The following is a 922,746-nucleotide window of genomic DNA, read 5'->3' on the forward strand; positions in this document are numbered from 1 at the left end:
AAGGTAGATTGTTTACGCGTTACGCACCCGTACGCCACTAATACCCGAAGGTATCCGTTCGACTTGCATGTATTAGGCCTGCCGCTAGCGTTCATCCTGAGCCAGGATCAAACTCTCCATTGTAAATGATTTGTACTTATACTTTACGCAGAATCCTTACTTCTTACTTACTTGGTCAAGTTGTCAAAGAACGTGTTTTCCTCGCTTGGAAAACTGGTGCTGAACGCTTCCGTCCAGCCGTACTATCTATTTGGGACTGCAAAGATACGGCTTTGTATAGCTTAGCGCAAGTCCTTTTTTGAAAAAACTTTATTTATCTTGATATTCTTTATTGGGTACAATTCAATCTCCGTATTACTCAGTTTAAGAGCTATTCGCTCTCTAAAAAAGGATAACGGAAGTCGGTTGGAGGAACTAATGTCTCCTTGATGGTGCGGGCAGATACCCACCGAAGCAAGTTCAACAAGGAGCCGGCTTTGTCGTTCGTACCCGACGCCCGGGCTCCTCCAAAAGGCTGTTGACCAACTACAGCTCCCGTTGGCTTGTCATTGATGTAGAAATTACCGGCGGCATTCGACAGCTTTCTCGTTACCAAATCAATGGCATAGCGATCTTTGGCAAAGAATGCTCCCGTCAATGCATAAGGGGATGTCTGGTCGACTAACTCAATGGTTTGTTCAAAATTATCGGGATGATAGATATAAATAGTCAAAACCGGACCAAATATCTCTTCGCACATCGTTACATATAGTGGATTGGCCGCGACCAATACCGTTGGTTCCACAAAAAAACCGTTGGTTTTGTCCACGTTGCCACCGGCAATCAGCTCAACCGCTGGATCAGCTTTCGCATTGGCGATATACTTACTGATTTTATCGAACGCCTTTTCATCAATGACGGCGTTGACGAAATTTTGGAAGTCCTCCACACTGCCCATCCTGATGGCCTGCAGATCGGCCACGATATATTCCCGAATTTGATCCCACAGGGTCGACGGAATATAAGCCCGAGACGCTGCGGAACATTTCTGGCCCTGGTATTCGAATGCCCCCCGTACTAGCGCCGTGGCTACGGTTTTCGGATCGGCCGTTTCGTGGACTAAAACAAAGTCTTTTCCGCCGGTTTCACCCACAATTCGCGGGTATGATTTATATAAATGGATATTCTCTCCGATCGTTTTCCAGATTTGTTGAAAAACGCCGGTACTTCCCGTAAAGTGAATGCCCGCAAAATCAGGGTGTTTAAAAATCACTCCTCCAGCCAACGGCCCATCGACATAAATCAAATTGATAACGCCATCCGGCAATCCGGCTTCTTTGAGCACTTCCATAATCACTTGCGCGGAATAGATTTGCTGGTAGGCGGGTTTCCAGACCACGGTATTTCCTAACAAGGCGGGTGCCGTGGGCAGATTACCGGCAATGGCCGTAAAATTGAAAGGCGTCAGTGCAAAGACAAATCCCTCCAGCGGGCGGTATTCCAGCCGGTTCCAGACGCCGGCCGACGACTTCGGCTGCTGGCTGTAGATTTCCGTTGCGTAATGCACGTTAAACCGCAAAAAATCAATCAGTTCACAGGCCGAATCAATCTCGGCCTGATAGGCATTTTTCGACTGGCCCAGCATCGTTGCGGCATTGATTTTATACCGGTATGGACCCGCTAACAATTCCGCAGCTTTGAGAAAAATGCTGGCGCGGTGTTCCCACGGCAGATTGGCCCACTCCTCTTTCGCATTCAGGGCGGCTGTAATTGCCTGCTCGACATGCGACTGATCTCCTTCGTGGAAATAACCCAAAATCTGGTGCCGATTGTGTGGGGCTACCAATTCCTTCTGAATCTCGGTCCGGACCTCTTCGGCACCGATATACATGGGAATATCAAGGGTTTTCGAAGATGCTTCAGCAAGAGCCGCTTTTAATTTTGCGCGCTCGTCGGAACCGGGACGATACTCTTTAACCGGTTCATTTTGTGGAATAGGAACCTGAAAAAAGCCTACTGACATACGTTTGTTGATTTTTGAAGCTTGCTAAAATAGATAATTGAAAGTAACTGATTTAGGTTCCCAGCGGTTTGTGACCTAGTTTTTGTCATTTGTCGATTCATTTGTTCGGTTAACGGTTTGGGGTTTCGTAACTTGCGCCAATTTTTTAGCGACTTACCATGAGGTTTTACAGTACAAATAATCCTTCTGTCCGGGTTTCGATGGAAGAAGCCTTGCTCCGAAGTTTGCCAGCAGACCGGGGCCTTTATATGCCGGAGACGATCCCTTTCATGGGGGCGGATTTTTTTAATTCCATTGCTGGCGGCTCGCTGGCCGATATTGGATTTCAAATCAGTTCGGCTCTTTTCAAGGATTCCATTCCAGCGCATAAATTAGACGATCTGATTCATCACGCGTTTCCGTTCGACACACCAGTGGTGGCGCTCGAAGACGGAAAGACACATGTTCTGGAATTATTTCATGGTCCTTCGCTGGCTTTCAAGGATGTGGGCGCGCGGTATATGGCGGCCATGATGGGGTATTATCTGGAACAATCGAATCGGGAAGTGCATATTCTGGTGGCCACTTCCGGCGATACGGGTGGGGCGGTGGCGATGGGCTTCCTAGGTGTTCCCGGTATTAAAGTTACCATTTTGTATCCGACGGGCCGCGTCAGTGAGTTGCAGGAAAAGCAGCTGACCACGCTGGGCCAGAATATTACGGCCATCGAAGTAGATGGTTCGTTTGACGATTGTCAGGCGCTGGTAAAAACCGCCTTTACGGATTTTGAGTTGAACCAACAGTTTAGTCTGGCTTCGGCGAATTCGATTAATATTTTCCGTCTGATTCCGCAAAGTTTTTATTACGTTCGGGCCTATGGGCAAGTGAAGCATCTTGGAAAACCGGTCGTTTTTTCGACTCCCAGTGGCAATTTCGGAAATTTGAGCGCCGGTGCACTGGCCTATAAAATGGGGTTACCCGTTCACCAATTCATTGCGTCGACGAACCTGAACTATGTGGTTCCGCAGTACCTACAGACCGGTATTTATTCTCCCAAACCGTCGGTTGAAACAATTTCAAACGCCATGGACGTCGGTAGTCCCAGCAACTTTGTGCGGCTGGTTCACTTATTCGACGATAATTTTGACACGCTGAAGCAGGTTTTATCCGGCTACTTTTTTGATGACGCGCAGACAAGGCAAGCAATGGCTGAGGTTTATCAACAATTCCACTACGTCATGTGCCCACACACAGCCGTTGGCTATCTGGGCTTGCAGAGTTATCAACAAACCAACCCCGATGTGTGTGGAATAACGCTGGCTACGGCGCATCCGGCCAAATTCAAAGAACTCGTTGAGTCAGTTATCCACACGCCTGTGGAAATTCCGGCGGCTCTGGAAGAATTGATGAATCGACCCAAACACAGTTTTAAAATGAAGGCTGATTTTGCAGAGTTCAAGGATTTTCTTTTGCAAACCGCCTGAAAAATCAAAAAGACCCGCGATTTGGCGGGTCTTTTTGATTAATTGATTGTATCTCCCCGCAGGGCCCGAAACCGCTTTCGGGCTTCAGCGCCAAAAATGCTGCCCGGATACTTCTGCAAAAGCTGGTTATACAGCTCCATGGCTTTCGGTTTATCCTGCTTATTTTCTTCGTACGTTTTTGCGGTCAGGAATAGCGCATCGTCTCCTAAAACGTCCTCGCCGTAGTTGGCCGATATTTTTTCCAGATCCTGTAACGCTTCATCGATTTTATTCTGCTTGATCAGCGTAGTAGCCCGTAGCCACAGAATATTGTCAGCCAGGCTGTGATCCTTGTATTTGGCATACATCCGATTCAACTCAAGCGCTGCCGAATCCACTTTGTTCTGGAACAACATCAGTTCAATCGACGCATACTCCTTCATGGCCGTTTCGGTACTATCCATACCGGTATTATCCATGATGAGCAAACTCAGGGCCCCGGCATCGTTGGCAATTTCGCGACTGGTAGCCTGTTTAAGAATGTCCAGCACATCTTTCGACAGCTCAAATTCGCCTTTGTAATAGTGCAACCGGGCATTCCGCAACTTGGCTTCGTAGCCCAGCAACTCTTCTTTCTGCGATTTTTCAACTTGTGAATACAGCAAGGTAGCTTCCCAGGGCTCCCCTTTCAGAAGGTAAATATCGCCCATATCCAGCTTGCAGCGATCGATAAAACTCTTCTCGTTTTTGCTGATTTCGGTGGCCAGTTGCAGGATTGTAATTGCCGTATCTTTTTCATCGAGGTAAAAAGCGTAAAGGCTGGCGGTACTTCTGAGTGCTTCGAGGGTCCGGTTATTTTTCCCCAGCTCCTGAAACATTTTCTGGTAATCGGCGATTAGCTTGCGGATTTCCAGGTTATCCACCGGATACGTGTTTTTCACCTGCTCCTCCCGGGCCTTGATTACGAGCCGCCGGGCGAAGGGATAGAGCTGCCCCTGCGGATATTCCTTCGCTACGTACTCAAACATGGCCGCTGCGTTCTTATAATCTTTATTCTGGAGTGCAACCGCACCCAGATCATAAACGCGCACACCGGTCAATTTTAAGCGTTTGTCGAGCGCCCGTTCCTGAATGAATGCTTTATAAAACTCTTTCTTTTGCGTTAAGTACCAGACGAGCATCTCGGTATAAAACATCTCGTTCGGATTTTCCTGCACTTTCTTATACAGAACGGTTTCCAGCATCTTCTGATCGGCGTCTTTCAGGTTGTCCTGCAAAATAGCCTGCACATTGTCCCGATTGCCCGGTATCAGGCCCCAGTGCAACAATTCGTCGATCATGTTTTCCTTCTGCCCCACAGCCCCATACAAGCGCGCCAGCTCGCCGGCATAGGCCAGCGGCTCCCGACTTTGTTCGCGTCCTTTCTTCAGAGCTTTAATGGCCCAATTCTGTTTATTCCGTTCGGCAAAATCCTGCGCCAGTTCCGGCAATCCGTTAACCGTGCTTCCAGCAACGGCCATAGCTCGGTTAAAGTAAACTTCTGCTTTAGCCGAATCACTCCGGCTTTCTTCCAGAAGGCCCGCTTGCAAAAGCACATACGGATTTTTGTCATCTGACTTCACTAACCGCCGAAGCACCTTTTCGGCATCGGGAATTTTATTCAGCCTTACTGCACTTTCCACATACCGGCTGATGGTGGGTTTACTTACCCCGGTTTTCATCAACTTCTGGTAAATGGTATATGCTTTTTCAAACTCGCCTTTTTTGAAATATTCGTCGGCCAGATCGGCTCCTTCCTGAGCAAACCCACTTAACGAGCCAACTACTAGCAGCATAAACAGTACTCCTGCTATCTTCTTCATTTTCTTTTTTTATTAATTAAAGAATAAAAGGATTTAAAGGATTGTTGGCTGTGGATATGTGGACAAGTTTGTTATTCACATTTACTATTGAAACCTGTGGATAACGGAAATTAATTATCCACACTTATTTTATGCTTATCCACATGCAACTAGCTAATAATCAGATCAAATTTTACTTATCCACATTTTTACTTTAAAATACCGGGCAGACTTAAGCACATTTCCACAAGATAAGAAACAAACATTTCCACGTGTTGATGAATGAAAGAATAAGTTGTGGAAAATAATCGAGTTGTACACTTTCCACATGTGGGTATTTTCTTATCCACACTGTCGAATGGGTTGTCCACAGCAATTTTTGTACCCCTTCACATCTTGTCCACAGGGTTAACCCACTTTTCCACGGACTTTTCCACCGAATATTTGTGTTTTTTTAATTTCACATTGACCTTTCAAAAGGCGTCAATATCCTGACTGACATCAAAGTTTTGCTTTATTAAGATAATGCCTTTGTTTCTGGTGAAGAAGTGGATAGGCTCCGGCAACCGGTTTTCGATCAGATTACCGCTGTCCCATCGACCATTTCCGTTTTCATCGATGATTACACGGAGCCGGTATCGACCCGGTTTTATGTTAACGAAACGGTAAGACGGGTTGTTTATTTGTTTATCAACGAGTTTAAAATTTTCATCCAGCAACTCCACAATGAACTGTTTCGCCGGGGTATTTATCCGGCCCGTCAGAACACCATATTTCTCCGGATCCCGGATGAAGTAATTGAGCTCCCCGGCTTTGGTGGAATCATTGAGAACGCTAATGAAAGCCCCCTTGCCCAATCGGATGAAAATGTTGTTGCGGGCATTGGTGGTTTTAGTCAAGATAAACCGGGTTTGATTGTCTTCCCAGCGGTAGTCTTCCGGGCTTAATGGCAACCGGTTTGTGCTGTCACTCAAGATTTGTAATGAATCGGTTGTTAGGGTTTTTATGGGTTTCGAGAACTGGAGCACAACTTCCATTTTCCGATCGACATCTCCATTATCAGCGGGCTTGGCCGTAAACGTGACAGCTTCCGGTGTTTCACGTCGGGTGGGCGTTCTGAATTTGAATTTCTGTGTAAGCTCCGTTTTGTTCTTTAGTGAATCGGTTACTGAAATCTTCACCCGAATGGTGTCCGTGGTTGCTCTGGAATTGAAGAATGTTAGCTCGTTGGGCGTCCTGAAATACGACGGAATGCTGTCCTGGGGATTGTTGAAACGGATGGTGTAATTTTCGATACCGCGATCAAATACATACGTATACGTTGTGACAAGCTGCTGGGTTCTGATGGAACGCGGAGGTGTGTTATAAAACGAAAATAGTTGAAGTTTTAACGTGTCATTGTTGGTGGTCAGGTTTAGATCACCGGGTAAGAATGCCGCTTTTTCCGTGTTTGGATTTAAGATAAAATTTAGATTTTTATCGTCAAATGCGAATACTTTGTAACGCCCGTCCTTTACATTTTCCAGTAAAAAAACGCCGGAAGTGTCGGTGCGCGTGAAATAGTACGGTTTTGTTTTGGTTGGTGTGAGCGTATCATTTGGAATATACAAGCCCACTACTGTATTCAAAGTTGGCTGACCCGTTTGCAAATCGGTCACCTTCCCTCCTACTCTCAGCGAATCGATGGTGTTGCCCGTACTGAATACTAATTTGAGGCTCAGCGCCGGATTGTTTTCGGTAATATCTTTTACGGCATCCGTGAAATTGAAGGTATAAGTCGTGCTATCTCTAAACGGTTTTTCAAAAGTAAGCCGTAGACTGGTTGGTCTTATTTTAGCTTTGAAAGGCGTTTCCGGTTCTGGCGTTATCAGTACTTTCTGGTTGGGATTTTCAACCCGGATGTATTCATTGAAGAAAACTTCGACCGTTTTACCTTTGTAATTTTTCTGTTTATTGATGGGCGTACTCACCACCAGGACGGGGGCCAGCGTGTCCTTTTTGCCGCCAATCGGAGCAGCATATTGTGAACAGGAATTCAATAAAACGGTGATAATGGCGAATAGAACCAGTGCTTGTTTCATTTTTGGCAATAAAAAACCCTGAATAATTGCTTATTCAGGGCATGAGAAATGATTTATTAATTGGCCTGGGCGACATAAATCAAGCTTGAATAATTTCCTCCCTCCTGATAAGCTGCCCAATTAGAACGAATTCCATTCCAAAAACTTTCAAAATAAGCCGGCTTTCCATCCCGGTTTTTAGTACTGAGCATGTTCACATAAAACGCATCGAAGAGCATGGGTCGCTGTTCTTTCAATTCAAAACCGTATCGTTTCAATAGCGTTTTCATCACATCCGGTGAAAAATGATACAGGTGACGGGGTACATCATAAGCAGCCCAAAACTGTTTGTAGTGCTGTGCATCCCATGACTGATAGTTCGGTACTGCGATTACCAAATGCCCTTTTTGACGACTGTGACCTCGTATCCATTCCAGTGTTTCCGGTAATTCATGGACATGTTCCAGCACATGCCACAAACTGATCACGTCGAATCGCTGGGTATCATCCAACTCAAAAATCGACTTTCCCAGCTCTACATTCGTTCGTGCTACGGCTTGTTGGCGCGTCCTGGCATCTGGTTCCGTACCCATCACTTTCCACCCGGCATTCTGGCTGGCTGCCAGAAAATAGCCAGAGCCGCAACCGATGTCCAGCAACTGGCCTTTTCGTGGTGATAAGTCGGTTATCAACTTTACTTTCTGCTTAACCGTGATCGCCCGGATGGTATGATACAACTGGCTGATAATCCCTTTGCGGGTATCGCTGTGTGAAATATATTCTTCCGATTGGTAATACTGCCCAATTTCTGCTTCTGTCGGTCGTGGATTTGTGGCTTTAAAACCGCATTTTTCGCAGCTCTGAATGATGAATTCATTCCTGGAAACCAAAAAATCTTTACAGCTTATCCAGTTTAAAAAGGAGTGATTTCCACAAACCGGGCATTCTACAAGGTGCTCAACCGTCATGTCTACCGGCCTAAATAAATCATTAAAATGGAAATATCGGAAGCACTGACACCACTAATGCGCGATGCCTGGCCAATGGTTTGCGGACGGATTCGCTTCAGTTTTTCACGACCTTCAAACGACAAGGCCGACAACCGGTCAAAGTCGAAATCCGGTCGGATAATCAAATTTTCCAGCTTTTCCGTTCGCTCAACCATTAAGCGTTCTTTCTCAATATAGCTTTCATATTTTACCAAAATGACGGCTTCCTCAACGGTTTCCTCATTGAATGAATTCAGGTAACTCGCAACGTTGTCACCCAGCAGCGTTAGCTCTTTGCGATTAATTTCGGGTCGTCTCAACAGCGAATACGGCGATGTTTTCTCCCGGATCTGTGCGCTGCCCAACGATTCAAGCAAGGTGTTTATCGTCTCCGGCTGCACTCGCATCTGCTTCATTTCGTCAAGAATTGCCGTTACGTTCTCCTGTTTAGTCTGCATCAAGTCGTACCGTTCCTGAGAAGCGAGCCCAATTTTGTACCCTTTTTCGGTCAAACGAAGGTCGGCATTATCCTGCCGAAGGATGGTTCGATATTCCGCACGTGAGGTAAACATTCGGTACGGTTCTTCGGTCCCTTTGGTAATCAGATCATCGATCAGCACGCCAATGTAGGCTTCTGACCGTTTGAGCGTAAATTCTTCAAGTTCTTTTGCCGTATTATGTGCATTGATTCCGGCAATCAAACCTTGGCAGGCGGCTTCCTCATACCCCGTTGTTCCATTGATCTGACCGGCAAAAAAGAGTCCGCCGATCAACTGTGTTTCCAGCGTTTGCTTTAATTGCGTGGGTGGAAAGTAGTCATACTCGACAGCATAACCCGGCCGAAACATCTTGGCATTTCCAAAACCCGGTATTTTTCGCAGCGCTTTTATTTGCACATCTTCGGGCAAAGACGTTGAAAAACCATTCACATATACCTCAACGGTATCCCATCCTTCCGGTTCTACAAAAATCTGGTGTCGATCTTTATCGGCAAACCGGTTGATTTTATCTTCAACGGATGGGCAATACCGGGGGCCTAAACCCTTGATCCTGCCCGTAAACATGGGCGAACGTTCAAAACCGGTCTTCAATATTTCATGAACTTCCGGGTTTGTATAGGTGATCCAGCAGTGCCGTTGCTTGGTTAAAGCTGGCGTATTCATGTAAGAAAACTTGCCGGGATCTTCATCACCTGGCTGCTCTTCCATTAATGTATAGTTCAAACTACGGCCATCGACTCGTGGAGGAGTTCCGGTTTTCATTCGTCCTGCTTCAAATCCTAACTGTACTAATTGTTCGGTCAAACCCGTAGCCGACCGCTCTGCCGTTCTTCCTCCCCCAAATGTTTTCTCACCAATATATATTTTTCCATTCAGGAATGTTCCGTTTGTAAGTACAACCGAATCGGCCAGGATTTCCATTCCCATACTGGTTTTTACACCAACAACCCGTTTGTCTTTCACCACGATTTCCGTTACCATGTCCTGCCAGAAATCCAGATTTGGGGTTTCTTCCAGCGTTTTGCGCCATTCAGTTGCAAACATCATTCGGTCACTTTGGCAACGCGGGCTCCACATCGCGGGTCCTTTCGACCGGTTTAGCATGCGAAATTGAATCATCGATTTATCACTAATGATTCCTGACTGTCCACCAAGCGCATCAATTTCCCGAACGATCTGCCCTTTTGCCACGCCACCCATCGCCGGATTGCATGACATTTGAGCAATCGTTTGCATGTTCATTGTAATTAGTAAAACGGACGAGCCCATGGTGGCTGCTGCTGCGGCAGCTTCACAACCAGCGTGGCCAGCTCCCACTACAATGACATCATACTTGTTGAACATATATTTTCAATTTTTATAAAGTTTGAAAAAATGTTCCACGTGGAAACATTTCACAACACGTCAGAAAAAACACAAATGCAAAAATAGAAATTATTAGAAGCGTAACTGATAAGGGTTGTTAAAATCAACGCAGTAGATCCGGAAAAGATTCAAACAAAAAAAGGGGCCGAAGCCCCTTAACTTACTTTAACTTTTTAAGATACGAATCTACTTCCCTTTTGTAGAATGGAGAAAAATCAGGCGGAACCGATCGCAATAATTCAACCTGCTTTTTTTTATCTTTTACTAATTGTTCATACTGAGGAGGTGGATTCCGCAAAACCGGTTTCGCTGATTCCGCTTTACGCTGCAAATCTTCTTCCTGCTCTTTCATGGCTTTTTCAGATTCCAATAAACGAATCAACATTTCCTGCTGCCGTTTGATCGTGTTCTGCGTAACCCTTTTATTGACCAGATCCGTTTCTGTCTCATCCATTTTGTTCATGATGTCATTCATTTCGCCACCCAGTTTCTTACCCAATTCGGTGCCTTTTTGGGCGTCCTGAAGCTCTTTCAGCATTTTTCGCATCATCGCTTGTTCGGCCGCCAAACGGGAAAGCTCTTCCGACATACCGCGCCCCCCTTTTCCGCCCTGCCCTTCTTTCATGAGTTTTTGCATCCGCTCATTCAATTGCTTTTGCATTTCCCCCATCGACATGCTCTTGCCTTTCCCTTTTTTCTTCCCTTTTCCAGAGCCCGAAGCCGACATTTGACTCATTTGCTCCTGCATTTGTTTGAAAACATCACTAAGCATTAGCGAAAGATTGTTGATGGAAGTCATGGCAAACTGCTGCTTCGATGTAGCAACATTCAATCGACGTTCGCGAATATATTTGACACTTTCATCCATGTATCCCTTCATGCTGTTCAGCTCGCGTGTCACAAACGACTGAATTTGGAGGACCCGATTAGCCAGTGCGTATAAGCTGTCTTCGATGATTTTCGCGTCATCCTGTAACTTCAGCTGGTCCTGGGCAAGTTTTACAAAGCGAGGATCTTGCAGCGAAACCGCCTTGAAATCCTTCATGACACGCTCCTGATCAAATGAAAGTTGAATCAGATTTTCAAGGATGTCACGAAGATCATCCATGTTTTCCTGCGATTCTTCCATCTCAGCCGACTGCTGTTGCTGCTCCAATTCCTGGCTCAACTTCTTCATTTGCTTGGCGGCATTCTTCTGCGACTTGGAAGCTTTACTGTTTTGCTTCTGATCGAGTTGCTTCTGACTTTCCTGTTGCTCGTTGCTGATTTCCTGCTGAAGATCTTCATGCGTATCTTTTTCTTCCGCATTTTTCATTTCTTCCGCCATTTTCTCGATCTCCTTCAAATCCTCGCGCGTCTTTTCAAACTCTTTGTTAAGCTCTTCCTGCTTTTTGCTCAACTCAGCGTTATCTTCTTTTTTAGCATTTTCGTCTTTCTTGGAATCGCCATTTTGGTCTTTCTTATCAGCATTATCCTCCTTTTTTGACTGCTGAGTATCCTCTTTTTTCGACTGTGACTTTTCGTCTTTCTTCGATTTTTCGTCGTCTTTTTTCGATTGAGCCTTATCGTCCTTGTCTTTCTGCGCTTCCTGTTTTTCAGTTTCAGCCGCCAGTTTCTCCTGCTTTTCGGCTTGCTTTTCCAGGTCTTTGATGGTATTCTCCATCTTCTGTTCCATTTGAAGCTGCTTGAAAAGCTCCAGCGCGCGCTCCAGCTCTTTCTCTAAATTCTTCTCTTTATTCTTCAGCCGATCAAGCATGTCGATCATTTTATCGTCCTGCTTTTGCTCCAGCATCTTTTTCAGCTCTTCGTAAAGCTTCTGCGTTTCCGGGTCCATCAGCTCGTTCATGAGCTTTTGCAGCTGCTCGAATTTCTGGAGCATTTCCGGATTCTGGTTGTTAAACCGCTGCTGGCGTTCGTTACTAGTCTTGTTTTGTTCCTGTAACTCTTTCAGTTCCTGCATCAATTCTTCCCGCTTTTTCAGCAAATCCTCAGCCTGTTTCTTGTCCTGAAAATCCAGATTTTTCTTGGTCTGAAGGCGGTTTTCCAGCGAATTCAAATCCTTTTTCAGCTGCTGGGCTTTCGTCAACGTTTTGCTAATCTGGTTTTCTGTTTTCTGGGAAGATTGTTCAGCGGCTTCTGCCAGCTTGGCCTGGTCGGGAACGGCAAACTGAGCAAAGGTGGAACGGGCGCTTTTATAGCCGTTTACAACGTCATTATCCCACACCTGAACGAAATATTCAAGCCGGTCACCAGGTTGCATTTTCAAGCTATCAAGCCCCCACTGGTAGTAAAAATTCTGGGTAGCTGCCGATCGGTTGAACGGAACAGAGCGGGTTAGAAACTTATCCGGCGAATTTTGGCCCGCCCGAATCACTTTATACATCACCTTCAAATTGGAAAAGCCATAGTCATCCGTAATGGTCCCTCCCAGCATAACGTAATTGTAAAAAGTGGTATCCTTGAAATTCTCGAGCGAAACTTGCGGAAACTTGTCATTGACCACGTTCAAGGTATACTGAATATTGTCCCGGCTGGCGGCTACTTTATTTTTTAGTGAGACGGAATAGGTCGATGATTTTTTAACTACCCGTGAAAACTCGAACTCATCGGACGATTGTTTGTCGGCTACCAGCCCGCGTGGCTCATTCCCAAACCGAACCATTACGGAGTCCGTATTGGCCGCCGAAAACCGCCAGGTAACCTGCGTTCCTTCCGGGACCAGCAGATTGCCAACGTTCGAAAGTTGTTCAGACGGTTTGTTGAGGTAAGATGGATAAACCAGACTGACATCAAACGAAAGCAAACCCGGGCGGTCCAGAACCGTTAATTCATACCCCGGCGAATTGAATCCGACGGCTTCAAAACGAAAAGGAATGTCACGCTGAACATTATCGAATGTATACGTAAAAAGCCCTTTGCCGTCGTTATTCAGCTTGAAACGGGTGTTATTCGAAACCAGATAGACGTCTTGTGGCAACGCATTGCCTTTCAATTGTAGCTCGAGTGTATAATCCTCATTCCGAAATGCCTTGAGATTTTTGTTGCGCAACTGAAACTGAAACGGCGCTTCTTCGGCAAATTCCTGGTCGTAGCTGATGATCCGTTTCGAAGTACTGGTCAGGAAAGCCGGATACAGCAGCAGTAAGCCGCCAATGATAAAAGCCGGAATGATGGCAAACTTGATGAAGCGACGGTTTTGATTGATCTGGATCGCGTCGGCAAACCGGACAATCAGCAGTTGTTTGGAACGCTGGTTGATGCTGGCTTCGAGCAGGTCGCTTTGCTGGCGGGTAAGTGACCGGAGTTGCAGTGTATTCAGCAACTTATCCCCTACTTCCGGGAAAAACCGCCCAATCTGTTGAGCCGCTTCTTCGTTGGTCAACGATTTTCCGATGCCATACAAATGTACCAAAGGGTTAATTACCCAATAATACAAAGCCAGCAACATTACCGTTAAGGAACCAAAAAACAACACACCCCGAACGGGCGAACTGAAACGGCCAAAAAATTCGGCCGTATTCATCAGTAAATAGATCGACAAAGAAAAGGCAATGAAGAAAATGGCGCCTTTCGCAATCTGGTTGATGTAAAATTTCTTCCGGTATTCTTCAATACGCAGCAGCAGCGTTTGAATGGATTCTTGCATCTGCATCGGTATAATCTTAAAGGGTTGACACTGCTCTGGTACGCACAATTCTAGATCCTAACTGAAGATAATCAATTGAACCTTAACTTCCTTTAGATAACGAAAAAGATCGTTACACAATTTTATCAGGTGGACCTACCGCCTGATTTTCGGATGAATCGAGGTACTCGCTAAAATATGTAATGACGTGAAGTTTCAGAAAATTCTCCTGCGTCAGCAAGTCTACATACGGGACTTTCTGCACCAGCTTCCAATGCGGCCAGCCGTCCTGATCAGTTCCGATCAATTCGTAGTAGCCTGAAAAACTCAAAACTTTACAAATCGCAATGTGCATCAAATCCTGCTTTTGTTCTTTCGTAAAAACCTGCGTTCCACGGCCCAATTCCTGGACGCCAATCAGAAACAACACGCTGTTTAAATCCGCGGGGCGTTTGCCGACGGTTTTTTCCAGATAGTCCAATACCTGCTCCCACTCCTGTTCAATTTCCTGTGTAATCATTTTTTATAAAGATTATGGACTTTGTGTCCTCGTTTTTATGACTTTTTCCGCCCCCATTCGTCACATAGTAAAGCAAAAGAGGAACGCATTATCCGAGTTGTTGCATCAAAATACTTTCAACTACCTAAGTTCGTGAAAAGCATTGGAAAACTAGTTACCGGCGGCTTTCGGGAGCTGCTAAATCTTTTCTACCCAAACCCATGTCTTCTGTGCCGAAACACGTTGCAGAGCCAGGAAGAACAGATCTGCACGGCTTGTCGGCTCAAATTGCCCGAAACCGGCCAGCACCGGGGTGAAGCGATGGCATCGGGACAGATTAAGTTTGCTGGAAAAGTGCCCGTGGAGTTTGTGTATGCTTACCTCTACTTTAACAAAAAGGGAAAAACGCAACGGCTGATTCATGCCTTGAAATACCGCAACCGCAAAGACATCGGAAGTTTGCTGGGTCGCTGGTATGGTTACCAACTGAAAACCGAAAGCCAGCTACATGAGCAGATCGACCTGATTGTGGGCGTACCGCTCCACCCGGCCAAACTTCGGCAACGCGGCTACAACCAGAGCGACTGGTTTGCGATGGGACTAGCGGAAACACTTGAAATCCCTTGGAGTGATCAGGCACTGGTACGAAATCAATATACGGTTAGCCAAACCGGTAAGGACCGAATCGAGCGCTGGCAGAATGTTAGCAATGTCTTCGAAGTCAAAAACCCGGATTTAGTGGCAAATAAGCGGATTTTATTGGTAGATGACGTCTTGACTACCGGAGCTACTTTGGAAGCTTGCACGGCCACGTTACTGGCCTCAAACAGCCGATCTGTTGGTATTATAACACTAGCGGCCACCCGATGATCGGATGGCCGCTGAAAAATTCGGGTAATTACGTCTTTATTTGTTCCGGCCACCGGCAATCATCGCGCAACGAAAACCGATCGTGGCCGTTGCTGAATCCTGGGCCATAAACCGGCGCGTACCGGGTGCCAGCCAATAGGCTACATCAGCCCAGGAACCGCCTTTGTAAACCCGTAATTTATCGTTGATGATCGAGTTACCGTTTTTGGTATCGTAGTTCTTCTCCTCATCCTGATACCCATCCCGACGCAGCGGGTTGAGGTCATTCATATCCTGATACGACAGCGGACGATACACGTCATAGACCCACTCATTTACGTTTCCGGCCATGTTATACAGACCGAAATCGTTGGGTAAATACGTATAGATCTCAGCCGTAATAATTGCGGCATCGTTCGATTTACCGGCAATACCGGCATAGTCACCACGACCACGTTTGAAGTTCGCCATCATCTGGCCTTGTTTCCGGCCTTTCTTGGCGTTCCGAACCGAAGAACCGTCCCACGGATAAATCCGCTGATTCGACTGGTTTTCGTCGATATACTGCGTGCCGATCATGGCTTTAGCCGCGTATTCCCATTCGGCTTCGGATGGTAACCGGTAGTTCGGCAATACATTGCCGCTTTCCATCGACGCCGTTGTTTGCGAATTCTTGGCTACCGCCTGTTCGCCCTCAGCCGCTGGCGCTGCTTCTTCTTTTTTCTTGCGCTTCAGCGAGAATCCTTTTTTCTTGGTACCGGTGCTGCCTTTTTGGGCCAGATTGGCGTTTACGGCATCCGTCCGCCAGGTCGAATAATCCACGGCCTGCTCCCACGACACCCCAACGACCGGATAATACCGGAAGCCCGGGAAACGCAGGTATTGCGTCACGTAGGGATCATTGTAGGAAAGCGGGTTTTTCCAGACGTTCGTGTCAGGCAAGGCGCGGGTGTATACTTCTTCCGATGAATCGCGCTGAATCGCGTCGAGGTATTCCAGGTAGTGAATGTTGGCAATTTCGGTTTCGTCCATGTAGAACGACTGAATGCTGACGGTGCGCTCACGGTTGTCGCGCGAGTTCATCACATCCTCTTCCAGCGCGCCCATCGTGAAACGGCCTCCTTCAATGAACACCAGGTTCGGGCCGGCCGATTGTCCTCTGTACTTCGCTACCTGAAATCCATTTTCCTTGTTGTAATTGATACCAGTGGCTGTACTCTCCTTTCCCGGCTTCACGCTGGTCGGGTGCTTGGACTTACACGCGCCTAAAACTGCGGCAAAAGCCAGCAGATAGACCATCGAGCGTAACGGTTGTTTTCGATTCATTGTGATTAGGTAACTAATAGAATTTCAAAATTACAGTTTGTCAGGAAACTTTCACGATTACAAATAGCCGGATCTTATAATTTCCGGCCATCACTCCACCATCTGGCTCAACACATCATCCATCTGATCGACTGCATTTACGTCTCGTTGCGTAAAAATCAGCTTTCCTTTATAGTCTTTTAATGAGCAGGTTGCCGAATTTTTCTTGACATAATCAATTACTTTGCCAAACTGCCCGGAGTTGAAGAAAACGTCATTCCCAGAAGAAACGAAGGTTCCCTTCATGATATTATTCTTTAGTGTCAATTTTTCAAGCTGTAAACGCTCGGCTTTCCAGCGAACGGTCACCAGTTTGATGAGATTTCCCACTTCTTCCGGCATGGGTCCAAAACGATCAGTGATCGAATGCTGAAAATTTTCTAACTCGGTCTGGTTTTGGATGTTATCCAGCTGGTTATATAACGACAGACGTTCGGAGATATTGGCTACGTATTTTTCAGGAATCAACACCTGTAAATCGGTCTCGATGAGCGTATCGGGCAGCAGGCTTTTCAGAGTTTCATCATTGGGCATGAACAGGTTTTTGAACTCCGTTTCTTTCAGTTCCTGAACGGCCTCGTCCAGAATTTTGTGGTACATTTCAAAACCCAGATCGTTCACAAAACCGCTCTGTTCGGCTCCCAGTAAATTACCGGCACCCCGGATGTCGAGGTCACGCATCGCAATTTTAAACCCTTCGCCCAGTTCCGAAAAGTCCTCGAGCGTTTGCAGCCGTTTGCGGGCATCGGTTGTGATTACCGAAATCGGGGGCGTCATCAAATAACAGAATGCTTTTTTGTTGGACCGCCCTACCCGACCGCGCATCTGGTGCAGATCCGACAGCCCAAACATGTGTGCCTGGTTGATAATGATGGTGTTGGCGTTCGGAATATCCAGCCCCGACTCAATTATATTGGTCGAAACCAGCACGTCATTTTCGCCTTCGATAAACCGGGTCATGACCCGTTCCAGCCGGTCGCCTTCCATCTGGCCGTGGGCCACCGATACGCGCGCATCCGGCACCAGCCGCATAATCAGATTGGCAATCGACTCGATGTCGCTCACCCGGTTGTGAACAAAAAAGACCTGCCCACCCCGTCGCACTTCGTAACTAACGGCATCACGAATAATCGCTTCGTTGAACGTATGAACTTCGGTGGTCACCGGCTGGCGGTTGGGTGGTGGCGTGGCAATCACGGAAAGGTCGCGAGCGCCCATGAGCGAAAAATGCAGCGTTCGCGGAATCGGCGTGGCCGTCAGCGTCAGAACATCGACATCGACTCGCATTTCTTTCAGCCGATCCTTCGTTTTGACGCCAAATTTTTGTTCTTCGTCGATGACCAGCAACCCTAAGTCCTTGAATTTGATGTCTTTATTGACAATCCGGTGCGTTCCGATCAGAATACCGGTTTCGCCAGACGCGACCCGTTTCAACGTTTCCTTAATCTGAGCCGCCGTTCGAAACCGGTTGATGTATTCGATTTTAACCGGAAAATCGGCCAGCCGCTCGCGGAACGTATTGTGGTGTTGCATCGCCAGAATGGTGGTCGGAACCAAAACCGCCACCTGTTTATTATCCGTCACGGCTTTGAAAGCCGCCCGGATGGCTACTTCGGTTTTACCAAAACCGACATCTCCACACACCAGCCGGTCCATCGGGTGCGACTGTTCCATATCCACTTTCACATCCGCCGTTGCCTTGGCCTGATCGGGCGTATCCTCATAAATAAAGGACGATTCGAGTTCGGCTTGCAGAAAACTGTCGGGCGAAAACGCAAAACCGGGTGCCTGACGGCGTTTGGCATACAACGCAATCAGTTCTTTGGCAATGTCTTTAACCTGCTTCTTGACCCGCGATTTTTTCAGATCCCACTCCTGCGAACCCAGTTTGCTCATCACCGGTGGCGTACCTTCCTTGCCGGTATATTTGGCAATCTTGTGCAGGCTATGGATGCTGACGAGCAGAATGTCGTTGTCGCGGTAAATGAGCCGGATGGCTTCCTGTTCGCGACCGCCCACGTCCACTTTTTCCAGACCCGCAAACCGCCCGATGCCGTGGTCGACGTGCGTAACGTAATCGCCGGGCTGGAGCGTTTTCAGTTCCCGTAAGGTCAGCGCTTTCGATTTGGAGAATTTGTCCCGAACGCGGTATTTGTAATACCGGTCGAAAATCTGGTGGTCGGTATAACAAACCACTTTCGTTTGCTCATCGACAAAACCTTCCTTCAGCGAAATGCCCAACGCCTGAAATTTGAGGAACGGATCGAGTTCTTCAAAAATCGTTTTTAAGCGTTCCTGCTGTTTATACGATTCGGCCGCAATAATATTGGTGTAGCCTTTCGACTGGTTTTCGGCCAGATTTTCGACCAGTCGCTTGAAATCTTTATTGAACGACGGCTGCGGTTTCGACGAGTAGACGAGAGGCCGAACGCCTTCCGTTGCCTGTCCCTTGCCGGTCGGCTTAAAATAAAACCGGCGGCCAAACTCCACGGTCCGAAACGGCTTGATCTGATTCAGGAAACCGCGCCGGGTTTCAAACAAGGTGTTGGGATCAGAAACAATTTTAATACCGCCTTTGGCACCCACCAGACTCGCCAGACTTTCTTCGGCTTTTTCGAAACTCTTTTCAATAATTTCGAGCGTCAGTTCCACATCTTTAAACCAGAGCGTGGCGGTATCCGGAAAAAACTCCAGAAACGGCTCCCGGCTTTCGTGCGTCAGCTTGTTTTCAATGTTGGGAATAATGCTGATGCGCTCGACGGGATCGGTCGAAAGCTGGCTTTCGGGATTGAACAGCCGGATGCTTTCTATTTCATCGCCAAACAGCTCGATCCGGTACGGAAACTCACTCGCAAACGAGAAAACGTCGATAATTCCACCGCGAATGGAAAACTGCCCGGCTTCGTAAACGAAATCGGTTTTCTCAAAATCGTAACTGTTCAGTAGTTCGTTGATGAAATTGGCATCCAGTTTATCGCCGGTTTTGACGGAAAGTGTATTGGCCCGCAACGACCGTTTGTTGATTACTTTTTCCGATAAAGCTTCCGGATAGGTAACGACGATGACATTTTCTTTGGCGTCTGAATTGAGTTTATTCAGCACTTCGGCCCGCATCAGCACGTTCGCATTTTCGATTTCCTCGTATTGATACGGTTTTTTGTACGACATCGGAAAAAACAACACCTCCTGACCCAACAGGTTTTGCAGGTCATTATAGAAATACGAAGCTTCTTCCTTATCACTCAGAATAAACAGGAATGTGGACGGATTCAGGCGGTAAACCGACGCGGCCAGCACGGCATCCAGACTACCGGTAATGCCTTTCAATTGGATGCGCGTGGGTTCTGCCGTGTGCGGCTGGCGGAATTGTTCACCAATAATTTTGATGAAACTATCTTCAGTATATAAAGTAATTAAATCGGCTACTTTCATAGAAAAATTAAATACCAAAAGCCGCAGGGAACAAAATCTCCATGCGGCAAACAGCAACTTGTTAACCGCTGATTAGCGGTTTGGTTGCAAAAATTAAACGATAGGATCGTACGCAAATTCCTCTTTATCCAACAGCGCCATGAACGCGTCGCCGGGCTGAAACAGAATCACCAGTTCGCGGGGCGTAATGCCTTCTTCCTCCTCATCGACCCACTTCCAGTCTTCGGCGGCTACGTCCAGAATCGTCAGTAACTCGGCTTTCTTTGTTTCACTTTTTTCCTGCGACAAAAAAGCGTCCGAATGTGTGATGTAGAGCGCAATCTTATCGTTTTCCAGCCAATCCAGATCGTTCAGCAACTCATCGAGCGATTCCAGATTGAATTCAAAATAATCGGGGAACTTCAGCTCACGGGCAATTAGCTCGTAGAACGCTTTGAAGGTTTGGGCCTTTTGTCCGTCAATTCGGGCAATCCGGAAATCAGCATACCGTTTCAGGTCCGAATCCGATTGAACAACTCTAAAATTTGCCATGAATAAGCGGGTAGTGAAAAGGCAAAATTAGTTAATTCAACGAAAACAAGGGCATCCGTAACGAAACGATATTGTTGAACATCAGTTCGGTAATCGTCGGATCCATGTAACTGATCAGCGGAAATTCAGAAATGATTTCCAGGGCTTCAAATTCGGTCCGGGCTTTCACGACGCACCATAATTTCTGACGGTCATAGGATAACGCGTACGTCAGGAGTTTACCGTTTTCCATCAACTCATTCACTTTGAGTCGCTGAAGCGGGATTTTTACCGTAAAATCTTCCGTCATTTCAGCCGGAAGATCAAATTCTACCATAAACTGGCTCATAGCGTGGTAGTTTAAATGTACAATTCACGAATGGTGGCACCGGACGTTGGCGAACCGGCAATCAATTGATTAACAATCTTTAGCTCATCTTCGTTGACGGAATGCGCAAAATTTGGATATAATTTCATGGTCACCTGCGCACCCATCGACCGGAACACACCTTCCGACTCAATGACGCGTTCTTTGGGGATATGCGAGTCGATGTCGCTGCAACCGAGAAATACCGGTGTTTCTTCCAGATCCCCTTCATAAAGCCGTGGCGTTCCGGGAGGGCCGATCAGCCCGCCACTCAACCCAAAAACACCCCCGTACGGCATCGCGTGGCGGGCCACAAATTCCAGCGCCAGGCAGGCACCCTGTGAAAAGCCGAGCCAGAAAATCTGCGGAGGTTTGAAGTTATAGTCGGATTGCAGCCGGGCGCGGATGCTCGTCAGCACCTGCAGCGCCGACGATAAATACGGCTCATTCTGTTCCATCGGACTCAGAAACGAATACGGGTACCACGTACTCTGGCTGGCTTGCGGGGCAATAAAAGCAAATTCCTTGTCTTCAATGTGATTCGACAGCGACAGAATATCCCGCGCCGGGGCACCCCGACCGTGAATCATCACCATTACTTTGGCCGCTTTTTCCAGTGGTTTTCCGGCGGTTACGAAATTATTCGGATCATGTATCATAGCCATTTCTAGGAGTTATACCGGTTTTATCGGTTCAGCCGCTTTGACTGGACCGATAAAACCGGCCTGCGAAAAGCACTTACTTCACTTCTATTTTCGGTAAAGCTGCTTCAATTTTGGCACGCCGGGGTTCATACCACTCCGGCAATTTAAGCGTTTTACCCAATTCTGCAACCGGCTCATCGACCGAGAATCCCGGGGGATTGGTGGCGACTTCGAACAAAATACCGCCCGGTTCGCGGAAATAAATGCTGTGGAAATAGTTCCGGTCCTGAACAGGCGTCACCTGATAACCGGCTTCCAGCAACTGGTGTTGGAGAACGAGCTGCGATTCATCCGTATCCGTCGAGAACGCCACGTGGTGAACCGAACCCCCCCCCTGCTGTCCGCGAACATCGTTCGGTGAATGCAGAACATCTACGTAATTGCCGGAACCGCCTTTGCCCGCCTGAAACCGGAACCGACCGGCTTCTTCTGATACCAACGTATGACCGAGCGATTCGGTTAATAATTTTACCGTATCGTCAATCCGAAGCTCGTTCAGGGTAACGGTATGAAACCCTTTTACAGCGTGTTCAACGGGAATAAAGCCGTTCGACCAGCCCGGCCTTTGATCAGCGTCGTTGGCAACCAGTTCGATGCCCATGCCGTCAAAATCTTCAAACCGCAGGTACGTTTCGTTAAACCGTTGCAGCGGTTCGGTATGGGCGATGTTGAATTCGTTCAGCCGGTTAATCCAGTAGTTCAACGATTCAGACGGAACAGAAAACGCCGTGTAGGTCAGTTGCCCCGCCCCCTTGCGGCCCCGGTGAATGTTTTTTCCGTATGGGAAAAAGGTTAAAATGCTCCCCGGGGAACCGGTTTCGTCACCGTAATACAGGTGATACACGTCCGGTGCGTCGAAATTGATGGTTTTTTTAACCAGTCGTAAACCCAGAATGTGAGTGTAAAAATCAACATTGCGTTGGGCCTCTCCGGCGAGAGCAGTAACGTGGTGTAACCCATTGACGAGCGTTTCCATAGTAGTTATCAGTTAATTAGAGTAGTGAAATCCAGTTTGGATTTTTAAATGTCATTACATTTAATGTATATACATTTAAAATGAAGTTTCAGTTCACTCATTCTAAATATTTCCGTAAAGATTCTTTTTTCGTCTTTGTAAGCGTTTTTATGCATTACCTTTGCATTGCTAATCTTAATAAGGGGTGCCTTAATACAACGGGCTGAGATTATACCCATTGAACCTGCACCGGGTAATGCCGGCGAAGGGAACGGAACGGCGGATGTGCCAGAATGGCTCAACCGTACAACTAAACAATCATCCAAACAACCAAAGATAGGTTGGCCCCTTGCCTATTGTAAACTTTTCATGACTATGAAAAAGATTACAGCCTATCTTATTGGTGTGACAGCGTTACTTTGCCTGTCATGCCTGCCCACCTGGGCGCAATTCGCCATTTCCGGAACGGTCAACGACGCCGAGGGCGGAACTTTGCCCGGCGCGGCTATCACCGTCGAAGGCACCTACAAAGGCACCTACGCCGACGCCAGGGGCGCTTTTCGTCTGACCAATATAAAACCGGGTTCGGTGCAACTTCGTATTTCTCTGCTGGGTTACGAGCCGGTTTTGCAAACCGTCGAACTGAATCAGGATGCTCAAATTGCTGTGTCGCTCACCAAAACCGCCGTTGCCATCGACGAGGTTGTTGTCAGTGCCACGCGGGCTAACCAGAAATCAGCCATTGCCTACACGAACGTTTCGGCGCGTGAACTCAACAAACAGAATCTGGGTCAGGACATTCCGATGCTCCTCAATTTTACAGCCTCGCTGGTTACCACGTCCGACGCAGGAGCGGGCGTGGGCTATACCGGTTTTCGGATTCGGGGGTCGGATGCCACGCGGATTAATGTGACTGTCAACGGAATACCGTACAACGATGCCGAGTCGCAGGGGACGTATTGGGTCAATATGCCGGATCTGGCGTCGTCGGTCAGCAGCATCCAGATTCAGCGGGGCGTTGGTACGTCGACCAACGGCGCGGGTGCTTTTGGGGCCTCTGTCAATGTCCAGACCAATAGTTTCGAGAAAAATCCTTACGGCGAAGTTGACGTTTCGGGCGGTTCTTTTAATACGTTGAAAACTACCGTAAAAGCCGGTTCCGGACTACTCAACAACCATTTTGTGGTGGACGCCCGGCTTTCCCGAATCGTTTCTGATGGCTATGTCGATCGCGCGTCGTCCAACCTGAAATCGTTTTACATCTCGGGCGGCTGGTACGGCAAAAAAAGTTTTGTCCGGTTGAATGTGTTTTCGGGCATGGAAAAAACGTATCAATCGTGGAATGGCGTTCCGGAAAACCTGCTGAAAACCAATCGCACTTATAATTCCTACACGTACGACAACGAAGTAGATAATTATCAACAAGATCATTACCAGTTGATTAGCTCGCACGAGTTGAGCCGGAACTGGCGACTAAATGCGTCGCTGCACTATACACAGGGACGCGGGTATTATGAGCAATACCGGGCCGACAACGACCTTGCCGATTACGGTTTACCTTCAATCGTGATCCGCGACTCGACCATCAGCCGGACTGATTTGATCCGTCGCCAGTGGCTGGACAATGATTTTTACGGTGGCGTTTTTTCGCTGGATTACAACAGTTTCGGCAAATTGACGGCCAACATCGGTGGGGGTTGGAACAAGTATACCGGCAAGCATTACGGCGAAGTGATCTGGGCGCGGTTTGCCGGCACGGGCGATATTCGCCACCGGTATTACGACAACGACGCGACCAAAACGGATTTTAACTTCTACGCGAAAGCGTTTTATCAGTTTACGCCCAAGCTAAATGCGTTTGTCGATTTACAGGTACGAACCGTCGATTATTCATTTCTAGGCTTTAATCAGCAAGCGCAGAATGTGCAACAGGACGCGAATTTGAGCTTTTTTAACCCGAAAGCCGGTATTACCTACACGCTGAGTGATCGCAGTAGTTTGTATGCGTCCTACGGCGTTGGTCATCGCGAGCCAAACCGCAACGATTATACCCAATCGACGCCGACCAGCCGCCCGAAAGCCGAGGCTCTGAATGATTGGGAAGCGGGCTACAAAAGGCAAACCCAGCGGATGGCTTTTTCGGCGAATCTGTATTATATGAAGTATAAAAACGAGCTCGTATTGACCGGCCAGATCAACGACGTCGGGGCCTATAACCGCGTCAACATTCCGAGCAGTTACCGCGCCGGAATCGAGCTGGAAGTCGGAACGGTGCTGGCAAAAAACCTGCGCTGGAACGTAAATGCAACCTTCAGCCAGAATAAAGTCAAAACGTTTACGGAATTTCTGGACAACTACGACACCAACGAGCAGAAGGTGAATCCGTATACCAATACCGACATTGCGTTTGCGCCCAATTTTATTGGCGGTTCGCAGTTGCTGTATACACCCGCGAAAGGGCTGGAAATCGGGTTGTTATCGAAGTATGTTGGGAAGCAATACCTGGACAATACGTCCAACGAAAACCGCAAACTGGACGCGTATTTTGTCAACGACCTGCGGTTTATTTACACCGTCAAGCCCAAAGGAATGAACGAGATTTCGTTTTCGTTTCTGCTGAATAACGTCCTGAGTGAACTGTATGAGTCGAACGGCTACACGTTCAGCTACATTTCGGAAGGAAAAACCGCTACCGAAAACTACTACTTTCCGCAAGCTGGCCGGAATTTCCTGGCGGGGATTCGGTTGAAATTTTGATAGGAACGCGGATTGGGCGGATGGAACGGATTTTCACAGATAAAAATCAGTTCTGATCGGTTGAATCCGTCCAATCCGCGTTCTATCACTTATCCAATCGCCTGATTCAAATCCGCGATCAAATCTTCAACGTCCTCAATACCAACGCTTAACCGAATCAGCGTATCTTTCAAGCCGTTCTTTGCCCGTTCCTCCTTCGGAATACTGGCATGCGTCATCGAAGCCGGATGCGTACAAAGCGACTCGACACCGCCGAGCGATTCGCCCAGTGAAAAAACCTTGAAGCTTTCCATCACCTTGATGGCTTCCGGCAGCGAATCGCCGTGGAGTTCGAACGAAACCATCCCGCCAAAGTTGCGCATCTGCTTCTTCGCCAGTTCGTGCTGTGGGTGGTTTTCGAGTCCCGGATAATTGACCTGACTGACTTTTGGGTGCTGGCTCAAAAACCGGGCAATTTGCAGGGCGTTTTCACAATGTCGCTGCATTCGGATGTGGAGCGTTTTGATGCCGCGAAGCACCAAGAAACAATCCTGCGGCCCCGGAACCGCTCCGCAGGCATTCTGAATGAATTCCAGTCGCTTCGCAATTTCATCGTCGTTCAGAATAATCGCGCCCATGACGGTGTCGGAGTGACCGCCGAGGTATTTGGTTACCGAGTGGAGCACGATGTCGGCACCCAGATCCAGCGGGTTTTGCAGATAAGGCGACGCAAACGTATTATCGACCACCAGCAACGTATTTTTCGCTTTCGTAATGGCGGCAATCGCTTCAATATCAACGATTCGCAACAACGGATTGGTCGGCGTTTCGATCCAGACCATCTTCGTTTCGGGCGTAATGGCGGTTTCCAGCGCCGACGGGTTTTCCAGTCCGATAAACGTGAATTTGATGCCGTATTCCTGAAAAACGCGCACCATAATCCGGTAGGTGCCGCCGTAGAGGTCGCTGCTGGCAATAATCTCGTCGCCGGGTTTGAAAAGCTTCAGAATGGCGTCCGTTGCGGCCAGTCCGGATGCGTAGCAAATCCCGTGTTTTCCGTTTTCCAGCGCGGCCAGGTTATTTTGCAGCACGGTTCGCGTCGGGTTTTGCGTCCGGGCGTATTCGTAGCCCTTGTGCTTGCCCGGCGATTCCTGCACGTAGGTCGACGTTTGGTAAATCGGCGTCATGATGGCGCCCGTCGTGGGGTCCGGTTCGATGCCGGCGTGGATGGCTTTCGTTGCGAATTTCATCCCCGAATGTAACACGGTTTTGCAAACCGTACCAGACCTTGTTAGGAAATGGTGTAAGTTTGAAGCGTGAAAAAAGTAGAATTCAAAGCGTTGTCGGGCCCGGCGCTGGCGGGATTGGCCCTGTCTGTCGCTCCGCTCCTGTTCAGTTCGGCGCTTACGTATCTGGTCATTTCAAATGAACCGGTTATTGCCCAGTTCAACGGCTGGGAATGGCTGCTGGTCACGATTGCCTGTTGTCTGACCTCAACCTTTGCGCTGACACCGCCGACGTTTTTAGCGCTGATCTTTGGCTATTTTCTGAGCTGGAATTCCCTGTTGCCGCTTTTTGCGCTCAATATGGTTTCCATTTTATTGGTCAACAAATTGATCAACTGGTTCGATCAGGACCGGTTTGTTCGGTTTATCGAGCAGAATCCAAAGGCCAAAAATGTACTGGAACGCATTCGGGAACAGGAACTGAAAGTTATCTTTTTTGCCAAATTATCGCCGGTTTTGCCGTTTGCGGTTGTCAATCTGGTTTTTGCGTTGTCGGGCGCGCGATTACGGAATATTTTGCTGGGCGGTTTTCTGGGCATGATTCCGCGGACGGTGCTGGCGGTTTGGACGGCCCAACAAGCCAAAGAAATCCGGACGCTGGTCGAAAACCCGAATGCCCAAAACGGAACGCAGATTGCCATTGGCGTTCTGCTGCTGGCGTCGGTCGCTGGGTTATTTGCGGTTCTGAACCGGACACTAAACCGTTAAAAACGAGCTGGTTTCGAAAAAGCCCTGGAAGGGCGGTCTGCTAATAGAAACGCATAATCGCCCACTTAGCAATAGCTCCGGAGGAGCGCCCTGAACGTGCTTTTAGAACGCTCCCCCGGAGCTATTAGGCATTGGATACCCCATTTTCTATTAGCAGACCGCCCTTCCAGGGCTTATTCGAATTCGAAACTTTCTAAAAGATCTTCGCGACTTTCTCGATCAGCCGGTTGTGACCGGTTTTTAAAACCGTCAGTTCGTACGCGTGCAAACGCCGACTTAAAGGTTTGATATACGAAACCGGCAGCACCTGATCGAAATAACCGGCAAAAAAACGCACCCGCACCGGGTGATTGTTCAAAAGTTCGCTTAGTTCTGAAAGGTTGAAATGCAGTTTCCGAAAATACACCCAGGAATTATACACCGATTTCCGCTGCTCAACCGTGGCCAGCGTACTCTCAGCAAACCGCAAGACGCTGCGATTAATCAGTCCTACCGATAAAAATACCTGCCCAAATCGATGAAAAAGCGGCATATGCTGTAGAAAATACCGGAAAAGCCGCCGACCTAAACCGCTTTGGGTTGCGATCCGGTACCACGGGCTGATCGTAATGCCATCGGGAGCCAGTAAAATCAGTTCGGTTGTTTGTTGGGGAAAGGCCTCGGCGGTGGCCAGGGCAAACCGTCCGCCCATGCTGAATCCGATTACCGCAAAGCGTTCAATCGAATGCTGGTGGAGAAAAGCCTGGATAATTTCCTGAAACCGCTGTTTGGTCAGCACATCGTCGGAAGCCGGAGCGGACTGGGAACCGTGGAAAAACAGATCGAAGGCATACATCGCATACCTTCCTTCCAGTTGCTGGGCCAACGGCTCAAAGGCCCGGTGATCCTGACCGATTCCGTGAAAAGCCAATAGAGGAACGGGGCCGTTTGACAGCTTGAAAACCGGAAGCATGGCCAAACATACGATAAACTCCTGTTCCCGGCAAGCCGGAGCCCGCCGGGAACAAAGGGTTAATCCTGCATCAGCAGGTAGGCTTTGATGAATTCGTCCAGGTTGCCGTTCAAAACCGCTTCGGTGTTGGAGGTCTGATAACCGGTGCGGTGGTCTTTCACCCGGCGGTCGTCGAGGACGTAACTCCGGATTTGCGAACCCCACTCGATTTTCTTTTTGCTGGCTTCCACTTCCGCGCGGGCGGCATTCCGTTTTTCGACTTCGATCTGGTAGAGCTTCGATTTCAACAGTCGCATGGCCACTTCCTTGTTCTGCAACTGGCTCCGCTCCTGCTGGCATTCGATGATCAGTCCCGAAGGCCGGTGCCGCAGCCGAACGGCGGTTTCCACCTTGTTAACGTTCTGACCACCAGCACCCCCGGATCGGAACGTGTCCCAGTCGATGTCGGCCGGATTGACTTCAATTTCAATCGAATCGTCGATGAGCGGATACGCGTACACGGAGGCAAACGACGTATGCCGGCGGGCGTTGGCGTCATACGGTGAAATTCGTACCAGCCGGTGAACGCCGTTTTCTGATTTCAGAAAACCGTAGGCCAGCGGTCCGTCCACTTCCAGCGTAGCCGACTTGATACCGGCTCCGTCGCCGGGTTGATAATCCACCTGTTTGACCTTGTAGCCGTGTTTTTCGGACCACATCAGGTACATGCGGTAGAGCATATCGGCCCAGTCCTGGCTTTCGGTTCCGCCCGCGCCGGAGTTGATTTCCAACACCGCACTAAGCTGGTCTTCTTCGTTGCTGAGCATTTTTTTCAGCTCCAGATCGTCAAGGGCGGCTTTTACTTTCTCCCCTTCGGCGTCAACTTCTTCTTCGGTAACGTCACCGGCTTCGTAAAATTCGTACAGCGTTTCCAGGTCGCCCACCAGGGAGTCGACGTGTTCAAAACCGCCCGTCCAGCCTTTCAGGGCGCGGACCTGCTTCATGGTTTTTTCGGCGGCTTCGGCGTCCTGCCAGAACTCCGGTTGGGTTGTACGGTCTTCTAAATCAGCGAGTTGTTCTTTTTTGCTATCGTAGTCAAAGATACCCCCTCAAGGCCTCTACTCTGGCCCTCACGTCCTTTAATTGGTCGGTCGTCATATGCGTGAAACAATAATTGAATGATAAATAGTAACGAATGATTCGCGAAGATACGGTTTTGCGAACCGCTATCCGAACGCAACAAAAAAGCGGATGGTTTCATCCGCTCGAAGGTCTTTATTTAAAACCGGTCAAATACCTTTTTGTTGGACGTCGATTACGAGAGCAATTGGAACATCGAGCAGTTCGGCGATCTGCGCATTGGACAATACGTTTTTTTGAAGCGCCGAGAAAATCAACTTCCGCTGAGTCAGTTCCTTGCCTATCTTGACGCCATTTTCCATGCCTTCCCGTACCCCTTCTTTTATCCCGGTTTTTATTCCGTCCTCGCGGCCTTTGATATAAAGCCGGTCGATGGTGATGTCGAATCCCTGTGCCATGGTTTCTGCTTCTTCTGAAACGATTGAATTAAAATTACGGAGTTGTGACAAGATTTCCAATTGACGGATGAATTTGCCGAGCTGCAAGTGGTCGGGTGCCACCTGGTGCAGTTTCTGTAAAATCTGCTGAACAATTCCACGCGGTTCGTGTTGCTGAAAATCAGCTAAAACTGTCAGAATCAGTTCTTCCGGTTGATCGGAATCAATAAACTGCTGATACGGAATTTCGCTCAGGTTGATCAACGTATAGCTATACCGCAAGCTGCCGGTTTCCAGCTGAACCGGCATTCGGGCGTGGCCCTCACCGATGTAAAAAACATACTGCCGAACCCGTAATTTGTACTTCCGGATCATCATGGCCGCATATTCGAGCATTCGATACACCATATCCGCCGTGTCGGTGGTCTGAATCTCGATGTGCAGAATGTACGGCTTGGTGTCCGGATCGACGACTTTCTTTAAAAAATCGGGAATCCGTTCAACGGTTCGCTGTAGTTTCTCCGGTAAATTTTCGAGCCTTACCGGATTCAGGCCCACGGTTTTCCGAACCAGCGGCAGGATGATTTCAGCCAGATTTTCCCGAAAAATCTTGTCGTAATCCTGAGACATCGGCGTGCGGTTTTTACCTTAGACGACAGGAGCGACAGAAAGTAATGCCCGCTGCGGCTCGGGAATCGTCCACCGACCGGAATGAAATAGGTAAATCAACTTTTCAAACTAACTTTGCGTTCCCCTAATGAAGTTCAGTGTTAATTCTTCATGTTCATTAACATTCCTCAAATATGGCATCACAATATGATGTAATTGTTCTCGGCAGCGGCCCCGGAGGCTACGTAGCTGCCATTCGTGCGTCGCAATTAGGCATGAAAACGGCCATTGTCGAACGCGAAAGTCTGGGTGGAATCTGCCTGAACTGGGGCTGTATTCCAACCAAAGCATTGCTGAAAAGCGCACAGGTTTTTGAATACATCAAGCATGCTGAAAATTACGGCATTACCATCAACGGCGAGGCAAAACCGGATTTCGGTGCGGTGATCAAGCGCAGCCGCGGTGTGGCCGACTCCATGAGTAAGGGCGTCACCTTTCTGATGAAGAAGAATAAAATCGATGTTCTGTTCGGAAATGGAAAAGTGAAACCGGGTAAGAAAATCGATGTAACCGATAAAGACGGCAAAACCGCCGAATACGAAGCCAAACACATCATCATTGCCACCGGTGGCCGCGCCCGCGCCCTGCCTGCCGTGCCGATTGATGGCGAGAAAGTGATCGAATACCGCAAGGCGATGTCGCTGGCGAAACAGCCCGAATCCATGCTGGTGATCGGTTCCGGTGCCATTGGGGTCGAGTTTGCGTATGTTTACGCGTCGATGGGTACAAAAGTGACCATCGTCGAGTTTATGCCGCGCATTGTGCCGGTTGAAGACGAGGAAATCTCGAAAGAACTGGCCAAGAATTACAAGAAACTGGGCGTCGATATTTATACGAGTTCGGAAGTAACGAAAGTCGATACGAGCGGAAAACTCAGCAAGGTGTTCGTCAAGACGCCGGACGGCGAGAAGACGTTCGATGTGGAAGTGGTGCTGTCGGCGGCTGGCGTCGTGGCCAACATCGAAAATATCGGGCTGGAAGAAACCGGAATCAAAACCGAGCGGGGCAAAATTACGACGGACGACTTTTACCGCACGAACGTTGACGGGTATTACGCCATCGGCGATTGTACGAAGGGCCAGGCACTGGCGCACGTGGCCTCCGCCGAAGGCATTATTTGTGTGGAAAAAATCGCCGGGCTGGATCATGTCGAGCCGATGAATTACAACAACATTCCGGGTTGTACGTATTGTACGCCGGAAATTGCGTCGGTCGGTTATACCGAGGCTGCGGCCAAAGAAGCCGGTTACGATATTCTGGTGGGTAAATTCCCCTTGTCGGCGTCCGGAAAAGCCAAGGCCGCCGGTGCGCCGGAAGGCTTCGTGAAAGTGATTTTCGACAAGAAATACGGCGAATGGCTGGGTGCTCACTTCATCGGCTACAACGTCACCGAAATCATTGCCGAAGTCGTTGCCGCCCGCCGGTTGGAAACCACGGGTCACGAAATTTTGAAAGCGGTTCACCCCCACCCGACCATCTCGGAATCCATCAAGGATGCGACGGAAGCGGCTTACGGCGAAGCGATTCACCTCTAAGTCAGCCGAATATAGATTTCGTTTTTTACAGAAATGCCGACGGGAGGTCTTCCCGGCGGCATTTCTGTTTTTACGCTTCAATCAGCAAAAAGCGCAGTTGAGAAGGCTGAACTTCCGTTTGCTGACAAGTCGCCTTTCGGCCCGCCGTCGTGCCGCTATCTTTGTCGAACGGTTTCTTAACCGGCATACCAACAACAAATACCGCTAAACAACCATGAAAAAACCAGTACTATTCTGGTTGGCGGCTACAGTCTGCGTAGCGGCCAATGCCCAAGACCTGATGACCGGCCCCCTTGCCGGCGTATCCACCCAGTTGCAACCCGTCAAAACCGGAAGTGCGCAGTTTATCCAGAAAATCGAAGCATCACAACCCAACTACCGGGCGACGTTTTCCGTGACCAAAACCAGCGATAAAGGCAAAGGCGATGAAAATACCTACTTTCTGAATTTATCGGATCTGGATGTATCCACCGTAACGTATAAAGTTGAAAAAGACGTCATTGCGGTATTGGCCGATACCAAGCAACATCGGAAATGGGTCCGCTACAGCGAAAATGGCGAGCTAAAAAACCTGACCGACCGCGTCAAGCTCTACGCCGATAATCCGGATATCGCCAAGGCGCTGGTCGAATCGTTGAAAAAAGTGATTCTGGCGGCTGAAAAGGCTTATAAACCCGCCCGGACGCCGGAAACGCTGGACGACCTTCGCCAGTGGCTGAAAACCAACATTGGCAGCGAAGCCATCGGGTCCGATAAATACGAACAGGCTCTCACGTTCGACGCTGAAAATCCGCTGCGGGCGGTTTTCCGCCGGAGCGAAGTGGGTGCCAAAGGTTCAGCCTCTTCCGAAACGTTCTCATTTAACCTGGGAGATCTGGGCCTGGAAGGGTTGCAAATTGAAAGCAAAAGCAAGCGGTTTGAGCTGGCACTCGTCGTTCAGCAGAAACAGAAACTGATGGGTTACGCGAAAGATGGCAAACTGGACAATGTCGTTCAGTCGTTCGAAATCATCAGTGGCGATGCCGACCGGATTCGGGATGTGGCCGCAGCCTGGCGCAAGCTGATTCCGTTGGCCGTTAAGCAACTGGAATCCCGCAAACCGGTTTTTGCCGCGATGTCGGGCGCTCAGAAATACCTGGAATCGAGCATCATGGCGGCCAAAACGAACGACCGCACGATTGAGCAAAGCCTGAAACCGGATTGCATCTGTACGTACACCCGGCGCGAAACCTACAATAAAAACAATACGGAAGAGGTCTATGAATTCAATCTGGCCGATCTGGCCGAGAAAGGTGCCAAACTGGGCGTCGATAAGGAATTGTACACCATCGATCTGAAAACCCGCGACAACCGGCGGTTTATTGGCTATACCAAAAACGGCGTTCGGCAAAATTACGTATCCGAAATCGAACTGGCTTCCGACAATCTGGAGAACGTCCGGTATATGTCGCAGGCGTTTGAGAAAGCGGTTCAGTCGTGTGCCCAATCCCGGAAAAGCCCGGTGCCGACGGCCAGCCAACAGGCCCGACTGGAGTGGATTAAGGAGCAGCTTCCGAGAGAATTGGGTGAAAAAGAGCCGGTTAATTATACACTGGCTGCGGAAAATGGCACCTGCGATCTGAAATTGACGGTGGCCCAGGGCGGGCGGAAAACGTCGGAACTCGTGTATGATCTGGCTTTGAAAGATCTGAATGCCGATGCCACCAATTTCGATGTCGACGGCAAAACCGTCTACGTCAATCTGGTAACCAAAGGCAAAGAGAAACTCGTGAAAACTTTTAAAGACGGAAAGCCTTCCGACTACGTCCACACCGTGAAAATTCAGCTTGGCGATATAGAAAAAGGCCGCTACGTGGCCGAAGCCTTCAGGCAGTTGATTCGGGGCTGCGTATCGAATTAATAAAATCCACACTACCCGTTTTAATATAAATCCACACCACTCGTTAAAACGTCGCCTAAATGGCTTTATCAGAGCCATTTAGGCGACGTTTTTGATTCGTCTTAGCACATTTTCAGCCTTTAAAATGGGCCGTTCACTTCACAGCAAGAGTCTTTGTGTCTTTCCCGACCAGGTCTTCCCAGCGGTATAATTGAAACGTTCGATCTGTACTCATGGCGACAAATAAACCGTGCTGAAACGTCGAATTTAGCGGTACCGATACGGTTTCGGAACCATCGCTTTGCTTCGTGCTCACGTTGACAATTTTAAGCAACGAATGTTCATACGGTTTTTGGGGAGTTCCTTCCCGGCTGAAAACGTGAAACCGGTTGGCGCCCTGATCCGAAACCAGAATGTAGCCCGTCGTGTCGGTCAATTTATAGATCGAAATGCCTTCGTGATCTTCCGTAAAACCGGTTTGGGCAAAGAGCGCCAGTTCGTTGTTGCCTTTTTCCGGATCGGCGAAATACTGCCGAACGCCCTGGCCTTCATCGGAATAATACACATAGCCCAGCTCGTCATCGACGGCGATGGATTCGATTTCCTTCTTTCCGCTGTAGAGGCCGAATTGGCGTACCAGACTCGCTTTAACGGTTCCGGTTCCGTTGTCTTCCAGTCGATACTGCGCCAAATACGAGCCGTTGGTCGGACCGTTTTTCCGACCAACAATGGCGTAAATCGTACCGGTTTTGGTTTTGTATAACGCAATGCCCATCAAATCCCGAAAACCGTCACCGGTTTCGCCCACAAAAACCTCCAGGCCGCCCCCATCGACGGGCTTCATGTCCGGCAGTGAGAAAATACGCAGTTTGTGGGTGAGTCGTTCCGTGACAACGGCGATATCGGTGGGCTTGCCATTCAGTTGCAGCCCGTATTCGACATCGACGTTATTCGGTCGTTTCAGGTTTTTGACGACTTTTTCGGGCTGTATTTTTCCGTCCAGGCCAAAGACATACAACGCGCCGTCGGTTTCCTTGTCGGTGCCCAGAATCAGACTCTGAGAAGGGTCAGTTGGGTTGATCCAAACCGCCGGATCATCCGAATCGTACTGCACAGTTTGGGTCACCACGGCCGGTTTTATAACCGCATTGCTATCGGGTTGTCCGGCAATGGCGTTAGCTTGAGAATTCTGGTTTTGGCAGGATGCAACCAGCAGCCAGCTTCCGCAGAAAAAAAACGATGTCATTCTCACGTTCAATGGGTCTTTCGGATTAAAAATAACGGGCCGAGCACTCGTCATACGCGGCCCGTTGGTTACTTATTTGGTACCAAAAGCCCCGATGTACGTTGCGGGTTCCGGTGATTTATAAGTGATACCATTGAGAGTCAAGCCGTTGGCGAAATGCCGTGTAAAACCGGTCGTGCCTTTTCCCAAAGCCGGCGAACCCGTCTGAAGGTGAAAATCCCAGCTGGTGTTGAACGTGGCGTTGGTCAGGGCGGTATTCAGCGGGTAGTTAACGAATTTCGGGTCATTCTCACCGGCTTTCGCACTGATCACGTCGCCGGTTCCGGCCAAAATTTCGGCCGATGGCTGGAATTGCGCCACGGCATCGGCCGAAAAGCCATAATAAAACGTGTTGCTGATCTTGGAGCGGTTGTCTTCCGGAGCGCCTTTGTCACGTTTGATGCCGTAGCGATCGTTGGCGAGCAGGTTGTTATACAAATCGGCGTGAACGGTTTTTTCCAGCCAGATCGAACCGCCTTTGGTGGTCGGACGGCGCCAGCCCGCATTAACAATCGTGTTGTTATAGCCGATCACATAAGCCTGTGGCGTCCGGTCGCCGGAGTTGGAAAGCTTCAAACCGTTGGTATTGGGGCTGTAAATCAGGTTGAAAGCGACATCGGCCTGCACACCCGATTTGATGTTGATCGCGTCGCCGTTGGCAATACCGGTCGTGTGGAAAACGGAATTGGCAATAATCACCTTGCCGCCTTCGATGTAAAAACCGTCTTCGTAGAAATTCCGGATGGTGCTGTTGGTCACCACAAACTGGCCGTTTACGTTCGGAAAATACACCACGGGAACGCGTTCGCCGGCGGCTGCTTTGTACAATCCGGCTTTCACAGACGGCGATGCCTCGGTCGTAACCGCCCCGCCGTATTCCAGCACGGTATTCTGAAGTACCAGTTCCGTGGTTGTTTTATCCGCAATTATACCGCCCCAGAGTTGACCGAACTCGTTTTTGGCGATTTTCCAGGCATCCGGAACCGTAAATTTTACGGGGGCCTGCGTCGTTCCCAGGCTGTAGAGGTTGCCGCGCACGACGATCTCCGGTTTTACCACCGAATCGTTCATCAATACCGTAACGCCTTCTTCAATCGTCAGTGATTTGCCCGCCGGAATTTCCAGGTGGCCCGTAATTTTGTAGGTGCCGCCTTTGGTCCATACGCCGGAAACCTGTCCCGAAACCGCTTCCTGCACCACCGGTTTGCTTTCGACCGGCGCCGGATCGTCATTGGAAGATTTACAGCCCGCAAAAATCACCGCGGCTAATGCAACGTTTAAAAGTGCCTTTTTCATAGTTTGTAGGTAAAATAAAGCTTTTGTTAAAGTTTGTATCGGATGCCAATCAGGTAAGAGCGCTGGTAATAATCCCGACGGATGAGGGTTTTGCCGGGTACCGTCTGGTCGGGAATTCCGGCGTTTTTTGAGCTGCTGTTTTTGATGTAAACCTCCATCGGTGTGTTGAGCAAATTGTTGGCTTTGGCAAAAAAGCCGAGCCGGTTTTTCAGCGTTTTTTCAACAGAAGCGTCCATCTGCACAAATCCCTGCTGCCAGAGGTCTTTGTCGACAAACTGCGAAACCGTGTTGATCCGCTCGCCGGTATAATTGGCGGCCAGTTGCGCATCCCAGCCGTTTTCGGCGTTTTTGTAGAGCAGCGACAGGTTGGCGACGTGCGCCGACTGCCCGTATAACGGCCGGGTCTGGTTAACGGTAATCGTTTCCAGATCGCCGGATTCGTTGCGAATTCGCTTCGATTTGGCGGTAGTGATTCGGGAATGCGTGTAGGTATAATTGGCTTTGATGCCCCAGACTTTCAGGTATTTAATGAAGTCGAGTTCGATACCGTAGTTGGTGGCATTCCCAAAATTGCCCGGCGAATAGTAGGTGTCCTGCCCGCGAATCGCGTCCCGCTGCAACGTGTATTCAATCGGATCCTTAATGCGTTTGTAAAAAGCGCCCACCATAAACTGCTCCGACGGGCTCGGAAAATGTTCGTAGCGCAGGTCGATATTGTCGGCAATGGCCCGCTTCAAATCCGGATTCCCGCGCTCTTGGTATTCTTCCTGCACGATGCGGTACGGCACGATTTCGAAAAAACCGGGGCGGTTGATCGACCGGAAATAAGACGCCCGCAAATTCGTGCGCTCCCAGGGCCGGTATTTCAAATGCAGACTGGGCAATAAATCGGTGTAAATCTGGCTTCCGGTCGGGCGATCTTCACCAATGGGAAAGGTCATGGAATAGCCCTGATCCGTGGCTTCGATTCGCATCCCGCCCACCACTTCCAGCTGCGTCGTTTCGGTTTTGAACTGCAGATAACCGGCTTGAATCGTTTCGGTGGCGTCGTACGTCAAGGCCGTAGCCACGGCTCCGCGTGGGTTCACCACCGTCCAGGCAATCTGGCTGTAGTCGTTAAAATCGACGCCATAGCGCGCCAGCAGATTGGTGGGCCGTAGCTGGTAATTGTTGTAAAAATTGGAGCGGTTTTTTGTGCGATACAAACCGCCCGCCCGCCATTCAACCGCGATTCCGGCGATGGGCACGGTGTACGTCAGGTTCAGATAAGCGGCCAGATCATGGTCTGAATTGTGTTCCCACCGGCGGCTGGAATTCCCGACGGTCGTGCGGGTTTCGATACCCGCTTTCCGTTCGCCCATCAGCGAAATGGTGGTGTTGTCCGGCACCTGATTGGTAGCCTCCGAATAGACCACCGACCAGTTCAGTCGCAGGTCGTTGGTAAGCCGATGATCGCCCTGAAGCGTGCTGTTGTAAATTTGCTGCCGGGTCAGACGCGAGCGGGTTGCGTAACCGAGCGTTGCGTTTCCGGCTTCCGGATCGTAACCGCCAATGGTCAGTTGCGTCGATTTGATATCCCGTACCTGGCTGTTAGTCAGGTTCATAAAGGCGTTATACCACTGGAGTTTGTGCCGGTTATTGATCCGGTAATCCAGCTTGGCGTGGAGCCCGTAGCGGGTTTGTTGTTCGGAATACCGGCGTTCGTTGCGTTCCGTTAGCGTGACGCCCGCCAGCGTGTCTACGGTTTCGGCATCGAAAAAAAGGCTGTTGCTGCCGCGGTACGTATTCTGGTAACTCCCCGCCAGAACCACACCCAACTTCCGGTCGAAAAACCGGTTTCCGACCGAAATACCGCCCACTAAATTCGGTGGTGGAGTCTTAGTGGTGAAGTCGGACGTGGTGGTGGCAAAATCCGCCGGCGTTGCGTTATACTGATTTCCCCGGCGTTCGTAGGGCGATTGAAACGCGACTTGCTGCCAATCGTAGCTCATGAAAGGCCGGTTGGCGAATAATTCGCTGTAACCCGTGGACAGATTGGCCGTAATCGCCAGCTGGTCGGGCGCATCCTTCATCACCAGATTGACCGCACCCCCGATGGCGTCGCCTTCCATGCTGGGTGTCAGGGCTTTAAACACTTCCAGACGGTCTAATAATTCGGACGGAAAAATATCGAGCGGAACGTAGCGGTAGCGGTTGTCGGGACTCGGAATTTTCACACCGTTGACCAGCGTGTAGTTGTACCGTTTGTCCATCCCCCGCAGAATGGCATATTGACCGTCTCCGTTGCTGTTTCGCTCAATCGAAACGCCCGAAACGCGCTGAATGACGTTGGCAACGGTCAGGTCGGGCGACAGTTGGATGGTTTTGCCCGAGACGATGTTCATGACCTGATCGGCATTTCGCTCCAGGCTCCGCGCGGTATTGTCGCTGGTGCCGTCTCGTTTGGCCACAACGCTGACTTCGGCCAGTTGCTTTGAAACCGCCGGTTCCAGTGCCAGATCCAGCGCGACGGTTTCCTGCTGTTCGAGCCGGATTTCTTTGATAATCGTCTGGTGCGTGAGGGAACTGATGCGCAAACGATAGGTTCCGGCGGGCACATTTTTGAGCGTGTACGAACCGTCCAGACCCGACCGATCGTGCAGGTTGGTGTTTTCCAGCAAAATCGTCGCGTTGATGATCGATTCGCCCGTTACCGCGTCGATGGCCCGGCCCCGAATGGTTCCGGCCAGCAGGGGCATCGTGAAAAACAGCAGACCGGCCAGTAAAGTATAGAATCGGTTGTTCATGAAAAAATTCAATCGTTACGCAGAACGAAACCGGTTTTAGTCGAACCGGAAACCGCCCTCGATTTGGGTAGCACAAAGGTGAAGAAAGAAGCAGCAACCCGCCAAACCGGCCCCGTTAACAAAAAGGAAACGGCTGAAAAAGAAGCATAGACAAATAGGCAACATTGTTAACAAGTAATGCTTAACTAGTTGATTAGTAGTCGGTTTTGGTGTAACAAACCGCCAATTATCAAATTGTTAAGAGATTGTTACTGCACCATGAAGCCGATTAAAGGGATTGGATGAAAGCCGTCAGACTTTCGCCTTGCTGAAGGTTGAATTTTTTGCGGAGACGGTACCGGATCACGCGAAGGCTGTCCTGAGAAATACCCAATAACGTGGCAATATCGGCCGATTCCAGATTCATTTTTAGGAGAGCCGCCAGCCGCAGATCGTTACCGGTCAGGCTTTCGTTGTGCTTTTTCAGATTATCGAAAAAAGTCTGGTGAACTTGCTCAAAAACACTGCGGAATTCCTCCCAGTAGTGGTCGTGCTGAAAACTCTGGTTGATGCGTTGCAAAAGTTGCCGGATCTGCTTTTTGTGATCGCGCTTTTCATCGTTCGTCATGTCTTCCAGTTTCCCGCGCAGTTCGTCCAGCAACTGGTTTTTATGAATAATGTGCAGCGTGTGCGTCGTGAGTTCTTTGGCTTTTACGGCCAGTTCTGTCTTCAGATTTTCTTCTTCCAGCGCCTTGTTTCTCAGTTCTGCCTGGATCAATTCGTGCTGGGTTTCGTAAATATGCTGATTTTGCTCCCGAAGCGCCTGTTCGGTCCTGATTTTCAGGCGCTGACGGCTAATTACCAGAAATCCCGATACGCCGAGCAGCAGAATAACGACGGTAAACGACACCGCAATGATGCGGTTGACGTTGCGCGCTACCGTCAGTTTCTCAATTTCGCTGTTTTTTCGCTCCAGGTCATACAGGGTTTGCAGTAGCGCCAGTTGCTTGTTGCCTTCTTCCGAATAAATCAGTTTCAGGTTTTCGCGGCTCAGGGCCACATACTGGTAGGCACTGTCGGGTTTGCCAAGTAGACTAAATCCTTTGGCGAGGTCGTTGTAAGCACCGCTCAACTGGTGCTGCTCACCGGTTTTTGACGCAAGGGCAATGGCTTCTTTCGACAATTGCAGGGATTCCCGGTATTTTCCGGTTTTGCGCAGCACGTCGCCGAGGTTGTTGATGATCTCAATCCGGCCGATTTCGTCGCCGGTTTGTTTACTGAGCCGTAACGCATTCTGGAAGTAATAGCGGGCGGAATCGTACTGTTCCAGATCTTCGAAAATGCTGCCGAGGTTCTCGTAAATCTTGGCAATGCCCGGTTTGTGATCGATTTGCCGGTATTGTTGAAGGGCCTGCCGCTGGTAATAAAAGGCGCTGTCGTAGCGCTGCTGTTTTTCGTAGAGATGGCCGATATGGCCGTAGGAAACCGCTACACCCAGGCGGTTTTTTAAAGATTGGTGAATCGACAACGCCAGATTATAGTGCTGGCGGGCCAGCTGGGGCTTTTTGCTGTAGTAATACAGTTCGCCAATTTCGTTGAGGTTCGTGGCGACCTGCGCCGGTTTTCCGACCTGACGAAACCGTTTTCCGGCCTGCAAATGGTAGTCGAGCGACTGCGGATAATGGCCCAGATGGTAGCAAACCCGCCCCATTTCTTCCAGACAAACCGCTTCGGCCAGTTTATCCTGCCGCTCTACGGCGCGGTTGTACTTCTTTTTCAGGCTCAGAAACAACGAATCCGGTTTTTGGAGCGGCAAAATTGTCGGCAATTGAGCCCAAACCGCGTTCGTCAGCAAGATGAGTAAGGTGATCAGAAGCCGGAGTTCTGGAAAATGAAAACGAAGCACAAGGTAATTGGTAGTTAGATCCCGGGGTAAGATAATCAAGGACGTCGAAACCGAATTTTAAGAAATTGTTAATGAACGGATTGAAGAGAAAGTTTTTTTAGAAAAAAAGCAATCCGGATTTTCTCCGGCTGGTACATTTTGACGGTTCCATCCAGGCTTCTATCCCCAAAAAGGCTCTATATAAGTTACTTCTTGAAGCACAATGGTTATAAATTGATAACACATCCATAACACCCATTTAAAGTAGATCGACTCTCTTTGCAGCGGTAAATTTCACGATACAACTGCATGAAAAATCAGCTACTTTTTACTCTATTACTTTTTCTTTTTACCGGGTTTTGTCTTCATAACGCTTCAGCACAAACGACTCAGGCTTCCATTTCGGGGGTTATTTCAGAAAATCAGAAAGCGCCACTCCCCGGCGCAACCGTTCAGGTTCGGAACCTGTCGACCGGTTTTACGACGGGAACCGTTACCAACGCCAAAGGAGAATACGCCTTTAAAGAATTGCCGCTGGGCGGGCCGTATAGCATTCTGGTGACGTTTATTGGGTTTGGAGAGCAAAAACGGACCGGCTACATGCTGAATCAGGGCGACGCCGTCCGGCTCAACCTGGCTATGCAGGAAGACAGCCAGACACTCGAAGTGGTTCAGGTGGTGGCTTCGGGCATGAAGAACAAAATTGACAATCTGGGAGCCGCCACGGCGGTTTCGGCCCGATCCATTGCCGCATTGCCGGTCAACGGCCGGAATTTTACGTCGTTGATGGACCTTTCGCCCCTGAGCCGCGGGGGGAATATTTCCGGGCAATTAGGCTCATCGACCAACTACACCATCGACGGGATGAACGCCAAAAACCCGACCTCGGCGGGTTCGACCACCAGCCGGAGCGGTGCTCCTTATTCGATTTCCATTGAAGCAGTGCGCGAATTCAAAGTTGTCACCAACCAATATGATGTCACGTATGGCCGCAGTGGCGGGGGAACGGTCAGCGCCGTAACCAAGGCGGGTACCAACAAATTGAGCGGGAGTGCCTTCAACTACAGCCGGGCCAACTGGCTGTCAAGCCCTTACGATATTCGGGGCAACAAACGCAACAACGAGTTTTCAACGAATCAGTTCGGTTTTTCGCTGGGCGGACCGATTATTAAAGACAAATTGCACTTCTTTGTCGCCTGGGATCACCAGCAGGATTCGCGCCCGCTGATTATTGCGGACGTTCAGTCACCCGCCGACGAAACCCGGTTTAACATTACGAGAACCACGCTGGATCGGTTTGTATCGATCGCCCGCAGTCAGTATGGCGTGGCCAATACGCCCCAGTACGGTACGTTCGACAAAGGCCGGGGGTCGGATGCGGCTTTTGCCCGGATCGACTGGCAGATCAACCCGAAAAACCTGCTGACTGTCCGCAACAATTACACCAGCGACCGGAATAAACTCGGGTTAGCCGATAATACGGCCATCAACATCTACGAATCATACGGAAATGATTACAACTGGGACAACAGCTTCCTGGCGAGTCTGCGGACGGCGCTAAATCCCCGGATTACGAATGAATTGAAGCTGCAGCACCTGTACACCTACCAGAAAAGTAGTCCGGGTGATCAATTACCGGCCGCCAACATTCCCCGCGCCATCGTCGAAGGGGTTACCTCAACGGTGGACGGGTCCACGAAATCGACCAACATCCAGATGGGTGGGCACCGGTTTGCGCAGGAAGGTTTCGATAACAACGTGGTCCAGCTGGTGGATAACCTATACTACAATACCGACAAGGTTCAGTATACGTTCGGTGTCGACCTGATGTATACGCGGGCGCACTCGCTTTACGGCAGCGAAGTCAACGGTCGCTTTCATTACACCGTCGATGGGGCGGCTACGGCACTCGATAAATTTGCCGCGTTGCAGCCCTACCGGTATTACCGCGAGGTTCCCCTGATGGCGGATCCCAGCGTTGTCGGGAAAACGTTGAACGCCGGCTTGTATGGCCAGTTGAGTACCAAATTGACGCCTGGTCTGGAAATGACGGCTGGTTTGCGCCTGGATTATGCACACTATCCGTCTTCTCCGCTGAATCAGCTGGTGTATGACGAATTGAAGCTCCGCACGGACAACAAGCTCAAGTCGTTTGTGGTGCAGCCGCGTTTGCAATTGACCTGGGATGTCAACGAAAAACACACGGATTTTATCCGCTTTGGTGGAGGTGTTTTCGCTTCCGATATCAACAATTACGCCATCATCAACAACCTGACGTTTGATGGCAAGCACCTGGCAACCGTCGATGTACGGAGCGCGAATGTACCAACGCCGGATTTTGCCGCCTATCGCAGCAATTACAACAGCATTCCTTCCCTGGCGGCTTTTCAGATTCCGACGATCAACATGACGGGGCCGGATGCCCGGGTGCCGGTTTTGTACAAGATGAACCTGTCGTATAACCGCTACCTCACCGATAAACTCAAAGTGGGAATCGCCGGGTACGCCAGTCTGGGGCGTCATAATTACATGTACGTCGACCGAAACATGGTAGTCGATCCATTTTTCCGGTTAACCAACGAAGACAACCGGGGCGTTTATGTTCCCCTCAACTCGATGCCGGCCAATGGCGCGGGCGACTGGCAGCAGGGCCGGATCAGCCAGAAATTGGGCCGGGTTCTGGAGCTGAACAGTCAGGGAAAAGTGAACCAGTTTGCGGTGGTGGTCGATGCAACCTGGCAATACTTCAGGGACGGGGAATTTTCGGTTAGCTACACCTGGAATGACACCAAAGACAATACGTCGTATAACGGAAACGTAGCCAATACGGCCACGCTCTCCTTACCGGTGAAAGATGATCCGCGGAATCTGAGCAAAATGTCGTATTCGGACAACCATTTCCGCCGTAAAGTCGTCTTCTACGGTACGTTGCCCAGCTTCCTGGGAATTACGGTGGGCGTACGGTATTCCGGTATTGGCGGAACTCGATATTCGTTGTTGTCGGGTGCCAACAGCAACGCCGACTTTGTGGCAGGAACGAACGATCTGGCGTTTGTTTTCAATAGAAATGACGACAGCGTTCCCCAGAATGTGCGGACAGGTTTGCAGGCCATTCTGGATAATGCCAACGCGAGCCAGAGCATCAAGGACTACATCACAAAATATTCGGGCAAAATGGCCGAGCGGAACGGCGGCATCAACGGTTTCTACGGGGTTTTCGATATTCGGGCGAGCAAGAAATTCCGGTTATACCGAACGCACACGCTGGAAATTTCGGCCGATGTCTTCAACTTCGCCAACCTGCTGAAGAAATCGTGGGGAACCAACAAGTCGTTGGGAAGCCAGGCCCTATATGCGCTGGGTATTCCGGCGTCGGGGTCCACCCCCGCCGTTGCCGGATTCGATAAAACGAATCAGCGGTTTGTATACCGGGTCAATACCGCCGGAATTGTTACGCCATCGGGCGATCCCTACCAGCTTCAGATCGGCGCCCGCTACAGTTTTTAAGCTTTCAGGAAGGGCAGAAAGCCCGTCGGCTAAAACCGGTTTCCAGCGGTTTTAGCCGACGGGCTTTTCAGTAGAAAAGGAGATAAAACGCATCGGAGTCCGACCGCAGTCGTTAGGCCGGAATCACCTCAACCGGCAGATCACCGGTCAGATTTTTGACCAGTTCGGCCACATGCACGACGATTGCATTCATGGTTTCTTCCGACGGAGCTTCAACATGCGGTATTACTCCCAGAGCCGTGGTAAGGTGCTCATCTTCAACCGACAAAAAGAACTGGAAATCGAGGAGTTCCACCTTCACCCTGCCGTTGGCAGTCATCTCCACGGACTGAATAACCCGGTGGCCGGGATTCAATTCATACTCATCGTTCCAAAGCTGCCGTACCCGTTTATAAATCTTTTCGATCGTTGTATCCATTGCCGTATTGAATTTAGGTCGCAATATAAGCAGCAACGCTTTTTTTTCGCTTAAAAGCGGTTGATAAGTATGCAAAAACCAGATGATGAGCCGTTTATATGAAAAGCTACGGTCTCTCTATGAAAAGGTTTCTACTTCTGCTTAGCTGGGTAATCCTGAACCTGTTAGCGGTTTCGGATGCGCTGGCCACCCACGTCCGGGCGGGTGAAATTACCACCCGGCGGATTTCGTCTACGGCGCTGACGTATGAAATTACGTTAACGGTTTATTTTGACATGTCGCCGGGTCCAAATGGAGGATTACAGGCGGCACTCGCTCAACGGGATGTGAATTTTTGTTTCGGAGTTGGTCAGCAGATGCGCCGGGTACCCCGGGTGGATGCCGAAACGCGAAACATCAATGCCAACACCACCATTAACATTTACCGGACCACCTATACCTATCCCGGACCGGGCACCTACGACATCAGTTGCACCATCACCAACCGAAATGAAGGCACCCGTAATATTCCGACTTCCGTTTTAACGAGCTTTAAATTACGGACAACCATCGTGGTAAATGCCGGTTTGGGACTCAATGGTACACCGGTTTTACTGAATCCTCCCCTGGACTCGGCCCGCGTTGGACAGAAATGGTGCCACAACCCGGCGGCTTTCGATGCCGACGGCGATAGCCTGGCCTACCGGCTTTATACGCCCTCCGGGAAACTGAACGAGACTGACGATGCTTCCTGCGACTTGGGTTTTGTCGCCGGTTATGCTGATCCGACGTCGATTGGCCTTAATCGGGTCAATGAAGCCAATACCGGCCCGTCTACCTTGACCGTCAATCCGATAACCGGTGATGTTTGCTGGGATGCACCCGCCGAAGTGGGCCAGTACAACATCGCCTTTATTGTGGAAGAATGGCGTGATGGCGTCAAAATCGGGGAGATTGTCCGGGATGTTCAGATTATCGTTACGCCTTCCATCAACAAACGTCCGGAACTGAAGGTGCCTCAGGATCTCTGCGTGGAAGCCGGTACACTCATCAACCAGACCATAACGGCCACCGACCCCGACGGAAACCGGCTCGAACTGACCGGCTACGGCGGTCCTTTCAACAAAGGTCCCAACAACGCTACTATTCAGTTGGTCGCTCCGCCAGCCGCCACCTTGACGCCATCGGGTATTCAGAACAACCCCGCTACGGGGACCTTCCGCTGGCAAACCAATTGTGCCCACGTCCGCGCCGAACCCTACGATGTCATTTTCCGGGTGGTCGATTTTCCGCGGGGAGCGGGCCAAACCCAGTTGGCCACGCTTGAATCCTTCCGCATCAAGATTTACGCGCCCAAACCCCAGGGACTGACCGCCCGCCCAGCCGCCGATGCCGCCGGACGCGCCATCATCCTCAACTGGACTGCTTATGCCTGCGGGGTATCGTCCTTGCCGGAAGGCTCTCAAATGGTGATTTATCGCAAAGAAGGGTGCGATCAGGTGAATCTCGATCCTTGTACCAATCCCGGACTGGCTCCTTCAACGGGTTATGTGGAAGTAGGCCGGGTCGGTATTGGCCAGACTACGTTTACCGACAACAACAACAACCAGGGACTCAAACGGGGGGTGCAATACAGCTATCGCATCGTCGTCATGCTGCCCCGTCCCAACAACGGCCAGAGTGTGGTTTCCGAGCAGGTCTGCGTGAATTTACCCCAGCAGGTGCCCCTCATTACCCACGTCACCGTCGACAGCACCTTCGAGACCCGGGGCGTCATTACCGTCCGCTGGACCCGCCCGCCCGGCATCAATCCCAACGATGGCACCGGACCGTTCCAATACCGCCTGTTCCGGGCTACGGGGTTGACGGGCACCAACTTTACCCAGATTGCCGCCATCACGACCACCCTCCAACCCACGGTGGCCGATACGGTTTACACCGATCGCGGCCTTAATACCGTGGCCAATGCCTACCGCTACCGCATCGAGTTCTATTTCACCGAACCGGGGACGGGACAGCTCCAGCGACTGGATGTAACCGACAACGCCAGCTCGGTCCGGCTGACGGCCACCGGTGGCGTCAAGCGGGTTCAACTCAAGTGGGAAGCCAATGTGCCCTGGAGCAATGACAACCAGCAACACCGCGTTTATCGCAGTAAAACCGGTCCCAATGGCCCCTTCAACCTGGTGGCGGTGGTGCCGGTGACCACCGCGGCCAGCTACGTCTACACCGATCAGGGGGCCGATACGTATGCCGCCGATGGGGTGCAGCCGGTGAGCATGTCGGTGGATAGCAATTACTGTTACCGGGTCGAAACAGTGGGGCGGTATTCGGCTCCGCTGACGACGATACTGCTCAACAACTTCTCGCAGGGGGTCTGTGCCATGCCCATCGATACGGTCAAACCGTGTCCGCCCCAACTGGCCGTCGACACGCTCAATTGTGCGGCTCTGACGCCGGACGCGTTCTGCAACCAGACCACGTTTGCCAACAATCTGACGTGGCAAAACCCGGCAACGGGAAATTGTGATCGCAACATTGTCAAGTACAACATTTATTACACGCCCTGCGAAGGGCAGGACCCCGTGTTGCTGACGTCGGTGAATGCGTCAGCGACGACGTATCGGCACGAGAATCTGACGTCGCTGGCGGGCTGTTATCAGGTGACGGCGGTGAGTCGCAGCGGAGTGGAGAGCGCCCCCTCGAACCGGGTATGCAAAGACAATTGCCCGTATTTGATGATGCCGAACGTGTTTACGCCCAACGGCGATGGCAAGAATGATGTGTTTCAGCCCATGCAGTGTCCCCGCTTTGTGGAGTCGGCCGAGCTAACCATCATAAACCGCTGGGGCGCGAAAGTGTACGAAAGCACTACCAATGATGCGAGTTTACGCTGGGACGGCAAGAACAACCGGGGCCAGGAATTACCGGGCGGGTTATATTATTACCAGATTCAGGTGAAATTTAAACGACTGGATTGCGGGGCTCCGGCGGAAATTTACAAGGGATGGGTCGAGATTCTGAGGGAATCGGGCGGAACGGATTAAGGAAGCTGTTCCGGCTTTAAAGAATAAAATGGACACTGATGACCATCAACTGTAAACGTTTTGAGCCTTGCCTGGCTCCTTTTACAGTCGACAATCATTAGTGTCCATTTAATATTCTCTTTTATTTAATATGCGCCCGGAGCATCCAGGCGATTTTTTCGTGTTTTTCCATCAATCCGGTGATGTAATCGCTCGTTCCGGCATCCTTGTGGGCGTCGGCAAACTCATCGATATTGCCCCGGATGAATTCAATGATGCTTTCGTGGTCGGCCAGCAGCTTTTTGATCAGGCTGCGGCTGTCATTTCCGCCGGCGTCGTGCTCCGTTAAATGCGTCAGTTCCAGGAAGCTTTTCAGCGTGGCGGGGGCATAATGGCCCAACTGGCGAATCCGTTCGGCAATATCGTCCACAATCTCAGCCGATTGCTTGTATAACTCCTCAAAATACAGATGCACCGAATGAAAATCCATGCCTTCCAGATTCCAGTGGGCATTCAGGGTTTTCGTGTAAAGCACGAATTCATCGGCCAGCAGTGTCGCCAGTTGATGGGCTACGACTTCCCGGTTTTCGGCTGAAATACCAATATTTGTTTTCATCGGTTGTGTGTTTTAAACGTTAATTGAGTTGCTTAAAAGGCAATTTAGAGAAAACGCTGTTAAATCCGTTCGGCCAGATAGGCGGCTACTTCGGCCAGGCGGTTTGAGAAACCCCATTCGTTGTCGTACCAGGCGGCAACCGACAACAGATTGCCTTCTTTGGCCGTCAGCGGCAGATCGATAATCGACGAATGCGGGTCGGCCACAATGCGCGACGAAGCCCACTCCTGCTCCAGCACGTCCATCACGCCTTTCAAAGGGCCTTCCGATGCGGCTTTTCGGAACGCGTCGTTGACTTCCTGAACGGTGCAGTCTTTTTCGGTGATCAGATTCAACTCAGCGATACTGCCCGTACGCGTCGGTACGCGGTAGGCTTTGCCGGTAATTTTGAGGTCTTTCCAGATGAATTGCAAGGCCCGGGCGGCTCCCGACGACGACGGAATGATGTTCTCGGCGGCAGCCCACGAATCCCGCCGGTCTTTCATCGGCTGATCGGTCAACGACTGGGTATTGGTGTAGGAGTGCACCGTCGAAAATAAACCGTATTGAATGCCAAAATTCTCCCGAATCACTTTCACGACGGCTGCCAGCGCATTGGTCGTGCAACTGCCCATGCTGACAATGTGGTGGTTTTCAGGATCGAACGTATCCAGGTTGATGCCCTTCAGCAAAACCGCATCGCAGTCGGCCAGGGATTTACTGGGGGCACTGACGAGCACATATTTAGCGCCCCGGTCCAGGTGAACCTGCGCTCCGGCGCGGGTGGTGGCCCGGCCCGTGCAGTCAACCACCAGATCGACGCCCAGTGCCTTCCAATCCGGGACTTCCTTGGCGGAATTGATGTATGGAATGGTCCGGTCGCCAATGGTCAACTGGCCTTCACGGCCCGAAACGGGTTCAGGCCAGCGGCCATAGTTGGTATCGACCGCGAAGAGAGCGGCCAGGGTCGGCTCGTCGCGGATGTCGGAAATCGAAACGGGAACAAAGAGGTTATTGCTCAAACCAACGCGCAGAAACTGCCGCCCAATGCGACCGAATCCATACAATGCAATAGTTGCCATACGAAAGATGATTTGTTGAACAAATGAAGAACGGGCGTAAATGCCGCATGAAACCGGTACGGCAGAACGCTTCCGCTTTTTTACGACACTACAAAATAATAAGGAAGAGGAGCCTTTAAAAAGTTCAGCAGGCCTTGATAAATATACAGAGCGGGAAATAAGGCCCGCTGCGCTGTTTAACAAAAATAGCCTGTCGTCAGGACGGGTTTAAAATCGTCGTTTCTGAGTCGCCACCCCGGTTTTTCAATTATTTTTAGAAAAAAAAGGATTAAAGTTGACCCAATCGGACATTAGTATATAAATGAACCCGGTTTTAGTCACCTAAATCCTGTCATTGTTCAAGTATTCCTAAACTGACCTTTTTATCGCTGTGCCGTCTACTCACCCTCCTGTTGATTTGTGGTATGCCTTCCGCCAGGGGGACGAAGCTGCTTTTCAACAGATTTACCGGCTGTATGCGCGCGACCTGCTGAATTATGGCAACAAAGTAACCAACGATGTGCCGCTCATCGAAGATAGCATCCATGATCTGTTTATTGAACTGTGGCAGAGCCGGACCAATCTGAGCGATACGGATTCGATCCGGTTTTACCTGTTTCGGTCGCTGCGCAACAAGATCAATAAAACCCGTCACCGCGACTTGTTTTTTCAGGCTTCCGACATCGACACCATCCATACCGCCGATGAATTTGTCATTGAAAACACGCTCATCGAGCATGAGCAGCAGGAACAGGTGCATCAGCAACTTCGGAAAAGCTACGATTTGCTGACGCCACGCCAGCAGGAAGCCCTGAATCTGCGGTTTTACCAGCACTTCAGCAACGAAGAAATTGCCCGCATCATGGGCGTCAACTACCAGTCGGCCTGTCGGTTTATTTACTCCGCCCTGAAAACGCTTCGGGAAGCCGTCCGGATTTTTTCCTGGGGAGTTTTGTGGGTCGGGCTGGAAGGATTTTTAAAGGATATACAACCATGAATTATTATCAATTCAGCACGGAGGATCTGGCGGCTGACGATTACTTCAAGGAGTGGGTCAGCTCGCCCGGTCCCGAAACGGAGGCTTTCTGGACCGAATTTCTGCGGGAGTATCCGGAACGGTACTACCAGGTGGCCGAAGCCCGGCAACTGGTGGCCGGTTTGCGGGAAATCCAGCACCAGCCTGCCCTGACAGAGAACGTTGACGCCATCTGGAACCGAATCGAAACCACGCTCGAAAGTAGCCGCCCGATGCCGGTAGAGCGCTGGTTGACGGGGCCGCGGGCCTGGAAAGTGGCTGCTGCGGTTTTGCTGATTCTGGGCGTCGCCTGGGTCGGGCGTCAGCACTTGAGGAAAGTCGATTTTCCGGCTCCGGAATTGGCGCAGACCAGGGCAGAATGGGTCGAAACGCTCAATGAAGCCAGCCAGATCATGCACATTCAACTGGCGGACGGCAGCCGGGTCGATCTGCAAAAAGGCGGTCGGCTGCGCTACCGGAAAGATCTGGCGGGAGCGCAGCGGGAAGTGTATCTGACCGGCGAAGCTTTTTTTGACGTGACCAAAAATCCTAAAAAACCGTTCGTCGTGTATGCCAATGGTTTGGTAACAAAGGTGTTAGGGACCAGCTTTCGGATCAAAGCGCCGGTGGATGCGCCGACGGTGACGGTGGATGTAAAAACCGGGCGGGTGTCGGTCTATCCCAACCAGCCGAGCCGGGTCCACGATCCCGAATCGAAAGGAATGGTGTTGATGCCCAACCAGCAAGTCGTTTTTCAACGGGAAGCCGAAACGCTGAACAAACAACTCGTCGAGCGACCGCTTCCGCTCATTCCCAAAAAAGACATGCAGCGGTTTGTGTTTGAAGATGCCTCCGTCGACCGTGTTTTTACGGCCATCGAGCGGGCTTACGGGATCGATATTATTTTCGATGAAGAAGTGATGCAGTATTGCACCCTGACGATGAGCATCGACAGCGAGGATCTTTTTCAAAAACTGGATGTCATCTGCAAGGTGCTCGACGCGCGTTACAAACTGATCGATGCGCAGATCGTGATCTACAGCAAAGGCTGTCCAAAACCGGGTTAAGCATTCTACAACCTGTAAAACCGCTTCGATTTATGCCAATTCACTAAGCTTTTACCAAAAAAACATCAGCAGTGTTACGAGCACTACTGATGCCAGATTTCCCTCGATGCGCTGGGTTTGCAGTCGTCTTTTTCAGGACGAAGAGGGTCGTTTTGTCCGAAAATTTAACAAAACCTTTAAAGCTAATGAAAAAACCAATACCAATCCAAACCCTGCTATTACTCATGAAACTCTCGCTGGCACAGGTCATCCTGTCCCTAATTTTTACGGGTGTTTCGCTGGCCTACGACGCCACCGCCCAGGAGGTACTGAATAAGCGGGTAAGCTTTCGGTTTGAAAATCAGGGCTTACGCACGGTGTTGAAAGAGATCGAACACCAGACCAACATCCGGTTTGCTTTCCGCCCCCGGGAAATTCCGTTCGACCGCAAAACGACCATCATTGCATCCAACGAATCGCTGGGGGCGGTGTTGGATAAAGTGGTAAAACCGCTCAAACTTCGCTACGAAGTAATTGGTCGCCAGATCGTTATCTCGCCCATTTCGCAGCCGGCCAAGCCGGAAACCGCCCTTCCGGTAGCCGACGAAAATACCGCTCTGCTGGGTTCGGTTGAGCAACCCGTCAGCGGAACCGTCCGCGATGAAGCCGGGCTGGCGCTGCCGGGCGTGAGTGTGGTGGTGAAAGGCACCACCAAAGGCACCTCGACCGACGCCGAAGGGGCCTTTCGCCTTTCGGTGCCGGATACCAAATCGGTGCTGGTATTTTCCTATGTCGGGTTTGTAAATCAGGAAGTTGCGGTTGCTAGCCAGACCACGTTTACGATCACGATGAAGGCCGACGACAAAACCCTGAGTGAAGTCGTCGTGGTCGGGTACGGTACGCAGAAAAAAGCCGATCTGACCGGCGCCATTGCCACCATTTCGGCGGATAAACTCAAGGGCAAAGCGGCCGTTTCGTACGGCGAAGCGCTGGTGGGCCAGATGGCGGGTGTGCAGGTGCAGCAGATTAACGGCGCTCCCGGTGGCGAGGGGTTGTCGGTTCGGGTGCGGGGAACGGGGTCCATTACGGCGGGAAATACGCCCCTGTACGTGATCGACGGGTATCCGATTGAAGGCAGCGCCTTTTCGCTGGTCAATCCCTCCGATATTGAAAGTATTCAGGTTTTGAAAGATGCCTCATCCACGGCCATTTACGGGTCGCGGGGTTCCAACGGGGTTATTATTGTGACTACAAAAAAAGGCAGCATTGGTGCTCCAACCATCTCTTACAACGCATTTTACGGTATTCAGCAGGTCGCCCGACAAATAGACGTGATGAACACCCGTGAATACATTGAATTCTTTAAAGACGGCCACAACCAGGCCTGGCTGGATCGGGCACCGATGCCCGGCGATGCCCCGCATACCATCAATGATCCCAATTCCATCCGTGAAAAATATACGAACTCCGGCTTTTACGTCATTCCCGAAAGTTTCAATGATCCAAGCAAGTTTGCGGACATCAACTGGCAGGATAAAATCTTTCGAATCGCCCAGACGCAGCGGCACGAGCTTTCCATAACCGGGGGCGTTGAAAAGACGCGGTATGCGATTTCGGCAGGGTATACGAACCAGGACGGTATTCAGATCAAAACCGACTTCAAACGGTATAATTTGCGGGCGAACGTTACGTCCAACATCAGCAAAAAACTGGAAATCGGTACCACGATCAGCGCCTATTATTCCGAAAACAACAACGTCGATGATGGGAAAGACAGCCCGCTGGCCTATGCGGTTTATCTGCCCCCGATTTATCCGCTCAGAAATGCCGATGGCACCTACGGTTCGCAGGTCCGGAACCCCGAAATCTGGGCGGGCGACGTCGCTAACCCGGTCGGTATTGCCGAAAATGTGACCAACTTCACCACCCGAAACGGCCTCATTGCGTCGGTGTACGGGCAGTATGAAATCATTGAAGGCCTGAAATACCGGATCAGCCTGAACGGGTCGCTGGAAAACAAGCGGTTGAAATACTACCGGCCTTCGTTTGTCGATACCGACGGTTCGCGCGCTCCCAAAACCGCTGACGCCCGGAATGAAACCTGGCTGGATCGCAACTGGCTGATCGAACATACGTTGAATTACAACAAGACGCTGTTCAGCAAGCACGCCATTGGTTTGTTAGCCGGGTATACGGCCCAGAAAACCATCGGTGAATACGCCCAGGTGATGGCCCAGAACTTTCCCAACGACGTAATCCGGACGCTGAATGCCGGGCAGATCGTGGGCGGCACGAACACGGAATTTCGCAACTCGCTGATTTCGTATTTGGGCCGGTTTACGTATTCCTACGACGAAAAATACCTGCTCACGGCCAGCATCCGGACCGACGGTTCGTCCAAGTTCGGGGCCAACAACAAATGGGGCACGTTTCCGTCGCTTTCCGTCGGCTGGCGGGTCAGTAGCGAGCCGTTCATGCAGGATATCCGGCAAATTACCGATCTGAAACTGCGGGCCAGCTGGGGGCTCGTGGGCAATAACCGCATCGGGAATTACGACGCCATTGCGCGCACCAGCTCCAATTATTACGTCCTGAACAACAACCTGGTCAACTCGGTCAATCCGATCAATTATCCGAACCCTGATTTAGGCTGGGAAAAAACCCGGCAGTGGAACCTCGGCTTCGATCTGGGCTTGCTGAACGGACGGATTCAGGTGGAAGCGGATTTCTACAACAGCCGGTCGGTCGATTTGCTGCTGAATGTGCCGGTTCCGACGCTGACCGGCTACGCCACGCAGCTTCAGAACATCGGGCAGGTGGAAAACAAGGGCATGGAGTATCTGGTGAGAACCCGCAACCTGATCGGCAAGCTGAAATGGTCGACGGATTTCAATATTTCCTTCAACAAAAACAAAGTGCTGGCGCTGGGGCCGGATCGACTGCCGATTTACGCGGGTGCGCCCAATGCCAACAACACCTTTATTACGACGATTGGGCAGCCCATTGCCACGTTTTACGGCTATCAGTACGACGGTATTTTCAAAAACCAGTCGGAACTGGATGCCGCGCCCCATTTGGCGAACGACCACCCCGGCGATCCGCGCTACGTCGACATCAACAAAGACGGCGTGATCAGTGCCGCCGACAAAACCTATCTGGGCAACAACCAGCCGAAGTTTATGTACGGTTTTAGCAATGATTTTTCCTACAACCGCTTCGACCTGAACATTCAGCTGACCGGTTCGCAGGGTGCCAAGCTGTTTAGTTTCTTCAACCGGATGGTCGGTATTTACCACGGCGACCGGAACGGCCGGGCCAAGCTGATCGATCGCTGGCGGTCGGAAAGTGATCCCGGATCGGGCGACATCCTGCGGGCCAACCGCGACCCGAAAGGCCTGCAAAAAGAACCTTCCAGCTACTGGGTGGAAGATGGCTCGTTCCTGCGCATCCGCAATGTTTCGCTGGGCTACAATTTTGCACCTGCCCTCACCCAACGCCTGCACGTCAAGGGGTTACGGGTTTACGTGACGGGGCAAAACCTGTATACCTTCACGAAATATCCGGGCTTCGATCCGGAAACGAGCAGCCAGGGCGACGGTTTGTCGCGCGGTGGTGATTACCTGGGGTATCCGGCTGCCCGCACCATCATCGCTGGACTTAATGTAAGTTTTTAATCACCTGATAGTCAATTTCTGGAACATGAAACGAATTCTTATACTGGTCCTGCTCGTTGCGGTTTCTTTCTCCTGCAAGGAGGAATTTATCGATCTTCAGCCCATTTCGGACATGAACGCGGGCGTATTTTACAAATCCGAACAGGATATGAATCAGGCGGTCATGTCGCCCTATTCGTCCCTGCGGAATGTCTACAACCAGCTTTTTATCTACATGGGCGAGGTTCGTTCGGACAATACCACGTTTTCCTGGGTGCCGGGCGATTCTAAAAACATGACGTCCATCGACAATTTCGGGGATGTGATGCTGTCCGACAATACGTTTGTGCTGAACTTCTGGAACAACGTTTACAACACCATTCTGCGGTGTAACATCGTGCTGGATAAAATCGACGCTGTATCGTTCAAGGATCCAAAACTGAAAGAACAGTATAAAGCGGAAGCCAGATTCATCCGGGCACTGATGTATTTCTGGCTGGTTCGCGTCTACGGCGATGTGCCGAAAGTTGACAAACAGTTATCGGTGTCGGAAGCCTACGCCGTCGGGCGCACGTCGACGCAGGAGGTGTATGACTTTATCGTTGAAGACTTGAAATTTGCCGAAGCCAACCTGCCGGTTTCGTATGCCGCGGTCGACAAAGGGCGCGTTACCGTAGGCGGAGCCAAAGGGCTGCTGGCGAAAGTGTACATGACGATGGCGGGCTATCCTCTGAAAAAAGGAGCATCGCATTACGCCCTGGCGGAAGCCAAAGCCCTGGAAGTGATCAGCATGCCGACCTATTCGCTGGTGCCGGATTACAAGGCCCTGTTCGATGTGAAAAATGAAAACAGCGCGGAATCGTTGTTCGAGATTCAGTATAAAAAAGGCGGAACCTCCACGGGAAGCCCCTGGAACAACGATTTTGCCCCCCGGTTTTCGAACAAGGAAGTGGTTCTGATTGGCGACAAGAGCGGTTTTAATGCCCCCACCCCGTCGATGTCGGCAGCCTACGAAACCGGCGATCCGCGCAAAACCGTATCCATGAGCGATAACTACGTGGCGGTGCCGGGTGGCAACACGGTGAACGAAAAATACGTGAAGAAATACTACGACGTTTCGTTTGCGGGTTCCGATAACGACAACAACTGGATTGAACTCCGGCTGGCGGATGTCTATCTGCTCTACGCCGAAGCCCTGGTGCGGCAGGGAAAACAATCCGAAACCGCCTTGCTGTACCTCAATAAAATTCGCCAGCGCGCCCGGAATAGTACCGGTGGTTCGGCAAGTATACTGGCTGATTATCCGCCTTTTACTTCCAGTGACGCCTTTTTGCTGGCCATCGAAAAAGAGCGCCGGGTGGAGCTGGCTTTTGAAAATCACCGCTGGTTCGACCTGGTCAGAACGGAGCGGGCCAAAGCCGTGATGTCGCAGGAGCAGAAAGAACAGAACGGATTCAATCCGGCTTCGTGGAGCGACAACATGCTGCTGTTTCCGATTCCGTTGTCGGTTATTCAATCGAATCCTGATAAAATCAAGCAAAATCCTGGCTACTGACCCGATGAAAATTCAAATCCTACGCGTGCTTTTCGCGTGCTTGCTGGCGGTGCCAACGGCGGTTTTTGCGCAGAAGGCCAATACCTTGACGCCCAAAGAGAAAAAAGAAGGCTGGGTTCTGCTGTTCGACGGCAGCAGTTCGGCGGGTTGGAAAACGCCATCCGGAAACCCGGTTCCGGCGGGGTGGGAAATCAAAAACGGTACGCTGACCGCCAAAAAAGGCGGCAAAGGCGGTGATATTATCAGTGAAAACGAGTATTCGGATTTCGACCTGACGTTCGAGTATACCATCGAACCGACCGGCAACAGTGGCGTCAAGTATTTTTATACGAAATACGACAAGGGTGGCAATCTGGGCATGGAATACCAGCTTCTGGACGACAAGCTGGCGGAGGATAACAAGAAGGAAAACCACCTGACGGGTTCCTTTTACGACGTCATACCGCCCAATGCCGCGCTGAAAAAGACCAACGAACCGGGCCAGTGGAATACCGTGCGAATCGTTTCCAATGGCAAAAAAGTGGAACACTGGCTGAATGGTGTGAAAATTCTCGAATTTACGCGGGGCAGTCAGGCGTTTACGGATGCGGTGGCGCTGAGCAAGTTCAACAAGGCGGAACCCGCTTTTGGAACGGTGGAAAAAGGCCATATTCTGTTGCAGGAGCACGGCGGTGAGGTTTCGTTTAAAAATATCAAAATCAAAGTGTTATAAGCCTTCGTATGGAAAAAAGACGCGAGTTTATTAAGAAAATAGCCGCCGGTTCGGCCAGTCTGGCCGTCGGCGGAACGGCCTTCGGATTCAGTGCCAAAAGCTACAACCGCATCATGGGCGCGAATGAACTGATTCGGGTAGCCACGATTGGCGTCAACAGCCGGGGAAACAGCATGGGCGGCACCATTGCCGGACAGAAAAACGCCGAAGTGGCCACGGTTTGCGACGTGGATGAACGCGCCATTCCCAAGGCCATCGCCACCATCAAAAAGGTTAAATCGACGGCCAGCCCCAAATCGGAAAAAGATTGCCGGAAAGTGATGGAAGACAAATCAATCGATGCGATTTACATCGCAACGCCTGACCACTGGCACGCTCCGCTGACCATTATGGGCTGTCAGGCCAATAAACACGTATACGTTGAAAAACCGCTGAGCCACAATCCGCACGAAGGCGAGCTGGCCATTGCGGCCGCCCGCAAATACAACAAGGTGGTTCAGATGGGCGCGCAACGCCGGTCGGCACCGGTTTTAACGGAAGGCATTCATCAGTTGCACAACGGTATTATCGGACGCGTGTATCTGGCTAAAGCGTGGTATACGAACAAGCGTAAGGCCACGGTTTTGAAACCGGGGACGGTTCCGTCCTGGCTGGATTACGAATTGTGGCAGGGGCCAGCTCCGCGAATGCCGTACAAAGAAGGCCTGATTCACTACGACTGGCACTGGTTCTGGCACTGGGGAACCGGCGAAGCGCTGAACAACGGCACCCACGAGGTTGATGTGGCCCGCTGGGGACTGAACGTCGATTTTCCGACACGCGTCACGTCCGTGGGTGGTCGCTACGAATTTAAAGACGACTGGGAAACGCCCGATACCCAGGTCATTACGATGGATTACCCCGGTCGCGTGTCGCTGATGTGGGAATCCCGAAGCTCGAACGGCCGCAAAATTGAAGGACTGGATCGCGGCATTATTTTCTACGGCGAAAACGGCAGTCTCGATACCGGTGGGGATAGCTACAAAGTTTATGATCTGGACGGCAAGCTGGTGAAGGACATAAAATCCGTCAGTGACGGCGAAGGCGATGTGCAGGGTCGGAACACGGCCAGCCCGAGTTTAGGCATGGACAATCTCCACGTCGCGGATTTTCTGGATGCAATCAAAAACAACCGCCGTCCGAATTGCGATGTCGAATTGGGGTATAAAAGCGTAGTGGCGATGCAATTGGGAAATATTGCCTGGCGCGTGGGTCGGGATTTGAAAATCGACCCCAAAAATGGCCACATCATCGGCGACAAAGACGCCCAAAAGCTCTGGAGCCGGGATTACGAAAAAGGCTGGGAGCCCAAAGTGTAAAATTGTATAGCCGTTAAATTGTGTCTAGCCCCCGGTTTCAACCGGGGGTTATAAACGCTAACTTAGTAGCTTCTAACAACCGTTTTAACGGTTTATAAACGGTTCGGTTGCCAGCGTTGCCGTCGTTTTTCCCGCCCCCGTTGAAACCGGGGGCGGCTGGCGTTGCAATCGACTATTCGGGAATCAGGGCGTATTGATCAATCGTGTTACCGGTTTTGCGGCTTTCCGCCGTGCGTTGCAATTCGAGCGACAAACCGTCGGGTTCGGCTAGAATATAGTATTCAATAATGCCGCCGGTATTGGTTGGTTTTGGTGTCAGATTACTCAGGATCAGGCGCTTGTTATCCGTCGAAACTGTCCAGATTCCCGTAACGAGCCGACCGTCGATGTCAATTAAACTCACCTTGTCAGCCTGGCTCAGATCGAGCCGGAAGCGGGTATAACCCGGTTTAATGTTCGTAGGCGCTCCCAGCGTAAACACCAGCAAATCCGCTTCCTTGACGGTATTGGCCTTCCAGACTTTTGCCAGCCGATCGGTGACGGGTGCCAGTGGTTTCACCCGGCAACTCGCCAGGCTCATTAGAAGGAAAATGAGCAAAAAATAGCGTTGTTTTTTCATGGCAAAAGAAACCGTTTGGTGAGCGAACGTCCGTCGGCGACGAGGGAAATCAGATATATACCGGCGGGTAGCCGATCGAGCGAATACGTCCAGACATCGGCGGGATGCACCTTGCGGGAATCGGTCAAAACGACCTGTCCCGTCATGGTAAGCAGCTGAATCGAGGTCTGCGTAGGCTGAAACCAGTTGGTGTTCACCTGCAAGGTTTTCTGGTTGACGGAAAAGAACGTGTGCGTCGCCCATTCATCCTCTACGGCAATGATAATTTCTTCGATCCGCACGTTGGCAACATTGGAGTACCCCGATTTTCCCGCCGTATTGACCGCCCGAATGCGGTAATAATAGGTTGTAAACTCCTGTAAGCCAACGTCCAGGTAATTGGTTTGGGCGGCTGGCTGCTGCGCAATCTCCGTAAATCCGGCGTTCGGATCGGTAGACCGTTCGACCACCACCGTAACCGCACTGTTCGACACCGCGGGCCAGGTTAGCTTCACCTGGTCGTAGTCGGCCAATTGTGCCACCAAAGTTCCGGGAATCGCCGGAGGAGCCAGGGGCGTTGTGGCGCAAACCGCGTCGGTGAAGCCCGAAACGCCGGCTGCATTTTTGGCCCGAACCCGGTAGCAGTACGCGGTATTGTCTGTCCGGTTTTTATCTTCGTAGGTTGTGGCGTTGGCGGGAACATCGGCAATTTTGGAAAACGAACCCGTCGCACTACTCCCCCGCTCGATCTCAAAACCGCTTTCGTTGTTCGATAAATCGGCCCAGGCCAGGTTAATCTGGGTCGGCGCAACGGCGGTGGCGGTCAGTCGGGTGGGCGCGGCTGGTGGCACGTTGGGTGTGGTGACACAGGCCGTGTTGGAATAATCGGACGCGCCAATCGCATTTTTGGCCCGAATCCGGTAACAATACGGTTCCGCGGGCGTCAGGCCCCGATCTTCGTAAGTTGTTCCGTTGGCCGCCACGTCCGCCAGTTTGTTAAACGTCCCGGTTTCACTCCTGCCGCGCTCAATCTCGAAGCCGGTTTCGTTGCCCGATAAATCGCCCCAACTGAGCGTGACACTGACCGCCGATGTCGCCGTAGCCGTTAGCCGGGCGGGCGCAACGGGTGCCACATCGGGCGTCGTGGCATCGGCTACGTTGGAAAAAACCGACTGACCTGCCGGATTGGTAGCCTGAATGCGGTAAAAATACTTCGTAATGGGTTTCAGACCGGTATTCTGAAACGCCGTTGCGTTCGCTGGTGCCTCGCCAACCTTCGTCCAATCGCTGGTTCCGTTGTCACTGCGCTCGATCACAAAACCGCTTTCATTGTCCGACAAGTCAGCCCAGACCAGGTTAATCTGCGTGGCCGATACTGCCGTGGCTGTCAGCCGGGCGGGCGCCGTTGGTGGTGTCAGCGGCTTGTCCTGCGTCGTGGCGTCGGCAGTAGTGGAATAGCCGGACTCGCCAACGGCATTGGTAGCCTTGATCCGGTAAAAATACTTTGTCGCTGCGTTCAGACCGGTATTTTGATACGTCGTGGCGTTGGCGGGGAGATCGGCAATTTTCTTCCAGGTGGCTCCGTCGGGACTTTGTTCCAACTGAAAACCGGTTTCATTATCCGACACGTCGGCCCACTGCAAATTAATCTGGCTAGGCGAAACCGACGTGGCCGTCAACCGGGCCGGGGCTGCGGGCGGACCGTCGGGCGTCGTCGCATCCGCCACGTTGGAATAGGTCGATGGACCGGCCGCGTTTTTAGCCAGAATCCGGTAATAGTATTTGGTACGCGGTTGCAGGTTCTGATCGCTAAACGATGTGGCATTGGCACTAACATCCGCGATTTTTTGGAAAGAGACGCCATCCGTTGAGCGTTCCAGTTCAAAACCGCTTTCGGTATCGGCGTTGTCGGTCCAGGTCAGGTTGATCTGCGAAAACGAAACCGCCGTTGCCGCCAGATTGCTCGCCGGACGCGGAACGGTAAGGGCGGGCGCGGGCGTCGTTACGCAGGCTTCGTTCCCAAAATCCGATTGCGGAGCACTGTAGCGTCGGACCCGGTAACAGTATTTCGTATTGGGTGTCCGGTTGGGGTCAGAAAAGGCCCCGGTTCCGTTCGCGTCGACCTGCGCATTGCCAAGCGTCTCGTAATTTCCGCCGGATGCATTGGCCCGTTGCACTTCGTAATAATCACCTGATTTTGAGTTGGGTGCCGTCCAGCTCAGATTAACCTGCGTGGGCGACACCGCCGTTGCCACCAGGTTCGTCGGCGCACCCGGCGGAGCCGCCTGGGTCGTGGCGTCAGCTACGTCGGAAAACAACGAAGTCCCGGCGGTATTGACGGCCCGAATGCGGTAATAATACTTTTTAGACGCGCTCAGGCCGGTATTCTCGTACTTGGTGGTGTTCGCTGGCAAATCGGCAATTTTAGACCAGCTAGTGCCATCGGGACTTTGTTCGAGCTGAAAACCGTTTTCATTATCCGACACATCGGCCCATTGCAGATTAATCTGGCTGGGCGACACCGCCGTAGCCGTCAGCCGCGCCGGGGCGTTGGGCTTCGTAGGGGGCAGAGCCTGCGTGGTGGCACAGACGATGCTGGAATACGGAGCGGGTTCGTATGTCACCAGCATGACCCGGTAGCAATACTCCGTTCCCGGCGTCAGGTTGTTGTCCGTATAGCCCACCGGCGTGGTGGCAATTCGTTCAAATCGACCCGACTGACCGATTCGCCGTTCGAGGTAATAAGCGGCTTCTTTACCAATGTCCGTCCAGGTCAATTCAATGGATGTCGTGTTTTTTGCGCTTGCTTTCAGGTCGTTTACCGTGGAGGTGGGCACGGGCAGGGTCGTTGCGTCGGCGGTATTGGAGTTGGTGGTTGGGCCGCCCCGCAAACTTGCCCGGATTCGGTAATAATACCGGGTGGTGGGCTTCAAACCGGTGCTTTGGTAGGATGTGGCGTTGGCGTCGGCATCGGCCAGTTTGGAAAACGACCGGTTATCGGTGCTGATCTCGATTTCAAAGCCCGATTCGCCGGTGCTGTTGTCTTTCCAGGTCAGATTGATCTGGCTGCTGGACTGGGCCGAAGCCGCCAGATTGGACGGAGCGTTGTTGGTCTGGGCCAAAACGGACGTGAAGGCCAGCCACCAACCCAAAACGGCAGCGATGTGTTGTTTTTTCATGAGTTTTTCAGTTAGCGCCACTCCACGCCGATGGGGTCGGTGGGGTCACTTTCGCGTTTGTCGGGTTGAACGGCTACCAGGGTGTAGAAATAGGCAATACCGGGGGTGGCTTCGCGGTCGATGTACTCGGTCTGGCGTCCCGGCAAGGTGCCAATTAGCCGGGGGCGGTCGGTTTTGTCGGTGTAGCGATATACCACAATTTTGTCCAGGTTCCGATCCAGCGGCTCATCCCACGCTATGCGAACGCCCTGATTGACAGCCAGTACTTTAATGCCGCGCAACGGAAGCACCGGCGACAACGGTCGAAAATACTCACTGGTGGCCGTGCTGAAGGCACTTTCTTTGGCATCGGTCCGGTACGCCTTGATCCGGTACGAATACCGCCGGCCCGGCTGCACGGTCGTATCGGCGTAGGCGTTGCGGGCGCGATCCTTCGGCGTCTGGCGATACAGCAACGTTTCTTTCTGGTTGGTTTCGACGCGATAAACCGCATACCCCGCGATGTAAGGATCGATTTCTTTCATATTATCCCACACCACCAGCACGCCTTTTTCCTGCCGCAAAACCACCGGATTGAACGGCGTCGCCACGCGGTCGGGCAGGCGCATGGACGTATGCACTTCGTTGCTTTTGGGGCCGACATGGTAGCTGGTATTCAAAGCCGCTACGGCCCAGCGGTAACTCACTCCGATGGGCAGGTTTTTGGTCGGAATGGCAAAATGAATCACCGAATCCCGTGTTTCGATCAGGCCCGAATAGGGTTGTAAAGGCGTGCCGGGGCCGGTCGAGTTGTAGAGGTAATAGCCGCGTGTGTCGAAATCAGCGCGTTGCCAGCTAAACCGCAGGGTATCATTGCCTTCACTCACCCGCAGAAACGAAGGCGAAACGACCGCCGGGCGATAGGCTTTCACCATGCCCGACACAATCACCGATGCCGCCATCTGGCCGTAGGTGCCGTTGGGCCGGAGCTGGTAGTAATAGCTTTCGACGGGTTCGACCCGGTTATCGAGAAAAACCGTGTCGGCAGGCTGGGCCGAGCCGATGCGGGCATAACCGTCGTCGTAGCGGGTGCTGCGCCAGATTTCCACCGATCGCAGGTCGTTGGTACTCGACAACTGCCACGAAAGCCGGATGGCGCCGTTTTTTTCGTCGCTGGTGGCTTTCAATGCCGCAATGACGGGCAGGGCTTCTCCATCGCGCAGGTTGGTAATCGTCAGCGTATCAGACGGTTGGCCTTCGTTGCCCAACAGGTCGATGGGAATGACGACATACTGATAAATCATTTTCCGGCGCGCGTCGCGGTCGACAAAAAAAGCGAACGTGCTGTCTTTCTTTCCTTTCGTAAATCCCCAATCCGCGCCGATTTCGGCAAAGTCGGTCTGGGCGTAGGTCGCCCGCATCACCCGCATGCCGCCCAGCGTTGGAACGGTTTTTTTGAGCAGATACGTAATGCGTACGGAACGTCCGTCGGCCTCGTGGTGCAGCGACCGGGCCGTGGTGGCCAGCCGCCCGCGCCGGGTTTGGGCATCCGGCACGGTTGCGGTTCGTGTGGTGCGAATGGGGGCGTCGGCGGGTAAATCGGCCAGCCGAATCCGGTAATCGTACCGACGCCCGGCAACGACCGCCGTGTCCAGATAGCCCACACCGAGGGCTTCCAGAATTTGCGGGTGCTGCCCGAACGCAAACAGCGAATCGGTGGTGGGAGCCGCCGAGAATTGCCGGAACAAGCGGGTAGCCAGCGTATCGGAAGGTAAATCGTAAAGCGGATTTTTGGGCGCAATCAGCATCAACCGCATTTTCAGGTCGCTGGCCGAGCGGGGGGCATCGTCGTTGGTATACACCCGCTCCCACTCGCGGGTGCCCGCTTCGAGCCGTTCCAGCGCAAAACGCGGGCCGTGCAAAAGCCGGTCAACCTGGACAAATACCCCATACCGCCCCGACTGAATCTGCGGGTACTGCGCCCGCGCTGACAGGCTGAACAGGGTCGATAGCAACAGAATGATAAGGCGCGTTTTCATTGATTGGTTGAAACAGATTGACATCCTTTCTTCTCTTCACACGAATTGAAATCACAGCTGAATTTGGGGGCAGACACGCTGGCACCTCCGCCGATGGTGTACGATAGATTGGGCATGTTCATTCCCAGACAAAAGCCAATGGTTTGATCGACGGAATAGGAATCGATGCCGAGATCGACGTTGAGTCGGGCGTTGAAATTTGCCGACATTTTCATGTCAGCCGCCATCGATACGGTGGAGCCATTCAGGTTCAGGGCAAACTGCGATGCCCCGTCGACGTCGATTGAGCCGGATGCCGACACGTTCAGTACCTGGCCGTAGGCGTAGTAATGAACGCCCGCACCCAGACCCGTTCCGAACGTAAAGCCACCGCCGGACTGGTAATTGGCGAAAGCGTAGCCGTCAACGTAGGCATTCAGGCCCATTTTGACCTCACCCACGCCGAAACTTTGCTGGTACGTAAAGTTGTCGATGACAGGAATCGGCAACTGGCCGTTCACGAAAACCCCTTTGAAACCCGTTCCAAAGGCGCAGGGTAGTGATTTTCGGTGGGTGTTGCTGAACAGAACAGATTCCGCATCCTTGAATTCCGGGCTGTCGTAGTAGCCCAGCATCAGGCCCGCCGTCATCGTCACGGGAATGATCAGCGGCACATTTTCAACCGTAGCCGATGCCACGAGGTAAAAGCCTTTGGGGTCGATCCGGACCTGCGCCACGCCTTTCTGAACCCGCATGGTGGGCGGCAGCGGCATATTGGGCGGTAACGTCACCGTGCCGGTAAAGCGGCTGTTGGGCATGTCGTACTCCAGGCTCATGCCCGGAAAACCGCCTTCGCCACCAATCCCGTCGGCTTTGATTTTTTGATTTTCGGCCCGGATCGACCCGTAATTGGTAAACGTCAACCGGTTCTCTTCTTTCTCGGGAATCATCGTGTAGCCCTGCGGAATCCCCGAAAAGGTGAGCAGATCCCACTGGCCGCTTTTAACGGGCTGGTAGCACTGCACCGACCCGAAGGATTTCCCTCCTAACTCAATTTTCAGCGGTTTGTAATTGGCCTTGACGAAAGCCTGAACAGGCAGCGACTCCACTTTTTTGGAATCGTTGAGGTCGATGGTGACGTCGTGGGTGATGTAGGTAAATCCGCCGTCCTGGATTGAATGAACCAGCACGACTCCCCCATTTTTTACATTGTCGGTTTGGCCCAGTTTGAGCTTGCCCGGTTCTTCCACCATGCCCCGAATCGCCATGATCTTGTCGCCGAAATAGAAAGCGGTTTTCTGAGCGCCATCCGGCGCCACGTCCTGCCCGGCCACAAACCGCACCTGCCCTTTGGTATCGACGGTATAACCGCCCGGCACGATGGTTTTGAGCGTAACGGGGCCGGTTCCGCCCGGTTTGTAATACGTCAGCCGCACCGGAATATCTTTCGGCGCGTTCGGAATGGTGGTGGACATCCCGGCGTCGAAGGAGAAATAATCAGGACCGGTTTCGATGGTTTTGGGCCGGACGGTCATCACGCCCCCGTAGTAATTTACCAACTGGCTGCTGGCGCCGAACGAAAATACGTCCTCCCCGTTGTCGAGCAGCGAAATGGTTTCAAAAGTCAGGTCACTGCTCAATCCCGGCAGTTTGGAAGCCGCCGAAAGCACTCCCGCCTGTTTATTGCCGTCGGGCACCACCACCAGCGCCCAGTGGCCTTTCAGATCGCTGCCCGTGGCCTGGTCGTAACCGAAAAAGGCTTTTCCGCCGAGGTTAATCTGGGCAATGCCCGCCAGATCGAGGGTGTTGGTGGGCTTCGCATCGAGTTTGAAAAAGTCGGCGCGGAGGTTGAAAAGCGAAATCGGCATATCGACTTTACCGGTTTTTACCACGCCTTCCGTGGCATAAAAACCGCCCTGTTTGTAGTCGAGAACCCAGTTGCGAACCTCGACGCTCCATTTTCCGGCGAGGGTAAACGTGAGCGGAGTCTGGCCCGATTTGGCATCTACCGTGTTATTTTTCAACACCAGGTCGCCTACGTTCACCGTCAGGCTGCTGGGAATGGCGTCTTTGAGGTGACAGGTCAGCGTGGGACTCAGGTGAATTTCGTCGCCCATCAGGCGTGAACCTTCCAGGCTGCTGGTGGCTTTGAACGCCAGCAGTTCCAGCTCGATCGGTTTGCCGTCTTTGCTGCAAATACCGAAATCGGTCCGTTTTTTGGTGCCGGTGCCCGAGTCGAAAGCCACCACGATGGGGCGCGTTCCGGGTTGCCCGGCGGTTTTGGGGTCGTAAAGGAAAAACTGGCCTTTCTGATACTTGAGCAGGTTTTCCGAGAATTTAAACGAATTGTCGATGACCTGCGCCTGCGCCATAATCACCCCCGACGAGCCTTCGGATTTGACGATTTGAAAATTCCCACCCGAAAATACGTTATCGAAGGCGGTTAAGCGGATGTTATACAGCGGAACGTCGCCGGATTTGTAGAGCTTGCTGTAATACCCCAGATTATCCAGGATTCCCGTTTTCAGCGGAACGTTCACGGTCGTCGGTTCGCCTACTTTCGGGTCGCTGGCGCTGGGTTTGAAGATGACGTTTTCGAACCGAACCCGCAAATCAGGATCGAGAATGGCGAATGGCCCCAGATGCGGACTGCTCAGATCGACCTCGCCCGAAACCCGGACGGTGCCGTTGGGCAGGGCCGTCAGGGTTTCCACCTTGATCGGAAAGCCCCAGATGGTGGCAATCTTGAATTTATCGAAGGAGGTCAGCGTCAGTTTCAGCGACGCATTGGGGGCTTGCGGCACTGGATAGTTCTTCTCGGTAGCGCCCGCGTAGCTCTCGCCCGCAACGACCATGATTAGCGGCTTTCCGTCCGGGCCGGTCGACGCTGATTTGCTTCCTTCTTCGCGGTAGGTAGCCTGAATGGTAACGTCTTTCAGTTGTTTGCCAACCGCCAGCGTAAACGAACCGCCGGGTCCCGAAGTTGTGCTGTATGGCGTCTGGGTGTTGGAACCGCCCGCTACGAAAACTTCGGCACCGACTAGCGGTTTTTCTTTATTATCGGCGGTTTTAACCACCACAACCCCTTTGATGAGACTGGCGGGTTCGAGCAAAACCGGTTGTATTTTGGACGATTTCGATTCTACGTTCGTGACCGATTGCGTCTTGGTTACATAGCCGGGAGCCAGGATTTCGACAAACAGGTTTTCGACCGAGACGTTCTTGAATTGGGCATCCAGCAGACCATCTGCATCGCTCGGTCCGAAGACAAAGCCCGCTTCATTGCGTCCGAAAAGCCGTACCGTGCCGCCTTTTATCGGTTTTTTGGCGACATTGTCCAGCAAAAAGAAACTGATCCGGTGGTCGCGCTGGTAGATTTTTACTTCGCCCGCATCGACACTGAGCATTCCTTTGGGGTCGGAAGCGAGCGTGCTGGGCACCGGTTTGGGTAGTTGGCTCACCAGCCGGAATTCATTGAAATAACTGATGTTGACGGGATAAATCTTCAGCGAATCCGCTTTGCTGCTGGGCGCGTAGGCCGCAAAACGCTGAATGTTTTTGTTGACGTTCGACGGAAACGTCTTGAAATAATAGCCGTCATCAATCTGCACGTAAGCTTCCAGCGACGGTTTCGGCTGAACGCCGGGGTTGGCTTCAAACGCGTCCTGATCGACCGTCGAGCCGATGTACCGCGTATTGGGCTGCATCAGAATCCGGTCGATGTACACGTTCTGACCGAGCATCAAATCGCCGAGGTTGATTTTTAATTCCTTTCCCGCCGGCATTTTTACCGTGTCTTTCTTCGCCGGATCATAATACACGTAGCTGTCGAAAATATAACCTTCCTTTTCAATCGTCAGCACGGCATTCTTGCCGGTTGGCAGGTCGGTAAACGAGGCATACCCCGATGGGTCGGACCAGTGACCGGCGATGATTTGTTTGCCGTAGTTGAGGGAAACCTCCGCGGCCCAGATGCCTTTGGTTGGGTTCGTTTTATCCACCACCCGCACATTTACGCTCGGATTTCCGGGTTTGAGGTAGCGCATGATCGGCGCAATGAAACTGTACTTGTATCCGTCGGTGAAGGGCGAATTACCGGTGTATTTCATCAGGGCCCCGGAATTGTTGACGGGACTATCGGCAACCCGCATGGTGGTCCAGGCGCAGTCGATGGCTACGGAACCGATCGTTCCGACGTCTGTTTTATACGTCACCTGCCCTTTGGCAATGGCCTCTTTCAACTGCGCGGCTGACGCGTTTGAATAAGGATGTTCCATGCAATCCGGGTAATATTTTTCCGAAATGAGAATACTTTTCAGACTGGCCATCTCGTAGTTATTCTGACCGGTTTTTCCCGATTGGGTCGCAATCAGGTACGTATCGGCTTCGTCTTTCGCCACCACCAGCCGCGTAAATTTCACGATGCCTTCGGCGTTGGTTTTCGCGGAAGAAACCACCGCATACGTTACGCCATTGAGGGTCATCTTCTCGTTCAAACCCTGGCCTTCGTCTTTGGGTGGTGCCTGGCCGGGCGTCACCGGCAGCGGTCGGCGGAGCACATGAACCGCAATGCCCGACAACGCCTGCTGAATGCCGCTGACCTGCTTTTCGGCTCCGCCCAGACCCGTCGTGTCCGACCGAACCTCGACGGTCAGGCCGTAGCTGCGGACTTTGGACAGCAGCGTGCCGAGATCGTACTGGCCCTGCGGCTGAATGCGCTCCTCCGCCGTGTCGCCAAACTGGCTCGAAGGATGCGTGTAATACGCGTTATCGACCAGCACCTGTAAGGTTCGGACGTAGACATTCTGGTCCGTTCCAAAATCAGCATTGCTCTCGGTAACGGCGTCAAGCGTGCCCAGTTCGAGCGGTTTGGTGAGTTTGACACTGAACGAGAAGTTGCCGTCTTGATCGGTTTCGTCCGTCGCCAGCGTCTGATTCAGGGTTTTATGAAACTCGGTAAATCCGGAAGGAACCTGATTGTAATACAGCGATTTTCCGTTGCTCCTGCGGTAAACGACCTGAAGCCGTACCGTCGTTTTTCCCAGGGGCCGCACATCGGCGCCGTCTTTACCAGGATCGGCAAACTGGTACGTCAATTTCCCTTTGAACGTCACCGTGGGCGCTTCGGTGGTCTGGATGTTGAACGTATAATTTTCGGTGCGGGCCAGCACGGGCGACAGCGCTTCTTTGGGGGCGTTGATCCAGAACGTTTCGGCATCGTCGGGTTTTTGGCCGCAGTCGGGGCAATACACCGCGTATTTATCGAGCGGATTGAAAGCGTACAGCATCTGGTCGATGCTGGCTTTGAACGCATTGCCGTCGGCCTGAAGCGTGGTGATGCCGATGAACGTATACCCGGCCTGTTCAACCTCTTTCTGCAACGCGTCGGTCTGCAACTGGGCCGCAATACCCTCCTTCTTCTTGTCGACATCGGTCTTCACCGGCTCTGAATTAGCCGCTTTTTTCGGGGTATTGATACTGGTGTTAACCGCTGAAATCCCAGTGCCAAGGTTTAGGGTGGTCTGCCCGCCGGACATCGTGTTGTTCTGGGCCGGATTCTGCGCATGCGTAGAACGGTCTATCTGGCCTTCCAGGGGCAGCAGATAGTCGTCGACCTGCTGGTTGGGTTTGCGATACAGCACCAGTCGTTTGCCGCTGAGGGACACATTGGGCGCACCGGGCCAGTCTTTGTAAGCCTGCCGGGCCGTAATGCGCAGTCGATAGCCTTTGGCGGGCATCAGAATGGTTCCGGCATCCAGCGTCCCAACCTGTTCGTGCGAGATGGTGAACGTCTGCTCCGACGGCAGCAAATACATGTTACCGGAAACCACCCGGTACCGCACCTGATAACTGTTGGGCTTGGCCACCGTATCCGTCGGCGTAATTTGCCAGCGGGCCACGGCCACCGTAAACTCGCCGAGGGCGTTGGTTTTGGTATAGCCCATGTTGTTTTCGTAGCCACTTTTTTCGATCCGCTTCAGCACCAGCCAGGTATTGGGCATGAGGTGGCCGCCCCCGTTTTCGCCGGGGTAGCGAAACACTAGCACACCTTTCACATACACCGAGTCAGACTGACTTCCCGAGTTTTTGGTAACCAGTGAAAAACTGCGGGGTTCGGCGGCAATCGGGTGGCTCGACAGGCCGAAGGTTTTGCGTTGCAAAGCCGTCAGACCCACCAGTTCAACTTCGGCGCGGTACGGTTTTCCCGGCAGAAGCGTAGGGGGCAAATCGACTTTTTCAGCACTCAAATACGGCGTTTTTACCTGCCGGTCGAGCACGATCTGGGCGGGTTTGTTCGGTTGAGCCAGTGTTTTAATGAGAACCCGGTAACTGAGATTGGTTTTGGTCAGGTCATAACTCCTGGGCTGCGCTTTTGCCACAATTTTTGAGTCGAAAGGCGATGCTCGGTTTTCGGACAACATCGTTGCCAATGAGCCCGCCATCTCCCAGCTCAGGTAGAGCGGATTGCCGTATCCCAACGGCACCTCCGGCAGCTTTTTGCCTTTGCCTTCGCCCGGTTTTAGAAACGTCAGGTAATGCGGTGGAAAATCGCCAATGGGGTCGCGCAGCATCGGGCCATACCGAAACGCGCAGACCGGACTTTTGCCGTTGTTGAGCAGATTTAGCCGACCGGTTTTGTCCACGGCCTGTACCCGCCAGGCGTAGCGTTTGCCCGGTTTCAGTGGCAGATACTGCGGTCCGTACAGAAACGTACTCGCCAGCAGGTTTTTGATTTCGATGCCCGAAGGCGGCAGTGCAACGGCGTCGATAAACACGTTCGGGTCCACGTTTTCAAGCGGCAATTCCACCACCCGCAGCGTGTAGCTGACCTGAGTGGGCGAAATCCCGGCGGGTGGTGTCCACGTAAAAACCGTGGCCTGGGGCGTTGCGGGCAGTGTTTCCCCATCGCAGAGGGGCGCAATCAGGATGGGCGGCTCGATGGCCCGAACCGGAAATGGGGGCGAACACCCCAGCGGTTCGCCGGCCGACAACTGGCGGCTGGTTGCGTTGTCGAACACCTGCAGACAAAGTTGATACTGGCCGTCGGGCAGCGGTTTTCCCTGATACAACAGGTTCTTATCCAGGCCCTCCACGCTAATCTGGTTGAGGTCGAACAAGCCCTCGAGATCAGGGCGGGTGAGCAGTTTGTTTTCCAGCGGTCCCAGTCGCAGGGGCACCACGGGCCGGAAATTCGGCAGGGTGCGAATGTCCACGCCGTTGTCGCCCGTCACGCTGGCCTGCAACCGGATGTTGACGGGGGTGGCCGTGGTATTGCGCACAAAAATCTGGACCCGGTTTACCGACGTGGCATAGTCCTGAATGTAGGCGCTGTAGGGCGGCAGCACGTTGACCGTCACCTGAACTTGTTGCGCTCTTGCGGTTTCAGGGCTGAATAGGGCGAGACAAAGCAGCCCGAAGATCCCGTATCCGGTGAATAGTTTAGAAAGTGATGCCATAACCTAAAGTGCCCCGAAGTTCGTTGTAGCGTTGTTCGGCAACGCCGGTATTTGAGTTGAGATATGCCATCTGAAACGTAAGATTCTGGCGTTTGCCAAGTTGGTAGCCCGCGTTGGCCGACGCATTGATGATTTGCCCCTGCATCGTTTCCCGGGCCGCTCCCGTCTGCTGATTGATCAGGTAACTGCCGTTGAGCGAGGTGCTGAGTTTGTTGGTCAAAAACGACTTGGTCAGCCCCAGCGTCGGGCCGTAGAAACTCGTTTTCATGCCCTGCGCCAGATTCGCCTGCGTGTAAGACGCGAGGAGATTGGCCCCAAAACCGCTGGTGATGCGCTGGTAGAAATACCCCAGATTCAGGTTTGTGTTGGTATTGTTGGTAAACACCGCCGTGTTCGGATTGAGATCACTCAGTTGCTGGCGGGTTGCCGTCAGGGTGAACAGGTTCAAAACGCGGTCATTCTGAATGGTATAGCGGGTATTGACGGTCGCCGAAAAATTATTCTGGGCCAGCCGGACGGTGTCGATGATGGGCCGGATTCCCGCCTGCTGGCTGATGCCGTAGTTAGACAATTGCAGGTCGATGCCGAAAGCCGTCGCCGGATTGTACGAAGCCACCAGTGAGCCAATTTTTCGACCGGTCCGGGCGTTTTTCGTACGGGCTAGATTGTCGAACTGCACACCGTAGCTGCCGGAGAGCCGAAGCTTCCCCTTCATCAGCGACAGGTTGGGGGCAATGGCGTAGCTCTCGATATCACTCTGAAAATAGTAGGCTCCCATCGTCTGGAAATTCGGGTCGATGCGCTTGTACTGAAGTTTAATTCCCGCGTTTTTCGTCCGGTAGCCGATGGCGGCCTGGGTTGCCTGGGTGACCTGGGTCGACAGCCGGGCCGTCAGGAGTTTACCAAAAAGACGGGTCAACGGCGAATTGCCCTCGGCCGAAACCGGGCTGCTCCGAACATCGCGGGTGTAGGCACTCACGGCACCATCCAGTTCAACCGTAATGTGCTTGATAATCAGCAGACGCGTGGTGACGCCAACCACCAGATTTTCGGCGGGTTTAATGATTTGGGAAGCGGTTTCGGGCACGGCGCCAATGGATGCTGTGTCGTCTTTCGCCCGCAGCATCACCAGATCGACGTAATTACCCGGTTTTCCGTACCCAACTTTCACGGCGTAGCCGGTGCGTTGGTAAGCCGGAATAATATCGGGTTCGGCCAGACTGGTGGAAATGGCTTTGTTAAATCGCCCATAAACCGCTCCCAGCCGCAGCTTGCCGGGATTTACTTCAACCCCTCCGCCCAGAAACGTGTGGCCCGCCAGCGTGAAGGGTGAAAACGAAACATTGCGATACCCGGCGTGAACCGTCGCCCATTTGTAGGTGGGCGATACGCCAAACTGGTTGAAAGGCTGGCGGAAACTGCTGCCCTGATTGCCCAAAACCGCCGAAAAAGGCAGCAAAATACCGCCCGGTAGTGCAACGGTTACCGAACCACTCAGGCCAAATGGAGAAGGCTGGTTGCGGGCGGCAATCCCATTGGCGGTATAAAAGCCGGCGTAAGCGTTGAGGCCGCCCGACACTTTTACCGGGGAGGATTTGGCCGCTGGTAAATCGGTCTGAGCCCAGGCGGGACCACTTAGCCAAAAACCGCAAAGAAGAAGTATAGCTGGACGCATGCGCTGACACCGGTTTGAAAGTAACTTCAACGGTATCAAAGCTACCGATACGCCCCGTGCGCGTCAATCGGATAAATGTATGATAGGGAAACTACGGTAAAGAAACTGTGAAGATAGGTTGCTTATAATCAATTAGTTGATTGAGAGCGGAGAGTGGGACCGGTGATCGATAACGCGTAGTAGTACGCGCGGCTGAGAAACCGGATGCTGAAATTCAGTTGCGAAACAAACCGGTTTTCAAGGCTTTGGCAACGGCTTCCGATTTGGAGTTGACGTGGAGTTTCTCGTAAATATTGACAATGTGCGTCCGCACGGTTCCCATGCTGATGCCGCAGTGGAAAGCAATGAGCTTGTAACTATCGCCTTCCACCAGCCGGTACAGTACTTCATTTTCTTTGTCTGTCAATTGGTATGTAACCGGGGGCGATTTGGGCTGCGGCCGGAACGCTTCGAGAACTTTCAACGCGATGGACGGCGTCATGGCCGCTCCGCCATTCATGACTTCGCGGATGGCATCGATGATTTTATCGGCGGGCGTTTTCTTGAGCAGATACCCGACGGCTCCCGCCGAAATAGCCGCGAAGATGCGCTCCACGTCTTCAAAAACCGTCAGCATCAGGATTTTAGGCAGGGCTAATCCGCTTGCGGTACGTTGTTCGCGAAGGAGTTGAACGGCTTCAATACCAGTACGGCCCGGCATGTCGATGTCCATCAGAATGACGTCGGGCGAATCTCGCTGAACGGCCTGTACGACATCGAGCGCGTTGGCATACAATCCGGTCGAAATCAGATCGTCGGTGGCGTCGAAAATCATCGCGAGGGTTTCGCGCAGGGAGTTATTGTCATCGAAAATGGAAACGCGAATCATGGTCAATGGAACAGTGGGCCGTTAGCAGGTTAACAAATGTAGAGTCGGTATGAAAACCGCACAATCGGATAATTATCCGATGGGGACCGATACGTGCAACTTTGTTCCGGAACCGCTCCCCGATTGCACATTGAGCGTACCCGCCATCGCCCGTGCGCGTTGCTGCATACTGGCTTGTCCCGTTCGTTCCGAAAGCTGGCTGGTGTCAAAACCGCGTCCGTTGTCTTCGATCACGACGTTAAGCTGGTCTTTCTGGTGTTCAAACCGCATGGTGGCCTGCGTCGCTTCCGAGTACTTCACCAGATTATTAATGGCTTCTTTTCCAATCAGATAGAGGTTTCGGCGCACCTCCATCGGGATGGGCAGCGTATCCAGCGTTGGGTCGGCCACCAGCGAAAACTGAATGTTTTTCGACTCCATCAGGGGTTGGGCATATTCCTGGAGCCGCAAGGCGATTCGGTGCAGCGTATCGTTGCTGGGGTTGATGGTCCAGATAATTTCGTCCATCGCTTCCAGAATCTGGCGGGCATCGGTATTGATTTTCTGAACGGCCCGCTCCACCGATTCCGGGCGGTTTTGGGCAATGATGCCGTTTACCATCCCACTCAAGAGCGAAATGCTGCTCAGCGTGCTGCCCACTTCGTCGTGGAGGTCGTGCGCAATCTGCTTGCGGAGTTGCTGGGCTTCCTCCAGCCGCCGGAGCCGCGCCCGGTTGAGAAGCCAGGCCGTTATCATTGCGCCCAACAGCAAAAGCAGGGTGCCGGTTATGAGCAAAGCCGTGGTTTGCAAGCGTTTATTGGTCAGTTCTTCTTCGCGAATTTTGGCCTGCTGATTGAGCAGTTTGATCTGCTGTTCCTTCTTTTCGGTTTTATACTGCGTGATCAATTCCTCCACCTGCCGATTGGTTGCCAGCGTCACCGACGAATCTTTCAGGGCGGCCAACTGCACCTGTTTGTCGTAGGCGAGTTTGTACTCCTTCATGTCGTTGTAAAGCTCCGCCAATCCAGCCGTATAATCGGTAATTTTTTGTTTATTTCCCACTTCATTGGCTAGCGTCAGGGCCTTTCTCATATACTCTTCGGCCGGGCCAAACTGCTTGAGATCCTGATAAATCTGGCCCAGATTAAAAAACGCCGTGCCTAAACCGCCTTTATTTTGCAGCTTCTGCTCAATCGCCAGCGAGCGTTTTACGTAAGGAAGCCCCTCTAACGGGCGATTTGTCAGACGGTAAACCAGTCCCAGATTAACCAGAATATCAGCTTGTAATAATTCAAAGTTAACTTCCTCTGCGTGTTTCAACGCCCGGCGATAGTACGAGATTGATTGGTTGTATTGCTCCAGGAGATCATGCGTGACTCCCAGATTATTTTCAACGATTGCCATCCCCTGAATTTCTTTTCCAGCCTGGCGAATCGCCAGTGCCTGCTGGTAATAGGGCAATGCTTCGCGGGGTTTGCCCAGGTTTCGATAGGCATTTCCAAGCCCTTCGTAAGTTGCTGAAATGCGGGGCCGGAGGTTCTTTTCTTCCTGAAGGCGCAGGGAACGAAGCTGGATTTCTACCACTTTGTCGTACTGCCCCAGCTTGTTATAAGCGGCCGCTACATTGGAGAACGCTCCGCAGGTAAACCGCAACGAAAGAGAATAGGCTTCCGCCACTGATAATGCCTTCTGGAAATACGCCAAAGCCTGCTGCGGCCGATCGGTCAGGAAATAGATGGATGCTATATTTGTGTAGGCTTTGCCTAATCCCAGACCATAGTGAAGGTCAAGTGCCAGTTTTTCGGATACGCGCAGAACGGAATCGGCGCGCTTGTAATTCGGGGTTCCCGTCGAGTGGAGTTCCCGGCCCATTACGTTGAGTGCGATGACGCGGTTTGTATCCAGCGCGGTATGATTTTTCAGATAAACCATCACCGAGTCGAGGGTCTGCGGAACCTGCGCTTCTCCTGAGCGAGTACAAAACCAAAAACAAACAAGCAGATAAACCGTCCTCATTGCTTTGTAGAGTTACCAGCTAATTACTAATTAATTTGTTATCAATCAATAAGCGAGTTACTATGCGGTCATATCCTGATCAAATCCATCTAAAAGGAATAATAGAAAGGTGATTTCTTTGTTTGAATGTACATCTAACAGTGTTAAGCGGCCTGATTGGTATGCGTAGACCTACAATTCAGTAGAATTCAACGCTAAAAATTCCAATTACAAACGGGAAGGATTCTGAAGGAATAAAAAACGCAGTCAAAACCCAAAATCTAACGGTGTTAACTGACAATGAGATAGTTACCGTTTAATTAAATTAGTATACTTGGAGATTATTTCGATTCGATGAAACTATCTTTTATTGGTGCCGGTAATCTGGCCTGGCATTTGGCAATGGCATTTGAAAATGCCGGGCACTTCATTTGTGAAGTCTACAGCCGCGATGAAAAAAACGCCCGGCAGCTTATTTCGATGTTGTATGATGCCCGGTTGACCCCCGATCTGAATTTTGCCGAAAGTGAGTCGGAACTGTTCATTCTGGCCATTCCCGACGATGCCATTGAAGAGGTAACGGTGCAGTTGGTGTTGCCCGAAAATGCTCTGGTGGTTCATACGTCCGGCAGCAAATCATTGGAAATTCTTCGTCGATTACTGGATATTTACAGCGACGTTCCGGTTCGGACAGGCGTTTTCTACCCGCTACAAACCTTCAGCAAGGGCACCAACCCGCTCCGGTTTGAGACCATTCCGCTTTGCATCGAAGCCAGCGACAAGGAGTCGGAAAATCAACTGATTGCACTGGGCCAGGAACTCAGCCAGATTGTGTATCTGGTTAATTCGCACGAGCGAAAGGTGCTGCACGTTGCCGCGGTGTTTGCCTGCAATTTCACGAATTACCTCCTCGGCATTGCCAAAGACTTGACCGATTCGGAAAATCTGGAGTTCGATCTACTGAAACCGCTGATTGAAGAAACCGTTCAGAAGGCGCTCGACGCCCGGCATCCGGCGCTGGTGCAAACTGGCCCGGCCCGACGTAATGATGTGACAACGCTGAGCCTTCATCTGGCCTATTTGTCGGACAAGCCGGAGGTGCTTCAACTTTACCGGATGCTGTCGGATGGAATCCAAAACCGGCGGTAAAACCGACTCAGATCAGTCGGCGACCTAAACGCGTTTCAGTGCGGGTTTTGTCCGCAATGGCGGAGCACTGTTCCAGTGCCTGCCAGGTTTCGTAGAACCCTTTGATCAGGTGGTAACACCCTTTTTCGGGCGTCGCTTTCACCGTCGAAACGGGTTGCCCTTTCCGGTCGAGAACGCCGAACCATTCTTTGTTGACCTTGTCCGGGAAATGTTGCCAGGCGTATTCGTGTACTTTCCGAAACCACTTCAGGCAATCATTTTGCCGGGTGTGTACGTATCCTCTCGAAAACACCGACAAGGCTTCCGAATGAACCCACCATAATTTCCGGTCCCATTCGCTATAAACGCTGGGACGCTCTTTCAAATCGGCATACTGGAAAAAACCGCCCACCGGTTCATCCCAGCAAATATCCGCCAAATGAAGCGCCATCTGAACGGCTTGCTGGGCCAGTCGCCGGTTGCCGGTCAGCTCCGCAGCATCCAGCAGGTAACTGGCGGTTTCAAAACCGTAGCCGCCGTGCAACCGCCGTCCGCGTACGCTGTCACAGAACGAGCCGCCGGGCAAAACGTGTTCCCGCAAAACCGTAATGCGTTTGTCGAAAAACTCGTTCTGGATTTCGCTCAAAACCGCTTCGTACGCCTGTTTATACAAATCGGCATTCAGCAACGAGCGGGTTTCCAGCAACGCTTTCAGCAGGAGCATCGGTTCGCCAAGATGCTTCAGTTCTCGGAAACCGCCCAACTGAATTTCCCATTGCTCCCGCTGCTCCAGTCGGCGGGTGATCACCGCCAGCATGGTTTTCCGGGCAACATCCGCAAATTTCGGTTCGTTCGTAGCTGTATACAACTGCGCAAAAGCCATGGCGGCCGAGCAATCGGATTCAATCGAATGGGCCGGCGCCACGGCCCTCCCCCGCCGATCGACAACACCCAGCCAGCGGTTTTCGTGTTGACCGTGGTTGAGCAGAAAATCCGCACCGTATCGGGCCAGATCGAGCCACACCGGAATGGCGTCGACCTGGTTGTACAGAAATGAAAAAGCCCAGATTTGTTGGGCCTGAAGCTTGATGACTTTATCGGTATCGAAGGCGTCGCCCTGGTCCGTCAGGGCATTAAAATAGCCACCGCAGAGGGTGTCGCGGCTGTGTTTGGTCCAGAAAGGGATAATCGTGCGAAAAAGGCTTTCCTGATACTGAGCAGCCAGTTTACTAAAATCCATTCAACTTATCTGCATTCATTGGCATTCCCGAAACTATAAGAAAATCGGAGTAAATGGAAATTAAACCGATTGAACGCGTATTTTCGTCTTTTTGATGGGAACACGGATTTTGCGGATTGAACGGATTCACACCGATAAAATAAAATCCGTTTTGATCTGTTTAATCCGCAAAATCCGTGTTCTCATCCATCGCTTTTTAATCACATGGCTACTTTACAGGAACGATTTAAACGGATAACCACCTTTATTTTCGACGTCGACGGCGTGATGACGGATGGCAGCGTCAATGCGCTTGAGTCGGGCGAACAATTCCGGACGTTCAACATCCGCGACGGCTACGCCATCGAGCGGGCCGTCCATTCCGGCTACCGGGTAGCTGTGCTTTCTGCCGGAAGCCAGGTGGGTGTTCGGAAGCGGCTGGAATTCCTGAAAATCAAGGATATTTTCATGGGTGGCCCGACGGAGCAGAAAATCTACGCGTACCTGGGCTACCTGAATCGTGATCAAATCAACGAAGCGGAAGTGCTGTATATGGGCGACGATATTCCGGATTTTCAGGTGCTTTCCCGCCCGAATCTGCTCAGTACCTGCCCGGCTGATGCTGCGGATGAAATCAAAGCGGTTTGTGACTACGTGTCGCCCGTTCCGGGTGGCCGTGGGGCGGTTCGCGATGTGATCGAGCAGGTGATGAAAGCGCAGGGCAAGTGGCTGTCGTGGCTGACGGATGTGGAACCGTTTAAACTGCACAACGAACGGTGATAGGATCTTACCAATTACCCACTAATTCATTAAACTCTTCCAGCAAAAACAGGGTCCGTTTGCCCGGTATTCCGTCGGCAATGGTCAGTTCGCCAACCTGGACGATCGGCAGCACTTTTTTGGTCGAACTGGTCGTGAAAGCTTCGTCGGCGTCGTAGAGATCGGAGAGTAAAACCGGTCGTTCTTCCACCTGAAAATCGTTCTGCGCCAGGTTCATGACGGTTCGCCGGGTGATGCCGTGCAAAATATGCCGGTTGGGGGTAATGAGTCGGTCGCCTTTGAAAATAAAGAAGTTACTGCGGCTCAACTCACTGATTTCGCCGTTTTTGTGGTATAACACGTCCGATGCCCGCGCCGAGCGGATGGCCTGAGCGAGCAGAATAACGCGTTTGTAGTCCGTACTTTTCACTTCGGCCATCTCCCGAACGTAGTCATCCAGAATCACCTTGATGCCTTCTTCAAACTGACTGAGCGGTGTGGGATGAATCTCTTCGGTGATCATCACCAGGTTGGGATTGACCACGCTGATGCTGTCGGGGCTGTAGCCGCCCGTCATCACAAAGCGTATAGCAACATCCGGCAGAATGCTTTTATCGATCAACTCCATCACAACCCGATAGGCTTCCTCTTTCTGAATGGGCAGAGGGAGATGCATCTTGGCCGCCGAGTTGGCAAACCGCTCCCAATACCAGTCCCACTGAAACGGACGGCCGTTGTAGGTCCGGAAATAATCGAATAGCCCGAAGCCGCGCAGCAGTCCGAGGTCGGTGATGCCGAACGAAATCTGCTCGACGGGGAGAATGGAGCCGTTGAAGTAGCCGTAGTAGGCCATAATAAATAGCAAGTTTTGATGAGAACGCGGATTGAACGGATGTAACGAATCAAAACAGATATTATCCTTGAAAATCCGTTACGTCCGTTCAATCCGCGTTCCCATCAAAATTCTCAAACCAATTTTTTATACTTGATCCGTTTCGGTGTGGCATCTCCGCCCAGCCGTTTTTTGCGGTTTTCTTCGTATTCGGAGAAATTACCTTCAAACCAATACACCTGCGAATCGCCTTCGAACGCCAGGATGTGCGTGGCCACACGGTCGAGGAACCAGCGGTCGTGGGAAATGACGACGGCGCAACCGGCGAAGTTTTCCAGCCCTTCTTCCAATGCGCGCAGCGTGTTGATGTCCAGGTCGTTGGTCGGCTCATCGAGCAGCAGCAGATTGGCCCCTTCTTTCAGCATCATGGCCAGATGAACGCGGTTGCGCTCCCCGCCCGACAGGTTGGCAATTTTCTTCTCCTGATCGGAACCGGTGAAGTTAAACCGGCTGACGTAGGCGCGGGCGTTCACCTGTTTGCCGCCCAGAATAATCCATTCGTTACCACCGGCGATGGTTTGAAAAACCGTCTTATCGCTTTCCAGTCCGTCGTGTTCCTGATCGACATACGCCCACTTGACGGTTTCGCCGACTTCAAACGTACCGTTTTGGGGTTGTTCTTTGCCGGTAATGAGCTTGAACAAAGTCGTTTTACCGGCTCCGTTCGGACCGATAATCCCGACAATACCGCCCTGTGGTAACTGAAAATCCAGGTGTTCGAACAGCAGCCGGTCGCCAAATGCTTTGGCAACGTCGTGGGCTTCAATCACTTTGGAACCCAGCCGCGGCCCGGCCGGAATGAATATCTCCAGCTTGTCTTCTTTCTGGCGGTTGTCTTCGCTCAGCAGCTTTTCGTAGGCACCCAACCGGGCTTTCGACTTGGCCTGCCGGGCTTTGGGAGCCATCCGGACCCATTCCAGCTCGCGCTGCAAGGTCTTCTGGCGCTTCGATTCCTGCTTTTCCTCTTTGGCCAGCCGGGTTTGCTTCTGATCGAGCCACGACGAGTAATTTCCTTTCCAGGGAATGCCTTCGCCCCGATCCAGTTCCAGAATCCAGCCGGCGACATTGTCCAGAAAATACCGGTCGTGCGTGACGGCAATGACGGTGCCGGCATACTGGCGCAAATGCTCTTCCAGCCACAACACCGACTCGGCATCCAGGTGGTTGGTTGGTTCGTCCAACAGCAGGACATCGGGTTGTTGGAGTAGCAGGCGGCAGAGTGCCACCCGGCGTTTTTCTCCGCCCGACAAATTCGCCACTTTCGCATCCGAAGGCGGACAGCGAAGGGCGTCCATGGCTTTTTCAAGCCGGTTATCCAGTTCCCAGGCGTTCAGGTGATCGAGCTTTTCCTGAACCTCTCCCTGTCTGGCAATTAGTTTATCGAAGTCGGCGTCTGGGTCGCCAAAGGCTTCATTGATCTGATCAAATTCTTTCAGCAGATCCACCGTTTCCTGCACGCCTTCCTCCACCACTTCCTTCACGGTTTTGGTTGGATCGAGTTGCGGTTCCTGTTCCAGCATGCCCACTGAATAGCCCGGCGAAAACACAACGTCGCCCTGAAAGTTCTTATCAATACCGGCAATAATCCGCAGAAGCGTCGATTTTCCGGAGCCGTTCAAGCCTAAAACGCCGATTTTTGCACCGTAAAAAAAGGAAAGGTAGATATTCTTTAGGATTTGTCGGTTTGGCGGAATAATTTTACTGACACCCGCCATGGAAAATATAATCGTTTCCTGACTCATTGTTTGGTTACTTTTGTATGTGGCAAATATCAACATTTTAACCCATAGCTTAGCCTTAAAGAGTAAAATAATGGAACAAGCTCAATTGGTAGACGAATACGGTTACGTCAAAGACGGAAAGGTATTCTTATCGAGCTACCTCAGCTATCCGGACCGACAAATCGGTGAAGTGAAACGCACAGAACAGGAAGCGCTCGATTATTTCAAGAATCGGTTTACAATTGCCGAAAACAAGGTAAACCAGTTAGAGCAGGAGGTTCAGGAGGCCCAAAATAAAGGGTCGTATCTGACTAAACTCGTTCAGCTGCGGAAAAAACTACTGAGCTTCGATGCGATCGGCAACTTCATTCCGTTGCTGAACCGGCTCGACGAACAGGAAGAGATTCTGGTGGAACTGATTCGGACCAACCAGCTTAAAAATCTCGAAATCAAGCACGCTCTGCTGGCTGAAGCCGAGCAGGTGGCCGACAGTACGGAATGGCGTGAAACGGCCGACAAGCTGCAGGAAATCAAACTAAAGTGGATTAAAACCGGTCCGGTCGACAAGGAACTGGACGAAACCATCGAAACGCGTTTCAGCGAAACCCTGGATGCGTTTTTCCAGCGTCGGCGCGAATTCTTCAATGAACAGAACAAGGTGATTCAGGAGCGCATGGACCGCTATGATAACCTGATCTGGCAGGCCGAACGGGCGGTGCGGAGCATTTACGAAGCCGACCGCAGCCGGCCTTTCAAACGGGATGGTCTGGAAGGTGAAGCGCTCGAACGGGCGAATATCGCCGAAGAGCGCTACATGAAAGTGCTGACGGAAGCTTATCACCTCGTTCGGAATCTGAATAACGACTGGAAAGAAGTGGGTGAAGTTCCGATCAAGAAGTCGGGAAAAATCCTCAAAAAATACCGCCGGGCGACCAAAACCATATTCGACCGCTACAACCTGGCACGCGGCATTCAGCCGAAAGTTCGGATTGATCCGCGGGTGGAGCAGCAGATGAAAATGGCAGACGAAGCCGAAAAACTGGCGAAACAATCGAATATTCCGGCAGCAGCCGATCGCGCCAAGGAACTGCTGAACCAGTGGAAGGAAATCAAGATTCCGTTCAAACTGGTCGATAAGGCGGTTTCCGAACGGTTCCGGTCGTCGTGCGATAAGATTTTCGAGTTGAATTACCTGGAACGCGTCATCAGCCGCAAATACCCGGCCTTCGAACTCAAAAGCCGCTCGGAGCAGCTACGGACCAAAGTTCGGGAGCTGGAATACCTCGTTCGTCGCGAAAAAAGCGATCTGGCCATGTCAATGAGCAGCATGGACACCATGGGCCGCCCCGGCAACGAGGATGTGGACAAGATGATGATGAGCAAAATGAACACGCAAAAGCGAAAAATTGCTATGAAAGAACAAATACTGAGTGAGTTCAATAAAGAGTTGAATCAGTATTGAAATAGAAGATAGAGGAAAGAATAAAGAGAAGAGACGAAAGAATTCCAAAGCGGTTTTCTTTCGTCTCTTCTTTTTTGGTAATCGTTTAGTCTCTTTTCTCTTTTGTCGATCACGGTTTTCTACGCTTCAACGCCAGATCGTGGGCGGTATCGTAATACGACCGCAAGTTGGTCCAGTCGAAGACTTCCGCGATGTTTTCGACGCGGTTGCGCTGGGTAATCCGATCCCGTTGCGAAAGCCGCACAAACCGGAACATGATGTTGGCGAGTTGATCGGCCGCTTCGTTGAACGTCTGCGTTTTCCGGTTGACGACGTATATGCCCCGGTTTTCGTAATCTCGCATAATCTGCATGATGAAATCGCCGAAGCCGGACAGATCGCTGGTAACGGTGGGAATGCCCCGCACCACGCATTCCAGGGGCGTATAACCCCACGGTTCGTAGTAACTCGGGAAAACCCCGAGGTGACAACCCCGCACAAACTGGCCGTAATCCAGCCCGAACAGCGGATTGGTGGAGGAAATGAAATCCGGATGGTAGACGACTTTCACCCGGTCGTGGGCATTATTGACCAGCTGAACCTGCCGCACAAACCGCACCATATCGTCCTCTTCCACCAGATCATGCGTAACAAAAGGCGGTAATTGCTTGGTCTTGAAGCTCTGAATGGTTCGCCGGAGTCGGAGCCGCCAGTATTCATCGACAAACTGGTTCAAATCCGGCAGATTGATGTCTTCGCCGGCCGCTGCGTTTAAAAACAGCTTGTCACCCAGCTGGTTTTCAATGGCTTTGCAGGTTTCCTGAATCTCATCCAGCAGGGCGCGGCTGTGCAACACGTCGGGATTGATGGAGCGGAACGGCTGTTTGGTAATCATGAACATAATCACGGTCATGTCCATATTGGCCTCGCGCATCTTCCAGTTCAGGCGGGCCAAGGCTTCGAGCGTCAGGTCATACCCTTTGTTGCTGAACTCAAACCGTCCCGATGTGAAAAAGTAGAGCGTTTTTTCCAGATCGAATGAATAACTCTGGAAGAAGTGGCCCATCACAAACTCGTGAATCCGTTCCTTGAACTTGACGTGCAGGTTTTGAAATTCGTGGACCGCCGTAAAGCGTACGATATTCAGGCCGTTGGGCAAAATCAAGTCGGGAACGCGGCCCAGAAAAACCTCACATTCGCGGGCGGTTACATCGCTGACAGTCGTGAAAACGTGGCAGAGTTGCGCCGACAACCGTTCAATCGTGGCCTGAGCCTCAATATTATAGTGTTTAGCCTCGCGCTGCCAGTCGAAAAAAGGCAGTTTTCCGTAAAAACCGACTTCATTCTGCGCCAGATAGCGGCCCAGCATGGTGGCGTGGGTGGTGAAAACCGTAGCCACTTTGACGTTGTCTTTCCGTAAATCCGGCAACCCGCTGCTGGCCATCCATTCGTGAAAATGGACCGCAATATCGACGTGGCGGGCGCTTTCGGCGGCCAGTTCGGTCAGGAAAATACGCACCAGCTCACCAAAACCGACCACCTGGTTGACCAATTCCTCAACGCCCAGCGTCGAGATCTGGTGGCGTTCCCACAGCTGGAATTTCACCTGGTCGATGGCCGTTCCGAGGCTGGCAATGCCGAAGAGAACGACGCGCGGTTTGCCGGTAATGAGCCAGTGGCCATACTGAACTTCCAGCCCTCGTGAGCGCATGCTCAGCACAACGCGACCGATTTCGGTGCCGTCGTCGTGGGTGATGGGCTCGAATTCGACCGCGGCCCGTTGTGGAAAATAGGGGCCGAGCAGGATGTAATCCGTATCCCATTTTTCGACCATCGACGGTACTTTCGACCGGATGACGGTGTAAATGCCACCTACCTGGTTACAAACTTCCCAGGCAACTTCAATCAATAATTTTCGCTTAGATGCAGAGAGCAACGATTCCAATGCCATACAATTTGTTAGGGGTGGCTAGCCTACCTTTTTTCACGGATCTGATCAACCGGTATTTTATCGGCTGGATAGTTTGTTTTTTATTTTCACAACAGAATTCTTAGTGACCTATTCAGTTAAGGAAAGGCGATTCGCGAGGTGATTTTACTACTTTTACACTAACTTTCAAATTATCAATTCGTTCATGTCCACCGAAACACGTCACATTCTCTTAATGGACGGCCCGGATAGCACCGGACTCATTCACCGCGTCACGGGTGTGCTGGCGCATTACAATCTGAATATCATTCGCAACGATGAATACGTTAGCCCCGACCGGCAGTTTTTCATGCGTACGGAGTTCGAAGGTAGTTATGATTTAACCGTTCTGTCTGACAATTTGCAACAGACGTTACCACCGGGCATCAATCTGCGTATTAATCCTAAAAAAAAGAAAAAAAGTATTGTTTTTGTTACGAAAGAGCATCATTGTTTAGCAGAATTGCTGATTCGGTACGCTTTCGATGAACTCGATGCCGATATTCTGGCCGTCATCAGCAACTACAATACGCTGCAACCGCTGGTGAGCAAGTTCGGTATTCCCTTCCATTATGTTACCCACGAACACAAAACCCGGGAGGAACACGAAGACGATATCACCCGGATTTTATCGATTTATGAACCGGAATACATCGTGCTGGCTAAATACATGCGGGTGTTGACCCCGGCGTTTGTGAAAAAATTTCCGAACCGGATCGTGAATATTCACCACTCGTTTCTGCCGGCTTTTGTGGGGGCCAATCCCTACCGGCAGGCGTATGAACGCGGGGTGAAAATCATCGGAGCAACGGCCCATTTTGTCAACAACGACCTGGACGAAGGGCCGATTATCGCCCAGAATATTAAGGAAGTCGATCACCGGCACACGGCGGCTGACATGGCTACGGAAGGGAAGGACGTGGAAAAAATCGTGCTGTCTCAAGCCCTGAAACTGGTTTTCAACGACCGCGTTTTTATTCACCAGAACCGAACCATCATTTTGTAAGGTCGAACAGTGTGCCGCCAATCGGTGTTTAGTTAAAACCGGATCTATTGCCGGTTTAAGTAGCTCAACGATCGGTTTCTAAAAGAATGGCGAGGTTTTCTCACGGGCTAAAAATTGGGGCAGCGGTAGCGGGTGTTCTACTGGTGGTGGGCTTACTAATTCCACTCTTGTTGACAACCGTCTATAAGGAGAAAGTCATTCTGGCCATTCGGAATGAATTTGCCACGCATTCGGAGCAACGGCTGGCCGATTTTGACGTCGATTTTTCGCTATTCAACCACTTTCCTAACCTGTCTATCCAACTGCACCATCTGTCGATTCATGATAATCAGGGGGAGAAACCGCTGGAAATCGTCGGCATCGATCAGGCGCATCTGGTGATTCGGTTAACCGATTTTTTCCGGGAAAACCGTACGGTACGTCAGGTGGTTCTGAAAGGGATTCGCTACAATCAATGGGTCGACTCGACGGGTCAGAAAACCGGCTTTACCTGGAAAAGCGAAAACCGCTCCGACTCAAGTCATACCCATTCGGTTGCCATTCCGGAAATCCGGATCGAAGACGCAACGGTGACGCTCGTCAACGGATACAAAAGGAATGCCTTTTCGATGCTTATTCGGCAGGCCGACCTGCGCGGTAATCTCATCCATTCGACGCTGCAACTCGAAGGAACGATCGACGGCTCCATCGGTTACATTAAAAACCGGACGTTGACCCTGTTTCGGAACCAGCCCTTTACGGCCGCTATTCACTACGCCTACAATCAGATCACCAAAACCGGGACGTTTACCCGAAGTCAGTTGGTGGTCAACGATTCACCGGTTCGTCTGATGGGTAGCCACCGCCGACTTCCCGATAAGGAAGGTACTGAGCTGAACATCGGTCTCAGGGGCACCCAGCCTGCGTACCGATTTCTGGCGGCTTTGTTGCCGGATTCGCTCAAACGGTATGCCGGTGATACGGCCCTGAAAGGAAACGTAGCCTTCCTGTTCCGGATGCGTGGGCAGAGCAATGCGACGATTCGGCCCCATAACGAGATCAACTTTCAACTTCAGGCCCAAAACTACCACTGGCCCAAAACACCGGTGGTGCTTCAGACGGTGCAGGTGCGGGGCAACTGGAACAACGGAGCCGGACATTCCCGCGAGACCAGCCGACTGACTCTCCAGCAATTTCTGGTTCAGAACGGCAAGGATACGCTGGTGTTGCGGGGAAATTTGACCAATCTCATTTCGCCGGTAGTCGATGCGACGATTCAGGGGAACATGTCGTTGCTGCAACTGGCGCAGCTGATGAACTGGCCCGGCGACTCGCTGTATCGCGGCACGGCGGCCATTAACCTGGCCGTTCGGAGCCCGCTGCTCTACGCGGGTGTGGCGCGACCGTCGCCCAACGAACCGTTCTGGCAAGGGCGAATCCAGATTCACGACGGGGTTCTGCTGCTTCCAAAACCCTCGGGGCGGTATACGGCGCTCAATGCCGATATTCATTTTATTCCGGAAAATAACATGCTTCGGATTCGGGAAGTTGTGGGCAAAATGGATGGTAAGTCCTTTAAAATCAACGGTGAAGTAACTAATTTGCTGCGGTATGTACTGGGCGGTAATCGGGCCGAATTTCCGGTTCGGACCAAGCTCGCGGCCCAATGGCAGGAACTGGATTTCTCAAAACCCGTGCCGCCAACACCCCGAAAACCCGTTCCCGACAAAATACCGAGTGCGACGGATAGTTTGCTGGCGGGCCTCTTTTTCGGAACCGAATATTCGGCTGTCGTCCGGATCGACCGCATCCGCTTGCCGTCGCAGGAGGACTTAAAAGATATGTCGGTCGTGATTCATAAAACCGGCGAACAGGTGCAGATTCCCCAGCTGCTTTGCCGGACAACGCTGGGCGGATCGATTGCCGGTCTGGGCCATTTTCAGCTGAACCAGGACGGCATTCAGGAACCGTTTGCGGCTTTGAGTCTGTCGTATGAACGGCTGGATCTGCAACGCCTGCTGAGCCTGCTGTCCGGTCTGAACAGCATACAGGCATCCTATAAACGACCCGCTACCCGAAAACGGAAAGCCGTGCTGAGCGATTACCGCTTTGATGTGGAAGTGAAGGCCAAAAAACTGGATTACAATGCACTCCGGGGGGATGACTTTGGTCTGAAAACCGTCATTCGCGACGAAACCGCCCGCCTGGAACGACTCACGATGAATGCGTTTGGCGGCCGCATGGGGGCCCGGGGTGTGATGAAGCTGGATGAGCCAAAGGGGATTCCCGCTCAACTGAACCTTACGCTCCAGAAAATGGATCTGTACCAGCTGTTTCGGGCGGCTGAAGAAATGCAGCTCGATGTGCTGAAAAGTGAAAATATCCGCGGTAATGTCGATTGTTCGATGACGTTTCGTACGGAACTGGACGAAAAATATCTGCCCGATCTAAACAAGACCACGGCCTATACGAAGGCGTCGATCCGGCAAATGGAACTGATCGACGTGCAACCCATTCAGCAGGCACTCCGGTTTTTGCCCAAATCAAAGACGAGCCACATCTATTTCGAAGACGTCGACGCCCGGTTTTTACTGCACCATGACCGCATTTTGATGCCGGACCTGAACCTGACCAGTAACCTGTCGTATCTGCACCTGAACGGCGATTATACACTGAACAAAAAAGCGGCTTTTCTGGTAGAAATCAGCCTGACGGATTTGCTGTTTGGCAATAACAAACGACGGATCCGGCACATTCAGGAAGCCGACTCGACCCGAACCTCCAGGGGATCACGAAACCATCTGCTGTTGCAGCGCGACCTCGGAAAATACCGCATGAAGATGTTTGGCCGGAAAGACTTTGAGGCTCAGAAACAGGTACTTCGCTACGAATGGCAAAATGAATTGAGCCGACATAAAATTGATACCACTTTTGTGCGATGATGCAAGCGTTACGGGCTGCCCCCGCGCCTGCCGGGAGCCAAAAACCGGCTTTTTTTTTCTTCGGCCGGTTTTTTACCGGATGGCTGCTCTTCCTTACGTTGGCAGGGCAGGCGCAAAACCGCATCGGTCGTGATGTCGATACGGCGTATGTGCAGATCTTTCGGGGAAAGCTGACGGCCCGGACGTTCCTCTCCCAAAAATACACCTCATTTGTTCTGTCAACCCCACTAAAACAATCGCCTTCGCTGCGTTTCCGGCCCAATTCGGCGCTGGATTTAGGCATCGGTGCCACGTTCGGTGCGCTGACGTTGAACCTCTCCTACGGCCTTTCGTTTCTGAACCAGAATAACGGAAAAGGCAAAACCCGGGACATTGACCTGCAAACACACGTTTACATGCGGAAGTGGGTGGTCGACGGCTTTGGGCAGTTTTACAGCGGCTATTTTCTGGCACCACGCGGCAAGGCGTCGTCCGATCCGGATCGGTACTACCAACGCCCGGATCTGGGCGTGCGAATGGTGGGGGGCTCGCTTTGGCGGGTGCTTAATTTCCGGCGGTTTTCGTTTCGGGCAGCTTTGGTGCAGAACGAGCGGCAAAAACAGTCGGCGGGTTCGTGGCTGATGGGTTTTCAGCTGTATTACGGGGTGATGCAGGGCGACAGCGCGCTGGTTCCGGGCGTTTTTCAGGCCGCTTTTCCGGACGACGAGGTGCGCCGGATGCGGTTTATAAAAGTAGGGCCCTGCGCGGGCTATGCCTATACGTACGTGTTTCGGGAACGCTGGTTTGCCACCGGATCATTGACGGCCAACCTCAATGCGACGTTCAGCAAAGAAACCTTTGAGGCCGGTAAACTGACCGCCGGCAATGTGCGCCCCGATTTCCTTTTTCGGGCCGTAGCCGGCTACAACAGCAATCAGTGGTGCGTAACACTCGGCTGGGTGAATGGCTCGGTAGCTGTTCGGAGCCCCGTTTATCGCTACACCATTCATACCGGTAATTATCGTTTTACGGTGGCCCGGCGTTTCAAGGCGAATTCCCGGATGCGGAAAATGGTCCCGGAGACGATCAAAATATTATAATCTGACGGGGGCCGCTTGCAAACAATTATCCACCAGGAAGCCCCATTTTGAGCAAAATATGTTCTCTAAATTATTATCTTTCGAGTCGAAATAGTCCTACGCTCATTTCTTCCCCGTTTATAGGTGCCGTCATGCAAAAACTACAGAATCTCGATTACGCTGTTTTCTTTATTTATTTCATCATCGTAGCCTCGTATGGCTACTGGATTTACCAACGAAAAAAGACCAAAGAAACTTCCTCCACTGATTTTTTTCTGGCCGAAGGTTCATTAACCTGGTGGGCCATCGGGTCGTCGCTGATCGCGTCTAACATTTCGGCTGAACAGTTCATCGGGGCTTCCGGCGACGGTTTTGCCATGGGGCTGGCCATTGCCACCTACGAATGGATGGCGGCCGCTACGCTGATTGTGGTCGCCGTTTTCTTCATGCCGATTTACCTCAAGAACCGGATTTTCACGATGCCGCAGTTCCTGACGAAGCGATACAACAATACCGTTGCCATGATCATGGCCATTTTCTGGCTGTTTCTCTACATTTTGGTCAATCTGACGTCGATTCTGTTTCTGGGAGCACTGGCCGTTTCAACCATATCGGGTCTCAATTTTACATTCTGCATGTTCGGGCTGGCGGTTTTTGCGGTCATCATCACGCTGGGCGGTATGAAAGTAATCGGCTATACGGACGTTATTCAGGTATTTTTTCTCATCCTGGGCGGGCTCGCCACCACCTATCTGGCGGTCAATCTGGTGTCATCGGAGAACGGCACAACCGGTATTCTGAATGGTTTCAATCACATGCTGGCTAAATCGGAAGACCATTTTCACATGATTTTCCCGAAAGGCCATCCGCATTATGCGTCGTTGCCCGGTCTTACGGTGCTCATCGGCGGGATGTGGATTGTAAACCTGAACTACTGGGGTTGTAATCAATACATTACGCAGCGGGCATTGGGGGCTGATTTGAAAACCGCCCGGGAAGGCATCCTCTTTGCGGCTTTTCTGAAGCTGCTGATGCCCATTATTGTCGTTTTGCCCGGTATTGCCGCCTACACGCTTTATCAGCAGGGGTTGTTTCAGCAGGAAATGCTGGACGTTTCGGGCGAGGTGAACAAGGATCATGCCTATCCGGTGTTGCTGAACTTGCTGCCCTCCGGTTTGAAAGGACTTTCGTTTGCGGCTCTGACGGCGGCCGTTGTGGCTTCTCTGGCGGGAAAAGCCAACTCGATTTCTACCATTTTTACCCTCGATATTTTCAAGAAATACATCTCACCCGATGCCAGCGAACAAAAACTGGTTCGTGTGGGCCGGATCGCCATTTGGGTCTCGATGCTGATGGCCATTTTCATTTCGCCGTTTATGGGAATCGACAAAAAAGGCGGTTTTCAGTTTATTCAGGAAATGACGGGCTTGGTGTCGCCGGGTGTTTTTGCGGCCTTTATCATGGGTTTCTTCTGGAAGAAAACCAATTCGGCCGGGGCTTTATTTGCCATCGTAGGTGGATTTCTGTTGTCGCTGTTCTTCAAATACATGCTGCCCGGCCTGGTCGATCTCCAGTTTCTGGCTCCAACCGGTTTTGCCGTTCCGAATCCGGACGGAATCTACACCATTCCGTTTCTCGACACGATGGGCTTTGTCTTCCTGATCTGCGTGGCGGTAATGATCGTTCTTGGGTTGCAGAAGCCCAGCGACAAAGGGCTTGAAATTGACAGCAGCATGTTCAAAACGTCCTCCAGCTTCGCCATCGGGGCCGCGGTCGTTCTGGTCATTATCGTGCTTTTATACAGTTATTTCTGGTAAAAAGAGGGGTTTATTTCGCAGAGTTGGGCGGAGAAAAAGGGAGTTAAGCGGGGTTTAAGAAAACCTCTGTTTAACTCCTTTTTTCTCCGCTTAACTCTGCGAAATAACTTTTTTGATTAGTTCGCTGTCTGTGCTTAGCCATTCATACTCTCCCAGGGCTACGGACGCCATCGGCACACCCGGATGACGGTATTTCATGCCGCTGTTCATTACCTTCTTGCCCGTCAGGTGGAGCGCGTGAACACCCGATGCGGCCAGCCGGGCAGCATTGGTGGCCGTCACGCCCGCTCCGGCCATAATCTCGATCCGGTTGCCCGCCTGTTCGGCCAATTGCCTGAGCAGCGGAATACCGGCTTCGGCGCTGGCTTGCTGCCCCGAGGTCAGAATTCGCTGGGCTCCCGTTCGAATAACCGCTTCGAGAGCTTCCAGCGGGTCGCGCGTCAAATCGAAAGCCCGGTGAAACGTAACCGGCAGCGGACTGGCCAGCTGAACCAGTTCGGTGGTTTGTTCTTCATCGACCGTACCGTCAGCGTTTAAAAGGCCGAACACCACGCCGTCGGCACCGGCTTGTTTGGCGGTTTCGATATCCCGGCGCATAACGGCCAGTTCCGTAGCGTTGTATAAAAAATCACCACCACGGGGACGGATCATGACGTAGAGTTCGATGCTGATTTGCTGGCGCGCCAGTTCAATGAGGCCGTAGCTGGGGGTGGTGCCGCCCTCTCCTGCCCCACCGCACAGTTCGATCCGGGCAGCTCCGCTGGCCTGGGCAATCAGGCATGACTCCAGTGAAAAGGCACATATTTCGATCTTCATTGATTGATAGACGGTTAGAAAAAGAGAAAGATTGAAGAAAGAATACAAACATTTTCAGCCGTGATTCGGTTAAATGGCCTAAACAGCATTCTAAACGTTTCTGAAAGAATTTTCAGGGACATGTATAGGATATTCATATTTTTTTACTTTTGCACAATTTTACGACAATCAGTCGTCATATTTTTAGCAGCAACGCTTATGTATTGGACACTCGAATTGGCATCCTATCTGGAAGATGCCCCCTGGCCGGCTACCAAAGATGAGTTGATTGATTACTCAATCCGCTCTGGCGCTCCATTAGAAGTAGTCGAAAACCTGCAGGAGTTGGAGGACGACGGTCAGCCCTACGAGAGTATCGAGGAAATATGGCCTGATTACCCAACCAAGGACGATTTCTTCTTCAACGAAGACGAGTATTAGCCGGTTGTTACCCCGTTATCGACCCATGAAGATGCAGCCCTGTCGGTTGTGCTTTATGGGTTTTACTATTTGGGGCGGTTTGGAAAATCAGGTGTTCCGGTATTTTTTCGGCGCATATAAAAAACCAAATGCTTCGGATCCCTGGCGTTTGTGAACCCTGTGGTGTACGTAGTGCGCCCGGATGATTCGCTTCAGGTACGCGTTGCGGGTATTGAACCGGATTTTGATCCGCCGGTGAACAATAACGTCGTGGAAAATAAAATAAAAAATACCGTATAGCGTCACGCCGATTCCGATTGGTGCCAGGAACCAGAGCGATTCGACTTCCAATCCAACCATAACCGTTCCGACGGCCACCAGACTGAATACGACACTGAACAGATCATTCCGTTCCAGAAAACCGGAATGGTGATTGTGGTGCGAATGGTGCCAGCGCCACATAAAACCGTGCATAATGTATTTGTGCGTCCACCAGGCCACGCCTTCCATTCCCACAAACGTAATCAGAGCAATTACAACGTTTACCACCATTTTTTCGTTACCAGATCAGATACTAACAAAAGGAAACCACTAACTGGATTAAATGGTTCTTACGGAGAACCGCTAACGAATTTAGTGCATTTTCCGGTAAAATAGTTGTTCGAACCTTTGGTTCGTATTGGTTAAAACGGTTATATTTAATAGCAAAGGAGGGGCTGACAACCTTCCTGATACCTACACAGCCGACTGACGGATGGACTACAGGGCGCTCAAGGAACTGGTTAGACAAGGTGAGGGAACGCATCTCGAATTCAAATTAAAGTCCAATCACCCCGAACGGATTATTCGCGAAATTGTCGCGTTTGCCAACACGGAAGGCGGAAAACTACTGATTGGCATTGGCGACGACAAAAGCATTCAAGGCCTCAAACACGTTGACGAAGACGAATACCTGCTGGTTCGCGCCATTGAGCGGTATTGTACGCCAGCGATTGACTACCACCTCGAACGCGTGCCGCTGGCCAACGAACGGGATGTTCTGGTGATTACCGTTCCGGAGAGCGAGCACAAGCCGCACTACGTAGACGATCCCACCAACGACTTCCGGCGGGCTTATGTCCGGGTCGACGACAAGGCTGTACAAGCCAGCAAGGAAGTCCGCGAGATTATGAAAGGCGAAACCGCCGAGCGGGCCGTTCGCTTTACGTATGGTGACAAAGAGCAAACGCTCATGCAGCATCTGGATCGAAACCAGAGCATTACCGTCGACCTTTTTGCCAACATTGCGAATATCCCGCGTAAAATGGCCTCGCGAACGCTGGTGTTGCTGGTGTTGGCAAATGTGCTGGAAATCCATCCCAACGAAACGGTGGACCGGTTTACGACGCGGGTGGAATGAAAGAGGGGTAAGAATGAAGCAGCGTAAGGGATAAATGGAACCGTGAGGGCGATCCGCTTTTCCGTTTGTCATTCATCGTTTTACATTTCTCAGTATTGAATCACTTCTTAGTCAAAGGTTCTGACGGTTTTCCACTACCTTTGCCTATTGTGATCATTGGTAGCCTCGGGTTGCAATAGAGGATGCACCAAACACGTTTGAACAGAGAGCCCGGTGGGCATTCAGAGTCGTTCGATTCATCTAAGTAGATCATACAGATGCACTATCTGGTAAAACCCAATTGGCGGAAATGGCTGGTTGCCGGTATCGGTTGCCTGATGGTGTGGGTAATCACACCCGCTCTGGCACAACGTAAAGCCAAGGATAAAGAGAAGGAGCAGAAACCGAAAGAAGGCGTTCGGGGCGTGGAAGAATCCTTATTTACGGAAGGAATGAAGTTCATGATGATGGACGAACCTTCGAAAGCCGTCGCGCAATTTCAGAAAGTTATCCAGCTCTATCCCGAAAATCCGGCGGCTAATTATGCAGCCGCAACGGCGCTGGTGAAATTGAACAAGCCCGAAGAGGCCCTGCCTTTTGCCCAGAAAGCCGTTCAACTGGATAAGAGCAACAATAAATATTATGTGCTGCAGCTGGCCGAACTGCTGGTGAAGCAGAAGCGCTATTCCGACGCCGAAAATCTCTACGAAGAGCTGATTAAGAAAAGTCCCGACAACATCGAATACGGTGTTGAACTGGCGGCTATTTATCTTTTCGACGAAAAACCGGACAAGGCCCTCGATATGTACGACAAAGTGGAGAAGGCCATGGGCATGAACGAGGAAATTGTTCGGCAGAAACAGCGGATTTATTTAAAGCAGAATAAAGTTGAAAAAGCCATTCTGGAAGCCGAAAAACTGGTGGCTTCCGAACCGGGCGAAACCGATTACTTACTGGAAGGCGCGGAGTTGCTGATTGCCAACGACCGCAACGATCAGGCGGTTGACTGGCTCCAGCGGGCGCTAAAAGTAAACTCGGATCTGCCCCAGGCACACGTCATGCTGGCCGATTTATACCGTAAGCAGGGCAATCTGGAAAAATGCAGCCAGGAGCTGGATAAGGTGTTCTCCAATCCGAATCTGGAAGCCGACATCAAGGCCCGGATCTTGTCGAGCTACATCGATATGATGGGTAAAGACGAGAAAGCCAGACAAAGCGCCGTCAAACTGGCGAAAGAACTATCGGCGGCCCATCCCAGAGATGCCCGATCGCAGGCCATCTATGCGGATTTGCTGGTTCAGCAGGGCAAAAAAGCCGAAGCCCGCGATTATTACGTCAAAGCCGCCCGGCTGGACAAAGCCAAGTATGAAGTCTGGGGAGCCATTCTGCAACTCGATGGCGAATTGAATCAGATGGATAGTATGTTGGTTCATTCCGAACAGGCGCTGGAATTATTCCCGAATCAGGGCGTAATCTGGGCATTCAACGGATCGGCCAATTACTTCAAGAAACGCTACAAAGAAGCCGTTGAAGCCTACGAAGAAACCAAGCGGCTTTCGGCTACTAACGCCGAGCTCATGAAGAGCGTAAATGCGCAACTGGGCGACGTCTACAATGGCATGGGCGACCATCAGAAATCGGACGAAGCCTACGAACTGGTTCTGAAAGACGACCCCGACAACGATCACGTTCTGAATAATTACAGTTATTTTCTATCCTTACGGAAGGAAAAATTACCACTGGCGTTGCAGATGTCGGAGCGTCTGGTCGAAAAAAATCAGACTAATGCGACGTATCTGGATACTTACGCCTGGGTTTTGTACGTCATGAAAGACTATGCCAAAGCCCGAACCTACCTTGAAAAAGCCATCCAGGTCGACAAGAATGTGAGTGGCACCATTATCGAACATTATGGCGATGTGTTGTATCAGCTCGGCGAACACGACAAGGCCATTGAACAGTGGAAGCGGGCAAAACTAAAAGGCGAAACGACCGAACGGTTGGATAAGAAAATCGCAACCGGAAAAATTTATGAGTAAATACCTTATCGGATTTCTGTGCGTCATCATGCTGCTCACGTCAGAAGGGTGTCGTCGCCGGAGGCTCTTCCGCAACGCCCCGCCTTCGCCGGTGGCAGATACCGTTTCTGTAAAACCCACACTTCCAACCGATAGCACGGCTGCGGCCCCGGTTCTACCTTCCATTGATCCCAATGCCACGGTCGAGCAGGTTGATTTTTCGTATTTGACGGCAAAATCAAAGGTTTCGTTTAAAAGTAAAGACCAGGATATCAACAATGCCAACGTAAATCTTCGAATCGATAAAGACAGTTTGATCTGGCTGTCGGTATCGGGCGTGGGTGTTGAGGTGGCGCGGGCAATTATTACAAAAGACTCGGTGGTGATTATGGACCGTATTCACCGCGAATATTCGGTGTATGATTATCAGTCGTTAAGCCAGCGGTTTAACTTTAACCTGAATTTTGGCCTGATCCAGTCGCTGTTAATCGGCAATCTGCCCTTACCGAAGGAACCGGCGCAACGGGTTAAAAATGAGAAGGATTATCTGCTGCTCCGGCAGCGTGAAGGCAAGGTGCTGGTGGAAAACTACATTGGTGAGCAAAACCGGAAACTGAAAAAACTGCTGGTGGTTGAGCAACCCACCAAGAATTCGCTGACGCTGGATTATGATGATTTTACCGTACTGAACAATTTTCTGTTTCCCTATACCAGTCTGGTAACTGTCGATTACAAATCCAAAAACGATGGACAGCCTTACCAGACCGTCTTACGAATACGACACAATAAAGTTGAGCTTACCGATAAAAATCCGGGCTTTCCGTTTAACGTTCCGCCAAAATACCAGCGGAGACCGTAACACCCCGTATTGCAAGATGCGTATGAAGTATAGAGTGGTTCGAGCTACAGGTTGGAGGGCATTTATCCTGATTTTTTCCCTATGCTGGCTGGCTGGTGGGAAGGGAATGGCCCAACAGCGGAGTCGCCAGCAGCTGGAAAAAGAGAAAAAGCAGAATATTGAAAAAGTCTCGCAGATTCGGACGATTCTCAAAAAGACCTCTTCGCAGAAGCAGGCGACGCTTGGCCAATTAAAAGCGCTGAATCAGGAAATCTCGGCCCAATCCAAACAAATCAACCTGTTGACGGAAGACGTCAAATTGATGACAACCGAAATTCTGCAACTGCGCCGAACCAGTACGCAGTTGCAGAATGATCTCGAAAAGCTCAAAAAAGAATACGGCGAGATGATTTATGCCGCCGACAAACGACGGCAGCAGGTCAATCCACTCGGTTTTCTGTTTTCGGCCGAAAACTTCAACCAACTGGTTGCACGCTATAAATACCTCCAGCAGTATTCGGAAGCCCGCCAGGGCCAGGTTCGGCAGATGGAGAAAGTGCGGCAGGAGATGCTGGCCAAAAAACAGGCTGTCGAACATAAAAAGAAACAGCAGCAGGGCACACTGGCCGTACAGGTTAACGAATCGAAACGGCTGGAAGGTCTGAAAGAAGAGAAAAACCGGGTTGCGCAGGAGCTCAGTGAGAAAGAACAGGAGTTGCGCACCGAACTGGCCGAAAGCCGTAAGGCGGTCAATCGCCTGGAATCGGCAATTACGGAAATGATTCGCCGGGAAATCCGTGAACGGGAAGAACGCGAACGCATTGCCCGGCTGGCCCGCCTGAAAGCAGAACGCGAACGCATTGCCCGGGAAAAGGCCGCGGCAGCCGCAGCGGCAAAAGCAGAAAGGGCCGCAGCCGCCAACGAGCCGGATGCCAACAAGCCGGACGCTGCCGAACCAAAACCGGCGGAGCCAAAAGCCACAGAATCGGCTGTGGAAGCCACCGAGCGAACCGCCCGGAAGCCCGACGAACGCCGGAATACCTTGTTGAATGACGAAGAAGCCGCTCTGGCGTCATCATTTGCGTCATCGAAAAACCGGCTGCCCTGGCCCGTCACCCGCGGCTTTATTTCGGATCATTACGGCGTAAAACCCCACCCGGTTTTGAAAGGCGTTATGCAGGATAATCCCGGCATTGATATTCAAACCACGCCCGGCGAAGTGGTCAGGGCGGTATACGACGGGATTGTCCAGTATACAACCTACGTAACCGGCATGCACAACATCGTTGCCGTTCAGCACGGTGATTATTATACCGTGTATGCCAAATTGAAAAGTGTATCCGTGCAAGTCGGGCAGCGCGTCAAGGCCCGCGAGGTGATTGGTATCGTAGCGACGGACAAGGATGGCGTTGCCGAAGTCCAGTTTCAGGTCTGGAAAAGCACCAACCGGATGAACCCCGAGTCCTGGCTGATCGACCGTTGATGGTGAAGAAACCGGAAACCGTCTGCGGTTGCTAGAATCATTTTATCACCATCTTGGTTTTATTGCATACGAATAGCAGTAGATTGCCTGCTGAATCCTGCTCACTAAGTCTTAAAACGATTTACATACGGAATGTCTGTTCACAACCCCGACGTCAAACGGATCACTACCCACGTTATTCAGGAGCTGAAAAGCAAGGGTGAGAAAATTTCAGCACTGACTGCCTATGACTATTCGCTGGCCCGTTTGGTCGATGCCGCCGGTGTAGAAATTATTCTGGTTGGTGATTCGGCCTCGAATGTGATGGCGGGCCACGAAACCACCTTGCCGATTACACTGGATCAAATGATTTACCACGCGACCTCAGTGGTCCGGGCCGTAAAGCGGGCGTTGGTTGTGGTCGATTTGCCCTTCGGGTCGTACCAAGGAAATTCGTCGGAAGCCCTGCGGTCGGCCATCCGGATCATGAAGGAATCGGGTGCACATTCGGTAAAGATGGAAGGCGGTTTGGAGGTCAGGGAGTCAATAATCCGGGTTTTGAGTGCGGGTGTTCCCGTGATGGGCCACCTGGGTCTGACGCCCCAGTCGATTTACAAATTTGGCACGTATGCCGTTCGGGCCAAGGAAGAAACCGAGGCCCAGAAGCTATTGGAAGACGCCAAAATGCTGGAAGATATTGGTTGCTTTGCCGTGGTTCTGGAGAAAATTCCGGCGGCATTGACGCAGCAAGTCTCTCAAAGTCTGACCATTCCAACGATTGGAATTGGGGCCGGCCCGGATGCCGACGGTCAGATTCTGGTGTTGCACGACCTGTTGGGAATCAACAAAGAATTTAAACCGCGTTTTTTGCGTCGTTATGCCGATCTGCACGGTGTGATAACCCAGGCCATCGAGCATTATGTCGACGATGTGAAAGATCGCGAGTTTCCGAGTAAAGAAGAAGCTTACTAGCCGTCAGACTGGCCGGATTGTGAATGACTTCCGGCCACTGGGCACAAAAGACGGTTTGAAAACCGTCCTAAACGAATGAAACAGAAATACGTCGTTGTATACGAAGATAATCACCTGATTGTTGTCAACAAGGAACCGGGTGTATTGGTGCAGGCCGACAAAACCCGTGACGTGCCCCTGCTTGATATGATCAAAAATTATATCAAGAAAAAGTACGATAAGCCCGGCGACGTCTTTCTGGGAACCGTCCACCGGCTCGACCGGCCCGTTAGCGGTCTGGTGGTGTTCGCCCGAACGTCGAAGGCGCTGGAACGGATGAACGAAATTTTCCGGAAACGGCAGGTCCAGAAAACGTACTGGGCTGTTGTTGGCAGAAGGCCAAAAGAAGAAAAAGGCCGGCTGGTGCATTTCCTGTTGAAAGACGAAGCCACCAATACCGTAAAAGCTTTTGAAGATGAGGTGCCGGGTTCACAACGGGCGGAGTTGACCTACCGGACACTCGGTAAAATCAATGACCATTATTTGTTGGAGGTAAATCCGATTACGGGCCGTCCGCACCAGATTCGGGTACAATTGGCGAGTATCGGCTGCCCGATTCGGGGTGATATCAAGTACGGCTTTCCACGGCCAAATCAGGACAGCAGCATCAATTTACATGCCAGACGGCTTTATTTCATTCACCCCATAAAAAAAGAACCCCTGATCTGTAAAGCCGGGGTTCCAAATAGTCCCTTTTGGGAGGAGTTTTTAACCCTTGATCCGGAAGATTACAAGGATAAAAACCTGGATTTTATTTATTAATTACTGAAACTGGCGCGGGGTAAACGTAAAATCGTCCTAAAACAAGCCAACGTGTGGCAGCTACCCAGACCAGGAAAAGCAGCGTATGGATCGGGAATAGACGGTAAAAAAGATTATTTTACGGTCGGAGCAACATCAGACCAAAACTGGTTTAGCACCCGTTCAGCCATCTGGATGGCTCCTTGAAACGCTCCAAATATCATACAAAGGGGCAGGATGATTGGAAAGAAAACCACCCAATGCAAAATCATGTTCAATTTGACCTTCTTCATCTCGGTTTTTGGGTAAAAGGGTGCCACTTTTAGTAAATTCAAGGTAGTCAAAACCTTACTGCACTGGTAATTAACTCAACTAAAAAACGGGTAGTTTCTGATTATATTCAATAATAGTCTTGAATTATTTCTATAACAAATAATCAAAAAAAAAGATTTACAAAATTAGCCACGCTGCTCCTGTTGCTTTTTCTTATGTCACGGAAAAATAGTAATTTGTTCTTCCATTAAGGATTTGAATTATTAGATAAATACAAAATGTTGAATATTATTCAACTTTTACCGGATTCAATTGCCAATCAGATTGCGGCAGGAGAAGTGGTGCAACGCCCGGCATCAGTGGTCAAAGAATTACTGGAAAACTCCGTTGATGCCCAAGCAAAAACCGTACAAATTATTATCCGTGACGCTGGTAAAACGCTGATTCAGATCATCGATGACGGAATTGGTATGTCAGAAACGGATGCCCGGATGAGCTTTGAACGGCATGCTACCTCAAAAATCCGTTCATCAGACGATCTCTTTCGCATCCGGACGATGGGTTTCCGGGGTGAAGCTTTAGCGTCTATTGCCGCCATTGCCCAGGTGGAACTACGAACACGCCGATCCGATGCGTCGCGAACCAACGATGAACTGGGAACCCTGATTCGGATGGAAGGGTCGGAATTGAAAACCCAGGAGTCGGTTTCGTGTTTACCGGGAACGAATATTCTGGTAAAAAATTTATTTTTCAATGTGCCCGCCCGACGAAATTTTTTAAAGAGTAATTCCGTCGAAATGCGGCATATTCTGGACGAATTTCAGCGCATTGCACTGGCTCATCCGGAAGTGGCGTTCTCCATGTATCAAAATGATTCGGAAGTATACAATCTACAAGCCGGGAAACTGAGTCGCCGGATTGTCGATTTATTCGGGAAGCAATACCGTGAGCAACTGGCTTTTTGTGAAGAAGAGACGCCTTACGTGAATGTACGCGGGTATATTGGCAAGCCGGAATTTGCCCGCAAAACACGCGGAGAGCAGTTTTTCTTTGTTAATTCGCGCTTCGTTAAACACAACTACCTCCATCATGCCGTCGTTGGCGCGTATGAAGGAACGATTCAGGACGGTTTTCATCCTTTTTATGTCTTGTTTATTGAAATCGACCCGTCGCACATCGATATCAATATTCATCCGACTAAAACAGAAATCAAGTTCGATGATGAACGATCGGTGTATGCCATCGTCATGGCGGCAGTTCGGAAAGCCGTTGGGGTGTATAATCTGACTCCTTCGCTCGATTTTGATTCCAATGTTAACTTCCTGCCCGTGACTCCGGCCCCCCGTCGGTCGTCAGAAGAACCGCTAAGAAGCGGCCAGACTGAAGCGAAAGAACGGTCGCCGTTGCGTCCGATGTCGCCGGCCTGGTCGGCCGAACCGTCCGACCACAAGGCGGCTACCGGTTTTGACTTTCCACGAAAGTCAGCGGCCAATTGGCAGGCTTTGTTTGAAGGGCTGAATACCGATGAAACCACGACGGAGGATCAAAACCTGTTTGAAAGCACTCCGCCCGCCGAGAATCCGTCGGAAGCGGAGTCGGTAACGCTCGGTAGCCGGGTGAACAAACTGGTGAGTTCGGCGGTTGCACTGGAAGGAACCGGGGCCATTATTCAGGTGCACAACCGGTATTTAGTGACCTCCGTTCAGGCAGGAATGCTGGTGATCGATCAGCGCAGAGCTTACGAACGGGTTCTGTACGATCAATATCAGGTGGCTCTGACCAAGCGTAACGGCGTATCGCAGCAATTGCTGTTTCCCAAAACGGTAACGGTCATGCCGGTCGATTATAACCTGGCGCTCGAATTACGGGACGATTTGACGAGCCTGGGCTTTCTGTTCGACGAAATCGGGCAGAATGCCTTCCTGATCCGGGGCGTACCGGCGCTTTCGGTGGGTGAAAATGAAGAAGAGTTATTTGCTAATTTGCTGGCCCAACTCCGTGAGGATACGGGGCGGCTTAAACTGGAGCGTGCCGAAGTTCTGGCCCGTTCGCTGGCCCGCCGATCGGCCACGCGGCATCAGAAACAATTGGCCGAACCGGAACAACGGGCGTTGGTCGATCAATTAATTGCATCATCAAACCCATCCTATACCCCCAACGGTGAACCGATTACAACTATTTTGGCGTTGGATAAATTAGCGGGATTATTTCGGTCCTGATATAGTTAGTATGCTAGAAAACGTTACAATTTTATGAATCTTACGCCCGTCGTCAGGACGCTACTACTTATTAATGTTGGTTTGTTTTTTGTAAAGGCGTTAGGAATCGATCTGATCAATACGTTTGGATTATATTCCGTGTTGTCACCGGCGTTTGCACCCCATCAGTTTGTGACCTACATGTTTCTGCATGCTAATTTTGGGCATATTTTCAGTAATATGCTCGGTTTATTTTTCTTTGGCCCGATGCTTGAACAGGTATGGGGAAGCAAGCGGTTTACGATTTTTTATATGATTACCGGTATTGGAGCCGGATTATTATTTGCAGGCATAAACTATTTTGAAGCCAGTCAGTTACGAGATGCAGTGGTGGCTTTCCAAAGTAACCCGACACCGACGTCGCTGGAGTTGTTTTTGTCGGATCGGGGCCTGTTGAGCCAGGGGGATAATTTTTTAAGAGTATTTGAAGAGAATCCGACCGATCCCTCGTATATACGAGGATCGGTACAACTTGTTAATTCCTATTACGAACAGCAGTTGGCTGTACCGATGGTTGGAGCATCGGGAGCAATTTTTGGAATTTTGATGGCATTTGGATTATTATTCCCAAATACCGAACTTTTCCTATTATTTCCGCCGATACCCATCAAGGCAAAATACCTGGTGGCATTTTACGGCGCATATGAATTGTATTCCGGCATTTATCGGGCACAGTCCGACAATGTGGCGCATTTCGCCCATATTGGCGGTATGCTGTTTGCTTTTATACTGGTAAAATATTGGGGGAAGCAACGAAATAATTTTTATTGAGTGATGAGTGGACTTTTAGATGACTTCCGGAGCGAGTTCAACAAGCCCAACAATACGTTGGTGCAGTTGATTCTTATTAACACGATTGTCTTTTTGCTGCTTTTGATCCTGAAAGTCATTCTGACGCTGGCAGAAATGTCGGGAGTCTACAATCTGATTGTCGATCAACTGCGGTTACCTGCTTCGCTGGGTGTTTTTATCACGAAGCCATGGACGATGATTACGTACTTCTTCACCCATGAAGACGTCTTCCACATTTTGTTCAATATGCTCTTTCTGTATTGGTTTGGGCGTTTGATCGACGAATACCTGGGTAATCGCAGGCTGGTTGCGTTGTATATGCTGGGTGGTCTGGCCGGCGGTTTGGCCTACATGGCCATTTATAACCTTCTCCCCTACTTTCAGGAGCAAGTGAGCGAATCCCGAATGCTGGGCGCTTCGGCGGCCGCTTTCTCCGTGGCCGTTGGGGCTTCCACACTGCTGCCGAATTACACGTTTCATCTGCTGTTTTTTGGGCCGGTACGGATCAAATACATCGCCTTCTTTTACATTGTTCTGTCATTGGCCCGCTCCATCGGTCCGAATGCCGGGGGCGATCTGTCCCACCTTGGCGGAGCTGTTGTTGGTTTTCTGTTCATTAAAATGCTCCAGAACGGCACGGATCTGGGCCAGCCTATTTACTGGGTCATGGATGGCTGGCAAAGCCTGTTCCGAAAAAAACCGCCTGTCAAAGTATCTTACCGTCAGCGCAGCAGCGCCAGCATGAGCGCCGGGTCGTATGCGGCTCCGTCGTCGCCATCGGCCGTTGCCATGCCGGACCAGGACGAAATCGATGCTATTCTGGATAAAATTTCGCGTTCCGGCTACGAAAGCCTGACCCGGGAAGAGAAACAGAAACTGTTTCGGGCCAGCCAGCGTGGATAGAATCTAAATTGTATTTTTCTCGCGGGAATTAAGTAGCGTACGTCGCAAAAATAAAAATTGATATTGATTGAACATAGTAAAAAGCACGCTGAAATACGGTTTCAGCGTGCTTTTTGACCCTTTATCAATTCTATAGTACACTTGTACAGAATCGGGACAGGAGATGCACAGTTTGTGTTTTTTTTGTACTTTTGCCCGGTAATCAGTTCATAAATACACGTTGTGAAACAGTTTGTTATCACACGGAGTTTATGAAAAACATTTTATATCATCCAACCTACTATGTTGATCACACCCGGCAAGTTACTCGCCAAGATTGACACTCCGGACGACCTCCGTAATCTGAATCAGACCGATCTGCCGCAAGTCTGTGCCGAACTCCGGCAATTCATTGTCGATAACGTATCGGTATACGGAGGCCATTTTGGAGCCAGTCTGGGCGTTGTCGAATTGACGGTTGCCCTTCATTATGTTTTCAATACGCCGGATGATCAACTGGTCTGGGACGTTGGCCATCAGGCCTATGGTCATAAAATTCTGACCGGACGACGGGATAATTTTCATACCAATCGGTTTTACAAGGGGCTTTCCGGTTTTCCAAAACGCAAGGAAAGTCCATACGATGCGTTTGGCGTCGGCCACTCATCAACGTCAATTTCGGCCGCCCTGGGAATGGCCGTGTCGTCGCAACTACAAAACCATCCGAAACGACACCATATCGCTGTGATTGGTGACGGTGCACTGACGGCCGGACTGGCCTTCGAAGGCATGAACCATGCCGGAGCCACCGAGGCCGACCTGCTGATTGTCCTGAATGACAACTGCATGTCCATCGACCCCAACGTAGGGGCTTTGCGTGAATACCTGACCGATATTACTACCTCGCCGACGTACAACAAAATGAAGGACGAAGTCTGGAATTTGTTGGGCAAAATGAGCAATTTCGGCAAGAGCGCGCAGGATATTGTTTCCAAGATCGAAACGGGGCTGAAAGCGTCGCTTCTCCATCAAAGCAATCTGTTTGAGTCATTACACCTGCGGTATTTTGGCCCCATCGATGGCCATGATATCGATCATCTGGTGAGCGTGATGAACGACCTGAAAGACATTCCCGGCCCCAAACTGCTGCATTGTTTAACCGTAAAAGGCAAAGGGTACGGACCCGCCGAAAAAGATCAGACCAAATGGCACGCGCCCGGGTTGTTTGATAAAGTGACGGGTGAAATCAAAAAGAAAGTTTACGATAAACCACAACCGCCTAAATACCAGGACGTTTTTGGAAATACGCTGGTTGAACTGGCCGAAGCAAACGATAAAATCGTAGGTGTGACACCCGCCATGCCGTCGGGTTCGTCGATGAACATCATGATGAAAGCCATGCCAACCCGGGCTTTCGACGTCGGAATTGCCGAGCAACATGCCGTGACCTTCTCGGCCGGTATGGCAACGCAGGGGCAGGTGGTTTTTTGCAATATTTACTCCACGTTCATGCAGCGGGCTTACGATCAGGTCATTCATGACGTCTGTATTCAGGAATTACCGGTGGTTTTTTGTCTGGATCGGGCCGGTTTTGCCGGAGCCGACGGTCCAACGCACCACGGCGCCTACGATCTGTCGTTTATGCGTTGCATTCCGAACATGATTGTGTCCAGCCCAATGAATGAGCAGGAACTGCGAAATCTGATGTTTACGGCACAATCCGACAAAATTCAGCACGGAAAGCAGGCGTTTACCATCCGGTATCCCCGGGGTGAAGGCGTGATGCCCAACTGGCGAACACCTCTTGAGGCCATCGAAGTAGGAAAAGGACGCAAACTCCAGGATGGAAAAGGCGTTGCTATTCTGACCATCGGGCCCATCGGTAATTATGTCGCCACTGCCTGTGAACTGCTCGACAGCGAAAAGATTCAGCCGGCGCACTACGATATGCGTTTTGTGAAGCCAATCGACGAAGTCATGCTGCACGAAGTATTCCAGCGCTACGATAAAGTACTCACCGTTGAAGATGGCTGCCTGATGGGCGGTTTTGGCAGCGCGGTGCTCGAATTCATGACTGATCACGGCTATGTGGCCCGCGTGAAGCGGCTGGGAATTCCGGATGCGGTTATTGAACATGGTGAACAGATTGACCTGCACCGTGAATGCGGTTTTGATCCGAAGGGAATTGCCGATGCCGTTCGGGAATTGATCTATACGGAACGGGTAGTAACGATTTAATATCCCCTTTACAAGGAACGTGGTCGGGTCACCGATGCGATTGAACCGCGGATTTTGGTCAACTCCAATCTGCACCAGTCAATCGCAAGGGTGATCCGGCCACGTTTTTATTCATTTCAGATTCGTAAAATGCAGGTATTTAAATTCGGCGGAGCGTCGGTAAGAGATGCTCAGGGAGTTCGCAATGTTGCGGGAATTATTCAACAGCAACGCCCGAATAATCTCCTGGTGGTGGTGTCAGCTATGGGCGAAACCACCAATGCACTGGAACAGTTGACATGGGCCTATCTTCGCCGACAAGGTGATCAAGAGCTAATCTGGCAGCGGATTCGGGCTTATCATGAGCAGATTATCCGTGACCTAACCAATAAGCCCGAAGCTTTCGAACCCGTCTACAGTCTGTTTTCGGAGGTGGAAACGATGCTGAACCAGGAGCCGGAGCCTCATCAACACCCCGACAAAGTATATGACCACCTGGTTTCGTATGGCGAACTGCTGTCGACCCGGATTGTCAATGCGTATCTGAACCAGTCCGGTTTGGATTCGTATTGGGTTGATGCCCGGCGGTTGGTGCGCACCGATGACAGTTATCGCGAAGGCAAGGTAGACTGGGAACAAACCTGTGAATACATCACCGATACGCTAGCCGATTTGCTGGAAACCGGTGTCGCTATTACCCAGGGCTTTATTGGCAGCACGGGCGAAGGCTACACAACGACCCTGGGCCGCGACGGTTCGGATTATACAGCCGCTATTTTTGCCCATTGCTTGAATGCAGAAGGCGTTACGATCTGGAAAGATGTGCCGGGAGTTTTGAACGCAGACCCCAAATGGTTCGATGAAACCGTCAAAATTGATCAGTTGACCTATCAGGATGCCATCGAACTGGCCTATTACGGCGCGACGGTTATTCACCCGAAAACCATCAAACCGTTGCAGAACAAGAACATTCCGCTCTACGTTCGGTCGTTTTTGCATCCGCAGGAGACCGGAACCGCCATTGGGCAATTTGAGAAACATCTGCCCATTCCGTCGTTCATTTTTAAAATGAATCAGACGCTGATTTCCCTTCATCCGAAAGACTTCTCGTTTATTGCCGAAGAAAATCTGAGTAAAATTTTTGGTCAGTTTGCGGAATATGGGGTAAAAATCAACCTGATGCAAAATACCGCCATCAGCTTTTCGGTGGTAGTGGATCACCGTCCGGAACGACTGGCCCGGTTGATGCCGAACTTGCAGGAAGATTTTCGGATTAGCTACAACGAAGGGCTGGAGCTGATCACGATTCGTCATTACGACGAGAAAACCATCGACCGGGTTTTGGTCAATAAAAAGTTGCTGGTCGAACAGAAAAGCCGGTATACGGTGCAACTGGTCGTAAAAGACCTTTAAGTACCCACGGACTTTAGTCCGTGAGATTCCAGGAAAGCAAGCATCTCACGGACTAAAGTCCGTGGGTACTTAAAATTTCGGACAGGAGAGCTGCTTGCGAGCCTTGCGGTTTTTGGGTTTGCCAGCCGGAAAATTCTCGAAGGTGTAGGATAATGAAATTTCGTGGGCACCGCCACTGCCCGGCCCGAGCGATGAAATGGTGGCGTCGTAACTATAACCGATCGAAAAATTGTCCTGCCGGAAGCCGGCCAGTATTACCAGTGATTCGCGGTTGGTAACGTTAGGTGCGTATTTTTTTAACGGCAAACCGCGGTACCAAAGCCCAACGACCATCGGGGAGTAGGTCATATAAAGGCCCAGATCCAACTGATCGTATTTACCCTGAAACCGGTAGTTGACGGCGGGAGAAATGGTTTTTTCACGATCCCATTCGTCGCCTAACCCGGTGAAACCGGCAAAAGGAATCCGTAAACCGGCGTGTAAGCTGCCTTTCATCGGCAGGCGGCTTTCATCACTCAATACAAAAACACCCTGATTTGGCCGGCTTAAATGGTTCGCGGCAAAGCCAATCCAGTACCAGTCGGAATACAGCAAACCGCCAGTGGAGAAATCCAGGTACGAAAGCTTCGGCGATCCGTTGGTAACGACGGGGTCTGTGGTTGGATTGCCGGTAAATCCGCCGTTGTTATATTGATCGCCAAACGTAAGGCCAAACCAGTTGATGGAACGGTTTACATACGATCCCTGCACCCCCAGCCGGACAAAAGTTTGTTCGGCTACCTGAATCTGGTAAGAATATTGCAAACCGATATCGGTAGACCGGATGCGACCCTGGCCCTGGTTATCATTTTGGAGCAGCAAACCGACACCGCTGTTGTAGCGTTCGAAATAATGGTCGACACTCACCATCGACGTGACGTAATTGGTGACAGCAGGCCATTGGTTGCGGTAGTTGACCGATACCCGCGGAGCTAATGCCGAACCGGCAAAAGCTGGGTTCAGGTACAATGGAGCCGCATAAAACTGCGAAAACTGCGGGTCTTGCGCCCAACCCGTTCCGGCAATCAGCAAGCCAAACAGAAGAAATAAGTAACGTTTTAACATGACTGTATCATTAGTGCAAACAACTTGCCAAACTGGTTCCGGGAAAACACTAAAGCATAAACGTTTTTTTAGCGTAAAATTGCACTTGCCAGGGTGGATAAAGGTACTGGCAAATGATGAAATGTATGAATCGGGATCTATAAAATTTTTATAGCTGCCGTTTCGTTTACAATAACGTACCGCCCACCTCAACTGTTATGTGTACAGCAAGTTTAAGGGCCGGTAATCGACTTGAATTTTTAGCAGCGAATGACAACCTATACAGGAATAGTACGGCGGTTGGGATGGATGCTTCTGTGTTGGGGGCTATTTGCCGGAATGGCCCATGCGCAAACGGCGTCGGGTATCAAGGTAAGTGGAAAATTGTGTATAACAGACCCCTCGTGCGACACGGGCGTTATGTTTGAAGATACCGTACCCAATGTGCGCTCCCGCGTCTGGCGTTTTGGTGATGGAGCCGCGGGTCAGGATACGTCTTCAGCCGCAAAACCCAGGCATTCTTACAACAATCCCGGCACATACACGGTTACGCTGACCCGAACCATGCAGGATGGCTCGACGCAAACCGCTACAAAAGAAGTCAAAATCGGCGTGCCACCTACCCAGTTTCAGAACTGGCGGACGGATACCATGCTTTGTAATGGCCAGAAAATCACGCTGGATCCGTATCCGAACGGCGCTCCTGCGGGCGTAAGTTACCTCTGGTATCCCAAAGGGGATACCACCCAAACCATTCAGGTCGATAGTGCGGGCTGTTATTCGGTAGAGGTTTGGGTGGGTACGCAGAAAGACAAACCGAATGTCTGTTCGGTTGAGAACCGCATCAATGTGCAGGTCTGCGGGCAGCGGCCCCAGCAGCAGGGGGCCAAGTGGTATTTCGGGAATAACGCCGGAATTGACTTTTCCGGTGGTAGCCCAACGCCACTCGACGACGGAAAACTCAACACGATTGAAGGAACCTCGTCGATCTCCAACACAAAAGGTCAGCTTCTTTTTTATACGGGTGGCGTACTCATTTACGACAAGAACGGCAATTTGATGAAACCGCTCAATCCGGCGGATACGGCCCAACTGCAGGGTAGCCAGACCTCCACCCAGTCGGCGCTCATCGTACCACAGCCCACTTGTAAAGGGTGTGAATACCTTTACCGGGTTTATACGACTTCCGAAATTAGCGGCAAAAAGATCATGAGCGTCAGCGTGGTCGATATGCGGTACAATCAGGGAATTGGGGCCATCATCGAGAAAAACACGCTGGTCGACTCCATGACTACGGAGCGGCTGGCTTCGGTTCGCAACGACCGTGATACCACGTACTGGGTTATTTCGCACGATTACGGTAACAATAAGTTTCAAGTCTATCACGTGACGAAGGCGGGCGCGGAAGGGCCGGTAGAATACGCCCTGGGCATGCCGCACGACACGACGACCAAGGGAGAAGGGTACATGAAGATTGGTCCGGCCGATACGACCGGAAATGGAAACCGCCCGGTAGCGGTGGTGGTTCCCGGCCCGCCAACCAACTACGTCGAAGTGTTTACCTTCAATGATTCGACGGGGGTGATGACCGCCGGACCGCGGATCAATGTGGGGCCGGCACCCCCCAAAGCCTACGGCGTCGAGTTTTCGCCGGATGGCTCGAAGCTCTACGTGACGTTGCAGGGGGATACGGCTCACGCATCACAAATTCTGATTTATGACCTGACCAATCCGGACCCTGCCGCCATTGAAGCGTCCAAGGCCGTGCTGGACAGTACAAAAAGCCGGGAATACGGCGCTTTGCAGGTGGGTTCCGATGGCAAAATTTACGTGGCTATCAAAGGCGGGAGCAGTTTGGGCGTAATTGAGAATCCGAACGATGCATTGCTGGCCCCAGCCACTTTCGATCCCAACGGACTCAATCTGAACGGCCCGACCAGCCAGTTGGGTTTGCCCAACATGGTTGCCAATTTCAACGAACCGTCCAGTTCACCCGGTTTTTCGTATGCCGATACCTGCGCCGGTTCGCCAACTCAGTTTACGGTGACGCCCATGTGTCCGCCGTTAAAGGATAATTATACCTGGAATTGGGGAGACAGTAGTGCGCCCTTCAGCTCGACGGCAACGCAGGCAACCCATACCTTCAATGAGCCCGGGGTTTATAAAGTAAGTCTGCATATCGTAACCATGCGGTCGGATGGCGGTATTTGTAAGGATACGACCATCACGCAGGATGTAACCATCGTTAAGACACCAGACCCGATCAATTTGGGACCGGATGTCGATAGTTGTAAGAATACCGTTACGCTGGACGCCAAAGTAGAAGCCAGCGTCTACATCTGGATACGAAACGGGCGGATTTTGCGAGGGTTCAACGAACGAACCTTGACCGTGACAACCCCGGGCAGGCCGGGGTATAACGGAGTTACGCCGGGTCGGTTTGTGGTTATTGCCGCCAATGGAGGCTGTTTTTCAAGTGACACCATTAACGTTTCCTTACGCCGTCCGCCTAACTTCAGCCTGGGCCCCGACACCACGCTCTGTTTGAACAGTTCCCTGACGCTGACCGCCCGTGGAAACGGATGGAACAGTTTCCAATGGAGCAATGGCACCACCGAACGGACCACGACTATCAACAAAGCGGGCGAGTATTCGGTGATCGTCAGGGATATCAACGGGTGCGAAAATGCCGATACCGTAGCGGTGGTTGCATTACCCAAACCGGCGGTCACGGCGTTTATGACCCCGCCGACCGGCTGTACAACCACCGACGGCAGCATCCGGCTTAGCATCGGTTCGGCCACGGTCCGGCGGTTTGAGTGGAGTTTGGGCGGACAACCGGTTGGGGATACGACCGCGCTGTTGCAGGGCATTCGGGATGGTGAATATACCGTTCGGATTATCAGTGATAATGCCTGTACGGTTGATACCACGCTGACGCTTCGTTCCAACAACAGCATTGAAGTAAAAGCGGACCCGCAAACGGCTTTGTGTACGGTGCCGCAAAGTGGCTCGATCAAGCTTACGGTTGTAAAAGGCCGTCCGACGGAATTCATCTGGCGGGATGCCGCCGGGCAGGTGGTTGGAAATGGGTCCGGTTTGACCGGAATCAACGGCGGAGTTTATAGCCTTGAAGCACGGGATACAGGCGGTTGTCTGGACACGCTAAATAACATTCGGGTTCCGGTCGACACCACCGGTTTTGTGTCATTGGGGCCGGATCGGGGTAAATGCATCGGCGACACGATTGTGCTGTCGTCGCTGGTACAGACGCCGGGCGATGTTTATGTGTGGAACAGTGGGCAGAATACGCCTTCGATCAACGTGACCACGGCTGGGCCTTACCGCCTGACGGTTCGCAACTCGATTACCGGCTGTCGGGGCTCCGACGAGGTGGTGGTTACCTTCAATGCCAAACCGGCCGTGGAAGCCGGACCTCCCCTGGAAGTCTGCGCCAACGGGCCGGTGGTGACACTCAGCGGGGCAACTCCACTGGGGGGCTTCTGGACGGGGCGGGGTGTTGACAACAACGGGCGTTTTACGCCGGCCGATAGCCTGGCGGGCCCGAACCCCATTGTGCTGACGTACTCCGCTTCTCAGGGTGGTTGTGTGGCTTCCGACCGTAAGATTGTGTTTGTCCAGGTTCCTCCGACGGTTAGCCTTGGTCCTGACACTACGCTGTGTCCGTCGCCAACGCTGCGGTTGCAAGTATCAGGCTCGCCGGGTTCAACCTACCAGTGGTCGACGGGCGCAACGACATCATCGATTCAGCCGACCACGTCGGGTACCTATTCGGTGGTAGCAACCTCCGGTGCCTGTACGGCAACTGACGAGGTGAAGCTAACCTTTTTGCCGTTGCCGGTATTTGATCTGACGCGCGAAGTTCCGCTCTGCGTGGGTGACAACGGAAAGGCGGTTTTGCAGGTATCCGGAAATAGTACACAAACGTATTTCTGGCCTCATTCCGGCGACACCACGCCCCGCATAACCGTGTTGGAAGTCGGCCGGTATGCGGTTCGGGTAACCGGTGCGAATGGCTGTGCTGTGGTGGATACGGCCCTGGTGGTGGATAAATGCGAACCCCGGGTGGTGATACCCGATGCGTTTACGCCAAACGGCGACGGTAACAATGATTTGCTGGATGTGTTCACGGCGTACGTAACGGAATTTGAACTGCGGATATTTAACCGCTGGGGTGAAGTGATCTTTGTGTCGAATGATCCGGAAAAGAAATGGGACGGTAATTACCGCGGGCAGGCCTACCCGTCGATGGTGTACGCGTATACGGTAAACTTCAAAAGTCTGTATTATCCTGAGCGGCCAAAAGTGTTAAAACGCGGTTCGATTCTGCTCGTCAGATAGCGGAAATATGCCCGGAATTTTGTATATTTGAATGAAATCAGTGTCTGATTAACTGGTTGATAATCAGGACTGAATTTAGTATAAACAACAAATACTTTCATTCAAATACCGATGCGGAAAGATATTTTGAAAGGTACTAATGACGGTATGACGGCCACCGAGAAGGAGATTGAACGCGCGTTGCGTCCGTTGTCGTTCGAAGACTTTACGGGACAGGCGAAAATCATCGAAAACCTACGGATTTTTGTGCAGGCCGCCCTTCAGCGCGGGGAAGCGCTCGACCACGTACTGCTCCATGGCCCTCCGGGTCTTGGCAAAACGACGCTCTCCCACATTGTTGCCAACGAGCTGAATGCCAGCATTAAAATGACATCTGGTCCGGTGCTCGACAAACCGAGCGACCTTGCAGGTTTGCTGACGAACCTGCAGGAAAACGATGTGCTTTTTATCGATGAGATTCACCGGCTCAATCCGGTGGTGGAGGAGTATCTCTACTCCGCGATGGAAGATTACAAGATCGATATTATGCTCGATTCCGGCCCCAATGCGCGAACCGTTCAAATCAAGCTGAACCCGTTTACGCTCATTGGTGCCACCACCCGTGCCGGTTTGCTGACGTCGCCGTTGCGGGCCCGGTTTGGGATCAATGCCCGGCTGGAATACTACGATGCGGCTTTGCTGACCACCATTGTAAACCGTTCGGCGGCTATTCTGGGTACTCCGATTGAAGAAGACGGGGCCTACGAAATTGCCCGCCGGAGTCGCGGAACTCCGCGGATTGCCAACAACCTGCTTCGCCGGACGCGCGACTTTGCGCAGGTAAAGGGCAAAGGGATCATTACCGTTGAAATTGCGGAAATGGCCCTGCGTGCGCTCGACGTTGACCAGAATGGTCTCGATGAGATGGATAACCGAATTCTGACGACTATTATCGATAAATTCAAAGGTGGTCCCGTTGGCTTGTCGACCATCGCCACAGCGTGTGGTGATGAGGCAGAAACGATTGAAGAAGTCTATGAGCCGTTTTTGATTCAGGAAGGCTATTTAAAACGAACCTCGCGGGGGCGGGAAGCCACTGAAAAGGCGTATAAACATTTAGGAATTGTGCCTGCGTATCGGGATGGTGAGTTATTTTCCTGAAAAAACAAAAAGGGAAGCGTTATGCTTCCCTTTTTCATTAAGCCAGTATCTTGCTGCGATAAATGCAGTCAATGATTTCGGCAATGGAATTATCCACTAGAAAATAATAAATGTTTTTGCCGCTTCTCCGGATTTCCAGAATCCCTTTGTCGCGCATATTAATGAGATGGTGTGAGATCAACGACTGTTCCGCGTTCAGGTTTTTATAGATCGTTGAAACATTTAATTCCTTGTTCTCATTCAGCATCTGAATGATTTTGATTCGCAAGGGATGAGCGACGGCCTTCAATACATACGCGGCTCGCTCAATCTTCTTTTCGTCGTTAACCAACGTTTCTTTTGTCATGATTCTGTGTGCAATTTAGGTACGTAAAGTAACTGAAATTTAGTTATTTATAAATAAACTGCAAAAAAATATGCATGATAACATCTCAATGTTAATCTATTTAAAAAGTGTCTAAAACTAGTTAAGCCATCGTCTGTATTTAGCAGACAAAATCGGAGCTGGAATCCGTTAGTTACCACCTCTCTCCCCAATTCATACGACGCCAAATACGACCCGCAAGGCTCCTGAAAATGGCCACCAAAAAGCGGTTGTGTTTAGGGCTGTTGTAAACGTGAGGAGGCAAAAAAAGCGCTGCCGATAAAATCAGCAGCGCTCCTGTTCCATACCGCATCCGGACCAATACCGGTAGACGCGGGTCTCTATTTTTGCCGAAAGAAGATCGTGATTGGCGCTCCGTCGAAGCCAAAATGCTCGCGCAGTTTATTTTCCAGATACCGGGTATACGGTTCCTTGATGTACTGCGGCAGATTGCAGAAAAACACAAACGTCGGTGACGGCGTCGGTAGCTGAATCATGTATTTGATTTTGATCAGTTTCCCTTTCGTCGCCGGTGGTGGGTAGTTGATGATTTCCTGCTGCATGGCTTCATTGAGCTTCGAGGTCGAAATTTTCTTGTGCTTGTTTTCGTAGACCTCCATGGCTTTTTCCATCACCTGAAAAATCCGCTGTTTCTCCACAACGGAAGCAAAAATGACGGGCAGATAATCGATCGGCGCCATGCGCTGCACAATTTCTTTTTTCCACGTATCGGCGGTTTTGGTATCTTTCTCGACGGCATCCCATTTGTTCACCATCAATAGAACGCCTTTTTTTGCCCGAACCGCCTGTCCAATAATGTTCATATCCTGTGCTTCCAGACCCCGCGTGGCGTCCAGCATCACAATCACCACATCCGACTCTTCCAGGGCTTTCAGGGAGCGCATTACCGAGTAGAATTCGATGTTGTCCTTCACTTTGGCCTTGCGCCGGATACCGGCCGTATCGGTCAGGATAAAATCCTTACCAAACGCCTTGTAACGCGTATCGATGGCGTCGCGGGTGGTACCGGCAATGTCGGTCACAATGCTGCGTTCTTCGCCAATCAGGACGTTCAGAAACGACGATTTTCCCACGTTCGGGCGTCCCAGAATGGCGATCCGCGGAATTCCGGCGTTGGGATCTTCAACACCCGCAGACGGAAAATGCTTCACCACCTCATCGAGCAGATCGCCCGTACCCGTGCCCGTCAATGACGAAATCGGGAACGGATCGCCCAGCCCCAGGGCGTAAAATTCGCCGACCGAGTTTTGCCGCAGAACGGTTTCCGATTTGTTGGCCACCACGATCACCGGTTTTTTCGACCGGCGCAGTACGTCGGCAAAATCCTTGTCCATGTCGGTCAATCCGGCCATGGTATCGACCATAAACAAGATCACCGACGCTTCGTCGATGGCGATTTGGACCTGTTCCCGAATCGACTCTTCAAAAACGTCATCCGATCCGACCACATACCCGCCGGTATCGATAACCGTAAAATACTTCTCGGTCCAATCGGCATAGCCGTAATGCCGGTCGCGCGTGACGCCCGGCTGATTATCCATAATGGCCTGGCGCTGTTCCACCAATTTATTAAACAGCGTCGATTTCCCGACATTCGGGCGGCCCACAATTGCTACAATATTTGCCATAATTCAGTTAAAATGAGGAAAGAAGGAGCGGAAGAAGGGAGAAGCCAAAGAAGGATAGAAAGGGATTGCAACCATTTCTTTTCCATCCTTTTTCGACTTCTCCCTTCGCCGGGCCTTCGGTTATTCTTCGTACCCAAACCTCTTCAGCGCCCGTTCTTTGGTGCGCCAATCGGGTTCAACTTTTACGTATTGTTCAAGGAATACCTTCTTACCAAAGAAGCGTTCCAGTTCCTCCCGGGCCATAATACCCGTTTTTTTAATCATTTTACCGCCTTCGCCCAGCAGAATCGCCCGTTGAGTAGCCCGCTCAACCAGAATTTCCGACTGGACAACGATGATGTCGTCTTTCTCTTTAAAGCCCGTGATGATAACCTCACAGCTGTAGGGGACCTCCTTTTTGTAATTCAGAAAGATCTTCTCGCGAATGATTTCTGACGCAAAAAAGCGCTCGGGCCGGTCGGTTAATTCGTCTTTCGGGAAATAAGGCGGATGAACCGGCAGGCGGCTTACAATGGCTTTAAAAACATGCTTGATGTTGATGTCGGTGAGGGCGGAGATCGGAATGATCGCTTCGGATTTGAAGTTCTCGTTCCAGTACTGGATTTTCTCTTCCACCTGCTCCGGCGTCGCCAGATCAATTTTGTTGATGAGCAGCAAAACCGGCGTCTGCGTTTTCTGCAACCGCTCGATCACGTCATTTTCGTCGTATTTCTCGAAGATGTCGGTCACAAACAAAATCACATCCGCATCTTCCAGCGATCCGCGCACAAAACTCATCATCGACTCATGCAACCGGTATTGCGGTTTAATAATACCGGGTGTATCTGAATAGACCAGTTGAAACTCCTGTCCGTCGTGCACACCGTTGAGAATGCCCATAATGCGGTGGCGGGTGGTTTGTGCTTTTGACGTAATAATCGAAAGCCGCTCGCCCACCAGCTGATTCATCAGCGTCGATTTGCCAACATTGGGCTTACCGATAATGCTGACATAACCGGCCTTATGATCCGGGCCGTACGTTTCATTTGAAATATCCATGTAATTGACAACCAATGACTACAGAAAAAAACTCCCCTCGGGCTAAAAAAATTTAGCGGGAGGGGGCTTATTTTTTCACAAAGGTAATTGTTTTTTATGAAAATCGCCTTACCTTTGCAGTCCCAACATCGCGGGATGGAGCAGTTGGTAGCTCGTTGGGCTCATAACCCAAAGGTCGCTGGTTCGAGTCCAGCTCCCGCTACAAAGAAAACCCCTAATTAGCTGTTAAACAGTTGTTAGGGGTTTTTCATTTTAGGGCAGTCAAGACCAGAATGCGGTCTGCAACGATCAATCCTTGAGCAAGTTAGAAATAGAGATGGTAGTAAAGCGAATCGGATGCGGGATGAATAAAAATGGGTTTTGTGGAGGTCTATAACTTCCCGACGGCTCGCCACATCGCCAGTTCCTCGCCGAATCGGTTGTCGATGACCTCACACTGGGCATCGATTCGCATGGTCGGGCGGGTTTTCAGGTTATAAGCCGGCCACTGCGGGACATCGTTAGCCGCCGGTTTGCCGGTTCGGGCGAAGGTTGTCCACAATTCGGCGAAATGATGAGAAGCCGCAAACCGTTCGGGCCGGTTGCCGCCAAAAAAGCTTTCCTTCGACTCGGAACCGTCGCGGGGCGGAATTTCATTATTGAATTTGAACGAAATGTCCATCGCATGGGGCGTTCCCATCGCATAGTCTGTGCCGGGAATCTTTTTCTCGGATTTATACCCGAAATTATACAGATAAACCGGCGCTCCGCCCTGCTTTACCTTTTTCTCGGCAATGTCTATTGAACCCAGACCCATCATGGTAATGGAAGAAATGGCGACATAAAGGGCCGGGGCCGTCGCGGCAGGATTTGCCTTTCGGTAGGTATCGACAATTTTGGGAGCATCCGCCCCGTACTGCGGTTCGAGTTTTTTCTGGAGCCCTTCAAAGTCCAGTTTTGCAAACTCAGTGTCTTTCCGTTCCCAGGCAAAGAAGGTGTATTCGTCTTCGTTCCAGCCAACCAGCAGCGGTTTGTTACGCGAAATGGCGGGAGCCGTCGGGTCAAACGGGTGATGGGGGAGGACTTCGCCATCGACCACCGGCCCAAAACCGCCGTAGTTGCGACGCATCATTCCCTGGTTCTTGTTTTTCTCCTGAAACGGCGGCACAAACGGCAACTTGCCCTGCATCGCCAGCAGATCAGCGGCCGGTACGTCCAGAAGTTTCCGCCAGTCTTTGGGGGCAATGTTCAGCTCTTTCAGCAGCATCGCGGTCGTTTCGGCGGCTACGTCTTTGGGCGTCATGCGCACCCCCGGACCGCTTTCAATCGATGCCTTGTTGAAATACGGAGCCGCTTCGGGCATGGCGTATAAACAGGAAGTTTTGGCTCCTCCTCCCGATTCGCCCCAGATCATGACGTTAGCGGGGTCTCCGCCAAACTGAGCAATGTTGTCATGAACCCATTTCAGACCCGTTGCAATATCGAGCATGCCCATGTTGCCTGATCCGGCATAGTCGGCACCGGCCAGTTCGTCGAGGTACAGAAAACCCAGCAATCCCAGCCGGTGGTTGGTTTCGACCACTACCACATCGAAATTACGAGCCAGATTGGCCCCGTCCTGGCTGGCGGAAGCGCCCGACCCAATGACAAAACCGCCCCCGTGGCTGTAAAACATCACCGGTCGTTTGCGGTTATCGCTGGCCGGGGTCCAGACGTTCAGGAAAAGACAGTCCTCGGAGGGCGCAGGCTCATTCCGGCGTGGATTCTGGATGGCGGGCGGACCGACCTGCAACGCGTCGCGAACACCCGTCCAGGGTTGGAGCGGAGCCGGACGGCGAAAGCGCCGGTCACCCGAAACCCGGCCCCCATACGGTATTCCCTTGAAAACACTGACGCCCTCATTTCGCATCCCTTTGATCCGGCCATGCGTAGTAGCGACCTCAACAAACGCGTCCGATTTCCGTACCGAACCAAACGAATAACCGGAAGCCGAAACCGCTGCGGTAATTAGTGCAAATTGGGTCAGGAAATCTCGTCTGCCAATCGGGGTCATAGTGGTCAGGAAAGGGTTGCTGGTAATCAATAGAACCCTAAGCGCAAAAGGACAGAAAAATACCAAAAAAGTCTAATTGTTCTTTCTTACCTTGTGATAAGAATTTCTTATCATTGTTTTCAGGAAGTAAGAATCGGCTTATTTGCACGATGGAATTACGCCAGTTAAAATATTTTGTGGGCGTGGCGGAAGAACTGCATTTTGGCCGGGCGGCCCGGCGGTTATTTGTCTCACAACCTGCTTTGAGCCAACAAATCAAGCTGCTGGAAGGTGAACTTGGTGTGGAATTGTTTGAGGTCCTCAAGCGGAGCCGACATCACAAAGTGGAGTTGACGGAAGCGGGACTGGTTTTTCTGACCGAGGCCAAACGAATTTTGCAATTAAGTGACAACGCCATTCGCAACGTCAGGCAAGCCGGGGCCAACCAGCAAGTCATCACATTGGGCGTTTTCAAGCTCATTCTTCCCGAACGCATCATGGGCATGCTCGAGCTGTTTTCCACCCACTTCCCCACAATTGATATCCGGCTTGTTGAGTTACCCAACCCGGTTCAGGTCCAGAATTCAGTCGCAAACGACCAGACTGATCTGGGCATGTGCGTCCTTCCGCTGGAACGGAACGGGTTGACCGCAACACACTATGCGGAAGCCGATTACACCATATTGATGAACAGAAATCATCCACTGGCCAGCTACCAAGCAATCAAACTGGAACAGTTGCAACCCGAAAAGTGGATTGATCACGGGCCGGATACCGGACTGTATTTTGAGCAACTGGAAGAAGCCTGTCAGCGGGCCGGTTTTCACCGTCAACGCAACATCGTCCATTTTGTGCCTTCATTTGACCTGCTGAAAAGTATGGTCCGTCTGGGAAAAGGCATCGCCTTTATTCCGGCGACGCTCGATGTACGGCAGGAACCCGATCTGGTCGCGATACCCATCGTCAATGCCGACGGTTCGGCCTTCAAACAGGTGGTGATCCGACACGTTTTAATTCATAAAACCGAACAACCGAAGCCGCTGGTGCAGGCGCTGAGTGGAATCGTAAAATCAACATTTGCCGCCCTACAACTGCCTACTGACGTTCAATAAACCGGCGACAGCGGTGTTCGTCTAAAATCATTGGGCGTAATTCCCATGTATTTTTTGAAAAACTGACTAAAATTGGGTTGATCCGCAAACCCAATGCACTGGCCAATTTCCTGCAAAGTCCAGTCCGTTTGCAACAGCAGGGCTTTGCTTTCTTCCAATAACCGGTCTTTAATGTGGGTGCTGATGTTCTGACCGGTATGTTTCTTGAGCAACCGGTTCAGGTAATTGGGATGCAGTCCGAGTTGCTCCGCAAATTCACCGGCGGTCCGCATTTTAACGGGCGTATACAGATTGATAGTAGCGGTTACTTTCTCAAGGAGTTGAAAAAAGTCATGCACGTGCCGGTAATCGTCCGTAACCTCGTGGGCTGTTGGGTACTGAGCCCCCTTCAGGCTTTCGATCAGGACCAGTTGCAAATAGGCCTGCATAGATTCTTCGGCTAATTCGCCACCGGTTTCCGTCAGGTTGAGCAATTGCTGAAACAGGGGCTGAATGGCCTGAAAAGAGGAATCCGACAGGCGAATGATGCGTTTTTCGGTGAAAAATTTATACCGCTCCACCAGGGCCTTTAATGTCGGGTGCTGATCCAGATACCGCTTTTTGAACATGCAGTAAATACCGGCGGGTTTGCCGGATAAATTGCGCCAGCAGACAATTTCATTCGGATGTAAAAACAAAATCGTCGGCGCTTCGATTTGGTAATTAGAGGTGCCCAGGGATTTTAGCGCCGTGCCGCTGGTCATGAACATGATCTTGTAAAAATCCCGGCGATTGGGCGACATGTAATTATCGCACCCACTTTCGACCCGGTCGATCACCCGGATGTTCCAGTCTTCAAAATAGCTTCTGGCAACGGGCGTGAGACCGGGCGTCACCACCGAAGGCATATCATGGACCTGCGTAATGGGTTGGGTATCGGCTCCTGATTTCATGTTGGTCTGCGTAGGGCTACAACGTCATTGCTGCAGTTCGAATAACGCTTGCGGAAGATGTATAGTTTATGGCAGACTGAAAACGCAGTAGCTTGTCAGGTTTGATTTTCATATAAATCGGGTTGATTCCCATATAAAACCCTTTGTTAATTGGATGCTATTTTGTTGAAGGAGAAGTCCTGTCTGGTTTTGGAATTCAAACAGGACAGTTTTCAAAAGCACGCTATCAACAGTAAAAGACTTGTTTTATGGCTGATGAAGAAACGAGTGGAGGAGAAATAGAAAATCCGGGCTCTTCCCGGCGGACTTTTTTGAAGCAGTCTACCGCTCTGGCTGCGCTGGCGGTGACACCTCCCGCGGGTATAACCGCACTCGGAAATGGCTTTCCGGAAAAAGCAGCCGCGTACGAGCTACTCCCGCTGCAAGTCGAAATTAACGGAACCGTTCAGAAATTGTCCATTGAACCCCGGGTAACGTTGCTCGATCTGCTGCGGGAACAACTGGGTCTAACCGGCACCAAGAAAGGTTGCGACCACGGTCAGTGCGGGGCTTGTACAGTACACCTCGACGGCCAGCGGATCAATGCCTGCCTGACCCTGGCCCTGACCACCGAAGGTAGCCAAGTTACCACCATTGAGGGGCTGACCAAGGGCGACACCTTGCATCCGATGCAGGAAGCTTTCATCAAACACGACGGTTTACAGTGCGGGTATTGCACCCCCGGCCAGATCATGTCGGCAGTAGCCTGTATCCGGGAAGGCCACGCCGACAGTCCTGACGAGGTACGGGAATACATGAGCGGTAACATTTGCCGCTGTGGAGCCTACGCCAATATTGTCAATGCCATCATGGACGTAAAACAGGGAGGGGCAAAAGTATGAATCCATTTCGATACACGCGGGTAACGACACCCAAAGCCGCCATTGCGGCCGTTATCCAGGAAGGCGGGACCTATTTTCTGGCGGGGGGCACCAACCTCATTGATCTGGTCAAGCGCGAGGTCATCCTTCCCGAAAAACTCGTCGACATCACCAAATTGCCGCTGGCTACCATTGAAAAAACCGCAACGGGCATTCGCATTGGGGCGCTGGCTAAAAACTCGGCCGTGGCCGACCATGCGCTGGTCCAAAAGCAATTTCCACTCTTGGCAATGGCCCTCAATGCCGGAGCGTCGGCGCAATTGCGGAACATGGCGACGGTTGGAGGAAACATGATGCAGCGCACGCGGTGCTCGTATTTCTATGATCCGTCCATGCCCTGCAACAAACGAAGTCCCGTGCAGTCGGGACCCGATAAAGGCCAGCCAAACGGCCCCGCGGGTTGTGGGGCCATCGGCGGTTTCAACCGAATGCATGCCATCTTTGGCGGTTCCGGTAAGTGCATCGCCGTTCATCCCAGTGACATGTGTGTGGCGCTGGCCGCGCTGGATGCGCGGGTGAATGTGGCGGGGCCCAAAGGCGAACGAACGATTCCGTTTACGGACTTCCACCGCCTGCCCGGTGATCGACCCCAAAACGACAACACCCTGCTGCCGGGTGAATTAATCCTGTCGGTAGACTTACCCACCAATGCGTTTGCCGAGCATTCCCACTACCTGAAGGTGCGGGATCGGGCTTCGTATGCGTTTGCGCTGGTATCGGTCGGCGTTGGGCTGAAAATGAACGAAAATACGATTCAGGAGGCCCGGCTGGCGATGGGTGGCGTGGCGCACAAACCGTGGCGACTCACCGAAGTCGAGCAGTTTTTGCAGGGCCAACCCGCGACCGAAGTGACGTTCCGGCAAGCGGCAACCCTGGCAATGAAAGGGGCCAAAGGCTACGGCGAGAACGATTTCAAGCTTACACTGGCTCCCAATGCGTTGATTGATGCCCTAAAAACCGCCACCAAAACCGCCTAGTCATGGACACAAACCCAAAAAATCCACCCATCGACCGGATCGATGGCCGTCAGAAAGTGACCGGAGCGGCCAAGTATTTCGCCGAGTTTGACCTGCCGAACATGGCCTATTGCGTCATCGTCGGCAGCGAAATTGCCCGGGGCACGATGGCCCGAATCGATACGAAAAAAGCCGCGGGTGCGCCGGGCGTCCTGGGTGTCTTCACCCATGAGAACATGCCCCCGATTCCGGGCTGGGATGCTCCCGTGGGCGGACAGGCTGATGGACCACCTCCGAAACCCAAGACGGAAGAAACTTACCGGATTCTGAGTAGCCCGAAAATTCTGTTCGATGGGCAACCGATCGCCATGGTGGTGGCTGATACCTTCGAGCGGGCGACCTATGCCGCGTCGCTCATCAAGGCAATCTATACCAGGCAGCCGTCGAAAACCGATCTGCGGAAATACCTCGCCAACGGCGTGATGCCCGGCGGGGCACAGGGGGCGGATTATTCGCGGGGGAAGCCCGATGCCTATCAATCGGCTCCCGTTCAACTGGAGGCCAATTACACCATTCCCATCGAGGTACACAATCCGATGGAATTGCACGGCATTCTGGCGCACTGGACGGGCGAAAAGCAGTTGATGATTTACGCCAAAACGCAGGGCGTCAACGCGACACAGCAGGCGATGGCGCAAGCCTTTAAAATCGATCCCAAAAATATCCAGGTTCATACGGAATTTATGGGGGGCGGTTTTGGTATGGGCCTTCGGACCTGGCCCCAGGAAACCGCAGTCGTGGCCATTGCCCGGAAAATCGGCCGACCGGTTAAATTAATGGTTCATCGCAGCCAGATGTTTACCCTCGTTGGTCACCGGCCCTATACGGTGCAGACCATCCAGATGGGGGCCGACACCAACGGCAAACTAGTTGGGCTGGCCCATGCGGCTACGGCCGAAACCGCCAGCTACGAAGACTTTACGGAAGCCACCGTCAACATGACCAAGTTCATGTATGCCTGTCCGAATGTGAGCACCCGCTACCGCATCGTGCGGCTCGATCGGGGTGTGCCGATCTGGATGCGTGGACCGGGCGAAGCAACCGGGGCTTTTGCCCTGGAATCGGCAATGGACGAAATGGCGCATAAACTGGGCCTCGATCCTATCGAATTTCGGCTGCGGAATTACACTGAAACCGATCCCGAACACAACCGGCCTTATTCGAGCAAGCACCTGAAAGAAGCCTACCAGAAAGGAGCGGAGGCCATTGGCTGGAGCAACCGTAAGAGCCAGCCGGGGAGCTCGCGCGAGGGTGACTGGCTGATTGGCTACGGCATGAGCACGGGAACGTTCAATGCCTTCCGGTGGCAGGCGAATGCCCGGGCGCTGCTCAAAGCGGACGGCTCACTGACGGTTCAGAGTGCTGTCACCGACATTGGGCCGGGAACCGGAACCGCCCTGACCATGATCGCTCACAATGTGCTGGGCGTACCCATCGATCGGATTAAGGTGGAATACGGGGATACTTCGTTGCCCAATGCCCCCACGCAGGGCGGCTCCGCCATTGTCTCGGCGGTCGGCTCTGCCGTGTTCGATGTCTGTACGGCCATCAAAAAGGAACTGATCGAGCTGGCTGTTCAGTCAGCGGGGCCATTGGCCGGCCAAAAACCGGAGGCTTTGACACTCGCCGATGGCCTGCTTTCTGTCGAAACGGACCCCTCGAAGAAAGTGGCCGTGGCCGAACTGATGCGCAGCCATAACCGAATGGTAATCGATAAAAGCGGGGAGTCGAAAGGCGGACCGAATTTGCAGAACTACTCCATGTACTCCTTTTCGGTGCATTTCGTGCAGGTGCGGGTCAATCCGCTGACGGGTGTGGTGCGGGTTTCCAAAGCGGTCAGCGTGGCCGATTCGGGCCGGATTGTGAGCCCCAAAACGGCGGCCAGTCAGATGATCGGGGGCGTTACGGGCGGCATTGGCATGGCCTTGACGGAAGAAGCCGTGATCGATCACCGGTTTGGCCGGTTTGTGAACAACAACCTGGCCGACTATCACGTCGCGGTTCATGCCGACGTACCCGCCATCGAAACGATTTTTATCGACAAGCCCGATCCTTACATCAACCCGATGGGTGCCAAAGGGATGGGTGAAATCGCCCTGATCGGTTTTGCCGGAGCGGTGGCCAATGCGGTTTTTAATGCGACCGGGCAGCGTGTCCGCGATTTGCCCATTACCCCTGATAAGCTGCTCCGGACGGCCTAAAACCGCATCGATAAGGAGCGGTAGGCCTGTATACCGGGTTTGATTTTCATATAAATCGGGTTGATTTCACTATAAAGCGAGCGACTGTTTCGGTGCAATTTTGCAATCAGGACAGTCGCTGTTTTATGGCTGCCTTATTTATTCAACAGACTAAACGATTACAAACCATGCGTCTACCCGTCATCGTATCCATCACGCTTTTCTTCTCGGTTCTCCATTCGGGCTACGCTCAACAAATGGGCGGCCGCCCGGTTGACAAACCGGCCATTTTCGGGAAAGGCAACCGGGGCCCCGCGGAAACCTTCACTGGTACGGTATGGGTCAACATCCTGGCACCGAACGACTCGACCTACACGACTTCGGTGGCTTCTGTCCTGTTCGAGCCGGGGGCCAGAACCTTCTGGCATTTGCATCCGGCCGGGCAGCTTCTGCTGGTGACCGACGGCGCTGGCTACTACCAGGAACAGGGAAAGCCGATTCAGCCCATACACCAGGGCGACGTTGTGAAATGCCTGCCCAATGTTTTGCACTGGCACGGGGCGTCACCCACGCATAGCCTGACCCACATTGCCATTAATCCCAACACGGAGAAAGGAATTGTAGTCTGGAAGCAGGCGGTGACTGACCAGGAGTACCGTAAGTAATTCACACTTTAAAAAGAAGAATCGAATGGAATCGTCTGGAAATCAACAACTAATTTTTGCACAAGGGCCGCAGGCACCGGAAGCTTATTTTACCGGAACGGCTTGGATCAAACTCCTCGTTCCGGCCCACGATCAGCTTAATGTCATGATTAATAATGTCGTCTTTGAACCCGGTGCGCGCAACAACTGGCACACCCATCCCGGCGGACAGATTCTACTCGCAACGGACGGGGTCGGGTGTTATCAGGAGCGGGGAAAACCGGTTCAGGTGCTGCATAAAGGAGATGTGGTGCAGATTCTGCCGGATGTTGAGCATTGGCACGGGGCGTCAGCCGAGGCTGCATTCACCCACATTGCCATCAATACCAATACCGACCGGGGAATTGTCGAGTGGCTGGCTCCGGTGACGGATGAGGAGTACAAAACGACTCATTGATCAACGAATGAAACCGTCAATCGTCGTTTTATTTCAACTCCTGTTTTTTATCGGCATCATGGCCTGCAAAACCGATGACCCCAGCGTTTCCAACCAAACCGGTACTGAAAATGGGGGTAATACCGATCAGGATACGACGAAGAATCGACTGAGAATCAGGATTGGTTCCCAAATCTTCACCGCAACACTCCTGGACAATGCGACCGTAACCGCGTTCAGAGCCAGGTTGCCCATGACGGTTGTCATGGGCGAGTTGAACGGAAATGAGAAGCTGTATCGTTTTTCGTCGGACCTGCCTACCAACCCGGCCAATCCCGGAACGATTCAAACCGGCGATTTGATGCTCTATGGTGCCAATACGCTGGTGCTTTTCTACCAAACATTCCCGACCCCTTACAGCTATACGAAGCTTGGACGGATCGTTAACACGGCGGGCCTGGCGGCTGCCGTTGGTTCGGGAAGCGTAACGATTACCTTTGAATTGGAATAGAGAAACAACGGTATGAATGATCTAGACAAAGAAAAGAGCATTTTCGAGCGGATGCAGGCCGGGAGACCGATCCGTAAGGATGATCGGGACTACGACGCTTTTCAAAAGGCGGTTTCCGCAACGATTCAGCGGTGTGTCGAGATGAACGCAACGGCAACGGATGTCGATCAGGTACGAAACCGACTGAGTGCGATCATCGGGAGGCCGATTGATGAATCGACCACGGTATTTCCGCCGTTTTACACCAACCTGGGCCGGTTTATTACCCTCGGGAAAAACATCTTCATCAACCACGCCTGTTCCTTCCTGGACATGGGCGGCATTACCCTTGAAGACGATGTGCAGATTGGCCCGCGTGTCAATCTGACTTCCGAAAACCATCCCCTCGACCCCAACGACCGCAAAACCGTTATTCCCGGACCGATCATCATCAAACGGAATGCCTGGATTGGCGCAGGCGCTACTGTTTTACCGGGCGTTACGATTGGCGAAAACGCCATTGTGGCCGCGGGTGCGGTTGTGAGTCGGGACGTGCCGCCGAATACGGTTGTCGCCGGCATTCCCGCCAAAGTGGTCCGGACGTTGTCATAAGGATCAAAATAAAGAATCCCGTTCTTTAGTAGAAAAAAACCGCCTTACAAGCCGTAGAGCGCCCGCTCAACCGATCACTTTCGTCGGCTCCGTAAGAGCATGGGCAGGACACCGGTACAGGTGCTTCGTTACACCAGTCTTTCTCCGCATTCTTTCCATCAATTCCTGAAGAAACCTGTATCGTTTACGCACCCGGCAGTCAATTTATTTAGTTACTACTCGCCTATACATTTGGAAGCACACGCTTGAAGCCCCTATCTTCACATTTCCTTTGCAAAGGAAAGCGAAAATACCCAGGCGACCTTTTTCGTGCCTCTAAAACCTGCATTAGGTATGATTTTGATTGTAGATGACAGGCCGGAAAATATTCTTCCTTTAAAGAAAATTCTTGAGCTGCATAGCTTTTCGGTTGATTCGGCAGAATCGGGAGAAGAAGCCTTGAAAAAAGTTTTGAAAACCAATTACGCCGTTATCATTCTTGATGTGCAAATGCCGGGAATGGACGGCTTTGAAGTTGCCAATGCCATTGCCGGTTTTAGTAAGGCAAAAGACACCTGCATCATCTTTCTTTCGGCGGTTAATACGGAAAAAAAATTCATTACCAAGGGGTATACATCCGGTGGTGTCGATTATTTAACCAAACCGGTTGATCCGGATATTCTGGTTTTAAAAGTAAAAACGCTCCACCGGCTTTATCAGCAGCAACAGGAATTAAGAGAGACCCAGAAGTCGTTACAGAAGGAAATTGAAGTGCGAAAACAGGCGCAGGAAGAAATCGCCGGGCGCATGGAAGAATTGCAATCCGTACTGGCTTCACTTCCCCAAATGGCGTTTACGGTCGCTGCGGATGGCCGGATTGAATACGTCAATGAACACTGGTTCCGGTATTCGACTGAACCGGCGACTTTCCCCGAAACCCACCCTCATGATGACATATGCGATGAGTGGAAAACGTATTTTGCGAATGGAATTGAATTAACGCGCGAACTCCGTCTGAAAGAACTGGCTACGGGCGATTATCGATACCACCTGCTTCGCATATTGCCCATCAAACAACACGGAATAACGGTCCGTTGGGTTGGCACATTTACGGATATTCATCCGCAAAAAATGGCAGCAGAATTGCTGGAGAAAAAAGTAGAATCACGGACGAAAGAACTCCTGGTTAAAAATATTGAGCTGGAAAGAAGCAACCACGAACTTCAGCAGTTTACCTGGGTTGTTTCTCACGATTTAAAAGAACCCCTCCGCAAAATACAGATTCTGAATGACCTGATTAAAGAAAGGTATCTAGCCGGAAATTCGGAGGCTATATCCTACCTGGATCGATCCATTAATTCATCGGCGCGGATGTCCAGCTTAATCAACGACCTCTTATTGTATTCGCAGTTATCGACACCTGCCCAATTTCAGCCGACGAACCTTAATGAATTACTGAACGAAATTCTGTCTGATTTTGATGATGTCATTACTAAAAAGAAAGCGGTCATTACCGTGGATCCACTGCCCGTGATTGATACCATTCCGGGGCGGATCAGGCAAGTGTTTCAAAATCTGATCAGTAATGCACTGAAATTTTCTAAGAAAGATATACCGCCGGTAATCAACATCCGTGCCGAATTGATTGAAGAAAAAGAAATCGATAGCCCGCCGTCGATTCATGGCGAATTTTGCCGCATTGTGGTAAGTGATAACGGAATCGGGTTCGACGAAAAGTTTATGGACCGCATTTTTGTCATTTTCCAACGCTTGATAGGCCGAACCAGCTACGAAGGTACCGGGATTGGCCTGGCCATTGCCAAAAAAAATATGGATAAACACCACGGTATCATTTCCGCCAAAAGCCAGGTTAACGAAGGCAGCCATTTTATTCTAATTTTACCGGTTCATCAAGTCAATGAATTAGAAGACAGCGTACAATAAAAGATTTTAAGAGCGTTATTATGCCCCAATCAACTTCTAATTCCGTCATTCGACAATTACAGATTGTCTTTTCGATCTCCATCCTGCTGCTGTTGGTCAGCCTGATTGCATCCTTCTACAGCACTCAAAAGCTGATTAGTAATTCCAGATTAGTCAATCATACGAATGAGGTTTTGATCGAAGCCGAGAATATAATTTCGTACATGAAGGATGCCGAAACCGGTCAGCGGGGCTTTATCATTACCCTTGATCCGCTTTTTTTGATGCCGTATAACGGTGCTTATGAAAAAGTAGAAGCAAGTTATACTACCGTGCGCAGGTTGACGGCTGACAATCCGGCTCAGGAAAAGAAACTTGCGGAAGTGAAAGCCTTGTACGAAGCAAAATTCGTCCAGATGCGACGAATTATTGAAATGGCTAAGCGAAGTAAAGGCTTTACTTCGGATACAATCGAGCGTCGCGTAGAAATGGTTCGGGGGAAAAAGATCATGGACGATCTACGGAATCTGATCAATCAGATCAAGAAAGATGAAAACTTCATGCTGAATGATCGATTAAAACAGCAACAAATATACATTAATTATACACCGTATCTGCTCGTAATTGCAGCGATCATCTCTATATTAATTACCGCCAGCGCGTATATACGCATCAAAAAAGATCTGGATAAGCGAATTATTCTGGAGCTGGAAGCTAAAGAAAAATACCGCGAAACTGCCGATCGAATTTCTGTAATGGAAGGCATAACATCGGACATTGCCAGAGGTAATTATGCCACCCGGAGTCAGGATTCGAAAGATGATGAACTGGGGCGAATTGCCAAGGCGCTCAATACAATGGCGCAATCGCTTGAAACCACGTTTACGGATTTAAATAACCGGAACTGGCTGCAAACGGGGGCCGTTGCTATCGATGATGCCATTCGGGGAGAACGGAATTTAGAAAACCTGGCCAACAACCTGATTGCAACGCTTACGAGCTATATCAACGCACCGATAGGTACGGTTTATATTGTTGATAATGGCCCTTATTTTAAACTGGCCGGAAGTTATGCCGCAACCAATGCGCCGACAACCGTGAAGATTGGGGAAGGATTGATCGGCGAAGTCATTAAAAGCAAGAAGCCGGTTGTTGTGCACGACCTGCCCGCCGATTATATCAACGTCAGCTCGTCGCTCGGAAATAAGCCACCAACCGCTTTAATCATTGTGCCTTTGGTGCACGCCTATGGCTGTATCGGCGTTATTGAAATCGGGCTTTTGAGAAAACCTGAACCGCTGGAAACCGAGTTTCTGGAAGCCAATCTGGAAACCATTGCCATCGGGGTAAATGCCGCGCTGGATTACGCCAAATTGCAGAATTTCCTGGAAGAAACGCAGGCGCAATCGGAAGAATTGCAGGCGCAGCATAACGAGCTGGAAAATGTCAATGCGGAACTGGAAGCGCAATCGTTGAAACTTCAGGCATCCGAAGAAGAGCTTCGTGTCCAGCAGGAAGAATTGCAGCAAACCAACGCCGAACTCGAAGAACGCAGCTTTTTGCTGGAAGAAAAGAACGGGGAAATTCAGCGTAAAGCCGAAGAGCTCGAGCTGACTACCCGGTATAAATCCGAGTTTCTGGCAAATATGTCCCACGAACTCCGTACGCCCCTCAATTCGATTCTGTTACTGAGCCGGTTATTGGCCGAAAACAACGAGAAAAATCTGTCGGAGGATCAGATCGACTACGCCAAGGTAATCCAGTCGTCGGGCAATGGGTTGCTCGGTTTGATCGATGAAATTTTAGATCTTTCCAAGATCGAAGCCGGTCAGATGAAACTGGAATACCTGAATGTATCGCTCCCCGAAATAACCGATGAAATTCAGGCACTGTTTGCTCCGCTGGCCAAAGAAAAAGGGCTGGATTTTACCATTACCGTCGAAAAAAATGTGCCTTCGGTAATTGAAACGGATAAAATGCGATTGGGTCAGATTCTGAAAAACCTGATCTCCAATGCGCTTAAATTTACCTCCAAAGGCGGGATATCGCTGACGGTAAAGCGCCCAAAGCAAACGGAATCAACGTTGAGCTTTGTGGTAAAAGATACCGGTATTGGCATTCCGCCGGAAAAACAGCAACTCATTTTTGAAGCCTTTCAGCAAGCAGACGGCTCCACCAAACGGAAGTATGGCGGCACCGGTTTGGGCCTGTCCATCAGCCGCGAACTGGCTAAATTGCTGGGTGGGGAAATTGTACTTTCCAGTAAAGTGGATGAAGGAAGCGAGTTTACGGTGAACATTCCCATGACGAGTGTTTCATCGGAAGAGCAGCCGGGCAAAACCATTCAGTATGTGAGCCGCAGTCCGGAGCCCCTGCCCGTCAAAGACGTTGAGCCGCAGAATAAGTACATCAGCACCACCATTCCGGAAAATATTCCGGACGATCGGAATGCCATCACCGAGCGGGACAAAGTCATTCTGATTGTTGAAGACGATACCAATTTTGCCAAATCGTTACTGGATTACGCCCGGAAAAAAGGCTATAAAGGCATCGTTGCCGTTCGGGGCGATGAAGGGCTGAAACTGGCCGGAATTTATAAACCACTCGGTATTTTGCTGGATATTCAATTGCCAATCATGAGCGGCTGGCAGGTCATGGACGCCCTAAAAGCAGATCTGCAAACCCGCCATATTCCGGTGCATATCATGTCGTCGCATAAATTAAAAAATGAAAGTTTATTAAAAGGCGCAGTCGATTTTGTAGATAAACCGGTGGCTTTCGAACAGATGCAGGACGTTTTTAAAAAAATCGAATATGTTCTGAATCGAACGAGTAAGAAAGTACTGATTATCGAAGATAACCCCAAACATGCCAAAGCACTGGCGTATTTTCTGAAGACGTTTAACATTCATTCCGAATTGAAAAGTAATGTATCCGAAGGGGTGAATGCCTTGCAGAAAGATGAGATCGACTGTGTTATTCTGGATATGGGAATTCCGGATATAAAAGCCTACGAAACGCTGGAAGAAGCCAAGAAAAATCCGGGGCTGGAAAATCTGCCCATTATCATCTTTACCGGGAAAAGTCTCTCGCTGGCGGAAGAATTAAAAATCAAGAAATACGCCGACTCCATCATTATAAAAACCGCCCATTCCTACCAGCGAATGCTGGACGAAGTTTCACTTTTCCTCCATTTAGTAGACGATCCTAAAAAAGTCGGCAGTTCGACGGATGATTATAAAAAACTGGGCGCACTGAGTCAGGTGCTGGCCAATAAAACTGTCCTTATCGCCGATGATGATGTACGAAATATCTTCTCGCTTTCAAAAGCACTGGAGAGCTATAAAATGAATGTTATCACGGCATTGGACGGGAAAGAAGCGTTTCAAAAATTGCAGGAGAACCCGGCTATCGATGTGGTTTTGCTGGATATGATGATGCCACAGATGGATGGGTACGAAACGGCTAAAAAAATCAGAGAGAATTACCAGTGGAAGAACTTACCGGTCATTGCCGTAACGGCAAAAGCCATGACGGGTGACCGGGAAAAATGCATTCAGGCGGGCGCATCCGATTACATTACCAAGCCCGTCGATATTGATCAACTGATGTCTTTGTTGCGGGTTTGGCTCTACGAACGGTCGTAATGTGTACCTTTAATTTTACCAGATAACTCAAATTGAAAGCACACGATGCGTAAAAAACGGGTTTTGATCATTGACGACGATTCGCGAAATATTTTTGCCCTAAACGCCACGTTACGGGCCCGGTCATTCGATTGTATGTCGTGCACGAATGCGCAGGATGCGTTGGATTTATTGAAAACCGACGAGGAAGTGGACGCCATCCTGATCGATATGATGATGCCTGAGATGGATGGTTATGAAGCGATTCCGCGCATAAAAAACATTGAAAAGCGAGTAAATACGCCGATTTTTGCAGTAACCGCCCAGGCGATGGTTGGTGACCGGGAGAAATGTTTGCAGGCCGGTGCGACCGAGTATATTTCAAAACCGGTCGATGTCGATCGGTTATTGCAATTGCTGTCTGGTGTTTAATGGATTCATGATGATCGAAGACACTGAAATAGATCTGGTGTTAAATGACCTGTTTGAACTATACGGGTATGACTTTACAAATTACGCCCGAGCGTCGTTAAAGCGCCGAATTAGCCGATTATTTATTCTGGATAAATTCCCGAGTTTTGCGGAATTTCGGTACCGGATAAAATCCGATTCAAATTATTTAAAGCGCGTCATTGAAGGGCTTACGGTTACCGTTACGGAAATGTTCCGCGATCCGCTGTTTTATAAAGCATTGCGAACAGAGGTCGTACCGGCTCTGGCGGCCAAACCGTTTATTCGCATCTGGCACGCGGGCTGTTCAACCGGCGAGGAAGTATTTTCGATGGCTATCGTATTGAAAGAAGCCAATCTTCTTCATAAGACCTTGCTATACGCAACGGACTTAAACCCGGAAGTTCTTGAGAAAGCCCGCAGGGGCATTTTTCCGTTGGTTCAAATGAAGCAATATTCCGAAAACTACATCGAATCGGGCGGTAAAAATGACTTTTCGGCGTATTATACTGCTCAATATGGTCAGGTTAAATTCGATGAGACACTGGCCGAAAAAATGATTTTTTCGACGCATAATTTAGTTTCTGATCGCTCTTTTAATGAATTCGACCTGGTATTATGCCGCAATGTACTGATCTATTTTGATAAAAATTTACAGGAACGAACGTTGAATCTGTTCGATGAAAGCATCGGTACGCTCGGCTATTTAGCGCTGGGCTCGAAGGAAACGCTGAATTTTTCAACGATCAAGCCCAAATATAAACAATTGAATAAAGAGAAAATATGGCGGAAAATAAGCTAGAAAATACCTGTAAAGCCGTTATTATCGGTGGCTCTGCGGGTAGTATTGAAGTGCTTTTAAAACTACTTCCCGCCTTAAATCCTGGATTATCTTTTGCCATTATTATTGTATTGCACCGTAAAAATTCAACGGATTCATCGTTGGCAGATTTATTATCTACAAAATCAACGATGTTAATTCGGGAAGTGGAAGATAAAAACCCGGTAACGCCCGGTGTAATTTACCTGGCTCCTGCAGATTATCATCTTTTAATCGAGAAAGAGGAAGTGTTTTCGCTCGATGATTCCGAGAAAGTAAATTACAGCCGCCCTTCCCTCGATGTCGCTTTTGAGTCAGCCGCAGATGTCTACGGTTCTGCGCTCGTCGGGATCATTTTGTCAGGTGCCAATGCTGACGGAACGGCGGGATTCAATACCATCAAAAAAGCCGGCGGAACCTTGATTGCCCAGAAACCGGAAACCGCTCAGTCCAGCTTCATGCCGCAACAGGCGATTCTACACGCGCCCGTCGACTTCGTACTGGATGTGCCTGAAATGGCAGCTTTTATCAATTCGATCACTACCGCAAACTGAGCGAAAAGGAGCTTACTCACTGCTCCTCCACATTCCCCGCGCCCAGCTCCTGAAACAGCGTCTGCCAATACTGCGTCACGGCCGGATTGTTCTCTTTCACCGACGCATTCGGCGCAAAAGGCAGAATCATGGCAATGTCCGGACTGCCAATCGTATACCGTTTCAATTGTTCGGCGTCCGCTTTCGCCCAGTCATCCGCCTGCGCATTGTCTTTCGGGGGCGTTTTATGAAAATTCCGGCGTCCGGCGCTGTAAACGCTCTCAACCATATCGCTCAGGTAATATACTTTCACGGTGGCTCCGCTTTCGTTGGCTTTGGCAATGACCGGCAAACTGGCCCAGATATCCGTTTCTTTGTTCGACGACGACGCGTTTGGTGCCGCCAGTTGCTGCAACACGCGTTGCCGAATGGCGGCTTTTTCGCGACCCAGCGACAAATCGAAACTGGTTTGGGCGGCTTCGCGGTCGGTGGCGTTGGCGCTGCTGACGTCTTCCATTTCCGAGCGGGCCGTCACCGACAACGCGCGGGCTTTCGAGGTGTTTTCGTGAATGAAATAGACGTCCAGTTTGTCCCCTTTATTCTTGATATTCTGTTCGATAATGTCATTGATCGCGCTCTGGTATTTCTGGGAAACGAACGCTTTATTGGCGTTGACACTGACGGATTTGTCCAGAAAAATCAGCGTATAAACCGGTTCCGATTTGGCGGTTTTCTGATCGGCCTCTTTACTCGTGTCGGAAGAACAGGCCGCGAGGGTCAGCAGCAGAACGCAGCTAAAAAGTATTTTTTTCATAAGGACTTAACCGTCATCAGATTTACGGGGCCGAATCGTCGGGCCGTTGAATGATCAAAGTAGTTTTTTGTAAAACGTTGCGCTCCGTGAGTTGTTTGCCTTTGGTGTCCTGATCCGGAACAAATTTGTATTTTCTCTCTCCAGGTAGCCGAATCTGCGCTTTTACCGACCGGAAATGAAAACCGCCTTCCGGAAAATCAAATGTACCAACAAACTCTGTATCTTGCTTAATCTGCTGATTCATCAACCTAACTTCCCGGTATGAACCCTGTTTTTACCCGACTCTTTACGCTCTTCATCGTCGTTGTATCCCTTTCCCGTTTACAGGCGCAGGTCACCAACGCCCCCGCCCGCAAGGAAGGCGACGGCCCCTACAAACGGCTCATCATCCGGGGCGTTACGCTCATCAACAGCACCGGTGCGCCCCCGGTTGGGCCGGTCGATATTGTGGTGGAGAAAAACCGCATCGCCCAGATCAAGCAAGTCGGTTATCCCGGTGTTCCGATCGATGCCAAAAACCGCCCGCAACTGAATGCGGGCGACAAAGAACTGAATTGCGAAGGCATGTATCTGATGCCCGGTTTTGTCGATATGCACGGACACATTGGCGGCAAGTCGCAGGGCACGCCGTCGGAATACGTTTTCAAGCTCTGGCTGGGCCACGGCATCACCACGATTCGCGACCCATCGGCGGGCAACGGCCTCGACTGGGTGCTCGATCACCGCGGCAAAAGCGAACGCAACGAAATTACCGCCCCGCGGATTAAAGCCTACACGGCTTTTGGAATGGGGGCTAAAGAAACCATCACGACGCCGGAACAGGCCCGCGCCTGGGTGCGCGAAAATGCCAAAAAAGGGGCCGATGGCATTAAGTTTTTTGGCGCTGAACCGGATGTTTTTCGGGCCGCTCTGGACGAAAACAAAAAACTCGGTCTGCGCTCGGCCTGTCACCACGCCCAGCTGGAAGTGGCCCGTATGAACGTGCTGGCAACGGCCAAAGCCGGGCTGACGTCGATGGAGCATTGGTACGGTTTGCCCGAAGCCTTGTTTGAAGACAAAACCATTCAATCGTATCCGGCTGATTATAACTACAATAACGAACAAAACCGCTTCGAGGAAGCCGGGAAGCTCTGGCAACAAGCCGCCAAACCGGGTACCGAAAAGTGGAACAAGGTGATGGACGAGTTGATCGCGCTGGACTTCACCATCGACCCTACGTTCAATATTTACGAAGCGAACCGTGAATTGATGCTGGCCCGCCGGGCCGAATGGCACGACGAATACACGCTCCCGGCACTCTGGCGGTTTTACGGCCCGAGCCGGATTTCGCACGGTTCCTACTGGCACAACTGGGGAACGGAGCAGGAAGTGACCTGGAAACGCAACTACCAACTCTGGATGGCGTTTGTGAACGAATACAAAAACCGCGGGGGGCGCGTCACGACCGGTTCCGATTCCGGTTTTATTTACCAGCTCTACGGTTTTGCCTACATCCGCGAACTGGAACTGCTGCGCGAAGCCGGTTTTCACCCGCTGGAGGTGATCCGGGCGGCAACGTTGAAAGGGGCTGAAGCGCTGGGAATGGCCGATCAGATTGGCTCGGTGGAAGTTGGCAAACTGGCCGATTTTGTGATTACCGAAGAAAATCCGCTGGCAAACCTGAAAGTGTTATACGGCACCGGTGCCATTCATCTGAACGAAAAAAACGAAGTGACGCGGGTTGGTGGGGTAAAATACACCGTAAAAGACGGTATTGTCTACGATGCCAAACAACTGCTGACCGACGTGAAGAAGATCGTCGCTGAAGCCAAACAGAAAGAAAATTTCGAAATCACCCAGCCGGGTATGCCGCCCAAACCGGCCAAGCTTTCGGGCGGTAATTAGTACCCACGGACTAAACTCCGTGGGTACGGAGTTTTTCTTCCAGGCTCCGGATGTAGTCATCCCGTTCCGCCAGGGCATCGGCAATGTCTTCGGCGGTGTAGCGGGGTTTAATGTGCTGGGGACAATTCCAGTCGTAGGCTTTCACGGTCAGAATTACCATCCGTTCGGGGCGGTGCGGATAATCGGCGGGGTCGAGCAACTCAAAAAGCGCCGGATTGTCGGTCAGCTCCACAATTTTGGCTTCGGCGTAAATTTTCAGGCGCGTCCGTCGCGGATAATCCACCAGAATGAGCGATACCTGGGGATGGGTCTGGATGTTGCCGACCGAAATATACTGGCGGTTGCCGGTGAAATCGACAAACCCGATGGTTTCCTTGTCGATCACCTTCACAAACCCCTTCGGGCCGCCCCGGTGCTGGATGTACGGAAACCCGTTTTCGCCCATACTGGACTATCCTGTTCGGCAATAAAGGCGGCTTCCTGCCCACTTAGCCCATCGCGGTAGGTATGGTTTTCCTGACGGGCGTAGGCACTGCGGCTCCCGTAACGTTCCTGAAGTTTTTTGATCGGGTCGGTGAAGGCCAGCGCTGCGTACGGTTTCATGCTCATTGCGGATTAGCGGGTGAATTTTGTTCCGGCTCGGTTGCCGGTTTTGAGGGGTCATTCCGGTCGGGCGTTGGCACCACCGGGGCCGTAAGCTGGTTCAATACCTCCTCGTCCCACATCGTATCCCCGCATTCTTCGCGAACGAAAGGAAGTTCTTCGTCTTCATTTTTCGGTGCATTCATGGCTTTATATCGGTTAAAGTTGGTTTAAACATACTGATTTATCTTGTAGAACGTACTGACGGTTCAGTCGTAAGCTGCTCTTCAAAACCGGAACCTGAATGGTTTTCATGATAACTTTGTCTACTATTGCAACAAAGGTACCGGCTCGGTGCCTGTTTCCTGAGGACAAATCCGCCTATTCATGGGATAGATTTCCCGGCCATGAAAGAAAAAAATCTGCCCGTTCTTCACATCGATGACTTTCATCAGGCCGCGAAGCACCATCCGGATGTGTATGTGCATCTCTTTAAAGAACACGCGGAAAAACACCGGTTTATTCTGACCCCGCATCGTCACGATTTTTATTTGCTGGTTGTATTCACCCAGGGCGAGGGCACCCACACCGTTGATTTTGTGAATTATCCGATCCGGCCGGGCAGCGTGTTTTTTATGTCGCCCGCTCAGGTGCATACCTGGACCTACACGGAGGATGCGGACGGGTACCTGATTTTTTTCAATGCCGATTTTTACCTCGTCGATTTCCCGGCCCGAAAGCTCTCGGACCTTCCGCTGTTTCATTCGCTCGCTACGCCACCCGTCGCGTACCTGTCGGGTACGAATCTAGCCGATACGGAAACACTTTTTAGCCGGATACACCAGGAATTTACGGGAAATGGCTACCGGCGGGAGGATGTCATCCGGTCGTACCTCAATATTCTTTTGGTGAAGTTAAGCGGTTTTTGCCTCGCTCATCAGCCTTCTCCGTTGTCTCCGTATGCCCAAAGTCAGATCCGGCAATTGGAATTGCTCGTTGAAAAATGGTATCTGGAACACCGTACCGTGCGGGAGTATGCCGGGATGATGGCGTTGTCGGAAAAGCAGCTTTATACGGTTTGTCAGACCGCTTTGGGGAAGCCGTTGCAAAAAATCATTCAGGACCGCCTGCTGCTGGAAGCGAAGCGGTTGCTGGTTCATACCGAGCTTTCGGTGGCGCAGGTGGCCGACCGGCTCAATTTTCCGGATCATTCGTACTTCAACCGGTTTTTCCGGAAGGAAACCGGCACAACGCCGGAGCAGTTTCGGCGCGGGTATCGATGAAAGAATTTTAGAATCGGATTTCTAGTGGGAGTAAAATTTACTGATCAAATAAATAAAAATCAGTGTAAAACCTATAATGGGGTAGACCACTATTTTGATTTTGCGTCGTAATTTGAAAATGCCCAGGATGATAAAGCATAATCCCAGAATCCATACCGTTCCGTCCATACTCCTTGATGTAAACTGACTATTTCTGCTCAAAGTCTTTCGCTTTCAGCAGAAATAGCCAGTTCGATCTACTACGGTTTGTTGCTGTCCACCACCAGTTTATTTTCCCGGTTCACGATTTCCCAGGCGGTATAAAACACCAGCCGGGCGGATTTTTCGGCCAGCGTGAAGTTGATCTTTTCCACATCATCGCCGGGGCGGTGGTAGTCGGCGTGGAGGCCGTTGAAGTAAAAAATAATGGGAATTTTGTGCTTGGCGAAATTGTAATGGTCGGAGCGGTAGTAAATCCGTTGCGGATCGCTGGGCTCGTTGTATTTGTAATCCAGTTCCATCATCGTGTATTTCCGGTTGGCATCCTCGCTGATCTGGTGCAGTTCGGAGGACAATTTATCGGAACCGATGACGTAAATGTAGTTGTCGGATTTGCCTTCGTGCAGGTCATCGACGCGGCCCACCATGTCGATGTTCAGATCGCAGACGGTTTTGTCCAGCGGCAAAACCGGGCTCATATCGGTATAATATTCCGAACCGAGCAACCCTTTTTCTTCCCCCGAAACCGTCAGAAACAGCATGCTCCGGCGCGGGCCGTGGCCTTCGGCTTTGGCTTTGGCAAACGCCTGGGCAATTTCAAGCACCGAAACCGTTCCGGAGCCGTCGTCGTTGGCGCCGTTGTTCACCTGGCCATCCGGATTCACGCCAATGTGGTCATAATGAGACGATATCACTACGATTTCGTCCTTTTTGTCGGTACCTTCCAGAAAACCCAGCACATTGCTGCTTTCAAGCTGTACGTCTTTCCGTTCGGCCTTCAGGCTGATTTTGCCCTTCAACACGCCGGAATTCGTCTTGCCGGTTTTGTTAATTTTAGCCACCGCACTCTGCAACTTGGCCGTTGTCGTATTCAGCACCGCGGCTGCCATTTCCTGCGTAACCAGAAACGTTCCAACGGCCCCGATTTTTTCCATCGACGGGCGGAGACTAAGCCGATTGAACCGGCCCATGAGCGCACTGCGTTGGGATACCAACCGGCGGTAGGCTTCCGGTGATTCGGCCGAAACGATGAAGATTTGATCGGCACCCTTGTCTTTGGCAATGGTTACTTTTTTCCGCAGGCTTTCTTCGTTGCTCCATTCCGACGCTTTGGCCGAATTGGAAATCACATAGGTGCCGTTGGCTTTTTTGGGTTCGCCTTCCAGAATGACGACGGCTTTGCCCTGAATGTTGATTTTTGCGTAGTCGTTGTAGTGGTCGGTCATGATGCCGTATCCCGCAAAGACGGTTTCCACCGAGGTCTCCTGCATCACGCCAAACAAACCGTTGACGATGAAATCTTTGGGATAGGTGTACGTCTTTTCACCAGCTTTGACGTAGAAATCACCCCAGGTTTTCTGGTATAGTTTGAAGGGCTGAAAATAGCCGGTTTTTCCGTCGTCGGTTTTGGCAATGGCCTGCAAATTTTCGGCGGCAAACTGTTTGGCAATATAATCGGCGGCTTTTCGCTGACCCTCCGTACCGGTTTCGCGGCCCTGCATATCGTCGGCAGCCAGCACGCGAAGGTGTTTTTCGAGATCCGCAGCCAGAATCGTGTTGGCATAATCAGTGGCGGTTTGGGCCGTGGCAAGTTGGGCGACCAGCAGCAAACCGGCACTATATTTCAAATATTTCATCGGGTTGTTGTGAAGAAAATGACAAAGTAAAAAAGCAGGAATAGACAATCGCCGTTCCTGCTTGTGCAAATATAAAACGAAATTGCGGGTTAATTAGTAAAAGCAGTTTGGGCTTTGTTCGGTAGTAGCCTGCCAATTCATCGGGCGGTATTCTCCCGGTTTTCGGCCAGAATGAAAGGGACAATCAAAAAACTCAGACTGCTCAACAGCAAATTAATACCGAAGCCGACCGCGTGCAGAAACGTTGCGACAACGGCTCCCTCGACGGGCGTAAAACCGTACAGCACCAGCGCCCGGCTCACTAAAAAATGATACGTTCCAATACCGCCCTGCGTCGGAACGGCCAGCCCACCAAGCGAGCTAACCACCAGAATGGTCAGGGCCGCCGTGGGAGGGAGAGTCCGTGTACTGTCCAGCGCCAGCAGGAGCCAATACGCACTCAGCCAGGAAAAAAACTGACTTAACACCGTTAGAAGTACAAACAATAATGGGTTTGGTAATTGACGGATGGCCATAAAGCCCTTCCAGAGCCCCTTAACAGTGTTAGATAATTTGACCGCAATCGGATGTTGTTTTATGTTGGAAATCAGTAACATACGCCAAATGCCGACTCCCGTTAAAACGAAGATGATAAAAATGACGCCCACCAGAAACCACCCGGTTTTGTCCGGTGTCCGGAAAGATAGGCCGGCGACATACGTTTTAACCCGATTGATTTCAAGCAGAAAAGTCAGCAGCACCACCAGGCCCAGCATCAGCAAGTCGATGATTCGTTCGGCCACGACGGAACCGACGCCCTGCGAAAACGGCACGTTATCGGTCCGTTGGAGCGTGGCGCAACGGGTCAGTTCGCCCGAGCCCGGCACAATCATGCTGGCAATGACGCCCGCCAGCGTGGCTACCGTGGCGCGGAAAGCCGTCGGGAAATAACCGAGGGCGAGCAGGGGTTGCTGCCAGCGTTTTCCCCGCACCAGGTAGATCAAAACCGTGAGCAATCCCACCAACGCGATCCAGCCGTAATGAGCCTGCTGGAACTGCCGCCCGATGTCGGCGAACGAAATATCCTTCAGCGCATAGACGAGCAGGGAAATCGCTAAAATAAAGGGCAGGGCGGTTTTGAGGAATTGCTTCATTCAGTTTGACTAATCGGCTGTAAGATAGGAAACCTCCGATAATTTATGGCACATAATTTGACCCAAATCCAGCGTCCTGCTACATTTGAGAATCGTGTAGCGGATTCCGTCTTTCTCACGTCCAACGTTCTACCTACTTAAGAAAAATGAAGTCACTTCGGGTGCTGGTGGTGGTTCCGTGCTACAACGAGCAGAGTTCGGTTGCGGCCGTTGTCAATGATATTCACTGGGTAAAGACCCGATTCGGCCTGACGCTGGACACGCTGGTGGTCAACGATTGTTCAACCGATAATACGATGGCGGTTGTCCGCACGCTGGATTGTCTGCATCTCGATCTGCCCGTCAATCTCGGTATTGGTGGCTGCATGCAGGCCGGTTATAAGTATGCCTACCGCAAAGGCTATGATGTGGCAGTTCAGGTCGATGGGGACGGCCAGCATCCCGCCGAGGGCTTGATAAAGCTACTCAAGCCGATTTTTGAAGACCAGGCCGATGTCGTCATCGGTTCCCGTTTTCTGGAACGGCAGGGCTTCCAGTCGTCTTTTGTCCGGCGAATCGGAATTCGTTACTTTCGGTGGCTCAACCAGTTGCTCATCCATAAAACCGTACACGACAGCACGTCGGGCTTTCGGGCGTTCAATCGCAAAACGATTGAAATCGTCAATGCGTATTATCCCGATGAATACCCTGAACCTGAGGCTATTGTCCAGTTCGGGTTGCATAACCTAAGGCTGCTGGAAGTGCCGGTTCTGATGGAAGAACGCCAGGGCGGAACGTCGTCGATTACCTTTATCCAATCCATTTATTACCTGTTTAAAGTAACCATGGGTACCCTGTTTGTTTACATCCGCTTACGAAAAATATAACCGCAAATGGAATCGCTCCCCATCACCATTCAGCTTTTCAGCCTGATCGGCACCCTGATTTTCATGGCGTTCATCGCCCGGCTGATTGTCAGGGGAAAATTACGCGAAGAATATTCCTTCATCTGGATTGTTTGCGCAATCATCTTGATCGTTTTTTCGGCCTGGCGGGATGGATTAACCAAGATTTCGGTCCTGTTGGGCGTTTTTTATCCACCTTCGCTCATCTTTTTGGCCGCCATTTTTGCCATTATCTGTTTTCTGGTCCACTTATCCGTGGTAAATTCCAAACTGCAAAATTCGATCAAGGAATTGACGCATGAAGTAGCCATGCTGAAAAAAGAAGTGGAGGATTTGGAGACTCCTGATAAGTTTGTGCCGGAGACGAAAAAGCACTCGAATTTAACGTGAGATCTTGACCCGTTTCAACCGTTTCGATCCCGTAATACTGCCTAAAAATAGACCTTTTGACTATGTCTAAAAAGAAAAAAATACCGGCCACCTCCCAACCTGTACCGTCCAAAAGTATCCTTCAGAATCCAAAGGCTGATCTGCCCGCAAACCGATCGGTTGCGACACCGGAAAAACCAGCCGGTAATCCCAACGCGTTTCAGTTACTTGATTTCAATAAGCGGTTAAAGTGGTTCATCGGTATTTGCATCGGCCTGTTTCTGCTGCTGACGCTGGCCAAAATTCATTACTCTTCCCTGCCGTATTGGAATCAGGTTATTCCGGACGGATCGGACCCCAAACGCGGGCTTATTTCCGGCAAACCGCGCCCCATTCGCATGGATGAGTGGGCGGCTATGGTGCCGTTTACACTTTCACAGGCCAACCAGAATTATCCGGTGGAAAACCCGGCCATTGGGGGTGAAAAACCGTCGCTGGTGCTGTATTTGCCCGTCAAGCACTTTATTATGCTCTTTCGGCCCGACTATTGGGGCTTTTTTATCAATACGGATTTTGGCCTGGCCTGGCGCTGGAATTTTATGTTGCTGGGAAGTTTGATCGTAACCACCCTGCTGTTTCTGATTCTTACCCGCAACAATTTCTGGATATCGGTCTGCGGGGCCATCTGGCTTTTGCTTTCGCCCGGTTTTGCCTGGTGGTCTTTTTCGCTGCTAACGAGTATGATCTCCGGCGGTTTGCTGCTGATTTCATCAATCTACCTGTTCTATGCCCAAAAACGCAGTACGCTGATTTGGGCGGGTTTGCTGTTTGCCTGGTCCCTGGTTGCCTACGCGCTCAATTTGTATCCGCCCTACCAGGTTTCGATTGGTTATTTGCTGGTTTTTATTCTGATCGGCTTTGTTGCCGGTAATTTTCGCCGGGAACAGCTCTTTTCCCAACTGGGCAGTAAAGCCGTCACGTTTGCCATTGCCTTCGCCCTGATTAGCTTCGTTTTGTATCAGTATTACATGGAAGCCAAAGCTACGATCGACGTGATGTCGCAGACGGTTTATCCCGGAAAACGGAGTGAAACCGGTGGAACGGGCTTCATTGCCAACTGGTTTTCGGAGTATTATTCCGGCTGGTTGCTCGACGATCAGAAATTCCCGAAAGGCTGGCTCAATATTTGCGAACTGTCTCACTTTGTGACGTTTACGCCCGTCATTGCCGTTGGAATGGCTTTCTATTTTGCCACGCTCCGCAAGATCGATCCGCTTCTAACGCTTCTGCTTGTTTATGTCGTGCTGCTCTGGATCTGGATCGAAGTCGGTTATCCGGCTGCACTGGCGAAACTAACGCTGATGGATATGAGCCCGACCCGACGCACGCAAATTCCGTTTGGCATCGGGAATGTCGTGCTGGCGGTTCTGTATCTGAATTATATCCAGGACAAAAAGATGGCCTTGAAACCGCTGGTGAGTGGGTTACTTGTTGTAGGCGTTGTTGCTTTTATGGTGTATGCCGCCTGGCTCAATTTGACCGATTCAGACGGTTTTTACAAAGCCCATCAACTCTTCTTGCCGACAGCGTTCTTTCTGGCCTTAAACTTTCTGATGTTACCGGTCAGCACGTTCCGGTATAAGGAAGTGGTGATCGGGCTGGCGCTGGTTCTGTTTTCGCTCCCCAACCTGGGCATCAACCCGGTTGCCAAGGGAACAGCGCCCTTAACGCAACATCTTCTCTACCAGAAAATTCGGGCTATTCATGAGCAGGACCCTACCGCCCGCTGGGTGGTTTTGGGGAGTCAGTACATTACGTATCTCGTGACGGCAACCGGCGTCAACCAGCTGAGCGGAATCAAGTATCTGCCGGATTTCAAAACCATGCGGGTGCTGGACCCTACAGCAAAGCGCGATTCGGCTTATAACCGCTACGCCCATACCGTTTACAATACGTATATCGATGGCCGGGATTCCATCGTGATCCAGAATACGTTCGAAGATGGGTATCAGGTTGCGCTCGATCCGTGTTCACCACGGCTGAAGAAGTTGAATACCAAATACTTCATCTTCGACCGGACTCCACAACCCGCTGAAACCCGTTGCCTTAAACTGGTCGATAAATTGGGCTCGGTTGAAATCTACCGGATTAATGAGTAAGGAGAAGATTTACCGGGAAACCGAGGGAATTTCAGCCCTCAACAGCGCCTGATACTGATCAATCATGGTTTCGTTTTCGAAATACCGCGGGGGAGAATAGTGGCTGCGCTGATGAACCATGTCGACAATAGCCGCAGCCAGCGCGTCGCTATCGCCCGGCTGCACCAGGCGGTAATGGCCACTAATGACTTCCGGAATGGAACCGGCCGTCGTAGAAACCACGCTGCGGCCCAGCATGCAGGCTTCCACGGCAGCGTATCCGAATCCTTCGGCCAGCGAAGGCACCACCACGCAGTCGGCAGCCTGAATATACTGCAACAAATCCGTTCGCGACTGTTTGTCCAGAACCCGAACCGCCGGGCCAGCCCGGAAACGATCGAGCCGTTGAACGAGTGAATCCCGCAACGAAATAAAATTCGGTGCCGAAGGCCAGATGAATAAAAACCGGACGTTGGATTGCGTTTTCAACACCGGCGGAACGGCATCTACCAAATAATCGAATCCTTTGGAAATACCGGGCCGACCAAATCCTATTACCAGAAAATCGTCGGCACTGTAGCCTTTTTCCTGCCGAAAAACCGCCCGCTGTTCGTCGCTGAGCCGGTTTTTCTCAAAGTCATCGTAATCGACGCCGGGATAAATCCGGGATACGGGCGCTGATGGAAACAGGCGAACATAATCGCGCAGCGTACTGTCCGAAATACAAACGATCCGGTCGAAGGGAAAGGTCAGCAGAAGCCGTTCGAACAGGCGGAACAGGCCAGCTTTCCAGCGCGATTGGCCGCTCAGCGTATACCATTTGGTGTCCCAGACTTCATAAACCGTCAGAATCGCTTTTTTACCGGTTAGTTTACGGGCAATCCAGGCCGGAACAATAGCGTTGTACGTTGCGGTCTGGATGACGTCGTGCTGGTTTGCCAGACGAACGGCGCGAACAATGGCCAGCACCATAAAAAAATACCGTTGCGCGAACGAAGGCACTTTTTGCCGGATAATATGAACGCCGTTGTGGGTTTCTTCATCCAGATAATCCGGGTAATTTTTAGGCACCAGAACCGTTACCGACATGCCCCGTCGTACCAATCCTTCTGCCAGACGCTGAAACAGCAATTCGGCTCCGCCAATGTGCGGGTAATAATTGTCCAGGATGTACAGGATTTTCATACGCGAAATCGGTCAGGCTGAGGTATAACGGTCGGCAAGTTCGCCAAAAACCATCCGGAACATATCTTTCCAGGTGGTGCTTTTCAGCCAATACCGGCCCGGATTATCATAAATGGTTCGGTGAAGCTGGCAGGCGTCGAAGATGTTTTTCACCCCGTACGTCGATGCGTCGATGAGCAGAAACGGGTACGAATACCGCTTCAGATCGTAAGGAATTATATTGTTCAGGCGGCTGGTCGACGCATTGATCAATTTCTCGACGTGTTCACGATCAAGGTGATTGGTTTCGGCAATATACCGGGTGACATTCAGGATGTTATCGCGCTGGGAATGAAATTTCGTATTGGCTTCTTTAATCGCCGTCTCGATGAAGGGCATCCAGTCAAAAGCCGCTTTCTCGTCCGGATTCAGGCCCGCGTCGAAGGATTGCTGGAAACTTTCGGCCATCAGGTACGTGTACGACGGGCAATACTGCAAGGCCGGATGAAAGGGAATGTTGGGCTCGCTGGCAAACTGGTCCATCGCCTTTTTGTTGGCATTGTAGTTAAACTGCGACATGCCCGTGCTGTGCGAAGACGCTCCGGAAATCCGCAACCGCTTTTTTGAGTGCACATACGGTCCTACCTGGTTCGCCAGGGCAATTCCGGAATACACATCCGGGATTTGCGACCGAAAAAACGCACCGGTTTTCCGTTTGATCGGGTCGATCGCCGTCATGCTGACAAAAGAACTGTAGACGAACGGAAGCGGCAAATAGTCTTCCCGGCACCGCAGCACTTTTTGTAATACCTCCTTCCCCTGCTTGATAACGAATCCACTTTGAAAGCTAATTTTCAGCATGTTAGCCTGTTTTTTATTGAAGTAACTGGGCCAGAAATAAAAATCCGGGGCCGGATTCATGTTCACAGCCTGCAAGCCGGTTTCGTTGAATAGATCATTGACGTCCCGCACCGCATCGGGCAGCAGGCCGTCGTCGTCGCCCAGAAATGTCACGTACCCTTCCTTCACATGCGACAGCGCAAATTCCCAGTTATGAGACATACTGAGCCGTTTTCCCGTATTGACGTACTGAATCCGCGGATCGTTGAACGACCGGACCACTTCCTCCGTATTGTCCTGGCTGCAGTTGTCCGAAACCAGAATTGTCAGATTATCATATTCCTGGGTGACGCAGGTCCGCAGCGAATGCAGCAAGGTATCCGCCCGTTCGCGGGTGGGAACAACAACGGTGTATTTAGGCTCTTTCATAACCGGATCGTTTTAAACCGTTACCGAATCCGTTTCAAATAGCCCTCCGGTGCCACCGAAATAAGCAATTTATGATCCATTTCGTGGTCAATCTCAAAATCCTGATTCTGCTTTAAAAACGCCCACACGGCGGTTTTGGGGTTGTTGCCCTTGTTCCAGGGCCGGTCGTAGGAGTTGGCGGGCAAGTCTTCCACAATCGTGTCGAAAACAACCAGATACGAACCGACCGTTACCAGCGGGGCATATAATTCCATTTCCCGCAAAACATGGTCATGCGTATGGTTCGAATCGAGGCAAACCATGATCGTTTGCTTGCTTTCGGCCCGTTTCGCCACTTCGGCCGCCAGCGTTTCATCGATCGCGGAGCCTTCCAGCATCGTGATCCGCTTATACATGGGATGGTTTTCAATTTCACGGCGGTTATGCGCCCGGATGTCGATGTCGATGCCGAGTACTTCGCCTTTGCCGATGAGTTCCAGAATCGACGCATAAAAAATCAGCGAACCACCGTGGGCAATACCGGTTTCGATGATCAGATCCGGTTTCAATTGCCAGATCAACTCCTGCATGGCGATCATATCCTGCGGATACTGTATAATCGGCCGGCCCATCCAGGTGAAATTGTACGAATATTTGTCCCGGTTGGATGTCAGGTTAAAAGCCGCAGCCGCAGCCACCAAATCAGGCTGGGAAGGGTAGGTGGCAATGCGCTCGGTGCGTTCCTGTTTAAACGCTTCAATTGGATCAGTCATGATTGGACAGTAGATTTTGTAGTTTTCGATTATCACCCCAGAAAGCCAGCGGTTCATAATCAGGATACGGATAATGGCCCAGATTGAGCGTCATGGCATAGTTATTTTCCTGCATAAACCGTTCCACCAGCGTGCGTACGGCAATGGGCTGGCCGCTGCAACAATTGATACTGCCGGTCACGTTTTGCTGTAAAGCGGTTTTTGCCAGGTAGGCCGCTACGGTAGTCATCGGTAAATAATCCCGTAGCTGCTCTCCTTTCGACATGTTAAATACCGGCTCGTGCCGGCGGGCGGCTGCTTCAACCTGCGCCAGCAGCGACTTCGGATTCTGCCCTTTTCCATACATGTAAAATAACCGCAGCCATTTGAACGATACCGCATGGTTTTTCAGAAACAGGTCGAGGGCTTTTCGCAGGTTATCCTTTGCCAAACCGTAGGCTGTCGTGGGCTGGGTTGGCAGATCCTCCGAAAGACAACCGCTTTGTAACCCGTATTCCAGGCAGGTTCCAGTTACGGTCAGGTCGGTGAGGCCGTTGCTGATCAGATTGGTTAAAAACCGGTAATGCTGTAGCCAGTAGGTTTCGACGTGCGCCAGTGATTGGTAGTCCGGCAAACCTTGCCAGGCCAGGTGTATGACGGCGTCGGGATGGCCGAAATAGGCAAAAAGGTCCGTGTCGCCCCAGTCGGTGCTGAGGTCGAACGGGGTAAACGGAACCCTCGAAAGCCAGGCGGTTTTTCCGGTTGGCGGCTCGGTTCGGGCCGTCGCAAGCACCCGAACGCCATCGGTCGCCAGCAATTGCCCGACGACGTGTTGACCAATAAAACCGGTGGCACCGGTGACCAGAATCGTCATAGCGTTGTCAGGCTTGGAATTGGTACAACAAACTGCCCACCCCATTCCCGGATGTATGCCAGTTGCTGCATGATCTCGTCGCGCAGGTTCCAGGGTAAAATCAGGACAAAATCCGGTTTTCGCGCCCGCAGAGCGGTTTCCTGCACCACCGGGATGTGGCTGGCGGGCAGAAATTTATGTTGTTTGGCCGGGTTGGCATCGACCACAAATTCGATCAGATCGTTTTTGATCCCGCAATAATTCAGCAACGTATTGCCTTTGGCAGCCGCTCCGTAGGCCACAACGGTTTTGCCCGCCCGTTTCTGTTTAATCAGAAAATCAGTCAGTTCCAGCTTAACCCGCAGCGCCTTTTGCTGAAAACCTTCGTAATAACGCAGGTCCACCAGGCCGGTATCGGTCTCTTTCCGAAGCAGGACCGCTACACTGGGCGAAACCGGTTGGCTCTCGTCCTCCCGGTGCCGGGCATAAATCCGCAATGAGCCGCCGTGCGTCCGCAATTCCTCCACATCGAACAGCACCAGCCCCTGCGATTCGAAAATCTGCCTGACCGTCTGGAACGACAGGTACGAAAAGTGTTCGTGATATATCGTGTCAAACTGGTTGTTTTCAACCAGTTGCAGCAAATGCGGAAATTCCATCGTAATCACGCCCGTCGGCTTCAGAATAATTTTCATACCGGCCACAAAATCCACAATAGCGGGAACATGCGCCAGCACGTTGTTGCCGAGTAATAAATCAGCCTTTGTTCCTTGTGCAATCAACTCGCGTGCCAGTTTGACCCCAAAAAAGCGGGTCAGGGTTGGTATATTTTTTTCGATGGCAACGGCCGCCGTATTCGTCGTGGGTTCGATACCTAAAACCGGTATGTTTTTTTCGACAAAATACTGGAGCAAATACCCGTCATTCGACGCAATTTCGATCACCTGAGAATCGCTGCCGAGCCCAAACCGTTCGGTCATCCGGCTGACATACTGCCGGGCGTGAGCGAGCCAACTGGTTGAAAATGAAGAGAAATAGGCGTAGTCTCCATCAAAAATGGCGTCAGATTTTTTGTATTCGTCAACCTGAACCAGAAAGCAGGCATGGCACGTAAAAACCTTGAGCGGATAAAAGGTTTCGGGCTCATTGAGCTGTTCGGCAGTGAGAAATGAATTGGATGCCGGTGAATTCACCAGATCGATAAAGACGTGTTGCAGCGGAGTTTTACAGAAGCGGCACTCCATGAATTAGAAAGTTAAACCGTGAAAAGAAGGGTCCAAAAGCGGATGGGCGGCATCCCGCGCCGACAGGTCGGCGGCTGGCAGCGGCCATTCGATGCTGATCCGCGGATCGTCGTACCGAACCGCGCCTTCGCTGCCGGGCGTATAATAGTCGCTGTGGCAATAAATCAGCTCGCAGTTCTCCGTCAGCGTTTGAAAACCGTGCGCAAATCCCTTCGGAATATACAGCATCTGCTGATTTTCTGCCGACAGCTCCGTGCCAAACCAGTGTCCGAACGTCGGCGATCCGGCCCGCAAATCAATAATGACGTCAAATACCCGGCCAGCCACGCAGCGCACGAGCTTGATTTCGGCGTGGGGCGGTTTCTGGTAATGCATCCCGCGAATGGCTCCGGTTTGCTGCGTCATCGAGTGATTCATCTGCACCCAGTCGGCCACCAGCCCAACGGCTTCGAAATCCCGGCGGCAGTAGGTGCGGGCAAACCAGCCCCGGTTGTCCCGGAACAGTTTTGGGGCAATGACAAAGGCGCCGGCTAAAGCGGTTTCGGTAAAAGTCATACGGCCCAGCTTAATTTGGCGTCCTTCGCCTGTTGCACATACGCTTCCAGTTCCGCGTTTGTATCGACCCGGTTTTCCTGATGATACGTCCTGTACCACTTAATGGTATACCGTAAAGCCGTCGGCGTGTCCCAAACCGGCTGCCAGGTCAACTGCTGGTGTGCTTTGGTGCAATCCAGGCTCAGAAAATGTGCTTCGTGCGGATTGGTTTCGGTCGGTATTTCCTGACAAGAAATTGCATCCCATTGTTGCCGCGCCTGGCGCACAATCTCCCGAACGGATAAAACGTCCGACAGCAACGGACCGAAATTCCAGCCACCTGCCACCGCCGGATTGCCTTCGAGCAGGTGCTGACCGAGGAGCAAATACCCGGAAAGCGGTTCCAGAACGTGCTGCCAGGGCCGGACGGCTTCCGGATTGCGAATCACAACCGGCTGGCCGCTTTGGGTCGTTTTTATCAAATCCGGAATCAGGCGGTCGTCGGCCCAGTCGCCCCCGCCGATAACGTTACCGGCCCGCGCACTGGCCACCAGAACCCGGTGCGTTTGGCCGTATTGACCGACATTGAAAAACGAATTCCGGTAACTGGCGGTCACTAATTCGGCACCACCTTTCGACATGCTGTACGGATCGTAGCCGCCCATCGGATCGGTTTCGACGAGCGGTTTGCCATCTTCCGGATTATCGTAGCATTTATCGCTGGTCACCACAACGACAGCCCGCACCGAAGCCGACTGCCGGGCGCATTCCAGCACATGGGCCGTGCCGATGATGTTTGTTTCGATGGTTTCGAGCGGATGCTGATACGAATACCGCACCAGCGACTGGGCTGCCAGGTGAAAAACGATGTCCGGTTTATAAAGGTCGAACGTGTGTTGCAGGGTATTCAGATCCCGGATGTCACCGGTTTGGGACGAAATCGGTACATCGAGTAAGCCCCAGTGATTGGGCACGGTTGGCGCGGGCAAGGCATACCCAACCACATGGGCTCCCAGTTGATGAAGCCAATAGGCCAGCCAGGAGCCTTTGAAACCGGTATTGCCGGTAATCAAGACGATTTTATTCCGATAAATGCCCGAAAAAAGTGTTGTCATCGTTCTGCTAAAATTACCAGCTTTTCCACTCCGCCTGCCCGGTATTCCAGGCGGTTTCCAGTTCCAGTTTGTCGCGGAGGGTGTCCATGGGTTTCCAGAAACTAGCGTGTTTAAAAGCCATCATCTGCCCTTCGGCCGCCAGGGTTTCCATCGGCTTGCGTTCCCAGACGGTGCCATCGTCCTCAATATAGCCGAAAACCGCCGGTTCACAGACGAAAAAACCGCCATTGATCCAGGCACCGTCGCCTTTGGGTTTTTCCAGAAACGACTGGACGGTATGATCTTCGCCCACATCCAGCGCCCCAAACCGGGCGGATGGCTGCACCGCCGTCAGGGTGCATAATTTGCCGTGTTTCCGGTGAAAAGCAACCAGCTCCGTGATATTCACATCGCCAACGCCATCGCCATACGTCAGCATAAAAGGCTCATTTCCAACGTGTCGCTGGATGCGTTTGATGCGTCCGCCGGTCATGCTGTCTTTGCCCGTATCCACCAGGGTTATCTTCCAGGGTTCGGCGGCCGAGTCGTGCATGATTAACTGATTGGTAGCCAGATCAATCGTGATATCGGACTGGTGAAGGAAATAATTGGCGAAGTATTCTTTGATCAGGTAGCCTTTATACCCCAGGCAGATAATGAAGTCATTGTAGCCGTGGGAAGAATAAATCTTCATGATGTGCCAAAGAATGGGCATTCCTCCGATTTCCACCATCGGTTTTGGTTTCACCGTGGTTTCTTCGCTCAGTCGTGTTCCTAAACCTCCGGCTAAAATGACAACTTTCATTCCGATCTGTTTTGTTGACAAACAACTATTGAGTTTGATTAAAAAATTGCTGTTAATATAGGATTGCTTTGGCTGTTGAGCGTTATTTTTTGTGCCGGAGAATTAAAATTTTACACATTTACCGGATAAAATCAAATCGTAGCCCGATTCGTCGGCGGGAACCAATCGGGTTCATTTATTCTTTGTATTTTTGTAATTACATCATTGATAACGATGGCCGAAACGTAACCCGGTTATCTCATTGCTTTCAATCACACTTCACTGATAATGAAGCTTAACCTGCACTATCAGGAACGTTTTGAAGACCGTCATAACGGCTCGGATGTTTCTCAAACAAACGCTATTTTAAAAACCATCGGCGTCGATTCGGTGGACGAACTCATCGACCAGACCGTTCCGGCGCTTATTCGGCTTGAAAAACCGCTCGATCTGCCCGAAGCCAAATCGGAACACCAGTTTCTGGCCGATTTTAAAAAGCTGGCTCAACTGAACAAAATCAATAAATCGTACATCGGTACGGGTTATTACGATACCATTACGCCGAACGTTATTCTGCGCAATATACTCGAAAATCCGGCCTGGTATACGGCCTACACACCGTATCAGGCCGAGATCGCTCAGGGCCGTCTGGAAGCACTGCTGAATTTTCAGACCGTCGTCATCGATTTGACGGGCATGGAAATCGCCAATGCGTCGCTGCTCGATGAGGCCACGGCTGCGGCCGAAGCCATGCACGTGCTGTATGCCCAACGTCCGGCGGCTAAAAAGAACGCAGCGACCTTCTTCGTGTCGGAAAGCTGCCACCCGCAGACGATTGATGTCATCAAAACCCGTGCCACGCCCTTGAATATCAACGTTCAGGTGGGCGATCACCAAAAGGTAAATATCACGTCCGACGATTTGTTCGGTATGCTGCTGCAATATCCGGCGTCCGACGGCGAAGTGTTTGATTACACCGATTTGATTACGGCGGCTCACGAGCAGAATGTTTTTGTAGCCGTAGCCGCTGATTTGCTGAGTCTTACGCTGCTGACTCCTCCCGGTGAAATGGGGGCCGACGTCGTTGTCGGTTCGTCACAGCGGTTTGGCGTTCCCATGGGCTACGGTGGTCCGCATGCGGCTTTTTTCGCTACCAAAGAAGCATTCAAACGGCAGATTCCGGGTCGGATTATTGGGGTTTCCATCGATGCGGAGGGAAATCAGGCCCTCCGGATGGCGTTGCAAACCCGCGAACAGCACATTCGCCGGGAAAAAGCGACGTCCAATATTTGTACGGCCCAGGTTTTGCTGGCGGTCATGGCGGGTAGCTATGCCGTGTATCACGGTCCGCAACGGCTCCGGGCCATTGCCGAGCGGGTGCACGGTCTGACCAAATTATTCGCCACGCTGTTGCGCTGGAATGGCTACAAAATCCATACGCATCATTATTTCGATACCGTAATGGTCGAGGTCGATGACGTGGAATCGCTGCGGAAGTCGGCGCGGACGGCGGGAATCAACCTGCGGTATATCGACGATGAAAAGGTCTGTGTTTCGTTCGATGAAGTCAAAACCGTTGACGATGTCGTTCAACTGCTGGACGTTTTCGGGGTTACCGGCGATCTGGATGCGGCTATCGATACGCTGGCGATCAACTGGCCGGAGTCCCTGATTCGGAAATCGGCCTACCTGACACACCCGGTTTTTAATACGCACCATACCGAGCATCAGATGTTGCGGTATTTGAAGTCACTGGAAGAAAAAGACCTCTCGCTGGTGCATTCGATGATTTCGCTCGGCAGCTGCACGATGAAACTGAATGCGACCGCCGAAATGATTCCGGTTACCTGGCCGGAATTTGGGGGTGTACACCCGTTTGCGCCGAAAGATCAGGTGCTGGGCTATCATAAACTGGTGGAAGATTTGAGCCACTGGCTGAGTGAAATTACCGGTTTTGCGGGGATCTCGCTGCAACCGAACTCCGGAGCCCAGGGCGAATACGCCGGTTTGATGGTCATTCGGGCCTACCACGAAAGCCGCAACGACGGCCACCGGAATGTATCGCTGATTCCGTCGTCGGCGCACGGCACGAACCCCGCCAGCGCCGTAATGGCCGGTATGAAAGTCGTGATTGTGAAGTGCGACGAGCGCGGCAACATCGACGTGGCCGACCTGAAAGCGAAAGCCGAGCAATACAGCAGCGACCTGTCCTGTCTGATGGTCACGTATCCATCGACGCACGGCGTTTTTGAAGAAACCATCAAGGAAATTTGTGATATTATTCACGAGCACGGCGGTCAGGTGTATATGGACGGCGCCAACATGAACGCGCAGGTGGGCCTGACCAGTCCGGCAACCATCGGGGCTGACGTTTGTCACCTCAACCTGCACAAAACGTTCTGTATTCCGCACGGCGGTGGTGGACCGGGCATGGGCCCCATTGGTGTCGTGCCGCATTTGGTCCCGTTCCTGCCGGGTCATGCCGTGGTGGAGACGGGTGGCAAACAAGCCATTCACGCGGTTTCGGCGGCTCCGTACGGATCGGCCAGCATCCTGACGATTTCGTATGCGTACATTGCCATGATGGGAGGAGAGGGACTGACGAATGCGACCAAAACCGCTATTCTGAATGCCAACTACCTGAAAGCGAAGCTGGAAGAACACTACCCGATTCTCTATACCGGCAAAAATGGCCGTTGCGCGCACGAAATGATCGTCGATTGCCGGCCGTTTAAAGCCGCCGGCGTCGAGGTGGAAGACATTGCGAAACGGCTGATGGACTACGGTTTCCACGCGCCGACGGTTTCGTTTCCGGTGCCGGGAACGATGATGATCGAGCCGACGGAATCGGAATCGAAAGACGAACTCGACCGGTTTTGCGAAGCCCTGATCAGCATCCGGGCCGAAATTCGGGAGGTCGAAGAAGGCAAAGCCGACAAAGTCAATAACGTTCTCAAAAATGCGCCCCACACCGTCAGTGTGTTCATCGCCGACCAGTGGGATCGCCCCTACAGCCGCGAGAAAGCCGCTTTCCCGTTGCCGTATGTGAAAGCCCGCAAATTCTGGCCAAGTGTCAGCCGGATCGACAACGCCTACGGCGACCGGAATCTGGTTTGCGCGTGTTTGCCGGTGGAGGAATATGCGCAGGAGGCTGTGGAAACGGCTTCGTGATTCTTCGAAAAGTTTAAGCCATAAAAAATACCGCGCCCCGAACAGGCGCGGTATTTTTTATGCCGTTGGCTTCAATCGTCAATGCCTGGTTTCGGCCAGTTCTTTCACTTTTTCCAGCGCCTTCGGCCAGGTTTTCAGGAAATAATCTTTGTATTCGTCCGCGATATCCATATCGATGGTCAACTCGGTTTTACCGTCTGCGGTTTTAAGCGTGTAATTTTCTAAAGAACCAACCCAATCCTTGCCAGCACCACTGTCCAGATCCTCCACGCCGTTTTTAACTTCACCCAGGTGTTTAAACGACATATACTCATTGGGCGTATTGGCCTCGATCACCGAAACCATTCCGTCGTTTTTGCCATCGAGAAACAGCACTTTGCTGCCTTTTTTCCAGTCGGTTTCGGCCCGTGACCCTTCGCTGAAAACCGATGTCCATTGTGGATACGTTGCGTCATTCCAGAGCACATTCCATACGGTTTCGCGGGATGCGTCGATGGTGATTTTGAATGATTTGTTTTCCATGATTTGTTGTTTTTTAGAACAAAGATGGGGTTATTTTAAGGCAATAGTGAGGGGTAATAGCGACAATATACGGGGGCGATTCCGCCAATCCGCTAAGCAGAATTTGCAATCCTGACCGGTTCTGTAACGGGTTTATAATCCGAACCAATTTGAAAACCAGCGCTATTCCGGGCGGGCGTATTCATAAGAAATGTTAAATCCGGCGTGCCCTTACAACCTTTCAGCCCCAGGCTTTCTCTTTGGAAAAGATGCATTCTCTATTTACTAACGTCTCTTCTAAAACTCTATGAAAGCTTTACCGATTGCACTTTTGCTGGTAGTTGCCAGTTCAACGCTCGTTTTTGGCCAGGGCCGGTTTTCTTTGTCGGCTACCATTTCCCCAACGCAGCGAAAGCTGGATGTAATCTCTAATTTTTACAGCAGTAATGACGATGTCAGCAGTGCCAAGGTAATCGCCAACGACAAAGGGGGAACGGTCGGGCTGACGGCTAACTACCAGTTTCATCGCAACTGGTCGGTTTCGTCGGGCTTGTGGTACAACCGCTCGACCGGGCACCTCGATTTTCAGGCCTTTAGAAATGGCGTTGCTTATGAAGCAGAACCTACCCGCCGGGCGGAATACAATAATCTGCAACTACCGGTATTGATCAATTTTTCGCCGTCTAAACACCGCCTTTCACCTTACCTGTCAACGGGTTTGGTCTTTAGCATGAACTATAGAAAAGCCATTGGGCCGTATCAGAATACGACTGACCTCACGGTAGCGCATTCCAGCAAAGTCAATACGAATGTTCTGGTTGGCCTTGGTGCCCAATACCGGATCAATTCGAGGTGGTCGATCATTGTTCAGCCGACGGTGCTGTATCAATTGCAAAAGCTCAAATCAAAGCCCACGGGCTACCCAATGCAGCATGACTTCAGCCATTATCGGGATTGGCAGGTAGGCGTGCAGGCTCAGTTGAAGTACACTTTCTAGAATTGGGAACGTTGCGATTCATAAAAACCGCCCGGTCTTGCAGAACCGGGCGGTTTTTATGTTGAAAAACAGGCTTTTTTAAGCTTCAACCGTCCGGCTCTCAACCCATTTTATAATCGTTTCGGCTTCCGCTAAACCGGCAGCAGCAACACTTGCCAGTGGATTACCATCATACGACATGGATAAATGCAACGTATCATAAGCTCCAACAAAAGAACGCAAAGGCCTCTTATCTAACCCGGAAAGTTGTTGGTTATACCAATCGACACCTTTTCGACCTTTCCCTTTCTTTCCCAATAAACCATCTAAAGCTACCAAGACACCCACGTAGGCGGTATGCCCAGCCATTTTAACATATTTCGTGTCCAGATAATAGCCCTCTTCTTTGTGGGCTTTCTCTCGCAAAATTTCTCGGGCGTTATCGAGGTATCGTTTGGCTTCCTGTACGGTATTCATATCCTGAATTCTGAATAGGTTTGACGCGTACAAGCGCATTTAGTCACCTACAAATCCGCCACGACCGTCACACCACCTTTCGTCTTCTCGCCAATCTTGACTTTCACCTCCGCATCCAGCGGCAGGAACAGATCGACGCGGGAACCGAATTTGATGAAACCCAGCTCGTGGCCCTGCTCAACGGGTTGGCCTTCTTTGGCATACCAGACAATTCGCCGGGCCAGCGCCCCGGCAATCTGGCGAAGGAGAATTTCGGCCCCGTTTTTAGCCTGAATGACCACCGAAGTCCGCTCGTTTTCCGTACTCGACTTGGGATGCCAGGCCACTAAGTATTTTCCGGGGTAATACTTTACGTATTTGACCGTGCCGGTTATGGGATGGAAATTAATGTGGACATTCAACGGCGACATAAAAATGGACACCTGCCGACGCGCTTCTTTGAAATATTCCGGCTCATTCACTTCTTCGATAACCACCACCGTGCCGTCGCAGGGGGAAATAACATGCTTATCATTCAGTGGGGTGGTTCGGCGGGGTTTCCGAAAAAATTGCAGGACCAGAAAAAACAAAACCACACTAACAATCAGAATGAGCGTGCTGGCGGTTTGATTGCCGGTGAATAAATAGAAGACGGATAAAACATTGACTGCTAACAGAATAAAGGCTGTCCAGAACAAAATTTGATATCCTTCCTTGTGGATAGTCATACGATTGGAAAATGAATTGCGTCTTGCAAATTGGGCTAGAGCGGTGAAGGTACGAAACAAACTACATTGGCTCCAATTTGTTAGCGACATTCAATTCGGATAGGCACACGGATTTCAGACTACCACCGATGGCGATTTGAGCCGGTTATCGAGGGTAATCTGAAATCCAAAACCGGTCGATCAGTAACCGCCCCGGTATTTATACGTGCTGGCTACTTTGTCAATTGCAACGATGTAAGCGGCCAGCCGCATCGAAACTTTATACTTCTGGGAGGTTTCAAACACGCGGTCGAAGGCGTCTTTCATGTTGCGGTCGGCCCGGCGGTTGATCCGGTCGAGCGTCCACTTGTAGCCAATGCGGTTTTGTACCCACTCAAAATACGAAACCGTTACGCCCCCGGCATTAGCCAGAATATCCGGCACAACCATGATTCCTTTTTCGTTGATGATGTCGTCGGCACTCGCTGAAGTGGGGCCGTTGGCACCTTCCACGATCATTTTCGCCTGAATGGAATCCGCATTTTCCGCCGTAATGACATCTTCCTTAGCCGCCGGCACCAGCACATCGACTGGTAACGCCAGCAATTCTTCGTTCGTAATGCGCTCGGCACCGTTAAAGCCTTCGAGTGTGCCTTTGTTGGCGTTGCGGTAGGCGAGAGCCGCGCTAATGTCGATTCCGCGGTTGTTGTAATAACCGCCGGTCACATCGCTGATGGCCATTACGGTCACCCCGCGTTCGTGCAGCAGCTCGGCGGCAAACGAACCGACGTTACCAAAACCCTGAATGGCCGCCGAAGAACGATACGGATTCATGCGAAGTTTGTCCATGGCCGACAAAGCCGCCACCGTCACTCCGCGCCCGGTTGCTTCAGTACGGCCCAGCGAACCACCCAGCACGAGCGGTTTTCCGGTCACGACGCCATTGATGGTCATGCCCCGCGATTTGGAATATTCATCCATCAGCCAGGCCATTTCGCGCGGACCGGTGCCCATGTCGGGGGCCGGAATGTCGCGGTCGGGTCCAAAAACGTCGAGCATGGCCACGGTATACGCCCGGATCAATCGCTCAATTTCGCCGGCCGACATCTCACGCGGGTTGCAGGCAATACCGCCTTTGGCCCCGCCGTAGGGAATGTCTACTACGGCACATTTCCAGGTCATCCAGGCGGCCAGGGCCCGCACTTCGTCGAGCGTGACGGCCGGATCGAGCCGAATGCCGCCTTTGGACGGGCCCAGAATCGTGGAGTGAATAACGCGGTGACCTTCAAAAACCTTGATCGATCCATTGTCCATCGTAATGGGCAGACCCACCATGACCTGCCGCGCCGGAACCTTCAGAATGTAGTACATTTCTTCCGTAATGCCCAGCATTCGGGCTGCGGCATCGAACCGCGACATCATGGACTCGAGCGGATTCTCTTTATCTTTTATGGGAGCTGGTTCTATATAAGCCATAATACTATTTATTTAGTTGGCAAATCTGTCATGGAGCCACAGCAAACTTACCAAAAAAGATAACGATGTCACTTAAGAACTATTTTTTCGTGAATTAGTATAATTCCGGGTTCCGAAAGCATGTATTACCGGACCTATTTTATACCAAACATCGTCATAAACAAGCCGTTAACCAGCCAAATATTGATTGGTGTTTCCGGGTATTTACCAATGACTATTTTTTGAACTTTTTTTTTAACGGTAACTCCTATTGATTGAAAAATAATCAAGAGAGTTGTAATTTTGTTGTTTCATCGACGGAAGACATTTTACCCACTTAACTAGCTGATCAGTGCTATGGTTCAGGAAGAAAAGAAAAGGTACTCGGAAGAGGAGCTAAAAGAGTTCGAGGTGCTGATTAGCCAGAAGTTAGAAGCATCCCGCAACGAGCTGAATTACATCAAGGAAACGCTTAGCAAGCGTAACGACAGTGGTACCGATAATACGTCGGGGACGTCCAAATTACTGGAAGACGGTGCCGACACCAGTGAGCGCGAAAACTTCAGCCAACTGGCGGCCCGCCAGCAAAAGTTTATTCAGCAGTTGGAAGCGGCTTTGGTTCGTATCAAAAACGGAACCTACGGCATTTGTATCGATACGGGTCGGCTGATTCCAAAAGAACGGCTGCGCGCCGTTCCACACACCCAGCAGACGATTGAAGCAAAACTGAAACGGTCGTAATTCGGCGCCGTTTTAAAAATAAGCCCTGTAAATCACCCGCTTCGCAACCGAAGCGGGATTTTTTTTATACATCCAGGATGACTATTTTCTATCTTTTCGTCCAATAAAAAGAAGGAAATGGAAAAACGGTTTGTTTAGAAAACTTTTTCCAAACAAAATAAGCCATATTTGGTACTACTACAGCAGCCATTAATGACAAACCGCTATGTTAGAGAAAATAGAAGAGATCAGGGAAAGTATCTTCAAGTACCTGGAAGCGCGGATTGAATTATTCAAACTGGAGACGCGCAATCAGGTTGAAAACATTGCCCTGAATGCCGTGCATGGTATTGTGCTTGGGTTTTTGATCACCATCACAACCATATTTTTATTCTCGTTATTAGCCGCTTACCTGAATGAAGTGCTGGACAGCCGCTATTTAGGATTTCTGATTGTTGCCGGTTTTTTTCTTCTTTTGACGCTCATCTGGGCCTTTGCCAAGGGACCCGTGGAAGGCATGCTGCGGAAGATGACCTACAATATGCTTAAAAGTGCGCAGGAGAAAAAAGCGGAAGAACGGGCTGAAACCATCCAGGATTTGATGACCCAAACGCGGGAATCGCTCAATGAGAGCAGGCCAATTAAGGAATAAAACCGCTAATTAACCGCGAATAATAACTAAGTAGTCAGCTTTATCATAAGTCAATCCATTTTTTTACTAATTTTAGAACGCTCAATTATGGATCCAAATGTGCCCTTTTCAGATACATCGGCCCGACGGGCCGAGTTGATGGAAGCCACCGAGCAGTATAAAAGTTCGATTGAAACCAACGTCAAGGCACTAAAAGATGATGCCACAGAAGTGGGAAAAACCGTGGCGTTGGTGGCTGGAGTCTGTTTAGCCGTCTATGTAGTGGCCAGTATCGTCTTGCCGAAGTCGCATAAAAACGACGTCGATTATGACGATGACGACTACGAAGCGGCCGACGATTACTCAGGAGGCAGTACACGCGCTCACGTACGACGGGCTGCGAAAGCCGCTGAGGAAGCTCCTGCAAAATCGGCCATTGGTGGTGCTATCACCGGGATCGTGACGTCAATTTTGACCAATCTGGCCCGTCAGCAGGTAACGGAGTTTATTTCGCGTTTACGTCAGAATAATGCAACCACACAACCAGAACCAGGCCAATACCCGTAACCTGCTACTCAATACCCTGTATAGCCGCAAGGAAACAGGGCAAAAATCATTTGCCGTCTTGCTCGACCCCGATAAGATCGAGCAAGATTCGTTTAAAGACCTGCTGATTCGGAGTGTTGAAAACCGGGTTGACTTCTTTTTTGTGGGAGGTAGCCTGATTACCAACTTCATTCTGCGGGAAGTGATTGAAACCATTCGGACGTATACGCCTATTCCGGCGATCCTGTTTCCCGGCAATAGTCTTCATATCGAGCCCAGTGCCGATGCCATTCTGCTACTTTCCCTCATTTCGGGTCGCAATCCTGAGTTTTTGATCGGGCAGCACGTCATTGCCGCTCCTTTACTCAAGAAAAGTGGTTTGGAAATCCTGCCAACGGGTTACATGCTCGTTGATAGTGGTGTACAAACAACGGTTTCCTACATCAGCAATACAACGCCTTTGCCCCACGATAAACCGGGTGTGGCGGCCTGTACCGCCATGGCGGGCGAAATGCTCGGACTGAAATTGATTTACATGGACGCGGGCAGCGGGGCCCGGCGGCCGGTTTCGCCGGAAATGATTGCGGCTGTGCGTAGTTGTGTCGATACGCCCATTGTAGTTGGCGGAGGCATCAACTCGGTTGAAAGGGCGGTGGCCGCTCTGCAAGCCGGTGCCGATGTGATCGTGGTCGGGAACGGTATCGAGAAAAACCCGGAACTCCTGCCCGAAATTGCAGCCGCTGTTCAGGAAGTAAACCGGCAACTGGCCTGACAAGGAATAAAAAAGGGGCGTAAAAGCCGCCGGGAATTTACACTCCGGCGGCTTTTACGCCCCTTAAATACTTTTCGCTGGTTCGTTAAACGTTCATCAGCGACTCCCGACGGCGCATTTTGCCGGCCGGAATTCCAAACATCATCTTGAACCGGCGGCAGAAATAGGCGGTATCTTTGTAACCGACTTCGGCACCAATGGCCCGGATGCTTTTCTTTGACGTCCGGAGCAGACCAACGGCGGCTTCCATCCGCTGGTATTCGATGTAATCCTGCGGATTGATACCGGTCAGCATTTTAAAATACTGCCCGACGTAATCTTCCGATACGTTGGCGACATTGGCCAGTACCTTGTTCGACAGATCACCGCCGAGGTTGTCTTTGATATAAGCGAAGATGTCGATCAGACGCGGATCTTTAAAATACGTGCTGTTGGTCACCAGCTGCTCAACGAACAGGCGGTTTTTCAGAATATACCGAATGACTTCGATAACAATTTCTTCCGTCTTGATTTTGATGATCCGACCTTTCCCCGCCGTGTCCAGCATTTCTTCGGCCAGAATCTGGTTGATGGTCTGAACCAGCGAATCTTCCCGTTTGATGATGAACGGCGGAACATCCAGCGAGTTGAAGAAGTTGACCGAATCGAACACCTTGGCTTCGAACGACACGTAGCCGAACGAGTTTGGCATATTGGCGATTTTCTGCGGATCGCGGTTAGCTTCAAAATACAGCTCCCGATGAATCATAAATTCTTCATTCGAGACGGTTTTGGGTTGCGAAGCGTCGCCGTAGGTGACGGTGATGTGTTTGCCGCCCGGAATAAACAGCATGTCGCCGGTTTCCACCTTTACTTTTTCTTCGCCGAACGATACTTCGCCGTTGTACAGAACGGTCAATGTATTTTCAACATCGTAATAGTTTTTGATGGTGATGGGCTGTAAAATGCGGATGTTTCGGGCCTTGATGAACTTCACACCCAGCGATTCGATAATCTTATTATAGTCTTCCATATGGGGAAAGTGATGTATCTACATGAGAATAATTGCAAAGTTGCACAAAACTAATAAATTGTACAAATCTAATACAACATTCGTTCTTGCGAAAAGATAAAAAAAATAGCGCGATACCAATAAAGTATCGCGCGTGTTTTTTGAAAAAATTGTGCTAACGGTAAAAAAGTTCTATTTAAGCAGCTCCCGGGCGATTACTAGTTTTTGGATTTCGGACGTACCCTCATAAATCTGGGTAATCTTGGCATCACGCATTAACCGTTCTACGTGATACTCTTTTACGTAGCCATAGCCGCCGTGAACCTGTACGGCTTCGGTGGTAGCCCACATGGCAACATCCGACGCATACAACTTGGCCATGGCGGCCGCCTGCACGTAATCTTTGTGTTCATCCTTCAGGCGGGCGGCTTTGTAAACCAGCAGCCGGGCGGCTTCAATTTTGGTCGCCATTTCGGCCAGTTTAAACTGAATCGCCTGATGATCAAAGATTTTCTTGCCGAACGACTGACGCTCCTGCGCGTACTTCAGCGCCAGTTCGTAAGCCCCCGACGCAATTCCCAAAGCCTGGGCCGCAATCCCGATCCGGCCACCGTTCAGGGTTGACATGGCAAATTTAAAGCCAAAACCATCGTCGCCAATCCGGTTTTCCTTCGGAACTTTTACATCCGTAAACATCAGCGAATGCGTATCCGACGCCCGGATGCCCATTTTGTCTTCTTTTTTCCCGACTACAAAACCGTCCTGGCCTTTTTCAACAATCAGGCAGTTGATGCCCCGGTGTTTTTTGGCAACATCGGTTTGCGCCATGACGAGATACGTACTGGCCGAACCGCCGTTCGTAATCCAGTTTTTGGTACCGTTCAGGCTGTAATAATCGCCCTGGTCGATGGCCGTGGTGTGTTGGGAAGTTGCATCTGACCCCGCTTCCGGTTCTGAAAGGCAAAAGGCCCCAATCACTTCGCCCGCAGCCAGTTTGGTCAGGTATTTCTGTTTCTGCTCTTCGTTGCCAAATTGCTCCAGACCCCAGCAGACCAGCGAGTTATTGACCGACATGACCACGGAACACGACGCATCGACTTTGGAAATTTCTTCCATTGCAATCACGTACGAAACTGTATCCATACCGCCACCGCCGTAGTCGGGCGACACCATCATCCCCAGAAAGCCCAGTTCGCCCATGCGCCGAACCTGCTCGGCCGGAAATTTGGCGGCATTGTCGCGCTCGATGACGCCGGGCAGCAGTTCGGTTTGCGCAAAATCCCGCGCAGCTTCCTGCACCGCCTGGTGTTCTTCAGTTAAGTTAAAATTAAGTCCGGATAATTCGAGGGTGGATGTTGCCATGCGTTGTGAAGGGATTTGGGTTTGTAACTAAACAATCAGGGTGTAATGACTAATTTTCCCATCACCTGACGGTTGATCATTTCATTGAGCGCCTGAGAAACTTTTTCGAGCGGATAGTGCGCCTGAATATGCGGTTTCATCTGCCCTTCTTTATAAAACGTCAGTAACTCCTGAACATTTTTAAAATTATCTTTTGGCTGCTTTTCGGCAAAAGAACCCCAAAAGACGCCAACGACCGAACAACCTTTCAGCAACGGCAAATTCAGGGGAATGGCCGGTATCTGGCCCGCGGCAAATCCGACCACCAGATACCGCCCGCGCCAGCTGACGGACCGCAAAGCCGCTTCGGTGAGGCTTCCCCCAACCGGATCGTAAACGACGTCGACGCCCGCGCCACCGGTTAGTTCCCTGATCCGTTCGCGCAAGTCTTCGCGGCTGTAATTGATGACGTCACGCGCGCCGGTCTGGCGGCAAAGTTCCAGTTTTTCGTCGGTCGAAGCGGCCGCAATGACGTTCGCGCCCATCATCCGGCCGAGTTCGACAGCGGCCAGCCCAACGCCCCCGGCGGCTCCCAGCACCAGCAGGGTCTCGCCCGGTTGCAGCTTGGCACGGTCTTTCAGGGCGTGGTACGACGTGCCGTAGGTATACATGAGCGAGGCCGCCGTGACAAAATCCATACCGGGCGGAAGGGGGAACGTCTTAAAACCGTCGGCCAGCACTTCTTCGGCAAAACCGCCCCAGCCCGTCAGCGCAAAGACGGGATCACCCGGTTTCAAATGCGTAATGCCTTCGCCGACTTCTGTCACCACACCGGCCACTTCTCCGCCGGGCGAAAACGGAAACGGCGGTTTAAACTGGTATTTGCCCTGAATCATCAGCGTGTCGGGAAAATTGACCCCGCAGGCTTTGACCTGAATCACCAGTTTTCCCTTCGCGGCTTTGGGCGATTCGGTTTCTTCCACGATCAGGGTTTCGGGCGGGCCATACTGGCGGCAGAGGACGGCTTTCATGGTTAAATCATTTTGTGGTGTTCAATGGATTGTGCGCCTTTGCGGGCCAGTGCCCGAACGCCCGCCAGTAAGCCCGCAAACCGGGGGTCCTGGGTGAGTCCTTTTTGATAGCGGCTGTAAATTTGCTGAATCACCACCGAATTCTTGAACAACCCAAATATATAATAGTACAAAATGGTTGACAAATCGCGGCCACTGCCTTCGGCATAGCGATCGGCAAATTCCTGACGGGTCAAGTTTCCCGGCAACCACGTCAGATTGAACGACTTCTCAAATGGGCCATCGTTCCGTTCAGCCCAATAGGAGAGGGCGGTGCCAACATCCATGAGCGGGTCGCCCACCGTACACATTTCCCAGTCCAGCACCGCCCGGATGTCGGTCAGGTCGTCGGGATTTAAAACGACGTTGTCGTATTTGTAGTCGTTATGGAGCAAAGTTGGTGGATTTTCGGGTGGTAAATGTGCCGTCAGCCAGCGGGCCAATTCGTCCATGTCGGGCAAATCGTCGGTTTGTGAAGCCAGGTAGCGACGGTGCCAGCCTTCGACCTGCCGGCGAATGTACCCCTCCGGTTTTCCCAACTGCACCAGACCGGTATTCTGAATAGCGAGCGCGTGAAGTTGAACCAGGTTATCGACGAGCGATTCGGATGCGCGACGCATAATTTCTTCTGAAAGACTCATTTTCGGAGCGGTTTGCGCCCGCAGAATGATACCGGAAACGCGTTTCATGATGTAAAACGGGCATCCCAAAACCGATTCATCGTCACAAAATGCGACCGGTTCCGGAATTTTCGGGTAGCCCGCCGATTGAAGCAGCGACAGAACGCGAAATTCGCGGCCCATATCGTGGCCGCCTTTGATAGTTGCGCCAAATGGCGGTCGGCGGAGCACGTATTCCTGCGAGCCGGTTTTGAGTAGATACGTTAAATTGGAATACCCGCCGGGAAACTGGCCGCAAGCCGTAATCATCCCAAAACCGGGAACCGCATCATTCAGGAACGCAGTCAACGTGGTCAGGTCGAGTTCTTCGCCGGGGCGGATGCTCGTGGCGGAATCGGGTGTCAGCTCAGCCATTTTTCTTTTTTACATCCAAACCGTAGTCTTTCAAAATGCTCCGCGCCAGAGCCGATTTATGGACTTCGTCGGCGCCGTCGTAAATCCGCGCACCGCGTTCGTGCCGGTAATACCAGGCCAGCAAAAGATCGTCGGTAATGCCCATCGCGCCGAACGTCTGAATGGCGCGGTCGACCACTTTCAGCATGATGTTGGCGACAAAAAACTTGATGGCCGAAATCTCGTTGCGTACGCTCGCGGCTCCAAAACGGTCGATGTTGTGGGCCGTACGCAAAACCATCAGCCGGGCGGCATCGATTTCGGCGCGGCTTTCGGCAATAAATCCCTGAATAAACTGCTTTTCACCCAGGCGAACACCCGGTTCAATTTCGCGCGTGGCAGCCCGTCGGCACATCAGATCGAAGCAGCGTTCGCTGATGCCGATCCAGCGCATGCAGTGGTGAATCCGGCCCGGCCCCAGCCGTTCCTGCGCCAGCACAAAACCCAGCCCTTCGCCCCCAATGCGGTTTTCGACCGGCACCCGAACGTTTTCGTAAACCACTTCCGAATGACTGCCCCAATGATCACCGGGATCGCCCATGATGGAAAGGTTGCGGACGAGCCGGAAACCGGGGGTGTCGGTCGGCACCAGGATCATGCTGGCCCGGCGGTGGGGGGCGGCACCGGGGTTGGTAACGGCCATGACGATGGCAAAAGCTGCCCCATCGGCAGAAGACGTAAACCACTTGTGACCATTGATGACGTACTCGTCACCATCCAAGACAGCCGTCGTGCCCAATTGAGTGGGATTGGAACCGGCAAATTCCGGCTCGGTCATCGAAAAGCAGGAACGAATGTGGCCCGCTTTGAGCGGTTCCAGAAACCGCTTTTTGAGTTCGTCCGGCGCGTGTTTGTGCATCAGCTCCATGTTGCCAATGTCGGGTGCCTGACAATTAAAGGTATAATGCCCGAACGGACTGGTAGCCAGTACTTCACTGATTTGCCCGAACTCGCACAGGGTCAAGCCCAAACCGCCTTCGTCGGTCCCGTGTTGCAACCCCCATAAACCGGCTTTTTTGACCAGCTCGCGTTTTTGATCCAGAATCGCGGCCACGGTCGAAAAGGGCCCGGTCAGGTGTTCGGCGGTTTCGAGCGGGATGATTTCGGTTTCGATGAAGTCCCGGATGCGGGGCATCAGGTCGCGGATTCGGTCGGTGGCGAAGAGGTCTTCCATGCGTTTAATTAAAAACTACTATCAATACGGCTCCCGTCACCATAATGACCGCTCCAATGAGCTTTTGAACGATATTTTTTTCTTTAAAGAACTGATAACCGAACAGAACGTTCAACAGAGCCGAGGTTTGAAACAGGGCCAGCACATACCCCACCTGCATCCCACCGAAGGCGGTATTGGTTGAAAACTGCATCAGACCGGTTGCGACAAACAGGGCTGCGTACGTTCCTTTTTGAGCAGAAAAAACCGCCATCTGTTCCTTCCAGCGACTCCTTAGCGTCAGAACGACCCAGCCAAAGGAGAACAGAAAACCGAGCACGCACCAGAGCACAAAGGTGGTCATGGGCGTGGACAAGAGCATGGCCCGCTTGATAAAAACCGCTTCGACGGCCGAGCAAACCAGCGCGATGAGCCGAAACTGAATCTCCGGTTTTTTCAGAATATCGAGCGAAAAACCGCGTCCGGGCTGGCCCGAACCCAATACTACGTAACTGCCGGCCACAATCAGCGCAACCCCGACAACGCCCATCCAACTGGGGATTTCGTCGAGCAAAAGGATTCCCAGGACCATGCTGACGACCGATTTGTAGGCATTGATCGGGCCGAGAACAGACAGTTCGCCGGTTCGTATGGCTTTGATTAGAAGTACATTACCCAATACGCCGATCAAATTGAAGACGAGCACATCCAACCAGAACGCAGGAGGCAGACGAAGTAAATCCAGCTGAGGCCAGAACGAGATTGTTAATATGCTCAAAAAGCCATAGGTTGCGGAGGAGACAAACAGGGGTTCGGCAGCGCGTTGGGTGAGTTGCTTCTGAAAAACATTCGACAACGGACTCGACACGATGCGAACAACAATGGCTGCGGTGGTTAAAGTGAGGACAACTACGAGCATACGGAAATGGATGCACCAGCAAGCCCGTCGGTGCCGTTAAGAATACGAAAGTTTACTGAAAATTTAGTCAGAAACTCCTTTTTTAGTTCATAACCTTGTCCAGCCAACTGGTCTTTGATATGCGTTTTCGACTGTTTATGCTTTTTATGGTGCTGGTCTCCCCGCTTTGGGCGCAGAAAAAAATCGTGATTACTGTCGATGATCTGCCGGGCGTTACCAGTTATTACCGGACACCCGATGGTCGGCTGATCATGAATCAAAAGCTGGTCCGGCATTTTCAGAATTACCGCGTTCCGGCCATCGGTTTTGTGATTTCGCAGTGGTTGTACCGGGATGGCGCTCCTGATCCGAACCAGGTCAATGTACTGAAGTTGTGGCTCGATGCCGGGCTCGAACTCGGAAATCACACCTTTTTACACAAAGACTTTACCGTTATTTCGACTCAGGAGTATGTTGATGATGTGCTTGGCGGAGAGAAAACTACCAAACAACTGGTGGAACAGCGGGGCAAACCGTTCCGGTTTTTCCGGCATCCGTACCTTCGCAAAGGCGAAACACCCGCCAAAAAAGACTCGCTTGAGCGGTTTCTGGTGCAGCATAATTACCGCGAAGCGCCCGTAACGGTCGATAACTACGATTTTCAGTTTTCCCACGCCTATGACAACGCGCTCCTGAAAGGCGATACCGCATCGGCGGCCGAAGTTGGCCGGCAGTATCTGGACTACATGACGGCCTACGTTCGCTATTATGAAGCGCAGTCGGATTCGCTCTTTGGTCGACAAATTCCGCAGACGTTGTTGACGCACGCCAATACGATCAATGCGGTTTATATGGGCGATTTGCTGAAACGGCTGAGCCAGAGCGGTTACACGTTTATCCCGCTGGACGAAGCCCTGAAAGACGACGCCTACCGTTCGAAAGATGGGTACATTGGCAAAGGCGGTATTTCGTGGCTGCACCGCTGGGCGCTCACGCAGGGCAAGCGAGGGGCTTTTTTTAAGGGCGAACCGGAGGTTCCGGCGATGGTGATCAAATGGGCCGAAAATCCGTAGACGCGATTCGTAGAGACGCGATTAATCGCGTCTCTACCCATCCATCCATCAACCCGCCGTTAGACCCCCATCCATTTGAATGGCCTGACCCGTACAAAACGCGTTTTCATCCGAACAAAGCCACAGGATAGCCTGTGCAATTTCTTCCGGCTGGCCAAAACGCCCGATGGGAATCACCCGGCGCATCCGCTGTTCCATCTCGGGCGAGCTGTTGATGAGTTCATCGACCATCGCCGAATGCGTGTAAACCGGGCAAACGGCATTGACGCGGATGTTCTGGCGGACGTATTCCAGCGCTGCGGTTTTGGTCAGGCCCAGAACCGCGTGTTTAGCCGCGCTGTAGGGACCGCCTTTGATCATGCCCCGAACGCCCGCAATGGACGAAAGATTGACGATTTTTCCGCCACCCTGCGCCAGCATTTGCCGGATTTCGGCCTGCATGCAATAAAAAACGCCACTCAGATTGATGGCCAGCATCCGGTTCCAGTCGTCCAGCGTCTGGTCGGCCAGCCGGGCGTAGGCACCCCCAATACCGGCGTTGTTGATGCCAATGTCCAGTCGGCCGAAGTGCTCGACGGTTTGCCGAACGGCCGCATCAACGTCTTCCGGACTAGCCACATTGCAGGCTATAAACCGGGCTTCGGGGCCTTGCAGCCGGTTAATTTCCCGAACGGTTTGCGTTCCGTTGGTTTCGTCGATGTCGGCTACAACAACCTGCGCTCCGGCCTGGGCGAAGGCCAGCGCCGTTGCCCGTCCGATGCCGGAACCGGCTCCGGTGATAAAGGCAACCTGATTTGAAAAGTCGGGCATAAAAAGGATGGACAGGGGTGATCAATCAAGCCGCAATTTTACTACGGTGGTGAAAACGCCACAATTCAATGCGTATAAGTTCCGATTCACCGGAACATACTGACTTTGCGGGCGAAACGGGGTTGGTTTGCTGGCGGCTTTCCACCAACTTTGGGTCATTATGCGTAACTTGATCCGATACCTCCGCGAACACCTGAAAGCCGACTTTCGGGCCGACTTGTATGCCGCTGCCGCTCTGTTTCTGGCGGTTTGCATCAGCATCAATTATTACCTGGATTTTGAAGACAGTTACATCGATGCCTACCGGGGCGAAAACATCCGAATTCTTTTCTATTTCCTGCTGTATGCCTTTGCATATTACGCCGGCGTTTTTTTGTGGACGCGGTTCCACCGGCGACCGGATATCTGGCGACGGCGGGATTTCTGGATTTACAGCCTGTCGGGTCTGGCCATTTACAGCTGGTATGCCGGTTTTTACGGTTTCAATGAATGGAGCCATTCCGTATTCGGTGGTGAGATTTACCAGTTTGCTTTTTATTGCCTGCGCAACCTGCAATCGCTGCTAACGGTTATTCTGCCGCTGGTTGTATTTTACAATTTCATTGAGAAGGACTCGAACGGTTTTTACGGCATGCGTCCGAAGTGGAAAGGACTGCAAATTTATTTTATTCTGCTGCTGTGCATGGTGCCACTGATCACCTACGCATCGTTCCAGCCCTCGTTTCTGAATTCCTACCCGACCTACCGCGACACCAACGCCAACGAGTTTTTTAACGTACCGGAATGGGTGACGGCGTTGGTGTATGAACTGGCGTACGGCTGGGATTTTGTGCCGACGGAGTTGATGTTCCGCGGTTTTCTGGTGATCGGCATGGCGCGGATTCTGGGCCGGGGGGCGGTTTTTCCGATGGTAATCACCTACGCTTTCATTCACTTCGGAAAACCGCCCGGCGAAACCATCAGCTCCATTTTTGGCGGCTACATTCTGGGCGTCATTGCGCTCCAGACCCGCAGCATCTGGGGCGGTATTATCATTCACCTGGGCGTGGCGTGGTTGATGGAACTGACGGCTTTCTTGCAGTTGGGGTTGGGAAACTAATCCCGGTTTTCGTACGAAATTGCTATCCATGAAAAACCTTGTTCTGTTCCTGTCTCTGCTCACGTCTCCGCTCTACGCCCAATCAGAGAAGGCTGGCTTGGGGCCGTTTCGGATTGGCATCACAACGCCGGATTCGCTGCGCCGAGTTGATTTCAAGGAGCAGGAGCTGGTCGTCGTCAAAGGAACGCTGGCCTTGCCCTGCGCGAATATTCGCGTTTTTAAGGCCGATACCATTGAGGTGCAGGGGATTAGGATTGCTCCGTTATTCCTCGTCTTTCATGAAAACCGGTTATTTCGGCTGACCTGTGACTACGGTGAGCCGTTGCAAAAGGCTTTTGTGGCGCAACACGGTCAAGGTCGTGCCAAGCCCGCCAGCAGCCTGGCCCTGTGCGATCGGGATCGTGCGAAACGCCTGGTCCTGGAGAGCGAAAGCTGGCCACTGGGCGATTGCGTGGCGGTGGTGATTCGCGCCGTTGGTTACAATGCCCGGTGTCAGCCCGAGCAACGTTCCCGACTGACTATTGCCCGTCCGTCGGTGGTCGCGATCACGTCGGAGTGCGATTTGGACCATATTGAGCCTTATCTTGAGAAAATTTGGCTGCCGCGTTGAGGTGTTTAAACGTAAGGTGGTTGCCAGTCTTCTGATGAAACGGAATTACAGTCTCGAACAGATCGCAGATAGCGCGGGCGTGTCGGTCGAGTTTGTAAAAAGTGTTAAGCAGAAGCTTTCTGCCGACAAATAGGTCTTTCTATCAGTCCGCACGGGATGTATCCTGCGACAGGTAGCGAATTTTCACCTACTTTCCTTCCCCCGACAACGGCACCAGTTTGGCCCCCAGATCCGGCGTTTTCATCCCGGCATCGAGCGGGAACATGGGGCGCTTGATGCGCTTGTAAGGGAGCCGGAACAGATCCTGATCCACACCCCCCGGCGTCAAGGCCATGATCCAGTCGGCCTGCATGGCGTATAGCTCCGGCTCGAGATAGCCGATTTTGACGACCACAATATCCGCTTTCCGGGGCGCAAGGCCCAGGCGGGTGAAGTCGATTTCCTTGTGGTACGGTTTGCGTTTCTGGGTAACGATCACGTGGACGCTGCCTACTTTAACGACGACTTCCACCTCGGCATCCTTGTCGCCCTTGACGATCGATTCCACCGTGCCTTTGAGCATCACCGGCGGAGCAAACCGGTTGTCGACCCGCGCGCCCGCCGGGCCTTCCACCCGTCCGCCAACGCCGGCGGACAGGGCTTTTTTCACCAGTTCTGGATCGGGAATGGACGCGTAGATCAACGAAGGGCCCTCCGCCTGTTGAAACTCCGGCCGTGCCAGAATCTGCGTGAGGGTCCAGGTAACATCACCCGCGCCACCTGCCGTCGGGTTGTCGCCCGTATCGCTGATGAAAAAAGGATGCTTCTGGCTGACTAACGCTTTGGCCAGAACGTCTTCCAGCTTGCCCGTTGGGGCCACAAAATCGAATTGGTTCCGGACCTGCCAGAACGCCTGAGCCAGTTTCTCGGCCGATTGGGTCACTTTTGCCTTGTCATCGCCCACTACCATCACCACCGCGTGGTTGCGGGGCTCATCGGCCCAGGCGTAACCGATCCAGATACCGGCGTCGACAATGCCCGTCTGTTGGTCGGCCATCGGGGCCACCTGTTGATAAAGACTCTTGCCGGGTTCGATGCGGGTGCTGGTTTTTTCGCCCGGCAGCAGAATCGGAATCGGGATCCAGGCTTTGTAAGCCGGTTTTCCCTTGCCGCTTTTGATCCGTTCCAGCAGGTTGACCACGGCTCGCTCCTTGGTTTGCATGGCATCTTCGTGGGGAGCCAGGCGGTAGCAGGTCATCAGATCCGTGTTCTGGGCCAGCCGCCACGACACGTTGCCGTGCAAGTCCATCGACGTAGAAATGAGGGTTTTATAACCAATTACTTTCCGGATCCGGGTAATGAAATCACCTTCGGGGTCGTCCAGGCCCTTAACACTCATGGCACCGTGAATATCGAAATACAACCCGTCGTAAGGGCCGTATTTTTTGAGCGAATCCAGCGTTTTGTTGACCAGCGATTCGTAGGCTTCCCGCGTCACCGCGCCACCGGGCAATGATTTACCCACGATTGCGGGGAGCCAGAGGGCCTGTTTGCGCAGGGGCGAAATGGCCATCATGAAAGGATAGGCATTGAAGACTTCCGGACCGTAGCGGGCATGAAACGCTTCTTCGTGGGTAACGGCGGGCGAAAATGTACTGGATTCGATGCCTAATCCGGCGATGGCGATTCGGGGTAGCGATGTGGCTCCCGCCTTGTTGGTCGATTGGGCCAATCCCGAACCGAGGATAGAAAACCAGGCCGTAAGCCCTAAAAGAATCTGTTTCATACCCCCAAGTTAGCGTATTCAGAAAACCGGGCAAGTATTTTTGGATTTTCCAGACGGATAGAGGCCATAAAGTAAAGGCGCTGTTGAAAACCTGCCCGTAACCCGTTCGTCCTAATTGGTTTTACCTGGTATTTTTATAGTACTTCTCACCCGCAGAATATTACTTGATCGTATTATAATAAACCGATAAATGAACCCGCATCGCTTGTCTAAATTCTTCGGGTGTGCCTTCTTTCAACACTCTGAACAAGTCGTAGTGGGAAACCGGGTCGGCAATCACCGCCTGTTCTTCCTGCTTTGATAAGGTAGCAAAGACGTGCTCAAAAACCGGAAATAGCAGGCTTTGAAACCGCTGAAACGTTTCATTGCCCGTCATATCGTATAGTTTCCCGTGAAATTCTATCTCGTCTTCTTTGGAAAGAACCGGCAGTTTTTTCTGTTTTTCAACAATTAACTCCAGTTCGTCCAGATCTTTATCTGTTTTTCGGGCAAAGAGGAATTCGGCGATTCCCATTTCCAGAATTAGCCGCAGTTCGAAGATGTCTTGCTGATTACTTTGACTCAGAATGAACGGATTGAGGACTTTTTCAATCCCGCCCAATACATCCGGTTGAGACATGATCATGCCCCGCCGTGGCCGGGCTTCAACCATCCCCAGCATCCGGAGCCGACTCAGTGCTTCCCGAACCACATTGCGGCTTACATTCAGTTTCTGGGCGATTTCCAGCTCATTTGGCAGCGCATCGCCGGGTTTAAAGGCATTCTCGGTAAAATATTCGCGTAGTATATTCTCAACACGATCCGTCATCGACAAACTCTCCAACGGTTCCAGCAGGCCCAATTTACTATTCATATCTTATTTTTTGGTGCAAATGTAATGCAATGCCCTGGGATTACTTCACTGGTTGATGTGCTATATCTTTTTTTATACAATTTCATTGTAATTAAAATACGACTAGTATATTTGTAGGACAAATGTAAAGATAGAATTTAATTTGTCATTAAAGCCGGGTTTCACTACATCCTTCTATGATTTAACTATTTACTACATGAAGACACTGCCAAAAACCATTTTTACGGCTTTTATGCTCTGTTGTTGCTTTTTGCTGGTAGTTAATGCCAGTGCCCAGCAGCAAAGCATACAAGGTATGGTGACATCGAGTGCTGACAAGGCTCCGTTACCTTTTGTCACCGTGGTGGTGAAAGGAACCCAAATCGGGGTGACGACTGATGCCAGCGGAAAATTTACCATCAATGCTGCTAAAGACAAAGTGCTGGTTTTCAGTTACATTGGTTACAAAACGAGTGAAGTCACCATTGGTAATCAAACCAACGTAGATGTCGTTCTCGAACCGGATCAGAAAACCCTGAATGAGGTAGTTGTGGTAGGTTACGGGTCGCAATCCCGCGAAACGGTCACGACCTCGATTTCAAAGCTGGATAATAAGGTGCTGGAAAACATTCCGTACGCCAATGCCGCATCGGCGTTGCAGGGAACCTTGCCGGGCGTTCGGGTGCAGACGACAACGGGGCAGCCCGGAGCCGCTCCCCGCGTCATTATTCGGGGCGGAACGTCGATCAACAATCCGGACGGTTCGTCACCCCTGTATATCATCGACGGCGTGATTCGGGCGGATATGAACGACATCAATGCCGACGATATTGAAACCCTGCAAGTCTTGAAAGATGCCTCCTCCACTTCCATTTATGGCGCCAGAGGGGCCAACGGCGTGGTTATTATCACCACTAAAAAAGGTAAAGCCGGAAAGATGCTGATTACGTTCCGGCAGAATACCACGTTTTCGCAACTGGCCAAACGGTACAACATGATGTCGGCGCGGGATTACGTATATTACGGAAGGTTAGGCGTATTGAACTCGGCTAAAAAGATCCCGGAGCGGATGAATCTTCTGGGGCTTGCCAACAGTTTCGGAACCGGCAACGACCTGACAAACCGTACCTATTCGACGGTGCAATACCTTTCGCCCCAGAATCAGCATAAACTGAGCGAAGGCTGGGAGAGCATTCCCGACCCCGCCGATCCCACCAAAACCCTTATTTTTCAGAATACCGATTGGCAGGACCTGCTGTTCCGGACCGGCGTTTCCCAGAACTATTATGTGGGCGCTATGGGCGGTACCGAGAAAGGGAGTTATAATCTGGGCGTTGGATATCTCAAATCACAGGGAATTGCGATAAACACGGATTTTCGCCGGTTTACCTTCGATTTCAGCGGTGATTTGAAGGTTCGGGAAAAACTGAAAGTCAACGCGTTTACCAATTTTACCAATTCTGGAAATAACCAGGTTTTTAACGAAAACCAGATTTTTCAGCGTGCGCTGGCCCTTCCGCCCACCGCCAAACTGTATTTTGAAGATGGAACGATGGCCCCTGGCTACGCCCGGTCGATTGGCAACCCGCTGTACCAGTTAAGCCGGTATGCCACGGATAATCATTTGTATCGTCTGACGCTCGGGGGCGGTTTGACCTGGAACATCCTGCCGGGGCTGACGTTTGAACCCTCGACGTCGCTCTACGTGATCGAAACCGATAACAACTCCTTTCAAAAATCGTACCTGAATGGCCCCTTATCCTTCATCGATTCGCGGGTAGCCACCGGAGCGCGCAGTACGCACTGGCAACAGCAGGTCGACGCCATTCTGAATTACACGAAAAGCAGGGGCCAGCATGGCATGGACTTCATGCTCGGCAGTTCGTATTTTGATCGGAAAATATCGACCTTATCGGCAACCGGTCAGGGCGCTTCCACAGACCTTATTCCGACGCTGAACGCTTCCGCTACCCCAACCGCCGTTAGCAGTACTATTACCAGCCAGCGAATCATCAGCTTTTTCGGACGGGCCAATTATAATTACGCCCAGAAGTATTTACTGTCGCTGAATGCCCGCTACGACGGGGCTTCCAATCTCGGACAGAACAACAAATGGGGGTTGTTTCCGGGAGCGTCGGTGGGCTGGAATATCCACAACGAATCGTTCTGGAAAGAGGCCGGACTTTCACGGGTGGTGAACACGTTAAAACTCCGGTCGAGTTACGGCGTAAATGGAAACCTGGGCCAACTCGGTGATTTTCAGGCGCAGGGTACTTACAGCGTGGGTTCGCGGTATGACGGCACGGCGGCCATTCAGAATACCGTTATTCCCAATTCGAACCTGAAATGGGAACAGACGCAGACGTACGACGTCGGGATGGACATTGGTTTGTTCAACGGTCGGGTCAATTTATTGGTCGACTATTTCAGAAAGCGGACGGATAACCTGCTCACCAACCTGGAATTGCCGCTGGAAACCGGCTTTCAATCCATTCTGACCAACTACGGCAGTCTCCAGAATCAGGGTATTGAAGTGGAGATTTCCGGGAATATCCTCCGGTCCGAGTCGGGTTTCAACTGGAACGCCAGCTTTAATATTGCCACCAATCAGCAAAAAATCCTGAAACTTCCGGCCAACGGCAACGAGCGAAACCGGGTGGGCGGAGTACTTGTTTACGATCCGGAAACGGGTAAAAACGAGTGGCGCGGGGGCTTACAGGAAGGGGGCCGAATCGGTGATTATTACGCCTACAAGCAGGTTAGCATCTTTGCAACCGATGAGGAGGCCGCTGCCGCACCCAGGGACATCATTGTGCCGCTGGCCAGCAAGACCAAATTTGGGGGCGACGTCAACTGGCTGGATGTGGATGGCAACGGCGAAATCAACTCGTACGACCGTGTTTATCTGGGGAATATCTACCCAACCGTGACCGGCGGTGTGACGACGTCGCTGTCGTTTAAAAGTGTTAGTTTGACGGCCCGGGCCGATTATACGCTCGGCCATACGATTTACAACTACACGCGGGCTTTGTACAACGGCCAGTTTGTGGGCGAAAACAATGCGTCGACTGATATTCTGAATTCGTGGCAAAAACCGGGTGATCAAACGGATATTGCCCGGTATTACTACGCCGATCAGCAGGTTCAGAGCAACCTCTTCCGACAGAATTCCTACTATTTTGAGAAAGGTAATTTTCTGGCCATTCGGGAAATTACGCTCGGATATAGTCTGCCCGCCGGGCTGACGTCCAAACTTGGACTTAGCAACCTGCGACTGAATGTTACGGCCAATAACCTCAAATACTTCACAAAATATTCCGGGCTTAATCCCGAAGAAGGCGGGCAGGATAACGGGCGGTATCCGGTTCCGAGAAATTTCATTGTGGGTCTGAATGTGTCATTTTAATCCGGGAAAGATCATGAAAAACAACCTTATCGCCTTGGTATTCATCGCCTTGTTGAGTTCGTGCGACAAAGAACTGGATGTAAAACCCGATAGCCAGATCACGGCGGCCTCGTTCTGGAAAACACAGGAGGACGTGGTCGGTGCCCGCAGCGGCATGTACGCCCGTTTCCGCGACTTTACGAATTTTAACCTGTATTACCTCGGGGAAGCCCGCAGCGAAATCATGGGAACTGGTATTCTGAATGCCGATTTCCGGATTCCGTATTTTCAAAACCGGTTGCACAAAATTACCGCGCCCGGACCGGATTGGGGCAGTATCTATACGGTAATTCACGACATTAACCTGATTCTGAAATACGCGCCGGGTATTGCTTTCACGTCGGAAAGCAACAAGAATACAGTTCTGGCCGAAGCCTACACGCTGCGGGCGTACCTGTATTATGTGCTGGTGCGGACCTGGGGCGGAACACCCCTGCTGCTGGACCCGACCGAGTCGTTCGATCCGGGCACGATCTACAAACCGCGGGCCAGTGAAGATGAAATGTTTGCCTTGATCACCGCCGATCTGACCAAAGCGCTGGAGCTTTTTCCGGCCAACACCTACCCAGCCAAACGCGGAGCCTGGTCGAAACCGGCGGCCAATGCGTTGAAAGGCGATGTGTATCTCTGGATTGCCAAACGGCGCAACGGGGGAGAAGCCGCCCTCAATACCGCTCTGGCGGCTTTGCAGGAGGTTCAGAAAAGTGACGTGGCCCTGCTGCCGAATTTTGCGGATGTGTTCACTTATACCAACAAAGGCAACAAGGAAATCGTGTTTGCGGTCCGCTACCAGGATCTGGAAGCCATCAACAATTACAGCGGGGATATGTACATCCGCGACAGCGACCTGCCGCCGGGAACGGATGCCGAAACGCTGAAGAAAATTGGACTTGGGGGCGGTATGAACTGGTGGGCACCGTCTGAAACCATGCGGAAGCAATTTACGTCGGACGACAAACGCAAGGACAAATCATTTGTAGAAATTTACTCGAAAAATGCGCAGGGTGCCCCGGTATTTTACACGTCGGCCATGACCAAGTTCAACGGGTTTGTGGATGCCAATGGTCGCCGGTTTCTGGATGATGTCATCATTTATCGGTACGCCGATGTGCTGCTGATGATTGCCGAAGCCAAAAATGCTTTGGGCCAGGACCCGTCGACTGAAATCAACCTGGTGCGGCAGCGGGCTTACGGTGACCAGTTTGAAAAGCACAAATTTGTGACCGGCACCAAAGCCGCCAACGACGACGCCATTCTCAAAGAAAGGCTGTTCGAACTGGCTTTTGAAGGCAAGCGCTGGTGGGATCTGGTTCGGTTCAACAAAGCGTTCGACCTGGTTCCGTCGCTTGCCGACCGCAAAGGCCAGACCAACCTGTTGCTCTTCCCGCTTTCCGAGACCGTGATGAGCCGCAACTCCAAACTTGTTCAGAATCCAGGCTATGAATGACGGTTTACGGTTTTCAGTATTCGGTTTACGGTACCTAACGCACGCTTTTTGACAAGTTTATAATTGTGTTAGCTAGACCGCGTTAGCTCCCGTAAACCGAATACTGAAAACCGTAAACTAAAAACCACAAACTTTAAACTACCTTCAAGTACTCAAACACCATGACCCAATCCCCAATCGGTGGCCTGTGGCCGGCCCTGTTCACCCCCGTCGATCCAAACGGAAACCCTGATTTTCAGCAACTGGAAAAAATTGTCGAACTCTGTATTAAGCAAAAACTGGACGGCCTGTACGTGCTGGGGTCCACCGGGCAGGGATTTTTGTTTTCGGAAAAACAGCGAATGGCCATCACCCAGTCCGTAATGGAAACCGTCAACGGAGCCATGCCGGTAATCGCCCAAGTGGGCGCGCTGAATACCCGGGAGTCGATCCGGCTGGCGCAGGCGGCTCAGGAACAGGGCGTATACGGTATTTCGACCGTCGGGCCGATTTATTACCAATCCGGCGTTCAGAATGCGCTCGAACACTACAAAGCGGTAGGATCGTCCATCGACATTCCTTTTTTTCCGTATCACATTGGCAATCACAGCGTTTTTGGCGGTGACGCCCGGCAATACATCGAGAAAATTCTCACCCTGCCCAACATTGCGGGCATGAAACTCACGACCCAAAATCTGTACGAAGTGAGTTTGATTCACATCCTGTCGCAGGACAAACTGGTTCTGTTCAGCGGGGCCGATGAGCTGTTCTGTCAGGCAACGCTTTGCGGAACCGTGGGGGCCATCGGAAGTTTCTTCAACCTGTGGGGAGAGGAGTGCAAATTTGTGCGGGAAGAATTTATCAAAGGGAATTTTGAGTTGGGAAACCGCTTCATGCTCACCTTCCAGGAGATCATTTACGAAGTTTTACCCAACATCTGGTCGTTTTTCCAGCAGGCCATGCTGCTCAGACACAATGTCAATATCGGCTTACCCAACCCGCCGTTGGGCTTAGGGAACGCCGAATGGAAGGAAAAAGACATTCTGAACATCTTCGAACGGATTTCGGCGGTTAGTGGCCTGGTCAGTAACTAGTTAGGGCGGTATTCGTAAATTAGAAATGACTGATTATCCTAAACACTTAACCGTTATTTCAGCATGAACGTACTGGAAATGGTACTGGTTACTGGTTTTCTGACCATAACCGGTTTGATCGTCAGTGATTCTGTTCTTGCCCAGACCGCGGGTGGTCTGGACAAATCCGGCGGAAAAACCACGGCTTCGGGTTCCTGGATTGCGGAGAAGGTTCAGGAAATGCCGGAGCAGAAAATGGGGCCGTTTGTGCGCCTGGCCGACGGCGGGATTCTGACGGTTTTCAAGACCAAAAGCTTGATTAGCAAGGATGAAGGGAAAACCTGGACGGAATACACGATCTTCAACGATCCGGAGAAGTTTGAGATCAGCGACGAACGGGCGTTGATCCGAACCAAACGGAATGTGATCATTCTGGCCTGTATGAACCTGAAAGAACGCGCCAACTGGAACTGGCAGAAGGAAATTTCGGACTCGCCGGATGCCAAGCTGCCGACCTATACCGTCCGCAGCCTCGACGGCGGCAAAACCTGGCAGGACGCGCAGAAACTGCACGACGACTGGACCGGGGCCATCCGCGACATGATCGAGACCAAAGACGGCAGCATCGTTTTTACCTCCATGATGATGCGGCACAACCCCGGACGGCATGCCGTGCTGACCTATTCGTCGAAGAACGACGGCAAAAGCTGGACCCGGAGCACCATCATCGATCTGGGCGGAACCGGTCACCACGGCGGAGTGACGGAAGCGACGCTGGAGCAGTTGAAAGACGGTCGCCTGTGGCTGCTGTTGCGCACCAACTGGGGCACGTTCTGGGAAGCGTATTCGAAAGATGACGGCGTTACCTGGAACAGCTTCAATCCCACCAAAATCAGCGCCAGTTCGGCCCCCGGATTGCTCAAACGGCTGCAGGATGGCAAGCTGGTGCTGGTCTGGAACCGCCGGTTTCCGGAGGGCCAGGTGTCATATAAACTGAGCGGGGGTGATAACCAGTGGTCGGAAATTCCGGCCAGCAACCACCGCGATGAGCTGTCGATTGCGTTTTCGGACGACGAGGGCAAAAGCTGGAGCAAACCGGTGGTTTTTGCCGAACGCGGAACCCAGCCCCGGCTTTCGTATCCCTACATTTTCGAAGAAAAACCGGGTGTGCTCTGGATCACCGTTATGCAGGGCGAGTTGCGGGTGAAGCTCAACGAAAGGGACTTTTTGCGGTAGAAATCGGCACGTAGCTCTTTAAACAGGTTATCTATGCGACTTTCGATAAGATTTTTGCGAATAACGGTTTTCTGCATTCTCATCGCCATACCGGTTTTTTCCGAAAAACCGGTGAATGATGCCGACGGCCATCTGACGATTGTCGCGTTCGGGAATTCCATTACCGCCACCCGAAAAACCATCAATCAGGTGTTTGCGCAGCGATTACCGCAACTGCTGGCCCAAAAAGGCGTGAGCGCAACGGTGATCAATGCCGGCATTCCGGGAAGCCACACGGGTCGTCAGACGGATCATAACCTGTTCAAAATCAGGCATGCCCTCGACCGGTTTGAATCGGATGTGCTCGCCGTTCATCCCGATCTGGTCATCATCGGATTTGGTATCAACGACGCTCACATCGATAGCGGAGGAGCAACGGGGCTATCACGGATTCCGCTGGAGAAATACCGGCAGAACCTTTCCTACATGATCGAGTCGCTGCAAAAGGAGGGCAGTCTGGTTCTGCTGACGGTTCCGAATTTGCTGGGCAAGAAATACCCGGATTACCAGAATGAACGCTTGCTTGAGTATGTGAACGTGGTGCGGACGTTTTCCCGGAAATACCGGACGGGCCTGGTCGATAACTACAAAGCGTTTCTGGAATACCAAAGCCGGACGGGTGTGAGTTTTGACTCCCTGATGCTCGATGGCGTTCATCCCAACGACCGGGGCCACGAACTCATTGCTGCGAATATGGCGGCCGAAATTCTGAGAATGACCAAACATACGGCAAAAATCAAATCAGCCGAAAAGCGTCTGGTTTTGCAGTTGAACCCGTCGCCGGGTAATCCGCGCAACAGCGAAGGCGATTTCGTTACCTTAAAAGACGGCCGGATTCTGTTTATTTACTCCCGCTTTGCCGGAACGTCTTCGAGTGATTTTGCCGCAGCCACGTTGGTGGGCCGGTATTCGGGCGACGGCGGCAAGACATGGACGCCGGAAGATCACCCCATCGTCAGCAACGACGGCGGTATGAACGTCATGTCGGTTTCGTTGCTGCGGTTAAACGATGGGCGAATCGCGCTGTTCTACGCCCGGAAAAATGCCATCGATGACTGCATTCCGATGATGCGGATTTCGACCGACGAAGCCGCCACCTGGAGCGAAGCCATCCCCTGCATTACCGACCGCAAAGGCTATTTTGTGCTGAACAACAACCGGGTGATCCAACTGGAAACCGGTCGGCTGGTGATACCGGTGGCCTTACACGAAACCCCGCCGGGGGCCAATTTTAACGGAAAAGGCCGCTTGTTTTCGTATTATTCCGACGATCTCGGCAAAACCTGGACCGCGAGTCAGGAAGTCGCCAATCCCAACGCCGTTACGCAGCAGGAACCGGGGTTAATTCAATTGAAAGACAGGCGGTTGATGATGATTATCCGGACGGACGCCGGGGTGCAGTATGCCGCCTATTCAACCGATCAGGGACAGACCTGGAGCCCGTCGCAGCCGACCACCATCGTGTCACCGGTTTCACCGGCCACCATCGCCCGAATCCCGGCCACCGGCGATTTGCTGATGGTCTGGAACAACAACGACACGAAAGAAGGCAATCCGATCAAAGGCCGTCGAACGCCCTTGAACATCGCTTTGTCGAAAGACGAAGGCAACACCTGGCAGCACGTCAAAACGCTCGAAGCCGATCCCGACGGCTGGTATTGTTACACGGCCATTCACTTTGTCGGCAAAAAAGAGGTACTCTTGAGTTACTGCGCCGGAAACCGCCCCAAAGGAACGGGGCTATCGGTAACCAACGTGACACGGCTTAACTTAGACTGGATTTATAACACGAAGATGTGAGGTGGATCATTCCTGAATAACTGCTGGTCGGGATTGGCAATGGCCGGGCGACCCCGTTGCAATCCGACTATTTTCAAGTTTCATTACCTATTGTCGACTAACACCACTGAAACCCATGACCAAACCATTTTTTATAGCTTTTTTCGTTCTCGTCGCCACTTTTAACACCGTCCAGGCGCAGTCCAATTCCGGCTCTACCATTGCCCTGGAATTAAATCCCGGCAACGACAACCCCCGAAACAGCGAAGGTGATTTCGTCACGCTGAAAGACGGACGCATCCTGTTCGTCTACAGCCACTACACCGGTGGCAGCACCAGCGACCACGCACCGGCGTATCTGGCGGGCCGGTTTTCGAAGGATGGCGGCAAAACGTGGACGCAGCAGGACCAGATCATCGTTGCCAAAGAAGGAGATATGAACGTGATGTCGGTTTCGTTGCTGCGGCTGAAAAACGGAAAAATCGCGCTCTTTTACCTGAAAAAGAACTCCGAGCAGGACTGTATTCCCCAGATGCGGCTTTCGGCCGACGAAGCCAAAAGCTGGAGCGAACCCATTCCCTGTATTACCGACAAGCAGGGCTATTTTGTGTTGAACAACAGTCGGGTCATTCAGCTTTCAAACGGGCGGTTGCTGATGGCCGTTGCCCAGCATCAATCCCCCGGCGGAAAATGGCAAGGCAACGGGACGCTGTACAGTTACTATTCCGACGACAACGGAGCTACCTGGAAAGCGAGTGAAGCCGTTCCAAAACCGGCGGCTATAGTTACGCAGGAGCCGGGCGTCATCGAGTTGAAAAATGGCACTATCATGATGTTCATCCGTGCCAGTGGCGGTGTTCAGCAGTTGTCATATTCCAAAGACAAAGGCCAGAGCTGGAGTCCGATCGAGCCCAGCACCCTGAAGTCGCCCCTGTCTCCGGCATCCATCGCCCGGATTCCCTCCACCGGCGACTTGCTGGTGGTCTGGAATAACAACGACGGCAGCAATCCGGAAATTAAAGATAAACGAACCCCGTTGTCGGTGGCGATCTCCAAAGATGACGGGAAAACCTGGCAGCACATTCGAACGATTGAAACTGATCCCGACGGCTGGTATTGCTACATCGCCATTCATTTTACCAAAAAAGATGCGCTGTTGGGCTATTGTGCCGGGAGCCAGAAGAAAGTAACGCATTTATCCACCACCCGGATCAATCGGCTGAACCTGGCTTCGTTGTATCAATAAACCGGTTTTTGTATGAGACCAGATTCGGACTTCTCCCGCCGGAAATTCATCAAAGCCGCCGGGCTGAGCGTCTTTCTGCCGCCGGTTTTGGCACCGGTTTTTCCCGGAACAACGGCAAACGGTGGAGAAAGCGACGATTCGAGTCCGGATTTGGAGCGAATACAAGGAGTACTGTCCCAAAAAGAGCCGGCTATCTGGTTGTTTACCGGCGACAGCATCACCCAGGGAGCCAAGCACACGCACGGGTTTCGCAGTTATCCCGAAATTTTTGCGGAGCGCATTCGCTGGGAACTGAAACGCGTGCGTGATCTGGTGGTCAATACCGGCATCAGTGGCAACGCAACCAGCCACATTCTGGGTGATTTCGACTGGCGGGTCGCCCAGTTTAAACCGGCGGTTGTCTCCCTGATGATCGGAACGAACGATTGTGCGCGGAAAGAACTAACAACGGCCGTTTTTGAGCAGAATCTGGCAATGATTGTCCTCAAAATTCGTGAGCTGGGTGCCATTCCGATTCTGCATACGCCGAGCCCGATCCTTATCCAGAAGGCCCCGGAGCGGAAGACGCTGCCGGACTACATACCGGTTATTCGCCGGGTGGCTGAAGATAAAAAGGTGATTCTGATTGATAATTACAGCCATTGGCAGACGACCACCGACGTGGATGTAAACCGGGAATGGTTGAACGATCCGTTGCATCCGGGTGCGCGGGGCCATCAGGAAATTGCCCGTCTGATGTTCAAAGTAGTATCAATTTTTGACCCGCAGGAGCCAACGTGCGGAGGACCGTATTATGAAGGGGAACACTGAAAAGGTTTATTATAAACGCCTGAACGGGGCTTTGCCGGGGCCACACGTGTTGCTTTCGGCGGGGGTACACGGGGACGAATACGAACCGATACTGGCGGCATCCGGATTGATCGAAGAACTGGAAGGCGTATTAGCCGCCGGGACGGTGACCATTGTGCCCCTGGTGAACGAGTCGGCCTACAACCGCGCCAGCCGCTGCGGGGAAGACGGCCTGGATCTGGCGCGGATTTGTCCGGGAAAGGCCGACGGTTCCGTTTCCGAGCAAACCGCCGACCAGATCAGTGCGCTCATTCGGGAGGCTGATTATTACGTCGATATGCACACGGGCGGACTGGCATACGATATATATCCCCTGGCCGGCTATATGCTTCACCCGTCGCCGGATGTGCTCGAAAAGCAGCAGGAAATGGCCATTGCGTATAATTTGCCTCTCATCTGGGGTACCGATCACCGGCCCGACGGCCGAACGCTTTCCGTAGCCCGGGACGCCCATGTTCCGGCCATTTACCTGGAATACGGCGGTGGGACCGGTATTCGGGAGCAGGTTACAAAAGCGTACCAAGCCGGTTTTATGAACTTGCTGAAATACCTGACTATGATCGATGCCCCCGCCCGGACTGTTCCAGTCGCCGACCGGTATTGGGTGGAGGATTACCGGGCTGATAGTGGCTATCTCCAGGCTAAAATGCCCTCACCCGCCGACGGTATTTTTAGTGCCGCCGTAAAACCGGGTGATCAGCTTCTCCCCGGTCAGCTCTGGGGGCGGATTGTCGATCCGGTTTCGGGAACAACCACGGACGTAAGGGCGGAAGCCGGTGGGCTGGCGTTCCTGTTGCGCACGACTGTGAAAGTAAAAAAAGGAGAAGCATTAGGCGGGATTCTGCCCATCGAAAACGCCGGTAAAACCGTGATTCATGAAGGATAAAAAAGTGGTGATCATCACCGGAGCTGCCGGAGGAATCGGTGGGGCCACGGCCACGAAATTTGCCGAAGAAGGTTTCCGGCTGGTGCTTTCGGATATTGTCCAGGAACCGCTGACTACACTGGCGGAGGAGTTGAAAAACCGCTATAACGCGGATTGTCTGGCCATTCCGGGTGATCTGGTACAGACTTCGTATCTTGAAAATCTTGTGAATCAGGCAATTCAGTACTTTGGGCGCGTCGACGCGCTGGTCAACAATGCCGCCTGGCGAACGCTGGAAACCCTGCGAACGTTGGACCTTGAAACCTGGGAAAAAACCCTGCGAATTTGCCTGACCGCTCCGGTTTTTTTGACCAAATGGGTGGCGAATCAAATGGAAAAACAGGCCGGTGGCGGGGTAATCGTCAATGTTTCCAGCATGATGGCGTCGCGGCCTTCCGGCTGCGGTCCGGCGTATATCGCAGCCAAGGGGGCGCTGGAAAGTCTGACGGCAGAACTCGCCATTACCTACGGCCGGAGCGGTATTCGGGTGGTGGGCGTTGCGCCGGGCTACATCGATACTGAACTCAGCAACGACTACGTGGATGCGGACGGAGAAAACATCAGCGCCCGGATGACGGCCGAACTCACCGATTTCATTCCGCTCGCGCGGGGCGGCAATCCCCGCGAAGTCGCCGAAGCAATCTTCTGGCTGTGTTCGCCCCAGGCGGCTTACATCAGTGGAACGACGCTCACCATCGACGGCGGTTTTAAACCCAATTTCAATTCGTATTCGATCAAGAAAACCCAATTTCCCAACGAGTTTTGAACACAATCTGGAAATACCAAAACCAACTCCCCGACGTCGATCCCCGGTTTCGTGTCGGGCTGGGTGAAGGCCAAACGCCGTTGGTTCGTTCCCGCTCGATTGGTCCGTCGCTGGGCCTCTCAAACCTGTATTTTAAACTCGAAAATCTGAATCCGAGCGGTTCCTACAAAGATCGTTTCGCGGCTGTTCTGGTCAGTGAAATGAACGCTAAAGGCCAAAAAGTCTGCATAGCTACGTCCAGCGGCAACACCGGCGCGGCTTTGTCTGCCTATTGCGCTGCCGCCGGCATCCCGTGCGTGCTGGTGGTGGTGGATGGGGCGCCGTTGCCCAAAATCCGGCAGATGCAGCTGTACGGTGCCCGTATTTTTATGGTGAGCGGTTTTGGGAAAGATGCCGCCATTACGTCGGCGGTTTTCGATGAACTTGAAAAACTGTGTGCTTCCAACCAAATACCGCTGCCAATCAGTGCGTATCGGTATTGTCCCTCCGCCATGCAGGGTGTTCAAACCATCGCTTCCGAGATTCTGGAAACACTGGAAGGTCGGGTTGATCATATTTTTTCACCCGCGGGTGGGGGAGGGCTGACATTGGCGATTACGAATGGCGTTTTGGCCGAAAAACCGCCTTCCGGATTAGTGAAAGTCAATTGTGTACAACCCGAGGGAAACGACACCATCGCGAGTGCCTTGCGGAACAACGCGCTGAAAGCCAGGGCGGTTTCCTCATCCACGACGACCGTTAGCGGTTTGCAGGTTCCGGGTGTATTGGATGGCGACCGGGTGATTGAAAACTGCCGAAAAACCGGGGGCAATGGCTATCTTGTGACGGATGAGCGGGTTTTTACGTGGCAGAAAGCCCTGGCCCAACAAGAAGGTATTTTCAGTGAACCCGCCGGAGCGGTGGCGCTGGCTGGACTGGAAGAGGCCGTTCTTCGAAAAGAAGTAAACCCCAGCGAAACCGTGGTGTGTCTGGTCACCGGCAGCGGTTTTAAGGACATGGCGTCGGTCGAAAAAAACTTCGGGTTGCCGCCGGTACAGACTGTGGATGTCGGCCAGACCATCGGATTGATTCAGCCGTTTTTGTAATTTTTAGCAACCAACAACCCGCAAGCGATGCCGACAGCAACACTACCGAAACCGTCTTTTTATCCGTGGCTCATTGTGGGTTTACTCTGTGTGGTCGGTTGTCTGAATTACCTCGACCGCATGATGATCACCACCATGCGGAGTTCCATTCTGGCGGAAATACCGATGACCGACGGACAGTTCGGCTTATTGACGTCGGTTTTTCTGTGGGTATACGGCCTCCTGAGTCCACTGGCGGGCTTTCTGGCCGACCGCTTTAACCGCAGCCGGGTCATTGTAGGCAGCCTATTTGTGTGGTCGATTGTCACCTGGTTTACGGCGCGGGCCACCACGTTTGAGGAACTGCTGCTGACGCGCGCGCTGATGGGCATTAGCGAAGCTTGTTATATTCCGGCGGCTCTGGCGCTGATTGTCGACTACCACCGGGGGGCTACCCGCTCACTGGCGACAGGCATTCACATGGGCGGCATCATGATCGGCCAAAGTCTGGGATTTGTGGGCGGCTGGCTGGCCGAAAACCACAGTTGGAACTACGCATTTGGCGTGTTTGGCATCATCGGCGTTGGCTATGCGGTCCTGCTGGCGCTGGTTCTCCGTGATCCGGTTTTACCCGAAAAGAGCTCACTGGCAACCGAGCCGGAACCGGTTATTCGTTTTGGAGCGGCTCTAACCGACCTGTTCAGTAGCCGAAATTATATCGTTGCGCTCACGTTCTGGGGACTGGGCGGTATTGTGAGCTGGCTGGTAGTCGGCTGGTTGCCAACGTATTACAAAGAGCATTTCAACTTGTCCCAAACCGTCGCCGGACTGTATGCCACGGGCTATTTTCACACGGCTTCGCTGGTGGGCGTTCTGACGGGCGGTTTTCTGGCCGATCGCTGGAGCCGGACCAACCCGCGCGGTCGCATTCTTGTTCCGGTTATCGGGTTGGTCATAGCCGCACCGGGCATCTTTATTGCCAGCAGCACCAGCGTCCTTTCCATCGCCATTGTCTGTTTCATGCTCTATGCCTTTACGCGCACTTTTCTGGATGCGAACATGATGCCGATTCTGTGCCTGATTGCCGACCAGCGGTACCGGGCAACGGGCTACGGTGTCTTGAATCTGGTGGCCTGCATCGTCGGTGGTGTGGGGCTTTATGCTGGCGGTATTTTGCGGGATGCCAACATCGATCTGAGCCGGATGTTCCAGTTTGCCGCCGTTACGATGCTGATTTCGGCCGCCTTGCTGTACACCATCAAACCAAAACCCGAAGACATTCCCGAACGTCCGGAAATGGAGAATAAACCTGTTTTAAAATGAATCTGGAAGAACTGAAAAATAAAGTATACGTGGCCGTGCTGTCGGACGTGCTCGATCAACTGGGTTATACCCACCAGGCCACCCGAATCCCGTTTCATGCCTACACCGGCATTCCCAAACTGCTGGGGCGTTGCAAAACCAGCCTGTGGGCGGATCTGTACGACGTCGATCCGAATCCGTACGAGCTGGAGTTGCAGGCCGTCGATTCCTGTCAGCCGGGCGATGTACTGATCTGTGCGGCAGGCGGTTCCACGCGTTCCGGCATCTGGGGTGAATTGCTGTCGACGGCGGCCCGCAACAGCGGTTGTCTGGGCGTGATCGTTCACGGCGGGGTTCGGGATATCGACAAAATGCGGGCGATGGAATTTCCGGTTTTTGCGACATCCCGGAACCCCTACGACAGCCAAAACCGCCAGCGGGTGGTCGATCTGGACGTGACGGTGGAAATCGACGGGGTGAAATTCCGGCCCGGCGATCTGGTGATGGCCGACGAAGACGGTATTGTGGTCGTTCCACAGGAAGTGGAAGAGCAGGTTATTGCGGCAGCCATTCAAAAAGTGGATGCTGAAAACGTCACGCGCGACGCCATCAAAAACGGGATGAAAGCCTGGGAAGCCTATCAAAAATTTGGGGTATTATGAGCAGAAAAGAAGTAGTAAGCGGGGACAACATTCCGAAAAGTCACCTGCCTTTTTCACCGGGTATCATTTCCGGTGATTACCTGTTTGTGTCCGGACAAGCCTCGGTGGACGACAGCGGAGCCATCGTCAATGATACGTTCGAAGGCGAATGCCGCCGGTCGTTCGAAAACCTGAAGCGAATTGTGGAAGCCGCGGGGGCCAGTCTCGACGATGCCGTTCAGGTTCGGAATTACGTGGGCAAGCAGGAATATCTGCCCGAATTCAACGCCATTTACCGGGAGTATTTCAAGGCACCGTTTCCGGCACGAACCACGCTCATCGGCTGCCTGGGCGATTTGCTGAAGTTTGAAGTGGATGTTGTGATTTACGTCGGAAAATAAGCCGCAACCATGCGAAAACGGATTGCCCTGCTGGGCATTTACCACGAAACCAACACCTTCATCACCACGCCAACCACCCTGGACGACTTCAAAAACGGCTACTGGTTAGCGGGCGACGCCATTCGGACGGAATACGAAGGCGCGCACCACGAAATCAGTGGCGTAATCGACGTGATTGATGCGTGTTCCGATCTGGAACTGGTGCCGGTTTTATACGCATCGGCCACACCGGGCGGTTTGATCCAGAAAGCGGCTTACGAAGCCATTCTAACCGAAATGTGGGCGGCACTCGATGCCGTTTTGCCAGTCGACGGCTGCGTCGTGGTGCCGCATGGTGCCGGAGTGGCGGAGTCGCAGCCCGATCTGGACGGATACTGGCTGGGTCTGTTGCGGAAAAAACTGGGCGACAAAATACCGATAACCGGCACGCTCGATCCGCACGCCAACGTCAGTCCGGCAATGGTGGCGGCCACGGATGCGCTGGTTGCCTATGCCACCAATCCGCACATCGACCAGCGGGCGACCGGCCGGAAAGCCGCTGAAATGGTGGTGGAAACTGTGCGGGGAAACCTTCGACCCGTGCAGCATCTGGTGCAGCTGCCGATGGCGATCAGCATTGAGCAGCAGTACACGTCGCAGGACCCCTGCCAAAGTTTGTTAGTGTATTTGAATGAAATCAGTGACCAAAACCGGTTGGTATCGGCGAGTTTGCTGCTGGGGTTTCCGTATGCCGATGTTGCCGAAATGGGCTCGGCTTTCATCCTGGTTGCCGACGAAAAAAGGGACGCCAACGCCCGGAATCTGATTCGGAAAACCGGCCAGCAACTTTCCGATTATATCCTGAACCGAAAAGAAGCGTTTAACGGAGCAAAAACCGGAATTGGCGCGGTATTGCCTTCGTTGGCGGCTTTGCCGAAACCGATTCTCATGCTGGACATGGGCGACAACGTCGGTGGGGGCGCGCCCGGCAACAGCACCCATTTGCTGGAATCGCTGGAAAATCAGGACGTTGGTCCGGTTTTTATCTGTCTTTATGATCCGTCGGCGGTTGGAGAAGCGAGCCACTACCCGGTCGGCGAATCATTCAAACTGGCCATCGGTGAAGAAGGGAAAAAATACGAAACCTGGGCCCGTCTCATCCGGCTTTCGGATGGAAAATTCACCGAATCGACGCCCAAACACGGCGGCTTTGTGAAGTATGACATGGGCGAAACCGCAATTGTTAAAACCGGAAAAGGCAACAACGTCATGCTGACAACGCGCCGGACACCGCCCTACAGCCTGCGCCAGATGACGGCATTTGGCGTATCGCCGGAATCGTTTGCCATCATCATTGCCAAGGGAGTCAATGCACCCATTGCCGCCTACGCCCCGGTTTGCCCGTCGATCGTGCAGGTCGATACGCCGGGTGTCACCCAGGCCGACATGACCCTGTTTGCGTACCAAAACCGCCGAAAACCGCTGTTTCCGTTTGAATAAGTAATTTATAGTTTACGGTTTTCAGTATTCGGTTTACGGTGGCTGACGCAAGAGTTAGAAGCGTGCATCAGCCACCGTAAACCGGAAACGGAATACCGAAAACCGTATACCCATGAAATACACCGTTAAAAAGCTTCTTGATTTGCCTTTTTACACCGAAGGGCCGGCGGTGGATCACGAAGGAAATGGGTACGTTACAACGCTCACCGGCGGAGAAATCTGGCGGCTGGATAGGGCGGGCAACGCTTCGGTTTGGGGAAAAACCGCCTGTCCCAACGGCCAGGTTAGTCTGCCAAATGGCGAACATTGGGTATGTGATCCGCAGCAGGCAACAATCAGCCGGTTTGATCGGGCTGGCAATTGTAAAGGGGCTGTTATTCAGGAGGTTTGCGCCAATACCGTTATTTATTCGCCGAACGATTTAATCATCGATTCGCGGCAGAATCTCTACTTTACCGACTCGATCCGGGCCGATGGAAAGGTGTTTTTCGTGGGTACTGACGGAACAGAACGCGTCGTTGCCAGGGGGATCGATTACGCCAACGGGCTGGTGCTTTCGGCGGATGAAACCCGGTTGTTTATAGCCGAAAGCTACCAAAACCGGGTTCTGGTTCTCGACTTGGCAGAACCGGGAATCGCTAAAAGTCAGGCGACGGTATGGGCAAGTCTTCCGGGTCATTGCTCCGGCAATCCGATTGATAACCTGCCGGATGGGCTGGCGCTCGATCATCAGGGTCGGGTCTGGGTAGCGCACTACGGCATGCAGGCGATTCAGGTGCTGTCGGCCCGGGGCGAATGGCTTTTTTCCCTTGACACGACCTTGCCGCTGACCAGCAATCTGTGCTTTCTCGAAGATCAGCCGGAGCGTCAGATGTTGCTGGTAACGGGCGGCTATGGCGAACCGGGGCCGGGCGGAGTGGTTTTAATTACAGTTTATCCCTGATTCAACGGATGATGAAATATTCTATTTATCGCTTGTCTTTTCTGATGATGCTTGCTTTGGAAACCGTAGCGCAGTCTGGGGTAGAATGGTCGGAACTGCCTCCGCTTCCGGGTGGAAAAGGCTGGGCGGGCCTGTACGCGGGCGTCAGTCATGGCGCGTTGCTCTGCCTGGGTGGGGCCAACTTTCCCGATAGATACCCCTGGGAAGGCGGGAAAAAGAAATGGTATGACGATATCTACGTGCTGGCCGACGGAAAAAACTGGCAGAAAGCGGCCGAAAAACTGCCGGAACCGTCGGGCTATGGCGTTTCGGTTTCCTACCAAAATACCATAATTCTCATTGGAGGAAGTACCGAAAGCGGGCATTTGAAGCGCGTAGTCGGCTACGAATGGAACGGGAAAAATCTGGTGAAATCCAGCTATCCGGACCTTCCGGTTGCGTTGGCCAACATGGCCGGAACGTTGGTTGGGGATGCCATCGTCGTTGCCGGAGGGGTCAGCAGTCCAACCGGAACGCCATTAAAAAAGTGCTACGGGCTGAATCTGAAAAACCGCTCGAATGGCTGGTTTGAAATTGAACCCTGGCCGGGGCCAGAACGCCAGTTTCCGGTTTGTACGGTTTATCAGGGGCAATTTTACCTCTTCAGTGGGGAAACGGTAGGCGTCAATTCCAGGGGTGAGAAATACCGGGCTATCCTGCTGGATGCGTATCGATTACATCTTGAGCCGAAAGAGGATCAGTGGGTCGGTTCCTGGCAAACGCTGGCACCGATGCCCCGGGGCATGTCGGCCGGAGGAACGGTATTGCCGGTTCTGAACAACGACCGGTTTCTGTTCTGGGGTGGGGTGGATGCCGTGACAGCGGCTTATAAAACGCCCGCCACCCATCCCGGAATTATTCAAAGTCTGCTGTTTTATTTTCCCGAAACCGATAGTTGGGAATTCATCGGGCAGCAAACCCAATTTGCTGCTCGGGTAACGCTCCCCGTGGTGTTCTGGAACAACCGCTGGCTGTACGTTAGCGGAGAAATAAAACCGGGCATTCGAACGCCGTCCGTAGTCAGCATAAAGTGAACGATCAACCACCATGAACTATCGAATTTTTCGGGATTACCGGTTTTCGCAGCTAACGCTGGGAACGGTGCAATTGGGCCTGAATTACGGCATTTCGAATTCGGAAGGAATGCCGGATCGGGCGGAAAGCTACCGAATGCTGCGGTATGCCGCGCAGGTTGGCATCAATACGTTGGATACCGCCCGCCAGTACGGTCATTCAGAGGAGATTCTTGGTGATTTTACGGAAGATACCCGTGGGGAATTTGCCCTGAATCTGGTTTCAAAGTTTAAAATCAGTCCCGCCAACCTCAGCCATCAGGAACGGGCCTGGAAGGAGGTTCATAAAAGCGTAACGGAATCCCTGACGGCTTTAAAGATCGATCGGCTTCCGGTTTGTCTGCATCACAAAGGGGCGGAACCGATGGCCGAGGTGATCAAAATCCTGCCGACCCTTTTATACCGGCTGAAACAAGAAGGGCTAATCGATATGGGCGGTATTTCGGCCTATGGTCCTGAAGATCTGAGTTATATACTGGAAGAGGACCTGCTGGAAGCCACGCAGATTCCGGTGAATATTTTCGACCAGCGGCTTTTGCAAAGCGGTTTGCTGGATCAATTACGAAGCCAGTCAAAGTTGGTATTTGCCCGCAGTGTGTTTTTGCAGGGCCTGTTTTTTATGAATCCGGCGCACTTGAAAGGCAGTCTGAAAAAGGCGGAACCTTATTTGGTTACGTTGCAAAACCTGGCGCAGCGCGCGCAAATGACCGTGGCCCAGCTCGCGTTTTCGTTCGTCCGGGATTTGTCCGCGGTCGACAGCCTGGTTTTTGGAGCCGTAAACCAGTCACAAATTCAGCAGAATATCGAATTATTGAATGGCCCGGCGATTCCCACGGCCTTGCTGGCGGAGATTCAGGATGTCTTTCAACAGGTTGAGGAAGCGATTATTACACCGGCTGTTTGGACTGTTTAAACGTCGCTCGCTAGATAGTATGAATCACGAATCTCTGGCACTTAACAGATTCGGCTGGATTCTCCTTATAGGGGGATCATGAATATCGGGACGAATTTCGAAGAAAACCATACTGTTACATGAAAGACCTATTCAGCCTGGACGGTAAAATCGCTATTGTAACCGGGGGCGCAGGTTTCTTCGGAACGCCTATTTCCTGGGCGCTTGCCGAAGCCGGAGCGCGGGTCATCATTGCGTCGCGCGATGGTGAAAAATGCCGGAAATTTGCCGCAACCCTTCAGGACAACGGGTTGCTGGCTGACGGAATAGCGTTGGATCTGGAAGATGAACGTTCGATTCGCGCCTTCGTTGCGGAAGTAAAAAACCGCTTTGGCCGAATCGATGTACTGGTCAATAATGCGGTTTCCCGCGAGGGCTTCAAGAATCTGGAAGATATTGACAAAGCAAGCTGGGAGAAAGCGCAACGCATCAACTCGACGGGTTTGGTGCTGATTACTCAGGCGGTACTTGAGGTGATGCGACCCCAAAAATCGGGTAACATCATCAATATCAGTTCAATCCAGGGTGCCGTTGGTCCTCATTTTCCGGTTTATGGAAACACGGGTATGACCAGTCCGGTGAATTATACGTATGACAAATGGGGCATGGTGGGCTTCACCAAATGGCTGGCAAATTATTACGGCAAAGACAACATCCGGGCCAACTGCATCAGCCCCGGCGGCTACGGCCCCGGCGTCGAGCAGATGAGCGGCAAAGAAGAGTTTGTTGAAAATTACAAACGCCTGACGCCACTGGGTCGCTTTGCCGACGATAACGACATCAAAGGCCCGGTTGTGTTCATGGCCTCGGATGCCTCAGCGTTTGTTACCGGACATAATTTACTGGTCGATGGGGGCTGGACGAGCTGGTAGTTGCTCCAAAAAGCCGCATTATTTATTGTACCGTGGGACCTGAATCATTCATCGGTGCCCAAAGCAATACCGTAAGTCTAATTTGATCATCCAGTTTGGAATCGGAAAGATACGCTACTTTAAAGAGTCGGGGGTCAGAACCGATGTGATCCAGCAGTCCTTGCGTCAACGTACGCTGTTCCCGCATCAGCAGGGGGGAATGAGGGCTGTAGCTTAGTTGCATCAGTACCCGATCAATCCGCGTAACATCGAACGCGCAGGCTTCCAACTGCCGGAAGGCTTTCTCCAAAACGGCTTCGCAGCGGTTTTCGCCGGTTGCTTTTTCATCAACGACCGCGCCCCGGCCCATTCCCCGCATGACATACCGAATATCCTCGAAGTCGACCATGCCCAGGTTGTGCCGGCACAGATCGGCTAATCCCTCGATGGCTTTGGTCATTTGATGAAATTGCAAATCGTCGCCCGAATCGGACGGAGCAAACGCGATCAGTCCATCGCACAAGTGATCCAGTTCGTCCAGCGGGGTTGAATCGGCTTCCGGAAAATCGATGGAAAGCGGGATGATGGCCACGCTCAACCGGTTCAGAGAATGGACTAGCCCGGCGGTTTGTAAAACGGCTCGGCTCGTGTTGGGTTCATTCAGGTCGGCCACGATAAACACCAGTTCGCTCGATCCGATCATGGGCTGGAGCGCATCCGTCAGCGAACTTCCCGATTCGTCTCCGGTCAAAACTACTTTGTTGGGTAGAAAAGACGCCCGAAGCTGGTCGGAATCGGTCAGGCAGGCAATGGCCGTAAGGTCATGCATTCCGCGGTTGTAGAGGTGTTCCAGCACGTTCACGCCCAATGGGCCGATGCCAATACCGGTAAAGAGAGTATCCATGGATTTCAGTTTGCCGAAAGTAGAAATTTAGGCAGGCAAAAAGAAAAAATCTGATCCAATTGACAAGTTTAAATCATCCGAAAGGCCGACCCTATAACAGAGCCGGCCTTCGGTGTGTGGATATAATCAGCGTTGGAGATTCTTGCGTTTATCGCGGTAGGCGGGTTAGTTAAAGGCCACAAGCCGGGCTGTTGCACTGGGTTGCTGCGTGGCCAGGGTTAATTCCTGCGTAGTGGTTTCAACACCGTTGGAAATGACGACCTGGTAGACGCCGTCGGGCAGGGCACTGACATCCAGACGCATACGGGCAACTTGTTGACGTTTTCCGATCTGCTGTATGAAGAGGTCGGTGCCCGCGCTATTTTTGAGCCGAACCACAACCGAACCGCCGGTTTGTTTATCCAACGCAATCTGAAGCTTGCCTTCGGCGGTGGTATACAGGCTGCTTTGAAAAGCGGCCGCGTTCTTGGGCTTTCCAATGGGTTTGTTGCTTTCAGCCCAAGAAGTCGAGAAGGTTACAACCGTTAAAGTAAAGGCAACGAGCAGGGATTTGAAGAGCGTTTTCATGGCGTATGAAGTTTAGTTTTTGTGTCCGTTTGAATGAATCAAAGGTCGGCTTCAACGCCCGAAAAGGCTGTCACAAATGAGTCAATCCCTGCTACTTTTGAGAAATGATACGATACCGGTGCTGCTCCTATTGATAAAGTGGTAATAATCTGAAAAAACAGGACTAGCGCGATCGGCCCGGTCGCCCGGTTAGTGGGCCGTTTTAAAGAAATTCCATTCGTTGCTAAAATCGGCTTTCATCGTACCTTTTGGAAAAACGTGGTGCGTATTGGCCCATTGATTCCATTGCTGATCGAGTTTTTTTACCAGATCGGGCTGGTCGGCCGCGCGGTTGTGTTGTTCGGTCCGGTCTTGTTCAAGGTCATACAACTCCCAGGGTGCGCCGATAACACCCACCGCTTTCCACTTGCCAAACCGGATGGCGCGGTGGTTTTCGTGCTCCCAATACATATAGTCGTGCGGCTGCCGCGTTCCGTTGGCCAAAATGGGCAGCAGACTTTTCCCTTCGATGGGGTGGATTTTCCGGCCTTTCGCTTCGGTCGGGTAAACCGCCCCACTGGCTTCCAGGAAGGTGGGCATGATGTCGATCAGATAACCGGGTGCGGACACAATCTTTCCTTTCTGACTACGGATTCCTGCCGGATAATGCACAATCAGCGGAGTGGCAATACCGCCTTCGTAAGAAACGTGCTTGAACCCTTTGAAAGGCGTATTCGACGCGTTGGCCCACACGCCCCCGTACGAAACAGCACCCCCTTTCGCCGGATCATTGATATCCGTTATCGCCCCTCCGCCCAGAATACCGCCTTCCTGACAGGCCCCGTTATCGGACAGAAAGACCAGCAGGGTATTCTCCAGTTGCCCCGTTTTTCTGAGGTGATCCACCAGCTTGCCGATGTTCTGATCCATGCGGTAAATCTGGGCGGCATACACCGCCATGCGGTAATCCATTTCCCGCTGCCGGGCCGTATCCTGTTCCGAAAAAGCCGGATAAATTTCCGGGCGCGCCGAAATTCCCCACCTCTCGGGCACCATTCCCGCTTTGACCTGTTTGCGGAAACGCTGCTCCCGAACGGCATCCCAGCCCTGCCGGTATTGTCCCCGGAACCGTTCGATGTCCTGCTTCAGCGCGTGGAGCGGCCAGTGCGGAGACGTAAAAGCCAGGTACAGAAAGAAGGGCTGAGTATCTTTTTGCTCGCTCAAAAACGAAATGGCGTGATCCGTGAACGCGTCGGTCGTGTAAAAAGGCGGGCTTACTTTTTCAATGGGTTCGTTATCGAGCCAGATGCCGCGCGGTTGAATCGGGTCGAGGTAGCTGCTGGCCCCCGCCAGCAATCCGTAGTAGCGATCGAAGCCCCGCTGGCGCGGATACAGGTCCGGCGTGCTGGAACCCAGATGCCATTTTCCGGCCATATACGTATGATAACCGGCGGTTTTCAGCACTTCGGCCAGCGTGACACAGTTGCGGTTCAATTCGCCCCGGTAGCCGTCCACGCCGTAGTCGTAATTCACCCGGTTGTTCGGCTCCCGGGTCATGTGGCCAATCCCGGCCTGGTGCTGAAACAAGCCCGTCATCAGAGCCGCGCGGGTGGGGCAGCAACGGGCCGCGTTGTAAAACTGGGTGAACCGAACGCCCTGCCCAGCCAGTTTGTCAAGATTCGGCGTCGGAATTTCGGAGCCGTAGCACCCCAGGTCCGAGTAGCCCATGTCGTCGGCCATAATCAGGACGATGTTGGGCCGTTTGGCGGCTTTTGGGTGTGCCGGTTTTCGGGATAAGGTGGCTCCGATCAGGAGAAATCCCGCCAGCAACGTACTGAGAAGAATCGGGTATTTCACGGTTTAGCAGGGTTGATGGTTGGTTGAACACGAGCCGTCGTCCGGCGCCATTCCTGAAGCTGCGTTCGCAATTGATTTCGCTGGTCCGGTTGTGTAGCCGATAAATCGGTCTGTTCACCGGGATCGGTGGCGAGGTTAAAAAGCTCAACCTGACCGGTATCGAAGTATTCGATCAGTTTAAAATCTCCGCTTCGAATGGCCCCGGCCGACCGACCGCCCAGAAAGTGGGGCTTCGGCAGCGGATAATGCCAGTAGAGCGTTCGGGGCAGCGGTTTTGCCGATCCTTTCAACACCGAAGCGAGGCTGATCCCATCCAGAACCTGACCAGCCGCCGGTTTTACCGACGCCAGTTCCAGTAAAGTCGGATACAGATCGAGCGTGTTGACAACCTGATCGGAAACCGCCCCCGGTTTTATTCGGCCGGGCCAGCAGGCAATCAGCGGCTCCCGAATACCGCCTTCGTACAATTCCGATTTACCGCCCCGCAAGGGTGCGTTGGAGGTCACGTTACGTTCGCCACCGTTATCGGACGTAAACAGAATCAGCGTGTTCCCGCTCAGGCCCAGTTCCTTCAAGGTCGCCACAATCTGACCCACACCGTCATCGATGCTTTCCAGCATGGCGGCCAGTTCGGGGTTGTTCTGCCGGGTACCGACGCCGGGTTTCTGCTGGTATTTCGCCACCTTGTCGGGTTTGCCCGCCAGTTTGGTGTGGACGGCATAATGCGATAAATACAGAAAAAACGGCTTGGCCTGGTTGCGTTTGATGAAGTCAACGGCTTCCTGATTCAGCCGGTCGGTCAGGTATTCTCCTTCAGTTTTGGCCGGAACGTCGGGCATGAAAAAGTACGGATGAACATAATCGCCGTTTGCGATGTAACCGGTTTCGGAGCAAATCACTTCATCCCAGCCGTGTTTGGACGGCTCCCCTTTTTTCTTCGTATAATCGCCCGTCAGGTGCCATTTGCCAATCAATCCGCCGTGGTAGCCCGCCTGCTTCAACCGCTCATTCAGCGTCACGTACTCCGGCGACAGAAATTTTTCGTCCCTGGCATCGAGGTAATCGGTTATGCCGACACGCGCCGGATGCTGCCCCGTTAGGAGGGCAATGCGCGTGGGGGTGCAAACGGGCGCGGTGGCGTAGGCCTGAGTAAACCGCATGCCGCCAGCCGCCAGCCGGTCGAGGTGGGGCGTTTCGTTAAAGCGATTGCCGTAACAGCCCAGTTCGCTCCAGCCCAAATCGTCGGCCAGAATGAGAATGACGTTGGGCGGGGTTTTGGGTTTGCTCTTTTGTGAAAAAACCGCTGGTGCCAACAGGCAAAAAAAGAGGCTATACCGGAAGAGAATCCAGTCGCTTTTTTTCATAGAACGTCTTGTTTTTTCGTGCATTTCAGGGCTTTCACCGGAGCCGGAATCCGCCTTGTCGTCATATAACCGCCCCCCGTCTTCCTGTTCAGTGGCTCGACAAAATCCGTGATCGAACGCTACGGCGAGTCCCTTGGAAAGCGACCGGTTTATGGAGCAATATAGGCCGGATTCGGTTCCGTCGGGATAAAAGCCGTAGTTTTGGTGCGCCAGTTTCGCAAAAGCGTGTGGAGTTTGCTGACCACCGCCGGATTGGCCGACGCCACATTCCGCTGCTCGCCTGGATCGGTCTGGAGGTTGTACAATTCCAGCCCGTTATCTTCAAAATATTCGTGCAACTTCCAGTCGCCGAGCCGAACGGTTGAGCCGGGCCGCGTCCGAAACAGCGGGTCGCGCCCGCCGTCCAGTTTCGGATTGTAGGCTTCCAAATAAATTGGAAAGTGCCAGAACAGGGGCCGCTCCGCCACGGTTTCGCCTTTCAGCAACGGTAAAATACTAATGCCGTCCAGCGGTTGGCCGGGTTTGGGGCGCTTCAGAATGTCCAGAAAAGTGGGGTAGAAATCCAGGTTGCTGACGGGTGTTGCACAAACCGTTCCGGCGGCCACTGTTCCGGGCCAGCGTACAACCAGCGGCACCCGCACCCCGCCTTCGTAGTAGGAACCTTTCCCGGCCCGCAGCGGGTCCTGCCGGGAGGTCGCCCGAATACCGCCATTGTCAGACGTAAAAACGACGATGGTTTGGTCGGCCAGCCCCAGAGCATCCAGCTTTTTCAAAATCAGACCGATGTTGGTGTCCAGCGATTCAATCATGGCCGCATACGTGGCCTGATCCTGTCCGGGTGACTTGGGTTTCCGTTCGTACTTCGCCACCAGCGATTCGGGAGCCTGCAACGGCGTATGAACGGCATAGTAGGGCAGGTATAAAAAGAAAGGTGAGTTGGCCTTCCGATCTAGAAAATTCAAGGCTTCGCGGGTAAGCCGGTCGGTCAGGTATTCGCCCGGCGGGCCATCGGGCAACGACGGAATACCGTATGGACTGACGTGTTTGTTTTGCCCCCGGTGGTCACCCGCCAGGCTGTAGGTAAACCCCTGGCTGAGCGGACTTGGACCCAGGTGCCATTTTCCAATACTGGCCGTGCGGTATCCGGCGTCGCGCAACGCTTCGGCCAGTGTATACACGCTATCGGGCAACGTTTCCCGGTTTTTGACCGGAATCAGCTTCCGGGTTCTGGCATCACCCCGGTCGGCATTGGCAACCGTGTAAATTCCGTGGCGCGGAGATTGTTGACCCGAAAACAGGCACGCCCGACTCGGTGCGCAATTGGCCGCTGCCGTGTAGGCTGTGGTAAACGTCATTCCCTGGGCCGCCAGCCGATCCAGATTAGGCGTTTCGTAGTAGGTGCTGCCCATAAAACCGACGTCTTTCCAGCCCAGATCATCGGCCACAATCAGGATGATGTTCGGTCGGGCGGTTTTCTGGTTTTGCGCGTTTACCGATGCGTACCCCAAAACCGCTAAAAGCAAAGTAATGACAAGCTGTTTATGCATACCGGGTTGACTTTCAAGCCAAAGTTGGACTCGCTCAAGAACGAATAAAAACAAAAATTCAAAGCGATTCGGCAATCCCGGACTGAATTTCGGTTTTGGTCGTAACGCCCGCTTTTTTCCAGACGGCCTGATTGCCTTTGTAAAGCACCAGCGTAGGCAGCGACGTGATTCCCAGTTCTTTAACCAGCGCTTTGTTTTCGTAGGCTTCAATCCGGATCACTTTCAGGTTCGTCGCCTGTTCTTTCTCCACTTCATCGACGATGGGCGCCAGCTTTTTGCACGAGCCGCAATACCGCGAACCAAAATCGACCAGCACCAGTTTGTCGGATTTCAGCTGGGCCTGGTAGTCGGCCAGTGACAAACCCGCTCCGACGGTGGATTCTACCGAACGGCCGGAACCGATCCACTTGCTCAACCCGCCGGGCAGTTCGGTAACGTCGATAAAACCGTTCTCCCGCAATTGTTTCGCCAGAATACCGCTGCGTCCGTTCGCAATCGAATAGATAAACACGGGATTCTGCTTGTTCAGACTTTTGATTTGTTTCTGAAAATCGGCTTCATTGGCCACACTGAACGAAATAGCCCCTTTCAGGTGATTCTGGGCGTATTCTTCCTGCGAGCGGGCATCCAGAATCTGGGCCCGGCTTCCGGCCTGAGCCAGTTTCGCTTCAAAAGCATCGAACGTCGGCAGCGTACCGGCCGCCCGATCCTGCGCTTTCAGAGCGCTTTGTAGTACGAAAAGGAAACTAAGAATGGCTAAAAATCGGACGTTTTTCATGAGATATTGCGTTAAAGTGAATTGATTTGAATCGGTTTTATTAGTAATTAGATCGATGGATTTACTAGATAAATAGCGACTGAATAGTTTTAAAAAGTATTCAGTCGTCGGAGTTGGCTAAAAGTTTCGGCTGCCCAGCAGCGGTTTTTTGGGCGTTGGCAACAGCGGCTGCTGCGGCTTTATGGTGTCGTAATCGACCACATCGGTGCGCCGGGCCCAATTAAAATACAGGTTCGACAGCGCATCGACTACGTTAGGATTCCGGGCCGCGACGTTCTGGGTTTCGCCCCGGTCGTTTTCCAGATCATACAATTCCCACTGGTAGCTCGGGTAGATGGAAACCAGCTTCCACTTGCCTTTCCGAACAGCCCGGTTTCCGGCCCATTCCCAGAAGAGCGGCCGCTGTGCGTCCAGGGGCTGGCCGTTGAACAATAAATGGGTCAGGCTCACGCCGGGCAGCGGGTTGGTCGCCGTACCGTTGTACTTGGCGGGGTATTTTGTCTGGGCCAGATCGTATAACGTCGGCGCGATGTCGATCAGGTGAGCGGTTCCTTGTTCCAGTCGTCCGGCTTTGATTTTTCCGGGAAACCAGGCGATAAACGGCGAGCTGATACCGCCTTCGTAAGAAAAAGCTTTGAACGAGCGAAACGGCGTGTTGGAGACGTACGACCAGTTTTTGCCCTGCGATTCAAACGATCCCGCCGTTCCGACCGGCCCGGAATTCCGCCCGGCTTTCGGGCCCCAGTGGGCCACATCTTCGGCGGGGGCGCCGTTGTCCGAAATGAAAATAATCAGCGTATTATCGTCTTTTTTGAGGGCTTTCAGCTTCGCCAGCACGTGGCCAATGCCCTGATCGGCGCGGTCGAGCATGGCGGCATACACTTCCATTTTCGCTTTCCAGAGTTGTTTTTCGTCGTACGTCAGCGCATCCCAATCCGGAATATCGGCGTCGCGGACGGCGGCCGCGTCGGCCTGCTTCTGGGTAATGACGCCCAGTTTGACCTGCCGCGCCAGTCGTTCTTTCCGAATTTCATCCCAGCCCGCGTCGTATTTGCCCCGGTATTTGGCAATGTCTTCGGGCAGGGCCTGCAGCGGCCAGTGCGGAGCGGTATAAGCCAGGTATAGAAAGAAGGGTTTATTCGCTTCTTTGTTCTGTTCGTCCAGAAACGCAATAGCGTGATTGGTAATCTCGTCGGTAAAATAGTACGAGTTGGGTTTGGGATTTTGGCGCTGGTTATCTTCCAGAATGACCACCGGCGAATTCCGTCCCGTCGGCATCGGACCCGCGTCGAAGTAGTTGGAGCCCCCGCCCAGAATCCCGTAAAACCGGTCGAAGCCGCGCTGCCGGGGCCACGCCAGACTATCGTTGCCGACATGCCACTTGCCCGAAAGCAGGGTGCTGTACCCCGCCTGTTTCAGCACCTCCCCGAACGTCAGCGATTGTTTATTCAGAAAACCCTGATAAGCGGGTGTTCCCAGGTTGACATTGAAGTAACCGATACCGGCTTTGTGCGGATACTGTCCCGTAATCAGCGACGCCCGGGTCGGCGCGCAGATGGCATTGTTGTAAAATTCCCGCAGCCGCAGACCTTCGGCGGCTAATTTGTCCAGTGTAGGCGTCTGGATTTCAGAGCCGTACGAGCCTAGATCGGAATACCCCATGTCATCCACCATAATCAGGATGATGTTCGGGCGTTTGGTCTGTGCAAAACCCGGGGCGTTGGCCGCAAAAATGATTGCGGACGCCAGCAGAGACGCTCTTAATACGTAATTTTTCATGATCGACCTGGTAGTGAATGGGGCTTATTCGACTCGGTTGCTTTGGCGCGGTGGTGCTGATCCGCCGGGGCCGGTATTCCCCTGAGCCACGGGTCGGAGCTTCTCGTAGGGCTCAACGTCTGTGCGTTTGGCCCAGGCTTCATACGCGGCATTCAGTGCTTTCACGACGTCGGGGTGTTGGGCGGCCAGATCGGTCGTTTCGCCCCGGTCGGTTTCGAGGTCGTACAACTGCCATTTGTTCTGCGGAAAAATCGAAACCACTTTCCACTTGCCTTGCCGAACCGCCCGGTTGCCCGCCCGTTCCCAGAAAATGGCGCGGTCGGCCGGCAGTTCGGTTCCCTGAAACAGGAGATTTGTCAGACTCACACCGGGCAGTGGGTTGGTCTTTACACCCTGGAACGTTTCGGGATAATTGGCTCCTGCCAGCTCATAAAATGTCGGGGCCAGATCGATGAGGTGACCCGTTCCTTTGGCAATGGTTCCGGCCTTGATCTTCTTAGGGTACCAGGCCACAAACGGGGCGCTGATGCCGCCTTCGTAGGGCGTCGACTTGTAATTTCGGAACGGCGTGTTGGATACATACGCCCAGTTTTGTTCCTGATAATCGTACGAACCCGCCGACCCGATCGGGCCCGAACTGCGCGGCCGTTTGCGACCCGTCGGGATCAAACCGCCCTGCGCCCCGTTGTCCGAAATGAGCACGATGAGCGTGTTGTCGTCTTTTTTGAGTCGCTTCAATTCCGCCAGCAGCCGGGCCAGATTCTGATCCACGCGGTCGACCATCGCGGCATATACTTCCATTTTTCGCTGCCAGAGTTGTTGTTCGTCGTAGGTAAGGCTTTGCCAGTCAGCCACTTCCGGATCTCGGTTCGCAACGGTTTGTTTCGGGTCGGCAATGCCCAGTTTCACCTGCTTCGCCAGCCGTTCTTTCCGGAGCGAATCCCAGCCGATGGCGTAGCGGCCTTTGTATCGGGCGATGTCTTCGGCGGGAGCCTGCAACGGCCAGTGGGGAGCATTGTAGGCCAGATAGAGAAAGAACGGCTTGCCGACCGACTCGTTGATGTACGAAATGGCGTGGCTGGTGATCTCGTCGGTCAGGTAGTGGCCCGGTGGCAGGTTGGTGCGTTTGTTATTTTCGACCAGCTCGACGGGCGGCACTTTTTCCTTATAGGGACTGATGTCGTAGAAGTTGCTGGCTCCGCCGATGAAACCGTAAAACCGGTCGAAACCGCGTTGATTCGGCCAGTATAAACTGTCGTTGCCGACGTGCCATTTGCCGGACAGGTAGGTGTTGTAACCCGCCTGTTTCAGCACTTCGCCAAACGTGAGCGACTCTTTGTTGAGCCAGCCCTGATAGGCCGGTAAACCCAGATTGACGTTAAAATAACCGACTCCGGCCTTGTGGTGATATTGCCCGGTAATGAGCGACGCCCGCGTGGGAGCGCAGATGGAATTGTTGTAAAATTCCCGCAACCGCAAGCCTTCGGCCGCCAGTTTGTCGATGGTTGGTGTGTTGATTTCCGACCCGTAAGCCCCAAAGTCTGAATACCCCAGATCATCCACCATCACCAGAATGATGTTGGGTTTATCCGGTTTCGGCCGGGCCGTGGTGCGCGGTTTTTGCTGGGCGACCGATGCGTTTAACGCCAGGAGGATCAGCGTTAGTGTGAGACAGGTTCGTTTCATACTTAATTGGTATAAACCCGGTTTTTTCGATCCAGCCAGTGAATGAGATTAAGCAGAAAAGCCAGGTTTTGACCCGCATCCGGCGATTTCAATCCGAATGGAATTTTATCTTTTCCTTTCAATTGGGATGAAAACATGGCTGCTTCGCCAAAGACCGCGAGTCGCCCTTTTCCGTACTCCGAAATGGCTCCCTGCGAAAAACCTTTGATTGGCATTCGTGGCGTTGTCTGGTGAAATACCCAGGCCGTATCGGGCAGCAACACCTGGTATTTTTCGTCAAAGGTTAGTAGTGAAACCGCCTTGGGTGGAATTTGAAACGCCTGACCGGTAAAGGTGGCGATGGAGGTGATCCCTTTCGTGATCGGATGCTCGGCCAGCGTTCCGGCGGTTTTCCGGAAAAGATCCAGTTCTTTTTTACCACCCGGGAAAAGACCCGAGGTGGTATCGGTGGCAAATCCGTTGTAAAACCGGTAACCAAATGCCGCGGCTAAATCCTCGGCAGCACCGGCAATCGGCATGTGGTCGGCGATCAGAAACAAGGAACCCCCATTTTTCACCCAGGCATCGAGCACCCGGATTTCTTCGGTAGTAAACGCCGACGGATTGGGTTTTGCCCATTGGGTTGCGTTGCTTTCGTGCAGCGCATTGGCAATAACCAGCACCGAAACGCCCTGCAAATTCGCTTTGGTAAAGGGTTGCGTGTTGGGCTTTACCACATACCCGTCCCGTTGCAAGACCTTGGCAAAGGCGTTATACCGGCCCGCAATGGTATGGAAATTATGGTGGGCTTCGTCGATAAAAACCAGCGGCCCCCGGCCGGTGGGATAAGCCGGATGATCGATATTGGGATCAAAATCGAAATCCGGAACCTGCTGGGCGCACAGCTGATGTGACCAGAAAAGAAACACGAATAAGGTGGCAGTTCGCATCGGTTTGGGTTACAATTTCTTGTAGTTTGGATTTGGTTCGGGCAGGTTGGCATTGACGTCCGACCGCCATTTTTTCAGCAGATCCGCCAGTTCGCGGGTCTTTTCCGGAAACCGGGCCGACAGGTCATTTTTCTCGGAAATGTCTTCGCTGAGGTTGTACAGTTCGAGCTTCCCGGTTTCGTAAAGTTCCACCAGTTTGTAGTCGCCCAACCGGACGGCGGCCGCTGGCCGGCCCTCCTGGTTGCTGAAATGGGGATAATGCCAGAAAATAGCTCCCCGGTCGGCCAATTGTTCAGGCGCTGTCAGCACCTTGTAAAAACTCTTTCCGTCCTGACGAACGGACGGGTCTTTCACCGCCAACAGGTCCAGGAAAGTAGACAAATGATCGGTGCCGATGACGTAATTTTTCGTTTCCACGTTCTCCCCGATCCGGTTTTTCCACGAAAAAATCAGCGGCACCCGAATACCGCCTTCGTAGACGTGCCCTTTCCAGGCTCGCAGTGGTTCCAGATTGGTGGGCGTCGGGCCGAGTTCCGCCAGTCCCAAACCGCCATTGTCGGACGTGAAAACCACGATGGTGTTATCGAGCAGGTTGTTTTTGGCCAGTTGCTCGATCACCCGCCCGACGCCGTCATCCATGCTTTCGATCATGGCGGCATAATTGGGATTGTATTTGCCGTTGAATTTGGCGTAGTTATCGAAATAATACTTTAGCTTTTCGGCTTTGGGCACGAGCATGATGTGCGGGGCAGAATAGGCAAGGTACAGCAGAAACGGCTGGCTTTTGTTCTGGTTGATGAAGTCAACGGCGTAATCCGTCAGTTTGTCGGTCAGATAGTGGGTTCCCTTGTCTTCAAATACAGTTTTGCCTTTCGCCGTGATCGTGTAGTTGTAATAATCCAGTCCGTTTTTGGCGATCACACGGTCATAATTGAAACCCTGAGCGGCCGGGGCCGTCGAGTCGGCGGTGCCCAGGTGCCATTTGCCCACCATGCCGGTCTGGTAGCCGTTTCGCCGGACGATTTCGGCCAGTGTCGTCTCCGACGATGGCAGGTATTTGGTCCATTTGGCGGGCAAAACCGGCGATGCGGTATCTTTTCGGTCACCGGCAATGAAATTCGTCAGGTGCAGACGGGCCGGGTGCTTTCCGGTCAGAATGGCGGCCCGCGACGGCGAGCAAACCGGGCAGGCGGAGTAGGCTTGCGTAAACTTCAGCCCCTTTTTCGCCAGCGCGTCGATGTTCGGCGTCCGGTTATACGGATTTCCGTAGCAACCCAGATCGGTGTAGCCCAGGTCGTCGGCCAGAATAAAGACGATGTTCGGTTTGGACGATTGCCCCACCGCTCCGTGCGTACCCAGCACCGAAGCCCACAGCAGAATGGCCAGTTTGTACAGGTTTTTCATGGTTTACGGTTTCGTTTCTTGCTGTTTCGTGTAAACGATATCGATGGCGGCTCCCGAATCGCCCTGCTGCTTCATCCACTCCTGTAGTTTCCGGGTGTAGAGGTCGATCCGGCTTTTATAAGCCGGGTCGGACGCCCGGTTTTTAAATTCCCATGGATCGGCCTGTGTATCATAGAATTCGACGGCGGGGCGTTTCACAAACCGTTCCGTAATAAACCGGGCCTGCGGGTTCGTCGCGGCCTCTTTCGTCCAGGAAAACCAGACCGAATTGCGGTCCGTCTGCTGCGGGTTCATCATAAACCGGTTGTAATAGGCCTGCTCGGGCGTCAGGTTCAGAATTAACTTATACCGCGTGTCCCGAATGCTCCGCATGGGATAGGGCGTTCCTTCCGGAATGTTGTTGTGAATGCCGTAGGCATACATCCGGGCCACCTTGCTCTGGCCCAGCAACACCGGCAGGAAGCTTTTCCCGTCCAGATTCGGAATGGCTTTGCCGCCCGCCAGGTCGATCAGCGTCGGCGTAATGTCTTCGTATTGAACGAGCGCATCGGTTTGGGTCGCGGGTTTGATCGTTCCGGGCCACTGCACGAGCATCGAGCTTTTCTGCCCAACATCCCAGAGGTTCCATTTGGCCCCCGGAAACTGCGCGCCCTGTTCGCCCAGAAACACCACGATGGTATTTTTGTCCTGCCCGGTTTCCTTCAACAGGCGGGTAATGTCGCCCACCTGGTTGTCCAGCCGCCGGATTTCGGCCAGGTACTTGACAAACTGCGTTCGGGTTAGCTTCGTATCGACCCAATTGGCGGGCAGAATCAGCTTCCCGGCGTTAAATTCGGTGGTATCGCCCACCGTCCAGGGCGTGTGCGGATTGATGCTCATTACAAACAGACAATACGGTTTTTCGCTGCGGGTGATAAATTCCCTGACGTCATCCAGTTCGTAGTCGTCGGTCGGTGCGACGCAATTCGGTTCAAATCCTTTTACAATCTCAAAAGGAAAGACGGTTTTGGGTTTCGTGCTGTGGTCTTTGCCCGTCAGCCCAACGCGGTAGCCCAGATCGGCCAGGTAATGCCCGACACTTTTGAGAGGCTCACGAACCGGTTTGTGGTTCTGAAACGAACCGTGCCGAACCGGATACAAACCCGTAAACAACGACGCGCGGGTGGGCACACACATGGCTTCCGAGGTATAGATCTGGTTAAATTTCAAACCGTTTGCCGCCAGCGCATCGATGTGCGTGGTCCGCAGGTTTTTCCCGCCGTAGCAACTCAACTGCCGGCTGTCCAGGTCGTCGGCCATGATGATGATCACATTGGGTTTGACGGGCGGCTTTTTCCGGGTAAATACGCTGGTAAAACCGCTGATCACCAGCAGGATAAGGACGATATGTTTTCTGTTTATTTCCATCATACACCTTCTTTTGGTTGTTTTTTCAAAGGCAGTTTTCAGGGAAATACTACTGGTTTTGGGGGAATATAGCGTCCGTTTTCATCCACCGGTTTTGGGTCCGCGAAAACCGGATCGGCATAGCCGACGGCTTTTTCCTGCTTACTCAATTCGCCTTTCAGCTGCGTTTTCAACCGGGCACCTTCCGCCGAATGATACAGGTTTGTGGTTTCGTTCGGATCGTTGCGCAGGTCGTACAGTTCCGACCAGTCGTCCTGGCCCGGATACAGAATCAGCTTGCCCGTTTCCGTTCGGACGGCTTTGATGGTCGGGGTGTTGTAACCGGTTTCGTAGAAATATTCGTACAGAAAGGCAGTGCGCCAGCCGACGGCTTTTTCCTCCACGAGCGGCACCCAGCTTTTTCCCTGAAACGATTCCGGCACTTGACTGCCCGCCAGATCGACCAGCGACGGTGCCAGATCCAGATTCAACACCAGCTTGTCAACCAGCTTTCCTTTGGGAAAACGGGCCGGATAGCGAACCAGCAACGGAATGCGAATGGACTCTTCATAGGCCGCCCGCTTGTCGCCCAAGTTGTGTTCGCCGAAGAAAAAGCCGTTGTCGCTCGAAAAAATGACCACCGTATTCTGGTCCAGTTGCAACGAGTCCAGTACAGCCAGAACCCGCCCCACGTTTTCGTCGACGGCTTTCAGGCAGCGGAAATAGTTGCGGATTCGCGGGTCGTTGTTTTCCGTCCAGGATGTGCTTTTGGCGGATGCCGTGGCCGGAGCGGGTTTGCCGGTATCAACTTTTCCTTTGTAGGGCGATTTCTGATTTTCGGTAACCGGTTTAATCAGCGCAGCATCGGCGTAGGTAGCGGCATGGCGGGCCGGGGGCTGAAAAGGGCCGTGGCCGGATTTGAAACCCACGACCAGCGCAAAGGTCCGGTCCTTGTTTTGACGAATAAACTCAAGCGCGTGGTCCGTCGACACATCGTCGACCCAGCCCTTCGTCGGCATCGGCTTCCCGTTCGCTTCAAAGGGGCAATCTTCATACTTTCCCTGACCGACAAAGCTGAATGAATAATCAAAACCGGGCCGCTTTCCCGTTTCATTTCCCATGTGCCATTTTCCCACAAAAGCCGTTTTGTAGCCGGATTTGCGCAATACCGTAGCGTAGGTAACCGTCGTATCCGTCAATCCGGTGTGGTTATTGGCCACGCCATTCAGGTGGTTATACCGCCCGTTGAGAAGTGTAGAACGGCTCGGCGAACACAGGGAGTTGATGACAAACGCATTCCGGAAACGCACCCCTTCGCGGGCGATCCGGTCCAGATTCGGCGTTTTGAACCACGGAAACCGCGCCTGGTTGCCTTGCTCATCCTGAACAATGCTCAGGGCATCATACCGCTGATCGTCGGTATAAATGAAAATAATATTGGGTTTGGCCGCCGACGGCTTCGACTGGCCGAAAGCGGAAAGACTCCCAACGACCCACCAAATCAGGAGGGTCAGCGAAAAACGGGCCCGTTTCATAGTGTTTTTTTTGCTGGCAAACCGGCGGTTTTGAGGTCTTCGAATCCACCAAGGTTGTAAGCGGTTTTAAAGCCCAGCACCTGTAACGTGTCGGCGGCTTTTCCACTGCGATTCCCGGAACGGCAATACAGATAAACGGTTTTCTTTTTGTCGAGCTGGCCGATCTGCGTTTTGAAATCCGGCGCTTTGAAATCGATGTTCGTCGCATTCACCAGGTGGCCCTCCCGGTATTCTTCCGGCGTTCGCACATCCACCAGATACGCTTCGCCTTTTTGAATTTCCCGGAGAATGGCTTCCGGCGATTTTCTGGTATCACTCAGTTTGCCCTTGCTGTCCTGCGCGAAAGCGGCAACCGACAGGCTCATAGCGAACAGAATCAGAATCATTTTTTTCATGGTTTACCGTTGGTTAGAGTCCGGCCGAATTCAGCAGCGTTTGGGCCGCCCGGACATCGTAGAAATCATTGACCGGACTATTCATCGGGTTTTTCGAGACAATCTCCCGGGCCAGATCGAGCGCCGGAGCGGCATCCTTGCCCAGCGTTTGCAGCACGTTGAGCGCCTGCAACCGGGCGGGGCGGCTGGCGTTGGTCAGCGCCTTCGTCAATACCGCTACAGCTTCCTGTTTTTCTCCCAGACCGTAGAGCGCTTCGGCAGCCGCGATCTGAACGGCCACTTCCGGGTCCTGCAATACCTTTTGCAGCGGTTCCCGGGCCGACGAAATTTTTAAAACCGTACACCCCGTAGCTGCCCAATACCGCACGGTCGGATCCGGATCGTTCAGCCGGTTGACCAGTTCGTACGCATCCGCCGGATGGCGGGAGGAAGCCAGCGTGGCGGTTTCAATAATCCGGTCGGCGTTGTACTTGCCCTGGCGAACGTAGTCGTATAAAGGCGTCTGTTGGGCGATTCGGGCGAGGATGGCTTCGGGAATGAAGCCAACATCCCGGCTTTGCCGGAGCCACTGTTCGTTGGCTTTCCGCAGGCGAATCAGCTCTTTCGCGTAGTGGGGGTCGGTCGCCAGATTGTGAATGTTGTCGGGGTCGGCCTCCACGTCGAACAACTCCTCGGCGGGTTTGGGTTGCCAGAAGCGGGCTTGTACGTCATTCAGGCGACCGGCTTTGTATTCGGCTTCCCACGAGCCCATGGAAGGCGCCCGCCAGAGGTATTCCAGGTGCTGGCCGTAAATTTTATGCGGCAGATAATGGCGGATGTAGCGGTATTTTTTGTCCCGTACCGACCGCGACAGATCGATCGCTTCGTCCATCCGTCCGCGAAAACCGTAGGCATACTGGTTCGGACTTTTCTGCTGGCTTCCCAGAAACGCCCGACCCGGCATGTAGTCCGGGATTTTGATGCCGGTCAGACTCAAAACCGTGGGCGCAAAATCCAGAAAGGTAACCAGCTGATCGGTTTTCGAACCGGCTTTGGCCGTGGCCAGCTGCGCGTATTTTTTCGGTAAATGGACAATCAACGGCACGTGCAAACCCGATTCGTACATAAACCGCTTGCTGCGGCCCAACACGCCCCCGTTGTCGGCGTAGTAAAAAACAATGGTATTGTCGGCCAGACCGGCGGCTTTCAGCTCGTCGAGCAACTTACCAAACTGCTGGTCCATTGTTTCCACTTTGTCGTAATATTGCGCCCAGTCGTGTTTAAACTCGGCGGTTTTGGGGTGATACGGCGGAATCGGCGCTTTTTCCGGATCGTGGTGCAGGGCCGGAAGCGGCTGATGCAGCGAGCTTTCGTGCGAAACAAACAGGTTGAAAACCGCAAAGAACGGCTGCCCCGGTTTGCGTTTTTTATACGTCGCCGAATCGCTCGACTCGTCCCAGGCGTCGGGCTGATCGACGGTATTGTAATCCTTCTTGGCATTGTTCGAGGTATAATAGCCCGCTTCCCGCAAATACTTCGGAAAGAACTTCACAAATGACGGCACGGGATTGGTGCTGCGCATGTGTTCCGTGCCCAGCGATGGCGGATACATCCCCGTAATCAGCGTGTTGCGGGAAGGGGCGCAAACCGGCGCGGTCGAAAACGCATTTTTGTACAGAATGCTTTCGGTCGAAAACCGATCGATGTTCGGCGTGGTGGCGTACGAATTGCCGTAACAGCCGATCAGCGACGTGTTGTTGTCCTCGCTGACGATCCAGAGAATATTGGGTCGGTCGGCCGGCGTTTGCGCCCGACTCCGGACGAAACCGAGCGTCAGGAACAAGGTGAAAAGAAAGGTAGTTAGTTGCATCGTACAGTTGGTTTTTCCGGCTTACCGGGCCATTGTGCATCCTCAGAGATTTCGACCCCAGTTGGGTTTACTGAAATCCAGAAAATCGTGGTATGTTTTCATCTCGCTGATTAAACGAGCTTCCAGTTGCTGCTTTTTTTGGCTGTAAGCCGGATTGTCGGCCAGATTCCGGGTTTCGTACGGATCTTGGTTGAGGTCGAATAACTGGGTCGTTTCCTGCTGGTTGACCCGGTATTTGATCAGCTTCCAGTTGTCGGCCGTCCGAACGGCCCGCTGAAAATCGCGATAGGCGTAGTAAACCGATTCCCGACCCTGTTTTTTGGTGCCCTTGATGTAGGGATATAAACTCTGGCTCTCGACGGTTGGCGGAGCCGACAAGCCCAGAAAATCCGTCACCGTCGGGAAAACATCGGCGAGATACGCCAGCACATCGATTCGCTTGTTTTGCGGTAAAGCCGGGTGGCTGATCACCAGCGGAACCCGCATGCTGTGTTCATACAGATTCTGCTTGCCCAACAACCCGTGGCTGCCCACCGCCAGGCCATTATCGCCCGCGAAAACAATCAGCGTATTTTCGGTTAACTTGTTCTTATCCAGCGCATCCAGAATCCGGCCAATCTGCGCATCCAGTTCCGAAATCATGCCGTAATAGAGCGCCAGCTCCTCTTTGGCCTGCTCTTCCGTGAGCGGTCGCGGCAGGAGTTTTTCATCCCGTACGGCCAACTCGCCGTTATCAAAAGGGTGCTGTGGTAAAAAATTAGGCGGTAATTTGATTTGCGATTTCGGGTACATTTTCCGGAACGCTTCCGGCGGGGTGCGCGGGTCGTGGGGCGAGGTGAAAGCCACGTAACAGTAAAATGGCTTCGTTTCCCGGTTTTGCCGGTCCAGAAACCGGATGGCTTCGTTGGCGTAAAGTTCCGACGAGTAGGTATCCGCATTTCGGTTGGCGGCTTTAAACTGGCCGGACGGGTCGAAATCCACATACTGCGGATGTTCCTGGCCCCCTTTTTCGGGGAGGTGCATGCCACCAAAAAACAAAGCCGCACCGCCTTCGTAGCTGCGGGCAAAAGCCGCTTTGTCGTTGTGCCACTTCCCGATGGCGTAGGTCTGGTACCCTTTCGTACGCAGGTATTCGGGCAGCGTGGTGTGTTCCGGGGGAATTACTTCGCCGGTTTTCTGCAAATCGTGCAAATACCGGCCCGTATGGAGCATCGCGCGGCTCGGTACACACAACGCCCCCTGCAGTCCGCCCATCGTCTGCGCCCGCGTGAAGGCCACCCCCCGTTTCACCAGCCGGTCGAGATTGGGCGTCTGAATGGCGTCATTTCCCAGTGCATGCAGGGTGTTGTACCGTTGGTCGTCCGAATACAAAACCAGCACATTCGCGGGTTTTTTCTGTCCGAAAACCGGGTGGAAAAAACCGCTGAGACCCAGCAGCATCAATAGCACAAAGAACTGGTTTTTTCGGGGTTGCATGGGTGAGTGGTGGTAAAGTAAATAAACCGTAGTTGGCCGGGGCATTAGGTGTTAAAGTCTTCTGTCCCGGCCAACTACTAGTGGTAAACAGCGGGTTTCTACATCACCTTCAATTCCGGCTCCGCATACATCGGCCCCGGCGTAAGTACCTGCGTAACCTGCGGCTGCTCAGTCACTTCCTCTTTCACCATCGGACCGTTGTGTGCCAGTTCGCTGCCTTCTTTTTTCGACTTCAGAATGGGCCACAGGAATTGCGCGTACCATTCTTCTTCCTGGTAGTGCGAAATACCGTACGACTGCGGATACTTCCGGGTAATCAGGCCCGTGCCGAAAATGACATCCCAGAGGAAAAACATATTGCCAAAATTGCCTTTGTAATGACCCACGCCGTCGTCGTTCGAATCGGCGTGGTGGGCGTGGTGCGTCGCCGGCGTTGAAATCAGTCGTTCGACCACCCAGGCCACCGGATGCAGAAATTTGTGCTCGTACAGCGGCTTGTCCCAGGGAATACTCGAATGCGCCAGGGTCGTAATCAGCGACTTGATGCCCCGAACAAACAAGGCTGGATACCCCAGACCCAGGTAAACCAGGATCGACGTCAGGTAGGTCTGCGAGAAAAACAGCGTATAAATGATGTTCTGCCGACTGGCCATTGCCATGCCCATATACGGCGCCGAATGGTGCGTCCGGTGAAACCGCCACAGAAAAGGCACTTCGTGGTGCAGCCGGTGATACCAGTATTGCGTCAGGTCGTCGGCTACGCAAAGGATGGCAAATCCCCACCAGAACGGCACCCAGTCGAAGGCGGCTTTGTAATCGGGCAGCACAAAGGGCAAAAATTTCAGACTGAAATAAGCAACCAAAGGTTTGATAACCAGCTTGGGAATCGTGAAGCAGGCAATATCCAGCAGCCGCTCGTTCTTGCTCCAGTGCTTTTTATAGAGGCCGAACGAAAACTCGACAATACCGATCAGCAGCACCAGCGTGGGCAGTCCCCAGGTGTTGAGGTGTTCAAAAATGCCTTCAAAGAATGTAGTCATGGTTTTAGAATCAAGGCGTGGAATTTATTTTTTAGTCACGATCAGCGGTTTCTGCTTCGCCTTTTTCTCCCACGGGCGTTGCCCGGTGAAATAAAACGTAGCCAACATGAGCAGCACCGGCAAGGCGTAAATGAATACGCTAAGCAGGGCGTTTCGGACGATTCGTCGCGCAATTCGGGGTTCCATTTTCATCGGATTCCGGGGTTTTAAGGGTGATTGGAAGGCGTGTTCCGGGGGGCTTTATCCAGTACTTTCTGCGTGAGTCGTAACCCCCAAAACAGAATCAGAAAGGGGAGGAGGGTGACCAGGATGCCAACGGCTATCTTTTTCACCAGCAGGATTACGTCTGATCGGGTCATGATCGGTATCGGTTTGTTTGTGAAAAATTACCAGCCCGGATTTTGGGTCAATAACGGGTTGTTATCCAGTTCGGATTGGGGAATGGGGTAGAGCCGGTTTTTCTCGGTGGCGTTGGTTTTGCCCACTTTATGCAGGTTCCGGACAAACGTGCTGTTGCCCGCAGCGTCTTTCTGCCGGATCAGGTCAAACCACCGCTGGTATTCAAAAACCACTTCCAGCCGCCGGTCGAGGTAAAGCGAATCCCGGAATTGATCGCGGGTCAGCCCCGGCGTTAAGTTGGCCAGCCCGGCCCGGTTTCTGACCCGGTTCAGGGATTTGTAGGCTTTGGCGGTCGGGCCGTTGGCTTCGTTTTCGGCTTCGGCATGAATCAACAGCAGTTCGGCATACCGGAGAATGGGCACGTTGGCGGCCGATTCGCTGGTTACCGCCGTCGAGTTGGGGTCCCACCACTTGTTGAAAAACGGCGTCGAATCGTTCGGAACGGCCGCATTGGCAAACGGCAGCGCGTATTTTCGCCCGTTGGTGGGGCTGGTAAAGCTGGTGACAAACGTCACGCGTTTCCGCTTGTCGTTCGGTTTATAAAGTTTGTAGATGCTGAAAAACTTATCCGTTCCTTCTGTATAAAACCGCACCATGTGCGCGTAATTCCCGCTCAGACCCGGAATGGACGACAGAATAGTTCGGGGACTTTCGTTGTTGCCCTGGTTGAGGGAGTTGGACTTGAACTGGGCCGAAAAAATGTGTTCGACGCCATTTTTGGAAGCGGGCAGAAAGACGTCGGCGTAGTTGGCAAACAGGTTGTAGCCGTATGTTCCGGTTCCGCCGTCCGCCGATGACAGGACTTCTTCGGCTTTTTTGATCGCATCGGCGTAATGCGATGTGATGTTGAGTGGCAGTGACGCCTTCGTCAGGTACACTTTCGCCAGCAGCGCCCTGGCCGCTCCCTGCGTGGCCCGCCCGGCATCCGGGGCACTGTACGAAGCCGGTAACACGGCAGCCGCTTCCGTCAGATCTTTTTCAATCTGCTCGTAAACCTTCGTCGAGGGAGATTTGGCGACGGCGTAATCCGAAGCCGAAATGAACTTCTGGTACTCGGTAATCAGGGGAACGTCCCCGTATAAACGCACGAGGTTAAAGTAGTAAAGCGCCCGCAAAAACTTAGCCTCGCCCAGCAGGCGGTTTTTCAGGATGGCATCGAACTCGATAGCCGGCACTTTTTCGAGAACCACGTTGGCTTTTTTGATGGCGGCATAGTGCTGCTGCCAGATTTCGTAGACCCGCAGATTGGTGGACGAATGGGCCAGTACCGACATCGACCGCACATCCGGGTTGGTGGCACCCGGGCCCGGATCTTCGTCGTCGCCGGCCATGTTCATGCCGGTATTGAACAGCGTATTGTACGGCGTTTGAACGGACGTTCCGCCGGAGTTGAGAAAGAAATAGACCGCATTGACGGCATTGATGGCGTCGGCCTGCGTCTTGTAATATTGCTCTTCGGAAAGGAACGCTTCGGGGCTTTCTTTCAGAAATTCGGAGCAGGAAAGCGTGGTGACTGCCAGGAAGGCGATGACCGTGTAGTTGATTCGTTTCATGATCAGATGCTTTTTGAAATCAGAAGGAGAGCGAGAGCCCGGCCTGATAGGATTTGCTGTTGGGATAGACGCCGGAATCCACGCCTTTATTGATGAGTGACTGGCCGTTCAGACTGACCTCCGGATCATAGCCGGTGTACTTCGTCCAGGTGATTGCATTCTGGGCCGACACGTAAATCCGCAGATTGGTGATCCGGGCCTTGGCGAGGATGCTTTTAGGCAGCGAATAGCCGAGCGAAAGGTTCTTCAGCCGGGCGTAACTGGCATCTTCGATAAACCGGTCCGAGATGGTGATGGCGGGGTCCTGATACGCGGCTTTAACGTCCGTGTTGGTGTTGGTCGGCGTCCAGCGGTTGAGCAGATCCCGCGAGAAGTTGGTGTATCCCGTACCCAGTTCCAGGTTGGCGCGGTTGGCATTGTAAATTTTACCGCCCACCGTAGCCTGAAAGAAAACCGTCAGGTCGAAGCCTTTGTAATTGAAGGTGTTGGTCAGTCCCCCCGTAAAACCGGGTTGATTGGCAATGACAATCCGGTCACCGGCCTGCGTAATGACGCCGTCGCCGTTGATGTCTTTATACTTCTGCCCGCCCGGACTTTTGTTGGCCTGGGGCGTCAGGGCCACGTCGCCGTTCTGGATAATGCCGTCGGTCTGGTAAACGATGAAGGAACCGAGCGGATACCCGACTTTCGCAATGGAGGCCGATGAAATATCCGGAATAATCTGATTGACGCCGTCGCCCAGACTCAGAATCCGGTTGCTGTTTTTTGAATAAACGAGAATGGTGTTCCACTTGAAATCGCCGGTTAAATTGCGGGAATTGACATACAGCTCAAATCCTTTGTTCGAAACCGCGCCAATGTTCTGGTAAACCGTGGAAGCCTGTCCGCCGTAAAAATTGGACAAACCGGACGTGCCCGGAACGGTGCGGGACAGCAGCAGATCGGTGGTTTTTTTGTAGTAATAATCGGCCACCACCTGAATGCGGTTATTGAGCAGCCCGACATCAATACCGCCGTCGATCTGGAAGGTTTTCTCCCAGCCCAGACCGGGATTGGGCACGGTATTCGGGGCAAAACCGGAAACGGTCGTGTTGGAGAAATTATACCGGAAATAACTGAGCTGCGAGAGAGACTGGTAGGGCGGGATGCTCTGGTTTCCGGTCGAACCGGCGCTCAGCCGAAGTTTCAGCAGACTGATTTTCCGGACGTTTTTAAAGAAGGGTTCGTTGCTGACATTCCAGCCGAAAGCCGCCGATGGAAAATACCCCCATTTGTTGCCCTCTCCAAACCGCGACGAACCGTCGGCGCGCAGGGTCAATGTCAGCAGGTATTTGTCGTCATAGACGTAATTGACCCGGCCCAGGTAGGAGGCCAGCGCCCATTGGGTGGCAAACGAACCGGGCGTGCGGGGGGTGATGCCGGTACCTAAATTATTGTAGGAAAAGGCATCGGTAGCAAAACCGGCCGCTTCGGCAACGGCCCCTTTGGAATTCGATTGCTGGGCGGTGAAGCCGACAATGGCGTCAATTTTATTCTTCGAATCGATTTCCCGGACGTAATTCAAGGTGTTCTCGTTCAGCCAGTTGGTCGTAAACGCCGAACCCACCAGCGCATTGCCCTGCAGGTTCTGCCCTTCGGCGGTGGAAATGGGCAAATACCGGTTTTGCTTGTTATCGACCACATCGGCACCCACCAGCACTTTGGCGGTCAGGCCGTCGAGGATGGTGTATTCGGCGGACAGATTGCCCAGAAACCGGCTGGTACGGGTTTCGTTCAGTTGATTATAGAGGGAATTGATCGGGTTTTGCAGGCTCGACTCAAACGGGCTGTTGATCACAAACGTACCGTAGTCTTTGTAAACCGGCAGCGAGGGCGGAGTCAGCAGCAGGTTGCCCACAATGGCGGCAGGTGCCACATTGGCTTTGCTCGTGCTGCCCGTAATGTTGGCGCTGATGCGGAGTTTTTTGCTGTACTCGTGAATCACATTGATGCGAGCCGTAAACCGGTTGAAACCCGTGTTTTGCAGAATTCCTTCCTGATTGAAATAATTGCCGGAAATGGCCAGCTTCGTTTTGTCGGAACCCGATAGAATGGAGAGGCTGTGACTCTGAATGGGCGCTTTGCGGAAAGCCGCAGCCTGCCAGTCGGTGCCGACACCGCTGGTGTCGAGGGCATAACCGATGGCCGTCGGCAGGGTCGTGGTTTTTCCCGAATTGCGGGCCGCATCCTTGCGTAATTGCCACCATTCGCCCGCATTCAGCAGCGGGATGGTTTTGATGACTTCCTGAACCCCGTAATAGCCGTCGTACGTAATGGAGGATTTTCCTTTTGTCGCATTTTTTGTCGTGATGATGACCACGCCATTGGCACCCCGCGAACCGTAAATCGCCGTTGCCGAAGCATCCTTCAGGACATCGATCGACTCAATGTCCGAGGTATTGAGGGTTGACAGCGGGTTGATTTTCGAGCCATTTGTCACACCCGCGTCGTTCAGGGAGTAGTCGTTGTTGATGGGAAAACCGTCGATCACATACAGCGGATCGCTGCCCGCCGTGATGGAGTTGTTGCCCCGAATCTGAACGCTGACGCCCCCGCCGGGTTGCCCGGACGTCTGGGTGACAATGGCCCCCGCCACGGCACCCTGCAAGAGCCGCTCGGCGGAAGCGACCGGCTGGCTTTTTACTTCAATCGGAACTGAGGCAATAGCCCCGGTAATATCGCTGCGTTTTTGGGTTCCGTACCCGACAACGACGAGTTCGCTGAGCTGATTGACACTTTCAACCAGTTGAATGTCAATCGTGTTCGTGGCAACGACTACTTCCTGGGGAATATAGCCAATGTAATTGACCAGCAGAACAAACGGTAATTTCTGGCCGGTTTTGAGGGCAAATTTTCCGTCAGCGTCGGTAACTGCGCCGTTGGTTGTTCCTTTAATCTGAACCGAAGCCCCGATGAGTGCTTCTTTCGTTTTTGCATCGATGACTTTCCCGGAAAGCGTCGCGTTGATCACCGGGCCGGTATCCTGGGCCGGGAGAACCAGGGGCTGTAGCGAGATTCCAAGCCACAGTAAGAAAAATAAACTTTTTTTCATTGCTTTGTACTGGTTAATGTAAAATGAGGTACCTGACAGCCGTTGAAGCGACTGCCTGAATCATTTGCCTAATGAGCCTTGTTTTTTAGCCAGCCAATCCTGTTGCCGCAGGATTGGCTTTTTTGTGTCTGTTCAGGGAAATCCGGTTGGTTTAATGTTCATGGGTAAATCGATTTTCAAGGGGTATTGCCTAAGCGGGGTGTTCAAATTTCTTAAAAGATTTAAATCTATAGTTATAGTAGATTAAATTTGAAAATAAAATACCAGCTTGAAACGGGATTGACTCGCTGATTGACAGCCTTTACTTTGCATAAAGAGTATCAAACCGGGTCGGTAAGGACTGGATAAGAAGTGGGAAAGTCGTTGGAACGGCCTTTCAAAGTAGAAACTGCCCGGCAACGAAGAGCTATGTTAGCGACAACAGCAACACCCATTCACACGGGCTGGTAGCGGACGAACCGGAAAAAAGCTCACCAAGTGCATCGGTCGATCAATTGGCAGACAGGAAGTAAACTTTTCTTTCATTTCTTAAAGACGAAAAGTTAAACATTCTTTCCCGTTGTGATGACAAATCGGGATGGAAATTAGTACTCTACTAAGTCAAGAGACAAAATAATGTAAAGGGCGAATCAAATGCAAGTAACCCCACTACTTAAATAAAATACGGGCCGCTTTTTCCGTAATAATCCAATTCTGACGATAAATAATTTCACGATAGGGGCACTTAGCCGGGCCCCGTTCAGGACCTTGGACCAGAACGCGGCCGGGTCGCGTTCTGGTCCAAGGTAACTTTATGCGTTATTTGAGCGAGTAGGCTTTTACGGTATTGTGGAAAAAGGTCGGAACAAAAAGCGTCTTTGTGGTTGGATTATACCCAATATCGGCCGAGTTGATTTTTTCATTCGACGTATCCATTTTTAACTCCGTGGATCCATCCGCCCGAATGTGCCAAATCTTGCCGCCCCATTCGGTAACGACATACTGTTTGTTGCCCAGGGCCACGATGCCATCAATACCGCCCGTTACTTTGGCAATCGTACCCAACTGCTTTGTCGCCGGGTTTAAGGTCAGCAGGGAGCCGTCGCCGTTGCCAATCAGCAATTGATTATTTTCCATCAGCAGGCCGTTAGGGCCTTTGAGGGGCGCTCCGTCCAAAACCAGATTCATTTTCCCCTGGCTTAAAGCCCACACTTTGCTGTCGCCCGAATCAGTGATGTACACCACCTGCTTTTTGGAATCGACGGCAATATCATTGAGGAATTTGGCACCCTGGACCGGGTAGCGGTTCAAAATTTTGCCGGTGGCGAGGGCTATTTCCGCCACCTGGGTCATTTCGGTCACATACAGTTTGTCCCCCAGAATACCCATTCCTTTGGTTGAGTTGAGGTTATCCGTAAACTTGAGTTGCATTACCTTGCCGTCCGGACCTACTTTGGCAATGAAACTGCCTTTGTTTTCCAGCGTCGGATTGCCATTGATACAGGCGACATACAGGATGTTTTTGGCCGGATCAACCAAAACACATTCGGGGGTGCGTAGGGTAGAATCCGTTTCCCAGAGCGGTTTCAACGTAGCGTTTTGGGCGAACGCGCCGGACGAAAGGCCGGCCAAAAGACTAATCAGTGCGAAGTAGAATGGTTTTTTCATCGGTAGACTGTTTTAAAATCAGGTAAGGTTCCGCTAAATTGAAATTTAAAATTGACACCCGCTTATAAAATTTTCAAAAACTTGATACTTCCCGCATTATAAACCGGGCTGTACCCGTTGGCGGGCATTTCGTTTTCCGTGAAACCAGCGGGCAAAAAAGTGGGATAATGCCGAATCCACTCGCCCGGACGAACCCAGAAGTGTTGCGGTTTGGTCTGCTCTAACCGCGTGAACCCCAATTTTTCGTAACTCCGGCCGGTCGACCAGTCGCGGTCGGCGTAGGTCATGATGTCGTCGGGCCGAACATCGGTTACAAAGGCTTTCAGCAATTTGTCCAGCCCACCGACGACTGTACAGTTCAGTTTATTGGCAAACCGCACCAGTTCGACTGAGCGATGAGAAATACCGTCCCGAACCACCCGGCGCGGATAACTGAAGGTTGCCACCGCCACCAGCAGTTCGGCTGCGTCAGGCGGTTTTACGGAGAAATCGGCCGATAAAATCCGGAAATACCGCTGCGGCAAAAACAAACCGTATTTGTATTTTGAGTGCGTAACGACCTGTAAATGATTGTCCTGCAAAAACCGGCCCGCCGTTGGTTTGTCGATGCGCCGGACCTGGGTTAGTCGGGCCGGGATGCGTTCGGAAAGGCCCGCCATAGCCCGAAGCCGTGACAGGACGAGGGTCGGCTGTTGCCGCCAGACATCCTCCCAAAGGTGAATCAACTGCCAGTTTTTCGCCGAAAACCAGTCGGAAAGATGCTGAAAGAAAAGACGCACGTCCGTTCGTTGTTGAAAAACGGTGTACGTCTCAAAAGTAACGCAGTGAAGAATAATCGGGGTGTTGGCCACCCGGAATAGCAGAAAAGGAGTCGGTTCGGTGCTTTCAAACGGCTCCAGCGCGAGCTGGCTGGCAAGAAGCTCCTGAAAATCGAAAGGAAATTTAGTTTGGTTGCTTTCCAACGGATTGGCGTAAAAAATTGTCTACTAGGCTAAAGTAAGGCTGGAAATAACGGTAAAACCTATAATTTATAGTATAATTGCTAAGTTAATCTAGTTTAATTACAACCTAAGCTCCCTGACCGACTTCTCCCATCAATGAACCCTATTTTTGTATTGGTTAGTTTGATAACCCTTGTTCCGGGGTGCGCTTTTGGACAAACTACTGCCGGCGATAGTGCTTTCCGAGAGCAGGCCATCCAGTATGCACACGCCCGCTACGTCCATTCAACGGCCGATCAGGCCCGGTTATACAATGGTGCGGAATACGTTGGGCACCTTCCGTCGATCAAAGGATACGCCTACCTCGATTCACTTTGGCAAACCGGAAGCGTACGGTATGATGGCGTTACGTACCAGAATGTTCGTTTGCTCTATGATCTGGTAGACGATGTCGTGGTGGTTCCTCACATCGACAGCGTGTACCGCCTGAAATTACAAAATATCAAAATTGATCGTTTCTCGATTGCCAACCGCCATTTTATTCGGGTAGTACGGGATACGGCCCACAACATCGGGCTGCGAACCGGTTTTTACGAGCAGTTGTACGACGGCCGGTCGAAAGTGCTGGCCAAACGCGTCAAAACCATTAAGACTGAAATGGTGCAAAATGCCGTCAAGGAGGAGTATTTAACGGATAATAGCTTTTATATCGGGAAAAACGGACTCTTTTACGCGGTTAAAACCAAGCGATCGGTTTTGAATCTGTTTGCCGATCAAAAGAAAGCGCTCCGCAAATACCTCCGGGAAAACCGCATCAAATTCGCCAGGAATCGCGAAGCTGCGATTGTGAAACTCACTCAACAGTACGACGAAGCAACCCGATCGTTATGACGAATTTCTACCGTACCTTATTCCTTTTGGCCTGTTTTATCGGTTCGTTCACGGTCGGTTTTGGGCAGCAGCCGGACGACAAACCCATTCGCGGACCTTTTACCGGCCTGTCGTTCGAGCAGTTTGTCCGCGAAGTGGAAAGCCAGAGTAGTTACCGGTTTTTCTACAACCTCCGCGATGTCGATAGCCTGCGGGTGAATTACGACAAAAGCGGCCAGAAACTCCCGGCGGTTTTGCAGCAAGTGCTGGAAGGCACTAGTTTGTATTTTGCCATCGACGCCAAAAAGCAGGTTTTTATCACGCCCGAACGCGCCATTCGGACGGAGTTGCCCATCGGTTTTTTTGACCGGGGAAACAGCAGCGAGGCCGATACGAATGTGGTCGATTACCTGGCGGAAAAAGAAAAACGCCGGATTACACTCGAAACGCGCTTGTTCAACATTGGCCGGGCCACCAATCCCGTCCGGCCCGGCAATGCCAACCTGGCGGGTCACATCCGCAATGCGGCCTCCGGCGAACCGGTTATTGGCGTGGCGGTTTATATCGAAAAACCGCGCATCGGCGTGGTGACCGATCAGTTTGGCTATTACTCGATTACACTGCCGCGCGGGCGGCACGAACTCCGGGTTCGCAGCATCGGCATGAAGGATACGAAGCGGCAAATTATGCTCTATTCCGACGGCAAGCTGGAAATTGAGATGGAGGACGACGTGATCGCCCTGAAAGAAGTGGTCGTGGAAGCCGAAAAGGATGTGAACGTTTCGGGACTGCAAATGGGCCTCGAACGGCTGGACATCCGAACCCTCAAACAAGTGCCGACGGCTTTTGGCGAAGCCGACCTGCTGAAAGTGGTACTGACCTTGCCGGGCGTCAAATCGGTGGGCGAAAGCAGCGTGGGCCTGAACGTGCGGGGCGGCTCGACCGACCAGAATCTGATTCTGTACAACGACGCCACGATTTATAACCCGTCGCACCTGTTTGGTTTTTTCTCCGCCTTCAATCCCGACATGATCAAAAGCGTCGAACTGTACAAGAGCGGTATTCCGTCGCGGTATGGCGGGCGGCTGTCATCGGTGCTGGAAGTGACCACGCGCGACGGCAACAAGAAAAAACTGTCCGGTTCGGGCGGTATTGGCGTTCTGACGGGCCGACTGACGCTGGAAGGGCCGATTGTCAAAGAAAAATCGTCGTTTCTGATCGGGGCCCGTTCGACCTATTCTGACTGGCTGCTGAACAGTCTGAAAAACCAGGCTTTCAAAAATAGCCGGGCCAATTTTTACGACCTGAACGCGCACATCACCCACGAATTCAACGAAAAAAATACGCTTTACCTCACCGGTTATTACAGCCAGGATGAGTTTCGGCTCAACAGCGATACGGTATATCACTACAACAACATGAATGCGACGCTGAAGTGGAAGCACATTTTCAATACGAAACTCTACAGCGTTTTTACGGGAACCACCAGCCGGTATAAATATTCGGTTTCCAGCGATCAGAACCCGGTCAATGCCTACCGGCTCAATTTCCAGATCGACCAGACGACCTTTAAAACCGATTTCAATTACTACCCGACGGCCAAACACACCGTCGATTTTGGGGTAAGCTCCAATCTGTACAAACTGCATCCGGGCCAATTCGAGCCGTTGGGCGGGGAGTCGCTGGTTCGGCTGAACGTGGTACCGACGGAGCAGGCGCTGGAGAGTGCGGTCTACATTGGCGACCGGTTTGATATTTCACCCCGGTTTTCGATCAACTTTGGACTGCGGTATTCGCTTTTCAATTACCTCGGCCCGAAAGATGTATACGTGTATCCCAACGGTTCGCCCCGGACCGAAGCCAGCATTCAGGACACGCTTTCGTACGGAGCCGGAAAAAACATCAAGACCTACCACGGCCCGGAATACCGGATTTCGGCGCGTTATGCCTTCACACCCGATGCATCGATCAAGCTCAGTTTCAACCGGATGCGGCAGTATCTGCACATGCTGTCGAACACCACGGCTATGGCCCCCACCGACATCTGGAAGCTGAGCGACCCGAATATTTTGCCGCAGGTGGGCTATCAGTTCTCGGTCGGTTTGTACAAAAACTTCAGAAATAACACCATCGAAACGTCGGTCGAAACGTACTACAAAACGATGGACAACGTGCTGGATTTCCGGAGTGGGGCCACCCTGATCATGAACCATCACCCGGAAACGGAGGTCGTTCGGGCGGAGGGCAAGGCGTATGGCGTCGAGTTTCTGGTTAAAAAGCTCACCGGGCGGTTTAATGGCTGGCTGAGTTACACGTATTCCCGCACGTTTCTGCGGGTCGACAAGAGCGTGCCGCAGGAGAATATCAACAAGGGTGAGTATTATCCCAGCAACTTCGATAAACCGCACGATGTAACCTGGGTGGGCAATTACCGCATCAACCGCCGGTTCAGCATTTCGCTCAACTTTACGTACAGCACCGGCCGGCCGATTACGTTGCCGCTGGCCAAATACGAGCTGGCCGGTTCGCCCCGGGTGTATTATTCGGAGCGGAATCAATACCGCATTCCGGATTACTACCGCTCCGATTTGTCGCTCAACATCGAAGGCAACCACAAGGTCAAGAAGCTGGCGCACAGTTCGTGGACGGTGGCAATTTATAATTTGACGGGTCGCCGGAATGCGTATTCGGTTTATTTTACCTCGCTGGGAGGAGTGGTGCGGGGGTATAAACTGTCCATTTTCGGGCAGGCGATCCCGACGGTCACGTACAACTTCAAGTTTTGAGCATGAGAAAAGGTAAAACCATATTGATTTTTCTATTGCTTGGGAGTTGTGTCGATCCGTACCGCCCCCCGGAAATTCTGGCGCGGAATACGTACCTGGTGGTCGACGGGTTTCTGAATGGATCGGGGGTAAGTTCCGTTCGTTTATCCCGTACGCAGAACCTGCCGGATGGCAAAAAGCCGACGGTAGAAACGAAGGCTAGCGTGAAGGTGGAAGGCGAAAAAGGCGAAAGTCAAACGTTTATCGATCAGGGTGACGGAATCTATGCGTTGGCCAATGGCGGCTTGCAGGTTGGCCAGAAATACCGGTTGAGCATCCGAACAGCCGCCGGGCGCACTTACGCATCCGATTACATAACGATCAAAAAAACACCGGAAATTGACACCGTAAGCTGGAAGGCACAGGATCAGGGCATCCAGTTTTATGTAACCACCCACGACCCGGATAACAACACGAAGTATTACCGCTGGAACTATGAAGAAACCTGGGAATTTTATTCGTCGGATAATTCACAGTTTGAATACCTGAAAAAAGCCTTTGTGTATCGGCAGGAGAATATCTACCATTGCTGGCGGACAGAAAAATCACCGGGTATATCGGTCGGATCATCAACGCAATTGACTCAGGATGTGATCAATAAGTTTCCGCTTGTAGTGGTTTCGAATTCGGCTTCCAATCGCCTGAGGATTCGGTACAGCCTGTTGGTCAGACAATATGCCTTAACGCAGGAAGCCTTTGAATACTGGCAGAATCTGAAAAAAAATACGGAAAGTCTGGGGTCGATTTTCGATCCGCAGCCGTTTCAGGTCATCGGCAATATCCACGGCGTGACCGATCCCACCGAACCGGTGGTGGGGTATCTGGGCGGTTATACGGTTGAAGAGAAACGGATTTTTGTTAATTCAACGGAATTGCCGACCACCTGGCGGATTCCGACGGGGTATGAATCGTGCCGGGCCGATACATTTTTACTAAATCCACCCCCGACGAAAGTGGCGGCCGCCGATATGGCAGATGCGGGCTGGCTTCCGATCAGCGGGGTTCTTTCCCCAACTGGAGTGGTATATGCCTATTTGATGGGTCCACCGTCCTGTGTCGATTGCCGGACCTTTGGTACCACTACCAAGCCCGGTTTCTGGTAGAAAATAGAGAATGATTTTATCGCTTGATTTTTACGTATGACAAAAATTAAATACATTGGGGTTAGGCTTCTGCTGGTGGCAACGGTGCTCGTCAATAGTTGTGTCGATCCGTACCGGCCGCCGGCGGTTTCGGCGCCCAACACCTACCTGGTGGTCGATGGATTTCTGAACGCTGGCGGCACGAGTTCGGTCCGCCTGTCGCGCACCCAAAACCTGACGGATGGCAAAAAAACGACACTGGAAACCAAGGCGACGGTGAAAGTGGAAGGCGAGAAAGGCGGCAGTCAAACCTTCGTCGATAAGGGCGACGGGACCTACACGCTGGCGGCTGGCGGGCTGTTGTTTGGTCAGAAATACCGGCTGAGTATCAAGACCGCGGCCGGTCGGAGCTATGCGTCGGACTACGTAACGATTAAAGAAACGCCGAAAATCGACCAAATCAGCTGGAAGGCGCAGGACCAGGGCATTCAGTTTTATGTTACTACCCATGACGCAACGAACAACACGAAGTATTACCGCTGGGAATACGAAGAAACCTGGGAGTTTTACTCCGGCTTTTATTCGCGGGTCGAATACCTGAACAAAAAGTTTGTTTCCCGGCTGGATGACGTCAATCACTGTTGGGCGTCGGGAAAATCGACCGGTATTTTTGTCGGCTCGTCGACGCAACTAACGCAGGATGTGATCAATAACTTCCCGCTTTTATTTATTTCCAATTCGTCTTCCAATCGCCTGAAGGTGCGCTATAGCTTGCTCGTTAAGCAATACGCCCAAACGGCGGAATCGTTTGAATACTGGCAAAATCTGAAAAAAAATACGGAAAGTCTGGGGTCGATTTTCGATCCGCAGCCGTTTCAGGTCATCGGAAATATTCACGGCGTGACCGATCCGAATGAGCCGGTGGTGGGCTATTTAAGCGGCTATTCGGTCGAAGAAAAACGGATTTTTGTCAATTCATCCGAATTGCCGACCACCTGGCGGATTCCGACGGGGTACGAATCGTGTCTGCCGGATACCGCTCCTCTGTTCCGAACGCCCATGAAACCGTCGGCGGCCGAGATGGCGGAGTCGGGTTCAATCCCCATCGATGAGATTTTTTCCCCGTTTGGTAGCATCATTGCCTACCGCATGAGTTCGCCTTATTGTGTCGATTGCCGGACTTCCGGTATCAATGTCAAACCGAGTTTCTGGTGATGCGACAACCGATTATGAATTCATCGAAAAGATACAGACCTGGCACCACAACAGCCCCGTTACGGACCCTGCCAGGCAGGTTACTTGCTGTTGTCTTCCTGATGCTGGCGGGCGCGTTACCGGTGCGGAGCCAATCGAATAACCCCATCCGGCAGTCGCTCGAAACCTACCGAAACCGGGCGTTACAGGAAAAGCTGTTTGTGCACATCGACCGTTCGTTTTACGTCGCCGGGGAGTTGATGTGGTTTAAAATCAACGATGTAGATGGCTCGCTCCACCAGCCTTTATGGCTCAGCAAAGTGGCGTATCTGGAAGTGCTCGACAAAGAAAACCGCCCGGTTCTCCAGACGAAAGTGGCCCTTGCCAACGGATCGGGCCACGGTTCGCTGTTTCTGCCCACTACCCTGGGGTCGGGCCATTATTTGGTTCGGGCGTATACGAACTGGATGAAAAATTTTGGCTCCGACTATTTCTTCGAAAAACCGGTCACGATTGTCAATACATTCCGAAAACTGGAATTGCCCGTCGTGAAAGACACGCTGGCGTATGACGTTCAGTTTTTTGCGGAAGGCGGCAACCTGGTTCGGACGCTGACCAGCACCGTGGCCTTCAAAATGCTTGGAGTTGATGGGAAAGGCGCTGATTTACAAGGCGTTGTTGTCGACCAGAATGCGGATACCGTCGTACGGTTCAGGCCGCTGAAATTTGGAATGGGACGTTTCGCGTTTACCCCCGCCGAAGGCAGGCAATACCGGGCCGTTCTAACCGATGCAAAGGGCAAAACCGTTACACGCCCGTTGCCGGTGATTCAGGAACAGGGGTACACCCTGCAGGTTGCCGAAGAAGGAAAAGACCAGCTTCGGGTCACGATAAAAACCCGCACCCCAATGGCATCGCCGGTGTATCTCCTCACCCACACCCGGCTGGCGGCCATTCGGGCCGACGAACAGACGTTCCGTGACAATACCGCATCGTTCATCGTCGACAAAAAATCACTGGGTGAAGGCATCTCGCACCTGACCGTGTTCGACGCCAGCCGGAAGCCGGTTTGTGAACGCCTGTATTTCAAACGGCCGGAACGCCGGCTGAACATCGACGCCAGGCTCATGAGCGGAACATTGTCGACCCGTGAAAAAGCGGTTTTTGACCTCACAACGCAGGATGAAACCGGAAAAGCCGCCCTTACGAACCTTTCGGTGGCGGTGTATCGGGTCGATTCGCTTCAGCCAACGGAATCAAATGACATCCTGAGCTACCTGCTCCTGACGTCGGACCTGCGGGGCGCAGTCGAATCGCCGGCGTATTATTTTTCTGCCACGGACCCTACTGTTTCGGAAGCGGCTGACAATCTGATGTTAACGCAGGGATGGCGCCGGTTTCGGTGGGAAAATGTGCTGCAAACGAACCCCCCGGCAGAAGAATACCTGCCGGAAGTGAACGGTCATTTGATTCATGGAAAAATCATTCATGCGGCTACAGGACAACCGGGACGCGGGCTTGGTTCTTATCTTTCAATACCGGGTAAGCACATTCTGCTCTACGGATCGCGGTCGGATGCAGAAGGACGGATTCAGTTTGAAATGAAAGATTTTTTCGGTCCTAAAGATCTCGTAGCGCAACTCAACCCGAAAGACAGCCTCTACCGGGTCGAATTGCAAAACCCGTTTTTTGAACGGTTTTCGGCGCCCCGGCTGCCGGTTTTCGATTTTCCGACCACGTTGAAAGAACCGTTGCTGGACCGCAGCGTTCCAATGCAGGTTCAGAACGCGTATTACCGCGGGAACCTGAGTCGTTATCAGCTGCCAAAGATCGATAGCGTGGCGTTTTACGGCGCTCCCGATGAAAAATACCGGCTCGACGATTTTACCCGCTTTCCGGTCATGGAAGAAATTTTTCGCGAATACGTGCCGGGTGTAATGGCCCGAAAACGCCGGGAAGGGTACCACATTGCCGTACTCGATTTGCCTTACAAGCAGTTTTTTTCGGGTAGTCCGCTGGTGCTGCTGGATGGAGTTCCCTTTTTCAGCATGGATAAAGTGATGGAAATCGATCCCCGGAAAGTGCAGCGGCTGGAGGTGATGACCCGGAAATACATCGTTGGTCCGCTGGTTTTTGACGGAATTGTGAGTTTTACGACTTACAAAGGCGATCTGGCCGGCTACCGCCCCGACGCCAAAGCCTTGCTGGCCGAATACGAAGGGTTGCAAATTCCGCGCGATTTCTACGCCCCCCGCTACGACACGCCCCAGCGGTCGGGCAGCCGCATGCCCGATCTGCGGACTTTACTGCATTGGGTTCCTGCCTTGCAAACCGACGGACAGGGCAAAGGGCAGTTCGAATTTTATACGTCGGACGAGGAAGGCACGTACCGGTTTATGATCAACGGCATGACGGCCGACGGCCGGGCTGGCAGCAGACAGGGAACGTTTGACGTGACGAAGGTGATCAAATAATCAGATCAGGCCGTTCAGTTTTTCACGTTCCGACCAGTCGATTTTTTCGGAGCCGGTATTTTCCAGCAGGTGATTGATGAACGTGGCGATGCGGGTGGGTACGTAGCCGGCCGCTGTGGTGTCGATCAGGGAAATTTTTCGTTTTACAAACCGGCCGACCACCGATTTCTCCGCCAGTTCGAACAAAAAATTGGTTTTGGTGATGCTGTTGTTGAAATAATACTGGTTGCTGCCGGTGATGTAATTGATCAGAATCAGCCTTGAGGATGATTGTTTAATGACAGCGTGCATCCGGATTTGCTTTTTATCGTCGAGATAAGCCCCCAGCTCCATTTTTTCTTTGGGGATCACCGTTTGCAGGTATTCATTGGCCGACCGCCGGAAAAGCTCCTTGGTTTCCCGTTCTTCCCGTTCAATAAATTCAATTTCGGAGGTGCTGACCATAGCCGCAATAAAATTGGACAGATCGAAAACCAGCGACGGAACGGCAATGGGCGTGATGGTTTTTTTGTAGAAATAGGTTTTCTGACTGGGGCCCTTTACTTCCTTGATTCCGAAGGCGTTAAAGTAGTGATGCGCAATTTTTCGGAAGGTGTCATCTTCCAGATTAAACGTGTTTTCGTAAAAACCGTTGTCGAGCCAGCCCCCATCGGAAACGATGTATTCTTCATCTTTAAACGACAGAAAAACCGAAATGAATTTTTGCGTCGTTGTGGTATACGGCGTAATGATTTCCAGCGATTTTCCCCGCTCTTTGAACGTCCAAAGCTGGCCAAACGCGTTTTTTATATCGTTATAGATCTCCTCGAATACCATCACAAAAACAAAACCGTTGAGTTGGGGTCTTTTTGAGTTACGTGCAACGGCAGCGCGTTGGGCAAAACCCGGATGACGGGAAATTCATCGTCGCGCAGATTCAGCTTCGCTTCCTGGCAAAAATACACCATACTGTGGTTAATTTCCGCCGTAGCCTCTTCCATTTTGTACGTGAAATTGGTACCCTGCTGGTTGTACTGGCTGAAATGGGGCGTGGTTATGCGTTGTTGGGCGAGTGGGATCGATTCGTCGGCATTGCGGTGGGTGCAGCCGTCGCTCTGGAACTGAAAAAACGGTTCGTCACTTAATTCATGACACCGCAGCTCGAACCGAAAAAAGTCGTGATCATTGCTTTTTACCCGAATCGCCAGTGTGATTTCTGCGTCGAGATCAATGTGTGAAACGAAGGTTTTTCCTTCCAGAAACGTTGGATTACCGGCTAGTTTGACCACATCAACCGTGTCCCGAAGAACGTACTTATGCTCCCGCAGCAGTTTTCGATAGAATCCGTATTTGCTCCGAATGGCCGGTACTACTGACATCCTGCGTATCAATTACAAGTAAAAATTCGAAAAAAGAGGCCTTGTAAGTACGCAAAAGAAATTGAGAAAGAGGAGTATTTAGGGGAAATTAATGAGTTTTAGGTCCGTAAACTTATCGTTGTTGCTGCGAAATCTAAAAATGAACACCTTCCCGGTATTTTGGCAGAGTCGCTGGGTGGCAGTCATCGGGCTTGTTCTTGTGGATTGGCTTCTGGGCCGTTCAACGATCGCTCAAAGCGCCAAACCGGTGCCACTGGAAGTGGTTGTCACCACAACAACCAGCCCAAAACCGACGCCCGTACGCGTTCGGCTGACGCGGGCGGGTCGGGTGGTTGGTCAATTACCGCAACAGGCTCTTGGGGTCATGTACGGTTTGTGGGATCATGCCGATGGCTTTGGCTTTCAGCCGGATAGCTCCTTTTATGTAAATGGGCGGTTTAGCATATCGTTACCGCCGGGAACGTACGAACTTTTTCTTTCGAAAGGCATTGAATTCATCGATCAGCGGCATCAACTGGTTGTTCAGGCCGGAAAAACACAGAAAAAAAGCTACCTTCTGACGCGCTGGATCGACATGGCGGCCCGGGGCTGGTATTCGACCGACGGCCACGTTCACATCCGGCGTTCTCCCCGCGAAGACCCTTTACTCATGAGCTGGCTGCAAGCCGAGGACGTCCGGGTTGGCGTGTTGCTGCGTATGGGGGATTTTTGGGAGACGTATTATCCGCAGTATGCCTTTGGTGAACCGGGTGTTTACCAGCGCGAAAACCACCTGCTGGTTGCAGGTCAGGAAGACCCGCGAACGCCCGAACTCGGCCACGCGCTGGGCTACGGCGCGTCCGACAAGGTGCGGTTTTCGAAGGAATATTATCATTACGATGCGGTTTTTGACCAGTTGCACGCACTGGGCGGGGTGACGGGCTACGCGCACCACGCGGAAACCTTTCACGGCTACCGGGGATTGACGCTCGACGGCCTGCGGGGCAAAGTCGATGTGCTCGAAATTTTGCAGTATTGCGTGGATGCCAATCCGTTGCGAACCGATCACTATTACCATCTGCTGGATTTGGGATTTCCGGTGACGGCCACGGCCGGTTCTGATTTTCCGTGGTGCGGGCAGGATCACGACCACGGCTCGCCCGAACATTCGGCGCGGATTGGCAACGCCCGGTTTTACGTCTACACCGATAAACCGCTCACGAATCAGGCGTGGAAAGCCGGACTAAAAGCCGGGCATACGGTGGCAACCAGCGGCCCAATGCTCGATTTTCGCGTGAACAACGCCCGGCCGGGTGATCATCTGGACGTAAAAAAAGGGACTAAACTGGTGATTTCGGCACAGGCTTTCGGCCACGCGACGCAGGTTCCGCTGGAGAAGATTGAATTGGTCGGTCATGGAAAAGTGCTGGCGAGCGTCACGAAGCGTGAACCGGGCCAGTCGGCGAGCCAATTGACGCTGAAACTGGACCTCGATACCCTGACGCGGGGCATCTGGCTGGCGGCCCGGTGTTTTGCCGGTTCGCAGCAGGCGGCTCATACGACGCCCGTGTACGTGACCGTCGAGGGGGGCGGTTTTCACAACCCCGAAACGGCGGAGAAGTATCTGAGACGAAGCGAAAACTACCTTCAGGAAATTGAACAGGAACTGGAAAAGGAAAGTCAAAATCCGGAATTGAGGCTCTGGTATTATAAAAAAGGCTTAAAAAGCCGGATTGCCGATACGCGGGAAGTAATCGAGGGATTGAGGAAAAAGTTGAGGTGAGTCGTAGGCAAGAGAGTAAAGACCATCGGCAGTGCTTTTTTCTTTACTCTCTTGTCTCACATCCCTTGTCTATTTCATTTATTCTCCCGAATCACCATCATCCCTTTCGTCCAGCGAACCAGCTCGGCGAGCATCACCTGGGCGGATTTAAGGCTGACTTCGTTGGGCACAAACGTTTCTTCCTCATTGATGAACTGATCGAAGAACGGAATATTGACGGCTTCAAAAAGCGGAACCACCTTCAACGCAATCAGGTCCGATTTGAGGTGGCTGGCAGCCCGGGTTCCGGCCGAAATACCGCCATAGCTGACGATGCCGGCGGCTTTGTAAGCCCATTCCTGCAGCAGATATTGCAGGGCGTTTTTCAGAGGAGCCGGGTAGCTGTGGTCGTATTCCGCGGTCACAAACAGGAACGCATCGGCTTCATCGATGCTGGCGCTCCACTTTTTCGTGTGCTCATGTACATATTGCTTCAGGCGCGGGTGAGCGGGTTCGTCCATCAAAGGAAGCTTGATTTCGGCCAGATCCAGCACTTCGACGTTAAAACCGCCGTGTTGTCGGGCTACCTCCGTGATCCAGGCGGTGATAATGGGACCTTTCCGGCTGGGGCGCACGGTCGAATTGATAATTTTCAGGTTGTACATTGGTTCGTTAAATTGGATTTACTTTTCTGGTAACTCTGAAAAGCATATTGGGTTATAAAACAGACATTACGCGAGTGCTTTGATGAAACCGCCGATGGCATCCTCCAACACCAGTTGCTGAATCGGATCGGTGGCGTTGTCTTTTCCAATCATCTGGATGGATACCAGACCGTGCAGAATCGACCAGAAGGTGTGAAATTTTAGCAAATGGCTGGTTTCGGGATGGCTGCTCGTAGCAATAGCCTGTTGTAATACCGGAAAAATAACGTCACTGAATTGCTTCATTTCGGCCACTTTCTTCACCGTATCACAGGCGGGGATGCCGAGCCCGAACATCAATTGATAAAACTCCTGATTGTCGAAAGCGAAATTCCAGTACGCTTGCGCCATCGCCATCAACTGTTGGCCGGGGTTGTCCTGTTCGTCTCTGGCAGTTTGTAGATGCTGCGCTAACCGACGAAAACCTTCCCGGCTGAATTCCAGTAAGATAGCGTCCTTGTTTTCAAAGTGGCTGTAAATAACCGGGATGCTATATTCGATGGCATCGGCAATCCTGCGAATTGAAAGAGCAGACCAGCCTTCCAGTTCTACCAGTTGCCAGGCCGCCTGTAGAATACGGTCTCTTACCTCCTGCCTGTGCCTTATTTTACGTTCTAAAATCCCCATTTGTATCGTTGTTACTTTTTGTAACAGTGTTAACTAATATGAAAGCGTTAGGGTTCATAATTTGTAAAATTTTTGCGGATTGAAATTTCTAGTCTCAAGCCAAGCGAGGAGTGGACCAACAAAAAGCCCACGGTTTAAACCGTGGGCTGAAGTAAAACCGAATCCGGATTCCATTGAATTCATCGGTAGCCAATCTACAATTCGCCAATATCCTCGTTCCAGACGTCGGGTTTCTGAGCGATAAACTGATTCATCATATCAACGCATTCCGGCAAGTCGAGGTCGATCACTTCCACGCCGTGTTGCTCCATAAACGCCCGCGCTCCGGAAAACGTCCGCGACTCGGCAACGATCACTTTCGGAATCTTGAACTGCACGATGGTGCCGGCACACATGTAACACGGCATGAGCGTCGAGTAAATCACGGTATTGCGAAACGAACCCACGCGCCCGGCGTTGTTGAGGCAATCCATTTCGCCGTGCAGAATGGGGTTGTTTTCCTGCACCCGTTTGTTGTGGCCGGAAGCCACCAGTTTGCCGTCCTTGACCAGCGCCGAGCCGATGGGAATACCGCCTTCCGAAAGGCTTTTCCGGGCCTGCCGGATGGCTTCCTGCATGAATTCGTCGTTCATTTTCTGATTTATTTTTCCTTTCCCACGGTTAAAACCGCGGGCTGATGATTTAACGCCTACAGCGTTTCTTGCCAATTACCACAGAGCTATTGATTTAACGCCTACGGCGTTCTTTGCCCGGTTTCTCGGCTTTCGGGCGACTACCCGACGACGAGCCGGAACGCCTTTGCGAACGGCTTTCACCGTCCGTATTCTCCCGGCGGGTCAGGCGGCTTTTGAGGGGCGTTTTCAAGGCGCCTTTGTCATCGACCAGCCACAAATCCAGGCTCCGGCGGGCCAGATTGGCCTCTTTTACCTTCACCGTTACGGCATCGCCAAAGGCGAAGATTTTTTTGTTCCGTTTGCCAATCAGCCGGTAATTTTCCTTGTCAAAGTCATAAAAATCGTCGCCCAGATCGGTCATGCGCACCAGGCCTTCCGCGCTGGTTTCGGTGATTTCCACAAACAGACCAAAATCCGTTACGCCGGTAATGATGCCTTTAAATTCCTGGTCGCGGTCCATGCGGTTCATGAACTCGACCTGCTTGTATTTGATGGAAGCACGCTCGGCTTCCACGGCCACGCGCTCGCGGTCGGACGAATGTTTGCACTTGGCTTCGTATTCTTCCTTATCGACCGATTTGCCGCCGTCCAGGTAATGCTGCAACAGCCGGTGGGCCATCATATCCGGGTAGCGACGAATGGGCGATGTAAAGTGCGAATACCGCCGGAACGACAGGCCAAAGTGACCGATGTCCTCGGTGCTGTAACGCGCCTTGGCCATCGTCCGGATGGCGAGTTGCTGCAACGCATTTTGCTCCGGCTGCCCTTCCAGGCTTTCCATCATCGTATTGAACGACTTCGACAGCTCTTTTTCGTTATCGACTTTAAGTTTATACCCAAACCGTCCGGCAAAGGTGGCAAACGTCTTCAGCTTCTCGAAATCCGGCGAATCGTGCACGCGGTATACCATCACGTTCGGGTGTTCCCCGCGCGACAAACCGTGGATGAATTCGGCGACCCGCTTATTGGCCAGCAACATAAACTCTTCGATCAACTTGTGCGCATCTTTCCGCTCTTTCGGATAAACCGACAGCGGCACGCCGTTTTCGTCCAGCTTGAATTTCACTTCAACAGTTTCGAAGTTGATCGCTCCGTGCCGAAACCGCTCGTCGCGAAACTTGAACGCCAGATCGTTCAAAATCCGCAATTCTGCCAGATAATCGCCTTGTCCGCGGTCGACAACGTCCTGTGCTTCTTCGTAGGCAAACCGCCGGTCGGAGTGAATCACCGTCCGCCCAAACCACTCTTTTTTGATCTTGGCGTCGGGCGTTATCTCAAAAACCGCCGAAAACGTCAGTTTATCTTCATTCGGACGCAGCGAGCACAGGTTGTTCGACAGTTTTTCGGGTAACATCGGCACCACGCGATCCACGAGATAGACGGACGTTCCGCGTTTAAAAGCTTCGTCTTCCAGAGCCGTACCCGGAACGATGTAGTGCGTCACGTCGGCGATGTGAACCCCGATTTCGTAGTTGCCGTTGTCCAGCATCTGAATCGACAGCGCATCGTCAAAATCTTTGGCATCTTCGGGGTCAATCGTGAACGTCGTAATGCCGCGCATATCGCGCCGTTTATTGATTTCTTTTTTCAGAATCTTCTCTGAAATGCCTTGCGACTCCTTTTCGACGGCATCCGGAAATAGAACCGGCAAACCGAATTCGGCCAGAATGGCGTGCATTTCGGTATTGTTCTGCCCGGCTTGGCCCAAAACAGAAATTACTTCGCCTTCGGGCCGGTGCCGTCCGTCGGGGAAACGCGTCAGACGAACAATCACCTTGTCGCCGTCTTTGGCTTCGCCCAGTTTATCTTTCGGAATGTAGATTTCCTCGTAAATCTTCTTGCTGTCGGGAATCACCTGCCCATAATTCGGCCAGGTCGAAATCCGGCCAACCAGTTCAGAGCGCCCGCGTTCCACGATGCTGACCACTTTGCCTTCGATCCGGCGGCTCCGGGTTTGCGACCCGCGCGAAAAACCGCCCGAATTCGACGAGCCGCTCAAACGGGCCACTTTCACTTTGTCGCCATCGATAGCGCCGTTCAGATCGTCGGTGCTGACGTACATATCCGTATCGCGGTCGCCACTGCCGACAAACGCAAACCGGGGGTTCACGTGATCGACGGTTCCTTCGGTGGTTTGGTCATTTTCGTTATACTGGTAGGTTCCGTCGGGATGGCGGGTCAGTTGACCATCATCCACCAGTTCGCCCAGCAAACCGTGGGTCAGCAGTTTCGTTTTCCGGTCGATGACGTCAAAATTCTCGAGCACGTCGCTCTGGGAAAAAGATTCCTTGCTATTTATTTCAAAAAAAGCCGTGATGTCGTTCTTCATTTCGTCCAGAAATGAATCGGCTGCCGGAACCGGGCGGTTCTGTGAGCCTCTGCGGCTTTGTTGTTCTCTTGGTTTATTTCGGTTATTTCTCATGTTTTTCGTTTAAAAAGACGTTGGAGGTAAAGGGTTATTACACAGAGTTAATCAGAGAAAATCAGAGTTTATCAAAGAACTCTCTGTGTACCTCTGATTTTCTCTGATTAACTCTGTGTAATAACCCTTTAAAAATCACTCCAAGCGCGTGATGTGTTGGTCTTTCACCAACGGGGCACCCAGCAAACGCAGATACACCTGCACGAGCGTCACGATGGACGAGCGGGCGTATTCGCGCACTTTGGCCATACCCTGTTTCTGATAATATACCAAACTGGTTTGATCACCGGTCAGTTCGAGGGGCTGTGTAGGCAGGTTCAGAACAGCCGCCAGCAGATCGAGCGGGACGAAATGACGGCTATCACCAAACCGCCACATTTCCAGCACATCCTGATGCGGAATATCCCACGGTTTGCGTCCCGACAGCCGGAGCGTGGCCGGGAGCTGGTGCTCGTGAACCAGCATCCGGCGACACAGGTAAGGATAGTCAAATTCCTTGCCATTGTGGGCGCAGAGAATCAATTCACTGGGCGGGTATTTTTCGATGATGCTAATAAACTCGCCGAGCAACGCTTCTTCGTTGTCGTTGGCCAGCGTTTTTACTTTCAGGAACATGTTTTCCTCATCGTCCCAGTACAAACCGCCAATGCCGATGCAGACGATTTTACCGTATTCGGCGTAATAAGAAGCCCGGTTGTCATACCACTTGGCAACTGACCAATTCTCTTCGTTCTGGAAATAGCTGATTTTCTGTCCCCATTGTTGCCGCACCCGTTCGTCTAATTCGTCGTAAGACGGGGCTCCGGCAACGGTTTTGATGTCGATAAACAGCAGGTTCTTAAGGCGTTTTTTCCAGGATACGGGCATAAAGATGGAATAGCAAAAAAGCGGAATAACCAGGTTCAGGTGTGCAGGATACCTTCCAGGCCCAGTTCAGAGATTTGAATCAGGTTCTGTTCGGTAATGCTGTCCGGCACGAAGATAAACTTTTTGTCAAAAATCTGGTCGCCGATGTAGTAGCTTACCCAATATTGATTGTTCAGGTGAAACACATCCGGCATAATGGTCTCGACGGCCACATGTTCATTCGGCTGAAGTTCAGCAAAATAATGCCGCAGTGTGGAAGTCGTCTGTTGCTCTTTCTGGGTTTCGTCCACAAAACCGTATCCTTTCGACGTCACAAAGACGTTGCGGATCGGCACGTCGTTCTGATTGATCAAATACACCTGCCAGTCATACTGGTCCAGTTCCGTCGGTTTCCGCGCAATGACGACTTGTATGCCCTCAACGGGTAAAAACGAAATATCTCTCTTCATTCAATGGATGTACCCACGGACTCAAGTCCGTGTCTTCTCAATAATAAATACTGTGGAGTTTAATGCGCGTACGGGCTAAAGCCCGTAGGTACATAAGTTAACTCCATTTCAAATAAATCGGCCAGATGCTGACTGACGCGTTCCATCACGTCCGAAACCGGGATTTCCCGGCCCAGTTCATCCTGCATCGACGTGACGGCTTTGTCGGCAATGCCGCACGGCACAATATGCTTAAAATAACGCAAATCCGTGTTCACATTCAACGCAAAACCGTGCATCGTTACCCAACGGCTCGCCTTAACGCCCATGGCACAGATCTTGCGGGCGGTGCCGTTCAATCGGTTTTCTTCGGAATCGTATCCCAGCCAGACGCCGGTCAGCCCGTCGATCCGGCCCGCATTGAGCCCGTAATCCGCCAGTGTTCGGATGATGGCTTCTTCCAGAACGCGCATGTACCGGTGGATGTCCGTAAAAAAATTATCCAGGTCCAGAATCGGATAACCCACCAACTGGCCCGGTCCGTGGTAGGTGATGTCACCGCCCCGGTTTATTTTATAATACGTTGCCCCGATGGTTTCCAGAAACGCATCGTTGGCGAGCAGGTGATCGGCCTTGCCGCTTTTCCCCAGCGTATAAACATGAGGGTGCTGACAAAATAAAATATAATTAGGCGTCAGACTTTGCTGGTCGGTCGAAAGGCTGCGATTGGCGATTTTGGCCGCGACAATTTCCGCCAATAACCGCTCCTGATAGTCCCAGCCAGCCTGGTAATCAATAAGTCCCAGATCCTGAATCTGTACCTGTTTATTGCAATGATTATTCATTTTTGCGAAATCCTTGAAGAAAAAACACCAAAGAGACTGCTTTTCGTTCGTATCCAATCGGACAGTTTGCCGTCTAAGTACTAAAAACGAACGATGGCACAACACAACGAAACCGGCAAACAGGGCGAGGAGGAAGCCGTTCGGTACCTCCAGCAGAAAGGGTACACGATTCTGGAACGCAATTACCGCCACCAACACGCCGAGATCGACCTGATTGCCCTGAAAGGAAAACTGGTCATTTTTGTGGAAGTAAAAACACGGACCAGCACCCGCTTTGGCAATCCGGAAGAATTTGTGAACTCCGCCAAGGCGCGCCTGGTCATGAAAGCGGCCGAGCACTATATTTTCGCCAAAGACTGGCAGCACGACGTCCGTTTCGACATTATTGCCGTCACCGTGACGCCGGAAGAGGTGAATGTAAAACACCTGGAAGATGCGTTTTACTAATTTTGTTTCCCATAAAAAAAAGGGTAGTTTCGGGAACCGAATTACTGATTTAGTCAGAAAAATAGTATGCGGTTCCTTGTGTTGCTGCTGGCACTGACCATCAGCACGGCTTATTGTTTTCCGGGTCATCCGAAAAAAGCGACGTATCGCCCGCGGATGTATACGGTCGAGCAGTTGCGGAGCGACTTTGCGGTACTGCGGAAGACGCTGGAAGAGCGCCATCCGAGTCTGTATCGCTATGCCCCGCGTGAAGAGATGAACCAAAAGTTCGACGCCGTGGCCCGACAACTCTACCGGCCGATGAGTGAAGTCGAATTTCGCGAGTTGCTGCGCCCGCTGATTGTCCAGATTCGCTGCGGCCATACCGATGTGCAGGAATCGCTCTATTCCGGCCGAAAAGGCCAAAAACCGCAACCCGAATGGCTCCCCTTCGATATTATTCTGCAAAACGACCGGATGTTTATTGGCCGAAACCGCAGTACGGACTCCTCGCTGGTGTGTGGTACGGAAGTGCTCAAGTTAGGTGGACACCCGGTGAAGGAAGTGATCCAGGAAGCCCGGGACCGCTGGCCGTCCGATGGCTACAATCAAACCTTTAAGAATTATTTTCTGGAATTATACCACCTGGAAGAAACGTACTGGCGGCATTTCGACGGGCATTCGCCCTGGACGCTGACCGTTCGTGACACCACAAGTTCTGAACGAATCACAACGGTTCGTCGCCGTCCCGTCACTTCCGGTGATATTCCAACGACACCCGCCCCGGAAACCGTCAAGCGAAGCAAGAAAAACCGCCATAAAACCGAGGCTTCCTTTGATGAGGATGCCAAACTGCAATTGATGCGTTCGCTGCATTTTCTGAACGGCGATTCAACGGCTGCTGCCCTGATTATCAATAGTTTTGGCTACGACCACTACGCGTCTTTTCACCGGGAAGTTTTCGAAACACTCGAAAAACTGAAAGTGCGCGATCTGGTCATTGATTTGCGCCAGAATACCGGGGGAAACGCCGAGATCGGTTCCGATTTGATGTCGTATCTGATGAAATCCGATTTTCGGCAGGTCGACCGGGCCGAATCCCGCGTCCGCCGGCCCAATGCCTGTGCCTATTTTGACCGGAAAGAAAAGCGGCTTTTGCGCCAGAACTTTCGCTTCATGAAGTCGGAGGGTGGGCGTTACCAGTTTGGTAAGTCCAACGTGGGCTGGAACAAGCCCGCTTCGGAACACCTCTACAGCGGTAAAGTGTATATTCTGACCAGTGGCCGGACCTTCTCGGCGGCTTCCATTTTTACCGCCAGCCTGAAAGCCCAGCGGCCCGTAACCATCATCGGGCAGGAAACCGGCGGGGGCGAAGCGGGTTGCAACGGCGGGATTATCCAAACCCTGACGCTGCCCGAAACCCGGCTGCGGGTGCGGTTTCCGGTTTTCTGGATTGCCACCGCCAGCCGAAATCCGGATCAGGGCCGGGGCGTGATGCCCGATTATCAAGTCGACTACAGCGTTACCGACCGCATCAAACAGCGCGACCGGGACATGGAAAAAGCCCTGGAACTGATTCAGGATGGAAAGCGGAAAATGACGGCACGGTGAGGGTCACGTATTTTTACCAAGAAAGCCTTTGTCCACATTGCTGATCCCTTACGAGTTGGTACATCCGGATTTACCTGCTATTTGATTCGTCACAGCCTACTAATATAAGATGACTTTGGGCTGAATTTGCCCCAGCGGAGGCAATTCACTCTTCTGATTTGCCGTGAAAGTCTACTACACGGTGATTTCGGGCTGAATTTACCCCAGCGGGGCATCCTGTCGATAGAAACAAAGGAAAGCATGCGTTTGAAGCTCCGGAGGAGCGCCCTATACCAAATAGAACGCTCCTCCGGAGCTCTGGTTTAATTCGATTGTCTAGTGGCTAGTAACAGGACACTCCTCCGGAGTGCTGGTCTAATTCGATTGTCTAGTAGCTAGTAACAGGGACGCTACTGCGGAGCTATATTCTAATTCGCTCGTCTAGTAGCTAGTAACAGAACGCTCCTCCGGAGTGCTGGTCTAATCCGGTCGCTTAATACCTGGTAACAGGACGCTCCTTCGGAGCGCTGGTCTAATCCAGTCGCTTACTAACTGGTAACAGGAGGCTCTTCCGCAGCCAGTTAACCAGGATTTACGTTAATACAAACGAAAAAAGGACAGACCCGCGAAGGTCTGTCCTTTTTCATAGCTATTAATAACCGCTTAAGCTGCAATAACCGCTTCGGCCAGTACCAGGACCTTGTTGTTCAACACTTCTACGACGCCACCATCGACGGTGAACGTCTGGGTTCCGGAGCTGGTGGCTACCGTTACCGGCCCCCGCGCCAGCGTGCTGACGATGGGAGCGTGGTTGTTCAAAACCTGAAACTGACCCTCGGTACCCGGAAAGGTAACGGCCGTAGCCTCGCCGGTAAAAACCTTCTTATCGGGTGTTATGATTTCGAGATGCATCTTCGTGTCGTTTATTTACCGGCTTCCTTCAACAAACGCTCCCCTTTCGCGGCTGCGTCATCGATGGTTCCAACGAGGTTGAAAGCCGCTTCGGGCAGGTGATCCCACTTGCCGTCGATGATTTCGTTGAAGCCCCGGATGGTTTCTTCAATCGGTACCAGAACGCCTTTCAAGCCCGTAAACTGCTCGGCCACGAAGAACGGCTGCGACAGGAAGCGTTGCACGCGACGAGCGCGGTTTACCGTCTGCTTATCTTCTTCCGAAAGTTCTTCCATCCCGAGGATGGCGATGATATCCTGCAATTCTTTGTAACGTTGCAGAATTTCCTTCACGCGCTGGGCGGTATTGTAATGTTCGTCACCCAGGATTTCGGCGGTCAGAATCCGGGAGGTTGAATCCAGCGGATCCACCGCCGGGTAAATTCCTAACTCGGAAATTTTCCGACTCAATACCGTCGTGGCATCCAAGTGGGCAAAGGTCGTGGCCGGTGCCGGGTCAGTCAAGTCATCGGCAGGTACGTAAACCGCTTGTACCGAAGTGATTGAGCCGCGTTTGGTCGACGTGATCCGCTCCTGCATGGTTCCCATTTCGGTCGCCAGCGTGGGCTGATACCCTACCGCCGAAGGCATCCGGCCCAACAGAGCCGATACTTCCGAACCGGCCTGCGTAAACCGGAAAATGTTATCGATAAAGAACAGAATGTCACGACCTTGGCCGGTGCCATCCCCATCGCGGAAGTGTTCCGCAATCGTCAACCCTGAGAGGGCAACACGGGCACGGGCTCCGGGAGGTTCGTTCATCTGACCAAAGATGAAAGTGGCCTGGCTTTCTTTCAATTCTTCCGGATCGACTTTCGACAAATCCCAGCCGCCTTCTTCCATCGAGTGCTTGAAGTTGTCGCCGTATTTGATAATGCCCGCTTCGATCATTTCGCGCAGCAGGTCATTCCCTTCACGGGTCCGCTCGCCCACACCGGCAAATACCGACAGACCGGCGTATGCTTTGGCAATATTGTTGATCAATTCCTGAATCAATACCGTTTTTCCAACCCCGGCACCACCGAACAGACCGATCTTACCCCCTTTAGCGTAGGGCTCGAGCAAGTCGATGACCTTGATTCCGGTGAAAAGTACTTCGGTCGACGTGGCCAGGTCCTCAAACCGGGGAGCGTTCCGGTGAATGGGTAGCCCGCCGGTGCTGGTAGGTTGGGGAATGCCGTCGATGGCTGTACCCACGACGTTAAACAACCGCCCGCGAATTCCGTCGCCAGTCGGCATGGTAATCTGAGTGCCCAGGTGAACCACGGTCATTCCGCGCTCCAGCCCTTCGGTGGCATCCATCGAAATCGTCCGGACACGGTCTTCGCCGAGGTGCTGCTGGCACTCCAATATAACTTTTTGGCCATTGGCTTTAGTGACTTCCAGAGCATCCAGAATCGACGGTAGCCGCGACCCTTCGCCCTCAAAACTCACGTCAACAACCGGGCCGATCACTTGCGTAATTTTACCCGTATTCGTTGCTGTTGCAGTTGTCATGCTATGAAGTTGAGAAATTTAATAGGAAAAGCGTACTCAATGCGACCGCAAAATTAGAAGATAATTTGCTTAAACCCAAGTTGAGTTTTAATCTATTTTTAAGATTTAAAGGACGAAATCGTTTTTGTTCCAGTTAGTTCGCTGCTCAGAGCCGGATCTGCCCGTTTGCACAAAACGAAGATTTTGAGGATAATCCGTCTTATTTGTATGCAAACGGGATAACCGACTGGTCTCCGGGCCGGTAAAAAGCGTTTCTTCCGGTTTGAGGAAATGCGTTAAAAATAAATGGATTTCTGAGATAGAACTCCCTGACAGGCACTAACTAACCCATCGCAGCGTTGCTATTGATAGTTTAACCGGCCCGTTTCAACACCCTTGCCGGTTTGTTTTTGATCGTATGCTTTTTTTCTGGAAGAACTGGAATACCGCCTATCGGACGGCCTATTGGACGGGTTTGGTGCTGCTCGGTATCGCCCTTTTCGGAATGATCTGGGTCTGGATGCAGGGCCTGCAAAACGTCGTGCGCTGGGATGTGCTGAGTGAACTGAACGAACTCCCGGTTTCCATCGGTACGTTTACCGATGGCCTGTTCGATTACGCTGTGGCGGGCAAATCCTACATCGTTACGGAACAATTCGTGGCGTCGGCGATGCAGGTGAACGTCGGGGCGGCCCGATTGGCCACGCTGGGTATTTGCCTGGGCTTAGCGTTCATTCTGGCGGCCGTTACGAGGCTCCAGCGCTGGCCTTATCTCATCGCTATGTCGGCTCTGATTGTGCTTGTGGCTACCTTCCGGCTGGAAGTGCTGCAACTGCCCGGCTTTTTAGGGACGGCTTTGGGTGGTCGGTTGCCGTTTGTGCTGGCGGTGCTGGCTTTTGGCTGTGTCAGTTATTATTTCCACGCTTTCAAACCGGATGTTTCGCTGCCGGTTCGTCTCCTCGTTTTTGCGGGAATGGCGCTGCTGGGCTGGCTGCTGGTCGATCGGCTGGCCGGACAACGGTTGCCCGCATCGGCTTTTGTCGGCTATGCCTTGCCGGGTTTGCTGGTGGTGGCGCTGGGGTTCATTTTCTGGATTTCAACGGAGATCATTGCGGCTTTGGTGTACATCACTTCGGTTACCCGCACCAACCGCAGCGACGGCTCCGGGCGTCCGCTGGGTATGAATAACTTTCTGCTGATCAGTTTGTTGTATCTGGCCAACCTGCTCCTGATCTGGCTGAGTAACACGAAAGTCATTGACTGGAATCCGGTCGTGGTCAGCCCGTTCATTCTGCTTTTGATTTCCCTTATTCTGGGAATTTGGGGATTCCGGCAGCAACTGCGCCAGAACGAAGCCTTCCTGTCGTTTCGCGATGCCGGGGCTTTTCTGTATCTGGGTCTGGCGCTCATTACGGTCATGACCGTTTCCTACGCCTTTGCTTCCGCCAATGATCCGCTGATCGAAGCGCTGGAGGATGTGATCGTTTATACGCATCTGGCCGCCGGATCCGTGTTTGTGCTGTACGTCATTTTCAACTTTCTGCCCCTTTACCGACAGGCCTTGCCGGTTTATAAAGTGCTTTACAAACCGCTGCGGTTTTCGTTGTTGCAAACCCGGTTGGTGGCCGCTGTGCTGGCCGTTGTGATCGTTGCATCCGAGGGCTTCTTTCCGTTCCATCAGGCCGTAGCCGGTTATTTCAATACCGTAGGCGATTTTCATGCGGCCACGGGCGAGGTGCGGGTGGCTGAACAATATTATGGGTCGGCCCTGGCCAACGAATTTCAGAACCACAAATCCAATTATGCCCTGGCTTCGCTGGCGTTGACGCAGGGCGACAAGGTAACGGCGGCTTATTATTTCAAGCAGGCTTTATTGAAACAACCATCGCCCCAGGCCTATGCGGGCCTTACCTCGGTTTTATTGGGAGACAATCTGCTGTTTGAAGCCATTAAAATGTTGCAGCGCGGGATTCGCGCTTTTCCCAAAAACGGCGAATTGCAGAATAATCTGGGCTATATCTACGCCCGAACCAGCGTGGCCGACTCGGCTTATTATTATTTGGCCGCAGCGTCCGGCAACACCGCCCGTGAGGAGGTTCCGCAGACCAACCTGCTGGCTTTCTGGGCCCGTAATCCGCGGCTGGTTTCGATCGATTCGCTGGCGAAGGCTTCGGAAGCCCGTTCATACGAGTCCTACGAAGCCAACCGGGCGGCTTTGGCTTTTTTTCAGAATACCGCCGACAGCATGGCCGTTCAGCGACCGGGCTGGCTCGACGAGCCACTTACGCCTGATGGATTGAATGTGGCCCGGTTTGCCCGTTTGTATAATTATTCCATCCGCAACCGGACCGCCGATACGACGTTGCTGATCGTGCTCAACCGCCTGGGTGAGAATCCGGCCAATCAGGATTTTACGGATGATTTGTTGTTTGCCCGGGCGGCTGCCCAGTATTATACCTCCAGCAAACGCATTGCTTTTGAATTGACCGATCAATTGTCCCGCGATAACCAGCGCAATGGCGCTTTTTACAACTTCATAACGGGACTCTGGATGATGGAACAGGGCCTGAACCGCAAAGCCGCCGATATATTGGCTCAGAATGCCGATACGCTTTCCACCTATTACCGCGCACTGGCATTGACCAAATCGGGTGATCCGCTCGTCGCTCAGTCGCTCTGGGAAACCGCCGGGCAGAACGACCCCGGTGTGCGGCAACTGGCGGAAGCGTTGTACGGCAAAAAGCAACCGGCGACCGATCTCGAAAAAGCATTTGTGTTGTTGCACGACCCCTTGCTCGATCAGGCCGCGGCCCAACGGGTTTTGTATCGATCCATGCAGGATGAGAACCTGAAAACGGTTGTCGCGTCGGCTTTGGTCAGGCGGTATTTGGCGGCCGCTCAATTGCCGGTGGCCCAAAGCTGGTATGAACAAATACCGCAGGAAGCCAAGCTGAACGGCTATGCCGGTTCGGCCATGACGCTCGCTTACCTCCGGCTGCGTAACGCAAAAGGAGAATTTGACCAGACGATTACGGACGCCCGGCAACCCGTTGTAGCCGCTTTTCAGGCCGAAAAAGATTTGATCATCGCTCAGGCTTATCAGGCCAAACGACAAACCGCGCAGTCCCGTCACTACTTTAGTGCCGCCCTCCGACGGGCTCCGTTCAATGCCGAACTGGTGGCCGCTGCTGCCCGTTTCGAGCGGCAGAATGGCAAGTCCGAGAAGGCGTATAAGCTGGTTCTGGAAGCGTTGCCACTGAACGAACAGAATGCGGATTTACTAAAAATGTATGCCTTACTTTGCCTCGATCTGGGCTTGAATGACTACGCCGAGGAGGGCCTGACGAGGTTGCGGATGGCAACGTCTCCCACCGATTATCAGGCATTTTTGGCAGACTATCAGGCTAAACGTGCGTTGATTGAAAAACAGCGGGAAGCATTTCAATAATTTGAGTAAGTTTAAGAAGTCGTTCTACTTCCAACCGCATAATGGAAAAGCAACTTCATTGGGTTAAAGAAGCCTTCAGTCGAAGCGTCGTGATCATGGACGGCGACCGGGTAGTCGGTGGCATGCACCGGGATCTTTTAGTTCGGGATGTCGATGCGCATCTGAATGGCGTTCATATCTTTTTCGATGTCGAAGGATTTCTGGTGCATTCGGTCAACATCCACGACAAAAACGCCAATAACAAGATCATTGGCCGGATTAACTTTGAGTGGTTGAAAGGCGCCGTTGTCGAATTGGAAACCGGTGAGAAATACACCTGGCAGCGCGAGAACTTCATGATGCACGAATGGAGTATCGTGGCCGGCAATGCGGAATCCAAAACCGGTCAGGAAATCGTTCATTTTGACCGCACCAGGAAGTTTTTAGCCGACGAGGGTACGATTGAGTTGGTAACCAATTTGCCGAACGCCGAAATGTTGATATTGACCGGCTTGTTTGTTCGAAATTATTTTCTGCGTAAACGCAAAATTGCCGCCACGTAGTCACTTTGTCATGCGGTTTCCGTAGGCCATTCCCAACTGATCATGAGCAAGAATATTATTGAAACCAACGAGATCTCAAAGCGGTATGTGATGGGTAGTGAGGTCATCGAAGCGTTGAAATCGGTGACGATTACCATTAAGAAGGGTGAATACGTTGCGTTTATGGGGCCGTCGGGTTCGGGTAAATCGACGTTGATGAACATCGTTGGCTGTCTGGATACGCCCACGTCCGGTTCGTATATTCTGAACGGGCTGGACGTTAGTAACATGACTGAAAATGCGTTGGCGGAAGTCCGCAATAAGGAGATTGGATTTGTATTTCAGACGTTTAACCTGTTGCCTCGCCAAACATCGCTCGAAAACGTAGCGTTGCCGTTGATTTATGCAGGGTTTAATAAAGCTGACCGGACGGAAAAAGCCATGCAGGCGTTGAAAAACGTGGGGCTGGAACACCGGGCAGGCCACCGCCCCAATGAATTATCCGGCGGTCAGCGGCAACGCGTGGCCGTGGCCCGGGCGCTGGTGAACGACCCCAGTATTCTGCTGGCGGATGAACCCACCGGTAACCTCGATAGCAAGACTTCGTACGAAATCATGGATTTGTTCGACCAGATTCACAGCAAGGGCAATACGGTTATTATGGTGACGCACGAAGAGGACATTGCCGAATATGCCCATCGAATTGTCCGGCTACGCGATGGACTGATAGAAACTGACCTGATGAATGCCAACATCCGCAAGGCCAAAGCCTTTATTCAGGCTGCCGAAGAGCTCTGACCGGGCGGGCTGATTCGCGTTGTCGGGAAACCTAAAAAATGTTAAAATCCGGTCGGGGTATCGTAAAAACGGGTAGTTTGCGTTTGGATGATAGCAGAGGTTTCCAGCAGGTATGAAAAAAGCACTACTTTTCTTTCTATTTTCGGTTGTAACGGCAGCCGTCGGGAGGGCTCAGGCCATTCGAAGCGGCTTGGTAGTCGATAAAAGTAGTCAAAAGCCGATCATTTCGGCCACCGTACAAAATTCATCCCTCCGCCGGGCTACCATGAGCACGGAGTCCGGGCAATTTCGAATAACGGCTTCCCCGAATGACACCCTTCTGATTTCCTGTATGGGGTACAAAACCGAGAAAGTGGTGGTTCCGGTCAATGAGCAGACTTTGGTTGTCGAACTGGTTCAAGAGGTGAAAATGCTGAATGAGGTAGTCATCAAAGGCTGGACCGAAAGTCGCTTCAAGCAGGAATTTATGAAATTGAATATTGCCGAAAAACCCATCATCGAGATCAAAACGCCGGCCGAACTCGTGGGAGTATCCATCGGTAACGTTGGGCGAATGGGCTATGATTACGCGACCTTAGCGCCCAAAATGACGTTGAAAGGCCCCATTTCTGCGCTCTACGGCAAATTCAGTAAAGAAGCTAAAAACGAGCGGAAACTGCAGCAGTTCAACCAGGCGGAACTCAACAAAAAACGGTACCAGTCGCGCATGGACCCGATCTGGATTTCGCGCATTACGGAACTGAAAGAGGAGCGACTGACGGCTTTCATGCAGTTCTGCAAACTCCCCGAAAAGTTCGTTCTGGAAGCCAACGAATACGATTTGATCGTAGCGATTCGCGGTTGTTTAAAGGATTTTCTGGTTCAGGAAAAGGGCTAACGCACCTCCGGACTAAAGCGGCATCGGCCGTCCGACCGTGGGTACTGCATTGTCAACAAATTGCCTTTTTACGGGTTACTACTGATTGAGATCAGCAGTCCGTTTGCTTGTCACTTCGTTCTCAAAAACTCCTAAATCTCATTAACCATGACTTTTCTGAAAAACAGTTCATTGGCGCTACTCCTTTTTCTGGGAACGGCTTTTGCCCCCTTACACCACGGCTGGGGCGATTACGACCAGACCAAAGTGCTGGATTATACCGGTACGATTGAGGAATCGAAGTACGAAAACCCCCACGCAACGGTGAGCGTGAAAGACAAAAACAAAACCTGGCTGGTTTATCTGGCACCCACCAGCCGCATGACGGAACGGGGCGTGACCGCGGATATGATTAAAAAAGGCAGTTCGCTGCGGGTGGTCGGCTATCCGCACAAAACCGTTAAAAACGAAATGCGCGCGGAACGCATTTTCATCAATGGCCAGAAATACGAGTTGCGTAAATAAGGATGAACGTTCCCGTCGAATGGCTGCAACGAATTGAAAATACCGCTCTGGCCGTGACCATTCGCCAGTCGATGTGGTTGTATCCCGGAATTGAGATTGTACACATCGTCGGTATTGTTCTGCTTGTCGGCGGGGCCTTTCTGTTTGATTTCCGTTTGTTGGGGTTCTCCAAAAAAATACCGGTTTCCGAACTGGCCAGGCATGTATTGCCGTGGTCACGGGGCGGGTTGGCGCTCGTGGTTCCATCCGGTGTCCTGCTTTTTAGCACCAATGCCGAAGCACTGGGCAACGACCCGACATTCTGGTTAAAGCTGGTGTTAATTGCAATCGCCGGAATCAATGTGGCGGTTTTTCACCGGATTACCTTCCGGTCACCTTCGGCATGGAAAGCGGAGACAACGCCCTTGGGGGCCAAAGCGGCAGCCCTTTGCTCCATTCTAGTTTGGCTGGCGACCATTGCCTGCGGTCGCTTGCTGGCGTATTAAAGATGAAGGGCCAACGATTCGATCGCTGGCCCTTCAATTGCGTGGGAATGGTGACTACCGGATTGGACAAAGATGCCAATCCTGATCAGGGTCACAACGCTGATGCGATGGTCGATTTTTCATGATGGTTGTTAATTTATAGTTCCTAATTTTTTTAGGCAGGTTAGCACTTATTCCTACGGATCGTTCGGAAAGTTGCTAAGGGTTCGTCGAGCCTGTCTCTCCCCCTTTCTGTATAAATCTCGAACCGGCGCACCGGCCAATTACTCTTGCGAGTAATTGAGATAACGATGCAAAAATAAAGCGCTGATTTCTATATTCCAAACTAAATCTATATTTTTTGTAGGATAGTAGCTAACAAAAAGTTTACTACTTTGATAGTAAGCAAGTTAGATCAATTTTTATGTAAAAATAGTTGGAGTAGAGTGTAATCTTGGAACCTTTCCCAAGTCAGCCGGCTCCGGAGGAGCCTCCTGTTACTAGCCCCGAATCGATGCGGCTGGGTCCAAGCTCCGGGGCTAGTAACAGAAAACCCTTCCAGGGTTAAACAAAAGCGCGGTTTCCATACAAATGCATGGCTTCTATACAAAGCGCGGTTTCTATACAAATCATGGCTTCCAAACAGCGCACGGCTTCTATACAAAGTGCGGTTTTCAAACAACGACTACAAGCGCCAAATGACTTTGGATTAGCTGTTTAGCACATGGAGCCATTTCCCGTACGCATCGCGGTAGCCTTCCTGCGCCCGCATATCCGGCTCGATGGTCCGGGTAACTTTCAGGCCGGTGAAGGCTTCCTGGCGGTTTTTGTAAATACCCAGACCCAAACCGGCTCCGCGGGCGGCTCCCTGGGCACCGTCGGTGTTGAAAAGCTGAATCTCGGCCCCGGTCAGATTGGCCAGCGTATCCCGGAAAAGGGGGCTTAGGAACATGTTGGCTTCGCCGGCCCGGATGGTTTTCAGACCAACGCCGACTTGTTCCATAACCTGAATCCCGTAATAGAACGAAAAAACGATGCCTTCCTGAGCGGCCCGAATCCAGTGGGGAAGTCCGTGGCGCGTCAGTTGCAGACCGTGGAACGAAGCGCCCGGATCGCGGTTTTCCAGCACCCGTTCGGCGCCATTACCGAAGGGCAGGCACTGCAAACCGTCGGCACCAACAGGCGCGTGAGCCGCCAGCTCATTCATTTCGGCGTAACTCACCGAGCCGCGCAGCAGATGATTTCGCAGCCAGCTATTGAGAATACCGGTGCCGTTGATGCAAAGCAGAACGCCGTAGCGCGGGGCTTCCGGCGTGTGGCTGACGTGCAGGAAGGTGTTTACGCGCGACTGCGGATCGTATTTGGCCTGATCGCTGACGCCGTAGACAACGCCCGATGTTCCGGCGGTGGCGGCAATTTCGTTGGGTTCCAGCACGTTAAGCGAAAAGGCGTTGTTGGGTTGGTCGCCCGCGCGGTAGGTAATGGGCGTTCCAGTGGCCAGACCCAGGTCGCTGGCGGCTTTCGGGGTTAGTTCGCCCTGGACGGAAAACGTCGGTTTGATGTTGGCCACCAGTGACGGGTCGAAGCCGAAATAATCCAGCAGAAAATCGGCGGGTTGTTCCTGCTGAAAATCCCAGAGAATACCTTCCGACAAACCCGATGGTGTCGTGACGATTTCGCCGGTCATGCGGGCGGCCAGGTAATCGCCCGGCAGCATGAACTTATGGATTTTTTGGTAAATGTCGGGTTCATTCTCTTTCACCCACGCCAGTTTGGCGGCCGTAAAATTACCCGGTGAATTGAGCAGATGTTGTAAGCTTTTCGTGCGCCCGACCATTTCAAAGGCCTTTTCTCCGTACGAAACCGCCCGGCTGTCGCACCAGATGATCGACGGGCGCAACACGTTCAGCTCCTTATCGACGACCACCAGACCGTGCATTTGATAGGAAATCCCGATGGCTTTTACGTCTTCCGGTTTCACCCCGGTTTTCGACAGCACGGTTTTGGACGCCAGACAGGCATTTTTCCACCAGGCATCCGGATTTTGTTCGGCATAGCCCGGCAACGGCGAGTCGATGGGCATTTCGGATTCGGGAAAAAATGCGGAGGCCACCACCGCACCGGTTTCAACTTCCAGCAAACAGGCTTTTACAGACGAACTGCCGACATCAAATCCAAGAAGATACATTTCTACGCGGTTTTCAGATCTAAAATGAGGTGCAAAGTACGCATCCGGGAGAAGTTAGGCAAACGGTAGCCTGGCATTCAACCGCAAATGCTCCGGTTCGATCGAAAGCCGACTTAGGGGGATTTGTCCTTTCGATTGTCCACTTCCGTAATCTGATACACTACCGAATGGGATTTGGGTGTCGCGTCCAGATGCGTCCACTCCGCATAGTACCGGGTGAAGGTGGCCCCGTAGTAGAAAATCAATGACGAATAGAACACAAACAGCAACATCAGAATGATGGCTCCCGAAGCGCCATACCGTGAACTCACCAGGCTGTTGATCAACAAACGATTGAGAATGGCTTCACCCAGTCCGAAAAGCAGACTGGTGACGATTGCACCCACCCAAATGGCTTTCCAGCGGATGCGGAGGTCGGGCAAATATTTGAAAACCAGGGCAAACCAGAGGGCCATGACCAGAATCGAACTCAGTTGATCGACCACCGTGGCGGTCCATCTGTCGAAGGTCGATAAACCCGGCGACACACGGCTCCAGAGTTGGGCCGCCCCGGTATCGACGGCCAGAGAAACCGTCAGCAATAAACCCGAAAAAACAATGATTGCCAACGCTTTGCCTTTGTCTTTCAATACATTTAGCCACGTTCGGTCGACGGTCGGCTTCACATTCCAGAGTTGATTGAGCGAATTCTTGATGACGGCAAACAGCGTGGTAGAAGCCAGCAGGAGCAATACACCCGTCAGCAGCGTCAGCCACACACTGGAATTCTCCTTTTGAAGATGGTGAGAAATGTCTTTCAACTGATTCGCACCTTGCCGGCCAAACAGTTCGGCCAGTTGATGAAAAACCGTTCCCCGGACCCGCTGCTGGTTGACGACCGGGCTGAACAGGGTGCTCAGGATAATGACAATGGGCGGTAAGGCGAAAAAGGTAAAAAAAGCCGTCGCTGCCGCCATTCGCACCGGATCGTTGGCTTGCAGATTGGTAAAGGCCTGTTTAAATACCTGAAGGAAAGGAATGAACTTTCTCAAAATAGGACGGATCGCTTGCCCACCATAACGTTCATCCCGGACACAAAGTTTACGCGGTCATTTGTGCCCGGGATGTGTTGTTGACCTGTCCAAATTCCAGAGAAGAAAGTAAAGAGCGGTTTTACGGCTTACTCTCGAATTCCGACCAGATTCAGGATGAACGCATATTCCAGCGCAATCTCTTTCAAGGCTTCAAACCGCCCCGACGCGCCACCGTGTCCGGCTTCCATGTTCGTATGCAAGAGGAGCTGATTGGTGTCGGTTTTCATCGTGCGGAGTTTGGCGACCCACTTGGCGGGCTCCCAATATTGCACCTGAGAGTCGTGCAAGCCCGTCATTACCAGCATGTTCGGATAGGCTTGCTCCTTCACATTGTCGTAGGGCGAATACGAAAGCATGTAATCGTAGTATTTCTTGATCTTCGGATTGCCCCATTCCTCAAATTCGCCGGTCGTGAGCGGAATACTTTCGTCGAGCATGGTCGTGACCACATCCACAAACGGCACCGAAGCCACCACACCCCGGTACAATTGCGGTTTTTGATTCACAACGGCGCCCATCAGCAAACCGCCCGCACTGCCGCCCATCGCAAACAGTTTGTCGGCACTCGTATACTTTTGCTGGATCAAATACTCCGAAACGTCTACAAAGTCGTTGAACGTGTTTTTCTTCTTGAGCATTTTACCGTTGTCGTACCACTTCCGGCCCATTTCCTGACCACCCCGGATGTGGGCAATGGCGAAGAGAAAACCGCGGTCGAGCAGACTCAGGCGCGTGGAGCTAAAACCGGGGTCGGTCGAGTACCCATAGGAGCCGTATGAATATTGCAGCAGTGGGGCCGAACCGTCTTTCGGGGTTCCTTTGCGGTAGACAACCGAAACCGGAATTTTGGCCCCGTCGCGGGATTTGACAAAAAACCGCTCGGAGGTATAGTTGTTCGGATCGAAGCCGCCCAGCACTTCCTGTTGCTTCATCAGCGTTTTCTCCTTCGTTTCCATGTTATAGTCGAAGGTCGAACTGGGCGTAGTCAGCGACGAATAGCCGAAACGGAGGATATCGGTATTGAAATCCGGGTTGTAGCCAATCCCGGCCACGTACGCTGCTTCGCCGAAATCCAGGTAGTGTTCCTCTTTATTGGTGCGATTGATCACCCGCAGATGAATCAGTCCTTCCTTGCGTTCACCCAGAACCAGGTGGTTTTTGAAGACGTCCAGTTGCTGTAAATAAACGTGGTGGCGGTGCGGAATGACTTCTTTCCAGGCCGACCGGTCGTTGGTTTTATTTTCCTTCACTTCCATTAGCCGGAAGTTATCCGCTTTCCAGTTCGTCCGAACGTAAAAAGTCGTTTCCAGGTGCTGAATATCGTATTCGTGCCCTTTTTCGCGGGGCAGAAAAACGACAAATTCGCCCGTTGGGTTGGCCGCTTCCAAAAGCCGGTATTCCGTCGCAACGCCGTTGTGATCAGACACGAGGGCGATATACTTCTTCGACTTCATCCGCCCCAGACCTATGTAAAACTGGTTGTCCAGCTCTTCATACAGGAGCACGTCCTGGGCCGGATCGGTGCCTAGCGTATGCCGGTAGACCTGATAGCCCAGCAACGTCTGCGGGTCTTTGCGGATATAAAACAAGGTCTGGTTATCCGCTGCCCAGGCATAACTGCCACCTTCGGTGTCGGGAATGGCATCGGGGTAAATCTCACCGGTTTTCAGGTTTTTGATCCGCAGCGTATACATCCGCCGACTAACGGTATCTTCGCCAAAAGCGACGAGTTCGTCGTTATCAGACACTTCCAGACCACCAATGTCGTAATACGAATGGGGCTTCGCCATTTCGTTCACGTCCAGCATAATTTCCTCTTCCGCTTCCAGCGAACCGGCTTTGCGGCAATACACCGGGTATTCGCCACCCTCCACGAACTTGGTATAATAATAATAGTGGCCTTCTTTATAGGGCACCGACTCATCCTGTTGTTTGATGCGGCCTTTCATTTCCTCAAACAACTTCTCCCGAAACGCTTTGACGGGCGCCAGTACCTCCTCCAGATGTTCATTTTCGGCTTGCAGGTAGTCGATCACCTCGGGATTTTCGCGGTCGTTGAGCCAGTAGTAATTATCGATGCGGGTGTGGCCGTGCGTGGTCAGCTCGGTCGGTTTACTAGCGGCTTGGGGTGTAACCGATTTCGTCTGCGTGTTTGTCATAAAAGCAAATTGAACTGAATAATAAACCCAATAAACACCTTTTTTTCAGGATTCGTTGAGGAGTTTGAGTTTGACGAAGAAACTTAAAGTTTTTTCTGGACTTACGTGGCATTCACCTTCTTTTTTGTTATTTTGAGGAGTTATCCGGTAATCCTGCTATGCGAAAAAAAGTTTACGTTTATCTGCTGCTTTCAGGCGGTATTTGTTTGCTGAGTGCCTACACACTGAAGAAATCCGTTCATCGGATTGACGAAGGACAATCTCGTCCGACGCTGGAAAAAGTATTCGAAAAAATTAATCAGGAAGTCCTGCAAAACAGCCGCGTATTTGAAACACTGACCGATGCCACGCAGCGAATCGGCCACCGGCTGACGGGCAGCGCCAACGGAAGCCGGGCGGAAGAATACACCTACAATCTGCTGAAACAATACGGCTATTCGGACACGAAATACGCGCCTTTCGAAGTGGAATCGTGGATGCGCGATACGGTTACGCTGGCGATTGTTCCGTATAAGAGTGATAATTTCCGTGATGTCGAAGTGGTAGCACTCGCCCATTCGCCGGTCGAAGCTCACGTTCAGGGTGAAATTATCGACATCGGTAACGGGCTGGAAGGCGATTTTGCGGCTTTGAAAGACCGGATAAAAGGAAAAGTTGCGCTGGTAAACATCGGGCTGGCGGCTCCGACAAAGGGTGCCCGGAATCTCCACCGCTCCGAAAAAACCGCCCTGGCCATTCAGCACGGCGCCATTGGCGTGATAATGGTCAATCTGGTGCCGGGCAATGTGTTGCTGACCGGAACGGCGTCTGTAACCGGCAAGCTTATTCCGGTTCCATCGGTTTGTATTTCACTGGAAAGTGGGCAGGAAATCCGGCAGTGGATGCAGGACCAGAAGAACCTGCACGCGGTGATCGACATGACCAACGTGAGCAAAAAAATCCGGGCGCGGAACGTGATTGCTACGCTCAAAGGAACCCAGTTTCCCGACGAGAAAATCATTATTGGCGGGCACCTCGACTCCTGGGACCTGGCAACGGGTGCCATCGACAACGGTATTGGCTCATTTTCGATTCTTGACATTGCCCGTACGTTCAAAGCGTTGAAAATCAAACCGAAGCGCACCATCGAGTTCGTCATGTTTATGGGCGAGGAGCAGGGTTTGCTCGGTTCACGCAGTCTGGTTGAAGATTTGAAAAAATCCGGCCAGCTGGATAAAGTGCGGTATATCCTGAATCTGGACATGACCAACGATCCCGGTGGTTTCAATGCGTTTGGCCGCAGCGAAATGGTTCCTTTCCTGACCGAAATTGGTGAAAAGATCAAACAGATCGAACCGGCTTTTCAGAATACGTCCACCAATCAGGCTGGGTTACACAGTGACCACCAGCCCTTTATGATGGAAGGCGTGCCGGTGGTGGGCATGAGTGGGCATCTGGACCGGAATGTGCTCGATTGCTACCACGCCAGTTGCGACAACATGAATCTGGTCAATAAAGACCAGTTGAAAAATACCGTTCGTTACTCGGCCATGTTGCTTTATGCCCTGGCGAACGCCGATGCGATTCCTACGCAGCGGATGGACGATACCAAAACGCGTGATTTCCTCATTGCGCAGGGCTTGCGGACACCGCTCCAAATTGCGAACGAATGGCGTTGGAAGGAATGATTTTCAACTATTCACGGTAAAACTATACCCGCCTGAACGCTGGCCGGATTTTGTCAATCCGGTTCGTGTCCACCAGCGTCTCTCAGTCATCGAACCATCCTGATTCCGCCGTCAATGCATCCCTGTGGGAGCTGACCGCCGGGATCGGGATGGTTTTTTAGTAAACCACCGCCCGGTCGGTTTCTTCTGCCCATCGTTTCCCCTGATTTTACGAGCTGTTCAGTTAGCCAAAGGCCATTTGGTAAGAAGTCAATTTTGTGTTGATTTTCGTCAACTATGTGATCAAAACCGCGACAAAACGAAGACAAATTTGCATAAAAGCAACAATAGCATTCCTACCCTACAAAATATTGCTAGTTATGCCAAACAATCTACCCTTGCAATGCTGGAATTTGCCTTTGAGCGGGTTGCTGCTCAGGCTCGGTATGCTTCTTCTGCTGTTCGCTTCGATCAACCCGGTACAAGCCCAGCAAGTGATTACGGTGAGTGGAACGGTTTCGGATTCCACCGGGACCACCCTGCCCGGTGTCAGCATTTTGATTGAAGGCCCGGGCAACCGGGGGACGACCACCAACGGAGACGGGAAATACACCCTGGAAGTCAACAGCACGGCTACGCTGGTGTTCAGCTACATTGGCTACAGTCCGCAGCGGGTGTCGGTGACCAATCGGAGCGTGATCAACGTCCGGATGGTACCGACGGAATCGAATCTGGACGAAGTGGTTGTGGTGGGGTATGGAACCCAGAAAAAGGTCAATCTGACGGGTGCCGTGGCTACCGTTTCGGGTGTTGAACTGGTGAAACGGCCCACGCCCAACATCCAGAATTTGCTACAGGGCCGCGTTCCGGGCCTGGATGTGGTGCAGGGAACCGGCCAGCCGGGGCGCGATAATGCCAATATCTCCATCCGGGGGCTGGGCTCCTTCGGAGCTTCGTCGGCTCCGCTGGTGCTGATCGACGGGGTCATTGGCTCGATCACCAACCTGTCGCCCGATGATGTGGCCGATGTCAGCGTGCTGAAAGATGCCGCTTCGGCCGCCATTTATGGGGCGCGAGCTGCCAACGGGGTGATTCTGGTTACGACCAAAAAAGGAAAAAAAGGCCAGAATACGCTGGAATACAGCACGAGTTATGGGCAGAGCGAGGCAACCCGGCTGCCGGATCTGGTTTACAACTCCGCACAATACATGGAACTGCGCAACCAGGCACACATCCGGGTGGGCCAGCCCGCGTTTTACACCCAGGCGCAAATCGATGCGTACCGGAATGCAACCGACCGCACCAAATATCCAAACTTCAACTGGATGGATTACGCCTTCCGGAAGGCTCCCATCGTCAATCACCACCTGGGTTTTTCCGGCGGAAGCGACAAATCGACTTTCAATATTTCGTTCAATTACCTGAATCAGAAGGGCGTTCTCGAAAAAAACGATTATTCCCGCTACAACGCCCTGTTCGATTACACGTCGCAGTTGCACAAGCGGGTTATGGTGGGTACCAACGTCAACTTTTCGTACCAGAACATCACCGAACCCTGGCAAACCAACGACGGTCTGGTGTTGATTGTGTATCACTCTGCCCCAACTTTTGGCCCGTATCTGCCCGACGGGTCCGGCCGGATTTCCAATACCGCCTATCAGGGCGAATCGGTTGGTCAGCGGAGTTATCCGTCGGTGGTGAACAACGGGGCGCAATACACCAAAAACTACAACGTCAACGCGCAGGCCTATGCCAACGTGGACGTGATGAAAGGCCTGCAATGGCAACTCAAGGGTGCCTTTACGTATTTTAACCAGGATTACCGGAATCACCAGTTCGGCGTTCCGACCTATTATTACCAGCCCAACGACAAAGGCGAATACGTGTATGTCGACAATTCGAGTCCGAGCTATTTAGGTGTAAATCAGCAATTCTCCCAAAGCCTGACCAAAACGTTTTATACGACGCTCAATTACGACACCAAAATTGGCACGAATCACGGTATTACCGCGCTGGTGGGCTACGAACAACAGAACAACACGAGTCCGTCGCTGAGTGGTGCCCGACGCAATTTTCCCAACAATACTCTGATCGAACTGAATGCCGGGTCGGCGCAGGGACAAAGCACGGGCGGAACCACCACCGAGTGGGCGTTGCAGTCGGTATTTGGCCGGATTAACTACAACTTCAGGGAGAAGTATTTGCTCGAAGCCAATGCCCGCTACGATGGCACCTCGCGGGTGAGTGAAGCCAACCGATGGGGGTTGTTTTCGGCGGTATCGGCCGGGTGGCGGGTTTCTGAAGAAGATTTCCTGAAAAACAAGGTTTCCTGGCTCAGCAACCTCAAACTGCGGGCGTCGCTGGGAACGCTGGGCAATCAGGAAATCGGGAATTATCCGTATCAGGATATCCTCGGGTTGACGTCGTATCCGTTCGGGACGTCGCTCAATCAGGCGGCCCAGTTGAACCGACTGACCGACAAAAACCTGCAATGGGAGAAAACCAAAGTGACTGATATCGGGCTGGATGTTGATCTGTTCAATGGCAAACTGGGCGCGACGGTGGACTGGTATAAAAAAGAAACGAGCGGGATTCTGGCCGTGCGGCAGGACGTTCCGGCCAGCGTCGGGCTGGGTGCGCCCACGACCAATGCCGGAGCGATGGTGAACAAGGGCTGGGAAGTTGAACTCCGGCATCAGAACCGGGTTGGCGATTTCTCGTACGGGGCCAACGTGCTGTTCTCGGCCTACCGCAATAAAGTGACGCGGGTTCTGGCCCCCAACCGGGGCGTTTTCGAAGTCGGCTTGCCCTACAACTCCATTTTTATCTATGAATGGATCGGTATTTTCCAGAGTCAGGATGAAATCAACGCATCGCCCAAACAACCCAACTCCGGCAACGTGCGGCCCGGTGACCTGAAAATCAAGGATCAGGACGGCAACGGAACCGTGGGGCCGGAAGATCGGATCAGCATCAACCCGTTTCCCAACTACACCTACTCGTTCGGGCTGAATGCGGGCTGGAAAGGCTTCAACCTCACTGCTTTTTTTCAGGGTGTTCAGGGCCGGAAGCTCTACGTAACCGGCTGGGGCATCGAACCCTTCGGGCAGGGAGCCCCACCGCCCACCAAATACCTGAATGCCTGGACACCCGAAAACCACAGTACGACGGTCCCGGCCGTTTACCTCGACCGCGTCAGTTACCCCGGTGTGCAGGGTTATCCGTCGACGTACTTTTTGCAGGATGCGTCTTATCTGCGCCTGAAGAACGTGTATTTGTCGTACACGCTTCCCCGAAAACTCCTCGACCGGCTTCACACCCGGGGGCTGATCGTCTATTTCTCCGCGGATAATTTGCTCACGTTCACCAAGTACGAAGGATCGGACCCCGAACGGGCCAGTGGCGGAAATTTCGCCCAGTTCCCGCAGCTACGCATTCTGACCGGTGGCCTGAACATCAAATTCTAATCGCCCAAAACGAAACGCAGTATGAAAAATAAACTTTCCCGTATTGGATTGGGACTGAGCGTATTCCTGATGACGCTGACTTCCTGCCAGAACGATTTTCTGGATAAAAATCCGTTGGACAGCATTTCCAGTGCCACCTTCTGGGCAAACGAAGACGACGTAAACATGGCGCTGGCCGGGGTCTATGCCCGGTTGCGGGGCGGTTTTTTCGGCTACCGGCGTCCCTGGCTCGATTGCTATTCCGACAATGCTTATGACCGGTTCAATTACTACAATTTTCAGAACCTGACGCAGGGAATTGTCAACAACACCAACGTCAACAGCGCGTTCTACGACGTGCCGTATCAGGGAATTGCGTCCAGTAACTTTTTTCTGGATAATGTCGACAAAGCGCCCATTCCGGATGCCCGCAAGAATGTTGTCAAGGCGGAAGCGCGGTTTCTGAGAGCTTTGTTTTATTACGATCTGGTGATGTCGTTCGGTGGCGTCGTGATCTACAAAAGCCTGCCGGCCACGGTAGACGCTTCCAAAGTCAAACAGAGCACAAAGGCGGAGGTGCTGGCTTTCATTCAGGAAGACCTGGATTTTGCCATTGCCAACCTGCCCGAAGCCAAGTATGACGGACATGCCGTGAAAGGAACGGCGATGGGATTGAAAACCCGGGTGCTGTTGGTTCAGGAAAAATGGGCCGATGCCGCTGCGCTGGCCAAACAGATCATGGATGCCGGTACGTTCAGCCTCGCACCGAGCTACAAAGGGCTGTTTCTGACGGCCACCCAGAACGGAAATCCGGAGATCATGTTCTCGACCAAGTTTCTGGCACCCAACAATTACCACGGCGATTTTGCCGGATCAGATGTCGAACTCGGCTGGTGGGGAGCCATCAATGTCTACGCGAATCTGGCGGAGGAATACGAGATGAAAAGCGGAAAAATGATCACCGAGGCCGGTTCGGGCTACGATCCGGCCAATCCGGGGGCCAACCGCGATCCCCGGCTTGCGGCCACCGTTCGGGTTCCCGGCGAGAAATACATCAATCCGGACGGAACCGAGTTTCTGTATTCCGATGTGCCCCAGACGCCCTACATGATGAAAAAATACATCGACTTCTCGCGCCTGCCTTTTGGCTACACCAAAGCCAATCTGACGGACCAGAACATCGTCCATCTGCGGTATGCCGACATTTTGCTGATGTATGCCGAAGCCAAAAATGAAGCGACCGGCCCCGACGCCAGCGTGTATGCCGCCCTGAACCAGATTCGGGCCCGGCCCGACGTGGCCATGCCGCCGGTTAACCAGACGGTTTACAACACGCAGGCCAAACTCCGGGATTTTATCCGCCACGAACGCCGGGTCGAACTGGCGCTGGAAGGCTACCGGTATTTTGACCTCAAACGCTGGAAAACCATCGAGGCCCGTCTGGCCACCGTCAAAAATCCGGCCGGTCTTCCGCTCAAATTTGGCGAGAAAAATTACGTTCTGCCTTTTCCGCAAACCGAGCTGGACCGGAACCGCCAACTGGTTCAGAATGAGGGCTATTGAGTTGGCAAACCTTTCTGTTTCGCAGAATCGGGTGGTTTCCGGGTGGTAATTACGTATTTTTAGTAGCAAGAGTAGAGTTGGCAATCATCCAGAAACCCTACCGATCCGATGAAACCCGTTCAGGCCATCTTAAGCGACAATGCGTCGGCCAACAAAATCTTTCTGACCAAAGAAATTGTGCAGCCCTTTTTTTCGACCGAGTTCCATTTCCACCGCGAGTGCCAGCTGGTGTATGTGGTCGAAAGTTCGGGGCAGCGGATTGTGGGCGACAGCGTCGAGCATTTTGAGCACGGTGAGCTGGTTTTTCTGGGGTCGAACGTCCCCCACGTCTGGCACAACGAGAAAAAATACTTTGAGGGAAGCGGTCAGTTTCATGCGCATTCGATGGCCATGTACATTTCGCCGGATCAGCTTCTGGAGGCTCTGGCCGGTTTCGGTACTAAACCGGCTGTGGAGAGCTGGCTGGTGAAAGTTCGTCGGGGCATTATTTTTCAGGGAAAAACCAAAGAAAAACTCGTCGAGCTTCTGAAGGAAACGTTTCGGCAGGACGGAATCGGCAAAATCGTTGCGTTCCTGAACATGCTCGATACCATGATGCACGCGTCGGAATACCGCCTGCTGTCCAGTCCGAATTATGTCAATAGCTATTCCGAAAACGACCAGCACCGAATGGATAAACTGTTCAAATTCATTTTTACCAATTTTAAGCGGGATATTCCCCTCCGGGAAATCGCGTCTCTGGCCAATATGAATGAATTTTCCTTTTGCCGGTATTTCAAAAGCCGGACTCAGAAACCGTTCACGCTTTTTGTCAACGAGCTACGGATCGGCCATGCCTGCAAGCTGATTCAGGAAAAAAACTGGACCATCGACCACCTCGCCTACGAATGTGGATTCAACAATGTGACGCATTTTAACCGGCTTTTCAAGCGGGTCAAGGGCATCACCCCGAAGGCGTATCGCAAGCAGCTCGTTTCTTTTTCCTGAAAGCTAACTAACTCATAATCAAATCAATCCAGATTAATATCGGCCGTTGTAAAACCCGGCATTTGCCTTCCTCGTATGCATATTCAGTCCGTAACAACCCGCGACCGGCGCTTTACCCTGGCCGATGGGGCCGGGTCCGATGCCATCCATCGTACTCCTCAATATTCCTACGCCGTTTGTGTGCTGAAAACCGATGCGGCCACCGAAGGAATCGGGCTGGCGTTTACGCTGGGCGCCGGTAACGACCTGGTTTGCCGGGCCATCGACTACCTGTCGGAGCCGCTGGTGGGGCGCGAGATCGAAGAACTGATGGCCGACTTCGGCACCACCTACCGCGCGCTGGCCGATTCGCCTTCGTTACGCTGGCTGGGGCCGCACAAAGGCGTGGTGCATCTGGCCCTGGCCGCCCTCGTCAATGCCTGTTTCGACCTGTGGGCCAAGTCGCGCCAGCTTCCGCTCTGGAAACTGCTCCTGGATCTTTCGCCCGAAGCGTTGGTAAATACGCTGGATTTAAGCTATCTGGAGGATGTACTGACGCGCCGGCAGGCCATCGATCTGTTGACGAAGTCGCAGGCTACGCGCTCGTGCCGGGAGAACGTGCTGAAAACCGGGTACAAAGGCTACGATACGTCCGTGGGCTGGTTTAATTTTTCAGATGAACGCATCGTAGCGAATACGAAAACAGCGATGGATCGCGGATTCACGGCGTTGAAACTGAAGGTTGGCTCCACTGATCCGCAGCGTGACCTCCGGCGGGCGGAACTGATTCGGGAAACGGCGGGCGATGCGGCTACCATCATGCTCGATGCGAACCAGCGCTGGAATGTGCCCCAGGCGCTGACGATCTGCCGCGAACTGAGCCGGATCAACCCCTTCTGGATCGAAGAACCGACGCACCCCGACGATGTGCTGGGCCACCGGGCCATTGCCGATGCCATGGCACCCTACAAAGTAGCCACGGGCGAACACATTCCCAACAAAGTCATTTTCAAGAACTTCCTGCAGGCCGGAGCCATGGCGTTCTGTCAGGTCGATGCCGTTCGCGTGGGCGGAATCTCGGAGTTTCTGACGGTTAGCCTGCTGGCCAAACAGCTGAATATTCCGGTGGTGCCGCACGTGGGCGATATGGGGCAGATTCATCAACACCTGGTGCTGTTCAACCACATCGGTATGGAACACGAAAACCTCTTTCTGGAACATATTCCGCATTTACGACCGTATTTTACCCATCCCGCCGACCTGGTCCGGGGGTATTACCAGGTGCCGCAGGAACCCGGCAGCAGCAGTGATCTGATCGACTAATTCCGTACCAGTAATGACTCAACTAACGGGTAAAGTTATATTTTTGACAGGTGGTGCTTCGGGCATTGGGGAAGCCTGCGCCGACGCCTACGTCCGGGCCGGAGCCTCCCTGTTTGTGATGGATCGTGACGAAACCGCGCTGGCAACCCTGCTCGACCGGCTGGGCAGCGAACACGCCGGAATGGTCGGCGAGGTGCAGCGGGGAGCATCAGTCCAAAAAGCCATGGAGCAGGCGTTGGACCGTTTCGGGCGGATCGATGTCATTCACAACAACGCGGGAATCGCCAGCCCGTCGAAACCGCTGGACGAAACGAGCGAGGATGAATGGGATGCGTTGCTATCCGTGAACCTGAAAAGTGTCTACTGGACCACCCGGTATGGGCTTGAATTCCTGAAGGCAACCCGGGGTTGCATTTTGAACACCAGCAGTCTGGTGGGCGAACTGGGTCAGGCCAACCACGCGGCATACGTTGCCACCAAAGGCGGTATGAACGCCCTGACGAAAGCCATGGCGCTGGATTATGCCCCGTTTGGCATTCGCGTCAATGCTATTGGCCCGGCGGGAGTCTGGACGCCCATGCTCCGTATCTGGGCGGCTCAGCAACCCAATCCGGCGACTATTGAAACGTATCTGGACGACATTCACGCGCTGGGCTACTGCCCCGAAGGCGACGTAATTGCCGACGCAGCGGTATTTCTGGTTTCGGATGCCGCCCGGTTCATCACGGGTTGCATTCTCCCGGTAAGTGGTGGTGCCGAATTAGGGTACCGGCGATGAAGAAAAGAAACTATAATCCATTCAGCAATCGCTAACGACCCGTATGCGCACCTGTTTTGCCCTTGACCTGAAAAATGACCCGGCGCTGATCGCGCAGTATGACCAGTACCACCGCCCCGATCACATCTGGCCCGAAATACCGGCGGGCATTCGGGCGGGCGGTATTCTGGACATGCAGATTTACCGGATTGGCACCCGCCTGTTCATGATCGTTGAAACCCCCGACGAGTTGAGCGTCGAGCAGGCATTTCGGAAAATTGGCGATTTCCCCCGGCAGGCCGAATGGGCGGTTTTGATGGGCCGGTTTCAGCAACGCCTGCCGGAAGCGCAGCCCGGCGAACACTGGGCCGAGATGCAGCCGGTCTTTGTCCTCAGCGATACCGCCACGCCATGAAATCGACCTCCGCACCCCGCTTTGTCGTTCCGCTGCTGGCTGTGATGAGCCTGATGTTTATCTGGAACCTGAGCCGCAACATCAACGATGTCCTGATTCCGCACCTGAAACGAGCCTGTCAGCTGACGGATTTGCAATCGTCGCTGGTGCAGTCGGCGTTTTTCGGCGGGTATTTTCTGCTGGCGTTGCCGGTTGGTCAGTTTATCCGGCGATTTGGCTACCGGGCGGGAATGGTTACGGGTTTGCTCACGGCGGCTGCGGGGGCGCTGTTGTTTTTTCCGGCGGCCGAAACCCGGTATTACCCGCTTTTTCTGACGGCTTTGTTCATCATGGCGGCCGGTTTTACGCTGCTGGAAGTGACGGCGACGCCGTACATTTCGGTGCTGGGCGCACCCGAACGGGCTTCCAGCCGGCTTAGTCTGGCCGCTGCGGTTGGTTCGCTGGGTGCCACACTGGGGCCGTACCTCGGTGCGCGGTTTCTGCTCCACGCGGAGGATATTCCCGAAACCGCCATTCGCGCCTACAATACCGTCGAACGAGCCGCCTTTTTTAACGCCGAAGCGCAGTTGGTGAAACTACCGTACCTGAGTCTGGCGGTTTTATTCGGGGTGCTGGCGGTGGCGTTGTGGTTCATCAAACTGCCCTCCATTCAGGAAAAAGGCGAGTCGGCGGTGCGGCTGGTTCATCTTTTCCGGTTTCGCCATACCGTGCTGGGGGCGCTGGGCGTGTTCTGTTACCTCGGGGCCGAAGTTGGGATTGTGAGTTTTTTAATTCGGTATGCCAAGTCGCAACAGTTACCAGGATTAACCGAACAGAAAGCCGCCCTGTTCATCACGCTGTTCATGGGACTGGTGCTGGTGGGTCGGCTGGCGGGTGCCTGGGTGTTGCAGCGCATCGATCCGCCCCGGCTGCTGACGGTTTGTGCCGCCGGGGCCATGCTCCTGGTTACGGCTTCCGTGCTGACGAGCGGATATGTTTCGGTGTATCTGCTGGCCTGTGTGGGTTTGGGCACGTCCGTCATGTATCCGATCCTGTTTACCCTCAGCATCAAAAACCTGGGAGCGTACACAAAAAGTGGCTCGTCGCTGATTATCATGAGCATCGTGGGTGGTGCCATCGTGCCGCCGTTGATGGGACTGATTTCCGATGCGCAGGGCATTCGGCTGGCGTTCACCGTACCGGTTTTGTGTTATGCCTACATCGTTTACTACAGTTTGCGCGGCCATGTCACTGCCACACCCATCCGGGTTGAGGTTCCGGCGTCCGGGTAAACCCCTAAAAACCGTCAGCCGAATACATCTTGACAACCTGAATCAACTTTTCAATTTCCAGACAATGAAACTAAAATTCCGTTTCCTGATGCTGCTGTTCGCGGCCAGTCAAACCCTCGTTGCGCAATCGACTTTGTCGCAGGACCAGCGGCTGCAATGGTGGCGCGATAGTCGCCTGGGCCTGTTTATTCACTGGGGACCGGTTTCGCGCATCGGCAAGGAAATCAGCTGGTCGCGGAAGGGATACGGACCCAGCCGCTATGATTCGCTGTATTTGCAGTTCAACCCAACGCGCTTCAACGCCCGCGAGTGGGTGAAAATGGCCAAAGCCAACGGCTTCAAATACATCGTTCTGACGGCCAAACACCACGACGGTTTTTGTTTGTGGAATACCCGGACCACGTCCTACAACGTGATGTCGTCGCCGTTTGGCCGCGATGTTTGCAAAGAACTTGCCCAGGCGGCTCACGACGAAGGAATGCCCATTGGCTGGTATTTTTCGGTGGCCGACTGGAAAGACCCCGATTGCCGGAATCCGGCCACCAACGGGCAGTTTGCCGATCGGGTGCTGAAACAGGTCAACGAACTGCTGACCAACTACGGAACCATCAGCCTGCTCTGGATTGATTACGAAGGGTGGCCCAGCCCGGTTGAACCCAAAAAAGTGTATGACCTGGCCCGTCGCCTTCAACCCCGCATCATCATCAACAACCGGCTCGAACCCTTCACGCCCGACGAGTCGCACGCGTATCTAGGCCAGTATGCCGACTACACCACGCCCGAAGGTTTTGTGGCTGGTTACGGAGCCATTCCGTGGGAAACCTGCACCAACATGGGCCACCAGTGGGCCTGGCGCTTTGGCGATTCACCCCGTTCACTGCCCGAATGCGTGCAAACGCTGGTGCGCTGCGTGGGCGGCAATGGCAACCTGCTGTTCAACATCGGGCCGGATAGTACGGGCGTCTTCCCGGCTTCGTTTGTAACCCGGACTCAGGAAATGGGTACCTGGATTAACCGACACGCGGACGCTCTTTACAAAACGCGCGGTGGGCCCTATACGCCAGCCACCGATTACGTCAGTGCCTACCGGGGCAATACCGTCTACCTGTTCCTGTTTTCCAAACAACCGGGCGAAATTCGGCTGCCGCCCCTGGCTGCGAAGGTCAAAAGTGCCCGGTTGCTGAACGGTGCGCCCGTGGGTGTAAACCAGCAAACCGCCGACCTTCGCCTGACGATTCCGGCGATGGACACCGACGGCGTGGCAACCGTCGTGGCTTTAACGCTGGATAAACCCGCCGAATCGCTGGGGCAAATCAGGCCGTTTTCGACCACCAACGCCCTTTCGTACGGCAAAAGAGCCCGGGCTTCGAGTGCGATCGGCCCCTTTTTGCACGATGCCTCAGTCGCCGTCGACGACAATCCGGCTACATTCTGGAAAATGGGCCGACGAACCGATGTGAATTTCGATGCGTATTATGGCAAGAATATTCATTACTTCTCCGATTCGGTGATGAACCTGTATCAGCATGCCGGCTGGCTGGAAGTGGATCTGGGTAAACCGCAGACGGTCAGCCGGATTGCCGCGAGTGAATACGGGAATGAGAAGTCCAAAATCAATGCCTTCTCCATCCAATACGAAAAAAACGGGCAGTGGGTCACGCTGGCGCAGGATACCACCATGAATACCTGGTCGAAAACGATTGAGCCTGTTCAGGCGCAGAAATTCCGGCTTGTCATTCAGGATTCACAGGGCTATCCGGGCGTCCGGGAATTTCAGGTGTTTGGCGATGGAAAGTAAGCCGTTTTTGAATCAGGAAAGGGGCCATAGCGAAAAGCCAGACTTATTTTGGGACCGTACTAGCCCAATCCGGCGGTTTTTCCGTATTCATTTTATCCTTGTTTCTTGACGGTCAATGGAATGTGTCCAGCAAAAAACGGGGATGAATTTTCTTCTTTCTAAACCCCTTTTTTATGGAAGACAACCCCTCAACTGCGGAGAATTCCGGCCGTCGGAATTTCCTGAAAACATCGTCACTGGCTGCCACCTCGTTTATGATCGTTCCCCGGCACGTGCTCGGAAAAGGCTTCATTGCCCCCAGCGACAAGCTGAACATTGCCGGTATTGGCGTGGGCGGCAAAGGCAAGAGTGACCTGGCGGCTTTTGCAAAGAGTCCGAATGTCAATATTGTCGCGCTGTGCGATGTGGATGACCGTCAGGCGGTTGAATCCCGCGCCCGGTTTCCGAAAGCGCCGTATTACAAGGATTTTCGGGAAATGCTGGCCAAAGAACGTAAGAACATCGATGCCTGCTCCATTTCGACGCCCGACAATACCCACGCCGTGGCAACCCTGGCCGCGATGCAACTGGGCAAGCACGTGTATACCCAAAAACCGCTGACGCACGACATTTACGAATCGCGGATTCTGGGGCAGGCGGCTAAAAAATACAAGGTAATCACCCAGATGGGCAACCAGGGCGGTTCGGGCAACGGCGTTCGCCGGATGAAAGAAATCTACGATGCCGGAACCATTGGCGAGGTGCATAAAGTGCTGGCCTGGACCAACCGCCCGGTTTGGCCGCAAGCCGTTCCAACCGATCAGTCGTTCGAGATTCCGAAAGAGCTGGACTTCGATCTGTGGCTGGGACCCGCCAAAAAAGTGCCGTATAACCAGTCGTATCTGCCCTGGAACTGGCGGGGCTGGTGGCCGTATGGAACGGGCGCGCTGGGCGACATGGCCTGCCACATTCTGGACCCGGTTTTCCGGATTTTGCCGCTCGATTACCCCAATTCGGTGGAATGCAGCGTGGCCGGAACCTGGACATTTACGCTCCGGGAACAGGATCACAACCCCGACTGGACGCCGTTCTCGTCGTCGATTCACCTGAATTATCCCCGGAAAGACAACAAGGGCGACATTAAACTAAGCTGGTACGACGGTGGCATTCTGCCCGAACTCCCGGAAGAATTGTTGCCGGGCGAAGCGTTTGGCAATTCCGACGGCGGGGTGTTGTTCATCGGGTCAAAAGGGAAACTGATGGCCGACTGCTACGGTGCGAATCCGCGTCTGCTGCCGTTGAAAGCCAATGAGTCGATCAACATCCCCGAAACGATTGCCCGCGTACCGAACGAAGATCACTATCTGCAATGGGTCGATGCCTGCATCGCCGGGTATGGCAAAGGCGTCACCAGTTCGCCGTTCGAATATGCCGCGCCGTTTGCCGAAAGCATTCTGATTGGCAACCTGGCCCTGCGGAGCTGGATGCTGCGCGACAATCCGACGGCTAAGAAAACCGCCGATAAATACAACGGCCGGAAAAAGCTGTTGTGGGATGCCGCCAATATGAAAATCACGAACTACGACCCGGCCAATCAGTATGTGAAGCGCGACTACCGCGAAGGCTGGAGTCTGGTGGTGTGATGGTTTTACGAGTATGCTTTGCCGCTGACAGCGGTCGAAGACCCTGTCAGCGGTTTTGAAGGGATTTTCACACCTCCAGCACCGAGGTCCCGTCCGTAATCCGTACCGGATAGCATTTTAGTTCGATGTGAAACGCTTCCTCATAAGCCATACTCATGCGGGCAACAAAGGCGTCGGCGGCTTCGCGGGCAACGATGTTGATGGTACAACCGCCAAAACCGCCCCCCATCATGCGCGCTCCCAAAACCGCATCGTCCGGCCGCGTCTGGTCGACCAGAAAATCCAGTTCGGGGCAGCTGACCTCGTAATCGTGCTGCAAACCGGCGTGGGTTTCGTACATCTTTTTGCCAAAAGCCGCCAGGTCGTTCTGCAGTAAAAATTCGCACGCTACCCGGACGCGCCGAATCTCTTCGGTAACATACCGGCAACGCTGGTAGACCTTCCCCGGCATTTCGTCGCGGTGCGCATCCACCAGTTCCGTCGACGCATCGCGCAGCAGGCGAATGTCGGGTTTGTATTTTTGCAAAATGGCAACACCGGTTTCGCATTCCTGCCGCCGGGTGTTGTATTCGCTGTCGCCGAGGGAGTGTTTCACGCCCGTATCGCACAGAATCAGGACGTAATCGGTGGTCAGGAACGGGAAATATTCGTGGTGCAGTGATTTACAATCCAATTGAATAACGGACTGGTCGCGCCCGAACATGGACGCAAACTGATCCATGATCCCGCAATTGACGCCGACAAACTGATTTTCGGCCCGCTGGCTCAGTTTCACCATATCGAGGGTCGAAACGCCCAGGCTAAACAGTTTGTTCAGGCCGAACGCCAGCCCGCACTCCAGCGCAGCCGACGACGACAAACCCGCCCCGGATGGAATGTTTCCGCCAAAAACCAGCTCAAAACCGCCGGGAAAGTACCCGGCTTTCTGCAACTGATCGACCACGCCCATCAGGTAATTCGGCCAGCCCAATGGCGATTGCGTAAAATCGTCAAGATCAAACGAAAACGACTGGTTTACATTTTCGGCAACGATGCGGCCCGTTCGGTCGGTGCGCCGGGCGATGGCAAAAACGATTTCTTTATCGATGCTGGCCGGCAACACCAGTCCGCCGTTGTAATCCGTATGTTCGCCCAGCAGATTGATCCGGCCCGGTCCACGGACCAGCAACGCCGGCTCGCGGTTAAATTCCTTGCGAAAAATAGCCTCGATTTGATGAACGTAAGCGGCTTGAGCAATCATGATGCGAGTGTTAAAAATACATTTCCTGACAGAGAACCAATTTCACTCCAAATTTTGCCCCCTTTTTAGAGTTTACAAACAGGCGGGCCGGAAATCTGGCAATTCTGGCCAAAATTCCGGGTAATCAACCGATCGGAACGAAGAAAGAATTTTCGTTTTTCCTGTATCCTTTCGGTTGGTTACTCGTCTAACAGGGTAACAACCATAACCGAACCCTGGTTTTCATGCTGGCAAAAACCTATGGAAGCGCTGTTCACGGCGTTGGCGCAACCATTATCACCATCGAAGTAACGGTTGCGCAGGGCCTGCATTTTTTCATGGTCGGCCTGCCCGACAGCGCCGTCAAAGAAAGTGAACAACGGGTCGAATCGTCCCTGAAATATTTTGGCTACCGGATGCCCCGGCAAAAAGTCGTCGTCAACCTGGCACCGGCCGACATTCGCAAAGAAGGCTCTTCCTACGATCTGCCGATCGGACTCTGTGTGCTTCAGGCATCGGAGCAAATCACGCTCGAACGCAATCTGGAAGACTACGTTATTATGGGCGAATTGTCGCTCGATGGCAAGTTGCGGCCTATCAAAGGCGTTTTGCCAATTGCCATCGAAGCCCGCAAGCGCGGTTTTAAAGGATTCATCTTGCCCGCCGAGAACGCACCGGAAGCCGCCATCGTCAACAATCTGGACGTGATTGGTGTCGAAACGATGATGGACGCGGTCGAGTATTTTGAAGGAAAAAAAGAAATCACCCCGCTCATAACCGATACACGGGAGCTGTTTACCACTAGCCAAAACGCCTATGACGCCGATTTTGCCCACGTTCAAGGGCAGGAAAACATCAAGCGGGCGATGGAAATTGCGGCTGCCGGGGGCCATAACGTGATTATGATTGGTCCGCCGGGGGCCGGAAAAACCATGCTGGCGAAGCGACTGCCCAGTATTCTGCCGCCCCTGTCGTTGCACGAAGCGCTCGAAACCACCAAGATTCATTCCGTAGCGGGCAAACTGGGCCACCGCGCCACACTGATTGCCACGCGCCCCTTTCGGTCTCCGCACCACACCATCAGCGATGCGGCTTTGGTGGGTGGCGGTAGTTTTCCGCAACCCGGCGAGATCTCGTTGTCGCACAACGGCGTTTTGTTTCTGGACGAACTGCCGGAGTTCAAACGAACGGCGCTGGAGGTGATGCGCCAGCCGCTCGAAGAACGGAAAGTGAGCATTTCGCGCGCCAAATGGGCGGTGGAGTTTCCGGCCAATTTTATGCTGATTGCCAGCATGAATCCGTGTCCGTGCGGGTATTATAACCATCCCGAAAAGGAGTGCGTTTGCGGACCAGGCGTGGTGCAGCGGTATTTGAATAAAATCAGCGGGCCGCTGCTGGATCGCATCGACCTGCACGTGGAAGTGACGCCGGTTTCGTTCGACCAGATGACCGCCAACCGTCCCTCGGAAGGCAGCGAAACCATTCGCGAACGCGTGATCCGGGCGCGGGAAATCCAGACGAAGCGGTTTGGCGAGCAGTCCGGTATTTATTCCAACGCCATGATGCCGTCGCAAATGGTGAAGGAAGTCTGCGTTATTAGTCCGGCGGGGTTGACGTTGCTAAAAACCGCTATGGAACGGCTCGGTTTGTCGGCCCGCGCCTACGACCGGATTCTGAAAGTCTCGCGCACGATTGCGGATCTGGCGGGCGCTGAACACATCGAAATTGAGCACCTAGCGGAGGCCATTCAATACCGGAGCCTGGACCGGGAAAATTGGGCGGGGTGATTGGCCTCACCCTTCCGTCCGAAAATACGCCACATCGGCTTTCACCGACGTCAGCAGTTCGCGCGTCCGGTCGGGGCGGGCATCGGTAATGAAAATCTGGCCGAAGGTGTGGTGCTCCATCAGCGTGATGAGTTTGTCGATCCGGCGGTCGTCGAGTTTGTCGAAAATATCATCCAGCAACAGCATCGGTTTTACGCCTTTTTCGGCTTGTAACTGCTCAAACTGCGCCAGTTTCAGGGCAATGACAAACGTTTTTTGCTGGCCCTGCGAACCGAATTTCTTCAGGGCGACGCCGTTGGCTTCGAATACGTAATCATCTTTATGAACGCCCTTGTTGGTGCGCTGTAACTGAATATCGCGCTGGCGGTTTCGGCGAAAATCCTTCGGAAACTCTTCGTTGCCCACTTCGGATTCATAGATAATATCGACGGCTTCGCGGGCGTCGCTCAGGTAGGCGTAGTGTTTTTGAACAATGGGCAGAAAGTCGCCGATGAACTGCTTCCGGCGTTGGTAAATGCGCCCGGCCAGTTGCAGCAGCGGTTCGTTGTAGGTTTCCAGGAGTTCTTCGTCCAGGTAATTCCGCTCGGCAAACAGCTTCAGGGTGCCGTTGCGCTGTTTCAGGATCTGCTGGTAGAACAGGTAATCGCGGAGGTAGTCGGCATCCAGTTGCGACAGGACGCCGTCGAAGAAATGCCGCCGTTCCTCGCTGTGTTCCCGCACCAGGTCGGTATCGTTCGGTGCCAGCATCACCACCGGAAACCGGCCGATGTGGTCACTGATGCGTTCGTACGGTTTTTTGTCCGACAACAGCACCTTCCGTTGTCCGCGCTGCAGGCTGCAGGTAATCTGGGTTGGTTTGTCATCATGCCGGAAAATACCGTCAATGATAAAGAAATCGCTCTGGTGGTGAATACTCAACGCATCCTGATTGTGAAAAGCGCTTTTGCTCAGCGACAAAAAATAGACGGCGTCGAGCAGATTGGTTTTTCCGCTTCCGTTCGGTCCAACGATGCAATTAATCTGTTCACTAAATGTAAAACTCCCTTCCTCGTAATTTTTGAAGTTGGTCAGGTTGAGTTTTTCCAAATACATCGGTATGGTTGTTAGCAGGAATTGCGTATTTTCGCGGCATCGTGGTGGTAACAGCCACGTGTTTAAGCAACAAAGATACAGGTCGTTTGTTACGTTAAGACCGGTTCCCTGTATCGCACAACGATTTCCGTTTTATTCGGTTATCCTTTTTTTACGCCCAACGAACTCTATGGCAAGTGTAAAGGAAAAATCTAAGCCGGGCGACGCTTCGCCGGGCGACGCAACGCCAGCCGCTGCAAAAGCCAAGCATCCTAAAGAACGCTACCTGTACTGGTACGAGTCAATGATGCTGCAACGTAAATTTGAAGAAAAAGCCGGTCAGCTCTACGGGCAACAGAAAATCCGCGGTTTCTGTCACCTCTATATTGGGCAGGAAGCCTGCTCGTCAGGGTCGTATTCGGCTCTGACCAAAGATGATAAATGGATTACGGCCTACCGCGACCACGGTATTCCGCTGGCGCTGGGTTCCGACCCCAAAGCCATTATGGCCGAGTTATTTGGCAAGCAAACCGGCTCGTCGAAAGGCAAAGGCGGTTCGATGCACATTTTCGATAAGTCGGTCAATTTTATGGGCGGTCACGGGATTGTGGGCGGCCAGATTCCGATGGGAGCGGGCATCGCTTTTGCTGAAAAATACAACAAGACCACGAATCTTTGTATCTGTTTCATGGGCGACGGGGCCGTGCGCCAGGGCTCGTTCCACGAAACGCTGAACATGGCCATGACGTGGAAACTGCCGGTTATTTTTGTGGTGGAAAACAACGGCTACGCAATGGGAACGTCCGTGGCCCGTACGTCCAACGTAACGGATCTCTACACGCTGGGTGAAGCCTACGACATGCCGTCGGAACCGGTCGATGCCATGAGCGTAGAAGCCGTGCACGAAGCCGTTAGCCGGGCCGCCGACCGCGCCCGCAAAGGCGAAGGCCCAACCTTCCTGGAGTTCCGGACGTATCGTTACCGGGGGCACTCGATGTCCGATCCGCAGAAATACCGGACGAAAGACGAACTGGAGCAATACAAACAACGTGACCCGATCGAAAATGTCCGGGCAACGATTCTGAATGAGAAATTAGCGACCGAAGATGATCTGGCCGCGATCGACCAGAAAATCAAAGGCCTTGTGGACGAGTCGGTCAAGTTTGCCGAAGAGTCGCCGTATCCGGCACCCGAGGAAGCGTTCAAGGATGTCTACATGCAAAAAGACTATCCTTTTATCCTGGAATAAGGACTAAAGGAGAAACCGAGGAAGGAAAGAGCGGAAAAAGAAAGTAGTCACACATCAGATTCCTTTTTCCGCTCTTTCCTTCCTCTTTATTTTGTCTTTCTTCTTTCTATTATCCAGAGATTTACTAAATTTGCAGTCCGAAATTTTGGATAATTATAAATGAGTAAGACACAAACAAACTCCAAACTGGAGTTTCTGGAAGATCCCACTGCATTGGCGGGTTCGTTAGGGAAGGCGGAGTTGTTTTTTGAGAAAAACCAGAAGGTGGTTCTTGGTCTGCTGGGCGCTATTGTTCTGGTCGTTGCCGGTTTTATCGGCTACCGGTATTGGGTGAGCAGCCAGGATCAGGAAGCGCAAACGGCGATGTTTCCATCGGTATACGAGTGGGAATCCGATTCCCTGAAAAAAGCATTGAACGGCAATGGTGCCAACGAAGGTCTGGTTGCCATTGCGGATGAATATAGCGCGGCACCGGCGGGTAACCTGGCTAATTTTTACGCCGGCGTGGCATTGCTGAAACAAAGCAAGTTTGATGATGCCATTGAAAAACTAAAGAACTTCAGTTCTTCCGATTTGCTGGTGCAAGGACGTGCGTATGCCCTTATTGGTGATGCGTACATGGAAAAGAAAGCCTACAGTGACGCCATCGACTATTACAAAAAAGCGGCTGATTACAAGCCCAATCAATATTTCACCCCTGCTTACCTGATCAAGCTGGCTCTGGCGTATGAGCAAAACAAGCAAAACCAGGAGGCAATCGACACGTACAGCTCGATTATCGATAAATACCCAACCTCTTCGGAAGCGGCTACCGCCAAGAAGTATAAATCGGTATTGGAAAGCACGGTCGGTGAGTCGTAAGCAGCGTTAGTTAATCATTGCGAAAGGACAAAGCCGACCGGGGTTTTGTCCTTTTTTTATACTATGATCACCGTAATCATAGTCCCATTCTCATCATAGCCTATCCTTTTAATCACTGTAATCAGCGTTCCTAATGGCATCCGAATTAAAAAACTTAAGCGTTTTTTCGACCGATCATCTTCCCGACATCAGCCGCCATCGGTTCGCCATTGTTGTGGCCGAGTGGAATGCCGAAGTGACGGAAGCGTTATTTGAAGGCGCTTACCAGACGTTGTTGAACTACGGAGCCGTTGCCGACAACATCGTCCGCGGTAACGTTCCGGGGAGTTTCGAATTGAGCCTGGGCGCGCAATGGTTTGCCCAACGAACCGAAATTGACGCGGTTATTGCACTGGGCTGCGTGATTCAGGGCGAAACCAAACACAACGATTACATCAACCACGCCGTGGCACAAGGTCTGACGAATGTCGGTCTGCAAACCGGAAAACCGATCATTTTCGGTGTTCTGACACCCAACAACCAGCAGCAGGCCCTCGATCGGGCGGGCGGTATTCACGGCAACAAAGGCGACGAAGCCGCCATGACCGCCATCAAAATGTTAGGATTACAGCAACAAGTGTATAGTTTATAATCATCTAATTTTGAATGATAAAATGAGTGAATGAGTAACTAGCTCCGCCAAATATCTGCTCTCTGCGAAGCTATTCACTCATTCGCTCATTCACTCATTTACTCATTACATATGCAAGTCTGGAAATTTGGCGGAACCTCCGTTGGCAAGCCCGAACGGATGCACTCGATTCGCAACCTGATTACCTCCGATGATCAGCAAAAGATCATCGTCCTGTCGGCTTTGTCCGGTACCACCAACGCGCTGTTGTCCATTGGCGAATCCCTGAAGTCGGATCAGCCCAACGAAGCGGTTGAGAAAATCGAGCACCTGAAGGCGCACTACGATTCGTTCGTTCGCGAGTTGTACAAGACCAACGAAGGGCTAACCAAGGGACAGAAAATCATCGAAAACGAATTCTCATTCATTCGGTCGCTGACGCGCATCAAGCCGTTTACGTTGAAGCAGGAAAAAGAACTGGTAGCCGAAGGCGAGTTGCTGAGCACCCAGATGTTTCAGGCGTACCTGGAAGAACTGGAGCACGATTCGATTCTGCTGCCAGCACTGGAATTTATGCGGATCGACGCCGACGGCGAACCCGAACTGGATTATACGGAACGAAAACTCCGGGAATTGCTGCGGGCGCATGGTGATAAGAAAATCATTGTCACTCAAGGCTTTATCTGCCGGAATCCGCGGGGTGAGGTCGACAACCTGAAACGGGGGGGCTCCGACTATACGGCTTCGCTGATTGGCGGAGCCATCCGGGCCGAAGAAATCCAGATCTGGACCGACATCGACGGCATGCACAACAACGACCCGCGGATTGTCAAGAAAACCTTCCCGATCCGGGCGTTGACGTTTGAAGAAGCCGCCGAGCTGGCGTATTTTGGGGCGAAAATCCTGCACCCGTCCACCATTACACCCGCCAAAATGTTTGGTGTTCCGGTTCGGTTGAAAAACACGATGGACCCCGATGCGGAAGGGACGCTGATTGCCAGCAAAACGTCCGATCAGGTCTTTAAGGCCATTGCGGCCAAAGACAGCATTACGGCCTTGTACATTCATTCGCTGCGGATGCTGAATGCCTACGGTTTTCTGCGCCGGATTTTTGAGGTGTTTGAAAAATACAAAACGCCGGTCGATCTGATTGCGACCTCGGAAGTATCAGTTTCGGTGACGATCGACAAAACCGATAATCTCACGGAGTTGATGGCCGAACTGCGGACCTTCTGCGAACTGGAAGAACCGGACTACGACCAGGCCATTATCTGCATTGTCGGTAATTTCAGTGCCGACCAGGCCGGTATTGCCTTGCAGGTTCTGAAGGCGATGGAAGGCATTCCGATCCGGATGATTTCGTACGGGGGTACGGAACACAACATCTCGCTGCTCGTTCACGGTCGTTACAAAGCCGAAGCGCTGAATGCGTTGAACGAAGGGCTGTTTGAGCTGAAAGAAGCCTGAAAAGCGCAAAAGACCGGGTAGGTTTTTAAAACCTACCCAGTCTGGCTAATTTTGTACCCAAACCGCTGTGGCCATGAACCGTCTTACTAATAAAGTATTTCTGCAAAAGGTCAAAGAAACCGTGCACGCGGTTGATCCACAGGCGGATGTCTATCTGTTTGGGTCACGGGCGCGGGGGGATCACCGCAAGGATTCGGATTGGGATATTCTGGTACTTACTCAGAAAAAATTAGACCTTAATTTGAAGTACACACTTCTTGATACATTGACTGAATTGGAACTTAAAACAGCCAAAGTAGTCAATCCGGTTATTCGCTACAAACCGGATTGGCCAAATTATGAAGTAACTCCGTTCTATCAAAATATCAAAGAAGAAGGTGTACAGTTATGACGGAAGAAGAAAAAAAAGCCATTATTACCTATCGAATCAATAGAGCTATGAAACGCTAAACGATGCAAAAGTGCTCATTGCAGTTGAAGGATGGAATAGTGCTGCTAATCGGCTTTATTATGCTTCTTTTTACATGGTCGTTGCTTTGATGGCTCAGGAAGGAATTAAAATTTCTTCTCACAGCGGAGCTAAACAAATGCTTGGACAGCATTACGTCAATACCGGGCGCTTAGATTCGTGGGTAAGTAAGGTCTACGGCCGTTTATTCAATGCCAGGCAGGATGGAGATTACGGCGATTTTGAGCAATTTGAAGCTCAGGAAATTTTACCTCTTTTGGAACAAACTGAACAATTCATAGCTGCTGTTCGGCAGTTATTACCCGAATAACATGCTCCAACTTTCATTCATCCGCGAAAATAAAGAAGCCACGCTGGCGGGGCTGAAAAAGAAACGGTTTGCCAATGCCGAAACCGCCGTCGAACAGGTGCTGGCGCTCGATCAGCAACGGCGCGAGGCCCAAAAAGAACTGGAAGATGTGCTGGCCCGCTCCAACGCCAAAGCCAAAGAAATCGGGGCCTTGATGAAAGCTGGTCAGAAAGCTGAAGCGGATGCCGCCAAAGCCGAAACCGCCGAACTGAAAACGCGCTCGAAAGAACTGGAAGACAGCCTGAAAACCGCCGAGCAGCAATTGCAGGAGGTGTTGGTGACGCTTCCAAATTTGCCCCACAGCAGCGTTCCAGAAGGCCGTACGCCCGAGGAAAACGAAGTGGTGCTGCAAAACGGCGAAATCCCGGTTTTGCCCGAAAGCGCCTTGCCGCATTGGGAATTGATCAAAAAGTACGAGATTATCGACTTTGAACTGGGCAATAAAATCACCGGGGCTGGTTTTCCGGTATACCGGGGAAAAGGGGCGCGGATTCAGCGGGCGATGATTAATTTCTTCCTGGACGAAGCCCTGAAAGCCGGTTATTTCGAGATTCAGCCGCCGATCCTGATCAACGAGGATTCGGGTTTCGGAACGGGTCAGCTGCCCGACAAGGAAGGCCAGATGTATTTCGCCACGGAAGATAAACTGTACCTGATTCCAACGGCAGAAGTACCCATCACGAACCTGTACCGCGACGTTATTTTGTCAGACAATCAGTTGCCCGTCCGAAACGTCGGTCACACGCCGTGTTTCCGGCGCGAAGCGGGTTCCTGGGGTGCCCACGTCCGCGGACTGAACCGGCTGCATCAATTCGATAAGGTGGAGATTGTCCAGATCCGCAAGCCGGAAGAATCGTATCAGGCGCTGGAAGATATGAGCCGGTATGTACAATCGCTATTGCAGAAGCTGGAACTGCCATATCGCGTCCTGCGGCTTTGTGGGGGCGATATGGGTTTTGCTTCCGCCCTAACCTACGACATGGAAGTGTGGTCGGCGGCCCAGCAACGCTGGCTGGAAGTCAGTTCGGTGTCCAACTTTGAAACCTTTCAGGCGAACCGGCTGAAACTCCGGTATCGGGTCGAGGGGAAAACGCAACTGCTGCACACGCTGAACGGTTCGGCGCTGGCGTTGCCCCGGATTCTGGCGGCTATTCTGGAGAATAACCAGACGCCGGAAGGGGTCCGGATTCCGAAGGTGCTGGTGCCATATTGCGGTTTTGAGCTGATTAACTAAAAGGAATGCCGCTTCACTAACCGGAAGCGGCATTCCTTTTAAAACCGGTTTTATTGCAAAGCAAAATTGATGGGCAGGTTGTATTTAACCCGTACTTTCTTGCCCCGGACAGCGCCCGGTTTCCATTTTCCGTTAGAAGCCTTGACAACTCGCAGTGCTTCCTGGTCCACGGTTGGATGAACACTCCGTATAATTTCGTAATCGCAGAGTGAACCGTCCTGACAGACGACAAAAGTGACGAAAACTTTCCCCTGGATTTTAGCTCTGGAAGCCTCTACAGGATAGCGGATGGTACTTGACAGAAAACTCCCTAAGCCCTTCATCCCTCCTTTGAATTCGGGATTTTGCCAGGGTTCGGTATAGGCTACCGAATCCTGATCGTAATAGGCAACTCCGGAGCTGCATTTGCCGCCCTGGTATACTTCACGATAAGCTAGTTTTCCATCGTTAAACCGCCCCAGCCAGATACCCTCTTTTCGTCTCTCTTTCACAAGTCCGGTCTCCGTTACCCATTTGCTGTCCTGTTTGGAGATAAACCGGGCCATTCCATTTCCGTTTTGCACCAGTTGCTTTCCGGTCGAATCCCACTGACTGAGCAACTCACTTTCGTCGGTAGTCAGGGGTACTGCTTTTTTCATCAAAACCTGCTGTAATTGCCCATTTCGAAACCACGACCATTCCTGAATTTTTCCGTCTGGTAAGGGTTCTTCGATTCGCTTAACCACCCCATTCGCATAATAATAGATCGATTGCCCGATCCGTTTCCCATCGTCGTAGAGCTCTTTTGCCATCACCATGCCATTAGGATACAAGGAGTAAATCGTTCCGTTCAGAAATTTAAACAGGGGATCTTTGATCGCCAAACGTATTGCCTGGATTGAATCCGGCAACGATGGATCATCTTCATTGGATTGGGTATACGGTATTTTTTCAAAACTATTTTCCAGGCTTTTTTTCCAGTTAGTCCCTTTCCGTTCTGAAATAACCGGGTTTCCGTTAGGTAAACCGTTCGTATCGACCGGTGTCACGAGCCGAAAAGCCGCCTGGGTTTCATCGGCAATCCAATTGCCCTCTTTGGAATAATACGTCGTAATGGCTCCGGGTTCGCTTTTGTTAACTGATGGCGTAAACCGAACCGGATAGGTAAATGACTGCCGTACGGGTTTTCCATCTTTCAGGGCCGGTTTCCAGGCATTGAATAAGCTCAAAACCCGAATGGCTTCCCGATCGCAATCCGGGCGGAGACTGCGGAGCGTCTTGATCTCCGAAACCGTACCGTTGGGTTCAATGACACCCGACAGAATCACAATGCCTTTGGTGCGGCTCACTTCGGCCGCGTACGGCATCCGCCGGTTGACATCGATAAACTTCTCCAGCAGTGGGATCCCGCCAATCGGGCGGGCGGCTGAATCGACTTCAAAGTCTTTGTAGAGCGTCTGGGCCTGTGCTGGCAGCACAGGCAGCAGCAAAAGCAGGGCGTAAAAGCAACGTTTCATGGGTGGATAAATTTCAGCACCCAATTTATAAAAAATGTCAATACGTTTATTTGTTCAAACTTAGATTTTTGCCTTTGTCATCAGCCCAACTTTTGGGCGATTGACGTTTCCTACCGTGGCAACACGCTCAATTCCAGATGCGATGGAAAGGCCGCCGACCGGAAAATCGTGTGCGTCGCTTGCTGGAAATCCGCGTCGCTTGCTTCGAAGATGTTCGGTACGTAGCGTTGCGGATTCCGGTCGATCAGCGGAAACCACGTGCTCTGTACCTGCACCATGATGCGGTGTCCTTTCCGGAAAACATGGTCGAGCGAATGCAAATCGACGGTGAACGTTTCGGTTTTGTTGGGCTGGAGAGCCTGCGGTTTTTCAAAACTCCGGTGAAACCGGCCCCGCAGCACGTCGTTGGCGACCATGAACTGATAGCCGGCCATTTTGGGTTCCTTCGGGTAATTTTCCGGATAAACATCGATCAGCTTTACCACCCAGTCGGCATCGCTGCCCGTCGTGGCGGCAAACAACCGGGCCAGGAGCGTACCGGTTACGGCGACGTCTTCAGTCAGGGGTTCGGTTTGCCAGGCCAGCACATCGGGGCGGTTGTGCACAAACCGCTGGTCTTCGGTTAGCCAGGCATACCAGCGTGAGCCGGGTCCGTAGGTTTCCTCAATCGGGCGGGGCCGGTAGGGAACCGGATGAGCCGGATCGGATACATACCGATCGGCCCCGGCAGCATCGGTCGGTTTCTCGAACGAAAGCTGCCCATTGGCTCTAAAATACAGATTCCGTTTGACGGCTTCGGCAGGCGGCCACTGCGTATAGGTTTTCCACTGATTCGAGCCGGTTTGAAAAGACGTTACTTCGGCAAATTTCCCGTCACCCTTGCCCTTCAGGTGGTACGAAAACCAGGGAGCCAGCATGTACTGGCGAAACGTGCTGGAGGTGGTGGTATCAAAACGGATGTTGCCCAGCTTCCGCCCGTCACCCCCGGCCCAGCCACCGTGATTCCAGGGGCCGACAATCAAATGGTTTTGCTGCTTGTCGTCGCCTTTCTCCCAGAGTTGATACGCTTTAATCGGGCCGTAAAAATCCTCCTGATCCCACCAGCCCGCGACGTTCTGGATGGCAACTTTGGGCTTCCCCAGGCGGGTGATCAGCGACTGTTTTTGCCAGAACTGATCATAATTCGGGTGTTTGGCAAAGTCGTTCCAACTCGGTAGTTTACCCAGAAAATGCTTTTTGTTGACGTTGGCCAGCGATCCCAGTTTCAGGTACCAGTCGTAGGTGTCATACGTGTTGAAGGGAAAGAGCGTATCGGTTTTTGCGGCTTCTTCCATAAACGCATACTCGAAACCGTAGCTCAGCCGGAAGGCGCCCTGGTGGTGAAAATCGTCGCCAATCCACATGTCGGCGGGGGAGGCATGTTCGGAAATGGCCTTCAGCGCCGGATGCGGGTCAATGGCTCCCATGACGCTCGTCCAGCCATCGTAGGAAGTGCCGTACATACCCACTTTTCCGTTGTTATTCGGACTATTTTTCAACAACCACTCAATCGTGTCGTAAGTATCCGTGCTTTCGTCGATGGCTTTCGGATTGGCCGGATCGCGCGAAAACCGCTGCATTTCAAACGTTCCTTCAGACTTGTAACGGCCCCGAATGTCCTGCGCCACGAAAATATACCCCTCGTCGGCCATGTGATTGGTATACGACGACTGATCCGGAAACGGGGCTTTGCTGACGCCATAAGGCGTTCGCCGGAACAGAAAAGGCAGCGGTTCACGGGCGGTTTTGGGCGTAAAGATGACGGTATTGAGCCGAATGCCGTCGCGCATGGTGATCAATACTTCCTGGCGGTCGTAGCGTGTTTCGGAACGGGTCTGGGCGTACGTAAACGTTACGATTAGGGTTAGTATCCAAACCAAAACCGGCTTTAACAGAATCGGGCGCATAGAAGCAGGCGTTTTTTTGAGAAATAGGCGAGTTGTAAGCACGGGGGTTATTCTTTGCATCGGTTATTTACCGGCGGTTGGCGGTTTTTCGGTACCAAAATCATCCGGCAACCGACTGAGCCAGAGATTGCGAACGCGCCCGTTCGACATCCGGATTCCAATGACTTGTTCCGCCGGGTTGCGAACCACATCGATGGTTTGAACATACCACCACGGAACTTGTAAACGATCTTTGGACACGACGCTGATGGGCACTTCGCCGTGGTGGACATGCACCAGTTTGAGGGTATCGTCTTTCTGATTGATGGCGTAAATGGTCTCCAGCTCCGGGCTGTAGTACTTGCCGACGAGTTGCTTTCTCAGTTCGGCGGAGGCTTCATACGGTTTGACCCGATTGGCCGGATGACTCCCGTTCTGGAAAAGCGTCATGCGGTTCACTTTTCCCGTTTTCGGGCGATGAAACGTTACTTTGGCATCGACTATTTTCAAAAAGAAAGTGGTGTCCGACGACGGAAACAGTTCGGCCTGAGGCTGACCGGTGGCCTGGGTGAAATACCGGTTTCCGTCGCGCTTGAACGACAGGATAAAGCCCGGCATCTCGGTCATTTCATAGTCACCGGCGTAGGCGTCGAAGAGCGCGGGGTCAATTTGGTATCCGCTGGCCGGAGTCGTGGGCGCTTTCGCCATCTTTTCCTCTTTCAGATACGGAGCCAGGTAAATGTTGGCCAGATCGAAGGCTTTTTTAGCCGGATCAAACTCCGCCTGATTGCTCAAGACAATAAAACCGTAGTCTTCTTTCGGAAAATAGCACAGAAAAGAGCGGTAACCGGCGTCACTGCCTCCGTGATTGTAGTGAGACAATCCTTTGTACTGGCCGTGTACGAGGGCAAAAGCATAGGGCAGCGTATCGCCTTTGGTGAGCCGTCCCCGTTCGAGCATCTGCGTCATTGTAGCCTGGTTCCCGACCGTGGGCGCGCGGAAATTTCCAATCCAGCGGGCCAGATCATTCACCGTCGTGAACAAACTGGTCGCACCGGCATTGGCGTAACTCAGCACACTTTTCTTGTACGAATTCGGTCCATCTCCTTTGGAAAAGGAGTATGCCCGGCCTTTGACAATGCGTTCGTGATCGTCATAGAACAACGTGTTTTTCATGCCCAGCGGTTTAAAGACGCGCGTGTGCATCCACTCCCGAAACGGCTGTCTGGTGACGCGGGCGATGATTTCGCCCAGCAGCGTATAGCCGGTATTGCAATAGGCGTAGGCCGAACCCGGCTCGAAATTCAGTTCCCGCTGCCGTCTAACGAGGTTGAAAACCTGTTCTTTGGTAATGACGTCGTCCAGTTGCCAACCCGCCATCGCCAGCAGATTCCACTGGTCACGCAACCCGCTGGTGTGGTGAATGAGGTGCCGGATGGTGATCGTTTTACCAAAATCGGGCACTTCCGGCAGGTATTTATGAATAGCATCGTCGAGCGACAACTTGCCTTCCTGCGCCAGCAGCACAATGCCGAAGGCCGTAAACTGCTTCGACAGGGAGGCCACGTGGAAGATGGTTTCCGGGCCAATGGGCGCACCGGTTTCCACGTCAGCTTCGCCGAACCCTTTGGCGTACACGAGTTTACCCTGATGCACCACCCCGACAGCCGCTCCGGGGCTTCCGGCTTTTTTCCATTCCAGGAAAAGCGAATCGGCCCGGGCCGCTAATCTGGGCGATTGAGCCAGGGTTAATGAACCCGGTAGAAACGGTAGGATAAAAGCGAAAAAGAGGAGGTGGAGAAAGGGCTTCATTGGCTTTTTATTTTTGGCAAATTAAGCATTTGGCTTTGCAAAAGCAGCTTACGCAACCGGTTTTAAGTGCCGGTTTGTCAAGTGCTTTTTAGTCGCTGTTAAAGTTTGTTAATGCGTTCGTTTAGGCTGCGCAATTGCGCTATTTTGCCAAAAAACGCTTCGTATGCGCCTTCCCAAATTGCAGGCCGTTTTTCTCTTCTACCGAACGTTCCGGGTATTCAGCAACGCCGTAACGCTGGGGTTGATCGCGGCTTTCTGGCTACGACTTGCGGACTATTTTCACCTCTTCATCGTCTACTTTTTGTGGGTTAAAACCTTCTCCAACGTTGTGATCTGGTACCTGATCCGCAAAAATTATAAGGCGCAGTTCTGGTTTTACCACAACCTGGGTTGGTCGCAAACCGCCCTGTTTGGCGGGGCTTTTGTACTCGATCTGCTGGTTACGTCGCTGTTACTATTCGGTTCGTATCAACTCCGGCTGCTGGTATGAACCGTCCGACAACCACGCTGGAAGCCGACAGCATCTGGCTGCAATTTGGCGGACGAAAAATCCTGCAGAGCGTTTACGTGAAGCTGGAAACCGGGCAAATTACCGGTTTGCTGGGTCGGAACGGGAGCGGGAAATCCTGCCTGCTAAAAAGCATCATGGGTTTGATGCCCACCGAAACGCAATCGGTCCGGGTCGATGGGCACTACGTCGAAAAACCGTATCAGCAACCCGGTTTGATCCGGTATTTGCCCCAGCATCCGTTTGTGCCGCCGTCGATGACCATTCGGGCGGCTTTTGACTGGTACGGTGTGAAAATGGATGAAATAGCGACGGAGTATCCGAAAATCGACGACCTGAAAAACCAGCGAATCGGGCAATTGTCGGGTGGTGAAAAGCGGCTGGCTGAAATTTTATTGATCCTGAAATCCGACACGGCTTTTGTCTTGCTGGATGAACCGTTTTCGCATCTGATGCCGGTTCAGATTGAGCAGTTGCAACAAACCATCCGGCAGGAATCCCGGCGAAAAGGCATTCTTTTGTCCGACCATCTGTATCGTTCCGTGCTCGACCTCAGCGATTCCGTCTATTTTCTCAATACCGGCGGGCGAACGATTCGGCTGAATGCTCCGGAGCAGGAGTTGAAAGACAGGGGCTATTTGAGTTCAGAATAGTCTCTTGAATTGGCACCACCTACCCCGGATGGGGTAAACCGCAAAGCGTTTGGTAAGGCGTATAAACTTTATGGTAAAAATTTGAAGAAAAGTGTGCTTCTGACGATTTCCTGCGTCTAAAATAAAAAACCTACCGAAACTGCCGTATGAAAAAGAATTATGTAGCCGCTTTGCTAACCGGTCTGACCCTGTTAACGAGCACCACCTTCTTCGTTACCTGCAAAAATGATCCTGATCCGGAAGCTGCGACCGAAGCGGAAGTGACAGAGGTTCCGGAGGTCTACAAAAAAATCTACGGAGCAAGCAGCATTACCCGTTCCGGCGAGTATGTCATCATCAAAACGACCGGCGTTCCCGACCATAAAAGCCCTTATTTCCAGACTACGCAATGGGCAACTGCGCAATACGAAGCGTACAACGGCACCAATACCGCCTGGAAGCAAAACCCGAACAAAATTGCGTCCTTCAGTTATACCTTCCGGCTGCCGGTTTCGCCGAAAGCAGCTACCACCAAATCGGCGACGGCGGGCGGCCCCATCGGCGTTTCGTTGAACGGCGTGCCCTTCTTCAATCAATATGCCGCCATGCAGGCGCCACTGACGGACGAAATCAATGGTTTTGATCAATACAACGGCCATCCCGCCCAGGCTGGCGATTATCACTACCACGCCGAACCGACCTATCTGACCACCACCAAAGGCAAAGAAGCCATTTTAGGGTTCCTGCTCGACGGTTTTCCGGTTTATGGCCCTATGGAAAACGGCAAAGTGATTACGAACAGCGATCTGGATAAATACCATGGCCACACCAGCGTGACAACGGATTATCCGAAAGGGATTTACCATTACCACATCACGGCCGCCAGTCCCTACATCAACGGCAATGACTATTATGGAACGCCGGGGACGTATACAAAATAGCCCATGGGTCGGGCTGCTTTTGATGGCGCTGTGTTCCTGCACGCCGGACCGGCCCGTTCTTAATTTGGATTCCGAAGCAATAGTCCTCAAAAACGGGATCTATTACCGCGATAAAATTCCGTTTACCGGCCGTTTGTACAAACTGAACACCCGGTTGGATACGGTTTTTTTAGGCGATTACCGGAACGGGCAGGAACACGGAATTCAGAAAAAGTGGTATGCCAAAGGGCGGTTACAGGAGGTGCGGCTTTTCAATCAGGGAGAAAAAGAAGGTCGGCATATCGGCTATTGGGACAATGGAAACAAGCGGTTTGACTACCTGTTTGAGCAGGATTTATTTAGCGGTATTCAGAAAGAATGGCATGCCAACGGGCAACTTTTCAAACAAATCCACTTTCTGGCGGGCTACGAACAGGGCCTACAGCGGGTTTGGGATACCGACGGTACCCTTATTGCGAATTATGAAGCCCGGAATGGTCGGAATTATGGCAACATCGGCCGAAAAAACTGTAAATCCAGTTGGCAAAATGATTCGGCTCGGGTTGTTGCTGAGTAGCCTGCTGCTCCTGGCCGGATGTTCGAAGCCGGATGGGGTTCCATATTATCATACGCCGGATTTTACACCCATCTGGACGGCTGATCAAAACCGGATTGACACCCTGCATACGGTTTTTCCCTTTCGGTTGGTCGACCAGTTTGGCGATACCATCACCGAACGAACTGTGGGCAATACGGTGTACCTCGCCAATTTTTTCTTTACGGCCTGCCCTTCCATTTGCCCGAAAATGATGGAAACCGTGCGCGTCGTCTATGATCGGTACCGGGGTAATCCGGCGGTGCAATTTCTCTCCCACAGCGTTACGCCCGAGCGCGATAGCGTCCGGGTTTTGCAGAATTACGCCCATCGGAAAGGAATCAGCGGACACCAGTGGCATTTGGTAACCGGAAAACGAAAGTCGATCAATACCGTAGCGCGGCTGAGTTATTTTGTGGAAAAAGAACAGGGTTTCCTCGCAGACTCCGCGCAGTTTTTACACACCGAGAACTTGATTCTGGTCGATCATCAGGGGCACATTCGCGGGTTATACAACGGCACGCTGGCGGTGGAAGCCGACCGTATTATTCACGACATCGATTTGTTACTGAAAGAACGGAATCGCTAAAACTTAAGACCCAGATCCAGCGAAATGACGTGGTTTTTCGACACCAGATCCCGCGCGCGGGCCACGTCCGTCAAACCGCGTTGGTAGCTGATGCCCATAATCAGCGCCTGACTCTGGTTCAGCCGGTATTGAATGCCCGTGCCCAGCAACAGACTCAAACTCCCCCGGCTGTATTGACGGCTGTAATTTCCGTTGTCTTCCGCAAACTGAAACAGACCGTTCCGGCTGGGATCAAGCGCTTTTTCGGCCAGTTTGATGTTGATCAACCCGCCCGTCTGGATGTAAAAGCGGGCGTTTGGAAACAGGTTGTTGGCATACATCTTGATCGAAACCGGCAGTTGCAAATACTGCAGATTGTAGGAAGAATGCTGCAGCTTGGCACCCGGGTCCCACACGGGCTGCCCAAACTGGCCTGGAATGGTGTAACCCGACCGTTGAATGGTGTACCAAAGGCCGGAACTGAGCGAATACCGGTCTTTGAAAAAGAAATAATCGATGCTCGGCCCGATGCTCATGCGCAAAGCGCCCCCGTTTTTACGAAAACCAGCGTACGAACCAAAGCCCTCAGCGGTATTGAGCGTCACCGATGGGGCCACGCGGAAGCTCATCTCGATCAGTTTTTGTGGGGGCGCGTAGTCGATTTCGTCCTCCTGAATCCGGCGGAATACCTTTTCAGTTTCCCGGTTGGGGCGTTCCCGGTCGTCCGTCCGGCGTTTGTTTTTTTTGGGGGCAGGCTGGCCCCAGCCATCGTCATCCGATGTTCGTTCGGCTTTGCGGGGTTCCTGAACCGTTACGCGGCCCTGACCATAGGTGTTCCAAACGAATCCTAAAAGCAAGGTTGCTACTGCAATCATCTGGCTGGAACGCCGGTATGAACCCAACTTTTTCATAAATTTGTATGTTTCCAAGAGAACGCCCATTAGGAAGGATGAAGATTTCACCCGTAGTTTTTTGTTTAGTAAGTATACTCATTTTCAATTCGTGTTCCAAAACGGAGGAACTGGTAACGATCGAACGGCCGGAACAGGAACTTTTTGCCTCCCGAAAGCCGGAAGACGTCCGTCAGTGGCTCGACAAATACAAAGCTATCGCGCAGGCTTATTTCGGCACAACCCGCTTCGGTCAGGACTCGGCTTTGGTGAACGAATTGCTCAAACGAGTTAACGATAAGGAGCTTGACGTATTGTACAAGCAGGTGAATGCGGAGTTCGGAACGTTCGGCGATATTCAGAATCTGCTGTCGGAAGCCTTCAACCGGATTCACGAAAACTTCCCGGATTTCAAGCCGCCGAAAGTCGCCACGATGGTATCGGGTTTTATGGGTCCGGATCTGATTATCAGCGACACGCTGGTGGTGATTGGATTGGATTATTTCGCGGGACCGAAAGCCAAATACCGCCCCAAAGGACTCCCAGCCTATATTTTGCGCCGGTATCAGAAAGAATTCATCGCTCCGGCCATCGTTTTCGCCCTCTCCGACCGGTTTAACAAGACCAATCAACAGGACCAGACGTTGCTGGCCGACATGGTGTATTACGGAAAAGGCTACGTGTTCACCAAAGCCATGCTGCCCCAAACGCCCGACAGTCTGATTATCGGCTACACCGATCAGCAACTCACGCAGACGAATAACGTTCAGGAAGATATCTGGGCCTATTTCATCGACGCCAAACTGCTGTATGAGGTGAGTCCGCCGGTCAAAAACCGGTATCTGACCGAGCGGCCTTTTACGGCCGAAATCGGCACCCGAAGCCCCGGAGCCATTGGCCGCTGGCTGGGCTGGCGAATTGTCGGGAAGTATTACGACGGGAAAGAACCCGGTATTAAAGCGTTGATGGACAACGACAACGCCCGGCAGATTTTTGAACAATCGGGCTATAAAGGGTTTAAAGACGATAACGAGTAAAATAAAATGGTCGGTTAATCGACCTTACAGGAAAACGAATGGCAAAGCGAGGAAGGGGTTCTGACGAGAACGAAGAAGATAAAAAAGTGAAGGTTAACCGGGATGCGCTCAAAAAATCGCTGCGGTTATTCCGGTTTATCCGGCCTTACAAAGGCTATTTCATCATTGGATTGATTTTTTTACTGCTGTCATCGGCCACCACACTGGTGTTTCCGAAACTGCTGGGTGATATCTTGAAAGTGGTCGAAAACAAGCTGTCGACCGGATCGCTCAACCAGTTGACGCTGCTTTTATTCGGCTTGCTGGTGATTCAGTCGGCGTTTTCGTTCGCCCGCGTGTATCTGTTCGCGCAGGTCAGTGAACGGTCGATGGCCGATGTCCGGCGGGCGGTTTACAAAAAAATTATCACGCTGCCGATTTTCTTCTTTGAACAACGGCGCGTGGGCGAACTGACCAGCCGCATCTCGTCGGACGTCACCCAGTTGCAGGATGTTTTATCGACCACGCTGGCCGAGTTTCTCCGCCAGATCATCACGTTACTGGCCGGGGTGGCCCTGATCTCGTTTACCTCGCTGAAACTGACCGGATTCATGCTGGCGACGGTGCCGGTGGTAATCGTAGCGGCCATTTTCTTCGGGAAATTCATCCGCAAACTGTCGCGCAAAGCACAGGACGAACTGGCGCAGGCCAACGTCGTGGTGGAAGAAACCCTGCAGTCGGTCAGCGTCGTGAAGGCGTTCACGAACGAGCCGTACGAAGTCCGGCGGTATTCGACGGCACTCGACAAAGTGGTGCAGAACTCGCTTCGGGTGGCCAATTTCCGGGGCGGTTTTGTGTCGTTCATCGTTTTTGCGCTCTTTGGCGGTATTGTCGGCGTGGTTTGGTACGGCGCCCAGCTGATGCTGGCGGGTGAGTTGTCTTTTTCGCAACTGGTGACGTTTGTGATTTACACCATGTACATCGGCGGGGCGGTTGGCGGTTTGGGTGACTTGTATGCCCAGATTCAGCGGACGATTGGCGCATCGGAACGGATTCTGGACATTCTGGAAGAAAAATCGGAAGTAGAACTGCCGACGACCGAGCCGACTCAACTGGCGATTCCGTTGCAGGGCGATATTGAGTTCCGTAACATTCATTTTTCCTATCCGTCACGCCCCGATGTCGAGGTGCTGAAAGGCATTTCGCTGGCGGTTCCGGCGGGTCACAAAATTGCGCTGGTGGGCCAGAGTGGTGCCGGTAAATCGACGATTGTGCAGTTGTTGCTGCGGTATTATGCCAATACCGGCGGTTCGATCACCATCGACGGGCGGCCGATCCAGGACATCGACATCCGGTATTTGCGCCAGAATATCGCCGTCGTTCCGCAGGAAGTGATTCTGTTTGGCGGCACGATTCTGGAAAATATCTCGTACGGAAAACCAGACGCGACCGAAGCCGAGGTTATCGCGGCTGCCCGCAAAGCCAACGCGCTGGACTTCATCGAATCGTTTCCCGAGAAGTTCCGGACCATTGTGGGTGAGCGGGGCGTTAAACTCTCGGGTGGTCAGCGGCAACGGATTGCCATCGCCCGCGCTATTCTGAAAGATCCGGCCATTCTGATTCTGGACGAAGCCACCAGTTCGCTCGATGCGGAGTCGGAACGGCTGGTACAGGAAGCACTGGATGTGCTGATGCAAAACCGCACGACCATCATCATCGCCCACCGGCTGGCCACAATTCGGAAAGTGGATACGATTTACGTGATCCGCGAAGGCCAGATCACCGAAACCGGCACGCACGAGGAACTGAGCACGCTGGAAGACGGTTTGTACGCGAATTTGGTTAAATTACAGTTTGAAACGACGGATAGCTAACGAGCCACACCGGCTTTTTAAGAGAATGAACGCTGCCATTAAACAGACTTTGGATGACTTTCACCTGCGACACACGAGTTGTCGGGAGGAAGTTCTGGATACCTTTTTTACCGCCAATTATGCCCTGGCGCACCACGACATTGAAGAAAGCCTGAAAGATGACTTCGACCGGGTGACCATTTACCGGACGCTCAAAACGTTTGTCGACAAGGGAATTCTGCATAAAGTGCTGGACGACGAAGGCGGATTGAAGTATGCCCTCTGCCGTGAAGCCTGCGCCCACGATCATCACCACGATCACGTGCATTTCAAGTGTGAACAGTGCGGGCTAACGACTTGTCTGGAAAATACCCTGATTCCGGCCGTCAGTTTGCCGTCGGGATACAGCCGCAAAGAAACCAATCTACTGATTCAGGGCGTGTGTTCGCTTTGTAATAAAAACATCGCGATCTAATGCCCCATTCGATTTTTGCGGAACGTGAAACCCGGTTTTTACAGGAAGAACTCAAAGCCCGCGCGGGCTACAACCGGCTGGCCATCATCCGGGTTATCTGGTTTATTGGTGCGGCTTTTCTGATTTATTTTCTCATCGAACGAGAGCAGGACGGCTTGGCCATCGGCCTTGGTTTGCTCGGCATTGCCGGTTTTCTGGTCCTGCTGAAACGCCACCAGGCCGTTCAGCGCCGACGGGACCGCGCCCGCTGGCTAGCGTTTATCAACCGCGACGAAACCGCCCGGCTGGAGCGTAAATTCTTGCGCCCCGAAACCGGTCTTGAGTTTGCGGATACCAATCATCCCTACGCGGGTGACCTCGATATTTTTGGCAATCATTCCCTGTTCCGGCTGCTGAACCGCACGTATACCTACGAGGGGAGTCGCAAACTGGCGGCTTATCTGCTCTCGCCCGTTCCCACCGACGAGGTGGTGCTTCGTCAGGATGCCGTGGCCGAATTACGCCCGTTGCTCGACTGGCGGCAGGAACTGGCGGCTCTGGCCTACCTCAATCCGTCCGTCGGCGAATCCCCGCAGGAATTGAAAAACTGGGCTACCAGACCCACGGAACCGCTGCCGGTTTTTTTAACGGTTGCCCGCTGGCTGTTTCCGGCCGTTACGCTGACGCTGATCGTGCTCTGGATGACCGGTTATTTGCCGGGCTGGGCCGTCACCGCTTCGTTGCTGGTGCATGGGTTGCTGCTGGGTCAGGTTGCCGAGCGCGCCAAGAACGTCAGCGAGCAGACGTTTGCCATGGCACAGGCGCTGAAAACCTACCGGGATTTGTTGAAACACCTCGAAAATCCACGTTTTGAATCGGCTATTTTACACCGCCTTCAGGCCGTAACGAGTCTCGAAAACCGGTCGGCAGCGGACGCCATCGGGAAATTGAGCCGCTTGGTCGAGAACCTGAATTTCCGCCGAAATCCGTATTTCTTTCTTCTGGTCGGCATTTTTACCCTGTGGGATATTCATTATTTACAGGCCCTCCACCGCTGGCAGCGCACGTACGGTCCGCATCTAAACGACTGGCTCGACGCCCTGGCCGAAGCCGAAGCACTCAACAGTCTGGCCGGTTTGGCCTACGCCCATCCCGAATACGCGGTTCCGGAGTTCAGGGAAGAAACGCTGCAACTCGATGCCCGGCAAGCCCGGCACCCGATGTTGATGGCGAATCGCGGGGTCGCCAATTCGCTGAAAATTGACGGAAACGGCCAAACGATTCTGATTACCGGTTCCAACATGTCGGGGAAAAGTACGTTTCTGCGGACGATTGGGACGAATGTCGTGCTGGCGCTGGCGGGTTCGGTGGTGGCGGCCGAGAAGCTGATTTGTTCGCCGGTACAGGTATTCACGAGTATGCGGACGCAGGATTCGCTGGAAGAAAACACCTCGTCGTTTTACGCTGAACTAAAACGCCTGAAAACGCTCATCGACCGCACGCGGCAAACGTCCAACTGGCCGGTTCTGTATTTTCTGGACGAAATTCTGAAAGGTACCAACTCCGCCGACCGGCACCGGGGCGCGCGGGCGTTGATTCTCCAACTGCACGAAACCTCGGCCTCCGGTTTTGTGTCCACCCACGATGTAGAACTGGGCGATCTGGCGGCCACGCATCCGTTTGTTCATAACTACAGCTTCCGGTCAGACGTGGTCGATGGAAAACTGCACTTCGATTACCAGTTGCAGCAGGGCGTTTGCCGGAGCTTCAACGCCAGCCAGCTAATGGAATCCATTGGAATTGAAATGCACAAGTTTCAGGAAGATTAATTCGTCGGTTTGTCGGGAACGGGCGCGGAAGCATGGTATTCCTGATAAATCCGCTCCATGTAGTTGTCCAAGAGCTGCAAAACCCGCTCACGGTCGGGCGATTGGACGATGAAACCGACGTGGTGTTCTTTGTTCATGCGCCACCGGATTTCGTCGTCTGTAAAACCGTCGGTGTTGGGCCACTGCTGGCGGGCGAGCGAGATAATCAACCCGGCATAGTGATTCTGAACGTCCGGTAATTCATAGGGTTCATCGCGAGCCATCGCACTTTCGAGCCTGGCCCACTCGGCCCAAAGGTTGATTCCCGACGAGATTTCGACCAGTTCCGCAATGTTGGCACCACCCACGCGCGACGACGTCTCCAGAAAATAGTATTCCCCGTCGTGATCACCCCGGATGTATTCGGAATGGGAGGCACTGGACTGCATCCGAAACGCGGCCATCACAGCGTCATTCAACTGGTACAAACTTCGGGCTTCGTCGGAATCGAACGGCAGAATCGCCGTTCGGAAAACACCCCCGCCGTGGGCCACGTCCATCGGCGTTGCCAGATATTGGCTGGCGCGGGTGAACAGCGTTTTGCCATCGCGCGACAGCGAATCGACGTGAAACACGCGACCCGGTTTAAACTGCTCGATGAGAAACGTATGCCGCAGGTCGCCCAGCGAATGGATCATCTGCCAGGCTTCGTCCAGCGAATGCACTTTTTTAATACCGGTCGCCGACGCTTCCGAGCGCGGTTTTATGAGCCAGGGCGCTTCGGTGTTCTGCAGAAAGTCGGTGATGGTTTCGTCGTGAAATAAACTGCTGAACGCCGGAACGCGAATGCCGTCCGCGGATGCCCGCATCCGCATCGCCAGTTTGTCGCGAAAAAACCGGGCCGTCGTTTGACCCATACCGGGAATCCGGAACGTTTCGCGCACCAATGCCGCTTTTTCCACATCAAAATCATCCATTGCCACCACGCGGTCAATTTTCCGGGAACGCATCGTGTGCGCCAGCCCGTTGATCATCACATCCAGATTCTGCGATGAATTGTCCTGCGAGGGCAGAAAAAAGAACTCGTCGACCGCTTCTCGGGGCCACGGCGCATCGGCCAGTTTTTCATACGTCAGCAGATAGACGGTATTGCCCGCTTCCTTGCAGGCTTTCAGGAAAGCTTCTCCTTTGAAATACGTTGAGATACAGAGGAATGCTAGTGACTGGCTCATGAGTTTGTCTACGAAGTGCTAATGGCAACTCTTTTTACCAATGTAATAATAAGGTTTCAGATAGGAACGCTGATTGGGCGGATTTAGCGGATTTTCACGGGTAAAAAAATCAGTTCTGATCCGTTATATCCGTTCAATCTGCGTTCCCATCAAAAAATTAATCAACAGCCGGATTCCGAAACCCGTCGCGTTCTTCTGGGTTCCGAATTCCGTGTCCGTGAACGCCATTCCGGCAATGTCCAGGTGCGCCCAGGCGGGGTGCGATTCCGTGAAAACCTCCAGAAATTTGGCGGCACTGATGGCGCCCGCCAGCGGTTTTCCGCTGAAGTTTTTCAGATCGGCGACATCCGACTGAATATCTTCCTTATAGACATCCCAGAGCGGCAGCGGCCACAAGCGTTCGCCGGTTTGGTTGGCGGAGTTGAGGAGCTGGCGGGTCAGATCGTCGTTGTTGCTGAACAAACCGGCGGCATGATACCCCAGCGTGCCGATGACACTGCCGGTCAGCGTTGCCAGATCAATCAGAACGTCGGGTTGGAAATTCCGGACCATGTAGCCCAGTCCGTCGGCCAGAATGATGCGGCCTTCGGCGTCGGTATCGATCACTTCAATGGTTTTGCCAAGGTAGGAGCCGATGACGTCGCCGGGTTTGGTGGCCGCGCCATCCACCATGTTTTCCGTCGCCGGAACAATTCCGATGAGATGCACCGGCAACCGGAGTTTCGCGGCCACTTCCAATGTTCCCAACACGGCTGCTGCCCCGCCCATGTCGCTCTTCATCAGGTGCATACCGGTTGAGGGCTTGATGGAAATACCGCCCGTGTCGAACGTGACGCCTTTGCCCACCAGACCCACTTTTCGGGCGGCTGGCTGATCGACCGGTTTGTATTCGGCGATGATGAAAACCGGGGGGTGTTCGCTGCCTTTGTTAACGCTTAATAAAGCCAAAAGCCCCTGCCGTTCAATTTCTGCCTGGTCGAAAACCGTTACCGAATATCCGTGTTGCTGGCCGGAAGCGACGGCCCAGTCGGCCAGCGTCTGCGGGACTTTGTAGTTGGACGGCGAGTTCATTAAATCCAGCATCTGGCGGTGCGTGTCTGCGATGGCTTCGGCACGATGGAGAATTTCTTCGGCGGGTAGTTGCTGGTAATCAGCACTATAGATTTGCAGGACGCCTTCTTCGGAATAGAAGTCAGCGGTTTTCGGTTGATCGGTAGCGTGCAGTTTCAGGTTGTAACCACCCCAGCGGATTCCCAGCACCACGCTTTCGATAACGTCGGCATCAAAACCGGTCAGATCGACGCCAACGGTTCGGGAAAGCCGCTCTTTTTGCCGGAAAAACAGTTCCCGGAACGCCCGCAGCCAACCCATTGTGGTCGGTTCTGTCCCCAAGCCCAGCAGATAAACTTTTTGTCCATCGGCTTGATACAGGGAGAGCACTTCTTTGAAGTCGGCTTTAAAATCGTGCTGCAACGTTGCCGGTTCCAGGTTAAACCGGTTGGCCAGTGCACTCAGCGTGTGCGACAATTCATCGGTTTGCCGAACCGGAATAACGAGTGTTTGGGAGGCCAGCGGCTGGCTGGTCGTGAGTTGAATTTGCATAATGAGGCAAAGGTAACGAATCAGAAAAACAACCATTCTACGGCCTGCGGAAATTCCCGGCCCCAGCGGTTTTCGTTGTGTTGCCCTTTCGGATCAACGGCCAGTTGAAGCTGCATGGTTGGTTTGCCTTTTTGCCGCATCAGTGACTCCTGCAAACGCTCCAGGGCCGGCACCATGTACTTCGACTCCTGTTGTCCGCCGTAGAGGTACACGTTGGTCGGTTCCGGATAAGCAAACCGCAGGGCATCGGCGTACACTTTGGGCGTTGTCCACAGGGCGGGGGAGAAAACCATCAGCTTTCCAAAGGTCGACGGATGCAGCAAACCGGCATAGATGCTAATCAAACCACCCATCGAACTGCCGCCCATTCCGGTATGCGTTCGGTCGGGTAAGGTGCGATACCGGGCGTCGATGAGCGGTTTCAGGGTGTGCACAATAAAGTCGAGGTAGGTACGGCCCCGGCCTTCGGCCAGAGGGGTATTATAGGGCTGATACTCCGCAATGCGTTCATTGTCACCATGATCGACGGCAACAATGATGATTTCGTGGTGATTTCGGTGGGCCAGAACCGCCAGTTTCTGGTCGATGGTCCAGTTGCCAAACGGCGATCCTTCACCGAACAGATTTTGCCCGTCGTTCAAATACAAAACCGGATACCGGTGTTGAGAAGCGTCGTAATTATAAGGCAGCAAAACCCGAATCCGGCGCGTGGTATTGAGTTGCGGGATCTCAAATTCGTTGCTGATCACCTCGGCTTGCGGCAGAAAAGCCGGGTTGAAGGGCCGTCCGTGCCACCGCCAGTGGGGCACCACATCCCGGCGGGTGCCGGTCTGGCGTCGGGAAAACCGGTTCGGCACGCTTTCGCCAGCCGCGCTCAGCTCGACTGAATCCCAACTCCCCCGCGTGTACTTGTATTCCAGCGAAGCCTGAGATGTGAGCCCCGCCGGAAGCTCAATAAAATACCGGCCCGGCCCCGTCTGCCGTAGTTGAAACGATTCCACATCCGGAAGCCACTGGCAAAACGTGCCGGAGACGAATACCGGGCGGTCGTCAATGACCGGAGTTGATAGTTCTAAACGGGTTGTCATTCAGTGGGTTACTGGGCTGTTATTGAAATGCCGGGCTTGAACTCAGTCCGTTTTATCAGGCAGATTATTCTCCATAAAGTTACGGGGCATCAACACTGGTTTCTGATAAAGGTTTCGTTAAATAGCCAGGTATTAGGGAATTGCTAATTACAAAGTCGCCGAAGTGATGCGGAACGGGTTTACCAAAATGGCTTGCCACCAACCGCAGAAACAGCATTCAGGCTCTGCAAATCGACATCAGCACGCGTCTGAAAACGGCAAAAAACCGGGCGCGGTATCTGTTTCTGGACCATGTTATACGAAACCGTAGGCTTGCAGAATTTTAGTTGGAAACGGGGCGGTTCCGTGGAACTGGTTCCTGTTTTTTTACAGTTGGTTTTTTACATACCAGTTCGCCATCATCAAGATTTAGGAGTGGAGCGCCATCTCGTGTAGCTTCTTCAATTGGTAAATGCGTCTGTAGTTATTGATAATCCTTTGTCGGGATCGTCGAAAAGATTGAGACGGTTTTCTATCAGCGCCGTAGGCTGTTGTATTAATGGGCCTGGGCACACATTTGTCCAGTATAAAAAAGGGATGGATTTTAATTCAATAGCAGGCAGGCTACGGTTAGCCTGCCTGCTATTTTCTCATAAATTCCCCTTCTTCAGCTCACTCACCGCGTGATTGGCCGCCCGCGCTGTAAGGGCCATGAAGGTTAGCGAGGGGTTTTGGGTGGAGGTGGAAGTCATGCAGGCCCCGTCGGTAACGAAGACGTTTTTGCAGGTGTGAAACTGGTTCCATTGGTTGAGCAGCGAGGTTTTTGGGTCTTTTCCCATCCGGACGCCACCCATTTCGTGAATGTCGAGACCGGGCGCTTTGTCGGGTTTATCGTGGGTCTGGATGTTGGTGAAACCGGCCAGCGTCAGCATTTCGGTCATTTGCTCGTGAAAATCCCGGATCATTTTTTCATCATTATCGTCGTACCCCACCGATACCCGCAGTTGCGGAATGCCCCAGGCATCCGTAAGCGTCGGATGGAGGGCGAGGAAACTTTCCTCTTTGGGAATGGTCTCGCCCATCATGTGGGAACCAACGCGCCAGTTGCCGTATTTCCGATTGAAGAGGCTCGCCTTTAATTCTTCACCAATACCGACCGTATCATTGCTGGTAACCCGGCTGCCGCTGAAACCGGCGGCATACCCCCGCAGAAAATCGGTTTCCTGCTTCAAAACGTTGCGGAAGCGCGGAATGTAGCTGCCGTTGGGCCGGATTCCGTCGGTTGTTTTGTCCAGTAATCCTTCGTATTCGGCCGAAATGGTTGTCCGGAAATTGTGGAAAGCCAGGTATTTGCCCAGCAAACCATTGTCATTCCCCAATCCGTTCGGAAACCGGCTGGATTTGGAATTTAACAGAATCAGGTTCGAGTTCAGACAGGCTGCGTTGACGAAGATAATTTTAGCATAATACTCCGTCTCCTGCTTGGTGTTGGCATCGATCACGCGCACGCCCGTCGCCCTGCCAGACGCTGGCCCGGTCTTTTTCCCGTCGACTAGAATCGAATGCACCACGGAATCGGGCCGGAGCGTCATTTTACCGGTTTTAGCCGCCCAGGGCAGCGTCGACGAGTTGCTGCTGAAATACCCGCCGAAAGGACAACCCCGCTGGCAAAGATTCCGGTTCTGGCACTGGCCGCGTCCCTGTTTCAGGTGAATTTCCTTCGGCTGAGTCAGGTGCGCACAGCGGCCGATGATGATGGGCCGGGCACCTTTGTAATGCGTTGCCATCTGGTCGGTGAAGTGTTTTTCCACGCACGACTGCTCGTGTGGAGGCAAGAACTCGCCGTCTGGCAGTTGCGGCAATCCGTCTTTATTTCCGGCTACACCGATAAACCGCTCAACGTGGCTATACCAGGGAGCAAGGTCGGCATAACTGATGGGCCATTCCACCGCAAAACCGTCGCGGGCGGGGCCGTCGAAATCATACTGCGACCAGCGTTGTGTACCGCGCGCCCACATCAGCGACTTCCCGCCAACCTGATAGCCCCGAATCCAGTCGAACGGTTTTTCCTGAACGTAGGGGTGTTCAGCATCTTTGACAAAAAAATGGGCCGCGTCTTCGTTGAAGGCGTAGCAGCGGCTGGCAATCGGATTCGCATCTTTCAGCGCCTTCGGAATTTGTCCCGCGTGTTCAAATTCCCAGGGGTTCATCATCGTGGTAGGGTAGTCGGTCACGTGTTTGACATCGCGGCCACGCTCCAGCACGAGAGTACGTAGACCTTTGTCGCACAGCTCTTTAGCGGCCCATCCGCCACTGATGCCAGAGCCGATGACAATGGCATCGAAGGTGCGGTCTTTCACCGAATCGATATTAAAATAGGACATAGGTAAGGGGAAGAATCAGTTGGTAATGAGGTCTACGCAGCCGTGGTAAAAACCGGGTGCCATGACATATTTCCGAACATTAACGAGGTAATATTCCGAGTTGGTATAACCCCGAATGGTGAGGCCTTTGATCAGATTGGCGAATTGCTGCGTTTCCGGCTCCACAGCTGCGCTCAGTTGGCGCAGCAGGTCGGTACGCTGCGGAACGTCGCAGGCGGTAAACGGTTTGCTATACGCCTGCCGGGCCATTTCGTCAGTTTTGATAAGTCCCTGTTTCAGCAATTCCTGCGCCGGTTGATCGTAACAATCGGTAATCATGCGCAAAACGAACTGGTGTACTTTCAGGGATTTGGCACCGGGGGTGGTGGTTTCGGGAATGAAGGTTTCAACCAGTTCGGCCAGCATCATTTCTTCGTCAAGGGAGGCAAAGGTGAGCTGACCAACGGTTTCGGGTGTCCAGCCAGTAGCCCAGGCCGGTAGCGTTACCAGACTGCCCGTGGCCACGATCAGGCTTTTTAATGCGGAACGTCGTTTCATTTTTGAAGGTTTAGCAACTCTAAAATTACAAATCCTTTTCGGTAATTGGAATTGTCCTACTTAAAAGCCGTTTCAAATCAGTCAGGCATACCACAACAGGAACGCATTGGAGCGATTCGCCCGGGTCGCTCATAAAAACTTTATTAGGTATTCTACTTTTGCAGAGAAGGAATTTTTTATTTATAAGTATTTGATTGCATGGTAGTTAAGCTTTTAATCCCACTATTTTAATGCTGAAATGACCGCGCGTATACTAGGTAAAAAAACATTGCTTATGAATGCCGCGTTTAATAGGGCACAGTTGAAATTATATGTTTTATCATTCAACGTTATCACAATCGTCATGAAAATACAACTCACGCTACTAGCAACCTGCCTACTGGGTATTAATCTGACCAAGGGCCAGAACACGACCAATACGACGTCAACGACGAGCACAACAACGTATAGCGCTCCGGCTACAGACTCCACCCGGACATCTGCCACGACTTACTCGACGGCACCAGCAACGATGTCGACGGACAGTTCGAAGACGATGACCCAATCCGGTGCGGCAACCATGACACCGCCCGCCAACAATGCGACGGCAACAACTACGACAACCACAACAACGTCGTCTTACGACCAGGCCGGCCGGAGTACCCGGGAAAAAACGGAGAGGAGTTGGGGGAAAACGGGCAAGTTCGGAATTTATGCGGGAGTTAACTTCTCCCGGTTCATTAACGAAGCCATACCCGCTAACTCATACCGGGTGGGCTGGCAGGCCGGACTTTACGGTCGTACCGGCGGCACGTTCTTTGGACAACTCGGCCTTGAATACCGCAACTCAACCTCCGATTTAATCCGGACGGGTCAGGGCACTACACCCGGATCGGTTTCCGATGACGTGAAGGGCAAAATTGACCAACATTTTCTGGCCATTCCGGCCTATGTCGGTGTACGGGTTGGTAGCGCGCTGGGCTTGCGGCTCCAGGCAGGTGCTGAACTGTCGTCGCTGGTGGCTATCGGAGACAATAATTTTCAGCTAAAGAAAGACGATCTGAATCGTACGATTCTGAACGGGCTGTTGGGAGCCGGCATCAATCTGGGGCCATTAACGCTCGATGCGGTGTATAACCTCGGTCTTCAGAACGTGTTCGATAATGCCGATGCCAAGCGCCGGACGTTTGCTTTCAATCTTGGTTTCCGGTTTTAAGGAGCGGACGACTTTTTTCAGTACCCTAAGGTGTTCCGAAAGGAATGCTTTAGGGTATTTTTAGTTACAATCCGTGCTGTTTGGCAAAGGTGCTGCCGTCAAAGCCGGGAGTTGAGATGGATCGGTCGGGAAAAATCTTTTTAGGTAGAATGTTGGACCGAATAGGAGCATGGCTTTACTTGCCGTTAACTTTTCAAATAAAGAACCCCAAAAAATGGAAGGGAGCACCAAAGAAAAAAGCAGTTACAACGTTCGTCGTAACTGCTTCGTTTTGAGGTGGTGATGGACGGAATCGAACCGCCGACACAAGGATTTTCAGTCCTTTGCTCTACCGACTGAGCTACATCACCAGGTATGGTCGGTAGTAATTTTTGTGGGTGCAAATGTAGTGCTTTTTTCTTTTACACCAAATAGTATGGTAATTCTTCAGCAGATTTTATTTGTAGTGGCTCTGGCAACAGCGGCCTGGTTTCTTACCCGGCGTGTTAGCCTCATCCGGCGCGCCATCCAACTCGGTCGGTCGGAAAACCGCACCGATAGGCCCGGTGAACGGTTGACTATTATGCTGCGTGTGGCTTTTGGTCAGAAAAAAATGATGACCAACCTGACCGTCGGGCTTATGCATTTTGTCATTTATGTAGGGTTCATCATCGTCAATATCGAGGTGATGGAAATTGTGCTCGACGGTATACTGGGAACCCACCGGCTTTTTGCACCCGTCGTCGGCGGGGTATATCCATTCCTGATCAATACGTTCGAAATCCTGGCTGTGGGCGTCTGGGCTGTCTGTGTGGTTTTTCTGGTTCGTCGTTTTGTAACGAAAGTGCCCCGGTTCCAGCCGGAACGTCACCGCGAAATGGGGGGGTGGCCCCGCCTGGATGGCGCCTTGATTCTGACCTTCGAAATTCTGCTGATGACGGCTTTCCTGATCTGGAATGCGTCGGATAGCGTCTTGCGTGAGCGCGGTGTGGGTCACTATGGCGAACTGAAAGGCGTGGGTAATTTTGTGATCAGCCAGTTGCTGATGCCCGTATTTACCCACTGGAGCGATGCCGCTTTGGTGGCCTGCGAACGGTTGGCGTGGTGGTTTCACATTCTGGGCATTCTCTTCTTTGCGGTTTACCTGACCTATTCCAAACACCTGCACATCGTTCTGGCGTTTCCAAATACGTATTTCTCCAATTTGAAACCCAAAGGCGAGATAAAAAACATGCCGGAAATTACGAAGGAAGTGCAACTGGCACTCGGTATAGCCCAGGCCGATCCGAATGAAACACCGGCTGAACCGGGCCGTTTTGGAGCGAAAGATGTGCAGGACCTGACGTGGAAAAACCTGATGGATGCCTACAGTTGCACCGAATGCGGACGCTGTACGGCGGCTTGCCCGGCCAACCTAACGGGTAAAAAATTGTCTCCCCGCAAAATTATGATGGACACCCGCGACCGTCTGGAAGACATCCAGCGCGGCTGGCAGCAAAACGGCGCCGATCACGCCGATGGTAAAACGCTGCTCGATGATTACATTACCGCCGAGGAAATTAACGCCTGTACCACCTGCCAGGCGTGTGTTCAGGAATGCCCCGTCAACATCAACCCGCTGGAAATTATTCTGCAACTCCGCCGTTATAAAATTATGGAGGAGGCTCAGGCTCCGGCTTCCTGGAATGCCATGTTCAGTAATGTCGAAAACAACATGGCACCGTGGAAGTTTTCGCCCGGCGACCGGTTCAACTGGGCCAATCAGGTAAATCAGTAGCGGGCCGACGGCAACTGTCGATCGAAAATTGATGAAGTGTCCGCAGATACTAAAAAAACTGCCTACTTTTACTACTCGTGCCCACCTGAATTAAATTCCGGGAAAATCACGAATCTTGCGGATGTTTCCCCATTTGTATGTCAGTGATTGTATTTAAAATAGCGATAGCGGTTCTGGGGTCGGTTGTCACCGTCGGGTGGTTGCGTTTTCGGAACCGGATCGACGGAATAAGCGGTCGCCAGCAGAAATCACTTCTGGGGCTGTTTTTTATCGTATTTCGCGTAGCGCCGTTCGTGCTAGTGTATATTTTGCTGCAACAGAAGACCCGGTCCGACGTTCCCGTTTTTTTTAGCGCAGCCGTTGAAGCCATGCATGGCAAAATCGTTTACCGCGATTTCTGGACGCCCTATAGTCCGTTATTTCCGTACATGACAACGCTGTTGCTGTGGTTCTGGAAAAGTGCTGAAGCCCTGGTTTTTCAGATGATTCTGATGGAAGGACTCGCTCTTTGGCTGACCTGGCGAGTTTATCGGACCGAAATCGGGGATAGTTTTATGCGGTTATTGACGTACCTGACCTTGCCCGGTCCGCTGGTACTTTGCGTTCTGGGTGGGCAGGAGGATATCTGGATGTGGTTATTTGGCGTTATTTCCATTATCGTATGGCAGCGAACGCGCGATAGCTTGTGGATCGGTGTCGTTATGGCCCTGGCGTTGATTACCACCAAGGCATTGGCGCTGCTGATTATCGTACCCATGTTCTTTTTGATCGATAAACCCATCCGATACGTGGTCGGTTTAGCGGTGACCGGTTTGCCGGCTCTGGTTCTTTTGATTGCTCTGGTGGGCGATAAATTTTTGACCCCACTGCAATTTGCCGAAATGCCTTTTGCGCCTAACCTGTGGACCGTTTTCAGTCCGCTGATTGGCGATTTTCGGCCCTACTCCAAAATTTTGAGTTGGGTTGGAGTTGGTCTTACCGTAGCGGTTTCTTCGTTGGGTGCCATTATCCTGAAACAGCGGATGAGTTATTCAAGAGCCTTACCCCTTTTGTGGACGCTGTGCTTTTGTTTTATGATGTTTATCCATAAAAGCTCGTTCAGTAACTACGCGTTCATTTTTCTGATGCCCATGATGGTGAGCGTAATCGATCTGAAAAACCGTTGGCATATCGTGGCATTAGTTCTGTTCAACGCCCTGATTGTTATTCATCCAACGTATTGGTGGGGGCTCAAAACGCCGATTTATACCAAATGGAGCCACCTGGCTTCAACCGCCAATCTGATTGAGTATGGAATGGAAGTAACGTTTGTCGGCTGTTTGGTGTATTTTCTGCTCATCCTTTACCGAATGATTGGTCGCGGTCATTACCGCCAGGCCGATCGATCCATTAAATCAGTGATTTACGAATGACCCATGACCGCAGAAACTAATTACCGCGTGCCGACCATGGCCGATATGGTTGCTAAAGGCGAAACCCCGGAAGTACTTTTCTGGGTGGGCTGCGCCGGTTCGTTCGATGACCGGTACAAAAAAGTGACCATCGCTTTTGTGAAAATCCTGAACCATGTCGGTATCAAGTTCGCCGTTTTGGGAACGGAAGAAGCCTGCACCGGCGACCCGGCCCGGCGGGCAGGAAACGAATTTCTGTTTCAGATGCAGGCCATGGCCAACATTCAGGTGCTGGATGGATACGGCGTTAAAAAAATCGTGACGGCTTGTCCGCATTGCTTCAATACGCTCAAAAATGAATATCCGGAACTGGGCGGTAACTACGAGGTGATTCACCATTCGCAATTCCTGCAACAACTGATCAACGAAGGGAAAGTGGCGCTGAAAGGGGGCGGTGAGTTTAAAGGCCGCCGGATCACCTACCACGATTCGTGCTATCTGGGTCGCGCCAATAAGGTTTACGAAGCGCCCCGCGATGTGTTGCAGGCTTTGGATGCCGATCTGGTTGAAATGAAACGCTCCCGATCCAAAGGGCTGTGTTGCGGAGCCGGAGGAGCGCAGTATTTCAAGGAACCCGAACCCGGGCGGAAAGATATCAACGTGGAACGCACGGAAGAAGCCCTCTCGACCGGCGCCGACACCATTGCCGTGGCCTGCCCATTTTGTATGACCATGATGACCGACGGGATCAAGAACAAAGACCGCGAAGATTCGGTCAAAGTCTACGACCTCGCGGAACTCGTTGCCCAGGCGCAGAGTTTGTAAGATACCCACGGTCGGACGGCCGATGCCGGTTTAGTCCGTGAAATTTTCGTCTGAAACGTATAAAGAAACACGGACTAAAGTCCGTAGGTACAGAACATATGTGGATTTCCTTCAACCAACTGCCTGATACGGCCCGCGTCTGGGTTTACCAGGCCGCCCGCGAGCTGACCGACGCTGAAGTGACGGCCATTGAAAACGATATGCAATCCGCCGTCGACAGTTGGGCCGCCCACGGAACGCCCCTGCTGGGTTCGGCCAAATTGCTCAATAACCGGTTTTTGATCGTTGCCGTCGACGAAGGCCATCACCTGCCAAGCGGTTGTTCCATTGATTCTTCCGTGCGTTGGGTGCGCGGAATCGGTCAGGCATTGAATACGGATTTTTTTGATCGGTCAGCGGCTTTTGTAACGGCCAGTGGATCGATTGAAACCGTAGCACTGCCGCAGATTAAAGCCGCCGTTACCGAAGGACGTATCACGCCCGAAACCACGATTTATAATAACCTCGTTGCCACCAAGGCAGAGTTGCTCAACCACTGGCAGATCAGGGCGGCAGATTCGTGGCTGAAACGGTATTTTAAAAACGTAACCGCCTGATTGTCTCATGGCTGAAACGCTGATTCTTCCGAAAACCGCCCTGCGGCACGAAATCTACGCCAGTTTGCTGCCGCAACTTCAGGCGCTGACCGACGGCGAGCCGGATCTGATTGCCAATCTGGCCAATATTTCGGCGGCTCTGAAAGAAGCTTTCGATTTTTTCTGGGTCGGTTTTTACCTCAAAAAAGACAATCAGTTGGTATTAGGCCCGTTTCAGGGACCAATTGCATGCACCCGAATTGATTTTGGCAAAGGCGTGTGCGGGGCCAGTTACGAGCAAAAAGAAACGATTCTGGTGCCGGATGTCGAACAGTTTCCGGGCCACATCGCCTGTAGTTCTGCTTCCCAATCGGAAATAGTCGTTCCGGTTTTTGACAAAAATGGTAATGTGGCCCTGGTTTTGGACGTCGACAGCGACCAACTCAATGATTTTAGCGAGGCAGATCAAGCGGGGCTGGAGAAAATTGCCTGGCTCATCACCTCTTTTTTGTAAAAAAACCGTCCGTTCAGGCTAGCCTGACCGCCCGCAACACATCGCGCTTATGCGCCGGTCCGCGGTGTTTCTCAACCAGAAAACCGGCCGCTCTCAAATTCCGCTTCACATAACTTTTTGAACAATACGTCGTCAGTAAACCGCCCGGCTGCATCATGGCGGCTACCTGTTCAAAAATCGCCTGCGTCCAGAGTTCCGGCTGGGCTTCCGGCGCAAAGGCGTCATAATACACTAGATTAAACCGCTCTTCGGTTCGAAAATCCTGCAAACGGCCTTCGTACTTCAATACCTGGAAAAACGGCGTAATCGCAACCGGACGGTTCCACGGTGCCTGATGCAACGATTTCAGGTACTTACTTTCCAGTAATTCATCGAAATTAAGCTGGTTGGCTTCTTCCGGCAACAGCGGGCGGGTTTCCACCGCCGTATAGGTGACCGTGCGTTGTGACTTTTCGGCTTCCAACACCGTTAGAAGAGCATTTAAGCCCGTACCAAACCCCATTTCGAAAGCGTTGACCTGCGTAAACCGTTCGAAAGCGGATTGCAAACCCAGTTCGATATAAACCCGTTGCGATTCCTGTAAGGCACCAAAAATGGAGTGATAATGCTGGTCAAATTCAGAATTGTAGACCGAACTAGAACCGTCGGAGGTTAGAACGATGCGCATTTCTGTTTTCTTTTCAGGATTCCTCATGTATCTTCGCAAGCTCAAAAATTCAATACTATGCTTCAACGCATCCAAACTATATTTCTGTTCCTGATTGTCGTTTCAATGGCCATTGTGCTGGGTTTTCCGATTTGGGAGAAAACCGGTGCCGGATCAACCGAGCTGGTTAGTCTGACTGCCTGGCAACTGACGTATACCAAAGGAATTAGCTCACAAATTACGCCGGTTTATTACCTTGCTCTGATGGCGTTGGTCGTAGCGGGCGTTTCGTTATTTACCATTTTCAAATACCGCAACCGGTTGCTGCAAATGGGTCTTTGCGCCATTAACGCCATTGTGCTGACCGCCCTGATGGGCTTCGTTCTGTACCTGACGCTGTACAAAGGCAAAGAGTTTTTCAATCCGGACGATCAGGGCCATTTCCGGTATGGTTTTTTTGGTATAGTGGCGGCTCTGATTTTCAATATGTTAGCCAACCGTTTTATTCGCCGGGACGAAAAACTGGTTCAGGAGTCGAATCGCCTGCGCTAAAGGGAGTTAAAAATTAAGAGTTAAAAGTTAAAAGTAGGCTGACGCATCACACTCGACATTATTTTTAACTTTTAACTCTTAATTTTTAACTTAAACCAGGCCTTCCTTCAGCAGATCGTGGAGGTGGATGAAGCCTTTGATCTGGTTATCGATGGCGACAATGAGTTGCGTGATGCTGCGTTCCTGCATGATTTTGAGGGCATGGGTGGCGTATTCATCGGGATGTATGCACAGGGGCGAGGGCGTCATGATGTCGCAGGCATGCAGATCGCCGAGTTCCGGCAGGTTGAAGCGGTTGAGCATCCGTCGCAAATCGCCGTCGGTGACAATGCCCGCCAGCTGGCCGTTTTCGTCGGCCACGGCAGTGGCCCCCAACCGTTTGGAGGTCATTTCCAGAATCACTTCGTGCACGGTAGCGCGAAGAGAAACGGTCGGAATTTCGTGATGTGGATAAATATCACTAACTTTTAGGTACAGCTTTTTGCCCAATGAGCCGCCGGGGTGGAAACGGGCAAAATCCTGACTGGTAAATCCCCGGGCAGTGAGCAGGCTAACCGCCAGCGCATCGCCGAGTGCCAGGGCAACGGTAGTGCTGGTGGTCGGAACCAGGTTGAGGGGATCCGCTTCGCGTTCGGTGTGGGCGTTCAGAACAAAATCGGCCTGTAAACAGAGGTACGAATTGGTCTGGGAGGCCAGTGCAACGAGCACCACACCGGTTCGCTTCAGGAGCGGAACGAGAACTTTGATTTCGGGCGTATTCCCACTTTTGGAGATGCAAATCACCACATCGTTGGACTGAATCATCCCCAAATCGCCGTGAATGGCGTCGGCTGCATGCATAAAAAGGGAAGGAGTGCCGGTTGAGTTGAGGGTTGCAACAATTTTTTGTCCAATTAGTGCACTCTTTCCAATACCGGTGACCACGACCCGGCCGGAACTTTGCAAAATGGTTTCAACGATTTGTTCAAATTGGTCGTCGATACAGTCAATTGCCTGTCGGATTGCTTCCGATTCGGCAAGCAGTACAGCACGAGCCGTCGATTGAATATTTTTTTTTACTAATTTCAATGTTGCTTTTGTCAATCGGTTTTTAACTAATTTTATAAAGGCAAAGATACAACCAAATAAAGTGTGGTAACCTTCCCCAATTTGAGATGACGACGACGCAGTTAGACCCATCGGTACAGGTATCTCTAAAAGAGAAGCTTAAAGACATATTCGGATTCAGCCAATTCCGGGGCGACCAGGAAGCCATCATCCATAATATTCTGGCGGGGATCAATTCATTTGTAATTATGCCCACGGGGGCGGGCAAATCCCTGTGCTACCAGCTTCCGGCCATTTCTTCGGAGGGAACGGCCATTGTGATTTCACCCCTGATTGCCCTGATGAAAAACCAGGTCGATCAAATGAACGCCTTTGGCATCAACGCCCAGTTCCTGAATTCGACTTTGACCAAGGCCGAAATGAGCAAAGTCAAAAAAGATACCCTGAACGGTACGCTGAAACTGCTCTACATTGCGCCCGAATCCCTGACGAAAGAAGAGAACCTGGATTTTCTCAAAAAAGCCAATATCTCGTTTGTCGCCATCGATGAAGCCCACTGTATTTCGGAGTGGGGCCACGATTTTCGACCGGAATACCGCAAAATCCGCGGTATTATCGACAACATCGGTAATCTGCCGGTTATTGCTTTAACGGCTACGGCCACGCCAAAAGTACAATTGGACATCCAGAAAAACCTGCAAATGGAGGATGCCCATATTTATAAAACGTCATTTAATCGAAAGAATTTATACTACGAAATTCGCCCGAAAGCGGACGCGAAAAAGCAGCTGATCCGGTATATCAAAAACAACAAAGGAAAGTCCGGCATTGTCTATTGCCTGAGCCGGAAAATGGTTGAAGAAATTGCCGAACTGCTGAATGTCAACGATATAAAAGCATTGCCGTATCACGCCGGGCTGGATTCGCAGACGCGGATGCACAACCAGGATGCGTTCCTCAACGAAGACGTCGACGTGGTGGTGGCCACGATTGCCTTCGGCATGGGAATCGATAAACCGGATGTGCGGTTTGTGATTCACTACGACGCCCCCAAGTCGCTGGAAGGCTACTACCAGGAAACCGGGCGGGCGGGCCGCGACGGCCTGGAGGGCAACTGCCTGATGTTCTACAGCATCGATGACATTGTCAAGCTGGAGAAATTCAACAAAGACAAGTCCGTTACGGAGCGCGACAATGCCCGGCATCTGCTCATGGAAATGGTTTCGTATGCCAATCTGGGGGTTTGTCGTCGCCGGCAATTGTTAAGCTATTTCGGAGAATATCAGGACAAGGATTGCGGTTTCTGCGATAATTGCATGAAGCCAACCGAGAAATTTAAAGCCCAGGATGAGATCGTACTGGCTCTTCAGGCGGTTCTGCAAACCGATCAGCGTTTCGATGCCGCTCACCTGGCCGACGTGTTGACCGGCACTGAAAATCAGTACATTACCAGTTATGAGCACCATAATTTAGCCGTTTATGGCAAAGGAAAAGAGTTCAACGAAACCGTTGAGTTCTGGTGTTCACTGATCCGGCAGATCACGATTTATGGGTATCTGGACAAAGATGTTGATAACTACGGCGTTCTGAAATTGTCGCAGAAGGGACAAAACTACCTCAACGATCCGTACTCCATTACGCTCTCGAAAGATCATAACTACGAAATCGACGAGGAAAAGGCCGAAGATGAAGACAAGGACACCGGTATGTCGTCGGGCAGCGCCTACGACGAAGCCCTGTTAGGTCTGCTCAAAGCCCTGCGTAAAAAGATTGCCAAAGAAAAAAACCTGCCTCCTTACGTCATTTTCCAGGACCCCTCCATGGAAGAAATGGCAACGACCTATCCCACCACGCGGGAGGAAATGGCCCAGATCAACGGGGTAGGGATGGGCAAGGTGGTGAAGTTCGGAAAACCGTTCATCGACCTGATTTCCAAATACGTCGAAGAAAACGACATCGAAACGGCGAAAGACGTCGTCGTGAAGTCGATGGTCAATAAATCGAAGGTCAAGATTTTCATCATCCAGCAGATTGACCGCAAGGTGGATCTGGAGGAAATTTCGGAGTCGAAAGGCCTGACGATGGAAGATCTGATCGAAGAAATCGAACACATCTGTTATTCCGGTACGCGTCTGAATCTGGATTATTACATCAACCAGATCATGGACAGCGACCGGCAAGCCGATATTTATGACTACTTCATGCGGGCCGAAACCGACAACATCGGGGTGGCCATGCGGGAGTTTGCCAACGACGATTATTCAGAAGAAGAATTGCGGTTAATGCGGATTAAGTTTTTATCAGAAGTAGCAAATTAAGTTAAGAGTTAAGAGTTAGGGGTTAAGAGTGTGCTGACGCATTCAACCGCAGCAGCGCTCTTTAATTCTTAATTCTTAACTCTCAACTCATAACTCAGAATGAATATACTAATACTAGGTTCGGGCGGAAGGGAACACGCATTCGCTTGGAAAATAGCGCAAAGTCCACTGTGTAACAAGTTGTTTGTAGCACCCGGTAATGCCGGAACAGCCTTAGTCGCCACGAATCTGCCCATTGCCTTCAACGACACCGAAGCGATTACACGGGCTGTTCAGGAACAGGAAATCGATTTGCTGGTTATCGGACCGGAAGAACCGCTGGTAAAGGGGCTGGTCAATCGCTTGCGGGCGAATAAAAAACTCGCCAAACTGCGAATTGTCGGTCCGGATCAGCGTGGTGCGCAGCTCGAAGGCAGCAAAGATTTTTCAAAGCAATTCATGCAGCGGTACGGTATTCCGACGGCGGCATCGCGGACTTTTACGGCGGAAACGCTGGAAGAAGGGCTGGCTTATCTGGACGCTCACCAGGTACCGATCGTTTTGAAAGCCGATGGTTTGGCGGCTGGAAAAGGGGTAATTATTACCGAATCCATTAGCGAAGCCCGGGCGGTTCTGACGGATATGCTGACCGGCGGGCGGTTTGGTGAAGCAGGCCACAAAGTGGTCGTGGAGCAGTTTCTGAAGGGCATCGAATTGTCGGTATTTGTGTTGACCGACGGCGTGAACTACAAAATTCTGCCCGAAGCCAAAGATTACAAGCGCATCGGTGAGGGCGATACCGGGCCCAATACCGGGGGCATGGGGGCGGTTTCGCCGGTGAAGTTTGCCACGGCCAAGTTTTTGAACAAAGTAGAGGAGAAAATTGTAAAACCAACGTTGGCGGGTTTACAAAAGGAAGACATTCGTTACCAGGGTTTTATTTTTGTCGGTTTGATCAATGTAAAGGACGAACCGTACGTTATTGAATACAATGCCCGCATGGGCGACCCGGAAACGGAAGTCGTCCTGCCGCGGATTCAAAATGATTTCGTTGAATTAATGGTGGCAACGGCCGATGGTGAACTGGATAAAATTCAACTACAGATCTCACCGCAAACCGCTGTCACCACGGTCGTCGTGTCGGGTGGCTACCCGGACACGTACGAGAAAGGCAAGTCGATTACGGACCTGTCCACACTGGATGACGTGACTACCTTTCATGCCGGCACCAAGCCGGGCTTCAACGGTCACGTGCTGACCGACGGTGGCCGGGTTTTGGCGTTAACGGCCGTAGCCAATTCGCTCGAAAATGCCGTCATGAAGTCGCAAAAAGCGGCCCGTACCGTGCAGTTCGAGGGTAAATACTACCGGAAGGATATCGGACTCGATCTGATCCGGTATCAGGATTAGAAAGATTCACTCCAAAGTTAACCGCCCCACTCCAGGGCGGTTTTTTTATTGCCCTCCAATTCTATTCTACTGATTCCCTGCTGTTTATTTTTAGGTACAACCGTGAGTACAATTGCCTCGAATTTAAGTACGCTTTTTCCTCAAGTAGTTAATCGCGCTAAGTGTATTATGAATATTTGTGCATACAATAATTAATTTCAAAATCCCATGATCGTTAAAAACGCATGTCTATTCTAGTTCGATTCAAATTCCGCACCCCTAAGAAAAACAAGAAAGGAGAACATCAAATCCCGCAAGGAGACCGCTCTCTCTACATTCAACTCCGAATTAACGGAACACCCAGCCCTTCAATGTATGCATCAGGTGTCAAGGTAAACCCCAAAGAATGGGATCAGAAGAAACAGCAGCAGATAGGTAGGTCCAATTTGGCAGAGCAGAACAACACCAGGTTAAAAGCAATTGAAGGGGAGCATAAAGAGATTATGAACCGTATGATCAGCCTGGGGAAAACGCCAACGGCCCGGAGTGTCAAATCCGAATGGCTTAATGGGATTACTCCACAACCAACCGTACTTCAATTGTATGATAAGTACCTTCAGGATATTGAAGATCTAAAAGGGACCGAGCAGGCTAAGGCTAAAGGCACTATTGGTGCTTGGGAGCGCGGCCGCAACCATTTACAGCTGTTTATCAGGTGCAGGGGAAAAGTTGCAGATATTGAGTTGTCAGAAATCAATGTTGCCTGGGCACGTGAATATCACAAGTGGCTTATGAAGCACGAGCAGCTTGAAGAAGGAAAGGAAAAGCAAAACGCCGATACGGCCAACAAATACCTCTCTTTCGTCCGGACAGTGCTGGATCGAGCGGTTGAGTCAGGGCATGCCGAGTATAATGCACTCGACAAACTGGTCATAAAAGGTCAAAAGCCAAAACCGGTTTATTTTCTGGAAGATATCCACCTGAAAAAGTTGAAAGAGTTACCGCTCGATGAAGAAAATGATTTTTTACGTGACTGGGTTTTATTGGCCTGCTATACGGGCCTGGATTATCCGGATCTGGCAGCTTTCGCCCTTGATCCGGACAGTTTTATTGTCACTACGTTTACCGGGAAAAAGAAAATTGTAACCGGTCGGATGAAAACCGACATTGAATCTCAAATACCTTTATTGAATGCAGTGCCGGATATTCTTGCAAAATACAACAACCAAATACCCATTGTGCCGGCCGACCGAATCAATAAATGGCTGCGAATTATTCGGGGATTGATCGGTTTTAAAGAGAAAACCATGAGCCTGAAAATCTGCCGCAAAACTGCAGGTGCGCTTTTCCTGAATGAAGGATATAGTCTGGAGGTCGTCCAGAAGATTTTGGGGCACGCCCGGATCGCAACCACCCAGCGTTATTATGTCAAGATCATCGATAAACGCGTCGATCGGGAAATGGATCGCGTGGGTGTCGAATTCGCATAAATCAAAAAAGCCTGGTCGATAGATCAGGCTTTTTAATTATAAAAGTATTAGAGGAAGTGATAGTTTTCACAAAACTTCTAATCCGGAATTTTGTCCACCCAAGTTATGCTCTTTGTAGGTACAATATGGTCATAAAGTAAAGTGTAAAAAGATCATTCTACACTTTACTTCATGATTAAATAAACTATTCAAGTAAGATTCTAACTCTTTGAATTTCTTGGTTTTGATTACTTTCAGGAATTATATGTAGATAGTAAATGCCTCTTGGAAGGTTCTTTACATTTAGATTTAGTTTATCCCCACCTTCAAATTCATTTTTCCCGTAAGCCTCTTTGACATCAACAGAAATGACGGCTATACTTGATTTCTCACTGTAGAGATTTACTTTTTCGGGTAATGCTTCTATATTTTTTGGCGAAATAAACTGAATGGTCAGCACATCGTGTGCAGGGTTAGGATATACTTTAAAGAAACTTCCGGCAGGTGGTATATTATAATATATGGTGGATGATGTGCCACATTCATTTGTAGCATAAAGGGCAATGGTTGCCCCGCCAGAAGTTGTAACGTAGCAATCTGGACCATTGGGCACCAAAGATGCCGAGCCGGATACTACTGACCAGTAATAGGTATTTCCGGGCCATCCACCTCCATGCATACACTGCCACATATTAGAATTGGGATCAAAAAGAACCTGACTCGGATTTACTAAAGTTGGCACTCCAACATGTATTTGTCTACTCACATTAAAGGTGGCATCACAAATACTTACCGTTGCTGTAATAGTCACATGCCCGCTAGCAGATCCCACTCTTGTAGCAACTCCTGAAGAATTTATGGTAAGAATAGAAGTATTATTGCTAGACCAACTAGTAATTGTTCCTCCAAATACTCCATCTACTGTATAAGTTCCACTAGAGCAAATGGTTAACGGACCGAAAATATTCAAATACCCTGTTCCGGCTAAATCGAATAAGCAACTTGAATTAGAAATTAAATATGACCCTATTTCATTTTGTGAAAAGGCTGAAAAATTCATCATCTTAGGTGTCCCTTGACACATGATGGTTCGTGAAGCTGTACCACAACCTGAAGCCGCATCTGTGGGATGGCTTGCCCCCAAAGTATGACCAATTTCATGTGCTACTGTTTCATGGACGTTAGTTCTATCCATTGATATTCCATAGGACTTAAAAGGGGAATCGCATGTTGTGCTTGTAAACGCTATTCCCAACGTGCCATCATCCAAGCTTTTACCAGTAAATAAATGAACGTGATCTTTGCCTACACCAGAAAATAATGAGTTCCAATTATTTTTAAGCTCATCAAGCAAATTATCTGAGTTGGTAGTAGTATAAGGGTCATATTGACTAGTATATACATGTTGGTAAACGACCATTAAACGGATATTGAATGTTGCTAGGTACACTCCATGAACTATGTTCATTACGTTTAAAATGTCACCATAGGAGTTTCCGCCATGATTCTGGAAATACTCCCAATCAGCATCCGTGGCCACTTCCAGGATACGGCAGTTTACGGGAATAGCCGCTATTCTCCCGTTTGCCCCCTTCATGGCTTTTTCAACCTCTTTTACTCCACAGATTTCATTAGTAGGAACTATATCTTTTGAATGATACAGAATGTACCTATTATCTTTTTTCTCTGTTTTGGTAAAAGTGGCAATTGGCTCAAGACAGAAATAGCCTCCCTTTCCATCACTAATGACTCCTTTAACGTTCATTTGGTCAATAAACAGCCGAACAAACTGGTCAGGATTATCATTGGCTATGCCAGCAAAAGTTTTACATTCCTGTGTCGTAACTGCAGTATCAATTATTTCACCGTTTATCGTCCTGGAAACTGCTTTATAACCCGGTGCCCTTATATCGTCTTTATGAACAGACAAATCGAGTTTTGAAAGTCCAGATAGTGCAATTGATAAATTAGCCTGTTTAGGCGATTTTCGTACGGTTTCAAAAACCTGCTTTTCGTCAATACTTACTACTTTGAAGGAAAATAAGCTTTCCTTAACCTTTTGGCTTTCATTTGCCGTCAGTTGTGCTTCAACTGCGATAGAAGAATCTTGAGCATTTGCCCAAAATGCTGGGACAAACAAGCATAAAAATAGAAGCTTCTTCATAAGGATAGGAGTTTAAGGTAATGTAAATCATTTATCTATTACTTCTATTGAGGTTAATTCAAAGGGATTACCAAATAAGTCCACTTGATTTATATTTCGGAAGGTCAATAAATGTCCGCTTATCTTCACCTGCTTTCCATCAATTTCAGCTGATTTGGGGAGATTACAGGGTAATAAACTACCGGTAGTGATCCGTTTTGATAAACCGTAGACATCAACAACGTATTTAATCTCGTTTGGCCTAAAAGGAATAGCCCGAATCTTTCCTAATTGATCTACTATTGTTGTGTCTACCTTGTAATCAGAAGGCCAATCGCACTTTAATTCAACCTTAGGGGCAGCACCATTTTCACTGCACCCAAATACGCTCGCCACAATCAATGCCATGATTGCACTTGATGCTTTAAGAGGTTCCATAAAATAGCGTTTAGTAATATGTTTAAATGCACTACTGACTTCAAGCGTATAGACACTTGTGTCTGGCAAATGGTTGTAATCAATACATAATTTTTTTTACTTTTTCATTGTTTTATTCAATAAGTGGACTTTAAACATTTCTAATTGGGAGTATTCCAAATTTTTGAATCAATTATTACATCAGTTGATAAATAATATTTAAGTTAAAATTTATAAAAATGCAAAAAGCCCTCCAACTTGGAGGGCTCATTTAGGCAATAATTTTATTTCTTAAATCCCATCCAGCTGCTTCTCTTTCTTCACGGCTTCAATATCCACTGTCAGCTTCGAAACACCCGCAATAGATCCCGCCACATACCCCAGAATCTCAATCACTTTAGCCATCAGCGCCGGGATCAAAACTCCGTGCTCGGCCAACACACTTTGGGCGGCTAACAACCCGGCCGCAATGGCCGCCAGAATAACCCCACCTTTCACCAGTGGTTTAAAAAATCCTGAGGTTGGGCCCATGAGCCGATCCGCCAGAGTTAATTCGTTTTGAAGACTCGTTTTCATGCGTCGTTTTCAGTTTATGTAAAAAATAAAAGAGGATACTCAACAAGGCGATGGCCACCTCCAGAAACACCAGAATCGGGTCGGTCAGCACGACCCACAGATCATACAGCCAGCCCAACCCGGTCATAATCCTTTGGGTTGGTTCTTCTCCAGATAGGGCGTCAGGTGATTGGCGATCAGTTTCACCTGGCCCAGTTTCCGGCGCACCCGGTACACCCCGCCCCGGGTTCCCGATCCCGCCGTCGTATTAAAGCCAATCACCGTAATTTCATCGTCGTCTTCATCCCAGCGTTCCTGCGCCAGCAGTTCAACGTGACTCTCGAAGATCGAGACCGGATCTGCCAGCCGGGGCCGGCGACCGGTCCGGGTATTGCCCCGCTGGCTCCGACGATAGACGATCTTCGAACCATCCGCAAACCAACTGCGTACCAGGCCCGGCGCACGGATCGGCAGGCGAATCCCGTTGGCCGCATAGCAGTAATAGATCCCCGACGCACAGTAGGGCGAATTGGCAGGCAGGCCCAGGGCCCGGTTCCACTCCGCAATTTTGGGGTGATCGTTGCGGTTCCGCCTTTCCACCACCCCAATCTGCTGCTGGGCCACTTCCAGAATCTGGGCCCGGATCATGCTTTCGGTTGTCACCACCACAGTCGGCGCGGCCGGCGTTACGGTTTGACTACGTGAGCAAGGGACTGCGAAAAGAAACAGAGCGCTAAGAAGATAACCGTGAGCACGCATCGCTGATAGGGCGTTAATTCTTCGAAAAATTCAGTGACAAAATCCCGCTTGCCCGACTGGATAAACGGCACCAGGTAATACAGCACAAAAGGCGCAATCAGCAGCAGTTTCAAAAACGAGAAGGGCACATCCAGAAACGAGATGAACAGTTCGTAGAAATACTTCTGCAGCGACGTTAAATTGTAGGGCTGGGCCTGCTGTTCGATGGGCAACGCCTTGTTAGCCTCCTGGATTTTCATACCAAACTCGTTGAACATGCCCAGCGACCAGCTCACCATTAGGGCCAGCCCCAGCAGTTGCCCGGCCCCCACCAGCCGGTGGGTGGAAAGCCGGCGCCAGATGGGCAATTTTTTCACCGCCGGCGCTTCGGTGGCTTCTTCGCCGTCGACCACAATCGCGCGGGCTTTTTCCTCGTTTTCTTCTGCCCAGGCCAGAAACTTGTCGGCCTGCTCTTTTTCGGTGGCTTCGGCCGCCAGGCTGCGGTAATGAATCGCGGCTTCCCGCAGTTCCTGCCGTTCTTCCCGGAGCCGGGCCTGGTGAGCCTGCTGGGCCTCGCGCTGTTTTTGCAAAAGGAGTTGACGCTGCGTATACAGGGCCTGCCCTTTTTCTTCCAGTTCCCGGGTTTGCTGCTCCAGTTGGGCCAGCTCGTCGAGGCTGGTATCGGTCGCCGGCGGCTCGTTCACAATCACATTCAGGGCGTGGATCGTCGGATCCGGTTTAGTCGCGGTTTTTCGATTCGTGTTCATCAAATTCAATTTTTCGGAGTTCTAAATACGCCAGCACCTCGTGAATGCTGCGTTCCATGACGGCGTCATACGGGCCGAAATTGCCTTCGCGGGCCAGCCCGTGCACGGTTTTTTCCCAATCCTGCACGAAACTTCCCAAGGCAATCGGCGTGTCACTTTTTTCGGCTGCCGGCATGTTATACAGCCGCTCGGCCCGCCCAACAGCCGCCAAAAACCATTGCATGATAGCTACTTGAAGACCAAGCTCCACAGACCGAAAACGGCCGGCCCGGCCATCAATGAGGTAGCTGTTGAAGGCTTCCCGCTCATCGCCGTTCCAGGTTGTTTTGTCCCGTTTCAGGCGTCTGGCCAGGCTCTGTTTCGGACGGCAGATGGTGGCCAGAAAATGCGCCAGATAATCAGCCTTCTGACCATTGTCGCCGGTCGGGCTCGAAAAGGCCAGCAGGTAGGTAACAGCGGTGATAAACTCGCCGGTCGTCACCAGCCGCAACTCTTCATCCGGCAGGCAGTACGTAGTGCCTTTCAACTGAAAGGCGTCCAGTGGTTTTTTCCCGACGCCACTTTTCCATGCCCAGTCGATCTGCTCCAGCAGCCGCAGCAATTCGTTGCGGTGCAGGGGCAGCAGCAGCATTTTCTTGATTTCGGGCGGTGCCACAAAAACCAGCGACCAGATTCGCAGTTCGGTTTCGGACGTTCTCGGCGAGCAGTAGGCCAGTTTCAGCACCTCCAGCGTGCCGTTGCGGGATAGATCGGCATAACACGTGGCCAGCGCACACTCGACCCGCACGCCCTCCTGAATCAGTTCGATTTTCTTCATAAACGGAAATGCTTTTTGCCTTCGTTGTCGGGCAATTTCCAGGTAGATGTGCCGGGGGCTACGTATAGGCCCGAATTGAAATAGAGCGGAAAAACCGTGGCCGAAGCCGTCTGGTTCAAAAACCGCTGCAGGGCTCCTTTGGCATCTTCCGCGCGGGCGAGCAGCTCACTACGCAATTGGGTAATCTGCTGCTGGTCCACGGCCTTTTCATCTTTCAGCCCTTTGAAGCTTTGCAGGATCCGGACGCCATCCGGAAAAAACCGGACCTGAATAAAGGGCAGGGCTTTCCACAGCGTCAGCGGTGCGAGCAAATCCCGGCTGAGCCGCCACAGTTCCGTTTCCGGATCGGACAGGGTGGCTGCGGTGGCCAGCTTTTGTTTCAACTGCTCGAGCAGCGCCGGGCCCGTGACGCCGGCCACGTGTTTTCGCTCGATGCCGGGCATATATCCTTTCAAAACCGCAAACAACCGGTACGACATCGAGGCTTCCGGAAGAGCCTCGGCCAGCAAACCGGCCGACGGGATCAGATTCCGGTTAATGGCCTGGTAGGCACTCGCGTTTCGCCAGGCGGGCAGTTCGGCCTGGTGCGTTTCCAGGTAGCCCATCAGTTGCTCCAGGGCCTGGTCGGCCCGGCTGGCCGCATCGGAAAGAATCACGTCGACTTCCCACATCGTGAGCTTCTCGGCATCTTTCGGAACAAACCGGCTCAACCCCGAATTGCCGTACTGGTACATGGCCGAAACCATCGATTCGTGCAGGGCGGTAAGCGCAATGGCCCGCTGCGCATGACGCAGGACCTGAGCCATGGGCGGATCCAGATCATCCCCGGCCAGAGCGGCCAGAAAATCGGTACCCAGCAAAGCGCCGACGACGATCGACTCGGCATTTTCCACAAACGGCCGGATCACATCGAACGTCAGGTTCGCCTGAATGCCCCCGGCAAATTCTTTCATCTGGGCAGTAGTCGTAATTAACATGCTTGATCGATTTCGCGTTTGGTGCGCTCAGCCCGGATATCGGCCTGCGCTTCCTCATAAAGTTTCAGGTACATGGCGTATTTCGCGGCCGCATCGGGATGTTTCGGATTCGCCAGGCGGCTTTTCCAAACCGAAACGTTCTTGGCCAGGTTGCGGGCCGCCAGCCCCAATTCCAGACCTGTTTTCGGAATTTCGTAGTGTTGCCGGTACCGCTGCACGGGTTCTTCCACGGGCAGGCTCCGGTTTTCCTGCAGATACTGGCGCACTTTCAGTTCCTTGCGGTAGAGATCATCCCAATAGATAATCTCGTCGACCAGTACCTTGTGGACGCCTGTGGCCGGCAACTGGCTCAGCCGATCGGCCCGGCTGGCGGCTTCGCGGTTGTAACGGTGCACCCGCTCACAGACTTCAGAAAACGCCTGGTCAAACTGAACCGGCGTTAACGGAAGCCCGGCGGGTGCTAGTCGTTTCCCGGATTTTTCGGATCCGCATAATCCGATCCTCCCGGTTCCGCAGCTGGCAGATCCGGTTTCGTTGCCGCCGGCTTGTTTCGGCGCGGACGGCTGCTGACGGGTTGCACTGCAGCCGGTTCCACCGATTCCGATGCGGCCTGGGTAGGCTGCTCACACTCGGCCTTGATTTGCTCGAATTGCTCAGGGGTAATTAACGCCCGACTCAGGCTTTCCTGCGCCTGCTGCAGTTTGATTTTTGACTTCAAAAGCGACATAAAACGGATGATTTAAAAGAGGTGAAACAAAACAGCCCTTCGCTGGGAAGGGCTGTCGACGGATTGTGCCAGGGTGCTCAGCCCTCCTGAGCTTCCGACGGGGCTTTGGCGCTCACGCGCTGGATCCAGCCCGGAAACTGCGTCCGGATGGTCTCGTAATCGGCATCATCGACCGGCGATGGCTGCTGGGTGATCGTGACCGATCGTTCGCCGATCCGGAAAAGCACCCCGGGCTTTTCGATGGCTTTCGCCAGTTTTACCTGCACCATGGGGCTGAAAATTAAACCGGCAGCGGTAAGGCCAGCGTTGTTTTATAAATCGGCGGAGCGAACATGAACGAGTCGTTATCACCCGAGAAGCTCATGCCTTTCTTATCACCCCCTTTTTTACCCAGTTGCCCTTTCTGCTTCAGCGTAATCGGGTTGAGTTTGGTGCCGTAAATCTTGACCGTTTCGTCGTGCTCTTCCACCAGGAAAATACAGCCGGCGTTCATGAACTTGGCGGCTTCCGTCAACTGGGTCTGGCTCAGGCCCGCAATGTCGAACATGATGGCGTGTTTGTAGGCCATGTAGTTGCGGTCGCCCTGGTTTTCGAAGGTGGCATCCAGCGAGTTCTCGGCCGGCGTAATCACCGCCAGCGTTTTACCGGCTTTCACCGGAATCGCCACGGTGCACTCCGAAGCCGTGATATCGGCAATCCGGGGCCAGTCGATCACCGCATCGTCCAGATCCGCGGCCAGAACGGCAAACACCCGGCGACCGCCCGGCGGGTTGGGTAACTGGTCGGCCAGGTTCTTCAGCCCCGCCAGCGAGGTAATGGCACCCATCACGAGCGTAGAATGGTCCACCAGACCCAGCACCTGGTGAATGTGCGGCTGCACTTCGGCAAAGGCAATCCCGGCGATCATCGCCAGTGCAAGCCCGAATAGGCTCTTGGAAAATTTCATGGAATGAATGAATTGATTGAGTTGAATAAAAGAAAATGAATGAGCATCAGCTGCTTATTCGTCGTCGTCGGCTCCGGCCGGCCGCGCGCGCAGGTCATTGACCACAAAAAGATCCCCGCGCACAAAGTTGACCGAGGCTTTGCCATCCGCCACAATCGCAATTGAACGGTCGCGCACATTGTAGTCGGTCTGCAGATCGATTTTCTCGTTGTCCTGCGGTGAGCAGTACACCAGGTTGTCCAGCAGGGTAATCGCCATAAAATCCGTCCCCGCCAGCCCGTCGATTTCCTCAATCGGCACTTCCGGTGCGAAATACAGCACCTCCTGTTTGAAAGCGTTATAGGTCCGTTTGGTGCCGTTGGCTTCTTCAACCGCGAAGCTGTAGGCCAGTTTGGCCATGGGGCTCATAAGGCACACCAGCCCTTTAGTGCCCGTATAGGCGGGTAGATTTTTCTTGGCCCGTTTGTAGAGCTTTTTCACTTCGTCCAGGATGTTGTCTTCCGACAAAAAGAACCCGGAGGTTGAGTGCTCCAGCACGTTTTCTTCCGGAACTTCCCCGGAAACGATCGCGTCGTCGACCAGCTTCGGAATGCCGTTGAAACAGTCCTGGGGAGCCGTTCCGGCCGAGTTGAGTATGCCTTTCCAGACGGCTGTAACGCTCAGATCGAAACCCAGCTGGTTGCTCAGCGAATCGAAGATGAAATCCGAGAACGGGAATTTTTCCGGGTCGCGGCCATCCGTGCCATCCACTTCGCCCAGGTAGGATGCCTCCATTTCAGCGCGTTTGGGTTCGTCGATGAGCAAATCCACCTTGAACGGCCGCACTTTGGCAATGCGGGCTTCAAAGTTGATCGCGTCGTCCTTCGGGTTGAAGGTGCCTTTAATACCCGGTTGCATCAGGGGTTTGGTGTAGAGCGACAACAACGGAATCTCGTCGTTGACGCGCAGTTTCCGGAACATCTTCAGGGCTCCCCAGCCGGAGACAATAGCTTTGATCAGCAGTTCGCGGTTGCGCTCCCGGCGCTTCTTCAGCGACGCATCCAGCTGATTTAATTTGATTGCGGACATGGTTTTTTGAATGAATTAAAAAAAAGAAAATCCCGATTGAAGGCCCGGGCCTGCCGTTAGGATTGGGTTTGTTTGAACCTGGCCGCATTGGCCCGGGCCTGCCGATCCGTATCGGTCAGTCCGTCACCGTCACCGGCTCCGTTGCTGGCATCCGCTTCGGCCAGCGGGTTGACCGATGCCTTGAGTTTGGTGATGTACCCTTCCTTTTGCTGCAACTGAGCCTGCAGATCGGTCACCTGGTTCTGGGCGGTTGTTCTGTCGGCCGTCAACTGGGTCACCTGGTTCTCCAGCGCCTGGATCCGGGCCTGGTAGTGCGTCGACGTCATCTCGCTGGCTTCCGGAACCGCCGGTTCAGCGGGGGCTTCCGCGCCAGGGGCGGCTTCAGCCGGTGTGCTGGTGGCCTCCGGATCCGTTACGTCGGCGTTGACGGTCTCAACGGTGGCGGCTATCACCTCGCCTTCTGGATCACCTTCCAGCACCCCGGCTTCAGCCGCAAAGGCATTGTATTCCTCGGTACTTAATTTTTCAGAAATCGCTTTGTGCGACTGGGGGAACAGCTTCGACAGAAGCTTTCCCACGGAAAATGTTGGCTTTTTCATAGTTATGCAGCTAATTGTAGTGCCTGGTGAATACACGCCTGCAGGCTCCCGATCCGGTCGACCAGGCCATGAGCCTGTGCTTTTTCGCGTCCGAACATTTCCCCCGTAAAGGCTTCATCGGACGTCAGTTTGCCCGCCCGGCCCCGGCGCACGTAGCCCAGAAACTCCGTCCGACAGTCATTCAGTGACTGCCGGATTTCGGCTTCCTGATCCGGCGTGATGGGTTCGATGCCATTGATCTGTGCCTTTTTCTCACTACCGTCCGCCCGGTATATGGTGATTTTGGTACCTTCTCTGGCCAGGGCTTCGGATTCGTCGACGTAAACCATCAGCACCCCGATGGAGCCGACCTGACTGACGGTCTGGTCTTCGAGCCAGATTTCGTTGGCTTGCGAGGCAACGTAATAGCCCGCGGATGCACAGAAGGGAGTCCACACCAGAATGGGTTTAGAAAAGGTGGCGACCGCGTCGGCCAGCATCCGGGTCGAATCGACGGTTCCGCCGGGCGTGTTCATTTTTAACACCACGGCCTTGATCTTGGGATGGGCTGCCGCCAATTGCAGAATTTTGGCTGTTTCTTCGTTGCCGCCAGAGCCGCAAAAGCCGACGCGGGCCATCGAACCTTCGATCGGAACCACGGCCACCGACCCACCTCCGGCTTTACGGTATTCATACAACCGCCCGCGCAGGGGATCGTAAAAACCGTCTTCGTCGTACAGCTCGTCGATGACTTCTGCCTGGTTTCTATACCGCTGATTCCAACGCTCCTGCTGCTCATTGGCCTGGCCCGCTGCGGCTTTGAAGGTGGGAGGAATTGGATCACGACCCTGGGCCAGCCGGTGCTGAATGATCCCTTTCCACTGGTGGGCGAAAGGCTCATTGAGATACCAGAGTCCGGAGAAAAAAGAAAGTCCTGTCATCGTCGTACGTTAGCGAGTACGAAAATGACAGGACGTTTTCAGGCCAAAAAGGACACTAATTCACCCACCAGGTTCTGCCAAACCAACGGCAGGCCCAATACATCAGCCGGTTGCGCAGCTTGCGGTGGGGTTCGATCTGGTTGATGCGCGACCAGTACTCCAGATCCGCCAATTTGCGGGCCAGCTCGGCCCCCAGCCTTTCTTCCCCCAGCCGGTTGTCATACCAATAGTCGTGGAGCAGGCTCGCCCGGTTGTAGCGGCCGATGGGCGGAAAAACACTCCAGAGAGCCGCGGGCACACTGGCAAAATCTGTCACGTACCCCGCCGGAATAATCACTTCCCCGATCAGCGTCTGAAACATCAGGGGTTTGACCAGCACCCAACGGTCCGATTTGTCGGGATCTTCCTCCCGGTAGCGCACAATAATTTCATCTTCCATCAGAATTCCCCCAGAGCGTCTTTTTCCCGGATAATGTTGGCCAGCATCAGATAGACCACCACCAGGTATGGCTCCGTACCCTCCAATGGCAAACCCTGTGCCTGAAGGTGGCCCAACGCCAGATTCTGGAAGAATTGCAGCTCAGAAGTGCTATTTGGCACTTCCGAATTGACCAGTTGCCCCGTCAGCGGATCCCGGAACGAATCCCGGGTTGTGCGCGGAATCTCGATTGGCTGCACCCGGGCCAGGCGTTCACGCGCCACAAACGGCTGCAGGGTGGCATCCTGGCTGTACCGGTCAAACACATCATGCCCCTGGGCATCCACCACCCGCATCTCGAACAGGGCGGTGATTTCCAGATCGGCATCGAAAGTCAGTCGTTTCAGCCGCACCCGGCGCTGCAGGCCTTCAGCCAGCAGGCTACTGCCCGAAATGGGTACTTCTATGCCGGTGATGGCTCCGGTGTTCGATACCACCAGCCCCAGCTGTCTCATGAGATTTTTTTCCATAGTGTTAAGCAAGCACGATATAATCAAAAGAAAAGGTCGTATTGGCCACCGGGCCTACATCCGTGGCCTGGATCGTAAAGCCGGTCGCTGTTTTGTTGCCCACAAAAAAACGCGCGATACTCATGCCCGCCTGGTTGTTGCGGGCCGTCAACATCACGGCTTTGGGCGCAGCCGCCAGGGCCGTGGCGAAGGTGATCGTGGCCAGCAGCACGTTGGTGCCGGGGGTGGCTCCCGTCGTTAGCGTCAGGTTTCCGGCCTGGTCGGTCGATCCCGCCGTAATGCTGGCCGTTGCGCCGACCCCGGCCCCCGTCGAATTCACCGCGTTGGCCGCGATGCTGGGCGAATTACCCACCAGAATCAGCCGTTTCAGCGTCACGTCGCCATTGAAGGCATTCGCCCCGCTGAAGGTGTTGGCACCCGCCAACAGGGTGGCCTGGTCAAAGCCCGCTTCCCGAAAATCGAGCATCGTCAGGTAGAAGGTCGTCGTCGTAGCCGGGTTGTTGTAGTTGATCAGGAGGATGGGCCGGATAAAGGCCGTGCCTGGCCTAAACATTAGGTTATTGACATCTTCACTGTTGCCGGGATTCGCACCCTGGATAAAGCATTCATAGAGCGTCCAGGCGTTGGGCACCAGCCCGTTGTTCAAAACGCCCGAATACATATAAGTACCCCCTTCCATCACATTGGCCATCTTTGTCCCCGCCGGCAACGCTGGTCCCGGCCAGGGTGATGTCAGCGTGACAACATTGCCGGTAATACCGCCCTGTGCCCAGGCTCCGCCGTTGGATTGCCAATACACATTATAATTGGAAGATACATTCCGGGAATAGCCGTAGTCCGCAAAGACTTGCCCCTGCCCGTTGGTGTACGGATACCAGGCAAAGCCCCGATTGGATGCTGATGAACCATTGTACCAACCACTTGAACTGACCAGCGTCATCGTTGTCGCGCCCGGATTCAAGGGAGCGGCCAGGGTGGTCAGTGCCGCCCCGGTTACCTTCGCGAAATGCGGGGGCGTAATTTCCAGTCCGTCCGCATCGTAGCAGATGATACCAAAATATCCACGCGCATTGGTATCATAATTCGCCCCGCTGGTGTCGCCATGTCGGGCCACCATTGAAAGGCGGTGACGTCTGAGCAGATTGACCGGAATCAGATCGATCGTCCGCAGAAATCCGTTCGCTCCGGTGTATTTGAAAGCGCCTTTGCCGCCTGCGGGTGGGCTTTGAGTGCCATCGAAGCTGAGTTTGCTGGAATCACCGGGGAGCATATTACTCAGATCGCCGAACTCGGTGTTGCCGTTCGCAATGAGGTTGCCCGTCACGAGCGGATAGCCACCCGCCAGTTGAAACAGCGTGACCTTCTCCAGCACGCCATCCGAACGCTGTATCACCATTTTGTCACTGACCCGACTGATGGGTGTTGTTCGCGCAGGCAGTACACTAGCCGTGAGTGTTCCCGGATTTCCCTGATCGCCTTTATCGCCTTTGGCTCCTTTCAAATCGGTGTACACCCCATTGACGCCGTTGGCCTTTTTAAACCGCAGCTGCGTACCGTTCCAGTCGTGGTCGGGGGTGTAGTCGTTGCCGGTCACCCAGTCGACCAGTTGCTTTAAAATGCCCCGAATCGACTGCGCCGTGTTCGAGCGGGGAGCCGCCGGCGGGGCATCTTTGATGTTTTCGTCAATCAGATTCTTAATGTAATTGGGATCAACCGCCATAGCTTTTTTGAGAGATTATGAAAAACTGAGATCGAAGGATAAATCGAATTCGGCATCCGGTGGCAGCGTTTCGGTGTAACTGTCACGATACCAGACCGGGTGCGTGGCCAGCCCCTGCAGCGTCAGGGAGAGCGAGTCCTGCTCGGTCAGGCCGCGTCCCGTGATCATCCACAGTCCGTTGCCGATTTCACCCGCCTGATACACCTTTCCATTGTGCCCCAGCCAAATGGCCAGAAAGCGTCGCTCCAGGTGCTCATTCAGCCAGGTAAGCAGCGTTTCGTCCGGAGCCACCAGCGACGTACTAAGGGCGATCGTGTAGAGCACCTGGCCCGCTTGCCGACTCGTACTTTCCGTGAACGTGCAGGTACGGGGCGGAAAAACCAGTTCCGTCATCACCGCGCCGTCGACCACGCTGAGTCCCAGCGACGCCACCGTCAGCGGTCGACCCGCCACCGGAAGCTCATCGGGCGTGGTCACGCTCAGCACGTCGTCGATGGACACGAGTTTTAACCGGGCCACGTGGCCCACGCTGGGTTGTTGCTGCCAGCCGCCCAACTGTTGCTCAAGGATGCTCATGCCCAAAGGTCGCGGGATTCTCCCCGAAAAAACAGGACCGTTTTTGCGGCTTATTTTTAGTCGGCAAAAATCAAAAAAGCCGCTTTCTGTAGGAGAAAGCGGCTTTTTTGGTAAGGATTTTACCTACGACATGGCGAAAACTACCGACAGGTTGTCGATTTCACCGACCGGTTTGCCGCTGGCACCGACAACTTGCCGAAAACTTTTTTTCCTTTTTCGCTCCATTTTCACCTCAAAATCGCGCCAAACCTTCCAGGCGGTGTCGGCCGACAGGGTTTCTTCGTCGATGTCGTGTACATCCAGGAATTTTTTCACCGCCTGCATCTGATCCCCGGTCGCAAAATGATAGCCCATCACAAACGAGATCAGGCAATCCCGGAAGTGACGATCGAGGGCCACCTGCAGCATCCGGAGTTTTTTTTCGGGCACCTCCATGAACTTGGTTTCGGAGGGAATGTGAAAGACCAGGCATGGCCCGGTGGGCACTTCAAACCGCGTGGTCATGAACGTATTTTTGACCAGTGCCAGTGCCAGGATATCGCCCAGAAACGTCATCTTGCGAACCGCGATTGAGTGGTTTTTTCCGTCGCCGTAGCGGTTGATAATAAACTTTTGAATGTGAGATTTAACGGGTACCAGTACAGGGATTTGCATAGTTTATTCGTGGGTGGGTTGCTTGCTAAGTTAAACAAATTTCCAGACATCAGGGAACACCTATTCATTTCCGATCCTACCAGTTATCGTCCCATTAACCAAGAGACGAAATCGCACTGATCAGTGCATCGAGTCGGCCGGCCTGGTTAGTTCCCCAAACCGCACCCTGCACCCCGTCGACGGCCCCCTTCACTTCCCGGGTTGCCCCTTCCACGGCGTTGATGCTTCCCTTCAGTTCGCGCACATCGCCGGCCATGCTGTTGATGGATGTTCGCATCGAAACCGACAGAGCCCCCAGGGCTAACGTATTTGATCTCGACATCGAATCCAGCGACTGGTCAATGCTGGTGGCCATTGTCTTCATGGCCAGTTGCAAGTCTTCCGACATGCTGGTTATGGCGTCACCAATATCTTCCAGGAGTTCAAGCTGCTTATCCGCCTTCTTGGCAGCTGCGGCCGCAGCTGCCGACGCGTCTCCCGAATACGATCCGGCATCGGCTGTGCCATTTGCGTCCCCTTCGTCGCCACTGGTCGGGCCATCATACATACTGGACATGGCCGCATTGGCTTCGGCCTGCTGAGCGGCCACTTCGGCATCCCGGGCCGCGGCTTCGGCTTCCCGCTTGGCTTTTTTTGTGCCGAACAACATCATTCGTCGTTCAAAATAGGGCGTTTCCCCAATGCTGCCCAGGCCCCAGTTCCCCCCGCCGACACCCCCATCCCGGTAGGCAATTTTCTGCCCGTTTCGGTACATCGACGAATACAGCAGCCGGTCGATCACCGGTTTATTGTTGGAATAGGTGTTGCGGCTCAGAATCATAAACGGTTCGCCCCCTTCGGCTTCGCCCACTTCCCGGCCCGACTCCCGGTCGATCATCGAAATGCCCCGCTCACCGTAGCGACCGCCGTGCCGACCACCCTGCAGAACGCCGGCGTTTTTCACGTAGCTCTTGCCCCCCTTCCGGAATTGTTGCTGCCAGCCCCAGCGGTCCGTCGCACGGTCGATACCTCCCTCACCGTACATCGGTTTGACCTGGCCGTCTTCCACGTACCCATGAACACCGCGGGCAAACGAGGGTGCGGGCTGGTTTTTGATCTTGGCGATCTGCAGGGCCGTTAAACCGGCAATGATTCCGGCAAACACCAGGTTTACCGGGAAGATACCCGACGCCAGGGCCTTCAGGGCAGCCTGGGCACCACTGATCAGGGCGGTGGCCACCTGGGCTTTCTTGTCGGCTTCCCACTTCTGCTTCGCCAGGGCTTTTTCCTTGTCGGCTCCGTCCTTGCGGATCGAGTCGGCTTCCGATTCAAAATCCTCCCGGATACTGGTCTTGCTTTCAGCCAGTTTGGTCTCAATCCGCTCAATTTCTTCCGCCGAATCGCCCGCTGCGAGTTTCTCGGCTTCGGCCTGCTCTTCGGCGGCTTTGATGGCCGCTTCCATTCGGGTTTTGCTATCCGCCAGTTTGGTTTCGGTCTCTTTTTTCGAAGCCGCAATTTCTTTATCGAGCCGCTCCTGGGTCAGTTTATTCAGAAAAGCCACGCCCTGTTTGGCGATATCGCCCACCTGGTCAGCCACTTCCGAGGTCCGCTGCAGTTTCTTGTTGCGATGTTCTTCGTCGACCTGAAACATCTGGGTTGCAGCCGCCGTGAAACCCGCCACATCCCCATCCAGAATCGACTTGAAGGCGTTGGAATAGTTCTGCCAGCGTTCGCGTTTGCGAGCCACGTGCTCTTCATCGAGCCGGGCCATCTCGCTCTCCAGTTGCTTGCCGGCCAGGGCTACGTCGGCGGTATATTTGGCGTTGATGGCGGTTTGCTGCGCGGCTTTCTGCTCCTGGCTCAGGTTGCTTTCCTGGATGCGGGCCAGTTCAGCATCGCGTTCGGCCGCCAGATTAGCTTTCAAATGATTGAGCTCCACCTGAAGCCGATCCCGTTTGATCTGGATCAGCTTCTGGGCATTATTGCCCGCATTCAGTTCCTTCCAATCGAACTGCGCCATTTCGGCGGCTTGCTCCTGCGTCCGGATAAAATTGTTCGACTCCCGTTCCCGGTTGCGGAATTCCGTGTTGATGGCGGCAACATCCTGGGTATATTTCGCCTTCAGGAGCGTCAGCAGCTGAGCCTCCTGTACTTCATCCGTAATTTCTTTTTCAATGCGAGCCTTTTCGGTTTCATACTTGAACTGGGCATCGGCCAGCCGGCGGGCCTTCTCGTCCGTTTCCAGGGCCAGTTTCAGTTCCCGCTCCATCGCCAGGGCTTTCTGCTGATCCGCCGTGATCTTCTCCAGGTGCTTTTTATTCTCAGCTTCGATGTCGACTTTCAGCTGCGCATCCAGCGCCTTGATGGCTGCGGTTTTATCGGCCTCGCGGGCTTTGGAACTCTGAATGGCCGCGACCTCCTGTTCGTACTTCCACTGCAGTTTGGCAATTTCCCGCTGGGTTTCGTCGGCAATGGCCGCAATCTGTGCTTCCCGCTTTTTGGCAATAATGGCCTGGGTATCTTTCTGGATTTCTGCGTTTTCTTTTTCCCGGGCCGCTTTGGCCTGTTTGGCTTTCTGATCGTGGGTGTTCTGGTCCTCCAGCGTTTCCAATTGGCCGGTCTCCTTCGCACCCTGCACACTGGCCGTTTTCTTTTGCTCGATCAGCGTTTTATGATTGGCCAGGTGTTTGGGTTGTTCGGCTTTGATCTGTTCTTCGTAGCCCTTATTAAAACCGGCGGCTATTTTCTTACCGCCCTCCCACATGATGGTGGCCGCTTCGGCAAAATTCAGACTCGTGATGGCGTTCCAGAAGTTGACCAGTTCGCCGGCCGCGACCTTCATCGCTTCGAACAAACCGTTGATGCCCGCGCGCACCGTCAGCGAGTTGTTGTACAGCGCGACAAAACCTGACACCAGCAGCATCACGGCCGCAATCACCACGCCAACCGGGTTGGCTTCCATGGCCAGATTCAGCAATTGCTGCGCGGTTGTGGCCGATTGCGTCCAGATCAGCCGGGCTTTTTCGGCTGCGGCATGGGCCAGACTGCTGGCCGTACTGGCAATCAGATGCCCGTTGAAGGCCAGTAAGGCCCCGCCCAGCAGTGCCAGTTCGGTTTTGTTCTCGCTTAGAAATTCCGGTACCGCCCGGATGATGTTCACAAAAGCCACAAAACCCTGAATGCCTTTCTGTAAAAAGGGAAGGAGAGCGCCCCCGGCGTCGACGGCCAGCTCTTTCATCGCCTTTTTAGCCTTATCCATTTCGGCCGCAGCCGTCTGGTTCATTTTATTAAATTCGTCCTGGAGGCTCGTCGCCTGCTTCAAGGCCGGGTTGGCCAGCAGTTGCTCCTGGGCCTGCCGGCTGGTGGCCTTCGAAAGATCGGACACAAGTTTGGCCGCTTCTCCGGAATTGAAACCCAACTCCTTCATTTTAGCCGCGATCTGACTTTCACTTAATCCCTTGAAACTGGTGGCCAGTTTGATAAAAAACTCGTTCGGATTCGACTTGATGAGTTTCGTGAGCTCAGCCTCCGACATGCCGAGCTGCTTGGCAAACTTGTCCGTGGATTTCGTAACCGTCTCCAGAGCGACATTATAAACACCCTTCATGGCATTAGCCGCCAGTTCCTGCTTCTGACGCACCATGTCGGTCTGGTCCTTCAACAGTGACATTACTTTGGTAGCTTCGTCGGATTTGATCCCTAACTCAGCTAGGCGCTTATTGACCTGATCAGTGGGTAGGCCGCGCAGACTGTCTGCCAACTTCAGCAGAAACTCATTGGGATTGGTATTGATGAGTTGTTTCATCTGGGTTTCGGTAATGCCCAGTTGCTTGGCAAAAGTAGCCGTATCCCTTGAAGCACCCATCAGGATGCTGGACAGTCCGCCGGCTGCAATTTCGGCCGTCATGCCCAGTTCCTGGAAGGCGGCTCCCAGGCCCATCGTCTGGGTAATCTGGGGAGAAAGATCACCCAGTTGACCCATGCGCTGGGCAAAGTCGGCGACGACGGGGGCGGTGGCGGAGCCAGCGGCCCCTAACTCATTGAGCGCCGATCCGATATCGTTAATGGCATCGCCAGCTTTCATGTCGCGGGTTTCCTTGAAGAGCTTCTGCAGGGCTCCAATTTCCTTGGCGGCTTCTTCGGCTCCTCCCGTAAACTCGTCTCCCAGTGCCACAACGGCCTTGTCGACTGATTTGACGAAACCCAGCAGTTCATCATTAGCAACCCCCAACTGACCACCGATCTGGGCAATGCTCATCAAATCCTCCTTCGTGGTACGGGTGTCGATTTGACTCAGGGCATCCGACAGCGCAGTGACTTGTTCGGTCGACAGTCCCGTGGCTTTGGCGACTCCACCCATCATGTCAGACAATTTCAGTGCTCCGTCAACCCCTTCCCGGAAGAATTGATACACTTCCTGCGCCAGTTGCACAAATGAAAAAGCCCCTATAAAACCCACGACCGCATTCTGCACCTGCTTCCAGCGCGAAGGCTGTTCCGCCAGCGTCGTACCGAGTTGTTTCTGAACCTCGTTCTGTTTGGCCACCGCATCGGCGTGGGCCTTCGTACCAGGCACCAGGCTTTCGATTTCTTTCCCCAACTGATCAGCAACCTCCCTCAGTTGCTTGACGGAAAGGGTGGCCCGCTTGTTTTTATCATCCCAGTCCGCAACAGCAGTACTGGTTTCTCCCAGAGCCTGGCCCACCCCTCTTGCCTGAATCCGCACTTCCCCCAGGCGGGTATTGACTTCGGAAAGGCGGGCCGACTTGGCCACAAATTCCTCCGTACCAGGCGTGAGGTTTTTAAGTTCTTTGGTCAGCGATCGGGACTCGTTCTCAAGCTGCTTCATGGTCAGCCCCGTTAACCCGACACTTTCCCGTAGGCCCTTCTGAGCATCCTGGTTTTTTCCGAGCTCCTTATACAACTCGGCCCATTCCTGACTCCCCTTGGGTGCTTCCTTCAGGGCCCGTTCCAGTTTGCGGGCTTCTCCTTCCAGCAACGCCAGTTGGTTACGCGCAGCATCGCCCTCAATTTTGAGGGTAATACTGGCGGTTTCGTTTAAATCCATTCCCATCGTCGACGCACAGTTATAGCTTGACAATGGCAAGAAAAACAAGCTTTCGAGGACCTAATAGGACACAAAAAAGCCCTGAAGACCAATCTCCAGGGCATGAATGAATACTCATCCGGAATTAATAATTCCAGGTCAGGCACTCGGTTTTTTCTTTCTTCTGCGCCCGTCGCCCATCGACGGCCAGCGTCTTTTTAATGTCTTCGGATTTCCACCCAAACCGGTCCCGGTAATCCATCAGGATCGGTTCCGGATAACTGGAGAGCAGGAATTTGCCCTGCATTTTCAGGCAAGCTTCCAGCAGGTTCCGGAAGTCGTCGAGGGTGTATCCTTTGTAGGCACCCTGGTCAGAGGTAACATACGGTGGATCCAGGTAGAAAAAGGTTTCCGGCGAATCGTAGGCCTTCATTACTTTCAGGACGTCGTACGATTCGATGGTGACGCGTTTCAATCGCTCCTGGTACGCATCCGTGAGCATTTTCTTCTTGTTGTAAATCTTCAGTGCCGTGCTGCCTTTCCGATCGTACCCGAAACCGCCATCAATGACGCAGCTGAAGCTCATGTTGGTTTGCACCCAGATTGACCACGCCATGCGAAGCGCATCCCTGATTTCCGCTTCTCCCGACTGGTATTCCTGAGCCGTTTCCCTGTGCTGCTGGCGGCTGTGGAAGGTCTCGTTGATAAGCCGTTGCAATTCATCAATATCGTATTTTAACACCTTGTAAAAGCTGATCAGGCGGTTATTGATATCATTCACCACTTCGAACGAGCTGGGTGCTTTGCCCCAAAAGAGGGCACCACCTCCGAAAAATGGTTCGCAGTAGGTATGGTGCTCAGGAATTTTGGGCAGGATGTGGCGAAGCATCATTTGTTTGCCACCATAGTAACTGATGGGGGTTTTAAGCAATGGTTTTACAGTGGTCATAACGTTGAGTTGTTGAGTGAACTTCAAAGTTGACCCGAACCCTTTTATTCTTGTAGGACATTTTTTTGTACCCCTTTCTACTATCTTGCAATCGTTCTCCCGCAGTCGCCAGCGGCCTAAAAACGGCTTTACATACCGATGACAACATCAAATCAATTCGAAGGCGGAATCGCTTTCGCCAGAGCAGCCTTTGCTCAACTGGATTGTCGGGGCACCAAATGGAAAACCAGAAACGTGCCTGCCTACATCCGGGAGCATCTTTGGATGTCTCATTATCTCACTGAAAAATCCGGTGAGCAACTTTTGTACGTCATCCGGCCGCCGGACGAACTAAACCCCAAAGTGCATTTCGTCCGCTGGCCACCACTGGAGCCAGCATGAAAAATAGATTTTCGTTGGAAAACGATGAAGCCGCTTCGAAGCCCGAAGCGGCTTTTATTTTAAATAGAGGAGAACCCTCAATTCGAGCACGTATTGTTCACTTTCGTACTCTAAAGCAATTAGATGAATACGTTCCAACCCGGCCATTTGTTCAGATTAGAACATTACCGGTTTTATTGGAAATAGTAGATGTACCTGACAATTTACCGCAGAATAAAGTAAGGTATTGGCTGGATCGAATGGCTATTTGGTATTATCGTGTCGTCCTTAAACCTGAGGTTGAAAATTAAATTTTAATTATTGGATTATGCATAATTAATTTTGATTAAATTCACTATGTACTAAATTGGCATGTAGAGATTTTCAAAATCAATTAGGAACTTTATTCTTTGATGACTTTTTAATATATGGCCCCAAGATTAAAAAGGTTGACCAACCCAACAGGAAAATCAGTTATTTTTCAAATAGTATCTGCTACCATTGCGGTTGAAATCTTCTTAATTGCATTGTGTTTAGTACCCTATGGTGATAATAGTTTACCAATTTTCACGCTGGATAAAAAGATCCCAATGGTTGTGTTTGCATCTTTACCACCAGTCTTAATCGTAATTATACAATTTCGGAACACTCTTGCTTTGCAAAAAGCTACCTTTATCAAGGATTTTGTGTCGAAATTGTACACTGACAAAGAATTATCACAATCTTTTCATTACTTAATATATAAATATGAAAATGATGTATACAAAGAATTTTTGAAAGCTTCGCCGGAAAGAAGACAGGAAATGCAGAAAGGTAGGAGTGAGGGAATTCGATATTTTGATCCAGCTACATTTCAAGGAACAGAGGAAGAAAGACGTTTTGATGGAATTTTAGGGTATTTCGATATAATAGGATACCATTATTCGTCAGGAACTCTAGAAATTGAAGATATTGGGAAGTTATTGGGTTATCATCTCACTTTCCTTTTAAAAAGGGAAGTAGTTACAGATTATTTAAATTCGATACCTCAATATTGGGAAGGAATTACTAGAAATAGGGTGCCTACATCTGTAAGTCCACTTCGATACTTGACAATATTACTAAATGCATTTATTAAGTATAATGCAGCGGAAGAAAAGAAAATAAGGGATATCAACGATAAACTACTATAGTGATGGCAGAATTTAATAACTCAATTTCAAGGGAAATCATTTTGAATGCAAAGGCTCTAGCAATTAAACAAAGCTACTTACCCATGAGCCCTTATCATGCACAATCTAGCTCTAAAATAGATCTATGTGCAGCCGCTTGTCTTGCATATGCAGGATTTGATGCAGTTTCTAAACAAGAATCAGAAGCTTTCATTTTGAGGCTTATTCAAGAGGGAGAAGAAGATACACTGTTGAAAGCTTTTGAACAATTAAATTGGCCGACTTCCCTTTGTGAAGAAATGCGAGCCGATAACGATATTACTCCAGAGGCCTTCCGACTATCAAAATTCTTAAGAACCTGTGATAGTCTAATTGAATCTTAATACTTTTATGATCAAACCCGGACCAGAAGACACTTCGCAGGCATCCTAACTGGCAGACTGACCATCACCTGCACCACCAGGTAATTTACCCCGTTGATGTGGATTTTCTCCTTGAAGTTCAGCGTGGCCAAGTCCGTTTCGTTCAGCAGTAGTTCCCGCTCCACGTAAAACATTCTGGTCCGGAACGCTTCCAATTTTTTCCAGAAAGTTTCGGCCAGTCCGCCCATCCCGAGCCAGTACAGGCTCAGCCCATCCAGCGTCGGTAACGCCAGCGGCAGATCATCTTCCAGTCCGTTCCAGAACAACAGCCGGGGCATCCAGCCCTGCGTCAACTGATTGAATTCGGAGGTGACCCCAGGTTGTCGGGCCGATGCCAGGCCCGTATCCGTATCGTACAGCAAGGTGCTTAGTTTGCAGGAAAGTTTGGCAATTCCGGTCGGATCGTCACCCGCGGGCGTCAGGTAGTCAGCCAACTCCCCGGGTTTATCTTTCAACAGCGCATCGGAGGAATCCAGCTCGAAGTTCAGTTGCAGCCGGCGGTTGACTTCCGCCCGTCGTTTGTACTGTTTTACCGCCTTCCCCGACCAGTCCTTGACCACCGGCGCTCGAAAGATGTCGTCGGTCAGCGACGTCGTTAACCGCCCCTGCACCGCCTGAAAATCATACGCCAGGTTGAACACCTTCCGCAGTTCGATCAGCAGCTGCGGGATCGTCCAGGCGGGCAGGTGATTCCGGATCGTTACTTCAGCCGCGCCGTCGAGTGCCCGGGTGTTGTAGAGCACCAGTTTCGAGAGTTGCGGATGATCCAGAATGGTGCCCGATATCGTCGTCCCGGTTTTGGCGGCAATCTGCAGCAACAACCACCTGACGAACACCATCGGCACGTTCGGGCCAGCCGTGTACACGCCGGCTGCATACGGATTGACCCGCCCCCCGTAGCCGATCCCCGCGCCATTGGTGCCGTAGTAATCCGGATTCTGAATCGTCGGAAAACACACCGCTTCCTGACCGGCCACCGTCAACACCGGGGTAAGCGTTACAGGCACGGCAATCGTCCCAAAATCGATCTCACTCAAGGGCACAGTCTGGTAATCGCCGAAGAATTCGCTCAGCGGTTGCACGACAGACAGTTGAAAACCGCTCGAATCGACCGTGGCCACACCAATGCCTTCCTGCACCAGGTGACCGTTGTAGTACTGCTGCACCACCATCCGCTCCGAACCGGTGGCCACCTGCAGTTCATCCTGAAATCCGAACAGCCGGCGATTGCGGGCCGACAAGGGCAGGGCAGGTAACCTGGCACTACTGGTAAACAACGTTTCGTAGGTCAAATAGGGATTGACCAGTTCCAGATCGACGCTGCCGTTGGGCACCAGATCGGCAATTTCACCATTCACACGGGTTTGCAGCATGCTTAAGCAGGAGTTAAATCAAGGTACAATTTATCGCCCGAGTTGAGCGTCTCGGTCATCGGATGAAGCAGATGAAGTTCGTAGCCGTCCTGGTTCATCCTGAACGTCGTGTCCTTGATCGGCAGTCCATTCCGGTACACCCGGATCCGGTAAAGCTGCCCGGGTGTACCCATCGTGTAGAGAAACCAGAAGTTATCGTTGATCACCGGAAAGTCCAGGTCATTGCTGCCCGGTGCATACACGTTTGGGCCGGCGGACAGGCCATAGGAATTTCCCATATCCGTAACCATTAACGTAGAATGGTGCACCGACGTTTTCGACGGCTGACCCGCCCGGTAATGCCATTTGCCGGCGGGAACCGACCAGGCATAAATTTCGGGCGAAACCGTGCAGGTGCCGTACTGATCGGCATACACCTGGGTATTCAGGGAGGCATATTCGGCTTCAGCCAGCTGGTTGGCATCGCCATCCGCTTCCCCGCCATATTTCCCCGCCGTGATAACAATCGTGGCCGGCCCACCCACCTGACCCGTCGGGCAATTGGTGCGGCTGTAGGTGGTGGTCCGGGTAATTTCCGCACTCGGAAACGGCGTAGTACCTGGGTCGATACCCGCCAGCGGAAGCCCCCCAATATAATCCGGATCACCGGGTGCGTTGGGCTTCTGGGTCAGCGGCTTGAATAACGAGCCGTCGTCCAGATAATATTTCTGCAATCGAATCGGTCGGCCCAGCCCTGTACGTTTGCCCATCGCATCCAGCAGGTGCATCATGCCTACACCCCGCCAGCCGGTCGGCCGCACGGCCTGGGCAGGAGCCGCCGGCAGATCGCTGTAGCTGAGTTGGACATCCACCTGCCGGAAACTAAACTGCCGGGCCACCAGGTCGCCGTCGTCTTCGTGGTCGACCAGGTCGGTCGTCAAAAGTTCCAGTGGCTGGTGGCCTTTGTCCGTTACCAGATACCACTCCCGGGCCAGCAGCAGTTCATCCAGGTAGCGCAGGGTTTTGACCGCATGACGCTCAAAATAGCCCGTGGAAACCGTCAACGTTCGCTCGCCGATCACATCGGTGATGTACAGTTCCGTGAAACCCACCGCATCCAGCGGGCGTTCCCGTTCGGCCGATGACCGCTGCACCTTCAGCGTTTCGGATCCGGCTCCTATCAGACGCAACGTATCGAAACCGCCCAGGCTGTTGGAAAACAGAATCTGGCGCTCATTCCGCCGGTATTGCCGGTCGACGGTGAAGCTGCGCACCTGAGAGAGTCGCTCGTTGGCCTGGTTCGACAGCCAGATCCGGTACCGCATCAGCGGATTGCCCGCCGGCACCTGAGCCGCCAGCATCGACGGCCCCACCGGCGCGCAGATCACCTGGTACTGCACGACATTTTTCAGTGTCAGCAGCGTCATCTCATCGGTGGTGCCATCCCGCAGGGTGTACTCGATCCGCAGCCGCACTTCCGTGGGCAGCGGACTACAGTTCAACAGAAAATACAGGTATTCTTCCTGCTGATGGCCAACGATCTTGCTATCCGGCTGCCAGGTCAGAAATTGCCGCACGTCAGCCTGGTAGTCACTGGCAAACCGATCGGCCCAGCCGGCGGCATCGGCCTCAGTAATGCCGCCTTTCAGCAGCCATTTGATCCCCCGCTCCACTTCAGCCCCCCCGGGCAGCACCTGCTCGGTCAGTTTGTAGGGCATCGTCAAAGTGGCGATCGACGAAAGCTCCGATTGGCGGTAGGCAGGTTTCTGGAGCGCCATAAACCCGTCGAGAATCGAATCAAACTGAAAAAACGCCCCTTCGTAGGTCGTCGCGCCATCCTGCGTAACGGGCGGCTTTTCGCGGCCTTCCAGTGTGGGCAGGGCCATGAACGTCGATGCCTGGGCATATTCGGGCACTTTCAGCGTCAGCAAGTACCGCAGGGGGCTGCGGTCGGGAAACGCGACCGGATCCAGCGCGTCGATGGTGTGGGTAATCCGGTTGCGGCTGAGCTGCACCGGCAAAAAGGTGAGGGAGGCTTTCGGGTCAATCATGGTTGCTCAGTACCGGTTATCGTTTGTTTTAAATGGCGGATCGCAGCCAGCGCAGCTGCCTGCCGCACCCGTTCGCCGACCATACCGAACTTTCGGCCCGAGGTGACGCTGTACCAGCCCCGACCCGTCCGGAGGTGTTCGATCTTACGCTGGCGGGCAATCCGGACGCCCCAGGCAATATCGCGAATCAGCCGGGAGTCGGATTTGATCGAACCGTACCGGCGGGCCCAGATATCCTTCAGAAATTCGGACGTCCCTTTTTTCTCCACCCAGTACATCAGGGCTTCCAGCGGAGCCATGTTACTGCCCACGTTCAGCCGCTTCATATCCCGGTAGCGACCATAGTCCAGAAAACGGATTTCGCATTCGTACACGAACCGCTGGGCCTCAGTCCGGATCGTCGAGCGAAACGAATCTTCCAACTCACCCGTCATCACCAGCCCCTCGCGCTCGACGGCGATGCGGTATTCACTCATGGCCTGCCGCTGGAACTCGGCGATAATATCGGCCAATTCTTTTTCGAGTTCTTCCAGCGCATCCATCAGTCCGAACTGCCCACCAGGGCATTGGCGTTGGTGATAATTTTAAAGTCGACCATCATTCCGCAGGCCCGATCGGGTCCGACCTGGGTCATCGGCCGGATTTTCCAGTGGCGGGAATCTTCCCAGTTGTAGCGGCCCGCGCGCACATCCTTGCGCATCTGGCGGATGATGCGAAAGACGGCACTCTGCGCCTGGCTAATGGACTCGCTCAGCGCATGGGCCGTGGAGTCAGCGGGCAAACAGAGCACGGCGAACGAATTGTCCTGGGTGGCCTGGATCAACCCGTGCGCGGTGTCGCTCAGCAGGATGTTGGGCATAAACAGAATAAGGGCCGGGTAGGAAAAACCGGTGGTGCGGGAGGCTTCCACCAGCACATCAGTGCCTTCGCCGGCTTCGAAGAGAAACGTTTCCAGGTGGTCATCAGCCTCCTGAATGCTTTGAAAATACGCCTTCTGGGCGACGATATCGGTTCCGAGGTAGGTAATCATGAGGCTTGCCCGACCACGTTTTGTTTGCCGGTGGGGTTTTTATCCAGGGTGGTAAATTCGACGTCGACAAACTTGTATTCGATATCGCGCGGCACGTTCATCAGCCGCAGGGCTGTGTTTAACGGTTTGAGCAGATGTCGACGGTACGAGGGCGTGCGGTAGGCGACCTGGTACATGGCCGCGTGCTCCAGCTCCGATCCCGAACCACCCACCTTGCCGCCCTGGTCGATGCCGGCCAGGACCGGCAGAATGCCGTGCCCCTGGGCCTGGGCAATGTTGGCCGCTTCGTAAATTTTGGTGTAAGCATCATCCGACATTTTGTTGTCGATCGCTTTGATCCGAATCATGTCTCGGGGCTTGCCATTGCTGTCGGTCAGATCGCCAATCATCACCACGGCTTTGTCAGTATTCTGAATCCCGGCCAGAAAATCGTCGAGCTTGGACATGAACTCATCCTTCCGCTTTTCGATGAGTTTAGCCGTTTCTTCATCGTCCGCATTTTCGCCTTCATCGACGAAGTACGATTCGTCGATTTCGATCAAATACTTGATGTTATAGCCGTTGGTGAGCCCGTTTTCGTGAAACTGCGGGATCATGTTGGCCACCTTCGTCCACACTTTTGTGCCCCAGAATAGCCCCAGGTTGTAAAAATCCTGGCCGATCTGGGCTTTCTTCAGCAGCATGATCGATTCGGCCTGCGCCGTGGGGTTGTAGCGATCCCAGAGCGGAATCCGCCCCATATCGGCGGGTGTTTTGCCACTGCCGAAAAGCGGACTGGTAAGCACGTGGGTGATTTCGCCGGCTGTGGGTTTCTCAAACCGGCACTTCACCGGTTGAATGGTCTGCAAACCGATTTCGTTGCCTTCCCCGATCGACAGGTTAACAAACGCCATTTCGCAAAACACCAGGCTCAACGCTCCAAGCTCCAGGTATTTTTCGAAGATTTCCTGATTTTCAAACCACTCGTCCAGATCCGGAAAATCCTCCCGATCGTAGATCTTCTTTCCATTCTCATACCGAAAACGGAACGGCGCAACGCCCGCCCCCAGGACAAACTCTTTCGCCTGGTCCATCAGCGAAGGCTTGCTGGGCGACTCCCAGTTCAGGGCAATAACCCGGTTGGGTTCATCGTCGTCCTTTCCCCATTTTACCCACTCAAACTTTTTTCCGGATCCGGTCGCCTTTTGGGCCGACAGCGCCTTTTCATCCCCGTGCACCACATCCACGGCGGGGGAAATTACCACTGCAGCCGCCGGGCCGCTCAGGTAAAACATTCTACTATCAAATCGTCTGACGGACATTACCAGGAGTGTTTAATACGATACCATTCACGTTGATCCCGAAACCGGTAGGCCATCAGCAACCGGTTTCGGAGGGAAAAGAAATTGCCTTTTTCATCTTCCAGCAGTACGATACCCTTTTCGAGCAAATCGTAGCGTAGGCCAGCCTTCGCAGCCGTTCCGTTTGTGGCTTTTACCCCCGTGTTCTTCCGACTTTTTTTACAACCGTGCCGCTCGCCCGTCGCACCGTCTTCCTTGCGCCGGTAGCGAATCGAAAAACCGTCGTTGATGGGGTCGTGAAGCAATTTGAAAAATTGCTCGACTGTCAATGTTTGATCCATAGTCAAAGGTGAAATGCGGTTACCGGGCGAAAAAGGACAATTTTTGACCAAAAAAGCCTTCCAATGCTCTTTTTAAGCAAACGGGTTGTGCTCAGGGAGTTGGCCAGCCTGATTTTCCGAACCGGCCCTTTTTTTTCCAATAATCTCTAAGGGCTATCAAACGCCCTGTCTGGTTTCGGTAATTACCGGTCCGCGTTTTCCGAATATATGAAAGGGGGTGCGCGCTTCAGAGGAAGCGGATCTGCTTCGTGCCTTTGGGCTTCTTCGCTGAGGAAAATTTATAATATAAAATGTAATCAAAGCAGTCGCTTAGGTGGGTTGCGTACTCCTGATTGATCGTTGTTCGCTCACTTCGTTTGTCCTTTGCAAAGGTTGGAAGGATGGGTGAGTTCTGCATTGAGATGATCAGTGCCTTGCAGGTGTGTTGGTTGATCCGTAAGCGAGGGAAGCGATCATCGGTCTCCAGCAGCAGCTTGTCGATCAGGTTGAACTTGTCAACGTGTTCAGGGTTGGTCTTCAGGATCCGGTCGAACACCTTCCAGCCAGCGAGCCTGAACACGGCTCGCACCAGGTCGAAGAAGGTATCGTTCGAACCGGCTGATTTGGATTCACCGTATGCATCACCATACAGGAAGATTTCTTTCCTGCTCTGCTGGTGGTAGGTGGCCACCACCCGCCAGGCCAACGTTTCCACCAGGGTACGGTTGGGATCGGCCACCTTTGCATAGAGGCTGTTAATTAACCGCAGTTCTTTAACCCCCTCCTGGCAAACCACCACGGAACAAATAGCCGCGTTAAAGTCGAAGCTCAGTTCCAGGGCTTTAGCTGGATTGTAGTCACTGAACGTTGGCACCCATACGCCTGAGTCGTTCTGATCGTATTGATAGGTGTCGGCCGAGCAATGCTTCTCAAACTCAAACGAGGGATAATAACAGTTGGGAAGTTTGGCAATGCGCTCGTTTAAGACCTCGATCCGGAACTGCATGGGAGACAAGAGCTCCTCCTGGTTCTTCTTGTAATCAGGGTGTAAAAGCGGGTTGTCGTCACAATTGCCCTCGATAAAAAAATACTTGGCCGGATCTTTTTTCATCAACTCTTCCGTCAGAAAGACCCATTTGCCCGACTCATGCCAGGGGTTGGAGGTAAAATCGTAGAGTGAGTTGTGCATCCAGTTGCTCGCAAACCGGTGCGTATTGGCCCGAAACAGCATGGGCATCAGGATGGTTTTGACCCACTCGTCCTTGAACAGGGCGGATTCGTCGATCAGGCCGCCGTCGTAATTACCCCCTCGGTTTGAATCGGGCCGTTCAAAACTGAGCATCTGCAGGCAGAAACCCGTAATAAACGAAACGCATCGATCCCAGGTCTTGGGAGCTTTGTAAGGTCGGGGCCAGTGGGCGGGTGGCTCCTTGCAAACCACATAATGTCCCATTCCGGTTTTTTCGTCGTACGGTTGCCAACCCAATCCCCGAAACGCATCGGCCATATCGACCAGGACGATGTTCAGCAACTGGGCGAATGTCAGTCCGGCCAGAAAGAATTTGGCGCGGTGCATATACCGGGCAAAGTAGGCCAGGCAAACCAGCAGTAGAAAGGTCTTGCCGAAGGCCCGCCCCGCCAGCAGGGTTTTGCGCTGGGCCTGGCTGGCCAGAAATAGTTTCTGCTTGGGAAAAACATAGACCAGGTTGGCCTTTTCAGTCAACAACGTCGTGTTCAGCATCTTCAATGTGGCGCGTGATTTCGACGGCCTGCAGGTCGTCGGTGAAAATCAGGTTCGGTTTGGGCATGAACAGGCGGGGATCGATCTGCTGGCCTTCTTTTTCGGTCATGCCCTGGAGTTTGGCGGCTTTAGCCAGCACATTAGCGGCTGCTTCATACTCGCCTTCTTCGTCGAGTTTATCGGCCAGTTCTTCCAAGCGGATGACATATACAACCTTTTTGCCTTCCTTGATGGCTTTGGTGGGGTTGCCTCCGAAGATGGCCAGCGCGTCGTTGACGATGTTGTAGGCCTGGCTCTGGGAGAGTGCGTAGACCTTCATGAGAAGGGCAACAACTTCCCGGCTGGATTCACCCTCGCAGAGTTGGGTGTAGGCGAAATTATAACGCTGCATCAACAGCTGATCTTTATCAGCCAGCGGAGCGTCCCGGTGCAGGTGATCCCGAAACCGCTCCAGCCGATCGGCTTTCTGGGGGCTCAATTCCATTGGAAAATCAAGTTTTTGGCAAGTTTCCACAATACCCCGGGGTCAAAAAAGGACGTAAAAAACAGGCTGTGATACTACAGGGGCATCATCACAGCAGGTAGATTCAAATTGTTAATATTTCATAAATGCCGAGATCGTATTGTAATAATTTCATAAGTTGCTATACTATTGTAGTAGTTTCACACCTTACCCTACGACTAGCTATGAAAGTGATCGGCTCTACCTTCGTACTGATTTTGTTACTCCTTTTAGATGCCACGGCCCAAACCGAGAAAGGCCGATGGCTGATTGGTGCACAGATAGGAAATTTCAACTACCGACAATATAAAAATGATGTAGGCTATACATTTTCAGGAAGTGTAATGCCATCCGTGAACTATTTCGTGCGTCAAAACTTGCTGATTGGATTCGATGTGCCTTATTCAGTGGAAAAAAGTAAACTAAAAAATCCACTACTTACTTCGTATGGGTCTGTTGAACAACAACTTGGAGTAGGTCCATCGATTCGGTATTATATTGGTAATTCAAACTTCAAGCCCTATGTTGGGATAAGTTATACCTACAGCCGATATTATCATAAGTATGATATGAATGCCAATGGTGATTTTAGGATTACTTCTAAAGGGTTTAGGAGCAATCTGGCACCCGGGCTTGGAGTTGCCTACTTTGTCAATCGCAATGTTGTCCTGAATGCTGGATTGACTTATAATTTTTACCATGATAAGTGGAAAAATATTATAGCGGGTGGAAGCAATCTTGACAATACCAGCAATAACTATAAGGACAAAACATTAACACTTGGAATCGGATTTGCCGTACTATTTGGAGAATAAGTTTTCTATTCGCTTACAATAGAGATAGATAAGGTTCCCATATGCGAAATCCATCGCAGAGCTGCGTGTAGGCGGATTTATACCGTTGTATTAGCAGCTAGTCCTTCTCGGCCAGTGGCACCTCCCGGTGCAGATGGTGCCGAAACCGCTCCAGCCGGTCTTCTTTGGGGATCAATTCCATTGGAAAACGAGTTTTTGGCAAGTTTCCAGAAAGCCCCGGGGTCAAAAAAGGACGTAAATAATATGGAGAGCTAGTACTCTTGTTATTCAAATTAACTTTCTCTTGGTAAATAGCTGGGTGTGGCTTATAAATCCCTCCGTACCTTTGAATAAAGGAAATTATATGCTACACCCAGTCGAAGAGCTAAACCATTAAGACTTCCTGCTGCTTTTATATGATACGTTGCCGGATCTCCATTCTGGGTAACCTCTGCTTTTAAAATGCCAATGTCTTGCTGGCTAAACATTCGATGAACTTCTACAGAAACATTAAACTGATTGTTTAATTGGTAGGTAGCATCAATTCCTAAGTTACCGGAATAAAACCGGCTCCGAAATTCCTTGTCGATGACCGATCGAATAGTAATTCTGGCTCCTGTGCTAGTCATTGATCCGGCTTCTTCAACAGATTGTTTCAGAAAGCCAAAAGATTGTCCCCGAATATTCAGTTGTCCACCAATTACCCCACGTATTTGCCATTTTTTAGCGGGTTTCCATACCGTATACTTTGCAGTTAAGGGAAACTGTAAGTATCCAAGAGAAAAGCCCCGGTTAATACCAGTCAAGCCACCGATGGACGTATTTGAAGGAAAATAAAAGCCGGAATAAATAGCATACTTAATGATACCTAGGTCCACCGTAAAGTCCTCTAGCTGATAGCCAAGAAGAGCGCCTAAAGCCATTTGGTAAGCATCCCCGGGACTTTGGCTTTTAGAAAATCGATCATGACCTTCTAAGTTAACCCGTGATTGAATCAGACCAATCACGGGTTTAATAAAAAAAGCACGGTATCTCTTTTCGATGGGAAGATTGCCTTCTTTTTGTTCGAAGTATTGAGCCTCTGTAATTGTAGCCCAAAAACTGCTGCATAAAATGAAAATAAAAACTTTTATTGAACAGTTCATGGCATTAGTTTCTAGTACAGAGGTTTCGTATAAACGCTGGTCTGTTCTATAAGGAAGTGGTTATGTAATGAGCATAGTAATAGGGATTTCCATCCCGTCCCCGAGATTGCCAGTTACATTGCCCATTTACGTACCGGTTTACAACCATACTCGTTACGGGGGATTCTGAGTAACGGTAAGGCTGATATTCGTCGATATCGCTAAATAAAGGCGGACTTATGGTTACATCTTGAATAATACTACGTGGACTGTCTACATAAACCTTCCAAAAGCCTGATGAAGTCCAGTCAAATGCGTTACTTGAACCCCAGCCGAAAGTTTGTTTTCGTTGATGCTGTATGTTCACACCCGTTGACCAGTATCCTCCTGTAAAATAATAAACTATTGCCCATCCGTTTGATCTATATCGATGCTGCCTGCCATCCGCATTGTAATAAATGTCATATTTGTCATCTACATCACCAGTCGTAGCCCTTATACGTCCTCCTTTGTCTGTTGTAATTTTTGTTTTTTTGTGAACAACAGGAGAAATCTTTACAAGCGCAGAACTTGGCTTAACTAACTCTTTTTCATTAACAGCCAGTGTACTGAGTACTTGCTGATCTCCTATTAAATGTAAACTATCCCCTATTTGTAATAGCCCTTGACTACTGACCAATGTAGCCAATGTGGCGTCCACAATAGTCCGTTCAAACGAAACGCCGTCTTCCTCTGTTATTCTTTTTGCAATTTTTTGCGCTTCGTTAAATTTTTTAGGGTCAGTAGCCAACTCCTCCTCGTTTAATTCTTTGAAAGCTCTGCGCATTGATTTGTAACCTGCAAATTGTTTCTCCCAGCTTAATAAGTCAGTGGTAGAATTGAGCTCTTTAACAGCTTGGGAAAAGGCTTCAGTAGTAGCAAACTTTAACCTTCCATCAATTACAGTAATAGATTGGGCAGCTTTGCGGATGGATTGTTCAGTAGAGTTTCCAATTACCTCAAACTCTAAACGCTCGGGCTTTTCACAGGAAGTGATTGCGAAATTGGCCAATATACCAATGACCAACGAATTGTAGATAGACTTTCTCATATCGGTACTATAGATAAAGGATAAAAAATTAACATATTTTATTATTAACTATAAAACTAAAAATTATTATGTTTATATAATATCACGAAATAACTTACTTTATTGTACGGTAATATAGTAGGGTCCTGTTATCGAACAGAAGATTTTGCAGTTCTGCGCTCTAAAGGTGGCATAGGAAAAAGAAATAAGTGATAACAATCTTAACTGTAAGGCAACTATTAAAGCATCGACCTTACTTGGGAATACAGCACAGCAACCCCACCAATGCGCAGCAGCCACCGCTCCAGTTGAGCCTGGCGGTGTTTCTTTTTCTGCCGGCCCAGATCATCTTTCGTATCGAAGAGTTCATTAGCCAGCTTGCCGTTATCCTGAAAGCAGTTTTTCAGTTCAACGGCAAGCTGATCCCGGCTGCGTTCAGCCAGGATGACTTCTACCTGCAGCGCGGCCACATCCTTCCGGATGTAGTGGAGTTTGGTCAGACTGTCCAGGAGCGGTTTGGCCAGATCCACAAAATCCCGCACCACCGCCAGGCTGTCACTTTGCCTTTTTTCCTCTGATTGCGCCAATGATGGTCTGCATAGCCCCCACAGGAGTAAGTTTACTATTAGCCCGAAGCGAGTCACGTTCTTCATATTGCCTGATTGTATACTGAAGTGAATCGATAATATCCTGTTTTTCCTTCACGCGGATCCAGGCCTGGAGTGAATCGGCCCGGTGCTGATTTTGCAGGGTAGTTTGTAGCACGTTGCGCAATCCGCCCACCACATCGGGTTCGGGTGGCATCGTAAAGTGCAGAACCAGGTAGATGCATAAGGCCGTCATCACGCCCACTACCACTTCCCGAACCAGGTTTTTAGTTGTGCCCAAATGAGAGGCCGTTCCCTTCAGGTACTGGACGGCCAGAACAATGAATTTCATCATTCGCTTAGAATTATTATCGAAACGAAGATCAGTGTATACCTAGGGAAGGAAAAGGACGAAAAAGCCCGTCGCATTCGGGACGGGCTTTTTTGTGGGATATTAATCACGCAGCGTACTCAAAACCAGCTTTTACTAAAACTGAAGCATCCCGGTTTGACAATACCCAAAACCGACCAATTTAGGAAACCACATTATCCCATTCTAAATAGTTCTTTCCAATCAGTCAAAAAGATTCTGGCTTTAAACCTGTATCTCGATTCCTAGATTCTCGTAGACTTTCAACCAAGTTGATAGTGGGAACCAATAGAGTTTTCTATTATTGGAACACAAATATAATTCAGATCCGAAAATATAAAATTATTGCAGTTCTATTCCGTTATTGTATATAGTATTATATTTGCAATCAACAATTTAAATTTCAAACAAATATGGATAGAAGAATATTGTTTGTGGCTCTGTTGTTCATAGCCAATCATGTACTTGGGCAACACATTAAGGTAGATAATGGTGTAGTGATTAGCACTTTCACTAACAAAAAAGATTTACCAATTTTATCTTCTAATAAGATAAAAGATTATTCCTTCTTATTAGGTTTTGACTATTTGGAAAAAAGATGGTTTTATCTTTCGTCTCAAATTGGATACTTAAAAACAGGTGGGAGGCAAGTAAATCCTTTATTAACGGGAGAGAATGAAGATATTACAGAAAGTCGAAGTTACATTCATACAAACACAACATTCAGGGGTTACGTAAAAAGCTCAGGATTAATGATTTTTGCTGGAGTTGGGCCTTATTTGAACATTTTAACAGGGCCAAGTAATTTTGAAAGTTCTTTGTATAAGCCATATTATAATTTTAAAAAATATAATGTTGGAGCTAGAGCGGAAATAGGGATAAATAAAGATATAAATAGATTTAGATTTGGAATTATTGGAAGTTATATGAGAGACCTTTCTCCATCTGCTTCAAGCGAATTTTTATCGCTTTATAATAATTCATTTTCTGGCTCATTAACCATTGGGTACTCTCTTTGGTAATTTTAAATTATATTTTTAACTAGTTTTTTTTGTCACAAAAAGGATCTTATTGTGGTACAATAAGATCCTTTTTGCCATATAATCTCTATTGTCATTGAATTTTAAATATTTTGCAAATATTTATACGTGAAGGTTGTACCAGTTAAATCAACAGGTAGTGTCCCATTATAAATAAACTGGCCTGCTGCATTGTACATAGGTACTATGCTATACGTATAAAATGTGTGTTCTGTAGTTCCATTACCAAGAATCGACTGGACGACGTTAATTCCCTGTGCAAGAGTCGAATAATTGGCAAATCCCGTTTTTGAAGCACCCTGAAAATCCATTAGGGCTGAACTAGGTAGCGTTACCTTCTGCTGACAAATCCACACATTGCAGAAATAGGTTCCTGTTGGGTAATTGGAGAAACCCGTGAGAACCATCTGTTTGTTTGTTTCTATTTGTGTTAAAGTGCCAGCACTTGTCGTAAATGGACCAAATTCGGTCCAGGTTAGTATCCTAGCGTTTCTATTTTTAGCTAAGTCGTAACTGGACATAAAAGGCAATGGAGTTTGAGGTGTAATTACACTCCTACCTACAATTTCACCCGAAATGTTAACACCTTTAATGCTACCGCTAGTGCTAATGTTTGCACTACTTTCCGCACTAGTGCTAGTGGACGGGACGATATTAGAATCATTCTTGCTGCAAGAGCTTAATAGTATTAAAAAGCTGCAGCTGAGTGCATAGATTGTCTTTTTCATGTTTTTGGATGAATTTAAAGAGATTATATTGTTTGTACACGAGATTATATGCAACATTATTTAAACACATAATAAGTGCATATTATGTGTTCTTATTTGTAATAATTACAAGTCTTTTAATAAACTGAGGTTCAGGAAAAAACATATTGATATATGATCGGGCACTGAACAAAATAACAAATAAAATATTAATTTTTAATGTTAATTTATTATTAAATAGGTATTTTTACTGTACAAGCAAATAATTTACATAAGTAGCTATCACATTTTACCCTTAATTATCAGACATTTAGGCGAAATTTTCAATGAGTTACCACTTAATAAATTAAGATTTTTCATAAGTATGAGGTAACTCTGAGTAGTTAAGTACAAATCGGTGTAAATTTTTAGTTTCGACTTACTGTGAAAGGTTTTTTAGAGATGGCTATTCTACCGGCTTTTCGCCACTGCGCCACCAGCGTTCTATTTTCGGTACACAGACTACCATCAGCATAAACGACAGGATTACAATTGCTACAAAAAAATTACTGACGCGTCGCATATACGTTCGGGGTTTCATTGGTGAGATATTGATCCAGTGTTGCCAGGAACGCCTGGGCGTAAATCGTCAGCGCGACGTGCTGCATCTCCTGGTGTAAAATCCGGGCTATCGACAGGGGCATTTTGTGCACATACCGCTTGCGACAGTTGTAGCCTTTCCAGGCGGGCAATTTTCCGATTAAACTGGCTTTCTGCCAGTATTCGACCAGCACCTGGTCGTAAATGCTGCGGCTCATCACGTCAAGCGGCAGCAACAACTCGACCTGCACCGACAGGAATCCGACCATGCCAAAAAATTCGTTGGCGTAGAGTTGGAGCCGGATCATATCAGTTGTGGTAGCTAAAGTTCCCATTCGACCAGGTGGCCACCCAGGCTCCACCCTGCTCTTTGTCAAAAAACCGGATTTCGTGGATGGTCCCCCCCCGGTAATTGGCCACTACTTTGTTCAAAAACGCCCGGATGTTGGTGGCTCGCTGGCTCTCGGTGCGCCATTTGAAAACGCCTGCGGTTTGATTAACTGTACCATCGTCGTGGCGAATCCAGGCTTTCAGTCGAATCATGTCGTCATACTGTTGTTTGGTGAGCGGCATTGCTATCGTTGGTTTAGAGGTTGCTTGGGAAATTGGGTGGTAGTTGGTCGACCCGGCATGGCTGCGGCCACAGAGGCATCGAAACGGTCGACCAGACTTTGATCCGACAGTTTGTGAAGCCGGTTGCGCCAGTAGTGATAGAGCTCGATGCGGCCCATCTGGCGGCCATCTTTCAGACCCCGGGGAGCCTTCTCGTGAATGAAACTGTACAGGGCCTTTTCCAGAATACGATCTTTATCAAGCCGTTGCTGCTTCTGTACATCATCCTGCAGCCATTCGTAGGTGAACCAGAACGAGCCTTTTTGGCCGCTTTGCTTCTGGGCTTTGTAGTGCTCGAGGGAGAAATACAACTTCGGCGGCATGAAGCTCGTCCACCGGTGCCGCCGGGCGTGAGCCAGAGCCTTTTCAATTTGCTTGAGCCGGGTCAGATATAGCTCTGTGGCGGCTTTTTCGGTAGGATCGCTGGCAAAGCTACCGAAAACGTCCCGCCATAAAATGTTTAAAATCTGGTTACTATGCCGATCACCGATCAAATCGTCGGGCCAGAGCTGCGGTTGAACCTGATCCCAAAACGCCACCACCAACTCTTTGTAAAAATCGCGCAGAGAAGACTGAAACGGAGCTGCGACCGGCTGCGGGGGTCTTAAGCCCTCAGTGGCTCCGGTCGCTGGCTGTCCCGCCTTATCGTCGATGCCTAAACGGCCTTTTAACCGTTCTCCGGCCTTATTTTGATCAGTTGAGTTAGTGCCCGAATTTTCGCCGGGCCGCGCCCCCTGTCCCCCTTCTGATGTTTCTGGGAGGCCGGTAGGGGGCGCGTCCCGCCTTTCTAATGTATCTTCTGTATCTGACGTGTTTAAAACAGCCAGTTGAAAGTGGGGAAGCAACTCCGACAACCGGGGCACACCGAGGTTTTCCCCACTTTCAACACCGCCTTTAGAACTGTTATGACTTTCTGATGTATCATAAGAGCTTTTAAGGGGTAAACTTTGCCGCATATTGGGGGTAAAAGGCGGGGGAATTTGGGCAGAAAGATTACATATGGTCGGTTTATCATAATAATCGGCGAGGATAATCCAGGGGTTTATCCACAATTCAAAATCATGCTGGCGGCCGTGCCAGACCTTTGCCACCAGCCCCGCGTCGACCAATAGATTGATGTGGTTGAAGATGGTTTTGGGGCAACACTTGGTCAGATCGGCCAGGCGACGGCGGTTGGTGTAGTAACTGGGCAGAATGTCACTGTCGGCGAATTCGGGCAGGTAGGTGGCTTCCCGGAATCGCTTGATGTATTGAACCAGAATGGCTTCCAGCGTCAGCAGAGACCCTAACCGAATGTGGTGCCGCAGCTTCGTCTGGCTTTCGTTATGAGACCGGACATGCTGATGCAACCGCGTAAAAACCTCTTTTTCGATAATCCGAACGTTACTCATGGGGTGTACTTTTGTCAAAGACTAGCCCGTTTTCGGGGCTAATGCTACGGTGAAATTGCTTTGGATGCCGGGTTCGGACCGACTGCACTCTGCAAGCTCCAAAGCAGGAGAACCACATGCGGGAATCGAACCCGCCTAACCAGGGTGGTTGGGAGAATACCGGCCAGCAACGCCGACCGGTATGTCTGATTATATTCCTAAACCCTTAACTTACAGTTAATTGTCGCGGGGGCTGGACTCGAACCAACGGCCTCCAGGTTATGATCGGAGTGGCGATCCACCCTGGCGAGCTACCATCTGCTCTACCCCGCGATGTTAAGAATGCTGACCTGAATCGGGCCTGGTCAGCATATCTGGTTTTCTCTGTTCTACCAACTTATTTTTTGCACCTTCCGGAACGGCCTTTCGGAAGGCCAGCACCAGTAAATTCATAGTTCGGGTCAATTCATCGATGTCCCAGCTGAGGTTTGGGTCTGGCTGCTTTAGTCTCATCAATTCCGCTTCACGTTCTTCCTTCAGGTGCTTAGCCTGATCATACAGTTGCCTGAACGTCGGACTGGTCTCAAACATCGGTTCACCATTTTGTCGATTCCCACAGGTATTCATCCAGCGCCCAGTCGAGCATATACGTCAGATATTTACGGCGGAGAAATCCCCCCATCATCATACGTTTCCAGAAAGAAGCCTGGTTAAATCGCTCCAGCCTGGCATGATAACGGGCATACACAGTGGCCATTGAAGATTGGGCAAACGTGTGCTCAATGCGGATTATCCGGAATTTGAGCACCTCTTTAAACAGATCAGGCATCAGTAAGGGAGTTTAGAAGGTTGCAAAATCACTCGAAATCGGGTAGATCGTAAAGGACCGTTTTCACTAGTCGTCGCAGCCGTACCGCCTGGTAAGCAGTTGGTTGATATACCCCACAATTTCATTGTATTTCTGGATTAGGTACCGGCCAAAAATGGAGTCAATATGGTCGGGAGCCGTGGCCAGTTCCTGCTCAATACCCGTCCGGATCGCCAGCAGCGTTTCGTCCGATTCGTTCGACAGGTCACCGGCGTCATACCGAAACACCACCTGAGTAAGCGTCAACATCATACTATTTAGTTAGAGGGTGGAATTTGCAATTCATCATCGCCCCGGATGGCCAGCTCATAAAGCTGCCGCCATTCGTCTCTCAGGCTATTTTCTTCCTGCTCCATCCGTCTCATGCGTTTCATGTCCCATAGCAGATACACCAGAAGGGCGACCAGTACAAGCAGAAAACAGATCAACAGAATCGGATACAGATATTTGAGAAAAGCAGTGGCCAGGCTCATACCGGTTCATTCATTAACTCATGACATTCCAGCTGAATCTTCTCCAGAATGATTTGGGCCATTCCTAATTCAAAACCAATCAAGCTCTGCATCTGCTCCTGGTCGTCGAACACGAGTTTTTCAACACACCCAGTGAGTTCCGTCAGGTGATTCTCCATGAAGGACTCCATCATCTGAATCTCGAAAAGCCGCTTTTTAGCATCCGGGTTATTGGAAAAAGGCTCTCGACGAAAAAAGGAAAGCAACAGCTGCTGATAGTTCATGGGTTACTCCAGTTTATTTTGTATGCCAAACAAATGTGCTGTTTCAGGCATGGTGTTGCTCCGGAAGTTTTCGTAGTCAAACTCCAGGTACTCAATCATACATTCAGCAATCCAGAAATCAACCCGCTTCAGATTATAGTCGGGTTTACAAACCGTGCGCTCAAACGTTGTCAAACAGCCTTCCAAAGCCAGTTTAGCACGAAATTCGTTGTACCGACGCTCGTCGACAACGCGCAGATATTCGTACGATTCCTTAATATTCATTTTGCTACTTATTAGGTGCTGCAGGAAATAGATGCTTGAAATAATAATGGCCAAGTTTAGAAATGGGAAGCATTTCTGCCGTTAACTCAAAATATTCAGATTGCCCCCTGTTTCTGACGTAATTGCTGCAGGAATTACAACCAGGTCGTGACTTAATTGAGAATTGCTGCAAGAATTGTTACATTCGTTGTAACAATACAAGAGCAATATTAACGTAATTATGTTAAAATAATAAAAATTACGTTAATATATTTTTAATGGGCTTATATAAAATGCTGTAATTTAGTAGGTTAGCTCTTTGAGATGTTAACATTTTATTGGTCATTGTTATGAAAAAATAAGTAGCCACTCTACCTGTTTTACGTTAAACCACCATGCTCAAATAGAAATTGACATAATTGTAACGTATGGAGACAACAATCAACGAGCGCTTCAAAAAGCTTATTGAGGCCTTGGGTTTAAATCCCAATTCATTTGCTAAGAGACTGGGTAAGGCTCAGTCGTCTATTGCTGTGATTGTAGAAGGAAAGAGTAAGCCTGGTTATGAGCTGTTAGAGAAAGTCTTTGCAAACTTTCCTCAAGTAAGCCGTGATTGGCTTTTAATGGGTGAAGGAGAGATGTTCCGCAAAGAGGAGAAAAGTGCAGGCGCTGATAAATACTTACAGGAGCACTTACAAACACTTGAGAAAAAGTTTGAAACTCTTCTTGCTCAAAAAGACAGCGTAATTGAGGGTCTGCAAAGTATCATTCGATATCAACGCGAGCAATTGGGAAAATCTGAGGTTGTACTCGCTTATGCGGCCGTTTGTACTCTTTTTTTTATAAACTTTGGGTACAAATTTGGGTACAACCTATTAACTGATGCGGTTAACTGGCTGTGAATCTTTTGAATACGTACCGGAATCTATATAAAATGTGATCCGGTACCAGGACTGAGTTATGAATTAAACGTTAAACGTTAAAAATTAAAAGTAAACAACTCTCTCGTCTACTTTTACCTTTTAACTTTTAATTTTTAACGAACAACTCTTAACTATATAAGGGTTATGGGATGTAAATCATGTACGACCGGCGGTTGTGGAACCAAAACCGCAACCGGAGCCGTGGGCGGATGCAAAAATAATGGGGCCTGTGGCACCGGCGGTTGCAATAAAATGAATGTTTTCGACTGGTTGAGCAACATGGAGACGCCCTCCACGCGCCGGTACGATGCAGCCGTAGAAGTTAAGTTTAAAGGAGGGCGGAAGGAATACTACCGGAACCCGCACCAGATCGATCTGACCACGGGCGACTTTGTGGTTTGTGAAATGCAGACGGGGTATCACATCGGTTGCGTGTCGCTCCAGGGTGAGCTGGTACGCTTGCAGATGATGAAGAAAAACATCCCGTTTTCCGACGATCTCAAGGTCATTCACCGCGTTGCGTCGCCGAAAGACCTGGAAAAACACGAGCAGGCCATCGCCCGCGATCTGACGACGATGTACCGCACGCGCGAAGTGGTGAAGGAACTGAAGCTGAATATGAAGTTGTCGGACGTTGAATATCAGTCGGATAACACCAAAGCGACGTTCTATTACTCGTCCGACGAACGGGTCGATTTCCGGGAACTGATCAAGATTCTGGCGGCCGAATTTAAAATCCGGGTGGAAATGCGGCAGATCAGCCTGCGGCAGGAAGCCGGGCGATTGGGCGGTATTGGCTCCTGCGGCCGCGAATTGTGCTGCTCGACCTGGCTGACCGATTTCAAAAACATCACCACATCGGCGGCTCGTTATCAAAATTTGTCGCTGAATCCCAGTAAGTTATCGGGCCAGTGCGGACGGCTGAAATGCTGTCTGAACTACGAACTGGAAACGTATGTGGATGCGTTGCGCGATATTCCGCAGGTGGAAAAACCGCTGGAAACCCAGAAAGGCCGCGCGTCGCTCCAGAAAACCGACATTTTCCGGCGCATCATGTGGTTTGGCTACAGCACCGAAAGCACCTGGTATCCGTTGCCCATTGCGCGCGTTATGGAGATTCAGGAGCTGAACAAGAAGGGAATCATTCCCGAATCGTTCGATTTGCTGGAACCGATGGCCGAGCGGAAGGAAACCGCCAAAGGGCTGAGTTCACTCAATAGCGATCTGGAAAAACTGGACAAAAAATTCAGCGACCGGAGTGATCGGAAGAAGAAACGGAAGAAGAAAAAACCGTCATCCGGCGGTGATCCGGCGGCTTCAAATGGCCGTCAGAATCAAAATACGGAGAAATCCTAAATGACAAAACCCGGTCACAAGCCGGGTTTTGTCGTTGAATAGGGTTCTTTTGGTGTCGTTCGCGTGTCTTTGTTATCGCTCGCGTGTCGCGAGTGACTTTTATTCCAAGGGCCTCCGGCCCGTAATCCCGCACGAATCTCAAAAGTAAAATCCTTCCCAAGACCGCTTCGGGCCGGAGGCCCTGTAGATAAAGGTCACTCGCGACACGCGAGCGACAACGCTGACGTTTGAATCCGGTTTTTATTCCACGGCATCATACACCTGAACCTTGCTCCAGTACCGTGCACAGGTTTCCACAAATTTCAGGTGAATCGGATCTTCCTGATACGCATCATGGGCGGCCTGATCGCGGAAAACATACGTCAGTGACCAGTCGTAGGAATGATCGATCACGGGCCGGCGCGTGTCGGCGGGTTTACCAATATACAGCGCTTCAAAATGCGTGATGCCTTTGAGCGTTTCGAGACCAGCGCGGAGCGCCTGGCGGTCGTCGTCGCTACCGGGGTTGTTGAGCCAGAAATAAACGGTATGAACAAACATGCTTCTCGGATCGACCGGTTCGCCGGTACGGTTTTAGGAGTTAGACAATTGAGCCTGAAAACTAACTATTTTTCTCCAACTGCTTCACCAATACCTCGAAATCTTTGGGGTAGGGCGCTTCAAAAATCGTCCGTTCACCATCCAGTAACGCAAACGTGAGCGAGCGGGCGTGCAGGGCCACGCGCTGAATCAGCGATTGTTCTTCAGTATCTTTTTTCAGGTTGAATTTCCGCTTCAGATCCGACAGAAAAACCGGTTTGCCGCCGTAGGTCGGGTCGTTGGCAATGGGGGCTTTCAGACACATCAGGTGAACGCGAATCTGGTGCATCCGGCCCGTAATCGGAATGCATTCCATCAAGGTGTGCATCCGGTAAACTTTCAGCGTATTGAAAATGGTTTCGGCGTCTTTCCCTTTCTGGCGGTCGATTTTCACCGCCGTTCCGTCTTTAATGGGCGAAATGGGCAGATATACCGAAATACCTTCGAAATCATGAATACCGTCTACGACGGCGTGGTAGCGTTTGGTGACCTCCCGGTGTTCGAACTGCATGGCCAGATGGCGGTAAGCCGCCGGGTTTTTCGCAATCGCCAGAATACCGGACGTGCCTTTGTCCAGGCGGTGACCGAGTTGGGCATCGGGGTGGTAAGCTTTGGCTAAGCGTAAGATACTCTGTGACTTATCGGCGTTGCGTTCGTCGAGCGAGGCAATGTTGGCCGGTTTATTGATTAAAATATAATCGTCGTTCTCGAAAATAATCAGATCTTCAAAATTCAGTTTCATAGTACAAAGGTCCTGAACAACAGAATGCTATCCAAGGCAAAAAGATTCAATATTCAAAAACCGGGTGAATCGCATCGTCATTTTGGACCGGGACGATGAATTTATAGGTAATCACCGTATCCGTTTTTAATTTAGCCCACGGTTAAAACCGTGGGTGATGAAGCAACAACGGCGCCGATAAAAACCGTTTTAACGGTTTCAGAATCTCAAAACCGTTAAAACGGTTGGGCATTCCGGCATCATGCCCGGTTTTCCAGCGGTTGAAACCGTGGGCTAAATTAAAACCTGACCAATTCATTAATTCATTCGTACCATGTCCTACTGCACCGCCATCGAAACCATGCCCGCCGACCGAAAAGCGCTTCACAAAGCGTACCACGATCACCTGTACGGGTTTCCGATCCACGACGATGACGAGTTGTTTTGCCGACTGGTGCTGGAAATCAATCAGGCCGGTCTGAGCTGGGAAACCATTTTGAGAAAAGAAGCCGGTTTTCGGCAGGCGTATGACAATTTCTCCATTGAAAAAGTAGCGGCTTATACCGACGCCGACCGCGAAAGGTTGCTGGCCGATCCGGGAATTATCCGCAACCGGCTGAAAGTCAATGCCGCTATCGAGAATGCCCGAACCATCCGGGAACTGCAAAAAGAATACGGTTCGTTTGAACAATGGCTGGAGCGGCATCATCCCAAAACCAAAGACGAATGGGTGAAACTGTTCAAAAAAACGTTTCGCTTTACCGGCGGTGAAATCGTGAATGAGTTTTTGATGAGCATCGGCTATTTGCCCGGTGCCCACGATTCTGGCTGTCTGGTGTATGAAAAGATACTGGAAGCCAGGCCATTATGGGCCAACGGACGGTAACGGTTGTCAATCGGCTTTGTCGAGTTTGAAACTGAAAACCGTGCCTTTATCCGGCTTGCTCATCACCGTAATTTTCGATTTGTGGGCGTTCAGAATGTGCTTCACAATGGCGAGCCCCAGGCCGGTTCCGCCCCGTTCTTTTGAGCGGCTTTTGTCGACGCGGTAAAACCGCTCGAAGATGCGGTTGAGGTGTTCGGGCGGAATACCGGGGCCGTTGTCGCGCACCTGAACGATGTATTGCTTCTTTTCCTCTTCAAAACTGACCACCACTTTGCCGCCGTTGTTGCCGTATTTGATGGCGTTTTCGATCAGGTTGGTGAGCACCTGCGTGATGCGTTGCGGATCGGCTTTCACCAGAATACCGCCGGGCTGCTCGGATTTGATTTTTAAGGAAGCCTGGCGGGCGTGGGCGGTATTTTCCAGTTGCTCGAACACGTCGAGCGTAATCTGGTAGATATCCACCGTCTCAAAATGCATCTTGACCTCGCCGGTTTCCAGTTGCGAGAGTGCCACCAGATCTTTCACCAGCGCGTCCAGGCCATCTAAACTCTTGGCGGCTTTGGCCAGAAATTTATCCCGAACCTTCTCGTCGTCGATGGCACCGTCGATGAGCGTGTGAACGAAGCCCTGGGCGGCAAAAATGGGCGTTTTCAGTTCGTGGGAGACGTCGGCCAGAAACTCGCGCCGGAATTGTTCCAGCCGCCGGAGTTCCTCGATTTCCTTCTGTTTCCGGGCCACGTAGACAAAAATTTCGTCGTTCAATTTCTTGAACGGATTGTTGTTCTTAATGATGGTGGTCCGGGAAATCGTAAAATCCTTGATGCGCAGTTTGTGGATGGTTTTATACAGCTTATTGACCTCGCGATACACCAGGATTTCGATGGCGTAGAGAATCAGGAAAAACGAAACGATCAGGGAAGAAATCGCCACCACAAACAACATGCTGCGGGTAACGCCTTCCACAAACGTCAGAAAAACGGCCGTCAGGGCCGAAATCAGACCGGCCAGCAGAAATGCAATAACACGGGGGCTAAGCGACATGAAGTAAAGATAACCGCTTAACCTTCATCATTGAACATATACCCGACGCCTTTCAGGGTTTTGATGTAGGTTTCGCCGATTTTTTCGCGCAGTTTCCGGATGTGTACATCGACCGTGCGTTCGAGAACGTAGATATCGACGCCCCAGATTTTTTGCAGCAACTCCTCCCGGCCAAACACTTTGTTGGGCGACAGAGCCAGGAAAAACAGCAGTTCAAACTCTTTTTTGGGCAGCACGACGGTTTTATCGCCGGTTGTTACGGTATAATTCAATCGGTTGATTGTCAGGCCACTAATTTCAATTTTTTCGCCCGGATCGGCTTTCTGGGCTTCGCGCCGGAACAGCGCGTTGATGCGGCTCATCAGCGCACGCGGCTTGATGGGCTTGGTAATGTAGTCGTCGGCACCGATTTCAAAAGCCGCCACTTCCGAATATTCCTCGGAGCGGGCGGTCAGATACAGAATAAACGTTTGGCGAAGATCCGGCAAATTGCGGAGTTGGCGGCCCGTTTCGATCCCGTCCATTTGGGGCATCATAATATCGAGTAGCACCAGTTCGGGAACGAAGGTCCGGGCGGTATCGAGGGCTTTCCGGCCGTCGGGCGCGGTACGAACCTCGTAGCCTTCTTTCTCCAGATTGTATTGCAACAGCTCAACAATGTCGGGGTCGTCGTCGACCACCAGCACACGGTGGAGTTGTTGAGAATTTTTTGCGGCACTCATTCGGTCGGTTTGTTGGTGTAATTCAGTCCCGAAGTTACGTCCTGTGTCAGCAATTTTACGAAGTTAACTCTATTGTTAACAAAATCTTAACACGAAATGGCGTTACTCATCGCAATAAGTAGTGCTTGCAAAATACGAGATCAGGTCAGAAGACATTCTGGCAATAACTTGTTTAAAAGTACCGAAAATTTGAATAAAATATAGCGTATAAAACCGCTATGGGATGGATGCATAAACAGAGAAATGGCGGGCCCAAATTTGAGTCGTGTGGAAAGCAATGCTTTCCACACGACTCTTAACCGGCGATTTCGGTGGGAGCATACCCATACCGTTTTCGAAATGCGTAACCGAAATGCGAGAGATTCTCAAAGCCAACTTCCAGATAAACTTCGGAAGGCTTTCGCTTTTTTTCCCGAATCTGATAATAGGCAAGTTCCAGTCGCTTTTCAGTAAGCCATTTTTGGGGGGTAGTCTGGAACGTCTTCTTAAAATCGCGTTTGAACGTGGTCAGGCTGCGGCCCGTCAGATAGCCGAATTTATCCATTCTCATGTTGAACATGTAGTTCTGCTCCATGAAATCGACCAGACTGATCTTGCCGGGCTCGTCAAAATTAGCCAGCAAATGGTCAATAGTGGTGTCAATCGTCCGGAGAATCGTAATGGCTGCATCTATTTTCAAAGAAGCAATTGGATCCGGTAGCGGTTCGTTCAGTTCGAAATAGGGAATCAGGGAAGCAAGGCAGCTTTTTAGCAGCGGATGCTGGTCAAACGTGCGGAAAATGGGCGGCTGCATCGGCCTGATATCAACCTTATTTCTGGCGTAAAAATCGGTTAGCCGCTTTTTAGTGAGGTGCATGACCACGGATTGATGGGGTAAGCCGTTTTTGGGATAGTTAATGACTGTAACCAGCTGATTGCGTGGAAATAACAAGGTGTCGCCGGCTCCAAACCAATACGTCTTATCCCCTTGTATGATCTTGGTTTCTCCTGAAATAAACCAGACCAGTAAATGCTGTTCAAACAGTACATCAGCCTTGTAAAACGTACCGTCGAAGCCCGAAAGCTTCAGATCAGGATGAATATAGTGCGTTTGATGCCCCATACTGGTAGAACTTAATTGGTTAGAAACCGCACGCCTGTCAAATTCTCACTCAACGCCCACAATTGCTTCGCCTGGTCGGCATCGACCGAATAAGGCTTGACGCCCCGGAGGGTTGATGGGTCATCATACTGGTGATCAATCGTTCCTTCATCCAGTTCGGCCACGTCTGCATTCTCGCAATATACACCGCCCAATTCATTTAACTGCGGACTCGTTGCGCACCAAACCGTCGTGGCTGCTCCCTGGGGAATGGTTTTTAGTTTCCGGGCGACATCAGGAAATAAATTGCCATCCGCATCATGCGTTCCCAGCTGCTGAAACAACGCCATTGGCGCCACTCGTCCCAAATCGGTCCCATTGACGGAGCCCGGATGGAGTGAAAAGGCCCGTACCCCGAATTCTTTAGCCCGATGGTCCAGTTCTACCGTAAATAAATTAGTAGCCGTTTTGGACTGTCCATAGCCCGCTAACGTTTCATACGGCCGGCGTTCAAAGTTGGGATCTTCAAAATTAAACGGAGCCATCTGATGGCCAAAAGAAGATACGTTGATTACCCGCGCACGATCCGCCCGTTTCAAAGCTGGCCACAGACGTGCCGTCAGCTGGAAGTGCCCCAGGTGATTGGTCGCTAGTTGCGATTCATACCCGCGGGTATCCCGTTGCAAGGGCACCCACATAATACCGGCATTGTTGACCAGAATATGGAGTGCACTGCCGGTCTGAAGGAATTTTTCGGCAAACGCATCAATGGAATCAGGATTCATCAGGTCCATCGTTTCGATGGTTACGTTCTGGACTCCTTTGAGACTTTTTGCGGCCTTGGTGATGTCACGGGCAGGTACGATTACGGTAGCGCCTGCCGATGCGAAAGTTTTTACGGTTTCCAGGCCGATCCCGGCGTAGCCACCCGTAACGATAGCGGTTTTGCCTGTCAGGTCAATTCCTTTGATAACGTCTGTGGTCGTGGAAGTAGCGGTAAAGCCTGAGCCGATTGGCTTTTGCAGGCTCCCCTTGTAATTGTCTACCCTTGTTAGTTGTTCCATTGCTGAATAAGAATTTGTTGGAACAAAGGTAGAGCGGGCGGTTTCTGGCGAATTTGTTTTAAAGGCCAGATTTATTTGTTTTAAAGACCATCCGTAAAGAATTTCCTGAGCGAGTTGTCATGGTGTGACGATGGCATGGAATGCCTTTCCGGGTGGTTAGTTCTTTACGAAGTCAATTTTTTCAACGCCCCGATTAAAGCCCCGCCAGACCATCGTCGGCTGTCCGTCGCTGACTTCCATCGAAAAATTATCGTCAATCAGGCCCAGATCTTTCAGAAAGGCTTCTTCCGGCTCAACGATACGCGAGCCGTTGGGAAAGTGATATTGAAACAGAAAAATTCCCTGAGGTCCTTTTTTGTTGATCAGCCAGCCATAATCGGCCCGTATGTCGAACTGGACCGGGTAGGTTTTTCCGCCGTATTCGAGCGTTCCATCGAATTCGCCCCGCCGGTAGTCTCTGGGAATGCTGCGGGGCACAGCCGCCGGTCGAATAGTTAGTCGGGCCAGGTTCAGGAACGTACTGTCCTTGGTGAGTTTAACCTGATCACGGAAGTATAATTTAGGATTGTGCTTTACGTACACTTTCTGAAGTGTCCATGTTCCAATGATCCGGGGAGCCAGATCCTGCATGAGTTGGATACTGACCTGATCATAATCAATTTTAGGCGATACGGTTTGGGGCATTACACCATCATGTCGCACACAGTGGCTGCACAATAGCCCAAGGGTTGCCAGAAAGAAGAAGCTGTTTTTCATGTTACCAACGTTTTCAGAAGAATCCACAAAGGCTTCAAAAGGTTGTAAATGCGGTTTTAGGGATTGAATATAAAAGTTTACATCAATAAATGAAAAAGACTAGTTGTGTTTATATTTCAAAAAAAATGCGGACCGAATCCCTGGCTTACTTCCTCCGAATCAAATACATCCTTCCCCGTTCATTCGTCATCACCAGATCCGTGTTGTTCACAAACGCCAGCCCCTCCGTTTGGCCCCGCGGAATCCGGAGGCAGCGCGTCGGGTGCTGGAAGTTGACTTGCCGGTTTTTCAGCTCGAACAGAAAGATTTTGCCGTAGGTCAATACCGCCAGCGTTTGGCCGTCCGGGCTGAGGGCGGCATCCGTCACCATGCTTTTCAGAAAAACGCTGTCGGCGGGAACCAGGGCGTAGCTTCCGGCCCGGGCGGGCATCCCATACAGGTTAACCCATCGCCGGGGCTTCGACCGGTTTTTTGAGATAAGGAATAGGCTGTCTTTGGTAGCAAAAAGGGCCTCGCTGTCGAAATTACGCGTATCTTTCAACGCCGGAAAGGATTTCTGTCGGGCGTAATGAAACGTAATTGGCTGAAAATCGTTAGGTTGTTTGGGGTCGATCCGGTAAATGCGTAGGTCGGTTCGGGCGTTGGCGTTATTGCCGATGTCGCCAATAAACAAAGCCGTCGTGTCCTGGTTCGTGAGGGCCTCCCAGTCGCGGTTTTGCAGCATTGGCAAAGGCAGTGAATCGACGAGCGTGCCGTCGCGGGCCACTTCGTAGAGCGTGGGCCGTCCTCCGCTGTCGTTGTGCGTCCAGAACGTATTGCGATTGGCCCGATACGACAGCCCGGAACTTTCGTTGACCACCGCGGCCAGCCGTCCAACCCGCGAAACCGTATAGTGAGTCCGCCCACTGCGAAAACCGCTGCGTTTGTTCTCGGCGTGGCAGGAACAAAGGGTCACTTTGAGTGAAAATAAGAAGAGAAGAAAAGAGGACATTCGTAGCGTGTCTAGACTAGTTTTCGGTAAACCGAATACCGCACCTAAAAATATGGAAAACAAATTACCTGAAGTCAATCTGCCGTCGTATGTCCGGTTTGCCTGCATCATGATTGTGCTGACAATTCTGGTTTACTGGCTGTCGGCCATGCAGGAATTGATCGTGCCGCTGGTATTTTCAATTCTGTTTGCCATGATTCTTTACCCGATCAACCACCGGCTCGAACGCTGGCGGGTACCGCGCGTACCTGCCATTCTGGTGTGTCTGGTGATTGTGATCGGCTTTTTTTACCTGCTTTTTTACCTGATTTCTCTGCAAATCAGCAATTTTACCGCCGAAGCGCCCCGATTACTCGAACGCGGCAATCAAATTCTGGACAAATTGCAGACGTTTGGAGAAGACCGATTTCACATCGAACGTTCGAAAATGGTGGCCGAAGCCCGGAGTTACGTCAACAACCTGATTCGCGAAAGCGGTTCTTTTTTGACGTCGACCTTGCTGGCGACGACCAACACGCTGTCGACCATCTCGATTGTTCCGCTGTATATCTTCTTCCTGATGCTGTACCGCGACTTCTTCCGCTCGTTTTTCTACAAAGTATTCAAAAGCACGAAGCGGGCCAAGATCGACATCGTTTTTGGCCGGATTTATACCGTTGTCAAGGATTACCTGGTCGGGCTGGTGCTGGTCATTGTCATTGTGGGCGTTCTGAACACCGTCGGCTTGCTGATTCTGGGCATCGACTACGCCGTCTTTTTCGGTTTTCTGGGTGCGTTCATGATTCTGATTCCCTACATCGGGATTTTGATCGGATCACTTTTACCGGCGCTGTTTACGCTGCTAACCCACGAAAATCCCCTGGTTGCTCTGGGCGTGATTGGCGTATTTTCGTTCGTGCAGATCCTGGAGGGCAACTTCATCACGCCGTATATTGTCGGTTCGAAAGTCAGTATCAATCCGCTGGCGGCCATCATCGTATTGTTACTCTGGGGGCAACTCTGGGGTGTTACCGGACTGATTCTGGCGCTGCCGATGACGGCTATTCTCAAGGTGATCTTTGATGCCGTCGATCCGCTCAAGCCGTACGGTTTTTTGCTGGGTGAAGCCGAGCGTCAGAAGACCAAACCCTTGAATGTGAAGGAATTTACGGATAAGTTGCCGAAAAAAGTAAAAGATTTGGTGGACTAGTAATGAGTCAAATTCCGGCCTGCGGTTAAAATTGCCGGTGGTGCTGTTACTCGCGCGTAAAGTGTTTTAGCGGACGTTTCGTTATCGCTCGCGTGTCGCGAGTGACCTGTATTTGGAGGGCCTCCGGCCCGTATATAGCCCTCCAAAATGACGCTAATTATCTAAAAGCTAGACTACGGGCCGGAGGCCCTGTGAATAGAAATCACTCGCGACACGCGAGCGATAACGAAAACACGCGAGCGACAACAGCCATAATAGCCGGACAACAACATCGGGGGCTTTGGAACCGTTTTAACGGTTTTCGATTTTTCGTCACCAGCCCCACGCTAAAATTTCAACGGATCCAGATTCTTGAAATGGCCGTTCATTTTGATGCGGTCTTTGGTGCGTTCCATTTCGGCCACCACCGGCACCACCCGATCCAGGTGGCGGATCAAAAACCGCTGGCGTTCGTTTTCGCGGCCAATGGTCAACAGTTCGTATTCTTCGTCAACCGATAAACCGATTTTGTGTGCAACTCGGAACGATAGCAACGGAGTGGTTTCATCAATTTCGGATTTAATCTGCAACAGCCGGTAGAGCCGGGTCAGTTTTACGATCAGCTCATCCAGATGATCGCCTATTTCGGGGTCGATTTCAACCACTTCTACCGTGCCGCCCGCGTAGAGTTTTCCCGGAGCCGGATTTTCGAAATTAGCAATTTTGAAAATCCGCAGCCCTTTCGATTTGATGTCCATTCGCCCGTCATCGTAGCGTTTATGCAGGCTGCTTACGCGCATTTCGGTGCCGTAGCCGGGCAGTTTATTGTTGATAAACGCCGGAATCCCAAACGTTTGTTCTTGTTCCAGACATTCCGAGATCAACTGCCGGTAGCGTTCTTCAAAAATGTGAAGGTTTAAATCCTCGTTGGGATAAACAACCAGACTCAGGGGAACAGAGGCAAATAAATTTCCATGTTAGAGTTCTTTTTCCACCGTCACGCCCACACTGTAAATCTCCGGCAGGGGGTTCTGACGCATGTATTGCCGCAAGCGGATGGTGTATTTTCCGCGCCGGGAAAACCGGTAATTTTTCATCATACTGATCCGGTGATCGAACAGATCGCCCAGGCCGTCGCCATACGGTTTTCCGGTTTTCGGGTCGAGCAACGTCAGTTCATCCTGTTTCGATTCCAGCATTTTTCCCGTGCCGTCCAGCAGATAACGGCGAATGTATAAGTTATAATACGGATACGAAACGCTATTGCGGATGTTGTAATAAATGGAATAGGTGGCCGTTGTGTCCTCAATGTCGAAGGTAAACTCCGGTGTGTTTTTGATATACCACGTCCCGTCTTCGATGTCGTCGATTCCCTTGTAAACCGCCTTTTCATCGCAGCTAACGAGCAGCAACCACAAACCGGCCAGCAATCCTATCGGTAATTTTTTCATGAGCTGTCTTTCTACAAAACTACGACCCTGCCGCTTAGATTCAAATTAAGCCGGATGGGATTCTCCATACTAAAAAACTACGGAAATAGTTTGCAACCTAGGTAAACCGTTTTATATTCGTAATTAGTGAGCCGAGCGCTTCGGCCACCCCCGGTTTTATCCGGATTGAGATGGTAACCTAAAACAAGCACGATGGAAAAGTTAACTGCCAAAGAAGAAGAAATTATGCAGGTGTTGTGGAAAGTCGAGCAGTCGTTTGTGAAAGACATGCTCGCCTACTTCACCGACCCGCCTTTGCATTACAATACTGTTTCGACCATTATCCGGAACCTGGAAGAGAAGGGCTACGTCGGTCATCAGGCGTATGGAAATACGCACGAATATTACCCGATTATCAGCAAGGAGGACTATCAAAACCGCTTTGTGCTGAAAAAAGTCGTGTCGGATTATTTCGATGACTCCTATAAAAATCTGGTGAGCTACTTTGCCAAAAAGGATAAAATTTCGGTGGATGAATTAAAGGAAATCATCACCATGATCGAGAAAGGGCAGTAGCCATGAGCCTGTTGATTTACCTCCTGCAAGCAGGCCTGATTCTGGCGGTGCTGACGCTCTGCTACCGGCTGCTGCTCCGCCGGGCCACCTGGTTTGACCTCAACCGGTATTTGCTCGGGCTAAATGTCGTACTGGCCCTGGTGCTGCCGCTGGTCGAGCTGCCCGACTTCCGGCCCGCGCCCGTCCGGCAGCTGGTGCAGAAAACCGTTCCTAATTTTCGGGTGGCCGACTGGAAAGTACTGGACTGGTCGCGGCTAAAATCGGTTTCGCCCGCTCCACGGATTCAAAAACCGAAAGAGCAGGTGCCGGATGCGTTCATGGCCGTCCAGCCCAACGAAACGCCGTTTAACGGGCAGAAATTGGTGCTGTGGGCCTATTTGGCGGGGGTAATCTTTCTGGCCGGGCGGCTGCTGGTGCAGCTTTGGTCGCTGGCACGTCTGATCGCACGGTCGGAGCGGTCGTGGGAGGACGGCATCTGGCTGGTGATCAACGCGGAGGTTGACGCGCCGTTTTCTTTTTTTCACTGGGTGATTCTGAATCCGGCCTTGTACGAATCCGACGAATTCGACCAGATTCTGGTGCACGAACGGGTGCACTGCCGGCAGTGGCACAGCCTGGATATGCTGCTGGCCGAAGTGTTGCGGGTGGTCTTCTGGTTTAATCCGTTTGCCTGGTGGCATCAGCGGTTGGTGCAGGAAAATCTGGAATACCTGGTCGACCGGGAAGTGCTGAACGAAGGCGTCGAGAAAAAAAAATACCAGTACTATCTCCTGAAAGCCAGTCTGGCCGGCGAAGTGCCTATGCCCGTCCGGCCGGTTACCAACTCGTTCAACCAGCCGCAGTTGAAAAGCCGCATTTCAATGATGAACCGGCCCCAGTCGACCAAAAGCTGGCACACCTACCTCTTTTTTGGTTTCGTTGTGGCTTTTTCCTGTTCGGCCTTTTCTTTCCCAAAATCGGTTTCCAGGTACGTTGTCGACAATCGGTTTGGCGTTTTTGGACTGATTACCGCCGTTACAACCGCCCAGGATCTGGACGTGATGCAGGCGGTTTTTGCGGAAAGGGGCATCGGCATGCGCTATCAGGCCGACATCAATCCCTCTGGCCAGATCGACCACATTTCGGTGGAGATAAAAAACGGAAACAAACTGATCGCCCGAACGCTGAATCAAATTCCGCCGTTTGTCATCACGGCGGTTCAACCCGATCCGTCGAAGCCATTCGTTATTCAGACCACCCGCCGGGTGATGCAGTTGCCCGACACGTTATTCTCGATTTGGGAACACGAAAAACCGGTGGTGGTGCTCAACGGCCGGGTGCTGAATCTGCGTCCCGGACAGCCGTTCGGCTTCGGCTCCGTGTCTGATTATAAACGAACGGTACTGACGGCGCAGGAAGCCATGAAACGGTTTGGCAAAACCGGCCGATACGGCGCTACGACGATTGACGGGAAAATTCTGGATGCGGTTTTCTCCGCCAATCCGGAAGTGATGGCGATGGGGCGCCAGCTTTTGTATAAAAAAACATTGTTGCCGGATCAGCTCAAACTGTTTACGTTTCTGATCGACGGAAAGCCGGGTTCCTACCAGCAGTTTCGGCAATTACCCGCCGACGACAAGATTTCGGTGGCGATTTTTGACAAAGAAACCGCCGGAACCGTCAAGCCGACCTTCACCACCAAAGGTCTTGTGGCGGTGACGACCAGAAGTCAATTAGTAGCTGATTAAGCCCTTTTCCTGAACCTGTGCATGAAAATGAAAGCCCTATTCCCGCGTGAGCCGGCGCAATTTCGCTTCGTCAATCAGTTCGGCCCCCGGTTTCTGAAAAACCGCATTCAGATGATGAACCGGGCGACCCGCTCCCGGCGGTCGTGGCTGGTGTACGTGGTGCTGTTTGCGGTTACGGGTTTGGTCACGGCGGTGGCCGCGGTGGAAAAGCAGCAGAAAGCGCCTTTGACTTGGATTAAGAAAAAACCGGAAGCTTCATCGAAACCGGTAGCTGTCCATTCGGTCATGATCAGGCAGCGTCATTTGGTGGCCGACTTGGAAGCCGTTCAAAAACCGGTGGAGGAGTTGGTGGCAAAACCGGTGGTCAGTCTTCCCGACTCGGCTCAGATTCTTGAAGAAGTGCCGACGGTTAAAATTGAGAAGCAGAGCCGGTATGTGGCCCAAAAAGGTAAGTTGGTCTATTGGGTGATTACGCCCAAAATGTCGTTTGCGGACCTGACAGAACTGAAACAGACCATCGAAAAGCTGACGTCATTTACGTTTGATTATAATCGAATCACGTTTGATCCGTTTCAGGTTTATATCGATGCCATTGCCGTAAAGGTACACAAGGAAAAGGGTAGTGCCGGTTCGGTATATGAAGGCGATGAAAGTGACCAGCCCATCAAGTCGATTGGCGGCTATTTAGCGGAGAGCGGTTCGCTGGGGATGGGCTTATCCAGTTTTGGAATGCCGGAATCGCTTCAACAGCTTGTGAAAGAAGATGAAAAAGCCGCCCTTGGACTGGTTGCTGAAAACTGGATGGCGTATCTTATCCATAAAAATCAAAAAACCGGAGCGGGCAGCAGTTCGACCGTAAAAGGGAGTTGGTTGCGCGAAAACCCAGGACGTAGAAACGAAAACCTGGGCGTTTTTATCAATGCAAGTGGCCAGGTTCAGCTTTATCATACGGAACGTGTTACGGTGCTCATCAACGGAAAAGAAATGAATGCGAGCGAAGTTCCGAGGCTCGATCCAAAGCAACTCCATACGGTTATTGTGAAAGATGTTTCGGATGAATCTGCCGGGCCGGGGCGCAAAAAGCGGTATGTCCAGATTTTCCTCAACCAGTAAGTTTTTAATAGGAACACGGCCGGGTCGCCGTTGCGATTCAGCGGATGGAACGGATCAAAAAACGGATTTTAATTTTAATCGGTGTAAATCGGTTCCATCCGCTGAATCGCAACGGCGACCCGGCCGTGTTCCCATCCCAAATTACAACCTGAGTTTACTTCCCTCAAAAATGAAACAATTCCTGTTATCGCTGAGCCTTTTGGTGGCAATCGTGCCGTCGGCAATGGCCCAGAAAGTCGGCACGGCTACCGAATGGAAAACCGCTACCAGCAACGGCTACATGTACCGCTACGTTACCAACGACCCGATGCAAACCCGGTTTTATACCCTCAAAAACAAGCTGACGGTTATTCTCAGCGTCAATAAAAAAGAGCCGCGCATCTTCACTTTTATACCGACCCGCGCCGGGTCCAACACCGATCCGCGGACCAATACCGGGCTGGCGCATTACCTCGAACACATGCTGTTCAAAGGCACCGACCAGTACGGCAGCCTGGACTGGGCGAAGGAAAAACCGCTGCTCGACCAGATCGATGCGCTCTACGAGCGGTATAACAAAACGACGGATACGGTTCAGCGGAAAGCCATTTACCGGGAAATCGACCAGAAATCGGGCGAGGCCGCTCAATTTGCCATTGCCAATGAGTACGATAAAATGACGGCCAACATGGGCGCGCAAAATTCCAATGCGTTTACCAGTTATGAGGTGACGTGTTACCTCGAAGATATTCCGGCCAACGCCCTCGACCGCTACCTGACCTTGCAGGCCGAGCGGTTCCGGAATCCCGTGCTGCGCATTTTTCATACTGAACTGGAAGCGGTTTACGAAGAAAAAAACCGGAGTCTGGACAACGACCCCTGGAAGGTGGAAGAAACGCTGATGGCGGCTTTGTTTCCGGTGCATAACTACGGTCAGCAGACCACCATCGGGACGGTGGAGCACCTCAAAAATCCGTCGCTGATCGAAATCCGGAACTACTTTAACAATTATTACGTGCCCAATAACATGGCCATCATCATGGCGGGCGATCTGAACCCGGATGAAGTGATCCGGAAAATTGACGAGAAATTCAGCTACTGGCAGCCCAAAGAAGTAAAACTATATAATCCGGCCCCCGAAGCACCGCTGACCCAAATTCAGGTCCGGGAAGTGTTTGGCCCCACGCCCGACAACGTCCGGATTGGCTACCGGATTCCGGGCTCACTCGATGTGAAAGCGTCGCTGCTGGCGACGCTGGCCGACGAAGTGATGTCGAACTCGGCGGCCGGTTTGATCGACCTCAACCTGAACAAACAGCAGAAAATTCTGGGGGGCGGTTCGACCATCGAAAAATTGAAAGATTACTCCGTCTGGACGATGTCGGGCCGGCCCAAAAAAGGACAAACGCTTGAAGAAGTGAAGGATTTGCTCATTGGTCAGGTGGAGAAGTTGAAACGGGGTGAATTCGACGAAAAAATCCTGCGGGCCATTGTCAACAACTACAAACTCAATGCCATTCGCGCCCTGGAAAACAATTATAGCCGGGTGGCTCCGATGCTGGATGCGTTTGTCAATGACAAGGGCGAAAGCTGGGTTAACTACACGCGTCGCCTGGAAGAAATGAGTAAAATCACCAAAAAGGACGTGATGGCTTTTGCCAATCAGTGGTTTAAAGACAATTACGTAATTGTGTATAAACGCAAAGGGGAGGACAAAAACATCCAGAAAGTAGAAAAACCGGCCATTACGCCCGTTGCCACCAATACCGACAAGCAGTCGCCATTTTTGCGGACTGTCAACGAAATTCCGATGGCGCCGATCAAACCGGTCTGGCTCGATTACAAGAAAGACGTGAAGCGCGGCAAAGCCGGAATGGCGGATGTGCTGTATGCGGCCAATGTGGAAAACGAGATTTTCCGGCTCGGATACCGGTTGAAAATGGGGACCTATCACAGTAAACTGCTGGGGCTGGCAACGCAATACCTGGCTTTTCTGAGCACGGATAAACTGAGCGCCGAGCAGGTGAGCACCGAGTTTTATAACCTGGCGTGTGCGTATTCCATTCAGGCCGGAAACGAGTATACGACCATTCGGCTGAGTGGCTTACAGGAAAATTTCGAACCGGCGGTGAAACTGCTCGAAACGCTGCTGAGAACCTGCAAACCCGATGAAAAAGCGCTGGAAGAACTCAAAGGGCGGATGCTGAAACAGCGTTCCGACGCCAAACTGAGCAAAGAGTCGATTATGCAGGGCTTGATGCAATACGCGCAGTATGGCCCTAAAAACCCGTTCAACAACCAGTTGACCAACGATGAACTGCAAAAAGTGACGGCCACGGAGTTGGTGGCTTTCATTCATAACCTGGTCAATCTGCCGCACCAGATCATTTACTACGGTCCGAAGCCGCTGGCGGCCTTTGAAAAAGAGATTATACCGTTGCATAAACTGCCTGCTGCTTTCGCCACTGTTCCCCAAAAACAACCCTTCAGGCAGGTGCCGCAGAGCGAAAACCAGGTGCTGTTTGCGGACTATGACATGGTGCAGTCCGAAATTTCGTGGGTGCGCAACACCCGGGCGTTCGATCCGGCCCAAACGCCCATCGTTGAGTTTTTCAATAATTACTTCGGGGGCGGTATGGCCTCGGTGGTTTTCCAGACGCTCCGCGAGTCGAAAGCGCTGGCCTATTCGACGTATGCTTATTACGGCACGCCCGACAAAAAAGATGAACAATACACGCTGGTGGGCTACATTGGCAGTCAGGCCGATAAACTGCCCGAAGCCGTTGCCGGGATGAACGACTTGCTGAACGCGCTGCCCGAATCGCCGGTGGCGCTGGATGCGGCCCGGAAAGGGATGAAAAAAGGGTACGAAACGGAGCGGATTCTACAGGATGCGGTTATTTACAGTTACCTGGCCGCCCAGGAAAAAGGCCTCGATTACGACGAGCGCCAGAAAATTTACGACGCCCTCGACCAGCTCAGCTACTCCGACCTCAAGAAGTTCAGTGATGAGCAGTTGGCCAACAAACCGTATACGTACTGCATTGTGGCCTCGGAAAAGCGGGTGAATCCGGAGCAGCTGACCAAATACGGTACCGTTAAAAAAGTGTCGCTGGAAGAAATTTTCGGGTATTAGCCTTTGATTCGTGCATGAATCAGGCTGTATAAAAATACAAGCCCGAAGCCGGCGGCCAGCATGACATGGAAAATCAACATATTGTATTGGTGGAAATAAAACCCCAGACCAATACCGAACAGAAAATACAGCATCAGAACACCTTCCGAGAAGGTTAGCCAGTTGAGGGTGGGCGCCAGATCGATGCGCAGGTATTTATTGCTGCGCCAGTTTTCGCCGTCGGCTTTTACGTTGAATTTTGGCGTTCGGACAAAGGGCGTTTTCCGACCGGCAAACCCTTCAATGACGGCAATGGTGTTGTGCAGCGACAAGCCCATCATCAGGGAAGAATACATCGGAAAATAATAAAGTCCCAGCTGTTCGAGCTTCCCCTTTCGCTCCAGCCAGAACGGAATCCCGTAAAAAAGCAGCAGGATGAGCAGGTTGAGCTGAAAAAAGCCGAGCAGCAGGAACACCGATTGGTATTCCGGATGGCGAACCCGAATGTACAATACCGGTACGCTCAGCAAGCCGAGCAGCAGAATGAGAATAAACGTTGAACTGCTGAGCAGATGAAAAAAAGCGTGTAGTTTGATCCGAAACGGCACATGCGGAGCGCGTAACATCGTCAGCATCAGCTTTCGGGCACATTCGGCCGCCCCTTTCATCCAGCGGTATTGCTGCGATTTGAGCGCATTCATCGCCACCGGCAACTCGGCCGGAGAGCCAATATCTTCACGATACACAAACTGCCAGCCTTTCAGCTGGGCGCGGTAGCTCAGATCCAGATCTTCGGTTAGGGTGTCACTGCTCCAACTGCCCGCGTCGAGGATGGCTGCTTTTCGCCAGACCCCGGCTGTTCCGTTGAAATTCATGAAATATCCCTCCGCATTGCGTCCGCCCTGTTCAACAAAAAAATGGGCATTGAGCCCAAAAGCTTGTAGTTGCGTTAATATCGAATAATCTTCATTGAGGTGCGTCCAGCGGGTTTGTACAATGCCGACTTTCGGATTTTCAAAATGCGGAATGACCTTGAGCAGAAAATCCGGCTCCGGCATGAAGTCGGCATCAAAAATGGCCATGAATTCGCCTTTCGCCCGTTCCAGCCCGTACGCCAGGGCACCCGCTTTAAACCCTTTCCGTTCCGGTCGGCGGATGTGTTGAATATCAATCCCCAGCAGCTGATACTGCGCCACTTTATCAGCAATGATCCCGACGGTTTCATCCGTTGAATCATCCAGCACCTGAATTTCAAACCGGGAACGCGGATAGTTCAGATCGACCACCGAGTCGATGAGCCGGGCGGCTACATACAGCTCATTATAAACCGGAAGCTGCACGGTTACGTACGGGAGGGTTTCGGTCTGGGGCTCTGAATACGCCCTGAAAGAGGCTTTTTTGCGTTTGGAACGCAGGTAACTGAAAATCAAACTTAATTGTCCACAATTGTACGCAAACAACAACAGCAGAACTAACGCATAAATCGCTAAAATAAACACTTCCATTCTTCCATCCTCCCTTTAAATCAACTCCGGGAGAACTCCGGGATTCGTTTTTTGTTTGCCGCAGAAAAATATCTTTATCAGAAGGTCCAAAGCGGTGAAATCCGTAGCCGATTGGCCTTAAAAGATAAGATTTCGAATTCTTTACATGATAGTATGAGTAAATGTGTAGCCAGATTTCTTTTAGTAGAAAAAGGCAATAAAATAGACGATTGTTTTAAAATCAAAGCCGCGAATTCGCTCTGAAAACAAGCCGCCAATACCGTATCGTCCACCTCAATTGACCTTGAATGGGCGTACGGCCCGGTCAATCTTCAACTGTAAACAGGAGCTGCCTAGACAGCAGATTGGCCATCATCTGGCACAAACTCCAATTTTCCACGTGTATCTTTTAATTCTTAACTAAAACCAACGGTGTGAAAAAAAGTCGCCATTTATGGCGGCAGTATGTACTGACTAACAACCCTTTACTGATTATTATGAAACGTAAATTTCTACTATCCACATGGCCATCGGCCACTCGAAAAATGGCCTGCGTACTCCTGCATATAGCCGTGAGTACCCCGATTCTGGCCCATTCTGCTGGCTCCGTTCCGGCCCATTCAAGCCTGGCCGCGGTTGTTGATGAGTCGATTTCGGGGAAAATAACCGACGAAAAAGGCGAGGGCCTGCCGGGCGTGAGCCTGATCGTCAAAGGCACCACCCGGGGCACGACAACCGACAACAACGGTCAGTATAAGTTAACCGTACCCGACGGAAAAGCCGTCCTGATTGTGAGTTTTGTGGGCTACCAGCGGCAGGAAATTACCATCAACAACCGGTCGGTCATCGATATTCAGCTGGCTGTCGATGACAAGAGCCTGGAAGAAGTGGTGGTGGTTGGGTATGGAGTTCAGAAAAAAGTGAACCTGACCGGTGCGGTCTCGACCATCGACTCGAAAGCCCTCGAAAACCGCCCCACGAGTAACCTGGCAACCGGTTTGCAGGGCGTAACACCGGGTCTGATCATCACCCGTCAGAACGGCCAGCCCGGCCGCGAAAACATTGCCATTCAGATTCGGGGGGCTACGTCTGCCAACGGAAACGTGAACCCGCTGGTGTTGCTCGATGGCGTGAGCGTGCCGATCAGCACGATGCAAACTATGAACCCCAACGATGTCGAAAGCATCAGCGTGCTGAAAGATGCCGCTGCGGCCGCCATTTACGGCGCTCAGGCAGCTGGCGGGGTTATTCTGATCACCACCAAAAAAGGGAAATCCGGAAAAGTGACGTTCGATTACCTGGCGCAACAGGGCGTCGACTGGGGAATCAACATTCCGGGCCGGATGTCACTTCTGGAAGAGGCCCAGTTTTCCAACCTCGCCCGCATCAATTCGGGTAGTGCGCCGGAATACACCGACCTCGAAATGGAAAACATCCGGAACGGCGTTCCCTACAGCGTCAATCCGGCCGATACCAGCACGTATCTCTATTACAACCAGACTCCGATTGCCAAAAGCGTTCTGCGGAGATACACCTCCATGTCGACCCACAACCTGACGGCGCGGGGCGGTACGGACAAGTTGAACTTCCTGCTTTCGGGCGGTTATTACAACAAGCAGGGCGTTTTCAAGGTCGGTTCCGATAATTACAAGCGGTATAATCTGCGGCTTAATCTGGGTTCGCAACTGACCAAACACATTTCGCTCGACAGCCGGCTTTCGTATTCGAACGAGCGCACGAAAAGCCCATCGACCGATGCCAACAACAGTGGGTTGATGTACCAGGTGCTGCGTTCCCGCACCCGAAACCCCATGTTTACGCCCGAAGGCCGGTACAATACCGCCAACGGAACCTATGCAACCCTGGCCGAAGGCGGGTATGACAACTACAACCGGAATTTTTTCGATGGCGTGTTCACGATGACAGCCGCCAATTTTGTGAAGGGCCTGCAACTGCGGGCGGTGGCCGGAACGCAATACCGCCGGGGTGACCGGCAGATTTTCTTCCGCACCGTGCCTCTGTGGGCTAAATCGAAGGTGGCCAGCTACATCAACCAGATCAATTCGTACGAAATCCGAAACGAGCTGACCAAAAATACCAACATCCAGTTTCTGGCGAACTACGATTTTAAACTGGGCGAGAAGCATAATTTCGGCTTCTTTGCGGGCTATCAGTGGGAAGCGTATCGGGAAGACAACCTGTTCTCGAAAGCAACCAACCTGGTCAGCAACGACCTGCCGACGCTGAACCTGGGCGACGATAAAACCAAGAGCAACGGCCAGACCATCAACACCTACGCGTTTCAGTCGGTATTTGGACGCTTCAATTACAACTACGATGACAAATACCTGCTGGAGGCTACCCTGCGACTGGATGAAAGTTCGAAACTGGCCCCGGGCCTGCGGCAGAAGTTTTTCCCGGCGGCTTCGGTGGGCTGGAACGTACACCGCGAATCCTGGTTTAGCGATGCCGTGCCGTTTGTTTCCGAGCTGAAGCTGCGCGGGTCCTGGGGCCGTCTCGGTGGCGCTTTAGGCTCGACCATTGGTTACTACGACTACCTCAGCCAGTTGACGCGCGGCAATGCCCTGGTGTTGGGTGACTCGCGGACTTCGTACATCTATCAGGGCTCCATTCCGTCGGCCAATCTGTCGTGGGAAACCATCGAAACCACCAACGGCGGTCTGGATCTGGGCTTTTTCCAGAACCGCCTTCAGTTCAGTGGCGATTATTACGTGAAGTTTAACCGCAACATGCTGACGGCGCAGCAGTTACCGGGTACCATCGGGATTGGAACGCCCCGCAAAAATACCGGTGAGCTGAAATCGTGGGGCTGGGAAACCGAAATTCGCTACCGGGATCGCATTGGCAAGGACTTCACGTATTCGGTGGCCGTCAATTTGTCGGACAACAACAACCGGCTCATCAGTTTCTCCAACCGCAACGTGGTTGGTTCCGGCACCAACGGCCTGATCGAAGGCTATCCGCTGAACACCATCTGGGGGTATGAAACGGCGGGCTATTTCCAGACTGCCGACGAAGTGAAAGGCTGGGCTTTTCAGGACAACCGGACCGGGGTGGGTGATGTCAAATACGTCGACAAAGATGGCGACAAGCGGCTGTCGGTCGGGAAAGGAACCGTGGCCGATCATGGCGATCTGGTGCTGCTGGGAACGACCAACCCCCGCTATCTTTTCGGCGTAACACTGGGAGCGCAGTGGAAAGGCTTCGATCTGTCGGTTTTTGTTCAGGGCGTGGGCAAGCGGAGCTACCGGTCGACGGCCGAATCCATCGCACCCTTGCTGGTAACGTGGAAGCAGCCGCTGGCGATTCACCGCGACTATTGGACGCCCGAAAACCAGGACGCCCTGTTCCCACGGCCTTATACCGGTGCCACGCACAACTATGTTTCGTCTGACAAATGGACACTGAATGCGAGTTACGCCCGGTTGAAAAACATTCAGGTTGGCTACACCCTGCCAGCAACGCTGACGCAAAAGCTTAAGATTTCGCGGGCGCGGTTCTTTTTTTCCGGACAGGATATCCTGACCATTTCCGGTCTGGGAGCCTTCCAGGGCTATTTCGATCCGGAAACCCGCGATGGCGTTGAGAACGACTATCCATTTTTTGCCACAGCTTCGCTGGGTCTGAATGTATCGTTCTAATTTTCAATGGTTTAAAGAGACTTTCTTATGAAATTGCCTATAAAAAACACCCTGTTTACGGCCTTGCTGCTGACCGGTCTGGCCGCCTGTGAAGTCGATCGGTTGCCCGAAACGAACATCAGTGATGAAACCTTCTGGAAGACAGAATCGGACATCAAAACCGCTAATAACTACCTGTATACGTTTTTGCCCGCTTTTAATACGGAGGATAACTGGTCGGACGATGCTTTTGGTCTGGCTTCCAATAACATCAGCGACGGTTCGCGGCTGGCTCCGGCAACGGCTACTGGTGATTACAACACACCATACAACCTGATTCGGGCGGCTAATAACATCCTGGAAAAAGCCCCCCGTGCTGCCGGGGCGGTTACGCCCGCAACGCTGGACCGGTATCTGGCCGAAGCCCGGTTTTTCCGGGCCTGGTCGTATTTTTCACTGGTGCAGAAATACGGCGGTGTGCCACTCATTCTGAAGACGTTGACCGATACGTCGCCGGAACTGGTTACACCCGCGGCAACCCGGGACGAAGTTCTGGCCCAAATTTATCAGGATCTTGATTTTGCCGCTCAGAAACTGCCCACACCCACGGCGCTGGGGGCGGCTGATTATGGGCGCATCTCCAACACGGCGGCACTCGCTTTCAAGGCGCGGGTGGCGCTGTTTGAAGGAACCCGGGCGAAGTTTCATAAATACGGCGAACCCACCAAACACCTGACGCTGGCCGTCGCAGCGGCTAAGGCCGTGATCGACAGCAAGGAACACGATTTGTTCAGCAATTATTTCAACCTGTTCCAACTGGCTGGCGAAGGGCGTCAAAACCGGGAAAACATCATCGTTCGGCAGTATGGCGTATCCAATACGGATCGGGTTTCGACCCACGCCTATTTCAGAAGCAGCCTGGAAACGGGGAACATGAATCCAACCCGCAGCCTGGCCGATTCGTATTTGATGAAAGACGGTTTGCCGATTACAAAATCGCCTTTGTACAAGGCCCCGGTTAAATCGGTGGATGTTTTTGCCAATCGGGATACGCGCATGAGCGACACGTTTTTGAAAGCCGGTGATCCGTATATGACCACCAAACCGGTTTTTGATATTGCCAATCTGGTTTTCAACAAAACCGGGTTTACGTTCCGCAAATACGCCAACATCGACGACTGGAACACGCAGGCATCGACCATCGACCGGGCTCTGCTCCGCTATGCGGAAGTGCTGGTTACCTATGCCGAGGCCAAATACGAACTGGACGGGGCCATCACCGACGCCGACCTGGATCTGACCATCAACCGGCTCCGGGCGCGGGGTGGCGTTGCTAAGCTCACCAATGCGCTGGTTACGGCCAATGCGCTCGACATGCGGGAGGAAATCCGGCGCGAACGCCGGGTTGAACTGGCGCAGGAAGGCTTCCGCTACTGGGACCTCATCCGCTGGAAAACCGCCGAAACCGAGCTGACCAAACCGGTGCTGGGTAACTACTTCTTTAAATCCGAATACGTATCGTCGACGGTCAATCTGACGCCGGATAATTACATCCTGGTGCAGGCTGCCAGCTTCCGCAAGTTCGATCCGGCCAAGGACTACCTCTGGCCGTTCCCGGTGAATGAAATTGCCCTGAATCCGGAGCTGAAACAGAATCCGGGCTGGTAAACTAGTGTGAGAACGTGCAGGCTGTGGGCTTACCCGGATTGGGAAGGTCCACAGCCTTTTTTTGGAAGGCCAACGGAGCCGGCGGGCGGCTCCGTTGCTTGTCAAACCCGTCGATATTTTTCCTTAAAAAGGTGATTATTAAACCAATTAAGCCAATATTCGCAGTAAAATAAAAATGCATGAGAAAGATTAAGGTATCGGTCACGCTTGGTTGTATTTTCGTCCTATTGCTTTCCTTCACCAACGAATTTGCGGTTGCTCAAACCCCGACCCAACGGGTTACAGACGCTCCCAATTCTGCTTTTGAACTCAAAAATGGCGACCGGGTGGTTTTTCTGGGCAACTCGCTGTTCGAGAATGATTTTCAGTATGGATACCTGGAGCTGGCCCTGACCACCCGCTGGCCCGACCGGGACGTTACCTTCCGCAACCTGGGCTGGACCGGCGATGATGTGTACGGCGTGGCCCGGAGTACGATTACGAACCCGCCCACTGGCTACGAATTGCTGCTGGGCGAACTCACGAAAGCAAAGCCCACCGTTGTTTTTCTGGCCTATGGCGGGGTTGAAGCCGAAGCCGGCGAGGCCGGTCTGCCCGTTTTTAAGGAAGGAGTAACGAAACTGCTCGACAAAATCGACCAGCTGGGTGCAAAAGCCATTCTGTTGTCGCCCATTCCGGTAATTTCCGCCGATTCGGCCCAGAACCGGGCGAAGCGCAATGCCATGCTGGAGGTGTATGCTTCGGCGATTGCCAAAATCGCTGCCGAGCGCGGCAAGCGGTTTATCGATCTGTTCAAACCGATTCAGGAGATCAGCCAAAAGGCCGTTCTGACGGAAAATGGCATTCACCTGAACGAAACCGGCTACTATTACCTCACGACCACGCTGGAAAAAAGCCTGGGACTGCCCCCGCGAACGAAACCCGTTGCGATAAGCGTTTCTAAAAATACCGCCGAAACGACGGCTCCGGCTAAAATTCTGAATTCCGGTATGACCGACAGCGGTTTGAAATTTACGCTGGATGAAGCCATTCTGCCGCTTCCGCTGCCGCAGGAGGGTCCCGAACTAACCAATCAGGGACCCGTGATTAAAATAACCGGTTTGAAAAAAGGATTTTATACCCTTACCGCCGACGATCAGGAAGTGATTACGGCCTCGGCTAAAAACTGGGAAGACGGCGTTGAGATCAAACAGGGGCCTTCGTTTACCCAGGTCCGCGAATTGCGTCAGATGATCTTAAAAAAGAATGACCTGTTCTTTTTCCAATACCGCCCGCTGAACACGACCTACATTCTGGGCTTTCGCTCCTACGAACAAGGCCGTCACGTGAAGGGGCTGGAGGAACAAAGCATCCTTATCAAGTGGCTGGAAGGGCAAATTGCCTTAAACCGCACGCCCAAATCAAGCGTCTATCACCTTACCCTTTTAAAGTAAATGAACGTCATGAAAACGAGCGGACCGTTGAAGTTTCTCCGCCGACTAATCCTGCTTCCGGTCATTCTGCTGATTACTTCTTCCGTCAAGCAGGACGACCGCAAAGACAATCCCGATCCGGATGTAAAGCACGAACTCGAATCGTTCAAAATTGCCGACGGTTTTGAGGTAACGCTGTTTGCTGCCGAACCGCTGGTGGCCAAACCCATCCAGATGAACTGGGACGCCGACGGTCGGTTGTGGGTGGTGAGCAGTACGGCCTACCCGCACCTGAAAACCGGTGAAGAAGCGAACGACAAGATTTTTGTGCTCGAAGATACGGACGGCGACGGCAAAGCCGACAAATCAACCATTTTTGCCGAAGGATTGCTGACACCCACCGGTATTTTGCCGGGCGATGGCGGGGTTTATGTGGCCAATTCCACCGAAATACTCCACTTCGCGGATACGGACGGCGATGGCAAAGCCGATAAAAAACGCCGGATTCTGAACGGGTTTGGCACCGCCGATACGCACCACCTCATCCATACGTTCCGCTGGGGACCGGAAGGGTTGCTGTATTTCAACCAGTCCATTTACATCTACAGCCACGTCGAAACGCCCACCGGTATCAAGCGGCTGGAAGGTGGTGGCGTCTGGCAACTGAATCCCAAAAAACTCGAACTGGACATCTACGCCAAAGGCTTGATCAATCCGTGGGGCTTGCAATTTGACCGCTGGGGACAATCGTTCCTGACCGACGGCGCAGGAGGTGAAGGCATCAACTACGCGTTTCCGGGGGCCACCTTTGTCACCTCGCCGGGTGCCGCCCGCATCCTGCGGGGCTTGAATCCGGGCCAGCCCAAGCACAGCGGACTGGAAGTGATTTCCGGTCGGCACCTGCCCGAATCCTGGCAGGGCAGCGTAATTACCAACGACTTCCGGGCCAACCGCATCAACCGGTTCAAGCTGGAAGAACAGGGCAGCGGGTATGCCTCCAAGCAGGTCGAGGATCTGTTGTGGACGGATGACGTCGCGTTTCGTCCGGTGGATATTTCCGTGGGCCCGGATGGGGCCATTTACGTAGCCGACTGGTACAACCCGATCATTCAGCACGGGGAGGTGGATTTTCACGATCCGCGCCGGGACCAGCAACATGGCCGGATCTGGCGGATTGTGGCTAAAAACCGCCCTCTGGTTAAAAAGCCGTCTTTGACCAAGGCCAGCGTGGCTGAACTGTTGGAAACGCTGAAGGTACCGGAAGACTGGACCCGTTCACAGGCCAAGCAAATTCTGAAAGCCCGCGGAGCCAAAGACGTAATTCCGGCCCTCCAGAAATGGGTGCAGGAACTGGACAAAAAGGACGCCAATTACGAGCATCATTTACTCGAAGCTCTTTGGACGTACCAAACGCTGGAGGTGGTGAACGAGCCGCTGCTGTTGAGCCTGCTGAATGCTCAAAGCCACAACGCCCGGGCTGCGGCTTTGCGCGCCCTTGAACTGTGGTCAAATAAAATAAATAACATTCCGGCCTTGCTGACTAAAGCGGTGGCCGATAAACACCCTCAGGTGCGTCTGGAAGCGGTTATTGCCCTGCGGAAAGTCAAAACGGCGGAATCGGCCCGGACGGCGTTGTCGGTGCTGGACCAGTCGATGGATGAGTTTCTGGATTATGCCCTCTGGCAAACCGTCCGGGAACTGGAACCGCAGTGGGCGAAACGGCTGAAGACCGAACCCGGTTTTTTCGGTAACGCCCGAAATACCGCCTTTGCCCTGAAATCGGCGAGCAGTCCGGAAGCGGTTTCGCAACTGGTCCAGCTGTATCAGAACGATCAGGTGCCCGAAGCATACCAGAAGGACGTGCTGGGGTCGATTGCCCGGTACGGAACGGCGGCCGATCTGGCGCTCCTGTTCGACAAAGCCGTTCAGGGAAATACCGGATCGAACAAAAGCGTTGCCGCCCAGCTGGCCGCTCTGGAAGATGCCGCCCGCCGGGGTGTGAAACCGGGCCAGAACCTGAACCGGATTACCGCTTTTATCCAGAATGAGGATGAGGCCGTAGCCACCAGCGCCATCCGGTTGGTCGGCTTGTGGCACCTGGACGAGTTGACCGGAACGCTGGTTAGCCTGGCGCGGAAAGAAGACAAAAATACCCGAAAAGCCGCCCTGGGTGCCCTGGCTACTTTGAAGAATGACCCGTCCCGAAAAGCGTTGATCGACCTGACGGGCGGAAAAAATCCGGCTGATTTGCGACTGGCTGCGGCCTCGCAACTGGTTTCGGTCGACGCTGCGGAAGCGGCCCACATTGGTACGGACCTGCTGCGGACGTTACCGGCGCAAACCGATGTGTCCGAACTTTTTCAGGCGTTTTTAACCAGCAAACCCAACGCCCGGGCACTGGCCGAAGAGTTGACCGCCCGCAAAATACCGGAAAACCGGGCCAGAGAAGGGCGGCAGATTCTGCAACGCCGGGTTCCCTACAACCTGCGCAACGACGAGGATGTGAAGCTTTTGACGAAATCGCTCGAAGCTTCGGGTGGGGTGCTGGCTCCCGAAAAAATGCCGCAGGAACTGAATGCGCAGGAGATCAGCGGTCTGGCTAAAGTGGCCAAAGAAACCGCCGACCCCGTTAAAGGAGAGCTGGTTTTCCGGAAAAGTACGCTGACGTGCCTAACGTGCCACGCAATTGGCGGAGCCGGGGGCCGCATCGGCCCGGATTTGAGTAGTCTCGGAACGAGTTCGCCCGCCGAAACCATCATCAAATCGATTCTTTACCCGAACCAGTCCATCAAAGAAGGGTACGAACTGCAACGCATTGCGAAAAAAGACGGCAGTGAACTCATGGGATACATCGTCAGCAACGGTACCTCGGAACTGGTAATGCGCGATGTTACGGGTACGGAAGTTTCGGTTCCCAAAAGCCAGATCAACGTCATTGAAAAAGTGCCGGGTTCGCTCATGCCAGCGGGTTTGACGGCCAGTCTGGACAAGGAGGAGTTTATCAACCTCGTCGGTTTTCTTTCCAAAATGGGCGAATCCGGGAAATTCCGGGTGCCTACGGCCCGGTTTGTCCGGCGCTGGAACACCGTTGCGGCCACGAAGGAGTTGACCGCAAAGATTCGCGGAGAAGGCGCCGGCTACCTCGTGAAAGAGAACGCGAAAGTATCCTTCCAACCGGCTTACAGCAAGGTTTCGGGCGAACTGCCGGTGGATGAACTGCCGGTTATCGAAGCCAATGCGAACAAACGGTATAGTTTTGTACGGTTTGAAATTGAAGTCGTCAGCAAGGGAAATGTGAATCTGGCTCTGAATTCAACGGCGGGCATTACCGCCTGGGTGGGTCAAAAACCGCTCAAACTGACCGATCGCGGCATCGTTGCCGATCTTCCGCAGGGCGTCCATGCCATCACGCTGGCCATCGACCGAAGTGTGCAGAAGGACGGGCCATTAACCGTTCAGCTACTGGATGCGGAGAACTCACCGGCGCAAACCCGATTGGTGATGGGAAGGTAACGACTGAATTTTACCAGCAACAGAGATGTAAGTGTCTTTCTAACAAAGAGTTGGCCATGAAGAGCAAAGCCGCCTGCCGCTATCCGGTCACCAAACCGTTTGAATACACCGGTTCGAGAATCCGGATTCAGAGGATGAACCACGCCGGTTTTGGGGTGACCGGGTGGCGGTATGCGCTGCTTTGGCTGCTAACGGGTGCCGTTGTGATGGCTTGCCAGAACGCACCCAAGACGGACGAACCGGAAGTAATTAACCAACCCGGTTTTCCACTGACTAACCCCACCCGCGCCCTGGTCAACACCCTGGAAGCCCGACCGCTTTGGAGTCGGTTGCTGACCTATTACCAGCGCAACAGCAGACGAAAGTCCGAATCGGTGTTGCAATACGGCGAACCGTTCATTCTTGGCTTGAAAGACAGCGTTCTGACGCTGGCGGAAAACTACAAACCGCAGACCCTGCTTTACATCAATGGCAAAGCCGCGTCGATGGCCCTGCTGGCGAAGCTGAAAATGAACTACGTCGAAGATCTTTTTATCCTGCATCAGTTTGACGGAATCGACAATCCGGATCCTCATCCGTATCGTATATTGATCCAGATCAGCGACCGATCAATGCCGCTGCTGCCGGGCCGGTATCAGCTGATGGCGCTCCTGCAGGCTTCGGCAATTTCGGATCATCCGCTGGGCACTACGCACGTGTTTACGATGAATAAACTGCTGGAAGCGACTTTTTTCGGGTATAAAAACGTGTTCGTAAAACGGACTAAAAACCAGCATTTGAAGGTTCAGGATGAGTACATCAATGATATTGCGGTTTTCATCAACGGAATTCCGGTGGATCCCAAAGAGGTGGAAACCGTGCATGTACGCGAAGTGGACCGGCTTTACACCCGCGAACGGCCGTTTACGGCCTGGATGCGAAGCAAAAAACGCGAAAACCGGTACGCGCTTTTTATCAAAACGTCGCCCAAACGGGCCCAACGCGACAGCAGCTATTACGTATTCAGTCCCTTTTATTCCGGTGATTTTTAACGCTTTGCGACGCTACGTGAACCTGATCTTTTTCCTGCTTTTCCTGGCCTGTACCCAACCCGGCACCGACGATGTTATGACGACCAACCCCACGGCCAACGCCAACTACCTCGCTCTCGGCGATTCGTATACCATTGGTGAGAGCGTTCCGGAAGCCGATCGCTGGAGCGTTCAACTGGCCGGTTTGCTGCGGAAAGAAGGGCTGAACATCACCGACCCCGACATCATCGCCCGCACCGGCTGGACCACCAGCGAATTGAGCGACGCGATCAAACAGAGCGGTAATCAGAAAACGTACCAGTTGGTTTCGCTGCTGATTGGCGTCAACAACCAGTTTCGGGGGCAAAGTCTGGAAACCTACCGAACCGAATTCCGGGCCTTGCTCCAGACCGCCATCCGGTTTGCGAACGAGAAGCCCAAGCGGGTTTTTGTCTTGTCGATCCCCGATTGGGGCGTCAGTCCGTATGCGGCAAACCGCAACCGCCAGCAGATTGCGAAAGAAATCGATGCGTTCAACGACGTGGCGCAGGAAGAATGCAAAAAAGCCGGTATTGCCTACGTCGATATTACGCCGACCTCACGCACGGCGGCCAGTGATCCATCGCAAATTGCCGAAGACAACCTGCATTTTTCGGGGAAACAATACCGCCAGTGGGCCGAGAAAGCCGCGCCGGTGGTGAAGAGTTTATTGTAGAATTACTGATCGTCCTCGGCCACTTCTTTTTCCTTCGGCCGTTCGTAGGTCACCTTTCCCTTGTCGTCCCACTCGCTGATAACGTACGGTTCAAACTCCTCGGTCCAGCGGTCGCGGCCGTATTGGGTGATTTTCTTGCGTTGCCGGCGAAACTGGTAATATTCAATCCAGCGACCGACTTTCACGCCGTTGTCATACTTGCCTTCAACGGCCAGTTGGCCGCCTTCGTAGAACGCCAGGTACTGCCCGTTGATTTTGCCAAACTCCTTCGGCAGCACTTCCTTGATTTTGGTATGTGCCGAATCGTAATACGTAATCTCGGATTCGGCGGGAAAACCGCGATCCCATTTCTGCTTGTCGAGGAGCTTGTAGTTGGCGTCGTATTTTTCCCAGCGGCCGTCTTTGGCCCCCACGTAATAGAAGCCTTCTTCGAGCAGAATTCCGTTCTGATACCGTTTATACGGCCCGTGCATGATCATGACTTTTTCCTTGTCTTTGATCAGCGACGACGAAACACGCTGGGCTTTGGGATCGAACCAATAGGTTTCGCGGACGTACGGATTGGGTTGCCGGTATTGCTTCAAAACCGTAAATTTCTCGATGATGGTCCGGTCGCCACTGCCAAACTTGGTATACTGTTCAACAATCGGCAGGCCCTCGTATTCCGTCCGCGACAGTTTTTGTTTCTTCCGCCGTTCGGCTTTATCCTTCTGGTCTTTTTTGAATTGCTGTACTTTCAGACCCAGATCCGGCAGGGTTTCACTCACCAGATTGTCGACACCGGTCGGTACCAGCGACGGCCCCGATTTGTCGGATTTCTTCGACTTCTTCGTAACCGGGGCTTGTGACGTCGTGAATGAGTTTTCGACGGGCGAGGTAGTGGTTTGCGCCGTTCCTGTCAGCCAGCTACCCAGTAATAACCCAAGTATCGTAATTCGTTTCATGCAGCAATAAATCCCATTCGGATTGACCGTATAATGGGAACGCTTTTGATCTGGTTTTATTTTCTCAGAAACCGTGCCTAACTTTAGTACTAAATTACTGAATTGTGGAAAAAGACGCTAAAATATACGTAGCCGGCCACCGGGGCATGGTCGGGTCGGCCATCGTTCGGAAACTTCAGTCGGAAGGATTCGAAAATCTGTTGTTTCGCACCTCGTCTGAACTGGATTTACGCAACCAGGCGGCCGTTGAAGATTTTTTTCAAACCGAAAAGCCGGATTATGTCGTACTGGCCGCAGCAAAAGTAGGCGGTATTGTGGCAAATAATACCTATCGCGCTGAGTTTCTGTACGATAATTTGCTGATCGAAGCCCATATCATTCACAACGCCTACGTGACGGGCGTAAAAAAACTGCTGTTTCTGGGGTCATCCTGCATTTATCCGAAACTGGCTCCGCAGCCGTTGAAAGAGGAATACCTGCTGAGCGGTTTTCTGGAGCCAACCAATGAACCTTACGCCATCGCTAAAATAACCGGTATTAAACTCTGCGAAGCTTACCGGAGCCAGTACGGTTGTAACTTCATTTCGGCGATGCCAACCAACCTGTACGGACCGAACGACAACTACGATTTGCAGGGATCACACGTTCTGCCGGCCTTGATCCGCAAATTTCACGAAGCGAAAGTCAACAGCCAGCCGTTTGTGGAAGTGTGGGGAACAGGCACACCGCGCCGGGAATTTCTGCACGCCGACGACCTGGCCGACGCCTGTTTTTTCCTGATGCAAAACTACGACGAAGCGCTGTTTGTCAACGTCGGAACCGGCGAAGACGTCACGATTCGGGAACTGGTGGAACAGGTGCAGCAGGTGGTGGGCTACGAAGGCGAAATCCGCTGGAACACCGACCGGCCCGACGGAACCCCCCGCAAACTAATGGATGTGTCGCGGCTCCACGACATGGGCTGGAAACACACGACAGAACTCAAAGACGGCCTGGAACGCACGTATCAGGACTTCCTGGCCAACGTGGAATTGTATGTGGAGTGATTTGGGTTGTTACACAGAGTTGATCGGAGAAAATCAGAGTTAACCAGAGTTTAAATTAATTTTCTCTGATCAACCCTGATTTTCTCCGATCAACTCTGTGTAATAGCTCATCCAACTTTCTTCGCCGGATTACCGAACACTGTCGTTCCCGCTTCCACGTTCTCGATCACGACCGAACCCGCGCCAATCCGGGCATTTTTGCCAATCGTCACCCCGGCAATCACCGTTACGCCCGTGCCGATAAACGCGCCTTCCTCAATCGTGACCGCCGAATTAATGAAACTCCCCGTCCCGATGTGAACAAAATCGCCGAGTTTGGCCTGCGATTCGATGACCGAGCCCGACTGAATGATGCCATGCTGCCCGACTTCGGCGAAGGCGTTGATCACCACGCGGGCGGCAATCAGATTCCCGTGGCCGATCGTGGCCAGGGTCGAAATCGTGGCGGTATCGTGAATGGCGTTGACCGGTTGAACGTGCCGCCGGTCGTTGAGCATTTTGACCAGTTTTTTCCGAACGCGCGTATCACCCAGCGCCACGAAGGCTTCGCATTTCTGGCCGATGAGTTTTAGAAAACCGTCGTCGTCGGTTTCACCCAACACCGTCACATCCCCGAATTCCTTGCCGTGTAATTTTTTATCGTCATCCAGCAAACCGTAGACGACCACGCCGTTGCGCTGAAAAATATCCAACGCCGTGACGCCTAAGCTGCCTGCTCCCAGGATGAGTACCGGATTCTCCATAATTAATTAATTACATTAAGGTATTGTTAATAAACCGCATAACGGTCCCGAAAAGTTTGCAATCCGGTAAAATTGAGGAAATACCAGACTCATAATCAAACTGTATTTTCGGACATGAAAAACAACACTCATTTCCGAACGATCGTCATTTCGGATGTCCATTTGGGAACGAGCGGTTCGAAGGCAAAGGAAGTCACTGACTTTTTGAAGTACTACAGTTGTCAGAAATTAATTCTCAACGGCGACATCATCGACGGCTGGCAGCTGCGCCGGGGGGGCGAATGGAAAAAGAAACACACGGCGTTCTGGCGGGCGGTTTTGAAGGCGATGGACCGGCACGATACCCGGGTAATTTACCTGCGCGGCAACCACGACGATTTTCTGGACCAGATCATGCCGCTGAAACTGGGCAAATTCTTTTCCATCCGGAAAGATTACGTGCTTAATTCCGGCGAAAAGAAGTTTTACATTACCCACGGCGACGTTTTCGATACCATCACGACGCAGATGAAATGGCTGGCCTATCTGGGCGACATTGGCTACACGTTTCTGCTCTGGGTCAACAAATTTTACAACAACTACCGCGCCTGGCGGGGGCTTTCCTATTATTCGCTGTCGCAAAAAATCAAAAGTCGGGTGAAGCAGGCGGTGAGTTACATCTCGGATTTTGAAGAAAAACTGACCGAACTCGCCAAAGCCCGCAACTGCGACGGCGTGATTTGCGGCCACATCCACCAACCCGCCATCCGCCAGTTCGGCGAGTTGATTTACATGAATTCCGGCGACTGGGTCGAGTCGCTGAGTGCATTAGTCGAAGATCACGACGGCAACTGGAACCTCCTGTATTATAGCACCGAACTCGAAAAAGCCGAGTCGCAACCCGCCTTCTACCAAGCCTGATTCCTTATTTTCCACGTTTGATTTTCGCCAGCATCCGGTATTTTTCGCTAACTTCCGGTATTAGAAGCTCTGGCATATGAAAATTCTGCACACCGCAGACTGGCATTTAGGGAAACGACTTTACAAACACGAACTGCGCGACGATCACGTCCGGTTTCTGGACTGGCTGGCCGAAACGGTCGAAAGTCGGGAGATCGATGTGCTGATCATTTCGGGGGACGTTTTCGATACGACCAACCCCAACGACGGCTCGATGCAGTTGTATTACCAGTTTCTGACCCGGATGCTGCCGCTGGAACGCCGGATCATCATCACCGGCGGCAATCACGATTCGCCCAGCAAACTCAACGCGCCCCGCGAACTGCTGCGGCACCTGGACATTCACGTCATTGGCTGCACGACCGGCGATTGCACGGAGGAAGTCATCCGCCTGGCCACCGGCTCCATCGACCTGCTGGTGGCGGCCGTACCGTATCTCCGCGACAGTGACTTGCGGCAATCCATTTCGGGCCAGACCTACGAAGAGCGCATCGAAGCCGTGCGGATGGGCATCCGGAATCATTACGAACGCATTGTCGATCATTGTCAGACCGAATACCGCGACGTGCCGGTGCTGGCGATGGGTCATTTGTACGTCAATGGCGCCACGGTTTCGCCGGAAAGCGAACGGGAAATCCACGCCGTGGGCGGACAGGCGGCTTTTTCGTCCGAGCATTTCCCACCCGGTTTCGATTATGTGGCGCTGGGCCACATTCACGTACCGCAGCAGATTGGCGGTCTGGAAACCGTCCGCTACAGTGGCGCTCCGCTGCCGCTGAGTTTTGCCGAACGCGATAACCGGCATCAGGTGCTGGAACTGACCGTCGAAAACGGCAAGATCAAAACCATCGAATCCGTTGCCGTTCCGCATTTTCGCTCGTTACGGCAGGTCGCCGGAACGCTGGATGCGGTTCGGGAGATGCTGGAAAAGCTGGAAGAAACCGACGCCCTCGCCACGATGGTGGAAATCCGGGTGGAAGAAGAAAACGAGAGCCTGACGGTTCGGCAGCATTTTGAGCAGTTGCAGCGCGATTATGCCGAAGCGCCGTTTCTGATTGCCAAATCCCGGCTGATTTTTCGCAATAAATTAAAAGGGTTAGACTCGCTTTACGTGGCCGACACGCAGTTGCAGGATCTTTCGTACCTCGATGTGTTTGGCCGACGGCTGGATGCGTCGCAGGTGGAAGGCGATGAGCGGACGGCTCTTTTAGAAGCCTATAAAGAACTCTATCGTTTGGTTACGGAACAAGCAGCCCATCCTGTACTCCTGCATGAAAATCCGACAAATTCGCTTTCGTAACATCAATTCATTTTACGGCGAACACCCGCCGATTCAGTTTAACGAAGGGCTGCTGAACAGTACCGGCCTGTTTGTCATTGCCGGACCAACCGGAGCCGGAAAATCCACGCTGCTCGACGTCATTACGCTGGCGTTGTTCAACCGGGTGCCGCGGATTTCGGGCGGTATTTCCAACACCAGCATCATCGATGAAGGCATTCTGGTGAATCAGCAGGCGGCCCGCGAACCGGGAACGTTGGCTTATGCCGAAATTGAATACGAAGTCGGCGGCAAAGCGTACCGCTCGCGCTGGTCGATCAAGAAAAACCGCAACGGCAACTGGAATAACTACGAAATGGAAATTGCCTTTCTCCCCGAAGGGCAACCGGAAGGTCAGTTGTTACCGATCAAGGGGTTGAGTGAATTTCCGAAGAAAAACGAAGAACTCATTGGCCTGACCTACGACCAGTTTATCCGGTCGATTGTGCTGGCGCAGGGCGCGTTCGATCAGTTTCTGAAATCGCGGGCGGCCGAGCGGAGCAAGATGCTGGAACGGATCACCGGCACCGAAATTTACCGGCAACTGGGGCAACGGGCGCATCAGGTCAATAAAACCTACGACGAACGGATCAAAGAAAAACGGCAGGAAGTTGAGCTGATCAACGTGCTGACGGATGAGCAGGTCGAGGAACTTAAAACCCGGAAGAAAACCATTGATAGCCGGCTGGTTGACCTCGCCAAAGAAGTTGTTTATTACACGAACGAAGAAAAATACCGGCGGCAAATGGCCGACGCTGATCAGCAGCTTGCGGTTTTGACAAACCGGCAGAAAACGTCGGAAGCGAAAAAACAGGCGTTTGTGCCGGATGCGCTGCGGCTGCAACGCCACGAGCAGGTGGCCGATCTGGCCGCTCATTTTTCCGATATTGCCAATGCCGAACGCAACCGGAAAACCGCCGGACAGGACCAGGAAACCGCCCGCGACAACCTGCAAAATCTTGAAAAACAGCAGACGGTTTTGATCGACAAAGCGCAACAACTGACGCAGAAAACCGGGCTGACGGAAAAGTCGTTCGAGAAAGATCTGAACGATTTTCGGGAAACCGTGCTGGACTTGACCAACCGGTACCAGACCGAACGCGACAAAGCCAAACCGGCTTTCAACTCCATCAAAAAAGAACTGGAGAGTACCAAGCTCGACTGGTTCAAGTCGCTCGATGTGCGTGATGTCGATCAGATGACGGAGTTGGTCCGCGGGCGATTGCACGAGTTGAACGTTCAGCTGGTGCAGATTGAGCAGGAGTATGCCGCCCTCACGCCGGCTTCGATCCAAAACATATTAAACCAGTTGCTGGAACAGGACGGAAATCTGGCGGAACTGCGGACGTTGCTCATTCAGCAACAGGAACGCCTTTTGGACGGAACGACACTGAACGGAAAAATCAACGACCACACCGCTTTTCTGACCGAGCAGCAGAAACCGTTCGGGCAGTTGGCGGCTGAGGTGGAAGCGCTTCAGCTGAAAATTGACCAGTTGCAGAACACGAAACGACGGCTGGCCGAAGAAGCGGATCTGGAAGAACTCCGGAAGGCCTTGCAGGACGGCGAACCGTGCCCGTTGTGTGGTTCGCTGGACCATCCCTACGCCCAGCATTACATCAACCAGACCGGGAAGCTGGAACTGGAACTGCGACTGGCGACGAAAGATCTGGAACATAAGAAAAAGGAATACGACGCCTTGCAGGGTAAATTATTTAAAATTCAGTCGGAGCTCGAAACGTACTCGGAACAGCGGAATGTTCTGCGGAAAACCTATTCGGAAAAACGGAATTTCATTTCAAACCGGCTGACCACGCTCGCACTCGACCCGGACCTTTCGCCCGAAGAAATCAAGGATGCCCAGCAACTGATTCAGATTCAGCGGAAAGAACTGAACCAGATTCAAACGCTCTGGGAGGAAGAAAGTGTGTTGCGACGGCTTTCGGGCGATCTGGAAACCGTTCAGCAGAGCAAGAAACAGGCTGATTTGCTAAAAGCGCAAAAGGAGCAGCTGTTTGTGGGCGACGATGTGCGGTTTCAATGCGAACAGCTTGTGAATCAATATACTAGCATTCAGGCGAAAATCAGTTCTCAGCAAAGTTTGCTCGAAAAGGCAACCGCCACGTATGCCGATTCGGACAAAAACTACCAAACGCTGACTTCCGAATTGCAGCCGGTTTTGACGGAACGCGGTTTTTCGGATCTGGCCGACGCCCGCGCCTGTCTGCTCGAAACGTCAACGGTCCGGCACTTGCAGGATCTGAAAACCGCTCTGGAAAAAGAAGCCGACGAGATTATCCGGAAGCAAAACGAAGAAACCCTGAAACGCCAGGAAGCCGCCGAAGCCTGCCAAACCGCGATGCCGCTGGATGAGGTAACGGCAACGCTTCAGGCCACCAAAAAAGAGGAAGCCAGCGAGCGGGAAAATATCGGCTACTACAAACGACAACTGGAGGAAGACAAGGAAAAACGCCGGAGATTCAGGCAACTGACCAACGACCTCGACAAGCTCGAAACCGAAGCCCGGCCTTGGCGCGAACTGGACCGGCTCATCGGCAGTGCCAAAGGGGATGATTACAGCAAATTTGCGCAGGGCCTGACGCTGGTGCAGTTGATTGGACTGGCCAACCGCCGGTTGAAAGAGCTGTCGGACCGGTATCTGCTGCTAAAACCGCGCGACGGTCAGGATGAACTCTACGTCGTGGATCTATACCAGGGCAGCACGGAACGCTCGGTTTCGAGTTTGTCGGGGGGCGAAACCTTTACGCTCAGCCTGGCGCTGGCCTTGGGATTGTCCGATCTGGCTTCCCAGAACGTTCAGATTGAAAGCCTGTTTATCGATGAAGGCTTTGGCACGCTCGACCCGGATTCGCTCGATACGGCCATCGCCATGCTGGAAAAACTACAGCACGACAGCCAGAAAACCATCGGCATTATTTCCCACCGCCACGAGATCAAGGAGCGGATCAGCGTGCAGATTCAGGTGGAGAAAGGAATGGACGGTAATAGTAAAATCAATGTAATTGAGCTATAGTTCTGAACCGGGATTACGCAGATTAAAGGATTAACTATGACGTCTGACAAGCCGTTTTTAATCATATTAATCCTTTAATCTGCGTAATCCCGGTTCAGAATCTTACTGTTGCTGCTGGTGCACCTGCGTCAGTTTCACGGCCATATCTTCCGAAATACCGACGCTGGAGAAACCGCCGTCGTGCAGCAGATTCTGCATCGTGACCATGCGGGTCAGATCGCTGAAAAGCGTAATGACGTAATTGGCGCAGTCTTCGGCGGTGGCGTTGCCCAACGGAGACATGAGCCCGGCGTATTCGTAGAAAACGTCGAAACCGCCTACGCCGGAACCGGCCGTCGTCATGGTCGGCGACTGCGATACGGTATTGACCCGCACGTTTTTCAGTTTACCGTAGCGGTAGCCATAGCCCCGGGCGATGGACTCGAGGATGGCTTTGGCGTCGGCCATGTCGGTATAGAACGGAAACGTCCGTTGAGCGGCAATGTAGCTCAGGGCGACAAATGAACCCCACTCGTTGATGGCATCCAGTTTTTCGGCCGTCTGCATCATTTTATGAAACGACAGCGCCGAAACGTCGATGCTTTTCTGGTACCAATCGTAATTCAGATCGCCATAGGGTTTGTTCTTGCGGATGTTGGGGCTCATGCCGATGGAATGCAGCACGAAGTCGATTTTACCGCCCAAAACGTCCATTGACTTGGTATACAGGTTCTCAATGTCTTCTAAAGACGTCGCGTCGGCCGAGATGATTTCGGCGTCACATTGCTCCGCCAATTGTTTGATCGCACCCATTCGCATGGCTATTGGTGCGTTGGAAAGCGTGAACGTTGCGCCTTCTTCTTTCGCTTTCAGTGCTACTTTCCAGGCAATGGATTTTTCATCCAATGCTCCGGTGATGATTCCTCGCTTGCCTTTCAATAATCCGTAAGCCATGAATTGAGTTGCTTTTTTGGGTGATCGTGTCGATTCAGAAGAGGGCAAAGTAACTACTTTTTTTGCTGGAATGCCAATGCCAGAGCGGGCGCCGGGCCGGGTTTCAGGATCAATATTCCTTGATGTCCATCCGAATCCGCCATTCTTTCGGCAGGTAATTATTCACCCGATTGCCCACGCCTTTCACCCAGCCCAGATTCAATCCGTCGTAGCGGGCCAGGAGCCAGCCCTTCACCGGTTCGTTCAACACCAGGTTTTCTTTCTTGAAATACCGCAGGGCATCTTCTTTCGATAGTTCGATACCGGGCAGGTTTTCGGCCAGGGCGTTGCTCAATGCCAGCGCGTGCGACGGAATGAAATCATCGCCCTTGAACGTGCCCATCTCCAGGCCAAAACCTTTGTTGTGAAGGGCCGAATCCAGCATCCGCAGGTCGGCCGACAGGCTTTCCGGGAGGGCAAAAACGTCTTCGTTCGGTTTAACGTAAAACGAAAAAGCTTCCGGATTTTTCAGGAAAGGCTGCAAAACCTTGATCTGCCAGTTGCGAACCGGTTTTAAGGACCGGAACGACCGCGGAACGCCCATTTCGGGGCTGGAGCGTTGTTTCTTTTTGAAAATACTCAGAAAAAAACCTTCGCCTTTCACCCGGTGCGGATAGCATTGATAGCCCGTAACCTGGTTCTGGGTTCTTTCCAGAATTCCCCAGGAATCGGGCAGACTTAGCTTGATATTTTCAAAACCGTGCTGGCTGAGCCAGTCGGCATTTTGCCCATTTTCTTCTTCATTATACGTGCAGGTACTATACAGAAGCAGGCCGTCGTCGCACAGGAGGGGCGTGGCTGCCGTCAGAATCCGCTGCTGACGGGCGGCACAGAACACAACGCTGTCGGCCGACCATTCGAGCATGGCATCCGGATCTTTCCGAAAAAGCCCTTCGCCCGAACAGGGTGCATCCACCAGCACGACATCGAAAAAACCGTTCAGCGACTTGAAATCCTCCGGATCGTGGTTACTGACGACCACATTGGGATGGCCCCATTTCTCCAGATTCTCCTTCAAAACCGGTATCCGGCTGCGAATCACTTCATTACAAACCAGCAAACTGTCGGAGTTTAGCAAAGACGCCAGCAGGGTACTTTTGCCGCCGGGAGCCGCACACAAATCCAGCACCCGAAGGGGGCGTTTCAAACGGGCGGTTTGGCGCATGGCTTCGCTCACCAGCATGGAAGACGCTTCCTGAACGTAAAAGGCACCGGCCTGAAACAACGGATCAAGCGTAAATACGGGTCGCTCCGGTAAATAAAAACCTTCGGGACACCACGGTATGGGCTCCAGGTCTGCTGTCGGCAAAACGGCTTTCTGCGGATTGATCCGGATGCTAACGGGAGGAAGTTGCTGCAAAGCCGCGATGAAGGCCGGGTAATCGGCACCCAGTTGCTGCTCCATTTGATGCCGGAATTTCGCCGGTAAGGGGGTGTCACTCATTGGACAAATATATAATTTATCTGAGTTTTTCTCTTGAACCGGGAGAGCCATTGAATAGAATTTTAGTTGTTTGTAAAATTATTGTTAACAATATGTAACCATTTGATTGATAGGGATTTATGTGTTTTCCTCCAGGGCTTCCGGTCGTTATTTCTGGCGCATGCGAACTATTTTTACTTGTATTAGTGCCTTATTAACCATTGACAAAACAAAATTTTGTAGTAATTTCACTATACAAAATTAGTGTATTGCTAATTAGTGCATTGCTTCATTAACCTAACTAAGAACATGTTAAAGCGTTTACTTATTGCCTCACTGTGCCTATTCGGTACAGTTAGCCTCTCTTTTGCTCAATCCCGTACGGTTTCGGGAAAAGTGACCTCCGCAGAAGACAGCTCTCCACTCCCAGGTGTTAACATTGTGGTAAAAGGGACTTCCCGTGGTGCCAGTACCAACGCCAACGGCGAATATTCCCTGAGCGTTCCCGATGAGGCCGGAACGTTAACGTTTTCGTTTATTGGATTTAAGACGACCGACGTTTCAATTGGAAACCGCTCGACGGTTGATCTGGCATTGCAGCCGGATGCATCGACGCTTCAGGAAATTGTTGTGACGGCCCTCGGTATTTCGCGGGACAAGAAAGCGCTCAATTACGCGGTTCAGGAACTTAAGCAGGAAAAACTGAACATTGCCCGTGATCCGAACGTGGCCAACGCCTTAGCCGGTAAAATTGCCGGTGTTCAGGTTCTGGGGCAGTCAGCCGCCAAGTTTGGCAGTCCCAGCATCCGGATTCGGGGGGTCAACTCCCTGTCTGGCGGTGATCCGCTGTATGTGGTGGATGGAACACCAACCGACGTGAGCCAGGTCAATATGGACGATGTTGAAAACCTCTCGGTATTGAAAGGTCCTTCCGCAACGGCTTTGTACGGAAACCGGGCCTCGGCCGGGGTTATCGTGATCACGACCAAACGCGCCAAAGCGGGCGAAACCCGGCTGGACTTCAACCACAGTACGACGCTGGACATGGTTGGGATGCTGCCAAAATACCAGAATGAATACGGCGGTGGTTATTCGCAGGAGTGGGAAACGTTTCAGTTTGATCCGAAACTTCACCCGGCCGACTGGGCGTCTTTCAATGGACAGAAAATTCTGGATTACTCAGCCGACGAAAGCTGGGGACCCCGTATGGATGGTTCGCCCCACCGTTCGGCTTTCTCGTGGCAGCAGGGACCGGAATTTGGCCAGCTGACCCCCTTCTCTCCACACCCGAATAACGTACGTGATTTCTTCGCCAAACCGATCAGCAATAACACGAACATTGCTTTTTCACGGGGCACGGATGCTTTCCAAAGCCGGATTTCGTATACGCACATCATCAATAACGGGATTGTGCCCAATTCATCACAGACCCGCGACTTTGTGAGTGCCAAGAATACAATCAAATTTGGCGATAAGTTGTCGGCCAATCTGAACATTAATTATACGGCATTCCAGACGAACAATTTGCCGGCTGACCGGTATGGCTCAACGGGGGGGACAACGCCTTCCAACAGCCCGATCGGTATTTCGAATGCAACGCTGAACGGTTATAACCAGACCATTGGTTCGTTCAACCAGTGGTTCCAGCGGCAGCTTAACATGGATGATCTGCGCAATTACAAAAACCCGGATGGTACATTCCGGAGCTGGAACATTGGCAGCCCCACCGATCCGCGTCCGAAATACTGGGATAGCCCTTTTACGCAGGTGTATGAAAATACGAACAGCAACCGCAGCGACCGGCTTTTTGGTGACCTGGGGCTGACGTATCAGTTTACGCCTTTCCTGAAAGCATCGGCTACGGTGCGTCGTGATCAGAACTATTTCACGCAGGAATCACGCGTTGCCCAGGGCACGCTGAATGCGGGTGGTCAGGGAGCCTACGCAACCTTAGGATCAAGTTCGCGTGAAAATAACTACGAATTTCTGGCCAGCTATAACCGGGAGTTTACGAACCTGTCGGTCGTAGCGAACGCCGGTGGTAACATCCGCTACAACCGGATCGACGGTCAGTTCCAGGCAACGGTTGGGGGACTTTCGGCTCCGAACTTCTACAACATTGCCGCTTCGATCGACCGGCCGCTGTCGAATAATTACCTGTATGAGCGCCAGGTAAACAGTGTTTTTGGAAACGTGAGCCTTGGCTACAAGGACTTTATATTCGTGGAGGCATCCGTTCGGAACGACTGGTCGTCGACCTTACCGAAAGCGAACAACTCCTATCTGTATCCGTCCCTGTCGGCCGGTCTGGTGTTCTCGGAGCTGATTCCCCAGAACAGCATTCTGTCATACGGTAAAATCCGCGCCGGTTATGCGCAGGTTGGTACGGACGTAGGTCCCTATCAGACGGCGTTGGCCTACAACTCCGGTGTGCCTTATTCGAGCAATGCTACGCTGGCGCTGCCGACCCTTTTGCCGAACGCCAGCCTGCAACCGGGTTTGTCGTCCTCCTATGAAGGCGGTATTGACCTGCGTTTCCTGAGCAATCGCCTGGGTTTTGAATTTACGGCGTACCGGAATGACAACAAAAATCAGATTATTCCCGTGCCGGTTACCCCAACCAGTGGCTATACCAATGCCGTTATCAACGCCGGTTTGATTCAGACGAGTGGTCTGGAACTGCACATTAATGCCGTTCCGGTACGGTCGGCTTCCGGTTTTACGTGGGAGTTTGATATTAACCTGGACCGCAACCGTTCGAAAGTTGTCAAACTCAGAGAAGGGTTGACCAACTACCAGATCGACGGACCGCAATGGCGTACGCTGACCCTGAACGCCCGCGAAGGTGAAGACTGGGGCTTGCTGGTTGGCCAGGGAATCAAGAAAGATGCGAACGGGAATAAAATGGTATACGGTAGCGGTACGAATGCCGGTTTATACATCAAGGAAGAAAACGTACCGCTGGGTTCGGTTTTGCCGAAGTTCAAAGGAGGCTGGTTGAACACGTTCACCTACAAAGGCGTGTCGCTGCGGGTCAATGCCGATTTTATTGCCGGTGGAAAATTCTTCTCGACCACCAAAATGTTCAACGCCGGTTCGGGGCTTAGTGCCGAGACGGCCGGTCTGAACGAACTGGGCAAACCGAAACGCGATGACCCGGCAACGGGTGGCGGTATTCTGCTGGAAGGAGTAACCGAAGATGGCAAGCCGAACACCACGCGGGTCGATGCCCAGAATCTGTACGAAAACTGGCTGTTTGCGCTGAACGAAAACTGGATTTACAGCAAGTCGTATATCAAACTGCGGGAAGTATCGCTGGGGTATAATTTCCCGAAAAGCATGCTGGGTAAATTCATTAAATCCGCCAACGTTTCGCTCATTGCCCGCAATCCGCTGTTGATTTACAGTGCGATCGGTGGTGGTATCGACATCTCGGAATCAGAGACGCTTTGGTATGAAGGCGGGCAGTTGCCGCCGGTTCGTTCGTTCGGTATTAACCTGCGGTTAGGCTTGTAAAAAGGCGAATTAAAGGATAAAAAAAGCATTCGGATTTTCGTTAAAAAAGTACGGGCTTCTTATCCTGAACTATCAAATCACAACAAACAGTCCAAAACAGATCATCATGAAATTGTATAAATCCATTCTTTTTGCAGGCCTGATGCTGACAACAGTCGCCTGTAAAGACTTTGAGGAAATGAACGTAAACCCAAACAGTCCGTTGTTACCCAACACGGCCAGTTTGTTTACGAATGCCATGCGGACGGTTGGAACGATAAACAGCCAGGTTGGACCGGCTGGGTTCAACATCACACCGGCTTTATACGTCCAACAGTTTTCGGATGTAACGTATATTGAGGATTCACGGTATAAAACGATCAATTTTAGCTACAACGGTTTATACGCCGGGCCACTGGTCAACCTGCAAGCCATTATCGATCAGAATACCAATGCCGCTACGAAAGCCAGTGTAGCCGCCTACGGGTCGAACAACAACCAGATTGCCATCGCCCGGATTCTGAAAGCGTACATTTTTCAATGGATTACCGACCGCTGGGGTGATATTCCGTATTCGCAGGCTTTGAAAGGTGATCAGAACTTCTCGCCGGCATTCGATAAACAGCAGGATATTTACAACGACCTGTTTAAAGAATACAAAGAAGCCGCGGCTCAGTTTGATGCCGGAACAGCCGTGAAGGGTGATATTCTGCTGGGCGGAAGTGCGGCCCGCTGGAAAAAGTTTGCCGCCACCCAGCGGATGCTGGCTGCGCTCCAACTGTCGAAAGTTGATCCAACAAAAGGCAAAACCGAATTTGCTGCGGCTGTGGCCGCCGGGGTGCTGGCATCGAATGCCGACAATGTTAAGTACACCTTTCTGGCGGATGCCAACAACGAAAATCCGTTGTATACCAACTACGTACGGAGCAACCGGAAAGATTTTGCGGTCAGCAGCACGTTTGTCGATTACCTCAAGAAAGTGAGCGATCCTCGTCTGCCGTATATAGCGGCTCCCAACCAGAAAGGCGAATTTGTCGGTGCTCCGTATGCGGTTTTCCCGGCAGCAGGTCCCGCTCAGAACTTCTCGCTGGCTGCGTCAACCGTTTCGGCGCAAAACGCCCCGGCCAATATCGTTACGTATGCGGAAGTGCTGTTTGCTCAGGCCGAAGCGGCCAAACTGGGCTGGATAACGGGCGATGCCAAAGCGTTGTACGAATCGGCTATTCAGGCTTCGTTGCAGCAGTGGATGGGTGCAAACTACACTGAAGCGGCTTACAAAACCTACATCGCCCAGCCGGATGTCGCCTATACGGACGCCAAAGGAATCGAGCTGATTGCGACCCAACGCTGGATTGCTTTGTTCAATCAAGGAACATCAGCCTGGAACTCATGGCGCCGGACGGGCTTCCCGGTGCTGAAACCGGCGGCTTCGCCATTAAATGGCGGCACGGCCATTCCCCGTCGTCTGGCCTATCCGGTTTCGACCGAAGGAACGCTGAACACGACTAATTACAATGCCGTTATTGCCAGCCAGGGGAAAGACGATCAGTATACCCGGGTTTGGTGGGATAAGCCATAAGCAGACTTCGTAGAAATAGTACATTTCAAGGCTTCCTCTCCGCACGTGCGGAGAGGAAGCCTTTTTTTATGTACGGCTGCTTGCCGCCGTTTCGAAAATAGCTAAAGTTCAATTATTTCTTAAATTAAGAATTGGTCAACATAGGATTTTACGATTATATAAGATGGGCGAATAAAATTTTGGTAGTAACAATATAGGCTGATATTATATTTTGTATATTGGCGGTTATTATTCATTAACCTAGGCTAAAACATGAAAAAAACTTTACTACTTAACGGGTTGTGCCCCGCCGGTACAATAGCCGAATCTCCTCCTCAGTTAAGACCCTTACCGGAGAAACTCAGTTCCGGAACGAATGACTCTCTTTTGCCGGCCCGTAGTAGTGGGCACGTAAGCACACTTTTTACCAACAGTACCGATAACCCGTGCATTTAAAGCCAACGGTCTGTAGTCCAGCCGACTCGGATGGCGTTGACTTGGCGTAGATCCGGGTTAGCCGGGCGTGCGGGTTGCCTGCGCTGGGTATAAACCGATACCGGGCCGCAGCGCAATAGCCACAAACGGGGCTGTCGGGTTGGGGTGCCCTGTGGAATCTGTACCAGTATCGCATTCACGAATACCTGTTGTATACCGAGCGCGGCATTTTCCGGGATGCTGTTGCCGTAAAAAATTGCGATTTGCTTTTCCTTTTTTAATTAACCAAACTAACTATAGTCCTATTATGAAAAGATTTCTACTCAGTAGCTGGCTACTGTCTTTCGTGTTCTGTTTGCCTTTATTGGCGCAGGATATCTCCGTATCGGGCCGAATAACTGCCGCTGAAGACGGTTCTCCCCTTCCCGGCGTGAACGTTGTCATTAAAGGTTCTACGAAAGGAACCACGAGTAGCAGTGATGGAACGTATCAGATTAGTGTTTCGAAAGGGACGGTTTTGCAGTTCAGCTTTATTGGTTTCCTCAATCACAGCGTTACCATCGAAAACCAGACCAAGGTTGACGTAGTAATGAAATCTGATGTGTCTCAGTTACAGGAGATTGTGGTGACGGCCCAGGGCATCCGGAAAAACCAGCGGGAAATCGGCTACGCGTATTCAAAAGTAAGCACCGAAGACGTTACTGTAGGCCGTTCTCCCCAACTGGCGCAGGCGCTTTCGGGAAAAGTAACGGGTCTGGCGGTTTATAACGTCAATAACAGCGTCGATCCGGCCGTAAAGGTCGTTTTACGGGGCTATCGTTCATTGACGGGTAATAACGAAGCCCTCGTGGTTCTGGACGGTATGCAAACTACCTCAACGGTGTTGGCGATCATCAACCCGAATGATATCGAGAGCATCTCGATCCTGAAAGGTGGCCAGGCGGCAACCTTGTACGGATCGGCCGGTATCAACGGTGCATTGATCATTACCACCAAGCGGGGGGCTAAAGGAAAGCTGAAAGTCTCGTATTCGAACAGTACGAACTTCGAACAGATCAGCTTCATGCCCAAGCTTCAGGATCAGTTTGGCTCCGGTTCGCACTATGCCACGTCTTTTGGTGGCGCGGGTTATAAAACCGACTACCTGGAGCGGATGAAAGACAACTGGCGCTCGTACGAAAACCAGCAGTATGGTGACCGGTTCGATGGCTCCATGCGGATGCAGGGCCGGACCACGGAAGATGGCGGACAATATATGCTGCCTTATTCGGCCATCAAAAATGCCCGCCGGAAAGCGTTCGATACCGGTATATCGATGAACAATCAGGTTAATTTTTCCGGGGGCGACGAAACCAGTTCGTTCTACATGTCGATTGAAAATCAGTCTGTGCACGGGATTGTACCGCATGATAAAAGCGATCGGACCGGTGCCCGTTTGTCGGCTACCAAAGAATACGGCAAGTTGACGACCAGCTTTAACGCGGCTTTTACTCAGGCAGCGTATGACCGGACCTCAGCGGATTTCTACAACGACGTGCTGAACCAGCCGGCCAACCTGCCCTTGAAAGACCTGCGCGACTGGCAGACCAACCGGTTTGCTAACCCGAACGGTTTTTATAACGATTATTACAACAACCCGTATTTCAATGCCGATAACCAACGGATGAAGTATAAGGATGCCAACTTGAACGGGAATGTAAGTTTGATATTCAAGCCGACGCCCTGGTTGATGTTTACCGAGCGCTTGGGGGTAATGAACAATTCACGGACGGGTAAAAATACCACGGGTAAATTTCTGTATTCTGACTGGGCAAAAACCAAGGCCTTCATTCCGGCTCCCTTCTACCGGGATGGTGACGGCACGGGTGTTTACCGCGCCATCACCGACCAACTCGGTTCTGTTTTGGACTATTCAGGGACGGAAAACGTCGTCAATAACGAATTCCTGATTCAGTTGACGAAAGATTTTGGCCCGCTCTCGAACAAATTGATTCTGGGAAACAGCGTTTACCAAAAAACAACCAAAGCCATTGGGGTCGGCTCAAGCTCAATCGTGGTGCCGGATGTGTATAACGTAGCCAACCGCCAGGGCGAATTGCAGGGGGGGGAAATCAGCTCACAGGAACGCCGGTTTGGTTACTACGCTGACTTAACCATGAATTACAAAAACTGGCTGATTCTGAACGGTACATTCCGTTTCGATGCGACGTCCCGGTTCTACAAGCCCACCCGCGCAGCCAACACCTGGTCGTATCCGTACTACGGCGCGGCCCTTTCGTTCATTGCAACCGATGCGTTTCCTACGCTTAAAAGCAATGTGCTGAACTACGCCAAAATCCGGTTGAACGCCAATAAAAATGCCAATGACAACATTCCGTTATACGGCCTGGATCTGGCGTATAACAACGGCGCAAACTTCCCCTATGGCAACGTAGTTGGTCTGTCGGTTGGTAACGTGTTGCCCGATGCCAACTTGAAACCGGAGATTGTTTACTCTACCGAAATCGGTGGTGAGTTCCAGTTGTTCAACAACCGTGTCAACATCGACGTATCGGCCTATTCGCAAACCTCAAAAGGACAGGTGATTACCGTTAAAGTCCCGAACTCGACCGGTTTCAATAACCTGTTGATTAACGTAGGTGAAACCAAAAACTGGGGATACGAGGCCGAACTGAAGTATCTGATTGCCAGAGGAGGCAAGTTCTCCTGGGATGCCAGCGTTCGGTATTCCTACAACGATAACAAAGTGGTTGACCTGTATCCGGGCGTGAATGAATTCCAGCTCAATAATACGTTTGCGTATGCCAATACGAACGTAATTAAAGGCTCACGGTTCCCGATGCTGAAAACCGATGGATACCAGTATGCTCCGGATGGTTCAGGCCGCGTATTGGTGAACTCAACAACCGGTTATCCCCTGCGGAATGCAGCTTTATCAACGCAAGGCGGGGTGTTACCACGGCATATTGCCGGTTTGGGATCGAAAATGGAATACGGCAATTTTGGCTTTACGTTCAACTTCGAGTATCGCGGTGGCAATTATATGTTTAGCGACTTAGGCCGTCAGATGACCTTCACCGGAACCGGTAAATGGACCGAAGACCGCACACCCCACATTTACCCGAACTCGGCGTATCTGGATACGGACGGCAAAACCGTCGTTCCGAACACGACAGTCAATGTCCGCGAGGCTGAATACGGACTCTGGGTTGATAACTACCGGCTGATCTCCGAGAACTTCGTGGCACCGGGCTGGTTTATCAAACTGCGGGATATCAACCTGTCATACCGCCTTCCATCCAATCTGCTGACGAAGACGAAGTTCCTGTCCGGTGCCAGCATCTCCATTTACGGACGGAATGTGTTCACCATCGTGGATAAACTCAATTATTACACGGACCCTGAGTTTAGTAACGTAGGGAACCAGGCTCCGGGTGCTACCGCCATTCCGGGTATGACCACCGCCAATAGCGTGGGTATCAACACAACCGGCCAGACTCCGCCCGTGCGGCAGTATGGGGTAAACATCAACCTTACATTTTAGTACTCACTGAAATTGTCTTGACATGAAACTAAAATCATTCTTCATATTTGCCTTTGTGGCCTTCCTTGGCAGTGCCTGTAAGGAATCTTTTCTGGATATCAATACCAATCCGAACGTATTGCCAACGGCATCGCCCAGCTTTGTATTCACAAATGCCTTGAATACGACGGCTACGAACCTGAACGGAAATAGCGCAACCGGAAACCAGCCCAACGAAGTGGGCTCCTACTGGTCGGGCCAGTGGTCGCAGGGAAATGGGTATATTATCAATACAACCATTTTTGCCTACAACTTTACCAATGGTGATTTTACGTACTGGGATGCCTACTACGATAACCTGGAAGATTACCAGTATGTAATCAACAATGCCGATGCCAACAACCAGAAATACCTGAAAGGCCCGGCTAAGGTAATGAAAGCCATGTTGTATCAACAGTTGGTGGATATGTATGGCAACTTACCGTATACCGAAGCGTTGAAAGGTGGTGAAGTGCTGGCGCCAAAATTCGATGATCAGAAGGTGGTTTATGAGTCGCTGATTACGCTGCTGGATGAAGCGATTGTCGATTTGAAAGCCAATCCCTTTGCCAGCGCCTTTACGGGGTCCGATATCGTCTTCAAAGGCAGCACTACCAAATGGGCCCAGTTTGCCAATTCGATAAAGATGCGGATTCTGATTCGCCAGTCTAAAGTGGCAGGAAAAGAAACCTATATCAAGACCGAAATCAATAAGATTGTAACTGAAGGTTCGGGCTTTATTACGGGTGAAGATGTCGGTGTGGGCGGGCCTTCTTTCTTTTTGGCCACTGCCGGAAAGTTGAGCGGGGTTTACGACCGCTGGGGCTACGACGCCAATGGGGCCAAAAGAGCCCTGAACAACTTCCCGCGTCCCACCAAGTTTTTGATCGATGGGCTGAAAGCCGCCGGCGACACCCTGCGGATGAAGCGGATTGCTTATGCCAATGGGGGAGAAAATGGAACCGTGCCGGGCACAAGTGTGCAAAAAGAAATCTCGGCAAATTACTCCGGTACGCCCTTCGGCGTTAGTTCAGGCTATTTACCCGCCAACACCACATCGTTAGGGCCCAGCCTGATTGTGAAGGGAGAATTCAACCGCCCGTCGATTCTGATGACTGCCACGGAGATTCAATTCCTGCTGGCTGAGGCTAAACAACGGTTTACCGATGTCACACTGCCGGGAACTGCTAAATCGTATTTTGAAGAAGGCATTGTGCAGTCGTTCCGCATTCTGGGCGCAAATGTTGCCGGTGCTGCGGCTTTCAAGGGAAGCAAGATCGAAAACTACGATTGGGATGCGTCTACGAATAAGCTGACGGCCATCGCGATTCAGAAATGGATTGCCCTGACAAACTTCAGCGGGCTGGAAGCCTGGACAGAATACCGCCGGACCAACCTGCCGGTTCTTCCGCAAAGTGTTCAGGTAGCGGATGCCAAACGCCCGGTCCGGTTCTATTATCCGAATACCGAGTCGGGTTCGAACGGTGCCAATGTAACGGCCCAGGGCACAATCGATGCCTTTAGCACGCGCCTGTTCTGGGATGTCGATTAAAATAAAAGGAACTAGTTAGGTTAAAAAAGGAAGGAGGTCGTCAATTGACGACCTCTCTTTTTTGCCCGGCTCAGTAAAAACAAGAAATTTCAACTGGTCACTTCGATCACAAAACCGTCACGGTGGTCGGAACGGGTTCGCTCTCTTTTTCTTTCTCCTTAGGAAACACAAACTTCATCGGTTTGGAAACCTGTTGGGGCAGCAGCGCCGTTTCCAGCACCTGATCGACCGTATCGACGTAATGAATGGTCAGGTCTTTGATGTAATTCTGGTTGATTTCCTCCACGTCTTTCCGGTTTTTCGAGCAAAGCAGAATTTCCCGCACACCCGCCCGGTTGGCCGCCAGAATTTTTTCTTTGATACCGCCCACCGGCAGCACTTTTCCGCGCAAGGTGATCTCGCCCGTCATCGCCAGATAAGGCCGAACCTTGCGTTGGGTGAAAATCGACGCCATCGACGTCAGCATCGTAATGCCCGCCGAAGGACCGTCTTTCGGTACTGCGCCGGCCGGAACGTGAACGTGCAGATCGTAGTGATTAAAGACATTGTAGTCCAGCCCAATCTGGTCAGAATGCGCTTTCAGATACGACAACGCCGTTACCGCCGATTCCTTCATGACATCGCCCAACTGACCCGAAAGCGTCAGGTTGCCCTTGCCACGACTCAGGCTCGACTCGATGAACAGAATTTCGCCACCGACCTGCGTCCAGGCTAAACCGGTTACAATACCGGCAATATCGTCGTCGGAATACAGATCGCGGTCAAAAATTTCGGCCCCCAGCATTTTCAGAACATCCGCCGGTTTGATGGTTTTCGGATAGTCTTCTTCCAGCGCAATGGATTTGGCGATCTTGCGAACCAGTGCGCCAATTTTCTGCTCCAGATTCCGAACGCCGGACTCGCGGGTGTAGCTTTCAATGATCCGCTGAATGGCCTTATCATCGACCATCAGATCTTTCGGTTTCAGTCCGTGTTCTTTCCGCTGTTTCGGAATGAGGTATTTTTTGGCAATCTGAATTTTCTCTTCAACGGTATAACCGGTCAATTCGATGATTTCCATCCGGTCGCGCAGGGCCGGGTGAATCGTGTCGAGGGAGTTGGCGGTTGCAATGAACAATACCTTTGATAAATCGTATTCGACTTCAAGGTAATTATCAATAAACGTCGAGTTCTGCTCCGGATCGAGTACTTCGAGCAAGGCCGACGACGGATCGCCCCGAAAATCGGAGCTCACTTTGTCGATTTCGTCCAGAATAAAAACCGGGTTTGAAGAGTCGGATTTCTTGATATTCTGGATGATTTTGCCGGGCATGGCACCAATGTACGTTTTCCGGTGGCCGCGAATTTCGGCTTCATCATGAACACCACCCAACGCCATCCGGATGTATTTGCGGCCCAGGGCTTTGGCAACCGACCGTCCAAGCGACGTTTTTCCGACGCCCGGAGGGCCATACAAACACAGAATTGGTGCTTTCATGCCTTCGTACGCCCGATCATTTTTCAGTTTCAGAACGGCCAGGTATTCAATCATCCGTTCCTTCACTTTTTCAAGACCAAAGTGATCGCTGTCCAAGACTTTCTGTGCCCGTTTCAGGTCAAAATTATCTTTTGAATATTCATTCCAGGGCAGGTCAACCATCAACTCGATGTAATTCATCGTCACCGGATATTCGGGTGCCATCGGGTTGATCCGTTGCAGTTTATTCAACTCCTTATCGAAGTGAGCCTGCACCGCCGGGGTCCATTTTTTACGGGCCGCCCGCATCCGGACTTCTTCCAGATCGCGGTCGGGGCTGTCCATGCCGAGCTCATCCTGCAACACCTTGATTTGCTGACGCAAGAAATAATCGCGCTGCTGCTGATCAATGTCCGAACTGGCTTTGGTCTGAATCTCGCGTTTGAGTTCGAGCAACTGGATTTGCCGCAGCATGAATTCGAGCAGCAGAGTGGCCTGTTGGGCGCCCTCGGTCGTTTCCAGCAATTTTTGCTTGTCGGCTACTTCGCCTTCAATATTCGACGATAGAAAATGCATCAAAAACATGGGGCTTTCGATGTTATCCAGCGCGATTCGGGCTTCCTGGGGAATTTCCGGGTTTAACCGCAAAATTTTATACGCCGATTCTTTCAGCGATTGAATCAGTGCTTTCGACTCTTTCCGGTTTGGGCTCGGAAAATGGTCGTCGATCTGGCGGACGTTGGCCGTCAGATACGGTTCTTCCTGGAGGAAATTAACGATTTCAAATCGTTTTTTGCCCTGAATAATGATGGTAATGTTTCCATCGGGCAACGTAATCATCTTGATAATGTAGGCAACCGTTCCCAGGCGGTAGAGGTCATCAGCCGTCGGCTCGTCTTTCTGTTGGTTCGACTGGGCCACGACACCGATGATGCGGTTTCCTTTGTACGCTTTTTTGACCAGTTTAATAGACTTCTGCCGCCCCACCGTTACCGGAATGACCATACCCGGAAAAAGGACGGTATTCCGTACAGGTAAGATCGACAGGTCGTTCGGTACAATATAGTCGTCGTCGGCATCATCCGCTGACCCCAGCGGAACAATTTCGAGATTGTCCAGATCCGACTCCGCCAACCACAATTGGGTATCATATTTACTGTTTACACTCATAATCAGGTGCCTGCCAAACTGACAGTCTTAATGTATCACACAGGCTTAATAGGTACTAAGAAACAAAGATTGATAACTAGCGCAAGGGGTATGCCAAACGTCTGGTGTGCAAAAAACAGGCAGAATTGTCTGTATCGATACAAGTAACAAAAAAGCAAATGAAACTCAAAACGTACAGAAGACCAATACCGTGACCTAATGATAACCAGTTGCTACCAGGTCAATACCTGCTGCGAATTACTTTTCTTAAACAGGACGGTTTTCTTCTCCGACTTATACGTCACATTGACTAAGTTCATCTGATCATCGTGCAAATCCATCAGGAGCGACTGTTGCAGCAAACTACCCTCAATCGGTTCGGTATAAGGAATTTCGATATAAATCCAGGTGGCATCCACTTCCTGTTCTTTTCCGAGAAAACGATACGGTTTTCGTTGATGCTGAGCGTTCGTCAGGTTGAAGTGCTTGCGGATGTAGCGTTCAACCAGTGGTCCATTGGCGTCTTTATCACTGAGCCGCACCCGCTGGTTGTTATTTTCCTTCGTTAGCACATCTTCCAGATCATCCGTAAACACCCGCAGGCTCACCTCAAATGCCTTTTCAGCCGTATTATACTGCATTTGCGTGATGCTGGTGTGTACCGGGTGCGCCGGTCGGCTGGCAGTAAGTAATAAAAAAGTTATTACACAGAGTTGATCAGAGAAAATCAGAGTTAAAAAAGACTTTTCCCTGATAAACTCTGATTTTCTCTGATCAACTCTGTGTAATAACTTAAAAAACCGCTTTAAATACATCATTGAAGATTGCAAACGCCATCAAACCCAGCAGAATAACCATACCAACCCGTTGCGCTCCTTCCAGAAACCGGTCAGAGGGCTTACGGCCCGACACGATTTCGTAGAGCAGCAGCGTCGAGTGGCCACCGTCCAGTGCCGGAATAGGCAGGGCGTTCATGAAGGCCAGCGCCATCGACAACAGGCCCGTTACAAACCAGAAGCGATCCCACTCCCAGATGCCTCCGAACAGATTCTGCGCAATTCCAATGGGGCCGCTCAACGCCTTTGAGGCCGAAACATCGCCCCGGAAAATCTTGCCAAATCCTTTGATGTTGTCATAAACTACACCAAAAGCCTGTTCCGTACCTTTCGTAAGGGCCTGGCCAAAGGTATAGTCGATGTGCGTTTTCTTCAGGAGCGTTTCGGCACCAAAACCGATCTGGCCTTTGTCCGTAACGGTTGTTTTGAGCGTAACCGGCTGACTTACAGCGGGTCGTTGTACGGTGAGCGTAATGGGTTTGTTGACATTCGCTTTTACAATTTCCTGAAACTCGTGATAGAAGCGCGTTGGCTTGCCATTGACGGCGGTGATGACATCGCCTTTTTTCAAGCCCGCCTTTTCGGCCGGCATTCCCGGAACCAGTTCACCAACCCGGAATGGCTGAATCGCTTCGATAAACTGACCGGCATTTTTCTTGTCAGATAGTTTATCGATAAAATCGTTCGGAATATCGATCGTGACCTCTTCAATTTTTCCGTCGGCCCCTTTCCGCTCCACGGTATAATAACTATCGGAACCCAGAAAGACTTCCGAACTACGGACGTCGCTGAAATCTTCAAACGGTTTTCCGTTGATCCGAACGATTTTATCGCCCGTTTTCAGGCCAATGCCTTTGGCTAAATCGTAGGCTACAATACCGTATTTGGCATCACGGGCCGAAAGATACGTTTCGCCATTTTTGTAGGTCAGGGCAACGAAAATAACAATACCGGTGATGATGTTGATGATAATACCGCCCAGCATGACGATCAATCGCTGCCAGGCCGGTTTCGAGCGAAATTCCCAGGGTTGCGGTTCGTGCTGCATCGACTTCGTGTCGAGCGACTCATCGATCATGCCCGTAATTTTTACAAAACCGCCGAGCGGGATTGCCCCAAGACCATATTCGGTGCCACCCCGTTTGATGCTCCAGACCTTCGGCGGAAAACCGATGAAATACTGCTCCACCCGCATGCCGAACGCTTTTGCTGCTAATAAGTGCCCCAACTCGTGCAGACCAACTAAAATTGACAGGCCCAAAATGAGCTGTCCGGCCATGATTGCTATTTCCATTCGTCTAAACTGTGATTAGTGCATCGGCAAACCGACGGCTTTCTGTAATTGATTAAGATTTGTTTTTTATGGCTACCGTTTTTAGATTTCCAAGCGTAGCGGAGGCCGAAAATGGCCGAACAGAGCTAAAGCTCTCCACTAAATCACACCGGAATTCCTGTTTGAACAGCAGCCTAACGGTATCCTTCACGGCTGACCGTTGTTTTTCTTTTTAAACACCTTCAGCAGCACGAAGCCAATGACCAAGCCAATGATAAACCAAACCCAAAAGTCCATATACCAATAACGCTGAGCGATGGAAAAATTTCCGAAAATTCGCTATTTAATTCGCTTTTCTCGGGAAACAATTAAACGAAACTTTTAATTCGGGCGGTGGCAATGCGCCGGGTTTCTTCGTCGGTCCGGACGTAATCATCGTATGTTGGCTGGGCCACATACGCCACTTTCTGCATGACTTCTTCAATGATTTCGGCTATTTCCAGAAAGCCAATGGCGTCGTGCAGAAACGCATCAACGGCCACTTCATTGGCCGCATTGACGACACAAGGCGCGTTGCCACCCCGCCCGAGTGCGTCGAAAGCGAGTTGCAAGTTACGAAATGTTTCAAGATCAGCCTGTTCGAATGTCAGCGATGGGTAGTTGATAAAATCGAAGCGCGGAAAGTCGGAAGGGAGCCGGTATGGATAGGCCAGTGCGCACTGAATCGGCAGCCGCATGTCGGGTAACCCCATTTGCGCCTTGATGCTGCCATCCTGAAACTGCACCATCGAGTGGATGATGCTCTGCGGATGAACCACCACCTCGATCTGCGCCGGTTCGAGCCCGAATAACCACCGGGCTTCAATCACCTCCAGGCCTTTGTTCATGAGTGTGGCCGAATCGATGGTAATTTTGGCACCCATCGTCCAGTTCGGATGTTTCAGCGCCTGGGCTTTGGTCACGGTTTTCAGAAACTCCGGCGTTTTTCCGCGGAACGGTCCGCCCGAAGCCGTCAGAATAATCTTCTCAATCGGATTGTGCAGTTCGCCGGCCAGGCACTGAAAAATCGCCGAGTGCTCCGAATCGACCGGTAAGATGTTCACACCTTTTTCCTGCGCCAGTTTGGTAATCAGTTCGCCCGCTACCACCAGCGTTTCCTTGTTGGCCAGCGCGATGTGCTTTCCGGCTTCGATGGCTTTGATGGTGGGCAGCAAGCCGGCGTAACCGACCATGGCCGTCAGCACGATGTCGATGCGTTCCATCTGCACCACCGACGACACGGCTTTGGCACCGGCATAAACCTTAATGCCCAGTGGATCGAGGGCCGAAAACACCTGGTCGTAGCGGTCTTCGTTGCAGATTACCACCACGTTGGGGCGAACGAGTGCGGCCTGTTCGATCAGCAGTTCGGCGTTGTTGTTGGCCACCAGCACCTCGACTTCGAACGCATCGGGATGAGCCCGGATGACGTCGATGGTCTGCGTCCCGATGGAGCCGGTGGAGCCTAGAATGGCGATATGGCGTTTGGGGTTAGTCATATTTTTTCTATCAGGTCAAAGTTAACCTTTACCTGCAATTCTTCTTCGATGGCACGGATGTAGTAAATATCATTCCGGTACATCACTAGACGAGTATCTATGAATTCTTGATTTGATAAACCGGATAATATTAGATCTGATTTTAAGCGTAAAATATAATTTACTCTTTGTTTTGCTAGCTCTTCATCATCCAGCTTTAAATAATCTCTAAGATTACGGGCCTCAATATCATTCTCGTTGGCGAGAATATATCTGCCTTTGTCGTATAAAATTCGTGTTTCAAAATCTTCGGCTGTTGGGTGCATTAAAGGTTGAAACTTATTCCATCGTCTCTTATCGCCTTTCTCGCTATTCCATTGCGCCTTAACTAAAAACCAGTTTAGGTATCCATCCTCATCACTGAATTTTAAATTTGGATCGAAATGTTCTATTTCTCCTCGATCTGCACGACCAATGTATTCCTCTGTATAGGCGCACAAATGATTTTGTTCATCGTATAGGAGAGATGATAAACGGCTGTCTCGCCCTTTCCCCTTATAAGATAAATTTTCTTTGATAATGAGCGATTCTGAATCTTTGTCAATTCGTCTCATCCGTCGCCGAAAAATTGTATTTATTTCCAATAGCTGCTCGCTCAACGATCAACTCCATTTTGCGGTTTTTATCTGGTTCTTTTCGTATCTTAGTAGCTAAGTCCAGATATTCTCGATACGCTTCAACTCCTTTATCTAACATCAAAGGGCTCATTCCAAAATCCTGACGTAGAATATCATTCGGATCATCACCTTCCGGTGCTACACCATTCCGAAATTTCACTTCGCCGTTTTCGTCGAAATAAAGAATAAACCGCTCGCAGGGTTCGAAAGCAGAGGCTATGATTGGGGAATGAGTGGCAAAGAAGAATTGGGCGGTTGGAGATAGAGATGTATAATGTGCAACTAATTCACGCTGGATATCCGGAAAAAGCGAACGTTCAGGTTCGTCAAAGAGAATAACACCTTCATCAACCTTGACTTTGTAAATAGGTATTGAAGTAGATAATAATTGTTTAGTCCCTGTACTTAAATATTTACCCCCAATATGACTCCCTTGTTTTGTTTTCAAAACAAGCCGGGATTCTGTCCCTTCTGTATCTACCTCTAAGTGGAATAAACGCAAAATTTGATTTAAACAATTTTCTGCCAGATCCGCTCTTGGATTAGGATGTTCCTTTTGCCATTGACCTATTTGACTGATCAACCGGTCGCTACTAAATGAGTTTTTACTTACTAAATTAGCGGCAAATTGCTTTAGATCATTGTCATAGATGTCTATTTCTTCTAAAATGCTTGACCATAAGATCTCAGAAGAATAATTACTTAACCCTATTATCGGAGAATCAATCTGTGTATCAAAAGGAGTAAATGCCTGTCCTTTTAGCGTTACAAGATCTCTATCGGTTGGATTTCTTTCTTCAAGAAGATTTTTAGATAAACTTACCGCAGCTTCATCAATATAGAGGCATAGTTTACCTGAACGAGTAAGAGCCTTTAATTTGTCATATATATTTAATTCCTGAAGCCAGTGAAAACCTGATGATGCTAGTGCTGATTCTTTATCGGGCCAATCAAAATTTTCATCAAAGAAATTCTTACTAAGCGTTATTCGATTTTCATTCAGGATACTATTGATAGTGAGGTGTTTAAAGGTTCTAAAAGACTCATCATTTAGAAGTACGGTTTTATTTGCAAGGCGTTGAAAGCTGTGACTGACGACTTGGAAGAAATCCCAAATTACATTCAATAACGTCGTCTTCCCCGTCCCGCTCTGCCCAATAAAACACACCTTATCCAATGGCTGTCCTTCTTTTGGGTGACCTTCCGGATACGTAAAATCAAATTTGATATTCTTGAATTGACGGTATTCACCGATTTCAAGTCCGGTTATTTTCATAGTTAAGCCGTTTGCATCGTCTGTAACAACCCTTCCCCAATCACCCGGTCGTTCGATAATCGGGGCACTTTGTTCTGGCCGCCCAGCTTGCCCTGCGCCTTCATATAATTGCGGAACGTTTCGCGGGGCAAAACCGTCAGCTTCAGCGGACGCAGGATGCTGCCCGAAATCAGGTCTTTGTAATAAACGTTTAATTCGGTCAACCGGCGGTCGAGGTCGCGGACAAAAGCGTCGGCATCGTGGGGGGGCGTGGCAAATTCAACGAACCACTCGTGATACGGCAGCCCTTCGGCGGGCGTCACCATCGGCGCCACTGTAAACTCGACCACTTCGGTTTCCGGATGCCGTTCCATCGCGTCTTTTAATGCTTTTTCGACTTCCTCACCAATGACGTGCTCGCCAAACGCCGAGATAAAGTGCTTGATGCGACCGGTTACCAGCAGACGGTACGGATCATTCGAAACAAATTTGACGGTATCGCCGAGCGAATAGCCCCACAAACCGGCATTGTTGTGAATAACCACCGCATAATTCTTGCCTAACTCGACCTGATCGATGGTCAGTCGGCGGGGATTTTTGGAAAAATAATCTTCAGCCGGAATGAATTCGAAGAAAATACCACTGTTCAGCATCATCAGCAGCCCTTGTTCCGTCTGCGTATCCTGGTAGGCGATAAAGCCCTCCGAAGCCGGATAGGTTTCAATGCTATCCACTTTCTTGCCAATGGATTCGTACAATTTTGCCCGGTACGGTTCGAAGTTGACACCGCCGTAGACAAACAGCGAAAAGTCCGGAAAAACATCCTTGATTTTCTTGCCCGTGCGCGCCTGAATCCGGTCGAAATACATCTGAACCCAAGGCGGAATGCCCGAAATGAGCGACATCGGCTGCGTCAGTGTTTCGTCGATGATGCGCTCCAGTTTGGTTTCCCAATCCTCAATCGTGTTGGTTTCGTAGGAGGGCAACTGGTTGGTGCGCAGATAGGCCGGAACGTGGTGGTTCGAAATACCGGAAAGCCGCCCGATGTTGATGCCATTTTTAACCACCAGCTCGGGGCTGCCCGACAAAAAAATGAGTTTTTTGTCCAGAAAAGCCGCATTGCCGGTTTCGTGAATGTAGTTCAGGAGGGCGTCGCGGGCCGAGTTGATGTGGTTGGGAATCGACTCTTTCGTGATCGGAATGTATTTGGTTCCGGACGTGGTTCCGGACGTTTTGGCAAAATAAACCGGCTTTCCTTTCCACAACACATCCGGTTCGCCGGCCAGAATCCGTTCGATATACGGTTTGAGATCCTCGTAGTCACGAATGGGCACGGCCTGACGAAATTCGGGGTACGAATTGATGTCTTTAAACCGGTGATCGCGGCCAAAAGCGGTATTTCTTGCTCCATCGAGCAACGTCTGTAGCCACCGTTGCTGTGTCTCGCCCGGTCGGTGCATCCACACCTGCTGCCGCTGTACGACATACTGCGCCAGGGGCTTGCTCAAAACTGATCGGATTCCCATACGCGGCAAAGGTAACTGTTTTTACGCTAATCAATCCCGGCAGAATTGCCGGAACAACCAGATTCCGGACCACTTCGCTACCGGTCTTCCCCTGTATTCCGTAGCGACATTTCGTTATTAATTTCCCATCATATATAAAAAATAATAAAAATCCAATTATTTAGCGATAGTTGTCTCGAATTATGTATATTTTTGCACCTCCAAAAACAGGAGCTTCACCGTGCTTGCACGAATATAACGAATGGCACTATTTAACTTTCTCTCAAGCGATATTGCGATTGATCTTGGTACCGCCAATACGCTGATTATTCACAAAGACCGAATTGTGGTGGATGAGCCTTCGATCATCGCGATGGACAAAATCAATGGAAAAGTCCTGGCGATTGGTCACAAGGCGATGCAAATGCACGAAAAGACAAACGAAAATATCAAAACAATCCGCCCATTAAAAGACGGTGTCATCGCCGACTTTACGGCCGCTGAGCTGATGATTCGCGGGTTGATTAAGATGATCGATACAGGCAACCGGCTGTTTTCACCATCCCACCGGATGGTGATCTGCATTCCGTCTGGTATCACAGAAGTGGAAAAGCGGGCCGTTAAGGATTCTGCCGAACACGCCGGAGCCAAAGAAGTGTACATGGTTCACGAACCGATTGCAGCCGCCATCGGCATCGGAATCGATATTACCCAGCCCAACGGCACGATGATCGTCGACATCGGCGGAGGAACCACGGAAATTGCCGTCATTGCCCTTTCCGGTATTGTCTGCGAACAGTCGATCCGGATTGCCGGTGACGTTTTCACCCGCGACATTGTCGATTACATGCGCCGGGAACACAACCTGCTGATTGGCGAACGATCAGCGGAGCAGATTAAAATGGAAGTGGGGTCGGCTTTGCCCGAACTCGACAATCCACCGGCCGATTACGAAATCCGGGGCCGCGACTTGATGACCGGTATTCCGAAAGAGATTAAGGTGACCTACAGTGAAATTGCCTACGCGCTCGATAAATCCATTTCGAAGATTGAAGAAGCCGTCATGAAGGCGCTGGAAATTTCGCCACCGGAATTATCCGCCGATATTTATACGAACGGAATCCACCTGACGGGCGGTGGCGCGTTACTGCACGGTCTCGACAAGCGGATTGGAGCAAAAACCAAACTGCCGATCCACGTCGCCGACGATCCGCTAAAAGCCGTCGTGAAAGGCACCGGCGAGGTCATCAAGAATCTCGATATGTATAAATCCGTCCTAATTAGCTAAATTATGAACGATGAATGATGGATGATGAACGATGAGGGAGAATAATGCATCGTTCATCATCCATCATTCATCATTTTTAGCTCACCTATGTTTGAGTTATTTCAGTTCATCATTCGTAGCCGGAACTTCATTTTGTTTGTTCTGCTCGAGGTGTTGAGCTTTTATTTTATCATCAATAACAACAATTACTGGAGCGTTCGGTATTTCAACACATCGAACTATTACGCAGCCAAGATTCTCGACTGGTCGAACAAGGCCCGTGAATATGCCCGGTTGCGTCAGGTCAACACCGATCTGGCCGAAGAAAACCGGCGGCTCAATACGCTGGTAACCCAGCTTCAGCAGCTCAAACCGCAAGGGCCGACCAACTACAAAACCGATTCCATTTTTGCGACCCGGTTTCAATACAAAGTGGCGCGGGTCATCAACAACACCACCCAACATCCCAATAATTACATTACCCTGGACAAAGGCACTGCCGACGGGATTCAGCCCGGTATGGGCGTGATTTCGCCAACCGGCGTCGTGGGCAAGGTCAAGATCTGCTCCGAACACATTTCGATTGTAACTTCCATTCTGCACTCGGATTTTATGGTTTCTTCCCGACTTGTTAAAGCCAATGATATTGGACCGGCAAAATGGGACGGCATTAATCCGCACCGGATGAAGATGCTGTATATTTCGCGCAATACGAAAATGTACCGGGGCGATTCGGTCGTTACATCAGAATACAATTCCATTTTTCCATCCGGTATTCTGGTCGGACGCGTCATTCGCGTCGGTGAAATGCCCGATCAAACCTACCACGATGTGACGCTTTCGGTGGGAACCGATTTCAGCAACCTGTCTTTCGTTTATGTGGTAGAGAATAAATTACAGGGTGAACAGGAAAAACTGGAAAAAACCACCGAGCCGGAAAGAAGATAAAGTCTCTATAAACCCATGACGTTACGCGAAATTCTGAACATCTCTTTCCTGTTTGTGCTCTATCTGTCTTTGCAGGTTCTGATTGTCCGGAATTTAGTGTTGTTCGACGTTGCGTTCTGTTTCGTTTACGTCGCCTGTATTTTGTTGCTGCCTATGGAAATGAGTCTGTCGGCCACCTTATTAACGGCTTTTGGCGTCGGTATTGTCGTAGACACGTTTTACAACACCCTGGGGATGCACGCTGCAGCAACGGTCCTGATGGCCTACATTCGCCCGGCGGTGGTGCGGTTTCAGGCGGCTCAACGCGGATTCGAAAGCCGGATCATTTTTTCGATCCACGAAATGGGTTCGCGCAATTTCTTCTATTACGTATTGATTCTGACGTTCATCCACCACTTCGCACTCTTCCTGATCGAAGCCAATAACATTCTTCTTTTTCTCCCCGCGATGGTGAAAATTGTCGCCAGCACGCTGTTTACCTCCGTGTCCATCATGCTGGTCCAGTATTTTTCGCGGAATTAATTCTTCAACCTTCAGTTCACTTCTTTTTGTTATTTTTGGAGATGTTGATGCGATCGGCATACAAAATCCCGAACTAAACTGCGTATGAATTACCGAGAGAGAATTGTTGCTGACCACCAAATTATGTTGGGAAAACCGGTGATCAAAGGGACACGAATCACCGTGGAACTGCTCCTGCGCAAAATGTCTGAAGGCGCAACCATTCCCGATCTGCTCAAAATGTACCCTCATTTGCAGGAAGCCGATGTGCTGGCTGCGTTGATGTATGCTTCAGATTTAATGGCAAACGAAGAAATGATTGATTTGTCAGCGGCATGATTATCGCAGACGAAAATATTGATCATTCTATCATTGCGGCTTTGCGCTCATCAGGAATTGAAATTTATTCCATTTATGAATCGAATCGGGGCATCCGTGATGAAGAAATAATTGAATCATCCCGAAATCCGCCCCGAATTATTTTAACTGAAGATAAAGATTTTGGTGAGTGGGTCTTTTCCCATCATGTCAATGATATCAGTGTCATTTTTCTGCGTTACCATTTTAAAGATACTCAGGAGATAACTGCTATCGTGTCGAAGTTATTATCTGAGCGGTTTGACGAATTTATTGGTTGTTTTACCACAATCACTATCCATAAGATTAGAACAAGAAGATTGAGATAGCTGCGGACTAAGCAGACGCTCTTACAAACGGATTTATTGAAGTCCTATTCAATACCGATAAATTCATATATTACGGCTTTTTTGAAATACTACTCCTAAAATCAGCCGAATTTCAACCCCTTATGCCCACCTACATAGCCGCCATCGACCAGGGCACTACCAGCACCCGTTGCATCGTTTTCGACCGTCAGGGTACCATTGTTTCCATTGGACAAAAAGAACATTCCCAGATTTATCCCCAGCCCGGCTGGGTGGAACACGATCCGGAAGAAATCTGGCGCAACACGCAGGAAGTCATCGCGCGGGCTCGGATCAACGCCCAGATCCAGGCCAGCGACATTGCCGCCGTCGGCATTACGAACCAACGCGAAACCACCGTGGTCTGGAACCGGAAAACCGGAAAACCGTACTACAACGCCCTGGTCTGGCAGGACACCCGAACCGGCGATTTAGTTGCCAGCTACGCGGAAGAAGGTGGCCAGGATCGGTTTCGGGCGGCCACCGGCCTGCCACTAGCCACGTATTTTAGCAGCCTGAAAATCAAATGGATCCTGGATCATGTGCCGGAGGTGCGCGACGATGCCGAACGCGGGCTGGCGCTGTTTGGCAACATGGATACCTTCCTGATCTGGCACCTGACGGGCGGCACTTACAACGGTCTGCACATTACCGACGTTACCAACGCCAGCCGGACGCAGTTGATGAATCTGGAAACGCTGGAATGGGACGACGCTCTGCTGGAAGCCTTCGATATTCCGCGGGCGATGTTGCCGCAAATCCGTTCCAGCAGCGAAGTATATGGCACCGTTTCGTCGGAAGTATTGCCGGGCGTTCCCATTGCCGGGATTCTGGGCGACCAGCAGGCGGCTTTGGTCGGGCAGACGTGCTTTGAACCGGGACAAGCCAAAAATACCTACGGAACCGGCTGCTTTTTGTTGATGAATACCGGCACCGAACTGCGCCATTCGACCTATGGTTTGCTGACGACGGTGGCCTACCGGTTTGGCAATCAGCCCGTTCATTACGCGCTGGAAGGCAGTGTGGCCATTGCCGGGGCCCTGGTTCAGTGGCTGCGTGATAACCTGGGTCTGATTTCGACCAGTGCGGAAGTCGATACGCTGGCGCGAACGGTGGCCGACAATGGCGGGGCCTATTTTGTCCCGGCTTTTTCGGGATTATATGCCCCGTACTGGAAAGCCGACGCGCGGGGTGTCATTGCCGGTTTGACCCGGTTTGTTACCAAAGGCCACCTGGCGCGGGCGGTTCTGGAAGCCACTGCCTACCAAACCCTCGACGTGGTTCAGGCGATGGAAAAAGATGCCAATATTCAACTGAGTTCGTTGCGGGTCGATGGCGGAATGACCATCAATGAGTTACTGATGCAGTTTCAGGCCGATATGCTGGGCGTTTCGGTCATTCGTCCGAAAATGACCGAGACCACGGCGCTCGGTGCGGCTTATGCGGCCGGTCTGGCGGTGGGCTACTGGAGCAACTTTGATGACCTGCGTCAGAACTGGGGTGTTGACCGGACGTTTGAGCCGGAAATGGCCGAAACTGATCAGCAACGGCTCTACCGCGGCTGGCAAAAAGCCGTTGAACGGTCGTTTGGCTGGGAGAGTTAAGCGGTCATCCTGTAGTCACTGAATTAATTCGGTGACTACAGGAGGGCGGTAACCATACTAGTGCGTATTTTTGTAGCTGTACCCACGTACGTAACCGGCTATGACGCATACGCTCATTCTTAAAAAACCACTGGCTTTCTTCGATCTGGAAACAACGGGCATTGACCCGATGAAAGACCGAATCGTTGAAATCAGCATTGCCAAGGCCCTTCCCAACGGCGAAGTGGTGATAAAAACCCAGCGAATCAATCCTACGATTCCCATTCCCATTGAATCCAGTCTGATTCACGGTATTTACGACGAGGATATAAAAGACGAACCACTGTTTAAAACCGTTGCCCGTTCCATGGCTCAGTTTCTGGATGGCTGCGATTTGGGGGGCTATAACTGCAACCGCTTCGATATTCCGCTTCTGGTGGAAGAATTTCTGCGGGCCAACGTTGATTTTGATCTCAAGAACCGGCGACTCATCGATGTGCAACGGATTTTTCACATGATGGAGCCGCGTACTCTGAAAGCCGCCTACAAATTCTACTGTGGTAAAGAATTGATCAATGCCCACAGCGCCGAAGCCGATACCCTGGCCACATTTGAGGTGCTGGAATCGATGGTAGTTCGCTACGACGGCGCCGTTGTTGCCGATGAAAAAGGCAACGAAGTGGTCATCGGCAATGATGTCGATATTCTTAACAAGCTGATGCTGAACAATAACGTCGATTTGCGGGGCCATATGGTGTACAATAAAGACGGCAAGGAAGTTGTCAATTTTGGCAAGCACAAAGGCACGCTGGTGGTCGATGTGCTGCAAAAAGAACCGTCTTTCTACGACTGGATTCTGAAGAGTGAGTTTCCGCTCGACACCAAACGGAAGCTGACGGAAATAAAACTGCGGATGTTCAACAAACGGTGACACGGACAGAAAACTCACCGGATTGCAAATTGACAAACCATTTGAGTAAGCGGGAATATTACTTAACTTTGCCGGGTCTTCTCCGGCGCTCAGATAGAAACCAGAACAAGACCGTAACCAGTAGCAATTGAACCCCAGCGTTGTATGCAGCCAACCCAAGTGCCGATTCAAGTGCCCGAAGTCATCCAACTGATCGACTTGAAATATTACCTCATCATCAGCACGGCGCTGTTTGTCATCGGCATTATCGGTGTATTGACCCGGCGAAATGCCATCATCATTTTTATGTCCATTGAGCTGATGCTCAATTCAGTCAATCTGATGCTCATTGCTTTCTCGTCCTACCGGGCCGATCCTACCGGCCAGGTTTTTGTCTTTTTCATCATGGCAGTTGCCGCGGCCGAAGTGGCTGTCGGGCTCGCCATTATTGTGATGATTTACCGAAATACCCGCTCGATTGACGTCGGGTTACTCAATAAACTCAAATGGTAAGTATTTAATGATGAAGTATGAACGATGGATGATGAATTCAATTAATTCATCATCGCCAAGTTTCCCGTTGTAATTCATCATTCATAACTCATCATTCATCATTCAAAATAACGCTATAGCTCTAAGAAATGCAGACGGATTTACTGATACTTTTGATTCCGCTGTTGCCTTTAATCGGATTCATTATTAATGGAATTGGTTTCCGAAAGGTGCCAGCCGGACTGGTCGGCATCATCGGAACGCTGGGGCCACTGGCTGCCTTTGCCTGTGTTCTGCTCGTGTTCAACGGTTTCAATACGATTTCTGAACTGGGTAATGCAGCCCCCATCCGAACGGTTTTGTTCGACTGGATCACGGTGGGCCACTTCACAATCCCCTTCTCGTTCCAGATCGACCAGCTTTCGCTGATCATGTTGCTGATCGTGACCGGTGTCGGATCGCTGATTCACATCTATTCCATCGGCTACATGAAGCACGACGACGGCTACGGGAAGTTTATGGCCTTCCTGAACCTGTTTTTGTTCTTCATGCTCCTGCTGGTCATGGGGTCCAACTACGTCGTCATGTTCATCGGCTGGGAAGGCGTGGGGCTTTGTTCGTACCTCCTCATCGGCTTCTGGAACAAAAACACGAGTTATAACAATGCAGCCCGCAAAGCCTTCGTCATGAACCGCATCGGTGACCTTGGTTTTCTGCTCGGTATTTTCATGATCATGGGCGCTTTCGGCACCGTCGAATACCTCGAAGTGTTCGAACAGGCCGCCGGTTTCCCCGTCAGTGATCCAACGGTGGTTGCCATAACGCTTTTGCTGTTCGTCGGTGCGATGGGGAAATCGGCACAGATTCCGCTCTACACCTGGCTTCCTGACGCGATGGCCGGGCCAACGCCGGTTTCGGCCCTGATCCACGCGGCCACGATGGTGACGGCGGGAATCTACATGGTCGTTCGCTCAAACGTTCTCTACACCCTGTCGCCCATTACGCTCGAAATTATGGGCGGTATTGCCATCGCCACGGCTTTGCTGGCCGCTTCGATTGGCCTGGTGCAAAACGACATCAAGAAAGTACTGGCCTATTCGACGGTCAGTCAATTGGGGTATATGTTCCTGGGATTGAGCGTCATGGGGTACACATCGGGCATTTTTCACGTCATGACCCACGCCTTTTTTAAAGCGTTGTTGTTCCTGGCGGCCGGTAGTGTGATCCACGCGATGGCCGATGAACAGGACATTCGGAAGATGGGCGGTTTGCGAAAATACCTGCCCATCACCTACTGGACCTTCCTGATTGCCACCATTGCCATTTCCGGTATTCCACCATTCGCCGGTTTCTTCTCGAAAGATGAGATTCTGATGCACGTCTACGAACACAACAAGTTCCTGTGGGCGCTGGGCGTTATCGGCTCCGCCATGACTTCTTTCTACATGTTCCGCTTGCTGTTTCTGACCTTTTTCGGTCGTTTCCGCGGGTCGGAGCACACGCGTGAGCATTTGCACGAATCCCCCGCAACGATGACGATTCCGCTGCTGGTGCTGGCGGCCCTGTCGGTGATCGGCGGCTTTTTCAACGTTCCGGAAGTACTGGGCGGCAGTGCACCATTGGCGGAGTTTCTCAGTCCGATTTTTGAGTTGTCTCACAAAGTCCGGCCCAATGCCTTCAACGAAACCCTACTGACCCACAGCCAGGAATATATGCTGATGGGCGTGTCGGCCGGAGTTGCCATTATCGCGCTGATTGCTGCGTATGTAATGTATATACAGCGGGTTAATCTGCCCGAATCCGATACGGTTGAACGGCCGGTTCTGGAAAAAGTGCTGTACAACAAATATTACATCGACGAATTTTACGAAAACATCATCGTGAAACCGACGCGGGGTTTGTCGGACGCCTTCTATAGTTTCGGTGAGTTTATCATCGATGGCGTCGTCAACGGAATTGGCTGGGGCGTCAAACAGACGTCGGGACAGTTGCGGAAAATGCAAACCGGCTCGATCGGCTTCTACGTTTTCGCGATGGTCGTCAGCATTGCCGCTATTCTGTGGTTGCGGTTTTTTATCAAGTTTTAGTTCATTAGGGATCGGTCAACGGGTACCATCACTTATCATAAAGTTGTAGATGCTTACACTTTCCATTCTGCTCTTCCCGATTCTGGCGGCTCTGCTGGTGCTGGCTGTTGGGGGGAAACAGGCCAAACAAATCGCTTTTCTGGGCGCGTTGGTCGAACTGGGCTTATCGGGTTATGCCTTTTTTAACTTTGTTCCCGACGCTACTTCCCAATTCAGTTTCGATTATCCGTGGATTTTCGCGGGCAGTATTCGCTTCAGTGCCGGTATCGACGGTGTCAGTCTGCTGCTCGTCGTTCTGACGGGCCTGCTGACGCCACTCATCATTCTGTCGGCTTTCCGCCATACGTATGAACGCCCGGCGGTATTTTATTCGCTGATTCTGTTCATGCAAGCTGCCTTAATGGGGGTTTTCACGGCGCGGGATGCCTTTCTTTTCTACCTCTATTTCGAAGCGGCTCTGATTCCGATTTACTTTCTGGCCGCTTCATGGGGCGGGGAAAACCGGATTGCGGTCACCTTCAAGTTTTTCCTGTATACCATTTTCGGCAGCTTGTTCATGCTGGTGGCGCTGGTTTATCTGTATTTCAAAACAGCGACGCCAGCCGGTTTACATTCATCAGCCATCGTTGATTTTTATAATCTGAATCTGAGTTCAACCGAGCAAACCTGGATTTTCTGGGCATTTTTTGTCGCTTTTGCCATTAAAATGCCGGTATTTCCCTTCCATACCTGGCAACCGGATACCTACGTTGAATCGCCAACACCGGCTACCATGCTGCTGGCCGGTATTATGCTCAAAATGGGGGTTTATGGGGTCATTCGTCTGCTATTGCCCATCGTTCCGGAGGGCGTCAACCTGTGGGGAACCACGGCCATTGTCCTTTCCGTCATCGGTATTGTGTACGGAGCGATCATTGCCATTCGCCAGCGCGACATCAAGCGACTGATTGCCTATTCGTCGTTTTCGCACGTCGGATTGATGGCGGCCGGCGTTTTCTCGCAAACTTCCTACGGTATTCAGGGCGCACTCGTGCAGATGCTGGCGCACGGGATCAATGTCGTCGGTATGTTTTTCGTGGCCGACATCATCACATCCCGCACCAACACCCGGCTGCTCGACCAGATGGGCGGCATTACCCGGTATACACCCAAACTGACGGTTTATTTCATGATTCTGCTGCTGGGAACCGTAGCGCTGCCGCTGACCAACGGCTTTGTCGGTGAGTTTTTACTGCTGGCGGGTGTATTCGAACACAACAACATCCTCGGTGCCGTGGCCGGTCTGACCATCATATTCGGGGCGGTTTATATGCTGCGGTTGTTTCAAAAAACCATGTTTGGAAAAACGACCGATTTTACAACCGGTTTCAATGATGTATCGGGCAGCGAAAGCTGGGTTTTTATTCCGCTTTGCATCATGGTTTTCTGGATTGGCCTCGTACCCAACTCCTTTTTGAAACTGACCGAACCAGCGGTGGCGAATCTGTTACAATTTATAAAATAGCAATAAGCCGGGCCGCCGGTGCGGTTTGAATTTCAAACGATAAACAATATGCTTTCGATTATACTGCTGTCTGTATTTGGAATCGTGCTCTTGTACCTGGGCTTTCTAAAATCCCGGGCGGTTCTGTTACCGGCGACCTTATTTTTTATCCTCGTTGCACTCGGAGCCGGGTTTCTGGAGTGGAATAAATCGTACCTCTATTTCGGCGATATGCTGCTGGTGAACAACGTCGCCATTTTATTTACGACTATTGTGCTTCTTTCAGCTTTTATGGTGGTTTCTTTATCCGGTGATTTTCTGGAGGATGAGAACGCCCAACCCGCTGAATATTACGCCATTCTGCTGTTTTCCATCGTCGGCGCCATCATGATGATTGGCTACGAAAACCTGATTATGCTCTTTGTCGGCGTCGAAATTCTATCGGTTTCCATGTACGTTCTGACGGGCAGCGACAAGCGGAATCTGCGGTCGAACGAAGCGGCACTGAAGTATTTTCTGATGGGCGCTTTCGCCACTGGTATTATGCTGTTCGGTATGGCCTTGTTGTATGGCGCAGCGGGCTCGTTCACGCTGACCGATATCAAGGGCTACATTGCTCTGTCGAAAGGGCATCCTTCCCTGTTGCTGTATATGGGCGTTTTGCTGGTATTGATCGGCATGCTGTTCAAGGTATCGGCTGCTCCCTTTCACTTCTGGACGCCCGACGTATACGAAGGTGCCCCCACGTTGTTTACCGCTTTTATGTCGACGGTGGTAAAAACCGCCGGTTTTGCGGCCTTGCTTCAGCTGCTTTCGGTCTCATTCAGCGCCATATACGGCTTTTGGTGGGTCATGCTGGCGGTCATTACGGCCCTGACCTTGCTGGTTGGAAACCTGACGGCGGCCTACCAGAACAGCTTTAAACGCATGATGGCCTATTCCAGCATTTCCCACGCCGGTTATCTGCTGATCGGTTTGGCGGCTCTGGGCCAGCAATCGAAACCGGCGCTCGTCTTTTATTCATTGGCGTATTCCGTATCCACCATCGCTGCGTTCGGCATTCTGCTGGTGGTGTCCAAGCAACGCGTTGCCGACGGTCGGCCCGACGATACGTATACCGCCTTCAACGGTTTATCCCGTCAGAATCCGTTGCTGGCGTTCATTCTGGCCGTGTCCATGCTGTCGCTGGCCGGTATTCCGCTGACGGCCGGTTTCTGGGGTAAATTCATGGTCTTTTCGGCCGCCATCGACAAAGGCATGGTCTGGATGCTGGTGCTGGCGGTTCTGATGTCGGCGGTGGGGATCTATTACTACTTCCGGGTGGTCATTGCGATGTATTTCCGGGAAGGCTCATCGACCCACATTCAGGTGGCTCCGTTTTATCGGTTTGTGCTGATCGCTGCAACTATATTAACCATTGTTCTGGGGCTTATTCCCGGTTTATTTCAAAATTTGATGTAGTTATCGAGAACCGTAGGCTCATAAACATCTCATCCATAAAGGCGTAACAAGAGCCGTTCTTTACCTTTGAGTTCTCAGATAACGAAAAGCCCCTGCATCAAGGTGATAAGTGTGAATAGCAGCGAACCTATAATCAAAGAAGTAAAGAAGACCAGCTTTTTTACATTCTTTCTAACGGCGCTTTTAGGAGCAACGGTCAACTTTATTTCCCAGATTTTTTACCGGAAATTTTTCGATTTTGACACCAGCGTGCTATTGGGGTATCTGACGGCTACCGTGGTCAGCTTCCTTCCTACAAAAAACTACGCCTTTTCAGCCAGTAAAACCGGCAATACCGGTCGCGAAATGGTGAAGTTTCTGGCAATCGCCCTCGTCGCGTGGGGCGTTCAGGTAGGCATGGCCGTTGCGACGCTGGAATGGGTGGCCAATCCTTATTTTCCGGCCGTTTTGTTATTCTGGCGCGAGAAAGCATCGCACGTCGTGGGAATGGGTTTTAGCTTTCTGGCTAATTATTTCGGTCATAAATTATTGACCTTCCGCAGTACCGGCATGTATGACAAATTAAAAGCCCGATCCAATCGTGGTACTGAATAAATACCATACGCAATGTGATATTTAAAAGCCTTTTCTATATTTTATCAGTTGAAAGGCAGGACGTTATTGTATTTTTTGATTTTATGTTAAATTTACGGCTCAAACCTTAAACGCCCCGAGACGAAATGAAAAAAGTATTAGCACTTCTGTTCGTAGGTAGCATGCTTACCTTCGCAGCTTGCCAAAGCAAACCCAAAACAGAAGAAACGACTTCAACAGACAGCACCGCTACGATGTCATCTGATAGCAGCACGATGTCTACCGACAGCGCAACGGCAGCCCCGGCTGACAGCGCAGCTGCCGACACGACGAAGTAATCAGACGATCTGAAAACGAACTGACGGAAAAAGCCTTATCTTTATGATAGGGCTTTTTTGTTTATAGTGGGAATGGAAGTACGTCGTATTTTAGAAAAACACCTGCCGGACCATGCCGTCTCCTATTGTTATGATTTGTGGAAAAACCACCCGTTTACGTTTGTAGCGTCGCGTCCACGGCGCACTAAACTGGGCGATTTTCGCGTTGAACGGGGCACCGAGTTGACCATTACCGTGAACAACGACCTGAATCCGTACGCGTTCCTGATCACCTATCTGCACGAAGTGGCTCATTTGCTGGTGTATCAACGCTACCGCCGGTTTGGGCAGCCGCATGGGCCGATCTGGAAACGAACCTTCCGGGAAGTTATGCAGCCGGTGTTGCAGGAGTCGGTTTTTCCATCGACGGTATTGATTCCATTGAAAGATTATCTCAGTAATCCGGCGGCTTCAACGGGCGCTCATCCAACGCTGACCCGCGCGCTGCGGCAACTGGATGTACAACCCGCCGGCCAGCAGTTACTGGTTGAAATGCCGGAAGGCGAAAGCTTCCGTTTTTTGCAGAAAGAATACATCCGGGGTATAAAACGGCGGACGCGCGTCGTTTGTACAGAGAAGACTACAGGTTTGAAAGTGTCGATTTGGGCGCATGTTTGGGTGGAAAAAACGGAATAAATGCGGGTTAGCGGTTTATCTGCTTCTGTTTGGATTGGGCCTGAACGCACGGGCGCAACCGTTGCCGTCGGTATTGGCCGAAGGCCAATGGCTGAAAATCGGCGTTACCAAAACCGGTGTCTATAAACTTGATGCGGCTTTTCTGACGAAGTCAGGCGTCGCCGTTTCCAGTCTCGATCCGCGCACGATTCGAATTTTCGGCAACGGTGGGGCGGCACTACCGCAGGCGAATAGCCAAGCCCGCCCGCGTGATCTGACGGAAAACGCCATCCTGGTAACCGGTGAAACCGACGGGCGGTTCGACGCCGGGGATGCCGCCTATTTTTTTGCCGAAAGCCCGCATCCGATTGCGTATGATTCGACCGCCAGACGGTTCTCGCACCAGATCAATCCGTATACCGATACAACCTATTATTTCCTGACTTTTGGGCAGAAAACCGGCCAACGAATTTCCGCGCAGCCAGCGATTCCGCAATCGGGTACGGCCATCACTGAATTTGACGATTATGCCTACTACAAACCGGGTGGCGAAATGACCAACCTGGTTCGGTCGGGGCGGGAGTGGCTGGAATACCTCGGAATCGGAACGGATAAAACCGTTTCGTTCACCCTGCCCGGTATTGTGGCGGGTTCCCCCGCACTCATTACATCGGACGTCGTGGGCCGCGCCCTGATCAATACGCAGTTTCAGTTGAAATGGAACACGCAGGTGATCGGCACGCAGCCCATCGAAAGTGTAACCGATTATACGTATGACCGAAAAGGTCGTCAAAACCGCCAGACGTTTACCCTAACGCCCGCTTCGCCGGCAAGCCCCGTTACCATATCGCTGACGTATGATAAAAACGGACAGGGCTACCTGCAATCTTTAGCGATTCAGACCCGGCGCGCCCTCCGTCGGTATGACGAACCGTTTCTGTTTCGATCGCTGGAATCGGTTCGGTACGCCGTGGTCCGGTATGTGGTTCAGCAAGCCAGTGCTGCCATGCAGGTCTGGGACGTCACCAACCGGCAAACGCCGGTTTTGATGCCCGTAACCATCAATGAAAAACAGGAGGGGAGCATCGCGGCCCCGGGAAACCGGTTGCGGGAATACCTGGTTTTTTCGCCGGAACAGGCGTATACGCCCGAAACGATAACCGCGATTACCAACCAGAATCTGCAGACCCAGGCTACGCCCGACCTGCTGATTGTGACGCCGGTAGCCTGGCGGACGCAGGCGGAGCGGCTGGCTGATTTTCGCCGGAAAAACGATAAGTTGGATGTTCTGGTGGTTAGTTCGCCGGAAGTTTATAACGAATTTGCGTCTGGCCAGCCCGATCCGACCGCCCTTCGGGATTTTGCCCGTCGACTGACCAACCAGACGCCGGGTAAGTTAAAATACGTACTGCTTTTTGGGGATGCTACGTTCGATTACAAAAATTATTCGAAGCTGCTGACTCCAGGCCAACTGGCGGCTACCATTCCCACGTACGAAAGCCGGGAGTCGCTGCATCCGGTTTTGAGTTACAGTTCCGACGATTATTTCGGATTTATGGAAACCGCAGAGGGCGAGTGGACCGAAGATTTTTCGGGCGATCACACGCTCGACATCGGGGTGGGCCGGTTGCCCGTCAAGTCGGTCGGGGAGGCCCGGATTGTGGTTGACAAACTGATCCGGTATGCAGCTACGGGTAAAGTGCCGGGCGACTGGCAAACCAAAATCGCTTTCGTCGCGGACGATGGTGACCGGGATTTTCCGAATATTCACCAAATCGATGCCGACCGGCTTGCCCAGAAAATTTCCGCCCTGCGCCCGCCGTTCCGGACCGAAAAGCTTTATCTGGATAGTTTTACGCAGGAATCGAGTCCCGGCGGTCAGAAGGCACCGGTTATGAACCAGACGATTACCAAAGCATTGAATGACGGGCGGTTGATTATAAACTACACCGGCCACGGTGGCGAGTCGGGCTGGGCGGAGGAGCAAATTGTTACTTTGCAGGACATTCTGGGCTGGACCAATCAGCGGCTTCCGATCTTTGTGACGGCAACCTGTCAGTTTGGTCGCTACGACGATCCGGCGCAGACATCCGGTGCCGAACTGGCTTTGCTGAATCCGCAGGGAGGCTGTATTGCCCTGTTGACGACTGCCCGACCGGTTTATGCCAGTACGAATTATTTGTTGAATAACGCTTTTTACGATGCGCTCGCCCAAAATACCGCCAGTGGTGCTCCCCGCCTGGGCGACTTGATCCGGATTACGAAAAATGGTAGCCTAAGTGGCAGCCTGAACCGCAATTTCACCTTGCTAGGCGATCCGTCCATGCAGTTGGCCTTTCCGACCGCCAAAGCGACCCTGACGCGCATCAATGGGAAGGCCATCGGACCGAAGGCCGATACGCTTCAGGCGCTGCAAACCGTTCGGCTGGAGGGCGAAATCCGGCAGGCCGACCTGCTGCTAAACCAGTTTAACGGTTCCGTAAAAGTTACGCTGTTTGACAAAGCCGATACAATGACGACCAACGGAACGGAATATAGCCCGCCGATGAACTATGCGGAATACCGCAACCCACTTTATACGGGCCAGGTCAGCGTTCGGAACGGCCAATTCGTTTGCCAGTTTGTTATGCCCAAAGATTTGGACTATCGCATTGGATTGGGAAAAGTATTTATCTATGCCGTTCGGGCCGATAGTCTGGTGGAAGCCGCCGGGAGCTATGATAATTTATTAATCGGTAGCAGTGTCCTGAATCCGGTGGCCGACACGAAGCCTCCCACCATCCGTCTGTTTATCAATGATACGACCTTTGTCGATGGCGGAACGGTTTTTGGACCGATTACTACACTGATTGCCAAACTAAATGACGAAAATGGCATCAATATTGCGCGCAACGGTATTGGCCACGAAGTAACGGTTCGGCTGAACGGCGGTCCGCCGGTTGTGGTGAATGAGTATTTTAGGGCTGACCCTGATACGTACCGGAGCGGGGTAGTGCAGTATAGCTGGTCTAGTTTAGAACCAGGGACGTATACAGTTCAGTTGAAGGCGTGGGATGTTTACAATAATCCGGCAGAATCTACGTTGAAATTTGTAGTTTCTGCCCAACCGGCTCTGGTCATTCAGTCGGTTGCTGTAACACCCAACCCATTTCAGGAACAGGCAAACTTCGGTTTGCAACACAACCGCCCCGGCGATGCGTTAGAAAGTACGCTACTGATTGCCGATTTGAGCGGCCGAACAGTGAGTGAACGAACCGATCGATGTTTCAGTTGCAACCCGTCTATTTCCGGACTAAGCTGGAACGGAACCATGTCGAGCGGAGCAGCGGTTATACCCGGTTTGTATGTTTATAAGCTTGTATTGCGTTCAATGTCTGATGGCTCGATGGCTATATATTCGGGCAAGTTGCTCTACGTTAGATAGTTATAAAAATATATTACAGACTACCTTTTATATTCTATCTTAAACATCGTAAATTTGGCGTTCTTTCCCTGGTTACCCAACGAACGCGCTGATTCGGGAGTTAATTAACCTCTTTTATGACACGTACCTTATCGTCAATTTGTTTACTTGGTTGCCTGACACTTCCTTTACTTTCAAACGCCCAGGGGGCGGGAGCGGCTTTGACGGGACAAGACACGGTTGCCTACCGGATTCCCCAGATGGCGCTGCCGTTTCTGAATTTTACGCCCGATGCGCGGAGTGCCGGTTTGGGTGATGCAGGTGTCGCACTGAGCCCTGACGCCAACGCGGTCTTCTGGAATCCGGCCAAGCTGGTGTTTGCCCAGAAAGATCACGGCCTGGCGCTGTCCTATACGCCCTGGCTGCGGAGTATTGGCGTAGACGATATGTACTTTACGTTCTTATCGGGCTACAAGAAAGTGAGCCGGAACGACGTAATCGGCCTTTCGTTGATGTATTTCGACATGGGAACCATCGACTTCACCACCATTCTGGGTCAGCCGGCCGGTTCGTTCAACTCCAAAGAATACGCCGTTACGGCTTCGTATTCCCGCCGGTTGTTTCAGAACTTTTCCATGGGCGTCAACCTGCGGTATATCAACTCGAACCTGTCCGGCAACTATTCTGTCAACGGCGTGTCGCTGAAACCGGCTTCCACGGCCGCTGTCGACATCAGCGCCTTCTACCAGAATGAAGTGCGTGACGATGTTACCGGAAAAGGATTCAAATGGTCATTTGGCGGTATTATTTCCAACATCGGCGGTAAAGTGTCGTACGGAACGTCTGAACCCGCTCCGATTCCAACCAATCTGAAATTAGGTACGGCCCTGACGCTGTATACCGATAAATTCAACAAGTTTAACTTTGTTCTTGATTTGAACAAGTTAATGGTGCCGACTCCGCCCGTGTATCAAACCGTCAATGGTGTGGTGCAGTATAATGGCGGAAATCCTGTGATCGCTCAGGGGAAAAACCCGAATCGGTCGACGCTGAGCTCCATCTTCGGTTCGTTCTCCGATGCTCCCGGCGGTTTCTCGGAAGAAGTGAAGGAAATCAACATTGCGACGGGGATCGAGTACTGGTATAATGAGCAGTTTGCGGCCCGTTTGGGTTATTACCACGAACCCCGTGTGAAAGGTGGCCGGCAATATTTTACGACCGGTTTAGGAATTCGGCTGCAACAGCAATACGGTATCGACTTTGCTTACCTGATTCCGGTCACGCAAGGCAGCCCACTGGCGCAAACGTTCCGGATTTCGCTGATTATCGACATCGATAAAAAAGCCAAATCGGTTGAAGCTGACGATTCCGACGACAACGGAAATCAGGAATAACAAGACATAAAGGTTACAGTGACGATGGCACTCTTCGGGAGTGCCATTCTTTTTTTATAGCTTGAGCATTGCAATTGATTGAACAATGGAAGTCGTAAACCGAACCGAAGCACCCGAGTATAAACGAATTGAAGAAGTCCGAATTCCGGCGATAGCGACGCTGACAATGGACAATGGCCAGCCGATGTACTGGATCAATGCCGGCCAGCAACCCGTGATCCGACTGGAAATTATCTTTGACGCCGGCGCCTGGTATGAACCGCTGCCGGGCTTGTCGTCGCTTGCGATGAAGATGCTGACGGAAGGCACCCGATCACATACATCGGCACAGATTAGTGAATATTTTGACCGTTACGGCGCTTTTCTGGAACAGCAAAGCGGAACGAACCGCGCCAGTCTGACGGTGTATGGCCTGACGAAACACTTGCCCGCGATTTTGCCGATGGTTCAGGAGATGCTGACGGATTCGGTGATTCCGGAAAAAGAGCTGAGCCACCAGAAAAACATTGCCCTGCAAACGCTGCGGGTTAATCTGGAAAAAAACAACTTTGTCGCCAGCCACTTGATCCGGGAAAAAGTTTTTGGCAAGAACCATCCGTATGGTAAAAATCAGAAATTGGAAACCCTGGAAGCAATTGATCGGGACGGGGTTGACGCCTATTATCAGCAGCGAATCCGGCACCAGCCGTTCCGCATTATGGTGGCGGGGCAAATCACCGAAACGGAGCTGACCCTGATCAATCATTACCTGGGTCATCAGGTGATTGAAACGGTATTGGAAACCGGCGATGCGAAAAAAACCGCCAGCAGTGATCCGTCGCCGGTTTTGGTGGACAAAGAAGACAGCCTGCAATCATCGATCCGGCTGGGGCGGTTGTTATTTACCCGCAAACACCCGGATTATTTTCCAACCCTGGTGTTGAATGAAGTCTTGGGGGGCTATTTCGGCTCCCGGCTGATGAAAAATATTCGGGAAGAAAAAGGATTTACGTACGGCATCTGGTCGAATATGGCGATGCATCCGAATGAAGGTTCGTTTCTGATCGGAACCGACGTCAAGCGGGAAAATACCCAGGAAACACTCGACGAAATCTGGAAGGAAATCCGTCGGCTGCGCGATGAACCCGTACCGGCCGGGGAACTCGAAACGGTCAGAAACTACATGGCGGGCTCGTACGTGGGCAACCTCAATACGCCGTTTGAAATTGCCGACCGCTATAAAACGGTTTTGTTCGACGGCCTGCCTGCAGATTACATCAGCACACACATTGAACGGATTCGCGCCGTAACGGCGGAGCAGGTGCAGGAGATGGCCAACCGGTATTTGCCGGATGGGTCGCTGATCGAGGTGGTTGTTGGCGGAAAATAAGTACCCACGGACTTTAGTCCGTGCGATTCTATCACAAACTAAAATCCAGAAACAGTGAAAATCTCACGGACTAAAGTCCGTGGGTACTTATTGAATTTCAAATGCCGACAATTGCACAAATTTTGCCACGCGCTCGTTGATTTCGTCCGTTGTTAAATTGAAAAGCCGCTCGGCTCCGAATTTTTCAACGCAGAACGACGCCATGGCGGAGCCGTAAATAATGCCCCGTTTCATGTTGCTGAATGATAAGTCACCGGTGCTGGCCAGATAACCGATAAAACCGCCCGCAAACGTATCGCCCGCGCCGGTGGGGTCAAAAACTTCTTCGAGTGGCAGGGCCGGAGCAAAAAAGATGTGGCCGCCATGAAAAAGCAGCGCGCCGTGTTCGCCTTTTTTGATGATTACGGTTTTGGGGCCCATGGAAGTAATCCGGGCAGCCGCTTTCACCAGCGAATATTCACCGGATAGCTGGCGGGCTTCTTCGTCGTTGACCGTCAACACATCCACCAGTTTGATCACTTCCATCAGGTCGTCCCAGGCGATATTCATCCAGAAATTCATGGTATCGAGCATGATCAGTTTCGGCCGGTTCGGAAGCCGTTCGATGACCTTTTTCTGAATCGCCGGAGCGGTATTGCCCAGCATCAGAAACTCGCAGTTACCATACGATTCAGGAATAACCGGATCGAAATTTTCCATCACATTCAGCTGAACATCAATGGTATCCCGCGTATTCATGTCATTGTGGTATTTGCCCGACCAGAAAAAGGTCTTTTCGCCTTGCCGGATTTCCAGCCCGGTGGTGTCGACCCCGCGGCCTTTAAGGATGTCGATCATGTCCTGCGGAAAATCATCGCCAACGACGGCTACCAGGTTATTTTCGTTCGTAAAATACGATGCTGACAGCGTAATGTACGTGGCGGCTCCGCCGATGATTTTATCGGTTTTGCCAAAAGGAGTTTCCAGGGCGTCGAAAGCCACTGAGCCAACGGTTAACAAACTCATGCTAATGGGGTAAATACAGTGTAAATTAACTTATTGAGATAACCGGCGATTGAATGCCAGATTCAAAAGTCCGCAAACTTTTGGATTTTTCAAATACAGGATGCCGTTTGGACATCCTCGTGTGCGCTTGCAACAAAAGGCTACGGTATGGGCAGCCGGTTGCGAAGATAGGAAAAGTACTCCATTTGCCACTCGTCACAACGCGCTGACTTCCGACGAACATTGTGTAGATTTGTGGTCAAATAGGACCGCATTAGCGGATCGACCGCTTGAAGAATGACAACACCGACGCAACCGCTCAAGTTATATAATACCCTTACCCGCCGGAAAGAGCTATTTGTACCGATGGTTTCGCCTTATGTGGGCTTGTACGTTTGTGGACCAACGGTTTATAATTTCGTTCATTTGGGGAATGTTCGCACGTTTCTGACCTTCGATACGCTTTTCCGGTACCTGACGCACATCGGCTATAAAGTTCGGTATGTGCGCAATATTACGGATGTGGGCCATTTGGTGGGCGATGGCGACGATGGGGAAGACAAAATTGGGCGCATGGCGAAGCTGGAGAAAATCGAACCGATGGAAATCGTGCAGCGCTATACCAATGATTTTCATGCGGTGACCGATATGTTTAATCTCCTGTCACCCAGCATCGAACCCACCGCCACCGGCCACATGGTGGAACAGATTGAAGCGGTTCGGACGCTGATCGATAAAGGCTTGGCGTACGAATCGAATGGATCAGTGTATTTCGACATTATGCAATACAATCAGCAGGGTGGCAATTACGGGAAATTATCCGGCCGTATCCTGGACGATTTACTGAACGAAACCCGGGATCTGGACGGCCAGTCTGAAAAACGGAATCCGCTGGATTTCGCGCTCTGGAAAAAAGCCGCTCCCGAACACTTGATGCGGTGGCCGTCGCCCTGGAGCAACGGTTTTCCGGGCTGGCACCTAGAATGTACCTGCATGAGTACCAAATACTTAGGGAAGCAATTCGATATTCACGGTGGCGGGATGGATTTGAAATTTCCGCACCACGAATGCGAAGTGGCCCAGGGGCAAAGCATTTATGGCGAAGAACCGGCGCGGTATTGGATGCATTCCAACATGCTGACGGTGAACGGACAAAAAATGTCGAAATCGCTGGGCAACTCCTTTCTGCCGTCGGAACTGGTTACGGGAACACACCACCTGCTCGAACAACCGTACAGCCCGATGACCGTGCGGTTTTTTATGCTGCAATCGCATTACCGGAGCACGCTCGACTTTTCGAACGAAGCCCTTAAAGCCGCTCAAAAAGGGTATAAGCGGCTGGTGAACGGGCTGCGAATTGTGAAGACGTTGCAGTATGGGGAGGCAAATGAGGTGGCTGTTGATGAGAAAAAACAGCAGGAAATCGGCAAAGCCATCGCGGATTTTTACGGTGCCATGAACGACGATCTGAACACGGCGGTGGGCATTGCCCAGTTGTTTACGTTACTAAAATACGTCAATATGCTGTACCTGAACCAGTTGCAGCCGGCGGTATTGGGCGAGGATGTTTTCAATCAGCTGAAAGATTCGTTCATCCAGTTCATGGAAGGCGTTTTGGGGCTTACGGAAGAAAAAACCGACAACCATGCGGTATTGGACGGCATGTTGACGTTATACCGGGAGTATAAAAATCAGAAGCAATACGATAAAGTGGACCAGGTCCGTTCTTATTTTAAGGCGCAGGGGCTGGCGATTAAAGATATGAAGCACCGGATCGACTGGGCTTACGAAGAGTAGTCAAACCTTGTGGTAAAACATGCGCCTAAACAATAAAATTAGTCTCTTCTGGCTGGCCGCGGTAATTACCGTCAGTTCCTGCAAAAGTAAGAAACAGGATCAGCAGGAAAACCAGGCTACGGAGGTCAAAACCGTTACGGCACCGGCTTTCAATGCCGATTCGGCTTATGCCTACGTTGAGAAACAAGTCGCCTTTGGACCGCGGGTGCCTAATACGGATGCGCACCGGCGTTGTGGAGACTATCTGATCGCCTTGCTGAAGCAGTTTGGCTGCGAAGTTACCGTACAGAACTTCACGGCCACGACGTATGACAACCTTAAGCTGAACGCCCGCAATATCATTGGAAGTATCAATCCGCAGGCTACCAAACGGATTCTGTTGGCTTCGCACTGGGATTCGCGGCCGTTTGCCGACCAGGATAGCATTGCCAAGACCAAACCGGTGTTGGGGGCCAACGACGGGGCCAGCGGAGTCGGTATTTTACTCGAAATGGCCCGCACCATTCAACAGGCCGGTGCCAAACCTAACGTCGGTATCGACCTGATTTTCTTCGACGCCGAAGATTGGGGCAATTCCGAACAGGCTAAAGACGAATACATCGGTTTTTGTTTGGGGTCGCAATACTGGGCTGCCAACAAGCATAAACCGGGTTATAGTGCCTATTACGGTATTTTGCTCGACATGGTTGGGGCCAAAGGAGCGACTTTTATGAAAGAGGGCTATTCGATGCAGTATGCACCTACCGTAACCAACAAGGTGTGGGAAACGGCCAGTAGCATGGGGTACAACCAGTATTTTGTCGATACCGGACAGGCGGGTCCCGCCATTACGGACGATCATGTGCCTGTTAACAAAGTAGGAAAAATTCCAATGATCGATATTATCCACCTGAAAATGGATTCCGGCAGTTTCTTTAAAGACTGGCACACCGCCCATGATGACATGGATAACATCGACCGCAGTACGCTCAAAGCCGTTGGGCAGGTATTGTTGCAAACGCTCTATAATGAACAATGATTTTTTGAATGAGCCGTTCCTAAGGCGCGTTGAAGCCTTGACCGCGCCTACGTTGCGACGGAGCCGCGGATTCCTTTTTTCATGGTTCATTCTCTACTGGTCATCCGTCATTACCATCGGTTGTTCTGCGCCACCGGATCAGATTGGCAAGCTGGATTTGGTCAAATGGCGCACGGACCGGGGTGGTTGCACTGGGGTGAGAACCTCGCTGGTAGACGATTTCAAGGCCGTTCGGCAGGAATTGAAAGGGAAGTCTTCGAATGAAATTGGCCAGATTCTGGGTCGCCCGGACAGCGAACAACTGGACGACCGCAATCAGAAATTTTACATTTACTTTCTGGAAAAAGGGCCGCATTGTCAGGACCCGAAGGTAAAAACCGGCAGCCGCTCGGTGGCTTTGCGAATCAGTGCGATTGGGTTGGTGACCGAGATTACGTTTCAAAACGGGCGACCCTGATGTGGGCCCGGTTTCCTAAACATAAAACTTCTTCCGCTCGATCATCTCCCCAACCACATCCGGTACCATATACCGAATCGAGCGGTTATTTTTGATACACTCCCGGATAAATGTTGCTGAAATATCCAATAAGGGAGCCTGCACAAACCGGACATTGGGGTGTTGCTCCAGCGGACTGGGCGCACTGTTGGGACGTGGATAGACATAAAGTCCGTAATACTCCAGGATTTGCTCGTAGTTTTTCCAGTTGGGAAACTGCGCCAGGTTATCACCGCCGATAATGAGTTTAAACTGATGCTGGGGGTATTTTTCCTGGAGCCGGATGAGCGTATCGATCGTAAAACTAGGGCGCGGCATCGAAAATTCGAAATCCGTCGCTTTCAGTTTCGAATTATCGGCAATAGCCCGTTCCACCAGATCGATGCGGTCGAACTCGTGCAGCAGACTTTTATTTTTCTTGAATGGATTTTGGGGAGAAACCACAAACCAGACCTGTTCCAGATCCGTGGTCGTTGCCATTGTGTTGGCAATGATCAGGTGGCCGATGTGTATGGGATTGAAAGAACCGAAGAATAAGCCGATTTTCATAGACGGAATGATTTCTGACTAACCACCCGGTTCGTACTATACGACAGTTGCCTGGTTGGGAATGATGTCCTTGTGCAAAAAATCGTCCACAAGCTTTTGGGCTTTGTCCAGCGTTCCCGCCAGATCATCGTTCACCAGAATGACATCGAACTGATCCTGAAAACTCATTTCGAAGTGCACCTTGAACAGCCGTTTTGACAGGCTGTCGTCGGTTTCGGTGCCGCGCGCCAGCAGGCGTTGTTTCAGGGTTTCCTCATCGGGCACCTTCACAAAAATGGCCAGGGCTTTGTCACCGTAGTATTTTTTAAGTTTCAGCCCGCCCTGGACGTCTACATCGAACAAAACGTGCTTGCCACTGCTCCAGACGCGTTCGATCTCGGATTTGAGCGTTCCGTAGAACGCACCGACATAGACTTCTTCCCACTCGACGAATTCGTCGTTGTCGATTTTTTCCTTAAAATCTTCGGGAGTCAGAAAATAATAGTCTTTGCCGTTTTGTTCGGCACGGCCCCGGCGGTCGCGGGTACAGGCGGAGATCGAAAAACCCAGATTCGAATTTGTGGCTAATAAATGCCTGACAATAGTGGTTTTACCTGAACCGGAGGGTGCCGAAAAAATAATCAGTTTGCCTTCCAATGCCGCTTATTTGGTTATTTCTGCTTGAATGGCGGCTGCAATTTTATCGGGGCAGCACTTTTTCTCAACTTTACCCTGCAAGGCTTCTTTAATGCACTTTTCGAGATGATACATATCGATGCAAGGTTTGCAGATATCGATGTGATCCTTAAAATGCTGTTTTTCTGCTTCGCTTGCCCCACCATCCAGAATGGCCTGAATTCGTTTCAGGCAATCGGCCTGATGTTCGCAGCTTTCTTTCATGGGGGCGGTCGCCTGCCTACCCTCTACACCAACCGTAGTCGACGAATGCAATGTGCCTGACATTGGAAATATTTAATTTATTCCAGAAAATGTTCTACAATATATAACTTGCCCTAACAACCCAATATCGATTCCAAAAAGTTTCAGTTAGTCCTCATTTTTATTGTAACCCATCGAAGCTGCATATTCTTTCAGCTTATCTTTCAATAGATTCCGGGCACGGTGTAACCGTGAGCGAACTGTTCCAATTGGAATGTCCAGAATCTTGGCCATTTCCTCATACGTAAATCCTTCGATATCGCAGAGGATAATAACCGTTCGGAAATCGACGGGCAGCGAGTTGAGCGCAGAAGCCACTTCGTCACCAATCATGTCCTGCACCGTTTCGAACCGCAGGTCCGTCGTGTGCTCGGTTTCCGACGCTTCATCAGAGTTGTAGGTTGTCTCTACATCCTGATAATCAACTTTCGCAGGTTCTTTACTTTTCTTGCGATAATCGTTGATGAAGCTGTTCTTCAGAATGCGGAACAACCACGCTTTGGCGTTAGTTCCCTGTTCGAAAGATGAGATAAAACGGAAAGCCTTTAAATAGGTATCCTGCACCAGATCGTTCGCGTCATCTTCGTCCATCGTCAGGCGGAAGGCAAAGTTGTACATGGAGTCGATGTGAGGCATGAACTCCTTGTTGAAGACCTGGTACTTTTGTTCGTCTGTATACCCTTGGAGTTGCGTATCTGACATAATTTCGGGCATCGTCGTCATAAAATTACAAATGAAATTTAAATGGCATCCTTTTTTTTCTCAGGTTCAATACATACGGATGCGTGGTTAGTAGGGATGTTTCATTAAATCAGCGAGTTAACGTGTTAAAAACAATATCTAACGGTTAATAAAAAAATCAACGCTAATGTTTTAATACTACAGCAAAAATCAATCCTACCCGGTCTTAGTGCTACGAATCGCAAGGAACAGGACAAATTGGCAGGACGCAAGCCGGGGGTGATGGATGGTCGGTTAATGCGGATGGAAGGCCAGAAACAAAGAGTGAAGATGCGAACAGACGGAGCCGAAGGATCGCTCAACCGGATTGTATTTTGGTTGATTAGTAAGCCGATAGAAAAACTATTTTTTTTTCTAAAAAAAATTCGCTGCCAACCAGACTTACTTAGCGGTAATTTGACCAAAAACCGCCTTTTGTTCGGTTGGACGGTTTGGTTTCAGATCGGGTATTTGCTGAGAATGCCGGAGATACCGGTGCCATCGAAAAGTGCCGGAAGGTTCACGCTGAAGCGTAGCAATACCCCGAACGTTGCCTGCCACCGTGGTCATAAGTTCGGGATCAAAAGAACGCTGAACGCTTGCCACAGAAGAGATCCGGATCGGTGAAAAGGAATTACCACAGTCGGTTGGCAATCAGATTAATCAACGTGTTGACGATGAAGGCCAATCCGAAAGAGAGGGCCACTGAAAACTCGCTCAGTAAAAAGGATTGTAGAAAGAGAAAGGTGGTGAAGCCCAGGAGCCCGATGACCATGCCCCGTAAGGTGATGATGGTGCCATTGCTACCCTGAAGCGTGTGAGAAAAGATGGCCAGAATGGACGTTAAGATCGGAAACGGCGTTAAAATACCACTCCAGGTTGGCCCTAAAACGCTGGCTAACCCGGTGATGACCAGCACAAACAGAGTAGAAACGACCATCCGAATGGGAATGTCGAAAGGCAATCGCCGGGTTTTAGCAGCTTGTCCATTTGTGGAAGGGAAAAACCGCAATGCCAGCAAAATATAGCATATGACGAGTGGATAACTCAGATATAGATCTAGCTGTAAATGATTAAAAATCAGGGCAGTACAGGTATAACTGCCATACGAAAGCAGGAGTGTGGGCAGCCAGGTCAGTTTTCGGCAAAAGGCCGAGTAGCTGAAGCAAAAGCTGATTAACGCCAGAATGCCCGTCATGACTCCCTGAATGGCGTGGATGCCAAAAGCTTTGCCCTGTTCGAGAATGAAGAACAGGAGAATGGGCCCGGCCACCCAGGGCATACTGCCGATTAATCCTCCTATTTTGTTGCCCCACTTTCGAATGGCGAGGGTAACCAAAGCAATGACAGAGGGCACCAGCGTTACTTTAAGAAGAAGGATGTTCATCACGTATAGGGGCGGATTACGGGTAAAGTAACTAAAAGTATAAATGACTTCCCGCCCGCGTCGAGTTTCAATTCCAAATTGGTGGGATTAGAAGAGCGTCGGTTAATACCGTTCAGCGGGCGCAGCCGTTTTATCCGTTCGGCGAGGATGCGGTTTTGATCAATACTAAAAACGAATTCCGGGTGAAACTGTCCATCATTATCAACCAGGAACTGGTGTTTGAACTGGCACGGCTGGGCGATTCAGTCAGGGTGATCGCTCCTCAAACATTAGCCGATAAACTAACGCACTTTCTACAGAAGGCTTTACAACGGTATCTGCCTTAATTTTTGAAAATCTTAACGATATCCGGCTTTAACAATTCAAGGCAGTGTCTAGGATTAACAACAAAGTATCACAAAATATACCGGTCGCCATTTCGTCGGGATATCCACTTCCTGGATACTAATTTGTGATGGGATCAGTCGCAGGAGTTAAACGTACTGGCGAGAATTGTGAAAGACAGAAAGCGCCTTCTCATCGCTCTTCTGCAATAAATTTGATCTTCGCTACGTAAAATTTTTGTTTGGAAATCCAGGTATTGTGCGTTTCGATGTAGCCGTTGATTAGAGTCGGCAGATGTTTATTGTAAAATAGGTATTCACATGGAGTTCTGTGAACAACCAGCCTACTTGTGAAAACCAATGTGTAAACCGTATTCACTCCAGTATGAAAAAGCCGCTCACCAGAAAAGGTAAGCGGCTGATCCACATGTGTAATAAACGAGCGGGAAATGGGTCTCGAACCCACGGCCTGCAGCTTGGGAAGCTGCCGCTCTACCAACTGAGCTACTCCCGCTGATGAACTGCAAATGTTTAAAGAAAGAATGGAAAAATCAAGACCTTGCCGGTGAATCGAGTGCGATAACCGCATGGTGTCCATTTTTGCCGCCAGCTAAAAATTTATCCGCGTAAATTCGTTGAATCAACCGCGTCCGGGGGCGGGGGTTTTGTATTTTTCCAAAATCGTTTGATCTTACGCGCAAATCCTGACCCAGCTTATGGAAACAAAATCTCCCGAGTTTAAACCCTATATCGCGGACAATACCGCTACGGCCGAATTTACGCTCAAAGCCGTCATCACCGGCGCCCTCTTCGGCGTCCTGTTCGGGGCCGCTACGGTTTATCTGTCCCTGAAAGCCGGGTTGTCGGTTTCGGCGTCCATCCCCATTGCGGTTCTGGCAATTTCGCTCGGCCGGCGGTTTCTGAAAACCACCATCCTCGAAAATAACATCATCCAGACCACCGGCTCGGCGGGCGAGTCCATCGCGTCGGGGGTGGTCTTTACCTTGCCCGGTTTTCTGTTCCTGACCGACGGCGTTGGGGAGGATTTCTTCAACTACTGGACCATTCTGACGCTGGCGATTCTGGGCGGTCTGCTCGGAACGCTCATGATGATTCCACTGCGCCGGGCGCTCATCGTCGAAGAACACGGGAAACTTCCTTATCCCGAAGGCACCGCCTGCGGCTCGGTCCTGATTGCGGGCGAACGGGGTGGCGATTTTGCCAAAATGGCCTACATGGGACTCGGCGTCGCCTTGCTCTACGCCATTCTCCAGAAAGTGCTGCACGTGATTGCCGAAGTGCCGACCTGGGCAACGACGCAGGTAAACCGCTATTTTCCGTCGGCACAGGTGTCGGGCGAAATTACGCCGGAGTACCTCGGAGTCGGTTACATCATCGGGTTTCGTATTTCGGCGGTGTTGGTCGGGGGCGGTATTCTGGCGTGGCTCGCGCTGATTCCGCTGCTGGCAACGCTGGTGCCGGGCGATACCATTGCGTTGCAGTTAATCAAACTGGGGTATTTGACCAACCTGCAAACGGCGGGCGGACCGGGTGGCTGGAACCCGGCTACCCACGGTTTTACCGACACGGCCGCAGCCATCTACCGGGCGTATATCCGGCAAATTGGTGCCGGTGCGGTCACGGCAGGCGGTTTCATGACCTTGCTGAAAACCATACCCACCATCGTTTCGTCATTCCGCGATAGCTTCAAAAAAGTGGATGTGGCCGCGGAAGGCGTACACGTTCGGCGGACAGAGCAGGATTTATCCGTACGGGTGGTCATTTTCGGGAGCATAGCGTTAGCGGCTTTAATGATCATTCTACCGCAAATTCCCGGAGATTCGATCCTGACCAAACTCCTGATCGCCATTCTGGTCATCGTATTCGGCTTTTTCTTCGTAACTGTTTCCAGTCGGATCGTCGGCTTGATTGGCTCCAGTTCTTCGCCGGTTTCGGGCATGACCATTGCAACCATTATGGGCACAGCTTTGATATTCATCGGTGCCGGGCTGACGGGTAAAATCTACGAACCTGCCGTGCTGGTGGTTGGGGGGATGATTTGCATCGCGGCCGCCAATGCCGGTGGAACGTCGCAGGATCTGAAAACCGGTTATCTCGTCGGGGCAACGCCCAAATACCAGCAGATCGCCCTTTTTATTGGCGTCATTGTTTCATCACTGGCGGTCGGGGCCACGGTCAAAATTCTGGATACGCCCACGCCGGATCTGGTAGCGCAGGGCATCACCCACGCCATTGGGAGCGACCGTTTTCCGGCCCCGCAGGGAACGCTCATGGCCACGCTCATCAAAGGGCTGCTGTCGTTCAACCTCGACTGGCAGTTTGTGCTGGTTGGCGCATTCATGTCGTTCGTGATGGAGATTTGTGGCGTCAGCGCACTGGCGTTTGCCGTAGGGCTTTACCTGCCGCTTTCGACCACCTTGCCGATTTTCGCCGGGGGCTGCGTCAAAGCGCTGGTCGACTGGAACTTCAAGCGGAAAGGGATCGTCGAAGAAGACGCCGACCTGGGTCGGGGTAGTTTGTTTTCAACCGGTTTGGTCGCCGGTGGTGCCCTGGCGGGTGTCATTGTGGCCCTGCTGTCGGTCAATGAATCGGTCTACAATTTTCTGTCGGGATTGACCCTGGAACCCGCGCTCGAGAGTGCCCTTGGGGTTGAGGGTTTCCAACTGCTGGGCGCTTTGCTGTTTTTAGGCCTGGCTATGATTCTGTACCGCGTAGCCATGAAACGAGTTGATCAATAAAAAATTAAGAAGGTAGTTGAATGAATCCCGGAGGGGTTAGCTGTTATTAGTTACCGGAGCTTAATGCTATTTTTCTAGTAACGGGCCGCTCTTCCAGGGCTTGCTGGTTGACCACCTAAACTCTTACTACCCATGAACCATTTTTTACCAGTCGCAGCCGGTCTGTGCCTGACCGTGCTGGCGTTTACAGCCGGTTTTGCCCAGTCCGAAACCGCTACCTACGGCCCGGATTCGGAGCGACACGAAGGCGTTCCAAAAGGAGAAATCACCCGGTTTGTCTGGAAAAGTAAGGTGTTTCCGGGAACCATCCGGGAATATTACGTCTACGTCCCGGCGCAATACAAGGCCGACAGCCCGGCGGCTCTGATGGTGTTTCAGGATGGCCATGCCTACGTAAAAGAGGACGGCGATTTTCGGGTACCGGTGGTTTTTGATAACCTCATCCATCAGAAAGCTATGCCGGTAACCATCGGTCTGTTTGTCAATCCCGGTCAGCACGGCGACGACCTGCCCAAAGATCCCTGGCGGGCCGACAACCGGAGTTTTGAGTACGATACGCTAACCAATCAATACGCCCGGCTGCTCATCGAGGAGCTGATTCCCGAAATCAGCAAAAAATACAAACTGGCCGATTCCCCGAAGATGCGGGCCATTGGCGGTATTTCGTCCGGCGGCATCTGTGCCTTCACGGTGGCCTGGCAACGGCCCGATTATTTCCAGAAAGTGTTGAGCCACGTGGGCAGTTTTACGAACATCAAAGGGGGCCACGTTTACCCGTCACTCATCCGGAAAGCGCCCAAACGCGACATCAAAGTGTTCCTGCAAGACGGCAGCAACGACCTCGACAACGCCCACGGCAACTGGTGGCTCGGGAATCTGCAAATGGATGCGGCTTTGAAATTTAGTAAATACGACTACAAATTCGTTGGCGGCACGGGCGGACACAACGGCAAACACGGCGGTTCCATCCTCCCGGAATCGTTGCGGTGGTTGTGGAAAGACCAATGAACCCGCCTGATTGCCCGGTTGCTCAAAATTTGGCGGACGCTTATGTTACCGAAAGTTTTGTCATGGTAAACAGGTATATTCACGTTCACAATGAAGAACAGAGCGGTTCCTGTTTGCTTGAATCCCGGAAAAACGGGTACGCAAACAGGACATAAACTCCACTGGTCAGCCGCTGGTGGGAGAAACAGATGCGCACAAACCTTGAAAAAAAAGTTGGCATTATCGGCGCAGGGCCAGCCGGTCTAACGGCCGCCTACGAACTCGCAAAAGCCGGAATCGCCGTTGAAGTTTTCGAAGCAGGGCCCAACGTAGGTGGGTTGTCGCAGTCATTTGAATTGTGGAACCAGACGGTCGATTTAGGACCGCACCGGTTTTTTAGCAGTGATTCCCGCATCAACAAAGTCTGGTTTGAAGTTGCCGGCCCCGATTTTCGCCTGGTAAACCGACTCACCCGGATTTATTACAACTCCCGGCTTTTTTACTACCCGCTCAAACCCTTCGATGCGCTTCGTAAGTTAGGTATCCGTCAGTCGATTAGTAGCCTGAACAGCTACCTTTTTGAAAAAATAACACCCACGCCCGACACCAATACCTTCGAGTCGTGGGTGGTTCGGCGGTTTGGCTATAAACTGTATTCCACGTTTTTTAAAACGTATTCCGAAAAACTCTGGGGCATTCCGTGTACCGATCTTGACGAGGATTTTGCCGCTCAGCGCATCAAAAAACTTTCGCTGGGCGAAGCCGTCAGGAATGCGTTTAAAGGCGGAAAAGGCAATACACACAAGACGCTGATTGACCAGTTTGCCTACCCAACCGGCGGCAACGGGATGATTTATGAGCGCATGGCAGACTACGTCAGACACCACGGAGGAACGGTTCATCTCAAGAGCCCGGTTTATGCGGTTATCCCTGGAAATGAACACCCGTATGGGTTGAAACTGGAAGATGGAACCACCCGGTTCTTCGATCATATTATTTCAACCATGCCGCTGACGTTACTGGTCAACCGTTTGCCGGACGTGCCGGTTTCGGTCAAAAACAAGGCCAACAGCCTGACGTTCCGCAACACGATTCTGGTGTATCTGAAAGTGGAATCCAGTAATTTATTTCCGGATAACTGGCTGTATATCCATTCCAAAGAACTGCTGACGGGGCGGATTACCAACTTCAGAAACTGGGTTCCGGAAATCACCAACGGAGAAAAGGCCAGCATCCTCACCCTGGAATATTGGTGCTATAACGAGGATGAAATCTGGAAGAAAACGGACGATGAACTCATCCGGATTGCCTCCGACGAACTGACTAAAACGGGATTGATCGGTGATGCCGTTATTTCTGCCGGTTTCGTAAAGCGATTGGCCCGGAGTTACCCGGTTTATTCAAAAGGCTATAAAGAGATCCTGAAACCGATCCAGGAATATCTTTCAGGTTTAAAAGGATTGAGTGTGATTGGCCGGTATGGCTCCTTCAAATACAACAACCAGGATCATTCGATCCTGATGGGCATTCTGGCGGCCGACAACCTTATTTCCGGAAGTAATCACAATTTGTGGGACATCAATACCGACTACGAAAGCTACCAGGAAAGTGCTTCCATTCAGAATCTGCAATCGGAAATAGCGTAAAAAGACGAAAGCGTACCTTTTCACAACCAGGATTTCAAAATCGCGGCCTGAAGCGCCGTGGGGTTTGGCAGCCGCTGAATCTCAAAACTCCGTTCGGATTTTTTACCCAATACCGCCGTCACGTCTTTAGACTGCTTGTCCTGTAAAAGCACCAGTTTGACGGAATCGCCCGGTTTTTTGTCCCGGCTCAGCGCACTCAGTGCCTGAACCGTTGCCTTCTGTCCGTCGATGGTCAGAATAACCGTTCCCTTCCGAAGTCCGGCTTTCCAGGCGGGTGATTCCCATTCGGCTTCCGTAACGAGTAAACTGTCGGTTTTTGCATCGAATGAGATGCCAAGCCAGACGCCGGGTTGTTCTTTGGGCGTTGCGTCGATGGCTAGACCGGCGTAGGCAAAGTAGCTGGGATAATCGATTTCCTTCACGGTCGATGCGTAGTCGGACAGTTCGCTCAGGCTGGTTCCGGCGGCTTTCTCACACTCGGCCCAGAATTCGGTCTCCGTAAAACCGCGTTTCTGTTTCTGGTAATACGTCTGGTAAAGCGCCCGCATCACGTCGTCGAGCGACTTTTTATTGCCGGTTTCGTGCCGGATTTTAAAATCCAGCATCGCGCCCAGAACCGGGCCTTTGCTGTAATACGAAATGGTTTTGTAGGCTTCGTCACCCGTGCGGCCAAAAGGGCCGTCTTCCCAGGTTTCAAAACTGGCCTGCGTGGCCGACTGGAACAGATGGCCGGGTTTGTTTTCGTAGCTGGCGATGTCTTTCTGCAAGGCGCTGAAAACCTCTTCTTCGGTCATTAAACCGGCTTTTTTCAGAATCAGATACGGATAATACACCGTAAAGCCTTCCGAAACCCAGAGCATTCGGGTGCGGTTTTGCCGGTCGTAATTGAACGGTCCCAGTTCGACGGGACGGATGCGTTTGACGTTGTAGTGGTGGAAATATTCGTGCGCCAGAAAATTATACAGCTGGATTTTTCCGGCCCGCGTAGCCAATCGATCCCCACTAAAACTGATGGACGTCGAATTCAGGTGTTCAATACCGCCCCCGCCCGGCCCGATGGCGATGAACGTGTAGTGTTTGTAGGGAATATCGCCGATGACGGCTACCGACCCTTCGACGATCTTTTTCAGATCCGCCACGAACTGCTGCCGGTCGAAGTTACCCAGATTATAGCCGATAAAATGATGCGGAATGCCGTTCACCTCGAACGATGGCAGTTGCTCCAGACGGCCCATCAGAATCGGGCTGTCATACAGAACGTCGTAATCCGGCGCACCAAACGTATGCGGTTTTCCGGCCACGGAATCCAGACCGGTGGCAATGAGGCCGCTCCAGTTGGAATACGGTTTTAGAGTGATCGTAAGCGGCTGTTTGAGCTGGCCTTCGGGGTACATACATACGCCCGCCGGTGAGATGTAGCCCCGGTTTTCGTCCAGATAATTACCGGCCACAAAATTACGGGTGGCCTTGATGTCATACGTCAGCGTGACGACGGTGGCCTGCTTTTGATGGACTTTCCAGCGGCTATTGGCGGTTTTCTCCCATTGCAGCGGTTTACCCGAGCCGTCGGTCGCCTGAAAGTTTTCCACCGATTTTGCATAATTCATCAACTGATAATAGCCCGGCGTCCAGACCGGCATTTTAAAGTTGAGCGTATCGCCTTTGATGCCTTCGCACCGGAACGTGACGTGATACAGATGCGTGGCGGGGTCTTCCACCGCAACGGTATACGCCAGGTTGACGGCCGGTTTTTGCCCAAATGCAGCGGAAATAAAGAAAAGAAAAACGGCCGCCAGCGTCAGCTTTCGGAGCGGACGGATGGGAAATTGATTTCGGGAAATGAGAAGTACAAAAGTTTCCATAAATACCGCAAAACGTCGGCGGGTTTGGGCAGCCGAACCTGTTTTGCGACTCATTTTAACGATTGTCTGACGAATTTCAAAGGGCCGCATGATTGTAGGGCATTCGAGAAATCACCGAATTCAGTGACCTAAAATCACGGATTTAGGTGATTTTTTTTGCCGGGGCAAGCCGGACATTTGTACCGGCAATAAACGCCGACTATCATCTCTTTTATTTTTTCAACAACGTCAACTAATGAAAAAATCAGTCAACCTCTCTCTATTCCGACCCGCGGGATTTGCGGGTCAGGCCAACCCAAAAAGCATGGACAAATCGGTTAAAAGGAAACGAGGAGGACGCATGCGAGCAGGTCTGTTTATTTTATCAATGGGTAGTTTATTTTCGGGCTGTACCGAGGACCACAAGCCCGTTCTGGATGAGGAACTTTTACGGCTTCACGATGCCGTTTCAGTCTACAGTGATTTGAAAAAAGCCAAAGCAGACGGCTACGATATGGAGGTGACCGGCTACCGGACCCAAATGGGGTTTCATTATTTAAATACCGCCTTACTGGATGACAAATTTGAAATAGAAAAGCCGGAACTCCTACTATACGCCCCCTATGGAAAGGATTCCATGAAGTTTGTCGCCGTTGAATATGCGACGCCCATCAAGGACATCAAAAATCCCCCGCCTGTTCCCGAGGGATTCACCGGCTCGAATGATAAATGGGAGATTAATACGGAGTTTAATTTATGGACCCTGCATGTTTGGATTGAATTGGAGAATGAACACGGCCTGTTCGCTCCGCATAACCCTAAACTACCGTAACCCGCACCCAAAACAGGTTTCCGGCTCTACACCACAATGAAGGTATCGACCCGTATGGCCGTCGTCCTGGCCAGTCTGTTGATCGGACTTGATGCGTGCACGCATCAAGTCCCGGTCCAGGAAAACGCCCCGTGTTCCCTGTTGAATTTCCGCATCGTCAACAAATCCGCTGATCCGAATTTAGCCAGAATCCGGGACGAAACCGTCGAAATCGACGGCCAGTCGATTAAGATGGGGGAATCCAGTAAAATCGATTACACGTTTGACGCAAAAAACCGCCCGATCGAAACGGTTTTTAGTACCCGGGGCTACAGTGACTACGGCGGTTCTTCCACCCTGGTATACAGCCCTGACACCCTAACCGTAAAAACGACCTACCTTTCCGGAGCTATGAACGAAGCCTTATTTCCACTCAATGAACAGGGCTTCGTTGCGGATGTAACCTACAACGCCGACGGCTTTGCCATTGACGAAAAGAATGGTCCGTATCGGACGACCTACACGATTGAAAACGGCAATATCATCCGGAAGGAAACGCGGGACACTACGGATCAATCGCTCTTTGGCGTTGTCGTCTTCGAATACGACCTGAGCAACGTGAATCTGCCCAATGTTGCACCGTTTAAAGGCCGGAACAGTCGGAATCTGCCCATCAGGGAAACGTATAAAAATTATTCCCAGGGGAAAAATAATCCACCGTCCATCACCGTGTACGAGTACACCTACACGTTCGACCGATCAGGCCGCCCAAGTCGCCGATTCAGCAAATTTGGCGCTGGACCGGTGCAATACGAAGTGGTTGAATACGGCTACACCTGTCGGCCATGATTTGCCAATGATGCGTTTGATTGCTTTACTGAAGGGGTAAAAAGTAAGGAGCTGCCCGTGGTTTTTGAAGCCAAAAGAGATTGCGTTCACGCCTGGAATGCCCGTTTCTATTCGCCGGGACGCCGAAGCGCTCCGACTTTCCGGCCGTTTTCCGAGTCTTCGATCAGGCTCGTCAGGCGTTTCAGACGGGTTTCGGGCTGTTTGGCGCTCATCACCCAGTTTCGGATCGTCTTTTGGTAGGAGGGAGCCTGTTTGTGAAAAAACTGCCAGGCTTTTTCGTTCGCTTTCAACTGGGCTTCAAACGCTTCGTCGAGTTGTTGATCTTCTTTTTCGTAGGCATAAATCCCGGCTTTCTTCAAATCGCGTTCCTGAAAAACTTTCAGACCGGCGGGTTTTACGAGCCCCTGTTCGGTGAGTTCCCCAATGCGCTTGAGGTTGACCGCACTCCAGATGCTTTTGGCTTTTCGGGGTGTAAACCGGATCATGTAGCTGGTTTCATCGATGGATTTTCGCACGCCATCGATCCAGCCGAAGCAGAGCGCTTCATCGACCGATTGCGGCCAGGTGATGCTGGGTTTGCCGGAACCCACTTTGTAGAACCCCACGAATAATTCCTTCACGGTTGCGTGATTTTCTTCCAGCCACTGGCGGAATTCGGCGGGCGTTGCGAAAAAGGTTGGCATGTCTATAAGTACTAAAATTTCAGATTCTGTACCCGAACGGCGTTCAGAATCGCCAGCAGCGCGACGCCCACATCGGCAAAAACCGCTTCCCACATGGTCGCAATTCCGCCAGCACCCAGCACCAGCACAATGGCTTTGACCACCAGCGAAAGCGTGATATTTTGCCAGACGATCTGCCGCGTCGCCCGCCCGATCTTGATGGCCGTAACAATCTTCGACGGCTGGTCGGTTTGGATCACGACATCGGCGGTTTCAATCGTCGCGTCGGAACCCAGGCCCCCCATCGCAATACCGACGTCGGCCAGGGCCACCACCGGCGCATCGTTGACGCCATCGCCCACAAAAGCCAGTTTTGCCTTTGGAGTACGGGCCAGGGCCTGTTTCAATCGCTCGACTTCCCGCACTTTGTCTTCGGGCAACAGATCACCGATCGCTTCATCAACACCTACCTTTCTGGAAACCGCCTGCACCACCGTCGATTTATCGCCCGACAACATGACGGTTTTCAAACCGAGTGCATGCAGTTGTTGGATGGTTGCGGTGGCATCCTCTTTCTCCTCATCGGCAATCGTAAAATACCCCGAAAACCGCCCATCGACAGCGACCATCACCACCGTAAAGGGAATGGCCGTGAGCGCGTCGTCGAACGAAACGTTGAATTTTTGCAGCAATTTGGCATTGCCGGCCAGCACGGTTTTTCCGTCCACGTTCCCCTTCAACCCGTGACCGGGAATTTCCTCGACGCCTTCCACCGGCAAAACGGGTTCGTTCGAACCGGCATAGGCGAGAATGGCCGTTGCCACCGGATGCGTCGATTTGCTTTCCAAAGCCGCCGTCAGCCGGGCCAGTTCCTGCGTCGTCATGCCCTGCGCCTGAACGTCCTGCACCTTGAAAACACCTTTGGTCAGGGTGCCGGTTTTGTCCATCACCACGGTTTTGACCTGCGTAATCAAATCCAGAAACACCGAACCTTTGAACAGAATGCCCTGCCGCGAACCCGCGCCAATACCGCCAAAATAACCCAGCGGAATGGAAATCACCAGCGCACAGGGGCAACCGATGACCAGAAAGACCAGACCGCGATACAGCCAGTCGCGAAAGTGATAGTCCGCCACAAAAAAGTAGGGTAGCAACGTGACCGCCAGCGCCAGGGCGCAGATGATCGGGGTGTAGATTTTCGCAAACCGGGCGATGAATTCCTGCGTTTGCGCCTTGCGCCCGGTCGCTTCCTGCACCAGTTTGAGGATGCGCGACAGTTTGGAATCCTGATAGAGCGTCGTCACTTCCATTTCCACCAGCGTTTGCCGGTTGATCATCCCCGCCAGCACGTCCTCGCCTTTGGTGATGGTCCGCGGAACGCTTTCGCCGGTTAAAGCGGCCGTGTCGAACGAACTGGTTTCGGAGCTTAACCGGCCGTCCAGACCGACTTTTTCACCCGGTTTGATTTGAATACGGTCGCCGATTTTGACCTGGGCGGCTTTGGTCGGTACGGCTTTTCCGTCCTGCAAAACCGTCACCGTATCGGGCCGGACGTCCAGCAACGCCTTGATGGACCGACGCGCCCGCATCACGGCGGCATCCTGAAACAACTCCCCGACGGTGTAAAACAGCATCACGGCGACGCCTTCGGGGTACTCCCGAATCGCAAACGCCCCGACGGTAGCGACGCCCATCAGAAAGAATTCGGTGAAAACGTTGCCTTTTCGGATGTTCGTAACCGCCCGGCGCAAAACCGGCCAGCCAACGGGCAGATAGGCAAGCAGATACCAGCCGAACCGCCAGGGATCACGGAACCAGTTCGTTGCGTAATGATCCAATAGGATACCGCCCAAAAGCAACACAAAACTGATGATGACCGGGCCGTACTCTTCTAGTCCGCCAAACACGGATTTTGCCGGAACCGGACCCGCGGTTTCATCCGCCGATGCGTCGGTTTCGTCCAGATCGAGTTCATCGTGATCGTGCGTATGCCCGTCGTCGTGGGAGTGATCGTGATGCTTTGCCATAGTATTTAAAGTTCAATGAAAAAGTTGAGGATACCGAGAGCAATCAGAATACCGCCGGTGATCTGTTTTTCGTGGTGTTCGAGCCAATGCCAGTGAACATGCGCCAACCCCTTGAATGACAGGGCGGTTAATCCAACCATGCACAGAATGGTTACGGCCGTATACGCAATGCTGAGCGTTGCGACAGCCGGCCAGCCCAGCGTTCCGGCGGTGAAGAAAAACGTCTCGATTTCCAGACAGGGTGAAAGGAGCATGGCCAGTGCCAGCGTGCCGATGATGGCCCGTTTCGAGCGGCCGGATAAGCCTCTCGGGACGTGTTCGTGGGCGCCGTGCGGATTGTGAACGGCAAAATACACCAGCCCCATAAAAATCAGGATCAGCGACGCAATCCAGCGGGTCTGGTCTTCCAGTTGTTCCGATAATTCCACGCCGATCGCGCCGATCAGCACGCCCAGAATGACCGTACTGAGCGTATGAAAAAAGCCGCTCAGAGCCGCTACACCCAGCGTTTCGCGCATGGTCCAGTTCTCGCTGCGCCCGATGAGCGCCACGGGAAGCCAGTGGTTGGGAATGGCCGCGTGAACGGCTCCCAGCAGAATACTACCAATCAATAGATTTAAAAGCATGGATTTGTTTCTTAATGAACATGACCGCCCTCTTCTTCCGAATTGTTCAGGACGGAATGCAGATCGTAGGCACCGGCCACGACAATTTGTGCGTCTTTTTTCAAGGTAGAAGGCAAGGTAACGGCCTGATACCCATTCTCGCTGACGCCGGCTTCGACCGAAACCGGTCGAAACTGGTGGTGAACAGTGCCTTCGTGTTCCTCCTTTCCTTCATAAACAAACACCTGCGAACCCGTTCCGGATTTGATCACCGCGACTTCCGGCAAAGCCGGTTGCGGAGCGGATTTGGTTTCAATCAGGGCTTTCAGGAACGTACCCGGCCGGAGTTGCGCATCCGGCTTTTCGAGTGCGGCATATACCCGCACCGTCCGATCCGCAGCGGTTTCGCGGTTGATGTACCGAACCCGCCCGATGCGTTCCCGGAGCGTTGCGCCCCCGGTTTCGCCAACGATGGAAAGCCGCACCCGCTGCCCGACCTGTACCCGGGCAATATCGCCTTCGAAAACCGTTAATTCGGCATAAAGTCCTGAAGAACCGATGAGTTCGAACAAGACATCGTTCGCGTTGACAAACCGCCCCCGGTTCACATTGACCTCCGTTACCGTCCCGGTGATGGGCGAACGAACCGCCACCGTTCGTGTAATTTTGCCCGTCGCTAGTTCCTTCATCGAAACACCCAGAAGGGCCAGTTGTTGCCGCAATCCTTCGGCCCGCGACCGCAGGATTTTTACCTGCGACGTCGCCTGCTGAAACGTCTTGATCGTGCCGACGTTCTCGCGGCTCAGTTCGCGCTGGCGTTCGTATTCCTGCTCCTGAAATTCCAGCTGGCTGGTCGTTTCCAGGTATTCCTGTTGCAACCGGATAAATTCCGGATTTTCGAGCATCGCCAGCAGTTGGCCCTGCTGAACGGCCTGTCCCGGCACCAGTGGAGTCGAGGTCAGAATACCGCCGTAGGGCGTCGAAACCGACACCTTTTGCTGGGGCGGCACATTGATAACACCGTTCACGCGAATCAGGTTGCTGAGTGTCCGTTCCTGCAGACCGCCGAGCCGGATGCCGACGGTTTTAAACTGCTCATCGGTCAGTTCCACCAGGCCCTCGTCGTGTTCCTCCTGGTGGGTTTCGCCCTTTTCTGCCGATTCAGCGGTTGATCCGGTTGCGGCATCCGGTTGACGGTTGCAGGCTGAAAAAACCAGTAGAATGCCGGTTATCAGCAGAAGCGTTTTTATTTTCAAACTCATGTTCATGGTTCCGTACTTCCCAGCAGGTATTCAAGGTTGATACTTGTTTGATTCAGAGCGTTCAGAGCCGCCAGATAAGCGGTCTGAATACCGCTTGCCGTTCGCAGATTCTGGAACAGTTCGATGTAACCAATTTCCCCGGCGCGGTACGCCCGGTCGGCCTGCTGACGGATCAGGGCGGCTTGCGGCAAGGCCGACTCTTCGTAATACGTCAGCGTCTCGCGGTTTTTCCGGTACGTCTGCAACAACTCCGCAAAAATGCCTTCGAGATTACGCTGGCGGGCGGTTAGCTGGGCTTCCGTGCGTTGCTGACCCAATTCCGCGGCCCGGACCCGCGCCCGGAGCGGTTTGGCGACAATCGGAATCGAGATGCCGACTTGCCCGTAGGTAAACCGATCGACGCCCGTGTAGAACCGGTCGGTTCCGTTGATCGTCTGAATGCCCCGCAGCGATTGATTGACCACGCTGAACGAATAATCGGGTTTGAGTCGCGACCGTTCCACGTCTGTTTCGCGCCGGGCAATCTCAATTTGCTGCCGTAACAACGCCAGTTCGGGGTTTTGCGTCAATGCAACTGAATCCGGCAAACGAAGGGCGCGGGCGGTCAGGATTGAGTCGGTAATCTGGGGCAACTGGTTGGTTCCCAGCAGCGTTTGCAGACGCCGGTATTGAATTTGCTGATCGGCCCGGTTTTGGACCAGCAGCATCCGGAGTTGCCGCGCTTCTACTTCGGCCGCCGTTTGTTCGAGCAACGAACCTTCGCCCGTGCGACGCCGGACGCCAGCCGCCCGCACAACTTCGGTAAAAAGGCTATCCTGCCGGGTCAGTTCGCGGTGGAGCGTTTGCAGGTAAACGAGCCCGTAATAGGCTGATTTTAACTGAAAAGCCAGTTCCTGACGCGTCACGCGGCTTTCGGCTTCGGCCCCGCCGATTCGGGCGTCGGCCAGCGATTTCTGACTTCGGATCAAAGCCGGAGCGGGGAGTCGTTGCCCGATTTGCAGCGACTGATCGACGTAGCGGCTGTTGTATTGCCCGGCGGTTACCATAATGTCGGTTTTGCCCACGTCGGAAGCCGTGCCCCGCAACGCCTGTTCGTAGGAAAGCGTCAGGGCCGAAACCCGCACCTGAGGATTGTTCTGAAACGTTTGTTTTAGTGCCTGTTCCAGCGAAAGCGGTATCGGTGGAGTGGTGGTCTGTGCCGTTGTTTCCGGAGAAATACCGATCAATCCCAGCGCCAGCCAGCCGATAAAAGGCCAGCCGCTGGCGGCAACCGTTTTGGGTTTGGGCATCAGCGATTGATCCCGCTTTCCGAAACGCTGTTCAATTACCAAATACAAAACCGGTAACACAATCAGCGTCAGCAGGGTCGCGGTAATCAGTCCGCCGATCACCACGGTGGCGAGCGGTTTTTGCACTTCGGCTCCGGCGGTATTGGACAGTGCCATCGGTAAAAAACCAAGTGAAGCCACGGTTGCCGTCATCAGAACGGGCCGCAGCCGAATGCGGGTTCCCTGAAAAATCGCCCGTTTTAAATCCGTAAGGCCGTTTCGTCGCTGGTAGTTGAATTCGGCCAGCAACACGATGCCGTTCAAAACCGCGACGCCGAACAGCGCGATGAAACCAACGGCGGCCGAAATGCTGAACGGCATTCCGCGCAGCCACAACGCCAGCACCCCGCCGATGGCCGCCAGGGGAATGGCCGAAAAGATTAATAATGCCTGCCTCATGGAATGGAAGGTTAGAAATAAAAGAAGAAAAATCAGCCCTAGCGCTACCGGAACCGCCACCTGCAGCCGTTTTTGGGCATCGATGAGATTCTCGAACTGACCGCCGTAGGTGACGAAATACCCGGTTGGAAACGTGACTTGCGCACCGATTTTCTGCTGCAATTCCGTAACGACGCTCTCCACATCACGTCCTCTGACATTAAAACCAATGGTGAGCCGTCGTTTGGCATCTTCGCGCTGAATCTGGTTGGGGCCGGGCGTGAGTTCGACCGTAGCGATTTCGGATAGCGGAATGGGCGGGCCGTCGGTCCCGGAAATGGTCAGCGCCTGAACGTCGTTGATGCTCCGGCGGTTTTCACCGGCCAGTCGCACCACCAGATCGAACCGCCGTTCGCCCTCGTAAACCAGTCCTGCGCTCTCGCCGGCAAAAGCCGTGCTGATGGTGCGGTTAACATCGTCGACCGCCAGGCCGTAGCGCGCCAGCGCTTCCCGGTCCAGTTTGATAACGATTTGGGGTAAGCCTTCCACCTGCTCGACGTATAAATCGGTTGCGCCTTTGATGCCGGTTATCAGACTACTCACGCGTTTAGCGAGCCGGGTCAATTCATCCAGATCTTCGCCAAAAATCTTCACGGCCACGTCCTGTTTTGCGCCCGAAATCAATTCGTTGAAGCGCATTTGAATCGGCTGCTGGAATCCAAAGGAGACACCGGGAATCGCTTCGAGCGCTTCGGCCATTTTTTCGGCCAGTTCGTCGCGGTTTGAAGCGGAAGTCCATTCCGAACGGGGTTTCAGAATAATCATCAGGTCGGCGGCTTCGATGGGCATCGGGTCCGTCGGGATTTCGCCCGCGCCAATTTTGCTGATGACTTCTTTGACCTCCGGAAACTTTTGCAGCAAAATTCGTTCCGCCTGCGTGGTTTTGTCCACCGTCTGGCTCAGCGAAGAACCGGTCACGACGCGCGTTTCAACGGCAAAATCGCCCTCGTCCAGCGTCGGAATAAACTCCCCGCCGAGGGTGGTAAACAGCCAGCCCGCAGCCGCCAGGAGCAAAACCGCCAGACTCAAAACCAGGGCTTTTTGGCGCATAACCCCTTGAATCAGCGGCTCATACAGGCGAAGAAAAAAGTCCATCATCCGGTCGGAAATGGTACGTTTGGTCGAACCGGTTTTGCTCAGGACCAGCGCCGACATCATGGGTACGTACGTCAGCGACAAAATAAAAGCACCGGCAATGGCAAAGCCCACGACCTGCGCCATAGGGCCGAACATCTTGCCTTCGATGCCCGACAGGGCCAGAATCGGCAGATAGACAATCAGGATGATGATTTCACCGAAAGCGGCTGAAGTACGAATCCGGCTGGCGGACTGGTAGATTTCTTCGTCCATTTCGGCTTGAGAAAGAGCGTAGGAATCTCCATTAATTTCACCCCTCGACGGCGTGGCCTTTCGCTCGTCCACTCGTTCACTCTTTCGCTTGTGTAAATGGTGTAAGGTCGCTTCGACGATGATCACGGCGCCGTCTACAATCAGGCCGAAGTCGATGGCACCCAGGCTCATCAGGTTGCCCGAAACACCGAAAACCTGCATCATGCCGACGGCAAACAGCATCGAAAGCGGTATGACCGACGCGACAACGAGCCCGGCCCGCCAGTTGCCCAGAAACAGGATGAGCACAAAAATGACAATCAGCGCCCCTTCGATCAGGTTGCGGGTGACGGTGCTGATGGCGCGGCCCACGAGTTCGCTGCGATCCAGAAACGCATGAATGTCAACGCCTTCGGGCAGGGTTTTCCGAATCTGATCCATGCGGTTTTTGACCCGCCCGATGACTTCGTTGGCGTTTTCGCCTTTCAGCATCAGCACCAGCGCGCCCACAGCTTCGCCCTGTCCATTCCGGGTTAAGGCTCCGTAGCGGGTTGCCGAACCGTATTGCACCGTCGCCACATCACGGATCAAAACCGGCGCACCGCCCTTCGTCCGGCGAATTACGATGCGGCCCATGTCGGCCAGATTGCCGACGAGTCCTTCGGAGCGGATGAAATAGGCGTTCGGTTTTTTGTCGATGTAGGCGCCCCCGGTATTCTGGTTGTTGCGCGACAAAGCCGTGAACAAATCATTGATACTGAGGCCGTAGGAACGAAGCCGGTCGGGGTCGATGGCAATTTCGTATTGTTTTAACAAACCACCGAAACTGCTAACGTCGGCCACCCCGGGCGTTCCCAGCAGTTGCCGCCGGACCACCCAATCCTGCAAGGTCCGCAGTTCGGTCGTTGTATATTTCCCGGTAAAACCCGGTTTGGCGTAGATGACGTACTGATAAATCTCGCCCAAACCGGTGGTGACCGGTGCCATTTCCGGTTCGCCCGAACCCGCCGGAATCTGGCTTCGCGCGCTGGAAAGTCGTTCACTGATTTGCTGCCGCGCCCAGTAGAGGTCGGTCGATTCCTGAAAAACAAGGGTGACAACGGACAAACCAAAGCGGGAAAACGACCGGATTTCGGCGATTTCGGGAATGGTCGCCATCGTCTGTTCAATGGGGAAGGTGATGAGTCGCTCCACTTCCTGAGCCGCCAGCGCGGGTGAGCGGGTGATCACCTGCACCTGGTTGTTGGTAATATCGGGCACGGCGTCGATGGGCAAACGGCTGAGCGAATAACCGCCCCAGATCACCAGTGCCAGCGTCAACAGGCCAATAATGAGTTTATTGTATATGGAAAAACGGATGATGGAGTCCAGCATACCGGCAAGGCGTTAAGATAAAAAAGGAGAGAATCGCCGATTCGTGGCGAGAGGCAGCCCGGTTGCACCGAACCGATTGGGCGCATGTATCCTGTCTTAGCCGAGTTGGGGTGGTTGCCAGCAGGAAACCGGCGCAGAAGGCAAGGTCGGCACGAAGGTAGAATGCCGAACGAAAGCAAATGAAAAAGCCGCAAAGGCAAAGTGAAAAACCGGGGTCGATTCCAGCACGGTTCCGCAACAGGCGCAGCCACAGAAAGGAGAACACAAATCGGCTCCAGTCTTGTCATCGTCGTGTTGGTGGTGGTCACTGGCCATCGTGGCCGTATTTTGTTTATCGACACGCACCGTCAGGCACCCGTCGGCGCAGGGCCAGGCGGAGAGAACCAGCAGGTGGACGCTCATCAACAAACAAATCAGGGATTTCATACCGCAAAGCTATTTGAAAAACTCGTGCAACAGGTAGTCAAAAAGTGTTTTTGGTTACAAAACCGTTAAAAAAGAAAGATTTAGCCGCAGCCAACCAAGCCTGAAAGGCTTCAATCATTAGCCCCGGGCATCGCCCGGGGTTGGTTATACCCATCGGCGGGTTGGAATCATCAACGTGTTGAACCCATCGACGGTTGAACCCATTGGCGGGTGGAATCATGGGCGGGTTGAACCATCAACGGGTACAACCCATTGGCGGGTTGAACCATCGACGGGTTGGAACCATCGACCGGTGGAATCATCGGCGGTTGAAATCATCCACCGGTTGAACCCATCCACCGGTGGAATCATCGGCGGTTGAACCCATCGACGGTTGAAACCATCACCCACCATCCGTTCCCGTCCCATTATCCAACCTCCATTCGTTCCCGTCCGATTCAACAACCCCCGGATGATCCAACCCCCGGATGGTCAACCCCGGGCGATCCAACCCCCGGATGATCCAACCCCGGGCGATCCAACACCGGGATGATCCAACCCCGGATGATCAAATCCCCGGATGATCCAACCCCCGGGTAATTAACCCCGTCCGATCCAACAACCCCCGGGTAATCAACCCCGTCCGATCCAACAATCCCCGGGTAATCAATCCCGCCCGATCCAACAACCCCCGGGCGACCCAATCCCCGGGTGATACCCGGGGCTAATGATGGAAGCCTTTCAGGCTTTTGGGTGGACTGGCTTCTTTTTGTACTATCCATACAAACTATACGAACTCTTTCAGAATTGACTAAAACTAAGAACTAAAACGGGTTTGTTTTGATTTTACGGTCAGGTAAAGATGCGTTATATACTGATAATAAAGCTATTTTTGCACTTTAGACTCGTTAAGAGTAATTTGAATACAACCTGAAATTTGAATTTTTTCAATAATGAATTTTACAATAGCTCATCGGTTATCACCCCGGATTTCCACGCGTACCATTCGTCGTGGCGCGGTAGGGGCTTTATTTTTCCTGCAGGGATTGTCTTTTGCCAGTTGGGCGTCGCGGATACCGAGCATTCAGCAAACGCTGGGATTAACGGATACGGAACTGGGTGGTGTTCTGCTGGCCCTTCCGGCGGGGCTGATGATTTCACTGCCGCTGGCGGGCTGGCTGACGACAAAAATCGGGAGTCGGAAAGTAGCCACGCTGGCCGTAGGACTCTACGCGCTCACGCTCCTGAGCCTGGGATTTGCGCAAAGTACGCTGCAATTGATGGCCTGCCTTTTCGTATTTGGTCTGGTTGGCAATATGGCCAACATCGCTATCAATACGCAGGCCGTGGGCGTTGAAGCCCTGTATGGCCGGCCGGTCATGGCGTCGTTTCACGGGTTGTGGAGTCTGGCGGGTTTTGCGGGAGCCATGATCGGTGCGTTCATGATTGGTGCCGGTATCGTTCCGTACCAGCATTTTGCGGCTATTCTGTTTTTTGCCCTGGCTGCGCTGGCGGTCGCATCCCGGTATATTTTGCCGGAAGATGCCAATACGAATTCCGACCAGCCCCTGTTTGCGAAACCGGATAAAACGCTGTTGATTCTGGGCATCATTGCCTTTTGCGCGATGATTTGCGAGGGTGCGATGTTCGACTGGAGCGGTATTTATTTCAAGAAAGTGATTCTGGCCGACAAGGCGATGGTGGGCGCGGGCTATACGGCTTTTATGAGTACGATGGCCCTGGGGCGGTTCATTGCCGACTGGTTTGCCACCCGGTACGGTTTGAAGCGCACGCTGCAACTGAGCGGAATTCTGATCGCTTCCGGTTTGCTGACTGCCGTTACGTTTCCGTATCTGGGCACGGCCATCCTCGGCTTTTTTCTGGTCGGTTTCGGCGTTTCGTCGGTGGTTCCGCTGGTGTATAGTGCCGCCGGCAAATCCACGGTTCTGTCACCGGGTGTGGCCCTGGCCGCTGTTTCGACCATCGGTTTTCTGGGTTTCCTGATTGGTCCTCCGTTGATCGGTTTTGTGGCCGGAGCCACCAGTCTGCGCATTTCCTTCGTGATTATTGCCGGTATGGGCTTGTGCGTTGCCCTGATGGCCGGGAAGGTGAAAACGGCGGAATAAGTAAGTTAAGCGTAAATCAAAAGCGTTTTTTACCTCGGGAGGGCCGGGCCACCGGTGCGGTATTCTGTCAATCTAAAAACAACCAAGCCCCGGCGGGGCGTTCTGAACAAAAGCAGGACGCCCCGCCGGGGCTCATAACATGAGCCGATCTGAAGACTAGTAACAGGAAGCTCCTCCGGAGCTGATCATCGGATTTGCTCCTTCGCCATTCCCAGCAGTTTTTCCGGTTCGTCGGTCGTGATAAAATCCGCTTTGCGTTCCAGCAGCCAGGTCATCATTTCGGGATCATTGACCGTCCAGACGTTGACGGTCAGTTTCTTCTGGTGAGCTTCCTGAATCCAATTTTCATTTTTCTTCATGATACTCTGGTGGTAATCAAGCCCGTATAAGCCGTCGGCTGCCAGCAGTTCCGGGGCTTTATCACCCATCAGATAAGCCACGTTGGCCGAGGGATCCAGTTCTTTTACTTTTTTGCAGACATCATAATCGAAACTGATGTAGTCGACCAGCTTCCGGGCTTTCAGCGCTTTTACGGTTTGTACGCATTTGGTCGCCAGCGCCAGGGAATGTTCCTTGCTGACTTTCGACGCCTTGATCTCCAGAATCAGGCGGGTTTTTTTCTGCTTTAGTCCTTCTTTTAAATAACTTTCCAGTGTAGGCAGCGATTCGCCATTGGCCAGTTTCAGCGCGTTAATGTCGGCGGCAGGAGCGGTTTCGAGCGAAACGCCTTGCAGAATATGATCGTGATTGACCACCAGCGCCGAATCGGCGGTCATGTGAACATCGAACTCACTGCCGTAGCAGCCGAGCTTGATGGCCTGTTGCAACGACGCAATCGAATTTTGGGGAGCACCGGTATTTTTCCAGGCGCCCCGGTGGGCAATCACTTTGGTTTGTGCCATGCTCTGAAAGGCGGAACCGATGAGCAGTACGCCGGCGAATACTAAACTAAACGATGCGGTTTTCATACGATTTTGCGGATTAACAGCGCAAATGTAACAGAGAAGCCATCAGAGAACAGGTTATTCGCTAAAAATCGGGCGTTCTTAACCGAAATATAACAATACGCTCATAAATTTAAAGTTACATTTGATAACAGTTTAACCCTTAACTCATTAGAAGATGTACGCACGTGTTATCCAGGTTCCGTTAAAGCCCGACACAATCAATGAAGCAACGGCTTATTTTCGTGATTCGGTAGGTCCTGCACTCAAGGAACTGGCCGGTTTCAAAAACAGCCGTTTTTTAACCGATTCCACTACCAATAAATGCCTGATGGTGACGCTCTGGGAATCGGAAGAAGCCCGAACGAATGCCGAAACCAACGGGTTTCTTCAGGGCGTTCTGAAGAATATGGGCAGCTATTTTGCCGGATCACCGGCTATCGATTATTACGAGGTTGGCGTTCAGGTGGTTTAAGAAAAGAGTTGGTTCGCGGAGATAAGCGGAGGAGAAGGAGGTAAGCAAAAATACGAACTCTGCTCCGCTTGCCTCCGCGAACTAATTCTATTTACTTCGCCAGCTCCCGAACCAGCACATCCAGTAATTTATCTTCCTTTAAATCAAGGGTATACTCCCAGAACATCGCGCCCGCTAGTCCCTTGGACTTGACATAGGCAATTTTATGAACCATCGCTTCCTTGTCGGCGTATGAAATGAACGTACGGCTTTCGGGATTCCATAAATAAGGCGCTTTGGCCTTGTCATCCCAATACCGCGTATACCCATTTTTGTTGATGTAGTTGGCGACCAGGTCGTCGTAATTCGGACTTAGGTGCTTGCCTGCCGAGGGTTGAAACAAACCGTTATTGACCGGGTTGACCGCCGTCCAGCCACGACCATAAAAAGGTAATCCCAGCACAATTTTGCTGGCCGGAACCCCGGCTTTAATGTGACCGTTGACGGCATCGTCGGAACTGTTGCGGGAATGATCGCTGAGGGCCGATTGATAGAGCGGACTGTGGTGGCCGGTTTTTTTATCGTTTCCGTGGTACAGATCGTATGTCATGATATTGACGTAATCGAGGTATTTCTGCGCCTTGCCCAATTCGGTGTGGTTTACGAAAGCCGTATCGCCCCCGGTGGCCGCCGTTAGCAAATAATGCCGGGATGCGGGGCGGTTGTCCTTCCGGCCTTGCGCATCCAGCTGTTCCCGTAACTCTTTCAGCAGCAGCGTGAAATTCTGTTTATCAACCGGGCGGAAAATGTTGTTTTCGCCAATTTGATCCGGATATTCCCAGTCAATATCGACGCCGTCGAGCTGGTGTTTTTTCATAAACGAAACCGCACTGTGGGCAAATTTCTTCCGGGCCGCATCCGTCAGCGACGCGTCCGAAAAATACCGGCATCCGCCCCAGCCGCCGATGGAAATCAGAATTTGCAGATCCTTATTGATGGTTTTCAAGGAATTTAGCGTGGCCAGATTGACCGAATCCCTGGCCCGGATCGGAGCCAATTCACCGTTCCGAGCCGGAACCGCAAAGGCGTAGTTGATGTGCGTCAGCTTCTGCGGTTCAATGTCACTTTTGGTCCAGCCGCCCCCGCCAACGTACCCGATCAGAACGTATTTTTTGGGTTTGGACTGGCCCGAAACCGGGTCAGAAAAAAGAGTAAAGTGGCCAAAAAAAAGGAGAAATAGAAGGAGGGAAATACCGTGCGGTTGTTTCATCAGAAGGTTGGTAAAATACGATTTGCAGAAAAGGTGTAAAATTAACACCAACGGTGGAACGTCCAAGTCAGCCAGCGGACTGGCCGGTGATTACGAATCCAATTCTTTCAGAAACTGCAGCCCTTCAGGCCAACTCGTATGACCCGAACTGACATTGATATGGCCCGCAGCACCAATAGTTACCAATTTGCTGCCCCAGGCTTCGGCAAAAAGTGTGGCGCGTGCCAGGGTGACGTAAAAATCGTCGGTGCTGGCGACCACAATCGACGGAAAAGGAAGTTTGAAAAGTGGAATAGGCGTAAATCCAGTTGTTCCGGCCGGATATGAATCGGCTTCGGTGTCGCTTGGTGCCACAAGTAAAGCCCCTTTGATGGGCCGCTGAAAGGTGCGCGCCCAAAAAGCAATGGTCGAGCAGGCTAAACTGTGGCCCACGAGTACTACCTTGGCGGGATCATTGGCCAGAACAGCCCGATCGATCTCATTGATCCAGTCGTTACAAACCGGGGCGTCCCATTCCTGTTGGTTAACGCGTTTAAAATCAGGGTGCTGGCGCTCCCACTCACTTTGCCAGTGGTTTTTGCCCGAATTGCCCAGACCGGGCAGAATCAGTACGGTGGAGGTAAAGTTCATACAAGGTAGTCGCGGATGGTTTTTATGTAGTAAATCCGATTTCGACCAACTAGTTCCACAGACGCGTCAATCCGTCTTTTTCGCCCAGAAAAGGGTCGGTTTTTGGTACGGGCACCGCGGCAATATTCTGGTCGGCCTGCGGCCGATCGCCGGGTTCGCCCCGTAAAACGTCATAATCCCGGCCGTCAGGATAAGCGCCGACCACGCCAAAATCCGCCGAAGCGTCGAGCTTTTTGTGGCCTACACCAGCGGGAATAACGATGATATCGCCCGCCTGTATGCGGACTTTCTGCCCGTTTTCGCCACCCAGATGCACGAATGCCGAGCCGCTGTAAACGCCCAGGACTTCGTGGGAGGTGCTGTGATAATGGTGATACGCGAAAATGCCATTGCGCCAGGAATTGGTCCAGTTAGTGGCCGAAAACCGTTGTTCGAGCCAGGAGGCCCCGGCCAGACCGGTTTCTGAAAAGGAGTTTCGGTACAGCAACAGTGGAAGTTTGCTGTTGGGTATCTGGCCATCGTCCTGAAAATGAAAGACTTCCGGCTGCGGTCTGGTTGGCGTCATGGCGGTTCGAAGCGGCTAAACAAGGTGCCAAAAATGAAAGCCAGACGACCGAAGTCACCTGGCTTTTTGATTTCATTCGTCTGTAAGAATAGTTACGTTTCCGTTCCTTCTCCACTTCCGAACGAATTACATAGCTATAACGCCAATGCAAACAAATTGTTTTTGAGGGTGAAAAATAGAGGTAAAATTTTTCATTTTTTAACATCGACTCTGCCAGCATGGGAGTTGGGTAGACCGGTCACCTATACAGAAACGAACGTATATAAAATGTTACTATTCTCGAAAATTGGTAATATTGTATTCCCCAAACCCACCTCAATTCATTCATGGATTTATTTTTTGAATACGATATTGAACGGCTTCGTCGCTATGCGAACGTTCCTGTAAACACCGAAAAGATCCGGATCGAATCACATCCCAGCCATTTGCTGCTTTCGTTTACGGAAGTGGGGTATTTTAATTACTGCGTTTGCCATGAACCCGGCCGCTTGGCGGAAGTTATCGAACAGGCGCACTCGTTTTACGCCGAACAGAAAATAGATCATCACAAACTGCTCATCGATGAAGCCATTTGCGCCGAATCGCATGACCGGTTTTTAACGGACCGTGGCTACTCATTGAAAGAACGGATCAGGGCGGTTCATGACCCTTTGCTGGCCTACCGTCCGCAGCCACTTCCGGAAAATCTCCAGCTCGAACCCGTTCATGAAGCAACCCTCCCGGAATTTACCGAGGATTATCTGGCCGCTTTTGAATCGGAACAGAAAAATACCGCCCCTGTGGTTGCCAATTTCAGGCAATTGCTGGGTACTGAAAACATCTCGTTGTTTCGGGTAACCGACCAGGCGGAGCCCGTCGGAATTGCGGTTTTGTACGGTAGTGGCGCGGATTTTTTTCTGGCCGGGGGCGCCATTCTGCCCGCATTTCGGAACCGGGGCTACCACACATCGGCGTTGGTAACGCGGCTAAACCGGGTGAATGAGCAGAACGCCCGGAGTATTATTTCGTGGGCATACGACGGCGGGGCCAGCTACCGGAATATGGTAAGAGTAGGGCTAATTCCCTACAAATGTTACCGCGTGTATGAGCAATGAATTTCGACTGCGTTGGGCGGAAATGGCCCGGCTTTACGCAACGAAAACCGCCATTTGTGCAGGAAATCGAACGGTAACGTACGAGGCCTTGTTCTGCCGGGCCAATCAGTATGGCTGTGCCCTGGTGGAACGGAAATTCAATCAGCAATGCATTCCCGTCTTGCTGGACGATCCGATTGAACACGTCGCAGCTTTGATCGGTGTTGTGCTGTCCGGTAATTATTACCATTCCATCAGCCATCAATCGGCCGAATTTCGGAGCGATGCCCTGGATTTGCCGGATTGCCCCTGTCTAATCAGCGACTTGGCCCTGGTCGTTCCGGAGTATCCGACGCTATCGGTGCTCCTGCCCGAAATGCTTCGGACAGGTGGTTTCGGTGCCGAATCCTACCCGGTTTGTCATCCGGAGCACCCTTTTTGCCTCTTTACTACTTCGGGCAGTACGGGCCAACCCAAACAGGTTATTCATTCACATCAGAGTATTTTGGCGGATACGTTCCGACAAATAACGGACAACGAAATTGGCCCGGCCGACCGGATCGACCTCCTGTTTTCGCTCGAATTCAGTGCCTCACTGGCCTGTATTTTCCCGGCCTTGCTCACCGGTGCCACGCTGGTTTTCTACGATCTGAAAAAAGAAGGTGTGTTGTCGTTACCGGTATTCTGGCAGCAGCAAACGATCACCTTCAGCAGCTTGTCGGTCAGCACCTTCCGGCTCCTGTTAAAAAGTGATGCGGATTTTAAAACCCTTTCTGCTTTACGAATGCTTTCCATCGGTGCCGAACCCGTTCGACATGCCGATGTAGCCGGGTTTCAGGAACGGTTTTCGGTGCATACGACGCTGCAGGTGGCGTATGCGACCACCGAAACCCGCACCATTTCGGAACATAAAATTCGCACGGATACGCCGGCGTCCAATTCTCTTTTCTCGGTTGGCAAACCGGTAGACGGTCGGGCGATTTCGATTCGGTCGGAAACCGGGGCCGTATTGCCTGCCGGTCAAATTGGTGAAATCGTCGTTCAGGCGCGGTTCATTCCGTCGGCTTACCCCAATAACGGGGCCGCAACGCGACGGGCCTATCTGCTCTTGCCCGACGAAACCGTTCAGTATGCCACCGGCGATCTGGGTTTTATGGATGCCCATGGCTACCTGTTCTGGTGTGGCCGAACGGATTTTATGGTGAAGATTAACGGACAAAAGGTGAGTCTGGTTCAGGTGGAACAGGAGCTTAAAAACTCGCCCGGCGTGAAAAACGCTGCGGTTATTTACGATATGGTCCACCCAAACCGACCTCTCCTGAAAGCCTTCCTGTGTGCCGAACCGGATTTTAACCTGGCTAGTCTGAAGCAATCGCTGGCGCAGCGACTGTCCGTGGTTATGCTCCCCGACCGCTATAATTTACTCGATGCCTTGCCGCAGACCAAAACCGGTAAAATTGACCGGAAGCGTTTGGCCGAGATTCCGGAAACGGCGAACTCCATTACCGACAATTCAGCGATCACAGATGAACATTCTTTAGATCTGGTTCCGCTTATCAAGGCCATCTGGCAGAAAGAACTGGGAGTAACTACCGTTTTCTCCGATTACGACGACTTTTTTCAGGACCTTGGGGGCGATTCGCTGACGGCTGAAAGCAGTTTGGCCGAACTGGAAAACCGTACAGGCAAAACCATACCGGTTCATGCGGCTTTTTCGTATTCGACTCCCAAAGCCCTGGCTTACTATGTTATGGGCCAGGACCAGCACCGGGCTCAGTGCATTCCGTTGAACAAGCCGGAACCCAATCGGAAGCAGGTTTATTTTATTCCGCCACTACCGGGCGATCGGCGGATGTACCGCTGGATTGAAAACCATCTGAATCAGGATTGTAACCTATATTATGTTCATTATGAGCCATATACGAAAAATGGCGAGCTGATTCCGTTCCCAGACCTGGTTCGGCAGATTGCCTGTGCTATTGATAAACCGGCCGAAAGCGCGTTGATTGGTTTTTCGTTTGGCGGTTTGATTGCGTATCAGGTGGCACTGGAATTGGAGCAACGGCACCAGTCTATTCTGAATCAGATTGTTTTGCTGGACACGCCTTTGTACCGGCGCGTTACGTTTCGGGAATCGTTGCGGAAGGATGCATACCGGATCGGGCGGAAGGTGATGGCGGGTCTGAAATCCGAGCGAAGCGTTAGTTGGCGTGCTAGCTGGAATCGGGCCGTTGCCCGGTATCGAAAGCGGCTGAACCCGCAATCCGCTCATGCAAATTCAATCGTTGTGAGCAAGGCGGTCAGTTGGCAGGAATCGGGTTTCTCGGCGGTTCATCAGTACGTACGACAGATTCAGGTTCAACTATCGGTTGCCGCCCCCATTTTATTATTCCGCGCGAGCGACTCATCCGCTTTTCAGTATGAGATTCGGCCTGACTTCCGCTGGAAACCCTACACAACCGCCCATTTTGAAGAACACCTCCTGGAAGCCAACCACGATCAGGTTTTGAATTCGACAAATAGTCACCGCATCGGGGTTGTGATTCAGGCGTTGCTTGGTTCATGAACCCTGATTGGACCATAGCAATCGGACTGAAGAGATGGAAGGAAATTTATATTATTTACCGGTATAATTAAAAATTAGTTAAAAGCTTTTTTGTTTAAAGGATTAAGCATAGTTTTGGCGATACCAATTCTTAATCGAATACTAAAAAAACAAGGGAAAAGAATAGGCCGACAAACCGTCCTGTAACATCGCCCGAATACGCATCTTGAAATGGTATGCATCCTAAACTGATTCCAATCGGTCAGCCGTGTAAAATTGAAGGCTCATCTTAAATTTAAGTTTTTGCTTAATCGATTAAGCTGACGTAAACCGTTCTGTAATTTCTGATTTTTTCGAATCCGCTTTCGGTAGCCCGGATTGACTGGCGGTTGTTTTTCGCACGCCCGGATCAGCATGAATTTCCTTTTTCTTACCAATAATCAATTTCCAACTATGAGAAAATTTGTAAAACTAGTCATTTTGCTACTCTGTCTGGGGCAAGGCCTGGCATTTGCCCAGAATGTCAGAGTGACCGGTAAAGTTACCGGGACCGACAACCAGGGCCTTCCCGGTGTCAACGTCCAGATTAGTGGGACGACGCTGGGAACGGCCACCGATGCCGCTGGTAATTTCACCCTGAATGCTGCCGGCAATGCCTCGCTGGTATTTTCCAACATTGGCTACGTGAGTCAGACGGTGGAGGTTAACGGGCGTTCGGTAATTAACGTCCAACTGGTGGAAGATCTCAAAACGCTGAATGAAGTCGTTGTGGTCGGGTACGGTACCCAGCGCAAAACCGATGTAACCGGGGCATTGACTGCCATCTCAACCAAAGAATTTGCCCAACAACCCATTACCCGTTTAGACCAGGTGTTACAGGGGCGGGCTGCGGGTGTTCAGGTGACCCAGGCCAACGGTGCGCCGGGCGGTGATGCCCGCATCCGTGTCAGAGGGGCCAACTCGGTGTTGGGCGACAACAACCCGCTCTACGTCGTGGATGGGTTTGTGGGGGCCGATTTTAACTTCGTAAACCCCAGTGATATCGAAACGATCCAGGTGCTGAAAGATGCGGCTTCAACGTCTATTTACGGAAGCCGGGGCGCCAACGGCGTCGTAATCATCACGACCAAGCGGGGATCGAAAGGCATCAAGGTCATGTACGAAGGCCAGGCCAGCATATCCAATGTCATCAAGCGGTATGACGTGTTGCCCGCCGGTGAATTTGCGGAAATTGTGAACGCCCGGGCCACCGCTACCGGATCGAATCAGCCCTTTACGGCGGCTCAGATAGCCGGTTTTAAGCAGAACGGCGGCACCGACTGGCAGGATCTGGTGTATCGCCGGGGAAGTGGCCAGCAGCACCAGGTGACGGTTTCGGGAGGCTCGGACAAAACGACTTTTCTGATTTCGGGTAACTACGTGGGGCAGAACGGTATTGTCGAAAATAGCGATTTTAAACGGTATATTCTTCGTACCAATTTAACCACGCAGATCAGTAACAGCCTGTCACTGCGGCTCAACCTGTCGGGTACCAAAACCCACAATCACAACACGAACGGGGGTGGAGCGCTGATTCAGGCGCTGGCGTGGGCACCGACAACGCCCGCTTATGATACCGACGGCCAGCCCACCTTTACCGACCCGATTGGTTCGGTCTACCGGAATCCGCTGGATTACCTCTACGATCAATCCGTGGATGCCGACCGGGCCGCGCTCAATGTCGTTGGTGGTGTTAACTACAAGTTGCCCATTAAAGGTCTTACGCTGGACGTTCAGTATGCCATCAACTACCTGAACGCCCAGAACCTGAGCTTTAATGGCAAGCGGCTTTCCAACAACAACCCCAGCGCCACCCGGTATTCGGCCGAGCAGGTGACGCTCCAAAACACCAATAATCTGAACTACAACCTGACGGTTGGCAACCACTCAATCAATGCCGTAGCCGTTCTGGAAACCCAGGGATTCACGAATCGGAATTTCACCGCCACGGCTTCGGGCCTTCGATTTCCGCAGTTGGGATATGACAACATCGGCGGGAATTCGGCGGCTTCCGTGGCTTCGGGCTACCAAAAATCGACCTTGCTTTCCTTACTGGGTCGGGTGAATTATGCCTACAAAGACAAGTACCTGGTGACGGCGGCTGTTCGCCGGGATGGGTCGTCCAAATTCAGCAAGGAAAACCGGTATAGTGTTTTTCCATCGGTCGCTTTGGGTTGGCGGTTGTCGGAAGAAAAATTCATCAAAGACCTCAATGTATTCAGCAATCTGAAGCTCCGTGGAAGCTGGGGAATGACGGGCAGCCAGGCCATCAGCCCCTACGCTACGCTGTCGCCCTACAACACGACCTTCGTGGCGTTTAACAACACGGCGGCCGTGGCCGGGGTGATTCAGGGCAATCAGGGAAACAGAAATCTGAAGTGGGAAACCACCAAACAGACCGATGTGGGGCTGGAAATGGAGTTTTTCAACGGAAGGATTCGGATTGAAGCCGATTATTTCCACAAAAATACCACCGATCTGCTGCTGAATGTCGCCTTACCGAACTACGCTGGCGGAGGAACCCAAACCCGCAATGTCGGTGAAATTGAAAATAAAGGATTCGAGTTTTCGCTCGGCGCTACTCCTTTTGACCATTCCGGTTTCCGCTGGGAGACCAACCTGAATTTATCCACGTTGCGGAATAAGGTAATCAGCCTGGGCGGTTTACCGCGCCTGGGAACCGGCACCGGCGTAGGGGCGGGTATGTCGACCACCAACGAGTTTATGCTGATGCCGGGCGAACCGCTCGGTTCGTATTGGGGGCTGAACTACCTCGGCACGTTTAAAGCCAGCGAAGCGGATCTGGCCGCCCGGTTTGGCCGCGTACCGGGCGATCCGCATTATCAAGACCTCAATGGCGACAATACGATCACGACCGACGATTTCCAGATCATCGGTCGCGCATTCCCGAAACTGACCGGCGGCTGGAACAACACCTTTTCGTATAAAGGGCTGACGCTGAATGTGTTCTTTAACGGCGTGTTCGGCGTCGACAAACTAAACTACACCCGGGCGGCTGCGCTGTCGGGTGCGGGGGATGCGCGTCAGTTTATTCTGGCAGAAATCCGGGATTATTACCGACCCGGCAACGAAACCTCGGATGTGCCGGCTTTCACCAAAACTTACCAGCCCTTTACGCAATCGAGCCGGTTTATGGAAAACGGCAGTTTTGTTCGGCTCAAGAATGTGAGTCTGTCGTATAACGTGCCGACGGCTTTCCTGAAAAACAAGGGAACGATCCGGGTTTTCGTCAGCGCCACCAACCTGCTGACCATCACCAAATACAAAGGGCCGGATCCCGAATCGAGCAACGTGGGCTCCAACCTGGATACGGCAATGGGGATCGACTACGGTTCATATCCCAACTCAAAAAACTACACGCTTGGTCTGAATCTGGGCTTCTAAACCCTTTACATAAAGAAAAGATGAAAAAGTTATCGATTTATATACTGATTGGCCTGCTGGCAGCGAGCTGTAAGAATTACCTGGAAGAAGATACAACCGGGTTGTTATATGGCCCGAATGTTCTTTCATCACAGGATGGTCTGGAATCGGCCCTGACGGGCGCGTATAAGGGTCTGGGTTCGCAATGGAGCTACGGGTTTATCCATCCTTCGGCCAACGCAGCCGTACTTGGTGCCGACGATGTGACGACGCACCCCGCCAGCAACAAAGCCGACTGGCGGGAGTTCGATCAATTCAACGTTTCAACCACCAACCAGCGTTCGGGGGCGGTATACAACGGGTGTTACAAAGCCATTCAGGGGGCCAATAACGTCATCAATAATTACACAAAAACCGTTGGCACCAAGGCGACCATCGACATCATTGCGGGCGAAGCGTATTTCATTCGGGCCTTTTCGTATTACTGGTTGACCCGGTTTTATGGAAGTATTCCGTTGGTAACGGCGGGTGAATATTCGGATGATTTGCTCACGATTAAGAAATCGACCCCGGCCGAAGTGTACGAAATGATCGTGGCGGATTTGAAAAAAGCCGAGACCATGCTGCCCACGGTCAAACGGGATCCGGGTCGCCCGAATGTCGGTTCAGCCAAGGCGTTTCTGGCGGATGTGTATCTGACGATGGCGGGCTGGCCGTTAAAACAGGCTGATAAATATGACCTGGCGGCCGCCAAAGCGAAGGAAGTGATCGATAACCGGGCGGCCTACGGTTTTCAGTTGCTGCCCACGTTTGCCGCCGTGTTTGAAAATGATCCGGCGGTGGCCGCCACCGCCGAATCGGTGTATCAAATCAGCGGTTTTGCCGCCGGGAGCGGTACGGCCAATGCGACTTACGGCAATACCGCCATGCCCGGTGAAGAAGGCGGCTGGGATGACATGTTTGCCGAGCTTACTTTCTTCAAAAACTTTCCCGAAGGTCCCCGCAAAGACGCTACCTTTCGGACGGAGTTTGGTTTGGGAGCGACCAAAATTCCCTGGCAGCAGAGCCTGACCAAGCACCCGTATTACAAAAAATGGTACATCAAGGGTAACATCGTCACTTCCAGCATTTCCCTGCCCTCAGTGATGATGCGCTACGCCCACGTACTGACTATTTATGCCGAAGCCAAAGCCCGGGGCACCGGCGGCCCTGATCAGGCGGCTTATGATGCCCTGAATCAGGTTCGTCTGCGGGGGTTGCCGGCGGGAACCAAACCGCTGACCCCGGCCGACGGACTGACGGCTGCTCAGTTTGCTGATGCTGTGGTGCAGGAGCGGGCCTGGGAGTTTGCCTGTGAGCGCACCCGGTGGTTCGATCTGGTTCGGCTCGAACGGGTCGAGGCCGCCAATGCCGCCAAAAGCCCCGACGATTTGCAACCGATCAAGCCCATTACCAAGGCCAATTATTGGTTTCCGCTGCCGTATACCGACACATCCATTAACCCGAATCTGAATCAATAGGTGATCGTATACCAACCCGGTTTTTCTCTTTTTAAAGAAAAACCGGGTTGGTAAAATTCTGTATAACTGTATCAGGATCAGGCAGTCGATGATAGGTTCGTCGCTGATCAAGACGGTAACTCTTGATTGACGAGGGTCGGCTGATCCGACAACTCCTGGTATTTGTTCGCCAGAATTCCGTACGATTTGGAGCGCATGGCGACCAGCGTAACGACAAGTCCAATGAATCCGGTGACGGTGAATAACAGCGCCAGGCCGCGATCACTGCCGGTTCCGAACCAGGGGCCGAGCAGGTCTACGCCCGCGCCGGTTGTCATGAAAGGAATGAATAGCAATTGAGCGATTGGGCCGATGATGAAAGCGGTGATGGGCGAAGCCGCCTGCTCGACGCTTTGGGCAAACCCAAAAACCCGCCCCTGCCGTTCGGGTGAAATCAGTTTTTGAATGATGGTTTGTTCGGCCGCTTCCACCACCGGAATCAGGCATAAATAGATGAACATCCCTACCGCCAGCAGAACGATCGAAGCCTGGATGGTGAAGAAAATACAGACTGTCCACATGGCAATGTTCGCCAGGAAAAGCGTCCGCAATGGTTTGCTTCCCAGACCTTTCCGGGCTACAATAATACCGCCGACAATAAAGCCCATACTCAAAATACCCCACAGAAGTCCCCAGACCTGCACCGAAACCAGCGACAACCCGTAGGCATCCATCAGCGACATAAAAACGCCACCCAGAAAGTTGTTAAAGGTGTTGAAAAAAATAAGGGCCAAAAAGCCGGGAATTTGCTGAATTGCCTTGAGCGTTCCCCGGATGTCGACGGAATTGGTTGCCGCCTGGGTGGAAACGGCTTCCCGTTCCGGAATCGGAACCGACCATAAATGGAGGATAACCAGTGCCGTCAGCGCAATAGCCAGCGCCAGCATCCAGAACATGCCCAAAAAACCGATTACCAGACCGCTGAACAGGGAGGCCACCAGAAACGATACCCCATTGGCGGTTCCGACCAATCCATTGGCTCGGTCCCGCTGGTCTTCGGCAATCAAGAGGGTTACCAGAGTGGCAATCGCAATGCTCCGGATGTTGCCAGCAATGGCCCCCAGAAGGCCAAGCAGAATGAACAGCCAGAGAATAGGGCTGGCGGGGTTCGAAAAGACCGACGACGGGTTTGCGCTGTACAGCAGTAAGGCAATCAGATAAAACCCTAAAGACGCCACGCTCGACCCCATCATGGCGGTTTTTTTGCGGTGGTGGTCAACGAGTGAACCCAGGAAAAAACCGGAGAAAGCGACCGCTCCCAGGTAAATTCCAGCCATGATTGAGGTGGCCACCACGGATTTTGTTTCAAGATACAGCCAGAACGTCAGCGCAAACCAGACACAGTTGTTGATTACGGAAGCCGCGAGGGAATTGGCCAAAAGAGCATAGAACCGCTTCGTCATAGGTTTGTTGTTTACAGAAGATTCGGACATTCAGAGAGTAGGCGTACGGCATAATCCGTTTGCTGGCATCGTGGCGGATGTCAACAAACGGATTATAAAAGTGAGGTAATACGCCGGTTAGCTTAAAACCACTTGTGGATATTTCTGGTTTCCGTGTTCGGTTAAAGAAGCAACTTCCTGTTTTTTGTGGTAAAAAAAGTAAGACGCAAACCCTAAAACTACGAAAATCAACATGGGCGACCAGTCCATCGTCGCTTTTCCGGCGCTGAATACGCAATAGGTCGCACCCAATAGATCAAAGATCAAACCGGCATAGGCCCATTCCTTAATTCGGGGAAAACCGGGTGTCAGAATGGCGATTACACCGAACAGTTTCGCCCAGCCCAAAAACGGAATGAGATAAGCCGGGAGCCCGATTTGCTTAAACCCTTCTACGGCTTGCGGAATAACCCATATATCGGGTATGGATGATCCCAGCATAACAAATGCGAACAATCCGGTAAAAACCCAGTACAGAATCTTTGTCTTTTTCATGGCAGTATGCGTTGTTGTTTCGTTGGATTACCAGAACAAATTTACGGCTCGGAAAGGACTCGGATAGCGTCTGAAAACGGCAATCTAAGGGGCCAATTGCGACATTGTTTCGCAGGCTGATTTGGTGGTTCAGCAGAGCCGTCCGGGATGCGTACCAAATCATACGATGAGCCTTGAAGAACCACGGAAAGGGTTTTAACCGGCATGAGCCGGACTACTTTTGACACCGGTGGCGTCTACACACCCATTCGGTACTTTCGCAGGTTATCAACGTTGGAACGAATAAAAATTTCAACGATTTCGTAAATCAATACCGGGTTGAAGAATACAACCGCCAGGTAACTGACCCCGCCAATGCCCACCTTAGCCGGCGGGGCGCCGTGATGGGTCTGGAAAGTGATCACTTCCCATCCGCTCTTTTGGTAAGGCCGCAAAAACTGCCATCGGAAAATATTCACCGCCAATCGTTAAAAGGAAAACCAAAAAAAAGTAAATTGGCCGAATACCCGTTAACTGATGGCTTCCCAAAACGACTTAGAATTTACGTATTCTACGATTGACCAGATATTCCGCCTGAGTGTAGGCCAGACCGGCGACTACAGCGGGGCGATGTACAACGGTGATTTCAGCCTGACGCTCGAAGAGGCTCAACGGCAAAAACATCGGTTTATCGCCGAAAGTCTGGGTATTACCAAAGGATCGAAAGTGCTCGACATGGGCTGCGGCTGGGGGCCGTTCCTGACCTATATCAAGGAAAAAGGAGCTGTGGGCCGGGGCGTCACCCTGTCGTCGGCTCAGGCTGCGGCTTGCGTGCAGAATGGTCTGACCGTTGAGGTAAAAGATTGCCGCCTGATCACCCCAGCCGATTACGGCACCTTCGATGCGGTTACCTGCATTGGCGGAATGGAGCATTTCTGTTCCATTGAGCAATACAAAGCCGGACAGCAGGATGCGGTTTATGCCGATTTCTTCAAGAATCTCAAAGAATTACTGCCCGTGGGCGGGCGGTTTTACATGCAGACGATGGTGTTCAGCAAAAACATGCTGCCGCTGGAAGAAATTAGCCTGAATGCTCCCAAAGACTCGGATTCGTACGCGCTGGCGTTGATGATTGCCCAGTTTCCGGGCTCGTGGCTGCCCTACGGCCCTGAGCAGGTGATCCGCAATGCCGCCCCTCATTTCAAGCTGATTTCGCAGAGCAGCGGGCGGCTCGACTACATCGAAACCATCGGCCAATGGCGGAAGCGGTTCCGGGCGTTTAATCTGAAGAAATACGCGCTGTATGCTTCTCTGCTGCCCCGTTTTCTAACCAATAAGTCTTTTCGGGATTTAATTGCGGTTTTTCGGGTCAGTCCAAACCGGGTTTGTTTCGAGCGCGAAACGATGGATCATTACCGGCTGGTGTTTGAAAAAGTAGAGGGCTAATCACGAGTTGCCTCGATCAGCAGCCACTGCTAACCGCCCGGAAAATCGACAATACCGTGATCCCTTCGTGTTCCAGTGCCAGATAACCGTCCGGATGGGTTCGCACCGTAATCGGCGAAGGCGGTTGGGTCGTGGGGATTTCAAAGGATGGCCGTAGCGAAAAACCGCTTTCCTGCAAATACCGGACCCAGTGCTGTGCTTCCTGGTGCCGCTCGAACCGATTGTCGTCAGAATGGCCAACAACGTCGTCAATTTCGCGCCCGAAGAACATTTTCAGGCCGTTTTTGGCGGTCGTGTCAATCGCCAAACCGTCGATAACGCCAAATACCGCCCGGTAATGAGCGTACGCATTCAGCGTCCGCCGACGCCAATCCGGTTCGAAGTGGTCCGAATGAGGTTCGGTCAGCAGCAAGGCGTTGGGCCGCAACGACCGCATCAAGTGGAAAAACGACTGCCGCTGCAAAGCCGTCGGCAGGTGATGAATCGTCAGTGAACTGTTGATCAAAAGGGTGTCGAAGTGCCCGGGCAGCGCACGCATAAACGCTTCGGGGGCGAGGTCTTCGACCAGCGAAATAATCGGTACAAACTCGACGGCAAAAGGGGCTTTTTCGGCCGCCTGACGAATGAGCGTTTCGGCAAACCCAATGGCCTCGGCAAACGGCTCTACGCCGATCACCGTCAGGTGTTTCAGGCGGGTTCGGGTTGCCGACAATTCGTCCATCAGCCGGGCAATCTGAATCCCACGGCCAATGCCGACATCCAGCACCACGGCCTTTTCCGCCAGTTTCAGCTCGTTAACCATCGCCCGGTTTGTGATGGCATGGCTCATGACCACAAACGGCAACTGATTGATCAGCAAATCGAAAAGAACAATTTGCGGAATCTCGTACTGCTGGAGATACAGGTGCTCGTGCGAAACGGCCTGCGGTTGAAGATGATCCCGAATGGCTTTCAGAAACAACACGTCCAGCAACGCTTCCGGTTGGGTGTCAACTTCGCGCAGACGGGTTTGCAACCGCTCCTCCAACTCGTTCAGAACCGCAGGAACAGCGGTGCTATGGAGTAGATCAACGTAATGCCTCAGCTCAGACTGGGTCATTTTACTGAAAACAGCTTCAGACAAACCGGTGCGGGAACTTTGACCTGCGTACCGGTTGGTGTTAACTTCCCGGTTTTCGAATCGAGCTTATACACGACGATGTTGTCCGTATCCTGGTTGGCGGCAAACGCATACTCCCCTTTGGGATCGATCAGGAAATTGCGGGGCGTTTTGCCTTCGGTAGACTGCTGGCCGATCAGCGTTAGCTTCCCGTCATTGGCAATCGACAGAATCGCCAGCGAATTGTAGCCGCGGTTCGAATGATAGAGGAATTTCCCTTTCGGGTCGGTATGAATATCGGCGCTGGTGTTGTTGCCGGTGAAATCGGCCGGCAGCGTTTTTACGTTGTCTTCGATCATTGTCAAAGCACCGGTTTTGCTGTCGAGCGCAAACGTAGCCACGGTCGAGGTCAGTTCTTCCACCAGATACAGGTATTTTCCGTTGGGATGGATCGCAATGTGGCGCGGTCCCGAACCCGCCGAAACGCTCGCGTAGGGTGTTGCCGCCGGTTTCACTTTTCCCGTGGTCTTGTCAAATTCGTAAATATACACCTTGTCGGTACCGAGGTCACAGACGTACACAAAGCGGTTGTTGGGCGAAAGCGTGGCCGAGTGAATGTGCGGTTTTTCCTGGCGCTGGGCATTCGCTCCTTTGCCTTCGTATTTCAGCGTATCCGTGGCGGGTGCCAGCGTGCCGTCGTTCTGGATGGGCAGAACTGTGAACGTTCCTCCGCCGTAGTTCGACACAAACGCCAGCTTGCCGGTCTGGTCGATGGCAATGTGACAGGGGCCGCGCCCGTGCGACGATTGCTGGTTCATCATCGTCAGCTTCCCGGTTTTGGGCTCGATGCTGTAGGAACTGACGCCACCCGAATTGGCAGCCGCTTCGTTGACGGAATACAGAAATTTGCCGGTTGGGTGAATGGCCAGAAAAGAGGGACTTTTGGCGTTCGAAACCGTCTGGAGCTGTTTCAGCGAGCCGTTGGTCCGGTCAAATTCCAGCACATAAATCCCTTCACTGCCCCGGGTCGAATACGTGCCGACGTAGAGAACTTCTTTGGGAGATTGGGCGTGGGCCATCAGACTCCCGAGCAGGGCGGTTAACGTGAGTAGTTTTTTCATGGATTGGGGAATAATCAGATCGCAAATCTAACAAAAAGGACAAGCCTTTGGCGGGCCTGTCCTTCTCTTTCTTTCAGAACGAATGATAAATCTTATTGCTTGCCAAATTCGGCGTTGGCCCGAATGGTCACTTCTTCGCTCACAATCGCCACCGGCGTGCCGCTTCCGATTCCGAAGTCCGACCGTTTCAGAGTACCGGCAATTTTAAAACCGGCCACGTCTTTCTTGCTCATCGGGTGTTGGATCGGGCCATTGAGCGTAACGTCCAGCGTAACGGGTTTGGTAACGCCGTGCATGGTCAAATCACCCGTCACTTTGTAGTTCTTGCCTTCAACTTTCTTGAATGAATTACTTTTAAACGTCAGGGTGGGGAATTTGGCGGCATCGAAGTATTTCTCACTTTTCAAATCCGAGTCGCGCCGTTCGTTGCCGGTATCGATGCTGTTCACGTCGGCAGTCAGTTCAACAACGGCGTCCGTAAAATCGGGTTTTGATGACGTAATTTTGGCATCGAAGTTCTTGAAATTGCCGTCAACATCCGAAACCAACAAGTGAGTAACCGTAAAACCAACTTTGGCGTGGGCTTTGTCAACGGTCCAGGTTTGGGCGTAGGTGGCTACCGAAGCGAAGAGAAAAGCGGTAAATAGTGTGACTTTTTTCATAAAATTTCAGGCTTTGATTAAAGTATGATTGGTTTTGGAGCGTCTATAATAAGCAAAATTTCTTGTATAGACATGTAAAAGGATGACTTTCTTTATAAACACGATTCCATTCAGCAGAAGAAAGTACCCCTCTATACGTTCGACGGGCGGCATCAATTCCGGTTGGTTATGTGAAGGAAAAACGTAACTTTTGTTCTGGAGTCGGTATCAACCCGGCCCAATTCATCAACCTAAACGATTTACTGTTTCATGCGATTCAAGATTTGCCTGTCGCTTTTGCTGCTCACCGGGACTTTATCCGCCCAAAAACAACCGTTTACCGCTGCACAATTATTCCGGAACGAAACAACTGATCTTCTGCAAACGCTGCCCGCCGTCAAGGGATGGGCCGACGATTCGCATTATCTGCTGACGAAGGGCGAAAAAACCTATGCGGTCGATGTCAAAACCGGTCAGGAAAGTGAACACAAGGAAACCGGTGGCTGGGTGATGTATCCGCCTTTGTCTGCCTCGCCGGATAAAAACGGTCAGAATCTTACGGGTTCGCCCGATGGAAAATGGCTGGCCTACACCCGAGATAGTAAAAACCTTTACCTAACAGATTTAACGACCGGTAAGGAAAAACAACTGACAACCGACGGTTCCGAGACCGTATATAACGGCTACGCAGCCTGGGTGTATTGGGAAGAAGTGCTGGGTCGGGCCACGCAACACAAGGCGTTCTGGTGGTCGCCGGATAGCAAGTACCTGGCTTTCATGCGGTTCGATGAAGCTAAAGTGCCGGTTTTTCCGATCGCCGGAGCCACCGGACAACACGGCTATCTCGAAAGTCAGCGGTATCCGAAACCGGGAGATCCCAACCCGCTGGTGAAAATGGGGATCGTGGAAGTGGCTACCGGAAAAATCGTCTGGGCGGATTACGACGCCAGCGCCGACCATTATTTCGGCACGCCGTTCTGGACCCCGGACTCGAAAGCGCTCTGGATGCAGTGGAAAAACCGGGGGCAGGATACCCTGAAACTGGTTGCGGTCGATCCGGCGACGGGCAGCAAAACCGAGTTGGTCAGTGAGAGCCAGAAAACCTGGGTGGACTGGCTGACGACCGTTCATTTTCTGGGCGACGGCAGGCATTTTATCCGCATGAGCGACGAATCGGGCTGGATGCACCTGTATCTGCATACGATGGATGGCAAACTGAAAAATCCGGTGACGAGCGGGAAGTATACCGTAACGGGCGTTTCGCTCGTCGACTCGAAAAACGGCCTGGTTTATTTCACCGCCCGCAAGGAAAATTCGGCCCGGACGGATCTCTACAAAGTGAAGCTCGACGGCAAGGGACTGCAACGGCTGACGTTTGGCGACTTCAGTCACCAGGTCCAGGTTTCGCCCGGCGGCAGTTACTTCATTACGACGTATTCCAATCTCCAGACCCCGCCCAAAATGGCGCTGGTTGATAAAAATGGCAAGCTGATCAAAGAATTGGGCGATACGAAAGGTGCTGGTTTCGAGAAATTCGATGTCGCCAGAACCGAACTCGTGCGCGTGCCGACAACGGACGGTTTTCAGCTGCCGATGACGATTAAATACCCCACGAATTTTGACGCGAACAAACGCTATCCGGTATTGATCAGTATCTACGGCGGCCCCAATGCCGGGACGGTATACGACCGCTGGGCCTACACTCCGCAATCGCAGTGGTATGCGCAGGACGGCTTGTTGCAGGTCGCCATCGACCACCGGGCTTCGGGGCATTTCGGCAAAACCGGGCAGAATTTTATGCACCGGAACCTGGGCAAGTGGGAGCTGGAAGACTACAGCACGGCGGTAAAGTGGCTGATCGACAAAGGCTTGGCTGATTCGAAAAAAATCGCGATCACCGGCGGGAGTTACGGCGGTTACGTGACGGCGCTGGCCCTGACGCGGGGCGCGGACGTGTTTACGCACGGGATTGCCAACTTCGGCGTCATGGACTGGCAGTTGTATGACACCGAATACGCCGAGCGGTTTATGGATACGCCCGCCGAAAATCCGGAAGGCTACAAAGCAAGCTCCGTGTTGATGTATGCTGACCGGCTGAAAGGCACGCTCCGGATCGTCCACGGAACGATGGACGACAACGTGCACATGCAGAATTCCGTTCAGCTGGTCGATAAGCTGGAGAATCTTGGCAAGCACTTTGAGTTTATGGTGTATCCGGGGGCGCGGCACGGTTTTGGAACACCGGCCAAATCCAAACATGCCCAGGCCGAAACGGCGCGGTTTATTTACCGGTATCTGCTGGAAAAACCGTTTCCGGGAGAGGTGTGGCCGTGACTTCGGTTTGCCTGATTTAAAGAATGAACCTGTTTAAGATCTTATTTTAAATGGAACACGGATTAAACGGATTGAACAGATTTTTCATCTGAGTTAATCTGTTCAATCCGCTTAATCCGTGTTCCCATCACTGTAAAACAACCGCTTCGTTAAGTTACCTTTGCCACTTTCCTAACCCCTTAAAATAATGCTTAAAAAACTTCTTCTAAGCGGCTTTTGCAGCCTTTCAGCTTTTATTAGTATCGCTCAGGAAACGATTCCATTGTATAGCGGGCCGATTCCCAATGCCAAACCGTCGGACGTCAAAGAAGTGAAACGGCCCGACCAGAGTGTCTCGAATGTGGTCGAACCCACCCTTTCCATCTACCTGCCCCCGAAGGAAAAAGCCACGGGTACCGCCGTCATCGTCTGTCCGGGTGGCGGCTACGGCGGGCTGGTGATGAAACGCGAAGGGTTTGATGTGGCCGAAGCCTTCAACAAACTGGGCGTGGCAGCTTTTGTCCTGAAATACCGCCTTCCCAGCGAAAAAACCATGATCGATCCTTCCATCGGGCCGTTGCAGGACGCCCAGCAGGCCATCAAAACCATCCGGCAGCGGGCGAAAGAATGGGGTGTCGATCCGAAAAAAATTGGCATTATGGGGTTTTCAGCCGGTGGCCACCTGGCTTCGACGGCCGGAACGCACTTCAATCAGGCGGTTCTCGAAAACAAGGAAGCGGTTAGCGTCCGGCCGGATTTTATGGTGCTGATTTATCCGGTTATTACCTTTACCGACCAGGTTGCCCACGGCGGTACCCGTAAAAACCTGCTGGGTACTTCGCCAAAACCAGAGCAGATTGCCTTGTATTCCAATGAATTGCAGGTGGACAAGACGACACCGCCGGCTTTCTTGACCCACGGCGCTGATGATACCGTTGTTCCGGTAAAAAACAGTCTTCTGTTCTATGAAGCCCTGCAACAGAACGGGGTCCCTGCCGATTTGCACATTTATACCAAAGGCCAGCACGGGTATCCGAAAACACCAACTTTTGACGAGTGGTTTGGCCGGATTCACCACTGGCTCCTGCAAACCGGTCTGCTTGTTCCGCAGTGATTTTGGCTTATATTCGCTTCATGGAGCATGTCAACCGCCGAAACTTTCTCAAACTCTCTGCCGCAGCCGCCGTTTCAACACCGGCGGCCTTTCCCAAAATCGTTGTTCCGAAAACCGCCAGCCTGGACAAAGCCAGCACCAATGTCGATTTCACAGGTGACGGGATTCATCTCTCACCCGCCGATTATTCGCACTTACTGGCGCAACTGACTGAGAAAGCGACGGTTGTGGCCGATTCCTACTCCCTGCACGGGTGCGTTGAGGAACTCGAAACCAGATTTGCGCGGCTTTTGGGGAAGCCGAGTGCCATCTTTATGCCCACCGGCACACTGGCCAATCACCTGGCCATCCGGGCGTTGGCGGGCAGCAACAGCCGGGTGATCGTGCAGAATGAAAGCCACGTCTACTGCGATACCGGCGATAGTACCCAAACGCTGAGTCAGCTCAATCTGATTCCGTTAGGCGTCAACCAGGCTACGTTTACGCTGGAAGAAGTGCAGGAGGTGCTGCAAAAAACCGCAGCGGGCCGGGTGGCCCGGAAAGTGGGTGTCATTTCGATCGAATCGCCGGTTCGCCGGAAACGCGGGGAGCTTTTCGATCTCCAACAGATGAAACAGATCTGCGATTTTGCGCGTCAGCAGGAGATCAAATTGCACCTCGACGGCGCCCGGCTGTTTCTGGCTTCGGCCTATACCGGTATTTCCCCCGCCAATTATGCCGCCCCGTTCGATACGGTTTATGTCTCGCTCTACAAATATTTCAATGCCGCTTCGGGCGCGATTCTGGCAGGACCGAAGGAACTCATCGAACCGATGTACCACACCCGGCGCATGTTTGGGGCGGGCCTGCCGCAAGCCTGGCCGTATGCGCTGGTGGCGCTGCATTATGCCGACGGTTTTCAGGAACGGTATCAGCAGGCCGTGAAAACCTCCGAAGCACTGATTCAGAAACTGGCCAAACACCCCGGGTTTGAGGTCGAACGGGTTACTTCCGGGACCAATATTTTCTCGCTGGTGGTGAAAGACAAAGACTTGAAAACCTACGCGGAACAGCTTAAAAAGCGGGGCGTTACGGTTTTTCCGCCCGCTAGCCCCACCAATCGACTCATGATGCAGGTCAACGAAACCGCCGGGCGGCTGTCGGCGCAGCAACTGGAACAGATTTTTGTCGAATCGCTACGGAGTTAAGAAGCGGTTTGCATGAGCCAGGCTCAAACGTGGCTATCCTACTTTTTTTGCCAAGTAAATCTGGGCGATCACCAGCATGGCGATGCCGTATTCGATCAGACCAATCGACTCGCCCAGCAGCCAGGAAGAGAAAATCAGCGTTAAAAACGTTTGCAAAAGCTGCACTTGCGAAACCACAGCGACCCCGCCCAGGGCCAGCCCTTTGTACCACGGCACAAAGCCGAAGAGCTGGCTGAGCAGCGTGACATAGATCATTCCCAAAACCGCCGTTTCATGCACGACCACGGGCGGTTGATACCACCATGAAACCGCCGTTGCCGGAAGGCTGACGGGCAGCATCACGACCAGAGCGCAACAGATCACATCGAGTCCGGAAAGGCTTCGGGTGAGTTTCGCGCCCAGTGTATACCCGAAACCCGCCGAAAAAGCGGCTCCCAGCAGCAGGAGATCGGCGGCCTGAAGCCTGACCTGATCGCGCAACAGCACATACGCCAGAACCGTCAAACAACCGCTGGCCGAAATGAGCCAGAAAACCGGTCGGTGCGATTCCCGGTTAATAACGGCGCTTAGAATGGCGGTAATCAGCGGCAGTAACGCTAAAACAAGACCCGCGTGGGCGGAGGACGTGGAGTGCAAGGCCAGGCTGGTCAGCAGCGGAAACCCGAGGGCGACACCCAGCGAAATGCCCGCCAGGATTCGGAAATGCTGTTTAATGAGCGGTAATTTTCCCTGCTGCAACAAAAGAGCGAGCGATACCAGCCCGGCACCTGAAACGCGCCCGAAGCTCAGCAGCCAGGGGTTGAAACTGCCCAGCGCCAGTTTGGTCATCGGCATGGTAAAGCTAAAACAGACGACGCCAACGAAGCCCAGCAACAGACCATATTGTTTAGGCGATAACCCCAAATTGAGAACTTCTACTTTCATGCGCCGAATTTAAGGGGGATAAACCCACCAATCCTATTAAAAGAGCCGGGTCATTTCGCTCGGTGGGCTTCATGCGTTTTCGACACCGGTTTTATACCGGAAATAGCAACCGGTTGCCTCGTAAACGGGCCGCGCCGGTCAATAAAAATCCGTTACGATCGGTAGATTTTTCTTCGTCATTTGTTTTTTGCCCCACTCACAAAGGAGCCCGATTGACGGAATCAGCTCCGTTCCGACCGGCGTAAGCTGGTATTCAACCTTTGGAGGAACTTCGTGATAGACCTTTCGGCTGATCAGTTCATCACCTTCCAGTTCGCGCAGGGCCTGCGTAAGCATCTTGGGGGTAATGTCCGGCATGCTCTTGCGAAGTGCTCCATACCGCATGAGACCACTGCCCAGGTGAAACAGAATCCGTGCCTTGTATTTGCCGCCCATTCGCTGGAAAGCATAGTCAACGGCGCACATCGCTTTGGTTTCAGCAACTTTATTTTTCATTTTTTTTCTTCGTTTCTGACTTAATTCGTCCATTAGTATCAAATTGGTATCTACGTTACCATTCGGTGCATACTTGACGTAAAGATACTACCACTTTACTTTTGCTCCACACTAATTTTAAATGATAATGAAAGCCATTGTTTTGAAACACACCGGAGGAACCGAGAATTTTGCGCTTACCGAACTACCTGCACCGACGATTCAGGAAGACCAGGTTTTGGTCAACGTGAAGGCCATCAGTATCAATCCGGCCGATGTAGCCACTCGGTATAATCAGCATTTTCAGGATTATATATTGAAGTTAAAACCGGGCGAACCGATCGTTCTCGGATGGGATATTGCGGGTAGTGTCGAAGACGTAGGAACGGCCGTTTCGTCGTTCAAAAAGGGAGATGCGGTTTTTGGAATGGTCAACTTTCCGGGACACGGCGACGCTTACGCCGAATACGTGGCGGCACCGGCCAGTCATCTGGCGTTAAAACCCGATACGATTGGTTTTGAAGAAGCCGCAGCCGCCACCATGACCGCTCTGACGGCCTGGCAATCGCTGGTAACGTATGGAAAAGTGAAAACCGGCGACCGGGTTCTGATCCACGGCGCGTCCGGGGGCGTGGGGCATTTCGCCGTGCAGTTTGCAAAACATTTTGGAGCCTACGTGATTGGCTCGGCCTCGGCGCCCCACCGGGATTTTGTGCGTTCGATCGGCGCGGATGAGTTTATCGATTACCAGGCTCAACCTTTTGAGAAGGTCGTAAAAGACGTCGATCTGGTTCTCGACGGCGTGAGCATGACGCAGGAACACATCGAGCGTTCCATTCAGGTGATCAAACCGGGCGGTATTCTGATCAGCTTGCTTTCGGGGTTTGATGACGCCTTCCAGGCCGAATTAACGAAAAGACAACTCCGCGGGCATCGATTGTGGGTCAATTCCGACGGTGCCGACCTAACCGAAATTGCGAAATTGTTACGCACAAAAGAAGTCAAACCGCAGGTGTCCCACCGGTTTGCGTTCCAGGATATGGGCCAGGCGCACGAGTTACTTCAAAACGGCAAGCCAATCGGAAAAGTCGTTGTGACGCTGTAAACCGTCGTGTTGGTGACGTACGGACCCGATCAAAACCGGGTCCGTACGTATTTCGCGTTCAGGCCACTGCCGCTCCTTCAACCCGGCGCGGACGAGCCGTTCAGTCTGCCGCCACCGCCTTGGCCGGGCTCCATTCCAGAATCGGCCGAACCCGGCATTGCATCAACTCGATGATTTCCTGCTCATTCTGAAACGCACCATTCACGTTGACGACGTGGTCAGCCAGCCGCTTGTATTGTTTGCTCAGGAGCAGGCCGAAAACCTGCCCATAGTCGAGCCCTTCAAAAATAATAGCTTTGTTGGATGCGTAGTGGTCGAGGGTCTTGGTGAAGAACTGGGGGTGTTCGCTCCAGTGCATGGCCGGGCGGCAGTGGTGACTGATGTGGTAGCCATCGTTCCAGCACATGCGGTTGTATTTGATGTTGATGCAGGTAATGCTGTTTTTGTAGGCATTGGCGGGATCGTCTTTATCGATAAAAGCGTGCTGGGTCCAGTTGCCGATCATGCCAAAAACCCGCGTCATGACGAATGGAAGCAGAAAAACCACAAGAGTGGCCGGCGCATTGACCCACAGCAGAACAGCCGACATCGTCAGAAAGATAATTTCACCGCTCATGGCTTTCACCGCCATTTTCTGCCGGTTTTTCTTCCGCAGGTAACCAACCAGCGTAATGACACCCAGAAAGAAAAAGTTAGCCAGATAGGTCAGAAATCCCCGGATGCTGTCGCGCCGGTAGGTCATCGTGCTGCTCAAATCCTCGGGCATGTTGTTCTCGGGATGGTGCATGCCAATGTGGTGACTTTGGTAGGTGTCCGGCGACATGCCGAAGAAAAGAGCCAGAAACGTCGGCATGTAATAGTTGAGGCCACTATATTCCCGTTTAAACAGCGGGCGGTGGGCCGCACAATGAACCATCAGGCCAAACGGGCCTTTGTAAATGGCGTAGGAAGCAAAACAGGCGAAGGCCAACACCCACCAAACCCAGCCGGTAATGCCCGGTATGAACAATGAAATCCCCAGCGGAACCAGCGTAAACGTGATTTTCAGCGTCAGATAGAGGAACGGCAAATCACGGCTGTCCCGGATAAACCGCAGTAAAAAACGGTCGGTAGCGGACGATGGTTGGGCAACGGAATTGGGGTCTTTCAGGGCAGGCAGTCTTCTCATTGGCGAATAAATTACGAAATTCGAAAAGTAAGGTAGGCATTTTACCAACAGAACCAAGCCGCTGCCGGATGATTGTTCAGGTGACACCCGTCAACCCTGCTTGCCGTCGTCGTTTGAAATCTTTTTCTTTTCGCGATTCTGCCCGGCGTTCATTTTTCCAAAGCGCCAGTTAACCGACAGCCGGATGTTCCGAATCACGTTGTAGTTGGAACCGTCTGAAATGAAGGTGGGCGTACGGAGCAACGTTACGATGGTATTATACCGGCGAAAAGGATTCTCGAAGTTGGCCGTGACCGTCACTTTTTGCTTTTTAAACTCTTTGCGGCCCGAAAAACCGTAGTAGTAGAAGCCCGACGATTGCCCCTGTAGCTGAATCCGGCGCGAATTGTAGGAGCCGTTGGCCTGAAGGCTGATGTTATTCGGCAACTGAAGCGACGTATTCAGGTTAAACTGATAACTCCAGTTTTCGTTGTTGATGTGTAAGGCCGTGCTGTTCAGAATGTTGTAATTCAGCCCGAACGATCCGCTCAGGTTCCACTGTTTCACCGGCCGCGCCGACCCGAAGAGGTTCAAACCGTAGGTCGAATTCTGGGCAATATTCCGGTAGGTGCTGCTCGAAATACCGCTTGTGTCAACGGTGGTGATGCGCTCGATGGCGTTGTTCGTTTGTCGCCCGAACACCATCGCGTTGATCGAAGTGCCGCCCTTGCTGAAGGTGCTGTAGGACAGCTCGACCGAATGTGCCAGTTCAGGATCTAAATACGGATTACCGGTTTGGATATTTTTCGGGTCGGACGAATTGACGTACGGATTCAGGTAAAAGATGGAGGGCCGCTGAATCCGCTGGCTGTAATTGAGCCGCAGCCGTCGCTCTTCACCAAACCGCTTTGAAACGGTGATGTTTGGCAGAAAATTCTGGTAGCGGTCGTTAAACTTCGTACTGGTCGATATGAAATTGGCGTTGATGGTGGTCATTTCCAGCCGCCCGCCCAGGCTGAAACCCCACATTTTGCTGGTCCGCATCCGAAACGAAGCATACGACGACCACACCAGTTGCTGGTAGTCGAAAGCATTCGCCCGGCTGGGGTCTTCCTGGTAATTGAGCGAACCGTCGGGCGCATTTTCCAGCCGGTAATCACTGCCCACATTGCGCAGAATGGCTTTCGTGCCCATTTCCAGAAGCCGTCGTTTGACGGTTGAAATCGGATAGACATAGTCCGTCTGGAGCGTGAATTCTTTCTGCTGATTGTCGTTGTTGTTGCGCTCCCGGTAGTCGATCACCTCGCTTTCGGGCAGCGGAAACTGATTCAGTGCGTAGTTGCTGTGGTTGTTGTTCTGGTTATACTGGGCCAGAAAGGTGTATTCCTGTTCCTTGCTGCGCCGGAAGGTTTTGGTATAATTGAAATTGACGTCCATATTCCGGTTGCGGTTTTGGGTGTGGTTATACCGCCGGAAATTCTGCGGTTCGTCGGAAGTTACCCGTGTATCGCGCGTAGAATTCGTGTTCCGGCCTTCACCCCCCAGGCTGGCATCGATGCCAATGCGGTTCAGCGTATCGAGGTCATAATCGATACTGACCGAGCCAAAGCCGGATTGACCTTTGTTTTTGTAGGCATTTGTCTGTTCAATGGTACTGATGACCTGGTCGTTCAGCAGGTTTTGCCGAAACGTCCGGGACCCGCCGTAGTAATTATTGATGTTGGCACCCCCGTAGGAGGTGATGCTGAGCTTGTTCTTTTTAAAATTAAAATTACCGCCGAGGTTGTCTCTGCGGCTCCCCACCGACGCATTCAAACCGCCCGTCAGCCCCTGCAACTGGTTTTTCGTGATGATATTGATCACGCCGGCGGTTCCCTCCGCGTCGTATTTAGCCGAGGGGGCTGTGACCACTTCCACCGATTTGATCAATTCGGCCGGGATCATCTGCAGGGCCTCGCTGATGCTGCGGGCCATGATGCTCGACGGTTTGTTGTTAATCAGCACTTTAATGCTGCTGCTGCCTTTCAGCGTCACCGTCCCGTCCGGATCGACCGTCAGCAACGGTACTTTTTTCAGAACGTCGATGGCCGTACCGCCCGCGTTGGTGGCGTCCTTGTCGGCGTTGTAAACCAGGCGGTCGTCCTTGTCTTCGACGAGCGGTTTTTCGGCCGTCACCACCACTTCATTCAGCGTCCGGGAGTCGGTTTGCATCTGCACCACGCCCAGCGCCACTTCAGCTCCTTGCGAGCCGATCGTCACATTGTTGATGGTTTTATTTTCGTACCCAATAAAACTGATCACGACCCGGTACGTCCCCGCATCGACCCCGTTGATGGTAAACTTGCCGGATTCGCCGGTGGTGGTTCCACCGACGATTTTTTCGGTTTGGGGATTCAATAAGGCAACGGTGGCAAATTCGACGGGTTTATTCTGCGCGGCATCCAGTACCGTTCCGCTGATTTTACTTTTTAGGCTGGCCTTGATGTTGGCCTGAATGGCTGGTAAGGGCGGCAGGGTAGCCGGATTTTGTGCCCGAACGTAACCGATGGAACATACTACGAGCGGGAGTAGGATTTTTTTCATACTTCGGGCAACAACTTCGACCAACGAAAGCGGAACTGATAAGGTGACAAGTAAATAGAACGACCAATTTACTAATCAATTTCTAAAATAAATACTAATGTTAGTTACTGGAACTTATACTAATAAGACTACACCGCTTTTGGATTTTTATGCGGTTATTTAGAAGCTGCAAACGTCTGGCAATTGCGCTCTTAACCCATTTCACCTCAAGCCTGCCGGATGGTTCGGATTCCGGAGTTGGCCGGAAAACCGCCATCGGTGCCAGACAGTCGGATCGTGCGTGCTATTCTTTTCCGATATTTTTCCTTCCAGGCCGGTATGTGTACTTTTGCAGATACCTAATTCCGTCCCAATGGAACACCCGGCGCAGCAGATTATCCGAATCGGAAGTACGAAAGACAAGGATACGCTGTCAAAATCCCAGAAGGAGTTTAACCGGCTGACCCGGAAAATCGAAACGCTGGAAAAAGACCTGGTCGACTATCGGGACGCTACAACCCGCATTCAGCAACACATCCAGACCGAACTGCTGCCGTTGCAGACGGAATATCATCAGCAACGGGCGGCTCTGGTTCGGGTTTTCGACCGGGCCCACGATTCGGGTTCCTTCAAAGCCAATGAGCGCAAAAAACTGGTCGACATCATCCTGAATCTGGCTTTTCCCCTGATTTCTGAATACGGTTTTGACGACCTGAAACCGATTTACGACAAATACGATTCCGACGGTTTCGATGCCACCAATGCCGGGGCCGATGATCTGACCACCGAAGCCATGAAAGAGATGTATAGCCGTCTGTTCGGGGTCGATTTTGACGAGGATGCGGACGTGAGTTCCCCCGAAAAAGTGGCGGAACACCTGCGGCAAAAACGGGAAGCGCAGCAAACCGCCAATGAAGAACAGCAGCGACAGACCGAGGAGCGACGCGCCCAACGGCCAAAAACCAAAAAGCAGCTGGAGCGGGAAGCTAAAAAAGAGACGGAAGAACGCAGCATTACAAAAGCCGTTCGGACGGTTTATATGGATCTGGTGAAGGCGTTTCACCCCGATCGGGAACCGGATGAAACCGAAAAGGGGCGCAAAACCGAGGTCATGAAGCGGATTACGGAAGCCTACGAAAAAAGCGACCTGCTGGCGCTGCTGCGGCTGCAACTGGAGTTTAACCGGATCGATCAGAACCACCTCGAAACGCTGGCCGAGGAACAGTTGAAGTATTACAACAAAATTCTGAAACAGCAGACGCAGGAGCTGGAGGAGCAATTGCACAGTCTGCAAGCACAACTTTCGGCTATGAGTGGCCGGTCACATTCGTATGTTTGGTCGCCGATGAGCCTGGAATACCGCTTCAAAGCCGATGTGCAGGAATTGAAACAAGCCATCAAGAGACTCAAAAATGAGCTGAAAGCCTTCCAGGACCCCTCTGTGCTGAGACATTGGCTGAAGTCGTACCGGATTCAGAAAGCCGGGGATTTCGACGGGTTTTAGTAATCCTTACCGTTCCAGATACCGCTTCAAATCCGAAATAGATTGGATGCCCAACTGCTCGGCCTGCGCCCGGCGCATCATCAGTGCGTAGGTGTTGTTGAAGCCCAGCGGAGGCAGCCAGGTCAGGTTGTACCGCTGCTGAAATTGTCGACTTACATACCGGTAGACGGCTTTTCGGTCGGATTTGATCGAATCGGCCAGGGCCGGGGGCGGTTGCAGAATCACGAGCAAACCCGTTCCGGTGTATTCCGGATAAAGATCGATGTCGCCCGCCGTCAGGGCTTCGAAACAGATTTTGGTGCCGCCCAGACCGGTTTTCGTAATGACCTGCAGGGTGGTGCGGTTTTCGAGCAACTGGCGTAGAATCTCGGCCAGAATGTATTGTTCCGTAAAAATCTTGGTGCCGATCACGATCCGGCCCGTGCGTCTGGTTTCCGCAACCGGCAGCAATAAGCCGGTTTTCTGCAGAAACTGCCGGGCCACGGCTTCGGGCGATTCGTGCAGAAAATCCGCCCGGTAGTTCATCTCCGTCATCACCGAATCCGAAAGCCGTCCTTCCAGCAGATGCAGCGTTTTGGGTACGGCGGGATGCTGTTGCAAAACCGCATTTCGGACCACCAGCGCGGCTTCGTAAGGCGGAAACGCGTTTTTATCATCGTCCAGAACCCGCAATTGAAACGCCTTGATCCGCCCGTCGGTCGAATAGCCGCTGATGAGATCGACCTGCTCCCGGAAAATCGCTTCGTACATCAGGTTCTGGTCGATCAATCTGGGCGTCATCTGCAAGCCGTAGGCCTGAACCAGACCCGGATAGCCGTCGGCGCGGCCGTAAAATTCGTGGGCAAAACCGGCCGTCAACTTCGCCTGACGGCCGACCGGCAACCAGTAGAAAGCCGACAGAATGGGAGTAATCAGCAGAAAAAGCAGGGCTACGCGACGGAGGTGAAATCCCTGGACCCGTTGCAAACGGGCGAGGAGAGCGTCGAAGAGAACCGCCAACAAAGCCGCCGGAATGGCCCCCGCCAGCACCATGTTCGTGTTGTTCAACGCAATACCGCCAAAGATAAACTCCCCCAAACCCCCGGCGGCCACGTAAGCCGCCAGCGTAGCGACCCCCACGTTGATGACGGTGGCCGTGCGGATACCGGCAAAAATAACCGGCAGCGCCAGCGGTAATTCGACCCGGATCAGCAACTGCCGGTTGGTCATGCCCATGCCCAAAGCGGCTTCTTTCAGCGTGGGACTCACTTCCCGAATGCCGACGTACGTGTTTCGGACAATCGGCAGCAGCGCGTACAGAAACAGGGCGGCAATGGCGGGCCAGACGCCAATCCCCAAAATCGGAATCAGAAAACCCAGCAAAGCGATGCTCGGAATCGTCTGGAGAACGCCCACGATGCCCAGCATTACCGTGGCCAGGCGTGGGCGGTAGGTGATGACGATGCCCAGCGGCAAACCCACCAGCAAGGCGAGGCACAGCGACAGAAAGGTCAGACCGATGTGCGTCAGAGTTTGTTCGGCCAGTTTGTCCCGTTGTTGAACCAAAAAGTCGAAAAACGCCTGCATGAGTGGATGCCTGGTAAATCTAAATCGGATTAAAATAGACGCCGATACCGAACCAGCGGGTTTTCTGGCTTTCGTAGACGCTGTAGGGCCGGAAACCGGTATAACTCTCCAGCAGGAAAGTCAGGTTGTTGGCGGTTCGGCCCAGTTCCAGGCCCAAACCGGCTTTGATGCCGGGCCGGAAATCGGTTTGCTGCCAGACTTTCAGATCCACTCCGCCAACGAAACGGGCAAACGCCGGCGATGGTTTCCGGTAATAAAAACCGGCCTCTGCGCTGAGTCGCTCGCGTTCTTCCGGTTTTCGCAAGCCAATACCGACGCCCACGTATTTCCGCAAACCGTTTTTCTCGTGGTTGTACGTCACGTCGACCAGCTCGTAATTAACCGGGTTGGGCAGGTAATAGTTGATCTGGTTCCTGAACAGGTAGTCGTCGCCGAGGTGGGAGGACAGGTGATACAACCGCAACCGCCAGCTATGATTCCGGACTTTGATGTTGTAAAGAAAGCTAATGCGGTAATCGGTGTTCATCAACTGACGGCGCTGTTTGTTGAGCTTATCGTCGTGATACACTTCAAATTGCGTAAACGAAGCGACATCAAACGAGAGTTCGCTGCTGCGTTCGGCCGATTTATACCAGCGAATAATCGGTTTCCGGAGTCCAAACGAGAAGGGAACAATGGTGCCGTCGTACTTCTTGCCTTCCGTCCAGTAGCCGGGCAGGACGCTGACACTGGTTTGGGCTTCGAGCGGGTCGAGCAAAATCGGGTCGAAGAGGTGGCCTTTGGGCAGAAATTCCCGGCGTGGAAAATCCGGCCGGATCAACATCGCGTTGCGGATCACCAGCGTGTCGGGCACATCCTGCGCCAACGCACCTGCCCATCCGAGGAGGATAAAGAAAGACAGTAAGTAGGGTTTCATCGCGCAATAAAAACCTCCGGTTTTTAGCCGGAGGAGTCAGAATAACGGGTTGTTTTCAGGCTTCTACGGCCGCTTTTTTCAGTTCGGCGTAGTGCTTGTAGAAATACGGAATGGTTTCAATTCCCTTGTAAAAATTGAACAGACCGTAGCTCTCGTTCGGTGAATGCAGCGCGTCGATGTCCAGGCCAAAACCCATCAGAATGGATTTTACGCCCAGTTCCTGCTCAAACAGGGCCACGATGGGAATGCTGCCTCCGCCCCGGGTCGGAATGGCTTCTTTGCCCCAGGCTTCGCGGAAAGCCCGGCGGGCGGCTTCAAATTCGACCGAATCGGTGGGCGTTACGTACGGCTGGCCACCGTGGTGGGGTGTCACCGTTACCGTCACCGTTGGCGGAGCGATGGAAATGAAGTGTTTGGTAAATAGTTCGGTAATCTCGTCCGGGTCCTGGCGGGGCACCAGCCGCATGCTGATTTTGGCCTGGGCTTTACCGGGCAATACGGTTTTGGCTCCTTCGCCAATGTAACCGCCCCAGATCCCGTTCACGTCGAGCGTGGGCCGGATGGAAGCGCGTTCGGGCGTTGAATAGCCTTCTTCGCCAAAAACCGCTTTAAGCCCCAGATCCCGCTTGTATTCTTCTTCGTCGAAAGGTGCCTCGGCCAATGCCGCCCGTTCGTCGGCGGTCAGATCGTCCACGTTATCGTAAAAACCGGGGATCGTGATGCGGCCTTTGTCGTCGTGCAGCGACGCAATCATCTGACACAGAACGTTGAGCGGGTTATGCACGGCACCGCCGTAGACGCCCGAATGCAAATCGCGGTTGGGTCCAACAACCTCCACTTCGACGTAGGAAAGTCCCCGCAAACCCGCTTCAATCGACGGGACGTCATTGGCAATGATGCTGGTGTCGGAAATCAAGATCACGTCGCATTTGAGTTTTTCGCGGTTGGCGGCCACAAAATTGCCCAGATGGTCGGAGCCGATTTCTTCCTCGCCCTCAATCATCACTTTCACGTTGCAGGGCAAACCGTCGGTGGCCAGCATGGCTTCCAGCGCTTTGACGTGCATGTAAAACTGGCCTTTGTCGTCGCAGGAACCCCGGGCGTAGATGCGCTCGTTGCGGATCGTGGGCTCAAACGGGGGTGTATTCCAGAGTTCGTACGGATCAGCGGGTTGCACGTCGTAGTGGCCGTAAACCAGAACCGTCGGCAGGGCATCGTCGATCAGCTTTTCGGCGTAAACCACCGGATGGCCCGGCGTTTCGTGCAATTCGGCCTTATCCAGACCGGCCGCCGTCAGTTTTTCTTTCACAAACTCCGCTGCCCGGCGCATGTCCGGTTTGAATTTGGAATCGGCGCTGACGGACGGTATCCGCAGCAATTCGAAGAGTTCGTTCAGAAACCGCTCTTTATGTTCCGCAAAATAGGTTGATAACATGGATTTGACGGGTTTTTGTCAGGTTGACAAAGGAAATACTGCAAAAAAATGACGCCCCGAAGTTAATCACTTCGGGGCGTCATGCAATCGGTAGGCCTTGAAACTTATTCTTCGTCTTCTTTCTTTCGGAATTTGATCAGCCGCGTCCGGCTTTCTTCGCCATTCAGCAGGCGGGTGATGTTTTTCTGGTGAGTCAATACCACAAACAGGAAAACCACCACGCCAAAAACAATCAGCAGCGGGTGTTCTTTCTGACCAAAAGCGCGCAGCAGCAACAGAACCGGGAAAGCCAGTGCGGCCATCATCGAACCCAGCGAAACGTACTGCGAAGCAATGACGACAACCAGGAAAATACCGATGCAAACCGCGGCTACTTCGGGGTGAATCGCCAGCACCATGCCCAGCAGCGAGGCCACGCCTTTACCGCCTTTAAAATCGGCCCAGATCGGGAAACAGTGCCCAATAACGGCCACCAGACCAAAAACCAGTTTGAATGTCAGGATTTCGTGGGTGCCGATCACATCGAAGTACCACAGCAGGGAGGAAAGAATCGTGGCGGTATAGCCTTTGAGCACGTCGATCAGCATCACGACCGTGCCGGCGCGTTTGCCCAGAACGCGAAACGTATTGGTGGCCCCGGCATTTCCACTGCCGTATTTGCGAATGTCTAATCCGAAGAAGCCTTCGCCATACCAGACAGCGGTAGGAATGGAACCCAACAAGTAAGCAAGTAACGTCGTTGCAATGATTAATAATACGTTCATTCAAGAAATCTACCGCTTCGGCGGTGCGACTGACATTGAGTAAAATACCAAAACTGCCCTAAAAGGGCGCGCAGAGACTTAAAAGTAGGAATTCTTGGTGGGTAGTGACAACCTATGAACAACAAATCTACAAAAAAAAATGAAATTCTTACCGTTTAATAACACACAAACCGTAGAAAATAGTCATTTAACAACATTTTAATTGCCATGTACCCACGGACTTTAGTCCGTGAGATGCTCAAGTCGATTAGCTTGGATCTCACGGACTAAAGTCCGTGGGTACATTTTATTTCTCCAGCGGATGTTCCTTCAGCAGTTGATCCGGCGAATAAAAATCCTTTTTGCTTTCGGTAGCCGCCCGGACCTGTTTCACTTTGTCAGGCAGGATGGCCGGGGCCTGATTTCCGAACGAATTCCGCACGTACGTCAACACAGCCGCCATTTCCTCATCGTTGAGCAAACCGCCAAAGGGCGTCATGGGCACCTGTCCGGGATAGTTTTTACCCGCTACCTCGATTGGCCCCAAAAGCCCTTTCAAAGCCAGCTTGATGAGACGATCCTCATTGCCCAACACCCACTTATTTGCATTCAGCGGAGGAAAGCCGGAGGCCGCCAGCCCTTTTCCATCGGGTTGATGGCAGGTGGTACAATAGCCTTCCTTGCCATAGATTTCCTTCCCTTTGTTGAACAGGGCCAGTTCCGCGCCTTTTAAACCGGATTTGACCGCTACTTCTTTTTCTGCTTTGAGGTTGACGCCATTCAGGTGCGCAACGGCGGTTTCATAGGCGTGAATCATCCAGTCGTCCAGCGGTTTTTTCTTAGCTTCCGCCAGAATGGGCAGCCCTTTTTCCTTGCCGATCCAGGAAGCCGCCACAATCGCATCCAGTCGAACCCGGCTGTTGTCGTCGCGAACGGCCTGCATCAACAAATCCGCCTGATCCGGCACCTGATGCCCGGTATACCGCACCACCTGAACGGCCGCGGCCCGGGCGTGGTAATCTTTCGCTTTCAGCATTTGCCGCAGCAACGTTTGATCGACTTTGTTCAGGCCCCAGCTGACCCACAACCCTTCCAGAACGTGGTGTTCGTAGCGCGGGTCGTTTTTGTCCAGCTTGGCCACCCACGTTTTGAGCTTTGCCAACACCTGATTGGCATCCCGGCCGCGAAGCTCCCGGCGGGTGCGATACCGGGTGCGGTATTCGGGTAATTTCAGATTGTCCAGCAATTCTTCGATCGTGGCACCGTCTACTTTGGCCGGTTTTACGAGCGGTCGCGACGGGTACGTAATCCGGTAAATCCGTCCGTGCGAGTGGTCGCGCAGCGGATCGCGGGCGTTGTGCTGCATGTGGCCGATCAGAATGTTGTGCCAGTCGATCAGGTACAGCGAACCGTCGGGCGCAAACTCCATGTCAACGGGCCGGAAGTTGCGGTCTTCGCTCACCACCAGGTCCATGCGGTGTTTGCTTTTATAACCCGTTCCGTCGTCCACGAGCGTGTGTTCCTTCATGCCCAGAAAACCGATGGTGTTGTTGATCAGAAGGTCGCCCTGCAACTCATCGGGAAAATGGCGGCTGGAAACAAATTCCAAACCGGAGGTTGGGCGAACGCGGTGGGCTTCTTCGATCAACTGCACCGACTTGTGCGTGGCCTGTCCGTAGCGGGGCAACACCGAACCCGGCATCATCCAGCGAACATCCGGGCTGGAGGTTTCGGCGAAGAACGGCTGTCCCCAGTCGTCGAACGCAATGCCCCATGGATTCGGAATGGAAAGCTGGGCAGTCCGTTCCAGTTTGTGGAGTTGGGGGGCATACCGGTAAAAACCGCCGTTGGTCGCCCGAACGGGTCCGTACGACGTTTCGACGTTGGTGTGCAAAAACACGCCTTCGCCCGAATAGATGGCTCCGGAAGGATCGACGGTAAACGCGTGGCTGTTGTGGTGTGTATCGTGGTCATCGTAACCACTCAGCAGAATTTCGATTTTGTCCGCTTTTTCATCGCCATCCGTATCGGTGAAAAGTTTCAGGTTCGTTCCCTGAGAAACATAAACGCCTTCTTTGGCCAGCTCGAAGCCCAGGGGAAGGTGCAGTTTGTCGGCAAAAACCGTCTGTTTATCGGCCTTTCCGTCATTGTTGGTGTCCTCGAAAATCAGGATTTTGTCGTTGGGTTTGGCATCGCCCGGTTTGTAGTGCGGATAGCTGGGCATCACCGCCACCCAGAGCCGCCCTTTGCCGTCGAACGACATCTGCATCGGTTTGGCCAGATCCGGGAATTCTTCTTCGGAGGCAAACAGTTCGATTTTGTAGCCCGTCGGCACTTTGAGTTTAGCCAGCGCTTCTTTTCCGTAGAGGTACGTCAAACTGCCGTTTTTCTCCGGGTTGTAATTGGTTTTTACCGGCGGCAGGGGCGAGGTATTTTTATCGGCAACCGTCAAATCCAGTTTTTCTCCTTTGGAAGCCGCCAGCCAGACGGCGGTATCCCGAATGGCGGTCAGTTCGCGGATTTTCTGGATTTCGGCCGGGTAATTGTCCTGACCAAACGGATTGTAGCGACGCCCGTAGACGTGAACGCCGTTGGGAATTTTAAAGTCATTGTGCCACATCCAGTTTTTCTCCATCACTGCGTCGTGAATCAGCTTCCGGTTGGCCTGGGCTTTGGGAGCGGCCTTGCCAAAAACCTGATCGACCAGCAGAACGCCCAGCTTTTTATACCCTTCTTCGTTGAGTTGCGAACCGTCGATGGTCAGCGGTTCCTTGCTGTCGGCATACCATTTCTGGGAAGGCGTGAAGGCATCGACAAAGAGCACGTTGTTTTGCCCCGCAACTTCCCGCATGGCGTTGGTATACAGCAGCAGGTTCGCATTTTCCTTTTTGCCGTTTGGCAAATCCATTTTGTCGGACAGGTCTTCAAAGGCGATGGGCGATACGATGGCCAGTTGCGGAGCGGAAGTTCCGTTGTATTTCTGGCTCAGCGTCCACTTGATGAACGCATCCAGCTCGGCTTTGTAATTTTCCAGTTTTTCTTTGCCCTGAAACGATTCGTTATAGCCGAAAAAGGCAATAATCACGTCGGTTTTTAAGCGGGTCAGCCACTGGTCGGGCGTCTCGAAATGGCCTTCGCTTTGGGACGGATTGGCGTATTCGGTCTGAAATTTTTCCGCACCGGGAAAGGCCCAGGGCGAATTCCGGCTCGCGTGGGGCCGAAAACCGGGGGTGTCGCCACCGTCGCACATGTTGCGGATGAACAACTCGTTATCCGGATAGCGGACCTGCAATTCCGTCTCAAAGTTGTCGTAATTCATCATCCTTGACCCCAGATTGTTGCCAAGTAACATGATACGCGACCCTTTTTTGACTTGAATGGGTTCGGCGGCACCGACCGAACCCCGGCTTGATTGAAAGGCACTGAACGCAATGAGACCGAATCCGACGGCGATCAGCAAGCCAATAAGGCTGTTCTTCCTGGGTTTAGACATCTTGATTTTTATAACTTAATACGGTGTACATACGGATTCAGAACGGCGGGGGCCGGGTTCAACTAGCCCACAATGCCCCGGTAAGGCACATTGATGGCTATTTTGCCTTTCCAGCGTTTGGGAACCGGTTTGCCCAGCAGCCAATGGATGGCATTGATGGTCAGGCGCTGAACGCTTTCTTCCTGAAAATCTTCGGGGTGCCCCAGCGTCGTAAAGAAAACCTTCGCCTTGGCTTTGTTGGTCCACGTCCACGCCACCGGGTTATCGATGGCCGGTTTGTCGGGATTGACCGATTTTCCCATCAAAAGGGGCGTCGCATCCTGCGGGGGGTACTCCGGGCGGACCCGGTAGAGCCACGAAGCCGCATGAAAAGCAGGCGCCACGCCCGTTAAAATGGGGTTCTTTGCGGCTTCGGGAATGATGGTTACATCGGTGGTGCTTTTGTGTCCGTAGTGGGTATGACCGGCCTTTCCCCAGCCGGGAGGAGCGCCAAAAGCCCGTTCGCCGAAGGCATTCCATTCTTCGGAAGGGTCTCCTTTCGGGAAATTAAACGCATGGGTGGACGTCCGAAAGCCCATGACCGGTTTGCCGGATTTCAGGTATTCGTCGATGTATTGCAACTGGTCGGGCGGTAATTGCCGCCACCGCAGGAAAAATACCGCCAGATCGGCTTCCCGAAGCGCTTCCAGACCGGGAATATTTTTTTCGGAATTCTGGTTCGGCGACGCCTTGAGCACTTTCGTTCGCATGCCGTAGTTTTTTTCCAGCTCGGCGGCAATCAGCGGCAGCGTCTGTTCGCCACTGTATTCATGGTCGCCCGTAACAAAAACCACATACGGTTTTCCGGCTTTTTTGCCTGGTTTCAGGCGGTTGGCGAGGGCTTCGCTTCCGGCCAGGCTCAGCAAGCCGGCGAGTCCCAGCAGGCCGGAGGTCTGTTGTAAAAAAGCTCTGCGTTTGGTTTTCATGAAAAGTCGGTTTTAGATCCCCGAAGAAACTCTTTATGATAAGTCGATCGATCCCCGAATATACCTATTAATTTAAATTTTAACCCGTTTCCGGGCAGCAAGTCGGGCTTCCGTATCGCTCAGGGATGAATTTGGCGACGCAGAAGCCCGGGCAGGTTTACCAGAAAACGAATCGTCAATAGCCGGTATTCTGTTTCAGCTTGTTATTATTCCGGATTTCAGCCGTTGGAATCGGGAAAAGGAGTTCGCGTTCTTTCAGAACCGGTCCGTACGAAAACTTGTGGCCGACGTAATTTTCGAACGTTTTCGTGGTCACGTTGTAGGCTTTGCGGAGTCGCACCATGTCGAACCAGGTGATATTCTCGAAGCTCAGTTCATACCAGCGCTCTTTCCAGACGGCTTCCCGCAATTTCTCTTTGGTGAGTCCGGTCAGGTTGGGCAAATTGGCCCGCCGTCTGATCTTGTTAATGGCTTCAAACGCTTCGGGGGTTGGGCCGGCGACTTCATTGGCGGCTTCGGCGTAGGTCAGCAACACCTCGGCGTAGCGCATCAGCGGCCAGTTTAGGTCACTGCTGGTGGTGGTCAGATGGGCCGCCGTATCGAAATGTTTGAAGATGTAATAGCCCCCCAAATCCACGGTTTTAGACCGGTTGTCGCTCAGCGAATACGTTCGGTAATAAAACTGCTTTTCTTCGACCCGTTTGTCGCCTTTCTCGTAGGACTCGACAAACTCCTTGTTGGCGAAAATGGCCCCGGTTTCGTCCGAATAGGCCGAAATGCCCTGGTTATACGGAATGATCGACGTCTGCCAGTTGGACGGTTGGATGTTGGCGGCAAACTGGACCATGAAAATATTCTCGCCGATGTTCTTTTTGCTCGGGTCGTGCAGATCGTCGTACGACGGAAACAGGCTGTATTGATTCGACGTAATGACCTCGTTGGCTTTGTCGGCGGCTTTCTTGTAGTACTCTGCCCCTTTTTGCAGCGGAAAACCGGCCATCGTCAGGTAAACGCTGGACAGCAGCGACTTGACGGCCCCCAGCGATACCCGCCCCGACTTGTCCAGATACGGAAGGCCGGATGCTTCGGCCTCGATCAGGTCATCCACAATCACTTTATAAACCGCTTCTTCCGTGGCCTGTTCGGGAACCAGATTTTCCGATGTTAAACCCACCGGTTCGGTAATGACGGGTACTTTCCCAAAAATCCTGACCAGGTTGAAGTAATACCAGGCCCGCAAAAACCGGGCTTCGCCCAAGGCCTTCTTTTTAGCGGCTTCGTCCATCGCAATCGCCGGGATTTTGCCAATGGCGAGGTTGGCGTTTCCGATGCCTTTGTAGCTGGCGACCCAGTAGACCCGACCGTATTCGTTGTCGGACGTGTTGACCAGATTGCGCACAAAAATGCTGTTGACAGCCTGGCCCAGTTCCGTGTTGGCCAGACCGGTCGCAAATTCCAGCATCATCCACGGAGCACCGTTGAAGCCGCCCCCGGTGGTGGTTTTCAGGTTTTCGTAAATCGAATTGACGGCGCTGGTGGCGTGTTCGGGCTTCGTAAAGTAATTTTCAACCGTAAAATTGGACTGATCGGCCTCCTCCAGAAAGTCGGAGCAACCCGCTCCGCTTAGCAGCAGGGCGGTGCAGAGCAGCCATTGGCCGGCGGTTTTTATCGTGATTTTCATCGTGATTCAGTTTGTGGGTTAAAGACCAATGTTCAGACCAACCATAAAGACCCGGGGCTTCGGGTAATCATACAGCGCCACGCCCTGATCGAAGGCGTTTCCGGTGGTCGAAACTTCCGGATCGTAGCCCGGGTATTTGGTGCTCAAAAAGAAATTCTGCACGGAGGCATACACCCGCAGGCGGTTTAACCGCAGCTTTTCCACGGTGGTTGGCGAGAACGTATAGGCCAGCAGCAGGTTGCGGCCCCGCAGAAAAGAGCCGTCTTTTACCCGGTGCGTATCCTCGTTGGTGTTGTAGCCGGCGGATACCGGGCGCAGCTGGGCAATCGGCGTATTCTGATTCTCGGGCGTCCAGGCATTCAACACGGTTTTGAAACTGTTGGCAATGCCCTGACGGTCTTCCGCCGAGTGTTCGCTCCGGTACAAAACGTCGTTGCCGGTCATAAACTGAAGATCGACCGTCAGATCCAGATTTCTGTATTTGAAGGAGTTCAGGAACGTACCGAACGTCTTCGGAATGCCAAGTCCGATAATGACCCGGTCCTTGTCGTTGATAACCCCGTCCTGATTCACGTCCTGGTATTTGACATCGCCCGGCCGTTTCAGGTATTTGGCGGCTTCCGACTCTTCAGACGTGCTCCAGGTTCCCTGGTGAACGAAGCCGAAAAACGAGCCGACCGGTTCGCCTTCCCGCACCACCGTGGAACCTACGAAAATGTCGGAGCCGCCGGTCAGGGCGATCACTTTGTTTTTGTTGAAAGAAATGTTGAAGGTCGTATTCCACGAAAAGCCGTTGGCGTTGACATTGACGCTGTTCAGGCCCACCTCGATGCCCCGGTTTTCCATGCTGCCCACGTTTTTGGAAACCGTCTCGTAGCCACTGCTGTAGGGCACCGGTGCGCTCAGCAGCATGTCCGTCGTCAACTTCCGATACACATCCACTTCCAGCGAAACCCGGTTCTGGAACAGGCCCAGTTCCAGACCGGCGTCGATCTGGTGGGTTTTTTCCCACCGCAAATCCGGGTTTGCGAGCCGGCCCGTCCCGATGCCGATGGCGCGGGCTCCGCCAAAAATCACCGAGTAATTGCCCATCCCGGCGAGTGCCTGATACGCCGTAATTTCAGAATTCCCGGTGACGCCGTAGCTGGTCCGGAGTTTAAGGTTGGATATAGCCGGAATGCTTTTCAGAAACTCTTCTTCGGTGAGCCGCCACGCCAAAGCCGCCGACGGGAAAAAGGCGTACCGGTTTTCAGAACCGAATTTGGACGAACCATCGATCCGGCCCGTCAGCGTCAGTAAATACTTGTCTTTCAGGCTGTAATTGACCCGGCCAAAATACGAATTCAGACCGTAGGCTACCGCCGACGAACTGGGTGCCTGCGGGTTGGAACCCGCCCCGAGGTTGTTGAACAGAAAGTAATCATCCTGAAAATTCTGCGTAGCCGCCACCGCCGTAAACCGGTCGACGTGTTGCCAGGACAAACCGAGCAAACCGGTGAAGGAATGCTTGTCGGCAAACCGCCGGTTGTAGGTCAGGTAGTTTTCAAACTGCCAGGAATTGTGCCGCTCGTTGGTTACACTGGCAATACCGCCCTGATTCCGCGAGATGTAATTCAGCGTCCGGCCACTGTACAGATCGATCCGCTGGTTGATGATGTTGGTCCCGACCGTGGTGCGCAACTCCAGCCCTTTGGCCAGATTCAGGTTGGCATACACATTGCCCAGCATCGTCTGGGTTTTTACATAGAACAGCCGTTCTTTCAGGATATTGATCGGGTTTCCGCCCCCTTCCATGCCCGGATAGTCTTCATTGCCACCCCAGCGGCCATCGGGGTATTTGACCGGAATAATCGGCAACGCTTCCAGAACCTGCCGCATGGCAATGATACCGCCACCGCCCAGCGGGTCGACCTGGTTTTCGTTCTGATCGTTGTAGCTGAGGCTTCCGCCCACTTTCAGCCAGCTTTTGATCTGACTATCGAACACAAAACGACCGGCATACCGCTTCAGCCACGATTCTTTCACCAGCCCGTTCTCGTTGCGGTAGCCCAGGTAAACACCGTAGCTGTCTTTCCCGTTGCCACCCGCAAAAGCCAGCTGGTGGTTCTGCGTAAAGGCTTTCTGAAAGGCTTCGTCCTGCCAGTCGGTGTCGTACAAGGGGTTTCCGCTGGAGTCGAAGAGCAGGGGATTGGTCCGTTTGGTTTTCGGATCTTTGTATTTCCCACCCGCCCAGCCCACCGGATCGTACTTCTGGGCGTTCTGGTACGCGATATCTTCTACCTGCAGAAACTCCTTCGAATTGAGCAGTTCGAGTTTCCTGGGCAACACGCCCAGGCTGAAATCCGTGTCGTACGTCACCCGCCCACCGGTCTGGCTGCCCCGTTTGGTGGTCACCAGAATAACGCCATTGGCTCCCCGGGCTCCGTAGATGGCCGTGGCGGAAGCGTCTTTCAGAACCTCAATCGAGGCAATGTCATTGGGGTTGATGTAGTCGATGGGCGTACTGCCGTTGGTCAGGCCGGTTGCGTTCAGAATGACGCCGTCGATGACGTAGAGCGGGTTGTTGGCCACACTGACCGACGTATTCCCCCGGATGCGGATGTTGGCCCGCCCGCCCGGACGACCGGAATTGACCGACACGTTTACGCCCGTGATCCGCCCCGCGAGCCCCTGGTTGAGCGAGGCCGCCGGGCGTTCCTGCAAAGCCTCGGCTTTCACCGTTCCAACGGCGCCCGTCAAGTCGGATTTCCGTTGCACACCATAGCCCACTACCACCACTTCATTCAGCGTTTTCTGATCGGGCGCGAGTTGAACGTCGATGGTAGAGCGGTTTCCGACGGCGATTTCCTGATTCAGATAACCGACAAAGGAAAAAACCAGCGTAGCCGGGCCGTCCGGTATGTTCAGCTTAAAATTGCCTTCGCCATCGGTCGACGTCCCGCGCGTCGTGTTCTTGACCACCACGCTCACGCCGGGGAGTGCCTCGCCCGTTTCGCTTTTTACGGTACCGCTGATGGTCCGGTCCACGGCAGCGACTTCCACCGGGCTACCCGCGGGATTAGCCGACGCAGGAAGCTTATCCGCCGAAGCCGCCTGGGCTTGCTGAACCGGCTCTGTTTCCAGGAAGGGATTCTCCAGGTCGGCGGTCTTTTTGGATTTTTTATCCCCCAGAATCAGGTAGGAACTGCTGTTTACTTTTTTATACCGGAAACCCAGCGGCCGCAGCACACTGGTCAGGTTTTTTTCCAGACTGGCCTCTGGTCTGATGGTTTCGGCCGCCACGGAAAGCCCTTCTACCGCCCGCAGTTCGAAGAGAATATCAACCTTATACCGGGATTTGAAATCCGACAGAACGTCTTTGAGCTGACGAACCGCCCCCGTGATGACTTTCGTATTTCGTTGCTGTACATGGCTCGCCAGCAGATCGGACTGGGCCCAGCCGGGCTGGTGTTCCGACAGCAGTAAAGAGAGCAGAAGTCCCGTTCTGGAGACTTTCCGTATAGAGTGAATCATGGAGGGAAAGGGTTTAAATGAGCGAGATGGATGGAAATTAATGACTGGTCAATTGAACGTAATTCCCCTGCCGGACGACGTTGATATCCAGCAGTTCGGAAATGGATTGCAGCAGCTGATCGACGTTATCGGCCCGGAACGAGCCCATCAGCACCCGGTCTGCCAGGTCCGGGCCATTAATTTTTACCTGCAAACCGTAATTTTCTTCCAGCAGATAGGCCACCTCCCGCAGCGGAGTTTCGTCGAATACGAATCGTTTTTCGCTCCAGGTGGGGTGGAGTTGTACGGCGCGGACTTTTCTCAGCGCAATGCGGTTTTGGGGATCGAGCGTTACCCGTTCGCCGGGCTTCATGGTCAGCTGTTTAACGGTCCTGCCTTGCTGGTAGTTAAACCGCACCTGGCCTTTGTTCAACGTGACCCGTGCGCCCCGTTTGCGGGAAAAAACCGTAAACTCGGTGCCCAACACGACCACCTCGAAATGATTGGCGGTTTTTACCACAAACCGTTTGTTGTCGGTCGTATGCGTCACCGAAAAGTTGGCTTCACCGGTGAGCAGAACCTCGCGGGTCCGGCTTCCAAAGCCCCAGCGGGGCACTTTCAGGCTTGAATTGGCATTCAGCAGGACCGAACTTCCGTCGGGTAAATGCAGCGAACGGGTTTCGCCAAAGGCGGTTTCGTAGGTCTTGTATTCCAGCTGATTCCGGAAAACCAGCGTGCTGAAACCGAGAAGGCAGATGATCGAGGCTGCCACCAGCCACTGGCCCGGATTCCGGTTTCTCCGGTTTGAGGGCGTTTGAAATACCTCGGAAACGTCGTCCGTATGCGGGTTGTCGGCCAGAAAAGCCGCATAGCGCTGATGGGCTGCATCGGTCTGGGCCAGGTATTGGGGATGACTATTTTCCCACTCTTCCAGCCATTCGTAGTACTGTTCCTCGTTTTTTTTCTCGCGCAGCCACTGCCCGATCAATTCCCGCTGGAGCGGAGAGGCTGTTCGGCCGAAGTAGCTAAAAATCAAATTTTTGTTGATTTCAGATTCCATATTTCATCATATAATTTTCACAGAACTTATTTTTCTGACTAGCTATCGGAAGGTCGAACGGCCGGGGCCGGATTCCCGGGCGGGGAGTCAAATGAAAAGCGAATGGGCGATCACGGAAATGAGCATGAGCCAGTAGTCTTTCAGCCCTTTTCGGACAATGCCGAGGGCCTTGACGATGTGGACTTCGACCGTTTTGATGGAAAGGCCCAGTTCGGTAGCGATATCCTGGTATTTTTTTCCTTCAAACCGGCTCATCAGAAAAACTTTGCGGCATTGCGGAGGAAGGGATTCAACGAGATCTTCCACTTTATGAATCACCTCTTCGTACTGAAGAACCTGATCGGGTCGCTGGCTGAGCGCGCCCTCCCGGATGTCGGCGGTTTCCAGATCGTCCAGTTTCTGAAATTCCAGCCGGAGGTAGTTATAGGCTTCGTTGCGCACGCTGCGGAAGAGGTAATAGCGATAGGACGAGGTGATGTTCGTATAGGCCTGGGTTTTCCAGAATTTGCAAAAGACGTCGCTCACCAGATCTTCGGCGGTTTCTTTCAGGTAGACAAACCGCACGGCATGGCTGCACAGGGCCTGGTGATACCGCCGGAACAGCAACTCACACCCTTTCTGGGGACTTTCTGCAAACGCCCGGCGGATGAAAAGTTCGGTGTCGTTAAAACCCGGGTTTTCGTCCAGTGACTCCTCATCCGGGCTGGATGACGCCAGCGGTTTTATAATTACCGGAAGTTGCTGACCTGCGAAATCGATTTGTTGGCGAATGGGCATAGTCTTGGCTTAAACCTACATTATCCCTAAAAAAGTCAATCGTATACTTGCAAAGACAACTTTTTGCCAAAACCACCTTAGTTGAATTTAAAAAAATCTGAAAAAAGTTAAAAAGGAGAAATGTGTTGCCAGACAACGCGCTGATTTTGATTAGCTTTAGCGGACGTGGTACGATTAATGTAAAAAGAATTTCTACTCTAGGCTTATTCATCCCGTTTTACTTCATTTATAGAAACAAACCCTACTGAAAACCAATCATGAGTGAACGTGAAAAGATGCTGGCGGGAGAGTGGTATTGGGCCAATGATCCTGAACTGCTGGCGATGCGGGCCCGGGCCCGGGAGTTGTTCATGCGGTATAACCAGACCTTGAACAGCGAGCAGCCACTCCGCGAAGAAATATTAGCGGTTTTGCTCGGATCAGTAGGTAAAAACCCTGATATTCAGCCGCCTTTCTATTGTGACTACGGCGCGTACATTCAGCTCGGCGAAAATGTATTCATCAATTACAATTGCACCATTTTAGATTACGCCCTGATAAAAATCGGCAATAATGCTCTGATTGGCCCCAATGTGAGTTTGTATGCCGCTTCGCATCCGCTCCTGGCCAGTCACCGCATCCGGAAAGGATCGGATATTGCCAAACCGATTACGATTGGCGACAACGTCTGGCTGGCCGGCAATGTCGTTGTTTGTCCGGGCGTCAGCATTGGCGACAATACCACCATCGGGGCCGGGAGCATCGTGACGCGGGATATTCCCTCGCATGTGTTTGCCGCCGGTAATCCCTGCCGGGTGATTCGGGAAGTTACCGAAGAAGAAGGTTCTTAACCACCGTATCGAATCCGTATGATCGTTATCCGTCACCTTACCAAACAGTACCCGACTCACCTGGCCGTCGATGACGTTTCCTTCGAGGTGGGCGCGCGCGAAACGCTGGTGCTGCTGGGAACCAGCGGGTCCGGCAAAACGACCACCCTGAAAATGATCAACCGGCTGATCGAGCCGACGTCCGGAATCATCGAGGTGAACGGAATTAAGATCGGTGAGCGGAAACTCCACGAACTCCGGCGGGAAATCGGCTATGTGATTCAGGAAACGGGCCTGTTTCCGCATTACACCATCGGTGAGAACATCGCCCTGGTGCCGCGCCTGTTGCAGTGGGACGAACGGAAGATTCAGGATCGGACTCGCGAACTGTTGGCGATGCTTCGCCTGCCCGAAACCTACCTGAATGCGTATCCCGGCCAGCTCAGCGGAGGGCAGCGGCAGCGGGTCGGTCTGGCCCGGGCGCTGGCCGCTCAACCGGCCATTCTGCTGATGGATGAACCGCTGGGTGCCCTCGACCCCGTTACCCGGAGCGCCATCCGCCGGGAATTCCGGCAACTGGAAGAGATCCGCAAAAAAACCATCGTGCTGGTGACGCACGACATCCGGGAAGCGTTTGAACTGGGCGACCGCATTGCCCTGATGGATGGCGGACGTATCCAGCAAATCGGTACGCCCAGAGAACTGCTGCTGCATCCGGCCAATGACTTTGTGCGCCACTTTTTCGCCGATCAGTGGTTATCCCTCCAATTGCACGTCTTTTCGCTCGAAGATCTCTCGCCGTATCTGCCCGATGAACAGACGCCGTCCCCCGACGCGCGCATCTTTCCGGCCCATACCCAACTGGCCGATGTCTTACAGGAATTAGCCGGGCCGGAATCCGTCGTTTTTCAGGCCAATCATCGCTTTATAACCGTACAGTCGGCCACGATCTGGCCCGCGCTGGGGCAATTGCTCCAGAACCAAACCGCATCGTAAAACCGTACTGCCGTGCTTGAGTTTTTTAAATTCATTGTTGAACATGCCGATAAACTGGCCGAGCAAACGCTGACCCACATCGGCTTAACGTTCCTGTCGCTGTGCATTGCGCTCGTGATTGGCATCCCGCTGGGTATTCTGATCACCTTGCGACCCCGGATCGTCGGGGTGGTGCTGGGCTCTGTCGGCGTGCTGCAAACCATTCCGAGCATTGCGCTGCTGGGTTTTATGATTCCCCTGCAGGGCATTGGTCCCGGCCCCGCCATCGTGGCCCTGTTCCTGTATGCCCTGCTGCCCATTGTGCAGAATACGTACGTCGGCATCCGGGAAGTGAGTCCGGCGCTGAAAGAAGCCGCCCGGGGGATGGGCCTGACCCGGTGGCAGGTACTGGTGCGGCTCGAATTTCCGTTGGCGCTGCCGGTTATTTTTGCCGGTATTCGAACCGCCACCGTTATCAATGTGGGCGTGGCCACGCTGGCGGCTTATCTGGCGGCTGGCGGACTGGGCGAGTTCATCTTTGGCGGTATTGCCCTCAACGACACGAATATGATTCTGGCGGGCACCATTCCGTCGGCGCTGCTGGCGATTCTGCTGGATGCCGGACTGGCTCGTTTGCAGCACCTGCGCGGCTTGGGACGGTATCGGGTCATGGCGGTTTTCTTCCTGCTGGTGCCGGTTTTATCGTCGTTCTATTTGGTTCCGAGGGCCGGTCGCCCTAAATTGAGCGCCGGTTTTGCCCACGAGTTTTACGGCCGGGCCGATGGTTATCCGGCTTTACTTCGTACGTACAACCTGCAGTTGGCGTCGCGGCTGATCGACCAGAATTTGATGTATGAAGCCGTTCGCACGAATCTGGTGGATATCATCAGCGGGTATTCGACAGACGGACGCATCAAGGCGTTCAACTTGCGAACGCTGACGGACGACAAACACGCGTTTCCGCCCTACGAGGCCGCATTGGTGGTTCGGCAGGCGGCTTTGAAGCAACACCCGGAATTGCAACCGACGCTGGATCTGCTGGCCGGGCGGCTTTCGGATTCGTCCATGACGGAGTTGAATTACCAGGTCGATCACCTGCACAAATCGCCCGCAGCCGTGGCCCGGCAGTTTCTGACCCGCGCCGGATTGCTCCGGAAACCGGACGGTCAAAAGCGGCAGGGCAAAATCGTGATCGGGGCTATGATTTTTACCGAGCAGTATATTCTGGCCGAGATTGTCCGCCAACTGGTGGAAAACCGTACCGCACTGGAGGTGATTACCAGAACCGGACTGGGCGGCACCAAAATCTGCTTCGATGCGCTGATGGCCGGTGATCTTGACCTGTATCCCGAATACACCGGCACCGGATTGCTGGTTATTCTGCAACCTCCGCTAGCGGTTTCCGACACGTTGCAGGTGAGTACCAAAGCCGTTTATCAGTATGTCAGCCGGGAATTTAACCGGAAATACCAGTTGAGTTGGCAGAAACCGCTGGGGTTCAACAACACCTACGCCCTGATGATGCGCGAGGGACAGGCCGGGCAGCTGGGTATCCGGACGAATTCGGAACTGAAGCTGTATTTGGATCAGTAAAACATGAAAATTCACATCATGGGCGCATCGGGTTCGGGTACGACCACGTTGGGCCACCATGTAGCGGAAAAACTGAACGTTCCGTATTGGGATAGCGACGACTTTTTCTGGGTTAAAACAGAACCGCCTTATCAGATTCGGCGCAATTCCGACGAACGCAATACGTTGTGTAAAGCGGCTCTGGATAGCCATACCGACTCGATTCTGGGCGGTTCTGTCGGCCACTGGGGCGACGGTTGGGAAAACCGGTTTGACCTGGTAGTTTTTTTGTGGGTACCGCCCGCCATCCGCATCGAGCGGTTGCGAAAAAGGGAGTTTGAGCGCTTCGGTGACGTCATTTTTACGGATCCCGACCGCCGGAAGTCATACGAAGAATTCATCGATTGGGCCGCCGGTTATGACTCCGATACGGCCCGGGGACGCACCCTGAGCTTTCACCGGCAGTGGCTCCAAAACGTGTCTTGCCCCGTGTTGAAAATTGAAGGAGATACCACAATTGCGGAACGGATGGCACTGATTTTGGACGTAATAAAAGCCTAAATCCGCCTTCCCAAGACATTCAGGTTTGTTGACATTCAAGTATCGAAAGTGGCGATTCTCCAGGCCCGGACGACAATAGCAGGCAAATGAACGTAATTTGGCAACGCCCTGTCGTGCTTTCGTAGAGGTAAATGGCAGGAATATAAACCGCCTTACTTCCCACTGTCCGCCGGTGCTTTACTTCCCGGTTTGGGTCCAAATTTGTTGCCGAAAAAATCGCCGGTATTCCAGGTTGGCCGCTGCGGGTTCTGCGCCGTCAGATAGCCGATCAGAAACTGGAGTTGGGCGTGTTTGGCAGCCGCGTTGAAGTCGAATGGCTGATCGATTTCGTCCTGCGGAGAGTGGTAAATCGTAGCCCGCCAGTCGAGGTTCAGCTTTAACCCATCAACCTGCGGATTACCGGAATTCGTACCGCTTTTGACGTAAATGGCCGGGATGCCCTGCCGCACAAAGCTAAAATGATCGCTGCGCATGAACACGACCTGCTCGGGCATGGGATCTTTAGCGACCTGAACACCCAGATAAGCGGCTGCGACATTAACTTCTTTCGCCATGCTGGAATGCTCGTAGCCATAGGGCACAATGTCGATCAGCGGATGGAAGAAAAACGGCATGTCCAGACACAGGTTGGCCACAATTTTATCCTTCGGAACCGTCGGGTTGCTGGCGAAAAAATCGGAGCCCAGCAGCCCCATTTCTTCGCCCGTTACGCCCACAAACAGAATCGAACGTTTGGGCTTTGTGGGCAGCGAAGCATACATCCGGGCGGCTTCTAGGTTGATGCCCACGCCCGAGGCATTGTCGTGTGCGCCGTTGTAGATGGAGTCGCCCTTGACCGGTCGGCCAATGCCAAGGTGATCGAGGTGGGAGACGTACACGACGTACTCATTCTTGAGAATGGGGTCCGATCCGGGCAGGACACCCACCACATTATACCCGGCAATATCGTTACCCGACCTGGTTTCGGTGGTCATCCGAACCGAAAAATTCAGCGGAAACGTTTGCGGAATGCTCTTGTTGGCTGCGGCAATAACATCGGTTAACGAGTGGCCGGATTCGGCAAAAACCGTCCGCGCCGTGGAATCACCCAGGGAAGCAACGCCCTTTAATTCCGGAAAAACCCGTTGCGGTTTGCCGTCTTTGTCGAGCCAGCGATAGGTGCCCTGCCGCGCACGCGGGGCGGCCGCTTCCATCCGGTTGCGGACGTCGGTGGGCAAACTAAACGAAATGACCCCAACGGCACCGTGAGAAGCCGCATTTTCGAGTTTGGCCGAACCGTGATACGCCCGCTGGTTGGACGGAAAAGCCGCCGGAGCACCGTTGAAATAGGCAACAAATTTGCCCTTGACATCGATGTTTTTGTAATCATCGTAGTTCAGATCGGGAGCAGTAACGCCAAAACCGACGAAAATAACCGGCGCGGTTACCTCACTTTTTTCGCTGCCGTAGACCGGACTCAGCAAGTAATTTTTGCCAAAACTCAGCGGTTTTTCCTGACCATTTTTAGCGATCAGCACCAACGAACTGGTTTCTTCGTTCACGCGCCACTGGCGCAGCGGTACTTTCTGCCAATACGTTTGATGATCACCCGCCGGTTGCAAACCGAGCGCTTCGAACTGCGCAATCACGTAATTAGCCGCCAGCCGATAACCGCGCGTACCCGGTTTTCGACCCTCCATGGCGTCGTCGGCCAGAAAGCGCATGTGGGCGCGAATGGCTTCCGGTTTTGCGGATTGAACAGCGGCCTGGGCCTCCGCCGGAATCCCGGATTTGGATTTGTCCTGAGCCGAAACCAGGACAAAGCTGAGCAGAAGAAAAGTTGAGGTTAAGACGGTTTTCATAGCCAGGTCGCGAATGTTCAAACAACCAAGATAAGCATAAGATCACAAAAAATAAGGGATGAGTTCCAATTATACGTGCCGGGTTGTAGCGGAAAAGGCAAACCCTGTTTTCTGACGACGACCACGGCCCGCCGATGAGGGAGCCGCAACTACCTGCCGAACACATCTTTCAGGGCCCGCCGGGCGGCATGAAACCCGCACATGCCGTGGACACCGCCCCCCGGTGGGGTCGACGATGAGCAGATGTAAAGCCCTTTTGCGGAGGTTCGGTAGGGCGACCAGCGGAGCGCCGGCCGGGTGAAAAGCTGGCCGATGTCGATGATCCCGCCGTTGATGTCGCCACCGATGTAATTGGGATTATGCGCTTCCATTTGGGCGGGATTCAGGGTGCTTCGGGCCAGAATCCGGTCGCGAAAACCGGGCGCAAACCGCTCGACCTGGTTTTCGATGGCGGCTGTCATGTCCACGGGTGAGCCGTTGGGAATGTGGCAATAGGCCCAGGCCGTGTGTTTCCCTGCCGGAGCCCGCGTGGCATCGAATACACTTTGTTGAGCCAGCAGAACGTACGGTTTTTCGGGATGCTGGCCCTGCGAAGCGCGTAATTCCGAGTCGGCGATTTCTTCCAGCGTATTCCCCAGATGAACCGTTCCGGCCTGCCGACAACTTTCTTCCGGAAATGGAACCGGGCCGTCCAGCGCCCAATCGATTTTGAAAACTCCCATGCCGTAGCGGTATCGATTCAACTGCCAGCGATACAGGGGCGAAAACCGGTGTCCGGCAATCTGGAGGAGTTGCCTGGGGGTTACATCGAACAAAACCGCCTTGCAAGACGGAAGCTGCGAGAGGGCGGAGACGTAGAAATTCGATTCGATTTTTCCACCCAATGACCGGAAATAGGCAGCTAACGCATTGGCAATCTGTTGTGAGCCGCCTTTTGGCAGTGGCCAGCCCCGCCTATGGGCCGCCGTCATAAGTACAAGAGCGATGGCGGCTGTCGTAAAATTAGAGAGTGGCTGAATGGAATGAGCGGCCATTCCGGCCAGTAAACCTTTCGCCTGTTTTGTCTTGAAACTCCGGGCCAGCCAGGTCACCGGCGGTAGAGCTTTCAGCCCGAATTGTGCAAAATCGAGCGGATGTTTCGGGAACGTGAGCGGACCCAGAACGTCGGCGTCGATGCGGGGCCACTGGTCGATCAGCGGCCTGAACAGGTTTAGATACGTTTTTTCATCCGGCCCCAGCGAACGGGCGGTTTCTTCCACCGACTGGGTTAGAATGGCCGCCGGGCCCTTGTCGAATGGGTGGGCTGCGGCCACCGGCGGGTAGATGTATTCCAGACCATACGCATCGAGCGGCAACGTCCGGAAGAACGGCGAATTGACAGCCAGCGGATGAATGGCCGAGCAGGTGTCATGAACAAAACCGGGCAGTGTCAGTGCTGCCGAGCGTAAACCGCCCCCAATGTCCAGCTTGCCTTCCAGCATCAGCACCGAAAGCCCGGCTTGCTGCAAGGTGATGGCGGCTGCTAACCCATTCGGACCGGAGCCCACAACAACGGCATCAAATTCAGTTTTATTCACGGCTGGAATGGTTGTTTCGCAGGCGGCCCCGTCCGCGAAATACTTCTCTTTTCATAACTCACTTTACAGGTATTCGGTTGTAAAATAAAAAATATTGAATTTTTTCAGTTTTTAATTTAAATTATTGAGGTTTATCACATCCACTTTTTGATTTTAATTCAGATATGCCCTTCCTTTGCTACTCCACTAAGTTGCTGGGATTAGAAGGTTACAATTCTGCTGCATCTTCTGGAATAAGGATCATGGAAACTTCGACTCGTTCAAACAAGCTCCTACTACCGACTAGCGGGCCGCTAGCCGGGTATCTGCCCTATCCGCCACTAGCGAGTTCTTCCTGCTGTTGTTGCTGTCTCTGATTTCATCCTTCGTTTCCTGTTTTGTACCTCGCCATCACTTCGCTTCATAACGGGCGGGTATTTTCTTATTTTGTCTTTTATTCTTCTAAATCTGTAGGATAACTAGTAAAATTACAAACCAACTCATCTGTCACCATGAAGTATTTTTACACAATTGATTACGAAGAAGTTAGCCTTCAGTGGCTCCTGACTTCTTTCCTGCTCCTGACCACGCTGGTCGGGTTTTCACAGAATACAGTCAAAGGAAAAGTTACTTCTGAAGACGACCGGTCCGGCGTACCCGGTATCAATGTCCTCCTCAAAAATACGACGCAGGGAACCGTAACCGATGCCAACGGAAATTTCCAGATTCCGGCAGCACCGAATGCCGTGCTGGTTTTTTCGGGCGTTGGCTTCATCCGTCAGGAAGTGCCGGTCAATGGCAAAAGCCAGTTCGATGTGAAACTCGTGGTCGACAACCGGCAGCTGAACGAAGTCGTTGTGGTGGGCTATGGCACGCAGAAAAAGAGTGACCTGACCGGCGCCGTAAGTTCTTTGGATTCGAAAGAGTTTAACAAAGGCGTGCAAACGTCAGTAGATCAGCTAATTGCCGGTCGGGCGGCCGGGGTTCAGATCACGCAGGCCAGCGCCGAGCCGGGTGGCGGGGTCACGATCCGCATCCGGGGGGCCAATTCCATCAACGCCAACAACGAGCCGCTGTATGTCATCGACGGGTTGCCCATCGACAATTCGCCGGTGGTTCCCAACTCGCCGGTTATTACCGATGGCGCGGTTCGCAACCCGCTGAATGCCCTCAATCCGTCGGACATCGAGTCGATTGAAATTCTGAAAGATGCCTCGGCAACCGCCATTTACGGGTCGCGCGGTTCCAACGGCGTCATTTTGATTACGACCAAAAAAGGCACGAAAGGCAAGCTGAAGGTCAATTACAACGCCTACAGTTCGTTCCAGAACGTGACCAAAACCATCCCGATGCTGAGTACGCAGCAGTACATCAGTTTGCTGAATGATATTAAAAAGGACCAGGGACTGGCCCCGGAATTTAGCGACGAGCAGATCAAAACGATTGGCAACGGAACCAACTGGCAGAAGGAAATTTACCGCACCGGTTATGCCCGAAACCACCAGCTGGCGTTCTCGGGTGGTCAGGACAAATTCAATTATTACGCGTCGGTCAATTACTTCGACCAGAAGGGCGTTGTCATCAGTTCGGGCATCAAACGCTACGTGGGCCGGGCCAATCTGACTTACAACGACGATAAATTTAAATTTGGGCTGAACCTGAATTCGAGTCTGGTAAAAGACGATTTTGTGCCCAATGGCGTCAGCATCAACGAAGGCGCCGGGGTGGTCAATACCGCCATTTTTCAGGACCCAACCCTGCCGATTCGCAACGCCGACGGAACCTACGGCCAGACTCTCATCGTGAACCTCGAAAATCCGGTGGCGCTGGCGAATGAAGTGACGGATGTGGCCGAAACCAACCGGACCTTCGGGAATATTTTTGCCGAATACTTCATTCTGCCCGCATTATCAGTGAAAGTGAACGCCGGAACCGATCGCCAGAGCGCCCGTCGCGACAGCTATCTTTCCCGCCAGACCCGGCGTGGGCAGGCCACCAATGGGATTGCCGATGTGCAGTCGAGCAACGCCAGCAATTACCTGCTCGAACTGACGGCGCGGTACAGCAAAACGTTTCAGGACATTCATACGCTGGAAGTGCTGGGCGGTTATACGTATCAGCAGTTTCAAAACGATTATGTTGGCGCGGGTTCGCAGAATTTTTCGTCGGATGCGCTGCTTTCCAATAACCTCGCAGCTGGCGCGCGCTCGACCTTCGATGTGGCTTCGGGCCGGAATCAGAACCAGCTTCAGTCGTATCTGGGCCGGGTCAACTACAATTTGCTGGATAAATATCTGCTGACGGCTTCGTTCCGGGCCGACGGTTCGTCGCGGTTTGGCGCGAACAATAAATTCGGTTTTTTCCCTTCGGTGGCGCTCGGCTGGCGAATCAAGGAAGAGGGTTTTCTGAAAAACGTGGCAGTTTTGTCGGACCTGAAACTGCGCGGGAGCTACGGTTTAACGGGAAATCAGGACATTGGGAGCTACAAATCACTCGTGTTGCTCGGGCCGCAGGGCAATGCGATTTTCGACGGTGTTTCGTACGTCGGCGTTTCGACGACCCAGTTGCCCAACGCCAATCTGAAGTGGGAAACGACCGGGCAGCTCGACCTTGGGCTTGATTTTGGGTTCTTCGGAAACCGTCTGACGGGCTCGATGGACTACTTCCACAAGAATACCCGCGATCTGTTGCTTCAACTTCCCGTACCGCGCACGACCGGTTTTTCAACGACTTTCAAAAACGTCGGCGGGATGAAAAACCAGGGGCTGGAAATCACGCTGAACACGGTGAACATTCAAAAACCGTTTACCTGGCGGTCATCACTCAATTTCTCACTGATTCGCAACGAAGTGACTGATCTGGCGGGACTTCCGTACATTCTACAAGGTGAAGCCGGTTTCTCCAAGGACTTCAGCATCATCAAAAAAGGCGAACCGCTGAACTCGTTTTTCGGCTACATCATTGACGGCGTTTACCAGTTGGGCGACAACATCAAATCGACTCCGCAGCCGCTGGCCAACCCCGGCGAATACCGCTACCGGGACGTCAACGGCGACGGACAGATCACGACCGCCGACCGTACCATTCTGGGTTCACCGTTTCCGAACTATACTTTCGGGATCAACAATGACTTTGCTTACGGCCCGCTGACGTTCTCGTTCTTTTTGCAGGGCGTTCAAGGCGGCAGCGTTTTTAACCTGAACCGCACCGAATCCGAAAATCCGATTTCGTTCCGGCGAAACCGCCTGGCCGAATCCTACACCGACCGCTGGACGCCCACCAATCCGACGAACGCCAATCCGTCCGGTATTCCGCCGAAAGTGGCCTATGCGACCAATATCAACAGCCGGGCCGTGGAAGATGCGTCGTTTATCCGGTTGAAAACCATTCAGTTGGCGTATAATCTGCCGCTGGCGAAATTGAAGGCGATCCGCAGCGCCCAGCTGTATGTGACCGGCCAGAATCTGTTTACGATCACCAAATACACCGGTTCCGACCCCGAAGTGAGCGCCTTTGGAACGTCGAACGTCCGGGCGGATTACAACGCCTATCCGCTGACGAGGACGTATACCGTGGGGCTGAATCTTAATTTTTAATCGATATTTCTATGAAAAATATACTCTATTTATTCGCAATCATTCTGTTGGCCGGTTGCGCCGATCCGTTGGAGGAAGAAGTTTATTCGGCCTTCGGACCCAACAACTTTTTCCAGAAAGCCGACGATGCCGAAGGCTTGTTGAACTCGGCGTATTCGGTGGAGCAACGCCGGGGTTTTCGGAATTATCTGTTGATGGCCGAAGTCAATACCGACCTGCTGATCGACCGGGAAGGCGGTTTGCGGAGTCTGGCCCAACCGCTGGAGGATTTTACCTGGAACGCGTCGCACGAGTTTTTCGAAACTGCCTGGACTACGCATTACCGGACCATTTACCGGACAAATCTGATTCTGGATCAGGTGCCGGCTATTGCCATGAACGAAACCCGGAAGACCCAGATTCTGGCCGAAGCGCGGTTTTTGCGGGCCAGCGCCTACCAGATTCTGTACGAACACTTCGGCCCGGTTCCGCTCATTATCAGCAGCACCACCAGCAGCGACGACCGTCCCAGCCGCGCTACCAAAGAGGAGTTCATCGCGTTTGTCGAATCGGAATTTAAAGCCGTTGCGGACATTTTACCCACCGTGGCTACCCAGTATGGACGGGCCACCAAAGGCGCGGCTCTGGCGTTACTGACCCGGTTTCATCTGAACAACAAGAAATGGCAGGAGACCGCCGAAACCGCCAAAAAAGTTATCGATCTCAATGTGTATCAGTTGTTTAGTACAACGTATCGAACCAATCTGTTCGATATGGCCAACGAGAAAAACAGCGAATTTATCTACATCCGGCCCAGTCTGGCGCAACCGGGTTTGGGCGATAATTACCTGCCCCATGCCGCACCGCCGAATTACAAATTCAAAACGGCCCCCAAAACCAATTACGCGACGCAGCTGAAAACCCTGTCGGCTTTTTACAACACCTTCGAGCCGGCCGATCAACGGCGTCAGGCCATCATTACGGAGTATGAAGATGTGAACGGAAAAATTATCAAGCTCGGAACCGATGATGTTCGTAGTTTTAAGTTCAAGGAAGATTTGAGCGCCACGGGCGAGGTGATGGGCAACGATTTTCCGGTGTATCGCTACGCCGACATTCTGCTCAGCCGCGCCGAAGCCCTCAACGAACTGAGCGGACCGACGCAGGAAGCCATCGACCTGATCAATCAGGTGCGGGCGAAAGCGGGCGTGACGTTGCTGAAAATCGGGGATTTTGCGTCCAAAGATGCGTTGCGGGCCCATTTGCTGAAGGAACGCGGCTGGGAATTTTTCTCGGAAGAACTTCGTCGGCAGGACCTGATTCGGCACGGCAAGTTTATCGAATACGCCAAAGCGCGGGGGAAAGTGGCCTTTGACTATCAGGTTCTGTATCCGCTGCCGCAAAGCGAAATTGACCGGAATCCGAATTTGAAGCAGAATGAAGGGTATAAATAACCCCTCGAACGCTCTTCAACAAAAGCCCAAAGGGCTGCCATCACTAGCCCCGGGTAACACCCTGGGTTCGCGGGGATCATCCGGGATTTGCGGGGATCATCGGGGTTCGCGGGGTTTATCCGGGGTTCGCGGGGTTTATCCGGGGTTCGCGGGATCGGTCATCCGGGAATCATGGGGGTTACTCGGGGACGCGGTGATCATCTAGGGAACGTGGGGGCATCCGGGGAACGCGGGGTTCATCCGGGAATCGAATTATAGGCCTATTGATACCGAACGTATGGACGATAGATTATTGTCACCCAATCCGATCGCGGGGTCCCCGGATGATCCCCGGGTAATACCCGCGATCCACGTGACCCCGCGTTCCCCGGATGAACCCCGCGATCCCCGATGAACCCCGGGTGTTACCCGGGGCTAGTGATGTCAGCCCTTTGGGCTTTTGTTCGCGTAAAAATGGATAGGGTATGTATGGGCTCAAAATCGTTTAGAGATGGATAAATTTTCGAAAAAAACCGGGTTGATCATCAGCTTGATCGCACTGGCAATCAGCGGTACGTTCGCCCAGAAACCGACACCGCCCAACATCGTCGTTTTTCTGGTCGATGACATGGGCTGGCAGGATACGTCGGTGCCTTTCTGGAAACAGGTGACCGACCTGAACCGGCGGTATCGCACGCCCAGCATGGAGCGGCTGGCGCGCGAGGGGCTGAAGTTTACGAATGCCTACGCCATGCCGGTTTGTACGCCCACCCGCACGAGTTTGCTGAGCGGGGTCAATGCCGCCCACAGCCGGATCACGCACTGGACCTCCCCCAACCAGAATAAAAATACCGACTTTCCGGATTCTACGCTGAATTCCGTCGACTGGAACATCAACGGCCTCAGCCCGGTCGCCGGTATCGAGCATACGTTTCATGCGACGCCCTTGCCTGCGCTTTTGAGTCAGAACGGCTATTACACGATTCACACCGGGAAAGCCCATTTCGGTTCGGCAGGAACACCGGGTTCCGATCCGAAAAATCTGGGTTTTCAGGTCAATATTGCCGGGAGTGAAATCGGGCATCCGGCCAGTTACCTGGGAACCGAAAATTACGATCATCCGGTGAATGGTAAACCCAACCGCAACGCCGTTCCGGGTTTGGAAAAGTACCACGGCAAAGATGTTTTTTTATCCGAAGCACTCACCCTCGAAGCCATTAAAGCCGTGGAGGTGCCGATTCAGAAAAAACAGCCGTTTTTCCTCTATTTCGGGCACTACGCCGTTCATACGCCGATTATGGCCGACAAGCGGTTTGTTGACAAATACCTGAAAGCCGGTCTGGATAGCATCGAAGCCAGGTATGCGTCGCTGGTTGAAGGCATGGATAAAAGTCTGGGCGACCTGCTGAATTTTCTGGACGAACGACGGATTGCCGACAATACGGTGATTATCTTTATGTCCGACAACGGCGGGCTTAGTACGAAACCGCAACGGGGCGGCAAGGAACACACGCACAACCTGCCGCTACGGGCCGGAAAAGGGTCGGTCTACGAAGGCGGTATTCGCGAGCCGATGCTGGTGCGCTGGCCGGGCGTGGTCAAACCGGGCGGGGTGACGGAGCAATACGTAATTGTTGAAGACTTTTTTCCGACGATTCTGGACATGGCCGGGGTGAAAAAACCGGCGGTTGTTCAGCAGGTCGATGGCCGGTCGTTTCTGCCCTTGCTGAAAAATCCGGCCCTGAAAGACACGTCCCGCGCCCTGGTCTGGCACCACCCCAACCGCTGGATTTCGGCCGAGGGACCGCTGATTCACTGGGCGAGCGGTATTCGGCAGGGTGACTGGAAACTGGTGTATGATCACCGGACGGCGGCCCTGGAATTGTACAACCTGAAAGACGATATTGGCGAACAACAAAACCGGGCGACGCAACATCCGGATAAAGTAAAACAGCTCGCTTTGTTGCTTACTAAGCAGTTGAAGACCTGGAATGCGCAGATGCCGACGTTCAAAAAAACCGGTAAAGCGGTGGCGTGGCCGGACGAGGTATCTGGTAAAAATGGTTTATAGTTTAAGGTTTATCGTTTCCGGTTAATCCGGACGCTTTTACCCGAAACTATAAACCCTGAACTGACTAACTATAAAATGGCAATGAACTTTAAAATTGGAGCAGGAATTATCGGCATTGCATCGGCGCTGGCGGCCTTTTTGGTGGTTCCGGGATACACCCCCAGGGAGCCGGAAAGCCTTCAGAACGCCCGGCCCAATATCATTTTTATTTTCTCCGACGACCACGCTTACCAGGCCATCAGTGCGTACGGGAGTAAGTTGACCAAAACGCCCAATATCGACCGGATCGCGAAAGAAGGCGCTATTTTGCACAACAACGTCGTCACCAATTCCATCTGCGGACCCAGCCGGGCAACGCTGCTAACCGGGAAATACAGCCACCTGAACGGTTACAAGGTCAACGAGCGGAAGTTCGAGATCAACCAGCCGGTTTTCCCGGAGGAATTACAGAAAAATGGCTACCAAACCGCGTGGGTGGGCAAAATGCACCTCGGAAGTTTGCCGCACGGTTTCAATTACCTGAATGTTTTGCCGGGGCAGGGGCATTATTACAGTCCGGATTTTATCAATTCCAAAGGCGATACGGTTCGGTATCCGGGGTATGTCACCAACGTCGTTACCAAACTTTCGCTGGATTGGCTCAACCAGCGGGACGCTTCCAAACCGTTCTTTCTGGTGGTGGGCCACAAGGCAACACACCGCGAATGGCTGCCCGATGTGCAGGATCTGGGTGCGTATGATAAGGTGGATTTCCCCTTGCCGTCGACGTTTTATGATAACTACGAGGGCCGGGAAGCCGCAAAAAATCAGGACATGACCATCGACAAAACGATGCGGTTGAAGGAAGACCTGAAAGTTCACGCGGATTACCAGAAAAGCGGCATTTATAACCGGTTTTCGCCCGAAGAGAAGAAAGCGTTTTATGAGTATTACGAAAATAAAATCAGCAAGGAATTCGACGCGAAAAAGCTCAGCGGTAAAGCGTTGGCCGAGTGGAAATTCCAGCGGTATTTGAAGGATTATCTGGCCACGGCAAATTCGCTCGACCGCAACATTGGTGAACTGCTGGATTACCTGGATAAATCCGGGCTGGCGAAAAATACCGTTGTCATTTATGCGTCCGATCAGGGTTTTTATCTGGGCGAACACGGCTGGTTCGACAAGCGGTTTATTTACGAACAATCGCTGAAAACGCCGTTTGTGATTCGCTATCCGGGCGTAATTAAACCAGGAACGCAGGTTAATGAGCTGATTTCCAACATCGACTGGGCACCTACGCTGCTCAACCTGACCGGAACCGCCATTCCGAAAGAGATTCAGGGGGAATCGTTTCTGCCTTTATTGACAGGAAAAAAAGTGGCCTGGCGCAAGGACGCGTATTATCATTATTACGAATATCCGGTGCCGCACCACGTTTATCCGCACATCGGATTGCGGGGTGAACAGTACAAACTGGTGCGCTTTTACGGACCAAAAGAATACTGGGAATTGTATGATCTGAAAAAAGATCCGCAGGAACTTCATAACGTCTACGGCGTTAAAGGATATGAGGTAATAACCGCTGATCTGAAGACGAAACTGAAAGAACAAATCCGCAAGTACAAGGATGATGAAGCGCTTAAAATTGTGGAAAGTGGGATATGAGATGATGGGAAAAGGCGGGTTAAAAATGCTCCTTTTGGGCGTATTTCTGGCCGGAGTTGCAGCTTGTCATTCCCAGAATCAGTCGGCTGGAGAGGAGCAGGCGGCAAAAGCGGACAGTGCTGCGCATTGTGTGGCGAAGGGAATGCCGTCGCGCTCGGCGGCTGTTCGGCAGGCCGCTTCGGTAACCGCATCGGGCGAGAACAGCACGGACGAAATGGCCTGGATTCCGGGTGGTTCGTTTCAAATGGGTTCTGATGAGTTTCCCGATTCCCGGCCGCTCCACAGCGTCAAAGTCGATGGATTCTGGATGGACAAACACGAGGTGACGAATGCAGAATTTGCCCGGTTTGTGGCCGCAACCAAATACGTAACCGTGGCCGAACGGCCGTTGAATCCAAAAGATTATCCGGGCGTTCCGGCGGACAAACTGGTGCCGGGTTCAGCGGTTTTTACGCCCCCGGCGCAGAAAGTTTCGTTGGAAAATCCGCTGGTCTGGTGGCAATATGTGGCCGGAGCCAGCTGGAAACACCCGGCGGGGCCGCAAAGCAACCTGCAAGGGCGCGAAAATCAGCCGGTTGTGCACGTTTGTTACGAAGATGCGGCAGCGTACGCAAAATGGGCCGGAAAGCGCCTGCCGACCGAAGCCGAATGGGAATTTGCCGCCCAGGGCGGCAAAGGCAACCGGAAATATTACTGGGGTGACGAACTGAAACCGGCGGGCCAGTGGATTGCGAACATTTATCAGGGCAATTTCCCGAATCAGAACACAACGGAAGACGGTTTTGCCGGTGTGGCACCGGTTCGGTCGTTTCCGGCCAATCCGTACGGTTTATACGATATGGATGGTAATGTCTGGGAATGGTGTCAGGATTTGTACCGCCCTGATTATTACCGGAATAGCCCGAAAGAAAATCCCAAAGGCCCCACCGATAGTTACGATCCGGACGAACCCGGCGCGGTGAAATACGTTCAGCGGGGCGGCTCCTTTCTGTGCAGCGACCAATATTGCATCCGGTATAAAGCCGGGAGCCGCGGCAAGGGCGAGGTAAGTAGCGGCAGCGACAACCTGGGTTTTCGGTGCGTACGGGATAAGTGACAAAACGAAGGCTTGTTTTCGGAATTTTAGATTTTTCGGCCAGGTAATTGAATAATACCGCTGAAATTCAAAAAAAGGATTCACTTAGTTTGTAATTCTTTTTTTTTGTTCCACGTTTGTGGGATCAAGCCAGAGAAAACCCTCTGGCTCTGTTTTTAAAATAATTGTCTACAAAGTATATAGATTAAGCTGATAATTGGAAAATTAATATGATTGATACTCAGACGCCCGCCAAGCCCCAGGCTACCACGTCCCCTCTGCTGATTCTGGCTACGGCCTTGTTGGTGCTTTCAGCGGGTGTAATGGCCTGGAAATTTTTAGATATTCCGGTTCAGCCCGTGGTCCATGAATTGGCAACGCCGACCTTCTGGTTGTTCGTAGTAGCCGGTTTTCTGGCCCAAACCATCGACGGGGCACTGGGCATGGCCTACGGCATTAGTTCAACTTCCTTGCTGCTGAGTATGGGCGTCAGTCCGGCTGCGGCCAGCGCGAGCGTCCACATCGCCGAAGTATTTACCACGGGCGCTTCCGGTTTATCGCATTGGAAATTCGGTAACGTCAATAAGAAACTCTTCAAAATTCTGGTGCTTCCGGGCGTGGTCGGGGCCATTATTGGAGCGTATATTCTTAGTTCATTCGATGGCAATCTGATCAAGCCCTACATCTCGTTTTATCTGATTTTTATGGGTGCGGTTGTCATCCGCAAAGCACTTCGGAAAAAGAAACCCAAACAGAAAACCCGGTATGTGGGTCCGCTGGCGTTGCTGGGCGGTTTTATCGACGCCGTTGGCGGAGGGGGCTGGGGGCCGGTCGTGACGTCTTCGCTACTGGGCCAGGGCCGTAATCCGCGCTATACGATCGGTTCGGTCAATCTGGCCGAGTTTTTCATTGCCTCGGCCGGTGCCGGAACGTTCATTCTGATGATTGGCACCGGAGACTGGCCGGTCACGGCCGGTTTGCTGCTGGGGGGCGTTTTGGCCTCGCCATTTGCGGCTTATGTCTGTGGTAAAGTAAATCCCAAAATCCTGATGGTCATTGTCGGCTTTGTCATTATTGGCCTGAGTTTGCGCAATGTCTGGAGTTTGTGGGCATCATTTTAAGTACGAAATCATCGATAAACGAATCGCATACCAACCTGAACGCCATGAATTACATCACCAGAGTAACGCTATCCGCCCTGTTGCTGGCGGGTTTTTCCACGCAGGCCCAACCAAAACCGCAGGACGGTTTCTGGCGCGGAACATTTGCGGTTGCGAACGGAAACGAAGCTCCGTTCAACTTTGAACTGAAGGGCCCGACGGCCTGGCTTCTGAACGGCTCGGAACGCTTCGAGTTGAAAGGAGTGACGCAAAAAGGCGACTCGCTGTTTTTGCCGGTCGATATTTATGACGCGGTGCTGAAAGCAAAAATTGAGAATGGGAAAGCACTTTCGGGCATATTCAAACGCCTGAACACCGCCACTCCCGATCCCGGCATTCCATTTCGGGCGGAATTCGGCCAGCGGTACCGGTTTACGGAAAAACCTGCTGCGGCTTCGGTTAGCTTACAGGGCAAGTGGGACGTAACCATTGGTAAAACCGGAACGGTCGGAGTTTTCAGCCAGACCGGGAGTAAAATAACCGGAACCTTTCTGACGACCACCGGCGATTACCGGTATCTGGAAGGCTCGGTGGAAGGCGACGAATTTGCGTTGTCGGCTTTCAGCGGTTCCAGCCCTTCCCTCATTAAAGGGAAAATCAGCGGCAACGAGCTAACCGCCGAATGGATCACCGCCCGGGGTGTGCAGCCCGTGAAAGGTACGCGCAACGCGCAGGCGGCTTTGCCCGATGCCTACACACTAACCAAAAGCAAAGACGGCGTTCCGTTCAATTTTACGTTCCCGGATGCGTTTACCGGAAAACCGGTGTCCCTGAACGATCCGAAATACAAGGGGAAAGTTGTGGTGGTGACCATTCTGGGAAGCTGGTGCCCCAACTGCCTCGACGAAACGGCCTTTCTGGCCCCCTGGTTTCGGGCCAATCGTCGGCGGGGCGTGGAAATAATTGGGCTGGCATTTGAACGAAAAAACGACCCGGCCTTTGCCAAAACCCGCCTGGAAGCCCTGAAAAAACGTTTCGGTGTGGAATATGATCTTCTTTTTGCGGGCCAGGCCGATAAGCAATATGCCTCATCGGTATTGCCGGCGCTGAGCGAAGTGCTTTCTTTCCCGACCACCATCTACATCAACCGGCAGGGCGAAGTTACCAAGATTCATACCGGCTATACCGGTCCGGCTACGGGGGCGTATTATGAGGAGTTTGTAAAGGAATTTAACGCCGATCTGGATCAGTTGCTGAAAGAAGGTCCTGCCAAAGCATCGATCCGAACATCCGGAAAATAATAAACCGCTGGCCGCGGTCGATCCATGAAAAGTGAACAGGAAAAAAAGAAACTCGCTTATTTCCGGGCATTATCCTTTCAGGAACAATTGAACACGGTTTGGCAAACCGGCATCTTGCTGGACACCAAGCGTTTGCCCGGTTTCTGGCTGCACCTGTACGCAGTAAATACGTTCTTTGTTGAACTGTGGATTTGCCAGCGTCGGCTCGATGTAACGCTGGTGCGCGGCTTTTCAAACACGGAAGAACTGAAGCCCTACATCGACCGGATTTCGCTGGATTCCATTCTTTCGTGATTCCGGCGAATGGCGTATCTTCGGGACACTCTTCGTTGAACTGCGTCATTGGTTGTATGAAATGGATTACCCGCGAACGCCCTAAAATTGATCGTATTGCCTGTCCTTGGCTGATCAGGCGGTTTATTGACCTGGAAGCCGAAATCATTTTTGTGCCCGATTCGCAGGTTAAATCACGGGCGGAAGCGCTTCAGGCTATTCCGTTCGACATTCCCGGGGTCGAATTTACGCACTACGAAAACCAGTGCACGTTCGACTATTTTCTCAAAAAATACGACCTGAACGATCCGGCTTTGCACATTATGGCGCCCATCATTCGGGGTGCGGATACGGATGATCATTCCGTGGCGAGTCAGGCGGCTGGTTTGTGGGCCATTTCGGCCGGAATGGCTTTTATGATCCGCGACGATTACGAGTTGCTGGAAAAGGGAATGTTGATTTATGATTCGCTGTATAGCTGGGCGACGTATTTGCCACAGGTAAAACACGTACAGAGTCCGGCAGAACACGTATTGTTGCAGATTTACCGGACGTATCTGGATCAGAAAGGCGAAAGAAAAACGAAGGCCCCCGCCTGGACCACCGAACTCCGGGACCTGATTCAGAACCACATCGACACCAACCTGAATCTGAGCCTGAAGGCGGTTTCTGAAGATTTAAACATCAATCCGACCTATTTATCGCGGGAGTTTTCCCGGTATTTCGACGATCTCTCGTTTGGCGAATACATCCGTAAACTCCGGATCGAAAAGGCGGTTCAACTGCTGGAATCCTCCCAAAATTCCCTGTCGGAGATTGCGTACATCACCGGTTTTTCGGATCAGAGTCATTTTACCCGCATTTTCCGGCAGCATATGGGGCAAAGTCCGTCGGAATTCCGAAAAGACCTGGCAAAACGGAAGGCCAATTCCAAAAAGTAATTGCCGTTTACTTCGCCCGGTTCAGAAACGATCACTTCGCCACGTTTCAGGTTGCAATGCTTTCTGAATGAGGTTATTGGTTCGCCTTGACGTCGCCTACCTGCAGGGCGGTAATCAGCTTTTTATCGGACGAATTGCCCCAGGAATTGAGGATGTAATTCATCACGTCGGCCACTTCCTGTTCATCCAAACCGGGTTCGGGCATGGCGTTGTCGTAGGTCGCGCCGTTCACTCTGATCGGCCCCTGCAAACCAAATTTAATGGCCTGAATGGCTTTGGCTGGCGTTTTTAGCAAGTAGTCGGACTTTGCCAGGGGTGGAAACGTCTCGACCACCCCTTCGCCTTTGGCCATGTGGCAATTGATGCAATTCTCGGTATAAATCGTTTTTCCCCGCGCCATGCTTTTTTCAAGCGTGTCGTCCTGATTGGGGAGAATAGCGGAGCAGAATATCATTCCTGAAAGAAGCAGGAGCAGGAGTTTCATCATGAATACGTTATGGCAATAAAGAACCGGTCTGCTGGCAAACCGTTCTTTTTAATTACTGTGAATTGCGCATGTATTTGCCCCGGAGGGGCTGCCTGTCAATAGAAAATTGCGGCCAAATGTGGCCGTGAAGCTCCGGAGGAGCGCCCTCATTCGGTAGCCAGGACGCTCCTCCGGAGCTTCACGGCCAGATCCTATTCCTAAGATGCTATTAACTGGAGACTCCTCTGGAGTCCATTAGCCGTAATTCACGGTATAATTAAGCTTACTGAGCTGCCGGGCTCATCTTTACAATTTTCCCGGAATTTTCAAGAACGACGTAAATATTGCCGTCCGGCCCCTGGCGGAGATCCCGAACGCGGCCGATTTTGTCGGCAATAATTTCCTGGCTAACGATTTTATTTCCTCGCACCACGCAGTGTTTGATGTACGTAAATTTCATGGAGCCAACCAGCAAATCGCCGTTCCATTCCTTGAATTTCGGGCTGGTTACAAACGTCATGCCGCAGGGCGCAATCGATGGACGCCAGTAAATGACCGGTTGTTCCATGCCCGCGCGGGCCGTGTCTTTTGAAATGATGCTGTTGTCGTAGTCGATGCCGAAGGTGATGAGGGGCCAGCCGTAATTCTTGCCTTTTTCCACAATATTGACCTCATCGCCCCCCTGCGGACCGTGTTCGTGTTCCCAGATCACGCCCGTGGTCGGGTGAATCGTCATGCCCTGCGGATTCCGGTGCCCGTACGACCAGATTTCGGGCCGGGCGTTGGCCTGACCCACAAACGGGTTGTCTTTCGGAATGCGGCCGTCGTCGTGCAGACGAACCACTTTGCCCTGATCGGTGCTCAAATCCTGCGACCGTTCTTTCTGTCCCCGTTCGCCGAGTGACAGAAAAACGTACCCTTTTTTATCGAAAACGATGCGGCCCCCGAAGTGTGGAGCGCCGGTAACGTTGGGCGATGCTTTGAAAAGCACCTTCACATCGACCAGATCATGATCTTTCAGCCGGGCGCGCAGCAGGGCGGTATTGGCACCGTCGCCTTCTTCACCGTCGGCTTTGGGCGAGGAATAGCTGATGTAAATCCAGCCGTTTTCCTTGTAATTGGGATGCAGATTGATGTCCAGCAAACCGCCTTGTCCCTTGTACAGGATTGGGGGCAGCCCGTTGATCGGCGTCGGATCGAGCTGGCCGTTTTTGACGAGCCGCAACTGACCGGGCCGTTCGGTGACGAGCAGGTTGCCGTCGGGCAGAAAAGCCATGGCCCACGGCATTTTCAGGCCCGAAACCACGGTGTCAATTTTCAGCGTCGGGGCCAGGCCGGGCTTCGGTTTCGCCGGATAATGGCTCATTAAGAAAACCGACGCGGTCAGTAACAGAACCCCAAGCGCGATCGATTTCCGGTTACCTAGTGAGAATACTTGTTTCATGATTTTGAATACTATTTTTAGGAAAGCATGAAAGTACAGAATTTTCAGGATTCTTAGGCCAAATCAGATTCAGAGGCCACTCGTCCGTTGTCCTGTAATGTCTCGTCTTCCTTCGCAGCTTTCAAAACCGCCTGCAAAACGCCCGGAAATTTGGCTTCCACCTCCGCCAGACGCAGGGACGTCAGACTCTGGGTGCCTTCCGTGCGGATGCGAACGATGCCTGCTTCACGCAGGACGCGCAAATGGTGCGACATGGTGGATTTTGCCACCGGTGTTGGAATGGCTCCGCAGGGGCATTCGCCTATTTTGGCGGCTAAACACTGCACGTAGTTCAACCGAACCGGATCGCTGAGTGCGTGCAAAAGGCCCGTCAGCGTAATCTGGTCGGCGTTTGGATGCTGATATTGTTTCATTTGAGTATCTCCCGTTCTGGTCGGTAGCCGCTATGAAAAATGAAGTAGCTACATGAATTGATACTACAACGATGAATGATGGATAAAAAATTCAATTCTTTTTTAGAATGATGGAACCGATTTTGTTGATCGCATTGTTCGACATCCATAGAACAATAAAGTTCGATTGTTATAAAACATTACAAGTATAAGAACTACCTCTATGGAATCGCAACAATCACCCATTCGCACCACGTCACTCATGATCGGTATTATCGTCCTGACCGTGGCGTTTTTCGTGTTCACGCCCAAATTATTCTCAAATAAAGCGGAACCGATCAAAAAACAAACTGTAAGCTCCGCACTAGCCGATGATCAGCGGATTGTGGCGGATATTTTCGTCGTAAAACCGGAAACGATTGCCGATGAATTGCAAACCACCGGAACCATTGCCGCCAATCAGGAAGTGGATCTGGTGAGTGAAGTGGCCCGCAAACTGACCCGTATTTACGCCCGCGAAGGCAGTTACGTCAATCAGGGAACGCTCTTGTTCAAATTAGACGATGCGGATTTACTGGCGAAAAAGAAAAAAATCGCGCTTCAGGAAAAACTGGCCCGCATCGACGAGAAACGGTTCCGCGAATTGCTGGCGACCGAAGCTGTCAATCAACAGGAATACGACCAGATTTTAACGAACCTGAACGTTTTGCAGGCCGAACTGGCCATGCTGGATGTCGATTTGGCCAAAACGGAAATCCGCGCACCCTTTTCCGGGAAACTGGGCCTGAACAAAGTCGACGTTGGGGCTTACGTGACGCCCTCGACGGTTTTGACGTCACTGGACGACGTGAGCCGGGTTGAAGTCGCATTCACGATTCCTGAAAAATACGCTTCCTCAGTCCGAATTGGCCAATTGATTCAATTTACGACCGAAAATAGTAGCCAGCCTTTCCACGGTAAAGTAGTTGCCACCGAACCGAAAACGGATTTAAATACGCGGAGTTTGCTCGTGAAAGCCATCAGTGAAAACAAAAGCGGCAAGCTCATGCCGGGTTCGTCGGCAAAAATCACGTTCACGCTGCACACTACCAACGACGGTATTCTGATTCCGACGCAGGCGCTGATTCCCAACGCCAAAGGGTATTCCCTGTTTGCACTTAAAAACGGAAAAGCTGACCTGCGGGAATTAAAAACCGGTAGCCGCACCAAAGGAACCGTCCAGATTCTGGAAGGATTGTCGTTGGGAGATACCGTGTTGACCACCAATATGTTGCGGCTGGAACCGGGCGTCGCTGTCCGGGCCGCCAGTTTGAATTAACGAAGAAAAACAGCCCTTGTAAATCACGGCCCATTCAGCTGCGGAGGAGCGCTCTGTTACTAGCATTCGACTTTAATTAATGCATTCAAACCCCGGAGGGGCGGCCTGAAATTGATATCAAAAAAGAGGTCGCTCCTCTGGAGCCTGGCAGAATTTGTCCCAACTTACTAGTAACAGCGAACCCCTCCGGGGTAGGACACTAGAAGAAACTGACCGCGTATAGTACCAGTCGTTACATAAGATTTAACCTGTTCATATCGGATCAGGTCATCCCATCACCAATACAACCATGAGTTTATCAGGAATTAGTATTCAGCGGCCCGTGTTGGCTGGTGTGCTCTCCGTATTGATTATTTTGTTCGGAATTGTCGGATTTTCGTACCTCGGAATCCGCGAGTATCCGGTTACGGATTCGCCCATTATTACCGTTACGACCACGTATCCCGGTGCCAGCCCGGACGTGATTGCCTACCAGATTACCAAACCGCTGGAAGAATCCATCGGGGAAGCCAACGGGATTCGCACCATCTCGTCCGTCTCGCGCGAAGCGGCCAGCGTCATCACCGTCGAATTTAACCTCAACGCGGATCTGGAAGCCGCGGCCAATGATGTTCGCGACAAAGTGACCAAAGCCCGGCGGTTGCTGCCCGGCGACGTTGATGCGCCCATCGTGGAAAAAGCCAATGCGGGGGATATTGTGATCTTTATGGCCGTGGAAAGCAAAACCCGCACCATCCTGGAAGTGAGCAACATTGCCTCGACGGTGATTAAGGAACGGATGCAAACCATTCCGGGTGTGAAGCGCGTGGGGATTGCCGGGGAGAAAAAATACGCCATGCGGCTCCGCATCGACCCGGCCAAACTGGCGGCTTATCAACTGACGCCCGCCGATGTCGAGCAGGCGCTGCGCAACGAAAACGTCGATCTGCCGTCGGGCCGTGTTGAAGGGGATCAGAACGAACTGACCGTTCGAACACTCGGGCGACTGACGCAGGAAGCGGATTTTAACAACATGATTATCCGACAAGAAGGCAGCAGCATCATTCGTTTCAAAGACATCGGTTTTGCCGAATTGGGAGCCGAAAACGAGCGAACCGCCATCCAGAACAGCCTGAAAGGAAATTCACCGGTAATCGGGGTATTTGTGGAACCGCAACGGGGCGCGAATGCCGTCGCCATTGCCGACGAGTTTTACCGTCGCCTGAAAGAATTACGCAAGGAAATCCCCGCCGACTACGAGTTAACGATTGGAAAAGACTTTACCGAACCCATCCGGGATTCCATCTCCGAAGTGGAAGAAACCCTGTTCATTGCCTTCGGACTGGTTATTCTGATCCTGTTCATCTTTCTGCGCGACTGGCGTTCGACCATCATTCCGGTCGTGGCCATTCCGGTTTCCATCATTTCGTCTTTTTTTATCATGTACGCGGTCGGCTATTCCATCAACATCCTGACGCTGCTGGCGCTGGTGCTGGCGATCGGGCTGGTGGTCGATGATGCGATTGTGGTTTTGGAGAACATTTACGCCAAGGTAGAGGAGGGCATGAGCCCGATTCAGGCGGCTTTTCAAGGCTCGTCGGAAATCTATTTCGCCGTTATTTCCACCACCATTACACTGGCAGCGGTTTTTCTGCCGATTCTGTTTCTGCCCGGAATTACCGGTAAACTCTTTCAGGAATTTGCCATCGTTGTGGCCGGTTCGGTGCTGGTATCGGCTTTCGTGGCGCTGACGCTTTCGCCCATGATGAGTGCGTATCTGCTGAAACGGCAGGAAAAACCGAACTGGCTGTACCGCAAAACCGAGCCGTATTTTGTGGCTCTTAACCGGGGCTACGAAAAATCACTGGCGTGGTTTCTGCAATACCGCTGGATGGCTTTCGTGGCGCTGGCGGCCACATTTGCGCTGATTTACATCATTGGCAAGCAATTGCCGTCGGAACTGGCCCCATTGGAAGACCGCTCGCAGATCAGTCTGGCGGTTTTGGCACCCGAAGGCTCATCGTATGAATACACCGAGAAATACATGCGCGAAATCGCTAAGTTTTCGGTCGATTCCACCCCCGGATTGTTCCAGACGTATTCCATTCTGGCCCTGACGTTTGGCCCACCCGCACCGGTTAACCTGGCCATTCAGAACACGTTTCTGAAAAAAGCCGACGAGCGAACCACCAGCCAGGCCGACGTTTTTCAGATTTACGCCCGCAATGCGCAGAATTTCAGAGGAGTGCTGGTATTTCCCGTTCAGCCGCCCACCATCGGGAGCCGTTTTGGTCAGGCGCAACCGGTTCAGTACGTGTTGCAGGGCCAGAATCTGGCAGCGATCACCGAAGTTCTGCCTAAGTTTCTGGCTGAAGCCCGAAAAAGCGAAGTCCTGCGGTTTGTCGATTCGGATTTGAAAGTGAACAAACCCGAGCTGGTGCTGAAAATTGACCGCGACAAAGCCGCCGAGCTGGGGATTTCCGTTGTCGAAATTGCCCGTGGTTTGCAACTGGCGCTGAGTGGTCAGCGGTATGGCTATTTCATTTACAACGACCGGCAATATGAGGTCATCGGGCAGTTGCAACGGCAGGAACGCGACACGCCGTATGACTTGAAAGCGATGTTTGTCCGCACGCGCACCGGCGACATGGTTTCGCTGGATAACCTGGTTTCGTTCCGGGAAAGCGTCAGTCCGACGGCCATTTACCGCTACGATCAGGCGATTTCGGCGACGGTTTCGGGCGGTCTGGCACCGGGCAAAACCATTGGCGACGGCGTGGCGGAGATGAACCGGATTGCTAAAAAAATCCTGCCACCCAGCATCAAAACCTCGCTGGCTGGTGAATCGAGGGACTTTTCGGAGAGCTCGTCGAGTTTGTTATACGCCTTTATATTCGCGCTGGTGCTGATTTATCTGATTCTGGCGGCTCAGTTCGAGAGTTTGATCGATCCGTTTATCATTCTGCTGACGGTGCCGATGGCCATGACGGGCGCACTCCTTAGCCTGTGGCTTTTCGGCCAGACGCTGAATATTTTCAGCCAGATCGGGATCATCACGCTGATCGGTTTGATTACCAAGAACGGTATTCTGATTGTTGAATTTGCCAACCACAGCAAGGAGCAGGGACTGAGTACGCTGGAAGCCGCTAAAGTGGCTGCGGCCTCGCGGTTTCGCCCGATTTTGATGACGAGTTTGGCGATGATATTCGGCGCCATTCCCATTGCGTTGACCGAAAACAGCCGAAATTCGCTGGGAACGGTCATCGTCGGCGGTTTGCTCTTTGCCGGCTTGCTAACGCTCTACATCATCCCGGCTGTGTATTCCTATTTTTCCCGGGTTCCGAAAAAGAAACAGGAAGAGGTGCTCGAACTGGTCTGATGAACCCATACATGAGCGCGTATTTCCCCGGAGGGGAGGACTGTTACTAGTCAATGGAAGCGTTAATGACCGATAAGCCCCGGCGGGGCGTCCCGGATACCAAAATTTCACCCCTCCGGGGTTCCGGTTAGCGCATAAGACCACAAAGCTATAAACAGTGCACCCCTCTGGGGCTATTCAATACCCTGTTCTCGCTCGTGTGCCGCGAGTGAGGATTATTCAAAGGACCTCCGGCCCGAACCATGAGCTTCCAGAATGAAAATTTCTCGTCGATAGACCGGGCGCGGGCCGGAGGCCCTTGTAATAATCTTCACTCGCGACACGCGAGCGGGAACGGGAAACTCGGGGAATGACGGAAGACCATGATGCTATAAACAGTGCGCCCCTCTGGGGCTATTCAATACTTTTCACTAGTACAAATTATGAAACCGTTTATTTATAAAACCATTCTTTTAAGTCTTCTTTTATTCCTGATCACGGGAAAACCGGCCATCGCGCAGGTGCGACCCCTGACAATGGAAAACGCCGTGAAACTGGCGTTGGAGAAAAACCGTGATTTGCAGGTGGCGACTTTGGAAACTACCAAATCAGCGCAGAAAGTACGCGAAGCGCGCGGATACGCCCTGCCAACGGTGGCGGCTTCGGCGCAATACCTGTATTTTCCGCAGAAACAGGTCTCTTTTTTGCCGGGCAGTTTTGTGGGATTGGGTGAAAACCAGCTGGCCACCTTCCGGGTTGGTGGCTCCAACGCTTTTGTGGGCGGTGTTGCCGTATCGCAGCCGCTTTTTCAGGCGGGAATCGGTTCGGCCATCCGGGCCGCGCAGATTTACGAAAACGCGTCGGCAGAAGGGTTGAATGAAGTTCGGGCGGGCGTTGTGACTGATGTCAAAAAAGCGTATCTGAATGTGCTCATCACGCAGGAGCAACTCCAGCTTCAGCAACAAAGCCTGTTGCGTAATGAACAGGCCCTGAAAGATTCGCGCTCGCTGCTGGCGCAGGGTCGGGCGTCGCGGGTCGATACGCTGCGGGCGTTTGTTTCGGTCGAAAACCTGCGGCCGGAGATCAGCCGCCTGAGCAATCGGGTGGAAATCACGAAAACGATTTTGAAACGGACCATGGGGCTGGACGAGCAGGAAGCGATTGAGCTCCAGGATTCGTTGCAATACGACAAAACCGGGTTGGTTGTACCCGGGGCCGATGCTTTTTTTGAAGCTGTTCAGGCCCGTCCGGAAGTCCACCGGCTGGAGTTAACGGAAAGACTAAACCGTGAACAAATCGCCTTGCAAACCGCTGAACGGTCGCCCAAACTGTCGGCCATTGGCCTGATTCAATCGCAGGCGCAGGCTAATAATTTAAAACTGGCTGATTATAGCTGGCCGCTTAGCTCGTATGTGGGTTTGCAAGTCAGCGTGCCCATTTTCAGCGGGTTTCGAACGGTTTCCCGGATTCAGCAAGCCGTTATTACCCGCCAGCAAAGCGAAACGCAGTTGGTAAATTTGAAGGAAATCGTTCGGGCGGAGGTGAAAATTGGTATTTCCAACGTCGAAGAAGCCCGGCTGCGCATCGAAACCCAACGGCAAACCGTGACGGTGGCCGAACTGGGTTACCGCATTACCCGCGACCGCTGGAAACAGGGCATTGCGTCGCGGCTGGATCTTTCGGATGCCGAATTGTCGCTTACTCAGGCCAAATCCAATCATTTGCAGGCCGTTTATGATTTCCTGACCGCGTCGGTCGAGCTGGATAAAGTGATGGGGCGGATTCGATAAATTGGTTGTTAGAAGAAAGAGGTTAGACAAGAGAGAAAAGACCAGTACCAACGACTTTGTCTTTCCTCTCTTGTCTAACCTCTCTTCTCTTTTAACCGTAAACCAGCCGCAAATACCGCTTCTGCAAGTTGGAAAAATAAGCCCACAGGAGCAGCGACCCGATGAACAACGCGCTGAATGACAAGGGGTTGTTTAAATACGGAATCATCATTAAAACCAGGAATGAAACCCGGCTGATTTCCAGGTAAAACACCCAGTTCCGCTGTTCGAGCAAAGCGCCACAGTTGACCAGCGTGATGATGATAAAGAGGGAAATTAACACCTGATTATACAGCGGAATGTGGTTTTCCAGTAATAAGAAAACGAACAAAATAGCCAGAATGCCAATTAGTTGGCCCAGTACGTAACCCCGAAACCGGCGACTGGTGGCATGGACCGATGAGCGGGACAAAAACCGCTTTTCCAGCTGACTCCGAACCTCCGGGTCAATGTCGTCCGGACGACCAAACAGGACGTTTAGTTTGGCCATAAAACCGGGCGTCCGCCGAACGGTTTCGGCGAGTTCCATCATAAAATGGAATTGCTGCCACAAGAAACTGTGGCTTTCGAGCGGTTTGGTCAACCCATAAACAAGTTCGTTGGCATCTTCTTTTTCTTCGGCAAACGTCCCAAACAGCCTATCCCAGATGATCAGCACGTCGCCGTAGTTTTTATCCAGGTATTCGGGATTGCTGGCGTGGTGAACGCGGTGGTGCGAGGGCGTCACCAGAATGTATTCCAGCCAGCCTAATTTGCCAATGGTGCGCGTGTGAATAAAGAAAGGGTATAAACCGTGCAGAATCAGCATGGTCGAAATCATGCCGGCCGGAAAACCGATCAGGGGCAGAATTGTCCAGAAACCGGTTCGGATGATGGCCTGAAAAACCGTGATTCGCGCGGAAGTCGTGTAGTTGAAATCTTCGCTCTGGTGATGAACGACGTGGGCACTCCAGAATAAATTGACTTCGTGAGCCAGCCGGTGATACCAGTACCAGACCAGGTCGGTCGCCAGAAACAGGGCAACCCAGCCCACTACGCCCGGTTTCAGGTCAAAAAGGGCGTAGTGCTGGTGGATGTAATCATAAACGAAATAGAAAGCGCCGACGGTGAAGGTATCGAGAAGCCGTTCGGCAATGCCAACGTTGATGTTGGCGACTGAATTATTGAATTTAAAATAGTCTTTTTTCTGCCATTTGGAAATGACATACTCCAAACCCATAAAAAACAGAAAGAAAGGAACAGCCAGGGCCATCCAGTTTAACTCCACAGTTTCCATGCAAGTTGTCTACAAAAAATTATAAAAACGAATTAGAAGAATGGCATTAAGTCGTTTTCATACGTGAGTAGGTGGCAATTCGTCATGACGGGGTCGCCACGAGCGAATCGGAAAATGAATACAACTTAGAGTCGACAAAGCCGCTCTCCGGCCTGGAGCAGTACGTCGTCGTTTTTGGCAAAACAGAAACGCAGGATCTTGAAATCGTTTTTCTGGCGGTAAAACACCGAAACCGGTATCGATGCGACGCCAATTTCTTTGGTCAACCGGATGGCCAGATCATAATCCGGTTCATCCGTAATGCTCTGATACGAAACCGTTTGGAAGAAACTGCCCTCCGTTGGCTGGAATTGAAACCGGGAGCCACGAAGGCTGTCGAGAAACAAATCCCGTTTGTGCTCGTAGAAGGCCGGCAGCGTTTCGTAAGGTTCCGGATTCTTCAAATAATCGGCCAGCGCGTACTGAATCGGCGTTACCGTGCTGAAGGTCAAATACTGATGGATCTTGCGGAATTCGGCAGTCAACGCCTTGGGTGCCAGACAATACCCGATTTTCCAGCCGGTGACGTGGAAGGTCTTGCCGAACGAGCCGCAGACGAACGTGCGTTCCTGCAAAACCGGATGCGTTGCCAGCGAAAGATGCGGTCGGCCGTCGAATCGGATGTGTTCGTAAACCTCGTCGCTCACAATCCAGATGTCGCGCTGGTGGACCAGCGCGGCCAGTTGGGCCAGGTCGTCGGCTGTCCAGACGCGTCCCGTCGGGTTGTGGGGTGTGTTGACGATGAGGAGCCGGGTCTTGTCCGTAATTTTCCCGCGAACGTCTTCCCAGTCGATGGCGTAGGTCGGTGGGGCCAGCGTCACAAAAACCGGAATACCGCCGTTCAACTCGATGGCCGGAACGTAACTGTCGTAGGCCGGTTCGAAGACGATCGCTTCATCGCCGGGCCGGATCACCGCCGTAATGGCGGCAAACAGGGCTTCGGTAGCACCGGAAGTAACCGTTACTTCGGTTTCCGGGTGATAGCTTACACCGTACAATTGGTCCGTTTTTTGGGCCAATGCTTCGCGCAAGGCGGGCACGCCCGCCATGGGGGCATATTGGTTAAATCCTGTTCGGAGGTATTTTTCGACCAAAGCAACCAGCTCCGGGGAGCAGTCGAAGCCCGGAAAACCCTGCGATAGATTGATGGCACCCGTATCGCTCGCTAATTTTGACATTACGGTGAATATGGTCGTTCCAACCCACGGTAATTTGGAAGAAAGGGCGCCGTCTTTTGCTAAATTCATTCTCGGTAAATCCTGTTCGGTGGTCTATCTTGCCAATAGAGTCGATTGGGAATGCAGATTTTCAGCGCCAATCGACGCCGAAAAGTACAAAAAAATATAATAGGTAAATTAATAAACTACTTTTTCTATGAATTTTATAGGGTAAAAGAGTGCGTATAAAGTACGGGGTTTCTGCGGTCAAGGGCGACACGGGTATGAAGGAGTGCCGATTGCAAATCAGCAACCATCGGATTCGAGCTTGCCAATCCCGAAGGGCATTATCCCGAACCGCAAGCTGATTAATACGTCACCAAAATAGCGCCACGGTATTCCGGCAGCAGTGGATCATTGGTTTTGATTCGGTAGAGGTAATTTCCCGGTTCTACCTTCTGGTTGCGGTATAGGCCATTCCACGGTTTGTCGTACCCTTTCGAGTAAAACACGACTTCGCCCCAGCGGTTGTAAATCGTCACTTCGCAATTCGGAAACTGGTCGGTATTGCGAATTTCCCACGCATCATTGATGCCGTCGTTGTTGGGCGAAAAAACGTCGGCAATGAACATCTGCTTCAGCACATCGACCAGCACGCTTTTTTCGGTTCGGCAATCACCGGGGGCGGTAACCGTCAGCTTGTACGTGGTCGGTGCTGTCGGGTTGGCATTCGGGTTCTGACTGGTTGGGTCCGAGAGGTTTTCGGGCGGCTCCCACAGAAAACTGGTGGTTTGTCCTTTAACCGTAGGTTTCAGGGTAACCGTGCTGCCCATCAGCACACTAACCCGCTCCGGCAGATTGACATCGGCGGGCGGTTCAACGCGGATTTGCCGGGTAATCGTAACCGGGCAGGGCGTCGTGCTGCCATAGGTATAAGTTATCGTATGCAAACCCGTGCCCGCTTTGGATGGATCAAACTGATTACCGGTTACGCCCGGCCCGGAAAAAACTCCGCCGGCCGGACTGGCGGCCAGAAGCAGCGGATTCGAGCGGGTGACGCATACGGGAGCCACACTATCGAATCGCATAGCCGGACGGGGCAGTATGGCCAGCGTTAAGGGATCCGAAAGTCCCTGACAACCATTGCCATCGGTAACCCGAACCTGATACGTTCCTGCCTGATCCACCAGCCGGGTTGAAGCCGAACTCGATTTGCCTGGCGTCGTGTTGAAATACCATTCGTACTGGTAATTTGCCCCCGCAACGGCATCCAAACGGACTTCGCCATCCTGACAAATTGCGGAAGCGGAGCTAACCAGCGTGGCTTTGGGGTTCGGATTGACAACAACCGCCAGACTGTCGCGGTTGCTGCACGCCAACGGCGACGTTGCCCGTACGCCATATAAACCGGTTTTGGTAACCGTCAATGCGGTTGCGGTTGCACCTGGTAAAACCGTACCGTCCACCGTCCACTGGTATTGAACCGCCGTTTCCGGCTGAACCGACAGCACAAGCGATGATCCTTCACAAAGTTTGGGGTCTTTGCCGGGCGTAATTTTGGTGGCGGGAAGAGGCACAATCCGCGCTTTTGTGATTTTTGATGTCGTATCGTTGCCACAGGTTTTGGCAAAACTCTTGACAACAGCATACTCCCCGGCTTCATTGATGGCTAAGGTTGAAGACGTGGCACCCGGAATGTTGGAACCGTTGCGTTGCCATTGATACGACCAGAGCGGATTCGCTTCGGTGGATAACGTAGCCGTTGCGCCTTCGCAAAATGGCAAATCCAGCGTCTCGACGCTTTTGTACGTGATTACCGGAGGAGGTGGAAAATTGGAGCCGCAATCGATAACCGGCATCTGAAACTCGCGCCGAATGGAGCCGATCCGCACGCCATTCCGGAACTCTTCGCACAATACGGCAAAAATAAACAACCCGGTTTGGCTGGCGGTTACACTCAACTGGCCGGTTTGCGAATCAATTTTCAAGGGCGGATTGCCGGGAATGGAAACGGATGCGCTGTAGCCCGGCAACCAGTTTACTTCCGGATACGTAGCGTGTGAAAGCCCGTTGCCCGTGGTATTTTGGCCGGTATTATCGGTATAGCCCGCCAGCGGAGTCACCAGCGAATAGCGCAGTTGGTCGCCGTCCGCGTCGGTGGCCGCAAAGTTCAATTTGAAAGGTTTCCCGACGCAAATGTATTCTCCATTGGGAAAACTGAACTCCGGGCTGGAATTGGTAAAGGCGGCTCCGTTGCGCACAACGGCGGGAAACTCCATGTAAAACAACATGCCTTCACCACCGGGATTTTGGATATTGCTAATGTCGGCACTGCGGCAACAGCGGTCCCAGACGACGTAATAACCGCCGGGATCGTTGTAGGTGGCCGGATTTAGGTAAATTTCCGTCGTATAATTCATCGCCAGTACTTTCAGGTTCCGCAAATCGGCGCAGGCCTGGTTATCGTAGCGAACCCGTTGGGAAGACGTTTGAGTGACGTTGACGGCACTAACGCGGAGGTTGTCACTTTTCCGGAAAATATAGAGTTTGATTTCGCGTTCGTAGGTGTCGGAATTCGAGGTGGCCTGGTCGAAAAAAAGCGTGAGTGTAAGCGTATAATAGTTCGGACGGGTGGTTACCCGCAGACTCATATCTCCGCCATAAATGTGCTTTCCAAAACTCTCGGGGGTGGCGATGACCCCTAGAAATAGACTACATACGGCAACCCAAAGCCACCGAAACGCCGGAATCCCTGAAAAGAGCCGGCCCAACAACACATTCATAATAGGGTATCGTAGAAAGTTGAAGCATAAAAACGGATTAACTGACTATACAAGCACTAAATGGACGGATAATATACAAAGTTGTCGCCGGTAACGAAACAACAAGTTGCCAAAATTGACGAAACGGTATATTGTATAAGACGAAAAAGCCCCGCAAAGCGTTGCGGGGCGAGAAAAAAGATCAAAAAAATCGGGTTCAATTCACGACGTTTCTCGGTTTTCCGGAAAAAAAGGCGCGAATATTTTCGGCGGTTTCGTGTAAAAGCCGCTGACGGGATTCCCGCGTGGCCCAGGCGAGGTGGGGCGTAATGAGGCAGTTACGGGCCGAAAACAGCGGATTAGTCGCCGAAGGCGGTTCCACCGTCAGGACGTCCAACCCGGCTCCGGCCAGCCGATCCTGGTTCAGGGCCTCGGCCAGATCGGCTTCGTTGATGAGTGCGCCACGGCTGGTGTTGATTAAAAAAGCCGTCGGTTTCATCCGGCTCAGCAAATCCTGGTTGACAAACGCCCGGTTTTCGTCGGTTACCGGGCAATGGAGCGTCACTACGTCGCTTTCGGCAAAAAGCGTGGCCTGGTCGACGTAGCGAATACCGGCGGGCGGTTGCTCATCGGTATGACGTCGGTTGACCAGTATCTTCATTCCAAACGCTAAACCGATGGCGGCCACCTGTTTGCCGATGTCACCGAACCCGACGACTCCCAGCGTTTTTCCGGCCAGTTCGACCAACGGGGTTTTCCAGTAGCTGAAATCCGGATTCCGCGCCCAGTCGCCCGCCCGGACACTTTCGGTGTGCAAACCCGTGTGGTGCGTCAGTTCGAGCAGGAGCGCAAACGTCACCTGCGCCACCGAATCCGTGCTGTATCCTCTGACATTGGTCACCACGATGTCGTGTTCACGGGCCGCTTTCACGTCGATGATGTCAAATCCCGTAGCCGTTACGCCGATGTACCGCAGTTTGGGCAACTGTTCGAGCGTCTGGCGGTTCATTTTTACTTTATTGACGAGCACCATATCGGCATCTTTCAGCCGGTCGATCAATTGTTCGGGCGCGGTGCGGTCATAGAGCGTAACATGGGCGAGAGACTGAATGGGCGTCCAGTCGAGGTCGCCGGGGTTGAGGGTGTAAGCGTCTGCGTAAACGAGGTTCATGAGCTAGGATTAAATGACGCCGAAAGATAAGGCTAAAATGGAAAGGTATTACCGCTCTGCCTGCAGAACAAACTCCAGCGCCCGGCGCTCTGCCCACGTAAATTCGTCGCCACGAACGGCGAAACCCACATGCCCCCCGGTTTTGGGCGTTTCGAGATACAGGTGCGGATGGCTTTCGGCCAGCCAGGCGGGCGAACATTCGGGCGAGAGCAGCGGGTCGTTCTGGGCGTTGATGAGCAGCGCCGGAACGGCAATACCGCCCATGTAATTGACCGCTGAAGCCTGGGTATAAAAATCATCGGCGTCGCGATACCCGTTCACCGGAGCCGAAAAATGATGGTCGAAATCGCGCCAGAGCCGGACCTGTTCCAAATTGGTCATGTCCAGTTTGCCCGGAAACCGATCGGATTTCTGCTGTAATTTAATGATGAGTTTCTTCATGAACCGGTTGCGGTAGAACCGGTTTTTGGGCAGGTCGAGCAGTTTGGCACTGGCTTCCAGATCCGTTGGTGACGAAACCGCCACGACGTTCCGGATGACATCGGGGGCATTTTTCCCGTGAACGCCTGCGTATTTCAGCACGATGTTGCCGCCCATGCTGTAGCCGACGAGCGCCACTTCCCGGTAGGGTTTGGTCCGCAAAACGTGGTCGATCACTTCGGCGATGTCGCCAATTTCGCCGTGGTTGTAGAGCCGGAACGCCCGGTTCATTTCGCCACTGCACGATCGGCAATTCCACGCCAGAACATCCCAGCCCTGCCGGGCGAAGAGTTTGGCGGTTCCTTTGATATAATGCCGGTTGGAGTCGCCTTCCAGCCCGTGCGTCACGATGACGATTTTATCGCTTTGGCGGTCCATCCAGTCGAGGTCCACAAAATCGCCGTCGGCCAGGGTCAGCCGTTCCCGTTCATACACCACGCCTTCGACTTTGCGCAGGATGCTGGGAATGATGGTTTCAAAATGCCCATTGATCAAATACCGGGGTGCTCCGGGGTACGAAGAATGTCGGAGAACCGGCATACTATAACTATTTAGTCGTTAATGCTGTTAATTTTAACGAAATTTAGTTCGGTTGGTTCCCACTATGGAGGTTGCAAAATATTTATCGGTTCTGGTTGCCAGTATGCTGAAGTTTGTCGGCGGTCCTGTAACGGGCGTCGCCGTAGGTCTGACGTGGGTAGAAACCTGGCTGTTTACCGTGGCCGGCATGATGGTTAGTGTGGTGCTGGTAACATACACGGGTGCGGGTTTGCAACTCCTCCTCGCCCGGTTGCGTCGCACGAAGCCGAAGCGGTTTACCCCGCGGACGCGGCTGGCGGTGAAGGTTTGGAAACGGGCCGGGATGCTGGGCATCGCTTTCCTGACGCCCCTGCTCCTGACGCCCATCGGCGGAACGATTCTGGCAGTTTCATTTAAAGTAAGCCGTTCGCTGATCTTTGGTTACATGCTGATCAGCGCCTTGGTGTGGGGAATCATCTTTACGCTGGCGATCTACGAACTCCCGGAATTATTCAGCCGGTTTGGCGGCAACGGGATTTTACGAAAATAAAGGGACGCGGTGGGGATTGATCCTAAGCCCCCGTTGTCGCTCGCGTGCCGCGAGTGACTCGTATCCTCAGGGCCTCCGGCCCGTCCCCGCACGGGTCTAAACAGTACACCAAAAGCCAGCTTCGGGCTAGAAGCCCTTCTCCTATTTCTCACTTGCGGTACGCGAGCGAGAACGGAGACGGAGATAGTTCCGCGAGTGGAATTTTAAGGAAATGAGATAAGCTGGATCAGTTGTTCGGCTCTCACAAAAACACCGAATAATACGCTTTCTTGCCCTGTACAACCGCCATAAAAACCAGTCTTTCGTTGCCAACCCAACGGGGGGCGTAATCACTTGAAGGGTTCAAACCCGGCAACAGCTTGATTTGCCGAATCTTACCCGTTGCAACGTCCCGCACCCAGAGGCTGTAGGACGTGTTGAGCCCGTCGGTTCTTGAACTCAGGAAAGCCAGCTGTTTGCCGTCGGGCGAAAACGACGGCTGGGTATCGATCCAACTGGGTTGCGTTTCAAAATAACGCACTTCGCCACTGCCATCGGGTGAATAAAACGAAAGGGTAGCCCGCCATTTATCGTTGGAATTGTCGTTCCGGGCGCGTGACAGGGCAATAAACCGACCGTCGGGCGACCAGTCCAGGCTGCTCTGGCGGATGTAATTTGATTCATGAACGGGCAAAACCGGGGTGAGGGCCGTGGCTGGGCCACCCGAGGTCGCCATTTTCCACAAACGGGATTCGTCGTTGGAAACCGTGCTGTAGGCCAGCCATTTGCCATCCGGCGACCAGGCTATCGACCCAATCCCGGTGACATCAGCAACGGGCAGCGTTCGGCTCGTTGCCGTTTTCATATCGTAGATAATGAGTCCATTCTCCGTTTTGGACGGGTAAGCCAACTGGTTCCCATTCGGGGAAAACGAGGCTTCCGCCCCCAGCCGGGTTATTAGTTTTATCGTGATGGGCTGCTCATTTTGCAGGTCGGCAACGTAGAGTGGCGTGGCATACGTACCAGCGGTTTCCTGAACCAATACCGTGTAGACTGCTTTGGCACCATCCGGGGTTACATCGCCACCAACAACGTCATTGGTTAGTCCGAAGCCGGGGTAGTAAGCAGATTGCGAAAGAAACGCCGTGCTGGCCATGACCGGATTGGAGTTCGCGGGTGGCGCTCCTTTGTTTTTTGACACAATTCGGGCCACCAACTGCTCGCCAACGTCGGCCGCCGGAATACGAATCGATTTTGCGTCGGCGCTGAGTGTCCGGTAGGTATGAAATGCCCCCAATTCGCTGGTGGCAACCTGAACCTCGTACTCCTGCGCTTCCACGTCGGCCACATCGGGGCAGGGGGCCGTAATACAAACGATCCGATTGGGTTCCCAACTCAGGTCATAGAAAGTGCCTGCTACGGAAATCTGCAAACTAACGGTCCGCACCCGCCTGGTCGGATCGACCGCTTTTTCTTTGCAGGCCATAAGCAGCGTCAGGAAAACCGGTAATAACCGGAAGAGGGAGCGTTTCATTGTAAAGCCGTAGCCTGATTTGTTCGTGTGAAGACCCGTTTCGTGGTATAAAGGTTGTAAAACGCCATGAAAAGTAAAAACCGAATACCCGGGTGAGGTCATTCGGTTTTTTTATTAAAAACGAAAGGGAATCGACAAAACGGAAAACCGGTTTTTGGATGGTTAAAAACCGCTCAGGCGCAATTCAATTAGCCTCTCTTCGTGAATTCCTGATTATCGCGGGTATTTTTCTGCACCGCAATGGCTCCGAACAACCCCAGCATAAAAGCAAACGCATAGAAGCCTTTTTCGCTGGGCAAAAGGGTAGCGTTCCAGAGGCCAATGGTCAACAGCGCAATGGAAAGCAAGGTCGAAAACCAACTCAGTCCATAATAAATATCCGTTACCGGGAAGCCCTCCAGCCGGTCTCTGACGCTTTTTTGCAGCGAAACCACGGAGAACAGGCCAAACATGAGGACGGTGAAATAGAATCCTTTTTCGTTTAAAAGCATGTCGGAGCGCCAAAGCCCGATTAAATAGCCCAACATGCCGGTGCCCAAGGCCACCCACGAAGCGCCGACAAACGCGGCTGATGTTTTCTGATTCATTTTGTTGTTTACTTTTTATAGTGTGTAGTAGTGACCGCTAACCCGGATTGGTACCGCATCGACGGGGAGAATAACCCGCTGCGAGCTGATTGATCCCGGATTAGCCGTTGCAAAAATAGGGGCGTGGTGGATCGTTGGTAAGTGGTACTTTTTATTGAGCGACTTTGGGGTTACAACAGGCGGCTTTCTGGCATCCGTTGGCGTGCGCATTCGTAAGACCTGGCTGAAAACCCGTCCTGTGCTTCAGTTCTGGTTGGACGTTCGGCTTAATGCATGCAAAGACATTATTGAAGTCCGTTCAGAACGCCCGTTTGTTCGTCGGCACTACCCGGTTCGATCGTGTGCCGGGGGATGGGACGTTGAGGCAGCAGTTGCAGTTCGTGTAAACTGTGGGCAGAGGGTCGTTTCATGGCAAGCCGGAATAGGAGCAAACCTATCAAAATCAATCGGATATCGTTTGTTAAAAAATCTAAAACATGAACGGATGGCAACAGGCAAAAACCACCGGAATGTTTCAAATTGCCAGTATTTTAACCCAAAACGAAGGATATTGATCCCGGAAGCCTATCTTCGAAACCAAACTGATATCCCTTACCGTCATGCACCCAAAAACCGCTGATTCACCGAATGAGCTGCCTGCGCAATCGGGTCAGGTCCGAACCTCGCCCCGAACTTTAAAAAGCTGGTTGTCCTCGCTGGGGCCGAGCATCATTACGGCCGCTCTGGTTTTTGGGCCCAGCAAAATGACCATTACCTCGAAGCTGGGTGCCGAATACGGCTATTCCCTGCTCTGGATCATTGTGATGGCGATCTTCTTCATGATTGTCTTTACGGCAATGGCGGCCCGGATCGGTTTGGCGACCAACCAGTCCCTGCTGGCTACGATCCGCCAGAAATGGGGCCATCCGGTGGCGATAGCGGTGGGAGTTGGCGTCTTTTTGGTGGCAACGTCATTCCAGGCCGGCAACTCCGTCGGCGTCGGAATTTCCATTGCCGAAGCGACTCACACGCCTATGAAAGTCTGGATCATTCTGTTTACCGTTTTAGGAATCGGGTTGCTGTTTCTGAAGACGTTCTATAAAGTACTTGAAAAACTCATGATTCTTCTGGTCGGCGTCATGCTGGTGGCCTTCATCGCCACGCTGGCCTTTTCGAGTCCGGATTATACCGAGGTCGCAACCGGCTTTGTGCCGTCGCTTCCGCCGGGCTCATTAGGGTTAGTCATCGCGTTTACAGCGTCCTGCTTTTCAATTGTCGGTGCGTTTTATCAGTCGTATCTGGTGCAGGAGCGGGTCCGGATTAATCCAAAAGTCAGGAATGAAAAAGTAGATACTGTTACCGGTATGACGCTGATGGGTTTGATGAGCGCTACGGTATTGGTCTGTGCTGCGGCCGTTTTGCATCCGAAGGGAATCAAAGTAACCAGTGCTTCCGATATGGGAAAAGCGCTCGAGCCCATTTTTGGCCCTTATGCCTCTTCCTTATTCCTGATCGGATTGTTCGGCGCTTCCTTTTCGTCGCTGGTTGGTAACGCCACCGTCGGCGGAACCTTACTGGGCGATGCGCTGGGCTATGGCAGTCAGCTGGGCTCAAAAATGGTCAAATACCTGATTGCCCTGGTCATGGTGATTGGGGCCACGATCGCTATTGTTTTCGGGAAATTGCCGCTCGACCTCATCATTTTTGCCCAAAGCATTACCATTCTGGTGGTCCCCTTCATCGGTGTTGCCCTCTACACCATTGCCAACGACGCCCGGATTATGGGGCAGTATGCGAACTCTGTAGCCGTCAAAATAGCCGGTGCGCTGGGATTACTGCTGATTTTTGCGCTGGCTCTGAGCAATGTCAATCAATTGTTTTTCAAATAATTAACCGTAAATCAGTAAAATGAACGATTTACACACACTGGAACAGGAATTACTTAAGCCTTCAGCGGCTTTGATGGCGGATTTATACGAACTCGACGGCGACATCATCATTCTGGGCGTTGGCGGCAAAATGGGGCCGAGTCTGGCGCAGCTGGCAAAACAGGCCATCGACCAGGCTGGAATTCAGAAACGCGTCATCGGCGTTTCGCGTTTCTCCGACAAACAGCTGCGGGCTGAACTGGAAGCCGACGGCATCGAAACAATTTCCGCCGATTTGCTCAACGAAACGGATTTGGCCGCTTTACCCGACGTAAGAAACGTGCTGTATCTGGCCGGAACCAAGTTTGGCACAACGGGCAAAGAAGCGTTCACCTGGGCCATGAACGCCTACCTGCCGGGCCGGGTAGCGGAGAAATACCGCAACTCGCGGATTGTTGCGTTCTCAACCGGCAATGTCTATCCGTTTACGCCCGTAGGCTCCGGTGGCGCTACCGAAACGACGGCTCCCGAACCGGTTGGCGAATACGGCCAGTCGTGTTTGGGCCGGGAGCGGGTTTTTCAGTATTTCTCCGAAAAATACAACATTCCGACGCTGATCTACCGGTTGAATTATGCCATCGATTTGCGGTATGGTGTTCTGCTCGAAATGGCCAAATCCGTTCAGGCCGAAAAACCGATCAGTCTGCTGATGGGCAATGCCAACGTCATCTGGCAGGGCGATGCCAACGAAATGGCCATCCGTTCGTTGCGGCACTGCGACGCGCCCGCCAAAATCCTGAATATCACCGGGCCGGAAACGGTTTCGATCCAGTGGCTGGCGCAGGAGTTTGGCAAATTGCTGGACAAAACGCCGGTTTTTGTCAACGAACCGCAGCCAACCGCGCTGTTGAGCAATGCCTCCGAAGCACATCGGCTGTTTGGCTATCCCCGCGTGACCCTGCGTCAGATGATTGCGCTGACCGTTGCCTGGCTGCAGGGCGGTGGGCAAACCCTCAACAAACCCACGCATTTTCAGGAACGAACCGGTAAGTTTTAAACCACAGAAAAGCATGATGTTACGTTCTGAAATACGGGATTTGCTACACGCAGGTACGGTCATTCCAGCGCATCCCCTGGCCCTGAACTCCAACCGGCAGTTGGACGAAAAGCGGCAGCGGGGCCTGACAAACTACTACATCGCCAGTGGTGCCGGTGGCGTGGCGGTGGGCGTTCATACCACCCAGTTCGAAATTCGGGACCCGAAAATCAATCTGTTCGAAACGGTTCTGAAGGTGGCCGCCGAAGAAATTGACAACGCAAACCTGGATCGTCCGTTTATCAAAGTCGCCGGCCTTGTTGGCCCCACCGAACAGGCTGGTAACGAAGCGAAACTGGCCCTTCAGTACGGTTACGATCTGGGTTTATTGAGCATGGGCGGCTTACAGGGCTGGAGCGAAGCGGCCATTCTGGACCGTGTCCGGGCGGTAGCGGAAATTATTCCGGTGTTCGGTTTTTACCTGCAACCGTCGGTCGGCGGGCGCATTTTTAGTTACGAATTCTGGCATCAGTTCGCGGAAATACCCGCTGTTGAGGCCATTAAAGTCGCCAGTTTCAACCGGTATCAAACGCTGGATGTTGTGCGGGCCGTTTGCCATTCCAGCCGCCGGGATGAAATCGCTTTGTATACCGGCAACGACGACAACATTGTGGCCGACCTACTGACCACCTACCGCTTTACCGTAGCGGGCAAAACCGTTGAAAAACGCTTTGTGGGCGGTTTGCTGGGGCATTGGGCCGTGTGGACGAGGAAAGCCGTCGATTTGTTGAAAGAGATTAAAACCTGCCTTGCCAACGAAAATGCCGGTCTGTCAGAATTGCTAACCCGTAACATTGAAGTAACCGACACCAACGCGGCTTTTTTCGATCCGAGCCACGCCTTCCACGGCTGCATTGCGGGGCTTCACGAAGTGCTGCGTCGGCAGGGATTGCTCGAAGGCCGCTGGTGCCTGAATCCGGCGGAAGACCTTTCACCGGGACAACTGGAGGAAATTGACCGGGTCTATGCGGCTTATCCGCACCTGAACGACGACGAATTTGTCAAGCACTACGTCAGTACGATGGCCCGCCGATGTTGAGCGGAAAAACTCCGGCGACCCATCGGTTTCATAGGCGGTTATCTGACGGACGCGTACCGGGTAATCCGCCGGGATTTCCGAAAAACAGTATATGAATCGAACTTCTCTCTTTGTGCAGGAGCGGCCGGTTTTAAACTTCCCAGCCCTGCCAAACGATGAAATTCTTTTCGTATGCCCTCTATTCCGGGCTGATTCTAGGCATACTGAGCGGGTATGCCCGACCTAAACCTGACCAACCAGCAAAACCGATGGCCGGTATTGAAAAAACACTCTTTGGTACTTTCCCGGATGGCCGGCAGGCGGATCTGTTTACCCTCCGGAACAAGGCGGGCATGACCGTGAAAATTACCAATTATGGCGGTTACATCGTTTCCTGGACCGCCCCCGACAAAGCCGGAACCTACGAGGATATTATTCTGGGCATGCCTGCGTTTGCCGATTATCTAAAAGGTACGCCCAGCTTGGGACCCATCATTGGCCGGTTTGGAAATCGAATTGGAAATGCCAGGTTCTCGCTTGACGGCAAAGAATACGTTCTGGCCGCCAACACCAAAACAAACCACATCCACGGAGGGCGGGTCGGATTCGATAAAAAATTGTGGACGGCAAAGCCGGTAACGGGAGATGAACCGGCTTTACATCTGACCTATACCTCCATCGACGGCGAGGAAGGTTACCCCGGCAATCTGGCGGTCGAAGTGGTCTATACGCTGCAAAAAGATAACGCGCTGCGCATCCACTATACGGCTACGACGGACAAGGCCACGGTTGTTAACCTGACCAACCATGCGTACTTTAATTTATCGGGTATGAAGCGGGATGTTTTAGGCTACGAACTGATGATCAGGGCCAATTCGTATCTGCCAACCGATGCCAGCCAGATTCCAACGGGAGCCATCCAACCCGTTGCCGGAACCGCCTTCGACTTCACCAAACCCGCCGTAGTCGGTGCCCGCATCAACGATACCACGGATGTTCAAATCCGGTATGGCTCGGGGTATGATCACTGCTGGGTATTTACCGATGCTTCAAAAAACCTGAAACTGGGGGCAACGGTTCGCGACCCCGAAAGTGGTCGCTTTATGGAGATGTATACCACCGAACCCGGGGTACAGCTTTACACAGCCAACCACCTGAATGGCCTGAAAGGGAAAGAAGGGGTGGTGTATAAACGGCGGTATGGCCTTTGCCTGGAAACCCAGCATTTTCCTGATTCCCCCAACAAGCCAAATTTCCCTTCGACCGTTTTACGGCCGGGGGAAACGTATTCCAGTACAACCGTTTATAAATTTTCGGTGAAATAAGAACCGGGTTTGGTTCCCAAAAGGATACGCATTCAACGGCGCTTTTTTTACAGGGCGCCGTTTTAAAGAGCCGGATTACCGGCTCACCGGTGCAACGGGCTTGGTGGTTTTCTTGCGGTAGTCGCCCCGTGACAGGTATTTTTCGATCAGGCAATACAGCAGGATGAAAAAATACCGGCTACCCATCTCCTTGATTTTCAGCTTCGATTCGCCGTATTTCCGGTTGGTCCAGCTGTTGGGCACTACGGCGTAGTTATAGCCCCTGACCATCGCCTTCAGCGGTAATTCGACGGTTAGGTTAAAGTGGGGAGACAGAAACGGTTTGAGCCCTTCCATCGTTTCCCGTTTGTAGAGTTTGAAGGCGTTGGTCGTGTCGTTGTAGCGAATGCCCATCATCAGGCGAACGATGAAATTGGCCGTCCGGTTGATGATTTTTTTCAGCTGGGGATAATCGATCACTTTGCCGCCTTTGCTCCACCGACTACCGAAAACGCAGTCGTAATCGCCTTCCAGCATTTTGTAGTAGAACTTCACTAAATCCTCCGGATCGTCGGACATATCGGCCATGAATACCGCTACACAGTCGCCCGTAAACCGTTCGAGGCCGTACCGGACGGCGTAACCAAAACCGTTCGGACCGGGATTGGTGTAATACACCAGCGTCGGAATTTCGTGCGTCAGTTGCTCCAGAACCTGCGCCGTCTGATCCTTGGAGTTGTCGTTGGTAACGCAGATTTCGTGCGGAATGCCGTATTTTGCCAGCGTTTGATACAACGATCGCAGCGTTTCAGGAATGGATTCCTGTTCGTTATAGGCGGGAATAACTACACTCAGTTTCATGATCGATCCATTAAACGGTAAGGCATTAACCGGATGGCACTATACAATTTCATGACCGGTGCCGGCACAATGTAATTTTGTATGATTTCCTTGGCAACCGCCTGCTTGGGTTTGCCCAGATAAAGGTACTTCAGGGCGATTCCGGCGCGTCGGAAATAACTTTCGCTATACTGGTTCGCTTCCAGCATGAGCTTGTAATACCGCGCGATGTTCCTGCGCAGTACCTTGTCATATTTATAATCCAGCTCCCGGTTGATGTTGGAATACATCAGAATCCGGTTGTTCAGAAACTTCTTATCCTTTTCATTGTCCGCATAACTGGCACCGCCGAGGTTTTTGCGGTAAACGGACATTACCTCGTCAATATACCCAATTGGTCCGGCTTTTGCCAGCAGCACATTCCGCGGAATATCGCCACTCTGCGACTGGTAATACCAGGCCGGATACTCCGGTATGGCGTTTTTCCGAAACATGATGCTGGAGGTCGCCATGAAAAAAATTTCATCCTCGCCAATCAGATCGTCGATGGTCACCACCGGTTTTTTGTCTTCTACCAGGAAGATCGGCTCCAGCTTCTCGTCCTCGAACACCACTTTGGCATTCGTGAAACAGGACGAATACTCCGGATGCTGATCGAGCATATCGGCCTGTTTTTGCAATTTATGGGGATTGATCCAGTAATCATCTCCGTCCATCTGGGCAATGTATTCACCCCGTGCCTCCTTAAACGTGCTCAGGGCATTGTGCATGCCGTTGTTACCCAGATTGGTCGGATGCAGCAGCAACCGGATTTGATCGGGATAACGAGCCTGGTATTCCGCCAGAATGTCGCGGGTATTATCTTTCGATAGATCGTCGCCTACAATCACCTCAAAGTCGAAGTTCGTCTGCTGACTCAGAACGCTGTCGAGCGTCTGTCGAACGAATTTGGCGTGATTGTAGGTAACGATACAGACGCTTACCTTCATCTTAATTGAAAATTTCATTCATCTGACTAACCGCCGGAAAATCGGGCGTAATCAGCTCGGCCTGAGGCTTGTAGATGTAGGCTAACGGATAGCCGCGTTCGATGAATGTAGTTTCCAGTAAGTTGTTATACCGAAGCTGCACCGACCACCGGACCGACTCCGTCGAGTTAACGCCGGAACGGTGAACGAGAAAAGCGGAGAAAAACAGCACATCACCCACTTCAAACTCAAGCTGTTGCCAGTCGTCGGTCAGCAGTTCGTCGGGAATGGTGCCGATGTAATCTACTGAGGTTGAATCATATAAGCCAGCGCGGTGGCTGCGAGGTAAGATCTGAAGCGCGCCCAGATCGGCTCCCGCCGGAACCAGCGGAAACCAGACCACCACGCTGTCGAGCGAGCCCTGACCCGTCCGCCAGTCCTGGTGTGCACCCAAACGCCAGTAGTCATCGCGTTTGGCCAGGTGCCGGCTGTTGAACATCATGGCCGGCCGGACACCGATGACGGGATAATCCAGACCCAGTTCCTTCAGCGTGTCCGTAATGCGGGAATCGGTTCCCAGCCGGTGCAGCGAAACCATGTGCTGAACCTGTTTGCCCGTGTTGGCAAACGCCGTGAAGTCGGCGGCAAAAAACCGGTACATCGCCTGTTCGAACGATGGCAGATCGTCAATATCTACGGTTTCGCCGAGCGTCCGCTGAATTTGGTAGGCAAATATTTGGCGACCTTCCCGGTGGATGGCCGTAATTAGTTCTTTATCCAGAAAATTTTTCAGCAGAACGTACCCTTCCTGCTTGTATGACTCGCGCAGTGATGACATGATGGTATGAATTTGTTTAAAATAGTACTAAACTAATTCGGACTGGTGTGAACATAACCCGACAAATGTACCTTACCTCACTGGTAATGTCAACTTAATCAGCCGTATTTTAGTAAACGTACGCTTCCTGCGGACCTTCTTACCGGTAAGTCGTTATGGAATAATTCCTTACTGAACATCTTCCTGTACAGCATACCCAAAGCCGGAAGCGCCAAAACCGTTGCCATTGTAGAGCATCGTCCACTGGCCCTGATGCTGAAAAAGATGGCAATAATCCATCATGGACGAATCCCACCCTTCTGCCGACCGCTCGATTCCGGCCTGGTCGTCTTTCCGATCCCAGGTAATACCGTCCTTCGACTCGGCATACCCAATCCGGTAGCTCTTTTCCACACTGGTCCGGAAGTCGGTAGCACTCCGGTATGAGTAATACATTTTGTACAAATCCCCGTCTTTAATTACCGCCGGGCGGCCAATGGCATCGGTAAATTCATTGTAACCGATACAGGTGATGCCGGTTCGTTCCCAAGTAATGCCGTCTTTCGACTCGGCGTATTTTACGTTATAAAACGGTTCCGGGTGGTTATTGATGATTTCAATTTTGGTACACGACAGATACCACATCCGCCAGCGTTCGGTTCCGTCGGCGTCGGTTTCGACCATCACACAGGGCTGGGCGATCCAGACCTGATCGTAAATCGAACGGTCGAGCAGCGGGCCGTCATAAGCCCGCTCAAAGGTCAATCCACCGTCGCGGCTGATGGCCAGTCCAATCCCGAGCCGGTACCAGGCGGTTTCGCTTTTGTTCCAGCCGGTATAATACAGCCAGATTTCATCGCCCCGTTTGATGAACCACGAAGGCATCGCTCCGGTTTCGTCGAACATCCCGACAGCACCTTTGCTCAGACACGGTTTGTCATGAATGTATACGACTTTCGAAAAATCGTTGGCGTCCAGTTCCACAAACGAGGTGGACGACGAACGGTTTTCGTCGCGCGTGGCAAAATAAACGCGCAACCGTTCGTCGCTAATCGGGTAGGCAAACGGAACCTGGGCGTGCGTACGGCTAAACGGCAGTGATCCGTCGGTTTTGTAAATAAGTCCTTTTTTAATCCACATAACTATTGGTACTTGTGATCGGTTGTTTGTAGCGGTCAGCGCGGACGTAAATGCGCGTTTTATCAATTTCACCGGCAAAGCGGTAATTTGCGGCAATCAAGTCCCGTAAAGCACCGAACGATTCGTGAGCCTGCGTGGCCCGGTCATTGAGCCAGAGTGATTGCCCGACGGCATCGATAAAAACCGGGGGCTTCGAACGGCGCAGATCGGCCAGGTATCGCTGGCGGTATACGTCGCGCATGGGATGGTTGAACGCGCTGCGAATGGTATGGTTTTCGTTTACGCCCTGCGGCATTTGCGCTTCCACGTAATACTTACACATCCAGCCCCAAACCGCCAGTTTTTCGCCCGGTTTGGCATATTGTAAAATGCGTTGGGTTACCGCCGATTGAGGCATTTTTCGGCTATTCTGCACGCAGTCGTTCAAGGGCATCCGGTTTAGGCCCCGGTTCACGTAACGAACCCCGTAGGGAATCAAGGCTGCGGCCAGCACTACGGCGGCCATGCGGGTGGCCACCCACCGGCGATTGCGGGTATAGTACCGGATTTCACTCAGAAACCAGGCATTCAGGAGCCCGATCGGGCCAATCAGAAACAGCAGATAATGGGTATATTCCGAACCCGTACGGGTAATGGCGATCAGGATAAAACCGATCAGGCACACCAGAAACAGCCACACCTTCCAGTTGGTATACAATCGAAACTGATTTCGGATCAGGAAAACCAGAAACGTGAAACCCAGAAGCACCGAAAGCCAGATAAACCAGTTAAATTCTTCGATCCGGCGGAAAAAAGCCGGAAGCCGCAGGAGATGATCCCAGGTGGTATGCCCATCGCCGGCACCATAATTGAAATTGGCAACGATGTAAAACGTAACCATGTCGTCAAATACGCCCGTCAGGGAAGTCAGAGCAACGACCAGGAGCGGAAAACTGATGCCGCCCGCCATGAGCCAGAGAAACCGGCTGGTTTTTTGACGAACCGTCAGATTCGGACGCGTCAGCAGGTCGATGGTTACGAACAACCCAACGCAGAACATCATCGGAACCGCCTGAAGTTTGCCAAACGGAACCATACCGGCCACCAGCCCGACCAGAAAAATCTGACTTTGGGCCGGAATCGGCTCCTGTTGCAAACGCGCATACCCGTAATACAGCAGACTCAGCAGAAAGATGGGCAAATGTTCGCTGCTGTAATGAACCAGATCCCCGTTTTGGGTCATGGCCAGCAGAATCAGGGAAGGCATCAGGGCCCAGCGGGCTACCTCTTCGCCAAACCAGCGTTTCAGCGTTTGGAACAGCAGCCACAAACTGGAAATAATTAGGATCAGACCGGTAATACGGGCCGAGATGTAGTCGAAGGAGAGGCCCAGCCAACTGGGAATGATGAGCAGGTAGCTGTCGAGCGGGCCGCCGGTTGTGCCGTCGACGGAGCGCCAGAATACCGGATCGATGCTTAAGGTCAGCCCCTGGGCGATAATCTGACTTTCGTCGGGATTCAGTTCCTGGTTAAAAACCACCACCGGTAACCGCATGAAAACCACCGACCCCAGGGCAATGATCAAAAACAGCTTCGGGCTTCGCCAGACCGTATTCGGACGTAGCCAGGCCGGGCTTATTGCCAAAGCACCCGTCAGCCAGAGCAGACCGTAGCCAATTCCCAGAAAAACGAGGGGATTTGAGTCAAAACTAAGCATACCTTCAGAACTAAAAAATGTCAGCCGCCTGCGGGCGGCTGACATTTAAATGCGCTCTCAGAACGGGTTATATCTGAACCTGCAAACGCTTCACCATGCTGTCGTGCATTTGCACCAGGGTTTGACGCAGATCGTATTCCCAATTCCAGTCCGGGTAATGGCTCTTGAATTTTGACAAATCGGAAACGTACCAGATGTGATCGCCGATGCGGTTGGTATCCGAATAGCTGAAGTTCATCTTGTTACCGGAAATTTCTTCGCACAGGATCCGGGCTTCCAGCATCGAGCAATTGGCGTGACGGCCACCGCCGGCGTTGTATACTTCGCCCGGACGCGGGTTCTGGTAAAAATGCCAGAACATGTTTACCAGGTCATGGCTGTGGATATTGTCGCGCACCTGCTTGCCCTTGTACCCAAAAATGGTATAGTGATTGCCCGTGATCGCACACTTCATCAGGTACGAAAGGAAACCGTGTAACTGCGCACCCGAGTGGTTGGGGCCCGTCAGACAGCCACCCCGGAAAACGGCGGTTTTCATGCCGAAATACCGGCCATATTCCTGCACCAGAATATCAGCGGCTACTTTCGACGCGCCGAACAGCGAGTGTTTAGTATGGTCGATGGACATGTGCTCATCGATACCGTTGGCAAAATACGGGTGACTTTCGTCAATTTCCCAGCGGGTTTCAGTCTCCACCAGTGGCAAATAGTTCGGATTGTCGCCGTATACTTTATTGGTAGAAGTAAAGATAAATACCGCTTCGGGGCAATGCTGGCGGTTCATCTCCAGCATATTCAGCGTACCGTTGGCATTCACCGTAAAATCGGTAAAGGGCTCACGGGCCGCCCAGTCGTGGCTGGGTTGCGCAGCCGCGTGAACGATCAGTTTGATGTCCGTACCATATTCCTTAAAGATCGGTTCCAGTTCCTCAACTTTGCGGATATCAGCTTTATAATGGCGGTAATTGGTATACGAATCCTTCAGACGGTCGCGATTCCAATCGGTTGAGCCATCGGCACCGAAGAAATACTGACGTAAATTGTTATCAACGCCAATTACCAGGTCGAATTTTTCTGAGAAAAAGGCAACTGATTCACTACCGATCAGTCCGGCAGAACCTGTAACTAATGCAATATTCATATCGCTTCTTGACAAAATAAGGTTGGATACATCAAAAAAATACTATTCTTTGCTGAGAATTAGGTGTAAAGTAAATCAAAAAAATTCTAATTGTCTATACCGCAGGATAAAACCGGCGAACAGTGAAAAGGCGATGCAAGGACTTCATGAAGCCTTTACATCGCCTTGGTCATCCAATCTATTTTTTTCGTTTTTAGCTTCAGAGACCTGACTTACCGAACAATTTCTGACGAATTTTATTCGTGCGTTCCGCTAATTCGGGCCGGGAAGTGTATTTATACGTCGTCTGAACGGCGGCTGAATCCAGGCCGGGGCCGTATACATACTTGTCGCCATCCCGGTAATCATTCTGACGAATCCTGTTATATTTCTGGTAATCGCAGGAAGTCAGCGAACCGACCACCAGCAGGAATACTCCTATATTCAAAAGACCTTTCATACAAGCGGTTTACAAAATTCAGTACAAAACTATAGACTACCAGCCAATTCGCCAATAATACTTCAAAAATTTATCATTCCGGTTTTCATCCCTACTTACTCTGAAGGGGGCTGGCCGGTATCCATCCGGATGTAAAAGACCCCTTTTGGATGGGTAGAGGTGAAATACTCAGCTTTTCAACCGTTCGATTTCATCCCAGACAAACCGGATCAGGCGCCCGATGTGGTCTTCCGAAAAATCGAACGGAACGTCGGCGGCCCGGTAAATATCACGGATTGGCGCGGTATACCCTAATTTTAGGGCATTCATGTAGCCCTGTAATCCCTTCCGGTTATCCTGACGGAAATTCATCCAGACGCCAATTGCGCCCAGTTGAGCAATACCGTACTCGATGTAATAGAAAGGAACTTCGTACAAATGGAGCTGCTTTTGCCAGCCATAGGCTTCATAGTTGCGCAGACCTTCCCAACTCGTTACGGTATCCGAAAATTCCTCGAAAATGCGCAGCCAGGCCGTTTTGCGCTCCTCCACCGCATCAACCGGGGTGATAGCGGCCGTTTCGTATACCCAATGCTGAAATTTATCGATGGTAGCCACCCACGGCAGCGTTTCGATGATGGACTCCAGGTGCTGAATTTTGGCCCGCTTCAGGTCTTCAGGATTTTCAAAAAACACGTCCCAGTAGTCCATGGTCAATAATTCCATCGACATCGACGCCAGTTCGGCCACTTCCATAGGCGGATTTCGGAACGGTTTCAGGGGCAGGTCGCGGGTTAGAAACGAGTGCACGGCATGGCCACCTTCGTGCACCATCGTCACCAGATCGCGCAGGCTCGAGGTCGCATTCATAAAAATGAACGGCACCCCGATTTCTTCCAGCGGATAATTATAACCGCCCGGCGCTTTGCCCTTCCGCGATTCGAGATCCAGATGACCCATGGCCTTCATAATCCGCAGACAATCACTTAGGTACGAGCTACCAACGGCGGCATCGAGCCGGCTGAAACAGGTGATGGTTTTATTCAATAATTCGTCGCCGGTTTTAAACGGTTTCAAGGCCGGTAAACCGTCGGGGTCCACTTTCGCATCCCACGGCCGCAGGGTATCGAACGATGCGTCGACTTTTGCCAGCTTTTCTTTCCGTTCCAGCGCCAGTTTATCCAGCAACGGCACCACGGCCTTTGAAACGGAAGTGTGAAAATCGAAGCAATCCTGGGGCGTATAATCGAAGCGGCCCATTGCGGCAAAAATGTAGTCACGAAAATTGGCAAAACCGGCATTGAGCGCCACCTGATGGCGTAAATCGCGCAGCCGGGTGTAGAGATCGTCCAGTTGCTCTTTATCCTGAAACCGCCGTTCCTGAATTTTCAGCCACACGTCCTCCCGCACCGCCCGGTTGGGCGATTGCAGCAAGGTGCTGGCCTGGGGCAAGGTGATTTCTTCCGAAATACCGTCCGCATTCGTTATTTCGATGGTCATGGCACCAACCAGAGCGCCATACTTGCGTTGCTCGGTCTGGATTTCCGTTTGCAGCGGAATGTTTTCGTCGCGGAAAATTTCAATTGCTTTTTTCATGCCGCGAATGGCAATAGCAAAGCCGGATTCCCGCAATTCGGCCAGGTAAGGACTCTCGACGGTCCGTTTGTCCAGCGTGTTTTCGTAAGCCGATAGCTGCGGTTGAATTTCAGTAATGAAAAAATTGAACTGTTTGATCAATTCGGGATCCGACGTGTCGCAGGTCATGCGGATATACCGCCAGGCAAAGTTTTCGGACAGATACGATTCCAGTTCACTGCGGTCGGCCAACCATTGACGCAGTTCGCCGGCGTTGTTGATCGGCCGTTCGACGAGGTTATCGTAGAGCGGTTTAACTTCGTCCCAGGTTCTCAAAACAAAGTCTTCGCCAATAAACGGTCGGGCGGGCCGCGTTGGAAGGATGAGTGTCGTTTCCATATTCATAAAATTGCTTACTGATTTCGCCGGGGCGTGGTGAAAAAACTAAGCTTTTTTCAATTCTTTGTATAAATTTTACTCGATTTCAATGACGACATCATTCGTTAGCGGATGCGCCACGCAGGTTAAAATATAGCCGGCTTTGAGTTCAGATTCTGCCAAACCGTCTTCTTCGTCCAGATGCACTTTGCCCGACAAACAACGGCCCATACAGGCCGTACACATTCCGGCCTGACAGGAATAAGGCAGGTCGATGTCCAATTCCAGCGCGGCTTCCAGGATCGTTTGGTGCGGTCCGACAATAAACTTGTATTCGCTTCCCTCGTATAAAACGGTAACTTCCGGTTTGGACGGCGACGCGTTTACCGGTTCGTCTTCCACAACCTCGCCGTGGACTTCGGGCGAAACCGTCGCAAAGCTTTCTTTATGAACCTGATCGGTCGGAACGTTCAGTAATTTAAGGGCTCCACGGGCTTCGTCCATCAACCCGTCGGGGCCACAAATGTAGAATTCGGTCCGGCGGATTTCGTCAATCGGCAGTTCTTCCAGCAGCTTCAGAATGGACGATTGATTCAGACGACCTCGCAAACCGGTCCAGTTTTCGTCCGGCTGACTCAGCATGTGGGTGATCCGAAACCGCCCGCCCGCTTGCTGCACCAGTTCATGGAGTTCGTTTTCAAAAATAATCGACGAACGGGTACGGTTGCCGTAGAGCAGCCAGAGTTGCGTCCGGGGTTCAACGTGCAGAATGGATTTTGCCATCGAAATCAGGGGCGTAATACCGCTTCCGGCTCCGATCAGAATAATCCGGCGCTGATTTTTGGGGTCTAGTTTCGGTACAAAAGTTCCTAGTGGTTCGAGCGTTTCAAGGCTGTCGTTGACTTTAACCGTGTCGCACAGGTAATTGGAAACCACGCCCCCCGGTAGGCGTTTGATCGTAACGGCCAGTGACACATCGGTATGGGGCGAACTGGACATGGAGTAGGACCGGCGCACTTTTTGACCTTCGAAAGGCAGGATAAACGTCAGATACTGACCAGGTTGATACCGGATAACTTCATTGATGGGGTGCCAGAAGTGGATCGTAACCGCATCCGGTGTCTGGCGAACAACTTCTTTTACTTTCAAAAAATAACGATTTGCCATAATTCCATATCGCCGAAGCGATTCCTATTCTTTTTCTATCGGCGGTGAGTGGGCCGTGCTGGACCCGATCGGAAAACCGTTAAGCCAGCGAAGCCGCAATATACTATTGAAATGCCAATCCGTTCGGGTAACAAATTGTAGATGATTCAGGTTTGCCGTTCTTTACGCCAAATTTCAATTTGAATTGCCGGGTTGTGGTTATTTAGGTAGATATTCGCAGCCGAAGTTCTGTTCGATTCATGAAAAAAATACTATTCTTTACGCCCTATGGGTCTTTTACCGGCTCGGAAGTTGTGTTGTGGACGTATCTGCAGAATTATGACCGGCAGCAAATCCAATCGGCTCTGTATAGTGAACAGCGTGGACCCCTGACGGCGCAACTGCCCGCCGATATACCGCTGTTTACATCACCTTTCAATCGTGGATTTACCCAAAAAGTATACTCCAAGGTGGCGCACGCCATGGGTGTAAAGGTGTACGAAAACAACATTCGGAAGCTTCAGGAGCAGTACAAGGCCGATTATTGGTACTTGAATACCGTACTGATGTTTCCGCTTTCGAAGCTGGCGGAGCAGTTGGGGGTGAAGGTGATTGCCCAGATTCACGAGTTGCATTCGTCGTTCGAGTCGATTTCCTACGACGAAATGGCCCACTCCATGACGTATTCAGAACTGGTCATTGGCGTTACCCGGGAGATCTGTGATCTGGCGTCGGTAATGGGTGCCAAACGAACGGCTTTGCTGTATCCGATTGTCGATTTAAGCAAGAATAAAAGCTCGGGTGAGCGGGTTGAAGAGCTGAGAAAAAAGCTGAATATCGCGCCGGGTGCTTTCGTCTGGACGATGGTTGGTACGCGTATTTACCGGAAAGGCGTCGATATTTTTCCATTCATTGCCCAGGCCCTATCCGACCAGCCGTGCCACTTCATCTGGATGGGAAATTCGAAACCGACCGGGCTCAATTACCTGGTCGACCGCCAGATTAAAGCGCTGAATTTACCAAACCTGAGTTTTGTCGATGTTCAAACCGACGATTATTACAACTACCTGCAACTTGCCGACGGACTGGTGATGACCTCCCGCGAAGAACCGTTTGGTAAAATCATGACCGAAGCGGCTTCGCTCGGAAAACCACTGGTGGCACCCAATGCGGGAGGGGCAAAAGAGTTTATCGTGCCGGGCATGGGTGAACTGATCGATTACCCAACTCCCGACCTGTTCAGGCAGGCCATGCTCCGGGTGATGAACGACCCCGGTTCCTATAAACGGGAGTTGCTGATCGAAAAAAGCCACCAGTTCGATGCTTCCGTGCAGGTTAAGAAGTGGGAAGAGACGATTTTTGCTCTATAAATGTTACCGCTTACTAACATTTGGTAAACTTAAGTTTACTGATTTTGCTACCGTATAATAAATTCAGAAAGCGCCCGCACAATTTTTGCAGCTCTTATTCGCTACAGTTTTTGAAGTGTTTGTCATATATATGACAAAAGTCTATTCGTGTGTTTTTACGAATATATTATATACTAGTCATTTGTTCATTCGTTTAGTTTTTTGACTTTCACTACGGATGCCCTTGGCTGGGGTTGCATTCCATGACACCAATACATTGGAATGATTTTTGTCTTTCGAAGATATCAAATCGAATTACAGCTGACTGATCGATAGTCGGAATCGTAATCAAATCACATCATTCGGTCGATTCGCCCAGAGATTTTTCTCGCACAGAGTCGACAACCGAAGCTAGCCTGGATGAGTACAGTGCCCAATTTGATGATACGCAGATGATTTCTCCGTTTCATTAAATTTTTATTCTCATCAAGCTGATAAATCAAGTAAAATATATTCCATCGCACTGATGATCAGACCCTTGACTGTAACAGTTGTTACGTTTTTATTACTTCTTGGATTAGTGTATACGAATGCAACAGCCTATGGCGGAAATAAACCGTCGGCTGGCCCTGCTTCGGCCCCTAAAATCCCGGAACGCCAGCGTTATCTGGCCATTGTCGTTTTCAATTACGAAACCGATCCTTCCAAAGACGACGAAATCATTGAAGCTGCGGGACGTTTGGGCTGTAATGCCGCTGAAATTTCGGTTCACTGGGACAAGGTGTATGCCACCCGCAACAGTGCTCCCAACTGGCGGGTTGTCGATTCACACGTCAATACCGCCCTTCGGATGGGCATGAAGGTGGCCATCCGGATTCACCTGGCCCGCGAACCGCAATCGCTCGGTGGATTCTACAGTAACAACGAGGCCATGGTGGCTGCCGACAACACGGTAATGAATTTTGGGGGCGCTGTTCAGTTCAGTTTTGCCCACCAGCCGACCCTTGAATTAGCCAAAGATTTCGTTCGGCAGGTTACGCAGCATTTCCAGTATCTGCAACAGCAGGACCAACTGCTGTTTATGTCGGCAACCGCTTCTCCCATTCAGGAAGGCGAATATTCACCCCGCAATCAGCGTGGAGACGTAACGTACCCTATTCCGTTTGATTACAGTGAACCCATGAAGCAGGGGTTCCGGCAATGGTTGCAGGGGCGGTTTTCGCTGGATGCTTTGAACCGGCGCTGGGGCAGTGATTTCAGCCGCTGGGAAGCGGTTACGCCTACGCCCTACAACCAGACTGATCCCTACGTTTCTTTTGGCCGCGGACGGTGGGGCGAAGACTGGTACGTTTTTCGTCACATGATGCTGAAGCGGTTTCTTGATGAGACAACCCGCACCATCAAAGAAGTCAACGGTTCGATTCAGGTTGTGAATCAGCATGGTTGTGTGTGGGATCGCCAGAGCGGTTTGCGGGGAACGTTTGGGTTCAAAAACCTGGGTCAAAATGCGGATGGCGTTAAAATCAACGATGGTCCCGACTACAACCACCGGTTTTCGATGGATGTGGTGCGGAGCAATGTTCGGCCGGGTGCGTGGATTTGTAATGAAGTGGATGGCCTGTACCACAGCAGTGTGCCGGTCGATCGCTTCTATGATCAGGTGTCCGAAAGCTTCGAACAGGGCGCCCGCATGGTTACGCTGGCTAACTTCGCCGGCTGGGATGCCCGCCCGGTCCTGAACCAGCTGGTTCAACAAGTCATTAGCCGGGGGTTACTCTCGCAACCGGTTACGCAGATACAGCCAGCCAGCAGTACGAGCTACAAACTGTCGTCGATGGTTAGAGATGATGTCTCCGATCCGGACGGACGCGCCGGAGACCAGTGGTCGAAACAGTATTTCCAAAATGGCCGTAAACCCGTCAATATTACCTTGAATGAGGATTGGCTGGAAGACAATGCCAACCAGGACCCCCGGGTTCGTCAGGCGATTCCGAACCAGACCGCTTATGTCGAAAAACCGTTTGAATACACGATTCCCACTGCCACTTTCGAAGATCCGGATGGTTCCATTACCAAAGTAGAAATTAGTTCCGGTTTGCCGGCTTTGGGGCTTTCGGCCAATGGGGTGACGATCTCCGGGACGCCCAACACGGCGGGTACGATTACGGTTACGGTGAGGGCCACCGATAATAAGAATTCGCCGGTATCGACGCAGTTTCAAATCAATGTTCAGGGTCCGAACGCCAACCAGGCACCGGTTGTGTCGCAACCGATTCAGGACCGTACGGCGCTTGTCGGACTGGATTATTCGTTTCGGATACCCGACGAAACCTTCAAAGATCCGGATGGCAGAATTGTAAACATCACAGCTTCTGACTTGCCGGGTGGACTTTCCTACAACGCCGACAACGTTACAATCAGTGGTAAACCCACCAACGAAGGCGTTTCGACCATCACCCTGAAAGCTACCGACGACAAGGGAACCAGCGTTTCGACCAGCTTTAAATTAACGATTACCAAACAGGACGATGTTAATAAACCGCCTGTTGTAAGCAAATCCATTCCGGCTCAAACCGCCACCGTTGGTCAGAACTTCAATTATACCATTCAAAACGAAACCTTTTCCGATCCGGATGGCCAAATTACCGGCCTGGAAGTGACGGGCTTACCCAATGGTCTCAATTACGAAGCTGACAGCCGCACCATTAAAGGCACGCCCGTTACGGCCGGAACGATTACGGTGAAAGTAAAAGCCAATGACAACAAAGGAGCCAGTGTGACTACGGAGTTTCGGCTGACCATCAACAACGCCACCCCGGCGGAGCAACTGGCCATGCTGGAACCAACGATGGATTGCAGCACCGGCGAAATCAAGTTCCGGACCAGCGGGGGCGATGGCACCAAGATTGAGTTCAAAGCTGCCGGTATTTCGGAAGACTGGACGCCCAATAACACCTTTACCATTTCGCCCTGGCTGCGCAACGGAACCACCTTCGAAATTATAGCCCGGCAGAGTTTCAAAGAGATAAAATACAGCTACACCACGCCGTGTAAAGGATACGAAGCTCCGGTGGTTGCCAAACCGCTGAGTGATCAGACGTATCCGATAGGCCAGTTTTTTATTCTGAAAATTCCGGCAGAAACCTTTCAGGCGTCGACACCGCTGCAAGTAACCGTGAGTGCCTTACCCGAAGGACTGGCATTTGATAAAGTGACCCGGGCCATATCGGGCTCTCCTACTAAAGTCGGCGCAACAAACATTACCGTTACCGCTACCGATGAACGCGGTGCCAGGGTTGAAGATGTGTTTGTGATGACCATTCGGGATAATGCCAATACCCCGTTAACGATGGTAGCTCCCACCTTCAACTGCCAGACCCGGCAATTGACCATTCGTACGGAAGGCGGTGACGGCAGCGCCATGATCTATGCGATTCCTGGATTTGCCGAATGGAGCAACAATCCAACGTTTACGATTGGGTCTGATCGGTTAAACGGAACGGAAATGAAGCTGCTGGCCCGCCAGGGTGACCGCGAAGTCAGTTATGTTTACACCACCAATTGCTCAACGCCGGGTTCTTCCACGCTGCCCGATCAAACGGTGTATGTTGGGGATGCGTATTCCTATACCTTGCCGGATCCCGGTGCCGGAATTACGTATAAAGTAAGCGGTATGCCGGATGGCCTGACGTATACGACCGGCAACCGCACCATCTCCGGTGTGCCTGCGCAAGTTAGCACCGCCCGGCTTGTAGTCAAGGCTACGGATGACAAAGGAAATGAGATCAGATCACTTACGTTTAGTTTATTTGTTATTGCTAAACCCGCTCCGGGCAGTGGCAGTTTTGAGGGTTTTCTGGATGTCGTAAGCTGTAACAACATTGCAGGTTGGGTCTGGGATGCCAATCAGCCCAACGTGCCGTTTGTGGTTGAGTTTCTGGTGGGTAACACGCTGGAATCAGCCCGGCTGGTGGGCACTAGTCTGGCGGGGATCTACCGGCAGGATTTGAAAGACAATGGTAAAGGCAATGGCAGTCACGGCTATCGCTGGGATACTCCCGAAGAATTAAAAAACAACCAGACGTATTCCATCTGGGGTCGGGTTCAGGGCACGACCTACCTGCTCAAAGGTTCACCCAAAACACTGACTTGTAACGGCAACACCGCGCCAGGCAATCCCACCACGAATCAGCCACCGGTGGCCCCCAATGTGCCGGGCTTATCGGCCACAGCGACAGTAGCTTACCTAACAACGCTGCCGGTTTTCACCGACGCTGAGGGCGGTCCGCTGACGTATGCGGTTACGGGCCTGCCGGCGGGTCTGGCTTTCGATCCCGTTAGCCGGAGCTTGAGTGGAACCGTTTCCACGGCGGGCAGTTACCGGCTGACCTACAGTGCGACCGATAATCAGGGCGCTAAAACCAGCATCGACATTACCCTGCTCGTTGCGGTGCCGGGCGGAACACAACCCACAACGCCGAATAGTGGCAGTCTGGAAGGTTTTCTGGATGTCGTAAGCTGTAACAACATTGCAGGTTGGGTGTGGGATGCCAGTCAGCCTAACGTGCCGTTTGTGGTTGAGTTTCTGGTGGGTAACACCCTGGAGTCGGCCCGGCTGGTGGGCACTAGTCTGGCGGGCATCTACCGGCAGGACTTGAAAGACAATGGCAAAGGCAATGGCAGTCACGGCTACCGCTGGGATACTCCCGAAGAGTTGAAAAACAACCAGACGTATTCCATCTGGGGCCGGGTTCAGGGCACGACCTATCTGCTCAAAGGTTCACCCAAAACCCTGACGTGTAACGGCAATACCGCGCCGGGCAATCCCACCACGAACCAGCCACCGGTGGCCCCCAATGTGCCGGGCTTATCGGCGACGGCGACAGTGGCTTACCTGACGACGCTGCCGGTTTTCACCGACGCTGAGGGTGGTCCGCTGACGTATGCGGTGACGGGCCTGCCGGCGGGTCTGGCTTTCGATCCCGTTAGCCGGAGCTTGAGTGGAACGGTCCCCACAGCAGGTATTTACCGGCTGACCTACAGTGCGACCGATAATCAGGGTGCTAAAACCAGCATCGACATCACCCTGCTCGTCGCGGTGCCGGGCGGAACACAACCCACAACGCCGGTGAGCGGCAATTTTGAGGGGTATCTGGATCTGGTGAACTGCGTGAATCTGGCGGGGTGGGTCTGGGATGCCAACCGGCCAAATACGCCGTTGACGATTGAGTTTCTAGTGGGTAACACGCTGGAGTCAGCCCGGCTGGTGGGTACTACCGAAGCGAATATATTCCGGCAGGATTTGAGAGAGAAAGGCAATGGCAGTCATGGTTACCGCTGGGATACCCCCGAAGAGTTGAAAAACAACCAGACGTATTCCATCTGGGGCCGGGTTCAGGGCACGACTTATCTGCTCAAAGGCTCCCCCAAAACACTGACGTGTAACGGCAATACCACACCGACGACGCCAACGAATCAGCCACCGGTGGCTCCTAACGTACCGGGCTTATCGGCGACGGCGACAGTGGCTTACCTGACGACGCTGCCGGTTTTCACCGACGCTGAGGGCGGTCCGCTGACGTATGCGGTGACGGGCCTGCCGGCGGGTCTGGCTTTCGATCCCGTTAGCCGGAACTTGAGTGGAACTGTTCCCACGGCGGGCAGTTACCGGCTGACCTACAGTGCGACTGATAATCAGGGTGCTAAAACCAGCATCGACATCACCCTGACGGTTGGCTCCGCTCCGGGAGGAACGACGCCGGGCACCCCGACTACGGTAGTGAGCGGCAGTTTTGATGGATTTCTGGATCTGGTAAGTTGTAATAACATCGCGGGCTGGATCTGGGATGCCAACCGGCCCAACACCTCGTTGACGATTGAGTTTCTGGTGGGTAACACCCTGGAGTCGGCCCGGCTGGTGGGCACTACCGAAGCGAATATATTCCGGCAGGACTTGAAGGACAATGGCAAAGGCAATGGCAGTCACGGCTACCGCTGGGATACCCCCGAAGAGTTGAAAAACAACCAGACGTATTCGGTCTGGGGCCGGGTTCAGGGCACGACTTATTTGCTCAAAGGCTCCCCCAAAACCTTGACGTGTAACGGCAATACCACACCGACGACGCCAACCACGCCAACGAATCAGCCACCGGTGGCTCCTAGTGTGCCGGGCTTATCGGCGACGGCGACAGTGGCTTACCTGACAACGCTGCCGGTTTTCACCGACGCTGAAGGCAGTCCGCTGACGTATGCGGTGACGGGCCTGCCGGCGGGTCTGGCTTTCGATCCCGTTAGCCGAAACTTGAGTGGAACCGTTCCCACGGCGGGCAGTTACCGGCTGACCTACAGTGCAACCGATAATCAGGGTGCTAAAACCAGCATCGACATTACCCTGACGGTCAATCCCGCACCGACGACGCCAACCACCCCGACCACACCAACGACGACGGCATTGACCGTTCTGGCCCCTGACTACGATTGCCAAACCGGTAAAATTACGTTTCGGACCAGCGGGGGAGACAATACGCCCATTGAATACCGGGCGGCTGGCGTAACCGACTGGACGACGACTTCAACCCATACACTTTACCTGACGATGTGGAAGGGCAGCACGTTTGACATCGAAGCCCGCCAAAGCCAGAAAGTTGCCAAATACACGTATACGACAGTCTGTAGTGAAGGTAAAAACGCGGTTAACGATCAGATTATCACCAAAGGATTGTTTTATACCTTGACCTTGCCGGATGCCGGGGCGGGGATTCGGGTTGAGGTGATTGGTTTGCCGGAAGGCATCACCTATAATGCTTCCAACCGCACATCGAGCGGTAAGCCACAAACCGCCGGCGAGTATACTATAACCGTGAAAAGCACGGGACCTGACCAGAAAAGCAACTCGATTACGTTTAAACTGCTGGTCAGAGAGCCGCAGCTAACGGTTCAGCTGATGAAAGCGGGCAACGCTGCGTCACGGCAGATCATTCAGGAACTGATCAGCGGCAGCTCGATTGGCATCTCGAATTTGCCGGATCGGATCAATTTCTTCTGTACATCGAATGTGCCGGTGGGCAGCATTGCCTTTGAATTGACGGGGGGCGTGCAAAACAACTATGTCGATAATCAGGCTCCGTTTGGCCTGTTTGGTGACGATGACGGTTTTAAACCGCAGACGGGTACCTATGTGCTTCGATTGGCGGCTTTCACCGGTGCCAATGGCAGCGGGGAGACGATCATTACCAAAACTATCGCCTTCTCCTTTGTGCCGGGCGGGGGTCGGGTGGCCGTTCAGAGCATGCCCGAAAGTGCTGAAACCGTTGGCGATGCGTGGCAGGTTTATCCGAATCCGATCCGTGAGGAAATTAACCTGACGCTGCCGCAGCCAACTTCGGCGGAAACGCCTGCACCTTACCGGTTTTCGCTATCGTCGACAACGGGAAACCGCTGGGAACTGCGGGAAACGACCATCAGCACGGGCCAGCGCAAGGCGGTGCTCGATGTCAAAACGTTGCAGCTACCAACCGGTTTGTACTTCCTTCAGATTTACAATGAAAATAGCGTTCTGAAAGTCATCAAAGTGTTGAAACAGTAGGTTTTATTCGAGATCGAAGGCGGCAGAATAAACTCCGCGACGGCTTTTGCCATAAAAATGGAACGGCTACCTGTAAAAGCAATCCCATCGGTCGCTTTTATAGGTAGCCGTTTACAGTTGAATTCTGGCTTTATGACTCATTTTCCGGAAGACAACGACTCCGCATCCTGGTGATAGAGCGTCAACCCGGCGATGGGCGTTTCCAGAATGTGCCGCACGGTGAGCCCCTTGTCGTTGGCAACCTGCCGCAAAATATCGCTGTAATAAAAGGCAACCGAACCCACAAAATGAATCGGCAGCTGGTCGGCATTCGAAAATTTGCGGATGTAAATGTCAAAAAACAGGCTGAACGCGTCGTAAACCAGCTGATACGCTACCGGATGGCTCCGGTTATCGAACAGGAATTTTGAAAATGACGCAAAATACCGGTTCGGAAAAGGCTGTTTGTAGGCGTGGTCCAATACCGTGAGCCGATCAACTTTAGGGTAACGCTTCCGGAATTTTTCGGCTAGTTCAGGCGGTAACTGATCGTGTAGAAAACGGACTACCAGGGTTTTTCCCAAATAACCGCCACTTCCTTCGTCGCCGAGCCAGAACGCCAGCGAACCGCTCAGTTGGGCAATAGCATGGCCGTCGTAGAGACACGCATTGGAGCCCGTTCCCAAAATGCAGGCAATTCCGGCATTGTGGTGGCACAAGGCCCGGGCCGCACCCAATAAATCGCTGTTGACCTGCACGTTTTGCGCATCCGGAAATACCGCCCGAATCGCCTGTTCGACTATTCCGCACGATTGTTCACTGTTGCAACCGGTGCCGTAATAAAAAACGTCCGTCACCGTTTCTTGAATGGTTGGTAACAGACTGGTTTGCAGTTCGGCAGCAATGGCCGTACTATCCTGGTAATACGGATTAAACCCGATGGTTTTGGCCTGGCCGACCTGTCCCTGGGTATCGATTGTTCGCCAATCAGTTTTGGTGGAGCCGCTGTCGGCAATAAGTATCATTTTCGGACTGTCGTTTGCTGGTTAACTGATTAATTTTCCGACCGGTTTGAAGCGCCCAAAGACCCATTCGCCGTGGGGCGCATCGGGCAGTTCGTCGGTGAGATCCTGGCCGGCCCAATGTTCATAATGTTTGCCATTGCGCCAGAGACGGCTGGGCGATACATCGTAAATGATGCCCTGATAAGCACACCAGATTTCGTCGCGATCGGAGCCATTGCGAAGCGCCAGTTGCGAACGGGTGTATTCTTTCAACGTATCATTTTTACCAATAGTCATGGGTCTATTACAGTTCAGGCAGCAAAAATGCAACTTTACCGATAACATTAGATATGGATTTAACAAAAACGCGTAACTTTAACCACTTACTGATGAACCTGATCGAGTCCTTAAAAAAATTAAGTTATATGAAGAAGACTACTCATATCGCCTTTGTTGCCGTGTTGGGTTTATTTGCGGTTTTAGCCGGATGCAGCAAAGACAAAACCACTCCGCTTTCGGACCGGATCAAGCGAAATTGGACGGCGCAGAAAGTGGAAGAAAACAATGTCGTTGTTTATACCAAGGGAGGAACCAGTAACGTGAAACCCGGCTATTCGCAATATTCGCTGGATTTGAGTAACCCGCCCACGGTAGTGATCAAGCAGGTCGACGGGTTTACATCGACGGGACAATATGAATTGCAGGGCGATACGAAGCTCATTCTGAAAAACCTGAGCCCGGCACCAACCGATGGCCCAACGATCGAATTCAACATCGGTATCGCCACTGAAACGTCACTGGAACTGACCCGGACTACGGCTGACCGCAAAACCGGAGGAACCACCAATAAATATACGCTGGCAAACCCGTAAGCCGGTCCAATTCCGGTTGGGTACCAACTGAGCACTGTTTCTTACTATTTCGCCGTTTTCGAACCGAAAGCGGCTTTTTTGCTTTAGTATCTGTATGAACACACGAACTGAACTGGATTCTTTGGGCGAAATTGCCCTGATCGATCGCATCAGCCGGGCCTTTGGGCAACCGTCGCAGCCCGAAACCATCCGCGGCATTGGCGACGATGCCGCTGTTATCGACACCGGAGGGCCGGATTACTGGCTCATTTCTACCGATATGCTCCTGGAAGGCGTTCATTTCGATCTGGCGTATACGCCCCTCAAACATTTGGGATTCAAGGCGGTAGCGGTCAATGTGTCGGACATTGCAGCCATGAATGGAACACCCCTGCAAATTACGGTCAGCGTGGCCCTCAGCAACCGGTTTTCGGTCGAGGCCGTGGAAGAATTGTACGAAGGAATCAAAGCGGCCTGTGAAGCCTACCAGGTCGATTTAATCGGGGGCGACACCACTTCGTCGCGCTCAGGACTGGTCATTTCGGTGACGGTAACCGGCCGGGTAGCAAAAGATAAAATCACGTACCGCAATACCGCCCAACCCAACGATGTGGTCTGTGTAACGGGTGATTTGGGGGCGGCTTTCTGCGGATTACAACTCCTGGAACGGGAAAAGCAGGTTTTTCTGGCCGATCCGACCATGCAGCCGGAGATCAACGAAGAAAAAGCGTATGTGCTGGAGCGTCAGCTTCGGCCCTCGGCCCGCACCGATATTGTGTATGAACTCCAGGATCTCGGCGTAGTGCCGACGGCCATGATCGATGTTTCAGACGGTTTAGCCTCCGAATTGTTGCACATTTGCACCCAATCGAAAACCGGAGCCGTTATTTTCGACGAAAATATTCCCATCGACGATGTGACGTACCTGGTCGCTACCGAATTGAATGTCAGCCCCATAACGGCGGCTTTGAACGGTGGCGAAGATTATGAATTGTTGTTTACCGTCCGTCCGCAGGAGTTTGAGAAGCTAAAAAATCACGCCCGAATCACGCCCATCGGTTATCTCACCGATAAACCGGAGTCGGTTTTGCTGGCCACCAAAGCCGGGCAGTATACCCAGATTAAGGCGCAGGGGTGGAAGCACTTTTGAATGATGAGTTATGAACGATGAATGGTTGCGTCAGCCTCATTCATCGTTCATAATCCATCATCCTTTGTTACACAAAGTGTACTCCGTGATTCTTCGCATCGGCGACGAATTCTTTCACTTTTTGTTCTTCATCTTTGGGGCAAATCATCAGAACGCCATCGTATTCAGCGACGATGAATCCTTCTAATCCACTGATAACGACCAGCTTGCCTTTCGGCGTCTTAATGATGCTGTTGCTGGTATTGTAAAGCATGTGGGTGCCATCCGTGACGTTTTCATTGGTATCTTTTTCGGATACTTCATACAACGATTTCCACGTTCCCAGGTCTGACCAGCCAAAATCGCTCAACACGACATAGACATTGCCGGCTTTTTCCATGATGCCGTTATCGATCGAAATATTTTTGCAGAGCGAGTAGGCTTTGTGGATAAACGATTCTTCTTTTTCAGTGAAGTACCAGTCGTTGCCTTCGGCAAAAATCTCCGCCGTTTCAGGCATATACGTTTCAAACGCCTTTTTAATGGCCTGCACATTCCAGACAAAAATACCGGCATTCCAGACAAACTCGCCACTTTCCAGAAACTGCTGGGCCAGCTCCAGATGCGGTTTTTCGGTGAAGGTTTTTACTTTTTTAGAACCCTCATTGTCCGAATCGGGAATGTACTGAATATAGCCATAACCCGTATCCGGTCGGCTGGGCTGAATACCGAGCGTGACCAGAATATCCTGCCTGGCGGTGGCGTCCAATGCCGTCCGAATCGTAGTCCGGAATTCGTCTTCCTTCAGAATAATGTGATCCGCCGGTGCCACAACCATGTTGGCTTCGGGATCCTGCCGGGCAATTTTATAGGCCGCGTAGGCAATGCAGGGTGCGGTGTTTCGGCGGACGGGTTCACACAGGATCTGATCGTCGCTCAGATACGGAAGCTGCTCTTTTACAAGCTTTTGATACTCGGTACTGGTTACAATATAAATATGGTCTTTCGGACAAATACCCTCGAAGCGTTCTGCGGTTTGTTGCAACAACGATTTGCCCGTTCCGAGAACATCATGAAATTGCTTGGGATTATTGGTACGGCTAAACGGCCAGAAACGGGTTCCGACTCCGCCAGCCATGATAATTACATACGTATGGTTCATACAGAAGAATTTCAATTATTGGATTAACCCTCTAAATTGAAGAAGGGGTTCCTAAACTACAAGGAATGCGCTAAAAAGTTAGTTAAGATAGGATTAATAATGATTTGGAATGGTGACTGGCAAAGTTAACGGATTGAATAATCAGACATAAAAAAACAGCGTAACGATTTTATTAACTTACTGCACGGTGGAAGTAGCTGGAGAAAAGTGATGAGAAATATACAACAATCTCACGGATTTTCAGGCCCTGTAAACCGGTATCGGTATTAAACGAATCCTGATGTAATTGATTGATAGTCAACAATAAAAATAAATATTTAACATTTTAGCGGCTGGTCTGCGCTTATTTTTAGCATTTATTGTAATTTTCTTCCATTCCCGCTACGAATTAACCTCTGTTTAACTGTTCCCTCTTATGGAAAAAAGAATTACTCAGCTTTTGCTATTTGTTGGAGTATGCCTTTTAACAACTTTAGGATGTTTTGCCCAAACAAAAATTACCGGAATTGTAACTGAAAGCAGAATCAAAAATCCGCTGGTCGGCGTGAGCGTCCGGGTAAAAGGAACCGTTGCCGGAACCATTACAGACGCAAAAGGCCAGTTTGCAATAACCACCACGGCCCCGGTTCCCTTGACGTTATCGATTTCATCGGTCGGCTTTCAAACCCGGGAAATCGCCGTTGACAAGCAGTCTGATCTACGAATCGAGCTGAGTGAGCAGGTTCTGCTGGGGCAGGAAGTGGTCGTGTCGGCGTCGCGGGTGGAAGAAAGTGTGATGAAATCTCCGGTTTCGGTCGAAAAGATGGATATCCGGGCGATTCAGTCGGCACCAGCGGCTACCTTTTATGATGCGTTGCTCAACCTGAAAGGGGTGGATATGAGCACCCAGAGCCTGATGTTCCGGTCGGTAAACGTTCGGGGCTTCAGTGCCAACGGCAACAGCCGCGTGGTGCAATTGGTCGATGGTATGGACAATCAGGCACCGGGTCTTAACTTTTCCGTTGGCAACATCGCCGGGATGTCGGAACTTGACGTTGAGAGTGTCGAGTTGCTGCCCGGCGCGGCATCGGCGCTGTATGGCCCGAACGCAGTCAACGGGCTGCTGCTGATGACGAGCAAGAATCCGTTTCAGTATCAGGGCCTTAGCGCGTATGCCAAAACCGGTATTATGTCGGCCAGCAATCGAAGTTCTACCACGACGCCCTTCTACGATGCGGGTTTTCGCTACGCCAAAGCGTTCAATAACCGACTGGCCTTCAAGTTGAGTGCGTCCTACATCAGTGCCACCGACTGGCAGGCCACCGACACCCGCGATCAGGGTTTTGCGAATGGTTTTACGCTGGAAAACGGCAACCGCCAGAATAATCCGGGTTACGATGGCATCAATAGTTACGGCGATGCCAGCGCCAATTTAAATGCTTTCCAGAGCACAGTAGCCCAGCTTTTGCCAGTTCCTGCGGCTCAGATTGCCCTGATTTCACCAGATCTGGCCCGAATTATTGGGGGCGTCAATCAACTTTCTGCGGCCACGAAAATACCGGCGACGCAGATTATCAACGACGTATTGTTGCCCAACGTAACGGTTTCGCGCACGGGGTATACTGAAAGCCAGCTGGTTAACTATAAAGTCAGCAGCCTGAAGCTGAATGGCGCGTTGCATTACCGCATCAACGACAATCTGGAGGCTATTCTACAGGCCAACTGGGGAACGGGCACCACCGGCTACACGGGCCAGGACCGCTTTTATATCAAGGGATTCAGCATTGGTCAGTACAAAGCCGAACTGCGCGGCTCCAACTTTTTCGTGCGCGGCTACACTACGCAGGAACGTTCGGGTGATTCGTTTTCCATCGGACTTTTGGGCCAGGGCATCAATGAAGCCTGGAAGCCCAGCCTGGACCAAAGCAACTTAGTCGGTTCATGGTTTCCGCAATACGCCTTTGCGTATGCCGGTGGCGCGTTGCAGACGTTTAGCACGGCGCTCCAGCAGGCCTTGGCTACAAACCCTGCAACGGCCTATCAGACCGCTCTCAATGCCGTTAACGCCGTGTCTGGTAATTTGCATACGGCGGCCCGCACTTCGGCTGATCAGGGGCGGTTTTTGCCGGGAACGCCGGAATTCAATCAGGCTTTAGCCACCGTAACCGGGCGTCCGCTGCCCGGCAGTTTGCCGAATCTCGGTGCGAAATTTCTGGATAAAACCAGTCTTTACCACGGTGAGTTTATGTATAATTTCACCAAGCTGATCGATCCTGAAACGCTGGAACTCATCGTCGGAGGTAGCGTCCGTCAATATGCGTTAAACTCGGGAGGGACCATTTTTGCGCTGGACGAAACCAACAAAGAATACCGGATCAATGAATATGGCGGGTATGCGCAGGCGTCGAAAACCGTGGCCGAAATTCTGAAACTGACGGGGTCAGTTCGGTACGATAAAAACCAGAATTTTAAAGGGCAATTCAGCCCGCGCTTGTCGGCGGTGTTGACACTGGCCAAGATCCACAACTTCCGGGCATCGTTTCAGCGCGGGTTCCGAATTCCGACCGCGCAGGCCCAGTACATTGACCTCAACACGCCCACTTCGCACCTGATTGGCGGGTTACCGCTGTTCCGGCAAAAGTATAATTTTACGAGCAACCCGGTGTATACCCTGGAATCCGTTCGGGCGTTTGGAGCGGCCCTGCAAGGCGGTACGGCTTTGCCCCAGGCGGCCCAATCGCTGCAGCCGTATCAGCCCAAAGAGTGGGAGCCGGAGCGGGTCGAAACGTACGAGATTGGTTATAAAGGTTTGATTAAGAACAGGTTGTTTATTGATGCGTATTATTACTACAACCGGTTTCTCAACTTCGAGGGTGCTGAGGTCGTGATTCAGGGGGCGCAACCCGCCACACTGGCAAATCCGGCGTCGTTGCAGCAACTCATCAGCGGCACCACGCGCACGGTCTACAGTTTCTACGTCAACGCGCCCGTTCAGGTCAAAAACCACGGATGGGCGGTCAGTGCCGATTATGTGTTGCCGGGCAATTTCGTCATTGGCGGTAATGTCGCGTTCAACGATCTGGCCAATCGCGGTTCGTTGCCGAGCGGTTTTGTGACGTTCTTCAATTCACCCAAATACCGCTATAATCTGTCGTTGGCAAACCGCAATATTCGCGGGAGCGGGTTTGGTTTTAACGTCGTTTTCCGGCATCAGGATTCATTCATTTGGGAGTCGAGCTTTGCCAATACGGAAGCGACGTTGCGTCAGCAAACCAAAATTCCGGCGTTTGGCTCGCTCGATGCACAGATTAACAAACGGATTCCGGGCCTTAAATCGGTCGTGAAGGTGGGAGGGACGAATGTGCTGGGCAAATTGTATACGCAGGCGTGGGGCAACCCGAGCGTCGGAGGTATGTATTATATTTCACTGACATTCGATGAGTTGATGAACCGATAGGGAAGGGGTAGTGGAATCATTTTCAACGGGCTACGCGCTGGGCATAGCCCGTTTTTTATGTACTTGCAATGCGGATCAAGTCACTGATATTATTAATAATCAATGCGTTAGAAGGTGTCTGGATATCCTGGCCCACCACCTGATAACCCGTGAATAAAAGTTGGGTATCCGGGAAACGCCCGGCTAATTTTTCCACGTAGGGCTGCACCTCATGATTGCTCGGCGAGGAGGTAATGGAGGCAAAAATATAATCCGGTTTATGCAAATTGTAGGCAAACTCCAGTTCGCTCAACGGAAGGCTCTGCCCCAGGTAAATAACCTTGTTATTGCGGGCCCGGATGATATAATTGGCAAACAGCAACCCAATTTCGTGCAACTCGCCTTCCGGCAAGAATAGGAGGTACTTTTTGGCTGTCGAGCTTTGTTTGCTCACCTGACCGTCGATGGCAACGATGATTTTCTGGCGGATCAGATTCGACATAAAATGCTCCTGCGCCGGGCCGATGGAGCCGGTCACCCAGAGCGTACCAATTCGGCTGAGAAAGGGATAAATGATATAAATCATTGTGTTTTCAAAGCCGAACTGGAGAATGTTGGTACTGATTATTTTTTCAAAACGATCTTCATCCAGGTCGATCATCGAAATGGTCAGCGCATGAATCTGGTCGGGATAATTGAGCTTGCGGTCAGAGATCGTAATTACTTCGTTGGTCATTTCGCCCAGCGACATTTTAGAAATCTCGGAGATTTTAAAACCGTGGTCTTTCAGCAGCGAAATATTGAGGACCAGTTTCAGATCCAGATCATCATACGTACGGATATTCGTGTCGGTTCGTTTGGGCGAAATGATATTATACCGTTGTTCCCAAATCCGAAGCGTGTGGGCTTTGATTCCGGAAAGTTGCTCCAGATCTTTAATAGAGTAATTACTCATGGGAATTGTACAAATTATAGTTGTTCTAAACCGCGTCTAGTAAGAAATAAGCTACGTATAAACGTTACGATGTGCAATTTAATGGAATCAGGCCGCATTAAGCTAGTTACAAGATACCAAACATCGTGACTACATTGCAACGTTTAGTGGTTAAAAATTGTAATAATCAAGTATTAAACGAGCGGTTTTTAATCAGCTATAACCCTGAAGAACTTAAATTGTTTATGATTTGGTCAGGAAGAATACCATATTGATTACGGCGAAAAACAGAAACTGGAGAATTAACAACGGCAAAGCCAGCCGATTCTGCTTTCGGAAAGGGAGTCCATACCAGATCGCCAGCAGCACCAGCGAAACAATCCACCAGCCCAGGTAATTCCGAATGGGAATTTCGGCCCCGAACCAGTTCCAGAAATCGAAATGGATAGCAACCGGCTCAATCAACACATCCAGAAATACCAGGAGCGACGCAGCCAGCATGGTTTTCAGGTAAACCGGAATCGCAAATTGGTCAAAAATGACCCCGCAGCAATACGTCAACATCAGCCAGTTGATGCCAATTACAACCGGAACGTCCCAGAGTGCCCAGCCCAGCGTTTTGCCATACTGGTAATTGCCAAATACAAAACCGGTATGAACGCCCAGCACTTCGATCAGAAAGCCGAGCAGGCTGGCGAGCAGGCAGTAGAATAGAAAAGACGGTTTCCAGTCCGGATGAAAGGCCAGCAACAGCAGCAGCGAACCCAGCAGGTTGTAGGGAACGAGACTGCGGAAAAGCGGAGCCAGCGAAGGCACCAGTAAGCCGATAGCTCCGGCGATGTGCGCCAGAATCAGGAGCGTCAGCACGGGGCGGTAAAATCGATCGGGCATGACGTGAGTAACGGCTAAATTTAGGTGGAAATCGAAATGTACAGGCGTAAAAAAGGCCCTGTCAAAAACAGGGCCACTGAAAGGGAGAAAGACGGGTCTCGAACCCGCGACCTCCAGAACCACAATCTGGCGCTCTAACCAACTGAGCTACATCCTCCGTATTGTGACGCAAAAGTAATAAAAAATGATGAATGATGAATGATGCGTGATGATTTTTTATTCTTCAATCCCTTTCATCGTTTATCATTCATCATTCATTGGTTCGTTTCCTAAACCGCCTGCTGATACCGTTCATCGGCACCTTTCCAGTCGACCAGGTTCCACCAGGCCGCAATGTAGTCCGGGCGTTTGTTCTGGTATTTCAGGTAGTAAGCGTGTTCCCACACGTCCAGGCCGAGAATGGGTGTGCCTTTTACATCAGCCACATCCATTAAAGGGTTGTCCTGATTGGGGGTTGAGGTAATGGCCAGGTCACCGCCCGAGGTAACGACCAACCACGCCCAGCCAGAACCGAACCGGGTGGTAGCGGCTTTGGCAAACTCTTCTTTGAATGCATCAAAGGAGCCGAATTTCTGCGTAATGGCTTCTGCCAGTTTACCGGTTGGCTCACCACCGCCGTTGGGCGACAGGATGCCCCAGAAAAACGTATGATTCCAATGACCTCCGCCATTGTTCCGAACTGCCACCGGATACTTGCTGACATCCGCCACCAGCTCTTCGATTGACTTGCTTTCCAATTCGGTGCCTTTCACCGCATTGTTGAGGTTGGTCACATACGCATTGTGGTGCTTGTCGTGGTGAATTTCCATCGTCTGCTGATCGATGTGGGGTTCCAGCGCATTGCTCGGATAAGGCAGGGGAGCTAATTCAAAAGCCATATTGTGATCTGTTAAGGTTAGACATACATAAAAGTTGTCAAACGCGATAACAGCGACTTTTTGATTTATGTTCGTAAGCCCCGAAAAAAGTTGCTTAGCAAGTGATGGCTTTCGCTGGCTAAAACGTCCGTAGTCAGGTTCGTTTTCGGGTGAAGCAGGGAGGGTTTTACCCTTGAATAGCCTCTTTTCGGATCAGGAGCACCGATAACGATTCGACCGATCTGCGCCCAGAATAACGCTCCGGCGCACATCACACAGGGTTCCAGGGTGACGTATAAGGTGCAATCAGTCAGGTATTTAGAACCCAGGAACTGTTCGGCGGCTGTCAGAGCCAGTAGTTCGGCATGGGCCGTTACGTCGGTTAACCGCTCGGTCTGGTTGTATCCTTTGGCAATAATCCGGTTCCGGCACACAACGACCGCACCGACCGGAATTTCGCCTTCATCAAAAGCACACTCGGCCTGCTGAAGGGCTATTGCCATAAAATAGTCGTCGTTGAACATTCGCCGGATGGTTTTGGGCATTCCGCCAGAACGGAATGCCCAAAAGATTACTGCTTCATAATTTTTCGAACCGTCGTCCGGTTGCCAATCTGAATTTGCAGATAATAATACCCGGAAGCCTGTTGGCTTAAATCCAGTTTGGTTTGCCGCTGGCGCGTTGTCAGTTGCTTGGAAATACGCCCGTTTTGATCGGTCAGCTGAAGTTTCGCCGGGTCTTTCTGCAAGGGCAAATCGATGTCGATCGTCAGGATCGTTTGGGTTGGAACCGGGAACACCTTGACGGCCGTACTGAGCGGGTCCGGTTCCAGACCGAGCACCGGAAGCACCCGGACAATGGCCGTTCCGGTTGCCGTACCCACTCCGCAGGTATTCGAAACCGAAGTTGCCTTGTAAATGGTTGACTTGAACGGCGTTACCGTAACCACGTGCGGATTGGTGCTGGTGGTTACTTTGGTCGTTTTCAGGCTGTCGGAATACTCAAACGTCCAGGGGCTATCGCCCGTCAGAGCGAAGGAAAGGGGTGTGCTTTCGTTGTCATAAATGTCTTTTGACCCCGTCAGTGTAACGGTTGGCAAGGCGCGGATATTCAGAATTGTCGGACTGCTGCTCCCGGGAACGGGAACCTGCGGATTGGTGGCCGTAACCCGCACCCGGTAAAGCCCCTGCGCCAGCGTCGTTGGAATGGGTGCCGTAATCGGGCTTTGCATGGCACCAGCGAGAATCTCGGTTTTTGTGACAAAAGCCGTGTCTGCAACGGGAGCCACTTCCACCCGGAATGAATTCCCGGACGTAAACTCTCCGGCCGTTGTGAACGGAATCTGGATTTGGGTACCGACGCAAACGGTGGTAACCGACAGCGGATTGGTTGTCACGGTCGGAATGACGGCCGTGACCGTAAACGTACCAACGGGCGTACCGGCACCACAGGAATTGGTGATGTTGGTGACGGTATAGATGGTGGTTTTTTTCGTCGGTAAAAGGTCAATCTGCTTTTGAGTCGTGGCCGACGTACCGCTGGTTCCATCCGAGAGGGTGTAGCTAAAAGGCGGAACGCTGGTGAATGTGATGGTAACCGGCACCGTTTTTCCCAGATTTACCGTCGCATTTCCTTCAATTTTAGCCGTCGGTGGGGCGTTGATAATCAGCTTGATTTCGGACTTGCGGCTTTCGCAGCTTCCGATTCTTTGGGTAACAAAGTACGAATCGCCTTCCGGTTTGGTCGAGATGTTCGTTGTCGGCGGGGTAGGAGCGGTTGCCGTTTCACCGCCGTACGGGTTGATCCATTTCAGGTTCTGGCCCGATGCCTGTAGCGGTTGAGCCGGTGCGTTCTGGCAATAAACAACCGGCGTGGTGACGGTTGGTTTGGGCGTAACGTTAACTTTGTAATTAACCGTCAGTTTATCACTTTCGCAGCCATCAACGGTTTGGGTGGTTTTATAAGTATACGTAATTTCCTGGTCGACATTCGTCGACGGTTTGGGCGCGTCACCCAGCAAGTTGTTGTTCGCATCGAACCACTTGATATTATCGCCACCGGCCTGCAGGGTTTCAACCGGAGCATCCTGGCAAACTTCTTTGCTGGGGGTAATCGTAGGGGCACCGGGAAGCGGCTTAACCCGAATCTGCGTTTTGGTTTTCGGCCCTTCGCAGGCTTTAAGCGTTTGGCTGACAAAATACACAAATGTACCCGGCGCGTCGGTAGCCTGAACCGCATTCGGTACAAGGGTAGTTGAGTCGCTGGCATACCACTTCAGGCCTTCGCCGTTAGCCTTCAATGAAACAGCGGCTTCTTTCTGGCAAACTACCGGTCTATCGATGGTTACAGAAGGAGCCTTGGGGGTCGGATTTACAGTTACTTTAATATCAGTTTTGTCACTTATACATCCATCCAGTGTCTGACTAACTGTATAGGAGTAGCTTTTGGCGTCGGTATTTGGGATGACCGGAGCGGAAGTTGATGCAGAACCATCAGAATTAAACCAGTTCAATTTGGCACCCGTTTCTGGGGATGCGATCAATTCAGGGGCTTTCGTATTTTGGCAAAATTCAAGTGTGGGGTTCGCTACTGTTGGCTTAACCGGTTTTCTTTTGATAACAACCGTTATGGTTTCTTTTGGGCTCTCGCATTCTTTAACGGTTTGAGTTGCTGAGAAAACCAGTGAACCCGAAGTCGCGGTAGAAGGAGTGGGCGTTGGAATGACAACTCCTGCGGCATCGTACCATTTAATGGCCGTACCTACTGCTTTTAACTCAACGGCGCTTTCTCCCTGGCAATAAGGATCAACAGGCGTGATAACCGGTTTAACAGGCAGCGGATTAACGGTAAAATCTAATTTTGAACGATCACTTTCACATCCATTGACGGTTTGCGTAACAAAAAAACTGGTGGTACCGGTGGTGCTGGTCGGTGGAGTTGGGGTGATTGATGAACCTGAACCTCCTGTAGCGGCTGTATACCATGTCAGTGTTGCACTCGTCGCTTTGGTAACGGTTTGGTCTAATGCCGGCGCGACCAGATTGATACAGGCCGCCACGGGTTTAGTTATCCCAGGAGCCGCCGGTTTCTCTTTGACGGTAACTGTAATTTTAACGGTGATACTTTCACAACCATCCACCCGCTGACTCACCGTATACTCGAATGTGCCGGGCGTTGAAGAACTGGGTTTGGGGGCTGTGGCTGCGTTTGAAATACCGGGACCATTCCAGACCAACGCCCCTCCGGTTGCAGCCGTAGCCGTCAATACCGGGATGTTTTCCGCCTGGCAATAAGATAAAGCCGTTTGGGCAACGGTTGGAACTGCGGGCAACGCTTTAATCGTAACCACAACCGCTGTTCTTGGTCCTTCACAACCGCCAACCGTCTGACTGACGTAATATGTTTTTATTCCGGTTGTTTTGGTATCCGGTATGATGGAAGGCGAACTCGTTCCGGCCGTTGGCACGTCATACCATTTTAAGCTTGAACCAGTGGCATTTAAGGCGGTAGCTTCTACGTTCTGACAGTAAGCCACTGCACTGGTTGCAACCGGGGCCGATGGTATGGCGTTGACGGTCACCTGAATAACCGCCTTTGGGCTTTCGCAACTGGCACCAACCGTCTGGCTGACCGAGTAGGAAGTGACGCCTGTCGATGTTGTTACCGGTGTTGGTGGCGCGGCCAGTTTACTGCCATCCAAGGCATACCATTGAAGCGTTCCTCCGCTGGCAGCAACGGCCGAAAGAGGAGCGGCCGTCGTTCCGGCGCAGTAAGTAGCGGGAGCAACGGTTGGGGCAGGTGCGGTTGGTTTGACTTCCACTGAAACTTCGGCCCGTTCACTTTCGCAATCACCCACGGTTTGACTGACGTAAAATTTAAAGGTGCCAGCTGTGCCGGTATTGGGCACATTGGAAACCAGGTCACCGCCGGTTGGTGCCGTATACCACTTCAGATTCTGGCCGGTTGCGGTCAGTGCCGCAGCGGTTTGATTCTGGCAATAGACGGGATTGGCACCCGTGGTTGGAGCCGCTGGCCTGGTCTTGATCGTTACCGTCAGGGCTGCCCGGACTCCCTCGCATCCATCGACGGTTTGACTAACGTAATACGTGGTGGTACCCGTGGCACTGGCGGGGGGCGTAGGGGCCGTGGTAGAAGCCGTGCCACCCGTTTGATTCGTTCCGTACCAATTTAAGATTCCGCCATCAGTAGCCGTTGCTGTTAAAGCTGATGCCGAAGCATTCTGACACAGGCTAAGCGGACTTACGCCGGGCGCGGGCGGTATGGGTTTAATCGTAACGGCAATCACGGCCCGGTCACTTTCGCAGCCACCGGCATTTTTCTGGCTAACGTAATAGCTGGTTGTCCCGGCGGTTGCCGTCAATGGGGTCGGAGCAGTCGCTGAGCCAACACCTCCACTAGCAGAAGTATACCAAAGCAGACTGTTACCGGCACCCGCTGTTGCCGACAAGGCGGGCACTGGCGTACCCTGACAGGCGGACAGGGGCGTTGTTACCGTCGGTGGTGCCGGTTTTGAATTAACGGTGACGACGATGCTGGTCCGCGGCCCCTCACAGGAGCCGATGGACTGACTAACGTAATAGGTGGCGGTACCAACGGCATCCGTTGGTGGAGTGGGTGCTGTGCCTGAAGCCGTTCCGCCGGTCTGATTCGTTCCGTACCAATTCAGCGTAGCCCCGGCAGACGCGGTTGCTATCAGTGCCGAAGCCGCTGTATTCTGGCAGTAAACGGGTGCCGCTCCGGTTGCCGGAGCCGCCGGAATCGCATTGACTGTAACTTTAATTTCCGCTCGCGGACTCTCACAGCCATTGATCGTTTGGCTGACGTAATAGCTGGTCGTTCCAGTTGACGCCGTGGAAAGCGTAGGGGCGGTTGGGGAAGAACTACCACCGGAGGCACTCGTGCCCCACCAGTTGAGGGTGGCTCCTGACAGGGCTGTTGCCGTCAGTACCGGAGGAGGAGTGCCCTGGCATAACGCTAGCGCTGAAGTGACCGGAGCACCCGGTATAGGTGTAATCGTTAAAGACGTTCCACTAGTGCTGCCTGTAACGTTTGGGGTGGTCGATACTACCCGAACGCGGTAGCCTGAACCACTGGCACTACCCGAAATCGTTGCGGTTATTGGGCTGGCAGCGCCGGTTCCGATGTCAACGAAAGTAGTACCGGTTGCCGGAGCGAGTTGTGCTTTAAACTGATTCCCGGCTGCGAATGTGCCTGACGTGGTGAAGGGAACTGAAATGGTTCCTCCGGTGCAAACCGCCGAAACCGACAAGGCACCCGTTGTAATCGTCTGGGCTGATGACCTCCCAAAACTCCCTAAAACCACAACCAGCAAAAGCCAATACAGACGTAATGATTTATTCATACACAACCAGATTAATAAAGAGGGAAGTTAGTCAACTTCGTATAATTCAGAATAATTGCCCAAAAATACAAATTACATCGACTGATAGATAATCTCATGAATTTGTCGACGAATTTTTTGGGTATTGATCAGGGTATTGCCCGCGCTGGGGTTGACACGATTGGACAGAAAAATGAAGACAAGATCGTAATCCGGGTCAACCCAGACTACATTACCGGTAAAGCCGGTATGACCGAAGGAACGGGGAGAAACTTGGGTGGCATGATAAACACTGTTGCCATCGACTTCCGGCTTATCCCATCCCAGAACGCGGTGACTACGGTCGCTTTGGGTCCGGACAAAAAGCGGTACGGTTCCGGGCATTAAAAACCGCTGACCTCCATAATTTCCGCGTTGCAGGTTCATCTGCAAAATTTTAGCAATATCATTAGCATCGCCAAACAGCCCGGCATGGCCCGATATACCGCCCTGCAAAGCCGCCAACTGGTCATGAACCGTACCTTGCAGCAGCGAATTCCGGAAATAGGTATCCTGCTCGGTTGGAGCAACCCGGCAACCCGGATGGCATTGGAGCGGATTGAAGGAAAGGGTCGAAATTCCCAGTGATTTGTAGAGGTTTTCGTTCAGGAAGGTATCCAGTGGCTGTCTGGCTACGCGCTCGACCAGTTTTTGCAGAATTACAAAGCTCAGATCACTGTAGAGGTAGCCGTATCGACCGTCTTCATCCATGCGGTTCGTTAGCGGTGTCCGAACGATCCATTGCCAGATCGAATCGCGCAAAGCCGGAGCGGCAAACAGGTTGGGGCCAACCTGCAACGAATACACACTATCGCGTGTAGAGCGGAAACTCGACATGCCCGGCGCTTTCGACCGTTCGATCGCCCGCGATAAACCCGCCGGCAAACCGGTTTGATGCAGCAACACATCCGTAACGGTCATGTTGCGTTTGCTGTTGTTCTGAAATTCGGGCAGGTAAAAAGCAACTTTCTGGTTCAGGTCAATGGCTCCGCGTTCGTTGAGCAGCATCACGGCCTGAAGCGTGGCCAGTACTTTCGTGAGCGAAGCCAGATCATAGAGCGTTTCATCCGTCACCCGCTCGGTGTTGTTGTATGCCAGCGTACCGAAACTCTTATCAAAAACCACTTTGCCTTTCCGCGCAACCAATACCTGGCAACCGGGGAACGCATGATCACGGATGGCTTTCTGGACCACGGTTTCGATGTGCCGCAGTTGTCCGGAACGCATGCCGACGCTTTCGGGCAGGCTGTAGGCCAGCCGCTGGTTAGGAGCGGTCACCAAACCGTTGCCCATTCGCCACTCGCCAATCGTAACCGGCATCACGCCTTTGGCCGGAACCGCCCCGAAAATAATCTGCGGCACCACGCGTTGCATTTCCTCGCCGTCTTCATACGCGCACAAAACCGCGTCGGCTTCCGTACCAATGAACGGACGAAGGGCATACGCCGATCCGAACGCGCAAACGACAACCCGAACCCCTCGTTGTTTCAACCGGCTTATCAGATTCAGTGACGCGTTGGTGACGCCATAACTCCACTTGGCTGACGGACTCATTCGGTGAAAACTGACAACCACCAGATTAGCATCGCCAACCTGACTCAGCATTTCGTCCACGTTGTGATCTCCCGACGGTTTTTCGCCATAGGTAATCTGTTTGAAAGGCGCATACCGCCCCAGCATTTTCTGGAACGCATTGCCATAATCGGTGCCAATCGAGATCGATGCCAGACGTAAGGTGTCCAGTGAGTTGACAGGCAATAAATTGTTGGTGTTTTTGACCAGGGTAACGGCTTGCTCGCAAAGCTCCTGTTTGAGTAGCTGAGCCTCCGACGAATTCAGGTCCCGGCCGAGGTTTTCGAGCTGGATCGGTTGCGGTTTATTCAGGCCCGCCCAGTATTTGGCCCGCAGAATTTTCTTTACTTTTTCGTCAATCAAGTCCTGCGAAATCTTTCCCTGTTTGACGGCCTCGGCAATGTGGTGAACAGCATCCGGAACATTTTCCGGGTATAACAACACATCATTACCGGCCATCAGCGCCCGCAGATTGATTTCTTCAGCGGGTAGTTTACCGATTCCGCCCATATTAAGAGCGTCCGTAAAGACCAATCCCCGGAATCCTAACTCTTTCTTTAACAGCTCTGTAACAATTTTTTCTGATAAAGTCGCGGCCAGCCGGGGCGTATTGTCGACAACCGGAACGTGCAGATGACCCGTAACAACGCCCATCAAACTATCCGCAATCAGTTTGCGGAACGGATACAGATCGATGTCGTTTAGCTGCGTAACGGACCGGTTAATGGTGGGAAGTGTCAGGTGGGAGTCACTGCTGGCGTCGCCGTGGCCGGGGAAATGCTTGGCGGTGGCAATGACGTGGGTGTGTTGCAACCCTTTCATGTAAGCCGACGCTTTCAGGGCTACGTTTTCTCTCGATTCGCCGAACGAGCGGTTGCCAATGACCGGATTCGAAGGATTGCTGTTGATGTCGGAAACCGGAGCAAAATTGATGTGAATACCGAGCCGTTTGCACTGGCGGCCAATTTCGGCTCCCATGCGATAGATCACCGCCGTATCATGGATGGCTCCCAGCGTCATTTGCTTCGGAAAATCCATCGTGCTGTCGAGCCGCATGCCCAGACCCCATTCGCCGTCGATTCCGATGAGCAGTGGTATATTGGCAGCTGACTGGTAGCGATTGGTCAGAACAGCCTGGCGGTAGGGGCCGCCCTGAAAGAAAATCAGTCCGCCAATGTTATAATGACGAACCAACGTTTCAATGTATTGATAATGCGCTTCGTCCCGATTGGAAAACGTCGCCACCATGAAGAATTGCCCGATCTTCTGCTCCTGAGTCATGGTTCGGAACACACTGTCTACCCAACGCGTTTGTTGCGGGGCAGAGCCCAGGACCTCAACCGGATGAGCAAACACTTTCGGTCGCCAGACTTCGGTTTTGGCCACACGCACCGGGGCTTCTTTCGAAAAAGAGGCCAGCAGATTGGTTGGCGATAAAGCATAACGCCATCCCGATCCGTGCCAAACAGGCCGGGTCAGTCCGGAACGGTCCAATCCAAAAGTTGTCAAAAAACCGGCCAACAACAGAGCCAACACTACCCGAGAGACAACTTTAGTACGCATTTTGGTTAAGAAATACAGTTACGTCAGGTTGTACAGTTTAATCCATTCAAGCGATAAAGTTAATTAAATAACGAAAAGATGCCTAATAAAAACGTATTGCCGTCCTTCTATTTATTGAGAAAATCCGGCTTTCCGGTTCCGGAAAGTTTTTCTCAATACCGGGTTTACCGGTATTGAGAGCTGATTTTGTTCGTTCTGCACCGATGATAAGCCGGCAATTCCTGTGCCACAAAAAAAGCGGTGCCACAACCCGAAGTCGTGGCACCGCTATCCTTGAGAAAGGCGCTCTACGCTGGCCTAGCTAAATTTCTTACGTAACGTAACCCACGTCTGAAGCACCGACGGAGCCGCTACCTTAACACAGTTCGTGAAGGTACGCTTGTCAGTAACCGTTGTCGTTTTGCATACCACCGGCTTATACTGCTTCGCTTTGCGGTGAGCGGAGAACAGGTTGTGCGGATGACCCATTGCCGAAGCATTCAGGCTGGCACCAATCAACAGGAAAAAGATTACTAACGTTTTCATACTCTTCACGGGCTTGTCCCTTGTTAAGTTCTTTACAAAGATATGGGTTTTATATTGTACCTTGCAATACATAGTACCTTGTTTTTCTAAAAAATTTGTGAACGGTACTATTTCTTGATAAACGGTATTGACTGGCAAACCCAACGCATCCAATTTTTACTTTGAGACGCGGATCACGATAAAAGGTAACGCAAAGGTAACCGGTCTTTTTCCGGTCTTTCAATAAAAGGAGGTGAACCGCTTAAAAAAAGGGACAAACCACCTGAAACGAAGGACGAAACCAAACCCACGTCTGACCACTAACGGGCTTCGCCAAAGGCAATCAAGGAATCACAATTCGTTTTACCGCCCCATCGTCGTTTTGAGTGACATTGACAAAGAAAACGCCCTTGGCTTTTTTGTCTACATCGATCTGTCCGGCGTAACTTCCTGAAAAATCCTTTACTTCTTTTTTTGCCACTTCCTTGCCATCCGCCGTCGTTACCCGGATGCGAACATCGCCTTTTACCGGTGCCGTAAAACGAACGTTCAACTGGTTGGTTTCCGGATTGTTGGGGTAAACCTGCAAGTTGCGGATGGTGGGCGCTTTCACATCTTCGTCCAGCGACCAGCTCCAGTTGCGGAAGGATTCCTCCATGCGCTGGCCGAAGTTTTCGGGCCAGCGGAATTCAAACCGTTTCAGCCGGTCGACCAGCGAGTCGGAATCGAAGCGGTAGCGGTTTTGCAGTTTGCCATCCTTATAATACCGGAATTCACTCGGGCCATTGGACGAATTCGGACCGGTTACGCGATTGGGCCGGCGGGCCGTGATGTCACGGTCGCTGCGGTTGGTAGTGCGGTCGGAATTGCGGTTCTGACGATACCTGAAATCGGTACTGGAATTGCCGTTTCTGGTGTCGTCAATTACAATCGTAATCTGTCCTTTCTCGTTCCCCCGTTTGGTCCGGATCGAATCGACCAGCCGGTTTACGAGTGCATCCCGCTCATCATCTTTCATCCCGTCCAGGTGATAGCTACGTTCAATTTCGCGGACTTCACCGGCGTTCGTGCGCTCAATAATTTTTACATTGACGCTGTTTTTATCAGCGTCCGTTTTCTTGTCGGATTGGGCCAGCACCGTGGCCGAACAGCCGCTGACCAGCAAAGCGGCCAGAATCAGGCGGTAGCGAATAACAGGTTGGAGACTCATTACGTTACTTGTTTTTACGGTCAGAAAACACTGCAAACCTAGGTCAAATCGAATTGTTTCGCTGTTAAAGTTTGTTAAAAGGCTAAGGGTCGTTTCGTCGGTAGCCCAGGGGTTTCGTAATTTTAGGTGGGTTAACCAATCAATAGATGAGAGGTCCGACCAAAATGTTGCACAGGAGGAATAAAAAATGACAAAACAACGCATACGCTGGATTGCCGTGCTGATGACAGTGGGCTTGCTGGGCCTGATTTTCCTGCAACTTTACTGGATTAACAATGCGCTGTCGTTGCAGAAAGAACAATTTGATTCCAAAGTAACCGACGGTTTGCAGGAAGTGGTGCGAACGCTCGAGCGGCAGGAGATTCTTTATCTGGCCCGGCAGCGCATGAATCAGCAACAGCAGCAGCGCCAGCTGATGGCTATTTCCCGACCTGCATTGGGTAAACAATCGGTACCGAATCGCGGGCAACTGGCCAGCATTACCAACCGGTTTTCCCGGAAAAAACGCGCCGGGGATTTTCTGGCCAGTGAACTGAAAAAGACCAAGCCGATCGTATCAGAGCCGGAAAGCACGAACAGTACGGTTCCGGTGAGCGTCTGGCAGCAAACCCAGGTTTCGCCTTCCGACGCCCTGCACTCGGACTTTCAAAAACTGTCGGATGTGCAGCAGAAACATTTTGAGGATCTGGTTCGGCAGCAGGATGCGCTGGGGCCGGATGAACTGTGGGATTTGCAGCTTCAGCAGCAACGGCATTTCAATACACTGGTCGATCAGGTATTTGAACGCCAGTTGCGGTTGATGTACGCCCAGCCGGACAGTACCCTGATCGTTCAGAGTGCCGTGAAGAAGCAGGAAATCGCCCGCAAATTTCGCCCGAAGCGGAAAATCCCGGTCTTGCCGACGCCACCCGTTGCGGCTTCTTCGTCCAACCTAGGGCTGCAGAAAGTGGAACAGCAATCGGAAATGGTCAAAGGCGTGGTGCGGGATTTACTGTTTGCCAGTCGGCCCATCGAGAGCCGCGTCAATCGGACGTTACTGGATTCGTTGTTGAAAGAAGCCATTGCCGAGCGGGGAATTACCATTCCGTTTGAATACGGCGTCCGAACGAATGTGGGCATTGGCCTAGCCAAACCGCATCTGTTGTTTGCATCACACTCCGACAAGCAGATAACGGGCAAAAAGAAGATTTATAAAGCCGTGCTGTTTCCGAATAATTTCCTTGAAAAAGGGAATTACGTATACATATATTTCCCGGATCAGCAGCAGTTTATCCTGCGGAAAATGAGTGCCGTTCTGGCGGGTTCGGCGGTGTTGGTGCTGGTGATTATTGCTTGTTTTTATGTGGCCATCAGCACCATTCTGCGGCAGAAAAAACTGGCTGATATCAAAAATGATTTCATCAATAACATGACGCACGAGTTCAAAACACCTATTTCGACCATTTCACTGGCCGTCGAAATGGCGCAGGAACAACTCAGCCACGGTATTGACCAGTCGGAAGAACCGGCCACACGCCTGACGCGCTACATGGGTATTATCCGTGACGAAACCCGACGGTTGGGTACGCACGTGGAGAAGGTGCTGCAAATGGCGCTGCTCGACCGGACGACGGCGGGCCGGGGTTCGGTTCAGCTCAAACTTTCTTCCGTGAATATTCACGATACGATTGGCAATGTTCTGAATACGATTGGGATACAGATCGAACAAAAGGAAGGCGAAGTTCATCTGGATTTCGAGGCTGCCGACGAAATCGTGGAAGCCGACGAGGTGCACCTGAGCAACATTCTGTATAATCTGCTGGACAACGCCATTAAATACTCGCCCGAAAAACCGGACATTACCATTCGGACGCGAAATGTGGAAAATGGCGTCAGCATCACCGTAGCCGATCACGGAATTGGCATGACAAAAGACCAGGTGAGCCGGATTTTTGAGAAATTTTACCGCGTCCCAACGGGAAACCTGCACGATGTCAAAGGGTTTGGCCTGGGACTGAGTTACGTCAAGAAAATGGTTGAAGAACACCACGGTTCCATCCGGGTTACCAGCCAGTTGGGAAAAGGAAGTTCATTTGAAGTAATTTTGCCATACCAACACACTTAAACCCTCTGATAAACCCTGATTTCCTCTGATAAACTCTGTGAAATAGCTTTTAATTGTTCCACAGGGTTTATCAGAGAAAATCAGAGAAAATCAGAGGAAAATCCAAGATGCCTAAACTCTTACTGGTTGAAGATGACCCAAATCTGGGAATGTTGTTGCAGGAATACCTGACCTCGAAAGGCTACGATACCGATCTGGCTACCGACGGCAATCAGGGCTGGCAGCGGTTTGTCGACCATGCCTATGATCTGTGTCTGTTTGACGTCATGCTCCCGAAAAAAGACGGTTTTTCGCTGGCGAAGGAAGTGCGGATGTCGGGCCGGGATGTGCCGATTATTTTTCTGACGGCCAAATCGATGAAAGAAGATACCATCCAGGGCTTCCGGATTGGCGCCGACGACTACATGACCAAACCGTTCAGCATGGAAGAATTGCTCCTCCGGATTCAGGCCATTCTCCGGCGCTATCACAAAACCGATGAAACGCAGCAGCCGGTTTCCTACCAGATTGGCTCTTTTTCGTTCGATTTTGCCCATCAGTTACTGACCCGAACGGGAGCCGATGGTGAACCGCAAGCCGTCAAGTTGACCAGCAAAGAAGCCGCTTTGCTGAAATTATTTGCCCAGAATAAAAACCAGCCACTCAGCCGAAGTTTTGCCCTTAAGCTGATCTGGGGTGACGATTCGTACTTTAACGCCCGCAGCATGGACGTTTACATCACCAAACTCCGCAAATACCTGAAAGACGATGAGGCTGTCCAGATCGTTAACCTGCACGGCGAAGGATTTAAACTGATGGCGTAACGTTGACGTGTGTTATCTTTGCAGCAGAAATCTAAAATCGCGTTATGCTACGAAGACCACGCAGAAATAGAAAATCGCCCGTGATCCGGGAACTGGTACAGGAAAACTCGCTGTCGCTCTCCGACCTGATTTATCCCATGTTCGTGATGGAAGGCGAAGGCGTTCGTTCCGAAATTACGTCGATGCCGGGTGTCGCCCGGTTTTCGCTCGACCTGCTGCTCGAAGAAATGCAGGAATGTGTCGACCTGGGCCTGCGGACTTTCGCCTTGTTTCCCAATTTGCCTGAAAGTAAAAAAGATAAATACGCTACCGAAAGCCACAATCCCGAGGGCTTGTATCTGCAAGCCGTTAAAGCCATCAAGACCCGGTTTCCCGACATTGCGTTGATGACCGATGTGGCGATGGACCCGTACAGTTCCGACGGGCACGACGGTATTGTGGAAGAAGGCCCGAACGGTTTTGAGGTGGTCAATGACCAGTCGCTGGTGGTGCTGGGAAAAATGGCGCTGGCGCAGGCGCGGGCCGGTGCCGACATCATCGGGCCATCGGACATGATGGACGGACGCATCGGGTACATCCGCGAACTGCTCGACAGCGAAGGATTTACCAACGTTTCGATCATGGCCTATACCGCCAAATACGCCGGTGCGTTTTATGGCCCGTTCCGGGATGCACTTGATTCGGCTCCGCGGTTTGGCGACAAGAAAACCTACCAGATGAACCCCGCCAACAGCCGCGAAGCCCTCATTGAAGCCGAGCTGGATTATGCCGAAGGAGCCGACTTCCTGATGGTAAAACCAGCCATGGTGTATCTGGACATCATCAAACTGCTGAGCGAGAATTTTGATCTGCCGATTGCCGCCTACAACGTCAGTGGCGAATATGCGATGGTTAAAGCCGCAGCCGCCAACGGCTGGCTCGACGGCGAACGCGCCATGCTCGAAATTCTGACGGCCATGAAACGGGCGGGAGCCAAAATCATCCTGACGTATTTTGCGAAGGAAGTCGCCCAACTCCGGAAATCATAAGCTATTAAAAAACCGGTAGCGGGAGAGGCTACTACTTTTACTGCATGAGCACACTTTTGATCCGTAACGCCCGGCTGGTAAACGAAGGCACCCTTCGCGAAACCGACGTGTATTGTAAAGATGGTTTTATCGAACAGATCGGTCCGGCTCTGAATCAGCGGGCGGAAACCGTCATTGATGCCAGGGGAAATTATCTGTTGCCGGGTGTCATCGACGACCAGGTGCATTTTCGCGAACCCGGTTTGACCCACAAAGCCACCATTCATTCGGAAGCGCGGGCCGCAGTGGCCGGGGGCGTCACGAGTTTTATGGAAATGCCCAATACCGTACCGAATGTGCTGACGCAGGAACTGCTGGCCCAGAAATACGAGATTGCCGCCCGGACGTCGCTCGCCAACTATTCGTTTTTTATGGGCGGTTCGAACGACAATCTGGCGGAAGTTTTGAAAACCGACCCGGAAACCGTCTGCGGCATCAAGATTTTCATGGGTTCGTCGACGGGCAATATGCTGGTCGATAATGTGAAGGTGCTGGAGGAGGTATTCCGGCAAAGCCCGATGCTGATTGCCACCCACTGCGAAGACGAAGCCACCGTTCGGGCCAACACGGTCCGCTACAAAGCGCAATACGGTGACGCAGCCACGGCGGCCATTCATCCGCTTGTGCGGAACGAAGAAGCCTGCCTGAAATCGTCGTCGCTGGCGGTTGAACTGGCCAGAAAGCACAACACCCGCCTGCATATTCTGCACATTTCGACGGCCGACGAACTGGCGTTGTTTGACAATACGGTTCCGTTGAAAGAAAAACGGATTACGGCCGAAGTCTGCGTGCATCACCTCTGGTTCGACGCTGACGATTACGAGCGGCTGGGTAACCTCATCAAGTGCAACCCGGCCATTAAAGCGCCATATCATAAGCCAAAACTCTGGCAGGCGCTGCTCGATGACCGGCTGGACATTATTGCCACCGATCACGCGCCCCATACCTGGGACGAAAAACAGCAACCCTACTGGCAGGCTCCCTCCGGTTTGCCCCTGGTGCAGCATCCGTTGCTGCTCATGCTGGAAGCGGTTCAGCAGGGGAAACTATCGCTGGAAAAGGTGGTGGAGAAAATGTGCCATGCCCCCGCCGACTGTTTTCAGATCGACCGGCGCGGGTATGTTCGGGAAGGCTACTGGGCCGATCTGGTGCTGGTTGATCCCAGTCAGAAGACCACCGTTGCCAAAGAAAATATTCAGTACCAATGCGGCTGGTCGCCGTTGGAGGGAACCGCTTTCAAGGCCGGAATTACGCACACCATTGTGTCAGGCCACGTGGCCTACGCGAATGGACAGTTCGATGAGACGGTTTTGGGTAAACGTTTGCGGTTTGTCCGGTAATGAAAAAGGCCGGCTTTTCAGCCGACCTTTTCTTTATCATTTAGTTAGCCCTTTTCAGGCAAGCTTTCGTCGGTAAAAACATCGGTTGAGAATGGATAAATATAAATTGCTAAATTTCTCATAACACCAGGATTTTAACTGTTTCACTTCCTCTGGTATCAGGAGACCGATGGCTTTTTTCAATTCCTTCTCAAACAATTTCTTGTCAAAGCTTACTTTCTGAAGGATTGTCTTGATGTACTCCAGCATTGTTGCCATACCACATACTACGGTTTTTTGGTTAGAGTTTTGAGGATCTACTCCACATTCAAAAGAGGTCGGCAGAATCGAAAAGGATTCGTCCGCATCTCCGAAATTGTAACGGATTCTAATTAGTTTTGTTGCTCAAATTTAGAGATGAAATTTTTAAAATTCCAATTATTAGTTGTATTATTTTTTTACGGCCCACTGAGCATGAAAGTGTTAGCTCAGGAGCCGTCTACTACGATTGATTTGGGAGAAACTGACATTTCTATCGAACGGCCCTTTACCATTTCTGTTATCATTAAAAACAGCGATTCCCGGCCAATTGTTAACTTTCCTTCGCTAAAAGGCTTCATCAAAAAAGGAACGACTACCAGTGTTTCTCCCGTTGAGATCAATGGGAAAACCGTTGTTTCACAGGTAATTACCCAATCATATACCTCTATACGTCCCGGACAGTACCGACTGCCGTCGTTTGAACTGGTGGTTGGTGAAACCACCGTCAAATCCGACGAGGTCGTTGTCACCGTCCGGCCGGGTGCAACGCCACCCGGTTCGGTCACCGCCGTTGCCGCGCCCCCGGAAGCGATTTCTAAAAATGACGTTTTTCTGGCGTTGAGCACCTCAAAAAGCGCGGTTTATACGGGTGAAGGATTTTCGCTAAAATTGTCTTTTTTTGTGGCCGAATCCTACCCGTTCGAGTTAACATTTTATGAACTCGATCAACAGTTACAACAACTTTTGAAAACATTACGCCCCGCCAATTGCTGGGAAGAAAACGAAGGAATTACGGATCTGTCGCGCCATCCGGTTTTCTTCAACGGCAAACGATACGCCGAATACCGCATTTACCAGGCCACCTTTTTTCCCCTAAACCGGCAGTCTATCCAAATTCCGTCCGTAAGCCTGAAATTGTTGCAATACCGCCCGGCCACCAAACCGGGTGATGAGCGCAGAAAAGAGATCGTCTCTTACCAGACCCGGCCTGTGTCGGTCCGGGTAACTCCCCTGCCTCCCCACCCGCTTCGCGATCAGGTGGCTGTCGGACAATACCGGCTGATTGAAACGAACTTGCGGAAAAACCCCGCCGTCGGGCAAAGTCTGCAGTATAAGTTCCGGATCACGGGCGAAGGCAACATTGCCTCATTACCGGCTCCACTGGTTCCTGATTCAACCACGTTTGATATTTTTCCACCCGCCGAAAAAGAAGTCATTGACCGCACCGGGGGGATTGTTTCGGGTTCTAAAACGTTCTCCTACGCGCTCGTTCCGCGCCAGAACGGGAACTTCCCGCTGGCAACCTATTTTCAGTGGATTTATTTTGACCTCAAACAACAGCGGTATGACACCCTGCGGTCGGCCATAACGTTGCGCGTAGGGGGAACGGCTTTGCCCGAAGGCGACACGGTTCGGGTAAGTTTGCCGGGATCCATTTACACCGGGATTGAACGGACCGATAGTTCGCGCCAGCCGATTAATATGCAGGAAATGCTCCGATTGGTGGTAAATATCCTGCTGGTCGGCATGATTGTGGGAATGATGTATTTATTTTGGAGAAAATAAGATAGACAAGAGAGCTTAGACAAGAGAGTAAAGATTCTACGTCACTGTTTTTCTCACATCTCTTGTCTTACCTCTCACATCTGGAAAAAAATGAGCAGTACATACGGAACACTTTTTAAAATTGCCACTTTTGGCGAATCGCACGGTGCGGCTATCGGTGTCATCATCGACGGTTGCCCGGCCGGTTTGGAAGTTGATACACAATTCATTCAGTCTGAACTTGATCGCCGGAAACCGGGCCAGTCGCGCATTACGACCCAACGGCGGGAAAAGGACGAATTTCAGGTACTTTCCGGGATTTTTGAAGGAAAAACCGAGGGAACGCCCATTAGCCTGGTCATCTGGAACGAAGACCAGCGCAGCAAAGATTATTCGCACATCTCCCAGCAGTTTCGTCCGTCTCACGCCGATTATACGTATCAGCAAAAGTATGGCGTGCGCGATTACCGGGGCGGTGGCCGCAGTTCGGCCCGCGAAACGGCCGCCCGCGTGGCCGCCGGTGCGCTGGCCAAATTGCTGTTAAAGCAGCAGGGCGTCAGCATTCAGGCGTACGTATCGCAGGTGGGAAAACTGAAGCTCGAAATACCGTATCAGCAGCTGGAACTGGCCAAAGCCGAAGAGAACGCCGTTCGTTGTCCTGATCCGGAACTGGCGCAGCAAATGTTCGACTACATCGACGAAACCCGCAAGCAGGGCGACTCCATTGGCGGCATCGTTTCGTGCGTCATCACGGGCGCTCCGGCGGGTTGGGGTGAGCCGGTTTTTGATAAATTACACGCCGAACTGGGCAAAGCCATGTTGAGCATCAATGCCGTCAAAGGGTTTGAATACGGCAGCGGTTTTGCCGGCGTCGAACTCCACGGGTCGGAACATAACGATGAGTTTTACATAGAACCCGGCAACGAAACCGGGCGCGTTCGGACCAGGACCAATCATTCGGGCGGTATTCAGGGCGGTATTTCCAACGGGGAGGATATTTACTTTCGCGTGGCTTTCAAGCCCGTGGCGACCATCATGCAGGATCAGGACAGCGTGGACGTGAACGGCGATCCGGTGGTGGTTTCGGGCAAAGGACGACACGATCCCTGTGTGGTTCCGCGCGCCGTTCCCATCGTGGAAGCCATGGCCGCGCTGGTGCTGGCCGATTTTTATCTGCGGAATAAAGTGGCGAAGGTGTAAGTTTGAACAATATTTTAGGGGAGCGGTGTGCACAACCAGTTTATAACACTGAATTTTTTTTCGATAGCTGGCTGTTCGGCTAGCTCTGCCAATAGTGGAATTTCAATGAGTGAACAAACTGAGCTTCCTACTCGTAAGTTCTCATGTCCAGGTATGAAATAACGCAAATCGTTCGTCAACTGAAGCCCTCCTTTATTTCTGAGCCGCTTAGAGAGTAAAAACCGGGCGGTCATTTTTCTTCCTCTCTTTTCCCTTCCAACGTCATTCGTCGTCAGACCGGCTGATGGACGATGAGATCAAAACGCCAGGCCCAGTGCGTTTATGCGGTGGTGTTCCTGCCGTTGTTGCTCAAATTTTCCACATCTTATCCAGCGATAAAACAAAATACTCGTCTCAAAGCGGGGGCTGGCGAAACACTTACCAATTATAAACGATTTCGACCAAATTTCACAAATCTAAATTTTTATAATAATGGATCACTACCTTATTATACCTGATCACCACTCCACGATCTACCTCTATGTTACAAAACTACTTCAAAATCGCCTGGAGAAATCTACTGAAATACAAGCTGTTCTCCTTTATCAATATTCTGGGGTTAAGCCTGGCCATTCCTACCGCCTTGATGGGCTTAGTTCAGATCGTCAATTATTATGAGTTCGATAATTTCCACGAAGATGAGGAACGGATCGTCCGATTAATCACTGACGAAAAACGGAAAGATGGCGATATCATCAACTGGGCATCGAGCCCGGTTCCGCTGGCGTCGTATATCCGGGAACATGCAGTGGGCATTGAAAAGTCAGCCACCATCGTCAGGGATTTGAGCTGGGTGTTAAGTAATGGCATAAAGACAAAGAACAGTAATGCCATTTATACCAATGAGGCCTTTTTTCAGCTCTTTAAATTTCCGCTTGAAAAAGGCACTTATCCGATTGATCCGAACACGATGGTGTTAACCCATGAAACCGCCCGGTGGTTCTTTGGTGATACCAATCCCATTGGGAACATCCTGGAACACCCCACGCTCGGCAGCTTTAAAATTGTGGGCGTTTTGAAGCCGTTCAATAGCTTGAGAACCCAGTTCCGGACCGATGTCTTTGTCCCACTAACCACGTATCTGACCAGCAAAAACCCGGTCAATGACTGGTCTGCCCTGAATGCCCATACCTTCTTGAAACTGGCAAAAGGAATGACACCCGCCGACCTCGACCGGCAATTGTCAATAACCGACAGGGAAATCAATCACTTGCTTACTACAACAGCACCCGCTACACTGCATTTCAAAGCCCAATACCTGGCGGACATCTCACCGGCAAAAGCGATTTTAAAGAATGATCCCTATATCCAGGACATCCGAAGTATGTACGTTAATTTCGCTTTTCAGCTGATTATCCTGGTGCTCGCTTCCTTAAACTACATCAATCTGACCCTCGCCCGATCGATGAACCGAAGCCGCGAAGTGGGGGTACGGAAAGTGGCTGGTGCCACCAAATCCCAGTTGGTCCTGCAGTTTCTGGTCGAATCCGTCTTAATTTCGTATATAGCATTGGGGGTTGGTTTGCTCCTATTAGGGTGGATAAAAAATCAGATTCAGCTATCCTGGCTCACCTGGGACATCGACCATCTGGGTTACCTGATCCTGCTATTTTTCGTTTTCAACCTGATCCTGGGTTTAGCAGCCGGAGCTGCTCCCAGCTTTATTCTCTCCGCCTACCAGCCGGTAAAGGTGCTGAAAGGCACGATCGCGCCGACCGGTTTTGGGAAAATAGGCTTTCGGAAATCGTTGATCATCGTTCAGTTTACCATCGCCCTGGTCTATATTTTCTTTATCGGGCATCTGTATCATCAGGTAGATTACATGGCCACCGATAATGAAAATTACCACCGCAAGGATATACTCAATTTAAACATTGCCGGGAATCAGTATAAAACTTTCGCTGCCGATGTGCGTACGATCAAGGAAGTAGAAAAAATAGGGTACACCTCGCTGATGTTTGGCAATAAGCCAACCCAGGCCGGCATTAAAAAAGTAAAAAACGAGGTGTCGAATCCCGCTTTTTACTACGCTGTCGACCATCAGTTTGTTGAAAATATGGGCCTGCGGATCGTGGCGGGCAAAAATCTCATTCCCAGTAACGCCGACTTGCCGTCCCCCCTGATTCTGGTCAATCAGAAAGCCGTTGAAAAACTGAACCTGGGTTCGGAGCAGGAAGCGATTGGTAAACTCATCGTGTTAAATGACACTATATCAGCCACCATTATTGGGGTGGTCGCCAATTTCTGCCACTATGATTATGAAAGTAAGATCGAGCCGGTCGTTTTCCAGTACCGGCCTGCTTTATTCAAAGTCATGTGTTTAAAAACGAGCCCGGTCCGTGATCGCAGGGGCTTTGAAGCTACCCTGCGAAGCCAATGGATGAAATATACCCCTCACCAGGAAATGAACGCCTTGTGGCTGGATACCGATATGTACGAACGCTATTACCCCTACAATGAAATGCAATTCATGAATATCGAAGGCGTTGCCATTTTCGTCATTGCCATTTTAGGGCTAATCGGCATTCTTACCTACAGTTTAGAGAAACGGACCAAAGAAATCGGCATCCGAAAAGTAATCGGCGCCACAACTGTCGAAATCATTCGGATGATTTCGACAGAATTTATTAAACTACTGGCCATTGCCATTACCATTGCCATCCCCCTCGGGATCATCATTGGACGGTATATGAATAGTTTTTATGTATTCAATCAGGGGATAGGATACCTGACCATGTCCGGATTAGTAGCCGTCATCCTGGGAATTGCCTTAATGGCGGTTGGCTTCTTTTCTTGGCAGGCTGCACAAGCCAATCCGGCCAGAACCCTGAAGGCGGAGTAATCCCTGGATTCTATTCTCGATCACATACTCATGAAAAACATTCTCCTTCTCCTTTTTGCCTGGCAACGATGCCAACATTTGCCCAGATCACTGAAAAATTTGATGGCCCTGCCTCGAAGCCACCTTATACCCTGGCTATGGAGGGCTGGGGCACCATTTCGATGCTGGATTATATGGGCAAACGGCCCATGACATTGAATTTAATCGTGCACCTCTGAACCGATCATTTTCAACACTAGGCAAAGTGCTTGTCTTGGATCAGGATAGCGGTTTAGAAAATGGGTGAAACCAGACTTAAATTGATGCTAATCGATTATAACGGTTCAATTAGTTCGTTCACACACCACCGCTCGTAGATACATAGACGCTATTTACTGGAGGATCTTGTCAAGGATACGTTGTCTCACAAGGAGCGTTTTTCTACCATTCCTCAATAGGCATGTCGTTCCTTTATCGTTTGATCATTCCGTCCGCAGACTATCCGTTGGATTGGCTTGAGCGGCCCGATATGTTCTTAGGCCGATGGTCAGCCCACCCAGCAGCAACAGCAGACCAACACACAGTCCAAACGTTTCCAAACCAATAGTTACCCGGTACGCAAAATTGCGCAGCAGGGCCGTGCCTGCCAGATAACCCAGCGGGTAGGCCAGCAACAGGGCCATCACCAGCAGCTTGCCAAATTCCCAGGAGAGGGTCGTAACGAGTTGCTGAACCGTAGCCCCCATCACTTTGCGAATTCCTACCTCCCTGGTCCGCAGTTGCAGGTTATACGTCACCATCCCCAATAGACCCAGGCTGGCGATGGAGAGCGAGAGGCCAATGAGAACCGCTAAGAAATCAGTATACGGGCTGTTGTCGTACTTGGTGGACAAATAGTCATTATACCATTCCCCCAGAAACGGTTCGTACGGCAACTGGCGCTGCCAAATTCGTTTCGTTTCCGCCAGCACCATTTGTTCGGTTCCTGCAGTTACCGCCAGGCTGAGATACCGAAACCGATCGGGCTGGTACTCCATCACCAGGGGTTGAATGGGTTGAGCCAGAAAGGAGAATCGGAAATTCTTCAGCACCCCCGCCACTTGTACTTCGACGCTATCATTCAGCCAGAGCGCACGCCCGATCGCATCGCCTGGGAAACCCAGGTGAAATGCCCGGACCGCTTCTTCATTAATCAGGATGAAGCGAGAGGCCGACCGTCGCGAAGTCAAACCCGCCGGGCGGGGAAAGTTACGGCCCGCTACCAGCGATAAACCCATGGTCTGCACAAAACTGGAATCAATGTCCACCACGATCGCCTGGGTAGAGTCCTGACTGGCTCGATTGCTCCGGACGTAGCGGATCTGGTTCAGCTCGCTTAACAGCGCCGAAGAAGCACTAACGCCTTCAACACCCGCCACCTGACTGAGTGCCTGAATCAGACTTGACCGGGGAGGGGCATCGAGCGGAAGGGTTAAGAGCCGCTCCCGCCGAAACCCGTAGTCGGCGGTGGATAAGAAATGAAACTGTCGGTATAAAGTCACCAACAGGATCATGGCGACGAGCGAGACGATAAACTGGGCGACAATCAAGGCTTTCCGAAACGAAAAGCCCCGGATTACGCGCAGGCCGGAAAAGCTCCGGAATACCTGCGCGGGCTCAAACCCGGACAGGATTCGGGCTGGCACCCAGCCGGCCAGCATCCCCGCCAGCAGGGCAAAGCCCAGGAATAACAGCCACACCTGAAGGTCCCAGGCCTGACCGGAAATCAGCCACAATTGCACGGCGGGAAGGGGACGGATCAGTATAGCCATGCCGTACGCCAGACCTACGGCCAGCAGAGCTACCACGACGGATTCGGCCATGAATTGGCTCATGACCTGCCACCGTAACGCCCCGACGGCCTTGCGTATGCCCACCTCCCGAACCCGGCTGATGGACCGGGCTAGGGTTAGGTTCACGTAATTAAAACCGGCCAGCAGCAGGGTGATCAAACCAATCAGAAACTCCACCGCCAATTCGGCATAACTTTTTTCATTGACCATCCGCTCCCTGAGTTGTTCGGTAGCGGGCGACAATTGGGCCAGTGATTGCACCTGAAAGCGGTAGTCTACCTTCGGGGTAGCATGTACGCCCCCCGTCGCCCGCTTCAGCAACGATGGCAACACCTGTTGAAGGTGATCCCTCGTCGAGGCAGGTTTTACTAAGACGTACGTATACGCCTGCTTGTAGTACTGCCACTGCCATACCTGGGAAGACCCTCGTTGGGTGATCTGCGGGAATGAGGCTATTGAAAAGAGAGCCTCAAATTTAAAGTGGGAATTCAGAGGTGGCTCCGCCAGGACGCCCGTAACTGTGACCAGACCCAGCGTTTTGTGCTGAAGAACCTTGCCAATGGGATCACTGGTTCCGAAAAACCGGAAAGCGGTTTTGGGAGTAATGACCACGGTCAAGGGGTCGGTGACCGGTCGGCCTCGCTCGATCCGAAACTGGAAGACGTTGAAAAACCCCGGATCAACGACGGCGGCATCGATCGCCAGTTGTTTGTCATTTGCCCGGAAGCTACGGTCAGGGATCATCCGGTTAAAGGGAATATAGCGAACGGCCTCTTCAATAAAGTCGTAGTCTTGCTTAAGGGCCGGAGCCAGCGACAGGGGCGTGGTCGCAGTCATAGCAGGGCCCTGGGTTCCATTTCTGACATCGGTAATGATGCGGTAAATGCGGTCTCGTTTGGGATGAAAGTTATCGTATTCGAAGACGACTTTGATGTGAGAGATGGTCAAAAAGCAGACCATCAATCCCGATGCAAAACCGAAGATGTTGATGGCGGAGAACAGTTTGTGTTTCCACAACTGCCGAAGAGCGATTTTAAGGTAATTCTGGAACATGCAACCGCGGTTATAGCCATAAACTTGATCCCAAATTACAATTCTTATGCATAGTTTTAATATAAATCTTTTTGCCTTTTAGTCCCTTTTGAGCTTTCTTTTCCCGATCCAGAGACAAAGCAAGGAGGTAGTAATCAAAAAGAGCAGTCGTTTAGATGGTATCCCGACTTGCTATTCTTAGGGATTTTTTAGGTGAACTTTCATTATCCATTGATTACCGTTTCTTTCCGTCACAACCTATTAGGGCAATAAAAGAAACCAGCTAGTTTCATTTTATAAACGAATCAGAGATACCATAACGTGAAGATTATTGTCTAAGTACAGGTAACGTTGCATTCGCAATTAGAATGCGTCAGCCATCAATACCGCAAAGACAATTTAACAGCAATTACCCTATCTATTCATCTGAAAAATTTTCCTGCCGAAGAAATAACTGAAAATAAATCTCCCTTGTAGTATATACGGCTTGACCTTCCAAAAGAACACGAAAAGGAAACCCTTTATCAATAGCGTTAGTACCGACGAACCAGAAATTGATACAGTGTCTCTACTCCTTTCTTGTTGATCCGACCGGGAGTCCAACGGGGCATTAAGGTACCAATCCGAGTCATTTCTTTTTTCAAGACCGGATCATTATTGTCGGAGGGGACCAAGCTGATCACTTTACCCTGTCCATCAATAGTAGCCGTTAGCCAAGTTTTCTTTCCAAGCTTGAGGGACGGATCGGCATCTCCGAAGTTTTCCAGAATGAAATCCACCAGCTTTTCTTCTCCACCAGGAAACGAAGGAGGAGATTGCGTTTCAATTGAAATTAATCCCATTGTGTTATAGGTAATAATGGGTTTCCCACTATTAAGTCCAGGTTGAGCCATCACATCGATTGAAATGGCCACCGAAATAAGGGCTCCGATCAGAGCGAGGTCGCGAAACGAAGGTAGGGTCATTTTCATATTTTATTCTGAAGATGCTAACCGATTCGACAGGGTTGCATCCATCTCAAATAAAAATTTGCCCTTATTTTTTTAGCTAATCAATTGGTCTGTTTAGTTAAATAAGCCTTTGAAAATAAAAACCGGCACCTTCTGCCGGTTAGTCTAACTTCTCGGTGGGTATCCAGTTGAATAAAAACCAAATGGAATGCTAAAGATGGCTTAAAAACTTAGCGAAACTGAAAATTGATAATAAGGGAAATCTTTTCGAAAACTGATCGGCAAATTAGGTCGGATTAACGCCATTCTTATTCCAGTAAGCTTTTATTGGTCTTGTGAAAATGGCACTTTTAAAAGGATATTAATGGTATTAAAAAACCAGGCGGTATAGGCATTTACGGTGCGGAGGTATAAATCAAAATCTCCTTTGTTGTAGAAAAGCAGGAGACTATTAAAATCGGTTGGCAGATCACTGCTAAGAGCCTGCCCGACAACGGTTTTGATTACGCGAATAAAGCGTTCTCTATCCTCGGTAGCAAAGGTCTGATTCCATTGAACGATGTGATTACCACCTATAAACCCGTAATTAGTAAAGGAAAACAAGAATTCGTTTAATTCTTCTTCAGACGCTAACCGTTTCATGATCCGTAAAGAGTAGGCAAGTGAGGTTTTTATAAACAAAACAAATGCCAATGTTACTTAAACGGTATTTGTAGTTACTCTTAACGAGTTTATTTTAGTTTACGAGACCATTTGCCCCTCAATTCTTTACATAAATGTCCGTTTTATCACTACACATTTATTAAAATTTGATGATTGATACCCAACGCGAGGATTACCAATAGTATTCTTTGTCGTTGAGAAGGTCTGGGATTTTAACGGCTTTATTGACTTTAATCAGGTCTCCCAGGTTTAAAGCCATAAACCGTCGTTTCGCATCGTGTCGATTAAGAGCGGCCAGATGCATATCGTGAACTTCCTCCCCTTTCCGATAAGTAATTTTATACTGCTTCGTCGGCACGGCTTTTAATTATCAAATGATACCTGGGCAGTTTGACAATCAATTAAGGTGCCGGTTTAAGAAAGTAATAAAAAAACTACTAGTTGAGCCTATAGGGATGGATAGTTCATTGTCCTCTAAAAACAAACCCCGGCCCATCACCCCACCTTCCGCACCCTGTTTACCCATTATCTCATCCCGCACCGGGCCGTGTAGTCTTTCCGTTCTTACTCTGTCCATGAGCGTACAGAAACGGTCAGTTTTCTTAAACCGGGTAACGCTCATTAAACCATACCCAACCGCAGTTCTTCCAACGGGCTAAACCACCGAAATGAATCCAAAAACGGCTTGGTTTTTGCTCCATTCTATCCAGCACTTCCAAAAAACTCTCCGTCAAACGACGCGAATCGGTGTAGTAGACGAAAAACAAATCATTTCCAACGGCAGACAAGGCAGGGTTCTAAAATAAGGTCCCCGGTTTTGCAGGCAGGATTTAGTTCAGGCAATTCACCGTTTTCGAAACCTCGATAGCAGGCAATAAAACCTGGCCTTTCCCCGCCAGGTAGCCTGCCTGAAGGCTACCAATAGCTTAAATGAAACAGTTCTAGTTCATCTCATTTACTGTCAAGCATGAGAAACCAAAACCCTCGTTCACCCGTCTACATCCAGGGTTCCAAATGGTTAGCCTGGCAGCCTGCCTTTGCTATCAGTATCGTATTGGCCGCCGTAGTAATCACCTACCAAGCTGCCCAGAATGCGACTCTTTTTTTAACCATTCTAGCCTTTGATCTTTTGATTCTGGCTGCAACAATCGCAGGTTTTCTTATGCAGCGGGCGATGCGTTCAATGGTAGATTCGTACCAACAGGATATGCTACAAGTCCAGGAATCAAAGGCCACCCTGCAGACTTCGCATGATACTCTGGAAGAATTAATCAATATCAGTCCCATGGTTTTGTCGATTGTTGAACCCTGGGGGCATTTCAAAGGCATTTACTTTTCCAGCAATACCCGTGAGGTGTTAGGGTATGAAGCTGTTGATTTCTATCAAGACGGGTTCTGGTTTGCCAGAATCCATCCTGATGATGTCAATACGGTTATTGAGTCAATCGATTTAGGCCTTGAAAAAGGTCATTCAAAACACGAATGTCGATTTTTGGATCAGGCAGGTACCTGGAGATGGGTCCACTACGAGGTAGTCAAAGTGGAGCGGGATGCCCAGGGCAGGCCCCTGAAGCTGATCGGAGCGATCATGAATATTTCCGAGCAGAAAGCTACGCATAAATTCATGGTTAAAAGTGAAGAACGATTCTCACTAGCCTTCAAAGCCACAAAAGATATCGTGTACGACTGGAGCTTCAAAGATGAAGGGATCTGGTATAGTGATCAAATCCATGAAGCCTTCGGCTATCCCCGAACAACCCTTTTTAACCTGGATTGGGCCAGAACAAAGGTACATCCCGATGACCATGACCTGCTGTTTACATCCATTGAATCTACGTTGAGAGAACAGCGTGATAACTGGTCTGGCGAGTACCGGTTCCAGATGGCCAATGGCGAATACGCGTCTATATTAGACCGCGGGTTCGCGGTGTATGGGTCGAACGGTGCCCCGGAACGATGGATCGGTTGCATGTCCAATATCTCCGTGTTAAAGCAAACCGAAGCGGAGTTACGGGCCGCCAAGGTGAAGGCCGAAGAATCGGTTAAGTTGAAAAGCGAGTTCCTGGCGAACATGAGCCACGAAATTCGCACGCCTTTAAATGGGATGATTGCCATGACGGAAATGATCCAGGAAACCGATTTGTCAGTGGATCAACGCCGTTATCTGGATATTATCAGTCGTTCTTCGGAAACCCTGTTGGCACTGATTAACGATATTCTTGATTTTTCAAAAATAGATGCGGGCAAATTAGAGATAGCACCCGTAGCATTTTCTCTTCGAGATGAGATTCCGAAAGGTTTAGCCTCGCTGGCCCTTAAGGCCTCCTTAAAGAAACTCGAATTTTTGTATCGGATCAACGAAGATGTACCGGATCAATTGATTGGTGACGTGTACCGCATTCAACAGATCATTGCCAACCTGGCGGGCAATGCCATCAAATTTACTGAAAAAGGAGAAGTAGTGATCAGCTTTGCCCTTGACCATGTAGAGGGAAAGTGGGCCATGCTCCATTGTTCGGTATCAGATACCGGTATCGGCATACCCGCCGAGAAAGTAGGGCAGATTTTTGAAGAGTTCATTCAGGTAGATGGAACGACGACTCGTCAGTATGGAGGAACCGGTTTAGGCCTGGCCATTACCAAACGTCTGGTGGAAGTGATGGAGGGAACGGTTTGGATCGAAAGTAGAGAAGGGGCGGGAAGTACATTTCACTTTACACTGAAGCTGGAAGTTCAACCCGTGGAGTTTCCCCGCAAACCGCTCAAAAACCGGGATATGAAAAACATGGAAGTACTGATTGTGGAAGATAATCATTCGGCCCGGCAGTACGCCACTGAAGTCATTACCCAGTTTGGAATGTCGCCCGTCGCGGTGGCAACGGGCGAAGAGGCCTTAAGTCATTTATACCGGGCTGCAGGTGCTGGCAAACCTGTTCCGCTGATGCTGCTAGATATTTCCCTTTCCGGTGAGTTGGATGGCTATGATGTGGCTGATTCGGTTATCAATGATCGAAGCCTGCAGCAAACGGCCATTGTGGTGATCTCGATGTCTCAAAAAGTCAGTGATCGGGAGCGGTTTGGGCAGTTGGGAATCCAGGATTTCCTTTCCAAGCCCTTTAGTCAATCCGATTTATTCGACAGTATTCAGAACCTTTTTGCGGTAAAAAGAGCCGAAGCATTCGCCCCCGTACAGGATCCAAATCCGGTAATTGCCCCGGAAAAGGCGCCCCTTTCAACCTTAAAGATTCTATTGGCCGAGGATAACCTCGTTAACCAGGAGGTAGCCCTGAGTATATTGGGCAAGTCGGGCCACCTTGTTACCGTGGCCAATAACGGTCAGGAAGCAGTAGCACTATTTCAGCAGCACCACTTTGATCTGATCCTGATGGATGTCCAAATGCCCCAAATGAATGGCTATGTAGCTACCGAAAAAATCCGACAGTTGGAAGGCCGTACGGGCAAACATATTCCGGTTATTGGTTTAACAGCCAACGCTATGAAAGGCGACCGGGAAAAATGCCTGGCTGCGGGCATGGATGACTATGTGAGCAAACCCATGCGGCTGAAAGACCTGACACACGCCTTATCAAAACTGCAACAGACGACTGTTTCTCAGTCGTCTGTTAAAAAGATCCGTTCAGCCGCCCTCTCAGTGGTCGACATTAGTGCCTTACTTGAATTGTTAGATGGAGATAAACACATGCTCGGGAAAATCCTGGCCATGATGCCCGAACAGGCAACGACCATCCTCAATACGCTGGATGAAGCTATTGTCCGAAGTGATATGAAAGGCATTCAGTTTGCTTCACATACCCTGAGAGGTCTGTGCCTTAATGCGGGCATGCAGATCGTTGCGGAAACCGCTGCCAGGATTGAGCTATACGCCCATGATGATCGGTTAACTGCGATACAGGGCCTGATGCCTCGACTAAAAGAGGAGGTTGCTGAGGCATTACAATCACTGGAACTCGTTCAGCGTCAGCTTTAACAACTACACTACTACTTCCCGCTTTTCCTTCTGTCTGCAAGGTCAGCGTCGTGCAACCAATAAGGGCCAAAATGTACGCACGGAGAAAATCGTTGCCCTTCAACAAGTCATTTTTCTTCCCCGACCGGAGTATTTCTTTTGGTACCCTTCTTAAAACCCACTTTCCCGCAGCCAGATGTAGTAAAATCCACGGCTGAAGAGTAGGTTTACTTACAATTACTACTGATTTGCCGTTTATGATTCGATACCACAAAATTCAAACTTTGCCGGGAATCCAGATTATTAGTTCAAACAGCGTCAGTGTTTTACTCATCCTCTTCACGCTGATCGGTTGGGCGACGTACGCTCGACCCCTTCAGCGCTATACTTTCGACCGCGGTTTGTTCGGAACCGAATTCCGCCAGATTTTTTACGCGCCCAACGACAGCGTCGCCGGGCTAGTCCGCCGGGCGGTCGATGCCCGGATGGATTCGCTCAACATCGTCATGAGTGATTACCTGGATGGCAGTGAAATCAACCGGCTGTCGGCCACGGCGGGCTCGGGCCAATGGGTTAAGGTGTCACCGGATTTGTTCGACGTATTGAGCCGGGCGGTTTTGATTGCCAAAGCTTCTGACGGTTTATTTGACCCCACGGTGGGGCCGTTGTCGCAACTTTGGCGACGAGCCGTTCGGCGCAGCGTTTTTCCGACAAAATCAGAACTTCGAAAAGCGCACCGTCTGGTCGATTACCGGTTGATCGAGTTGAAAAGGCCCCATTTAATCCGGTTAAAAAAACCGGGCATGCGGCTGGATGTCGGCGGTATTGGCCAGGGATATGCCGTCGATGAAGGGTTGAAAGTGCTCCGGCAGATGGGTATAAAATCGGCTTTGCTGGATATTGGGGGCGATATTCTGGTGGGCGATCCGCCACCGGGCGAACGCGGCTGGCGGATTTTGATCGGGGCCCAGACGGATACGACGACGTTGCTTTTGCGCAATGTAGGAATCACAACGTCAGGCGCTACCCATCGGTATCTGGACCACAACGGAAAGCGGTATTCGCACCTGATGAACCCGCGGACGGGGCTGGGACTGCTTCATCACGCTCAAACCACGGTTCTGGCACCGGACGGTACGCACGCTGACGCCTTGACAAAAGTGTTTAGCGTTGCGGGAATCCGGAAAAGCAAGCAGTTGGTGAAGCGGTTTCCGGGTGTCATCGTCTGGCTGACGGAAGAACGGAAAGGGACGTTAACAAGCTGGACGTCAAGACAAAAGGCCGGGTAGATTTCTAAAATCTACCCGGCCTTTTGTCTTGAAAGGATTGAACTTATTTTGAGGTCGCCATCACCATCTTGATATTCAGTTTGGCACCCGTTTGCAGCACATCTACCAGATCCTGAACGGCCAGCGTCTTATCGACCCGCACCACAATGGTTGGCTCGGCCACATCCTTCAGAACCGACCGCAGTTCCATTTCCAGGTTTTCGGCGGCAATGGGCGTTTTATCGATGAAATACCGCTTCTGGTCATCCACCGACAGCGTGACCTGTTTCTTGCTCAGTTGCTGCGAAGAGGCTGCTTTAGGAAGCAACAGCTTGATAACGTTGGGGTTAGCCACCGTTGAGATAATCAAAAAGAACAACAGCAGGAAGAACATGATGTCGTTCAGTGAGGAGGTGGCAACCTCGGCGGCAAACTTGGTTTTTCTTCGGAATTTCATGTGCGGAGATTATAGAGCAAAGACAGAAAAAAAAAGACGGTTTTCCTGTCAGGCTTTTTTCTCTTGTCTACCTTCTTTTATCTTTCTTATCTTACCCGGGCGGCTTCAGTTGGTTTTTGCAGCACTTCCATGAATTCGAACGAGTTGATCTCCAGCTTCAACGTGAACTTTTCAATGAACATGTTCAGCAGGTGATAGCCGGTATAAGCAATAACGCCGACGATCAGACCGGAACCGGAGGTGATCATTTTTTCGTAAAGACCACCGGCGATGATACCGACGCTAATGTTATCGGACAGCGAGATGTCGTAGAAAATCCGGATAATCCCCGAAATAGTTCCGATGAAACCCAGCATGGGCGCAATACCGGCAATAATTCCTAAATAACCCAAGTTCTTTTCCAGCCGCGACAGTTCAATTTGTCCGACAGTCTCCAGCGTTCCTTCAATCTCCCGGATGGGCGAACCGATACGGCCGACGGCTTTTTCAAAAATGCGGCCAATCGAATTGCGCTGATTCTTGCAGAAGGATTCGGCCGATTTGATGTTGCCCTGCAAAACCATGTCTTTCACATTGTCGATAAAATTATCGTCGACCCGGGTGTTGTTGCGAATAAAGAGCCAGCGTTCGATAATCATGTACAACGCCAGAAAAAACAGGATTGCGATGGGAATCATGACCCAGCCCCCTTTGGCAATCAGATCGAACAATTGCATGCTTTGGGCCGGATTTGCGGCTGCTGCCGTGGAATCGACGGCCGGAGCACCAGCCGTTGGGACTTGTAATAGAATCATGTGCGCTATGAATCAGATAATCGGTTTATAGTTACTACGTAACCGGAGCAGGCGTCTTCGTTGTTCAACGCCCTCTTTGCCGGATTTATTGTAAACGTTGGCTGTTCAAATATAACGAAACAATAAGGAGAATCGTCAGAAAACTTACTGATTAGGCTTTACCAAAATCTTGCCGCGCCGACCGGGCTGTTCGCTGTGTTCAACGGCTTTTTTTATTTCTGAAATTGGGTAGGTTGCTTCAACCGGCACCTGAATCTGACCACCAACGAGCAGGGTAATGACGTTGCGGGCTACGTTCTGCCGCGTTTGACTGTCGACCCGGCGCATCCAGTCCGTCAGCCAGAAGCCTTTGATCGTCAATTCCCTGAAAATCATGAGCCCTGCATTGAAGGACGGATTTTGCAGGCTCAACACCCCGTAAAGGATCATGGTTCCGCCTTTGGCCAGGCATTTCAGCGCGTCGGAAGCCGTGTTTCCGCCCACCGCTTCCAGTACGCAGGTTACGCCTTTGCCTTCCGTGAGGGCCTTGACGCGGTTCGTCAGTTTTTCCTTTTTCGTGTTGACAATCGCCGTAATGCCCAACGCTTTCAGCTCAGCGTCGAGGTCGTTGTGCCGAACCGTGCCGATGGTTTGAATGCCTTTGAGCTTGCAAAGCTGAATCACGAGTTTGCTGAACGACGATCCGGCGGCTGTCAGTAGCACCCACTGGCCCGGTTGCAGCCCCGACTCTTCCAGCATGGCATACGCCGAAAACGGGTTGACAAACAACTGGGCGGCCACTTCGTCAGAAAGGGTGTCCGGTACCGGAATCAAACTGCGCTGGTTGGCCAGTACGTATTCCGACCACGTGCCGATGGCCGTGAAACTCACCCGGATTCCGGTCCGCATCGTCACGCCTTCTCCCAGCGCATCCACAATGCCGACGCCTTCAAAACCCGCGCCGGAGGGCAGTTCGGGTTGAATACCGTACAGATTTTGAACGAACATCAAATCCGAAGGATTGATGGGGCTGGCGATGACTTTGATGCGAACTTCGCCGGGACCCGGTTCGGGCAGAGCGGCATCGACAACCTGAAGCGTGTCGGTTGGTTTTCCAATGGTTGAGAAGGTAACGGTCTGCATGGATGCGGAAAAGCGGTCAGGTGAATGCGAATTACTTTCGACAAAAGTACGATGCAATCCGTAGTTACCCGGTGTAAAATAGGTCTGAATAGACAAACTTTCTATTTTTGCGGCACAATCAATACCGGTTTAAACGGGTAACAAACTTCTTGAGTCGATCTTATGAGTGAATTCTGGGCGTATCTCCAACTGGGCTTTGCTCACATTACCGATCCGGGTGGTTACGACCATGTTTTATTTATCGTGGCGCTGTGTGCGATTTATAACCTCAATCAATGGAAACAGGTCCTGATTCTGATCACGGCTTTTACCATCGGCCACTCGCTTACGCTGGCCCTGGCCACCTTGCAACTCATCGACTATAGCACCGATTTGATTGAACTACTGATTCCCATCACCATTCTGATTACCGCTGTTTCTAATTTTTTCTTTAAAGTACCCAAAAGCCGGTTTAATGAACAGCCGAAGCAACCGAAGGGGCGGTATTCACTGGCTTTGGTGTTCGGATTGATTCACGGTATGGGTTTTTCCAATTATTTACGGAGTTTGCTGGGGCAACAGTCGAGTATCCTGAAACCGTTGTTTGCCTTTAACCTCGGACTCGAATTTGGCCAGATTTTTATCGTTCTCCTGGTGTTGACGCTGGCCTTCGTATTACTCGAACTGCTGAAAGTTCGGCGTCACGACTGGAATCTGATCATTTCCGGTATCGTCGCCGGAATGGCGCTCTCGCTGATCATCAACAATCCGTATTTAAACTGACGTATTAGCAAGGCGGCCCCATTCGATGAGTTGGATTGCTCGCCTGGAATTAGGAGAATAGTGGGGATAAATAGAAACTTTAGCAGCATTATCACTCTCTGCTGCTGAGGGATACGGATAGTTTACCGGTTTGTTAGTAACTTCATAGCCATATTCATCTACAAATTATATTCTGATACCTAACTATGAAGTTTAGATTATCTCTGTTGGTTGCGGGATTGACCGCAATAGTATTTGGCGCCGGGGCTCAAATGCCATCGACACCCAATTATAAGGCCAACGATCGTTTTGAACAAATGGGCTCGTTATTACCCACGCCCAACACCTTCCGTACGGCTTCGGGTTCGCCCGGTCGCGATTTCTTCCAGAACCGGGCCGATTACGACATCAAGGTTGAACTCGATGATGCCAATCAGAAAATAACCGGATCGGAACTGGTGACGTATCATAACAACTCACCCGACGAACTGAAATACATCTGGCTGCAACTGGAGCAGAATTTATTCGAAAAAGGATCCATTGGCGGAATTACCCGGACGGGAAGTGTCAACGAAACCGGCATGTCGGCGGCTTCGCTGGGCGCTCTGACGTCAACCGCCGGGCGGGGACGTGGCCCATCCACGGACCGCGATTTTGGGTATAAAATTACGGCGGTAAAAGACAAAACCGGCAAACCGCTAAAATACACGATTAACCAGACCATGATGCGAATCGACCTGCCCGCGCCGTTAAAACCGGGTCAGAGTTTCGTGTTTGGCGTCGACTGGAATTACCTCATTACGGAATACTACGGACGGAGCGGTTACGAATATTTTGCGAAAGACGGCAACTATAACTATTTCATTGCCCACTGGTTTCCGCGTCTGGCGGTTTACGACGATGTGAATGGCTGGCAGCACAAGCAGTTTCTCGGTCAGGGTGAGTTCACGCTGATTTTCGGAAATTATAAAGTCGCCATCACCGTTCCCAACGACCACATTGTGGCGGCTTCGGGCGAGTGTCAGAATTACAAACAGGTGTTGACGCCCACGCAATCGCAACGGCTGCAAAAAGCCGCCAGTTCGAAAACGCCGGTCGTAATTGTGACCCAGGACGAAGCCGTAGCCGCTGAGAAAGCCAAACCAACCGGAAAAAAAACCTGGATTTACAAAGCCGATAACGTCCGGGATTTCGCCTTTGCCTCCTCGCGCAAATTCATCTGGGATGCCATGCAAACCGACGTCTACGGTGATGGAAAGAAAATCTGGAGCATGTCGTTTTACCCCAAAGAAGGCAATCCGCTCTGGGGACAATATTCGACCCGTGCGGTGGAACATACGCTGAAATCCTACGGAAACCGCACTTTCAAATACCCGTATCCGGTTGCTATTTCGTGTCACGGTACCGCAGGTGGTGGCATGGAATACCCGATGATCAGCTTCAACGGCGGGCGGCCCGAACCGGATGGGACGTATTCCGAAGCCACCAAAGCCGGGATGATCGGCGTGATCATTCACGAAGTGGGCCACAACTTTTTTCCGATGATCGTCAATTCCGACGAGCGGCAATGGGCCTGGATGGACGAGGGGTTAAACACCTTCTGCCAGTATCTGGCCGAAAAAGAATGGGATTACAAATTTCCGACCCGACGTGGCGAGCCCTATCAGATTGTCGATTATATGAAGTCTGACAAATCAGTGCTGTCGCCCATCATGACCTCTTCGGAAAATGTGGTGAACCTGGGCTCCAATGCCTACGCCAAACCGGCGGCCGCCCTGAATATCCTGCGCGAAACCGTCATGGGTCGTGAACTGTTCGACTATGCGTTTAAAGAGTATGCCAATCGCTGGGCCTTCAAAAACCCCACTCCGGCCGACTTCTTCCGCACCATGGAGGATGCCTCGGGCGTCGATCTGGACTGGTTCTGGAAAGGCTGGTTCTACGGCGTCGAACCCGTCGATCAGGATCTGGTCGAAGTCGACTGGTTTACGCTCAATACCCAGAATCCGGAAATCGAAAAAGCCCTGGCCCGCTCTGAAGCCGAAGCCAGAGCCAACACCATGAGCAAAATTCGGGATGCGGCCACCAAAGACCAGACCGTAGTGGCCAAGGACTCGACCATGAAGGATTTCTACAACCGCTACGATCCATACGCCGTAACGGATGCCGACCGGAAGAAATACCAGGATTATCTGGCGACGCTGTCGAACGACGAACGCAAGACGCTCGAATCAAAGAACAACTTCTATACGCTGACGCTGAAAAACAAGGGCGGTTTGCCCATGCCGGTGATTGTGCGAATGCAGTTTGAAGACGGCACGGATTCGGTAGCGCGTTTTCCGGCGGAGATCTGGCGTTTCAACGACGTGCAGATCAACAAGGTGATTGCCACCAGCAAAAAAGTCACGCAATGGACGCTCGACCCCTTTCAGGAAATCGCCGACATCGACGATGCCAACAATTCCTTTCCACGGGTAGCCAAGCCGACGCGTTTCCAGTTGTTCAAGCAGCAGGAGCAACGCCGGGGCGCAGCGGGTCCGAATCCGATGCAGCAACAGCAGCAAAGTACGCAGCCACCGGCCCGGCAGGGAGGAGCCAGTAAGAATTAGGTCCTGATGGACCAATGAATTGTGAACAATGAATTTGCAGGTAAATCGAGATTCTTTCAGCACGATTCATTGTTCATTATTCATTATTCATTAAGTTTGCACCCAATTCGGGATGTAGCACAGCCAGGTAGTGTACTTGCATGGGGTGCAAGGGGTCGTGGGTTCGAATCCCGCCATCCCGACTGGTGGGCCAAACGGCAGTTAGATTAATGATCTAACTGCCGTTTTTTATTTCGCCACCGGTCAGGTTTTCAAAACCTGACCGGTGGCGTCTGCGGTAGAGGTATTATTTGCGGTAGGCTATGCGTCCTCAGGCTGAAAAAGCTGAATCCAATTTCCACAGGTGTCGTCGAAGACGGTTTCAGTGCCCCAGTCGGTTTTTGTCGGCTCTTTTTTAAAAACAACGCCCCGGTTTTTCAGTCGTTCATACTCTTTCTGAATAGCCGCTGAACTGAAGACAATGGCCGGTATACCGGCTTTATACAGCGCTTCTTGAAAATTCTTGCCAATGGGGTTGTCGGTTGGTTCCAGCAATAAACCTGTCCCATCCGGATCTTCCGGCGAAACGACGATCGCCAGGTTGGCTTCCGGAACGTACATGCGGTTGGCAAAACCCAGAACTTCGGTGTAAAATGCAAAAGCTTCGAGGGGGTTATTCACAAATATACCCGTCATTCCAATCTTCATAAAAAACGATTTAGGGGTTTGCAGCCAATTTTTAATTACGCCGTTTGAATGGGCTGGTTGTTTCTTTTCAACAGCAAAGCGCAAATCAGCGAAATAATTAAACCGACCGGTAAAATTTCCAGATACGTGAGTGCAATGACGCCAAGCGGACTCTTATACATTTCCGTATAACCGGCTAATTCTGCCAGTTTTTTGTCCAATTCAAGCTGGCTGGCGCCGTTCGCTTTGGCCTCTTTTAAAACATGATCGATGTACTTTTCCATGAAATCGGGAATGAATACGTAATATTCGATCAGCCAGGTGAAAACGTACATCGAAGAAGCAATCAAAGTGATGTACAGGCCGATTGTAAACGCTTTCCCGAACGAGATAATCCGGTTGTTATAGTTATCTCTGAAGTTTTTTATACCGACAAAAATGAGAGAAAAGGCCAGGATCATGGAGGCATACCCCAGAACCATGTTGCCTTCATAGTTATTGTTGGTGTAACACACCGCCGTGGAGACGACCATCACGCAGGTGAGGATGATACCGGCTATAAGCCCGCAGACCAGTACAATCTTTTTCATAGAAGTAAGTTTACGTTGTTCCGGACAAAATTGAGCAGATCAATTCATTCAACGCTCATCCTTTCGGGTGATTTTTCAGAAAAGTGGTCAATTCATCCTTAAGGAGTAGAAGAGCTAGGGAATCAGGCTGAGCCGTTTGGCCTTTTCAATGGCCTGTGTTCGGCGCTTAACGTCCAGTTTTTCCAGTACTTTCGACGAATGCGTTTTGACGGTATTTAAGGAGACATACAAACGCGAAGCAATTTCCTGATTGCTCAAGCCTTCGGCCATCAATTGCAAAACTTCCAGTTCCCGTTTGCTTAAACCGATTTTAGCCAGTTCGTCTTCGTTTAAACTAAAATCGGTACGGTTGGTGAGATACACCGGTTTTTCGACAACAACAGTTTCTACTTTTGGGCTGATCAATTTTAAAGCGAGCCAGATTCCTAAACCGGTAAATAAAACAGCAATGGCACCAATGTAGACTTCGGAAGCATGATTAATGATGATAAAACGCAATTCAAGCCATTTTAATAAAAACAATAAGAACGCCAGTGAAATACCGTAAAAGAGAATGGGTTTATTTCTTTTCAGGAAATCCAGCATTAGAATTAGGCGAAGTGTAGCGTTCTTTTTACTTCTAAAAATACGGTATTTATGGTAAATACCGAAGCAAACCAAACTGGAAATAGCTTGTTTTCTCCGGCGTTTTCGGAGAAGAATTTAAAATTACTGACGCCCAGATTGGTTGATTATTTGTCCGGAAAAACCGCTTCGTAATGCGCTGAAGGGTCAAAAATGCCTCCGCTTTGTTCGTAAAACGACTGGTCAGTAAGGTAAACGCCTTTTTGAGTTTTCGTCCAGGTTGCGCCAGCTTTGGGATGATACGCCATCATTTTGTCCCAGTTTTTGTAATATTGATGCCCATTGGTTTCCTGTAAACCAACCGTCATGCCGGGAAATGGCGGTAGCCGGGCTGCCACCGATTTGTTCCAGTCGACCAGAATCGGGTTGACCGTCAGATCGGCGCAAAAGCAGGGAATCTTCTTTTCGTAAGCCAACTGCGTGATTTTCATTGTCATGCTCAGCGTTTTAGCAATCGCTTTTACCGCAATGGCGGAGTAGCCCTGCTCAATCCGGCGGGCGGCATCCTCGACGGTATGCGCACTTTCGTCGGCGGCCACCCGCACGCCCATGTCGCCCACAAAAACCTCGTTATTTTCCTCAAACGGTTCTTCAATGACCGCAATCTGATCAAAAGCCCCAATTTTTTTGGCGTGATCCAAAAACCGGAGCAACGTTTCTTTCTTTTCGTAGCGCCCGTTGGCGTCGAAGTAATACGGTATTTTGCCGGTTTTGGTATACGGCGTTTCGTAGTGGCCAATGGCTTTATGAACCGCCGTCAGAAAGGCAATGTCTTTCTCGATCATTTCCGACTGCGTTCCGGCTGATCCGGTTTTCAGCTTCATGATAAAATACCCCTCGTCGGCGGCCGCCTTGATTTTTTCGGCGGTGGTGCCCACACTGAACGACGGAATACTGGCCACCTTGTTGTGCCGGTAGGACAAGCCGGGTTTGTAGGCCGCCGGAACCATATCGTCGAAGCGCGCCATTTTATTTTCCTGCGCGTACAGCAGCCAGGCGGCATTATCGACAGAAACCAGGGCATTCAGGGCGAAGGTTTTTCGCAAATCCGGGTTGCGGGTGATCAGCTTTCCATACGCCAGAACTTCCGGCAGAAGGGTATCGAGTAAGTCGATAGGCGTGGTAAACGACGTTCCCTTAATGAGTTGCAAAGCATGTTCGCTCATGGCATACATCAGCGCGTTGCCGGCACTTTCGGAATGAGCGGCAAACACGCTGGAGTCTGACCAGAGAACGCCCTGCGTCCCCAGACCGATTTTTCGAATGCCGGTATCGGATTCCAGCAACGAAATGGCCTGCCAGCTGTCGGTAATGGCACTCCCTTTAAACCGGTACGGATTCAGCGGTTCGCGCTCAAAATTGGAGTTGACGTTCCTGATCCGAATTTTTGCCAGCGGTTTTTTTGAAACTTCTGATTTCAGTGGAAAACCCGCTAGTCCAGTGGTCAACAGCAAGCTTGTTCTTTCGACAAATTTCCGGCGATTCATATAGTATGTCAACGGTTTTTAATAGGAACGCGGATTGAACGGATGTAACAGATTTTCAAGGATAAAATCAGTTTTGATCTGTTGCATCCGTTCAATCCGCGTTCCTATAAGGAATACGGTTTATGCGGTCATTTTCTCAAAAAGTTGCCGCTGTTCAATCAATGAAGCGACTTTATCCGCCGGATTGGTGTGGCATTCGAGGAGAATCCAGCCTTTGTAATTCATTTTGGCAAACCAGTCCAGCAATTGCTGATACGGATAACCCGGGTCGTTGAACTCGCGGACGTGGACCGTATCGCCAAACCGGTCTTTTACCAGATTGAAGTTGTATTCCAGCCCTTTCCCGTTGAAATCCTGCTTGTTACTGTTCCAGCAAATGGTCGCATTCTTGTTCGGTGCGTGGTCCATGATGGTTTTGATATTCGGCAATTCCTGCGTTTGTTCACCGTGGACTTCCAGCCGGAGTTGCTGTCCGAAATCAGCCGCATACCTGGCCAGTTCGTCCAGCGACTGACCAATCTGCGCCAGCGTCTTTTCCGCCGGAACGTCTTTGTGCAGCGCGTTCGGTTTTACTTTCACCCCCGAACCGCCCACATCGGCGCTCAGCCGGATGAATTCTTTCGTCCGTTCGATGGATTTACGCAACTGCTCCTGGTCCGGGTAATCGTATTGCTGATTCGTGCCCAAACCGACAATCTTGACCGGGCTGTCGGCAAACTTTTTCTTTACTTCCGCCCGTTCGGCCGCTGTCAGATTCGGCATCACGCCGTGGGCGTGTTCCACCCGCAATTCGGCACCGGTAATTCCGGCCGTCGTGCAGTTTTTAATCAGCGTCGGAACGTCCCAGTCTTTGCCCCACAAGTAGGTCACCATGCCGAGTTTCATCTTCGATTTTTTCCACTCGGGCGTATGGGCGAACGCCATTCCCGGCAGCAAAACGGCCCCGGTCAACAGCGACAAATCCTCGATAAAAGCTTTTCGGTTTATTTTTTTCATGGGAAAGTAAAGGGCGAAAGAGTGAATGAAAAGATGGCTGGCCGTTAAAATCCGATCGAATTTCCGCCGTCGACGGGCAGGGAAGCGCCGGTAATGTAGCGGGCGGCATCGGACGACAGAAAGACGGCGGCATGACCAATGTCGTCCGGTTTGCCAAAATGACCCATTGGCGTTCGGCGCATGGCACGGTCGCGCCGGTCGGGGTCACCGCCCATCGCTTTTTTGCTCATCTCGGTTTCAATAAATCCCGGCGCAATCGCATTGACGCGAACGTTGTGGGGCGAAAACTCCGACGCCAGCACTTTCACCATGCCCTCGACGCCCGATTTGGAAGCAGCATACGCCACCACGCGGTCGATGCCGTAGTAGGCCGCCATCGACGAAATCATCAGAATGGAACCGCTGCGCCGGGGAACCATTCGCCGGGCACAGGCGCGGGTCAGGGCAAAAACCGCATTCAGATTGGTTTGAATAATCCGGCTAAACTCTTCATCGGTGACTTCCAACGCCGGTTTTTTCAGGTTAATACCGGCGTTGTTGACCAGAATATCGATGGGCGCGAGCGTCGTTTCAATCTGTTCCACCAAGGCATCCAGCGCGCTTAATTCGGATACGTCATTGACGAAATAATGAGCGGTTTCGCCCAGTTTTTCGATGGCTTCCCGAAGCGGTTCTTCCCGCCGTCCGGTAATAACCACCGTGGCTCCGGCCTGCACCATGCAGCGGGCAATGTCAAAACCGATGCCGGTTCCTCCGCCGGTGATGAGCGCCAGTTTTCCGGTCAATGAAAATACGTTCTGAATGGGTTGATTATCGGATGATTGCACGTTTTCGGGTAGTTAAATACGGTTACCGTAATTGATAAATATCTACTAATTCTTTGACTTCTTTCAGAGTCCGATCTGGCTTTTTATACGGAGCCGGAATGGGTAGTCTGGAAAATTCCTGGAGGTACAGCACCCAGGCATCGCGCCACCAGATGGCTTCTTTTTGCTGCGTCGCCAGCCGACCGGCCACATCGGCGAACGTTTCCGGATCGATGTCTTTTTTGACCGATGTCCATTGCTTTTGCAGCCCGCCAACAGAATCGGCACCGGCATAAAATCGGGTACACAATTCGTCCCACAGCGTTCGATCGGTGCTTAACTTTTTCGTCCACGGAACGTGATGGAACCAAAGTAAATAGGGCAGCGGACAGGTTTCCGGATTATTCCACTGGCGTTGTACCTGAGGGCGGTATTGTAACAGCGCCTGACTTCCCTTCGCCGTCCGGTCGAAACCCAAACCGACCGAATCGGCGCGGTGGTAATAAACCGCCGTCCAGTCGGGGCGTGAACTGCGGTTTTGCCAGGGTTCCGGCGCAAAATGAACACCCGTCCAGGGTCGCGAAAGACCGAGTGGCGTGTTGTAATTGACATAAATCTCCCGCGATTTCAGCAACAAATCCGTAACGGTTTTGACCGATTGCGGCTCGGCCGTCAGCGTCATCTTAACCCACTCAGTAGCAATGGATTCCGACGACAGCGTGTGATCCCAGGCCAGCCGCCCGAAGGCATACCAGTTGGCCTGTGCGAGCGGATGACCCGTCCAGTTTCGGTCGGAACCGGTATTGGCAACGCCGGCCATGACGGTCAATTGATAATCGTGAAGACTGCCGTCGATGACTTTTGCCACCGTCGAACCCTGGCCGCCAGCGTAGGTATCCGAGTCCAGACATTCCTTGAAAATTGGCGCTTCATAAACCAGATGCGTCGAAAAACCGAGGTATTCCTGCGTAATCTGGAATTCCATACCCAAAGGAGTCTGCGGCATCGTTCCAAAAATAGGCGAAAAGGGCTCGCGGGGCTGAAAATCGATGGGTCCGTTTTTAACCTGAACAATGACGTTTTTCTCGAACTGGCCGTCCAGCGGCTTAAATTCGTCGTAGGCGGCTTTGAAACGGTCAGCATTTGGATCCGCTTTGTAAACAAACGCTCGCCAGATCACAATGCCTTTGTGCGGAGCCAGGGCCCTGGCGAGCATATTGGCGCCGTCGGCGTGGTTGCGGCCATAATCCTGCGGGCCGGGTTGGCCTTCTGAGTTGGCCTTGACCAGAAAACCGCCAAAATCGGGAATGAATTTATAAATCTCGTTCGCTTTATCGGCCCACCATTTATTCACGTCCGGATCGAGCGGGTCGGCGGTTTTCAGGCCCCCAATGGTTTTGGGAGCCGGGAAATAAACCGACAGGTAAATCTTGATGCCATAGGGCCGGAAGACGTTTGCGAGGGCGGCCACTTTCTGCAAATATTCGGCCGTCAGAAACCGCGAACTGGCGTTGACATTATTGACCACGGTGCCGTTGATGCCGATGGACGCATTGGCGCGCGCGTAATCCCGGTAGCGCGGGTCGATGCGCTCGGGCAGTTCATACCATTTCCAGAGTGACTGCCCGGCGTAGCCGCGTTCGATGGAACCATCCGGATTGTCCCAATGATTCAACATCCGGTGCTGAATTTTCGGGCTGCTGGTCAGCGAAAGCTGATCGATGGATTGCCCCGTTTTCAGCTGACGCAACAAAGCAAAAACGCCGTATAACACGCCTGAGCCGGTTTTTCCGGCAATTGAAAGACTCGTTTTCTGACTCGTAATCTGGTATCCTTCGTCATTGATCGACGGTAGGTTTGGGTTGATCGTCAGCACAATACCGCCGGTTTTGCCACCAGCACTGGCAACAATCGGTACGGGTTTTCCTACTAAACCCTGCAAACCGGTCTGCAATTCACCGGCGGCTGTTTTCAGAGCCGGATTGGTGCTGTTCAGGACAATAAACTGGGTTGAACGGGCGTAAGCAGCGCGTTTGCCCGTGTCTTTGATCAGGTCATATTTCAGCCACAAGCGATAGCCGTCGTCCGCTTTGCAAATTGTGGAAAATACTAAAAGGAAAACGATCTTGTACTTCATGCCCTTTAAAAGTTGTTTCGCAGACGGGGCCCCCGAGCGGTTAAGCGGAGAAAAAGGAGTTTATCAGAGGCTCCGCTAAACTCTTTTTGCTCCGCTTAACCGCTCGGGCGGCCCCGTCTGCGAAATAAGTTGATCTTCCAAAGCCCGCGCAATTCCTAACTCAAGACCCCGCAATTCGGCCAAACCACGCAGTCGGCCAATGACGGAGTAGCCCGGATAGGTTTTCTTGTGCAGGTCGTCGAGCATCTGGTGACCGTGGTCGGGGCGCATCGGAATTGCGGTTTCGCCAATACCGGTTTTGGTTCGCCGTTGCTGTTCCAGCACAATTTCTTTTACGACCGCGTACATATCCACGTCACCCGCCAGATGGTCGGCTTCGTGGAAATTGCGCGGATTGTCTTCGCGTTTGGTCGTTCGCAGGTGAATAAAATGAATCCGATTGCCAAACCGCCGGATCATGCCCGGCAGGTCGTTGTCCGGACGAATGCCCAGCGAACCGGTGCAGAACGTAATGCCGTTGGCTGTTGTGTCACAAGCCGCCATCAACTGCGCCAGATCCGCTTCCGTGCTCACGACGCGGGGCAAACCCAGCAGCGGCCTCGGCGGATCGTCGGGGTGAATGCAGAGATTGATGCCAACGGATGCGGCCACTGGTGCCACTTCCTGAATGAAATAATAAAGATTTTCGCGCAATTCCCGGTCGCCAATCGTGGCGTATTCATTCAGTAATCCCTGAAACGTATCCAGCGTAAACGCTTCTTCGGAACCGGGTAAACCGAGCAGAACGATGTTGCTAAGTTCGGTGATTTGTTCGGGCGTCATTTGGGCAAACTTCGCCCGAGCCGCCTGAATAACGTCCGGTTCGTAGTCTGTTTCGGCACCCGGACGTTTCAGAATGCACAGATCGAAAACCGCAAAATCTGCCCACACAAACCGCAACGCCAGCGAACCGTCGGGCATTTCGTAACGCAGGTTGGTGCGCGACCAATCCAGAACCGGCATGAAATTGTAGCAAACCGTTTTAATCCCGCAGGCGGCCAGGTTGTGCAATGACTGTTTGTAGGTATCAATATAGTGTGCCCGGCTGGCCCGCCCTTTTTTGATGTCTTCATGAACCGGCAGACTTTCAACCACCGCCCAGTGCAACGAAGAATACCGCCCATTATCGGCTTCAATCAGCTTTTTCCGCTTTTCAATTTCCTCCACCGGCCAGACGTCGCCGACCGGAATCTGGTGCAAAGCCGTCACGATGCCGGTGCATCCCGCCTGGCGGATGTCCATCAGCGAAACCGGATCGTGCGGCCCGAACCACCGCATGGTTTGTAACATTCCCATTCGTACGCAATTACTTGGTTTTAAAATACTTTTTGGCGAATTCCAGAAAAACCGGCCAGTCGGGCAAATCCGTGTGGCCTCCTTCATGGTTGACAAAGCCCAGATCACCCTTGATCAGCGAAACATCCGGTTTGGGCATTTCGGTCGCTCCAATCCCTTTTTTACCCAGCAATTCATAGACCGGACTGGCGGCCACGCAGGCCAGAAATTCGCCGTGCGGATCGGCCCACTGGTCTTTGGTGCCGCCCGTAATAAAAATCGGGCGGGGTGCCACCAGCGCGATCAGTTCGTGCGCATCGACGGGCATGGCCTGCCAGTTGCCGCCGTATTTCAGGAAATTTCCGGCCATCCAATGGTACAAGCCCGAACTGGCTACGTTGTCGATCGTTTCGCCAAAATTCCGTTTTTCGAGCGAGGTACCCATTGAACCGGAGCAGGTGCTAAAAACAATCGCCCACCGCGGATCCAGCGCACCCGCCAGCAAAGCGGTTTTTCCCCAGCGCGAATGCCCCTGAATACCAATCTGTTTGGCATTGATCGCCTGGTCGGTTTCGAAGTAATCGAGCGCGCGGCTCAGCCCCCAGCACCAGGCCGACAACACGCCCCAATCGTCCGGTTTTCGGTCTTTTCCTTCGTTCATCAATCCAATGATGCCTTCGTGTAAACCGGCTCCGCTGTCCATTTGAATGTCGCCGGTATTGATTTTGGCGTAGGCCCAGCCGGTCGCCAACACCATGTCCATCGCCGTTGGCCCGGTCGGCGTCGGCCCCGTAAAATTGCTCCCCGCCACCACCATCAGCGGCACCGGGCCCGAAGCGTTCGCCGGAATATAGAGCGTGATGGTCAGGCTCGGTTTCGCCCTGGGATACTTCGCGTTATCGATGTGTCCGACAATCGTTTTCCGGATGGCTTTCCCGTTCAGCGCGTCCGGTTCGGTAGCCGTCACTTCAAACGTCACCTTTGGGGGATTGGTCGGCGTTTTTCCGACAATCTCGGTTAAATAGTCGTTCAGGATTTCCGGGCGACGTTGTTTCCACCAAACTGTTGCGTTTTTGACCGGTTTGCCGTTTTTCAATACCAGCGGATCGGGCAGTTTGTAGGTATTGGCGATGGCTTCGTCATAATTTGTCCAGTTGCCCCAGCCCGATCGTGTATGCGTATTGCCCGCTTCGTCGTACCAGTTGGTCGAACCGGCCCGTTGTTTCAGATGCTGCGGGCGCTTCGGGTCGTCGGCGGGTGGAGGTAGCTCCGGTAATTTCAACCGGAGCACGTCCATCATCTTTTGCCAGTCTTCCTGAGCGGCCGCGCGCATCGTATTCAGGTAAGCCGTCCGCTCTTCGGGCGTCATTTTCTGAAAATCCGGACTTTGGGCGTTTACACCACCGATTGCCAGGATCGAGATCAGCAGGCCTGTAAATACCGCACCAAAGCGATGGCGGGGAACGGTGCGCTTTTTCATGGATTAAACAAAAAACGGTACATCTTTCGGGGCATACTTTTTCATCCCGGCTTCGTTAATTTCAACGCCGATGCCCGGTTTTTCGGACAACGGAATAAAACCGTCTTTCACCATCGGTCCGTCGAACGTAACGATTTCCTTGAACATCGGATCTTCATGGAAGTAAATCTGCCATTCCAGAATCAGGAAGTTCGGGATCGACGCACAGACGTGGCTGGAGGCCATCGCGCCCAGATACGAGGCCACCATGTGGGGGGCAAACGGCACGTAATAGAGGTTGGCAAGGTTGGCAATGCGCTGGCCTTCGCCCAAACCACCGGCTTTCTGCAAATCCGGCATAATGATGTCTACGGCACCGATTTCGAGAAGCTTCCGAAAACCGTACGCCAGGTAATGGTTTTCACCGGCACAAATGGGCGTGCTGGTCGATTCGGAAATCAGCTTGTAAGCTTCGACATTCTCGGCCGGAATCGGTTCTTCCAGAAACATCAGGTTTAACGGTTCCATCATTTTAGCAACCCGTTTGCCGGTGGTCACATCGTACTTTCCGTGCATATCGACACAGATGTCGACCTTGGGGCCAACGGCTTTCCGAACGGAGGCAATCTGGTTATACATCCGCTCCAGTTCGCCGGGACTGGCGGTCCAGTTATACAAATCGTATTTATTGGGATCGTTTCGTTCGTCAATGTCGTATTTGACCGCATTGAAACCCATCTTCACGGCTTCGCTGGCGCTTTGCGCGAAATGGTCCGTACTTTTGTCGGTATCACGATAGGTTCCGGTGTCACAATACACCCGGATTTTGTCCCGGTATTTGCCCCCCAGCAATTGGTAAACGGGCAATCCGAGGGCTTTACCGGTTAAGTCCCACAAGGCGGTTTCGACGGCGGAGAGCACGGCAATGAACATCCCGGCCTGGGCACCTTCAAAAAAACCGGATTTGCGGATGTCTTCGAACAAGCGGTTGACGTTCAGCGGGCTTTTGCCTTTAATGCGCTCGGCCATCAGCTTCACCAGGTAATAGGTTCCGGGCGTGGCATCGACGCCTTCTCCGCAGCCCCAGATACCCTGATTGGTGTGAATTTTGACAAACAGACTGTGTCCACCGCGAATGAAACCGCATTTGATGTCGGTAATTTTCAGATCGGAAGGCGCTGACGACAGCGGAGTCCGCTCAAGGGCGGTTTCCAGGCCTTCGCCAAAGCTGGACAAAGAAGAAACGGCCAGGGCGCTGGCGATGGCACTTTTAGTAAGAAAAGAGCGACGGGAGTTCATGAGCGTTTAGGAGTTTAAGAAAGAGTTGTATCGCGGAGTTGAGCGGAGTGAAAAGAGTTAAGCAGAGAAAATTAATTACTCTGCTTAACTCCCTTTTTCTCCGCTCAACTCCGCGATACAACTCCCTCACCACGTACGGGTTTTTAGGTATTCCTGAATCTGTTCTTTGGGAACCGGCAATTCGCTGAGGTGGGCGTTGAGCCACTGCGAAAAGTCTTTTTCGATGACATCCGACCAGCGGGAGTCGATCTGGCCCGGTGTATATTTCTGCTCGCGCAGCCGCAGGTGGCCGAACATATCGCGTAGACGGATGATTTCGGACGTTTTGACCACTTTTTCGGCCAGATGGGGCGGAATGAAGCAAACGCCCCCGTCCCGTCCCAGCACGATATCGCCGGGCATAACCATCACCTTGCCGATGCGGGTCGGGCGGTTAATGCCAACTAGTGTGGTGTTCAGGTTGCCTTCGGGATTGTGGTGCGAAGGGTGATAACTGCGGAAATAGGAGGTGAACCCGCCAATCTCTTTCAAACCGGCCACGTCGCGGACAGCGCCTTCGTAGACAATGCCGTTGCCGGTTTTGGCGAAGATGGAATTGCCGAGGTTATCGCCAATCGTGGGGCCATCTTCGTGCATGCCAAACTGATCGACAACGTAGACGTCACCTTTAACGAGCATGTCGATGGGCCAGGCATTCTGGGACTTCACGCGCCCGTCTTTGGTGTGTCCTTTCTCATCCGTAACCCGGTGTACATCCGGTCGGCCCGGCATAAACGTCGCCGTTAGCGCCCGGCCAACCAGCACACTGTCGGGGTTGATCGTCTGCCAGTCGCCCGCAAACTGGTATCTGTAATTTTCGCCTTTCAATACCGCCCAGGCTTCTTCCTGGGTTACCAGTTTCATGCGCTTCAGAATGGCATCCGGCACTTTCGGCCGCCCGTCCGGGAAGCGTTCCCCTTTCCATTCCGGGGTTAAAAAGATCAGTTCTTCGCGGGAAATTTGCTGCCCGAACGATACCGTTGCCAGCCCAAGCAGAAGCAGGGAAATGGCAGATAAGTAGACCCTTTTCATCATAGAGATCAGAAAGAAATAAAGATTCAGAATTTGAAAGAAAGAAGGCAAATTTCAAAAACATCTACCCTTTACCACCCGATTGAATTTCGGGAAGGGCGATTCTGCGATCAGGGAAGGCAAAACCGTGTCCACGTTGTCCGCAAGCGAACAAGTATTGTCCGGCTTCGTACACTTTACAATACTGCCAGAAAAATAGCTGCTGATTATCAGCCACTTAATTTATTGGCATGGCAATTGGCATATAGTAATCACAACAGTAACAACAACAGAAATAATCACAACAACAAATACGAACAAACCATGAAAGCATTATTTGGTACTTTGATCTGCACCGCTTTATTAAGCGCAAACCTCGCAACGGCCACTCCGAACACCCCCAAGACTCGTTCGTTTGAAACCAACGCCTTTGTAACGAATCAAAACAAAATCTGGGTGGCCGTTGAAAAGTCATCGTCTGTTCCCGTAACGGTCGTGTTACGTAACAAGGAAAATGACGTTTTCTTCAAACGGTTTATTGGCAAAAACGAAAGCAAGTTTGCGGCCAAGCTGGACGTCAGCGATTTGGCGGAAGGTCAGTATGAACTGGAGTTTATATCATCCGAAGGAAGCGTTAAAAAAACCGTCAATATTGGTAAACCCGCGGTAGTTGAACCAACCCGGATGATTTCAATGAAATAAAAGATTCTGTAGGATTAGTTTAGGTTAAGAAAGCGCAGGAAAGCTACTTCTGATTCAGAGGTAGCTTTTTTTTGGTTTACCGTAAACTGAAAATCTGTTTATTTTTGCGGATGCAACAGCCGCGTACCATCTACACTACCGCCTTTTTTCTTCTCTGCCTGAGTTCCTTCCTTTTCTTCGCCAGCTTCAACATGCTGATTCCCGAACTGCCCGGCTATCTAACCAGCCTGGGCGGGGCCGAATACAAAGGATACATCATCAGTTTATTCACCCTGACGGCCGGGTTGTCACGTCCTTTCAGCGGCCGCTTAACCGATACCATTGGCCGGGTGCCGGTCATGGCTTTCGGCTCGCTGGTGTGTTTTGTCTGTGGGTTTTTGTATCCGCTGGTTCCATCCGTTTTTTTCGATAGTGTGGCGGCTTTGCTGGTGTTGCGATTGATACACGGTTTTTCGACCGGCTTTAAACCCACCGGAACGTCCGCTTACGTGGCCGATATTGTGCCCGACGAACGCCGGGGTGAAGCGATGGGCGTGCTCGGGCTGAGCGGAAGCGTCGGCATGGCGTTCGGTCCGGCCATCGGGAGTTGGCTCACGTCTGCTTTTGGACTCAACCCTTTATTCTATACGTCTTCGACACTGGCGCTGTTGTCGATCATTATTTTACTCAACATGAAAGAAACGCTGACGGATCGCGTGCCGTTTCGCTGGAGTCTGCTGCGGATTTCGCGCCGGGATGTATTTGAACCGGCGGTATTTGCTCCTTCATTCATAACGTTTCTCAACTCCTTCAGTTTCGGGGCCGTAATCACGCTGGCCCCCGACTTTAGTGAGGCATTACATGTAGGCAACAAGGGGCTGTTTTTTACGGTTTTTACGATTTCCTCGCTCGCGATCCGTTTTCTGGCTGGCAAAGTGTCCGACCAGTACGGGCGTCGTCCGGTTTTGCGGATTGCTTCCCTCATCATTACGGCGGCTATGCTATTATTGGCTTTTAGTACCACCACGGTCTCCTTTTTAGTGGCTGGTGTGGTGTTTGGAATTTCGATGGGGATGTATTCACCAACGGCGCAAGCCTGGACGGTAGACCTCAGTAATGCCGGGAATCGGGGCCGGGCTTTGGCAACGATGTATATTGCTTTAGAAGCCGGAATTGGTTTGGGAGCTTACCTTTCGGCTTCACTTTATGCTAATAAAGCCGGGCGATTTCCGCTGGCCTTTTTAATTATTGCTGCTTTTTCAGCCATTTCATTTCTTTATCTTTTGAATTGGCAGAAAAAAAAATGATCGCATCCCCCGCAGGAATTCTTCGGAATTTGGATAAAAAAAGCATAAAAAATGCCTTTGAAAACGCCATTTTAAAATTGGAGTTAATTCTAAACGAGATTTTTAGTTGTATATTTGTAACCGGTTCGTCGTTAGAAAGGCACATTAGATAAGTAATTATCCTAAAAGAACACCGTTTATACCTCTGTACGTCAAATGACGTATATAATTCTTTAGCAAACAGCTGTGCAAACTGGTTTTCATATGCAAGCAAATTATATTTCGTATAATGGCATGAAAGAGAAATAGTTACTAAATTTTTTTTAGATTTAATCTTGCGTTAAAAACTTGGAAAAATCTAAAAAAGGTGGAATATTTTCTCGAATTAACAAAAAAATGACATAGCCGTTTGTATAATTTCAGATAGAAAATAGATACTTTTGTAGTAGGCTTCGAGAAAAGTCTGCCGAAATTTTATTCTACCAAAACGTTTCAATTTGAAATTTTCGTTTTCTTTACACAAAAAACCAGTTTCAATTTAACCCTACAGTTAGTCTAATGAAAACACAATCTCCAACTCCAGCACCAGCTAAAGCAGCAGCTCCCAAGAAAAAGTCGAGCGGTCTGAATCCGGTGTTTGTCATTCCCACTTTGTTTGTAATTGCTGTTTGCACGTACATGTTCGTATTCGGCGATGCCAGCCACTTCCAGGGCGGCAACAATGAAAACTTACCGGTCGACGGTGATTACTTTGGAATCATTTACAAAGGTGGGCCCATTGTACCCCTTTTGTTTACCTGTTTCTTAATTGTACTGGTTTTCTCAATTGAGCGTTTTATTACGATCGGCCGGGCCAATGGTTCAGGTTCAATCGACGAGTTTGTTCGGAAAGTAAAGGGTCAACTCGACCGCAATGAAGTGGATGCGGCTATCAAAGAATGTGACCGTCAGAAAGGTTCAGTTGGTAACGTTGTTAAAACGGCGCTGATCAAATATCAGCAATTGAGAACGGACACCGAACTGACCAAAGAACAGAAACTGGTGGCGCTTCAGAAAGAAGTAGAAGAAGCAACTACACTCGAATTGCCGATGCTGGAAAAAAACCTGACCATCATTGCTACGCTCGCTTCCGTATCAACGCTGGTCGCTCTGTTAGGTACGGTATTGGGTATGATTCGCGCCTTTAGCGAATTGGGTTCAACGGGTCAGCCAGATACCGCGGCTCTGTCAACGGGTATTTCTGAGGCTCTTGTAAACACGGCTTTAGGGATCGGTACGGCAGCTATTGCAACGATCATGTATAGCTACTTTACGAGCCGTATTGATGAGTTGACTTACAACATCGATGAAATCGGTTTGAGCATCCAACAAAACTTTGCCGCGCACAATTAATCCGCGTCAGGTAACGTTTTTACATCACAAAAAACAATAAACTATGCCTATCGTTAAGCCTAAACGGTCGAGACCTCACATGGACATGACGGCGATGTGTGATGTAGCATTCCTTCTTCTGACCTTCTTTATTTTGACGGCTCAGATCCGCGTTCAGGAGGCTGCTGAAATCAACCCGCCGACCTCGATCTCCGGTATAAAGGTGCCCGATACGGATATCATGACCATTAGTCTGGATAAAGACGGAAAAGTGTTCTTTGGTATCGACGGTCAACCCAATCGGGTTTCCATGCTCGAAAACATTGGTGAAGTGTACGGTATTTCTTTCTCGGATCGGGAAAAGAAAGCTTTTTCACTGCTGCCTAACTTTGGATTGCCGATCAATCAGTTGAAATCGTATTTGTCGTTGAAGCCTGATCAGCAAGGACAAATTAAACAACCGGGCATTCCCGTCGATTCAACGGCCAGTCTGCAAACCAACCAGTTGTCGCAGTGGGTTTTTAATGCCCGTAAAGCGAACAACAAACTGCGTATTGCTGTAAAAGGCGATAATCTGGCGAAATTTCCGAACTTCAAGAACGTGTTAAGTTCATTGCAATCGCAGAACATTAACAAGTTTAACCTGATCACAGGTACTGAAGCGCCACCCGCCGGCTGGACAAATGATTAATTAAGGTTAAACCACAAACTCACGCGATTCATCGCCTTAGATTCGTAAAACAATGGCAGATATCGACACCGGTGGGGGTGGTGGTAAGCATAAAGGTGGGAAAGTCCGAAGTAAAAAAGGGTCTACCCGGGTCGATATGACTCCGATGGTTGACTTGGGCTTTCTTCTCATTACGTTTTTCATTCTTGCCTCCACCTTAAGTAAACCGTCTTCGATGACACTGAACGTGCCTGACAAGACCGAAAAAGTTGAAACGGAGCCCATCAAGGCGTCCAAGGTAATGACGATTTTCCTGGGGAAAGAAAACCAGATCCATTACATTTTCGGAAAAGCCGCCAATGAAGACCCGGAATTAAAAACGGTTCAGTTTGGTCCCGAAATTCGGAATGCAATCCAGGAAAACAAGCGCAAAATCGGAGAGAAAGATTTTGTTGTGGTTATCAAACCGACCAAAGAATCGACCTACAAGAACCTGGTGGATATGCTGGACGAAATGGCCATTACGAAAACGAAGCGCTACGCTTTAGTGGATCAGATGACTCCCGATGAGAACAAGCTGATTGATCCTAAAATGAAGTAATGAACGGCCGTCAAAAGCCAATTCAATAAATTATCGCCATGGCAGAAGTAACGACTAATCCTGCAACACTCGATGATATCGTGTTCGCAGATCGTAACAAGGCATATGGTGCGTATGCATTACGGAAAGACTATTCCAGGACGGTTTATCGCTCGCTGATCATCGGATCCGTGCTGTTTCTCCTGGCAATGGCCACTCCTTCAATTATTTCTGTTCTGACTCCGAAAGAAGATGAGCAGGCCATGGTTGAAGTGGACCTAATGAAGTTACCACCTCCGCCCATTGATCCCAATGAACCGCCACCACCACCACCACCACCGGTCGAGCTACCGAAGGTGAATACGGTGAAGTTTCTCCCACCGGAAGTAAAACCGGATGAGGAAGTACCGGAAGAAACTCCTCCGCCAACCGTTGAGGAATTGAAAGAAGCCGTGGCGGCTGAAAAAACGCAGGAGGGTGACCCCAATGCGGAAGAAGTTATTGTGGCTCCTGAAGAAACGGCAGGCCCTACTAAAGTGGAAGCTGCTGTTGAGGCTGCACCCAAAGAAGATCAGATCTTTACGGTCGTTGAGCAAAATCCGGAATTCCCCGGTGGACTTGCTGCGATGGGTCAGTTTCTACAGAAAAACCTTCGCTATCCACCCGCAGCCTCACGGGCTAACATATCGGGTCGGGTGTTCGTAAGTTTCGTCGTTAATACCGACGGAAGTATTCAGGATGTAACCGTATTGAAAGGCCTGGGCTTTGGTACGGATGAAGAAGCGATGCGGGTTGTAAAAGCGATGCCGAAATGGAGACCGGGTAAACAGTCTGGTCGTCCGGTGCGGGTTAAATACAACTTGCCGATCAACTTCCAGTTGGAGTAAGGTTGCGAATGAAAGAAAAACCATCTGCAGATCTTTTCAGCCTGTATATTAATGTGCTGATGGGGTTAATATACCTGGGAGGGGGCATCTACCTGATTGCCTCCTCTCAGTCTTTTGGACTGTTGCCGACCGGAGCTTTTCGATATTTATTAGCGGGTTTGCTAGTTATTTATGGATTATTTAGGGCCTACCGGGGCATACAACGTTTGCTGTAGTTATGAACACACTGATTAAGGTTGGAATTGGGGTTGGATTAATCAGTCTGGTTGCCTGTTCAAATTCAGATCACCCACTGGATAATCCTACCCATGGCGAGATTTCAATCACAGCTGACGAGTCGCTGGAGCCCATGGTTGAGTCGATCTACAAGGCTTACGAAGGTGTTTATCCGAATGCCAAATTCAATGTTACCTATAAGCCCGAACAACAAGCTGTTACGGCGATGGTGCGTGACAGTGCAAGGCTGGTATTTTCGACCCGCGAATTGACTGACAATGAGAAATCGGTTTTTACGAAGCGGAAAATCAAATACAAATCGGAATTTATCGCCATCGATGGGATTGCCCTGATCGTTGGTCGGCAGAACCCCGATAGTTTGATTACGATGCCGGAATTGAATGCTATTTTTCAAGGGCAGATTACCCGTTGGGAACAACTGAAAAAAGGCGCTCAAAAAGGGCCAATTGTACTGGTTTTTGACAATAATAACTCCAGCAATCTGAATTTTGCGCTGGCGCGATTCAAGGTCAGTGATGTCAGCCGGATTAAAATTTTTACCGTAAATTCAAACAAACAGGTTATTGAGTATGTTCGTAAGAATCCGACGGCGTTAGGATTCATCGGCGTCAATTGGATTAGCGACGGAGACTCTCCTTTAGCCGCACAACTGTCAAAGAACTTGCGGGTTATGGGCGTGTCGGACAAGGCAAATCCAACGTCTACCGATGATTATTTCCAACCATTTCAAAAGAATTTAGGTTTAAAGTTATATCCCTTGCGCCGGAACGTATACGTTATTAGCCGTGAAGCGCATTCGGGCCTGGGAAGCGGTCTTATCAACTATATTATACGGGATGTTGGTGGATTATTGATCGAAAAAAGCGGTCTTTGGCCCGCAAAACCGTATAATCGGGAGGTGTTTTTGAAAAAGGAATAAAAAAAATTTCTCTTACCAACGCAATTTTATAATTTTGCATTTTGTTTTTTAATCTAGTAACCTATTTTTCACCCATTTCTCAACCTGAAATTGGCATGAATTTCCAAAAGAAAGCTCTGTTGACAGTGGTAGCCGCCGGTTTGTTTGGCTCATTGCAAGCGGTTGCCCAAGACGCACAATCGGGAGTGAAGGATCTGGAAGCAGGCCGTTATACCAAGGCTATCCAAACCTTTCAGGGTTTGGCAACCAGTGCTCCTTCTGCCGAAAACTATTTCTATCTGGGCTACGCTCAGTTGAAATCCGGTAATCCGGACGCTGCCAAACAAGCCTTTGAAAAAGGTGTAGCAGCTGACCCTAAAAACCAACTCAACAATGTGGGACTGGGTGGGGTAGCGCTGGCCAAAAAAGATGGCGCTACGGCCAAAACCCTAATCGATAACGCATTAAAAGAAACCAAAAATAAGGATATCGGTGTGTTACTGCGCGCTGGCGAAGTCTATACGATGTTCAGAAAGCCTGAAGAAGGAATGAGCGATCCGGCTGAAGCCATCCGGATTCTGACCATTGCCGATGAGCGGGACAAGAAAAACGAAAACGCCGACATTGAAATGGCGTTAGGTGATGCGTATACTTTGAAAAACGACGGTGGGAATGCCGTCACGAAGTACGAAAATGCCTTGTCGATCCGTCCAAATGATGCGGAAGCCAAATATAAAATTGGGAACACGTTCCTGCGGGCTAAAAACTATGCGGAAGCGCAGAAATTCTACGCCGAAGCAATCGCGGCTGATCCCGAATTTGCCCCTACGTATGAAGATTTAGCGGAAGCGTTTTTTGGCTCAAGAGCGTACAAGAACGCTTCTAAAAACATGGATCTGTATATCCAGAAGAGCCAGACAACGGACGTGAATAAACTGCTGCGTTCGGCTCAGTTTGACTTTCTGGCTGGTGACAATATGCGGGCTATTCAGAAACTGGATCAACTGAAAGGTAAAGTAAACAACCCGGTTATTCAGCGGATTTATGGCTGGGCTTATTCAGGTTCCGGAAAGTATAATGAGGCCATTCAGTCTTTGACTACCTTTATTCAGTCGGCTCCGGACAAAGTCATCTACGACGACTATAAATACCTGGGTCGTGCCTATGCACAGTTGGGAACGCCAGAAGGCGATTCATTAGCACTTGTAAACCTGGAAAAAGCGGCTCCGCTGGATACGACGGAAAACCTGTACCGGGAAATTGGAAAGACGCTGCAAGGTGCTAAAAAGTATGACGCAGCCGCAACTGCCTGGAAGAAAGCCATTGCGCTGGACACAGCCAAAGCTACGACCAATGACTATTTCCAACTGGGAATGTCAAATTATGTGCAGGGTAGCCGGGTTGGTCGTGACAGTACCATGCTCATGAACGGTGATACGGCGGCTATTCGCCAGGCCAAAGAAAAGTATTACGCAGCGGCAGATTCAGCTTTCCTGAAAGTGAATCAGATTACGCCTGAATGGTCGCCGGGTTATTATTTCCGGGCGTCGGCCAATTATTTTAGCGATACAAAAGGCGCGATGGCAACCGGTGAGCCGGTTCCGCTATACGAAAAATACCTTGAAGTTTCCAACAAGGAAATTGCTACCGATGCCGCTAAAAAAGAAGCCAACAAACGGTATATGATGACCGCTTATAAATTCCTGTCTTCGTATTATGCCAATAAAAACGATGCGGTCAAGTCACGTGAGTACCTGACAAAAGCCGCTGAATTGGATCCGAACGACAAGGATGTTCAAAATGCATTGAATCCGCCGGCACAACCAGCCGCGAAACCGGCTGCAAAACCAGCTGCCAAAAAACCGGCAGGAAAGGCAACGAAATAACCTTTATTTGTAGTTGTTTTGTAGAAAGAGGAACCACTCAAACGGTTCCTCTTTCTTTTGTCAGACACCTATTGATAAATACTTAGTGCGTAAAATGCTGTTTTACTGACAACAATTGTAATTTTGTGCGTAAACCTGCGCGTATCTTGCAAACCTTCTATGCTCAATCTTGTACTATTTGGCCCACCGGGTGCCGGAAAAGGCACGCAAAGTGAAAAATTAATTGCCCAATATCAGTTGGTGCATTTGTCAACCGGCGACTTGCTGCGCTCCGAAATCCGGGGAGGAACGGAACTGGGCTTGCGGGCCAAGATGCTCATGGATCAAGGCATTCTGGTTCCGGATGAGGTCGTCATTGGCATGATTGAGAATAAATTAAAAGAAAACCAATCAGCGGCTGGCTTCATTTTTGATGGTTTTCCGAGGACGGTTCCTCAGGCCGAAGCGCTCGATGAATTACTGGCGCAGTACAACACCCAGATTAAGGTGATGATCGCGCTGGTGGTGGATGAGCAGGAATTAACGAAACGATTGCTGATACGGGGTCAATCATCAGGACGTCCTGATGATCAGAATGAGGCATTGATCCATCGCAGAATAAAGGAATACAACGATAAAACAGCACCTGTAGCCAGTTACTACGAGTCGCAAGGGAAGTTCAAGGCCATCGGTGGAATCGGTAATATTGAAGAAATATTTCAAGCCATTTGTGAGAAAATTGAAACCGCCACTGCGAATGTTCGCTAGTAAATACAAGCGGCAGGGCTAAAACAGTAGCATGGCTTCATCAAATTTTATAGATTACGTAAAAATAAACATCCGATCAGGGGCCGGTGGTGCCGGTTCTATGCATTTTCGACGCGAAAAACACGTTGACAAAGGCGGTCCTGACGGGGGCGATGGCGGTCGGGGTGGACACATTATTCTGAAAGGAAGTTCGCAGCTCTGGACCTTATTACACCTGAAATACCAGAAACACATCAAAGCCAAACCCGGTAAGGGGGGCGAAGGAGGTCGGCGGACCGGGGCCGAAGGCGAAGATGTCATTATTGAAGTTCCGCTTGGAACCGTAGCCCGGCACGGTGAAACCGGTGAGCAAATGGCCGAGATCACGGAAGATGGCCAGGAAATCATTCTGTTACAGGGCGGCCGGGGTGGATTGGGAAATACCCACTTTAAATCGGCCACCAAGCAGGCCCCCGATTATGCACAGCCGGGTGAGCCGGGTCAGGAAGAATGGGTTATTCTGGAATTGAAATTGCTGGCCGACGTTGGTCTGGTTGGATTCCCCAATGCGGGCAAATCCACCTTGCTATCGGTTTTGTCGGCGGCAAAACCCGAAATTGCCGACTATCCGTTTACAACGCTGGTTCCCCAATTAGGCGTGGTGGCTTACCGGGATTATAAATCGTTTGTCATGGCCGATGTTCCGGGAATTATTGAAGGAGCATCGCAGGGAAAAGGGTTAGGATTACGGTTTCTGCGGCACATTGAACGAAACTCTATTTTGCTTTTTCTGGTGCCAGCCACCAGCGAAGATTGTGGGGCTGAATATGAAACTTTGTTGAATGAATTGAGGCAGTATAATCCTGAATTGCTTGATAAACAGCGACTGTTGGCAATTTCTAAATTAGATTTAATTGAGGAAACAGACTATAAAGCAGTGCTTGATCGTTTACCGGCTGATATACCAACGGTATTTGTCTCAGCTGTTCGTCAGCAAGGTTTGATGGAACTGAAGGATATGATTTGGAAAGCATTGACTCAATCTGAAAACCAAGTGTCATAAAATCGACAAGCGACCATCGCGATTGACTCAATCGGACGCTCAGCTATGAATAAAATACGACTATCTACAACGTTATTGAATTTCATTTTCCTCATGCTTCCGGCGCTGGCGCTGGCGCAGGTTCAGATTACATTTCCAAAATCACGTATGGTTTTTCAGCGAAACGGCGGCAACGAAGCAAGCCTCTGGATCGGTGGTTACTACACCTTGCCATTTACCCGGATTCAGGTTCGGGTAGAACCGATGGATGGTGGAACGCTGGTGGACTGGACAACCATTCAGGAAAATCCGAAAGGAGGAGCTTTCGCCGGCTCTGTCACAGTAAAAGGCGGATGGTATCGCCTGAAAGTACGTGGTCTGCAAGGCGAGCAATACATTGAAGGAGGAGGAGTGGAACGCATTGGGGTTGGCGAGGTATTCGTTATTGCTGGCCAGTCTAATTCGCAGGGATTTAATAACTACGGGGGGCCGGGGGCTGGCGATGACCGGGTCAGTTGTGTCAATTTTGGATCAAATAATGATCAGTCTCCTTTCGATCCGAATTTTCCCGAGTTTTCGCATTTGGATGCCGACAGCCGGATTTTTCCGCGGGGCTATTCCGCCTGGGGGTGGGGACGCCTGGGCGATCGACTGGTGTCACGTTTAGGCGTTCCGGTATTATTCTTCAATGCTGGCTGGCAGGGGTCGTCTTCCAAGAACTGGCGTGAAAGTGCAGACGGTATTCAGACCACGGAGGAATATACAAACACTGAAAAATATCCCGTCGGGCAACCGTATGGGAACCTGCGAACAGCCTTGAATTACTACATTCAGACACTGGGCATTCGGGCCATATTGTGGCATCAGGGCGAAGCGGATAACCAATTTAATCGCTCGACCGACGATTATGCCGCCAATGTTACTAAAATCGTTCAGAAAAGCCGCGAACACAGTGGTAAGGATATTTCCTGGATGGTCGCCCGGGTGTCCTATTCCGATCCCAATGGCACCGATGGCAATATCATTGCGGGTCAGAATAAGGTTATACAGACGGCGGGCAATGTGTTTGCCGGTCCTAATACCGATGCCATTCAGATACCGCGCGGGGCGCCCGGCCATCCCGACAATGACGGCGTACACTTCTTCGGCAACGGGTTGATTCAGTTCGCTGAAGCCTGGGATGCCAGCATGGATAATAACTTCTTCCAGAATTCCAGACCACAATCACCCACAGCCGGAGCAACCCTGACGGTTTCCTGCGGGGGCACGAATACCTTGTCGCTCCGGGTGGATGGAGGGTTTAACTCGATTAACTGGGATTCGGGCGGCAATGCCCAGAGCATAACCGTTGGAAGTGGTCGTTACATGGCTACGGTCAAAGACGGGCTTGGCAACACGCGTTTTACGGCACCCTATCAGGTTCCAAACCGCCCGGCAGTTACAGCCAGTGGTCCGACGACGTTCTGCGAAGGAGGCAATTTGACGCTGACTTCAACCTACGATAACACCTTTTGGAGTAACAATGCTACCGGAAAGACCATAACGGTTTCTACGGCAGGTAATTACCGCGCCGTATATCGTGATGCCGGAAACTGCGAGTTTACCTCCGATGAACTCCCGGTTAAAGTGAATCCCTTGCCGGCTCCACCAACGGCCAGAAACCTCGGCCAGGCGCGTTTTTGTGACCGGTTATCCACGACCCTCGAATCCACCGATGCTTTGGTTTACAACTGGAGTACGGGCGAGAAATCGAAGCAGATCGAAGTCCGAAAAGGAGGCACTTATTCGCTGACCGTTACGGATCAAAACGGCTGTACGTCCAAAGAATCCAACCAGATTCCGATCATTGTCGATCCATTACCCAGCCGTCCAACGGTGACCGCCGGTGGACCGACGACCTTCTGTGCCGATCAAAATGTGGCCTTAACCTCCACGGCCGAAGCCGGGTATGTTTGGGAAGGGGTAGCCGGACAGACGGGCCGTAGTATTACCATTAACGTAGCAGGCAATTATCTGGTCAGGACCCGCAATATTTATGGGTGTCTTTCTGATCCTTCCAATACCATTTCGATTCGGGTAAACCCCTTACCGACGCCACCCACGCTAACGGCCAGTGGATCCACGACGTTTTGCGACGGTGAGCGGGTAACCCTAACGGCCAGCGGTTCCCTGAAAGCGTTCTGGAACGTTGGCGATTCGACGCAAAGCATTGTTGCCACCCGATCCAATACGTATACCGCCCGCGTACGTGACGCCAATGGTTGTTTGTCACCCCCTTCGGCCGGTCTTGTTGTCGATGTGAAACCCGTGCCGACCGTCCCCATTTTAAAACAAATTGGAACGTATACGCTGGAAGCGGCTGGCACCCGGCAAGGTGATTATTACCGCTGGGAACGGGATAATGCCGTGGTTGACCCCCGTACGTCGATTATTAAAGCCAACCAAACCGGCACCTACCGCGCCCGGGCCTTTCTAGCCTACGATAATGGGCTGGTCTGTGCGTCGGACTTCTCGGCGCCACTCGCTTTTACGCTGATTATCGACAACGATGGCTTGAGCGTTTATCCGAATCCGAGCCCAACGAAAGAAATAACCATTGAAACGCTGGAAGATATCACCAATGCAACCGTTACCCTGACGACCCTGAGTGGACAGGTCTTGTGGGTTGCGAATGTGACCACATTTAACGAAAGAAAATACTGGAATTTTTCGACCGTTCCGTCGGGGCAATATATTTTGACGGTTCGTTCGCCTACATTCAAAGTGTCGAAACGGCTTTTGATTGGGGGATTATAGGGATTTGTTTCGAGATCAGCCCCGTGGAATGCGTTTCACGGGGCTGTTTTGTTTTCCGGTAAAAAAGCCGAATCTTTGTTAATTGAAGAATACGAAAGAAGGGAAGGCAGTCTTTTTTGTGCCAGTTAAAAGCGATACAAGAATCAGATAACCGAAAATTAAGAGAGATTGAATTGAGAACGATTACTTGTTAACGAATGAAATTCACCGTACTTACCCGGGTGCTTGGCATAGCGGGATTTTTGTTTTTTGGGAATACTGCCCTTGCTCAACTGAAAATAACGTACCCGGTAAGTCGTGCGGTTTTTCAGCGCGATCAAAGTAATAACAGTACTATTTACGTGGCCGGAACGTATGCGCAGCCCGTTACGAAGGTAGAAGCTCGTCTGGTAATGATGAGTGACGGACAGGGCAACGATACCGACTGGCAAACCATCCAGACCAATCCGCAGGGAGGCATTTTTCAGGGCTCGTTGAAGGGAAGAGGAGGCTGGTATCGGCTGGAAACCCGGGCCTGGCAGGGCAATACGCTCGTAGGGCAGGATAATGTGGCTCGGATTGGCATCGGCGAAGTCTTCATTATTACGGGGCAATCCAACGCGCAGGGATTTCAACAGAAAGGCGCGGAAGGGGCCACCGACGACCGGGTGAATTGCATCACCTATGACAATTCCGTTGCTAACTCACTCGATAATCCGCCTTCGCTCAGTTTTCGGCAACTTGGCGCCGATGCGCTCGTGGGTCCACGGGGGCAAAGTGCGTGGTGCTGGGGTTTGCTTGGCGATATGATTACCCGCAAATACAACGTCCCCGTATTGTTTATCAATACCGCCTGGGCCGGAACTGCCATCCAGAACTGGATTGAAAGCTTCGACGGAAAGACGACTAAAAATATTTTTATCGACCAGAATTTGCCCGCCGGAATGCCCTACGGGAACTTACTGATTGCGTTGCGGTATTTCAGTTCATTGCAAGGTTTGCGGGCGGTGTTGTGGCAGCAGGGCGAAACCGATAATCATTTGCGGCTTCAGCAGGAGCAGTATAAAAATTCGATGCAACTGCTCATTAACAAAACCAGATCCGATACCAAGCGGTATCCCAGCTGGATGCTGGCCCGGTCTTCCTATAATTTGGGACGGGTCGATCCCGGCATTATTGCCGCTCAGAATCAGGTAATTAACACGTTCAACAACAACGTTTTTGCCGGGCCGGAAACCGACCGGATTCAAATACCGCGCTATGATGCCGTCAACAACGATGGTGGAACGCACTTTGGTGGCGACGGTCTTCGTCAGTATGCCGAGGCCTGGTTTGCCAGCATGGACGAGCGGTTTTTTACGGGAGCCATTCCCCTGCTGCCTCTGCAAACGCCGGCCTTAACGGTCGCTTGTGCATCTACGAACCAGGGCGTCAACCTGAGTTTGCAGACGGAAGTCCGGGATAAAGACAATACGTTATTTCAGCTGACGAATATTACCTGGAGTAATGGCCAGAAAGGAAGCTCGCTGGCGGTAACCGCTCCCGGAACCTACTATGCCATCGCCAAAGACGAGAGTGGGACTACATTCATTTCCCCATCGGTTACCATTTCGGCTCCGCTGGTGCCCGTGGCACCAGTCATCACACAAGCCGGAACCCAGCAGGCCTGCGCCGATTCGACGTTTACGTTTTCGACCGATAGCCCGATCGCTAACAACATTATTTGGAGCACCAACGCCAATACCCGGCAACTCACCACCGGGACCGCAGGTACATATACCGCCCGCGCCGTAAATCTGTACGGGTGTACGTCGCCGGTTTCCGAACCGGCCAGTCTCGTCATTCAGCCCAAACAGGCTCCGCCCCTGGTTGAACAGCGAGGGCCTTTTTCATTGCAGGCTTTGCCCCCGGCCGGAGCCATCGTGGCGAAACGGCAATATGACTGGAAAACGGGATCCAGTATCGTTTCGGGGAATGCAGACGTCATAAAAGTTACCCAAAACGGTGCGTATTCGGCTCGTTCAAAAACCACCTTTACCATCGGAAACAACTCGGTGGTGTGTTATTCCCTCTTCTCGAAAGACGTTAACTATGTGAGTAACGAAAATGCAGAAAATGGCATCATCGCCTTTCCAAATCCTTCCGTTGACGGCATTGTACGGCTTGAAATAAAGGAAAATATAAAAAATGCGACGATAACGGTCTCCACGCTGAGTGGTCAGGTGATTTACACAACCCTGCTGCCGGTTTTTGACAATCAGCTGGCTATCAATTTGTCAACATTTTCACCGGGAAATTATATTGTACGGGTAAAAGCTGATGGATACAAGGCAACCCGGCGGGTTTGGATAAAATAACGGACTGAGTAAGAAACAAAGCGGGTCGTTCATGCAGTTGGAAGACCCGCTTTGTGTTGATAAATCCGCTCTTATGTGGTAAATTTGAAAGATAATTTCCCGTTTGAAATATCGTTACCTTACAGTGCTTTCTGTAACCTGTTATGAACATAGCCTATTTGCCTTCTGATTATCTGCCCATTTTTATCCAATTGGGGTTAGCGCTGGGATTTATCGTCACCACGATGATCGTTACCCACAACATCGGTCCCAAGCGGAGCAGCCAGAAAAAAGACGCGGCATTCGAATGCGGTATTCCATCGGAGGGCGACGCCCGGACGCCGATTTCGATCAAGTATTTCCTGATTGCCATTCTTTTTGTACTGTTTGATGTTGAAGTTATTTTTATGTATCCCTGGGCCGTCAATTTCAAAAATTTAGGCATGGCAGGGTTCGTTGAAATGATTCTCTTTATGGGATTGCTGCTTGCCGGTTTCTATTACATCCTGAAAAAAGGAGTTTTGAAGTGGGAGTAAACCGAAATGTAGTAGAAAATGTTAATTCGTTGTTATCAACAAACAACCAAACAGCATGGCAAGTGACATCAAGATAGCCGAAGCCCCCGCCAGTTACGACGGCCCCGGATTTCAGGCAACTTCATTTGATAAAATAATTGGATTGGCCCGCGCAAATTCGCTGTGGCCATTGCCTTTTGCAACGTCTTGTTGTGGCATCGAATTTATGTCGACCATGGCATCGCGGTATGATATTGCCCGTTTCGGAGCTGAGCGTCCGAGTTTCTCACCCCGTCAGGCCGATGTGTTGCTGGTGGCCGGAACCATTGCCAAGAAAATGGCACCCGTTTTAAAACAGGTGTATCTGCAAATGGCCGAGCCGCGCTGGGTAATCGCGATTGGTGCCTGTGCGTCGAGTGGCGGTATTTTTGATACCTACAGCGTTCTACAGGGAATCGACCGCATTATTCCGGTCGACGTTTACGTGCCCGGTTGTCCACCGCGCCCGGAACAAATTCTCGATGGCTTAATGAAAGTGCAGGAACTGTCGATCAATGAATCCCTGCGCCGACGCAATTCACCGGAATACCAACACCTGCTGGAATCGTACAATATTCAATGATTGGATGGTTTTAATGGTTAAATGGTTGGAAATGACGGGCTGGTCGAGGGGTTGAATCCCGAACGACTCATTTACCTGCCAAACCATCGGCGACCCTTTAACCATTAAAACCATTGAGCCATCAAAACCTTTTGATCGTTTTTCATGACTAACGAGGAAGTTGCTAAAGATCTGATCCGCCAGTTTGGTGAAGACGTTTACGATTTTGATGATCCGCACGGAATGCTCACGCTGTCGACCACCCGGGAGCAAATTATTCCGATGCTTCAGTATCTGAAAAATCATACAATTTATCAGATCAGTTTCCTGACCACTCTGTGCGGTATTCATTATCCCGACGACCCGAACCCGGAGCGGGAATTTTGTGTCGTTTATCAGCTTCACAGTCTGGTCAATAATTTCCGGATTCGCATCAAGGTTTTTCTTTCTGAAGCCGATTTGCATATTCCCACCGCAACGACGGTTTATATGAGCGCCAACTGGATGGAACGCGAAACGTACGACTTCTTCGGTATTATTTTCGACGGCCACCCGAAGTTGATCCGGATTCTGAATATGGAAGACATGGATTATTTTCCGATGCGGAAACAATACCCGCTCGAAGATCCGACGCGGGAAGATAAGATCGATGCACTTTTTGGACGATAAGGATTGAATGGTTTACATGGCTGGATGGTCAAAAATGGTTGAATGGCTTACTTTAAATTCAACCATTTTTAACCATCCAGCCATCCAATAATTCAAAGTTACATGAGCACTGTACTTGATATATCGAATAAGAATGTGCCGGGCAGCGATTTGCCGGCTAAGCCGGAAGAATCAGTCCAGTACGTCAATGAGTTAACGACCCTTAACCTGGGCCCGACGCACCCGGCCACACACGGTATTTTCCAGAATATCCTGCAAATGGATGGCGAAAAAATCGTGTCGGGTGAGCAGACGATTGGTTATATCCACCGGGCTTTTGAAAAAATTGCCGAACGGCGGCCTTTCTACCAGATTACCACGCTGACCGACCGGATGAACTATTGTTCGTCGCCCATCAATAATTTTGGCTGGCACATGACCGTCGAAAAGTTGTTGGGCGTTACGGTGCCGAAACGGGCGGAATACATTCGCGTGATCATGATGGAACTGGCCCGGATTGCCGATCACCTGATCTGTAACGGGATTCTGGGCGTCGATACGGGAGCCTTCACCGGTTTTCTGTATCTGTTCGAAGAACGCGAAAATATCTACGAAATCTACGAAGAAGTCTGCGGAGCGCGGCTGACCACCAACATGGGCCGCATTGGCGGTATGGAACGGGATTTGTCGGCCGAAGCCATCCGTAAAATCCGGGCGTTCATCAAACGGTTTCCGCCAATCATGCGCGAGTTTGAGAAACTATTCAACCGCAACCGGATTTTCATGGATCGCATCGTCAACGTAGGTGGAATTTCCGCCGAACGGGCTTTGAACTACGGTTTTACCGGCCCCAACCTGCGGGCTGCCGGGGTTGATTACGACGTGCGGGTGATGAATCCGTATTCGTCGTACCAGGACTTTGAATTTGACATTCCGGTGGGCCAAAGTGGCGACACCTACGACCGGTTTATGGTTCGAAACGAAGAAATCTGGCAAAGCTTGCGCATCATTGAGCAGGCGCTTGAAAACCTGCCGGAAGGCCCGTACTTTGCCGATGCGCCGGAGTATTATCTGCCGCCCAAAAAAGAAGTGTACCGGAACATGGAAGCCCTTATTTATCACTTTAAAATTGTGATGGGTGAAATCGATGCTCCGGTGGGCGAGGTTTACCACGCTGTTGAAGGCGGTAATGGTGAACTGGGTTTCTACCTGATCAGCGATGGTGGCCGGGCTCCCTACCGTCTGCATTTCCGCCGGCCTTCGTTCATTTATTACCAGGCTTATCCGGAAATGTGTGTCGGCACGACCCTGTCGGATGCTATTGTCATTATGAGTAGCCTGAACGTCATTGCGGGCGAACTGGATGCGTAAAGTCCGAAAGGAGGGAATATGAAACCTGATTGGCAGGATTTGGTTGTTACCTCTCATCTGGATACCATTCGGAAACTTAGTGAAGATAAGGAGTATGAGAAGCAATGGATGGATTGGACGAAAGAGACCAAAGCCGAAATGAACCTGTTACGCAAAGAAAAATTTGAGCCTGCTCCATTAACGTGGCAGGAAGTTTTGAAGACGAATACCTGCTGTAAACCGATATGACGGAAACTTCAACTACCGTAGAATTTACCCCTGAGCGACTGACGATCGCACAGGAAATGATTGCCCGTTATCCGCAGGGTCGCCAGAAGTCGGCGCTGTTGCCACTGTTGCATCTGGCGCAGGAACAGTGGGGGTGGCTGAGTCCTGAAGTAATGGATTACATTGGCCGGATGCTTGATATTCAGGCTATTGAAGTCTATGAGGTGGCTACGTTCTACACCATGTTTCATTTGAATCCGGTTGGCAAACACGTCATCGAGTATTGCCGGACAGGGCCTTGCTGCCTGATGGGCGGGGAGGAAGTATACGATTACCTGAAACAGAAACTGGGAGTCAAGGCGGGCGAAACAACCGCGGACCAAAAGTTTACCCTGAAAGAAGTCGAGTGCCTGGCAGCTTGCGGTATGGGACCGGTTTTTCAAATTCGGGAACAATACTACATGCATCTGACCAAAGAACGAGTCGACGAAATTATTGAAGAATTGAGCCGGTAACCAGGCGGGTAATAGATCACCTTAAATTCAACACAGACAGTACGCATGGAAAGCAAGTTGAAAAATAAACTTCGGCGTTTGTACCGGATGATCAAGTTCCGGATGAAGAATGCACCGCTTGATTTTGAGGAAGATACATTGCCCTGGATTGACCGCTCGGATGCTGATATCGATGCCTTTGTCAAGAAGTTTAAAACCCCCAAAGACTTTCCATACGATCTGGGAAAATTGTTGCGCGACTGGCGCGATAAAGGCTACGTCATTCTGGAAAATGCCATACCGGCTGAATGGATCGACGGTTTGTGGCAGGAAGTGGAAGAAGTGGTTGAAAACAATGAAAAGTATTCGGTAAAATCGCTGGTATATCAGTTCAATGACGGCAAGGAAACGCCCGTCAAAGACGTTCCTAAAGAAAAACTGAGAGGTATCGGGTCGCGGCTGCTGGAATACCACAGCAGTTCGATAGCCGCCAAAAAAGTAATGACTCACCGTCATTTGGCGACGTTTCTGGAAGCCGTTTTCAATGAAAAAACGACGGTTTTCCAAAGCCTGATTTTTAAATACGGCAGTCAGCAGGGAACACACCAGGATTATCCTTGGGTACGCTCGAAAATTGCCAGTCATTTGGCAGCCGCCTGGATTCCGCTCGAAGACGTCAGCCCCGATTCGGGCCCGTTGGTTTATTATCCGGGTTCGCACCGTCTGCCGAAGTTTAATTTTGGTACGGGAATCCTGTTTAGTGAGCAAGATTCGTTCTATACGCCCGACGATTTTACGAATTACCTCAATAAGACTTGCGCGGAAAACGGGATCAAAGGGACCGTATTGCTTTTGAAGAAAGGCGATGTATTGTTCTGGCACGGTGCGCTGGCGCACGGCGGTAGCCGAATCAATAACCCGGCACTAACGCGCAAATCGTTCGTTTGCCACTATTCGACCCTGCGTTCGTATCCTAAACACCGGTTTGAAGAAGGGGAGAAATCAATCGCTCAGCTTCACAATGGGGTTACCATTTATGCAAATCCGACGAATCTGGCCGAAGAAGACATTATGACGGCGGGGAAAGACTGGAAGTAAGTAACTTGTAATGTAGGGTTTAAACCCGTTTCTGAACTAAAAACATGGGCAAAAAAATTCTGCTCGAACATATCAACGTTCCCGGTATCGAGACCTTCGATGTATACCGGAAACAGGGCGGCTATACGGCGGTTGAGAAAGCCATCAAAACCATGAGTCCCGACGGCGTGGTAGACGAAGTGAAGAAAGCCGGGATTCGCGGCCGCGGTGGCGCGGGCTTTCCGATGGGCATGAAGTGGAGCTTTCTGGCCAAACCGGAAGGCGTTCCACGCTACCTGGTTTGCAATGCCGATGAGTCGGAGCCGGGTACGTTCAAAGACCACTACCTGATGAAAAATATTCCCCACCTGCTCATTGAGGGAATGATCATTTCCAGCTACGCGCTGGGGGCCAACAAGTCGTTCATTTACGTGCGGGGCGAATTGATGTACGTCATTCGTATTCTCGAAAAAGCCATTGCCGAAGCGAAAGCCGCTGGTTTTCTGGGTAAAAATATCCTGGGTTCGGGGTATGACCTGGAACTGGTCGTGCATCCGGGCGGAGGAGCTTATATTTGTGGCGAAGAAACCGCCCTGCTGGAATCGCTGGAAGGCAAACGGGGCAATCCGCGCAATAAACCGCCTTTTCCGGCCGTCAAAGGGCTTTACCAGTGTCCGACGGTGGTCAACAACGTCGAATCCATCGCAACGGCCGCCTGGATTGTCAACAACGGGGGCGATGCCTATGCCGCCATCGGGATTGGCCGCAGTTCGGGAACCAAGCTGATTTCGGCGTCGGGACACATCAAGAAACCGGGCGTTTACGAAATCGAGCTGGGCGTTCCGGTCGAAGAGTTTCTGTATTCCGACGAATGGTGTGGCGGTATTCGCGACGGCCATCATCTGAAAGCGCTGGTTGCGGGTGGTTCATCCGTACCGATTCTGCCCGCCAATCTGATTACGAAACTCGCCAATGGCGAACCGCGTCTGATGACCTACGAATCGTTGTCGGAGGGTGGTTTTCAGACCGGCACCATGCTGGGCTCGGGCGGTTTTATCGTCTTTGACGAAACAGCCTGCATCGTTCGCAACACGTGGAATTTCTCCCGGTTTTACCACCACGAATCCTGCGGGCAGTGTAGCCCGTGCCGTGAAGGAACCGGCTGGATGGAAAAAGTGCTGCACCGGATCGAATACGGTCACGGCAGCATGCACGACATCGATTTGCTGGTCGATGTGGCCAAAAAGATCGAAGGAAACACCATCTGCCCGCTGGGCGACGCAGCGGCCTGGCCGGTAGCCAGTGCCATCCGGCATTTCCGTGACGAGTTCGAGTGGCACATTACGCATCCTTCCGAAGCTACGCAACCAGGCGCGGTTTTCAAAGGCGAAATGGCCCTGGTGTAATTGATAAGACGATGGAAGAGTTAGAAGCCCTGCGAAAGTTGATTGAGGAGCGCGACTATTCAAGTGCGCTGGCTCTCATCGACGAAATGGATGAAATGGCTAAGGACGACAAAATCGTTAAAATAGAAAGTTTTCTAGTCGTACTTTTAGTGCATATCATTAAGCAGCAAGCTGAAAAAAGAACGACACATTCCGGGGAGCGGTCAATTAACCACGCTTTGTTCAGCGTTGTCAAATCAAACAAACGGCGTAGCGCAGGAGGGTATTATCTGAAACCAGAGGAATTAAAGGCAGCTATTGACGAAGTATTCTCTTTTGCATTAAAAGAAGCTGCCGAAGAAGCCTTTGGTGGAGCCTATTCTCCTAAACAACTTCTTGAAATGATTGACTCAGAGCATATTAAAGACGAAATCCTGAGTAAAATTTTAAATTACGATTTACCGTAATTCATGGAAGATATAAAACCGCAGTTACATAAAGTTACCATCGACGGGATTGAAGTCGAGGTGGAGCCGGGCACCACAATTTTGCAGGCGGCCCGGAAAATCGGTGGCGACGTGGCCCCTCCGGCCATGTGTTATTACCAGCCCCTGAAAGGCAGTGGTGGAAAATGCCGGGCCTGTCTGGTTCGCGTGGCCGCCGGTTCGGCGAAAGACCCGCGCCCGATGCCCAAACTGGTGGCATCGTGCATTACGCCCGTTCAGGATGGCATGGTCGTGGAAAACTCGACCAACGAACAGGTGCTGACTACGCGCAAAGCCATCGTTGAGTTTCTGCTGATCAACCACCCGCTCGATTGCCCGGTTTGCGACCAGGCGGGCGAGTGCGACTTGCAGAACTTTGCCTTCAACCACGGCATGGCGACAACCCGCTACGAGGAAGAACGCCGGACGTTTGAAAAACACGACATCGGGCCGTATATCCAGTTGCACATGACGCGCTGTATTCTGTGTTACCGATGCGTGTATACCGCCGATCAGATTACGCAAAAACGGGTTCATGGCGTGTTGGGCCGGGGTGATGCCTCCGAAATTAGCACCTACATCGAGAAAGCGGTCGACAATGATTTCTCCGGAAACGTCATCGACGTTTGCCCGGTGGGTGCATTGACCGACAAAACCTACCGTTTCAAAAACCGGGTCTGGTTTACCAAACCGGTCGATGCCCACCGCGATTGCCCGACCTGTTCCGGCAAAGTGACGGCCTGGTACCGGGGCGAGGAAGTGATCCGGGTAACGGCCCGCAAAAACGAATGGAACGAGGTAACCGAGTTTATCTGCAACACCTGCCGTTTCGAGAAAAAGAAAACCAGCGACTGGGTGATTGAAGGACCGACCAAAATCTCACGCAGTTCGGTGATTTCGGCCAACAAATACCGGGCGGACTTGATTAAGCCGGATTTTCAGAAAAAACTGGCTGCGGCAACCTACACCGATGTCGATGATGAACGGGATACGTCACAGTTGGGCATTCAGCAGTTGCCACCGGAGCGGTTTGCCCCGGTATTGCCCCACGCCAACGACCCTGAACCTTGAAATAGAGAAAAGAGAGGACAGACTTTTTTAGGTCTCTTGTCTGACGTCTTACTTCTCATGTCTTAACTAAAATGAACACGACAGAACTCATTATTAAAGGCATTCTCATCGTGGTCCTCTTCGGAGTGACCCTGTTGATTGCCATGTATTCGACCTGGGCGGAACGCAAAGTAGCCGGTTTTATTCAGGATCGTTTCGGACCCAACCGGGCGGGACCGGGCGGTATTTTCCAGCCGCTGGCCGATGCCGGTAAAATGTTCTTCAAGGAGGACTTTATTCCGTCACAAGCCAACAAGTGGCTTTTTATTCTCGGCCCGTGTCTGGCTATTCTAACAGCTCTGATGTCGAGCGCCGTCATTCCCTTTGGCGAAAGCATTCGGTATGAAGAACTGCTGATACCGGTTCAGGGCATCGAAATCAACATCGGCATTCTGTACGTTTTTGGCGTTGTTTCGCTGGGCGTCTACGGTCTGATGGTGGGCGGCTGGGCGTCGAACAACAAATTCTCGTTGCTGGGGGCTATTCGGGCCGCTTCGCAGAACATCAGCTACGAAATTGGATTTGGTCTGTCGATCATCGCCATTTTGATGATGACGGGGTCGCTGTCGATCCGGGCCATTGTTGAATCGCAGCACGGTTTTGCCTGGAACCTCTTTAACCAACCGCTGGGTTTCATTATCTTTCTGACCTGTGCGTTTGCCGAGTGTAACCGGACACCGTTCGATTTACCGGAATGCGAAACGGAACTGGTCGGTGGGTACCACACGGAATACAGTTCGATGAAACTGGGCTTTTACCTGTTTGCCGAATACATCAACATGTTCGTATCGTCGGCCATTATTTCGTCGCTCTATTTTGGCGGCTACAATTACCCCGGTATGGATTGGGTGCGCGAAACCCTGACCGGTTCGCTCGGTGCGGCAACGGGCCATAACCTGGCGACGCTCATTGGAACGATCGTGCTCTTTGGCAAAATTTTCTTCTTCATTTTCTTCTTCATGTGGGTACGCTGGACCTTGCCGCGTTTCCGCTACGATCAGTTGATGAACCTGGGCTGGAAAACCTTTATCCCTCTCTCGATTCTGAATGTGGTGGTAACCGGTTTCGGCTTATTATTTGATATTAAATACGCTAGCTGGGCCATTATCATTGTCATGGTTATCATGGTGATGGTGTCGTCGGCACGAGCTCCAAAACCGGTTGTTCAACCGCAGCGAACCTGATAACGCATTCCAAAATATGCAACTAACCAATCGATCGAAAGAGGTCAGCAACAAGCAGATGACGCTAGCCGAGAAGATGTATCTTCCGGCTATTGCTCAGGGGCTGGCAATTACCATAAAACACTTCTTTGCGAAGAAAGTGACGGTTCCCTACCCGGAAGTGAAGCGGTATCTGGGTCCGGTTTTTCGCGGGCATCATATTCTGAAGCGCGACGAAGAAGGTCGCGAACGTTGTACAGCCTGCGGCCTTTGCGCAGTAGCCTGCCCGGCCGAAGCCATTTCGATGGTGGCTGCCGAACGGAAGAAAGGGGAAGAGAACCTGTACCGGGAAGAAAAATACGCAGCGGTTTACGAAATCAACATGCTGCGGTGCATCTTCTGCGGGTTGTGCGAAGAGGCTTGTCCGAAACAGGCCGTTTATCTGCGCCACGACGAATTTGTGCCTATTTTTACCGAGCGCGATGAGGTGATTTATGGCAAAGATAAGCTGGTTGAAAAAATGGATGCCCGCTATATTCGCAACAACCCGGATGCGCAGGCTACCCCAACCGAACCGTCCTATTCGCGATTATCCTCGTAAATTGAAAAAATGGAACCTACCAAAATTTTATTTTACGCCCTGACCGCTATTACGCTCCTGAGCGCTTCGTTTGTGGTGACGGCCCGAAATCCTATTCATAGCGTCCTGGCGCTGATTCTGACGTTCTTTTGCCTGTCCGGACATTACATTTTACTCAATGCCCAGTTTCTGGCGGCCGTCAACATCATTGTCTATGCCGGGGCTATCATGGTCTTGTTTCTGTTCGTCATTATGTTTCTGAACCTCAAAACAGACGATGAAGAATCAAAAACTACGGTTACTAAACTGGCGGCAGTGGTGGTCGGCGGGGTGTTGCTGGTCGTGATGGTTGCTGTGTTTCGGGTGGCCACCATGGCTACGTATAATCCATCTTCCTACACGTCAAAAGTAGGGCTGGTCGAAAATCTGGGTATGGTTTTATTTAAAGACTATCTGCTGCCTTTTGAACTGGCTTCGATCTTGCTTTTAGTCGCCATGATTGGGTCCGTCATGCTGGGGAAACGCGAAGCGGGCGACCGGCATTATTAAGGCTGGAATTGTATCAGGGAAGCGGGTTGTTCTGGAAGCAGGGCAACCCGCTTTTCATTTTATCCGGTTTCTGCAACGGAACTTTTCCCTTGAGCGCCGGGCTGAGCGGTTTTACATCGGCCGCAGCCGACAGGGCAGTTTGAGATTAAAAGTAGGTTTGTAGCCAGCTGCTGCCTGATTACCGGGAAGGGATGATTTTGCGGATACCGAGGTAACCGCCCGTTGAGTCGTAAAGAAGTCTGCCGTAATCAGAAGCAAAGGACGCGTTGATCTGGAAGTCGCCCAGACCGCCCAAACTGACGGGAGCCATCAGGCTAAACAGCGACGACCATTGTTTGGGATTGTTGTAATAAGGTTCGTTGTAGGTTCCGATGTTGCTGCTATAAGACAGTTTGCCGAGCCATTCGACCCGCCCGATTGTGCCGGATAAGCCGAAATGCAGCAAACTAACCCGGTTGTTGGCAATAGCGCCGTTCGGAAGTCCTGCCCGGACATCGGTGCCCGGCGTCATAAACGGCGAGCCAATGGTTCGGTTGCCGTAGACCCAGCCGTCGACGTATTGCGAGTGATTGAAATAATTATCGCGTCCCCGTTTTGCCGGATTGTCGATGAGGAAAATCGGCCCACCTTGATTTTTGGTGTACAGGAACTCGACCAGCATTTCATTGATAGAGAAAAAAGACCGTTCGGTTCGTGTGTTTTTCAAGCGGACGCCGTTCAAACCATCGCGGATATTGGTCAGGTAAAACAGGGAGCCGTCGTCGTAAATACTCTGACGATACAGAAAAAGGTTAAAAGAACCCAGGTCCGCTTCCAGAGCCACATCGACTGTGCCCAGGTGATTACCGACCCGGTTTTCTTCAAAGCTGGGGAGCGTTGTATCAATTTTATTCGGATTTCGGTGCGATGTCACCACAAACCAGTAATTTTTCAGGCTGTGGGGTAAGTACCCGTTGTTTGTGAAATCCGGCGATATTTTATCCGAATAACCAGCCCATTGCACCTGATGATTAACCCCGGCATACAATTTGAGTTTCGACCCCGGTTTTCCTATCCGTCCATACAGTGCTTTCTGGTGCAGATAGGTATTGCGGACGATCCGGTTGTTGTCAAACCAACCGTGGTTATAAAAAGCATAAATAGCCAGGAAATTTTTGGTCAACGGAACCGGAACAAAACCTTGCGTACCAATCTGAATGACCGGAATGGGCAGTGCATTTCCTGACCAGGCAAACGAACCGGAAGTCAGTGTGGTGTCCATAAGACCGTACACATTTCGACGGCGACCGGCGTAGAACTCGATCTTGCCATACCGGGCTTTCACGTAGGCTTCAGGAAGCAGCAATTTCGTGGTATTGGCAACATTCGCAACTACATCAACGCCGTAGCCCCAGTCAAATTTTTTCTGACGAATGGAGCCGCTGTCGATAACCGGTTTTCCATAGTCAGACGAAATTCCCAGTCGAAACGTTGCCGCGGGTGTTGTGGTTGGAACAATGCCGAACTGGTTGGCCCGTAGCCAGAAAGGTGTTCGGCCACCAGAAGAAAGATAAGCGCCTGCCTGCAGATCGTATCGGGTGGTTTTCGGGAAATACGCCCGTTGACCACTAACCGGATAAATAAAGCAGCAGGACAGGAAAAACGCCAGTCCGGCTTTTAAGTTCATAGATATAATAAGTGACCTCTACACGTTTATTTGCCTCTCCCCTGCATCATCACACGGACCGTCTGGACAATCAGCCATACGTCGGTTGAGAAAGAAACCCTTTGTAGATATTCAAGGTCATACCACAGACGCTGTACCATCTGCTCAACGTTTTCGGCATAACCGAATTTAATCTGGCCGATGGAGGTGATGCCGGGTTTGACCATGAGCAAATACTTGTATTCGGGGGACTTTTCGACAATTTGATTGATAAAATACTGCCGCTCCGGACGCGGGCCCACCACGGACATGTCGCCTTTCAGAACGTTGTAAAACTGGGGAAATTCGTCGAGCCGGGTTTTCCGCATAAACTGCCCCCAGGGCGTGATTCGGTTGTCGTTGTCGCCCGAAGAAAGCGCCGGGCCACTGCGTTCGGCGTCCGGGTACATGCTGCGGAATTTATAAATATGGAACGGCCTGCCCCACTTTCCAATTCGTTCCTGCGAATAAAAAGCCGGTCCTTTAGAACTCAGTTTGGTGATCAGGGCAATGATCAGAAAAAATGGCGCACCCGTCAGCAGCACGGTGGCCGAGAAAACGATGTCGAAAGCCCGCTTGAACACATTGACCTGCAAATCGTCCAGGTAATGCGTTGATAAGCTGATAACCGGCTGAATGTCATGGTATTCGACTGTGACTCCTTTCGTGAGAAAGCCTTTGAAGTCAACAATCAACTTTACCTGATAGCTGGCTTCTTCCGAAAAATCCATGATTTCCCGCAATTGTTCCGTCTCAATATAGGGCAGGCAGCAATACACGCAGTCAATTTCGTTGCGCGTAATGTATTCTTTCAGGTACGTATAATCCCCGCGCAAAGCCGACGCATTGTCCGGATTCATTTTGTCGAAATACCCGTAAAACTTGAACCCGATTTCCGGATACATCTGGTAAAACGTCTGAATACTTCGGGAAAGCGGGCCATAGCCAACCACCACAAACCGTCGGGTGTTGTATCCCATGGCGCGGTAGACCTTCAGCAGAATCAGAACGACCGAACGCCAGAGCGAACCGGCACACAGAAACAGAACGTACGTCAGCGCAAGTTGCTCGCGGGAATAATAAAAACCGCCCTGGGTAAACACCCAGAAAACCGAAACCAGGGCAACGTGTAGTCCGATCAGTTTGGCAAGGCCCACCAGCAGATTCTGGATCGTGAACGTAAGCCGGGAGAAATTATAAGGTTTGTTCAGCAACAAAACCAGAAGCCAGGCTGCGTTAATGAACCAGAAAAGAGTCACGTAAGGTACATCGAACAAGGATTCTGTTGTACCAAATTTTAGCCGGAATGCGAGCGCAAAACAGATATCGAGAGCGATAATATCCATCGTTGCACTAAAGGGCCGCAATAAGAAAGAAAACCGGTGTTTCATAAGCAATTCGTTTGGAACGGCTGCTGCACATGCAGACTAAGAAACTGCCAAACCGCTCCCTCGCTTGAATTTGTGACAAATGAAAGACACTTAGTATAAGCAGAAAAGGTAAACTCCAATCCTATGCATAACTCCAAGTTCACTTTATTTGTACGATTTCAGATGGAAAATTATTGAAAAATGCGTCAATATTTATCCTAAGGACTCGCTAGTTTTTTGATTCTTGCCATAATTCTATTTAATAATCAGATAGTTAAAGGTAATAATTGGTCTTGCTGGTCCGTAAGCGCGCCTGAGTGCTGATACTGCACGGCCAATTTTCAAGGCGCTTAGCGAGCGGGTGAGATCCTGCTCAGGACGATGCTGCGCCGTTTGTATGGTTAGGGAAGAGACCATTCTGTACGTTTTTCGGCTACATAGCTTTTAAATTGCAAACGGAAATTTTCACGGCTAAATCCCTGCGCATGCTGGTGAATCACCACCGGATTGAACTGGTCGGCCATTCGTTCAAACCGCTGCACACATTCGGTCAGGGAGTCCACCTGTTGCCGGTCGAAAAATAAACCGGTTTTTTGATCGACTACCGACTCCAGAACCCCGCCTTTTCCGTAGGCCAGCACCGGCGTTCCGCAAGCCTGAGCTTCTACGGGCGTAATGCCGAAATCTTCTTCGGCCGCAAAAACAAATGCCTTTGCTTTCTGCATATACGCAACCAGCGCGTCTTCGGATTGGTACCCCACCAATTCGATGTTGGGCGTCGCCAGCCGTTTGATTTTTTCATAGTCCGGGCCATCACCTACCACCACCAGCCGTTTATCGGGCATCGTTGAAAATGCTTCTACAATCAAATTGATTTTTTTGTAGGGCACCATGCGCGAAGCCGTCAGGTAGTAATTTTCTTTCTGCTGGCTTAAGGTAAAGTGCCCGGTATCGACCGGCGGATAAATGACGTGGGCTTCACGACCATACACTTTCCGAATTCGTCGGGCAATGTAGCGGGAATTTGCCACAAAATAGTCAACCCGTTGCGCCGATTGGTAGTCCCACAGCCGAATGTAGTGCAGAATCAGTTTGGCCACGGCTCCGCTTAATCCGGTTTTCAGACCGCTTTCGTTCAGGTATTGGTGATACAAATCCCAGGCGTAGCGCATGGGCGAGTGGCAATAACAGATGTGAAGCTGGTTCGGGCCGGTCAGAACGCCTTTCGCCACGGCATGACTGCTTGACAAAACCACGTCGTAAGCACTCAGATCGAACTGCTCGACGGCCAGCGGCATCAGGGGGAGATAGGTGCGGTATTTTTTTTTTGCCCAGGGTAATTTTTGAATAAAACTCGTCGTAGCGGTTTTGTTCTGAATGAGAGGCCGTTGCGATTCGGGTAAAAAGTCGACGAGGGTGAACAGGTCACTTTGCGGATAAAGTGCCAGAATTTGCTCGACCACACTTTCGGAACCGGCGAACGTGACCAGCCATTCATGAATCAGGGCAACTTTGGGATCAGGCATTTTGGAGAATAAAGAAGTGGGTCCTTAAACGTGAGATTCGGACGGAAGCGCCAGTCTAGCGCCTTTTTTCCGAATTGAGACTGGTAATAAGGCCGGCGAGTTTTTCGGCCGATTGCTGCCAGCTGAACCGCTCGACCCGCCCGCGACCTTTCTCGATGAGAGTTTTGCGCAGCGACTCATCGCTGTACAGTTTAATTAGGCCATTGCGAATGCTGCCAATATCATACGGATCGACGTACACACTGGCGTCGCCACAGACTTCGGGCAGACTCGTGGTATCCGATACGAGCGTTGGGCAACCGCACGACATGGCTTCGAGTGGCGGAATGCCAAAGCCCTCGAAAAAAGACGGATAGGCAAAAAACAACGCGTGCTGGTACAGATTGACCAGTTGCTCATCGCTGATGTAGCCGGTGAAAATGATCGACGGATCGTTCTGAATCATTTCTTTCAGCCCCGTGTCGGCAAATACTTTGTGAGCCGCCCCGACGATAACCAGCTTTGTATCCGATAATTTAGCTTCCTGAAACGCCTGAATCAGCCCTTTGAAGTTTTTCCGCGGATCGAGTGACGAAACCGCCAGAACGTACTTCCCGTACGGGTTTTCGCCTTTCGTGGTGGGCGGATAGAGAAAAATATCTGAAATGCTGGGGTAAATAATGTCCAGTGCCGAACGGGGAACGTGGTAACACCGGTTGAGGTCGTTCAAAGAATATTCGCTGATGGTTAAAACCTTGTGGGCTGACTTGACAATCCGGGGAACCGTAAAATTATAGAGCAGGGAAAACTTGGTGGTAAACCATTCCGGGTGGAGATGGAAAGATAAATCCAGTACGGTAACGATTTTATTGTCATACATGATTGGAGCCGTGTTGCAGAGATTGAGCAGCAGCGGACTGCCCTGGCTCTTGAGATACAGCGGCATTTCGATCTGCTCCCAGACGTACCCTTTGCTGCGTCCATAAACCGTAGCGCCCATATCGTTCGCAATGTCTTTCTGCAGGATGTTGTAGGGGGTTAAGAAGGTGACATCCGGTAACAGATTTTTCAATCGCATCCCAAGTTCGATACCAACCCGCTGCGTTCCGGTAACGGGTTGGGTAAGAAATCGGGCATTGACAACAACTGATTGATGATTCATAGTACACGTAAGTGATCGGTCGTAAAATTACAGGTTGGTTTCCACACTCTTTATAGTAACCCCAGAGTTCCGCTGTTTAGTATCGAAATTTCGTTTGAGCATGTATAAACACAGCGCAATCACCAGCGGCAGGGCATTGGAAGGCGACGTAATCCGGTGTTCGGTAAAGCTCATAACGGACAAATTGAAGTAGGAAACCAGTAAGAACTTTTGCACGATGCTGTCGGCGCTTTTTTTAAGAAACCGGTAAAGTGCATGCCAGAAAAGCAGGAAGATGACCAGTCCGATCAAACCTTGCTCACCCAGAAGGTGCAGATACGAATGGTGGGCGTGTGCATCGTTGAACGTCTTTTTGGGTTGATCGTTGAGACTGACGACGTACGGAATGCCTTTGTAGCGTAAAGGGGTATCGTTGACGGAGCCAAATCCGGTGCCAATGAGCGGAGAATGCAAAAAACAATCGACGGCACGGGGCCAGGTCTCGACGGCGCGGATGGCGATATTCGCCGATTTGGTACTGACTTCGCCAAAAAGGGGCGAAATATACGTGCTGACCCCGGTTTCGCTCAGGTCGGCGTCGCGGACGTACATCGTGTAGAGCGGATAAGTATAGGTCAAAACCGCACACTGGACGGCGACAATGGCAAAGAGGGCCAGCCGGATGAGGTAGGCCCGGTTGGTGCGGTCGAAAAAATAAAAGGCAAAACCGGCAATCAATCCCAACAGCGAGCCGCGTGAGGTGGTGGCCACCAGAAACGCAAAATTGATCAGGATCATGAGCAGCCATTTCCGCTTGCGTTCCTGCAAAAAGAGCACGATGTTCAGGGACAGCACGATACTGATAAAACCGCCCGCTCCGTTCGTGCTTTTGAAAAAACCGTGAAAGTACGTTTCCGGATTGCCCCAGTCGGTAATGGCCGCAAAATTGGTGAGCACCAGATTCAAACCGAAGGCAATTCCGTTGATGACCGTGGCAAATACCAGAAACCGTTTGAAAAGGGAGTCGACGGCCACATTGTAGGAAAAAAACGAAATCAGCAGCAGCGGAAGGTACGAAATGATGAAGTTGCCATCGTAGCGGTAGAAACCAAAATTGAGCAACGACTGCGGGTAATAGACTACTATGCCTGCCAGCGAATACAAAAAATAGATATAGAGGTAATAAATGAACCGGGGAATCACGAAAACGGACCTCCGGAGGAAGAGATACGGCAAAACCGCCAGCGCCAGAATGGACGGCAACGGGCTAATGAAGATCAGGTTGGTTACGGTTCCGAACAAACCGATCAGCAGGGCGATATAGAGCAGCGTACTTATCTTCATTTTGCTCGGCCCGCCAGCCGGTTGATATACACGTTCAGTTTGTCTTTGTAAAGCCAGGTGAGGTATTGCCGACGGGTCAGAATTCCTTTTTCGTACCAGAGATGGAGGTTTTCCCAAACGGCCTCCGCCCGGTGTGACGCTCCGCCCTGCCGGAAGTTACTCAAAATAGTGTTCAGCGGAATAAACGGAACCTGCCTGTTTACCAGCCGAAGCATTAGCTCATAATCACTCACGTAGCGGTATTGCTCACTAAACAGGCCGTAGGTTCGGTAAAAAGCGGCCGGCACGAAACAGGTCGGATGCTCGATATTGCTTTTTGAAAGCTGGCTGGCGTGTGTTTGAATCAGAAAAGCTTCCTGTTCGTCGAGCAACGTTCGCTGAATGCCGTGATAAACCGCAGGGCCAAACTGCTGGTACGCATCGACTACGCGTTCTACGGCATCGGTTTCGTACCAGTCGTCGCTGTTGATGATACCGATCAGTTCGCCGGTTGCCAGCCGCAGACCTTTGTTCATGGCGTTGTAAATACCGGTATCCGGTTCGGACACATACCTGATTTGATCGGGAAACTGCCGGGCATACCGCTCGATGATCGCCAGAGTCTGGTCGGTCGATTGCCCATCGATCAAAATATATTCGATGGGCGAATAGGTTTGATTGACGACCGATTGAATGGTTTGTTCAAGGTGTTTTTGGCTATTATAACAGACGGTGATAATGGAAACCAATGGCAGCATAAACAACTCCAGCGAATGGCGTAAGTGAAAGAAACCGGTCTTTCAATGTGGTAGAAACCACAAAGATAGAAAATTGCGGCTCGGCTAGCCAATGATTCGGAGACACTCCTTTTGAACGGGAAAAGCGCTATTGCAAACTCTGGTACAGATCGAGCGTTTCGGCCACGGTTTTTTCCCACGAAAAATGGTTCAGTTGGTGCTGTCCCAGATCGGCGAGTTGTTGCCGGAGCGTTGCGCTGGAAAGCACGCGCCCGACGGCTTCGTGAATAGATTCGGAGCTTTCCGGGTCGAAATAAACGGCGGCTGGTCCCGCTACTTCGGGCAGGGAACTTCGATTGCTGAGAAGACAGGGGCAGTTGCAGGCAAAAGCTTCCAGAACGGGAATGCCGAAGCCTTCGTAGAGCGACGGAAAAACAAAGGCCAGTGCCTGACGGTATAGCTGACGCAGTTTGTCGTCGTTAATCGGCTGTTGTTCAACGAGCTTCTCTAGTTTCAGTTGCTGAAGAACGGCCACTTCCCCGGCAGAAAAAGGTCCTCCACCCGCACAAATAACCCGAATTTGACCGGCACGCAGCAGCGGGGCAACGGCCTCAATAAAAGGCAGGAAGTTCTTATACATGCCGCGGTTCCCGACAAACAGCAGATAAGGGGCGTCTGCGGCTGGTTCAGATTTTGTCTTATCAACAAATACCGACGAACCGAGGTAAATGACCCGAATCCGCTCCGGCGGAATGTCATAATAGTCGATCAGATCACGCTTCGTATTTTCGGAAATGGCAATAACCGCTGTGGCCTGATTGATAATCTGCTTTTTCCACGCCATAACGCGATAATCGGCTGCCAGTTCAGGAAAGATCGTGTGGTATTTTTCGTGAATCATGTCCAGAAACGTAACCACCACGGGCCGTTTACCAATGTGCTTGAGAAAATAAGGCTCGTAATACGTGGCGTGAAAAACGTCATACGACCGGGTTTGCATCTCCAGCCGATTGAACGCCTTATTGAACCGGTAGATGTGAGGCTGGCTTTTTGAAAATGGCAGATTTGGGAAAAAAGGCAGGGCCCAAAGGGATTTTTCGCTTAAATAGGCATTGTTGGAAAACAACAGCGACAAATGCGCCTGATGTTCGGTTGAGGACTGGTTGATACCGGCGATCAATTCGCAGAAATACCGGGAGATTCCGCCGTAGTTTTGTTGGGAGAAAGTTTGATGATCAAAAAAAATCTTCATGCAGTAAATCTTCAGGGAAGCAAGTGCTTTTTGAAGGTCGTTTTCATGGTTTTTAACCCCGTTTTATTGCTAATATTGCTTACCCTTTGCCTTAAACCGGTGACTTTTCTGAAAAACTTAGTTAACGAATACTCGGTTGCCTGGCGGCTTTCGATAAAAAACCGGGGATGGACGACCTCCGTCAGCGGTTGTAAGGGGCTGTTGGCCGTCAATTCGGTATCTTCTTTGGTGTGCGTGGCGTCCTGTCCAAAACCGATGTTGGAAATCAGATTCTGATTGGGACAGATGCAAAGCCCGTAATTGATCCAGATGGCGTAGCACCACTGATAATCCCAGGTATCGATCTGCCCGGCAAAAACGCCGTCGAAGGCTTCGGTCCAGTATTGCTGCACTTTGGGGTCCGAAAATAGGGCGTTAACCAGTTTCTGCCGGCGGAATTCGGGATAAGAAGCCATGCCAACGTCGTATTTTTGCCAGGCCCGGCGCCAGCTGGCCCACCCCCAGACGTGACAGATTTTGGAATAAAAATACGAACCGTCGCCGTGCCACTGACCATGCTGGAAATTGACCCCGGTAATGTGCATAACACCCGGATTGTGTTGATGATGCAGCAGATTTTCCCGGCAGAACGAAAAGAACGTCAGATCGGGCAGGCAATCATCTTCCAGAATGATTCCCATTTCGACCTGATCAAAAAACCAGTTGATGGCCGTACTGACGCCCTGCCTGCAACCCAGATTAAGAGGCTGGACCAGGCGGTGTACCTGACACGGCCAGTCGATCTCGTCGAGCAAAGCCAGACACTGGGCAATCTGCTGCGAATCGGTCGCGTGGTCAGCACGGGGGCCATCAATTGCTACGTAAAGTTCCAGCGGTTGCACCAAGCGAATTTGGTCAAGCACCTTGCGTGCATGACGGGGCCGGTTGAACAAAATAAACAGAACCGGAATATCTAATTGTATAGACACTGGAACAGAGACGGCCTAATTGTTAACTCTTCGATTGCTAATTTCGCATTTAAGTTACGAAATAAAGGCGGGGCCATCAAATAAGGTTCTTTAATGGTTGATTTCTCACGGAATTATATACTTTTTGAAAGTCATCATCCAACAAAGATTGTGCCGGATAGGAATGGAAATAATTGTACAGGTTAGCTTTCCGCAGATCGGTAAACCAGCGGAACCAGGTTGGATTAATTGGTTTAGCGGTCATCAGATGCAGGTCCCGCTGATCGCTATAGAGTTGTAAACCAAATCGTTTGGCAAGCCGATGCAGGGATTCCAGGCTGTAGAGAGCTACATGCTGACCGGTTTCCGGGATAAAATACCACCAGGTTTCCGGCGTCACATTGGGGTCCGGCAACACTTTGGTCGTAAACAGAATGCTCCTGCCGGATTGTAGCATCTGGTCAACGGTAGCGACCGGGTCGGCGAGGTGTTCAAACACTTCGAAGGCCGTCACCAACTCGTAGTTTTTAACGTCCGGCAGATCGGAAACGTCGAACTGCCTGGCAAAAAGATTATCGCAGTATTGATCCAGCCGGATGAACGGGAACCCGCGATCGCGCATCATACGGACAAACAGCCCGTATCCTCCGCCGTAATCCAGAAAAGGGCCTTTTGGCACAAACCATTTGCGGATAATGGCCTCGACGGTGGGAGCCCAGCGCAAATTCCGCGAAACCAGACCGATATCCAGCGAGGTAATCGCCGATTCGTAGGCTTCCGGCAGCCAGTAAGGCGTTTCGGTCTGAATAAATCCGCACGTGTGGCAACGGTAATACGTCACATCATATTTGAACAATACTTTCACCTGGAAAGACTCGTTCGAAGGGGTATTGCAAATATGGCAGGTCATAGAAGTCCGCATTCAAAAAAAGGCTATCCAAAAATAGAATTAATTCTTCAGACCAAGCCGTCTTTTCAAGCTTTCCGCTTTGACGGTCACCCAACCCGGTTTTTTAAAATAATGGTGGGCCGAATATTCGGTAGCCAGCACATTTTCGATGATGAAAGTCGGGTGCCTGATTTCGGTCAGGGGTTGCAAAGGCTGATTGGCGAGTGATTCGCTGTCTTCTTTGGTGTGCGTGGCTTCTCCGCCAAAACCGATGTTGGAAATCAGATTCTGGTTGGGGCAGATGCAGAGGCCATTGTTGATCCAGATCGTGTAGACCCACGGATACGCCCAACTACTGACCTGTCCGGAAACAACGCTGTCAAACGCATCGATCCAGTATTGCTGGACTTTGGGGTCGGCAAAAAGATCAGCGATGCGGTTTTGCTCTCGAAAGATCGGATAAGTGGCCATCGAGACGTCGTATTTCTCCCAGGCCCGGCGCCAGCTGGCCCACCCCCAGACGTGGCAGATTTTGGTATAAAAATACGAACCGTCGCCGTGCCAGTTGCCGTTCTGAAAATTGACACCGGCAATGTGCATGATGGTGGCGTTGTCGCGGTGATACCGTAAGTTCTCCCGGCAGAATGCGAAGAAGCTCAGGTCGGGCAGACAGTCATCTTCCAGAATAATTCCCATTTCGACCTGCTGAAAAAACCAGCTAATGGCGGTGCTGACGGCTTTTTTACAGCCCAGGTTCTGATCATGAATCAACCGGTGCACCGAGCAGGGCCAGTCGATTTCTTCCAGCAGGGCCAGACACTGGGCAATCTGTTCCGGATCGGTTTCATGGCCGGGTCGGGGGCCGTCTACGGATACAAATAACTCCCGCGGCTGAACCTGACGAATGCGGTCAAGTACTTCCCGGACATGATGGGGGCGGTTAAATACGACAAAGAGGATTGGGACGTCAAACTGCATCAGCACATCAATTTTGTTGATTCAATGAGATTCGAAAGCGAAATAGCCCGGGTCAGTAAAGTTCCTTTTCCCAACGGTCTATCCGATAAAAAATACAACTTCGGTTAGTCAGGTTCTGGTATATAACGTCGTTGCGGTCCGTTTTCATCTGATAATTCTGGCATTTTGAACACCATCCTGGTAAGATAGTACCGGTACAAATCCCACGACCGGAGCAAAATGAACCCGGACTTTCCGTATTTCCGGAAAGAAAATCAACGAGTTATAGGAGGAGACAGAGATTACTCTAAAATGGTTGTCAGTGTAACGGTGCGTAGTTTCTTTTCGTTTAGAATCCAGACCGCATTGTAATTTTAAGGGTCCTGCTTTAAAAGACTGCGAATAAAATTTGGTTTGAAAACATCAGCAAAGGCAGCCGATTGAGCGTAGAAAACCGGGCGGGCCGAGGTGATGAAATAATTGATAAAATAAGCCGAAATGAACTGCGCCACCAACGTGGCAACCGATGTTCCGATGGCGCCGTAAGCGGGAATTAAAACCAGATTCAGCAGGATATTAACCAGCGCTCCAACAATGGTTTTTGCCAAAAGAATGCGTTGCTTATTATGCAAAACAAACCAGTAACTGCTGCCCACGCCCATAAATACAAAAACCGCTGACCAGATGTGAATAACCAGAATTCGATCGACACCGGCATACTGCCGACCATAAAGGAGAGCAACCAGATAAGGGGCCGCGAACGAGATGAAAACCGCAATCAGGATGCTGATAAACGCCAGTAAACTCAGCAGTTTTCGAAAGGCCCGCTGAAAAGAAGCTTCGTTCTGGGTTTTTAAATTGACAAGGGTCGGGTAGAAAGACGAGGTAATGGCGGTTGCAATAAAATACCATACTTCTGACAGCCGCAAAGCCGCACTGAATTTTCCCAGCTCCAGGTCGTTGGCCAGTTCTTTGAGCATGTACTGGTCGGAGCGCATGTACAGAAAAATGAAGAAATCCGCCACCATAATGGGCCATGCCATTGTCAGAAGCCGGATGGCGAGCGCCCCATTAAAACGCCATTGACGAATGTGCTGGTCTTCTTCCCGGTTATAAATAAGAATCAGGATCAGGGCCGAAAGCGCGGATTCGACAAACACCACCGACGAAAAAGCCAGAAGGCTGAAATGATTCGCCAGAAAATAAACCCGCAACAGCGTCGATAAAACAAAAGCAATGGATTTGGCCGTGACCGAAAGGCGGGATTTGACGCGCGATTGGAAATGCAGATCGATCACATCCACACTTTGACAAACCAGTACGGAACTGGTGAACAGAATCATGGCCTGCAAAACCGGCTGGTCACGGTAGAGAACATGCACCAGAACCGTGATGATAAACAGCGAAACCGTGCCCGCAATGAGCCGGAGAATGAAGCCCGTACCGAGTAGCTGATTCTCCGAATAGTCACCTTTCCGGACAATTTCCGTAACCAGGATATTGGCCAGACCCAGCCCGGCTAAAGACGTCAGAACGGTGGGAAATACATTCGCAAAATTGAGCAGACCAAACTGGGAAGGTCCCAAATACCGCGCCGACCACACCCCGACCAGCAGGGCCGTTGCCATCCGAAAGATGCGGTCGAAGAAGACCCATCCGGCATTGGCAAAGGCTTTTCGGGCGGTCGTACTCAGCTTTTGGGAGCTTGTTTTGATCATGAGCCGTTGGTTTATCAGGAATCGGTCGGATGAAGAATGCCGGTGAGCTGTGCTTCGACCATCAGCCTGGCCACATCCTCCATTTTGTGTTTTGCCTTCCATCCAAAGTGCCAGAAAGCTTTGGCCGGGTTTGCGTTCCCTTCGGCCAGGTCGGTTGGTCGGAAAAACGAGTGGTCGATCTGAACGTGCTCTTCCCAATTCAGATTCACCTGTTCGAAAACGATTCGGATAAAATCTTTCAGTTTTCGGGTATGTCCCGTAGCAATCACATAGTCGTTGGGTTGCGGTTGCTGCAACATGAGCCACATGGCCTCCACATAATCGGGGGCCCAGCCCCAGTCGCGGGCAATGTCGATGTTGCCCAGCGTCAGTTTCTCGTCGCTTCCCTGGGCAATGCGGCAGGCGGCTGCAACAATTTTCCGGGTTACAAACCGCTCGGGCCGCAGGGGCGATTCGTGGTTGAACAAAATACCGGTGCTGGCAAACAACTGATAGGCTTCGCGGTAATTGGCCACCTGCCAGAAAGCCGCGGCCTTGGCCACGCCATAAGGGCTGCGCGGGCGGAAAGGCGTCTCTTCGTCGGCGGCCAGCCGACCCGTATCGCCGAACGACTCGCTCGATCCTGCGTTGTATAATTTGATGGGTAATTCGCTGAACCGGATGGCTTCCAGCAGATTAAGCGTTCCAATGCTGATACTCTCCAGGGTTTCAACGGGCTGTTCGAAGGACAAGCCTACCGAACTCTGCCCCGCCAGATTATACACCTCATCGGGTCGCACTTTTAACAGCGTTTGCAACACACTGCGAAAGTCGTTGATATTGACCGACACCAGGGCTATCTGCGACCGGATGTTCAGTCGGGTCAGGTTCTGGAACGACGACATCTGGGCATCGCGTGAACCGCCGTATACCGAATAGCCTTTAGTAAGGAGCAGGTGCGCCAGATACGCGCCATCCTGCCCTGAAACGCCACAAATCAATGCTTTTTTCATGCTATTTTATTGGTTTTCCCTACAAAGGTTCTCACCAACGTCCAGCCCAAACCAACGGCCACACCAGCCGCTATAGCCGCCAGAATAAGCAGCGTGCGCCGGGGGCCGTTTGGCCGAAGCGGTACGCGTGGTGGTTCCAGCATTTTGAATACCGGGGTTTCTTCCTGCACCCGGATTTTTGCCTGTTCCAATTGCCGGGATAAGTCATTATAAACGGATTGGGCCAACAGAAATTCGGCCTGGAGCCGCTGTTCGCCGATTCGGGCCAAACCGCTGTATAAACTCCGGTTGCGGTCGCGATAACTTTCCAGGTCATACTCGGCGGCCTGGTACCGGCGTCGCGATTGTTCCACTTGCTGAATCAGAAACCGCTCCTGATCCTTGACCTTCTGCGTCCGGTAACTGGTAATGTAATTCGTCAGGTATTCGAGGGATAAACGGGCAACGGTTGCCGCCACAACGGGGTCAGGCATAACCACTTCAATCGTCACTACACCGGTTCGCCGTTCGTAGGTGGTGGTCACCCGCCTGGTCAACATCGCAGCCAGCCCTTCCTGTTCGGGCGTGATCTGTAACGCTTTGCTGTAGTTTTTGGGATCGGATAAATTGACAACGGCGGGTTTGGAGCTGTCCGGTGAAGTGTCCTCCGTGTTTCCGGTCAGTCGTTGAAAAGCCGTTTCGCGTCCCTGCCGTTTGAGATAGGTTTGCAGCGGCAGGACGGTTTTATAATTTTTGGAATAAACCGGTTGCTTCAAAAGCTGCAGGGCAAACGGGATGCTTTGCAGCACGTCGGGGTATAAATCGGGCCGGATGACATCGCCGGCGGCATTATCGATGCTGATACCGGCCAGGCCCGCCAGCGATCCGAGACCGCCCATGCTGCCGGAACTACCCGCCGAAAGCTCCGGCATAACCGTCACCTCCGATTTGTAGTCGTCCGGTTTGGAAAAGGCGTAATAAATACCCACCAGTGCGCCCAGCACGGCAAAAATCAGCACAGCCCGGCGGCTGTCTACCAAAAACTTCCCGATGTCACCCGGTCGAATCTGGATGAGATCATCGTCCATATCTGACCCTGCTGATGGTTTGTGCGTTGTTACTGACATGAAGCGACGCAATAGATAGTGCGGCTTAAAGATGCTTAAAATAACCGAACCAGATTAATGATAACGGTGGTTAGGGTGATGGTCATTGTGCCCAGCACCGAAATAAGTCCAATTCGTTCGCCGGGCGTCAGCGGCCGCTGGTCGTTCAAGGGCTCAAAGGGAACAATTACCCGTGAACCGGGTTCGATTTTCGGGTATTTTCTGAAGAACAAAAACCGCTTGGTCCGATCCTTTAATCCATTGGCATACACGACATACGCTCTTTTTTGCCGGGCATTGTCGGTAAAACCACCGGCTTGCGTAACGTAATCCTTGAAACTTAAGCCTTCGATGTAGCTAATCGTCGACGGGTTGAGTACGGCCCCCTGAATGCTGACGGTTTCGGGGCGCTTCGGAATCAGGATCGAGTCACCTACTTCCAGCAGCAAATTGCCCGGTACGCCCGGATCATCCAGAATGGCACCCAGATCGGTCGCAATAACGTTGCCGCGACGGGAAAACCGGGCTCCCGGCAAAAAAGCGCCGGATTTCAAACCGCCTACGCGCCGGAGCATATCCGAAATTCGTTCGGAGCGTGACTCGATGGCGTAATTGCCGGGATGCATCACTTCGCCATAGACCGAAACATTCTGCTGAAGCGCGTACCGGGGCGAGGTTCGGACGTAAACGACATCGAAAGGTTTGAGAATAAACCGCGCATCGGCCGGTTGTAGGTTCAATTCCCGATCAATTGCAAACTGGAAAACCTGAACGGTTTCGGCCCCGGTCACTTTGGTCGTATCCTCGCGAATTCGCCGGGCGACTTCAATTCGGGTGGGCGTGGCGCCTTCCTGAAAGCCGCCCGACAGCGCAATCAAATCCGTGACAGTCAGGTTGGTTACAAACGGAATGGTGTCCGGCCGGTTAACTGCGCCCTCGATGCTGACGTAATACGGCTCGCGCAGATCGCGAACGGAATAAATGTGCACGCTGTCCTGACGAAGAAGTGGAATATCTTCCGTCTCGTTGCGCATGAGCCGCCCAACATCGAACGGAATGGCTTCCAGATCGGTGTTTTCGCGTTCACGGTACAGAATGGCCCGATTCAGAAACGCGTCTTTCCGCAGCCCTTCGGCCCGGCTGATGAGTGAGCGGACCGTCGTTATTTCGTTCCCCAACGCATAATCACCCGGGCGCATCACCGCGCCCGACACCTGAATCCGGTTTTCGTACCGGTTTAAGATTTCGCCGGTTGTGTATTTATCGCCGGATTGCGGAATGAACGTGGCGATCTGATCCTGGGTGATGGTCGAAATCCGCAATTCGCGGGGCGTATTCCGGCGCAGGGTGATCGAAAAAGTATAGGCGCGATCGGTAAAACCGCCCGCAAAGTTCAGGACATTTTTGAGCGTTTCCCCCGGTTTTACTTCATAAATGGCAGGTCGTTTTACCTGCCCGACCATTTCAACGCGGACGCCGTAGTCGTTGACCCGAATTACATCCTGATCCAGAAGCCGGATGTCATCTTTTTTGTCGGCCCGGAGCAGGTAGTCGTAAAGGTCGATGGTGCGGATCACGCGGTTATTACGGATCACCTGAATATCGCGGAACGATCCGGTTTCGGGATTTGGCCCTCCCGACAGATAGAGCGCATTAAAAGCCGTTGACAGCGACGAAAGCGTATACGTGCCGGGCACAACCACCTCGCCCACCATCGTGACGCGAATGCTGCGAATGTTGCCCAGCGTCACCGAAGCATAGGTGCCGCTGCCCGGGCGGTTCAAGCCCTGATAGGCTTGCCGGAGCCGACCGACAATCCGCTGTTCGGCCTGTTCGATGGTTAGTCCACTCACGAAAATAGGTGCCAAATTCAGCATCCGAACCGACCCTTCGGGCGTGACGCGTAGCCGGAAACTTTCGGTCGAGTTGCCGTAAATTTCCACAACAAGCTCATCATCAGGCCCCACCACGTAGTTGCGGGGCGTGGCAATCCGCAGATTGGGTTCGAAGGTAAGATTCGTTCCCTGAAACAACGAAGCACCAAAAATGTAAGGCCGTCGGATGGTGTCCCGTCTGAGCAGGTTCAGGCTGTCGCCCAGCGCGTAAGGCCGTTGCGACAGGGTTCCCTGCTGCGACCGGTTGATGAGCGTGTCGACGGAAAACTGCCCGGTGCGGTTCGATTGCTGCCGGATTTTGGCCATACGCTGCCGCATTTTGGCAATGTCGGTCAACGTATAACCCTGCGACATGGCGGCTTGCTCAATTTGCATTTCGGTCAACCCGCTGCCCTGGGCCCGCTGATAAAATTCAATAATTTGTTCATCATTCAACTGATCGGCCCGGGAAGGCTGTTGGGCAAAGCCGGTGGTTGCGGCTAGTAACAGGAAAAAAAATGACAGCGCGGGCAGTTGCCGAAACAACAAAAACGGGGCGTCGTGATGCGTTGACCAATAAGATTGTGTTCTGCTACGGTTCATGCAGTGGAAATAATCTGACCCACAAAGTTACGAATTGATTGATTCTCTGCCGCTTTTTATAGTCAATGGCCCAAAAGTGGCTTTTTAATGGAAAAAACCGCTATTTAGCCGAACTGTTTTCTTATTTAATAACCGAACAAATAGAATTTAACCAAGATGACTTTGATAAAATCCGTTCGCGGCATTCACCCGAAAACCGGGGAAGACTGCTGGTTTGCCGATAATGCGACGATTGTCGGTGACGTTGTGATGGGGCAAAATTGCACCGTCTGGTTCAACGCCGTGGTGCGGGGGGATGTGAACTCAATCACGATGGGCGATTATTGCAACGTTCAGGACGGGGCGGTGATTCATTGCACCTACCAGAAATTTAAAACCACCATCGGCAGCTATGTGTCCATTGCGCACAACGCGATCGTTCACGGCTGCACCATTGAAGATCAGGTTCTGATTGGCATGGGTGCCATTGTCATGGATGGAGCGGTGATTGGAACCGGGTCGATTATTGCGGCCGGGGCTATCGTGACTCAAAATACCGTCGTGCCGCCCGGAACGATTTACGCCGGAAATCCCGCCCGGTATCTGAAAGCCGTTACGCCCGAACTGGGTGAAGTTTTTATGCGAACGGCCAACAACTACGTCATGTATGCGAAGTGGTATGAATAATCTGTAAAAGTCCTTTCCAAAAGTATTGCATCGAATGCATTCAGCCTGTATATTTGTTTGAAATTAGTCTAAATAAATCACTCAAAGGCTGATTTTATAGAACAGTCAGCAGCCGTTTTTCCCCAAGTGCCCTGCTTTCTGATTGAAGGCACGCACGCCATTATTCTTATGCTGAATTCAACCCCATTGATCGGTGAAGCCCGAACGAAACTGGAAGAATATTTACTAACAAAAGGACTGCGCCGGTCGTCGGAACGGTTTGCGATTCTGGAAGAAGTGTATTCGCGCAATGATCATTTCGATGCCGAAGAACTGTATCAGGCCATGAAAGAACGCTCCTTTGCAGTTAGCCGGGCCACGGTTTACAACACGCTGGAGGTCCTGGTCGATTGCGGGCTGGTGAGCCGACACCAGTTCGGCGATGAGGATAATACGAAAAGCCGGTTTGAAAAGTCGCTCGGACGCCAGCAGCACGCCCATTTGATTTGTGTCAACTGCCACCGGGTCATGGAGTTTTGCGATCCGCGTTTGCAACTCATCAAAACCACCGTGGGCCATACGCTCCAGTTTCACGTTGAATCACATTCTCTGGTTTTTTACGGTGAATGTGCGGATGAAGCGTGCGTGGCACGGACGAAAGCCGCTGCCGCCACGATAAACGTGAACTAACAAAACGAATTAGTCACTCACCGTTTCCTTCGGCTGCTTCATGTCTTTGCGGGCGTTGATATAGCCGCGAATCACGGTGAAAGTCGTTATGCCCAGGAAGAAGATGATGATGTACTGAACGTAATCGACGATCCAGGGAAATTTTTCGCCAAAATAATACCCGCCACCCACCAGCGACAGCACCCAGACGGCGCCACCGATAACGTTGTAAAGCATAAAATACCGGATATCCATCCGGATCAGGCCGGAAAGAATGGGCGCGAAGGTGCGAACAATGGGCAGAAACCGGGCCACGATCAGCGTCCGGCTGCCGTATTTCAGGAAATATTCGCGGGTCGTTTCAATGTATTTTTTCTTGAAAAACAGCGAATCCGGGCGGTTTTGCAGCCGTTCGCCAAAGTAAAGCCCCGTCAGATAACCCGTCAGCGACCCCACCACGGCGGCTCCGAAAATACAAAGCAGCAACAGCCACAGGGGTACCGCCAGAATTTTGGTTCCGGCAAAAACGCCCGACAGAAACAGCAGGTAATCGCCCGGCAGGAAAAAGCCGAAAAACACGCCGTTTTCAATAAAAATAATGAGGGTAATCAATACCAAACCGCCCGTCCGAATGATTTCCTCGGAATTGAGTAAGTATTGGAAAAATTCGGCGATCTGGTTCATGTGTTCAATGAGTGAATGAGCGAATTGCGATTGAGTGAATAGATCAAAGATCGTGCTTCTCTATTCACTCAATCACTCATTCGCTCATTCACAATTAAATATAGTCCGCCAATTCAAGCCAGCGGTCGGATTTTCTGGAAATTTGCTGATCGATTTGTTCAATCTCGCGGGCCCAGGACGTCAGCTCTTCGTGACTCGTGGAACCGGTATTCAGTTGACCCAATAAACCGCTTTTTCGTTGTTCCAGTTCCTCAATTTCTTTTTCTAATGTTTCGTATTCCCGCTGCTCTTTGAACGACAGTTTTCGCTTGCTTTCGCCAACCGGAGCCGCGGGTTTACTTTCCGGAACCGGGACCGTTTGCGCGGCCTTTGTTTTTTCGGCGGCTTTACGATCCGCTGGCTGGCTGGCTTTCCGCTCGCGGTAATCGGTGTAGTTGCCCGGAAAGTCGCTGATTTTGCCGTTTCCTTCAAAAATAAAGGTATGTTCGACCAGCCGATCCATGAAATACCGGTCGTGGGATACGAGCAGGATGCAACCGGGAAAATTCAGCAAAAATTCTTCGAGTACATTGAGCGTCGTAATGTCCAGATCGTTGGTCGGCTCATCCAGAATCAGGAAGTTGGGATTTTGAACCAGCACCAGCAGCAACTGCAACCGCCGTTTTTCACCGCCCGATAACTTATGAACGTAATCGTACTGTTTGTTGCGGTCGAAGAGGAAATGCTGCAAGAACTGGGAAGCCGTTACGGTCTCGCCCGTTCCGAGTTTCATGACTTCGGCGACTTCCTGCACCACGTCGATCACCCGCTGGTTGTCCGGTATAACCAGATCCGACTGGGTGTAATACCCGATTTTGACGGTCCCTCCGGTACTGATAATCCCCGAATCCGGTCGTAATTCGCCCGTAATCATATTCAGCAGGGTGGTTTTGCCCATGCCGTTTTTGCCGATGATACCGATGCGGTCATTCCGGCGGAACGTATACGTGAAATGGTCGAGCAGCAGGTTGTCGCCAAAGCTTTTGCTGACATTTTCCATTTCAATGATTTTACTGCCCAGCCGCTGCGTCCGGATGTTCAGCTCCAGTTGGTCGTTACCGAGTTTGGTGTGGGCTTTGTCTTTGACGTCATCGAACGCATCGACCCGGTATTGGGCTTTGGTGCCACGGGCTTTGGGTTGTCGGCGCATCCAGTCGAGTTCGCGCCGGAAAAGGTTTTTCGCCTTATCGACTTCCGCGGCCAGAATGGCCTGCCGCTCGGCTTTCTTTTCCAGGTAATACGCGTAATTTCCTTTGTAACTGAAAAGCGTCTGCTGATCGAGTTCGACAATCTGGTTGCAAACCCGGTCCAGAAAATACCGGTCGTGCGACACCAGCAGGAGCGTGGCGTTGTTGGTCGACAAAAAGTTTTCGAGCCACTCGATCGTTTCCAGATCCAGGTGGTTGGTGGGTTCATCCATGATCAGCAAGTCCGGAGCTTCGATCAGCACCTGCGCCATGGCCACCCGTTTGCGTTGGCCGCCGGAGAGCGTCGAAACCCGTTGCGTCACGTCGTGAATGCCGAGTTGCCCCAGAATCTGCTTCAACTGCGTTTCATAATCCCAGGCCTGGAGCGTATCCATTTGCTGCATGGCCCGGTCGAGCGCGTCGTGGTTGTCGGAAAGCAGCGCTTTTTCGTACTGCGCAATGGCAAGCAAGGCCGGATTTTCGCCGGTTAAAACAACTTCCATCACCGTCAGGTTGTCATCCAACTGGGGCTGCTGCTCCAGAAACCCGACTGTGATGTCTTTTCGGATGCTGACCAGGCCTTCGTCGGAGGGCATCAACCCGGCCAGAATGGACAATAAGGTGGATTTACCCGTACCGTTGGCACCGACGATGGCGACTTTATCCCCCCGGCTCATTCCGAACGTCACGTTGCGGAATAACCATTTGTCGCCGAAGGATTTGGAGAGATTTTCTGCTGATAAATAATTCATTGTACCGCAAAGATACACATCCTGCGCCGGATCGCCGAAGTAAACTACGCGATGGGAACGCGGATCGGGCGGATTGAACGGATCAAAACGGATTTTATCTGTGCAAATTCGTTCGATCCGAGTTCCCATCGCATTCCAGAATGCATCAGACGAGCCGCTCTATGATAGAATTTCCGGACTAAAAGTGGTAAATTTCCGCTCTGGTTTTCTTTATAGATTTTAGAGCTTAATTCATTGAACCAATTCATGCAAAAATTCAGTATGCTGCTTGGCGTGGCGTGTGTAATAACAACGAGCAGTTTGGCCCAGGTGACCGACGATGTAACCAAATCGTACACGCAATCGATTCCGGGCAGCACCCAGGTTTACGAGATGGTAGCAATTCCGGGCGGGGCCTATATGATGGGAAGTCCGGCTACCGAAAAAGGCCGTAAACCCGACGAAGGGCCGCAACACAAGGTCCAGATCGAGCCGTTCTGGATGGGAAAAATGGAAGTGACCTGGGATCTGTTCGATCTGTTTGCCTTCAAAAACATGGAAAAAGAAATGGCAAACCGGACGCCCGGTTTTGATCTGACCAAAACCGATGCCGCCACGCGCCCGAGTCCACCGTACGTGGATATGTCGTTCGGGATGGGTCGGGAGGGGTATCCGGCCATCAACATGACGCAATATTCGGCCATTCATTTTTGTGCGTGGCTCTACGCCAAAACCGGCGTTTTTTACCGCCTGCCGACCGAAGCCGAGTGGGAATATGCCTGCCGCGCCGGAACCCAAACGCCGTATTCGTTCGGGGCGGATGCAAAACTGCTGGGCCAGTACGCCTGGTACAACGGCAACAGCGACGGGTCGTATAAACAGGTTGGCAAAAAGAAACCGAATCCCTGGGGCCTTCACGACATGCACGGCAACGTGATGGAATGGACGCTCGATCAATATTATCCGGATTATTACGCCAAAAAAGCCAAAGGCGAAGTGAAAGAACCGTATGCCAAGGTGACGCAGCTTTACCCAAACTCGGTGCGGGGTGGTTCGTGGGATGACGACCCGGCGGTTCTGCGATCGGCGGCCCGGACGCCGTCGGCGCCGGCCTGGAAACTGCTCGACCCTCAGGCTCCCAAAAGCGAGTGGTGGCTGACGAGTGCGTCGTTTGTGGGTTTTCGGGTGGTACGGCCCGCCAAAAAGCCGTCGGAGGAAGAAATCAAGGCATATTATAACCCGCCGTTGATTGAGGAGTATTGATTGTCGTTGCTTTTCAAGTGCCTGTCATTAGCCGTTATTTATCGTATTTCTAAACCTTGTTCCTTATGTCAAACGAATCAAACCGCCGGGACGCCGGCCGCCGGGACTTTCTCAGACAATCCGGCCTGCTCACGGGCGGAGCCCTGTTGACGACTCTGCCTTCTTTTGCATCTTCCTATGGCTTTAACAGCTCGGCCGATGATACCATCAAAGTGGCGCTCATCGGCTGCGGTGGCCGCGGAAAAGGGGCGGCTCTCCAGGCCCTGAAGTCCAAGCAAAATGTTAAAATTGTGGCGATTGCCGATGCCTTCCGCGATCGGTTGGACGATGCCTATAAAACCTTGAATCAAAATCCTGAGCTGGCCAAGCGGGTCGATGTGCCGGAAGAACGCAAGTTTGTCGGGTTTGATGCCTACCAGAAAGCCATCCCACTGGCCGATGTCGTGATTCTGGCGACTCCTCCGGGTTTCCGGCCGATGATGTTTGAAGAAGCCGTGAAGCAGAACAAACACATCTTTATGGAAAAACCGGTGGCTACCGATGCGCCGGGTGTTCGTCGGGTGCTGGCGGCTGCGGAAGAAGCCAAGAAGAAAAAGCTGAACGTGGTGGTCGGCCTGCAGCGCCATTACCAGCCGAACTACCGCGAAATGATCAAACGCATTCACGATGGCGCGCTGGGCGACATCATCGGCGGCTCGGTCTATTGGGTCAGCGGGGGCGTTTGGGTAAACCCGCGTAAGCCGAACCAGACCGAAATGGAACACCAGATGCGGAACTGGTATTACTTCAACTGGCTCTGCGGGGATCACATCAACGAGCAGCATATTCATAACATCGACGTGGCCAACTGGGTGAAAAGAGGCTATCCGGTTTCGGCGCAGGGAACGGGCGGTCGTCAGGTGCGCACCGGGAAAGAGTATGGCGAAATTTTCGATCACCACATCGTCGACTACGTTTACGAAGATGGAACGCTGATCAACAGCCAATGCCGCCACTACGAAGGAACCTACAGCAAAGTGGACGAAGCTTTTCTGGGTACGAAAGGCCGCGTTGACTCCTTCGGACGACAAAGCATCCTGAAAGACCACAAAGGCGGATCGATTTATACCCACAACGGCAAAAACGACGGCGATCCGTACCAGATTGAGCACGACGAACTGTTTGCGGCCATTGCCAAAAACGAATACAAATTCTGGGATGCCGAAAATGGCGCGAAAAGCACGATGACAGCCCTAATGGGCCGGATGGCAACCTATTCGGGCAAGATGGTGAAATGGGAGGAGGCTTTGAACTCGAACATCAACCTGTTTCCCGAAAAACTGGCCTGGGATGCGAATCCAAAACTGTTGCCCAACGCCGACGGTTTTTATCCGGTTGCTGTTCCGGGCAAGACGGTGGCAGTTTAATAGCTCATTCACCGATTTGGAATCAAAAAAGGGAGCCGTCGGCTCCCTTTTTGCGTACCCACGGACTTTAGTCCGTAATATTCTGACCATCAGGCTGGTAAATGACCCGAAACTCACTGACTAAAGTCCGTGGGTACTCAGGCAACCTGTGGCTTTGCTGTAATCACTTTAGTTTTTGCCGACGGTTTTTTGCGCAGCTTATTAATCCAGATTAGCGTTCCGGTAACCGGCAAGGTCGTGGCAATCAGGCAGGTAATGAAATAAAGGATTTTTGAAAACGTACCGTAGAAACTCCCGATGTGCAGGGATTTGAAGGAACTGGCCAGTCGCTCGTTCAGGGGTTTCTGGGCAAAGATCTCGGTTTTCAACGGCTTGCCCGTGTATTGATCCAACTGCAGTTTATCGCTGGCGGCCGGCGCAAAAAAGCCAAGCTGGTTTTTGCTGATGGCAACCGTGGCCACGGAATCGGACGGCAGCGTAATTTTGTAATCGCCCGGATAAGGCAAAATCCCGTTGGCGGTTTTCAGGTAATCAGCAATTGCCAGGCGCTGGGTGGCCGAGCCATCGGTTGGGAGAGTCGATTTGGGCGGTTCTTCTTTCGGCGTTCCTTCGGGTTTATAAACCCCCAGCATTTTGTTGACCCCGGTTTTGTACCACTGAAATGACCACGTTAACCCCGTCAACGCCATCAGCATGAGCAGAAAAGAAGCGTAAAGTCCCAGGCTGTTGTGCAAATCGTGGTTGATGCGTTTCCAGTTGCCTTTGAAATTCACTTTTAGACCCTGCCGCCAGTTTTTGATTTTTTTCGGAAACCAGATCACCCAGCCGGACAGGATAATCAGGACAAAAATCAGGGTAGCTACGCCCACGATCGGCCGTCCGACTTCCGTATCCAGCAGCAGCCAGCGGTGCAGCCGGAATACGACCATGAAAAACCGGGACGTCGCACTTTCGGGGGTGCCTAAAACTTCTGACGTATACGGATTGACAAAATAGGTAACCGGTTTTGCTTCTTTGTCGTCGCCTTTTTTGACACTAATCTGGTACGACCGCGCTCTGTCGTTGGGAATACTGATCCATTGTACCGTTCCGCCGGGGACGGTTTTCAATACGCTGGCCACGAGTACTTCGGCTGGTTGGCGCTGAGCCGCCGGCGGAGCGGTTACCGTGTATTTATCCGCGTCGGCCACCTCCTGAATCTCGCTGCTAAACGTGTAGATCGTTCCACTGAGACACACGATAAAAAGAATAAGGCCGCTGGCAATTCCCAGCCAGAGATGAAGATCATGGAAGGTCGTACGAACTTTTTGCCAGGTCGATTTCTGTTTATTCTTTGTCATTCCAATGGCCGAAAATATGAAGCACAGTTATTAATATTTGTTCTAAATAACAACAAAAAAAACTCCTCTGCAAATCGTAGAGGAGTGGTGCAATCTTTTAATTCTTCTAAATAGAATGGCAAGATGGCTACAGCGACCGGTCCGACACTTTGACAGGCGACGCTGGCTCATTGATTTCGGTCAATTGAAACCGGGTTTTGGGGAGGCTTTCCGGATATTCATCCCGCAGAAAGGCGATGATGGTTTCCCGCAAAAAGCACCGCAGATCGAAGCTTTCTCCCGCGTTGCGGGCGGAGGTCAACACCCGAACCACGACGCAGGTTGGCTGCGTGTCGGTTACCTGAACAGTACATACTTCCCTGTCCCACAAGGGGTTATTTTCAACCAGTTCTTTCGCTTTTTGCCGGATCTGATCAACGGGTACGGTATAATCGAGGTATAAAATGACCGTTCCCAGTACAGAAGCCTGTGACCGGGTCCAGTTTTGAAACGGCTTTTCGATGAAATAAGTGATGGGTAAAATCAACCGCCGGCGATCCCAGAGCCGAACCACCACATTGGTCAGGTTAATTTCTTCGATCCGGCCCCATTCGCTTTCGACCACGACCGCATCTTCAACGCGAATTTGCTGCGTGAAAGCGATCTGAATACCGGCCAGCAGGTTGGCGATGGTGCGCTGGGCCGCAAAACCGATGACTACCGACGCAATCCCGGCCGATGTCAGAAAGCTCAGACCGATTTTTCGTCCGCCATTGAAGGAGAGCAACAGAACGGAGAATCCGACGGTAATGACTACGATCGAAACAAGTTGTCGGACAAAGACAATCTGGGTAACAAACTTTCGCAGGTGCAAATTAACGTCACTGGCCGTATCGTACCGGCGAATGATGAGCCGTTCCAGCACTTTCAGCAACTGCACGACCAGCCACGTAGTGGTAATGACAAAACAGACTTCGGCGGCTTTGGATGCGTACGGAAACCGCTGAAAAGCCCGTTCCTGAATATTGGTGATGATCAGAAAGAAGAGTGCCGGGACGAAGAAATAGAATGCATTGCGAACGTACTGACGTAAGAACCCCAGGACTTCGACGTGACGTCGGCGGAGAATCATCCGGACCGTTTGTGCCACCATAAAATTGACGACCAGGCCCGCACCAACCGATACCGCCAGCAATAACCAGCCGGAAATTTTTCGATTGTGTCGCAGCCAACGGTCAATTTCAGTGCCAATCTGGCTTACATTATCCCAAAAATCGGTCCAGTTCATGGTGTTACTAGAGAGGAGTTCACCTATAAAAGACGCAGGAGCCGAAAAATGTTGCCCGGTTCCGGGAAAGTTTTTTTCTGTGGGATAAGGTCGGTTACAGGTCTCGCACCCAGTATACCATCGGTTTGGGCGTCGAAATGACCTCGCCCAGATCGGGCCATTCGAGCGTACTGCGCAGAGACGGTTCTTTTCTGTACCCGCGTTTGATCCAGAAGGCATCGTTGGGGCGGTAATCCGGTGGTTTTGCCGGATGATTTTCCGGGCGTTCGACGGAACAGAAACACGTCATCCTGAACGAGCCAAACCGGCGGGCGTGGGCTTCGCGCTCATCAAAGAACCGGTGGCCCAAACCGCGTCCGCGATAGGCCGGCAGGAGAATACTTTCACCGAAATAAAAAACCGTATCCAGATCAAAACCAGCCTGTTCAAACGGTTTCCGAATGTCGGCGGTTTCATCCCGCAAGGGAATGCAGGTGGTGGCACCGACCATTTTCAGCCCATCATAAACGGCAAACAAAAGCGCGCGCGCCGATTGTGCGTAGGTTTTGAGATAGTCTTTTTCGTAGCTGATCGTGCCTTCGTAGAGATACGGATAGTCGCGAAAAACCGCAATCCGCAAAGCCGCCAGCTCTTCAAAAACCGATTCAATTTCCGGCCCTTTTTTCGTCAGGAATGACAGCGAATCCATCGGAACCGGTTTTTACTGTGAAACCGCCTGAATCCAGAGCGGCAGATTGTAGTACGTCGTGATGCGCGTAATTTTCCCGTCGGAAACCGCCAGAAAAGCCGCTGCGGGCACAACATAAGTCTGGTTATTGGCTGGTGGCAAACCGTCTTCCGCCTTTTTATAAACCCCATTCACCACAAATTCAACGGCGACACGATTGCCCGAAGGCTCTGTAAAGAAAACCATATCGGTCAGCGTTTCTGCGTACGATTCGGCCATGTGCTGAAGAAACGCAGTAAATTTTTCCAGACCAATCCGCGCTTCACCCTGATTGGGTTCGTGCCGGATGTCGGGGCTCACCAACGCCAGCATGCCGTTCCAATCCTGCTGGTTAAAGCAATCGTAATAGTTTTTTACAATGTCGAGCGAAGTCATTAATTCGAGTGAAGTTTGGTTGGCGCAAAGATAGGAAGGATCAGGCGGCATCTAACAAGAGAAGCTGGTGCGAAATCCAAAAAATAGCCCACGATTTTAATTCGTGGGCGCGAACGGGAAATCTCAGGAAACGCAACCGTTTTAACGGTTTTAAATCCTTAAACCGTTAAAATGGTTGGGATACATTCGTTTGTTTTCGTATTCCCACGGTTAAAACCGCGGGCTAGTATTGGGACGGCTTCTGGTAGATTTGTTCACGGTTTTCACGCCAAAACCGGCTTCACGACTTTTCCGTGCACATCCGTCAGCCGATACCGCCGACCCTGGTGTTTGAAAACCAGCTTTTCGTGATCGACGCCCATCAGGTGCAGAATTGTGGCCTGAAAATCATGCACATGCACGGGATCTTTGACAACGTTGTAGCCGAACTCATCGGTTTCGCCGTATACCATGGCTTTTTTGACACCCGCACCCGCCATCCAGACCGTGAAGCAACGCGGGTGGTGGTCGCGGCCGTAATTTTCTTTCGACAGTTTCCCTTGTGAATAATTGGTCCGGCCAAACTCACCGCCCCAGATCACGAGCGTGTCGTCGAGCAGCCCGCGTTGTTTCAAATCCATGATCAAAGCCGCCGACGGCTGATCGACGCTTTTCGTCTGAATTTTGATGTCGTTGGGCAAATTACCGTGCTGATCCCAACCCTGATGATACAGCTGTACAAACTTGACGTCTTTTTCGATCAGTTTGCGGGCCAGGAGACAATTGGCGGCAAACGTGCCCGGTTTGCGGGAATCGGGGCCGTACATATCAAAAATGTAATCCGGTTCTTTCGAAATATCGAGCGTTTCGGGCACCGACGTCTGCATCCGGTACGCCATCTCATACTGCGCCATCCGGTTGTTGATTTCCGGGTCGAGCACCTGTTTGTACTTTTCCTGATGCAGTTTTCCTAAATAATCCAGCATTCGCCGACGACTGGTTTTGTCGATACCCGGCGGGTTGTTGAGGTAATAAACCGGGTCGGGACCGGAGCGAAAAACCACGCCCTGATGCACGGACGGCAGAAAACCGTTGCTCCAAAGCTTGGCATACAGCGGTTGATCGCCGTCGCGCCCTTTGGAAAGCAGCACGACAAACGCCGGCAGATTCTGATTATCGGAACCCAACCCATAACTCGCCCAGGAACCAAAGGATGGCCGGCCGGCCTGCTGGGAACCCGTTTGAAAAAAGGTCACCGCCGGGTCGTGGTTGATGGCTTCGGTATTCATCGAGCGAATGAAGCACAAATCATCCGTAATGCGCGAAGTGTAAGGCAGCAACTCGCTGACCCACATCTGGCTATGACCATGTTTGGCAAACTTGAACTTGGAAGCTGCCAGCGGAAACCGGCTTTGCCCGGCGGTCATGCCCGTCAGACGCTGCCCTTTGCGCACCGACTCCGGGAGCTCCTGGCCCCACATCGTTTCGAGCTTGGGTTTGTAATCGAACAGATCCAGCTGCGACGGCGCACCGCTCTGGAACAGGTAGATGACCCGTTTCACTTTCGGTGAAAAATGCGGTTTGCCCGGTGCCCGGTTTTCTTCGCTCCCGGCCACCAGTTTCGTCGGATTGAGCAGCGAAGCCAGGGCAATGGCGCCCAAACCGGCGCTGGTTTTGCCCAGAAACGTCCGGCGGCTCAATTGATCGTGAAGTTCGTCTTCCAGGTTGTTCATGACCTTCTCATTTTTCTCCGCTTACCTCCCTTTTCTCTGCTCAACTCCGCGATACAAAAAAGCTATTTCGCGGAGTTGAGCAGAGAAAAGGGAGGTAAGCGGAGGTTATCGTTTGATAATTGCTTCGTCGACGTTCATAATCGTGCTGGTAACCACCGTCCAGGCCGCCAGCTCGGACGTCGGCAGGCTTTTGTCAACCGGATATTCACCAACACTCAACAATTCGGCCGCCCGCTTGGGGTTGGTCTTAAAATCGGCCAGTTCTTCGGCATACAACTGCTTCATCAGCGCCACCTCCGCCGGTCGAACCGGTCGGCTGGTCACTGCTTTAAACACATAACCAATCAACTGCTCATCCCGCAACCCCTTTTCCAGCGCTTTCTGCCCCAAAACCCGCGCGGCTTCCACAAACTGCGGATCATTCAGTGTCACCAGCGCTTGCAAAGGCGTCGAGGTTTTCTGGCGTTTGACGATGCAGGTATGCCGTTCGGCGGCATCAAAATTGAGCATCATCGGCGGGGGTGACGACCGTTTCCAGATCGTATACAGACTTCGGCGGTAAAGGCTGTCGCCGTGATTTTGCTCATACTTGATGGCATTGCGGGTCGCCAGGGCTTCCCAGATACCGGCGGGTTGGTAGGGGAGAACGCTGGGTCCACCAATTTTTTTTGTCAATAAGCCACTGGCACAGAGTGCGTTGTCACGGACCTGCTCCGCCGACATCCGGTAACTGGGACCGCGCGAGAGCAGCGTGTTGTCCAGATCCGCTTCCAGTTTTCTGGCATCGGCAACGGACGACTGGCGGTAGGTAGCCGACATCACGATCATTTTCTGCAGGGCTTTGGCGTTCCAGATTCCCGACCGTTCTGTACCATCGCGGAAGCGAACGGCCAGGTAATCCAGCAATTCCGGGTGGGAGGGAAGGTTGCCCTGATTGCCGAAATCGTCGCTGCTTTTCACCAGCCCCTGACCAAAATACTGCTGCCAGAACCGGTTGACCATCACGCGACTAAACAATGAATTGTCCGGATTTAGTAACCACATGGCCAACCCCAGGCGGTTTTTTGGATAGTTTTCCGGAAACGGCATGAGCTGCGTGGGCGTTGCGGGCGTCACTTCCTCACCGGGGGCGTCGTAAGCTCCGCGTTTCAGTAGGAACGTTTTCCGGGGGAATTTCCGCTCTTTCATCACCATCACCTGATCCGAATTGTTGTAGAGCATCAGTTCCTCCGCCCGGTTTTTCTGAAATTCTTCGAAGGCTTTGTGATACGTCGAATCCTGTGCGGTAACGTAGTAGGTGTACAAACCGGCACGTTGAGCCGCCGTCCGTTTGGCCGCAGGCGTAAACAAAGCCGTCATGAGCGCGTCCGATTGTCCGGCCAGTTTGGGAATTTCCAGTGGAGTCAGCGTGCGGTTGTAAATACGGAGTTCGTCGATGGCGTAATCTTTGATGTAATGATCGTGAATCCGGCCAATCAGGAACGGCGAGCCAGACCAGTTCTTGCCATTTTTGCCCCGGTCGATGCTATGAACCAGATGGTCAGTAATGGTCTGAAGTTGAGTCGGTTGCCCATTCAGATACAGCTTAATACCGGCGGCCCGGCCCGATCCGTCGTAGGTCATCGTCAAATGAAACCACTGCTTGTAGCGGATCTTGGCCACGGTTTCGACATCCAGGCTGTTGTCCGGCCAGACGTGGTTGATGGTGATTTTAAACCGACCATCGGCCAGCAGCCCGATTTCGTAACCCCGGTTTCCGTCAAACGGCCCGTTCGATTTCCCCATCAACATCCCTTCCAGACCCGGTTTGGCAACGTTGAACCACGCACTCAGCGAAAAGGGCTCGTTTTGCTCAAAAAAGCCGACTTTTCGGGGCAATTCAATGTTGCTGTCGCCTTTCAGATACCGGGCCATGCCGACTTTCCCTTTGATTTGATACGGATAACTTTCCGGATCACCGGCAAAACGGGCGGGAAGCGTGTCGTTTACCTGATTCCAGAAGGCGTTGCGCGGGTCTTTTTCGAGTTCTTCGCGGGTTTTCGGAACGGCGGGTTTCTTCACTTCGGGCAATCCCAGCTTTTTCCGACGTTCTTCTTCTTTCTTTTTGAGTTCGTCTTCTTTTTTCCGTTCGGCGTCTTTCAGCTTCTTTTCCTCCGAATTTTCGTAGGCTTTAAAATCCCGCCGATCGGCTTCATCAAAGGTATAATGCGCCACCAGACCGACGTTGATCGACGACGTCGGATTCCGTTCAGCCTGACTCAGCCACTGACCAAAAGCCTGTTGATACTCGGGACGATTGGGGTTTAGTTTCTGTTGTAACGGTTTGATTTTCTGGTGAATATACTTCAACTTGGCGTCAACGTCCGAGGAAGTGAGCGTGATGGTCGGAGCCGGTTCGCCGTTGTACGGGATTTGGCCGCGCTCGTTGTTGTTGTTGAAAAACGCAAACAGGGAATAATAATCTTTCTGGCTGATCGGGTCGTATTTGTGGTCATGGCAGCGTGCGCACTCCACGGTCATGCCCAGCATCGCTTTTCCGAACGTATTGACCCGGTCGGCGACGTATTCCACGCGGTATTCTTCATCCACAATACCGCCTTCCTGGCTCTGCTGGTGGTTGCGGTTGAAAGCCGTCGCCAGCAGCATGTTTTTAGTCGGGTTTGGCAGCATATCACCCGCCAGTTGCCAGGTAATAAACTTATCGAACCGCAGGTTTTTGTTATACGCCGTGATTACCCAATTCCGATAGGGCCACATCGTGCGCAATCCGTCGTCCTGATACCCGTGCGTGTCGGCATACCGGGCCGCATCCAGCCACTCGACGGCTTGCCGCTCGCCATAATGCGGACTGCTGAACAGCCGGTTGACCGCTTTTTCGTACGCATCCGGCGATTTGTCGGCCAGAAAAGCGTCTACCTCGTCCACTGTTGGCGGCAAACCGGTCAGATCCAGTGAAACCCGGCGCAGCAGGGTCGCTTTATCGGCTTCCGGATTGGGGGTTAACCCTTTCTCTTCGAGCTTTTTAAGAACAAAATTGTCAATTTCATTTTTGACCCATTTCTCGTTTTTAACCTTCGGCACCTCCGCCAGCTGGGGCGCAATGAGCGACCAGTGCGGTTTGTATTCAGCGCCCTGCTCAATCCAGCGAACCAGCAACGCTTTTTCTTCCGTCGTCAGAATGAGATTGGATTCCGGCGTTGGCATCCGGTATTCGGGGTCGTCAGAAATGATGCGGTGGTAGGCTTCACTTTTCGCCAGATTACCCGGAACAATGGCGGTTTTGCCACTTTTCGACAAGGCTTCGTAAGCACTTTCGGCAATATCCAACCGCAAACCGGCTTTCTGTTTGGCTTTATCCGGGCCGTGGCAGGCAAAGCAGCGGTCCGATAAAATGGGTTTGATGTGGAGGTTGTAATCGACTTTTTCGGGCAATTTGCTTTCAATCGCCACCAATTCCGCCGGTTTTTCAACGCTGGTGCCACATGAACTCCAGACGGCTACCGAAAACAGGCCGATCGCCGTTGTGAACAGGAAAGATTGAAATCGTATGTCGGATGAATGGCGCATACGAGCAGAAGGGGTTTAAGGGAAAAAGACGATGAATTTACAAACTCCACACGGTATTGTAAAGGAATAAACCAATTTGGTTTCAAAAAAGTGCAACGTACCCACGGTCGGAGGGCAGCGGGTACTTACTTGGCTTTGTCGGCTTTGGCCGAATCGGCTTTTACAAACGCGGCAATGGACGTTTCAGCCAGTCCCATGTTGATTTCCAGTCCCGGCATTGCTTTTTTCAATTCGGCAACGCCCGCGTCGGTCACTTTCGTTTGCCAGAGGTAAACGGTTTTCAGGTTTTTGATACCGGCCAGTTCTTTCAGCCCGGCGTCGGTCACTTCCGTACCATACAGGTTCAGGTATTCGAGATACGGCAGATTTTTCAGGTTTTTCAAACCGGCATCGGTCACCTTCGTTTGTTCCAGATGCAGTTTTTGCAGGTTTTTCAACTTGGCTACCTGCGCCAGTGTGGCATCGGAGACTTCCGTATCACCCAGTTTCAGCCAGACAATTTGCTGGCTTAATTTCGGCAACGAAGCCGCCTGTGCATCATTGAACGACCGCGCATTGACCGCGCTGACTTCCAGTTGGTTCTGTTCCTTCGACAACGGTAAAACCAGCAAACCGGCTTTTTTCAGTTCTTCGATGGCTTTCGGATCAGCCGCCGGAAGCTTCATCGTCAACACCGGCGATTCCGGCGCGGGGCCGGCAGCTACCGTCTCACCGCCAACGGCACCACCACCCGTTCCGAGCGCGGCCAAAGCCGGTTTTATCGCATCAGACACTTTCAGTTCCGCTACTTTTTTGTCGAATGGCGCTCCCTCGTTGATCCACCACGTTAGCAACGCAATCTGATTTTCGGTCAGCTGGGTTTTGCCTTTGGGCGGCATGTGGTGGTCGTCTTCTTCCGGTAACAAACACACTTTCACCAACTTACTCTGATTGGCTTTGCCAGCAACCAGAATCGCGCCATCTTCACTGCCTTTTTTGATCATTTCCGGCGAATCCAGCCGCAAATCGGCCTTCGATTTTTCCGGATTGTGACACTGAATGCAACGACTTTTCAGAATCGGATGCACAATTTGCTGGTAAACCATCGCCTGGTTAACGTCTTCGATGGGTTTTGCCGCTTCCTCCGCTTCTTCCCGGGGTGGAATGCCCGCCATCGACCGGAACGGTTCAGGGGTATGCTGCGTCAGAAAATCGGAGCCGTGGGTGAGCGAACCGCCTTCGTGGCCAGCCGCCAGCAGCAGAATGATACCGACACCCAGGGCTGGGTAATAGAACAGCGGACCGAAGCGGATTTTAGGCCCGATTCGTTCGTGTTTAATGGCCCAGGCTACCCAGGAAAAAACCGCCACGCCGATGCCTTCCCACATGTGCAGGTTCAGCGTTTCTTCCTCATAACCACCCGCTAACGAAAGCAGATAGCCGAAAATACAAGCCATCGTGGCACTGACCGCCGACCAGAACAGGATCAACGTAATAGTGTGTGAGCTGACGGTTTGGCGACGCGTAACCCGGTCGAGTTCCAGCAAGCCGGCAATCAGCAGAAAACCGATCGGCAAGTGAACGATCAGCGGGTGAAAGTGACCAAAAAATAAAGCCCACTCGGAAGGTTTCGGAGAAGTGGCTTGTAAAAGAATGAAAAGAGTCATTGAATGGATCGGATGTTCAATTTTGGGAGCGACTTTCGGCCGGGGCAAAGCCTGACGAATGCACGTATAATTCCAAGCCGGGTCGAAAATTGAATTTCGACCCGGCGAACGGTATTTCAAAAGTTGAGCAAGTATGAAGCCCTTGCGTACAAAACGCCCGCAAGGGCCTGCGGTTTTATTAGCTAACCCGTTGAAGCTTCACCGGATACGTCTTTTGCGAAGCCCACTGCGGCACATACACGTTCTCATCGCCATCGACCAGCACGTCGTGTGGGTGCATGAAGTTGGTAAAGGTCATGTCTTTCCGCTGCTCTTCCAGTTTGCCGTCTTTGTAGACCGGTGCCGAACCGCCCGGCGTCGAAACCACTTTGTCGTTTTTGTCCAGAATCTGGATGTAGCCCGAGTTCGGATACGCATCGGACGTGCTGCGGAAAACCGCTCCGTAAATCATGTCGCCGTGCAAAACCGGGCGGCAGATGTACGAACCCGGTAAGGCAATGGTCGACAGGTACTTGCCATCGAGCGTAAACCGCTTCAGGCAGTTGTGCCGCCGGTCGGTAATCAGCAGGGTTGGATTGGCCTTGTTGCGGGTATCGACCAGAATACCGTGGCAGCAATCGAACTGGCCGTTTTCGGAGCCTTTGCCACCCCAGTGCCGGATGTATTTGCCTTTGGCGTCGTATTGCGTAATGAAATTCAAACCGTAGCCGTCGGCCACGTAAATATCGCCGTTGGCGGGATTGATGGCGGTTTCGGTCGGCGTAAACTGCGTGGGGTAATCGTATTTGCCGGTTTCTTTCGGGTAGTCGATTTTCAGCAGTTCCTTGCCTTTCAGGTCGGTTTTGATGACCTGATGCCGGTTGTTGTCGCAAATAAACAGGAACTGCTCGGCCCCTTCGTTCGAAAGCGTCAGGCCGTGAGCGCCGGGGTAGCTGGTGCCCCAGGTTTCGAGCAGTTTGCCCGATTTATCGTAAATAATGACGTTGTTTTTGGTCTCGTTGGTCAACAGAAACAGCCGTCCTTTGGCGTCTTCCACCATTTCGTGGCAATCATTGACCGGATTTTTGCCCGCGTCCAGAACGCCCCAGTTCGGCACGACCCGGTAGCGGTGTGAGCCATGCCCGACCGTCATCTCATCGGCTTTTGGTTTAGCGCCGAAATTAATATTCGGGATGGTTAATCCGACTGCCGTTGCAACCGTGGCTTTGGTGATGAACGTACGTCGGTTTACAGGTTGTGAATTCATACGATTGATTACAAAAGGTTTAGGAAATTAGGTGTTAAGTACCTACGGACTAAAGTCCGCAGAGTTCTGGATTAGTAAAAACTACGGACTAAACGGGGGCGCCCGTGCGATCCGCAGGTACGTTACGACAATTCGAGAAACCGCTCGGGATTGATGCCCCGGTCTTCCAGTTCATACGAATTGTTTATAATAAGTTGGTGAATATACTGCCAAAACGGGCGATTTGTCAACCAAAAATTCAAATCGACGTTCAAAACACTTTGTAAAAGGTCACCGGGGTAATAATCTCCCTCTGCAAACAGATTTTTATTCAGCTTTTCCATCGCCAGCGGAATCAGATACGGCAATGAAATTCCTTCGGAAATCAGCAGCCGGATGTCTTCCGTGCTGAACTGACTCAGGGGTGTTTGACGCAGTGCGTAAATCTTTTGGCTCCGGTTATCGCCAAAATCCGGCTCTTCCCCGCTTTTCTGTTCCAGTAGTTCCAGGGTTTTTTGCTGCCAGTTTTCCTCCATTTACGTACGATCCATTTCAAGGTCCGGACACGTTCAATCACAAATCTACCGCGTCCGAAACTACTTCTGTACTTGTAAAGGTATCTTTTTTATTGGCGGAAAACCGTTCGTAAAGGCGAAATATGCACTAAAAATTTATTTTTCATTCGCGATGTGAGGTAATAAAGTGCAAACTTGTCTATGTTAAATACCACCTAGATTCGCGCTCGTTTGCATGCAACAAGTACCGCTCAATTCCGATGAAAACAAGGGCGACCCGGCACCGGAACGTTCGATAAACCGCCTGCCGCTTCAGCCCGGCAAAGTGACGGACGATGAACTGATCTTTCGGCAACTGTTTGCCCAGGATCCGAAGCGTGGTTGCGAGCTGCTGTTCCGGCGGTATTACACCAATCTGGTCAATCATGCCGTTCGGTTTGTTTATTCAAAGGAAGTCGCCGAAGATCTGGTGGCCGAAGTTTACACGGCTTTCTGGCAGGATCGGGTTTTTGAGCGGATTACGACTTCGTATCGGGCGTATCTCTACCAGACGGTTCGCCATCGATCCTACAACTACCTGCGGTGGGAACTGCACCCGTCCGACTCGCTGGATTCGCTGAACACCCAGGGGCTGTCGTCCGCGCTCCAACCCGACGAAGTGTTGCACTACAGCGAACTGCATCAGAAGATCGAAGACGCCATTCAGGGCCTGACCCCGCAGTGCAAGCGGGCGTTTCTGCTGAGCCGGATTGAAGGAAAAAAGTACCTGGAAATTGCGCAGGAAATGCAAATCAGCGCCAGTGCCGTCGAAAAACTGATGATCAGGGCCCTCAGCCAGTTGCGTCAGGAATTAAAAGGGGAGTGGTTTGTCAGCCTGCTCCTGGGCTTTATCACCTGCGTCTGCTGAAAGGGGCGCAACTATTCTCCATTTGACCACCCGGCAACCCTCATCTGCTATGGAAACTTTACTGATAAAACGAATTTTGTTCGATTTTTTCGATGGAAAAGCGACGGCGATCCAGCGAAAATACCTCGAAGAATGGCTAACCAACGAAGCCAACGGCGAAACGTACTACCAATACCTGGATGAATGGGAAAGCCAGCGCCCCCAGTTTGCGGTAGACGCCGACAAAGCGCTGGGAGCTTACCAATTGATTCTGGAGAACGAACAACCGCCCGTCGCACCCTCGAAAATCCTGCCGGTTTCTTCGTCTGGCCTGTTCCGGAAATGGGTGGCCTGGAGCGTCGCAGCTTCGGTTGCCTTGCTGGCAATGCTGGGCGCTTATGTATTTCGGTCGCAATTGCTGTATGAAACCCACCGGACGGCGTTTGGACAAACCAGCGTTCACCAACTCGCTGACGGAACGGAAGTTACCCTGAATGCCAATTCCAGTTTGCGGGTTCCCCGGTTTGGTTTCGGCAGCGAAACGCGGGAGGTGTTTCTCGAAGGTGAAGGTGAATTTAAGGTGACCCATAAGGTTGACAACCAGCGGTTTATTGTTCGAACGGCCGACCACTTTCAGGTCGAGGTACTGGGGACGGAATTTGTGGTGTATGCCCGGGCAAAAGGCAAGCGGGTTTTTCTGAGCAAAGGCAAGGTGAAACTGGATCTGCCTCAGGGTCAGCAGCTTTACATGCGGCCTGGCAACGTGGTGACGGTGGCCAATTCCGGCCGTTACCGGCTCACGCAAGCCGCAACGGCCCGGCGGTATGTGGCCTGGAAAGACCATTGGTTTTACTTCGACAACACCTCCATGACCGAAGTCGCCGATCAGATTCAGGAGCAGTTTGGCATCAAAGTGCTCGTGCCCGAACCCAAACTGGCCCAACGACGGATTGCCGGTAATTTCCGGGCCGAACAAGCCGATGATCTGTTCCAGGTTCTGGCGGAACTGCTGAATATCAACGTCGTAAAAAAACGCCATTATATTGAATTGACTACTCCTAAACACCCTTAATCTTTACTATTCCTAACCCTTACAGAATATGGTGATTTCATGTTTACAGAAAACGGCGCTGGTTTCGCTCGTTGTGCTCAGCCATCAACTGACGCAGGCGCAACCGATTGCCCTGGCTCGTCAGCAGAGCCGATCCCCGGAGGTGTTCCAGACCGTTCCGTCGGCGGGGCAGAAAATGAAAGAAGTGCTGACGGAATTGAGCCGCCAGCATCAGGTGAGTATTCTGTTTGAAGAAACGACGGTGAACGGAATTGTCGTTCCGGCAACTGTCCGGCTTCGTTCCGGAAAGCTGGAAAAGCAACTGGAAACCTTGCTGAAACCGTATGACCTGATGTTTAAAAAAGTCGGCAATCAGGCCTATTATATCATTAAAAATCCGGCAAAAAATACCGTACAGGCCGTTCCGGCCCTGGAGTCGGGCAATAACCCGATTGCGCTGAAAGATCCCACGGGTTCAGCCAGTCCGTCGTTTTCGCCCACGTCGCCCACAATCGTTATCGCCGACTTTTCCGTGAGCGGAAAAGTAACCAGTGAGAATGGTGAAGGATTGCCCGGTGTCAGCGTCGTCATCAAGGGAACGACCCGCGGAACGGTAACGAATGCGGACGGTAATTATAGCCTTTCCATTCCCGAAGCGGGCAACGGAGCCATTCTGGTTTTTAGTTTTGTGGGGTATCTGTCTCAGGAACTGAACGTTAACGCTTCAACGACCGTCAACGTTTCCTTAAAACCGGATGACAAAGTGCTCGAAGAAATCGTAGTGATTGGGTACGGTACGGCCAAGAAAAGCGATTTGACCGGTGCCGTTGGAACCGTAAAAGAAGCCGAATTGAAAGAACGTCCGGCCGCTTCGCTGACGCAGGCGCTGTCGGGCCGTATGCCGGGTGTGCAGGTCAACACCAACTCGGGTCGCCCCGGGGGCCGGACTACCATCCGTGTGCGCGGGTTTAGCTCCATTAACTCCTCCAACAACCCGCTCTACGTGGTGGATGGTGTGATGTTGCCCCAGGGAACCCAAAACCAGTTTAGCTCGGCCATCGACTACATCAACCCCAACGATATCGTGTCGGTGGAAGTGTTGAAAGATGCCTCGTCCACCGCTATTTACGGTGCCCGGGGTGCGAACGGCGTGGTGCTGGTAACGACTAAAAAAGGCAAAGCGGGCGAAGGCCAGGTGACCTATAACGTCGATTTCAGCGTCAACACCATCGGGCCCAACCGGCCCCAGGTGTTGAATTCAAGACAGTATATGGCTGTTGAAGATTTAGCCTGGGCCAACATGGCCAAATACGATCCCGTCGGCTGGAATGCCGGTAAATGGGCGTATCTGAACCCCAAACTGCGCCGGATCGACCCCCGGGTCTGGAACTCGGACGGCAGCCCGAAATACGACACCGACTGGTTCAAGGAAACGACGCAGAACAAACTCTCGCAAAACCACCAGTTGGGCTTTAGTGGCGGTAATGACCGCACGCAGTATTCGATTTCGCTGGGTTACCGGGACGATGAAGGCCTGCTCAAAACGTCGTATATGAAACGTTATTCGGGCCGTTTCACCATCGATGATCAGGTCAAACCCTGGCTGAAAATGGGCGGAACGCTGAGCTACAACAACCAGACGGAAAATCTGGTGGACATCAATGATGCGGTGGCTCGCCAGATTGTGGAGGATTTTCCGTTTCTGCCGACGAAATACGAAGACGGTACGTTCGCCAACAACCGGGATTTTCCCTTTGCGGAAGGCACCATGAGTTCGTATCACCGGTTGATGGATCGCAAATACATCCTGAACACGCAAACCACCACGGGTAGCCTCTATTCAAACATCAGATTTGCCAAAGGCCTGGAAATGCGGACGGTTTTGGGGGCTAACGTGCAAACACAGGAAGTGAACCAATCCAGCACCCGGACGCTGGAAATTGGCGCGAACGGCACGGCTTCGACCAATAATTTTAAGGATTCATTCTGGTCGCTGGAAAACTACCTGACCTACAACAAGCAGATCAATGACAAACACGCCATCAACGCCCTGTTGGGGATTTCGTGGCAGGAGTCCAATTATTTTTCAATTGGAGCCAGCGTGAGCGGTTTTGCTACCGACTACTTCGGGTTCAATAACCTGGGGGCGGGTGCTACCAACCCCAGCGTGAGTTCGGGCGCTTCCCGCTCGGCCTTCAACTCCTACTTCGGCCGTATCAACTACAGTCTCATGGAAAAGTATTTGCTGACCGTCACGGGCCGGGCCGATGGGTCGTCTAAATTCGGCGAAAACCACAAGTTTGCCTTCTTCCCCTCGGCGGCTCTGGCCTGGCGGGCGTCCGAAGAGGAATTCCTCAAGGGCAATTCCATCATCTCGAACCTGAAAGTGCGCACCAGCTTTGGTCTGACGGGGAACTCGGAAATTCCGGCCTACTCGTCGCTGTCGCTGCTGAGCTCGAACTATGCGACCGTCTATGGCGAGACGAAAGTGTCGGGAACGGGCATCAGCCGCCTGGCGAACCCGGATTTGCGGTGGGAAAAAACCGCTCAGACGGACGTGGGGATTGAGCTGGGGCTGTTGAAAGGCCGCATCAATCTGGAAGCGGATTACTACTACCGCAAGACGACGGACATGCTGCTGGATGCGCCGGTACCACGCACGAGCGGTTACGGCACGATTCGCCGGAACGTAGGCTCGATGCAAAACCGGGGCTTCGAGTTTGGCCTGAACACGGTCAACATCGACGCAGGCGGGTTCCAGTGGAACTCGACCTTCAATGTTTCGTTAAACCGCAACAAGGTGTTGTCGCTGGCTACCCCGTCGGACATCTTCAACGTGGGTGGTCCGAACTTCACCAATCCAACCAATGTGATTCGGGTGGGCGAACCGGTAGGCTCCTTCTGGGGTCTGACCCGGGTGGGTGTCTGGAGCGAAGCCGAGCGCGAAGAAGCCGCCAAGTTTGTCAGCTACCGGAACGGTTTGACCATGTTGCCGGGTGATATCAAATACCTGGATGTGAACGGCGACAAAGCCATCACGGACGCCGACCGGAGCATTATTGGCAACGGGAGTCCTAAAGCCTGGGGGGCTTTCACCAACACATTCCGGTATAAAAATTTCGATTTGACGCTGGAATTGCAGTTTTCCTACGGCAACGACGTGATGGATCTCAACATTTCGACCAGCGAAGACCGTCAGGCTCTGGCCAACAGCTACACCTCGGTGTTGAATGCCTGGACGCCGACCAATCAGAACACAATGATTGCCGAAATCCGCGATACCCGCGCCGGTTATGTCTTGAACGTGGACAGTTACTGGATCAAAGACGGCTCGTTCCTGCGGGGCCGGAACCTGCTGTTTGGCTATACGTTTCCGGGCAACGTAACCAGCAAACTGAAGCTGAACCGTTTGCGGGCGTATGCCACGGTGCAAAATTTCTTTTTGTTAGTCAAAGATAAAATCATTGGTGATCCGGAAGTGACGCCAACCAATCAGGGCGACAGCAACAGCGCCTTTTCGCAGGGGATGATCTGGCACAACTACCCCAAACCGACGACGTTCATGTTCGGCTTGCAGATTGGTCTCTAGGTTTACGGTATACGGTTTTCAGGTTACGGTAGCTGACGCACGCTTGTAAACGCGTCAGCTACCGTAAACAAATCTTTATCCATTTTATTCAAAAAGCGATTTCACGATGAAACATATAGTGATTAAAGTGAGCAAGATCGCCCTGCTGGGGGCGGTGCTGCTGGGTCCGGTGGGGTGCAAGGATTTCCTCGATGAGCAGGCCCCTTCCAACCTGACGCCCGACAACTTCTACACCATTCCCGACCACGCCGAAGCCGCCCTGGCGGCCGTCTATGCCGACATGCGCTTTATGGGCGACGGAGCCGGCATCTTCTCCTCCAACTGGCAGTTGCTCGAAGCCCTCACCGGCACCTCTACCACCGAAACCGCCCAGAACTCGGATCTCAACAACCTCTACGGGCTGGTTCACGATGGCAACACGGTGCACGTGGTCAACTACTGGAACGGCCTCTACAAGGTCATCGCCCAGGCTAACCAGGTGCTCGACAAGGTGCCCGCCATCACCCCCATGGATGCCGCCCAGAAGACCAAGATCCTGGGCGAAGCCCGCTTCCTGCGGGCCAACGCCTACTTTACGGCGGTGCGCCTGTGGGGTGACATTCCCCTCATCACCAAACCCCAGACGGCCGCTTCGGAGGACTTCCAGCCGGCGCGCACCCCCCAGGAAGCCATCTACAAGCAGATCGTCGATGACCTGACGGCGGCTGAATCGGCGGGCCTGGCCTGGACCGATTTGACGGGTCGGGTCAACCAGGCTGCCGTCAAAACGCTGCTCTCGAAGGTGTATCTGACCATGGCGGGCTTTCCCCTGAGCAAAGGGGCGACGCATTACAAGCTGGCGGCCGACAAAGCCCTGGAAGTGATCACCTACGCCAATGCCAATCCGACGGTGATCGGCCTGTTCGCGTCGCTGGAAGATGTGCACAAGGAAAGCACGGAAAACCGCCTGGAACACCTCTTCGAGTTGCAGTACAACACGCTGGTGGCGGGCAATCCGATGGACAACATGTACCCCAACTTCAAACCGGTGACCTACAACGGTCCCTCGGGCACGGGCAGCACGGTTCCGGTTCCTTCGTTCTACGCGTCGTATGAGCCGGGCGATTTGCGGGCGAAGGATCAGGGGTATTTTTACTCGACCTACTACACCAACGGCAACGGGGCGCCCTTCGCGCTGGGAGCGAATTATGTCTTCAAGCACTTCAACCGGACTTCCAACGGGACGGCGGGGGTGGCCGGCACACGGCAGAACAACCTGAATGTGCCCCAGATCCGGTATGCCGAAACGCTGCTGATCTATGCCGAAGCGCAGAACGAGTTGGGCGCACCCACGCAGGCGGCTTACGATGCGCTGAAGAAAGTGCGGGACCGGGCGGGTTTGACCACGCCGGCGTTGGGGACCTACACCCAGGCGAGTTTCCGGGAAGCGGTATGGCGGGAGCGGTGGCACGAGTTGTGCTACGAGCAGATCACGTGGTTCGACATGGTGCGGTTGCGGAAGGTCTATAACGATAAGACCAACGGTTTCGACAACTTTGTGGGTCACATCAACCCCAGCTCGAACCAGCCCTTGCAGGAGAAGCACCTGTTGCTGCCGTTGGGCAAGCAGGAGATGTTGAACAACCCCAATCTGAAAACTCAGAATCCGGGCTATCCGAACTAATTGTGGGTATTTTATTGTCTTATAAAGAAATAACACAAAAAGGAAAGCATAGATTACTAGTAAAATAGGGTAGATTTAAGTTATTTTTACCCTTATAAGAGTCAGTTACTTAGAATTTGCGTTAAAATAGTCTTTACTGTTCTCCTCAGGTCGATGATACGAATGAAGGATAAAATGACGAGCCGTGTTGGAATGTGGATGGCTGGATTAGCGTGCTTCTCGGCAAGCGTGCTGATCCAAAGCTGTGGTGGCGTGGAAAAACCGGCCGAAATTGAACAGCTGGCGGATCAGCTTCCCGAAAAGGTGGACTACAACCTGCACGTGAAGCCGATTCTGTCGGACAAATGCTTCTTCTGTCACGGTCCCGATAAGGCCAGTCAGAAAGGCGGTCTGGAACTGGCGACCCGCGAGGGAGCGATGGCGGCTTTGAAAAAGGCGAAGAATAAAAAACACGCCATTGTGCCCGGCGATCTGGCGGAGAGTGAAGTCTATTACCGGCTGGTGACGACGGACGAGGACGAAATGATGCCGCCCAAATCGTCTAACCGCGTTCTGACTCCCTACGAAAAAGCCGTTCTCCTCAAGTGGATCGAGCAGGGCGCGGAATACAAACCGCACTGGGCGTTGATCAAACCGGAGAAATCGGACTTGCCGAAAGTTAACGACGCGAGCTGGCCCAAAAATCCGATCGACTATTTTACGCTGCGTAAAATGGAAGAGAAGGGCTTGAAGCCTTCGCCCGAAGCCGACAAGGAAAACCTGCTGCGCCGGGTTTCGCTGGATTTAACCGGTTTGCCGCCCACGGTGGAAGAACAACAGGCTTTTCTGGCCGACCAATCACCGAAGGCGTACGAAAAAGTAGTGGACCGGTTGTTGAAATCGCCCCATTACGGGGAGAAAATGGCCGTCGATTGGCTGGATGTTTCGCGGTATGCCGATACGCACGGCTACACCGTCGACCGCTACCGGCCGATGTGGCCCTGGCGGGATTGGGTCATCAAGTCGTTCAATCAGAATCAGCCTTTTAATCAGTTCATAACCTGGCAGTTGGCAGGCGACTTGCTGCCGAAGCCCACGCGGGAACAACGGCTGGCGACGGCGTTTAACCGCAACCACTCCCAGAACATGGAAGGCGGTATTATCAATGAAGAGTTTCGGGTGGAATACGTCGCCGACCGCGCCAATACCGTCGGAACGGCGTTAATGGGCCTGACAGTGGAATGTGCGCGTTGCCACGATCACAAGTTCGATCCGTTTTCGCAGAAAGATTATTACAGCCTGTTCGCCTTCTTCAACAACGTGGACGAAGCTGGGCAAATCTCCTGGGACGATGCGATGCCGGTGCCGACCATGCTACTGAGTCAGCCGAAGCAGGACAGTCTGCTGGCGTTTCTGAATACCAGAATCAAGGCGACGGAAACCGCAATCAACCAGACGGTTCAGAAAGAGCAACCCGCCTTCGAGCAATGGCAGGCTAAAACCGGCCCGGCGATTTCGTTCGATTACCGGAAAGGATTGCAGGCTCATTTTACGTTTGATAAACTGGTCAATAATACATTCCTGAACGCCGTCAGTCCGAAAGATACGGGCAAGGTGCTCGACCCGGTTTTGGTACCGGGCAAACGCGGCACTGCGTTTCAGTCCAACGGCGACGATATTCTGAAGCTGGGTGATGTCGGTATTTTCAACCGGTCGCAGCCGTTTTCCATCGGCGTGTGGGTCAATATTCCCAAAGACGTTTCCAAAGCGGCTCTGGTCCACAAAGGCAATGGCGATATTCTCTACAATTTTCGCGGCTATTTCCTGAACCTGCGCGACGGAAAACCGGAACTGCTGATGGCGCATACGTGGCCGTATAACAGCATTATCCGGATCGGGAAGCAGGTTTTGCCGAAAGAAAAATGGATTCAGCTGACGATGACCTACGACGGTTCCAGCAAAGCCAACGGCTTGCGGCTGTTTGTGGATGGGAAGGAAACCGCGCTGGTGACCGAAAAAGATAATCTGTACAAAGACATTCTGTTTAAAGGCAAACAAACCGGTTTGATGGTCGGTGCCGACATGCGCGGACCCGGTTTCAAAAAAGGGGCCATCGATGAACTGGTGGTGTATAACCGGGCGTTGTCGTCACCGGAAGTGCTGGCGCTGGTCCAATCCGCCCAGGCCATAACGCCCGTCAAAGGTGAAGCGCTGAAAGATTATTATTTCAGTACGGTTTCGCCGGTCTACCAGCAGCAGCGCGATGAATTGCAAAAACTGCGGGCGGAGCGAAACCGGATTGCGGAGGAAATTCCGGAGATCATGGTCATGGAGGATATGAAAACGCCCCGGCCTACGCACATCCTCAAACGGGGTGTTTACGACGCGCCTGGCGACCCGGTTCAGCCCGACGTGCCGGCCAGCGTGTTGCCGTTTCCGAAGGAGTATCCGAGAAACCGCCTGGGTCTGGCCAAGTGGCTGCTTCACCCCGACAATCCGCTGACGGCGCGGGTGACGGTAAACCGGTACTGGCAAACGTACTTCGGAACGGGGCTGGTGAAATCGGCCAACAACTTCGGGAATCAGGGCAATCTGCCCACACATCCCGAACTGCTCGACTGGCTGGCGGTTCAGTTTCGGGAGTCGGGCTGGAACGTGAAAGCCATGCAAAAGCTGCTGGTGATGTCGGCGACCTACCGGCAATCGTCGCGCGGGCGACCGGATGTGCAGCAGAAAGACCCGGAAAATACGTGGCTGGCCCGCGGACCCATGTTCCGATTAACAGCGGAAATGATTCGGGATAATGCTCTGGCTTCGAGCGGTTTATTGTCCAAAAATTTGGGTGGCGAAAGTGTGAAGCCGTACCAGCCGGAAGGTTTGTGGGCGGTGAACAACACGACGTATGAGCAGGACAAAGGCGAGAAATTATACCGTCGGAGTCTGTACACGTTCTGGCGTCGGACCAATCCGCCCCCATCGATGAACACCTTCGATGCGCCGTCGCGGAGTTATTGCATTGTGCAGCGACAGAAAACCAGTACGCCCCTGCAAGCGCTGATTTTGCTCAACGATCCGCAGTTTGTCGAAGCCGCCAAAGTTGTGGCTGCCCGGTCCATTGCGCCCGACAAGCCGCTGCCTGACCAACTGACGCAACTGTTCCGTTTGCTGACCAGCCGGAAGCCGGCGGAAAAAGAACTGACGATTCTGACGAAATTGTATCAGCAGGAATACCAGAAATTCAAGAAAACACCCGCCAAAATGGAGGGCTGGATTCAGGCTGGCGAGTATAAAGTGACCAATGTAACCGAAATGCCCGCCCTGGCCGCGGGTGCCGTCGTCGCCAGTACGGTGATGAATTCGGAAGCGTTTATTACGAAACATTAGAACGGTTTATGGTTTTCAGTTTACGGTTTTCGGTGGCTGACGCATTTGGGCTACCGCCGAACCAAAAACGCGTCAGCAAGCACGCGTCAGCCACCGTAAACTGAAAACCGTATACCGAAAACCGGTAAACTTATGAAAGAGAAACTGGCGCAAAGTCTGGCCGATACCTTCAACCGGCGGTCTTTTCTGAACAAAGCTTCCTGGGGCCTCGGCTCGCTGGCACTGGGTTCACTGTTGCCCTCGCAACTTTTCTCCAACCCGGCCGAACGCATCGAAACCGTGCCGAACCGCGCTCCGAAAGCGAAGCGGGTCGTCTACCTGTTTCAAAGCGGGGGACCGTCGCAGCTGGAAATGTTCGATTACAAGCCGTATCTGGAGAAAATGCACGGCAAAGACCTGCCGGCTTCGGTGCGGAAAGGCCAGCGGCTGACCAGTATGAGCGCCCAGCAATCGGCGCTGCCGCTGGTGAGTTCGCCCTATAAATTTACGCAGCACGGCAAAAGTGGCGCGTGGGCGAGTGAACTGATGCCGTATACCGGCAAGGTGGCCGACGATCTGTGTTTCATCAAATCGATGTATACCGAGCAGATCAACCACGACCCGGCGCTGACGTTTTTCCAGACGGGAAACCAGTTGGCGGGTCGGCCCAGCATCGGTTCGTGGGTGAGTTACGGACTCGGGTCGGCCAACCAGAATCTGCCGGCGTTCATCGTCATGGTGTCGAAAGATGCCCCGCAGGATCAGCCGTTGTATGCCCGGCTGTGGGGCAACGGTTTTTTGCCGTCGAAACACCAGGGCGTGCAGTTTCGCTCCGGCAACGACCCGGTTTTGTATCTGAGCAATCCCAACGGCTACAGTTCGGCGGATCGGCGGTCGATGCTCGACGCGCTGAAGGATTTGAATCAGGTGCAGGAGGAAATTTACGGCGATCCGGAAGTGTCGAACCACATTGCGCAGTACGAAATGGCGTTTCGGATGCAGACTTCCGTGCCGGAAGTGAACGATTTGTCGAACGAGCCGGACTGGGTGTTTGATTTATACGGTGAAGAAGCCCGCAATCCGGGAACGTTTGCGGCCAATTGCCTGATGGCAAGGCGATTACTGGAACGGGATGTGAAGTTCGTTCAGTTGTATCACCAGGGCTGGGATCAGCACGGGAATCTACCCAAGAGCATCACCAAGCAGTGCAAAGCGACCGATCAGGCGTCGGCGGCTCTGGTGCAGGATTTGAAACAACGCGGTTTGCTGGATGATACGCTGGTGGTTTGGGGCGGTGAATTTGGCCGCACGAACTATTCACAGGGCAAACTGACCAAAGACAATTACGGCCGCGATCACCACCCGCGCTGTTTCACGATGTGGATGGCCGGTGGCGGTATCAAGCGCGGCATTACCTACGGCGAAACCGACGAGTTTGGCTACAACATCATCAAAAATCCGGTCCACGTTCACGATTTTCAGGCGACGCTCTTGCACTTGCTGGGTGTCGATCACGAAAAACTGACCTACGAATTTCAGGGCCGTCGGTTCCGGCTGACGGATGTGGAGGGAAAACTGGTGAAGGGGATTCTGGCGTGAGGTGATTCCGTTTTTGCTTTTACCGGAAGGTCTGTGATAGCACAGACCTTTTTTTGTTTGTTTAAGGAAATGGAAGTAGACAGAAGTGGCTGTAAGGGATGTTACTCGAACCATCGCCCTTTAAAATCCTCCTCGCAAGCAGCGATGCAATAGCCAGGTATTGATCCCACCCACCAGGAGTTCGGCGGGCAGCCGCCACCAGAGATGATACATAATTAGCCGATCGATCAGATCGACCGAGTAGCGGTTCGTCAGGGCCTTGTGAATGGGGACCTGCACCAACAGCGATTCGCCAATAATATAGCCATTCAGCACCAGCGTAACGATAAACCAAGAGCGTAAAGCGACCGGTTTCTGCCTGATCAAGAGTCCATTCAGCAGGAACTGAATCGCCATTGGAGTGAATAAATAAATCCGGAGGTGGCTCTCCAGCGACTGATGATACGCGCTGAAGCTGGTTGATTCAATCTGATACCAGGTGCTATAGTTCACGTCGTTTTCAATGATCAATGCGCCCAGCACGTAAAACGAAACGACAAAATAAGCGGTACGTAATTTCATAGCGGAAGAGCGTTCAAACTGCAAATGCCTGATAGACTGGTCCAAACCGGAAATTCCGGGGAACTGTTACGGGACGCAACGTAAAAAAAATAAAAAAAATAATTGCGAAACCAATCGGTTGCTGTTTTATTTGCAACCGATTGGTTTCACTTTAATTATTTCTAAAAAGATGCGTAAATTGAAATTACAAGTGCAAATGACCATGGATGGTTTCATTGCCGGACCAAACAGCGAAATGGATTGGATGACGTTTCCCTGGACGGAAGACATCAGTGAGTATGTTACTAAACTCACGGAGCCTGTGGATACAATTTTGCTGGGGCGTAACCTGGCCGAAGGGTTTATTCCGCACTGGACCGGTGTGGCTAACGATCCGAATAACCCGGAACAGGAAGCTGGCAAAAAGTATTACGAGACTCATAAAGTGGTTTTTAGTAAGACCTTAAAACAGTCTGAATGGGAAAATACCGAGGTTGAGAATGGCGATTTTGTTCAAAAAATTGAACAGCTAAAAAACCAGCCGGGCGGTGATATCATTGTCTACGGTGGCGCAACGTTTGTGTCGTCACTGATTAAAGAAAAACTTATTGATGAACTTCATCTTTTTATCAATCCCGCCATAGTAGGCCACGGATTGCCTATTTTTCGGGACATTTCGGAAAAACAAAGATTTACGTTGGTAGCCGCCAGCCCATTCAAATGTGGAATTGTGGCCCTGGCCTATAAGAAAATATAAAATGCGAAGAGATGTTTTTCAAGCGATTGCCGATCCAACCAGACGGGCCATCATTCTGCTCATAGCCGCTCAGGCCATGACGCCGAATGCCATTGCGGACCATTTCAACACAACCCGGCAGGCTGTTTCTAAACACCTCCGCATCCTGACGGAGTGTGAACTTGTGCAGCAGGAACCCAGGGGGCGTGAAATTTATTATCAGCTCCAGGTTGCTAAAATGAAAGATGTTGAAGAATGGCTTGCGCAATTCAGGACGTTATGGGAAAGCCGTTTCAACGAACTGGATCAGGTATTGGCCGACATGAAAAACAGTGAAATTGGTTCAGTAAACGAATGAGTACGACCGGTTTAGTGAGTACGGTCTTGCCACTACAGCGGATACGTAGTCACTAAACCGGTCCTGTTCAAATTACAATCGTATGCAGTCGATGTTCAAATTTTCTGTCGATAAGAAAACCCACACCATTACGATAGAAAGAGAATTTGCCGCAGAATGCTCTCTGGTTTGGGAGGCATGGACAAGGGCGGAGATTCTTGATAGATGGTGGGCACCAAAACCCTGGAAGTCAGAAACAAAGCGCATGAAATTTGAGGTGGGCGGATTCCGGCATTATGCCATGTGTGGACCAAATGGGGAAAAGCATTGGGGCCTCACAGACTATAAATCAATTACTTATCACCGGGATTTTACGGGGATTGATTACTTCTCCGATGAAGAAGCCAACAAAAATGAGAGCCTGCCCGTAGCCGGTTTTCAGGTGCGGTTTCTGGCGGCTACTAACCTGACCCAGGTGACTTACACCGCCCGGTATTCCGATCTTGTTCAGCTCGAAAATGTTGTTAAAATGGGCGCTATTGAAGGAATGAAAAGTGCACTCAATGAACTGGACCGCCTGATCAAGCTCGTGCGGGAAGGCGACTGAAGGTGCGTGGAGGTTGACCAAACCGGTTCTTACACGCGCTGCTAAAATACTGTAGAGAAGAATACCCCGATCAATAGCCCGTTGGTGCCGTTTTCCAGATCATATTTCACCAGATCCAGCCGGTAGGCCGATCAGGGAAAGAAAAAGCGGTTTGGGAATTTACACAAAAAGGGCCTGGTTTATTTCCTCTTCGTAAACAATCGAAGCCTTTAAGGCAGAGTTTGATCAGGAACCAAATGGGCCGCGCCCGGCAGCCCGGAATCGTAAGGGCATCGTTTGGTTTCCGCTTTATTTCGGAGCGTAACAGGGACCCCGACGCATCGATTTTTTCTCAATTCCGGTCAGGAAAAACCGCCCTGGTGGCCGGATCCAGGTGGGGAGTTGGCCCCGGTTCGCGCACCATGAACCAGTTTGGAACTCCGAACAGGGTATCTTCGGCAACCACCCGAAACCCAAACCGTTCGTAGAGAGGTACGTTTTCTTTTTTGTCGGTTTCCAGATAAGCCGTGGCCGGAAGCTGATCGGCATAGTGGCAAAAATGCCGGAGCATCGCCTTGCCAATCCCTTTGCCCTGATGCTGCGGATCAACCGCTAATGGCCCGAAATGAATGTGTGGTTGCGGATGATCGTGTCGCTTCCAGTTCATCCGCCATTGCAGGACCGGCAGCAACCTGCGGCCCAGCGCCAGTGCCATGCCCGGTAAAATGCTCAGTAGCTGAAGGGGCCGCAACTGGCAATACTCCGATGGGGTATAACACATGATACCTACCAGCTGATCCCCTTCTCTGGCGGCCAATACGGTATTGGTCGGCGTGTTGACGACGTAATCAAACAATTTCTGCTGAACCGCAATCATTTCGGCGTTTGCTGCTTTGAAAATAGCCAGATGGTTCGGGTTGGTAGCCATCGCTCTGGCGATCAGATTGGCAGCTTCCGCTCTTTCTTCAGGCTTCAACGCGGTTATGTGGCTCGCTGCTGGCTGCTGTTTTGCCATACTCGTTACAGGTTAACTTTATAAAGCTTTTAAACCACCTTAATCGGCTGGCCTGGTCATGTGGAGATGCATTAAATACGCCAGCCAAATAAAGCCGGTTAAGAAGGCAATTCCGGAGACCCAAGCATTCCACCCGGCAAGGCTATCGAATTAAAGTCGCACAGGGCAATTGGAATGGGAATCATCAGAACGACCAGGGTAAACAGAAGTTTATAGAATAACTGGCTCATTTTAGTTCGGGGATGAAGGACGACTGTCGTTGGCCGGAGCCTTGTTGTAGGCGTCCAAACATTTGTCGAGCGGCTGGCCGTCTTTGTGAATGCAATCACAGAACTCGTAGCAGGCTTCGGATTTGTTGCTGCCCTTGCATTGCTCCTGACAATCGGATAAGGTGTTGCGGGGGCGAATGGCGAATGCGTTGAAGATGAGCAGCCCCACCATGAAAACCGTGGCAACGACCCCCGCAAAAAAAACGGTCGGAAACGGGCTCGTCAGGCTTTTTTGCCTGGCTATGGCATCGGGAACGGGCGGGTCATGAAAGGGAAAAATGAATTTTAGTTTGTCGTAGTCCCAGCAAAGCAGGTACAAATTAGCCAGCACCATCAGGGGAGACGTAAGCAGGGACCCATCAAAACGCACCGCAAACGACAGGATGCAAATGTTTAAAATGATCGGAAAATAGAGCAAGGCACCGAGCGTCGCCGTCCGGGGAATCAGCAGCAGAAGAGCCGCGGTCACTTGCAGGACGCCAATAAACGTGTAATAATACCCGGTATGGTGCAGGGCTTCCAGGTAGTTCCCCATCGGGTGATTAACAGACAGCGACGTGAACCGCTCCCCAACAATTTTTACAAAACCCGAAGGCAAGAAACCGGCTGCCAGAGCAATCCGATTGAAAACGGCAAAATAGTGCAACCATCTATTTTGCTTGACCCGCAAATGAAGTTGGTCCAGTTTGGAAGCAATACGCATACATTTTTAGATTTAACCTCATAATCAATGAAAGGAATGGTGTGGATATAGGGCAACCCGCTTCGGACTTTCTACGATTCAGCGCAGCCCGGTATTTTCAGACTATTAATTCGTTGCGTTAAGTCATTACATGATCAATTATGCAAATTTAAGAAAGAACTTTGTATTGCAAAGTAATGGACTTCATAATTCATAGCGAGCCACCAGCCGTTTTATTTTTCGGCGAGCGGTTTTACTGAAAAATCGACATTGAGCCTGTAGGAAAATGATGCCAATCAACGCCGATTCGAATCCATTTCTACTTTCTCTCTGCAACCATTCCGCAAAATTCGCCATCTTTCATCCGTTAACCTGGCAATAGCATGACCGCAACCTCTCCACCTTCCGGCACCCGAATGGCATTCGTGACCTTGTTCAGCTTACTGGCGGCTTTTGGTCAGGCTCAGAACAAACCGGCTACTACAACATTCGCCCAACTCGACCGGGCCGTAAAGCAGCTTATGGATAGCGCCCGCGTACCCGGTCTGTCGCTGGTATGGATTCAGAAGGGTCAGGTTTCCTATCGGAAGGCTTATGGCTTCACCAAAGCGGACTCGACTCAGCAAGTTGATTCCAATACCGTATTTGAAGCCGCTTCCCTGACTAAACCCCTCTTTGCGTATGCGGTGCTGCAACTGGTGGACGAAGGTCGTCTGGATCTGGACAAACCGCTGTTTGAATACCTGCCCTATCCTGATGTGGCCGACGATGAGCGGTATACGAAAATTACGGCCCGGCTGGTTCTGAGCCACCGGACCGGGTTCCCCAACTGGCGTAAAAACCGTCGCTCCTCCGAACTGACCCTGCTTCGTTCACCCGGCGAACGGTTTGGGTATTCCGGGGAAGGGTTCGTCTATCTGCAAAAAGTGGTTGAAAAAATTACGGGCGAACCGATCCAGGCGTTTATGGAAAACCGGGTCTTGAAGCCACTGGGAATGACGCACAGCAGCTTTATCTGGCAACCGGCCTTTACCGCCAATTACGCCCAGCCGCACAACGAGTCGGGCGAAGTTGGGCAAAAATACCAACCGGCGCAGGCCAATATGGCCTATTCCCTGCACACCACGGCTCCCGATTATGCCCGGTTTTTTCTGGCTATTTTCAACGCAACGGGATTAAAACCCGCCACAGTCGATCAGATGCTGAGCCCGCAAAGCCAGTTGCCCACGCGCTTTTCGGGCTCCGATACGCTGGCGGCCGGTTCCTACTGGGGCTTGGGCATCGGCCTGGAACAAACGCCCGGTGAGACCTATTTCTGGCACTGGGGTGACAATGGGGCTTTCAAATGCTTTATCATGGCAAACCGTACGCGCAAAGACGCGGTGGTCTATTTCGCCAATGGCTCGAACGGCCTCGATTTTGCCGATGAGATCGTGCGTCTCACGGTGGGTGGTCAGCATCCGGCTTTTCCGTTTTTAGGAATTAACTGGCGGGCACAGGCGGGGAAATCAGCCAAGAAATAGTTGCTCACATTAGTCCGGTTTGCTCACATACTCTTTCCCATCAACACCTGCCCCGGTCGTTTGCCGTTGTATTTGCCGCTTTCGATGACTGCGATTGATAAGCACAACTTTGGTGGACACTTCATATTGCCCGACTCCGTTGGACGGAAAATTCCGATTCAAGGTAACGCAATAACCGTGTCGGTAAAACTATTTGGTAGGTAGCCGGTTAGTAATTTGTATATACCACAAATCGATATCATGGATAAGCTACAGAAGTTGGAGTTGATGAACAAAATTGTTCGTGAATTCGAGGACCTTCAACACAGTCAGACGGCCCTCATTGAGAAAATAGGGAAAATCGAAGTCGACAACATGAATGGGTTGAATGACACGAATCTGGAAAAAACCCTGGATACGATGCATGGAAAAATTGCCGAAAATCTCGACTCCATTACGGAGATTTTTTCCTACTTCGAAACCCAGCGTGACCAGTACGCCGAGAAAAATGGAGCCGCTATTGCTGCGATTGAAGCGGCTGCGGCTGTCGAAGCGGCAAAAGCCGCTAACTAACGTGTGTCTACTGACATCGTTAGTCAAGCGGACTAACGATGTCAGTAGACAACCGGTTTTCTTCAACCTATTAACTTCAAAAGACAAAATGAACTTTCAATTGGTCGAAAAAGACGATATCTGGCAGCACAACGAATACTATGAAGTGCATACCACGCAGGATGATTCACACGCTAAAAGCCTGTTTTTTACCACCAACGAGGAAAATCTGGAAGAAGTAGCGGCTGCTATTGCTTCCGTACATTTGCCCGATGCCAAACACTGGACGGTCATCCCGCACCGGAAGGGCAGCTGATCAGGCTGGAGTAAATACCCTGATTTTTCAGTGAGTGAACATCATTCCGGTTTGCCCGCATAGCCTTTCCCCATCAACACCTGCCCCGGTCGTTTGCCGTTGTGTTTGCCATTCTCGACCACCGGAATGCCGTTGACCAGCACGTACGAAAAACCGGTCGAGTAGGCGTGGGGGGCGTCGTAGGTCGATTGGTCGGACACGATTTTTTCGTCGAAAATAACGAGGTCGGCGGCATAACCCGGTTTCAGAATGCCGCGGTCGTCCAGCTTAAACCGCTGGGCGGGCAACGATGACATCCGCCGAACGGCTTCTTCCACCGGAATCACTTTCTTGTCGCGCACATACCGGCCCAGCACGCGGGCGTTCGTGCCGTACCCCCGCGGGTGCGGCATGCCGGACTGGAAACGCGCGACGCCCGCATCCGACGCAATCATGGTGTTCGGGTAGCGCATGATCGTGGCCACGTCATCCTCCGACATCGTATGATACACCATCTGAATGCGTTTCATGCTGGTTTTGTCCATCAATTCCATCACCAGATCCGCTTCGGTTTCGGCGTTTTTCTTTCGACCCAGCTTCTGATTGATTTGGGTGATGCTCATTCCGTTGAAAGTCGTGTCGGCCGGGTAATAGGCCACGACGGCGTAGTCGAAATTTTTGCGGTCGTTTTTCTTCAAACCGTCCAGCATTTCCTTCCGGATTTTAGCGCGGGTGGCCGGGTCGCGAAAACGGAGCAGGGTAGCCGAATCGCCATCGGCCAGCGCCCAGGAAGGAACGATGCTGGCGAGCGACGTACTCGAAGCGGTATACGGATATTGATCGACGGTCACATCGTAGCCGTCGCGCCGGGCGGCTTCCACCATCGCCACGGTTTCGACACTGGAGCCCCAGATCGGTTTGCTGGCGACTTTAAAGTGCGAAATCTCGACCGGAATATCGGCTTCCTTACCAATCTGAATGGCTTCTTCAATCGCTTTCTTCACATCCTGCCCTTCGTTGCGCATGTGCGATGCGTAGACTCCGCCGTAACGCGACGCCATTTTTGCCAGATTGACGATTTCGGGCGTGCGGGCATAGGTTCCGGGCGTGTAAATCAGGCCGGTGGAAATGCCGACGGCACCGTCTTTCATCGCCTGTTCGACGAGGGCTTCCATCTCCGTTTGTTCTTTGGCGGTTGGCTCACGGAACGCCATTTTCATCACTTTCATCCGTACGGTATTGTGGCCGATCATCGACGCCAGGTTGGGCGAAAAACCGCCGATGCGCAGCGAATCGTAGAAAAGCCGCAGGTTGGTAGCCGAACTGCCGCAGTTGCCCGTGACGAGGGTCGTTACGCCGTCGTAAATAAAATTTTCAGCGCCGGGGCGTTCCTGCAAACTGCCCTCCACGTGCGTGTGAACGTCGATAAAACCGGGGGCTACCATCTGGTTTTTGGCATCGATCACGGTTTTGCCTTCTGTGGCCGGAATGGTACCGATTCGGGCGACTTTCCCGTTTTGAATGGCCACGTCGGCGTAGTACCACGGATTGCCGGTGCCATCGACCACGCGACCGTTTTTGATGACCAGATCGAATGACTGGCCGGAAGCGAAGTGAGCGAATGTGCTGATGAAGATTACGTAAAGCAGGTGTTTCATGGATTAAGCAGAGTCCCAAAGGGTGATAATTCGATCGGAATGAAGACTTTTAAAAACGTAAAAAAGCGTACTGTATTCGCTGCTGTCGGCGTAATTGTTTATCGATTTTTTCGGCACGTCTTCCCATAATTCATCGGGATTCGGGGCCTCATTCTGAGCGTAATCAATCGATTTTTTGAAAAAAGATTCAGCATCGGAACCACCGGCCAAGTGCTGGTAAAAAGGCCGGGAACCGTAGCCAATAAACCGGGCGTAATCACCGTCGGCGCAGGGCCATTCCCAGTCCTGCCAGGTTATTAAATGGGGCGTGGTTTTCTCCAGTTCGAGCGTTTTCTGGTCGGCCAGATCCTCGATATCTGCTTTGGTGAGCGCCGGATTGAGCGCTTTTAATTGCCGTTTCAGTTCCATTACATCCCCCTGACAGGTGTAACTATCCCGTTCATAAAGCCGCCCGTTTGCCAGGCAATCCGGGCAGATCCAAGCCATTTCCTCTTCCCCAAAAAATGCTGCCGCATCGAAGCACGGTTTCTGCTGATGGCACAGATCGCACGGCGTTTCCTCGTCTCCTAATCCAATAAAAACCTCTGGCTTATCAACGTATTTGAAGGTCATCGGGGACTGATTTGACGAGTTGGATCGGCAGTTGGCTCGCTAACTGACGCCCGGCTAAAACCGCGGGCCGGGGAAATCAGTGGTATCTCAAAGTGTATATAACTGATCATCAGGTTGAAAATTAGCTGCATAGGCGGATTTCTTTTTGACTTGATCCCAAATCGGGGACAGTCAAAACCGGGGAATCGGGCTTTTGTGCTATTCAAAGAATGGTACTAAAATAGGTCATTGGAAAACTAAAACCTATTACGGGCAAGTGTACGTACGATCCGTTCTACCGTTGGTGGTTGAGAGGTATTTCGTTTCCTCTGTCGGATATGAATTGCCAATCTTGATTGTACGCTTTACCTGGCCATTCCCGCCGAAAAAATAACGAAACTCCACCACAGTGCAGGCGATTCGCCGGGACCAATTTTCAGAGTCGTAACTGCAAAAAGTATGAAAATGTATCAAAGGGCCACCCCAATCGGAGTCTGATGTATGTAAAAGGCGCTTCCCATACCATTCCAAACGATAAGCCAGGGCTGATGATTGAACAGCTTATGAATTTCTACCGAAAACACCTTTAATCATGGCATTCTTTACCGACTAATATACGGATCAACACCCGAGATTGCTAAATGCTGATGGATTGCAGTTGACTTAATCCGGTGTAACTTAGGGCGGTATTTCCAGAATTGCTTTTTCTCACAGTGGCCAAAAGGCAAGGACGAATGGAGGGTGTTTATCAAGAAGAAACCATGAAAACAATTCCAGTCAGACATCTCGCCGATACCCATCAGGGACAAACTAGTGCGGGCCGGTTTAGCATGCGGAATCTGGCCGATGTACTGAACGACAAGGCATTAGTCCATGATCTGCACAAACACGACTTCTACTTTATTCTGGCGGTCGAGCAGGGGCAGGGCATTCATGAAATTGATTTTATTCGGTACGATATTCACAATTATGCCGTATTTATTCTTCGTCCCGGTCAGGTACATTCCCTTCAGCTAACCGCCGGTTGCACCGGTTATTTATTGGAATTTGATCCGTCATTTTATCAGCCAAAGAACACCCTGGCTGAACAGCATTGGAAGAAAGCCATTAGCAAAAACCATTGTGAAGTCGAAGAAAGCCGTTTCAGGAAGCTGCTTTCCTACCTGTCGAATTGCTTCACAGAGTATGCGGCCAAGGAGACAGGATATCAGGAAGCCATCAAAGCGAACCTCGATCTTTTCCTGATTGAGCTGGTGCGGCAAAGCCGAAACCCAACCCGGGTTTCATCCGGAGCAAACACGTATATTCAGGAACGTTACGAAGAGTTGCTCCGGCTGTTGGAAGAGAAGATCACCCAGGTCAAGAGTGTGTCGCAGTATGCCCGGTTGCTCAATCTCTCCGTCTATCAGCTCAATGCCATTACCAAAGCATCCGTCGGCAAAACCGCAGCCGACTTAATTACGGAGCAAATCCTGCTGGAAGCCAAGCGCTATTTACTGGCCACACCCAACCAAATCAAGGACATCGCCTGGCATCTGGGCTACGAGGATACGTCGTACTTCATCCGATTTTTCAAGAGCCATACCGGGCAATCGCCGGATGTTTTCCGGAAGAATTTCAGCTAAGTCCTATCCAACTAAAGAATCCTCCTACCATCCCTTTGGGGGCGCCATCTACTTTTGTGAACGATTAATACGGGTTCAAAAAAGTAGAAACCATGAAAGCAAAATTAATAGCGTCCTTAAAAATCTGGGTGGTCATTTATCCTTCCATTACCTTGTTTCTGACCGTTTTCGGCGAAAAACTGTCGATTTTTCCTTTGTATCTGCGAACATTTATTCTCACCGTTTCATTGGTTCCCTGGATGATTTTTGCGGGGATTCCAGCGGTTAACTTTCTGATTCGGCAGTTTTCGGGAAAAAGAGCAACGAACGAAGCTACCAAGCACGTCCGGCAATGAAAACGGATAACGAATCGATGGCCAATAAAGAACTGATCGGGGAAAGTCGCTGCTCGCTCCTATAAAAACCGCTGAACATGAAAACGAATAAACAACCCGTACGGAGGGAGGGGAGCGACAGCCTGGTCGTTTCCGAAAAACACACCGACAAAATACAGGCCGTTCTAACGGGTATCTTTTTTATCCTGGTTACGGGATTCGCGATTAGTGGACTCAAGTTCAATCCAATTCTGATCAATCAGGAGTCTCTGATGCAGGGAACCGCTTATTCAGCCCTGGTTGTGTTAGGAACCGCCATTGAATTGATGCTGGTCTGTTTGGCTGGCGGAATCGCCAGCCTGCTTTATCCCTATTTGCGAATCTTTAAAGAGCGTTTCGGGCTGACCTATTTCTGCTTTCTGGTCATGGAAGCCCTGTTCATGCTGGGAATGAATACGCTGATCTACAGTTACGTATTCTTCAAATCCGAGGTTATTCCCCGAAAAATGGCCTTCGCCTGAAAGTGCCGGAACCCGCTTCGCTATCATGTCTGCTGGTAAGCGCTGGGTTTTCGCAACGCAACTTTTCATTAACACGTAAACACAAATTATTGTGAAGTCTCCTATCAAATCCATAACAACCTCATTCGCAGCCACGATGCTGCTGATGACCCTTTCGGTCCCCTCTTTTGCGCAGGAAAACCGCTTCAGTCTGTCCCTTAACTCCCTGACGACGAACTTCAACTACGGCAGTATGAATAAGGACTTGAGACCGTACAAGAAAGATTTTAAAGGATTGCAAATCGGCGCATCCTATCAGGCTGGCATCAGTCCGGTCGTTTCGGTGGTACCGGAGCTTTATTTCGCTCTGAAAGGAGGAAAACTGAACGGGAATAATCCGCTGACCATCAACAAATCCACGGTGCGGCTTTTTACGGTTGAGATGCCCATCCTGGCCCGTATACACCTCCATCCGTTTTATGTTAATGCCGGTCCGTATGCGGCTTACACGCTGGGAGGACGCCTGAAAACGGATGGTTCCGAAGCGGTTCCAGCCTCTTCAACCAGGATTTCCTTTGGTACGTCTTCCGGCGACTTCAAACGGTGGGATTTGGGTTTCCAGGCGGGTGCAGGGTATACCTTTCGGATCAGAAGAACCCACCTCACGTTGGATGCGCGTTACGGCTATGGGCTGGTTGCTATTTCCCAGGACGTTAAGCGCTATAACCGGCTGCTCAATATCAGCCTGGTTGTTTCAAAACCGCCCAGAAAAAAGCAAACCGAAAAACGGGGTTAAAGCGTAGCGGTTTCTAATGGCTACCTCCTGCCCGAATCAAGCAGTCTATTCTTTTATCATACTAAATTCAGTAAAATGAAAATTGTTATCGTTGGTGCTTCAGGCACTATGGGAAGTTATTTGTCAACCTGTTTCGAAAAAGACCATGACGTAATCCGGGTGGGCCGCCGAACCGAAGACATTCAGGTTGAGGTCACATCACCGGAGTCAATCGAAACCATGTACAAAAAAATAGGTGCTTTCGATGCTCTGGTTTGTACGGCAGGTCCCACGTACGTTGGTCCGTGGAAAAACTTAACCGATCAGGAGTTTCGTCAGGGCGTCGAAGGCAAGATGATGGGCCAGATCAATTTGGTGCTGATTGGTCAGCATTACATCAATCCCAGGGGATCTTTCACGCTGATTACCGGCGCATTGACGCACGAGCCGCAAAAGAACTTTGCCAATGCTTCGGCCGCCAATGCCGCGGTGGAAGGTTTTGTTCGAGCGGCTGCCATTGAGTTGGAAAATGGGATCCGCATCAATGCCGTGAGTCCAAACGTGATTGAAAACTCCCCCCGGTATTTTCCGTTTTTCCCGGGTGAGATGCCCACGACCATGAAGCAATTGGAATACGGGTTTAGAAAGAGTGTTTTTGGAGCCAATACCGGACACGTGATCCGACTATACTAAATCCACCAGGATTGGATCGTTGCCATCAAGGCTCAGGACGAAAAGTGGTCACGTTCCCGTAAAAAAAGAACAGTTCGTCGCAAACTCCCCTCCATTTTGACGCAATTGCACCGGGCGTCGGAAACGGGTCTGCTTTACCTTTGTCCGACACTAATTGACCAGCAATCACCATGACCCGTATCAACAGGCCGTTGCTATTTATTCAGGGAGGAGGAAGTGCAGAAGACTACGAAGCCGATAAAAAGCTGGTTGAGTCACTACAGTCCACCTTGTCAGGTGCTTATGAGGTACATTATCCTTCCTTACCCAATGAGTCCGCTCCGGATTTAGGCCGAATCAGGCAGATTGGCGACGCCATTTCGCGGATCGATGGAGAACTGATTTTGGTGGGGCACTCGTTAGGGGCTTCCATGCTGCTGAAATATGTCTCCGAAAACGAAATAAGGAAGAAGATTACCGGCATTTTTCTGCTCGCTACTCCCTTTTGGAGTGGGGATGAAGCGTGGAAAGAAGGGTTTAAGCTGAAAGAAAATTTTGCGGACCAGTTGCCCGGCGACGTTCCTGTTTTTCTTTACCACTGCCGGGATGATCAGGAGGTGCCGTTGGCACACCTGACCAGGTATCGGGAAAAGCTTCCCCGGGCAACTTTCCGCGAACTGGCCAGCGGGGGGCACCAACTGAATAATGACCTCACGATGGTGGCGAAGGATATTTTGTCCCTGGCGGGTAGCGCTTATTTTTGATTCCATCCTAAAAATTAATGAACACTACAATGAGAACGGTAACTTTTGGAATGAATATTAGCCTCGATGGCTATTGTGACCACACGGTTTTCAAGCCCAGTGCCGAGGGCAGTAAAGAGGTGCATGATTATTTCACTCGTATGATGGACGACGTCGATCTGATCGTTTTCGGCCGGATCATGTATCAGCTCATGTTTCCCCATTGGAGCGATGTGGCCAAAAACCAATCCGGCACAGCCGATGAAAATAGATTCGCCCAACGGCTGACCGCGATCGATAAAGTGGTTATTTCGCGATCACTAGACCAGGTGGAGGCTCCTGCGCGACTGGTTCGTAGCAACCCGGTCGAAGAGATCCGGAAACTGAAGCAGCAACCGGGCAAAAAAATTTCGATAGACAGCGTCAGTCTACTGCCGGAATTGATCGCAGCAGAGCTGATCGATGAATTTCATTTGGTTATCCATCCGGTGCTGGTGGGCAAAGGCCGCCAATTGATCGAGGGCGGCAGCCTTACGGAAAACGTTGATTTAAAGCTGGTGGATACGTCGGTTTTCAAATCCGGCTGTGTGGCGCTTCACTACAGGAAATCGTAGCGCACGGGCTTGACCAGCAATCCGGAAAATTTAGGAAATGACAGACTGTGCCGATCGTAAATGCGGTCTGGCCTGGTTATCAGCCGGGTTGTAAATCTGCCCATCTCGTTCAGGCTGAGACACTAAAAAAAATACTGGTGTGTGGGAGATAACGTGCTTTCTGAAAAGCTCAAAGCTTGCGGTGCAACGGCATCGTGTCGTACGTAATTTCGATCGGCTTTTCCGATTGTAAAATCGCCTGATTCAAAATCTGGAGCCGATTCACCGCCGTGTTGTATCGATAGTCTTTTCCGGCTTGCAAAACCGCAGGGCCAACCCGGACCGTTAGTGTCTTTTCGTCAAAACCGATCGGTAAAGCAATCTCCCCATTGATCGGTGCCTGGCCTGACTGATGTTTACCCGGCGGTACGATCACCGTATGAAACCGTGGAGAAGACCGTAAAGCAGGTTGATAGGACGTCAGCCGGAACGGTTCAGTTTGATGAAAAGACCGGTTTTTTTGCCGGGATGGAAGGGAATCGGCCTTCACGAAAGAAGCCGGCTGGCTGGCGGAATACGCTGGCCCTAAGCCTATACTGCCAATCAACAGAACAAACAGGGAAACCATTTTTAGAAAGAAGTTTAGGCGATGGTATTGATATACAACGGGTTGTGAATCCCTTTGTTGTATAAACCTAAAAATGAATGGCTAAATCTTTTTTGGCCTGTACGCGTATTCCTATTACACTTTCCCCCTCAAAAAATCCGCCGTATAATTTTCGCCTTCCGGCAGTTGAACCAACTCTTCCGGGGTTCCGGCAAAGGTGACGTAACCGCCCGTATCGCCACCTTCGGGACCGAGGTCGATGAGGTAGTCGGCCGATTTGATGATCTCGGTGTTGTGCTCGATGATGATCACACTGTCGCCCTGATCGACCAGCGCGTTGATGGCTTTCAGCAGTTTGCGGATGTCGTGGAAGTGCAACCCGGTGGTCGGTTCATCAAAAATGAACAGCGTTCCGCCTTTGTTTGGATTCCCTTTTCCGAGAAACGACGCCAGTTTAACGCGCTGGGCCTCACCGCCCGATAAGGTGTTCGATGATTGTCCGAGTGTAATATAACCCAAACCGACATCCTGGAGCGGCATCAGCTTTTCAACCATTTTTTGGTCCGCTTTCCGGAAATAGTCAATGGCTTCGTCAACGGTCATTTCCAGAATATCGGCCACATTTTTGTCATTCAGCGTCACTTCCAGAATTTCCTGTTTGAACCGTTTCCCGTTACAGCCTTCACATTTCAGGTAAATATCGGCCATAAACTGCATCTCGATCTTCACCTCGCCTTCGCCCTGACAAACCTCGCAGCGGCCACCGTCGACGTTGAACGAAAAGTGCGACGGTTTGTAGCCGCGCGCCTTAGCCACGGGTTGCTCGGCCATCACCTGCCGCAGATAATCGTAGGCTTTGATGTACGTCACCGGATTCGAGCGTGACGATTTTCCGATCGGATTCTGGTCGATCATCTCAATGGAAACGATGCGGTCCGTGCTGCCTCCCAAACTATCGTGCTTGCCCGCTTCCTCCGAACCGTCGCCCTTCAGGCGGGTCAAAGCCGGGTATAATACCTTGCGAATCAGCGTCGATTTGCCCGAGCCACTCACGCCCGTCACCACCGTCAGCGTGTTCAGCGGAAACCGCACGTCCAGATCCTTCAAATTATTCTCCCGCGCGCCGTTCACCTCCAGCCAGTGCGTGGCTTTCCGCCGAAACTTCGGAACCGGCACGGTTTCTTTCCCGATAAGGAAATCAATCGTATACGAATGAGGGGATGTGATTTGCTCTTGATGCCCACTCTTCACGCTTAACTCATAATTCTTCACTTCCTCCCACGTGCCCTGAAACACCAGATGCCCCCCGTTGACACCCGCGTCGGGGCCAATGTCGATGAGCTGATCGGCGGCCCGCATCACTTCCTCCTCGTGTTCGACCACGATGACGGTATTGCCCAGATCGCGCAGCGTTTCCAGCACGCTAACCAGTTGCTTTGTGTCACGCGGATGCAGGCCAATGCTGGGTTCATCCAGAATATACATCGAACCGACCAGGGCGCTACCCAGCGAAGTAGCCAGTTTAATTCGTTGATACTCACCACCCGACAACGTGTTCGTCAGGCGGTTCAGCGTTAGATAAGTCAACCCGACGCGCTCCATGTAATCGAGCCGGTTGCGGATTTCGGTGAGCAGGCGTTTGCCCACTTCCTGCTGATGCGGGGGTAATTCCAGATTCCGGAAGAAACCGGCGGCTTCGCCAATCGGCATCAGCACAATGTCGGTAATGGATTTTCCACCGGCAATTTTTACGTAGCTGGCATCCTTCCGCAGCCGCGAACCCCGGCATTCGGGGCAGGTGGTTTTTCCCCGGTAGCGCGACAGCATTACCCGGTATTGCACTTTAAAGGTCTGGCTTTCCACGAAATCGAAAAAAGCGTTCAGACCCTGGAAGTATTTGTTGCCGGTCCAGAGCGTTTCTTTCTGCTCCGGCGATAGATCTTTATAGGGACGATGAATCGGAAAGTCGAACCGGATGCCGTTTTTGAGCAGCGGTTTCAGAAATTCCTCGTTCATTTTCTCGCTCCGCCAGGGCGCAATCGCGCCTTCGAATACCGACAGATTTTTGTCGGGAATCACCAGATCGGGGTCGATGCCCAGCACTTTGCCAAAACCGTCGCACCGGCGGCAGGCACCATACGGGTTATTGAACGTGAAGAGGTTGACACTCGGTTCTTCAAAAACCAAACCGTCTAACTCAAATTTGTCCGAGAAAACGCGCGATTCTTTCCCAACGACGTCGACCCGGCAAACGCCTTCGCCTTCATTGAAAGCCGTCTGGATCGAATCCGAAAAGCGGTATTGGCTGTCTTCGTCGGGCTGACCGTCTTCGCCAAACTGCACCGTACTCCGGTCGATCAGGATTTCCAGCGATGCCCCCGGCGCCGGTTCTTTGACGCCCTGTTCCAGCATTTCTTCGATGAACAACACGTCGCCATCGGCCACAATCCGGGTATAGCCTTTCTGAAGCAGCACTTTCAGTTCGTCCGCCAGCGTGCGGTCGGTGCGGATGTGCAGCGGAGCCATAATCAGTACCCGCTGACCCTGCTCGTAGGAATACAGGTAATTAACCACATCGGTTACCGTATCTTTGCGCACCTCCTGCCCCGAAACCGGCGAGTAGGTGATCCCGACGCGGGCAAAGAGCAGTTTCAGGTAGTCATATATTTCAGTGGTTGTTCCAACCGTTGAACGGGGATTGCGGGTCGTTACTTTCTGTTCGATGGCAATGGCCGGCGACACGCCCTTGATGTAGTCGACTTCGGGCTTTTCCATCCGGCCCAGAAACTGCCGGGCGTAACTGCTCAGGCTTTCGACATACATCCGCTGACCTTCAGCAAATAGCGTATCGAATGCCAGGGACGATTTGCCCGAGCCCGAAAGGCCGGTAATCACCACCAGTTTGTTACGGGGAATGGCAACGTCGATGCTTTTCAGATTGTGAACCCGGGCACCCTTGATGATGATATACTGTTTAGGATCAAGATGTTCAACGTTGGGCTGTTGAAATGAGCCGTCAGGCGGCAGACTAACCGATAAATTCATTCTATAAATTTAGCAAAACTCTATCTTTGGACTAACGGTTTTTTTGAAAGGATGGTTTCTTTTTAAACAAGGTTTGCCCCACCGCCCTGAAGAGGGCCCAGATCAGTGTAAATGGATTCGATTGTACGAGAAGATATTCTGAAACTCCTGCTGGCGATGCTGCTGGGCGGTTTGATTGGTGCGGAACGCGAATACCGCAGCAAATCGGCGGGCCTGCGGACCACCATTCTGATTTGCGTCGGATCCACCCTGTTTACCATCGTTTCGCGCCGTTTCGGTTCCGACGACCGGATTGCCGCCAATATTGTCAACGGGATTGGGTTTCTGGGTGCGGGAATTATCTTCCGGCAGGAAACGATGGTGAAGGGCCTGACCACGGCCGCAACCATCTGGGCAATGGCCGCCATCGGCATGGCCATTGGGGGCGGTTTTTATGACATTGCCGTGGGTGGTTTTATCGTTATTGGTTCTACCTTGCTACTTTTGCACCGACTAGCCGCCCGCATTGGCCGAATTAATCAATCGCGGGAATACCGAATTGTGACTACCTTTAAAAATAAAACGCTGACCCACTACGAAAAACAATTCGAAGAATTCGGACTGCATTCGGAGCGTCTGTCCCAGCAGCGCATCGGCAACGACATCATCGGGAACTGGAAGGTTAACGGGTCGGAAAAAGCCCACGAACGCTGCATCAAACGATTGCTGAACGATCCGGAGGTGAAAGAGTTTGGGTTTTGAAAAGGCATATTACTTACTAAAAACCACTATTTTTTCGTTTACATACTGAGTATTCATTTTTGTTCATTAATCAACTCTATGAACTTCATACAGAAAGGCTTATTAGCAATTATGCTCATAAGTAGCAGTGTAGCCTTCGGGCAAATTACCGAGGACCCGGAAGAACGGCGCGGAGATGGAAAAGATCCGTTGAAAACCAAAACCCCGGAAGGCGATCCACTCCCCTTTTCGCAACGGTTGCGGTTTGGTGGGGGCATCAGCAACGTTTCCATTGGCAATCCTTTCAGCATCGGCGTTTCGCCCGTTATCGCTTACCAGGCTTCGGAAAGGGCTATTCTGGGGGTCGGCGTCAATTACGTATACTACCGCGCCAAGTATTATTACCAGGGCGGAGCCACCGAGGTTTACCACGCCAATCAGTATGGCGGACGGGTATTCGGGATGTACGAAATCATTCCCAATATCGTCAAGAACCTCTACCTGCACGGCGAATTTGAAAACACCAACGTGGGGTATAATGTCAATCAGAGCACGACTCAGAACCTGCGCCGGTGGGTGAGTGCCGGACTGGTTGGGTTAACGTATTCGCAACCCATTAGCCGGCGGTTTGGGGTCAACCTAACCGCCTTGTACAACCTGAGTTATAACGCCGATCCGGTTTTCTCATCGTTCGTGTACGGCAGTAGTCCGTGGGTGATTCGGGTGTCATTTTTTTGATTGAGCGTACAGAACAGAGAGGAAAGAAGAAAGACAATCGCAGAAACGGTTTTCTTTCTTCTTTCCTCTCTGTTCTTTTATCTCCATTTTTAGTATTAATTCCATCCTTATTATAAAATTTTCTCTTTAATTCGGGTAGATTTTCCTAAACCGGATTAAGAGCTTGATCACTGAACGGCAACCCGATTCCATTCTCTGGAACGCCCTGAAACAAGGCGACCGGCGGGCTTTTGCCGAACTCTACGAACGCTATTACCGCACGCTATACAATTACGGCTACAAACTGATGCCCGACACGGCTCTCGTCGAAGATGCCATTCAGGATTTGTTTGTAGACCTCTGGCGGATTCAGCAAAATCTGGGCGAAGCCGAATCGGTCAAGTTCTATTTATTTCGCTCCCTGCGCCGAAAAATCCACCGGCTGGCCGAGAAAGAAAACCGGTTTTTATCCGTCGATCTTTTAACCTCTCCCTTTCGCAGCGACACAACGCCGGAACACCAGATTACCGAACAGGAGCACGAGCAGCAGTTGGTCCGGCAACTCGCCCAGGCGCTGAAACAACTTCCCGAACGCCAACTGGAAGTGGTGATGTTGCGCTTCTACGAAAACTTCAAAACCGGCGAAATTGCGGCTATTATGGGCATCACCGACAAATCCGTTCGGAACACGCTGCACAAAGCCATGACCCACCTGCGCGAAAACGCCCGCTACCTGGCGCCGTTTCTGGGGCTGCTTCTATTCTTTTTCTAACGACCACGAGCCAGGTCAAACTGGCTAGATGACTATACCTGTCAGATCTTGAAGACCTGACAGGTATAGTCATCTAGCTCAACCCTTGAAAATTAAATGCCGTGGGTGCAGAAAAAATCAGAACCGGAGGGGACACTTTTCAATTTTTGGACTCTTGGTATAAAAGAGCGGACTATTCATCTATTTTATGGCCCTGATGCAATGAATACGTACACGGACTATACCACGGAAGACTTTGCCGAAGACGATTATTTTCGACAGTGGGTGCAATCGCCTGATGCGGAAACGGATTCGTTCTGGCAGGAATTCCTGGCGCAGCATCCGGAAAAGCAGGCCGTTATCCTGACCGCCCGCTCCCTGTTGAAGGCCGTTTCGCAGCTGCAGACCAGGCCCACTGAAGAACAGGGCCGGCGGATGTGGGCCGAAATCGATCAGCGGACAACCGGCCTTCGGGAACTGGGCGAGGAGCCGGAACCCCGCTGGATGTGGCCGAAAGTAGAACGGCCGAACTGGCTGCAGTTAGCCGCTGCGGTACTCCTGCTGGTGGGCATTGGCTGGTGGTATATGCTGCGATCAAAACTAACCGAACAATCGGGAACCTATTCGGGCTTGGTTTCCCGGTCTACGATTGATCTGGTTGAAAAAATAAACAATACAACCCAACCGCTGACGGTTCGCTTTGCCGAAGGGAGCACGGTGGTGTTGCAACCCGACAGCCGGGTGAGTTATTCGGCCACGTTCGCGGGCGACAAGCGCGAAGTGTTTCTATCGGGTGAAGGGTTTTTTGAAGTGACTAAACAGCCGGAAAAACCGTTTATGGTTTATGCCAATGGATTGGTTACCAAAGTAGTAGGTACCAGTTTTGTGATTCGGGCGCTCGAAAAGGCCGATCGGGTAACGGTGATTGTCCGGACCGGAAAAGTAGCGGTTTTTCCAATCAAGTCGATCGACCGGACGCAACCGGAAACCGGGCAGCCCGCAGGTGCGCTTTTGCTGACGCCCAATCAACAGGCCTTTTTTGATACCGACAACGACCGGCTGACCCGCAAACTGGTGGAGGTGCCGGCCCTGATCAGGAAGCCCGAAAACAACCAGAACTTTATTTTTGAGAATACGCCGGTGGCCGAGGTGTTCAAAACGCTGGAAACCTCGTATGGCGTGTCGATTGTCTACGACGCCAAAACCCTGAAAAGCTGTAATCTGACCGCCCCGCTGGGCGACGAACCGCTCTTCCGAAAACTCGACATCATCTGCCAGACCATCGACGCCACGTACGAAGTCTGGGATGCGAAAATTGTGATTTCAGGAAAAGGCTGCCAACCAGCGGAACAAGGTTGGTAAAGAACGTAAGGTCTTGTAAATAAGTTAATTGTGATTAAATAACTCCATTTCCTAAACCCTGATTGCATGAAGAAACGATAACCCCTTTTACTAAAAAAGCCGGAACAGAACCGTCATGTTGCGACCATAACGGCTCCGATACTCCGGCGAATCAGTGCCCTCCCTTGCTTTACTGGTATTGCGACTACCCTGAAAAACGGGGATGGGGATTGTTTTTGCCTCCACTTCTGACTTGTCGAACAAAAACACTGCTAAAAGTATGAAAAAACTGTGGGATTATTCCCCAACCTTTTGCCTGATTATGAAGATTACTTGCGTACAGTTCGTGCTGGCCGTAGTCTTTGCGGGGCTAACCCTGGCCCGAAATGGAATGGCCCAGGAACTGCTCAACCGACCCATCTCTGTTCAACTGGATAACAAGGACTTACGGACGGTCCTGAACCGGCTGGAGAAAGCCGCCAACGTGAAATTTACGTACGTTCCGCAACTGATTGCTACCGGAAACAAGGTGTCCGTCCGGGCCGAAAACGACCGGCTGGAGGTGGTGTTGAACCGGTTGCTGAAACCGCTGAACATCACCTATCAGGTTTCGGGAAATTACATCGTGCTCAAAAAAGAGACCACGAGCGCCGTATTTCCGGATGACCAACTGATCGAAGCGCCCGCGCAACGGGCCGAACTGACCATTTCGGGGGTGGTAACGGACGAAAAGGGCGAAGGTTTGCCGGGCGTCAGTGTGTTGCTGAAAGGGACGCAACGGGGCACGGCTACCGACGGCAAAGGCGCATTTCGACTGGCCGTGCCGGATCAGTCGGCGGTTTTGGTGTTCAGCTTTGTCGGGTATCAGAGTCAGGAAATTACCGTCCGGTCGCAATCGGTCCTGACGGTTCGGCTGGAAGCGGACGAAAAATCACTGAATGAAGTGGTAGTGGTCGGCTACGGAAGCGTGAAAAAACGCGATCTGACGGGTGCCGTGTCGTCCATCAGCGCAACCGAAGTAAAATCCCAGCCCGTTTCCGGTTTGAATCAGGCGTTGCAGGGCCGGGCCGCCGGGGTTCAGGTGACGCAGTCGTCGAACTCGCCGGGTGGGGGCGTTACCATCCGGATTCGGGGCGGCAATTCCATCTCGGCCAACAACGAACCGCTGTATGTCATCGACGGTTTTCCGGTTTCGAGTTCCACTTCGTTTCCCGGTGGCCCGACCAATACCGGAACGAATCAGAACGTGCTGGCGACAATCAATCCCAACGATATTGAGTCCATTGAAATCCTGAAAGACGCGTCGGCAACGGCCATTTACGGTTCGCGGGGGGCCAACGGCGTGGTGCTGATTACAACGCGACGCGGCAAAGAAGGACAATCCAACATCGACTTTGAAGCGTATTACGGTGTTCAGCAAATCCGGAAAATGCTGGATCTGGGAACGGCTGCGGAACATACCGAACTGAAAAACGAGCAGTTGCGCAACCTCGGTTTTGCGCAACGCTACGGCTATACGACGCAGTTTCCGAAAAAACCGGAAGAATACGGCGTCGGCACCAACTGGCAGGAGGAAATTTACCGCCCCGCTGCGGTGCAGAATTACCAGCTTTCGTTTTCGGGAGGGAATGATAAACTGCGGTATTTCGTTAACGGCAACTATTTCGGTCAGGACGGAATTGTGATCAATTCCGACTTCAAGCGGTATTCGTCCCGCATCAACCTGGATGCCCGGGTCAGTTCCCGTTTGAAAATTGGCTCCACCATCACCATCAGCCGGGCCATCACCAACGCCATCAATGAAGTGGGGACCAACGGGCCTGTCGGGGCTGCCCTCACGTATTCGCCCGCCAATCCCATCTTCGATGCCAGCGGCAATTACCAGTTGCTGAACGTCGGGTCGGGTTCCGGTTTTGGGGTTTTTCCCAATCCGGTGGCTCTGGCAAAAACGTCGACCAACACGCTGACCAGCGACCGTGTGCTGGGAAATATGTTCGGCGAACTGCTCCTGGGAGCCGGTTTGACGGCCCGAATCAGCGTCGGCACCGACATCCTGAATTCCCGGCGCAATACCTTCTTTTCGCCCCAGACCGTTGTGGCGAATACGCTCAACGGAGTTGGCAGTAATGGCACCGGTAACACTGTTAACTTGTTGAACGAAAACACGTTGTCGTATACCCGAGCCTTCGATGCTATCCACAGCATCGATCTGTTGGCGGGCCTAACGTTCCAGTCGGCAAAGAATGTGGGAACGTATCAGGAAGCCCAGGATTTTCCGAATTATGCGCTGGGTGCCCAGAACCTGGGATTGGCCAACAACCCGCGCCCACCCAGCGGATCGGCCAGCCGCTGGGGCCTGAATTCGTATCTGGCCCGCGCCAATTACCGGTTCAGGGACAAATACCTGCTGACGTTTACGGGCCGGGTCGATGGCTCCTCGCGGTTCGGAGCCAATCATAAATACGGTTTTTTCCCGTCGGGCGCGTTCGCGTGGCGGGTTTCGGAAGAGCCATTCCTGAAAAGTGTGCGGGCCATTTCGGACCTGAAATTCCGGCTGAGCTACGGGATTACCGGCAACGACGGCATCGGCTTATACAATTCCCTCTCGCAATACGGCACCAGCCGTACGGTTTTCAACAATACGGAAGTGCTGATGACGCAGGCATCGCGGATTGCCAATCCGGATTTACGCTGGGAAAAAACCGCCCAGTTCGACGCCGGATTTGACGTCAGCCTGCTCAATAACCGCCTGCAACTGACGGCCGATTATTACATCAAAACCACCACCGACCTGCTCCTGAACGTTGAATTACCAGCCACGACGGGTTTTACAACCGTGACCCGGAACGTGGGTAGTCTCGAAAACCGGGGGTTCGAGCTGGCAATCAACACCATCAACATCGACGGAAAAGTACAGTGGACTTCCAGCGGCAACGTGTCCTTTAACCGGAACAAAGTGCTGAAACTGGCCGATGCCGAGCAGTTTTTTTCCGGCGCAACCATCGTCAAGGTCGGTGAATCCATCGGGTCGTTCTACACTACAGTTTTCGACGGAATCTGGCAAACCGCCGAAGAAATCAAACAGGCCGGGCTGAAGGCCCGAACGGGCGATTTGCCGGGCGCTCCCCGCTTCAAGGATGTGAACGGCGACGGCGTTTTCAACGAAAGCACCGACCGGACGATCATCGGAAACGGTTTGCCCAAATTCATCTACGGGCTGACCAACAACCTGTCCTACAAGGGGTTCGATCTGCTGGTTTTCGTGCAGGGTGTTTACGGCAATAAATTGTACAATGCCACCCGCCAAACCATTGAATCGACCGACCCGACGACCAACCAGCTTCGTACCGTGATCGAAGGTTCGTGGCGTCCCGACCGGCCCTCCAACCGAATCCCGGCCATGCGTCAGTGGAGCAAGGGAACAACGTCCGATTTCATCGAAGACGGTTCGTTCCTGCGGTTGAAAAACGTTTCGCTGGGATACCAGGTACCGGTTTTGCCGAGGTTTATCAAACGCGCCCGGGTCTACGTCAGCGGCCAGAATCTGCTGACGTTTACGAAATACGTCGGCTACGATCCGGAAGTCAGTTCCGACGGAAACAGCAATACCCTCTACGGTTTCGACCGCTTTGCCTACCCGGCTTCCCGCACCATTACGGTGGGGGCCAATCTCACTTTCTGAACCGTTTAATCTGTTCGTAAAAACATGAAAATAAGACTCGTATCGCTTCTTTTTAGTTGGCTGCTGCTGGTCGGCTGCGAGAATAATCTGGAAGAAAAACCGCTGGATTTTTTTGAAGAATCCAACTCCTTCAATACCGACAAAGACGCCACCTCGGCCATCAACGGCGTCTACAACGCCCTGCGGACCAACAGCTATTACGGCCTGGGAATCACCACCCTGTCGGATGCCAGTGGCGAAGAATGCTTCATTCGGGCCGACGGCGGCAGCGCCGAAAACATCGAGATTGACAAGTGCCGGTATACGTCCGCCAACTCGAACTTCGACAATTTTTACACGGCGGTTTACCAGCTGATCAACCGGGCCAACCGCGTGATCGACAAGGTTCCCGGCATTGCGATGGACGCCAAATTGCGCGATCAGATTGTGGGCGAAGCCAAATTTCTGCGGGCGCTGGCGTATTTCGATCTGGTGCGGGCTTTTGGCGATGTGCCGCTGATTACGACGGTTTCCAACGATGTGGTCAATGTGAAAGTCCCGCGCGATCCGGTCGATAAAATCTACCAGCAGATTACGCAGGATTTGCTGGATGCGGAAAAGGTTGTTCCGGTTAAATATACCGCTGCGAGCGAAATTGGCCGGGCCACGTCGGGTGCCGTGAAGTCGATTCTGGCGAAGGTTTACCTGACCCGGAAAGACTGGACGAATGCGGCTGCCAAAGCCAAAGAAGTCATTGATTCCAGGGCGTATGCGTTGTTTCCGGATTATAAATCCGTATTTCTTCCCGAGAACAAAAACGGCATCGAGCATATTTTTTCGGTTCAGTACAGTTGTGTTCAACAGACCTACGGCAGCGCGTTTGCCAAAATCTTTGCCATCTATTTTACGTATCCCATCGACCTGGAAGGGGGCGCGTACCAGGCGACCGACGCGCACGAAGCTTCGTATTTGCCGGGTGATTACCGCAAACAGGTAACCATTATCCGGGAAAAGAAACTGGCCAACGGAACCGTCGTCCAATCCCGGACGGGCGCTTTCAACGATAAATACTGGGACCCGACGCCCTGCGGCCCCAACCAGGCCCGCAACAACTTCATGGTGATTCGGTACGCCGATGTGCTGCTGATGTATGCCGAGGCCCTGAACGAGCTCAACGGCCCAACCGCCGACGCGTTTGCCGCCATCAATCAGGTTCGGGCCCGGGCCCGGAACGGCGTGGCTACGGCGGCCCCGCAGGATTTGACCGGACTGACAAAAGAGCAGTTTCGGGATGCGGTTTTGCAGGAACGGAGCTGGGAACTTTGCTTCGAAGGCCACCGGCGCTGGGATTTACTCCGGACCGGGAAGTACCTGGATGTGATCCGGAAATCGGGCATTCCGGCGGAAGACAAGCACTTGCTGTATCCCATTCCGCAAAACGAAATCGATGTCAATCCGGCACTCGTCCAAAATCCGGGGTATTGAATTCCAACTAACCTGTCAACTTAACATTCGGTGACTGATGAAAAACCAACTGATCTTTAAGGCTTTATACTTTTTTTGTCTGGTAAGTGCACCTTTCTTGAGCCCATGCCAAACCACGGCGCCGTATGACGTGGTGGTGTACGGCGGTACACCCAGTGGCGTGATTGCCGCTGTGGCAGCAGCCCGGGAAGGCGCGAAGGTGCTGCTGATCGAACAGACCAAACACGTCGGTGGGTTGAGTACGAGCGGTATTGGTACTGCTGAAACCGAACACATGATCGAGGAAACGTTTTCGGGGCTGGCACTGGAATTTTACCAGCGGCTGGGGCGGTATTACCTGAAAACCCTGCCGAATCCGGAGAAATATCCATCCCCGTTCCGGCCAACGAGCAAAGTGTACGGCGAAAACCGCCCGGTGGCATTTTTTGAATCGAAACAGGCCGAAAAAACGTACCTGGACATGCTGAAGGAAGCAAAGGTAGAGGTCTGGTATGAGCGGTTTGTGACGGACGTGACCAAAAAAGGCCCGGCGATTCAGTCGATCAAGCTGGACGATGGCCGCACCGTGGCCGGGAAAGCGTTTATCGATGCGTCGTATGAAGGCGATCTGATGGCGCGCTCGGGCGTTTCGTATACGTATGGGCGGGAGAGCAAAGACCAGTACGGCGAGTCGCTGGCCGGGGTGCGGTTTATCGACGAACCGATCGACGCATCGCCGTATGACGACAACGGCACATTGCTCCCCGGTTTTGTCGAACGCAGCACGCTGACGGAGGGCCAGGCCGACAAACGGGTGATCAACTACAATTTTCGGCTAAATTTCACCAAAAAACCGGATCGGACGCCGTTTACCAAACCTGCCAATTACCGGCCCGAACGCTATATTCTGCTGACCCGGCTGCTTAAAAACAAGCCCGATACCAAACTGGAAGACATTATCGATCTCTACAAATGGCGCAGCTGGAACGGGACGTTTGAAACCAACAACAAACAGAAATCGGTCATTTCACTGGGCCATTTTGGCGGGAACGTCGACTATCCGGATGGCGACTACAGCAAACGGAAGGCAATTTACCAGGATCATAAAGACTGGACGATGGGCCTGATGTATTACCTGGCCAACGATCCGACGGTTCCTGAAAAGCTCCGCGCCGAGACGAATGAATACGGTCTGGCGGCTGACGAATTTACCGACAACGGCAATTTTCCGTATTACCTCTATGTGCGGGAAGCCCGGCGGATGGTGGGCGCTTTCGTGCATACCCAGAAGGATATTCTGGTGGATCGTACGAAACCGGATGTGATCTGCCTGGGTTCGCATTGGATTGATAGTCACCATGTTCAGCGGGTTGCCATATCGAAAACGCAGTTTGTCAACGAAGGCCGGATTTGGGAGCCGATTGCCAAACCGTACCAGATTTCATACCGGATTATGACGCCCAAAGAGGAGCAGTGCACGAATTTGCTGGTGCCGGTTTGTGCGTCGGCTTCGCACGTCGGTTTTTGCTCCATTCGGCTGGAATGCACCTGGATGCAACTCGGCGAAAGCGCGGGCGTGGCTGCCGTCATGGCGGGAAAACAGCAGATACCGGTTCAGAAAATCAATGTCAAGGCATTGCAGGATGCACTGGTCAAAAAAGGGATGATTATCGATCTGAATCATCAGGTTTGGGACGGCATGCGGGATATTCCAAAATCTACCCAATTGTTGAGTAAATAGCCGCTGACTTTTGCTTCCTGTCCTATGACTGCTGGCAAAATTAAACCCCTTCTTTTATACGGTATTCTTTTCCTTTCGACGCTTGGGATTGGAGTCGGGCAGACGCCCGACTTCTCCCGGGTGCCGGGAGTAATTGTGGCCCACAGCCCGGCTTCGTCGGGTTTGTACATCGGTTCGCCCAGCCTTTGCATGTTGCCCAACGGCGATTATCTGGCGTCCCATGACTTGTTTGGCCCCAATCCAACGAGTTTGTGAAGCCTAATTCGCGGATTTACCGCTCGACGGACAAGGGCAAAACCTGGACGCAGATCGCGGAAATCAACGGGCAATTCTGGTCGAAACTGTATGTCCACCGCAACGGCCTGTATTTCTTCGGGACCGACAAACACCATGGCAACACCATCATCCGGCAATCGACCGACAACGGCGTCACCTGGACCAACCCAACCGACGACGAAACCGGTTTGCTGCTGGCGGGCGAATACCACTGCGCCCCGGTGCCGTTCATTGAACACAACGGGCGACTCTGGCGGGCGATGGAAGACGCGATGGGACCGATCAAAAAGTGGGGCAAACGCTACGGCGCTTTTATGCTGTCGATGCCGCTGGAGGCCGACCCGATGAAAGCCGCCAGCTGGACCAGCAGCAACGTGCTGCGGTATGATTCGACGTATCTTGACAACGGGTTTGGCGGCTGGATTGAAGGGAATGCGGTTTTGAGTCCAAAGGGCGAAATGCTGGACATTCTGCGGGTCGATCACAAGGCCTCGCTGGACGAAAAAGCCGCCTTTGTAAAAATCAGTCCGGATGGCAAAACCGCCACGTTCGATGTCACGACCGGTTTTGTGCCATTTCCGGGTGGCAGCAAGAAATTTACGATTCGCTACGATCCCAAATCAGAATTATACTGGACACTAACGAACTACATTCCGCAGGAATTCAAGCAGGCGAATGCCGGAAAAAATCCGGCCAGTCTCCGAAATACGCAGGCGTTGTGCAGTTCCAAAGATTTGATAACGTGGAATTTGCGCCAGATTGTGTTGCAACATCCTGACGTGGCCAAACACGGCTTTCAGTACGTCGACTGGCTGTTTGAAGGCAAGAATATCATTTTGCTGTCCCGCACGGCCTACGACGATGGTCTGGGCGGAGCGCACAACAACCACGACGCTAATTTCCTGACGTTTCACCGCATCAAAAACTTCCGGAAAAAACCGGTTGCGGGTTTATAAACCGGCCAGATCCTGTAGGGCTTTTTTGCGACTGCTGAAGATTTTACTGTCGAGGGTTTTGCTGTAAAACGTTTCGATAACGTTTGTAACCGTTGTCTGGCTGCCCACCAATGTATTTTGTGTCGATTGCTGTTCATACGTAATGACATCGCCCACGTTGACTACCTCATACTGAGCTCGTTTGTACAGCCGGTAAATCCTCCCTTTTTTATCACTATACCCCCATACCTCGTTTCGGGGCACAATTTCTGACTGTCCGTCGAGGTAGTGAACGTTCAGGTTTTTGGCATTCAAAAAAATGCTTCTAACGGCTTTGATCGGTCGGCCGGGTTCCGTTCGGAACACGTCACTGCTCCGACTCAAAAGCTGGCTGGGGGCCATTCGCATCTGTTCCTGCCGAATCCGGGGCGAACAGGAAGCCACCAAAAGTGCGAAAATAAAGACGGTTCGGCGCATGTGACAATCGGTTTTAGGGTGCGATCGATTTCCGGAAAGGAAAATACAAAAAGAAAGGATGAATGGAAAAGGAGGATGGGACCGCCTTTCAGGAATTCGGCCTAAAACGTTATATTTCGCCCATCCGAACCCCCGTAACCGTAAACCATCATGCTTGCCTACCTGTTCGCGGTCATCACGACCGTATTTCTCATCGGATTGACCCTGTTCACGACATCCAAACCCTCGCTGGTTGGCGAGAATGCCATGGGCTACGGGCTGGGCCTGTTCTTTCTGGCGGCTGGTTTTGCCCTCGCCAGTTTAATTTTTACGATTGCGCTCAACGTCCGGGGCGGGTTCGACTGGGTCGCCCAGGGAAGCACACGGACGCTGCTGGTGCTTGTCGCCTGGTTGCTGGTGGCACTAACGACGTTTTTTTCGGCGGTATTCAAATGGGAGTGGCACAGCGATACGCTCTATCCGGCCTTTTTGTACGAAGTAGCCACTCGCCAGGGGCACTTCTGGATACCACTACTCTGGCTGATCCCGTGTTTTCTTTCGCTTCATTCTGCTGGCCTGTCCCTGGTTCCGCTTCCGGTGCTGAAGGGGTCCTTTTGGGTAGCCACGGGCCTCAGTGCCATATTTTCCGCCGGTTTGCTGGTGGGGTACGTTCGGGAGTCCGCCCGGTCTGCGGAAGCAGAAATGGCCCAGCGAGCTGAGCAGGAAGACCGCCTGCACCGGGAGAATCTGGAGACGATTGCGGCCCAAAAAGTCGACGATCCGATTGTCACCCTGCTGGGGTATTCCGGCCGGTATCAGCCCGACGACGTCCGGCAGGCGGCCCTGGCCAAGATCAAAGCGCATCCGAACTGGGAAGCCGAACTGATTGCGTTGCTGCAAAGCGAGTGGCGGTATAAGGAAGTCTATTATTTCCTGGATGGCAACGCGGTGGAGCATCCCGAGCAGTTTGTCACCCCCCTGAACCAGAGCATCGGCCAGCTATCGGCCCGCATTCGGGCGGATATTCAGGACAGCAACAACCTGCAACACTGGAGCTTCGATATGTACGGCATCGACCAGCTGCTTCGCGCCCTCGATCAGCAATTTCTGAACCAGGGCGTTGATTTTTACCCCAGCATCGTCAAGCTTCAGCAAGCCCTGAACACGCCAAAGCCCGAGCGGTTTAAAGACGTCCGGTTTTCGATCACCGCCACCGTGGACCAGTGGCTGGTTAGGCATAAGAAATAAGGGGGGCGCGGGTTGGTTTATTACAAACCGTTTTATCGCGTATGCAAATGGATTCACACAGTCAGTTATCAGCCCACGATTTTAACCGTGGGTTCGAGAGTGGATCTCAAAAAATAGAAACCGTTTCAACGGTTTGGCCTCCCAAAACCGTTGAAACGGTTTCAAATAGGCGGGTTCGATTTTTGCAACCCACGGTTAAAACCGTGGGCTAATAACCGTTATTTTTAAATTTTTATGGAAGAGTTACGCTTACATGATAGATCTGGGGTAGAATCTGGCAGCAAAACCGGTGTTGCTTATGCTATGCCAACTATTCATGTGGATGGGCTGACAAAAATTTATTAGTAAGCGGATTTGACGACTTAGATTATGCTGTTAATCACTACTCATTTCGTTCGCTCTGTCCAGGGTTTGAAATAGTAACTTTTCGGCCTCTTTATTCCTGTCGAAAACGAACTTATTTTTCACACAAAAAGCCCCGTAGAGAGGCTTTTTGTGTGATGCATTATCCAACTCCTCAACTCCCGCAAGCCTCACAATCATCCTTGTTGTCAATCGAGCACACCATCGCGGCATAGGCGGTTTCGGCGTCGCTGACCAACTGCGGATGAGCGGCTGCTCCTTCCTGGGCGTATTTTTCGTAGTTCAACGGTTTTTCCATCGTTTCGGCCAAAACCGGAGCCAGTTGCGCTTCGGCCTGCTTTTCCACCGTAAACTGGATGGCGTCGGCAGCGGCTTTCGTGCGGAGGTAATACATACCGGTTTTCAGTCCGCGCTTCCAGGCGTGGAAGTGCATCGACGTCAGCTTGCCGAAGTTGGCATCCACCATGTGAATGTTCAGCGACTGCGACTGGCAGATGAACGCACCGCGGTCGGCGGCCATGTCGATGATGGTTTTCTGCTTGATCTCCCAAACGGTTTTGTACAGATCCTTGATGTTTTGCGGGATACCCGGAATCTGCTGCACCGAACCATTGGCGGCAATCAGCATATTCTTCATCCGGTCGTTCCACATGTTCAGTTTCACGAGGTCACGCAGCAAATACTTGTTCACCACCACGAACTCGCCCGACAACACGCGACGGACGTAAATATTCGACGTAAACGGTTCGAAACACTCGTTGTTGCCCAGAATCTGGCTGGTCGAAGCCGTTGGCATCGGCGCCAGCAGCAGCGAATTCCGAACCCCGTGCTGAACCACTTCTTTCCGCAGCGATTCCCAGTCCCAGCGCCCCGAATCCGGCGTGACGCCCCACATATCGAACTGGAAAATACCCTGCGAGATTGGTGAGCCTTTCCAGGTTTCGTACGGGCCGTTCACTTTCGCCAGCTCCATCGACGCGGTCATGGCGGCAAAATAGATCGTCTCGAAAATATCCTTGTTCAACTGTTTCGCTTCCTCCGATTCGAACGGCATCCGCAGCATGATGAACGCATCGGCCAGCCCCTGAACACCGAGGCCGATAGGGCGGTGGCGCATGTTCGACCGACGGGCTTCCTCAACCGGATAATAGTTGATGTCGATAATCTTGTTGAGGTTCTTGGTGGCAACGCGCGTGATGTCGTACAGTTTCTGGTGATCGAACCGCGAAATACCGTCCGGACCTTTTACGATGTACTTCGGCAACGCAATCGACGCCAGGTTACAAACCGCTACTTCATCGGGCGATGTATACTCGATAATTTCAGTACAGAGGTTCGACGACTTGATCGTACCCAGGTTTTTCTGGTTCGATTTGGAGTTGGCGGCATCCTTGAAAAGCATGTACGGCGTTCCGGTTTCAGTTTGCGATTCCAGGATTTCGTACCACAGATCCTGCGCCTTCACCTGCCTGCGATACCGGCCTTCCCGTTCGTATTGCTCATAAAGCTCCACAAAAGCATCACCATACGTATCGGCCAGACCGGGGCATTCGTGCGGACACATCAACGACCAGACGTCGTTGTCTTCCACCCGTTTCATGAACAAATCCGGCACCCAAAGGGCGTAGAACAGGTCCCGGGCGCGGTTTTCTTCCTTGCCGTGGTTTTTCTTCAGTTGCAGAAAATCGAACACATCAGCGTGCCAGGGTTCCAGATAAACCGCAAAGGAGCCTTTGCGTTTTCCACCGCCCTGATCCACATACCGCGCGGTGTCGTTGAAAACCCGCAGCATCGGAATGATCCCGTTCGAAGTTCCGTTCGTTCCTTTAATATACGTCCCCGTTGCGCGGATGTTGTGAATGCTCAGACCGATACCGCCCGCCGATTGCGAAATCTTGGCGGTTTGTTTCAGCGTGTCGTAAATGCCTTCGATGCTGTCGTCCTGCATCGTCAGCAGGAAGCAGCTCGACATCTGCGGTTTCGGCGTTCCGGCGTTGAACAGCGTCGGAGTTGCGTGCGTAAACCACTTTTCCGACAGCAGGTTGTAGGTTTCAACGGCCGCTTCGACGTCGTTCATGTGAATCCCGACGGCCACGCGCATCAGCATGTGTTGCGGACGTTCGGCAATTTTGCCTTCCATTTTCAGCAGATACGATTTTTCCAGCGTTTTGTAGCCGAAATAATCGTAGCCGTAATCCCGGTCATAAATAATCGTTGAGTCAAGCAGTGCGGCATTTTTCCGAACCACGTCATACACTTCCTTCGAAATCAGCGCAGCATTTTCGCCCGTTTTGGGGTCGACGTAATTATACAGCCGTTTGATGGTTCCCGAAAAGGATTTGTTGGTTTCTTTATGCAGGTTGGAGATGGCCATTCGGGCGGCCAGAATCGCATAATCCGGGTGGCGGGTGGTCATCGAAGCCGCGGTTTCAGCCGCCAGATTGTCCAGTTCAGTCGTTTTAACACCGTCGTAGATTCCGTTGACCACTTTCATCGACACTTCGATGGGTTGAACGTAGGCGGGGTCTAGGCCGTAGCACAGTTTTTCGATCCGGGCGGTAATTTTGTCGAGTTTGACCGATTCCCTGCGGCCGTCACGCTTGAGTACGTACATAGTATGATTATGGGATGTTGTAGTAGATATATATTGAATAAGCGGATGCTTTCTATTAATTCCTTAAAGGTACTAAGCAGTACTACAACAAAGCAAAGCGGAATGTTCACGCTCGCTGTGCGAACTTGGAATTATTAAAACGTGCGGCAGTGTTACGTAACTGTTAAGACCTTACCCAGAATTACTTATCGAAACCCTACCGATAAAGCGGTCTAAAAAAGTTGATAGGCTAAATTTAGCGAACGGTATAACCTTATTGCTAAAACTCTGACTGTTACCGAATTGTTACCCAATTACCGAAAAAACAACAAAATTTCAACCAGAAATAACATACTTTTTTTGATTCAAACAAAAGCTAGTGAAGGGGTTGGAAACCAGTTGGAAAGTCTTTACCTTTGCAGTCCCTAAATCCACCGGCCTGCTTGAACCGGGCTGGTGGTGAGACCGTTCCAGAACTGATTTATTTTATAATATTTACAATTGTCATGAAAAAAGGCATCCATCCGGAATATAGAGACGTCGTATTCTGGGATCTGACCAGCGATCACAAATTCCTGAGTCGCTCGACCATTCAAACGAAGGAAACCATCGAATTTGAAGGCAACACCTACCCCGTTGTGAAAGTCGAAGTAAGTTCGGAATCGCATCCGTTTTATACCGGTAAGAACGTTCTGCTCGATACCGCCGGTCGCGTTGATAAATTCCTGAAACGGTACGGCAAGAAATAAGTCGTATTCATTTCCTGAAAAAGCCGCCATCAGACCATTCTGATGGCGGCTTTTTTCGTTTACTTCCTTACGCGTAACTTAGCGGGTACTATGAAACTATTGATCCTCGGCGCCACGGGTCGCACGGGCAAAGAATTGCTCGATCAGGCTTTGAAAGCCGGTATTTCCGTCCACGCACTGGTCCGGGATATCGATAAAGTAAAAATGACGTCCCGAAATCTCAAGCTTTTCGAAAGCAAAAAGCTTGACCGAACGGCGCTCCGGCTCGCCATGCTCGGCTGCGATGCGGTTTTGAGCACTCTGAACATCTCCCGAACGTCCGAGTTTCCGTGGAGTGGTTTGCGAACGCCGAAGGACTTTCTGTCCAATACGATGCGCAATGTGCTGGAGGTGGCCAACGAACTGCACATCAAACGCATTATTGTCACCACCGCCTGGGGCGTCAACGAGACCCGGAACGATATTCCGGCCTGGTTCCGGCTTCTCATCGATTACAGCAACGTGGGCGTCGCCTATCGCGACCACGAGCTTCAGGAGCGTTTGTTAGCCGCTTCGCAAAGCGACTGGACGGTGGTTCGGCCCGTTGGGCTGACCAATTCCCGGAAGCACAAACAAATCCGGATTACGATCAACAACGAGCCAAAACCAAACCTCACGATCAGCCGATCCAATGTCGCTAAATTTATGGTTGACATCTATAAAACCGGTGATTACAAGAACGAAGCCGTCACGATTTCGGAGGTGTAGCAGCACGCTAACTCCGGGCATGTCCTCCGTTGTCGCTCGCGTGTCGCGAGTGACTTGTATCCAAAGGGCCTCCGGCCCGCACCCAGCCTTTCCAATAGAAACGTTCTTTCCGGAATACTATGCTTCGGGCCGGAGGCCCTCCTGATACAGCTCACTCGCGACACGCGAGCGACAACGGAACGGGCGACAACGGGGATAACGTCTAATCACTTACCCTCGGATTAGAATTAGAGTTGCGGGGTAGGTAGGCCTTTGATGCCGGTATTCCTAACCACAAACAGACACCCGGCCAGCGGCTGTTCGGCCAGTTCCTGCTGACTCAACCCGGTTTTCGCCGAGGTGATGTACAGATCATCCAGCGAATCACCGCCGAACGTGCAGGAGGTAATCCGGGCGGCCGGCAAGTCGATTTGCTGGAGCCGTTCGCCGGTATTGGGGTTACACCGGGCCACTTTCCAGCCGTCCCACATGCCAATCCAGAGCATGCCTTTTTCGTCGATGGTCATGCCATCGGGAAAACCGTCTTCTTCCTCAAACTGAATGACCACCCGTTTGTTGGTAATCGTACCGCTGTGTAAATCATAGTCATACGCGACGACCTGCCGGGTGGGCGAGTCGATGTAATACAACAACCGGTGGTCGAGGCTCCAGGCCAACCCGTTGGAACAGGTCACATTTTCTACTTTTACCGAAACGGAGTTATCCGCGTTCAGCACGTATAACGCACCGGCGCCCGGTTCTTCCGAGAGGGCCATCGTTCCGGCCCAAAACCGTCCGGCGGGGTCGCATTTTCCGTCGTTGAACCGGTTTTCCGGTAAATGAACTTCCGGGTTGGCAATGGGCGTGACGGTTTCGTTTTCCAGCGAAATTTCATGAAAACCGTTCTGAAGAGCGGCAATAAAGTTTCCGGACGACCGCAGCGCGATGGCTCCCACCATCTGACCGGTTTTAAAAATCCGGTGTTCACCACGACCCGGATCATACGAATGGATTTCGCCCGGCAGAATATCTACCCACAGAATTCGCTTCTTTTCAGCATCCCAAACCGGACCTTCGCCCAATTGACAGGCATGATCCAATACAACTTCCCACTGGTTATGATTCATAGCTGCTACTGGCCGATGCCGTTTTCCGGCATCCTGAATGTAAAAATAAAAAGACCCGACCGTCTCACGAACAGCCGGGTCCAAAGGTACGGATTTGACCCACTTTACAGCTTTTCTGGCCAATCAGAAACCGGGATTCTGCACTAAATTCCGGTTGTTGTTGATTTCCCGCAACGGTATCGGCAGGAGCAACTGGTTGGCTGTGAACGTCTTCCCATAGACCGTCGTGTGGCCGACAAAATCATCCCATTTTTTGGTAATGTCGTTGCGTACTTTCCGGGTCCGGACCATATCGAACCACATTTTGTCCTCGTAGGCCAGCTCGAAATACCGCTCTGCCCAAACCGCCTGCTCAAATTCATCGACGTTGGTGGTGGTCACCGGAGCCAGTTTGGCCCGCGCCCGGATGTCGTTGAGCGCCTTCATCGCCTGGGCGTTCGGCTTGCCTTCCGCGCGGTTCGACGCTTCGGCATACATCAGCATGACGTCCGCCAGCCGGTAAATCGTAAAGTTGATGTTCGCTTTGGCATCGTTGTCAACCGCCTGGACGTCAAAGTACTTGTAAATGTAATAACCGCCCAGATCGAGCCGTTCCCGGCGCGGGTCGCCCAGCGGATAATCCGACGGATGGCCTTTGTAGAACGTATAATAGAACTGCTTTTCCTGCGTCCGTTTGTCGCCTTTTTCGTAGCTTTCTACAAACTCTTTACGCGGAATCAAGCCGCCGTATTCGTCGGAATACGAGGCAATACCGCGCAGCGTTGGCAAAATGACCGGCGTCATCCCGTTGTTGCGAATATCCTTCTCGTGCTGCACCTGAAGAATGAACTCCTTCTGGTTGCGGTTGGCCGGGTTGATCATATCCGTATACTCCGGAAACAGCGTATAGGTACCGTTATCAAGGAGTTCTTTCGAGCGTTTGGCCGATTCGGTATACGCCGGAAGGCCCGCTTTTACCGGAAAACCGGCGTAGGTCAGGTACACATCCGCCAGAATCGACTTGATGGCCCCCATCGAAATCCGGCCGCCCGCATCCCGCCAGGGCAGGGTCGATTTCTCGGCTTCCAACAGGTCCGGAATAATGATCTGGTCGTAAATTTCCTTCACCGGCGAGCGGGGAGTTGCCACATTACCTAATTCAGTAACGAGTGCTGTCAGCTTGGGTACATCACCGAACATCCGCACCAACTGGAAATAATACAACGCCCGCATGGTTCTTACTTCGGCAATCATGTTGGTTTTGGTGACAGCCGGCAAAGTCGTGATTTCGCCGATTTTCTGGATCGCCAGGTTGGCGCGGGCAATACCGGAGTACATGCCCGACCACCAGTTGTCGATGTAAAACGCGTTGGAGGTGTATTCCAGGTTATAAAACTTGAAGGCTTCCGTCTGCGAATTGCCGTCCGCTTTTCCGGTCATGTATTCCAGCAGCGACGCATTGTTGCCGCCCCAGCCACCCCCGCCGTTGTTCCAGGTCGTAATGTTCGAATAGGCACCGTCGGCAAAAGCACGGGCAATTTCCGCACTGGAAACGGGTGATGACGTCGTCAAGGAGCCGGTCGGGTGTTCGGTCAGGAAGTCTTCGCAGGAAGTCAGGGTCAAACCGACGGCCAGTATGGGTAAAACAAGGAGTTTTTTCATGGTTGTAAGGTTGAGACTTAAAAGGTCACATTCAGGCCCAGGTTAAACGTGCGGGGACGGGGATACTGGAAAAATTCCATGTTGGCCACCAGCTGTCCGCCAAAACCCGTCAGCGCTTCGGGGTCATAGCCGGAATACTTGTCGATCAGGAAGAAATTCTGCGCACTGGCGTAAACCCGCAACCGCTGGAAGTTCACTTTGCCAAATTTCGTTGGAAGTGAATACCCCAAAACGATGTTCTGGCCGCGAATGAACGAGCCGTCTTCCATCCACCAGTCGTCCATGTGGGTCGAGTAGCCCGCGTTGTAGTGGCGGATTTCGGCAATCATGCTGTTCTGATTCTCGGGCGTCCAGGCACCCAGAACCGTCCGTGAGCTGCTGGCGATGGCCTGGCGGTCTTCCACGGAGTGCTTGGTGGCATTGACGGTGTTGACGCCCATCACAAACCGGATATCGAACGACAGATCGAACTTGCCCAACTGGAAGGTGTTGCCAATGTTCATCGTCCATTTCGGGTACGACCGTCCGATAATGGTTTCATCCTGCGCGTCGATCTTGCCGTCGTTGTTCAAATCGGCCCATTTCAGATCACCCGGCCGTTTGTTGTATTTAGCGGCCAGATCAGCCTCGTTCGTTCCGAAAACACCCAGCCGTTTGTAGCCCCAGATCGTACCGATCGGATAGCCAATACGCAGGATGTTGGTGTTGCCCAGGAAGTTGGGGCCGGGAAAAATGTCGTCACCGTTGACACCCAGCTTCAGAATTTTATTCTTGTTGGTCGAAAAGGCAATATTCGTCGACCAGTTGAACTTGTTGGTGCTGATGTTGCGGGTATTGATTCCCAGCTCAAACCCCTTGTTCTCGACCGAACCGATATTTTGCGTTACCGTGCTCAAACCCGTCGACCACGGAATGGGCGCATTCAGCAACAGGTCTTTCGTGATTTTGTGGTAATAATCGACCGTCAGATCGATCCGGTTGTTGAACAAACCGATGTCGGCGCCAACGTCCAGCTGGTTGGTGTATTCCCAGCGCAGATCGGGATTCCCGAACGAACTCCGCCAGATCCCGGTGGAACGAACACCGCCCAGCAACACGGTTCCCGTTCCGAGGAATTGCTGGGAAGCGTACTGGCCAATTTCCTGGTTACCGGTTTTTCCGTAGCTCGCCCGGATTTTCAGGTTCGACAGCCAGGCGGTGGATTTCAGGAACTCTTCCTGTGACAGGTTCCAGGCAACGGCTGCCGAGGGGAAAAACGCGTACTTGTTGTTGACCCCGAATTTGGACGAACCATCGTACCGGCCCGTGACCGTGAATAAATACCGGTCTTTGAAGTTGTAGTTCAACCGGCCAAAATAGGAGTTCAGCGACCATTCGCCATCACCGGACGACGGCGTTTGCAGGCTGGTTCCAACGCCGAGGTTGTGGTAGCCCCAGAAATCATCGATGAAATTCTGCGACGATGCGGTGTAGTTTTCGTAATGCCGCTCCTGCCACGACAAACCCGCCAGGGCCGAAACCGTGTGGTCGCCGTAGGTTTTGTTCCAGTTCAGGTAATTTTCAAACTGCCAGTACGCTTCCTGATTCGTGCTGATCTCGGCCACGCCTTTCTGATCGGCCGACAGTGCGTTCAGGTCACGACCGGAATAGAAATTCCGCTTGTAGAACAGCAGGTCGTAGCCAAAATTGGTCCGCAAAGTCAGGTTTGGCGTGAAGTTGATCAACGAATAAATCTGTCCCAGCATCTGCGTATTGTAGTTAAACCGCTGGCGTTGCTCGGTGATCCGGACCGGGTTTTCGCCCCCTTCCATACCGGGCCAGTCCTTGTTGCGGCCCCAGCTTCCGTCGGGGTAGTTGATGGGCAGAATCGGCAGCGCTTCCATCACCATCCGCGGAACGTTCAACCCGCCGGAAGCGTCGTCGGCTTCTTTCTGGCTGGATTTATTGAGGAAAATACTGCCGCCGAATTTCAGCCATTTGTTCACCTGGTTGTCCAGCGTAAACTTGGCCGAATACCGCTTATACCAGGAATTGATCATCAAACCACCCTGATCGGTGTAGCCCAGCGAAACACTGTACGACGTTTTATCCGTACCGCCCCGAACGCCCAGTTCGTGGTTCTGAGCACCCGTTGGCCTATAAACTTCCCGTTCCCAGTCCGTATTGTACAGCGGTTTTCCGCTGGCGTCGAACAGTTTCGGGAAGTTTTTCGGGTCATTGCGGACAAATTTTCCGCTGGCAAAACCGGCCGGATCATATTTGGCCGCGTTGTCGAACGCCTTGTTGTAGACGGACATGAACTCATCCGCGCTCAACGTGCCCAGATACCGGGCGGGCGTGATAAGCGAACCCCAGGCGTCGTAGGAGACCTGAGTCGCCCCCGACTTGCCGCGTTTGGTCGAAATAATGATCACCCCGTTGGCACCCCGCGCTCCGTAGATTGCCGTGGCCGAAGCATCTTTCAGCACTTCCAGCGACTCGATATCGTTGGGGTTCAGCAAGTTGGCGTTTGTGACGCCGATAATTCCGTCGACCACATAGAGCGGCTCCAGACTCGAGTTGATGGAGCCCACCCCGCGAATCCGAACGCGGGGCTGATACCCCGGTGCCGACGAGTTGACGGCGACATCAACGCCGGGAATGCGGCCCTGCAACGATTGGGCCACGTTGTTCGCCTGACGGTCCAGCAGTTTCTCGCCCTTGATGGCCGCCACCGAACCGGTCAGGTCACTTTTCCGAACCGTTCCGTAACCGATAACCACTACTTCGTCGAGGTTGCGGTTATCGACCTCCATCGTCACCGTGATGTTGCTGCGGTTTCCAACGGCCACTTCCTGTTTTATATACCCGATCGAGCTGAAAACCAGCGTGGCATTGCCGTCCGTAACATCCAGTTGAAAAGCCCCGTTGGCGTCGGTGTTGGTTCCGCGGCTGGTGCCTTTCTCCACGACGTTGACGCCCGGCAGGGGATTCCCGCTGGCTTCTTTAATCACCCCGCGCACTGTAAAGACCACAGCCTGGGGCTGCTTTGCTTCCGCTGAACCACCGGCAGAAGCCGCTGCGGGCTCAGTTGCCGGGGTTTCCGTTCGGGATAAAAGAATCTGATTGTTAACCAGTTCGTACGAAATACCCAGGGGCATCAGCAATTTATCCAGCACGTCGGCCAGGCGACCACCGTTCGACTGGAAGCTAACCCGCTGATCCTGAATGATTCGACTACTGTACACAAATTTGATGTTGGTCTTGCGTTCAAGTTGCATCAATGCTTCGCGCAAGGTTACGTTTTCAACTTTCAGAGCTACTTTTCGGCTCAGCTCGTCCTGGCTGAGTCTGGTTCCGGCAAACGACACGGATGACAATACCACCACCAAAAACAGTTGGACGAACACCAGCCGCAAGGGTGATGCCATGCCGCCTGGTGGGGAGTAAAATTGATTGTTCATAGCAGTATAGTGTGAAACAGGTTTAAAAAATGGATAGATAGAAGGTGCGTAATCAAGGGCAACCCAGGCCATCGAGTTCGATTTCCTGGCCAGTAAGCGTATACGATGCATCGGTAGATTTACAAAGTAGATTCAGGATGACGGGCAGGCGCATGTTGGTAAAATCGGCCCGTAGCTTGCAGCGCTCGAGTGCCGGATTGCGAAACGTAATCCGGACTCCGAACGTATCTTCCAGCGCATCGGCCACCTGCCGGAGCGAAGCCCATTCGAAGGCAATCGTGGTGGGTTCCCAGAGCCTGGGTTTTGCCGAACGGGGCAGACCGGTTTTGGCGAGTGATTCGGCTTTCGGGTTAAATACCGCCTGCTGGCGGGCCGTCAGCAAAACCGCCTTCTGATTGGCGACACTGACGGCCACTTGTCCCGTGACAACCGACACCTCAAACCGGGGGCTGTTGCGATACGCCCGAACGTTGAAGGTCGTACCCAGCACCTCCGTTTTGAGCTTTCCCGACCGAATTACGAACGGACGGGCCGTGTCCCGGCGAACCTCGAAGAACGCTTCACCTTCCAGATGGACGGTGCGGATCGACCGGGCGAATGGGTTCGGATACTGTATTTTTGTGGCCGGGTTCAGCCAAACCACGCTTCCATCGGCTAGCTCATGACGCAGAATCGTTTTGCCTTTGTTTTCCAGGGTAGCCAGTTTCGAAATTGCCAAACTGCCCAAGGCCGGTTTTTCGGCGGTTTCAACGCGCTGAAATGGCCAGATCCCCACGGTCAAAAGCAGCAGCGTTGCGGCCACGCCACTGAGCGCCCAGAACCAGTTTCGGCCAAAGGGCAGCATCCGCACCGGACGGGGTTCGGCCTCTTCGATGCGTCGGCGAATTTGCTGTAGAACTTTTCGGGCGTAGTCCGGGTGCTGGGTTTGCGGATGTTGCCGGGCCAGATCCTGTCGGTTTTCAAACGAGTCATACCAGCGTTCTACCAGCCGGGCTTCATCGGGCGAACAACGACCGGAGCGGTATTTTTCCAGTAAGTCAGGCGAAGGGTGGTCGTTGTCCATTCTGTTCAGGATGCTAGATTAGGATGGAAAAATCCAATCAATTTCCCTTAAGACGAACAAGTGAGATGAAAACCTTAGTCGATTTTGTTATTTTTTTAAAAAAATTAGAAAATTTGACGAGGTCCTTTCAGTCTCCTTCAAAACGAAACTAACAGTGCCACCGCCACCGCCGAATACTCTTTCAGCAAATACCGCAGCGTTTGTTGCGCTTTGAGCAGGTGGCTCTCCACGGTTTTAGGGGCGATTTGGAGCTGATCGGCGATTTCGGCAACGGATTGACCCTTTTGATGAAGCGCATAGACCTGGCGGCATTTTTCCGGCAACTGCCCAACGGTCGATTCGTAAGCCTGCTGTAAATCAGTGTATAAGATGTGCTGCTCGGTGGCGTTGATAATCTGGCGGTCGGGCTGCGCCAGCATTTCGGCCGCGAAACCATCCTGCCGAGCCTGCGCCCGAAACCAGTCGATGACGGCATTACGGAGCAACGTTTGGAGGTAACTTTCGGGATTTTTCAACTCCGGGAGCCTATGCCGCTTCAACCAGAGATTCACAAACAATTCCTGAACAATTTCTTCCGTCATCTCCCGATCCTGAAGCCGTTTGAAGGCGGTGTTCGACAACTTCAGAAAATACCGGGTGTAAATTTCTTCAAAAGCCTGCGGGTCGTCGTGCTGCATTCGCTGAAACAACCCACTATCATCTAGGGTCTGGTAATATCGTTTCATCGTCGAGTCATTAGCATAGGTTGGCATGGCACTAAAATTGAACGCCAAAATATAATTTTTTTCAGTAATACTACTACCATTTTAATAAGAAAAGGGGATGAAATCGGGCTGGATGGGCAGAAAATCCGGTCGGCCCGGCACTTTTTCGTCGGCTTCACTACGCCCGTAATAAAGCCACAAATGCGCTGATTAACAGGCACTGTTAAAAGCTGCCGGGACCTTTTTTGTAGCCAGAAACCGGCGTTATTTCGAAATTGGTAATTCGGTGCATTCTGTTTAACTTACCGCTTCTGAGTCTGCCTGCACTACGTTCAAACCCACCAATACCTTATGTCCACCCATGCCGGGGAGATTCAAAGCCCTCTTTCGTCTTCCACGCTCTACAGCGAAGATTTAGCTCCTATCCCGGCCTCTAAACGAACCTGGACTACCTGGAATTATGCGGCTCTCTGGATTAGTATGAGCCTGTGTATTCCAACCTACATGCTGGCCAGTTCCCTCATCGAAGGCGGCATGAACTGGTGGCAGGCCATCCTGACGATCTTCCTGGGAAACACGATTGTTCTGGTTCCGATGGTATTAAACGGACACGCGGGTGCCCGGTACGGTATTCCGTTTCCGGTGCTGGCCCGCGCCAGTTTCGGTACGCGCGGGGCCAATATTCCCGCCCTGCTGCGCGCCATCGTAGCTTGTGGGTGGTTCGGCATTCAGACCTGGATTGGCGGTTTTGCTTTATACCAGCTGTTTCGGCTCTGGATTCCGGCCTTAGAAACGTTGCCGCCGGTTTTTCCGGCGGCCTTTGATTTGCAAACCGGACCCGCTATCTGCTTCTCTGTCTTTTGGTTACTCAACATGTATGTCATTTACCTGGGCGTCGAAAGCATCAAAAAACTGCTCGTTTTTAAAGCTTTTTTTCTCCCCGTGGCGGCACTGGCATTATTGTTCTGGGCCATCTCGGTAGGAAACGGGCTTGGCCCCATTCTAAAACAGCCGTCTAAATTTGCCAATACCGCCGATTTCTTCGCCTTTTTCTTCCCGGCTTTAACCGGAATGGTCGGTTTTTGGGCCACCCTGTCGTTGAATATTCCCGATTTTACCCGCTATGCCAAAAGCCAGCAGGCGCAGATTAAAGGGCAGATTATCGGACTGCCGCCGTCTATGACGGTTTTTTCTTTTATCGGCGTTGTGGTCACTTCGGCCACGACCATTATCTACGGAACCACGATCTGGGACCCGCTGGTGTTGGCCGGAAAATTTGAAAACAAACTCGTGGTTAGTGCGGCTATGATTGCCGTAGCGATTTCAACGCTGGCCACCAACATTGCGGCCAATATGGTGAGTCCGGCCAACGACTTTGCGAATCTGGCACCCGCCAAAATTGCCTTTCGGAAAGGCGGTTACATCACCGGCGTAATCGGTATTCTGATTTTTCCCTGGAAACTCATTGCCGATCCGAGCGGCTATATTTTTACGTGGCTGGTCGGTTATTCGAGTCTGCTCGGACCCGTTGGCGGGATTATGATCGCGGATTATTTCTTTCTGCGAAAACAGCAGTTAATCACTTCTGAATTATACAATACGGTCGGTATTTACAGCTTTAAAAACGGTTTTAATTCGGCCGCTCTTGTCGCCTTACTGCTGGGCATCGTACCAAACGTACCGGGTTTTCTGACCACCATTCATTTGATCCCATCTGATCCCATTCCGGCCTGGATTTTGCAGCTTTACAATTACGCCTGGTTCGTGGGTTTTCTGGTAAGCGGACTCGTTTATTTACTGCTGATGCGGTCGTACCAACCCATACCTTCAAATCACATCTATGTAAACTTAAATGATGGACGATGAATGATGACGGGGCCGCCCGCACGGTTAAAGCGTCAGCCCATTCATCGTCCATCATTCAAAACCTATGGCAATCGTCAACAATCGTCTAACGGCTGAGCAGTACGAGCAGAATTTCAGCGATATTCATCCGCCCTTCGAAAGCCGGGAAGCGGCTTTGATCGAGGCCAACCGCTGTCTGTTTTGTTACGATGCGCCCTGTATGAAAAGCTGCCCGACCAGCATCGATGTTCCGAAGTTTATCCGGCAAATTACGACCGACAATCCCAAAGGGTCGGCGCATACCATTTTGAGCGCCAATATTCTGGGCGGTGGCTGCTCGAAAGTGTGCCCGGTCGAGAAACTGTGCGAGGGCTCCTGCGTCTACAATCTGATGAACGAACCGCCCATTTCCATCGCCAAATTGCAACGGTTTTCCACCGAAAAAGCCATCACGGAGAAATGGCCGCTGTTCCGGCGAAAACCGTCGAAAAACAAGAAAGTGGCCGTGGTGGGCGCGGGCCCGGCGGGTTTGAGTTGCGCCCATGCGCTAAGCCGCGAAGGCGTCGAGGTGACCATTTACGAAAAAGAAAGCAAAGGCGGTGGCCTGATGACCTACGGCATTGCCGCTTATAAAGTAACTCCGCAATTCTGCGAAGAGGAGGTCGATTTTATCACGTCGCTGGGCGGAATTACCATTAAATACCATCAGGAACTGGGAAAAACCGTCTCCCTGGCTGATTTACAACACCAGTACGACGCGGTGTATCTGGGCATTGGCGTCGGTCTGGCCCGGCAGCTGGACATTCCCGGCGAAACCCTCCACGGCGTGGAAGACGCCATCCGGTTTATTTACAACATCCGAACGAACGGGTATCCGGCGACGCCGGTTGGCGACAAAGTGGCGGTGATTGGCCTGGGCATGACGGCCATCGACGCAGCTACCCAGGCGAAACGCCTGGGTGCCCGTGAAGTAACCATCGTTTATCGCCGGACGCAGGCCGAAATACCCTGCACGGAAGCTGAACTGGCCATCGCAAAACTGGACGGTTGCCGACTTCTCTGGCTGGCGGCTCCGCAGGAAATCCGGGGCGAGAACGGCCACGTTACCCAGCTGGTTTGCCGCCAGATGCAGTTGGGTGAAGCCGATGCCAGTGGTCGGCGGATACCCGTAGAAACCGGCGAAACGTTTGTATTGGAGGTCGATATGGTCATCAAAGCCGCCGGGCAAATGCCGTTCGAAGGCCTGATCAGCGGCAATCAACTCGAAAACCGGTACGGAAAAATCACCATCGATGCGACGGGTTCGACCAACCTCCGGGGTGTTTTTGCGGGTGGCGACTGCGTGAATGGTGGCAAAGAAGTGGTCGACGCCGTTCAGGCCGGGAAAGACGGAGCAAAGGCGATTCTGGAGTTTTTAAAATATTTTTCGGGATTCGGTTTACATGGCTGACGGGTCTTATTTCGTGCGTCAGCCACCGTAGCGACGGCCCGGCGTAAACTGAAAACCAAATACCGTAAACCATAAACTCAACCCACTTTCCCATGGCGGATTTATCGGCAAATTTCCTCGGTATCAAATCACCCAATCCGTACTGGTTGGCCAGTGCTCCGCCGACCGACAAACAGTACAACGTCCTGCGGGCTTTTGAAGCGGGTTGGGGTGGCGTGGTTTGGAAAACGCTGGGTAGTCAGATCAAGAACGTCTCATCCCGCTATTCGTCAGTCGATTACAACGGAAACCGGATGATGGGCTTCAACAACATTGAGCTGATTTCCGACCGGCCACTGGACATAAACCTGCGCGAAATTGCGGAATGCGTTCGGCTGTTTCCCGACCGGGCGATGGTGGTTTCGCTGATGGCCGACAACAGCCGCGAAAAATGGCACGAGCTCATTGCGCAGGTGGAAGATACCGGCGCGCACGGTCTGGAGCTCAATTTTGGCTGTCCACACGGCATGACCGAACGCGGCATGGGCGCGGCCGTGGGGCAGGACCCCGAAATTGCCCGGATGGTGGTGGAATGGGTGATGGAAAAAGCCACGATTCCGGTTATTACCAAACTGACGCCCAATGTGCATTCGGTGGTGCCGTCGGGTCGGGCCGTGGTGGAAGGCGGAACGAACGGTCTTTCGCTCATCAACACCATCCAGTCGATCACGGGAATTGACCTCGATACCCTGGTGCCCAATCCGAATGTGGCTGGAAAATCTGTTTTTGGTGGGTATTGCGGCCCGGCCGTGAAACCGATTGCTTTAAAAATGCTTACCACGCTCAGCCAGGATCCGGTTACATCGCGGGTGCCGGTTTCGGGCATTGGCGGGATCAGTACCTGGAAAGATGCCGCCGAATTCATGCTCCTGGGCGCAACGACGGTTCAGGTTTGCACGGCGGTAATGAAACACGGTTTTCGGATCATCGAAGACCTGTGCGAAGGACTCAGCAACTGGATGGATGAAAAAGGGTTCAGAACCCTCGACGAGTTCATCGGAAAGTCGGTACACAAGCTAACCCACTGGGAAGACCTTGACATCAATTACCACATTGTCGCCCAAATCGACCAGACCAAGTGCATTCACTGCGGACTCTGTTACATTGCCTGCGAGGATACGTCCCATCAGTCGATCGATCTTTTATACGGCAATCCGTACAATACATATTCCATTCGTGAAGAAGACTGCGTTGGCTGTAATCTGTGTAAACTGGTTTGTCCCGTCGACACGTGCATCACCATGGTGGAGCAACGCAGGGGTGATGAGTATGTAAACTGGATGGAGTTTCAACGACGTGGACTGCCTTTGAATGATCACTGAGGGCAAAATAAGGTGGTTTTCTTTTTGTGAATTCGTCCTTATTTGGCCCTGTTTAGACCAAAATGCGGGATTTAAAGCTTTTTTTTTATTCTTAGCATAATTTTTTACGCTGATAGTAAGAACTACCGGGAAGAAACCGTTACTTTACGTCTCAATTTTATTCTTGAAAATCATGCCAACGGGTACAGTTAAGTTTTTTAATGAAAACAAAGGATTCGGGTTTATCGTACCCGATGATTCAAGTGGAGACATTTTCGTTCACGTGTCTGCCTGCCAGGACCAACTGCGGGAGCAAGACAAAGTCACTTACGAAGTAGAGCGCGGCCCGAAAGGGTTGAACGCAACGAACGTTAAGCGGGCCCGGTAAACAAAGGCCGGTTAGCTTTCAAGGATCTCTTATTTTTCAAGGCTAGCCGGCTTTCTTTTCTCCTAGTTGAAGTGGCACATCAGCATAATTTGCTGTCCTTGTTTTCTTGTGCCAACCCCACCGAGATAATTTACGGATTTTAAAAGCTACCAGCGCAACAGTTGTGTTGGGAAAAACGTATGTCCTGGTGTTTGCCGTCACCATTCCCGACTAAACTACTTCACCCGCCGGGCGCTTTGAATACGGACCGGTTTGATTAGCACCTGCGAACGGGCATCCGACCCGGTTTCGCCCTGCTGAATCCGGCGCACTACGTCCATTCCGTCCACCACGCGTCCGAAAGCGGCAAAACCCTGCCCGTCCGGATTCCGTTTGCCCCCAAAATCCAGTTCAGGTTGCTCGTTGATGCAAATGAAAAATTCCGACGTGCCGCTGTCGGGCTGACTTCTGGCCAGGGAAAGTGTGCCATTCACATGTCTTAATCCGGTTTTTTGGGTAGTTTCCTGCGGAATGGGTGGCAGTCGCCGGGTTGTGTCGTTTTGCAAACCGCCCTGAATTACCTCAATTTTTACGGGGCTGCTCGCTTGGTTGTCCAGGCGCACCACGCGGTAAAACCGGCTGCCGTCATACCGTTTTTCATCGACATACCGCAGAAAGTTGGCCACGGTGCCGGGCGCTTTATCGGCATACAATTCAAGGACGATGGAACCGGCATCGGTTTCCAGCCGGACGCGCTGGGCGTTGGTGACGCGGTTCCAGCCAGTTAGGAGAAAGAAGAGGAGTAGAAAATGCTTCATGGGAATGTATAACTAAAGGAGCGACTCGTTTTTCCTGAATCCACGGTTTGAACCGTGGGCTGGATTGCCGATTTTAACGCGCAGGACCCTTTTCTCAATTTATTGATCAATAGGCCTCTAAACAAAATTCGGGCGGTTAATTAGCAAATTTTGCTGATCGACCGCCCGAATAGGCTCATTATAATCGTTGCTGATTACGCCGTTGCCCGGCTCAGCTTCGACTTGATGAATTGGAAAATGATCGGTGCCACCGACAAACCGATGATACCGAAGATGACCAGCTCGAAATTGTTTTTTATAAATGGCAGATTACCAAACAGATAGCCCAGCATCGTGACGCCCACGACCCACAGAATAGCACCGGCTACGCAGTAACCGATGTATTTGGAGTAGTTCATGCTACCGGCTCCGGCCACGAAAGGAGCGATGGTGCGGACGATGGGAATGAAGCGCGCCATGATGACGGTTTTTCCGCCGTGTTTCTGGTAAAAATTCTCCGTTTCGGTGATGTATTCCCGTTTGAAAAACAGAATTCGCTCCCGCATTTTGATTTGCGTACCCAGAAACTTGCCCACGAAATAATTGACGTTATCGCCCATCAAAGCCGCCACAATCAGTAAGGGAATCATGATTTTGATGTCCAGTGCCCCGGTCGAAGCCGCCAGTGCTCCGGCGGCAAACAACAGCGAGTCGCCCGGCAGCAAGGGCATGACGATCAGGCCGGTTTCCACGAAAATGATCAGAAACAGAATGGCATAGGTCAACGTGCCGTACTCATTGATGAGGTCGGCCAGGTGCTTGTCCAAATGCAAAAAGAAGTCGAGAACCGACTGAATGAATTCCATAAAAGTGAGTGTCTTGGTTGATTAATGGATTGACCCGAGGCCGTTCAGAAAATGAGAAAACGTGTCCCCGCGCAGTCCTAAACGGATGGTTTCCAGCGGAATCGCTTCAGCGGGGGAGATATTGCCCAGATTGACATTCGCGCCGAGCAGTTTCACAAACCAGACCTGCTGCTCTTTCTGGGGGGCTTCCCAAATGATTTTTTCGGAGGGAATCTGCGTCAGAATTTCTTCCACCAGACCCTGACGAACCTCACCGCTTGCCCGGAACAATCCGACGGTTCCACCTTCGCGGGCTTCTCCGATGATCTTCCAGGCACCCGCTTCGAGTTCGGCTTTCATCAACTGAATCCATTTGTAAGGCGGAATAATTTTGGCTTCGTCTTTGGACCCTACCTCCGACAAAACGGTTACCTGCCCGGTGAGCTGGCGGATGTACTCGCACTTGTCATCCTGATTCATCTCGATGGAGCCATCCGAGACTTCGGCATACTGCAGGTCGTAGGTGTCGAGGAGCCGCCGGTAATCATCGAACTGGTTCCGGATGACAAAGGCTTCGAACAAGGTTCCGCCAAAATAAACCGGCACACCGGCATCCTTATAAACCTTCAGTTTTTCTTTCAGATTGGGAGTCACGAATGAAGTTGCCCAGCCCAGTTTAACCAAATCGACATAGTCCGTGGAGTTGGACAGGAAATCTTCGACCTGCCTGATACTAAGCCCCTTGTCCATAACCATCGTCAGGCCGTGCTGCCGGGGTTTCAATGTCCGTTCCGGAATGTGGGAAAGCGTATAATTCATTTTGAGGGGAAAAGCGTATTAGCGCAAAAAACGCCCAAAAGTAACACAAGTCCGGATACCTCCCAAGAAAATCCACACATTCTCGTTCATTAAACCGTTTCCTACTTGGTTAAATGCTATTTTTACGAAACTATTTTCGCTGATGACGACCCCGGAAACCAACCCCCGCCTGCAATTTTTTCGCGCCATGATCGGTCACGATATGCGCCAAAGCCCGTCACCGCTGGGTCGCTGGCTCAAAGGCACCCTGGTGGCCGCCGAAGAAGGGTCGCTAACGGTCAGCTACGAAGTACGCGAAGACATGACCAATCCGATGCGGATTCTGCACGGCGGGGCCGCGGCCGCCATCATGGACGACCTGATTGGCGCGACGGTCTACGCCCTGGGCCGGGAGCATATTTATACGTCGGTGAACCTGAACGTCGATTTTCTGCACAGCGCCAGCCTGGGCGACACCGTCACGGCCCGGACGCAGGTCGTACGCGCCGGAAAAAACATCGTCCATGCCGAGTGCGTCATTACGGCAGCCGACGGCAAAATTATCGCCAAGGCGGTTTCCAATCTGATTCAGACCTCGATGAAGCATTAGTATTCGGTTTACGGTATTCCGTTCACGGTGGCTGACGCACATTTTAACGGACGATGTATTATAATGCGTCAGCCACCGTAAACGGAATACCGTAAACCGAATACCGTAACTTACACCGGCAGCGGATTCAAATCCGGGTTTTTGCGTTGGTGCCAATACGGATAAATGGGTTCTTTGTTGCTGGCAGCATCCAACCGGGCTACTTGTTCTTTCGATAAATTCCAGCCAATAGCGCCCAGATTCTGGATTAGTTGTTCTTCGGTTCGGGCACCAATCACGAGGCTTGAAACCGTTGGCCGTTGCAGCAGCCAGTTGAGGGCGACCTGCGCGACGGTTTTGCCGGTTTCGGCGGCTAGTTCGTCCAGCGTATCGACAATTGTAAACCAGTATTCTTCCGGAATAACCGGCCCTTCGCCACCGCCCTGCGCAATCCGGCTGTCGGCGGGTGCGGGCTGACTGCGCCGGTATTTACCGCCCAGCCGACCGGCGGCCAACGGGCTCCAAACCACGGTTCCAACCTTTTGATCCAGTCCCAGCGGCATCAATTCCCATTCAAATTCCCGGCTTAGCAGGGAATAATAAGCCTGATGCGCCACGTATTTCGACCAGCCGTACCGTTCGGAAACCGACAGCGATTTCATCAGATGCCAGCCCGAAAAGTTGGAACAGCCGATGTAACGAACTTTCCCGCTCTGCACCAGAGCATTGAGCGCACTCAGGGTTTCCTCCACGGGCGTTGTGCCGTCGAAACCGTGCATGTAATAAATATCGATATAGTCGGTTTGCAACCGGCGCAGGCTGTCTTCGCAGGATTTCACCAAATGAAAACGCGAGGAGCCAAAATCATTGGGGCCATCGCCCATTTTAAACGTCGCCTTGGTCGAAATCAGGGCTTTGTCCCGAATGCCGCCGAGTGCTTTCCCGAGGATTTCCTCCGACAGCCCCCGCGAATACACATCGGCGGTATCGAACAGCGTCAGGCCGGCATCCAGGCACAGGTTTACCATCCGGGTCGCTTCTTCGACCTGCGTATTGCCCCACGCTTTAAAAAAATCAGTACCGCCCCCAAACGTACCAGTTCCAAAACTCAATACCGGAACCTTTAGTCCGGATGCTCCTAATAGTCTGTATTCCATGATAATGCAAAATTTAAAGTAAAGATTTTCGCAGAGCTACGCCGGGAAAAAGGCGTTACGCGGAGTTTATTGAAAATCTCGGCGTAGCCCTGCGAAATAACGATTCCCATGTCAATTACGATTCAAAAAAGAGTGAACGGTCTGGGTGCCGGAAGGCGGTTCGGCTCACAAGCACCGGTTTTGTCAATTGGACGCCCTGATTTTGATTGGCTTCCCTTTTCAGTAACCAAAACAAATGTATCACTATTTGTGTCACCCGGTTTTCTGCTCACAACGGCTGTCTTACAAATAGAAATTGTAAGTCTACCCCGGAACGCTTAATTTGAGGAGCCAAACCACGCTTTGCCCCACTGCCGTCTGATTTTCTATGGAAATAGCTTCTTTTCTGATTGTCTTTTTTATGGTGCGGTACATCCGTACGTCACTCCAGACCGCCGAGCGGTTTCCGGAGTGGGAAAGGATCCTGGTTATCGTACAATATGCTGCTTCCGGTTTGTTAGCGGCCGACATCTTTCTGGATTCCAGCATTACCAAATGGCTCTGGCATCTGATGTTGCTGGGGATGGTTGGGGCGGCTTATTTGCTGAAAGACTTTCGCCCGGTCCGCAACGTCTGGCTGGCCGTTGGGCCGTACATCCTGATTTCGCTCTTCAGCGACGTCGCGAAGTTGATCAATGACGATTTTTATGAATCCATCAGTACGGTCGTTGAGATCGCCGAAGTATTTGCGCTGGTATGGTTGGTGGCCACCTGGGTCAGTACGCAGCGGCAGCAGAAAGCGCTCGAAAAAGAACGGCTGAAGCGGTTGCAGGAAGAAGAACAAAGCCGCATCATTGCCAGCCAGAACGTGATGCTCGAACAAATCGTGGCGGAGCGAACCGCCGAACTAACCCGGCAAAAAGAAGAACTGGAGCAAACCCTGACCGAGCTCAAAGCCACACAGGATCAGTTGATTCAGCGCGAAAAAATGGCGTCGCTCGGGGAGCTGACGGCCGGAATCGCCCACGAAATTCAGAATCCGCTCAATTTTGTCAATAATTTCTCGGAAGTGTCGGTAGAATTGATCGAGGAATTGAAGGAAGAGCGGAAGAAGGAAAACCGCGACGTTGAGCTGGAAGAGGAAATTCTGACCGACATTACGCAGAACCTGCAAAAAATTACGCACCACGGCAAACGGGCCGATTCGATCGTGAAGGGCATGCTGCAACATTCGCGGACCAACACCCACCAGCAGGAACCAACCGATCTGAATCTGCTGGCCGATGAATACCTGCGGCTGGCCTACCACGGCCTTCGGGCGAACGATAAGTCCTTCAATGCCACCCTGATCATGGATTTCGATGAGCATCTGGGCAAGGTGACGGTGGTGCCGCAGGACCTGGGGCGGGTGCTGCTGAATCTGTTTACGAACGCCTTTTATGCCACGGAAGAAAAACGAAAAACCGGCTTAGCCGGGTATCAGCCCACGGTGCAGGTCAGTACGAAACGCATCGCCGGGGATAAAATTGAAATCCGGGTGCGCGACAATGGCTGCGGGATTCCCCAGTCCGTACTGACGAAAATCTACCAGCCGTTTTTCACCACCAAACCCACCGGCCAGGGCACGGGTCTGGGCCTGTCGCTGAGCTACGACATCGTTACCAAAGGCCACGGCGGAGAATTGACGGTCGATACGGAAGAAGGTGAATTTACGGAGTTCGTGATTCAGTTACCCGGATAAACACCGAGTTTGATTACCTTTGAAATCTGACTATTTTGACTTTTTACTAAATACGCCGGAAATGAAAGTATTGGTTGTTGACGACGAAACGGACGTACAATTGCTCTTTGAACAACGGTTTCGGCGCGAGATCCGCGCGGGTGAAATCAATTTCGCTTTCGCGCATTCGGGCGAAAAAGCGTTGTTTTATCTGAACGAACACGCTTCTGAATATGTCTTAATTCTGTCGGACATCAATATGCCCGGCATGAGTGGTCTGGAATTATTGCGGTTGATCAAAACGACGTATCCGGCTCCTCCACCCGTTGTGATGATGATCACGGCGTATGGTGATACCGACAGCTACGATCAGGCGATGCAGCTCGGGGCCGATGCGTTTTTGACCAAACCGCTCGACTTTACCACTCTGAAAGAAAAACTCAAAAACGTGTTATGAAGTCTAAAATTCTGGTCGTGGACGACGAAACCGATCTGGAACTGCTGATTCGGCAGAAATTTCGGCGTCAAATCCGCGAACTGCAGTATGAGTTTGTTTTTGCCTACAACGGCGTCGATGCCCTGGTCAAACTCCAGGAGAATCCCGACATCGATGTGGTGCTGAGTGATATCAACATGCCCGAAATGGATGGGCTGACGCTGCTGGCAAAACTCAGCGAGGTGAGTCCGCTGACCAAAACCGTGATCGTGTCGGCATATGGTGACATGACCAACATCCGCACGGCCATGAACCGGGGGGCTTTCGATTTTATCTGCAAACCCGTCAATTTCGAAGATCTGGACGTTACCATGCAGAAAACCATCCGGCACGTTGCCCAGTTGCGGGAAACACTGAAAGCCGTTAAGGAAAACAATATTCTGCGGATGTACGTCGACGAGTCGGTGCTGAATTTCATGGATCGCCGGGAGTTCGAATCGTCGCTGATGATGAACGAAACGGTGGAAGCCACGGCGGTTTTTATCGACATCTGCGGTTTTACGGCCATTACGGAACGCGAAAGCGCCGATACCGTCGTGAAACTGATCAATTTGTATTTCGACGTGATGGTGAAAGAAATCATCGCGCAGGGCGGGTTTGTCGATAAGTTTATGGGCGATGCCGTCATGGCCGTTTTCCGGGGCGAATACCACCTCGACCGCGCCATCGAAGCCGCCCTTGCCGTCCGCAATCACATCGAATCGATGGAAAAAACACTGCCCGACGAGCCGATCTATACGCCTAAAGTGGCCATCGGCATCAATACCGGCGAAGTCATTTCGGGGAACATTGGTTCCGTGACACTCCGGCGGCTGGATTATACCGTCATCGGTGATGTGGTCAATACCGCCCAGCGGCTGCAATCCTTTGCACAGGAAGGCCAGATCATCATCAGCGATGCCGCCTATCAGCAGGTAAAAGACTCCTTCCGCTGCGAGCCACTGGGCGAAGTCCTGCTCAAAAACAAAGCGAAACCGGTGGCAGTTTATGCCGTTATCGAGTAGCTTTTCCACGTGTTGACCAAAATCATTCATGCTGATTTTTTTACGGTTGACCCCCGGATTTCGACCCTTCACCCTTCTTTTTTGACAAAAATTATAAACACTACTTGTTTACTAAACAGTGTTTAGTAAGTTTGTAACGTTAATTAACACATATGGGAATTGTTGAGCGGAAAGAGCGCGAGAAAGAGGAAATGCGGAAACTGATTTTGGAAGCAGCCCAAAAGTTGTTTCTGGAAAACGGTTTTGAAAAAGTGAGCATCCGGAACATTGCCGACGCCATTGAATACAGTCCGGCGACGATTTATCTGTATTTCAAGGATAAAAACGAGCTGTTGTACGGAATCCATAACATCGGTTTCCACAAGATGATCCAGGAGTTTCAGCCAGCTCTGAGTCTGGCTGACCCCTTTGACCGACTGGTGGAAATGGGCCGCCGGTATTTCCGGTTTGCATTCGAAAATCCGGAACACTTTGATCTGATGTTCATTATGAATGCTCCGATGGATGCGCTGGCTTGCCGGGACGACATTTGGGATGAAGGCCGGGCGGCTTTCGGGTTGCTGGTGAAGTGCGTACAGGATTGCATGAATGCCGGTGTGTTTAAGTACCAGGACGCTGAGGTTGCTGCCATGATGATCTGGAGTGCCGTTCATGGGTATACGGCCCTTTTCCTGCGGAAACGGCTGGATATGTTTGAGGAAAGCCGCCGGAAAGAACTGATGGAAGATGCGTTCACGCTATTTATAGAAACGATCCGAAAGGGTCTGTAAAAAAAATTTACCGTCTTGGTGAACAGTGTTAATATACTAATCTATGGTCACAAAAATACCGTTCGGCTACTTGCTGACTATTCTTCTCACAATCGTACCGCTGCTCAGTCCGGCCCAGTCGCCCGACGCCCCTTCGGCTATTCTGAATGCCTATATTCAGGAAGGCTTGCAAAGTAATCTCGCACTAAAACAGGAATCGCTGGAAATCAACCGGGTAACGGAGTCGATCAATCAGGCGAAAGCGCTGTTTTATCCCCGGCTGACGTTCAATCCGACGTATTCGCTGGCGGCTGGCGGTCGGCGGTTGCAGTTTCCGGTTGGCGATCTGCTCAACCCGGTGTATGCCACGCTCAATCAAATGGCCGGTTCCGACCGCTTTCCAACCAACATCCCGAACGTTAATGAACTGCTGGCTCCCAACAATTTTCACGATACCAAACTAAGTTTCCAGTACGCGGTTTTCAACACGGATATTCAGTTTAACTACCTGATCCAGAAAGATTTATTATCGGCGCAGGAAGCCAGAAAACGTGTGGTCGAAAACGAGTTGCGGTACAACATCGCCACGGCTTATTATCAATATCTGCAAACGCTTGATGCGGTGCGAATCTACGACAACAACCGTACGGTCTTGCGGGAACTGGGCAAACTGAACGAGAAGCTGGTCAACAACAATGTGGCGACGAAAGATGTGGTTACCTCGACCCGCTACGAAATCAGCAAGATCGATCAGCAACTGGCCGTTGCCGACAAAAACCGCCAGAGTGCCAAAGCCTATTTCAATTTTCTGCTCAACCGCGACCTGACTGCCGACATTCAGGTGGATTCTCTGTTGACCAGAACGTTACCGGCGGCTCCGCCCGCGCTGGGTGATCTGCAGCAAACCGCCTTGCAAAGCCGCCAAGAGCTGAAACAACTCGGCGGTTCGCTGCGGGCTTCGCAAAATGCCATCAAACTGAACGAAGCTTCCATCAAATTGCCAAACGTTTACATCGGCGGGAACGCCGGATTTCAGGGATTTGGCTACACCTTCAGCAACCAGGCTTACGTGCTGGGGCAGGTTGGGCTTTCCTGGGATTTGTTCAAGGGCTACGAAAAACGCTCGAAAGTACAGCAGGCCAAAATCCAGACTGAAATCGTGCAGACCAGGCTGACGGAAGTCGAAAAGCAGATTCAGCTGCAGGTGTTGCAGGCGTATTACGAGCTGGATGCGGCCAACGAAAGTCTGGCGGCCACGCAGAGTGGTCTGCTGAACGCCGAGCAAACCTTCCGGCTCATCGACAGCAAATACCGCAACGGCCAGGCGCTGCTGGTCGAATACCTCCGCTTCCAGAACGACCGGCTAACGGCCCAGATTCAGCAGGTGCTGACGCGGTATGATGTGCTGATGAAACGGGCCGCGCTGGATCGGGTAACGGCCATTCAGTGACAACCGCTTTGATTGATTAAGTCATTTTTTTCAATAACGTATTGATAGTTAACTGTTTACTTTGATGAAAACACTGCAATTTATTCTTATCCTGCTTTTGACCGGGGGAATGTGGGCCTGCGGCACCAAAGCCGAACAAAGCCGCGATAAAAAACCGGCAGAGCAGACGGACGATACGTCGATTCCGGTAAAATTGACCAAAGTCGAATCGGTAGTTCGCTCGGAACCGGTGGTGGCGTCGGGGCTGGTGTCGTCGTCGGAAGAGGCCAAGCTGTCGTTTAAGATTGGCGGTATTATTCAGAAAATGTACGTCGATGAAGGCCAGGCCGTTCGGAAAGGGCAACTGCTGGCGACGCTCAATCTGACCGAAATCAACGCCCAGGTGAGCCAGGCGCAATTGTCCAACGAAAAAGCCGAGCGTGATCTCAACCGTGTCAAAGCGCTTTACGCCGACACCGCTGCCACGCTCGAACAGTTGCAGAATGCGACGACGGGCCACGACGTCGCCAAACAAAATCTGACGATTGCTCAATTCAACCAGAATTACGCCCAGATCCGGTCGACGGTGGACGGCACGGTGACGCGAAAACTCCTGAACGAAGGCGAATTTGCGTCGGCGGGAACAACGGCTTTTATGATTTCGTCGACGCGGAAAAATGACTGGGTAGTTCGGGTGGGCGTGGCCGACAAAGACTGGGCCCGGCTGAAAGTGGGCAACCGCGCCACCATCACACTGGATGCGTATCCCGACAAAACGTTTATGGGAACCGTTAGTGAAATGGCGCAGGCTGCCGATCCGCAGAACAAGCTGTACGAAGTGGAAATCCGCATCAATCCCGGCGGGGTGAAATTAGCGCCCGGTCTGTTTGCCAAAGTGAGTTTGCAACCCGCCCAAAGCCGCAGCTACGCCCTGGTGCCGATTGAGGCCATTGTGGAAGGAAATGGAAAAGACGGTTTTGTTTTCGTGTTGGCCGATGACCAGAAGCGGGTTCGCAAAATACCGGTACAAATTGGCTTCATCGACAATGACAAAGTGCTGTTAACGAGTGGTTTATCCGGCGTCTCGAATGTCGTTACGGCCGGTTCGGCGTATTTGACGGAAACATCTACGGTCATTCTCAAATAACCCCTCTGATAAACTCTGATTATCTCTGCTCAACTCTGTGTAATAGCTTTTTAAATTGTTTCACAGAGTTTAGCGGAGAGGATCAGAGTTTATCAGAGCAAATCTTTCCAACTATGAATCTCTCCGAATTTTCCGTCAAGAACTGGCAGTTTATGCTGGTCGTCTTCATCGCCGTGGTGGCGCTGGGCGTCAACTCGCTGTTCAACATGCCGCGGGGTGAAGACCCCGAATTTACAGCCCCTTCGTTTGCCGTCGTGATCGTGTATCCCGGCACCGACGCCCAGGATATGGAAGAACTGGTGGTCGATCCGGCCGAAGCCCGTTTCAATTCGCTGGATGACATCAACCACGTGATCACCACCATTGACGACGGTCTGGCGGTGTTGCGGGTGGAATACGATTATGGCGTCGATCCCGACGAAAAATACCAGGAAATGGTGCGGGAAGTCAACGCACTCCGGGCGCAGCTGCCGACGGATATTTTCAACATCGAAATCCGCAAATTTTCCCCGACCGACGTCAGCATTGTGCAGGTGGCTTTGCAATCGGAAGTGGCTTCCAACAAGGAACTGGGCGATTACGCCGATGCACTGAAAGAACGACTGGAAAAAGTCAAAAGCCTGAAAGGCGTGGAGGATTGGGGCTATCCGGCCAGCACGGTTCGCATTTCGTTGAACATCGACCGCATGGCGCAGGAAGGCATCGCCCTCAACCGCCTGATTGGCGCGTTGCAAGCCGAAAACCTGAACATTCCGGGCGGCAGTATCCAGGCCGGTTCGCGCAAATTCAACGTCAAAACCAGCGGGGATTACCAGACACTCGACGAGATCCGCAATACCGTGGTTTCGACCAATGGACAGAAGGTGATTTACCTCCGCGATGTGGCGGATGTCGATTTCAATTACGAAGACGAAACCCACATCACCCGCCTGAACGGGCACCGGGCGGTTTTGGTAACGGCGGGCCAGAAACTGGGTGAAAACATCGCGAAAGTGGGTGAGCAGCTGAATCCGGTTATCGAAGATTTTGCCAAAACGCTGCCGCCCCACATCAAACTCATTAAAAGTTTCGACCAGGCCGCCAGCGTCAATGCCCGGCTGAGTCGGTTTGCCAAAGATTTCGGGATTGCCATTTTGCTGGTGGCCCTGACGCTTCTGCCACTCGGCATTCGGGCCGCCCTCGTCGTCATGATTTCAATACCGCTTTCGCTGTCGATCGGACTTTCGTTGCTGAACATGTTTGGGTTCAGTATCAACCAGTTAAGTATCGTTGGGCTGATCGTTGCGCTGGGTATTCTGGTCGATGATTCGATTGTGGTGGTCGAAAACATCGAGCGGTATTTGCGGGACGGTTTTTCCCGACGCGACGCGGCTATTAAAGCCACGAAACAGATTACGCTGGCCGTTATTGGCTGTACGGTTACGCTGATTCTGGCTTTCCTGCCGTTGATGTTCCTGCCCGAAGCGTCCGGTGACTTTATCCGTTCGCTGCCAACGGCGGTGGTTACGACCATTCTGGCGTCGCTGCTGGTTTCGCTGACCATCGTGCCGTTCCTTTCGAGCCGGATATTGAAAGAAGAGCATAATCCGGAAGGGAACATTTTCATGCGGGCGCTGAAGAAACTCATCAGCGGATCGTATAGCCGTCTGTTGCACACGGCTTTGCGTCATCCGCTGATCACGTTGCTGGGCGCGCTGGCTATCTTTGGAGGTGCCCTCATGCTGGTGCCAAAAGTCGGATTTGCCCTGTTCCCGGCTTCCGAAAAACCGCAATTTCTGATCAATATCGAAACCCCCGAAGGCACGAGCTTGCAGGAAACCAACCGCGTTGCGCGCTACGTCGAGAGTCAACTGGGCCAGGAACCGGACGTGAAATATTTTACGACCAACGTCGGAAAAGGCAACCCGCGCATTTATTACAACATCATTCAACGGAACGAGGCTACCAATTTTTCGCAGTTTTTTGTGCAACTGCACGATATGCCGCCCGTTCAAAAACGGCAGATGATCGACAAGCTGCGGGATAAATTTAAGTATTATGCCAATGCGAAGATCGAGGTCAAGGATTTTGAGCAGGGCCCCGATCAGGAAGCTCCGGTGGCGATCCGGGTCTTTGGTGAAAATCTGGATACGCTCCGAACGGTGGCCGCCGATGTGGAAAAAGTGTTGAAAACGACGCCCGGCCTGATTTACATCAACAATCCGCTGGCAACGCGCAAAACCGATCTGCGGGTCAAGATTAACAAGGAAAAAGCCGGGATGCTCGGCATGTCCGTTGCCGACATCAACCGCACGATCCGGCTGGCCATTGCCGGTTTGAACGTGGGGATTTTTAAGGATGAAGAAGGCGATGATTTCCAGATCAACGTCACGCTGCCAAAAGGCAAAGTGGCGGATTTGCGGGTTCTTAACAACCTGTATGTCAATACGCTGACCGGCGGCTCGGTTCCGCTCCGCCAGATCGCTGACCTTCAATTCGAAACGTCGACCAACCAGATTCGGCACTACGACAAAGACCGCTACGTGACCGTTACGGGTTTTGTGAAAAGCGGTTATCTGGTCGACAATGTTTACAATGAAGTGATCAGAAAACTGGATACACTCAAGTTTCCCAACGATTTTCGCTACAAAGCCGCCGGCGAACTGGAAAGCCGGGAAAAATCGTTCGGCGGGTTGGGCACGATTATTCTGATTACCGTCTTTGGCTTTCTGGCCGTCCTGATTCTGGAATTCGGCACGTTCAAAAGTACGCTGATTGTGCTGTCGGTCATTCCGCTGGGTATCATCGGAGCCATTGCCGCGTTGTTGCTATCGGGAAATCCATTCTCGTTTGTGGCCGTCATTGGGTTAATTGCCCTGATTGGCATCGAAGTCAAGAACTCCATTCTGCTGGTCGATTTCACCAACCAGCTCCGCGAGCAGGGTATGCCCCTGGTGGAAGCCATTGAACAGGCCGGTGAGATTCGGTTTGTGCCTATTGTATTGACCTCACTCACGGCCATTGGCGGGCTGATTCCGCTGGCCATTGAGGGAAATCCACTCTATTCACCCCTGGCGTTGGTGTTGATTGGCGGTTTGATCAGTTCGACGCTGTTATCCCGGATTGTGACGCCGGTGTTGTATAAATTACTTCCACCCCGCGTTGAAATAAAAGTTGCCGAACTGGAACAAGAACCGGAGTTACTATAAATACGAAATAAGTACTATCTGTTTTTATAATAGACTCTATAACCGGAGATGGCAACTTATAAGTTACCATCTCCGGTTATACACAAATACGTAGTTCTATTAACAGATATTTTTAATGATATATTAGAAAAAATATGAAATTATTTTTGCGACCCATTTGTGTCTTTCTAAAGAAACATTAATCTTTGTCTTAAGATACGAATTTGCTTGTGCAGGTATTAAAAAATAAAGACTATCTCCAGTGGAAATAGCCTTTACAGTAATTGTAGTTATCTTTATGAAACCTTAATTAAGTTATTTGTCCAAATTCTTGGTTAACTTAATCGCAGCTTGACAAAATTACTATTTTATATTTTAATTCTGGTTGCTGTAAAGCAATTGTAGGTGTGCTGGAGAGCAACTTTTTAGTGCATTTACGGGAGTAGATCTAGTTTTATTTTTTGCCCCCTCAGTCTGCTGAGTGTAAACCGGGACAGCCCAAGGTAGGAGGCTATGTGTTTCAAAGGGGCCCTGGTGCAGATACTGGGGTATTGCAAACAAAAGCGGTAATACCTTTCTTCCGCCTTCAGCATCCGGAGCGAACGAATGCGTTCATCCGAGATCAAAAGGTATTTTTCGCTTAGAATCCTGCCGATCCTATTGGCGATCGGATGCGTATAATACAGCTGTTGTAAATCGGAATAAGAAATAAATAATAGCTGGGAATCTTCCAGTAATTCTATATTTTCAAAAGAAGGTTTTTCTCTTAAAAAGCTATAAATAGACGAAACGAACTCTCCTTCAGCTGCAATCCATCCTGTTACTTCTTTTTCGTCTAAAAAATAATAACTTCTTATCAACCCTTTACCGATATAAAATACTTTATCGCTGATTTCACCTATTGATAACAGATGAGTTCCTTTTGGTAATTTTTGACTGTTTAAATAAGGGTATAACAGCGATTTAGTTTCTTCGTTTATCGGACAAATCTCGAGCAAAGTATCCAGGAACTGAGAATATAAAATTTCTTTCATGGATCGGGAAGTTTTATCTAAACGCGTTGTTCACTGCAGAAGTAGACGTAATTTCGGCTCGTAAGTCACATCGTAGGCAAGAAATAGTTGTCTTTATGCAAACGATAGTGATTAAAGGCGCAGATTAATAGTCATTTGCTATTATATAGTAACAAATATTTTAAATTTGCCGCTGAATCAAAACATCTGCCCAGGGTTTCCGTTTAAGGGAAAACTGAAATCAGGAATTCTATGCACTTCTTTTTTGCGTTACAACTGCTTGCCTTTAGTCCTTTTAATACGGATGCAAAATTCATCGTGGAAGTTCAGAATGTCAGACAACACACCGGTCAGATTCGGGTTGGCCTTTATAAACCCTGTGATAATTTTCCCATGGGTTGCAAACCCGTTGTCAGCCAAACCGTTGAGGTAACCGGCAGCAGCGTCAAAATTACCTTTCCCGTCAAACCGGGGGACTATGCCATCGCTCTTTTTCACGATGTCAATGGGAATGGGAAAATGGATAAAAAGGCATTTGGTATCCCGAAAGAACCCTACGGATTCAGCAATAATTACCACCCGCGACTCTCTGGACCCGCCTTTGACGACTGTCGGGTGCGCATCAACGAGACGGGAAAAACGATTTCGATAAAATTAATCTGAGTGGTGAAGTTTTTTTTAGTAACTTTACCCGGCAAATAACATATCCTGCTTATTTGCTATGAGCTTAGACTCCTCGAAATTCCTCTACGAAGCACTTACTTACGACGACGTACTTCTTTTGCCTGCTTTTTCGGAGGTTCTCCCCCGCGATACCCAGACAACTACCCAACTTACCCGCAACATCCGGCTGAACATTCCGCTCATTTCGGCGGCTATGGATACCGTCACGGAATATGACCTCGCCATTGCGATGGCGCAGGAAGGCGGAATTGGTATTATTCACAAAAACATGAGCATCGAACTGCAGGCCGAGCAGGTTCGAAAAGTAAAACGCTCGGAAAGTGGGATGATTATTGACCCGATCACACTCATGGAAGGCGCAACGCTGGCCGATGCGCATCAGATTATGCGTGAATTTAAAATCGGCGGTATTCCCGTTGTCGATGCATCCAATAAACTCATCGGTATTCTGACCAACCGGGATCTGCGGTTTCAAACGGAGTTGTCGAAACCCGTGACGGATATCATGACCCGCGAGAATCTGATCACGGCCCGCGAGAAAATTACGCTCGAAGAAGCCGAAAGCATTCTGCAACAGTATAAAATTGAGAAACTGCCGATCATCGACGATCAAAACCACCTCGTCGGACTGATTACCTACAAGGACATTCTGAAAAAGAAAAGCCATCCCAACGCCTGTAAAGATGAACTGGGGCGGTTGCGCGTGGGAGCTGCCGTGGGCGTAACGCCTGATCTTCACCGCCGGATTGAAGCGCTGGTGAAAGCGGGCGTTGATGTGATCAGTGTCGATACGGCACACGGCCACTCGCAGGGCGTTATCGATGCGGTGAAAGGCATCAAAGCGCAGTTTCCGAAGCTGGAAGTGATTGCCGGTAATGTGGCCACGGGCGAGGGAGCGAAAGCGCTGGCCGACGCGGGTGCCGATGCGGTAAAAGTGGGCGTAGGGCCGGGCAGTATCTGTACCACCCGAATCATTGCCGGGATCGGAATGCCGCAGTTGACGGCGGTTTACGAATCGGCTAAAGCACTGAAAGGTACGGGCGTTCCGGTGATTGCCGATGGCGGTATTCGCTTTTCGGGTGACATTACGAAAGCCATTGCGGGGGGCGCTTACACGGTCATGGTGGGTTCGTTGCTGGCCGGAACCGAGGAAGCACCGGGCGAAGTGGTCCTCTACGAAGGTCGCCGGTTTAAAACCTATCGTGGAATGGGTTCGGTCGAAGCGATGGAAGAAGGTTCGAAAGACCGGTATTTTCAGGATGCGGAAGATGATATCAAGAAACTGGTACCGGAAGGAATCGTGGGGCGCGTTCCCATCAAGGGCCGCGTTGCCGAGATTATTTATCAGTTGGTGGGCGGTTTGAAGGCCGGTATGGGCTATTGCGGAGCGAAGAACATCGAAACGCTGCAAGATGCCAAGTTCGTCAAAATCACGTCTGCCGGTGTTCGCGAGAGCCATCCGCACGACATTCAGATTCAGAAAGAAGCACCGAATTATTCGTCCCGGTAAGCTGTACCTGCGGACTTTAGTCCGTATTTTAGTTCCTTAGGAGCCAGACTCCGCAAACGGACTAAAGTTCGTAGGTACAAAAAAAATGCAATATAACTCCGCACTTTTTCAAGGCAGACAATAAAAACCGGGTTTGCCCGTTATGAGAAAACAGTCACAGACCATTTACGAGGTCACTATTCTGTACATTGGTTCCCTCAATGCGCTCCGTCAGCGCGAACCCTTCATTGTTTTCTTTTCCAATCTCAAAAAAGCCGTTGAAACTATCATTGGCCAATTGGCACTGAACGGCTGGCCGGTTAAAGTAAATTATACGGCGGTTTACCGAAGCTTGAAGCAACGCGGCAGTTACCAGTGTGATTTCGACGTCGCCGGTGCCAAAGTATTCCGCATCCGCATTGTTCCTCAGACGCTGAATCCGGTATTGACGACGATGGGCATCGACGAAAAACCCGCGGAGCCGACGCGCAAGAAGTAAACCCTGGTCAGGGTTGTATCGCCTGCTCCGTCTGCGCGTCGAAAAAATGGAATTTAGTGGAATCCCAAAAAAGATCGATTCGCTGACCGAACGACAGATTTTGTTCGGCCGAAAGTCGGGCGATAAACCGTTGATTCTCCACTAAAAAGTACGCCAGTGTTTCGCTGCCCATATTTTCGAGGGCTTCAACCACGACCGGTTGCCGGTGAAACGTCCGATCCGTGAACGGCTGGTGGCTGATGCTTTCGGCCCGAATGCCCAGCACAACGGTTTTGCCGCGATACGGTTTTAAGGCATTTCCATAGCCGGTTTCTGCCAGATCGATCATCACCTCCTGGTTCGGGCTTTCAAAACGCAGTGGCCCCGCGTCCGTAATCCGGCCGGACAGAAAATTCATCGGCGGAGTGCCGATAAAACCGGCTACAAACTGATTGACCGGGTGATTGTATAAATTTAAGGGCGTATCATACTGCATCACATCGCCATTGCGCAAGACCACAATCCGGTCGCCCAGCGTCATGGCTTCGACCTGATCGTGGGTCACATAAATCATCGTCGCGCTGAGTTCGCGGTGCAGTTTCTGCAATTCGATCCGGGTTTGACCCCGCAGTTTGGCATCGAGGTTACTGAGGGGTTCATCGAAGAGAAAAACCTGCGGATTGCGGACGATGGCCCGACCAATGGCCACGCGTTGCCGTTGGCCGCCCGACATATCCTTGGGTTTTCGATCGAGCAAATTTTCGATTTCGAGCAGCCGGGCGGCTTTGGATACCCGCTCCCGGATTTCGTCTTTGGGCAACCCGCGCAGTTTTAGCCCGAACGCCATGTTTTCAAACACCGTCATGTGCGGATACAGGGCGTAGTTCTGAAAAACCATGGCAATGTCGCGCTCACTGGCCGGGACATCGTTCATGCGCCGGTCGCCAATGAATAATTCGCCATCGGTGATGGTTTCCAGTCCCGCAATCATGCGCAGCAAGGTAGATTTTCCGCAACCGGACGGCCCCACCAGCACCACAAACTCCTTGTCGTTGACGTCGATACTGACATCCTGAATCACCCGCGAATCACCCGTGTAGGCTTTGGCGATGTGTTTTAACCGGACTTCTGCCATAGCCGTTTTTACTTGTATTTTTCCAGCAGCTGCAAAGCCGCCGGGTAGGTCTCTATTTTCTGAAAAGCCCACAAAGCCTCGATGGTCGATTCGGCTCCGGAATTCCGGTTGACGTTCGTGGCCGACGAGATTCCGTCGAAACAGCGGCCGGTTGTGGCGTCGTACATTTTCACGTTAGCCGGATTCGCGCCCAGAAACCAGCCCGTCAATTGCGCGGCTAAATCCGCATACCGGGCTTCTTTCGTTTGGTCATACGCTTCCAGAGTCGCCCAAACCAGGGGCCGGACGCCGTAGGCAATCTGCGCAAACCGGGAAGTTTTTGTTGCGGTAATTTCAGTGCCTTGCTGCTTCACTTCAAACGACTCCAGAAAGCCCTGCTTCAGCAGATACGGATAAAAATAATCGATTTCGCGCTTCGCCACATCGATCCAGGCAGTTTTGTTCAGGGCCTTTCCGACTCGCAGCAACGCATACGCCTGGTCGCTTCCGTAGGCATGCCAGGCGTTTTCAAAACTCAGAATGGCACCGTACGGAAAATGAGTGGCGTCGCCCTGCTGCATCAAAACGATGCCTTCGCCCAGCAATTCGATAAGTTTCAAGGCCTGCGCATCGGGCGTTTGCTGGTGGTAATTCAGCAATCCCAGCATCATGATAGCGGCCTGGTCGGTGCCCGAGCCGTAGGGCAACCACTTCGGCACTTTCAATCCCTGAATGAAATTCATTTCCATCGGTTTGTTACCAAAGTCGCGAATCATGTTGGTAACCAACTTCTGATTAGCCGTCTGGATTCGCGCAGCCACCGTTGCATCGGCTTTCTGAAAATACGGATACGCTTCGCTCAAATACCACAACGCCCGCCAGGACCACCAATTGGGCTGGTTGACACTGGTTTGGTAGGTTTTGTTGATCGTGCGATCGGGCCATAAAAAGTTGTAGAAATAGCCATTGTCCGACTGCAACTGGAGCACAAACTCCGTCATTTTTCGCAACTTGTCCTGTTTGCCGGTATTCGTTGCCAGATCCGGTTCGCGCAACACAAACAAAGCTGCCCGGGCCACATCGTCGATGCAGGTAAACCCTTCGTCGTCATCACCAATCAGATCATAATTCGGCGCATTGCTGTAAATGGCAATTGTGCCTACTTCCGCGCCGTTTGGCAGTTTGAAGGTCTGGTAAAGATGATCCAGATGGCCCAGATTGACCTGGCGGTTTGCGGGTGTCGGCTCCGGTGTTGCGGGTGTTTTTTTACAGGAAAAAGCCAGTAATACCAGCTGAATCAGCACCAGGCCAACGGTCGTATTTCGTTTTGTCATTTATCGTTTCTTTTAAAATGCCCCCGACGGAGGCAGTAAACTTTCAATCCTTCAGCCCCGACGATGCCATGCTGCGGATGAAATGCCGCTGGAAAAATAAGTACAGGATCACAATCGGAACTGCCAGCATCACGGCTGCGGCAATTTTCACACCCAGTTGCCCCTCGGCCCGGCCACCCACCGAAAACAGCGTCACCAGTTGCGGCATCGTCATCGTCGGCTCATCGCGAATGACGATTAGAGGCCAGAGTGCTTCGTTCCATAAGCCCATGAATGTCAGGATGGTAATGGTCAAAACCGTCGGCAGAATATTGGGAAACAGGATCTGGAAAATGATGCGCAGTTCCCCGCAACCGTCCAGCCGGGCCGCATCGATGAGCGCCTGCGGCATGGACGTAAAGGCTTGCCGGAACAGCAGAATCGACAAGGAATTGAGCACAAACGGCACAATCAGGGCAAAATACGTATCGACCCAGCCCAGTTTGACCATCGTGATGTAGTTGGGAATGAGCGTGATCTGAAACGGCAGCGTCATCGTGAAAATGATGAGGTAAAAAATCAGATCACGGCCCCGAAACCGCAGCCGCGCCAGGGCATAACCCGCCATTGCTCCCGAAATCAGGACCAGCGTCGTGGTCACCACGGCCACCAGCACGCTGTTCAGGAAAGCGCGGCCCAGCGGTATTTTCGAGAAAACCGACCCGTAATTACTCCAGGTAAACTCAACCGGGAAAACCGTCAGTGAACTTAGCCCGCGCTCCGACGACAGCGACGCGCTTACCATCCAGATAAACGGATAGATGAACGACGCAGCCGCCAGCAAAAGCAAAAAATAGCGAAGAAAACGGGACATGATTGTTCGTTAAAGAATGATTCTCTCTCAAATCTCCTGTTCGACATACCGTTTCTGAATGGCGACAACGAACAGAATCAGCAAGGCAAAAAAGAATCCCAGCGTGGCCGAATAGCCCATGTGGTAATACTGAAAAGCCTGCCGATAGATATACATCACGGCCGATAGCGTGCTGTTCATGGGTCCGCCTTCGGTCATGATGTAGGGTTCGATGAACAGCGAAAAACCGCCGATGGTAGACAACACCACCACCGTAAAAATGGTCGGATTGATCATGGGCAGCGTGATGAACCGGAATTTCTGCCAGCTCGTCGCGCCTTCCAGATCCGCGGCTTCGTAATATTGCACCGGTACGGTTTGCAAACCAACCAGAAACAGAATCACGTAGAGTCCGACGTTTTTCCAGGTCACCATTACCGCAATCGAGTACATAGCCACCGTCGGATCGTCGAGCCAGGGCACGCGCGGCAGGCTGATGGCCGTCAGAATCCGGTTGAGCATCCCCATGTTGTATCCCAGCAGTTGCTGCCACAGAATCGTTACGACCACCCCCGACACGATGACCGGCAGGAAAAAAGCCGCCCGGAAAAATGAGGCACCCCGAATGGTGCGGTTTAGCAACTCGGCCAGGGCCAGCGCAATCACGATTTGGAGCGGAATGTGGATGATCAGAAACCGCAGCGTGTTGTAAATCGCCTGCCAGAACAAGCGGTCTTTGAACAGGCGGGTGTAATTCGCCAGCCCCACGAACTCCATCGGCGAGATGATGTTCCAGCTATGGAACGTCAGCACCACCGAGAAAACCACCGGAAAGGCCACAAACACCGCAAAATGCAGAATGTAGGGAGCCACCAGGCCATACGGAATCCATTTGTCTCGTCGAGTCATTTTTAAAGGGGTATTTCGCGGAGTTAAACAGAGAAAAAGGGAGTTAAGCAGAGTTTTTTTAATATATTCTCCGCTTAACTCTTTCAAACTCTGCTTAACTCCGCGAAACAACTTTTTAATTCCCTAACAACACATCCACAGCCTGAGCTGCGTCGCGGATGGCGTCTTCGGGTGTTTTTTTATTGTAAATCACGCAGGCTTCGTATTCCTGCGAGATGATGTCAAACACTTCCACGATAACCTCGCAGTTGTCCACGCCTTTGATGTAACGGGTCTGCCGCGCGAAGGGCATCAGCAGTGGATTTTTTTGCAGAAAACCGGCAAAATACGGATCGGTGTCCAGATTTTTCCGGCGCGGAAACTGCCCTGTCAATTCCATCAACCGCAAATCGCCGGGCGGATCGACCAGCGTTCGGATAAACTCCCAGGCCGCCTGCGGATCGCGGCAGGTGTTGAAAATGACAATGTTTTTGGGATCGCCGTAGGTGTACACGGGGCCCTGATGCCGATCCGGAACGGGCATGGCGAAGGTGCCGTACGCAAAACCGGGATCTTTAAATTTTTCCAGAAAACCGACCGTCCAGGGGCCGGTAAACTGCGTGGCAATGGTTTGTGCCAGAAACGGATCGCGGGTTGCCGAAAGCCGTTCTTTGGCGAAATAATCGTATTTGTAGAGGTCCTGCAAAAACCGGAAAACCTCCACGGCATACGGATTATTAAAAACCGCCCGGTTCTTTACGATAAGCGGAGCGCCGTTCGAGGCCGCCAGATAGAGCGGGTAAAAATTGAACAGGCGTTGGTACCAGATCGGTTTCACTTCGGTATAGCCCAGCCACTGATCGGTGTAGCCGTCGCCGTTTTTGTCCTGCTTGAACTGCCGCCCGGCTTCGAGATAAGCCGAATAGGTATACGGCGGTTTGGCCGCTTGCAGTCCGTTCAGGGCACGGGTATTGCAAACCGTCATGATCGGATTCACTTTCCACGGCACCTGATAAATGTGCCCGTCCGACGAGGTAATTTCGGCGATCATGCTGCTGTCGCAGCGGGTATTCAAAAATTCCCGAAAGCCTTTCAGCGTGTCGAGCGGCACCAGCACTTTCGCTTTGGCGTACATCTCGACCAGGCCCTGCCACAGGTTGGCGTAAATGTCCGGCGTGGTTTTGCCCACGACCGACGCCAGAATAATTTCCTCACTCGACTGCCCTTCCGGAATCGGCTGGTAGCGCAGCGGTTTGTCGGGCCGTTGTTTCTGCCAGCGTTCGGTAAACTCCTTCGCAAACGCAATCTCCCCGGCGTTGTTCGAACACCAGAACACCAGCGCCTGATCCGTCCGGCGGTTTTCGCAACTGGTGAGGAGAATTAATAAAATGGGAAGGAGTTTGTGCATTTTGAGATTGTTATTTCGCGGAGGTGAGCGGAGAAAAAGGAGAGTTACGCGGAGTTTTTTATTAATTCTCTGCTTAACTCCTTTTTCCTCCGCTCACCTCCGCGAAACAGATCTTTATTTACCCTTTTCAGCCGTGTAAATCGACTTCACCTGCGTGCTGCTCAGGGCGACGTTATAGATGCGAATGTCATCCATGTCGCCGGTGAAGTATCCACCCCAGGGACCGTTGAAGTTGTTGCCGTCCGCGTCGTCTTTCTCATTCTTGTTGTACAGACTCGTTGGCAAATCCTGCCCGATGGTCATGTTGATGGTATTCTTGACCGGAGCCAGATCGCCCGTCACATCCGTGTAGGTTTTAATCAGCGTTCCATCGATGTAGAAGCTCATATCGCCCGACTTGTAGGTAACCGCAATGTGGTACCATTTGCCCTTGTCCAGCGTGACGGTTTCATCATCCTTGTCTTTGGCACCCGCGGTGGTTTTTACAGTAAAGAAAACCTTGTTGGCTTCCTGCAACTGGACTTTATACCCATTCCACCGGTTCAGAGCCAGGAGGTAGTTACTGGCGCGTGACGAATCGTATTTGACCCACATGCTGATGGCGATTTCTTTCGCCGGATTCAGCGATGAATTATACGGCACCTCGATGTTACCGCCCTTGTCAAAGTGATACGCCTTCGCATCGGCTCCAAAGCGGTCTTTCGTAGGTGTAACTACACCCGCTCCCCACAATGGACTCCCCGCCTTCAGCGTTCCGTTGTTGCCCTTACCGGAGCCGTCATTGGCGTTACCGTCAAACTTGTAGTAGGCAACCAGATTGGCGGGCGCAATTTCCTGCACCATTTTACTCAGGAAGGTTGCCCCGGCCTGTCCCAGATTTACGTAGGCGTTATTGACCGCCGTCTGCGTGGCAGCCGCATCGTTGTTCACCGCCGTAGCCGCATCGATGGCGGTTTTGAAGACGGCTTTCGAACCGGCTTCAAACTGACCCACACCGGTTCCTTCCACGGCCAGCGCATACCCGGCATTGGCACTATCGAGCCGGGCCTTCAGTTTACTTTTATCGACGGGAATGACGACCGGATCATCTTCTTTTTTACAGGACTGGATTAAAGCCAATACCATCATAAAGGCAAACAGACCCCAGACTAACTTGCTGATTGAAAATAGGTTCTTTCTCATAAAGTTGGTTATTGATTTAGTTTATTAAACAGGTGAAAATTAAAGCTTTAACTTTTTATTGGTGTCGCGCTCACTCTGCGGAATCGGGAAATACCGGTTGGTTTCGTACTTGAACGACGGCTTGTCTTTCAGGGCATTCTGGGCGTATTCCTTGCCCCAGCGCATCAGATCGAAATACCGGTGGAACTCAAATCCGAGCTCGACGCGTCGTTCGTGGTAGATCGCTTCGCGCAGCGCCGACTGGTTGGTGATGGTCAGATTGGGCAGCAAACCGGCCGGAACCGTCGCCGTCGTGCTCAGCGTCGGGTCGTACAGATAGCTTTCCCGCGCCCGTTTCCGCACCTGATTCAGAAACGTCAGAGCCTCGGCTGTGCGCCCCAGTTCGTTGAGCGCTTCGGCCTGCCACAGCAGCACGTCGGCGTAGCGGATGATGACGTAATTCAGATTGCCGTCGCCCTTCGTGCTCTTCGGAATTTCCGTCAGCGGTTGCAAATGCTTCTTGTTCAGATAGCCCGTCGGTGACCAGGTCGGGTCGTAGGGCGTTCCATCGATCCACGGTTTGCCTTCCCGCGCCACCGTATAATCGAGTCGCGGATCGACCACGCCCGTTGCGGTTTTCTCGAATTCGGCCACAAAACCGGGCGTCGGTACGTCGAAAAAATAGCCATTTTCGTTCTGGCGGGGTGCAAACCACTGGTTCAGGCGGTTTCCGGTAAACGGCACCTGATTGGTCAGATGCTGCGCCGAGAAGATGGCTTCCTTGTTGTTTTTGAAATCCTGACTGAAATTCTGCGTATAAACCGGCAGCAGTTCATAATTCCCGATGGCTTTCACCTGCGCGGCTGTTTCGGCGGCCAGTTGCCATTTTTTCTGGTACAGATACGCTTTCGCCAGCAAGGCCGTGGCGGCTCCTTTCGTGGCCCGGCCCACATCGGCCCCGGTGTACGTTGCGGGTAAATTCTTGATCGCTTCGGCTAAATCGGCCTCGATGACGCGGGTATAAATGTCTTCCACCGGAGACTGTTCGACCTGTAACGCTTCCGGATTTTTCGGTTCGAGGTTCACCGGCACCGGCCCGTACGTATTGACCAGGTAGAAATAATACAACGCCCGTAAAAACCGCGCTTCGCCCAGAATTCGGGCCTTGATGTCGGCGCTCATCGTGATGGGCGGCACTTTCTGCAACACGATGTTACAGCGGCTGATGCCTTCGTACCACTCGCCCCACTGCGATTCGACCGGCCCGTTGTTGGGGAAAACCTGAAAATCATCGACCAAACCGATGTCGGCCTGATCACCCGCGTCGCCCCCCTTGGCCGCGTCGTCGGAAGCCACGTCGCCAAAAACCCAGAGCCGGTTCCGGTCGGTCGAAAACGTCAGCGGCACGTAGGCGGCATTGATCGCCAAAACCGCCTGCGCCTGCGTCTGGTAAAAAGCCGATTCGGGATAATCCGCCCGCACCTCTTCGTTCAGGAAATCGTTGCAGCCACTGGCAATTCCCAGAAAAACAGCCGCTATGGTGAGTGTTTGAATTGGTTTCATAGTTGGCTGACCGTTAAAAGTTTACGTTTAAACCGATCATGTAGATTCTGGCCGACGGGTACGTTCCCCAGTCGATGCCCACCGCCACATCGCCCTTGAACGGCTCGTTGTTGACGTTATTGCTGGTTTGCATTTCGGGGTCCAGACCGGGGTATTTTGTGAACGTCAGCAGGTTCTGGCCGCTCACGTAAACCCGGGCGCTGGATGAGCCAAACCGCTTGCTCACCTTTTGCGGGAGTGTATAGCCGATTTGCAGATTCTTCAGCCGGGTGTAGGCGCCGTCTTCCAGAAAGCGCGTCGACGGCTGCTTGTTGTTGGCCGACCCTTTCCACGAAACCCGGGGCTGGGTGTTGCTCGTCCCCGGCCCGGTCCAGTGGTCATCGACAACGCGCTGGGTGATGTTGAACGCCCGGTAAAACCCTTCGATGTCGGTAGCCACCTGGTAATAAATTTTGTTGCCCGAAACGCCCTGAAAGAAAGCCGAGAGGTCGAACCCTTTCCACGCCAGATTGGCCGTCAGGCCGTAAAGCAGCGTTGGAATCGGGCTGCCGACGTGGGTGCGGTCTTTGTCGTTGATCAGACCATCGCCGTTGACGTCTTTGAACTTCACGTCGCCGGGGCGGATCGTATTGCCCTGAAAAGCGCTGGTGAAAATATCGGCCTCCGACTGAAAAATACCGTCCTGTTGCAACAGGTAAAACGAGCCGATGGGATAGCCCGGTTCGGTCAGGGTAGCATACACGCCGTTGTCGATCCGCCCGCCCGGAACCGGTCGGCCATCGCTCAACGACAGGACTTTGTTTTTGATGAATGACGCATTGGCCGTAAAGTCGTAGCTAAAAGCGCCTTTTTTGTCCCGGTAGATCAGGTCCAGCTCAATGCCCCGGTTTTCCACTTTTCCGGCATTGACATACGGCGCACCCGCGGCCCCGCCCGACTTCGGAACCGGCACCGGAATCAGCATATCCGAGGTGGTTTTGATGAAATAGTCGGCCGTCAACTGGATTTTATTGTCCAGAAAACCGGTTTCCAGCCCAATATCGGTTTGCGTCGCCGACTCCCATTTTACGTTCGTATTGCCGCGACTGACGATGGTATAGCCCGGAACATTTTGCTGCGGATCGCCCAGTGGATAGTTGTAACCGCCCCCAACGATGGACGCAAACGGATAATTTCCGATGTCCTGATTGCCCAATTGCCCGACGCTGGCCCGGATTTTCAACTGTGAAATCACGTTGGCCAGCGGTTTGAAAAACGCTTCCTGATCGATGTTCCAGCCCGCCGAACCGGAGAAAAACGTTCCGTAGCGGTTTTGTTGCGAAAACCGGGAGGAGCCGTCGCGCCGGATGTTGGCCGAGAATAAATACTTGCTGTTGTACGTGTAATTGACCCGCCCGAACAGCGAGAACAACGCCCAGCGCGAGTCGCCTTCAAAGCTGGTTTTTCCCGTCGGATCAATACCACGACCGAGGTAGCGCAGGTTTTCGACCTGATCGATGTAATTCCGGTCAGAACCGCCAATGGTCCGGTTCACGTTGTGAATCGCTTCCGTGCCCGCCAGTACCGACAGTTCGTGAACGTCGTTCAGTACGCGGCTGTAGGTCAGCGTGTTGTTCCAGTTCAGGGTGCTGATCAGCCCCACCTGATTGACCAGCGTGGCCGGGCTGTTGATGCGTCCGTTGGTGCCCCAGTTTTCGTTGAAAATTTTGTGGTTGATGATGTTGATATCCATCCCGCCGTCTGAGCGAAACCGCAGATTTTTGACGATCTGCCATTCCGCAAACAGATTGCCGAATACCCGGTATTGCCGTTCTTTGTTGTCCTGTTTATTGGCCAGACCCACCGGATTGTAGCCGTCGCCGTACAGGCCGGGGTTGGACGGTAAGTCGACGTAATTGCCGTTCTGGTCGTAAATAGGCACGGCGGGCGAATGGAAGAGCGCATACCGCACGACACTTCCGCCATTGCCGCCGTAGCCATCGCCCGAACTGCCCACAATGTCGCGGTCGGAGAAGGTCAGGTTCAGATTGGTACCAACTTTCACTTTCCCGGCAATGTCGGTATCGACGCTGGTGCGCAACCCGTACCGTTTGTAGCCGGAATTGAGGATGATGCCTTTCTGATCGAAATAATTGCCCGACAGCAGGTAATGCGATTTTTCATTTCCGCCACTAATCGACAACTGGTAATTCTGGATCATGGCCGGACGGAAAATGGCCTTCTGCCAATCGGTGTCCGCCAGTTGCGCATCCGCCGGAATCGACTTCCGCTGCAAACTCGGATTATCGACGCCGACGTTGTCATTGACGACTGACTCGTTAAAAATCCGGACGTAATCCGCCGTGTTCGCCATCGGAATCAGGTGGCCGTGTTGCTGAACGCCCGTGTAACTGTTGAAAGCAATGCGTGGCGCTCCGTTTTTGCCGCGTTTGGTCGTAACCACGATCACGCCATTGGCGGCCCGTGCGCCATAAATCGCTGAGGATGAGGCATCTTTCAGAACCGACATGCTTTCAATATCCGTGGGGTTCAGGACGTTGAAGGCATCTTTGGTCGGCACACCGTCGATCACAAACAGCGGACTGTTGTCGTTGATGGTCCCGACACCCCGAATCCGGACGGCCACGCCCTCGCCGGGTGCGCCGGTCGATTGCGTCACGCGTACGCCCGCGGCTTTGCCCTGCAACGCCTGATCGATGCCCGAAACCGGCAACCGGCTAATGTCTTTGGACGAAATGGTCGAAACCGCTCCCGTCAGATCGGCTTTTTTCTGGGTGCCGTAGCCCACTACCACCACTTCCGACAGCGTTTTGTCGTCTACCGCCAGCGTAACGTTGATCGTGGAACGGTTTCCGATCACGACTTCCTGTGTGAGATACCCGATGAATGAAAACTGAAGCGTACCGCCGTTGTCGGGCACGTTGATGCGGTATTTTCCGTCGCCGTCGGTCGTGCTGCCGGTGGTGGTGCCTTTCAAAACCACGTTGACGGCGGGCATGGGCTGGTTTTTCTCATCAACGACCTGGCCCGAAATGGTTTTGTCAATGGCTTGTGGTTCAGAGGCTTCGGTTGAAAGTTGTTCCGGGCGATTGAGGGCGGAGTTGGCACTGCCGGATTTTACGCCTTCGGGTTCCGGTAATTTCTTTTTGAGCACGATCATCCGGTTTCCTACCACTTCGTAGCGGATGCTGATCGGATCGAGCAGTGTGCTCAGGATGGTTCCCAGCCGTTCGTTCCGAACGTTCAGGCTCACCCGGCGGTCGGCGCGGATGATTTCGTAGCTGTAGGCGAACGTCACATCGGCCGCCCGTTCCACCTGCTGGAGCACGGTTTCAATAGGCTGGTTTGAAACCGTCAGGCTGATCGATCGTTTGAGCGGATTTTCTCCGTGGGTGGGTCGGGCCAGCAAACTGCCGGCAAAACCGGTCAGCAGGAGGACCACCACCAGCCCGGTTTTTACCCACCGTTCGGGTAATCCGCAGAAAAGAAGTACGGTTTTTTTCATGATATTCAGTAACGTGTTGTTGAGTCTTCGTCCCATTTTACTGGCAGCCACTTCCGGGTCGTATTCGGATTGTTCCGTCGTCGGTCAAGTCGTAACTGGAGCCGGTACTGGCCGTAATGACATCGAGTTTTTCAAAGAGCGATTGATCGTCAAGTTGGGCCGTGAGTGTGCAATGCGTCACGGCACCGGCATCGTACACCACGCGAATGCCGTAGGTTTGTTCGAGGGTATGAAAGACCTGAACCAGGGGTGTGCGCCGGAACGAAAACCGGCTTTTCAACAAGCTGGCAGCGGTTCGTTCCTGATTTTCGACTTCTTCTTTTTCGGGCCGAACGTCGCCCTGCCGGTACGTCGCCTGTTGATTGGCCGTCAGCAAAACCGTCGATTTGGTCGTCGGAGCGGATTTATTTGGGCTGGGATAAACCGCCACCCGCCCGGTTCGGACCACCACGCGGGTAGCCGCGCCTTTCGCCGGGGCATAAATGGTAAAGCTGGTGCCAACCACGCGGGTAGTCAGCGAATTGGCGTAGACAAGAAAGGGCTTTTGCGGGTTTTTCGTCACCTCGAAAAAAGCCGTGCCGCTCAAATGGACTTCCCGGATTGTGGCGGCAAACGATTCCGGGAAACGAATTCTGGCCTGGGGTTGCAGCCGCACCATGCTGCCGTCGGAAAGCCGCACCAGCCGGGGTTGCGTTTTTTCATTCATGACTGAAAGCATCCGAATCGTGGGTTGCTGCGCCACGGGTTCTGCCCCGGAAACAGCACGATTGTAATTCCGCAGCAACCACGCTCCACCCAGCAAAGCGATTAACACAGACGCAGCTACAGCCGTCAATGCCCACCGGCGATTCCAGCGCGATTGGGGCAACGGAATTTCATTGGCATCATCGTTATCGACGGCGACAGCGGCCATCATCCGGCCGACATTGGTGGTAACGGACTGGTCGGACAGGGGCGGCAGATCGCCCTTCGCACTCAGCAGAAACTGGCGGGCCAGCTCGGCATTTTCCCGGTTTTCGGGGTTCCCGGCCACCCAGGCTTCCCAATACGCCGTGTCGGTTTCGGTCGGCCGGAACACCCAGCGTCGGAATGATTCATTTTCGATTAAATCCTGCGGTTGCACGTCGTCGGGTTTTAGCAGAAAAGGACGGCTGCGGGCCGCTTTCACGACGATGAGGGAGAAGGGAGGAAAAAGTAACCGTGGCTGGGTGAAATTTTTTCAGAAAAAAATGATAGAAAATCACAGAGCAAACTTAAGGGTTGATAATCAAATTGTTATCGTTAAAAAGAGCCTACAGAAGCGGGTGAACTCGGGTGATTGAATTAAAATAAAAGAGACGTAGCAAAAGCAACTTTTGATTGTATCAGCAATTAATATTGTTTTGCGGTTTATTTTAATCTTCCTCTTTATCACTCTGTTCCAACATCACATGCGTAACGTTTTATTTGCAGGTATTCTAGCTTGCTCATTTGGGTCGCTTCATGCCCAGGAAGTGAATTATGACGAGGTGTCGTTTACTCAATCGATTCCCGCCCTTTATCCATCCCTTCAGCAAAATATTTCGTTTGACGTTCGGGCATCCGTCACTGAACGCGTCAAAGATTCGTTTCTATCGGCGGACGAGTTGAACAAAATGAGAACCGTTTTCCAGTCGCCCATGCGGGTCAAGTTTGGTAAATTCTCGCAGGTGGACTCCACGGGTGATTTTCACGTCGTTGTGCTTATTCAGCGGTTCAAATGGGTTAAACCGGCAGCTTCTTCAATGCCCATGCAGATGTCGGCGCCAAAACCAACCGGTCTGGCCGCTAATGTGGCTTTACATACCCGCGTTTACGATAAATTTGGTACGTTACTCTACGATGAGTCCGAGAATTATCCGGAATTGAGTATTCCGGCCGAAAGCGATTGGGGAAGTGGTTACGACCGTAAAGACCCTAAAACCCGGACTCTGATTGCCACGCAGGAAGCTATCTCAGCTTCACTGCTGACGTTTGTAAACCAGATTTATGGCTTTACCCCCAAGCTGACTTCGAAACTGGCCTACCTTGACGGTGTTAAGAAAAAATCGGAATTGAAACAATTCGAGGACCAGGTTGAGCAACTTCGTACTCTGCTTCGCAAGGAGGGCAGCGCTCAATTTCTAACGGCCAGTGAAGCCTATCTTCCATTTTGGGAGAAAATGGCCAGCTACAAGGGCGAAGGGGAGGTGAATGAGGTGAAACGGGCCGCGCTACAAAACCTGTCACTGGTTAGCATTTTAAAAGGCGACTTTGAGAAAGCAGACGCTTACATTACCGCTTATAAGCCCATCGACAAACCCGTAAAGTCGCTGTTCGGTCTGATCAAAACCCGAAACAGTGACGATCTGGAATTGCTTCTATATATGATTCAGGCAAAACCGGAGAAAGAGATCAAACCCAGCTCCGATAAAGTGTTGACAATCAGCGACGTTTTAAAACTGAACGCCTACATGTCCATTGACGGAACCATTGTTCTGGAAGGCAAAAATGCCGGTACGTATCAAGGGATGTTTCAGGTTAAGCGCCCGGAACCGCAGCTTATCAATCAGGAATCCAACGGCAATATGCTGGATTTAGGTACGTTGGGAGCGGAAGATCTGCTCATTTCGATTCCGACAACTGATAAGTCGGGCAAAGCCCAGACATTAATTGTGCGCGGTTCGGTGGTAAAATCCTTGAAAGGCGCGGATGGAACGGATTACCAGGTGCGTAAATTCGGTACGGTGGGCTTCGCAAACGGTGCGATCTGGTATTTGCTCCGGGCTAACTACCAATCGCCGAAGGTGACAGTTTTTCAGTCAGTGTTACCGAATGCCAGCGAATATGTCGTTATGAAACCCGGCGACGAAAAAGGGGTTAAATCGTCTTATATCAACGCGCGTCGAAATATTCTTGATTACTTCAAAGACTGTAGTTCACTGGAAGAAAAATACAAAAAAGGCAATACGCCGTTCGACATTAAACAAGTCGCGCTGGATTATACGAATTGTCAGTAACGGTTCCAATCGAAGGATGCGCCATGTCAACTCATCCTTCGATTGGAAACTAAGATTAATCGTCCTCAAAACTCCTTCTCCCCAAATTCGCTGGCCGGCAGTCGGGCCTTCTTCGATGTCTGGTTGAAATTGTAGCTGAGGTTCAAAAGGAAAATATCGGTTTCCTGAATGTAGTTGGTGGTGGTGTAAAAGTCCCGGCCGAAAGTGGTGATTCGCTGGCGGTTGGAGCCCAGTAAACCCAAATCCACGTTTTGCCATTGAACCGTGGCCGTCAGTTTCCCGTTCAGGAATGTCTTTTTGGCGGATGCACCCGGAACAATGAACCGCGAGTCTTCGCCCTGGGCCGTCACCCGCTTCGAGAGGTAATTCAACGTGCCCTGAATCTGGAAACCGGGCGATAACCGGACGGTCGTATTGGCGTTGATGGAATACACCACACGCGACGTATTGACCAAAACCGCATTGTTAAACAGCGCCCCTTTGATCTGATACCGGTATACATTGCCGCCCGCATAAACCTGCCACGCTTTCGTGAGGTTCAGGGTGGTACCGGCTTCGAGTCCCCAGGACGTCGCCAGTCCGGCGTTGGTATAAATCCGGTTCAGAATCGTGTCGTTATACACGCTGTTGACGCGGTTGACCACATTTTTTATCCGCTGGTTATAGACCGTTACGAAGGCGTTTCCTTTTTCAAAATCTTTGATCAGCCCGATTTCCGAGAGGTCGATAAACTCGGGCAGGATGTTCGGATCGCCGGATTCGAGGGTTTCGGAGTGTTCCCGCTCCGGGAAGGGGTTCAGTTCATTGTTGGTCGAACGTTGCACCCGTTTGCTGTACCCGGCTTTGGCCCGCAGCGTTTTGCTGACCGGATACTGGAGATTCAGGGTCGGAAAAAGATTGGACAGATTCAGGTTGCGGGTTGCCTGGCTCCCGGCCGTGAAAGCACGCGTGGCGTATTCGTAGCGCAACCCGCCGATGTATTCGAGCTTGCCCGCCCGGGCCGAATACTGCCCGTACAGCGAGTGAATCTCATTCCGTACGTAAGTGGTGCTGCTGAACTGGGGAACCAGCCCGAATAAGCCGCTTTCCAGATTTTGATCGAGGTACTGAAAATTGCCTTTTTGAACCTGACGGCGGTATTGGTACCCGGTTTCCAGCTTGCCCTTGCCCACCGTGACGGCGTAGTCAGCCTTCAGCCGGTAAGCGTTCAGCGGGTTTTTGCTCGGGTTTCGGGTGTTTTGCAACACGGTTTGCCGGTCGGGCAACCGCAGATTCTGGTTGGTCGTCAAGCCGTCCAGATCGGCTTTTTCGAACAGCCCGGACAGGGTAAGCGCGGATTTGTTGGTAAAGGTGTGGATATAGTCGAGGTTTCCGAGGGTAATCGTACTGGATTTGCGGGCAATATTCGAGTTAAAATACGTGATCTGACCCATGACATCGCCCGTCACCAGATCCGTTTTGGTGTTGTTGTAAATCAGGTCGGCCCGGCGCGACTGGGAACGAAAACCGCTGTAAAAACCCGCAGAAAAAGAATGGGTTGCGTTGGGCGTGTAGGTCACCGACGCCCGGCCCGTGTAATTGTAGCGGATAAAGCTCCGTTCGCCCACCGAAGGAAAGGCCGTATACCGGTTCATGATGGTCGTATTGACGTCGCCTTCCCGCCGACCGGCAATGTCATTCCGGAAATAATTGGCACTCACCGTTACATCCCATTTGGCCGACTTTGCGCTAAAGGTGGCATCGGCGCCAAACCGGACCGGTTTATGAAGGTTGTCGTAGGTATAGAGCGAAGGCAAACCGCCCTGGATATTGGTTGAAAAAGCCCGCTGACCCGCCTGTGCGGTTTTGGTGGTAATGTTGATGATGCCGCCCTTGCCATCCGGATCATACCGGGCGGAAGGCGAGGTGATCACTTCCACATTCTCGATCGAATTGGCCGGTAGTTGATTCAATACCAGGGCCGGATCGGTCTGGACCGGTTTTCCGTTGACCAGCACCAGAAATCCCGACGAACCCCGCAGCGTAATACCGCCTTCACCATCGACCGTAACGGACGGCGTATTTTTCAGGACGTCGATGGCGGTTCCGCCCTGGCTGCCGATGAATTTATCCGCCCGATACACCTGCCGGTCAATTTTGTTGTCGACGGTTTGCCGCTCGCCCTGGACGTTGACTTGCTGAAGCGTCTGTGGATCAGCCAGTAGGGCAATGGTCTGAAGGGCGGGCGACTGACCCGGATTCAGCGCGGGGAGGCTGAATCGTTTTTTGCGATAGCCGATGTATTGGGCTTCAAGGTAGTACGACGCGGACGCAAGATTATCAAATTGGTAGTTTCCCGCGTCATTGGTCAGCGTGCCGGTAACCAGCGTCGAATCCTGGCTTTTATAGAGCGCGACCGGGCAGAACGGTAACGGGCGATGGGTCGCCTGATCCACGACAGTACCGGAAATCGTTATTCCATTTTGAGCCCGAACAGCGTCTACAGCCAGGAAAACGGCTAGCAGGGTTACAAAAAATTTCATCGGAAGTAGACCTTCGCCTGGTGAGTGAGTTAGGAATGGCAAAGTTATCTCCCAGTAAACTAGTGGGCTTTGTAGATTACAGCCATAAACTGGTACATTCAGGAAATTCCTTTCCGGTACACGCTGGGCAAAACACCGGTTTGGCGTTTGAAGAACTTGTTGAAGTGCGAAGGGTCCGCAAACCCGAGCTCGTAGGCAATCTCCTTCAGGTTTTGAAACGAGTACAAAAGCATTTTTTTCGACTCCGTGGTCAGCCGCTCGCTGATGATTTCGCCCGCCGTTCGGTCGACGGTTTTGCGGCAGGTCGTATTGAGCGTTTTGGCAGTAGTGTTCAACTGCCGGGCGTAGTCGCCCACTTCGTGATTGGTTTTGAATTGCGCATCGACGAGGGAAAAGAAATCTTTCAGCAAGCCCGGCAACACGGGTCTGTCGTCCGATTTTACTTCTCTTTTCAGCAAATTGAGCAACAATTGAATATAGGTCTGAATAATGGCCTGGTAGTTACGGTTCCGCTGTTCGTATTCGGTTTCCATATTCCTGAACAGGTCAAGGATGGTTTGGTGGATGTGAGCCAGTTCAAAACCGCTCGGAAAAGCCAGCGGAAAAGTCTGAAACAGGGCTTCATAAAAAGGATGATCCAGCAAAAAATCCTTTTGCACCATCACCACATAGCCTTTCGGAATTTCGGTCAATTCCCAGCTGTGAATCTGACCGGGCATCACCAGATAAAGGCTATGCGGTTTTACCGGAAACCGGTTAAAATCGATCTGGTGCGTACCCGCACCGGCTTGCAGATAAATAATTTCAAGGTAGTCTTTGTGTCCATGCGGATGGGTGGTTTTGATCACCTCCTTCATCCGTTTAATCCTAAATAACTCACTCTCATTCAGCTTATTCTTGATTAAAATCTGCATGCGTTACTGGAAGTATGAAGAGACCGGGATTCGATTGAACGAATTTATTAAAAAATAACCGGAGTAGCCTACCATTCACGGCTGGTTTTATTCTATTTTCGGGAACCCGGTTCCGCCACCTTTCCACCCGAACAAACCGCTAAAACTGATGAAATTCACAACCTTGATTTTGGTCCTGGCCGCTACGACAACGGCGCTGATGGCCGGGGTTTTTTATGCATTTTCCTGCTCGGTCAATCCGGGATTGGGCCGCCAATCCGATACCGCCTATATTTCAGCCTTTCAATCCATCAACCGGGCCATTCAGAATCCGGTGTTTTTTGTCGTCTTTATGGGTGCTCCGCTGTTGCTGCTGCTCAGCACCTGGCTACACTACCGGCAGCCCACGTCGTTGCGTTTCTGGTTTTTGCTGGCAGCTTCTGCGGTGTATTTCGCCGGCGGATTGGGCGTAACGGTTTTTGGCAATATACCGCTCAATGAACAACTCGATTCGTTTAACCTGCTGTCGGCTTCTGCCGACGAAATCGCCCGGCAGCGGGCCCGGTTTGAAGGCCCCTGGAACCGGCTGAACACCATTCGGACGCTGGCCTGCACGCTGGCCGTTGTCCTGCTGATCATGGCCTGCCTGAGTCCTGATGAAAAGTGATGGCGCAATCAGGCACATTCGACGGGGTTGAAAAAGCATAAAACTTACTGGAACCACCAGGCCGCCACCAGCCCGATCAAGCCGCCGAGCAGCACATTCCGGCAGTATTTCCGCAGGGTTAGCAGCGCGTGCTGGAGATAATTGGCGACAACCTGCCGATTTAAGCCCATGACGGACGCAATTTCTTCGTAGGAAAGTTCTTCGTAATACCGCAAATAAATGGCTTCACGCTGCCGCCGGGGCAGGCGGTCTAATGATTGTTTGAGGAGATCGTTCTGAACCTGTTCGTCTTCACTGGCCAGAAACAGACTTTCGGGATTGAAAACCGGGTCTGCTGATTCGCCCGATTCGTCAAAGGTCGTAAACAACTGGTCGCGTCGGTTTCGGTGCAGAATGTTGTGGCGAATGGCCGTGAACAGATAGGCTTTTACCGACGTCACATCGGTTAGCGCCTGTTTTTTTTCCCAGATAGCCAGAAATAAATCCTGAATACAATCTTCAATCAGGGCATGGTTGACCGTAAACCGGGTACAATAATGGAATAACGGACGGTAATGCCGGGTAGCCAGCGCTTCCAGCGCGGCCTTATCGCCCAGCCGAATCGCCTGCCAATAAGTCTCGTCTGTGTGCGTGAAGCGATCTTCCAACGTAAGTAGTACTGCCGTATTTTAATAGAACGTATTATCACTACAAAATTCTATTAAAATAGTTTTAATAATTTGCACATAACGTGGAAGAGTTGCACCATTTTCGGCTGGCCGGTTGCCAATGAATAAGAAACATCATCAACCTCTGGGTGAACGTTGCCGCGAATCCCCATAAAATTGACCAATTATTTTTATTGGCCCGTTTATTCAGGATATTTGCCCCGGCGAACGACCACCGTTATCTTCCGTTATGCTTGACGAAAATACCGTCCGAAATCTCCTCTGGCTACTCCTTCTGCTGCCCTTTCTGAGCGGCAGTATCAGCCTGTTGGCGGGTCGGCGAATCAACGGCTGGGTCGGTTCCGTTGCTGCCCTGCTGACGTTGGCGGGGCTGGGTTTGTCGGTCTTTGTGGCCCTGCAAACCGGCACCGATGTTCTGACCCTCCAGACCAACTGGCTCGTTATTCCCAGCCGCTCCGTGGCCATTACCTTCCGCATCGATGCCCTCACGCTGCTGATGCTGACGGTCGTGCATTTCATTGCCCTGCTGGTTCAGGTATACTCCATTTCGTATCTGCACGACGAACGCGCCCGATACCGGTATTTCGGTTTTCTGAGCCTGTTCATCGGTTCCATGCTCGGTATCGTGCTGGCCGGAAACCTCATCGTGCTCTACGCCTTCTGGGAACTGGTCGGGCTCTGTTCCTATTTGCTCATTGGTTTCTGGTTCCGAAAACCGGCAGCGGCCCGGGCGGCTAAAAAGGCCTTTATCATGAACCGGATCGGCGACGCCGGTTTCCTGCTCGGTATTTTTCTGCTGCTTTTTCAGTCGGGCACCACCGAACTGGCCGAACTCCCGGACCTGTTCGTTTCCGACGGTCGGCTAGCCACGCTAACCGGCCTTTGCCTGTTTTGCGGCTGCATCGGAAAGTCGGCCCAGTTTCCGCTCACCACCTGGCTCCCCGACGCGATGGAGGGCCCAACGCCGGTTTCGGCCCTGATCCATGCCGCCACCATGGTAGCGGCCGGTATTTTTCTGCTGGCCCGCATCCATTTTTTGCTGACGCCCGACGCGCTTTTGCTCATTACCGGTATTGGCACGATCACCATGCTGATGGCAGCTTATTCGGCTCTTTATCAAACCGATATTAAAAAAGTACTGGCCTATTCCACCGTCTCACAACTCGGCCTGATGGTGGTCGGGATGGGAACCGGTACGGTCAATGGTGCCCTTTTTCACCTGACCACCCACGCATTCTTCAAAGCCGGGCTGTTTCTGGCAGCCGGGTCGGTCATTCACGGCGTTCATACGCAGGACATGCGGCAGATGGGCGGTTTGCGAAAAGCGATGCCAATTACCTTCATCGGCTGGGCGGTTTGCGCGGCTGCGCTGGCCGGAATACCGCTTTTTTCCGGTTTTCTGTCGAAAGAAACGATTTTAACCGGTGCATTCGGCTGGGCCGGGCAACAAGGCGGTTTAGCCTATCTGGTTCCCGTTCTGGCGGTTCTGTCTTCCGGATTAACCGCCTGTTACATGGCCCGCCAGGGGCGGCTGGTATTTTTCGGCACAAATCGCGCTCCCGAAACTTCGGCGGTATCCGTTCACGAATCCGGCCCTCTGCTCACCGGGCCGGTTGTGATGCTGGCGGTTTTGTCAATCGGTTTTGTTTTTGCCGGGAACCCGTTTTCGGCGGAACACAGCTGGTTTTTTCGGCTATTTCCGGCAGTAGGAGCGGGCGATGAACATCTGTGGATTGCGGTTTTGTCGGTAAGCGTGGTTGCCGTTGGTCTGTGGCTCGGCTGGCGAATGCCGGTTTTGACCGAATCGACGACCATGAGCCGCTTATCGGAACACAACTGGTACCTCGACGGTATCTACAATCGGCTGATTGTTCGCCCGTTTCTGCGGCTAGCTTATCTTTCCTACGGTTTCGACCACAGTGTTATTGACAGGCTGGTCGATTTGGTGGCAATTGGCAACGTCGTGCTGGCACACATGATCAGCTGGATCGATCGTACGCTGGTTGACGGGCTGGTCAATGGGGCGTCGTGGCTGGCACACCGGTTGGGAAACCTGACGCGATCCGTGCAAAACGGCCGGGTGCAGTCGTACATTGCCAGTGCCGTCGTGGGTTTATTACTAATTCTTTGGTTTTTGATCTAGTCGGTCTCCGAACGTTGCGGCTACCGGCACCATACTATGCTGTCATCACTCATCTTTATTCCCTTGCTCGGTTCACTGCTGGTAATTCTTTTACCCGACAGTCTGAAAAATAGTTACAAGTGGATCACCCTGGCGGTTTGCAGCCTTGAACTGCTGGTTTGCGGAGCCATTTACGTTGCTTTCGACCCAACGCAGGCCGATTACCAACTCCTTGAACGCGCCGACTGGATCAGCCTGACGCTGGGCTCACTCGGGGTGGTTTCGATTGATTATCTCGTCGGAATCGACGGCATAAGCTTGCCGCTGGTTTTGCTGACGGGTGTTGTGATGCTCGTCGGTGCGATCTCCTCCTGGACCATCGACAAGCGGTTGAAGGCCTACTACGCCCTGTATTTACTCCTGACCGCAACCATCATCGGCTGTTTTATCGCGCTCGATTTCTTCCTGTTTTTCCTCTTTTTCGAATTTATGCTGCTTCCGATGTATTTTCTCATCGGTTTGTGGGGTGGTCCGCGCCGGGAATATGCTTCCATTAAATTTTTCCTTTACACGCTGGCGGGTTCAGTTTTGATTCTGCTGGTTATGATCAGCCTGTATATATCGGTCATGGACCCCGTCGAAACGGCGATGAACATCGGCCTGATCAGCGACCGGTCCGAGGCCACCGACGACCTCATCCGGCAGGTTCAGTTTCTACTGGCCGACTTTAAAATCCAGCCGCAGCAACTGGTTCATACCTTCGATTTGCGGTATATGAGCCACGGTGGGAATTACCTGCCCAACTCGTTTCTGTCGCCAACCGGCGAAATTGTCGTACTCGGTATCCCGTCGCGCATGCTGGCTTTTCTGTGTGTTTTTCTGGGATTTGCCGTCAAACTGCCGGTCGTTCCGTTCCACACGTGGTTGCCCGATGCGCACGTTGAAGCGCCAACGCCGGTTTCGGTGGTGCTGGCGGGGGTTCTGCTAAAAATCGGCGGGTACGGTTTTCTGCGAATCGGCTGGGGACTTTTTCCCGACGGTGCGGCCGAATACGCCCTGTTGCTGGCCGGTTTGGGCGTCATTTCGATTGTCTACGGCGGTTTCAACGCCCTGGCGCAGAGTGATCTCAAGAAAATGATTGCTTACTCGTCCGTGTCACACATGGGTTTTGTGCTGTTGGGCATTGCGTCGCTGACCGCCGAAGGCATCAACGGCGCGGTGTATCAGATGGCGAGTCACGGCGTCTTGTCGGCCATGCTGTTTCTACTCACGGGCGTTATCTACGACCGCACCCACGACCGGCGCATCGACAATTATCGGGGGCTGGCCAGCGCCATGCCGGGCTACACTGCCCTGACCGCCATTGCCTTCTTTGCTTCGCTGGGCCTGCCCGGTTTTTCGGGATTCATCGGCGAATTATTCACACTAATGGGCAGTTTTCAATCCCTCTGGCTGCCCGGCTGGATGACGGCCATTGCCACATTGGGCATTATTCTGGCGGCTGCGTATTTTTTGTGGACGTTGCAGCGGATGTTTTTCGGGCCACTCTGGTCGCGCACCGAAACCGCCGGGCAACTCACCGACCTCGACGCCCGCGAACGGCTTATGCTGATTCCACTGGCGGCTCTGGCTTTGCTGCTGGGTTTATTTCCGAATGTTTTGTTCAATCTGACCAACTCGACCGTTGCGCAGTGGATTCAGCGATTCAGTGTAGAATAAGTGGGATTCTGTGGATAAAAGTTTGTATCATTACTAGTTCTAAATCCGCACTCTTCAGGGGTTTAACATGTTGTACTGACAAACTCACCACGGGCTACAACCCATTCTACGTAAAACTATGTTTCTGCTTATTCTTGGCCTGTTAGCCCTTATTACGGGCTTCGCCGTCAATACCCCTTCGCTCACGTTTGCCCGTTTTTCTAGGCCGCTCAAAGTCGTCGGAATTATTTTAATCCTGATTGGTTTTCTTTCATCATCGGTTCGCCAGATCGACGCCGGAACGGTGGGTGTCCAGAGTTTGTTCGGCAGCGTTCAGGAGCGCGTACTGGAAAGCGGTCTGAGTTTTGTCAATCCGCTGGTTTCGATCACCGAATTCGACATCAAAACGCAGAATTATACCATGTCGGCCGTGCATGATGAAGGCAACAACGAGGGCGACGATGCCATTCGGGTGCTGGCCGCCGATGGGCTCGAAGTCGTCATCGACCTGACGGTTCTCTACCGGGTTATTCCGTCCGAGTCGCCCCAGATTTACCGCAGCATCGGTACGGATTATTCGAATAAAGTGGTTCGGCCCATCACCCGAACCCGAATCCGGGATAATGCTGTCTATTATGACGCCGTGGCCCTGTATTCCACCAAACGGGACGAATTCCAGACCCGGATTTACAAAACCATCGAAGCGGATTTTCGGAAACGAGGTTTGTTACTGGAACAATTATTGATCCGAAACATTAATCTGCCTGCATCGGTGAAAACGACCATCGAATCGAAGATCAATGCCGAGCAGGATGCGCAGAAAATGCAGTTTGTCCTGCAAAAAGAACGGCAGGAAGCCGAACGGAAACGCGTTGAAGCACAGGGTATTGCAGATTATCAGAAGATCCTGTCGACGGGCCTGTCCGACCGGCAGTTGCAATACGAACAGATCAAGGCCCAACGTGAACTGGCCGCTTCACCCAACGCCAAAATTGTCATCATGGGCGGTCGGGGTAATGTGCCGTTGATTTTGAATGATAAGTAAACCGGTTGCGGGCCGAAACCAATAGTCCATTCTAAACCCGACGCAGTAGTATATACGGTCTTCTAATCTAACTAGTATGCAATCATCTTCTACGGCTGCTTCAGAGCCTGCACTCGCCCAACCCGCGCCCGTCCGACGTCTGATGTCTCTGGATGCCCTGCGGGGTTTCGACATGTTCTGGATTGCCGGAGGAGAAGAGCTATTTCACGTACTGGCCAAAACCACCGGCTGGGCCTGGGCCATCTTCATGGCCGATCAGTTCACCCACGTTGAATGGAACGGTTTCCGGCCCTACGACTGCATTTTTCCCTTGTTTCTGTTCATGGCGGGGGTTTCCACGCCCTTCGCCGTTGGCGGCCGACTCGAACGGGGTGTTTCGAAAGGCGAACTGGCCCGGAAAATGATCACGCGCGGCCTGATTCTGGTGGTGCTCGGGATTATTTATAACAACGGATTGTTCACCAAACCCATTAGCGACATGCGGTTTCCGAGCGTACTGGCCCGCATTGGTCTGGCCGGTATGTGTGCGCAATTGATCTACCTGTATTTCCCGAATCCGAAAGTGCAGTACGCCTGGTTTGCCGGTTTATTGCTGGGCTACTGGGCCGCGATGAAACTTATTCCGGTGCCGGGTTGCGGAGCGGGCATCTTAACGCTGGATTGCAGCCTGGCCGGGTACATCGACCGATCGGTGCTGCCGGGTCGGCTGTACCTGAAAGTTCATGATCCGGAAGGGTTGTTTTCGACCATCCCCGCCATTGCAACGGCTTTGCTCGGTATTTTCTCCGGGCAGTTGCTCCGCAGCGACGGACGATCCGCCCACCGCGACCAGAAAACCCTGTGGCTGGTGTTGGGCGGTATTTCCTGCCTGGTGCTCGGCTACAGCTGGGGGCTGGTTTTTCCGATCAACAAAAACCTGTGGACCAGTTCGTTCGCCCTGGTGGCTGGTGGCTGGAGCATCCTGATGCTGGCCCTTTTTTACTGGATTATTGACGTGAAGAAAATAAGCGGCTGGGCGTTTTTCTTCACCGTAATCGGCATGAATTCCATCCTGATTTACATCGCCGGGGAGTTCATCGATTTCGAATATGCCGCCAAATTCTTCTTCGAAGGTATTCTCAGCTTCTTCTCCGAACCCATCCGGGCGACGGGCGCCGTCGTGGCGCTTCTGGCCGTCAAATGGGCGTTTCTGTATTTCTTGTATAAGAAGAAGGTGTTCTTACGGGTGTGAGGTTGTTTCGCGGAGTTGAGCGGAGTTAAAAAGAGTTAAGCGGAGTTTAAAAAAGCTCCGCTTAACTCCCTTTTTCCTCTGCTTAACTCCGCGAGACAACTCTTTTTTACTTCTTTTCCAGCAACCCCATCGCCTTCAGCCAGCCTTCACAGGCGACAGGCCAGTTTTCGATGGAGCCTTTGCCCTGTACGCGGAGCGCGTAGCCGTGGCCGCCTTTCGGATAAAGGTGCATTTCGGCCGGGACGTTGGCTTTGGTCAGTGCCAGGTAGTAGTCGATGCTGTTCTCAACCGGTACACCTTTGTCATCCTGCGCGTGTACTAAAAACGTCGGCGGTGTTTTTCCGTCAACCTGCAATTCGTTGGAATAATAGGCAATCTGCTCCGGACTGGCATTTTTGCCGAGCAGATTATCCCGCGAACCCCCGTGGGCTTTCGCGCCAAACGTCACCACCGGATACATCAGAATGGCAAAATTCGGCTTGGCGTCTTCGCTAGCGGTTGCGCCCCGGTGGTAATGCGTCGACAAGGTCGAGGCCAGGTGTCCACCCGCCGAAAAACCGATCACGCCCAGCCGGTCGGTATTTACGTTCCATTTGGCGGCATTCTGGCGAATCAGCTTCATGGCCTGCATGGCGTCGGCCAGCGGCACTTCGTGTTTATTGGTTTCGATCCGGTCGTCGGGCAGGCGGTGTTTCAGTACAAAAGCCGCAATACCGCGTTCGTTGAACCATTTTGCCATTTCTTCGCCTTCGTGGCCATACGCCAGCAAACCGTATCCTCCGCCGGGAATAACCATGATAGCCGCGCCGGTTGCCTTGTCTTTGGGCGGCAGAAAAGCCGTCAGCGTCGGGATTTTGACGTTACTGATTCGCAAAATACCGTCTTTGCCCAGCTCCGATTTTTCCTGAACAGCCTCGTTCGGAATGGCATTTGGGATTTGATTTTTGGGCCAGAGATCAACAGTTTCCGGTTTTTGTGCCATAGCGGAGGTGGCCAGCAAGAGCGTCGCCGAGAGGAATGTGAGCGTAAAATTCATAACAGGTTCAGGAAAAATTGGTACCGAAATCGGCAAGCGGTTTTGTTATTTTTTCTCGAAAGTAGCGACTTTCCCCTTCAAATACCCAATCACAACCTCCAGCCCTTTCTGGTAGTGCAGGTTGTTGGGAATGACAATGTCCGCCATGGCTTTGTGGGGTTTGATGAATTCCTGGTAAGTCGGGCGAACGTGGTAGTCCCACTGGTGTTTGATCATCTCGGGCGTCAACGCGCGTTCGGCCTGATCGCGCACCATCCGCCGTTCGTACTTAATCTTGTTTTTGGCGTCGATAAATACCTTCAGATCAAGCTGTTCGGCCACTTCATCGAAGTGAAAAGCGAAGATGCCTTCCACCACAATGATGGGCGTTGGCCTGAAAACCAGCTTTTGGGGAATCACATTGGGATTATTGAATGTGTATTCCATCGTTTCGACCACCTGTCCTTCGTGGAGTTGCCGAATGTGCCACGCGAACCGGAGGTGGTCGATCGTCTGCGGCAAATCGAAATTGTGAACCCCAATGTCGTCGCGCGGAATCTGATCCAGTGGTTTGTAATAATTATCCTGTGAAATCAGGCAAATTTCGTCTTCCGAAAACGCGGAAATCAGTCCTTTCAAAAACGATGTCTTTCCGGATGCGCTCCCGCCCGTGATCCCGACAATGTATGGTTTGGTGGTCATTTTGCAAAAATAAAACGTTGCAGCCACAATTACCGCACGACGGCCAATTTCCCGGCCATTCCTTCTTTGCCGTCAGCGGTGATGGCGAAAACAAAGTAGACGCCGGTTTCGGCCGAACGCCCCCGGTAGTCGCGCAAATTCCAGGTGGCCGTTCCGCCCTGCGAGCGGGTTTCGTAGACGAGCTGACCGCCCGCATCCATAATTTTAACGACGGTGTTCTCAACCAGCCCCCGAATGCTGACCAACCCGCCAAAATCGGGACGAACCGGGTTGGGGAAAATGGTTATTCCGGCGAAAACCGGGGCTGGCTCGCTGGCCGTTCCGCCGTACGAAACCAGGCCGTTGGGCGTGGCGATGAATACGTCACCACTTGCGGGTTCAATCGCGAGGTCAGTAATCTGCGATGACGGTAAAGGGCTGTTGTCGGCGGTAAACGCGTTGAGTAAAACCGTACCGTCTTCGTTGAAAAGATAAAGTCCGTTGCCCGTTCCGATCCACTTCCGGTTGCCACCGTCGACGGCCAGCGCCGTCACCGATTCGCCACTCAACAACCGCCGACGGTCGAAAACGGGCCGGTAGGCGTTGACTGTCGCCGTAAAAACCGCCGAAGGATTATCAAAAACCGCCACGCCATTGTCGGTTCCGATCCAGATCAGCCCGTCGCGGTCTTTCACCAGCGACCGAACGTTCCGGTCCGGCAAACTCCCCTCGCCCGACTGGTCGGATAAAAGCCGCGTCCGCTTCGTGGCAGGATCGAAAACCTGCATGCCACCGCCGTTGTAAGTGCTCAGCCGCATCCACAAAAAACCGTTGTCGTCGATGATCAGTTGCTGAATATCACCGCGGCTGGGGGTGAACGACTCGAACTGCCCGTTTTTTCGCCGGACCTGAATCGTGGCTCTGCCGAAATCCAGCGTGGGTGTGGCCAGCCAGACGTCGCCGTTCGGATCGACGGCCAGGCTGCTGATGGTCGTAAAAACCCGGTTTACGACTTCCGCCGGATTCGGGTTGGTAGTCGACCACAATCCGCCACCAAAGCTACCCAGATACGTCCGCTGATCGACCGGATTGTAAGCCGCCGTGACAAAATCGGTGGGCAGGGCGGGAGTGAGGAAGTTCTGCCAGCGGCCAGCCTGAAACTGATCGAATCCGCGTCGGCGACGCAGCGGTTTTAAATCGTCCGTAAAACCGCCCGGCAACGCCAGAATCCGGGCCGACGGGCTGGAAACCAACCGCTGAAAAACATCCGACGCGGGGCCATCGGGGCTAACCGCCTGCACGGCCGTTCCGGTAATTCGCAGCAAACCCGACAACGAATCGGCCACCCAGAAGCTCCCGGCGGCTTCGGTAATTTCTTTGGGTTCGCCCAGTAAGGCATTTTGCATCAAAACGCCCGACACCCGCTGAAGTTCGTCGGGGGCCGTAGCGATCCATTCCGTAGCGGTTGACAACAGTCCGGTGATGGTTGGCAGGGGTTTGATCACGGTCCAGCGTCCGCCCTGCCGCTCGGCCACGCCCTGACCCGGCAGGGCCGCATAGAGCCGGTTAGTGACGCCTACCACCGACTTGACGGATGTTCCCGGTGGGAGCGATACAGTTTTCCAACTGCCAAAAAACGCCAGATTGACCGTTGGTGCAAAGCGGGCGGCCAGGAGTCCGCGCGAGGTGGACGCATAGATGGAATCATTCGCCAGCGCCGTGGCATACACCGTTACGGGTGTTCCGCCGGGGCCAATGTTGCGGTAGGTATCGCGGACTTCGGCCCGGGCAACATCGAGCACCACAATGCCGAAATCGCAGGCCAGATAGGCATCATTGCCGGCGCGGGTCAGTTGATTGATGCGTTTGCTGCCCTGAATTTGCGCAGCATCACGTATAAGGGTAATCGTGGTGAGGTTGCCAGGTTCGCCGGTATCGGTCACGGCCAGCAAGTCGATGGTGCCGCTGCGGTAGCCAATCAGCAACCGTTTTTGATCGGCTAAATAAAACAACTGGCTGATGCCGGATTCGCTAAAACCGTCGTCGCGGCTCAGGCGTGTGGCTTCGTTAGCCGCCGGATCGTAGTAGAAAAAACCGTTCTCCGACGCGCAGTAAATTTTATTCTGAACCGCGGCCAGGGTCTGGGCAGAAAGGAAGCTGGGATGCGTTAGCCAGGTGCCGGGCTGCGCAACTAAGTTAAGAGTGAAGAGTGATGCGTGAAGAGTTAAAAATAAAAGACAGCAACGTTTATTACCAAAAAAAGCCTGGTAGATCCGCTCCCGCATCCTAAACCCATAACCCATAACGCTTTACCGCACGGGCGGCCCCGTCTTAACTCTTAATTCATCACTGCTATCTTCATACACCCACTCTTTGCTAACTACCTGATTACCCAGATTATAACACCGGCGGCAGCGGGCTTCGTAGCTGTCGGTTTCGCCGAGTAAGACCTTTTCTTTGGATTTGCTCAGGCGGTAGGAATAACTGGCGATATCGCCACAAACGACACAAATGGCGTGAACTTTCGTGACATATTCGGCAATGGCCATCAACTGCGGCATGCAGCCGAACGGTTTGCCCTCGAAATCCATGTCCAGCCCGGCCAGAATGACCCGTTTGCCTTCGTCGGCCAGCTTGTTACAGACCTGAACGAGTTCTTTGTCGTCGAAAAACTGCGCTTCGTCGATGCCGACCACCTCACTGTCGCCGGCCTGCGCCAGAATCTCGTGCGCCGACTGGACGGGTTGTGAGCGAATGGCATTGGCGTTGTGCGAAACGATGTTTTCTTCGTGGTACCGCGTATCGATCAACGGCTTGAAAATGACGACTTTGAGCCGGGCAATTACGGCCCGGTTGATACGCCGGATCAATTCTTCGGTTTTTCCGGAAAACATGGAGCCGCAAATCACTTCAATCCAACCCGTGCGAAGGTGGGGCGGTTCACGCCGGCGGTTTGGTTCAATAAACATACATTCGTAGCGTTGAATAGGATGAATTTACGAATTATCCCCGACCAAAGCGTCGGTCAGGGCTAATTCAGGCGGTATTGCCACATCTGGCACTCTTCTTGTAGTGGCCAAAACAGCTTTAACGAGAATTTCACCAATGTCTGAACGGAATATTCTAAGCGAAAATCATATCTTTACAAAGCAAAGATATTTTGATATGTCGAACAAGTTCAATGCCTCCTCCCTTACTGAATATTGCAAATCATACGCCCGGAAAGTGGCGGGTGATTTTTTTGCCCATCATACCGTAATCAGCGGCCAGGAGTTGTTAAAGCTAAGTCCGGTTAGTCAGGTCAATTTATTTGTAATCGGTAGTTTGTCCGACAAATGGCGGAGCGACGCGGAGCGTTTCCGGAGTCCTTTTTTTGATTTTGAACACCCGGATGTCCGGCAGGCGATGCAGGTTTTTATGAATACCGTCTCGCAGCATATTTCGGTGCGCCGGGAAAATCTGGAGCCACTGCTGGCCGACGCCACCCGCCGGACGCTGATTCTGCTGTTCGACCCGCGACACTATTTTGACGAAGCCCTGCGGAACCAGCCCGAGTTCTCTCTAACGGCCGATGCCGCGCACCTGCTGACCCGGTATACCCAGATCAATAAGTTCGTTCCGGCGGCTATCGAGGAACGGATGAAGGGCAAAAGTGTCGTTTATGTCAATCAGGCCCTGAACTGGCTCGACGAGATTTTGATGCAGCGCAGTCGTGAGCTGGAGAAACCGGAGAAATACATTCCTTTGTTTTCGGAAAAACTGCTGCTTGATCCGGGCGTTTTACTCCGCAAATCGTCGTATGATTTTACACCTCCGCAACCGGTTCCGGGGGCGGCTAAATCGTTCTTCGATACGGAAGTTGAAAATACCGCCCTTCCGGCAGCATCGCTGGCCACTCCACCGGCGGTCAGCAACGGGTCGGGCCTAACCGTCAACGGCACACCGCCCGATCCGGATGGTACGGTAAAAACGCATTTCTTATCGGATTCGGGCTCTACGGCCGAACCAACCGCCCCGTCCATGCAACCCAGTTATGTAACGACCCGGCTGGATGAGGCCCCAACACTGGAAATGGGAGCGAAGGTGGAGGAGGATACCAGTGGCCCGGTGACGATCGGCGAAACGTTTTACCGCGCGCCCATCGAAAGCATCAGCAAAAGCATTTCGCTGAATCAAAAGTTCATGTTTATCAACCAGTTGTTCAACGGCAACGCGGCTTCCTATAACGAAGCGATTGAAGAACTGAACCGCGCGACGAGCTACGATCAGGCCCGCGATCTAGTTTCATACCGCTATGCCGCCCAGTATTTGTGGGACATGAGCAGCGACGAAGTGGCGATGCTGATCGATATTCTGAAACGGCGGTTTGCGTAATCAGAGCGGTTCGACGGTATAACCTTCCTTTTTCAGCAATTCAATCAACCCTTTCGGACCCGGCAGGTGCAGGGCGCCAACGGCCACGAAGGTAGGTCGCGATGCCATCAGACCCGGTAACCGCTTCATCCAGTTCAGGTTGCGTTCGTCGAGCAGGTAGGTCATGTTGCCAAAAGAATTACCGGTTTTTTCGTTCATTTTCCACATGCCCTGCAAATCCTGTTTCAGGTAGAGTTCGGTAACCGATTTGCTCATATCGTGCATATCGTCTTTTTCTTTCACCATTTCCACCAGTTGTTGGGCCTGTTTTTCCACCGGATCGTGGTCGAAGAGAAAAGTCATTTGCTCCTCCATCGTTTCGAGCGCGTTGACGGTTTTTTGGCGCTTCCGGCCGTCGCTGGCAAAGTACAGATCGAGCGGCAAACCCGTGAAGCTACTGAGCGTGTCAGACTGTTTCTGGACGTACGCCAGACTGAGCATGGTGGCCGTCACGATGGGTTTCATCTGGTTGAAAAGGCCCAGATCGTAGCCTGTTCCCTTCTTGAATTCGTCGGCAACCAGTTTATAATCCGACGCCGAAAGCAGTTTGTCGAGGCTCTTATCCAGCATCAGCCCCCGCATCGCCATCGACAGCATGGCCGACGAGTCGATTTCGGTTTCGACCACCACGCCTTCCGCGCCTTCGTACGCCGATTTAATTTTCGGATTCTGGTTCAGGTAACTGTCTTTCAGAATGTGGTAGGTACCAAAGAGATACGACGGTTTTTTCAGCCCGTTACCCGACACTTTCCACAGCAGCGACTGCGGAAAAGCCGCGGTGGAGACGAATAGAAATAAAAAAGAAAGCGTTTTCATCGCTACAAAAATAAGGTATCAATAAATGGTCTGCTGCTTCATGGATCGAACCCCAAGGTACAACAGCAAACCGACCGGACCCAGCAGAAAACAGAAAATCAGACACGGAATCATCCAGCCCTGCGGTACTTTCCGGCGTTTGCTGTTGCGGAGCATCCAGCTTCCCACCGTCAGGTCGAAGGCCAGGTAGTGAATCCAGCCCGCCAGCACAGCCGCATCCTGGCTAAATAACGTTTTAATGCCCTGTAGCGTACTGAACGATCGCCAATCCAGCGCGCTATTTCCGAAAAAAAGATAATAACTATAGACAACGGCCAGCAGCGCCGGAATGGGGAGGTATTTGGTCAGGAAATCGGTGGGTTTCCAGCGGGGTGCGAAGAGCATCAGCAGCCATTGCGGCAGCACGAGGGTGTTGACGATTTGAAAGACGGTATCGGTGGACATGGCGTTGGTGTTGACAGGACAAAGTACGGAAAGTAATTGACAGTCAACAAAAATCCATCCACGCGCTTCGTCAGTTCCGTAATCTGATCGTATGGCTTTCTTACCAGCCTAAACCGATGACGGCATTGACGCGGAGGGTCAGGCTGGGCTGGTAGTTATTTTTATAGAACTCGAACATTGGCCCCAGCGTATAGGGATTCTTTTCTCGTTTCGGGATAGCTACTTCCGGCCCGGCATTGATATCTACGAAGCTCCGTCGCCCTAATCGACGCTGGATTCCCCACAAGGCCGAAAAAAGGGGCGCATTGTATCCATAAGCAACATCATTATTATAGGTACCTATGGTTGCCCCTGTTCTGGTGTCATATACATGCTGGATGACGCGGACGGAAAGGGCTTTGGTGAACTGAAGACCAACATAGTTCCCCGAAAAATTGTTAGCTGATTTCCCTTCCCGAATGCGTTTAGCCATGCCGTAATAATACCGTACGCCCACTTTTCCATAAACAAAGCCCCGAAAAACTTTGTCGAAATCCCGATAGTCCTGGCTGGTAACCAGAGAAGGACCGCTAAACTGATTAAAACGATTATACCGGAACATAAAATCAAAACCTGCCAGAACCGAAAAGGAAGGCGTTATTTTCCGTTCCACCGACACATCTGCGTTCAGGCCAATCCGGAAGGAAGGTCGTCCTGTGAAATCCCGATCCCCGGCATTGGGCCAGAATCCGAGCTTGAACAGCGTTTTCTCCTCCACATTCGCCCGCGTGATGTACCGGTAAAACCGCTTGAGTTCGCCGGTGGTGATGGTGCTGTCTTCCTGGGAATAGGTGGTTTGCTGGGCACTGGAACTTAGCGTCTGGAGGAGTAAACCGATAAGAAAAAGGAAAGTAAAAATAGGTGTGGATATCGTTTTCATAAAAATCAGATTTTTGCACGGTTTTGGCGATTACCACCCAATGCCGATCAAAGCGTTGAACTGAAAAGAGAAAACCGTGTATTTTTCATATACCGCTGGAATACTACTTTCGCCAATAAAAGTCATTCTGGGGCCTGCGCTTACATCAATGTAGCCCAATCGCCAGAGTCGTCGCTGTAAGCCCCAGGTGAGTTCTACCGACGGCTGGTTTAGTCGGAATAATGGAATATGATTCCTTGTTGTGATGGGTTCGCCGGTCGGCGTATCGTAATCATGTTGAGTATACTGATAGATCACTGGACGGTCAACTTGTAATCCAACGTAGTTGCCCGAAAAGTTGTTAGCGGTTTTTCCTTCCCGGATACGCCGTGCCATCGCGTAGTAATACCGCCCCCCAAACCGGGCTTTAACCTGATTGCTGAATGAACGCATAGTTCGCCCCGCACCCGGCTTTGCATTGGAATAGATCCTAACCGAGTTATATTGAGGAACATAGTCTAACCCTGCCAGAACCGAAAAAGAAGGGCTAATTTTATGTTCAGCCACTAGTTCCAGATTAAGCCCTAAGCTCACATTTTTGTTGTCAGTGAATAAAGGCGAGAGAGAATTGGGTCGAATGCCAATTTTTAGCAAGGTTTTCTCCTCAATATTCGCCCGCGTTACGTAGCAAATGAAACGCTGAAGCTCGCTGGTGGTCAGTTGGCATTCTTCCTGCGAATACGTAATTGTTGGGTCGTTGGAAGACTGGGCGTAAAGTGCATAAAAATTTAAAAAGAAGAGAAGCGTAAAAATGATCCGTTTCATAGCCATCAAGGTCAATTTTTGGAATAGGTTTTCTTCTATTTCGCCAGCGTCACGCCCCCGACCGGCGGCTGAATGATCACCGGACTGTATGAATTTGTCACGGAAAGGTGGCTTTTGCTGCCGTTTGGTGAATACAGGAAGCGTCGCTTGCTGGCATTCAAGTGTTCGCTGTAGAGATCCGGCACCTGAATCGTCGAATACGTGGTTTCGATCTCATACTGAAAATCGTTCATCCGTTTGGGATACAGAAAAACCTCGGTCCGGGTCGCCTGAACGGTTAGGGTTAGCAGGCTGGCGTCGGGCTGGATGGAGAGTTTGCCGTAGCGGCTTTGAATCGTTCCGCTCCCGCCCAGGTCGCGCAGGGTGATTTCGGCTTTCTCGGCTTTAATGGTGAAACTGCCGCTCAACTCGCTGGCGTCAATGTCGCCGTAGTCCGACACCACCGTTGTTTTTCCGCTCAGATTGGTCAGGGATAATTTTCCGAATTCCAGCTTCAGGGCGGCTTCTCCGGCCAGGTCGCTGAGGGTGACGTCGCCGAAGGTGTTCTGGAGGGTGATGGGGCAGCGCGTCGGCACCCAGATTTCAAAAACCGCCTTCAGATTGCCCTTGATCCCGCCCGCCCGCTGCGGAATTGTAAACCGGTTGGAAAGGTCGATAACGCTGTTGCGGGTTTGAATGTCGTAGTTCAGATACGCCAGTTCGCGTTCGGCCACCTCGCGCTCGGGGTGTTTGGCAATCAGTTTCAGCCGGACCAGAATCGTGGCTTTATTCCAGCCTTTGATCGTAATGTCGGCTTTCTGGGCCGTCAGGTTCACGCGCTGGCCCGTGTTGTAGGCCAGTTCCTTTTCCACGGTTTTCGTCACCACCTGCAGCCGGGTTTGGGCCGCGGCAGGAAGAGTCAGGAAAGCCAGTAGAAAAATCAGCGTTTTCATATCGTTAAAATCCGGACCAGTTCTTTGGTTACTTCCGCCCGTTCGTTTTCAATTTTGATCTGGGCCTGCACCAGCGCCGGATCGTTGCCAAACACCAGCAATTCCTGCTCAACGGCTTCCTGGCGGCTGCTCAGTTCGTGCAGTTGCTGCTTCAATTCCTTGACTTCCGGTTTCTGGCACACCACCGTTTGTTGTTCACACTGCTCCTTGATAAACGTCTCCGCTTTCTGATCGGCCAGCGATTGCAGCGGTTCCGGCATACTCGTCAAGTCAGTTTCCACGACTTCAGTTTTGTACGAAATCGTCACTTTTTCATCTGAAGCCGGTTGCAAAACCGCCCAAACGCCCACCAGAACAACGACGGCCGCAGCGGCCCACCGGAACGAACGAACCCAAAGCGGACGGACCACCGGTTTTTCCAAACGCCCGGCAATTTGTTCCCACGAACCGGCTGCCGGTTCCAGAACCGGTAAGTCGTCCAGCGCCCGGTCGATGGCGGCATCGGCCCGCAGGTCGGCGTCGATGCGGTCCCACAGATCGGGCCGGGGTTCGTGTTCGGGCAGGTTTTGCAGGGCTTTTTTCCAGTTCATGTCACAACAGGTCTGCGAGCTTTTTTCGTAATAATTTCCGGGCGTAACTGACCTGCGATTTGGAAGTCCCTTCCGAAATATTCAGCATGGCCGCAATTTCGTGGTGTTTGTAACCTTCTACTTCAGCCAGCACAAAAACCGCCCGCGCCCCGTCGGGCAACGACCGAATGGCCGCATCCAGGACCGCCCCGGTTATGGTATCCGGGACCTCGATGGGCTGGTCGTGGACAGTTTCGTCGATGGTTTCAAACCGCCATTCGAGTTGCCGTTTCCGCAGGGCCTGCCGGACCACGATCGTTTTGATCCAGACGCCCAGCGTCGACTGAAACCGGAACCGGTCCAGATGCCGGAACACCTCCACAAAGGCATCCTGCAACGCATCGTTGGCGTGGTCGTAGTCGTTCAGGATCCGCATCGCCACCGAAAACATGGCCCGTTTATACCGCTCGAACAACAACCGCTGCGCCATCCGCTGTTCCACCGGCCGATCCCGTCGCAGACAGTAATCCACCAGTTCAGTTTCCGTGGTATCAGGCGTAAAGGTCAAACAGGTTACTTCGTTAAGGGAACGTTCAACCTAAAGTGCAGAAAGGAACGGGAAAGGTTGGAAGGGGAGGGAAAAATAATGAATAATTACTCTTTCACTTTTACCCCTGAAGGGGATTCAGGGGTAAAGCGAAAGACCTGGTTTCAGGATTCGCTGGTAAAACTGACTGGGCTTACCGGGTTTTATTTTCCAGCACAATCAGGGGAAGATGCGGATTCCAGGCGGGTTTCAAATCCGGCTGATTGATAAATCCCTGCGAGTAATTGCCCAGAACGACATCCGGATCGCCATCCCGGTCGCAGTCGGCCACATCCAGGCAAATCCACCGGCCATAGGCCGAAACCGGAACCGCGTGCGGCCGGAAATGCAGCGGTTTATCCTGTTCAAAATAGAGAAACGTTTCGGCGGGCTTGTTCTTCAAATCGGCGAAAAACGCAATGGTGGTCAGATCCAGATCGCCGTCGCCGTCGAAATCGGCTGCCACGGCTTTGGTACAGCCGTTGATCGGGTAAAACCAGGCTTGCTGATACCGGAAATTGCCCTGATTCAGAAAGAGATACACGCCGTGAAAAGGCTTCAGAATTTTGGAATAATCGCCGTTGTCGCCCGACGTGTAAAGAATATCGAGTTGGCCATCGCGGTTGAAGTCAGCCAGTTGAAAATGCGTAGAACCATAAACCGGGGGAAACCGGAGGAGGTTCTTTTCCGTAAAACCGCCTTTCCGGTCATTCAGAAAAAGCCAGATTCCTTCGTCGGCGTGGGCAAACAGAACCATCGCATCCAGCCAGCCGTCGTGGTTAAAATCGCCGGTCAGCGCCTGCGTAGCGCCGGGCACGTCGCGAATCGAAATCCGCTCAAACTGATGATCCGGTCCCTGTTTCAGAAGGTACAATCCGCCGGTCAGGTGGCCAAAACCGCAGACGATCCAATCCGTCAAACCGTCGTGGTTAAAATCGCCCGCTGTGGTCTGAACCGGACGAACCAGGTTGGCCGCCAGCGGTTCCGGCGGCTTTTGTCCGTCCAGACTGAGCGTCAAAACGGCTCCCTTCGGCACATCGATGGCTTTCATATCGCCAATGCAGGTCACGACGGCCTGACTGGGGGCGGCAAAGTTCAGATGAACGGCCGGGGAAGGTAAGGTGCTGACCAGCGTGGCGTTGAGGTTTTTGTCCCAGCGGTACAGGCCGTTGTCCGTTGAATTGCCGGAATAAATCGAACCGTTTGCCGCATCAATAGCGACCAGCGTTGTCGTTGCGGTTTCCGGCGAAACGGTCTTCGGTTTTTTCAGGGTAAAAATAGCCCAGTCCTCGACGGGCGGTTCGGGCACCCGGGCGGTTTTGGGTTTTTCGGGCGCCAGTTTCTCGTAATAATTCACGAGTTTGATCCAGTCGGCCTGCGAAATCTGCGCATTGGCGGGTTGGTAATAATGATTGCCCTGCCACACTTCCAGCCCCAGCCGGAGCGCCATCGCGGGCAAAACCTGCCTGGTCCACGTTTCTTTGTCCAGCGCATCGGGATCGACGGGCAAATGGCAGGTGCTGCAATACTGCTGAGCCAACCGCTTTCCCTCCGCCAGAACCGGGTCTTCCGGCGCGTCCGATGTGGAGCTTCCCGACTGACAACTGCCCAGGAAGAGGCTGCCAATCGCAACAGAAATACCGGAAATGATGGTGAAGAAAGACCGTTTTTTCATTCGTATGAGTCAATTGATAAGAACTCCCCGCTAAGACTCAGGCAGTTTGGCTAGTCGTTGGTTATTAACATGAAACCGCCCTTGTGGCCCGGTCCTCTGGCGAAATAGGGATGAGGATGGTTTGCCCCGGAGGGGCAGTCTGTAAATAGGATCTTATAATTTGCCACGCTCTCAAGCTCCGGAGGAGCGTCCTGTCCTAACCTGGATCAGTACGCCCCGCCGGGGCCTGGGGCCATTCTGGTGATCATTATCCTATTGACAACACACCCCTCCGGGGTAACCACATGACGCACATCAAAGCCCGAAAACAAAAAGAGACAGCCCACGGACTGCCTCTTTTCCGGTTGATGAAGGGTTAGTTGTAGCCCGGATTCTGCGTCAGCGACGAGGTTCCGCTGGACGTACTCAGGTCGATCTGCCGTTGCGGAATCGGGAAATAGTCATTTTTGCCTTTGATAAACCGCCCCCCGCGGATGTCGGTCGTTATCGTACTTTCATACGTGAAGTAGGCATTCAGAACCGGCTCCGCAATTCCCCAGCGAACCAGGTCGAAAAACCGGTGGCCTTCCATCGCCAGCTCGAGTTTGCGCTCAAAATAAATGGCGTTCAAAGCCCCATCCTTGCCCAGTGCGGCAAACCGCCCCGCCGGATAAACGGCGGCCTTGTAGTTGGCGGCCGGCGTGGTGGTGTAGCCATTGAGCGGTTTTGCCGGATCGATGTACGTATACACGAAGTTAACTGGATTGGCCGCCCGGGCACGTACCAGGTTGACGTAGGTTTGCGCCTGCGCCAGATTTCCGAGTTGGGCCTCGGCTTCAGCCGCCATCAGCAGAACGTCCGCATACCGAATGATATTCAGGTTGATCGCCGTACCCGGCGCCCAGGAATGCTGATCGGCGTATAAACCCGCTGTCGCCTGCATGTAGATGTTTTTCTTGGGGGAATACGGACCGGCATACGTCTGGCCCGGACTCCGGATCCACTTGGCGCCGGGGTGGTAGCCCCAGTCCAGATACGGAATACCGCGCCGGCCAACGGTCCAGTCCAGGCGGGGGTCCAGCGGCCCGGCGTCGGGGGTGAAGGGCTGATCCGAAGCGATACCCTGATCGTTCTTGACGGGCTGGGTGTTGTACGTACTCACCAGCGGCAACCCGTTGGCATCCGTCCGGTAGGAGTTGGCCAGATCCTGCGAAGGCTGGTAAAAACCGCAACACCGGAACGGACTGTCGCCGTAGGGGAAGTTCAGCATATCGCCCTGGTTGGCGTTGGCAATCGTGTTGGTACCGTCGTTGGCCACCATCTGAATCTGAAAAACCGACTCCGAATTGTTTTCCGTAGCTGCGTCGAAATTGTCGTGGTATTTCGGCATCAAGGCATATTTCAGTCCGTTGCTGGTTACACCCTGGCCGACCACCTGATCGAAAACCGTCTTGGCTTCCGCGTACTTGTGTTCGTACAAATACGTTTTGGCCAGATACGATGCCGCAGCCCATTTGTTAACCCGGCCAATTTCCGACTGCGTTGCGGGCAGGTTGTCCATCGCGTATTTGAAATCGGCCTCGATTTTCGGCCAGATGTCCTCGTTGTTGTTCTGGCCGCTGGCGTCGGGCGTATCAACGGTTTCGTCAATCCAGGGCACTTTGTTCCACATTTTCTTCAATTCGAAGTAATAGTGACCCCGCAGGAAACGCGCCTGAGCGGTAAAACTGGTCCGGTCGGCGTCCGACACATCCGTGGCCTGAGCCAGCACCCGCAAAACCGAGTTGGTGCGGTTGACGCCCTCATACACCGTCCGCCATTTTCCGTTGAAATACCCGTTGCTGGGGTCCGCCGTGAACTTGGCAATGGCATCGATGGCTGGCTGGTCACTGCCGTCACTGCCTTTGTGGGCTTCCCCACCGGCAATGCTCCCATACACCCAGTTGCTGGGCGAGGCTTCCCAGGCGTTGGTTCGGGCCAGGTTCAAGGCAGATCCATCGTTGAACTGGCCATCGAGAGCCGCATACGCTCCCGTCAGCAAGGCATCGACGCCACTTCGGGTGGCCAGGGTCTGATCACTCAGTGCGCCCTGTGCCGGTATTTCGAGACTGTCTTTGCAGGCATCGGACAGCAGTCCGGCGGCTACAACGGCCACAAGGGCCATATAATTTGCTAGTTTCATTTTTTCCGGGTTAACTAAGAATTAAAACGTCACATTCAGACCAAACAGGAACTGGCGCTGGTTGGGATACACGCCTTCGTCGATCCCAAACGACGTGGTTGTCGAAAACGACTGGTTCAAACTGCCGCCCGAACTGTTGTTAGTGTTGGCCGTTGTTCCAATTTCAGGATCCAGACCGGAGTACTTCGTGATCGTGAACAGGTTGGCCGACTGCACATACACCCGCAGCCGTTCGATACCCACTTTCTTCAGCGTACTGGCGGGGAACGTGTAGCCCAGCTGCGCATTTTTGGCCCGCAGGTACGAGCCGTTTTCCACGAAATACGAGTTCGGAACGTTGGCCGAGCTGAACGATCCGACGGTTTCCTGAATGGGGGCCGACGCGTTGTGGTTTTCCGGCGTCCAGGAATCATACAAAGCCGTCTGGCTCTTGGCACCCTGGAAATTGGCGTTGAAGTCGGTCCACCACTTTACGTTGTTCCAGATGTCGTTGCCCTGCGAACCGTACAGAAAGAGGCTGAAATCGAAGGCTTTGTAGGTAGCTCCCAGGTTCAGACCGTACGTAAATTTGGGGTTTGGATTGCCCAGGTACGTCCGGTCGGCATCGGTAACCTGTCCGTCGCCATTGGTATCGGCATACCGGAAACGACCCACGGCCACATCGCTCTGGTAAATGGCGCTGGCGTTGCCCGTTTTCTGCTGCGCCTGGGCGTTGGCCTGGTTGATTTCCTCCTGCGAATTCCAGAAACCGGCCACTTTGTAGCCGTAAAACTGCCCGATGGAATGCCCCACGGCGTTGCGGACAATGTAGCTTCCGTTAAACCGGCGACCTTCCTGATCGAAATAATCGATGCCTTCGGCCAGCGAAACGATCTTGTTGTTGTAGGTCGTGAACGTCAGCGTTGCGTTCAGTTTCAGATCGCTTGTGACGTTAAAGTTACTGGAAGCTGCCAGATCGAGCCCCTTGTTGCGCATCCGGGCCACGTTGACCGCCGGAGCTGTTCCCAAACCCGCCGTTCCGGCCAGTTCAAGTGTATACAGCAGATCGCGCACTTCCTTGTGGTAATAATCGACGGTCAGGTCCAGTTTACCTTTCCACAAACTCGCGTCGAAACCGATGTTGGCGTTGATGTTCTTTTCCCATTTGGCGTCCGGATTCCCGATGCGCGTCCGTTGAAAACCGAGCAAATTCGTGGAATTGGACCCGGTAATGGCGTAATACGAAGAGGTCCGATCCCCGCCATAAGTCGTGTAGGCATTCGCCGGATCGACGTTCAGCTGGTTACCCATCACGCCGTAGCCACCCCGGATTTTCAGATCATTGATCCAGGTCAGGCTATTCATGAAATTTTCCTGCGAAATTCGCCAGCCCGCACTCACCGCCGGGAACCAGCCATACTGGTAATTCTGGAACCGCGACGAGCCATCCCGACGGATGGTGGCACCCAGCAAATACCGGTCCTTGAACGTATAATCGGCCCGGCCAATCAGCGAGAACAAGGCATCGGAATACCGGTTGCTGTAGTTTGTCGGCGTTCCCGAACCCGTGGAGAGATTCGTGAAATTCGGATCGAACGAGAAATAGTTCTGCGTCGAGCCGCCGACGTTCCGGCCCCGGTTCTGGTAGGCTTCCGTACCCACCACCACTTTCAGGTCGTGCGCATTGGCAAAATTGTGCTGGTACTGCACGGTATTGGTCCAGGTCCAGTTGTTGCCGCTGAAGGTGTTTTCGGTGTAGGAGTTGTTCGTCGTATTCTCCTGATTTTCATACGTTGGAAAGGAGAACGAGTTGAAATTTCCCATGAAGATTTCGCCCCCGAAGCTGGTGCGGGCCGTAAAATCTTTCAGGAAATCGACTTCGGCGTAGATATTCCCGAAAAGCCGGTTACTCAGCCCCCGGTTGTTGCGCGTCCGTTCCTGAATGGCCACCGGGTTATTGGCATTTCCCAATCCCTGACCGTAGCCGCCCGCGTAATTGCCCATGATATCCCGAACGGGTATGATGGGTTGTTCCCGAAACGCCATCCCGATCGCACTGCCTTCCGTCAGCGCATTGATCCGGGGGTTATCCGACACCGAAAACGCCAGGTTTTCGCCGACGCGGATGTTTTCCCGAACATTATACTGGCTGTTGGACCGGATTGTGTAGCGTTTCAGGTACGTGTTGAGCAACGTGCCCTGCTGGTTGAAATAGTTGAACGAAAACAGGTAATTTCCCTGCGGACCACCCCCGCTCACCGCCAGGTTATGACTCGTGATGGGCGCCGGTCTGAAAATCTCGTGGAACCAGTCCGTACCGCTTTTGTTCGCCCGCGTAATCCGGTTAAACGTGTTGTACTGCGACGCATCCGTGTAATTCGGATTGACGTTATACCGCGAGGGATCGACGGAGGGATCGCCTTCTTTCGCGCCTTGCGGAGCAATGTAATCGGGCAATACCGGCGTTGCGCCACTGCCGTAGAGCGGGTCGTTGATCACCGCGTTCGGGTTGGCGTTCCGCAGGGCGTTGAACTTCAGCTGGGCGGTTTCCTGCGGGTCGAGCAGATCCCAGACGTTGCCGCTTTTCGGCGTCTGAATGCCATAATACGCATCATACTGGACTTTTACCTTACCCGTACCGCGCCGGGTGGTGATGATGATCACGCCATTGGCCGCCCGCGAACCGTAGATCGAAGCGGCTCCGGCATCTTTCAGCACCTGCATCGTGGCCACGTCGTTGGGGTTGATGTCGTTGATGTTCTGCGTTGGAACGCCGTCGACCACATACAGCGGCTGGTTGTTTCCAAAGGTGTTCAACCCCCGGATGCGAACCTGCGGAGCCTCCCCCGGCTGGCCCGACCCCAATACCGTTACCCCGGATGCACGGCCCTGCAACTGGTTGGTAATCTGAGAGGTAGGCTGCTGCTGTAGCTCGTTTACGTTTACCACCGCAACGGCACCCGTCAGGTCTTTTCTCCGCTGCGTACCGTAGCCCACCACCACCACTTCCGTGAGTGCTTTCACGTCGGACGTCAGCCGAATGTCGGGCAGGGTAGCCCGGTTGCCGATGGCCACTTCCTGACTCGTGAAGCCAATCGAGGAAATCACCAGCGTGCCGTTGCCATCCGGAACGTTCAGGGTAAACTGCCCCTCCGTGTCGGTGGCCGTTCCGAGGTTTGCCGAGCCTTTCAACAGAACCGTTGCGCCAGGCAGCCCGGTCCCTTTGTCATCGAGAACCCGGCCTTTTACGGTAAATGGCTGTCTGACGCTTTCGCCGTTTGGGCTTCCTGTGGTCGGCTGGTTGAGCGCCGGGCTGTCGTTGCGTTTCAGGATGATCCGCCGGCTGTCGGTTTCGTAATTCAGGATGTCCGGACCCAGGAGCGCGGTCAATACCGTCGATAGTTTTTCATTTCTGAATTCGAACGGCCCAACGCGATCCTGCCGAAAGATGCGCGGATTGTACATGAATTTTACGTTGGTTTCCTTCGCAATCTTCTGCAACGCCTGATCGACGGTCAGACTGGCAAAGGAAATGGTGATCCGCTGCTCAAGGACTTTCTGGCTGTAGCCATTGTGTGCCCGGGCCATGGTGGTAACCAGAATAATCGTGAATAGCTGATATAGACTTAATCGCATGATTTTGAGCAGTACATGCTGATTATATACGTGGTTTCTCATACATTTGAAATGTTTGTCAGTTTCCAATTGGCAAAAAATCCCCGGCATCCTTTTGGGATGTGCTTGTAAGACGGCACCGGGGGAATTTCCGAGTCGGTGATGCGGGAACATCACCGGCTCTCTTTTCGCGCGACAACTCAGGGTGAGGGTTCTCTCTTCATAGTTATTTCATCAGGATTAATTGGTTAAGAAAAATCATCAGGGGCAACCTTTGCTGCTAATGAGGATCTTGGCATCCATCTGCTCGTAGTGAGCGTCCAGGGTTCCGCAAATCAGGTTCAGTTTTTCAAACAACGGCTCGTCGTCGAGCGAAGCCGTCAGGTAACAGTTTTTCATCACCTCGGCATCGTACACAATCTCCACGCCGTATGCTTTTTCCAGCGTCCGAAAAACCGCAGCGATTGGCGTGCTGGTGAACTCGAAAATGGGTTGTTGAATGGGTAAATCGAGCAATTCGGGGGCTTCGACCAGCGACCGCAGCAGCCGGCCGTCTTCCCGGTGAAAAAGCGCCCGCTGGTTGGGCGTCAACACCAGGCCGATCAACTGGCGGGATTGCTGCTTTTCGACCCGGTTGTGGTCATTGCGGGTAAAAACCGAAACCTTGCCGGTTTTTACGATCACATTCACTTGGTCTTTTCCGTTGGCCCGAACGGTGAAACTGGTCCCGAGTACTTTGGTAATCAGGTTGTCGGCATACACAAAAAACGGTTTTTCCGGATTTTTAGCCACTTCAAAAAAGGCTTCTCCCGTCAGGTACACTTCGCGCCGGTCGTGTTGATTGAACTGTTTGGGAAAACTGATGCGGCTATTGGGCTGGAGCAACACCGAACTGCCATCGTCCAGCAGCACCAGGCGGTTTTTGGACGTTGAATTGGTCACTTCGTCCAACGGCGTTTTCGACTCGGCGGTGAGCTGGTGATACACCTGCGTGGATGGATCGGCGAGGGACCGGGTTCGCTGCCAGCCAAACCAGGCGACCATCAGCAAAACCGCAGCCGCAGCCGCCCAACGCCAGGGCGCGGATTGATACCAGGGCCGCGGTTGTTCGAAGGCGGCCGGTTCCGTGTCTTCCATGATTTGCCGGATGTTCTGCCGAATCCGGGGAGCGGGTACCGTAAACGTATCGCCTTCGACAGCCCGCAGAATTTCCCGGGCTTTTTTGAAAACCGGTGCCCGGTCGGGATGCAGAATCGGAAACTGTTCCCATTCCCAGGCGACTTCATCAGTGGCCTCACCAAACACCCACGCCCGAAAAGACGCGTCTTCAAGAAAATCGGTTAGCCCGAAATGATTAAATGTTTTCACTAAAAAACACTATTTTGTGCGCCTACACTCCTACAATTAGTGCGGTTAAAAAATATACCCTCCGGTTCTCCCTTTTTTTTATCTTTTCTGATAAACCGGTCTGGTTACCGGGAAAGGCACAAAATCAGCAGGGGAATGGTGAAATCTTCCCAGTGTTCACGCAGAAAGGTGAGGGCTTTGTGGAGATGGTTGGAAACCGACTGTCGGTTAATCGTCATAATCTGGGCAATCTGGTCGATGTCCAGCCCTTCGAAATACCGCAGATACAGCGCTTCCTGCTGACGAACCGGCAGATGGCTCACGGCTTCCTTGATTTTATGGGTAGTCAGTCGCTCGTTTTCCAGAAAAAAAAGCGTGTCCTCAAAATTCTGTTCCGGTGCCAGTTCGGCGGCTTCATCTTCCGAAACCCAGCCCCGGCGGTAGGCTCGCTGCAACTCCAGCAGCATTTTATGCCGAAACGATTTGAAGAGGTATTTGCGAATGGAATCGGTGGAGCCGACCGACTGCCGTTTTTCCCAGATATAGACGAACAAATCGTGCAGACAATCCTCAATTAACCCGATGTCTTTGGTAAACCGGGTGCCAAAACGGAACAAACTCGTATAATGGCGCGTAATAATCTGTTCAAAAGCACGCCGGTTTCCCTCCCTAAACTGTTGCCATAGCTGTTCATCGGAAGGATGTGCGGTATAAGCAGCCTCAATCATAAACGTAATTCAAAAGATCCTTACCGATACCAATTGGGTAAACCTGGTAACTATAGTATTAGCGAAATTGCCGGGCATTTTAGTATCAAGACCGGAAATAAGTGCAATACGTTGCGAATTGTGAGCATTTGGCCTGCATCCGGCTTACAGCTGAATGGAAAGAAGTTGTCCTTTTTCGCCTTCGGTTACAACAAGTCCCAGCCGACCGGTGGGATCGAACGCGCAGTTGGTGGGGTTCTCGCCGGGAAGTTTGATGGTATCCGACAAAACGCCGGTTGGTTTATAAACCTGAATGCAACTGCCGCCGTAGATGGCCACGTAAATCTGATTATCCGGCCCCAGCGTCAATCCGTCCGGACCAAATCCGTTGGGGCCGGTTTCGGCCCAGACCGTCGGATTGATCCAGTTGAGCCCGACGGCGTCCCAGCGCCCTGCCCAGATGCGTTTGCGGTGGGTTTCGGAAACGAGTAAGGTGCGGCCGTTGGGCAAAAAAGCCACGCCGTTGGGGTAAAATAGCTTTTCGGAGATTTTTTTGACTTCACCCACCGTCGAGCACACGCTGACAAAACCGGGTTCGTCTTCTTCGGAAGGTCCCGGACAGGTAAAAATCAGATTGCCTTCTGGATCAAAAATCAGGTCGTTGGGCCAGTCGAGCGGTTCTTCGCCAACGTGATCGACAATGGTTTCGGGCTCCTGATCGGCGTAATTGATGCAGCGAATGGCGTGCTGACCGGAGTCGCAGAACCAGAGCCGGTCGAGATCGTCGATATACAGTCCGTTCGGGCGGCTGCCGATGCCCACCTGAATCCGGCCTGTTGTTCCATCCGGTTTCAGCCAGAACAAACTGGCGCCGTCCTGTTCAACGCACCAGAGCGTTCCGTCGGAGGTGAAAGCCGGACCTTCCGGAAACTGCAAACCGGTGGCAATTATAGTTATATTTTTCATGCAAAGAAGCCTGTTGATGAATGATGTAGCTGCTAAACACGAAAACCGGTTCTGTGGTTAAAAGAAGGGGGGAAAGAGCCCGTAAAAATACCTGACAGGCTCCGCCGAAAGCGGTTTCCTTGTCGATACTATGGAAATTAGCAACACGATGAAGCTATTTTTCCGGCACAAAATCAACGTCCGGGACACGTCAATGGCCTTGGGGCAGAAGGGATAAGCTACCAGACATACGTTCCCACCGACCCCGCCGGTAAACTCGCCGTCATCACCTTTCCCTGCGATCGAACCAAGAAGGTTTGTGCAGCCGCATTCTCGTTGAGAACGATCAGCGCCCGGCGCCCATCCGGCGTTTTGAAGGCCACATTCGGCAGATTTGGGGCCAGACTGGACGCAATCCGGACAGAACCGGGCCGAACGAATTTGGACGCGGAGGCAATGATGTAATACGCCGGATTGCGGGTAACGGTAGATCCGTCGATCGTCAGCGCGCCCAGACAGCGGTCGCAACCGCCGATGGTATGCGGTTTTTGCTGCGGATCGGCCGCCAGATTCCACTGCAAAACCGTGCGCGCCCAGTTGCGGGGGGCACCCACAATCAGGTTTTTAACGTGCCAGGCCAGATCGCCCTTCAGATTGCCGGGTGCCCCGATCCACTGCTCGGTGAAATAAAGGCTCTTATCGGGATAAGCCTTATGGACCTCCGACAAGGCTTCAATGTTACCGCCATACAGGTGAAAAGCCGAACCATCGACGTAGGAACGGGCTTCCGGGTCGTTCAGGATGGTGATGGGGTAATCCGGCTGGTCGGCATTGTGGTCGTACAAAATGATTTTGGTGTCGATGCCGGCGGTTTTAAAAGCCGGCCCCAGGCTCTTTTTGATAAAAACCGCCTGCTCTTCGGGTTGCATCAGCAGGCTCGGATTATTTCCCGGATGCAGCGGTTCGTTCTGAATCGTAATGGCATCGATCCGGATGCCTTCCGCTTTCATGCCCTGCATATACTTCACAAAATACCGGGCGTAAGCATCGTAGAATTCCGGTTTCAAACGGCCTCCTTTCGAGTTGCCGTTGGTTTTCATCCAGGTTGGTGGCGACCACGGCGACCCCAGAATTTTCAGGTTCGGATTGATCGCCAGAATTTGCTTCAAAACCGGAATCAAATGCTGCCGATCCGGTTCCAGGCTAAATTGCGTTAGGTCGGGGTCCGTCTGGCCGGCCGGTAAATCATCGTACGAAAAAACACGATCGTCCAGGTCCGAAGCGCCAATGCTGACCCGCAGGTAACTTACGCCAATGTTTTTGCCGTCCGTAGCAAATAATTCCTTGAGCAAAGCCGCACGCCCGGAAGCCGTCATCCGGTTGATTAGCATGGCGCTGCCGCCCGTCAGCGTATACCCAAAACCGTCGATGGATTGGAACGTCCGGGTTTCGTCTACGTCGATGGTGGGCGGCTGGCCGGTTGCCTTGCCAAAATTGAGGGCGGTATTCTGCTTTTCAAACAGCACCGACCGATCGGGATCGATGAGCCAGAATTCCACGTCTGCGGCCGCTTGCCGCAGGGTGGTTTTGCGCTGACAGCCCGTATAAAAGAAGAGCAGGCTCAACAGGGCAAGGCTTATCAACGTGGTTTTTAGGCTGAAGACGTTCATGGCTGCGTTCGGGATTCGGGCGGTTTTTGTCGTGCCGACATTGGCAGAACAAATCGGATGGCTACCTTTGTTTATGTCTTCCCGCCTAAGTTTATTCATCGGCATTCTGTGCATCAGCATCTTCCCGGTTTTGATCCGATCGACGCCGATTTCCGGCATCAGCGATGCATTTTATCGCATGAGCATTGCCACAATGCTGCTTTGGCCGTATGTGATAGTCAGGAGAAAATGGCAAGCTAAAACAGGGCTTTACTGGAAACCCATTGTGGTGTGCGGAGTATTTTTTGCCTCCGATATTGCCGTCTGGAACCTGTCTATTCAGGGATCGACCGCCACGCAGGCCAGTCTGCTCACCAACCTGTCGCCCATTTGGGTAGGCATCGGGACGTTTTTATTTTTCCCTGACAAACCGACGAAGTACTTCTGGATTGGCACGGCCACCGCGCTCGTGGGGCTTGTCCTCCTGGTGGGTGCTGAGACTTTTTTGACGATGCAGGTTGATAGAGCCTTTCTGCTGGGTGTTTTATCCGGGTTGTTTTATGCCGGTTACATTGTGGTGAGCAAAACGGTGCTAAAAAAGGTCTCCGTTCTGAATTTTATGGCTTGCAGCATGACCGTCTCCAGCCTTTTTCTGCTGAGTGTATGCCTGGTTTTGGACCAACCTTTGTCGGGATTTGAACCCCGTATCTGGGGTTCTTTGCTCATTCAAGCCCTGATTTGTCAGCTTTTAGGCTGGTTTTCGGTCAGTCACGCCCTTCGGAAAATCGATGCGCAACGGGTTTCGCTGAGTCTGTTGAGTCAGGCCGTCGTGACCGGCTTTTTAGCCTGGCTGTTTATCGATGAACAAATCACGCTGCAAATGATGCTGGGCGGACTCATCATTCTGCTGGGCATTGCCATCACGTTTAAACGGACCCACGGACCGCCGGGCGACGCCCGGCGGTCCGTGGAGACTAGCCAATAACCGGCCGCACCATCGCTTCCAGCTTCTGAAGCGGTAAAACACCCGATTGCCGCCAGATCACTTTACCTTTGTGAAATAGAATCATGGTCGGTACGCTCTGAATCTGGTACGTTCCTGAAGCCCAGCGGCTTTTATCGACATCAACCTTGATGATGCGCAGTTTGTCGCCGGTTCGTTCGGCCAGTTGTTTCAGCGTTGGGGCCAGAACCTTACAAGGTCCGCACCAGTCGGCGTAAAAATCGACCAGCACGGGCTTGTCGCCCCGGATAATATCGTGGAATGATTCGTTTTGTGTGGGGTTTGCTGCGTTGCTCATAGCCAGTTGCCGGGCACTATAGACACCGGCAAAAGGGTAACAACGCGAGCCGTCAGGAAGTTTTATCGAGTGAGAATTGAATCGGAAGCTTTTCATACTCGTACCACGGAATGGCTATAAATAGGGGTAATTTAGGGTGCTAATCAACGATAAACTTGTATTTAACGGGTTTATTTGTATACTGCCTTGATCGTCACGTATTTTCGGGTCTATGTCAAACGAAACCGCCACCAACCGGGCCGCTATGCCCAAAACGGCCAATCCGGTTCTGGATCGCAGAACTGTTGAAAATGCAAACCGCAATTTGTTGAAACACCTCAAACCGGGTCTGTCGGTGCTGGATGTGGGGTGTGGTTCCGGAGCCATCACGCGGGGCATTGCCGAGCGGGTTGGTGCTCAGGGGCGTGTTCTGGGGATTGATCCCAGCGCTAACCTGATTGATCAGGCCCGGCAGCATTCCGGCGAATTACCGCAACTGGAGTTCCGGCAGGCGGATATTTACAGCTTTGAATCTTCCGAACAATTTGATGTGGTGACCTGCGCCCGGGTGTTGCAATGGCTTGCTCAGCCCCAGGAAGCGCTGGTCAGGCTGGAGAAGCTGGTAAAACCGGGCGGTTTTCTGGCCATACTGGACTATAATCACGAAAAGATCGAATGGACACCCGAACCGCCCGAAGCCATGAAGAAATTTTACGGGGCGTTTCTCAAATGGCGACAGGAAGCGGGTTTCGACAATGCCATCGCTGATCATTTGAAAGACCAGTTCCTGCAAATTGGCTTCGAAAAAATAACGATTGAACCGCAGTTTGAAATCAGCCGGAAAAGCGACCCGACGTTTGCGGAGGAAAGCCAGATCTGGTCGGAAGTGGCCCGGCTCCGCGGACCTCAGTTGGTGCAAGACGGGTACATTTCGGAAGAAGAACGGACGGCCGCCATCGAAACCTACTCGGAGTGGATTGCCACAACCGGCGAATCCATGCAGTTGTATCTATTGGCAGTAGAGGCTAAAAAGAACGGATAATGCTGCGGTTTACCGTTTTCGACAGCTGACGCATTCTTATTCGTGCGTCAGCCGTCGAAAATGGAAAGCGGTTTATTTGGCTGATCGAACGGTTATTTCAAACGCCAATGGTGAATAGGGCGTTACGACGTAATACCCTTTGGAATCCGAACTACCTTGAGCGCCATAACCAACTGCGGATGGGAAAACCAGCAACGCTTTATCCCCCACGTTCAGTTTGGTAATGCCTTCGCTGAAACCAACTATGTATTGCCCGGAATTAGGTTTCAGCGTCAATGAGTCACTTTTATCAAAAGGTGTAGTACCCCGCAGTAGATTAGCGGTATAAGCAACGGTTACAGTCTGGTTAATGTTTACACGGGCACCCGTTCCTTTCGTAAGCCGATATACCCGAACATTATTGGCGGTGGTAGTATCCGGAGCGGGCAGCTTTTTAAGGGCCGCATAATCGTCCATCTGCTGTATTTCCGTGCGTGAGCGTATTAACTTAACATCGAAGATAACGGCACTGTATTTCGGTAAATTGGCCCGGGTGTCATCGTTACCAAAGGCGAGGTTGGACGTCATAAAAAACTGCGCACTCTGCCCTTCCTGCATCAGTTGGAAACCTTCCTCCAGGCCGGCCACAACCACGCGCGACAGGAAAGGAATGTAAGCGGATTTGGTACGGTTGGTACTGTCGACCACAATGGCTTTGCCGCTGGCCGGGTCAATATAAGACAAGGTATATCTGAACTCCAGTTCATCGCCCGGCGTTGCCGTTCTGGTTGAGGTCGGGCTGCCCGAAAGAATGTAGTAGAGTCCCGAAGCGGTGGTCTTCACCTTGTCCTGCAACTGATTGGCAGTGAGGTAGTTTTTGATTTGCTGATCGTTTTCTGCCGCCTTGCCCAGACTTTCATCGGTGAGGTTATTATTCATACAGGAAGCCAAACCGACCACCAGAAATAAGGCAATAAAGGCCCTTAAATGTTTTGAATTCATGCTCGCAATAAATAGATAGAATTGATAAGGTGTAACTGTACCAATGACCCCACCTTTTGAAAAAGCGTTGCAACCGATGACAAAATTTAAGGCACCAACCGGCCTTCGCCTTCCCGTAAGGTCCAAAAACGGTCCATCAGTTGCGGTTTGGTTTTGAGAGCCTTTTGCAGTTCCTCCACAGGTTCAGTCTCGCCATCATCGGCCAGCGGGAAGGTGCCAAAGTGAATGGCCACGCTCTGTTGCGATTGAATATCGTCGTGGATCTTGACCGCCTGGGCGGGCGAACAGTGAATGGGCGACATAAACCAGGTTGGCCGGAAGGCTCCAATCGGAACCAGTGAAAGCCGGATGGGACCAAATTTTTCTCCAATCTTCTTAAAAAACGATCCGTAGCCGGTATCACCGACAAAATACACTTTTCCGGCCACCTCGTTATCGATGAGAAAACCGCACCAGAGCGTGGCGTCGCGGTCGAACATCCCGCGTCCGGAGAAATGCTGGGCCGGCATGCAATGAATCGTGGTGCGGTCGTTGTAGGCCAGTGAGCCATTCCAGTCCATTTCGGTAACATTTCCGCAGCCTTCATTTTCCAGAAAGGCTTTTACCCCCAAAGGGCAATACACGCGCGGCTGATCACGCTGACACAGCTTCTTAACGGTTTCAATATCAAGGTGATCCCAATGATTGTGGCTCAACAGCAGGATGTCAATTTTGGGAATATCGTCGAATCGAATCCCGGGCGGGCGATTGCGCGCCGGGCCAGCCCACTGAAAAGGACTGGTTCGTTCGTACCAAACCGGGTCCGTCATCACGTTCAGGCTATCGAATTGCAGCAAAACCGTCGAGTGATTGACAAACGTAACCCGAATCGAATCGCCCGCCACGCGGGCGGGTGGGGGAGGGCCGGGCGGTTCGTTGTGAAAGGCACCCCACGGCTTTTTATCCCGGCTCGAAAGCATCCACTGGAGTGCTTCCTTCAATCCTTTTGCTTTTACACCGTTGTAGTTATGAAACGTCGTACCGTCGAAATGGTCCGTAACCGGACCTTTGTAAGCAGGTGCGGAAATCAGGTACCCAATCGTCAGGATGACCACGATGGCAAAGACAACAAAAATCAGTAATCCGAGCAAAATTTTAGGGAGCATAAGGTGACAGCGTTATAACAGCACCTTGTCGATCTTATGAACCACCCCGTTGGTGGCCGTCATATTGGCGCGGGTGACGGTGGCGGGCGAAGCGATACCGCTGCTTTTTACCGTTACGGTGCTGCCCGAATTCACGGTCAGTTTGCCGGTGCTATAAGCCGTCACATCGCCCGTGGTCAAATCATTCGAAAACAGGCGACCCGATACGACGTGGTTGGCCAGAATAGCCGTCAGTTTAGCCACCGGGACCTTGTTGATCGTATCGGCGGTGCCCAGTTTCAACGCCCGAAACGCACTGTTGGTGGGCGCAAAAGTGGTGTAAGGCTGGGTGCCGGTCAAAACGGCCGCCAGGGCCGGATTAAGGGTGGCGATTCGCAGGGCAGCAACGCCCAGCAACGACAGACTGGTGTCGGCCTGAACAACGCCCACCAGACTTCCTCCGCTGCCCGTCGGTGGTGGCAACAGAATATGATCAATGACGTGAATAACCCCGTTGGCTGCCTGAACATCGGGCGTAATGACCTTGGCTCCATTGATAAATAAACCGCCGGAACCGTTGGTGACGTAAGCAACAACCGCCTGGTTATTAATACTTAAAGACGTTTGGACGGGCTTGTTTTTTTCCATTGGAAAACCGGATGAAGCCACTGCCGCTTTCAAAACGTGGTACTGTAAAATACCGGTCAACTGCTCCTTGCTCAAGGCCGTAAGCGACGTGGCATCGGTAACACCGGAAGCTCTAAAAGCGGCATCGTTCGGGGCAAAAACCGTCAGATTCGGATTCTTGAAGGCATCGAGTTGCCCAGCCTGCCGCATGGCCGCTTCCAGAATGGTGAAGTCGCTGCTTTCAACCACAATATCGGCAACGGTTTTCGGCTGGGCGGGAGCATCTTCCTCGGAATTGTCACAACTGGTTGTAAACGTACAAAGAACAGCTAAAACCGCTGCCATCAGCGTGCGGGTGTGGAATGAGGCAAAAAGGTTTTTTTTCATGTAAAGTTTATAAGATTAAGTACAGCATCAGGTCGGACAGACGTTTTGGCTTGCTATCTTTATGCCGGTACTGATCAAAACGAATTCGGTTATTTATGTATTGACAGGAACGGACTGGTAACAACTACTTTACAAAACTACCAAATCCTTTGTTAAACTTACTTTTTTGATAAACCCATGAAAGAAAAATTGCTCGTGTTGGTTCTCCTGGTTACGGTTGCCGTCGGTTTTATGGCACCTACTAAAAAAATCCGTCTTTTCAACGGCAAAGATTTGACGGGCTGGAAAATCTACGGTACTGAAAAATGGTATGTTGCTGACGGTGAATTAATCTGCGAGAGTGGCCCCGACAAGGGATACGGGTATCTGGCAACGGACAAGTTCTACAAAAATTTTGACCTGACGGTCGAGTTTAAGCAGGAAGCCAACGGCAACAGTGGCGTTTTTATCCGTTCGACGGTGGAAGGAACGAAAGTGAGCGGCTGGCAGGTTGAAGTGGCCCCACCGAACCACGATACCGGCGGTATTTACGAATCCTACGGCCGCGGCTGGCTCGTTCAGATTCCCGATGAGAAAGAAACGATTCTGAAGGCTGAGCAATGGAACAAACTGCGCATCCGCGCCGAGGGTGACCGGGTCCAGACGTGGCTCAACGGCCAGCCGATGGTGGATCTGAAAGATGAAAAAATTGGCAAAGGCGAAGGTGGAGTCGCGCTGCAAATCCACGACGGGGGCGGTATTAAAGTCCGCTGGAAAAACCTGGAATTGAAGCCATTGTAAAATAAAAAATCGCGTTGCCACTGGCTATTCGGGCTTGGCAACGCGATTTTGAAAGCCTTAAAGCCCATAAAAGTCCGCATCCGTCGTGACGGTTCGGCCAGGATCGTCTGTCAAACAGGATAATTTTGTCGCCTGGGCTAAAAGAAATAGTTCTACAAAAGTTAGTTCACAGATACGATAACATCGTATTCTGTACAACCCATTTCGGCAATGGCTTACTATCTGCCATCAGTTCAGTTATCATGGAATAGGTAACATCGACAAGTCTCACCTGATGGAACAGGTTTTTATTCTCCTCAAAAAGTGGGAAAGTATTGGTGTACATTTCTTCAATTACCTCCTGTCTGACTTCGTGACCACCATTCAAATACCGAGCTTTCGCACGATTAATACACAGTTCCAGATCATCCGTGAAAAACAGTACCAAGTTAATCTGGTTTGACCGGTCGAAGTTCGCAATCGACTTTAGAAATGCATAATGGGAGGAGAAACCTAAATTTAGCTCCAGGGCAAAGTCGTCCTTTTTAAAGAGAAAATCCCGTATTTTTTGATTGGTTGTCAGGGAAGCAATATCTTGATAATCGGTGAAGCCTTGTTTTTTATATTGATAAGCCGCCAGATCCTGATAAATTATGGGTACGCCTGCCGGGATTAATTCCTTGGCATTGGTACTCTTGCCGATACCGGGAGGACCTGCAATCAGTTAAATTGTCATTGGATCACCAGGACACGACCGTCTTTGTGTTCGGCAACTACATGGCCGTCCGGACGTTTATAGACCAGCGGTTGCCCGATGGAAAAGAGGTATTCCCGCGCATTTTCCGTGCATTGTTTTTGCCATAGGCTTCGCTCTTCGGGAGTCATGGTCCGAGGGTCTTTGACCATTTTTCCCGTCTGATAGTGCACGTCTGTTGTCATTTTAAATCTTTTTTATACAAAAATAACGAAAAATCTTGTTTGGGCTAGGCCGAATGAATCAAGGGATCAAAACAGGACGACCCTGATGAAGGTTATGTTCCAGAATCATTTATGATCAAGACCCTCGACCGATCAGGTTACCGGAAAGCCGTTTATGGATCATCCCTTTTTGTAATAGGGCGGTTGTCGTAGCTTTTTGGAAAAATAATCGACCATGAAACCGCGTCATTACATCGCCCTTGCCGTCCTGGCTGTCTTGGGCATCATCTGGGTGGGGCCTTACTATACGGTTTATCAGCTCAAAAAAAGCGTGAAGGCGAAGGATGCCGCCAGAATTGCGGACCATGTGGACTTTGCCCGGTTGCGCCAGAACCTGAAAGACCAGCTCAACGCCCGGGCGGTGAACGCCATTCAGCACAAGCGAAACGATCCCGCTGCCACCATCGCTGCGGGGTTGACCGGACTGTTTGCGGGGGCGGTCGTCGATCAGATGGTCACACCGGCCGGATTGGCAACGATGATGCGGGGGCAAAGCGTGAACCCGTTGAAGAAATCCACCGGGGGAACCACCGAACCGTTCGGAACCGTTCGCTTTCGATTTAATTCCTTCGATACATTTTCGGCCTACGTTCCCGATCAGCAGGGACACGATATTCGCTTTGTGCTAACGCGTGACTGGTTCGACTGGAAGCTCACGAATGTGATTTTGCCGGGTGATTGAAGGGGATGACATCCCGTGCGCACCGACGTATCCACAAAAAAAGCACCAGGAAAATCCCGGTGCTTTTTTGTCATTCTCGAACAATATTTTATTCTTATTTATCCCACCAAACCATACTGGAAAGCGTATTGGTGCCGCCCTGACGGGTCCGTGCTTCGATAAAATTGGTTTTGTTGTAGGTTTCTTCCGAATCCGGAATCACAAACCGGGTCGGAATTTTTCCGCCGGTGAGGTTGCCCGGATAACTGGTCGGGGTCAGAACCGGGTAGCCGGTACGGCGCCAGTTTGAGAAGATCTCGTATTCATCTTCCAGGAAAAGAGAAACCCATTTTTGGGTTTGAATCTGCTCCATTTGCTGGGCCATCGTTCCACCGGTTTTGTACGGATTGAGCGCCAGATACGCGTTAATCTTCGCATCGGAGATGGTGCCACCCGATCCAAACAGCGACCATTGCCGCATCCCGGCTTTTACGGCATTCTCATAGGCGGCCGCAGCCGTCGTTCCGCTGGCCCAGCCCCGTACGGCGGCTTCGGCAAGCAGCAGATTCGTTTCGGCATTGCCAAAAACAATCAGTGGAGCGCTGTATTTGAGCAACGTATTCGGATTGGGTTCGGAAAACGAATTGAAATTGGCGGGCAGGTTGTTGAAAGCCGCGTTGGGCATGCCGCTTTGCAGCGCCGTGGTGGTGTCGGCCGTAAACGTTTTGCCATCTGGCGAGGTCCACACAATCGAGATCACGTTCAGCCGCGGATCTTTGGTGGTTTTCAGGTAATCGATCAGCGTTTTGGCAAATTTGCCACCCTCCACGTTGTCGCCACCGGGCGTGATGTAGTCCGTACTGATCAAACCGTTGGCGATAAAGTTCCGGCTGGCGGTTTGCGAACCGTCGACGTAGGCAATCACCGCCCGGTCGGCATCGTCCAGAATAACCCCGCCGGCGATGGCTTTTTCGACCCAGGTTTTAGACAGAGCCGCATCCACCTGCGTCAGTCGCATACCCAGACGGAGCATCAGCGAATAGCCGAATTTTTTCCATTTGACAACATCCCCGTTATACATCAGGTCGGCGGTTCCGAAGGTCGGTTTGGTCGCATCGAAGGCTTTGATGGATTCGTCCAGCTCTTTCAGCATATCCGCATAAATGGCCTGCTGCGTATCGTATTTGGGACCGTAATTCTTATCGGAAAGGGCTTTCCCGGCGTCGAAATAGGGAATGTCGCCGTACAAATCCGTCAGCCGGTGGAAAATGTACGCTTTCCAGATCCGGGCCGCCGAGAGCTTGTTGACATCGGCCGGGTTGGCCGAAACCGCATCGATCACCTGGCGGATGGAGATGATGGCACCCTGCCCGGCCCCGGTTCCGGCGTAGGCATTCCAGCTGCCGGTCGAATACGTGTAATTGAAATACTTGTCACCAGCAGCCGGAACCTCCTTGTAGGTGGCAAAATGCTGCATCGACTGCCCGATTGTCAGGTAAGCCGCGCCCGTAAAGTTGGTGCTGACACCGTCCAGCTGGGCTCTGGTGAACATATAACCGGGGATCACCTCGGAATATTTATTGGGGTCCACGTTCATTTCCTCGAAACCTTTGTCGCAGGAAGACAACAGCAGGAACAACGGGGCTGCGTAGAGTATTTTTTGGATCAGACTCTTCATCGTCAGAAAGTTATAGTATTAGAATTTCACCATTAAATTCACCCCAAGACTTCTCGTTCTGGGTACGCCAAAGGCTTCCAGACCCTGGGCGTTGGTGCTGGTATAGCCCGACTCTGGATCGAAATACTGGTTCTTTTTGTCCTTGTAAAGAATCGCCAGGTTGCGCGCCACGAAGGAAATCGACGCCGATTGCAGTTTCAGGAACGCTAACTTGTTGACGGGCAGGTTGTAACTCAACACCACCTGACGTAGCTTCACGAAGTCGTTGTTGAACATGAACATCGCTGTGTAATTCTTGTCGTTGTCGTAATACGTATCGACCTCTTCCTTTTTCCAGGTTTTGGTAAACGGATTCCCTTCCGGCGTGACGCCCGTTACGGTTATACCGGTTTCACGGCCCGGCAGTGTTTCCTGGGGCAGACCGAACCGGTAGGCATACTGGTAGAGGTTCGAGTAAACGATGCTGCCGAATTTGCCGTCGATGAGGAAGTTCAGCGAGAAGTTTTTATACCGGAAATTGTTGGTAATCCCCATCGTCAGGGGCGGAGTTCCCTGGCCGATTTCTTGCAGATCGCCCCGAACCGCGTAGCCACTGGCGGTATTGAAAACCACGTTGCCGCTGGCATCGGTTTTCTTGGGGTATCCCCAAACCGTGCCGTAGGGCCGGTTGAGCACGTTGCGCACGAGTCCGCCACCCACACCGGCGCCCACATCGATGCCGTTGATGCCTTCGGCCAGCCGCTCGATCTTGCTCTTGTTGTAGGCCATGTTGTAACTGACATCCCAGCCGAAAGCCCCCTTGCTGACGGGCGTTCCGGTCAACAGCAACTCGATCCCTTTGTTGCTCAGTTCACCCACATTCAGCAGGGCGGACGTATAGCCCGACGAAAGGGCAATGTTGGACGTTACGATGTCGTTCGTTGTTTTCCGGTTATACAGCGTCAGGTCGATTCCCAACCGGTTGTTCAGGAATTTGGCCTCAATACCGCCTTCATACGTGGTAGAGGTCAACGGTTTCAGGTCCGGGTTGGGCACCTGCGATGACGATAACACCTGTACCGGCCGGCCGTTGTGACCACCCTGCTGCATCGAGTAATATTGATAAATCTGATACGCATTGACCGTCGCACCACCCACCTGCGCCCAGGAAGCCCGCAGCTTGGCAAAACTGATGGCTTTTGGCAACCGGAAGGCATCCGATAAAATCAGCGACCCACCCACCGACGGGTAGAAAATGCTGTTGCTCTTCGGATTCAGCACCGAAAACCAGTCCTGCCGACCCGATACGGTCAGGTACGCCAGTCCTTTATACCCAAAGTCGACCGAACCAAATACCGAGTTGATGGCGCTCTTCAGATAGGTTGGCGTGGTCGTGGAGGCTGCCAGGTTGGTATAGCTGTAGAAGTAGGGCACCGTAAATTCGCTGCCCGCAATCACGGTCTGGTCATAAATGCTCCGTTGCGCATTCGCACCCAGCATGGCCGAAAAACTCAGATCCTTGAAAAAGGTGGTATTGTAGTTCAGCGTCAGCATACCGTTGGTTTCCGACGATGTCGTTTTGCGGGCTTCGTAGGTCCCCAGCGGCTGGTAGGCATTGTTGGTTGGCTGTACGTATTCCGACTGGAAGCTGTAGTAATCCTGGCTGACACTGCCTTTCAGGTATAGATTGTGCAGAATGTCGTATCGGATGCTTCCCTGACTCAGGAACCGGTGTTTGGTATCGTCATTTTTGAACTTGTTGATGACAAAGTACGGGTTTGGTGCCGCCGGTACCGGATTCCACTCGATTTCTTTGCCCGTCGCCGGATCATAGCCCGGAGCCAGGCTGCGAATATCGACCACGTTGGCAATGAGGTACGTAGCCCAGTGCGGGTTCATATCAGCATACCCCACTTTCGGCCGGTTGGTGCCTTCTTCAAAATTGTACTGAAATACGGTTTCAATGCTCAGTTTCTTGCCCAAAAAGGCGTTCAGGTTAAGATTGGCAATTTTTCGGGTAAACGAAGAATTTGGTACGATGCTGTTTGAACTGGTGTTGTTCAGGCCCAAACGGAAGTTAACGGATTCATTGCCACCGGTAAAAGCCACGGAGTTGATGTAATTGCTGCCCGTCCGGTAGAAGTTTTTCAGGTTATCTTTCTGGGGCGAATACGGGTGCATCTGGCCGTCGACCTGAATGGTAGGCTGGCCGTCCATACGGGCACCGTACGAAAGGCGTCCCGTACTTTTGGCTTCGGTCAGGGTCGTCGGTTTTTTGCCATCCAGCCCCTGTCCGAACTCATACTGCCAGTTGGGAATAACCGCAATGTCTTCAAACGTCGTGTTGCTGTTGATTTCAACCCCGATGCCCTTTTGCCCACGGCCTTTTTTGGTCGTGATCAGAATCACACCGTTAGACGCCCGGGCACCGTAAAGAGCCGCAGCGGGGCCGCCCTTCAATACGCTGATGGACTCGATATCGTCGGGGTTGATCCCGCCGATCCCGTCACCGCGGTCGACGTTCATCCCGTTGCCGTCCGGGGCCGTACCGCCGGGTGTGCTGTTGTCCATCGGCATCCCGTTGATCACGTACAAAGGCTGGTTGTTGCCATTGAGCGAGCCATTTCCCCGAATAATAATCCGGCTGGAACCGCCGGGGCCGGTGGCCATACCGGTTGCGTTCACACCGGCAATTTTACCCGTCAGGGCGTTGGCTACGTTGTTTTCGCGGGCCTGGGTGAACTCGCTGCCTTTTACTTCCGACACCGAATAAGCCAGTGCTTTTTTCTCCCGCGCAATCCCGAGGGCGGTCACCACCACCTCATTCAGCGACTTGGCTTCCGGGTCCATTTTGACGGAGAGTGTCGTCTGGTTGCCCACCAGTACTTCCTTGGACGTATAACCTACGAAGCTGAAAATCAGGACGGCGGTCTGAACGTCCTGATCCGGTATTTCCAGCTTGTATTGCCCTTCGGCATCGGAAGACGTTCCGCGCTGGGTACCTTTCACCAGGATGCTGACACCGGGGAGTCCGGCGCCGTTTTCGTCCGTCACTTTTCCGCTCACGTTGCGTTTGGGCGCTTCTTTGGGACTGACCGGAGCTACTTCCAGCGGAGTCTGAACGCGTTTCAGGATGATCCGGTCCTGCACCACCTCATAAACCACCTTGTGGGGAGTCAGTATTTTTTCCAGTACGTTCGACAGGGCCTCATCCTGAAACCGGAACGTGTATTTCTGAGTGCCGAAAACCTGGGGATTATACATGAATTTGACTTTCGTCACTTTTTCAATCTTGTCCAGGGCTTTTTCAACATCGACATTGGTCAACTGCAAGGTTACTTTTTGTTCCAGTACTTTCTGGCTTTGCACGTCATGGGCGTAGGCCAGCGGAGTAATGGCGATGAATAGAGACAGGAGTGCTTGATACAGGGCAACGCGCATAAGGGCCTGTAAAGCAGGATGAAATTGTACGATTCTTGACATATTCTTGGTCTTGTCGGTTAAAATTCGGCGTAATAATTCCCGATCCATCAGATGTAGCGATGTAGCGAAATGAGCGTAAAAATCCAGGGGATCAACAGGCCGGTAACGGGTTGTCATTGCCGGCTTTCCTGAGCGGTCAGTAATGAATTTTATTCATAGGCGTCAGTAGGTTTTTCGCAAAATTGAGCGTTCGTTTGGTTGATTTACGGTATTCGGTTTTTGGTTTACGCCCGGCCGTCGCTACGGTGTCCTTTCCTGCCGGAACTGGCGAGACCGATCACCACGTCAACTACCGGAAACCATGAACCCGGGCCGAATACCGTATCCTATGGTAGATTTGAAGTAAGGATGCAGTAACCATTAGCCAATACTCTTTTTGGTGAAATTATTTTTGGCCTATTTTTATAAATATGAAATAATATATGGTGTAAAGCCGATAAATGGACGGGATTTTTTAAAATTTTTAAATTAGTAACGCCGAGTAATCATCCGCCCATTACCCCGGTTTATTCCGCAGAAACGGGTATTTGTCGGAAACCGCTTCGGTTCCGGCACCGGCCCGGATAGCTTTGAATCAGCATTCGAAGTGATCCGACATGAAACAACACTTACTGATCTATGGCGTCCTGCTTTTTCCCTCCCTGCTACGGGCGCAAACCACACTGACCGGCCAGGTTACCGACCGCAAAGGCAATGGGCTGCCCGGTGCGAACATTTTTATCAAAGGCTCCTACGACGGTGTCAATACCGATGCCAACGGCGCTTTCAGCTTCCGGACTAATCAGAAAGACACGGCAACCATCGCGGTCAGTTTTATGGGCTACGAACCGCTTCAGCAAACGATCAAACTCGACCAGCCGACGGTTCAGTTTACCGCCAGGCTCCGGGAAACCGCCACCATGCTCAATACCGTTGTCATCACGGCGGGTGCCTTTGAAGCCAGCGACGAAAAGCGCCAGACGGTTTTGAAACCCCTCGACATTGTGACGACCGCCAGCGGTGGAGCCGACATTCCGGCGGTGATGCAACTGCTGCCCGGTGCCCAGCGCGTTGGCGACCAGACCGGTTTGTTCGTCCGGGGCGGGGCGGCTTCCGAAACCCGCACGATCATCGACGGTCTGGCGGTTCAGAATCCGTTTACGAGTGGCAGTCCGGATGTGGCGCAACGGAGCCGGTTTTCGCCGTATTTGTTCAAGGGAACAGCTTTCAGTACGGGCGGTTATTCGGCGCAGTATGGGCAGGCGCTTTCGTCGGTTTTGTCGCTGAACACCAAAGACCGGGCCGAGGATAACGACGGGGTGAGTGTGGGATTCAATGCCGCCGGGATCAGCCTGTCGGCTTTCAAAAAAGAGCGGATTACGTTTTCCATGAATTACAACAACCTGAATCCGCTCTTTAACGTCCTGAAATCGAACATCAACTGGATTCACGCGCCGGAATCGGGCGGAACGTCGATCATTCTGACCCAGCCCATCGGCAAACGCGGGTTGCTGAAACACTACACCGACGTGTCGGCCAGCCGCCAGGCCATCGAGTTTCGGAATTTTACCGGCGACTTCCGGCCCTCGCCCTTCACCGTCCAAAACCGGAACGCGTTGTCGATGACCACCTTCCAAACTACCTGGGACGAGGGTCGCTGGGGTTTGCAGACGGGCGTAAGCTATAATTACAACCGCGACCAGCTGGGCATCGACACGGTTCAGGCGCAGACGCGGGAACAACGGATGCAGGGGCGGGTGGTTTTGACCCGCTCGCTGGGTGACCAGGTTTCGCTGCTGACCGGTGCCGAACTCCATCGGTATACGTACCAAAACCGCTACGGCGTTTGGGGCGGCTCGCTGACGGATTGGTACTCGGCGGTTTTTGTCGAAACCGAAGTCTTTTTTACCCGGAAATTAGCCGTTCGGGCGGGTTTGCGCGGGGAGCGGGCGTCGGTGATTGGCCGGGCGAACGCGTCGCCCCGCTTGTCGATGGCCTACAAAACCGATTCCTACGGGCAAGTCTCGCTGGCGGCCGGCCAGTTTTACCAGACGCCCGACCAGACGTATCTGCTAACCAATCCGAAGCTCCGGTTCGAGCAGGCCAATCACCTGATTCTGAACTATCAGCGCATTCGCGATAACCGCACGTTCCGGGTCGAAACGTTTTACAAAGACTACCGGAATCTGGTGCGGGAGAATACCAATGGCATTTACGATCCGAATGTCTATCGGTTTCCCACCAGCCGAACGAACAATACGGGGTTTGGCTACGCGCAGGGATTCGATGTGTTCTGGCGCGATAAGCAGTCGATGAAAAATGTGGACTACTGGGTTTCGTACTCGTTTCTGGATACCAGGCGGCTTTTCCGAAACTACCCGGCCAAAGCCATGCCGACTTTCGCGGCCACGCACACGCTGAATCTCGTTTTCAAGAAGCGCATCCCGGCTTTGGGCATCAACACCGGCGCAACCTATTCGCTCGCCAGTGGCCGGTCGTATTACAATCCGGGCAGCACTGTGTTTCTGGGCGACAAAACCCGTCCGTACAGCAACCTGAGCGTGAACATGAGTTACGTCAAAATCCTGCCGCGCCAGTTTCTGGTGCTCTACGCATCGGCGGAAAACGTGCTGGGGACAAAAAATAGCTACGGCTATCGCTACACGCCCGACGGCAGTCAGAAGTTTGCCGTGGTGCCGCCGTTCTACCGGTTTTTCTTTGTCGGAGCGGTGTTAAATTTAACGCGAAAATCAATTGATCCTGAATTGATTAGTAACTAAACGGGGCCGACCGGCGGTCCGTGGGTACGTTTCAACCATTATTCACTAGTTTAACCATTCAAAATCATGAAAAAAGCAATCATTTGTCTGACTCTGGCACTGGCGGTTTTCGCCAGCGCTCACGCGCAAAACGAGAAGTATACCAAAGCGATGGAAGACGCCATTGCCAGGGTGAAATTTATGACGCCAGCCGCCGAATTGCAGCAAACCGCCGGGCAGTTTGAACGCATTGCGGGTGCCGAAACCGCCGAATGGCTCCCCGGTTATTGGGCGGCTTATACCTACGCGCTGCTTTCGATTAAAGAGACGGACGCGGCTAAACGGGATGCGATGCTGGACAAGGCTAACGAGTTTTATAAAAAAGTGGCCCAGCAACAGCCTGATAATGATGAGACTATGGTGTTGGCAGCTCTACTGGCCAATGCCCGGCTGGCCATCGATCCCGAAAACCGCTGGCAGCAATATGTGCCGGAATTTGAAGCCGCTTTAGGGAAAGCCAAACTGAAAAACCCCGAAAACCCGCGCGTTTACGCCCTTCAGGGACAATCGATGTTTTATACGCCCGAACAGTATGGCGGGGGAAAGGCCGTGGCCTGCCCGGTGCTGAAACAAGCCGCCGAAAAATTTGCTACCTTCAAACCGGCATCGACCATTCACCCGAGTTGGGGCGTGGATACGAATCAGTATTTACTGGGTCAGTGTGGGAAGTAAAAACCGCAACCATCACCGCAGATGAGCTCGTTCCAAAACCTGAAATCCGGGAAGTTGTTTCTCCAGAGCAGTCTGCGCGATTGGCTCATTTCGATTGTCATCTGCGCCATGCTGGTCTACGGCCTGAGCGGGATCATTTATTTCACCCTGGAACTGGCGAACCCGACCGGTGAATACATCGGAATCACGGTGATGATCTGTATCAGTAACCTGGTCAATGCGGCTTGTGTACTGGTGATCTGTTCGCTGTTCGGCCTGGTGGCGCAACGCTTTCAATCCGCCTGGGTGCAGCACCTGATCCTGTCGCTGATTTTTTTGGTCGTGGTTGGCTTCCTGAATTTTCTGATGTGGAGAGGGTTTATGATCAACTATTTTGACAGGTCCAAAATTGCCCTATACCGCAATAGCGGCAATAATACGTCGGCGCTCTACCTGTTGTGTCCCATTGTGGTGGGAAATCTGTTTTTCTATTTTCAGCAACGGGCGCGCACGTATACCCGCAAAATTACCGAGCAGGAATACCAGCTTTTGCACCTGGAACAGCTGAAAACCCGCGCCGAGCTGGAAGCGCTGCAAGCCAAAATAAACCCGCATTTTTTGTATAACGCCCTGAATTCCATTGCCAGTCTTGTGCACGACGAACCCGACCGCGCCGAACGGATGGTGGTGTTGCTATCGAAATTGTTCCGGTATACGACCGGGCTGAAAAACCGCTATTTCAACAGCATTGTCGACGAACTGGAAATGGTCCAGACGTATCTGGATGTGGAGCAGGTGCGCTTTGGCGACCGGCTGAGCTACCGCATCGACCTGATGAACCCGGCTTTGAAGGACGTGCAGATTCCGCAATTTCTGTTGCAGCCGCTGGTCGAAAATGCCATCAAGCACGGTATTTCGAAGGCGGCCGGGCCGGGGGCCATCCTTCTCCGGATTACGGAGGAAGACGGCTGGCTCAGTTGCCGGATTCACGACAACGGACCCGCTTTTCCGGAAGAACTCGTGGCGGGCTACGGACTGCAAAGTATTCAGGATAAACTGAAATTGCTGTATGGCAACGATGCGCGGTTGCTGGTCGAAAATAAACCGTTTAAAGAAGTGGTTGTCCAGATTAAAAAAGAACGGCTGACGACCCCGCCCGACGTGATTCAGCCAGCGCTGTCTACTGAAACCCGACCCATTGAACGATGAAAGCTGCTACTGAACGCAAACTGATCCGCTGGATTCACATCATCGCCAGCATTCCCATCATCGGCTATATTTACGGCCCGGTATCCCAAATTCCCGAAGCGGCTTTCATGGTGAAAGCCGGTATTGTGCCGCTCGTCATCCTGTCCGGTTTCTGGCTGTGGAAAGGCCACTGGTTCAAGAAACTGACCGGTTTTCAGGACAAGAATACCGCTTCGCCGGGACGCCGAAAACCGGGTCCGTCCACGTTGAAATTTAAAGCCTGAACGAATGGCAACGAACTTTCCGCTCCGAACACTGCTGGTAGACGATGAACCGCTGGCCATCAACCGGCTCCGGCGTTTATTGGGCCGATACGACGATACCTTCGCCATTGTCGGTGAAGCGATCAACGGCCTGGAAGGGCTCAAAGCCGTGGAAGCCCTGGAACCGGATCTGATTTTCCTAGATATTGAAATGCCGGGGCTGAACGGGTTTGAAATGCTGGCAAGGCTACCGTATCTGCCGATTGTCGTCTTTGCAACGGCCTACGATGATTATGCCGTCCGGGCCTTTGAAGAAAACTCCATCGACTACCTCCTCAAGCCCATCGAAGCCGAGCGGCTGGAAAAAACCGTAGAGCGCATCCGCAAGTCGCATTCGGCACCGACCGGTTCGAGCCCGGACTTACGGTACGTTCTGGAGATGTTGAAGCCCAAAAAAGAACTGCACTCGATTTCCGTCAAAACCGGCGACCGCATTTTGCTGATTCCGCTGGCGAACATTGCCTATTTTGAAGCCGAAGACAAATACGTCCTTCTGCATACGGTCGACGGGCAGCAGTTTCTGACAAATCATACGATTACGACGCTGGAAGAAAAATTACCGGATACCTTCACCCGCATCAGCCGGTCAACGCTCCTGAATTCCCGCCATATTCGGGAAATTCAGCGGCATTTCAACGGAAAATACGTCATCATCATGCGGGATCAGAAAGCCACCCAACTGATGACGGGCAGCAGTTATCACGAAAATCTGAAAAACCTCATGGAGTTGTAAGGCCGATTTTGTCAGGAGGAAACTTCCGCTGTGCGGAGAAACGTGGCCGGATACCGGCCGAAGCGTTGCAGAAACAGCCGGGAGAAATAAACCGGATCCTGAAAACCAACGGCATAACAAACTTCTTTGACCGTCGTATGCTGCTGGTTTTCCAGCCATTCCCGCGCGGTTTGGAGCTTTATTTCCTGCACAAACTGGTTGGGCGAAAAACCGGTCAGTTTTTTGAGCCGCCGGTATAACTGTCGTTCGCTGCTGTGAACGGCGTCGGCAATCGAGTGAACCTGAAACTGGGTGTTGGTCAGGTTTTTCAGGATCAACTGCTCGATCTGCTGCAACCATTCATCGTCCATCGGAGCCGTCAACGAAGCCGCGACCTCCCCCGGCAGTTGTTGCCGCCAGGCGATTCGCTCCTGCGAACGTTCGAGCAGATTGTCGATGCGGGTGAGCAGTTCATCCTGATCAAACGGTTTGGTGACGTAATCGGCAACGCCCAGCCGGAGGGCCTGAAGCTTGACGTCCAGGCTGGTTCGGGCGGTGAGCATCAGGACCGGAATATCGCGCACGGTCGGTTGCTGGCGAATCTGGTTGACCAGCGCGAGCCCGTCCATATCCGGCATCATCAGATCGGTAATCACCAGCTTGGGCAGTTCTGCTGGGGGCAAGGTACTCAGCCACTGCCACGCTTCCCGTCCGTTGCGGGCGACGTGGAGGTGATGGTAAGGATCCAGAATAGTGACCAGATAATCCGCCATATCCGTATTGTCTTCCACCAGCAACACCCTGGAAGACCGCTCGTCACAGACTTTCCGGGTTTCGGCCAAAACGGGTTCGTGGCGTTTGGTTTCCGGTGCCGGAGCAGTTTCGGGAGCAGCTACGGGTTGGTAGGGATACGTAAAGGAAAACGTGCTGCCTTTTCCGGGCTGGCTCCTAACCGTTAGCTCCCCGCCCCAGAGTTTACAATACTCCTGGGACAACGCCAGACCGATGCCGGTGCCACCGCGCAGCGGAGCATCGGGCCGCTGCGATTGATAATACCGCTCAAAAATATGGGGCAGATCATCCGCGTGAATCCCGCTGCCGGTGTCGCTCACCTCGATCCGGACCCAGTCCGTGGGTTCATGCAGGTTAACGGTGATCGCTCCTCCGGCCGGTGTAAAATGCAGGGCGTTAGCCAGCAGATTTTTCAAAACCGTCTCCATCTTGGCCCCATCCAGCGAAAGCCAGACCGGTTTTGCTGCGCCCATAACGGTCAGATGGATTTCGTTGTAATCGGCCTGGGGCGCAAAGGAAGCGGACGTCTGGTTGATCAGCGCGCTTAAATCGGTGGGCTGTTCGGCCAGCTGCATCGGGTTGACATCCAGTTTGGAAAGATCGAGCAGGTCGCTGACCATCGCCAGCAATTGGCGGGCGTTGCGGTCCATGCTGGCTAATAACCGGGCCGTAACCGGTTCGGAATTCAGCTTCGACAGATAGGCCAGCGGGCCCAGCAACAAAGTGAGCGGTGTTCGGAATTCGTGCGACACATTGGCAAAAAACCGGGCTTTCAGCGTGGCACTGGCCTGAAGATCTGTGGCTTGCTGCTGAATAACGGCTTTGTCGCTTTCAATTTGCGCCGTTCGGCGGGCCACTTCCTCTTCCAGCCGTTTGGTTTCCCGCAGTAAACGCCGGCTTCTCCATCGGAAAACGCTAACGATGATCGTCAGTAAGACCAGAGCACCACATAGTATAAACCAGGTCTGACGATAAAAGGGGGCTAATACCGTAATCGGAATCGTGAGCGTTTTCGATACCCACTGTCCATTGGGATTTTGCGCCCGCACCTGTAGCTGATACTGGCCGGGTGGCAGCCCGTTGATCGACAGATCCCGCTGGAGTTGGGACGTCCAATAATTTTGCCAACCGACGATGCGGTACCATAACCGGAACTGCCGTCCATAACGGTAATCGAGCAGTGCAAAAGAAAGGGAAAAAGAGCGGTTCTTAGGGGGGATGGTAATCTGCTGATGGGCATGGAACTCCGGAAGATGATCCGATTGTCGACCGGTATTGGCATTTAGTTGTTCGTATTGGGTCACCAGAAGTGGCACGATGATGGGTTTTTCCGTTAATTCTTTATCCGGCCAAAGCTTAGTAATGCCGTTAAGTCCACCTAGGAAAAGCTGCCCATCAGCACTCTGAAAGTAGGACATCAGGTTGAATTCCTCGTGGGCAATGCCGTCTTTGGGCAGATAATTCTGAACCTGATGCGAGTATTTGTTGAAGCGCATCAACCCATAATTACTTGGCAGCCAAAGTCGGTCGTGCTGGTCTTCGTGAATGGAGTAAAGCCCTTCGTTGGATAACCCTTGCTGTTGGGTAAAATGCTGCCATTTTCCAGTAGAGCGTTCCCACCGGATCAGCCCCCCCAGGCGGGACGCCAGCCAGTATATTCCTGGTTGGGTGCGGTCGGGATGAACAAACGAAATTTGGTCAGCGGGTAGATGATTGGGAGGGGCATCTTTTGTGCTGTAGCGGGCTATAATTCCGCGCAGGGGGTCGAGCAGATATAATCCTGTCGAAGCAGCTACCCAGATACCACCCGTTTTTGGATCGGGAAAAAAACCGTGGATCCGGTTGCGGCCTAGTTCCGGGTATCGATTGTATCGGGTAAAAAGTTGAGCCTTCTGCTTCTGAAGGTCAAAATAGACAATTCCATCGTCGTAGCCCAGCCAGAAATTGTGCCGCCTGTCCTGCCAGAGAGCCCAGCAATCCATGTAATATTTATTCAGGCTGAAGTTGCGGGCGGTTTGCGTCTGAAGATCAATTTGAGTGAGCATATCCCCTGATGTAGTCCATATCCTGTTATCATAGCCCAGAATGGCGGCTGTGTGCAGAACCGCTGGTACAAAATTCTGAGGTTTACGCGTATTTCCTGTCTTCAGATCAATCAGGCGACTCCCATTTTGCGTATTCACCCAGAGCCAGTTGCCTGCTTTGACGATGCCTCGGGTGCTAAACTTGAGAGTAACTTCATTTTCCGGGGAGTAAAGCAATCGCTGAAACTGGTTGCGTTCGAGCGTCAACAGTAAAAAGCCGTTCTGTGTGCTGACCCAGACGGCTCCGGTTTTGTCAACAAATAAGTGGTTAAACCCGATCAAACTGGCAACCGGAAAACCGGTGCTGGCCAGATTGAATACGATACCATCTCTCGGACGCCAGGCAAAAAGTACATTGGGGCCCATAAACCAGAATAATCCATGCGTTGCGTCGTAAACCATTCTGGTATTTGCAAAAGAATAATTTACCGGGTCTGGAAAGGGGCTGTTTGACCAGGTAACCGGTATATTGTGCAATTCCCCTGTCAGATCAAGCCGATATAAAAGGTTCTCAACCTGGTTTCGTGATAACCGGGGAGAAGATAGAGGCATCTCTTTAGGAAGGAAAAAAGAAGATAGATAGATCGAACCCAGAGAATCAACAGAAGTAATGGTCAGATAAGCCGGAATAAGCTGTCGTCGGTGAACCTGGCCTTTTCTTGTAAATTCAATCAGTTCGTTCTGATTCGGATTTTTTGGTTGGGTATACGTCAATAAAAAGTTTCCTGTGGGAGAAATGAAGACGCTTTTAGGCTGGGTTCGGTTGGGGTGCCGATAAAGCTGTTTGAAGTTTCCCTTACCTTCGTAAAACCACATCGAACCGTCAACAGTAAGGAATAGTATAGGATCGCCAGGCCGGGGAGACTTATAAAACTTAAATTGTAAATCAGAATTGGAAAAATCAAATGGTGGTGGGCGTTTAAAAAGTTGTTCGAACGATACAAATTCTGATTGTCCATGAGGAAGTATGGCAAGATGACTTCGGGCTCCCATTCCATTTTTTATAAGCCAGAGATTCCCCTCTGAATCGGTCTGAATAGATGGAACTGCCAGATATTGTTCATTTTCCTTTGGCATACAACGCTGGCTATACGGAAGAGACTTAAACGTATAGTTATCAAACCGAAAGGCATTGCTTAACGTACCGATCCAGATAAATCCCTGCTGATCCTGGCCGATGGTTAACACGCCCCGATTCGGCAAGCCTTCGCCGATGGAATAATGCTGTACTTTTACGATGTAAGGGGTATCTGCGCGGGTGGGCGTTAGCCCAAAGACCCCCCCTATCAATAGAAAATAGACAGGTAGATGATACCAACTCGTCGGAATTCTTTTTTGTCCGCTTTTCCCGATTTCGGTCCTTGCCATCTTTTTTGATAGGAAAAAACCTTCCCAAACACGCTGTTTTGCTCCCATTGGCAGGATTGTCCCAGTATTTTGGCAGGATTGTCATGTTTTTCTGCCGGTTCTTTGTGAGAAATTACAAAGCGAAATGACATCCATCCGGTTGAGTTGTAACTTTTTCTTTTGCAAAGACGCATTTAAAGATAGGTCATTTTAATGATTGCCGGCTTTCTCTGTCCAGCCTACTACTCTTTTTTTATAGCGTTTATTTTTGTGTTTATGCGGTGAATAGTTTCGTTTGACTTATTAATACTCTAGTTGATGCGGTTTTTCCAATTCGGCGCCCTCTGCGGAACGGAATACTTACCTCAATTTGATAAAGAAAATTGGCCTGATCTGGCTCAAATACGACCCGACTTTAAGCTTGCTTGTGTAATTGTGAAGATGATTTTCTGTAGAGAAATATGAACCTGCAAAAGTGCCTTATCGTGGATGACTCGGCCAAAGCCGGGACGGAGTTGAGAGACTATATTACCCGGTTGCCATTTTTTTTGCCTCCTGACGTTTGTACTTCCATTACCGAAGCACTCGGGTTACTTCGTCAAAAATCGTACACGCTCGTCTGCCTGAATGTTCACCAGACGGGTTTGGCGGGTCTCGATCTGATCCGGTCGTTTGTGAAACAGGTGCCGGTGATTGTGACGTCGGCTTACGCTGAATTTGCTGTCGATAGCTTCGATCTGGGCATTGTCGATTATTTGCTGAAACCCTTCACATTCCTGCGTTTTACGCGCGCCGTCAACCGGGCGCTGAGTGTTCAGTTCTCCCCCGGCATGGCAACCGGCTACCCGTTCATCTTTCTAAAAACCGGGCATACCTTTCAGCGGTTCGATTATGTGGACATCGACTACGTACAAGCCTACGGTATTTACTGCAAAATTGCCGGGCAGCAGAAAGTCGTAGCCGTCAATGATACCATTTCCAACCTCGAACAGGTCCTGCCCCGGCAGCAGTTTATACGGATTCACAAATCGTACATTGTCAATCTGGCGAAGGTTACCAGTTATTCCTACCGAAGCATCTCCGTCGGAACCCAGCAAATCCCCCTCGGAGCGGCTTACCGGGAGCGGTTTCAGGGATTTCTGAATTTGCTTGGCAAAAAAATTGAAAAATAAGCCGGATCATAGCATCAACCGCTGACAACTTGCCCAAAAGCGGAGCTAAAGGAGTGAGGGCGTGACGAATTGACGGAGCGAAAATATAATCACTCCTTCGTTTCTTCACGCCCTCACTCCTTTTAAAACCGTATGCTTTTTAGTAACTTGCAGCTTAATTTTAGTGGCCCCACCTCGTCGGGCCGTCTTTATGTTAAAGTTTGTTAAAACGAATCCGGCTGAATGAAAGAACTCATTGACCTGAGCAATCTGCCCCGACACATTGCCGTTATTATGGACGGAAATGGACGCTGGGCCAAAAAGCAGGGAGCTGCGCGGGTATTCGGCCATCGAAATGCAATCAAGTCTGTCAGGGAAGTTACCGAAGGATGTGCGGAATTGGGCGTGAAATACCTGACACTCTATACCTTTTCGACGGAAAACTGGAGTCGTCCCAAATTGGAAATCGATGCACTGATGCACTTGCTGGTGCACACCATCCGGGGCGAAGTACCAACATTGATGGAAAACAACGTCCGGTTAACGGCCATTGGCAACATCGAAACCCTGCCCAAAGAGTGCCGGTCAGAACTGGCAGAAGCCGTTCGGTTAACCGAAAACAACGACGGGCTGAACCTGAATCTGGCCCTAAGTTACAGCGGCAAATGGGATATTCTGGAAGCTACAAAAAAACTGGCCCGGGACGTACAGAACGGTACGCTGACGCCCGATCAGATCAACGAAGAAGCGTTTGCCAATGCGCTGGCAACGGAAGGAATCGACGAGGTTGATCTGATGATCCGGACGGGCGGTGATCACCGCATCAGCAATTTTATGCTTTGGCAATTAGCGTACGCAGAACTTTATATTATGAACGACGTGTTGTGGCCCGATTTCCGTAAACCGCACTTGTGGGAAGCCATTCTGACGTATCAGAACCGTGAACGGCGTTTTGGAAAAATTAGTGAACAACTCGTTAAGTGAACTATGAAAGTAACACCTACCCACTCGGTATTGTTGAACAGTAAAATTACCTGGGCGAATTTTGTCTCGCTGATGCTGTTCATGGCGCTGTCGGTCCAGGCGCAGGTTCGACCGGGATTCGGGGGCGGACGGATTACAACGGGTCAGTCACCGGTCGCATCGCCCACGTCGCCCCTTGATTTAAATTATGCCGATCCGAAAGAATATGAAATCGCCGGGCTGACCGTTACCGGCAACAAATACCTCGATCCCAATTCCCTGCTGTCGCTGACCGGTTTGAAGGTAGGTGACAAAGTCCGGATTCCGGGCGAAAGCATCAATGGCGCCATCAAACGGCTGATGGGTCAGGGGCTGCTGGAAGATGTTGAAATTCTGGCTACCAAAGTGGAAGGCAACCAGATTACCCTCAATGTGTCGATCAAAGAGCAGCCACGGCTGTATAAAGTAACGTTTGTCGGGATTAAAAAATCGGAACAGGACGCCCTCAAGGATAAGGTTAAACTGAATCTGGGACGCCTGATCTCCAACACGTTGATCAAAAATACGCAGCTTAGCGTTAAAAAATATTTTATTGAAAAAGGCTATCTGAACACCAAAGTTAAAATCCTGTCTGTTCCAACCGATAGCACCCGCAACCAGGCAACCATGCGGGTATCCATCGATAAGGGAAGTAAAGTCAAGATCAACAACATCGAAATACGCGGGCGCCAGCTGGTGGAAGAGTCTAAAATCCGGATGAAGATGAAAGGGACGAAGCAGATGCGCTTCGGCCGCTTGTTTACACCCTCCAAGTTTGTGCCCAAGAAGTTTGAGGAAGACAAGCAGAAAATTGTCGAATTCTATAACAAGGAAGGGTATCGCGATGCCGCCGTAACTTTCGACTCGGTGTATGCCCACGACGACAAAACCGTCAATATTGTCCTCAACATCGACGAAGGTCAGAAATACTACATCCGCAACATCACCTGGGAAGGCAACTATCTCTACACGGATGAACTGCTGACGCAGGTGCTGGGCCTGAAAAAAGGCGATGTGTACAGCAAAGAGGACATTGAAAAACGCAAAAACGGTATTCCCGGTAGTGACCTGAGTTCGGCCTACATGGATAAAGGCTACCTGTATTTCAACGCTGAGGATGTTATCAAAAGCGTCGAAGGCGACTCGCTCGATCTTGAATTCCGGATTTTTGAGGGTAAACAGGCCACCATCAACCGGATTATCCTGAATGGCAACACCAAAACCAGCGATCACGTGGTGCTGCGGGAAATCCGGACGTTGCCCGGTCAGAAATTCAGCAAAACCGACATCATCCGGACGCAGCGCGAACTGTCTACGCTGGGGTATTTTGATCCTGAAAAGATCGGGATCAATCCGGTTCCACAACCGGACGGCACCGTCGATATCGAATATACCGTTGAAGAAAAACCCAGTGACCAGATTGAATTATCCGGTGGTTGGGGTGGTTACGTTGGATTTGTCGGAACACTCGGGTTGGTGTTCAACAACTTCTCGGCCCGTAACATTACGAACATGAAAGCCTGGCGGCCGTTGCCCGCGGGCGATGGCCAGAAGCTGGCCCTGCGTTTTCAGGCCAACGGGCGGCAATTTCAGACGTATTCGCTCACCTTCACCGAGCCGTGGCTGGGCGGAAGAAAGCCTAACTCGTTCTCGGTTAGCTTGTCGCGGACCATTTACCGAATTTCGGACCCTAGTTCCTACTACTCGAATCCAAGCAGTTACGGTAAGAACTTCCTGGGTTCATACGGGAACACGATGATTTCGCTGGGTTTGGGTCGCCGTTTGCACTTCCCGGACGATTATTTCCAGTTGAGCAATTCGTTGACGTATCAGCGGTATGAGCTCAATAACTACGATATTTTTGGAATTGGATTGCGAAACGGTACGTCAAACAGCATTACATTCAACACAACCCTGGCCCGGAACAGCATCGATAATCCGCAGTTTCCACGGTCGGGATCGTCCATTTCGCTGTTGGCAACGTTCACGCCCCCGTATTCGGCCTTTACCAACAAAACGACCGATGCCAATGTGGACATAAAAGACCGGTATAAGTGGGTTGAATACCACAAATGGATGTTCGATGCCAGCTGGTTTGCTACCGTAACGGGTAAACTGGTCCTGAACGCCCGGGCGCACATGGGCTTCCTGGGCCGGTACAATTCCCGGACGGATTTCAGTCCTTTCGAACGGTTTGTGTTGGGTGGTTCGGGTCTGGCCGGTACGGGTCAGTTTGCCCTTGCCCAGGACATTATCGGTTTGCGCGGCTACAATGACCGGGATGTCTATACCGGCATAAACGGTATTTCGCCAACCCCACAGGAAAAGTCACGGGGTGGTTTGGCCTTCAGCAAGTACGTCATGGAACTGCGGTATCCGGTATCGCTGAATCCATCGGCCACGATATTTGTCCTGACGTTTCTGGAAGCCGGAAACAACTGGGGGAACTTCAAAAACTACAATCCGTTTGACCTGAAACGGTCGGCCGGAGTCGGTGCACGGATCTTTATGCCCGCCTTTGGATTGATCGGAATTGACTACGGATACGGCTTCGACCGGATGCCGGGTTCTCAGACACGCGTAGGGCCGGGTGGGCAGTTCCACTTTACAATCGGGCAACAGATTAGATAAGAAATCGGTCTTTCCGTCGTTAGTTAAGGATATAAATTCAGCGACAGGTTGACTGTAATTGGTTCATGCAGAATAAAATAATGGCAGTGACCTCCGGTTTTGTTTCAAAAAATGTCATGAAAAAAGGACTAATTTTTGTAACTTTGCTCTCCTTTTCGGCGATTGGGTCGGTGAAGGCGCAGAAACTGGGGTATGTCGACTCGGAATACATCACCAGTAAAATGCCCGCTTACCAGAAAGCCCTGGCGGAGGTGGATAAATTTGCCGAGAAATGGTCGAAGGATATTCAGGATAAATATTCGGAGATCGATAAGTTACAAAAGACCTATCAGGCTGAAGAAATTCTGCTGACCGAGGACATGAAGCGGGATCGGTTGCGGATCATTAGCGATAAAGAACGCGAAGCCCGGGAATATAATAACAGGGTATTTGGCTACGAAGGGTTGTTGTTTGAGAAAAAGAAGGAATTGATGAAACCCGTGACGGAAACCGTCATTCGGGCCATCGATAAAGTAGCCGCCCAGAAGCGTTTAGACATGGTGCTGGATAAAGCTAGTGAGGGGGTTGTGATGCTGTATACCAACCCGAAACACGACTATACCGATTATGTCATGGAAGAACTGGGGCTCACGGCCGATCAAAAAGCCAAAAGTGCCGCACCTTCCGAAACCCCCAATTCCGGTCCGCAGGAGAAGGAGTTAAACCCGGCGGGTAATTTTAAATCAAATACAAGTAAACCTACAAAACAACCAAAATAACAAGGTAGAAATGAAAAACAAACTCATTGCACTGGCAGTAACTCTGCTATTAGGAGGTAGCCAGGTGTGGGCACAGGCGCAACAACCGGCCACGACAACGGCCCCGGCGGCTTCTGTGAAGATTGGTTATACGAATATGGAATATATCCTGCAAAATATGCCGGAAAGCAAAGATATTCAGAACCAGATTACCATTCAGCGTACGCAGTTGGAGAAAAATTACCAGGAAATGTCCAAAGAGTTTCAGGACAAACTGGCTGCTTACGAAAAAGGTCAGGCCCAGATGTCTGATTTGATCAAGGCGGATAAAGAGAAAGAATTGCAGGGACTGCAACAGCGGATTCAGGAGTTTCAGGCAAACTCATCGACTCAGTTGCAAACGAAATACAATCAGTTGGTCAACCCGGTGATGCAAAAAATTCAAAAGAACATCGACGCGGTTGCCAAAGAAAGCGGATATACGTTCGTTTTTAACCTGGATGCGGGATCGGGTACTATTCCGGTCTTGTTGTATGCGCCGGAAGAAAACGACGTTACGGAGTTGGTTTTCAAAAAAATGGGCGTTGCTATTCCATCGAAACAGGCAGCAGCTCAACCGAGCGCCAACCCATCTACTACCAAACCGGCGGCTCCTGCTCCCAAGAAGAACTAGTCGAACTTATCAGGATAACCAAAGCCGTCCAGAAATGGGCGGCTTTTTGTTTATCGACCTCTCGTGCTTCGGAAATGCAAACGGTAACGTCGAACTTTTTCTTAAATAAGTACAAAATAGCGGCCTGCAAAAAACGCTTTGAATCAATTATACGTTATGTTTACGAATTGCATGAAATCTATCTATTATTTTTACGTTACACTTACAAACCATCGGTGACGATTCCTCATGTTTCAAAAAATAGGGAGTATAGTTACTTTATTCGTAATCTTAACCAGACTGACTGCTTTAGCACAGGATGCTAAGCCTCTTCAAATAATCCTACCGAATCAGTTGGACCGCCAGCAGGCAAACTGGAATGTGGTGGCAGAAGGTCAACCAATTGATGTATTGCTCAAGGCAGGAGGGAGTAGAACCGACTCGGTGACTTTTGCCATCAAGCAAGGGCAGATGGAAGGGATGACGCTGGACTCGCTGGGCCACTTCCGGTGGACTCCGGGTTTTGACATTGCCGACCGGATCAATACAACCAAGATTATTCCTCTTATTTTTGAAGTGCGAAATAAGCAGGGCGAAACGGCTACTCAATCGGTCGACCTCAAAGTTCAGCACGTCAACCGGCCGCCTGTCATCAGTGATTTGCGGCCTTTCTACGTTCGCAACAAGACGCAGAATGTGTATAAAATTGACGCGGCTTCCGTTCGTGACGAAGATAATGACCCCGTAGTATTTATTCCGATTGCCGATCAGATGCCGGAAGGGTCGAAGCTGACGGCGCAGGGCGAACTGACGTGGCATTTATCGCTCAACCAGTTCAATCAGTTACGAGCCAATAAAGCACAGTATATTGAGTTCTGGGTAGAAGACCAGCCGGCCAAATCCCGAACGAAAGGACGTTTGAAGGTCGAAGTAACGCAGATGGATGTTCCCCCGGAAATCACCCTGATACCGGAAGAACCGCGGGTTCGGATCAAGGAAAACACCACGGTCAACCTCAAATTTTATCTGGGCGACCCCAACGGCGACGACGACATCAAGACCTTTGATTTCCTGTCGGAGAGCCAGGATGTGCCGAAAGAAGCCCTGCGCAAAAATACCGCAACCAATTACGAATTCATCTGGAAACCGAGCTACGATTTTGTCAAAGATCCCTATGATTCGCTCTCTTTTCAGATTGTATTTTTTGCCCTTGATCAGGGTCAGAACCGGGCTGAGCGTAAAATCAACTTTACGGTATACAATGCGGTCAATGAAGATGAAAAGGATCGCTATTATTTTGCCCAGTACCGGCAGGCGCTGGTAACCGCCTGGGGGCTGCTTACGCAACTGGGTGAAAAGGAAGAGGAACTTAAGAAAAGTTACCGGAGAGCCAAAACCGGAAAGCGGAACCGGTCGGTCGCCAATGCCGGTTTAGGCGCGGTTACGGGGGTTACGCCAGCCATCGTAGCCAATAATCAGAACACCAAAGTGCAAACCAATATGCGGTATGTTTCGGCGGTAGGAGGAACGGCTGTGTTGACGATGGGAACGCTCGAAGCTACGGAAGTAATCGGAAAATCGATGAAAGACCTGCTCGATCGTTTCAACTACGTGATGAGCAAAAAGAGCGAGTTGCAGAATAAAGGGGATGTATTTGCCCGCGAATTTGCCCTGAAGGCAACGCGCCGGAATCAGGACTTTGTGAAAAAACTGGACGATTTCCGATCGGCAATGAGCCTGTCCGGCCTGGTGGCCCTGGAACTGGATGCCGCCTGGCAAAGCAAAACCGAAGCTACTGACAAAGTATTGAAGCGGATGTTCAAAGATTATTCGCCCCTCGAAGAAGGACAGACGAGCAGCCGGCAATAACCGGTTTCAGGTACTAGAGTCCGTGCGTACTGTCTTCCGGCGAATTCCGGGCGTGTTGCTGACTGGTTGGCGGATCGTCGGTAGAAACCGCATCAGAATCCTTTTCCGTCGACTCGGTATCGTTCGATGCAATCTCTTTAAACTCGCTTACTGGTAGCACAGCCGCACTTTCGGGTGACAGATCGTCGGGTAACAAGCCGTCTTCTTCGTGCTGTTCGCGGAAAAACCGGCGCTGGAAAAACAGGATGATACAGACGCCGACGAAGATGCAGGAATCGGCAATGTTGAAGATGGGCGTCGAGTAATACTGTCCACCCCAAATGGGAACCCAGTCGGGCAGGAAGCCTTCCCAGACATCAATGAAAACCATATCGATCACCTGACCGTGGAACCACGGTGTCGTGGAGCCGTAGGGTGCATTGTCGAGGAAAACCCCGTAGAATGTGCTGTCGATCACGTTGCCTACGGCGCCGGCCAGAATCATAGCCATAGCCCACAGTAGGCCGTTTGGAGCGCCCCGATGGGCCAAATGCACCAGATACCAGCCAATACCGGCCATGGCTACCAGGCGAAACAAACTGAGTAGCAATTTGCCATATTCATGGCCGAGCTGCATCCCGAAAGCCATGCCGGGGTTCAGTACATAATGGAGTTTAAGCCAGTCACCAACCACCCGGATTTGACCGGCAAAACCGGGTTCCATATTAAAATGCACCAGCAATTTAACCGCCTGATCCAGCGCGATCAAAAACAGACTCAAAACAAAGAACTTCAGCGGACTTTTCTTTACCATGATTAATAACATAAATCACCCGGTTGGTCAGACTTGGTCAGTGGCCAGCCGGGTGACGGTTTTGGAGTGTAAAGCTCCTGAAATCGGTCAATCTACTTATTTCTGACAGCTTTTCCGACGCTGTAGCTCATTCTTTACCAGCAGGTATTCGCGGCTACTTTGTCCGGCAATCGACTTGTTTTCCTCCGCCCGGCGAAACAAATACGGCATGACCGCTTCAACGGGGCCATACGGCACATATTTGGCCACATTGTAGCCCGCATAAGCCAGATTATACGAAATATTATCGCTCATTCCCAGCAACTGGGCAAACCAGATGTGCATATCGTCGGGCGCAATGCCTAATTCCTGCATTCGGTTGATGCAAAAATGGCAGCTATATTCATTGTGGGTTCCCAGACAAATCGATACCATATCGCGATTATCGAGGCAGAACTCAATGGCCTGGTTGAAGTCGCGGTCGGTTTCTTCTTTGGTATGGTGAATGGGGTCCAGGTATTCACCTTCGTGAGCCTGAATGCGTTCCTTTTCAATGTAGGCACCCCGAACCAGCTTGGCTCCCAGGAAATACCCTTTGGAGCGGGCGGTTTCGGTGCTTTTTTTCAAATTATCGAGGCTGTCGGAACGGTACAACTGGTAGGTATTATAAACAATACACTGCTCGTGGTTGTAGCGGTCCATCATTTCATAGGCCAGCTTATCGATCGCATCCTGAATCCAGCTTTCTTCAGCGTCGATGAAGATGCGGACATGGCGTTCACTGGCCCGTTTGCAGAGCGCATCGATCCGTTGCCGAATGCGCTCATAGGCCTTCATTTCGTCGTCGGTCAAATCCTCTCCCGCCTGCACTTTCTCCAGCAGATAGGTCGAGCCAATGCCGGTTACCTTAAAGACGGAGAACGGAATTGCATTGGATTCACTGGCCCGCTCGATGGTGCGCAGAATTTCAAGAACCGTTTCGTCGAAAGAGGTTTCATTGTCTTCTCCTTCAACGGAATAATCCAAAATAGTGCCTACATGGCCCTCATGTAGTTTCTGGATCGTTTTTTCACAATCGCGAATGGTTTCTCCCCCACAGAACTGCTCGAAAATAGTACTCTTAATGAGTTTTTTTACGGGAAGTTGAAGTTTGAATGCCAGTTTGATAAAAAAAGTGCCTAAATTTACCAGCCAACCTCTATTCATCAACGCAAATAACCAGTACGTTTTAAGAAGTTTCCTGTTGGACTGGGATGAGAAGGCAATTGACGTGTCTTCAAACGAGACGGTTTTGGATGTAGTGGCCCGCTGAACTATCGTTGGCATAGAAGATGAACTTCGGTTTGACATAATCACTGTCTGATGCACCAACTTGTGATCCGAAAGTTAAAATTTGTTTTCGGTACTTCTAACACTGACCAATAAACTTGTTTTAACGTCGTTTTGTTGTCAGCGCAAAAGGGATGTAAAGTTAATTGAAATCGAGTGTTTATACAGCTAATATACTAAATTTTTTTAATAAAAGTTTCCGATAGAGTAATAGGAGTATTTAACCGATTGAGTACGAGTATGAAGCCAAGCTTAGAAGTCCTGCCGCTGAATAGCTGGATAGAGACGAACGGAAAACCGCTCATTATTTCGGGGCCATGCAGCGCCGAAACCGAAGAGCAATTAGTTGAAACCGCCCGCCAGTTGAGCAAACTGGGAGTGGTTCATGCCATCCGTGCCGGTGTATGGAAACCCCGCACACGCCCTGGTAGCTTTGAAGGCATGGGAAAAGCGGCTTTGCCGTGGATTCAGCGTGCCAAAGAAGAAACCGGGTTGCCGTTTGCCGTGGAAGTTGCCACCCCCGAACACATCGAGCTGGCGTTAAAATACGGCGTAGATATCTTGTGGGTAGGTGCCCGTACGACGGTAAACCCGTTTAACGTACAGGAAATCGCCGACGCACTGCGCGGAGTGGATGTGCCGGTACTGGTTAAGAATCCCATCAACCCGGACCTGGCGCTGTGGATTGGTGCATTTGAGCGGATTGCCGGAGCTGGTATTACCAAACTGGGCGCTATCCACCGCGGGTTTTCAACGGGTGAGGCTTCTAAATACCGCAATATTCCCCTGTGGCAAATAGCGATCGAACTGAAATCGACGTTCCCGAACCTGCCCATCATCGGCGACCCGAGCCACATGGCCGGTAAGCGGGCGTATTTGCAGGAACTGGCCCAGATGCAGATGGATCTGAACTACGACGGCCTGATCGTCGAGTCGCACATCGATCCGGATAATGCCTGGAGCGATGCGGCCCAGCAATTGACACCGGCTGCTTTCGGCGAAATGCTGGAGCATCTGCACATCCGGAAAGTCGATTCGCAAAACATCGAATTCCAGAGTGCTATGGAGCAAATCCGGAGCAAGATTGATAACGTCGACCGGCAACTGGTTGAAACCCTGGCCGCCCGAATGGCCCTGGTCGAGAAACTGGCTGAATACAAACGCGAAAACAACGTAACCGTCTTTCAGCCCGACCGCTGGAAGGAAGTTCACGAAACCCGCGCCAAACAAGGTCAGAAAATGGGTCTGTACCCGGAACTCGTGGAAGAAATCTTCAAGATTATCCACATGGAATCCATCCGGAAGCAAACCGAAGTGATGAACAGCAACGAGCAAAGCGCGTAACGCTGCGAGTCAAAACGTCAAACCCCCAAACACCTGTCAAGTTTTGAAAACCTGACAGGTGTTTGGGGGTTTGACGTTTAATTCAGTCTAATCGTCTGTGTCGAATGGCTGTAAGCGCCAAAACAGCCCAAACCGCCCCGGATGTTAGACGGGATTGGCACGGGTTCGGCAAACGGATTGCTTTCGACTTCCTGCTGTTGCCCTAATGCCTGATGATACCGGTAAAAATCGGTGTTCACATGCAATAAATCAGCCGTGATGACCAGCGGTCTGCTGAAATAGGTCGGGAAAAAAAGCTGATTGGATGGGATCGAAGAACCAATGTAGCCCTGATCAGAAACCATCGGGCCACCGTTGTTTTCCTGATCGGTATAGAAGGCCCGGTTGCCCGGTCTGGTAGCGAATGAAACGGGTTCCCGGATCATTTTTTCGGGCAAACAGCCTGGACAGCGATACGTAACGATCCCTTCCGTTTGGTAATAGTCGGTTTGAATGGGAGGATCTGACCAGAAATACCGGGTAAAAAACCGTTTTCGCACTTCATTATTTTCTACAATAGCTTCAGAGTCAAGCTGTACGCGCTGCAAATCGACGGTTTGTGGCACCGTTGTACTGGCTTCCGCGTGCAGGCCATCCGGCGTTTGTACGGTTAACTCGTAGGTTTCGCCCGGTCGGATCGGAAACAGATTCGGGTCGGCCCGGTAATAACGAAGTTTGGTGTGGTAGGTCAAAACAATACGACGGGAGCCGGAGTGAAGCGTTACCGTAGCGTTCACAATCTCCAGATTAGTTACCGTCTCATCGTCCAGAATCGGGCGCGAACGGGCCACTTTGGCCGCCAGCACCGTATCCTGGGGCGAAATGAAACAGGCCACGATCAGTTTAACCGGTTCGTCTGCCAGTTGCCGAGGTTCGACCTCCTGCCGCAAGTTCTGGCAGGAAACCAACCCCAACATACCCATAAGCCACCCAAACGTCTTCATACCGCTATCGTCAGAAGGAAACCGTATAACTGACCGACGGCACCGTCGGAAAAAGTGAATATTTGTAGAGTACACTTTTGGAATGCTTGCCCGCGCCCTGGTCTTTCCCTTCCAGGGAATAGTAAAACGGATTTCGGCGATTGTATAGATTATAGATGCCGATTTCCCAGGTGCGCGTCCTGTGTTTGCGTTGCTTATAAAACCGGCACCCCACATCCAGCCGGTGATAGGCATCCGCGCGAAAACCGTTTCGGGAGCCATATTCCTGAACATTGGGCGCTGTGCCAAATAATTGCTGCTGCGGATTACCGGATGCAACGGCGGAGACCGGGCGGTTTTCATACCCGGAGAACCGGGAAATCGGTAGCGTTAGTGCCTGTCCGGTTCCATAAACCCAGGTGCCGGACAAGGTAACGCCGGGTTTAAGTTCGTAGATGACCACCAGGGATGCATCGTGTCGCCGGTCGTAGCGCGGGTGAAATTTTGCGCCCCGATTCAGGGCCGGGAATTGCCACCAGGTCCAGGAAAGGGTGTAGCCCACCCAGCCGGAGAGCCGTCCGGTTTTCTTCTGCACCAGAAATTCGGTGCCGTAGGCCCAACCCCGGCCGGACGTTATGTTAGTTTCCCACGGTTTGGCATCGGCCTTCTGCGCGGATTCAGAACTCAGGAAGCTGGCACCTTCCGTGTAGCTGATGGTGTTTTTGAGAATTTTGTAATACCCTTCGAGCGATACCGTCAGGTTTTGGGTGGGTTTACCGGGGTAACGGAAATCTTTCGCCACGCCAATCGCTAGTTGCTGAGCCTGCTGCGGACGAATCCGGCTGGTGGTTGGAATCCAGAGGTCGGCGGGCAAACCGGCACCGGTATTGGATAGCAGGTGCGTGTATTGATTCATCAGTGCATACGACGCTTTCAGAGCGGTAGAACTGTCGATTTGGTAGGCCATCGAGAGCCGGGGTTCGGGGCGCAGATACTGGACCGGCCGACCGCGTGGCCGCTGTGGACCGGCTTCCGGATTGCCAGCCGGTTTTCCGCCAATCGGTAACGTGCCGGTTTGAATCATGGCGTAATGACTGAGCCGAAAACCGGCGTTCAGGTGCCAGCGGGGCGCTGGTTTCCAGGTATCTTCGGCATATAGACCGGATTCCAGAACATCGATAAACAAACGCGGAGCCGTTGGGTCGGGGTCGCCGGTGGTGACCACCGCACCGGGCGTAAACCGGTGCTGGGTGCTTTGAAAGCCGAACCGAAACCAGTGATTGCTCGGCGTGTAGTCGACCGCGTATTTCAGGGAAAGATCCCGGATGCCCGAACGATAGCGCAGCGAATACCGCAAGCCCGACGTATCACGACTCCCGCCTTCGTTGGCAACATTCAGGCGGTATTGGTTGTAAACGAATACTAAATTGAATGATAAATGGTCCGAATTTACGTGATTCCAGCGGAGTGTTCCGGTCGAATTTAGCCAGTTCAGCGTTCCCTGCAACGGGCTGTTACCCGTTTGCTGTTGGTTAAAAAACGCATCGCGGCTCCCGTATCCGCTCAAAACCAGCTGGTCTTTGCGGTTCAGGGTGTAGTTCAGGCGCGCATTCAGATCGTAGAAATACGTTCGGCTCAGGGGTGATCCCTGCGTCGCTGGTGTAAATGGGCGGGCGACAAGGTCCATGTACGTCCGGCGACCGGCAATCCGAAACGAAGCCGGGTGTTTGCCGGTATTCTTTTTGCCAATCGGGCCTTCCAGCATCAGGCGCGATGCCACCAGGCCCAGACTCGCTTCTCCCGCCAGTTTCTCCGGATTTCCGGCCTTCGTAGTCACTTCGATAACGGACGACAGCCGACCGCCAAACCGCGCCGGAAAACCGCCTTTGGTCAGTTCGACGCTCTGAACAACGCTGCCGTTGAATGCCGAAAAAAAGCCCAGCAGATGGCCGGAATTGTAGACCACCGCATCATCGAGAAGAATCAGATTCTGGTCGGGCCCACCCCCGCGCACGTAGATCCCGGTATTGCCTTCCGACCCTTTTTGCACACCGGGCAGCAACTGCAAAACCCGCAGGACGTCTTTCTCTCCCAGTAAGGCCGGTATTTTTTCGATTTGCCCGGCGGAAATCCGGATCTGGCTCATCTGCGGATTTTTGCTAAGAAGCGCGTCATTGATTCCCGAACGAACCGTCAGTTCATGCAACACCTGGCCAAATGGCAAGGAAACCGAGACCTGCTGAGGGCTTCGGAAAGGGACGGTTTTTGTCACGGTCTGATAGCCCACGTAGGAAAAAACCAGCGCCAGGCTATCCCGGGCGGGCAGCGTCAGGCTGAAAAAACCGCTTGGGTTGGTGGTTGTGCCGACGGTTTTGTCGGGGGTGTAGACGTTGACGCCAACCAGCGCAGTACCGGTTCCGGCTTCATAAACCGTTCCGCTGACGACAGACCGATCCTGTCCCCGGCTGCTGAAGCCGGAAAACAGGAGGCACAGCATCACAGGCAGGCATTTCATCCGGCAGTACGTTGATGATGAATACGTTAGACAAGATACGATTTATGATCTGTATCTTGTTACTTACTACGAAGACCGTCCCCATTTGGATGCTTTGTGAACAGCAGAATTTAGTATTCGGAGAATGTAAAGGGTTAGAACAGACGTTATTTTAATACAACGGTTTTCGTCGTGCGGTTGTAAGCGCCGAAACAGCCCAGACCGCCCTGGATGTTTCCGGGAATCAGGACCGGTTCCGCAAAAGGATTGTTCTCGATTGCGTTTTGTAGTTCGAGAGCGTGGTGGTATGAATAATATGCGGGGTCTACATGCAAGAGGTAAACACTGATCGTTATCGGACGCTTCGCTACACTACTATAGGTATAGACTGAACCACCACTGCTGGAACTGTAAGCATAGCTGCTGATGTAAATATACCCTCGTTGCGACGTTAGCACCTGTCCGTCCTGGCCCTGGTCAGAAATCAGGCTGTTATTATTCTGAAACCCGATTTGATTGAGATTCCATTGTGAATTTTGCGTCGGCGGGCGACCGGGCGATGAATTGGTCGTCACCTGCAAAAACTCGTAATCGCCGGCGAGACGGTAAAAATTAACGGCACCCGCCGGGTCCTGCCACGACGCCCGGATGTAGTATTCCCAGGGTGGCGAACCACTGGGGCCATCACTCCGCCGGACCGAATCCAGCTTGATCGAGGTTAGAGTAACAGGCGGAGGTACCGTACAAACGGCTTCGACCGATTGCTGCTGCCCCTGCACCCGTAAGCGATACGTTTTTCCGGTCTCAATCGGAAACTGGCCGGGATCGGCCACGAACGCAAAAAGGGCCTGATTGAATTTTAACTCAATCGAACGGTTTCCTTCCGAAAGCGTAACCTTATAATCCGCGAAGTACGTATTGTCATTCGTACCCAGAACGGCTTTTGACAGGCTCACCGTGGCCTTCAATAACGTGTCCTGCGGAGAAATGTAGCACTGCACAACGATTTTCTTATCGACTTTCGGCAGTTTGTCCGGATCGACTTCGTTGACCAGACTTTCGCAGGCAGTCAGGACGAGCAGGAGAAAAAGGGGAAGAATGAGTCGCATCAGGTCAGAATTTAAAGTTGTAACTAAACGAGGGCACAACTGGAAACACCGAATAGCGTTTCAGCACCGTAGTCGATGGTGCGCCCGGTTTTTCTCCCGATTTATTTTCAAGGCTATAAAAGAACGGATTCCGGCGGTTGTAGAGGTTATAGACACTAAACTCCCAGGTCCGCTCGTGGTGCCGTTTCTTTTTATGAAACTGAATACCAAAATCCATCCGGTGATACGGTTCAGCCCGGAAGCTGTTTTTGGCGCTGTAATCGTTTACGGTTGGAGAATATAAAAACAGGTTGTTGAAACGGGTTCGGTTGGGCTGGTGTGGGCCGGATGCGTATTCGGCCAGCGGAACCGTCAGGGCATTTCCTGTGCCGTAAACCCACGTTCCAGATAAGGTGATGCGCGGACTCAGCTCGTAAATACCGACCACCGAAATATCGTGCCGCCGGTCGTACCGCGGGAAAAATTTCTTGCCGAAATTCAATTCCGGAAACTGCCATTGCGTCCACGACAGCGTGTAGCCCAGCCAGCCCGAAAACCGCCCGACTTTCTTTTGCAACAGAAACTCCCCGCCGTACGACCAGCCCTTGCCCGCCGTTACGTTATCCTCCCAGCGTACTTTATTCGCCGATTCGGGATCATCAATGAGCAGAAAACTGGCGCCTTCGCGGTAGTTGATGATGTTTTTCATCGTTTTATAGTACCCTTCCACGGTCAATGTCAGATTTCGGAACAAACTCCCGGCTTTCGTAAAGTCTTTGGCAAAACCGGCCGCTAGCTGCTGCGACTGCTGCGGTTTGATGCGGTCGGTGGTGGGAACCCATAAATCGGTGGGCAAACCAATACCGGTGTTTGACAGCAGGTGGACATACTGGTTCATAAGCGCGTACGACGCCTTGACCGAAAAGTCCGGTTTGAGAATGAAAGCGGTCGAAAGTCGCGGTTCAGGCCGGAAATAATTCACGGCCTTGTGTTGAAAATGGCTCAGCCGAAAACCGGCATTGACCCGCCAGCGGTCGGTTGGTTTCCAGGTATCTTCGGCATATACGCCCGACTCCTGCACCCGAATGGCATCAACTTCCGTACGAAACTGTTCGGCTTCGGTATCTTTCAGAACAATGGCACTGGGCGTAAATTTGTGATGCGTGGTTTGCACGCCAAACCGGACGGAATGTTTGGGATTGGGATAATAATCCAGATCGTATTTCACTGAAAAGTCGCGAATACCGGAATTGTAGCGAAGCTGGAACGTTTCCGTTTCCAGATCCGCTCCCGTACGCCGGGTCGACTCCTGATCCGAAAAGATCTGGAATGTGTAGTTGCTGAAGATTAGCGAGGCATTGGAAAATAGCTTTTCGGAGAAGAGGTGATTCCAGCGTAAGGTTCCGGTTCCGTTGCCCCAGAATAAGCCCGCACTGGTCTTGTCAGATTGCTCTTTCTTTGGCGTTTCGCGCGCAAAAAACTTGTCCCGGCCAAAATAACCGCTCAGATACACTTTATCTTTCCGCCCAAAATCGTAATTGACTTTGGCATTCAGGTCGTAAAAAAAATAACCGGCCATCGCTTCTCCCTTGCTCTCGGCCCGAATCAGAGGCCGCGCCAATAGATCCAGATACGTCCGGCGACCTGAAATCAGGAATGATGATTTTCCCTTTTGAATTGGTCCTTCCAGCGTCAGCCGGGAGGCAATCAGGCCGATACCGCCCTCGCCGTGGAGTTTTTCCTTGTTGCCTTCCTTCATGTTCATCTCGATGACCGACGAGAGCCGACCGCCGTAGCGCGCCGGAAAACCGCCTTTGATCAGTTCGACGCTCTTGAGGGCATCGCCGTTGAAAACCGAGAAAAAACCGAACAGGTGGTTGGCATTATACACCACGGCGTCGTCCATGATGACCAGGTTCTGGTCGGGGCCACCGCCACGCACGTAGATGCCGGTGCTGCCTTCCGAACCTTTCTGGACCCCCGGCATCAGTTGCAGCACCTTCAGCACGTCTTTCTCGCCCAGAAAAGCCGGTATTTTCTTGATCTGGTTGATGGGCACATCGATGGTGCTCATCCGGGCGCTCTCACTAACTTTCTCCTCGCTCGTACGGTTGCCGGTGACGGTTACTTCCGAAAGCAGACGGCCGGGTGTCAGCAAAATATTGAGTTCGCTATTCCGGCGGAGAGCCCTGGTTTCCTGAACGCTTTCGTAGCCGACAAACGAGAACGCCAGCGTAACGCTGTCCTGTGCCGGAAGCGTGAGGGAATAAAAGCCGTAGGTGTTGGTGGTGGTTCCGGTCGAGGTGCCGGGCAGGTAGACATTGACGCCAATCAGCGCTTCCTGACTGCCTTTTTCGCGTACGTAACCGCTGACCGTGTAGCGGTTTGCCGGATTTTGTGCCGTGGCTGATAACTCAAAAAGGAAGAGAATAGAGAGAGATAGTAGCGTATGCTTCATCGTTTCGTATACAAATGAAAAAGCTTCAATTCGTATACGATGAAGGAGACGAAAAAGTATGAAAAGGTTGGAAATTAACTCTTTTTAGGAAGGATCAGGAAGTTAACTATTGGATAGGAACGCGGATTGGGCGGATTGAACGGATCAAAACTGATTTTTTATCCGTGAAAATCCGTTCAATCCGCCCAATCCGCGTTCCTATCTGACAACCATCACCATCGTCGAGCGGTTATACGCGCCGAAGCAACCCAGACCGCCCTGAATATTCGTAGGCATCAAAACCGGCTCGGCAAACGGGTTGTTCTGCGACTGCCGCTGCTGCTGGCGCGCCCGGTGGTAGTTGAAATAATTCTCGTCGGTCTGCAAAACGGACACCCGTAGGGTCAGCGGTCTGGAAAACGGGTAGCTGCCCGAATAACTCATCTGCCTCGTGCTGTCGTAATACGCATAATCGAAATTCAAAGGCACGTCACCCCGCACCGAGAGGAGCAACTGGCCGTCCTGATTCTGGTCGGAAATGTACTGGTCCTGCCTGCCAAAACCGATCAGACCCCGCATGATCACTTTGGGCCCGGTGGTATCGATAGACGCTTCCGGAAACCGGGGCCGCCAGTTCAGGCACTCGCCATACCCGGCCACCCGGTAATAATTGGTCTGGCCCGCCGGGTCCTGCCACACCGCCCGAACGTTGTATTGCCAGCCCAGCGGTAAGTCCGGCCCAACGTAGGTTTGGGACGAATCCAGCGCCAGCCTGGAAACCGCCACGGTTGCCGGAATCGTGCAGGAGCTGCTTACGGCTTCATACCCGGCCACCTGAACTTGCAGCGTGTACGTTTTTCCGACCAGAACCGGAAGGTTGCGGGCGTCGGTGGTATAGACCCGCTTTTGGGGATCGAACGCCAGCGTAACGGTTTTGCCTTCACTGGCCAGACGAACGGTTGCGTCACGAACGGTATTCACGGAATCGGTAACGATGTCGCCCAACACGGTTTGCGAACTCGAAACCGATACCGCCAGAACCGTATCCTGCGGTGATAAATACCCGTTGACCACCAGCTTACGGGCAATGGGCGGCAGTTTGGCCGGGTCGATTTCGGCCACCAGATTCTGACAGGCCATTGTAACCAGCAGCAGCAGCGCAAACAAAGAGGACAGTCGAAGGATCATGGCCGGTTAAAATTTAAAGCCGTAGGTGACCGACGGAACAATCGGAAAAACGGAATACCGTTGGAACACCGTCTTGGTGGGCTGGTTCGTTTGCTCGTTGGTAAGGGTGTTCAGTTGGTAGAAAAACGGATTCCGGCGGTTGTAGAGGTTATAAACGCTAACTTCCCAGGTGCGCTCGTGGTGCCGTTTTTTCTTGTGAAACTGAATACCAATATCCAGGCGATGATAGGCCTCGGCCCGAAAACTGTTCTTCTCACTGTAGTCGTTGACCGCCCGCCCATAGCTGAAAAATTCGTTGATGAGCGAATTGGAATTATTCACAATCGGGTTGGCCTGGTGCGTGGCGGCCTGGTATTTGGCCAGCGGAACCGTCAGCGCATTGCCCGTGCCATACACCCAGGTTCCGGAAAGCGTGATGCGCGGACTCAGCTCGTAAATACCGACCACCGAAATGTCGTGTCGCCGGTCATACCGCGGGAAAAACTTCCGGCCAAAATTCAGTTCCGGAAACTGCCATTGCGTCCACGATAGCGTATAGCCGGTCCAGCCCGTAAACCGTCCGGTTTTCTTCTGTAACAGAACTTCCGCACCGTATGACCAGCCTTTGCCCGACGTCACGTTGTCTTCCCAGCGCACCTGATTGGCCGATTCCGGGCTGTTGATCAACAGAAAACTGGCCCCCTCGCGGTAATTGATGATGTTGTTCATCGCTTTGTAATAGCCTTCCACGGTCAGCGAAAGCCCCCGCGTGGCCCCTTGATCAGCAAAGTCTTTGGCAATTCCGACGGCGATCTGCTGCGACTGCTGCGGTTTGATGCGGTCGGTGGTGGGTACCCACAAATCCGTTGGTAAACCAATGCCGGTATTGGAAAGCAAATGCACATATTGGTTCATCAGCGCATACGACGCCTTGACCGACAGCGACGGTTTGATGACGTAAGCCGCCGAAATCCGCGGTTCCGGGCGGATATAATTGACCTGCTTCTGGATAAAATGACTCAACCGAATCCCGGCGTTCACGCGCCAGTGCTCGTTGGGTCGCCAGTTGTCTTCGGCATACAAACCGGATTCAACCACGTCGATGGCGTCAATTTTGGTAGTAAACTGGTTGATCAGCGTGTTTTGTACGACCACCGCGCTGGGCGTAAACCGGTGCGCAATGCTCTGTAAACCAAACCGGACCGAGTGTTGCGGGGACGGATAATAATCGACGTCGTACTTGACCGAAAAATCCCGGATGCCGGAACTGTAGCGCAGTGAAAACAGATCCGCCGTTTGCGTATCGCGCTCGTCCGACGAAATCTCGAATTTGTAGTTGCTGAAAATCAGCGAGAGATTGGAAAAAAGCCGTTGCGAAAACAGGTGATTCCAGCGAAGCGTTGCGGTTGTGTTACCCCAGTCGAGGTTGATCTTGGTGGCGCTTTCCTGGTCATCGGCATAAAACCGGTCTTTCCCGAAATAACCGCTCAGGTACAGTTTGTTGTTCGGACCAAAATCGTAATTGGCTTTGGCGTTCAGGTCGTAGAAATAATACCCGGCAATGGTCTGCCCGTCGGTTTGTTGTTTGATAATGGGCCGGGCCACCACATCCAGATACGTCCGCCGGGCCGACACCAGAAACGACGACGAACCGGCCCCCGATTTCTTTTTGGTGAGCGGTCCTTCCAGCGTCAGCCGGGAGGCAATCAGGCCAATACCGCCCTCGCCGTGGAGTTTTTCTTTGTTGCCTTCCTTCATGTTCATCTCGATGACCGACGAGAGCCGACCGCCGTAGCGCGCCGGAAAACCGCCTTTGATCAGTTCGACACTCTTGAGGGCATCGCCGTTGAAAACCGAGAAAAAGCCGAAGAGGTGATTGGCGTTATAGACAATGGCATCATCGACAATGATCAGATTCTGGTCGGGGCCGCCCCCGCGCACGTAGATGCCGGTGCTGCCCTCGGAACCTTTCTGGACCCCCGGCATCAGTTGCAGCACTTTCAGAACGTCTTTTTCGCCCAGAAAAGCCGGTATTTTCTTGATTTGGGCCACCGGAACGTCGATGGTACTCATCCGCGGACTTTCGCTGACTTTTTCGTCATTCGTGCGATTGCCGGTGACGGTCACTTCCGATAACAACCGACCGGGTGTGAGCTGGACGTCGAGGACGGTATTTTTCCGGAACGGCACGGTTTCCTGCACACTTTCGTAGCCGACGAACGAGAACGAGAGCGCCAGGCTGTCCTGAACGGGAATGGTCAGGGAGTAAAAGCCGTAGGTGTTCGTAACCGTGCCGGTCGAGGTGCCGGGCAAATAGACATTGACGCCAATGAGGGCTTCGCGGCTTCCTTTTTCCCGCACGTAGCCGCTCACAGTGGCCACCGAGCGGGATGAAACCGACTGCGCCACTGTTCCGGCTCCACCTAGTAAAAACACAAAACAAATCAGGAAGAAATACTTCATTCAGGCATTCAATGAGCTTATTCTTTGTTATTACGATAGAATGTATTCAAAAAGTATAACAGAGACTGAAGTTAACAGTTTCGATGGTGCGGGGTTACCATAGTATCAACTCGATAGACACATACGATCATGCTGAATTTTGATAAGCTTTCGCTCAATATACCCGAAACAACCAAGCCGCGGGTGGTCGTCATCGGTGGCGGTTTCGGCGGGCTCAATCTGGTTAAGAAGCTGAACGGCAAAGACTTTCAGATTGTGATGTTCGATAAACAGAACTATCACGGTTTCTGGCCCCTGCTGTATCAGGTGGCCACCGCCGGGCTGGAACCCGACGCCATTGCCGAGCCGATCCGGAAGATGTTCGACGAGGATTACGAGGATTTTCATTTCCGGCTGGTGCGCGTTCTGGGCGTTGATCCGGTGGCAAAAACCGTCAAGACGATGATCGGTGATTTACACTATGATTATCTGGTGATTGCGACGGGGACGAAGGCGAATTTTTTCGGCAATGAACAGGTCAAGAAGTATTCATTTTCGCTCAAAACCATTCCCGAAGCGTTGAACCTCCGCAGCCAGTTGCTCCAGTCGTTCGAGCAGGCCAGCATTACGGTCGATCCCGAAAACCGGGAAAGCCTGCTGAACTTTGTCATTGTCGGTGCCGGACCAACGGGCGTTGAAATGGCGGGTTCGCTGGCCGAAATGCGGAAACACGTTCTGCCGGGCGATTATCCGGGGCTGGATTTCAGTAAAATGAAGATCTATCTGGTCGAGGGGCTGGACCGGGTTTTGCCCCCCATGTCGCCGGAAGCCAGCGCCAAAACGCAGAAATACCTGGAAGACATGGGCGTGATCATCAAGCTCAAAAGCCTGGTCGATTCCTACGACGGCGAAACGGTGACGCTCAAAACCGGGGAGCAAATCCGGTCGCAGACGGTGGTGTGGGCCGCTGGCGTGACGGGGGCGCTCATCGACGGTTTGCCGAAAGAACTGATTGCGCGGGGTGGCCGGGTGACGGTCAACGAATTCAATCAGGTGGAAGGCTACAGCGATATTTTTGCCATCGGCGACATTGCCTTCATGAAATCCGAAAAATGGCCAAACGGGCATCCGGGGGTGGCGCAACCGGCCATTCAGCAGGGCCAGCATCTGGCGAAAAACCTCCGCCGGCTGATTCGGAAGGAGCCGATGGTCAAATTTGATTATTTTGACAAAGGCTCACTGGCCATCATTGGCCGGGTCCGCGCCGTAGCCGATCTGCCGGGAAATGTCCATCTGGGCGGTTTTATTGCGTGGGTTGCGTGGCTTTTTGTGCATATTTATTACCTCATCGGTTTCCGGAGCAAGCTGGTGGTTTTGAGCAACTGGATCTATCGGCTGTTTACCTACGAACGCGGTACTCGATTGATTATCAGGCCTTTTGTTAGAAAAGATGACAAAGACGCCGAGGAGTTTGTCATGAAGAATGAAATGTGATGCCGGGTATGGGAGAGCGATGATAAATTTTGATCCTAAATCTAAAATTGGGAAAAATCCTGTTTATCATTACCTTTTAGTATTTATTCCCAAAATCATTGCATTCCCGCAATCCTGGTCGGTCAGGCAGCAACAACACCGTAATCATAGGTTAAACATGCATACCAAAATTCTGCTGACTTCTCTGCTCCTGGTGGGGAAGCTCACGGCTTTCGCCCAGACAACCCTAAATCCCGATACGGTGAAGGCCGGGTTGTTCGATATGGGCAAGATGTGGACGTTCGACACGCCCCCCCAGGAGTATTTTCAGAAAACCTACGGTTTCACGCCCGACCAGAAATGGTTTGACGAAGTTCGGCTGGCGTCGTTGCGGTTTGCCGACTACTGCTCGGCGTCGTTCGTGTCGGCCAATGGCTTGGTAATGACCAATCACCACTGCGCACGGGAGTCGGGAACGGGCGTGCAGCGGAAGGGCGAGAACCTGAACGAAACCGGTTTTTTTGCCAAAACATTCGCTGAAGAGCGCAAAGTCGAGAATCTGTATGTCGATCAGTTGATTAAAATTGAGGACATCACCACCCGCGTACAGGCTGCGATGGCGCTCGGCAAGTCCGAAGCCGAACAACTGCAAATGCGCGAGCGGGAATTTGACACCATCAAGCAGGAATTTGGCAGTCAGCCCAATTGGAAAGGTCTTGAACTACAAACGATTACATTTTACAACGGAGGCCGGTATTCGCTCTACGGTTTCAAACGCTACAATGACGTCCGGCTCGTGTTGATGCCCGAACTGCAACTTGGTTTTTTCGGCGGTGATCCCGACAACTTCACATACCCGCGTTACGCACTGGACTTTTCGTTTTTCCGGGTCTACGACAACGGCAAACCGCTGAAAACAACGCATTTTTTCAAGTTCAATCCCAACGGTATTAAAGAAAACGAACCGGTTTTTGTGACGGGCAATCCCGGCAGTACCGAACGACTCAAAACCGTTGCCGAACTGGAATACGACCGCGATCTGAAAATACCGTATATACTGCAACTCCTCCGGAACCGCTCCGATGCGTTGCAGGTCTACAATGCCAAAGCGAAGAGCGACAGCATCCAAAACGAGATATTTAGTTTTGAAAATAGCCTGAAAGCCTACGGCGGTCAGTTGGAAGGGTTGCGCGATCCATATTTACTGGCCAGGAAAGCCGCTTTTGAGCAACAGTTCAAAGCCGACGCCCAACGGCTGGAAGGTGGGCGCGGACAGGCGAAAGTGAGCACCGGTTCCGGCCAAAAGAGTGAAGCGGCCACCGGCACCACCGGCTCGAAAGTGGACATCAACCTGAAACTCTGGGACAACATCTCGACCAATGTGGCCGATCTGCGGAAGTATTTCAAGGACAATACGTACCTGTCGCCCAGCGAACTGGCGCGCGGTGACTTGCTGGTTTTTGCCCATTTGCTGATTACGTACGCCGAAGCCGCCCGCCAGAATCCCGCCCGGGCCGAACAGATCAAGGACCTGCTGCAAACGCCCAAACTGGCCGATCGCGCCCTGGAAGAAGCCTATCTGGCCGCGCACCTGAGCGAAGCGCAGGCGGCTTTGGGCAACGACGATCCGTACATCAAAGCGGCCTTGAACGGCAAGTCGCCCAAAGAAGCGGCTGCTTACCTGATGAACAATACGAAGCTGAACGACCAGGGGTTCATCAACGATCTGGTGACGAAAGGCCCGGCGGCCATTAGTGGGAATAACGATCCGTTGCTGGCACTGGCCCGCATTTCGGTACCGCGTTATCAGGAAGCCGCAGCGGCCGTCAAGGCGATTAGCGGCCGTCAGACGGTATTGCGGAGCAACCTGGGCCGTTTGTTATACGAAGTATACGGGACCGGAATTCCGCCCGACGCGACGTTTTCGCTGCGGATTAACGATGGCATTGTGAAAGGATTTCCGTACAACGGGACTGTTGCGCCGTACCAGACCACGTTCGCGGGTTTGTATGACCGGTATTATTCGTTCAACGGCAAATTTCCGTGGGCTTTGCCCAAACGCTGGCTAACTCCGCCCGCCCAATTGCTGCGCCAGCCGATGTGTTTTGTGTCGACAAACGATATCATCGGTGGAAATTCGGGCAGTCCGCTGATCAACAAAAACCGCGAGGCCGTGGGGCTGGCGTTTGATGGCAACATGGAAAGTTTGCCGGGAAGCTTCATTTTTGTTCCGGATAAAAACCGCACGGTTTCGGTCAATACCGGTGCCATTGTGGCGTCGATGCGCTACATTTACAAAGCCGATCGGCTGGTACAAGAACTCGTCGGAAAATGAAAAAGATCGTCCACAAACATCCGCTGGCCATCCGCTGGTTTCACTGGATCAACTTCCCGATCCTGTTCATCATGATCTGGAGCGGTTTGCTCATCTACTGGGCCTACCATCCCTATAAAATTCAGGTCGGTGATGCGGTTCTGATCAAATTCTTTCCGGATTCTTTCTTTCAGTTTCTGAAACTGCGTCGCCGGCTGGCCGAGGGCATGTCGTGGCATTTTGTCTTCATGTGGCTGTTCACGATCAACGGTATTTTGTACGTTTTGTACACGTTTATCTCGGGCGAATGGCGGTTTTTACTGCCCAACCGGCATTCGTTCCGCGAAGCCTGGCAGGTTACGTTGCACGACCTGGGACTGCGAAAAACCGCCCCTCCGCAGGTTAAATACAATGGCGCTCAGCGAATTGCTTACACGGCTATCCTGTTGATGGGAATAGGTTCGCTGCTGACCGGGCTGGCAATTTACAAACCCACGCAGTTTTCGTGGCTAACCACCCTGACCGGTGGGTACGAAACCGCCCGGCTGTTGCATTTTGCGCTGACCATCGGCTACGTTCTGTTTTTTCTGATCCACATTTTCCAGGTGGTCCGAACGGGCTGGAACAATTTTCAGGCAATGGTCACCGGTTTTGAAGTGGAAAAAGACAACGCCGGTCTTCTGCCACCGAATCCAACGAACTAACATCTGTCAGACTTTTCGCCACCTGTCAAGTCTTGAAGACCTGACAGGTGGCGAAAAGCCTGACAGGTGTCTAAAGGCGCTCACCCCCGTATAACTCTACATCTAAACCGCCCCTTCTCCTATGGACGAACCCGTCGATCAAATCGAAGAAAAACTTCCTGAGAAAAAACCGCATCGGGAGGAGTTGACCTCGGAACAACAGATCCGGCGCCGGACGCTGAAAGCGTTTGCGTGGTTTGGAGTGGCCGGTGTTATACCGTACAGTCTCTGGAAATGGATTAAGGTCCAGCCCAAAGAAGCCGGGTTGCCGAAGGTATTTCGGGAGGTATTAAAAGTAAATGAGGGAGTGGCCGAAAGCTATTTCAGTAACGCCAACCTGGCACCGACTTTCCCGAAAGAACGGGCCGCCAAAAATGTGCGCGTGAATGGCCGGGACGGTTTGCGTAGCGCCATCGACAAAGACGCCTGGCAGCTGAAGGTTGAACAACCCGGTCAGAAACCGCTGTTGATTTCGCTCGATGACCTGAAAGCGATGCCAAAGCAGGAAATTATCTACCAGTTTAAATGCATCGAAGGCTGGAGCCAGATTCAGCATTGGGCCGGGGTGAACTTTGCCGAGTTTGTCAACAAATACCAGATCGGGAAAAAAGACGGCTCGGAGGAATGGTATCCGTATGTCGGTATGAAAACGCCCGACGGGGGGTATTACGTCGGCATCGACACGCCCAGTGCGTTGCATCCGCAAACGATTCTGGCCTACGAGATGAACGACCAGCCGATTACCGATCCGCACGGCGCGCCCCTGCGTCTGATCATTCCGGTAAAATACGGCGTCAAAAACCTGAAACGCATCGGCACCATCTGGTTCAGCGACGACCGCCCGCGCGACTTCTGGGCCGAGCGGGGGTATGACTACCACGTCGGATTGTAGCTCCCCGGATGGCAATTCTGGCCAGCAATGTGAAGCCTGAAAGGCTTATATCATTAACCCCGGATGCAAGCCGGGGTTATCCATCACGTTCCGAGTGCGTCCCAACCCTGTAAAAGTTGAATAATGTCCCGATGGTATAACGTTACCCCCGATGGTATAACGCTCTCCCCGGATGTTATCCGGGGCTAGTGATGGAAGCCTTTCAGGCTTTGGTTGTTGGTAGAGACCCGCTTTTTGTTATCTTCGGAATTCATTCAGAAACAAACTCATGAAGAAATTTCTCCTGCTGGCAGCCGTTTTGGGGCTGGTGGTTCTGCATGCCCGGGCGCAAACCGGCAAACAAAAAATACGGGTTACTGACCTGACCCGCATCAAACAGGTTGCTGGCGTTAAAACGTCCCCCGATGGAAAGCAGGCGGTTTATACGCTAACGACGATTGAACCGGATGCAGACAAAAAAGAGGAATACGAATACAAGACGCATCTTTATTTAGCCGCCCTATCCGGACTTAACGGGGCCGCCCGGCGGTCCGGCGGTACGAAAGCCCTGACCAACGGCAGCGAAAGTGCCCGGCAGCCGGATTGGTCGCCCGATGGCAAATCGATTGCTTTTGCGCGAACCGTCAAGGGGAAATCCCAGATTTTTGTGATGCCACTCGATGGGGGAGAAGCCTGGCAGTTGACCAAACTGAGCTACGGAGCATCCAGTCCGCAATGGTCGCCGGATGGCAAACGGATTTTATTTACGGTAAGTGCTTCTTTATCCGAACTTCTCAAGGATTCGCTTCTGAATCGCGGGAAAACGGTTCCGGCCTGGTCGCTGGAAAAACCGGGTTTCGCGACCAATGATTTCATTAAACCGGACAGGAATGTCAAGGCAAATCCCGACGGGTCGCTGGCCGAAATTCGGGCGTATCTCAACAAGGATGTAGACGATAAAAAAGCGAAAGTCATCAACCGGCTGAATTTTCAGGGTGAATCGACCACCGAACCTGAACTGAGTTTTACGCACATTTATAGTATCGAAGTCGACCCCAACGCGACGCCGAAACCTTTAACGCACGGTTTTTATTCGTTTCAGGCTCCGGTCTGGATGCCCGACGGCCAGGGAATTTTAGCCGTAACGGACCGCGATACGCTCCGGCATCCCGACCGGGAGCAGGATGCCGCGCTGATCTGGCTCGCTGCCGATGGGTCCGGCAAACGAATCAGCCTGTTGTCGGAAGCCGGAAAAACCTATTTCTCCCCGTCTGTTTCGCCCGACGGTCGCCAGTTGGTTCTGCTGACGAATTCGGCCCAGGGCGTCAATGCGGGCCAGATCGCGGTTGCTGCGTTGAATGGAACATCAGTTTCCGATTTGCAGGTAATTTCCTTCGATCGGTCGGCGGGAAATCTGAAGTGGGGCGCAGTGCCGGTGGCCGGTTCGAAAAAGAAAAAAGCACCCCTGAATACCGCTTATGCGGTATTTTTCACCGCACCGTCGAACGGCGGTTTTCCATTGTACCGGCTCGATCCGGCCACGAAACAGATAACGCAATTGTCAGACTACGAGAGCGGAATCAGCGCCTTCGATCTGGCGGGCGATCAGGTGGTTTTTGCCAAAACCGAAGTGGCCAATCCGTCGGAATTGTATACCGCATCTTTTTCGGGAGCTACGATTCAAAAACCGCTCACCGGCAAGGCTGTCAAGTTGAGCAATCACAACGACTGGGTGTCTGACAAAGCGTTGAGTTTCCCGGAAAAGCGAACCTACCGAAACTCAAAGGGCCAGACGGTTGAGTACTGGATTATGAAACCCACGGTGGCTACGGCCAATGAAGTTGCCACGTCGGGCAAAAAATATCCGTTGCTGCTCAACATGCACGGCGGTCCAACGGCGATGTGGGGACCCGGTGAACCGTCGATGTGGCACGAATTTCAGTATTTCTGTTCGCAGGGGTACGGTATCGTGTACGCCAATCCGCGCGGATCGGGCGGTTATGGCATTGATTTCCAGCGGGCCAACGTGAAAGATTGGGGAACCGGGCCGACGGAAGACGTGCTGGCAGCCGCGACCGATGCCGCCAAAGAAGCCTGGGTCGATACGAGCCGTCAGGTGATTACGGGCGGTTCCTACGCGGGCTACCTGACGGCCTGGATCGTGGCGCACGATAACCGGTTTAAAGCGGCTTTTTCGCAGCGGGGCGTCTACGACCTCACGACCTTCATGGGCGAAGGCAACGCCTGGCGGCTGGTTCCGAACTATTTTGGCGGTTATCCGTGGGAGAAACGGGCGGAAGACGTGCTGGAAGCCAACTCGCCGTATACGTTTGTTGAAAACATCAAAACGCCGTTGCTGATCAAACACGGCGAGAATGACCTGCGGACGGGCGTTATTCAGAGCGAAATGATGTACAAAAGTCTGAAGATCCTGGGTCGGCCCGTCGAATATGTTCGAATGCCGGGGGCAACACACGAGATGAGCCGGACGGGGAATGTTCGGCAGCGCATCGACCGGATGCTGCGGATTTACGAGTTTTTCGAGCGGTATGTCGGCGAAAAAAATAGCAGACAATAAATAGGAACACGGATTGAACGGATGCAACGGATCAAAACAGATTAAAAATCAGTGAGAATCCGTCGTATCCGTTTAATCCGTGTTCCTATCAAAAAGACACAAATGCCGTAGAAATGTCGGGACAAAACCGGGCGACTCAGACGGCTTCGGAATCTACATTTGTTCAAAACAAGTAACCAATGAGCAAAGGACTAGTAGCTGGTAAAATCGGGTCGCTGAGACGAAGCAAAGGGCTCTCCCAGGAAGAACTCGCCGAATATGCCTCCATCAATCTGCGGACGCTGCAACGGATCGAAAACGGAAAAAATGAACCGCGCGGGCAAACGCTCCGCCTGATCGCCAAGGCGTTGGAAACCCCCGTCGAGGATTTTCTGGATTTCACGATGGAAGAAGATACCGGTTACTTGCAGCTGATGAATCTTTCTGCACTCTCCTTCTGGGTTATTCCGTTGGGAAACATCTTTATACCAATGGCACTCTGGGTCATGAAGCGGAATGAAGTGAAAGGGGTCAATGAGTTGGGTCGGCGCATGATCAATTTCCAGCTTACCTGGACTTTCATCACGTTTAGCCTTGTTTTCGGTTTGGTGTTTAATGTCTTCTTTGGACACGGTTTCGGCTTTACTCCGCAATTGGTCGCTGCCATTATTTTCGGCTTCTACCTTTTAAATTCAATCGTCATTCTGATTGCTGCCTTTCAGGTCCGGCAGGGTCGCGAAAAAGTCTATTCGGTTGGATTTCCCATACTTCGTTAAACGGACCAACGCCAGGTTCTTCCCAAAAGATGCCGTCATCGCTTCGTGAGGACGGCATCTTTTGTTGCTTCATAGGTGCATTTTTAGTCGTGATGACTGCCTTACTTCAGGGCGTTCGTCCACCCGTAAATGAGGAATTGAAAAGTTGGATTTTATAGAGAAATAATTTTGTGTTACTTATGGTTACATTTGGCATATTATATTTTTTTGAAAATTTTGTACGTATATACTTAAAAAAGTGACAATTTAATTTGGCAAATATATTGTTTTGCTTACTTTTGAAGTATCAACAAACCACAGTAACGTCTTCTTTCTCTTGGGCAATCCGCTGGCCGCACTACCGGAAAGCCCTAACCGGATTACACACTTCCTGCATGGAGCAGGGAAGGTCCGGATCAGCTGCCTGAAAAATTCAGCGCAGTTCAACCATTCCGTTTATCCTTAATCAGACGCATCTCCGACTTCTGGTCGCCTGGGCCGCGCTTTTTTCAATCGCGCCAAAACCGCATCAGAATTTCGGGCCAAATACTGAATCCGGAGCAGTCCGGTTGTCAGACATTGCCATGCGCCCGGTTGCGAAGGGCGGTTCGGCGAAGCGGCCAGTGTCCGGCCGTCTAACGCACCGGGTTTGCATGACAATGGCGATGTTCAACTATCCATCTTTATTCACTTTATTAACCTAGCTGATTATGAGGAGAACACTACTTGTACTAGTAGGGATGCTTTGGTTGTCGCTGGCGGTTGCCACCGCCCAGACACGAACGCTCACCGGTACCATTCTGGCGGCAGAAGAAGGGCCCCTCCCCGGCGCCAATGTGGTCGTGAAAGGGAGTACGACCGGGACTACAACGGATAATCAGGGTAAATTCACGCTGAAAATACCCGCAGAAAACGTAACACTGATCATCAGCTCCATCGGTTTTCTGACGGAAGAAATTGCCGTTGGTAATCGCTCAACGCTGGACCTGACCCTGAAAACCGACGTCAAGTCGCTGGCGGAGGTGGTGGTAACCGCTTTTGGGGTTGAAAAAGAAGTCAAATCGCTGGGATACGGTGTGCAGGAAATCAAAGGTACCGCCCTCACCGAAGCCCGTTCTTCAAACGTCGTAAACGCCTTGTCCGGTAAAGTGGCCGGTTTGCGGGTTAGCTCCAACGGCGGGCCGGGGAGCGGCTCAACCATCCAGATTCGGGGGGCGTCGTCGGTATCGGGAAATAACCAGCCGTTGATCGTTGTCGATGGCGTACCGATTCAGCAATCGTTCGATAAGACATACGGATCTGGTATTTCGGAAGTTAATCCGGATAACATCAAGGAAATGAGCGTTTTGAAAGGTCCGAACGCAGCTGCGCTCTACGGATCACGGGCGGCCAACGGCGTTATTTTGATCACCACCAAAAACGGAGCCGGAACAAAAGGCATCGGCGTGGAAATCAACTCCAATGTGACCTTCGAGCGCCCGTGGATCAAACCTAAATTTCAGAACACGTACGGGGGCGGAAACGGCTACCGGACCTGGTATAACGACGGCTGGTCCGGTGCCATCACCGACCCGTTGGAAGTGCAGCAATACCAGGCCGCTTATGGCAAAAGTGCCCCGTTGACGGGTACGGAAGGAACCGACGAAAGCTGGGGCGGCCCGATGGACGGGCGACTGGTTCGGCACTGGTGGTCGGGCAAGGAAGTGGCTCCGCTGACGCCAAACCCCAATAACTGGGAAGATTTCTGGCAAACTGGTCAAACCGTTACCAACAGCGTTGCCGTTTCGGGCGGGAACGACAAAGGAAGTTTCCGGTTGTCGGTTGGCCGAATGGATCAGAAAGGCCTGGTTTACTTCAACGACTTCTACCGCAATAACTTCAAGTTTAACTCGGCTTATAATTTTACGCCAAAATTCAGCGCAACGGTTTCGGCGGAATACATCAAATCGGGCGGCAACCGGAGCTACACCAGTGGTCAGGAGTTTATCTGGTCGCACCGGCAAACGGACTGGACCAAGCTCCGCAACTGGCGGGATTACACCAGCGTTCACATCCAGCGCGCGCTGCCCGGAAAACCGGCCGACAGTGATCCCCCAAACTGGCAGCATACGTTCTTTACCAACCCCTTCTACTCGTCGGAAATGTTGCCTTCCAACAACGAGAAAGACCGGCTGGTGGGCAACATTGCCCTGAATTACAAAATTTTTCCTTTCCTGACATTGATGGCCCGAAGCGGAACCGACGTCTGGACCGATACCCGAATCAGCGTTACCAACTTCGAGCGAGTGCGGAACGGAAACCGGACTCCCGGCGCTTTCACCGAAGAAGTACTGCGTCGTCAGGAAACCAACCACGATGCCATTCTGACGTTCAACAAAGCCATCAATGCGGATTTTGCGACGAATATTCAGGTAGGAGCGATCTCCCGGACGAACTATTACAAGCGGAATTACCTGGGTGTGGGTGAACTGGTGGTCGATGGATTATACAATGCCTCCAACGCCAATCCCAGCCGGAATACCGCCCAAAGCGCCATTGAAAAATCGCAGGTAAACAGCGTGTTCGGAGCGTTGGAAGTAAGCTACAAAAATGCGCTCTTTTTGAACGCAACGGCCCGGAACGACTGGTCGAGCACGCTGCCGGCCGACAACCGTTCGTATTTCTACCCCTCGATATCGGGTAGTGCGGTGATCACCGATTTGCTGAATCTTCAAAGCAATGTGATTTCGTTCGGTAAAGTCCGGGCCAGCTGGGCGCAGGTCGGCAACGATGCGCTGCCTTATCAATTGCTGCAAACGTTCAGAGCCGGAACCTCCTGGGCGGGCTCGACACCGGAATTTTATGAAAATACCCAGATTGCCAACTCCACGCTTCGCCCCGAAATCACGACCGGAACCGAGCTGGGTCTGGATGTTCGTTTCCTGAAAGGACGGATTGGTTTGGATGTAACCTATTACAACCAGGTGTCGCGCGACCAGATTCTGGCCGTTGAGATCTCGAAAGCAAGCGGGTATAACTCCCGCGTCCTCAACGCCGGTAAAATTTCCAACAAAGGGCTGGAGGTGGTTCTGACCGGAACACCCGTCAAAACAGCCACCGGTTTTAGCTGGGAAACAACCCTGAACTTCTCCCGCAACCGCAACAAAGTGCTGGAACTGGCCGAAGGTTTATTAACGTACACGCTGGCAACCCGCCAGGGCTTGATTACGGAAGCGCGGGTCGGACAGCCGTACGGCAGTTTCTTCGGAACCGGTTTCGAACACGCTCCCGATGGCCAGCGGATTTACAATGCCAACGGTTTGCCGGTGGTTTCGACCACACCCCGGACGTTGGGCAACGTTCAGCCGAAATGGACGGGTGGCTGGTTGAACAGCCTGACCTTCCGCGGGTTTTCAGTCTCTGCGCTGGTCGACGTGAAATGGGGTGGTGACTTCTTCGACGAAGGAACCGGAACCGCCCGCTGGACAGGGCAATACGAAGAAACCGCTATTGGCCGGGAAGAAGGCGTTATTGGCAAAGGCGTATACAACGCCGGAACCGCCGAAGCGCCCAACTACGTCCCCAATACGGTGATTGTGCCGGCCAAAACCCTCATTGCCTACAACAACCCGCGCAGCTACCACGAAGCGTCAATTTATGACGGAAGCTACGTCAAGCTTCGTGAGGCCACGATTGGCTACCAGCTTCCGGCGGGTTTCCTGAACCGGATCAAAATTCGGTCGGCTAAAGTCTCCATTGTGGGCCGCAACCTGCTGATGCTGTTCAAGAACACGACCCATGTCGATCCTGAAGTGGACCGGTTTGGTGCCAATCAGCAGGGATTTGCCTACGGCGAATTGCCCAGTTCCCGTAGCATCGGTGCCAACCTGAATCTGTCATTCTAATTCCGGAAAAAAGACTTTACCATGAAGATCATAAAAGCACTTGTTTTTAGCATTGGCTTGTTGACGCTGGCGGGTTCGTGCACGTCGGAGTTCGACAAAATGAACGTCAGCCCGAACGATCCGACCGCCATCAGCCCGCAGTATCTGCTGCCGTATGCCCTGGAGGCCTCTATTGACCGGTATTGGGGTGTTCGGACCCGTTTCGAGCGACTGAATCTGGATGGTGCCATGTGCTGGATGCAGTACCTGACCCGCAACATCTACTCGAACGAAGGCGACAATTATGAGGTTTCGGTCGGTTTTTACACCAACAACTGGAAAGGATTCTTCAACGACGGGCAGGTAAACTACCAACGGATTATTGCACTGGCCGGACCGGGTGGCAAATTTGAAAACGCCAACTACGAAGGCGTTGCGCTGGTGATGCGCTCGTGGGTCTTTTCACTGCTGACCGATGTGTATGGGCCCATCCCGTATACCGACGCGCTGAAAGGAACGGCCGAAGCGCCGAACTACACCCCGGTTTACGATCCCATTGAAACGGTTTATGCCGGTTTGTTGAAAGATCTGAAAACCGCCAACGAAAAACTGAGCGTTACAGGACCACCTATTGCCGGTGACATTGTATACGGTGGTGATATTCTGAAATGGAAAAAATTTGCCAACTCCCTGCGGCTGAAGTTAGCCAATCGCCAGGCCGTCAAAAAGTCGGCGGAATCGAAAGCCATCATGGCCGAAATTCTGGGCAATGCCACAACGTATCCGATTTTCACGAGCAACGCCGACAACGCCAAACTGGCCAATTCAGCCGTTTTGCCGAGCAATAACGAGTGGAATCAGGTCATGATTCAGGATGGCCGGACCGACTGGAACATCAGCAAAACCCTGGCCGACCGCCTGAACGAGCTGGGCGATAGCCGGATTACGGTTTTTGCCCAACCCAACAAAGCCGGTAAATACGAAGGTCACCCCAACGGTTTACCCGATGCCGTTGCCACGGCTTATCTGGGAAGCAGCTCCGTTCTGGGTACGTACTTCACGGCGGCTACAGCCCCGGCGGTGATCATGACCTATTCGGAAGTGAACCTGATTCTGGCCGAAGCGGCTTTTGATGGCGACATCACGGGCAGTGCGCAGACTTACCTCGAGAAAGGCATTGCCGCTTCGTTCGACCAGTATGGGTTGACGATGCCTGCCGGTTATCTGGCAAAAGTGGGTCCGGCTACCAAGGCGACGATCATGGAGCAGAAATGGATTTCGCTGTTTGGCCAGGCCATCGAAGCCTGGACGGAATACCGCCGGACGGGCCTGCCGGTGCTGCCTGCGAAAGACTCCCGCGCCGTATTCTCCAACGATGGCGTTTTGCCGACCCGCCTGAAGTACCCGACTTCGGAGTATTCCCTGAACAAAGCCAGTCTGGACAAGGGTATATCGCTGCTCGGTGGAGCCGACGACATGAAGTCAAAATTGTGGTGGGTTGAGAAATAACTATAATAAACCATGAAAATGCTTATGAATAGCTATAAAAGTCTTATTTTAAGTGGGTTACTAGTCGTAGGCAACTTACTCACCGGGTGCGAAAAGAAGGAGGATCCGTTCGTCGACCGGGTTGTTGCGCCCGTACTGGTGCTGGTCGATGGGGCTTCTGACGGCGGTGGCCAAACCGCCGAGCCGGTGGTGACCCAAAAAATCACGGCACCGGTCGTCATGACGGTGAAGATTTTGGAACTGGATAAAAGCGGTATTCTAAACAACAAGGTCGGTATTGATTCGATTCCGGTAGCGGCTTTGGCCGTCAAGCTGGTGAAACGGGAGGTAAAAGGAACGGCCACCGTCATGACGACGATTGCGGATCTGAAAACCGACGCAACCGGCAAGGCCACCCTGACCAAAACCTGGGCTGAACTGGGCATCACCACGCCGGCTGTCGGGAGCAGTGTTTCGCTGACCTGGACGGGCGAATACAAAGGCCAGACTTTCTCGCGTTTGTCGCGGGTTCAGGGCGTAAACTAACAATCAATACTTCGTCAGTCGTTTGTCCTTCGGCTTTCAGTTGATCAGGGTTCTGGTTTTACCTGAAGGCTAAACGATGAACGGCTGACAACCCTTTATAAACAATCAATAAACCAACTTCTAACAATTCTTACTATGTCTCTTAATCGTCGTGAATGGCTCCGGTCCGGATTGCTGGCTGGTGTAGGTTTAGCAGCTGCTCCTGCGGCTTATTGTGAGCCCTGGCTGGACAAGCCTGAGCTGGCTGGTGCACTGCCGCCAACCGCTCCGAAAGGTGCCCTGAAAGCGCGTCTGTCGGCCAACGAAAACCCGTACGGGCCATCGCCAAAGGCTTTGAAAGCCATTGCGGAAGCCGCTCCGGAAGGATTTTTGTATCCGTTTCAGTACGGGATGCAGTTGCAGAAAATGATTGCAGAAGAGGAAGGCGTAGCACCGGAGCAGATTCTATTGTCGGCCGGTTCGGGAGCCTTGCTGCACGCTACGGCTTTGCAGTATGCGTATACAAATCCGGGCAGCAGCGTTTTGTCGGCCGACCCAACGTACGAACAACTGGTTCGGGCGGCTGTCATGCACGGCATGACGTGGGACAAAGTGGCACTGACAACGGGCACCTACGACCACAATCTGGAAGAAATGGAAAAGAAGGTCAACGACAAAACCGGTCTGGTTTACCTTTGCAATCCGAACAACCCGACGGGTGTAACGATGAATCCGGAAAGTCTGCGGGCGTTTGTCGACCGCGTTTCGGCGAAAAAACCGGTCTTTGTCGATGAAGCGTATATTCACTACACGGGTGATCCGAAAAAATACACGGTGATTGAAAACATCAAGAAAGGCCAGAACGTGATGGTCGCCAAGACGTTCTCGAAGATCTACGGCATGGCCGGTTTGCGGATGGGCTACATGGTGGGCCAGCCGGATACACTCAAAGCCATTTCAAAATGGGGGGGCGGTGTTGGTAACCTGAGTATGACCACGTTGCGGGCTGCGCTGGCGTGTTACAAAGACGACGAATTTATCAAGTATTCGCTGGGTAAAGGGCTGGAAGCCCGCGAGTTTCTGTATGCTACGCTGAAGCAAAACGGCTACACGTACCTGCCATCCGGCACGAACTTCGTGTTGTTCCCGATCCGGATGAAGGGTGACGATTTCACCAAGAAAATGATGGAAAACGGCGTGAGCGTTCGTCAGTGGAAATTTGACGGCCAGTTCTGGTGCCGCGTGAGCCTGGGCACGATGGATCAGATGAAATACTTCGCCGATGCGCTGAAAGTTATTTCGTAACGCGTACCCACGGGCGGCCCCGTTTAGTCCGTGTTTTTAATGCTTTTAATGACCAGGAAAAAACACGTACTAAAAACTACGCGTCCCGGTCCGTGGGTAGGTTGAAATCGCTTCCGAAGTTTTACCTTTGGAAGCGATTTCTATATAACTCCGTATGTCCATTCAAATTTCTCCCCTTGCCGAAAGCCTGCCGGTTTTTTTAAAACAGCACAATTATTCGGCCATTGCGGTTCTGGCCGATGCAAATACGAAGCGATTCTGCTATCCGGCTATAAAAAATTTTTTACCGAAACATAAAATTATTACACTTCGGGCGGGCGAACAATACAAAGATTTAACGGCTTGTGAGATGGTTTGGCAGGCCCTAACCGACGCCCAATTTGACCGCCATGCCCTGCTAATTGATCTGGGAGGGGGCGTTGTTGGGGATCTGGGCGGTTTTTGTGCGGCAACCTACAAACGCGGCATTGATTTTATTCAGATTCCAACCACGTTGTTGTCGCAGGTAGATGCCAGTGTCGGCGGGAAGCTAGGTATTGACTTTCACGGATTTAAAAACCATATTGGGGTCTTCAAATTACCGGAAGCGGTTCTGATTGATACGGTTTTCTTTCAAACATTACCGGAGTTGGAACTGCGGTCGGGTTTTGCCGAAATCATTAAACATTGCCTGATTGCCGATGCCGCCAAATGGAATGTCATCCGTCGCCGGGATTTGCACCAGCAGGATTGGAATGATCTGGTGGCGCATTCGGTCGCAATAAAAAAAAATATCGTTGAACAAGATCCAAACGAGAAGGGAATACGTAAAGTATTAAACTACGGTCACACGTTGGGTCATGCGCTCGAAACCCATTTTCTGGCCGATCCCAAACGACGGTTGCTGCATGGTGAAGCCATCGCGGCCGGCATGATTGCCGAAGCCTTTATTGCGAAACGAAAAGGGCTGATCGAAATCGGGTTGCTGGAGCAGATTGAAGAGTACCTATTTTCAATATACGGACGCGTCAATCTGGCGGATGCCGACCTGGAGCCGGTGTTGACGTTGACGTTACAGGACAAAAAAAACCGCAACGGTGAGGTACGGATGGCATTGCTGGACGGACCGGGAAGTTGCACGTACGATGTTCCGGTAACAAAAGCGGAGATGCGTCGGGCACTGGATTATTACCGAACTTAGAATTAACCAAATACCCGGTCCGTTTAAGCGTTTTTTTAAAACATTGCGGAGCAAAAGACACTATACTAAAGGAGTTCTATTCATTTCTAACCAGTTTGTCTATTCGATTCAAATTTACAACCCTGTTAAACAGTCCGTTTATGAAACATTTTATCGGCGTCCTTGTGTTACTGGCTGTGGTTTCGCTGGCCGGATGTATGCCTGGGAAATTATTCGTTGAGCACGATTACAGCTACGAAGGGCATTTTAAAAATTATGAATCTTTCAACTTTCTGGAATGTGAGTACATCGACTCCACCTTGCTCTGCTCAGATATTCAGGAAGCTATTCGTCACCAAATGGAAGCGCGGGGTTATAAAGTGGCCAACCGCGCCCCGAACCTGTTGATATCCTATAATATTTTTCGGAATGATCTGCGTTTCCGGGGGTATCAACAACCGGTTATCAAAGATTGGGTCGTGAGTGAAGACGGCGATGCGACTTACAAAAGAATCGACTACAACCTGGACGAAGGAACACTGATGATTTCATTGATCGACGCCGAAACCTATCAGGTCATCTGGAAAGGCTATGCGTCGCGGGTAACCCGAAATCCGAATTTCAAGAATAATTACTTCAAAGGGATCGTCCGATCCATCTTTGACCAGTATCCGCTCCTGGCAACAGCCCGAAAGTGAGGGTGTGAAAAAACAGCGAATAATGAATGTTGAATACCGGCGCTTGCTTCGTTATTCAGCGTTCATTATTCCGTGTTTGGGGCCACCTGGGTGGTCAATTGTTTAAATATTCCCTCCAGACTACTTTCCTGTTGCTTCAGTCCAACCAGGGTAAGGTTTTTGTCGGCAGCTAATCGGAAAATAGCCGCCCGCAAATCACTATTTTTGTCGGCCGTCAGCCGGTAGCGGCTTTGGCCCAGCACCTCCACGGTTCGAATACCGGGCAATCCATTCAGCAGAACGGTTTCGTCAGCCAGATCCTGCTCGAATTCGGCCACCACCACCATTGATCCATCGGCATTGTCGCGCAACTCATTCAGCAGCCCATCGGCCACAATCCGGCCCCGGTTGATGATGATAACCCGGTCGCAGAGGGCTTCGACTTCCTGCATGATGTGGGTGGAAAACAGGACGGTTTTTTCGCGGCCAATCGTGCGGATCACCTGGCGAATTTCAGTGAGCTGATTGGGGTCCAGTCCGGTGGTCGGCTCGTCTAAAATCAGGACGGGCGGGTTATGAATGAGTGCCTGGGCCAACCCGACACGCTGGCGGTATCCTTTCGATAACTGGCCGATTTTTTTGCGCTGTTCGAGTTCCAGCCCAACGAGCCCAATCATCTCATCGACCCGCCGGCTCAACGCCGAACGCCGTAAACCGTGTAAAGAACCTGCGAAGCTCAGAAATTCCTTCACGTACATGTCCAGGTAGAGCGGATTATGCTCCGGCAGATAGCCTAAACTTCGCCGTACAGCGATCGAGTTCGTCCGGACGTCAAAACCATTCACTTCAACCGTGCCCTCGGTAGGCGGCAGATAAGCCGTTGCAATTTTCATGGTCGTGGATTTTCCGGCACCGTTGGGTCCGAGAAAGCCTACAATCTCGCCCGGTTGCACGGCAAAAGAAATTCCATCAACCGCCCGTTGGGCCGTTTCGCCGTTTCGGGCGTAAATTTTAGTCAGGTTCTGTACCAGAATGGACATCGATCAATACGAAAGTGCAAAGAGACAGGGTGCAATGTAAAAAAGCAACCGAATATTTTCAGGCAAACGGTCAGATTGTTGGGTCAGAATCGATTTAAAGTGCAAACGGTTTTGGCGAATTCCGTTTGTTCGTCGAAGCCCCTGTATTAACGTCGTTTTTGAAAAACCGCTTTTAAAACCAAAAACAATTTTTATTTTTAGCCTTCCGTTCACCCTGAAACGGGTTGAAAACTGCCATGAGAACGAAGCACATCGGCCTGCTAGTGGGATGCCTGATGGCCATTAGTTCCTGGGCTCAAAAACCGGGTGCCCAAAGTCCTGCTCTGGAACACATTGATATTCTTAGCCATCCGCCGGATGTTTTCACAAACTGTGATAATGCCCAAACGCAGACGGAGATGAATTTATGCGCGCAAATGCGGTTTCAGAAAGCGGACCATGAATTGAATGCGGTTTACAAACAACTGCTGGGCCTGGTGTCGAACACCGATAAAACGCTTGTGATCGAGGCCCAGCGGCAATGGATCGTCTACCGCGATGCGCACTGTAAAATCTATGAGAAAATGTACGAGGGCGGTTCTGCGCTGAGTATGGTACTCGCCAACTGCAAGGAAGCCACCACCCTGAGCCGGATCAATGAACTAAAAGAATTAGTAGCCGAACGCAAACTTAGACAATAGCTGCCAGCCCCATGAGTGACTCTGTATTCCGGAAAAAATCGGTTGTAAAAGCCGTAGCCGACATTGACGATGGTGAATCGTCACACCTCAACAAGGTACTGGGTGTGCGCGACCTGACCTCGTTTGGAATTGCGGCTATCATCGGAGCCGGGATTTTTAGCACCATCGGACGCGCCAGCGTCAACGGCGGTCCGGCCGTATCGCTGCTGTTTGTCTTTACGGCCATTGCCTGCGTTTTTACGGCCCTCAGTTACGCGCAGTTTGCCTCAACGGTACCCGTCAGCGGAAGTGCTTACACCTACGCTTACGTGTCATTCGGAGAGATTTTTGCCTGGATCATCGGCTGGGCGCTCATCCTGGAATACGCCGTCAGTAACATGGTGGTAGCCATTTCCTGGTCGGAGTATTTTACGTCGATGCTCGAAGGATTTGGGGTTCACTTTCCGTCTTACTGGGCAACGGATTACGGATCAGCCGCCCGGGCCTACGAACAAGTGCAGGCCAGCGCCACACCGGGAGACTTACCGGCCCATACCCGGGAACTGGCGCAGGCTTTTCAGGATGCTCCGGCGTTGGGCCGTTTGAGGTTTATTGCCGATTTGCCCGCCGGATTTGTAACGGTATTGATCACGTCCCTGGTGTATGTCGGGATTAAAGAATCCCGCACGGCCAGCAACCTGCTGGTGGTTCTGAAACTGGCCGTTATCGGATTGGTCATTGCTGCCGGAGCCTTTTACGTAAAACCCGAAAACTGGTCCCCATTCGCCCCCAACGGCGTTAGTGGCGTCTTGAGCGGGGTGGCTTCCGTCTTTTTTGCTTTTATCGGTTTCGATTCCATTTCGACCACCGCCGAAGAATGCAAAAATCCGCAGCGGGATTTGCCCCGCGCCATGATTTACTGCCTCATTATTTGCACGGTTTTGTACGTATTGATTACGCTGGTACTGACCGGGATGGTGAATTACAAAGAACTGGGCGTCGATGATCCGCTGGCCTACGTGTTTCAGAAAGTGGGGCTGGACGCCATTGCGGGCGTTATTTCGGTCAGTGCGGTAATTGCCATTACGAGCGCGTTGCTGGTGTATCAGTTGGGGCAACCGCGCATCTGGATGACCATGAGCCGCGACGGGCTGCTGTGGCCCCGTTTCTCGAAAATTCACCCGCGTTACCGGACGCCTTCTTTCGCCACCATTGTGACGGGCTTTCTGGTTGCCATTCCGTCGCTTTTTCTGGATATGCAGTTTTTTATCGATCTCACCAGCGTCGGTACGTTCTTTGCCTTTATTCTGGTCTGCGGAGGTATTCTGTTTCTGGATGCGAAAGGGCTTTCCAAACATTCGAAGTTTAAAGTTCCTTATGTCAACGGGAAGTACATCGTCGGTCTGGCCTTGCTGGTCGCGCTGTTTTTTGTGTTGCGGGCGGGAGGGCTCCTGAGCGGTATTTCAGAAAAGCCGCTGCTGGCGGTTTTCTGGCTGACCTGGGCGGTATTTGCCGTGCTGTCGTTCCGCTATAATTTCTCCCTTCTGCCGGTTCTGGGCATTCTGACCAATCTTTACCTGATGACTGAACTGGGAATCAGTAACTGGGCTATTTTCGTCGTCTGGTTAATCATCGGTCTGGTCATTTACTTTTCGTACGGCTATCGGAAAAGCAAACTGGCTGTGGCAGACGCCGAATGAACCGGGCTTCACCAAGCTTTGTAGGGTATTAGCGGATGATAAAATCAATTCTGAGAAATAATTAATTGATTGTGCATACAATATATAATTCTTTCTATATTTTGCCACGGAATTAGCAGATTCAGGTAAAAGCAGATAGGAACAAGACTACCATCCAGACCGGATGCCGCATTTACGTGTTTGCCGATCAGATATTTAAGTCAGTTAATTTTACATCTCGCAATAATGCAGAAAGCCTACAGGGTCTCCCTTTAGGCTTTTTTATTAGCAAAAAAGAAGGGCAACGATGGTAGTCGTTGCCCTTCTTCAATCAAAAGCAGCTAGTGCTTAGTCGCTTCTGCGACCGCCCATAAGCAGACTGGCGTAGTACAGAAGCGTGGCCAGCGAGCCGAGTGCCGCAACGACGTACGTCATGGCCGCCCACCAGAGTGCATCTTTTGCGTAGCCATATTCCCGCTGATTGACAATGTTCCGGTTTTGCACCCAGGCCAGAGCCCGGCGGCTGGCGTCGAATTCGACGGGCAGCGTGACAAAACTAAACAACGTGGTGACGGCGAATAACGCTACCCCAACGGCCAGCGGAATGATGGTGGTGTTGATCATCAGGATACCGATCAGAATAATCCACTGCAGGTAGCTTGACGAAACCGTCAGGAACGGCACCATGGCCGAACGGAATTTAAGCGGACCGTAGGCCGTTGCGTGTTGCACGGCGTGACCGCATTCGTGGGCCGCCACAGCCGCCGATGACACGCTTCGCCCATAATAGACGTCGGCACTCAGGTTGACGGTTTTATCCTGCGGGTTATAGTGGTCAGTCAGCATTCCTTCTACTGAAAGCACGCGAACGTCAAAAATGTTGTTTTCGTGGAGCATTCGTTCGGCAATCTCCTTGCCGCTCATCCCGTTGCTTAGTCCGATTTGCGAATACTCGTTAAACTTGCTTCTCAAACGCCAGCTGATACCGGCACTGAGGAGCGCGAAAATGATGAAAATAATCCAGATTCCAGGCATAATTCAAGAAGACCGGGGTCGCCGGCACGATTAAGAGTACATGGTTAAACGGTAGTGTGGATCACTATACCTACTAAACAAATATCACTAAAAAAACGGTTCATTGTTTATCCCTGTCTGCAACCGCTGATCACGGTTTTGGAACAGCCCCGCTATGGATAAGCCCTGCGGATTTTCTCGATGAGCGCCGTGGTGGAATAACCGGCAACGAGCGGAATGGTTTGTACGTGACCGCCGTTCTGTACTACAAAATCCGCTCCCACGATGTCGCCGATGGCATAGTCGTCACCTTTAACCAACACGTCCGGCTTGAGAACCTGAATCAGTTCAAGTGGTGTTGGCTCGCCAAACAGGACCACGGCGTCGACAAACGCCAGCGAAGCCATCAGCCGGGCGCGGGCATATTCGTTGACAACCGGGCGCAGCGGTCCTTTGATGCAACTGACAGACGCGTCCGTATTCAGGCCCAGAATCAGTTTATCCCCGAACTGCCGGGCTTTTTCCAGGTAATCGACATGACCCAGATGCAGAATATCGAAACAGCCGTTGGTAAAGACCATTTGCTGGCCGGTCGCGTGCCACTGTTCGGCCAACGCAACGGCCTGCTCCCGGCTGAGAATTTTGGATTCGGTCATTTTTTTGATGGCTAAGCTGGTTGGATGACTACAAAGGTTAAAAATGGCTAACCGGTAAAATGAGCCATCAAAACCATTTTTAACCCTACCACCATTTTACTTTATCAGGATTCCGCCCCAACTACCTGTTGCGTATTCCGGCCTTTCAGCATAACAATCAGAAAACTCAGAGCACCGAGAACAACTACGTAAAACCACTGTGTAAACAGCATCAGCGTAGCCAGCGTGGCTCCATCCTGATTGCTGATGCCATAGAGCGCGAGGGCCGCTCCAACGAGAATGTTGAACGTTCCGGCACCACCCTGAACGGGAGCCGCCATGCCCAGGGCACCCATGATCAGAATGGTCAGACCGGCGCGCCAGCCCAGATCGGCAGTTTGGGGCATGGCCGAAAACAGCACGAACGACATGTAATAATACATCGTCCAGATCAATACCGTATGGAAGATGAACGCACCGGGATTTTTTAGTTTACGAATACTGACCAGGCCTTCGAGCAAGCCGACCACAAACTTTTCAACGCGCTGGTAGAACGGTTTCTGGCGAAGCACTTCTTTGAAGCGATTGTAGAAAAACCAGACCATGACGGCCAGCCCGAGTAGACAGCCGACCAGAATCACCAGCAGCCAGGAGTTGTCGCGCAGACCGGCCGTGTTGAATTTTGACGAAAAGAAATCCATTAAAAACGTGCTGAGTCGGTCGAATTCGATCAGAAAGGTGGCCCCAATGAGCAAAAAAAGCATCAGTACGTCAAAAATCCGCTCGGCAACGACTGTACCGAAACTTACATTGACGGGAACTCCTTCCAGGCGGTTTAACGTGCCGCAGCGGGTGACTTCGCCCATGCGCGGAACCACCAGATTGGCAAAATAACCGGTCAGAACAGACAGTGTAGTGTTAAACTGTGCCGGTCGATACCCCACTACCGGTTCCAGCAACAAGCTCCAGCGGTAGGCCCGACTCCAGTGGGCAATTACGGTCAGCAAACCCGACACCGCAATCCAGCTGTAGTCGGCTTTGCTGAAAGCGTCGAACATGGCCGCGCGGTCGATGTCTTTGAACACGTACCACAACAGCCCGGCGGCAATACCGAGTGAGATCCCGTATTTTAGAATGTTTTTCAACGGTTGAAGAATGGTTAGCTGGTTGACTATGGTTGCATGGTTAAAAATGGTTAGATGGCTAAGGATGGTTGAATGGTTCACTTTTAAAGTGCCCATTTTAACCATTCTTAACCATCCAGTCATTCGCTTTCAACCATTCAATTAAAAACTAATCGGTTATTGATGTCGGGAAAAACCACCTGCGGTTTATAGGTTTTGGCTTCATCGGTGGTCATCATGCCGTACGAGATGATGATGATGATGTCGCCCACCTGAGCGCGCCGGGCAGCAGCTCCATTGAGGCAAATAATGCCGGAGCCCCGTTCGCCCTTGATGACGTAGGTGATCAAACGTTCGCCATTGTTGTTGTTGACAATATGAACCTGCTCATTTTCAAGCAATCCGGCGGCATCCATCAGGTCTTCGTCGATGGTGATGCTGCCGACATAATTCAGCTCAGCCTGCGTCACCCGGACCCGGTGGATCTTCGATTTCATTACGGTAATAAACATAGTTGTATAGACTACCCGGTTCAAACGGACGATCAAAAGTAGTGAAAAACAGTCCACCCGAAGCAATCACCGCAAAAACAGCCCGCGAAACGAGTTAGTTCAGTTGGCTGTTCGTCAGAGGATGAGGTTGTCAATCAGCCGGGTTTTGCCCAAGTGCGCGGCAATACACAAAGCCGTTGCGCCCGGCGCCAGGCGTTGCGAAACGGGCTGAAGCGTGTCGGCGTTAGCGATTTCAAAGTACTCCAGCCGAAAATCCGGATGCTTTTGCAAGTCGCTTTCCACGGCGGTTTTAGCGGCCTCGATGGTGCCCTCGTTGTGCAGGATTTCCTGCGCTTTGATCAGCGCCTGATACAAGGCGGGTGCTTCCCGGCGCTCGGCCGGCGACAGGTTGCGGTTTCGCGACGACATCGCCAGCCCGTCGTCTTCCCGCACGATGGGCATCCGAACCAGTTCCATCTGAAAGCCCAGATCACGAATTAATCGTTTCACGACGGCCACCTGCTGAAGATCTTTCTGGCCGAAATAGGCCCGGTCGGGCTGAATGATGTTGAATAATTTGGAAACGACAATACCGACACCGTTGAAGTGCCCCGGTCGAAACGCTCCTTCCAGCACGGTTTCCAGATCGCCAAAATTCAATTTTAAAACCGGATTGCTCGGATATATTTCGTCCACGGAAGGGGCAAAAACCAGATCGCACCCGGCTGCTTCGAGCAGCTGGCAGTCGGCTTCGAGGGCGTGCGGATACCGGGCGAGGTCGTCGGGGTTGTTAAATTGAGTCGGGTTGACGAAGATGCTGCAAACCGTCAGGTCATTATTGGCTTTAGAAGCCTCGATCAGGGAGATATGGCCCGAGTGCAGCGCACCCATCGTGGGAACAAATCCCATGGATTTGCCGGTCCGGCGTTGAGAATCAAGAGCTTGCCGTATACCGGCGATAGTTTCGTAGCGTTGCATACTGAATTTTAAATGGATGGAGTCAATCTTTCGCTGGATTAGCCTGGAGCTGGAATTAGGAACCCGGCGGTTTATATTGACAAAACAGGAGTTTTTCTGGCGAAATTCTATTGAAATACCAGAAAAAATTGTATAATTTTGCAGATTTTTAATTTGTTCCGCTACGGCGGTGTATTTCACTAAAGCCCCCCAATCGTGTTATGAGCAAACTTCGGATTCTCTACGTTGCCAGTGAAATCAACCCTTTCCTCCAGACTTCTGCCGTTGCCGATTTTGTTCGGAAACTGCCGCAGGCGATGCAGGAACGCGGCATGGAAATTCGCATCCTGGTGCCACGTTTCGGGCTGATCAACGAGCGAAAGAACCGGCTACACGAGGTGGTCCGTTTATCGGGTATCAATATTACGGTGGGCGACGAAGAAAAGCCACTGATTATCAAGGTGGCCTCCATCCCCAATGCCAAATTGCAGGTGTATTTTATTGACAATGAAGACTATTTTCAGCGTAAACACGTTTTTCTTGACAAGGATGATCGATTCTACGAAGACAACGACGAGCGGACTATTTTCTTCTGCAAAGGCGTTCTGGAAACCGTAAAAAAATTAGGCTGGTCGCCCGATATTGTCCACTGTAATGACTGGATGACGGCCCTGATTCCGCTGTATCTGAAAACAACCTACAAAAACGACCCGATGTTTAAGGATACCAAGTCGGTATTCTCGGTTTACAATAATTCATTTTCCTACCGTTTCGACGACGGTCTGGTTGAAAAAGCCAAGGCCATGGATGTGGATGATGACATGCTGAAATATCTGAAGTCGGCTGATTATGACGGGTTTATCCGGATGGGTTGTACCTACGCCGATGTGGTCGTGAAGGCCGATGAAGATTATAGCGAGAGTTTAAATAGTATTTTGAATGATTTGTCCGACAAGAAATTTGAACTCGCCGAAGAAGGCCAGGAAGTTGCTGATCAATACTACAATCTTTATACGGAACTTGCGGGCTAAGCGGGCCGCGAATGCCGTTCAGGTAAGCCTGATGGCCGGAATCCTGGCGTTGGTGTCGGTACTGGTGGCCTGCGAAGAACCCAAAGACATCGGTTTGCCACCGACCACGGCCATCGGCGTGCTGTATACCGATACGCTCACCGTCAAAACGTCCACGATTCAACTCGATTCGGTGGAAAACGACCGCAATCTCCGGCTCTTTGTCGGGAATTATAGCGACCCGGTTTTTGGTAAAGTTTCGGCTAAAGCCTTCGGCCAGTTGTATGTGGAAGCGGGTAGCTTCAAAACAGAAGGCGAAATGGTCTACGATTCGTTGCTGGCGTGGGTTGGATATTCGTACGTCTATGGCGATACGACGAAGGTGCAGGACATTTTCATTCACCGGCTGACGCAAGATCTGGATACAACGAAGCGGTATACGTCGAACTCGTCGGCTACGTACGAGGCTCAGCCTCTGGTCAAGATTCAGCTGACCCCTTCGGCGCTCGGCGGCTCAAAATCCGTTCGCATGCCGGATGCCTTGGGCCGCGAACTGCTGGATCTTTCGAAGGGATCGGGCGTTACCCAAGTCGATTTTGAGAAAAAATTCAAGGGTATTGCCCTGGTGCCAGGCGCGAACAACACGACCGTTTTTGGCTTCTCCAATGGCGTTGTCTACCTTGAATTGTATTACCACAATTCAACGGATACGACCAAGAGATACGCTACCGACTTTTCGATGAGTCGGGCCCGGCCCTCGTTCAGTCAGATCAAAGTGGACCGTTCCGGAACAAAACTGGCGGGTTTGAGCCTCAATAAGTCGCTGTCGGCTTCCGAAACCGGTGGTGACATGTTCGTGCAGGGTGCTACAGGCGTAACCACAAGGGTGCTTTTTCCGACCCTTGAAAATCTGAAAAAAGAAACCGGACGGATTGCCATCAACCGGGCTGAACTCCAATTTTTCGTTAAAGGCAGTAGCCCCGGCGGGCCAATTCCTGCGGTTATGACGATGGCGGAAACCGACGAGAACAACCGGGTTTCCTATTCGGTGGAGGCCGGTACGGGAAACAAAATATATCATTTGCTTCAGACGCAGGCCGGTACGTATCAAACGGCGAATAAGTGGTATTATCCGCAGGCTGTCGGCTACAACACCCGGCAGAAAACCTATGCGTTTGACGTTACCACCTATATTCAGGCGCTTTTGACGGGTTTTCACCCCAACAAAGGGCTGGTAATGTTCCCGACCCTAACGCCATCGCTGGTTCAGCAGAATCCTACTACGGGGGCCGGTGTGTTTCTGGCGCAGCCTTACGTTTTTAACCAGTTGAACGGTGCGGTTCTCAATGGTCCGGTCAATGTCAAACTGGTGGTATTTTATACATACACTCCGTAGGGTCACAAGCCCGAAAGGAGAGCCAGCCTATCGATAGGCTGGCTTTTTTGTTTCTGTACTTTCCGGTTAAAAACCGGGTTATATACTTGTTTTATTTGTATCTTTCCCAGAAAGACGCCCAGTTTTGATAACAATTTAGGAATGAAATAGGGATTTGTTAAATATTTTAAAAACTACCTGTTACAGCACCATTAAATTTAAAAGCCTATGTGTGGAATTGTCGCTTACGTCGGACATCGCGATGCCGCTCCGTTAGTTCTTAAAGGGTTGAAACGGTTGGAATACCGGGGCTACGATAGCGCGGGACTTGCCCTGCTCGATGTGGAAAACCCTGCTGATGCGGGCCTGAAAGTATATAAGAAAAAAGGAAAAGTCGTTGATCTGGAGCATGAACTGGCCGGGAAAGACTTGCACGCCAAAATCGGCATCGGACATACCCGCTGGGCCACGCACGGTGCGCCCAACGACGTCAATGCCCACCCGCACTTTTCGCACGACCGGAAGCTGGCGATCATTCACAACGGAATTATTGAAAACTACGCGACGATCAAGGAGAATCTGATTCGGAAAGGCTACATTTTTCGTTCCGAAACCGACTCTGAAGTGCTGATTCAGTTCATTGAAGACATCCGGAAAGAAACCGGGTCGTCGCTGGAAGAAGCCGTCCGGCAGGCGTTACTGGAAGTGGTTGGCGCGTATGCTATCGTCATTATTTCGGAAGAAGACCCGACGCAACTCATTGCCGCCCGCAAAGGAAGTCCGCTGGTGATCGGGGTGGGAGAGAACGAGTTCTTTTTTGCGTCGGATGCCACACCGATCATCGAATACACCAAGGACGTTGTGTATCTGAATGACCTCGAAATTGCGGTCGTTCGCGCCGGTGAACTGAAGGTGATCAACCTCGATAACACCCAGACCACGCCGTATATTCAAAAGGTAGAAATGGAGCTTGAAGCCATCGAAAAAGGCGGTTTTGAGCATTTCATGCTGAAGGAAATCTTTGAGCAGCCCCGTTCCATTGCCGATAGTATGCGTGGTCGCGTTCGGGCCGATGACGGACACCTGCAACTCGGCGGTTTGCGGGATTATCTGGATCAGCTGGCGTCGTCCAAACGGATTGTCATCGTCGGCTGTGGAACGTCCTGGCATGCCGGGCTGGTGGCCGAGTATATTTTTGAGGAACTGGCCCGCATTCCGGTCGAAGTGGAATACGCGTCGGAATTTCGGTACCGGAACCCGATCATTGCTGAACGGGATGTCGTGATTGCGATTTCGCAGTCGGGCGAAACGGCGGATACGCTGGCGGCTATCGAACTGGCCAAATCGAAAGGTGCTACCATTTTTGGGGTTTGCAACGTGGTGGGTTCGTCCATTGCGCGGGCTACCCACGCGGGGGCTTATACCCACGCCGGGCCGGAAATCGGAGTCGCCAGCACCAAGGCCTTTACGGCGCAGGTGACGGTTTTGACCCTCATGGCCATTGCTGCGGCTCAAAAGAAAGGCACGATTTCGGAAACCCTTTTCCGGCAGCTGCTGGCCGAACTGGAGCGTATTCCCGCGCTGGTCGACAAGGTGTTGCAAAACGCCGAAAAAGTGAAGGAAATCGCCTATATTTTTACCTACGCCAAGAATTTTATTTACCTGGGTCGGGGCCTGAATTTCCCGGTTGCATTGGAAGGCGCGCTCAAACTGAAGGAAATCTCGTACATCCACGCCGAGGGTTATCCGGCCGCCGAAATGAAACACGGCCCGATTGCGCTCATCGACGAAGATATGCCGGTGGTGGTGATTGCGACGAAAGACAGTTCCTACGAAAAAGTGGTCTCGAACATTCAGGAAGTGAAAGCCCGCAAAGGCCGGGTGATTGCTGTCGTGACCGAGGGCGACACGCAAATCCGGGAAATGGTCGATTTTGTGATTGAAATTCCGAAAGTTCACGACATTCTGATGCCGCTGGTTTCGGTGATTCCGCTGCAATTGCTGTCGTATTACATCGCCGTGATGCGGGGCCGCAACGTCGATCAGCCGCGAAATCTGGCGAAGTCGGTAACGGTGGAGTAGCAAAATACGGTTTTTAGCAATAGCCCCATACGGGTTTTAAAACCCGTACGGGGCTATTTTATTTACATTCGATGAATTTGATTGCTAACTTGCAGCCCGATTTGATTAAAATCATTTTCTTCGTATGGCAACCAAAAAAATCATATTTTCTCCCGACGCACCGGCACCAATTGGGCCTTATAACCAGGCGGTTATGGTAAACGAAACGCTCTATGTTTCCGGCCAAATCGCTTTTGAACTTGCTGCTTCCGGCGATATTCAGGCCGAAACCCGCCAGGTGATGGAAAACATCGGCGCCATTTTGAAAGTGGCCGAACTCGGCTTCGGGAACGTCGTGAAAGCCACCATTTTTGTCAAAGACCTCAACAACTTCGGCGCTATCAACGAGGTCTACGGCAGCTTTTTTACCGCCGATCCGCCAGCCCGTGAAACCGTTGAAGTAGCGCGCTTGCCCAAAGATGTCAACGTGGAAATATCCGTTATTGCCGTTCAATAAATAATCTGCCTGTTTCGCATATTACACCTAGTTCACTGAGTTAAGCGGAGAAAAAAGAGGTTAGCAGCGTTTAACTTCGGACTTTTACCGATAGAGCTGGTGAAAAAGTCTTTCAAAAATGCCTGAATCATCCGAAATACGCGTTCGTTTTGCGCCCAGTCCAACCGGGCCGCTTCATATTGGGGGCGTACGAACCGCCTTGTATAATTACCTTTTTGCCCGCAAACACGGCGGCAAAATGCTGCTCCGTATCGAGGATACGGACCAAAACCGCTTTGTGCCCGGTGCCGAAGACTACATTGTTGAGGCCCTGAAATGGGTCGGCATCGAAATTGATGAAGGCCTGACCGTGGGCGGTCCCCACGCCCCCTATCGCCAATCGGAACGGAAAGCGATCTATCGTCAATACGCCGACCAGCTTGTGTCGGAAGGCAAAGCGTACTTTGCGTTCGATACGCCCGAAGAACTGGAAGCAATGCGGAAACGCATGGAAGAGGCCAATGCTCCGGCGGCTCAGTATAATTCCATCACGCGGCTTCAGATGAAAAACTCGCTGACGCTGAAACCGGAGGAAGTAAGCGCTTTGATCGATTCGGGTGCGCCCTACGTGATCCGGTTGAAGGTGCCCCGCAAGGAAGATGTCCGGCTGAACGATCTCATTCGTGGCTGGGTGGTGGTCCATTCGTCGCAGATCGATGACAAGGTATTACTCAAATCGGATGGAATGCCGACGTATCACCTGGCCAACATTGTCGACGATCATTTGATGGGCATCACTCACGTCATTCGCGGGGAAGAATGGTTGCCGTCGGCTCCGCTGCACGTCTTGCTGTACCGGTTTTTAGGCTGGGAAAGCACCATGCCGCAGTTTGCGCACCTTCCGCTTCTGCTGAAACCCGATGGCAACGGCAAACTCAGCAAGCGTGACGCCGATCTGGGCGGTTTTCCGGTATTTCCGCTCGAATGGAAAGATCCTTTTTCCGATACTGTCGCCCGCGGTTTCCGTGAAGATGGGTATTTGCCCGAAGCGCTGGTCAATTTTCTGGCGTTTCTGGGCTGGAATCCCGGAACGGAACAGGAAATGTTTACGATGGACGAACTGATTCAGGCGTTTAGTCTGGAGCAGATCAACAAAGCCGGCGCGCGGTTCGATATTCAGAAAGCCAAGTGGTTCAACCACGAATATTTGCGGCAACAACCGAACGAGCAACTGGCCGAAGCCATTGTGAGTCAGGCGGCTGCGGATGGAATAAATTGCCCGCCGGAGAAGGCGGCTAAAATCGCCGGTTTGCTGAAAGAGCGGGTCAACTTTGCTCACGAAATTTATGCCGAGTCAACGGTATTTTTTCAGAGCCCGCCAGGCTACGACCCGGCAATTGTGGCGGCCAAATGGAATGATGAAGCCGTTCGCGCTTTGACCGCATTTAAAGATGCATTAACTTCGGTAGAAGAACCGCTAACGGCCGAGATGGCGAAAACCACCCTGGCGAATGCGACGACGGCGGTCGGTATTAAACAAGGCAAAATCATGCAGGCCCTCCGGCTGGCCATCACCGGTGTTGGAGCGGGGCCGGACCTGATGATCACGCTGGAAATTATCGGCCGGCAGGACGCCATTGACCGGTTGCAGAAAGCCCTAAATGAACTATGAATGATGGATGATGAACGATGAGTGGCTGACGCATTCAATCGTGTGATAACCATTCATCGTTCATCATCCATCATTCATAATTAATCAAAAAGCTATGGCAAAGAAAATCACGAAACCCGAAGACCAGCCGAACGAAAAACCGCGGGTTCATAAAGAACTGGAAGGTTTTGATATTAAAATCAATACGTTCGGCGAGATTACGAACAGTTACGATATTGACAAAATCAATGCGTTTCTGAACAAAACCGTCGATGATAAGAAGCTTCGCAACCGCAAAGATCTGAAAGACGGGGAGAAGGGAGACGAAGAGGAGTATGAAGATGGGGAGGAGGAATAGTCAGTCGCCAGTTGCAATCTGAAATGTTTAATCTGTAACCTCTACTTTTCATGCGTTCTCACGAAATCGATTACAAGATCATCGGCGAAGATATTCAGGTCGTTGAAATAGAGCTCGACCCGAACGAAACCGTCATTGCCGAAGCCGGAGCCATGTTATTCATGGAAGACGGTATTCAGTTCGAAACCAAAATGGGCGACGGCTCGCAGGCGACGCAAAGCATCATGGGCAAGCTGTTTCAGGCGGGTTCGCGGTTGCTGACGGGCGAATCGCTGTTCATGACGCACTTTACCAACCGGGGCTACGGCAAGCGGAAAGTGGCGTTTGCGGCCCCGTATCCGGGTACGGTTATGCCCATCGATCTGGCTAAAATCTACGGCAATCAGTTGATTGTGCAGAAAGACGCCTTTTTGTGTGCGGCCATGGGAACCCAGATCGCGATTCACTTCAATCAACGAATTGGAACGGGATTGTTTGGTGGTGAAGGCTTTATTCTACAGAAAATCCAGGGCGACGGTCTGGCATTCATTCACGCGGGGGGCGTGGTGATGGAGCGGCAACTGAACAACGAAACGCTGCGGGTCGACACGGGCTGTGTGGTCGGTTTCGAACCTTCCATCAGCTTCGATATTCAGCGTTCCGGCGGCTTGAAGTCCATGATTTTTGGCGGAGAAGGAATCTTTCTGGCCACGTTGCGCGGTACCGGAAAAGTCTGGATTCAGTCGATGCCCATCTCCAAACTCGTGGATCGGCTGTCGACCAGCAGCCCACAAGCCCGCAAAGAAGGCGGCTCGGTGTTGGGCGGTCTGGGGAGTTTGTTTGAAGATTAAAGCGTGAACCGTGTAGTAGAAAACGGTGTTAACTACCTGAAAAGCTGATGAATAGTAAGGCTTTAGAAATATTCAGGCAGGAGTAAATTTGATTTAGATACAGGTATAATAGAAATGGAAATTATTTGCGTAAATGACAATTTTCCGGCTCCGGTGCTGGCCTTTTATGCCGAGTTTGGAGTCAAAACGCCCAAGGCCGATCAGATGTATACGGTTCGGATGGTGAAACGCCATACCAACGGCGAAACGGGCGTGTTGCTGGGCGAAATTCAGAATCCGGATGTGCCGGTGCGTCATCCGGTTTTGGGTGAAGTCTGGTTTGAACCAACGTTCAACATCAACCGGTTCCGAACCCTGCTGGGCCAGCCGGTTCGGCAGGAAGAGCTGGAAATGATCAATTCATGAGCTGGTTTTAATGAAGAAGAAAAAAGCACCTGACAGGTTTCTAAAACCTGTCAGGTGCTTTTTTCTTCTTCGGTCTAACTAAACTCAAAATGGCTAGATCACCACCCGTCAGGTTTCCAAAACCTGACGGGTGGTGAAACGCCCGGCACGAAATCACCGGGCTTTTTCGTTTACTTTCTGGTATCACCTTTCCTTACTTGTGACAAAATTACTTTTCGTTTTTCTGGCCATTCTGCTGGCCGCGTGCGGCAGTCGCGATGCCGACAATTATGTTCCGAAACCCAAAGGCTATAACCGGATCGATCTGCCCCCACATCGCTATCGACCCTTGACAGAAGCCCATCCGTATACCTTCGAGTATTCCACACAGGCCCGGATTCTGCCCGACACCTTTCGGGGTGCACAGCCGCACTGGATTTTTATCCATTATCCGGCTTTCAAGGCCAGCGTTCAGTTGACTTACCATCCGGTGCAGCACAGCGAAAAACGGCTAGCGGGCATGATCGGCGACTCGTATAAACTGGCGGCTATGCACAACGAAAAAGCGTATGCTTTTAAAGAGGAACTGGTTCAACTCCCCAGCGGTCTGAAGGCCGATCTGCTGTCGATTGCGGGCGAAGTGCCCAGCCAGCTGCAGTTTTTTACGACGGATACTACCACTCATTTTCTGCGGGGAGCGGTTTATTTCAACGTGGCAACCCGCAATGATTCACTGGCACCGGTTATCGATTATCTGCGGAGCGATGTCCTGCATTTACTCAAAACGCTGCACTGGAAGCCAACTCATTAAACCGATGGGGCTGCTGGCGAGTTAAGGAGGATGCTATTGCAAATTTTACGGGTATTTTGTATCTTTATATCCCTTTTCGGGAACCAACTCCTTGACATTCACGAATCCCGGCGAATGGTTCGCCGGATGAAAATGACGCTATGAGACGCACAAAATTTAATCCGAATCAATTTCAGATCGACTTTCTGGCTGCGTTTCGGCGTATGCTCGTGAGTTTGGGGGATTCGCAGAATTCGCCCGTAAACGAGACGGTTTTTGTCAAGTTGAGCGATCAGTGGGAAAATAACCGCCAGCTACCCGCCGACCTGCTGTTTCAGAAAAGCCCGGTGGAAGCGGTGGTGTACCGGTTGTCGAAGTCCGATGACCGCCTGCAATTTCCCGAAGAATTAATCGCGGGAGACCTGCGGGGCGTTCCGGGTCTGACCGGTTTTGCGGCCAAGTTTCGCGAGCAGGGCTGGGTGATTCTGCCGAATGAGTTGTCGGGAGCCTACAAACAACTATATCTGCACATCCTGACGGCCGCGATTGGTCTGGAGCAGTTGTACGCCAACCGCAACGAACTGCTGGCAGAAGCCGAACGCGTAGCACTGGCGGCTTTGTTGCCCGAAACCGAAATCCGGAGTTTCTTCGGCGTACGGCTTTCGCGGTTCCCGGATAGTTTCCGGATGGATGTTTCCAACTATTTCAATCTGCCGTTTGAATCCGTTTTGAAACGGGCTCATCAATTGGAAATTATTTCGGACTCCGTACTGGAAGGAGCCAGAAATGACGCACTTCGGGCAACACGCCGGACCCAGGTGAAAAAAGTGGCCTGATTTGACTTAAAAAACGGAATAAATAGAATTTTTTAAAGAATATACGGCTTTTGCCAAAAATAACGGTGCCATTAGTTGCAATTCGCAACGTGGCACTTTTTTTTTGCACAAAAAACTACCAAGTCAATAGATTATGAGTATTATTACTCCGTATAGTCTATCTAAAAAGGTAGTTAGTAGCTGTCAATCAATCAGGACCTCATGAAAAAACCAGTACACTCTTCTCGTTTATCACTCCGATGTTGCTAGTGCAGCCAGCCTGACTGTCGATCAGTCTTTGTGACCCTGTTGCGTACCTTCATGAAATGAAGCCAAAAGTTTGAAAAATTTCCTATTATTTCTATAGGAATACTACATTAAAACAACTAGTAACCCACAATGCAACGAGTTTTAACGTTAACTTTTTTGATCGGGGTGATTCTTTCCCCCTTATTTCTATCCGCCCAAAATACGATCATTGTTAATTCGACGATTTCCGGGAAAGTAGTAGATTCTCGCACCAATGAAGCCCTGATTGGGGCAACAGTAACCATCAAAGGGACAACCAATGGTTCTGCGACGGACGCAAACGGCGATTTCAACCTGGTTACGGGACAGAAATTACCGTTTACACTGGTTGTTTCCTACATTGGCTACATCAAAAAAGAGGTTCTGATCAACGAAAGCAAGGTTGAAATTAAGCTTGATGCGACAACGACCCAACTGGATGACGTTGTAATCTCCTCGCGCCGTCGTCAGGAGTCCGCTCAGGAAGTTCCGATTCCCATTTCAGTGATTGGCGGGCAAAGGGCCGAAGACGCCGGTGCCTTCAATGTCAACCGTCTTAAGGAATTGGTGCCGACGGTCCAGCTCTATTCTTCCAATGCCCGAAATACAACGCTCAACATTCGCGGGCTGGGATCAACCTTCGGGTTAACCAACGACGGCGTCGACCCGGGTGTGGGTTTCTACGTAGACGGCGTTTACTATGCGCGTCCGGCGGCCACCGCACTCGATTTTATTGACATCGAACGCGTTGAGGTTTTGCGCGGGCCACAGGGAACGCTTTTCGGAAAGAACACCACCGCTGGTGCTTTCAACATTACGACGCGGGCGGCAAGCTTCACACCCGGCGCCAACTTTGAACTGAGTTATGGCAACTTTGGGTTCGTGCAGGCAAAAGGATCGCTGACGGGGCCGTTGAGCAAAAAACTGGCCGCTCGTCTTTCCTTCACGGGTACCCAGCGGAATGGTCTGTTTTACAACGTTCATACCCAATTGCCCATCAACGACATCAACAACATCGGTGTCAGAGGCCAATTTTTATATACACCCAGCGATAATGTACAAATCACACTGATCGGTGATGTTTCCGACCAGAAACCCACGGGGTATGGCTGGCCGGTCGCGGGCGTAGTTCCGACCCAGCGGGCGGCTTACCGCCAGTTCAATGCCATTATTGCCGATTTAAATTACAAGCTTCCTTACTCCAGTGCGTTCGACCGGATCGTGGACCTCGACACGCCTTCCAAGGCCGATAACCAGTTAGGCGGTGTCTCAGTCAATGCCGATATCAAATTAGGGAACGGAACGCTAACCAGCACGTCTGCCTGGCGGTATTGGATCTGGACGCCCCTGAACGACCGGGATTATATCGGATTACCGGTATTTACGATTTCTTCCGGCAACTCCAAACACGACCAGTGGTCGCAGGAAATCCGCTATTCCGGCAAAGTTTCTTCGAATCTGAGTGGGGTCATCGGCTTATTTGGCCTTTGGCAAGACCTGAAATCCGATCCGGTGCAGACGGAAGAAGCCGGTTCGGCCCAATGGCGGTTTGCCCAAAGCTCCACCAGTGCGCTCTGGAAAACGCCCGGTTTATTCGATAACTTCGGCATCCGTACCACCAACGAAATTAAAAGCACGAGCCTGGCCGTGTTCGCACAGGCCGACTGGGCTGTGACCGACAAGATCCACATTCTGCCGGGCGTACGCTACAACTATGACAAAAAAGTCGTTGATTACAGCCGGGTGACCTACGGCGGATTACAAACCACCGACGCGGCTTTGATTGCCTTGAAAAACGGCGTCTATTCCAACCAGGCTTTCAACACGGATTATGCGAAAGCAAATTTCTCCGGACAGCTGTCCATACAATACAAAGCCAGCACGAATCTCAATGCCTATGCTACGTATTCCGTTGGTTATAAGCCCATTGGGGTAAATGTCGGCGGTTTGCCAACGGCGAATGGACAGATTTTAATTGATCTGGCCAATGTAAAACCCGAATACGTGGATCACAAGGAGTTTGGGGTAAAAACCAAACCATCGGGCAATTCGGTTTTGAACCTGACCTTCTATCGTTCGGATATCAAAGATTATCAAACCCAGGTCCAAACGCCGGAACCGGGCGTAAACCGGGGGTATCTGGCCAATGCCGAAAAAGTGCGTGTGCAGGGCCTGGAACTCGACGGGAATGTCCGCTTTACCAACCTGACCCTGAACGCTGCTGTAGCCTATACGGATGGTAAATACGTCCGTTTTGCCAATGCGCCGGTGCCTTTGGAAGAAGTAGGAGGGGCGCAGGCTTTTAAGGATATTTCGGGCGGACGACTACCCGGTATCTCCAAGTGGTCGGGCTCCGTAGGGGGTGAGGTAACCGCCAAAGGAACCTTGATCGGCCTCAAGGGGAACTACTTTTTGGGTATCGATGAATTTTATCGGTCGGAGTTCTCATCGAGCCCGTCTCCTTCCAAATATTTAAACATTGATGGCTATGCGCTGACCAATGCGCGGCTCGGTTTCAGGGCTTCCAACGGGCTTACGTTCTTCTTATGGACCCGAAATCTCTTCAATAAAAACTATTATGAGCAACTCCTGGCTGCTCCCGGAAGTTACGGACAATATGCCGGTATCGTGGGCGACCAACGCACCTACGGCATCACGCTGCGGTATTCCTATTAATAGAATGCTGAGTTATGAATGATGAACGGGCTGACGCATGCAATCACGCGTCAGCCCGTTCATCATTCATAACTCAGCATTGCTATTGTGACCACTTCGTCGGTGTGCGGTCCCAGCGGTGGCCTTTGAGTTCCTTGATCAATTCGGGTTGTAAACCGTTGCCGTCGCTGGTGGCCATGTTGGCTTCCACGTTGCGGAGTTTGCGCATACCGGGAATGGTGGTGGCCACGTCGGGATTGTTCAGGATGAAGCGCAGTGCCATTTCGGGCAGGGTCATGCCGGCCGGAATTAGCGGTTTCAGTGCCTCGGCATGGTCGACGCTGGAATTCAGGTTTTCCGGTACGAAATACGTCGAACGCCAGTCATCCGCCGGAAAGGTGGTTTCCTTCGTCAGTGTTCCGGTCAATGTTCCTTCATCGAACGGCACGCGGGCAATGACGCCGATGTTCAGCTCGCGGCAAAGCGGAAACAGGTTGTCTTCCGGTGCCTGATCGAAAATATTGTAGATTACCTGCACCGCATCGATGAGATTCGTCCGCAGCGTATTCAGGCAATTGTCCGGTTCCCAGCGGTTTACCGAAATTCCCCACGCCTGAACTTTGCCTTGCTGCGTCAGTTTGGTGACGGCTTCTTTCCATTCGTCATGGTCGGCCCAGCCGTCTTCCCAGACGTGAAACTGCTGCAAATCAATCGTTTCGACGCCCAGATTTTTCAGGCTTTTCTCGGTATATTCGATGATGTAGTCGGCTGGGAAAACATCGTTCAGTGCAAACTCAGGTTTGGAAGGCCATTGACGGTTTTTAGGCGGAATTTTGGTGGCCACATACAGCCGTTTGGCACTGTTGCGCTTGAGCAGATCGCCCAGAATTCGCTCGCTAAGCCCCTCACCATACCCCCAGGCCGTATCGAAGAAATTACAGCCCAATTCCACAGAACGGTCGAGAGCCTGATCAACTTCCTGTCGTTCAGAACCCGTCCAGCCAGCCAGGCCCCACATGCCGTAGCCAATTTCGCTCACTTGCCAGCCAGTACGGCCAAAAGTACGGTACTCCATAGTATAGTTAAGAGTGATGAGTTAAGAATTAAGAGTTAAAAGTTAAAGAGCCGGATTGTCAATGTAGCTACTTTTGCAGCGCAAGTTTTAACTCTTAATTCTTAACTCCTAACGCTTAACTCAAATTTATGTTGGTTCGCGTTGTTCGAATGACTTTTCAGGAATCGAAAACCGCTGATTTTCTGGCGATCTTCGAGGCATCAAAACAGAAAATCCGCACCTTTACCGGTTGTCGTCACCTTGAACTACTCCGGGATCTGGATCAACCGGCGGTTTATGTTACCTACAGCCATTGGGAATCTGCCGAAGCCCTGGAGCAATACCGCCAATCGGACCTCTTTAAAACGACGTGGGCGTCTACAAAACCGTTATTTGCCGAACGGGCGACGGCTTTTTCGGTGGAGAAAATAGACGAGGTAAAGGGTTGAGCGAAAACGATTTGGGATTATATCTTTTCAAATTTTGCGTAGTATTTTGCTAAGAAATGCCTATTTTTAAGGGACCTTTTTACCGAACCTATGAATGCCCTTTTCACCGATCGTATTCGCAAATTGATGGCCGGTTGGCTGTTGGTTTGGATTGCGGTTTCGGGCGTAAGGGCTCAGGAGACAACCACGATCACGGGTAAAGTGACCGAAAAGCAGACGGGCCAGCCTCTGCCGTTTGCCAACGTTTACCTCAACAATACCACCCACGGGACGACTACCGACGAAAAAGGCCGGTATAAGCTCACCAACGTTCCACTCGGCACCATCGAGCTGGTGGCTTCCTTTCTGGGCTACCAACCGGCCCGCCAATCGGTTCGGCTCGAAAACAACCAGCCCCGCATCCTCAATCTGGAGTTGAAAAGTACGGGCGTTACGCTCGCGGATGTGACTGTCAAGGCAAAAAGGGATAAAACCTGGGAGCGGCATTACCGGGAATTTGAACGGGAGCTGCTCGGGAAGACGCCGTTCCGGAATCAGTGCGAAATCATGAATCCGAATGCACTCCATTTTACCTACCAGAATAACACGCTGAAAGCCACCGCCACCGAACCGGTCATTATCGAAAACCGGGCATTCGGGTATCGCCTGAAATATGATATGGAGTATTTTGAGGTGACGACGAATGGAGCCATGTATTATGCCGGTGCCACCCGGTTTGAAGAACTCAAACCGTCGGACCAGCGACAGGCCGATCGCTGGCGAAACAACCGCCAGCGGGCTTACCTAGCCTCCACCCGCCATCTTATGGCGAGCCTGGTGGCCGGGAATTATGAAAAAGAAGGCTTTATGGTGTACCAGGTTAACCCACAACAACCTGAAAAGACGACGGGGGCTACCTTATTTCTGGATATGAACCGCCATCTGCTCCCGGTCAATATCGACTCACTGATTCGGCCGGGGCGTCTGTCGTTTGAACGAAAACTTGTTACGGCCACTCCGCTGAAGGTATTTTATAACCGGGTATTCTCGGGGTATTCGCCGTATCGCGATGCGCCGTATGCGTATACCGAATTCCGGTTTCCGCAGGGAAAGAGCGAGATCACCGTCGACGGGCGGGTGACGCTGCCGCTGGGTATGCTGGCAATCGGACACCTGGGCAACGACCGGTTTTCGTCGCTCCTGCCCGCCGACTGGCAGCCCCATGCGGCCGTCAACCAGCCGGACACGGTGCTGGCGGCTCCAATTGAAGGGCAGATTCTGGCAAACGACTACCGGCTCGATTCGATGCTCCGGCACTGGAAACTGACGCATCCGTATCAGGCCCCATCGGCTTTTGTCCACATCGATAAACCGTTTTATCTGACTGGTGACCGGCTCTGGCTCAGTGCGTATGTGCTGGAGCCGGTAAGCGGGCAACTCATGTTTGGTGATGGGGCGCTGCACGCCGATCTGCTGACTCCGGGCGGTAAGCTGGTACAACACCAGTGGATGCGCATCACGGATGGCCGCGCAACGGGCCATTTTCGGCTTTCGGATACGCTGGCAACCGGGATTTACCGGCTCCGGGCGTATACGGACGAGGATTATGCCTCCACGCGACCGGCTTTCGAACGGACCGTTACGGTGTATAATTTGTTGAGCGGCCCCGGAGGGCAGCCTGCCGATCAGTCCGGCGACCTGGACGTGCAGTTTTTGCCGGAAGGCGGGCGTTGGGTGGCCAACCTGCCAGCCCGACTCGGATTCAAGGCCGTCGGCGGGGATGGACGCGGGAAGGCCGTGTCGGGGCGGATTCTGGATGAACAGGGACAGGAAGTGGCGCGTTTTATCAGCAACCGGTTTGGGATGGGCAGTGTCGTGCTGAGTCCGAAAGCCGGGCAGACCTATCAGGCCGAAATCCAGTACAACGGACAAACCCGGCGGGTTATGCTGCCCGCCGTCGAACCGGAGGGATTTGTGCTGGCAACCGACATGGTGAGCGATACGGCCGGATTGAGCATTCGCATTCTGGCCAACGTGCCGCAACCCGATCCGGTTGTTTACCTCACTTTTCTAAGCTACGGGCAATTGGTGCAACGGACTAAAATGAAACTGCAGGATGGCAAAGCCCGGCTAAGCCTGCCCATGGCGGTATTGCCCCCCGGATTGTGTCAGGTTACGCTTTACGATGCCTATGGACGGCCCCGGGCGGAGCGGATGATCTACGTGTCGGAGCAAGTCCCGCCGGTTCGGATTAGCCTTACCGCCGACAAACCAGTCTATACGCCCCGGGAAAAAGTGATCCTGAATCTGAAAGTGATCGATCATCCGGAAGCCTCTCCGGTGGCGACGCTCTCGGCGGCCATCACCGACGCCGATCAGGTTCCGGAAGACTCAGCCGCTGCGGACATTCGAACGCATCTGCTCCTGACGGGCGACTTACGCGGTCGCATTGAGCAACCCGGTTTTTTCTTCAAAGACACCACCCTGGCGACCCGCCGGGCTCTCGACGATCTGCTGTTGACGCAGGGCTGGCGTCGGATCGGATTGCGCAAACCGGAATCGCCGTCGGATACGCTGGGCGGTATTGTGTTCAGTGGCCGCGTTGTGGACGAAAAACGGAATCCCATTCCCTATGCGGAATTGCTGGTGGCTGCTCCCAGTTCACCGCAATCCATTCCGCATTCAATCGGCACCAACCGGTTTGGCCGGTTTCGGATGGCGGGATTGAGCGTGACGGATACGTTGCAATTGCTGGTGCAGGTGATGGACACGCAGTTTAAATCGATCAAAGCGACGGTGGAACCCGATACGGCCGGGAGCGTCTGGTCGTCGGCAAAAGGGATCGCTGAACCGTCGCCGGATTGGCGACAGTTTCAGCACCAGCTCGACGTGGCCCGGACACGTCAGGAATCCGATCCGGGCCAATACCGGGATAAACAGGCCAAAGTCCTGAAAGAAGTCACGATAAAAGGCTATCGGCCTCCCGAGCGACCCGAAAATTCTGGACGGACAAGCCTGCACGGCACCGCAGACGCGGTGTTGCTGTTCGATGCCCGATCCCCGCAGTTTGCGAATGTTTATGAAATGATTCGGGGGCGGGTGCCGGGTGTGCAGGTGAAGCAGACCATGAACGGCTATACGGTCAACATCCGGAACGCGATTTCTTTCGGCACCAACAATTCGATGCAGATCCAGTCGCCGTTGTATCTGCTGGATGGCTCGTACCTGACCGAAACCCCCGACGGAAATGCGCTGTTGAGTCTGAATCCGAACGATATTGAGCGGATTGAAGTGCTGAAAAACGGGGCTACTTCGGCCATTTATGGGGCGCGGGGCGGAAATGGCGTGATTGCTTTCTACACAAAACGCGGTCCATCCAAACAAAAGCAGGCCGGGCCCGGCATCGGACTCAACCAGTTACCATTCATCGGTTTTGCGGCCCAGCGGGAGTTTTATGTGCCCCGGTATGAAGACACACCGAGCGCGGTTCTGGCCGAGCAGAACGCCCCGATCGACCGCCGGGATGTTCTGTACTGGAAACCGCTGATTCAGACCGATTCGAAAGGAACCGCCAACCTGGCTTTTCCGCTGTCGGACGTCGTCCGAACGATTCGGGTTATTGTGCAGGGCGTCACCACCGATGGCCGGCCCGTGGTGAGCGTGACGAAAATGAAAGTGCAGTAGGTTTGGTTTACGGTATTCGGTCTTCCGTTTACGATGGCTGATGCGTTATCCGTCATGCGCCAGCTGACACGAGTAAACCGTATTCCGCAAACCGCAAACCGTAAATTATCCTTCCTCTGCAACGCCAAATAGAGCCCGTAACTCCTTTGCATCGTGCGGTTTCATACGCCCGGCCAGCACCAGGCGCAGTTGCCGACGGCGCAGCGCACTCTCGTACAGGTCTTTCTCGGCCTCGGTTTCGGGCGTAACGGGTGGCACCTCGATGGGGCGGCCATTTTGGTCGACGGCCACGAAGGTGTAAAACGCGCGGTTGGTGCTCACCCGCGTGCCAGCCGGTATGTCTTCCGCCCAGACTTCAATATTGACCTCCATCGACGAATTAAAGCCCCGCGTTACCTTCGCCTGCATCGTTACAATGTTGCCCAGCTTGATGGGTTCCGAAAAAGAAACGTTATCGACCGAAGCCGTGACCACAATGCGGTTGGAATGT

At 51.9% G+C, this 922,746-nt stretch carries 728 protein-coding genes, 6 tRNA genes, 1 rRNA gene, 2 pseudogenes and 1 riboswitch (1 of these 738 only partly in view); of the genes and pseudogenes, 360 read left to right on the plus strand and 377 right to left on the minus strand.

All coding sequences use genetic code 11. The annotated features are described in order from the left end of the window. Positions 1 to 123: ribosomal RNA gene (locus EHT87_RS18525) — 16S ribosomal RNA — on the minus strand; the annotation flags it as partial. Positions 124 to 370: 247 nt separating this feature from the next. Beyond that, a complete protein-coding gene (gene pruA, locus EHT87_RS18530; protein WP_124908163.1) occupies positions 371 to 2,002 on the minus strand; it encodes an L-glutamate gamma-semialdehyde dehydrogenase in 1,632 nt (543 codons plus the stop codon). Between the two features lie 158 nt (positions 2,003 to 2,160). Between pruA and thrC the strand changes: the two genes are divergently transcribed. Beyond that, entirely contained in the window at positions 2,161 to 3,465 is a 1,305-nt protein-coding gene (thrC, locus tag EHT87_RS18535) for a threonine synthase (protein WP_124908164.1), read from the plus strand. 38 nt (positions 3,466 to 3,503) lie between these two features. On the opposite strand, the gene EHT87_RS18540 is transcribed toward thrC, so the two are convergent. The 6 genes from EHT87_RS18540 to EHT87_RS18565 form a co-directional block, all read right to left on the minus strand. Continuing rightward, the gene (locus EHT87_RS18540; RefSeq protein WP_124908165.1) at positions 3,504 to 5,306 is read right to left on the minus strand and encodes a tetratricopeptide repeat protein; all 1,803 of its coding nucleotides are present in this window, start codon (positions 5,304 to 5,306) and stop codon (positions 3,504 to 3,506) included. A 452-nt stretch (positions 5,307 to 5,758) separates the two neighbouring features. Next, entirely contained in the window at positions 5,759 to 7,366 is a 1,608-nt protein-coding gene (locus EHT87_RS18545) for an Ig-like domain-containing domain (protein WP_124908166.1), read from the minus strand. 56 nt (positions 7,367 to 7,422) lie between these two features. Beyond that, a complete protein-coding gene (locus EHT87_RS18550; RefSeq protein ID WP_124908167.1) occupies positions 7,423 to 8,313 on the minus strand; it encodes a class I SAM-dependent methyltransferase in 891 nt (296 codons plus the stop codon). 2 nt (positions 8,314 to 8,315) lie between these two features. Further along, positions 8,316 to 10,178, minus strand: coding sequence for a tRNA uridine-5-carboxymethylaminomethyl(34) synthesis enzyme MnmG (gene mnmG / locus EHT87_RS18555; RefSeq protein WP_124908168.1), 1,863 nt, complete (start codon positions 10,176 to 10,178; stop codon positions 8,316 to 8,318). 181 nt (positions 10,179 to 10,359) lie between these two features. Beyond that, positions 10,360 to 13,845, minus strand: coding sequence for a DUF4175 family protein (locus EHT87_RS18560; RefSeq protein WP_185716323.1), 3,486 nt, complete (start codon positions 13,843 to 13,845; stop codon positions 10,360 to 10,362). Between the two features lie 112 nt (positions 13,846 to 13,957). Then, positions 13,958 to 14,344 carry a hypothetical protein gene (locus EHT87_RS18565; protein ID WP_124908169.1) on the minus strand — a complete coding sequence of 129 codons (387 nt, stop codon included), beginning with the start codon at positions 14,342 to 14,344 and terminating at the stop codon, positions 13,958 to 13,960. A gap of 132 nt (positions 14,345 to 14,476) precedes the next feature. Here EHT87_RS18565 and EHT87_RS18570 point away from each other — a divergent pair, with 132 nt between their 5' ends. Then, positions 14,477 to 15,193 carry a ComF family protein gene (locus EHT87_RS18570; protein ID WP_310587563.1) on the plus strand — a complete coding sequence of 239 codons (717 nt, stop codon included), beginning with the start codon at positions 14,477 to 14,479 and terminating at the stop codon, positions 15,191 to 15,193. Between the two features lie 36 nt (positions 15,194 to 15,229). Here EHT87_RS18570 and EHT87_RS18575 read toward each other — a convergent pair whose 3' ends face one another. From EHT87_RS18575 to EHT87_RS18600, 6 genes are all read right to left on the minus strand, one after another. Further along, complete coding sequence (locus EHT87_RS18575) at positions 15,230 to 16,498, minus strand: SUMF1/EgtB/PvdO family nonheme iron enzyme (RefSeq protein WP_124908170.1); 1,269 nt, start codon at positions 16,496 to 16,498, stop codon at positions 15,230 to 15,232. A gap of 90 nt (positions 16,499 to 16,588) precedes the next feature. Further along, entirely contained in the window at positions 16,589 to 19,969 is a 3,381-nt protein-coding gene (gene mfd / locus EHT87_RS18580; RefSeq protein ID WP_124908171.1) for a transcription-repair coupling factor, read from the minus strand. A 93-nt stretch (positions 19,970 to 20,062) separates the two neighbouring features. Then, on the minus strand, positions 20,063 to 20,500 hold the full coding sequence (locus EHT87_RS18585) for a barstar family protein (protein WP_124908172.1): 438 nt from the start codon (positions 20,498 to 20,500) through the stop codon (positions 20,063 to 20,065). A 31-nt stretch (positions 20,501 to 20,531) separates the two neighbouring features. Beyond that, positions 20,532 to 20,828: a hypothetical protein gene (locus EHT87_RS18590; RefSeq protein WP_124908173.1), complete on the minus strand. Its 297-nt coding sequence runs from the start codon at positions 20,826 to 20,828 to the stop codon at positions 20,532 to 20,534. An 11-nt stretch (positions 20,829 to 20,839) separates the two neighbouring features. Further along, a complete protein-coding gene (locus tag EHT87_RS18595) occupies positions 20,840 to 21,505 on the minus strand; it encodes an alpha/beta hydrolase (RefSeq protein WP_124908875.1) in 666 nt (221 codons plus the stop codon). Positions 21,506 to 21,584: 79 nt separating this feature from the next. Then, positions 21,585 to 22,526, minus strand: coding sequence for a ring-cleaving dioxygenase (locus EHT87_RS18600; protein WP_124908174.1), 942 nt, complete (start codon positions 22,524 to 22,526; stop codon positions 21,585 to 21,587). A gap of 354 nt (positions 22,527 to 22,880) precedes the next feature. Between EHT87_RS18600 and EHT87_RS18605 the strand changes: the two genes are divergently transcribed. After that, the gene (locus EHT87_RS18605) at positions 22,881 to 25,262 is read left to right on the plus strand and encodes a TonB-dependent receptor (protein ID WP_124908175.1); all 2,382 of its coding nucleotides are present in this window, start codon (positions 22,881 to 22,883) and stop codon (positions 25,260 to 25,262) included. 89 nt (positions 25,263 to 25,351) lie between these two features. On the opposite strand, the gene EHT87_RS18610 is transcribed toward EHT87_RS18605, so the two are convergent. Continuing rightward, a complete protein-coding gene (locus tag EHT87_RS18610) occupies positions 25,352 to 26,491 on the minus strand; it encodes a cystathionine gamma-synthase (protein ID WP_124908176.1) in 1,140 nt (379 codons plus the stop codon). 66 nt (positions 26,492 to 26,557) lie between these two features. Here EHT87_RS18610 and EHT87_RS18615 point away from each other — a divergent pair, with 66 nt between their 5' ends. Further along, entirely contained in the window at positions 26,558 to 27,235 is a 678-nt protein-coding gene (locus tag EHT87_RS18615; protein WP_124908177.1) for a TVP38/TMEM64 family protein, read from the plus strand. A gap of 193 nt (positions 27,236 to 27,428) precedes the next feature. Here the strand turns inward: EHT87_RS18615 and EHT87_RS18620 are convergent, their stop codons facing one another. The 3 genes from EHT87_RS18620 to EHT87_RS18630 form a co-directional block, all read right to left on the minus strand. Then, positions 27,429 to 28,187, minus strand: coding sequence for an alpha/beta fold hydrolase (locus EHT87_RS18620; RefSeq protein ID WP_124908178.1), 759 nt, complete (start codon positions 28,185 to 28,187; stop codon positions 27,429 to 27,431). 59 nt (positions 28,188 to 28,246) lie between these two features. Continuing rightward, positions 28,247 to 29,324 (minus strand): peptide chain release factor 2 gene (gene prfB, locus EHT87_RS18625; protein ID WP_124908179.1). Its coding sequence is split into 2 segments (ribosomal slippage): positions 28,247 to 29,263 and positions 29,265 to 29,324, totalling 1,077 coding nucleotides; the frame shifts between segments, so codons are not numbered across the junction. Between the two features lie 131 nt (positions 29,325 to 29,455). Next, on the minus strand, positions 29,456 to 30,313 hold the full coding sequence (locus tag EHT87_RS18630) for an RpnC/YadD family protein (RefSeq protein ID WP_124908180.1): 858 nt from the start codon (positions 30,311 to 30,313) through the stop codon (positions 29,456 to 29,458). 173 nt (positions 30,314 to 30,486) lie between these two features. Here EHT87_RS18630 and lpdA point away from each other — a divergent pair, with 173 nt between their 5' ends. Continuing rightward, entirely contained in the window at positions 30,487 to 31,887 is a 1,401-nt protein-coding gene (gene lpdA / locus EHT87_RS18635; RefSeq protein WP_124908181.1) for a dihydrolipoyl dehydrogenase, read from the plus strand. Positions 31,888 to 32,101: 214 nt separating this feature from the next. After that, positions 32,102 to 33,787 (plus strand): hypothetical protein, encoded by a 1,686-nt coding sequence (locus EHT87_RS18640; protein WP_124908182.1) that lies wholly within the window; start codon positions 32,102 to 32,104, stop codon positions 33,785 to 33,787. A gap of 133 nt (positions 33,788 to 33,920) precedes the next feature. On the opposite strand, the gene EHT87_RS18645 is transcribed toward EHT87_RS18640, so the two are convergent. From EHT87_RS18645 to EHT87_RS18660, 4 genes are all read right to left on the minus strand, one after another. Continuing rightward, entirely contained in the window at positions 33,921 to 35,012 is a 1,092-nt protein-coding gene (locus EHT87_RS18645) for a phytase (protein WP_124908183.1), read from the minus strand. 72 nt (positions 35,013 to 35,084) lie between these two features. After that, complete coding sequence (locus EHT87_RS18650) at positions 35,085 to 36,347, minus strand: right-handed parallel beta-helix repeat-containing protein (RefSeq protein WP_124908184.1); 1,263 nt, start codon at positions 36,345 to 36,347, stop codon at positions 35,085 to 35,087. A 26-nt stretch (positions 36,348 to 36,373) separates the two neighbouring features. Beyond that, positions 36,374 to 39,133, minus strand: coding sequence for a TonB-dependent receptor (locus tag EHT87_RS18655; RefSeq protein WP_124908185.1), 2,760 nt, complete (start codon positions 39,131 to 39,133; stop codon positions 36,374 to 36,376). A gap of 268 nt (positions 39,134 to 39,401) precedes the next feature. Then, positions 39,402 to 41,018, minus strand: coding sequence for a tetratricopeptide repeat protein (locus EHT87_RS18660; protein WP_124908186.1), 1,617 nt, complete (start codon positions 41,016 to 41,018; stop codon positions 39,402 to 39,404). A gap of 288 nt (positions 41,019 to 41,306) precedes the next feature. Here EHT87_RS18660 and EHT87_RS18665 point away from each other — a divergent pair, with 288 nt between their 5' ends. Then, positions 41,307 to 44,504, plus strand: a complete 3,198-nt coding sequence (locus EHT87_RS18665; RefSeq protein ID WP_124908187.1) for a TonB-dependent receptor — start codon at positions 41,307 to 41,309, stop codon at positions 44,502 to 44,504. Between the two features lie 112 nt (positions 44,505 to 44,616). On the opposite strand, the gene EHT87_RS18670 is transcribed toward EHT87_RS18665, so the two are convergent. Further along, entirely contained in the window at positions 44,617 to 44,922 is a 306-nt protein-coding gene (locus EHT87_RS18670; protein ID WP_124908188.1) for a hypothetical protein, read from the minus strand. Between the two features lie 119 nt (positions 44,923 to 45,041). Here EHT87_RS18670 and EHT87_RS18675 point away from each other — a divergent pair, with 119 nt between their 5' ends. Continuing rightward, positions 45,042 to 47,948 carry a T9SS type B sorting domain-containing protein gene (locus tag EHT87_RS18675; RefSeq protein WP_229321175.1) on the plus strand — a complete coding sequence of 969 codons (2,907 nt, stop codon included), beginning with the start codon at positions 45,042 to 45,044 and terminating at the stop codon, positions 47,946 to 47,948. A gap of 121 nt (positions 47,949 to 48,069) precedes the next feature. Here EHT87_RS18675 and EHT87_RS18680 read toward each other — a convergent pair whose 3' ends face one another. Beyond that, positions 48,070 to 48,543: a Dps family protein gene (locus EHT87_RS18680; protein ID WP_124908190.1), complete on the minus strand. Its 474-nt coding sequence runs from the start codon at positions 48,541 to 48,543 to the stop codon at positions 48,070 to 48,072. 59 nt (positions 48,544 to 48,602) lie between these two features. Then, positions 48,603 to 49,604 (minus strand): type I glyceraldehyde-3-phosphate dehydrogenase, encoded by a 1,002-nt coding sequence (locus EHT87_RS18685; protein WP_124908191.1) that lies wholly within the window; start codon positions 49,602 to 49,604, stop codon positions 48,603 to 48,605. Positions 49,605 to 49,974: 370 nt separating this feature from the next. Between EHT87_RS18685 and EHT87_RS18690 the strand changes: the two genes are divergently transcribed. The 6 genes from EHT87_RS18690 (at position 49,975) to EHT87_RS18715 (ending at position 58,922) form a co-directional block, all read left to right on the plus strand. Then, positions 49,975 to 50,580, plus strand: a complete 606-nt coding sequence (locus EHT87_RS18690) for an RNA polymerase sigma factor (protein WP_124908192.1) — start codon at positions 49,975 to 49,977, stop codon at positions 50,578 to 50,580. Then, positions 50,577 to 51,665, plus strand: coding sequence for a FecR family protein (locus EHT87_RS18695; RefSeq protein WP_124908193.1), 1,089 nt, complete (start codon positions 50,577 to 50,579; stop codon positions 51,663 to 51,665). The genes EHT87_RS18690 and EHT87_RS18695 overlap by 4 nt, the downstream gene beginning before the upstream one ends. Positions 51,666 to 51,850: 185 nt before the next feature. Then, a complete protein-coding gene (locus EHT87_RS18700) occupies positions 51,851 to 55,318 on the plus strand; it encodes a SusC/RagA family TonB-linked outer membrane protein (RefSeq protein WP_124908194.1) in 3,468 nt (1,155 codons plus the stop codon). Positions 55,319 to 55,343: 25 nt separating this feature from the next. Beyond that, positions 55,344 to 56,852, plus strand: coding sequence for a RagB/SusD family nutrient uptake outer membrane protein (locus tag EHT87_RS18705; RefSeq protein ID WP_124908195.1), 1,509 nt, complete (start codon positions 55,344 to 55,346; stop codon positions 56,850 to 56,852). 4 nt (positions 56,853 to 56,856) lie between these two features. Then, complete coding sequence (locus EHT87_RS18710) at positions 56,857 to 57,564, plus strand: 3-keto-disaccharide hydrolase (RefSeq protein WP_124908196.1); 708 nt, start codon at positions 56,857 to 56,859, stop codon at positions 57,562 to 57,564. 8 nt (positions 57,565 to 57,572) lie between these two features. Continuing rightward, the gene (locus EHT87_RS18715) at positions 57,573 to 58,922 is read left to right on the plus strand and encodes a Gfo/Idh/MocA family protein (RefSeq protein WP_124908197.1); all 1,350 of its coding nucleotides are present in this window, start codon (positions 57,573 to 57,575) and stop codon (positions 58,920 to 58,922) included. A 172-nt stretch (positions 58,923 to 59,094) separates the two neighbouring features. Here EHT87_RS18715 and EHT87_RS18720 read toward each other — a convergent pair whose 3' ends face one another. The 7 genes from EHT87_RS18720 to EHT87_RS18750 all read right to left on the minus strand — a co-directional run bounded on the left by EHT87_RS18720 (position 59,095) and on the right by EHT87_RS18750 (position 76,607). Continuing rightward, a complete protein-coding gene (locus EHT87_RS18720; protein WP_124908198.1) occupies positions 59,095 to 59,541 on the minus strand; it encodes a hypothetical protein in 447 nt (148 codons plus the stop codon). Further along, on the minus strand, positions 59,538 to 62,699 hold the full coding sequence (locus tag EHT87_RS18725) for a fibronectin type III domain-containing protein (RefSeq protein ID WP_124908199.1): 3,162 nt from the start codon (positions 62,697 to 62,699) through the stop codon (positions 59,538 to 59,540). The genes EHT87_RS18720 and EHT87_RS18725 overlap by 4 nt, the downstream gene beginning before the upstream one ends. Positions 62,700 to 62,710: 11 nt before the next feature. Continuing rightward, a complete protein-coding gene (locus EHT87_RS18730; protein ID WP_124908200.1) occupies positions 62,711 to 64,717 on the minus strand; it encodes a fibronectin type III domain-containing protein in 2,007 nt (668 codons plus the stop codon). After that, the gene (locus EHT87_RS18735; RefSeq protein WP_124908201.1) at positions 64,714 to 72,153 is read right to left on the minus strand and encodes a hypothetical protein; all 7,440 of its coding nucleotides are present in this window, start codon (positions 72,151 to 72,153) and stop codon (positions 64,714 to 64,716) included. The genes EHT87_RS18730 and EHT87_RS18735 overlap by 4 nt, the downstream gene beginning before the upstream one ends. After that, positions 72,137 to 73,828, minus strand: a complete 1,692-nt coding sequence (locus tag EHT87_RS18740; RefSeq protein ID WP_124908202.1) for a hypothetical protein — start codon at positions 73,826 to 73,828, stop codon at positions 72,137 to 72,139. The genes EHT87_RS18735 and EHT87_RS18740 overlap by 17 nt, the downstream gene beginning before the upstream one ends. Positions 73,829 to 74,042: 214 nt before the next feature. Next, positions 74,043 to 74,696, minus strand: coding sequence for a response regulator transcription factor (locus EHT87_RS18745; protein ID WP_124908203.1), 654 nt, complete (start codon positions 74,694 to 74,696; stop codon positions 74,043 to 74,045). Between the two features lie 72 nt (positions 74,697 to 74,768). Beyond that, positions 74,769 to 76,607, minus strand: a complete 1,839-nt coding sequence (locus EHT87_RS18750) for a tetratricopeptide repeat-containing sensor histidine kinase (protein WP_229321176.1) — start codon at positions 76,605 to 76,607, stop codon at positions 74,769 to 74,771. Positions 76,608 to 77,024: 417 nt separating this feature from the next. Here EHT87_RS18750 and EHT87_RS18755 point away from each other — a divergent pair, with 417 nt between their 5' ends. Next, a complete protein-coding gene (locus EHT87_RS18755; RefSeq protein ID WP_124908205.1) occupies positions 77,025 to 77,819 on the plus strand; it encodes a Rossmann-like and DUF2520 domain-containing protein in 795 nt (264 codons plus the stop codon). A gap of 7 nt (positions 77,820 to 77,826) precedes the next feature. Here EHT87_RS18755 and EHT87_RS18760 read toward each other — a convergent pair whose 3' ends face one another. Beyond that, on the minus strand, positions 77,827 to 79,038 hold the full coding sequence (locus EHT87_RS18760; RefSeq protein WP_124908206.1) for an AGE family epimerase/isomerase: 1,212 nt from the start codon (positions 79,036 to 79,038) through the stop codon (positions 77,827 to 77,829). A gap of 204 nt (positions 79,039 to 79,242) precedes the next feature. Here EHT87_RS18760 and EHT87_RS18765 point away from each other — a divergent pair, with 204 nt between their 5' ends. Continuing rightward, positions 79,243 to 79,797 (plus strand): KdsC family phosphatase, encoded by a 555-nt coding sequence (locus EHT87_RS18765; protein ID WP_124908207.1) that lies wholly within the window; start codon positions 79,243 to 79,245, stop codon positions 79,795 to 79,797. A gap of 7 nt (positions 79,798 to 79,804) precedes the next feature. Here EHT87_RS18765 and EHT87_RS18770 read toward each other — a convergent pair whose 3' ends face one another. Beyond that, the gene (locus EHT87_RS18770; protein WP_124908208.1) at positions 79,805 to 80,629 is read right to left on the minus strand and encodes an aminotransferase class IV; all 825 of its coding nucleotides are present in this window, start codon (positions 80,627 to 80,629) and stop codon (positions 79,805 to 79,807) included. A gap of 113 nt (positions 80,630 to 80,742) precedes the next feature. Then, positions 80,743 to 82,410, minus strand: a complete 1,668-nt coding sequence (ettA, locus tag EHT87_RS18775; protein ID WP_124908209.1) for an energy-dependent translational throttle protein EttA — start codon at positions 82,408 to 82,410, stop codon at positions 80,743 to 80,745. Positions 82,411 to 82,480: 70 nt separating this feature from the next. Between ettA and EHT87_RS18780 the strand changes: the two genes are divergently transcribed. Next, entirely contained in the window at positions 82,481 to 83,851 is a 1,371-nt protein-coding gene (locus EHT87_RS18780) for a DUF349 domain-containing protein (protein WP_124908210.1), read from the plus strand. Positions 83,852 to 83,960: 109 nt separating this feature from the next. Here the strand turns inward: EHT87_RS18780 and EHT87_RS18785 are convergent, their stop codons facing one another. Continuing rightward, on the minus strand, positions 83,961 to 85,781 hold the full coding sequence (locus EHT87_RS18785; RefSeq protein WP_374756035.1) for a glycosyltransferase: 1,821 nt from the start codon (positions 85,779 to 85,781) through the stop codon (positions 83,961 to 83,963). A 184-nt stretch (positions 85,782 to 85,965) separates the two neighbouring features. Between EHT87_RS18785 and purU the strand changes: the two genes are divergently transcribed. The 4 genes from purU to EHT87_RS18805 all read left to right on the plus strand — a co-directional run bounded on the left by purU (position 85,966) and on the right by EHT87_RS18805 (position 92,601). Further along, on the plus strand, positions 85,966 to 86,805 hold the full coding sequence (gene purU, locus EHT87_RS18790) for a formyltetrahydrofolate deformylase (protein ID WP_124908211.1): 840 nt from the start codon (positions 85,966 to 85,968) through the stop codon (positions 86,803 to 86,805). Between the two features lie 86 nt (positions 86,806 to 86,891). After that, a complete protein-coding gene (locus EHT87_RS18795) occupies positions 86,892 to 89,726 on the plus strand; it encodes an AsmA-like C-terminal region-containing protein (RefSeq protein ID WP_124908212.1) in 2,835 nt (944 codons plus the stop codon). Then, positions 89,723 to 90,805, plus strand: coding sequence for a DUF4421 domain-containing protein (locus EHT87_RS18800; protein WP_124908213.1), 1,083 nt, complete (start codon positions 89,723 to 89,725; stop codon positions 90,803 to 90,805). Before EHT87_RS18795 ends, EHT87_RS18800 begins: the two co-directional genes overlap by 4 nt. Before the next feature lie 131 nt (positions 90,806 to 90,936). Then, positions 90,937 to 92,601 carry a sodium/sugar symporter gene (locus EHT87_RS18805; RefSeq protein ID WP_124908214.1) on the plus strand — a complete coding sequence of 555 codons (1,665 nt, stop codon included), beginning with the start codon at positions 90,937 to 90,939 and terminating at the stop codon, positions 92,599 to 92,601. A 90-nt stretch (positions 92,602 to 92,691) separates the two neighbouring features. On the opposite strand, the gene EHT87_RS18810 is transcribed toward EHT87_RS18805, so the two are convergent. Then, a complete protein-coding gene (locus EHT87_RS18810) occupies positions 92,692 to 93,417 on the minus strand; it encodes a copper homeostasis protein CutC (protein ID WP_124908215.1) in 726 nt (241 codons plus the stop codon). A 198-nt stretch (positions 93,418 to 93,615) separates the two neighbouring features. Here EHT87_RS18810 and EHT87_RS18815 point away from each other — a divergent pair, with 198 nt between their 5' ends. After that, complete coding sequence (locus tag EHT87_RS18815) at positions 93,616 to 93,837, plus strand: DUF2795 domain-containing protein (RefSeq protein WP_009284883.1); 222 nt, start codon at positions 93,616 to 93,618, stop codon at positions 93,835 to 93,837. An 87-nt stretch (positions 93,838 to 93,924) separates the two neighbouring features. Here EHT87_RS18815 and EHT87_RS18820 read toward each other — a convergent pair whose 3' ends face one another. Beyond that, a complete protein-coding gene (locus EHT87_RS18820) occupies positions 93,925 to 94,368 on the minus strand; it encodes a sterol desaturase family protein (RefSeq protein ID WP_124908216.1) in 444 nt (147 codons plus the stop codon). A gap of 202 nt (positions 94,369 to 94,570) precedes the next feature. Here EHT87_RS18820 and EHT87_RS18825 point away from each other — a divergent pair, with 202 nt between their 5' ends. From EHT87_RS18825 to EHT87_RS18875, 11 genes are all read left to right on the plus strand, one after another. Then, a complete protein-coding gene (locus EHT87_RS18825) occupies positions 94,571 to 95,215 on the plus strand; it encodes an AlbA family DNA-binding domain-containing protein (protein WP_124908217.1) in 645 nt (214 codons plus the stop codon). Positions 95,216 to 95,472: 257 nt separating this feature from the next. Further along, a complete protein-coding gene (locus EHT87_RS18830) occupies positions 95,473 to 97,233 on the plus strand; it encodes a tetratricopeptide repeat protein (protein ID WP_124908218.1) in 1,761 nt (586 codons plus the stop codon). Further along, positions 97,226 to 98,071: a lipoprotein insertase outer membrane protein LolB1 gene (lolB1, locus tag EHT87_RS18835; protein ID WP_124908219.1), complete on the plus strand. Its 846-nt coding sequence runs from the start codon at positions 97,226 to 97,228 to the stop codon at positions 98,069 to 98,071. The genes EHT87_RS18830 and lolB1 overlap by 8 nt, the downstream gene beginning before the upstream one ends. Before the next feature lie 106 nt (positions 98,072 to 98,177). Next, entirely contained in the window at positions 98,178 to 99,533 is a 1,356-nt protein-coding gene (locus EHT87_RS18840) for a murein hydrolase activator EnvC family protein (RefSeq protein WP_229321177.1), read from the plus strand. 132 nt (positions 99,534 to 99,665) lie between these two features. After that, entirely contained in the window at positions 99,666 to 100,484 is an 819-nt protein-coding gene (gene panB, locus EHT87_RS18845; protein ID WP_124908221.1) for a 3-methyl-2-oxobutanoate hydroxymethyltransferase, read from the plus strand. Between the two features lie 75 nt (positions 100,485 to 100,559). Continuing rightward, positions 100,560 to 101,285, plus strand: coding sequence for an RluA family pseudouridine synthase (locus tag EHT87_RS18850; RefSeq protein ID WP_124908222.1), 726 nt, complete (start codon positions 100,560 to 100,562; stop codon positions 101,283 to 101,285). A gap of 530 nt (positions 101,286 to 101,815) precedes the next feature. Continuing rightward, positions 101,816 to 103,756 (plus strand): DNA mismatch repair endonuclease MutL, encoded by a 1,941-nt coding sequence (gene mutL / locus EHT87_RS18855; RefSeq protein ID WP_124908223.1) that lies wholly within the window; start codon positions 101,816 to 101,818, stop codon positions 103,754 to 103,756. Positions 103,757 to 103,789: 33 nt separating this feature from the next. Further along, positions 103,790 to 104,566 (plus strand): rhomboid family intramembrane serine protease, encoded by a 777-nt coding sequence (locus tag EHT87_RS18860; RefSeq protein ID WP_124908224.1) that lies wholly within the window; start codon positions 103,790 to 103,792, stop codon positions 104,564 to 104,566. 3 nt (positions 104,567 to 104,569) lie between these two features. Next, entirely contained in the window at positions 104,570 to 105,490 is a 921-nt protein-coding gene (locus EHT87_RS18865; RefSeq protein ID WP_124908225.1) for a rhomboid family intramembrane serine protease, read from the plus strand. Between the two features lie 282 nt (positions 105,491 to 105,772). After that, on the plus strand, positions 105,773 to 107,707 hold the full coding sequence (gene dxs / locus EHT87_RS18870; RefSeq protein ID WP_124908226.1) for a 1-deoxy-D-xylulose-5-phosphate synthase: 1,935 nt from the start codon (positions 105,773 to 105,775) through the stop codon (positions 107,705 to 107,707). A gap of 129 nt (positions 107,708 to 107,836) precedes the next feature. Further along, complete coding sequence (locus EHT87_RS18875; RefSeq protein ID WP_124908227.1) at positions 107,837 to 109,099, plus strand: aspartate kinase; 1,263 nt, start codon at positions 107,837 to 107,839, stop codon at positions 109,097 to 109,099. A 69-nt stretch (positions 109,100 to 109,168) separates the two neighbouring features. Here EHT87_RS18875 and EHT87_RS18880 read toward each other — a convergent pair whose 3' ends face one another. Then, positions 109,169 to 110,203 (minus strand): PorP/SprF family type IX secretion system membrane protein, encoded by a 1,035-nt coding sequence (locus EHT87_RS18880; RefSeq protein WP_124908228.1) that lies wholly within the window; start codon positions 110,201 to 110,203, stop codon positions 109,169 to 109,171. Positions 110,204 to 110,452: 249 nt separating this feature from the next. On the opposite strand from EHT87_RS18880, the gene EHT87_RS18885 reads away from it, so the two are divergent. Then, on the plus strand, positions 110,453 to 114,544 hold the full coding sequence (locus EHT87_RS18885) for a PKD domain-containing protein (RefSeq protein WP_124908229.1): 4,092 nt from the start codon (positions 110,453 to 110,455) through the stop codon (positions 114,542 to 114,544). Positions 114,545 to 114,655: 111 nt separating this feature from the next. Further along, complete coding sequence (gene ruvB / locus EHT87_RS18890; protein ID WP_124908230.1) at positions 114,656 to 115,684, plus strand: Holliday junction branch migration DNA helicase RuvB; 1,029 nt, start codon at positions 114,656 to 114,658, stop codon at positions 115,682 to 115,684. Between the two features lie 37 nt (positions 115,685 to 115,721). Here the strand turns inward: ruvB and EHT87_RS18895 are convergent, their stop codons facing one another. The 3 genes from EHT87_RS18895 to era all read right to left on the minus strand — a co-directional run bounded on the left by EHT87_RS18895 (position 115,722) and on the right by era (position 118,735). After that, positions 115,722 to 116,030, minus strand: a complete 309-nt coding sequence (locus EHT87_RS18895; RefSeq protein WP_124908231.1) for an ArsR/SmtB family transcription factor — start codon at positions 116,028 to 116,030, stop codon at positions 115,722 to 115,724. 359 nt (positions 116,031 to 116,389) lie between these two features. Next, the gene (der, locus tag EHT87_RS18900; RefSeq protein ID WP_124908232.1) at positions 116,390 to 117,697 is read right to left on the minus strand and encodes a ribosome biogenesis GTPase Der; all 1,308 of its coding nucleotides are present in this window, start codon (positions 117,695 to 117,697) and stop codon (positions 116,390 to 116,392) included. A 120-nt stretch (positions 117,698 to 117,817) separates the two neighbouring features. Then, positions 117,818 to 118,735 carry a GTPase Era gene (gene era, locus EHT87_RS18905; RefSeq protein ID WP_124908233.1) on the minus strand — a complete coding sequence of 306 codons (918 nt, stop codon included), beginning with the start codon at positions 118,733 to 118,735 and terminating at the stop codon, positions 117,818 to 117,820. A gap of 129 nt (positions 118,736 to 118,864) precedes the next feature. Between era and EHT87_RS18910 the strand changes: the two genes are divergently transcribed. Continuing rightward, a tRNA-Met gene (locus tag EHT87_RS18910) sits at positions 118,865 to 118,937 on the plus strand. 168 nt (positions 118,938 to 119,105) lie between these two features. Here EHT87_RS18910 and EHT87_RS18915 read toward each other — a convergent pair. Then, positions 119,106 to 120,767 carry a carboxylesterase/lipase family protein gene (locus EHT87_RS18915; RefSeq protein WP_124908234.1) on the minus strand — a complete coding sequence of 554 codons (1,662 nt, stop codon included), beginning with the start codon at positions 120,765 to 120,767 and terminating at the stop codon, positions 119,106 to 119,108. Positions 120,768 to 120,916: 149 nt separating this feature from the next. Between EHT87_RS18915 and EHT87_RS31760 the strand changes: the two genes are divergently transcribed. Further along, on the plus strand, positions 120,917 to 121,858 hold the full coding sequence (locus EHT87_RS31760) for a LysR family transcriptional regulator (RefSeq protein WP_124908235.1): 942 nt from the start codon (positions 120,917 to 120,919) through the stop codon (positions 121,856 to 121,858). Here the strand turns inward: EHT87_RS31760 and EHT87_RS18925 are convergent. Continuing rightward, positions 121,852 to 122,790: a helix-turn-helix domain-containing protein gene (locus EHT87_RS18925; protein WP_124908236.1), complete on the minus strand. Its 939-nt coding sequence runs from the start codon at positions 122,788 to 122,790 to the stop codon at positions 121,852 to 121,854. The genes EHT87_RS31760 and EHT87_RS18925 overlap by 7 nt on opposite strands. A gap of 248 nt (positions 122,791 to 123,038) precedes the next feature. Between EHT87_RS18925 and EHT87_RS18930 the strand changes: the two genes are divergently transcribed. From EHT87_RS18930 to EHT87_RS18985, 12 genes are all read left to right on the plus strand, one after another. After that, positions 123,039 to 123,671 (plus strand): (2Fe-2S)-binding protein, encoded by a 633-nt coding sequence (locus EHT87_RS18930; RefSeq protein ID WP_124908237.1) that lies wholly within the window; start codon positions 123,039 to 123,041, stop codon positions 123,669 to 123,671. Continuing rightward, positions 123,668 to 124,687 (plus strand): FAD binding domain-containing protein, encoded by a 1,020-nt coding sequence (locus EHT87_RS18935; protein WP_124908238.1) that lies wholly within the window; start codon positions 123,668 to 123,670, stop codon positions 124,685 to 124,687. The genes EHT87_RS18930 and EHT87_RS18935 overlap by 4 nt, the downstream gene beginning before the upstream one ends. Positions 124,688 to 124,689: 2 nt before the next feature. Beyond that, positions 124,690 to 126,927: a xanthine dehydrogenase family protein molybdopterin-binding subunit gene (locus EHT87_RS18940; RefSeq protein ID WP_124908239.1), complete on the plus strand. Its 2,238-nt coding sequence runs from the start codon at positions 124,690 to 124,692 to the stop codon at positions 126,925 to 126,927. A gap of 167 nt (positions 126,928 to 127,094) precedes the next feature. Continuing rightward, complete coding sequence (locus tag EHT87_RS18945) at positions 127,095 to 127,571, plus strand: (R)-mandelonitrile lyase (protein WP_124908240.1); 477 nt, start codon at positions 127,095 to 127,097, stop codon at positions 127,569 to 127,571. A 25-nt stretch (positions 127,572 to 127,596) separates the two neighbouring features. After that, positions 127,597 to 128,007, plus strand: coding sequence for a (R)-mandelonitrile lyase (locus tag EHT87_RS18950; RefSeq protein ID WP_124908241.1), 411 nt, complete (start codon positions 127,597 to 127,599; stop codon positions 128,005 to 128,007). A gap of 7 nt (positions 128,008 to 128,014) precedes the next feature. Then, positions 128,015 to 128,497: a cyclophilin-like fold protein gene (locus EHT87_RS18955; RefSeq protein ID WP_185716285.1), complete on the plus strand. Its 483-nt coding sequence runs from the start codon at positions 128,015 to 128,017 to the stop codon at positions 128,495 to 128,497. Between the two features lie 12 nt (positions 128,498 to 128,509). Continuing rightward, positions 128,510 to 129,088, plus strand: a complete 579-nt coding sequence (locus EHT87_RS18960; RefSeq protein ID WP_124908243.1) for a DapH/DapD/GlmU-related protein — start codon at positions 128,510 to 128,512, stop codon at positions 129,086 to 129,088. 333 nt (positions 129,089 to 129,421) lie between these two features. Beyond that, positions 129,422 to 131,011, plus strand: coding sequence for a hybrid sensor histidine kinase/response regulator (locus EHT87_RS18965; RefSeq protein ID WP_124908244.1), 1,590 nt, complete (start codon positions 129,422 to 129,424; stop codon positions 131,009 to 131,011). Positions 131,012 to 131,031: 20 nt separating this feature from the next. After that, positions 131,032 to 134,637 (plus strand): response regulator, encoded by a 3,606-nt coding sequence (locus EHT87_RS18970; protein ID WP_124908245.1) that lies wholly within the window; start codon positions 131,032 to 131,034, stop codon positions 134,635 to 134,637. 45 nt (positions 134,638 to 134,682) lie between these two features. Beyond that, complete coding sequence (locus tag EHT87_RS18975) at positions 134,683 to 135,048, plus strand: response regulator (RefSeq protein ID WP_124908246.1); 366 nt, start codon at positions 134,683 to 134,685, stop codon at positions 135,046 to 135,048. 10 nt (positions 135,049 to 135,058) lie between these two features. Then, positions 135,059 to 135,868, plus strand: coding sequence for a CheR family methyltransferase (locus EHT87_RS18980; RefSeq protein ID WP_124908877.1), 810 nt, complete (start codon positions 135,059 to 135,061; stop codon positions 135,866 to 135,868). Continuing rightward, positions 135,850 to 136,440: a chemotaxis protein CheB gene (locus tag EHT87_RS18985; RefSeq protein WP_124908247.1), complete on the plus strand. Its 591-nt coding sequence runs from the start codon at positions 135,850 to 135,852 to the stop codon at positions 136,438 to 136,440. Before EHT87_RS18980 ends, EHT87_RS18985 begins: the two co-directional genes overlap by 19 nt. Before the next feature lie 16 nt (positions 136,441 to 136,456). Here the strand turns inward: EHT87_RS18985 and EHT87_RS18990 are convergent, their stop codons facing one another. Continuing rightward, a complete protein-coding gene (locus EHT87_RS18990; protein ID WP_124908248.1) occupies positions 136,457 to 137,233 on the minus strand; it encodes a hypothetical protein in 777 nt (258 codons plus the stop codon). A 261-nt stretch (positions 137,234 to 137,494) separates the two neighbouring features. Between EHT87_RS18990 and EHT87_RS18995 the strand changes: the two genes are divergently transcribed. Then, positions 137,495 to 139,117 (plus strand): amidohydrolase family protein, encoded by a 1,623-nt coding sequence (locus tag EHT87_RS18995; protein ID WP_124908249.1) that lies wholly within the window; start codon positions 137,495 to 137,497, stop codon positions 139,115 to 139,117. A gap of 10 nt (positions 139,118 to 139,127) precedes the next feature. On the opposite strand, the gene EHT87_RS19000 is transcribed toward EHT87_RS18995, so the two are convergent. From EHT87_RS19000 to EHT87_RS19005, 3 genes are read right to left on the minus strand one after another with little or no spacing between them, the layout of a single operon-like run. After that, positions 139,128 to 139,562, minus strand: coding sequence for a pyridoxamine 5'-phosphate oxidase family protein (locus EHT87_RS19000; protein ID WP_229321178.1), 435 nt, complete (start codon positions 139,560 to 139,562; stop codon positions 139,128 to 139,130). Beyond that, positions 139,505 to 139,720 carry a hypothetical protein gene (locus tag EHT87_RS31635; protein WP_229321179.1) on the minus strand — a complete coding sequence of 72 codons (216 nt, stop codon included), beginning with the start codon at positions 139,718 to 139,720 and terminating at the stop codon, positions 139,505 to 139,507. Before EHT87_RS31635 ends, EHT87_RS19000 begins: the two co-directional genes overlap by 58 nt. A gap of 2 nt (positions 139,721 to 139,722) precedes the next feature. Next, complete coding sequence (locus EHT87_RS19005) at positions 139,723 to 139,905, minus strand: hypothetical protein (protein ID WP_124908250.1); 183 nt, start codon at positions 139,903 to 139,905, stop codon at positions 139,723 to 139,725. A 201-nt stretch (positions 139,906 to 140,106) separates the two neighbouring features. On the opposite strand from EHT87_RS19005, the gene EHT87_RS19010 reads away from it, so the two are divergent. Continuing rightward, a complete protein-coding gene (locus EHT87_RS19010) occupies positions 140,107 to 140,982 on the plus strand; it encodes a helix-turn-helix domain-containing protein (protein ID WP_124908251.1) in 876 nt (291 codons plus the stop codon). A 239-nt stretch (positions 140,983 to 141,221) separates the two neighbouring features. Here EHT87_RS19010 and EHT87_RS19015 read toward each other — a convergent pair whose 3' ends face one another. Together EHT87_RS19015 and EHT87_RS19020 are read right to left on the minus strand one after the other, a co-directional pair. Then, positions 141,222 to 142,817 (minus strand): M28 family peptidase, encoded by a 1,596-nt coding sequence (locus tag EHT87_RS19015; RefSeq protein WP_124908252.1) that lies wholly within the window; start codon positions 142,815 to 142,817, stop codon positions 141,222 to 141,224. 137 nt (positions 142,818 to 142,954) lie between these two features. Next, positions 142,955 to 143,950, minus strand: a complete 996-nt coding sequence (locus tag EHT87_RS19020; RefSeq protein WP_124908253.1) for a lysylphosphatidylglycerol synthase transmembrane domain-containing protein — start codon at positions 143,948 to 143,950, stop codon at positions 142,955 to 142,957. A gap of 146 nt (positions 143,951 to 144,096) precedes the next feature. On the opposite strand from EHT87_RS19020, the gene EHT87_RS19025 reads away from it, so the two are divergent. The 3 genes from EHT87_RS19025 (at position 144,097) to EHT87_RS19035 (ending at position 147,362) form a co-directional block, all read left to right on the plus strand. Beyond that, positions 144,097 to 144,816: a glycosyltransferase family 2 protein gene (locus EHT87_RS19025; protein WP_124908254.1), complete on the plus strand. Its 720-nt coding sequence runs from the start codon at positions 144,097 to 144,099 to the stop codon at positions 144,814 to 144,816. A gap of 6 nt (positions 144,817 to 144,822) precedes the next feature. Next, positions 144,823 to 145,224 (plus strand): DUF2304 domain-containing protein, encoded by a 402-nt coding sequence (locus EHT87_RS19030; protein ID WP_124908255.1) that lies wholly within the window; start codon positions 144,823 to 144,825, stop codon positions 145,222 to 145,224. Positions 145,225 to 145,286: 62 nt separating this feature from the next. After that, positions 145,287 to 147,362 (plus strand): DUF7657 domain-containing protein, encoded by a 2,076-nt coding sequence (locus EHT87_RS19035; RefSeq protein WP_124908256.1) that lies wholly within the window; start codon positions 145,287 to 145,289, stop codon positions 147,360 to 147,362. Between the two features lie 9 nt (positions 147,363 to 147,371). Here the strand turns inward: EHT87_RS19035 and EHT87_RS19040 are convergent, their stop codons facing one another. The 8 genes from EHT87_RS19040 to rfbF are packed head-to-tail and all read right to left on the minus strand — an operon-like array spanning position 147,372 to position 155,035. After that, on the minus strand, positions 147,372 to 148,526 hold the full coding sequence (locus EHT87_RS19040; protein WP_124908257.1) for a glycosyltransferase family 4 protein: 1,155 nt from the start codon (positions 148,524 to 148,526) through the stop codon (positions 147,372 to 147,374). A gap of 12 nt (positions 148,527 to 148,538) precedes the next feature. Further along, positions 148,539 to 149,774 (minus strand): glycosyltransferase family 2 protein, encoded by a 1,236-nt coding sequence (locus EHT87_RS19045; protein ID WP_124908258.1) that lies wholly within the window; start codon positions 149,772 to 149,774, stop codon positions 148,539 to 148,541. Between the two features lie 20 nt (positions 149,775 to 149,794). Continuing rightward, complete coding sequence (locus EHT87_RS19050; protein WP_124908259.1) at positions 149,795 to 150,526, minus strand: cephalosporin hydroxylase family protein; 732 nt, start codon at positions 150,524 to 150,526, stop codon at positions 149,795 to 149,797. Further along, a complete protein-coding gene (locus EHT87_RS19055) occupies positions 150,519 to 151,379 on the minus strand; it encodes an NAD-dependent epimerase/dehydratase family protein (protein WP_124908260.1) in 861 nt (286 codons plus the stop codon). Before EHT87_RS19055 ends, EHT87_RS19050 begins: the two co-directional genes overlap by 8 nt. Then, positions 151,376 to 152,602 (minus strand): class I SAM-dependent methyltransferase, encoded by a 1,227-nt coding sequence (locus EHT87_RS19060; protein ID WP_124908261.1) that lies wholly within the window; start codon positions 152,600 to 152,602, stop codon positions 151,376 to 151,378. The genes EHT87_RS19055 and EHT87_RS19060 overlap by 4 nt, the downstream gene beginning before the upstream one ends. A gap of 3 nt (positions 152,603 to 152,605) precedes the next feature. Continuing rightward, positions 152,606 to 153,157 (minus strand): dTDP-4-dehydrorhamnose 3,5-epimerase, encoded by a 552-nt coding sequence (gene rfbC, locus EHT87_RS19065; protein ID WP_185716286.1) that lies wholly within the window; start codon positions 153,155 to 153,157, stop codon positions 152,606 to 152,608. Further along, the gene (gene rfbG, locus EHT87_RS19070) at positions 153,154 to 154,251 is read right to left on the minus strand and encodes a CDP-glucose 4,6-dehydratase (protein ID WP_124908262.1); all 1,098 of its coding nucleotides are present in this window, start codon (positions 154,249 to 154,251) and stop codon (positions 153,154 to 153,156) included. Before rfbG ends, rfbC begins: the two co-directional genes overlap by 4 nt. A gap of 13 nt (positions 154,252 to 154,264) precedes the next feature. Beyond that, positions 154,265 to 155,035, minus strand: a complete 771-nt coding sequence (gene rfbF, locus EHT87_RS19075) for a glucose-1-phosphate cytidylyltransferase (RefSeq protein WP_124908263.1) — start codon at positions 155,033 to 155,035, stop codon at positions 154,265 to 154,267. 267 nt (positions 155,036 to 155,302) lie between these two features. Between rfbF and gcvP the strand changes: the two genes are divergently transcribed. Next, a complete protein-coding gene (gene gcvP / locus EHT87_RS19080; RefSeq protein WP_124908264.1) occupies positions 155,303 to 158,185 on the plus strand; it encodes an aminomethyl-transferring glycine dehydrogenase in 2,883 nt (960 codons plus the stop codon). A gap of 78 nt (positions 158,186 to 158,263) precedes the next feature. On the opposite strand, the gene EHT87_RS19085 is transcribed toward gcvP, so the two are convergent. Further along, a complete protein-coding gene (locus EHT87_RS19085; protein WP_124908265.1) occupies positions 158,264 to 158,707 on the minus strand; it encodes an SRPBCC family protein in 444 nt (147 codons plus the stop codon). A 286-nt stretch (positions 158,708 to 158,993) separates the two neighbouring features. Between EHT87_RS19085 and EHT87_RS19090 the strand changes: the two genes are divergently transcribed. Continuing rightward, positions 158,994 to 159,683, plus strand: a complete 690-nt coding sequence (locus EHT87_RS19090; protein WP_124908266.1) for an outer membrane beta-barrel protein — start codon at positions 158,994 to 158,996, stop codon at positions 159,681 to 159,683. Between the two features lie 78 nt (positions 159,684 to 159,761). On the opposite strand, the gene EHT87_RS19095 is transcribed toward EHT87_RS19090, so the two are convergent. The 3 genes from EHT87_RS19095 to EHT87_RS19105 all read right to left on the minus strand — a co-directional run bounded on the left by EHT87_RS19095 (position 159,762) and on the right by EHT87_RS19105 (position 162,301). After that, on the minus strand, positions 159,762 to 160,139 hold the full coding sequence (locus EHT87_RS19095) for a DUF5618 family protein (protein WP_124908267.1): 378 nt from the start codon (positions 160,137 to 160,139) through the stop codon (positions 159,762 to 159,764). A gap of 47 nt (positions 160,140 to 160,186) precedes the next feature. Next, a complete protein-coding gene (locus EHT87_RS19100; RefSeq protein ID WP_124908268.1) occupies positions 160,187 to 160,846 on the minus strand; it encodes a phosphatidylserine decarboxylase family protein in 660 nt (219 codons plus the stop codon). Between the two features lie 180 nt (positions 160,847 to 161,026). Beyond that, a complete protein-coding gene (locus EHT87_RS19105; RefSeq protein WP_185716287.1) occupies positions 161,027 to 162,301 on the minus strand; it encodes a Glu/Leu/Phe/Val family dehydrogenase in 1,275 nt (424 codons plus the stop codon). A gap of 336 nt (positions 162,302 to 162,637) precedes the next feature. On the opposite strand from EHT87_RS19105, the gene EHT87_RS19110 reads away from it, so the two are divergent. The 4 genes from EHT87_RS19110 to EHT87_RS19125 all read left to right on the plus strand — a co-directional run bounded on the left by EHT87_RS19110 (position 162,638) and on the right by EHT87_RS19125 (position 164,949). Further along, positions 162,638 to 163,021, plus strand: a complete 384-nt coding sequence (locus EHT87_RS19110; RefSeq protein WP_124908269.1) for a TraR/DksA family transcriptional regulator — start codon at positions 162,638 to 162,640, stop codon at positions 163,019 to 163,021. 205 nt (positions 163,022 to 163,226) lie between these two features. Next, positions 163,227 to 163,652 carry a phage holin family protein gene (locus tag EHT87_RS19115; protein WP_124908270.1) on the plus strand — a complete coding sequence of 142 codons (426 nt, stop codon included), beginning with the start codon at positions 163,227 to 163,229 and terminating at the stop codon, positions 163,650 to 163,652. Positions 163,653 to 163,739: 87 nt separating this feature from the next. Further along, positions 163,740 to 164,198, plus strand: coding sequence for a hypothetical protein (locus EHT87_RS19120; protein WP_124908271.1), 459 nt, complete (start codon positions 163,740 to 163,742; stop codon positions 164,196 to 164,198). Then, positions 164,161 to 164,949, plus strand: coding sequence for a phosphoglycerol geranylgeranyltransferase (locus EHT87_RS19125; RefSeq protein WP_124908272.1), 789 nt, complete (start codon positions 164,161 to 164,163; stop codon positions 164,947 to 164,949). The genes EHT87_RS19120 and EHT87_RS19125 overlap by 38 nt, the downstream gene beginning before the upstream one ends. Before the next feature lie 85 nt (positions 164,950 to 165,034). Here the strand turns inward: EHT87_RS19125 and EHT87_RS19130 are convergent, their stop codons facing one another. From EHT87_RS19130 to EHT87_RS19155, 6 genes are all read right to left on the minus strand, one after another. Further along, the gene (locus EHT87_RS19130) at positions 165,035 to 165,961 is read right to left on the minus strand and encodes an AraC family transcriptional regulator (protein WP_124908273.1); all 927 of its coding nucleotides are present in this window, start codon (positions 165,959 to 165,961) and stop codon (positions 165,035 to 165,037) included. 171 nt (positions 165,962 to 166,132) lie between these two features. Next, the gene (locus EHT87_RS19135) at positions 166,133 to 167,302 is read right to left on the minus strand and encodes an acyl-CoA dehydrogenase (RefSeq protein ID WP_124908274.1); all 1,170 of its coding nucleotides are present in this window, start codon (positions 167,300 to 167,302) and stop codon (positions 166,133 to 166,135) included. A gap of 35 nt (positions 167,303 to 167,337) precedes the next feature. After that, complete coding sequence (locus EHT87_RS19140; protein WP_124908275.1) at positions 167,338 to 168,312, minus strand: NADPH:quinone oxidoreductase family protein; 975 nt, start codon at positions 168,310 to 168,312, stop codon at positions 167,338 to 167,340. Between the two features lie 2 nt (positions 168,313 to 168,314). Continuing rightward, the gene (locus tag EHT87_RS19145; protein WP_124908276.1) at positions 168,315 to 169,385 is read right to left on the minus strand and encodes a phosphotransferase family protein; all 1,071 of its coding nucleotides are present in this window, start codon (positions 169,383 to 169,385) and stop codon (positions 168,315 to 168,317) included. Next, a complete protein-coding gene (locus EHT87_RS19150; protein ID WP_124908277.1) occupies positions 169,378 to 170,598 on the minus strand; it encodes an acyl-CoA dehydrogenase family protein in 1,221 nt (406 codons plus the stop codon). The genes EHT87_RS19145 and EHT87_RS19150 overlap by 8 nt, the downstream gene beginning before the upstream one ends. A 4-nt stretch (positions 170,599 to 170,602) precedes the next feature. Continuing rightward, entirely contained in the window at positions 170,603 to 171,496 is an 894-nt protein-coding gene (locus EHT87_RS19155; RefSeq protein ID WP_124908278.1) for a DMT family transporter, read from the minus strand. A 119-nt stretch (positions 171,497 to 171,615) separates the two neighbouring features. Here EHT87_RS19155 and EHT87_RS19160 point away from each other — a divergent pair, with 119 nt between their 5' ends. After that, entirely contained in the window at positions 171,616 to 172,548 is a 933-nt protein-coding gene (locus EHT87_RS19160; protein ID WP_124908279.1) for a polysaccharide deacetylase family protein, read from the plus strand. Positions 172,549 to 172,596: 48 nt separating this feature from the next. Here the strand turns inward: EHT87_RS19160 and EHT87_RS19165 are convergent, their stop codons facing one another. Beyond that, positions 172,597 to 173,358: an SDR family NAD(P)-dependent oxidoreductase gene (locus tag EHT87_RS19165; RefSeq protein WP_124908280.1), complete on the minus strand. Its 762-nt coding sequence runs from the start codon at positions 173,356 to 173,358 to the stop codon at positions 172,597 to 172,599. Positions 173,359 to 173,518: 160 nt separating this feature from the next. Between EHT87_RS19165 and EHT87_RS19170 the strand changes: the two genes are divergently transcribed. Beyond that, the gene (locus EHT87_RS19170; RefSeq protein ID WP_124908281.1) at positions 173,519 to 174,457 is read left to right on the plus strand and encodes a CPBP family intramembrane glutamic endopeptidase; all 939 of its coding nucleotides are present in this window, start codon (positions 173,519 to 173,521) and stop codon (positions 174,455 to 174,457) included. A gap of 28 nt (positions 174,458 to 174,485) precedes the next feature. Beyond that, on the plus strand, positions 174,486 to 175,067 hold the full coding sequence (locus tag EHT87_RS19175) for a hypothetical protein (RefSeq protein WP_124908282.1): 582 nt from the start codon (positions 174,486 to 174,488) through the stop codon (positions 175,065 to 175,067). Between the two features lie 187 nt (positions 175,068 to 175,254). On the opposite strand, the gene EHT87_RS19180 is transcribed toward EHT87_RS19175, so the two are convergent. Together EHT87_RS19180 and EHT87_RS19185 are read right to left on the minus strand one after the other, a co-directional pair. Next, positions 175,255 to 176,832: a M81 family metallopeptidase gene (locus EHT87_RS19180; RefSeq protein ID WP_124908283.1), complete on the minus strand. Its 1,578-nt coding sequence runs from the start codon at positions 176,830 to 176,832 to the stop codon at positions 175,255 to 175,257. Positions 176,833 to 176,992: 160 nt separating this feature from the next. Continuing rightward, positions 176,993 to 177,685 carry a FadR/GntR family transcriptional regulator gene (locus EHT87_RS19185; RefSeq protein WP_124908284.1) on the minus strand — a complete coding sequence of 231 codons (693 nt, stop codon included), beginning with the start codon at positions 177,683 to 177,685 and terminating at the stop codon, positions 176,993 to 176,995. A 196-nt stretch (positions 177,686 to 177,881) separates the two neighbouring features. Here EHT87_RS19185 and EHT87_RS19190 point away from each other — a divergent pair, with 196 nt between their 5' ends. The 18 genes from EHT87_RS19190 to EHT87_RS19275 all read left to right on the plus strand — a co-directional run bounded on the left by EHT87_RS19190 (position 177,882) and on the right by EHT87_RS19275 (position 199,214). Continuing rightward, positions 177,882 to 181,070 (plus strand): SusC/RagA family TonB-linked outer membrane protein, encoded by a 3,189-nt coding sequence (locus EHT87_RS19190; protein WP_229321180.1) that lies wholly within the window; start codon positions 177,882 to 177,884, stop codon positions 181,068 to 181,070. A 13-nt stretch (positions 181,071 to 181,083) separates the two neighbouring features. Continuing rightward, entirely contained in the window at positions 181,084 to 182,556 is a 1,473-nt protein-coding gene (locus tag EHT87_RS19195; RefSeq protein ID WP_124908285.1) for a RagB/SusD family nutrient uptake outer membrane protein, read from the plus strand. Between the two features lie 161 nt (positions 182,557 to 182,717). After that, positions 182,718 to 183,629, plus strand: a complete 912-nt coding sequence (locus tag EHT87_RS19200) for a dihydrodipicolinate synthase family protein (protein WP_124908286.1) — start codon at positions 182,718 to 182,720, stop codon at positions 183,627 to 183,629. Between the two features lie 63 nt (positions 183,630 to 183,692). Further along, positions 183,693 to 184,844, plus strand: a complete 1,152-nt coding sequence (locus EHT87_RS19205) for a sialidase family protein (RefSeq protein WP_229321182.1) — start codon at positions 183,693 to 183,695, stop codon at positions 184,842 to 184,844. Positions 184,845 to 184,877: 33 nt separating this feature from the next. Continuing rightward, positions 184,878 to 186,683, plus strand: coding sequence for an exo-alpha-sialidase (locus EHT87_RS31640; protein WP_229321184.1), 1,806 nt, complete (start codon positions 184,878 to 184,880; stop codon positions 186,681 to 186,683). 115 nt (positions 186,684 to 186,798) lie between these two features. Then, complete coding sequence (locus tag EHT87_RS19215; protein ID WP_124908287.1) at positions 186,799 to 187,908, plus strand: sialidase family protein; 1,110 nt, start codon at positions 186,799 to 186,801, stop codon at positions 187,906 to 187,908. Positions 187,909 to 187,920: 12 nt separating this feature from the next. Continuing rightward, the gene (locus tag EHT87_RS19220) at positions 187,921 to 188,718 is read left to right on the plus strand and encodes an SGNH/GDSL hydrolase family protein (RefSeq protein ID WP_124908288.1); all 798 of its coding nucleotides are present in this window, start codon (positions 187,921 to 187,923) and stop codon (positions 188,716 to 188,718) included. After that, positions 188,702 to 189,643 carry a succinylglutamate desuccinylase/aspartoacylase family protein gene (locus EHT87_RS19225; protein ID WP_124908289.1) on the plus strand — a complete coding sequence of 314 codons (942 nt, stop codon included), beginning with the start codon at positions 188,702 to 188,704 and terminating at the stop codon, positions 189,641 to 189,643. The genes EHT87_RS19220 and EHT87_RS19225 overlap by 17 nt, the downstream gene beginning before the upstream one ends. Continuing rightward, complete coding sequence (locus tag EHT87_RS19230; protein WP_124908290.1) at positions 189,633 to 190,448, plus strand: SDR family NAD(P)-dependent oxidoreductase; 816 nt, start codon at positions 189,633 to 189,635, stop codon at positions 190,446 to 190,448. The genes EHT87_RS19225 and EHT87_RS19230 overlap by 11 nt, the downstream gene beginning before the upstream one ends. Further along, entirely contained in the window at positions 190,445 to 191,533 is a 1,089-nt protein-coding gene (locus EHT87_RS19235) for a pyridoxal-phosphate dependent enzyme (RefSeq protein ID WP_221622044.1), read from the plus strand. Before EHT87_RS19230 ends, EHT87_RS19235 begins: the two co-directional genes overlap by 4 nt. Positions 191,534 to 191,560: 27 nt before the next feature. Beyond that, positions 191,561 to 192,835 carry an MFS transporter gene (locus EHT87_RS19240; protein ID WP_124908292.1) on the plus strand — a complete coding sequence of 425 codons (1,275 nt, stop codon included), beginning with the start codon at positions 191,561 to 191,563 and terminating at the stop codon, positions 192,833 to 192,835. Next, positions 192,832 to 193,476: an RraA family protein gene (locus tag EHT87_RS19245; RefSeq protein ID WP_124908293.1), complete on the plus strand. Its 645-nt coding sequence runs from the start codon at positions 192,832 to 192,834 to the stop codon at positions 193,474 to 193,476. Before EHT87_RS19240 ends, EHT87_RS19245 begins: the two co-directional genes overlap by 4 nt. Then, the gene (locus EHT87_RS19250; RefSeq protein ID WP_124908294.1) at positions 193,473 to 193,856 is read left to right on the plus strand and encodes a RidA family protein; all 384 of its coding nucleotides are present in this window, start codon (positions 193,473 to 193,475) and stop codon (positions 193,854 to 193,856) included. The genes EHT87_RS19245 and EHT87_RS19250 overlap by 4 nt, the downstream gene beginning before the upstream one ends. A gap of 9 nt (positions 193,857 to 193,865) precedes the next feature. Continuing rightward, on the plus strand, positions 193,866 to 195,335 hold the full coding sequence (locus EHT87_RS19255) for a M81 family metallopeptidase (RefSeq protein WP_124908295.1): 1,470 nt from the start codon (positions 193,866 to 193,868) through the stop codon (positions 195,333 to 195,335). 112 nt (positions 195,336 to 195,447) lie between these two features. Beyond that, a complete protein-coding gene (locus tag EHT87_RS19260; RefSeq protein WP_124908296.1) occupies positions 195,448 to 196,278 on the plus strand; it encodes an SMP-30/gluconolactonase/LRE family protein in 831 nt (276 codons plus the stop codon). Positions 196,279 to 196,286: 8 nt separating this feature from the next. After that, positions 196,287 to 197,351 carry a hypothetical protein gene (locus EHT87_RS19265; RefSeq protein WP_124908297.1) on the plus strand — a complete coding sequence of 355 codons (1,065 nt, stop codon included), beginning with the start codon at positions 196,287 to 196,289 and terminating at the stop codon, positions 197,349 to 197,351. A gap of 13 nt (positions 197,352 to 197,364) precedes the next feature. After that, a complete protein-coding gene (locus EHT87_RS19270) occupies positions 197,365 to 198,303 on the plus strand; it encodes an aldo/keto reductase (protein ID WP_124908298.1) in 939 nt (312 codons plus the stop codon). A gap of 119 nt (positions 198,304 to 198,422) precedes the next feature. After that, entirely contained in the window at positions 198,423 to 199,214 is a 792-nt protein-coding gene (locus EHT87_RS19275; protein WP_124908299.1) for an SDR family NAD(P)-dependent oxidoreductase, read from the plus strand. A gap of 22 nt (positions 199,215 to 199,236) precedes the next feature. On the opposite strand, the gene EHT87_RS19280 is transcribed toward EHT87_RS19275, so the two are convergent. The 22 genes from EHT87_RS19280 to EHT87_RS19375 form a co-directional block, all read right to left on the minus strand. Continuing rightward, entirely contained in the window at positions 199,237 to 200,097 is an 861-nt protein-coding gene (locus EHT87_RS19280) for an FtsZ/tubulin family protein (RefSeq protein WP_124908300.1), read from the minus strand. A 165-nt stretch (positions 200,098 to 200,262) separates the two neighbouring features. Beyond that, positions 200,263 to 200,664 (minus strand): T9SS type A sorting domain-containing protein, encoded by a 402-nt coding sequence (locus EHT87_RS19285; RefSeq protein ID WP_124908301.1) that lies wholly within the window; start codon positions 200,662 to 200,664, stop codon positions 200,263 to 200,265. 189 nt (positions 200,665 to 200,853) lie between these two features. Next, positions 200,854 to 202,500, minus strand: a complete 1,647-nt coding sequence (locus EHT87_RS19290) for an arylsulfatase (protein ID WP_229321186.1) — start codon at positions 202,498 to 202,500, stop codon at positions 200,854 to 200,856. Next, complete coding sequence (locus EHT87_RS19295) at positions 202,497 to 203,864, minus strand: sulfatase (RefSeq protein ID WP_221622045.1); 1,368 nt, start codon at positions 203,862 to 203,864, stop codon at positions 202,497 to 202,499. Before EHT87_RS19295 ends, EHT87_RS19290 begins: the two co-directional genes overlap by 4 nt. Before the next feature lie 149 nt (positions 203,865 to 204,013). Further along, positions 204,014 to 205,411, minus strand: a complete 1,398-nt coding sequence (locus EHT87_RS19300; protein WP_124908303.1) for a sulfatase — start codon at positions 205,409 to 205,411, stop codon at positions 204,014 to 204,016. A gap of 58 nt (positions 205,412 to 205,469) precedes the next feature. After that, a complete protein-coding gene (locus tag EHT87_RS19305) occupies positions 205,470 to 206,189 on the minus strand; it encodes a thioredoxin domain-containing protein (RefSeq protein ID WP_124908304.1) in 720 nt (239 codons plus the stop codon). A gap of 117 nt (positions 206,190 to 206,306) precedes the next feature. After that, the gene (locus EHT87_RS19310) at positions 206,307 to 207,968 is read right to left on the minus strand and encodes an arylsulfatase (protein ID WP_124908305.1); all 1,662 of its coding nucleotides are present in this window, start codon (positions 207,966 to 207,968) and stop codon (positions 206,307 to 206,309) included. A 24-nt stretch (positions 207,969 to 207,992) separates the two neighbouring features. Continuing rightward, positions 207,993 to 209,654, minus strand: a complete 1,662-nt coding sequence (locus tag EHT87_RS19315; RefSeq protein ID WP_124908306.1) for a sulfatase family protein — start codon at positions 209,652 to 209,654, stop codon at positions 207,993 to 207,995. A gap of 2 nt (positions 209,655 to 209,656) precedes the next feature. Further along, on the minus strand, positions 209,657 to 210,583 hold the full coding sequence (locus EHT87_RS19320) for a DUF4350 domain-containing protein (RefSeq protein ID WP_124908307.1): 927 nt from the start codon (positions 210,581 to 210,583) through the stop codon (positions 209,657 to 209,659). Between the two features lie 9 nt (positions 210,584 to 210,592). After that, positions 210,593 to 211,987 carry a sulfatase gene (locus EHT87_RS19325; RefSeq protein WP_124908308.1) on the minus strand — a complete coding sequence of 465 codons (1,395 nt, stop codon included), beginning with the start codon at positions 211,985 to 211,987 and terminating at the stop codon, positions 210,593 to 210,595. Between the two features lie 3 nt (positions 211,988 to 211,990). Beyond that, positions 211,991 to 213,397: a sulfatase family protein gene (locus tag EHT87_RS19330; protein ID WP_229321188.1), complete on the minus strand. Its 1,407-nt coding sequence runs from the start codon at positions 213,395 to 213,397 to the stop codon at positions 211,991 to 211,993. A gap of 35 nt (positions 213,398 to 213,432) precedes the next feature. After that, positions 213,433 to 214,908: a sulfatase family protein gene (locus EHT87_RS19335; RefSeq protein WP_124908309.1), complete on the minus strand. Its 1,476-nt coding sequence runs from the start codon at positions 214,906 to 214,908 to the stop codon at positions 213,433 to 213,435. Further along, complete coding sequence (locus EHT87_RS19340; protein ID WP_124908310.1) at positions 214,905 to 215,303, minus strand: rhodanese-like domain-containing protein; 399 nt, start codon at positions 215,301 to 215,303, stop codon at positions 214,905 to 214,907. Before EHT87_RS19340 ends, EHT87_RS19335 begins: the two co-directional genes overlap by 4 nt. 13 nt (positions 215,304 to 215,316) lie before the next feature. Further along, positions 215,317 to 217,152: a sulfatase-like hydrolase/transferase gene (locus EHT87_RS19345; protein WP_124908311.1), complete on the minus strand. Its 1,836-nt coding sequence runs from the start codon at positions 217,150 to 217,152 to the stop codon at positions 215,317 to 215,319. Between the two features lie 42 nt (positions 217,153 to 217,194). Beyond that, complete coding sequence (locus EHT87_RS19350; protein WP_185716288.1) at positions 217,195 to 218,628, minus strand: sulfatase family protein; 1,434 nt, start codon at positions 218,626 to 218,628, stop codon at positions 217,195 to 217,197. 98 nt (positions 218,629 to 218,726) lie between these two features. Then, positions 218,727 to 219,668, minus strand: a complete 942-nt coding sequence (locus EHT87_RS19355) for a sterol desaturase family protein (protein WP_124908313.1) — start codon at positions 219,666 to 219,668, stop codon at positions 218,727 to 218,729. Positions 219,669 to 219,692: 24 nt separating this feature from the next. Next, positions 219,693 to 219,854: a hypothetical protein gene (locus tag EHT87_RS31645; RefSeq protein WP_185716325.1), complete on the minus strand. Its 162-nt coding sequence runs from the start codon at positions 219,852 to 219,854 to the stop codon at positions 219,693 to 219,695. Positions 219,855 to 219,874: 20 nt separating this feature from the next. Continuing rightward, entirely contained in the window at positions 219,875 to 220,027 is a 153-nt protein-coding gene (locus EHT87_RS31400; protein WP_185716289.1) for a hypothetical protein, read from the minus strand. Between the two features lie 27 nt (positions 220,028 to 220,054). Then, positions 220,055 to 221,620 carry a RagB/SusD family nutrient uptake outer membrane protein gene (locus EHT87_RS19360; RefSeq protein WP_124908314.1) on the minus strand — a complete coding sequence of 522 codons (1,566 nt, stop codon included), beginning with the start codon at positions 221,618 to 221,620 and terminating at the stop codon, positions 220,055 to 220,057. 19 nt (positions 221,621 to 221,639) lie between these two features. Further along, complete coding sequence (locus EHT87_RS19365) at positions 221,640 to 224,711, minus strand: SusC/RagA family TonB-linked outer membrane protein (protein ID WP_124908315.1); 3,072 nt, start codon at positions 224,709 to 224,711, stop codon at positions 221,640 to 221,642. Between the two features lie 798 nt (positions 224,712 to 225,509). Further along, the gene (locus EHT87_RS19370) at positions 225,510 to 226,358 is read right to left on the minus strand and encodes an SMP-30/gluconolactonase/LRE family protein (protein WP_124908316.1); all 849 of its coding nucleotides are present in this window, start codon (positions 226,356 to 226,358) and stop codon (positions 225,510 to 225,512) included. A 62-nt stretch (positions 226,359 to 226,420) separates the two neighbouring features. Next, positions 226,421 to 227,320, minus strand: coding sequence for a hypothetical protein (locus tag EHT87_RS19375; RefSeq protein ID WP_124908317.1), 900 nt, complete (start codon positions 227,318 to 227,320; stop codon positions 226,421 to 226,423). Between the two features lie 135 nt (positions 227,321 to 227,455). Here EHT87_RS19375 and EHT87_RS19380 point away from each other — a divergent pair, with 135 nt between their 5' ends. The 5 genes from EHT87_RS19380 to EHT87_RS19400 are packed head-to-tail and all read left to right on the plus strand — an operon-like array spanning position 227,456 to position 235,744. After that, on the plus strand, positions 227,456 to 228,190 hold the full coding sequence (locus EHT87_RS19380) for a hypothetical protein (RefSeq protein ID WP_124908318.1): 735 nt from the start codon (positions 227,456 to 227,458) through the stop codon (positions 228,188 to 228,190). Then, positions 228,187 to 230,955 carry a TonB-dependent receptor gene (locus tag EHT87_RS19385; RefSeq protein WP_124908319.1) on the plus strand — a complete coding sequence of 923 codons (2,769 nt, stop codon included), beginning with the start codon at positions 228,187 to 228,189 and terminating at the stop codon, positions 230,953 to 230,955. The genes EHT87_RS19380 and EHT87_RS19385 overlap by 4 nt, the downstream gene beginning before the upstream one ends. Before the next feature lie 2 nt (positions 230,956 to 230,957). Beyond that, the gene (locus EHT87_RS19390) at positions 230,958 to 232,097 is read left to right on the plus strand and encodes a DUF4249 domain-containing protein (RefSeq protein WP_124908320.1); all 1,140 of its coding nucleotides are present in this window, start codon (positions 230,958 to 230,960) and stop codon (positions 232,095 to 232,097) included. A 36-nt stretch (positions 232,098 to 232,133) separates the two neighbouring features. Further along, positions 232,134 to 233,291, plus strand: a complete 1,158-nt coding sequence (locus EHT87_RS19395) for a DUF4249 domain-containing protein (protein ID WP_124908321.1) — start codon at positions 232,134 to 232,136, stop codon at positions 233,289 to 233,291. A 14-nt stretch (positions 233,292 to 233,305) separates the two neighbouring features. Further along, positions 233,306 to 235,744 (plus strand): hypothetical protein, encoded by a 2,439-nt coding sequence (locus EHT87_RS19400; protein WP_124908322.1) that lies wholly within the window; start codon positions 233,306 to 233,308, stop codon positions 235,742 to 235,744. Here the strand turns inward: EHT87_RS19400 and EHT87_RS19405 are convergent, their stop codons facing one another. Together EHT87_RS19405 and EHT87_RS19410 are read right to left on the minus strand one after the other, a co-directional pair. Then, positions 235,745 to 236,563 (minus strand): hypothetical protein, encoded by an 819-nt coding sequence (locus EHT87_RS19405; RefSeq protein ID WP_124908323.1) that lies wholly within the window; start codon positions 236,561 to 236,563, stop codon positions 235,745 to 235,747. It abuts the gene before it with no gap. Next, positions 236,560 to 237,102, minus strand: a complete 543-nt coding sequence (locus EHT87_RS19410) for a hypothetical protein (RefSeq protein ID WP_124908324.1) — start codon at positions 237,100 to 237,102, stop codon at positions 236,560 to 236,562. The genes EHT87_RS19405 and EHT87_RS19410 overlap by 4 nt, the downstream gene beginning before the upstream one ends. Positions 237,103 to 237,241: 139 nt before the next feature. On the opposite strand from EHT87_RS19410, the gene EHT87_RS19415 reads away from it, so the two are divergent. Next, positions 237,242 to 238,864: a CehA/McbA family metallohydrolase gene (locus tag EHT87_RS19415; RefSeq protein WP_124908325.1), complete on the plus strand. Its 1,623-nt coding sequence runs from the start codon at positions 237,242 to 237,244 to the stop codon at positions 238,862 to 238,864. Positions 238,865 to 238,938: 74 nt separating this feature from the next. Here EHT87_RS19415 and EHT87_RS19420 read toward each other — a convergent pair whose 3' ends face one another. The 7 genes from EHT87_RS19420 to lipB form a co-directional block, all read right to left on the minus strand. Then, the gene (locus EHT87_RS19420; RefSeq protein ID WP_124908326.1) at positions 238,939 to 239,508 is read right to left on the minus strand and encodes an NADPH-dependent FMN reductase; all 570 of its coding nucleotides are present in this window, start codon (positions 239,506 to 239,508) and stop codon (positions 238,939 to 238,941) included. Positions 239,509 to 239,574: 66 nt separating this feature from the next. Then, positions 239,575 to 240,174: a TetR/AcrR family transcriptional regulator gene (locus EHT87_RS19425; RefSeq protein ID WP_124908327.1), complete on the minus strand. Its 600-nt coding sequence runs from the start codon at positions 240,172 to 240,174 to the stop codon at positions 239,575 to 239,577. Positions 240,175 to 240,368: 194 nt separating this feature from the next. Continuing rightward, positions 240,369 to 240,806 (minus strand): nucleoside deaminase, encoded by a 438-nt coding sequence (locus EHT87_RS19430; RefSeq protein ID WP_124908328.1) that lies wholly within the window; start codon positions 240,804 to 240,806, stop codon positions 240,369 to 240,371. 94 nt (positions 240,807 to 240,900) lie between these two features. Next, a complete protein-coding gene (gene rnr, locus EHT87_RS19435) occupies positions 240,901 to 243,270 on the minus strand; it encodes a ribonuclease R (RefSeq protein ID WP_124908329.1) in 2,370 nt (789 codons plus the stop codon). A 135-nt stretch (positions 243,271 to 243,405) separates the two neighbouring features. Further along, positions 243,406 to 244,137, minus strand: coding sequence for a 3'-5' exonuclease (locus tag EHT87_RS19440; protein ID WP_229321190.1), 732 nt, complete (start codon positions 244,135 to 244,137; stop codon positions 243,406 to 243,408). A gap of 35 nt (positions 244,138 to 244,172) precedes the next feature. Continuing rightward, positions 244,173 to 244,586, minus strand: a complete 414-nt coding sequence (locus tag EHT87_RS19445; protein WP_124908331.1) for a hypothetical protein — start codon at positions 244,584 to 244,586, stop codon at positions 244,173 to 244,175. Between the two features lie 59 nt (positions 244,587 to 244,645). After that, entirely contained in the window at positions 244,646 to 245,410 is a 765-nt protein-coding gene (lipB, locus tag EHT87_RS19450) for a lipoyl(octanoyl) transferase LipB (RefSeq protein ID WP_124908332.1), read from the minus strand. 93 nt (positions 245,411 to 245,503) lie between these two features. Between lipB and EHT87_RS19455 the strand changes: the two genes are divergently transcribed. Together EHT87_RS19455 and EHT87_RS19460 are read left to right on the plus strand one after the other, a co-directional pair. Beyond that, positions 245,504 to 245,857, plus strand: a complete 354-nt coding sequence (locus EHT87_RS19455; RefSeq protein ID WP_124908333.1) for a YraN family protein — start codon at positions 245,504 to 245,506, stop codon at positions 245,855 to 245,857. 66 nt (positions 245,858 to 245,923) lie between these two features. After that, positions 245,924 to 247,447 carry a S41 family peptidase gene (locus tag EHT87_RS19460; protein WP_124908334.1) on the plus strand — a complete coding sequence of 508 codons (1,524 nt, stop codon included), beginning with the start codon at positions 245,924 to 245,926 and terminating at the stop codon, positions 247,445 to 247,447. Between the two features lie 642 nt (positions 247,448 to 248,089). Here the strand turns inward: EHT87_RS19460 and atpC are convergent. Then, entirely contained in the window at positions 248,090 to 248,338 is a 249-nt protein-coding gene (gene atpC, locus EHT87_RS19465; RefSeq protein WP_124908335.1) for an ATP synthase F1 subunit epsilon, read from the minus strand. A gap of 11 nt (positions 248,339 to 248,349) precedes the next feature. Further along, complete coding sequence (gene atpD / locus EHT87_RS19470; RefSeq protein WP_124908336.1) at positions 248,350 to 249,873, minus strand: F0F1 ATP synthase subunit beta; 1,524 nt, start codon at positions 249,871 to 249,873, stop codon at positions 248,350 to 248,352. Positions 249,874 to 250,270: 397 nt separating this feature from the next. Between atpD and EHT87_RS19475 the strand changes: the two genes are divergently transcribed. The 6 genes from EHT87_RS19475 to EHT87_RS19500 all read left to right on the plus strand — a co-directional run bounded on the left by EHT87_RS19475 (position 250,271) and on the right by EHT87_RS19500 (position 256,485). Then, positions 250,271 to 253,300, plus strand: coding sequence for a hypothetical protein (locus EHT87_RS19475; RefSeq protein ID WP_124908337.1), 3,030 nt, complete (start codon positions 250,271 to 250,273; stop codon positions 253,298 to 253,300). 41 nt (positions 253,301 to 253,341) lie between these two features. Continuing rightward, on the plus strand, positions 253,342 to 253,842 hold the full coding sequence (locus EHT87_RS19480; protein ID WP_124908338.1) for a hypothetical protein: 501 nt from the start codon (positions 253,342 to 253,344) through the stop codon (positions 253,840 to 253,842). Positions 253,843 to 253,884: 42 nt separating this feature from the next. Continuing rightward, positions 253,885 to 254,619 carry an ABC transporter ATP-binding protein gene (locus tag EHT87_RS19485; protein ID WP_124908339.1) on the plus strand — a complete coding sequence of 245 codons (735 nt, stop codon included), beginning with the start codon at positions 253,885 to 253,887 and terminating at the stop codon, positions 254,617 to 254,619. 112 nt (positions 254,620 to 254,731) lie between these two features. Next, on the plus strand, positions 254,732 to 255,496 hold the full coding sequence (locus EHT87_RS19490; protein ID WP_124908340.1) for a carboxypeptidase-like regulatory domain-containing protein: 765 nt from the start codon (positions 254,732 to 254,734) through the stop codon (positions 255,494 to 255,496). Positions 255,497 to 255,643: 147 nt separating this feature from the next. Next, entirely contained in the window at positions 255,644 to 256,000 is a 357-nt protein-coding gene (locus tag EHT87_RS19495) for a DUF6152 family protein (RefSeq protein ID WP_124908341.1), read from the plus strand. Positions 256,001 to 256,002: 2 nt separating this feature from the next. Further along, on the plus strand, positions 256,003 to 256,485 hold the full coding sequence (locus EHT87_RS19500; RefSeq protein WP_124908342.1) for a DUF6644 family protein: 483 nt from the start codon (positions 256,003 to 256,005) through the stop codon (positions 256,483 to 256,485). A 133-nt stretch (positions 256,486 to 256,618) separates the two neighbouring features. Beyond that, positions 256,619 to 256,727, minus strand: a riboswitch (SAM riboswitch). Positions 256,728 to 257,173: 446 nt separating this feature from the next. Here the strand turns inward: EHT87_RS19500 and EHT87_RS19505 are convergent. The 3 genes from EHT87_RS19505 to EHT87_RS19515 form a co-directional block, all read right to left on the minus strand. Next, complete coding sequence (locus EHT87_RS19505; protein WP_124908343.1) at positions 257,174 to 258,652, minus strand: xylulokinase; 1,479 nt, start codon at positions 258,650 to 258,652, stop codon at positions 257,174 to 257,176. Positions 258,653 to 258,765: 113 nt separating this feature from the next. Next, positions 258,766 to 259,683, minus strand: coding sequence for a YihY/virulence factor BrkB family protein (locus tag EHT87_RS19510; RefSeq protein WP_124908344.1), 918 nt, complete (start codon positions 259,681 to 259,683; stop codon positions 258,766 to 258,768). 128 nt (positions 259,684 to 259,811) lie between these two features. Further along, positions 259,812 to 261,884, minus strand: coding sequence for a S9 family peptidase (locus tag EHT87_RS19515; protein WP_124908345.1), 2,073 nt, complete (start codon positions 261,882 to 261,884; stop codon positions 259,812 to 259,814). 158 nt (positions 261,885 to 262,042) lie between these two features. Here EHT87_RS19515 and EHT87_RS19520 point away from each other — a divergent pair, with 158 nt between their 5' ends. The 10 genes from EHT87_RS19520 (at position 262,043) to EHT87_RS19565 (ending at position 276,691) form a co-directional block, all read left to right on the plus strand. After that, positions 262,043 to 263,551, plus strand: coding sequence for a M20/M25/M40 family metallo-hydrolase (locus EHT87_RS19520; RefSeq protein WP_124908346.1), 1,509 nt, complete (start codon positions 262,043 to 262,045; stop codon positions 263,549 to 263,551). Between the two features lie 359 nt (positions 263,552 to 263,910). Beyond that, positions 263,911 to 266,997 carry a SusC/RagA family TonB-linked outer membrane protein gene (locus EHT87_RS19525; protein ID WP_124908347.1) on the plus strand — a complete coding sequence of 1,029 codons (3,087 nt, stop codon included), beginning with the start codon at positions 263,911 to 263,913 and terminating at the stop codon, positions 266,995 to 266,997. Between the two features lie 21 nt (positions 266,998 to 267,018). Beyond that, the gene (locus tag EHT87_RS19530; RefSeq protein WP_124908348.1) at positions 267,019 to 268,539 is read left to right on the plus strand and encodes a RagB/SusD family nutrient uptake outer membrane protein; all 1,521 of its coding nucleotides are present in this window, start codon (positions 267,019 to 267,021) and stop codon (positions 268,537 to 268,539) included. Between the two features lie 108 nt (positions 268,540 to 268,647). Further along, on the plus strand, positions 268,648 to 269,526 hold the full coding sequence (locus tag EHT87_RS19535; RefSeq protein ID WP_124908349.1) for a helix-turn-helix domain-containing protein: 879 nt from the start codon (positions 268,648 to 268,650) through the stop codon (positions 269,524 to 269,526). Positions 269,527 to 269,601: 75 nt separating this feature from the next. Then, complete coding sequence (locus EHT87_RS19540) at positions 269,602 to 270,828, plus strand: enolase C-terminal domain-like protein (protein WP_124908350.1); 1,227 nt, start codon at positions 269,602 to 269,604, stop codon at positions 270,826 to 270,828. 13 nt (positions 270,829 to 270,841) lie between these two features. Beyond that, the gene (locus tag EHT87_RS19545; RefSeq protein WP_124908351.1) at positions 270,842 to 271,606 is read left to right on the plus strand and encodes an SDR family NAD(P)-dependent oxidoreductase; all 765 of its coding nucleotides are present in this window, start codon (positions 270,842 to 270,844) and stop codon (positions 271,604 to 271,606) included. Between the two features lie 43 nt (positions 271,607 to 271,649). Next, complete coding sequence (locus EHT87_RS19550; RefSeq protein ID WP_124908352.1) at positions 271,650 to 272,000, plus strand: L-rhamnose mutarotase; 351 nt, start codon at positions 271,650 to 271,652, stop codon at positions 271,998 to 272,000. After that, positions 271,997 to 273,271: an L-fucose:H+ symporter permease gene (gene fucP / locus EHT87_RS19555; RefSeq protein ID WP_124908353.1), complete on the plus strand. Its 1,275-nt coding sequence runs from the start codon at positions 271,997 to 271,999 to the stop codon at positions 273,269 to 273,271. The genes EHT87_RS19550 and fucP overlap by 4 nt, the downstream gene beginning before the upstream one ends. A 64-nt stretch (positions 273,272 to 273,335) precedes the next feature. Continuing rightward, complete coding sequence (locus tag EHT87_RS19560) at positions 273,336 to 275,069, plus strand: alpha-L-fucosidase (RefSeq protein WP_124908354.1); 1,734 nt, start codon at positions 273,336 to 273,338, stop codon at positions 275,067 to 275,069. A gap of 173 nt (positions 275,070 to 275,242) precedes the next feature. Beyond that, positions 275,243 to 276,691, plus strand: coding sequence for a Gfo/Idh/MocA family protein (locus tag EHT87_RS19565; RefSeq protein WP_124908355.1), 1,449 nt, complete (start codon positions 275,243 to 275,245; stop codon positions 276,689 to 276,691). Between the two features lie 67 nt (positions 276,692 to 276,758). On the opposite strand, the gene galK is transcribed toward EHT87_RS19565, so the two are convergent. Then, positions 276,759 to 277,931 (minus strand): galactokinase, encoded by a 1,173-nt coding sequence (gene galK, locus EHT87_RS19570; RefSeq protein ID WP_124908356.1) that lies wholly within the window; start codon positions 277,929 to 277,931, stop codon positions 276,759 to 276,761. Positions 277,932 to 278,155: 224 nt separating this feature from the next. On the opposite strand from galK, the gene EHT87_RS19575 reads away from it, so the two are divergent. Beyond that, positions 278,156 to 279,697 (plus strand): YifB family Mg chelatase-like AAA ATPase, encoded by a 1,542-nt coding sequence (locus tag EHT87_RS19575; RefSeq protein ID WP_124908357.1) that lies wholly within the window; start codon positions 278,156 to 278,158, stop codon positions 279,695 to 279,697. Positions 279,698 to 279,703: 6 nt separating this feature from the next. On the opposite strand, the gene recF is transcribed toward EHT87_RS19575, so the two are convergent. Continuing rightward, a complete protein-coding gene (recF, locus tag EHT87_RS19580; protein WP_124908358.1) occupies positions 279,704 to 280,789 on the minus strand; it encodes a DNA replication/repair protein RecF in 1,086 nt (361 codons plus the stop codon). A 169-nt stretch (positions 280,790 to 280,958) separates the two neighbouring features. On the opposite strand from recF, the gene pdhA reads away from it, so the two are divergent. The 7 genes and pseudogenes from pdhA (at position 280,959) to serS (ending at position 287,007) form a co-directional block, all read left to right on the plus strand. After that, positions 280,959 to 282,017, plus strand: coding sequence for a pyruvate dehydrogenase (acetyl-transferring) E1 component subunit alpha (pdhA, locus tag EHT87_RS19585; RefSeq protein WP_124908359.1), 1,059 nt, complete (start codon positions 280,959 to 280,961; stop codon positions 282,015 to 282,017). A 159-nt stretch (positions 282,018 to 282,176) separates the two neighbouring features. Continuing rightward, positions 282,177 to 282,878, plus strand: coding sequence for a tetratricopeptide repeat protein (locus EHT87_RS19590; RefSeq protein ID WP_124908360.1), 702 nt, complete (start codon positions 282,177 to 282,179; stop codon positions 282,876 to 282,878). A gap of 133 nt (positions 282,879 to 283,011) precedes the next feature. After that, positions 283,012 to 283,509, plus strand: a complete 498-nt coding sequence (gene ribH / locus EHT87_RS19595) for a 6,7-dimethyl-8-ribityllumazine synthase (RefSeq protein WP_124908361.1) — start codon at positions 283,012 to 283,014, stop codon at positions 283,507 to 283,509. Positions 283,510 to 283,620: 111 nt separating this feature from the next. Next, a complete protein-coding gene (locus EHT87_RS19600; RefSeq protein WP_124908362.1) occupies positions 283,621 to 284,955 on the plus strand; it encodes an aspartate kinase in 1,335 nt (444 codons plus the stop codon). Between the two features lie 73 nt (positions 284,956 to 285,028). Continuing rightward, positions 285,029 to 285,346: a nucleotidyltransferase domain-containing protein gene (locus tag EHT87_RS19605; protein ID WP_124908363.1), complete on the plus strand. Its 318-nt coding sequence runs from the start codon at positions 285,029 to 285,031 to the stop codon at positions 285,344 to 285,346. Between the two features lie 61 nt (positions 285,347 to 285,407). Continuing rightward, positions 285,408 to 285,734, plus strand: a pseudogene (locus tag EHT87_RS19610) (HEPN domain-containing protein); the annotation flags it as partial. 1 nt (position 285,735) lies between these two features. Further along, positions 285,736 to 287,007 carry a serine--tRNA ligase gene (serS, locus tag EHT87_RS19615; protein ID WP_124908365.1) on the plus strand — a complete coding sequence of 424 codons (1,272 nt, stop codon included), beginning with the start codon at positions 285,736 to 285,738 and terminating at the stop codon, positions 287,005 to 287,007. Between the two features lie 50 nt (positions 287,008 to 287,057). On the opposite strand, the gene EHT87_RS19620 is transcribed toward serS, so the two are convergent. The 3 genes from EHT87_RS19620 to EHT87_RS19630 all read right to left on the minus strand — a co-directional run bounded on the left by EHT87_RS19620 (position 287,058) and on the right by EHT87_RS19630 (position 292,240). After that, positions 287,058 to 288,503, minus strand: coding sequence for a TonB family protein (locus EHT87_RS19620; protein ID WP_124908366.1), 1,446 nt, complete (start codon positions 288,501 to 288,503; stop codon positions 287,058 to 287,060). Between the two features lie 110 nt (positions 288,504 to 288,613). Next, the gene (locus tag EHT87_RS19625; protein ID WP_124908367.1) at positions 288,614 to 290,449 is read right to left on the minus strand and encodes a CocE/NonD family hydrolase; all 1,836 of its coding nucleotides are present in this window, start codon (positions 290,447 to 290,449) and stop codon (positions 288,614 to 288,616) included. Between the two features lie 63 nt (positions 290,450 to 290,512). Continuing rightward, a complete protein-coding gene (locus EHT87_RS19630; protein ID WP_124908368.1) occupies positions 290,513 to 292,240 on the minus strand; it encodes a serine hydrolase in 1,728 nt (575 codons plus the stop codon). A gap of 163 nt (positions 292,241 to 292,403) precedes the next feature. On the opposite strand from EHT87_RS19630, the gene EHT87_RS19635 reads away from it, so the two are divergent. The 5 genes from EHT87_RS19635 to EHT87_RS19655 all read left to right on the plus strand — a co-directional run bounded on the left by EHT87_RS19635 (position 292,404) and on the right by EHT87_RS19655 (position 295,484). Then, a complete protein-coding gene (locus EHT87_RS19635) occupies positions 292,404 to 292,730 on the plus strand; it encodes a hypothetical protein (RefSeq protein ID WP_124908369.1) in 327 nt (108 codons plus the stop codon). Continuing rightward, complete coding sequence (locus tag EHT87_RS19640) at positions 292,727 to 293,401, plus strand: ATP-binding cassette domain-containing protein (protein ID WP_124908370.1); 675 nt, start codon at positions 292,727 to 292,729, stop codon at positions 293,399 to 293,401. Before EHT87_RS19635 ends, EHT87_RS19640 begins: the two co-directional genes overlap by 4 nt. Positions 293,402 to 293,547: 146 nt before the next feature. Next, complete coding sequence (locus EHT87_RS19645) at positions 293,548 to 294,321, plus strand: YHYH protein (protein WP_124908371.1); 774 nt, start codon at positions 293,548 to 293,550, stop codon at positions 294,319 to 294,321. A gap of 64 nt (positions 294,322 to 294,385) precedes the next feature. Continuing rightward, positions 294,386 to 294,877: a toxin-antitoxin system YwqK family antitoxin gene (locus EHT87_RS19650; protein ID WP_221622046.1), complete on the plus strand. Its 492-nt coding sequence runs from the start codon at positions 294,386 to 294,388 to the stop codon at positions 294,875 to 294,877. Continuing rightward, positions 294,849 to 295,484, plus strand: coding sequence for an SCO family protein (locus tag EHT87_RS19655; RefSeq protein WP_185716290.1), 636 nt, complete (start codon positions 294,849 to 294,851; stop codon positions 295,482 to 295,484). The genes EHT87_RS19650 and EHT87_RS19655 overlap by 29 nt, the downstream gene beginning before the upstream one ends. On the opposite strand, the gene EHT87_RS19660 is transcribed toward EHT87_RS19655, so the two are convergent. Continuing rightward, a complete protein-coding gene (locus EHT87_RS19660; protein WP_124908374.1) occupies positions 295,481 to 296,374 on the minus strand; it encodes an outer membrane beta-barrel protein in 894 nt (297 codons plus the stop codon). The genes EHT87_RS19655 and EHT87_RS19660 overlap by 4 nt on opposite strands. Positions 296,375 to 296,412: 38 nt before the next feature. On the opposite strand from EHT87_RS19660, the gene gldB reads away from it, so the two are divergent. From gldB to EHT87_RS19680, 4 genes are read left to right on the plus strand one after another with little or no spacing between them, the layout of a single operon-like run. Further along, positions 296,413 to 297,390: a gliding motility lipoprotein GldB gene (gene gldB / locus EHT87_RS19665; RefSeq protein WP_124908375.1), complete on the plus strand. Its 978-nt coding sequence runs from the start codon at positions 296,413 to 296,415 to the stop codon at positions 297,388 to 297,390. Between the two features lie 38 nt (positions 297,391 to 297,428). Continuing rightward, complete coding sequence (locus EHT87_RS19670; protein WP_124908376.1) at positions 297,429 to 299,243, plus strand: ABC transporter ATP-binding protein; 1,815 nt, start codon at positions 297,429 to 297,431, stop codon at positions 299,241 to 299,243. A 25-nt stretch (positions 299,244 to 299,268) separates the two neighbouring features. Beyond that, a complete protein-coding gene (locus EHT87_RS19675; RefSeq protein ID WP_124908377.1) occupies positions 299,269 to 299,697 on the plus strand; it encodes a Fur family transcriptional regulator in 429 nt (142 codons plus the stop codon). Then, entirely contained in the window at positions 299,697 to 301,505 is a 1,809-nt protein-coding gene (locus tag EHT87_RS19680; protein ID WP_124908378.1) for a MutS-related protein, read from the plus strand. Before EHT87_RS19675 ends, EHT87_RS19680 begins: the two co-directional genes overlap by 1 nt. On the opposite strand, the gene EHT87_RS19685 is transcribed toward EHT87_RS19680, so the two are convergent. The 5 genes from EHT87_RS19685 to EHT87_RS19705 form a co-directional block, all read right to left on the minus strand. Next, complete coding sequence (locus tag EHT87_RS19685; protein ID WP_124908379.1) at positions 301,502 to 302,716, minus strand: ATP-grasp domain-containing protein; 1,215 nt, start codon at positions 302,714 to 302,716, stop codon at positions 301,502 to 301,504. The genes EHT87_RS19680 and EHT87_RS19685 overlap by 4 nt on opposite strands. A 123-nt stretch (positions 302,717 to 302,839) precedes the next feature. Then, the gene (locus EHT87_RS19690) at positions 302,840 to 304,318 is read right to left on the minus strand and encodes a leucyl aminopeptidase family protein (protein WP_124908380.1); all 1,479 of its coding nucleotides are present in this window, start codon (positions 304,316 to 304,318) and stop codon (positions 302,840 to 302,842) included. 20 nt (positions 304,319 to 304,338) lie between these two features. Next, positions 304,339 to 305,406 carry an alpha/beta hydrolase gene (locus EHT87_RS19695; protein ID WP_124908381.1) on the minus strand — a complete coding sequence of 356 codons (1,068 nt, stop codon included), beginning with the start codon at positions 305,404 to 305,406 and terminating at the stop codon, positions 304,339 to 304,341. Between the two features lie 629 nt (positions 305,407 to 306,035). Next, complete coding sequence (locus tag EHT87_RS19700) at positions 306,036 to 307,769, minus strand: GMC oxidoreductase (protein ID WP_124908382.1); 1,734 nt, start codon at positions 307,767 to 307,769, stop codon at positions 306,036 to 306,038. A 15-nt stretch (positions 307,770 to 307,784) separates the two neighbouring features. Beyond that, positions 307,785 to 308,306, minus strand: coding sequence for a gluconate 2-dehydrogenase subunit 3 family protein (locus tag EHT87_RS19705; RefSeq protein ID WP_124908383.1), 522 nt, complete (start codon positions 308,304 to 308,306; stop codon positions 307,785 to 307,787). A gap of 343 nt (positions 308,307 to 308,649) precedes the next feature. On the opposite strand from EHT87_RS19705, the gene EHT87_RS19710 reads away from it, so the two are divergent. Continuing rightward, positions 308,650 to 309,501 carry an outer membrane beta-barrel protein gene (locus tag EHT87_RS19710; protein ID WP_124908384.1) on the plus strand — a complete coding sequence of 284 codons (852 nt, stop codon included), beginning with the start codon at positions 308,650 to 308,652 and terminating at the stop codon, positions 309,499 to 309,501. Positions 309,502 to 309,778: 277 nt separating this feature from the next. Here EHT87_RS19710 and EHT87_RS19715 read toward each other — a convergent pair. Then, positions 309,779 to 309,851, minus strand: a tRNA-Phe gene (locus EHT87_RS19715). A 65-nt stretch (positions 309,852 to 309,916) separates the two neighbouring features. Here EHT87_RS19715 and EHT87_RS19720 point away from each other — a divergent pair. From EHT87_RS19720 to msrC, 5 genes are all read left to right on the plus strand, one after another. Next, positions 309,917 to 311,257 carry a 4Fe-4S dicluster domain-containing protein gene (locus tag EHT87_RS19720; protein WP_124908385.1) on the plus strand — a complete coding sequence of 447 codons (1,341 nt, stop codon included), beginning with the start codon at positions 309,917 to 309,919 and terminating at the stop codon, positions 311,255 to 311,257. Between the two features lie 137 nt (positions 311,258 to 311,394). Then, the gene (locus tag EHT87_RS19725) at positions 311,395 to 312,669 is read left to right on the plus strand and encodes a hypothetical protein (RefSeq protein ID WP_124908386.1); all 1,275 of its coding nucleotides are present in this window, start codon (positions 311,395 to 311,397) and stop codon (positions 312,667 to 312,669) included. Between the two features lie 3 nt (positions 312,670 to 312,672). Then, the gene (locus EHT87_RS19730; protein WP_124908387.1) at positions 312,673 to 313,473 is read left to right on the plus strand and encodes a (Fe-S)-binding protein; all 801 of its coding nucleotides are present in this window, start codon (positions 312,673 to 312,675) and stop codon (positions 313,471 to 313,473) included. A 98-nt stretch (positions 313,474 to 313,571) separates the two neighbouring features. Then, positions 313,572 to 314,069, plus strand: a complete 498-nt coding sequence (locus tag EHT87_RS19735) for a hypothetical protein (protein WP_124908388.1) — start codon at positions 313,572 to 313,574, stop codon at positions 314,067 to 314,069. Between the two features lie 7 nt (positions 314,070 to 314,076). Then, entirely contained in the window at positions 314,077 to 314,562 is a 486-nt protein-coding gene (gene msrC, locus EHT87_RS19740) for a free L-methionine (R)-S-oxide reductase MsrC (protein WP_124908389.1), read from the plus strand. 13 nt (positions 314,563 to 314,575) lie between these two features. Here msrC and mnmC2 read toward each other — a convergent pair whose 3' ends face one another. Next, positions 314,576 to 315,229, minus strand: coding sequence for a tRNA (5-methylaminomethyl-2-thiouridine)(34)-methyltransferase MnmC2 (gene mnmC2 / locus EHT87_RS19745; protein WP_229321191.1), 654 nt, complete (start codon positions 315,227 to 315,229; stop codon positions 314,576 to 314,578). Between the two features lie 57 nt (positions 315,230 to 315,286). Between mnmC2 and EHT87_RS19750 the strand changes: the two genes are divergently transcribed. Continuing rightward, the gene (locus EHT87_RS19750; protein ID WP_124908391.1) at positions 315,287 to 315,760 is read left to right on the plus strand and encodes a DUF4293 domain-containing protein; all 474 of its coding nucleotides are present in this window, start codon (positions 315,287 to 315,289) and stop codon (positions 315,758 to 315,760) included. Between the two features lie 90 nt (positions 315,761 to 315,850). Here EHT87_RS19750 and EHT87_RS19755 read toward each other — a convergent pair whose 3' ends face one another. Continuing rightward, the gene (locus EHT87_RS19755) at positions 315,851 to 316,843 is read right to left on the minus strand and encodes a KpsF/GutQ family sugar-phosphate isomerase (RefSeq protein WP_374756036.1); all 993 of its coding nucleotides are present in this window, start codon (positions 316,841 to 316,843) and stop codon (positions 315,851 to 315,853) included. 71 nt (positions 316,844 to 316,914) lie between these two features. Between EHT87_RS19755 and recQ the strand changes: the two genes are divergently transcribed. The 3 genes from recQ (at position 316,915) to EHT87_RS19770 (ending at position 321,983) form a co-directional block, all read left to right on the plus strand. Further along, the gene (gene recQ / locus EHT87_RS19760; RefSeq protein WP_124908393.1) at positions 316,915 to 319,125 is read left to right on the plus strand and encodes a DNA helicase RecQ; all 2,211 of its coding nucleotides are present in this window, start codon (positions 316,915 to 316,917) and stop codon (positions 319,123 to 319,125) included. Between the two features lie 99 nt (positions 319,126 to 319,224). Then, entirely contained in the window at positions 319,225 to 320,514 is a 1,290-nt protein-coding gene (purD, locus tag EHT87_RS19765) for a phosphoribosylamine--glycine ligase (RefSeq protein WP_124908394.1), read from the plus strand. Between the two features lie 224 nt (positions 320,515 to 320,738). After that, entirely contained in the window at positions 320,739 to 321,983 is a 1,245-nt protein-coding gene (locus EHT87_RS19770) for a site-specific integrase (RefSeq protein ID WP_124908395.1), read from the plus strand. A gap of 184 nt (positions 321,984 to 322,167) precedes the next feature. On the opposite strand, the gene EHT87_RS19775 is transcribed toward EHT87_RS19770, so the two are convergent. The 21 genes from EHT87_RS19775 to EHT87_RS19875 all read right to left on the minus strand — a co-directional run bounded on the left by EHT87_RS19775 (position 322,168) and on the right by EHT87_RS19875 (position 342,509). Beyond that, on the minus strand, positions 322,168 to 324,126 hold the full coding sequence (locus tag EHT87_RS19775; RefSeq protein ID WP_124908396.1) for a M12 family metallo-peptidase: 1,959 nt from the start codon (positions 324,124 to 324,126) through the stop codon (positions 322,168 to 322,170). Between the two features lie 27 nt (positions 324,127 to 324,153). After that, positions 324,154 to 324,543 (minus strand): hypothetical protein, encoded by a 390-nt coding sequence (locus EHT87_RS19780; protein ID WP_124908397.1) that lies wholly within the window; start codon positions 324,541 to 324,543, stop codon positions 324,154 to 324,156. Positions 324,544 to 324,813: 270 nt separating this feature from the next. Then, complete coding sequence (locus EHT87_RS19785; RefSeq protein ID WP_124908398.1) at positions 324,814 to 325,098, minus strand: hypothetical protein; 285 nt, start codon at positions 325,096 to 325,098, stop codon at positions 324,814 to 324,816. A gap of 123 nt (positions 325,099 to 325,221) precedes the next feature. After that, the gene (locus EHT87_RS19790) at positions 325,222 to 325,746 is read right to left on the minus strand and encodes a C40 family peptidase (RefSeq protein WP_148096035.1); all 525 of its coding nucleotides are present in this window, start codon (positions 325,744 to 325,746) and stop codon (positions 325,222 to 325,224) included. Positions 325,747 to 325,763: 17 nt separating this feature from the next. After that, the gene (locus EHT87_RS19795) at positions 325,764 to 326,582 is read right to left on the minus strand and encodes a cell envelope integrity TolA family protein (protein WP_124908400.1); all 819 of its coding nucleotides are present in this window, start codon (positions 326,580 to 326,582) and stop codon (positions 325,764 to 325,766) included. Then, positions 326,554 to 327,399 carry a hypothetical protein gene (locus tag EHT87_RS19800; RefSeq protein ID WP_124908401.1) on the minus strand — a complete coding sequence of 282 codons (846 nt, stop codon included), beginning with the start codon at positions 327,397 to 327,399 and terminating at the stop codon, positions 326,554 to 326,556. Before EHT87_RS19800 ends, EHT87_RS19795 begins: the two co-directional genes overlap by 29 nt. Further along, positions 327,396 to 328,376, minus strand: a complete 981-nt coding sequence (locus EHT87_RS19805) for a DUF6712 family protein (protein ID WP_124908402.1) — start codon at positions 328,374 to 328,376, stop codon at positions 327,396 to 327,398. Before EHT87_RS19805 ends, EHT87_RS19800 begins: the two co-directional genes overlap by 4 nt. After that, positions 328,370 to 328,771, minus strand: a complete 402-nt coding sequence (locus EHT87_RS19810) for a hypothetical protein (protein WP_124908403.1) — start codon at positions 328,769 to 328,771, stop codon at positions 328,370 to 328,372. The genes EHT87_RS19805 and EHT87_RS19810 overlap by 7 nt, the downstream gene beginning before the upstream one ends. 65 nt (positions 328,772 to 328,836) lie before the next feature. Continuing rightward, positions 328,837 to 329,103, minus strand: coding sequence for a hypothetical protein (locus tag EHT87_RS19815; protein ID WP_124908404.1), 267 nt, complete (start codon positions 329,101 to 329,103; stop codon positions 328,837 to 328,839). A gap of 77 nt (positions 329,104 to 329,180) precedes the next feature. Beyond that, on the minus strand, positions 329,181 to 329,372 hold the full coding sequence (locus EHT87_RS19820; RefSeq protein ID WP_124908405.1) for a hypothetical protein: 192 nt from the start codon (positions 329,370 to 329,372) through the stop codon (positions 329,181 to 329,183). A gap of 11 nt (positions 329,373 to 329,383) precedes the next feature. Then, positions 329,384 to 330,049: a hypothetical protein gene (locus EHT87_RS19825; protein WP_124908406.1), complete on the minus strand. Its 666-nt coding sequence runs from the start codon at positions 330,047 to 330,049 to the stop codon at positions 329,384 to 329,386. Positions 330,050 to 330,103: 54 nt separating this feature from the next. Further along, entirely contained in the window at positions 330,104 to 331,117 is a 1,014-nt protein-coding gene (locus EHT87_RS19830) for a hypothetical protein (protein WP_124908407.1), read from the minus strand. A gap of 56 nt (positions 331,118 to 331,173) precedes the next feature. Then, entirely contained in the window at positions 331,174 to 331,716 is a 543-nt protein-coding gene (locus EHT87_RS19835) for a hypothetical protein (protein WP_124908408.1), read from the minus strand. Positions 331,717 to 331,718: 2 nt separating this feature from the next. Beyond that, complete coding sequence (locus tag EHT87_RS19840) at positions 331,719 to 332,636, minus strand: S49 family peptidase (RefSeq protein WP_124908409.1); 918 nt, start codon at positions 332,634 to 332,636, stop codon at positions 331,719 to 331,721. Between the two features lie 55 nt (positions 332,637 to 332,691). Further along, positions 332,692 to 333,075: a DUF1353 domain-containing protein gene (locus EHT87_RS19845; protein WP_124908410.1), complete on the minus strand. Its 384-nt coding sequence runs from the start codon at positions 333,073 to 333,075 to the stop codon at positions 332,692 to 332,694. Further along, positions 333,075 to 333,584, minus strand: coding sequence for a hypothetical protein (locus EHT87_RS19850; protein WP_124908411.1), 510 nt, complete (start codon positions 333,582 to 333,584; stop codon positions 333,075 to 333,077). Before EHT87_RS19850 ends, EHT87_RS19845 begins: the two co-directional genes overlap by 1 nt. A 4-nt stretch (positions 333,585 to 333,588) precedes the next feature. After that, entirely contained in the window at positions 333,589 to 335,304 is a 1,716-nt protein-coding gene (locus tag EHT87_RS19855) for a hypothetical protein (protein WP_124908412.1), read from the minus strand. Positions 335,305 to 335,319: 15 nt separating this feature from the next. Then, complete coding sequence (locus EHT87_RS19860) at positions 335,320 to 335,880, minus strand: hypothetical protein (RefSeq protein ID WP_124908413.1); 561 nt, start codon at positions 335,878 to 335,880, stop codon at positions 335,320 to 335,322. A gap of 123 nt (positions 335,881 to 336,003) precedes the next feature. Beyond that, positions 336,004 to 336,534, minus strand: coding sequence for a hypothetical protein (locus tag EHT87_RS19865; protein WP_124908414.1), 531 nt, complete (start codon positions 336,532 to 336,534; stop codon positions 336,004 to 336,006). A gap of 94 nt (positions 336,535 to 336,628) precedes the next feature. Further along, positions 336,629 to 341,614: a phage tail tape measure protein gene (locus tag EHT87_RS19870; RefSeq protein WP_221622047.1), complete on the minus strand. Its 4,986-nt coding sequence runs from the start codon at positions 341,612 to 341,614 to the stop codon at positions 336,629 to 336,631. A 91-nt stretch (positions 341,615 to 341,705) separates the two neighbouring features. Continuing rightward, complete coding sequence (locus tag EHT87_RS19875) at positions 341,706 to 342,509, minus strand: DNA adenine methylase (RefSeq protein ID WP_124908416.1); 804 nt, start codon at positions 342,507 to 342,509, stop codon at positions 341,706 to 341,708. Between the two features lie 138 nt (positions 342,510 to 342,647). Here EHT87_RS19875 and EHT87_RS19880 point away from each other — a divergent pair, with 138 nt between their 5' ends. The 4 genes from EHT87_RS19880 to EHT87_RS19895 all read left to right on the plus strand — a co-directional run bounded on the left by EHT87_RS19880 (position 342,648) and on the right by EHT87_RS19895 (position 344,403). Then, positions 342,648 to 342,890 carry a hypothetical protein gene (locus EHT87_RS19880; RefSeq protein ID WP_124908417.1) on the plus strand — a complete coding sequence of 81 codons (243 nt, stop codon included), beginning with the start codon at positions 342,648 to 342,650 and terminating at the stop codon, positions 342,888 to 342,890. After that, positions 342,887 to 343,180: a hypothetical protein gene (locus EHT87_RS19885; RefSeq protein WP_124908418.1), complete on the plus strand. Its 294-nt coding sequence runs from the start codon at positions 342,887 to 342,889 to the stop codon at positions 343,178 to 343,180. Before EHT87_RS19880 ends, EHT87_RS19885 begins: the two co-directional genes overlap by 4 nt. A gap of 117 nt (positions 343,181 to 343,297) precedes the next feature. Next, positions 343,298 to 344,041: a hypothetical protein gene (locus EHT87_RS19890; RefSeq protein ID WP_124908419.1), complete on the plus strand. Its 744-nt coding sequence runs from the start codon at positions 343,298 to 343,300 to the stop codon at positions 344,039 to 344,041. A gap of 2 nt (positions 344,042 to 344,043) precedes the next feature. After that, a complete protein-coding gene (locus EHT87_RS19895) occupies positions 344,044 to 344,403 on the plus strand; it encodes a hypothetical protein (RefSeq protein ID WP_124908420.1) in 360 nt (119 codons plus the stop codon). A gap of 11 nt (positions 344,404 to 344,414) precedes the next feature. Here EHT87_RS19895 and EHT87_RS19900 read toward each other — a convergent pair whose 3' ends face one another. The 8 genes from EHT87_RS19900 to EHT87_RS19935 all read right to left on the minus strand — a co-directional run bounded on the left by EHT87_RS19900 (position 344,415) and on the right by EHT87_RS19935 (position 352,700). Next, positions 344,415 to 345,815, minus strand: a complete 1,401-nt coding sequence (locus tag EHT87_RS19900; protein ID WP_124908421.1) for a hypothetical protein — start codon at positions 345,813 to 345,815, stop codon at positions 344,415 to 344,417. Between the two features lie 2 nt (positions 345,816 to 345,817). Then, positions 345,818 to 347,845: a DUF5977 domain-containing protein gene (locus EHT87_RS19905; protein ID WP_124908422.1), complete on the minus strand. Its 2,028-nt coding sequence runs from the start codon at positions 347,843 to 347,845 to the stop codon at positions 345,818 to 345,820. Further along, the gene (locus EHT87_RS19910) at positions 347,842 to 348,387 is read right to left on the minus strand and encodes a hypothetical protein (RefSeq protein WP_124908423.1); all 546 of its coding nucleotides are present in this window, start codon (positions 348,385 to 348,387) and stop codon (positions 347,842 to 347,844) included. The genes EHT87_RS19905 and EHT87_RS19910 overlap by 4 nt, the downstream gene beginning before the upstream one ends. Continuing rightward, positions 348,387 to 348,875 carry a hypothetical protein gene (locus tag EHT87_RS19915; RefSeq protein ID WP_124908424.1) on the minus strand — a complete coding sequence of 163 codons (489 nt, stop codon included), beginning with the start codon at positions 348,873 to 348,875 and terminating at the stop codon, positions 348,387 to 348,389. The genes EHT87_RS19910 and EHT87_RS19915 overlap by 1 nt, the downstream gene beginning before the upstream one ends. Next, positions 348,872 to 350,176, minus strand: coding sequence for a hypothetical protein (locus EHT87_RS19920; protein ID WP_221622048.1), 1,305 nt, complete (start codon positions 350,174 to 350,176; stop codon positions 348,872 to 348,874). Before EHT87_RS19920 ends, EHT87_RS19915 begins: the two co-directional genes overlap by 4 nt. Next, entirely contained in the window at positions 350,176 to 350,496 is a 321-nt protein-coding gene (locus EHT87_RS19925) for a hypothetical protein (protein WP_124908426.1), read from the minus strand. The genes EHT87_RS19920 and EHT87_RS19925 overlap by 1 nt, the downstream gene beginning before the upstream one ends. Positions 350,497 to 350,722: 226 nt before the next feature. Next, positions 350,723 to 352,216, minus strand: coding sequence for a hypothetical protein (locus EHT87_RS19930; protein WP_124908427.1), 1,494 nt, complete (start codon positions 352,214 to 352,216; stop codon positions 350,723 to 350,725). Then, entirely contained in the window at positions 352,191 to 352,700 is a 510-nt protein-coding gene (locus tag EHT87_RS19935) for a hypothetical protein (protein ID WP_124908428.1), read from the minus strand. The genes EHT87_RS19930 and EHT87_RS19935 overlap by 26 nt, the downstream gene beginning before the upstream one ends. 203 nt (positions 352,701 to 352,903) lie before the next feature. Here EHT87_RS19935 and EHT87_RS19940 point away from each other — a divergent pair, with 203 nt between their 5' ends. Further along, complete coding sequence (locus EHT87_RS19940; protein ID WP_185716291.1) at positions 352,904 to 353,533, plus strand: OmpW family outer membrane protein; 630 nt, start codon at positions 352,904 to 352,906, stop codon at positions 353,531 to 353,533. A gap of 305 nt (positions 353,534 to 353,838) precedes the next feature. Here EHT87_RS19940 and EHT87_RS19945 read toward each other — a convergent pair whose 3' ends face one another. The 4 genes from EHT87_RS19945 to EHT87_RS19960 all read right to left on the minus strand — a co-directional run bounded on the left by EHT87_RS19945 (position 353,839) and on the right by EHT87_RS19960 (position 356,647). Then, entirely contained in the window at positions 353,839 to 354,657 is an 819-nt protein-coding gene (locus EHT87_RS19945) for a hypothetical protein (protein WP_124908430.1), read from the minus strand. A gap of 46 nt (positions 354,658 to 354,703) precedes the next feature. After that, entirely contained in the window at positions 354,704 to 355,726 is a 1,023-nt protein-coding gene (locus tag EHT87_RS19950; RefSeq protein WP_124908431.1) for a hypothetical protein, read from the minus strand. Positions 355,727 to 355,944: 218 nt separating this feature from the next. Beyond that, positions 355,945 to 356,292: a hypothetical protein gene (locus EHT87_RS19955; protein WP_124908432.1), complete on the minus strand. Its 348-nt coding sequence runs from the start codon at positions 356,290 to 356,292 to the stop codon at positions 355,945 to 355,947. Further along, the gene (locus EHT87_RS19960; RefSeq protein WP_124908433.1) at positions 356,261 to 356,647 is read right to left on the minus strand and encodes a hypothetical protein; all 387 of its coding nucleotides are present in this window, start codon (positions 356,645 to 356,647) and stop codon (positions 356,261 to 356,263) included. Before EHT87_RS19960 ends, EHT87_RS19955 begins: the two co-directional genes overlap by 32 nt. Before the next feature lie 428 nt (positions 356,648 to 357,075). Here EHT87_RS19960 and EHT87_RS19965 point away from each other — a divergent pair, with 428 nt between their 5' ends. Next, on the plus strand, positions 357,076 to 357,684 hold the full coding sequence (locus tag EHT87_RS19965; RefSeq protein WP_124908434.1) for a hypothetical protein: 609 nt from the start codon (positions 357,076 to 357,078) through the stop codon (positions 357,682 to 357,684). Positions 357,685 to 357,785: 101 nt separating this feature from the next. Here the strand turns inward: EHT87_RS19965 and EHT87_RS19970 are convergent, their stop codons facing one another. The 11 genes from EHT87_RS19970 to EHT87_RS20020 all read right to left on the minus strand — a co-directional run bounded on the left by EHT87_RS19970 (position 357,786) and on the right by EHT87_RS20020 (position 362,838). After that, on the minus strand, positions 357,786 to 358,430 hold the full coding sequence (locus tag EHT87_RS19970; RefSeq protein WP_124908435.1) for a hypothetical protein: 645 nt from the start codon (positions 358,428 to 358,430) through the stop codon (positions 357,786 to 357,788). Positions 358,431 to 358,954: 524 nt separating this feature from the next. Beyond that, on the minus strand, positions 358,955 to 359,296 hold the full coding sequence (locus EHT87_RS19975; protein ID WP_124908436.1) for a hypothetical protein: 342 nt from the start codon (positions 359,294 to 359,296) through the stop codon (positions 358,955 to 358,957). A gap of 1 nt (position 359,297) precedes the next feature. After that, entirely contained in the window at positions 359,298 to 359,561 is a 264-nt protein-coding gene (locus EHT87_RS19980; protein WP_124908437.1) for a hypothetical protein, read from the minus strand. 2 nt (positions 359,562 to 359,563) lie between these two features. After that, positions 359,564 to 361,009, minus strand: coding sequence for a hypothetical protein (locus tag EHT87_RS19985; protein WP_148096036.1), 1,446 nt, complete (start codon positions 361,007 to 361,009; stop codon positions 359,564 to 359,566). Between the two features lie 205 nt (positions 361,010 to 361,214). Continuing rightward, positions 361,215 to 361,303: transfer RNA gene (locus EHT87_RS19990), tRNA-OTHER, on the minus strand. A 3-nt stretch (positions 361,304 to 361,306) separates the two neighbouring features. Continuing rightward, positions 361,307 to 361,561 carry a hypothetical protein gene (locus tag EHT87_RS19995; protein ID WP_124908439.1) on the minus strand — a complete coding sequence of 85 codons (255 nt, stop codon included), beginning with the start codon at positions 361,559 to 361,561 and terminating at the stop codon, positions 361,307 to 361,309. A 4-nt stretch (positions 361,562 to 361,565) separates the two neighbouring features. Further along, positions 361,566 to 361,799: a hypothetical protein gene (locus tag EHT87_RS20000; protein WP_124908440.1), complete on the minus strand. Its 234-nt coding sequence runs from the start codon at positions 361,797 to 361,799 to the stop codon at positions 361,566 to 361,568. A 66-nt stretch (positions 361,800 to 361,865) separates the two neighbouring features. After that, positions 361,866 to 362,090 (minus strand): hypothetical protein, encoded by a 225-nt coding sequence (locus EHT87_RS20005; RefSeq protein WP_124908441.1) that lies wholly within the window; start codon positions 362,088 to 362,090, stop codon positions 361,866 to 361,868. Between the two features lie 5 nt (positions 362,091 to 362,095). Next, positions 362,096 to 362,311 carry a hypothetical protein gene (locus EHT87_RS20010; protein ID WP_124908442.1) on the minus strand — a complete coding sequence of 72 codons (216 nt, stop codon included), beginning with the start codon at positions 362,309 to 362,311 and terminating at the stop codon, positions 362,096 to 362,098. Next, entirely contained in the window at positions 362,308 to 362,574 is a 267-nt protein-coding gene (locus EHT87_RS20015) for a hypothetical protein (protein WP_124908443.1), read from the minus strand. Before EHT87_RS20015 ends, EHT87_RS20010 begins: the two co-directional genes overlap by 4 nt. 3 nt (positions 362,575 to 362,577) lie before the next feature. Next, positions 362,578 to 362,838, minus strand: coding sequence for a hypothetical protein (locus EHT87_RS20020; protein ID WP_124908444.1), 261 nt, complete (start codon positions 362,836 to 362,838; stop codon positions 362,578 to 362,580). 407 nt (positions 362,839 to 363,245) lie between these two features. Here EHT87_RS20020 and EHT87_RS20025 point away from each other — a divergent pair, with 407 nt between their 5' ends. Then, the gene (locus tag EHT87_RS20025) at positions 363,246 to 363,719 is read left to right on the plus strand and encodes a helix-turn-helix domain-containing protein (RefSeq protein ID WP_124908445.1); all 474 of its coding nucleotides are present in this window, start codon (positions 363,246 to 363,248) and stop codon (positions 363,717 to 363,719) included. Between the two features lie 165 nt (positions 363,720 to 363,884). Then, positions 363,885 to 365,096, plus strand: a complete 1,212-nt coding sequence (locus EHT87_RS20030; protein ID WP_124908446.1) for a PSP1 domain-containing protein — start codon at positions 363,885 to 363,887, stop codon at positions 365,094 to 365,096. Positions 365,097 to 365,336: 240 nt separating this feature from the next. Here the strand turns inward: EHT87_RS20030 and EHT87_RS20035 are convergent, their stop codons facing one another. Beyond that, complete coding sequence (locus tag EHT87_RS20035; RefSeq protein WP_124908447.1) at positions 365,337 to 365,636, minus strand: Dabb family protein; 300 nt, start codon at positions 365,634 to 365,636, stop codon at positions 365,337 to 365,339. A gap of 61 nt (positions 365,637 to 365,697) precedes the next feature. Further along, positions 365,698 to 366,417, minus strand: a complete 720-nt coding sequence (locus tag EHT87_RS20040; RefSeq protein WP_124908448.1) for an RluA family pseudouridine synthase — start codon at positions 366,415 to 366,417, stop codon at positions 365,698 to 365,700. 313 nt (positions 366,418 to 366,730) lie between these two features. On the opposite strand from EHT87_RS20040, the gene EHT87_RS20045 reads away from it, so the two are divergent. Beyond that, positions 366,731 to 367,282: a DNA-3-methyladenine glycosylase I gene (locus tag EHT87_RS20045; RefSeq protein ID WP_124908449.1), complete on the plus strand. Its 552-nt coding sequence runs from the start codon at positions 366,731 to 366,733 to the stop codon at positions 367,280 to 367,282. Between the two features lie 6 nt (positions 367,283 to 367,288). Here the strand turns inward: EHT87_RS20045 and EHT87_RS20050 are convergent, their stop codons facing one another. From EHT87_RS20050 to EHT87_RS20075, 6 genes are all read right to left on the minus strand, one after another. Continuing rightward, positions 367,289 to 368,323 carry a sensor histidine kinase gene (locus tag EHT87_RS20050; RefSeq protein WP_124908450.1) on the minus strand — a complete coding sequence of 345 codons (1,035 nt, stop codon included), beginning with the start codon at positions 368,321 to 368,323 and terminating at the stop codon, positions 367,289 to 367,291. Between the two features lie 17 nt (positions 368,324 to 368,340). Next, entirely contained in the window at positions 368,341 to 369,045 is a 705-nt protein-coding gene (locus EHT87_RS20055; protein ID WP_124908451.1) for a response regulator transcription factor, read from the minus strand. Between the two features lie 295 nt (positions 369,046 to 369,340). Beyond that, entirely contained in the window at positions 369,341 to 370,147 is an 807-nt protein-coding gene (locus tag EHT87_RS20060; RefSeq protein WP_124908452.1) for a helix-turn-helix domain-containing protein, read from the minus strand. An 11-nt stretch (positions 370,148 to 370,158) separates the two neighbouring features. Further along, positions 370,159 to 371,190: an SDR family NAD(P)-dependent oxidoreductase gene (locus tag EHT87_RS20065; protein ID WP_124908453.1), complete on the minus strand. Its 1,032-nt coding sequence runs from the start codon at positions 371,188 to 371,190 to the stop codon at positions 370,159 to 370,161. 156 nt (positions 371,191 to 371,346) lie between these two features. After that, positions 371,347 to 371,946, minus strand: coding sequence for a hypothetical protein (locus tag EHT87_RS20070; protein WP_124908454.1), 600 nt, complete (start codon positions 371,944 to 371,946; stop codon positions 371,347 to 371,349). Positions 371,947 to 372,091: 145 nt separating this feature from the next. After that, positions 372,092 to 372,937: a YjiK family protein gene (locus EHT87_RS20075; protein ID WP_124908455.1), complete on the minus strand. Its 846-nt coding sequence runs from the start codon at positions 372,935 to 372,937 to the stop codon at positions 372,092 to 372,094. A 52-nt stretch (positions 372,938 to 372,989) separates the two neighbouring features. Between EHT87_RS20075 and EHT87_RS20080 the strand changes: the two genes are divergently transcribed. Then, the gene (locus EHT87_RS20080) at positions 372,990 to 374,126 is read left to right on the plus strand and encodes an AI-2E family transporter (RefSeq protein ID WP_124908456.1); all 1,137 of its coding nucleotides are present in this window, start codon (positions 372,990 to 372,992) and stop codon (positions 374,124 to 374,126) included. A gap of 326 nt (positions 374,127 to 374,452) precedes the next feature. Here the strand turns inward: EHT87_RS20080 and EHT87_RS31405 are convergent, their stop codons facing one another. After that, positions 374,453 to 375,055 (minus strand): LON peptidase substrate-binding domain-containing protein, encoded by a 603-nt coding sequence (locus EHT87_RS31405; protein WP_185716324.1) that lies wholly within the window; start codon positions 375,053 to 375,055, stop codon positions 374,453 to 374,455. Positions 375,056 to 375,082: 27 nt separating this feature from the next. Then, positions 375,083 to 375,556 (minus strand): gliding motility lipoprotein GldH, encoded by a 474-nt coding sequence (locus EHT87_RS31410; protein ID WP_185716292.1) that lies wholly within the window; start codon positions 375,554 to 375,556, stop codon positions 375,083 to 375,085. A 192-nt stretch (positions 375,557 to 375,748) separates the two neighbouring features. On the opposite strand from EHT87_RS31410, the gene EHT87_RS20090 reads away from it, so the two are divergent. The 4 genes from EHT87_RS20090 to EHT87_RS20105 all read left to right on the plus strand — a co-directional run bounded on the left by EHT87_RS20090 (position 375,749) and on the right by EHT87_RS20105 (position 382,066). Next, positions 375,749 to 376,111 (plus strand): BlaI/MecI/CopY family transcriptional regulator, encoded by a 363-nt coding sequence (locus tag EHT87_RS20090; RefSeq protein ID WP_114404570.1) that lies wholly within the window; start codon positions 375,749 to 375,751, stop codon positions 376,109 to 376,111. Between the two features lie 2 nt (positions 376,112 to 376,113). Beyond that, on the plus strand, positions 376,114 to 377,838 hold the full coding sequence (locus EHT87_RS20095; RefSeq protein ID WP_124908457.1) for a M56 family metallopeptidase: 1,725 nt from the start codon (positions 376,114 to 376,116) through the stop codon (positions 377,836 to 377,838). A gap of 27 nt (positions 377,839 to 377,865) precedes the next feature. Next, positions 377,866 to 378,951, plus strand: a complete 1,086-nt coding sequence (locus tag EHT87_RS20100; protein WP_124908458.1) for a hypothetical protein — start codon at positions 377,866 to 377,868, stop codon at positions 378,949 to 378,951. Between the two features lie 169 nt (positions 378,952 to 379,120). After that, a complete protein-coding gene (locus EHT87_RS20105) occupies positions 379,121 to 382,066 on the plus strand; it encodes a M16 family metallopeptidase (RefSeq protein WP_124908459.1) in 2,946 nt (981 codons plus the stop codon). On the opposite strand, the gene EHT87_RS20110 is transcribed toward EHT87_RS20105, so the two are convergent. Then, positions 382,063 to 383,550 (minus strand): cellulose synthase family protein, encoded by a 1,488-nt coding sequence (locus tag EHT87_RS20110; RefSeq protein ID WP_124908460.1) that lies wholly within the window; start codon positions 383,548 to 383,550, stop codon positions 382,063 to 382,065. The two genes, EHT87_RS20105 and EHT87_RS20110, sit on opposite strands and share 4 nt — an antisense overlap. A 476-nt stretch (positions 383,551 to 384,026) precedes the next feature. On the opposite strand from EHT87_RS20110, the gene EHT87_RS20115 reads away from it, so the two are divergent. The 6 genes from EHT87_RS20115 (at position 384,027) to EHT87_RS20140 (ending at position 395,488) form a co-directional block, all read left to right on the plus strand. Then, a complete protein-coding gene (locus EHT87_RS20115; protein WP_229321194.1) occupies positions 384,027 to 387,191 on the plus strand; it encodes a SusC/RagA family TonB-linked outer membrane protein in 3,165 nt (1,054 codons plus the stop codon). 27 nt (positions 387,192 to 387,218) lie between these two features. Continuing rightward, entirely contained in the window at positions 387,219 to 388,838 is a 1,620-nt protein-coding gene (locus tag EHT87_RS20120; protein WP_124908462.1) for a RagB/SusD family nutrient uptake outer membrane protein, read from the plus strand. 179 nt (positions 388,839 to 389,017) lie between these two features. Continuing rightward, complete coding sequence (locus tag EHT87_RS20125; protein WP_124908463.1) at positions 389,018 to 390,271, plus strand: SGNH/GDSL hydrolase family protein; 1,254 nt, start codon at positions 389,018 to 389,020, stop codon at positions 390,269 to 390,271. Positions 390,272 to 390,280: 9 nt separating this feature from the next. Further along, positions 390,281 to 393,763, plus strand: coding sequence for a PVC-type heme-binding CxxCH protein (locus EHT87_RS20130; protein WP_229321196.1), 3,483 nt, complete (start codon positions 390,281 to 390,283; stop codon positions 393,761 to 393,763). A gap of 56 nt (positions 393,764 to 393,819) precedes the next feature. Continuing rightward, positions 393,820 to 394,794 (plus strand): hypothetical protein, encoded by a 975-nt coding sequence (locus EHT87_RS20135; protein ID WP_229321199.1) that lies wholly within the window; start codon positions 393,820 to 393,822, stop codon positions 394,792 to 394,794. Positions 394,795 to 394,870: 76 nt separating this feature from the next. Next, positions 394,871 to 395,488, plus strand: a complete 618-nt coding sequence (locus tag EHT87_RS20140; RefSeq protein WP_124908885.1) for an SGNH/GDSL hydrolase family protein — start codon at positions 394,871 to 394,873, stop codon at positions 395,486 to 395,488. Between the two features lie 2 nt (positions 395,489 to 395,490). Here EHT87_RS20140 and EHT87_RS20145 read toward each other — a convergent pair whose 3' ends face one another. After that, a complete protein-coding gene (locus EHT87_RS20145) occupies positions 395,491 to 396,432 on the minus strand; it encodes a toxin-antitoxin system YwqK family antitoxin (RefSeq protein ID WP_229321203.1) in 942 nt (313 codons plus the stop codon). Between the two features lie 104 nt (positions 396,433 to 396,536). Here EHT87_RS20145 and fcl point away from each other — a divergent pair, with 104 nt between their 5' ends. Continuing rightward, entirely contained in the window at positions 396,537 to 397,478 is a 942-nt protein-coding gene (gene fcl / locus EHT87_RS20150) for a GDP-L-fucose synthase (protein ID WP_124908465.1), read from the plus strand. Between the two features lie 107 nt (positions 397,479 to 397,585). Here the strand turns inward: fcl and EHT87_RS20155 are convergent, their stop codons facing one another. Then, positions 397,586 to 398,221: an acetyltransferase gene (locus tag EHT87_RS20155; protein WP_124908466.1), complete on the minus strand. Its 636-nt coding sequence runs from the start codon at positions 398,219 to 398,221 to the stop codon at positions 397,586 to 397,588. Between the two features lie 114 nt (positions 398,222 to 398,335). Here EHT87_RS20155 and EHT87_RS20160 point away from each other — a divergent pair, with 114 nt between their 5' ends. The 3 genes from EHT87_RS20160 to EHT87_RS20170 all read left to right on the plus strand — a co-directional run bounded on the left by EHT87_RS20160 (position 398,336) and on the right by EHT87_RS20170 (position 403,512). Further along, positions 398,336 to 399,121, plus strand: a complete 786-nt coding sequence (locus EHT87_RS20160; RefSeq protein WP_124908467.1) for a UDP-2,3-diacylglucosamine diphosphatase — start codon at positions 398,336 to 398,338, stop codon at positions 399,119 to 399,121. A 76-nt stretch (positions 399,122 to 399,197) separates the two neighbouring features. Then, positions 399,198 to 400,460, plus strand: a complete 1,263-nt coding sequence (locus EHT87_RS20165; protein ID WP_124908468.1) for an exonuclease SbcCD subunit D C-terminal domain-containing protein — start codon at positions 399,198 to 399,200, stop codon at positions 400,458 to 400,460. Further along, on the plus strand, positions 400,432 to 403,512 hold the full coding sequence (locus tag EHT87_RS20170; protein ID WP_124908469.1) for an AAA family ATPase: 3,081 nt from the start codon (positions 400,432 to 400,434) through the stop codon (positions 403,510 to 403,512). Before EHT87_RS20165 ends, EHT87_RS20170 begins: the two co-directional genes overlap by 29 nt. 102 nt (positions 403,513 to 403,614) lie before the next feature. Here the strand turns inward: EHT87_RS20170 and EHT87_RS20175 are convergent, their stop codons facing one another. After that, on the minus strand, positions 403,615 to 404,445 hold the full coding sequence (locus EHT87_RS20175; RefSeq protein ID WP_124908470.1) for an enoyl-ACP reductase FabI: 831 nt from the start codon (positions 404,443 to 404,445) through the stop codon (positions 403,615 to 403,617). Positions 404,446 to 404,554: 109 nt separating this feature from the next. Continuing rightward, positions 404,555 to 405,928, minus strand: coding sequence for an RsmB/NOP family class I SAM-dependent RNA methyltransferase (locus tag EHT87_RS20180; RefSeq protein WP_185716293.1), 1,374 nt, complete (start codon positions 405,926 to 405,928; stop codon positions 404,555 to 404,557). Positions 405,929 to 406,216: 288 nt separating this feature from the next. On the opposite strand from EHT87_RS20180, the gene EHT87_RS20185 reads away from it, so the two are divergent. From EHT87_RS20185 to EHT87_RS20200, 4 genes are all read left to right on the plus strand, one after another. Beyond that, on the plus strand, positions 406,217 to 409,423 hold the full coding sequence (locus EHT87_RS20185) for a SusC/RagA family TonB-linked outer membrane protein (RefSeq protein ID WP_124908472.1): 3,207 nt from the start codon (positions 406,217 to 406,219) through the stop codon (positions 409,421 to 409,423). A 106-nt stretch (positions 409,424 to 409,529) separates the two neighbouring features. Next, a complete protein-coding gene (locus EHT87_RS20190) occupies positions 409,530 to 410,981 on the plus strand; it encodes a SusD/RagB family nutrient-binding outer membrane lipoprotein (RefSeq protein WP_124908473.1) in 1,452 nt (483 codons plus the stop codon). 721 nt (positions 410,982 to 411,702) lie between these two features. Further along, a complete protein-coding gene (locus EHT87_RS20195) occupies positions 411,703 to 414,939 on the plus strand; it encodes a SusC/RagA family TonB-linked outer membrane protein (protein ID WP_124908474.1) in 3,237 nt (1,078 codons plus the stop codon). Positions 414,940 to 414,961: 22 nt separating this feature from the next. Then, a complete protein-coding gene (locus EHT87_RS20200) occupies positions 414,962 to 416,509 on the plus strand; it encodes a SusD/RagB family nutrient-binding outer membrane lipoprotein (RefSeq protein WP_124908475.1) in 1,548 nt (515 codons plus the stop codon). Positions 416,510 to 416,615: 106 nt separating this feature from the next. Here EHT87_RS20200 and lon read toward each other — a convergent pair whose 3' ends face one another. The 7 genes from lon to EHT87_RS20235 all read right to left on the minus strand — a co-directional run bounded on the left by lon (position 416,616) and on the right by EHT87_RS20235 (position 426,198). Continuing rightward, the gene (gene lon, locus EHT87_RS20205) at positions 416,616 to 419,135 is read right to left on the minus strand and encodes an endopeptidase La (protein ID WP_124908476.1); all 2,520 of its coding nucleotides are present in this window, start codon (positions 419,133 to 419,135) and stop codon (positions 416,616 to 416,618) included. Between the two features lie 212 nt (positions 419,136 to 419,347). Further along, positions 419,348 to 419,932, minus strand: a complete 585-nt coding sequence (locus EHT87_RS20210) for a DUF6702 family protein (protein ID WP_310587564.1) — start codon at positions 419,930 to 419,932, stop codon at positions 419,348 to 419,350. Beyond that, on the minus strand, positions 419,907 to 421,244 hold the full coding sequence (gene rseP / locus EHT87_RS20215) for an RIP metalloprotease RseP (protein ID WP_124908478.1): 1,338 nt from the start codon (positions 421,242 to 421,244) through the stop codon (positions 419,907 to 419,909). Before rseP ends, EHT87_RS20210 begins: the two co-directional genes overlap by 26 nt. Before the next feature lie 347 nt (positions 421,245 to 421,591). Next, positions 421,592 to 422,761 carry a 1-deoxy-D-xylulose-5-phosphate reductoisomerase gene (locus tag EHT87_RS20220; protein WP_124908479.1) on the minus strand — a complete coding sequence of 390 codons (1,170 nt, stop codon included), beginning with the start codon at positions 422,759 to 422,761 and terminating at the stop codon, positions 421,592 to 421,594. Continuing rightward, complete coding sequence (locus EHT87_RS20225) at positions 422,758 to 423,354, minus strand: hypothetical protein (protein WP_124908480.1); 597 nt, start codon at positions 423,352 to 423,354, stop codon at positions 422,758 to 422,760. The genes EHT87_RS20220 and EHT87_RS20225 overlap by 4 nt, the downstream gene beginning before the upstream one ends. After that, on the minus strand, positions 423,341 to 424,693 hold the full coding sequence (locus EHT87_RS20230; RefSeq protein WP_124908481.1) for an AAA family ATPase: 1,353 nt from the start codon (positions 424,691 to 424,693) through the stop codon (positions 423,341 to 423,343). Before EHT87_RS20230 ends, EHT87_RS20225 begins: the two co-directional genes overlap by 14 nt. Before the next feature lie 2 nt (positions 424,694 to 424,695). Further along, positions 424,696 to 426,198: a GH3 auxin-responsive promoter family protein gene (locus EHT87_RS20235; RefSeq protein WP_124908482.1), complete on the minus strand. Its 1,503-nt coding sequence runs from the start codon at positions 426,196 to 426,198 to the stop codon at positions 424,696 to 424,698. A 241-nt stretch (positions 426,199 to 426,439) separates the two neighbouring features. Here EHT87_RS20235 and EHT87_RS20240 point away from each other — a divergent pair, with 241 nt between their 5' ends. The 17 genes from EHT87_RS20240 (at position 426,440) to EHT87_RS20320 (ending at position 445,344) form a co-directional block, all read left to right on the plus strand. Further along, positions 426,440 to 427,465 carry a rod shape-determining protein gene (locus tag EHT87_RS20240; protein ID WP_114404541.1) on the plus strand — a complete coding sequence of 342 codons (1,026 nt, stop codon included), beginning with the start codon at positions 426,440 to 426,442 and terminating at the stop codon, positions 427,463 to 427,465. An 87-nt stretch (positions 427,466 to 427,552) separates the two neighbouring features. Beyond that, entirely contained in the window at positions 427,553 to 428,392 is an 840-nt protein-coding gene (gene mreC, locus EHT87_RS20245; protein WP_124908483.1) for a rod shape-determining protein MreC, read from the plus strand. A gap of 15 nt (positions 428,393 to 428,407) precedes the next feature. Then, positions 428,408 to 428,914, plus strand: a complete 507-nt coding sequence (locus EHT87_RS20250; protein WP_124908484.1) for a hypothetical protein — start codon at positions 428,408 to 428,410, stop codon at positions 428,912 to 428,914. An 84-nt stretch (positions 428,915 to 428,998) separates the two neighbouring features. Continuing rightward, complete coding sequence (locus tag EHT87_RS20255; protein ID WP_124908485.1) at positions 428,999 to 429,232, plus strand: DUF433 domain-containing protein; 234 nt, start codon at positions 428,999 to 429,001, stop codon at positions 429,230 to 429,232. Further along, a complete protein-coding gene (locus EHT87_RS20260; protein ID WP_124908486.1) occupies positions 429,229 to 429,579 on the plus strand; it encodes a DUF5615 family PIN-like protein in 351 nt (116 codons plus the stop codon). Before EHT87_RS20255 ends, EHT87_RS20260 begins: the two co-directional genes overlap by 4 nt. Before the next feature lie 122 nt (positions 429,580 to 429,701). Further along, complete coding sequence (gene glpK / locus EHT87_RS20265; RefSeq protein ID WP_124908487.1) at positions 429,702 to 431,201, plus strand: glycerol kinase GlpK; 1,500 nt, start codon at positions 429,702 to 429,704, stop codon at positions 431,199 to 431,201. A gap of 100 nt (positions 431,202 to 431,301) precedes the next feature. Next, positions 431,302 to 432,111 carry a 3'-5' exonuclease gene (locus EHT87_RS20270; RefSeq protein WP_124908488.1) on the plus strand — a complete coding sequence of 270 codons (810 nt, stop codon included), beginning with the start codon at positions 431,302 to 431,304 and terminating at the stop codon, positions 432,109 to 432,111. 144 nt (positions 432,112 to 432,255) lie between these two features. Further along, positions 432,256 to 432,603 (plus strand): NADH-quinone oxidoreductase subunit NuoK, encoded by a 348-nt coding sequence (gene nuoK / locus EHT87_RS20275; RefSeq protein WP_124908489.1) that lies wholly within the window; start codon positions 432,256 to 432,258, stop codon positions 432,601 to 432,603. Between the two features lie 128 nt (positions 432,604 to 432,731). Then, positions 432,732 to 434,669, plus strand: a complete 1,938-nt coding sequence (gene nuoL / locus EHT87_RS20280) for an NADH-quinone oxidoreductase subunit L (protein WP_124908490.1) — start codon at positions 432,732 to 432,734, stop codon at positions 434,667 to 434,669. A gap of 49 nt (positions 434,670 to 434,718) precedes the next feature. Beyond that, on the plus strand, positions 434,719 to 436,173 hold the full coding sequence (locus EHT87_RS20285; RefSeq protein WP_124908491.1) for a complex I subunit 4 family protein: 1,455 nt from the start codon (positions 434,719 to 434,721) through the stop codon (positions 436,171 to 436,173). 48 nt (positions 436,174 to 436,221) lie between these two features. Then, the gene (locus tag EHT87_RS20290) at positions 436,222 to 437,613 is read left to right on the plus strand and encodes an NADH-quinone oxidoreductase subunit N (protein ID WP_124908492.1); all 1,392 of its coding nucleotides are present in this window, start codon (positions 436,222 to 436,224) and stop codon (positions 437,611 to 437,613) included. A 102-nt stretch (positions 437,614 to 437,715) separates the two neighbouring features. Continuing rightward, on the plus strand, positions 437,716 to 438,207 hold the full coding sequence (locus tag EHT87_RS20295) for a GtrA family protein (protein ID WP_124908888.1): 492 nt from the start codon (positions 437,716 to 437,718) through the stop codon (positions 438,205 to 438,207). Positions 438,208 to 438,332: 125 nt separating this feature from the next. After that, the gene (locus EHT87_RS20300) at positions 438,333 to 438,524 is read left to right on the plus strand and encodes a hypothetical protein (RefSeq protein WP_124908493.1); all 192 of its coding nucleotides are present in this window, start codon (positions 438,333 to 438,335) and stop codon (positions 438,522 to 438,524) included. Positions 438,525 to 438,596: 72 nt separating this feature from the next. Continuing rightward, positions 438,597 to 439,199 (plus strand): SprT-like domain-containing protein, encoded by a 603-nt coding sequence (locus tag EHT87_RS20305; protein WP_124908494.1) that lies wholly within the window; start codon positions 438,597 to 438,599, stop codon positions 439,197 to 439,199. Continuing rightward, positions 439,174 to 442,602 (plus strand): type IX secretion system sortase PorU, encoded by a 3,429-nt coding sequence (porU, locus tag EHT87_RS20310; RefSeq protein WP_124908495.1) that lies wholly within the window; start codon positions 439,174 to 439,176, stop codon positions 442,600 to 442,602. Before EHT87_RS20305 ends, porU begins: the two co-directional genes overlap by 26 nt. A gap of 116 nt (positions 442,603 to 442,718) precedes the next feature. Then, positions 442,719 to 443,975 carry a type IX secretion system outer membrane channel protein PorV gene (gene porV / locus EHT87_RS20315; RefSeq protein WP_124908496.1) on the plus strand — a complete coding sequence of 419 codons (1,257 nt, stop codon included), beginning with the start codon at positions 442,719 to 442,721 and terminating at the stop codon, positions 443,973 to 443,975. 85 nt (positions 443,976 to 444,060) lie between these two features. Beyond that, positions 444,061 to 445,344 carry a M16 family metallopeptidase gene (locus EHT87_RS20320; protein WP_124908497.1) on the plus strand — a complete coding sequence of 428 codons (1,284 nt, stop codon included), beginning with the start codon at positions 444,061 to 444,063 and terminating at the stop codon, positions 445,342 to 445,344. Positions 445,345 to 445,431: 87 nt separating this feature from the next. On the opposite strand, the gene EHT87_RS20325 is transcribed toward EHT87_RS20320, so the two are convergent. Beyond that, a complete protein-coding gene (locus EHT87_RS20325) occupies positions 445,432 to 446,349 on the minus strand; it encodes a PfkB family carbohydrate kinase (protein WP_124908498.1) in 918 nt (305 codons plus the stop codon). A 276-nt stretch (positions 446,350 to 446,625) separates the two neighbouring features. Here EHT87_RS20325 and cysS point away from each other — a divergent pair, with 276 nt between their 5' ends. Genes cysS through EHT87_RS20340 form a run of 3 tightly spaced genes read left to right on the plus strand, consistent with a single transcriptional unit; the run spans position 446,626 to position 449,600 of the window. Further along, a complete protein-coding gene (gene cysS / locus EHT87_RS20330; RefSeq protein ID WP_124908499.1) occupies positions 446,626 to 448,125 on the plus strand; it encodes a cysteine--tRNA ligase in 1,500 nt (499 codons plus the stop codon). A gap of 19 nt (positions 448,126 to 448,144) precedes the next feature. After that, entirely contained in the window at positions 448,145 to 449,143 is a 999-nt protein-coding gene (locus EHT87_RS20335) for a M28 family peptidase (protein ID WP_124908500.1), read from the plus strand. Further along, positions 449,133 to 449,600, plus strand: a complete 468-nt coding sequence (locus EHT87_RS20340) for a hypothetical protein (protein WP_310587565.1) — start codon at positions 449,133 to 449,135, stop codon at positions 449,598 to 449,600. The genes EHT87_RS20335 and EHT87_RS20340 overlap by 11 nt, the downstream gene beginning before the upstream one ends. 15 nt (positions 449,601 to 449,615) lie before the next feature. On the opposite strand, the gene nadD is transcribed toward EHT87_RS20340, so the two are convergent. The 5 genes from nadD to EHT87_RS20365 form a co-directional block, all read right to left on the minus strand. Beyond that, positions 449,616 to 450,188 carry a nicotinate (nicotinamide) nucleotide adenylyltransferase gene (gene nadD / locus EHT87_RS20345; RefSeq protein ID WP_124908501.1) on the minus strand — a complete coding sequence of 191 codons (573 nt, stop codon included), beginning with the start codon at positions 450,186 to 450,188 and terminating at the stop codon, positions 449,616 to 449,618. 36 nt (positions 450,189 to 450,224) lie between these two features. Then, complete coding sequence (gene gmk, locus EHT87_RS20350; protein WP_124908502.1) at positions 450,225 to 450,824, minus strand: guanylate kinase; 600 nt, start codon at positions 450,822 to 450,824, stop codon at positions 450,225 to 450,227. 6 nt (positions 450,825 to 450,830) lie between these two features. Further along, on the minus strand, positions 450,831 to 451,130 hold the full coding sequence (locus EHT87_RS20355) for a zf-HC2 domain-containing protein (RefSeq protein WP_229321205.1): 300 nt from the start codon (positions 451,128 to 451,130) through the stop codon (positions 450,831 to 450,833). Positions 451,131 to 451,214: 84 nt separating this feature from the next. Beyond that, positions 451,215 to 451,829, minus strand: coding sequence for a sigma-70 family RNA polymerase sigma factor (locus EHT87_RS20360; RefSeq protein WP_124908503.1), 615 nt, complete (start codon positions 451,827 to 451,829; stop codon positions 451,215 to 451,217). A gap of 631 nt (positions 451,830 to 452,460) precedes the next feature. Then, complete coding sequence (locus tag EHT87_RS20365; RefSeq protein WP_124908504.1) at positions 452,461 to 453,213, minus strand: hypothetical protein; 753 nt, start codon at positions 453,211 to 453,213, stop codon at positions 452,461 to 452,463. Positions 453,214 to 453,395: 182 nt separating this feature from the next. On the opposite strand from EHT87_RS20365, the gene EHT87_RS31170 reads away from it, so the two are divergent. Beyond that, positions 453,396 to 453,539 carry a WYL domain-containing protein gene (locus EHT87_RS31170; protein ID WP_148096037.1) on the plus strand — a complete coding sequence of 48 codons (144 nt, stop codon included), beginning with the start codon at positions 453,396 to 453,398 and terminating at the stop codon, positions 453,537 to 453,539. A 438-nt stretch (positions 453,540 to 453,977) separates the two neighbouring features. On the opposite strand, the gene EHT87_RS20370 is transcribed toward EHT87_RS31170, so the two are convergent. Continuing rightward, positions 453,978 to 454,050: transfer RNA gene (locus tag EHT87_RS20370), tRNA-Gly, on the minus strand. 202 nt (positions 454,051 to 454,252) lie between these two features. On the opposite strand from EHT87_RS20370, the gene EHT87_RS20375 reads away from it, so the two are divergent. From EHT87_RS20375 to EHT87_RS20385, 3 genes are all read left to right on the plus strand, one after another. Then, positions 454,253 to 456,295, plus strand: a complete 2,043-nt coding sequence (locus EHT87_RS20375; protein WP_124908505.1) for an OPT family oligopeptide transporter — start codon at positions 454,253 to 454,255, stop codon at positions 456,293 to 456,295. A gap of 132 nt (positions 456,296 to 456,427) precedes the next feature. Beyond that, positions 456,428 to 457,303, plus strand: coding sequence for an alpha/beta hydrolase (locus EHT87_RS20380; protein WP_124908506.1), 876 nt, complete (start codon positions 456,428 to 456,430; stop codon positions 457,301 to 457,303). 188 nt (positions 457,304 to 457,491) lie between these two features. Continuing rightward, positions 457,492 to 458,928 (plus strand): FAD-dependent oxidoreductase, encoded by a 1,437-nt coding sequence (locus EHT87_RS20385; RefSeq protein ID WP_124908507.1) that lies wholly within the window; start codon positions 457,492 to 457,494, stop codon positions 458,926 to 458,928. A 20-nt stretch (positions 458,929 to 458,948) separates the two neighbouring features. Here the strand turns inward: EHT87_RS20385 and EHT87_RS20390 are convergent, their stop codons facing one another. Then, a complete protein-coding gene (locus EHT87_RS20390) occupies positions 458,949 to 460,844 on the minus strand; it encodes a M61 family metallopeptidase (protein ID WP_185716295.1) in 1,896 nt (631 codons plus the stop codon). A 250-nt stretch (positions 460,845 to 461,094) separates the two neighbouring features. On the opposite strand from EHT87_RS20390, the gene EHT87_RS20395 reads away from it, so the two are divergent. Continuing rightward, positions 461,095 to 461,601, plus strand: a complete 507-nt coding sequence (locus EHT87_RS20395) for a hypothetical protein (RefSeq protein ID WP_124908509.1) — start codon at positions 461,095 to 461,097, stop codon at positions 461,599 to 461,601. A gap of 36 nt (positions 461,602 to 461,637) precedes the next feature. Further along, on the plus strand, positions 461,638 to 462,429 hold the full coding sequence (locus EHT87_RS20400) for a hypothetical protein (RefSeq protein ID WP_124908510.1): 792 nt from the start codon (positions 461,638 to 461,640) through the stop codon (positions 462,427 to 462,429). A 107-nt stretch (positions 462,430 to 462,536) separates the two neighbouring features. Here the strand turns inward: EHT87_RS20400 and EHT87_RS20405 are convergent, their stop codons facing one another. The 6 genes from EHT87_RS20405 to EHT87_RS20430 form a co-directional block, all read right to left on the minus strand. Beyond that, positions 462,537 to 463,112 (minus strand): YdeI/OmpD-associated family protein, encoded by a 576-nt coding sequence (locus EHT87_RS20405; protein WP_124908511.1) that lies wholly within the window; start codon positions 463,110 to 463,112, stop codon positions 462,537 to 462,539. Positions 463,113 to 463,123: 11 nt separating this feature from the next. Beyond that, the gene (locus EHT87_RS20410) at positions 463,124 to 465,118 is read right to left on the minus strand and encodes a heavy metal translocating P-type ATPase (RefSeq protein WP_124908512.1); all 1,995 of its coding nucleotides are present in this window, start codon (positions 465,116 to 465,118) and stop codon (positions 463,124 to 463,126) included. A gap of 5 nt (positions 465,119 to 465,123) precedes the next feature. After that, the gene (locus EHT87_RS20415) at positions 465,124 to 465,744 is read right to left on the minus strand and encodes a hypothetical protein (protein WP_124908513.1); all 621 of its coding nucleotides are present in this window, start codon (positions 465,742 to 465,744) and stop codon (positions 465,124 to 465,126) included. An 11-nt stretch (positions 465,745 to 465,755) separates the two neighbouring features. After that, entirely contained in the window at positions 465,756 to 466,985 is a 1,230-nt protein-coding gene (locus tag EHT87_RS20420) for an efflux RND transporter periplasmic adaptor subunit (RefSeq protein ID WP_229321207.1), read from the minus strand. A gap of 2 nt (positions 466,986 to 466,987) precedes the next feature. After that, positions 466,988 to 471,454 (minus strand): CusA/CzcA family heavy metal efflux RND transporter, encoded by a 4,467-nt coding sequence (locus tag EHT87_RS20425; RefSeq protein ID WP_124908515.1) that lies wholly within the window; start codon positions 471,452 to 471,454, stop codon positions 466,988 to 466,990. 96 nt (positions 471,455 to 471,550) lie between these two features. Beyond that, positions 471,551 to 471,880 carry a DUF6660 family protein gene (locus EHT87_RS20430; protein ID WP_124908516.1) on the minus strand — a complete coding sequence of 110 codons (330 nt, stop codon included), beginning with the start codon at positions 471,878 to 471,880 and terminating at the stop codon, positions 471,551 to 471,553. Positions 471,881 to 472,812: 932 nt separating this feature from the next. On the opposite strand from EHT87_RS20430, the gene EHT87_RS20435 reads away from it, so the two are divergent. Continuing rightward, positions 472,813 to 473,985 carry an MFS transporter gene (locus EHT87_RS20435; RefSeq protein WP_124908517.1) on the plus strand — a complete coding sequence of 391 codons (1,173 nt, stop codon included), beginning with the start codon at positions 472,813 to 472,815 and terminating at the stop codon, positions 473,983 to 473,985. Between the two features lie 185 nt (positions 473,986 to 474,170). Here EHT87_RS20435 and EHT87_RS20440 read toward each other — a convergent pair whose 3' ends face one another. Further along, positions 474,171 to 474,953: a glycerophosphodiester phosphodiesterase gene (locus EHT87_RS20440; RefSeq protein ID WP_124908518.1), complete on the minus strand. Its 783-nt coding sequence runs from the start codon at positions 474,951 to 474,953 to the stop codon at positions 474,171 to 474,173. A 154-nt stretch (positions 474,954 to 475,107) separates the two neighbouring features. On the opposite strand from EHT87_RS20440, the gene EHT87_RS20445 reads away from it, so the two are divergent. Then, positions 475,108 to 475,404 carry an antibiotic biosynthesis monooxygenase family protein gene (locus tag EHT87_RS20445; RefSeq protein ID WP_124908519.1) on the plus strand — a complete coding sequence of 99 codons (297 nt, stop codon included), beginning with the start codon at positions 475,108 to 475,110 and terminating at the stop codon, positions 475,402 to 475,404. A 91-nt stretch (positions 475,405 to 475,495) separates the two neighbouring features. On the opposite strand, the gene EHT87_RS20450 is transcribed toward EHT87_RS20445, so the two are convergent. From EHT87_RS20450 to EHT87_RS20460, 3 genes are all read right to left on the minus strand, one after another. After that, positions 475,496 to 476,653 carry a glycoside hydrolase family 18 protein gene (locus EHT87_RS20450; protein ID WP_124908520.1) on the minus strand — a complete coding sequence of 386 codons (1,158 nt, stop codon included), beginning with the start codon at positions 476,651 to 476,653 and terminating at the stop codon, positions 475,496 to 475,498. Between the two features lie 90 nt (positions 476,654 to 476,743). Beyond that, positions 476,744 to 477,283 carry an RBBP9/YdeN family alpha/beta hydrolase gene (locus tag EHT87_RS20455; protein WP_124908521.1) on the minus strand — a complete coding sequence of 180 codons (540 nt, stop codon included), beginning with the start codon at positions 477,281 to 477,283 and terminating at the stop codon, positions 476,744 to 476,746. 49 nt (positions 477,284 to 477,332) lie between these two features. Further along, positions 477,333 to 477,848 (minus strand): cupin domain-containing protein, encoded by a 516-nt coding sequence (locus EHT87_RS20460; RefSeq protein ID WP_124908522.1) that lies wholly within the window; start codon positions 477,846 to 477,848, stop codon positions 477,333 to 477,335. A 326-nt stretch (positions 477,849 to 478,174) separates the two neighbouring features. Here EHT87_RS20460 and EHT87_RS20465 point away from each other — a divergent pair, with 326 nt between their 5' ends. The 4 genes from EHT87_RS20465 to EHT87_RS20480 all read left to right on the plus strand — a co-directional run bounded on the left by EHT87_RS20465 (position 478,175) and on the right by EHT87_RS20480 (position 486,409). After that, the gene (locus tag EHT87_RS20465; protein ID WP_124908523.1) at positions 478,175 to 478,942 is read left to right on the plus strand and encodes a hypothetical protein; all 768 of its coding nucleotides are present in this window, start codon (positions 478,175 to 478,177) and stop codon (positions 478,940 to 478,942) included. Next, a complete protein-coding gene (locus EHT87_RS20470) occupies positions 478,932 to 481,487 on the plus strand; it encodes an AMP-binding protein (RefSeq protein ID WP_124908524.1) in 2,556 nt (851 codons plus the stop codon). Before EHT87_RS20465 ends, EHT87_RS20470 begins: the two co-directional genes overlap by 11 nt. A 432-nt stretch (positions 481,488 to 481,919) precedes the next feature. Then, a complete protein-coding gene (locus EHT87_RS20475) occupies positions 481,920 to 484,910 on the plus strand; it encodes a SusC/RagA family TonB-linked outer membrane protein (protein WP_124908525.1) in 2,991 nt (996 codons plus the stop codon). 20 nt (positions 484,911 to 484,930) lie between these two features. Beyond that, positions 484,931 to 486,409 (plus strand): RagB/SusD family nutrient uptake outer membrane protein, encoded by a 1,479-nt coding sequence (locus tag EHT87_RS20480; protein WP_124908526.1) that lies wholly within the window; start codon positions 484,931 to 484,933, stop codon positions 486,407 to 486,409. Between the two features lie 107 nt (positions 486,410 to 486,516). On the opposite strand, the gene EHT87_RS20485 is transcribed toward EHT87_RS20480, so the two are convergent. From EHT87_RS20485 to EHT87_RS31420, 3 genes are all read right to left on the minus strand, one after another. After that, positions 486,517 to 487,851 carry an MFS transporter gene (locus EHT87_RS20485; RefSeq protein WP_124908527.1) on the minus strand — a complete coding sequence of 445 codons (1,335 nt, stop codon included), beginning with the start codon at positions 487,849 to 487,851 and terminating at the stop codon, positions 486,517 to 486,519. Between the two features lie 117 nt (positions 487,852 to 487,968). After that, complete coding sequence (locus EHT87_RS20490; RefSeq protein WP_124908528.1) at positions 487,969 to 488,385, minus strand: DoxX family protein; 417 nt, start codon at positions 488,383 to 488,385, stop codon at positions 487,969 to 487,971. Positions 488,386 to 488,621: 236 nt separating this feature from the next. Then, entirely contained in the window at positions 488,622 to 488,843 is a 222-nt protein-coding gene (locus tag EHT87_RS31420) for a hypothetical protein (RefSeq protein ID WP_185716296.1), read from the minus strand. Positions 488,844 to 488,901: 58 nt separating this feature from the next. Between EHT87_RS31420 and EHT87_RS20500 the strand changes: the two genes are divergently transcribed. Continuing rightward, positions 488,902 to 489,810 (plus strand): SAM-dependent methyltransferase, encoded by a 909-nt coding sequence (locus EHT87_RS20500; RefSeq protein ID WP_124908529.1) that lies wholly within the window; start codon positions 488,902 to 488,904, stop codon positions 489,808 to 489,810. 16 nt (positions 489,811 to 489,826) lie between these two features. Here EHT87_RS20500 and EHT87_RS20505 read toward each other — a convergent pair whose 3' ends face one another. The 3 genes from EHT87_RS20505 to EHT87_RS20515 form a co-directional block, all read right to left on the minus strand. Then, positions 489,827 to 490,909 (minus strand): GRAS family protein, encoded by a 1,083-nt coding sequence (locus EHT87_RS20505; protein WP_124908530.1) that lies wholly within the window; start codon positions 490,907 to 490,909, stop codon positions 489,827 to 489,829. Then, positions 490,906 to 492,030: a lactonase family protein gene (locus EHT87_RS20510; RefSeq protein ID WP_124908531.1), complete on the minus strand. Its 1,125-nt coding sequence runs from the start codon at positions 492,028 to 492,030 to the stop codon at positions 490,906 to 490,908. Before EHT87_RS20510 ends, EHT87_RS20505 begins: the two co-directional genes overlap by 4 nt. 92 nt (positions 492,031 to 492,122) lie before the next feature. Beyond that, positions 492,123 to 492,692: a YceI family protein gene (locus tag EHT87_RS20515; protein ID WP_124908532.1), complete on the minus strand. Its 570-nt coding sequence runs from the start codon at positions 492,690 to 492,692 to the stop codon at positions 492,123 to 492,125. 249 nt (positions 492,693 to 492,941) lie between these two features. Here EHT87_RS20515 and EHT87_RS20520 point away from each other — a divergent pair, with 249 nt between their 5' ends. From EHT87_RS20520 to EHT87_RS20530, 3 genes are all read left to right on the plus strand, one after another. After that, positions 492,942 to 495,005, plus strand: coding sequence for a S9 family peptidase (locus EHT87_RS20520; protein WP_124908533.1), 2,064 nt, complete (start codon positions 492,942 to 492,944; stop codon positions 495,003 to 495,005). A gap of 187 nt (positions 495,006 to 495,192) precedes the next feature. After that, entirely contained in the window at positions 495,193 to 496,098 is a 906-nt protein-coding gene (locus tag EHT87_RS20525) for an alpha/beta hydrolase (RefSeq protein ID WP_124908534.1), read from the plus strand. 20 nt (positions 496,099 to 496,118) lie between these two features. Then, positions 496,119 to 497,285 carry a threonine aldolase family protein gene (locus EHT87_RS20530; protein WP_124908891.1) on the plus strand — a complete coding sequence of 389 codons (1,167 nt, stop codon included), beginning with the start codon at positions 496,119 to 496,121 and terminating at the stop codon, positions 497,283 to 497,285. Positions 497,286 to 497,318: 33 nt separating this feature from the next. Here the strand turns inward: EHT87_RS20530 and EHT87_RS20535 are convergent, their stop codons facing one another. Together EHT87_RS20535 and EHT87_RS20540 are read right to left on the minus strand one after the other, a co-directional pair. Continuing rightward, on the minus strand, positions 497,319 to 498,209 hold the full coding sequence (locus EHT87_RS20535; RefSeq protein ID WP_124908535.1) for a DMT family transporter: 891 nt from the start codon (positions 498,207 to 498,209) through the stop codon (positions 497,319 to 497,321). A 138-nt stretch (positions 498,210 to 498,347) separates the two neighbouring features. Then, positions 498,348 to 498,704 (minus strand): winged helix-turn-helix transcriptional regulator, encoded by a 357-nt coding sequence (locus tag EHT87_RS20540; protein ID WP_124908536.1) that lies wholly within the window; start codon positions 498,702 to 498,704, stop codon positions 498,348 to 498,350. A gap of 127 nt (positions 498,705 to 498,831) precedes the next feature. Between EHT87_RS20540 and EHT87_RS20545 the strand changes: the two genes are divergently transcribed. Further along, complete coding sequence (locus tag EHT87_RS20545; RefSeq protein ID WP_124908537.1) at positions 498,832 to 499,788, plus strand: NADP-dependent oxidoreductase; 957 nt, start codon at positions 498,832 to 498,834, stop codon at positions 499,786 to 499,788. Between the two features lie 100 nt (positions 499,789 to 499,888). Here EHT87_RS20545 and EHT87_RS20550 read toward each other — a convergent pair whose 3' ends face one another. Both EHT87_RS20550 and EHT87_RS20555 read right to left on the minus strand, forming a co-directional pair. Beyond that, on the minus strand, positions 499,889 to 500,956 hold the full coding sequence (locus tag EHT87_RS20550) for a fatty acid desaturase family protein (protein ID WP_124908538.1): 1,068 nt from the start codon (positions 500,954 to 500,956) through the stop codon (positions 499,889 to 499,891). 90 nt (positions 500,957 to 501,046) lie between these two features. Then, positions 501,047 to 503,518 (minus strand): TonB-dependent receptor, encoded by a 2,472-nt coding sequence (locus EHT87_RS20555; RefSeq protein WP_124908539.1) that lies wholly within the window; start codon positions 503,516 to 503,518, stop codon positions 501,047 to 501,049. A gap of 352 nt (positions 503,519 to 503,870) precedes the next feature. Between EHT87_RS20555 and EHT87_RS20560 the strand changes: the two genes are divergently transcribed. Further along, positions 503,871 to 505,001, plus strand: coding sequence for a J domain-containing protein (locus tag EHT87_RS20560; RefSeq protein ID WP_124908540.1), 1,131 nt, complete (start codon positions 503,871 to 503,873; stop codon positions 504,999 to 505,001). Positions 505,002 to 505,007: 6 nt separating this feature from the next. On the opposite strand, the gene EHT87_RS20565 is transcribed toward EHT87_RS20560, so the two are convergent. The 10 genes from EHT87_RS20565 to EHT87_RS20610 all read right to left on the minus strand — a co-directional run bounded on the left by EHT87_RS20565 (position 505,008) and on the right by EHT87_RS20610 (position 521,129). Then, positions 505,008 to 506,567 (minus strand): ABC transporter permease/substrate-binding protein, encoded by a 1,560-nt coding sequence (locus EHT87_RS20565; RefSeq protein ID WP_124908541.1) that lies wholly within the window; start codon positions 506,565 to 506,567, stop codon positions 505,008 to 505,010. 19 nt (positions 506,568 to 506,586) lie between these two features. Continuing rightward, positions 506,587 to 507,483, minus strand: a complete 897-nt coding sequence (locus EHT87_RS20570) for a DUF1207 domain-containing protein (RefSeq protein ID WP_124908542.1) — start codon at positions 507,481 to 507,483, stop codon at positions 506,587 to 506,589. A 55-nt stretch (positions 507,484 to 507,538) separates the two neighbouring features. Then, positions 507,539 to 508,918 (minus strand): dipeptidase, encoded by a 1,380-nt coding sequence (locus EHT87_RS20575; protein WP_124908543.1) that lies wholly within the window; start codon positions 508,916 to 508,918, stop codon positions 507,539 to 507,541. 104 nt (positions 508,919 to 509,022) lie between these two features. Then, positions 509,023 to 509,682, minus strand: coding sequence for a glycerol-3-phosphate 1-O-acyltransferase PlsY (gene plsY, locus EHT87_RS20580; protein ID WP_124908544.1), 660 nt, complete (start codon positions 509,680 to 509,682; stop codon positions 509,023 to 509,025). 286 nt (positions 509,683 to 509,968) lie between these two features. Continuing rightward, positions 509,969 to 513,154 carry a PVC-type heme-binding CxxCH protein gene (locus EHT87_RS20585; RefSeq protein WP_124908545.1) on the minus strand — a complete coding sequence of 1,062 codons (3,186 nt, stop codon included), beginning with the start codon at positions 513,152 to 513,154 and terminating at the stop codon, positions 509,969 to 509,971. 62 nt (positions 513,155 to 513,216) lie between these two features. Further along, a complete protein-coding gene (locus EHT87_RS20590; protein WP_124908546.1) occupies positions 513,217 to 514,119 on the minus strand; it encodes a ThuA domain-containing protein in 903 nt (300 codons plus the stop codon). Between the two features lie 175 nt (positions 514,120 to 514,294). Further along, entirely contained in the window at positions 514,295 to 515,800 is a 1,506-nt protein-coding gene (locus EHT87_RS20595) for a RagB/SusD family nutrient uptake outer membrane protein (protein WP_124908547.1), read from the minus strand. Positions 515,801 to 515,818: 18 nt separating this feature from the next. Then, the gene (locus EHT87_RS20600; protein ID WP_124908548.1) at positions 515,819 to 519,313 is read right to left on the minus strand and encodes a SusC/RagA family TonB-linked outer membrane protein; all 3,495 of its coding nucleotides are present in this window, start codon (positions 519,311 to 519,313) and stop codon (positions 515,819 to 515,821) included. 37 nt (positions 519,314 to 519,350) lie between these two features. Then, positions 519,351 to 520,352: a FecR family protein gene (locus EHT87_RS20605; protein WP_124908549.1), complete on the minus strand. Its 1,002-nt coding sequence runs from the start codon at positions 520,350 to 520,352 to the stop codon at positions 519,351 to 519,353. A gap of 87 nt (positions 520,353 to 520,439) precedes the next feature. Next, positions 520,440 to 521,129, minus strand: a complete 690-nt coding sequence (locus EHT87_RS20610) for an RNA polymerase sigma-70 factor (protein ID WP_124908550.1) — start codon at positions 521,127 to 521,129, stop codon at positions 520,440 to 520,442. 257 nt (positions 521,130 to 521,386) lie between these two features. Between EHT87_RS20610 and EHT87_RS20615 the strand changes: the two genes are divergently transcribed. From EHT87_RS20615 to EHT87_RS20630, 4 genes are read left to right on the plus strand one after another with little or no spacing between them, the layout of a single operon-like run. Beyond that, positions 521,387 to 521,959, plus strand: coding sequence for a sugar O-acetyltransferase (locus tag EHT87_RS20615; protein ID WP_124908551.1), 573 nt, complete (start codon positions 521,387 to 521,389; stop codon positions 521,957 to 521,959). A gap of 18 nt (positions 521,960 to 521,977) precedes the next feature. After that, on the plus strand, positions 521,978 to 522,934 hold the full coding sequence (locus tag EHT87_RS20620; RefSeq protein WP_124908552.1) for an ABC transporter ATP-binding protein: 957 nt from the start codon (positions 521,978 to 521,980) through the stop codon (positions 522,932 to 522,934). 12 nt (positions 522,935 to 522,946) lie between these two features. Further along, positions 522,947 to 524,506: an ABC transporter permease/substrate-binding protein gene (locus tag EHT87_RS20625; protein WP_124908553.1), complete on the plus strand. Its 1,560-nt coding sequence runs from the start codon at positions 522,947 to 522,949 to the stop codon at positions 524,504 to 524,506. Between the two features lie 3 nt (positions 524,507 to 524,509). Next, the gene (locus EHT87_RS20630; protein ID WP_124908554.1) at positions 524,510 to 525,046 is read left to right on the plus strand and encodes a P-loop NTPase family protein; all 537 of its coding nucleotides are present in this window, start codon (positions 524,510 to 524,512) and stop codon (positions 525,044 to 525,046) included. A 152-nt stretch (positions 525,047 to 525,198) separates the two neighbouring features. Here EHT87_RS20630 and EHT87_RS20635 read toward each other — a convergent pair whose 3' ends face one another. Both EHT87_RS20635 and EHT87_RS20640 read right to left on the minus strand, forming a co-directional pair. Further along, entirely contained in the window at positions 525,199 to 526,887 is a 1,689-nt protein-coding gene (locus EHT87_RS20635; protein WP_124908555.1) for a M28 family metallopeptidase, read from the minus strand. 149 nt (positions 526,888 to 527,036) lie between these two features. Beyond that, positions 527,037 to 528,464 carry a phytoene desaturase family protein gene (locus tag EHT87_RS20640; protein ID WP_124908556.1) on the minus strand — a complete coding sequence of 476 codons (1,428 nt, stop codon included), beginning with the start codon at positions 528,462 to 528,464 and terminating at the stop codon, positions 527,037 to 527,039. 491 nt (positions 528,465 to 528,955) lie between these two features. Here EHT87_RS20640 and EHT87_RS20645 point away from each other — a divergent pair, with 491 nt between their 5' ends. From EHT87_RS20645 to EHT87_RS20685, 9 genes are all read left to right on the plus strand, one after another. Further along, complete coding sequence (locus EHT87_RS20645; protein ID WP_124908557.1) at positions 528,956 to 532,039, plus strand: SusC/RagA family TonB-linked outer membrane protein; 3,084 nt, start codon at positions 528,956 to 528,958, stop codon at positions 532,037 to 532,039. Between the two features lie 11 nt (positions 532,040 to 532,050). Then, a complete protein-coding gene (locus EHT87_RS20650) occupies positions 532,051 to 533,472 on the plus strand; it encodes a RagB/SusD family nutrient uptake outer membrane protein (protein ID WP_124908558.1) in 1,422 nt (473 codons plus the stop codon). Between the two features lie 490 nt (positions 533,473 to 533,962). Continuing rightward, the gene (locus tag EHT87_RS20655; RefSeq protein WP_124908559.1) at positions 533,963 to 535,522 is read left to right on the plus strand and encodes a sulfatase; all 1,560 of its coding nucleotides are present in this window, start codon (positions 533,963 to 533,965) and stop codon (positions 535,520 to 535,522) included. 81 nt (positions 535,523 to 535,603) lie between these two features. Next, positions 535,604 to 537,166, plus strand: coding sequence for a sulfatase family protein (locus EHT87_RS20660; protein WP_124908560.1), 1,563 nt, complete (start codon positions 535,604 to 535,606; stop codon positions 537,164 to 537,166). Then, positions 537,132 to 538,262 (plus strand): formylglycine-generating enzyme family protein, encoded by a 1,131-nt coding sequence (locus tag EHT87_RS20665; RefSeq protein ID WP_374756037.1) that lies wholly within the window; start codon positions 537,132 to 537,134, stop codon positions 538,260 to 538,262. Before EHT87_RS20660 ends, EHT87_RS20665 begins: the two co-directional genes overlap by 35 nt. Positions 538,263 to 538,471: 209 nt before the next feature. Next, entirely contained in the window at positions 538,472 to 539,362 is an 891-nt protein-coding gene (locus EHT87_RS20670) for a sulfite exporter TauE/SafE family protein (RefSeq protein ID WP_124908561.1), read from the plus strand. 44 nt (positions 539,363 to 539,406) lie between these two features. Beyond that, positions 539,407 to 540,642 (plus strand): peroxiredoxin family protein, encoded by a 1,236-nt coding sequence (locus tag EHT87_RS20675; protein WP_124908562.1) that lies wholly within the window; start codon positions 539,407 to 539,409, stop codon positions 540,640 to 540,642. A gap of 24 nt (positions 540,643 to 540,666) precedes the next feature. Then, positions 540,667 to 540,936: a hypothetical protein gene (locus EHT87_RS20680; protein WP_124908563.1), complete on the plus strand. Its 270-nt coding sequence runs from the start codon at positions 540,667 to 540,669 to the stop codon at positions 540,934 to 540,936. A 56-nt stretch (positions 540,937 to 540,992) separates the two neighbouring features. Then, positions 540,993 to 541,856, plus strand: coding sequence for a chromate resistance protein ChrB domain-containing protein (locus EHT87_RS20685; protein ID WP_124908564.1), 864 nt, complete (start codon positions 540,993 to 540,995; stop codon positions 541,854 to 541,856). Between the two features lie 73 nt (positions 541,857 to 541,929). On the opposite strand, the gene EHT87_RS20690 is transcribed toward EHT87_RS20685, so the two are convergent. From EHT87_RS20690 to EHT87_RS20700, 3 genes are all read right to left on the minus strand, one after another. Next, positions 541,930 to 542,343, minus strand: a complete 414-nt coding sequence (locus EHT87_RS20690) for a c-type cytochrome (protein WP_229321209.1) — start codon at positions 542,341 to 542,343, stop codon at positions 541,930 to 541,932. 262 nt (positions 542,344 to 542,605) lie between these two features. Continuing rightward, positions 542,606 to 543,766, minus strand: coding sequence for a PQQ-dependent sugar dehydrogenase (locus EHT87_RS20695; RefSeq protein ID WP_124908565.1), 1,161 nt, complete (start codon positions 543,764 to 543,766; stop codon positions 542,606 to 542,608). A 53-nt stretch (positions 543,767 to 543,819) separates the two neighbouring features. Beyond that, positions 543,820 to 544,179 carry an ArsR/SmtB family transcription factor gene (locus EHT87_RS20700; RefSeq protein ID WP_124908566.1) on the minus strand — a complete coding sequence of 120 codons (360 nt, stop codon included), beginning with the start codon at positions 544,177 to 544,179 and terminating at the stop codon, positions 543,820 to 543,822. A gap of 202 nt (positions 544,180 to 544,381) precedes the next feature. Here EHT87_RS20700 and EHT87_RS20705 point away from each other — a divergent pair, with 202 nt between their 5' ends. The 3 genes from EHT87_RS20705 (at position 544,382) to EHT87_RS20715 (ending at position 550,603) form a co-directional block, all read left to right on the plus strand. After that, positions 544,382 to 545,476, plus strand: coding sequence for an efflux RND transporter periplasmic adaptor subunit (locus EHT87_RS20705; RefSeq protein WP_124908567.1), 1,095 nt, complete (start codon positions 544,382 to 544,384; stop codon positions 545,474 to 545,476). 289 nt (positions 545,477 to 545,765) lie between these two features. After that, complete coding sequence (locus tag EHT87_RS20710; protein WP_124908568.1) at positions 545,766 to 548,834, plus strand: efflux RND transporter permease subunit; 3,069 nt, start codon at positions 545,766 to 545,768, stop codon at positions 548,832 to 548,834. Positions 548,835 to 549,256: 422 nt separating this feature from the next. Beyond that, on the plus strand, positions 549,257 to 550,603 hold the full coding sequence (locus tag EHT87_RS20715) for a TolC family protein (RefSeq protein ID WP_124908569.1): 1,347 nt from the start codon (positions 549,257 to 549,259) through the stop codon (positions 550,601 to 550,603). A gap of 91 nt (positions 550,604 to 550,694) precedes the next feature. Here EHT87_RS20715 and EHT87_RS20720 read toward each other — a convergent pair whose 3' ends face one another. The 5 genes from EHT87_RS20720 to EHT87_RS20740 all read right to left on the minus strand — a co-directional run bounded on the left by EHT87_RS20720 (position 550,695) and on the right by EHT87_RS20740 (position 558,067). Beyond that, on the minus strand, positions 550,695 to 551,918 hold the full coding sequence (locus EHT87_RS20720; protein ID WP_229321211.1) for a sterol desaturase family protein: 1,224 nt from the start codon (positions 551,916 to 551,918) through the stop codon (positions 550,695 to 550,697). Positions 551,919 to 552,043: 125 nt separating this feature from the next. Beyond that, positions 552,044 to 553,204 (minus strand): methionine aminotransferase, encoded by a 1,161-nt coding sequence (locus EHT87_RS20725; protein WP_124908570.1) that lies wholly within the window; start codon positions 553,202 to 553,204, stop codon positions 552,044 to 552,046. Positions 553,205 to 553,482: 278 nt separating this feature from the next. Then, a complete protein-coding gene (locus EHT87_RS20730; RefSeq protein WP_124908571.1) occupies positions 553,483 to 555,897 on the minus strand; it encodes a T9SS type B sorting domain-containing protein in 2,415 nt (804 codons plus the stop codon). Positions 555,898 to 556,093: 196 nt separating this feature from the next. Continuing rightward, a complete protein-coding gene (locus EHT87_RS20735; RefSeq protein WP_124908572.1) occupies positions 556,094 to 557,047 on the minus strand; it encodes a D-2-hydroxyacid dehydrogenase in 954 nt (317 codons plus the stop codon). A gap of 48 nt (positions 557,048 to 557,095) precedes the next feature. Next, entirely contained in the window at positions 557,096 to 558,067 is a 972-nt protein-coding gene (locus EHT87_RS20740) for a YheT family hydrolase (RefSeq protein WP_124908573.1), read from the minus strand. Positions 558,068 to 558,131: 64 nt separating this feature from the next. On the opposite strand from EHT87_RS20740, the gene EHT87_RS20745 reads away from it, so the two are divergent. Continuing rightward, positions 558,132 to 558,596, plus strand: a complete 465-nt coding sequence (locus EHT87_RS20745; protein ID WP_124908574.1) for a hypothetical protein — start codon at positions 558,132 to 558,134, stop codon at positions 558,594 to 558,596. 241 nt (positions 558,597 to 558,837) lie between these two features. Here EHT87_RS20745 and EHT87_RS20750 read toward each other — a convergent pair whose 3' ends face one another. From EHT87_RS20750 to EHT87_RS31765, 3 genes are all read right to left on the minus strand, one after another. Next, the gene (locus EHT87_RS20750; RefSeq protein ID WP_185716297.1) at positions 558,838 to 560,109 is read right to left on the minus strand and encodes a TolB-like translocation protein; all 1,272 of its coding nucleotides are present in this window, start codon (positions 560,107 to 560,109) and stop codon (positions 558,838 to 558,840) included. 188 nt (positions 560,110 to 560,297) lie between these two features. After that, positions 560,298 to 560,696, minus strand: coding sequence for an inner membrane protein YiaA (gene yiaA, locus EHT87_RS20755; RefSeq protein WP_124908576.1), 399 nt, complete (start codon positions 560,694 to 560,696; stop codon positions 560,298 to 560,300). 284 nt (positions 560,697 to 560,980) lie between these two features. After that, positions 560,981 to 561,106: a hypothetical protein gene (locus tag EHT87_RS31765; protein WP_262707757.1), complete on the minus strand. Its 126-nt coding sequence runs from the start codon at positions 561,104 to 561,106 to the stop codon at positions 560,981 to 560,983. Between the two features lie 189 nt (positions 561,107 to 561,295). On the opposite strand from EHT87_RS31765, the gene EHT87_RS20760 reads away from it, so the two are divergent. The 4 genes from EHT87_RS20760 to EHT87_RS20775 all read left to right on the plus strand — a co-directional run bounded on the left by EHT87_RS20760 (position 561,296) and on the right by EHT87_RS20775 (position 565,982). Next, positions 561,296 to 562,564, plus strand: a complete 1,269-nt coding sequence (locus EHT87_RS20760) for an Nramp family divalent metal transporter (protein ID WP_124908577.1) — start codon at positions 561,296 to 561,298, stop codon at positions 562,562 to 562,564. A 19-nt stretch (positions 562,565 to 562,583) separates the two neighbouring features. Continuing rightward, positions 562,584 to 563,600, plus strand: a complete 1,017-nt coding sequence (locus EHT87_RS20765; protein WP_124908578.1) for an NAD-dependent epimerase/dehydratase family protein — start codon at positions 562,584 to 562,586, stop codon at positions 563,598 to 563,600. Between the two features lie 13 nt (positions 563,601 to 563,613). Then, positions 563,614 to 564,678, plus strand: coding sequence for a dihydrodipicolinate synthase family protein (locus EHT87_RS20770; RefSeq protein ID WP_124908579.1), 1,065 nt, complete (start codon positions 563,614 to 563,616; stop codon positions 564,676 to 564,678). Between the two features lie 155 nt (positions 564,679 to 564,833). Next, positions 564,834 to 565,982, plus strand: coding sequence for an aldose epimerase family protein (locus EHT87_RS20775; protein WP_124908580.1), 1,149 nt, complete (start codon positions 564,834 to 564,836; stop codon positions 565,980 to 565,982). Positions 565,983 to 566,057: 75 nt separating this feature from the next. On the opposite strand, the gene EHT87_RS20780 is transcribed toward EHT87_RS20775, so the two are convergent. The 9 genes from EHT87_RS20780 to EHT87_RS20820 form a co-directional block, all read right to left on the minus strand. Then, positions 566,058 to 566,822: a glycosyltransferase family 2 protein gene (locus EHT87_RS20780; protein ID WP_124908581.1), complete on the minus strand. Its 765-nt coding sequence runs from the start codon at positions 566,820 to 566,822 to the stop codon at positions 566,058 to 566,060. After that, positions 566,819 to 567,808 (minus strand): glycosyltransferase family 2 protein, encoded by a 990-nt coding sequence (locus EHT87_RS20785; protein ID WP_229321213.1) that lies wholly within the window; start codon positions 567,806 to 567,808, stop codon positions 566,819 to 566,821. Before EHT87_RS20785 ends, EHT87_RS20780 begins: the two co-directional genes overlap by 4 nt. Then, entirely contained in the window at positions 567,792 to 568,607 is an 816-nt protein-coding gene (locus tag EHT87_RS20790; protein ID WP_124908583.1) for a phytanoyl-CoA dioxygenase family protein, read from the minus strand. Before EHT87_RS20790 ends, EHT87_RS20785 begins: the two co-directional genes overlap by 17 nt. Positions 568,608 to 568,775: 168 nt before the next feature. Next, on the minus strand, positions 568,776 to 569,726 hold the full coding sequence (locus EHT87_RS20795) for a glycoside hydrolase family protein (protein ID WP_124908584.1): 951 nt from the start codon (positions 569,724 to 569,726) through the stop codon (positions 568,776 to 568,778). Next, the gene (locus tag EHT87_RS20800) at positions 569,716 to 571,422 is read right to left on the minus strand and encodes a phosphatase PAP2 family protein (RefSeq protein ID WP_124908585.1); all 1,707 of its coding nucleotides are present in this window, start codon (positions 571,420 to 571,422) and stop codon (positions 569,716 to 569,718) included. The genes EHT87_RS20795 and EHT87_RS20800 overlap by 11 nt, the downstream gene beginning before the upstream one ends. Positions 571,423 to 571,489: 67 nt before the next feature. After that, positions 571,490 to 572,563 (minus strand): NAD-dependent epimerase/dehydratase family protein, encoded by a 1,074-nt coding sequence (locus tag EHT87_RS20805; RefSeq protein WP_124908586.1) that lies wholly within the window; start codon positions 572,561 to 572,563, stop codon positions 571,490 to 571,492. A gap of 199 nt (positions 572,564 to 572,762) precedes the next feature. After that, complete coding sequence (locus tag EHT87_RS20810; RefSeq protein ID WP_124908587.1) at positions 572,763 to 573,002, minus strand: hypothetical protein; 240 nt, start codon at positions 573,000 to 573,002, stop codon at positions 572,763 to 572,765. A gap of 168 nt (positions 573,003 to 573,170) precedes the next feature. Beyond that, positions 573,171 to 574,961, minus strand: a complete 1,791-nt coding sequence (locus EHT87_RS20815) for a M3 family oligoendopeptidase (RefSeq protein ID WP_124908588.1) — start codon at positions 574,959 to 574,961, stop codon at positions 573,171 to 573,173. Positions 574,962 to 575,030: 69 nt separating this feature from the next. After that, on the minus strand, positions 575,031 to 576,101 hold the full coding sequence (locus tag EHT87_RS20820; protein WP_124908589.1) for a ferredoxin--NADP reductase: 1,071 nt from the start codon (positions 576,099 to 576,101) through the stop codon (positions 575,031 to 575,033). A 239-nt stretch (positions 576,102 to 576,340) separates the two neighbouring features. On the opposite strand from EHT87_RS20820, the gene EHT87_RS20825 reads away from it, so the two are divergent. Next, positions 576,341 to 577,450 (plus strand): glycosyltransferase family 4 protein, encoded by a 1,110-nt coding sequence (locus EHT87_RS20825; protein ID WP_124908590.1) that lies wholly within the window; start codon positions 576,341 to 576,343, stop codon positions 577,448 to 577,450. A 517-nt stretch (positions 577,451 to 577,967) separates the two neighbouring features. After that, on the plus strand, positions 577,968 to 585,014 hold the full coding sequence (locus EHT87_RS20830) for a putative Ig domain-containing protein (RefSeq protein WP_185716298.1): 7,047 nt from the start codon (positions 577,968 to 577,970) through the stop codon (positions 585,012 to 585,014). Positions 585,015 to 585,151: 137 nt separating this feature from the next. Here the strand turns inward: EHT87_RS20830 and EHT87_RS20835 are convergent, their stop codons facing one another. Both EHT87_RS20835 and EHT87_RS20840 read right to left on the minus strand, forming a co-directional pair. Beyond that, positions 585,152 to 586,018, minus strand: coding sequence for an N-acetylglucosamine kinase (locus EHT87_RS20835; protein ID WP_124908592.1), 867 nt, complete (start codon positions 586,016 to 586,018; stop codon positions 585,152 to 585,154). A gap of 21 nt (positions 586,019 to 586,039) precedes the next feature. Next, positions 586,040 to 586,294 (minus strand): cytochrome b5 domain-containing protein, encoded by a 255-nt coding sequence (locus EHT87_RS20840; RefSeq protein WP_124908593.1) that lies wholly within the window; start codon positions 586,292 to 586,294, stop codon positions 586,040 to 586,042. Positions 586,295 to 586,422: 128 nt separating this feature from the next. Here EHT87_RS20840 and EHT87_RS20845 point away from each other — a divergent pair, with 128 nt between their 5' ends. Both EHT87_RS20845 and thiL read left to right on the plus strand, forming a co-directional pair. Continuing rightward, on the plus strand, positions 586,423 to 586,869 hold the full coding sequence (locus EHT87_RS20845; RefSeq protein ID WP_124908594.1) for a hypothetical protein: 447 nt from the start codon (positions 586,423 to 586,425) through the stop codon (positions 586,867 to 586,869). A gap of 94 nt (positions 586,870 to 586,963) precedes the next feature. Further along, positions 586,964 to 587,998 carry a thiamine-phosphate kinase gene (thiL, locus tag EHT87_RS20850; RefSeq protein WP_124908595.1) on the plus strand — a complete coding sequence of 345 codons (1,035 nt, stop codon included), beginning with the start codon at positions 586,964 to 586,966 and terminating at the stop codon, positions 587,996 to 587,998. A 67-nt stretch (positions 587,999 to 588,065) separates the two neighbouring features. Here the strand turns inward: thiL and EHT87_RS20855 are convergent, their stop codons facing one another. After that, on the minus strand, positions 588,066 to 589,139 hold the full coding sequence (locus EHT87_RS20855; RefSeq protein ID WP_124908596.1) for a mannose-1-phosphate guanylyltransferase: 1,074 nt from the start codon (positions 589,137 to 589,139) through the stop codon (positions 588,066 to 588,068). Positions 589,140 to 589,554: 415 nt separating this feature from the next. Here EHT87_RS20855 and EHT87_RS20860 point away from each other — a divergent pair, with 415 nt between their 5' ends. Next, positions 589,555 to 592,575, plus strand: coding sequence for a TonB-dependent receptor (locus tag EHT87_RS20860; protein ID WP_124908597.1), 3,021 nt, complete (start codon positions 589,555 to 589,557; stop codon positions 592,573 to 592,575). Positions 592,576 to 592,630: 55 nt separating this feature from the next. Here the strand turns inward: EHT87_RS20860 and EHT87_RS20865 are convergent, their stop codons facing one another. The 9 genes from EHT87_RS20865 to EHT87_RS20905 form a co-directional block, all read right to left on the minus strand. After that, positions 592,631 to 593,509 (minus strand): MerR family transcriptional regulator, encoded by an 879-nt coding sequence (locus tag EHT87_RS20865; protein ID WP_124908598.1) that lies wholly within the window; start codon positions 593,507 to 593,509, stop codon positions 592,631 to 592,633. Between the two features lie 222 nt (positions 593,510 to 593,731). Continuing rightward, positions 593,732 to 594,379, minus strand: coding sequence for a carotenoid biosynthesis protein (locus EHT87_RS20870; protein WP_124908599.1), 648 nt, complete (start codon positions 594,377 to 594,379; stop codon positions 593,732 to 593,734). Between the two features lie 82 nt (positions 594,380 to 594,461). Further along, a tRNA-His gene (locus EHT87_RS20875) sits at positions 594,462 to 594,537 on the minus strand. A 111-nt stretch (positions 594,538 to 594,648) separates the two neighbouring features. Further along, complete coding sequence (locus EHT87_RS20880) at positions 594,649 to 595,257, minus strand: superoxide dismutase (protein WP_124908600.1); 609 nt, start codon at positions 595,255 to 595,257, stop codon at positions 594,649 to 594,651. 65 nt (positions 595,258 to 595,322) lie between these two features. Beyond that, entirely contained in the window at positions 595,323 to 595,781 is a 459-nt protein-coding gene (locus EHT87_RS20885) for a nucleoside deaminase (RefSeq protein WP_229321215.1), read from the minus strand. Positions 595,782 to 595,807: 26 nt separating this feature from the next. Continuing rightward, positions 595,808 to 600,619 (minus strand): Ig-like domain-containing protein, encoded by a 4,812-nt coding sequence (locus EHT87_RS20890; protein WP_124908601.1) that lies wholly within the window; start codon positions 600,617 to 600,619, stop codon positions 595,808 to 595,810. A gap of 72 nt (positions 600,620 to 600,691) precedes the next feature. Further along, entirely contained in the window at positions 600,692 to 603,772 is a 3,081-nt protein-coding gene (locus tag EHT87_RS20895; protein ID WP_124908602.1) for a serine hydrolase domain-containing protein, read from the minus strand. A 297-nt stretch (positions 603,773 to 604,069) separates the two neighbouring features. After that, positions 604,070 to 604,297 (minus strand): hypothetical protein, encoded by a 228-nt coding sequence (locus tag EHT87_RS20900; protein ID WP_124908603.1) that lies wholly within the window; start codon positions 604,295 to 604,297, stop codon positions 604,070 to 604,072. A 322-nt stretch (positions 604,298 to 604,619) separates the two neighbouring features. Beyond that, positions 604,620 to 605,486 carry a T9SS type A sorting domain-containing protein gene (locus tag EHT87_RS20905; protein WP_185716299.1) on the minus strand — a complete coding sequence of 289 codons (867 nt, stop codon included), beginning with the start codon at positions 605,484 to 605,486 and terminating at the stop codon, positions 604,620 to 604,622. Between the two features lie 187 nt (positions 605,487 to 605,673). Between EHT87_RS20905 and EHT87_RS20910 the strand changes: the two genes are divergently transcribed. The 4 genes from EHT87_RS20910 (at position 605,674) to EHT87_RS20925 (ending at position 610,800) form a co-directional block, all read left to right on the plus strand. Next, complete coding sequence (locus EHT87_RS20910) at positions 605,674 to 607,590, plus strand: sensor histidine kinase (RefSeq protein ID WP_124908605.1); 1,917 nt, start codon at positions 605,674 to 605,676, stop codon at positions 607,588 to 607,590. A 107-nt stretch (positions 607,591 to 607,697) separates the two neighbouring features. After that, the gene (locus EHT87_RS20915) at positions 607,698 to 608,393 is read left to right on the plus strand and encodes a response regulator transcription factor (RefSeq protein ID WP_124908606.1); all 696 of its coding nucleotides are present in this window, start codon (positions 607,698 to 607,700) and stop codon (positions 608,391 to 608,393) included. A gap of 44 nt (positions 608,394 to 608,437) precedes the next feature. Beyond that, positions 608,438 to 609,421, plus strand: a complete 984-nt coding sequence (gene hemB / locus EHT87_RS20920; RefSeq protein ID WP_124908607.1) for a porphobilinogen synthase — start codon at positions 608,438 to 608,440, stop codon at positions 609,419 to 609,421. A 44-nt stretch (positions 609,422 to 609,465) separates the two neighbouring features. After that, a complete protein-coding gene (locus EHT87_RS20925; RefSeq protein ID WP_124908608.1) occupies positions 609,466 to 610,800 on the plus strand; it encodes a dihydroorotase in 1,335 nt (444 codons plus the stop codon). A 54-nt stretch (positions 610,801 to 610,854) separates the two neighbouring features. Here EHT87_RS20925 and EHT87_RS31650 read toward each other — a convergent pair whose 3' ends face one another. Beyond that, entirely contained in the window at positions 610,855 to 611,058 is a 204-nt protein-coding gene (locus EHT87_RS31650; RefSeq protein WP_124874053.1) for a hypothetical protein, read from the minus strand. A 195-nt stretch (positions 611,059 to 611,253) separates the two neighbouring features. On the opposite strand from EHT87_RS31650, the gene EHT87_RS20935 reads away from it, so the two are divergent. From EHT87_RS20935 to EHT87_RS20945, 3 genes are all read left to right on the plus strand, one after another. Then, on the plus strand, positions 611,254 to 612,606 hold the full coding sequence (locus tag EHT87_RS20935; RefSeq protein ID WP_185716300.1) for a BatD family protein: 1,353 nt from the start codon (positions 611,254 to 611,256) through the stop codon (positions 612,604 to 612,606). Between the two features lie 90 nt (positions 612,607 to 612,696). Then, positions 612,697 to 613,785, plus strand: coding sequence for a chorismate synthase (gene aroC, locus EHT87_RS20940; RefSeq protein ID WP_124908610.1), 1,089 nt, complete (start codon positions 612,697 to 612,699; stop codon positions 613,783 to 613,785). Between the two features lie 520 nt (positions 613,786 to 614,305). Continuing rightward, the gene (locus EHT87_RS20945; RefSeq protein ID WP_124908611.1) at positions 614,306 to 616,666 is read left to right on the plus strand and encodes an ABC transporter permease; all 2,361 of its coding nucleotides are present in this window, start codon (positions 614,306 to 614,308) and stop codon (positions 616,664 to 616,666) included. Positions 616,667 to 617,127: 461 nt separating this feature from the next. On the opposite strand, the gene EHT87_RS20950 is transcribed toward EHT87_RS20945, so the two are convergent. The 3 genes from EHT87_RS20950 to EHT87_RS20960 all read right to left on the minus strand — a co-directional run bounded on the left by EHT87_RS20950 (position 617,128) and on the right by EHT87_RS20960 (position 621,101). Beyond that, entirely contained in the window at positions 617,128 to 619,530 is a 2,403-nt protein-coding gene (locus EHT87_RS20950; RefSeq protein WP_124908612.1) for an ABC transporter permease, read from the minus strand. A 512-nt stretch (positions 619,531 to 620,042) separates the two neighbouring features. Further along, positions 620,043 to 620,480 (minus strand): hypothetical protein, encoded by a 438-nt coding sequence (locus tag EHT87_RS20955; RefSeq protein WP_124908613.1) that lies wholly within the window; start codon positions 620,478 to 620,480, stop codon positions 620,043 to 620,045. Positions 620,481 to 620,783: 303 nt separating this feature from the next. Further along, a complete protein-coding gene (locus EHT87_RS20960) occupies positions 620,784 to 621,101 on the minus strand; it encodes a hypothetical protein (RefSeq protein WP_124908614.1) in 318 nt (105 codons plus the stop codon). Between the two features lie 988 nt (positions 621,102 to 622,089). Between EHT87_RS20960 and EHT87_RS20970 the strand changes: the two genes are divergently transcribed. Together EHT87_RS20970 and EHT87_RS20975 are read left to right on the plus strand one after the other, a co-directional pair. Continuing rightward, on the plus strand, positions 622,090 to 625,110 hold the full coding sequence (locus tag EHT87_RS20970; RefSeq protein WP_124908616.1) for a hybrid sensor histidine kinase/response regulator: 3,021 nt from the start codon (positions 622,090 to 622,092) through the stop codon (positions 625,108 to 625,110). Between the two features lie 236 nt (positions 625,111 to 625,346). After that, positions 625,347 to 626,378, plus strand: coding sequence for an FAD:protein FMN transferase (locus EHT87_RS20975; RefSeq protein WP_124908617.1), 1,032 nt, complete (start codon positions 625,347 to 625,349; stop codon positions 626,376 to 626,378). A 43-nt stretch (positions 626,379 to 626,421) separates the two neighbouring features. Here EHT87_RS20975 and EHT87_RS20980 read toward each other — a convergent pair whose 3' ends face one another. The 3 genes from EHT87_RS20980 to EHT87_RS20990 all read right to left on the minus strand — a co-directional run bounded on the left by EHT87_RS20980 (position 626,422) and on the right by EHT87_RS20990 (position 628,730). Beyond that, positions 626,422 to 626,814, minus strand: coding sequence for an ExbD/TolR family protein (locus EHT87_RS20980; protein ID WP_124908618.1), 393 nt, complete (start codon positions 626,812 to 626,814; stop codon positions 626,422 to 626,424). 86 nt (positions 626,815 to 626,900) lie between these two features. After that, the gene (locus tag EHT87_RS20985; RefSeq protein ID WP_124908619.1) at positions 626,901 to 627,608 is read right to left on the minus strand and encodes a MotA/TolQ/ExbB proton channel family protein; all 708 of its coding nucleotides are present in this window, start codon (positions 627,606 to 627,608) and stop codon (positions 626,901 to 626,903) included. A 144-nt stretch (positions 627,609 to 627,752) separates the two neighbouring features. Continuing rightward, on the minus strand, positions 627,753 to 628,730 hold the full coding sequence (locus EHT87_RS20990) for a zinc-dependent alcohol dehydrogenase family protein (protein ID WP_124908620.1): 978 nt from the start codon (positions 628,728 to 628,730) through the stop codon (positions 627,753 to 627,755). A gap of 162 nt (positions 628,731 to 628,892) precedes the next feature. Between EHT87_RS20990 and EHT87_RS20995 the strand changes: the two genes are divergently transcribed. The 3 genes from EHT87_RS20995 (at position 628,893) to EHT87_RS21005 (ending at position 632,262) form a co-directional block, all read left to right on the plus strand. Next, the gene (locus tag EHT87_RS20995) at positions 628,893 to 629,492 is read left to right on the plus strand and encodes a HupE/UreJ family protein (protein ID WP_124908621.1); all 600 of its coding nucleotides are present in this window, start codon (positions 628,893 to 628,895) and stop codon (positions 629,490 to 629,492) included. Between the two features lie 251 nt (positions 629,493 to 629,743). Beyond that, on the plus strand, positions 629,744 to 632,080 hold the full coding sequence (locus tag EHT87_RS21000; protein WP_124908896.1) for a M1 family metallopeptidase: 2,337 nt from the start codon (positions 629,744 to 629,746) through the stop codon (positions 632,078 to 632,080). Between the two features lie 108 nt (positions 632,081 to 632,188). After that, positions 632,189 to 632,262: transfer RNA gene (locus EHT87_RS21005), tRNA-Pro, on the plus strand. A gap of 118 nt (positions 632,263 to 632,380) precedes the next feature. Here the strand turns inward: EHT87_RS21005 and EHT87_RS21010 are convergent. From EHT87_RS21010 to EHT87_RS21060, 11 genes are all read right to left on the minus strand, one after another. Next, positions 632,381 to 632,767 (minus strand): VOC family protein, encoded by a 387-nt coding sequence (locus EHT87_RS21010; protein WP_124908622.1) that lies wholly within the window; start codon positions 632,765 to 632,767, stop codon positions 632,381 to 632,383. 35 nt (positions 632,768 to 632,802) lie between these two features. Continuing rightward, complete coding sequence (locus EHT87_RS21015) at positions 632,803 to 633,336, minus strand: DUF4199 domain-containing protein (protein WP_124908623.1); 534 nt, start codon at positions 633,334 to 633,336, stop codon at positions 632,803 to 632,805. Between the two features lie 114 nt (positions 633,337 to 633,450). After that, the gene (locus EHT87_RS21020; RefSeq protein ID WP_124908624.1) at positions 633,451 to 633,921 is read right to left on the minus strand and encodes a response regulator transcription factor; all 471 of its coding nucleotides are present in this window, start codon (positions 633,919 to 633,921) and stop codon (positions 633,451 to 633,453) included. Positions 633,922 to 634,067: 146 nt separating this feature from the next. After that, positions 634,068 to 635,447 carry a mandelate racemase/muconate lactonizing enzyme family protein gene (locus EHT87_RS21025; RefSeq protein WP_124908625.1) on the minus strand — a complete coding sequence of 460 codons (1,380 nt, stop codon included), beginning with the start codon at positions 635,445 to 635,447 and terminating at the stop codon, positions 634,068 to 634,070. Positions 635,448 to 635,567: 120 nt separating this feature from the next. Continuing rightward, positions 635,568 to 636,443, minus strand: coding sequence for a sugar phosphate isomerase/epimerase family protein (locus EHT87_RS21030; protein WP_124908626.1), 876 nt, complete (start codon positions 636,441 to 636,443; stop codon positions 635,568 to 635,570). Between the two features lie 44 nt (positions 636,444 to 636,487). Continuing rightward, positions 636,488 to 637,270 (minus strand): SDR family NAD(P)-dependent oxidoreductase, encoded by a 783-nt coding sequence (locus EHT87_RS21035; protein ID WP_124908627.1) that lies wholly within the window; start codon positions 637,268 to 637,270, stop codon positions 636,488 to 636,490. 22 nt (positions 637,271 to 637,292) lie between these two features. Next, a complete protein-coding gene (locus EHT87_RS21040) occupies positions 637,293 to 639,386 on the minus strand; it encodes an alpha-glucuronidase family glycosyl hydrolase (RefSeq protein WP_124908628.1) in 2,094 nt (697 codons plus the stop codon). 75 nt (positions 639,387 to 639,461) lie between these two features. Beyond that, positions 639,462 to 640,721 (minus strand): mannonate dehydratase, encoded by a 1,260-nt coding sequence (uxuA, locus tag EHT87_RS21045; protein ID WP_124908629.1) that lies wholly within the window; start codon positions 640,719 to 640,721, stop codon positions 639,462 to 639,464. Positions 640,722 to 640,731: 10 nt separating this feature from the next. Beyond that, complete coding sequence (locus EHT87_RS21050) at positions 640,732 to 642,180, minus strand: glucuronyl esterase domain-containing protein (RefSeq protein ID WP_124908630.1); 1,449 nt, start codon at positions 642,178 to 642,180, stop codon at positions 640,732 to 640,734. Between the two features lie 3 nt (positions 642,181 to 642,183). Next, the gene (locus EHT87_RS21055; protein ID WP_124908631.1) at positions 642,184 to 643,458 is read right to left on the minus strand and encodes a mandelate racemase/muconate lactonizing enzyme family protein; all 1,275 of its coding nucleotides are present in this window, start codon (positions 643,456 to 643,458) and stop codon (positions 642,184 to 642,186) included. Positions 643,459 to 643,584: 126 nt separating this feature from the next. After that, on the minus strand, positions 643,585 to 644,529 hold the full coding sequence (locus EHT87_RS21060; RefSeq protein WP_124908897.1) for an RraA family protein: 945 nt from the start codon (positions 644,527 to 644,529) through the stop codon (positions 643,585 to 643,587). 33 nt (positions 644,530 to 644,562) lie between these two features. Between EHT87_RS21060 and EHT87_RS31655 the strand changes: the two genes are divergently transcribed. From EHT87_RS31655 to EHT87_RS21190, 24 genes are all read left to right on the plus strand, one after another. Next, the gene (locus tag EHT87_RS31655; RefSeq protein WP_229321217.1) at positions 644,563 to 645,210 is read left to right on the plus strand and encodes a hypothetical protein; all 648 of its coding nucleotides are present in this window, start codon (positions 644,563 to 644,565) and stop codon (positions 645,208 to 645,210) included. Positions 645,211 to 645,320: 110 nt separating this feature from the next. Then, on the plus strand, positions 645,321 to 646,496 hold the full coding sequence (locus EHT87_RS21070; protein WP_124908632.1) for an MFS transporter: 1,176 nt from the start codon (positions 645,321 to 645,323) through the stop codon (positions 646,494 to 646,496). Between the two features lie 537 nt (positions 646,497 to 647,033). Continuing rightward, complete coding sequence (locus EHT87_RS21075; RefSeq protein ID WP_124908633.1) at positions 647,034 to 647,867, plus strand: MotA/TolQ/ExbB proton channel family protein; 834 nt, start codon at positions 647,034 to 647,036, stop codon at positions 647,865 to 647,867. A gap of 43 nt (positions 647,868 to 647,910) precedes the next feature. Next, a complete protein-coding gene (locus EHT87_RS21080; protein ID WP_124908634.1) occupies positions 647,911 to 648,537 on the plus strand; it encodes an ExbD/TolR family protein in 627 nt (208 codons plus the stop codon). Between the two features lie 52 nt (positions 648,538 to 648,589). Next, positions 648,590 to 649,117, plus strand: coding sequence for an ExbD/TolR family protein (locus EHT87_RS21085; protein WP_124908635.1), 528 nt, complete (start codon positions 648,590 to 648,592; stop codon positions 649,115 to 649,117). A 38-nt stretch (positions 649,118 to 649,155) separates the two neighbouring features. Next, positions 649,156 to 649,983, plus strand: coding sequence for an energy transducer TonB (locus tag EHT87_RS21090; protein ID WP_124908636.1), 828 nt, complete (start codon positions 649,156 to 649,158; stop codon positions 649,981 to 649,983). A 217-nt stretch (positions 649,984 to 650,200) separates the two neighbouring features. Then, positions 650,201 to 651,139 (plus strand): PstS family phosphate ABC transporter substrate-binding protein, encoded by a 939-nt coding sequence (locus EHT87_RS21100; protein ID WP_124908638.1) that lies wholly within the window; start codon positions 650,201 to 650,203, stop codon positions 651,137 to 651,139. Between the two features lie 95 nt (positions 651,140 to 651,234). Beyond that, positions 651,235 to 653,004 (plus strand): tetratricopeptide repeat protein, encoded by a 1,770-nt coding sequence (locus EHT87_RS21105; RefSeq protein ID WP_124908639.1) that lies wholly within the window; start codon positions 651,235 to 651,237, stop codon positions 653,002 to 653,004. Between the two features lie 159 nt (positions 653,005 to 653,163). Beyond that, positions 653,164 to 653,751, plus strand: a complete 588-nt coding sequence (locus EHT87_RS21110; RefSeq protein ID WP_124908640.1) for an adenylate kinase — start codon at positions 653,164 to 653,166, stop codon at positions 653,749 to 653,751. A 31-nt stretch (positions 653,752 to 653,782) separates the two neighbouring features. Next, positions 653,783 to 654,793, plus strand: a complete 1,011-nt coding sequence (gene obgE, locus EHT87_RS21115) for a GTPase ObgE (protein ID WP_124908641.1) — start codon at positions 653,783 to 653,785, stop codon at positions 654,791 to 654,793. Positions 654,794 to 654,838: 45 nt separating this feature from the next. After that, entirely contained in the window at positions 654,839 to 657,568 is a 2,730-nt protein-coding gene (locus EHT87_RS21120; RefSeq protein WP_124908642.1) for a T9SS type A sorting domain-containing protein, read from the plus strand. A 197-nt stretch (positions 657,569 to 657,765) separates the two neighbouring features. Continuing rightward, complete coding sequence (locus EHT87_RS21125; protein ID WP_124908643.1) at positions 657,766 to 659,904, plus strand: sialate O-acetylesterase; 2,139 nt, start codon at positions 657,766 to 657,768, stop codon at positions 659,902 to 659,904. A gap of 143 nt (positions 659,905 to 660,047) precedes the next feature. Continuing rightward, entirely contained in the window at positions 660,048 to 660,419 is a 372-nt protein-coding gene (locus EHT87_RS21130; RefSeq protein ID WP_124908644.1) for an NADH-quinone oxidoreductase subunit A, read from the plus strand. A gap of 55 nt (positions 660,420 to 660,474) precedes the next feature. Continuing rightward, positions 660,475 to 661,020, plus strand: a complete 546-nt coding sequence (locus tag EHT87_RS21135; RefSeq protein WP_124874399.1) for an NADH-quinone oxidoreductase subunit B — start codon at positions 660,475 to 660,477, stop codon at positions 661,018 to 661,020. 144 nt (positions 661,021 to 661,164) lie between these two features. Further along, the gene (locus EHT87_RS21140) at positions 661,165 to 661,668 is read left to right on the plus strand and encodes an NADH-quinone oxidoreductase subunit C (RefSeq protein WP_124908645.1); all 504 of its coding nucleotides are present in this window, start codon (positions 661,165 to 661,167) and stop codon (positions 661,666 to 661,668) included. 102 nt (positions 661,669 to 661,770) lie between these two features. Beyond that, on the plus strand, positions 661,771 to 663,018 hold the full coding sequence (gene nuoD, locus EHT87_RS21145; RefSeq protein ID WP_124908646.1) for an NADH dehydrogenase (quinone) subunit D: 1,248 nt from the start codon (positions 661,771 to 661,773) through the stop codon (positions 663,016 to 663,018). Between the two features lie 224 nt (positions 663,019 to 663,242). Beyond that, the gene (locus tag EHT87_RS21155; RefSeq protein WP_124908647.1) at positions 663,243 to 663,740 is read left to right on the plus strand and encodes an NADH-quinone oxidoreductase subunit NuoE family protein; all 498 of its coding nucleotides are present in this window, start codon (positions 663,243 to 663,245) and stop codon (positions 663,738 to 663,740) included. Positions 663,741 to 663,785: 45 nt separating this feature from the next. Then, positions 663,786 to 664,817: a phytanoyl-CoA dioxygenase family protein gene (locus EHT87_RS21160; RefSeq protein WP_124908648.1), complete on the plus strand. Its 1,032-nt coding sequence runs from the start codon at positions 663,786 to 663,788 to the stop codon at positions 664,815 to 664,817. A 44-nt stretch (positions 664,818 to 664,861) separates the two neighbouring features. Continuing rightward, positions 664,862 to 666,202 (plus strand): NADH-quinone oxidoreductase subunit NuoF, encoded by a 1,341-nt coding sequence (gene nuoF / locus EHT87_RS21165; RefSeq protein WP_124908649.1) that lies wholly within the window; start codon positions 664,862 to 664,864, stop codon positions 666,200 to 666,202. An 11-nt stretch (positions 666,203 to 666,213) separates the two neighbouring features. After that, positions 666,214 to 666,648 (plus strand): hypothetical protein, encoded by a 435-nt coding sequence (locus EHT87_RS21170; protein ID WP_124908650.1) that lies wholly within the window; start codon positions 666,214 to 666,216, stop codon positions 666,646 to 666,648. A gap of 3 nt (positions 666,649 to 666,651) precedes the next feature. Beyond that, positions 666,652 to 667,737, plus strand: a complete 1,086-nt coding sequence (locus EHT87_RS21175) for an NADH-quinone oxidoreductase subunit G (protein ID WP_124908651.1) — start codon at positions 666,652 to 666,654, stop codon at positions 667,735 to 667,737. Between the two features lie 71 nt (positions 667,738 to 667,808). After that, positions 667,809 to 668,960: an NADH-quinone oxidoreductase subunit NuoH gene (nuoH, locus tag EHT87_RS21180; protein WP_124908652.1), complete on the plus strand. Its 1,152-nt coding sequence runs from the start codon at positions 667,809 to 667,811 to the stop codon at positions 668,958 to 668,960. Between the two features lie 16 nt (positions 668,961 to 668,976). Continuing rightward, a complete protein-coding gene (locus EHT87_RS21185; protein WP_124908653.1) occupies positions 668,977 to 669,540 on the plus strand; it encodes a NuoI/complex I 23 kDa subunit family protein in 564 nt (187 codons plus the stop codon). A 9-nt stretch (positions 669,541 to 669,549) separates the two neighbouring features. Beyond that, positions 669,550 to 670,068, plus strand: a complete 519-nt coding sequence (locus EHT87_RS21190; protein ID WP_124908654.1) for an NADH-quinone oxidoreductase subunit J family protein — start codon at positions 669,550 to 669,552, stop codon at positions 670,066 to 670,068. A 178-nt stretch (positions 670,069 to 670,246) separates the two neighbouring features. On the opposite strand, the gene EHT87_RS21195 is transcribed toward EHT87_RS21190, so the two are convergent. The 14 genes from EHT87_RS21195 to EHT87_RS21260 form a co-directional block, all read right to left on the minus strand. Next, positions 670,247 to 671,734 carry a capsule assembly Wzi family protein gene (locus EHT87_RS21195; RefSeq protein WP_124908655.1) on the minus strand — a complete coding sequence of 496 codons (1,488 nt, stop codon included), beginning with the start codon at positions 671,732 to 671,734 and terminating at the stop codon, positions 670,247 to 670,249. Positions 671,735 to 671,760: 26 nt separating this feature from the next. Next, the gene (locus tag EHT87_RS21200; protein ID WP_124908656.1) at positions 671,761 to 673,143 is read right to left on the minus strand and encodes a sugar transferase; all 1,383 of its coding nucleotides are present in this window, start codon (positions 673,141 to 673,143) and stop codon (positions 671,761 to 671,763) included. A 380-nt stretch (positions 673,144 to 673,523) separates the two neighbouring features. Next, positions 673,524 to 674,648, minus strand: a complete 1,125-nt coding sequence (locus EHT87_RS21205) for a glycosyltransferase family 4 protein (protein ID WP_124908657.1) — start codon at positions 674,646 to 674,648, stop codon at positions 673,524 to 673,526. A 55-nt stretch (positions 674,649 to 674,703) separates the two neighbouring features. After that, positions 674,704 to 675,789 carry a glycosyltransferase family 4 protein gene (locus EHT87_RS21210; protein ID WP_124908658.1) on the minus strand — a complete coding sequence of 362 codons (1,086 nt, stop codon included), beginning with the start codon at positions 675,787 to 675,789 and terminating at the stop codon, positions 674,704 to 674,706. Between the two features lie 27 nt (positions 675,790 to 675,816). Beyond that, entirely contained in the window at positions 675,817 to 677,112 is a 1,296-nt protein-coding gene (locus EHT87_RS21215) for an O-antigen ligase family protein (protein ID WP_124908659.1), read from the minus strand. After that, positions 677,109 to 677,849: a glycosyltransferase family 2 protein gene (locus EHT87_RS21220; protein ID WP_124908660.1), complete on the minus strand. Its 741-nt coding sequence runs from the start codon at positions 677,847 to 677,849 to the stop codon at positions 677,109 to 677,111. Before EHT87_RS21220 ends, EHT87_RS21215 begins: the two co-directional genes overlap by 4 nt. A gap of 127 nt (positions 677,850 to 677,976) precedes the next feature. Further along, positions 677,977 to 679,080 (minus strand): glycosyltransferase family 4 protein, encoded by a 1,104-nt coding sequence (locus EHT87_RS21225; protein ID WP_124908661.1) that lies wholly within the window; start codon positions 679,078 to 679,080, stop codon positions 677,977 to 677,979. 11 nt (positions 679,081 to 679,091) lie between these two features. Next, a complete protein-coding gene (locus tag EHT87_RS21230; RefSeq protein WP_124908662.1) occupies positions 679,092 to 679,961 on the minus strand; it encodes a nucleotide-diphospho-sugar transferase in 870 nt (289 codons plus the stop codon). A 163-nt stretch (positions 679,962 to 680,124) separates the two neighbouring features. Then, positions 680,125 to 680,937: a class I SAM-dependent methyltransferase gene (locus tag EHT87_RS21235; RefSeq protein WP_185716303.1), complete on the minus strand. Its 813-nt coding sequence runs from the start codon at positions 680,935 to 680,937 to the stop codon at positions 680,125 to 680,127. A 39-nt stretch (positions 680,938 to 680,976) separates the two neighbouring features. Further along, positions 680,977 to 681,894: a hypothetical protein gene (locus EHT87_RS21240; protein ID WP_124908664.1), complete on the minus strand. Its 918-nt coding sequence runs from the start codon at positions 681,892 to 681,894 to the stop codon at positions 680,977 to 680,979. Between the two features lie 353 nt (positions 681,895 to 682,247). Continuing rightward, a complete protein-coding gene (locus EHT87_RS21245) occupies positions 682,248 to 683,591 on the minus strand; it encodes a flippase (RefSeq protein ID WP_185716304.1) in 1,344 nt (447 codons plus the stop codon). A gap of 14 nt (positions 683,592 to 683,605) precedes the next feature. Further along, a complete protein-coding gene (locus EHT87_RS21250; RefSeq protein ID WP_124908666.1) occupies positions 683,606 to 684,583 on the minus strand; it encodes a GDP-mannose 4,6-dehydratase in 978 nt (325 codons plus the stop codon). Then, entirely contained in the window at positions 684,580 to 685,650 is a 1,071-nt protein-coding gene (locus tag EHT87_RS21255) for a GumC domain-containing protein (protein ID WP_185716305.1), read from the minus strand. Before EHT87_RS21255 ends, EHT87_RS21250 begins: the two co-directional genes overlap by 4 nt. A gap of 74 nt (positions 685,651 to 685,724) precedes the next feature. After that, positions 685,725 to 688,145 (minus strand): SLBB domain-containing protein, encoded by a 2,421-nt coding sequence (locus EHT87_RS21260; RefSeq protein WP_124908668.1) that lies wholly within the window; start codon positions 688,143 to 688,145, stop codon positions 685,725 to 685,727. 156 nt (positions 688,146 to 688,301) lie between these two features. On the opposite strand from EHT87_RS21260, the gene EHT87_RS21265 reads away from it, so the two are divergent. Both EHT87_RS21265 and EHT87_RS21270 read left to right on the plus strand, forming a co-directional pair. Further along, entirely contained in the window at positions 688,302 to 688,811 is a 510-nt protein-coding gene (locus EHT87_RS21265) for a gamma carbonic anhydrase family protein (protein WP_124908669.1), read from the plus strand. Positions 688,812 to 688,979: 168 nt separating this feature from the next. Next, positions 688,980 to 689,480 carry a Fur family transcriptional regulator gene (locus tag EHT87_RS21270; protein WP_124908670.1) on the plus strand — a complete coding sequence of 167 codons (501 nt, stop codon included), beginning with the start codon at positions 688,980 to 688,982 and terminating at the stop codon, positions 689,478 to 689,480. Positions 689,481 to 689,489: 9 nt separating this feature from the next. On the opposite strand, the gene EHT87_RS21275 is transcribed toward EHT87_RS21270, so the two are convergent. After that, complete coding sequence (locus EHT87_RS21275; RefSeq protein WP_124908671.1) at positions 689,490 to 690,143, minus strand: DedA family protein; 654 nt, start codon at positions 690,141 to 690,143, stop codon at positions 689,490 to 689,492. A 94-nt stretch (positions 690,144 to 690,237) separates the two neighbouring features. Beyond that, on the minus strand, positions 690,238 to 692,121 hold the full coding sequence (locus EHT87_RS21280; protein WP_124908899.1) for an ABC-F family ATP-binding cassette domain-containing protein: 1,884 nt from the start codon (positions 692,119 to 692,121) through the stop codon (positions 690,238 to 690,240). A gap of 246 nt (positions 692,122 to 692,367) precedes the next feature. On the opposite strand from EHT87_RS21280, the gene EHT87_RS21285 reads away from it, so the two are divergent. Together EHT87_RS21285 and EHT87_RS21290 are read left to right on the plus strand one after the other, a co-directional pair. After that, on the plus strand, positions 692,368 to 693,363 hold the full coding sequence (locus EHT87_RS21285) for a formylglycine-generating enzyme family protein (RefSeq protein WP_229321219.1): 996 nt from the start codon (positions 692,368 to 692,370) through the stop codon (positions 693,361 to 693,363). Between the two features lie 65 nt (positions 693,364 to 693,428). Next, on the plus strand, positions 693,429 to 694,769 hold the full coding sequence (locus EHT87_RS21290; protein ID WP_124908672.1) for a Gfo/Idh/MocA family protein: 1,341 nt from the start codon (positions 693,429 to 693,431) through the stop codon (positions 694,767 to 694,769). Positions 694,770 to 694,906: 137 nt separating this feature from the next. On the opposite strand, the gene EHT87_RS21295 is transcribed toward EHT87_RS21290, so the two are convergent. The 9 genes from EHT87_RS21295 to EHT87_RS21335 form a co-directional block, all read right to left on the minus strand. Beyond that, positions 694,907 to 696,109 carry a PepSY-associated TM helix domain-containing protein gene (locus EHT87_RS21295; protein ID WP_124908673.1) on the minus strand — a complete coding sequence of 401 codons (1,203 nt, stop codon included), beginning with the start codon at positions 696,107 to 696,109 and terminating at the stop codon, positions 694,907 to 694,909. 127 nt (positions 696,110 to 696,236) lie between these two features. Further along, positions 696,237 to 697,376, minus strand: coding sequence for a mechanosensitive ion channel family protein (locus EHT87_RS21300; protein WP_124908674.1), 1,140 nt, complete (start codon positions 697,374 to 697,376; stop codon positions 696,237 to 696,239). Between the two features lie 94 nt (positions 697,377 to 697,470). Continuing rightward, entirely contained in the window at positions 697,471 to 698,064 is a 594-nt protein-coding gene (locus tag EHT87_RS21305; protein ID WP_124908675.1) for a GNAT family N-acetyltransferase, read from the minus strand. 12 nt (positions 698,065 to 698,076) lie between these two features. Beyond that, on the minus strand, positions 698,077 to 698,478 hold the full coding sequence (locus tag EHT87_RS21310) for a nuclear transport factor 2 family protein (protein ID WP_124908676.1): 402 nt from the start codon (positions 698,476 to 698,478) through the stop codon (positions 698,077 to 698,079). A gap of 263 nt (positions 698,479 to 698,741) precedes the next feature. Further along, on the minus strand, positions 698,742 to 700,190 hold the full coding sequence (locus EHT87_RS21315; RefSeq protein ID WP_124908677.1) for a DUF1501 domain-containing protein: 1,449 nt from the start codon (positions 700,188 to 700,190) through the stop codon (positions 698,742 to 698,744). A 105-nt stretch (positions 700,191 to 700,295) separates the two neighbouring features. Beyond that, positions 700,296 to 703,757: a DUF1553 domain-containing protein gene (locus tag EHT87_RS21320; protein WP_124908678.1), complete on the minus strand. Its 3,462-nt coding sequence runs from the start codon at positions 703,755 to 703,757 to the stop codon at positions 700,296 to 700,298. A 125-nt stretch (positions 703,758 to 703,882) separates the two neighbouring features. Continuing rightward, complete coding sequence (locus EHT87_RS21325; protein WP_124908679.1) at positions 703,883 to 705,403, minus strand: c-type cytochrome domain-containing protein; 1,521 nt, start codon at positions 705,401 to 705,403, stop codon at positions 703,883 to 703,885. A 178-nt stretch (positions 705,404 to 705,581) separates the two neighbouring features. Then, positions 705,582 to 706,649 (minus strand): NHL repeat-containing protein, encoded by a 1,068-nt coding sequence (locus tag EHT87_RS21330; protein WP_124908680.1) that lies wholly within the window; start codon positions 706,647 to 706,649, stop codon positions 705,582 to 705,584. A 122-nt stretch (positions 706,650 to 706,771) separates the two neighbouring features. After that, positions 706,772 to 707,164: a contact-dependent growth inhibition system immunity protein gene (locus tag EHT87_RS21335; protein WP_124908681.1), complete on the minus strand. Its 393-nt coding sequence runs from the start codon at positions 707,162 to 707,164 to the stop codon at positions 706,772 to 706,774. A gap of 214 nt (positions 707,165 to 707,378) precedes the next feature. On the opposite strand from EHT87_RS21335, the gene EHT87_RS21340 reads away from it, so the two are divergent. From EHT87_RS21340 to EHT87_RS21365, 6 genes are all read left to right on the plus strand, one after another. Next, entirely contained in the window at positions 707,379 to 708,050 is a 672-nt protein-coding gene (locus EHT87_RS21340; protein ID WP_124908682.1) for a sigma-70 family RNA polymerase sigma factor, read from the plus strand. 49 nt (positions 708,051 to 708,099) lie between these two features. Then, complete coding sequence (locus tag EHT87_RS21345) at positions 708,100 to 709,101, plus strand: FecR family protein (RefSeq protein WP_124908683.1); 1,002 nt, start codon at positions 708,100 to 708,102, stop codon at positions 709,099 to 709,101. A gap of 28 nt (positions 709,102 to 709,129) precedes the next feature. Beyond that, positions 709,130 to 712,669: a SusC/RagA family TonB-linked outer membrane protein gene (locus EHT87_RS21350; RefSeq protein WP_229321221.1), complete on the plus strand. Its 3,540-nt coding sequence runs from the start codon at positions 709,130 to 709,132 to the stop codon at positions 712,667 to 712,669. Between the two features lie 106 nt (positions 712,670 to 712,775). Then, complete coding sequence (locus EHT87_RS21355) at positions 712,776 to 714,332, plus strand: RagB/SusD family nutrient uptake outer membrane protein (RefSeq protein WP_124908684.1); 1,557 nt, start codon at positions 712,776 to 712,778, stop codon at positions 714,330 to 714,332. A gap of 174 nt (positions 714,333 to 714,506) precedes the next feature. Beyond that, a complete protein-coding gene (locus EHT87_RS21360; protein ID WP_229321222.1) occupies positions 714,507 to 717,695 on the plus strand; it encodes a DUF1553 domain-containing protein in 3,189 nt (1,062 codons plus the stop codon). A 132-nt stretch (positions 717,696 to 717,827) separates the two neighbouring features. Beyond that, positions 717,828 to 719,273, plus strand: coding sequence for a DUF1501 domain-containing protein (locus EHT87_RS21365; protein ID WP_124908686.1), 1,446 nt, complete (start codon positions 717,828 to 717,830; stop codon positions 719,271 to 719,273). Between the two features lie 120 nt (positions 719,274 to 719,393). On the opposite strand, the gene EHT87_RS21370 is transcribed toward EHT87_RS21365, so the two are convergent. Next, positions 719,394 to 719,834 carry a hypothetical protein gene (locus EHT87_RS21370; RefSeq protein WP_124908687.1) on the minus strand — a complete coding sequence of 147 codons (441 nt, stop codon included), beginning with the start codon at positions 719,832 to 719,834 and terminating at the stop codon, positions 719,394 to 719,396. Between the two features lie 130 nt (positions 719,835 to 719,964). Between EHT87_RS21370 and EHT87_RS21375 the strand changes: the two genes are divergently transcribed. The 3 genes from EHT87_RS21375 to EHT87_RS21385 all read left to right on the plus strand — a co-directional run bounded on the left by EHT87_RS21375 (position 719,965) and on the right by EHT87_RS21385 (position 721,493). Continuing rightward, complete coding sequence (locus EHT87_RS21375; RefSeq protein ID WP_229321224.1) at positions 719,965 to 720,570, plus strand: dihydrofolate reductase family protein; 606 nt, start codon at positions 719,965 to 719,967, stop codon at positions 720,568 to 720,570. A gap of 1 nt (position 720,571) precedes the next feature. After that, entirely contained in the window at positions 720,572 to 720,907 is a 336-nt protein-coding gene (locus EHT87_RS21380; protein ID WP_124908688.1) for an ArsR/SmtB family transcription factor, read from the plus strand. Positions 720,908 to 720,998: 91 nt separating this feature from the next. Next, positions 720,999 to 721,493 carry an SRPBCC family protein gene (locus EHT87_RS21385; protein WP_229321265.1) on the plus strand — a complete coding sequence of 165 codons (495 nt, stop codon included), beginning with the start codon at positions 720,999 to 721,001 and terminating at the stop codon, positions 721,491 to 721,493. 331 nt (positions 721,494 to 721,824) lie between these two features. Here the strand turns inward: EHT87_RS21385 and EHT87_RS21390 are convergent, their stop codons facing one another. The 3 genes from EHT87_RS21390 to EHT87_RS21395 form a co-directional block, all read right to left on the minus strand. After that, a complete protein-coding gene (locus tag EHT87_RS21390; RefSeq protein WP_124908690.1) occupies positions 721,825 to 722,487 on the minus strand; it encodes a GNAT family N-acetyltransferase in 663 nt (220 codons plus the stop codon). Between the two features lie 98 nt (positions 722,488 to 722,585). Continuing rightward, positions 722,586 to 722,717, minus strand: coding sequence for a hypothetical protein (locus EHT87_RS31770; protein WP_262707758.1), 132 nt, complete (start codon positions 722,715 to 722,717; stop codon positions 722,586 to 722,588). A 1-nt stretch (position 722,718) separates the two neighbouring features. Further along, positions 722,719 to 723,459: a DoxX family protein gene (locus EHT87_RS21395; RefSeq protein WP_124908691.1), complete on the minus strand. Its 741-nt coding sequence runs from the start codon at positions 723,457 to 723,459 to the stop codon at positions 722,719 to 722,721. 362 nt (positions 723,460 to 723,821) lie between these two features. Here EHT87_RS21395 and EHT87_RS21400 point away from each other — a divergent pair, with 362 nt between their 5' ends. From EHT87_RS21400 to EHT87_RS21410, 3 genes are all read left to right on the plus strand, one after another. After that, positions 723,822 to 724,961: a serine hydrolase domain-containing protein gene (locus tag EHT87_RS21400; RefSeq protein ID WP_229321226.1), complete on the plus strand. Its 1,140-nt coding sequence runs from the start codon at positions 723,822 to 723,824 to the stop codon at positions 724,959 to 724,961. Positions 724,962 to 725,201: 240 nt separating this feature from the next. Continuing rightward, complete coding sequence (locus tag EHT87_RS21405; RefSeq protein ID WP_124908692.1) at positions 725,202 to 725,513, plus strand: hypothetical protein; 312 nt, start codon at positions 725,202 to 725,204, stop codon at positions 725,511 to 725,513. Between the two features lie 88 nt (positions 725,514 to 725,601). Continuing rightward, positions 725,602 to 725,808, plus strand: coding sequence for a hypothetical protein (locus tag EHT87_RS21410; protein ID WP_124908693.1), 207 nt, complete (start codon positions 725,602 to 725,604; stop codon positions 725,806 to 725,808). Positions 725,809 to 725,849: 41 nt separating this feature from the next. Here EHT87_RS21410 and EHT87_RS21415 read toward each other — a convergent pair whose 3' ends face one another. Then, positions 725,850 to 727,445 carry an N-acyl-D-amino-acid deacylase family protein gene (locus EHT87_RS21415; protein ID WP_124908694.1) on the minus strand — a complete coding sequence of 532 codons (1,596 nt, stop codon included), beginning with the start codon at positions 727,443 to 727,445 and terminating at the stop codon, positions 725,850 to 725,852. A 3-nt stretch (positions 727,446 to 727,448) separates the two neighbouring features. Then, a complete protein-coding gene (locus tag EHT87_RS21420; protein ID WP_124908695.1) occupies positions 727,449 to 728,057 on the minus strand; it encodes a CbrC family protein in 609 nt (202 codons plus the stop codon). A gap of 740 nt (positions 728,058 to 728,797) precedes the next feature. Here EHT87_RS21420 and EHT87_RS21425 point away from each other — a divergent pair. The 7 genes from EHT87_RS21425 (at position 728,798) to EHT87_RS21455 (ending at position 733,279) form a co-directional block, all read left to right on the plus strand. Beyond that, entirely contained in the window at positions 728,798 to 729,661 is an 864-nt protein-coding gene (locus EHT87_RS21425) for an AraC family transcriptional regulator (RefSeq protein ID WP_124908696.1), read from the plus strand. A gap of 92 nt (positions 729,662 to 729,753) precedes the next feature. Next, entirely contained in the window at positions 729,754 to 729,996 is a 243-nt protein-coding gene (locus EHT87_RS21430; RefSeq protein ID WP_124908697.1) for a putative antibiotic biosynthesis monooxygenase, read from the plus strand. Positions 729,997 to 730,073: 77 nt separating this feature from the next. Further along, complete coding sequence (locus EHT87_RS21435; RefSeq protein ID WP_124908698.1) at positions 730,074 to 730,496, plus strand: hypothetical protein; 423 nt, start codon at positions 730,074 to 730,076, stop codon at positions 730,494 to 730,496. 91 nt (positions 730,497 to 730,587) lie between these two features. After that, positions 730,588 to 731,271, plus strand: a complete 684-nt coding sequence (locus tag EHT87_RS21440) for a porin family protein (protein ID WP_229321228.1) — start codon at positions 730,588 to 730,590, stop codon at positions 731,269 to 731,271. 75 nt (positions 731,272 to 731,346) lie between these two features. Beyond that, the gene (locus EHT87_RS21445) at positions 731,347 to 731,943 is read left to right on the plus strand and encodes a short chain dehydrogenase (RefSeq protein ID WP_124908699.1); all 597 of its coding nucleotides are present in this window, start codon (positions 731,347 to 731,349) and stop codon (positions 731,941 to 731,943) included. Between the two features lie 170 nt (positions 731,944 to 732,113). Beyond that, positions 732,114 to 732,686: an alpha/beta hydrolase gene (locus tag EHT87_RS21450; RefSeq protein ID WP_229321230.1), complete on the plus strand. Its 573-nt coding sequence runs from the start codon at positions 732,114 to 732,116 to the stop codon at positions 732,684 to 732,686. A 29-nt stretch (positions 732,687 to 732,715) separates the two neighbouring features. After that, a complete protein-coding gene (locus tag EHT87_RS21455) occupies positions 732,716 to 733,279 on the plus strand; it encodes a dihydrofolate reductase family protein (protein ID WP_124908700.1) in 564 nt (187 codons plus the stop codon). Between the two features lie 169 nt (positions 733,280 to 733,448). Here the strand turns inward: EHT87_RS21455 and EHT87_RS21460 are convergent, their stop codons facing one another. Both EHT87_RS21460 and uvrA read right to left on the minus strand, forming a co-directional pair. Then, positions 733,449 to 733,886 carry a hypothetical protein gene (locus EHT87_RS21460; RefSeq protein ID WP_124908701.1) on the minus strand — a complete coding sequence of 146 codons (438 nt, stop codon included), beginning with the start codon at positions 733,884 to 733,886 and terminating at the stop codon, positions 733,449 to 733,451. Between the two features lie 114 nt (positions 733,887 to 734,000). Further along, positions 734,001 to 736,910 carry an excinuclease ABC subunit UvrA gene (gene uvrA / locus EHT87_RS21465; protein WP_124908702.1) on the minus strand — a complete coding sequence of 970 codons (2,910 nt, stop codon included), beginning with the start codon at positions 736,908 to 736,910 and terminating at the stop codon, positions 734,001 to 734,003. Positions 736,911 to 737,021: 111 nt separating this feature from the next. Here uvrA and EHT87_RS21470 point away from each other — a divergent pair, with 111 nt between their 5' ends. From EHT87_RS21470 to EHT87_RS21505, 9 genes are all read left to right on the plus strand, one after another. Continuing rightward, positions 737,022 to 737,651, plus strand: a complete 630-nt coding sequence (locus EHT87_RS21470) for an MgtC/SapB family protein (protein ID WP_124908703.1) — start codon at positions 737,022 to 737,024, stop codon at positions 737,649 to 737,651. A 78-nt stretch (positions 737,652 to 737,729) separates the two neighbouring features. After that, positions 737,730 to 738,368 carry a hypothetical protein gene (locus tag EHT87_RS21475; RefSeq protein WP_124908704.1) on the plus strand — a complete coding sequence of 213 codons (639 nt, stop codon included), beginning with the start codon at positions 737,730 to 737,732 and terminating at the stop codon, positions 738,366 to 738,368. Positions 738,369 to 738,531: 163 nt separating this feature from the next. Then, the gene (locus EHT87_RS21480) at positions 738,532 to 739,119 is read left to right on the plus strand and encodes an RNA polymerase sigma factor (protein WP_185716306.1); all 588 of its coding nucleotides are present in this window, start codon (positions 738,532 to 738,534) and stop codon (positions 739,117 to 739,119) included. Positions 739,120 to 739,320: 201 nt separating this feature from the next. After that, positions 739,321 to 740,460 carry a FecR family protein gene (locus tag EHT87_RS21485; RefSeq protein WP_185716307.1) on the plus strand — a complete coding sequence of 380 codons (1,140 nt, stop codon included), beginning with the start codon at positions 739,321 to 739,323 and terminating at the stop codon, positions 740,458 to 740,460. Positions 740,461 to 740,719: 259 nt separating this feature from the next. Continuing rightward, positions 740,720 to 744,121 carry a TonB-dependent receptor gene (locus EHT87_RS21490; protein ID WP_185716308.1) on the plus strand — a complete coding sequence of 1,134 codons (3,402 nt, stop codon included), beginning with the start codon at positions 740,720 to 740,722 and terminating at the stop codon, positions 744,119 to 744,121. Positions 744,122 to 744,145: 24 nt separating this feature from the next. Further along, positions 744,146 to 745,585, plus strand: a complete 1,440-nt coding sequence (locus EHT87_RS21495) for a RagB/SusD family nutrient uptake outer membrane protein (protein WP_124908708.1) — start codon at positions 744,146 to 744,148, stop codon at positions 745,583 to 745,585. Positions 745,586 to 745,682: 97 nt separating this feature from the next. Next, the gene (locus EHT87_RS21500) at positions 745,683 to 747,305 is read left to right on the plus strand and encodes an FAD-dependent oxidoreductase (RefSeq protein WP_229321232.1); all 1,623 of its coding nucleotides are present in this window, start codon (positions 745,683 to 745,685) and stop codon (positions 747,303 to 747,305) included. A 24-nt stretch (positions 747,306 to 747,329) separates the two neighbouring features. Beyond that, positions 747,330 to 747,560 carry a hypothetical protein gene (locus EHT87_RS31660; protein WP_229321233.1) on the plus strand — a complete coding sequence of 77 codons (231 nt, stop codon included), beginning with the start codon at positions 747,330 to 747,332 and terminating at the stop codon, positions 747,558 to 747,560. Continuing rightward, a complete protein-coding gene (locus EHT87_RS21505) occupies positions 747,557 to 748,537 on the plus strand; it encodes an exo-alpha-sialidase (protein ID WP_229321235.1) in 981 nt (326 codons plus the stop codon). The genes EHT87_RS31660 and EHT87_RS21505 overlap by 4 nt, the downstream gene beginning before the upstream one ends. Here EHT87_RS21505 and EHT87_RS21510 read toward each other — a convergent pair. After that, positions 748,532 to 748,993: a hypothetical protein gene (locus EHT87_RS21510; RefSeq protein WP_124908710.1), complete on the minus strand. Its 462-nt coding sequence runs from the start codon at positions 748,991 to 748,993 to the stop codon at positions 748,532 to 748,534. The genes EHT87_RS21505 and EHT87_RS21510 overlap by 6 nt on opposite strands. 150 nt (positions 748,994 to 749,143) lie before the next feature. Here EHT87_RS21510 and EHT87_RS21515 point away from each other — a divergent pair, with 150 nt between their 5' ends. Continuing rightward, on the plus strand, positions 749,144 to 750,220 hold the full coding sequence (locus EHT87_RS21515; protein WP_124908711.1) for a hypothetical protein: 1,077 nt from the start codon (positions 749,144 to 749,146) through the stop codon (positions 750,218 to 750,220). 517 nt (positions 750,221 to 750,737) lie between these two features. Here EHT87_RS21515 and EHT87_RS21520 read toward each other — a convergent pair. After that, the gene (locus tag EHT87_RS21520) at positions 750,738 to 753,197 is read right to left on the minus strand and encodes a ribonucleoside-diphosphate reductase subunit alpha (protein WP_124908712.1); all 2,460 of its coding nucleotides are present in this window, start codon (positions 753,195 to 753,197) and stop codon (positions 750,738 to 750,740) included. 485 nt (positions 753,198 to 753,682) lie between these two features. On the opposite strand from EHT87_RS21520, the gene EHT87_RS21525 reads away from it, so the two are divergent. Both EHT87_RS21525 and EHT87_RS21530 read left to right on the plus strand, forming a co-directional pair. Further along, positions 753,683 to 753,925 (plus strand): type B 50S ribosomal protein L31, encoded by a 243-nt coding sequence (locus EHT87_RS21525; RefSeq protein ID WP_114406759.1) that lies wholly within the window; start codon positions 753,683 to 753,685, stop codon positions 753,923 to 753,925. Positions 753,926 to 754,015: 90 nt separating this feature from the next. Then, positions 754,016 to 754,672 carry an NAD(P)-dependent oxidoreductase gene (locus EHT87_RS21530; RefSeq protein ID WP_185716309.1) on the plus strand — a complete coding sequence of 219 codons (657 nt, stop codon included), beginning with the start codon at positions 754,016 to 754,018 and terminating at the stop codon, positions 754,670 to 754,672. A gap of 227 nt (positions 754,673 to 754,899) precedes the next feature. Here the strand turns inward: EHT87_RS21530 and EHT87_RS21535 are convergent, their stop codons facing one another. The 5 genes from EHT87_RS21535 to EHT87_RS21555 all read right to left on the minus strand — a co-directional run bounded on the left by EHT87_RS21535 (position 754,900) and on the right by EHT87_RS21555 (position 762,650). Further along, positions 754,900 to 755,778, minus strand: coding sequence for an SMP-30/gluconolactonase/LRE family protein (locus EHT87_RS21535; protein WP_124908714.1), 879 nt, complete (start codon positions 755,776 to 755,778; stop codon positions 754,900 to 754,902). A 123-nt stretch (positions 755,779 to 755,901) separates the two neighbouring features. Beyond that, positions 755,902 to 757,419 carry a RagB/SusD family nutrient uptake outer membrane protein gene (locus EHT87_RS21540; RefSeq protein WP_124908715.1) on the minus strand — a complete coding sequence of 506 codons (1,518 nt, stop codon included), beginning with the start codon at positions 757,417 to 757,419 and terminating at the stop codon, positions 755,902 to 755,904. Positions 757,420 to 757,436: 17 nt separating this feature from the next. Further along, positions 757,437 to 760,862 (minus strand): SusC/RagA family TonB-linked outer membrane protein, encoded by a 3,426-nt coding sequence (locus EHT87_RS21545; protein ID WP_229321237.1) that lies wholly within the window; start codon positions 760,860 to 760,862, stop codon positions 757,437 to 757,439. A gap of 52 nt (positions 760,863 to 760,914) precedes the next feature. After that, positions 760,915 to 761,925, minus strand: coding sequence for a FecR family protein (locus EHT87_RS21550; RefSeq protein ID WP_124908716.1), 1,011 nt, complete (start codon positions 761,923 to 761,925; stop codon positions 760,915 to 760,917). A 137-nt stretch (positions 761,926 to 762,062) separates the two neighbouring features. Then, entirely contained in the window at positions 762,063 to 762,650 is a 588-nt protein-coding gene (locus EHT87_RS21555) for an RNA polymerase sigma factor (protein ID WP_185716310.1), read from the minus strand. A gap of 330 nt (positions 762,651 to 762,980) precedes the next feature. Between EHT87_RS21555 and EHT87_RS21560 the strand changes: the two genes are divergently transcribed. The 4 genes from EHT87_RS21560 to EHT87_RS21575 all read left to right on the plus strand — a co-directional run bounded on the left by EHT87_RS21560 (position 762,981) and on the right by EHT87_RS21575 (position 767,652). Continuing rightward, the gene (locus tag EHT87_RS21560) at positions 762,981 to 764,495 is read left to right on the plus strand and encodes an NCS1 family nucleobase:cation symporter-1 (RefSeq protein WP_124908718.1); all 1,515 of its coding nucleotides are present in this window, start codon (positions 762,981 to 762,983) and stop codon (positions 764,493 to 764,495) included. A gap of 64 nt (positions 764,496 to 764,559) precedes the next feature. Continuing rightward, positions 764,560 to 765,924 carry an NAD(P)-dependent oxidoreductase gene (locus EHT87_RS21565; RefSeq protein WP_124908719.1) on the plus strand — a complete coding sequence of 455 codons (1,365 nt, stop codon included), beginning with the start codon at positions 764,560 to 764,562 and terminating at the stop codon, positions 765,922 to 765,924. A 92-nt stretch (positions 765,925 to 766,016) separates the two neighbouring features. Beyond that, entirely contained in the window at positions 766,017 to 767,285 is a 1,269-nt protein-coding gene (gene preA / locus EHT87_RS21570; RefSeq protein ID WP_124908720.1) for an NAD-dependent dihydropyrimidine dehydrogenase subunit PreA, read from the plus strand. 172 nt (positions 767,286 to 767,457) lie between these two features. After that, the gene (locus EHT87_RS21575; RefSeq protein ID WP_114406921.1) at positions 767,458 to 767,652 is read left to right on the plus strand and encodes a cold-shock protein; all 195 of its coding nucleotides are present in this window, start codon (positions 767,458 to 767,460) and stop codon (positions 767,650 to 767,652) included. Positions 767,653 to 767,867: 215 nt separating this feature from the next. On the opposite strand, the gene EHT87_RS21580 is transcribed toward EHT87_RS21575, so the two are convergent. From EHT87_RS21580 to EHT87_RS21590, 3 genes are all read right to left on the minus strand, one after another. Continuing rightward, positions 767,868 to 768,449: a peptidylprolyl isomerase gene (locus tag EHT87_RS21580; protein ID WP_124908721.1), complete on the minus strand. Its 582-nt coding sequence runs from the start codon at positions 768,447 to 768,449 to the stop codon at positions 767,868 to 767,870. Positions 768,450 to 768,643: 194 nt separating this feature from the next. Continuing rightward, positions 768,644 to 769,294, minus strand: a complete 651-nt coding sequence (locus tag EHT87_RS21585; protein WP_124908722.1) for a DedA family protein — start codon at positions 769,292 to 769,294, stop codon at positions 768,644 to 768,646. A gap of 21 nt (positions 769,295 to 769,315) precedes the next feature. Then, positions 769,316 to 770,092 carry a phosphosulfolactate synthase gene (locus EHT87_RS21590; protein WP_124908723.1) on the minus strand — a complete coding sequence of 259 codons (777 nt, stop codon included), beginning with the start codon at positions 770,090 to 770,092 and terminating at the stop codon, positions 769,316 to 769,318. Between the two features lie 142 nt (positions 770,093 to 770,234). Here EHT87_RS21590 and EHT87_RS21595 point away from each other — a divergent pair, with 142 nt between their 5' ends. After that, positions 770,235 to 770,681 (plus strand): PaaI family thioesterase, encoded by a 447-nt coding sequence (locus EHT87_RS21595; protein ID WP_124908724.1) that lies wholly within the window; start codon positions 770,235 to 770,237, stop codon positions 770,679 to 770,681. Positions 770,682 to 770,791: 110 nt separating this feature from the next. On the opposite strand, the gene EHT87_RS21600 is transcribed toward EHT87_RS21595, so the two are convergent. After that, a complete protein-coding gene (locus EHT87_RS21600) occupies positions 770,792 to 771,817 on the minus strand; it encodes an aldo/keto reductase (RefSeq protein ID WP_124908725.1) in 1,026 nt (341 codons plus the stop codon). A gap of 367 nt (positions 771,818 to 772,184) precedes the next feature. On the opposite strand from EHT87_RS21600, the gene EHT87_RS21605 reads away from it, so the two are divergent. The 7 genes from EHT87_RS21605 (at position 772,185) to EHT87_RS21635 (ending at position 781,529) form a co-directional block, all read left to right on the plus strand. Further along, a complete protein-coding gene (locus EHT87_RS21605) occupies positions 772,185 to 773,537 on the plus strand; it encodes a sensor histidine kinase (protein WP_124908726.1) in 1,353 nt (450 codons plus the stop codon). A gap of 61 nt (positions 773,538 to 773,598) precedes the next feature. Continuing rightward, positions 773,599 to 773,973, plus strand: coding sequence for a response regulator (locus EHT87_RS21610; protein ID WP_124908727.1), 375 nt, complete (start codon positions 773,599 to 773,601; stop codon positions 773,971 to 773,973). Next, positions 773,970 to 775,016, plus strand: a complete 1,047-nt coding sequence (locus EHT87_RS21615) for an adenylate/guanylate cyclase domain-containing protein (protein WP_124908728.1) — start codon at positions 773,970 to 773,972, stop codon at positions 775,014 to 775,016. Before EHT87_RS21610 ends, EHT87_RS21615 begins: the two co-directional genes overlap by 4 nt. Positions 775,017 to 775,168: 152 nt before the next feature. Next, positions 775,169 to 775,786: a TetR/AcrR family transcriptional regulator gene (locus EHT87_RS21620; RefSeq protein ID WP_124908729.1), complete on the plus strand. Its 618-nt coding sequence runs from the start codon at positions 775,169 to 775,171 to the stop codon at positions 775,784 to 775,786. A gap of 43 nt (positions 775,787 to 775,829) precedes the next feature. After that, entirely contained in the window at positions 775,830 to 777,215 is a 1,386-nt protein-coding gene (locus EHT87_RS21625; RefSeq protein WP_124908730.1) for a TolC family protein, read from the plus strand. A 64-nt stretch (positions 777,216 to 777,279) separates the two neighbouring features. Continuing rightward, positions 777,280 to 778,341: an efflux RND transporter periplasmic adaptor subunit gene (locus EHT87_RS21630; RefSeq protein WP_124908731.1), complete on the plus strand. Its 1,062-nt coding sequence runs from the start codon at positions 777,280 to 777,282 to the stop codon at positions 778,339 to 778,341. A gap of 113 nt (positions 778,342 to 778,454) precedes the next feature. Further along, positions 778,455 to 781,529, plus strand: coding sequence for an efflux RND transporter permease subunit (locus EHT87_RS21635; RefSeq protein WP_124908732.1), 3,075 nt, complete (start codon positions 778,455 to 778,457; stop codon positions 781,527 to 781,529). 413 nt (positions 781,530 to 781,942) lie between these two features. Here the strand turns inward: EHT87_RS21635 and EHT87_RS21640 are convergent, their stop codons facing one another. Next, positions 781,943 to 782,542, minus strand: a complete 600-nt coding sequence (locus EHT87_RS21640) for a Crp/Fnr family transcriptional regulator (protein WP_124908733.1) — start codon at positions 782,540 to 782,542, stop codon at positions 781,943 to 781,945. Positions 782,543 to 782,773: 231 nt separating this feature from the next. Between EHT87_RS21640 and EHT87_RS21645 the strand changes: the two genes are divergently transcribed. From EHT87_RS21645 to EHT87_RS21655, 3 genes are all read left to right on the plus strand, one after another. Continuing rightward, positions 782,774 to 783,184: a DUF2141 domain-containing protein gene (locus tag EHT87_RS21645; RefSeq protein ID WP_124908734.1), complete on the plus strand. Its 411-nt coding sequence runs from the start codon at positions 782,774 to 782,776 to the stop codon at positions 783,182 to 783,184. A 58-nt stretch (positions 783,185 to 783,242) separates the two neighbouring features. Further along, a complete protein-coding gene (gene guaB / locus EHT87_RS21650) occupies positions 783,243 to 784,715 on the plus strand; it encodes an IMP dehydrogenase (protein ID WP_124908735.1) in 1,473 nt (490 codons plus the stop codon). A 142-nt stretch (positions 784,716 to 784,857) separates the two neighbouring features. Continuing rightward, complete coding sequence (locus EHT87_RS21655; RefSeq protein WP_124908736.1) at positions 784,858 to 785,193, plus strand: hypothetical protein; 336 nt, start codon at positions 784,858 to 784,860, stop codon at positions 785,191 to 785,193. Positions 785,194 to 785,200: 7 nt separating this feature from the next. On the opposite strand, the gene EHT87_RS21660 is transcribed toward EHT87_RS21655, so the two are convergent. The 9 genes from EHT87_RS21660 to EHT87_RS21700 all read right to left on the minus strand — a co-directional run bounded on the left by EHT87_RS21660 (position 785,201) and on the right by EHT87_RS21700 (position 798,145). Next, positions 785,201 to 786,307, minus strand: a complete 1,107-nt coding sequence (locus tag EHT87_RS21660) for an ABC transporter ATP-binding protein (RefSeq protein ID WP_124908737.1) — start codon at positions 786,305 to 786,307, stop codon at positions 785,201 to 785,203. 8 nt (positions 786,308 to 786,315) lie between these two features. After that, positions 786,316 to 787,620, minus strand: a complete 1,305-nt coding sequence (locus tag EHT87_RS21665) for a hypothetical protein (protein ID WP_124908738.1) — start codon at positions 787,618 to 787,620, stop codon at positions 786,316 to 786,318. Between the two features lie 43 nt (positions 787,621 to 787,663). Continuing rightward, entirely contained in the window at positions 787,664 to 788,473 is an 810-nt protein-coding gene (locus EHT87_RS21670; RefSeq protein ID WP_124908739.1) for a carbohydrate ABC transporter permease, read from the minus strand. A 27-nt stretch (positions 788,474 to 788,500) separates the two neighbouring features. After that, positions 788,501 to 789,361 (minus strand): carbohydrate ABC transporter permease, encoded by an 861-nt coding sequence (locus tag EHT87_RS21675; RefSeq protein ID WP_124908740.1) that lies wholly within the window; start codon positions 789,359 to 789,361, stop codon positions 788,501 to 788,503. A gap of 115 nt (positions 789,362 to 789,476) precedes the next feature. Then, positions 789,477 to 790,748, minus strand: a complete 1,272-nt coding sequence (locus EHT87_RS21680) for an extracellular solute-binding protein (protein ID WP_124908741.1) — start codon at positions 790,746 to 790,748, stop codon at positions 789,477 to 789,479. A gap of 114 nt (positions 790,749 to 790,862) precedes the next feature. After that, entirely contained in the window at positions 790,863 to 791,930 is a 1,068-nt protein-coding gene (locus EHT87_RS21685; protein ID WP_124908742.1) for a LamG domain-containing protein, read from the minus strand. 39 nt (positions 791,931 to 791,969) lie between these two features. Beyond that, complete coding sequence (locus EHT87_RS21690) at positions 791,970 to 793,472, minus strand: RagB/SusD family nutrient uptake outer membrane protein (RefSeq protein ID WP_124908743.1); 1,503 nt, start codon at positions 793,470 to 793,472, stop codon at positions 791,970 to 791,972. 13 nt (positions 793,473 to 793,485) lie between these two features. After that, complete coding sequence (locus EHT87_RS21695; protein WP_185716311.1) at positions 793,486 to 796,977, minus strand: TonB-dependent receptor; 3,492 nt, start codon at positions 796,975 to 796,977, stop codon at positions 793,486 to 793,488. Positions 796,978 to 797,014: 37 nt separating this feature from the next. Beyond that, complete coding sequence (locus tag EHT87_RS21700) at positions 797,015 to 798,145, minus strand: FecR family protein (RefSeq protein ID WP_124908745.1); 1,131 nt, start codon at positions 798,143 to 798,145, stop codon at positions 797,015 to 797,017. A 262-nt stretch (positions 798,146 to 798,407) separates the two neighbouring features. Here EHT87_RS21700 and EHT87_RS21705 point away from each other — a divergent pair, with 262 nt between their 5' ends. Next, a complete protein-coding gene (locus tag EHT87_RS21705; protein WP_124908746.1) occupies positions 798,408 to 799,994 on the plus strand; it encodes a hypothetical protein in 1,587 nt (528 codons plus the stop codon). Positions 799,995 to 800,059: 65 nt separating this feature from the next. On the opposite strand, the gene EHT87_RS21710 is transcribed toward EHT87_RS21705, so the two are convergent. Together EHT87_RS21710 and EHT87_RS21715 are read right to left on the minus strand one after the other, a co-directional pair. After that, positions 800,060 to 802,516 (minus strand): TonB-dependent receptor domain-containing protein, encoded by a 2,457-nt coding sequence (locus EHT87_RS21710; protein WP_124908747.1) that lies wholly within the window; start codon positions 802,514 to 802,516, stop codon positions 800,060 to 800,062. A gap of 98 nt (positions 802,517 to 802,614) precedes the next feature. After that, entirely contained in the window at positions 802,615 to 803,430 is an 816-nt protein-coding gene (locus tag EHT87_RS21715) for a helix-turn-helix domain-containing protein (RefSeq protein ID WP_124908748.1), read from the minus strand. 148 nt (positions 803,431 to 803,578) lie between these two features. Between EHT87_RS21715 and EHT87_RS21720 the strand changes: the two genes are divergently transcribed. Beyond that, entirely contained in the window at positions 803,579 to 804,076 is a 498-nt protein-coding gene (locus EHT87_RS21720) for an anthrone oxygenase family protein (protein ID WP_124908749.1), read from the plus strand. A 44-nt stretch (positions 804,077 to 804,120) separates the two neighbouring features. Here EHT87_RS21720 and EHT87_RS21725 read toward each other — a convergent pair whose 3' ends face one another. Beyond that, positions 804,121 to 804,723 (minus strand): RNA polymerase sigma factor, encoded by a 603-nt coding sequence (locus EHT87_RS21725; RefSeq protein WP_124908750.1) that lies wholly within the window; start codon positions 804,721 to 804,723, stop codon positions 804,121 to 804,123. A 250-nt stretch (positions 804,724 to 804,973) separates the two neighbouring features. On the opposite strand from EHT87_RS21725, the gene nuoL (EHT87_RS21730) reads away from it, so the two are divergent. The 4 genes from nuoL (EHT87_RS21730) to EHT87_RS21745 all read left to right on the plus strand — a co-directional run bounded on the left by nuoL (EHT87_RS21730) (position 804,974) and on the right by EHT87_RS21745 (position 810,840). After that, the gene (nuoL, locus tag EHT87_RS21730; RefSeq protein ID WP_124908751.1) at positions 804,974 to 806,887 is read left to right on the plus strand and encodes an NADH-quinone oxidoreductase subunit L; all 1,914 of its coding nucleotides are present in this window, start codon (positions 804,974 to 804,976) and stop codon (positions 806,885 to 806,887) included. A 36-nt stretch (positions 806,888 to 806,923) separates the two neighbouring features. Then, entirely contained in the window at positions 806,924 to 808,585 is a 1,662-nt protein-coding gene (locus EHT87_RS21735) for a complex I subunit 4 family protein (RefSeq protein WP_124908752.1), read from the plus strand. 118 nt (positions 808,586 to 808,703) lie between these two features. Then, positions 808,704 to 809,609 (plus strand): prohibitin family protein, encoded by a 906-nt coding sequence (locus tag EHT87_RS21740; RefSeq protein ID WP_124908753.1) that lies wholly within the window; start codon positions 808,704 to 808,706, stop codon positions 809,607 to 809,609. Positions 809,610 to 809,685: 76 nt separating this feature from the next. Beyond that, a complete protein-coding gene (locus EHT87_RS21745) occupies positions 809,686 to 810,840 on the plus strand; it encodes an acyltransferase family protein (RefSeq protein WP_124908754.1) in 1,155 nt (384 codons plus the stop codon). A gap of 106 nt (positions 810,841 to 810,946) precedes the next feature. On the opposite strand, the gene EHT87_RS21750 is transcribed toward EHT87_RS21745, so the two are convergent. The 4 genes from EHT87_RS21750 to EHT87_RS21765 are packed head-to-tail and all read right to left on the minus strand — an operon-like array spanning position 810,947 to position 815,505. After that, on the minus strand, positions 810,947 to 811,876 hold the full coding sequence (locus EHT87_RS21750) for an alpha/beta hydrolase (RefSeq protein WP_124908755.1): 930 nt from the start codon (positions 811,874 to 811,876) through the stop codon (positions 810,947 to 810,949). Between the two features lie 45 nt (positions 811,877 to 811,921). Next, complete coding sequence (locus tag EHT87_RS21755) at positions 811,922 to 812,557, minus strand: uridine kinase family protein (protein WP_124908756.1); 636 nt, start codon at positions 812,555 to 812,557, stop codon at positions 811,922 to 811,924. A gap of 29 nt (positions 812,558 to 812,586) precedes the next feature. Beyond that, the gene (gene porZ / locus EHT87_RS21760; protein ID WP_124908757.1) at positions 812,587 to 814,839 is read right to left on the minus strand and encodes a type IX secretion system anionic LPS delivery protein PorZ; all 2,253 of its coding nucleotides are present in this window, start codon (positions 814,837 to 814,839) and stop codon (positions 812,587 to 812,589) included. Positions 814,840 to 814,845: 6 nt separating this feature from the next. Continuing rightward, the gene (locus tag EHT87_RS21765) at positions 814,846 to 815,505 is read right to left on the minus strand and encodes a thymidine kinase (protein WP_124908758.1); all 660 of its coding nucleotides are present in this window, start codon (positions 815,503 to 815,505) and stop codon (positions 814,846 to 814,848) included. 196 nt (positions 815,506 to 815,701) lie between these two features. Here EHT87_RS21765 and EHT87_RS21770 point away from each other — a divergent pair, with 196 nt between their 5' ends. Continuing rightward, on the plus strand, positions 815,702 to 816,910 hold the full coding sequence (locus EHT87_RS21770; RefSeq protein WP_124908759.1) for a DUF8457 domain-containing protein: 1,209 nt from the start codon (positions 815,702 to 815,704) through the stop codon (positions 816,908 to 816,910). Here EHT87_RS21770 and EHT87_RS21775 read toward each other — a convergent pair whose 3' ends face one another. From EHT87_RS21775 to EHT87_RS21840, 14 genes are all read right to left on the minus strand, one after another. After that, entirely contained in the window at positions 816,911 to 817,765 is an 855-nt protein-coding gene (locus EHT87_RS21775) for a TraB/GumN family protein (RefSeq protein WP_124908760.1), read from the minus strand. It lies immediately after the preceding gene. 18 nt (positions 817,766 to 817,783) lie between these two features. After that, positions 817,784 to 818,209 carry an ABA4-like family protein gene (locus EHT87_RS21780; protein WP_124908761.1) on the minus strand — a complete coding sequence of 142 codons (426 nt, stop codon included), beginning with the start codon at positions 818,207 to 818,209 and terminating at the stop codon, positions 817,784 to 817,786. Between the two features lie 100 nt (positions 818,210 to 818,309). Then, entirely contained in the window at positions 818,310 to 819,128 is an 819-nt protein-coding gene (locus EHT87_RS21785) for a hypothetical protein (protein ID WP_124908762.1), read from the minus strand. Between the two features lie 30 nt (positions 819,129 to 819,158). Beyond that, positions 819,159 to 819,932 carry a hypothetical protein gene (locus EHT87_RS21790; protein WP_124908763.1) on the minus strand — a complete coding sequence of 258 codons (774 nt, stop codon included), beginning with the start codon at positions 819,930 to 819,932 and terminating at the stop codon, positions 819,159 to 819,161. Between the two features lie 35 nt (positions 819,933 to 819,967). Next, positions 819,968 to 820,864 carry a DUF4097 family beta strand repeat-containing protein gene (locus EHT87_RS21795; protein ID WP_124908764.1) on the minus strand — a complete coding sequence of 299 codons (897 nt, stop codon included), beginning with the start codon at positions 820,862 to 820,864 and terminating at the stop codon, positions 819,968 to 819,970. Then, entirely contained in the window at positions 820,861 to 821,454 is a 594-nt protein-coding gene (locus EHT87_RS21800) for a hypothetical protein (RefSeq protein WP_124908765.1), read from the minus strand. The genes EHT87_RS21795 and EHT87_RS21800 overlap by 4 nt, the downstream gene beginning before the upstream one ends. Before the next feature lies 1 nt (position 821,455). After that, a complete protein-coding gene (locus EHT87_RS21805; RefSeq protein WP_229321239.1) occupies positions 821,456 to 822,001 on the minus strand; it encodes an RNA polymerase sigma factor in 546 nt (181 codons plus the stop codon). 172 nt (positions 822,002 to 822,173) lie between these two features. Then, positions 822,174 to 823,694 carry an FG-GAP-like repeat-containing protein gene (locus EHT87_RS21810; protein WP_124908766.1) on the minus strand — a complete coding sequence of 507 codons (1,521 nt, stop codon included), beginning with the start codon at positions 823,692 to 823,694 and terminating at the stop codon, positions 822,174 to 822,176. A gap of 355 nt (positions 823,695 to 824,049) precedes the next feature. Further along, a complete protein-coding gene (locus tag EHT87_RS21815; protein WP_124908767.1) occupies positions 824,050 to 825,855 on the minus strand; it encodes a RagB/SusD family nutrient uptake outer membrane protein in 1,806 nt (601 codons plus the stop codon). Between the two features lie 21 nt (positions 825,856 to 825,876). Next, positions 825,877 to 829,512 carry a SusC/RagA family TonB-linked outer membrane protein gene (locus tag EHT87_RS21820; RefSeq protein WP_124908768.1) on the minus strand — a complete coding sequence of 1,212 codons (3,636 nt, stop codon included), beginning with the start codon at positions 829,510 to 829,512 and terminating at the stop codon, positions 825,877 to 825,879. A gap of 198 nt (positions 829,513 to 829,710) precedes the next feature. Continuing rightward, positions 829,711 to 830,817, minus strand: a complete 1,107-nt coding sequence (locus tag EHT87_RS21825; RefSeq protein ID WP_124908769.1) for a FecR family protein — start codon at positions 830,815 to 830,817, stop codon at positions 829,711 to 829,713. Between the two features lie 104 nt (positions 830,818 to 830,921). Then, positions 830,922 to 831,524 (minus strand): RNA polymerase sigma factor, encoded by a 603-nt coding sequence (locus EHT87_RS21830; RefSeq protein ID WP_124908770.1) that lies wholly within the window; start codon positions 831,522 to 831,524, stop codon positions 830,922 to 830,924. A 144-nt stretch (positions 831,525 to 831,668) separates the two neighbouring features. Then, on the minus strand, positions 831,669 to 832,469 hold the full coding sequence (locus EHT87_RS21835; RefSeq protein ID WP_124908771.1) for an SMP-30/gluconolactonase/LRE family protein: 801 nt from the start codon (positions 832,467 to 832,469) through the stop codon (positions 831,669 to 831,671). Between the two features lie 218 nt (positions 832,470 to 832,687). Continuing rightward, entirely contained in the window at positions 832,688 to 834,118 is a 1,431-nt protein-coding gene (locus EHT87_RS21840) for a glycoside hydrolase family 30 protein (RefSeq protein ID WP_124908908.1), read from the minus strand. A gap of 73 nt (positions 834,119 to 834,191) precedes the next feature. Here EHT87_RS21840 and EHT87_RS21845 point away from each other — a divergent pair, with 73 nt between their 5' ends. Further along, entirely contained in the window at positions 834,192 to 835,082 is an 891-nt protein-coding gene (locus EHT87_RS21845; RefSeq protein WP_124908772.1) for a DMT family transporter, read from the plus strand. On the opposite strand, the gene trxA is transcribed toward EHT87_RS21845, so the two are convergent. Then, positions 835,072 to 835,398, minus strand: coding sequence for a thioredoxin (gene trxA / locus EHT87_RS21850; protein ID WP_124908909.1), 327 nt, complete (start codon positions 835,396 to 835,398; stop codon positions 835,072 to 835,074). The genes EHT87_RS21845 and trxA overlap by 11 nt on opposite strands. Positions 835,399 to 835,597: 199 nt before the next feature. Between trxA and EHT87_RS21855 the strand changes: the two genes are divergently transcribed. After that, a complete protein-coding gene (locus EHT87_RS21855; protein WP_310587569.1) occupies positions 835,598 to 836,419 on the plus strand; it encodes a class I SAM-dependent methyltransferase in 822 nt (273 codons plus the stop codon). 72 nt (positions 836,420 to 836,491) lie between these two features. Here EHT87_RS21855 and EHT87_RS21860 read toward each other — a convergent pair whose 3' ends face one another. The 3 genes from EHT87_RS21860 to EHT87_RS21870 form a co-directional block, all read right to left on the minus strand. Then, complete coding sequence (locus tag EHT87_RS21860; RefSeq protein WP_124908774.1) at positions 836,492 to 837,400, minus strand: FKBP-type peptidyl-prolyl cis-trans isomerase; 909 nt, start codon at positions 837,398 to 837,400, stop codon at positions 836,492 to 836,494. Positions 837,401 to 837,486: 86 nt separating this feature from the next. Further along, the gene (locus tag EHT87_RS21865) at positions 837,487 to 838,545 is read right to left on the minus strand and encodes an MBL fold metallo-hydrolase (RefSeq protein WP_124908775.1); all 1,059 of its coding nucleotides are present in this window, start codon (positions 838,543 to 838,545) and stop codon (positions 837,487 to 837,489) included. A 12-nt stretch (positions 838,546 to 838,557) separates the two neighbouring features. Then, positions 838,558 to 839,538, minus strand: coding sequence for a fasciclin domain-containing protein (locus EHT87_RS21870; RefSeq protein ID WP_124908776.1), 981 nt, complete (start codon positions 839,536 to 839,538; stop codon positions 838,558 to 838,560). 177 nt (positions 839,539 to 839,715) lie between these two features. Here EHT87_RS21870 and EHT87_RS21875 point away from each other — a divergent pair, with 177 nt between their 5' ends. Continuing rightward, positions 839,716 to 840,318: a 3-keto-disaccharide hydrolase gene (locus EHT87_RS21875; RefSeq protein WP_124908777.1), complete on the plus strand. Its 603-nt coding sequence runs from the start codon at positions 839,716 to 839,718 to the stop codon at positions 840,316 to 840,318. Positions 840,319 to 841,029: 711 nt separating this feature from the next. Here the strand turns inward: EHT87_RS21875 and EHT87_RS21885 are convergent. After that, positions 841,030 to 841,236, minus strand: a complete 207-nt coding sequence (locus tag EHT87_RS21885) for a hypothetical protein (RefSeq protein WP_124908778.1) — start codon at positions 841,234 to 841,236, stop codon at positions 841,030 to 841,032. 214 nt (positions 841,237 to 841,450) lie between these two features. On the opposite strand from EHT87_RS21885, the gene EHT87_RS21890 reads away from it, so the two are divergent. After that, positions 841,451 to 841,957 (plus strand): DUF2939 domain-containing protein, encoded by a 507-nt coding sequence (locus EHT87_RS21890; RefSeq protein ID WP_124908779.1) that lies wholly within the window; start codon positions 841,451 to 841,453, stop codon positions 841,955 to 841,957. Positions 841,958 to 842,051: 94 nt separating this feature from the next. Here the strand turns inward: EHT87_RS21890 and EHT87_RS21895 are convergent, their stop codons facing one another. After that, positions 842,052 to 843,614, minus strand: a complete 1,563-nt coding sequence (locus EHT87_RS21895; RefSeq protein WP_124908780.1) for a SusD/RagB family nutrient-binding outer membrane lipoprotein — start codon at positions 843,612 to 843,614, stop codon at positions 842,052 to 842,054. A gap of 18 nt (positions 843,615 to 843,632) precedes the next feature. Further along, positions 843,633 to 847,076, minus strand: a complete 3,444-nt coding sequence (locus tag EHT87_RS21900) for a SusC/RagA family TonB-linked outer membrane protein (protein ID WP_124908781.1) — start codon at positions 847,074 to 847,076, stop codon at positions 843,633 to 843,635. A 596-nt stretch (positions 847,077 to 847,672) separates the two neighbouring features. Here EHT87_RS21900 and EHT87_RS21905 point away from each other — a divergent pair. From EHT87_RS21905 to EHT87_RS21925, 5 genes are all read left to right on the plus strand, one after another. Beyond that, positions 847,673 to 849,835 (plus strand): TonB-dependent receptor, encoded by a 2,163-nt coding sequence (locus tag EHT87_RS21905; protein WP_124908782.1) that lies wholly within the window; start codon positions 847,673 to 847,675, stop codon positions 849,833 to 849,835. Between the two features lie 66 nt (positions 849,836 to 849,901). Then, positions 849,902 to 850,546: a hypothetical protein gene (locus tag EHT87_RS21910; protein WP_124908783.1), complete on the plus strand. Its 645-nt coding sequence runs from the start codon at positions 849,902 to 849,904 to the stop codon at positions 850,544 to 850,546. Between the two features lie 21 nt (positions 850,547 to 850,567). After that, on the plus strand, positions 850,568 to 851,734 hold the full coding sequence (locus EHT87_RS21915; protein ID WP_124908784.1) for a sensor histidine kinase: 1,167 nt from the start codon (positions 850,568 to 850,570) through the stop codon (positions 851,732 to 851,734). After that, positions 851,731 to 851,997: a hypothetical protein gene (locus EHT87_RS21920; RefSeq protein ID WP_221622051.1), complete on the plus strand. Its 267-nt coding sequence runs from the start codon at positions 851,731 to 851,733 to the stop codon at positions 851,995 to 851,997. The genes EHT87_RS21915 and EHT87_RS21920 overlap by 4 nt, the downstream gene beginning before the upstream one ends. A 4-nt stretch (positions 851,998 to 852,001) precedes the next feature. Further along, a complete protein-coding gene (locus EHT87_RS21925; protein WP_124908785.1) occupies positions 852,002 to 852,769 on the plus strand; it encodes a LytR/AlgR family response regulator transcription factor in 768 nt (255 codons plus the stop codon). An 11-nt stretch (positions 852,770 to 852,780) separates the two neighbouring features. On the opposite strand, the gene EHT87_RS21930 is transcribed toward EHT87_RS21925, so the two are convergent. After that, positions 852,781 to 856,026, minus strand: a complete 3,246-nt coding sequence (locus EHT87_RS21930; RefSeq protein WP_229321243.1) for a hybrid sensor histidine kinase/response regulator transcription factor — start codon at positions 856,024 to 856,026, stop codon at positions 852,781 to 852,783. Positions 856,027 to 856,770: 744 nt separating this feature from the next. Continuing rightward, positions 856,771 to 857,040: pseudogene (locus tag EHT87_RS31875) on the minus strand (hypothetical protein); the annotation flags it as partial. A gap of 392 nt (positions 857,041 to 857,432) precedes the next feature. Here EHT87_RS31875 and EHT87_RS21935 point away from each other — a divergent pair. The 6 genes from EHT87_RS21935 (at position 857,433) to EHT87_RS21960 (ending at position 865,013) form a co-directional block, all read left to right on the plus strand. Next, a complete protein-coding gene (locus EHT87_RS21935; RefSeq protein ID WP_124908787.1) occupies positions 857,433 to 858,143 on the plus strand; it encodes a LytR/AlgR family response regulator transcription factor in 711 nt (236 codons plus the stop codon). Between the two features lie 222 nt (positions 858,144 to 858,365). Beyond that, positions 858,366 to 859,106 carry an undecaprenyl pyrophosphate synthase gene (uppS, locus tag EHT87_RS21940; protein WP_124908788.1) on the plus strand — a complete coding sequence of 247 codons (741 nt, stop codon included), beginning with the start codon at positions 858,366 to 858,368 and terminating at the stop codon, positions 859,104 to 859,106. Between the two features lie 72 nt (positions 859,107 to 859,178). Beyond that, complete coding sequence (gene bamA, locus EHT87_RS21945) at positions 859,179 to 861,755, plus strand: outer membrane protein assembly factor BamA (RefSeq protein WP_124908911.1); 2,577 nt, start codon at positions 859,179 to 859,181, stop codon at positions 861,753 to 861,755. A 116-nt stretch (positions 861,756 to 861,871) separates the two neighbouring features. Beyond that, entirely contained in the window at positions 861,872 to 862,513 is a 642-nt protein-coding gene (locus EHT87_RS21950; protein ID WP_124908789.1) for an OmpH/Skp family outer membrane protein, read from the plus strand. A 10-nt stretch (positions 862,514 to 862,523) separates the two neighbouring features. Further along, positions 862,524 to 863,165, plus strand: coding sequence for an OmpH/Skp family outer membrane protein (locus EHT87_RS21955; protein ID WP_124908790.1), 642 nt, complete (start codon positions 862,524 to 862,526; stop codon positions 863,163 to 863,165). Positions 863,166 to 863,393: 228 nt separating this feature from the next. After that, complete coding sequence (locus tag EHT87_RS21960; RefSeq protein ID WP_124908791.1) at positions 863,394 to 865,013, plus strand: hypothetical protein; 1,620 nt, start codon at positions 863,394 to 863,396, stop codon at positions 865,011 to 865,013. Between the two features lie 13 nt (positions 865,014 to 865,026). On the opposite strand, the gene EHT87_RS21965 is transcribed toward EHT87_RS21960, so the two are convergent. After that, on the minus strand, positions 865,027 to 865,806 hold the full coding sequence (locus EHT87_RS21965) for a lipoprotein signal peptidase (RefSeq protein WP_124908792.1): 780 nt from the start codon (positions 865,804 to 865,806) through the stop codon (positions 865,027 to 865,029). A gap of 96 nt (positions 865,807 to 865,902) precedes the next feature. Then, positions 865,903 to 867,111 carry a proline dehydrogenase family protein gene (locus tag EHT87_RS21970; protein WP_229321247.1) on the minus strand — a complete coding sequence of 403 codons (1,209 nt, stop codon included), beginning with the start codon at positions 867,109 to 867,111 and terminating at the stop codon, positions 865,903 to 865,905. Between the two features lie 243 nt (positions 867,112 to 867,354). On the opposite strand from EHT87_RS21970, the gene EHT87_RS21975 reads away from it, so the two are divergent. Further along, complete coding sequence (locus tag EHT87_RS21975) at positions 867,355 to 868,458, plus strand: chorismate mutase (protein ID WP_124908794.1); 1,104 nt, start codon at positions 867,355 to 867,357, stop codon at positions 868,456 to 868,458. Between the two features lie 77 nt (positions 868,459 to 868,535). Here EHT87_RS21975 and EHT87_RS21980 read toward each other — a convergent pair whose 3' ends face one another. The 6 genes from EHT87_RS21980 to EHT87_RS22005 all read right to left on the minus strand — a co-directional run bounded on the left by EHT87_RS21980 (position 868,536) and on the right by EHT87_RS22005 (position 879,069). Continuing rightward, positions 868,536 to 869,441 carry a DUF4249 domain-containing protein gene (locus tag EHT87_RS21980; RefSeq protein WP_124908795.1) on the minus strand — a complete coding sequence of 302 codons (906 nt, stop codon included), beginning with the start codon at positions 869,439 to 869,441 and terminating at the stop codon, positions 868,536 to 868,538. Between the two features lie 10 nt (positions 869,442 to 869,451). Beyond that, the gene (locus EHT87_RS21985) at positions 869,452 to 871,935 is read right to left on the minus strand and encodes a TonB-dependent receptor (RefSeq protein ID WP_124908796.1); all 2,484 of its coding nucleotides are present in this window, start codon (positions 871,933 to 871,935) and stop codon (positions 869,452 to 869,454) included. A 146-nt stretch (positions 871,936 to 872,081) separates the two neighbouring features. Next, complete coding sequence (locus tag EHT87_RS21990; protein ID WP_124908797.1) at positions 872,082 to 873,023, minus strand: DUF4249 domain-containing protein; 942 nt, start codon at positions 873,021 to 873,023, stop codon at positions 872,082 to 872,084. Between the two features lie 4 nt (positions 873,024 to 873,027). Continuing rightward, positions 873,028 to 875,460 (minus strand): TonB-dependent receptor, encoded by a 2,433-nt coding sequence (locus tag EHT87_RS21995; RefSeq protein WP_124908798.1) that lies wholly within the window; start codon positions 875,458 to 875,460, stop codon positions 873,028 to 873,030. Between the two features lie 198 nt (positions 875,461 to 875,658). Then, entirely contained in the window at positions 875,659 to 876,627 is a 969-nt protein-coding gene (locus EHT87_RS22000; RefSeq protein ID WP_124908799.1) for a DUF4249 domain-containing protein, read from the minus strand. 6 nt (positions 876,628 to 876,633) lie between these two features. Further along, positions 876,634 to 879,069, minus strand: a complete 2,436-nt coding sequence (locus EHT87_RS22005) for a TonB-dependent receptor (protein ID WP_124908800.1) — start codon at positions 879,067 to 879,069, stop codon at positions 876,634 to 876,636. A 129-nt stretch (positions 879,070 to 879,198) separates the two neighbouring features. On the opposite strand from EHT87_RS22005, the gene EHT87_RS22010 reads away from it, so the two are divergent. The 12 genes from EHT87_RS22010 to EHT87_RS22065 all read left to right on the plus strand — a co-directional run bounded on the left by EHT87_RS22010 (position 879,199) and on the right by EHT87_RS22065 (position 896,799). Further along, the gene (locus tag EHT87_RS22010; protein WP_124908801.1) at positions 879,199 to 880,542 is read left to right on the plus strand and encodes an NAD(P)/FAD-dependent oxidoreductase; all 1,344 of its coding nucleotides are present in this window, start codon (positions 879,199 to 879,201) and stop codon (positions 880,540 to 880,542) included. A 157-nt stretch (positions 880,543 to 880,699) separates the two neighbouring features. Continuing rightward, positions 880,700 to 882,856 (plus strand): S46 family peptidase, encoded by a 2,157-nt coding sequence (locus EHT87_RS22015; RefSeq protein WP_124908802.1) that lies wholly within the window; start codon positions 880,700 to 880,702, stop codon positions 882,854 to 882,856. Then, positions 882,853 to 883,539: a cytochrome b/b6 domain-containing protein gene (locus EHT87_RS22020; protein WP_124908803.1), complete on the plus strand. Its 687-nt coding sequence runs from the start codon at positions 882,853 to 882,855 to the stop codon at positions 883,537 to 883,539. The genes EHT87_RS22015 and EHT87_RS22020 overlap by 4 nt, the downstream gene beginning before the upstream one ends. Positions 883,540 to 883,660: 121 nt before the next feature. Continuing rightward, complete coding sequence (locus tag EHT87_RS22025) at positions 883,661 to 884,470, plus strand: molybdopterin-dependent oxidoreductase (RefSeq protein ID WP_124908804.1); 810 nt, start codon at positions 883,661 to 883,663, stop codon at positions 884,468 to 884,470. A gap of 268 nt (positions 884,471 to 884,738) precedes the next feature. Beyond that, a complete protein-coding gene (locus tag EHT87_RS22030) occupies positions 884,739 to 887,027 on the plus strand; it encodes a S9 family peptidase (protein ID WP_124908805.1) in 2,289 nt (762 codons plus the stop codon). Between the two features lie 179 nt (positions 887,028 to 887,206). Beyond that, positions 887,207 to 887,782, plus strand: coding sequence for a helix-turn-helix domain-containing protein (locus tag EHT87_RS22035; protein ID WP_124908806.1), 576 nt, complete (start codon positions 887,207 to 887,209; stop codon positions 887,780 to 887,782). 689 nt (positions 887,783 to 888,471) lie between these two features. Next, positions 888,472 to 891,645 carry a SusC/RagA family TonB-linked outer membrane protein gene (locus EHT87_RS22040; protein ID WP_185716314.1) on the plus strand — a complete coding sequence of 1,058 codons (3,174 nt, stop codon included), beginning with the start codon at positions 888,472 to 888,474 and terminating at the stop codon, positions 891,643 to 891,645. A 21-nt stretch (positions 891,646 to 891,666) separates the two neighbouring features. After that, positions 891,667 to 893,133, plus strand: a complete 1,467-nt coding sequence (locus EHT87_RS22045; protein WP_185716315.1) for a SusD/RagB family nutrient-binding outer membrane lipoprotein — start codon at positions 891,667 to 891,669, stop codon at positions 893,131 to 893,133. Positions 893,134 to 893,157: 24 nt separating this feature from the next. Continuing rightward, the gene (locus tag EHT87_RS22050; protein WP_124908807.1) at positions 893,158 to 893,658 is read left to right on the plus strand and encodes a hypothetical protein; all 501 of its coding nucleotides are present in this window, start codon (positions 893,158 to 893,160) and stop codon (positions 893,656 to 893,658) included. A 135-nt stretch (positions 893,659 to 893,793) separates the two neighbouring features. Continuing rightward, positions 893,794 to 894,942, plus strand: coding sequence for a pyridoxal phosphate-dependent aminotransferase (locus tag EHT87_RS22055; RefSeq protein ID WP_124908808.1), 1,149 nt, complete (start codon positions 893,794 to 893,796; stop codon positions 894,940 to 894,942). A 154-nt stretch (positions 894,943 to 895,096) separates the two neighbouring features. Beyond that, a complete protein-coding gene (aroB, locus tag EHT87_RS22060) occupies positions 895,097 to 896,122 on the plus strand; it encodes a 3-dehydroquinate synthase (RefSeq protein ID WP_124908809.1) in 1,026 nt (341 codons plus the stop codon). A gap of 140 nt (positions 896,123 to 896,262) precedes the next feature. Further along, positions 896,263 to 896,799, plus strand: a complete 537-nt coding sequence (locus EHT87_RS22065; protein WP_124908810.1) for a DUF4136 domain-containing protein — start codon at positions 896,263 to 896,265, stop codon at positions 896,797 to 896,799. Positions 896,800 to 896,864: 65 nt separating this feature from the next. Here EHT87_RS22065 and gldA read toward each other — a convergent pair whose 3' ends face one another. Further along, on the minus strand, positions 896,865 to 897,818 hold the full coding sequence (gldA, locus tag EHT87_RS22070) for a gliding motility-associated ABC transporter ATP-binding subunit GldA (protein WP_124908811.1): 954 nt from the start codon (positions 897,816 to 897,818) through the stop codon (positions 896,865 to 896,867). A 236-nt stretch (positions 897,819 to 898,054) separates the two neighbouring features. Here gldA and EHT87_RS22075 point away from each other — a divergent pair, with 236 nt between their 5' ends. Both EHT87_RS22075 and EHT87_RS22080 read left to right on the plus strand, forming a co-directional pair. Then, positions 898,055 to 898,498 (plus strand): lysozyme inhibitor LprI family protein, encoded by a 444-nt coding sequence (locus EHT87_RS22075; protein ID WP_124908812.1) that lies wholly within the window; start codon positions 898,055 to 898,057, stop codon positions 898,496 to 898,498. Between the two features lie 11 nt (positions 898,499 to 898,509). Beyond that, on the plus strand, positions 898,510 to 900,177 hold the full coding sequence (locus EHT87_RS22080; protein ID WP_124908813.1) for an amino acid permease: 1,668 nt from the start codon (positions 898,510 to 898,512) through the stop codon (positions 900,175 to 900,177). Between the two features lie 327 nt (positions 900,178 to 900,504). Here the strand turns inward: EHT87_RS22080 and EHT87_RS22085 are convergent, their stop codons facing one another. The 5 genes from EHT87_RS22085 to panC form a co-directional block, all read right to left on the minus strand. Next, a complete protein-coding gene (locus EHT87_RS22085) occupies positions 900,505 to 901,191 on the minus strand; it encodes a zinc metallopeptidase (protein ID WP_185716316.1) in 687 nt (228 codons plus the stop codon). Between the two features lie 152 nt (positions 901,192 to 901,343). Then, a complete protein-coding gene (rfaE2, locus tag EHT87_RS22090) occupies positions 901,344 to 901,826 on the minus strand; it encodes a D-glycero-beta-D-manno-heptose 1-phosphate adenylyltransferase (RefSeq protein WP_124908814.1) in 483 nt (160 codons plus the stop codon). A 104-nt stretch (positions 901,827 to 901,930) separates the two neighbouring features. Beyond that, positions 901,931 to 902,950: a lysylphosphatidylglycerol synthase transmembrane domain-containing protein gene (locus EHT87_RS22095; RefSeq protein ID WP_229321249.1), complete on the minus strand. Its 1,020-nt coding sequence runs from the start codon at positions 902,948 to 902,950 to the stop codon at positions 901,931 to 901,933. 137 nt (positions 902,951 to 903,087) lie between these two features. Further along, positions 903,088 to 903,441 (minus strand): aspartate 1-decarboxylase, encoded by a 354-nt coding sequence (gene panD, locus EHT87_RS22100; RefSeq protein WP_124908816.1) that lies wholly within the window; start codon positions 903,439 to 903,441, stop codon positions 903,088 to 903,090. A gap of 114 nt (positions 903,442 to 903,555) precedes the next feature. Continuing rightward, complete coding sequence (gene panC / locus EHT87_RS22105) at positions 903,556 to 904,398, minus strand: pantoate--beta-alanine ligase (protein WP_124908817.1); 843 nt, start codon at positions 904,396 to 904,398, stop codon at positions 903,556 to 903,558. A gap of 200 nt (positions 904,399 to 904,598) precedes the next feature. Here panC and EHT87_RS22110 point away from each other — a divergent pair, with 200 nt between their 5' ends. The 11 genes from EHT87_RS22110 (at position 904,599) to EHT87_RS22160 (ending at position 917,111) form a co-directional block, all read left to right on the plus strand. Then, on the plus strand, positions 904,599 to 905,408 hold the full coding sequence (locus EHT87_RS22110; RefSeq protein WP_124908818.1) for a glycogen/starch synthase: 810 nt from the start codon (positions 904,599 to 904,601) through the stop codon (positions 905,406 to 905,408). Further along, on the plus strand, positions 905,398 to 906,783 hold the full coding sequence (locus EHT87_RS22115; RefSeq protein WP_185716317.1) for a DUF4270 family protein: 1,386 nt from the start codon (positions 905,398 to 905,400) through the stop codon (positions 906,781 to 906,783). The genes EHT87_RS22110 and EHT87_RS22115 overlap by 11 nt, the downstream gene beginning before the upstream one ends. Before the next feature lie 207 nt (positions 906,784 to 906,990). Then, positions 906,991 to 908,844, plus strand: a complete 1,854-nt coding sequence (glmS, locus tag EHT87_RS22120; RefSeq protein ID WP_124908820.1) for a glutamine--fructose-6-phosphate transaminase (isomerizing) — start codon at positions 906,991 to 906,993, stop codon at positions 908,842 to 908,844. A gap of 124 nt (positions 908,845 to 908,968) precedes the next feature. Further along, positions 908,969 to 909,340, plus strand: a complete 372-nt coding sequence (locus EHT87_RS22125) for a Rid family detoxifying hydrolase (protein ID WP_124908821.1) — start codon at positions 908,969 to 908,971, stop codon at positions 909,338 to 909,340. Positions 909,341 to 909,458: 118 nt separating this feature from the next. Next, the gene (gltX, locus tag EHT87_RS22130; protein WP_124908822.1) at positions 909,459 to 910,991 is read left to right on the plus strand and encodes a glutamate--tRNA ligase; all 1,533 of its coding nucleotides are present in this window, start codon (positions 909,459 to 909,461) and stop codon (positions 910,989 to 910,991) included. A 94-nt stretch (positions 910,992 to 911,085) separates the two neighbouring features. Further along, a complete protein-coding gene (locus EHT87_RS22135; protein ID WP_124908823.1) occupies positions 911,086 to 911,328 on the plus strand; it encodes a hypothetical protein in 243 nt (80 codons plus the stop codon). 50 nt (positions 911,329 to 911,378) lie between these two features. Then, complete coding sequence (locus EHT87_RS22140; protein WP_124908824.1) at positions 911,379 to 912,158, plus strand: TIGR00266 family protein; 780 nt, start codon at positions 911,379 to 911,381, stop codon at positions 912,156 to 912,158. Between the two features lie 114 nt (positions 912,159 to 912,272). Further along, positions 912,273 to 912,563, plus strand: coding sequence for a hypothetical protein (locus tag EHT87_RS22145; RefSeq protein WP_124908825.1), 291 nt, complete (start codon positions 912,273 to 912,275; stop codon positions 912,561 to 912,563). Positions 912,564 to 912,762: 199 nt separating this feature from the next. Next, entirely contained in the window at positions 912,763 to 913,353 is a 591-nt protein-coding gene (gldD, locus tag EHT87_RS22150; protein ID WP_124908826.1) for a gliding motility lipoprotein GldD, read from the plus strand. Between the two features lie 140 nt (positions 913,354 to 913,493). Next, positions 913,494 to 914,168 (plus strand): hypothetical protein, encoded by a 675-nt coding sequence (locus EHT87_RS22155; protein ID WP_185716318.1) that lies wholly within the window; start codon positions 913,494 to 913,496, stop codon positions 914,166 to 914,168. A gap of 378 nt (positions 914,169 to 914,546) precedes the next feature. Continuing rightward, the gene (locus EHT87_RS22160; protein ID WP_124908827.1) at positions 914,547 to 917,111 is read left to right on the plus strand and encodes a TonB-dependent receptor; all 2,565 of its coding nucleotides are present in this window, start codon (positions 914,547 to 914,549) and stop codon (positions 917,109 to 917,111) included. A gap of 82 nt (positions 917,112 to 917,193) precedes the next feature. Here EHT87_RS22160 and EHT87_RS22165 read toward each other — a convergent pair whose 3' ends face one another. Beyond that, the gene (locus EHT87_RS22165) at positions 917,194 to 918,165 is read right to left on the minus strand and encodes an aldo/keto reductase (protein WP_124908828.1); all 972 of its coding nucleotides are present in this window, start codon (positions 918,163 to 918,165) and stop codon (positions 917,194 to 917,196) included. A 128-nt stretch (positions 918,166 to 918,293) separates the two neighbouring features. Between EHT87_RS22165 and EHT87_RS22170 the strand changes: the two genes are divergently transcribed. After that, entirely contained in the window at positions 918,294 to 918,593 is a 300-nt protein-coding gene (locus EHT87_RS22170; protein ID WP_124908829.1) for a putative quinol monooxygenase, read from the plus strand. 90 nt (positions 918,594 to 918,683) lie between these two features. Next, on the plus strand, positions 918,684 to 922,256 hold the full coding sequence (locus EHT87_RS22175; RefSeq protein ID WP_124908830.1) for a carboxypeptidase-like regulatory domain-containing protein: 3,573 nt from the start codon (positions 918,684 to 918,686) through the stop codon (positions 922,254 to 922,256). 105 nt (positions 922,257 to 922,361) lie between these two features. Here the strand turns inward: EHT87_RS22175 and EHT87_RS22180 are convergent, their stop codons facing one another. After that, positions 922,362 to 922,746, minus strand: partial view of an acyl-CoA thioesterase gene (locus EHT87_RS22180; protein WP_124908831.1) — the 3' portion only. Its footprint extends 143 nt past the window's final position; 385 of the gene's 528 nt are visible here — the last part of the coding sequence; the start codon falls outside the window, past its right edge; it ends in the stop codon at positions 922,362 to 922,364.

This window comes from Larkinella knui, assembly GCF_003858645.1.
In the GTDB taxonomy this organism is placed as follows: domain Bacteria; phylum Bacteroidota; class Bacteroidia; order Cytophagales; family Spirosomataceae; genus Larkinella; species Larkinella knui.

What these genes read in the sequence shown, in the direction of transcription:
- EHT87_RS21335 (WP_124908681.1), bottom strand. Translation starts at nt 707,164, where the DNA reads ATGGAGGAAAACTGGCAGCAAAAAACCCTGGAACTACTGGAACAGAAA.
- EHT87_RS19885 (WP_124908418.1), top strand. Translation starts at nt 342,887, where the DNA reads ATGAAAAATAGATTTTCGTTGGAAAACGATGAAGCCGCTTCGAAGCCC.
- EHT87_RS19365 (WP_124908315.1), bottom strand. Translation starts at nt 224,711, where the DNA reads ATGAAAAAAAGTTTATTTTTCTTACTGTGGCTTGGAATCTCGCTACAG.
- EHT87_RS31770 (WP_262707758.1), bottom strand. Translation starts at nt 722,717, where the DNA reads ATGAGCCAGTTATTCTATAAACTTCTGTTTACCCTGGTCGTTCTGATG.
- EHT87_RS20285 (WP_124908491.1), top strand. Translation starts at nt 434,719, where the DNA reads ATGCTTACACTTTCCATTCTGCTCTTCCCGATTCTGGCGGCTCTGCTG.
- EHT87_RS19025 (WP_124908254.1), top strand. Translation starts at nt 144,097, where the DNA reads ATGAAGTCACTTCGGGTGCTGGTGGTGGTTCCGTGCTACAACGAGCAG.
- EHT87_RS19530 (WP_124908348.1), top strand. Translation starts at nt 267,019, where the DNA reads ATGAAAAATAAACTTTCCCGTATTGGATTGGGACTGAGCGTATTCCTG.
- EHT87_RS20435 (WP_124908517.1), top strand. Translation starts at nt 472,813, where the DNA reads ATGAATTTTACAATAGCTCATCGGTTATCACCCCGGATTTCCACGCGT.
- EHT87_RS19310 (WP_124908305.1), bottom strand. Translation starts at nt 207,968, where the DNA reads ATGAAAAATTACGTATTAAGAGCGTCTCTGCTGGCGTCCGCAATCATT.
- EHT87_RS18565 (WP_124908169.1), bottom strand. Translation starts at nt 14,344, where the DNA reads ATGATTACACAGGAAATTGAACAGGAGTGGGAGCAGGTATTGGACTAT.
- EHT87_RS21265 (WP_124908669.1), top strand. Translation starts at nt 688,302, where the DNA reads ATGACTTTGATAAAATCCGTTCGCGGCATTCACCCGAAAACCGGGGAA.
- EHT87_RS21790 (WP_124908763.1), bottom strand. Translation starts at nt 819,932, where the DNA reads ATGAAACGGATCATTTTTACGCTTCTCTTCTTTTTAAATTTTTATGCA.
- EHT87_RS21815 (WP_124908767.1), bottom strand. Translation starts at nt 825,855, where the DNA reads ATGAAACTAGCAAATTATATGGCCCTTGTGGCCGTTGTAGCCGCCGGA.
- EHT87_RS21070 (WP_124908632.1), top strand. Translation starts at nt 645,321, where the DNA reads ATGCAACAGCCGCGTACCATCTACACTACCGCCTTTTTTCTTCTCTGC.
- EHT87_RS21290 (WP_124908672.1), top strand. Translation starts at nt 693,429, where the DNA reads ATGTCAAACGAATCAAACCGCCGGGACGCCGGCCGCCGGGACTTTCTC.
- EHT87_RS19340 (WP_124908310.1), bottom strand. Translation starts at nt 215,303, where the DNA reads ATGAAAAAAATGATTCTGATTCTGTTCGCTATGAGCCTGTCGGTTGCC.
- EHT87_RS21195 (WP_124908655.1), bottom strand. Translation starts at nt 671,734, where the DNA reads ATGAACTTAAAAGCCGGACTGGCGTTTTTCCTGTCCTGCTGCTTTATT.
- EHT87_RS19540 (WP_124908350.1), top strand. Translation starts at nt 269,602, where the DNA reads ATGCATATTCAGTCCGTAACAACCCGCGACCGGCGCTTTACCCTGGCC.
- EHT87_RS18840 (WP_229321177.1), top strand. Translation starts at nt 98,178, where the DNA reads ATGGCCCAACAGCGGAGTCGCCAGCAGCTGGAAAAAGAGAAAAAGCAG.
- EHT87_RS19930 (WP_124908427.1), bottom strand. Translation starts at nt 352,216, where the DNA reads ATGCTGAACACGACGTTGTTGACTGAAAAGGCCAACCTGGTCTATGTT.
- EHT87_RS21175 (WP_124908651.1), top strand. Translation starts at nt 666,652, where the DNA reads ATGGAAGATATAAAACCGCAGTTACATAAAGTTACCATCGACGGGATT.
- EHT87_RS18655 (WP_124908185.1), bottom strand. Translation starts at nt 39,133, where the DNA reads ATGAACAACCGATTCTATACTTTACTGGCCGGTCTGCTGTTTTTCACG.
- EHT87_RS21685 (WP_124908742.1), bottom strand. Translation starts at nt 791,930, where the DNA reads ATGAGAAAGAACCTATTTTCAATCAGCAAGTTAGTCTGGGGTCTGTTT.
- EHT87_RS20905 (WP_185716299.1), bottom strand. Translation starts at nt 605,486, where the DNA reads ATGAGTCTCCAACCTGTTATTCGCTACCGCCTGATTCTGGCCGCTTTG.
- EHT87_RS19825 (WP_124908406.1), bottom strand. Translation starts at nt 330,049, where the DNA reads ATGAAATTTTCCAAGAGCCTATTCGGGCTTGCACTGGCGATGATCGCC.
- EHT87_RS21140 (WP_124908645.1), top strand. Translation starts at nt 661,165, where the DNA reads ATGACTAACGAGGAAGTTGCTAAAGATCTGATCCGCCAGTTTGGTGAA.
- EHT87_RS20590 (WP_124908546.1), bottom strand. Translation starts at nt 514,119, where the DNA reads ATGAAAACCAAACGCAGAGCTTTTTTACAACAGACCTCCGGCCTGCTG.
- EHT87_RS19000 (WP_229321178.1), bottom strand. Translation starts at nt 139,562, where the DNA reads ATGGGCGAAAACGGGTTTCCGTACATCCAGCACCGGGGCGGCCCGAAG.
- EHT87_RS21820 (WP_124908768.1), bottom strand. Translation starts at nt 829,512, where the DNA reads ATGAGAAACCACGTATATAATCAGCATGTACTGCTCAAAATCATGCGA.
- EHT87_RS20185 (WP_124908472.1), top strand. Translation starts at nt 406,217, where the DNA reads ATGTTAAAGCGTTTACTTATTGCCTCACTGTGCCTATTCGGTACAGTT.
- EHT87_RS21475 (WP_124908704.1), top strand. Translation starts at nt 737,730, where the DNA reads ATGAACTTCATACAGAAAGGCTTATTAGCAATTATGCTCATAAGTAGC.
- EHT87_RS21020 (WP_124908624.1), bottom strand. Translation starts at nt 633,921, where the DNA reads ATGCTGGATTTCCTGAAAAGAAATAAACCCATTCTCTTTTACGGTATT.
- EHT87_RS19120 (WP_124908271.1), top strand. Translation starts at nt 163,740, where the DNA reads ATGGATCCAAATGTGCCCTTTTCAGATACATCGGCCCGACGGGCCGAG.
- EHT87_RS20870 (WP_124908599.1), bottom strand. Translation starts at nt 594,379, where the DNA reads ATGCCCGATCGATTTTACCGCCCCGTGCTGACGCTCCTGATTCTGGCG.
- EHT87_RS19565 (WP_124908355.1), top strand. Translation starts at nt 275,243, where the DNA reads ATGGAAGACAACCCCTCAACTGCGGAGAATTCCGGCCGTCGGAATTTC.
- EHT87_RS20400 (WP_124908510.1), top strand. Translation starts at nt 461,638, where the DNA reads ATGAAGGTATCGACCCGTATGGCCGTCGTCCTGGCCAGTCTGTTGATC.
- EHT87_RS19200 (WP_124908286.1), top strand. Translation starts at nt 182,718, where the DNA reads ATGACCCAATCCCCAATCGGTGGCCTGTGGCCGGCCCTGTTCACCCCC.
- EHT87_RS20570 (WP_124908542.1), bottom strand. Translation starts at nt 507,483, where the DNA reads ATGAAACCCTACTTACTGTCTTTCTTTATCCTCCTCGGATGGGCAGGT.
- serS (WP_124908365.1), top strand. Translation starts at nt 285,736, where the DNA reads ATGCTCCAACTTTCATTCATCCGCGAAAATAAAGAAGCCACGCTGGCG.
- EHT87_RS21580 (WP_124908721.1), bottom strand. Translation starts at nt 768,449, where the DNA reads ATGAAGCATTTTCTACTCCTCTTCTTTCTCCTAACTGGCTGGAACCGC.
- EHT87_RS18990 (WP_124908248.1), bottom strand. Translation starts at nt 137,233, where the DNA reads ATGAAAAAAATACTTTTTAGCTGCGTTCTGCTGCTGACCCTCGCGGCC.
- EHT87_RS21795 (WP_124908764.1), bottom strand. Translation starts at nt 820,864, where the DNA reads ATGAAAACGCTGATTTTTCTACTGGCTTTCCTGACTCTTCCTGCCGCG.
- EHT87_RS20355 (WP_229321205.1), bottom strand. Translation starts at nt 451,130, where the DNA reads ATGTCAGGCACATTGCATTCGTCGACTACGGTTGGTGTAGAGGGTAGG.
- EHT87_RS22155 (WP_185716318.1), top strand. Translation starts at nt 913,494, where the DNA reads ATGAGACGCACAAAATTTAATCCGAATCAATTTCAGATCGACTTTCTG.
- EHT87_RS19620 (WP_124908366.1), bottom strand. Translation starts at nt 288,503, where the DNA reads ATGAAACGTTGCTTTTACGCCCTGCTTTTGCTGCTGCCTGTGCTGCCA.
- EHT87_RS21605 (WP_124908726.1), top strand. Translation starts at nt 772,185, where the DNA reads ATGGAAATAGCTTCTTTTCTGATTGTCTTTTTTATGGTGCGGTACATC.
- EHT87_RS20705 (WP_124908567.1), top strand. Translation starts at nt 544,382, where the DNA reads ATGGAATCGCAACAATCACCCATTCGCACCACGTCACTCATGATCGGT.
- EHT87_RS19335 (WP_124908309.1), bottom strand. Translation starts at nt 214,908, where the DNA reads ATGAAACGGGCCCGTTTTTCGCTGACCCTCCTGATTTGGTGGGTCGTT.
- EHT87_RS19325 (WP_124908308.1), bottom strand. Translation starts at nt 211,987, where the DNA reads ATGAAAAACCTGTACAAACTGGCCATTCTGCTGTGGGCTTCGGTGCTG.
- EHT87_RS21900 (WP_124908781.1), bottom strand. Translation starts at nt 847,076, where the DNA reads ATGTCAAGAATCGTACAATTTCATCCTGCTTTACAGGCCCTTATGCGC.
- lon (WP_124908476.1), bottom strand. Translation starts at nt 419,135, where the DNA reads ATGAGTGTAAACAGTAAATATGATACCCAATTGTGGTTGGCGGAGTCG.
- ettA (WP_124908209.1), bottom strand. Translation starts at nt 82,410, where the DNA reads ATGAGTCAGGAAACGATTATATTTTCCATGGCGGGTGTCAGTAAAATT.
- EHT87_RS21225 (WP_124908661.1), bottom strand. Translation starts at nt 679,080, where the DNA reads ATGAAGATTTTTTTTGATCATCAAACTTTCTCCCAACAAAACTACGGC.
- EHT87_RS20090 (WP_114404570.1), top strand. Translation starts at nt 375,749, where the DNA reads ATGGAAAAGTTAACTGCCAAAGAAGAAGAAATTATGCAGGTGTTGTGG.
- EHT87_RS20785 (WP_229321213.1), bottom strand. Translation starts at nt 567,808, where the DNA reads ATGAAATTTTCAATTAAGATGAAGGTAAGCGTCTGTATCGTTACCTAC.
- EHT87_RS18585 (WP_124908172.1), bottom strand. Translation starts at nt 20,500, where the DNA reads ATGGCAAATTTTAGAGTTGTTCAATCGGATTCGGACCTGAAACGGTAT.
- EHT87_RS20915 (WP_124908606.1), top strand. Translation starts at nt 607,698, where the DNA reads ATGCCTAAACTCTTACTGGTTGAAGATGACCCAAATCTGGGAATGTTG.
- EHT87_RS19725 (WP_124908386.1), top strand. Translation starts at nt 311,395, where the DNA reads ATGTCAGTGATTGTATTTAAAATAGCGATAGCGGTTCTGGGGTCGGTT.
- EHT87_RS19780 (WP_124908397.1), bottom strand. Translation starts at nt 324,543, where the DNA reads ATGGAACCTCTTAAAGCATCAAGTGCAATCATGGCATTGATTGTGGCG.
- EHT87_RS20035 (WP_124908447.1), bottom strand. Translation starts at nt 365,636, where the DNA reads ATGTTTGTTCATACCGTTTATTTCTGGCTCAACAACCCCGGTAGCGAC.
- EHT87_RS20080 (WP_124908456.1), top strand. Translation starts at nt 372,990, where the DNA reads ATGGAAAACAAATTACCTGAAGTCAATCTGCCGTCGTATGTCCGGTTT.
- EHT87_RS21220 (WP_124908660.1), bottom strand. Translation starts at nt 677,849, where the DNA reads ATGCTGCCATTGGTTTCCATTATCACCGTCTGTTATAATAGCCAAAAA.
- EHT87_RS19845 (WP_124908410.1), bottom strand. Translation starts at nt 333,075, where the DNA reads ATGGAAGATGAAATTATTGTGCGCTACCGGGAGGAAGATCCCGACAAA.
- EHT87_RS20545 (WP_124908537.1), top strand. Translation starts at nt 498,832, where the DNA reads ATGAAAGCCATTGTTTTGAAACACACCGGAGGAACCGAGAATTTTGCG.
- EHT87_RS20510 (WP_124908531.1), bottom strand. Translation starts at nt 492,030, where the DNA reads ATGAAAAAACTACTCACGTTAACCGCCCTGCTCGGGAGTCTGATGGCC.
- atpD (WP_124908336.1), bottom strand. Translation starts at nt 249,873, where the DNA reads ATGACAACTGCAACAGCAACGAATACGGGTAAAATTACGCAAGTGATC.
- EHT87_RS20230 (WP_124908481.1), bottom strand. Translation starts at nt 424,693, where the DNA reads ATGAAAATAACCGGACTTGAAATCGGTGAATACCGTCAATTCAAGAAT.
- EHT87_RS20685 (WP_124908564.1), top strand. Translation starts at nt 540,993, where the DNA reads ATGAAATGGATTACCCGCGAACGCCCTAAAATTGATCGTATTGCCTGT.
- EHT87_RS31760 (WP_124908235.1), top strand. Translation starts at nt 120,917, where the DNA reads ATGGAATTACGCCAGTTAAAATATTTTGTGGGCGTGGCGGAAGAACTG.
- EHT87_RS21400 (WP_229321226.1), top strand. Translation starts at nt 723,822, where the DNA reads ATGACCGCAACCTCTCCACCTTCCGGCACCCGAATGGCATTCGTGACC.
- EHT87_RS19880 (WP_124908417.1), top strand. Translation starts at nt 342,648, where the DNA reads ATGACAACATCAAATCAATTCGAAGGCGGAATCGCTTTCGCCAGAGCA.
- EHT87_RS20605 (WP_124908549.1), bottom strand. Translation starts at nt 520,352, where the DNA reads ATGGAATCTGAAATCAACAAAAATTTGATTTTTAGCTACTTCGGCCGA.
- mutL (WP_124908223.1), top strand. Translation starts at nt 101,816, where the DNA reads ATGTTGAATATTATTCAACTTTTACCGGATTCAATTGCCAATCAGATT.
- EHT87_RS22050 (WP_124908807.1), top strand. Translation starts at nt 893,158, where the DNA reads ATGAATAGCTATAAAAGTCTTATTTTAAGTGGGTTACTAGTCGTAGGC.
- EHT87_RS19010 (WP_124908251.1), top strand. Translation starts at nt 140,107, where the DNA reads ATGAAAGAAAAAAATCTGCCCGTTCTTCACATCGATGACTTTCATCAG.
- EHT87_RS20190 (WP_124908473.1), top strand. Translation starts at nt 409,530, where the DNA reads ATGAAATTGTATAAATCCATTCTTTTTGCAGGCCTGATGCTGACAACA.
- EHT87_RS21355 (WP_124908684.1), top strand. Translation starts at nt 712,776, where the DNA reads ATGAAACATATAGTGATTAAAGTGAGCAAGATCGCCCTGCTGGGGGCG.
- EHT87_RS21130 (WP_124908644.1), top strand. Translation starts at nt 660,048, where the DNA reads ATGAACATAGCCTATTTGCCTTCTGATTATCTGCCCATTTTTATCCAA.
- rfaE2 (WP_124908814.1), bottom strand. Translation starts at nt 901,826, where the DNA reads ATGACCGAATCCAAAATTCTCAGCCGGGAGCAGGCCGTTGCGTTGGCC.
- glmS (WP_124908820.1), top strand. Translation starts at nt 906,991, where the DNA reads ATGTGTGGAATTGTCGCTTACGTCGGACATCGCGATGCCGCTCCGTTA.
- EHT87_RS22110 (WP_124908818.1), top strand. Translation starts at nt 904,599, where the DNA reads ATGAGCAAACTTCGGATTCTCTACGTTGCCAGTGAAATCAACCCTTTC.
- EHT87_RS19215 (WP_124908287.1), top strand. Translation starts at nt 186,799, where the DNA reads ATGACCAAACCATTTTTTATAGCTTTTTTCGTTCTCGTCGCCACTTTT.
- EHT87_RS20960 (WP_124908614.1), bottom strand. Translation starts at nt 621,101, where the DNA reads ATGAAACGGTTAGCGTCTGAAGAAGAATTAAACGAATTCTTGTTTTCC.
- EHT87_RS22075 (WP_124908812.1), top strand. Translation starts at nt 898,055, where the DNA reads ATGAGAACGAAGCACATCGGCCTGCTAGTGGGATGCCTGATGGCCATT.
- EHT87_RS20935 (WP_185716300.1), top strand. Translation starts at nt 611,254, where the DNA reads ATGAAAGTGTTAGCTCAGGAGCCGTCTACTACGATTGATTTGGGAGAA.
- EHT87_RS21200 (WP_124908656.1), bottom strand. Translation starts at nt 673,143, where the DNA reads ATGAAACACCGGTTTTCTTTCTTATTGCGGCCCTTTAGTGCAACGATG.
- EHT87_RS20980 (WP_124908618.1), bottom strand. Translation starts at nt 626,814, where the DNA reads ATGAAATTCCGAAGAAAAACCAAGTTTGCCGCCGAGGTTGCCACCTCC.
- EHT87_RS21510 (WP_124908710.1), bottom strand. Translation starts at nt 748,993, where the DNA reads ATGCGCCGAACCGTCTTTATTTTCGCACTTTTGGTGGCTTCCTGTTCG.
- EHT87_RS20650 (WP_124908558.1), top strand. Translation starts at nt 532,051, where the DNA reads ATGAAAAATATACTCTATTTATTCGCAATCATTCTGTTGGCCGGTTGC.
- EHT87_RS20050 (WP_124908450.1), bottom strand. Translation starts at nt 368,323, where the DNA reads ATGTCGCTTAGCCCCCGTGTTATTGCATTTCTGCTGGCCGGTCTGATT.
- EHT87_RS21450 (WP_229321230.1), top strand. Translation starts at nt 732,114, where the DNA reads ATGACCCGTATCAACAGGCCGTTGCTATTTATTCAGGGAGGAGGAAGT.
- EHT87_RS21285 (WP_229321219.1), top strand. Translation starts at nt 692,368, where the DNA reads ATGCAAAAATTCAGTATGCTGCTTGGCGTGGCGTGTGTAATAACAACG.
- EHT87_RS20405 (WP_124908511.1), bottom strand. Translation starts at nt 463,112, where the DNA reads ATGCCAACCTTTTTCGCAACGCCCGCCGAATTCCGCCAGTGGCTGGAA.
- rfbG (WP_124908262.1), bottom strand. Translation starts at nt 154,251, where the DNA reads ATGACAACACTTTTTTCGGGCATTTATCGGAATAAAATCGTCTTGATT.
- EHT87_RS21420 (WP_124908695.1), bottom strand. Translation starts at nt 728,057, where the DNA reads ATGACCTTCAAATACGTTGATAAGCCAGAGGTTTTTATTGGATTAGGA.
- EHT87_RS21615 (WP_124908728.1), top strand. Translation starts at nt 773,970, where the DNA reads ATGAAGTCTAAAATTCTGGTCGTGGACGACGAAACCGATCTGGAACTG.
- EHT87_RS20320 (WP_124908497.1), top strand. Translation starts at nt 444,061, where the DNA reads ATGGAAGTCGTAAACCGAACCGAAGCACCCGAGTATAAACGAATTGAA.
- EHT87_RS21910 (WP_124908783.1), top strand. Translation starts at nt 849,902, where the DNA reads ATGAAAAAAGCAATCATTTGTCTGACTCTGGCACTGGCGGTTTTCGCC.
- rnr (WP_124908329.1), bottom strand. Translation starts at nt 243,270, where the DNA reads ATGAGAAATAACCGAAATAAACCAAGAGAACAACAAAGCCGCAGAGGC.
- EHT87_RS19820 (WP_124908405.1), bottom strand. Translation starts at nt 329,372, where the DNA reads ATGGTGCAGGTAAAACTGGCGAAAGCCATCGAAAAGCCCGGGGTGCTT.
- EHT87_RS20530 (WP_124908891.1), top strand. Translation starts at nt 496,119, where the DNA reads ATGGAGCATGTCAACCGCCGAAACTTTCTCAAACTCTCTGCCGCAGCC.
- EHT87_RS31640 (WP_229321184.1), top strand. Translation starts at nt 184,878, where the DNA reads ATGCGACTTTCGATAAGATTTTTGCGAATAACGGTTTTCTGCATTCTC.
- hemB (WP_124908607.1), top strand. Translation starts at nt 608,438, where the DNA reads ATGCTACGAAGACCACGCAGAAATAGAAAATCGCCCGTGATCCGGGAA.
- EHT87_RS21260 (WP_124908668.1), bottom strand. Translation starts at nt 688,145, where the DNA reads ATGAACCGTAGCAGAACACAATCTTATTGGTCAACGCATCACGACGCC.
- uxuA (WP_124908629.1), bottom strand. Translation starts at nt 640,721, where the DNA reads ATGGGAATGTTACAAACCATGCGGTGGTTCGGGCCGCACGATCCGGTT.
- EHT87_RS19640 (WP_124908370.1), top strand. Translation starts at nt 292,727, where the DNA reads ATGAACCGTCCGACAACCACGCTGGAAGCCGACAGCATCTGGCTGCAA.
- EHT87_RS20700 (WP_124908566.1), bottom strand. Translation starts at nt 544,179, where the DNA reads ATGAAACAATATCAGCATCCAAACGCCGACCAGATTACGCTGACGGGC.
- EHT87_RS18680 (WP_124908190.1), bottom strand. Translation starts at nt 48,543, where the DNA reads ATGAAAACAAATATTGGTATTTCAGCCGAAAACCGGGAAGTCGTAGCC.
- EHT87_RS20565 (WP_124908541.1), bottom strand. Translation starts at nt 506,567, where the DNA reads ATGCAGGCGTTTTTCGACTTTTTGGTTCAACAACGGGACAAACTGGCC.
- EHT87_RS18710 (WP_124908196.1), top strand. Translation starts at nt 56,857, where the DNA reads ATGAAAATTCAAATCCTACGCGTGCTTTTCGCGTGCTTGCTGGCGGTG.
- EHT87_RS20325 (WP_124908498.1), bottom strand. Translation starts at nt 446,349, where the DNA reads ATGAGTTTGTTAACCGTTGGCTCAGTGGCTTTCGACGCCCTGGAAACT.
- EHT87_RS18730 (WP_124908200.1), bottom strand. Translation starts at nt 64,717, where the DNA reads ATGAAAACGCGCCTTATCATTCTGTTGCTATCGACCCTGTTCAGCCTG.
- EHT87_RS19835 (WP_124908408.1), bottom strand. Translation starts at nt 331,716, where the DNA reads ATGAAAAAGCCAACATTTTCCGTGGGAAAGCTTCTGTCGAAGCTGTTC.
- panD (WP_124908816.1), bottom strand. Translation starts at nt 903,441, where the DNA reads ATGTTTATTACCGTAATGAAATCGAAGATCCACCGGGTCCGGGTGACG.
- EHT87_RS20770 (WP_124908579.1), top strand. Translation starts at nt 563,614, where the DNA reads ATGATGTTACGTTCTGAAATACGGGATTTGCTACACGCAGGTACGGTC.
- EHT87_RS20005 (WP_124908441.1), bottom strand. Translation starts at nt 362,090, where the DNA reads ATGATGTTGACGCTTACTCAGGTGGTGTTTCGGTATGACGCCGGTGAC.
- EHT87_RS20635 (WP_124908555.1), bottom strand. Translation starts at nt 526,887, where the DNA reads ATGAAAACCGTCTTAACCTCAACTTTTCTTCTGCTCAGCTTTGTCCTG.
- cysS (WP_124908499.1), top strand. Translation starts at nt 446,626, where the DNA reads ATGACAACACCGACGCAACCGCTCAAGTTATATAATACCCTTACCCGC.
- EHT87_RS18810 (WP_124908215.1), bottom strand. Translation starts at nt 93,417, where the DNA reads ATGAAGATCGAAATATGTGCCTTTTCACTGGAGTCATGCCTGATTGCC.
- EHT87_RS19485 (WP_124908339.1), top strand. Translation starts at nt 253,885, where the DNA reads ATGAGCAAGAATATTATTGAAACCAACGAGATCTCAAAGCGGTATGTG.
- nuoL (WP_124908751.1), top strand. Translation starts at nt 804,974, where the DNA reads ATGCTTGACGAAAATACCGTCCGAAATCTCCTCTGGCTACTCCTTCTG.
- EHT87_RS21110 (WP_124908640.1), top strand. Translation starts at nt 653,164, where the DNA reads ATGCTCAATCTTGTACTATTTGGCCCACCGGGTGCCGGAAAAGGCACG.
- EHT87_RS18605 (WP_124908175.1), top strand. Translation starts at nt 22,881, where the DNA reads ATGAAAAAGATTACAGCCTATCTTATTGGTGTGACAGCGTTACTTTGC.
- EHT87_RS21485 (WP_185716307.1), top strand. Translation starts at nt 739,321, where the DNA reads ATGAATACGTACACGGACTATACCACGGAAGACTTTGCCGAAGACGAT.
- EHT87_RS20645 (WP_124908557.1), top strand. Translation starts at nt 528,956, where the DNA reads ATGAAGTATTTTTACACAATTGATTACGAAGAAGTTAGCCTTCAGTGG.
- EHT87_RS22000 (WP_124908799.1), bottom strand. Translation starts at nt 876,627, where the DNA reads ATGATCCTTCGACTGTCCTCTTTGTTTGCGCTGCTGCTGCTGGTTACA.
- EHT87_RS19430 (WP_124908328.1), bottom strand. Translation starts at nt 240,806, where the DNA reads ATGAACGACGAATTCATGCAGGAAGCCATCCGGCAGGCCCGGAAAAGC.
- EHT87_RS19095 (WP_124908267.1), bottom strand. Translation starts at nt 160,139, where the DNA reads ATGAATACCGTACAGGAAGCCAAACGATACCTCGATAACGCCCGAGAA.
- EHT87_RS19360 (WP_124908314.1), bottom strand. Translation starts at nt 221,620, where the DNA reads ATGAAACGAATCAACTACACGGTCATCGCCTTCCTGGCAGTCACCACG.
- EHT87_RS21555 (WP_185716310.1), bottom strand. Translation starts at nt 762,650, where the DNA reads ATGAAACGATATTACCAGACCCTAGATGATAGTGGGTTGTTTCAGCGA.
- EHT87_RS18575 (WP_124908170.1), bottom strand. Translation starts at nt 16,498, where the DNA reads ATGAATCGAAAACAACCGTTACGCTCGATGGTCTATCTGCTGGCTTTT.
- EHT87_RS19395 (WP_124908321.1), top strand. Translation starts at nt 232,134, where the DNA reads ATGACAAAAATTAAATACATTGGGGTTAGGCTTCTGCTGGTGGCAACG.
- EHT87_RS19680 (WP_124908378.1), top strand. Translation starts at nt 299,697, where the DNA reads ATGCCCCATTCGATTTTTGCGGAACGTGAAACCCGGTTTTTACAGGAA.
- EHT87_RS19105 (WP_185716287.1), bottom strand. Translation starts at nt 162,301, where the DNA reads ATGGCTTATATAGAACCAGCTCCCATAAAAGATAAAGAGAATCCGCTC.
- EHT87_RS19965 (WP_124908434.1), top strand. Translation starts at nt 357,076, where the DNA reads ATGGATAGAAGAATATTGTTTGTGGCTCTGTTGTTCATAGCCAATCAT.
- EHT87_RS19180 (WP_124908283.1), bottom strand. Translation starts at nt 176,832, where the DNA reads ATGAAACAGATTCTTTTAGGGCTTACGGCCTGGTTTTCTATCCTCGGT.
- EHT87_RS20585 (WP_124908545.1), bottom strand. Translation starts at nt 513,154, where the DNA reads ATGTCTAAACCCAGGAAGAACAGCCTTATTGGCTTGCTGATCGCCGTC.
- EHT87_RS18715 (WP_124908197.1), top strand. Translation starts at nt 57,573, where the DNA reads ATGGAAAAAAGACGCGAGTTTATTAAGAAAATAGCCGCCGGTTCGGCC.
- EHT87_RS19190 (WP_229321180.1), top strand. Translation starts at nt 177,882, where the DNA reads ATGAAGACACTGCCAAAAACCATTTTTACGGCTTTTATGCTCTGTTGT.
- EHT87_RS21895 (WP_124908780.1), bottom strand. Translation starts at nt 843,614, where the DNA reads ATGAAGAGTCTGATCCAAAAAATACTCTACGCAGCCCCGTTGTTCCTG.
- EHT87_RS21625 (WP_124908730.1), top strand. Translation starts at nt 775,830, where the DNA reads ATGGTCACAAAAATACCGTTCGGCTACTTGCTGACTATTCTTCTCACA.
- EHT87_RS20760 (WP_124908577.1), top strand. Translation starts at nt 561,296, where the DNA reads ATGCACCCAAAAACCGCTGATTCACCGAATGAGCTGCCTGCGCAATCG.
- EHT87_RS19350 (WP_185716288.1), bottom strand. Translation starts at nt 218,628, where the DNA reads ATGCAACCCCGAAAAAACCAGTTCTTTGTGCTATTGATGCTGCTGGGT.
- EHT87_RS19910 (WP_124908423.1), bottom strand. Translation starts at nt 348,387, where the DNA reads ATGGATGCGCTGGAAGAACTCGAAAAAGAATTGGCCGATATTATCGCC.
- EHT87_RS20950 (WP_124908612.1), bottom strand. Translation starts at nt 619,530, where the DNA reads ATGTTCCAGAATTACCTTAAAATCGCTCTTCGGCAGTTGTGGAAACAC.
- EHT87_RS22145 (WP_124908825.1), top strand. Translation starts at nt 912,273, where the DNA reads ATGGAAATTATTTGCGTAAATGACAATTTTCCGGCTCCGGTGCTGGCC.
- EHT87_RS18600 (WP_124908174.1), bottom strand. Translation starts at nt 22,526, where the DNA reads ATGGAAACGCTCGTCAATGGGTTACACCACGTTACTGCTCTCGCCGGA.
- EHT87_RS19710 (WP_124908384.1), top strand. Translation starts at nt 308,650, where the DNA reads ATGAAAATACAACTCACGCTACTAGCAACCTGCCTACTGGGTATTAAT.
- EHT87_RS20675 (WP_124908562.1), top strand. Translation starts at nt 539,407, where the DNA reads ATGAATTACATCACCAGAGTAACGCTATCCGCCCTGTTGCTGGCGGGT.
- EHT87_RS20540 (WP_124908536.1), bottom strand. Translation starts at nt 498,704, where the DNA reads ATGAAAAATAAAGTTGCTGAAACCAAAGCGATGTGCGCCGTTGACTAT.
- EHT87_RS20025 (WP_124908445.1), top strand. Translation starts at nt 363,246, where the DNA reads ATGGAGACAACAATCAACGAGCGCTTCAAAAAGCTTATTGAGGCCTTG.
- EHT87_RS20375 (WP_124908505.1), top strand. Translation starts at nt 454,253, where the DNA reads ATGGAAACAAAATCTCCCGAGTTTAAACCCTATATCGCGGACAATACC.
- EHT87_RS20060 (WP_124908452.1), bottom strand. Translation starts at nt 370,147, where the DNA reads ATGGGGCATCAAACGCACTATATTCATCCTGATCTGAAGCTTTCGGGC.
- EHT87_RS18805 (WP_124908214.1), top strand. Translation starts at nt 90,937, where the DNA reads ATGCAAAAACTACAGAATCTCGATTACGCTGTTTTCTTTATTTATTTC.
- EHT87_RS20955 (WP_124908613.1), bottom strand. Translation starts at nt 620,480, where the DNA reads ATGAAAATGACCCTACCTTCGTTTCGCGACCTCGCTCTGATCGGAGCC.
- EHT87_RS18935 (WP_124908238.1), top strand. Translation starts at nt 123,668, where the DNA reads ATGAATCCATTTCGATACACGCGGGTAACGACACCCAAAGCCGCCATT.
- EHT87_RS20235 (WP_124908482.1), bottom strand. Translation starts at nt 426,198, where the DNA reads ATGGGAATCCGATCAGTTTTGAGCAAGCCCCTGGCGCAGTATGTCGTA.
- EHT87_RS19900 (WP_124908421.1), bottom strand. Translation starts at nt 345,815, where the DNA reads ATGCTGCAAACCCGTGTGAATGGTGAAATTGCCGATCTGGTGCCCAAC.
- EHT87_RS21585 (WP_124908722.1), bottom strand. Translation starts at nt 769,294, where the DNA reads ATGGAATTCATTCAGTCGGTTCTCGACTTCTTTTTGCATTTGGACAAG.
- EHT87_RS18750 (WP_229321176.1), bottom strand. Translation starts at nt 76,607, where the DNA reads ATGGTTTATCTGAAAAATCATACCGCGCTGGATACAAACCGCGTCATC.
- preA (WP_124908720.1), top strand. Translation starts at nt 766,017, where the DNA reads ATGGCGGATTTATCGGCAAATTTCCTCGGTATCAAATCACCCAATCCG.
- EHT87_RS20945 (WP_124908611.1), top strand. Translation starts at nt 614,306, where the DNA reads ATGTTACAAAACTACTTCAAAATCGCCTGGAGAAATCTACTGAAATAC.
- EHT87_RS20365 (WP_124908504.1), bottom strand. Translation starts at nt 453,213, where the DNA reads ATGAACATCCTTCTTCTTAAAGTAACGCTGGTGCCCTCTGTCATTGCT.
- EHT87_RS18960 (WP_124908243.1), top strand. Translation starts at nt 128,510, where the DNA reads ATGAATGATCTAGACAAAGAAAAGAGCATTTTCGAGCGGATGCAGGCC.
- EHT87_RS21520 (WP_124908712.1), bottom strand. Translation starts at nt 753,197, where the DNA reads ATGTACGTACTCAAGCGTGACGGCCGCAGGGAATCGGTCAAACTCGAC.
- EHT87_RS21295 (WP_124908673.1), bottom strand. Translation starts at nt 696,109, where the DNA reads ATGACAAAGAATAAACAGAAATCGACCTGGCAAAAAGTTCGTACGACC.
- EHT87_RS19045 (WP_124908258.1), bottom strand. Translation starts at nt 149,774, where the DNA reads ATGAAAGAGCCTAAATACACCGTTGTTGTTCCCACCCGCGAACGGGCG.
- EHT87_RS20725 (WP_124908570.1), bottom strand. Translation starts at nt 553,204, where the DNA reads ATGAATTTAGCAAAAGACGGCGCCCTTTCTTCCAAATTACCGTGGGTT.
- EHT87_RS19660 (WP_124908374.1), bottom strand. Translation starts at nt 296,374, where the DNA reads ATGAAAAAGTTGGGTTCATACCGGCGTTCCAGCCAGATGATTGCAGTA.
- EHT87_RS19170 (WP_124908281.1), top strand. Translation starts at nt 173,519, where the DNA reads ATGCGTAACTTGATCCGATACCTCCGCGAACACCTGAAAGCCGACTTT.
- EHT87_RS21425 (WP_124908696.1), top strand. Translation starts at nt 728,798, where the DNA reads ATGAAAACAATTCCAGTCAGACATCTCGCCGATACCCATCAGGGACAA.
- EHT87_RS21250 (WP_124908666.1), bottom strand. Translation starts at nt 684,583, where the DNA reads ATGAAAAAAGCATTGATTTGTGGCGTTTCAGGGCAGGATGGCGCGTAT.
- EHT87_RS20240 (WP_114404541.1), top strand. Translation starts at nt 426,440, where the DNA reads ATGGCACTATTTAACTTTCTCTCAAGCGATATTGCGATTGATCTTGGT.
- EHT87_RS20030 (WP_124908446.1), top strand. Translation starts at nt 363,885, where the DNA reads ATGGGATGTAAATCATGTACGACCGGCGGTTGTGGAACCAAAACCGCA.
- EHT87_RS19240 (WP_124908292.1), top strand. Translation starts at nt 191,561, where the DNA reads ATGCCGACAGCAACACTACCGAAACCGTCTTTTTATCCGTGGCTCATT.
- EHT87_RS21100 (WP_124908638.1), top strand. Translation starts at nt 650,201, where the DNA reads ATGAACACACTGATTAAGGTTGGAATTGGGGTTGGATTAATCAGTCTG.
- EHT87_RS18880 (WP_124908228.1), bottom strand. Translation starts at nt 110,203, where the DNA reads ATGTTAAAACGTTACTTATTTCTTCTGTTTGGCTTGCTGATTGCCGGA.
- EHT87_RS21405 (WP_124908692.1), top strand. Translation starts at nt 725,202, where the DNA reads ATGGATAAGCTACAGAAGTTGGAGTTGATGAACAAAATTGTTCGTGAA.
- EHT87_RS18685 (WP_124908191.1), bottom strand. Translation starts at nt 49,604, where the DNA reads ATGGCAACTATTGCATTGTATGGATTCGGTCGCATTGGGCGGCAGTTT.
- EHT87_RS19945 (WP_124908430.1), bottom strand. Translation starts at nt 354,657, where the DNA reads ATGAACTGTTCAATAAAAGTTTTTATTTTCATTTTATGCAGCAGTTTT.
- EHT87_RS19280 (WP_124908300.1), bottom strand. Translation starts at nt 200,097, where the DNA reads ATGGATACTCTCTTTACCGGTATTGGCATCGGCCCATTGGGCGTGAAC.
- EHT87_RS20575 (WP_124908543.1), bottom strand. Translation starts at nt 508,918, where the DNA reads ATGTTATCAACCTATTTTGCGGAACATAAAGAGCGGTTTCTGAACGAA.
- EHT87_RS19150 (WP_124908277.1), bottom strand. Translation starts at nt 170,598, where the DNA reads ATGGAAGACCTCTTCGCCACCGACCGAATCCGCGACCTGATGCCCCGC.
- EHT87_RS21015 (WP_124908623.1), bottom strand. Translation starts at nt 633,336, where the DNA reads ATGAAAAAGATTGTACTGGTCTGCGGGCTTATAGCCGGTATCATCCTC.
- EHT87_RS19060 (WP_124908261.1), bottom strand. Translation starts at nt 152,602, where the DNA reads ATGGAGTGCCGCTTCTGTAAAACTCCGCTGCAACACGTCTTTATCGAT.
- EHT87_RS21545 (WP_229321237.1), bottom strand. Translation starts at nt 760,862, where the DNA reads ATGAACAATCAATTTTACTCCCCACCAGGCGGCATGGCATCACCCTTG.
- EHT87_RS21395 (WP_124908691.1), bottom strand. Translation starts at nt 723,459, where the DNA reads ATGCGTATTGCTTCCAAACTGGACCAACTTCATTTGCGGGTCAAGCAA.
- EHT87_RS21915 (WP_124908784.1), top strand. Translation starts at nt 850,568, where the DNA reads ATGAGCTCGTTCCAAAACCTGAAATCCGGGAAGTTGTTTCTCCAGAGC.
- EHT87_RS19195 (WP_124908285.1), top strand. Translation starts at nt 181,084, where the DNA reads ATGAAAAACAACCTTATCGCCTTGGTATTCATCGCCTTGTTGAGTTCG.
- EHT87_RS18795 (WP_124908212.1), top strand. Translation starts at nt 86,892, where the DNA reads ATGGCGAGGTTTTCTCACGGGCTAAAAATTGGGGCAGCGGTAGCGGGT.
- EHT87_RS18915 (WP_124908234.1), bottom strand. Translation starts at nt 120,767, where the DNA reads ATGACCCCGATTGGCAGACGAGATTTCCTGACCCAATTTGCACTAATT.
- EHT87_RS19130 (WP_124908273.1), bottom strand. Translation starts at nt 165,961, where the DNA reads ATGGAAGACTATAATAAGATTATCGAATCGCTGGGTGTGAAGTTCATC.
- rfbC (WP_185716286.1), bottom strand. Translation starts at nt 153,157, where the DNA reads ATGACTTTTACCGAAACCGCTTTAGCCGGCGCCTTTGTCATTGCCCCA.
- EHT87_RS21390 (WP_124908690.1), bottom strand. Translation starts at nt 722,487, where the DNA reads ATGGCAAAACAGCAGCCAGCAGCGAGCCACATAACCGCGTTGAAGCCT.
- EHT87_RS21885 (WP_124908778.1), bottom strand. Translation starts at nt 841,236, where the DNA reads ATGACAACAGACGTGCACTATCAGACGGGAAAAATGGTCAAAGACCCT.
- EHT87_RS18545 (WP_124908166.1), bottom strand. Translation starts at nt 7,366, where the DNA reads ATGAAACAAGCACTGGTTCTATTCGCCATTATCACCGTTTTATTGAAT.
- rseP (WP_124908478.1), bottom strand. Translation starts at nt 421,244, where the DNA reads ATGGAAATAGCAATCATGGCCGGACAGCTCATTTTGGGCCTGTCAATT.
- EHT87_RS18695 (WP_124908193.1), top strand. Translation starts at nt 50,577, where the DNA reads ATGAATTATTATCAATTCAGCACGGAGGATCTGGCGGCTGACGATTAC.
- yiaA (WP_124908576.1), bottom strand. Translation starts at nt 560,696, where the DNA reads ATGAATCAGAAAACATCAGCCGCGTTTGTCGGCGCTTCGTGGGTGGCC.
- EHT87_RS20810 (WP_124908587.1), bottom strand. Translation starts at nt 573,002, where the DNA reads ATGAAAGGTCTTTTGAATATAGGAGTATTCCTGCTGGTGGTCGGTTCG.
- EHT87_RS19975 (WP_124908436.1), bottom strand. Translation starts at nt 359,296, where the DNA reads ATGATCCGGCTCCAACTCTACGCCAACGAATTTTTTGGCATGGTCGGA.
- EHT87_RS21780 (WP_124908761.1), bottom strand. Translation starts at nt 818,209, where the DNA reads ATGTCCACCGATACCGTCTTTCAAATCGTCAACACCCTCGTGCTGCCG.
- EHT87_RS20250 (WP_124908484.1), top strand. Translation starts at nt 428,408, where the DNA reads ATGACGTTACGCGAAATTCTGAACATCTCTTTCCTGTTTGTGCTCTAT.
- EHT87_RS19875 (WP_124908416.1), bottom strand. Translation starts at nt 342,509, where the DNA reads ATGACCACTGTAAAACCATTGCTTAAAACCCCCATCAGTTACTATGGT.
- EHT87_RS20990 (WP_124908620.1), bottom strand. Translation starts at nt 628,730, where the DNA reads ATGCAGACCGTTACCTTCTCAACCATTGGAAAACCAACCGACACGCTT.
- EHT87_RS19205 (WP_229321182.1), top strand. Translation starts at nt 183,693, where the DNA reads ATGAACGTACTGGAAATGGTACTGGTTACTGGTTTTCTGACCATAACC.
- EHT87_RS18830 (WP_124908218.1), top strand. Translation starts at nt 95,473, where the DNA reads ATGCACTATCTGGTAAAACCCAATTGGCGGAAATGGCTGGTTGCCGGT.
- EHT87_RS21525 (WP_114406759.1), top strand. Translation starts at nt 753,683, where the DNA reads ATGAAAAAAGGCATCCATCCGGAATATAGAGACGTCGTATTCTGGGAT.
- EHT87_RS19415 (WP_124908325.1), top strand. Translation starts at nt 237,242, where the DNA reads ATGAACACCTTCCCGGTATTTTGGCAGAGTCGCTGGGTGGCAGTCATC.
- EHT87_RS18925 (WP_124908236.1), bottom strand. Translation starts at nt 122,790, where the DNA reads ATGAAATCAGGAGCCGATACCCAACCCATTACGCAGGTCCATGATATG.
- EHT87_RS20395 (WP_124908509.1), top strand. Translation starts at nt 461,095, where the DNA reads ATGGACAAATCGGTTAAAAGGAAACGAGGAGGACGCATGCGAGCAGGT.
- EHT87_RS21300 (WP_124908674.1), bottom strand. Translation starts at nt 697,376, where the DNA reads ATGAACTGGACCGATTTTTGGGATAATGTAAGCCAGATTGGCACTGAA.
- EHT87_RS18945 (WP_124908240.1), top strand. Translation starts at nt 127,095, where the DNA reads ATGCGTCTACCCGTCATCGTATCCATCACGCTTTTCTTCTCGGTTCTC.
- EHT87_RS31400 (WP_185716289.1), bottom strand. Translation starts at nt 220,027, where the DNA reads ATGACCCGATCAGACGTAATCCTGCTGGTGAAAAAGATAGCCGTTGGC.
- EHT87_RS20100 (WP_124908458.1), top strand. Translation starts at nt 377,866, where the DNA reads ATGAAAGCCCTATTCCCGCGTGAGCCGGCGCAATTTCGCTTCGTCAAT.
- EHT87_RS18780 (WP_124908210.1), top strand. Translation starts at nt 82,481, where the DNA reads ATGGAACAAGCTCAATTGGTAGACGAATACGGTTACGTCAAAGACGGA.
- EHT87_RS18955 (WP_185716285.1), top strand. Translation starts at nt 128,015, where the DNA reads ATGAAACCGTCAATCGTCGTTTTATTTCAACTCCTGTTTTTTATCGGC.
- EHT87_RS19905 (WP_124908422.1), bottom strand. Translation starts at nt 347,845, where the DNA reads ATGATTGACCCGAAAGCCTCCCTCACCTTTTTGCCGGTGCAGCTCAGC.
- EHT87_RS20790 (WP_124908583.1), bottom strand. Translation starts at nt 568,607, where the DNA reads ATGTCATCACTGCGCGAGTCATACAAGCAGGAAGGGTACGTTCTGCTG.
- uppS (WP_124908788.1), top strand. Translation starts at nt 858,366, where the DNA reads ATGAAAGAACTCATTGACCTGAGCAATCTGCCCCGACACATTGCCGTT.
- EHT87_RS21675 (WP_124908740.1), bottom strand. Translation starts at nt 789,361, where the DNA reads ATGACTCGACGAGACAAATGGATTCCGTATGGCCTGGTGGCTCCCTAC.
- EHT87_RS20290 (WP_124908492.1), top strand. Translation starts at nt 436,222, where the DNA reads ATGCTTTCGATTATACTGCTGTCTGTATTTGGAATCGTGCTCTTGTAC.
- EHT87_RS18560 (WP_185716323.1), bottom strand. Translation starts at nt 13,845, where the DNA reads ATGCAAGAATCCATTCAAACGCTGCTGCTGCGTATTGAAGAATACCGG.
- EHT87_RS20925 (WP_124908608.1), top strand. Translation starts at nt 609,466, where the DNA reads ATGAGCACACTTTTGATCCGTAACGCCCGGCTGGTAAACGAAGGCACC.
- EHT87_RS20075 (WP_124908455.1), bottom strand. Translation starts at nt 372,937, where the DNA reads ATGTCCTCTTTTCTTCTCTTCTTATTTTCACTCAAAGTGACCCTTTGT.
- EHT87_RS20160 (WP_124908467.1), top strand. Translation starts at nt 398,336, where the DNA reads ATGAAAAACAACACTCATTTCCGAACGATCGTCATTTCGGATGTCCAT.
- EHT87_RS19645 (WP_124908371.1), top strand. Translation starts at nt 293,548, where the DNA reads ATGAAAAAGAATTATGTAGCCGCTTTGCTAACCGGTCTGACCCTGTTA.
- EHT87_RS21740 (WP_124908753.1), top strand. Translation starts at nt 808,704, where the DNA reads ATGTTTCTGCTTATTCTTGGCCTGTTAGCCCTTATTACGGGCTTCGCC.
- EHT87_RS21920 (WP_221622051.1), top strand. Translation starts at nt 851,731, where the DNA reads ATGAAAGCTGCTACTGAACGCAAACTGATCCGCTGGATTCACATCATC.
- EHT87_RS19980 (WP_124908437.1), bottom strand. Translation starts at nt 359,561, where the DNA reads ATGCCGCTCACCAAACAACAGTATGACGACATGATTCGACTGAAAGCC.
- EHT87_RS31660 (WP_229321233.1), top strand. Translation starts at nt 747,330, where the DNA reads ATGACTGCTGGCAAAATTAAACCCCTTCTTTTATACGGTATTCTTTTC.
- EHT87_RS19500 (WP_124908342.1), top strand. Translation starts at nt 256,003, where the DNA reads ATGAACGTTCCCGTCGAATGGCTGCAACGAATTGAAAATACCGCTCTG.
- EHT87_RS20910 (WP_124908605.1), top strand. Translation starts at nt 605,674, where the DNA reads ATGACAAAACAACGCATACGCTGGATTGCCGTGCTGATGACAGTGGGC.
- EHT87_RS19805 (WP_124908402.1), bottom strand. Translation starts at nt 328,376, where the DNA reads ATGTTAATTACGACTACTGCCCAGATGAAAGAATTTGCCGGGGGCATT.
- EHT87_RS21275 (WP_124908671.1), bottom strand. Translation starts at nt 690,143, where the DNA reads ATGAACCAGATCGCCGAATTTTTCCAATACTTACTCAATTCCGAGGAA.
- EHT87_RS21960 (WP_124908791.1), top strand. Translation starts at nt 863,394, where the DNA reads ATGTTTCAAAAAATAGGGAGTATAGTTACTTTATTCGTAATCTTAACC.
- EHT87_RS21455 (WP_124908700.1), top strand. Translation starts at nt 732,716, where the DNA reads ATGAGAACGGTAACTTTTGGAATGAATATTAGCCTCGATGGCTATTGT.
- EHT87_RS20055 (WP_124908451.1), bottom strand. Translation starts at nt 369,045, where the DNA reads ATGAGTGCCGCAAAAAATTCTCAACAACTCCACCGTGTGCTGGTGGTC.
- EHT87_RS21210 (WP_124908658.1), bottom strand. Translation starts at nt 675,789, where the DNA reads ATGAATCATCAATCAGTTGTTGTCAATGCCCGATTTCTTACCCAACCC.
- EHT87_RS18590 (WP_124908173.1), bottom strand. Translation starts at nt 20,828, where the DNA reads ATGAGCCAGTTTATGGTAGAATTTGATCTTCCGGCTGAAATGACGGAA.
- EHT87_RS21415 (WP_124908694.1), bottom strand. Translation starts at nt 727,445, where the DNA reads ATGAAACACCTGCTTTACGTAATCTTCATCAGCACATTCGCTCACTTC.
- EHT87_RS18825 (WP_124908217.1), top strand. Translation starts at nt 94,571, where the DNA reads ATGGACTACAGGGCGCTCAAGGAACTGGTTAGACAAGGTGAGGGAACG.
- EHT87_RS21925 (WP_124908785.1), top strand. Translation starts at nt 852,002, where the DNA reads ATGGCAACGAACTTTCCGCTCCGAACACTGCTGGTAGACGATGAACCG.
- EHT87_RS19225 (WP_124908289.1), top strand. Translation starts at nt 188,702, where the DNA reads ATGAAGGGGAACACTGAAAAGGTTTATTATAAACGCCTGAACGGGGCT.
- EHT87_RS19915 (WP_124908424.1), bottom strand. Translation starts at nt 348,875, where the DNA reads ATGATTACCTACCTCGGAACCGATATCGTCGCCCAGAAGGCGTATTTT.
- der (WP_124908232.1), bottom strand. Translation starts at nt 117,697, where the DNA reads ATGGCAAATATTGTAGCAATTGTGGGCCGCCCGAATGTCGGGAAATCG.
- EHT87_RS31650 (WP_124874053.1), bottom strand. Translation starts at nt 611,058, where the DNA reads ATGGCAACAATGCTGGAGTACATCAAGACAATCCTTCAGAAAGTAAGC.
- EHT87_RS20780 (WP_124908581.1), bottom strand. Translation starts at nt 566,822, where the DNA reads ATGAAACTGAGTGTAGTTATTCCCGCCTATAACGAACAGGAATCCATT.
- EHT87_RS20800 (WP_124908585.1), bottom strand. Translation starts at nt 571,422, where the DNA reads ATGCTTAGTTTTGACTCAAATCCCCTCGTTTTTCTGGGAATTGGCTAC.
- purD (WP_124908394.1), top strand. Translation starts at nt 319,225, where the DNA reads ATGAATATACTAATACTAGGTTCGGGCGGAAGGGAACACGCATTCGCT.
- EHT87_RS18595 (WP_124908875.1), bottom strand. Translation starts at nt 21,505, where the DNA reads ATGATACATGATCCGAATAATTTCGTAACCGCCGGAAAACCACTGGAA.
- EHT87_RS19535 (WP_124908349.1), top strand. Translation starts at nt 268,648, where the DNA reads ATGAAACCCGTTCAGGCCATCTTAAGCGACAATGCGTCGGCCAACAAA.
- EHT87_RS19145 (WP_124908276.1), bottom strand. Translation starts at nt 169,385, where the DNA reads ATGGCTGAGCTGACACCCGATTCCGCCACGAGCATCCGCCCCGGCGAA.
- recF (WP_124908358.1), bottom strand. Translation starts at nt 280,789, where the DNA reads ATGTATTTGGAAAAACTCAACCTGACCAACTTCAAAAATTACGAGGAA.
- nuoK (WP_124908489.1), top strand. Translation starts at nt 432,256, where the DNA reads ATGCAGCCAACCCAAGTGCCGATTCAAGTGCCCGAAGTCATCCAACTG.
- EHT87_RS21105 (WP_124908639.1), top strand. Translation starts at nt 651,235, where the DNA reads ATGAATTTCCAAAAGAAAGCTCTGTTGACAGTGGTAGCCGCCGGTTTG.
- EHT87_RS19475 (WP_124908337.1), top strand. Translation starts at nt 250,271, where the DNA reads ATGCTTTTTTTCTGGAAGAACTGGAATACCGCCTATCGGACGGCCTAT.
- EHT87_RS18885 (WP_124908229.1), top strand. Translation starts at nt 110,453, where the DNA reads ATGACAACCTATACAGGAATAGTACGGCGGTTGGGATGGATGCTTCTG.
- EHT87_RS19770 (WP_124908395.1), top strand. Translation starts at nt 320,739, where the DNA reads ATGTCTATTCTAGTTCGATTCAAATTCCGCACCCCTAAGAAAAACAAG.
- EHT87_RS19960 (WP_124908433.1), bottom strand. Translation starts at nt 356,647, where the DNA reads ATGATGAAATTCATTGTTCTGGCCGTCCAGTACCTGAAGGGAACGGCC.
- EHT87_RS20200 (WP_124908475.1), top strand. Translation starts at nt 414,962, where the DNA reads ATGAAACTAAAATCATTCTTCATATTTGCCTTTGTGGCCTTCCTTGGC.
- EHT87_RS22175 (WP_124908830.1), top strand. Translation starts at nt 918,684, where the DNA reads ATGAATGCCCTTTTCACCGATCGTATTCGCAAATTGATGGCCGGTTGG.
- EHT87_RS19505 (WP_124908343.1), bottom strand. Translation starts at nt 258,652, where the DNA reads ATGTATCTTCTTGGATTTGATGTCGGCAGTTCGTCTGTAAAAGCCTGT.
- EHT87_RS20475 (WP_124908525.1), top strand. Translation starts at nt 481,920, where the DNA reads ATGAGAAAATTTGTAAAACTAGTCATTTTGCTACTCTGTCTGGGGCAA.
- EHT87_RS21190 (WP_124908654.1), top strand. Translation starts at nt 669,550, where the DNA reads ATGGAACCTACCAAAATTTTATTTTACGCCCTGACCGCTATTACGCTC.
- lolB1 (WP_124908219.1), top strand. Translation starts at nt 97,226, where the DNA reads ATGAGTAAATACCTTATCGGATTTCTGTGCGTCATCATGCTGCTCACG.
- EHT87_RS20460 (WP_124908522.1), bottom strand. Translation starts at nt 477,848, where the DNA reads ATGACGCCAACCAGACCGCAGCCGGAAGTCTTTCATTTTCAGGACGAT.
- EHT87_RS20880 (WP_124908600.1), bottom strand. Translation starts at nt 595,257, where the DNA reads ATGGCTTTTGAATTAGCTCCCCTGCCTTATCCGAGCAATGCGCTGGAA.
- EHT87_RS21535 (WP_124908714.1), bottom strand. Translation starts at nt 755,778, where the DNA reads ATGAATCATAACCAGTGGGAAGTTGTATTGGATCATGCCTGTCAATTG.
- EHT87_RS22035 (WP_124908806.1), top strand. Translation starts at nt 887,207, where the DNA reads ATGAGCAAAGGACTAGTAGCTGGTAAAATCGGGTCGCTGAGACGAAGC.
- thiL (WP_124908595.1), top strand. Translation starts at nt 586,964, where the DNA reads ATGAACACACGAACTGAACTGGATTCTTTGGGCGAAATTGCCCTGATC.
- porV (WP_124908496.1), top strand. Translation starts at nt 442,719, where the DNA reads ATGACACGTACCTTATCGTCAATTTGTTTACTTGGTTGCCTGACACTT.
- EHT87_RS20630 (WP_124908554.1), top strand. Translation starts at nt 524,510, where the DNA reads ATGAAAATTCACATCATGGGCGCATCGGGTTCGGGTACGACCACGTTG.
- EHT87_RS19355 (WP_124908313.1), bottom strand. Translation starts at nt 219,668, where the DNA reads ATGACTACATTCTTTGAAGGCATTTTTGAACACCTCAACACCTGGGGA.
- EHT87_RS20480 (WP_124908526.1), top strand. Translation starts at nt 484,931, where the DNA reads ATGAAAAAGTTATCGATTTATATACTGATTGGCCTGCTGGCAGCGAGC.
- pdhA (WP_124908359.1), top strand. Translation starts at nt 280,959, where the DNA reads ATGGCAAGTGTAAAGGAAAAATCTAAGCCGGGCGACGCTTCGCCGGGC.
- EHT87_RS19265 (WP_124908297.1), top strand. Translation starts at nt 196,287, where the DNA reads ATGATGAAATATTCTATTTATCGCTTGTCTTTTCTGATGATGCTTGCT.
- EHT87_RS19275 (WP_124908299.1), top strand. Translation starts at nt 198,423, where the DNA reads ATGAAAGACCTATTCAGCCTGGACGGTAAAATCGCTATTGTAACCGGG.
- EHT87_RS19330 (WP_229321188.1), bottom strand. Translation starts at nt 213,397, where the DNA reads ATGATGGAAATAAACAGAAAACATATCGTCCTTATCCTGCTGGTGATC.
- EHT87_RS21735 (WP_124908752.1), top strand. Translation starts at nt 806,924, where the DNA reads ATGCTGTCATCACTCATCTTTATTCCCTTGCTCGGTTCACTGCTGGTA.
- EHT87_RS18610 (WP_124908176.1), bottom strand. Translation starts at nt 26,491, where the DNA reads ATGAAATTCGCAACGAAAGCCATCCACGCCGGCATCGAACCGGACCCC.
- EHT87_RS19110 (WP_124908269.1), top strand. Translation starts at nt 162,638, where the DNA reads ATGGTTCAGGAAGAAAAGAAAAGGTACTCGGAAGAGGAGCTAAAAGAG.
- EHT87_RS18940 (WP_124908239.1), top strand. Translation starts at nt 124,690, where the DNA reads ATGGACACAAACCCAAAAAATCCACCCATCGACCGGATCGATGGCCGT.
- EHT87_RS22015 (WP_124908802.1), top strand. Translation starts at nt 880,700, where the DNA reads ATGCATACCAAAATTCTGCTGACTTCTCTGCTCCTGGTGGGGAAGCTC.
- EHT87_RS19950 (WP_124908431.1), bottom strand. Translation starts at nt 355,726, where the DNA reads ATGAGAAAGTCTATCTACAATTCGTTGGTCATTGGTATATTGGCCAAT.
- EHT87_RS18725 (WP_124908199.1), bottom strand. Translation starts at nt 62,699, where the DNA reads ATGAAAAAACAACACATCGCTGCCGTTTTGGGTTGGTGGCTGGCCTTC.
- EHT87_RS21155 (WP_124908647.1), top strand. Translation starts at nt 663,243, where the DNA reads ATGACGGAAACTTCAACTACCGTAGAATTTACCCCTGAGCGACTGACG.
- EHT87_RS19410 (WP_124908324.1), bottom strand. Translation starts at nt 237,102, where the DNA reads ATGTCAGTAGTACCGGCCATTCGGAGCAAATACGGATTCTATCGAAAA.
- EHT87_RS18975 (WP_124908246.1), top strand. Translation starts at nt 134,683, where the DNA reads ATGCGTAAAAAACGGGTTTTGATCATTGACGACGATTCGCGAAATATT.
- EHT87_RS19995 (WP_124908439.1), bottom strand. Translation starts at nt 361,561, where the DNA reads ATGTTTGAGACCAGTCCGACGTTCAGGCAACTGTATGATCAGGCTAAG.
- EHT87_RS20765 (WP_124908578.1), top strand. Translation starts at nt 562,584, where the DNA reads ATGAACGATTTACACACACTGGAACAGGAATTACTTAAGCCTTCAGCG.
- EHT87_RS20140 (WP_124908885.1), top strand. Translation starts at nt 394,871, where the DNA reads ATGACGACCAACCCCACGGCCAACGCCAACTACCTCGCTCTCGGCGAT.
- EHT87_RS21540 (WP_124908715.1), bottom strand. Translation starts at nt 757,419, where the DNA reads ATGAAAAAACTCCTTGTTTTACCCATACTGGCCGTCGGTTTGACCCTG.
- EHT87_RS21660 (WP_124908737.1), bottom strand. Translation starts at nt 786,307, where the DNA reads ATGGCAGAAGTCCGGTTAAAACACATCGCCAAAGCCTACACGGGTGAT.
- EHT87_RS31635 (WP_229321179.1), bottom strand. Translation starts at nt 139,720, where the DNA reads ATGAAACCGTACGCAGCGCTGGCCTTCACCGACCCGATCAAAAAACTT.
- EHT87_RS21205 (WP_124908657.1), bottom strand. Translation starts at nt 674,648, where the DNA reads ATGCCTGATCCCAAAGTTGCCCTGATTCATGAATGGCTGGTCACGTTC.
- EHT87_RS21040 (WP_124908628.1), bottom strand. Translation starts at nt 639,386, where the DNA reads ATGAAGTACAAGATCGTTTTCCTTTTAGTATTTTCCACAATTTGCAAA.
- EHT87_RS20690 (WP_229321209.1), bottom strand. Translation starts at nt 542,343, where the DNA reads ATGATGAAACTCCTGCTCCTGCTTCTTTCAGGAATGATATTCTGCTCC.
- EHT87_RS19480 (WP_124908338.1), top strand. Translation starts at nt 253,342, where the DNA reads ATGGAAAAGCAACTTCATTGGGTTAAAGAAGCCTTCAGTCGAAGCGTC.
- EHT87_RS21310 (WP_124908676.1), bottom strand. Translation starts at nt 698,478, where the DNA reads ATGACTTCGCTCGACATTGTAAAAAACTATTACGATTGCTTTAACCAG.
- EHT87_RS18720 (WP_124908198.1), bottom strand. Translation starts at nt 59,541, where the DNA reads ATGAAAAAACAACGCTATTTTTTGCTCATTTTCCTTCTAATGAGCCTG.
- EHT87_RS21930 (WP_229321243.1), bottom strand. Translation starts at nt 856,026, where the DNA reads ATGGTTTACGACGCAACGCATGGATTATTCTGGTTTATGGGCCCCAAT.
- EHT87_RS21995 (WP_124908798.1), bottom strand. Translation starts at nt 875,460, where the DNA reads ATGAAGCATACGCTACTATCTCTCTCTATTCTCTTCCTTTTTGAGTTA.
- EHT87_RS21745 (WP_124908754.1), top strand. Translation starts at nt 809,686, where the DNA reads ATGCAATCATCTTCTACGGCTGCTTCAGAGCCTGCACTCGCCCAACCC.
- EHT87_RS19920 (WP_221622048.1), bottom strand. Translation starts at nt 350,176, where the DNA reads ATGTCCGTCAGACGATTTGATAGTAGAATGTTTTACCTGAGCGGCCCG.
- EHT87_RS20255 (WP_124908485.1), top strand. Translation starts at nt 428,999, where the DNA reads ATGAATTACCGAGAGAGAATTGTTGCTGACCACCAAATTATGTTGGGA.
- EHT87_RS21315 (WP_124908677.1), bottom strand. Translation starts at nt 700,190, where the DNA reads ATGAACAACCTGGAAGACGAACTTCACGATCAATTGAGCCGCCGGACG.
- EHT87_RS20660 (WP_124908560.1), top strand. Translation starts at nt 535,604, where the DNA reads ATGAACTTTAAAATTGGAGCAGGAATTATCGGCATTGCATCGGCGCTG.
- EHT87_RS20070 (WP_124908454.1), bottom strand. Translation starts at nt 371,946, where the DNA reads ATGAAAAACAGCTTCTTCTTTCTGGCAACCCTTGGGCTATTGTGCAGC.
- EHT87_RS20525 (WP_124908534.1), top strand. Translation starts at nt 495,193, where the DNA reads ATGCTTAAAAAACTTCTTCTAAGCGGCTTTTGCAGCCTTTCAGCTTTT.
- EHT87_RS19815 (WP_124908404.1), bottom strand. Translation starts at nt 329,103, where the DNA reads ATGTCGCTTTTGAAGTCAAAAATCAAACTGCAGCAGGCGCAGGAAAGC.
- EHT87_RS19855 (WP_124908412.1), bottom strand. Translation starts at nt 335,304, where the DNA reads ATGGCGGTTGATCCCAATTACATTAAGAATCTGATTGACGAAAACATC.
- EHT87_RS18755 (WP_124908205.1), top strand. Translation starts at nt 77,025, where the DNA reads ATGAAACTATCTTTTATTGGTGCCGGTAATCTGGCCTGGCATTTGGCA.
- EHT87_RS20115 (WP_229321194.1), top strand. Translation starts at nt 384,027, where the DNA reads ATGAAACGTAAATTTCTACTATCCACATGGCCATCGGCCACTCGAAAA.
- EHT87_RS19860 (WP_124908413.1), bottom strand. Translation starts at nt 335,880, where the DNA reads ATGAGCATCCTTGAGCAACAGTTGGGCGGCTGGCAGCAACAACCCAGC.
- porU (WP_124908495.1), top strand. Translation starts at nt 439,174, where the DNA reads ATGTTTGGGTGGAAAAAACGGAATAAATGCGGGTTAGCGGTTTATCTG.
- EHT87_RS21755 (WP_124908756.1), bottom strand. Translation starts at nt 812,557, where the DNA reads ATGACCACCAAACCATACATTGTCGGGATCACGGGCGGGAGCGCATCC.
- EHT87_RS20740 (WP_124908573.1), bottom strand. Translation starts at nt 558,067, where the DNA reads ATGCCGGTTCTCCGACATTCTTCGTACCCCGGAGCACCCCGGTATTTG.
- EHT87_RS18850 (WP_124908222.1), top strand. Translation starts at nt 100,560, where the DNA reads ATGAAACAGAAATACGTCGTTGTATACGAAGATAATCACCTGATTGTT.
- EHT87_RS20970 (WP_124908616.1), top strand. Translation starts at nt 622,090, where the DNA reads ATGAGAAACCAAAACCCTCGTTCACCCGTCTACATCCAGGGTTCCAAA.
- EHT87_RS18865 (WP_124908225.1), top strand. Translation starts at nt 104,570, where the DNA reads ATGAGTGGACTTTTAGATGACTTCCGGAGCGAGTTCAACAAGCCCAAC.
- EHT87_RS19090 (WP_124908266.1), top strand. Translation starts at nt 158,994, where the DNA reads ATGAAAGCTTTACCGATTGCACTTTTGCTGGTAGTTGCCAGTTCAACG.
- EHT87_RS21690 (WP_124908743.1), bottom strand. Translation starts at nt 793,472, where the DNA reads ATGAAACCAATTCAAACACTCACCATAGCGGCTGTTTTTCTGGGAATT.
- EHT87_RS19730 (WP_124908387.1), top strand. Translation starts at nt 312,673, where the DNA reads ATGACCGCAGAAACTAATTACCGCGTGCCGACCATGGCCGATATGGTT.
- EHT87_RS21595 (WP_124908724.1), top strand. Translation starts at nt 770,235, where the DNA reads ATGACGACCCCGGAAACCAACCCCCGCCTGCAATTTTTTCGCGCCATG.
- EHT87_RS22080 (WP_124908813.1), top strand. Translation starts at nt 898,510, where the DNA reads ATGAGTGACTCTGTATTCCGGAAAAAATCGGTTGTAAAAGCCGTAGCC.
- EHT87_RS20135 (WP_229321199.1), top strand. Translation starts at nt 393,820, where the DNA reads ATGAAGAGCAAAGCCGCCTGCCGCTATCCGGTCACCAAACCGTTTGAA.
- EHT87_RS22010 (WP_124908801.1), top strand. Translation starts at nt 879,199, where the DNA reads ATGCTGAATTTTGATAAGCTTTCGCTCAATATACCCGAAACAACCAAG.
- EHT87_RS20430 (WP_124908516.1), bottom strand. Translation starts at nt 471,880, where the DNA reads ATGAAATCCCTGATTTGTTTGTTGATGAGCGTCCACCTGCTGGTTCTC.
- EHT87_RS21835 (WP_124908771.1), bottom strand. Translation starts at nt 832,469, where the DNA reads ATGAAAAATATAACTATAATTGCCACCGGTTTGCAGTTTCCGGAAGGT.
- EHT87_RS21320 (WP_124908678.1), bottom strand. Translation starts at nt 703,757, where the DNA reads ATGCGCCATTCATCCGACATACGATTTCAATCTTTCCTGTTCACAACG.
- EHT87_RS20715 (WP_124908569.1), top strand. Translation starts at nt 549,257, where the DNA reads ATGAAACCGTTTATTTATAAAACCATTCTTTTAAGTCTTCTTTTATTC.
- EHT87_RS18630 (WP_124908180.1), bottom strand. Translation starts at nt 30,313, where the DNA reads ATGTCTCAGGATTACGACAAGATTTTTCGGGAAAATCTGGCTGAAATC.
- EHT87_RS20335 (WP_124908500.1), top strand. Translation starts at nt 448,145, where the DNA reads ATGCGCCTAAACAATAAAATTAGTCTCTTCTGGCTGGCCGCGGTAATT.
- mfd (WP_124908171.1), bottom strand. Translation starts at nt 19,969, where the DNA reads ATGAAAGTAGCCGATTTAATTACTTTATATACTGAAGATAGTTTCATC.
- EHT87_RS21775 (WP_124908760.1), bottom strand. Translation starts at nt 817,765, where the DNA reads ATGAAAACGCTTTCTTTTTTATTTCTATTCGTCTCCACCGCGGCTTTT.
- lipB (WP_124908332.1), bottom strand. Translation starts at nt 245,410, where the DNA reads ATGAATAATCATTGCAATAAACAGGTACAGATTCAGGATCTGGGACTT.
- EHT87_RS20010 (WP_124908442.1), bottom strand. Translation starts at nt 362,311, where the DNA reads ATGAGCCTGGCCACTGCTTTTCTCAAATATCTGTATCCGATTCTGTTG.
- EHT87_RS21380 (WP_124908688.1), top strand. Translation starts at nt 720,572, where the DNA reads ATGCGAAGAGATGTTTTTCAAGCGATTGCCGATCCAACCAGACGGGCC.
- EHT87_RS21245 (WP_185716304.1), bottom strand. Translation starts at nt 683,591, where the DNA reads ATGATCAAAACAAGCTCCCAAAAGCTGAGTACGACCGCCCGAAAAGCC.
- EHT87_RS20680 (WP_124908563.1), top strand. Translation starts at nt 540,667, where the DNA reads ATGAAAAGTGAACAGGAAAAAAAGAAACTCGCTTATTTCCGGGCATTA.
- EHT87_RS21865 (WP_124908775.1), bottom strand. Translation starts at nt 838,545, where the DNA reads ATGCTCCCTAAAATTTTGCTCGGATTACTGATTTTTGTTGTCTTTGCC.
- EHT87_RS21565 (WP_124908719.1), top strand. Translation starts at nt 764,560, where the DNA reads ATGGCAATCGTCAACAATCGTCTAACGGCTGAGCAGTACGAGCAGAAT.
- EHT87_RS20130 (WP_229321196.1), top strand. Translation starts at nt 390,281, where the DNA reads ATGAAAACGAGCGGACCGTTGAAGTTTCTCCGCCGACTAATCCTGCTT.
- EHT87_RS21125 (WP_124908643.1), top strand. Translation starts at nt 657,766, where the DNA reads ATGAAATTCACCGTACTTACCCGGGTGCTTGGCATAGCGGGATTTTTG.
- EHT87_RS20550 (WP_124908538.1), bottom strand. Translation starts at nt 500,956, where the DNA reads ATGAGAAGACTGCCTGCCCTGAAAGACCCCAATTCCGTTGCCCAACCA.
- EHT87_RS19125 (WP_124908272.1), top strand. Translation starts at nt 164,161, where the DNA reads ATGCAACCACACAACCAGAACCAGGCCAATACCCGTAACCTGCTACTC.
- glpK (WP_124908487.1), top strand. Translation starts at nt 429,702, where the DNA reads ATGCCCACCTACATAGCCGCCATCGACCAGGGCACTACCAGCACCCGT.
- EHT87_RS19245 (WP_124908293.1), top strand. Translation starts at nt 192,832, where the DNA reads ATGAATCTGGAAGAACTGAAAAATAAAGTATACGTGGCCGTGCTGTCG.
- EHT87_RS18995 (WP_124908249.1), top strand. Translation starts at nt 137,495, where the DNA reads ATGAACCCTGTTTTTACCCGACTCTTTACGCTCTTCATCGTCGTTGTA.
- lpdA (WP_124908181.1), top strand. Translation starts at nt 30,487, where the DNA reads ATGGCATCACAATATGATGTAATTGTTCTCGGCAGCGGCCCCGGAGGC.
- EHT87_RS21845 (WP_124908772.1), top strand. Translation starts at nt 834,192, where the DNA reads ATGTCTTCCCGCCTAAGTTTATTCATCGGCATTCTGTGCATCAGCATC.
- panB (WP_124908221.1), top strand. Translation starts at nt 99,666, where the DNA reads ATGTCTGTTCACAACCCCGACGTCAAACGGATCACTACCCACGTTATT.
- EHT87_RS19230 (WP_124908290.1), top strand. Translation starts at nt 189,633, where the DNA reads ATGAAGGATAAAAAAGTGGTGATCATCACCGGAGCTGCCGGAGGAATC.
- EHT87_RS20985 (WP_124908619.1), bottom strand. Translation starts at nt 627,608, where the DNA reads ATGATTCTATTACAAGTCCCAACGGCTGGTGCTCCGGCCGTCGATTCC.
- EHT87_RS22165 (WP_124908828.1), bottom strand. Translation starts at nt 918,165, where the DNA reads ATGGAGTACCGTACTTTTGGCCGTACTGGCTGGCAAGTGAGCGAAATT.
- EHT87_RS19440 (WP_229321190.1), bottom strand. Translation starts at nt 244,137, where the DNA reads ATGCCCGTATCCTGGAAAAAACGCCTTAAGAACCTGCTGTTTATCGAC.
- EHT87_RS20710 (WP_124908568.1), top strand. Translation starts at nt 545,766, where the DNA reads ATGAGTTTATCAGGAATTAGTATTCAGCGGCCCGTGTTGGCTGGTGTG.
- EHT87_RS21680 (WP_124908741.1), bottom strand. Translation starts at nt 790,748, where the DNA reads ATGCACAAACTCCTTCCCATTTTATTAATTCTCCTCACCAGTTGCGAA.
- EHT87_RS19590 (WP_124908360.1), top strand. Translation starts at nt 282,177, where the DNA reads ATGAGTAAGACACAAACAAACTCCAAACTGGAGTTTCTGGAAGATCCC.
- EHT87_RS21085 (WP_124908635.1), top strand. Translation starts at nt 648,590, where the DNA reads ATGGCAGATATCGACACCGGTGGGGGTGGTGGTAAGCATAAAGGTGGG.
- EHT87_RS20425 (WP_124908515.1), bottom strand. Translation starts at nt 471,454, where the DNA reads ATGCTGGACTCCATCATCCGTTTTTCCATATACAATAAACTCATTATT.
- EHT87_RS19420 (WP_124908326.1), bottom strand. Translation starts at nt 239,508, where the DNA reads ATGTACAACCTGAAAATTATCAATTCGACCGTGCGCCCCAGCCGGAAA.
- EHT87_RS21610 (WP_124908727.1), top strand. Translation starts at nt 773,599, where the DNA reads ATGAAAGTATTGGTTGTTGACGACGAAACGGACGTACAATTGCTCTTT.
- EHT87_RS20665 (WP_374756037.1), top strand. Translation starts at nt 537,132, where the DNA reads ATGAAGCGCTTAAAATTGTGGAAAGTGGGATATGAGATGATGGGAAAA.
- EHT87_RS20490 (WP_124908528.1), bottom strand. Translation starts at nt 488,385, where the DNA reads ATGAAAAAGACAAAGATTCTGTACTGGGTTTTTACCGGATTGTTCGCA.
- EHT87_RS21370 (WP_124908687.1), bottom strand. Translation starts at nt 719,834, where the DNA reads ATGAAATTACGTACCGCTTATTTTGTCGTTTCGTTTTACGTGCTGGGC.
- EHT87_RS19600 (WP_124908362.1), top strand. Translation starts at nt 283,621, where the DNA reads ATGCAAGTCTGGAAATTTGGCGGAACCTCCGTTGGCAAGCCCGAACGG.
- EHT87_RS20225 (WP_124908480.1), bottom strand. Translation starts at nt 423,354, where the DNA reads ATGAGACGAATTGACAAAGATTCAGAATCGCTCATTATCAAAGAAAAT.
- EHT87_RS21350 (WP_229321221.1), top strand. Translation starts at nt 709,130, where the DNA reads ATGGTGATTTCATGTTTACAGAAAACGGCGCTGGTTTCGCTCGTTGTG.
- EHT87_RS20825 (WP_124908590.1), top strand. Translation starts at nt 576,341, where the DNA reads ATGAAAAAAATACTATTCTTTACGCCCTATGGGTCTTTTACCGGCTCG.
- EHT87_RS21935 (WP_124908787.1), top strand. Translation starts at nt 857,433, where the DNA reads ATGAACCTGCAAAAGTGCCTTATCGTGGATGACTCGGCCAAAGCCGGG.
- EHT87_RS19830 (WP_124908407.1), bottom strand. Translation starts at nt 331,117, where the DNA reads ATGTCCGCAATCAAATTAAATCAGCTGGATGCGTCGCTGAAGAAGCGC.
- EHT87_RS21435 (WP_124908698.1), top strand. Translation starts at nt 730,074, where the DNA reads ATGAAAACGAATAAACAACCCGTACGGAGGGAGGGGAGCGACAGCCTG.
- EHT87_RS20170 (WP_124908469.1), top strand. Translation starts at nt 400,432, where the DNA reads ATGAAAATCCGACAAATTCGCTTTCGTAACATCAATTCATTTTACGGC.
- EHT87_RS20655 (WP_124908559.1), top strand. Translation starts at nt 533,963, where the DNA reads ATGGATAAATTTTCGAAAAAAACCGGGTTGATCATCAGCTTGATCGCA.
- EHT87_RS19400 (WP_124908322.1), top strand. Translation starts at nt 233,306, where the DNA reads ATGAATTCATCGAAAAGATACAGACCTGGCACCACAACAGCCCCGTTA.
- EHT87_RS19385 (WP_124908319.1), top strand. Translation starts at nt 228,187, where the DNA reads ATGACGAATTTCTACCGTACCTTATTCCTTTTGGCCTGTTTTATCGGT.
- EHT87_RS21050 (WP_124908630.1), bottom strand. Translation starts at nt 642,180, where the DNA reads ATGAAAAAGCGCACCGTTCCCCGCCATCGCTTTGGTGCGGTATTTACA.
- EHT87_RS19670 (WP_124908376.1), top strand. Translation starts at nt 297,429, where the DNA reads ATGGCAAAGCGAGGAAGGGGTTCTGACGAGAACGAAGAAGATAAAAAA.
- EHT87_RS20595 (WP_124908547.1), bottom strand. Translation starts at nt 515,800, where the DNA reads ATGAAAATCACGATAAAAACCGCCGGCCAATGGCTGCTCTGCACCGCC.
- EHT87_RS20165 (WP_124908468.1), top strand. Translation starts at nt 399,198, where the DNA reads ATGAAAATTCTGCACACCGCAGACTGGCATTTAGGGAAACGACTTTAC.
- EHT87_RS18785 (WP_374756035.1), bottom strand. Translation starts at nt 85,781, where the DNA reads ATGGCATTGGAATCGTTGCTCTCTGCATCTAAGCGAAAATTATTGATT.
- EHT87_RS19490 (WP_124908340.1), top strand. Translation starts at nt 254,732, where the DNA reads ATGAAAAAAGCACTACTTTTCTTTCTATTTTCGGTTGTAACGGCAGCC.
- EHT87_RS18650 (WP_124908184.1), bottom strand. Translation starts at nt 36,347, where the DNA reads ATGAAAAAGGCACTTTTAAACGTTGCATTAGCCGCGGTGATTTTTGCG.
- EHT87_RS19020 (WP_124908253.1), bottom strand. Translation starts at nt 143,950, where the DNA reads ATGAAGCAATTCCTCAAAACCGCCCTGCCCTTTATTTTAGCGATTTCC.
- EHT87_RS19625 (WP_124908367.1), bottom strand. Translation starts at nt 290,449, where the DNA reads ATGCGCCCGATTCTGTTAAAGCCGGTTTTGGTTTGGATACTAACCCTA.
- EHT87_RS21445 (WP_124908699.1), top strand. Translation starts at nt 731,347, where the DNA reads ATGAAAATTGTTATCGTTGGTGCTTCAGGCACTATGGGAAGTTATTTG.
- EHT87_RS19140 (WP_124908275.1), bottom strand. Translation starts at nt 168,312, where the DNA reads ATGAAAGCCGTCCTCTGCCGCCAGTATGGCCCGCCCGAAACCCTGATC.
- gldB (WP_124908375.1), top strand. Translation starts at nt 296,413, where the DNA reads ATGAAGATTTCACCCGTAGTTTTTTGTTTAGTAAGTATACTCATTTTC.
- EHT87_RS18815 (WP_009284883.1), top strand. Translation starts at nt 93,616, where the DNA reads ATGTATTGGACACTCGAATTGGCATCCTATCTGGAAGATGCCCCCTGG.
- EHT87_RS20895 (WP_124908602.1), bottom strand. Translation starts at nt 603,772, where the DNA reads ATGCGTACTAAAGTTGTCTCTCGGGTAGTGTTGGCTCTGTTGTTGGCC.
- ribH (WP_124908361.1), top strand. Translation starts at nt 283,012, where the DNA reads ATGGCATCCGAATTAAAAAACTTAAGCGTTTTTTCGACCGATCATCTT.
- EHT87_RS21385 (WP_229321265.1), top strand. Translation starts at nt 720,999, where the DNA reads ATGTTCAAATTTTCTGTCGATAAGAAAACCCACACCATTACGATAGAA.
- EHT87_RS19315 (WP_124908306.1), bottom strand. Translation starts at nt 209,654, where the DNA reads ATGAAACGAACCTGTCTCACACTAACGCTGATCCTCCTGGCGTTAAAC.
- mnmC2 (WP_229321191.1), bottom strand. Translation starts at nt 315,229, where the DNA reads ATGCGCATCGTTCTAACCTCCGACGGTTCTAGTTCGGTCTACAATTCT.
- EHT87_RS19735 (WP_124908388.1), top strand. Translation starts at nt 313,572, where the DNA reads ATGTGGATTTCCTTCAACCAACTGCCTGATACGGCCCGCGTCTGGGTT.
- EHT87_RS21055 (WP_124908631.1), bottom strand. Translation starts at nt 643,458, where the DNA reads ATGAACTCCCGTCGCTCTTTTCTTACTAAAAGTGCCATCGCCAGCGCC.
- EHT87_RS21770 (WP_124908759.1), top strand. Translation starts at nt 815,702, where the DNA reads ATGTCGAACAAGTTCAATGCCTCCTCCCTTACTGAATATTGCAAATCA.
- EHT87_RS20410 (WP_124908512.1), bottom strand. Translation starts at nt 465,118, where the DNA reads ATGGCAAAGCATCACGATCACTCCCACGACGACGGGCATACGCACGAT.
- EHT87_RS21810 (WP_124908766.1), bottom strand. Translation starts at nt 823,694, where the DNA reads ATGAAAAAACGGTCTTTCTTCACCATCATTTCCGGTATTTCTGTTGCG.
- EHT87_RS21560 (WP_124908718.1), top strand. Translation starts at nt 762,981, where the DNA reads ATGTCCACCCATGCCGGGGAGATTCAAAGCCCTCTTTCGTCTTCCACG.
- EHT87_RS21160 (WP_124908648.1), top strand. Translation starts at nt 663,786, where the DNA reads ATGGAAAGCAAGTTGAAAAATAAACTTCGGCGTTTGTACCGGATGATC.
- EHT87_RS19445 (WP_124908331.1), bottom strand. Translation starts at nt 244,586, where the DNA reads ATGAAGAGAGATATTTCGTTTTTACCCGTTGAGGGCATACAAGTCGTC.
- EHT87_RS20390 (WP_185716295.1), bottom strand. Translation starts at nt 460,844, where the DNA reads ATGAGTCGCAAAACAGGTTCGGCTGCCCAAACCCGCCGACGTTTTGCG.
- EHT87_RS20470 (WP_124908524.1), top strand. Translation starts at nt 478,932, where the DNA reads ATGAGCAATGAATTTCGACTGCGTTGGGCGGAAATGGCCCGGCTTTAC.
- EHT87_RS21575 (WP_114406921.1), top strand. Translation starts at nt 767,458, where the DNA reads ATGCCAACGGGTACAGTTAAGTTTTTTAATGAAAACAAAGGATTCGGG.
- EHT87_RS21495 (WP_124908708.1), top strand. Translation starts at nt 744,146, where the DNA reads ATGAAAATAAGACTCGTATCGCTTCTTTTTAGTTGGCTGCTGCTGGTC.
- EHT87_RS21655 (WP_124908736.1), top strand. Translation starts at nt 784,858, where the DNA reads ATGAGAAAACAGTCACAGACCATTTACGAGGTCACTATTCTGTACATT.
- EHT87_RS19300 (WP_124908303.1), bottom strand. Translation starts at nt 205,411, where the DNA reads ATGCATAAACAGCTTGTCATTACTTTGCTTTTAGCGGTTTTGGGGTAC.
- EHT87_RS21090 (WP_124908636.1), top strand. Translation starts at nt 649,156, where the DNA reads ATGGCAGAAGTAACGACTAATCCTGCAACACTCGATGATATCGTGTTC.
- EHT87_RS22025 (WP_124908804.1), top strand. Translation starts at nt 883,661, where the DNA reads ATGGACGAACCCGTCGATCAAATCGAAGAAAAACTTCCTGAGAAAAAA.
- EHT87_RS21340 (WP_124908682.1), top strand. Translation starts at nt 707,379, where the DNA reads ATGCAACAAGTACCGCTCAATTCCGATGAAAACAAGGGCGACCCGGCA.
- EHT87_RS18895 (WP_124908231.1), bottom strand. Translation starts at nt 116,030, where the DNA reads ATGACAAAAGAAACGTTGGTTAACGACGAAAAGAAGATTGAGCGAGCC.
- EHT87_RS21800 (WP_124908765.1), bottom strand. Translation starts at nt 821,454, where the DNA reads ATGAACTGGAAAAAAGCCCTGCAAAACCTGCCCGAACACGAACCCCGG.
- EHT87_RS22020 (WP_124908803.1), top strand. Translation starts at nt 882,853, where the DNA reads ATGAAAAAGATCGTCCACAAACATCCGCTGGCCATCCGCTGGTTTCAC.
- EHT87_RS19260 (WP_124908296.1), top strand. Translation starts at nt 195,448, where the DNA reads ATGAAATACACCGTTAAAAAGCTTCTTGATTTGCCTTTTTACACCGAA.
- EHT87_RS19160 (WP_124908279.1), top strand. Translation starts at nt 171,616, where the DNA reads ATGCGTTTTCGACTGTTTATGCTTTTTATGGTGCTGGTCTCCCCGCTT.
- EHT87_RS21830 (WP_124908770.1), bottom strand. Translation starts at nt 831,524, where the DNA reads ATGATTGAGGCTGCTTATACCGCACATCCTTCCGATGAACAGCTATGG.
- EHT87_RS21840 (WP_124908908.1), bottom strand. Translation starts at nt 834,118, where the DNA reads ATGAACGTCTTCAGCCTAAAAACCACGTTGATAAGCCTTGCCCTGTTG.
- EHT87_RS19840 (WP_124908409.1), bottom strand. Translation starts at nt 332,636, where the DNA reads ATGACAGGACTTTCTTTTTTCTCCGGACTCTGGTATCTCAATGAGCCT.
- EHT87_RS21235 (WP_185716303.1), bottom strand. Translation starts at nt 680,937, where the DNA reads ATGACCTGCCATATTTGCAATACCCCTTCGAACGAGTCTTTCCAGGTG.
- EHT87_RS21635 (WP_124908732.1), top strand. Translation starts at nt 778,455, where the DNA reads ATGAATCTCTCCGAATTTTCCGTCAAGAACTGGCAGTTTATGCTGGTC.
- EHT87_RS19865 (WP_124908414.1), bottom strand. Translation starts at nt 336,534, where the DNA reads ATGCAAATCCCTGTACTGGTACCCGTTAAATCTCACATTCAAAAGTTT.
- EHT87_RS20535 (WP_124908535.1), bottom strand. Translation starts at nt 498,209, where the DNA reads ATGAAAGTAGAAGTTCTCAATTTGGGGTTATCGCCTAAACAATATGGT.
- EHT87_RS18985 (WP_124908247.1), top strand. Translation starts at nt 135,850, where the DNA reads ATGGCGGAAAATAAGCTAGAAAATACCTGTAAAGCCGTTATTATCGGT.
- obgE (WP_124908641.1), top strand. Translation starts at nt 653,783, where the DNA reads ATGGCTTCATCAAATTTTATAGATTACGTAAAAATAAACATCCGATCA.
- EHT87_RS20095 (WP_124908457.1), top strand. Translation starts at nt 376,114, where the DNA reads ATGAGCCTGTTGATTTACCTCCTGCAAGCAGGCCTGATTCTGGCGGTG.
- EHT87_RS20855 (WP_124908596.1), bottom strand. Translation starts at nt 589,139, where the DNA reads ATGAACCATACGTATGTAATTATCATGGCTGGCGGAGTCGGAACCCGT.
- EHT87_RS21750 (WP_124908755.1), bottom strand. Translation starts at nt 811,876, where the DNA reads ATGAATTTTACGCTCACATTCCTCTCGGCGACGCTCTTGCTGGCCACC.
- EHT87_RS18540 (WP_124908165.1), bottom strand. Translation starts at nt 5,306, where the DNA reads ATGAAGAAGATAGCAGGAGTACTGTTTATGCTGCTAGTAGTTGGCTCG.
- EHT87_RS20900 (WP_124908603.1), bottom strand. Translation starts at nt 604,297, where the DNA reads ATGAAAACGTTAGTAATCTTTTTCCTGTTGATTGGTGCCAGCCTGAAT.
- EHT87_RS20805 (WP_124908586.1), bottom strand. Translation starts at nt 572,563, where the DNA reads ATGAATATTGCATTAGTTACAGGTTCTGCCGGACTGATCGGTAGTGAA.
- EHT87_RS22135 (WP_124908823.1), top strand. Translation starts at nt 911,086, where the DNA reads ATGGCAAAGAAAATCACGAAACCCGAAGACCAGCCGAACGAAAAACCG.
- purU (WP_124908211.1), top strand. Translation starts at nt 85,966, where the DNA reads ATGTCCACCGAAACACGTCACATTCTCTTAATGGACGGCCCGGATAGC.
- EHT87_RS22170 (WP_124908829.1), top strand. Translation starts at nt 918,294, where the DNA reads ATGTTGGTTCGCGTTGTTCGAATGACTTTTCAGGAATCGAAAACCGCT.
- mreC (WP_124908483.1), top strand. Translation starts at nt 427,553, where the DNA reads ATGTTTGAGTTATTTCAGTTCATCATTCGTAGCCGGAACTTCATTTTG.
- recQ (WP_124908393.1), top strand. Translation starts at nt 316,915, where the DNA reads ATGACGACGACGCAGTTAGACCCATCGGTACAGGTATCTCTAAAAGAG.
- EHT87_RS20045 (WP_124908449.1), top strand. Translation starts at nt 366,731, where the DNA reads ATGTCCTACTGCACCGCCATCGAAACCATGCCCGCCGACCGAAAAGCG.
- uvrA (WP_124908702.1), bottom strand. Translation starts at nt 736,910, where the DNA reads ATGAATTTATCGGTTAGTCTGCCGCCTGACGGCTCATTTCAACAGCCC.
- plsY (WP_124908544.1), bottom strand. Translation starts at nt 509,682, where the DNA reads ATGAACGTATTATTAATCATTGCAACGACGTTACTTGCTTACTTGTTG.
- EHT87_RS19940 (WP_185716291.1), top strand. Translation starts at nt 352,904, where the DNA reads ATGAAAGTGATCGGCTCTACCTTCGTACTGATTTTGTTACTCCTTTTA.
- EHT87_RS22160 (WP_124908827.1), top strand. Translation starts at nt 914,547, where the DNA reads ATGCAACGAGTTTTAACGTTAACTTTTTTGATCGGGGTGATTCTTTCC.
- galK (WP_124908356.1), bottom strand. Translation starts at nt 277,931, where the DNA reads ATGATTGCTCAAGCCGCTTACGTTCATCAAATCGAGGCTATTTTTCGC.
- panC (WP_124908817.1), bottom strand. Translation starts at nt 904,398, where the DNA reads ATGCAACGCTACGAAACTATCGCCGGTATACGGCAAGCTCTTGATTCT.
- EHT87_RS19035 (WP_124908256.1), top strand. Translation starts at nt 145,287, where the DNA reads ATGTCTAAAAAGAAAAAAATACCGGCCACCTCCCAACCTGTACCGTCC.
- EHT87_RS31765 (WP_262707757.1), bottom strand. Translation starts at nt 561,106, where the DNA reads ATGAAACGACCCTCTGCCCACAGTTTACACGAACTGCAACTGCTGCCT.
- EHT87_RS19185 (WP_124908284.1), bottom strand. Translation starts at nt 177,685, where the DNA reads ATGAATAGTAAATTGGGCCTGCTGGAACCGTTGGAGAGTTTGTCGATG.
- EHT87_RS31645 (WP_185716325.1), bottom strand. Translation starts at nt 219,854, where the DNA reads ATGGAACCCCGAATTGCGCGACGAATCGTCCGAAACGCCCTGCTTAGC.
- EHT87_RS20735 (WP_124908572.1), bottom strand. Translation starts at nt 557,047, where the DNA reads ATGAACCTCGTTTACGCAGACGCTTACACCCTCAACCCCGGCGACCTC.
- EHT87_RS19635 (WP_124908369.1), top strand. Translation starts at nt 292,404, where the DNA reads ATGCGCCTTCCCAAATTGCAGGCCGTTTTTCTCTTCTACCGAACGTTC.
- EHT87_RS21185 (WP_124908653.1), top strand. Translation starts at nt 668,977, where the DNA reads ATGCAACTAACCAATCGATCGAAAGAGGTCAGCAACAAGCAGATGACG.
- EHT87_RS20600 (WP_124908548.1), bottom strand. Translation starts at nt 519,313, where the DNA reads ATGATTCACTCTATACGGAAAGTCTCCAGAACGGGACTTCTGCTCTCT.
- EHT87_RS21515 (WP_124908711.1), top strand. Translation starts at nt 749,144, where the DNA reads ATGCTTGCCTACCTGTTCGCGGTCATCACGACCGTATTTCTCATCGGA.
- EHT87_RS20015 (WP_124908443.1), bottom strand. Translation starts at nt 362,574, where the DNA reads ATGAACTATCAGCAGCTGTTGCTTTCCTTTTTTCGTCGAGAGCCTTTT.
- EHT87_RS19455 (WP_124908333.1), top strand. Translation starts at nt 245,504, where the DNA reads ATGGCACAACACAACGAAACCGGCAAACAGGGCGAGGAGGAAGCCGTT.
- EHT87_RS20125 (WP_124908463.1), top strand. Translation starts at nt 389,018, where the DNA reads ATGAGAAAGATTAAGGTATCGGTCACGCTTGGTTGTATTTTCGTCCTA.
- pruA (WP_124908163.1), bottom strand. Translation starts at nt 2,002, where the DNA reads ATGTCAGTAGGCTTTTTTCAGGTTCCTATTCCACAAAATGAACCGGTT.
- era (WP_124908233.1), bottom strand. Translation starts at nt 118,735, where the DNA reads ATGGATATTTCAAATGAAACGTACGGCCCGGATCATAAGGCCGGTTAT.
- EHT87_RS21905 (WP_124908782.1), top strand. Translation starts at nt 847,673, where the DNA reads ATGAAACAACACTTACTGATCTATGGCGTCCTGCTTTTTCCCTCCCTG.
- EHT87_RS21640 (WP_124908733.1), bottom strand. Translation starts at nt 782,542, where the DNA reads ATGAAAGAAATTTTATATTCTCAGTTCCTGGATACTTTGCTCGAGATT.
- EHT87_RS21305 (WP_124908675.1), bottom strand. Translation starts at nt 698,064, where the DNA reads ATGGATTCGCTGTCATTCCTGACGAAAAAAGGGCCGGAAATTGAATCG.
- EHT87_RS20380 (WP_124908506.1), top strand. Translation starts at nt 456,428, where the DNA reads ATGAACCATTTTTTACCAGTCGCAGCCGGTCTGTGCCTGACCGTGCTG.
- EHT87_RS20515 (WP_124908532.1), bottom strand. Translation starts at nt 492,692, where the DNA reads ATGAAAAAAGTCACACTATTTACCGCTTTTCTCTTCGCTTCGGTAGCC.
- EHT87_RS20670 (WP_124908561.1), top strand. Translation starts at nt 538,472, where the DNA reads ATGATTGATACTCAGACGCCCGCCAAGCCCCAGGCTACCACGTCCCCT.
- EHT87_RS20995 (WP_124908621.1), top strand. Translation starts at nt 628,893, where the DNA reads ATGAGTGAATTCTGGGCGTATCTCCAACTGGGCTTTGCTCACATTACC.
- EHT87_RS21720 (WP_124908749.1), top strand. Translation starts at nt 803,579, where the DNA reads ATGAAATTCACAACCTTGATTTTGGTCCTGGCCGCTACGACAACGGCG.
- nuoL (WP_124908490.1), top strand. Translation starts at nt 432,732, where the DNA reads ATGCAGACGGATTTACTGATACTTTTGATTCCGCTGTTGCCTTTAATC.
- EHT87_RS20305 (WP_124908494.1), top strand. Translation starts at nt 438,597, where the DNA reads ATGGAAGTACGTCGTATTTTAGAAAAACACCTGCCGGACCATGCCGTC.
- EHT87_RS21025 (WP_124908625.1), bottom strand. Translation starts at nt 635,447, where the DNA reads ATGAATCGCCGGAAATTTGTCGAAAGAACAAGCTTGCTGTTGACCACT.
- EHT87_RS20815 (WP_124908588.1), bottom strand. Translation starts at nt 574,961, where the DNA reads ATGAATATGGAAACGACACTCATCCTTCCAACGCGGCCCGCCCGACCG.
- trxA (WP_124908909.1), bottom strand. Translation starts at nt 835,398, where the DNA reads ATGAGCAACGCAGCAAACCCCACACAAAACGAATCATTCCACGATATT.
- EHT87_RS21875 (WP_124908777.1), top strand. Translation starts at nt 839,716, where the DNA reads ATGAAAGAAAAATTGCTCGTGTTGGTTCTCCTGGTTACGGTTGCCGTC.
- EHT87_RS20840 (WP_124908593.1), bottom strand. Translation starts at nt 586,294, where the DNA reads ATGACTATTGGTAAAAATGATACGTTGAAAGAATACACCCGTTCGCAA.
- atpC (WP_124908335.1), bottom strand. Translation starts at nt 248,338, where the DNA reads ATGCATCTCGAAATCATAACACCCGATAAGAAGGTTTTTACCGGCGAG.
- EHT87_RS21135 (WP_124874399.1), top strand. Translation starts at nt 660,475, where the DNA reads ATGGCAAGTGACATCAAGATAGCCGAAGCCCCCGCCAGTTACGACGGC.
- EHT87_RS19155 (WP_124908278.1), bottom strand. Translation starts at nt 171,496, where the DNA reads ATGCTCGTAGTTGTCCTCACTTTAACCACCGCAGCCATTGTTGTTCGC.
- EHT87_RS19925 (WP_124908426.1), bottom strand. Translation starts at nt 350,496, where the DNA reads ATGGATCAAACATTGACAGTCGAGCAATTTTTCAAATTGCTTCACGAC.
- EHT87_RS19285 (WP_124908301.1), bottom strand. Translation starts at nt 200,664, where the DNA reads ATGAAAACGCTCTTCAAATCCCTGCTCGTTGCCTTTACTTTAACGGTT.
- EHT87_RS19345 (WP_124908311.1), bottom strand. Translation starts at nt 217,152, where the DNA reads ATGCAACTAACTACCTTTCTTTTCACCTTGTTCCTGACGCTCGGTTTC.
- porZ (WP_124908757.1), bottom strand. Translation starts at nt 814,839, where the DNA reads ATGGGTTATGGGTTTAGGATGCGGGAGCGGATCTACCAGGCTTTTTTT.
- EHT87_RS19695 (WP_124908381.1), bottom strand. Translation starts at nt 305,406, where the DNA reads ATGACAACCCGTTTAGAACTATCAACTCCGGTCATTGACGACCGCCCG.
- EHT87_RS20890 (WP_124908601.1), bottom strand. Translation starts at nt 600,619, where the DNA reads ATGAATAAATCATTACGTCTGTATTGGCTTTTGCTGGTTGTGGTTTTA.
- EHT87_RS18860 (WP_124908224.1), top strand. Translation starts at nt 103,790, where the DNA reads ATGAATCTTACGCCCGTCGTCAGGACGCTACTACTTATTAATGTTGGT.
- EHT87_RS20885 (WP_229321215.1), bottom strand. Translation starts at nt 595,781, where the DNA reads ATGCCCAAAACCATCCGGCGAATGTTCAACGACGACTATTTTATGGCA.
- EHT87_RS22030 (WP_124908805.1), top strand. Translation starts at nt 884,739, where the DNA reads ATGAAGAAATTTCTCCTGCTGGCAGCCGTTTTGGGGCTGGTGGTTCTG.
- EHT87_RS20615 (WP_124908551.1), top strand. Translation starts at nt 521,387, where the DNA reads ATGAGTGAACGTGAAAAGATGCTGGCGGGAGAGTGGTATTGGGCCAAT.
- fucP (WP_124908353.1), top strand. Translation starts at nt 271,997, where the DNA reads ATGAAATCGACCTCCGCACCCCGCTTTGTCGTTCCGCTGCTGGCTGTG.
- EHT87_RS18740 (WP_124908202.1), bottom strand. Translation starts at nt 73,828, where the DNA reads ATGCGTCCAGCTATACTTCTTCTTTGCGGTTTTTGGCTAAGTGGTCCC.
- EHT87_RS19390 (WP_124908320.1), top strand. Translation starts at nt 230,958, where the DNA reads ATGAGAAAAGGTAAAACCATATTGATTTTTCTATTGCTTGGGAGTTGT.
- nadD (WP_124908501.1), bottom strand. Translation starts at nt 450,188, where the DNA reads ATGAAAATCGGCTTATTCTTCGGTTCTTTCAATCCCATACACATCGGC.
- EHT87_RS21670 (WP_124908739.1), bottom strand. Translation starts at nt 788,473, where the DNA reads ATGTCCCGTTTTCTTCGCTATTTTTTGCTTTTGCTGGCGGCTGCGTCG.
- EHT87_RS19100 (WP_124908268.1), bottom strand. Translation starts at nt 160,846, where the DNA reads ATGACTATCCACAAGGAAGGATATCAAATTTTGTTCTGGACAGCCTTT.
- EHT87_RS19850 (WP_124908411.1), bottom strand. Translation starts at nt 333,584, where the DNA reads ATGGAAAAAAATCTCATGAGACAGCTGGGGCTGGTGGTATCGAACACC.
- EHT87_RS21870 (WP_124908776.1), bottom strand. Translation starts at nt 839,538, where the DNA reads ATGAAAAAAAACCTTTTTGCCTCATTCCACACCCGCACGCTGATGGCA.
- EHT87_RS19800 (WP_124908401.1), bottom strand. Translation starts at nt 327,399, where the DNA reads ATGAAGAAAATCGAACTGATTCAGGAGGGCGTGCGGGTCGAGTGTGCG.
- EHT87_RS21460 (WP_124908701.1), bottom strand. Translation starts at nt 733,886, where the DNA reads ATGGTTTCCCTGTTTGTTCTGTTGATTGGCAGTATAGGCTTAGGGCCA.
- EHT87_RS21715 (WP_124908748.1), bottom strand. Translation starts at nt 803,430, where the DNA reads ATGCAGATTTTAATCAAGAATAAGCTGAATGAGAGTGAGTTATTTAGG.
- rfbF (WP_124908263.1), bottom strand. Translation starts at nt 155,035, where the DNA reads ATGAAAGTTGTCATTTTAGCCGGAGGTTTAGGAACACGACTGAGCGAA.
- EHT87_RS20270 (WP_124908488.1), top strand. Translation starts at nt 431,302, where the DNA reads ATGACGCATACGCTCATTCTTAAAAAACCACTGGCTTTCTTCGATCTG.
- EHT87_RS20000 (WP_124908440.1), bottom strand. Translation starts at nt 361,799, where the DNA reads ATGCCTGATCTGTTTAAAGAGGTGCTCAAATTCCGGATAATCCGCATT.
- EHT87_RS19560 (WP_124908354.1), top strand. Translation starts at nt 273,336, where the DNA reads ATGAAACTAAAATTCCGTTTCCTGATGCTGCTGTTCGCGGCCAGTCAA.
- EHT87_RS21410 (WP_124908693.1), top strand. Translation starts at nt 725,602, where the DNA reads ATGAACTTTCAATTGGTCGAAAAAGACGATATCTGGCAGCACAACGAA.
- EHT87_RS19775 (WP_124908396.1), bottom strand. Translation starts at nt 324,126, where the DNA reads ATGAAGAAGCTTCTATTTTTATGCTTGTTTGTCCCAGCATTTTGGGCA.
- EHT87_RS21665 (WP_124908738.1), bottom strand. Translation starts at nt 787,620, where the DNA reads ATGACAAAACGAAATACGACCGTTGGCCTGGTGCTGATTCAGCTGGTA.
- EHT87_RS19380 (WP_124908318.1), top strand. Translation starts at nt 227,456, where the DNA reads ATGAACCCTATTTTTGTATTGGTTAGTTTGATAACCCTTGTTCCGGGG.
- EHT87_RS19525 (WP_124908347.1), top strand. Translation starts at nt 263,911, where the DNA reads ATGCCAAACAATCTACCCTTGCAATGCTGGAATTTGCCTTTGAGCGGG.
- EHT87_RS19005 (WP_124908250.1), bottom strand. Translation starts at nt 139,905, where the DNA reads ATGAATGCACCGAAAAATGAAGACGAAGAACTTCCTTTCGTTCGCGAA.
- EHT87_RS21950 (WP_124908789.1), top strand. Translation starts at nt 861,872, where the DNA reads ATGAAAAAAGGACTAATTTTTGTAACTTTGCTCTCCTTTTCGGCGATT.
- EHT87_RS20860 (WP_124908597.1), top strand. Translation starts at nt 589,555, where the DNA reads ATGGAAAAAAGAATTACTCAGCTTTTGCTATTTGTTGGAGTATGCCTT.
- EHT87_RS21695 (WP_185716311.1), bottom strand. Translation starts at nt 796,977, where the DNA reads ATGAAAAAAACCGTACTTCTTTTCTGCGGATTACCCGAACGGTGGGTA.
- EHT87_RS19165 (WP_124908280.1), bottom strand. Translation starts at nt 173,358, where the DNA reads ATGCCCGACTTTTCAAATCAGGTTGCCTTTATCACCGGAGCCGGTTCC.
- EHT87_RS19495 (WP_124908341.1), top strand. Translation starts at nt 255,644, where the DNA reads ATGACTTTTCTGAAAAACAGTTCATTGGCGCTACTCCTTTTTCTGGGA.
- EHT87_RS20775 (WP_124908580.1), top strand. Translation starts at nt 564,834, where the DNA reads ATGAAATTCTTTTCGTATGCCCTCTATTCCGGGCTGATTCTAGGCATA.
- EHT87_RS20195 (WP_124908474.1), top strand. Translation starts at nt 411,703, where the DNA reads ATGAAAAGATTTCTACTCAGTAGCTGGCTACTGTCTTTCGTGTTCTGT.
- EHT87_RS21120 (WP_124908642.1), top strand. Translation starts at nt 654,839, where the DNA reads ATGAATAAAATACGACTATCTACAACGTTATTGAATTTCATTTTCCTC.
- EHT87_RS19520 (WP_124908346.1), top strand. Translation starts at nt 262,043, where the DNA reads ATGCGAAAAAAAGTTTACGTTTATCTGCTGCTTTCAGGCGGTATTTGT.
- EHT87_RS22065 (WP_124908810.1), top strand. Translation starts at nt 896,263, where the DNA reads ATGAAACATTTTATCGGCGTCCTTGTGTTACTGGCTGTGGTTTCGCTG.
- EHT87_RS20260 (WP_124908486.1), top strand. Translation starts at nt 429,229, where the DNA reads ATGATTATCGCAGACGAAAATATTGATCATTCTATCATTGCGGCTTTG.
- EHT87_RS18705 (WP_124908195.1), top strand. Translation starts at nt 55,344, where the DNA reads ATGAAACGAATTCTTATACTGGTCCTGCTCGTTGCGGTTTCTTTCTCC.
- EHT87_RS21365 (WP_124908686.1), top strand. Translation starts at nt 717,828, where the DNA reads ATGAAAGAGAAACTGGCGCAAAGTCTGGCCGATACCTTCAACCGGCGG.
- EHT87_RS22085 (WP_185716316.1), bottom strand. Translation starts at nt 901,191, where the DNA reads ATGCCTGGAATCTGGATTATTTTCATCATTTTCGCGCTCCTCAGTGCC.
- EHT87_RS18700 (WP_124908194.1), top strand. Translation starts at nt 51,851, where the DNA reads ATGAAAAAACCAATACCAATCCAAACCCTGCTATTACTCATGAAACTC.
- EHT87_RS20300 (WP_124908493.1), top strand. Translation starts at nt 438,333, where the DNA reads ATGAAAAAAGTATTAGCACTTCTGTTCGTAGGTAGCATGCTTACCTTC.
- EHT87_RS20360 (WP_124908503.1), bottom strand. Translation starts at nt 451,829, where the DNA reads ATGACGACGATGCCCGAAATTATGTCAGATACGCAACTCCAAGGGTAT.
- EHT87_RS18875 (WP_124908227.1), top strand. Translation starts at nt 107,837, where the DNA reads ATGCAGGTATTTAAATTCGGCGGAGCGTCGGTAAGAGATGCTCAGGGA.
- EHT87_RS19295 (WP_221622045.1), bottom strand. Translation starts at nt 203,864, where the DNA reads ATGAAAAAAAGCGACTGGATTCTCTTCCGGTATAGCCTCTTTTTTTGC.
- EHT87_RS20180 (WP_185716293.1), bottom strand. Translation starts at nt 405,928, where the DNA reads ATGAGTGACACCCCCTTACCGGCGAAATTCCGGCATCAAATGGAGCAG.
- EHT87_RS19705 (WP_124908383.1), bottom strand. Translation starts at nt 308,306, where the DNA reads ATGAAACGACGTTCCGCATTAAAAAGCCTGATCGTGGCCACGGGCAGT.
- EHT87_RS19795 (WP_124908400.1), bottom strand. Translation starts at nt 326,582, where the DNA reads ATGAACACGAATCGAAAAACCGCGACTAAACCGGATCCGACGATCCAC.
- EHT87_RS19685 (WP_124908379.1), bottom strand. Translation starts at nt 302,716, where the DNA reads ATGAGCCAGTCACTAGCATTCCTCTGTATCTCAACGTATTTCAAAGGA.
- EHT87_RS20695 (WP_124908565.1), bottom strand. Translation starts at nt 543,766, where the DNA reads ATGAAACAAGTATTCTCACTAGGTAACCGGAAATCGATCGCGCTTGGG.
- EHT87_RS21490 (WP_185716308.1), top strand. Translation starts at nt 740,720, where the DNA reads ATGAAAAAACTGTGGGATTATTCCCCAACCTTTTGCCTGATTATGAAG.
- EHT87_RS21600 (WP_124908725.1), bottom strand. Translation starts at nt 771,817, where the DNA reads ATGGAATACAGACTATTAGGAGCATCCGGACTAAAGGTTCCGGTATTG.
- EHT87_RS19250 (WP_124908294.1), top strand. Translation starts at nt 193,473, where the DNA reads ATGAGCAGAAAAGAAGTAGTAAGCGGGGACAACATTCCGAAAAGTCAC.
- EHT87_RS18980 (WP_124908877.1), top strand. Translation starts at nt 135,059, where the DNA reads ATGATCGAAGACACTGAAATAGATCTGGTGTTAAATGACCTGTTTGAA.
- EHT87_RS19700 (WP_124908382.1), bottom strand. Translation starts at nt 307,769, where the DNA reads ATGTCCTATTTTAATATCGATTCGGTGAAAGACCGCACCTTCGATGCC.
- aroC (WP_124908610.1), top strand. Translation starts at nt 612,697, where the DNA reads ATGAGCAGTACATACGGAACACTTTTTAAAATTGCCACTTTTGGCGAA.
- bamA (WP_124908911.1), top strand. Translation starts at nt 859,179, where the DNA reads ATGCTGTTCATGGCGCTGTCGGTCCAGGCGCAGGTTCGACCGGGATTC.
- EHT87_RS20415 (WP_124908513.1), bottom strand. Translation starts at nt 465,744, where the DNA reads ATGCTTTTAAATCTATTGATTGGTAGTATTCTGCTGGGAGCCGTTCAC.
- EHT87_RS20340 (WP_310587565.1), top strand. Translation starts at nt 449,133, where the DNA reads ATGAACAATGATTTTTTGAATGAGCCGTTCCTAAGGCGCGTTGAAGCC.
- EHT87_RS18670 (WP_124908188.1), bottom strand. Translation starts at nt 44,922, where the DNA reads ATGGATACAACGATCGAAAAGATTTATAAACGGGTACGGCAGCTTTGG.
- EHT87_RS21360 (WP_229321222.1), top strand. Translation starts at nt 714,507, where the DNA reads ATGACGAGCCGTGTTGGAATGTGGATGGCTGGATTAGCGTGCTTCTCG.
- mnmG (WP_124908168.1), bottom strand. Translation starts at nt 10,178, where the DNA reads ATGTTCAACAAGTATGATGTCATTGTAGTGGGAGCTGGCCACGCTGGT.
- EHT87_RS21170 (WP_124908650.1), top strand. Translation starts at nt 666,214, where the DNA reads ATGGAAGAGTTAGAAGCCCTGCGAAAGTTGATTGAGGAGCGCGACTAT.
- EHT87_RS20720 (WP_229321211.1), bottom strand. Translation starts at nt 551,918, where the DNA reads ATGGAAACTGTGGAGTTAAACTGGATGGCCCTGGCTGTTCCTTTCTTT.
- thrC (WP_124908164.1), top strand. Translation starts at nt 2,161, where the DNA reads ATGAGGTTTTACAGTACAAATAATCCTTCTGTCCGGGTTTCGATGGAA.
- EHT87_RS21890 (WP_124908779.1), top strand. Translation starts at nt 841,451, where the DNA reads ATGAAACCGCGTCATTACATCGCCCTTGCCGTCCTGGCTGTCTTGGGC.
- EHT87_RS19655 (WP_185716290.1), top strand. Translation starts at nt 294,849, where the DNA reads ATGATTCGGCTCGGGTTGTTGCTGAGTAGCCTGCTGCTCCTGGCCGGA.
- EHT87_RS20440 (WP_124908518.1), bottom strand. Translation starts at nt 474,953, where the DNA reads ATGAAAACCGCATCGTTTAGTTTAGTATTCGCCGGCGTACTGCTCATC.
- EHT87_RS20610 (WP_124908550.1), bottom strand. Translation starts at nt 521,129, where the DNA reads ATGCCCATTCGCCAACAAATCGATTTCGCAGGTCAGCAACTTCCGGTA.
- EHT87_RS18640 (WP_124908182.1), top strand. Translation starts at nt 32,102, where the DNA reads ATGAAAAAACCAGTACTATTCTGGTTGGCGGCTACAGTCTGCGTAGCG.
- EHT87_RS20820 (WP_124908589.1), bottom strand. Translation starts at nt 576,101, where the DNA reads ATGGCAAATCGTTATTTTTTGAAAGTAAAAGAAGTTGTTCGCCAGACA.
- EHT87_RS19675 (WP_124908377.1), top strand. Translation starts at nt 299,269, where the DNA reads ATGAACGCTGCCATTAAACAGACTTTGGATGACTTTCACCTGCGACAC.
- EHT87_RS20520 (WP_124908533.1), top strand. Translation starts at nt 492,942, where the DNA reads ATGCGATTCAAGATTTGCCTGTCGCTTTTGCTGCTCACCGGGACTTTA.
- EHT87_RS21060 (WP_124908897.1), bottom strand. Translation starts at nt 644,529, where the DNA reads ATGAAAAGGGTCTACTTATCTGCCATTTCCCTGCTTCTGCTTGGGCTG.
- EHT87_RS18765 (WP_124908207.1), top strand. Translation starts at nt 79,243, where the DNA reads ATGGCTACTTTACAGGAACGATTTAAACGGATAACCACCTTTATTTTC.
- gcvP (WP_124908264.1), top strand. Translation starts at nt 155,303, where the DNA reads ATGAAGCTTAACCTGCACTATCAGGAACGTTTTGAAGACCGTCATAAC.
- EHT87_RS20795 (WP_124908584.1), bottom strand. Translation starts at nt 569,726, where the DNA reads ATGTGGATTAAAAAAGGACTTATTTACAAAACCGACGGATCACTGCCG.
- EHT87_RS31410 (WP_185716292.1), bottom strand. Translation starts at nt 375,556, where the DNA reads ATGAAAAAATTACCGATAGGATTGCTGGCCGGTTTGTGGTTGCTGCTC.
- EHT87_RS21215 (WP_124908659.1), bottom strand. Translation starts at nt 677,112, where the DNA reads ATGAAGATAAGTACGCTGCTCTATATCGCCCTGCTGATCGGTTTGTTC.
- EHT87_RS19690 (WP_124908380.1), bottom strand. Translation starts at nt 304,318, where the DNA reads ATGCAAATTCAACTCACGACCAGCCAGCCGCTGGCCTCCCAAACACTC.
- EHT87_RS20175 (WP_124908470.1), bottom strand. Translation starts at nt 404,445, where the DNA reads ATGGCTTACGGATTATTGAAAGGCAAGCGAGGAATCATCACCGGAGCA.
- EHT87_RS18620 (WP_124908178.1), bottom strand. Translation starts at nt 28,187, where the DNA reads ATGCTTCCGGTTTTCAAGCTGTCAAACGGCCCCGTTCCTCTATTGGCT.
- EHT87_RS21345 (WP_124908683.1), top strand. Translation starts at nt 708,100, where the DNA reads ATGGAAACTTTACTGATAAAACGAATTTTGTTCGATTTTTTCGATGGA.
- EHT87_RS18970 (WP_124908245.1), top strand. Translation starts at nt 131,032, where the DNA reads ATGCCCCAATCAACTTCTAATTCCGTCATTCGACAATTACAGATTGTC.
- EHT87_RS19050 (WP_124908259.1), bottom strand. Translation starts at nt 150,526, where the DNA reads ATGACTGATCCAATTGAAGCGTTTAAACAGGAACGCACCGAGCGCATT.
- EHT87_RS19115 (WP_124908270.1), top strand. Translation starts at nt 163,227, where the DNA reads ATGTTAGAGAAAATAGAAGAGATCAGGGAAAGTATCTTCAAGTACCTG.
- EHT87_RS19895 (WP_124908420.1), top strand. Translation starts at nt 344,044, where the DNA reads ATGGCAGAATTTAATAACTCAATTTCAAGGGAAATCATTTTGAATGCA.
- EHT87_RS20560 (WP_124908540.1), top strand. Translation starts at nt 503,871, where the DNA reads ATGGAACACCCGGCGCAGCAGATTATCCGAATCGGAAGTACGAAAGAC.
- EHT87_RS21325 (WP_124908679.1), bottom strand. Translation starts at nt 705,403, where the DNA reads ATGACTCTTTTCATTCTTTTACAAGCCACTTCTCCGAAACCTTCCGAG.
- EHT87_RS20485 (WP_124908527.1), bottom strand. Translation starts at nt 487,851, where the DNA reads ATGACGAAGCGGTTCTATGCTCTTTTGGCCAATTCCCTCGCGGCTTCC.
- EHT87_RS20445 (WP_124908519.1), top strand. Translation starts at nt 475,108, where the DNA reads ATGTACGCACGTGTTATCCAGGTTCCGTTAAAGCCCGACACAATCAAT.
- EHT87_RS19220 (WP_124908288.1), top strand. Translation starts at nt 187,921, where the DNA reads ATGAGACCAGATTCGGACTTCTCCCGCCGGAAATTCATCAAAGCCGCC.
- EHT87_RS21080 (WP_124908634.1), top strand. Translation starts at nt 647,911, where the DNA reads ATGCCTATCGTTAAGCCTAAACGGTCGAGACCTCACATGGACATGACG.
- nuoF (WP_124908649.1), top strand. Translation starts at nt 664,862, where the DNA reads ATGGGCAAAAAAATTCTGCTCGAACATATCAACGTTCCCGGTATCGAG.
- EHT87_RS21980 (WP_124908795.1), bottom strand. Translation starts at nt 869,441, where the DNA reads ATGAAGACGTTTGGGTGGCTTATGGGTATGTTGGGGTTGGTTTCCTGC.
- dxs (WP_124908226.1), top strand. Translation starts at nt 105,773, where the DNA reads ATGTTGATCACACCCGGCAAGTTACTCGCCAAGATTGACACTCCGGAC.
- EHT87_RS21000 (WP_124908896.1), top strand. Translation starts at nt 629,744, where the DNA reads ATGCCATCGACACCCAATTATAAGGCCAACGATCGTTTTGAACAAATG.
- EHT87_RS21990 (WP_124908797.1), bottom strand. Translation starts at nt 873,023, where the DNA reads ATGCGACTCATTCTTCCCCTTTTTCTCCTGCTCGTCCTGACTGCCTGC.
- EHT87_RS18665 (WP_124908187.1), top strand. Translation starts at nt 41,307, where the DNA reads ATGAAAAATCAGCTACTTTTTACTCTATTACTTTTTCTTTTTACCGGG.
- EHT87_RS19460 (WP_124908334.1), top strand. Translation starts at nt 245,924, where the DNA reads ATGCGGTTCCTTGTGTTGCTGCTGGCACTGACCATCAGCACGGCTTAT.
- msrC (WP_124908389.1), top strand. Translation starts at nt 314,077, where the DNA reads ATGGCTGAAACGCTGATTCTTCCGAAAACCGCCCTGCGGCACGAAATC.
- EHT87_RS21985 (WP_124908796.1), bottom strand. Translation starts at nt 871,935, where the DNA reads ATGAAATGCCTGCCTGTGATGCTGTGCCTCCTGTTTTCCGGCTTCAGC.
- EHT87_RS21710 (WP_124908747.1), bottom strand. Translation starts at nt 802,516, where the DNA reads ATGAAATTTTTTGTAACCCTGCTAGCCGTTTTCCTGGCTGTAGACGCT.
- ruvB (WP_124908230.1), top strand. Translation starts at nt 114,656, where the DNA reads ATGCGGAAAGATATTTTGAAAGGTACTAATGACGGTATGACGGCCACC.
- EHT87_RS20145 (WP_229321203.1), bottom strand. Translation starts at nt 396,432, where the DNA reads ATGAAACGAATTACGATACTTGGGTTATTACTGGGTAGCTGGCTGACA.
- EHT87_RS19575 (WP_124908357.1), top strand. Translation starts at nt 278,156, where the DNA reads ATGCTGGCAAAAACCTATGGAAGCGCTGTTCACGGCGTTGGCGCAACC.
- EHT87_RS18950 (WP_124908241.1), top strand. Translation starts at nt 127,597, where the DNA reads ATGGAATCGTCTGGAAATCAACAACTAATTTTTGCACAAGGGCCGCAG.
- EHT87_RS19255 (WP_124908295.1), top strand. Translation starts at nt 193,866, where the DNA reads ATGCGAAAACGGATTGCCCTGCTGGGCATTTACCACGAAACCAACACC.
- EHT87_RS22140 (WP_124908824.1), top strand. Translation starts at nt 911,379, where the DNA reads ATGCGTTCTCACGAAATCGATTACAAGATCATCGGCGAAGATATTCAG.
- EHT87_RS21430 (WP_124908697.1), top strand. Translation starts at nt 729,754, where the DNA reads ATGAAAGCAAAATTAATAGCGTCCTTAAAAATCTGGGTGGTCATTTAT.
- EHT87_RS20455 (WP_124908521.1), bottom strand. Translation starts at nt 477,283, where the DNA reads ATGAACTTTACCTCCACCGTACTGATTCTGCCCGGTCTGGGCAATTCG.
- EHT87_RS21530 (WP_185716309.1), top strand. Translation starts at nt 754,016, where the DNA reads ATGAAACTATTGATCCTCGGCGCCACGGGTCGCACGGGCAAAGAATTG.
- EHT87_RS19320 (WP_124908307.1), bottom strand. Translation starts at nt 210,583, where the DNA reads ATGCGAACTGCCACCTTATTCGTGTTTCTTTTCTGGTCACATCAGCTG.
- EHT87_RS19040 (WP_124908257.1), bottom strand. Translation starts at nt 148,526, where the DNA reads ATGAAAATCCTGTACATCCTGGACAATTATTACCCGCACATTGGCGGA.
- EHT87_RS20835 (WP_124908592.1), bottom strand. Translation starts at nt 586,018, where the DNA reads ATGATACTTATTGCCGACAGCGGCTCCACCAAAACTGATTGGCGAACA.
- EHT87_RS20065 (WP_124908453.1), bottom strand. Translation starts at nt 371,190, where the DNA reads ATGGAACAACTAACAAGGGTAGACAATTACAAGGGGAGCCTGCAAAAG.
- EHT87_RS21255 (WP_185716305.1), bottom strand. Translation starts at nt 685,650, where the DNA reads ATGGACGATGATCTCATCCAGATTCGACCGGGTGACATCGGGAAGTTT.
- EHT87_RS21860 (WP_124908774.1), bottom strand. Translation starts at nt 837,400, where the DNA reads ATGAATTCAAAACATTTAAGGGCCTTTATTGCCTTATTTCTGGTGGTC.
- nuoD (WP_124908646.1), top strand. Translation starts at nt 661,771, where the DNA reads ATGAGCACTGTACTTGATATATCGAATAAGAATGTGCCGGGCAGCGAT.
- EHT87_RS20745 (WP_124908574.1), top strand. Translation starts at nt 558,132, where the DNA reads ATGGAGGTTGCAAAATATTTATCGGTTCTGGTTGCCAGTATGCTGAAG.
- EHT87_RS21705 (WP_124908746.1), top strand. Translation starts at nt 798,408, where the DNA reads ATGCGTAACGTTTTATTTGCAGGTATTCTAGCTTGCTCATTTGGGTCG.
- EHT87_RS18760 (WP_124908206.1), bottom strand. Translation starts at nt 79,038, where the DNA reads ATGGATTTTAGTAAACTGGCTGCTCAGTATCAGGAAAGCCTTTTTCGC.
- EHT87_RS20620 (WP_124908552.1), top strand. Translation starts at nt 521,978, where the DNA reads ATGATCGTTATCCGTCACCTTACCAAACAGTACCCGACTCACCTGGCC.
- EHT87_RS20500 (WP_124908529.1), top strand. Translation starts at nt 488,902, where the DNA reads ATGGCTTCCCAAAACGACTTAGAATTTACGTATTCTACGATTGACCAG.
- EHT87_RS20155 (WP_124908466.1), bottom strand. Translation starts at nt 398,221, where the DNA reads ATGGAGAATCCGGTACTCATCCTGGGAGCAGGCAGCTTAGGCGTCACG.
- EHT87_RS18930 (WP_124908237.1), top strand. Translation starts at nt 123,039, where the DNA reads ATGGCTGATGAAGAAACGAGTGGAGGAGAAATAGAAAATCCGGGCTCT.
- EHT87_RS20110 (WP_124908460.1), bottom strand. Translation starts at nt 383,550, where the DNA reads ATGGAAGTGTTTATTTTAGCGATTTATGCGTTAGTTCTGCTGTTGTTG.
- EHT87_RS19785 (WP_124908398.1), bottom strand. Translation starts at nt 325,098, where the DNA reads ATGAAAACGAGTCTTCAAAACGAATTAACTCTGGCGGATCGGCTCATG.
- gltX (WP_124908822.1), top strand. Translation starts at nt 909,459, where the DNA reads ATGCCTGAATCATCCGAAATACGCGTTCGTTTTGCGCCCAGTCCAACC.
- EHT87_RS21280 (WP_124908899.1), bottom strand. Translation starts at nt 692,121, where the DNA reads ATGAATTATTTATCAGCAGAAAATCTCTCCAAATCCTTCGGCGACAAA.
- EHT87_RS19055 (WP_124908260.1), bottom strand. Translation starts at nt 151,379, where the DNA reads ATGACGATTCTGGTCACCGGTGCCACCGGTTTTATTGGTCAACACGTC.
- EHT87_RS19720 (WP_124908385.1), top strand. Translation starts at nt 309,917, where the DNA reads ATGGTAATTCTTCAGCAGATTTTATTTGTAGTGGCTCTGGCAACAGCG.
- EHT87_RS19550 (WP_124908352.1), top strand. Translation starts at nt 271,650, where the DNA reads ATGCGCACCTGTTTTGCCCTTGACCTGAAAAATGACCCGGCGCTGATC.
- EHT87_RS20385 (WP_124908507.1), top strand. Translation starts at nt 457,492, where the DNA reads ATGCGCACAAACCTTGAAAAAAAAGTTGGCATTATCGGCGCAGGGCCA.
- EHT87_RS20465 (WP_124908523.1), top strand. Translation starts at nt 478,175, where the DNA reads ATGGATTTATTTTTTGAATACGATATTGAACGGCTTCGTCGCTATGCG.
- nuoH (WP_124908652.1), top strand. Translation starts at nt 667,809, where the DNA reads ATGAACACGACAGAACTCATTATTAAAGGCATTCTCATCGTGGTCCTC.
- EHT87_RS20210 (WP_310587564.1), bottom strand. Translation starts at nt 419,932, where the DNA reads ATGATGTATTTAAAGCGGTTTTTTAAGTTATTACACAGAGTTGATCAG.
- EHT87_RS20555 (WP_124908539.1), bottom strand. Translation starts at nt 503,518, where the DNA reads ATGAAAAAAATCCTACTCCCGCTCGTAGTATGTTCCATCGGTTACGTT.
- EHT87_RS19305 (WP_124908304.1), bottom strand. Translation starts at nt 206,189, where the DNA reads ATGAAAAACGTCCGATTTTTAGCCATTCTTAGTTTCCTTTTCGTACTA.
- EHT87_RS22045 (WP_185716315.1), top strand. Translation starts at nt 891,667, where the DNA reads ATGAAGATCATAAAAGCACTTGTTTTTAGCATTGGCTTGTTGACGCTG.
- EHT87_RS20420 (WP_229321207.1), bottom strand. Translation starts at nt 466,985, where the DNA reads ATGAGTTTGAAAATAAAAACGCTTCTGCTGATAACCGGCATTCTACTG.
- EHT87_RS19085 (WP_124908265.1), bottom strand. Translation starts at nt 158,707, where the DNA reads ATGGAAAACAAATCATTCAAAATCACCATCGACGCATCCCGCGAAACC.
- EHT87_RS22125 (WP_124908821.1), top strand. Translation starts at nt 908,969, where the DNA reads ATGGCAACCAAAAAAATCATATTTTCTCCCGACGCACCGGCACCAATT.
- EHT87_RS20975 (WP_124908617.1), top strand. Translation starts at nt 625,347, where the DNA reads ATGATTCGATACCACAAAATTCAAACTTTGCCGGGAATCCAGATTATT.
- EHT87_RS21030 (WP_124908626.1), bottom strand. Translation starts at nt 636,443, where the DNA reads ATGAAAAAAATAAACCGAAAAGCTTTTATCGAGGATTTGTCGCTGTTG.
- EHT87_RS20220 (WP_124908479.1), bottom strand. Translation starts at nt 422,761, where the DNA reads ATGACTAACCCCAAACGCCATATCGCCATTCTAGGCTCCACCGGCTCC.
- EHT87_RS20845 (WP_124908594.1), top strand. Translation starts at nt 586,423, where the DNA reads ATGAAGAAGACTACTCATATCGCCTTTGTTGCCGTGTTGGGTTTATTT.
- EHT87_RS21785 (WP_124908762.1), bottom strand. Translation starts at nt 819,128, where the DNA reads ATGAAAACGATATCCACACCTATTTTTACTTTCCTTTTTCTTATCGGT.
- EHT87_RS18645 (WP_124908183.1), bottom strand. Translation starts at nt 35,012, where the DNA reads ATGACATCGTTTTTTTTCTGCGGAAGCTGGCTGCTGGTTGCATCCTGC.
- EHT87_RS20750 (WP_185716297.1), bottom strand. Translation starts at nt 560,109, where the DNA reads ATGAAACGCTCCCTCTTCCGGTTATTACCGGTTTTCCTGACGCTGCTT.
- EHT87_RS21240 (WP_124908664.1), bottom strand. Translation starts at nt 681,894, where the DNA reads ATGCAGTTTGACGTCCCAATCCTCTTTGTCGTATTTAACCGCCCCCAT.
- EHT87_RS21955 (WP_124908790.1), top strand. Translation starts at nt 862,524, where the DNA reads ATGAAAAACAAACTCATTGCACTGGCAGTAACTCTGCTATTAGGAGGT.
- EHT87_RS19890 (WP_124908419.1), top strand. Translation starts at nt 343,298, where the DNA reads ATGGCCCCAAGATTAAAAAGGTTGACCAACCCAACAGGAAAATCAGTT.
- EHT87_RS21975 (WP_124908794.1), top strand. Translation starts at nt 867,355, where the DNA reads ATGAAGCCAAGCTTAGAAGTCCTGCCGCTGAATAGCTGGATAGAGACG.
- EHT87_RS19630 (WP_124908368.1), bottom strand. Translation starts at nt 292,240, where the DNA reads ATGAAGCCCTTTCTCCACCTCCTCTTTTTCGCTTTTATCCTACCGTTT.
- EHT87_RS21550 (WP_124908716.1), bottom strand. Translation starts at nt 761,925, where the DNA reads ATGGACAACGACCACCCTTCGCCTGACTTACTGGAAAAATACCGCTCC.
- EHT87_RS19370 (WP_124908316.1), bottom strand. Translation starts at nt 226,358, where the DNA reads ATGAAAAAACCATTCTACTTCGCACTGATTAGTCTTTTGGCCGGCCTT.
- EHT87_RS21075 (WP_124908633.1), top strand. Translation starts at nt 647,034, where the DNA reads ATGAAAACACAATCTCCAACTCCAGCACCAGCTAAAGCAGCAGCTCCC.
- EHT87_RS21620 (WP_124908729.1), top strand. Translation starts at nt 775,169, where the DNA reads ATGGGAATTGTTGAGCGGAAAGAGCGCGAGAAAGAGGAAATGCGGAAA.
- EHT87_RS21765 (WP_124908758.1), bottom strand. Translation starts at nt 815,505, where the DNA reads ATGTTTATTGAACCAAACCGCCGGCGTGAACCGCCCCACCTTCGCACG.
- EHT87_RS22005 (WP_124908800.1), bottom strand. Translation starts at nt 879,069, where the DNA reads ATGAAGTATTTCTTCCTGATTTGTTTTGTGTTTTTACTAGGTGGAGCC.
- EHT87_RS19030 (WP_124908255.1), top strand. Translation starts at nt 144,823, where the DNA reads ATGGAATCGCTCCCCATCACCATTCAGCTTTTCAGCCTGATCGGCACC.
- EHT87_RS18550 (WP_124908167.1), bottom strand. Translation starts at nt 8,313, where the DNA reads ATGACGGTTGAGCACCTTGTAGAATGCCCGGTTTGTGGAAATCACTCC.
- EHT87_RS20730 (WP_124908571.1), bottom strand. Translation starts at nt 555,897, where the DNA reads ATGAATGTGTTGTTGGGCCGGCTCTTTTCAGGGATTCCGGCGTTTCGG.
- guaB (WP_124908735.1), top strand. Translation starts at nt 783,243, where the DNA reads ATGAGCTTAGACTCCTCGAAATTCCTCTACGAAGCACTTACTTACGAC.
- EHT87_RS19750 (WP_124908391.1), top strand. Translation starts at nt 315,287, where the DNA reads ATGCTTCAACGCATCCAAACTATATTTCTGTTCCTGATTGTCGTTTCA.
- EHT87_RS18820 (WP_124908216.1), bottom strand. Translation starts at nt 94,368, where the DNA reads ATGGTGGTAAACGTTGTAATTGCTCTGATTACGTTTGTGGGAATGGAA.
- EHT87_RS22055 (WP_124908808.1), top strand. Translation starts at nt 893,794, where the DNA reads ATGTCTCTTAATCGTCGTGAATGGCTCCGGTCCGGATTGCTGGCTGGT.
- EHT87_RS20865 (WP_124908598.1), bottom strand. Translation starts at nt 593,509, where the DNA reads ATGAGTAATTACTCTATTAAAGATCTGGAGCAACTTTCCGGAATCAAA.
- EHT87_RS20450 (WP_124908520.1), bottom strand. Translation starts at nt 476,653, where the DNA reads ATGAAACAACCGCACGGTATTTCCCTCCTTCTATTTCTCCTTTTTTTT.
- EHT87_RS18675 (WP_229321175.1), top strand. Translation starts at nt 45,042, where the DNA reads ATGAAAAGGTTTCTACTTCTGCTTAGCTGGGTAATCCTGAACCTGTTA.
- EHT87_RS21970 (WP_229321247.1), bottom strand. Translation starts at nt 867,111, where the DNA reads ATGCCAACGATAGTTCAGCGGGCCACTACATCCAAAACCGTCTCGTTT.
- EHT87_RS20120 (WP_124908462.1), top strand. Translation starts at nt 387,219, where the DNA reads ATGAAATTGCCTATAAAAAACACCCTGTTTACGGCCTTGCTGCTGACC.
- EHT87_RS20505 (WP_124908530.1), bottom strand. Translation starts at nt 490,909, where the DNA reads ATGACCCAGTCTGAGCTGAGGCATTACGTTGATCTACTCCATAGCACC.
- EHT87_RS21645 (WP_124908734.1), top strand. Translation starts at nt 782,774, where the DNA reads ATGCACTTCTTTTTTGCGTTACAACTGCTTGCCTTTAGTCCTTTTAAT.
- EHT87_RS19970 (WP_124908435.1), bottom strand. Translation starts at nt 358,430, where the DNA reads ATGAAAAAGACAATCTATGCACTCAGCTGCAGCTTTTTAATACTATTA.
- EHT87_RS18735 (WP_124908201.1), bottom strand. Translation starts at nt 72,153, where the DNA reads ATGGCATCACTTTCTAAACTATTCACCGGATACGGGATCTTCGGGCTG.
- EHT87_RS21630 (WP_124908731.1), top strand. Translation starts at nt 777,280, where the DNA reads ATGAAAACACTGCAATTTATTCTTATCCTGCTTTTGACCGGGGGAATG.
- EHT87_RS18745 (WP_124908203.1), bottom strand. Translation starts at nt 74,696, where the DNA reads ATGATTCGCGTTTCCATTTTCGATGACAATAACTCCCTGCGCGAAACC.
- EHT87_RS18965 (WP_124908244.1), top strand. Translation starts at nt 129,422, where the DNA reads ATGATTTTGATTGTAGATGACAGGCCGGAAAATATTCTTCCTTTAAAG.
- EHT87_RS20040 (WP_124908448.1), bottom strand. Translation starts at nt 366,417, where the DNA reads ATGAAACTGAATTTTGAAGATCTGATTATTTTCGAGAACGACGATTAT.
- EHT87_RS19605 (WP_124908363.1), top strand. Translation starts at nt 285,029, where the DNA reads ATGAACCGTCTTACTAATAAAGTATTTCTGCAAAAGGTCAAAGAAACC.
- EHT87_RS21590 (WP_124908723.1), bottom strand. Translation starts at nt 770,092, where the DNA reads ATGAATTATACGCTTTCCCACATTCCGGAACGGACATTGAAACCCCGG.
- EHT87_RS19935 (WP_124908428.1), bottom strand. Translation starts at nt 352,700, where the DNA reads ATGGAATTGAGCCCCCAGAAAGCCGATCGGCTGGAGCGGTTTCGGGAT.
- EHT87_RS19175 (WP_124908282.1), top strand. Translation starts at nt 174,486, where the DNA reads ATGAAAAACCTTGTTCTGTTCCTGTCTCTGCTCACGTCTCCGCTCTAC.
- EHT87_RS22040 (WP_185716314.1), top strand. Translation starts at nt 888,472, where the DNA reads ATGAGGAGAACACTACTTGTACTAGTAGGGATGCTTTGGTTGTCGCTG.
- EHT87_RS19515 (WP_124908345.1), bottom strand. Translation starts at nt 261,884, where the DNA reads ATGACAAACACGCAGACGAAATCGGTTACACCCCAAGCCGCTAGTAAA.
- EHT87_RS19545 (WP_124908351.1), top strand. Translation starts at nt 270,842, where the DNA reads ATGACTCAACTAACGGGTAAAGTTATATTTTTGACAGGTGGTGCTTCG.
- EHT87_RS20020 (WP_124908444.1), bottom strand. Translation starts at nt 362,838, where the DNA reads ATGAATATTAAGGAATCGTACGAATATCTGCGCGTTGTCGACGAGCGT.
- aroB (WP_124908809.1), top strand. Translation starts at nt 895,097, where the DNA reads ATGTCCATTCAAATTTCTCCCCTTGCCGAAAGCCTGCCGGTTTTTTTA.
- EHT87_RS19135 (WP_124908274.1), bottom strand. Translation starts at nt 167,302, where the DNA reads ATGGCAACATCCACCCTCGAATTATCCGGACTTAATTTTAACTTAACT.
- EHT87_RS19015 (WP_124908252.1), bottom strand. Translation starts at nt 142,817, where the DNA reads ATGAAATATTTGAAATATAGTGCCGGTTTGCTGCTGGTCGCCCAACTT.
- EHT87_RS19270 (WP_124908298.1), top strand. Translation starts at nt 197,365, where the DNA reads ATGAACTATCGAATTTTTCGGGATTACCGGTTTTCGCAGCTAACGCTG.
- EHT87_RS18800 (WP_124908213.1), top strand. Translation starts at nt 89,723, where the DNA reads ATGATGCAAGCGTTACGGGCTGCCCCCGCGCCTGCCGGGAGCCAAAAA.
- EHT87_RS21470 (WP_124908703.1), top strand. Translation starts at nt 737,022, where the DNA reads ATGGATTCGATTGTACGAGAAGATATTCTGAAACTCCTGCTGGCGATG.
- EHT87_RS20105 (WP_124908459.1), top strand. Translation starts at nt 379,121, where the DNA reads ATGAAACAATTCCTGTTATCGCTGAGCCTTTTGGTGGCAATCGTGCCG.
- EHT87_RS18770 (WP_124908208.1), bottom strand. Translation starts at nt 80,629, where the DNA reads ATGGCCTACTACGGCTACTTCAACGGCTCCATTCTCCCCGTCGAGCAG.
- gldA (WP_124908811.1), bottom strand. Translation starts at nt 897,818, where the DNA reads ATGTCCATTCTGGTACAGAACCTGACTAAAATTTACGCCCGAAACGGC.
- EHT87_RS21965 (WP_124908792.1), bottom strand. Translation starts at nt 865,806, where the DNA reads ATGGTAAAGAAAAGTCCGCTGAAGTTCTTTGTTTTGAGTCTGTTTTTG.
- EHT87_RS21010 (WP_124908622.1), bottom strand. Translation starts at nt 632,767, where the DNA reads ATGAAGATTGGAATGACGGGTATATTTGTGAATAACCCCCTCGAAGCT.
- EHT87_RS21330 (WP_124908680.1), bottom strand. Translation starts at nt 706,649, where the DNA reads ATGAATTCACAACCTGTAAACCGACGTACGTTCATCACCAAAGCCACG.
- EHT87_RS21270 (WP_124908670.1), top strand. Translation starts at nt 688,980, where the DNA reads ATGCTGAATTCAACCCCATTGATCGGTGAAGCCCGAACGAAACTGGAA.
- EHT87_RS19425 (WP_124908327.1), bottom strand. Translation starts at nt 240,174, where the DNA reads ATGGGGATTTTAGAACGTAAAATAAGGCACAGGCAGGAGGTAAGAGAC.